General features: G+C 73.8%; 850 protein-coding genes, 7 tRNA genes, 6 pseudogenes and 2 riboswitches (2 of these 865 running past the window's edge). Of the genes and pseudogenes, 420 read left to right on the top strand and 443 right to left on the bottom strand.

From position 1 onward, the window contains the following. The 5 genes in view from BLT72_RS11260 to BLT72_RS11240 are tightly spaced (at most 35 nt apart) and all read left to right on the top strand, a layout consistent with a single transcriptional unit that may run on beyond the window. On the top strand, positions 1-132 hold the end of the coding sequence (locus BLT72_RS11260; protein WP_091412984.1) for a histidinol-phosphate transaminase. It extends 1,029 nt beyond the left edge of the window; only the last 132 of its 1,161 coding nucleotides appear in the window; the start codon falls outside the window, past its left edge; it ends in the stop codon at positions 130-132. Continuing rightward, on the top strand, positions 129-776 hold the full coding sequence (gene hisB / locus BLT72_RS11255; protein WP_091412983.1) for an imidazoleglycerol-phosphate dehydratase HisB: 648 nt from the start codon (positions 129-131) through the stop codon (positions 774-776). The genes BLT72_RS11260 and hisB overlap by 4 nt, the downstream gene beginning before the upstream one ends. Next, positions 773-1,420 (top strand): imidazole glycerol phosphate synthase subunit HisH, encoded by a 648-nt coding sequence (gene hisH / locus BLT72_RS11250; RefSeq protein ID WP_091412980.1) that lies wholly within the window; start codon positions 773-775, stop codon positions 1,418-1,420. Before hisB ends, hisH begins: the two co-directional genes overlap by 4 nt. A 10-nt stretch (positions 1,421-1,430) precedes the next feature. Further along, entirely contained in the window at positions 1,431-2,420 is a 990-nt protein-coding gene (locus BLT72_RS11245) for an HAD-IA family hydrolase (RefSeq protein ID WP_157720444.1), read from the top strand. A gap of 35 nt (positions 2,421-2,455) precedes the next feature. Then, entirely contained in the window at positions 2,456-3,730 is a 1,275-nt protein-coding gene (locus BLT72_RS11240; RefSeq protein ID WP_091412978.1) for a DUF6716 putative glycosyltransferase, read from the top strand. A 40-nt stretch (positions 3,731-3,770) separates the two neighbouring features. On the opposite strand, the gene BLT72_RS11235 is transcribed toward BLT72_RS11240, so the two are convergent. Genes BLT72_RS11235 through BLT72_RS11225 form a run of 3 tightly spaced genes read right to left on the bottom strand, consistent with a single transcriptional unit; the run spans position 3,771 to position 8,276 of the window. Continuing rightward, positions 3,771-4,802, bottom strand: a complete 1,032-nt coding sequence (locus BLT72_RS11235; RefSeq protein ID WP_091412976.1) for a class I SAM-dependent methyltransferase — start codon at positions 4,800-4,802, stop codon at positions 3,771-3,773. Beyond that, entirely contained in the window at positions 4,799-6,322 is a 1,524-nt protein-coding gene (locus BLT72_RS11230) for a polysaccharide pyruvyl transferase family protein (protein ID WP_091412974.1), read from the bottom strand. The genes BLT72_RS11235 and BLT72_RS11230 overlap by 4 nt, the downstream gene beginning before the upstream one ends. After that, on the bottom strand, positions 6,315-8,276 hold the full coding sequence (locus tag BLT72_RS11225) for an alpha-2,3-sialyltransferase (RefSeq protein ID WP_172826058.1): 1,962 nt from the start codon (positions 8,274-8,276) through the stop codon (positions 6,315-6,317). The genes BLT72_RS11230 and BLT72_RS11225 overlap by 8 nt, the downstream gene beginning before the upstream one ends. Positions 8,277-8,517: 241 nt before the next feature. Here BLT72_RS11225 and BLT72_RS11220 point away from each other — a divergent pair, with 241 nt between their 5' ends. The 14 genes from BLT72_RS11220 to BLT72_RS11155 all read left to right on the top strand — a co-directional run bounded on the left by BLT72_RS11220 (position 8,518) and on the right by BLT72_RS11155 (position 24,630). After that, the gene (locus BLT72_RS11220; RefSeq protein WP_091412971.1) at positions 8,518-9,453 is read left to right on the top strand and encodes an N-acetylneuraminate synthase family protein; all 936 of its coding nucleotides are present in this window, start codon (positions 8,518-8,520) and stop codon (positions 9,451-9,453) included. Positions 9,454-9,455: 2 nt separating this feature from the next. Beyond that, positions 9,456-10,493, top strand: a complete 1,038-nt coding sequence (locus BLT72_RS11215) for a hypothetical protein (protein ID WP_197677002.1) — start codon at positions 9,456-9,458, stop codon at positions 10,491-10,493. A 61-nt stretch (positions 10,494-10,554) separates the two neighbouring features. Further along, complete coding sequence (gene priA, locus BLT72_RS11210) at positions 10,555-11,319, top strand: bifunctional 1-(5-phosphoribosyl)-5-((5-phosphoribosylamino)methylideneamino)imidazole-4-carboxamide isomerase/phosphoribosylanthranilate isomerase PriA (RefSeq protein WP_091412969.1); 765 nt, start codon at positions 10,555-10,557, stop codon at positions 11,317-11,319. Next, the gene (locus BLT72_RS11205) at positions 11,316-13,676 is read left to right on the top strand and encodes an HAD-IB family hydrolase (RefSeq protein WP_091412968.1); all 2,361 of its coding nucleotides are present in this window, start codon (positions 11,316-11,318) and stop codon (positions 13,674-13,676) included. Before priA ends, BLT72_RS11205 begins: the two co-directional genes overlap by 4 nt. Positions 13,677-13,813: 137 nt before the next feature. Further along, complete coding sequence (locus tag BLT72_RS11200) at positions 13,814-14,575, top strand: YebC/PmpR family DNA-binding transcriptional regulator (RefSeq protein ID WP_091412966.1); 762 nt, start codon at positions 13,814-13,816, stop codon at positions 14,573-14,575. A gap of 150 nt (positions 14,576-14,725) precedes the next feature. Then, complete coding sequence (gene ruvC, locus BLT72_RS11195) at positions 14,726-15,328, top strand: crossover junction endodeoxyribonuclease RuvC (protein ID WP_197677365.1); 603 nt, start codon at positions 14,726-14,728, stop codon at positions 15,326-15,328. Continuing rightward, positions 15,325-15,930, top strand: coding sequence for a Holliday junction branch migration protein RuvA (ruvA, locus tag BLT72_RS11190; protein ID WP_091412962.1), 606 nt, complete (start codon positions 15,325-15,327; stop codon positions 15,928-15,930). The genes ruvC and ruvA overlap by 4 nt, the downstream gene beginning before the upstream one ends. A gap of 4 nt (positions 15,931-15,934) precedes the next feature. Further along, positions 15,935-16,996: a Holliday junction branch migration DNA helicase RuvB gene (ruvB, locus tag BLT72_RS11185; protein ID WP_091412960.1), complete on the top strand. Its 1,062-nt coding sequence runs from the start codon at positions 15,935-15,937 to the stop codon at positions 16,994-16,996. Between the two features lie 146 nt (positions 16,997-17,142). Next, a complete protein-coding gene (yajC, locus tag BLT72_RS11180) occupies positions 17,143-17,601 on the top strand; it encodes a preprotein translocase subunit YajC (protein WP_091412958.1) in 459 nt (152 codons plus the stop codon). 50 nt (positions 17,602-17,651) lie between these two features. Further along, positions 17,652-19,415, top strand: a complete 1,764-nt coding sequence (gene secD, locus BLT72_RS11175) for a protein translocase subunit SecD (protein WP_231929986.1) — start codon at positions 17,652-17,654, stop codon at positions 19,413-19,415. Further along, positions 19,415-20,578: a protein translocase subunit SecF gene (secF, locus tag BLT72_RS11170; protein ID WP_091412956.1), complete on the top strand. Its 1,164-nt coding sequence runs from the start codon at positions 19,415-19,417 to the stop codon at positions 20,576-20,578. Before secD ends, secF begins: the two co-directional genes overlap by 1 nt. Positions 20,579-20,588: 10 nt before the next feature. Next, the gene (locus BLT72_RS11165) at positions 20,589-21,119 is read left to right on the top strand and encodes an adenine phosphoribosyltransferase (protein ID WP_091412954.1); all 531 of its coding nucleotides are present in this window, start codon (positions 20,589-20,591) and stop codon (positions 21,117-21,119) included. Beyond that, positions 21,116-22,198 (top strand): potassium channel family protein, encoded by a 1,083-nt coding sequence (locus tag BLT72_RS11160; RefSeq protein WP_091412951.1) that lies wholly within the window; start codon positions 21,116-21,118, stop codon positions 22,196-22,198. The genes BLT72_RS11165 and BLT72_RS11160 overlap by 4 nt, the downstream gene beginning before the upstream one ends. Positions 22,199-22,404: 206 nt before the next feature. Then, positions 22,405-24,630 (top strand): RelA/SpoT family protein, encoded by a 2,226-nt coding sequence (locus tag BLT72_RS11155; protein ID WP_091417213.1) that lies wholly within the window; start codon positions 22,405-22,407, stop codon positions 24,628-24,630. A 203-nt stretch (positions 24,631-24,833) separates the two neighbouring features. On the opposite strand, the gene BLT72_RS11150 is transcribed toward BLT72_RS11155, so the two are convergent. Beyond that, positions 24,834-26,144: a DUF349 domain-containing protein gene (locus tag BLT72_RS11150; RefSeq protein WP_091412949.1), complete on the bottom strand. Its 1,311-nt coding sequence runs from the start codon at positions 26,142-26,144 to the stop codon at positions 24,834-24,836. Between BLT72_RS11150 and BLT72_RS11145 the strand changes: the two genes are divergently transcribed. From BLT72_RS11145 to BLT72_RS11130, 4 genes are read left to right on the top strand one after another with little or no spacing between them, the layout of a single operon-like run. Continuing rightward, the gene (locus BLT72_RS11145) at positions 26,104-26,844 is read left to right on the top strand and encodes an MBL fold metallo-hydrolase (protein WP_425349230.1); all 741 of its coding nucleotides are present in this window, start codon (positions 26,104-26,106) and stop codon (positions 26,842-26,844) included. The genes BLT72_RS11150 and BLT72_RS11145 overlap by 41 nt on opposite strands. 3 nt (positions 26,845-26,847) lie before the next feature. Beyond that, a complete protein-coding gene (gene hisS, locus BLT72_RS11140) occupies positions 26,848-28,179 on the top strand; it encodes a histidine--tRNA ligase (RefSeq protein ID WP_091412947.1) in 1,332 nt (443 codons plus the stop codon). Between the two features lie 40 nt (positions 28,180-28,219). Then, positions 28,220-28,924, top strand: a complete 705-nt coding sequence (locus BLT72_RS11135; protein WP_091412944.1) for an alpha/beta fold hydrolase — start codon at positions 28,220-28,222, stop codon at positions 28,922-28,924. 32 nt (positions 28,925-28,956) lie between these two features. Continuing rightward, on the top strand, positions 28,957-30,408 hold the full coding sequence (locus tag BLT72_RS11130) for a DUF2252 domain-containing protein (RefSeq protein WP_091412943.1): 1,452 nt from the start codon (positions 28,957-28,959) through the stop codon (positions 30,406-30,408). On the opposite strand, the gene BLT72_RS11125 is transcribed toward BLT72_RS11130, so the two are convergent. Further along, positions 30,388-30,930: a hypothetical protein gene (locus BLT72_RS11125; protein ID WP_091412940.1), complete on the bottom strand. Its 543-nt coding sequence runs from the start codon at positions 30,928-30,930 to the stop codon at positions 30,388-30,390. The genes BLT72_RS11130 and BLT72_RS11125 overlap by 21 nt on opposite strands. Then, positions 30,927-31,532, bottom strand: coding sequence for a hypothetical protein (locus BLT72_RS11120; protein WP_091412938.1), 606 nt, complete (start codon positions 31,530-31,532; stop codon positions 30,927-30,929). Before BLT72_RS11120 ends, BLT72_RS11125 begins: the two co-directional genes overlap by 4 nt. Positions 31,533-31,709: 177 nt before the next feature. On the opposite strand from BLT72_RS11120, the gene aspS reads away from it, so the two are divergent. From aspS to BLT72_RS11105, 3 genes are all read left to right on the top strand, one after another. Continuing rightward, positions 31,710-33,506: an aspartate--tRNA ligase gene (aspS, locus tag BLT72_RS11115; RefSeq protein ID WP_091412936.1), complete on the top strand. Its 1,797-nt coding sequence runs from the start codon at positions 31,710-31,712 to the stop codon at positions 33,504-33,506. A 155-nt stretch (positions 33,507-33,661) separates the two neighbouring features. Continuing rightward, the gene (locus tag BLT72_RS11110; protein ID WP_091412934.1) at positions 33,662-34,081 is read left to right on the top strand and encodes a WhiB family transcriptional regulator; all 420 of its coding nucleotides are present in this window, start codon (positions 33,662-33,664) and stop codon (positions 34,079-34,081) included. A 92-nt stretch (positions 34,082-34,173) separates the two neighbouring features. Next, entirely contained in the window at positions 34,174-35,550 is a 1,377-nt protein-coding gene (locus tag BLT72_RS11105; RefSeq protein ID WP_231930516.1) for a replication-associated recombination protein A, read from the top strand. On the opposite strand, the gene BLT72_RS11100 is transcribed toward BLT72_RS11105, so the two are convergent. Further along, complete coding sequence (locus BLT72_RS11100; RefSeq protein ID WP_091412932.1) at positions 35,547-36,056, bottom strand: DUF3253 domain-containing protein; 510 nt, start codon at positions 36,054-36,056, stop codon at positions 35,547-35,549. The genes BLT72_RS11105 and BLT72_RS11100 overlap by 4 nt on opposite strands. Before the next feature lie 194 nt (positions 36,057-36,250). Here BLT72_RS11100 and BLT72_RS11095 point away from each other — a divergent pair, with 194 nt between their 5' ends. From BLT72_RS11095 to aroB, 9 genes are all read left to right on the top strand, one after another. Beyond that, a complete protein-coding gene (locus BLT72_RS11095; protein WP_091412930.1) occupies positions 36,251-36,652 on the top strand; it encodes a DUF948 domain-containing protein in 402 nt (133 codons plus the stop codon). After that, a complete protein-coding gene (locus BLT72_RS11090) occupies positions 36,649-36,909 on the top strand; it encodes a hypothetical protein (protein ID WP_091412928.1) in 261 nt (86 codons plus the stop codon). Before BLT72_RS11095 ends, BLT72_RS11090 begins: the two co-directional genes overlap by 4 nt. A 34-nt stretch (positions 36,910-36,943) precedes the next feature. After that, a complete protein-coding gene (gene alaS, locus BLT72_RS11085; protein ID WP_091412926.1) occupies positions 36,944-39,622 on the top strand; it encodes an alanine--tRNA ligase in 2,679 nt (892 codons plus the stop codon). A 77-nt stretch (positions 39,623-39,699) separates the two neighbouring features. Beyond that, positions 39,700-40,113, top strand: a complete 414-nt coding sequence (ruvX, locus tag BLT72_RS11080) for a Holliday junction resolvase RuvX (protein WP_342587398.1) — start codon at positions 39,700-39,702, stop codon at positions 40,111-40,113. A 74-nt stretch (positions 40,114-40,187) separates the two neighbouring features. Next, entirely contained in the window at positions 40,188-41,300 is a 1,113-nt protein-coding gene (mltG, locus tag BLT72_RS11075) for an endolytic transglycosylase MltG (RefSeq protein WP_091412922.1), read from the top strand. Then, positions 41,290-42,141: a shikimate dehydrogenase gene (locus BLT72_RS11070; RefSeq protein ID WP_091412920.1), complete on the top strand. Its 852-nt coding sequence runs from the start codon at positions 41,290-41,292 to the stop codon at positions 42,139-42,141. Before mltG ends, BLT72_RS11070 begins: the two co-directional genes overlap by 11 nt. Positions 42,142-42,247: 106 nt before the next feature. Beyond that, entirely contained in the window at positions 42,248-43,459 is a 1,212-nt protein-coding gene (aroC, locus tag BLT72_RS11065; RefSeq protein ID WP_091412918.1) for a chorismate synthase, read from the top strand. After that, positions 43,456-43,962, top strand: coding sequence for a shikimate kinase (locus BLT72_RS11060; protein ID WP_091412917.1), 507 nt, complete (start codon positions 43,456-43,458; stop codon positions 43,960-43,962). The genes aroC and BLT72_RS11060 overlap by 4 nt, the downstream gene beginning before the upstream one ends. Then, on the top strand, positions 43,955-45,055 hold the full coding sequence (gene aroB, locus BLT72_RS11055) for a 3-dehydroquinate synthase (protein ID WP_091412915.1): 1,101 nt from the start codon (positions 43,955-43,957) through the stop codon (positions 45,053-45,055). The genes BLT72_RS11060 and aroB overlap by 8 nt, the downstream gene beginning before the upstream one ends. 54 nt (positions 45,056-45,109) lie before the next feature. On the opposite strand, the gene BLT72_RS11050 is transcribed toward aroB, so the two are convergent. Next, positions 45,110-45,955 (bottom strand): hypothetical protein, encoded by an 846-nt coding sequence (locus BLT72_RS11050; RefSeq protein WP_157720440.1) that lies wholly within the window; start codon positions 45,953-45,955, stop codon positions 45,110-45,112. A gap of 53 nt (positions 45,956-46,008) precedes the next feature. After that, positions 46,009-46,500, bottom strand: a complete 492-nt coding sequence (locus BLT72_RS11045) for a hypothetical protein (protein WP_157720438.1) — start codon at positions 46,498-46,500, stop codon at positions 46,009-46,011. 214 nt (positions 46,501-46,714) lie between these two features. On the opposite strand from BLT72_RS11045, the gene efp reads away from it, so the two are divergent. Then, on the top strand, positions 46,715-47,275 hold the full coding sequence (gene efp / locus BLT72_RS11040) for an elongation factor P (protein WP_091412909.1): 561 nt from the start codon (positions 46,715-46,717) through the stop codon (positions 47,273-47,275). Between the two features lie 16 nt (positions 47,276-47,291). Continuing rightward, on the top strand, positions 47,292-47,747 hold the full coding sequence (nusB, locus tag BLT72_RS11035; RefSeq protein ID WP_091412907.1) for a transcription antitermination factor NusB: 456 nt from the start codon (positions 47,292-47,294) through the stop codon (positions 47,745-47,747). An 80-nt stretch (positions 47,748-47,827) separates the two neighbouring features. Here nusB and BLT72_RS11030 read toward each other — a convergent pair whose 3' ends face one another. Next, the gene (locus BLT72_RS11030; protein WP_091412904.1) at positions 47,828-49,699 is read right to left on the bottom strand and encodes an MFS transporter; all 1,872 of its coding nucleotides are present in this window, start codon (positions 49,697-49,699) and stop codon (positions 47,828-47,830) included. 54 nt (positions 49,700-49,753) lie between these two features. Further along, entirely contained in the window at positions 49,754-50,257 is a 504-nt protein-coding gene (locus BLT72_RS11025; RefSeq protein ID WP_157720436.1) for a MarR family winged helix-turn-helix transcriptional regulator, read from the bottom strand. Positions 50,258-50,447: 190 nt separating this feature from the next. Between BLT72_RS11025 and carA the strand changes: the two genes are divergently transcribed. From carA to metK, 9 genes are all read left to right on the top strand, one after another. After that, a complete protein-coding gene (carA, locus tag BLT72_RS11020; protein ID WP_091412899.1) occupies positions 50,448-51,656 on the top strand; it encodes a glutamine-hydrolyzing carbamoyl-phosphate synthase small subunit in 1,209 nt (402 codons plus the stop codon). Further along, positions 51,656-54,964: a carbamoyl-phosphate synthase large subunit gene (carB, locus tag BLT72_RS11015; RefSeq protein WP_091412897.1), complete on the top strand. Its 3,309-nt coding sequence runs from the start codon at positions 51,656-51,658 to the stop codon at positions 54,962-54,964. The genes carA and carB overlap by 1 nt, the downstream gene beginning before the upstream one ends. A 10-nt stretch (positions 54,965-54,974) precedes the next feature. After that, positions 54,975-56,084 (top strand): quinone-dependent dihydroorotate dehydrogenase, encoded by a 1,110-nt coding sequence (locus BLT72_RS11010; RefSeq protein ID WP_091412895.1) that lies wholly within the window; start codon positions 54,975-54,977, stop codon positions 56,082-56,084. Then, the gene (gene pyrF / locus BLT72_RS11005; RefSeq protein WP_091412893.1) at positions 56,081-56,926 is read left to right on the top strand and encodes an orotidine-5'-phosphate decarboxylase; all 846 of its coding nucleotides are present in this window, start codon (positions 56,081-56,083) and stop codon (positions 56,924-56,926) included. Before BLT72_RS11010 ends, pyrF begins: the two co-directional genes overlap by 4 nt. Before the next feature lie 73 nt (positions 56,927-56,999). Next, positions 57,000-57,341, top strand: a complete 342-nt coding sequence (mihF, locus tag BLT72_RS11000) for an integration host factor, actinobacterial type (protein ID WP_091412891.1) — start codon at positions 57,000-57,002, stop codon at positions 57,339-57,341. Next, positions 57,338-57,892 carry a guanylate kinase gene (gene gmk / locus BLT72_RS10995; protein WP_091412889.1) on the top strand — a complete coding sequence of 185 codons (555 nt, stop codon included), beginning with the start codon at positions 57,338-57,340 and terminating at the stop codon, positions 57,890-57,892. The genes mihF and gmk overlap by 4 nt, the downstream gene beginning before the upstream one ends. Before the next feature lie 121 nt (positions 57,893-58,013). Next, positions 58,014-58,331: a DNA-directed RNA polymerase subunit omega gene (gene rpoZ, locus BLT72_RS10990; protein ID WP_091412887.1), complete on the top strand. Its 318-nt coding sequence runs from the start codon at positions 58,014-58,016 to the stop codon at positions 58,329-58,331. 82 nt (positions 58,332-58,413) lie between these two features. Then, positions 58,414-59,637 carry a bifunctional phosphopantothenoylcysteine decarboxylase/phosphopantothenate--cysteine ligase CoaBC gene (gene coaBC, locus BLT72_RS10985; protein ID WP_091412885.1) on the top strand — a complete coding sequence of 408 codons (1,224 nt, stop codon included), beginning with the start codon at positions 58,414-58,416 and terminating at the stop codon, positions 59,635-59,637. Between the two features lie 51 nt (positions 59,638-59,688). After that, on the top strand, positions 59,689-60,882 hold the full coding sequence (metK, locus tag BLT72_RS10980) for a methionine adenosyltransferase (protein ID WP_091412883.1): 1,194 nt from the start codon (positions 59,689-59,691) through the stop codon (positions 60,880-60,882). A gap of 21 nt (positions 60,883-60,903) precedes the next feature. Here metK and BLT72_RS10975 read toward each other — a convergent pair whose 3' ends face one another. After that, positions 60,904-62,163, bottom strand: a complete 1,260-nt coding sequence (locus BLT72_RS10975; protein ID WP_091412880.1) for a threonine/serine exporter family protein — start codon at positions 62,161-62,163, stop codon at positions 60,904-60,906. 91 nt (positions 62,164-62,254) lie between these two features. Between BLT72_RS10975 and BLT72_RS22225 the strand changes: the two genes are divergently transcribed. Then, positions 62,255-64,357: a primosomal protein N' gene (locus BLT72_RS22225; protein WP_157720434.1), complete on the top strand. Its 2,103-nt coding sequence runs from the start codon at positions 62,255-62,257 to the stop codon at positions 64,355-64,357. A gap of 79 nt (positions 64,358-64,436) precedes the next feature. Here BLT72_RS22225 and BLT72_RS10965 read toward each other — a convergent pair whose 3' ends face one another. Then, complete coding sequence (locus tag BLT72_RS10965) at positions 64,437-65,816, bottom strand: HNH endonuclease signature motif containing protein (protein ID WP_157720432.1); 1,380 nt, start codon at positions 65,814-65,816, stop codon at positions 64,437-64,439. 209 nt (positions 65,817-66,025) lie between these two features. Between BLT72_RS10965 and fmt the strand changes: the two genes are divergently transcribed. From fmt to rpe, 3 genes are read left to right on the top strand one after another with little or no spacing between them, the layout of a single operon-like run. Further along, a complete protein-coding gene (gene fmt, locus BLT72_RS10960; protein WP_091412875.1) occupies positions 66,026-66,949 on the top strand; it encodes a methionyl-tRNA formyltransferase in 924 nt (307 codons plus the stop codon). 1 nt (position 66,950) lies between these two features. Beyond that, positions 66,951-68,339: an RsmB/NOP family class I SAM-dependent RNA methyltransferase gene (locus BLT72_RS10955; protein WP_091412873.1), complete on the top strand. Its 1,389-nt coding sequence runs from the start codon at positions 66,951-66,953 to the stop codon at positions 68,337-68,339. Positions 68,340-68,360: 21 nt separating this feature from the next. Further along, complete coding sequence (rpe, locus tag BLT72_RS10950; protein WP_091417206.1) at positions 68,361-69,008, top strand: ribulose-phosphate 3-epimerase; 648 nt, start codon at positions 68,361-68,363, stop codon at positions 69,006-69,008. On the opposite strand, the gene BLT72_RS10945 is transcribed toward rpe, so the two are convergent. Continuing rightward, positions 68,985-70,154: an AI-2E family transporter gene (locus BLT72_RS10945; protein WP_091412871.1), complete on the bottom strand. Its 1,170-nt coding sequence runs from the start codon at positions 70,152-70,154 to the stop codon at positions 68,985-68,987. The genes rpe and BLT72_RS10945 overlap by 24 nt on opposite strands. A gap of 72 nt (positions 70,155-70,226) precedes the next feature. Further along, positions 70,227-71,075 (bottom strand): PAC2 family protein, encoded by an 849-nt coding sequence (locus BLT72_RS10940; RefSeq protein WP_091412868.1) that lies wholly within the window; start codon positions 71,073-71,075, stop codon positions 70,227-70,229. A gap of 161 nt (positions 71,076-71,236) precedes the next feature. Between BLT72_RS10940 and metH the strand changes: the two genes are divergently transcribed. Then, the gene (gene metH, locus BLT72_RS10935) at positions 71,237-74,695 is read left to right on the top strand and encodes a methionine synthase (RefSeq protein WP_091417203.1); all 3,459 of its coding nucleotides are present in this window, start codon (positions 71,237-71,239) and stop codon (positions 74,693-74,695) included. A 95-nt stretch (positions 74,696-74,790) separates the two neighbouring features. Here the strand turns inward: metH and BLT72_RS10930 are convergent, their stop codons facing one another. Then, on the bottom strand, positions 74,791-75,642 hold the full coding sequence (locus BLT72_RS10930) for a PRC and DUF2382 domain-containing protein (RefSeq protein ID WP_091412866.1): 852 nt from the start codon (positions 75,640-75,642) through the stop codon (positions 74,791-74,793). A 153-nt stretch (positions 75,643-75,795) separates the two neighbouring features. On the opposite strand from BLT72_RS10930, the gene BLT72_RS10925 reads away from it, so the two are divergent. From BLT72_RS10925 to arc, 4 genes are read left to right on the top strand one after another with little or no spacing between them, the layout of a single operon-like run. Continuing rightward, positions 75,796-76,485, top strand: coding sequence for an HAD family hydrolase (locus BLT72_RS10925; RefSeq protein WP_091412864.1), 690 nt, complete (start codon positions 75,796-75,798; stop codon positions 76,483-76,485). After that, on the top strand, positions 76,472-77,971 hold the full coding sequence (locus BLT72_RS10920; RefSeq protein WP_091412861.1) for an ABC transporter substrate-binding protein: 1,500 nt from the start codon (positions 76,472-76,474) through the stop codon (positions 77,969-77,971). The genes BLT72_RS10925 and BLT72_RS10920 overlap by 14 nt, the downstream gene beginning before the upstream one ends. Continuing rightward, complete coding sequence (locus BLT72_RS10915; protein ID WP_425349229.1) at positions 77,964-78,866, top strand: tRNA (adenine-N1)-methyltransferase; 903 nt, start codon at positions 77,964-77,966, stop codon at positions 78,864-78,866. The genes BLT72_RS10920 and BLT72_RS10915 overlap by 8 nt, the downstream gene beginning before the upstream one ends. 32 nt (positions 78,867-78,898) lie before the next feature. Beyond that, a complete protein-coding gene (gene arc, locus BLT72_RS10910) occupies positions 78,899-80,644 on the top strand; it encodes a proteasome ATPase (RefSeq protein ID WP_091412859.1) in 1,746 nt (581 codons plus the stop codon). 99 nt (positions 80,645-80,743) lie between these two features. Here arc and BLT72_RS10905 read toward each other — a convergent pair whose 3' ends face one another. Continuing rightward, positions 80,744-81,121, bottom strand: coding sequence for a DUF3054 domain-containing protein (locus BLT72_RS10905; protein ID WP_091412856.1), 378 nt, complete (start codon positions 81,119-81,121; stop codon positions 80,744-80,746). Positions 81,122-81,223: 102 nt separating this feature from the next. Between BLT72_RS10905 and dop the strand changes: the two genes are divergently transcribed. The 9 genes from dop (at position 81,224) to BLT72_RS10860 (ending at position 89,903) form a co-directional block, all read left to right on the top strand. Further along, on the top strand, positions 81,224-82,738 hold the full coding sequence (gene dop, locus BLT72_RS10900; protein WP_091417199.1) for a depupylase/deamidase Dop: 1,515 nt from the start codon (positions 81,224-81,226) through the stop codon (positions 82,736-82,738). Positions 82,739-82,974: 236 nt separating this feature from the next. Then, the gene (locus BLT72_RS10895; RefSeq protein ID WP_091412854.1) at positions 82,975-83,175 is read left to right on the top strand and encodes a ubiquitin-like protein Pup; all 201 of its coding nucleotides are present in this window, start codon (positions 82,975-82,977) and stop codon (positions 83,173-83,175) included. Next, positions 83,172-84,008, top strand: coding sequence for a proteasome subunit beta (prcB, locus tag BLT72_RS10890; RefSeq protein ID WP_091412852.1), 837 nt, complete (start codon positions 83,172-83,174; stop codon positions 84,006-84,008). Before BLT72_RS10895 ends, prcB begins: the two co-directional genes overlap by 4 nt. A 56-nt stretch (positions 84,009-84,064) precedes the next feature. Further along, positions 84,065-84,898 carry a proteasome subunit alpha gene (prcA, locus tag BLT72_RS10885; RefSeq protein ID WP_091412850.1) on the top strand — a complete coding sequence of 278 codons (834 nt, stop codon included), beginning with the start codon at positions 84,065-84,067 and terminating at the stop codon, positions 84,896-84,898. Further along, positions 84,895-85,968: a prephenate dehydrogenase gene (locus BLT72_RS10880; RefSeq protein ID WP_091412848.1), complete on the top strand. Its 1,074-nt coding sequence runs from the start codon at positions 84,895-84,897 to the stop codon at positions 85,966-85,968. Before prcA ends, BLT72_RS10880 begins: the two co-directional genes overlap by 4 nt. A 50-nt stretch (positions 85,969-86,018) precedes the next feature. Beyond that, entirely contained in the window at positions 86,019-86,747 is a 729-nt protein-coding gene (gene cmk, locus BLT72_RS10875) for a (d)CMP kinase (protein WP_091417197.1), read from the top strand. Beyond that, complete coding sequence (locus tag BLT72_RS10870; protein ID WP_157720430.1) at positions 86,744-87,472, top strand: lysophospholipid acyltransferase family protein; 729 nt, start codon at positions 86,744-86,746, stop codon at positions 87,470-87,472. Before cmk ends, BLT72_RS10870 begins: the two co-directional genes overlap by 4 nt. Before the next feature lie 66 nt (positions 87,473-87,538). Further along, complete coding sequence (gene der / locus BLT72_RS10865) at positions 87,539-88,891, top strand: ribosome biogenesis GTPase Der (protein ID WP_091412847.1); 1,353 nt, start codon at positions 87,539-87,541, stop codon at positions 88,889-88,891. 235 nt (positions 88,892-89,126) lie between these two features. After that, positions 89,127-89,903 carry a GAF and ANTAR domain-containing protein gene (locus tag BLT72_RS10860; protein WP_157720428.1) on the top strand — a complete coding sequence of 259 codons (777 nt, stop codon included), beginning with the start codon at positions 89,127-89,129 and terminating at the stop codon, positions 89,901-89,903. A gap of 62 nt (positions 89,904-89,965) precedes the next feature. Here the strand turns inward: BLT72_RS10860 and BLT72_RS10855 are convergent, their stop codons facing one another. Further along, a complete protein-coding gene (locus BLT72_RS10855; RefSeq protein ID WP_091412843.1) occupies positions 89,966-90,610 on the bottom strand; it encodes a dihydrofolate reductase family protein in 645 nt (214 codons plus the stop codon). A gap of 134 nt (positions 90,611-90,744) precedes the next feature. Between BLT72_RS10855 and BLT72_RS10850 the strand changes: the two genes are divergently transcribed. From BLT72_RS10850 to BLT72_RS23315, 3 genes are all read left to right on the top strand, one after another. Then, positions 90,745-91,377: a hypothetical protein gene (locus tag BLT72_RS10850; protein ID WP_231930510.1), complete on the top strand. Its 633-nt coding sequence runs from the start codon at positions 90,745-90,747 to the stop codon at positions 91,375-91,377. A 64-nt stretch (positions 91,378-91,441) separates the two neighbouring features. Next, positions 91,442-92,131 (top strand): class I SAM-dependent methyltransferase, encoded by a 690-nt coding sequence (locus BLT72_RS10845; protein ID WP_197677277.1) that lies wholly within the window; start codon positions 91,442-91,444, stop codon positions 92,129-92,131. Beyond that, a complete protein-coding gene (locus BLT72_RS23315; protein WP_091412841.1) occupies positions 92,128-92,793 on the top strand; it encodes an RraA family protein in 666 nt (221 codons plus the stop codon). Before BLT72_RS10845 ends, BLT72_RS23315 begins: the two co-directional genes overlap by 4 nt. Positions 92,794-92,815: 22 nt before the next feature. Here BLT72_RS23315 and BLT72_RS10835 read toward each other — a convergent pair whose 3' ends face one another. Then, positions 92,816-94,009, bottom strand: a complete 1,194-nt coding sequence (locus tag BLT72_RS10835; protein ID WP_091412838.1) for an aminotransferase-like domain-containing protein — start codon at positions 94,007-94,009, stop codon at positions 92,816-92,818. A gap of 107 nt (positions 94,010-94,116) precedes the next feature. Here BLT72_RS10835 and BLT72_RS10830 point away from each other — a divergent pair, with 107 nt between their 5' ends. From BLT72_RS10830 to BLT72_RS10820, 3 genes are all read left to right on the top strand, one after another. After that, positions 94,117-94,578, top strand: a complete 462-nt coding sequence (locus tag BLT72_RS10830) for a DUF6194 family protein (RefSeq protein WP_091412836.1) — start codon at positions 94,117-94,119, stop codon at positions 94,576-94,578. Between the two features lie 129 nt (positions 94,579-94,707). Continuing rightward, complete coding sequence (locus BLT72_RS10825; RefSeq protein ID WP_091412833.1) at positions 94,708-95,502, top strand: phytanoyl-CoA dioxygenase family protein; 795 nt, start codon at positions 94,708-94,710, stop codon at positions 95,500-95,502. 114 nt (positions 95,503-95,616) lie between these two features. Further along, positions 95,617-96,483, top strand: a complete 867-nt coding sequence (locus BLT72_RS10820) for a phosphotransferase enzyme family protein (RefSeq protein ID WP_091412831.1) — start codon at positions 95,617-95,619, stop codon at positions 96,481-96,483. Between the two features lie 60 nt (positions 96,484-96,543). On the opposite strand, the gene BLT72_RS10815 is transcribed toward BLT72_RS10820, so the two are convergent. Then, entirely contained in the window at positions 96,544-96,969 is a 426-nt protein-coding gene (locus tag BLT72_RS10815) for a YybH family protein (protein WP_091412829.1), read from the bottom strand. A gap of 502 nt (positions 96,970-97,471) precedes the next feature. On the opposite strand from BLT72_RS10815, the gene BLT72_RS10810 reads away from it, so the two are divergent. Beyond that, a complete protein-coding gene (locus BLT72_RS10810) occupies positions 97,472-98,776 on the top strand; it encodes an FAD-binding oxidoreductase (protein ID WP_091412827.1) in 1,305 nt (434 codons plus the stop codon). A gap of 123 nt (positions 98,777-98,899) precedes the next feature. Here BLT72_RS10810 and BLT72_RS10805 read toward each other — a convergent pair whose 3' ends face one another. The 4 genes and pseudogenes from BLT72_RS10805 to BLT72_RS10785 form a co-directional block, all read right to left on the bottom strand. Further along, on the bottom strand, positions 98,900-99,916 hold the full coding sequence (locus BLT72_RS10805) for a phosphotransferase (protein ID WP_231930507.1): 1,017 nt from the start codon (positions 99,914-99,916) through the stop codon (positions 98,900-98,902). Positions 99,917-100,395: 479 nt separating this feature from the next. Continuing rightward, positions 100,396-100,705: pseudogene (locus BLT72_RS10795) on the bottom strand (dihydrofolate reductase family protein); the annotation flags it as partial. A 175-nt stretch (positions 100,706-100,880) separates the two neighbouring features. Beyond that, on the bottom strand, positions 100,881-102,563 hold the full coding sequence (locus BLT72_RS10790; protein ID WP_091412821.1) for a gamma-glutamyltransferase family protein: 1,683 nt from the start codon (positions 102,561-102,563) through the stop codon (positions 100,881-100,883). A 316-nt stretch (positions 102,564-102,879) separates the two neighbouring features. Continuing rightward, entirely contained in the window at positions 102,880-103,773 is an 894-nt protein-coding gene (locus tag BLT72_RS10785) for a helix-turn-helix domain-containing protein (protein WP_091412818.1), read from the bottom strand. 125 nt (positions 103,774-103,898) lie between these two features. On the opposite strand from BLT72_RS10785, the gene BLT72_RS10780 reads away from it, so the two are divergent. After that, a complete protein-coding gene (locus tag BLT72_RS10780) occupies positions 103,899-104,801 on the top strand; it encodes an SDR family oxidoreductase (protein ID WP_091412816.1) in 903 nt (300 codons plus the stop codon). After that, entirely contained in the window at positions 104,798-105,853 is a 1,056-nt protein-coding gene (locus tag BLT72_RS10775; protein WP_091412814.1) for an aldo/keto reductase, read from the top strand. Before BLT72_RS10780 ends, BLT72_RS10775 begins: the two co-directional genes overlap by 4 nt. A 365-nt stretch (positions 105,854-106,218) precedes the next feature. On the opposite strand, the gene def is transcribed toward BLT72_RS10775, so the two are convergent. After that, entirely contained in the window at positions 106,219-106,773 is a 555-nt protein-coding gene (gene def / locus BLT72_RS10770; RefSeq protein WP_091412812.1) for a peptide deformylase, read from the bottom strand. Between the two features lie 650 nt (positions 106,774-107,423). After that, a complete protein-coding gene (locus BLT72_RS10765; RefSeq protein WP_091412809.1) occupies positions 107,424-108,215 on the bottom strand; it encodes a class I SAM-dependent methyltransferase in 792 nt (263 codons plus the stop codon). Positions 108,216-108,415: 200 nt separating this feature from the next. On the opposite strand from BLT72_RS10765, the gene BLT72_RS10760 reads away from it, so the two are divergent. Beyond that, positions 108,416-109,489, top strand: a complete 1,074-nt coding sequence (locus tag BLT72_RS10760; protein ID WP_157720426.1) for a serine hydrolase domain-containing protein — start codon at positions 108,416-108,418, stop codon at positions 109,487-109,489. 634 nt (positions 109,490-110,123) lie between these two features. Here BLT72_RS10760 and BLT72_RS10755 read toward each other — a convergent pair. The 4 genes from BLT72_RS10755 to BLT72_RS10745 form a co-directional block, all read right to left on the bottom strand. Further along, positions 110,124-110,831 (bottom strand): alpha/beta fold hydrolase, encoded by a 708-nt coding sequence (locus BLT72_RS10755; RefSeq protein WP_280949260.1) that lies wholly within the window; start codon positions 110,829-110,831, stop codon positions 110,124-110,126. Between the two features lie 159 nt (positions 110,832-110,990). After that, positions 110,991-111,113: a hypothetical protein gene (locus tag BLT72_RS23310; protein ID WP_280949251.1), complete on the bottom strand. Its 123-nt coding sequence runs from the start codon at positions 111,111-111,113 to the stop codon at positions 110,991-110,993. Further along, positions 111,110-111,580, bottom strand: a complete 471-nt coding sequence (locus BLT72_RS10750; RefSeq protein WP_091412805.1) for a hypothetical protein — start codon at positions 111,578-111,580, stop codon at positions 111,110-111,112. Before BLT72_RS10750 ends, BLT72_RS23310 begins: the two co-directional genes overlap by 4 nt. Positions 111,581-111,615: 35 nt before the next feature. Beyond that, positions 111,616-112,041 (bottom strand): ester cyclase, encoded by a 426-nt coding sequence (locus BLT72_RS10745; protein ID WP_231930503.1) that lies wholly within the window; start codon positions 112,039-112,041, stop codon positions 111,616-111,618. 131 nt (positions 112,042-112,172) lie between these two features. Between BLT72_RS10745 and BLT72_RS10740 the strand changes: the two genes are divergently transcribed. The 3 genes from BLT72_RS10740 (at position 112,173) to BLT72_RS10730 (ending at position 115,994) form a co-directional block, all read left to right on the top strand. Further along, a complete protein-coding gene (locus tag BLT72_RS10740) occupies positions 112,173-112,820 on the top strand; it encodes a TetR/AcrR family transcriptional regulator (protein WP_157720424.1) in 648 nt (215 codons plus the stop codon). 388 nt (positions 112,821-113,208) lie between these two features. Next, positions 113,209-114,738 carry a replication initiator gene (locus BLT72_RS10735; RefSeq protein ID WP_091412800.1) on the top strand — a complete coding sequence of 510 codons (1,530 nt, stop codon included), beginning with the start codon at positions 113,209-113,211 and terminating at the stop codon, positions 114,736-114,738. Positions 114,739-114,947: 209 nt separating this feature from the next. Beyond that, a complete protein-coding gene (locus BLT72_RS10730) occupies positions 114,948-115,994 on the top strand; it encodes a site-specific integrase (RefSeq protein ID WP_197677275.1) in 1,047 nt (348 codons plus the stop codon). Between the two features lie 40 nt (positions 115,995-116,034). Here BLT72_RS10730 and BLT72_RS10725 read toward each other — a convergent pair. Next, positions 116,035-116,108: transfer RNA gene (locus BLT72_RS10725), tRNA-Pro, on the bottom strand. A gap of 198 nt (positions 116,109-116,306) precedes the next feature. Here BLT72_RS10725 and BLT72_RS23305 point away from each other — a divergent pair. The 5 genes from BLT72_RS23305 to BLT72_RS10700 all read left to right on the top strand — a co-directional run bounded on the left by BLT72_RS23305 (position 116,307) and on the right by BLT72_RS10700 (position 123,602). Beyond that, a complete protein-coding gene (locus tag BLT72_RS23305) occupies positions 116,307-118,472 on the top strand; it encodes a hypothetical protein (RefSeq protein WP_091412795.1) in 2,166 nt (721 codons plus the stop codon). A 50-nt stretch (positions 118,473-118,522) separates the two neighbouring features. Continuing rightward, complete coding sequence (locus BLT72_RS10715) at positions 118,523-120,463, top strand: glycoside hydrolase family 15 protein (protein ID WP_091412793.1); 1,941 nt, start codon at positions 118,523-118,525, stop codon at positions 120,461-120,463. A gap of 21 nt (positions 120,464-120,484) precedes the next feature. Continuing rightward, positions 120,485-121,111: a UdgX family uracil-DNA binding protein gene (locus BLT72_RS10710; RefSeq protein WP_091412791.1), complete on the top strand. Its 627-nt coding sequence runs from the start codon at positions 120,485-120,487 to the stop codon at positions 121,109-121,111. 148 nt (positions 121,112-121,259) lie between these two features. Then, the gene (locus BLT72_RS10705; protein ID WP_091412788.1) at positions 121,260-121,775 is read left to right on the top strand and encodes a DUF2231 domain-containing protein; all 516 of its coding nucleotides are present in this window, start codon (positions 121,260-121,262) and stop codon (positions 121,773-121,775) included. Positions 121,776-122,237: 462 nt separating this feature from the next. Beyond that, the gene (locus tag BLT72_RS10700; protein WP_091412785.1) at positions 122,238-123,602 is read left to right on the top strand and encodes an endonuclease/exonuclease/phosphatase family protein; all 1,365 of its coding nucleotides are present in this window, start codon (positions 122,238-122,240) and stop codon (positions 123,600-123,602) included. Between the two features lie 66 nt (positions 123,603-123,668). Here BLT72_RS10700 and BLT72_RS10695 read toward each other — a convergent pair whose 3' ends face one another. From BLT72_RS10695 to BLT72_RS10685, 3 genes are all read right to left on the bottom strand, one after another. Further along, a complete protein-coding gene (locus BLT72_RS10695; RefSeq protein ID WP_091412783.1) occupies positions 123,669-126,299 on the bottom strand; it encodes a glycosyltransferase in 2,631 nt (876 codons plus the stop codon). A 116-nt stretch (positions 126,300-126,415) separates the two neighbouring features. After that, entirely contained in the window at positions 126,416-127,825 is a 1,410-nt protein-coding gene (locus BLT72_RS10690; protein ID WP_091412781.1) for a bifunctional cytidylyltransferase/SDR family oxidoreductase, read from the bottom strand. Positions 127,826-127,895: 70 nt separating this feature from the next. Next, a complete protein-coding gene (locus tag BLT72_RS10685) occupies positions 127,896-129,419 on the bottom strand; it encodes a hypothetical protein (RefSeq protein WP_091412779.1) in 1,524 nt (507 codons plus the stop codon). 120 nt (positions 129,420-129,539) lie between these two features. Here BLT72_RS10685 and BLT72_RS10680 point away from each other — a divergent pair, with 120 nt between their 5' ends. The 5 genes from BLT72_RS10680 (at position 129,540) to BLT72_RS10660 (ending at position 141,092) form a co-directional block, all read left to right on the top strand. Beyond that, the gene (locus BLT72_RS10680; RefSeq protein ID WP_091412777.1) at positions 129,540-130,295 is read left to right on the top strand and encodes a class I SAM-dependent methyltransferase; all 756 of its coding nucleotides are present in this window, start codon (positions 129,540-129,542) and stop codon (positions 130,293-130,295) included. 64 nt (positions 130,296-130,359) lie between these two features. Further along, entirely contained in the window at positions 130,360-131,988 is a 1,629-nt protein-coding gene (locus BLT72_RS22505; protein WP_091412774.1) for a glycosyltransferase, read from the top strand. 10 nt (positions 131,989-131,998) lie between these two features. Next, entirely contained in the window at positions 131,999-133,741 is a 1,743-nt protein-coding gene (locus BLT72_RS22750; RefSeq protein WP_231930500.1) for a glycosyltransferase family 2 protein, read from the top strand. Between the two features lie 149 nt (positions 133,742-133,890). Further along, positions 133,891-137,511: a CDP-glycerol glycerophosphotransferase family protein gene (locus BLT72_RS10665; protein ID WP_157720422.1), complete on the top strand. Its 3,621-nt coding sequence runs from the start codon at positions 133,891-133,893 to the stop codon at positions 137,509-137,511. A 2-nt stretch (positions 137,512-137,513) separates the two neighbouring features. Further along, on the top strand, positions 137,514-141,092 hold the full coding sequence (locus tag BLT72_RS10660) for a CDP-glycerol glycerophosphotransferase family protein (RefSeq protein ID WP_157720420.1): 3,579 nt from the start codon (positions 137,514-137,516) through the stop codon (positions 141,090-141,092). Positions 141,093-141,215: 123 nt separating this feature from the next. On the opposite strand, the gene aroQ is transcribed toward BLT72_RS10660, so the two are convergent. The 3 genes from aroQ to BLT72_RS10645 are packed head-to-tail and all read right to left on the bottom strand — an operon-like array spanning position 141,216 to position 144,752. Next, entirely contained in the window at positions 141,216-141,692 is a 477-nt protein-coding gene (aroQ, locus tag BLT72_RS10655; protein WP_197677273.1) for a type II 3-dehydroquinate dehydratase, read from the bottom strand. A gap of 38 nt (positions 141,693-141,730) precedes the next feature. Further along, positions 141,731-143,806: a chorismate-binding protein gene (locus tag BLT72_RS10650; protein ID WP_197677272.1), complete on the bottom strand. Its 2,076-nt coding sequence runs from the start codon at positions 143,804-143,806 to the stop codon at positions 141,731-141,733. Next, entirely contained in the window at positions 143,796-144,752 is a 957-nt protein-coding gene (locus tag BLT72_RS10645; RefSeq protein ID WP_091412768.1) for a 5'-3' exonuclease, read from the bottom strand. Before BLT72_RS10645 ends, BLT72_RS10650 begins: the two co-directional genes overlap by 11 nt. Before the next feature lie 26 nt (positions 144,753-144,778). On the opposite strand from BLT72_RS10645, the gene BLT72_RS10640 reads away from it, so the two are divergent. The 5 genes from BLT72_RS10640 (at position 144,779) to BLT72_RS10620 (ending at position 149,829) form a co-directional block, all read left to right on the top strand. Then, a complete protein-coding gene (locus BLT72_RS10640; protein ID WP_091412766.1) occupies positions 144,779-145,216 on the top strand; it encodes an Lrp/AsnC family transcriptional regulator in 438 nt (145 codons plus the stop codon). A gap of 104 nt (positions 145,217-145,320) precedes the next feature. Next, on the top strand, positions 145,321-146,838 hold the full coding sequence (locus BLT72_RS10635; RefSeq protein WP_231930498.1) for an amidohydrolase: 1,518 nt from the start codon (positions 145,321-145,323) through the stop codon (positions 146,836-146,838). After that, entirely contained in the window at positions 146,823-148,535 is a 1,713-nt protein-coding gene (lnt, locus tag BLT72_RS10630; RefSeq protein ID WP_231930495.1) for an apolipoprotein N-acyltransferase, read from the top strand. Before BLT72_RS10635 ends, lnt begins: the two co-directional genes overlap by 16 nt. Beyond that, entirely contained in the window at positions 148,532-149,323 is a 792-nt protein-coding gene (locus tag BLT72_RS10625; RefSeq protein ID WP_197677271.1) for a polyprenol monophosphomannose synthase, read from the top strand. The genes lnt and BLT72_RS10625 overlap by 4 nt, the downstream gene beginning before the upstream one ends. Then, positions 149,320-149,829, top strand: coding sequence for an FxsA family protein (locus tag BLT72_RS10620; RefSeq protein ID WP_231930493.1), 510 nt, complete (start codon positions 149,320-149,322; stop codon positions 149,827-149,829). Before BLT72_RS10625 ends, BLT72_RS10620 begins: the two co-directional genes overlap by 4 nt. Before the next feature lie 83 nt (positions 149,830-149,912). On the opposite strand, the gene BLT72_RS10615 is transcribed toward BLT72_RS10620, so the two are convergent. From BLT72_RS10615 to BLT72_RS10600, 4 genes are all read right to left on the bottom strand, one after another. After that, the gene (locus BLT72_RS10615) at positions 149,913-150,293 is read right to left on the bottom strand and encodes an RNA polymerase-binding protein RbpA (RefSeq protein ID WP_091412764.1); all 381 of its coding nucleotides are present in this window, start codon (positions 150,291-150,293) and stop codon (positions 149,913-149,915) included. Positions 150,294-150,388: 95 nt separating this feature from the next. Then, positions 150,389-151,741: an MFS transporter gene (locus BLT72_RS10610; RefSeq protein ID WP_091412761.1), complete on the bottom strand. Its 1,353-nt coding sequence runs from the start codon at positions 151,739-151,741 to the stop codon at positions 150,389-150,391. Then, positions 151,738-152,520, bottom strand: coding sequence for a glycerophosphodiester phosphodiesterase family protein (locus BLT72_RS10605; protein WP_091412760.1), 783 nt, complete (start codon positions 152,518-152,520; stop codon positions 151,738-151,740). The genes BLT72_RS10610 and BLT72_RS10605 overlap by 4 nt, the downstream gene beginning before the upstream one ends. A 58-nt stretch (positions 152,521-152,578) precedes the next feature. Beyond that, complete coding sequence (locus BLT72_RS10600; protein ID WP_091412758.1) at positions 152,579-153,085, bottom strand: PGPGW domain-containing protein; 507 nt, start codon at positions 153,083-153,085, stop codon at positions 152,579-152,581. Positions 153,086-153,223: 138 nt separating this feature from the next. Here BLT72_RS10600 and BLT72_RS10595 point away from each other — a divergent pair, with 138 nt between their 5' ends. Both BLT72_RS10595 and pdxY read left to right on the top strand, forming a co-directional pair. Next, the gene (locus BLT72_RS10595) at positions 153,224-154,522 is read left to right on the top strand and encodes a DICT sensory domain-containing protein (protein WP_091412756.1); all 1,299 of its coding nucleotides are present in this window, start codon (positions 153,224-153,226) and stop codon (positions 154,520-154,522) included. Positions 154,523-154,557: 35 nt separating this feature from the next. After that, the gene (gene pdxY, locus BLT72_RS10590; RefSeq protein ID WP_197677270.1) at positions 154,558-155,412 is read left to right on the top strand and encodes a pyridoxal kinase PdxY; all 855 of its coding nucleotides are present in this window, start codon (positions 154,558-154,560) and stop codon (positions 155,410-155,412) included. Between the two features lie 323 nt (positions 155,413-155,735). Here the strand turns inward: pdxY and BLT72_RS10585 are convergent, their stop codons facing one another. Next, positions 155,736-157,262: a helix-turn-helix domain-containing protein gene (locus tag BLT72_RS10585; RefSeq protein WP_091412754.1), complete on the bottom strand. Its 1,527-nt coding sequence runs from the start codon at positions 157,260-157,262 to the stop codon at positions 155,736-155,738. 139 nt (positions 157,263-157,401) lie between these two features. Between BLT72_RS10585 and lpdA the strand changes: the two genes are divergently transcribed. Next, entirely contained in the window at positions 157,402-158,802 is a 1,401-nt protein-coding gene (lpdA, locus tag BLT72_RS10580) for a dihydrolipoyl dehydrogenase (protein ID WP_091412752.1), read from the top strand. A 25-nt stretch (positions 158,803-158,827) separates the two neighbouring features. Here the strand turns inward: lpdA and BLT72_RS10575 are convergent, their stop codons facing one another. Then, positions 158,828-159,952, bottom strand: a complete 1,125-nt coding sequence (locus tag BLT72_RS10575) for a LacI family DNA-binding transcriptional regulator (protein ID WP_231930491.1) — start codon at positions 159,950-159,952, stop codon at positions 158,828-158,830. Between the two features lie 427 nt (positions 159,953-160,379). On the opposite strand from BLT72_RS10575, the gene BLT72_RS10570 reads away from it, so the two are divergent. Next, complete coding sequence (locus BLT72_RS10570; RefSeq protein ID WP_091412750.1) at positions 160,380-160,970, top strand: HhH-GPD-type base excision DNA repair protein; 591 nt, start codon at positions 160,380-160,382, stop codon at positions 160,968-160,970. A 17-nt stretch (positions 160,971-160,987) separates the two neighbouring features. Here BLT72_RS10570 and yczR read toward each other — a convergent pair whose 3' ends face one another. Beyond that, positions 160,988-162,427, bottom strand: a complete 1,440-nt coding sequence (yczR, locus tag BLT72_RS10565) for a MocR-like transcription factor YczR (RefSeq protein ID WP_091412748.1) — start codon at positions 162,425-162,427, stop codon at positions 160,988-160,990. A gap of 118 nt (positions 162,428-162,545) precedes the next feature. Here yczR and yczE point away from each other — a divergent pair, with 118 nt between their 5' ends. The 4 genes from yczE to BLT72_RS10545 all read left to right on the top strand — a co-directional run bounded on the left by yczE (position 162,546) and on the right by BLT72_RS10545 (position 167,683). Continuing rightward, on the top strand, positions 162,546-163,271 hold the full coding sequence (gene yczE / locus BLT72_RS10560; RefSeq protein ID WP_091412746.1) for a membrane protein YczE: 726 nt from the start codon (positions 162,546-162,548) through the stop codon (positions 163,269-163,271). 61 nt (positions 163,272-163,332) lie between these two features. Then, on the top strand, positions 163,333-163,890 hold the full coding sequence (locus BLT72_RS10555; RefSeq protein ID WP_231930489.1) for a DUF1990 domain-containing protein: 558 nt from the start codon (positions 163,333-163,335) through the stop codon (positions 163,888-163,890). A 120-nt stretch (positions 163,891-164,010) separates the two neighbouring features. Further along, positions 164,011-166,260 (top strand): transglycosylase domain-containing protein, encoded by a 2,250-nt coding sequence (locus BLT72_RS10550; RefSeq protein ID WP_231930488.1) that lies wholly within the window; start codon positions 164,011-164,013, stop codon positions 166,258-166,260. Between the two features lie 97 nt (positions 166,261-166,357). Beyond that, positions 166,358-167,683 carry an APC family permease gene (locus BLT72_RS10545; RefSeq protein WP_091412742.1) on the top strand — a complete coding sequence of 442 codons (1,326 nt, stop codon included), beginning with the start codon at positions 166,358-166,360 and terminating at the stop codon, positions 167,681-167,683. 122 nt (positions 167,684-167,805) lie between these two features. On the opposite strand, the gene BLT72_RS10540 is transcribed toward BLT72_RS10545, so the two are convergent. The 3 genes from BLT72_RS10540 to BLT72_RS22210 form a co-directional block, all read right to left on the bottom strand. Beyond that, positions 167,806-168,150, bottom strand: a complete 345-nt coding sequence (locus BLT72_RS10540; RefSeq protein WP_091412740.1) for an ArsR/SmtB family transcription factor — start codon at positions 168,148-168,150, stop codon at positions 167,806-167,808. After that, entirely contained in the window at positions 168,147-168,608 is a 462-nt protein-coding gene (locus BLT72_RS10535) for an SRPBCC family protein (protein WP_091412738.1), read from the bottom strand. The genes BLT72_RS10540 and BLT72_RS10535 overlap by 4 nt, the downstream gene beginning before the upstream one ends. 74 nt (positions 168,609-168,682) lie before the next feature. Then, complete coding sequence (locus tag BLT72_RS22210; RefSeq protein ID WP_157720419.1) at positions 168,683-168,883, bottom strand: hypothetical protein; 201 nt, start codon at positions 168,881-168,883, stop codon at positions 168,683-168,685. Between the two features lie 90 nt (positions 168,884-168,973). Here BLT72_RS22210 and BLT72_RS10530 point away from each other — a divergent pair, with 90 nt between their 5' ends. From BLT72_RS10530 to BLT72_RS10515, 4 genes are all read left to right on the top strand, one after another. After that, on the top strand, positions 168,974-170,212 hold the full coding sequence (locus tag BLT72_RS10530) for an MFS transporter (protein WP_197677269.1): 1,239 nt from the start codon (positions 168,974-168,976) through the stop codon (positions 170,210-170,212). 77 nt (positions 170,213-170,289) lie between these two features. Further along, a riboswitch (cobalamin riboswitch) is annotated at positions 170,290-170,476 on the top strand. 86 nt (positions 170,477-170,562) lie between these two features. Then, the gene (locus BLT72_RS10525; RefSeq protein ID WP_425349228.1) at positions 170,563-171,615 is read left to right on the top strand and encodes a FecCD family ABC transporter permease; all 1,053 of its coding nucleotides are present in this window, start codon (positions 170,563-170,565) and stop codon (positions 171,613-171,615) included. Beyond that, positions 171,612-172,442: an ABC transporter ATP-binding protein gene (locus BLT72_RS10520; protein ID WP_091412737.1), complete on the top strand. Its 831-nt coding sequence runs from the start codon at positions 171,612-171,614 to the stop codon at positions 172,440-172,442. The genes BLT72_RS10525 and BLT72_RS10520 overlap by 4 nt, the downstream gene beginning before the upstream one ends. After that, positions 172,439-173,485: an ABC transporter substrate-binding protein gene (locus BLT72_RS10515; protein ID WP_091412735.1), complete on the top strand. Its 1,047-nt coding sequence runs from the start codon at positions 172,439-172,441 to the stop codon at positions 173,483-173,485. Before BLT72_RS10520 ends, BLT72_RS10515 begins: the two co-directional genes overlap by 4 nt. 45 nt (positions 173,486-173,530) lie before the next feature. On the opposite strand, the gene BLT72_RS10510 is transcribed toward BLT72_RS10515, so the two are convergent. Together BLT72_RS10510 and BLT72_RS10505 are read right to left on the bottom strand one after the other, a co-directional pair. Next, positions 173,531-173,755, bottom strand: coding sequence for a hypothetical protein (locus BLT72_RS10510; protein WP_091412734.1), 225 nt, complete (start codon positions 173,753-173,755; stop codon positions 173,531-173,533). A 23-nt stretch (positions 173,756-173,778) separates the two neighbouring features. Beyond that, a complete protein-coding gene (locus tag BLT72_RS10505) occupies positions 173,779-174,927 on the bottom strand; it encodes an AI-2E family transporter (protein WP_157720418.1) in 1,149 nt (382 codons plus the stop codon). Between the two features lie 217 nt (positions 174,928-175,144). Here BLT72_RS10505 and BLT72_RS10500 point away from each other — a divergent pair, with 217 nt between their 5' ends. Then, a complete protein-coding gene (locus tag BLT72_RS10500) occupies positions 175,145-175,666 on the top strand; it encodes a VOC family protein (protein WP_091412729.1) in 522 nt (173 codons plus the stop codon). Positions 175,667-175,697: 31 nt separating this feature from the next. On the opposite strand, the gene BLT72_RS10495 is transcribed toward BLT72_RS10500, so the two are convergent. Then, entirely contained in the window at positions 175,698-177,485 is a 1,788-nt protein-coding gene (locus BLT72_RS10495) for an ABC transporter ATP-binding protein (protein ID WP_231930487.1), read from the bottom strand. Positions 177,486-177,494: 9 nt separating this feature from the next. Continuing rightward, positions 177,495-177,986, bottom strand: a complete 492-nt coding sequence (locus BLT72_RS10490; protein ID WP_091412725.1) for an SRPBCC family protein — start codon at positions 177,984-177,986, stop codon at positions 177,495-177,497. A gap of 79 nt (positions 177,987-178,065) precedes the next feature. Here BLT72_RS10490 and BLT72_RS10485 point away from each other — a divergent pair, with 79 nt between their 5' ends. Beyond that, entirely contained in the window at positions 178,066-178,899 is an 834-nt protein-coding gene (locus BLT72_RS10485; protein ID WP_091412724.1) for a DUF1206 domain-containing protein, read from the top strand. A 31-nt stretch (positions 178,900-178,930) separates the two neighbouring features. On the opposite strand, the gene BLT72_RS10480 is transcribed toward BLT72_RS10485, so the two are convergent. Together BLT72_RS10480 and BLT72_RS10475 are read right to left on the bottom strand one after the other, a co-directional pair. Then, positions 178,931-180,229, bottom strand: a complete 1,299-nt coding sequence (locus BLT72_RS10480) for an MFS transporter (protein ID WP_091412722.1) — start codon at positions 180,227-180,229, stop codon at positions 178,931-178,933. After that, positions 180,226-180,825, bottom strand: a complete 600-nt coding sequence (locus BLT72_RS10475; protein WP_091412720.1) for an ArsR/SmtB family transcription factor — start codon at positions 180,823-180,825, stop codon at positions 180,226-180,228. The genes BLT72_RS10480 and BLT72_RS10475 overlap by 4 nt, the downstream gene beginning before the upstream one ends. Positions 180,826-180,925: 100 nt before the next feature. Between BLT72_RS10475 and BLT72_RS10470 the strand changes: the two genes are divergently transcribed. The 6 genes from BLT72_RS10470 to BLT72_RS10445 all read left to right on the top strand — a co-directional run bounded on the left by BLT72_RS10470 (position 180,926) and on the right by BLT72_RS10445 (position 186,560). Then, entirely contained in the window at positions 180,926-182,365 is a 1,440-nt protein-coding gene (locus BLT72_RS10470; protein ID WP_091412718.1) for a deoxyribodipyrimidine photo-lyase, read from the top strand. A gap of 131 nt (positions 182,366-182,496) precedes the next feature. Further along, the gene (locus BLT72_RS10465) at positions 182,497-184,035 is read left to right on the top strand and encodes a mannitol dehydrogenase family protein (RefSeq protein ID WP_231930486.1); all 1,539 of its coding nucleotides are present in this window, start codon (positions 182,497-182,499) and stop codon (positions 184,033-184,035) included. 57 nt (positions 184,036-184,092) lie between these two features. After that, a complete protein-coding gene (locus BLT72_RS10460; RefSeq protein ID WP_091412716.1) occupies positions 184,093-184,890 on the top strand; it encodes an HAD family hydrolase in 798 nt (265 codons plus the stop codon). Further along, positions 184,887-185,975 (top strand): CDP-glycerol glycerophosphotransferase family protein, encoded by a 1,089-nt coding sequence (locus BLT72_RS10455; RefSeq protein ID WP_091412713.1) that lies wholly within the window; start codon positions 184,887-184,889, stop codon positions 185,973-185,975. The genes BLT72_RS10460 and BLT72_RS10455 overlap by 4 nt, the downstream gene beginning before the upstream one ends. A gap of 42 nt (positions 185,976-186,017) precedes the next feature. Further along, a complete protein-coding gene (locus BLT72_RS10450; RefSeq protein WP_091412711.1) occupies positions 186,018-186,263 on the top strand; it encodes a DUF2630 family protein in 246 nt (81 codons plus the stop codon). 93 nt (positions 186,264-186,356) lie between these two features. Further along, positions 186,357-186,560 (top strand): hypervirulence associated TUDOR domain-containing protein, encoded by a 204-nt coding sequence (locus BLT72_RS10445; protein WP_091412709.1) that lies wholly within the window; start codon positions 186,357-186,359, stop codon positions 186,558-186,560. Between the two features lie 6 nt (positions 186,561-186,566). Here the strand turns inward: BLT72_RS10445 and BLT72_RS10440 are convergent, their stop codons facing one another. Together BLT72_RS10440 and BLT72_RS10435 are read right to left on the bottom strand one after the other, a co-directional pair. Next, positions 186,567-188,084, bottom strand: a complete 1,518-nt coding sequence (locus tag BLT72_RS10440; protein ID WP_091412707.1) for an ankyrin repeat domain-containing protein — start codon at positions 188,082-188,084, stop codon at positions 186,567-186,569. 268 nt (positions 188,085-188,352) lie between these two features. Next, positions 188,353-188,985 (bottom strand): L-threonylcarbamoyladenylate synthase, encoded by a 633-nt coding sequence (locus tag BLT72_RS10435; RefSeq protein WP_091412705.1) that lies wholly within the window; start codon positions 188,983-188,985, stop codon positions 188,353-188,355. Between the two features lie 99 nt (positions 188,986-189,084). Between BLT72_RS10435 and BLT72_RS10430 the strand changes: the two genes are divergently transcribed. Continuing rightward, on the top strand, positions 189,085-190,305 hold the full coding sequence (locus BLT72_RS10430) for a pyrophosphate--fructose-6-phosphate 1-phosphotransferase (RefSeq protein WP_091412703.1): 1,221 nt from the start codon (positions 189,085-189,087) through the stop codon (positions 190,303-190,305). Between the two features lie 73 nt (positions 190,306-190,378). On the opposite strand, the gene BLT72_RS10425 is transcribed toward BLT72_RS10430, so the two are convergent. Continuing rightward, positions 190,379-191,461, bottom strand: coding sequence for a YhjD/YihY/BrkB family envelope integrity protein (locus BLT72_RS10425; protein WP_091412701.1), 1,083 nt, complete (start codon positions 191,459-191,461; stop codon positions 190,379-190,381). Between the two features lie 9 nt (positions 191,462-191,470). Then, positions 191,471-191,893: a DUF222 domain-containing protein gene (locus BLT72_RS10420; protein WP_157720417.1), complete on the bottom strand. Its 423-nt coding sequence runs from the start codon at positions 191,891-191,893 to the stop codon at positions 191,471-191,473. 117 nt (positions 191,894-192,010) lie between these two features. Between BLT72_RS10420 and BLT72_RS10415 the strand changes: the two genes are divergently transcribed. Both BLT72_RS10415 and BLT72_RS10410 read left to right on the top strand, forming a co-directional pair. Beyond that, positions 192,011-192,649, top strand: a complete 639-nt coding sequence (locus BLT72_RS10415) for a class I SAM-dependent methyltransferase (RefSeq protein WP_157720416.1) — start codon at positions 192,011-192,013, stop codon at positions 192,647-192,649. Positions 192,650-192,695: 46 nt separating this feature from the next. Beyond that, entirely contained in the window at positions 192,696-193,364 is a 669-nt protein-coding gene (locus BLT72_RS10410) for a ThuA domain-containing protein (protein ID WP_157720415.1), read from the top strand. On the opposite strand, the gene BLT72_RS10405 is transcribed toward BLT72_RS10410, so the two are convergent. The 18 genes from BLT72_RS10405 to BLT72_RS10315 form a co-directional block, all read right to left on the bottom strand. Further along, complete coding sequence (locus BLT72_RS10405; RefSeq protein ID WP_157720414.1) at positions 193,292-194,329, bottom strand: serine hydrolase domain-containing protein; 1,038 nt, start codon at positions 194,327-194,329, stop codon at positions 193,292-193,294. The two genes, BLT72_RS10410 and BLT72_RS10405, sit on opposite strands and share 73 nt — an antisense overlap. Further along, the gene (locus BLT72_RS10400; RefSeq protein ID WP_091412691.1) at positions 194,326-195,408 is read right to left on the bottom strand and encodes an SLC13 family permease; all 1,083 of its coding nucleotides are present in this window, start codon (positions 195,406-195,408) and stop codon (positions 194,326-194,328) included. Before BLT72_RS10400 ends, BLT72_RS10405 begins: the two co-directional genes overlap by 4 nt. Before the next feature lie 49 nt (positions 195,409-195,457). After that, positions 195,458-198,334, bottom strand: coding sequence for an aminomethyl-transferring glycine dehydrogenase (gcvP, locus tag BLT72_RS10395; protein ID WP_091412690.1), 2,877 nt, complete (start codon positions 198,332-198,334; stop codon positions 195,458-195,460). Between the two features lie 102 nt (positions 198,335-198,436). Further along, positions 198,437-198,537, bottom strand: a riboswitch (glycine riboswitch). Positions 198,538-198,728: 191 nt separating this feature from the next. Continuing rightward, positions 198,729-199,316: a MerR family transcriptional regulator gene (locus tag BLT72_RS10390; protein WP_091412688.1), complete on the bottom strand. Its 588-nt coding sequence runs from the start codon at positions 199,314-199,316 to the stop codon at positions 198,729-198,731. Between the two features lie 247 nt (positions 199,317-199,563). Then, entirely contained in the window at positions 199,564-200,043 is a 480-nt protein-coding gene (locus BLT72_RS10385; RefSeq protein WP_091412686.1) for a bifunctional nuclease family protein, read from the bottom strand. Positions 200,044-200,096: 53 nt separating this feature from the next. Next, positions 200,097-200,825: a transcriptional regulator FtsR gene (ftsR, locus tag BLT72_RS10380; protein ID WP_091412684.1), complete on the bottom strand. Its 729-nt coding sequence runs from the start codon at positions 200,823-200,825 to the stop codon at positions 200,097-200,099. 8 nt (positions 200,826-200,833) lie between these two features. Then, positions 200,834-201,379 (bottom strand): double zinc ribbon and FHA domain-containing protein, encoded by a 546-nt coding sequence (locus BLT72_RS10375; RefSeq protein WP_091412682.1) that lies wholly within the window; start codon positions 201,377-201,379, stop codon positions 200,834-200,836. Between the two features lie 92 nt (positions 201,380-201,471). Next, the gene (gene gcvH, locus BLT72_RS10370; RefSeq protein WP_091412681.1) at positions 201,472-201,858 is read right to left on the bottom strand and encodes a glycine cleavage system protein GcvH; all 387 of its coding nucleotides are present in this window, start codon (positions 201,856-201,858) and stop codon (positions 201,472-201,474) included. A gap of 45 nt (positions 201,859-201,903) precedes the next feature. Further along, entirely contained in the window at positions 201,904-202,842 is a 939-nt protein-coding gene (locus tag BLT72_RS10365; protein ID WP_231930485.1) for a DUF881 domain-containing protein, read from the bottom strand. Continuing rightward, entirely contained in the window at positions 202,835-203,167 is a 333-nt protein-coding gene (locus tag BLT72_RS10360) for a small basic family protein (protein WP_091412679.1), read from the bottom strand. Before BLT72_RS10360 ends, BLT72_RS10365 begins: the two co-directional genes overlap by 8 nt. Then, complete coding sequence (locus BLT72_RS10355; RefSeq protein WP_091412678.1) at positions 203,164-203,943, bottom strand: DUF881 domain-containing protein; 780 nt, start codon at positions 203,941-203,943, stop codon at positions 203,164-203,166. Before BLT72_RS10355 ends, BLT72_RS10360 begins: the two co-directional genes overlap by 4 nt. A gap of 103 nt (positions 203,944-204,046) precedes the next feature. Then, on the bottom strand, positions 204,047-204,613 hold the full coding sequence (gene clsA, locus BLT72_RS10350; protein WP_091417151.1) for a cardiolipin synthase ClsA: 567 nt from the start codon (positions 204,611-204,613) through the stop codon (positions 204,047-204,049). Between the two features lie 187 nt (positions 204,614-204,800). Beyond that, positions 204,801-205,961, bottom strand: a complete 1,161-nt coding sequence (locus BLT72_RS22500) for a glycosyltransferase family 4 protein (protein WP_172826057.1) — start codon at positions 205,959-205,961, stop codon at positions 204,801-204,803. Next, positions 205,958-206,884 carry a phosphatidylinositol mannoside acyltransferase gene (locus tag BLT72_RS10335; RefSeq protein ID WP_091412673.1) on the bottom strand — a complete coding sequence of 309 codons (927 nt, stop codon included), beginning with the start codon at positions 206,882-206,884 and terminating at the stop codon, positions 205,958-205,960. The genes BLT72_RS22500 and BLT72_RS10335 overlap by 4 nt, the downstream gene beginning before the upstream one ends. Continuing rightward, positions 206,868-207,485, bottom strand: coding sequence for a phosphatidylinositol phosphate synthase (pgsA, locus tag BLT72_RS10330; protein WP_091412670.1), 618 nt, complete (start codon positions 207,483-207,485; stop codon positions 206,868-206,870). The genes BLT72_RS10335 and pgsA (BLT72_RS10330) overlap by 17 nt, the downstream gene beginning before the upstream one ends. Further along, entirely contained in the window at positions 207,485-208,090 is a 606-nt protein-coding gene (locus tag BLT72_RS10325) for an HIT family protein (RefSeq protein ID WP_425349227.1), read from the bottom strand. Before BLT72_RS10325 ends, pgsA (BLT72_RS10330) begins: the two co-directional genes overlap by 1 nt. Positions 208,091-208,147: 57 nt before the next feature. Continuing rightward, the gene (gene thrS / locus BLT72_RS10320; RefSeq protein ID WP_091417142.1) at positions 208,148-210,154 is read right to left on the bottom strand and encodes a threonine--tRNA ligase; all 2,007 of its coding nucleotides are present in this window, start codon (positions 210,152-210,154) and stop codon (positions 208,148-208,150) included. Positions 210,155-210,362: 208 nt separating this feature from the next. Next, a complete protein-coding gene (locus tag BLT72_RS10315; protein WP_091412669.1) occupies positions 210,363-211,796 on the bottom strand; it encodes a sugar porter family MFS transporter in 1,434 nt (477 codons plus the stop codon). A 187-nt stretch (positions 211,797-211,983) separates the two neighbouring features. Between BLT72_RS10315 and arfA the strand changes: the two genes are divergently transcribed. Then, a complete protein-coding gene (arfA, locus tag BLT72_RS10310; protein WP_091412667.1) occupies positions 211,984-213,519 on the top strand; it encodes an arabinosylfuranosidase ArfA in 1,536 nt (511 codons plus the stop codon). A gap of 84 nt (positions 213,520-213,603) precedes the next feature. On the opposite strand, the gene BLT72_RS10305 is transcribed toward arfA, so the two are convergent. The 5 genes from BLT72_RS10305 to BLT72_RS10285 all read right to left on the bottom strand — a co-directional run bounded on the left by BLT72_RS10305 (position 213,604) and on the right by BLT72_RS10285 (position 219,658). Beyond that, complete coding sequence (locus BLT72_RS10305; RefSeq protein ID WP_091412665.1) at positions 213,604-214,494, bottom strand: 2-hydroxy-3-oxopropionate reductase; 891 nt, start codon at positions 214,492-214,494, stop codon at positions 213,604-213,606. Positions 214,495-214,558: 64 nt separating this feature from the next. Then, a complete protein-coding gene (locus BLT72_RS10300; RefSeq protein WP_091412664.1) occupies positions 214,559-215,620 on the bottom strand; it encodes a M24 family metallopeptidase in 1,062 nt (353 codons plus the stop codon). Then, the gene (locus BLT72_RS10295; protein WP_091412662.1) at positions 215,617-217,611 is read right to left on the bottom strand and encodes a DUF6807 family protein; all 1,995 of its coding nucleotides are present in this window, start codon (positions 217,609-217,611) and stop codon (positions 215,617-215,619) included. The genes BLT72_RS10300 and BLT72_RS10295 overlap by 4 nt, the downstream gene beginning before the upstream one ends. After that, positions 217,608-218,720, bottom strand: coding sequence for a mandelate racemase/muconate lactonizing enzyme family protein (locus tag BLT72_RS10290; protein ID WP_091412660.1), 1,113 nt, complete (start codon positions 218,718-218,720; stop codon positions 217,608-217,610). The genes BLT72_RS10295 and BLT72_RS10290 overlap by 4 nt, the downstream gene beginning before the upstream one ends. Further along, positions 218,717-219,658 (bottom strand): NAD-dependent epimerase/dehydratase family protein, encoded by a 942-nt coding sequence (locus BLT72_RS10285; RefSeq protein ID WP_091412658.1) that lies wholly within the window; start codon positions 219,656-219,658, stop codon positions 218,717-218,719. The genes BLT72_RS10290 and BLT72_RS10285 overlap by 4 nt, the downstream gene beginning before the upstream one ends. A gap of 150 nt (positions 219,659-219,808) precedes the next feature. Here BLT72_RS10285 and BLT72_RS10280 point away from each other — a divergent pair, with 150 nt between their 5' ends. The 3 genes from BLT72_RS10280 (at position 219,809) to BLT72_RS10270 (ending at position 222,719) form a co-directional block, all read left to right on the top strand. Further along, positions 219,809-220,846 carry a LacI family DNA-binding transcriptional regulator gene (locus BLT72_RS10280; RefSeq protein ID WP_091412657.1) on the top strand — a complete coding sequence of 346 codons (1,038 nt, stop codon included), beginning with the start codon at positions 219,809-219,811 and terminating at the stop codon, positions 220,844-220,846. Between the two features lie 143 nt (positions 220,847-220,989). After that, on the top strand, positions 220,990-221,955 hold the full coding sequence (locus tag BLT72_RS10275) for a hypothetical protein (RefSeq protein ID WP_197677268.1): 966 nt from the start codon (positions 220,990-220,992) through the stop codon (positions 221,953-221,955). Positions 221,956-222,059: 104 nt separating this feature from the next. Then, positions 222,060-222,719, top strand: a complete 660-nt coding sequence (locus BLT72_RS10270) for a bifunctional 4-hydroxy-2-oxoglutarate aldolase/2-dehydro-3-deoxy-phosphogluconate aldolase (protein ID WP_091412655.1) — start codon at positions 222,060-222,062, stop codon at positions 222,717-222,719. Between the two features lie 26 nt (positions 222,720-222,745). Here BLT72_RS10270 and BLT72_RS10265 read toward each other — a convergent pair whose 3' ends face one another. From BLT72_RS10265 to BLT72_RS10230, 8 genes are all read right to left on the bottom strand, one after another. Then, positions 222,746-225,298 (bottom strand): glycosyl hydrolase, encoded by a 2,553-nt coding sequence (locus tag BLT72_RS10265; RefSeq protein ID WP_280949258.1) that lies wholly within the window; start codon positions 225,296-225,298, stop codon positions 222,746-222,748. A 23-nt stretch (positions 225,299-225,321) separates the two neighbouring features. Then, positions 225,322-226,653 carry a Gfo/Idh/MocA family protein gene (locus tag BLT72_RS10260; protein ID WP_091412651.1) on the bottom strand — a complete coding sequence of 444 codons (1,332 nt, stop codon included), beginning with the start codon at positions 226,651-226,653 and terminating at the stop codon, positions 225,322-225,324. Positions 226,654-226,717: 64 nt separating this feature from the next. After that, positions 226,718-227,632: a carbohydrate ABC transporter permease gene (locus BLT72_RS10255; protein ID WP_091412649.1), complete on the bottom strand. Its 915-nt coding sequence runs from the start codon at positions 227,630-227,632 to the stop codon at positions 226,718-226,720. Beyond that, the gene (locus BLT72_RS10250) at positions 227,625-228,581 is read right to left on the bottom strand and encodes a carbohydrate ABC transporter permease (RefSeq protein ID WP_091412648.1); all 957 of its coding nucleotides are present in this window, start codon (positions 228,579-228,581) and stop codon (positions 227,625-227,627) included. Before BLT72_RS10250 ends, BLT72_RS10255 begins: the two co-directional genes overlap by 8 nt. A 4-nt stretch (positions 228,582-228,585) precedes the next feature. Next, positions 228,586-229,890: an ABC transporter substrate-binding protein gene (locus tag BLT72_RS10245; RefSeq protein ID WP_091412646.1), complete on the bottom strand. Its 1,305-nt coding sequence runs from the start codon at positions 229,888-229,890 to the stop codon at positions 228,586-228,588. Between the two features lie 498 nt (positions 229,891-230,388). Further along, positions 230,389-233,001: a glucosidase family protein gene (locus BLT72_RS10240; protein ID WP_231930484.1), complete on the bottom strand. Its 2,613-nt coding sequence runs from the start codon at positions 232,999-233,001 to the stop codon at positions 230,389-230,391. A 356-nt stretch (positions 233,002-233,357) separates the two neighbouring features. Further along, the gene (locus tag BLT72_RS10235) at positions 233,358-233,780 is read right to left on the bottom strand and encodes an MmcQ/YjbR family DNA-binding protein (protein WP_091412644.1); all 423 of its coding nucleotides are present in this window, start codon (positions 233,778-233,780) and stop codon (positions 233,358-233,360) included. 10 nt (positions 233,781-233,790) lie between these two features. Then, positions 233,791-234,867, bottom strand: a complete 1,077-nt coding sequence (locus BLT72_RS10230; protein ID WP_197677267.1) for an NAD(P)/FAD-dependent oxidoreductase — start codon at positions 234,865-234,867, stop codon at positions 233,791-233,793. 220 nt (positions 234,868-235,087) lie between these two features. Between BLT72_RS10230 and BLT72_RS10225 the strand changes: the two genes are divergently transcribed. Together BLT72_RS10225 and BLT72_RS10220 are read left to right on the top strand one after the other, a co-directional pair. Beyond that, entirely contained in the window at positions 235,088-235,912 is an 825-nt protein-coding gene (locus tag BLT72_RS10225) for an SRPBCC family protein (protein ID WP_091412642.1), read from the top strand. Between the two features lie 221 nt (positions 235,913-236,133). Then, a complete protein-coding gene (locus BLT72_RS10220; protein WP_091412641.1) occupies positions 236,134-237,189 on the top strand; it encodes a hypothetical protein in 1,056 nt (351 codons plus the stop codon). 24 nt (positions 237,190-237,213) lie between these two features. On the opposite strand, the gene BLT72_RS10215 is transcribed toward BLT72_RS10220, so the two are convergent. Further along, a complete protein-coding gene (locus BLT72_RS10215) occupies positions 237,214-237,960 on the bottom strand; it encodes an SDR family NAD(P)-dependent oxidoreductase (RefSeq protein WP_091412639.1) in 747 nt (248 codons plus the stop codon). Between the two features lie 108 nt (positions 237,961-238,068). Between BLT72_RS10215 and BLT72_RS10210 the strand changes: the two genes are divergently transcribed. After that, entirely contained in the window at positions 238,069-238,914 is an 846-nt protein-coding gene (locus BLT72_RS10210) for a LysR family transcriptional regulator (protein WP_091412637.1), read from the top strand. A 20-nt stretch (positions 238,915-238,934) separates the two neighbouring features. Here the strand turns inward: BLT72_RS10210 and BLT72_RS22745 are convergent, their stop codons facing one another. The 5 genes from BLT72_RS22745 to BLT72_RS10185 all read right to left on the bottom strand — a co-directional run bounded on the left by BLT72_RS22745 (position 238,935) and on the right by BLT72_RS10185 (position 244,865). Next, complete coding sequence (locus tag BLT72_RS22745) at positions 238,935-240,446, bottom strand: patatin-like phospholipase family protein (RefSeq protein WP_197677266.1); 1,512 nt, start codon at positions 240,444-240,446, stop codon at positions 238,935-238,937. A gap of 22 nt (positions 240,447-240,468) precedes the next feature. After that, on the bottom strand, positions 240,469-241,206 hold the full coding sequence (locus tag BLT72_RS10200) for an esterase/lipase family protein (protein WP_091412636.1): 738 nt from the start codon (positions 241,204-241,206) through the stop codon (positions 240,469-240,471). Positions 241,207-241,235: 29 nt separating this feature from the next. Next, positions 241,236-242,429 (bottom strand): glycosyltransferase, encoded by a 1,194-nt coding sequence (locus tag BLT72_RS10195; protein ID WP_091412634.1) that lies wholly within the window; start codon positions 242,427-242,429, stop codon positions 241,236-241,238. Next, positions 242,426-243,415 carry a hypothetical protein gene (locus BLT72_RS10190; protein WP_091412632.1) on the bottom strand — a complete coding sequence of 330 codons (990 nt, stop codon included), beginning with the start codon at positions 243,413-243,415 and terminating at the stop codon, positions 242,426-242,428. Before BLT72_RS10190 ends, BLT72_RS10195 begins: the two co-directional genes overlap by 4 nt. Before the next feature lie 568 nt (positions 243,416-243,983). After that, complete coding sequence (locus tag BLT72_RS10185) at positions 243,984-244,865, bottom strand: ArgP/LysG family DNA-binding transcriptional regulator (protein WP_091412631.1); 882 nt, start codon at positions 244,863-244,865, stop codon at positions 243,984-243,986. A 68-nt stretch (positions 244,866-244,933) separates the two neighbouring features. On the opposite strand from BLT72_RS10185, the gene BLT72_RS10180 reads away from it, so the two are divergent. Then, the gene (locus tag BLT72_RS10180) at positions 244,934-245,539 is read left to right on the top strand and encodes a LysE/ArgO family amino acid transporter (RefSeq protein ID WP_091412629.1); all 606 of its coding nucleotides are present in this window, start codon (positions 244,934-244,936) and stop codon (positions 245,537-245,539) included. Between the two features lie 22 nt (positions 245,540-245,561). Here the strand turns inward: BLT72_RS10180 and BLT72_RS10175 are convergent, their stop codons facing one another. The 3 genes from BLT72_RS10175 to BLT72_RS10165 are packed head-to-tail and all read right to left on the bottom strand — an operon-like array spanning position 245,562 to position 247,811. Then, entirely contained in the window at positions 245,562-246,707 is a 1,146-nt protein-coding gene (locus BLT72_RS10175; protein ID WP_091417131.1) for an RNA polymerase sigma factor, read from the bottom strand. Positions 246,708-246,712: 5 nt separating this feature from the next. After that, complete coding sequence (locus BLT72_RS10170) at positions 246,713-247,120, bottom strand: YciI family protein (RefSeq protein ID WP_197677265.1); 408 nt, start codon at positions 247,118-247,120, stop codon at positions 246,713-246,715. 40 nt (positions 247,121-247,160) lie between these two features. Further along, the gene (locus tag BLT72_RS10165; protein WP_091412626.1) at positions 247,161-247,811 is read right to left on the bottom strand and encodes a P-loop NTPase family protein; all 651 of its coding nucleotides are present in this window, start codon (positions 247,809-247,811) and stop codon (positions 247,161-247,163) included. A gap of 141 nt (positions 247,812-247,952) precedes the next feature. On the opposite strand from BLT72_RS10165, the gene BLT72_RS10160 reads away from it, so the two are divergent. The 3 genes from BLT72_RS10160 to BLT72_RS10150 all read left to right on the top strand — a co-directional run bounded on the left by BLT72_RS10160 (position 247,953) and on the right by BLT72_RS10150 (position 250,325). Then, positions 247,953-248,186, top strand: coding sequence for a hypothetical protein (locus BLT72_RS10160; RefSeq protein WP_091412623.1), 234 nt, complete (start codon positions 247,953-247,955; stop codon positions 248,184-248,186). Positions 248,187-248,265: 79 nt separating this feature from the next. Continuing rightward, a complete protein-coding gene (locus BLT72_RS10155; RefSeq protein WP_197677264.1) occupies positions 248,266-248,862 on the top strand; it encodes a TasA family protein in 597 nt (198 codons plus the stop codon). After that, positions 248,862-250,325: a LamG-like jellyroll fold domain-containing protein gene (locus BLT72_RS10150; RefSeq protein WP_091412620.1), complete on the top strand. Its 1,464-nt coding sequence runs from the start codon at positions 248,862-248,864 to the stop codon at positions 250,323-250,325. Before BLT72_RS10155 ends, BLT72_RS10150 begins: the two co-directional genes overlap by 1 nt. A 6-nt stretch (positions 250,326-250,331) precedes the next feature. On the opposite strand, the gene BLT72_RS10145 is transcribed toward BLT72_RS10150, so the two are convergent. The 6 genes from BLT72_RS10145 to BLT72_RS10120 all read right to left on the bottom strand — a co-directional run bounded on the left by BLT72_RS10145 (position 250,332) and on the right by BLT72_RS10120 (position 257,338). Further along, positions 250,332-250,736: a VOC family protein gene (locus tag BLT72_RS10145; RefSeq protein WP_091412618.1), complete on the bottom strand. Its 405-nt coding sequence runs from the start codon at positions 250,734-250,736 to the stop codon at positions 250,332-250,334. A gap of 87 nt (positions 250,737-250,823) precedes the next feature. Further along, positions 250,824-251,516: an NADPH-dependent F420 reductase gene (locus BLT72_RS10140; protein WP_091412616.1), complete on the bottom strand. Its 693-nt coding sequence runs from the start codon at positions 251,514-251,516 to the stop codon at positions 250,824-250,826. A 348-nt stretch (positions 251,517-251,864) separates the two neighbouring features. Next, on the bottom strand, positions 251,865-252,488 hold the full coding sequence (locus tag BLT72_RS10135; protein ID WP_091417127.1) for a hypothetical protein: 624 nt from the start codon (positions 252,486-252,488) through the stop codon (positions 251,865-251,867). A gap of 353 nt (positions 252,489-252,841) precedes the next feature. After that, positions 252,842-253,675: an alpha/beta hydrolase gene (locus BLT72_RS10130; protein WP_091412614.1), complete on the bottom strand. Its 834-nt coding sequence runs from the start codon at positions 253,673-253,675 to the stop codon at positions 252,842-252,844. Continuing rightward, positions 253,672-254,520 (bottom strand): alpha/beta fold hydrolase, encoded by an 849-nt coding sequence (locus BLT72_RS10125; protein ID WP_091412613.1) that lies wholly within the window; start codon positions 254,518-254,520, stop codon positions 253,672-253,674. The genes BLT72_RS10130 and BLT72_RS10125 overlap by 4 nt, the downstream gene beginning before the upstream one ends. An 88-nt stretch (positions 254,521-254,608) precedes the next feature. Then, positions 254,609-257,338 carry a helix-turn-helix transcriptional regulator gene (locus BLT72_RS10120; RefSeq protein ID WP_091412611.1) on the bottom strand — a complete coding sequence of 910 codons (2,730 nt, stop codon included), beginning with the start codon at positions 257,336-257,338 and terminating at the stop codon, positions 254,609-254,611. A gap of 326 nt (positions 257,339-257,664) precedes the next feature. Between BLT72_RS10120 and BLT72_RS10115 the strand changes: the two genes are divergently transcribed. From BLT72_RS10115 to BLT72_RS10090, 6 genes are all read left to right on the top strand, one after another. Continuing rightward, on the top strand, positions 257,665-258,381 hold the full coding sequence (locus BLT72_RS10115) for an alpha/beta fold hydrolase (protein ID WP_091412609.1): 717 nt from the start codon (positions 257,665-257,667) through the stop codon (positions 258,379-258,381). A 179-nt stretch (positions 258,382-258,560) separates the two neighbouring features. Next, entirely contained in the window at positions 258,561-259,460 is a 900-nt protein-coding gene (locus tag BLT72_RS10110; protein WP_091412607.1) for an AraC family transcriptional regulator, read from the top strand. Between the two features lie 117 nt (positions 259,461-259,577). Continuing rightward, positions 259,578-260,354 carry a DUF5995 family protein gene (locus tag BLT72_RS10105; RefSeq protein WP_197677263.1) on the top strand — a complete coding sequence of 259 codons (777 nt, stop codon included), beginning with the start codon at positions 259,578-259,580 and terminating at the stop codon, positions 260,352-260,354. 41 nt (positions 260,355-260,395) lie between these two features. Beyond that, positions 260,396-261,637, top strand: a complete 1,242-nt coding sequence (locus BLT72_RS10100; RefSeq protein ID WP_091412605.1) for a protein kinase family protein — start codon at positions 260,396-260,398, stop codon at positions 261,635-261,637. Between the two features lie 47 nt (positions 261,638-261,684). Next, positions 261,685-263,094 (top strand): glycerophosphodiester phosphodiesterase, encoded by a 1,410-nt coding sequence (locus tag BLT72_RS10095; protein WP_157720412.1) that lies wholly within the window; start codon positions 261,685-261,687, stop codon positions 263,092-263,094. Between the two features lie 39 nt (positions 263,095-263,133). Further along, positions 263,134-263,697: a GNAT family N-acetyltransferase gene (locus BLT72_RS10090; RefSeq protein WP_231930483.1), complete on the top strand. Its 564-nt coding sequence runs from the start codon at positions 263,134-263,136 to the stop codon at positions 263,695-263,697. Between the two features lie 357 nt (positions 263,698-264,054). Here BLT72_RS10090 and BLT72_RS10085 read toward each other — a convergent pair whose 3' ends face one another. Further along, positions 264,055-264,612, bottom strand: a complete 558-nt coding sequence (locus tag BLT72_RS10085; RefSeq protein ID WP_091412603.1) for a DUF6434 domain-containing protein — start codon at positions 264,610-264,612, stop codon at positions 264,055-264,057. Between the two features lie 182 nt (positions 264,613-264,794). Between BLT72_RS10085 and BLT72_RS22200 the strand changes: the two genes are divergently transcribed. Together BLT72_RS22200 and BLT72_RS10080 are read left to right on the top strand one after the other, a co-directional pair. Continuing rightward, entirely contained in the window at positions 264,795-265,016 is a 222-nt protein-coding gene (locus tag BLT72_RS22200; protein WP_157720411.1) for a hypothetical protein, read from the top strand. Between the two features lie 71 nt (positions 265,017-265,087). Further along, positions 265,088-266,329, top strand: coding sequence for an MFS transporter (locus BLT72_RS10080; RefSeq protein ID WP_157720410.1), 1,242 nt, complete (start codon positions 265,088-265,090; stop codon positions 266,327-266,329). A 27-nt stretch (positions 266,330-266,356) separates the two neighbouring features. Here the strand turns inward: BLT72_RS10080 and BLT72_RS10075 are convergent, their stop codons facing one another. Further along, positions 266,357-266,698 (bottom strand): DUF2200 domain-containing protein, encoded by a 342-nt coding sequence (locus BLT72_RS10075; RefSeq protein WP_091412598.1) that lies wholly within the window; start codon positions 266,696-266,698, stop codon positions 266,357-266,359. Between the two features lie 860 nt (positions 266,699-267,558). Further along, positions 267,559-267,729 (bottom strand): hypothetical protein, encoded by a 171-nt coding sequence (locus BLT72_RS22740; protein ID WP_197677262.1) that lies wholly within the window; start codon positions 267,727-267,729, stop codon positions 267,559-267,561. A gap of 332 nt (positions 267,730-268,061) precedes the next feature. On the opposite strand from BLT72_RS22740, the gene BLT72_RS22735 reads away from it, so the two are divergent. Continuing rightward, entirely contained in the window at positions 268,062-269,414 is a 1,353-nt protein-coding gene (locus tag BLT72_RS22735; RefSeq protein ID WP_197677261.1) for a multicopper oxidase family protein, read from the top strand. A gap of 102 nt (positions 269,415-269,516) precedes the next feature. Next, a complete protein-coding gene (locus tag BLT72_RS10065; protein WP_091412596.1) occupies positions 269,517-270,665 on the top strand; it encodes a hypothetical protein in 1,149 nt (382 codons plus the stop codon). Positions 270,666-270,708: 43 nt separating this feature from the next. On the opposite strand, the gene BLT72_RS10060 is transcribed toward BLT72_RS10065, so the two are convergent. The 6 genes and pseudogenes from BLT72_RS10060 to BLT72_RS10035 form a co-directional block, all read right to left on the bottom strand. Continuing rightward, a complete protein-coding gene (locus BLT72_RS10060; protein ID WP_091412595.1) occupies positions 270,709-271,233 on the bottom strand; it encodes a COG4315 family predicted lipoprotein in 525 nt (174 codons plus the stop codon). Positions 271,234-271,324: 91 nt separating this feature from the next. Then, positions 271,325-271,615 carry an ATP-binding protein gene (locus BLT72_RS23540; protein ID WP_425349242.1) on the bottom strand — a complete coding sequence of 97 codons (291 nt, stop codon included), beginning with the start codon at positions 271,613-271,615 and terminating at the stop codon, positions 271,325-271,327. 169 nt (positions 271,616-271,784) lie between these two features. Beyond that, positions 271,785-272,441: pseudogene (locus tag BLT72_RS23535) on the bottom strand (histidine kinase); the annotation flags it as partial. Positions 272,442-272,703: 262 nt separating this feature from the next. Next, a complete protein-coding gene (locus BLT72_RS10045) occupies positions 272,704-273,384 on the bottom strand; it encodes a response regulator transcription factor (protein ID WP_091412591.1) in 681 nt (226 codons plus the stop codon). A 121-nt stretch (positions 273,385-273,505) separates the two neighbouring features. Next, entirely contained in the window at positions 273,506-274,336 is an 831-nt protein-coding gene (locus BLT72_RS10040; RefSeq protein WP_157720408.1) for a protein kinase domain-containing protein, read from the bottom strand. Positions 274,337-274,450: 114 nt separating this feature from the next. Further along, on the bottom strand, positions 274,451-276,238 hold the full coding sequence (locus BLT72_RS10035; RefSeq protein WP_091412587.1) for an ABC transporter ATP-binding protein: 1,788 nt from the start codon (positions 276,236-276,238) through the stop codon (positions 274,451-274,453). A gap of 340 nt (positions 276,239-276,578) precedes the next feature. Between BLT72_RS10035 and BLT72_RS22190 the strand changes: the two genes are divergently transcribed. After that, entirely contained in the window at positions 276,579-277,118 is a 540-nt protein-coding gene (locus BLT72_RS22190) for a hypothetical protein (protein ID WP_157720407.1), read from the top strand. A 111-nt stretch (positions 277,119-277,229) separates the two neighbouring features. Here BLT72_RS22190 and BLT72_RS10025 read toward each other — a convergent pair whose 3' ends face one another. Next, positions 277,230-277,886 carry a response regulator gene (locus BLT72_RS10025; RefSeq protein ID WP_091412583.1) on the bottom strand — a complete coding sequence of 219 codons (657 nt, stop codon included), beginning with the start codon at positions 277,884-277,886 and terminating at the stop codon, positions 277,230-277,232. Further along, positions 277,883-279,199, bottom strand: a complete 1,317-nt coding sequence (locus BLT72_RS10020) for a sensor histidine kinase (protein ID WP_157720406.1) — start codon at positions 279,197-279,199, stop codon at positions 277,883-277,885. Before BLT72_RS10020 ends, BLT72_RS10025 begins: the two co-directional genes overlap by 4 nt. A 171-nt stretch (positions 279,200-279,370) precedes the next feature. On the opposite strand from BLT72_RS10020, the gene BLT72_RS10015 reads away from it, so the two are divergent. Continuing rightward, the gene (locus tag BLT72_RS10015; protein WP_091412579.1) at positions 279,371-280,399 is read left to right on the top strand and encodes a hypothetical protein; all 1,029 of its coding nucleotides are present in this window, start codon (positions 279,371-279,373) and stop codon (positions 280,397-280,399) included. Between the two features lie 83 nt (positions 280,400-280,482). Here BLT72_RS10015 and BLT72_RS10010 read toward each other — a convergent pair whose 3' ends face one another. After that, entirely contained in the window at positions 280,483-282,015 is a 1,533-nt protein-coding gene (locus BLT72_RS10010) for a hypothetical protein (RefSeq protein ID WP_091412577.1), read from the bottom strand. Positions 282,016-282,198: 183 nt separating this feature from the next. On the opposite strand from BLT72_RS10010, the gene BLT72_RS10005 reads away from it, so the two are divergent. Continuing rightward, on the top strand, positions 282,199-282,765 hold the full coding sequence (locus BLT72_RS10005; protein ID WP_231930481.1) for an RNA polymerase sigma factor: 567 nt from the start codon (positions 282,199-282,201) through the stop codon (positions 282,763-282,765). Next, the gene (locus BLT72_RS10000) at positions 282,758-283,375 is read left to right on the top strand and encodes a hypothetical protein (protein WP_091412575.1); all 618 of its coding nucleotides are present in this window, start codon (positions 282,758-282,760) and stop codon (positions 283,373-283,375) included. Before BLT72_RS10005 ends, BLT72_RS10000 begins: the two co-directional genes overlap by 8 nt. A gap of 27 nt (positions 283,376-283,402) precedes the next feature. Here BLT72_RS10000 and BLT72_RS09995 read toward each other — a convergent pair whose 3' ends face one another. After that, on the bottom strand, positions 283,403-283,858 hold the full coding sequence (locus BLT72_RS09995; protein WP_157720405.1) for a hypothetical protein: 456 nt from the start codon (positions 283,856-283,858) through the stop codon (positions 283,403-283,405). A gap of 187 nt (positions 283,859-284,045) precedes the next feature. On the opposite strand from BLT72_RS09995, the gene BLT72_RS22730 reads away from it, so the two are divergent. Both BLT72_RS22730 and BLT72_RS09985 read left to right on the top strand, forming a co-directional pair. After that, on the top strand, positions 284,046-284,666 hold the full coding sequence (locus tag BLT72_RS22730; protein ID WP_157720404.1) for a helix-turn-helix transcriptional regulator: 621 nt from the start codon (positions 284,046-284,048) through the stop codon (positions 284,664-284,666). Positions 284,667-284,773: 107 nt separating this feature from the next. Continuing rightward, complete coding sequence (locus tag BLT72_RS09985) at positions 284,774-286,003, top strand: vanadium-dependent haloperoxidase (protein ID WP_091412570.1); 1,230 nt, start codon at positions 284,774-284,776, stop codon at positions 286,001-286,003. Here BLT72_RS09985 and BLT72_RS09980 read toward each other — a convergent pair. Further along, positions 285,969-286,523, bottom strand: a complete 555-nt coding sequence (locus BLT72_RS09980; RefSeq protein ID WP_091412568.1) for a GAF domain-containing protein — start codon at positions 286,521-286,523, stop codon at positions 285,969-285,971. The two genes, BLT72_RS09985 and BLT72_RS09980, sit on opposite strands and share 35 nt — an antisense overlap. 272 nt (positions 286,524-286,795) lie before the next feature. Between BLT72_RS09980 and BLT72_RS09975 the strand changes: the two genes are divergently transcribed. The 5 genes from BLT72_RS09975 (at position 286,796) to BLT72_RS09955 (ending at position 291,700) form a co-directional block, all read left to right on the top strand. Continuing rightward, positions 286,796-287,626: a vWA domain-containing protein gene (locus BLT72_RS09975; protein ID WP_091412566.1), complete on the top strand. Its 831-nt coding sequence runs from the start codon at positions 286,796-286,798 to the stop codon at positions 287,624-287,626. Continuing rightward, positions 287,623-288,810 (top strand): PP2C family protein-serine/threonine phosphatase, encoded by a 1,188-nt coding sequence (locus tag BLT72_RS09970; protein ID WP_091412564.1) that lies wholly within the window; start codon positions 287,623-287,625, stop codon positions 288,808-288,810. Before BLT72_RS09975 ends, BLT72_RS09970 begins: the two co-directional genes overlap by 4 nt. Next, the gene (locus tag BLT72_RS09965; RefSeq protein WP_091412562.1) at positions 288,807-289,961 is read left to right on the top strand and encodes a protein kinase domain-containing protein; all 1,155 of its coding nucleotides are present in this window, start codon (positions 288,807-288,809) and stop codon (positions 289,959-289,961) included. Before BLT72_RS09970 ends, BLT72_RS09965 begins: the two co-directional genes overlap by 4 nt. After that, on the top strand, positions 289,958-290,287 hold the full coding sequence (locus tag BLT72_RS09960; protein WP_091412559.1) for a hypothetical protein: 330 nt from the start codon (positions 289,958-289,960) through the stop codon (positions 290,285-290,287). The genes BLT72_RS09965 and BLT72_RS09960 overlap by 4 nt, the downstream gene beginning before the upstream one ends. A 201-nt stretch (positions 290,288-290,488) precedes the next feature. After that, on the top strand, positions 290,489-291,700 hold the full coding sequence (locus BLT72_RS09955; RefSeq protein WP_157720403.1) for a low temperature requirement protein A: 1,212 nt from the start codon (positions 290,489-290,491) through the stop codon (positions 291,698-291,700). A 44-nt stretch (positions 291,701-291,744) separates the two neighbouring features. On the opposite strand, the gene BLT72_RS09950 is transcribed toward BLT72_RS09955, so the two are convergent. After that, entirely contained in the window at positions 291,745-293,289 is a 1,545-nt protein-coding gene (locus BLT72_RS09950) for an alkaline phosphatase D family protein (RefSeq protein ID WP_091412555.1), read from the bottom strand. Between the two features lie 276 nt (positions 293,290-293,565). Between BLT72_RS09950 and BLT72_RS09945 the strand changes: the two genes are divergently transcribed. From BLT72_RS09945 to BLT72_RS23055, 3 genes and pseudogenes are all read left to right on the top strand, one after another. Continuing rightward, complete coding sequence (locus tag BLT72_RS09945) at positions 293,566-294,213, top strand: PAS and ANTAR domain-containing protein (RefSeq protein ID WP_091412553.1); 648 nt, start codon at positions 293,566-293,568, stop codon at positions 294,211-294,213. 46 nt (positions 294,214-294,259) lie between these two features. Further along, a complete protein-coding gene (locus BLT72_RS09940) occupies positions 294,260-295,204 on the top strand; it encodes an NAD-dependent epimerase/dehydratase family protein (RefSeq protein ID WP_091412551.1) in 945 nt (314 codons plus the stop codon). A 122-nt stretch (positions 295,205-295,326) separates the two neighbouring features. Then, positions 295,327-295,830: pseudogene (locus BLT72_RS23055) on the top strand (SDR family NAD(P)-dependent oxidoreductase); the annotation flags it as partial. 257 nt (positions 295,831-296,087) lie between these two features. Here the strand turns inward: BLT72_RS23055 and BLT72_RS23050 are convergent. Further along, complete coding sequence (locus BLT72_RS23050; protein ID WP_231930479.1) at positions 296,088-296,642, bottom strand: GNAT family N-acetyltransferase; 555 nt, start codon at positions 296,640-296,642, stop codon at positions 296,088-296,090. A 74-nt stretch (positions 296,643-296,716) separates the two neighbouring features. Between BLT72_RS23050 and BLT72_RS09925 the strand changes: the two genes are divergently transcribed. The 3 genes from BLT72_RS09925 to BLT72_RS09915 all read left to right on the top strand — a co-directional run bounded on the left by BLT72_RS09925 (position 296,717) and on the right by BLT72_RS09915 (position 298,699). After that, positions 296,717-297,634 (top strand): MOSC domain-containing protein, encoded by a 918-nt coding sequence (locus BLT72_RS09925; protein WP_091412547.1) that lies wholly within the window; start codon positions 296,717-296,719, stop codon positions 297,632-297,634. A gap of 91 nt (positions 297,635-297,725) precedes the next feature. After that, positions 297,726-298,151, top strand: a complete 426-nt coding sequence (locus BLT72_RS09920; RefSeq protein WP_091412545.1) for an SRPBCC family protein — start codon at positions 297,726-297,728, stop codon at positions 298,149-298,151. Positions 298,152-298,222: 71 nt separating this feature from the next. Then, positions 298,223-298,699, top strand: a complete 477-nt coding sequence (locus tag BLT72_RS09915; RefSeq protein ID WP_091412543.1) for a hypothetical protein — start codon at positions 298,223-298,225, stop codon at positions 298,697-298,699. A 183-nt stretch (positions 298,700-298,882) separates the two neighbouring features. Here the strand turns inward: BLT72_RS09915 and BLT72_RS09910 are convergent, their stop codons facing one another. The 3 genes from BLT72_RS09910 to BLT72_RS09900 form a co-directional block, all read right to left on the bottom strand. Further along, positions 298,883-299,761, bottom strand: a complete 879-nt coding sequence (locus tag BLT72_RS09910) for an aminoglycoside phosphotransferase family protein (RefSeq protein WP_157720402.1) — start codon at positions 299,759-299,761, stop codon at positions 298,883-298,885. 297 nt (positions 299,762-300,058) lie between these two features. Then, complete coding sequence (locus BLT72_RS09905) at positions 300,059-300,655, bottom strand: hypothetical protein (RefSeq protein WP_091412538.1); 597 nt, start codon at positions 300,653-300,655, stop codon at positions 300,059-300,061. Then, positions 300,652-301,086, bottom strand: coding sequence for a hypothetical protein (locus BLT72_RS09900; protein ID WP_157720401.1), 435 nt, complete (start codon positions 301,084-301,086; stop codon positions 300,652-300,654). Before BLT72_RS09900 ends, BLT72_RS09905 begins: the two co-directional genes overlap by 4 nt. 134 nt (positions 301,087-301,220) lie before the next feature. On the opposite strand from BLT72_RS09900, the gene BLT72_RS09895 reads away from it, so the two are divergent. Together BLT72_RS09895 and BLT72_RS09890 are read left to right on the top strand one after the other, a co-directional pair. After that, a complete protein-coding gene (locus BLT72_RS09895; RefSeq protein WP_197677260.1) occupies positions 301,221-302,396 on the top strand; it encodes a VOC family protein in 1,176 nt (391 codons plus the stop codon). Between the two features lie 58 nt (positions 302,397-302,454). Beyond that, positions 302,455-303,540 carry an enolase C-terminal domain-like protein gene (locus BLT72_RS09890; protein WP_091412530.1) on the top strand — a complete coding sequence of 362 codons (1,086 nt, stop codon included), beginning with the start codon at positions 302,455-302,457 and terminating at the stop codon, positions 303,538-303,540. A 186-nt stretch (positions 303,541-303,726) separates the two neighbouring features. On the opposite strand, the gene BLT72_RS09885 is transcribed toward BLT72_RS09890, so the two are convergent. Further along, positions 303,727-304,620, bottom strand: a complete 894-nt coding sequence (locus tag BLT72_RS09885) for an aminoglycoside phosphotransferase family protein (RefSeq protein WP_091412528.1) — start codon at positions 304,618-304,620, stop codon at positions 303,727-303,729. 276 nt (positions 304,621-304,896) lie between these two features. Between BLT72_RS09885 and BLT72_RS09880 the strand changes: the two genes are divergently transcribed. After that, entirely contained in the window at positions 304,897-305,139 is a 243-nt protein-coding gene (locus tag BLT72_RS09880) for a DUF4287 domain-containing protein (protein ID WP_091412526.1), read from the top strand. A 743-nt stretch (positions 305,140-305,882) separates the two neighbouring features. Here BLT72_RS09880 and BLT72_RS09875 read toward each other — a convergent pair. Continuing rightward, complete coding sequence (locus tag BLT72_RS09875; RefSeq protein ID WP_231930478.1) at positions 305,883-307,529, bottom strand: MFS transporter; 1,647 nt, start codon at positions 307,527-307,529, stop codon at positions 305,883-305,885. A 127-nt stretch (positions 307,530-307,656) separates the two neighbouring features. On the opposite strand from BLT72_RS09875, the gene BLT72_RS09870 reads away from it, so the two are divergent. The 3 genes from BLT72_RS09870 to BLT72_RS09860 all read left to right on the top strand — a co-directional run bounded on the left by BLT72_RS09870 (position 307,657) and on the right by BLT72_RS09860 (position 310,901). Further along, the gene (locus BLT72_RS09870) at positions 307,657-308,502 is read left to right on the top strand and encodes an MBL fold metallo-hydrolase (RefSeq protein ID WP_091412522.1); all 846 of its coding nucleotides are present in this window, start codon (positions 307,657-307,659) and stop codon (positions 308,500-308,502) included. Beyond that, complete coding sequence (locus BLT72_RS09865; RefSeq protein WP_091412521.1) at positions 308,499-309,524, top strand: aldo/keto reductase; 1,026 nt, start codon at positions 308,499-308,501, stop codon at positions 309,522-309,524. The genes BLT72_RS09870 and BLT72_RS09865 overlap by 4 nt, the downstream gene beginning before the upstream one ends. A 417-nt stretch (positions 309,525-309,941) precedes the next feature. After that, the gene (locus BLT72_RS09860) at positions 309,942-310,901 is read left to right on the top strand and encodes a phosphotransferase (protein WP_197677258.1); all 960 of its coding nucleotides are present in this window, start codon (positions 309,942-309,944) and stop codon (positions 310,899-310,901) included. 115 nt (positions 310,902-311,016) lie between these two features. Here the strand turns inward: BLT72_RS09860 and BLT72_RS09855 are convergent, their stop codons facing one another. After that, positions 311,017-311,304 carry a DUF1330 domain-containing protein gene (locus BLT72_RS09855; protein ID WP_091412519.1) on the bottom strand — a complete coding sequence of 96 codons (288 nt, stop codon included), beginning with the start codon at positions 311,302-311,304 and terminating at the stop codon, positions 311,017-311,019. A gap of 142 nt (positions 311,305-311,446) precedes the next feature. Between BLT72_RS09855 and BLT72_RS09850 the strand changes: the two genes are divergently transcribed. Then, positions 311,447-311,656 carry a hypothetical protein gene (locus tag BLT72_RS09850; RefSeq protein WP_091412517.1) on the top strand — a complete coding sequence of 70 codons (210 nt, stop codon included), beginning with the start codon at positions 311,447-311,449 and terminating at the stop codon, positions 311,654-311,656. A gap of 632 nt (positions 311,657-312,288) precedes the next feature. Here BLT72_RS09850 and BLT72_RS09845 read toward each other — a convergent pair. After that, on the bottom strand, positions 312,289-313,197 hold the full coding sequence (locus tag BLT72_RS09845; protein ID WP_157720400.1) for a TIGR03619 family F420-dependent LLM class oxidoreductase: 909 nt from the start codon (positions 313,195-313,197) through the stop codon (positions 312,289-312,291). Positions 313,198-313,562: 365 nt separating this feature from the next. Here BLT72_RS09845 and BLT72_RS09840 point away from each other — a divergent pair, with 365 nt between their 5' ends. From BLT72_RS09840 to BLT72_RS09830, 3 genes are all read left to right on the top strand, one after another. Further along, a complete protein-coding gene (locus tag BLT72_RS09840) occupies positions 313,563-314,114 on the top strand; it encodes a GNAT family N-acetyltransferase (protein ID WP_091412512.1) in 552 nt (183 codons plus the stop codon). Between the two features lie 422 nt (positions 314,115-314,536). Then, complete coding sequence (locus BLT72_RS09835) at positions 314,537-315,007, top strand: hypothetical protein (RefSeq protein WP_091412509.1); 471 nt, start codon at positions 314,537-314,539, stop codon at positions 315,005-315,007. Positions 315,008-315,411: 404 nt separating this feature from the next. Beyond that, entirely contained in the window at positions 315,412-316,209 is a 798-nt protein-coding gene (locus tag BLT72_RS09830; RefSeq protein WP_091412507.1) for an aspartyl protease family protein, read from the top strand. Positions 316,210-316,575: 366 nt separating this feature from the next. Here the strand turns inward: BLT72_RS09830 and BLT72_RS09825 are convergent, their stop codons facing one another. Beyond that, positions 316,576-316,971, bottom strand: a complete 396-nt coding sequence (locus BLT72_RS09825; protein WP_091412505.1) for a VOC family protein — start codon at positions 316,969-316,971, stop codon at positions 316,576-316,578. A gap of 251 nt (positions 316,972-317,222) precedes the next feature. On the opposite strand from BLT72_RS09825, the gene BLT72_RS09820 reads away from it, so the two are divergent. From BLT72_RS09820 to BLT72_RS09810, 3 genes are all read left to right on the top strand, one after another. Beyond that, entirely contained in the window at positions 317,223-318,356 is a 1,134-nt protein-coding gene (locus BLT72_RS09820) for a hypothetical protein (protein ID WP_091412503.1), read from the top strand. A gap of 236 nt (positions 318,357-318,592) precedes the next feature. Beyond that, positions 318,593-318,940, top strand: coding sequence for a VOC family protein (locus tag BLT72_RS09815; protein WP_091412501.1), 348 nt, complete (start codon positions 318,593-318,595; stop codon positions 318,938-318,940). 179 nt (positions 318,941-319,119) lie between these two features. After that, positions 319,120-319,983 (top strand): phosphotransferase, encoded by an 864-nt coding sequence (locus tag BLT72_RS09810; RefSeq protein WP_091412499.1) that lies wholly within the window; start codon positions 319,120-319,122, stop codon positions 319,981-319,983. A 48-nt stretch (positions 319,984-320,031) separates the two neighbouring features. On the opposite strand, the gene BLT72_RS09805 is transcribed toward BLT72_RS09810, so the two are convergent. Continuing rightward, positions 320,032-320,883 carry a GGDEF domain-containing protein gene (locus BLT72_RS09805; protein WP_172826054.1) on the bottom strand — a complete coding sequence of 284 codons (852 nt, stop codon included), beginning with the start codon at positions 320,881-320,883 and terminating at the stop codon, positions 320,032-320,034. Positions 320,884-321,226: 343 nt separating this feature from the next. On the opposite strand from BLT72_RS09805, the gene BLT72_RS09800 reads away from it, so the two are divergent. Continuing rightward, the gene (locus tag BLT72_RS09800) at positions 321,227-321,610 is read left to right on the top strand and encodes an ester cyclase (RefSeq protein WP_091412495.1); all 384 of its coding nucleotides are present in this window, start codon (positions 321,227-321,229) and stop codon (positions 321,608-321,610) included. Between the two features lie 86 nt (positions 321,611-321,696). Further along, positions 321,697-322,398 (top strand): maleylpyruvate isomerase family mycothiol-dependent enzyme, encoded by a 702-nt coding sequence (locus BLT72_RS09795; RefSeq protein ID WP_091412493.1) that lies wholly within the window; start codon positions 321,697-321,699, stop codon positions 322,396-322,398. Between the two features lie 24 nt (positions 322,399-322,422). Here BLT72_RS09795 and BLT72_RS09790 read toward each other — a convergent pair whose 3' ends face one another. Further along, a complete protein-coding gene (locus BLT72_RS09790; protein WP_157720397.1) occupies positions 322,423-322,827 on the bottom strand; it encodes a DUF302 domain-containing protein in 405 nt (134 codons plus the stop codon). 258 nt (positions 322,828-323,085) lie between these two features. Next, on the bottom strand, positions 323,086-323,373 hold the full coding sequence (locus BLT72_RS09785) for a hypothetical protein (protein ID WP_091412488.1): 288 nt from the start codon (positions 323,371-323,373) through the stop codon (positions 323,086-323,088). 587 nt (positions 323,374-323,960) lie between these two features. Between BLT72_RS09785 and BLT72_RS09780 the strand changes: the two genes are divergently transcribed. Both BLT72_RS09780 and BLT72_RS09775 read left to right on the top strand, forming a co-directional pair. After that, positions 323,961-325,298: a sensor histidine kinase gene (locus BLT72_RS09780; protein ID WP_091412486.1), complete on the top strand. Its 1,338-nt coding sequence runs from the start codon at positions 323,961-323,963 to the stop codon at positions 325,296-325,298. Further along, complete coding sequence (locus tag BLT72_RS09775; protein ID WP_091412485.1) at positions 325,295-325,936, top strand: response regulator; 642 nt, start codon at positions 325,295-325,297, stop codon at positions 325,934-325,936. Before BLT72_RS09780 ends, BLT72_RS09775 begins: the two co-directional genes overlap by 4 nt. A 61-nt stretch (positions 325,937-325,997) precedes the next feature. Here the strand turns inward: BLT72_RS09775 and BLT72_RS09770 are convergent, their stop codons facing one another. Continuing rightward, positions 325,998-326,552 (bottom strand): hypothetical protein, encoded by a 555-nt coding sequence (locus tag BLT72_RS09770; RefSeq protein WP_157720395.1) that lies wholly within the window; start codon positions 326,550-326,552, stop codon positions 325,998-326,000. 277 nt (positions 326,553-326,829) lie between these two features. On the opposite strand from BLT72_RS09770, the gene BLT72_RS22185 reads away from it, so the two are divergent. The 3 genes from BLT72_RS22185 to BLT72_RS09760 all read left to right on the top strand — a co-directional run bounded on the left by BLT72_RS22185 (position 326,830) and on the right by BLT72_RS09760 (position 329,543). Further along, positions 326,830-327,000, top strand: a complete 171-nt coding sequence (locus tag BLT72_RS22185) for a hypothetical protein (RefSeq protein WP_157720394.1) — start codon at positions 326,830-326,832, stop codon at positions 326,998-327,000. Between the two features lie 699 nt (positions 327,001-327,699). Next, positions 327,700-328,437, top strand: coding sequence for a DUF72 domain-containing protein (locus BLT72_RS09765; RefSeq protein WP_197677257.1), 738 nt, complete (start codon positions 327,700-327,702; stop codon positions 328,435-328,437). A gap of 383 nt (positions 328,438-328,820) precedes the next feature. Next, a complete protein-coding gene (locus tag BLT72_RS09760; RefSeq protein ID WP_157720393.1) occupies positions 328,821-329,543 on the top strand; it encodes a polysaccharide deacetylase family protein in 723 nt (240 codons plus the stop codon). A 453-nt stretch (positions 329,544-329,996) separates the two neighbouring features. On the opposite strand, the gene BLT72_RS09755 is transcribed toward BLT72_RS09760, so the two are convergent. Beyond that, complete coding sequence (locus tag BLT72_RS09755) at positions 329,997-331,367, bottom strand: NAD(P)-binding protein (protein ID WP_231930477.1); 1,371 nt, start codon at positions 331,365-331,367, stop codon at positions 329,997-329,999. 569 nt (positions 331,368-331,936) lie between these two features. Then, on the bottom strand, positions 331,937-332,380 hold the full coding sequence (locus BLT72_RS09750) for a MarR family winged helix-turn-helix transcriptional regulator (protein WP_231930476.1): 444 nt from the start codon (positions 332,378-332,380) through the stop codon (positions 331,937-331,939). Positions 332,381-332,439: 59 nt separating this feature from the next. On the opposite strand from BLT72_RS09750, the gene BLT72_RS09745 reads away from it, so the two are divergent. Next, complete coding sequence (locus BLT72_RS09745; protein ID WP_091412473.1) at positions 332,440-333,048, top strand: maleylpyruvate isomerase family mycothiol-dependent enzyme; 609 nt, start codon at positions 332,440-332,442, stop codon at positions 333,046-333,048. A 175-nt stretch (positions 333,049-333,223) separates the two neighbouring features. Beyond that, entirely contained in the window at positions 333,224-333,670 is a 447-nt protein-coding gene (locus BLT72_RS09740) for a cupin domain-containing protein (protein WP_091412471.1), read from the top strand. Between the two features lie 360 nt (positions 333,671-334,030). Here BLT72_RS09740 and BLT72_RS09735 read toward each other — a convergent pair whose 3' ends face one another. Next, entirely contained in the window at positions 334,031-334,681 is a 651-nt protein-coding gene (locus BLT72_RS09735; RefSeq protein WP_091412469.1) for a response regulator, read from the bottom strand. Next, complete coding sequence (locus BLT72_RS09730; protein WP_091412467.1) at positions 334,669-336,627, bottom strand: sensor histidine kinase; 1,959 nt, start codon at positions 336,625-336,627, stop codon at positions 334,669-334,671. The genes BLT72_RS09735 and BLT72_RS09730 overlap by 13 nt, the downstream gene beginning before the upstream one ends. Before the next feature lie 142 nt (positions 336,628-336,769). On the opposite strand from BLT72_RS09730, the gene BLT72_RS09725 reads away from it, so the two are divergent. From BLT72_RS09725 to BLT72_RS09705, 5 genes are all read left to right on the top strand, one after another. Continuing rightward, positions 336,770-337,462: a hypothetical protein gene (locus tag BLT72_RS09725; RefSeq protein WP_157720392.1), complete on the top strand. Its 693-nt coding sequence runs from the start codon at positions 336,770-336,772 to the stop codon at positions 337,460-337,462. Positions 337,463-338,405: 943 nt separating this feature from the next. Further along, positions 338,406-339,437: a metallophosphoesterase gene (locus BLT72_RS09720; RefSeq protein WP_157720391.1), complete on the top strand. Its 1,032-nt coding sequence runs from the start codon at positions 338,406-338,408 to the stop codon at positions 339,435-339,437. Between the two features lie 340 nt (positions 339,438-339,777). Then, complete coding sequence (locus BLT72_RS09715) at positions 339,778-340,341, top strand: dihydrofolate reductase family protein (protein WP_091412462.1); 564 nt, start codon at positions 339,778-339,780, stop codon at positions 340,339-340,341. A gap of 137 nt (positions 340,342-340,478) precedes the next feature. Then, positions 340,479-341,390, top strand: a complete 912-nt coding sequence (locus BLT72_RS09710; protein WP_091412460.1) for a dioxygenase family protein — start codon at positions 340,479-340,481, stop codon at positions 341,388-341,390. A gap of 301 nt (positions 341,391-341,691) precedes the next feature. Then, complete coding sequence (locus BLT72_RS09705) at positions 341,692-342,528, top strand: alpha/beta fold hydrolase (protein ID WP_091412458.1); 837 nt, start codon at positions 341,692-341,694, stop codon at positions 342,526-342,528. Between the two features lie 176 nt (positions 342,529-342,704). Here the strand turns inward: BLT72_RS09705 and BLT72_RS09700 are convergent, their stop codons facing one another. Beyond that, positions 342,705-344,207 carry an MFS transporter gene (locus BLT72_RS09700; RefSeq protein WP_091412456.1) on the bottom strand — a complete coding sequence of 501 codons (1,503 nt, stop codon included), beginning with the start codon at positions 344,205-344,207 and terminating at the stop codon, positions 342,705-342,707. A 176-nt stretch (positions 344,208-344,383) separates the two neighbouring features. On the opposite strand from BLT72_RS09700, the gene BLT72_RS09695 reads away from it, so the two are divergent. Both BLT72_RS09695 and BLT72_RS09690 read left to right on the top strand, forming a co-directional pair. After that, entirely contained in the window at positions 344,384-345,025 is a 642-nt protein-coding gene (locus tag BLT72_RS09695) for a TetR/AcrR family transcriptional regulator (protein ID WP_231930475.1), read from the top strand. A 212-nt stretch (positions 345,026-345,237) separates the two neighbouring features. Next, complete coding sequence (locus BLT72_RS09690; protein ID WP_091412448.1) at positions 345,238-346,125, top strand: phosphotransferase; 888 nt, start codon at positions 345,238-345,240, stop codon at positions 346,123-346,125. 176 nt (positions 346,126-346,301) lie between these two features. Here the strand turns inward: BLT72_RS09690 and BLT72_RS09685 are convergent, their stop codons facing one another. Continuing rightward, positions 346,302-347,138, bottom strand: coding sequence for an aminoglycoside adenylyltransferase domain-containing protein (locus BLT72_RS09685; protein WP_197677255.1), 837 nt, complete (start codon positions 347,136-347,138; stop codon positions 346,302-346,304). A 762-nt stretch (positions 347,139-347,900) separates the two neighbouring features. On the opposite strand from BLT72_RS09685, the gene BLT72_RS09680 reads away from it, so the two are divergent. Together BLT72_RS09680 and BLT72_RS09675 are read left to right on the top strand one after the other, a co-directional pair. After that, entirely contained in the window at positions 347,901-348,488 is a 588-nt protein-coding gene (locus tag BLT72_RS09680; protein ID WP_231930474.1) for a dihydrofolate reductase family protein, read from the top strand. Next, entirely contained in the window at positions 348,485-348,901 is a 417-nt protein-coding gene (locus tag BLT72_RS09675; RefSeq protein ID WP_091412444.1) for a VOC family protein, read from the top strand. Before BLT72_RS09680 ends, BLT72_RS09675 begins: the two co-directional genes overlap by 4 nt. A 261-nt stretch (positions 348,902-349,162) precedes the next feature. Here BLT72_RS09675 and BLT72_RS09670 read toward each other — a convergent pair whose 3' ends face one another. Continuing rightward, complete coding sequence (locus BLT72_RS09670) at positions 349,163-349,786, bottom strand: maleylpyruvate isomerase family mycothiol-dependent enzyme (RefSeq protein ID WP_197677254.1); 624 nt, start codon at positions 349,784-349,786, stop codon at positions 349,163-349,165. Positions 349,787-349,854: 68 nt separating this feature from the next. On the opposite strand from BLT72_RS09670, the gene BLT72_RS09665 reads away from it, so the two are divergent. The 3 genes from BLT72_RS09665 (at position 349,855) to BLT72_RS09655 (ending at position 351,479) form a co-directional block, all read left to right on the top strand. Continuing rightward, positions 349,855-350,322, top strand: a complete 468-nt coding sequence (locus BLT72_RS09665; RefSeq protein ID WP_231930473.1) for a MarR family winged helix-turn-helix transcriptional regulator — start codon at positions 349,855-349,857, stop codon at positions 350,320-350,322. 166 nt (positions 350,323-350,488) lie between these two features. Continuing rightward, the gene (locus BLT72_RS23530) at positions 350,489-350,986 is read left to right on the top strand and encodes an anthrone oxygenase family protein (protein ID WP_157720390.1); all 498 of its coding nucleotides are present in this window, start codon (positions 350,489-350,491) and stop codon (positions 350,984-350,986) included. Between the two features lie 91 nt (positions 350,987-351,077). After that, positions 351,078-351,479 (top strand): cupin domain-containing protein, encoded by a 402-nt coding sequence (locus tag BLT72_RS09655; RefSeq protein WP_231930606.1) that lies wholly within the window; start codon positions 351,078-351,080, stop codon positions 351,477-351,479. A 446-nt stretch (positions 351,480-351,925) separates the two neighbouring features. On the opposite strand, the gene BLT72_RS09650 is transcribed toward BLT72_RS09655, so the two are convergent. After that, positions 351,926-352,294 (bottom strand): VOC family protein, encoded by a 369-nt coding sequence (locus BLT72_RS09650; protein ID WP_197677253.1) that lies wholly within the window; start codon positions 352,292-352,294, stop codon positions 351,926-351,928. Between the two features lie 397 nt (positions 352,295-352,691). Beyond that, positions 352,692-353,159, bottom strand: coding sequence for a hypothetical protein (locus BLT72_RS09645; protein ID WP_091412436.1), 468 nt, complete (start codon positions 353,157-353,159; stop codon positions 352,692-352,694). Between the two features lie 457 nt (positions 353,160-353,616). On the opposite strand from BLT72_RS09645, the gene BLT72_RS09640 reads away from it, so the two are divergent. From BLT72_RS09640 to BLT72_RS09630, 3 genes are all read left to right on the top strand, one after another. Continuing rightward, complete coding sequence (locus BLT72_RS09640) at positions 353,617-354,459, top strand: class I SAM-dependent methyltransferase (protein ID WP_231930471.1); 843 nt, start codon at positions 353,617-353,619, stop codon at positions 354,457-354,459. 93 nt (positions 354,460-354,552) lie between these two features. After that, positions 354,553-354,771 (top strand): hypothetical protein, encoded by a 219-nt coding sequence (locus BLT72_RS09635; RefSeq protein WP_091412432.1) that lies wholly within the window; start codon positions 354,553-354,555, stop codon positions 354,769-354,771. 110 nt (positions 354,772-354,881) lie between these two features. Continuing rightward, positions 354,882-355,364, top strand: coding sequence for a GNAT family N-acetyltransferase (locus tag BLT72_RS09630; RefSeq protein ID WP_197677252.1), 483 nt, complete (start codon positions 354,882-354,884; stop codon positions 355,362-355,364). Between the two features lie 89 nt (positions 355,365-355,453). Here the strand turns inward: BLT72_RS09630 and BLT72_RS23300 are convergent, their stop codons facing one another. Continuing rightward, the gene (locus BLT72_RS23300) at positions 355,454-356,539 is read right to left on the bottom strand and encodes an alpha/beta fold hydrolase (protein WP_280949250.1); all 1,086 of its coding nucleotides are present in this window, start codon (positions 356,537-356,539) and stop codon (positions 355,454-355,456) included. 194 nt (positions 356,540-356,733) lie between these two features. Between BLT72_RS23300 and BLT72_RS22180 the strand changes: the two genes are divergently transcribed. Continuing rightward, on the top strand, positions 356,734-357,186 hold the full coding sequence (locus tag BLT72_RS22180) for a cupin domain-containing protein (protein WP_197677251.1): 453 nt from the start codon (positions 356,734-356,736) through the stop codon (positions 357,184-357,186). A 175-nt stretch (positions 357,187-357,361) separates the two neighbouring features. On the opposite strand, the gene BLT72_RS09615 is transcribed toward BLT72_RS22180, so the two are convergent. The 3 genes from BLT72_RS09615 to BLT72_RS09605 all read right to left on the bottom strand — a co-directional run bounded on the left by BLT72_RS09615 (position 357,362) and on the right by BLT72_RS09605 (position 359,680). Next, the gene (locus tag BLT72_RS09615) at positions 357,362-358,330 is read right to left on the bottom strand and encodes a GNAT family N-acetyltransferase (RefSeq protein ID WP_091412425.1); all 969 of its coding nucleotides are present in this window, start codon (positions 358,328-358,330) and stop codon (positions 357,362-357,364) included. A gap of 3 nt (positions 358,331-358,333) precedes the next feature. Then, positions 358,334-358,804 (bottom strand): GNAT family N-acetyltransferase, encoded by a 471-nt coding sequence (locus BLT72_RS09610; protein WP_091412423.1) that lies wholly within the window; start codon positions 358,802-358,804, stop codon positions 358,334-358,336. A gap of 147 nt (positions 358,805-358,951) precedes the next feature. Beyond that, the gene (locus tag BLT72_RS09605; RefSeq protein ID WP_091412421.1) at positions 358,952-359,680 is read right to left on the bottom strand and encodes a GAF and ANTAR domain-containing protein; all 729 of its coding nucleotides are present in this window, start codon (positions 359,678-359,680) and stop codon (positions 358,952-358,954) included. 591 nt (positions 359,681-360,271) lie between these two features. Here BLT72_RS09605 and BLT72_RS09600 point away from each other — a divergent pair. Then, positions 360,272-360,853: a hypothetical protein gene (locus tag BLT72_RS09600; RefSeq protein WP_157720387.1), complete on the top strand. Its 582-nt coding sequence runs from the start codon at positions 360,272-360,274 to the stop codon at positions 360,851-360,853. 526 nt (positions 360,854-361,379) lie between these two features. On the opposite strand, the gene BLT72_RS09595 is transcribed toward BLT72_RS09600, so the two are convergent. Together BLT72_RS09595 and BLT72_RS09590 are read right to left on the bottom strand one after the other, a co-directional pair. Further along, positions 361,380-361,451 (bottom strand) — tRNA-Val (locus tag BLT72_RS09595). 67 nt (positions 361,452-361,518) lie between these two features. Beyond that, positions 361,519-362,379, bottom strand: coding sequence for an aminotransferase class IV (locus BLT72_RS09590; RefSeq protein WP_197677250.1), 861 nt, complete (start codon positions 362,377-362,379; stop codon positions 361,519-361,521). Positions 362,380-362,488: 109 nt separating this feature from the next. On the opposite strand from BLT72_RS09590, the gene BLT72_RS09585 reads away from it, so the two are divergent. The 3 genes from BLT72_RS09585 (at position 362,489) to BLT72_RS09575 (ending at position 362,753) form a co-directional block, all read left to right on the top strand. Then, positions 362,489-362,560 (top strand) — tRNA-Gly (locus BLT72_RS09585). Positions 362,561-362,602: 42 nt separating this feature from the next. Further along, a tRNA-Cys gene (locus BLT72_RS09580) sits at positions 362,603-362,673 on the top strand. Positions 362,674-362,678: 5 nt separating this feature from the next. After that, positions 362,679-362,753 (top strand) — tRNA-Val (locus BLT72_RS09575). 65 nt (positions 362,754-362,818) lie between these two features. Here the strand turns inward: BLT72_RS09575 and BLT72_RS23525 are convergent. From BLT72_RS23525 to BLT72_RS09560, 3 genes are all read right to left on the bottom strand, one after another. Next, complete coding sequence (locus BLT72_RS23525; protein WP_197677249.1) at positions 362,819-363,220, bottom strand: tyrosine-type recombinase/integrase; 402 nt, start codon at positions 363,218-363,220, stop codon at positions 362,819-362,821. A gap of 514 nt (positions 363,221-363,734) precedes the next feature. Beyond that, positions 363,735-366,032 carry a putative bifunctional diguanylate cyclase/phosphodiesterase gene (locus tag BLT72_RS09565; protein WP_157720386.1) on the bottom strand — a complete coding sequence of 766 codons (2,298 nt, stop codon included), beginning with the start codon at positions 366,030-366,032 and terminating at the stop codon, positions 363,735-363,737. A gap of 399 nt (positions 366,033-366,431) precedes the next feature. After that, on the bottom strand, positions 366,432-367,379 hold the full coding sequence (locus BLT72_RS09560; RefSeq protein WP_172826053.1) for a helix-turn-helix domain-containing protein: 948 nt from the start codon (positions 367,377-367,379) through the stop codon (positions 366,432-366,434). A 144-nt stretch (positions 367,380-367,523) separates the two neighbouring features. Between BLT72_RS09560 and BLT72_RS09555 the strand changes: the two genes are divergently transcribed. Continuing rightward, complete coding sequence (locus BLT72_RS09555) at positions 367,524-368,495, top strand: AraC-like ligand-binding domain-containing protein (RefSeq protein ID WP_091412409.1); 972 nt, start codon at positions 367,524-367,526, stop codon at positions 368,493-368,495. Positions 368,496-368,500: 5 nt separating this feature from the next. Here BLT72_RS09555 and BLT72_RS09550 read toward each other — a convergent pair whose 3' ends face one another. Continuing rightward, complete coding sequence (locus BLT72_RS09550) at positions 368,501-368,830, bottom strand: EthD family reductase (protein WP_091412407.1); 330 nt, start codon at positions 368,828-368,830, stop codon at positions 368,501-368,503. 236 nt (positions 368,831-369,066) lie between these two features. Between BLT72_RS09550 and BLT72_RS09545 the strand changes: the two genes are divergently transcribed. The 5 genes from BLT72_RS09545 (at position 369,067) to BLT72_RS09530 (ending at position 375,671) form a co-directional block, all read left to right on the top strand. Further along, entirely contained in the window at positions 369,067-369,930 is an 864-nt protein-coding gene (locus BLT72_RS09545) for an alpha/beta hydrolase (protein ID WP_091412405.1), read from the top strand. Positions 369,931-369,955: 25 nt separating this feature from the next. Further along, a complete protein-coding gene (locus BLT72_RS09540) occupies positions 369,956-370,804 on the top strand; it encodes an alpha/beta fold hydrolase (RefSeq protein WP_091412402.1) in 849 nt (282 codons plus the stop codon). Between the two features lie 1,611 nt (positions 370,805-372,415). Beyond that, the gene (locus tag BLT72_RS09535; RefSeq protein ID WP_172826052.1) at positions 372,416-373,915 is read left to right on the top strand and encodes an FG-GAP repeat protein; all 1,500 of its coding nucleotides are present in this window, start codon (positions 372,416-372,418) and stop codon (positions 373,913-373,915) included. Positions 373,916-374,244: 329 nt separating this feature from the next. Further along, positions 374,245-374,421 carry a hypothetical protein gene (locus BLT72_RS22175; protein ID WP_157720385.1) on the top strand — a complete coding sequence of 59 codons (177 nt, stop codon included), beginning with the start codon at positions 374,245-374,247 and terminating at the stop codon, positions 374,419-374,421. 644 nt (positions 374,422-375,065) lie between these two features. Then, positions 375,066-375,671: a GNAT family N-acetyltransferase gene (locus BLT72_RS09530; protein WP_091412398.1), complete on the top strand. Its 606-nt coding sequence runs from the start codon at positions 375,066-375,068 to the stop codon at positions 375,669-375,671. Between the two features lie 292 nt (positions 375,672-375,963). Here BLT72_RS09530 and BLT72_RS09525 read toward each other — a convergent pair whose 3' ends face one another. Further along, complete coding sequence (locus BLT72_RS09525; RefSeq protein ID WP_091412395.1) at positions 375,964-376,245, bottom strand: winged helix-turn-helix transcriptional regulator; 282 nt, start codon at positions 376,243-376,245, stop codon at positions 375,964-375,966. Beyond that, entirely contained in the window at positions 376,242-376,646 is a 405-nt protein-coding gene (locus tag BLT72_RS09520) for a VOC family protein (protein WP_091412392.1), read from the bottom strand. The genes BLT72_RS09525 and BLT72_RS09520 overlap by 4 nt, the downstream gene beginning before the upstream one ends. 183 nt (positions 376,647-376,829) lie before the next feature. On the opposite strand from BLT72_RS09520, the gene BLT72_RS09515 reads away from it, so the two are divergent. The 4 genes from BLT72_RS09515 (at position 376,830) to BLT72_RS09500 (ending at position 379,658) form a co-directional block, all read left to right on the top strand. Continuing rightward, complete coding sequence (locus BLT72_RS09515) at positions 376,830-377,186, top strand: hypothetical protein (RefSeq protein ID WP_157720384.1); 357 nt, start codon at positions 376,830-376,832, stop codon at positions 377,184-377,186. Positions 377,187-377,408: 222 nt separating this feature from the next. Continuing rightward, the gene (locus BLT72_RS09510) at positions 377,409-378,002 is read left to right on the top strand and encodes a TetR/AcrR family transcriptional regulator (protein WP_091412387.1); all 594 of its coding nucleotides are present in this window, start codon (positions 377,409-377,411) and stop codon (positions 378,000-378,002) included. Positions 378,003-378,228: 226 nt separating this feature from the next. Continuing rightward, positions 378,229-378,972 (top strand): SDR family NAD(P)-dependent oxidoreductase, encoded by a 744-nt coding sequence (locus BLT72_RS09505; RefSeq protein ID WP_091412384.1) that lies wholly within the window; start codon positions 378,229-378,231, stop codon positions 378,970-378,972. A 344-nt stretch (positions 378,973-379,316) separates the two neighbouring features. After that, positions 379,317-379,658, top strand: coding sequence for a YciI family protein (locus tag BLT72_RS09500; protein ID WP_091412382.1), 342 nt, complete (start codon positions 379,317-379,319; stop codon positions 379,656-379,658). A 699-nt stretch (positions 379,659-380,357) separates the two neighbouring features. Here BLT72_RS09500 and BLT72_RS09495 read toward each other — a convergent pair. After that, on the bottom strand, positions 380,358-380,906 hold the full coding sequence (locus tag BLT72_RS09495; RefSeq protein WP_157720383.1) for a CGNR zinc finger domain-containing protein: 549 nt from the start codon (positions 380,904-380,906) through the stop codon (positions 380,358-380,360). A 481-nt stretch (positions 380,907-381,387) separates the two neighbouring features. Here BLT72_RS09495 and BLT72_RS23035 point away from each other — a divergent pair, with 481 nt between their 5' ends. The 6 genes from BLT72_RS23035 to BLT72_RS09465 all read left to right on the top strand — a co-directional run bounded on the left by BLT72_RS23035 (position 381,388) and on the right by BLT72_RS09465 (position 388,302). Beyond that, complete coding sequence (locus tag BLT72_RS23035) at positions 381,388-382,248, top strand: MFS transporter (protein WP_091412377.1); 861 nt, start codon at positions 381,388-381,390, stop codon at positions 382,246-382,248. A gap of 962 nt (positions 382,249-383,210) precedes the next feature. Beyond that, entirely contained in the window at positions 383,211-384,074 is an 864-nt protein-coding gene (locus BLT72_RS09485) for a cyclase family protein (protein WP_091412375.1), read from the top strand. Positions 384,075-384,421: 347 nt separating this feature from the next. Further along, positions 384,422-385,006 (top strand): hypothetical protein, encoded by a 585-nt coding sequence (locus BLT72_RS09480; RefSeq protein WP_091412374.1) that lies wholly within the window; start codon positions 384,422-384,424, stop codon positions 385,004-385,006. 473 nt (positions 385,007-385,479) lie between these two features. Further along, positions 385,480-386,616, top strand: a complete 1,137-nt coding sequence (locus BLT72_RS09475; protein WP_091412372.1) for an epoxide hydrolase family protein — start codon at positions 385,480-385,482, stop codon at positions 386,614-386,616. 48 nt (positions 386,617-386,664) lie between these two features. Continuing rightward, on the top strand, positions 386,665-387,255 hold the full coding sequence (locus BLT72_RS09470) for a YdeI/OmpD-associated family protein (protein WP_091412370.1): 591 nt from the start codon (positions 386,665-386,667) through the stop codon (positions 387,253-387,255). Positions 387,256-387,756: 501 nt separating this feature from the next. After that, a complete protein-coding gene (locus BLT72_RS09465; protein WP_091412368.1) occupies positions 387,757-388,302 on the top strand; it encodes a GAF domain-containing protein in 546 nt (181 codons plus the stop codon). Between the two features lie 213 nt (positions 388,303-388,515). Here the strand turns inward: BLT72_RS09465 and BLT72_RS09460 are convergent, their stop codons facing one another. Further along, complete coding sequence (locus tag BLT72_RS09460) at positions 388,516-388,992, bottom strand: MarR family winged helix-turn-helix transcriptional regulator (protein WP_091412366.1); 477 nt, start codon at positions 388,990-388,992, stop codon at positions 388,516-388,518. Between the two features lie 30 nt (positions 388,993-389,022). Between BLT72_RS09460 and BLT72_RS09455 the strand changes: the two genes are divergently transcribed. Next, complete coding sequence (locus BLT72_RS09455) at positions 389,023-389,427, top strand: nuclear transport factor 2 family protein (protein ID WP_157720381.1); 405 nt, start codon at positions 389,023-389,025, stop codon at positions 389,425-389,427. Positions 389,428-389,914: 487 nt separating this feature from the next. Here BLT72_RS09455 and BLT72_RS09450 read toward each other — a convergent pair whose 3' ends face one another. Further along, complete coding sequence (locus BLT72_RS09450; protein WP_157720380.1) at positions 389,915-391,093, bottom strand: GAF domain-containing protein; 1,179 nt, start codon at positions 391,091-391,093, stop codon at positions 389,915-389,917. A 303-nt stretch (positions 391,094-391,396) separates the two neighbouring features. Here BLT72_RS09450 and BLT72_RS09445 point away from each other — a divergent pair, with 303 nt between their 5' ends. After that, positions 391,397-391,891 (top strand): GNAT family N-acetyltransferase, encoded by a 495-nt coding sequence (locus tag BLT72_RS09445; RefSeq protein WP_157720379.1) that lies wholly within the window; start codon positions 391,397-391,399, stop codon positions 391,889-391,891. Positions 391,892-392,142: 251 nt separating this feature from the next. Here the strand turns inward: BLT72_RS09445 and BLT72_RS09440 are convergent, their stop codons facing one another. Beyond that, positions 392,143-392,934, bottom strand: coding sequence for an SDR family NAD(P)-dependent oxidoreductase (locus BLT72_RS09440; RefSeq protein WP_091412359.1), 792 nt, complete (start codon positions 392,932-392,934; stop codon positions 392,143-392,145). Positions 392,935-393,045: 111 nt separating this feature from the next. Between BLT72_RS09440 and BLT72_RS09435 the strand changes: the two genes are divergently transcribed. Further along, positions 393,046-393,537, top strand: a complete 492-nt coding sequence (locus BLT72_RS09435) for a MarR family winged helix-turn-helix transcriptional regulator (RefSeq protein ID WP_091412357.1) — start codon at positions 393,046-393,048, stop codon at positions 393,535-393,537. A gap of 375 nt (positions 393,538-393,912) precedes the next feature. Here the strand turns inward: BLT72_RS09435 and BLT72_RS09430 are convergent, their stop codons facing one another. Then, positions 393,913-395,160, bottom strand: a complete 1,248-nt coding sequence (locus tag BLT72_RS09430; RefSeq protein ID WP_091412356.1) for an MFS transporter — start codon at positions 395,158-395,160, stop codon at positions 393,913-393,915. A 290-nt stretch (positions 395,161-395,450) separates the two neighbouring features. After that, positions 395,451-395,813: a VOC family protein gene (locus BLT72_RS09425; RefSeq protein ID WP_091412353.1), complete on the bottom strand. Its 363-nt coding sequence runs from the start codon at positions 395,811-395,813 to the stop codon at positions 395,451-395,453. Positions 395,814-396,084: 271 nt separating this feature from the next. On the opposite strand from BLT72_RS09425, the gene BLT72_RS09420 reads away from it, so the two are divergent. Beyond that, a complete protein-coding gene (locus BLT72_RS09420) occupies positions 396,085-396,660 on the top strand; it encodes a dihydrofolate reductase family protein (protein ID WP_091412350.1) in 576 nt (191 codons plus the stop codon). Positions 396,661-396,863: 203 nt separating this feature from the next. Here BLT72_RS09420 and BLT72_RS09415 read toward each other — a convergent pair whose 3' ends face one another. Continuing rightward, entirely contained in the window at positions 396,864-397,508 is a 645-nt protein-coding gene (locus tag BLT72_RS09415) for a winged helix-turn-helix domain-containing protein (RefSeq protein ID WP_157720378.1), read from the bottom strand. 31 nt (positions 397,509-397,539) lie between these two features. Here BLT72_RS09415 and BLT72_RS09410 point away from each other — a divergent pair, with 31 nt between their 5' ends. Further along, a complete protein-coding gene (locus BLT72_RS09410; protein WP_157720377.1) occupies positions 397,540-398,781 on the top strand; it encodes an MFS transporter in 1,242 nt (413 codons plus the stop codon). Between the two features lie 87 nt (positions 398,782-398,868). On the opposite strand, the gene BLT72_RS09405 is transcribed toward BLT72_RS09410, so the two are convergent. Next, complete coding sequence (locus BLT72_RS09405; protein ID WP_091412345.1) at positions 398,869-399,690, bottom strand: hypothetical protein; 822 nt, start codon at positions 399,688-399,690, stop codon at positions 398,869-398,871. 44 nt (positions 399,691-399,734) lie between these two features. Here BLT72_RS09405 and BLT72_RS09400 point away from each other — a divergent pair, with 44 nt between their 5' ends. Then, complete coding sequence (locus tag BLT72_RS09400) at positions 399,735-400,313, top strand: MarR family winged helix-turn-helix transcriptional regulator (RefSeq protein ID WP_091412343.1); 579 nt, start codon at positions 399,735-399,737, stop codon at positions 400,311-400,313. Positions 400,314-400,501: 188 nt separating this feature from the next. On the opposite strand, the gene BLT72_RS09395 is transcribed toward BLT72_RS09400, so the two are convergent. Together BLT72_RS09395 and BLT72_RS23520 are read right to left on the bottom strand one after the other, a co-directional pair. Beyond that, complete coding sequence (locus BLT72_RS09395; RefSeq protein WP_091412342.1) at positions 400,502-401,272, bottom strand: phosphotransferase enzyme family protein; 771 nt, start codon at positions 401,270-401,272, stop codon at positions 400,502-400,504. After that, positions 401,253-401,663 (bottom strand): glycosyltransferase family 87 protein, encoded by a 411-nt coding sequence (locus BLT72_RS23520; protein ID WP_425349241.1) that lies wholly within the window; start codon positions 401,661-401,663, stop codon positions 401,253-401,255. Before BLT72_RS23520 ends, BLT72_RS09395 begins: the two co-directional genes overlap by 20 nt. A gap of 938 nt (positions 401,664-402,601) precedes the next feature. On the opposite strand from BLT72_RS23520, the gene BLT72_RS09385 reads away from it, so the two are divergent. Continuing rightward, complete coding sequence (locus tag BLT72_RS09385) at positions 402,602-403,336, top strand: alpha/beta fold hydrolase (RefSeq protein WP_157720375.1); 735 nt, start codon at positions 402,602-402,604, stop codon at positions 403,334-403,336. On the opposite strand, the gene BLT72_RS09380 is transcribed toward BLT72_RS09385, so the two are convergent. Then, complete coding sequence (locus tag BLT72_RS09380; RefSeq protein ID WP_091412335.1) at positions 403,333-403,950, bottom strand: TetR/AcrR family transcriptional regulator; 618 nt, start codon at positions 403,948-403,950, stop codon at positions 403,333-403,335. The genes BLT72_RS09385 and BLT72_RS09380 overlap by 4 nt on opposite strands. Before the next feature lie 90 nt (positions 403,951-404,040). Here BLT72_RS09380 and BLT72_RS09375 point away from each other — a divergent pair, with 90 nt between their 5' ends. Both BLT72_RS09375 and BLT72_RS09370 read left to right on the top strand, forming a co-directional pair. Continuing rightward, positions 404,041-404,490: an SgcJ/EcaC family oxidoreductase gene (locus BLT72_RS09375; RefSeq protein ID WP_091412333.1), complete on the top strand. Its 450-nt coding sequence runs from the start codon at positions 404,041-404,043 to the stop codon at positions 404,488-404,490. Position 404,491: 1 nt separating this feature from the next. After that, positions 404,492-405,151 (top strand): hypothetical protein, encoded by a 660-nt coding sequence (locus BLT72_RS09370; protein WP_157720374.1) that lies wholly within the window; start codon positions 404,492-404,494, stop codon positions 405,149-405,151. Between the two features lie 239 nt (positions 405,152-405,390). On the opposite strand, the gene BLT72_RS09360 is transcribed toward BLT72_RS09370, so the two are convergent. Together BLT72_RS09360 and BLT72_RS09355 are read right to left on the bottom strand one after the other, a co-directional pair. Continuing rightward, positions 405,391-406,137 carry a DUF4386 domain-containing protein gene (locus BLT72_RS09360; RefSeq protein WP_091412329.1) on the bottom strand — a complete coding sequence of 249 codons (747 nt, stop codon included), beginning with the start codon at positions 406,135-406,137 and terminating at the stop codon, positions 405,391-405,393. Then, positions 406,137-407,087, bottom strand: a complete 951-nt coding sequence (locus BLT72_RS09355) for an NAD-dependent epimerase/dehydratase family protein (RefSeq protein WP_091412327.1) — start codon at positions 407,085-407,087, stop codon at positions 406,137-406,139. The genes BLT72_RS09360 and BLT72_RS09355 overlap by 1 nt, the downstream gene beginning before the upstream one ends. 120 nt (positions 407,088-407,207) lie before the next feature. On the opposite strand from BLT72_RS09355, the gene BLT72_RS09350 reads away from it, so the two are divergent. The 8 genes from BLT72_RS09350 (at position 407,208) to BLT72_RS09310 (ending at position 416,981) form a co-directional block, all read left to right on the top strand. Next, a complete protein-coding gene (locus BLT72_RS09350; RefSeq protein WP_091412325.1) occupies positions 407,208-407,933 on the top strand; it encodes a TetR/AcrR family transcriptional regulator in 726 nt (241 codons plus the stop codon). 397 nt (positions 407,934-408,330) lie between these two features. Next, complete coding sequence (locus BLT72_RS09345; RefSeq protein WP_091412323.1) at positions 408,331-409,002, top strand: Type 1 glutamine amidotransferase-like domain-containing protein; 672 nt, start codon at positions 408,331-408,333, stop codon at positions 409,000-409,002. 438 nt (positions 409,003-409,440) lie between these two features. Next, a complete protein-coding gene (locus tag BLT72_RS09335) occupies positions 409,441-412,437 on the top strand; it encodes an FtsX-like permease family protein (protein WP_157720373.1) in 2,997 nt (998 codons plus the stop codon). Beyond that, positions 412,434-413,288 carry an ABC transporter ATP-binding protein gene (locus tag BLT72_RS09330; protein ID WP_197677247.1) on the top strand — a complete coding sequence of 285 codons (855 nt, stop codon included), beginning with the start codon at positions 412,434-412,436 and terminating at the stop codon, positions 413,286-413,288. The genes BLT72_RS09335 and BLT72_RS09330 overlap by 4 nt, the downstream gene beginning before the upstream one ends. After that, positions 413,285-413,965: an ATP-binding cassette domain-containing protein gene (locus BLT72_RS09325; RefSeq protein WP_157720372.1), complete on the top strand. Its 681-nt coding sequence runs from the start codon at positions 413,285-413,287 to the stop codon at positions 413,963-413,965. The genes BLT72_RS09330 and BLT72_RS09325 overlap by 4 nt, the downstream gene beginning before the upstream one ends. Before the next feature lie 299 nt (positions 413,966-414,264). Beyond that, positions 414,265-415,290, top strand: a complete 1,026-nt coding sequence (locus BLT72_RS09320) for an NAD-dependent epimerase/dehydratase family protein (protein ID WP_091412313.1) — start codon at positions 414,265-414,267, stop codon at positions 415,288-415,290. A gap of 225 nt (positions 415,291-415,515) precedes the next feature. Continuing rightward, positions 415,516-416,313 (top strand): GAF and ANTAR domain-containing protein, encoded by a 798-nt coding sequence (locus BLT72_RS09315; RefSeq protein ID WP_091412311.1) that lies wholly within the window; start codon positions 415,516-415,518, stop codon positions 416,311-416,313. A 110-nt stretch (positions 416,314-416,423) separates the two neighbouring features. Beyond that, a complete protein-coding gene (locus BLT72_RS09310) occupies positions 416,424-416,981 on the top strand; it encodes a dihydrofolate reductase family protein (RefSeq protein WP_091412308.1) in 558 nt (185 codons plus the stop codon). A gap of 26 nt (positions 416,982-417,007) precedes the next feature. Here the strand turns inward: BLT72_RS09310 and BLT72_RS09305 are convergent, their stop codons facing one another. Both BLT72_RS09305 and BLT72_RS09300 read right to left on the bottom strand, forming a co-directional pair. Next, a complete protein-coding gene (locus BLT72_RS09305; RefSeq protein ID WP_091412305.1) occupies positions 417,008-417,352 on the bottom strand; it encodes a hypothetical protein in 345 nt (114 codons plus the stop codon). A gap of 78 nt (positions 417,353-417,430) precedes the next feature. After that, positions 417,431-417,883, bottom strand: a complete 453-nt coding sequence (locus BLT72_RS09300; protein WP_091412302.1) for a hypothetical protein — start codon at positions 417,881-417,883, stop codon at positions 417,431-417,433. Positions 417,884-418,096: 213 nt separating this feature from the next. On the opposite strand from BLT72_RS09300, the gene BLT72_RS22165 reads away from it, so the two are divergent. Together BLT72_RS22165 and BLT72_RS09295 are read left to right on the top strand one after the other, a co-directional pair. After that, entirely contained in the window at positions 418,097-418,249 is a 153-nt protein-coding gene (locus BLT72_RS22165) for a hypothetical protein (RefSeq protein WP_157720371.1), read from the top strand. A 108-nt stretch (positions 418,250-418,357) separates the two neighbouring features. Then, positions 418,358-419,494 (top strand): glycosyl hydrolase family 8, encoded by a 1,137-nt coding sequence (locus BLT72_RS09295; RefSeq protein ID WP_091412300.1) that lies wholly within the window; start codon positions 418,358-418,360, stop codon positions 419,492-419,494. Positions 419,495-419,497: 3 nt separating this feature from the next. Here the strand turns inward: BLT72_RS09295 and BLT72_RS09290 are convergent, their stop codons facing one another. The 8 genes from BLT72_RS09290 to BLT72_RS09255 form a co-directional block, all read right to left on the bottom strand. After that, positions 419,498-419,695 carry a hypothetical protein gene (locus BLT72_RS09290; RefSeq protein ID WP_091412298.1) on the bottom strand — a complete coding sequence of 66 codons (198 nt, stop codon included), beginning with the start codon at positions 419,693-419,695 and terminating at the stop codon, positions 419,498-419,500. Between the two features lie 11 nt (positions 419,696-419,706). Beyond that, positions 419,707-420,465, bottom strand: coding sequence for a DUF4097 family beta strand repeat-containing protein (locus BLT72_RS09285; RefSeq protein ID WP_091412295.1), 759 nt, complete (start codon positions 420,463-420,465; stop codon positions 419,707-419,709). Further along, positions 420,462-421,160: an Arc family DNA-binding protein gene (locus BLT72_RS09280; RefSeq protein ID WP_091412293.1), complete on the bottom strand. Its 699-nt coding sequence runs from the start codon at positions 421,158-421,160 to the stop codon at positions 420,462-420,464. The genes BLT72_RS09285 and BLT72_RS09280 overlap by 4 nt, the downstream gene beginning before the upstream one ends. A 78-nt stretch (positions 421,161-421,238) precedes the next feature. Continuing rightward, a complete protein-coding gene (locus tag BLT72_RS09275) occupies positions 421,239-422,294 on the bottom strand; it encodes a Gfo/Idh/MocA family oxidoreductase (protein ID WP_091412290.1) in 1,056 nt (351 codons plus the stop codon). A 40-nt stretch (positions 422,295-422,334) separates the two neighbouring features. After that, complete coding sequence (locus BLT72_RS23295; RefSeq protein ID WP_280949249.1) at positions 422,335-424,161, bottom strand: dipeptide ABC transporter ATP-binding protein; 1,827 nt, start codon at positions 424,159-424,161, stop codon at positions 422,335-422,337. Beyond that, on the bottom strand, positions 424,158-425,831 hold the full coding sequence (locus tag BLT72_RS09265; RefSeq protein WP_091412288.1) for an ABC transporter substrate-binding protein: 1,674 nt from the start codon (positions 425,829-425,831) through the stop codon (positions 424,158-424,160). Before BLT72_RS09265 ends, BLT72_RS23295 begins: the two co-directional genes overlap by 4 nt. A gap of 44 nt (positions 425,832-425,875) precedes the next feature. Next, positions 425,876-426,958 (bottom strand): ABC transporter permease, encoded by a 1,083-nt coding sequence (locus tag BLT72_RS09260; protein WP_091412285.1) that lies wholly within the window; start codon positions 426,956-426,958, stop codon positions 425,876-425,878. Then, a complete protein-coding gene (locus tag BLT72_RS09255) occupies positions 426,955-427,878 on the bottom strand; it encodes an ABC transporter permease (protein ID WP_197677246.1) in 924 nt (307 codons plus the stop codon). The genes BLT72_RS09260 and BLT72_RS09255 overlap by 4 nt, the downstream gene beginning before the upstream one ends. 266 nt (positions 427,879-428,144) lie before the next feature. On the opposite strand from BLT72_RS09255, the gene BLT72_RS09250 reads away from it, so the two are divergent. After that, entirely contained in the window at positions 428,145-429,038 is an 894-nt protein-coding gene (locus BLT72_RS09250) for a GTP-binding protein LepA (protein WP_091412281.1), read from the top strand. Between the two features lie 14 nt (positions 429,039-429,052). Here the strand turns inward: BLT72_RS09250 and BLT72_RS09245 are convergent, their stop codons facing one another. Continuing rightward, positions 429,053-430,165 carry a glycoside hydrolase family 43 protein gene (locus BLT72_RS09245; RefSeq protein ID WP_091412278.1) on the bottom strand — a complete coding sequence of 371 codons (1,113 nt, stop codon included), beginning with the start codon at positions 430,163-430,165 and terminating at the stop codon, positions 429,053-429,055. A 149-nt stretch (positions 430,166-430,314) separates the two neighbouring features. Between BLT72_RS09245 and BLT72_RS09240 the strand changes: the two genes are divergently transcribed. After that, the gene (locus BLT72_RS09240) at positions 430,315-431,232 is read left to right on the top strand and encodes a phosphotransferase family protein (RefSeq protein WP_197677245.1); all 918 of its coding nucleotides are present in this window, start codon (positions 430,315-430,317) and stop codon (positions 431,230-431,232) included. A gap of 9 nt (positions 431,233-431,241) precedes the next feature. Next, a complete protein-coding gene (locus BLT72_RS09235) occupies positions 431,242-432,186 on the top strand; it encodes a serine hydrolase (protein WP_091412273.1) in 945 nt (314 codons plus the stop codon). A gap of 38 nt (positions 432,187-432,224) precedes the next feature. Here BLT72_RS09235 and BLT72_RS09230 read toward each other — a convergent pair whose 3' ends face one another. Together BLT72_RS09230 and BLT72_RS09225 are read right to left on the bottom strand one after the other, a co-directional pair. Then, positions 432,225-432,956 (bottom strand): GAF and ANTAR domain-containing protein, encoded by a 732-nt coding sequence (locus BLT72_RS09230; protein ID WP_091412270.1) that lies wholly within the window; start codon positions 432,954-432,956, stop codon positions 432,225-432,227. A 183-nt stretch (positions 432,957-433,139) separates the two neighbouring features. Beyond that, positions 433,140-433,436, bottom strand: a complete 297-nt coding sequence (locus BLT72_RS09225; RefSeq protein ID WP_091412268.1) for a hypothetical protein — start codon at positions 433,434-433,436, stop codon at positions 433,140-433,142. 351 nt (positions 433,437-433,787) lie between these two features. On the opposite strand from BLT72_RS09225, the gene BLT72_RS09220 reads away from it, so the two are divergent. From BLT72_RS09220 to BLT72_RS09195, 6 genes are all read left to right on the top strand, one after another. After that, a complete protein-coding gene (locus BLT72_RS09220; protein WP_091412266.1) occupies positions 433,788-434,462 on the top strand; it encodes a fasciclin domain-containing protein in 675 nt (224 codons plus the stop codon). A gap of 30 nt (positions 434,463-434,492) precedes the next feature. Next, positions 434,493-435,101 (top strand): sigma-70 family RNA polymerase sigma factor, encoded by a 609-nt coding sequence (locus BLT72_RS09215; RefSeq protein ID WP_231930468.1) that lies wholly within the window; start codon positions 434,493-434,495, stop codon positions 435,099-435,101. Next, complete coding sequence (locus BLT72_RS09210; protein ID WP_157720370.1) at positions 435,098-435,856, top strand: anti-sigma factor; 759 nt, start codon at positions 435,098-435,100, stop codon at positions 435,854-435,856. The genes BLT72_RS09215 and BLT72_RS09210 overlap by 4 nt, the downstream gene beginning before the upstream one ends. Before the next feature lie 69 nt (positions 435,857-435,925). Next, on the top strand, positions 435,926-436,258 hold the full coding sequence (locus BLT72_RS09205) for a YciI family protein (protein ID WP_091412261.1): 333 nt from the start codon (positions 435,926-435,928) through the stop codon (positions 436,256-436,258). A gap of 77 nt (positions 436,259-436,335) precedes the next feature. Further along, positions 436,336-436,665: a hypothetical protein gene (locus BLT72_RS09200; RefSeq protein WP_091412259.1), complete on the top strand. Its 330-nt coding sequence runs from the start codon at positions 436,336-436,338 to the stop codon at positions 436,663-436,665. Positions 436,666-436,721: 56 nt separating this feature from the next. After that, positions 436,722-437,294, top strand: coding sequence for a DinB family protein (locus BLT72_RS09195; RefSeq protein WP_091412257.1), 573 nt, complete (start codon positions 436,722-436,724; stop codon positions 437,292-437,294). A 103-nt stretch (positions 437,295-437,397) separates the two neighbouring features. On the opposite strand, the gene phoA is transcribed toward BLT72_RS09195, so the two are convergent. From phoA to BLT72_RS09175, 4 genes are all read right to left on the bottom strand, one after another. Next, entirely contained in the window at positions 437,398-438,822 is a 1,425-nt protein-coding gene (gene phoA / locus BLT72_RS09190; RefSeq protein ID WP_197677244.1) for an alkaline phosphatase, read from the bottom strand. Between the two features lie 162 nt (positions 438,823-438,984). Then, positions 438,985-439,404: a TIGR03618 family F420-dependent PPOX class oxidoreductase gene (locus BLT72_RS09185; protein ID WP_091412255.1), complete on the bottom strand. Its 420-nt coding sequence runs from the start codon at positions 439,402-439,404 to the stop codon at positions 438,985-438,987. A gap of 10 nt (positions 439,405-439,414) precedes the next feature. Continuing rightward, a complete protein-coding gene (locus BLT72_RS09180) occupies positions 439,415-440,383 on the bottom strand; it encodes an AEC family transporter (RefSeq protein ID WP_091412253.1) in 969 nt (322 codons plus the stop codon). A gap of 28 nt (positions 440,384-440,411) precedes the next feature. Next, positions 440,412-441,239 (bottom strand): helix-turn-helix domain-containing protein, encoded by an 828-nt coding sequence (locus BLT72_RS09175; RefSeq protein ID WP_231930466.1) that lies wholly within the window; start codon positions 441,237-441,239, stop codon positions 440,412-440,414. A 73-nt stretch (positions 441,240-441,312) separates the two neighbouring features. Here BLT72_RS09175 and BLT72_RS09170 point away from each other — a divergent pair, with 73 nt between their 5' ends. The 4 genes from BLT72_RS09170 to BLT72_RS23290 all read left to right on the top strand — a co-directional run bounded on the left by BLT72_RS09170 (position 441,313) and on the right by BLT72_RS23290 (position 445,548). Then, positions 441,313-442,122, top strand: coding sequence for a phytanoyl-CoA dioxygenase family protein (locus BLT72_RS09170; protein WP_091412249.1), 810 nt, complete (start codon positions 441,313-441,315; stop codon positions 442,120-442,122). Between the two features lie 35 nt (positions 442,123-442,157). Beyond that, entirely contained in the window at positions 442,158-443,192 is a 1,035-nt protein-coding gene (locus BLT72_RS09165; protein WP_091412247.1) for an alpha/beta hydrolase, read from the top strand. 107 nt (positions 443,193-443,299) lie between these two features. Continuing rightward, positions 443,300-445,363: a zinc ribbon domain-containing protein gene (locus BLT72_RS09160; RefSeq protein ID WP_091412244.1), complete on the top strand. Its 2,064-nt coding sequence runs from the start codon at positions 443,300-443,302 to the stop codon at positions 445,361-445,363. 56 nt (positions 445,364-445,419) lie between these two features. Then, positions 445,420-445,548: a hypothetical protein gene (locus BLT72_RS23290; RefSeq protein ID WP_280949248.1), complete on the top strand. Its 129-nt coding sequence runs from the start codon at positions 445,420-445,422 to the stop codon at positions 445,546-445,548. A gap of 17 nt (positions 445,549-445,565) precedes the next feature. On the opposite strand, the gene BLT72_RS09150 is transcribed toward BLT72_RS23290, so the two are convergent. Together BLT72_RS09150 and BLT72_RS09145 are read right to left on the bottom strand one after the other, a co-directional pair. Then, positions 445,566-446,414, bottom strand: coding sequence for a methyltransferase domain-containing protein (locus BLT72_RS09150; protein WP_172826051.1), 849 nt, complete (start codon positions 446,412-446,414; stop codon positions 445,566-445,568). A 66-nt stretch (positions 446,415-446,480) separates the two neighbouring features. Continuing rightward, positions 446,481-447,749, bottom strand: coding sequence for an MFS transporter (locus BLT72_RS09145; RefSeq protein WP_091412238.1), 1,269 nt, complete (start codon positions 447,747-447,749; stop codon positions 446,481-446,483). Between the two features lie 146 nt (positions 447,750-447,895). Between BLT72_RS09145 and BLT72_RS09140 the strand changes: the two genes are divergently transcribed. Next, entirely contained in the window at positions 447,896-448,948 is a 1,053-nt protein-coding gene (locus BLT72_RS09140; protein ID WP_091412236.1) for a CPBP family intramembrane glutamic endopeptidase, read from the top strand. On the opposite strand, the gene BLT72_RS09135 is transcribed toward BLT72_RS09140, so the two are convergent. Next, positions 448,921-450,183, bottom strand: coding sequence for a cytochrome P450 (locus tag BLT72_RS09135; protein WP_091412234.1), 1,263 nt, complete (start codon positions 450,181-450,183; stop codon positions 448,921-448,923). The two genes, BLT72_RS09140 and BLT72_RS09135, sit on opposite strands and share 28 nt — an antisense overlap. Positions 450,184-450,330: 147 nt before the next feature. Between BLT72_RS09135 and BLT72_RS09130 the strand changes: the two genes are divergently transcribed. Continuing rightward, positions 450,331-450,873, top strand: coding sequence for a dihydrofolate reductase family protein (locus BLT72_RS09130; protein WP_091412232.1), 543 nt, complete (start codon positions 450,331-450,333; stop codon positions 450,871-450,873). Here BLT72_RS09130 and BLT72_RS09125 read toward each other — a convergent pair. The 5 genes from BLT72_RS09125 to BLT72_RS09105 are packed head-to-tail and all read right to left on the bottom strand — an operon-like array spanning position 450,849 to position 456,876. After that, positions 450,849-451,289: an SRPBCC family protein gene (locus tag BLT72_RS09125; protein WP_157720369.1), complete on the bottom strand. Its 441-nt coding sequence runs from the start codon at positions 451,287-451,289 to the stop codon at positions 450,849-450,851. The two genes, BLT72_RS09130 and BLT72_RS09125, sit on opposite strands and share 25 nt — an antisense overlap. After that, positions 451,286-453,229 (bottom strand): ABC transporter ATP-binding protein, encoded by a 1,944-nt coding sequence (locus BLT72_RS09120; protein ID WP_091412228.1) that lies wholly within the window; start codon positions 453,227-453,229, stop codon positions 451,286-451,288. Before BLT72_RS09120 ends, BLT72_RS09125 begins: the two co-directional genes overlap by 4 nt. 1 nt (position 453,230) lies before the next feature. After that, a complete protein-coding gene (locus BLT72_RS09115; RefSeq protein ID WP_091412226.1) occupies positions 453,231-454,151 on the bottom strand; it encodes an ABC transporter permease in 921 nt (306 codons plus the stop codon). 33 nt (positions 454,152-454,184) lie between these two features. Beyond that, positions 454,185-455,174 (bottom strand): ABC transporter permease, encoded by a 990-nt coding sequence (locus tag BLT72_RS09110; protein WP_091412224.1) that lies wholly within the window; start codon positions 455,172-455,174, stop codon positions 454,185-454,187. Positions 455,175-455,190: 16 nt separating this feature from the next. After that, a complete protein-coding gene (locus BLT72_RS09105; protein WP_157720368.1) occupies positions 455,191-456,876 on the bottom strand; it encodes an ABC transporter substrate-binding protein in 1,686 nt (561 codons plus the stop codon). Between the two features lie 226 nt (positions 456,877-457,102). On the opposite strand from BLT72_RS09105, the gene BLT72_RS09100 reads away from it, so the two are divergent. The 5 genes from BLT72_RS09100 (at position 457,103) to BLT72_RS09080 (ending at position 463,464) form a co-directional block, all read left to right on the top strand. Continuing rightward, positions 457,103-459,265 carry a glycoside hydrolase family 3 N-terminal domain-containing protein gene (locus tag BLT72_RS09100; protein ID WP_172826050.1) on the top strand — a complete coding sequence of 721 codons (2,163 nt, stop codon included), beginning with the start codon at positions 457,103-457,105 and terminating at the stop codon, positions 459,263-459,265. Then, positions 459,262-461,670, top strand: a complete 2,409-nt coding sequence (locus tag BLT72_RS09095) for a beta-galactosidase (RefSeq protein WP_172826049.1) — start codon at positions 459,262-459,264, stop codon at positions 461,668-461,670. Before BLT72_RS09100 ends, BLT72_RS09095 begins: the two co-directional genes overlap by 4 nt. Positions 461,671-461,735: 65 nt before the next feature. Next, a complete protein-coding gene (locus BLT72_RS09090; protein ID WP_091412214.1) occupies positions 461,736-462,452 on the top strand; it encodes a CDP-alcohol phosphatidyltransferase family protein in 717 nt (238 codons plus the stop codon). 23 nt (positions 462,453-462,475) lie between these two features. Further along, positions 462,476-462,853 carry an ArsR/SmtB family transcription factor gene (locus tag BLT72_RS09085; RefSeq protein WP_091412212.1) on the top strand — a complete coding sequence of 126 codons (378 nt, stop codon included), beginning with the start codon at positions 462,476-462,478 and terminating at the stop codon, positions 462,851-462,853. Further along, a complete protein-coding gene (locus BLT72_RS09080) occupies positions 462,850-463,464 on the top strand; it encodes an SRPBCC domain-containing protein (RefSeq protein ID WP_091412209.1) in 615 nt (204 codons plus the stop codon). The genes BLT72_RS09085 and BLT72_RS09080 overlap by 4 nt, the downstream gene beginning before the upstream one ends. Positions 463,465-463,471: 7 nt before the next feature. Here BLT72_RS09080 and BLT72_RS09075 read toward each other — a convergent pair whose 3' ends face one another. Further along, positions 463,472-463,753, bottom strand: a complete 282-nt coding sequence (locus BLT72_RS09075) for a DUF1905 domain-containing protein (RefSeq protein ID WP_091412206.1) — start codon at positions 463,751-463,753, stop codon at positions 463,472-463,474. A gap of 106 nt (positions 463,754-463,859) precedes the next feature. Here BLT72_RS09075 and BLT72_RS09070 point away from each other — a divergent pair, with 106 nt between their 5' ends. From BLT72_RS09070 to BLT72_RS09060, 3 genes are all read left to right on the top strand, one after another. Beyond that, entirely contained in the window at positions 463,860-465,431 is a 1,572-nt protein-coding gene (locus BLT72_RS09070) for an alpha-N-arabinofuranosidase (RefSeq protein ID WP_091412205.1), read from the top strand. A gap of 68 nt (positions 465,432-465,499) precedes the next feature. Further along, a complete protein-coding gene (locus tag BLT72_RS09065; protein WP_091412203.1) occupies positions 465,500-466,339 on the top strand; it encodes a VOC family protein in 840 nt (279 codons plus the stop codon). Positions 466,340-466,348: 9 nt separating this feature from the next. Beyond that, complete coding sequence (locus BLT72_RS09060; RefSeq protein ID WP_091412201.1) at positions 466,349-468,193, top strand: S9 family peptidase; 1,845 nt, start codon at positions 466,349-466,351, stop codon at positions 468,191-468,193. 9 nt (positions 468,194-468,202) lie between these two features. Here the strand turns inward: BLT72_RS09060 and BLT72_RS09055 are convergent, their stop codons facing one another. After that, complete coding sequence (locus tag BLT72_RS09055) at positions 468,203-468,961, bottom strand: class I SAM-dependent methyltransferase (protein ID WP_091412199.1); 759 nt, start codon at positions 468,959-468,961, stop codon at positions 468,203-468,205. 151 nt (positions 468,962-469,112) lie between these two features. On the opposite strand from BLT72_RS09055, the gene solA reads away from it, so the two are divergent. Then, complete coding sequence (gene solA, locus BLT72_RS09050; RefSeq protein ID WP_091412197.1) at positions 469,113-470,246, top strand: N-methyl-L-tryptophan oxidase; 1,134 nt, start codon at positions 469,113-469,115, stop codon at positions 470,244-470,246. A 44-nt stretch (positions 470,247-470,290) separates the two neighbouring features. Here solA and BLT72_RS09045 read toward each other — a convergent pair whose 3' ends face one another. From BLT72_RS09045 to BLT72_RS09030, 4 genes are all read right to left on the bottom strand, one after another. Beyond that, a complete protein-coding gene (locus BLT72_RS09045) occupies positions 470,291-471,214 on the bottom strand; it encodes a nucleoside hydrolase (protein WP_091412195.1) in 924 nt (307 codons plus the stop codon). Between the two features lie 42 nt (positions 471,215-471,256). Next, on the bottom strand, positions 471,257-472,087 hold the full coding sequence (locus tag BLT72_RS09040) for an oxidoreductase (protein WP_091412192.1): 831 nt from the start codon (positions 472,085-472,087) through the stop codon (positions 471,257-471,259). Positions 472,088-472,265: 178 nt separating this feature from the next. Continuing rightward, complete coding sequence (locus BLT72_RS09035; RefSeq protein ID WP_091412190.1) at positions 472,266-472,814, bottom strand: dihydrofolate reductase family protein; 549 nt, start codon at positions 472,812-472,814, stop codon at positions 472,266-472,268. A gap of 59 nt (positions 472,815-472,873) precedes the next feature. Then, complete coding sequence (locus BLT72_RS09030) at positions 472,874-473,767, bottom strand: alpha/beta fold hydrolase (RefSeq protein ID WP_091412188.1); 894 nt, start codon at positions 473,765-473,767, stop codon at positions 472,874-472,876. A gap of 161 nt (positions 473,768-473,928) precedes the next feature. Between BLT72_RS09030 and BLT72_RS09025 the strand changes: the two genes are divergently transcribed. Both BLT72_RS09025 and BLT72_RS09020 read left to right on the top strand, forming a co-directional pair. Further along, positions 473,929-474,321, top strand: coding sequence for a YciI family protein (locus BLT72_RS09025; protein ID WP_091412186.1), 393 nt, complete (start codon positions 473,929-473,931; stop codon positions 474,319-474,321). A 10-nt stretch (positions 474,322-474,331) separates the two neighbouring features. Then, positions 474,332-475,540, top strand: coding sequence for an RNA polymerase sigma factor (locus tag BLT72_RS09020; RefSeq protein WP_091412184.1), 1,209 nt, complete (start codon positions 474,332-474,334; stop codon positions 475,538-475,540). A 5-nt stretch (positions 475,541-475,545) separates the two neighbouring features. Here the strand turns inward: BLT72_RS09020 and BLT72_RS09015 are convergent, their stop codons facing one another. Further along, positions 475,546-476,136: an XRE family transcriptional regulator gene (locus BLT72_RS09015; protein WP_091412182.1), complete on the bottom strand. Its 591-nt coding sequence runs from the start codon at positions 476,134-476,136 to the stop codon at positions 475,546-475,548. Between the two features lie 48 nt (positions 476,137-476,184). Here BLT72_RS09015 and BLT72_RS09010 point away from each other — a divergent pair, with 48 nt between their 5' ends. From BLT72_RS09010 to BLT72_RS08990, 5 genes are all read left to right on the top strand, one after another. Beyond that, entirely contained in the window at positions 476,185-477,072 is an 888-nt protein-coding gene (locus BLT72_RS09010) for a class I SAM-dependent methyltransferase (RefSeq protein ID WP_091412180.1), read from the top strand. Positions 477,073-477,189: 117 nt separating this feature from the next. Beyond that, on the top strand, positions 477,190-477,579 hold the full coding sequence (locus BLT72_RS09005) for a DUF3099 domain-containing protein (protein ID WP_091412178.1): 390 nt from the start codon (positions 477,190-477,192) through the stop codon (positions 477,577-477,579). 388 nt (positions 477,580-477,967) lie between these two features. Beyond that, entirely contained in the window at positions 477,968-478,405 is a 438-nt protein-coding gene (locus BLT72_RS09000) for a PadR family transcriptional regulator (RefSeq protein ID WP_231930465.1), read from the top strand. Continuing rightward, positions 478,398-478,697 carry a DUF2218 domain-containing protein gene (locus tag BLT72_RS22715; protein ID WP_091412175.1) on the top strand — a complete coding sequence of 100 codons (300 nt, stop codon included), beginning with the start codon at positions 478,398-478,400 and terminating at the stop codon, positions 478,695-478,697. The genes BLT72_RS09000 and BLT72_RS22715 overlap by 8 nt, the downstream gene beginning before the upstream one ends. Positions 478,698-478,752: 55 nt before the next feature. Next, positions 478,753-479,811 (top strand): NAD(P)-binding domain-containing protein, encoded by a 1,059-nt coding sequence (locus BLT72_RS08990; RefSeq protein ID WP_091412173.1) that lies wholly within the window; start codon positions 478,753-478,755, stop codon positions 479,809-479,811. 13 nt (positions 479,812-479,824) lie between these two features. On the opposite strand, the gene BLT72_RS08985 is transcribed toward BLT72_RS08990, so the two are convergent. The 9 genes from BLT72_RS08985 to BLT72_RS08945 form a co-directional block, all read right to left on the bottom strand. Then, the gene (locus BLT72_RS08985) at positions 479,825-480,436 is read right to left on the bottom strand and encodes a trimeric intracellular cation channel family protein (RefSeq protein WP_091412171.1); all 612 of its coding nucleotides are present in this window, start codon (positions 480,434-480,436) and stop codon (positions 479,825-479,827) included. 11 nt (positions 480,437-480,447) lie between these two features. After that, a complete protein-coding gene (locus tag BLT72_RS08980; protein ID WP_157720367.1) occupies positions 480,448-481,137 on the bottom strand; it encodes a sigma-70 family RNA polymerase sigma factor in 690 nt (229 codons plus the stop codon). Positions 481,138-481,212: 75 nt separating this feature from the next. Continuing rightward, positions 481,213-482,913 carry a dipeptide ABC transporter ATP-binding protein gene (locus BLT72_RS08975; protein ID WP_231930464.1) on the bottom strand — a complete coding sequence of 567 codons (1,701 nt, stop codon included), beginning with the start codon at positions 482,911-482,913 and terminating at the stop codon, positions 481,213-481,215. A 77-nt stretch (positions 482,914-482,990) separates the two neighbouring features. After that, the gene (locus BLT72_RS08970) at positions 482,991-483,872 is read right to left on the bottom strand and encodes an ABC transporter permease (RefSeq protein ID WP_172826047.1); all 882 of its coding nucleotides are present in this window, start codon (positions 483,870-483,872) and stop codon (positions 482,991-482,993) included. After that, the gene (locus BLT72_RS08965; protein ID WP_091412165.1) at positions 483,869-484,828 is read right to left on the bottom strand and encodes an ABC transporter permease; all 960 of its coding nucleotides are present in this window, start codon (positions 484,826-484,828) and stop codon (positions 483,869-483,871) included. Before BLT72_RS08965 ends, BLT72_RS08970 begins: the two co-directional genes overlap by 4 nt. Positions 484,829-484,838: 10 nt before the next feature. Continuing rightward, complete coding sequence (locus BLT72_RS08960) at positions 484,839-486,419, bottom strand: ABC transporter substrate-binding protein (protein WP_197677242.1); 1,581 nt, start codon at positions 486,417-486,419, stop codon at positions 484,839-484,841. A gap of 107 nt (positions 486,420-486,526) precedes the next feature. After that, complete coding sequence (locus BLT72_RS08955) at positions 486,527-487,471, bottom strand: TauD/TfdA dioxygenase family protein (protein ID WP_091412163.1); 945 nt, start codon at positions 487,469-487,471, stop codon at positions 486,527-486,529. 347 nt (positions 487,472-487,818) lie between these two features. Continuing rightward, positions 487,819-488,934: a ScyD/ScyE family protein gene (locus tag BLT72_RS08950; protein ID WP_091412161.1), complete on the bottom strand. Its 1,116-nt coding sequence runs from the start codon at positions 488,932-488,934 to the stop codon at positions 487,819-487,821. 150 nt (positions 488,935-489,084) lie between these two features. Beyond that, a complete protein-coding gene (locus BLT72_RS08945; RefSeq protein ID WP_091412159.1) occupies positions 489,085-490,110 on the bottom strand; it encodes a LacI family DNA-binding transcriptional regulator in 1,026 nt (341 codons plus the stop codon). Positions 490,111-490,205: 95 nt separating this feature from the next. Between BLT72_RS08945 and BLT72_RS08940 the strand changes: the two genes are divergently transcribed. The 5 genes from BLT72_RS08940 to BLT72_RS08920 all read left to right on the top strand — a co-directional run bounded on the left by BLT72_RS08940 (position 490,206) and on the right by BLT72_RS08920 (position 494,882). Further along, the gene (locus BLT72_RS08940; protein ID WP_091412156.1) at positions 490,206-491,384 is read left to right on the top strand and encodes a Gfo/Idh/MocA family protein; all 1,179 of its coding nucleotides are present in this window, start codon (positions 490,206-490,208) and stop codon (positions 491,382-491,384) included. Next, positions 491,381-492,565, top strand: a complete 1,185-nt coding sequence (locus BLT72_RS08935; RefSeq protein ID WP_091412154.1) for a dihydrodipicolinate synthase family protein — start codon at positions 491,381-491,383, stop codon at positions 492,563-492,565. Before BLT72_RS08940 ends, BLT72_RS08935 begins: the two co-directional genes overlap by 4 nt. Position 492,566: 1 nt before the next feature. Further along, the gene (locus BLT72_RS08930; protein ID WP_231930462.1) at positions 492,567-493,445 is read left to right on the top strand and encodes a sugar phosphate isomerase/epimerase family protein; all 879 of its coding nucleotides are present in this window, start codon (positions 492,567-492,569) and stop codon (positions 493,443-493,445) included. Between the two features lie 56 nt (positions 493,446-493,501). Continuing rightward, a complete protein-coding gene (locus tag BLT72_RS08925; RefSeq protein ID WP_091412151.1) occupies positions 493,502-494,341 on the top strand; it encodes a sugar phosphate isomerase/epimerase family protein in 840 nt (279 codons plus the stop codon). Between the two features lie 106 nt (positions 494,342-494,447). Next, the gene (locus BLT72_RS08920) at positions 494,448-494,882 is read left to right on the top strand and encodes a DUF1905 domain-containing protein (protein ID WP_091412149.1); all 435 of its coding nucleotides are present in this window, start codon (positions 494,448-494,450) and stop codon (positions 494,880-494,882) included. 7 nt (positions 494,883-494,889) lie between these two features. Here BLT72_RS08920 and BLT72_RS08915 read toward each other — a convergent pair whose 3' ends face one another. From BLT72_RS08915 to BLT72_RS08895, 5 genes are all read right to left on the bottom strand, one after another. Then, positions 494,890-495,360, bottom strand: a complete 471-nt coding sequence (locus BLT72_RS08915; RefSeq protein WP_091412147.1) for an SRPBCC family protein — start codon at positions 495,358-495,360, stop codon at positions 494,890-494,892. A gap of 8 nt (positions 495,361-495,368) precedes the next feature. Continuing rightward, entirely contained in the window at positions 495,369-496,082 is a 714-nt protein-coding gene (locus BLT72_RS08910; RefSeq protein ID WP_091412145.1) for a TetR/AcrR family transcriptional regulator, read from the bottom strand. A gap of 90 nt (positions 496,083-496,172) precedes the next feature. Beyond that, the gene (locus tag BLT72_RS08905; RefSeq protein ID WP_091412143.1) at positions 496,173-496,928 is read right to left on the bottom strand and encodes a hypothetical protein; all 756 of its coding nucleotides are present in this window, start codon (positions 496,926-496,928) and stop codon (positions 496,173-496,175) included. A 116-nt stretch (positions 496,929-497,044) separates the two neighbouring features. Then, positions 497,045-498,271 carry an FUSC family protein gene (locus BLT72_RS08900; RefSeq protein WP_157720366.1) on the bottom strand — a complete coding sequence of 409 codons (1,227 nt, stop codon included), beginning with the start codon at positions 498,269-498,271 and terminating at the stop codon, positions 497,045-497,047. 107 nt (positions 498,272-498,378) lie between these two features. Continuing rightward, positions 498,379-498,663: a GlsB/YeaQ/YmgE family stress response membrane protein gene (locus tag BLT72_RS08895; RefSeq protein WP_091412139.1), complete on the bottom strand. Its 285-nt coding sequence runs from the start codon at positions 498,661-498,663 to the stop codon at positions 498,379-498,381. Positions 498,664-498,889: 226 nt separating this feature from the next. Here BLT72_RS08895 and BLT72_RS08890 point away from each other — a divergent pair, with 226 nt between their 5' ends. Further along, entirely contained in the window at positions 498,890-499,867 is a 978-nt protein-coding gene (locus BLT72_RS08890) for a HAMP domain-containing sensor histidine kinase (protein WP_231930460.1), read from the top strand. Then, the gene (locus BLT72_RS08885) at positions 499,864-500,517 is read left to right on the top strand and encodes a response regulator (RefSeq protein ID WP_197677241.1); all 654 of its coding nucleotides are present in this window, start codon (positions 499,864-499,866) and stop codon (positions 500,515-500,517) included. The genes BLT72_RS08890 and BLT72_RS08885 overlap by 4 nt, the downstream gene beginning before the upstream one ends. 141 nt (positions 500,518-500,658) lie before the next feature. Here BLT72_RS08885 and BLT72_RS08880 read toward each other — a convergent pair whose 3' ends face one another. The 9 genes from BLT72_RS08880 to BLT72_RS08840 form a co-directional block, all read right to left on the bottom strand. Continuing rightward, on the bottom strand, positions 500,659-502,020 hold the full coding sequence (locus tag BLT72_RS08880; protein WP_091412137.1) for a lactate racemase domain-containing protein: 1,362 nt from the start codon (positions 502,018-502,020) through the stop codon (positions 500,659-500,661). Continuing rightward, positions 502,013-503,020 (bottom strand): Gfo/Idh/MocA family protein, encoded by a 1,008-nt coding sequence (locus tag BLT72_RS08875; protein ID WP_091412135.1) that lies wholly within the window; start codon positions 503,018-503,020, stop codon positions 502,013-502,015. Before BLT72_RS08875 ends, BLT72_RS08880 begins: the two co-directional genes overlap by 8 nt. A 47-nt stretch (positions 503,021-503,067) precedes the next feature. Further along, positions 503,068-504,234, bottom strand: coding sequence for a Gfo/Idh/MocA family protein (locus BLT72_RS08870; protein WP_091412133.1), 1,167 nt, complete (start codon positions 504,232-504,234; stop codon positions 503,068-503,070). 120 nt (positions 504,235-504,354) lie between these two features. Continuing rightward, entirely contained in the window at positions 504,355-505,902 is a 1,548-nt protein-coding gene (locus BLT72_RS08865) for a gluconokinase (protein WP_091412131.1), read from the bottom strand. Further along, on the bottom strand, positions 505,899-507,305 hold the full coding sequence (locus BLT72_RS08860; RefSeq protein WP_197677240.1) for a mannitol dehydrogenase family protein: 1,407 nt from the start codon (positions 507,303-507,305) through the stop codon (positions 505,899-505,901). Before BLT72_RS08860 ends, BLT72_RS08865 begins: the two co-directional genes overlap by 4 nt. Beyond that, positions 507,302-508,723 (bottom strand): glucuronate isomerase, encoded by a 1,422-nt coding sequence (uxaC, locus tag BLT72_RS08855; protein WP_091412129.1) that lies wholly within the window; start codon positions 508,721-508,723, stop codon positions 507,302-507,304. Before uxaC ends, BLT72_RS08860 begins: the two co-directional genes overlap by 4 nt. 62 nt (positions 508,724-508,785) lie before the next feature. Then, positions 508,786-509,025 (bottom strand): hypothetical protein, encoded by a 240-nt coding sequence (locus BLT72_RS08850; protein WP_231930458.1) that lies wholly within the window; start codon positions 509,023-509,025, stop codon positions 508,786-508,788. Continuing rightward, entirely contained in the window at positions 509,025-509,939 is a 915-nt protein-coding gene (locus BLT72_RS08845; protein WP_091412126.1) for a sigma-70 family RNA polymerase sigma factor, read from the bottom strand. The genes BLT72_RS08850 and BLT72_RS08845 overlap by 1 nt, the downstream gene beginning before the upstream one ends. Before the next feature lie 82 nt (positions 509,940-510,021). Beyond that, positions 510,022-511,059, bottom strand: a complete 1,038-nt coding sequence (locus tag BLT72_RS08840; RefSeq protein ID WP_091412124.1) for a LacI family DNA-binding transcriptional regulator — start codon at positions 511,057-511,059, stop codon at positions 510,022-510,024. A 121-nt stretch (positions 511,060-511,180) separates the two neighbouring features. Between BLT72_RS08840 and BLT72_RS08835 the strand changes: the two genes are divergently transcribed. Both BLT72_RS08835 and BLT72_RS08830 read left to right on the top strand, forming a co-directional pair. Then, the gene (locus BLT72_RS08835) at positions 511,181-512,008 is read left to right on the top strand and encodes a sugar phosphate isomerase/epimerase family protein (protein WP_091412122.1); all 828 of its coding nucleotides are present in this window, start codon (positions 511,181-511,183) and stop codon (positions 512,006-512,008) included. Between the two features lie 29 nt (positions 512,009-512,037). Next, positions 512,038-512,943: a sugar phosphate isomerase/epimerase family protein gene (locus tag BLT72_RS08830; RefSeq protein WP_091412119.1), complete on the top strand. Its 906-nt coding sequence runs from the start codon at positions 512,038-512,040 to the stop codon at positions 512,941-512,943. Between the two features lie 18 nt (positions 512,944-512,961). Here the strand turns inward: BLT72_RS08830 and BLT72_RS08825 are convergent, their stop codons facing one another. Next, complete coding sequence (locus BLT72_RS08825) at positions 512,962-513,462, bottom strand: MarR family winged helix-turn-helix transcriptional regulator (protein ID WP_157720365.1); 501 nt, start codon at positions 513,460-513,462, stop codon at positions 512,962-512,964. Positions 513,463-514,344: 882 nt separating this feature from the next. Next, positions 514,345-515,187, bottom strand: coding sequence for a serine hydrolase (locus BLT72_RS08815; RefSeq protein ID WP_091412114.1), 843 nt, complete (start codon positions 515,185-515,187; stop codon positions 514,345-514,347). 204 nt (positions 515,188-515,391) lie between these two features. Between BLT72_RS08815 and BLT72_RS08810 the strand changes: the two genes are divergently transcribed. Then, positions 515,392-516,708 (top strand): hypothetical protein, encoded by a 1,317-nt coding sequence (locus BLT72_RS08810; protein ID WP_091412112.1) that lies wholly within the window; start codon positions 515,392-515,394, stop codon positions 516,706-516,708. A gap of 66 nt (positions 516,709-516,774) precedes the next feature. On the opposite strand, the gene BLT72_RS08805 is transcribed toward BLT72_RS08810, so the two are convergent. Then, positions 516,775-517,200, bottom strand: coding sequence for a VOC family protein (locus BLT72_RS08805; RefSeq protein ID WP_091412110.1), 426 nt, complete (start codon positions 517,198-517,200; stop codon positions 516,775-516,777). Positions 517,201-517,256: 56 nt separating this feature from the next. On the opposite strand from BLT72_RS08805, the gene BLT72_RS08800 reads away from it, so the two are divergent. The 10 genes from BLT72_RS08800 (at position 517,257) to BLT72_RS08750 (ending at position 527,918) form a co-directional block, all read left to right on the top strand. Further along, on the top strand, positions 517,257-517,814 hold the full coding sequence (locus tag BLT72_RS08800) for a mycothiol transferase (protein WP_091412108.1): 558 nt from the start codon (positions 517,257-517,259) through the stop codon (positions 517,812-517,814). Between the two features lie 12 nt (positions 517,815-517,826). Continuing rightward, positions 517,827-519,692 carry a glycoside hydrolase family 15 protein gene (locus BLT72_RS08795; RefSeq protein ID WP_091412106.1) on the top strand — a complete coding sequence of 622 codons (1,866 nt, stop codon included), beginning with the start codon at positions 517,827-517,829 and terminating at the stop codon, positions 519,690-519,692. Between the two features lie 164 nt (positions 519,693-519,856). Continuing rightward, positions 519,857-520,117, top strand: a complete 261-nt coding sequence (locus tag BLT72_RS08790) for a hypothetical protein (RefSeq protein WP_091412103.1) — start codon at positions 519,857-519,859, stop codon at positions 520,115-520,117. Between the two features lie 27 nt (positions 520,118-520,144). Beyond that, positions 520,145-521,215 carry a YihY/virulence factor BrkB family protein gene (locus BLT72_RS08785; protein ID WP_231930456.1) on the top strand — a complete coding sequence of 357 codons (1,071 nt, stop codon included), beginning with the start codon at positions 520,145-520,147 and terminating at the stop codon, positions 521,213-521,215. A 261-nt stretch (positions 521,216-521,476) separates the two neighbouring features. Continuing rightward, a complete protein-coding gene (locus tag BLT72_RS08780) occupies positions 521,477-523,198 on the top strand; it encodes a nitrite/sulfite reductase (RefSeq protein ID WP_091412101.1) in 1,722 nt (573 codons plus the stop codon). 184 nt (positions 523,199-523,382) lie between these two features. Next, positions 523,383-524,072 carry a phosphoadenylyl-sulfate reductase gene (locus BLT72_RS08770; RefSeq protein ID WP_091412096.1) on the top strand — a complete coding sequence of 230 codons (690 nt, stop codon included), beginning with the start codon at positions 523,383-523,385 and terminating at the stop codon, positions 524,070-524,072. Continuing rightward, positions 524,069-524,662, top strand: coding sequence for an adenylyl-sulfate kinase (cysC, locus tag BLT72_RS08765; protein WP_091412093.1), 594 nt, complete (start codon positions 524,069-524,071; stop codon positions 524,660-524,662). Before BLT72_RS08770 ends, cysC begins: the two co-directional genes overlap by 4 nt. Beyond that, complete coding sequence (gene cysD, locus BLT72_RS08760; protein ID WP_091412091.1) at positions 524,659-525,639, top strand: sulfate adenylyltransferase subunit CysD; 981 nt, start codon at positions 524,659-524,661, stop codon at positions 525,637-525,639. The genes cysC and cysD overlap by 4 nt, the downstream gene beginning before the upstream one ends. Beyond that, entirely contained in the window at positions 525,639-527,072 is a 1,434-nt protein-coding gene (locus BLT72_RS08755; RefSeq protein WP_091412089.1) for a sulfate adenylyltransferase subunit 1, read from the top strand. Before cysD ends, BLT72_RS08755 begins: the two co-directional genes overlap by 1 nt. Positions 527,073-527,084: 12 nt before the next feature. Beyond that, the gene (locus tag BLT72_RS08750; RefSeq protein ID WP_091412087.1) at positions 527,085-527,918 is read left to right on the top strand and encodes a sirohydrochlorin chelatase; all 834 of its coding nucleotides are present in this window, start codon (positions 527,085-527,087) and stop codon (positions 527,916-527,918) included. Between the two features lie 151 nt (positions 527,919-528,069). Here the strand turns inward: BLT72_RS08750 and BLT72_RS08745 are convergent, their stop codons facing one another. Beyond that, complete coding sequence (locus tag BLT72_RS08745) at positions 528,070-528,951, bottom strand: PPK2 family polyphosphate kinase (protein ID WP_091412085.1); 882 nt, start codon at positions 528,949-528,951, stop codon at positions 528,070-528,072. A 73-nt stretch (positions 528,952-529,024) separates the two neighbouring features. Here BLT72_RS08745 and BLT72_RS08740 point away from each other — a divergent pair, with 73 nt between their 5' ends. Beyond that, positions 529,025-529,822, top strand: coding sequence for a dihydrofolate reductase family protein (locus tag BLT72_RS08740; RefSeq protein WP_091412083.1), 798 nt, complete (start codon positions 529,025-529,027; stop codon positions 529,820-529,822). A 13-nt stretch (positions 529,823-529,835) separates the two neighbouring features. On the opposite strand, the gene BLT72_RS08735 is transcribed toward BLT72_RS08740, so the two are convergent. Further along, on the bottom strand, positions 529,836-530,090 hold the full coding sequence (locus BLT72_RS08735; protein WP_091412080.1) for a hypothetical protein: 255 nt from the start codon (positions 530,088-530,090) through the stop codon (positions 529,836-529,838). A gap of 495 nt (positions 530,091-530,585) precedes the next feature. On the opposite strand from BLT72_RS08735, the gene BLT72_RS08730 reads away from it, so the two are divergent. After that, positions 530,586-530,930 (top strand): YkvA family protein, encoded by a 345-nt coding sequence (locus tag BLT72_RS08730; RefSeq protein WP_197677239.1) that lies wholly within the window; start codon positions 530,586-530,588, stop codon positions 530,928-530,930. Positions 530,931-531,054: 124 nt separating this feature from the next. On the opposite strand, the gene BLT72_RS08725 is transcribed toward BLT72_RS08730, so the two are convergent. After that, positions 531,055-531,726: a sensor histidine kinase gene (locus BLT72_RS08725; protein WP_172826045.1), complete on the bottom strand. Its 672-nt coding sequence runs from the start codon at positions 531,724-531,726 to the stop codon at positions 531,055-531,057. Between the two features lie 545 nt (positions 531,727-532,271). On the opposite strand from BLT72_RS08725, the gene BLT72_RS08720 reads away from it, so the two are divergent. After that, positions 532,272-533,234 (top strand): AraC family transcriptional regulator, encoded by a 963-nt coding sequence (locus BLT72_RS08720; protein ID WP_091412076.1) that lies wholly within the window; start codon positions 532,272-532,274, stop codon positions 533,232-533,234. A 204-nt stretch (positions 533,235-533,438) separates the two neighbouring features. On the opposite strand, the gene BLT72_RS08715 is transcribed toward BLT72_RS08720, so the two are convergent. Next, positions 533,439-534,449 (bottom strand): helix-turn-helix transcriptional regulator, encoded by a 1,011-nt coding sequence (locus BLT72_RS08715; RefSeq protein ID WP_157720364.1) that lies wholly within the window; start codon positions 534,447-534,449, stop codon positions 533,439-533,441. 176 nt (positions 534,450-534,625) lie between these two features. On the opposite strand from BLT72_RS08715, the gene BLT72_RS08710 reads away from it, so the two are divergent. From BLT72_RS08710 to BLT72_RS08690, 5 genes are all read left to right on the top strand, one after another. Further along, the gene (locus BLT72_RS08710; protein ID WP_091412072.1) at positions 534,626-535,780 is read left to right on the top strand and encodes a glutathione-independent formaldehyde dehydrogenase; all 1,155 of its coding nucleotides are present in this window, start codon (positions 534,626-534,628) and stop codon (positions 535,778-535,780) included. Between the two features lie 151 nt (positions 535,781-535,931). Further along, complete coding sequence (locus tag BLT72_RS08705) at positions 535,932-536,501, top strand: type 1 glutamine amidotransferase domain-containing protein (protein ID WP_091412070.1); 570 nt, start codon at positions 535,932-535,934, stop codon at positions 536,499-536,501. 8 nt (positions 536,502-536,509) lie between these two features. Continuing rightward, complete coding sequence (locus BLT72_RS08700; RefSeq protein ID WP_197677238.1) at positions 536,510-536,989, top strand: hypothetical protein; 480 nt, start codon at positions 536,510-536,512, stop codon at positions 536,987-536,989. Next, entirely contained in the window at positions 536,986-538,179 is a 1,194-nt protein-coding gene (locus tag BLT72_RS08695) for a zinc-dependent alcohol dehydrogenase (RefSeq protein WP_091412066.1), read from the top strand. Before BLT72_RS08700 ends, BLT72_RS08695 begins: the two co-directional genes overlap by 4 nt. Beyond that, positions 538,176-539,570, top strand: coding sequence for a DUF2254 domain-containing protein (locus BLT72_RS08690; protein WP_157720363.1), 1,395 nt, complete (start codon positions 538,176-538,178; stop codon positions 539,568-539,570). Before BLT72_RS08695 ends, BLT72_RS08690 begins: the two co-directional genes overlap by 4 nt. Positions 539,571-539,643: 73 nt before the next feature. Here the strand turns inward: BLT72_RS08690 and BLT72_RS08685 are convergent, their stop codons facing one another. Continuing rightward, a complete protein-coding gene (locus BLT72_RS08685) occupies positions 539,644-540,738 on the bottom strand; it encodes a DNA polymerase domain-containing protein (protein WP_091412063.1) in 1,095 nt (364 codons plus the stop codon). 76 nt (positions 540,739-540,814) lie between these two features. Between BLT72_RS08685 and msrB the strand changes: the two genes are divergently transcribed. Beyond that, entirely contained in the window at positions 540,815-541,255 is a 441-nt protein-coding gene (gene msrB, locus BLT72_RS08680; protein WP_091412061.1) for a peptide-methionine (R)-S-oxide reductase MsrB, read from the top strand. 47 nt (positions 541,256-541,302) lie between these two features. Here msrB and hemQ read toward each other — a convergent pair whose 3' ends face one another. From hemQ to hemE, 3 genes are read right to left on the bottom strand one after another with little or no spacing between them, the layout of a single operon-like run. Continuing rightward, positions 541,303-541,983, bottom strand: a complete 681-nt coding sequence (gene hemQ / locus BLT72_RS08675; protein ID WP_091412059.1) for a hydrogen peroxide-dependent heme synthase — start codon at positions 541,981-541,983, stop codon at positions 541,303-541,305. After that, entirely contained in the window at positions 541,980-543,416 is a 1,437-nt protein-coding gene (gene hemG, locus BLT72_RS08670; RefSeq protein WP_091412057.1) for a protoporphyrinogen oxidase, read from the bottom strand. Before hemG ends, hemQ begins: the two co-directional genes overlap by 4 nt. Beyond that, positions 543,413-544,525, bottom strand: coding sequence for a uroporphyrinogen decarboxylase (gene hemE / locus BLT72_RS08665; RefSeq protein ID WP_091412055.1), 1,113 nt, complete (start codon positions 544,523-544,525; stop codon positions 543,413-543,415). Before hemE ends, hemG begins: the two co-directional genes overlap by 4 nt. A gap of 77 nt (positions 544,526-544,602) precedes the next feature. On the opposite strand from hemE, the gene BLT72_RS08660 reads away from it, so the two are divergent. From BLT72_RS08660 to BLT72_RS08645, 4 genes are read left to right on the top strand one after another with little or no spacing between them, the layout of a single operon-like run. Then, positions 544,603-545,214 carry a DUF3000 domain-containing protein gene (locus tag BLT72_RS08660; RefSeq protein WP_091412053.1) on the top strand — a complete coding sequence of 204 codons (612 nt, stop codon included), beginning with the start codon at positions 544,603-544,605 and terminating at the stop codon, positions 545,212-545,214. Between the two features lie 44 nt (positions 545,215-545,258). Next, positions 545,259-546,527, top strand: a complete 1,269-nt coding sequence (locus BLT72_RS08655; protein WP_091412051.1) for a ribonuclease D — start codon at positions 545,259-545,261, stop codon at positions 546,525-546,527. A gap of 60 nt (positions 546,528-546,587) precedes the next feature. Next, positions 546,588-547,790 carry a thiolase family protein gene (locus BLT72_RS08650; protein WP_091417042.1) on the top strand — a complete coding sequence of 401 codons (1,203 nt, stop codon included), beginning with the start codon at positions 546,588-546,590 and terminating at the stop codon, positions 547,788-547,790. Continuing rightward, entirely contained in the window at positions 547,790-549,919 is a 2,130-nt protein-coding gene (locus BLT72_RS08645) for a 3-hydroxyacyl-CoA dehydrogenase NAD-binding domain-containing protein (RefSeq protein WP_091412048.1), read from the top strand. The genes BLT72_RS08650 and BLT72_RS08645 overlap by 1 nt, the downstream gene beginning before the upstream one ends. 178 nt (positions 549,920-550,097) lie before the next feature. On the opposite strand, the gene BLT72_RS08640 is transcribed toward BLT72_RS08645, so the two are convergent. The 4 genes from BLT72_RS08640 to BLT72_RS08625 form a co-directional block, all read right to left on the bottom strand. Beyond that, the gene (locus tag BLT72_RS08640; RefSeq protein ID WP_091412046.1) at positions 550,098-550,580 is read right to left on the bottom strand and encodes a glutathione peroxidase; all 483 of its coding nucleotides are present in this window, start codon (positions 550,578-550,580) and stop codon (positions 550,098-550,100) included. A gap of 77 nt (positions 550,581-550,657) precedes the next feature. Next, a complete protein-coding gene (locus tag BLT72_RS08635; RefSeq protein WP_172826044.1) occupies positions 550,658-551,410 on the bottom strand; it encodes a YqjF family protein in 753 nt (250 codons plus the stop codon). Continuing rightward, the gene (gene dxs / locus BLT72_RS08630) at positions 551,407-553,344 is read right to left on the bottom strand and encodes a 1-deoxy-D-xylulose-5-phosphate synthase (protein ID WP_091412044.1); all 1,938 of its coding nucleotides are present in this window, start codon (positions 553,342-553,344) and stop codon (positions 551,407-551,409) included. Before dxs ends, BLT72_RS08635 begins: the two co-directional genes overlap by 4 nt. Before the next feature lie 83 nt (positions 553,345-553,427). Further along, positions 553,428-553,796 (bottom strand): hypothetical protein, encoded by a 369-nt coding sequence (locus BLT72_RS08625; RefSeq protein WP_091412042.1) that lies wholly within the window; start codon positions 553,794-553,796, stop codon positions 553,428-553,430. 76 nt (positions 553,797-553,872) lie between these two features. Between BLT72_RS08625 and BLT72_RS08620 the strand changes: the two genes are divergently transcribed. Then, positions 553,873-554,289 carry an HIT family protein gene (locus tag BLT72_RS08620; protein WP_091412040.1) on the top strand — a complete coding sequence of 139 codons (417 nt, stop codon included), beginning with the start codon at positions 553,873-553,875 and terminating at the stop codon, positions 554,287-554,289. A 23-nt stretch (positions 554,290-554,312) separates the two neighbouring features. Here BLT72_RS08620 and BLT72_RS08615 read toward each other — a convergent pair whose 3' ends face one another. Both BLT72_RS08615 and BLT72_RS08610 read right to left on the bottom strand, forming a co-directional pair. After that, a complete protein-coding gene (locus BLT72_RS08615; protein WP_091412038.1) occupies positions 554,313-554,825 on the bottom strand; it encodes a P-loop nucleotide/nucleoside kinase family protein in 513 nt (170 codons plus the stop codon). A gap of 181 nt (positions 554,826-555,006) precedes the next feature. Then, on the bottom strand, positions 555,007-556,476 hold the full coding sequence (locus BLT72_RS08610; protein WP_091412036.1) for a glycosyltransferase family 2 protein: 1,470 nt from the start codon (positions 556,474-556,476) through the stop codon (positions 555,007-555,009). A 330-nt stretch (positions 556,477-556,806) separates the two neighbouring features. Between BLT72_RS08610 and BLT72_RS08605 the strand changes: the two genes are divergently transcribed. Further along, positions 556,807-557,172, top strand: coding sequence for a hypothetical protein (locus BLT72_RS08605; RefSeq protein ID WP_091412033.1), 366 nt, complete (start codon positions 556,807-556,809; stop codon positions 557,170-557,172). A 70-nt stretch (positions 557,173-557,242) separates the two neighbouring features. Continuing rightward, positions 557,243-559,156: a PKD domain-containing protein gene (locus tag BLT72_RS08600; RefSeq protein ID WP_231930455.1), complete on the top strand. Its 1,914-nt coding sequence runs from the start codon at positions 557,243-557,245 to the stop codon at positions 559,154-559,156. Positions 559,157-559,174: 18 nt separating this feature from the next. Here BLT72_RS08600 and BLT72_RS08595 read toward each other — a convergent pair whose 3' ends face one another. The 5 genes from BLT72_RS08595 to BLT72_RS22710 all read right to left on the bottom strand — a co-directional run bounded on the left by BLT72_RS08595 (position 559,175) and on the right by BLT72_RS22710 (position 563,580). Then, entirely contained in the window at positions 559,175-560,026 is an 852-nt protein-coding gene (locus BLT72_RS08595) for an MOSC domain-containing protein (protein ID WP_231930454.1), read from the bottom strand. A gap of 172 nt (positions 560,027-560,198) precedes the next feature. After that, complete coding sequence (locus BLT72_RS08590) at positions 560,199-560,981, bottom strand: energy-coupling factor transporter transmembrane component T family protein (RefSeq protein ID WP_091412031.1); 783 nt, start codon at positions 560,979-560,981, stop codon at positions 560,199-560,201. Further along, positions 560,978-562,492: an ABC transporter ATP-binding protein gene (locus tag BLT72_RS08585; protein WP_231930453.1), complete on the bottom strand. Its 1,515-nt coding sequence runs from the start codon at positions 562,490-562,492 to the stop codon at positions 560,978-560,980. Before BLT72_RS08585 ends, BLT72_RS08590 begins: the two co-directional genes overlap by 4 nt. 3 nt (positions 562,493-562,495) lie before the next feature. Beyond that, on the bottom strand, positions 562,496-563,125 hold the full coding sequence (locus BLT72_RS08580; protein WP_091412029.1) for an ECF transporter S component: 630 nt from the start codon (positions 563,123-563,125) through the stop codon (positions 562,496-562,498). 194 nt (positions 563,126-563,319) lie between these two features. Then, on the bottom strand, positions 563,320-563,580 hold the full coding sequence (locus BLT72_RS22710) for a CDGSH iron-sulfur domain-containing protein (RefSeq protein ID WP_231930452.1): 261 nt from the start codon (positions 563,578-563,580) through the stop codon (positions 563,320-563,322). A 109-nt stretch (positions 563,581-563,689) separates the two neighbouring features. Between BLT72_RS22710 and BLT72_RS08570 the strand changes: the two genes are divergently transcribed. Together BLT72_RS08570 and BLT72_RS08565 are read left to right on the top strand one after the other, a co-directional pair. Then, on the top strand, positions 563,690-564,808 hold the full coding sequence (locus BLT72_RS08570) for an iron-containing redox enzyme family protein (protein ID WP_091412024.1): 1,119 nt from the start codon (positions 563,690-563,692) through the stop codon (positions 564,806-564,808). 2 nt (positions 564,809-564,810) lie between these two features. After that, positions 564,811-565,860 (top strand): glycosyltransferase family 2 protein, encoded by a 1,050-nt coding sequence (locus tag BLT72_RS08565; RefSeq protein WP_157720361.1) that lies wholly within the window; start codon positions 564,811-564,813, stop codon positions 565,858-565,860. A 63-nt stretch (positions 565,861-565,923) separates the two neighbouring features. Here BLT72_RS08565 and BLT72_RS08560 read toward each other — a convergent pair whose 3' ends face one another. The 3 genes from BLT72_RS08560 to BLT72_RS08545 form a co-directional block, all read right to left on the bottom strand. Then, on the bottom strand, positions 565,924-566,505 hold the full coding sequence (locus tag BLT72_RS08560; RefSeq protein WP_091412021.1) for an NADPH-dependent FMN reductase: 582 nt from the start codon (positions 566,503-566,505) through the stop codon (positions 565,924-565,926). A gap of 128 nt (positions 566,506-566,633) precedes the next feature. After that, entirely contained in the window at positions 566,634-567,419 is a 786-nt protein-coding gene (gene ppk2, locus BLT72_RS08555) for a polyphosphate kinase 2 (RefSeq protein ID WP_091417030.1), read from the bottom strand. Between the two features lie 510 nt (positions 567,420-567,929). Then, a complete protein-coding gene (locus BLT72_RS08545; RefSeq protein WP_091412018.1) occupies positions 567,930-570,758 on the bottom strand; it encodes an aconitate hydratase in 2,829 nt (942 codons plus the stop codon). A 192-nt stretch (positions 570,759-570,950) separates the two neighbouring features. Between BLT72_RS08545 and BLT72_RS08540 the strand changes: the two genes are divergently transcribed. After that, positions 570,951-572,945, top strand: a complete 1,995-nt coding sequence (locus tag BLT72_RS08540) for a S9 family peptidase (RefSeq protein WP_091412015.1) — start codon at positions 570,951-570,953, stop codon at positions 572,943-572,945. Positions 572,946-573,014: 69 nt separating this feature from the next. Here BLT72_RS08540 and BLT72_RS22160 read toward each other — a convergent pair whose 3' ends face one another. From BLT72_RS22160 to BLT72_RS08515, 5 genes are all read right to left on the bottom strand, one after another. Continuing rightward, positions 573,015-573,890, bottom strand: coding sequence for a DUF350 domain-containing protein (locus BLT72_RS22160; RefSeq protein ID WP_157720360.1), 876 nt, complete (start codon positions 573,888-573,890; stop codon positions 573,015-573,017). Positions 573,891-573,918: 28 nt separating this feature from the next. Further along, positions 573,919-575,298 (bottom strand): glutathionylspermidine synthase family protein, encoded by a 1,380-nt coding sequence (locus BLT72_RS08530; protein WP_091412011.1) that lies wholly within the window; start codon positions 575,296-575,298, stop codon positions 573,919-573,921. Further along, the gene (locus tag BLT72_RS08525) at positions 575,298-575,723 is read right to left on the bottom strand and encodes a hypothetical protein (RefSeq protein WP_091412007.1); all 426 of its coding nucleotides are present in this window, start codon (positions 575,721-575,723) and stop codon (positions 575,298-575,300) included. Before BLT72_RS08525 ends, BLT72_RS08530 begins: the two co-directional genes overlap by 1 nt. Before the next feature lie 93 nt (positions 575,724-575,816). After that, on the bottom strand, positions 575,817-577,037 hold the full coding sequence (locus BLT72_RS08520) for a class I SAM-dependent RNA methyltransferase (RefSeq protein WP_091412005.1): 1,221 nt from the start codon (positions 577,035-577,037) through the stop codon (positions 575,817-575,819). Next, on the bottom strand, positions 577,034-578,980 hold the full coding sequence (locus BLT72_RS08515) for an APC family permease (protein ID WP_197677351.1): 1,947 nt from the start codon (positions 578,978-578,980) through the stop codon (positions 577,034-577,036). The genes BLT72_RS08520 and BLT72_RS08515 overlap by 4 nt, the downstream gene beginning before the upstream one ends. A gap of 163 nt (positions 578,981-579,143) precedes the next feature. Between BLT72_RS08515 and BLT72_RS08510 the strand changes: the two genes are divergently transcribed. Further along, positions 579,144-579,812, top strand: a complete 669-nt coding sequence (locus BLT72_RS08510; RefSeq protein WP_091412003.1) for a potassium channel family protein — start codon at positions 579,144-579,146, stop codon at positions 579,810-579,812. Between the two features lie 57 nt (positions 579,813-579,869). Then, positions 579,870-580,586 (top strand): potassium channel family protein, encoded by a 717-nt coding sequence (locus BLT72_RS08505; protein ID WP_091412000.1) that lies wholly within the window; start codon positions 579,870-579,872, stop codon positions 580,584-580,586. On the opposite strand, the gene BLT72_RS08500 is transcribed toward BLT72_RS08505, so the two are convergent. From BLT72_RS08500 to BLT72_RS08475, 6 genes are all read right to left on the bottom strand, one after another. Next, positions 580,587-580,979: a YchJ family protein gene (locus BLT72_RS08500; protein WP_091411998.1), complete on the bottom strand. Its 393-nt coding sequence runs from the start codon at positions 580,977-580,979 to the stop codon at positions 580,587-580,589. Then, positions 580,976-581,731: a DUF3159 domain-containing protein gene (locus tag BLT72_RS08495; RefSeq protein ID WP_231930451.1), complete on the bottom strand. Its 756-nt coding sequence runs from the start codon at positions 581,729-581,731 to the stop codon at positions 580,976-580,978. The genes BLT72_RS08500 and BLT72_RS08495 overlap by 4 nt, the downstream gene beginning before the upstream one ends. 35 nt (positions 581,732-581,766) lie before the next feature. Continuing rightward, entirely contained in the window at positions 581,767-582,162 is a 396-nt protein-coding gene (locus BLT72_RS08490; protein WP_091411996.1) for an OB-fold nucleic acid binding domain-containing protein, read from the bottom strand. Between the two features lie 92 nt (positions 582,163-582,254). Further along, on the bottom strand, positions 582,255-583,016 hold the full coding sequence (locus BLT72_RS08485; RefSeq protein ID WP_091411993.1) for a DUF3710 domain-containing protein: 762 nt from the start codon (positions 583,014-583,016) through the stop codon (positions 582,255-582,257). Beyond that, the gene (dut, locus tag BLT72_RS08480; RefSeq protein WP_091411991.1) at positions 583,013-583,474 is read right to left on the bottom strand and encodes a dUTP diphosphatase; all 462 of its coding nucleotides are present in this window, start codon (positions 583,472-583,474) and stop codon (positions 583,013-583,015) included. The genes BLT72_RS08485 and dut overlap by 4 nt, the downstream gene beginning before the upstream one ends. Then, the gene (locus tag BLT72_RS08475) at positions 583,471-583,920 is read right to left on the bottom strand and encodes a DUF3093 domain-containing protein (protein WP_091411988.1); all 450 of its coding nucleotides are present in this window, start codon (positions 583,918-583,920) and stop codon (positions 583,471-583,473) included. Before BLT72_RS08475 ends, dut begins: the two co-directional genes overlap by 4 nt. Positions 583,921-583,959: 39 nt before the next feature. On the opposite strand from BLT72_RS08475, the gene BLT72_RS08470 reads away from it, so the two are divergent. Beyond that, a complete protein-coding gene (locus BLT72_RS08470) occupies positions 583,960-584,289 on the top strand; it encodes a DUF4235 domain-containing protein (protein WP_091411986.1) in 330 nt (109 codons plus the stop codon). A 333-nt stretch (positions 584,290-584,622) separates the two neighbouring features. Here the strand turns inward: BLT72_RS08470 and BLT72_RS08465 are convergent, their stop codons facing one another. Both BLT72_RS08465 and BLT72_RS08460 read right to left on the bottom strand, forming a co-directional pair. Continuing rightward, positions 584,623-584,925, bottom strand: a complete 303-nt coding sequence (locus BLT72_RS08465) for a DUF4193 domain-containing protein (protein WP_091411984.1) — start codon at positions 584,923-584,925, stop codon at positions 584,623-584,625. Positions 584,926-585,196: 271 nt separating this feature from the next. Next, positions 585,197-586,384, bottom strand: a complete 1,188-nt coding sequence (locus BLT72_RS08460) for a ferrochelatase (RefSeq protein ID WP_342587396.1) — start codon at positions 586,382-586,384, stop codon at positions 585,197-585,199. A gap of 28 nt (positions 586,385-586,412) precedes the next feature. Between BLT72_RS08460 and BLT72_RS08455 the strand changes: the two genes are divergently transcribed. Next, positions 586,413-587,675 carry an MFS transporter gene (locus BLT72_RS08455; RefSeq protein ID WP_091411981.1) on the top strand — a complete coding sequence of 421 codons (1,263 nt, stop codon included), beginning with the start codon at positions 586,413-586,415 and terminating at the stop codon, positions 587,673-587,675. Positions 587,676-587,750: 75 nt separating this feature from the next. Here the strand turns inward: BLT72_RS08455 and BLT72_RS08450 are convergent, their stop codons facing one another. Together BLT72_RS08450 and rfbB are read right to left on the bottom strand one after the other, a co-directional pair. Next, a complete protein-coding gene (locus tag BLT72_RS08450; RefSeq protein WP_091411979.1) occupies positions 587,751-589,139 on the bottom strand; it encodes a sugar nucleotide-binding protein in 1,389 nt (462 codons plus the stop codon). Positions 589,140-589,143: 4 nt separating this feature from the next. Then, complete coding sequence (gene rfbB / locus BLT72_RS08445) at positions 589,144-590,142, bottom strand: dTDP-glucose 4,6-dehydratase (protein ID WP_091411976.1); 999 nt, start codon at positions 590,140-590,142, stop codon at positions 589,144-589,146. 133 nt (positions 590,143-590,275) lie between these two features. Between rfbB and rfbA the strand changes: the two genes are divergently transcribed. Both rfbA and BLT72_RS08435 read left to right on the top strand, forming a co-directional pair. After that, on the top strand, positions 590,276-591,154 hold the full coding sequence (rfbA, locus tag BLT72_RS08440; RefSeq protein WP_091411973.1) for a glucose-1-phosphate thymidylyltransferase RfbA: 879 nt from the start codon (positions 590,276-590,278) through the stop codon (positions 591,152-591,154). Between the two features lie 47 nt (positions 591,155-591,201). Next, positions 591,202-592,347 (top strand): benzoate/H(+) symporter BenE family transporter, encoded by a 1,146-nt coding sequence (locus BLT72_RS08435; protein WP_231930450.1) that lies wholly within the window; start codon positions 591,202-591,204, stop codon positions 592,345-592,347. Between the two features lie 12 nt (positions 592,348-592,359). Here the strand turns inward: BLT72_RS08435 and BLT72_RS08430 are convergent, their stop codons facing one another. From BLT72_RS08430 to BLT72_RS08415, 4 genes are all read right to left on the bottom strand, one after another. Continuing rightward, a complete protein-coding gene (locus BLT72_RS08430) occupies positions 592,360-592,749 on the bottom strand; it encodes a cupin domain-containing protein (protein ID WP_091411967.1) in 390 nt (129 codons plus the stop codon). A 120-nt stretch (positions 592,750-592,869) separates the two neighbouring features. Next, on the bottom strand, positions 592,870-593,511 hold the full coding sequence (locus tag BLT72_RS08425; RefSeq protein WP_091411965.1) for a maleylpyruvate isomerase family mycothiol-dependent enzyme: 642 nt from the start codon (positions 593,509-593,511) through the stop codon (positions 592,870-592,872). A gap of 190 nt (positions 593,512-593,701) precedes the next feature. Beyond that, a complete protein-coding gene (locus BLT72_RS08420; RefSeq protein ID WP_231930449.1) occupies positions 593,702-595,753 on the bottom strand; it encodes a vWA domain-containing protein in 2,052 nt (683 codons plus the stop codon). A gap of 33 nt (positions 595,754-595,786) precedes the next feature. Then, positions 595,787-597,214 (bottom strand): sigma 54-interacting transcriptional regulator, encoded by a 1,428-nt coding sequence (locus tag BLT72_RS08415; RefSeq protein ID WP_091411963.1) that lies wholly within the window; start codon positions 597,212-597,214, stop codon positions 595,787-595,789. Positions 597,215-597,429: 215 nt separating this feature from the next. Here BLT72_RS08415 and sepH point away from each other — a divergent pair, with 215 nt between their 5' ends. After that, positions 597,430-598,935 carry a septation protein SepH gene (gene sepH / locus BLT72_RS08410; protein WP_091411960.1) on the top strand — a complete coding sequence of 502 codons (1,506 nt, stop codon included), beginning with the start codon at positions 597,430-597,432 and terminating at the stop codon, positions 598,933-598,935. A gap of 115 nt (positions 598,936-599,050) precedes the next feature. Here the strand turns inward: sepH and BLT72_RS08405 are convergent, their stop codons facing one another. Further along, complete coding sequence (locus BLT72_RS08405; protein ID WP_231930447.1) at positions 599,051-599,890, bottom strand: sulfurtransferase; 840 nt, start codon at positions 599,888-599,890, stop codon at positions 599,051-599,053. Beyond that, a complete protein-coding gene (locus BLT72_RS08400) occupies positions 599,880-600,575 on the bottom strand; it encodes a thymidine kinase (protein ID WP_091411958.1) in 696 nt (231 codons plus the stop codon). Before BLT72_RS08400 ends, BLT72_RS08405 begins: the two co-directional genes overlap by 11 nt. Before the next feature lie 127 nt (positions 600,576-600,702). On the opposite strand from BLT72_RS08400, the gene BLT72_RS08395 reads away from it, so the two are divergent. Continuing rightward, positions 600,703-601,911 carry an aminotransferase-like domain-containing protein gene (locus BLT72_RS08395; RefSeq protein ID WP_091411956.1) on the top strand — a complete coding sequence of 403 codons (1,209 nt, stop codon included), beginning with the start codon at positions 600,703-600,705 and terminating at the stop codon, positions 601,909-601,911. 3 nt (positions 601,912-601,914) lie between these two features. Here the strand turns inward: BLT72_RS08395 and BLT72_RS08390 are convergent, their stop codons facing one another. Further along, positions 601,915-602,835: a phosphotransferase gene (locus BLT72_RS08390; protein WP_091411953.1), complete on the bottom strand. Its 921-nt coding sequence runs from the start codon at positions 602,833-602,835 to the stop codon at positions 601,915-601,917. Between the two features lie 51 nt (positions 602,836-602,886). On the opposite strand from BLT72_RS08390, the gene BLT72_RS08385 reads away from it, so the two are divergent. Further along, complete coding sequence (locus BLT72_RS08385; RefSeq protein WP_091411951.1) at positions 602,887-603,849, top strand: serine hydrolase domain-containing protein; 963 nt, start codon at positions 602,887-602,889, stop codon at positions 603,847-603,849. A gap of 2 nt (positions 603,850-603,851) precedes the next feature. Here BLT72_RS08385 and BLT72_RS08380 read toward each other — a convergent pair whose 3' ends face one another. From BLT72_RS08380 to BLT72_RS08365, 4 genes are all read right to left on the bottom strand, one after another. Next, entirely contained in the window at positions 603,852-604,997 is a 1,146-nt protein-coding gene (locus BLT72_RS08380; RefSeq protein WP_342587395.1) for an alkaline phosphatase family protein, read from the bottom strand. 8 nt (positions 604,998-605,005) lie between these two features. Continuing rightward, a complete protein-coding gene (locus BLT72_RS08375) occupies positions 605,006-605,584 on the bottom strand; it encodes a DUF5998 family protein (RefSeq protein ID WP_091411946.1) in 579 nt (192 codons plus the stop codon). Positions 605,585-605,589: 5 nt separating this feature from the next. Next, complete coding sequence (locus tag BLT72_RS23515) at positions 605,590-606,258, bottom strand: DUF222 domain-containing protein (protein ID WP_425349240.1); 669 nt, start codon at positions 606,256-606,258, stop codon at positions 605,590-605,592. Positions 606,259-606,361: 103 nt separating this feature from the next. Continuing rightward, entirely contained in the window at positions 606,362-609,004 is a 2,643-nt protein-coding gene (locus BLT72_RS08365) for a bifunctional acetate--CoA ligase family protein/GNAT family N-acetyltransferase (protein ID WP_091411940.1), read from the bottom strand. 88 nt (positions 609,005-609,092) lie between these two features. Here BLT72_RS08365 and glpK point away from each other — a divergent pair, with 88 nt between their 5' ends. The 3 genes from glpK (at position 609,093) to BLT72_RS08350 (ending at position 614,206) form a co-directional block, all read left to right on the top strand. Further along, a complete protein-coding gene (gene glpK, locus BLT72_RS08360; RefSeq protein WP_091411938.1) occupies positions 609,093-610,607 on the top strand; it encodes a glycerol kinase GlpK in 1,515 nt (504 codons plus the stop codon). A gap of 53 nt (positions 610,608-610,660) precedes the next feature. Continuing rightward, on the top strand, positions 610,661-612,370 hold the full coding sequence (locus tag BLT72_RS08355; protein WP_342587394.1) for a glycerol-3-phosphate dehydrogenase/oxidase: 1,710 nt from the start codon (positions 610,661-610,663) through the stop codon (positions 612,368-612,370). A gap of 126 nt (positions 612,371-612,496) precedes the next feature. Continuing rightward, on the top strand, positions 612,497-614,206 hold the full coding sequence (locus tag BLT72_RS08350; protein ID WP_091417015.1) for an AMP-binding protein: 1,710 nt from the start codon (positions 612,497-612,499) through the stop codon (positions 614,204-614,206). Between the two features lie 134 nt (positions 614,207-614,340). On the opposite strand, the gene BLT72_RS08345 is transcribed toward BLT72_RS08350, so the two are convergent. Continuing rightward, on the bottom strand, positions 614,341-614,730 hold the full coding sequence (locus BLT72_RS08345; RefSeq protein WP_231930445.1) for a VOC family protein: 390 nt from the start codon (positions 614,728-614,730) through the stop codon (positions 614,341-614,343). Between the two features lie 118 nt (positions 614,731-614,848). Here BLT72_RS08345 and BLT72_RS08340 point away from each other — a divergent pair, with 118 nt between their 5' ends. From BLT72_RS08340 to BLT72_RS08325, 4 genes are read left to right on the top strand one after another with little or no spacing between them, the layout of a single operon-like run. Next, a complete protein-coding gene (locus BLT72_RS08340; RefSeq protein WP_091411936.1) occupies positions 614,849-617,299 on the top strand; it encodes a DNA gyrase/topoisomerase IV subunit A in 2,451 nt (816 codons plus the stop codon). A 37-nt stretch (positions 617,300-617,336) separates the two neighbouring features. Then, positions 617,337-617,852 carry a beta-class carbonic anhydrase gene (locus BLT72_RS08335; protein ID WP_091411934.1) on the top strand — a complete coding sequence of 172 codons (516 nt, stop codon included), beginning with the start codon at positions 617,337-617,339 and terminating at the stop codon, positions 617,850-617,852. Next, a complete protein-coding gene (locus BLT72_RS08330; protein WP_091411928.1) occupies positions 617,852-618,466 on the top strand; it encodes a flavin reductase family protein in 615 nt (204 codons plus the stop codon). Before BLT72_RS08335 ends, BLT72_RS08330 begins: the two co-directional genes overlap by 1 nt. Beyond that, complete coding sequence (locus tag BLT72_RS08325) at positions 618,463-619,338, top strand: ribokinase (protein ID WP_091411925.1); 876 nt, start codon at positions 618,463-618,465, stop codon at positions 619,336-619,338. Before BLT72_RS08330 ends, BLT72_RS08325 begins: the two co-directional genes overlap by 4 nt. 30 nt (positions 619,339-619,368) lie before the next feature. Here the strand turns inward: BLT72_RS08325 and BLT72_RS08320 are convergent, their stop codons facing one another. Then, positions 619,369-619,713 (bottom strand): VOC family protein, encoded by a 345-nt coding sequence (locus BLT72_RS08320; RefSeq protein WP_091411923.1) that lies wholly within the window; start codon positions 619,711-619,713, stop codon positions 619,369-619,371. A gap of 186 nt (positions 619,714-619,899) precedes the next feature. On the opposite strand from BLT72_RS08320, the gene BLT72_RS08315 reads away from it, so the two are divergent. Then, positions 619,900-620,655, top strand: coding sequence for a CDP-alcohol phosphatidyltransferase family protein (locus BLT72_RS08315; RefSeq protein WP_231930443.1), 756 nt, complete (start codon positions 619,900-619,902; stop codon positions 620,653-620,655). 290 nt (positions 620,656-620,945) lie between these two features. Here the strand turns inward: BLT72_RS08315 and BLT72_RS08310 are convergent, their stop codons facing one another. Beyond that, positions 620,946-623,021 (bottom strand): DNA gyrase/topoisomerase IV subunit B, encoded by a 2,076-nt coding sequence (locus BLT72_RS08310; protein WP_172826042.1) that lies wholly within the window; start codon positions 623,019-623,021, stop codon positions 620,946-620,948. Between the two features lie 277 nt (positions 623,022-623,298). Between BLT72_RS08310 and BLT72_RS08305 the strand changes: the two genes are divergently transcribed. The 3 genes from BLT72_RS08305 (at position 623,299) to BLT72_RS08295 (ending at position 625,835) form a co-directional block, all read left to right on the top strand. Further along, a complete protein-coding gene (locus BLT72_RS08305; RefSeq protein ID WP_091411920.1) occupies positions 623,299-623,496 on the top strand; it encodes a DUF7455 domain-containing protein in 198 nt (65 codons plus the stop codon). A 111-nt stretch (positions 623,497-623,607) separates the two neighbouring features. Further along, the gene (locus BLT72_RS08300) at positions 623,608-625,191 is read left to right on the top strand and encodes a cellulase family glycosylhydrolase (protein WP_197677237.1); all 1,584 of its coding nucleotides are present in this window, start codon (positions 623,608-623,610) and stop codon (positions 625,189-625,191) included. Between the two features lie 56 nt (positions 625,192-625,247). Continuing rightward, positions 625,248-625,835, top strand: a complete 588-nt coding sequence (locus BLT72_RS08295; protein WP_091411918.1) for a GNAT family N-acetyltransferase — start codon at positions 625,248-625,250, stop codon at positions 625,833-625,835. Positions 625,836-625,872: 37 nt separating this feature from the next. Here BLT72_RS08295 and BLT72_RS08290 read toward each other — a convergent pair whose 3' ends face one another. Together BLT72_RS08290 and BLT72_RS08280 are read right to left on the bottom strand one after the other, a co-directional pair. Further along, positions 625,873-626,652 carry an alpha/beta fold hydrolase gene (locus tag BLT72_RS08290; protein WP_091411916.1) on the bottom strand — a complete coding sequence of 260 codons (780 nt, stop codon included), beginning with the start codon at positions 626,650-626,652 and terminating at the stop codon, positions 625,873-625,875. A gap of 510 nt (positions 626,653-627,162) precedes the next feature. Beyond that, on the bottom strand, positions 627,163-628,080 hold the full coding sequence (locus tag BLT72_RS08280; protein ID WP_091411913.1) for a TylF/MycF/NovP-related O-methyltransferase: 918 nt from the start codon (positions 628,078-628,080) through the stop codon (positions 627,163-627,165). Between the two features lie 158 nt (positions 628,081-628,238). Here BLT72_RS08280 and BLT72_RS08275 point away from each other — a divergent pair, with 158 nt between their 5' ends. Further along, positions 628,239-628,583: a rhodanese-like domain-containing protein gene (locus BLT72_RS08275; protein ID WP_231930441.1), complete on the top strand. Its 345-nt coding sequence runs from the start codon at positions 628,239-628,241 to the stop codon at positions 628,581-628,583. Between the two features lie 90 nt (positions 628,584-628,673). Here the strand turns inward: BLT72_RS08275 and BLT72_RS08270 are convergent, their stop codons facing one another. After that, a complete protein-coding gene (locus BLT72_RS08270; protein ID WP_091411907.1) occupies positions 628,674-630,350 on the bottom strand; it encodes an FAD-binding dehydrogenase in 1,677 nt (558 codons plus the stop codon). Between the two features lie 198 nt (positions 630,351-630,548). Here BLT72_RS08270 and BLT72_RS08265 point away from each other — a divergent pair, with 198 nt between their 5' ends. Next, a complete protein-coding gene (locus BLT72_RS08265; protein WP_091411905.1) occupies positions 630,549-631,769 on the top strand; it encodes a Gfo/Idh/MocA family protein in 1,221 nt (406 codons plus the stop codon). 81 nt (positions 631,770-631,850) lie between these two features. On the opposite strand, the gene BLT72_RS08260 is transcribed toward BLT72_RS08265, so the two are convergent. Beyond that, the gene (locus BLT72_RS08260) at positions 631,851-632,663 is read right to left on the bottom strand and encodes an alpha/beta fold hydrolase (RefSeq protein ID WP_157720359.1); all 813 of its coding nucleotides are present in this window, start codon (positions 632,661-632,663) and stop codon (positions 631,851-631,853) included. Positions 632,664-632,848: 185 nt separating this feature from the next. On the opposite strand from BLT72_RS08260, the gene BLT72_RS08255 reads away from it, so the two are divergent. Next, positions 632,849-633,157, top strand: coding sequence for a YciI-like protein (locus BLT72_RS08255; protein ID WP_091411900.1), 309 nt, complete (start codon positions 632,849-632,851; stop codon positions 633,155-633,157). A gap of 14 nt (positions 633,158-633,171) precedes the next feature. Here the strand turns inward: BLT72_RS08255 and BLT72_RS08250 are convergent, their stop codons facing one another. Continuing rightward, a complete protein-coding gene (locus BLT72_RS08250; RefSeq protein ID WP_091411898.1) occupies positions 633,172-633,621 on the bottom strand; it encodes an iron chaperone in 450 nt (149 codons plus the stop codon). 169 nt (positions 633,622-633,790) lie between these two features. Between BLT72_RS08250 and BLT72_RS08245 the strand changes: the two genes are divergently transcribed. Further along, positions 633,791-634,942: a Kelch repeat-containing protein gene (locus BLT72_RS08245; RefSeq protein WP_157720358.1), complete on the top strand. Its 1,152-nt coding sequence runs from the start codon at positions 633,791-633,793 to the stop codon at positions 634,940-634,942. Here the strand turns inward: BLT72_RS08245 and BLT72_RS08240 are convergent. Beyond that, positions 634,931-635,806, bottom strand: a complete 876-nt coding sequence (locus BLT72_RS08240; protein WP_197677236.1) for an NAD(P)-dependent oxidoreductase — start codon at positions 635,804-635,806, stop codon at positions 634,931-634,933. The genes BLT72_RS08245 and BLT72_RS08240 overlap by 12 nt on opposite strands. A gap of 114 nt (positions 635,807-635,920) precedes the next feature. After that, on the bottom strand, positions 635,921-636,640 hold the full coding sequence (locus BLT72_RS08235) for an alpha/beta hydrolase (protein WP_231930439.1): 720 nt from the start codon (positions 636,638-636,640) through the stop codon (positions 635,921-635,923). A gap of 251 nt (positions 636,641-636,891) precedes the next feature. Here BLT72_RS08235 and BLT72_RS08230 point away from each other — a divergent pair, with 251 nt between their 5' ends. Next, positions 636,892-637,440: a P-loop nucleotide/nucleoside kinase family protein gene (locus BLT72_RS08230; RefSeq protein WP_091411893.1), complete on the top strand. Its 549-nt coding sequence runs from the start codon at positions 636,892-636,894 to the stop codon at positions 637,438-637,440. 23 nt (positions 637,441-637,463) lie between these two features. On the opposite strand, the gene BLT72_RS08225 is transcribed toward BLT72_RS08230, so the two are convergent. Continuing rightward, entirely contained in the window at positions 637,464-638,159 is a 696-nt protein-coding gene (locus BLT72_RS08225) for a TetR/AcrR family transcriptional regulator (protein WP_197677235.1), read from the bottom strand. Between the two features lie 78 nt (positions 638,160-638,237). Here BLT72_RS08225 and BLT72_RS08220 point away from each other — a divergent pair, with 78 nt between their 5' ends. Both BLT72_RS08220 and BLT72_RS22705 read left to right on the top strand, forming a co-directional pair. Next, complete coding sequence (locus tag BLT72_RS08220; RefSeq protein WP_231930437.1) at positions 638,238-639,806, top strand: MFS transporter; 1,569 nt, start codon at positions 638,238-638,240, stop codon at positions 639,804-639,806. Positions 639,807-639,910: 104 nt separating this feature from the next. Further along, positions 639,911-640,195: a hypothetical protein gene (locus tag BLT72_RS22705; RefSeq protein WP_091411888.1), complete on the top strand. Its 285-nt coding sequence runs from the start codon at positions 639,911-639,913 to the stop codon at positions 640,193-640,195. A gap of 20 nt (positions 640,196-640,215) precedes the next feature. Here BLT72_RS22705 and BLT72_RS08210 read toward each other — a convergent pair whose 3' ends face one another. Next, a complete protein-coding gene (locus BLT72_RS08210) occupies positions 640,216-641,340 on the bottom strand; it encodes a trypsin-like serine peptidase (RefSeq protein ID WP_157720357.1) in 1,125 nt (374 codons plus the stop codon). Positions 641,341-641,632: 292 nt separating this feature from the next. Between BLT72_RS08210 and BLT72_RS08205 the strand changes: the two genes are divergently transcribed. Continuing rightward, positions 641,633-642,316, top strand: a complete 684-nt coding sequence (locus BLT72_RS08205; RefSeq protein ID WP_091411885.1) for a maleylpyruvate isomerase N-terminal domain-containing protein — start codon at positions 641,633-641,635, stop codon at positions 642,314-642,316. A gap of 243 nt (positions 642,317-642,559) precedes the next feature. Here BLT72_RS08205 and BLT72_RS08200 read toward each other — a convergent pair whose 3' ends face one another. Beyond that, positions 642,560-643,162, bottom strand: a complete 603-nt coding sequence (locus BLT72_RS08200; RefSeq protein WP_172826041.1) for a TetR/AcrR family transcriptional regulator — start codon at positions 643,160-643,162, stop codon at positions 642,560-642,562. A gap of 220 nt (positions 643,163-643,382) precedes the next feature. Here BLT72_RS08200 and BLT72_RS08195 point away from each other — a divergent pair, with 220 nt between their 5' ends. The 3 genes from BLT72_RS08195 (at position 643,383) to BLT72_RS08185 (ending at position 646,150) form a co-directional block, all read left to right on the top strand. Further along, on the top strand, positions 643,383-644,165 hold the full coding sequence (locus tag BLT72_RS08195; protein ID WP_091411881.1) for an oxidoreductase: 783 nt from the start codon (positions 643,383-643,385) through the stop codon (positions 644,163-644,165). A gap of 95 nt (positions 644,166-644,260) precedes the next feature. Next, positions 644,261-645,106: an alpha/beta hydrolase gene (locus BLT72_RS08190; RefSeq protein WP_091411878.1), complete on the top strand. Its 846-nt coding sequence runs from the start codon at positions 644,261-644,263 to the stop codon at positions 645,104-645,106. A 99-nt stretch (positions 645,107-645,205) separates the two neighbouring features. Then, the gene (locus BLT72_RS08185) at positions 645,206-646,150 is read left to right on the top strand and encodes a DUF808 domain-containing protein (RefSeq protein WP_091411875.1); all 945 of its coding nucleotides are present in this window, start codon (positions 645,206-645,208) and stop codon (positions 646,148-646,150) included. A 55-nt stretch (positions 646,151-646,205) separates the two neighbouring features. Here the strand turns inward: BLT72_RS08185 and BLT72_RS08180 are convergent, their stop codons facing one another. Next, positions 646,206-646,991 carry a hypothetical protein gene (locus tag BLT72_RS08180; protein WP_091411873.1) on the bottom strand — a complete coding sequence of 262 codons (786 nt, stop codon included), beginning with the start codon at positions 646,989-646,991 and terminating at the stop codon, positions 646,206-646,208. Positions 646,992-647,667: 676 nt separating this feature from the next. Between BLT72_RS08180 and BLT72_RS08175 the strand changes: the two genes are divergently transcribed. From BLT72_RS08175 to BLT72_RS08150, 6 genes are all read left to right on the top strand, one after another. Continuing rightward, positions 647,668-648,465: a class I SAM-dependent DNA methyltransferase gene (locus BLT72_RS08175; RefSeq protein WP_091411870.1), complete on the top strand. Its 798-nt coding sequence runs from the start codon at positions 647,668-647,670 to the stop codon at positions 648,463-648,465. A gap of 98 nt (positions 648,466-648,563) precedes the next feature. Next, positions 648,564-649,208 (top strand): dihydrofolate reductase family protein, encoded by a 645-nt coding sequence (locus BLT72_RS08170; RefSeq protein ID WP_091411867.1) that lies wholly within the window; start codon positions 648,564-648,566, stop codon positions 649,206-649,208. A gap of 693 nt (positions 649,209-649,901) precedes the next feature. After that, on the top strand, positions 649,902-653,063 hold the full coding sequence (locus BLT72_RS08165) for a M14 family metallopeptidase (protein ID WP_091411865.1): 3,162 nt from the start codon (positions 649,902-649,904) through the stop codon (positions 653,061-653,063). Between the two features lie 99 nt (positions 653,064-653,162). Beyond that, entirely contained in the window at positions 653,163-653,780 is a 618-nt protein-coding gene (locus BLT72_RS08160) for a TetR/AcrR family transcriptional regulator (protein ID WP_157720356.1), read from the top strand. Positions 653,781-653,924: 144 nt separating this feature from the next. After that, a complete protein-coding gene (locus tag BLT72_RS08155) occupies positions 653,925-654,149 on the top strand; it encodes a hypothetical protein (RefSeq protein ID WP_091411861.1) in 225 nt (74 codons plus the stop codon). A 73-nt stretch (positions 654,150-654,222) separates the two neighbouring features. After that, positions 654,223-655,470 carry an MFS transporter gene (locus BLT72_RS08150; protein ID WP_197677234.1) on the top strand — a complete coding sequence of 416 codons (1,248 nt, stop codon included), beginning with the start codon at positions 654,223-654,225 and terminating at the stop codon, positions 655,468-655,470. Positions 655,471-655,793: 323 nt separating this feature from the next. Here BLT72_RS08150 and BLT72_RS08140 read toward each other — a convergent pair whose 3' ends face one another. The 3 genes from BLT72_RS08140 to BLT72_RS22150 all read right to left on the bottom strand — a co-directional run bounded on the left by BLT72_RS08140 (position 655,794) and on the right by BLT72_RS22150 (position 657,903). Continuing rightward, complete coding sequence (locus BLT72_RS08140; protein ID WP_091411859.1) at positions 655,794-656,573, bottom strand: class I SAM-dependent methyltransferase; 780 nt, start codon at positions 656,571-656,573, stop codon at positions 655,794-655,796. A gap of 85 nt (positions 656,574-656,658) precedes the next feature. After that, on the bottom strand, positions 656,659-657,396 hold the full coding sequence (locus tag BLT72_RS08135) for a VOC family protein (protein WP_091411857.1): 738 nt from the start codon (positions 657,394-657,396) through the stop codon (positions 656,659-656,661). Between the two features lie 18 nt (positions 657,397-657,414). Further along, complete coding sequence (locus BLT72_RS22150) at positions 657,415-657,903, bottom strand: ester cyclase (protein WP_157720355.1); 489 nt, start codon at positions 657,901-657,903, stop codon at positions 657,415-657,417. Positions 657,904-658,409: 506 nt separating this feature from the next. Here BLT72_RS22150 and arr point away from each other — a divergent pair. The 4 genes from arr to BLT72_RS08110 all read left to right on the top strand — a co-directional run bounded on the left by arr (position 658,410) and on the right by BLT72_RS08110 (position 660,279). Next, positions 658,410-658,838: an NAD(+)--rifampin ADP-ribosyltransferase gene (gene arr / locus BLT72_RS08125; protein WP_091411852.1), complete on the top strand. Its 429-nt coding sequence runs from the start codon at positions 658,410-658,412 to the stop codon at positions 658,836-658,838. A 69-nt stretch (positions 658,839-658,907) separates the two neighbouring features. Next, entirely contained in the window at positions 658,908-659,252 is a 345-nt protein-coding gene (locus BLT72_RS08120; RefSeq protein ID WP_091411850.1) for an ArsR/SmtB family transcription factor, read from the top strand. Further along, a complete protein-coding gene (locus tag BLT72_RS08115) occupies positions 659,249-659,689 on the top strand; it encodes an SRPBCC family protein (protein ID WP_157720354.1) in 441 nt (146 codons plus the stop codon). Before BLT72_RS08120 ends, BLT72_RS08115 begins: the two co-directional genes overlap by 4 nt. Next, positions 659,686-660,279, top strand: a complete 594-nt coding sequence (locus tag BLT72_RS08110) for a maleylpyruvate isomerase family mycothiol-dependent enzyme (RefSeq protein ID WP_091411845.1) — start codon at positions 659,686-659,688, stop codon at positions 660,277-660,279. Before BLT72_RS08115 ends, BLT72_RS08110 begins: the two co-directional genes overlap by 4 nt. Before the next feature lie 34 nt (positions 660,280-660,313). Here the strand turns inward: BLT72_RS08110 and BLT72_RS08105 are convergent, their stop codons facing one another. Continuing rightward, on the bottom strand, positions 660,314-660,979 hold the full coding sequence (locus tag BLT72_RS08105; protein WP_157720353.1) for a class I SAM-dependent methyltransferase: 666 nt from the start codon (positions 660,977-660,979) through the stop codon (positions 660,314-660,316). Continuing rightward, positions 660,976-661,851 (bottom strand): haloalkane dehalogenase, encoded by an 876-nt coding sequence (locus tag BLT72_RS08100; RefSeq protein WP_197677233.1) that lies wholly within the window; start codon positions 661,849-661,851, stop codon positions 660,976-660,978. The genes BLT72_RS08105 and BLT72_RS08100 overlap by 4 nt, the downstream gene beginning before the upstream one ends. 144 nt (positions 661,852-661,995) lie before the next feature. Here BLT72_RS08100 and BLT72_RS08095 point away from each other — a divergent pair, with 144 nt between their 5' ends. Together BLT72_RS08095 and BLT72_RS22145 are read left to right on the top strand one after the other, a co-directional pair. After that, positions 661,996-663,024 (top strand): Gfo/Idh/MocA family protein, encoded by a 1,029-nt coding sequence (locus BLT72_RS08095; protein ID WP_091411841.1) that lies wholly within the window; start codon positions 661,996-661,998, stop codon positions 663,022-663,024. Positions 663,025-663,117: 93 nt separating this feature from the next. Then, positions 663,118-663,267: a hypothetical protein gene (locus BLT72_RS22145; protein WP_157720352.1), complete on the top strand. Its 150-nt coding sequence runs from the start codon at positions 663,118-663,120 to the stop codon at positions 663,265-663,267. Positions 663,268-663,501: 234 nt separating this feature from the next. Here the strand turns inward: BLT72_RS22145 and BLT72_RS08090 are convergent, their stop codons facing one another. Both BLT72_RS08090 and BLT72_RS08085 read right to left on the bottom strand, forming a co-directional pair. Then, positions 663,502-664,110 (bottom strand): hypothetical protein, encoded by a 609-nt coding sequence (locus BLT72_RS08090; protein WP_157720351.1) that lies wholly within the window; start codon positions 664,108-664,110, stop codon positions 663,502-663,504. 28 nt (positions 664,111-664,138) lie between these two features. Beyond that, entirely contained in the window at positions 664,139-664,633 is a 495-nt protein-coding gene (locus BLT72_RS08085) for a hypothetical protein (RefSeq protein ID WP_091411836.1), read from the bottom strand. A gap of 1,209 nt (positions 664,634-665,842) precedes the next feature. Between BLT72_RS08085 and BLT72_RS08080 the strand changes: the two genes are divergently transcribed. The 4 genes from BLT72_RS08080 to BLT72_RS08065 all read left to right on the top strand — a co-directional run bounded on the left by BLT72_RS08080 (position 665,843) and on the right by BLT72_RS08065 (position 676,065). After that, positions 665,843-666,307, top strand: a complete 465-nt coding sequence (locus BLT72_RS08080) for a nuclear transport factor 2 family protein (protein ID WP_091411832.1) — start codon at positions 665,843-665,845, stop codon at positions 666,305-666,307. 113 nt (positions 666,308-666,420) lie between these two features. Beyond that, entirely contained in the window at positions 666,421-667,233 is an 813-nt protein-coding gene (locus BLT72_RS08075) for a GAF and ANTAR domain-containing protein (RefSeq protein ID WP_091411830.1), read from the top strand. 106 nt (positions 667,234-667,339) lie between these two features. Continuing rightward, complete coding sequence (locus BLT72_RS08070) at positions 667,340-669,199, top strand: SulP family inorganic anion transporter (protein WP_231930435.1); 1,860 nt, start codon at positions 667,340-667,342, stop codon at positions 669,197-669,199. Positions 669,200-669,417: 218 nt separating this feature from the next. Next, on the top strand, positions 669,418-676,065 hold the full coding sequence (locus BLT72_RS08065; protein ID WP_091411827.1) for a fibronectin type III domain-containing protein: 6,648 nt from the start codon (positions 669,418-669,420) through the stop codon (positions 676,063-676,065). A gap of 104 nt (positions 676,066-676,169) precedes the next feature. Here BLT72_RS08065 and BLT72_RS08060 read toward each other — a convergent pair whose 3' ends face one another. Continuing rightward, positions 676,170-677,018: an N-acyl homoserine lactonase family protein gene (locus BLT72_RS08060; protein WP_157720350.1), complete on the bottom strand. Its 849-nt coding sequence runs from the start codon at positions 677,016-677,018 to the stop codon at positions 676,170-676,172. Positions 677,019-677,700: 682 nt separating this feature from the next. On the opposite strand from BLT72_RS08060, the gene BLT72_RS08050 reads away from it, so the two are divergent. The 3 genes from BLT72_RS08050 (at position 677,701) to BLT72_RS22700 (ending at position 682,324) form a co-directional block, all read left to right on the top strand. Beyond that, positions 677,701-678,933 (top strand): choice-of-anchor P family protein, encoded by a 1,233-nt coding sequence (locus BLT72_RS08050; protein WP_091411821.1) that lies wholly within the window; start codon positions 677,701-677,703, stop codon positions 678,931-678,933. A gap of 1,071 nt (positions 678,934-680,004) precedes the next feature. Then, on the top strand, positions 680,005-681,804 hold the full coding sequence (locus tag BLT72_RS08045; RefSeq protein WP_197677232.1) for a multicopper oxidase family protein: 1,800 nt from the start codon (positions 680,005-680,007) through the stop codon (positions 681,802-681,804). Beyond that, positions 681,782-682,324, top strand: a complete 543-nt coding sequence (locus BLT72_RS22700) for a multicopper oxidase domain-containing protein (RefSeq protein ID WP_197677231.1) — start codon at positions 681,782-681,784, stop codon at positions 682,322-682,324. The genes BLT72_RS08045 and BLT72_RS22700 overlap by 23 nt, the downstream gene beginning before the upstream one ends. Positions 682,325-682,836: 512 nt before the next feature. On the opposite strand, the gene BLT72_RS22140 is transcribed toward BLT72_RS22700, so the two are convergent. Next, on the bottom strand, positions 682,837-683,163 hold the full coding sequence (locus BLT72_RS22140; RefSeq protein WP_157720349.1) for a hypothetical protein: 327 nt from the start codon (positions 683,161-683,163) through the stop codon (positions 682,837-682,839). A gap of 233 nt (positions 683,164-683,396) precedes the next feature. Further along, entirely contained in the window at positions 683,397-684,314 is a 918-nt protein-coding gene (locus BLT72_RS08035; RefSeq protein ID WP_091411819.1) for a S66 peptidase family protein, read from the bottom strand. Between the two features lie 148 nt (positions 684,315-684,462). Here BLT72_RS08035 and BLT72_RS08030 point away from each other — a divergent pair, with 148 nt between their 5' ends. Both BLT72_RS08030 and BLT72_RS08025 read left to right on the top strand, forming a co-directional pair. After that, on the top strand, positions 684,463-685,122 hold the full coding sequence (locus BLT72_RS08030) for a DUF6624 domain-containing protein (RefSeq protein ID WP_091411817.1): 660 nt from the start codon (positions 684,463-684,465) through the stop codon (positions 685,120-685,122). A gap of 187 nt (positions 685,123-685,309) precedes the next feature. Next, a complete protein-coding gene (locus BLT72_RS08025; protein ID WP_091411814.1) occupies positions 685,310-685,798 on the top strand; it encodes an ANTAR domain-containing protein in 489 nt (162 codons plus the stop codon). Between the two features lie 76 nt (positions 685,799-685,874). Here the strand turns inward: BLT72_RS08025 and BLT72_RS08020 are convergent, their stop codons facing one another. Then, positions 685,875-686,990: a LacI family DNA-binding transcriptional regulator gene (locus BLT72_RS08020; protein ID WP_091411813.1), complete on the bottom strand. Its 1,116-nt coding sequence runs from the start codon at positions 686,988-686,990 to the stop codon at positions 685,875-685,877. A 41-nt stretch (positions 686,991-687,031) separates the two neighbouring features. Here BLT72_RS08020 and BLT72_RS08015 point away from each other — a divergent pair, with 41 nt between their 5' ends. Continuing rightward, positions 687,032-688,570: an MFS transporter gene (locus BLT72_RS08015; protein WP_091411811.1), complete on the top strand. Its 1,539-nt coding sequence runs from the start codon at positions 687,032-687,034 to the stop codon at positions 688,568-688,570. Here BLT72_RS08015 and BLT72_RS08010 read toward each other — a convergent pair. Beyond that, positions 688,455-689,636, bottom strand: a complete 1,182-nt coding sequence (locus BLT72_RS08010; protein ID WP_231930433.1) for an epoxide hydrolase family protein — start codon at positions 689,634-689,636, stop codon at positions 688,455-688,457. The two genes, BLT72_RS08015 and BLT72_RS08010, sit on opposite strands and share 116 nt — an antisense overlap. A gap of 62 nt (positions 689,637-689,698) precedes the next feature. Between BLT72_RS08010 and BLT72_RS08005 the strand changes: the two genes are divergently transcribed. Beyond that, positions 689,699-690,235, top strand: a complete 537-nt coding sequence (locus BLT72_RS08005) for a CGNR zinc finger domain-containing protein (protein ID WP_091411807.1) — start codon at positions 689,699-689,701, stop codon at positions 690,233-690,235. A gap of 35 nt (positions 690,236-690,270) precedes the next feature. Here the strand turns inward: BLT72_RS08005 and BLT72_RS22490 are convergent, their stop codons facing one another. Beyond that, positions 690,271-691,212, bottom strand: a complete 942-nt coding sequence (locus BLT72_RS22490) for a GNAT family N-acetyltransferase (RefSeq protein WP_342587393.1) — start codon at positions 691,210-691,212, stop codon at positions 690,271-690,273. Between the two features lie 733 nt (positions 691,213-691,945). Between BLT72_RS22490 and BLT72_RS07995 the strand changes: the two genes are divergently transcribed. Next, positions 691,946-692,383 carry a universal stress protein gene (locus BLT72_RS07995; RefSeq protein ID WP_091411803.1) on the top strand — a complete coding sequence of 146 codons (438 nt, stop codon included), beginning with the start codon at positions 691,946-691,948 and terminating at the stop codon, positions 692,381-692,383. Between the two features lie 94 nt (positions 692,384-692,477). Here the strand turns inward: BLT72_RS07995 and BLT72_RS07990 are convergent, their stop codons facing one another. Continuing rightward, positions 692,478-694,340, bottom strand: coding sequence for an MFS transporter (locus BLT72_RS07990; protein ID WP_157720348.1), 1,863 nt, complete (start codon positions 694,338-694,340; stop codon positions 692,478-692,480). Between the two features lie 442 nt (positions 694,341-694,782). Here BLT72_RS07990 and BLT72_RS07985 point away from each other — a divergent pair, with 442 nt between their 5' ends. Then, a complete protein-coding gene (locus BLT72_RS07985; protein WP_091411801.1) occupies positions 694,783-695,265 on the top strand; it encodes a hypothetical protein in 483 nt (160 codons plus the stop codon). Positions 695,266-695,500: 235 nt separating this feature from the next. On the opposite strand, the gene BLT72_RS07980 is transcribed toward BLT72_RS07985, so the two are convergent. The 8 genes and pseudogenes from BLT72_RS07980 to BLT72_RS07950 all read right to left on the bottom strand — a co-directional run bounded on the left by BLT72_RS07980 (position 695,501) and on the right by BLT72_RS07950 (position 701,691). Continuing rightward, positions 695,501-696,148, bottom strand: coding sequence for a DedA family protein (locus BLT72_RS07980; protein WP_172826040.1), 648 nt, complete (start codon positions 696,146-696,148; stop codon positions 695,501-695,503). 573 nt (positions 696,149-696,721) lie between these two features. Continuing rightward, positions 696,722-697,288 carry a hypothetical protein gene (locus BLT72_RS07975; RefSeq protein WP_091411797.1) on the bottom strand — a complete coding sequence of 189 codons (567 nt, stop codon included), beginning with the start codon at positions 697,286-697,288 and terminating at the stop codon, positions 696,722-696,724. Then, positions 697,285-697,860: an RNA polymerase sigma factor gene (locus BLT72_RS07970; RefSeq protein WP_172826039.1), complete on the bottom strand. Its 576-nt coding sequence runs from the start codon at positions 697,858-697,860 to the stop codon at positions 697,285-697,287. The genes BLT72_RS07975 and BLT72_RS07970 overlap by 4 nt, the downstream gene beginning before the upstream one ends. 137 nt (positions 697,861-697,997) lie before the next feature. Then, complete coding sequence (locus BLT72_RS23020; protein WP_231930431.1) at positions 697,998-698,162, bottom strand: hypothetical protein; 165 nt, start codon at positions 698,160-698,162, stop codon at positions 697,998-698,000. A gap of 54 nt (positions 698,163-698,216) precedes the next feature. Further along, positions 698,217-698,330: pseudogene (locus tag BLT72_RS23510) on the bottom strand (phosphotransferase); the annotation flags it as partial. 600 nt (positions 698,331-698,930) lie between these two features. Next, positions 698,931-699,320 (bottom strand): dihydrofolate reductase family protein, encoded by a 390-nt coding sequence (locus BLT72_RS07960; protein WP_231930429.1) that lies wholly within the window; start codon positions 699,318-699,320, stop codon positions 698,931-698,933. Positions 699,321-699,656: 336 nt separating this feature from the next. Next, a complete protein-coding gene (locus tag BLT72_RS07955) occupies positions 699,657-700,226 on the bottom strand; it encodes a mycothiol transferase (RefSeq protein WP_091416991.1) in 570 nt (189 codons plus the stop codon). Between the two features lie 766 nt (positions 700,227-700,992). Then, positions 700,993-701,691, bottom strand: coding sequence for a class I SAM-dependent methyltransferase (locus BLT72_RS07950; RefSeq protein ID WP_342587401.1), 699 nt, complete (start codon positions 701,689-701,691; stop codon positions 700,993-700,995). Positions 701,692-702,069: 378 nt separating this feature from the next. On the opposite strand from BLT72_RS07950, the gene BLT72_RS07945 reads away from it, so the two are divergent. Continuing rightward, complete coding sequence (locus BLT72_RS07945) at positions 702,070-703,110, top strand: nitronate monooxygenase (RefSeq protein ID WP_231930428.1); 1,041 nt, start codon at positions 702,070-702,072, stop codon at positions 703,108-703,110. A 246-nt stretch (positions 703,111-703,356) separates the two neighbouring features. Here the strand turns inward: BLT72_RS07945 and BLT72_RS22130 are convergent, their stop codons facing one another. Then, positions 703,357-703,659: a hypothetical protein gene (locus BLT72_RS22130; protein ID WP_157720347.1), complete on the bottom strand. Its 303-nt coding sequence runs from the start codon at positions 703,657-703,659 to the stop codon at positions 703,357-703,359. A 1,198-nt stretch (positions 703,660-704,857) separates the two neighbouring features. Here BLT72_RS22130 and BLT72_RS07930 point away from each other — a divergent pair. From BLT72_RS07930 to BLT72_RS07920, 3 genes are all read left to right on the top strand, one after another. Next, the gene (locus BLT72_RS07930; protein ID WP_091411791.1) at positions 704,858-705,427 is read left to right on the top strand and encodes a dihydrofolate reductase family protein; all 570 of its coding nucleotides are present in this window, start codon (positions 704,858-704,860) and stop codon (positions 705,425-705,427) included. 240 nt (positions 705,428-705,667) lie between these two features. Then, positions 705,668-705,856, top strand: a complete 189-nt coding sequence (locus tag BLT72_RS07925; protein WP_091411789.1) for a hypothetical protein — start codon at positions 705,668-705,670, stop codon at positions 705,854-705,856. Positions 705,857-705,942: 86 nt separating this feature from the next. Continuing rightward, positions 705,943-706,689 (top strand): SDR family NAD(P)-dependent oxidoreductase, encoded by a 747-nt coding sequence (locus BLT72_RS07920; RefSeq protein WP_231930426.1) that lies wholly within the window; start codon positions 705,943-705,945, stop codon positions 706,687-706,689. Positions 706,690-706,869: 180 nt separating this feature from the next. Here BLT72_RS07920 and BLT72_RS07915 read toward each other — a convergent pair whose 3' ends face one another. Beyond that, the gene (locus tag BLT72_RS07915) at positions 706,870-707,262 is read right to left on the bottom strand and encodes a hypothetical protein (RefSeq protein WP_091411787.1); all 393 of its coding nucleotides are present in this window, start codon (positions 707,260-707,262) and stop codon (positions 706,870-706,872) included. Between the two features lie 289 nt (positions 707,263-707,551). Here BLT72_RS07915 and BLT72_RS07910 point away from each other — a divergent pair, with 289 nt between their 5' ends. Further along, entirely contained in the window at positions 707,552-707,902 is a 351-nt protein-coding gene (locus tag BLT72_RS07910; protein WP_091411785.1) for a nuclear transport factor 2 family protein, read from the top strand. Between the two features lie 283 nt (positions 707,903-708,185). After that, positions 708,186-708,458, top strand: a complete 273-nt coding sequence (locus tag BLT72_RS07905) for a hypothetical protein (RefSeq protein WP_157720346.1) — start codon at positions 708,186-708,188, stop codon at positions 708,456-708,458. Between the two features lie 190 nt (positions 708,459-708,648). Here the strand turns inward: BLT72_RS07905 and BLT72_RS07900 are convergent, their stop codons facing one another. From BLT72_RS07900 to BLT72_RS07875, 6 genes are all read right to left on the bottom strand, one after another. Beyond that, entirely contained in the window at positions 708,649-708,945 is a 297-nt protein-coding gene (locus BLT72_RS07900; protein WP_091411781.1) for a hypothetical protein, read from the bottom strand. Positions 708,946-709,229: 284 nt separating this feature from the next. After that, positions 709,230-709,625 (bottom strand): VOC family protein, encoded by a 396-nt coding sequence (locus BLT72_RS07895; protein ID WP_091411778.1) that lies wholly within the window; start codon positions 709,623-709,625, stop codon positions 709,230-709,232. Between the two features lie 472 nt (positions 709,626-710,097). Next, positions 710,098-711,333 carry an Nramp family divalent metal transporter gene (locus BLT72_RS07890; RefSeq protein ID WP_091411775.1) on the bottom strand — a complete coding sequence of 412 codons (1,236 nt, stop codon included), beginning with the start codon at positions 711,331-711,333 and terminating at the stop codon, positions 710,098-710,100. A gap of 110 nt (positions 711,334-711,443) precedes the next feature. Next, positions 711,444-712,052: a ferritin-like domain-containing protein gene (locus BLT72_RS07885; RefSeq protein ID WP_091411773.1), complete on the bottom strand. Its 609-nt coding sequence runs from the start codon at positions 712,050-712,052 to the stop codon at positions 711,444-711,446. An 18-nt stretch (positions 712,053-712,070) separates the two neighbouring features. Further along, entirely contained in the window at positions 712,071-712,748 is a 678-nt protein-coding gene (locus BLT72_RS07880; RefSeq protein WP_091411771.1) for a ferritin-like domain-containing protein, read from the bottom strand. A 93-nt stretch (positions 712,749-712,841) separates the two neighbouring features. Next, positions 712,842-713,543, bottom strand: coding sequence for a class E sortase (locus BLT72_RS07875; protein WP_157720345.1), 702 nt, complete (start codon positions 713,541-713,543; stop codon positions 712,842-712,844). Positions 713,544-714,098: 555 nt separating this feature from the next. Between BLT72_RS07875 and BLT72_RS07870 the strand changes: the two genes are divergently transcribed. After that, the gene (locus BLT72_RS07870; RefSeq protein ID WP_091411767.1) at positions 714,099-714,881 is read left to right on the top strand and encodes an alpha/beta fold hydrolase; all 783 of its coding nucleotides are present in this window, start codon (positions 714,099-714,101) and stop codon (positions 714,879-714,881) included. 335 nt (positions 714,882-715,216) lie between these two features. Here BLT72_RS07870 and BLT72_RS07865 read toward each other — a convergent pair whose 3' ends face one another. Then, entirely contained in the window at positions 715,217-715,642 is a 426-nt protein-coding gene (locus BLT72_RS07865; RefSeq protein ID WP_197677230.1) for an ester cyclase, read from the bottom strand. A 396-nt stretch (positions 715,643-716,038) separates the two neighbouring features. After that, positions 716,039-716,617, bottom strand: coding sequence for a TetR/AcrR family transcriptional regulator (locus BLT72_RS07860; protein ID WP_091411765.1), 579 nt, complete (start codon positions 716,615-716,617; stop codon positions 716,039-716,041). 76 nt (positions 716,618-716,693) lie between these two features. Between BLT72_RS07860 and BLT72_RS07855 the strand changes: the two genes are divergently transcribed. Then, on the top strand, positions 716,694-717,608 hold the full coding sequence (locus tag BLT72_RS07855; RefSeq protein WP_157720344.1) for an NmrA family NAD(P)-binding protein: 915 nt from the start codon (positions 716,694-716,696) through the stop codon (positions 717,606-717,608). Positions 717,609-717,640: 32 nt separating this feature from the next. After that, a complete protein-coding gene (locus tag BLT72_RS07850) occupies positions 717,641-718,192 on the top strand; it encodes a cupin domain-containing protein (protein ID WP_091411761.1) in 552 nt (183 codons plus the stop codon). Between the two features lie 1,096 nt (positions 718,193-719,288). On the opposite strand, the gene BLT72_RS07835 is transcribed toward BLT72_RS07850, so the two are convergent. The 4 genes from BLT72_RS07835 to BLT72_RS22120 are packed head-to-tail and all read right to left on the bottom strand — an operon-like array spanning position 719,289 to position 720,553. Further along, on the bottom strand, positions 719,289-719,687 hold the full coding sequence (locus BLT72_RS07835) for a VOC family protein (protein WP_157720343.1): 399 nt from the start codon (positions 719,685-719,687) through the stop codon (positions 719,289-719,291). Between the two features lie 46 nt (positions 719,688-719,733). After that, a complete protein-coding gene (locus tag BLT72_RS07830) occupies positions 719,734-720,069 on the bottom strand; it encodes a YciI family protein (RefSeq protein ID WP_091411751.1) in 336 nt (111 codons plus the stop codon). Next, the gene (locus tag BLT72_RS22125) at positions 720,051-720,410 is read right to left on the bottom strand and encodes a hypothetical protein (RefSeq protein WP_157720342.1); all 360 of its coding nucleotides are present in this window, start codon (positions 720,408-720,410) and stop codon (positions 720,051-720,053) included. The genes BLT72_RS07830 and BLT72_RS22125 overlap by 19 nt, the downstream gene beginning before the upstream one ends. After that, positions 720,407-720,553: a hypothetical protein gene (locus BLT72_RS22120; RefSeq protein WP_157720341.1), complete on the bottom strand. Its 147-nt coding sequence runs from the start codon at positions 720,551-720,553 to the stop codon at positions 720,407-720,409. Before BLT72_RS22120 ends, BLT72_RS22125 begins: the two co-directional genes overlap by 4 nt. Before the next feature lie 564 nt (positions 720,554-721,117). On the opposite strand from BLT72_RS22120, the gene BLT72_RS07825 reads away from it, so the two are divergent. Beyond that, complete coding sequence (locus tag BLT72_RS07825; protein WP_231930422.1) at positions 721,118-721,930, top strand: oxidoreductase; 813 nt, start codon at positions 721,118-721,120, stop codon at positions 721,928-721,930. Between the two features lie 665 nt (positions 721,931-722,595). On the opposite strand, the gene BLT72_RS22485 is transcribed toward BLT72_RS07825, so the two are convergent. The 4 genes and pseudogenes from BLT72_RS22485 to BLT72_RS07805 form a co-directional block, all read right to left on the bottom strand. After that, positions 722,596-722,808, bottom strand: a complete 213-nt coding sequence (locus tag BLT72_RS22485; RefSeq protein WP_091411744.1) for a hypothetical protein — start codon at positions 722,806-722,808, stop codon at positions 722,596-722,598. Positions 722,809-722,853: 45 nt separating this feature from the next. Then, positions 722,854-722,925, bottom strand: a pseudogene (locus BLT72_RS23505) (HNH endonuclease); the annotation flags it as partial. A gap of 284 nt (positions 722,926-723,209) precedes the next feature. Continuing rightward, positions 723,210-723,578: pseudogene (locus BLT72_RS23500) on the bottom strand (helix-turn-helix domain-containing protein); the annotation flags it as partial. A 32-nt stretch (positions 723,579-723,610) separates the two neighbouring features. After that, complete coding sequence (locus BLT72_RS07805) at positions 723,611-724,114, bottom strand: MarR family winged helix-turn-helix transcriptional regulator (protein ID WP_197677229.1); 504 nt, start codon at positions 724,112-724,114, stop codon at positions 723,611-723,613. A gap of 344 nt (positions 724,115-724,458) precedes the next feature. Between BLT72_RS07805 and BLT72_RS07800 the strand changes: the two genes are divergently transcribed. The 7 genes from BLT72_RS07800 (at position 724,459) to BLT72_RS07770 (ending at position 729,309) form a co-directional block, all read left to right on the top strand. Beyond that, entirely contained in the window at positions 724,459-725,022 is a 564-nt protein-coding gene (locus BLT72_RS07800) for a hypothetical protein (RefSeq protein WP_157720340.1), read from the top strand. Between the two features lie 111 nt (positions 725,023-725,133). After that, a complete protein-coding gene (locus tag BLT72_RS07795; protein WP_091411737.1) occupies positions 725,134-726,033 on the top strand; it encodes a S26 family signal peptidase in 900 nt (299 codons plus the stop codon). Further along, positions 726,030-726,905, top strand: coding sequence for a LamG domain-containing protein (locus tag BLT72_RS23285; RefSeq protein ID WP_157720339.1), 876 nt, complete (start codon positions 726,030-726,032; stop codon positions 726,903-726,905). Before BLT72_RS07795 ends, BLT72_RS23285 begins: the two co-directional genes overlap by 4 nt. A gap of 172 nt (positions 726,906-727,077) precedes the next feature. Next, a complete protein-coding gene (locus tag BLT72_RS07785) occupies positions 727,078-727,908 on the top strand; it encodes a sensor histidine kinase (protein WP_157720338.1) in 831 nt (276 codons plus the stop codon). Continuing rightward, positions 727,905-728,087 carry a DUF1059 domain-containing protein gene (locus BLT72_RS07780; protein WP_091411730.1) on the top strand — a complete coding sequence of 61 codons (183 nt, stop codon included), beginning with the start codon at positions 727,905-727,907 and terminating at the stop codon, positions 728,085-728,087. Before BLT72_RS07785 ends, BLT72_RS07780 begins: the two co-directional genes overlap by 4 nt. A 54-nt stretch (positions 728,088-728,141) precedes the next feature. After that, a complete protein-coding gene (locus BLT72_RS07775; RefSeq protein ID WP_197677228.1) occupies positions 728,142-729,080 on the top strand; it encodes an EAL domain-containing protein in 939 nt (312 codons plus the stop codon). A gap of 34 nt (positions 729,081-729,114) precedes the next feature. Then, on the top strand, positions 729,115-729,309 hold the full coding sequence (locus BLT72_RS07770; RefSeq protein ID WP_091411728.1) for a hypothetical protein: 195 nt from the start codon (positions 729,115-729,117) through the stop codon (positions 729,307-729,309). A gap of 139 nt (positions 729,310-729,448) precedes the next feature. Here BLT72_RS07770 and BLT72_RS07765 read toward each other — a convergent pair whose 3' ends face one another. Together BLT72_RS07765 and BLT72_RS07760 are read right to left on the bottom strand one after the other, a co-directional pair. Beyond that, positions 729,449-730,168 (bottom strand): class F sortase, encoded by a 720-nt coding sequence (locus BLT72_RS07765; protein ID WP_091411726.1) that lies wholly within the window; start codon positions 730,166-730,168, stop codon positions 729,449-729,451. A gap of 11 nt (positions 730,169-730,179) precedes the next feature. Next, complete coding sequence (locus BLT72_RS07760) at positions 730,180-730,914, bottom strand: CHRD domain-containing protein (RefSeq protein ID WP_197677227.1); 735 nt, start codon at positions 730,912-730,914, stop codon at positions 730,180-730,182. 1,014 nt (positions 730,915-731,928) lie between these two features. Between BLT72_RS07760 and BLT72_RS07755 the strand changes: the two genes are divergently transcribed. Next, positions 731,929-732,648, top strand: coding sequence for an SH3 domain-containing protein (locus BLT72_RS07755; RefSeq protein WP_157720337.1), 720 nt, complete (start codon positions 731,929-731,931; stop codon positions 732,646-732,648). A gap of 1,183 nt (positions 732,649-733,831) precedes the next feature. Here BLT72_RS07755 and BLT72_RS07745 read toward each other — a convergent pair. From BLT72_RS07745 to BLT72_RS07730, 4 genes are all read right to left on the bottom strand, one after another. Beyond that, positions 733,832-734,704, bottom strand: coding sequence for a tyrosine-type recombinase/integrase (locus tag BLT72_RS07745; protein WP_197677226.1), 873 nt, complete (start codon positions 734,702-734,704; stop codon positions 733,832-733,834). A gap of 145 nt (positions 734,705-734,849) precedes the next feature. Next, positions 734,850-736,256: an RNA polymerase sigma factor gene (locus BLT72_RS07740; RefSeq protein ID WP_197677225.1), complete on the bottom strand. Its 1,407-nt coding sequence runs from the start codon at positions 736,254-736,256 to the stop codon at positions 734,850-734,852. A gap of 231 nt (positions 736,257-736,487) precedes the next feature. Then, positions 736,488-736,928 (bottom strand): universal stress protein, encoded by a 441-nt coding sequence (locus tag BLT72_RS07735; RefSeq protein ID WP_091411718.1) that lies wholly within the window; start codon positions 736,926-736,928, stop codon positions 736,488-736,490. Next, the gene (locus BLT72_RS07730; RefSeq protein ID WP_091411715.1) at positions 736,928-738,403 is read right to left on the bottom strand and encodes a glutamate-cysteine ligase family protein; all 1,476 of its coding nucleotides are present in this window, start codon (positions 738,401-738,403) and stop codon (positions 736,928-736,930) included. The genes BLT72_RS07735 and BLT72_RS07730 overlap by 1 nt, the downstream gene beginning before the upstream one ends. Positions 738,404-738,477: 74 nt before the next feature. On the opposite strand from BLT72_RS07730, the gene BLT72_RS07725 reads away from it, so the two are divergent. The 3 genes from BLT72_RS07725 to BLT72_RS07715 all read left to right on the top strand — a co-directional run bounded on the left by BLT72_RS07725 (position 738,478) and on the right by BLT72_RS07715 (position 742,318). After that, the gene (locus tag BLT72_RS07725) at positions 738,478-738,960 is read left to right on the top strand and encodes a nucleotidyltransferase domain-containing protein (RefSeq protein WP_091411712.1); all 483 of its coding nucleotides are present in this window, start codon (positions 738,478-738,480) and stop codon (positions 738,958-738,960) included. A gap of 50 nt (positions 738,961-739,010) precedes the next feature. Further along, a complete protein-coding gene (locus BLT72_RS07720; protein WP_231930418.1) occupies positions 739,011-741,146 on the top strand; it encodes a S9 family peptidase in 2,136 nt (711 codons plus the stop codon). Positions 741,147-741,367: 221 nt separating this feature from the next. Then, entirely contained in the window at positions 741,368-742,318 is a 951-nt protein-coding gene (locus BLT72_RS07715) for a sigma-70 family RNA polymerase sigma factor (protein ID WP_091411707.1), read from the top strand. Positions 742,319-742,576: 258 nt separating this feature from the next. Here BLT72_RS07715 and BLT72_RS07710 read toward each other — a convergent pair whose 3' ends face one another. Further along, the gene (locus BLT72_RS07710) at positions 742,577-743,461 is read right to left on the bottom strand and encodes an acyl-CoA thioesterase (RefSeq protein WP_091411705.1); all 885 of its coding nucleotides are present in this window, start codon (positions 743,459-743,461) and stop codon (positions 742,577-742,579) included. 66 nt (positions 743,462-743,527) lie between these two features. On the opposite strand from BLT72_RS07710, the gene BLT72_RS07705 reads away from it, so the two are divergent. Together BLT72_RS07705 and BLT72_RS07700 are read left to right on the top strand one after the other, a co-directional pair. Beyond that, a complete protein-coding gene (locus tag BLT72_RS07705; protein WP_091411703.1) occupies positions 743,528-744,130 on the top strand; it encodes a sulfite oxidase-like oxidoreductase in 603 nt (200 codons plus the stop codon). Between the two features lie 2 nt (positions 744,131-744,132). Beyond that, positions 744,133-744,834, top strand: a complete 702-nt coding sequence (locus tag BLT72_RS07700) for an FAD-binding oxidoreductase (RefSeq protein ID WP_231930416.1) — start codon at positions 744,133-744,135, stop codon at positions 744,832-744,834. 109 nt (positions 744,835-744,943) lie between these two features. On the opposite strand, the gene BLT72_RS07695 is transcribed toward BLT72_RS07700, so the two are convergent. From BLT72_RS07695 to BLT72_RS07685, 3 genes are all read right to left on the bottom strand, one after another. Further along, positions 744,944-745,834 (bottom strand): proteasome assembly chaperone family protein, encoded by an 891-nt coding sequence (locus tag BLT72_RS07695; RefSeq protein ID WP_091411701.1) that lies wholly within the window; start codon positions 745,832-745,834, stop codon positions 744,944-744,946. 115 nt (positions 745,835-745,949) lie between these two features. After that, positions 745,950-749,942, bottom strand: coding sequence for an ATP-dependent RNA helicase HrpA (hrpA, locus tag BLT72_RS07690; protein ID WP_091411699.1), 3,993 nt, complete (start codon positions 749,940-749,942; stop codon positions 745,950-745,952). Positions 749,943-749,971: 29 nt separating this feature from the next. Then, a complete protein-coding gene (locus tag BLT72_RS07685; protein WP_197677224.1) occupies positions 749,972-750,310 on the bottom strand; it encodes an ArsR/SmtB family transcription factor in 339 nt (112 codons plus the stop codon). A gap of 103 nt (positions 750,311-750,413) precedes the next feature. On the opposite strand from BLT72_RS07685, the gene BLT72_RS07680 reads away from it, so the two are divergent. Further along, positions 750,414-751,502: a HoxN/HupN/NixA family nickel/cobalt transporter gene (locus BLT72_RS07680; RefSeq protein WP_091411695.1), complete on the top strand. Its 1,089-nt coding sequence runs from the start codon at positions 750,414-750,416 to the stop codon at positions 751,500-751,502. 12 nt (positions 751,503-751,514) lie between these two features. On the opposite strand, the gene BLT72_RS07675 is transcribed toward BLT72_RS07680, so the two are convergent. Beyond that, a complete protein-coding gene (locus BLT72_RS07675) occupies positions 751,515-752,405 on the bottom strand; it encodes a T3SS (YopN, CesT) and YbjN peptide-binding chaperone 1 (protein ID WP_231930414.1) in 891 nt (296 codons plus the stop codon). A gap of 178 nt (positions 752,406-752,583) precedes the next feature. On the opposite strand from BLT72_RS07675, the gene BLT72_RS07670 reads away from it, so the two are divergent. Further along, positions 752,584-753,855, top strand: a complete 1,272-nt coding sequence (locus BLT72_RS07670) for a PrsW family intramembrane metalloprotease (protein ID WP_091411690.1) — start codon at positions 752,584-752,586, stop codon at positions 753,853-753,855. Positions 753,856-753,865: 10 nt separating this feature from the next. Beyond that, positions 753,866-754,906 carry a molybdopterin-dependent oxidoreductase gene (locus BLT72_RS07665; protein ID WP_091411688.1) on the top strand — a complete coding sequence of 347 codons (1,041 nt, stop codon included), beginning with the start codon at positions 753,866-753,868 and terminating at the stop codon, positions 754,904-754,906. Positions 754,907-754,917: 11 nt separating this feature from the next. Here the strand turns inward: BLT72_RS07665 and BLT72_RS07660 are convergent, their stop codons facing one another. The 6 genes from BLT72_RS07660 to BLT72_RS07635 all read right to left on the bottom strand — a co-directional run bounded on the left by BLT72_RS07660 (position 754,918) and on the right by BLT72_RS07635 (position 760,183). Next, the gene (locus BLT72_RS07660; protein WP_425349239.1) at positions 754,918-755,160 is read right to left on the bottom strand and encodes a hypothetical protein; all 243 of its coding nucleotides are present in this window, start codon (positions 755,158-755,160) and stop codon (positions 754,918-754,920) included. 381 nt (positions 755,161-755,541) lie between these two features. Beyond that, positions 755,542-756,366, bottom strand: a complete 825-nt coding sequence (locus tag BLT72_RS07655) for an FAD:protein FMN transferase (RefSeq protein ID WP_091411685.1) — start codon at positions 756,364-756,366, stop codon at positions 755,542-755,544. Beyond that, entirely contained in the window at positions 756,363-756,887 is a 525-nt protein-coding gene (locus BLT72_RS07650) for an FMN-binding protein (protein WP_091411683.1), read from the bottom strand. The genes BLT72_RS07655 and BLT72_RS07650 overlap by 4 nt, the downstream gene beginning before the upstream one ends. A 4-nt stretch (positions 756,888-756,891) precedes the next feature. Beyond that, positions 756,892-758,310 (bottom strand): ferredoxin reductase family protein, encoded by a 1,419-nt coding sequence (locus BLT72_RS07645; protein ID WP_091411681.1) that lies wholly within the window; start codon positions 758,308-758,310, stop codon positions 756,892-756,894. Further along, the gene (locus BLT72_RS07640) at positions 758,307-758,717 is read right to left on the bottom strand and encodes a hypothetical protein (protein ID WP_091411679.1); all 411 of its coding nucleotides are present in this window, start codon (positions 758,715-758,717) and stop codon (positions 758,307-758,309) included. Before BLT72_RS07640 ends, BLT72_RS07645 begins: the two co-directional genes overlap by 4 nt. A gap of 83 nt (positions 758,718-758,800) precedes the next feature. Further along, positions 758,801-760,183 carry an FAD-binding oxidoreductase gene (locus BLT72_RS07635; protein ID WP_091411677.1) on the bottom strand — a complete coding sequence of 461 codons (1,383 nt, stop codon included), beginning with the start codon at positions 760,181-760,183 and terminating at the stop codon, positions 758,801-758,803. A 165-nt stretch (positions 760,184-760,348) separates the two neighbouring features. On the opposite strand from BLT72_RS07635, the gene BLT72_RS07630 reads away from it, so the two are divergent. From BLT72_RS07630 to BLT72_RS07615, 4 genes are all read left to right on the top strand, one after another. Beyond that, positions 760,349-760,780, top strand: a complete 432-nt coding sequence (locus BLT72_RS07630) for an RbsD/FucU family protein (RefSeq protein ID WP_091411676.1) — start codon at positions 760,349-760,351, stop codon at positions 760,778-760,780. A gap of 70 nt (positions 760,781-760,850) precedes the next feature. Next, positions 760,851-761,756, top strand: coding sequence for an ABC transporter ATP-binding protein (locus BLT72_RS07625; protein ID WP_172826038.1), 906 nt, complete (start codon positions 760,851-760,853; stop codon positions 761,754-761,756). After that, the gene (locus BLT72_RS07620; RefSeq protein WP_091411672.1) at positions 761,753-763,354 is read left to right on the top strand and encodes an ABC transporter permease; all 1,602 of its coding nucleotides are present in this window, start codon (positions 761,753-761,755) and stop codon (positions 763,352-763,354) included. The genes BLT72_RS07625 and BLT72_RS07620 overlap by 4 nt, the downstream gene beginning before the upstream one ends. Continuing rightward, positions 763,351-763,866 (top strand): GbsR/MarR family transcriptional regulator, encoded by a 516-nt coding sequence (locus tag BLT72_RS07615; protein ID WP_091411670.1) that lies wholly within the window; start codon positions 763,351-763,353, stop codon positions 763,864-763,866. The genes BLT72_RS07620 and BLT72_RS07615 overlap by 4 nt, the downstream gene beginning before the upstream one ends. Before the next feature lie 27 nt (positions 763,867-763,893). Here BLT72_RS07615 and BLT72_RS07610 read toward each other — a convergent pair whose 3' ends face one another. The 5 genes from BLT72_RS07610 to BLT72_RS07590 form a co-directional block, all read right to left on the bottom strand. After that, the gene (locus BLT72_RS07610; protein ID WP_091411669.1) at positions 763,894-765,300 is read right to left on the bottom strand and encodes a nicotinate-nucleotide adenylyltransferase; all 1,407 of its coding nucleotides are present in this window, start codon (positions 765,298-765,300) and stop codon (positions 763,894-763,896) included. A 161-nt stretch (positions 765,301-765,461) separates the two neighbouring features. Continuing rightward, positions 765,462-768,338 (bottom strand): vitamin B12-dependent ribonucleotide reductase, encoded by a 2,877-nt coding sequence (locus tag BLT72_RS07605; RefSeq protein WP_091411667.1) that lies wholly within the window; start codon positions 768,336-768,338, stop codon positions 765,462-765,464. Between the two features lie 251 nt (positions 768,339-768,589). Further along, positions 768,590-769,138, bottom strand: coding sequence for a transcriptional regulator NrdR (gene nrdR / locus BLT72_RS07600; protein WP_091411665.1), 549 nt, complete (start codon positions 769,136-769,138; stop codon positions 768,590-768,592). 263 nt (positions 769,139-769,401) lie between these two features. Beyond that, on the bottom strand, positions 769,402-769,821 hold the full coding sequence (locus tag BLT72_RS07595) for a DUF2752 domain-containing protein (protein ID WP_197677223.1): 420 nt from the start codon (positions 769,819-769,821) through the stop codon (positions 769,402-769,404). 62 nt (positions 769,822-769,883) lie between these two features. Beyond that, entirely contained in the window at positions 769,884-770,264 is a 381-nt protein-coding gene (locus BLT72_RS07590) for a hypothetical protein (RefSeq protein ID WP_091411663.1), read from the bottom strand. 263 nt (positions 770,265-770,527) lie between these two features. Here BLT72_RS07590 and lexA point away from each other — a divergent pair, with 263 nt between their 5' ends. Beyond that, positions 770,528-771,364 carry a transcriptional repressor LexA gene (gene lexA, locus BLT72_RS07585; RefSeq protein WP_091411661.1) on the top strand — a complete coding sequence of 279 codons (837 nt, stop codon included), beginning with the start codon at positions 770,528-770,530 and terminating at the stop codon, positions 771,362-771,364. A gap of 24 nt (positions 771,365-771,388) precedes the next feature. On the opposite strand, the gene BLT72_RS07580 is transcribed toward lexA, so the two are convergent. The 5 genes from BLT72_RS07580 to miaA form a co-directional block, all read right to left on the bottom strand. Beyond that, positions 771,389-773,350 (bottom strand): ATP-dependent DNA helicase, encoded by a 1,962-nt coding sequence (locus BLT72_RS07580; protein WP_091416969.1) that lies wholly within the window; start codon positions 773,348-773,350, stop codon positions 771,389-771,391. Positions 773,351-773,552: 202 nt separating this feature from the next. Next, positions 773,553-775,076: a GTPase HflX gene (hflX, locus tag BLT72_RS07575; protein ID WP_091411659.1), complete on the bottom strand. Its 1,524-nt coding sequence runs from the start codon at positions 775,074-775,076 to the stop codon at positions 773,553-773,555. Between the two features lie 78 nt (positions 775,077-775,154). Continuing rightward, complete coding sequence (locus tag BLT72_RS07570) at positions 775,155-775,922, bottom strand: SDR family NAD(P)-dependent oxidoreductase (protein WP_091411657.1); 768 nt, start codon at positions 775,920-775,922, stop codon at positions 775,155-775,157. Next, positions 775,922-776,761, bottom strand: a complete 840-nt coding sequence (gene dapF / locus BLT72_RS07565; protein WP_091411655.1) for a diaminopimelate epimerase — start codon at positions 776,759-776,761, stop codon at positions 775,922-775,924. Before dapF ends, BLT72_RS07570 begins: the two co-directional genes overlap by 1 nt. Positions 776,762-776,765: 4 nt before the next feature. Beyond that, complete coding sequence (gene miaA / locus BLT72_RS07560; RefSeq protein WP_091416964.1) at positions 776,766-777,737, bottom strand: tRNA (adenosine(37)-N6)-dimethylallyltransferase MiaA; 972 nt, start codon at positions 777,735-777,737, stop codon at positions 776,766-776,768. A 159-nt stretch (positions 777,738-777,896) separates the two neighbouring features. Between miaA and BLT72_RS07555 the strand changes: the two genes are divergently transcribed. Beyond that, the gene (locus tag BLT72_RS07555; RefSeq protein ID WP_091411653.1) at positions 777,897-778,088 is read left to right on the top strand and encodes an antitoxin; all 192 of its coding nucleotides are present in this window, start codon (positions 777,897-777,899) and stop codon (positions 778,086-778,088) included. A gap of 78 nt (positions 778,089-778,166) precedes the next feature. On the opposite strand, the gene miaB is transcribed toward BLT72_RS07555, so the two are convergent. Beyond that, positions 778,167-779,672 carry a tRNA (N6-isopentenyl adenosine(37)-C2)-methylthiotransferase MiaB gene (gene miaB, locus BLT72_RS07550; RefSeq protein ID WP_091411651.1) on the bottom strand — a complete coding sequence of 502 codons (1,506 nt, stop codon included), beginning with the start codon at positions 779,670-779,672 and terminating at the stop codon, positions 778,167-778,169. Positions 779,673-779,778: 106 nt separating this feature from the next. Between miaB and BLT72_RS07545 the strand changes: the two genes are divergently transcribed. The 5 genes from BLT72_RS07545 to BLT72_RS07525 all read left to right on the top strand — a co-directional run bounded on the left by BLT72_RS07545 (position 779,779) and on the right by BLT72_RS07525 (position 784,187). Beyond that, complete coding sequence (locus tag BLT72_RS07545) at positions 779,779-780,681, top strand: aldose 1-epimerase family protein (protein WP_091411648.1); 903 nt, start codon at positions 779,779-779,781, stop codon at positions 780,679-780,681. Between the two features lie 75 nt (positions 780,682-780,756). Beyond that, positions 780,757-781,581 carry an amino acid ABC transporter ATP-binding protein gene (locus tag BLT72_RS07540; RefSeq protein WP_091411646.1) on the top strand — a complete coding sequence of 275 codons (825 nt, stop codon included), beginning with the start codon at positions 780,757-780,759 and terminating at the stop codon, positions 781,579-781,581. 110 nt (positions 781,582-781,691) lie between these two features. After that, on the top strand, positions 781,692-782,537 hold the full coding sequence (locus tag BLT72_RS07535) for a glutamate ABC transporter substrate-binding protein (RefSeq protein ID WP_091411643.1): 846 nt from the start codon (positions 781,692-781,694) through the stop codon (positions 782,535-782,537). A gap of 64 nt (positions 782,538-782,601) precedes the next feature. After that, positions 782,602-783,291 (top strand): amino acid ABC transporter permease, encoded by a 690-nt coding sequence (locus BLT72_RS07530; protein WP_091411641.1) that lies wholly within the window; start codon positions 782,602-782,604, stop codon positions 783,289-783,291. After that, on the top strand, positions 783,288-784,187 hold the full coding sequence (locus tag BLT72_RS07525) for an amino acid ABC transporter permease (RefSeq protein WP_091411639.1): 900 nt from the start codon (positions 783,288-783,290) through the stop codon (positions 784,185-784,187). Before BLT72_RS07530 ends, BLT72_RS07525 begins: the two co-directional genes overlap by 4 nt. On the opposite strand, the gene BLT72_RS07520 is transcribed toward BLT72_RS07525, so the two are convergent. The 5 genes from BLT72_RS07520 to BLT72_RS07500 all read right to left on the bottom strand — a co-directional run bounded on the left by BLT72_RS07520 (position 784,184) and on the right by BLT72_RS07500 (position 789,579). Continuing rightward, complete coding sequence (locus BLT72_RS07520; RefSeq protein WP_091411637.1) at positions 784,184-785,374, bottom strand: cysteine desulfurase-like protein; 1,191 nt, start codon at positions 785,372-785,374, stop codon at positions 784,184-784,186. The two genes, BLT72_RS07525 and BLT72_RS07520, sit on opposite strands and share 4 nt — an antisense overlap. Positions 785,375-785,437: 63 nt before the next feature. Beyond that, positions 785,438-787,075: a ribonuclease Y gene (gene rny, locus BLT72_RS07515; RefSeq protein WP_091411635.1), complete on the bottom strand. Its 1,638-nt coding sequence runs from the start codon at positions 787,073-787,075 to the stop codon at positions 785,438-785,440. Between the two features lie 286 nt (positions 787,076-787,361). Then, on the bottom strand, positions 787,362-787,838 hold the full coding sequence (locus BLT72_RS07510; protein ID WP_157720335.1) for a regulatory protein RecX: 477 nt from the start codon (positions 787,836-787,838) through the stop codon (positions 787,362-787,364). Positions 787,839-788,122: 284 nt separating this feature from the next. Next, positions 788,123-789,172 carry a recombinase RecA gene (gene recA, locus BLT72_RS07505; RefSeq protein WP_231930412.1) on the bottom strand — a complete coding sequence of 350 codons (1,050 nt, stop codon included), beginning with the start codon at positions 789,170-789,172 and terminating at the stop codon, positions 788,123-788,125. 212 nt (positions 789,173-789,384) lie between these two features. Next, positions 789,385-789,579 carry a DUF3046 domain-containing protein gene (locus BLT72_RS07500; protein WP_091411631.1) on the bottom strand — a complete coding sequence of 65 codons (195 nt, stop codon included), beginning with the start codon at positions 789,577-789,579 and terminating at the stop codon, positions 789,385-789,387. A 117-nt stretch (positions 789,580-789,696) separates the two neighbouring features. Between BLT72_RS07500 and BLT72_RS07495 the strand changes: the two genes are divergently transcribed. Next, complete coding sequence (locus BLT72_RS07495; RefSeq protein WP_091411629.1) at positions 789,697-794,295, top strand: ATP-dependent helicase; 4,599 nt, start codon at positions 789,697-789,699, stop codon at positions 794,293-794,295. A gap of 77 nt (positions 794,296-794,372) precedes the next feature. Here BLT72_RS07495 and BLT72_RS07490 read toward each other — a convergent pair whose 3' ends face one another. From BLT72_RS07490 to BLT72_RS07445, 10 genes are all read right to left on the bottom strand, one after another. Further along, on the bottom strand, positions 794,373-794,666 hold the full coding sequence (locus tag BLT72_RS07490) for a helix-turn-helix domain-containing protein (protein WP_091411627.1): 294 nt from the start codon (positions 794,664-794,666) through the stop codon (positions 794,373-794,375). Between the two features lie 85 nt (positions 794,667-794,751). Continuing rightward, a complete protein-coding gene (locus tag BLT72_RS07485; RefSeq protein ID WP_172826037.1) occupies positions 794,752-795,291 on the bottom strand; it encodes a CinA family protein in 540 nt (179 codons plus the stop codon). Further along, complete coding sequence (gene pgsA, locus BLT72_RS07480) at positions 795,288-795,857, bottom strand: CDP-diacylglycerol--glycerol-3-phosphate 3-phosphatidyltransferase (protein WP_091416952.1); 570 nt, start codon at positions 795,855-795,857, stop codon at positions 795,288-795,290. The genes BLT72_RS07485 and pgsA (BLT72_RS07480) overlap by 4 nt, the downstream gene beginning before the upstream one ends. Positions 795,858-795,933: 76 nt before the next feature. Then, complete coding sequence (gene rimO / locus BLT72_RS07475) at positions 795,934-797,448, bottom strand: 30S ribosomal protein S12 methylthiotransferase RimO (protein ID WP_091411624.1); 1,515 nt, start codon at positions 797,446-797,448, stop codon at positions 795,934-795,936. A 134-nt stretch (positions 797,449-797,582) separates the two neighbouring features. Beyond that, positions 797,583-799,610, bottom strand: a complete 2,028-nt coding sequence (locus tag BLT72_RS07470) for a hypothetical protein (RefSeq protein WP_091411623.1) — start codon at positions 799,608-799,610, stop codon at positions 797,583-797,585. Positions 799,611-799,646: 36 nt separating this feature from the next. Next, positions 799,647-800,756: a glycoside hydrolase family 130 protein gene (locus BLT72_RS07465; RefSeq protein WP_231930410.1), complete on the bottom strand. Its 1,110-nt coding sequence runs from the start codon at positions 800,754-800,756 to the stop codon at positions 799,647-799,649. Positions 800,757-800,794: 38 nt separating this feature from the next. Further along, complete coding sequence (locus tag BLT72_RS07460) at positions 800,795-801,628, bottom strand: carbohydrate ABC transporter permease (protein WP_091411622.1); 834 nt, start codon at positions 801,626-801,628, stop codon at positions 800,795-800,797. Continuing rightward, positions 801,625-802,584, bottom strand: a complete 960-nt coding sequence (locus BLT72_RS07455) for a carbohydrate ABC transporter permease (protein ID WP_091411621.1) — start codon at positions 802,582-802,584, stop codon at positions 801,625-801,627. The genes BLT72_RS07460 and BLT72_RS07455 overlap by 4 nt, the downstream gene beginning before the upstream one ends. 4 nt (positions 802,585-802,588) lie before the next feature. Then, on the bottom strand, positions 802,589-803,890 hold the full coding sequence (locus BLT72_RS07450; RefSeq protein WP_091411619.1) for an extracellular solute-binding protein: 1,302 nt from the start codon (positions 803,888-803,890) through the stop codon (positions 802,589-802,591). Positions 803,891-803,933: 43 nt separating this feature from the next. Further along, complete coding sequence (locus tag BLT72_RS07445; RefSeq protein WP_091411617.1) at positions 803,934-804,965, bottom strand: LacI family DNA-binding transcriptional regulator; 1,032 nt, start codon at positions 804,963-804,965, stop codon at positions 803,934-803,936. Between the two features lie 84 nt (positions 804,966-805,049). Between BLT72_RS07445 and BLT72_RS07440 the strand changes: the two genes are divergently transcribed. Both BLT72_RS07440 and BLT72_RS07435 read left to right on the top strand, forming a co-directional pair. Then, positions 805,050-806,534, top strand: a complete 1,485-nt coding sequence (locus BLT72_RS07440) for a SigE family RNA polymerase sigma factor (RefSeq protein WP_091411615.1) — start codon at positions 805,050-805,052, stop codon at positions 806,532-806,534. A 34-nt stretch (positions 806,535-806,568) separates the two neighbouring features. Next, positions 806,569-809,100, top strand: coding sequence for a DEAD/DEAH box helicase (locus BLT72_RS07435; protein ID WP_091411613.1), 2,532 nt, complete (start codon positions 806,569-806,571; stop codon positions 809,098-809,100). A gap of 138 nt (positions 809,101-809,238) precedes the next feature. Here the strand turns inward: BLT72_RS07435 and BLT72_RS07430 are convergent, their stop codons facing one another. Both BLT72_RS07430 and BLT72_RS07425 read right to left on the bottom strand, forming a co-directional pair. Continuing rightward, positions 809,239-811,905, bottom strand: a complete 2,667-nt coding sequence (locus tag BLT72_RS07430) for a DNA translocase FtsK (RefSeq protein WP_091411611.1) — start codon at positions 811,903-811,905, stop codon at positions 809,239-809,241. A gap of 49 nt (positions 811,906-811,954) precedes the next feature. Further along, positions 811,955-812,923, bottom strand: coding sequence for a thiamine-phosphate kinase (locus BLT72_RS07425; RefSeq protein WP_425349238.1), 969 nt, complete (start codon positions 812,921-812,923; stop codon positions 811,955-811,957). Between the two features lie 117 nt (positions 812,924-813,040). Between BLT72_RS07425 and BLT72_RS07420 the strand changes: the two genes are divergently transcribed. Then, positions 813,041-813,277 carry an Lrp/AsnC family transcriptional regulator gene (locus BLT72_RS07420; RefSeq protein WP_091411607.1) on the top strand — a complete coding sequence of 79 codons (237 nt, stop codon included), beginning with the start codon at positions 813,041-813,043 and terminating at the stop codon, positions 813,275-813,277. Next, positions 813,274-813,744 carry a DUF3515 domain-containing protein gene (locus BLT72_RS07415; protein ID WP_091411605.1) on the top strand — a complete coding sequence of 157 codons (471 nt, stop codon included), beginning with the start codon at positions 813,274-813,276 and terminating at the stop codon, positions 813,742-813,744. The genes BLT72_RS07420 and BLT72_RS07415 overlap by 4 nt, the downstream gene beginning before the upstream one ends. A gap of 22 nt (positions 813,745-813,766) precedes the next feature. On the opposite strand, the gene BLT72_RS07410 is transcribed toward BLT72_RS07415, so the two are convergent. After that, positions 813,767-814,927, bottom strand: coding sequence for a D-alanine--D-alanine ligase family protein (locus BLT72_RS07410; RefSeq protein ID WP_091411603.1), 1,161 nt, complete (start codon positions 814,925-814,927; stop codon positions 813,767-813,769). A gap of 87 nt (positions 814,928-815,014) precedes the next feature. Here BLT72_RS07410 and BLT72_RS07405 point away from each other — a divergent pair, with 87 nt between their 5' ends. Then, positions 815,015-816,163 (top strand): trans-sulfuration enzyme family protein, encoded by a 1,149-nt coding sequence (locus BLT72_RS07405; RefSeq protein WP_091411601.1) that lies wholly within the window; start codon positions 815,015-815,017, stop codon positions 816,161-816,163. Positions 816,164-816,293: 130 nt separating this feature from the next. Continuing rightward, a complete protein-coding gene (locus BLT72_RS07400; protein WP_091411598.1) occupies positions 816,294-817,250 on the top strand; it encodes a type IV toxin-antitoxin system AbiEi family antitoxin domain-containing protein in 957 nt (318 codons plus the stop codon). Positions 817,251-817,283: 33 nt separating this feature from the next. Here the strand turns inward: BLT72_RS07400 and BLT72_RS07395 are convergent, their stop codons facing one another. Continuing rightward, a complete protein-coding gene (locus tag BLT72_RS07395) occupies positions 817,284-818,303 on the bottom strand; it encodes an NAD(P)H-dependent glycerol-3-phosphate dehydrogenase (RefSeq protein ID WP_091411596.1) in 1,020 nt (339 codons plus the stop codon). Beyond that, positions 818,300-819,079, bottom strand: a complete 780-nt coding sequence (locus BLT72_RS07390; RefSeq protein WP_197677222.1) for a lysophospholipid acyltransferase family protein — start codon at positions 819,077-819,079, stop codon at positions 818,300-818,302. The genes BLT72_RS07395 and BLT72_RS07390 overlap by 4 nt, the downstream gene beginning before the upstream one ends. Before the next feature lie 98 nt (positions 819,080-819,177). On the opposite strand from BLT72_RS07390, the gene cofC reads away from it, so the two are divergent. Then, positions 819,178-820,032: a 2-phospho-L-lactate guanylyltransferase gene (gene cofC, locus BLT72_RS07385; RefSeq protein WP_091411594.1), complete on the top strand. Its 855-nt coding sequence runs from the start codon at positions 819,178-819,180 to the stop codon at positions 820,030-820,032. A 10-nt stretch (positions 820,033-820,042) separates the two neighbouring features. Here cofC and BLT72_RS07380 read toward each other — a convergent pair whose 3' ends face one another. From BLT72_RS07380 to leuC, 3 genes are all read right to left on the bottom strand, one after another. Continuing rightward, positions 820,043-820,711: an HU family DNA-binding protein gene (locus tag BLT72_RS07380; RefSeq protein WP_091411592.1), complete on the bottom strand. Its 669-nt coding sequence runs from the start codon at positions 820,709-820,711 to the stop codon at positions 820,043-820,045. 148 nt (positions 820,712-820,859) lie between these two features. Next, a complete protein-coding gene (leuD, locus tag BLT72_RS07375; RefSeq protein WP_091411590.1) occupies positions 820,860-821,459 on the bottom strand; it encodes a 3-isopropylmalate dehydratase small subunit in 600 nt (199 codons plus the stop codon). Between the two features lie 2 nt (positions 821,460-821,461). Continuing rightward, complete coding sequence (gene leuC, locus BLT72_RS07370) at positions 821,462-822,868, bottom strand: 3-isopropylmalate dehydratase large subunit (protein ID WP_091411588.1); 1,407 nt, start codon at positions 822,866-822,868, stop codon at positions 821,462-821,464. 113 nt (positions 822,869-822,981) lie between these two features. On the opposite strand from leuC, the gene BLT72_RS07365 reads away from it, so the two are divergent. From BLT72_RS07365 to BLT72_RS07355, 3 genes are all read left to right on the top strand, one after another. Then, positions 822,982-823,704 (top strand): IclR family transcriptional regulator, encoded by a 723-nt coding sequence (locus BLT72_RS07365; RefSeq protein ID WP_091411586.1) that lies wholly within the window; start codon positions 822,982-822,984, stop codon positions 823,702-823,704. Between the two features lie 58 nt (positions 823,705-823,762). Further along, on the top strand, positions 823,763-824,815 hold the full coding sequence (locus BLT72_RS07360; protein WP_231930408.1) for an App1 family protein phosphatidate phosphatase: 1,053 nt from the start codon (positions 823,763-823,765) through the stop codon (positions 824,813-824,815). A 102-nt stretch (positions 824,816-824,917) separates the two neighbouring features. Continuing rightward, complete coding sequence (locus tag BLT72_RS07355; RefSeq protein WP_197677221.1) at positions 824,918-826,342, top strand: pyridoxal phosphate-dependent decarboxylase family protein; 1,425 nt, start codon at positions 824,918-824,920, stop codon at positions 826,340-826,342. Here BLT72_RS07355 and BLT72_RS07350 read toward each other — a convergent pair. The 7 genes from BLT72_RS07350 to BLT72_RS07320 all read right to left on the bottom strand — a co-directional run bounded on the left by BLT72_RS07350 (position 826,300) and on the right by BLT72_RS07320 (position 834,050). Next, entirely contained in the window at positions 826,300-827,487 is a 1,188-nt protein-coding gene (locus BLT72_RS07350; RefSeq protein WP_091411582.1) for a Gfo/Idh/MocA family protein, read from the bottom strand. The two genes, BLT72_RS07355 and BLT72_RS07350, sit on opposite strands and share 43 nt — an antisense overlap. Then, entirely contained in the window at positions 827,484-828,515 is a 1,032-nt protein-coding gene (locus tag BLT72_RS07345) for an N-acetylglucosamine kinase (protein ID WP_091411580.1), read from the bottom strand. The genes BLT72_RS07350 and BLT72_RS07345 overlap by 4 nt, the downstream gene beginning before the upstream one ends. Then, positions 828,512-829,642: an SIS domain-containing protein gene (locus BLT72_RS07340; protein ID WP_091411578.1), complete on the bottom strand. Its 1,131-nt coding sequence runs from the start codon at positions 829,640-829,642 to the stop codon at positions 828,512-828,514. The genes BLT72_RS07345 and BLT72_RS07340 overlap by 4 nt, the downstream gene beginning before the upstream one ends. Further along, positions 829,639-831,003, bottom strand: coding sequence for a family 4 glycosyl hydrolase (locus BLT72_RS07335; protein ID WP_172826036.1), 1,365 nt, complete (start codon positions 831,001-831,003; stop codon positions 829,639-829,641). The genes BLT72_RS07340 and BLT72_RS07335 overlap by 4 nt, the downstream gene beginning before the upstream one ends. Positions 831,004-831,064: 61 nt before the next feature. Beyond that, positions 831,065-831,901 (bottom strand): carbohydrate ABC transporter permease, encoded by an 837-nt coding sequence (locus BLT72_RS07330; protein WP_091411574.1) that lies wholly within the window; start codon positions 831,899-831,901, stop codon positions 831,065-831,067. Further along, positions 831,898-832,851: a carbohydrate ABC transporter permease gene (locus BLT72_RS07325; RefSeq protein WP_091411571.1), complete on the bottom strand. Its 954-nt coding sequence runs from the start codon at positions 832,849-832,851 to the stop codon at positions 831,898-831,900. The genes BLT72_RS07330 and BLT72_RS07325 overlap by 4 nt, the downstream gene beginning before the upstream one ends. After that, positions 832,848-834,050, bottom strand: coding sequence for an extracellular solute-binding protein (locus tag BLT72_RS07320; RefSeq protein ID WP_157720334.1), 1,203 nt, complete (start codon positions 834,048-834,050; stop codon positions 832,848-832,850). Before BLT72_RS07320 ends, BLT72_RS07325 begins: the two co-directional genes overlap by 4 nt. Positions 834,051-834,377: 327 nt before the next feature. Between BLT72_RS07320 and BLT72_RS07315 the strand changes: the two genes are divergently transcribed. Next, the gene (locus tag BLT72_RS07315; RefSeq protein ID WP_091411567.1) at positions 834,378-835,133 is read left to right on the top strand and encodes a DeoR/GlpR family DNA-binding transcription regulator; all 756 of its coding nucleotides are present in this window, start codon (positions 834,378-834,380) and stop codon (positions 835,131-835,133) included. Positions 835,134-835,226: 93 nt separating this feature from the next. Here the strand turns inward: BLT72_RS07315 and BLT72_RS07310 are convergent. From BLT72_RS07310 to BLT72_RS07290, 5 genes are all read right to left on the bottom strand, one after another. Next, positions 835,227-835,299: transfer RNA gene (locus BLT72_RS07310), tRNA-Glu, on the bottom strand. Between the two features lie 81 nt (positions 835,300-835,380). Continuing rightward, positions 835,381-835,452, bottom strand: a tRNA-Gln gene (locus tag BLT72_RS07305). Positions 835,453-835,558: 106 nt separating this feature from the next. After that, a complete protein-coding gene (locus BLT72_RS07300) occupies positions 835,559-836,500 on the bottom strand; it encodes a CPBP family intramembrane glutamic endopeptidase (protein WP_091411565.1) in 942 nt (313 codons plus the stop codon). A gap of 167 nt (positions 836,501-836,667) precedes the next feature. Then, positions 836,668-838,203 carry a glutamate--tRNA ligase gene (gene gltX, locus BLT72_RS07295; RefSeq protein WP_091411562.1) on the bottom strand — a complete coding sequence of 512 codons (1,536 nt, stop codon included), beginning with the start codon at positions 838,201-838,203 and terminating at the stop codon, positions 836,668-836,670. Then, the gene (locus tag BLT72_RS07290) at positions 838,200-839,039 is read right to left on the bottom strand and encodes a fumarylacetoacetate hydrolase family protein (RefSeq protein ID WP_091411559.1); all 840 of its coding nucleotides are present in this window, start codon (positions 839,037-839,039) and stop codon (positions 838,200-838,202) included. The genes gltX and BLT72_RS07290 overlap by 4 nt, the downstream gene beginning before the upstream one ends. A 53-nt stretch (positions 839,040-839,092) precedes the next feature. Here BLT72_RS07290 and BLT72_RS07285 point away from each other — a divergent pair, with 53 nt between their 5' ends. Next, complete coding sequence (locus BLT72_RS07285; RefSeq protein ID WP_091411555.1) at positions 839,093-840,403, top strand: thymidine phosphorylase; 1,311 nt, start codon at positions 839,093-839,095, stop codon at positions 840,401-840,403. Between the two features lie 7 nt (positions 840,404-840,410). On the opposite strand, the gene BLT72_RS07280 is transcribed toward BLT72_RS07285, so the two are convergent. The 3 genes from BLT72_RS07280 to BLT72_RS07270 form a co-directional block, all read right to left on the bottom strand. Next, positions 840,411-840,713: a putative quinol monooxygenase gene (locus BLT72_RS07280; RefSeq protein WP_091411553.1), complete on the bottom strand. Its 303-nt coding sequence runs from the start codon at positions 840,711-840,713 to the stop codon at positions 840,411-840,413. A 148-nt stretch (positions 840,714-840,861) separates the two neighbouring features. Continuing rightward, entirely contained in the window at positions 840,862-842,508 is a 1,647-nt protein-coding gene (gene cimA / locus BLT72_RS07275) for a citramalate synthase (RefSeq protein ID WP_091411550.1), read from the bottom strand. A gap of 233 nt (positions 842,509-842,741) precedes the next feature. Then, the gene (locus BLT72_RS07270; RefSeq protein ID WP_231930407.1) at positions 842,742-843,857 is read right to left on the bottom strand and encodes a branched-chain amino acid aminotransferase; all 1,116 of its coding nucleotides are present in this window, start codon (positions 843,855-843,857) and stop codon (positions 842,742-842,744) included. A gap of 182 nt (positions 843,858-844,039) precedes the next feature. On the opposite strand from BLT72_RS07270, the gene BLT72_RS07265 reads away from it, so the two are divergent. Further along, positions 844,040-845,122 (top strand): 3-isopropylmalate dehydrogenase, encoded by a 1,083-nt coding sequence (locus BLT72_RS07265; RefSeq protein WP_091411545.1) that lies wholly within the window; start codon positions 844,040-844,042, stop codon positions 845,120-845,122. Positions 845,123-845,139: 17 nt separating this feature from the next. Here the strand turns inward: BLT72_RS07265 and BLT72_RS22110 are convergent, their stop codons facing one another. Continuing rightward, positions 845,140-845,292 carry a hypothetical protein gene (locus tag BLT72_RS22110; protein WP_157720333.1) on the bottom strand — a complete coding sequence of 51 codons (153 nt, stop codon included), beginning with the start codon at positions 845,290-845,292 and terminating at the stop codon, positions 845,140-845,142. 153 nt (positions 845,293-845,445) lie between these two features. Here BLT72_RS22110 and BLT72_RS07260 point away from each other — a divergent pair, with 153 nt between their 5' ends. Beyond that, positions 845,446-846,009, top strand: a complete 564-nt coding sequence (locus BLT72_RS07260; protein WP_091411542.1) for an O-methyltransferase — start codon at positions 845,446-845,448, stop codon at positions 846,007-846,009. 80 nt (positions 846,010-846,089) lie between these two features. Next, on the top strand, positions 846,090-846,626 hold the full coding sequence (locus BLT72_RS07255) for a hypothetical protein (protein ID WP_157720332.1): 537 nt from the start codon (positions 846,090-846,092) through the stop codon (positions 846,624-846,626). Here BLT72_RS07255 and BLT72_RS07250 read toward each other — a convergent pair. The 6 genes from BLT72_RS07250 to BLT72_RS07220 all read right to left on the bottom strand — a co-directional run bounded on the left by BLT72_RS07250 (position 846,623) and on the right by BLT72_RS07220 (position 854,043). Then, the gene (locus BLT72_RS07250) at positions 846,623-847,519 is read right to left on the bottom strand and encodes an NAD-dependent epimerase/dehydratase family protein (protein ID WP_231930406.1); all 897 of its coding nucleotides are present in this window, start codon (positions 847,517-847,519) and stop codon (positions 846,623-846,625) included. The genes BLT72_RS07255 and BLT72_RS07250 overlap by 4 nt on opposite strands. A gap of 1,005 nt (positions 847,520-848,524) precedes the next feature. Beyond that, a complete protein-coding gene (gene ilvC, locus BLT72_RS07240) occupies positions 848,525-849,544 on the bottom strand; it encodes a ketol-acid reductoisomerase (RefSeq protein WP_091411531.1) in 1,020 nt (339 codons plus the stop codon). A gap of 107 nt (positions 849,545-849,651) precedes the next feature. Beyond that, positions 849,652-850,197, bottom strand: coding sequence for an acetolactate synthase small subunit (ilvN, locus tag BLT72_RS07235; protein WP_245392080.1), 546 nt, complete (start codon positions 850,195-850,197; stop codon positions 849,652-849,654). After that, entirely contained in the window at positions 850,194-851,948 is a 1,755-nt protein-coding gene (locus tag BLT72_RS07230) for an acetolactate synthase large subunit (protein WP_091411528.1), read from the bottom strand. Before BLT72_RS07230 ends, ilvN begins: the two co-directional genes overlap by 4 nt. A 308-nt stretch (positions 851,949-852,256) precedes the next feature. Continuing rightward, positions 852,257-853,186 (bottom strand): aminoglycoside phosphotransferase family protein, encoded by a 930-nt coding sequence (locus BLT72_RS07225; protein ID WP_091411526.1) that lies wholly within the window; start codon positions 853,184-853,186, stop codon positions 852,257-852,259. Next, positions 853,183-854,043: a helix-turn-helix domain-containing protein gene (locus BLT72_RS07220; protein ID WP_091411524.1), complete on the bottom strand. Its 861-nt coding sequence runs from the start codon at positions 854,041-854,043 to the stop codon at positions 853,183-853,185. The genes BLT72_RS07225 and BLT72_RS07220 overlap by 4 nt, the downstream gene beginning before the upstream one ends. Positions 854,044-854,069: 26 nt before the next feature. Here BLT72_RS07220 and BLT72_RS07215 point away from each other — a divergent pair, with 26 nt between their 5' ends. Beyond that, the gene (locus BLT72_RS07215; RefSeq protein WP_091411522.1) at positions 854,070-854,579 is read left to right on the top strand and encodes a VOC family protein; all 510 of its coding nucleotides are present in this window, start codon (positions 854,070-854,072) and stop codon (positions 854,577-854,579) included. 88 nt (positions 854,580-854,667) lie between these two features. Then, complete coding sequence (locus tag BLT72_RS07210) at positions 854,668-855,648, top strand: SMP-30/gluconolactonase/LRE family protein (RefSeq protein WP_091411519.1); 981 nt, start codon at positions 854,668-854,670, stop codon at positions 855,646-855,648. A gap of 46 nt (positions 855,649-855,694) precedes the next feature. Here the strand turns inward: BLT72_RS07210 and BLT72_RS07205 are convergent, their stop codons facing one another. The 7 genes from BLT72_RS07205 to hisF all read right to left on the bottom strand — a co-directional run bounded on the left by BLT72_RS07205 (position 855,695) and on the right by hisF (position 863,424). Next, complete coding sequence (locus BLT72_RS07205) at positions 855,695-856,873, bottom strand: winged helix DNA-binding domain-containing protein (protein ID WP_091411517.1); 1,179 nt, start codon at positions 856,871-856,873, stop codon at positions 855,695-855,697. A 53-nt stretch (positions 856,874-856,926) separates the two neighbouring features. Next, positions 856,927-858,069: an FAD-dependent oxidoreductase gene (locus BLT72_RS07200; RefSeq protein WP_091411515.1), complete on the bottom strand. Its 1,143-nt coding sequence runs from the start codon at positions 858,067-858,069 to the stop codon at positions 856,927-856,929. Positions 858,070-858,248: 179 nt separating this feature from the next. After that, positions 858,249-859,985: a dihydroxy-acid dehydratase gene (ilvD, locus tag BLT72_RS07195; RefSeq protein ID WP_231930405.1), complete on the bottom strand. Its 1,737-nt coding sequence runs from the start codon at positions 859,983-859,985 to the stop codon at positions 858,249-858,251. 70 nt (positions 859,986-860,055) lie between these two features. Further along, entirely contained in the window at positions 860,056-861,276 is a 1,221-nt protein-coding gene (locus tag BLT72_RS07190; protein WP_091411512.1) for a glycosyltransferase 87 family protein, read from the bottom strand. Then, positions 861,273-861,683 (bottom strand): HIT family protein, encoded by a 411-nt coding sequence (locus BLT72_RS07185; protein WP_091411510.1) that lies wholly within the window; start codon positions 861,681-861,683, stop codon positions 861,273-861,275. The genes BLT72_RS07190 and BLT72_RS07185 overlap by 4 nt, the downstream gene beginning before the upstream one ends. Next, positions 861,680-862,636: a 2-hydroxyacid dehydrogenase gene (locus BLT72_RS07180; RefSeq protein WP_231930404.1), complete on the bottom strand. Its 957-nt coding sequence runs from the start codon at positions 862,634-862,636 to the stop codon at positions 861,680-861,682. The genes BLT72_RS07185 and BLT72_RS07180 overlap by 4 nt, the downstream gene beginning before the upstream one ends. A gap of 14 nt (positions 862,637-862,650) precedes the next feature. Next, a complete protein-coding gene (hisF, locus tag BLT72_RS07175) occupies positions 862,651-863,424 on the bottom strand; it encodes an imidazole glycerol phosphate synthase subunit HisF (protein ID WP_091411508.1) in 774 nt (257 codons plus the stop codon). Between the two features lie 128 nt (positions 863,425-863,552). Here hisF and BLT72_RS07170 point away from each other — a divergent pair, with 128 nt between their 5' ends. Together BLT72_RS07170 and BLT72_RS07165 are read left to right on the top strand one after the other, a co-directional pair. Further along, positions 863,553-865,055, top strand: coding sequence for a TldD/PmbA family protein (locus tag BLT72_RS07170; protein ID WP_197677220.1), 1,503 nt, complete (start codon positions 863,553-863,555; stop codon positions 865,053-865,055). Then, positions 865,052-866,470 (top strand): metallopeptidase TldD-related protein, encoded by a 1,419-nt coding sequence (locus BLT72_RS07165; protein WP_091411504.1) that lies wholly within the window; start codon positions 865,052-865,054, stop codon positions 866,468-866,470. The genes BLT72_RS07170 and BLT72_RS07165 overlap by 4 nt, the downstream gene beginning before the upstream one ends. Positions 866,471-866,498: 28 nt before the next feature. Here the strand turns inward: BLT72_RS07165 and BLT72_RS07160 are convergent, their stop codons facing one another. From BLT72_RS07160 to BLT72_RS07135, 6 genes are all read right to left on the bottom strand, one after another. After that, complete coding sequence (locus BLT72_RS07160) at positions 866,499-869,417, bottom strand: DEAD/DEAH box helicase (protein ID WP_091411502.1); 2,919 nt, start codon at positions 869,415-869,417, stop codon at positions 866,499-866,501. 12 nt (positions 869,418-869,429) lie between these two features. Then, a complete protein-coding gene (locus BLT72_RS07155) occupies positions 869,430-870,341 on the bottom strand; it encodes a diacylglycerol/lipid kinase family protein (RefSeq protein WP_091411500.1) in 912 nt (303 codons plus the stop codon). A 6-nt stretch (positions 870,342-870,347) separates the two neighbouring features. Next, positions 870,348-871,280, bottom strand: a complete 933-nt coding sequence (tatC, locus tag BLT72_RS07150; protein WP_091411498.1) for a twin-arginine translocase subunit TatC — start codon at positions 871,278-871,280, stop codon at positions 870,348-870,350. A 15-nt stretch (positions 871,281-871,295) separates the two neighbouring features. Beyond that, a complete protein-coding gene (tatA, locus tag BLT72_RS23495; protein WP_091411495.1) occupies positions 871,296-871,703 on the bottom strand; it encodes a twin-arginine translocase TatA/TatE family subunit in 408 nt (135 codons plus the stop codon). Between the two features lie 123 nt (positions 871,704-871,826). Then, the gene (locus BLT72_RS07140; RefSeq protein WP_091411493.1) at positions 871,827-872,057 is read right to left on the bottom strand and encodes a hypothetical protein; all 231 of its coding nucleotides are present in this window, start codon (positions 872,055-872,057) and stop codon (positions 871,827-871,829) included. A gap of 134 nt (positions 872,058-872,191) precedes the next feature. Then, positions 872,192-872,635, bottom strand: a complete 444-nt coding sequence (locus BLT72_RS07135; protein WP_091411491.1) for an Hsp20/alpha crystallin family protein — start codon at positions 872,633-872,635, stop codon at positions 872,192-872,194. A gap of 98 nt (positions 872,636-872,733) precedes the next feature. On the opposite strand from BLT72_RS07135, the gene BLT72_RS07130 reads away from it, so the two are divergent. After that, positions 872,734-873,057: a MerR family transcriptional regulator gene (locus tag BLT72_RS07130; protein ID WP_231930403.1), complete on the top strand. Its 324-nt coding sequence runs from the start codon at positions 872,734-872,736 to the stop codon at positions 873,055-873,057. Positions 873,058-873,064: 7 nt separating this feature from the next. On the opposite strand, the gene BLT72_RS07125 is transcribed toward BLT72_RS07130, so the two are convergent. Together BLT72_RS07125 and BLT72_RS07120 are read right to left on the bottom strand one after the other, a co-directional pair. Next, positions 873,065-874,036, bottom strand: coding sequence for a helix-turn-helix transcriptional regulator (locus tag BLT72_RS07125; RefSeq protein ID WP_091411487.1), 972 nt, complete (start codon positions 874,034-874,036; stop codon positions 873,065-873,067). Continuing rightward, the gene (locus BLT72_RS07120; protein ID WP_091411485.1) at positions 874,033-875,013 is read right to left on the bottom strand and encodes a helix-turn-helix transcriptional regulator; all 981 of its coding nucleotides are present in this window, start codon (positions 875,011-875,013) and stop codon (positions 874,033-874,035) included. The genes BLT72_RS07125 and BLT72_RS07120 overlap by 4 nt, the downstream gene beginning before the upstream one ends. 80 nt (positions 875,014-875,093) lie before the next feature. Here BLT72_RS07120 and BLT72_RS07115 point away from each other — a divergent pair, with 80 nt between their 5' ends. Next, positions 875,094-876,224 carry a DUF3866 family protein gene (locus tag BLT72_RS07115; protein WP_091411482.1) on the top strand — a complete coding sequence of 377 codons (1,131 nt, stop codon included), beginning with the start codon at positions 875,094-875,096 and terminating at the stop codon, positions 876,222-876,224. Between the two features lie 94 nt (positions 876,225-876,318). Here BLT72_RS07115 and BLT72_RS07110 read toward each other — a convergent pair whose 3' ends face one another. From BLT72_RS07110 to BLT72_RS07010, 22 genes are all read right to left on the bottom strand, one after another. Further along, on the bottom strand, positions 876,319-877,323 hold the full coding sequence (locus BLT72_RS07110) for an FKBP-type peptidyl-prolyl cis-trans isomerase (protein ID WP_091411480.1): 1,005 nt from the start codon (positions 877,321-877,323) through the stop codon (positions 876,319-876,321). A gap of 80 nt (positions 877,324-877,403) precedes the next feature. Next, positions 877,404-878,780: a Pup--protein ligase gene (gene pafA / locus BLT72_RS07105; protein WP_091411477.1), complete on the bottom strand. Its 1,377-nt coding sequence runs from the start codon at positions 878,778-878,780 to the stop codon at positions 877,404-877,406. A 46-nt stretch (positions 878,781-878,826) separates the two neighbouring features. Then, complete coding sequence (locus BLT72_RS22690; RefSeq protein WP_231930402.1) at positions 878,827-879,585, bottom strand: pseudouridine synthase; 759 nt, start codon at positions 879,583-879,585, stop codon at positions 878,827-878,829. Next, positions 879,582-880,331, bottom strand: coding sequence for an SMC-Scp complex subunit ScpB (scpB, locus tag BLT72_RS22685; RefSeq protein ID WP_197677219.1), 750 nt, complete (start codon positions 880,329-880,331; stop codon positions 879,582-879,584). Before scpB ends, BLT72_RS22690 begins: the two co-directional genes overlap by 4 nt. Then, positions 880,328-881,182 carry a segregation and condensation protein A gene (locus BLT72_RS07095; RefSeq protein WP_091411474.1) on the bottom strand — a complete coding sequence of 285 codons (855 nt, stop codon included), beginning with the start codon at positions 881,180-881,182 and terminating at the stop codon, positions 880,328-880,330. Before BLT72_RS07095 ends, scpB begins: the two co-directional genes overlap by 4 nt. Further along, positions 881,179-881,529: a hypothetical protein gene (locus BLT72_RS07090; RefSeq protein WP_091411471.1), complete on the bottom strand. Its 351-nt coding sequence runs from the start codon at positions 881,527-881,529 to the stop codon at positions 881,179-881,181. The genes BLT72_RS07095 and BLT72_RS07090 overlap by 4 nt, the downstream gene beginning before the upstream one ends. Continuing rightward, the gene (locus BLT72_RS07085; protein ID WP_091416928.1) at positions 881,514-882,347 is read right to left on the bottom strand and encodes a ParA family protein; all 834 of its coding nucleotides are present in this window, start codon (positions 882,345-882,347) and stop codon (positions 881,514-881,516) included. Before BLT72_RS07085 ends, BLT72_RS07090 begins: the two co-directional genes overlap by 16 nt. Positions 882,348-882,660: 313 nt before the next feature. Beyond that, positions 882,661-883,620, bottom strand: a complete 960-nt coding sequence (locus BLT72_RS07080) for a site-specific tyrosine recombinase XerD (protein WP_197677339.1) — start codon at positions 883,618-883,620, stop codon at positions 882,661-882,663. A gap of 63 nt (positions 883,621-883,683) precedes the next feature. After that, complete coding sequence (ald, locus tag BLT72_RS07075) at positions 883,684-884,799, bottom strand: alanine dehydrogenase (RefSeq protein WP_091416922.1); 1,116 nt, start codon at positions 884,797-884,799, stop codon at positions 883,684-883,686. Positions 884,800-884,985: 186 nt separating this feature from the next. Further along, positions 884,986-885,648, bottom strand: coding sequence for an NUDIX domain-containing protein (locus tag BLT72_RS07070; RefSeq protein WP_231930400.1), 663 nt, complete (start codon positions 885,646-885,648; stop codon positions 884,986-884,988). Continuing rightward, on the bottom strand, positions 885,645-887,312 hold the full coding sequence (locus BLT72_RS07065) for a CTP synthase (RefSeq protein ID WP_091411468.1): 1,668 nt from the start codon (positions 887,310-887,312) through the stop codon (positions 885,645-885,647). The genes BLT72_RS07070 and BLT72_RS07065 overlap by 4 nt, the downstream gene beginning before the upstream one ends. 11 nt (positions 887,313-887,323) lie before the next feature. Continuing rightward, positions 887,324-888,391: a glycosyltransferase family 4 protein gene (locus BLT72_RS07060; RefSeq protein WP_091411466.1), complete on the bottom strand. Its 1,068-nt coding sequence runs from the start codon at positions 888,389-888,391 to the stop codon at positions 887,324-887,326. Continuing rightward, positions 888,378-890,003, bottom strand: coding sequence for a murein biosynthesis integral membrane protein MurJ (murJ, locus tag BLT72_RS07055; protein WP_091411464.1), 1,626 nt, complete (start codon positions 890,001-890,003; stop codon positions 888,378-888,380). Before murJ ends, BLT72_RS07060 begins: the two co-directional genes overlap by 14 nt. Beyond that, on the bottom strand, positions 890,000-890,899 hold the full coding sequence (locus BLT72_RS07050; protein WP_091411462.1) for a hypothetical protein: 900 nt from the start codon (positions 890,897-890,899) through the stop codon (positions 890,000-890,002). Before BLT72_RS07050 ends, murJ begins: the two co-directional genes overlap by 4 nt. A gap of 2 nt (positions 890,900-890,901) precedes the next feature. Beyond that, the gene (locus BLT72_RS07045) at positions 890,902-891,828 is read right to left on the bottom strand and encodes a copper transporter (protein WP_091411460.1); all 927 of its coding nucleotides are present in this window, start codon (positions 891,826-891,828) and stop codon (positions 890,902-890,904) included. Further along, entirely contained in the window at positions 891,825-893,006 is a 1,182-nt protein-coding gene (gene steA / locus BLT72_RS07040) for a putative cytokinetic ring protein SteA (RefSeq protein ID WP_091411458.1), read from the bottom strand. Before steA ends, BLT72_RS07045 begins: the two co-directional genes overlap by 4 nt. Positions 893,007-893,103: 97 nt before the next feature. Then, positions 893,104-894,813, bottom strand: coding sequence for a DNA repair protein RecN (gene recN, locus BLT72_RS07035; protein ID WP_231930398.1), 1,710 nt, complete (start codon positions 894,811-894,813; stop codon positions 893,104-893,106). Next, on the bottom strand, positions 894,798-895,799 hold the full coding sequence (locus BLT72_RS07030) for an NAD kinase (RefSeq protein ID WP_231930396.1): 1,002 nt from the start codon (positions 895,797-895,799) through the stop codon (positions 894,798-894,800). Before BLT72_RS07030 ends, recN begins: the two co-directional genes overlap by 16 nt. Before the next feature lie 64 nt (positions 895,800-895,863). Next, positions 895,864-896,640: a TlyA family RNA methyltransferase gene (locus tag BLT72_RS07025; protein ID WP_091411454.1), complete on the bottom strand. Its 777-nt coding sequence runs from the start codon at positions 896,638-896,640 to the stop codon at positions 895,864-895,866. Positions 896,641-896,644: 4 nt separating this feature from the next. Continuing rightward, complete coding sequence (locus tag BLT72_RS07020) at positions 896,645-896,827, bottom strand: hypothetical protein (RefSeq protein ID WP_091411451.1); 183 nt, start codon at positions 896,825-896,827, stop codon at positions 896,645-896,647. Further along, positions 896,824-897,465, bottom strand: a complete 642-nt coding sequence (locus tag BLT72_RS07015; protein WP_091411449.1) for a hypothetical protein — start codon at positions 897,463-897,465, stop codon at positions 896,824-896,826. Before BLT72_RS07015 ends, BLT72_RS07020 begins: the two co-directional genes overlap by 4 nt. A gap of 101 nt (positions 897,466-897,566) precedes the next feature. After that, on the bottom strand, positions 897,567-898,331 hold the full coding sequence (locus BLT72_RS07010; RefSeq protein WP_091411446.1) for a GAF domain-containing protein: 765 nt from the start codon (positions 898,329-898,331) through the stop codon (positions 897,567-897,569). Between the two features lie 229 nt (positions 898,332-898,560). Between BLT72_RS07010 and BLT72_RS07005 the strand changes: the two genes are divergently transcribed. Beyond that, complete coding sequence (locus BLT72_RS07005; RefSeq protein ID WP_091411444.1) at positions 898,561-899,208, top strand: mycothiol-dependent nitroreductase Rv2466c family protein; 648 nt, start codon at positions 898,561-898,563, stop codon at positions 899,206-899,208. An 18-nt stretch (positions 899,209-899,226) separates the two neighbouring features. On the opposite strand, the gene BLT72_RS07000 is transcribed toward BLT72_RS07005, so the two are convergent. Then, the gene (locus BLT72_RS07000; protein ID WP_091411441.1) at positions 899,227-899,868 is read right to left on the bottom strand and encodes an alpha/beta hydrolase; all 642 of its coding nucleotides are present in this window, start codon (positions 899,866-899,868) and stop codon (positions 899,227-899,229) included. Positions 899,869-899,987: 119 nt separating this feature from the next. Between BLT72_RS07000 and BLT72_RS06995 the strand changes: the two genes are divergently transcribed. Continuing rightward, complete coding sequence (locus BLT72_RS06995; RefSeq protein ID WP_091411438.1) at positions 899,988-901,358, top strand: glucose-6-phosphate dehydrogenase; 1,371 nt, start codon at positions 899,988-899,990, stop codon at positions 901,356-901,358. Here BLT72_RS06995 and BLT72_RS06990 read toward each other — a convergent pair. Further along, positions 901,355-902,092: an MBL fold metallo-hydrolase gene (locus BLT72_RS06990; protein ID WP_091411436.1), complete on the bottom strand. Its 738-nt coding sequence runs from the start codon at positions 902,090-902,092 to the stop codon at positions 901,355-901,357. The genes BLT72_RS06995 and BLT72_RS06990 overlap by 4 nt on opposite strands. Then, positions 902,089-902,901 carry an alpha/beta hydrolase gene (locus BLT72_RS06985; RefSeq protein ID WP_091411434.1) on the bottom strand — a complete coding sequence of 271 codons (813 nt, stop codon included), beginning with the start codon at positions 902,899-902,901 and terminating at the stop codon, positions 902,089-902,091. Before BLT72_RS06985 ends, BLT72_RS06990 begins: the two co-directional genes overlap by 4 nt. Positions 902,902-903,008: 107 nt before the next feature. Between BLT72_RS06985 and BLT72_RS06980 the strand changes: the two genes are divergently transcribed. Then, positions 903,009-904,235, top strand: a complete 1,227-nt coding sequence (locus BLT72_RS06980; protein WP_231930394.1) for an FAD-binding domain-containing protein — start codon at positions 903,009-903,011, stop codon at positions 904,233-904,235. 84 nt (positions 904,236-904,319) lie between these two features. On the opposite strand, the gene BLT72_RS06975 is transcribed toward BLT72_RS06980, so the two are convergent. From BLT72_RS06975 to BLT72_RS06965, 3 genes are all read right to left on the bottom strand, one after another. Then, the gene (locus tag BLT72_RS06975; RefSeq protein WP_091411432.1) at positions 904,320-904,805 is read right to left on the bottom strand and encodes a pyridoxamine 5'-phosphate oxidase family protein; all 486 of its coding nucleotides are present in this window, start codon (positions 904,803-904,805) and stop codon (positions 904,320-904,322) included. A 97-nt stretch (positions 904,806-904,902) separates the two neighbouring features. After that, the gene (locus BLT72_RS06970) at positions 904,903-906,354 is read right to left on the bottom strand and encodes a CYTH and CHAD domain-containing protein (protein ID WP_091411430.1); all 1,452 of its coding nucleotides are present in this window, start codon (positions 906,352-906,354) and stop codon (positions 904,903-904,905) included. A gap of 55 nt (positions 906,355-906,409) precedes the next feature. Beyond that, entirely contained in the window at positions 906,410-907,198 is a 789-nt protein-coding gene (locus tag BLT72_RS06965; protein WP_197677218.1) for an aldo/keto reductase, read from the bottom strand. 82 nt (positions 907,199-907,280) lie between these two features. Here BLT72_RS06965 and BLT72_RS06960 point away from each other — a divergent pair, with 82 nt between their 5' ends. Beyond that, positions 907,281-907,643, top strand: a complete 363-nt coding sequence (locus BLT72_RS06960; RefSeq protein ID WP_091411428.1) for a DUF2256 and DUF3253 domain-containing protein — start codon at positions 907,281-907,283, stop codon at positions 907,641-907,643. On the opposite strand, the gene BLT72_RS06955 is transcribed toward BLT72_RS06960, so the two are convergent. Both BLT72_RS06955 and BLT72_RS06950 read right to left on the bottom strand, forming a co-directional pair. After that, entirely contained in the window at positions 907,640-908,635 is a 996-nt protein-coding gene (locus tag BLT72_RS06955) for an HAD-IIA family hydrolase (protein ID WP_197677217.1), read from the bottom strand. The two genes, BLT72_RS06960 and BLT72_RS06955, sit on opposite strands and share 4 nt — an antisense overlap. Then, positions 908,632-910,158: a hypothetical protein gene (locus BLT72_RS06950; protein ID WP_091411425.1), complete on the bottom strand. Its 1,527-nt coding sequence runs from the start codon at positions 910,156-910,158 to the stop codon at positions 908,632-908,634. The genes BLT72_RS06955 and BLT72_RS06950 overlap by 4 nt, the downstream gene beginning before the upstream one ends. A 380-nt stretch (positions 910,159-910,538) precedes the next feature. Here BLT72_RS06950 and BLT72_RS06945 point away from each other — a divergent pair, with 380 nt between their 5' ends. Beyond that, positions 910,539-911,411, top strand: partial view of a zinc-dependent alcohol dehydrogenase family protein gene (locus BLT72_RS06945; RefSeq protein ID WP_091411422.1) — the 5' portion only. It continues 150 nt past the right edge of the window; only the first 873 of its 1,023 coding nucleotides appear in the window; it begins with the start codon at positions 910,539-910,541; the stop codon falls past the right edge of the window.

Below are 911,411 nucleotides of genomic sequence, written 5' to 3'. Positions count from 1 at the left end.
GGCTGGCTGCGGGTCTCCGCCGGCACCCCGGCCGAGATGGCCGCCTTCACCACCGCCCTCGCCGAGGTGCTGGCGACGCCCGACGCGTCCCGCGCCGCCCCCGCGACCGACCCCCAGGAAGGCCCCCGATGACCGAGCGCCGCCCCCGCACCGCCACGATCGAGCGGATCACGTCGGAGTCCCTCGTCCGGCTCAGCCTGGACCTGGACGGGACCGGGGAGTCCAAGATCTCCACCGGCGTGGGCTTCTACGACCACATGCTCACCGCACTGGCCCGGCACTCCCTCATCGACCTCGAGGTCGAGAGCACCGGGGACCTGCACATCGACGCGCACCACACCGTCGAGGACACCGCCATCGTGCTCGGCCAGGCCCTGCGGGAGGCGCTGGGCGACAAGCGCGGGATCCGCCGGTTCGGCGACGCCCTGGTGCCGCTGGACGAGGCACTGGCCCAGGCCGTCGTCGACGTGTCGGGCCGGCCCTACTGCGTGCACACCGGCGAGCCCGAGGGGCAGGCGTTCGCCCGGATCGGGGGCGGCACCCCGGCGGGGCCCGGCGAGCGCGACAGCGTCCCCTACACCGGCTCCCTGACCCGGCACGTCATGGAGACGCTGGCCTTCCACGCCCACCTCTGCCTGCACCTGACCCTGGTCGCCGGCCGCGACCCGCACCACATCGTCGAGGCCCAGTTCAAGGCCGTGGCCCGCGCCCTGCGGGACGCCATCGCCCCCGACGACCGGGTGACCGGGGTCCCCAGCACGAAGGGGACGCTGTGAGCACCCCGACCGCTGGGCGTGCCGACGGCCGGAAGCGGGTCGTCGTCCTCGACTACGGCTCGGGCAACCTGCGGTCGGCGGAGCGCGCCGTCGCGCACGCGGGGGCCGACGTGGTGGTCACCGCCGACCCGGAGCAGGCGCTGGCCGCCGACGGGCTCGTGGTCCCCGGTGTGGGAGCCTTCGCCGCCTGCATGGCCGGGCTGACCGACGTCGGCGGCCCCGGTCTGATCGCCCGTCGGGTGGCCGAGGGCCGCCCGACGCTGGCCATCTGCGTCGGCCACCAGGTGCTGTTCGACGCCGGCATCGAGCACGGCGTCCGCGCCCCGGGCTGCGCCGTCTGGCCGGGCCTCGTCGAGCAGCTCGCCGTGCAGCGGCTGCCGCACATGGGCTGGAACACCGTCGAGCCGCCCGCGGGGAGCGGGCTCTTCGCGGGCATCGAGGACGAGCGGTTCTACTTCGTGCACTCCTACGGGGTGCGGATGCTGGCGGAGACGCCGGGGCGCACCGTCACCTGGGCCGAGCACGAGGGCGACCGCTTCGTCGCCGCCGTCGAGGAGGGCCCGCTGTGGTCCACCCAGTTCCACCCCGAGAAGTCGGGCGAGGCGGGTACCGCCCTCCTCCGCAACTGGGTCGCCACGCTGTGAGCGCCCGCCGGTGACGGCCGCCCCGTCGGTGCTGTTCGACCTCGGCGGGGTCGTCGTCGGCTGGGAGCCCGCGGGCGCCTACGCCGGGGTGCTCCCGCCCGCGGAGGTCGCCGACTTCCTGACCAGGACCGACTTCGGCACCTGGAACCGCGCGGCGGACGCGGGCCGGCCGTTCGCCGACGTCGAGGCCGAGCTGCTGACCCGGTTCCCCGAGGACGCGGCGGCCGTCCGCGCCTACCGGCAGAACTTCGACCGCACCCTGACCGGCCTGGTGCCCGGGACCGGGGCGGTGCTGGCCGAGCTGCAGCAGGCCGGCGTCACCTGCGCGGCGCTCACCAACTGGTCGGCGGAGACCTTCCCCGTCGCCCGGCAGCGGTTCGGCCTGCTCCGGCGCTTCACCGGCGTCCTCGTCTCGGGGGAGGAGCGGCTGGCCAAGCCCGACCCGGCGATCTTCCGGCTCGCGCTGGAACGGTTCGCCCTGGACCCGGCCGGCTGCGTGTTCGTCGACGACTCCCCGGCCAACGTCGAGGCCGCCACGGCGCTGGGGCTCACCGGCCTGCACTTCACCGGCGCCGAGCGCTTCCGGGCCGACCTGGAGCAGCTCGGCCTGCTGGGCCCCCGGGCGGTGCCGGACGAGCCGGTGCTGCACCTGACCGAGGACCGGGTCTGGCGGCGGGCCCTGGCGGACGGTGCCTACCCCTGGTCGGGACGCACCGGCACCTACGAGTCGGAGGGCTTCGTGCACGCCGGCTTCGCCGACCAGGTGGCCGGCACCCGCGCCCGGAAGTACGCCGACCTGCCCGACGACGCGCTGGTGGTCCTGGAGCTTGACGCCCGCACCCTGTCGGTGCCGGTCGTCGTGGAGGACCTCGGGGCCGGGCCGTTCCCGCACCTCTACGGCCCGCTGCCGGTGGACGAGGTCGTCGCCGTGCACCCGTACGGCGGCGCCGACGGCAACACGTCACGGCGCGTTGGCCCTCCGTTCACCACGCGTGCCTAGCGTCGGCGGTCCTGCTCCCCCCAGAACGGACCCCGATGCGACGCGCGCTCTTCGTGGCAGCCTTCGACTCCCAGCTCAAGTGGTGCGCCCGCATCCGCGACGAGCTCGAGCGCCGGGGGTTCACCTCCGAGGTGGTGGTTCCCGACGTCCGCAGCGCGCTCTCCCCGGGGCAGATCGCCGACGCGGGGTTCACCGCCGTCGAGCACGTCACCTGGTCGGAGCTGCTCGACCGCGCGGTCGCCGCCGACGTGGTCGTGTGCAGCCTCTCGGGGCCGTTCACCAAGGGGTTCGTCTTCGACCTGGCCGCCCGGACCGCCGCGGTCGCCGGGCCCGGTCCGGTGGTGGTGACCGGTTGGGTCGGCATCATCATCGACCGGATCACCGGCGGCTACCTGGACCGCTGCGGCTCCGACGTGGTGGCCGTGAACTCCGGCCGCGACCTGGAGCACTTCGAGCGGACGGCCCGCGCCCTGCAGATGCCCGCCGACAACCTGCTGCTGGCCGGCCTGCCGTTCCTCAGCTCCGAGCCCGCCCCGCCGCGGCGGACGCCGGTCCGCCGGCTGCTGCTCGCCGACCAGCCCACCGTGCCGTCGACGGAGGCGGACCGCCGCTTCCTGTACGCCGGCGCCGTCGCGTACGCGCGGGCGCACCCCGACCGCGAGGTGGTCCTCAAGCCGCGGCACCGCCCCGAGGAGGACACCCTGCACCGGATGCAGCACCACCCGGCGGTGCTGCTGGCGGAGGAGGACCTGCCGCCGAACTTCCGCATCGACCACACCCCGATCGCCGAGCTGCTGCCCGACGTCGACCTCCTGGTCACCATGTCCTCGACGGCGTGCCTGGAGGCGCTCGACCACGGCTGCCGGGTGGCCCTGGTCCTCGACCTCGGCGTGCACGAGCGCTTCGGCAACCACGTCTTCCTCGACAGCGGCCTGCTCCGCACCTGGGCCGAGATCACCGACGACCGGCTGGGGGAGGCCGACCCGGCCTGGCTCGCCGGCTACTTCTTCCCGCGCGCGCAGGGCGCGACCGCGGTCGTCGCCGACCGGGTGGAGGCCCTGCTGGACTCCGGGGAGCGACCCGCTCGCGCCGTCCGGGCCTCGGACTACTTCCGCAGCGCCGCGGTCTACCACCGCGCCCAGGAAGCCGTGGCCGCGGTCCCGACGCCTCCGCGGACGCTGCGGCCCCGCGACCTGCTGCCCCCGGTGCTGTACCGACCGGTCGCGCGCGGCCTGCGACGCTGCCGCCCGGTGGCGGCCCGGGCCGTCGCCGAGCTCCAGCACCGCCGCCGCGGGGCGGTCCGCTCCTGAGCGGCACGTCCGGCCGGCGGCCCACCGACGGGGTACCGGCTCAGGGCCGCCGGAGGTAGGCCGAGGTCGCGACGACCCCGACCAGCTCGAGGCGTCCGCCGTCGGCCAGGTAGCGCCGGCCGGCCGCCTCGACGCCGGGCCAGCCGGGGTCGCCCCAGTCGTCCAGGACGACCACCCCGCCGGGGGCGACGACGTCCTGCACCCACCGCAGGTCCCGGTAGACCCCGTCGGCGGCGTGGTCGCCGTCCACCACGACGACGGCGTAGCTCTGCTCCGCCACCTGCCGCCGGACCTCCTCGTCCCCCGAGTAGCCGCGGACCAGCCGGACCTCCTCGGCGCGCAGGCCCAGCGTCGTGAGGTTCCGGCGGGCCACCTCCTCGCTGACCGGGGTGCCGGTCCGGTCGCGCCGGCCGGGCCGGCCGTCCTGCACCTGGGTGCCCGCGAACGGGTCGACGACGGTCAGGGTGCGGAACTCCCCGACGGCCTGGAGCTGGCGCACCAGGGCGGAGGAGAACAGACCGAAGAGGGTGCCGATCTCCAGCACCGGGCCAGGCGGCGGCGCCAGCAGGGTGGGCACGACCAGCTTGCCGAGGATGTTGGGGGTGGTCCCGGCGATCCGGCCGAGCCCACGGCTCTCGTGGTCGAGCAGCGCCCGGTAGGCGCGCCGCAACGGCACCTCGACGTCCTCGACCCCGCTGACGGCGCGGATCTCCGCCCGCAGGTCCTCGACGAGGGCCGCGCTCAGCGTGCGGTCGTCAGGCCGGCCGGCGCCCAGCACCAGGCCGGCGGTGAAGTCCCGGTCGCGCTGGCCCGGGTCCGGACGGTCCACCTCGGCCTGCCGCGCGACCTCGCGGTGGACCAGGGCCAGCACGGCCGCCTCGTCGAGCAGGCCGTCGACCCGCCGCACGGTCGCGTCCAGCCGTTCGCCGAGCGGACCGAGCTCGGCCAGCCGCCGGGCGACCTCGAGGCGCACCCGGCGGTCCAGGGTGCCGGCCAGCCGGTCCTCGAGCCGGCCCGTCAGCAGCCGACGGGCGGCCCGCAGCCGACGGGCCGCCGGGGTCCGGGTGCTCACCGGCGGCGCAGGTCCCGGGCCGCCTCCAGCAGCGGCGCGGGGACCAGCCGGAGGGCGCCCGAGTCCCACCGCGGCCGGGGGGCGCGGCCGGTGCCGTCGTCGACCACCGCGTCGAGCGCGCGCCAGAGGGTGCGCGCCGTCGCCAGGTCGCCGGCGGCGACGGCCTCCCGGGCGCGCCGACGGAGCCAGGACGGCCCGTCGAGACCGGACGGCACCTGCTCCCGGGCGGCGGCGAGGTCGGCGGTCAGGCTGCGGACGCGGCCGTCGGCGGTGTCGCGGTGGACGCCCTGCAGGAAGGCGCGCGCGGCCAGCCCCCGGGCCAGGGGCGGGTAGGGCGTGTGGCTGGGGACCACCGTCGTGCCGGTGATCCGCTGGTAGATGCTGGCCAGGTTGTCCAGGGTCTGGGCGAAGAAGCCGGCGCGGGCCTCGGCCAGCTCCGCCCGCAGGGCCACCCGGTGCTCGGCCGCCTCGTTGACGGCCGCGTGCAGCCGGTCGACGAATCCGTCCTGACGGGGGTCGACGGTCAGCTCGGGGTGGCCGATGTCGCGGGCGAAGTAGCCCGTCTTGTGGTGCACGAGCAGCGACAGCGGGATGGAGCCCATGCCGAAGGGCACCATCTGGGCGTGGCCCCGGGTGCCCAGGATGAACGGCAGGCCGGCGAAGTGCTCGACGCCCTTGTAGAGGCCGTCGGGGTCGTTGAACAGCCGCACCTCCGAGTCCACCAGCCCCGCCGCGGCGGCCCGCTCGGCGAAGCCGAGGTCGGCGCGCGCGTGCGGGACGCTCTCGAGGGTCCAGCCGTCGCCCTTGAGCCGCCGGGCCACCTCCAGCACGTCGGTGTAGATGGCGTCGGCGGAGAAGCCGGCCCGCTCCTGGCGCTTGCCGACGATCATCTGCAGGGCCAGCCGTCGCTCGTCGGGCAGCTCGGGCCGCCACAGGTCGGGGAACAGGTAGGAGGACAGGGTCGTCGGGCAGGGCTGGAACTCCACCCGGTCCCGGCTCGACGGCTCCAGGTAGGGCCTGATCGTCTCGACCGAGCCGGTGTTGCGCAGCCCGAAGAAGACCGACTTCTCCATCACGAGGTTGAGGTGCTCGACGAAGGGGGGCGCGAAGTCCTCCTGGTCGATGAACCGGTTGTTGCCGACGCCGAAGATGATCAGCGGCTTCTCGATCTGGCGGAGCAGGTTCAGCGAGATGTTCCACTGCCAGCCCGAGCGGGAGTTCGCGTTGGTGTCGCGGAGGAACAGCCCGCCGCCGCCGACGACGACGGCGTCGGCGTGCTCGTTGATGTGCCGGACCAGCGCCGGGCCGACCGGGTCGCGCAGCGGGCGGGCGTCGGTCACCTCGAAGTAGCGCCCGTCGCCGAAGCCGTTGAAGACCTGGCGGACGGCCTCGAACAGCAGGGTGTCGCCGTAGTTGCCCAGCGTCTTGATGTCGAAGTGGAAGAGCCGCAGCTTGCGCGCGGGAGCGCCGCCCGACCCGTCCCGCGCTGCCGTCGGGTCCTGCTCGGTGATGTCAGCCACGTCCCACGACCTTCGCGTTGAGCCGGCGGAGCGTCTGCACGACCGCCCGGGCCCGGGCGGCCTGCAGCTCCCGGGTGACGGCCATCGACTCCGGGGCCAGCCGGGCGGCCGTCCGCAGCGTGGCGACGGCCTCGGAGTGGCGGCCCTGCGCCCGCAGCGCCCGGGCCAGCTCGCGGAGCTCGGCCGGGGTGGCCTCCTTGGTCCGCCAGGCGTCCCGGAGCACCTCCTCGGCCTGGGCGAACCGCCGTTTGGCGTTCAGCTTCTGGGCCTGCCGGAACGGCGAGAGCGAGGAGCCCCCCGAGACCTGGAGCCCGGCGTCCTCCCGCGCCTGGGCGGAGGCGACGGCGCGCAGGTCGGTGACCAGCTCGCGCAGCTCCCAGGCCTCGAGGCAGTCCAGCCAGTCGCGGTCCAGCTCGGCGTACCGGTCGTGCGCGGGGTCGCGCAGCGGGTCCCAGGGCTTGTTGCCGACGTAGTGCAGCACCTTGACGTCGGCGTCGGTGTAGAGCGCGGGGTGGTGGGCGAACACCCGCTTGGTGGTGTTGTACTCCACCGGCAGTGCCTCCCACGTGTCCAGGAAGCTGTTGAGGAAGCCCTGGTCCCCGCCGTCGCGGGAGGGGGTCGCGGCCAGCGCGTCGAGCATCCGGCAGAACTGCGCGTGCGAGGGCTCGAGGGCGAGCACGCCGGAGTTGAACTCCCGGCTGCTGGCCCGGTCGAAGCCGGAGTCGGGGGCGGCGGCGAACCCGTGACCGGCGAAGAGCTCGTCGATGTTCTTCCGCACCACGGTGTCGCTGTCCAGGTAGACCAGCCGGTCCAGGAAGTCGAGGCGGAAGACGTTCAGCTTGGTGTAGGTGTGCTGGAAGCGCTGCTGGAACCGCTGGCTGGTGTTGGGGTTGCGGATCTCCGGGACGTCGATGACGTGGATGTCGCTGGCGGCCAGCGCGACCCGGTCGGCGTCCGCGGTGGCCAGGGCCAGCAGCGGGACGTCGCTCACCCGGCGCAGCGAGCCGGCCAGCGCACGGGCGCCGTGGTGGTAGTTGCCGGAGACGACGGTGACGTAGGCGCACCGGCGGCCGTCGACCTCCTGCCACAGCCGGCGGTCGCGGGGCGCGGTGACCACGACCGGGTCGGCGCCGGGCGCGCCGGCCAGGGTGGCCACGACGCGGTCCTTGGGCTCGCCCAGGTGCGCCGTGCTGCCGGCCGCCAGGTCGGGGCCCTCGACCTGCTCCGGGGCGGTGCCGAGGTAGACCGACAGGTTCACCGACTCGCTGAGGTTGTGCACGCGGGCGTCGGGGAACTCCGTCAGGCAGGCCTGCAGGAAGGCGAGGTCGGTGTCGATCGAGTGCGCGCTCTCGTAGCCGGGGGTGATGTCCTTGGCGGTGAGCGCGGCCGCGACCTGGTCGGTGACCGTGTAGCCGTAGCGGGCCTCCGCCGACTCGTACAGGTCGATGCCGGACAGGTACACCTCGCGGAAACCCACCGCCAGGGCGAAGCCGAGCGCCTGCAGCCCGGTCGTCGGCAGCCCGGGGCGGCTCATGAACCGGCGGGCCAGCCGGGGGTGCCGCGCCACCACGGCCCAGTGGTCCTGCTGCACGACGTCGACGTCGAGGAGCTGGTTCCCCCAGCCGTCCCCGTCCCGTCCGGACGGCAGCTGCATGGGGGACAGCAGCCGGTCGACCGTGTACCGGCCGCTCCGGATCTCCTGGGCGAGCGTCTCCTCCAGCGTCTGGTTCGGCACGGAGAAGAACCAGGCGTCGACGTGGCTGCCGAAGTGGTAGTGGCTCTCCAGGAAGAACCAGTTCATCCGGAAGACGACGGGGTCGGCGGGCAGCCGGTGCTGCGGGGGCACGGCGGCGGAGGGTCCGTTGCCGGCGATCACGAGCGGCCGGTGGACGAGGGGGGCGAACGAGGCGATCTCCCGCTCACCCGGCTGCTCGGTGAGGGAGGCGGTTCGCATGGGCGGCATGGAGCTCGGCTTTCGTCGACGGACGTAGTGCACGCATGCTGGCGAGCCCAGGTGAATGGGCGGTTACGGGCAGGCGTGTGTCACGCCAACAGACCGCCGGGTCACGGTGCCGGCGGCCGGGTACCGCCCCCGAGCCCCGTCGGGGCCGGTGTCTCCGGGACTCCGTCGGATGTTCGCCTGCCGTTCAGGTGCCATCGCCCGTCCCGCCAGAAACGCTCCCTAGCGTGCGCCCATGACCACCTCCTCAGCACTGCTCCAGGGACCGACGCGGCGCCTCGGCGACCGCGTCGTCGGACCGGGCCACCCGGTGTACATCACCGGCGAGATCGGCATCAACCACAACGGTGAGCTCGCGAACGCCTTCGCGCTCATCGACCAGGCCGCCGCCGCCGGCTGCGACGCCGTCAAGTTCCAGAAGCGCACGCCCGAGATCTGCACCCCCCGCGACCAGTGGGACATCGAGCGGGACACCCCGTGGGGCCGGATGACCTACATCGACTACCGGCACCGCGTCGAGTTCGGCGAGGACGACTACCGCCAGATCGACGCCCACGCCCGCGACCGCGGCATCGCTTGGTTCGCCTCCCCGTGGGACGTCGAGGCGGTGGACTTCCTCGAGCAGTTCGACGTGCCGGCGCACAAGGTCGCCTCCGCCTCGCTGACCGACGACGAGCTGCTCCGCCGGCTCCGCGCCACCGGCCGGACGATCATCCTGTCCACCGGGATGTCGACGCCGAAGCAGATCCGCCACGCGGTGGAGGTGCTGGGCAGTGAGAACATCGTCATGTGCCACGCCACGAGCACCTACCCGGCCAAGCCGGCTGAGCTGAACCTGCGGATGATCCACACGCTGCAGTCGGAGTTCCCGAACGTGCCGATCGGCTACTCCGGGCACGAGACGGGCCTGCAGACGACGCTGGCCGCCGTCGCGCTCGGCGCCGTGTTCGTCGAGCGGCACATCACCCTCGACCGCGCCATGTGGGGCTCGGACCAGTCCGCCTCCGTGGAGCCTCCCGGCCTGCAGCGCCTCGTCCGCGACGTCCGGATCATCACCGAGTCCCTCGGCGACGGGGTCAAGAAGATCTACGACGGCGAGCTCGCCGCCATGAAGAAGCTGCGCCGCGTGCAGTCCGGGGCCGAGCCGCAGCTCGCCAGCACGGGCAGCTGAGCGTGCGCTCGTCGGCCCTGGTGGAGAGCCCCGCCCAGCTGCTGAACGTGGTCGAGTGGGCCCACCAGGCCGGCGAGCCCCGGGACGACCTCACGGTCATCGTGCTGGCCCCCACGAACGAGGCCACCCGCCGCCAGCTGCGGGCGATGTCCGCGCTGGCCCGGGAGGACGGCCTCGAGGTCCTCTGGCACGAGCCGCGGCTGGGCGGGGCGGCCACGGCCCGCACCGTCCGCTCGCTGGCCAGCGAGCTCTCCGGCGTCGAGCGCCTCGTGATCGGCGACCCGTTCTCCGGCGTCCTGCAGGTCGTGATGAGCATCAGCCGCGCGCCCGAGGTGGTGATCGTCGACGACGGCACCGCCACCCTCGAGTTCGCCCGGCAGTGGGTCGCCGGTGAGCACCTCGCCCGCTGGCACAGCGTGGCCACCCCCGGGCACCGCCGGCAGATCAGCCACTTCGCCCGCGAGCAGATCTCCGGCTCGGTCCGCCGCCGCATCAGCCCCGAGTCGGGCTGCCGCCTCGCGCTGTTCACCAGCCTCGACGTGGAGCTGCCCCGGGCCCACGTCGGTCGCAACACCTTCGCCTGGGTGCGCTCCCGCTTCCCGGTCCCCGAGGTGAAGCTGGGCTCCGACCTCATCGGCACCTCCCTGGTCGAGACCGGCGTCGTGGACGCCGACGCCTACCTCGGCGGGGTCGCCAGCCTCGTCGAGCAGTACGCCGTCGACCGCTACTTCGCCCACCGCAAGGAGTCCGACGCCAAGCTGGCCCGGATCGAGGGCCTCGGCGTCACCGTCGTCCGGCCCGACCTGCCCCTGGAGATCGCGGCCCGCCTCGGCGTGCTGGCCCGGCGGGTGATCAGCTTCCCGTCCACCGTCGTGCACACGCTGCCGCTGGTGCTGGCCGACACCCCGGCCGAGCTGCTGGTCTGCGACATCGACGACCGCTGGTACACCGCGGGCACCACGCCGAACTCGGAGCGCTTCCTCGGGGCTGTCAGCGCCTCGGCCCGCAGCCGCTTCGGGCTCGCTGCCGTCGCCTGCTGACCGGGTGCGGGGCCGCCGGGACGTGGCCGGGGCGTGGTCGCTCCTCCGGTAGGGTCGTCGGGTGAATTCGCAGAGCCCCTTGGTCCTGCTGCCCGCCGTCGACGTCTCCGGCGGCCAGGCGGTGCAGCTGGTGCAGGGCCGGCTCGGTTCGGAGAAGGTGTTCGGGGACCCGCGGGCCGCCGCCCAGCGCTGGCAGGACGCTGGCGCGGAGTGGATCCACCTGGTCGACCTGGACGCCGCGTTCGGGCGGGGCAGCAACGCCGAGATCATCGCCGAGATCGTCTCCCACCTCCACCTGCAGGTGGAGCTGTCGGGCGGCATCCGCGACGACGAGACCCTCGAGCGGGCCCTGGCCACCGGCTGCCGCCGGGTCAACATCGGCACCGCCGCCCTCGAGCGCCCCGCGTGGTGCGAGGAGATCATCGCCGCGCACGGCGACCGCATCGCCATCGGCCTCGACGTCCGCGGCACCCGGCTCGCCGCCCGCGGCTGGACCTCGGAGGGCGGGGAGCTCGACGAGACCCTGGACCGGCTCGACCGGGCCGGCTGCGCCCGGTTCGTGGTCACCGACGTGGCCTCCGACGGCATGCTGAGCGGGCCCAACCTGGAGCTGCTGCGGCACGTCTGCGCCCGCACCGACGCCCCCGTGGTCGCGAGCGGCGGCATCTCCAGCCTCGAGGACGTGGTGGCGCTGCGCGACCTCGTCCCGGTCGGCGTCGAGGGCGCGATCATCGGGACCGCCCTGTACGTCGGCAACTTCACCATCGAGGAGGCTCTCCGGGCCGCCTCGCTGCCGCTCGCCACCCCCGAGGAACCGACCCCATGACGGCTGCTGCCGACACGTCCAGCCGACCGACCGTGGTGCGCGACGCCGACCACCCCGCCCCCCGGCTCGACGGCCGGCTGCGGGACCTGCTGGCGGGGCAGAAGATCGTCATGACCGGCGTCACCGGCTTCATCGGCGAGCAGCTGCTGTGGAAGATCCTCACCGAGCTGCCGGACACCCGGCCCTCGGTCCTGGTCCGCCGCAAGGGCTCGGCCTCGGCCCGCGACCGCGTCGTCTCCCTGGTCAAGAAGGCGATCTTCGCCGACGTGCGCGACGCGGCGGGCGGCGCCGAGGCGCTGGTCGACGCCCGCATCGAGGTCATCGAGGGCGACCTGCCGAACGTGCCGGCGCTGCCGCGCGACCTCGACGTCCTCGTGCACTGCGCGGGCGACGTCTCCTTCGACCCGCCCATCGACCAGGCCTTCACCACCAACGTGGTGGGCACCAAGGCCCTGATGGAGCGGATGATCGAGGCCTGCCGCGACGAGGACGGCCGTGCCGTCCGCGTCCCGCACTACGTGCACATCTCCACCGCCTACACGGCGGGCCGCCGCCGCGGCGCCATCCCGGAGGGGCCGCAGGAGCACAGCGTCGACTACGCGGCCGAGACCGCGGCCGGGCTCGCCATGCGGGAGCTCGTCGAGGCGGAGTCCCGGATGCCCGACCGGCTGACCACGCTGCGCAAGGAGGCCGAGCGCCAGCACCGTCGCGCCGGCTACCTGACCACGGCGGCCGACACCGAGCGCCGCCGCACCGAGTGGGTGCAGGCCGAGCTCGTCCGCGCGGGCACCGAGCGGGCCCGCTCGCTCGGCTGGACCGACGTCTACACCTTCACCAAGGCCCTCGGCGAGCGGGTGGTCGCCGACCTGGGGGCGGAGATCCGCGTCTCGGTGGTCCGGCCGGCCATCGTCGAGTCGTCCTGGGCGCACCCCTACCCGGGGTGGATCGAGGGCTTCAAGATGGCCGAGCCGTTGATCCTGGCCTACGGCCGCGGCGAGCTGCCCGAGTTCCCCGGTTCGCCGGACTCGGTGCTCGACATCGTGCCGTGCGACCTCGTCGTCAACGCGATCATCGCCGTCTGCGCCACCGCCCCGACGGTCGGCCGCCCGGAGTTCTACCACGTCAGCTCCGGCGCCCGGAACCCGTTGACCATCGCGGGGATCTACGAGCTGATCCGGCACTACTTCACCGAGCACCCGCTGGAGCGCACGGCCAAGCCGGGCGAACCGCTGCCCGAGTGGGACTTCCCGGGCTCCTCCTCGGTCGGCCGGCTGCTGGCGAGCTCGGAGCTCGCGCACTCCCTCGCCGAGCGGCTGCTGGCCCGGGCGCCGCGCTCGGACCGGACCCGGCAGGCCGCCCGCAGCCTCGACAAGTTCCGCCGCCGGCTGGACTTCCTGCGGCGCTACCACGGCCTCTACAACGAGTACGCCCAGTCCGAGCTGCACTTCGTCGACGACGCGACGCTGGCCCTGACCCGCTCGCTGCACCCCGACGACGTCGAGGCGTTCGCCTTCGACACCGCGGTCTACGACTGGAAGACCTACATCGAGGACGTGCACTGCCCCTCGATCACCACGTCGGTGCGCCGGATGGACGCCCTGCGGAACAAGCGCGGGTCCCGGCCCAGCACCATGAAGGACCTCAGCAAGGACACGGCCGGCGCCTCGGCCGTCGCGATCTTCGACCTGGACGGCACCATCATGTCCACCAACGTGGTCGAGCAGTACCTGTGGTCGCGCCTGCCCGAGCTGTCCCCGGCGGGCCAGGTGGCCGAGGTCGGGCAGGTCGCCCGCCGGCTGCCCGGCTACCTGCTGGCCGAGCAGCGGGACCGCGGCGACTTCCTGCGGGCGGTCTACCGCCGCTACCGCGGCCTCGACCTGGCCGAGCTGGAGCACCGGGTCGACACGACGATGGCCCCGGCGATCCTCAGCCGGGTCTCCGCGGAGGCGTTGGAGCGGATCGAGCAGCACCGCGCCGCCGGGCACACCACCATCCTCATCACCGGCGCCGTCGAGACGCTCACCCGGCCGCTGCGGGAGTACTTCGACGTCATCGTGGCCGCCCAGCTGGCCACCGACGCCGACGGCCGCTGCACGGGCTTCCTGGCCCGGCCGCCGCTGGTGGGGGAGTCCCGGGCGGCGTGGCTCAAGCACTACGCCTCGCTGCACGGGGTCGACCTGACCCGCAGCTTCGCCTACGCCGACTCCCACTCCGACCTGCCGATGCTGCAGACCGTCGGCCACCCCGTCGCCGTCAGCCCCGACATCCCGCTGATGCGCGCCGCCGGGAAGAGCCAGTGGTCGATCGTCGCGTGGAAGACCAAGCCCTCCACGCCGCGGTGGCAGATCCCCCGGTAGTCGTGTCCGTCCTCGCTCCGCTCGGACGCGGAGGGGGCTCCTGGCCGCCCCGGTGGAGGTCAGGTCTTGTCGGCCGCCCTCGCGTCGGTCGGGCTCGGTAGTGCTGACTCTCGGCGCCTGGCCTTAGAATCGCCCCCATGTCGGGACACTCCAAGTGGGCAACCACCAAGCACCAGAAGGCCGTCGTCGACGCGCGCCGGGCCAAGTCGTTCGCGAAGCTGATCAAGAACATCGAGGTCGCCGCCCGTCTCGGCGGCGGTGACGTCGACGGCAACCCGACGCTCTTCGACGCGATCCAGAAGGCCAAGAAGACCTCCGTCCCGAAGGACAACATCGACCGCGCGGTGAAGCGTGGGTCCGGGGCCGAGTCGGGCGGCGCCGACTACGAGACGCTCATGTACGAGGCCTACGGACCCGCCGGCATCGCCATGCTCATCGAGTGCCTGACCGACAACCGGAACCGCTCCGCCTCCGAGGTCCGCGTCGCGGTGACCCGCAACGGGGGCACGATGGCCGACTCCGGCTCGACCGCCCGGGTGTTCAGCCGCAAGGGCGTCGTCGTGGTCCCGAAGCAGCAGGGCGACCGGACGCTGGCCGAGGACGACGTCCTCGAGGCGACGCTGGACGCCGACCCCGAGGAGGTCAACGACCTGGGGGAGAGCTTCGAGGTCATCTCCGACCCCGCCGACACCGTCCGGGTGCGGACCGCGGTCCAGGAGGCCGGCCTGGACTACGACTCCGCCGAGGTCTCCTTCGTCCCGGAGTTCACCCAGGAGGTCGACGCCCCGACCGTCGAGAAGGTCATGAAGATCATCGACGCCCTCGAGGACTCCGACGACGTCCAGAACGTCTACGCCAACTTCGACGCCTCCGACGAGGTCCTCGCGTCGATCAGCTGACGCCGAGCCCGTCGCCCGCTCCCTGAGCCCGTCGAAGGGCGCACGGCGCGCCGTCCGGGCCGACCCGGCCCCGCCTCGTAGGGTCAAGCGAACACCTGTTCGACGCGAGGACCGGGCGCCGCCCGGACGAGGAGTGACGCCGTGCGCGTGCTGGGCATCGACCCCGGGCTGACCCGCTGCGGCCTCGGCGTCGTCGACGGCGTGCCCGGGCGTCCGCCCACCCTGGTCGCCGTGGGCGTCACCCGCACCCCGCCGACGCTGGAGACCGCCCGGCGGCTGGTGCAGCTCGAGGAGTCGGTGGAGGCGTGGGTGCGCGAGCACCGACCGGACGCCGTCGCCGTCGAGCGGGTCTTCGCGCAGCACAACGTGGCCACGGTGATGGGCACCGCGCAGGCCGCGGGGATCGCCATGCTGGTCGCGGCCCGGCACGGCCTGCCGGTCGCCCTGCACACCCCGAGCGAGGTCAAGGCGTCGATCACCGGCTCGGGCCGCGCGGGCAAGGAGCAGGTGGGCGCCATGGTCACCCGCATCCTCCGGCTCACCGCCGCCCCCAAGCCGGCGGACGCCGCCGACGCGCTCGCGCTCGCCATCTGCCACATCTGGCGCGGCGGGGCCACCGCCCGCGTCGAGGCCGCCGTCGAGGCCGCCGCCCTCCAGTCCGCCCGCCAGCGCCGCGCCCACCTCCAGGCCCGGACCGCCCAGACCACCCAGGCCCGGACATCCCCGACCCGCCAGTTCCGAGGAGCCCCGTGATCGCCTCCCTCAGCGGCACCGTCCTGCAGGTCGGTCCCACCTCCGCCGTCGTCGAGGTCGGCGGGCTCGGCGTGCTCACCCTCTGCAGCCCCGGCACGGTCGCCGGCCTGCGGGTGGGCCAGCGGGCGACGCTCGCCACCTCGCTGGTCGTCCGCGAGGACTCGCTCACCCTGTACGGGTTCGCCACCGCCGACGAGCGGGAGTTCTTCGAGCTGCTGCTGACCGCCACCGGCGTCGGGCCGAAGCTCGCACAGGCCGCGCTCGCGGTGCTGCCGCCCGACCAGCTGCGCGCCGCGATCGCCAGCGAGAACCTCGTCCAGCTCTGCAAGGTGCCGGGGGTGGGCCGCAAGGGTGCCCAGCGGATGGTCATCGAGCTCAAGGACAAGATCAACGCGGTCGGGCTGTCGGCCGAGCCGCACACCGGCGCCGTCGTCCAGCCGGTCTGGCGCGACCAGGTGGCCCGCGGCCTCGTCGGCCTCGGCTGGTCGGAGAAGGACGCTGACGCCGCCTGCTCGGAGGTGGAGCCGCTGGTCGCCGCCGACCCGGACACCTCCGTCGCCGTCCTGATGCGGGCCGCCCTGCAGTCCCTGGCGCGGGGGTGAGCGCGTGAACGCCGCCGACGAGACGGAGGACCTGGGCTCGCTCGTCCAGCCCGTGGCCGACGCTGACGAGCGGGCCGCCGAGTCGGCGCTGCGCCCGACGTCGCTGGCCGAGTTCGAGGGCCAGCCGCGGGTCAGCGACCAGCTGGGCCTGGTGCTGGAGGCGGCCCGGCACCGCGGCACCGTCGCCGACCACGTGCTGCTCTCCGGGCCGCCCGGGCTGGGCAAGACGACGCTGGCCATGATCATCGCGGGGGAGATGGGGGCCCCGCTGCGCATCTCCAGCGGCCCGGCCATCACCCACGCCGGCGACCTCGCGGCCATCCTGTCCGGGCTCACCGAGGGCGAGGTGTTCTTCCTCGACGAGATCCACCGGATGTCGCGCCCCGCCGAGGAGATGCTCTACCTGGCGATGGAGGACTTCCGGGTCGACGTCGTGGTGGGCAAGGGCCCGGGCGCCACCGCCATCCCGCTGGAGATCCCGCGCTTCACCCTGGTCGGGGCCACCACCCGCGCCGGGCTGCTGCCCGGCCCGCTGCGGGACCGGTTCGGCTTCACCGCGCAGCTCGACTTCTACGACACCGCGGCCCTGGAGCACATCGTGCACCGCTCGGCCGAGCTGATCGAGGCGCGGCTCGACGCCGCCGGCGCGGCCGAGATCGCCCGACGCTCCCGCGGCACCCCCCGGATCGCCAACCGGCTGCTGCGCCGGGTGCGCGACTACGCCCAGGTCCGGGCGGACGGCCGGATCACCCCCGCCCTGGCCCGGGCGGCACTCGAGCTCTACGAGGTCGACGAGCTCGGACTGGACCGGCTGGACCGGGCCGTGCTGCGCGCCATGTGCACCCGGTTCGGGGGCGGACCCGTCGGGCTGTCGACGCTCGCGATCTCCGTCGGGGAGGAGCGGGAGACCGTCGAGGAGGTCGCCGAGCCCTTCCTGGTGCGGCAGGGGTTCCTGATGCGGACCCCGCGCGGACGGGTGGCGACACCGGCGGCCTGGCGGCACCTGGGACTGGCCGTCCCGGGCGGGGCGAGCGGTCCCGACACCGCTCCCGACCTGTTCGGCTGAGGCGCCCGGGGGTCCCGAGTGGGTAGAGTACGTCGGTCGGCGCCGCGCGCCGGCCGGCTCGACCCGACTTCGGTCGGCCATCTCGACCCGACGACCCCGACCGGTGCGCAGCCCGCGCGCTGGGTGCCCCGACGGATGCTGGAGCCATGCAGAACTACTCGACCCTGATCCTGATCGCGCTGATGGTGTTCGCGTTCTACTTCCTCATCCTGCGCCCCCAGAAGAAGCGTCAGCAGGCGGTGCAGAACACGCTCAACAGCCTCCAGCCGGGCAACCGCGTGCTGCTGGGCAGCGGGCTCTTCGGCACCATCGTCTCCCTGGGCGACCGTCAGGCCGTCCTCGAGATCTCGCCCGGCGTCGAGCTGACCGTGCTCAAGCAGGCCATCGTCCGGGCCGTCACCGAGGCCGACGAGGACACCGTGACCGACGAGGACGACCTCCTCGACGACGACGAGGTGCTGACCGACGCCGACGGCCTCGCCCCGCGCGAGACCACCTCCGACCTCGGCACCGCCCCCGGCGACCGCGACGGCTCCACCGCCGTCGCCCAGGACGTCGAGTGGCAGAACCCGTCGGCGGGGGCCGACCCCAAGCGCCCCAGCTGATCGACCGACCCTCCCCGCTCGGTCTCGCGTAGCAAGGAACCTTCCTCCCCGTGGCAGCACAGAGTGGCCGACCCGGCCGCACCCTCATCGTCCTCCTGGCCCTCGTGGTCGCGCTGGTCGGCCTGATGGGTCTGAGCAAGACCTGGACCCCCAAGCTCGGCCTCGACCTCCAGGGCGGCACGACCATCACCCTGACGGCGCAGAACACCTCGGGCACCGGCGCCGTCGACAAGACCAGCCTCGAAGAGGCGCGGACGATCATCCAGAACCGCGTCGACAGCCTCGGCGTCGGCGAGTCCGAGGTGACGACGGCCGGCGACAAGCAGATCATCGTCAGCGTCCCCAACGTCCAGGAGGACCGGCTCGTCGAGCAGGTCGGCCAGACGGCGGTGCTGCGCTTCCGGGCTGTCTACTCCGCCGAGCAGGTCGCTCCGCCCGTCACCCCCGGCGAGCAGCCGAGCGCGGCGCCCAGCGGCGAGCCCAGCGACGGCGCGTCCGCCGGGGCCCCCTCGACGGCGCCCAGCGCGACCCCGCAGGCCGGCGCCACGCCCACCGGGAACAACCGGCCGCTGCCCGGGCTGCCGACCGCCCCGCCGGCCCCGTCGACCCCCCGGCCCACCGCCGAGGGTCAGGGCACCCCGCCCGACGAGGCGATCAACTACCAGCCGAGCGACGCCGACACCGCCGACTTCGCAGCCTTCACCTGCGACCAGGCGGGTGACCAGGTCGACGTCTCCGACCAGCCGCTGTTCTCCTGCAACCGCGAGGGCACCGAGAAGTACCTGCTGGGCCCGACGCTGATCCAGGGCGACACGCTGACGGGCGCCACGGCCGGCATCCCGCAGAACGGCATCCAGTGGGTCGTCAACCTCACCTTCAACTCCGAGGGCGGCACCGCCTTCGAGAACATCACCGGGCAGCTGGCCCAGCGGACCGACCCCCAGAACCGCTTCGCCATCGTGCTGGACGGCGAGACCATCTCGGCCCCGTCGGTCAGCTCGGCCATCCCGGGCGGGCAGGCGGAGATCTCCGGGAGCTTCACCCAGGCCAGCGCCACCGACCTGGCCAACGTGCTGAAGTACGGCGCCCTGCCGCTGGCCTTCGAGGTCTCCGAGGTCTCCAACGTCTCCGCGACCCTCGGCGGTGAGCAGCTGCACGCGGGCCTCATCGCCGGTCTCGTCGGGCTGGTCCTGGTGGTCGGGTTCTGCTTCCTCTACTACCGCGGGCTCGGCATCGTCGTCATCGCCTCGCTGGTGGTGGCCGCGATCATCACCTACGCCTGCATGGTGCTGCTCGGCAGCTCGGTGGGCTTCGCGCTCAACCTGCCCGGCATCGCCGGCGCGATCGTCGCGATCGGCGTGACCGCTGACAGCTTCGTCATCTACTTCGAACGGATCCGCGACGAGGTCCGCGACGGCCGCAGCCTGCGGACCGCCGTCGAGACCGGCTGGCGCCGGGCCCGGCAGACGGTGCTGATCGCGGACGCGGTGTCCATGCTCTCCGCGATCATCCTGTTCATCCTGGCCATCGGCTCGGTGAAGGGCTTCGCGTTCACGCTCGGCCTGACCACCCTGATCGACGTGCTGGTCGTGTTCCTGTTCACCAAACCCCTGATGACGCTGCTGGCCCGGACGAAGTTCTTCGGCGGCGGCCACCGGCTGTCCGGGCTCGACCCGAGCCACCTCGGCGTGAAGGCCCTGCCCGGCGTGCGGACCCGCCGCGCCGGGTCGGCCGCCTCGGCCGCCCGCAGCGCCGGCACGCACGCCGTCGGCACGACGGCCTCGCCGGCCGCGACCCCTGGAGAGAAGTCCTGATGTCGAAGTTCAGCGATCTCGGGCACCGGCTGTACACCGGTGAGGTCTCCTACGAGTTCATCGCCCGCCGCCGCCGCTGGTACGCCCTCTCGGCGGTCCTCCTGCTGATCTCGATCGGCGCGCTCGCCCTGCGCGGGCTGGACTTCGGGATCGAGTTCGACGGCGGGGCCGACTTCCGCGCCAGCACCACGGTGAACAGCCAGACCGTGGACGGCATGCGCTCGGCGCTGGAGCGGACGGGGCTCCCCGACCTCGACGACACCACCATCAACACCATCGGCAGCGACCAGGTGCGCGTGCAGACGCGCACCCTCGACGCGACCAGCGAGGTCCCGGTGGTGCGGGCGGCGATCGGCGAGGAGGCCGGCGTCGCCACCGACGAGGTCGCCTACAACCTGATCGGCGCGTCGTGGGGTGACCAGATCACCGAGCGCGGGCTGATCGCCCTCGTCGTCTTCCTGGTCCTCGTCGGGCTGATGATCTGGATCTACTTCCGGGACGGCGCGATGTCCGCGGCGGCCCTGGTGGCCCTGGGCCACGACCTGCTGCTGACGATCGGCATCTACGCCCTGGTGGGCTTCACCGTCACCCCGGCGACGCTGATCGGGGTGCTCACCATCCTCGGCTACTCGCTGTACGACACCGTCGTGGTGTTCGACAAGGTCCGGGAGAACGTCCGCGACCTGCGCAGCAGCAGCACCCGCACCTACTCCGAGGCCGCGAACCTGGCCGTCAACCAGGTGCTGGTCCGTTCCATCAACACGACGATCATCGGTGTCCTGCCGGTGGCGGCCCTGCTGTTCGCCGGTGCGTTCATCCTCGGCGAGGGGCCCCTCAAGGACCTGGCGCTCGCCCTGTTCGTCGGCATGGTCTCCGGCGCCTACTCCTCGATCTTCATCGCCACCCCGCTGCTGGCGCAGATCAAGGAGCGGAGCCCGGAGATGCAGAAGCTGGCCGCCCGGGTGGCGGCGCGCCGCGCCAAGGACGGCGCCCGAGGGCGTGGTGACGAGGCGGCGGACAACGTCTCGGTCGGCGCCGGCCGTGCGCCGGCCCTGACCGTGACGCGGGCGGCCGCGGGCTCGGTGCCCGTCCGGCCCATCAGCGAGGGCGCGGCCAAGCGGCCGCAGCCGCAGCACAAGCCGCGCAGCCAGCGCCGGAGCTGAGGACACGCCGATGGTCGACCTGGCGTCCCTCGTGGTCGACGTGCCCGACTTCCCGCGTCCCGGCGTGGTGTTCAAGGACGTGACGCCGCTGCTGGCCTCGGCGTGGGGCCTGGCCGCCGCGGTCGACGGGCTGGTGGCCGCGGCACCGGACGCGGTCGACGTCGTGGTCGGGCTCGAGGCCCGCGGCTTCCTGTTCGGCCCGCCGGTCGCGCTGGCCCTGGGGGTGGGGTTCGTCCCGGCCCGCAAGCCCGGCAAACTGCCCCGGGAGACGGTCGAGGTCTCGTACGCTCTCGAGTACGGCGAGGAGACGCTGGCCCTGCACGCCGACGCCGTCGGGCCGGGCGACCGGGTGCTGGTCGTCGACGACGTGCTGGCCACCGGGGGCACCGCGGTCGCGGCCGCCGGCCTGGTGCGCCGGCTGGGGGCCGAGGTGGTCGGCGTCTCGGTGCTGCTGGAGCTGGCCTTCCTGCCCGGGCGGGCGCTGCTGGCCGAGCACGGTCTCGAGCGCGTGTCCGCCGTGCTGACCAGCGGAGCGGCATGAGCTCGCGGGCGACCGGCAGCACCCCGTCGCTGATCTCGCGGCGGCAGCGCGGCCAGCGGCCGTGGACCCACGACGCCCTGGTCAGCCTGCCGGCCCGGACCACGTCGCCGCTGGTCGAGCTGGCCCGCCGCGGGGTGCTGGCGCTCCTGCTGGTGGCGTTCATCGTGCTGCTCGTGTACCTCGACCGGAACGCCTACACCGACAGCCACGACGGCGAGGTCACCCTGGTCGACGCCATCTACTACGCCACCGTCACCATCACGACCACCGGCTACGGCGACATCACCCCGATCACCCCGCACTCGCGGATCCTGAACGCGGTCCTCGTGACGCCGCTGCGCATCATGTTCCTGGTCCTGCTGGTCGGGACGACGCTGCAGGTGCTGGCCAACGAGGGCCGGCGCATCTTTCTCGACTCCCGCTGGAGGAAGCACATGCGCAACCACGTCGTCGTGGTCGGCTACGGCACCAAGGGCCGCAGCGCCGTCGACACCCTGGAGGCGAACGGCTGCAACCCGGCGCAGATCGTCGTGATCGACGGCCGGGGGACCGCGGTGTCCGACGCGAACATCCGCGGCTACGCCGCCATCGAGGGCGACGCGACGCGGCGGGAGGTGCTGCGCCGGGCCGAGATCATCAAGGCGCGCGAGGTGATCATCACCCTCGACCGCGACGACTCCGCGATCCTGGTCACCCTGACCGTCCGGCAGCTCAACCCCAGCGCGCACGTCGTGGTCGCCGTCCGCGAGGAGGACAACGCCTCGCTGCTGCGCCAGTCCGGGGCGAACGCGGTGATCACCTCCTCCGAGGCCGTCGGCCGGCTGCTGGGGCTGTCGGCCACCAGCCCCAACCTGGGCACCGTGATCGAGGACCTGCTGTCCTCCCGCGAGGGGCTCGAGGTGGGCGAGCGGCAGGTGACCCGCGACGAGGTCGGGCTGAACCCGGGCCAGGTGGAGGGGGAGCGGGTGATCGCCGTGGTCCGCAACCGGACGCTGCGCCGCTTCTACGACCCGACGGTGGCCAAGCTGGAGACCGGCGACCAGGTCGTCGTCGTGCGCCACGCGGCCGAGCAGCCCTGACCTTGCACCTAGACTGAGCCCACCGTCGAGGTGAGGGACAGCCTGTGAGCGATCAGGGAGCGGCCGTGCGGCCGGGCACCGGGACGGGTGCGGACCCCGAGGGCCCGACCCCGACCCTGGCGGCCGAGCACGCCCCGGGATCGCCGGGCGGCACGACGACCGACCTGGTGCCCCGCTCCGTCCCCGGCGAGCAGCCGCGGGTCCGGATGCGGCAGCGGCTGGCCCGGCTGGGCGCCACCCGACCGCAGACCCCCGTGCTGGACCCGCTGTTCCGGGTGATCCGGGTCAGCCACCCCAAGGCCGACCTCAGCGTCGTCGAGCGCGCCTACCGGACCGCCGAGCAGGCGCACGCCGGTCAGCTGCGCAAGAGCGGCGACGCGTACATCACCCACCCGCTGGCCGTCACCACCATCCTGGCCGAGCTGGGGATGACCGAGGCGACGCTCTGCGCGGCCCTGCTGCACGACACCGTCGAGGACACGAACTACACCCTCGCCCAGCTGACCAAGGACTTCGGCGAGGAGGTGGCCCTGCTCGTCGACGGCTGCACCAAGCTGGACAAGGTCAAGTACGGCGAGTCGGCCAAGTCCGAGACGATCCGCAAGATGGTCATCGCCATGAGCCGCGACATCCGCGTGCTGGTGATCAAGCTGGCCGACCGGCTGCACAACATGCGGACGCTGCACTACCTGCGCCCCGACAAGCAGTCGCGGATCGCCACCGAGACGCTCGAGATCTTCGCCCCGCTGGCCCACCGGCTGGGCATGAACGCCATCAAGTGGGAGCTCGAGGACCTCGCCTTCGGCACCCTGCACCCGAAGGTCTACGACGAGATCGTCCGGCTGGTGGCCGAGGCGGCGCCCAGCCGTGACGAGTGGCTGGCCGGGGTGATCGAGCAGGTCCAGGCCGACCTCAAGGCGGCCAAGATCAAGGCCAACGTCACCGGCCGGCCCAAGCACTACTACTCGATCTACCAGAAGATGGTCGTCCGCGGCCGCGACTTCCAGGACATCTACGACCTGGTCGGGCTGCGGGTGCTGGTCGAGGACAACCGCGACTGCTACGCCGCGCTCGGCGTGCTGCACGTCCGCTGGAACCCCCTGCCCGGGCGGTTCAAGGACTACATCGCGATGCCGAAGTTCAACATGTACCAGTCCCTGCACACCACCGTGCTGGGGCCGACGGGCAAGCCGGTGGAGCTGCAGATCCGCACGGAGGAGATGCACCGCCGGGCCGAGTTCGGCGTCGCCGCGCACTGGAAGTACAAGGAGGGCAAGGGCGCGCCGCCGACGGCGAACCCGGGCGACACCGGCGAGCTGGTGTGGGTCCGGCAGCTGATGGACTGGCAGCGCGAGTCCGCCGACCCGGGGGAGTTCCTGGACTCGCTGCGCTTCGAGATCAACTCGACCGAGGTGTACGCGTTCACCCCGAAGGGCGAGGTCATCTCGCTGCCGCAGGGGTCGACGCCGGTCGACTTCGCCTACGCCATCCACACCGAGGTCGGCAACCGGACGATCGGCGCCCGCGTCAACAACCGGCTGGTCCCGCTGGAGTCCCAGCTCTCCAACGGCGACGTGGTGGAGATCTTCACCTCCAAGGCCGAGAACGCCGGACCCAGCCGCGACTGGCTGGCGTTCGTCGCCAGCCCGCGGGCCCGCAACAAGATCCGCCACCACTTCACCCGGGAGCGCCGCGAGGAGTCGATCGAGTCGGGCAAGGAGGCGCTGGCCCGCCAGATGCGCAAGGCCGGTCTGCCGATGCAGCGGCTGCTGACCCTCGAGCACCTGACGGCGGTGGCCGGCTACTTCAAGCTCGCCGACGTCTCCAGCCTCTACGCCGCGGTGGGGGAGAACACCGTCGGCGCCCAGGCGGTGGTCAACCGGCTGATCAGCGTCGAGGGCGGGGAGGACGCCGCCGCCGACGAGACCAGCGAGGACCGTGTCGTCACCGGCCGCCGCACCCGCCCGGGCGGGGCCAGCAGCGGCGAGTCGGGCATCCGCGTCGTCGGCGCCAGCGACCTGTGGGTCAAGCTCGCGAAGTGCTGCACCCCGGTCCCGGGCGACCCGATCCTCGGCTTCGTCACCCGCGGCGCCGGCGTCTCGGTGCACCGCACCGACTGCGTCAACGCCGCCAGCCTGCGGGCCGAGCCGGAGCGGCTGATCGACGTCGAGTGGGCGCCGACGGCCAAGAGCTCGTTCCTGGTCGCCATCCAGGTGGAGGCGCTGGACCGCAACCGGCTGCTGTCCGACATCACCCGCACCCTGTCGGACCAGCACGTCAACATCCTGTCCGCCGCCCTGAGCACCACCAAGGACCGGATCTGCAAGGCCAAGTTCACCTTCGAGACGGCCGACCCGACGCACCTGGACCACGTCCTCCGGGCCGTCCGCAGCGTCCCGGCCGTCTTCGACGTCTACCGCATCTCGCAGTGACGTCTGCCGCGCACGCGGCGCTGTCGCTGCGACGCTGACGAGCTGGTGCCGGGGCCGCGGCCCCCGTGGGTCCCCCACTTCACACCCCGTGCGCGTACTTCACACCCCGTGCACGGGGTGCGTCGACCACCGACGGGGTGTGAAGTGGGGGACCGGCCTCCGGCCGGGGCGCGCGGCAGGCTGCCCGCCCGACGCGCAGCAGCTCACCCCGAGTAGTCGGCCACGGCCTTGCGGGCCTGCTCGAGCCACTCCTGGTAGGTCTCGACCGAGCTGCGGGCGTCGGCGGCGGCCTTGACGTCGCCGCGGGCCTCGGCCTGGTCGGCCTTCTCCAGCAGCGTCGCGATCTGCGCCTCCAGCTTGGCGGCGGTGTCCTGGGCGCGGGCGCGGGCCTCGGGGTTGGTGCGCCGCCAGCGCTCCTCCTCGGCGTTGTTGACCGCCTCCTCGACGGCCCGCAGCCGGTTCTCCAGCGGCCGGATCGAGTCGCGCGGGACCTTGCCCAGCGCCGACCAGCGCTCGATGAGGTCCCGGTACATGGCGCGGCCGGCGGCCGGGTCGCTGACGGGCAGCTGGGCCTCCGCCTCGGCGAGCAGCCGCTCCTTGGCGTCGGCGTTGACCTGGAACTCGGCGTCCTGCTCGGCCATCGCCGCCGACTTGGCGGCGAAGAAGGTGTCCTGGGCGGCGCGGAAGCGGCGCCAGAGGGCTTCGTCGACGCCGCGCGGGGCGGGGCCGGCGTCCTTCCAGCGCTGCATGAGGTCGCGGTAGACACCCGTGGTCGGGCCCCAGTCGGTGGACTCCGCGAGCGCTTCGGCCTCGGTGGCCAGCTGCTCCTTGACGGTGCGGGCCGACTCGCGCTGCTCGTTCTGCTGCGCGAACTGCGCCTTGCGGCGGCGGGTGTAGGTGGTGCGGGCGCTGGAGAAGCGGTGCCAGAGCGCGTCGTCGGTGGCGCGGTCGAGGCGGGGCAGCGTCTTCCACTGGTCCAGCAGGGCGCGGAACCGGTTGACTCCGCCGCGCCAGTCGTTGCCGGCCGCCAGCTTCTCGGCCTCGATGACGAAGGCCTCCTTCGCCGTGCGGGCCGCCTCGTTGGCCCTGGCCTTCTCCGCGCGCCGGACCGCACGCTGCTCGGCGAGCCGCGGCGCCAGGGCGTCGAGCCGCACGAGCAGGGCGCCGAGGTCGCCGACGGCGTGGGCCCCGTCGACGGCGGTGCGGACGGTCTTGACCGAGCCGGCCGCGTCGTCGGGGGAGAGGGCGCCGGAGGCGACCCGCCGCTCCAGCAGCGAGACCTCCAGCTCGAGGGCCTCGTAGCGGCGGGTGAAGAAGGCCATCGCCTCCTCGGCGGGCACGCCGGGCACCTGGCCGACGCTCCGCTCCCCGTCCGCCGTCCGGACGAAGACGGTGCCATCGGGGTCCACCCGACCGAACGACGCCGGACCGGTGCCCGCTGTCCCAGCGGCTTCAGGCCCCGCAGCATCAGTCATGGCCCCAATCCTGCCCGATACTGTCGCGGTTGTGTTCATCGCGTCCTTTCCAGCCGGACCCTGGCAGACCAACTGCTACGTCGTCGCCACCGCCCCGGGATCGGAGTGCGTGGTCGTCGACCCCGGGCTGGGCGCGGTGCCCGGCGTGCAGGAGCTGGTGGCCGAGCACCGCCTGAAGCCGGTCGCGGTGCTGGTCACGCACGGCCACCTCGACCACACGTTCTCCGTCACGCCGCTGTGCGCCGGGAACGACGCGACCTGCTGGGTGCACCCCCGCGACCGCGCGCTGCTGGGCGACCCCTACCGCGCGATGGGCCCCGACGCCCGCGCCCTGGTGGAGCAGCTGGCCGGGCCGACGACGTTCACCGAGCCCGACGCGGTCCGCGAGCTGGTCGACGGCACCCGCTTCGAGGTCGCCGGCCTCGCCTTCGACGCGCTGCACGCGCCCGGCCACACGCCCGGTTCGACGATGCTGCGCACCGACTACCCCGGCACGGAGGTGGAGGCGGTGATGTTCTCCGGCGACGTGCTGTTCGCCGGCTCCATCGGTCGGACCGACTTGCCAGGCGGCAGCCACCTGGACATGCTGGACAGCCTGCGCACCAAGGTGCTGCCGCTGCCGGACCCGGTGGCGGTGCTGCCGGGGCACGGCCCCCAGACCACCATGGCCGCCGAGCGTGCGCAGAACCCCTACCTGCAGGCGTCCTACCTGCGGGCCCCGAACCCCGACGAGGAGTAGGTCGTGAGTCGCCCCAAGCCGCTCTCGGGCTTCCCGGAGCTCGCTCCGGACGCCCGCATCGTGGAGCAGTTCGTGCTCGACCGGCTGCGGGAGACCTTCGAGCTGCACGGCTTCGGCTCCATCGAGACGCGCGCGGTCGAGCCGCTGGACCGGCTGGCCAAGCAGGGCGAGATCGACAAGGAGGTCTACGCCGTCCAGCGGGTGGCCGCCGAGCCGGGCAGCCGGGCCGAGCTGGGCCTGCACTTCGACCTCACGGTGCCGTTCGCCCGCTACGTGCTGGAGAACGCCGGCCAGCTGGCCTTCCCGTTCCGCCGCTACCAGATCCAGAAGGTGTGGCGGGGCGAGCGGCCGCAGGAGGGGCGCTACCGCGAGTTCACCCAGGCCGACATCGACATCGTCGACGCCGGCACGCTCGCCGCGCACCACGACGTGGAGCTGCCCCTGGTCACCCTCGGGGCGCTGGAGCGGCTGCACACCGACCTCGGCGTCCCGCCCGTGCTGATGCGGGTCAACAACCGCAAGCTCGCCCAGGGCTTCTACCTCGGCCTCGACATCGCCGACCCGCCGGCGGTGCTCCGCCAGGTCGACAAGCTGGACAAGATCGGCCCCGACCGGGTGACGGCGCTGCTGACCGACGAGGTCGGCGTCAGCGCCGCCCAGGCCGCCTCGGTGGTCCGGCTCGCGCAGATCTCCACGCCCGACGAGTCGTTCGTCGACCGGGTCCGCGGCCTCGGGGTCCAGCACCCGCAGCTCGACGAGGGGCTGGAGCTGCTGGCCGAGGTCGTCCGGGCCGCGCGGACGCACGTCCCCGGCCGGCTGGTCGCCGACCTCAAGATCGCCCGCGGGCTCGACTACTACACCGGCACCGTCTACGAGACCGAGCTGGTCGGCTTCGAGGGCTGGGGCTCCATCTCCTCGGGCGGCCGCTACGACTCCCTGGCCACCGACGGCCGGACGACCTACCCCGGCGTCGGGCTCTCCATCGGGGTCACCCGGCTGCTGGCGCCGCTGCTGGGCCGCGGGTTCCTGCGGGCCTCCCGCTCGGTGCCGACGGCGGTGCTGGTCGCCGTCGAGTCGGAGGAGAGCCGCTGGGACGCCGTGGCCGTGGCCGAGCAGCTGCGGGCGCGCGGGATCGCCTGCGAGGTCGCCCCCAGGGCGGACCGGTTCGGCAAGCAGATCCGCTACGCCGACCGCCGCGGCATCCCCTTCGTCTGGTTCGGGGGAGCCGACGGCGAGGTCAAGGACATCCGCTCCGGGGACCAGGTGCCGGCGACGGCGACGGCCTGGACCCCGCCCGCCGCGGACCTGCGACCGCAGGTGGGCGCGGCCGGCTGAGCCGGCCGGAACTGTCAGTGGTCCTCCGTAGCGTGCCGTCATGGCTGCCGCACCGCTCGTCCTCGTCCCCGGCTACTGGCTCGGCGGGTGGGCCTGGGAACGGGTCACCCCGCTGCTCGAGGCGGCCGGTCACCCGGTCACCGCGCTGACCCTGCCGGGCCTCGACCCGGGCGACCCCGACCGGTCCCGGGCCACCCTCGAGGGCCACGTCGCCGCGGTCGCGGAGGCCGTCCGCGCCGCCGGTCCGACGACGGTGCTGGTCGCCCACAGCGGTGCCGGGAAGGTGGTCACGGCGGTGCTCGACCGTGATCCGGCCGCCGTCGCCCGCGTCGTGTACGTGGACAGCGGCCCGGCCGCGGACGGCCTGGCCGACGCGGTCCCGGCCGACGTCACGGAGCTGCCGCTGCCCCCGTGGGTCGAGCTCGAGGCCAGCCTCGACGGCCTGTCCGACGCCGACCTCGCCACCTTCCGGCGCCGGGCGGTGCCGCACCCCGCGGCCGTGGCGCGGGAGCCGGTGCGGCTGACCGACCCGGCACGGCGGACGGTCCCGGCCACCCTGGTCGCCTGCTCGTTCCCGGCCGCGACCATCCTCGAGCTCGCCGCCGGCGGGCACCCGATGTTCGCCGAGGTGGCGGAGCTGACCGACCTGACCACGGTCGACCTCCCCACCGGTCACTGGCCCCTGTGGAGCCGGCCGGCCGAGCTCGCCGCGGTGCTGGGGAGGGCAGCCGGGGGCGGGCACTAGGGTGGCGCCACCACCGAGCCGGAGGAGGGCGCGTGACGGAACGGCCCCGCGGTCACCAGGTGCTGGCCTCGGCCGACAGCGACGTGTTCGCCTCCCTGCGGAAGCGCCCCAGCTCGCGGGAGGAGCGCTACGCCCTCGGCCGCGAGCTGCGTCACCAGGTGCCCCGCAGCGCGCTCGGCAGCTGGGAGGCCCCGGCCGACCGGACCGACCCCGTCCGGCTCGTCCGGCAGTCCCACCGCGGCCGGCTCGACTGGCTGGTCCCGGTCCGGGTGGCGCGGATGGTCGGCTCGCCCTACGGCTTCCTCCGCGGCACCGCCGTCGTGATGGCCGAGGACGTGGCCCGGCTGCCGGCCACCGGCATCCAGCCGGTCATCTGCGGGGACGCGCACCTCGGCAACTTCGGCTTCTACGCCTCCCCCGAGGCCGAGCTGGTGATCGACCTCAACGACTTCGACGAGGCCCACCCCGGCGGCTGGGAGTGGGACCTGCGCCGGCTCGTCGCCAGCATCTGGGTGGCGGGACGGGAGAACGGCTCGTCGGAGGAGCAGTGCCGTGACGCCGTCCTGGCCTGCGTCGCCGCCTACCGCGACGAGGTCCGCTTCCTCGCCGAGCAGCCGCTGCTGATGCGCAGCTACAACCGTATCGACGTCGGCCGGCTGCACGAGACGGCGACCGAGAAGACGCTGCGCGACGAGATCCAGCGATCGGTGAAGCGCGCCCGGCAGCGGACCAGCGACCGTGCGCTGCCGCGCTTCACCGCCGAGCGCGACGGCCGGCGGCACATCGTGGAGGAGCCGCCGCTGATCACCCGCCTCGACCAGCGGGAGGCGGAGGCCGTCGGCCAGGCCCTCGACCGCTACCTGCTCACGCTCGCCCCGCACTGGCGGCGGGCCGTCGGCGGCTACACCCTCGTCGACCTGGCGCACAAGGTCGTCGGCGTCGGCAGCGTCGGGCTGCGCGCCTACGTCGCCCTGCTGGAGGGCAGCAGCCCCGACGACGTGCTGTTCCTGCAGCTCAAGCAGGCCCGGCGCTCCGTGCTGGCCCAGCACGTGCACGGCGAGTCGGCCTGGCACGCCCACCAGGGTCAGCGGGTCGTGGAGTACCAGCAGGCGCTGCAGACCGTCAGCGACCCGCTGCTCGGCTGGACCACGGTGGCGAGGCGCCAGTACTACGTCCGGCAGTTCCGGAACATGAAGGGCACCATCCCGCTCGACGCCATCGACCCGGCCGCGCTCGCCGACTACGCCGGCATCGTGGGGCACCTGCTCGCCAAGGGTCACGCCCGGACCAGCGGCGCGTCGATGATCGCCGGGTACGCCGGCTCCTCGGACAAGCTCGACCAGGCCCTCGCCGTCTTCGCCCGGGCCTACGCCGACCAGACCGAGGCCGACCACGCCCTGCTGGTCGCCGCCGTCCGGGCCGGCCGGCTGCCCATCAGCGACGGGGCGCTCGACGGCTGCGGCTCAGCGTTCCGACCGGCCTGAACGCCGCTGCAGCACCGCGACGGCCGTGAGGGCCGCCGCGGCGGCGGCGAGCACGCCCGCGATCGCCCCCAGCCGGGGACCGACGTCGCTGGGCGGCCCGCCGCCGGGCAGGGGCGGGTGGCCACCCCCGGCCCCCGCCGCCCGGGCGGTGGGCCGGGTCCCGCCGCAGGCGTCGGCGACCAGACCGCGGCCGGTGTCGCCGGCCTGCACCAGGAAGGGACCCGCCCCCTCCAGCCCCAGACCGCACGTCGCGGGCTCCACGTGCGTCCGGACCTGCTGCTGGCTCGTCGCCGCGCCCTTGAACACCCGCTCGACGGCGAACGTGAGCGTCCGGGTGCTGCCGCGCCGGCGGTCGTCGACCACGGTGCCGACGAACACCACCGCGGCCTGCTCGAACAGGGCGGGGTCGTCGGCGGGGCGCACGCAGCTGCAGGCCGACGCCGGAGAAGCCAGGACGGCGGCGCCCAGCACGGCCAGCAGCAGCGCCAGCAGACCGGCCCGCAGCCGGCTCGCCCCGGTCACGGGCGGGGTCGTCCGGGCCGCCAGAGGACGGCGAACCCCGCGCCCGCGACGACCAGCACGCCCACGGCCGTGACCCCGGCCACGACCAGCCAGCGCGTCAGGGTGCGGTCGGCGCGGGTGGCGCGCTCCTCGCGGTCGGAGCTGCCCGGCCGGGGCTGGCTCCCCGTCCCGAGGACCGCCGGTGCGGGGCCGGCGAGGACGTCGCCGCTGCAGAGGGTGGTGACGAGCCGGGCGACGGCGTCGTCGCCGCGGCCCTCGACGCTGTCCAGGGCGAAGACGACCCAGGTCGCCCCGACCTCCGCCTCCAGGCCGCAGCCGGCGGCGTCCTGCGGCGTGGCGACCACCTGGTCGGTGAACACCGTCCCCTTCCAGACGGTGTCCACGCGGAACCGCAGGTCGGTGCGGGCGTCCTGGCCGCGGCCGACGTCGTCGGTGTCGGTGACCGTGCCGCGGAAGACCGCGTCGGCCTGGCGCAGCGCCCGGGCGGAGCCGATGCCCGCGCAGTCGCAGGCGGACGCCGTCGCGGGGGCGACCCAGGCGCCCAGCAGGGCCAGCACCAGCGCGGCCAGCAGTCCCACCGCACGGGCAGCGGACCGGGTCATGCGGCCATTGTCGCCCGCAGACCGCGTCCGGGCGAGCGGGGTGGCGCAGCGATGGGGGTGGGAGGTCGGATGGTCCGGCGGTCGGGTCGGGCGGGCGGAAACCCGTCGGGGGAGGGAGCGCCGTCGCCGTAGGATCGGGAGCTGTCCACTCTGGAGCACGTTGGAAGGAAGCAGTCTGTGATCCGCACCCACGGCGCCGGCACCCTCGGGGCCGAGCACGCTGGAACCACCGTCACCCTGGCCGGCTGGGTCGCCCGCCGCCGCGACCACGGAGGGGTGGCGTTCCTGGACGTGCGCGATGCGACCGGCGTGGTGCAGGTGGTGGTGCGGGACGAGACGCTGGAGGCCTCCGGCGCGCACGACCTGCGCAACGAGTACTGCATCAAGGTCGTCGGCGAGGTCTCGCTGCGGCCCGAGGGGAACGCCAACCCCGACCTGCCCACCGGGGCCGTCGAGGTGGTGACCAGCGAGCTGGAGGTGCTCAGCACCGCCGCGCCGCTGCCGTTCCAGATCGACGAGCGCGTGACCGTGGGGGAGGAGGCTCGCCTCCGGTACCGCTACCTCGACCTCCGGCGGCCCGCCCAGGCGGCGGCCCTGCGGCTGCGCAGCGAGGTCAACCGGGTCGCCCGGAACACGCTCGCGGAGCGCTCGTTCGTCGAGGTCGAGACCCCGACGCTCACCCGGTCCACCCCCGAGGGCGCGCGCGACTTCCTCGTCCCGGCCCGGCTCCGGCCCGGCTCCTGGTACGCGCTGCCGCAGAGCCCGCAGCTGTTCAAGCAGCTGCTGATGGTGGCCGGCATGGAGCGCTACTTCCAGATCGCGCGCTGCTACCGGGACGAGGACTTCCGCGCCGACCGGCAGCCCGAGTTCACCCAGCTGGACGTCGAGATGAGCTTCGTCGACCAGGACGACATCATCGAGCTGAGCGAGGAGCTGCTCACCCGCATCTGGGCGCTGATCGGGGTGCCGCTGAGCGCGCCATTCCCGCGGATCACCTACGCCGAGGCGATGGACCGGTACGGCTCGGACAAGCCTGACCTGCGGTTCGGCTCCGAGATCACCGAGGTCACCGGCTACTTCGCCGCGACCCCGTTCCGGGTGTTCCAGGCCGAGTACGTCGGCGCCGTCGTGATGCCGGGCGGGGCCTCCCAGCCCCGCAAGCAGCTCGACGCGTGGCAGGAGTTCGCCAAGCAGCGCGGCCACCGCGGGCTGGCCTACGTGCTGGTGGGCGACGACGGCGAGCTGGGCGGGCCGGTCGCCAAGAACCTCTCCGCGTCCGAGCGGGAGGGCCTGGCCGCCCAGGTCGGCGCGCAGCCCGGCGACTGCGTCTTCTTCGCGGCGGGCGCCCGCAGCCAGGCGCAGTCGCTGCTCGGGGCCACCCGGCTGGAGATCGGCCACCGCGTCGGGCTGATCGACACCAGCGCCTGGGCCTTCTGCTGGGTCGTCGACGCCCCGCTGTTCGAGCCGGCCAGCCAGGCCGTCGCCGCCGGCGACGTCGCGGTCGGCAGCGGCGCCTGGACCGCGGTGCACCACGCGTTCACCTCGCCCAAGCCGGAGTCGCTCGACACGTTCGACACCGACCCCGGGAACGCCCTGGCCTACGCCTACGACATCGTCTGCAACGGCAACGAGATCGGCGGCGGCTCCATCCGGATCCACCGCCGCGACATCCAGGAGCGGGTGTTCGCGGTGATGGGCCTGTCCGCGGAGGAGGCGCAGGAGAAGTTCGGCTTCCTCCTCGACGCCTTCAGCTTCGGCGCCCCGCCGCACGGCGGCATCGCCTTCGGCTGGGACCGCATCTGCGCCCTGCTCTCGGGGATGGACTCCATCCGCGACGTCATCGCCTTCCCGAAGTCCGGCGGCGGCGTCGACCCGCTGACCGACGCCCCCGCGCCGATCACCGCCCAGCAGCGCAAGGAGGCCGGCGTGGACGCCCCGGCCGCCCCCGCCGTCGCCGTCGCCGCGACGAGCTGACGGAGCGCCCGGGAGGGTCCGCACGGACCCTCCCGGGCCGCCGCCACGCCACGCCGGGCCGTGGGGTTGCGCTGGACGAGCCGGTCTGCTTGGCTCAGGTCAGCAAGTCGTGGTCGAGAAGCGTGCCGCACTCCTTCGCACAGGACGGCACCCCCATGTCTGCACCCTCGATCTCCCGCATCCGTGTCCTCCGCGACGCCTCCACCGCCACCCCGGCCCCCGTGCTCAAGGTCAAGCGCCGGGCGGCGCCCGGGACCGAGGAGATCCCCGACTGGCGTGACTCCGCCGCCTGCGTGCGCGAGGACCTCAACCTGTTCTTCCCGATCAGCACGGTCGGAGCCGCTGCCGCCCAGCAGGTCGCGGCCGCGAAGGCCGTCTGCGCCCGCTGCCCGGTCCGTCAGGACTGCCTCGAGTGGTCCCTCGACGTCGGACCGGAGTTCGGGATCTTCGGCGGCTGCACCGAGGTGGAGCGCCGTCGGCTCCGCAACGAGCGCAGCGCCGGACCGCGCTGGCGCTCCGACGTCGGCCCCCACCGCTCCGAGGCGGCCGTCCGCGAGGCGATGGAGCCCTTCTGAGCTGAGGCGCCCGCCTCCGCCCGGGCCCCGCGCGGCCGGGACGGTCCGACCGGGCCCACTACAGTGCTCGGCGTGGACGGAGCGCGAGGCCGGTGAGCGAGGACCTCTTCGGGGGTGGCGGGGCCGCGGGCGGCCCGGCACCCACCGGCAGCCTCGGTGACGCGGCGGGCAGCCACCTCCCGCTGGCGGTCCGGATGCGGCCCCGCACCGTCGACGAGATCGTCGGGCAGGGCCACCTGCTGGGACCGGGCTCCCCGCTGCGCCGGCTGGCCGCCGGTGAGGCGATGTCGGTCTTCCTCTGGGGCCCTCCGGGCGTGGGCAAGACGACGATCGCCTCCGTCGTCTCCCAGAGCACCCGACGCCGGTTCGTCGAGGTCAGCGCCGTCACCGCCGGGGTCAAGGAGGTGCGGGCGGTGCTCGACCAGGCCCGGCGTGACCTGCGCGTCGGGCAGGAGACGGTGCTGTTCGTCGACGAGGTGCACCGGTTCTCCAAGACCCAGCAGGACGTGCTGCTGCCGGCGGTGGAGAACCGCCTCGTCACCCTCGTCGCCGCCACCACCGAGAACCCGAGCTTCTCCGTGATCTCCCCGCTGCTCTCCCGCTCGCTGCTGCTGACCCTCCGGCCGCTGACCGACGCCGACGTGAGCGCGCTGCTCGACCGTGCGCTGACCGAGGAGCGGGGCCTCCGCACCACGGACGGCCACCCCTTCGAGCTCACCGACCCGGCCCGTCAGACGCTGCTGCGGCTGGCCGGCGGTGACGCCCGCCGTGCCCTGACCTACCTCGAGGAGGCCGCGGCGGGGGCCGAGGCGGTCGGGGACGCGCAGATCGACGACGACGCCGTCGCCCGGGCCGTCGACAAGGCGGCCATCCGCTACGACCGCGACGGCGACCAGCACTACGACGTCATCAGCGCCTTCATCAAGTCCATCCGCGGCTCCGACGTCCAGGCCGCCCTGCACTACCTGGCCCGGATGATCTCGGCCGGGGAGGACCCGCGCTTCATCGCCCGCCGCCTGGTGGTGCTGGCGTCGGAGGACGTCGGCCTCGCCGACCCCAGCGCCCTGGCCACCGCCGTCGCCGCCGCGGACGCGGTCGCCTTCATCGGCATGCCCGAGGGCCGGATCAACCTGGCGCAGGCCGTCATCGCCCTGGCGCTCGCGCCCAAGTCGAACGCCGTCATCGTGGCGATCGACGCGGCGCTGGCCGACGTGGCGGCCGGCAGGATCGGTCAGGTGCCGGCGCACCTGCGGGACGCCCACTACGCCGGCGCGAAGAAGCTGGGTCACGGCCAGGGCTACCTGTACGCGCACGACGCGCCGCACGGGATCGCCGCCCAGCCGTACCTGCCCGACGAGCTGGCCGGCGCGCGCTACTACAGCCCCACCGACCACGGCGCCGAGGCGGCGCTCGCCGCCCGGCTGACCCGGATCGAGCAGCTGCTCGGCCGCGACGCGTCCGGCTCCTAGCCCGGCCAGGCCGGCCCGCGGCCCAGCCGGAGGGCGCCGGTCGCCGTCGTGGGGTCGACCTTCTCCCCGCCCTGGCGGACCTCGACCACCCCGTCGGCCGCGAGCGCGGCGGCGACCGCCCGCGCGGCGTCCATCGCGTCCCGCCAGCCCTCGCCGCCGCTCACCCGGGCGGCGTCGCTGGGGCAGATCGTCGACTCCGGCTTGCGGTGCCGCAGCAGCGCCCGGACGGCCGCCGTGAGCCGCTCCCGGCGGCCGTCGTCGGTGGGCGGCTCCCACCAGGGCTCGCCCCGCTCCCCGAGAGCCACCTTGGCGTCCTGCACCCGCCGCCGGGCGGCCGCCGTCGCGGTCTCCTCACCGGCTGCGTCGCGGACGGCGCGCCGGGCCGCCATCAGCTCGGCGACCAGCTCGGTCCGCAGCGTCTCGGGGATGGCCGGGTCGCTCGCCCGCCAGCGCCGGCCCTCGATCACCAGGTACCGGCCGTCCGGGGTCCGCTCGGGTCCGCTCACCCGCCCAGCCTGGCAGAGCGGGGTGCGGGTGCGGGGGCCCGGTGCGACGCGTCCGCGCGGGAACGAGGACGCGACCAGGGGCGGCGGCGCGATAGGGTTTCCGCGGACCGGAGCCCCCAGCGGCCGGTCGACGCCGCCCGGGCGGCCCGCACACCGCAGCCACGTCGCGCTGCACCAGCACCGAAGGAAGTTGCATGACCCTAGGAGCGATCGCCGGCCTGATCGCCGCCATTGCCTTCGTGGCCCTGGTGGCCCTCGCGGCCGTCCCGCTGCTCAAGCTGGGACGGGTGCTCGAGGAGGTCCGCCTGGCGGTGCGCGATCTCGGCCACGAGTCGGTCCCGATCCTCACCGAGCTGCAGGGCACGGTCCGGGCCACCAACTCCGAGCTCGAGAAGCTGGGCACCGTGACCACCGACGTCGCGACGGTCAGCCGCAACGCGACCGTGGTCAGCGAGAACGCGGCCAACCTCACGACGCTGTTCTCGGCCACCCTCGGCGGCCCGCTGGTCAAGACCGCGGCCCTCACCTACGGCGTCCGGAAGGCGATCAAGGGTGGCGGGTCCGAGCGGCGCCGGGCGAAGCGGGCGAGCGCATGATCGGCCGCGTCGTCTGGTTCGCCCTCGGCGCGGGAGTCGCCATCTGGGGCTACAGCAAGGTGCGCGAGTCCTGGCGCCGGGCGTCCCCCGAGGCGCTCGGGCACCGGGTGGCGGCGTCGGCGTCGGAGCTGGGGGAGTCGGCCCGCGACTTCGTCGACCGGGCCCGAGCCGCCATGGTCGAGCGTGAAGCGGAGCTCCGTGAAGCCCTCCAGGGTGGAGAACGCCGCGACCCGCTCGGCCTGCCCGAGTCCGAGTGACCGCCTGCTCGACCCACCCTTGAGGACCCAACCCATGAACACCGCCGAGATCCGGCGCCGCTTCCTCGACTACTTCGCCACGCGAGGTCACGAGGTGGTGCCGTCCGCACCCCTGCTCTACAACGACCCGACCCTGCTGTTCGTCAACGCCGGCATGGTCCCCTTCAAGCCCTACTTCACCGGCGCCGAGACGCCGCCGTTCGACCGCGCCACCAGCGTCCAGAAGTGCGTCCGCACGCTGGACATCGAGGAGGTCGGCAAGACCACCCGGCACGGCACGTTCTTCCAGATGAACGGCAACTTCTCCTTCGGCGACTACTTCAAGGCCGAGGCGATCCGCTACGCCTGGGAGCTCGTCACCGGCAGCCAGGACGCGGGCGGCCTGGGCTTCGACCCGGACCAGGTCTGGGTCACCGTGCTGCACAGCGACGACGAGGCGGCCGCGCTCTGGGCCAACATCGCCGGCCTGCCGCAGGAGCGGATCCAGCGCCGCGGGCTGCTCGACAACTACTGGCACATGGGCATCCCCGGTCCCGGCGGCCCCTGCAGCGAGATCTACATCGACCGCGGGCCCCAGTACGGGCGCGACGGTGGCCCCGTCGTCGACGAGGACCGGTTCCTGGAGATCTGGAACCTCGTCTTCATGCAGGAGGAGCTGTCCACCGTCCGCGCCAAGGACGACTTCGACATCCTCGGTGACCTGCCGCGCAAGAACATCGACACCGGCATGGGCCTGGAGCGGGTGGCGCTGCTGCTCCAGGGCGTCGACAACCTCTACGAGACCGACCAGGTCTTCCCGGTCATCCAGCGGGCCAGCGAGCTGTCCGGCCGCCGCTACGGCGCGGGTGGTCCGGGCGGCCACGAGGACGACATCCGGATGCGGGTGGTCGCCGACCACATCCGCTCCGGGCTGATGCTCATCGCGGACGGGGTCACGCCCGGCAACGAGGCGCGCGGCTACGTGCTGCGCCGGCTGCTGCGCCGCACCGTGCGCTCGATGCGGCTGCTGGGGGTGCACGAGCCGGTGCTGCCCGAGCTGCTGCCGGTCAGCCGGGACGCGATGGGGTCGGCGTACCCCGAGGTGGTCGAGAACTTCGACCGGATCTCCGGCATCGCGTACGGCGAGGAGGACGCCTTCCGCCGCACGCTGACCACCGGGACGCAGATCTTCGACCTGGCCGTGTCCGACGCCAAGGCGGCCTCGCAGCCGGAGCTGTCCGGTGAGCGGGCGTTCCAGCTGCACGACACCTACGGCTTCCCGATCGACCTGACCCTGGAGATGGCCTCGGAGCAGGGGCTCCGCGTGGACGCCGACGGCTTCCGCCGGTTGATGCAGGAGCAGCGGGACCGGGCGAAGGCGGACGCGAAGTCCAAGAAGGCCGGCGCCGCGGGCAGCGACGTCTACCGCGAGCTCCGGGCCCTCGGGCTGACCCCGTTCACCGGGTACGAGGAGCTGGTCACGGACTCCCGCGTCCGCGGCATCGTCCGCGACGGCGAGCTGGTGCCCAGCGCCGGTCCGGGCGAGACGGTCGAGGTCGTCCTCGACCGCACCCCGTTCTACGCCGAGTCCGGCGGGCAGGACTCCGACGCCGGCGTGATCCGCGCCGACGGCGCGACGCTCGAGGTCGTCGACGTGCAGCGCCCGGTCAAGGGCCTGGTCGTGCACCGGGTCCGGGTGGCCGACGGCGAGCTGCGCAGCGGCGTCGACGTGTCCGCCGAGGTCGACGGTGAGTGGCGGCTCGGCGCCTGCCAGGCGCACTCCGGCACCCACGTCGTGCACGCGGCGCTGCGCCAGGTGCTCGGCCCGACGGCGCTGCAGAGCGGCTCCTACAACAAGCCCGGCTACCTGCGCCTCGACTTCGCGTGGCCCTCCGGGCTCAGCCAGGCCGTCCGCTCCGACGTCGAGGAGGCGGCCAACCAGGCCATCCGGCTCGACCTCAACGTGCGGGCCGGCTACATGTCCCTGGCCGAGGCCAAGGAGCTGGGCGCGCTCGCGCTGTTCGGCGAGACGTACGGCGAGGAGGTCCGCGTCGTCGAGATGGGCGGGCGCTGGTCGCGCGAGCTGTGCGGTGGCACGCACGTCCAGCACTCCTCCCAGATCGGCCTCGTGACCCTCAACGCGGAGTCCTCCGTGGGCTCGGGGGTCCGCCGCGTCGAGGCCTTCGTCGGCCTGGAGGCGTTCCGCCACCTGGCCCGGGAGCGCTCGCTGGTGCTCGGCCTGACCGAGGCGCTCAAGGTGCAGCCGGACCAGCTGACCGACCGCGTGCACCGCCTCGTCGAGCAGCTCAAGGCGGCCGAGAAGCAGATCGCGGAGCTGAAGAGCCGCAATGTGCTGGCCGAGGTCGGCACCATCGCCGCCAGGGCCCACGACATGTGGGGGGTCGCCTACATCGCCCACCACGCCGAAGGCGTCGCCGGCGGTGACCTGCGCACCCTGGCGCTGGAGGTCCGCAACCGGGTGCAGGACCGGGCGGCCGTGGTCGTGGTCGTCGGCGGCACCGCCGAGAAGCCGGCCGTGGTCGTCGTGACCACCCCGGCCGCGCGGGACCGCGGGCTCAAGGCGGGCGACCTGGTCCGCGCCGCCAGCGAGACCCTCGGCGGCCGCGGGGGCGGCAAGGACGACATCGCCCAGGGCGGCGGCACCGACGCGAGCCGGATCGGTGAGGCGCTGACCGCGGTCGAGCACGCCGTCGGTCACGTGGTGCAGTCCTGACCTCGGACGAGGACGCCGCGCCGGTCTTCCGGCGCGGCGTCCGGCTGGCGCTCGACTGGGGCGACGCGCGGATCGGCGTGGCCGCCTGCGACCGGGACGGCGTGCTGGCCTACCCGCTGGACACCGTCCTGGCCGGTCCCACCGAGCTGGACCGGGTCGTCGCGCTGGTGAGCGAGCACGAGCCGCTGGAGGTCGTCGTCGGCCTGCCCCGGTCCCTCGACGGGACCGACGGGCCCGCCGCGACCAAGGTCCGCGCGCGGGCCGCTGCGCTGGCGGCCCGGCTCGACGTGCCCGTCCGGCTGGTCGACGAACGGCTGACCACCGTGACCGCTTCGCGGCGCCTCCGCGAGGGCGGGAAGAAGGCCAAGCAGCAGCGCAGCCTCATCGACGCGGCGGCCGCGGCCGCCATCCTGGAACAGGCCGTGGCCCTCGAGCGCTCCCGGGGTACGGCGCCCGGGGAGCTAGTATCGGTCCCTGGTCGCTCGGACTAGGGCACCTGCCCACCGCCGCCGCCGGGACCACCGGTCACCGGAGACACTCGAGGGAGACCCACCGCGTGACATCGATGCTGGATCCGGAGATCAAGCCGAGCCCGGCACGGGAGATCGCCCACAAGAGCAAGGGCTGCGTCGCCGTCATCGTCGCGGCGGCCGTCCTCATCTTCGGTGGCTTCTTCGTCTACGACCAGTCCAAGGGGCTGCTCGAGGGCTTCGGCGAGATCCCCGACTACCCGGGGCCCGGCACCGGCTCGGTGACCATCACCATCCCCGAGGGCGCCACCCTGGACGACATCGGCGACCTGCTGGTCGCCGACGACGTGGTCAAGTCCACCGACGCGTGGGACCGGGCCGTCCGCGCCGAGGAGGCCGCGACCAGCGTGCAGTCCGGCAAGTACCTGATGGAGAAGCAGATGCCGGCCGTCGACGCGCTGGCCCTGTTGATCAACCCCGGCAGCTCTCGCGTGCGCAGCGAGTTCACCATCCCCGAAGGCCTCCGGCTGAGCGAGCAGGTGAGCGCGCTCGCCAAGGCGACCAAGATCAAGAAGTCCGCGTTCACGAAGGCCCTCGACGAACCGGACGAGCTGGGGCTCCCGAAGTACGCCAAGGACCGGCCCGAGGGCTTCCTCTTCCCCGACACCTACGAGCTGACCGAGGACGCGACCGCCAAGTCGACGGTCCGGCAGATGGTCGCCCAGTACAAGAGCGTGGCCAAGGACATCGGCCTGGAGGCCGACGCCAAGAAGATCGGCCGCACGCCCTACGAGGTGCTGATCGTGGCCAGCATCATCGAGAAGGAGGTGAACCAGGACCAGTACCGCGCCAAGGTGGCGCAGGTGCTCTACAACCGCCTCGACGAGGGCATGCCGCTGGGCCTGGACTCCACCGTCGTCTACGCCGAGAAGCTCAAGACCAACACCACGACGCCGGAGGACCGGCGGAGCGACTCGCCCTACAACACCTACCTCGTCGAGGGACTGCCGCCGGGACCGATCTCGGCGCCCGGCCGGGCCGCCCTCGAGGCCGCCGCGAACCCCGAGAAGGGGGACTGGCGCTACTTCGTCACCGTGAACTTCGAGACCGGCGAGACGAAGTTCGCCACCACCGACGCCGAGTTCCAGAAGATCGCCCAGGAGTTCCAGGACTACTGCCGCGCCAACCCCGGCACCTGTGACAGCTGAGGCCGGGCCCGCCGCGCCCGGCGGCGGGCGGCGCTGCGCCGTCCTCGGGTCGCCGATCGCCCACTCGCTGTCGCCGGCCCTGCACCGGGCGGCGTACGCGGAGCTGGGGCTGGACTGGTCCTACGAGCGCGTCGAGATGACCGAGGACGGCCTGGCGCCGTTCGTGGCCGGCCTCGACCCGTCGTGGCGGGGGCTGAGCCTCACCATGCCGCTCAAGGTGGTCGCCCTCCAGCTCGGACGGGTGGACCCGCTCGCGGCGCAGGTCGGGGCGGCCAACACCCTCGTCCTCGCCGACGACGGCACCCGCAGCCTGCACAACACCGACGTGCCCGGCCTGGTCTGGGCGCTCGGCCAGGTGGGGGTCACCCGCGTCGAACGGGCGACGCTGCTGGGGGCGGGGGCGACCGCGCGCTCCACCGTCGTCTCGCTGAGCCGGCTGGGCGCCCGGGAGGTCGCCGTGCTGGCCCGCACACCGGCGCGGGCCGCACCGCTGGTCGACCTGGGGGCGTCGCTCGGGGTCGCGGTGACCGTGCTCGGCTGGGACGCTCCGGTCCCGAGGTCCGACGTGCTGCTCAACACCGCCGTGGCGGGGGCCGCCGACGACCGGGCCGGCGCGGCGGCGGCGAGCGCGCCGGTCGTCTTCGACGCCCTCTACGACCCCTGGCCCACCCGGTTGGCGGTGGCGGCGGAGGCCGCCGGCTGCCGGGTCGTCAACGGCCTGGACCTGCTAATCGGCCAGGCGCTGGTGCAGGTGGAGCTGATGACGGGTCGTCCCGTCGCCCCGGCGACGCTGCTGGCGGCGGGCCGGGCGGCGCTGGCCGCGCCCTCGGGTCCCGCCTGACCGAGCGGTCGGGACGGAGCCGACGGCTCGGTCGACTGGCGTCGGACACTGCGGGGCGGGTGGACGAACCGGGGTCCGCGGGCCGCCGCGTGGAAGACTGACGCCCATGCTCAGATGGCTGACCGCAGGAGAGTCGCACGGCCCGGCCCTGGTGGCGATCCTCGAGGGGATGCCCGCCCACGTGCGGGTGACCACCGACGACATCGCCGACGCCCTGGCCCGCCGCCGGCTCGGTTTCGGCCGCGGCGCCCGGATGAAGTTCGAGGCCGACGCGGTCACCGTGCTGGGCGGGGTCCGGCACGGGGAGACCCAGGGCGGCCCGGTCGCCATCCAGGTCGGCAACACCGAGTGGCCCAAGTGGGAGACCGTCATGTCAGCCGACCCGGTCGACGCGGAGGTGCTGGCCGGCCAGGCCCGCGGCGCCGCCCTGACCCGGCCGCGCCCCGGGCACGCCGACCTCGCCGGCATGCAGAAGTACGACTTCGACGAGGCTCGCCCCGTCCTCGAGCGGGCCAGCGCCCGGGAGACCGCCGCGCGCGTGGCACTCGGCCGGGTGGCCATGGCCTTCCTGCAGCAGGCGCTCGGGGTGACCGTGCTCAGCCACGTCGTGGAGCTCGGCACCGTCGCCGCGCCGGCCGGCGTCGTGCCGACGTTCGCCGACCTCGACGCCGTCGACGCCGACCCCGTCCGCTGCTTCGACCGCGACGCGTCGGCCGCGATGGTGGCCGAGGTGGAGGCCTGCCAGAAGGACGGCGACACCCTGGGTGGCGTCGTCGAGGTCGCGGTGTGGGGACTGCCGCCCGGCCTCGGCTCGCACGTGCACTGGGACCGCCGGCTCGACGCCCGGCTGGCCGGCGCCCTGATGGGCATCCAGGCCATCAAGGGCGTCGAGGTCGGGGACGGCTTCACCCTCGCCCGGACCCGCGGCAGCGCGGCCCACGACGAGATCGTCGCCGGCGAGGGCGGCATCTCCCGCGCCTCGCACCGGTCCGGCGGGACCGAGGGCGGCATGAGCACCGGGGAGCTGCTGCGCGTGCGCGCGGCGATGAAGCCGATCGCCACCGTCCCGCGGGCCCTGCGCACCGTGGACACGGCGACGGGGGAGAACACCGTCGCGCACCACCAGCGCTCGGACGTCTGCGCCGTACCGGCCGCCGGCGTGGTCGCGGAGGCCATGGTGGCGCTGGTCATCGCCGACGCGGTGCTGGAGAAGTTCGGCGGCGACTCGGTCGAGGAGACCAAGCGGAACGCGGAGGCCTACCTCAAGCACGTGGCCGAGCGCGGGCTGTCGGTGGCGCCGGGCGCCGGGCAGGCGTGAGCCGCCCCGTCGTCCTGGTCGGGGCACCCGGCTCCGGCAAGTCCACCACCGGCGCGCTGCTGGCCGAGCGCCTCGGCGTGCCCTTCACCGACGTCGACACCGAGATCGAGCAGCGGGCCGGCCGGAGCATCGCCGCGATCTTCGCCGACGACGGTGAGCCGGCGTTCCGGGCGCTGGAGGAGCAGGTGACGGCCGAGCTGCTCGAGCGACCCGGCGTGCTGTCGCTGGGCGGGGGAGCGGTGCTGTCCCCCGTGACCCGGGCGGCGCTGCGCGGTCACCGGGTCGTCTGGCTGCAGGTGAGCGCCGCGACCGCGGTCTCCCGGGTCGGGCTCAACGAGGCCCGGCCGCTGCTGCTGGGCAACGTCCGGGGCCGGCTGATCAAGCTGCTGGCCGAGCGGACGCCGCTGTACGCCGAGGTGGCGACCGAGCGGGTGGAGACCGACGCCCGCCCGCCCGAGGAGGTCGTCGAGCTGCTGCTGGCGCCGGAGAAGTCCCGTGCCTGACCAGACCCGCATCACCGTCTCGGCGGAGCGGCCCTATGACGTCCTCGTCGGGCACGGACTGCTGGGTGAGCTGCCCGGCCTACTGGGTCCGGACGTGCAACGGGTGGCGCTGATCCACCCACCCACCCTGATCCGGCTCGCCGCCTCCGCGACCCAGGTCCTGGAGACGGCCGGCTACGAGGTCGTCCGCCTCGACGTCCCCGACGCCGAGGCCGCCAAGACGGCGACGGTGGCGGCGTCCTGCTGGTCGGTGCTGGGCAACGCCGGCTTCACCCGGTCCGACGCCGTGGTCGGCCTCGGCGGCGGCTCGACGACGGACCTCGCCGGCTTCGTCGCCGCGACCTGGCTCCGCGGTGTGCGGCTGGTGACGGTGCCGACGAGCCTGCTCGGCATGGTCGACGCGGCCGTCGGCGGCAAGACCGGCATCAACACGCCCGAGGGCAAGAACCTGGTGGGGGCGTTCTACGAGCCCGCCGGGGTGCTCTGCGACCTCGACAGCCTGACGACGCTGCCGCCGGCCGACCTCGTCGGCGGGCTGGCCGAGGTGATCAAGTGCGGCTTCATCGCCGACCCGGCGATCCTCACGCTGGTCGAGACGTCCCCGGACGCGTGCCGGACGCCGGGCTCGCCGGAGCTGCGCGAGCTGGTCGAGCGCTCCGTCCGCGTCAAGGCGGAGGTGGTGTCGGGCGACCTCCGCGAGTCGACGTCGGTCGGGGGTCGGGTGGGGCGCGAACTGCTCAACTACGGTCACACCCTGGGGCACGCCGTCGAGCGGCGCGAGCACTACCGCTGGCGGCACGGCGAGGCGGTCAGCGTCGGGCTGGTCTTCGTGGCCGAGCTGGCGCGCCGGGCGGGGCTGATCGACGACGCTCTCGCCGCGCGGCACGCGGCCGTCCTGTCCAGCGTCGGCCTGCCCGTCCGCTACGAGGCGGGGGCCTTCGACGAGCTGCTGGTCACCATGGGCCTGGACAAGAAGACCCGCGGCTCGACGCTGCGCTTCGTCGTCCTCAACGGCCTGGCCTCGGCCGAGATCCTCGCCGGTCCGTCGGAGGACTTGCTGCGAGAGGCTTACGCCACGGTGAGTGCTGAATAGCTGCACGAATTCGGCGCCGAGAGCTGCGCCTTTTCAGCACTCGCGCGGCAGCGATTACCGGACGAGCACCTGCAGCTCGCCGACGGGGACCTCGGTGCTCGCCGACTGGTAGAAGGGGATCGAGCCGGTGGTGCCGTTGATCGACCAGTCGATCGCCCAGACCGCGTTGGCGGTGACGGTGTACAGGCCCTCGGGCAGCGACGGCTCCTGGTAGGCGTAGCCGCACGAGGGGGACGTCGCGCCGGGCTCGACGGAGCGGGTCCACCGGGTGGTGAGCTCGCGGCAGCGGACGCGGTGACCGTCGCCCATGTCGAAGACGACCTCGACGAGGCGGGCGTCGAGCGACACCGCGAGGTCGAAGACCGAGTCCGCGACCGGCGCCGGGTCCAGGTCGCCCTCGGCCGAGAGCCAGAGCGGGTAGCCGACGGCCGCCATGCCCCACTCGTTGATCTCGGGCGGGGGCCCGACGACGGGCTTCGGTGCGGCGAGGTGGAGCCGGGCCGACGCGATGTAGGCCGCCTGCTCCGGGGTGACGGCCGGCGCGGCGGGGGCGGCAGCGGCCGCTGCCGGGTCTCCCGCGGCACGGATATCGGGCTGGTCGGGCAGGGCGCTCTGCCGGAAGGCCCCGCAGCTCGTCGTCCCGACGGTGTTGATGCACTCGACGAAGGCGGCCTGGACCTGCTTGTTCGCCTCGACCGCAGACTGCAGCTTCTGGCGGTACGCCGTCATCTGCGCCTTGTACTCGTCCTTCGGGAGGTAGGTGAATCTTGACTTGGTAGGCCCCTGCGACTTGGTCGTGCTGTTGCTGGATGGTCGAGCTTGAGCTTGCTTCTTGCCGACCACCTTGGCGACTACTCCGTCGGCGGTTGTCTTCAGCGTTCCGTCGGCGTGCGCTTCCATCGGTGGCGCGAGAGTCAGAGCGGCTAGTACAGCTGTGCACGACGCCACATGTCTCAGTCGCATGAGTCTGCCAATTCTCCCGATCCTGACCACAGTTTCCAGCTTGTCCCCACCTGGCGGACCTCGATAGTGGCCGTCCGAATCTCGCCGTTTTGTGCTTTCCTTCTCGGAATGAGCGTCTGAACTTTTCGCCCGTCCTCGCACACATCGAGCGTCAGCTTGGAAGTGGCATAGCCGCCTGGGCGAACGAAGCCGATGGACTCCTTACCGATGGTCCGACTGTCCGCATCCCTGTAGGAGCGGATCACCTCCGTGAAGGTGGCGAGGTACTCACCCCCGGCGGTCGCCTTCATCACCTTGGTCGGCTCCTTCGCCCCACCCGCCCGGAGCACCCGTCCGTACTCTGCCCGGAACGTCCGGTACGCCTTTTCGGCTGCGGCGTAGTCGAGCCGCTCCTGCCGCTCGGCCGCGGTCTCGGTGGGCGTCGCGGACGAGGCCGTCGGGCTGGGGGAGGGCGTCACCGCCGGGGCCGGCGTGCAGCCCACCAGGACCAGCGTGCAGAGCAGTCCGGCGACCCCGACCCCCGTCCGACCGTCCCCCACCCCACGTCCTCCCCGTACGCGAGCGGCCAGAGTCCCACGGGCGGCAGCCCGCTGTCAGCCCCCGCTGTGGACAACTCCGGTCGGGGCGCTCGAGCGCGTGGGTCTAGACTGAGTGGCTGCCCGTGACGGGCACCTCCATCACGAAGGGTTTCTGCGCGTGGCGTCGACAAATGATCTGAAGAACGGCATGGTCCTCGACCTGGACGGCCAGCTCTGGGCCGTGGTCTGGTTCCAGCACCACAAGCCCGGCAAGGGCAACACGGTGGTCCGGACCAAGCTGAAGCACGTGCTGTCGGGCAAGGTCGTCGACAAGACCTTCAACTCCGACACCAAGGTCGACACCGCCAGCGTCGACCGGCGCGACATGCAGTACCTGTACCACGACGGCTCCGGCTTCGTCTTCATGGACACCTCGACCTACGAGCAGGTGAGCATCAGCGACGACACCGTCGGCGAGGCGAAGAACTTCCTCCTCGAGGAGCAGGTGGCGACCGTGGCCATCCACGAGGACAACCCGCTCTACATCGACCTGCCCGCCTCGGTCGAGCTGGTCATCACCTACACCGAGCCCGGCCTGCAGGGCGACCGCAGCACCGGCGGCACCAAGCCCGCCACGCTGGAGACCGGCCTGCAGATCCAGGTCCCGCTGTTCATCACCAACGGCGAGAAGGTCAAGGTGGACACCCGCACGGGGGACTACCTGGGCCGGGTCGCCTGACCTGACCGCGAGCAGCATGACCGAGCCCGAGCGTCCCCGCAGCCTCTCCACCCGGAGCAAGGCCCGCAAGCGCGCCCTCGACATCTTGTTCGAGGCCGAGCTGCGGGGGAACGACCCGCTGGAGACGCTGGCGGCGAGCACGGACCGGGCCGACCCACCCGTCCGGGACTACACCGCCACCCTGGTGCGCGGCGTGGCCTCGCACCGCACCGAGATCGACCGGCGGATCGCCTCCTGCATGGCGACGAGCTGGACCGTCGAGCGGATGCCGCGGGTGGACCGGGCGGCGGCGCGGATCGCCGTCTACGAGATCGACTTCGGCGAGGTGCCCGACCCCGTCGCGGTGGCCGAAGCCGTCGCGCTGGTCGGGGACCTCAGCACCGACGACTCGCCGGGCTACCTCACGGGGCTGCTCAGCGCGGTGCTGGCCACCAAGACCCCCGACGCCGAGCCGCCGGCCCAGTCGGCCTGACCGACCTGCAGCGCAGACGACCGAGCGGCCGCCCCCCTCCGGGGACGGCCGCTCGTCGCGTCCGGGGAGCGCGAGGGCGTTCAGCCCTGCAGGATCTTCTCCCCGACCCGCTCGGTCAGGTCGGCCTCCGTCGCCTTGAGCATCCGGATCCGCTCCTGTCGGACCGCCAGCTCGGCGTCGGCCTCGGTGAGGATCCGCTCGGCCTCCAGCCGGGCCAGCCGCGTCAGCCGGTCGGCCGTGCGCTGGCTCTCCAGCAGCAGCTGCCGGGCCTGGTCCTGGGCCACCGACAGCACGTCGAGTGCACCGGCGCAGAGCCGCTCGCGCTCCGAGTCCGCGACCCGCGTCGTGAGCCCGGGCTCGGGCTCGGGCCCGGCCGCGTCGTTCCCGTCCGCGGTGGCCGTCGTGGCGGTGGCCGCGGTGAGCCCGACGGTGTCGCGCAGCGGGACCTCGCGGACCAGCAGGACCGCGATCAGGGTGACCACGGAGATGACGGCCGCGATGACGAACAGCAGGCCGAAGGCGTCACCGTAGGCGACGTGCACGATCGTCTGGACCGGGGCGGGCAGGTCCTTGATGTCGAGGCTGCCGCCGGCACCGGCCCCCGCGGCCGGCAGCCCGGCCGAGGTCAGGCCGGCGGTGATGTTGCGGGCGACGTGGTTGGCCAGGATGGCGCCGAGCACCGCGACGCCGACCGCCCCGCCGAGGGAGCGGAAGAAGGTGATGGTCGCGGAGGTGGAGCCGACGTCGCGGACGTCGACGGTGTTCTGCACGGCCAGCACGATGTTCTGGATCAGCGCACCGACGCCGACGCCCAGGACGGCCATGGCGAGGCCGACCTGCCAGTAGGGGGTGGAGTGGTCGATGGTGCCGAGCCCGACCAGGCCGGCGACCAGCGCGACCGCGCCGACGACCATGAGCGGCTTCCACCGGCCGGTCCGGGTGACGACCTGACCGCCGACGGTCGAGGTGAGCATCTGGCTGATGATCAGCGGGATGGTCATCAGGCCCGCCCGGGTGGCGGAGTGCCCGCCGGCCAGCTGGAAGTACTGGGTGAGGAAGGTGCTGCTGCCGAACATCGCGACCCCGACGGCGAGGCTCGCGATGATCATGAGGACCGTGGTCCGGTTGCCCAGCAGGCGGATCGGCACCATCGGCTCGCTGGCCCGGAGCTCGGTGAGCACAGCCAGGGTGACGGCGACGGCGAAGGCGGCGAGGAACACGCCGGACTGCCAGGAGACCCACGCGTAGTCGGAACCGGCGAAGGTCACCCAGAGCATGGGCAGCCCGGCGACGAGCGCGATCAGCACCGCACCGAGGTAGTCGATCCGGACGTGGCGGCGACCGCCGGTGGTCCGCAGGGTGGCCTGCAGCGCGACGAGTGCGAGCACGGCGAGCGGCACGCAGACGAAGAAGCACCAGCGCCAGTTGGCGTTGTCGGTGATCACGCCGCCCAGCAGGGGACCCGAGACCGTGCTGACCGCCATCACCGCACCCATGTAGCCGGCGTAGCGGCCGCGCTGCCGCGGCGGGATGAGCGCGCCCATGATCGACTGCGTCAGCGCCACCAGGCCGCCCATGCCGAGGCCTTGCAGGGCGCGGAAGCCCATCATCGGCGGCACGGTCTGGGACAGGCCGGCGCCGACCGAGCCGGCGACGAAGATCACGATCGCCAGCTGGACGAGGACCTTCTTGTCGAACAGGTCGGAGAGCTTGCCCCAGATGGGCGTGCTGATCGTCATCGCGAGCAGCGACGACGTGATCACCCACGTGTACTGGCGCTGGGTGCCACCGAGGTCGGCCATGATCGTCGGCAGCGCGGTGGAGACGATCGTCGTCGACAGCATCGCGGTGAAGAGGGCGGCGAGCAGCCCCGTCATCACCTTGAGGATCTGCTGGTGGGTGAGCGCGCCCTGCGCCCGCTCGGGCGGGGCGGCGACTGCGGTGGTGGTCATGCGTGCCTTCGTGGTGGTGGTGGTGGTGGTGGACGGTGCTGGGTCGTGGGTGGATCAGGAGGTGGTGGGGCGTGGACCACGGCCCGTGCTGGCGGGGTCCAGGCCTTCGGCGAGGTCGGACTCCAGGCGGCTCATCAGCCGGGTGAGGGTGACCACGTCGTCGGTGTCCCAGCGCTCGAGCACCGGGGTCACCCGGTCGGTGAACTCCCGGCGGGCCGCCTCGAGCCGCTCACGCCCCGCGGACGTCAGGGCCAGCCGGGCGGCGCGGGCGTCGTCGGGGTCGTCGGTGCGCTCGACGAGGCCCTCGTGCTCCAGCGGGACCACGGCACGGGAGACCACGGACGGCGCGATCTGCAGCCGGGCCGCGAGGTCCCCGCCGCGGGCGGCGCCACCGGCCAGGCTCGTGAGGATGCCGAGCGGCGTGCCGCTCAGCCCGAACCGGACCTGGTGGCGGTGGCTGACGGCGCGGGCGGTGCGGATCAGCCGACCGAGGACGTCGAGCAGCCCGGTCGTCGCCGCCGCCCGGTCGCCGGGCTGCTGGTCCTGCGTCGCCGTCATCAGGCCTCCCCGTCGCTCGTCGCCGCACGTCCAGGTCGACGTACAGATGCATAGCGTAACTAATCGTCGCTTTGTTCCCGGGTGGGTCTCGCCGCCGTCGGGACGGGCGGTCGCGAGGTCACCGGCTGGTAGCGTGTCCGGCGATCTTCCAACCTTTAAGACCTGTCCTGTGAGGCAGGAAAGGACGGGCATGAGCACAGCCGATTCGACGCGTCCAGATCCCTCCGACCTCCGTCCACCGGCAGCGCTGCTGGTGCTCGAGGACGGCCGCACCTTCACCGGCCGGGCCTACGGAGCGGTGGGTGAGACCTTCGGCGAGGCGGTGTTCGCCACCGGGATGTCGGGCTACCAGGAGACCCTGACCGACCCCAGCTACCACCGGCAGGTCGTCGTGGCCACCGCGCCGCACATCGGCAACACCGGCTGGAACGACGAGGACGACGAGTCGGGGCAGATCTGGGTCGCGGGCTACGTCGTCCGCGACGCCGCGCGGGTGCCCTCCAGCTGGCGGTCCCGCCGCAGCCTCGAGGCCGAGCTCGCGGCCCAGGGGATCGTCGGCGTGCAGGACGTCGACACCCGCGCCCTCACCCGCCACCTGCGCGAGCGCGGGGCCATGCGGGTCGGCCTCTCCAGCGTCGAGACCGACCCGGCGGCCCTCCTGCAGCGGGTCCAGGCGGCCCCCGCGATGACGGGCGCCCACCTCGCCGACGAGGTGACCACCCGCGCCGGCTACGTCGTCGCCGCCGAGGGCGAGACCCGGCACCGGGTGGTCGCCGTCGACCTCGGCATCAAGACCATGACCCCGCGGCAGATGGCCCAGCGCGGCATCGAGGTGCACGTCGTGCCCGCCACCGCGACCTTCGCGGAGGTGGCGGCGCTGCGACCGGACGGCGTCTTCTTCTCCAACGGCCCCGGCGACCCGGCCGCGACCGACGGCCCGGTCGACCTGCTCAAGGCGGTCCTCGGCGCCGGCATCCCGTACTTCGGGATCTGCTTCGGCAACCAGATCTTCGGCCGCGCGCTGGGCTTCGGCACCTACAAGCTGGACTACGGCCACCGCGGGCTCAACCAGCCGGTGATGGACCTGCGCACCCGCCGCGTCGAGGTCACCTCGCACAACCACGGGTTCGCCGTCGACGCGCCGCTCGACCGCCCCACCACCACCCCGTTCGGCACGGCCACGGTCAGCCACGTCGGCCTGAACGACCAGGTGGTCGAGGGTCTCGAGCTCCGCGACGACGAGGGCCGGGTGCTCGGGTTCTCCGTCCAGTACCACCCCGAGGCCGCCGCCGGCCCGCACGACGCCAACTACCTCTTCGACCGCTTCGTCGAGGTGATGGCCCGCCGACCCTGCGACGGGCCCAGGACAGGCCAAGCTCAGGGAACGGAGAACGCCTGATGCCCCGCCGCACCGACCTGCGCACGATCCTGGTCATCGGGTCCGGCCCGATCGTCATCGGCCAGGCCAGCGAGTTCGACTACTCCGGCACCCAGGCGTGCCGGGTGCTCAAGGAGGAGGGCTTCCGCGTCGTCCTGGTCAACTCCAACCCGGCGACGATCATGACGGACCCGGAGTTCGCCGACGCCACCTACATCGAGCCGATCACCCCCGCCTTCGTCGAGCAGGTGATCGAGCGGGAGCGCCCCGACGCGCTGCTCGCCACGCTGGGCGGCCAGACCGCGCTCAACGCCGCCGTCGCCCTGCACGAGAACGGTGTCCTGGAGAAGTACGGCGTCGAGATGATCGGGGCCTCCTTCGACGCCATCCAGCGCGGGGAGAACCGCGAGCAGTTCAAGGCGATCGTCGAGAACCTCCGGGGCATCGTCGGCGGCGTCGCCGAGGTCGCCCGCAGCTACGTCTGCCACACCATGGACGACGTGCTGGCCGCCGCGGGCGAGCTGGGCTACCCGCTCGTCGTCCGGCCGAGCTTCACCATGGGCGGCGTCGGCTCCGGCTTCGCGCACGACGAGACCGACCTGCGCCGGATCGCCGGCGCCGGCCTGTCCGCCAGCCCCACCACCGAGGTGCTGATCGAGGAGTCGATCCTCGGCTGGAAGGAGTACGAGCTCGAGGTCATGCGCGACCGCGCGGACAACGTCGTGATCGTCTGCTCCATCGAGAACTTCGACCCGATGGGCGTGCACACCGGCGACTCGATCACCGTCGCGCCGGCCATGACGCTGACCGACCGCGAGTACCAGTTCATGCGGGACGTGGCCATCGGCATCATCCGCGACGTGGGCGTCGACACCGGCGGCTGCAACATCCAGTTCGCGATCGACCCCGCGACCGGTCGGATGATCGTCATCGAGATGAACCCGCGGGTCTCGCGCTCCAGCGCCCTGGCCAGCAAGGCGACGGGCTTCCCGATCGCCAAGATCGCCGCGAAGGTCGCCGTCGGGTACACCCTCGACGAGATCCCCAACGACATCACCGGGGTCACCCCGGCCAGCTTCGAGCCGACGCTGGACTACGTCGTCGTCAAGGTGCCGCGCTTCGCCTTCGAGAAGTTCCCCTCCGCCGACTCCACGCTGACCACGCACATGAAGAGCGTCGGGGAGGCGATGGCCATCGGCCGGAACTTCACCGAGGCGCTGGGCAAGGCGCTGCGCAGCCTGGAGGACCCCAAGGCGCCGTTCGACTTCGCCACCGTGGTGCAGACGCCGGTCGAGGAGCTGCTGGCGGCCGCCTCCCGTCCGCACGACGGCCGGATCGGCCTGGTCATGCAGGCCCTGCGGGCCGGCGCCACCCCGGAGCAGGTCTTCGCGGCCACGAAGATCGACCCCTGGTTCGTCGACCAGCTCGTCCTCGTGCTCGAGGTGGCCGAGACGGTCCGCCACGCGCCCGAGCTGACGGTCGACGTGCTGCGCCTGGCCAAGCGGCACGGCCTGTCCGACGCGCAGGTCGCCGCCCTGCGGCACCTGCGCGAGGACGTCGTCCGTGGCGTCCGCTGGGCGCTCGGCCTGCGGCCGGTCTACAAGACCGTCGACACCTGCGCCGCCGAGTTCGCCGCGCGCACGCCCTACCACTACAGCTCCTACGAGACCGAGTCCGAGGTGATGCCGCGCGAGAAGCCGGCGGTGCTCATCCTGGGCAGCGGACCGAACCGGATCGGTCAGGGCATCGAGTTCGACTACTCCTGCGTGCACGCCGCGATGGCCCTCTCGGCCGCCGGCTACGAGACCGTGATGGTCAACTGCAACCCGGAGACCGTCTCCACCGACTACGACACCGCCGACCGGCTCTACTTCGAGCCGCTGACGCTGGAGGACGTGCTCGAGGTGGTGCACGCCGAGCAGCAGGCCGGCCCGGTCGCGGGGGTGATCGTCCAGCTCGGCGGCCAGACGCCGCTGCGGTTGGCGCAGGGGCTCAAGGACGCCGGCGTGCCGATCGTCGGCACCAGCCCGGAGGCCATCCACCTGGCCGAGGAGCGCGGGGCGTTCGGCGAGGTGCTCGACGCCGAGGGGCTGCCCGCCCCCAAGCACGGCCTGGCCCGCTCGTTCACCGAGGCCAAGACGATCGCGGACGAGATCGGCTACCCGGTCCTGGTCCGGCCGTCCTACGTGCTGGGTGGCCGCGGCATGGAGATCGTCTACGACGAGGCGTCGCTGTCGTCCTACATCGGACGGGCGACCGAGGTCTCGCCCGCCCACCCGGTGCTGGTCGACCGGTTCCTCGACGACGCCGTCGAGATCGACGTCGACGCGCTCTACGACGGCACCGACCTGTACCTGGGCGGCGTGATGGAGCACATCGAGGAGGCGGGCGTGCACTCCGGCGACTCCGCCTGCGCGCTGCCGCCGATCACCCTGGGCGCCGAGGTCGTGATGAGGATCCGCGACTCGACCGAGAAGATCGCCCGCGGCGTCGGCGTCCGCGGCCTGATCAACATCCAGTTCGCGCTGGCCGGCGACACCCTCTACGTGCTCGAGGCCAACCCGCGCGCGTCGCGGACCGTGCCCTTCGTGTCCAAGGCGACGGGCACCCAGCTCGCCAAGGCGGCGGCGCGGGTGATGCTCGGCACGAGCATCGCCGACCTGCGCACGGAGGGCCTGCTGCGCCCCACCGGCGACGGCTCGGACGAGAGCACGACCGGCCCGATCGCCGTCAAGGAGGCGGTGATGCCCTTCAACCGGTTCCGGACCGTCGACGGCATCTCCGTCGACACCATCCTCGGCCCGGAGATGAAGTCGACCGGTGAGGTGATGGGGCTCGACCTCGGGTTCGGCACCGCCTTCGCCAAGAGCCAGGTCGCCGCGTTCGGCCCGCTGCCCACCTCGGGCACCGTCTTCGTCTCGGTGGCCAACCGGGACAAGCGCAACGTCGTGTTCCCGGTCAAGCGGCTGGCCGACCTCGGCTTCGCCCTCGTCGCCACCGCGGGCACCGCCTCGATGCTGCGCCGGCACGGCGTCACGGTGACGACCGTCCGCAAGTACAGCCAGGGGCCGGGTCCGGACGGGGAGAAGACGGTCGTCCAGGCCATCCTCGACGGGGAGGTCGACCTGATCTTCAACACCCCGCACGGCCTCAGCCCCGACGGCCGGCCGCGCTTCGACGGCTACGAGATCCGCACGGCCGGGGTGCTCCGCAACGTCCCGTGCATCACCACGGTGCAGGGGCTCGCGGCCGCGGTGCAGGGCATCGAGGCGATCATGGCCGGCGACGTCGGCGTCCGCTCGCTGCAGTCCTGGGCCGAGGCCCGCTGAGCCCGCCCGGATGACCCCCGACACCTGGCTGCTGGACCGCGGCTACCGCCGGCTGCTGCGGCCCGTGCTCTTCCGTGCCGCCGGCGGCGACCCCGAACGGGTGCACGACGCCACCCTGGCCGCGCTGCACCGGGTCGGGGAGAACCGGCCGGTCCGGGCGGCGCTGGCCGCGCTCCTCGCCCGGCACCGGGACCCGGTCCGGGTCGCCGGGATCGACTTCCCCGGCCGGGTCGGCGTCGCCGCCGGGCTGGACAAGAACGGTCTGGGCCTGCGCGCCTGGGGGGCGCTCGGCTTCGGCTTCGCCGAGCTCGGCACCGTGACCAGCCAGGGCCAGCCCGGCAACCCGTCCCCGCGGCTGTTCCGGCTGCCCGAGCACCAGGCGATCATCAACCGGATGGGCTTCAACAACGCTGGCGCGGCGGCCCTGGCCGCCCGGCTGGCGGCGGCCGACGTGGTGCGCGGCAACGGCGCGGTCGGCCTCCCGCTCGGCATCAGCCTCGGCAAGACCGGGACGACGCCGCTCGCGGAGGCGACCGCGGACTACCTCGCCTCCTTCCGGCTGCTCGCCGGCTACGCCGACTACGTCGCCGTCAACGTCTCCAGCCCCAACACACCGGGCCTGCGCTCGCTGCAGGACGCGGACGCGCTCCGCGAGCTGGTGGGCACCCTGGTGGCCGAGGCCGCCCGCCGTGACCCCGACCGGCCGGTCCCCGTCTTCGTGAAGCTGGCTCCCGACCTGAGCGACGACGCCCTCGAGGAGCTGCTGGCCGTCTGCACCACCGCCGGCGCCGCCGGGCTGGTCGCCACCAACACGACGCTGGCCCGCGACGCGGTCGCCGGGCACCGGCACGCCGACGAGGCGGGCGGGCTCTCCGGCTCCCCGCTGGCCGCCCGGGCCCGCGCCGTCGTCGCCTTCCTCACCGCCCGCACCGCGCTGCCCGTGATGGGGGTCGGCGGCATCCTGACCGCCGACGACGGGCGGGCCATGCTCGACGCCGGCGCCGCCCTGCTGCAGGTCTACAGCGGCTACATCTACCGCGGCCCGGCGCTCGTCGCCGAGCTCAACCGGCTCACGCCCGGGGGGCCGACCACGCTGGACGAAGGGATGACGGACCGATGACAGCGCCGCGCGCGAGCTACGGGGAACGGCTGCAGCAGGTCGTGGGGGAGCGGGGGCCGCTCGCCGTCGGGATCGACCCGCACCCCGGCGTGCTGGCGGCCTGGGGGCTCGCCGACGACGTCGCCGGGCTCGAGGCGTGCGCGCGCGGCATGGTGGAGGCGCTGGCCGGCGAGGTCGCCGTGTTCAAGCCGCAGTCGGCCTTCTACGAGGCGCACGGCGCGGCCGGGGTCGCCGTCCTCGAGCGGGTGCTCGCCGACATCACGGCCGCCGGCGCGCTGTCCCTGCTCGACGTCAAGCGCGGTGACATCGGTTCCACCATGGACGCCTACGCTCGCGCCTACCTGACCGACGGCTCCCCGCTGGCCGCCGACGCCGTCACCCTCAGCCCCTACCTCGGGTTCGGCTCCCTCGACGGCGCCGTCCGGCTGGCGGCGGAGCGCGGCCGCGGCGTCTACGTGCTGGCCCTCACCAGCAACCCCGAGGGCCCGCAGCTGCAGCACGCCCGCACCACCGACGGCCGCCTCGTCGGCCAGCTGGTGGTGGACGAGGCCGCCGCTCGCAACCCGGGCCCCGGGCTCGGCCACGTCGGCGTGGTGGTCGGTGCGACCATCGGCTCGACCGGCGTCGACTTCCGCCACCTGAACGGGTCGATCCTCGCACCCGGCATCGGCGCGCAGGGCGGCACGGCGGCCGACCTCGCCGCCGTGTTCGGCCCGGCCGCGCCGCTGGTGCTGCCGACGACGAGCCGTGAGGTGATGGGCGCCGGGCCGGACCCGGAAGCGCTCCGGGACGCCGCGCGGACGACGCTGGCCGCGATGCGCGCCGTGCTCTCCGTGGGGTAGGTTTCGAGACTCACGCAGGTCGCCTCCCGCCGCCGGTGCGGGGCGGCTGGAGTTCGCAGATGAGGACGCACGAGTGACCATTCCCCCCTTGAGCGACGAGCAGCGCCAGCTCGCCCGGCACGCCGCCACCGAGGCACGGCGTCGTCGTGCCGAGGTGAAGCAGGCGCTCCGCACCGGCAGCCGCACGCTCGCCGAGGTGCTGGCCCAGGCCGAGCAGGACGACGTCGTCGCCCACACCAAGGTCGTCGACGTGCTCAAGTCGCTGCCCCGGGTCGGGGCCGTGCGCGCCACCCGGGTGATGGAACGCCTCGACATCGCGCCGAACCGCCGGCTGCGCGGGCTCGGCAAGCACCAGAGCGCCGCCCTCGTCGCCGAGTTCCCGGCCGCGGGCGCCTCCGCCGACTCTCCCGCGTGAGCTCGGTCGGACTCACGGTGCTGTCCGGCCCGACCGCCGTCGGGAAGGGCACCGTCGTCACGCAGCTGGCCGCTGACCACCCCGAGATCTTCGTCTCCGTGTCCGCCACCACCCGGCCCCCGCGCCCCGGGGAGGTCGACGGCGTGCACTACCTCTTCGTCTCCGAGGCGGAGTTCGACGCCCTGGTCGCCGACGGCGCCCTGCTCGAGTGGGCCGTCGTGCACGGCGTGCACCGGTACGGCACCCCGCGGGCGCCCGTCGTGTCCGCGGTCGAGGCGCACCGGCCGGCGCTGCTGGAGATCGACCTGCAGGGCGCCCGGCAGGTCCGCGACGCCTGGCCGGAGGCCCGGTTCGTGTTCCTGGCCCCGCCGACGTGGGAGGAGCTGGTCCGCCGGCTGGTGGGCCGCGGCACCGAGTCGGAGGCGCAGCGGGAGCGCCGCCTGCAGACCGCCCGGGAGGAGCTGGCCTCGGCCAGCGAGTTCGACCACGTCATCGTGAACGGCGAAGTAGGCCAGGCCGTGGCGGAGTTGGTAGCCTTGACTCGTCTGTGACGACAGACGCCCCATCTCAGCGCAGTCCGGCTCGACGAGCCGGCGGCTGCGCTGCGCTGGACCCGGCCTCCCAAGCCGGTCCCGCGGGGGGTCACCCGAGCTGAAAACCGAAGGTATCTCCGTGACTGTCCACCCCGTCGCCGAAGGCATCACCAACCCGCCGATCGACGAGCTGCTCACCCGTTCGGACTCCAAGTACAAGCTGGTGCTGTTCGCGGCCAAGCGCGCCCGCCAGATCAACGCCTACTACTCCCAGCTGGGCGAGGGCCTCCTCGACCACGTCGGCCCGCTGGTCGAGACCGGCCCGCAGGAGAAGCCGCTCTCCATCGCCCTGCGCGAGGTGAACGCCGGCAAGCTCAACTGCATCGACATCGACCCGGACGCCGAGGAGGCCGAGCAGGCCGCGCCCCAGGGCCCCACCCTGGTCGAGCCCGCCTGACCCGCCGCACCCTGCCCGTGGACCCGGTCCTGGGGGATCGTCCCCCGCTGCGCTGGCAGCTCCCCCAGGGGCCGGTGCACCGGTGAGCCGCGTCGTCCTCGGCGTCGCCGGCGGGATCGCCGCCTACAAGGCGTGCGAGCTGCTGCGCCGGCTGCTGGCCGCCGGGCACGAGGTCACCGTGGTGCCGACCGACGCCGCGCTGCAGTTCGTCGGCGAGGCGACCTGGGCCGCCCTCTCCGGTCGACCGGTGCACACCGGCGTCTGGGCCGACGCCCACCGCGTGCCGCACGTGAAGCTGGGGCAGGAAGCCGACCTCGTGGTCGTCGCCCCGGCCACCGCCGACCTGCTGGCCCGCGCGGCCACCGGACGCGCCGACGACCTGCTCACCAACGTGCTCCTCACCGCCCACGGACCCGTCGTCATGGCGCCGGCGATGCACACCGAGATGTGGCTGCACGCGGCCACCCGCGCCAACGTGGAGACCCTCCGCTCCCGGGGGGTCGTCGTCGTCGACCCGGACTCCGGCCGGCTCACCGGCCCCGACTCCGGACCCGGCCGGCTGCCGGACCCCGCCGAGCTGGCCGCCGTGGTGGAGAGCGTCCTCGCCGACGCCGCCGTCGCCGGCCGCGCCGCCGGGCAGGACCTCGCGGGGCTGCGCGTCGTCGTGTCGGCCGGCGGCACCCGCGAGCACCTCGACCCGGTCCGCTTCCTCGGCAACGCCTCCTCCGGCCTGATGGGCTGGGCGCTGGCCCGCGCCGCCCGGCTGCGCGGCGCCGAGGTCACCCTCGTCGCGGCCAACGTCGACCGGCCGGCGCCCCCTGGGGTCCCGGTCACCACCGTCACCTCGACAGCCGACCTCGCGGCCGCGGTCACCGCCGCGGCCGGGAACGCCGACGTCGTGGTGATGGCCGCCGCGCCCGCCGACTTCACGCCGGCCGCGGCCAGCGGCACCAAGATCAAGAAGTCCGGCGACGGGGGCCTGGAGCTGGACCTGGTCCAGACCGCCGACGTGCTGGCGGGGCTGGTCCGGGCCCGGACGGACCCGCGCCAGGTGCTCGTCGGTTTCGCCGCCGAGACGCCCGACGGGGACGCCGACCTGCTGGAGCTGGGCCGGGCCAAGCTGGCCCGGAAGGGCTGCGACCTGCTGGTGCTCAACGCCGTCGGACCGGGCCTGGTGTTCGGGCAGCCCGACAGCGAGATCACGCTGCTGACCCCGGAGGGGTCGGACGGACCGCACGCCGGGAGCAAGGACACGCTGGCCCACATCATCTGGGACACCGCCCTCTCCCTGCGCTCGTCCCGGTAGGTTGGCCCGACCGGCGCAGCCGCCGGTCCAGCCAGCGAGGAAGACGAGGCCATGGCGCGCAGACTGTTCACCTCCGAGTCGGTCACCGAGGGTCACCCCGACAAGATCGCCGACCAGATCAGCGACACGGTCTTGGATGCGCTGCTCGAGCAGGACCCCACCAGCCGGGTGGCCGTGGAGTGCCTGGTCACCACCGGCCTGGTCGTCGTGGCCGGTGAGGTGACCACCGAGTCCTACGTCGAGATCCCCGGCCTGGTGCGGCAGAAGATCATCGACATCGGCTACGACTCCTCCACCAAGGGGTTCGACGGGGCGTCGTGCGGCGTCACCATCGCCATCGGCCAGCAGTCGCCCGACATCGCGCAGGGCGTCGACACCGCCGTCGAGTCCCGGACCGGCTCCTCGGTCGACGCGCTGGACGCCCAGGGCGCCGGCGACCAGGGGCTGATGTTCGGCTACGCGTGCGACGACACCGCCGCGCTGATGCCGCTGCCGATCGACCTCGCGCACCGGCTCGCCGAGCAGCTCTCCGCCGTCCGCAAGGACGGGACGATGCCCTACCTGCGTCCGGACGGCAAGACCCAGGTCACCATCGAGTACGACGGCGACCGGCCCGTCCGGCTGGACACCGTGGTGCTGTCCAGCCAGCACGCCGCCGACATCGACCTCGACGCGCTGCTCGCCCCGGACGTCCGCAAGCACGTCGTCGAGCCGGTCCTGGAGCGCTACCAGATCGACAGCTCCGACTACCGGCTGCTGGTGAACCCGACCGGCCGCTTCGAGATCGGCGGGCCGATGGGCGACGCGGGGCTCACCGGCCGCAAGATCATCGTCGACACCTACGGCGGGATGGCCCGGCACGGGGGCGGCGCCTTCTCGGGCAAGGACCCGTCGAAGGTCGACCGCTCCGGCGCCTACGCGATGCGCTGGGTGGCCAAGAACGTCGTGGCCGCCGGTCTCGCCCGCCGCTGCGAGGTCCAGGTGGCCTACGCCATCGGCAAGTCGCACCCCGTCGGCTTCTACGTCGAGACGTTCGGCACCGAGACGGTGCCGGTCGGCCAGATCACCGACGCCGTGCTGGCCACCTTCGACCTGCGTCCGGCGGCCATCATCCGCGACCTCGACCTCAAGCGCCCGGTCTACGGCCCGACGGCCGCGTACGGCCACTTCGGCCGGGAGCTGGCCGGCCTCACCTGGGAGGTCACCGACCGCGCCGACGCCCTCGCGGCGGCCGTCCGCGGCTGACGGCGGGCCCTCGGGCCCGCGTCAGCGGGCCATCAGCGAGCGTCGGCGCGCCCGCCGCACCGCGCCGCGGACCGACTGCGCGACCGCGGCGCCGACGAGCAGGCCCAGCGCGATCGCGGTGACCACCCCCAGGACGCCCAGCGCCGCCGCGACCGAGCCGCCCGGGTCGACGGCGAGCTGGGTGGTCGAGAGCAGCCCCAGGCTGCCCGGGACCAGCAGCCAGAACGACGGCAGGAAGACGACGAGCCGGGGCAACGTCGGCTTCACCGCCTCCACCCCCGACGCGCCGAGACTGGCGGCGAGGGCGCCGGCGAAGCTGCCCAGCACCGGGCCGGACAGGGCCTGGCCGATCGACTGGGCCGCGAAGGCCAGCACGAGGGTGATGGCGATGAAGGGCAGCAGGCGCAGCGACGGGCTCTCCAGCAGCCCGATCCCGACCGTGATCAGCGCCAGCCCCAGCGGCGCCGCCCACCACCCCAGCTCGTCTACGCGCTGGTTGGTCAGGGCGGCCGTCGGCACGGCGAACAGCCGGGCCGCCGCGACGATGCCGAGGGTGAACAGCAGCAGCTGCACGATGCCGAAGACCAGCCGGGCGGTGCCGGCGACCATGTCGCCGCTGGCCAGCTCCGACATCGCGGTGACGATCAGCGCCCCGGGCAGCAGCACCGCGAGGGGCGGCAGCAGCGTCCGCAGCGGGCCCTCCAGCAGGTCGGCGTCGACCGCGGCGAAGACGAGGCAGGCCAGCACGAAGGCGGCGACGGTCGGCAGCAGGGTGCTGAGCAGCCGGAACCGCTGGCTGAGCCGGAACAGGGCGACCACCACGGTGCCGCCGACGGCCGCGAAGGCGACGTTCGCCCGGCCCGGCTGCAGGATGAGCGCGATCCCGACGGCGATCCCCACCCAGCCGAGGTTGGCCAGCCAGAGCGGGTACCGCGACGGTCGCGCGCTGAGGGCCAGCAGGGCGCCGGTCGCCTGCTCGATGGTCATCGAGCCCTCGACCAGCTGGTAGCGGATCGTCCGGACCTCCGCGGCCTGGTCCAAGCGCAGCGAGCCCTTCACGCCCTCGAAGGTGGCTGGCTCCCCGCTGCTGACGGCGATCGTCACCCCCGTCGGGCCGGCGGCGACCTGGGCGTCGGGGTGGCCCAGCCGGCTGGCGACCTCGACCACCTCGTCCTCGACGTCGGAGACGGGCTGGCCGGTCGCCACCATGGCGGCGGCGAGCGCGACCAGCAGGCGTCGCACCTGCAGGTCGGACGGGTCGGCGGGCGTGCGCAAGGTCATGGCTCCTCGTCGGTCGGTCCGGGACCGCCGCTCGTCCACAGGTGTGGTGCGCGGGGCCGGGTCTGTCGGACCCCTCTGCCTATCATCGAGCGTGCCTCCCAGGACGGACGTCGAGACGAGCCCCGCGGACCGCGCGGCGCCGTCGGTGGCCGTCGCGCCCGCCCCCGGGCCGCCGCCCCCGCACACGCCGGCCGAGGTCCGGCCGGTCGGCCGGGTCGTCCTCGACCTGCCGCTGAGCCACCTCGACCGGCCCTTCGACTACACGGTCTCCCGCGCCCAGGACGCCGACGCCGTCCCCGGCGCCCGCGTCCGGGTGCGCTTCGCCGGCAAGCAGCGCGACGGCTTCCTGCTGGAGCGCCGGGAGGCCAGCGACCACGACGGGGCGCTCAGCCCGCTCGCCAAGGTCGTCTCGGCCGAACCCGTGCTCACCCCGGAGGTGGCGCGGCTGGTCCGCGGCGTCGCCGACCACTACGCGGGCAGCTTCTCCGACGTGATGCGGCTGGCGGTGCCGCCCCGGCACGCCGCGACCGAGAAGGCGGCGCCCGGCGCCGGCCCGTCCGCCGACCTGCCCGACGCCCCGCCGCAGCCCTTCGGCGCGTACCCCGCGGGTCCGGGGTACCTGGCCGCGCTCGCCGACGGCCGGAGCCCCCGCGCCGCGTGGCAGGTCACGCCCAGCGCCGACGCGAGCGGGGACTGGGCCCTCGGACTGGCCGCGGCGGCCCGGGCCGCCGTCGAGGGCGGACGGGGCGCGGTCCTCGTGGTCCCCGACCAGCGGGACGTGGAGCAGCTCAAGCAGGCCTGCGCGGCGGCGCTGGGGCCGACCGGCTTCGCGGTGCTCGTCGCCGAAGCCGGCCCCGCCGCGCGCTACCGGGCCTTCCTGCGGGCGCTGCGCGGCGAGGTCAAGGTGGTGATCGGCAACCGGGCGGCCGCCTTCGCACCGGTCCGCGACCTCGGGCTGGTGGCGCTCTGGGACGACGGCGACGACCTGCTGGCGGAGCCGCGCGCACCCTACCCGCACGCCCGCGAGGTGCTGGCGCTGCGCGCCGCCCAGCAGGGCGCCGGCGCGCTGTTCGCCGGCTACGCCCGGACCGCCGAGGTGCAGGCCTGGGTGGAGCAGGGCTGGCTGCGCGAGCTGGCCCAGGACCGCGTCGCACTCCGGCACACCGCCCCGCACGTCAAGGTCAGCGCCGACACCGACCGGGCCCTCGAGCGCGACCCGGCCGCCCGCGCCGCCCGGCTGCCGCACGAGGTCTTCACGCTGATGCGGTCCGTGCTGCCGCAGGGGCCGGTGCTGGTGCAGGTGCCCCGGGCCGGCTACCTCGTCGCGCTCGTCTGCCAGGACTGCCGCGAGCCCGCCCGCTGCCGGCACTGCGGCGGCCCCACCCGCGCCGGGCGCGGGCGGACGGGGGACGGGCCGCAGGCCACCTGCACCTGGTGCGGACGGCTGCAGGTCGGCTGGGAGTGCCCGATCTGCGGGTCGCACCGCTTCCGCGCGCCCGTGGTCGGGTCCGAGCGGACGGCCGAGGAGCTCGGCAAGGCGTTCCCCGGCACGGCCGTCCGGCAGTCGAGCGCCGGCCAGGTCGCGGCGACCGTGCCGGCCACGTCGGCCATCGTCGTGGCCACCCCGGGGGCCGAGCCGCGGGCGGAGGGCGGGTACGCCGGAGCAGTGCTGCTCGACACCCCGCTGCTCCTGCTCCGCGCCGACCTGCGCGCGACCGAGGAGGCGCTGCGGCGCTGGCTCAACGCCGTCGCCCTCGTCCGCAGCGGCAGCGACGGCGGCTCGGTGATCGCGGTGGGGGAGAGCTCCGGTCGTGCCCTGCAGGCGCTGGTCCGGGTCGACCCGGCAGGGCTGGCCTCGCGCGAGCTGGTCGACCGGGCGGACGCCCACTTCCCGCCGGCCGCCAAGCTGGTGACGGTCGAGGGCCGGCCCGAGGCGCTGGCCGAGTTCATCGAGCTGGCCCAGCTGCCTCCGAACGCCGAGCTCCTGGGGCCTGTCGCCCTGCCGCCCGAGCGCCGCCCGGGCGAGCCCGCCGCGCTGGCGGGCGACGTCGGGCTGTCCCGGCTCACCCTGCGCGCCCCGCGGTCCGAGGGCGCCGCCCTGGTGCGGGCCGCCAAGGACGTCGCGGCCATCCGCAGCGCCCGCAAGAGTGACGGTGCCCTGCGGATCCGCGTCGACCCCGTCACCGTCGGCTAGCCCTCCCGCGCACGGGAGCCGACGAGCGCGCGGCGCGAGTCCGGAGCAGGTCGACGGCTCAGGGTGGTGGGTGCTCCGGTCATCCCGTGGAGGTGAGGGCGGGTGCTCGGACCGGCGGGCCGGTCCGCGGCAGCGCGAGGCGGGTGTTGCGCAGCGGCTGCTGGTCGTGGTCGACGAGCCGGGGCGGGATCCACTCGGGCAGGCGGTCCTCACCGAGGCGGCAGGTCCAGCCCCGGGAGGCGAAGTTGTGGTGGTGGTAGCGGCAGAGCAGCGTCAGGTTGTCGAGGTCGGTGGGTCCGCCCTCGATCCAGGGGACGATGTGGTGGCGTTCGCACCACGTGGGCGGGAGGTCGCAGCCGGGGAAGCTGCACCCCCGGTCGCGGGCGGCGAGGGCGAGGGTCTGGCTGGGGGAGGCGATCCGCCGGGTGCGGCCCAGGGTCAGGACCGCCCCAGCGCGGTCGAGCACGGTCGGGATGATCTCGGCGGCGGAGGCGAGCTCCAGCAGCGTCCCCGTCGGGATGAGGGTGCCGTCCGAGGTCTGGCCGAAGCCGGTGCGTTCGCGCAGGCTGTCGTGGTCGATGGTGACGAGGACCGTGGCCGGGATGCCGCCCGACTCGGGCAGGTCACCGGAGCGGAGGATGCGGTCGCAGACCTCCTCGAGCGCGTCGTGCACCCGCTGGCCGTGGGTCCGCTCGTCCGGGACCTCCACCGTCCCGACCTGGAGACCCGGCACGGTGTCGGTCCGCGGTCTGGCCAAGGGGTCCAGCACGGCTCGGAGCTTGACGCCGACGGGTCCGGTCAGACGGAGCTCGCCGCGCCAGCTGCCGTCGCGGGCGGCTCGGAGCTCGACGTGGCGACGGTCCTCGTTCAGCCGCTCCTGGGGTCGGCTGCCGTCCCCGTCGAGGTGGTCGACCCACCGTTCGGTGCAGACACGCAGGTCACCGGGGCCGAAGACGAGGGCGAGATCGGTCAGCTCGCGGTCGCCCCGGCTGACCGCTGCCCGGTCGTAGCCGGGGCCGTCGACCCGGAGGAGCCCGCGGCGGATGATCTCGACCTGGTCGGGTGTGACCCGGCCGTCACGCTGCGCGGCGGCCAGCCCCGGCCGGAGGGGCGGGAGCAGCGCGCCGAGCGGGCTGACCCGGTCGCCGACCTGCTCCGACGCCCGGACCCGGCGGTAGGCCTCGGCGGGGGAGATCCGCAGCGCCTGCGTGAGCACCCGGGTGAGGCGTCCCTGGCCGAGGGTGCCGGCGACATCGCGTGCGGCCGCATCCCGCAGCGCGCGGTGGTCGACCAGCGGCAGCCGGGTTCCGCACCAGCTCCAGGTCCTGCAGGAAGGCCACCAGACCGACGGCGTCCAGCTGGTCCAGGCCGCCCGCCTCCACCGCGGCCAGCAGGTCGGCCACGGCCTGGTCGAGCGCCGCCAGCCGCCTGGCCACTGCCGTGGTCGTCCCCACCTCACCGTCCATGCCCGAAGGCTATTCGAGCCTGTGTTCGAATACGATGCTCGGCGGACCACGGACAACACCTGAGCCGGTACGGACAACACCACTCGGTCGGCGACGGTCGGGGTCTGACGGCGACGGGACGGGTCAGCCGGGCACCAGCGCCGACCCCGGCCAGCCCGTGCACCGCGGCGGCCCACGGTCGACCGGCCACTAGGCTCGTCCGGTGCGCATCGTCTTCGCCGGGACCCCTGAGGTGGCCCTGCCCCCGCTGGAGGCGCTGGTCGCCTCCCGCCACGACGTCGTCGCGGTCGTCACCCGCCCCGACGCCCCGGCGGGGCGGGGAAAGAAGCTGACCCCGAGCCCGGTGGCCGCGCGGGCGGCCGAGCTGGGCCTGGAGACGTTGACCCCCCGCCGGCCGCGGGACGAGGACTTCGTCGCCCGGCTCATCGCGCTCGCCCCCGACTGCTGCCCGGTCGTCGCCTACGGCGCGCTGCTGCCGCAGCGCGTCATCGACGTGCCCCGGCACGGCTTCGTCAACCTGCACTTCTCGCTGCTCCCCGCGTGGCGCGGCGCGGCCCCGGTCCAGCACGCCCTGCTGGCCGGTGACGCGGTCACCGGGGCGACGACGTTCCAGATCGTCCTGGAGCTGGACGCCGGTCCCACCTACCTGCGGGTCTCGGAGCCGGTCCGGCCGGACGACACGGCGGGCGACCTCCTGCAGCGGCTCGCCGTCTCCGGCGCGGAGCTGCTGGTCCAGACGCTGGACGGGATCGAGGACGGCACCCTCACCGCGGAGCCGCAGCCGGTGGAGGGGGTCAGCTTCGCCCCGAAGATCGAGGTCGACGACGCCCGCGTCGACTGGACGCTCCCGGCCGAGGTCGTCGACCGCCGGATCCGCGGGTGCACGCCCGCCCCCGGCGCCTGGACGACGCTCGACGGCGAACGGCTGAAGCTCGGCCCGGCGGTGCCCGTCGACGGGGCCCTGCCCCCCGGCCGGCTGCAGGTGGGGAAGGCGGCGGTGCTCGTGGGCACGGGCAGCACCCCGCTGCGGCTCGGCCAGGTGCAGGCCCCGGGCAAGCGGCCGATGGCCGCCGCCGACTGGGCGCGCGGGGTCCAGCTGCCGGTCGACGCGGCGCTGGGCGCCTGAGGTGGCCGCACCCGCCCGCGGACGGCGCAAGCCCGACCGCGCCCGCCGGCTCGCCTTCGACGCCCTCCGGCTGGTCAACGGGGACGGCGCCTACGCCAACCTCGTGCTGGCCGACCTGCTCGCCGAGCGGCACCTCGAGGGCCGGGACGCGGCCTTCGCCACCGAGCTGGTGGCCGGCACGTGCCGCTGGCAGGGCACCTACGACGCGGTCATCGTCGCGGCGTCCGGCCGCACCCTCGGCAGCCTGCAGCCCGCCGTGCTGGACCTGCTCCGGCTCGGCGCCCACCAGGTGCTCGCGCTGCGGGTCCCCAGCCACGCCGCCGTCGCCGCGATGGTCGACCTGGCGGCCGCCACGGTGGGGGAACGGGTCACGGGGCTGGCCAACGCGGTGCTGCGGCGGGTCGCCGCCCGCGACCTCGAGGGGTGGCTGGACCTGCTCGGCGCCGGGCTCGACCGTCGCGACACGCTCGCGCTGCGGACGGCCCACCCGCGCTGGGTCGTCGACGCCCTGGCCGACGTGCTGCCCGAGGACGAGCTGGCGCCGGCCCTGGAGGCGGACAACGTCAACCCTGCGGTCACGCTGGTGGTCCGGCCCGGGCTGGCCGAGGTCGGCGAGCTGCTGGCCGCCAGGGCGGAGCCGGCGACGTGGTCGCCCTTCGCTGCCCGCTGGACGGGCTCGCCGTCGGCCCTGCCGGCGGTGCGCGAGGGCCGCGCCGGCGTCCAGGACGAGGGCTCGCAGCTGGTGGCCTGGGGGCTGACCCGGGCATCCGCACCCGCCGGTCCCTGGCTCGACCTGTGCGCCGGACCGGGCGGCAAGACCGCCCTGCTGGCCGGGCTGCTGGGGGAGGGCGACGGCCCGGTGGTCGCGGTCGAGCCGTCGGCGCACCGCGCCACGCTGGTGGCGTCGGGGCTCCGGGGGCACGCGGCCGACCGCAGCCTCGTCCTCCAGGCCGACGGCACCCGCCCGGCCTGGCCTCGGGCCACCTTCGCCCGGGTGCTGGTCGACGTGCCCTGCACCGGTCTGGGTGCGCTGCGCCGCCGGCCCGAGGCGCGCTGGCGCCGGGCCGACACGGCAGTGGAGCAGCTCCACCCCCTCCAGTGCGCGCTGCTCGCGTCGGCGCTCGACGCCACCGCACCGGGCGGGGTGGTCGGCTACGTCACCTGCTCACCGCACCGGCGCGAGACCGTGGACGTCGTCACCGAGACCCTGGCCGGGCGGGACGACGTGACGGTGCTGCCGGCGGCCGGGCTGCTGCCGGACGTGCCCGGGGCGGCCCTGGGCGACTTCCTGCAGCTCTGGCCCCACCGGCACGGCACCGACGCGATGTTCGCCGCGTACCTGCGGGTGGGTGCCGCCGCGGCCGCGGGGGCGGACGACCCGTCACGTTAGAGTCGGCTCGTGGTCCGCATCATGCCCAGCCTGCTCGCCGCCGACTTCGCCAACCTGCAGTCGGCGATCGAGTCCGTGCCCGGGGCCGACGGGCTGCACGTGGACGTGATGGACAACCACTTCGTCCCGAACCTGACGCTCGGCCTGCCGGTGCTGGAGTCGATCCGGGCCGCCACGCCGATGATGCTCGACGTGCACCTGATGATCACCGACCCCGACCGGTGGGCGCCCGCCTTCGCCGAGGCCGGCGCGGAGTCGGTCACCTTCCACGTCGAGGCGGCCGCCGCCCCGGTCCGCCTGGCCCGGGAGCTGCGGGCCCGGGGGGCCAGGGCGTCGATGGCGCTGAAGCCGGCGACCCCGATCGAGCCCTACGCCGACCTGCTGCCCGAGCTGGACATGGTGCTGATCATGACGGTGGAGCCGGGGTTCGGCGGCCAGAAGTTCCTCGACCTCTGCCTGCCCAAGATCGAGCGCACCCGTGCCCTGCTGGACCGGGTGGGCGGCGACGTCTGGCTGCAGGTCGACGGCGGGGTGTCGGTCGAGACGGTCGAGCGCTGCGCGGCCGCCGGGGTCGACTCCTTCGTCGCGGGGTCGTCGGTCTTCGGCGCCGACGACCCGGACGTGATGGTGACCGAGCTGCGCCGGCTAGCCCTGGCGGCCTCGGCCTGACTGCCGTTCCGCCGGCGGCACCTCCTGCTGGCGACGCTGCCGCTGCCGGGCCGGGGTCTCCTTCTTCGGGTCCGAGCTGATCAGCCCGTTGATCCAGTTGGCCGGCACCGAGTTGTCCACCAGCACCGACTTGAGGAACAGCGTCGCCGGGATGGCGATCAGCGCGCCGAGGGCGCCCAGCAGGTAGGCCCAGAAGATCAGCGAGATGAACGCCACCGTGCCGTTGATGCCGACGGCGTCCCCGGTGAACCGCGGTTGGATGATCGTCTGCACGATGACGTTGATCGCCGTGAACACGATGATCACCGCGAGCGCCTTACCCGGGCCGCCGTCCAGCAGGGCGATCAGGGCGGGCGGGATGACGCCGATGATGAAGCCGATGTTGGGGATGTAGTTGGTCACGAAGGCGAGCACGCCCCAGGTGAGCGCCAGCGGGACCCCGATGATCAGCAGCGCGACGTAGTCCATGATCGCGACGATCAGGCCGAAGGCCGTGGTGACGATCCAGTACTTGCGCACCCGGCTGGCGAAGTTCACCAGGCCGTCGGCGATGTGCGGCCGGGTCTCCCGGATCACCTCGATGCGCTCCCGCATGCTGCCGGAGTCCAGGGCCAGGAAGAGCACGAAGGTGATGATCAGGATCAGCAGCGAGGCCCCGCCGCTCAGCGCACCCACCAGCGCCTGCGCCGGCGCGGTGAGGCTGCTCAGCTGGAAGGACGAGGCGAGGTCCTGGATCTGCTGCTGCCCGTAGCCCAGCCGGGTGGACAGGGCCAGCAGCGAGTTGAAGATCCGGGTGAAGGCGCTGGCGTAGTCCGGCAGCTTGTCGACCAGCCGGACCACCGCGTAGACCACGGAACCGAGGATCACCAGCAGCAACGCGTAGATCGCGAGCAGGCTGACCACGCTGGCCAGCCAGCCCGGCCACCGTCGCTTGACCAGGAAGGAGCGGAGCGGGGCGACGGTGATCACCAGGGTCAGCACGAGGAAGACCGGGGCGATGATGCTGGCGGTCGACCGCAGGCCCACCCCGACGATCACCAGGGCGGCGAGGATGACGATCCCGAAGTACGGCGGGCTGGCCGCCGTGCCGACGCCGGGGTCGGACTTCGGCGGTGCGGTCGGGGCGGGGGTGGCTTGACGGGGCACGGAACTCCTCGGCGGGCGGGATCACAGGCGGGGGCGCCGGGCCCCAGCCTGCCCTAGTCGGACGTCTGGTGCTCAGTGACCCTGTCGGCGCCGGAGGTAGCGCTCGAACTCGGCCGCGATGACCTCACCGCTCGCCTCGGGGAGGTCGGTCGCGTCCTGCTGCTGCTCGAGGGAGGTGACGTACTCGGCGACCTCGGAGTCCTCGGCGGCCAGCTCGTCCACCCCGCGCTCCCAGGCCCGGGCCAGCTCCGGCAGCTCGCCGAGCTCGAGCGGGGTGTCGAGCACCTGCTCCAGCTGGGAGAGCAGCGCCAGCGTCGCCTTGGGGCACGGCGGGTGGGACACGTAGTGCGGCACGGCCGCCCAGGAGGACAGCACCTGCACCCCGGTCCGCTCCAGCGCGTCGGCGAGCACGCCGACGATGCCCGTCGGGCCCTCGTAGGTGGACGGGGCCAGGCCCATCGACGTCATCAGCTCGCGGTTGGCGGTGGAGGTGGAGACCGGGATCGGCCGGGTGTGGGGCGTGTCGGCCAGCAGGGCGCCGAGCAGGTGGACCCGCGACGCGTTCGCGGACTTGAGGGCCGAGGTGATCAGGGTGCAGAACTGCCGCCAGCGCAGGTTCGGCTCCAGGCCGTGCACCAGGACCAGCGGTCGGCCGTCGGGCAGCTCCGCGACCCGCAGCTCGGTGGTCGGCCAGACGAGCTCGCGGTCGTCGTCGTCGTCCAGCTTCACCTCGGGCCGGTTGACCTGGAAGTCGTAGAAGTCGTCGGGGTCGATGGAGAACACGGGCTCGGCCTCGTAGACGTCGCTCAGGTGCTCCACGACTCCGGTGGCGGCGCTGCCGGCGTCGTTCCAGCCGCCGAAGGCCACCACCACCACCGGGTCGTGCAGGTCACGGAGGTCACGGCTGGGCACGTCAGACATGACGTCACTCTAACCGCCGGCTCCGGACGGGGACCGAGGTCGGCACGCTCGCCACATGGTGGTTCCCCCGGTCGCCGGGAAGGGTGCGGACCTATCCTCGACAGGTGCCCAACGACCTGCGTTCTGCCCTGTCCTCCCGTGTGGTGATCGGCGACGGGGCGATGGGGACGATGCTGCAGGGCTACGCGCTGTCCCTCGACGACTTCGACCAGCTCGAGGGCTGCAACGAGGTGCTCAGCCGGACCCGGCCCGACGTCGTGCGGGCCATCCACGACGCCTACTTCGCCGCCGGGGTCGACGCGGTCGAGACCAACACGTTCGGCACCAACCTGTCGGCGCTCGGCGAGTACGGCATCGCCGACCAGATCCTGCCGCTCGCCGAGGCCGCCGCCCGGCTGGCCCGCGCCTCGGCCGACGCGTTCAGCACCCCGGAGCGCCCCCGCTGGGTCCTGGGCAGCGTCGGCCCCGGCACCAAGCTGCCGACGCTGGGCCACGTCTCCTACAGCGCCCTGCGCGAGGCCTACCAGCAGCAGGTCGAGGGCATGCTGGCCGGCGGCATCGACGCCGTGCTGATCGAGACGTCGCAGGACCTGCTGCAGACCAAGGCCGCGACCCTGGGCGCCCGCCGGGCCCTGGCCCACGCCGGACGGGACCTGCCCGTCATCGTGCACGTCACCGTGGAGACCACCGGGACGATGCTGCTGGGCTCGGAGATCGGCGCCGCGCTGACCGCGTTGGAGCCGCTCGGCATCGACATGATCGGCCTCAACTGCGCCACCGGCCCAGCCGAGATGAGCGAGCACCTGCGGCACCTGTCCCGCTACGCCAGCGTCGGGGTGAGCTGCATGCCCAACGCCGGGCTGCCCCAGCTCACCTCCGACGGCGCGCACTACCCGCTGCAGCCCGTCGAGCTGGCGGACGCCCTCGAGCAGTTCGTCGGCGAGTTCGGCCTCGGCCTGGTGGGCGGCTGCTGCGGCACCGGTCCCGAGCACCTGCGGCAGGTCGTGGAGCGGCTGCACGCCCGGCCGCTGGTCGAGCGGGCCCCCGCGCACGTCGCGGCCGCCGCGTCGCTCTACGCCGACGTGCCGTTCCGGCAGGACACCAGCTACCTCTCGATCGGGGAGCGGACCAACGCCAACGGCTCCAAGGCCTTCCGGGAAGCCCTGCTCGCCGAGAACTGGGACGACTGCGTCGACATCGCCCGCGCCCAGATCCGCGACGGGGCGCACCTGCTGGACCTCAACGTCGACTACGTCGGCCGCGACGGCGCCGCCGACATGGCCGAGGTGGCCTTCCGGCTGGCGACGGCCTCGACCCTGCCGATCGTGCTGGACTCCACCGAGCCGGCGGTCCTGCAGGCCGGCCTGGAGCGGCTCGGCGGCCGCGCCGTCGTCAACTCGGTCAACTACGAGGACGGCGACGGCCCCGACTCCCGGTTCACCCGGATCATGGCGCTGGTCGCCGAGCACGGCGCGGCGGTGATGGCCCTGACGATCGACGAGGAGGGCCAGGCCCGCACCCGCGACTGGAAGGTCGCCGTGGCCTCCCGGATCGTCGAGGACCTGACGCAGAACTGGGGGATGCGGCGCAGCGACATCATCCTCGACTGCCTGACCTTCCCCATCGCCACCGGTCAGGAGGAGACCCGGCGGGACGGCATCGAGACCATCGAGGCCATCCGCGAGGTGAAGCGGCTCTTCCCGGACGTGCAGACGACGCTGGGGCTCTCCAACATCTCCTTCGGGCTCAACCCGGCCGCCCGGGTGGTGTTGAACTCGGTGTTCCTGCACGAGTGCGTCGAGGCGGGCCTGGACTCCGCGATCGTGCACGCGGCCAAGATCGTGCCGATGGCCCGGATCCCCGACGAGCAGCGCCAGGTGGCGCTGGACATGGTCTACGACCGGCGTGCCGAGGGCTACGACCCCCTGCAGAAGTTCCTCGAGCTGTTCGACGGCGTCACGACCGCCGACACCAAGGCCGAGCGCGCCGCCGCGCTGCTGGCCCTGCCCACGAGCGAGCGGCTGCAGCGCCGGATCGTCGACGGCGAGGGCAAGGGGCTCGGCGAGGACCTCGACCTGGCCATGGCCGAGGGCAAGACGGCGCTGGAGATCATCAACACCGACCTCCTGCAGGGGATGAAGGTGGTCGGTGAGCTGTTCGGGTCCGGCCAGATGCAGCTGCCGTTCGTCCTGCAGTCCGCCGAGGTGATGAAGGCGGCGGTGGCCCACCTCGAACCGCACATGGAGAAGGCCGACAGCCGCGGCAAGGGCACGATCGTGCTGGCCACGGTGAAGGGCGACGTGCACGACATCGGCAAGAACCTCGTCGACATCATCTTGACCAACAACGGCTACACGGTCGTGAACCTCGGCATCAAGCAGCCGGTCAGCACGATCATCGACGCGGCGGAGCGCTACGAGGCGGACGCGATCGGCATGTCCGGGTTGCTGGTCAAGTCGACGGTGGTGATGCGCGAGAACCTCCAGGAGCTGAACGCGCGCGGCGTCGCCGCCAGCTTCCCGGTCTTCCTCGGCGGGGCGGCCCTGACCCGGGCCTACGTCGAGCAGGACCTGCGGGAGGTCTACGCCGGCGAGGTCCGCTACGCCCGCGACGCCTTCGAGGGGCTGCGGCTGATGGACGCCCTGATGGCGGTCAAGCGGGGCGAGGAGGGCGCGGCCCTGCCCGCCCCCCGCGAGCGCCGGGTCAAGCGGCGGCCGGAGCAGCCGAGCACCCACGCGGAGGCCGTCGGCGCGCCCGGTGGCGTGCAGACCGCGGTCCGCTCCGACGTCGCCCGCGACGTCGACGTGCCCGTGCCGCCGTTCTGGGGCGACCGGATCGTCAAGGGCATCAAGCTGGCCGACGTGGCCTCGTTCCTCGACGAGCGCGCCACCTTCCTCGGGCAGTGGGGCCTCAAGGGGAGCAGGGGCGGCCCGACGTACGAGGAGCTGGTGGAGACCGAGGGCCGGCCCCGGCTGCGCGCCTGGCTGGACCGGATCCAGACGGAGGCGATCGCGGAGTTCGCCGTCGTCTACGGCTACTGGCCCTGCTACAGCGAGGGCGACACGCTGGTCGTGCTCCGGCCCGACGGCGACGTCGACGACCCGGCCGCGGAGCTGCACCGCTTCACGTTCCCGCGGCAGACGCGCGACCGGCACCTCTGCCTGGCCGACTTCTTCCGCGACCGGGCCGAGGTGCGCGAGCACGGGCCGGACGTGATCTCGTTCCAGCTGGCCACCATGGGGGCGGCGGTGTCCCGGGCGACGGCCCAGCTGTTCGAGCGCAACGCCTACCGCGACTACCTGGAGCTGCACGGGCTGAGCGTCCAGCTGACCGAGGGCCTCGCGGAGATGTGGCACGCGCGGGTGCGCTCGGACCTCGGGCTGGGCGGGTCGGACGGGCCGGTGGAGGACATGGTCCGCGACCAGGCCTACCGCGGCTCCCGCTACTCCTTCGGGTACCCGGCCTGCCCCGACCTGGAGGACCGCGCCAAGCTCGTCGCCCTGCTGCGGCCGGAGCGCATCGGCGTCGAGCTCAGCGAGGAGCTGCAGCTCCACCCCGAGCAGTCGACCGACGCGCTCGTCGTCCACCACCCCGAGGCGAAGTACTTCAACGCCCGCTGAGGATGGGCCGGAGGTGCTCGATGACCTGGACGGTCGCTGCCTGAGCTCGTCGAGGGCCCGTCGACAGGCTCAGGGCGCGGTGGTCCGGCGCCGGCTCAGCTCAGCCGGTCTCCGTCCCGGTCCCGGTCGCCCCGGCCGATCAGGTCCTCGGGCTGGTCGACCTCGACGCGCTCCTTGCGGACCTCGCCGCCCACCGTCCGCTGCTCGGTGGTGACCTCGGTGCCGAGCCGGATCCGCTCGACCGGTCGCACGACGGTCTGCACGACCGGGACCTCCTCGTAGAGGACGATCTCCTGGTCGCCGCCGGCGAAGTCGGTGCTGCCGACGTGGCCGGCCACCTCGTCCTCACCGATCGGCTCCCGCTCGACGGTCAGCTGCTCCTTCCGCAGCGTCACCGTCAGCGTGACCTCCTCGGTGACGACGCGCTTGCGCAGCCGTACCCGCTCGGTCGCCACCGAGCGGGTGGAGACCGCCAGCTGCTCCTCCGAGACCGTCATGGCGTCGTCACCGCCACCCTGGTGGCCGTCGCCGACGCGGTCCCCGACGTCACCCCGGTCGTCGCGGCGGTCGCGGTCGACCTCGCCCCGCTGGTCGCGGTCCTCGAGCCCGCCGCCGGCCGCTGCGGTCCCTGCGGCGCCCTGGCCGCGGTAGTAGCGGTCGAGCGTCGCCTCGTCCTCGGGCGAGAGGTGGTCGCCGCCACCGAGTGCCGGCGCCCCCTTCACCTGCCCCTTGGCGTAGGGGACGGTCAGCCGGTCGCCGTCGAAGGTCGCCCCGTCGACCGGGACGTAGGTGTCGTGGGCGCCGAACAGACCCGTCTCGAGGCTGACCCACTTCGGCCGGCCCGTCTGGTCGTCGACGAAGACGCGGCCCGCCTTGCCGATCTTGTCGCCGTCCGGGCCGTAGACCTCGCGGCCCGGCACCTGCGTGATCTGGTCGTCCTCGAGCATGTCGGAACCTCCTGTGTGCGGTGCTGCCCTGCCTCGTCTCGACCCTAGCGACGGCGGCGGCGTCCTGCTCCACCCCTACCGGTGGTCCTGCGGGGCACGCAGACGGGCCGGGATTCGTGGTCTCGGTGCCCCGGCTGGGAGGATGGCCGCGCGATGAGCACTCCGACCCCCGCCGCCCCGGCCGCCGTCCTCTGGGACTTCGACGGCACCCTCGCCGACACCGAGCCCCTCTGGATCGAGGCCGAGTTCGAGCTGATCGCCACCCTCGGCGGCACGTGGTCGGAGGAGCAGGCCGACGAGCTGGTCGGCAACTCCCTGATCGACTCGGCCCTCTACATCCTCAACGCGATCGACCGCCGCGACGTCGACCCCGCCTGGGTGGTCGACCAGCTGCTCGGGCGGGTCGTCGGCTTCCTCGCCGAGCGGCCGATGCCGTGGCGGCCCGGTGCTCTCGAGCTGCTCACCGCCCTGGGTGGGGCCGGCGTGCCCTGCGGGCTGGTCTCGGCCTCCTACCGGGTGCTGCTCGACGCCGCGCTCTCCCAGCTGCCCGCCGGCACGTTCGCCGTCTCGGTGGCCGGTGACGAGGTGACCCAGGGCAAGCCGCACCCCGAGCCGTACGAGAAGGCCTGCGCCGCGCTGGGCGTCGAGGCCCGCCACTGCGTCGTCATCGAGGACTCCATCACCGGGGCCCGCTCGGGCAACGCCGCCGGCTGCCTCGTGCTGGCCGTCCCCAACCGGGTCGAGGTGCCGCCGGCGCCCCGCCGGCGGATCGTGCCCTCGCTGACCGAGCTGGACGCCGCCGGCGTCGCCGAGCTCCTGGAGCACGCCGATGACCCGGCCTGAGCGGCGCACCCGCGCCCTGGCCACCCTCGCCGCCGCGGGCGTGCTGCTGACCGGCTGCAGCCTGACCGGCCGCGGACCCGAGCCGACGCCGACGGGCAGCCCCACCGCCCGGCCGTTCACGGTGATGAGCACGGACGCCGTCCGGGTGACCGACCCGGCCGCGATGACCGACGCCTCCTCGGCGATGCTCGCGCTCAACGTCTTCCAGCGGCTGATGACGGCCGCGCCCGGTGAGTCGGTGCTCAAGCCCGACGCGGCCCGCGACTGCATCTTCACCGCGGCCACCACCTACACCTGCACGCTCAACGAGGACGAGACCTTCCACAACGGCCACGCGCTGACCTCGAGCGACGTGAAGTTCAGCGTCGAGCGGGCGGCCCGGCTCAACGTGGCCGGTTCCTCCGCCCCGCTGCTGTCCTCGCTCCGCCGGATCGAGACCCCCGACCCGCTGACCGTCCGCTTCCTCCTCAGCCGCGTGGACACCCAGTTCGGCTGGGCGCTCGCCTCCCCGGCGGCCTCGATCGTCGACGAGGAGGTCTACGACGCCGACAAGGTCCGTCCGACCGACGAGCCGGTCGTCGGCTCGGGTCCGTTCAGCGTCACCAGCTTCGCCGACGACGAGATCGCCCTGCAGCGCTTCCCCGACTACCAGGGCCGCAACCCCGCCGCCATCGACAACCTGGTCTACCGCAGCGCCCCCGACTCCGCGGCCATCGAGGACGCGATGGCGAGGAACACCGTCGACCTGGTCTGGCGCGGCCTCGACGAGGCGGCCGTCACCCGGCTGAGCCAGCAGGCCAACAACGCCGACGACACGACCGCCACCGGCTTCCAGCAGCAGGTGCTGACCGGCACCCGGGTCCTGCAGCTGGAGTGGTCGCCCGAGTCCCGCAGCCGGCGCAACAAGGCGCTGCGCACCGCCATCGCCCTCGCCCTGCAGGGCGACCGGACCTCGGACTCCGTCGTCCCCGGCGGCGTGCCCGGGCACGTCGCCACCTTCCCCCTCGGGGGCACCACCGATCCGGAGGTGACCTGGGACAACCGGATCAACCTCACCCTCGGCTACGACTCCACCCAACCGAACGGACGCGACATCGCCACCCAGATCCGCAGCCGCCTCGAGGACACCGGCGGCCTGAGCGTCCAGCTCCGGGCCGACGAGCCGGCCGACCTCACCCTCGTCGACCGGAAGGCCTGGACGGCGACCGCGCTCGCCTGGCTGCAGCCCTACGTCGAGGCCCCGCTGCCGGGCACCGCCGCGGCCGTCGCGACGGCCGCCTCCACCTTCCGCAAGGTGCCGCCGACCGACGAGGCCACGGCCGACCAGCTGCTGGCCACGTTGCAGAAGCAGGCCGCGACGGACCTCGTCGTCCTGCCGGTCAGCCAGTCGGACGAGTACGTCTACGTCGGCCCCGGCGCCGACCTGGCCGAGACCTCCTACGGTCCCGGCTGGCAGCTCGGGCTGTTCGGGATCTCCCGTGGCTGAGCCGGTGGCGGAGACCGCCCCCGCGGTGCTCTCAGGCGTGCGCATCGGGCCGCTGCGGGCGGGGGAGCGGGTGACCCTGACCGACAACAAGAACCGTCGGCACTCGGTGCTGCTCGCCGAGGGCGGCCGCTTCCACACCACCAAGGGCGCGGTGGAGCACGACGACCTCATCGGGCAGCCGGAGGGCACCGTCGCGACCTCGGTGGGCGGGACGGCCTACCTGGCGCTGCGGCCGCTGCTCAACGAGTACACGGTGACGATGCCGCGGGGCGCCCAGGTGATCTACCCCAAGGACGCCGCCCAGATCGCCATGACCGCGGACATCTTCCCCGGCGCCCGGGTGGTCGAGGCCGGCGCCGGCTCCGGGGCGCTGACGTGCACGCTGCTGCGCGCCGTCGGCCCGACGGGCCGGGTCCGCTCCTACGAGCGGCGCGAGGACTTCGCCGCCCAGGCGCGGCTCAACGTCGACAACTTCTTTGGCGGCCCGCACCCGTCCTGGGACCTCCAGGTCGGCGGCCTGGTGGAGAACCTCGGTGACGAGCCGGTCGACCGGGTCGTGCTTGACATGCTGGCGCCGTGGGAGTGCGTGGAGGCGCTGTCGGCGGTGCTGGAGCCGGGCGGCGTGCTCTGCGCCTACGTGGCCACCACCACCCAGCTCGCCCGCACCGTCGAGACCCTGCGGGTGCAGGGCGGGTTCACCGAGCCCGAGGCCGGCGAGACGCTGATCCGGGCCTGGCACGCCGAAGGGCTGGCGGTCCGCCCCCGGCACGACATGGTCGGCCACACGGGCTTCCTCGTCACCGCCCGGCGGCTCGCGCCGGGCGTCACGGCTCCGCCGCGCAAGCGCCGGCCGGCCCCCGGCGCGTATGGCGAGGATTACACCGGGCCCCGCTGAGCCGCGGGTAGGGTCATGCCAGGAGGTGCGTCATGACCGGACCCGTCCATGATCGTCCCGAAGAGCGTGGAGCTCTCGTCGCCCAGATCAGTGCGCTCAGCGAAGAGCTCACCCGGTTGCGCGAGCGGCTCTCGTCCCACCCCCACGACATCGCCGTGCTGGAACGACGGCTCGCCGACGCCCGGCAGGACGCCCGCAGCACCGCCGCGAACAACGAGCGGCTGGCCTCCACGCTGCGCGAGGCCCGCGACCAGATCGTGACGCTGAAGACCGAGGTGGACCGGCTGGCGCAGCCGCCGGCGAGCTTCGGGATCTTCCTGGCCGACACCGGCGAGAACACCGCCGACATCTACACCTCGGGCCGCAAGATGCGGGTCAGCGTCAGCCCGGAGGTCGACCTCGGCACGGTGACGCCTGGCCGCGAGGTGATGATCAACGAGGCCATGAACGTCGTCGCGGCGCTCGACTTCGACGAGGTCGGCGAGGTCGTCCTGCTCAAGGAGGTGATGGACGGCGGCGACCGTGCCCTGGTCGTCGGTCACGGCGACGAGGAGAGCGTCGTCCGGCTGGCCCAGCGGCTGCGGGACGAGAAGCTGCGCAGCGGCGACTCGTTGCTGATCGACCGGCGCGTGCACTTCGCCTACGAGCGCGTCCCGAAGATGGACGTCGAGGAGCTGGTGCTGGAGGAGGTGCCGGACATCGACTACTCGGTGATCGGCGGCCTCAGCGGCCAGATCGAGGCGATCCGGGACGCCGTGGAGCTGCCCTACCTGCACAAGGAGCTGTTCGCCGAGCACGAGCTGAAGGCGCCCAAGGGGATCCTGCTCTACGGCCCGCCCGGTTGCGGCAAGACCTTGATCGCCAAGGCGGTGGCCAACTCCCTGGCCAAGAAGGTCACCGAGCGCACCGGCCAGGAGGGGCGCAGCTTCTTCCTCAACATCAAGGGCCCGGAGCTGCTCAACAAGTACGTCGGCGAGACCGAGCGGCACATCCGGCTGGTCTTCCAGCGGGCCCGGGACAAGGCCTCCGACGGCATGCCGGTGATCGTCTTCTTCGACGAGATGGACTCGCTGTTCCGCACCCGCGGCACGGGGGTCTCCTCCGACGTGGAGAACACGATCGTCCCGCAGCTGCTCAGCGAGATCGACGGCGTCGAGGGCCTGGACAACGTGATCATCATCGGCGCGTCCAACCGCGAGGACATGATCGACCCCGCGATCCTGCGGCCGGGCCGGCTGGACGTCAAGATCAAGATCGAGCGGCCCGACGTCGAGGCCGCCCGGGAGATCTTCAGCAAGTACCTGACGCCGACCCTGCCGCTGCACCCGGAGGACCTCGCCGAGTTCGGCGGGAACCGTGGGGCGACGGTGGCCGGGATGATCGACCGCACGGTGCAGCGGATGTACGAGGAGTCCGAGGAGAACCAGTTCCTCGAGGTGACCTACGCCGGCGGCGACAAGGAGGTCCTCTACTTCAAGGACTTCAACTCCGGCGCGATGATCCAGAACATCGTCGACCGCGCGAAGAAGATGGCGATCAAGGACCTGCTCGACGCCGGGGTCCGGGGGCTGCGGATCGGCCACCTGCTGCAGGCCTGCCTCGACGAGTTCGCCGAGAACGAGGACCTGCCCAACACCACGAACCCGGACGACTGGGCCAAGATCTCGGGCAAGAAGGGGGAGCGGATCGTCTTCATCCGCACCCTCATCTCCTCGAACAAGGGCACCCAGCCGGGCCGCTCGATCGACACGGTGAGCAACACGGGGCAGTACCTGTAACCCCTCTGGCGGCTGCCTGCCCTCGGGTGTCCGCCGTGCCCCGAGCTCGTCGAGGGACCGGTCGACCCCGGTCCCGGAGGTCGTCGCCGGGCCCTCGGCTCAGACGACTGCGCTGTGCCCCGAGCGGTGGCGGGCGCGCTGGACGAGGGACCACAGGCCGCGCCAGCCCAGCAGCAGGACGCCCAGGACGACGGCCGTCACGAGCACGAAGGAGAGCTGCACGCCGGCCCCCGTCAGCACGCGCAGCGCCATCCCGACCACGACCGTGGACGCCCACAGGACCAGGGCCGACGGACGGGCGACCGGGTGGCGCCAGGAACGGGCGAGGGTCAGTCCGAGGGCGTAGCCGGCGAGGAACGGCCAGGCGGTGCGGAGGACGCCGACCAGGTCGGTGGTCTCGGCGTGGCTGCTCCGGCCGACGATGGCGAAGACGAGGATGCAGATGACGTCGGCAGCCAGCGCGGGCCAGATTCTCACGGCGGCAACACTACGCTGGACGCCATGGCTGAGGCGTCCCGTCGCGGGGAGAGCACGACGAGCGGACCCGACCCGGCGGAGGCGCCCCGCCCGACGCGGGTGATGGGCCTGGAGACCGAGTACGGGATCAGCGCCCTGCCCGCACCGCACCGCGGCGCCGCCGAGGAGGACCTGCACCCGATGCAGCTGTCCAACCACGTCGTCAAGGCCTACGGGCAGCTGGCGCCCGGCCAGCCCGCCGGCTGGGACTACGAGACCGAGAGCCCGCTGCGGGACATCCGCGGCTACGAGATCAGCCGCTCCACCGCGCACCCGGACCAGCTGACCGACTCCGACCTCGGCATGGCCAACATGATCCTGACCAACGGCGCCCGGCTGTACGTCGACCACGCCCACCCGGAGTACTCGGGTCCGGAGGTGACCAGCGCGCTCGACGTGGTGCGCTGGGACAAGGCCGGCGACGTCGTCGCCGCCATCGCCGCGCGCCGGGCCAGCCAGTCGCTGGGACGGTCCGTGCGGCTCTACAAGAACAACACCGACGGCAAGGGCGCCTCCTACGGCACCCACGAGAACTACCTGCTGGACCGGTCGACGCCGTTCGACCGGGTGGTCACCCAGTTCACCGCCTTCCTCGTCTCCCGCGCCGTCGTGACCGGGGCCGGCCGGGTCGGTCTCGGCCAGGCGAGCCAGCAACCCGGGTTCCAGCTCAGCCAGCGGGCCGACTTCTTCGAGGCCGAGGTGGGGCTGGAGACCACCCTGAACCGGCCGATCATCAACACCCGCGACGAGCCGCACGCCGACGCCACCCGGCACCGGCGGCTGCACGTGATCACCGGTGACGCCAACCTCTCCGAGATCTCCACCTACCTCAAGGTGGGCACGGCCTCCTGGGTGCTGCGGGTGATCGAGGCGGGTGAGCTCGGGGCCGACCTGCGGCTCGACGCCCCGGTCGCGGCGATGCGGGCGGTCAGCCACGACGTCGGCTGCTCCGCCCCGCTCACCCTGGCCGACGGCCGCCGGCTCTCCCCGGTCGACCTGCAGGAGGCCTACCTCGAGGCGTGCCGGCGACACCTCGAGCGCGTCGCCGGCACGCTCTCCGAACCGGCGGTGACCGAGGCCAAGGACGTCTTCACCCGCTGGCAGGAGGTGCTCGACGCGCTCCGCTCCGACCCCCTCGTGCTGGCCGACCAGCTGGACTGGGTCGCCAAGCTGGCGCTGATGGAGTCCTACCGCGCCCGCGACGGCCTCGGCTGGGACGCCCCGAAGCTGGCGCTGATCGACCTGCAGTACGCCGACGTCGACCCGGCCCGCAGCCTCTACGCGGCGCTGGTCGCCAAGGGCAAGATGCGCCGCCTCGTCGGGGACGACGAGGTCGAGGCGGCCCGCACCACCCCGCCCGAGGACACCCGCGCCTGGTTCCGCGGCCGGGTGATGGAGAAGTTCGGGGCGTCGGTGGTGGCCGCGTCCTGGGACTCGGTGATCTTCGACGTCCCGGGCCGGCCGGCCCTGCAGCGCGTACCGCTGCTGGACCCCCTGCGCGGCACCCGGGCGCACATCGGCCAGGTCCTGGAGGACTGCGCCGACGTCACCGAGCTGTTCGCCGCCCTCGGACGATGATGGCGCCGGGCCGGTCAGCACGAGCGGGACTCCGCGCGAGCGTCGGGTAGGGCCCCTGCAGGAGCGGGCCGAGCGCGGTTGCGACCCCGCGCGAGCGTCGGGTGGGCACCTGCAGGAGCGGGCCGAGCGTGAGCGCGACGATCTGTCAGCGCGGGTGGTTAGGCTGGCACCACTCGACGCACGACGGGCTGCGACGCCCGGCACGGTCGTGGGCGAGTCGACACCAGGGAGCACCGATGGCTGAGTCAGAGCAGAGCGCCCGCCGCACGCGGCGCACGGAGGACAGCGAGCTCGAGGAGGAGCTGGCGCCCGCCGACACCGCCCACAAGGCCGAGCTCGACTCCGAGGTCGACTCCCTGCTGGACGAGATCGACGGCGTGCTCGAGGTCAACGCCGAGGAGTTCGTCCGCTCGTTCGTCCAGAAGGGCGGCCAGTGACCTTCCGGCCCACCCCCGACCTGTCCGCCGAGTTCCTGCGCACGGGCACGTCGTCCTTCGCCGACTTCGCCGCGCAGGTCGCCCCGAACGTCCTCCCCAGCAGCCGCGCCGTGTCGGCGGGCGTGGCCGACCTGGCCCCGCACGGCACCACGATCGTCGCCGCGACCTTCCCCGGGGGCGTCGTCGTCGCCGGTGACCGGCGCGCCACCATGGGCAACGTCATCGCCCAGCGCGACATCGAGAAGGTCTTCCCGGCCGACGAGTTCTCCGTCGTCGGCATCGCCGGCGCGGCGGGCATCGCCGTGGAGATGGTCGGGTTGTTCCAGGTCGAGCTCGAGCACTACGAGAAGATCGAGGGCGCCCCGCTCTCCCTGGTCGGCAAGGCGAACCGGCTCGCCACGATGATCCGGCAGAACCTCGGGCTCGCGATGCAGGGCCTGGTCGTCGTGCCCCTGTTCGCCGGCTACGACGTCGCGACCCGCGAGGGCCGGATCTTCTCCTACGACGCCACCGGCGGCCGCTACGAGGAGCACGCCTTCTTCTCCGTCGGCTCGGGCTCGGTCTTCGCCCGCGGCGCGCTGAAGAAGCTGTACCGTCCCGACCTGGACGCCGGCTCGGTGACGCTGGCGCTGCTGCAGGCGCTCTACGACGCCGCCGACGACGACTCCGCCACGGGCGGCCCCGACCTGGCGCGCCGGATCTTCCCCGTCGTCCTGGTCGCCACGGCCGACGGCGTCCAGCGGGTCAGCGAGGCCCAGATCGAGGGACTGGTCGAGCGGATCGTCGCCAGCCGCCGGGAACGTCCGGACGGTCCCGCCGCCTCCCTGACCTGACGCCGACGCCCCGCTGACCTGAGCCCGCCCACCCCGAGCCCGATCGGAACCTCCGCATGAGCACGCCTTTCTACGTCGCGCCCGAGCAGCAGATGAAGGACCGCGCCGACTTCGCCCGCAAGGGCATCGGCCGTGGTCGCTCGGTGGTGGTCATGCACTACGCCGACGGCATCCTCTTCGTCGCCGAGAACCGCTCGCAGGCCCTGCACAAGGTCAGCGAGATCTACGACCGGATCGGCTTCGCGGCCGTCGGCCGGTACAACGAGTTCGAGAACCTGCGCACCGCCGGCATCCGCTACGCCGACCTGCGCGGCTACAGCTACGACCGCACCGACGTGACCGGGCGCGGCCTCGCCAACGCCTACGCCCAGCTGCTGGGCACCATCTTCTCCTCCGGCGGTGAGAAGCCGTACGAGGTCGAGATCATCGTCGCCGAGCTGGGCGCCACCGACCAGCTCGACCAGATCTACCGGCTCACCTACGACGGATCGGTCGCCGACGAGACCGACTACGCCGTGATGGGCGGCTCGGCCGACGTGATCACCGAGGCCGTCCGGAGCGCCTTCCGGCCCGACCTCAGCCTGGTCGACGCCGCCCGGCTCGCCGTCGGCGCGCTCGCCGCCGACGGGGGGCCGAACGCCCCGGCGCGCGAGCTCGGGGTCGAGGCGCTGGAGGTCGCGATCCTCGACCGCAACCGCGCACTGCCCCGCAAGTTCCGGCGCCTGGAGGGCGAGCGGCTGGCCGAGCTGCTGCGCGGTGAGGGTGGCGCCGCCGACCCCGGCCACGAGGTGCCGCCGCAGCTGGCCCCGGAACCGCTGCCCGAGACCGAGCTGCCGACCGGGGACGCTGGCACCGCACCGTCGACCGGCGGCCCGCAGCCGACCCCGTGACCGGGGAGCACCAGACCGTCGTCGTCATCGGCACCGGCCTGATCGGTGCCAGCCTGGCACTGGCCCTCACCGGCGCCGGCCACACCGTGCACCTGCAGGACCGGACGAGCAGCCACGCCCGGGTCGCGGCGGGGCTGGGTGCGGGGCTGCTGGACGAGGCCGACCCCGAGGTCGTCGACCTGGTCGTCGTGGCCGTGCCGCCGGCTGCGATCGCCGACGTCGTGCTGGCGAGCCTGCGGACCTACCCGCGGGCCACCGTCACCGACGTCGGCTCCGTCAAGGCGGGCGTGCTGGGCGCTCTCTGGGAGCGCGACGTGGACCTCAGCCGGTACGTGGGCTCGCACCCGATGGCCGGCTCCCAGCACTCCGGGCCGGTGACCGCAAGGGCCGACCTCTTCGACGGGCGCACCTGGGTGGTCGCCCCCCACCGCCGCTCGCGCGCGGAGTCGGTCGAGCAGGTGCTCGCCCTGGTCCGGGCCTGCCGGGCCCGCGAGGTGGTGATGGACGTCGACGACCACGACGCCGCCGTCGCCCGGGTGTCCCACCTGCCGCACCTGATGTCGGTGCTGATGGCCGGCCACCTGACCGCCGTCCCACCCGCGGACCTGCTCCTCGCCGGCCAGGGACTGCGCGACGTCACCCGGATCGCCGGCAGCGACCCCGGCCTGTGGCAGCAGATCCTCAGCGCCAACGCCAGCGCCGTGCTGGCCGAGCTCCGGACCGTCTCCGACGAGCTGGCCGGGCTCATCAGCGCGCTCGAGTCCGGCACCGCCAGCGATGAGCTCCACGACCAGCTGGCCCGTGGCGTCGCCGGCATCCAGCGCATCCCGGGCAAGCACGGCGCCGCGCCCGCCACCTACCGCCAGGTGGTCGTCGAGATCCCCGACACGCCCGGTGCGCTGGGCCGGCTGTTCGCCGAGGTCGGGGCCGCCGGCGTCAACGTCGAGGACATCGCGATCGAGCACGACCAGGCCCGCGAGATCGGCTATCTCGCCTTGTCGGTGGAGCCGGAGCAGGCCGAGGAGCTGGTCGCCGCCATGGTGGCCGGAGGCTGGTCGGTCGGCGCGTGAGCGCCGTCGACGCCCGGGGCCTGTCGGTGGGTCCCGGTACGCTGACAGGCGTGTCACAGGTAACCAGAGTCCAAGGTCCGCGCGCCGCCGCGTCCTCCGGGGAGCGGCTCGTGGTCGCCATCGACGGTCCCAGCGGGTCCGGCAAGTCGAGCACGGCCCGGGGAGTGGCCGACCGGCTCGGCCTCGCCTTCCTGGACACCGGCGCCATGTACCGGGCGGCCACCTGGCTGGCCGTGCACGAGGGACTGGACCTGAGCGACACCGACGCCGTCGCCGAGCTGGTCCGCGACGCCGTGTTCGACATCGCGCTCGACCCGGCCCGGCCGACGATCGCCGTCAACGGCCACGACGTGACGCAGGCGATCCGCAGGCCGGAGGTCTCGGCCGCCGTGAGCGCCGTCGCCACCAACCTGGACGTGCGCAAGGACCTGGTGGCGCGGCAGCAGCAGCTGATCGCCGACGCGCCCGCCGGCGTCGTCGCCGAGGGCCGCGACATCACCACCGTGGTCGCGCCCGACGCCCAGGTGCGGGTGCTGCTGGTCGCCGACCCGGCGGCCCGGGTCGCCCGCCGGCAGGCCGAGCTGGGGTCGGCGGTGGACGCGGCCGCGGTCACCGACCAGGTCATCCGCCGCGACGCCGACGACTCCACCGTCGCCCGCTTCCACGACGCCGCACCGGGGGTCACGGTCGTCGACTCCACCCACCTCGACCTGACCCAGGTGATCGAGGCCATCTGCGCGCTGGCGCCCGGTCAGGCCGGGGCCGAGCCACGACCGTGATCGCCGGGGTCAGCCCCGACCTGCCCCACACCGACGAGCTGCCGCCCACCAAGGAGTGGGGGCTGCGCCTGCTCCGGCACCCGGTCAGGCTGGTCCTCAGCACCTGGTGGCGCGTCCGGGTGCACGGTCGCCAGCACCTGCCGCGCCGCGGCCCGGCGATCCTGGTCGCCAACCACCTCGGCTTCCTCGACGGGCCGGCCGTGGTCGCCTTCACCCCCCGCCAGACCTTCACCGTGGCCAAGACGGAGCTGTTCCACGGCGCTCTGGGGCGCCTGCTGACCTACGTCGGGCAGATCCCGGTGCACCGCCACCAGCCCGACACCTGGGCCATCGACCGGGCCGTCCAGGTCCTCCGCGCCGGCAAGGTCCTGCTGCTGTTCCCGGAGGGCCGGCGCACCGGGGGCGAGGTGGCCCACGCGCACCGCGGCGCCGCCTACCTGGCCATGGTCACCGGGGCGCCGCTGGTGCCGGTCGCGCTGCTCGGCACCCGTGAACCCGGCCACACCGACGCCCAGCTGCCGCGGCGCGGCGGCCCGGTCCACATCGTGTACGGGGCGCCGTTCACGCTGCCGCGAGAGCCGTGGCCGCGGCGCCGCGCCGAGGTCGGCCGCTGGACCGAGCACATCCGCCAGCACCTCGCGGAGCACGTCGTGGCCGCGCAGGCGCTGACCGGACTACCCTTGCCAGGGCCCCCGAGGGCCAAATCGCACCTCACCCGGCGCTGAGCTGGCCTCCGCGGCGCTCGTCCCGGGTTCTCAACGCGTCGGGAGACGCAGATCTGAAGTGAGCACATGACCGACCTCGAGACCGTCGACGCGGCCCCGATCCTGCCGGTGGTGGCCGTCGTCGGCCGCCCGAACGTGGGCAAGTCGACCCTCGTCAACCGCATCATCGGCCGCCGCGAGGCCGTCGTCCAGGACGTCCCCGGCGTCACCCGGGACCGCGTCTCCTACGACGCGGACTGGAACGGCAAGCGGTTCGTCCTCGTCGACACGGGCGGGTGGGCTCCGGACGCCAAGGGGATGGCGGCGCAGATCGCCGAGCAGGCCGAGCTGGCCATCGCCTCCGCCGACGCCGTGCTCTTCGTCGTCGACGCGACGGTCGGCACCCAGGACGTCGACGAGGCCGTCGTGCAGATCCTCCGCCGCAGCGGCAAGCCCGTCGTGCTGGCCGCCAACAAGGTCGACGACCAGCGGTCGGAGGCCGAGGCGGCGTCCATGTGGAACCTCGGGCTCGGTGAGCCGTTCCCGGTGTCGGCCCTGCACGGCCGGGGGAGCGGCGACCTGCTCGACGCGATCCTGGACGCCATCCCGGACGCGCCGCGCGAGGTGCTCGAGACCGAGCGCGGTCCGCGCCGCATCGCGATCGTCGGCAAGCCCAACGTCGGCAAGTCGAGCCTGCTGAACAAGGTCTCCGGGCAGCAGCGGGTCGTCGTCGACAACGTCGCCGGCACCACCGTCGACCCGGTCGACGAGCTCGTCGAGGTGGACGGCACGGTCTACAACTTCATCGACACCGCCGGGATCCGCCGACGGGTCAAGGAGGCGTCCGGCCACGAGTACTACGCGTCGCTGCGCACCCACGGCGCCATCGAGCGGGCCGAGGTCTGCGTCGTCGTCATCGACGCGAGCGAGCCCGTCACCGAGCAGGACCTGCGCATCCTCACCTCCGTCGAGGAGGCCGGTCGCGGCCTCGTCGTCGCCTTCAACAAGTGGGACCTCACCGACGAGGAGCGCCGCCGCTACCTCGACCGGGAGATCGAGCGCGACCTCGTCCAGTTCGGCTGGGCCTCCCACGTCAACATCTCGGCGACCACCGGCCGGCACGTCGACCGGCTGGGTCCGGCGATCCAGGAGGCGCTCGCCGGCTGGGAGACCCGGATCTCGACCGGCAAGCTCAACGCGTTCCTGGGCCGCATCGTCGCCGCGCACCCGCACCCGGTGCGCAGTGGCAAGCAGCCGCGGATCCTGTTCGGCACCCAGGCGCAGGCCGGCCCGCCCACCTTCGTGCTGTTCACCTCCGGCCAGATCGACCCGGGCTACGTCCGGTTCGTCGAGCGCCGGCTGCGCGAGGAGTTCGGGTTCGTCGGCACCCCGGTGCACGTCGAGGTGCGGGCGCGGGAGAAGCGCAAGGACCGCTCCTGACGCTCGACCGCTGACCCCGTCGGCGATCTGCGGGGTCCGAGCCTTGTTGCTGCGGTGGCGCCGTGGTAGCGCTCCCGCGACCGCAGGCCTTATCGTGAGGGCCTGTGACCGTCCTGGGACGGTAGTGCGCCGGTCAGCTGCTCGATCGGCCTTGGGTCAGACAAGCGGCTCACGCAGAGCGCCTCACCGCCCGCCAGCGGTTCGGTGCGCAGGCACGACCGCGTGAGGACGACCCATGCATGACGCTCCAGTGACCCCGGCTGCTCCGCAGGCCGGGCCGCTGCGACCGGCGACGCCCCTGCGGGTGCTCGCCGAGCTCGGCCCGATGCTGCAGGTCGAGGACCGTGCTTCCCTGACGCGGGTGCTGCAGCGGGTGACGGCGGCGGCCTGGAGCGTGGTGCCGGAGCTCACCGAGGTGTCGGTGACCCTGATCGAGGACGGATCACCCGCCACGGCGGCGTTCGCCGGGTCCCTGGCGTCCTACCTCGACCAGCGCCAGTACGAGGAGGCCTTCGGCCCCTGCCTGGACGCCGCGGTGACGGGCAGCACCATCGCCGTCGACACCGCCGACCCGGCCAGCCCGTACCCGGAGTTCCGCCGGGTCGCCGCCGGGGTGGGCATCACCCAGGTGGTGGCCGTGGGGCTCCCGATCGCGCACCGGACGGCGGGGGCGCTGAACCTGTACTCGGCGAGCCTCCGCCCGCTCTCCCCGGCCTCGCACGCCCTCGCCGAGACCTTCGCCGGCTTCGCGGCCGTGGCGGTCGCCAACGCGTCGCGTCACGCCTCGGCGGCGGAGGAGGCGGCGCACATGCGGTCGGCGATCCGGGCGCACTCCGTCATCGAGCAGGCCCGCGGCATCCTGATGGCCACCGGGGGCACCACGGCCGAGGAGGCGATCGCGCAGCTCGCCCAGGAGTCCCGGCGCCAGCACCGGGCGATCTGGGACGTCGCGTCCGAGGTGGTCGACCGGGTCCGCGCCCAGCCCCGGGTCCGCGCCCAGTCCCAGGTCTAGCGCCCCGTGCCGACGGCCCGCAGCCGACGACCCGTCCGGACCGCACCGCACCCGCGCACCGGTCAGCGGCGCCACAGCAGGTGGTGGACGACCCCGCTGGAGCTCGGGACCGCTTCGTGGTGGAACCGGTCGTCGAGCTCGTCGGGGCTCTCCCAGAGCCGGGTCCCCGAGCCGAGCCGCACGGGGGAGACGGCGACGTGCAGGGTGTCCACCAGGTCAGCCGCGAGGAACGCACGGATGGACTGTGCGCCGCCCCCGAGGCGGACGTCGCGGCCGTCCGCGGCGGCGCGAGCCCGGGTGAGCACCTCGGCGGGCTCGTCGTCGACGAAGTGGAACGTGGTGTCCGCCAGCGTGAACGACGGCCGCAGGTGGTGCGTGAGCACGAAGACCGGGGTGTGGAAGGGCGGCTCGTCACCCCACCAGCCCTGCCACGTGTGGTCCGTCCACGGCCCGCGCTGCGGTCCGAACTTGTTGCGCCCCATGATCTCGGCGCCGATGTTGTGGTCGAGGTCGCGCACGAGGTGGTCGTCCAGCCCGCGGGTGCCCCCCGGTGCGGTGCGGTGCGACCAGCTCGCGGTGGCCCCCGCCCAGGCCATCAGCTCGCCCGGGTCGGCGTGGCCGAAGGGGTGCTCCAGCGACTGGCCGGTGCCAGCGCCGTAGCCATCGGACGAGACGGTGAAGTTCTGCACGCGCAGCAGTGGGGGCACGACGAGCTCCTCGATCGGGTGGGACCAGCAGGGGTGCTGACTCGTGCGGCGACGAGGACTCATCGGGCGTCAGGGGTGGATCTCCGGACCACGACCGCCTCGCTGCCCGGCGAGGCGCGCGGTAGCGTCCCCGTGTGCCCGTCCAGGACCTGAGCCACGACGAGATCGAGCGGCTGTACGGACCCTGGGACACGAGGACGCCGTCCGACGCTGCGGCGCTGTTCGCCGGCTACCCCGGTCGCTGGTGGATCGCCGGCGGGTGGGCCATCGAGGCCTTCACCGGCGTCCGGCGCGCTCACGGCGACCTCGATCCCAGCGTCCCCCGGTCGGAGCTCGCCCTCCTGCGTCGTCACCTCAGCGGTCGGCTGGACCTGTGGGCCGCCGACCAGGGTTCGCTGCGACCGCTGCTGCCCGCCGACCTCGACGCGGACGAGCTCCCGGGCAGCTGCGAGAACGTGTGGGCGCGGGCCAGCGGCGCCGACCCGTGGCAGTACGACATCATCGTGATGACCGCCACCGCGACCACCTGGACCTTCAAGCGGGACGGCCGCATCCGCCGGCCGCTGGCGGACATCGTCTGGTCGCGGGAGGGCATCTCCTACCTCCGGCCGGAGATCCAGCTGCTGCACAAGGCCCACCAGCTCCGGCCGCAGGACCAGGCCGACTTCGACGCCGCGGCGCCCCTCCTGGAGCGGCGCGACCGGGACTGGCTGAGGGCGGCGGTGACCCTCGCGCACCCCGGTCACCCGTGGCTCGAGGTGCTCTGAGCGCGGTCGCCAGCATCGCTACCGGCCGCTACCCTCGCCCGGTGGACCAGGGCCCTGCGGACGTGTGGGACGAGGCCGCTGCCACGTTCGACGAGGCGGCGGACCACGGGTTGCGCGACGCCGAGACCCGCTCGGCCTGGGCCGCGCTCCTGACCCGGCTCCTCCCGGTGCCGCCCTCGCGCCTGGTCGCCTCGGGTGCGGCACGGGGACGCTCGCGCTCCTCGCGTCGGAGCTCGGGCACGACGTCGTCGGCGTCGACTTCTCCGCAGCGATGCTGCAGATCGCCCGCTCGAAGGCGCGTGGACGGGCCCGCGTCCGGTTCCTCGCCGGCGACGCCGCCTCCCCGCCCCTCACCCCGACGACGTTCGACGCCGTGCTGTGCCGGCACGTGCTGTGGGCTCTGCCCGACCCGGCCGCCGCGCTGCGGACGTGGGTCCGGCTGCTGCGGCCCGGGGGCCGGCTGGTCCTGGTCGAGGGCCCCTGGTCGACGGGCGCGGGTCTACCGGGCCGGCTCACCGTCGACCTCCTGCGCCAGCAGGGACTCGCGCCCGTCCTGGAGCCCCTCACGGCCGCGCGCTACTGGGGCGCGCCCGTCGAGGACGAGCGCTACGTCGTCACGGCCGCGGCCCGGCCGACGCGCGACGGGGACTCCGGCCCGTGGGGACGGCGCCGGGACCGACGGACGAGGAGGCGTGAGACGGTTCGTCGTGGTGAGCCGTCAGCGGACAGGCCGGGACCAGGAGGAGGACCGTGAGCGGGTCGGATGAGGCGTCGTTGCTGGAGCGGCTCGGTCGTGTCGACACGACGTCGTTGGTGGACGCGGGAGGGGCGTCGGGGGTGCTGCCGGGGTCGATCCGGCCGCTGCGTCCCGGGCTGCGGTTCGTCGGCCGCGCCGTGACGGTGGAGGCACGGGCGGACCTGATGTCGGTGATCGAGGGGTTGCGCTCCTCGGGTCCGGGCGACGTGCTGGTGGTGGCGGCGGGCTCGCTCGAGCACGCGGTCGCGGGCGAGCTCTTCGGCACGGAGGCGGTGCGGCGAGGGCTGGCCGGTCTGGTGGTGGACGGCCTGTGCCGCGACAGCCGGGCCCTGCGGGAGCTGGGCTTCCCGGTCTTCGCGCGGGGTGTCGCGCCGACGGCGTTCGGGGCCCGCAAGCCGCCCGTGGTGCAGGTCCCGGTGCGGATCGGGCCGGTCGAGGTGCAGCCGGGCGACCTCGTGGTGGGCGATGACGACGGGGTGGTCGTCGGGTCGGTCGAGGCGATGGCGGCGGTGGTCGAGCGGGCCGAGGCGATCCAGCACCGCGAGGACGCGCTGGCCGAGCAGCTGCGGGCGGGGTCCTCGCTGTTCGACCACCTGGACTACGACCGGCACCGGGACGCGGTCCTCGCCGGCGAGGACAGCGGGCTCACCTTCTCGTGAGGGGACGGCTCCCGAGGCGTCCTCAGCCCGCCCGCGCCGCCGCGGCGTAGTGGTGGGCGAGCAGGCCGAGCCCGTGCACGAGGGTCTCCTCGGGCAGGGTGGCGTAGCTGAGCCGGGCGTGGTTGGGCTCCTGGCGGGTGGGGAAGAACGTCGCCCCGGGCACGTAGGCGACGCGCGCTCGCGGCAGAAGGGTGTCGCGCATGAAGTCGCCGGTGTCGAAGCCCTCGGGGAACGTGAGCCACGTGAACAGGCCACCCCGCGGCCGGGTGCAGGTGACGTCGGCGGGCATCAGCCGGTCCAGGGTGGCGAGGGTCAGGTCACGCTTGCGGCGGTAGGAGGCGTTGGCGCGGACGATCTGGGCGTCGAGGTCGTGGCGCTCCAGGTAGGTGGACACGGCGGCCATGTTGAGGGTGCTGGACTGGGTGTCGGCGGCCAGCTTGAGCAGGGCGAGCCGGTCGAGCAGGGGCCCGGGTGCCATCATCCAGCCGAGGCGCAGGCCGGGGGCGAGGATCTTCGAGAAGCTCCCGAGGTGGATGACGCGTCCCTCGGTGTCGAGGCTGGCCAGGGTGGGCAGGCGGTCGCCGTCGAACCGGAGGTCGCGGTAGGGGGAGTCCTCGAGCACGACCACGTCGTGGCGGTTGGCGACGTCGATCAGCTGGTGACGGCGTTCGAGGGAGAGGCTGACCCCGGTCGGGTTCTGGAAGTCGGGGACCGTGTAGACCAGCTTGGCTCGCGGGTGGCGGGTGAGGACCTCGTCGAGGTGGGCGGGGTCGAGCCCGTCGTCGTCGGTGCGGACGGCCGCGTAGTCCGGCTCGTAGGGGTTGAAGGCCAGCAGCGCGCCCAGGAAGGTCGGGTTCTCGGTGGCGATGACGTCGCCGGGGTCGATCATCAGCTTGCCGGTCAGGTCGAGGCCCTGCTGGCCGCCGTGGGTGATGACGACGTCGTCGGCGGTGCAGGGCGTTCCGTCGCGGGTCATCCGGGCGGCGATCTGCTCGCGGAGCCGCGGGAGCCCGACGGAGGCGGTGTACTGCAGCGTCCTCGCCCCTGAGGCCAGGACATCGGTGAAGATCGAGGTGAGCTCCGCGGTCGGGAAGTGGGCCGGGTCGGGGTAGCCGCCGCCGAAGGAGATGACGCTCGGGTCGTCGCCCAGGCGCAGCAGCTCGCGGATGGCCGAGGGCTGCACCCGGCTGGTCCGGCGGGCGAACGGGGTGGTCACGACGCGTCCTCCTGGTCGGTGGGTCGGTGGACAGCGGACGCGGCAGACCCGCCGGGCACGAGCCAGGAGCTCCACCGCCCGAGCCGAAGGATGTCACGCTGGGTCCCATGGACGTCGACGAGGTCATCGACCAGGTGGCCGCACTCGAGGGCGTGCTCACCCTGCGCCCGCAGCCAGGGGACGGCTCACCGGAGATCAGCTGGGGTGACGCGTTCTTCTACTACGCACCGGACGGCCAGGTGCCGAACGGCCAACCCTTCGCCACCGTCGTGACCAAGGCCTACCCCGACGAGGAGGCCCCGTGGCTCGACCGCCCGGGCACCTTCCGGCTGAACATCGCCGTCGGCCGGGACGCGATGGCGACGGTGCTCGGCCAGGACGCCGACCGGGTGCCCGAGGCCGGGGCACCCGACACCCTGGTCGCCCACCCGGTCTACGGGGACCTCGGCTGGGTGGCCGTCACCAACCCCGGGGAGCGCGCCGGGGAGCGGGCCCTCACCCTGGTCCGGTCGGCCCATGCTCGCGCGCGCGCACGTCGGCAGCGCCGCGACGGGGGAGCCCAGGACTGAGGCGGTCCGGCCCGATCCGGACCGGACCTTGATCCGGGCCCCGGCAACCGGTTGGATCGTGGACGAGGAAGGGCCGAGCCAGGCCGTCCGACCAGCCACCACCAGCTCCAGAACGGGACGGAATCGACGATGAGCTCCCAGTCCACGACGGCGGTCGCCCAGCGGCCCCTGCCCTCCGACCTGGCCGACCACGCACAGGCGTACGCCGACCAGGGGTTCGTCCTGGTCCGGGGGCTGCTCTCGAAGGAGGAGGCCGCCGAGCTCCGGCAGGAGACCCATCGCCTGCTGGCCTCCCTCGCGGTGCAGGACGACCCGACCTGGGGATCGGCGGCCGGCGTGTCCGGGGGAGCAGCGACCAGGCTGCAGCATCTGCACGACGCGCAGTTCTACTCCGCGGCCTACTCCCGGCTGCTGGTGGACCCGCGGTTCACCGACGTCGTCGCCGCGGTGCTGGGGACGCCGAACGTGCAGCTCCACCACACCAAGCTGTTCGTCAAGCCACCGGAGAACGGCTCCCCCTTTCCCCTGCACCAGGACCATCCCTTCTTCCCGCACACCGAGCACCGGGTGGGGGCCGCGATCTTCCACCTCGACGACGCGCCGGTGGAGAAGGGCTGCATCCGCGTCGTGCCCGGCAGCCACCACGGCGGGCCCCGCGAGCACGACCCCGAGGGCAGCTTCCACCTGCCCGACGTCCCGTTCGACTCGGCCACGGCCGTCCCCGCCGAGGCCGGGGACGTCATCTTCTTCAGCTACCTGACCATCCACGGGTCCGGGGTGAACGTGAGCACGGAAGCGCGCACCACCTGGCTCGTCCAGTACCGCGACCCGGCCGATCGACCCCTGACCCGTTCCCACGACCACTCCCTGGGCCAGGGCATGATGCTGGCTGGGGTCGACCCGACGGGGCGGAAGCCGCTCTGACGCTCCACGGCCCGGGCAGTACTCCACCAGCGGTCGTGGGCCCAGGCCCACCCCCCGATCTGGCGAGTGACCGCGCCTCGCGAGTCCCGCGAGCCTCCTGCCTAGGGTGGGGGGATGCAGACGTCGGACGTGGCCCGCGCGACCAGGGCGGCGACCGCCGTGGCGTCGGAGCTCGACCTGCGCGCCGACGACGCCCTCGTCCTGCACAACTCGAACAAGCTGACGCTGCGGCTGACGCCCTGCGACGTCGTCGCCCGGGTCACCCACGCCGGCGAGGTCGCCGCACAGCTCGAGCTGGAGCGCGCCCGCCGGCTCGCCGGGGCAGGATGCCCGGTGGGCGTCCCCGAGCCTCGCGTGGACCCGACGGTGCGCACCCGCGACGGCTTCGACGTGACGCTGTGGGACTACCACGAGCCCGTTGCCACCCACGTCCCCGCCCCTGACTACGCCCGGGCCCTGGAGCGGCTGCACGCCGGCCTGCGCCAGGTGGACCTGGCGAGCCCGCGGTTCACGGACCGGATCGCGGAGGCCGAAGAGATCGCCGCCGACCCGGGTCTGTCGCCGGAGCTCGGCGACGCCGACCGGGCGTTCCTCGGCGGGACGCTCAGCACCGTGCGCCGGCGGATCGAGGACCGGGGAGCCGTGGAGCAGCTGCTCCACGGTGAACCGCACCCGGGCAACCTGCTCGGCACGACCGACGGGGCGCTGTTCATCGACTTCGAGACGCTCTGCCGTGGACCCGTCGAGTTCGACCTCGCCCACGTCCCCGCGGCCGTCTGCGAGCACTACCGGGACGTCGACCACGAGCTCGTGGACGACTGCCGGCAGCTCGTCCTCGCGATGGTCGCCGCGTGGCGGTGGAGGGTGGGGGACGAGTTCCCGGACCGGCGGCGGTGGGGGCAGGAGTTCCTCCGCTCGCTGCGTGCGGGCCCGCCGTGGCCGACCCTCGACGCGATGACCAGTCGGGTCGCTCCGCGGTAGGCCCTCCGGGTGACCAGCTGGATCGAGGACCTCCGTTCGAGTCGAGGGCCGGTCGCCTCCTCAGGGCTCGGCCGCCGCCTCGTCCGCGGGGGCGCTCGTGTCGGCGAAGGAGTGGTGCTCGTGCGTGACGGTCCACCGGCTGCCGACCTGGCGCAGACCGAGGGTGAGGCGGTGCCGGGCGTCGGGTTCACGTTCGAGCTCCGTCGCCGTGCCGCACCGCAGCAGGGCCCAGGCGAACGCCACGTCGGCGGCGACGGTCACCTCCAGCGTGTCGATCTCGAAGACCGCCCCGGCGTCCTGCCACGCGAAGAAGCCCGGCCAGGTCTCGCGGTAGGCCTCGATCCCGCGGACGCCGCGGTGCGGCGGCGGGACGTCGAACATCACGATGTCGGGTGCGTGGTCGGCGAGCACCGTCTCCAGGTCACCGGCGTGGACGGCGACCGCCCACCGCTCGATCAGCTCGCGGATCTCCTGCTCGTCGCCCATCGGCTCCTCCTCCTGACGCGGCGGTCGACGGTTGGACCGCGGGCAGCGCCGGGACTCATCGGGCTGGCCGGCGGGCCGTGCCGTCGGTCGTGGTGTCCACCCGGGGCCAAGGGGGGCTGCCCCGCCACCGGTGACCCGTGCGGTGGGGTGTCGCCTGCTCGGGCTCACCCCGTGGGCAGGGAGGACCAGCGGTCCGGGAGGACCGGGACGAGCACGAACCCCAGGGCCCGCGGCAGACGCCAGCCGTCCGGGCAGGGGCCGAGACCACCAGCCACGAGGCCGCCTCGCGCAGCCGGTCAGCCGATCGTCGGCGGCTGCCTGAGCGGCGCTCGGCCACCGCCACCTCGTCGCCGACCCTCCCCGTCAGCATCCGACCCGCACACGGAGACCGTCCAGCCGCGGCGGTCCACGACGACGCCGCGTAGCGGCTGAGGGGCCGATGAGTCCGCCGAGGACGCGTGGTCTGTCTGTCGTCGGTGCATCGAGGGAGAGGACCTGCGGCATGCGGACGATGGAGATCCTGCGACCGGGTGACCCGGCCTACGACGGCGCGCGCCGGGTCTGGAACGCGATGATCGACCGCCGTCCGGCGCTGATCGCCCGCTGCCGTGAGACGGCCGACGTGGTGTCCGCGCTCGACCTGGCCCGGCGGGACGGTCTGGAGGTCGGCGTGCGGTGTGGCGGCCACGGTGTGGCCGGGCACGCCGTGCCGGACGGCGGGCTGATGATCGACCTGACGCCGATGGGCGGGGTCCGGGTCGACCCGGGGCGGCGGCGGGCCCGGGTGCAGGGTGGCGCCCTGCTGGGGGCGCTGGACGCGGCCACCCAGCAGCACGGGCTGGCCACGACCGCCGGCAACGTGTCGCACACCGGCGTCGGTGGTCTCACGCTGGGTGGCGGCATGGGCTGGCTCGCCCGCCAGCACGGGCTGGCCTGCGACAACGTGCTCTCCTTCGAGATCGTCACGGCAGCCGGGGAGGTGGTGCGCGCGTCGCCGGCGGAGAACCCGGAGCTCTTCTGGGGCCTGCGCGGCGGTGGCGGGAACTTCGGCGTGGTGACGGAGTTCGAGTTCCGGCTGCACGCCACCGGCACCCGGTCGCTGACCGTCGAGCTGGACTTCCCGACGGCGGACGCCGCTCCGGCGCTGGCGTGCTGGCGGGACCTGGCCCTGGCCGGACCGCGCCGTGCGACCTACACGGCCGCGATCTCGGGCGGCATCGCGACCCTCGGCTTCGTCTGGGTCGGCGACCCGGACGGGGGCCGCGAGCTCGCCCGGAGCCTGGAGGTCCTCGGCGCACCCGTGGAGCGGCGCGTGGTCGAGCAGACGTACGTCGACCTCCAGCGGTGCGGCGACACCCCGCAGGGCCACGCCCTCCGGCGGTACTGGAAGGGCCACTACCTCCCCGGCCTGCCCGACGCGGCGATCGAGGCGCTGCTGGCGCACGACCCCTCGATGGGGGCGAGCCTGCAGACGCACGGTGGGGCGATCGCCGACGTCCCGGCGGACGCGACGGCTTTCGCGCACCGCGGGACGGCCTTCGAGTACATGGGTGCCGCCCGTTGGACCGACCCCGCGCAGGATGCGGACCGGATGGCGACGGTGCGGGCGTGTGCTGGTCGCATCGCGCCGTTCGCGCATGGGGCCTACGTGAACGCCCTCAGTGACGACGGGGAGTCCGGCGTGAGCCGCGCCTACCCCGCTGCCGTCCTGGACCGGCTGACGGCGCTGAAGGACGCCGTCGACCCGGCGAACGTCTTCCACCTCAACCAGAACATCCGGCCGAGCCGGAGCGTGGCGACCGTGTAGGCAGACACCGTCGCCGCCTTCGGGGGAACGGCTCCGCCCGGTCGCCGGCTCCGGCGCCGCCCGGAGCTGGTGGTCCGGGGCGGCCGGTGTTCGAACCCGACCACGACGGGTCGGCGGTCGTCCTCACGAGCTGAGCTGGGACCACGGCTCCGACAGCTGGGCCAGGGCCGCGGGCCCCCACCCCGTGGGATCCCCGTCGCGCGGCATCATCGCCACGGAGTGCCAGGCGACGAGAGCGTCCCACCAGGCCGCCTCGGTCGGGGTCAGCGGGCTCACGGACGCGTAGCCGTCGAGGAACCAGGTGCGGACCTCGGCTGAGACCGGTCCCCAGTCCCGGAAGCGGGTGCCGAGCAGGACCGCCGATCGCGCGAGCTCGACGACGCGGTGATCGAGCCGGGCTTCCTCGAAGTCGAGGACGGCCGCCACCGCAGGACCGACGCAGAGGACGTTCGCGGACCGAAAGTCACCGTGCACGAGCTGCACGGGCAACGGCTCCCCGGGGGCCTCGGCGACCAGTCGACGCAGGGCGTCCCGCGCCGCGGCCGGTACATGATCCGGGACGGCGTCGAGCCAGCCGGTGAGCTCGTCCGTCAACCCGGCCGACCGCCCGGCGACGCCGGGAATCCGGTCGGCCTCGGGGTAGACGGCGAGAGCAGCGTGCAGGCGGGCCAGGACCGCGCCGGCGGCACGCACCTCGCGCTCGTCCGTCGTGTCCAGGAGATCGCCCGCGACCTCCCGCTGGACACCGACCGACGCGCCGTCGAGCTCGACCTGGTGGTGGCCCTCCGGCGTCGCGACGGGCGCGCTGACCGGCAGGCCCCGGCCCTCCAGCCAGACCAGCAGCCGCGCCAGGCCCGCCAGGCGCGGGAAGCGCTCGGGGACGACCGACCACTTGGCGATCAGGCGGGCGCCGGGTGTGCCGACCCAGGCCAGCGCGTTGTGACCGCTCATCACGATGCGCTCGCAGGAGTCGACGCGGACGCCCCAGCGCTCGGCCAGGGCGGTGGCCACCCAGCGTCCCGCCGCGGCCCCGGCGGGGAAGCCGAACCGCGTCATGAGCGCGTCACGGGGGTCAGCGGCCTCCCACAGCATCTCCAGCGCGGGCTCCGACGGCATCGAGGGGCGCTCAACCGCAGTCACCGGGTGATCGTCACACACCGAGCCGCTCGCACGGTCCGGGTCAGCGCCAGAACGTCGCCAGCCGCTCACCCAGCACCGTCCCGCGCGCGTGACCGGCCCGGGCAGCGGACGGCGCAGCGACAGGTCCATCGCGTTCTTGCCGAACAGGTGCTCGGAGCCGCTGTCCGGGAGGACCGCCTCGACCCGGCTGCCGCCGGCGCGCAGCTCGTCCACCTGAGCCGCCAGCTGCACCACGTGTAGCGACTACGGGAGCGCCTCGACGGCGGAGCGGGCGCAGATCGACGGTGAGGTGGCGGCGTTCCTCGGTGCCCGGTTCCCCGACGTCGACACGGTCGACCTCCCGTACCGGACGCACTGCGTCAGGGCCGCGCTCAGCTGAGAGGTGACCACCCGACGGCGCTCCGGGGTCATCGCGGTGACCTGCCGGCCCGACGCGCGTCGGAGCAGTGGTGTGGAGGTGAGCGGGCCGGAGGGGGCGGTCAGCGGCGCACCGGGTAGCGCAGGTGGAGCACCCGGTCGCCCTGGATCACCGCGTCCGGGTCCTCCAGCCGATGGTGCGCGTGGACCGACCCGAAGTAGCGCTTGCCGGACCCGAGCACCACGGGAACGACGTCCGTGCGCACCTCGTCGACCAGTCCCGCGGCCAGCACCTGGCCACCGACGTCGCCGGCGGCGCCCTCGACCACGCGGTCACCCGAGCTCCTGCGCCTTGGCCACGGCGGCCTCGACGCCGTCGACGAAGTGGAACGGTGCCTCGAGGTCCCAGCCCTCGGGTGCCGGCCGGTGGGTGTGCCCGTTTCCAGGCACCGGAGGTCAGAGCAACCTCATCGGGCCGGAGAACGCCGACGGTCGCCCAGCCGGACCGTGCTGCGCCGTCGCCGGCCGCTGCGCAGGACGCACACCGACCCAGCCCCGCCGTCGGGACCCCACCACCGCCGCCTCGGCCACCGCCGCTCGACCGAGATCAAGCAGTCACCGGGCCCTCAGGTCCCGGTCGGCTCGAGGCCGGGTCAGGAGTGCCGGCGGCAAGACCGCTGCCGCGCGAGTCGGTGACCCCGAGCAACCGGCCGCCATGGTCACGCAGGACCGCCTGCACCCGGCCGGTGCTCGGATGGTGGGCGCCCAGCGAGCGCACCTCCAGGTCGTGGCCCGCCGGGTCGGAGAGCGTCGTGGAGGGGATCGGCGCCTCAGCCGCGATCGAGGTGCGCCGCCAGACCTGCGGCGGCCCGGCCCCGTCCACGTCGACGACGATGCGGGGCGCCTCGACCGCAGCCTGCAGGGCCATCCGGTGACCGAGGAGGTTGAGGAGCACCAGCGTGATGCACGGCGGTGGGAGGCCGGGGGTGCCGAGCGCCAACTCCGGTCGACCGTCGTCGAGCACCATGGTGGAGGCCAGCGGGGCGATGACCCGACGACCTGGCCCCTCGCTCAGGCCGGGGAAGTCGCCCGCCGCGTTGACGCCGACGCCGTCCACGACCAGGCCGGTGCCGAAGTCCGAACCGCCGTACCCCGTGTGCAGGACGCAGACCCAGTTCCCGGCGTGGTCGACCACCACCAGCTGGTTGCTGCCGACGGGTCCTCGTCCGGTCCGCGCCGGCGGTGGAGCGTGGCCCTTCGCGGTCCTGCCGCCGCCGGTGGTCTGCTCGATGAGGCCGGCCACGGCGTCCAGATGGCTCGAGGACAGCAGCAGCTCGACGGGTACGTCGACCGCGTACGGGTCGGCGCCGAAGCGCCAGGTGAGGGCTTCGGCCTCGGCCAGTACCCGGCTCACCAGGGCGATCGCTCGCGGGGAGTGGAACCACCACCCGAGGTCGGTGATGGCGAGTCGCTCCGCGAGCCCGAGGGCGATGGCGCAGAACAGCCCGCCCGTGTCGGGTAGCGGGGGTCCCACCAGGTCGTGGCCGTCGAAGGAGTACGCCAGCGGCTCCTCCCAGCGCGGGGCGTAGGCGGCCAGGTCGGCCCTGCTCATCACTCCGCCGGAGCTGACCACCGACTCGACGAAGTGCTCGGCGAAGGCGCCGCGCTGGAACCACTCCGCCCCGTCGGGCGCGGCGATCCGAGCCAACGTGGCCGCCAACGCGGGCTGCCGGAACAGCTGCCCCACCCGCGGCAGGTAGCCGTCCGGTGTGTAGCGCTGCTCCCCGGAGGGATGGCTGACCAGGTGGGTCCGGGCCGCGGCCATGGCCGTGGCGAGCTGGCCGTACATGACGAAGCCCTCGTCAGCAGCCCGCACCGCCGGCTCGAAGTAGCTGGCCCACGGGCGCGTCCCCAGGCGCTCCGCCGCTGCGGCCAGCCCCGCCACAGTTCCCGGCACGGCGACGCGCGCTCCTGAGGTCACCGGGAGCCCGGCGGTGGAGGCCGAGCCCCGAGGACGGTCGGGGCCAGCCTGGAGATAGGTGCTCCGGCTGCGTCGCCCGTCCCAGATCAGCATCCCGAACCCGCCGGCGATGGTCGACAGCTGCGGCTCGAGCACCTGCTGCAGCGGGATCGCTGTCAGGGCCGCGTCGATGGCCGTGCCCCCTGCGCGGAGGACCTCCAACGCCGCGGCGGTCACCGCAGGGTGCGACGTCGCCACCATCGCCCCCGTGGCCACGGCCGCCGGTCTCGGCCCGGGTCCCAGGCCGGCCGGCTCGATCTCCAACGCCACCGAGGCACACCCCTCCGGACCACGTCCGCTCCGCAACCGCTCGAGCCCCGGATCCGTGACTTCTGCACGGAGCCGGCGACGGCGCCCGGGTCGGCTCGGCGCAACCGAGGTCCCCGGGAACCACACCCACCCTGGCGCAAGCCGGCACGGCACGCCAGAGCGCACGAAGGTGACGGCGGCCGATGGCCCAGCCCGGCCACGCCACCGCGTCCCGCTCGCCCAGCGCGCCGCCGTGGCCTCTGGTGCTCGCCGTCGAGCGCCCGCGGTCCGCCGGGACCCGGGGACCTGGTCGACCAAGGGGTGACGCGTGGCAGGGTCACGGGTGCGGCAGGTGCTCAGCGACGTCCGACTCGAGCCGAGCCGTGGCGGCCCAGGCCGCGAGCAGCTGGAGGCCGTCCTGGCTCGGGGAGCCTGGTGCGGCCGTGAACGCGAGCAGTTGCAGACCGGGCTCGGAGGTGAGGTCCATCGCCTCGAAGGTGAGGTCGAGGTCACCGACCACGGGGTGGTGGATCTGCTTCGTCCCGGTGCGGTGAACCCGCACGTCGTGGGAGGCCCACAGGGTGCGGAACTCGTCGCTGCGCGTGGCCAGCTCGCCGACCAGGTCGGTGAGGATCCGGTCATACGGCGATCGTCCGGCCTCAGCGCGCAGCAGGGCGACGATCTGCTGCGCGTTGGACGTCCAGTCCCGGTAGAAGGCCCGGGCACGGGGGTCGAGGAACGTGAACCGCGCGGCGTTCACAGGCCGCTGGGGCAGCACGAACATCTCGGAGTACAACGCGGCGCCGAGCCGGTTCGTGGCCACCGCGTCGAGACGGCCGTTCTGGACGTAGACCGGCACGTCGCGCATCGTGTCGATCAGCTGCTGCACGCCCGGGCGCACGCGCTGCGGGCGGGACGGGCCGCGGCGGCGGGCCGGGGGAACGCCCCGGTTCGACGCCCGGACGAGGTGGTAGAGGTGCGCGTGCTCGGCCTCGTCGAGCTGCAGGGCGCGGCTGATGCTGTCGAGGATCGCCTCGGAGACCCCGGCCGCGTTCCCGCGTTCGAGGCGCACGTAGTACTCGGTGCTCATGCCGGCCAGCAGGGCGACCTCCTCGCGGCGCAGGCCTTTCACCCGCCTTCGGCCGCCGAAGTCGGGCAGGCCGGCCGCGGCCGGGGTCAGGCGTTCGCGCCGTGAGGTCAGGAACTCCCGGATGTCGTCCCTGGTGTCCATGGCGTCGAACCTAGATGTCCGGTCGCAGTCCGGGGAGTCACGGGCATTGACCCCCTCGGCAGTGACTCCCTCCGACGTGGTCGCTCGCCTTGACTGGGGGACACCACTCCAGGAAGGCACCACTCATGATCGACACCACACCCACCACCCCGGCCGTCTGGTTCATCACCGGCGCTGCACGCGGCCTGGGCATCGAGCTGGCCACGGCGGCCCTCGAGGCCGGCCACCGGGTCGTCGGCACCGCCCGCGACGCCGGCCGGGTCACGGCCGCCCTCGGTGAGCACGACGACCTGCTCGCCCTCTCCCTCGACATCACCGACGCCGCAGCCGCGCCGTCCGCCGTCGACGCTGCCGTCGAGCGTTTCGGCCGGATCGACACCCTGGTCAACAACGCCGGCAACTTCTACGCCGGCTACTTCGAGGAGATCAGCGACGCCCAGTTCCGGGCCCAGATGGAGACCAACTTCTTCGGCCCCCTGAACGTCACGCGGGCCGTGCTCCCGGTCATGCGGGCCCAGCGCAGCGGCCGGGTCGTCACCGTCACCTCGACAGCCGGGATCATCGGCGGCGAGTTCGTCGCGGCCTACGCCGCCTCCAAGTTCGCCCTGGAGGGCTGGATGGAGTCGCTGCGCTTCGACCTCGCCCCGTACAACATCTCCACCACGATCGTCGAGCCCGGCTTCTTCCGCACCGAGCTGCTCGTCGAGGGCGCGTCGTCGATCTGGCCCGAGCTCTCGCTCGACGACTACGCCGACCGCACCGAGCAGACGATCGCCGCGTGGAAGGCGATGAACGGCCAGCAGGGCGGCGACCCCGCCAAGCTCGGCCGCGCGCTCGTGCAGCTGATGGCTCTCGACGAGCCGCCGCAGCGCTGGATCGCCGGCGCCGACGCCGTGGCCGCGGTCGAGCGGAAGGCGCGGGACCTCCTCGTCCAGGCCGACGCGCACCGGGAGCTCTCCTCCCACCTCGACCACGACGACGACCCCGCCGCACCTGAGCGGCTCACGCACCAGGAGACCAGGGCATGAAGTACCGCAAGCTCGCCAGGACCGGGACCAGCGTGTCCAACCTCGCCCTCGGCGCCATGGAGTTCGGCGCCAAGGTCGAGGAGAGCGACTCCTTGGCCATCCTCGACCGCTTCGTGGAGGCCGGTGGCAACCTCGTCGACACGGCGAACGGCTACGGAGCCGGGACGTCGGAGGAGCTGCTCGGACGCTGGTTCGCCAGCCGCCCGGCCGACGTCACCGACCGCGTCGTGCTGGCCACCAAGGCCCGCTTCGGAACCGGCCCGGACGTCAACGAGAACGGCACCGGCCGCCGCAACCTCGACCGCGCCCTGAGCGCATCGCTGCGTCGCCTCGGCCTGGAGCGGGTCGACCCCTACCAGGTGCACGGCTGGGATCCCCTCACCCCGATCGAGGAGACCCTCGGCTTCCTCGACGACGCCGTCCGTGCCGGCAAGATCCACTACATCGGGCTGTCCAACTTCACCGGCTGGCAGCTGCAGCTCACCCTCTCCACCGCCGCCGCGATGGGGTGCCAGCTCCCGGTCACCCTGCAGCAGCAGTACAGCCTCGTCTGCCGCGAGAACGAGTACGAGGTCATCCCCGCGGCGCTGCACAACGACATCGGCCTGCTGCCCTGGTCCCCGCTGGCCAGCGGCTTCCTCACCGGCAAGTACGAGCGGGACACGAAGCCGCCCAGCGGAGCCCGGATGGGGGCGGACAGCGCCTTCTACAACCGCACGCTGCGGCTGCTCGTGGCCGAGCAGCAGAACTGGGACACCCTCGAGGCCGTCCGCGCCATCGCGGCCTCGATCGGCGCCACCCCCAGCCAGGTCGCCCTCAGCTGGGTCACCAACCAGCCCTCGGTGACGGCCCCGATCATCGCGGCGAGCAACCTCGACCAGCTCGAGGAGAACCTCGCCGGCGCCGACCTCGTCCTCGACCGGGCCGCCACCCAGCGCCTCGACGAGGTGAGCGCCCCCTCGCCCGACGACTACCCCTACGGGCCGTTCGGCGCGAAGCAGCGCGACCGCTACGTCGACTGCAGCGACCAGGTCATCCGCGAGCTCACCTAGGAGCCTCGAGAAGGGGCTCGAGCGCTCGACTCTCCTGCCGGCGGGAGTCGATCGGTGTGCACGTCAGGCGCTCGCCTGGCTGGCGTCGTTCGTGCCCCACACCTCGAGCCTGTGCTCATCACCGAACCCGGTGTGCGGTCGGGCCGGAGTGTCGTCCGACCGGCCTCCTCGCCCACCCCGCGGGGGTCCGCCTCCGCCCCGTGGACGACCAGCCGGGGCGCCGCCACCCGACCGCGATCCGACCAGGCCGCTCCATCGCCCTGCTCGACCGAGAGACGGACGAGGCCGCCTGCACGCCGGGAGAGGGGAGCCCACGGCCGCAGCGCGGGGTGTGAGGTGGTCACCGCTGCGGTTGAGCGGTCCCGCTACCGCTGCCGGGCCGCGCGGAGGGGAGCGTGCGGGCTCAAGCGGATCTCAGGCACGACGCCACCGCTCCACTCGGCCTCGCGGATCGCGGCTTCGGCAGCCTCTCGGGTCCGGGGGTCGAGCCGGTCGACGAACAGGATGCCGTCGAGGTGGTCGGTCTCGTGCTCGATGATGACCGAGAGCCGGCCGTGCCCCTCGACGCGCAACGGCTCCCCGTGCATCGTGAAGCCGGTGGTGACCACCCGGAGGTGGCGGCGGCAGTCGAAGGGGAGTCCCGGGATCGAGAGGCAGCCTTCCTGACCGACCTGCTCGTCGTCTCCGACGACCTCGACCAGCGGGTTGACCACGTGGCCGATCTCCCCCTCCACGACGTAGGTGAACACGCGCAGGCCCACGCCGATCTGCGGTGCCGCGATGCCGCCGCCGTTCGCGTCGATCATCGTGTCGGTGAGATCCCGGACCAGGTCGCGCAGCTCCTTGTCGAAGTCGAGGACGGGCGTGGCCTTCTGCCGCAGGATCGGGTCACCGAAGAGTCGGATCGGTCTGATGGCCATGGGGCTCCTTCGGAGGCCGCCGGCTCTCGGCGAGCGGCGGGGTCTCGGGCAACGACAGACCTGACCTTCCCATGGTCCCGGCCCGCAGCCGCCACCGCACCGAGCGCCGCCGGTGCCGACGCTCCGGCGTGCTAGAACCGAAACCGCGCGATGCGGCCGTGCGCGTGAATCCGGGCGGGAGGTTCACCAGCCGGCACACGCGCCGGGTGGTCGCAGGTGCCCTGGCCAGCAGCACCGGCGAGTCGTCCAGCGGCGCCCCGTCGACGTAAGCCAGCCGCGGGTCAGCCGGCCAGCGCCGCCGAGTGGATCTGGCCGGTCGGGAAGCCGTCGACGACGCCCGTCAGCAGCCGCCGCGCACCAGCCTCGGTCGGGTCAGGGCACCAGTCCTTCGGCGATCACCAGGACCGGCCGGCCCCGGTGACGACGGCCACGCACCCCACCAGCGTGCGAGCCTCGCCCGGGTGGACGCTCATCCTCTGACCCCCCTGGCGCTCACCCTGGGCTTCGCGGGGCCTCCGCGCCGCGTTCGCACCAGCCGCGCGACATCGCCGACGGCCGCCAGCGACGGCCCGCCGGGGAGGGCTCGTGTGCAGTGGCCGACCGTCAGCCGAGGACCCTGCCGATGACGGGCCGGGTGCGGCGCCGGGTCGTCACGAGCGTCTTCGGGCGATGTGGAGGACGGTTCCCCAGCCGCGGCGTACCGTGCCGCTGGGCCTGCCTACGACGCGTCGCCGGATCTCGCTGAACAGGTGTTCCCGGTCCCGTGGTGCCATGGCCAGGTGGCCGGAGAACGTGCGCAGCAGGTCGAGGTAGGCCTCGGCGGTGTAGTCGACGGTCCAGTCGAGGTGCTCGACAGCGACGACGTCGAACCGGCCGGACTCCTCGATCTCGGCCGTCTGCTCCTCGAGCTCACCAGGCGCCGGCTGCGGCGCCCCGTCAGGGGGAGCTCCGCCGATGCCGTCGTACACCTCCTGCAGGTCAGCGAAGAAGGGGTCCCCGTCGACCGGGAAGACGTGCTGCGCGGCCCACACGGCGAGGTGACCTCCCGGCCGCAGCGCGTCAGCTGCCCGCTGGTACCGGCGGTCGGGGTCGACCCAGTGCCAGGCCGTGGCCGCGACCACCGCGGCGAACGCCGCCGGCGGGCCGGTCCAGTCCTCGAATCGGGACTCGACGACCTCCACCGGGTAGCCGGTCAGGTTGCGGCGGGCCTGAGCGGCTAGCGCAGGACCGGGTTCCAGGGCGGTGATGCGCAGTCCACGCCGTGCCAGCGGCAGGGTGGCTTTGCCCGGCCCCGCCCCCACCTCGAGCACGGGATCGCCCCGGTGCAGGCCGGCGACGTCGACCAGCCGGTCGAACAGTCGCGGCGGGTAGTCGGGACGGGCGTCCTGGTACAGGTCCGCAGCCTGGTCGAACGTCGTCCGCAGTCGTTCCCGGTCGTCCACCGACTCAGGTTGTCACCTCCACGGCCATCGCAACATCCCGCTCGACCAGGAGCCGCGGATCCTGCGCCGAGGGTCGCCCGGACCCCGCGCGACGGACCTCGGCCGGCTGGAGCGCCGCTCCCTCTCCAGCGCCTTGGCAGCAAGCCGTCCAGGGGAGGACGATTTTCTCGTCGGTCGCGCGAGGGGGGTGGAGGGGCGTGATGGCACGTCGCCTGTCGGCGGTGCTCCTGGTCATCCTGTTGACGGTGCTGCCGGCGTGCGGGACCAGGAAGCCCGGCCCGCCCCCGACCGGCTCGCCGACGCACTCGTCGTCCGATCTCGGCTCGGCCCTCGACCAGTTCGTGGGGACCAGTACTGGTCCGTGGCTGAACACCCGTGCCGTGCTGGTCAGTCACCGCGGTGAGCTGGTCGCCGAGCGGTACTACTTCAGCGAGCCCGAGGAGCGGGCCGACGTCTTCTCGGTGACCAAGAGCGTGATCGCCACGCTGATCGGCATCGCCGCCGGTGACGGCCTACTCAGCCTGGACCAGACCCTGGGCGAGCTGCTTCCCCGACAGCGGTCGTTGATGAGTCCGCCGACCCGACGGGTCACCGTGCGGCAGCTGCTGACCATGACGAGCGGTCACACCCCCGAGCAGGTCGACCGGATCGACCCCGGACGCCCGGGCTACGTCGCGGCCCTGCTGGAACTGACGCCCGAGCGATCGCCGGGCCAGGAGGTGAACTACAACGACGGCGGACCGCATCTGCTCGCGGCGGTGCTGCGCGAGCGCACCGGGATGTCTCCGCTGGCGTACGCCCGCGAGCGGCTCTTCGAGCCGTTGGGCATCGACACCGAACCAGCGACGCGAGGCTTGCTCCTCAGCGGAGCGGGCAACGGGGACTTCGCCTGGCTGACCGATGGGGACGGGCTCGTCGGCGGAGGATATGGCCTCCAGCTCACCGCTCGCGACCTGGTGGCGGTGGGGGAGTTGTACCGCGAGGGTGGAGTGCGGGGGGGCCGGCGCCTGCTCGAGGACGACTTCGTGACACTGGCCACCAGCCGGCAGGCTGACCTGCCGGTGGAGGACTACGGGTACGGCTACCTGTGGTGGGTGACTCCCGTCGCCGGCCTGGACGCCTACAGCGCGGTCGGGAGGTTCGGCCAGCTCGTCCTGGTCGTGCCGGCCCGAGAACTGGTCGTGGCGATCTCGACCCGGCCATCGGATCCGCCACTCGAACCTGCCGACCAGCTGGCCATGGTCGAGGAGCTGGTGCTCCCGCGACTGCCCTGACTGTGCTCCACGAGGGGACGGCGACACGGGCCCCGCCAGGGGGCGAGGTCGCCGGCACCGACCCTGGTCGAGGACGGCCGCGGGGGGACGGGAAAGGCTCCGACCAGGTGTTCTGGTCGGAGCCTCGTCGGTCGGGCTGACAGGATTTGAACCTGCGACCCCTTGACCCCCAGATCGGGCTGGGCGGGCCTTTGAGCCTGGGACACCTCTCGCTGGTGTCCGTGGGTGACCGTTGATGTGCGCTGCATCTCGGGGGTCTGGTCCGTAGTTGGTCCGTCGTTCTGGCTCACTCCTCCGGGCCGCCCCGTAGCTGCCAGATCCGGCCGGAACGGTGGGGGTCAAGGCTCGGGCTTGCCCGATCGCGTAGCGACGCGTAGCGGCCTTGAGGTTCATCGTGGAGGCCGGACACTTGTCGGCGGGGCGTGCCGACTTCCGCCCCCTCTGCAGTCAGCCCGGCGTAGCGGCCCGCAGCGCAGCGAGGACACGCGGAGCCGGGCAGCCGAGCGCAGCGAGGCTCTTGAACCAGTGAGGAAAGTCGTAACCGCTTTGGGGGTCTTGCGGTGGTCGGCGAACCTGCCAGGGCCCCGGCACCGGTCGGGTGGGTGGTGCCGGGGCAACTGCGGAGGGCGGGCGGTTAGTTGCCGAGGAAGTCGATCAGTGCCCGGTTGAACTCCTCGGCGTGGCTGACGTTGCAGCCGTGCGGGGCGCCCTCGATGACGTGCAGCTGGCTGCCGGGGATGGCGGCGTGGGTGCGGGCGCCGGACCCGGCGAAGGGGACAGTGGCGTCGGCGGAGCCGTGCAGGACGAGGGTGGGGATCGACACTTTCGTGAGGTCGTCGCGGAAGTCGGTGGTTCCGAAGGCGTTCAGGCAGGCGAGCGCAGCCTTCTTGTCGGCCTGCAAGCAGAGGGCGAGCGCCTCCTGGCGCTGCTGCTCGCTGACCCGGAGAACGCCCTTGGAGGAAAAGAACTCGGTGGTGAACTGGTCGTAGAACTTCTCCTGGTTCGCGGTGAGCTGGGCGGTTATCTCCGCGGCCTGAGACTTCTCCAGGGGGCCGTCGGGGTTGTCGCCGGTCTTCATCAGGTAGGGCGGGACCGCCGCGGCGAAGACGACGCTGCGGAGCCGCTCGTTGCCGTAAGTGGTGAAGTAGCGGGCGGCCTCTCCACCGCCCATGGAGAAGCCGACCAGGGTGACGTCGGTGAGGTCGAGTTCGGTGAGCAAAGCGTGGAGGTCCTCGGTGAGGGTGCCGTAGCTGTAGCCGGTGAGCGTCTTGTCGCTGCGTCCGAAGCCGCGTCGGTCATAGGTGATGGCTGCTCGGACCAGGACTCGCCGGAGAGGGGCCAGCCGTGGACCAGCACGACCGGTCGGCCAGAGCCGCCGGTGTCGTCGACGTGCAGGTGGGTGTCTTTAAAGAGCCCGTGGTGGGCGGTGATCTCGGTCATGGGTGTCCTGTTCTCGAGGTGGTGGTTGGTGGTCGGCCCCACTTCGGGAAGTTGACGAAGATCAGGCCGGTGTGGGAGACGCTGACCCGGTCGGCATGGCGCCGCCGGTGAACAGGTGCACCGTCTCCAGTTCACCGGCGGGATCGCCGAGGGGCTGGTCGGCGCCGGACGTGGTCGTGGTCACCCCATGCTCCTCAGGGTCGCGTAGGTCGCGAGTCCGTAGGCGAGGTGAGGGACGACGTCGGCGGCCCAGTCCTGCGCCGCCCAGGTCCCGGGGTCGCTGATGCCGAACGTCTTGAGCGGGACGTCGGAGGCCGCCATGGCGCCGCCGCTGATCAGCAGCACAGCTACCGGTGCGGGCAGGCTTCGTCCGGTGCGGCTCAGGAGATGCCCGACGATCCCGGCCGCGGCCCCGACCGCTGTGCCGACCGCGATGCCGGACAACGGGCCCAGTCCTTGGAGTCGGTTCTGCCGGGTGTCTTCATCGCCGGGGATGCGTACGCCGGCTTTGCCGGCTGCGGTCTCGACGAGCTGCTCGGGCGTGCTGCTGCTGGGTCGGCCGCGGAGGACCATGTCGAGGTAGGTCACGGCGTTCAGCACGGTGGTACCGGCGGCGCCGGCTGCGGCGCCCCGGAGAAATCCTGCAGACATGGGAGTCCCCTGTTCGCGTGGACGGTAGCGGGTGGTCAGCTGGTGGGAAGCCCGAGCTGGGTGAGGATGCCGAGCTGGTCGCTGCTGCCCCACCGCTCGACGAGCTTGCCGTCGGAGAAACGGCTGATCTGCATCCCGCGCACGCGGAACGAGCGGCCCGTCGGCTGGAAACCCTCGAAGGGCCCGGCATGGGTACCGGTCAGGGTGTAGGCGAACGCGACGTCGTCGTCGTCGGCCACGAGGTGATCGACCTCGACCTTCAGGTCGGGGAAGGCGGTGCGCAGCTCCCCGAACATGGCGCGGTAGCCCTCGGGTCCGGCCACCTGGTTCGGAGCCGGGTCATGGTCTACGGCGTCCGCGGCCACGAGGTCATCGAAAGCCAGACTGCCGGAGTTCACCGCCTCGCCGAAGGCCGTCTGCGCGGCCAGGTTCGTGTCTCTGGTCTTGGAGAACAAGCTCAACGTCCTCATCCTTTCGTGGTGGGTGCCAAGTGTGGCCGAGAGCAACAGAAAAAAGCACGGTCGTCCGTACACCAAGACAGTAGCCGACGGTGATGTTCCGTTGATCGGGACCCCTGTCGTACGGTCGGAGGATGGCTGCACCGGTGGATCTCGACGGGCGGCGCGTACGGGGCGCTCGGACTCGCAGCCTGATCCTGGCTCGTGCCGTCGACATCGCCTCGGTGGAAGGGCTGGACCACCTCTCGCTCGGCCGCCTGGGGGCCGACCTGCAGATCAGCAAGAGTGGGGTCAGCGGGCACTTCGCGAGCCGGGAATCGCTCCAGCTCGCGGTCATCAGGGTCGCGGCTGCGCTCTATTCCGAGCGGGTCGCGGTCCCGGCTGCCAGCGCGGGTTCCGGGCTTGCCCAGCTCTGGCGGCTCTGCGACGGCTGGATCGAGTTCATGCGTTCCGGGGAGCTCAGCGGCCGGTCCTTCTTCTTAACCGCCCTGGTCGAGTACGACGCCAGACCCGGCGTGGTCCGTGACGAGCTCCTCCGCCACCGACTGCGCTGGGAACGACTCTTCGGTCACTTCTGGAGAAGTGCTGTTCGCCAGGGCCAGATGGTCTCCGATGCGGACGCCCATCAGCTCTTCTTCGAAGTTGGTGCGCTGGTGTCGGCAGCGACCATGGAGGCTCAGTTGCGCGACGACCCCGCCGCCTTCGACCGAGCACGCAACGGCGTGCTCCACCGGTTGAGGCCCCTGACCGCCGATGCGTTTGCGGTCCTCCTGGAGAAGTAGCCGGCGATGGGCTCGAGACGGCACGAAGTCGGCTCCGTCGTGTTGCGTGGCGATCCATCTGGTGGTCCGGAAGTCCTGTCAGCGCGGTGTGTCATGCTGTTCGTAGCAGATTGAACGCGCGCCACCAAACAACGGCTTAATGCCTGGGGTCGGCTCCCCACCCTGGCCTACGGGTCGACGCACACTCGCCGCACAAACACTTCACTTGCTGCGCTGGCTGCCAACACTTCCTTCCTTTGTTGCGTCTCGGTGCGGTCACGGACCCCTGCACCGACGGCTTAGCGCCCACGGTGTGGGTGTGAGAGTCGGCCACCCTCAAGACCGGGTGTGCCGCGCGGCGGGTCCGCACTAGCCGCGCGGCACACCCTCCGGGGTGGTGAGCGTTCCCGTGGACCTTTCGCAGCTGGAAGCCGACCCCGCGGGCGACCTCGACCACGACCGCTGGCGTCACGACGAGCAGGGCGGCTCCGACCGTGGCGCCTTGCAGCTGGACCACCTGTCGCCGGAGGTCGCGCGGCTGGTGGTGGCCCGGCTGGTGTCGAAGGACTTCGGCGCCTGGACCGAGGCGCTGGCCCGGGTCGGGAACTGCGTCCGCCCGGTCCGTCTCCGGGGGACGTCGGAGCGGGTCGACGCGGCGACGGGTGAGGTGTTGTCGAGCTTCTCCAGCGCCGACCACCCGCTCGGGGTGGTGCACGTGCGGTGCGGGGACCGGCGGGCGTCGGAGTGCCCGTCCTGCTCCCGCCTCTACGCCGCGGACATGTTCCACCTGATCCGGGCCGGGGTGACCGGCGGCAAGACCGTCCCCGAGACGGTTGCCGACCACCCGCTGCTGTTCGCCACCCTCACCGCCCCCTCCTTCGGGCGGGTGCACACCTCGGGCCGCTGCCACCCCGGCGACTCGGCCCGTCGCTGCCCCCACGGCCGCCCCGTCCACTGCGGGGTGGTGCACGCGGAGGGGGTGGAGGGCCCCCGCTCGGCCGGGCTGTTGGGGCAGCCGCTGTGCGCGGACTGCTACGACTACGCCTCGCACGTGGTGTGGCAGTGGTTCGCCCCCGACCTGTGGCGCCGCTTCACCATCGCCCTCCACCGCTCGCTGGCCCACCACCTCGGCGTGCCCGCGTCGGGCCTGGCGGAGGTGGCGACGGTGCAGTACGCGAAGGTGGCCGAGTTCCAACGCCGCGGCGCCGTCCACTTCCACGCCCTGATCCGGCTCGACGGGCCCCGCACCCCCGGCGGGATTAGTGACCCACCCGAAGGTGTGACGGCCGAGCTCCTGGCCGGTCTCGTGACCGAGGCCGCGTCGACGGTGCAGCTGCACGTCCCCGGAGTCGACGACGCCGATGTGCCCCGGCGGCTGGTGTTCGGCCGTCAGCTCGACGTTCGGGTCGTCCGCTCGCATCGGCCCGACGACGACCAGGCGCTGACCGCCGCCCAGGTCGCCGGCTACCTCGCGAAGTACTCGACCAAGTCCGCCACCGACGACGTCGCCACCACCAGCGCTCACCTCCGCCGGCTGCAGACCACCATCGCCGACCTCGACCTTCGCGCCCAGGTCGCCAGCCTGAGCGATTCGAGCAGCCCGTACCGGCTGTTGGGGCACTGGGGGCGGATGCTCGGGTTCCGCGGCCACTTCGCGACCAAGTCGCGCCGCTACTCGGTCACCCTCGGCCAGCTGCGCCGGGCCCGGCAGCGCGCCCAGGCCCGGATAGCTGCCAGCCGTGCCACCGGCACCCCGCTGGACTTGGCCAGCCTCGAAGCTGACCTCCTTGCCGACGAGGAAGAGACCACTCTCGTGGTCGGGCGGTGGTGCTACCTCGGCTCCGGCTGGGCTGACGACGGCGAGACCGCCCTGCCCACCGCTGCCGCCGCACGCGCCCGCGAGTACGCCCAGGAGAGGGCACGGAGCAGGCGCCGGTGACTACGGAAGCGACAGGAGGGAGTTAGCGGATGAGTGCCAAGGGTGGGTCGACAGTGAGGAAGCCACCGCTGGGGGTCAAGCTGACCGTCGACGTCGAGGAGGTCCAGGCGCCCCGAGGAACTGCCTGGTGGGCCCGCGTCCGTTGGCGGGACCCGGCCACGGGTCGGCGGGAGAGCCTGAAGCGTGCCCACCCCAGTCGGGAGGCGGCGGTGACGTGGATCGAGCAGATGCAGAGCCTGGCTCGGACCGGTGTCGACCCGACGCAGACGCTCGGAGAGTACGTGGCAGCTCTGGGTGACCGCTGGACCCGTGGGATCGACCCGACGTCGACGTACGACCCCTACGCGGCAGGTCTTCGCCGGCGCGTTGTCCCGACCCTCGGCCATCTTCCGCTCACCTTGATCACGGCGGGGCTGGTTGACCGGGCCATCGACCGGTGGGAGCTCGAGTACGGCCGCTCGACGGTGAAGAACACCGTGTCGGCACTGGTCCTAGTGCTCGACGAGGCCGTGCGTGACGGCTTGCTGCCCCGCAACCCGGCCAAAGATCGGGCTCGCCGCCGGACTGTCGGGCGCACCGTGTCGACGGAGCCGGGTTCGCCGCGCGATCTGGCGCTGCCCGACGTGGCGACGTTGCAGCGGATCGTCGCCGCGGTGATCCAAGCCGGCAACCACCAGGCCTGGGGTGACGCGGTGACCTTGTTGGCGACGACGGCCCTGCGGATCAGTGAGGTGGCGGGCCTGCGGGTGGGCGACGTCGACCTCGACCGAGGTCTGCTGCAGGTGGCGCGGCAGACCTATCCCGGTCGGGGCGGGCTGGTGACCAAGGAGACGAAGGGCCGACGCCGCCGAACAGTCCCGATCATCGAACCGCTGCGAGAGCTCCTGGTTCGGCTGACCACGGGCCGGCGCGACGACGACCGGCTACTGGTGGGACCTCGTGGGGGAGTGATCACCACGGCCACGCTGCGCGATGCGACCAACTCGGATCAGCTGGTCGCCAACCTGGGTCAGCCTGGCTTGGTGCGTCATGGTCTGCGGCACACCGCGCTGACCTGGATGGCGGACGCCGGGGTGAACCTGCACATCTTGCAACGCGTGGCTGGCCACCAAGATCCGGCAGTCACGGCCCGCTATCTGCACCCCGACACGCAGGCGATGCTGGACGCCGGCACGGCCTTCTCGGCCTGGTGGTCCGTAGTTGGTCCGGAGCAGCCCGCCCTCACGGTCCTCCGGGGAGGGGGCGATGCGGGATGAGAAAGGCTCCGACCAGGTGTTCTGGTCGGAGCCTTGTCGGTCGGGCTGACAGGATTTGAACCTGCGACCCCTTGACCCCCAGTCAAGTGCGCTACCAAGCTGCGCCACAGCCCGCGGGCCGGCCGCCGGAGCGGCGCGACCACGAGGGAAGACTCTACTGCACGGGGTGCGGCCAGCCCCAATCGACACGGCGGCCGGACGGGCCGCGCCGACGTCGGCGCTGGTGCGGGCATGCTGGGGACCTGACGAGCTCCCGCCGGAGCACCCGGAGCCGCCCCTGAGGCGGTTCGGGACGTTCGAACGGAAGGCAGGATGGCGCAGAAGCAGAAGGCCCCGCGGCAGGCCAAGGACCCGTACGCCCAGCGCGGCAAGGAGCTCACCTCGGCGGTGCAGCGGCTGCGAGGCTGGGTGGGCTCGGACCCGGCGCGGCTGCCCGAGCTGGGGGACGCCCTGGTGGCGCTCACCGGCCACCGGCTGCGCGGCCACGAGTTCGCGGCCGCCGGCGTCGACGCCCAGGACGCCGTCAAGCAGGCGGCGCAGCTGCTCACCGCCCCCGGACCGGTCGGGGCCTACACGCAGGCCTCCGACGCCGTCCGGTACCTGACGGCGGTCGTCCACCTCGCCTCCGTGCAGGCCGGGCTGGGGCTGGCGGAGTCCGCAGGCCGGACGGTCGCGTCGCTCGACGAGCTGCTGGAGCAGTTCACGGCCCTGGGCCTGGAGCTGCCGCTGGAGCCCGAGGTGGTGGTTCGCGCCCTGCTCTGCGCCGCCCGCGGGCTGCTCGCCAGGGGCGACGTGGCCGCGGCCGGTCCCCTGGCCGACGCCTGCCTGCCCCGGCTGGTGGGAGCGGGGCTGGACACCGACCCCGACACCGCGTTCCTGTCGCTGGACGTCGACCTGCTGGTCGCCGACGTCCGGTGGGCGGCCGACCGGCCGGCCGAGGCGCTGGCCACCCTGCACAGCGCCCGGGACCGCTGGTCGGCCCTGGTCGCCGACCGGCTGGACGCCCCCGCCGGGCTCAGCCCGTCCCTCGTCACCCGTCTCGCCGCCCCGGCACCGGCGTTGCACCGCGACCTCGCCGACCGCCTCGTCGCCACCGGTGAGCTCGACCTCGGCCTGGTCACGCGTCGGGCCCTCGTCGACCTGCTCCAGCGCCTCGGGGACCGGCTCGGAGCCGGGGCACCGCGCCAGCTCGGGACCGCGCAGGCCGACCTGGCCGCGGACCTGCTCGCGGCCGGCCGGCTCGAGGAGGCCGACGCGACGTCCGCCGATGCCCTGGCCGCACTGGGCACCCCGGCCGAGGCCACCTGGCCGGCGGTGGTGCGCGCCCGCGTGCTGCTGCGCACCGACCGGGCCGACGAGGCGACCACCCTGCTGCGGTCGCGGCCGCTGCCGGCCGAGCCGCAGCCGGTCTCCGCGCTCGTGCAGCAGGCACTGGCCGAGGGGTACCGCGCCGCCGGCAAGGCCGGCGCGGCGGAGGCGGCGGAGCGCGCGCTCGCCGGGCTCGTCCAGCAGCTCGACCCCGCGGGCGCCGGGCACCTGGTCGAGCGCGCCCGGGGCGTGGTGAGCCGTGGCCGGGCACCCGTCCGCTGGTCGGCGCTCGACACGACCCTCTGGGACCGGGTGGCTCCGGCCACCGCACCGTCGTCCGTGCCGGCCGAGGTGACGGCGGGGGAGGACACCGCGGCGTGGCTCGCGGCCGAGCGGGCCGAGGCGCACCGGCGCGAGGAGGAGCGGTCCGCCCTGGCCAGGGCCGATGCGGCCCGGCGTGAGCAGGAGGAGCGCGAGCAGGCGCGGCAGGCGGCCGAGGCGGAGGAGCGGGCTCGGCTCGCCCGGATCGCCGCGCAGGAGGCCGAGGAGGCTCGTCGGGCGGCGGCGGAGGAGGACGAGCGGCAGGAGACCAAGCGCCGCCGCGAGGAGCGGCTGGAGACCTACCGGCTGGAGGCCGAGCGCAAGGCTGCGGAGGAGGCCGCCGCCGAGGCAGCGGCGACCGGTGAGCCGGTGCCGGAGAGCGCCGCCAGCGCGGCCCGGACCCCGGCTCCGGAGCCGGCCCCCGCACCCGAGCCGACCCGCGCACCCGAGCGGACCCCGGCCCCCGCGCCGACCGTCGATCTCGCGTCCGACCCGGAGCCCACCGCGGCCGCGCAGCCAGACCCGGCACCGCAGCCCGGACCCGCCCCCGGCCCGGCGCCGGCACCGAGCACCGCGCCGGACCCTGCCCTGGCGGACCCGCTCGACCTGGCCCGCCAGGCCTGGCAGCAGGCCAGGACTGGCGGGGACCGGCGCACCACCCGGGCCGCGGCGGAGCGGCTGGCCGAGCTGCTCCGGCCCCGCGCGGCCGAGAACCCCGGAGTCCACGGCCCGCTCCTGCAGCAGGTGCTCTCCGAGCTGGCCGGGCTGCGGATGCGGGGCGGCGACCTGCGCGGTGCCCGGGCGGCGAGCCGGGAGGCCCGAGAGCTGGGCCGCAGCCTCGGGCGCTGATCGGCCCACGGGTCCTTGCCCCGCCGTCGGCGGGGCACCATGCTCACCCCATGGCCAAGAAGAGGACCAAGCTCCGCGTCGACGTCGCCAGCAAGCCCGCGCACACCCGCTCGGTGCCCATCGGCGACTACGGGTTCCTGAGCGACGGCGAGGTGTCGGCGCTGGTCTCGCCCGGCGGCAGCATCGACTGGATGTGCCTGCCGCGCTTCGACTCGCCCAGTGCCTTCGGGCACATCCTGGGCAAGCTCGCCGGCTCGTTCCGCGTCGCGCCCGACGAGATCACCGTGCCGGGCGACCGCCGCTACCTGCCCGGCACGATGATCCTGGAGACCAGCTGGGGCACCCCGACCGGCTGGATCATCGTCCGCGACGCCCTGCTGATCGGCCCCTGGCGGCACGAGGACAGCCGCTCGCACACCCACCAGCGGACGCCGGTCGACTACGAGGCCGAGCACGTCCTGCTGCGGACCATCCGGTGCGTCTCGGGAGAGGTGCAGACCATCGTGGACTGCGAGCCGGTGCTGGACTACGGCCGCTCGCAGGTGGCGTGGAGCTACACCGAGCACGGCTACCACCAGGGCGTCGGCCGGGCCGAGGGATCGGACCTGGAGCTCCACCTCACCTCCGACCTCCGGCTGGGCTTCGAGGGCGGCCGGGTCGGCGCCCGGACGCTGCTGAAGGAGGGCGACGTCCGCTACATCGCCCTGAGCTGGGGCGGCGTCGAGCCCCCCATGGACTTCGCCGAGGCCTACCGGCGGCAGGTCTGGACGGCCCACCACTGGCAGCACTGGCTGGCGCGCGGCGACTTCCCCGACCACCCCTGGCGCAGCTACCTGCAGCGCAGCGCCCTGACCTTGAAGGGCCTCACCTACACCCCGACCGGGGCCATCGCCGCCGCGGGCAGCGCCTCCCTGCCGGAGACGCCGGGTGGGAACCGCAACTACGACTACCGGTACACCTGGATCCGGGACGCCACGTTCGCGCTGTGGGGCATGTACTCCCTCGGCTTCGACTGGGAGGCCGTGGACTTCTTCTCCTTCATCGCCGACATCGCGAGCCGGGACGAGGAGCTGCAGATCATGTACGGGATCGGCGGCGAGCGCGAGCTGGCCGAGCAGGAGCTCGACCACCTGCCCGGCTACGCGGCGTCGCGGCCCGTCCGGATCGGCAACGCCGCCTACGCCCAGCAGCAGCACGACGTCTGGGGCGCGCTGCTGGACTCGGTCTACCTGCACTCCAAGGCGGCCGACCACCTCGACGGCCGCATCTGGCCCATCCTCGACAAGCAGGTCAGCCAGGCCCTCAAGCACTGGCGCGAGCCCGACGCCGGGATCTGGGAGGTGCGCGGAGAGCTGCAGCACTTCACCTCCTCCAAGATCATGTGCTGGGTCGCCGTCGACCGGGGCGCCAAGCTGGCCCGCGAGACGGGCGAGACGGGCAAGGCCGCGGAGTGGGAGCTGGCCGCCCAGGAGATCAAGGACGACATCCTGGCCAACGGCGTCGACGAGCGGGGCGTGCTCACCCAGCACTACGGGACGAAAGCGCTGGACGCGTCGCTGCTGCTGGCCCCGCTGCTGCGCTTCCTGCCGCCCGACGACCAGCGGATCCGCGCCACCGTGCTGGCCATCGCCGACGAGCTGACGGTGCACGGCCTCGTCCTGCGCTACCGCGTCGAGGAGACCGACGACGGGTTCAGCGGCGAGGAGGGCAGCTTCACCATCTGCTCCTTCTGGCTCGTCTCGGCGCTGTGCGAGATCGGGGAGTACCACCGGGCCCGCAAGCTCTGCGCGAAGCTGCTGTCCTTCGCCGGCCCGCTGGAGCTGTACGGCGAGGAGATCGACCCGCACACCGGCCAGCACCTGGGCAACTTCCCGCAGGCCTTCACCCACCTGGCCCTCATCAACGCCGTCATGCACGTCATCCGGCTGGAGGCGCTGCAGGAGCCGACCGACACCGGGTCGTGGGCGGGGGCGACCGAAGCCGGCCGTTGAGCGGGCCACTACGGTGGCGCCATGAGCGCTGAGACCTGGGTGCCCGCGGGGGCCGGGATCGGCGAGCTGCGCCGGGCGGCGACGGAGTGCCGTGGCTGCGAGCTCTGGGAGCCGGCGACGCAGGTGGTGTTCTCCGCCGGCAACCCCCGGGGTCCGGTGATGCTGGTCGGCGAGCAGCCGGGGGACCAGGAGGACCGCCGCGGGATCCCGTTCGTCGGTCCCGCCGGTCAGCTCCTGCAGCGCGCGCTCGCCGAGGCCGGGATCACGGTCGCCGACCTCTACGTCACCAACGCCGTCAAGCACTTCCGGTTCACCGAGCAGGGCAAGCGGCGGATCCACGCCACGCCGCAGGCCACCCACATCAGGGCGTGCCGGCCCTGGCTGGAGGCGGAGGTCGCCGAGGTGGACCCGCGGATGGTCGTCGCGCTCGGGGCCACGGCCGCCAAGGCGATGCTCGGTCCGGCCTTCCGGATCACCCAGCAGCGCGGCACCGTGCTCGAGCTGCCGCCGCCGTTCGGCCCCCGCCCGGTGCTGGCCACCCTGCACCCCTCGGCGGTGCTGCGCACGCAGGCCGGACCCGAGCAGGCCGAGGCGTTCGCCGGTCTGGTGGCGGACCTGCGCACGGCGGCGGCCGCCGTCGCCGGCTGAGCCGGGCCCCGGAATCCGGTGTCGGGCCAACGGCGTCGCCGGATCCGTGTCAAGGTTGACGCGTCAAGCGAACTTTCGGCCCCCCGCCCTCGTCAAGAGGGATGGGAGCCGGGTGAGCGGCTCCGCGTGCCCTGACGAAGGAGATCTCGTGTTCAGCTCGGTCGGCGACCTGCCCCTGCACCCCCTCGTCCTGCACGCCGCCGTGCTGGGACTGCCCGTGACGCTGCTGCTGGCGATCCTCTTCGCCTACCCGCGCACCCGGAACTGGGCCCGCTGGCCGCTGGCCCTGGCCGGCGTCGGGTCCCTGGCCGCCGTCTTCCTGGCCAAGGAGAGCGGCGAGGAGCTGCAGCGGGCGATGCTGCAGAGCGAGGCGCTGGGCGGCGAGGCCGCCACCCTGATCATCCGGCACGGTGAGCTGGCGGAGCAGCTGTTCCTGATCACCATCGGGCTCGCGGTGCTGGCGGTCGCCTCGGCCGTCCTGGTCGGGCGGGTCGGTGGGACCCCGGAGCGGCGGGGGAGCCGGGGCCGCGACCTCGTCCTGCTGGCCCTGCTCCTGGTGGTCGCGGCGGTGGCCGCCTTCTGGGTCTACCGCGTGGGCGACCTCGGCGCGACCGCCGTCTGGAACCCCTCGGGCACCCAGACCTATTCCTCCACCGGCGGCTGATCGACCGCCCGAGAATATGCCGGGAATTCCCGTTCAGCGCCCTCGGGTGGCCGCTGGGCGGGAATTCTGCATTTCTGGACCGGGCACCCCGGTGGTCCCGGTAGCCCGGTCGCGGACCGGTCGGTCCGGGTCACGGAGCCGTCACGGGCCGGTCTCGAAACGCTGTCGTAACCCGTCAGGGTCGTTCTCAACCGTCCTCAGGGGCCACGAAGGTGGTGATCTACCTCACACGCAGCACGATCCGATCACAGTCCGATCACGGTTCCGCAGGCGCGCCCGGGACCTTGTCCCCGGGTCGGAGGAGCAGATGTCCCGGTCCCGGGGGTCCAAGGGCATTTGTGGCGGCGAATTGCGGACCATAGTGTTCTACCCAGACCTCTCCACCGTCGGGGATCGGCAGGGTCGACCACAGGGCATTCTCCAGCAATTCCCTGTCCTCAGTTCTCAGCCCGAGGAGATCCCGTGCTCAGCAAGCTCTCGGCCGCCGCCGCCGCTCTCGCCCTCGTCGGAGGCCTCCTGGCCACGGCACCCGCGGAAGCTGCCGCCACCCCCTCCAAGATCACCAGCGTGAAGGCCACCCCCGGCCCGGGCGCGGGCCAGGTCACCTTCCGCTGGGCGACCGCCGGCAAGAACACCAAGGCCTTCAAGATCGAGACCGGCCTCACCAGCTTCAGCAAGGCCAGGTCCTCGTCGCTGCCCAGCAGCGGCCGCCACGCCAAGGTCTTCACCATCAGCGGGTCGCGGCGCTCCTGGACGATGAGCGCGGCGCAGGCCGCCTCCGCCGGTGCCCCGATCGGCTCGGCCAACCACCTGTACTTCCGCCTCTGGGCGGTCAACGGCTCCGCCACCCGGGCCTACCCCTACCTGCAGGCCGTGCTGCCCAGGCCGGCCGCCCCCAAGGCCTCGGGCAGCGCCCTGCGGATGGCGTCCTTCAACGTCCGGTCCGCCAAGCTCGGCGGCAGCCGCCAGTGGCTGCGCCGCGCCACCGCCGTCGCCCGCGAGATCCGTGGCCAGAACCCCGGCATCGTCGCCGTGCAGGAGCTCAGCCCCGGCCGGGCCGACGGCAAGAACAAGAGCACGACCGGCTCCGTCCGGCAGACGACGAGCCTGGTCAACGCCATGCGCAGCGTCGGCGCCCCCAAGTACCGCCTCGTCCGGCAGAACCCCTACATCAAGCCGGGCGTCAAGCACGGCAGCCAGGGGACCCGGATCCTCTACGACACCAGCCGCTACACCCTGATCAGCCGGTGCGCCGAGAAGACCGGCAAGCGCAACTACAGCAGCAGCTGCTCGGTGGACCTGCCCAAGCTCTCCAGCGACTCGCGGAGCGCCATCCGCAGCGCCGCCTACGCCCGCTTCCAGGACCGCCGCACCGGCGCCCGGTTCTGGGTCGCCTCGGTGCACCTGGACCACCGGCACAGCAGCAACCTGGCCAAGGAGCACGTCTACGAGGGCCTCCGCTCCCGCCAGATCAAGACCGTCACCGCCCGGCTCGCCCGGGTCAACACCACCCACGACAAGGTCGTCCTCGCCGGCGACATCAACAGCTGGCAGAACAACAAGGGTGGCTACGCCGCCCACGACCACCTGGTCTCCTCCGGCTTCTTCGACACCGCCGGCGCCCAGACCCGGGTCAACTTCCAGTACTCGACGGTCAACCACTTCGACGCGCACCTCTCGCCCGGGGCGACCGGCTTCGGCTCGCGGATCGACGTCATCATGGTCAAGGGCAGCAAGGGCGCGAAGCGCTTCGCCAACGTCATGCGGCCCACCAACGCGGCCCGGCCGTCCGACCACAACCTGATCGTCAGCGACCTGGTCCTCTGACCCCGCGCACGTCCTGACCGGACCCGGAGCGGCTGCGGCCGCTCCGGGTCCGGTGCGTCCGGACCGTCACCGGTGGGCCCACCACCGGTCCTGCTCGGGCGCGAGGTCGGGCGACCAGGGTTTGGTCCGGCCGGCCCAGTGCAGCAGGGCGACATCGTGGTCGACGACGTCGCGGCCGGGGACCCGGTGCCACCGCGGCGGCAGCACCGCCCGGTCGGGGCCGACGGCCAGGTGCAGCAGCTCGCGGAACCCGAGGCCGAACTCCTCGACCCAGCTGAGCTGCTCGCCCAGCACCTCGTGGGCGCGCCAGGCGTCGAGGTCGACGACCAGCACGGACACGTCGAAGGCCTCGAAGTCGAAGGCGTGCCGGCCGTAGGCCCGGCGCCGCAGCTCGGCGGCCGGGACGGTCTGGTCGCCCAGCCGGTTGGCCGCCGTGTTGAGGACGGCGAAGCCGCTGGCCGAGCCGGTACCGGCGGGCTGGGCCGCGGCCAGGAGACGGCCGTCGAGGTCCAGCTCGGCCAGCTCGGCGACGTCGGCCTCGACGACCGCGTCGACCGGCAGCACGACCGCCCGGGCCGATCCGGGCAGCAGGTGGGGCAGCAGCAGCGCGTCCACGTCGGCCGCGGGCAGCTTCCGCCCCGCCGCCCGCAGGTCGCCCCCGACGGTGCGGGTGTCGACGACGTCGACGGTGTGCCCGGGCAGGGCCGCGACGAGCGCCCCGGCGTCCAGCTCGTCCGGGTGCTGGGTCAGCAGGAGGAACCGGACCGGCCGCGCGGTGTGCGCGGCCACCGAGGCCAGCAGCACGCACACCGCCGCGGCGCGGTCCCGGCCGACGTGGACCACCACCGCGACGGCGTCGACGGGGGCGTCGACGGGGGCGTCGGGCAGCCCGTCGAGAACGGGCGCCAGCTCGGCGGCGAGGTCGGAGCGGGGGGCCGGCAGCGGGTGCCGGGCCGCGCGGCGCTGCTCGGCGAGGGCGACGTCGGCGGCGTTGACCTCCCGCCAGAGCGCATAGACGTCCTCCTCGGCGGCGCCGCCCAGCGCCGCGCCGAGGACCAGCTCCAGGCGGGTGTCGATGCGCTCCTGGATGGCGGCGAACTCGTCGTCGGTGATGTCGATGAGGCCGGCGAAGCGGGGGTCGGAGCGGTTCTTCGGCTGGAAGTCGACGGGCACGTCCAGTGCGCGCACCGGCAGGTAGCAGTGCAGCCGGCTGGTCACCATCGCGGGGTGGCGGCGCCGGTAGGTCTCCAGCAGCGACACGGCGTCGCCGACGTTGCGCGCGAAGCTGCGGAAGCGGATCTTGTCGCTGCTGTGGGCGTAGGTGACCGCTCCGGCCGGCACCGCGGCGGCGGGCATGTCGACGTAGCCCACCGGGGCGTCCGCGGCGGGCCGCTCCACCTGGGCCGGGAAGACGGTGCGGACGGTGGTGGTCATGCACCCCGAGAAGAAGGCGGGCACCCCGGCGGACAGCAGGAGGTCCACCGTCGTCCAGTCCCGGCAGCCGATCGGGGCGTAGCGGCGGAGGTGCTCGATGGCCTCCGGCACCAGCAGGTCCCGCTTGCTGGCGTGGAAGGACACGAACAGCGGCCGCAGCCCCGGGTGCAGCGGGAAGCCGAAGCGGCTCTCGAAGATCGCGTGCATGAACCAGCCGAAGGCCAGGGTCCAGGTGCCGGCGGGCACGGTGGCGTACTCCGACGCGTCGCGGTCGACCTGCAGCAGCTGCACCCGCCCCCGGACGCCGGTGCGGGCCAGCTCGGGCCGGACCCGCCCCCGCAGCTGGCCGACGAGGTCGACGAGGTCCTGCGCACCCTCGAACTCGAGGTCCTGGTGCCGGACGAGGTGGCCGAGCGAGGCGAGGCTCTGCACGTGGTCGCCGATGTTGGCCGACGCGCGGCTGCGGCCCGGGTGGTCGTAGTCCATGATCGCGAACGCGACCGAGCCCTCGGGCGGGGCGGGTGCCAGGTGCCCACCCGGCTCCGCCGCGATCCAGCGGCGCAGCCAGTCCCGCTGCACCACGAGGTCCCGCTCGACGCCGTCGCCGGCACCCACCCGCTGGTCGAGCACCGCGTGCAGCGAGCGGGCCAGCTCCTGCTCGCCCCGGCCGAAGACGGGACCCAGCAGCTCCAGCCAGGTGCGGGTCGGCACCCAGTCCGGGCGGTCGGCCACCAGGGCGGTGATCTGGCGCAGCGTGGCCGCGGGGTCCTGGTCGAGCCCGCTGACGCACCAGGCCCGGGCGGCGTGGCGGCTCCAGACCTGCGGGTCCAGGCGGCTCAGCCGGGACCAGGCCAGGGCGTGGTCGCCCCGGGACGCCGCCGTCAGCCCGACCGCGAGGTCGCCGCTCGCCGCCGTGGCCGGCGTCCGGAGCAGCCCGGTGCCGAGGGCGACGGCCGCGTCGGGGTCGCCCGCGGCCAGCAGGTGGACGACCTCGGCGGTCACCGCCTCGTCGAGGCTGCCGCCGCGGCGCACGGTGTCGGCCAGCGGCTGCGGCGCCGGCCCGGCCGCCTTCCGCGCCCTGGCGGCGCGGCGCTCGGCCGAGGCCACCGCCGTGGCCACCTTCTCGGCGGTGGCCTGCTGCGCGGCGGCCCGCAGCTCGGCCCGGGTGGGTCCGGCCGGCTCGTGCCCGGCGAGCACGAGGCCCGCCCGGCGGACGCGGTGCGGGAGGTGGCGGCGGGCGAGACGTCGCGCCAGGCTGGGCATGCGGGTGCTCCTCGTGGTGCAGCGGCGGGTGTGCTCGCACTGTAGAGGGGGCCGGGCCGGGCCGGCGACCCGCCACGCCACGCCCCCGCCACACCCGGATCCAGCGGACGGCCCGGTCAGCCGTTGGCGATGGCGGCCGGCCCGTCCTCACGGCGGATGTCGATCACGTGCCCCGTCTGCCCGGAGAGCAGCACGTCCAGGGACTGGCGGGCCACGGCCTCGGAGGTCAGCAGCGTCCCCGCCGGCTCCTCGCCGAAGGCCTTGGTGCGCATCGGCGTCGACGTCCGCTCGGGGTTGACGCAGTTGACCCGGATGCCGCTGCCGGCCCACTCGTCGGCCAGGGCCTGGGTGAGGTTGACGACGGCGGCCTTGGCGGAGGAGTACAGCGAGTAGCCGGAGCGCCCGCGGGTGTAGGAGGACGACGTGAACAGCAGCAGCGACCCGTGGCTGGCGGCCAGGTGCGGCTGGAACTCCTGGGCGATGAAGATCGGGGCCAGGTAGTTGACGTCGGTGGAGGCGTAGATCGTCTCCTCGCTGGTCTCGGTCAGCTCGCCGCGGGGGAGCACCCCGGCGGTGTTGACCACGAAGTCGATCCGGCCGGTCTCCGCCAGCACCTGCGCGGCCACGGCGGCCACCTCGGCCCGGCGCTCGACGTGGGTGCCGGTGCTGGACCGGGAGAACGTCCGCACCTCGGCACCCCAGCGGCGGGCGAGGGCGGCGATGTCGGCGCCGATGCCGTACGAGCCGCCGAAGACCACGACCGTCCGGCCCTCCAGGCCGGCCCGGTACTGCTCGTCGGTCAGCGCCTCCGGGACGTCGGCCGACGTCAGCTGGAAGAGCTTGTCGGCGATGTAGACGTCGATCGGCTCCGTGACCTTCATGTTCCGCTCGTGGCCGGGCACGACGGCGATGTCGACCTCGGGCAGGTAGCGCAGCACGACGGTGCAGTCGTCGGTGGCGGTGAAGTCGGGGTCCTGGGCGGCGAGCGCGTAGGCCTCGCGGATGGTCGACAGCCGGAAGGACTGCGGGGTCTGGCCCCGGCGCAGCAGGTGCCGGGGCAGCACGTCGGCGATCGTCTCCGACGCCTCCCGGACCTGGATGACGGTGTCGGCCGAGGGGATGGCGGTGTCGACGGCCCGGTGGTGCTGGAGCGCCGCGACGTTGGCCGCGATGATCGTCTGCGAGACCAGCGGGCGGACGGCGTCGTGCAGCAGCACGTTGCACTCCTGGTCCCCGAGCGCGGCGAGCGCCGTGGCCGTCGTGTCGTTGCGGGTGCCGGCACCTTCGAGGATCTGGGTGACCTTGTCGTAGGCACCGCCGCGGACGATGGCCCGCACCTCGTCGAGGTAGCCCGGGGCCATCAGGACGAGGATCTCGTCGACGAGCGGGGACTGCTGCATGGCCGCGATGGTGTGCTCGATGATCGGCTTGCCGGCGATCTTGATCAGCTGCTTCGGGATGCTCAACCCGACCCGGGTCCCCGTCCCGCCCGCCAGCACGACCGCGACGTTGCGTAGAGGTGTCACCGGAGAGACCCTAGCCTGGCGGGACCCCCTGGCTCCGCCGACGCCGCGCCGGGAGGCGGCGGCACCGGGGTCAGCGGCCCCCGAGACCCGTCAGGCGCCGGTAGGTCCGGCGGAGCAGCGGGACCTCCGCGAGCCGGTGGACCTGCGGTTCCAGGGAGCGGGGCACCGCCCTCCGCAGCCGGGCCACCGGTCCGGCGGCCGGCTGCGGCGCCGGACGCCTGGTCGGGACCGGCTTCGGCTGGGGCTTCGGCTTCGGCTTGGGCTTGGGCTTCGGCTCGGCCGACGTCCCGGGCCGGGCGGCCGCGGCGGGCTTGCTCGCCGGCGCGGGCTTCGGCGGGGCGACGGTGACAGTGACGGCGCCGTCCCCGCTGATGACCACGGCCAACCCGGTGGGCTGCATCGGCGCCCGGCCCAGCTGCAGCGACAGGGGATAGGTGCCGGCCAGGCCGCTGATGAAGGCGGTCAGCGTGGCCGAACCCCTCGAGGGGACGACCCGGGCCGGCAGACGCAGCCGGTCCAGCGCGATGGTGGCGGACCGCGGCTCCTCGCCCAGCACGTGCCAGCCGTCCAGCGCGACGTCCAGGCGGCAGCCCGCGGCCGACTCCGTGATCGTGGCGGCCTCCGGGCCGGGGAGCTGGGGGCACGCACGTCGGGTGGGACCGACGTCCAGGACGAGGCCCGGGCCCGCCACCACCACGACCTGCCCGTCCACCAGCGCGACCGGGAGCGACACCTCCGGGACGGCGACGGCGGCGGAGCACTCGTCGGCCCCGACGAGCGCCACCTCGACCTGCCACTCCCCGGGCGGCAGGGGTGACCCGGCCGCCGCCACCCGGAGGTCGATCGACCTCGTGGTGGCCCACCGTGCGCTCCCGTCCTCGAGGACCACGTCGTCGGCCGCGCCGGGCAGCACGTAGCTGAGCGCGGTCTCCAGCTGGTGGAGGAGGACGACGGGCCGCAGCGCCGTCGCGTGGACCGCCTCCACCTGCCCCGCGAGCTCCAGCTCCAACGCCGACCCCTGCCAGCGCGCCGCCGGCGGCGCGACCACCACGGTGACGGCTCCGGCGGGGGAGCCCTCGGGACCGGCGCGCCAGGTCGCCGGATAGCTCGCCAGCACCCCGACCCGCGCCGCACCACCGCCGTCCGTGCTGGCGCGGCGACGCAGAACCACGGGCCCGGCGAGGAGCCGGTCCGCCGCCGCACCCGCGTCGACCGCGTCCTCCACGAGGAGGGCGTCGAGCGCCGCGCCCGGTGCCACCTCGCGAGCCGCGACCGCGTCGAGGTCGTGCGCCAGGGCCAGGTCGAGCAGCCGGGTCAGGGCGTCGGGGAACAGCCGCTGATCCGCCCGCAGCGCCAGCACGTAGTCCCCCTCGGGGTCCCCGGTCCCCGGCTGCCCGGGGGCGACGACGCGCACGTTGGGTCGCCGGCTCGCGAGACGCTGCCAGGGACCCTCGATCGCCTCCGCGGCGCCGCCCACCCGCAGCAGGAGCTCGAAGCGCGCGGCCGGCAGGGTCGACTCGTCGATCGAGCGCACGAGCTCGCCCGGGTCGGGTGCTGCCACGGTGTCCACGACCAAGCTCAGCTCCGGCGGCATGCCAACCCCTCCTGCGAGGACCCGTGGTCGGGCCCAGGTCGTCGCAGGATAGCGGCCGACACGGGTGGGGGCGGGAGGACGCTCCACGGCCCCGCGAGGGCCGGCTGGTTAGTGTGAGCCATGCTCTACCTCGACTTCCTGCGGACCGTGCACGCGCGGCTGGCCCCGTCGGCCTACCTCGAGATCGGCGTCCGGAACGGGAACAGCCTCGCCCTGGCGCGCTGCCGGGCGGTGGGCATCGACCCCGCCTACGCCATCCACGCCGAGCTGGACGGTGACGTCGCCCTGTTCCGCACGACGAGCGACGAGTACTTCAGCCGGCCCGACCCGCTCGCGGCCACCGGTGGCGAGCCGTTCGAGCTGAGCTTCATCGACGGGCTCCACCTGTTCGAGTTCGCCCTGCGGGACTTCATCTTCGCCGAGCGCCACTCCTCGGCCCGCGGGATGATCGTCTTCGACGACGTGCTCCCGCGCAGCATCGCGGAGGCGGCCCGCGAGCGCCACACGCACCAGTGGACGGGGGACGTGTTCGGCGTGCTCCAGGTCCTCGAGCTCTACCGGCCCGATCTGGTCGTCATCCCCCTCGACACCCGGCCGACGGGTCTGCTGGCGGTCGTCGGGCTCGACCCGGAGAACGACGTGCTCGTCGACCGCTTCGACGAGATCCTCGCCGAGTTCCGCCGTCCCGACCCCCAGCCCGTCCCGGGGGAGATCCTGGACCGGCGCAGCGTCGTCGCGCCCGCGCGCTTCCTCGGCTCCGGTCTGCTGGAGCTGCTCGCCCAGCAGCCGGCCACCGTCTCCGCCGGGTCGCTCGCCGCGTCCCTGCGACCGCTCGTCCGCGAGCAGTTCGGCACCGGTTTCGTCGCGGTCGCCTGAACGCGGGAGGACGGCAGCCGGTCCGGGCACTCCGGGAGGGTCGATCAGGCGGAGGAGGAGCCGGGTGCGACTGCTGAGCCGGCTCCGACGGGCCCCGCGACCGAGTGGGCCGAAGATCAGCGTCGTCGTCCCGGTCTTCAACACCGGCGAGGCGCTCGACGAGCTGGTGCGCTCCCTCGAGGGCCAGAGCATGCCCGCCGCGGACTTCGAGGTCGTGTTCGTCGACGACGGGTCCACCGACGGCACCGCTGAGCGGTTGGACGCCCTGGCGGGGACCCACGGCAACTTCGTCGTCCACCACATCCCGAACTCGGGGTGGCCCGGCACGCCCCGCAACGTGGGTCTGGGGGCCGCACGGGGGGAGTACGTGGCCTTCGTCGACCACGACGACTACCTCGGCCCCCGGGGGCTCGAGCTGGTGCACGCCTTCGCGGTGGAGCACCGGAGCGATGTCGTCATCGCCCGGGAGGTGGGCGTGGGGCGCTCCATCGGCCGTTTCGTCTTCCGCCGCACGATCCCGGACGCCCGGCTGGACGAGGACCCCGTGGTCCAGCTGCTGACCCCGCACAAGATCTACCGCCGGGCCATGCTGGAGAGCCACAGGATCCGGTTCCCGCCCGGCAAGGTGCGGCTGGAGGACCACCAGTTCAACGTCCAGGCCTTCTTCGCCGCCGAGCGCATCTCCATCTACGCCGACTACGCGTACTACCACTGGACCCGGCGCGCGGGCGTCGTCAGCGCGTCGTCGGAGCGTTTCGACCCGCACGCGTACTTCGCCACGGCCGTCAACGCGGTGCTGGACGTGGTCGACCGGCACACCGAGCCCGGCGAGCGCCGGGACCGGATCAAGGCCTACTGGCTGGGCAAGAAGGTGCTGATGCACCTGAGCGGCCGGGCGATGCTGGGCTACTCGTCGGCGCGGCGGGAGCAGGTGTTCCGCGAGGTGCACGCCGTGGCGGTGGCCCGGTTCACCCCGGAGACCGTCGACCACCTCGAGTTCTCCATGCGGGTCCGCGCGCACCTGGTGCGCGAGCAACGGCTGGACCTGCTGCTCGCGCTGGCCGAGGCGGAGGCCGGGCTGACCGCGACGGTCCTCGCCGAGCAGGTGTGGTACGAGGAGGGTGCCGCGGCGGTGCGCTTCTCGATGGAGCTCCGCTACGGCGACGGCTCACCGGTCCTCTTCCGTCGGGCGGGGGACTCCGTGGTCTGGGTCCCGCCCCTCGACCTGGGCGCCCTGCCGCGATCGGCGATCGACGTCACGGCCGACCTCCTGGCCGCCCGGCTCCACCTCCTGGTGCGGCGCAGGGACGCACCGGAGGACCACTCGGTCTGCGCGGCCGGCGCCCCGCGCCTCGTCCCCGTGGACGGCGTCGGCGACCGCCTGGTGTTCTCCGGCGTGGCCCGGCTCGACGGCGAGGAGCTGCGCGCGCTCCCGGGGGCGACCGGCCCGGTCGTCGTCGACGTGAGCGCGGAGCTCGACGCGCTGGGCCGCCGGGTCACGCGCCGGGTGGCGGTCCCCGCGCAGGGGGTCCCCGCCCGGCCGGCGACCGGCCCCGAGCTGTACACCACGCAGCTCGGGAACCTGAGCATCAGGGTGCGCGCCACCGGCGCCGACCTGCGACCCGCGAGGTGCTCCGTCGAGGCGCACAGCGTGGCCGGGGGAGATCCCGGCCCCGGAGCGGTCCGACCGTAGAGTGGTCGCGGTGAAGGTGAGCGTCATCATCCCGGTCTACAACCCGGGCCCCTACGTGCAGGCCTGCATCGACGGGCTGCTGGCGCAGACGATGCCGGACGACGAGTTCGAGGCGATCTTCGTCGACGACGGGTCGACCGACGCGACGCCGGCGCTGCTCGACCGGGTGGCGCAGGACCACCCGCACCTGCGGGTGATCCACCAGGAGAACTCCGGCTGGCCCGGGAAGCCGCGCAACGTCGGCATCGACGCCGCCCGCGGCGATTTCGTCTTCTTCTGCGACCACGACGACTGGCTGGGGGCCGAAGCGCTCGTCCGCATGCACGCCTACGCCGTCGAGCACGACGCCGACGTGCTGATCGGGAAGATGGCCGGCATCGGCCGCGCCGTCCCGCACAACCTGTTCGCCCGGACCCGCCCGCACGTCACCCTCGCGGACTCGACGATCATCGACAGCCTGACCCCGCACAAGCTCTTCCGCAAGGCCTTCCTCGACCAGCACGGCCTGCGGTTCCCCGAGGGTCGGCGGAGGTTGGAGGACCACCTGTTCGTGGTCACGGCCTACCTGCTGGCGAGCAGCATCGCCGTGTACGCGGACTACACGTGCTACTACCACATCCGGCGTGACGACGGCGCGAACGCCGCGTACCACGCGGTGGACTGGGACGCCTACTTCGCCAACCTGCGCGAGGCCCTCGACGTCGTGGTCGCGCACACCGAGCCCGGGCCGCTCCGCGACCGCATCTTCCGGCGCTGGCTGCAGACGGAGATGGTCAAGCGGCACTCCGGGGGGAGCCTGCTGAAGCGCACGGAGCCGGAGCTGAGCAACCTCTTCTCGGCGGCGCACCGCACCGCCGCGGCCTACTTCGGGCCCGGCGTCGTGGCGCTGCTCCCGCTCGCCACCCGCGCGGCCGGCGAGGCGCTGATCGCCGGCGACCTCCAGCGGCTGCTCGACCTCGCCCGGGAGGAGACCCGGTGGACCGGGCGGTGCGAGCTGCTGACCGCCCGCTGGTCCGCCGGCACCCTGGTCCTGGCGGGCCGGGCGCGCCTCGGGGTGGTCCGCGGGGACGACCTCGACGCGAGCCCCGGCACCGTGGCGGGCCTGGTGGGGGACCTCCCGCCGGAGCAGCTCGCCCGCGCGCTGGGGGCGGCGAAGCTCGTGCTGTACGCCCTCGAGCGGACGTCGAACGAGCGCTGGAACGTCCCGGTGGTCAGCACCGCCGACGGCCTCCGCTGGGAGTTCGAGAGCGAGGTCGACCTCACGCGGCTCGCGGCCGGCCAGCCGCTCGGACCCGGGCGCTGGGACTTCTACGTCGAGCTGACGGGCCTGGGCCTGCGTCGCCGGGTCCGGCTGGAGCTCCCCCCGCAGTGGAGGGGTGACGACGCCGCGCTCGACCGCGGCGCTCCGCTCGGCGGGCAGCCGGTCGCCCTCTACTACACGCAGGGGCGGCGCGGCCTCACCGTCGCGGTCGGCCGGCGCCACGAGCCGCCCGAGTGGAAGCGGGCGGCCGCGGCGCGCCGGGAGGAGGAGGCGCGCCGGGCGTCGGCGCAGGTGGACGCGGACCGAGGGCGCCCGCCGGTGACCGAGCCCGACCCGCCGCCCGACCCGCCGCCCGCTCCGCCGCCCGCTCCGTCGACGGCGGACCCGACGGCCGCCCCGACGCCCCGCGGGCGCGGTCGGCGGCTGGCGGGAGCCGTGCTGCGCCGGACCCGGGCCGTCCTCGCCCGCTCGTCCCGACGGCGCGCCGACTAGTCCGGGAGCAGGCCCCGCCCGTCCGCCGCCAACACGCGACGGGGGTCGACGTCCGGGGAGCGGCCCCGGAGGCGGCTATATCCTGGGGCGTCGGACGCCCCGACGACCGCACGACCGCGAGGCGCTGCGCACTGGTGATGGGAGACAGGTTGAGCCGCGGACCACGCGACCTCGGCACCGCGAGCCGGCTGCGCAAGCTGGGCGCCGACCTCGGCACCACCGCGCTGGCCGCCACCGGGATCTCCCTCGCGCTCGACGGCTCCCGGTGGAGCCTCGCGCTGCTGGCCCTGGCCCTGCTGGCCGCCACCGGCCGCGCCGTGACCATGCGGCGCCAGAGCCCCCGCCTCGACCTGCTCACCAGCCAGCTGGGGCAGCGCGCGCTGATCGGGGCCGGGCTGGCCAGCACGCTCGCGCTGCTGCAGCCCCAGCACGCCGTCGGCGCCGCGCTGGGCGGTGTCGTCCTGGTGGGGGCCGTCCTCTACGAGCCGTACCTGCGCCCCGGCTCCCAGCTCAAGGTGCCGGTGGTCGCGCACCTGCCCGGCGTCCCGACCACCCCGGTGCCCGCCGACCTCAGCCGTCAGGTGCTCCTCGCCGATCTCGGCGCGGTGGCGGCGGGCCTGGCCGTGGGGGCCCTCGGCCTGCCCGCCTGGTGGTGGGCGCTCGCCGCCGTGCTGGCCGCGGCCGGCCGCGTGCGGGTGGCCCGGGACAACGCCCGCCGCGCGGCCGCCCTCCGGCGCCACGAGCGGGAGCTGCCGCGGGCCATCGCCGACCTGCAGCCCGAGATCGCCCTCTACACCTCCTGGCCGGGCGCGGACGGCGTGCACCAGGTGACCATGTGGCTCCCGTACCTGCAGCGCACCGGCCGGCGCTGCATCGTCATCGCCCGGAGCAGCGCCAGCGCACGGGCGCTCGCCGAGCTCGTCGACGTGCCGGTCGTGGAGGCGCGCGGCCCCGCCGACCTCGACGTGCTGGTGGTGCCGTCGCTGCGGGCCGCCTTCTACCCGAACGCCTCCTCCGGCAACGGCGTCTTCGTCCGCTACCAGCAGCTGACCCACGTGTTCCTGGGTCACGGCGACTCCGACAAGCCGACGTCGTACAACCCCACCCACGCCATGTACGACCGGATCTTCTGCGCCGGACCCGCGGCCGTCCGGCGGTACGCCGAGCACGGCATCGCGATCCCCGACGAGAAGTTCGTCGTCGTCGGCCGGCCGCAGGTCGAGACCATCGAGACCGCGGGGTCCCGGCCGGCCGGGGCGTCCCCGGTCGTGCTGTACGCGCCCACCTGGCGCGGCCACGTCGAGGAGACCTCGCTGTCCTCGCTGCCCGTCGGCGAGGGCGTCGTCCGGGGTCTGCTCGCGGCCGGCGCGACCGTCGTCTTCCGTCCGCACCCGTTCAGCCACGGCTTCCCCGCCGACGCCGCCGTGATCGAGCGGATCCACCGGCTGCTCGCCGAGGACCGCGGACGCACCGGCCGACCCCACCTGTGGGGCGCCGAGGCGGAGACCGAGCGCAGCGTCGTCGCCTGCTTCAACCTCTCCGACGCCCTCGTCTCCGACGTCTCCAGCGTCGTCTCCGACTACCTCTTCTCCGGCAAGCCCTACGCCATGGTCGCGGTGCCGACGGAACCGCAGGCCTTCCGCGCCGCCTACCCGGTGGCCCGGGCGGCGTACGTGGTCCCCGGCGACCTCGCCGATCTCGGCCCCGCCCTCACCACGATGCTCGGCGAGGACCCGCTCGCGGAGGTCCGCCGCGCGCAGCGGGTGGACTACCTCGGCCCGTTCCCCGCCGAGGGCTACGCCTCCGCCTTCGTGGCGGCCGTCGACGCGGTGGCCAGCGGCGGGCGGCTCCGCTCGGACGTGGACGACACCGGCGACGACGCTCTGGCCGGCGCCTCCGGCGCAGGGGCCGACGACAGCCCGGCCGACGACGAGATGCTGCCCGTGCCCGGCGGCGGGTCGCCCGCCGCCGGTCCGGTCCGGACGCCGGCGCGCCGGCCGCGCTCGCGGACCCGGCGTCGGCTGCGCAAGCTCCGCCGCCGGCTGGTCCAGCCACGCCGGTGGAGCCAGGCGGCGGCCGTGCTGGCCCTGCTGGCGCTCGCGACCGCGCTCGTCGGCGCGCCCCGGTTGCTGCCGGTGCTGCTCGGCGTGGCCGCGCTGACCACGGTCTACGGCTCGGTCTCGGCCTCCGTCCACCGCCGCAAGCGCTGGCCGCGGCTGATGGGGGAGGCCCGGGGCGTCCGCGTCGTCCTGCTCTGCGCCGCCGCGGTCGCCGCACCGCCGGGACGGCTGCCGGCGCCGGCGGCGCTCGTCGTGCTCGTGCTGCTCGCCGTCGCCGTGGTGGGCGAGTCCGGGGTGCAGCGGGCCTGGGGCCGGTTGGGGCTGCAGGTCCGCAACTTCCCGGCGATGCGCACCCAGGTGGCGGAGGGCGTGCCGCGCGGGCTGCTCCCGCTCGCGGGATCGGTCGCCGTGCTGCTGGCGCTGCTCGCCGTGCTGGTCCCGGTGCCCGCGGGTCTGCTGGTGGCCGTCGCCGTCCTCGTCTTCACCCTCTTCGTGGTGGTGGCGGTGCGGGCCCTGGGACGGGCGGCCCGGGTGGTCGGGGCCGAGCACCGGCTGCGGGACGAGCTGACCGCCCTGGCGCCCGAGTTCGCCGTCTACTTCGCGGGCACGGTCGGCGCCGGCTACCAGGTGGGCATGTGGGCGCCCTACTTCGCGCGGATCGGCCGGCCGTTCGTCGTCGTCACCCGGTCGGCGGACACCCTCACCGAGCTCAGCCGGGCGCTCAGCCGCAACGGCGTCGACGCGCCCGTCATCCTGCGGCCGACGCTGGCCGGGCTGCAGGAGGTGATCGTGCCGTCGATGACCACCGCCTTCTACGTCAACAACGCCGCCCGGAACACCCACTTCATCGAGCGGCGCGAGCTGACCCACGTCTGGCTCAACCACGGCGACTCCGAGAAGCCGGCCTGCTACAACCCGGTGCACGCCATCTACGACCTGATCTTCACCGCCGGCCAGGCGGGCATCGACCGCTACGCCCGGCACGGGGTGCACATCCCCGAGGAGAAGTTCCGCGTCGTCGGCCGGCCGCAGGTGGAGGGGGTCCAGCCCGCCGCCGGCCCCGTGAGCACGGTCGAACGGCCGACGGTGCTCTACGCGCCCACCTGGCAGGGCCCCTACGCCGACACCCGGCTCTTCTCGCTGCCCGTCGCGGTCCCGGTGGTCCAGCACCTGCTGGATGCGGGGGTGCGGGTGGTCTTCCGGCCGCACCCGACCAACTACCGCTTCCCGGCCTGCGTGACCATGATCAAGAAGGTGAACCGGCTGCTGGCGCGGCACCGCCGCGAGACCGGGGTCGAGCACGTCTACGGCTCGGCCGCCGAGCGGGCCATGTCGGTGGAGGACTGCTTCAACGCCTCCGACGCCATGATCAGCGACGTGTCGGCCATGGTCACCGACTACCTGCACTCCGGCAAGCCGCTGGCCATCGTGGCCGTCGGCCGCACCCCGGAGCAGCTGGTGGAGGTGGCGCCCGCGGCCCGCGCCGCCTACGTGCTGCTCGAGGACCTGTCGAACCTCGACGCGGTGGTGGCCGACCTGCTCGGCGCCGACCCGCTGGCCGCCGTGCGGGCCGAGACCCGGACCTACTACCTGGGCGACTTCCCGGCGGACCGCTACGCCGACGGCTTCCTCGACGCCGCCCGCGGCGTCATCGACGCGCGCTCACCGTCCGAGCGGCGGCAGGCCGCCACCCTGAGCACGGGGGAGTGACGGTGGACCCCGACGAGATCTCCCCCGGCCGACGACGGGCGCGCGAGCTGCTGCTCGACGTGCTGGCCGCCGTCTCCGGCGTGGGCGGCCTGCTGCTGGACCGCGCGGGCGAGGCCGCCGGCGCGCTGGCCGTGCTGGGGGCCGTGCTGGCCGTCACCCTGCGCATCGCGCTGCTGGCGCGCGGCCGGGCCGCGGGCTGGAGCCCGCTCGGGCAGCTGATGGCCGTGCGCGCGGTGCCGCCCGCCGTGCTCGGCGCCCTGCTCGCCCTGCGAGCCGACGGTCCCGCGGAGGTCGTCGCCGCCGTCGCGGGTGCCGGGGTCCTGCTCGGCTGCCTCACGGTGGAGCCGGTGCTCGCGCGGGCCGCCCGGTTCACGGTCCCGCTCGCCGTCCGGCTGCCCGGCCTCCCCGCCGCCCCGACCTCACCCCCGGTCGGCCCGCTGGCCGTGGTCACCGCGTCGGTCGCCGTCGCGGCGGGCGTCGTCGTCGCGCTGCTGGGGCTCAGCCCCTGGTGGTGGCTCGGCTGCACGGTGGCGGCGGCGGTGCCCTTCGTGGTGCTCGCGGTCACCGGCCGCGCGAAGGTGCTGGCCGCCCGGCAGCGGCGCACCCTGGTCCCGCAGGCCGTCGCCGACTACGCACCGGAGTTCGTCGTCTACACCTCCCGCCCGGACGACGCCTCCTACCAGGTCCTCATGTGGCTGCCCTACCTGCAGCGCGCCGGGCTCCGCTTCCTCGTCGTCACCCGGAACGCCGTGCCGGCGGCGGCGCTGGCCGAGCAGACCGACGTGCCGGTGGTGGAGGCCCGCAGCACCGCCGACCTCGAGGCGCTGGTCGGGCCGTCGCTGAAGGCGGCGTTCTACGTCAACGCGTCCTCCGGCAACGGCGCCATGGTGCGCTTCCAGCACCTGACGCACATCTACCTGGGCCACGGCGACTCGGACAAGCCACCGTCCTACAACCCGACGCACGCCATGTACGACGCGGTCTTCGCCGCGGGACCGGCCGCAGCCCGCCGGTACGCCGCGCACGGCGTCCGGATCCCGGCCGAGAAGTTCCGCGTCGTCGGCCGGCCCCAGGTGGAGGACGTCCACCAGGTCGACCGGCCGATCAGCGCCGTCACCGAGCCGGTGGTGCTCTACGCCCCCACCTGGCGGGGGCACGTCGAGGAGACGATGCTCTACTCGCTGCCCGGCGGGGAGCGCATCGTGCAGGCGTTGCTGGACCGCGGGGCGACCGTCGTCTTCCGACCGCACCCGTTCAGCTACGACTTCGCCGACGACGCCGCGGTGATCGGGCGCATCCACGACCTGCTCGCCGCGGACGCCCGGCGCACCGGCCGGGCCCACCTGTGGGGGGCGGCGGCGGAGTCCGAGCGGGGCATCCTCGACTGCATCAACGTCTCCGACGCGATGGTGTCGGACGTGTCCAGCGTGGTCGTGGACTACCTCTTCTCGGGCAAGCCCTTCGCCATGGTGGCCGTGCCCGCCGAGCCGCCGGAGTTCCTGGCCGAGTTCCCGGTCGCCGCCGCCTCCTACGTGGTGCGGGGCGACCTCGCCGACCTCGACGGCCAGCTCACCGCGATGCTGGGCCCCGACCCGCTCCGCGAGCAGCGGCTGGCGCTCCGCGCGGACTACCTGGGCGACTTCCCGGCCGAGCACTACGCCGACGCCTTCGTCGACGCCGTCCGCCACGTCGCGCGGCAGTCCCGTGCGGACCAGGAGACCGAGGACCGCGGCGACGTCGAGGCCGAGGAGGCGCCGGGCGCCGAGGACGCCCGCCCCGGAGCCGAGGACGAGGTCGAGCAGTCCCGGGCGGCGGCCGGCCTGCGCCGCTACAGCGGGCTGCTGCTCGGCGTCGGGCTGGGCCTGGTGGCCGTCGGCGTGGCGCTCGTCGCGCTGCTGACCGCGGTGCTGGACGGCCCGGCGTGGCTGCCGGCGGGGCTGGCCCTGCTGGCCGTCGTGCTGCAGGTGGTGTCCGCCCGACGCGGCCGGACGGACGCCCGGCTCCGCCTCTCCGACCGTGCTCCCGTGGTCCGCGCCCTGCTGCTGGCGACGCTGGTCGTCGTGGCGGGCGCGGACGGCGTCGGCTGGCCGGTGGTCGCGGCGCTGCTCGTGCTGGCTGTCGGGCTGGTGGCCGAGCGGACCGTCGAGGCGTGCTGGGGCGGCTTCGGGCTCCAGGCGGTGCACCTGCCCGCGGCGGTCCGACCGGTCCGCGAGCTGCTGCCCCGGGAGTGGCCGGCGCGGGCCTGGGTCGGCACCGTGCTGGTGGCCCTGGTGCTGCTCGGACCGGTGGCGCGGGCGTGGCCGGGTGCGCGCCCGTCGCTCGAGGTGGTCCTGCTGGTGGTCACGGCCGTGCTGCTGGGGGCCGTCGCCCTCGTGCTGGTGCAGGCGCTCCGTCGCGCGGTGGAGGTCAGCCGCGGCGAGGAGCGGCTGCGCGGGGCCCTGGAGGCCTGGGCGCCGGAGTTCGCCGTCTACTTCGCCTCGACGGTCGGCGCCGCCTACCAGCTGGGGATGTGGCTGCCGTACTTCGTGCGGACCGGCCGGCGCTTCGTCGTCATCACCCGCACGCTGCCGATGCTCCGCCAGGTCGCCCAGCTCTGCGAGGAGCAGGGCGTGGTGGTCCCGGTGGTCCACCGGCCCACGCTGCGGAGCCTGGAGGACGTCATCGTGCCGTCGATGACGTCGGCGTTCTACGTCAACAACGCGGTCCGGAACACCCACTTCATCGAGCGGCGCGAGCTGACCCACGTCTGGCTCAACCACGGCGACTCCGAGAAGCCGGCCTGCTACAACCCGGTGCACGCCATCTACGACCTGATCTTCGCCGCCGGCCAGGCGGGCATCGACCGCTACGCGCGGCACGGGGTGCACATCCCGGAGGAGAAGTTCCTGGTGGTGGGGCGTCCGCAGGTCGAGCAGATCGAGGCGGCCCGCGGACCGGTGGCGGAGCAGCAGCCGCCGACCGTGCTGTACGCGCCGACCTGGCAGGGCCCGTACGCCGACAGCCGGGTGTTCTCGCTGCCGGTGGGCGAGCAGGTCGTCGCCGCGCTGCTGGCCCGGGGCTGCCGGGTGGTCTTCCGCGCGCACCCCTTCAACTACCGCTACCCGGAGTGCCGGGCGGTGATCGCCTCCATCGGCGCCCTGCTGGACGCCGACCGGGAGCGGACGGGGCGCCAGCACCTGTGGGGGCCGGCGGCGGAGTCCGGGCTGAGCGTCGAGGACTGCTTCAACCTCTCCGACGCGATGGTCGCGGACGTGTCCGCCGTCGTCTCGGACTACCTGCGCTCGGAGAAGCCGTTCGCCATGGTGTCCGTGGGCCGGACGCCCGAGCAGCTGCTGGTCGAGGCGCCCGCGGCGCGGGCCGCCTACGTGCTGCGCGAGGACCTGTCCAACCTCGAGACGGTCCTGGACGAGCTCCTGGTCAGCGACCCGAAGGCCGCGGTCCGTCGTGAGACCCGGGTCTACTACCTGGGCGAGTTCGCGCCCGGTCAGGACGCCGAGGGGTTCCTGACCGCGGCACGGGATGTCGTCGACGGCCGCTACGCGAGCGCCGAGGCCGCGGCGCACCGGCTCACCACCTCCTGAGACGCCGTCCCTCCTGCGTCCTGCGACGCCGTCCCTCCGCGCCCTGAGCTCGTCGACGAGCCTTCGACGGGCTCAGGCGGCGGTGGGCGGCTCAGGCGGCGGTGGTCGGCTCAGGCCGCGCTCTCAGCGCAGGTCCTGCGCCGCGAGCAGGGTGAGCGCCCGCAGCGCGAGCGGGTAGCCGGCGACGCCGAGACCGACGATCACGCCGGCGGCGACGGGGGAGAGGTAGGAGTGCTGCCGGAACTCCTCCCGGCGGTGCACGTTGGAGATGTGCAGCTCGACCACCCGCGCGCCGGAGCCGGCGACGGCGTCCCGCAGGGCGATGCTGGTGTGGGTGTACGCGCCGGCGTTGAGCACCGCGCCGAGCAGCTCGCCCTCGGCCTGGCGGCGGCCGACCTCCTGCACCCACTCCACCAGCTCGCCCTCGAGGTTCGTCTGCCGGCACTCGACCGCCAGGCCCAGCTCGAGGCCGGCGGCCTGGCAGTCCGCCTCGACGTCGGCGAGCGTCGCGTGGCCGTAGACGCCGGGTTCGCGCGTGCCCAGCAGGTTGAGGTTCGGCCCGTTGAGGACCAGCGCCGCTCTGATGCCCGCCGCTGTCATGCCCGCATCGTGCCACGTCGGCGCGGGTCGGCCCGGCGTCACACCCCGAGCCGCCGGTTGAGCGTCGCGACCAGGGCCGGCGGCGCGGGCAACGGCCGGCCGTCGACGGCGGTGACGGCGACCACCCCGCTCAGGCTGCTGGTCCAGACCACGGCGTCGGCCGCCTGCAGGTCGGCCGGGACGAGGCGCGCGACCCGGACCTGCTCGCCGAGGTCGGCCAGCAGGTCGAGCACCTCCCGGCGGGTCACCCCGGGGAGCAGGTGCTCGTCCAGCGGCGGCGTCCGCCAGACCCCGTCCGGCCCGCGGGCGAACAGGTTGCCGCGCGAGGACTCGGTCACCCCGGTGGCCGGCTCACCGACGAAGTAGGGCAGGGCCGGGGCGACCGCCACCTCCGCGGCGGACAGGGCGGCCCGGTCGACCCACTTGTGCCGCCAGGACACCGCGGGCCGCTCCGCCCGGCGCAAGGTGCACCGCTCCAGCCGGGCGCCCAACGGCCGCACGGTGATCTCGACCTCCGGTCGACGGTCAGAGGATCCGTCGACGGCGGGCCGCACCGCCACCCGCACGGCGGCTCGCGCCTCGACCTCGACCTCAGCCAGAGCCAGCTGCACCCGGTCGGGCAGGTCGGCCGGCAGCCCCTGGCCGTAGAGCTCCCGGGTGGAGAGGTCGAGCCGGGCCAGGTGCGCGGCCAGCCGGAGTGGCCGCCCGCGCACCGCCAGGACCGACTCGAACACCCCGGACGCCCGCTGCCCGGGGGTCGGCGGCACCGGGGACCGCGGCAGGGCCGGGTCCAGCCGCCCACCGGCCGCCTCGACCAGCGGAGCCGCCTTGTGCCAGCACTCGTACCACTCGAGGACCGGCACCGAGTCGGTGGTGATGCCGCCACCCACCCCCAGCTCCAGCCCTCCGTCGGCCAGCTCGAAGGAGCGGATGGTGACCGCCAGCTCGGTGCCTCGGGCCGGGGTGACCAGGCCGACGGCCCCGGTGTGGGCGCCGCGGGGCACCGGCTCCAGGGCGGGCAGGGCGGCGAGGGCGGCCGTCTTGGGGGCACCGGTCACCGAGCCAGGCGGGAAGGTCGCCCGCAGCAGGTCGGCGACGTCGACGCCGGGCGCCAGCCGGGACGTGACGGTGGAGACGAGGTGCCAGACGCCGGGGTGCGGGCGCAGGGCGAGCAGCTCGGGGACCGCCACGCTGCCGGGCTCGCTGACCTGGGCGAGGTCGTGCCGGACGAGGTCGACGATCATGACGTTCTCGGCGGCGTCCTTGGCCGAGCCGCGCAGTGCGGGGGAGTCCGTCTCGCCCGCCCGGCGGGGGGCCGTCCCCTTGATGGGGGAGCTGGTCACCCGCCCGTCGTGCAGCGTCCAGAACACCTCCGGGCTGAAGCAGGCCAGCGCCCGCCCGCCGGGCCCGGTGACCAGGGCCGCCCGGTCCGGCTGGAGGCGCTCGACGACCCGGGCGAAGAGCCGCGCCGGCTCGCCGGCGTACCGGCCGTGCCCCCGGGTGCCCAGGTTCACCTGGTAGAAGTCCCCGCGCCGGATCCGGCCGACGGCGTCCTCGACCGCGGCGAGGTGACGGTCCCGGGCGACCTCCGGCGGCTCCCGGGTCCCGACGACACCCAGGTCCGGCGCGGCGGCCCCGCGCCCGCCGTCGTCCCCGTCGTCCTCGGCCGCAGCCAAGTCCGCCCGCCAGGCCTCCAGCTCGGCGGCGTCCGCCTCCTCGTGCCCGGGCAGGCCCAGGGTCTCGAAGGTCCAGCCGGCCTTCACCCGCCAGCGCAGCAGCGACCCGTGGAACGCGAGCACGGTGGTGCCCGGGCTGAAGCCGAGCGTCGTCACCCAGCCGCCGCCCAGGACGTCGGGCCCGCCAAGCGGTGGCGCGGTGACCGCGGGCAGCCGCACCAGGTCGTCGAACCCGTCGGCGGCGTCCGCCGGCTCCCGGACGAGCAGCGGGCGCCGCAGCACGAGCACGCCGCCGCCGAACCAGTCGCCGCTCAGCACCGCGGGCCGGTCCGCCGCCCGCAGCCGGGCCACCAGCCGGGACGGCGGGCAGCCGCCGGCGAGCGCGACGGCGGCGGGGCGCGCCGTCCAGGTGCCCGGGTCGAGCGGCTCAGGCCTCACGGAACAGGGCGGCCAGCACCCGCGCCGCGCTGCCGCTGAGGCCCAGGTCCTCGGTCAGCCGGGCGAAGGTCCGCGGGTGCGCCGGCGCGGCCGGCAGGGCGAGGTCGTCCCAGCCGACGCCGAGGTCGAGGTCGCGGGCGACGGACACCACCGTGGGCGCGACGGCGAGGTAGTCGATCGCCGCGCCCAGCTTGGAGCGGACACCGCCCGAGACCGGGCTGTCCTTGCGGCTGGAGGCCTCGAGGATGCCGTGCAGGTCGCCGTAGCTGGTCAGCAGCGACGCGGCCGTCTTCTCCCCGATCCCGGAGACGCCCGGCAGCCCGTCGGAGGCGTCGCCGCGCAGGGTGGCGTAGTCCACGTAGGCCGAGGCGGCGATGCCGTACTTCGCCCGGATCCAGGCCTCGTCGACGACCTCGTGCTTCCCGACGCCGCGGGCGATGTAGAGGATGCGGACGGGCTTGGCGTCGTCGACCAGCTGGAACAGGTCCCGGTCCCCGGTCACCACGTCGGTGGCCATCGGCGCGGTGCTCGCCAGGGTGCCGATGACGTCGTCGGCCTCGTAGTGGTCCTGGCCGACGACGGCGAGGCCGAGGGCGGCTAGCACGTCGAGGATCATCGGCACCTGGGCAGCCAGGGCGTCGGGTGCGGCCTCGCCGGGGATGGTCGTCGCCATCTCGGCGACGACGGTGTCCCCGCCGCCCGCGACCCGGTGCGCCTTGTAGGAGGGGATCAGCTCGACCCGCCACTCCGGGCGCCAGTCGTTGTCCCAGCAGCAGGCCAGGTGGGTGGGCTGGTAGGTGGTCACCAGGTGGGCGATGAAGTCGAGCAGCCCGCGGACGGCGTTGACCGGCCGGCCGTCCGGCGTCCGCAACGAGTCGGGCACCCCGTAGAAGGCCCGGAAGTACAGCGAGGCCGTGTCCAGAAGTAGCAGTCGCTGCGCGGTCACGCAGGCAATCCTGGCACGATACGGCCATGGAGAAGCTGGACCGACGCATCCTCGCGCTGCTGGCGCGCGAGGGGCGGATGTCCTACACCGACATCGGCAAGGAGACCGGCCTCTCCACCTCCGCCGCGCAGCAGCGGGTCCGCCGGCTGGAGCAGCGCGGGGTGATCAAGAGCTACCGCGCGGTGCTGGACGCCGCCGAGCTGGGCCTGATGGTCACCGCGTTCGTCGCGATCAAGCCGTTCGACCCCAGCCAGCCCGACGACGCGCCCGAGCGGCTGCAGCACATCGAGGAGATCCTCTCCTGCTACTCGGTGGCCGGCGAGCCGAGCTACCTGCTCAAGGTGCAGGTGCCGACGATGAGCCACCTGGAGTCGCTGCTGGCCCGCATCCGGGCCGACGGCAAGGTCTCCACCCACACCACCACCGTGCTGTCGGTGCCGTACGAGGACCGACCGCAGATCTGAGCACCCACCCGGGCCCCGTCCGGCCCGCACCCGAGCACGACGCGCCGCTGGTCCTCACCGGCGGTCGCGTCGTCAGCCCCGCCGTCCCGGGTGCCACCGCGCTGGTGCTGCAGGGCGGGCGGGTCGTCCACGTCGGCGGCGACGACGCGGCCCGCGCTGCCGGCTCCGGCGCGCTCGAGGTCGACCTCGGGGGCCGGCTGGTGACCCCCGCCTTCGTCGACGCCCACGTGCACTGCGTCCAGGTGGGCCAGGTCGCCGACGGCCTCGACCTGCACGACGCCGTCAGCCGGACCGACGTGCTGGAGCGGGTCGCGGCCCACGTCCGGGCCCGGCCGGGGATCCGGGTGGTCGTCGGGCAGGGCTGGGACGAGCGGGCCTGGCCGGAGCCGGTGCCGCCCACGCGGGCGGAGCTGGACCGCGCCGCCCCCGGCGTCGCCGTCTACCTGGCCCGCGTCGACGTCCACTCGGCCCTGGTGTCCAGCGGTCTGCTGGAGCGGCTCCCGGTCCTCGACGGGCTGCCCGGTGCCACGCCGGAGGGCTGGCTGACCCAGGACGCCCACCACGCCTGCCGGGGGGCGATGGACCGGCTGTTCACCGACGCCGAGCGGCGGGCCGCCGTCCGCACGGCTCTCACCGGGGCCGCCGCGCAGGGCGTCGCCTCGGTGCACGAGCTGGGTGGGCCGCACCTCGGCCCGCTGGCCGACCTCGTGCGGGTGGCCGAGGAGGCGGCCGCCGTCGGCGTGCGCGCCGTCACCTACTGGGGCGCGCTGGCCGACGCGGAGTCGCTGGCCGCCGCCCGGGCCGTCGGCGCCGTCGGGCTGGCCGGCGACCTGTGCGTCGACGGGGCCATCGGCTCGCACACCGCCGCCCTGCACGCCCCCTACGCCGACGCCGACACCCAGGGCGTCCGCTACCTCGACGACGACCAGATCACCGCCCACCTCGTCGCCTGCACCCGGGCCGGTCTGCAGGCCGGCTTCCACTGCATCGGCGACCAGGCCGTCGCCTCCGCCGTCGCGGGACTGCGCCGTGCCGCGGACCTCCTCGGCGCCGACGCCGTCCGCGCGGCCCGGCACCGGCTCGAGCACCTCGAGATGGTGGCGGCGGAGGACCTGGCCACCCTGGCCGAGCTCGGGGTGGTCGCCAGCGTCCAGCCCGCCTTCGACGCGGCCTGGGGCGGGCCGGGGGAGCTCTACGAGCAGCGGCTCGGTCGCCGCGCCGCCACCATGAACCCGTTCGGGGACCTCCACCGGGCGGGTGTCGCGCTGGCCCTCGGCACCGACGCGCCGGTCACCCCGCTGGCCGGCTGGGCGACGGTCCGCGCCGCCGTCCAGCACGTCCGCCCCGACCAGCGGCTGCCGCTGGCCGTCGCCTTCGACGCCGCGACCCGCGGGGCGCACCGCGCGGCCCGGGACGACGCCGCCGGGGTGCTGGCCCTGGGCCGGCCGGCCGACGTGGCCGTCTGGGACGTGCCCGCCGAGCTGCTGGACCCGGCGTCCGGGCTGCCGCGGCTGCACGCCGGGGACCCGCTGCCGCGCTGCGTCGCCACGCTGGGGGCCGGTCGCGTGATCCACTCCGACCCGGCGGCGCTGGGTAAACTTCCTCCGTGTCGACGCCCCTGACCCCTGCCCCGCCCGCAGAGGTCACCCCCGCCCCGACGCCCCCGGCCGCCGCCGGCGCGTCCCCGAGCGCCGGCAGCGGGCGGCGCGGACAGCGCTGGCGGGCGCTGGCGGCGCTGGCGTCCGGCGCCCTGCTGGGTCTCGCCTGGCAGCCGTACGGCCTGTGGCCGCTGCTGCTGGTGGGGGTCCCGGCCCTGACGCTGCTGGTCCGGGGCGGCCCGCCGCGCCGGTCCTTCGGGCTCGGCTACCTCTTCGGCCTCGGGCTGCTGGCGGTCAGCATCAGCTGGCTGCACGTCCTCGGGGTCTGGGTCGCCGCCCTGCTGATCCTGTTCGAGGCCCTGTTCTTCGGCGTGCTGGCCGCGGCCCTGACGCTGGTGCTGCGGCTGCGCGCCTGGCCGTTCGCCGCGGCCTGCTGCTGGGTGGCGGTCGAGTTCGCCTACTCCCGCCTCCCGTTCGGCGGCTTCGGCTGGGTGCGGTTGGCCTACGCCGCGGTCGACACCCCGGTCGCCGGCTTCTTCCCCCTCGTCGGCGTGGCCGGCGTGTCGTTCGTCGTCGCCCTCGTCGGGCAGCTGGTCGCCTGGCTGGTGCTGCGGCTGCGGCGGCGCACCCCGACCGCCCCCGCCGCCGCCGGACGACCCCGCCGCGGTCCGCTGCTCGTCGTGGCCGGGTCCCTGGTGCTGCTCGTGGTGGCGGGCACCGCGCTCCGCGGGTTCCAGGTGGAGCCCGCCGCCGGCCTGCAGGGCAGCGTCGACGTCGGGATCGTGCAGGGCAACGTCCCAGGGCGGGGCATCGAGGCCATGGGCCGGGCCCGCTCGGTCACCAACAACCACCTGGCCGAGACCGTCGACCTGATGACCAAGGCCCGCCTCGGGCAGGTCCCGACGCCGGACTTCCTGCTCTGGCCGGAGAACTCCACCGACATCGACCCGACGCTGGACGGCCTCACCCGGCTGACCGTCCAGTCGGCCGCCGAGCTCGCCGGGGTGCCGATCCTCGTCGGCGCCGTGATGCAGGGGCCGGGCCCCGACGAGCGGCAGACGAGCGCGCTGTGGTGGGACTCCCGGGCCGGGATCCTCGCCCGCTACGACAAGCGCGACCTCGTGCCGTTCGGCGAGTGGATCCCGTTCCGGGACCAGCTGCTGCCGCTGGTGCCGATCCTGGCCCAGGTGGGCGCCCAGTCGGTGCCGGGCACCACCCCCGGCGTCCTCGACGTCCAGGTCGACGGCCGGCCGCTGAAGGTGGGCGACGTGATCTGCTTCGAGCTCGCCTACGACGCCACCGTGTACGAGACCCTCACCCACGGGGCCCAGGTGTCGGTGGTGCAGAGCAACAACGCCACCTACGGCGGCACCGGGCAGATCGAGCAGCAGTTCGCGATCACCCGGGCCCGGGCGATGGAGTCCCGCCGCGAGATCGCCGTGGCGACCACCAACAGCGTCTCCGGCTTCATCGACCGCGACGGCCGGGTGGTCACCCGGACCACCGAGTTCACCGCGGACGACCGCGTCGTCACCATGCCGCTGCGCACCCACCTGACGCCCGCCGTGCTCGTCGCGCCGTGGGTGGACCGCGGCCTGACCCTGCTGGCCGTGCTGGCCTGCGCGCTGGCCCTGGTCGGTGCCCGCTCGCGCCGGCCCCGCACCGATCCCGTCGGCCCCGCCCGGGCGCCGGCACCGACGAACGGAAGAGACCTGACGTGAGCGAGTCGACGGCGACGCCCGCCGCCCCCCGGGGGGACGAACGGACCCTGGTGATCATCCCCACCTACGACGAGCTCCAGAACCTGCCGCTCATCGTGGCCCGGGTCCGGGCCAGCGTGCCGGACGCGCACGTGCTGGTCGCCGACGACAACTCCCCGGACGGCACCGGCGAGCTCGCCGACCGGCTGGCCGCCGAGGACGACCACGTGCACGTCCTGCACCGGACCGGCAAGGAGGGTCTCGGTGCCGCCTACCTGGCCGGCTTCAGCTGGGGCCTGGACGCCGGCTACGACGTGCTCGTCGAGATGGACGCCGACGGCTCCCACCAGCCCGAGCAGCTGCCTCGGCTGCTGACCGCGCTCGCCGGCGCCGACCTGGTGCTCGGCTCGCGCTGGGTGACCGGCGGCACGGTGGTGAACTGGCCGCTGTCCCGCAAGGTGCTCTCCCGCGGGGGCAACCTCTGGACACGGCTCATGCTGGGCCTCCCGCTCAAGGACGCGACCGGCGGCTTCCGGGCGTTCCGTGCTGCGACGCTGCGGGGGCTGGAGCTGGACGGGGTCGTCTCGGCCGGCTACTGCTTCCAGGTGGACCTGGCCTGGCGGGCCCTCAAGGCCGGCTTCCGGGTCGTCGAGGTGCCGATCACGTTCATCGAGCGTGAGCACGGCGTCAGCAAGATGAGCCAGCGGATCGTCGTCGAGGCGCTGCTGCTGACCACCCTGTGGGGCATCAGGCACCGGGCGGGCCAGCTGTCGGCCCTGCGCCGCCGCGTGCCGGCGGTGTCGCGGTGAGGCTCCGCGGCGGTCTGCCGCTGGTGGTCTTCCTCGTGCTGCTGGTGGCGGTGCCGATCTTCGAGGTGTGGCTGCTGCTGCAGGTCGCCGACCAGATCGGCGCCCTGGCGACGCTCGGGATCCTCGTCGCCGAGGCCGTCCTCGGCGCCTGGCTCATGCGGCGCGAGGGTGGTCGGGCGTGGACGGCGCTGACCGACGCGTTCCAGACCGGCCGGGTGCCCAGCGGTGAGCTGGCCGACGCCGCCCTGGTGCTGGTCGGCGGGCTGCTGCTGATGCTGCCCGGGTTCGCGACCGACATCGTCGGGTTCCTGTTCCTGCTGCCGCTGACCCGGCCGGCCGCGCGCAAGCTGGTCGCCTTCTTCATCGCCCGACGGCTGAGCCGGCTGGGCGTGCCGTCGGGGGCGGTCGGCCCCTCCGGGACGGTGATCCCGGGTGAGACCGTCCCCGACCCGGCGCCCGGACCGGGCGGACCGACCATCATCCGTGGCGAGGTCACCGACCGCTGAGACGACAGGACCGCCCCGCGCGGTCCGACCGGCTGGTCGGCCGCACGGGGCGGTCCTGGGTGTCTGCTGGCCCGCCCCGAGGGTCAGGCGGTCTTCTTCGAGGGGGCGGTCCGCGACCAGGCCGTCGAACCCAGCTCGCCGGCGCGGAGCAGGGTCAGCCGCTCGGCCAGCAGGTCCTCGAGCTCGGCGATGGAGCGACGCTCGCGCAGCATGTCCCAGTGGGTGCGGACGGCCTTCTCCTCCTTGGCCTCCGGGCGCTGCCCGTCGGACCGCAGGGACTCGGCGCCGCAGCGCGGGCACTCCCACAGGGCGGGGATCTCGGCCTCGGCCGAGAACACGAGCGTGAAGTGGTGCTGACGCGAGCAGTCGTACCCGACCTCCTGCCGCGCCGCGAACTCGACGCCGGCCTCGTCCTCGAAGCTCTTGGCTCCCAGACCGGTGCCCCGCAGTGAACGATCAGCCATGACATACCTCCGTCTAGACGTCTGACGCTTGTTTCCCCGCTCATCTACAACTCACGGCTCCACCGGAATGTTCCGGTCACGGCACGCGCCCCCGTCTAGCTCGACCCGGCGCTGGGCCCGCTCGTCAGCCGTGGGGGAGAGGCCACCCGTGACAGGGCGATCGCTCCGGCCAGCAGGACCAGCGCTATGCCCACGATACCCACGCGGTCGGAGAACAATCCGGAGAACAGGGCGAACAGGCCGGGGGCGAGGAAGGAGGCGGCCCGCCCGGTGGTGGCGTACAGGCCGAACATCTCGCCCTCCCGCCCGGGCGGCGCGACCCGGGCCAGGAACGAGCGCGAGCTGGCCTGCGCCGGCCCGACCCACAGGCAGAGCAGCAGCCCGAAGATCCAGAACATGGTGGGCCCGGAGGCGAACAGCAGCACGGTGCAGGAGACCAGCAGGCCGACCAGCGAGACCATGATGATCCTCTTCGGCCCCACCCGGTCCTCGACGACGCCCAGGGCCAGCGCGCCCAGCGCCGCCACCACGTTGGCCGCGACGCCGAACACGAGCACGGTGGACTGGTCGAGGCCGTAGACGCTGACGGCGAGGATGGCGCCGAAGGTGAACACCGCGGCCAGCCCGTCGCGGTACAGCGCCGAGGCGAGCAGGAACCAGACGGCGTTGCGGTCGCGGGCGAAGAGCCGTCGCACGTCCTGGACCAGCAACCGGTAGGACTGCGGGATCGACACCCGCCGGCTGGGCGGGCCCGGCGGGAGCTCGGGCACCGCGACCAGCACGGGCAGCGCGAAGACCGCGAACCAGACCGCCGAGAAGACGGCGACGACGCGGATGTTCAGCCCGCCCTCCGAGGTCACGCCGAACCAGCCGACGTCGGGGGCGATGAAGCCGACGTAGCAGATCAGCAGCAGGAAGATGCCGCCGAAGTAGCCCATCGACCAGCCGAAGCCGGACACCCGGCCGAGGGTGGCCGGTGTCGAGACCTGCGGCAGCATCGCGTTGTAGGAGACGCCGGCGAACTCCTGGAACACCGCGCCGGCGGCCAGCAGCACGAGCGCCGTGTACAGGTAGGCCGGCTCGTCGCGCACCGTGAACAGCCCGAGCATCGTGACGACGACCAGCCCGGTCCAGAGCGCGAGGTTGCGCCGCCGGTGGCCGCCGGCGTCGGAGCGCTGCCCGGTGATGGGCGCGATCAGCGCCACCAGCAGGCCGGCGACGAACCCGGACAGGCCCAGCCAGGTGTTGGCCGACCAGCCGCCCGGTTCGGCGTCGCCGACCACCCCGCGGACCACGTACGGCCCGAAGACGAAGGAGGTGATGACGGCGTTGTACGCCGCCGAGCCCCAGTCCCACAGGCCCCAGGCGAGCACCACCCGCCGGCGCACCGCCGACGGCCCGGACCGGGCCGGGGCCGTCGGCGAGGGGCCCGTCGTCGCGGCGCTCACGTCCAGCGCCCGTGCGCGGTCAGCACGTCCTTCAGCGTGTCCACCCGGTCGGTGAAGATGCCGTCCACCCCCTGCTCCAGGAGCCACTCCATCAGCGGCGCGTCGTCGACGGTCCAGACGTGGACCTGCTTGCCCGCCCGGTGCGCGGCGCGGACCAGGGCCGGGGTCAGCAGCATGACCTCCCGGCCCCCCAGCAGGTGCCGGACCGGGATCTGCAGCGCCGGCGCGGAGGTGTTGAGCACCCGCGTCAGCCAGGGCAGGAAGCGGTTGGCCGCGACGCCGGCCGCGCTGGCCGAGGAGGCGACGCGGTGGCCCAGCCGGCGTCGGAGGCGGTGCAGCCGCGCGACCCCGAAGGAGCTGACGCAGACCCGGTCCCAGGCTTCGTGCTCGTCGACGGTGTCCGCGAGCAGGTCCACGGCCCCCGGCGACTTCGCGTCGATGTTGAAGCGGGCGTCCGGGAACGAGGTCAGCAGGTCCGCCAGCCGGGGGATCGGGTCCCGGCCGTGGATGCGGGCCTCGGCCACCTCGGCCCAGGGCAGGGTGGCCAGCACGCCGGAGCGGTCGGTGACGCGGTCCAGCCGGTCGTCGTGGAAGGCCAGCAGGACGCCGTCGGCCGTGGCGTGCACGTCGGTCTCGAAGTAGCGGTAGCCGAGCGCCGCGGCCTGCTCGAAGGCGTGCAGGGTGTTCTCGCGGTGCAGGTTGGGCGGGTAGTGGGCGCCGCCGCGGTGCGCGAAGGCCAGGAACGGGGCGCGGAAGAACGCGTAGTCGTCGGCCCTCATGGGGTCATCGAAGCACGCGCGGGCGCCGGCGGGGCCTCGACACCAGGAGCGGTACCGGTCAGAGACCGGGCAGCCGGGCCAGCACGCCCTCGACGGAGCCCGGCAGCCAGGTCGGCGGTCCGAGCGTCAGCAGGTAGGCGTAGCCGACGAGCCCGCAGCAGGCGAAGAAGACGGCGAAGGCGGCGGTCTGGCGGGGACGCGACCAGGAGCGGAAGCGGTGCAGCTGGGCCTTGAACACCCCCATCAGCCGCTCCGCCCAGACGAACTCGCTGGCCATCACCGCCAGGCCCAGCAGCACGAGCGGGATGCCGCCGGGACCGGGCAGCGGACCGCTGATGAAGCCGAGGACGACCAGCAGGGTGCCCGCGATGCCGACGCAGAAGCGGTAGACCCGGAGCTGGTGGGGGCTCTGCCGGATCTTGGCGCGCCAGCGCCAGCGGTCCTCGGGGGAGTCGCGCAGGATGTGGTGGCTGCCGTGCGCCCCGTCCAGGTGGACGGGCTCCTCCGGGGCGGCGGGCCGGGGGCGGACGTCGGGCGGCGAAGGCTGCTCGACGTCGGGCGACATGCCGCCACCCTAAGGTCCTCGGGCAAACCCGGTCCGCCCGATCCCGGATTCTCAGCGACACCACAGCCGCCCCGGCCGGCACCGGTGTGCCGGCCGACCCGGGCGCACCGGTGCGGGGGCCGTGCATAGCCTGACGTCGTGCTCGACGACCACGGTGCGGTGCCCCGGGACGACCGGCAGCGCCCCGACGCGGTGCTGGGGGACCGTCCCGTCGACCCGGTGCTGGAGGGCCTCTTCCGGCACGGCCGGCTGCAGGTCACCCAGACCCCGCTCGTCGAGATCGCCAGCGGCCGCCCGGTGGCCGTGCGGCTGCTCACGCACGGTCCGGCCGAGGACGCCGACGCCGCTCCCGCCCGGGTCCGCGCGCTGGTCGCGGCGTCGGACCAGCTCGCCTTCCTCGACGAGGCCGCCCGCGCGCGAGCGCTGGCCGAGGCCCGGCTGGCCCCCCTGCTGCCCCAGGCGCCCCTCGTCCTCGACGCCCACCTGGCCTCGTTCAGCCAGCTCGCCCGCAACGCCGACCCCACCCCGGTCGTCCTGGTGGTGGACAGCACCGACGCGGTCGAGCGGCCGGCGGAGATGCTCCGGCTGGTCGCCGCGGCCCGCGCGCAGGGGTGGGAGGTCGGGCTGCGCGAGGTGGGCGGCACGCCGGCCAGCCTGGCCGCCGTCTCGGTCATCGAGCCGGCCCTGGTGGTGCTCAGCCGCCGCGTGCTGGACGAGCCCACCAGCCGGCTGAGCGTCGAGACCATCCAGGCGACGACGGCGTTCTGCCACTCCTCGGGTGCGGTGGTGGCGGCCGAGGACGTCGCCGACGCGGGCTCCGAGGCGGCGGCGGTCGCCGCGGGGGCTACCCTGGCCTGCGGGTCCCGCTACCACGGCCGCGCCCGCCGCTCGCGGCTCCGTCCCGCGGAGGAGGTGCTGCGGATGTTCAGCCCGCCGCTGCCGGTGGCGCACCACAGCCCGTTCGAGCTGGCCGCCCGCCGGCACCCCGCCCGCCGGGCGACGAAGCCGGTGCTGGTGGCGCTCAGCAAGCGCCTGGAGGCGACGGCCGGTCCGTCCGGCACCTCCAGCCTGGTGCTGGCGGCGTTCCAGACGGCGTCGCAGTTCACGCCGGACACCCAGCGGCGCTACCGGGAGCTCGCCCGGACCAGCACCCTGGTGATGGCGGCGGCGCAGGGGCTGCACCACACCGACGTGCCGGGGGTCTCGGTCACCTCGCTCGACCCCTCGGACCCCCTCGTGCACGAGTGGAACGTGCTGGTCCTCGCGCCCACGATGTCGGTCATGCTGGCGGCCTCGGACCTGCGGACCCCGGTCCGGCACCAGCGGGACCGCGAGTTCGACTACATCCTCACCTACGACCGCGACCTGGTGGCGCACGCCGCCCGCAGCATGCTGAGCCGGCTGACGCACCGGGCGGCGCCGCTCACCGAGGCCTGACGGCCGGGGCGCGGCGGTGCGCGATGATGGCGGCCGTGACCACCATCTTGTCCATCCAGTCCTCGGTGGCCTACGGGCACGTCGGCAACAGCGCCGCCACCTTCCCGCTGATGCGGATGGGCGTCGAGGTGTGGCCCGTGCTCACCGTCCACTTCTCCAACCACACCGGCTACCCCGGCTGGCGCGGTCCGCTGCTCCGGGCCGAGGACGTCGCCGAGGTGATCCGGGGGATCGACGAGCGCGGCGTGCTCGACCGCTGCGACGCCGTGCTCTCGGGCTACCAGGGCGGGGCTGACGTCGGGGCGGTGATCCTGGACGCGGTGGACCTGGTCCGGTCCCGCAACCCCGCGGCCCTCTACTGCTGCGACCCGGTGCTCGGCGACGTCGGCCGGGGGGTCTACGTCCGCGACGGCATCCCCGAGCTGATGCGGGACCGGGTGGTCCCCGCGGCGCAGCTGATCACCCCGAACCAGTTCGAGCTGGAGCTGCTCACCGGCCTGGGCACGTCGACCCTGCCGGAGGTGCTGGCCGCCGCCGCCGCCGCCCGCGCGCTGGGTCCGGACATCGTGCTGGTCACCAGCGTCGTCCACACCGAGGCGGCACCCGGCACCATCGCCATGGTGGCCGTCTCCGGGGAGGGTGCCTGGCAGGTGACCACGCCGCTGCTGCCGCGCACCTTCACCGGCGCCGGCGACCTCACCGCCGCGACCTTCCTGGCCAGCTACCTGCGCACCCGTGACGTCGCCGCCTCGGTCGCGCGCACGGCCGCCGTCGTGCACGGCGTCCTCGACGTCACCGTCCGCTCCGGCCAGGCCGAGCTGCAGCTCGTCGCCGGTCAGGACGAGATCGCCGCCCCCAGCCGGACGTTCGAGGCGACGCGGCTGCGCTGAGGTCGCCGGGGAGGTGGGAGGGGCACCTCCGTGCCCGGGCACCCTCTGCACGTCGAGGCACTCTCTCGAGAGGGTGCCTCGACGACACGAAGGTGCCCGGTCGTGGCGGGAGCGCACAACACCCCTCGGACGACCGATCGCCCCGATCGAGCGGGGGGACCGGGAGCCGAGGGGTGACGTGCTGCGGATCCCGACCGGCACCGGATCGCGCGCCGCCGTCTGGACGACCGGAGCGAGCAGACACGTTCTTCGTCTGCGAGCGCAGGGAGGAAGACGGCGGGCCCGAGCGCGATCTGCGACCGAGCGGAGCGAGGTCCGACAGCTCAGTCCCGGAAGACCTCGATGTTCGCGCCGAGGGCGTTGAGGCGGTTGGCGAGGTCCTCGTAGCCGCGGTTGATCACGTAGACGTCCCGCAGGACCGACTCACCGCGCGCGGCGAGCATGCCGAGCAGGATGCAGACGGCGGGCCGCAGGGCCGGCGGGCAGACCACCTGGGTGCCGCGCCAGCGCGTCGGGCCCTCGACGATCACCCGGTGCGGGTCGAGGAGCTGCACGCGCGCGCCGAGCCGGTTGAGCTCGGTGAGGTAGATGGCGCGGTTCTCGTAGACCCAGTCGTGGATGATCGTCTTGCCCTCGGCCGTGGCCGCGATGACCGCGAAGAAGGGCAGGTTGTCGATGTTCAGCCCGGGGAACGGCATCGGGTGGATCTTGTCGATCGGCGAGCGCAGCGTCGAGGGCCGCACCGTCAGGTCGACCAGCCGGGTGTGGCCGTTGTCGGCGACGTACTCCTCGCTGAGGGTGAAGTCGAGGCCCATCTCCTCCAGGATCGCCAGCTCGATCTCGAGGAACTCGATCGGCGCCCGCTCGATGGTGAGCTCGGACTGGGTGACGATCGCCGCGGTGAGCAGGCTCATCGCCTCGATCGGGTCCTCCGACGGGGCGAACTCGACGTCGGCGTTGATGCTCTCGACGCCGTGCACGCGCAGGGTCGTGGTGCCGATGCCGTCGATCTCCACGCCCAGGTGGGTCAGGAAGACGCAGAGGTCCTGGACCATGTAGTTCGGGCTGGCGTTCCGCAGCACGGTGACGCCGGGGGACAGCGCGGCCGCGAGCAGGGCGTTCTCGGTGACGGTGTCGCCGCGCTCGGTCAGGGTGACCGGCCGGGTCGGCTCGACCGACTCGTCGACGTCGCACTGGTAGAAGCCCTCGGTCGGCACCACGTCGAGGCCGAAGCGGCGGAGCACCTGCAGGTGCGGCTCGATGGTGCGGGCGCCGAGGTCGCAGCCGCCGGCGTAGGGCAGCTGGAAGCTGGGGTAGGAGTGCAGCAGCGGGCCGAGGAACATGATCACGCTGCGGGTCCGGCGGGCGGCCTCGACGTCCATGGCCGCGAGGTCCAGCTCGTCCGGCCGGACCAGCTCGAGGTCGCTGCCGCCGTTCAGCCAGGTCGCCCGCACGCCGATGCTGGTCAGCACCTCGACGATCCGGTTGACCTCCTCGATCCGGGCGATGCCGCGGATGACGGTGCGGCCGCGGTTGATGAGGCTGGCGCAGAGGAGCGCGACGGCCGCGTTCTTGGACGAGCGGACGGCGATGCGGCCGGAGAGCTTGACCCCGCCCTGCACGCGCAGGTGCAGCGGGCCGTTCGGGCCGACGGTGATGAGGGGGGACTCGAGCGCCTCGGCGATGCGGTTCACCATGTCCAGGCTGAGGTTCTGGTTGCCGGCCTCGATGCGGTGCACGGCACTCTGACTGGTCCCGAGCACGTCGGCCAACTGGGTCTGGGTGAGCCCCCGGTGCTTGCGGGCGTCGCGGATGAGCCCGCCGATCCGGTCGGCGTAGGTGTCAGTCACGCGGAGGACAATAACTCACATGTGAGATTTGTTCCGGATCTTCGGTGTGTCCTGGCCCACGAGACCGCCGGGTTGCGCCGTGAGCGATCGCCGGCGGTCGGTTCGCCCGAGCTCACCCGCCGCCCCTAGAGTTGAGGTCATGACCGATCACTATGACGTCGTCGTGCTGGGTGCGGGACCCGGCGGCTACGTGGCCGCTGTCCGCGCCGCCCAGCTGGGGCTGTCGACCGCCATCATCGAGCTCAAGTACTGGGGCGGGGTGTGCAACAACGTCGGCTGCATCCCCACGAAGTCGCTGCTGCGCAACGCCGAGATCGCCCACATCTTCAACCACGAGGCGAAGACGTTCGGCATCAGCGGGGACGTGACCTTCGACTTCGGGGCCGCCTTCAAGCGCAGCCGGAGCGTGGCCGACCGGATGGCCAAGGGCGTCCACTTCCTGATGAAGAAGAACAAGATCACCGAGATCGACGGCTGGGCGACGTTCACCGGCGACCACGACGTCAGCGTCGAGGGCCCGGGCGGCACCACCACCCAGGTGAGCTTCGACAACCTGATCATCGCCGCCGGCGCCACCACCCGGCTGCTGCCGGGCACCGAGGTCACCGACCGCGTCGTGACGTACGAGGAGCAGATCCTCACCGGCGAGCTGCCCGAGTCGATCATCATCGCGGGCTCCGGCGCCATCGGCACCGAGTTCGCCTACGTGCTCGCCAACTACGGCGTCCAGGTGACGATCGTGGAGTTCCTCGACCGGATGCTCCCGCTCGAGGACCCCGAGGTCTCCGCCGAGCTGCAGAAGCACTACAAGAAGCTGGGCGTCACGCTGATGACCAGCACCAAGGTCGAGAAGATCGACGACTCGGGCGACAAGGTCAAGGTCACCGTCTCCCCGGCGGCGGGCGGCGACGCGACGGTGCTGGAGGCCGACAAGGTCATGCAGGCCATCGGCTTCGCCCCGCGGACCACCGGCTACGGCCTGGAGAAGACGGGCGTCCAGCTCACCGAACGCGGCGCCATCGCCATCGACGACCACATGCGCACCAACGTGCCGCACATCTACGCCATCGGCGACGTGACGGCCAAGCTGCTGCTGGCCCACACCGCGGAGGCGCAGGGCATCGTGGCGGCCGAGACCATCGCGGGCGCCGAGACCATGCCGATCAACTACGACATGATCCCGCGGGCCACCTACTGCCAGCCGCAGGTCGCGTCCTTCGGCTACACCGAGGCGCAGGCGAAGGACAAGGGCTACGACGTCAAGGTGTCGAAGTTCCCGTTCACCGCGAACGGCAAGGCGCACGGGCTCGGCGAGGCCGTCGGCTTCGTCAAGCTGATCGCCGACAGTGCCCACAACGAGATCCTCGGCGTGCACATGATCGGCCCGGACGTCACGGAGCTGCTGCCGGAGCTGACGCTGGCCCAGCTGTGGGACCTGACGGCCGACGAGGTCGCCCGGAACATCCACGCCCACCCGACCCTGTCGGAGGCACTGCTCGAGGCCGCGCACGGCATCTCGGGCCACATGATCAACCTCTGAGGACCGAGCACGGCCGACCGAGCGGTCAGGCGGTCGCCCGCAGCACGAGCCGGGTCTGCAGCACGCAGGCCCGGCTCTCGGGTTCCCGGCCCGCGAGCAGTCCCAGCAGCATCTCGGTCATCCGGGCGCCCATGGCCGTCGAGGGCTGGCTGACGGTGCTCAGCGGCAGGTCGCCCGAGATGGCGGCCGGGCTGTCGTCGTAGCCGACCACCGCGACGTCGCCGGGCACGTCGAGCCCCCGCTCGGTCAGCACCGTGAGCGCGCCGCGGGCCATCAGGTCGTTGGCCACGAAGACGGCGTCGAGATCGGGCACCCGCGCGAGCAGGTCCCGCATCGCGGCGGCCCCGCCGGCCGTCGTGAAGTCGCCCGACACCACCGCGTCCGGAGGCCGTCCGGCCGTCTCCAGCACCTGCCGCCAGCCCGCGAGCCGGTCGACGGCGGCGGGCATGTCGAGGGGACCGGTCACCGTGCCGATCCGACGCCGTCCCAGGCCGACCAGGTGCGCCGCGGCCAGCCGGGCGCCCCCGACGTTGTCGACGTCGACGCTGTAGCAGGGGTCGAGGTCCGGTACGGCCGGTCGGCCGCCGAAGACGACGGGCAGGCTGGCGTTGATGTCGCGGAGATCGGTGTTGGTGGGGTGGTGGGACACCACGAGGGCGCCGTCGACGTTCCCGCCCTGCAGGTAGCGGCGGGTCTTCCCGCCGGCGCCGTCGCGGGCCACCAGCAGGTTGAGCACGTAGTCGCTGGACTCGAGCGCGCCGGTGATGCCCTGCACGATGGACGCGAAGTACGGGTCGCCGAAGAAGCGGGTCGCGTCCTCCGGCACCAGCAGCGCGATGGCGTAGGTGTGCCGGCCGGCGAGCGAGCGGGCGGCCCGGTTGGGCACGTAGTTGAGGTCGTCGATGGCCCGCTGCACGGCGGCGGCGACCTCCGGCCGGACGTTGGGGGAGCGGTTGACGACCCGCGACACGGTCGAGCGGCTGACACCGGAGGCCGCCGCCACCATCTCCAGGGTGGGCTGCCCCCGGACCGGCCGGACGCCGCCGTCCAGCGTCGCGTCCGCGGGCGCCGTCCGCGACCCGTCGTCCCGGGGGGCGCCGCTGTCGGCGCCCGGGGCCGCGTCGCGCGACGAGGCGGTGCCCGTGGACATGGCGGTCACGCTACACCGCGACCCGCCCCTGGTCAGGGCGTTCACCCGCCGCCCGCGAGCCGGTCACCGACCCGCCCGGGGGCCGACGTCTCAAGGCCGGCGACCTGCCCGAGAAGGTGCTGGTGCACCACCAGCCGGCGCCCTCGATCGTCCGCCGCGAGCGGGACCTGCGCGACCACCGCGGGGTGGCGCTCGTGAAGTCGGTCGACGGCATCGGCGTGCGCGCGGCGAAGGAGGCCACCTACCGCGCGGTGGACCGGACCGCCCGGGCACGTGCACGCCGGCTTCAAGCTCTTCTGCACCGAGGACGCCGAGGCCGGACCGCTGATGACCCCCGAGCAGGTGCTGGCGCTGCGGCCACGACCGGAGTACGTCCTCTACGAGTGAGGCGCTGGCGGCTCCGGTCCCGCCGCACCAGACTGGGCGCATGAGCTCCCGCCGCATCTGGCTGACCGGCGACCCGGCCGCCGACGACCTGCTGACCACCGACGACAACGCCCTGCTGCTGGGCATGGTGCTGGACCAGCAGGTGCCGATGGAGAAGGCCTTCGCCGGGCCGGCGGTGATCGCGCAGCGGATGGGCGGCCGGCTTGACGTGGCCGCCATCGCCGCGATGGAGGAGGACGCGTTCGTCGCGCTCTGCTCGGAGCGCCCGGCGGTGCACCGGTTCCCGGGCGCGATGGCCAAGCGGGTGCGGCAGGTCTGCCAGGTGCTGGTGGAGCAGTTCGAGGGCGACGCGGGCAACGTCTGGCGGGGCGCGACGACCGGGGCCGAGCTGAAGCGGGCGATCACCGCCCTGCCCGGCTTCGGGCCGGAGAAGGCGACCATCTTCGTCGCGGTGCTGGCGAAGCAGCGGGGCGTGCAGCCTCCCGGCTGGCAGGAGGCGGCGGGCGACTTCGGGCAGGACGGTCACCGCTCGGTCGCCGACGTCGTCGACGAGGAGTCCCTCGCCAAGGTGCGGGAGAGCAAGCGGGCGGTCAAGGCGGCGAAGAGGCAGGCGGCGGCCTCGGCCGGCTGAGCCGGGCGGCCGTCCGCTCAGGCGCTGAGCTCCAGCGGCGGCAGGCTCGGGGCGCTGGTGCCGGCGTCCTCCACCGCGGACCAGGCCCGCACCAGCCGCTGGACGGCGTCGTCCAGCACCTCCGGTGCGGCCGCGAACGGCAGCCGCACCCGGCGTTCGCCGCCGGCACCGGGGTAGGAGCGCGGCCCGGCGGTGAGCAGCAGGCCCTGCCGTTCCGCCGCCGCCGCCAACCGGCTGGAGGACTCGGTCGGCAGCTCGAGCCACAGGCTCAAGCCGCCGGCGGGCACCCGGCAGCGCCAGCCGGGCAGGTGCTCGGCCAGCTGCTGCACCAGCCGGTCGCGCTGCTCGCGCAGCCGTCGGCGCTGGTCGGCCAGCACGGGTCCGGGGTCCTCGAGCAGGCCGGCGACGGCCAGCTGCTCCAACGGCGCGGTGCCCAGGTCGAGGGTCGCCCGGTTCTCCACGAGCGTCCGGACGAGGTCGCGCGGTGCGCGCAGCCAGCCGACCCGCAGCCCGCCCCAGAACGCCTTGCTGGCCGAGCCGAGGGTGACGGCGTCGGGCAGGTGGGCGGCCAGCGGCAGCCGGGGCGGCTGGCCGTCCAGCCGGACCTCCACCAGGGTCTCGTCCACGACGGCGACCGTCCGGTTGCGGCGCAGCGACCCGGCGAGCTCGGGACGCACCTCCTCCGCCATCCAGTGGCCGGTCGGGTTGTGGAACTCGGGGATCAGGTAGGCCGCCCGCGGGGCGGTCTGGCGGACCGTGGCGTCGAAGCCCGCCGGGTCCCAGCCGTCGGGGCCGAGCGGGTAGGGCAGCAGCCGGGCTCCGCGCCGGCGCAGGGCCTCCAGCGCGTTCCCGTAGCTGGGGGCCTCGACCAGCACCCGGTCACCCGGCCCGAGCAGCGCCGCCGCGACGACGTTGAGCGCGGCCAGCGCCCCGCTGGTCACCACGACCTGCGCGGGGTCGGTGGGCAGCCCGCGGGCGCCGTACCAGGCGGCGATCCGCTCCCGCAGGACCGGCAGCCCGTCGGCGGAGTACCCGTGGCTGCGGAGCAGGCCGGGCAGCTGCTCGACGGCGCCGGCGTAGGCCTCGGCCACCCCCGCCGGGGCGGCGGGCGCCCCGAAGGTGAGGTTGAGCGTCCCGGCGTCCGCCAGCCCCACGCCGGGCAGCCCGCCCAGCGCCCGGCCGGGCGGGACGACGACGAAGTTGCCGGCCCCCTGCCGGGACCGGAGGTAGCCGGCCGTCCCGAGGTGCGCATAGGCGGCGGTGACCGTGGAGCGGCTCAGCGCCAGGGTGCGGGCGAGCTCGCGCTCGCTGGGCAGCCGGGTGCCGACGGCCAGCCGGCCGTCCACCACGAGGAAGCGGATCCGCTCCGCGAGGTCGCGGTAGGCGGGGGAGCGGAGGCGGTCCGCCCCCACCAGGTCGCGCAGACCGGCCGCGGACAGCCAGCGGGTGGTGGTCATGGTGCTCCTCAAGTGGACTGCTAGGACCGTACCAATCGGCTCTGCTCGACGGAAGAGCAGGCCAGTGGTCCGCAATTGGCCCTGGCGAAGGGTCGCCGGAGCCCGGCACGATGGACGGGTGACGTCGTCCAGCCCTTCCTCCCCGCTCACCTCCCTCGGGCCCCTCGAGCAGCTCCGCGCCGGCCGGCTGGGCCGCCGGATCCCGCAGCTCCTCGTCGGGCTGGCCCTCTACGGGTTCTCGATGGCGATGATGCTGCGCTCGGACCTCGGGCTGGCCCCCTGGGACGTGCTGACCGAGGGCCTCTCGCTCCGGCTGCCGCTCAGCTTCGGGACCATCACCGTCCTCGTGAGCGCCCTGGTGCTGCTGATGTGGGTGCCCCTGCGGCAGCGCCCGGGCCTGGGCACCGTCGCCAACGTGTTCGTCGTCGGGATCGCCGTCGACCTCGGGCTCGCCGCGCTGCGCACGCCGTCGTCGCTGGTGCTCCAGGTGCTGCTGCTGATCGGCGGCCTGGTGGCCAACGGCCTGGCCGGTGCGGTGTACATGGGCAGCCAGCTGGGACCCGGGCCCCGCGACGGTCTGATGACGGGTCTGGCCCGGCGAACCGGCGGGAGCCTGCGGCTGGTCCGCACCGGGATCGAGGTCGTGGTGCTCGGCATCGGGTTCCTGCTGGGCGGCACCGTCGGCGTCGGGACCGTGCTGTACGCCGTCGGGATCGGGCCGCTCACCCAGCGGTTCCTGCCCCTCGTCGCCGTGCGGCTGGAGGCCCGGCCGACGGCCCCGCGGACCGCGGCACCGTCGACCCCTGCGCCGCAGTCCGCGCCGGCGTCCACGCCCGGCGCCTGACCGGGAGGCGCGCCCGTGGCAGGATCGCGGGCGTCGAGCGGCCGGGGGAGGGAACGAGAGCGTGGTGGAGCTGTTGGCGCCGGGGGCGGCGCTGGCCCTGCAGACCGCCCCGCTCACCTACCCCGAGATCGGTGCCACGCGGGGCCCCCTGCCCGCCGGCTACCACCACCAGCACGTGTCGGCCCGGGTGGGCACCGGCCGGGCGGCGTTCGAGGCGGCCGCCGAGACGCTGCTGACCTGGGGCATGCACGAGGGGGCCGGGCTCACTGCCCGGGTGTCGGACCGGCGGGTGCGGACGGGCACCGTCGCGGAGCTGCGGCTGGGGCTGGGCCCCCTGGGGCTGCGGATCCCGGTCCGGGTGCTCGAGGTGGTCGAGGACGAGCAGCGCCGCGGCTTCGTCTACGGCACCCTGCCCGGTCATCCCGAGCGCGGGGAGGAGTCGTTCGCGGTCGAGCTGGCCGCGGACGGCGCCGTCTTCTTCGACCTCGTCGCCTTCTCGCGCGGGGGACGCTGGTTCACCGTGCTGGGCGCGCCGGTCGCGCGGGCGGGGCAGTACCTCGTCACCGAGCGCTACCTCGACGCCGTCCGGACCGCCGCCCAGGACGCCGGGCCAGGCTGAGCGGGACGGCTCGGGCGGGGCCCGTCCGGCGCTCCAACGCCTGGTCAGCGCCGTTCGTTCCCGGTGTGAGAAGCCCCGCAGGGCCTGGGTTCCCGGCCTGGCCGCTCCTACCCTCGGAGGGTGCCCGCCTCCTCCTCGCGACCCCGCCGCCGGACCACCGCGGCCCTCGTCTTCGTCGCGGTGAGCGCCGTCGCCGGGCTGCTGGCGGCCGGTCTGGTGCTGCCCGCCGTCGCTGCGGCGACCTGGGCGACCTCGGCCGCGTCGGACGAGCTGGCGACCCTGCCGGTGGCGTTCGACGCCCCGGCCCAGTCCCAGCGCAGCCGGGTGCTGGACGCCGACGGCGACGTGCTGGCCACCTTCTACGCCGAGAACCGGGTCTACGTCGGGCTCGACCAGATCGCGCCGGTGATGCGCGAGGCGATCATCTCGATCGAGGACCACCGGTTCTACGAGCACGGCCCCATCGACCCGATCGGCACGCTGCGCGCGTTCCTGCGCAACCAGGCCGCCGACGACGTGACGCAGGGCGGCTCGAGCATCACCCAGCAGTACGTGAAGATGGTCCAGGTCGAGGAGGCGGCGAAGGCGGGCGACGCGCAGGCCGTCGAGGACGCCCGGGCCGGCACCTACAGCCGCAAGATCAAGGAGCTCCGCTACGCCATCTCGGTGGAGCAGAACCTCAGCAAGGACGAGATCCTCGAGCGCTACCTCAACATCGCCTACTACGGCGACGGCGCGTACGGCGTGGAGGCCGCGGCCGAGCACTACTTCGGCACCACCGCCGCGGAGCTGACGCTGGCCCAGGCGGCGCTGCTCGCCGGCCTGGTGCAGAACCCGACGGCCTACAACCCGGTGGAGAACGAGGCCGCCGGCCTGCAGCGCCGTGACGTCGTGCTCGCCCGGATGGCCGAGCTGGGCACGGTCAGCCAGGCGCAGGTGGCGAAGGCCGAGAAGACCGGCTTCGACGAGGACGACGTCGTGACCACCCCCAGCGGCTGCACCACCAGCGCGTTCCCCTTCCTCTGCGACTACGTCCTCAAGACCCTGCTGCAGACCCCCAGCCTGGGGGCCACGCCCGACGAGCGCGAGCAGGCGGTGCTCCGGGGTGGTCTGACCATCCGCACCGCCCTCGACCCGGCGACGCAGAGGACCACCCAGGAGGCCGTCAGCGCCGTGGTCGGCCCGACCGACCCGCTGATCTCGGTGATGGACATGGTGGAGCCCGGCACCGGGCGGGTGCTGGCCATGGCGCAGAGCCGGCCGGTGATGGGCGCGGACGCCGACGCGGGGGAGACCTACTGGAACTACTCGGTGCCGCCGTCGCTGGGCGGGGCCCAGGGCTTCCAGGCCGGCTCCACCTTCAAGGCCTTCACCGCCGCCGCCGCGCTGGAGGACGGGCTGCCGTTGTCCACGCGGTACGACGCCCGGCGCACCATCGACTTCTCGGGAGCCAGCTTCGCGAGCTGCGAGGGCACCCGCCGGGTCGGCGGGGAGTGGGAGGTCAGCAACTCCACCGGCACCAACGGGGTGATGGACATGCGGCTCGCGGCGCAGCGCTCCGTCAACACCTACTTCGTGCAGCTGGCCCTCGACGTCGGGCTGTGCGACGTGACGCGGATGGCCGAGAAGCTCGGCGTGCAGAGCAGCACGCCCGGTGCCCCGGTCAGCTCCTACGACGACAAGCCGTCGTTCACCCTGGGCACCGTCGAGGTCGACCCGCTCTCGATGGCCACGGCCTACGCCACCTTCGCCTCCGGCGGCGTCCACTGCGACCCGGTCGTGCTCGACTCGGTGACCGACGCCGCGGGCGCCCCCTTGGCCGTGCCGGACGGGAACTGCACCCGGGTGCTGAGCGAGGGCGTCGCCGACGCGATGAACTCGCTCCTGGCCGGGGTGATGACCCAGGGCACCGGCGCCCGGGTGGCGACCAGCGACGGCCGGCCCCAGGCGGGCAAGACCGGCACCATCGACAGCAACGCCGCCACCTGGTTCGTCGGCTACACGCCCGAGGCGGCCGGCGCGGCCATGATCTCTGTCGACAACGCGCGCGCGCCGTTCGTCGCCGGCGAGGCGGGCTCGCGCCGCTCGGGGCTGAAGGACTACGTGGTGCCCTCGACCGGGGACCGGCTGGAGGGCTCCGGCAGCGGGGACGCGGGCGTGCGGATCTGGAAGCCCGCGATGGAGGCCTACCTCGGGGACGTCCCGGCGACCGCCTTCGACGCCCCGCCCGCCGCCCTCGTCGACGGCGGCGGCACCACCCGGCCGGGCGCCGGCTCGGGGTTCGGGAACCGGTGGGGCCAGCAGGCCCCCGGCGCCCAGGTCCCTAGTCAGCAGGGGCCGGGTCAGGATCAGCGCGGCCGGGGCCGCTGAGCGGGGTCCGCAGGGTTGGGCGCCGCGTCCCCGGGTACCGGGGGTGGAGCCCGCGCTGTTGACGGCGTGGGCTGATCCCTCCAGCGACAGGCACCCCATGGCGACCCAGCTCCAGCCCGGCACGACGACGGGGGAGTCGAAGCTCCGGCAGAGCATCACCGGACCCCTGCTCTTCGTCTTCATCCTCGGCGACGTGCTCGGCGCCGGCATCTACGCGCTGATGGGCGTGCTGTCCCAGGAGGTCGGCGGCGCGCTGTGGCTGCCGCTGGCGGTGGCCCTGCTGCTCGCGCTGCTGACCGCCGGCTCCTACGCGGAGCTGGTGACGAAGTACCCGCGGGCCGGGGGAGCCGCGATCTTCGCCGAGCGCGCCTTCCGGAACCCGCTGGTCGCGTTCCTGGTCGGCTTCGCCATGCTGGCGGCCGGGGTCACCAGCGCCGCCGGCCTGGCCCTGGCGTTCGCGGGGGACTACCTCGGGACCTTCCTCGACGTGCCCGCCGTGCCGGCCGCCGTCGTGTTCCTCGGCCTGGTCGCGCTGCTCAACGCGCGCGGGATCGCCGAGTCGCTGCGGACCAACCTCGTGATGACCGTGGTCGAGGTCAGCGGGCTGCTGATCGTCATCGTGACGGTGGCGGTGCTGCTGGGCCGCGGCGGCGGCGACGTCGGCCGGGTCACCGAGTTCCCGGCCGGCGTCAGCCCGGCCGCGGCGACCCTGGGGGCCGCGGTGATCGCCTACTACTCCTTCGTCGGCTTCGAGACCTCCGCCAACGTCGCGGAGGAGGTCCGCGACCCCAGCCGCGCCTACCCGCGGGCGCTGTTCGGCGCCCTGGTCACCGCGGGCGTCGTCTACGTGCTCGTCGGCCTGGCCAGCTCGATCGCCCTGCCGGCGGCCGAGCTGTCCGCCTCGAGCGGCCCGCTGCTGGCCGTCGTCCAGGCCACCGGCGTCGGCATCCCGGCCTGGGTGTTCAGCCTGATCGCCCTGGTCGCCGTGGCCAACGGCGCGCTGCTCACCATGATCATGGCCAGCCGGGTGACCTACGGGATGGCCGAGCAGGGGCTGCTGCCCGGCGTCCTCGCCCGCGTCCTGCCGGGCCGCCGGACGCCGGCGGTCGCGATCGTGGCCACCACGGTGCTGGCCATGCTGCTGACGCTGGTCGGCGACCTGTCGGTGCTCGCCAGCACCGTCGTGCTGCTCCTGCTGTTCGTCTTCATCAGCACCAACGTCGCCGTCCTGGTGCTGCGCCGCGACCGCGTCGAGCACGCGCACTTCCGGGTGCCGGCCGTCGTCCCGGTGCTCGGCGTGGCGTCGTGCGTCCTGCTGCTGACGCGCCAGGAGGGCACGGTCTGGCTGTACGGCCTCGGGCTGCTCGCCGTCGGCGTCGCGCTGTACGGCCTGACACGGCTGAGCGGACGTCGGGTGAGCTGACCTCACCGGCCCTCCCGACACCCCCCGGTGCCAGTCCGATAAGCGACATTATGTCAGATAGGCCGGAGCGGACCGCGATCCTGGGCAGATCTCCACCATCCCGCGTCCCTCCCTCTGCCTCGTCAGTCCTGCTGGCGCCGGATCGTCTCGGCGATCCGCTTGATCCGCTGCAACCGGGCGTCCCACGCCGACCCGACCGAGGACAGCTGGGCCACGGCCCGGGTCAGCTGGGCGTCGTCCACCCGGTACCGCTTCTCCCGCCCGGCCGGCGTGGCCCGCACCAGGCCGACGCGGTCCAGCACGCCGAGGTGCTTGGCCACGGCCTGGCGGGTGACGGGCAGCTGGTGGCCGAGCGAGGTCGCCGTCCCGCCACCCTCGACCAGCAGCAGGTCGAGCAGCCGGCGCCGGGTCGGGTCGCCGATGGCGGACCACAGGTCGTCGTCGACCTCTTCGACGACCGCGCTCACGCGGGCACCCCGAGGGTCGCCACGTAGGGCGCCAGCCGGGGCAGGTAGAAGTCCCAGCCGGTGACGTGCTCGCGGTACTGCTGCTCGAGGACGGCCGCCTCCCAGCCCAGGGCGCGGAAACCGGTCTCGGTCATCGTGAGCAGGGTCCCCACCCCGGACGGCACCAGGTCGAAGGTGACCAGGAGCGAGTTGCCCTCGCGGGCCGGTTCGCCCGCCGGGTGCGTCCAGCGGAACGCGAACCGCCGCGGCGGCTCGACCTCGACGACGGTGAACGCGACGACCGTCCCGCCGGTCTGCTCCTCGCCGAAGACGATCTCCCCCACCGCGCCGGGCACCGGCGCGTAGCGGGCGTCGTCCGGCCACCAGGCCCGGAGGTGCTCGGGGCTGCTCACCACCCCGAAGACGACCTCCGGCGACGCCTCGACGTAGATCTCGCGCTCGATGCTGCCCAGCTCCATGCCGACCTCCTGCAACTAGTGGTTGCAGAAAAGCCTAGGACGACGTCAGAAAATACGCAACCATCAGTTGCGCGTCAGCTCCGGCGGCGGCCGACCAGCAGGTAGACGAGGTGGTTGCCGGTGTTCAGTGCGGTCAGCACCCGCCACAGGGTCGGGCTGCCGCGCAGGTCGGCCCGGTCACGGCGGGCGATGTCGCGCCAGACCAGCGCCGTCAGCACCGCGTGGGCCGCGAGCGCCGGCAGGACCGTCCGCGTCCGGCGGTCGTGGGTCGTCATGCCTCACCCTGGCGCACCGGACCGGGCGACGTCCAGCGGCCGGGCGACTCTGATTCGATCCAGCGCGCCGTTCTCCCTAGGCTGTCGCCGGTGACGAACCCGCGGCCGGCTCCTCGAGCCCGACGGGCCCGCGCCGCCACCGGCGCCCTCTTCCTCACCAACGGCGCGCTCTTCGCGAACCTGGTGCCGCGCTATCCCGAGATCAAGGCCGAGCTCGCGCTGAGCAACGCGCAGTTCGGCCTGGCGGTGGCCGGGTTCCCGATCGGGGGGATGGTCGCCGGGCTCGCCGCCGGCGCGCTGATCCGGCGGCTCGGCTCCGACCGGCTGGCGGTCGGCGCGACCGTCGTGGCCGCCCTGGGCCAGCTGGCGGCGGGCGTCGCCCCCGTCGGCATCCTGCTGGCCGCCGGGCTGCTCCTCGCCGGCGCGATGGACGCGCTGGCCGACGTGGCCCAGAACTCCCAGGGCCTGCGGGTGCAGAGGCGGTACGGCCGCTCCATCCTCAACTCGCTGCACGCCATCTGGAGCGTCGGCGCCGTGGTGGGCGGTGCCCTCGGCGCACTGGCGGCGGAGGCGGCGCTCCCCCGCGGGCTGCATCTGGGGGCCTCCGCCCTGGTCTTCGGCACCGTGGCGGCGTTGGCGTTCCGCTGGCTGCTGCACGACGACGAGCCCGTCGAGCCGGCGCCCCCGCCCGTCGCCCCCGCGCCGGGCCGGCGCCCGACCTCCGGCCGGCTCCGGCTCTACGGCGTGCTGGCGGCCCTCGTCCTGGTCGGGGGCGCGGGCGGCGTCATCGAGGACTCCGGCAGCTCCTGGTCGGCGATCTACCTGACCGACGCGCTCGGGACCTCGGCGTTCGTCGCCGGCACGGGCTTCATCGCCCTGCAGGGGATGCAGTGCCTCGGCCGCTTCCTGGGCGACCCGCTCGTGGACCGGTTCGGGCAACGGGCGGTGGCACGGACGGGTGGGCTGGTCGCCCTGGTGGGGATGGGAGCGGCCCTCCTCGTCCCGACGGTGCCCGGTACGGTCGTCGGGTTCGGGCTCGCCGGGCTCGGCATCGCCACCCTGATCCCGGCCGCGATGCACGGGGCCGACGCGCTGCCCGGGCTGGCGCCGGGCACGGGGCTCACCGTCGTGAGCTGGCTGCTGCGGCTCGGCTTCCTGCTCTCCCCGCCCGTCGTCGGGGCGGTGGCGGACGCGGCCTCGCTGCGGGTCGGGCTGCTCGTCGTACCGCTGGCCGGCCTGGTGGTGGTCGCCGCCGCCGGCGTGCTGAGCGGGCGCTCCCACCGGACGTCGGTCCCGGTGCCCGAGCCGGCGACCGTCACCACCCGCTGAGCGCGGGACGCGCTCCTGGGAGCTCGTGCCGCCTCGTCGGCGCAGGCTGCTCCGCCATCCGGCGGCAGGGGCCTGCTAGGTTCGGCGGACGAGTCGGTCGTGCATCCGCGAGGATGACAGGGAACCCGGTGGAACTCCGGGACTGGCGCGCAGCGGTGAGGGTGACGGCGGTGGCGTGAGACCACTGGGGCTGCACAGGTCCTGGGAAGGTGCCACCTCCGGTCGACCCCGAGTCCGAAGACCTGCCGGCTCGGTCGTGCCCGCCCAGAACCCCGCGACCGGGTTCCTGCCTGAATCGAGACCTCCGTGTCCGCGTCCCGTCCTGCAACGCCCGCCCCGCCGACCGCCCGGTGACCCACCTGCGCGACGCCCGTCAGCGCCGTCCCGGACCCACCGCCGTCGTCCTCGCCGCCGCCCTGGTGCTCAGCCTCGTCGGCTCGCTCGCCCTGGGCACCGAGACCGTGCCGCTGCCGGCCGTCGTCGACGTCGTCGGCCAGCGCCTCACCGGCGGGCGCGGGGCCGACCCGACCGCCGACGTCATCGTCTGGGAGCTGCGGGCCCCCCGGGCCGTGCTGGCCGCCGTCGTCGGGGCGGGCCTCACGCTGGCCGGACTGGCCATGCAGACCCTCGTCCGCAACCCGCTGGCCGACCCCTACCTGCTCGGGGTCTCCTCCGGCGCCGGCGTCGGCGCCACCGCCGTCATCACCACCGGGCTGCTGGGTGCCTGGGGCGTGTGGGCGCTCTCCGGCGGCGCCCTGCTGGGCGCGCTCGCCGCCTCGGTCGTGGTCTACCTGGTGGCCAGCGCCCAGGGCGGTCTGACCCCGCTGCGGCTCGTGCTGTCCGGCGTCGTGCTGTCGTCGGCCTTCAGCGCCGTCGCGTCGTTCCTCGTCTTCGCCGCGCAGGACAGCCGGGCCGCCCAGTCGGTGCTGTTCTGGCTGCTCGGCAACCTGACCGGGGCCACGTGGGCCAAGGTCGGGCTCCCCGCGGCCGTGGTCCTGCTGGCCACGGCCCTCCTGCTGGCCAGCAGCGGCTGGATGGACGCGCTGGCCGCCGGGCCCGACACGGCCGCCTCCCTCGGCGTGCCCGTCGGGGGCCTGCGGCGGGCGCTGTTCGGCGGGCTGGCCGTGCTGGTCGGGGTGCTGGTCGCGGTGTCCGGCGGCATCGGCTTCGTGGGCCTCGTCCTCCCGCACCTGGCCCGGCGGGTGGTCGGCGCCCGGCACCGCGCGCTGGTGGTGGTCGCTGCGCTCGGCGGGGCCCTGTTCCTGGTGTGGGTCGACGTGCTGGCCCGGATGCTCTTCCGGCCGCTGGAGATCCCCATCGGGGTGGTGACCGGCGTGGTCGGCGCCCCCGTCTTCCTGCTGCTGATGGGTCGGGCCGAGTACCGCTTCGGGAGTGCCCGGTGAGCCCGGCGAGCCCGACGAGCCCGCCCGGGGTCGCGCTGACCGCGACGGGCCTCGACGCCGGGGTCGACGGCCACCTCGTCGTGGCCGGCGTCAGCCTGGCCGTCGAACCCGGCAGCCTCGTCGCCGTCGTCGGCGAGAACGGCAGCGGCAAGTCCACGCTGCTGCGCGCGCTCGCCGGGCTGAGCCGGCCGCTGGCGGGGCGGGTGGCCGTCGACGGCGCCGACCTGCACGCGCTGCCCGGCCGGGCCCGGGCCCGGCTGCTCGCGTGGGTCGGGCAGGAGGACGCGCCGGCCGAGGAGCTGCTGGTCTGGCAGGCCGTCGCGCTCGGGCTGGTGCCCCACCAGCGCCCCTGGGCCGGGCCGGGCTCGGGCGAGCGGGAGACCGTCGCCGCCGCGCTGGCGCAGGTGGGGCTGCAGCACCTCGCCGACCGACGCTGCGACCACCTCTCCGGGGGCGAGCGCCGCCGGGTGATGCTGGCCCGCGGGCTCGCCCAGCGGACCGGCCTGGTCGTCCTCGACGAACCGACCAACCACCTCGACGTCGCCCACCAGCAGGAGCTGGTCGGGGTGCTGCGCGGCAGCGGCCGCACCGTCATCGCCTCCCTGCACGACCTCGACCTGGCCCGCAACGGCTTCGACCAGGCCGTCGTGCTGCACGACGGCCGGGCCCTGGCCACCGGCCGGGCCGCCGAGGTGCTCGTGCCGGAGGTCGTCCGGACCGCCTTCGGCGTCGTCCCCGCCCTGCTGCGCGACCCGGCCACCGGTCAGGAGCACCTGGTGCTCCGCCCACCCCACCTCTCCCCCGCCGACCGGAAGAAGTCCCGATGAGCCCCCACCACCCCCGCCTGGCCGCCCTGGCCGCCACCGGTCTCGCCCTCGCCCTGCTCGGCTGCAGCGCGACCGCGCCGCCCGCGTCGTCCGGGTCGCCGAGCAGCCCGGGGACGGTCACGGTCACGAACTGCGGGAAGCCGCAGAGCTTCCCCTCCCCCGCGCAGCGGCTGTTCGTCAACGACGGCAACCTCGTCGCCCTCAGCCTGGCCGTGGGCGCCGGCGACCAGATCGCGGCCGTCACCAGCCTCCAGGACGACACCGACGTGCTGACCCGGGCGTACGGCGACGTGGTCGGCGGGCTGCGCCAGGTGGCGCCGGAGAGCCCGACGATGGAGACCGTCGTGGCCGCGCGGCCCGACGTCGTCGTCGCGGGCTGGAACTACGGGTTCAGCGAGTCGACCGACGTGACGCCGCAGACCCTCGGCGACCGCGGGATCGGCGCCTACGTGCTGAGCGAGAGCTGCCGGCGCGCCGACGGCGCCCGCGGCACGATGGACCCCTGGGACGCGGTCCGCACCGACCTGACCAACCTCGGCGCGATCACCGGGCACGTCGACACCGCGGCGGCCGTCGTGGCGGACACCGACGCCCGGCTGGCCGCCCTGGCCGCGGCCCCGCGGCCGGAGCGGGCGCCCGTGGTGTTCGTGTTCGACAGCGGGACGGACGCCGTCTTCTCCTCCGGCGCCTTCGGCGGCCCGCAGGCCATCATCGACGCCGCCGGCGGGCGCAACGCCCTCGCCGACCTGAAGGACACCTGGACCGAGGTCAGCTGGGAGCGGGTGGCGAAGGCCGACCCCGACCTCATCGTCTTCGTCGACTACCCCGGTCAGACGCTCGCCCAGAAGCAGCAGGTCCTCGCGGAGCACCCCGCCAGCCGCGACCTGGCGGCCGTGCGCGAGGAGCGCTACCTCGACCTGCCCTACGCGATGTGGACGAGCGGCCCGCTCAACGTCGACGCCGCCGAGCACCTGCGGCAGGGGATGGAGCGCTACGGCCTCGTCCCGGGCAGCGGGCTGCGGCCCCGGCTCGACCTGGGCTGAGGACGGGTCGCCCCGGGGGGCGAGGGCCGTCAGGGGTGAGGCGCGTCAGCCCGACGACTCCGGCGCCAGGGGCCCACCGAGCCGGTCGCTCAGGTTGGGGCCACCCGTCGGCCGGAGCAGCTCGTGCAGGTCGAGGCCGAGCTCGTCCAGCAGGCCGCCGTGCCGCTCGCTGTCGACCCGGTCGGGCAGCCGCTGCTGGGCGCGGCCGATCTCGTCGTGACGGCCGGCGACCCTCAGCAGGGCCACCAGCTCGTTCCTGGTGATGCGCATCAGCGGCTCCTTCGTCGAGGTCCTCAGCTGGCGTCGAGGCGGGGCTGGGCCACCTCACGGAGGATGAGCAGGCCCACCGCGGCGACGGGGACGGACAGCAGCGCGCCGACGATCCCCAGCAGGCTGCCGCCCACGAGCGCGGCGATGACGACGAGGGCGCCCGGCACGTCCACCGCCTTCTTGAACACCCGCGGCTGCACCACGTAGTTCTCGAACTGCTGGTAGAGCGCGTAGAAGATCAGCGCCGCGATGCCGATGGTCACCGACTGGCTGAACCCGATGATGACGACGACGACGGCCGCGAGCGTCGCGCCGATCAGCGGGATGATGTCGAGCACCGCGACCAGCACCGCCAGCGCCAGCGCGTACTCCGACAGCCCGACGACCAGCAAGAAGACGTAGGACAGCACGCCGGCGATCAGCGCGACGACGAACGTGCCGGAGATGTAGGAGCTGATCCGCAGGAAGATCTGCTCGGACAGGTAGCTCGACCGGTCCCGGCGCGAGGCCGGGGTGAGCCGGACGACCGCGTTCTTGATCGCCGGGAGGGCGACCAGGAAGTACAGGCTGAGGATCAGCAGCGTGAAGCCCGAGACCACCGCGCTCAGCACCGCGGCCCCGGCCCCGAGCAGGCTCCCGAACGCCGAGGACACCAGCCCGCCGGAGCTGATCGCGTCCCGGGCCCGGTCGACCACCTGGTAGCGCTCGTTCAGCGCGTTGACCTGCGGGTTGCGGAGCGTGTCCTGCAGCAGGCCGGGCCCCGAGCGGACGAGGTTGCCGATCTGCTCCACGAAGACGGGGACCACGGCGAGCAGGGCGAGCGCGAAGACGACCACCACGCCCACCAGCACCAGCAGCACGGCGGTCCCGCGCTTCACCCCGCGCCGGGTCAGGGCCCGCACCAGCGGGTTCAGCCCGAGCGCGATGAAGAAGGCGACGACCACGACGATGATGATCGAGCGGGCCTGGACGACGGCCTGGGCGAGGGCGTAGGCCAGGATCACCCCGACCGCCCCCACGAAGCCGATGCGGAAGGGCGACGTCTGGTTGAGCAGCCGCCGCCGGGCCGTCGGGGCCGGCGCTCCCCCGTCCTGGTCGTCCTGGCGTCCGGCGGGGTCGGGGACCGGGCGCCCCGGCTGTGAGCCGAGGGTGCTTGCTCCGTGGGCGGTCATGGGTGCTCCTGGGTGGTGAGATCGCGCGGGGGGTTGACGCGGGGGTGGAGCCGGATCCGGGGCGGCGACGCGAGGCCGCCGCGCCCGATCGGTCGCGCGCGACCGGTTGGCTACCCGCAGCGCGTACGCCGTAAACACCGGAGCGGGTGACGGGTCGGCCGGCACGCTCCGTGCTTCCACGGATGCGCGCCCGCCGCTGGCGGAGGAGCCTCCGGGCATGACCACGACCACGGGCACGACCACCCCCACGAGCACCACCCCCGGGGCGACCACCCCGTCGCCGGCGCCACCGCTGCTGGGCGTGTCGCACCTCGCCCTCTCCGCGCCCGACCTGCCGGCGGCCCGGCGCTTCTGGACCGGGACGATGGGCTTCGAGGTGACGACGGACACCCCCCACCTGCTGTTCGTCGTCCACTGGCCGAGCCGCGTCGCGATCGCGGTGACCGACCACGAGGCCACGGTGCGGGGGCCGTTCGACGAACGGCGGACCGGCCTCGACCACGTCGCCCTCGCGGTCCCGGACGCCGACGCGCTGGAGGACTGGCGGCAGCGGCTGGTCGCCGACGACGTCCCGCACAGCGCGGTCGTCGACTCCGGCGCCGGTCTGCACCTCAACCTGAGGGCTCCGGGCGGGGTCCCGGTCGAGCTGTACGTGATGGACGCCGCGACCGCCGCCGCGTTCGGGCTGGACCACCCGCACGAGGGCCACGCCCACGGACCGGCGGGGTCGACGCCCTGAGCGCCGCGCCCTGGCCGGCGGCGGGCCGCGATCAGGTCTGGGGCTGGTGCAGCGCCTCGCCGGTCTGGACCGCCCACAGCGCGGCGTAGAGCCCGCCGCCGTCGACGAGCTCGTCGTGGGTCCCCGACTCGGCCACCCGGCCCTCCGCCAGCACCCAGATCCGGTCGGCGTCGCGGACGGTGGAGAGCCGGTGGGCGACGACGAGGGCCGTCCGGTCGGTCGTCACGGTGGCGAGCGAGCGCTGGATGGCAGCCTCGGTCTCGTTGTCCACGGCCGAGGTGGCCTCGTCGAGCACCAGCAGGGCCGGGTCGCGCAGGATCGCGCGGGCCAGCGCGATCCGCTGCCGCTGGCCGCCGGAGAGGGTCAGGCCGCGCTCGCCGACCACGGTGTCGTAGCCCTCCGCCAGCCCCTCGATGAAGGTGTGCGCCTCGGCCAGCCGCGCCGCCTCCCGGATGGCGTCCTCGCCCGCGTCGGGCCGCCCGTAGGCCAGGTTGTCGCGGACGGTGCCGTGGAAGAGGAAGACGTCCTGGCTGACGTACCCGATGGCCCCTCGCAGCGAGTCCCAGGAGAGGTCGCGGACGTCGACGCCGTCGAGGAGCACCCGGCCCTCCCGCGGGTCGGAGAACCGCAGCACGAGCCGCAGCAGGCTCGACTTGCCCGCGCCGGTGGCTCCCACGACCGCGTGCGTCTCCCCCGCCGGCACGACCAGGTCGAGGCCGCGGAGCACGTCAGGACCGTCGGCGTAGCCGAACCGGACGCCGCGCAGCTCCAGCCGGCCCCGCACCGGGGCGTCCAGCCGGAGGTCGCCCGGGACCTGGTGGCCGCGCTCCTCCAGCAGGGAGAAGATCCGCCGCGTGGAGGCCATGGCCCTCTGGTAGAGGTCGAGGGTCTCGCCCAGGTCGGTGAGCGGCCAGAGCAGCCGCTGGGTCATGAAGACGAGCACCGTGTAGAGGCCGACCTCGAGCCGGCCCTGGATCACGAACCAGCCGCCCAGCAGCAGGGTGGAGGTGAAGCCGGCCAGGATGGCCATCCGGATCAGCGGCACGAAGGCCGCCGACGAGCGGATCGCCGCCCGGTTGGCGTCCCAGTAGCCCTGGGAGACCACGCGCACCCGCTCGACCTCGCGCCGCTCGGCGGTGAAGGCCTTGATGGTGGTGAGCCCGCCCAGGTTGGTCGAGACCGTCGCGCTGACGTCGCCGGCGGCCTCCCGGACGCGGCGGTAGAGCGGCTCCAGCAGCTTCTGGAAGCGGATCGAGCCCCAGACGATGACCGGCACCGGGATGAAGGCCAGCAGCATGAGCTGCCAGGACGACGCGGCGAACACGGCGCCGACGAACACCACGGTCCAGAAGGTGTGCAGGATGACCCGGGCGCCGACGTCGAGGAAGCGCTCCAGCTGGTTGACGTCGTCGCTGATGATCGACAGCACCCGGCCGGGCGCCGAGCCCTCGTGCCAGGAGACGTCGAGGTCCTGCACGTTCGCGTAGGTCTCCACCCGCAGCTCGTGCTCGACGGCCTGGGACAGGCCCCGCCACAGCACCGCCGCGGCGTAGTCGGTGGCCGACTCGACCACCCAGACGGCGATGTTCAGCAGCGCGATGACCAGCAGCTGGCCGAACCGGCCCTCGATGCCGAACAGCGAGGCGGCGAAGGAGTCGGCGCCCCGGACGACGACGTCGACCGCCACCCCGAGCAGCAGCTCGGGGGCCACGTCGGCCGCCGTGTTCAGGGTGGTGAACGTGGCGGCGGCCACGACGCGGGGGCGGTGGCGGCGGTGGTGCCGCCAGAGCGCCCGCAGGGGCTGGGAGGTTCCGGACACCCGCAGAACCTAGCCCGCCGCGGCCGCCTCCCGCGCCGCGGTCAGCACGACGGGATCGCTGCAGCCGCGGGCGTAGCCGGCGATCCGCCGGTCGATGTCGCGCTGCAGGACCCAGCGCCCGAGGCGGTCGGCCAGCGGCTCCAGGAGCCGGGGGCGGGTGGCGAAGTTGTAGCGCCACGTGACGTCGGTGGTGCCGGGCTGCGCGCCGGGGGTGAACCGCCACCCGCCGCCGAAGCGGGCGAAGAACCAGGGACCGCTGACCATCGTCATGCCGACGTTGCGCGGCGGGGCGAACGAGACGTAGCGGCTGACCATCCGCAGGCCGTGCCGCGAGGTCGTCGCGGTGCGGACCCCCTGCGCCGGCCGGGTCGCCCCGTCGAGCAGGTGCTGGGAGCGGACGAACGGGTCCCAGCGGTAGCGCAGCGGCGCGGTGGTCTGGGACACCCAGAACGCCAGCTCGGGTTCGAGCGGGACGGTCAGCCGGGACTCGACGACGGGCACCGCCCCAGTATCGGGTGCCCGGGGTCACGAGTTCGGACGACCGGCCTCCCCGTGCGCCGGCGGGCCGCATGATGTGCCCATGAGCAACGCGGGGGTGGCGGGCCAGGCCGCCGAGGGTGCACGCGACGCCAGCCAGCAGATGCGGGGCTCGCGCGGTTACCAGGTCCTCGTCGCGGTGGGGCTGGTCTGCTACGGCGTCGTGCACCTGCTGATCGCCTGGATCGCCCTGCGGGTCGCCTGGGGCGGGGGCGGCGACGCCTCCCAGGAGGGCGCCCTCCGCGCCCTGGCGAAGACCGGGGCCGGGCCGCTGCTGCTCGGGGTCGTCGCCGTCGGCATGCTGGCCCTGGTGCTGTGGCAGGCCGCGGAGGCCGCCTTCGGCTACGGGCGGGTGGCGCAGGAGCACGACGAGCGGCGCCGGCTCCGCAAGCGCCTCTCCTCTGCCGGCCGGGCCGTGGTCTACCTGCTCATCGGGGTGAGCGCCGCCCGGCTGGTCGCCGGCGCCGGCTCCTCCGGCGGGCAGGAGGACACCCTCACCGGCCGGTTGCTGCAGGCACCGTTCGGCCGGGCGCTCGTCGTCCTGGTGGCGGCCGCGATCCTCGCCGTCGGCGTCAGCCAGGTGGTCCGCGGAGTGCGGCAGAAGTTCACCGAGGACCTCGAGGGCGACCGGACGCGCGCGGTGCGCGTCCTGGGCACGGCCGGCTACGTGGCCAAGGGCGTCGCCCTGGCCGTGGTCGCCGGGCTGTTCGGCTGGGCCGCCCTGAGCGCCGACCCGGACCGCGCCGGCGGGCTCGACGCCGCCCTGCACACCGTCGCCTCCCAGCCGCAGGGCTCGTCGCTGCTCACCGTGCTCGCCGCGGGCTTCGCCGCGTTCGGGTTGTTCTGCTTCGTCTGGGCCCGCAACGCGCGCTCCTGAGGCGCGTCCCGCCGACCGCCCCGCCGGCCGCTCAGCGGCGAGCCGGGCTGGCCTCCGGCACCGGTGACGTCGCGCGCCCGGCGCGCTCGTCCCGCAGCGCGGGTGCGTAGCCGAGGGCCCCGACGACGCTGACCGCCCCGGCCACCACCATGGCCGTGGCCGTCGAGGTGCTCTGGGCCAGCGGGCCCAGGGCCAGCAGACCCAGGCTGTAGACGCCGCCGCTCACCATCGAGCTGACCGACAGCACCGTCACCCGGTGCGCCCGCTCCGCCTGCCGGTGCAGCAACGTGCTGTGCACCGGGTTCGCGGCCCCGTGCGTGAGGTAGGCGAGCCAGTAGGCCGCCACCAGGCCGACCGGGCCGGCGACGAGTCCCATGACGACGACGAACCCCCCGTTCAGCACCCGGACCAGCACCGCCGTCCGGGCCACCCCCAGCCGGGTGGCGGCGAGCCCCGCGGCCGCCGACCCCGCGGCGAAGAGCGCCCAGGCCGCCGCCGACGCCGGGCCGTAGAGCGCGCCCGCCCGCTGCTCGCCGCCGACGAGCTCGGCCAGCCGGACGGGGTTCAGGGTCTCGAAGGCGATCATCGCCACGCTCCAGAACACCTCCACGAGCACCAGCCCGCGCAGGACGGGGTTGCGGGTCACCACGACGAGCCCGTCGCGCACGACCCGGGGCGTCCCGCGCGCCGCGTCCCACGCCCGACGGCGGGCCTCGGAGCGGGCCGCCGGTGCGCCCGGGCCCGGCTCCGCGACGAGCAGCAGCACCAGCAGGGCGTGCAGGCCGAGCAGGGCGGTGGCGACCAGGTAGGGCAGCACCAGCGCGCTGGAGCCCGTCACCGGGTGCCAGGCCACCAGGCCGCCGGAGACCAGCGCACCGCCGGCGATCGCCATCCCGAGGACGGCCCCGGCGTGGCCGAGAGTCCGCTCCACGGCGACCTGCGGGTCGTCGGCCTGGGCGGCGTCGACGTACCAGGCCTCGAGCGGACCCGAGTCGAGCGCGCGGAAGACCCCCTGCAGCAGCATGGCCACCGCGAACGTCGCGACGTCGGTGGCCAGCAGGAAGAGCACCCCGCTGACCACCGCGACCAGCGCGGCGGCGACGAGCAGCGGTCGCCGTCCCACGGCGTCGGCCAGCCCCCCGGTCGGCAGCTCGAGGGCCAGCACCACGAACCCCTGCACGGCGAGGACCAGCGACACCTGGGCGAGGCTCAGCCCGCGCTCGAGCGGCAGCAGGGTGGTGAGGCCGAAGACGAGCCCCACGGGCAGCCACCGGGTGGCCGTCAGGAGCAGCAGCCGGCGCCGCGCCGCCGCCGCGCTCAGGGCCGTCACCGGTCGACCTCCGCAGGGGGCGGGTCGGTGACGTCGGCCGGCTGCGCGACCAGCGAGACGAGCACCCGGCGTGCCGCCGGGTCGCCGGCGCCGGCCGTGCGCCAGCGCTCCAGCACCGCGAAGAGCTCGGCCGAGACCTGCCGCAGCTGGGCGGCCGTCACCGTGAGGTGGGTGTCGCCGTACCCGGCGGCGTCCACCCAGGCGTCCGGCCAGCGGTCCGCCGCGTCGAACCACCCCTCGGCCCGGCTCGCCATCTGGCGGACGTAGTCGCGCTGCAGCCAGCCCACCGCGGCCGCGGCCTCGTCGTCGTCGCGGTAGTCCGAGGGGTCGAAGCTGTGGAAGTCGGTCGAGGCGCGCCACAGCCGGCGCTTGCCCTCCCCCTCCCCCGTGTCGGTGACGAGCCCCACCGACTCCAGCTTGCGCAGGTGGTAGCTGGTCGCGCCGGTGTTGGTGCTCAGCACGCCCGCGAGCTCGGTGGCCGTGGCCGGCCCGTCGACGCGGAGCCGGGACAGCAGCCGCGACCTCAGGGGGTGCGCGAGGACCCGGAGGGACGTCGCGTCCAGCCGCAGGCCGGTGGGCGGCGCAGGATCGGTCATGCGCTCCACACTAGTTGTGCACAATAGTTCTGCACAAGAGTGCTGCACTCTGCGGAGCCCGCGCCGCGGACCGGTCCCCGCACGCACCTAGCCTGGGCGCATGGCGACCTCGACGAAGCGGCTCCCCGACCCGCCGGCCGACGTGTACCCGGGCATCCAGGCCGAACGCGTCCAGCTGCTCAACGACGACGCGGTCCGCGACGACGGGCGCCACGTCCTCTACTGGATGCAGCAGGCGCAGCGCGCCGAGCTCAACCACGCGCTGGAGTACGCCGTCCGGCGCGCCAACGACCTGGGGCTGCCGCTGCTGGTCGCCTTCGGGCTGATGGACGGCTACCCCGAGGCCAACCTGCGGCACTACCACTTCATGGTGCACGGCCTGGCCGACGTCGCGGACGCCCTGCGCCGCCGGCACGTCCCGTTCGTGGTGCAGCGCGGCGCCCCCGACGAGGTGGCGCTGCGGCTGGCCGCCGACGCCGCGCTGGTTGTCTGCGACCGCGGCTACCTGCGGCCCCAGCGGGCCTGGCGCGAGCGGGTCGCCGCCGAGGCCGGGTGCTCGGTGGTGCAGGTGGAGAGCGACGTCGTCGTCCCGGTCGAGCTGGCCTCGGACAAGAAGGAGACCGCGGCCCGGACGCTGCGACCCAAGATCACCCGCCACCTCGAGCGCTTCCTCGTCGCCCTCCCGCAGGCGCGGCTGGTCGACACGACCGTGCCGGACGTCGAGGGCGAGGACCTCGATGACCCGGACGCGCTGCTCGACCGGCTGGCGCTGGACCGCAGCGTCGCCCCGGTGCTGCTCTTCGAGGGCGGCACCAGCGCCGGGGAGCGGGTGCTCGCCGACTTCCTCGCGTCGAGGTTCGCCGAGTACGCCGCCCACCGGAACCAGCCGCAGACCGACCACGTGTCGCACATGAGCAAGTACCTGCACTTCGGGCAGCTGTCGCCGGTCTACATCGCCCTCCAGGTGCGCGAGCACGCGGACCGGGTGGACGAGAACGTCGAGACCTACCTGGAGGAGCTCATCGTCCGCCGGGAGCTGCCGATGAACTTCGTGTACTACGAGCCGCGCTACGACAGCTACGAGCAGCTGCCCGGCTGGGCCCGGCAGACCCTCGCCGAGCACGCGCGGGACCGGCGCGATCCGCAGTACACCGCGCAGCAGCTGGAGGACGGCCAGACCGACGACCCCTACTGGAACGCCGCGATGGACGAGATGCGCTACGCCGGGTACCTGCACAACTACATGCGGATGTACTGGGGCAAGAAGATCCTCGAGTGGTCGGCCACCCCGGAGGAGGCCTACGCCACCACCCTGCGGCTCAACAACACCTACTTCGTCGACGGCCGCGACGCGAACTCCTACGCGAACGTCGCCTGGGTCTTCGGGCAGCACGACCGCGGCTGGACCGAGCGCACCGTCTTCGGCAAGACCCGGTACATGAACGCCGCGGGCCTGGAGCGGAAGGCCGACCCGCAGGCCTTCGTCGAGAAGGTGGCCCGGACGGTGGCGGCGGCGCAGCAGGCCGGCAGCCGCTCCTGAGGCCTCCCCGGCGGGTTTGGGCGGCCCGACCGTCGGGTACCTGATCGGCACCAGCGTTCGGCAGTGCAGCGCCCTCCCCCGTGCGCGCTGCTCCCCACGGCGCGCTCGACCGCAGCGAAAGGTCGTGCCCCGTGGCCGAGCGCCGCCCTGACCTCTCCCGCGTCGTCGTCCCCCTGCCCGCCGGCGGTCCCCGGATCCCGGAGCAGCGACCGAGCCGGTCCTGGGCGCTGCGCGACCGCAACCTCCCCCGTCTGGCCGCGCGGGTGGAGGTCCCCGGCTACCGCCGCGACCAGCTGCGCACCGGCGTCGTGCACCTCGGCGTCGGCAGCTTCCACCGTGCCCACCAGGGCGTCTACTTCGACGACCTGGCCCGGCTGGGGCTCACCCGCTGGGGCGTCACCGGGGTCGGACTGCGCAGCACGGCGATGCAGGAGGCGCTGCCGCCGCAGGACCTGCTGTACACGGTGCTCGAGCAGGGCGCGGACGGCACCCGCGCCCGCGTGGTCGGCGCGCTGCGGCGCTACCACCACGCCCCCCAGGACCCGGAGGCGGTGCTGGCGGCGCTGGCCCGCCGCCGGACGGCGCTGGTCACCCTGACCCTCACCGGCGACGGCTACCCCGTCGACCCGGCCACCGGCGGCGTCGTCGCCCCCGAGCTGCAGCACGACCTCGACCACCCCGAGGACCCTCGCACCGCCTTCGGCTTCCTCGTCGCGGCGCTCGACCGGCGCCGGCAGCAGGACGGCCCGGGACTGACCGTGCTCTCCTGCGACAACCGGGCCGACGCCGCCGCGGCGAGCCGGGCGGCCGTGCGGGTGCTGGCCGAGCGCCGCGACCCGGGTCTGGCGCGCTGGGTCGAACAGCACGTCACGTTCCCCGACGCCATGGTAGACCGGATCACCCCGGCCACCGGCGACGGCCACCGGCGGCTGCTGGCCGAGGAGTTCGGACTGCGGGACCGCTGGCCGGTCGTCACGGAGCCGTTCACCCAGTGGGTGGTGGAGGACGCCTTCGCCGGACACCGGCCGCCGCTGGACCAGGTCGGGGTCCAGTTCGTCACCGACGTCGGGCCCCACAAGCGCGCCAAGACCCGGCTGCTCAACGGCACCCACTGCGCCCTCGGCCTCCTCGGGGTGCTGGCCGGGTACGACGACACCGGCGAGGCCATGGCCGACCCGCTGCTGCGGGCCTACGTCGCCGCGCTGATGGCCGACGAGGTCGCCCCGCTGCTGCCGCCGGTCCCCGGTCTGGACCTGGCCCGCTACCAGCAGACCCTGCTCACCCGCTTCGCGAACCCCGTGCTGGTCGACCCGTTGACCCGGCTGGCCGGGCGGGCCTCGACGAAGGTGCCCGCCTACCTGCTGCCCTCGCTGCGCGAGGCCGCCGACCGCGGCCGGCCGCACGCGCTGCTCACGCTCGCCGTCGCCGGCTGGCTGCACGGCCTGCGCCAGCCGGGCGGCCTCGGGCTGACCGACGGCCGCGGGGTGCAGCTGCAACGGCTCGCAGCCGGTGGCGGGGACGACCCACGGCCGGTGCTCGGGGCGGTCGACGTCTTCGGTGACCTCGGTCACCGCGCTGACGTCGTAGGGACGCTCCGACGACAGCTCACGACCCTCGGGGCGCAGGGCTGGCGCGCTGCTCTCGCGCAGGCCCTCGCCCTGACCACGTAGAATTTCCGGCCTTGCCCTGAAGCGGCCCGTCCCCGCCACTCCCCTGGAGGTACGACGATGCCGCTCCCCGAGCTGGACCTCAGCACGGTCCGCACCCTGCTCTGCGACGCCGACGGGACGCTGTTCGCCTCCGAGGAGCCGGCCTTCGAGGCCTCGGTGACGGTCACCAACACCTGGCTGGAGCGCAGAGGCGCACGGCAGCGGTTCACCGCCGAGGAGCTGCGGCTCGCGGCCAACGGCAAGAGCTTCCGGTTGAGCCTCACCGAGCTGGCCGCCGCCCACGGCGTCGACGTCGGGTCACCGGCGTTCGCCCGCGACCTCGACGCCTGGGTCGCCGAGGAGAACGAGGTCGTCACCCGTCACCTCGCCGCCGTCCTGCGGCCCGACGACGACGTCGGCGGACCGCTGCGGGCGCTGCAGGCCCGGCTCGAGCTGGCCCTGGTGAGCTCCAGCGCGCTCAGCCGGATCGACGCCAGCCTGGAGAGCTCCGGGCTGGCCGGGCTGTTCCCCGCCGACCGGCGGTTCAGCGCGCAGGACTCGCTCCCCGTCCCCACCAGCAAGCCCGACCCCGCCGTCTACCTGCTGGCCGTGGAGCAGCTGGGCCTGGCGCCCGGCGAGGCCCTGGCCGTCGAGGACGCCGTGCCGGGAGCGCAGTCGGCCGTGGCCGCCGGCCTCACCACCGTGGGCATGCTCTGCTTCGTCCCGCCCGCCGAGCGCGCCCAGCGCGTCCTCGAGCTGCAGCGGGTCGGGGTGCACGCCCTGATCGACACCTGGGCCGAGCTGGCTGACCTCCTCCAGCGCAGCCGGCCGGCCCAGCCCCCCACCCCGGACCGGAAGGACGGTGCACGCACATGAAAGTGGTCTACGACGCATTCGAGGGGCGCTACAGCGACAACCCGCGAGCCCTCTACGAGCAGATGCGGTACCGGGACCCCGGCGACCGCCACACCTGGCTGTGCGACCCGCGCTTCGCCGACGGCTTCCCCGCCGGCGTGGACACGGTCCGCTACGGCAGCCGCGCGGCCCGCGCCGCGCTGGAGGAGGCCGACCTCGTCGTCGCCAACAGCCACCTCGACTTCGACTGGGACAAGAAGCCGGGCGCGGTCTACCTGCAGACCTGGCACGGCACCCCGCTGAAGCGCATCCACCACGACGTGCTCTGGGCGCCCGAGGGCGTGCTGCCCCGGCTCGACCTCGACGTGGCGCGCTGGGACTACCTGCTCTCGCCCAACGCCATCTCGACGCCCCGGCTGCGGGACGCGTTCGACTTCCGGGGCGAGGTGCTCGAGGTCGGCTACCCGCGCAACGACGTCCTCGTCGGCCCGCAGGCGCCCGCCGTCCGGGCCCGCGTCCGCGCCGCCCTGGGCATCCCGGAGCACGTCACCGCCGTGCTCTACACCCCGACCTGGCGCGACGACGAGTTCTTCGCCGGCGGCGACGTCGAGCTGGCCCTCGACGTCCCGGCCTTCCTGCGCGACCTGCCCGACGACGTCTGGCTGCTGCCGCGCCTGCACTACAAGATGACCGGCCGGGCCGCGCCGACGGCGGACGAGCGGGTGGTCGACGTCTCCCGCTACCCCGACGTGCACGAGCTCTACCTGGCGGCCGACGTCATGGTCACCGACTACTCCTCGACCATGTTCGACTTCGCCATCACGGGCAAGCCGCTGCTCTTCTTCGCCTACGACCTGGAGAGCTACCGCGACACGCTGCGCGGCTTCTACTTCGACCTCGAACCGCTGGCCCCCGGGCCGGTGCTGCGGACGTCGGAGCAGGTGCTGGCCGCGCTGCGCGACCTCGACGCGGTGCGGGCCGAGCACGGCGGGCGGTACGCCGAGTTCCAACGGCTCTTCGCCCACCTGGACGACGGGCACGCCGGCGAGCGGCTGGGGTGGCTGTTCCGCCAGGACGACCGGGCGTCCCTGGTCGCGGTCGACTGAGCCGCCCGCGCCTGCGGGCGGCCCCGGTCGTAGGCTCGGGCCATGGACGACGCCGAGATCCTGGACCGCATCCACCAGATCGTCGACACCGAGCGGGAGCTGCGGGCCCACCTCGCCGAGGACCCCGACGACGCCACCGAGACCCGGTCCCGGATCCGGAAGCTCGAGGAGTCGCTCGACCAGTGCTGGGACCTGCTGCGGCAGCGTCGGGCCCGGGAGGAGTTCGGCGAGGACCCGGCCGCCGCCGCCGCCCGCCCGGTTCCCGAGGTCGAGAGCTACCTGCAGTAGCGGACCGGCTCCAGCGCCGCCACCGGTGCCCGTCTCCTGAACCCGTCGAAGGGCCGGGCGGCAGGTTCGGTAGGGGGTTCCTAGGATCAGGCCATGGCACTCAGCAAAGGCGACAAGGTCCACTGGAACACCTCCCAGGGCCAGACGACCGGCACGACGGTGGAGAAGAAGACCCGGGAGTTCACCCTCGACGGGCAGAAGTTCAAGGCGTCCGAGGACGAGCCCTACTGGGTCGTGGAGTCGGAGAAGTCGGGCTCGAAGGCCGCCCACAAGGAGTCCTCGCTCCGCAAGGCCTGATCCGGGTCAGCCCCCGGCCGCCGACCTCGGCGCGCCGGGGGTGACCGGGCCCAGCAGGGCGGCCGTGCCGCCGCGGCCGAGGTGGCGGGCCCACTCCAGCGGGGTGGCGTCGAAGCGCCGGTCGCGAGCTCCCGGGTCGGCGCCGAGGGCCAGCAGCAGCCGGACGAGGTCCTCCTTGCCCTCCCCCGCGGCGTGGTGCAGCGCGGTCTCCCAGGGCTGCTCCACCGGCAGGTCCTGACGGCCGAGGGCGTCGACGCCGAACCCGAGCTCGACGAGCAGCCGGACGCCGTCGAAGCGGTCGGCCACCGCCGCGCGGAGCACCAGGGACGGCATCGTCGACCGCAGCACGGGCAGCGCGTCGGGGTGCGCGGCCCCGAGCCGCTCGACGCCCTCCGCGTCCCCGCTCAGCAGGGCGAGGACCAGCTCACCCTCGGGGTCGTCGTCGGCGTGGGCCCCGAGCGCGGTGAGCAGCACCACGACCTCCGGCCGTCCGCTCCGGCGGGCCAGCTGCAGCGCCGTCCGGCCGGGCGCCACGGGCAACCGGCCGGCCAGCGGCCGGTCCAGGTCGACGCCGTGCGCGGCCAGCAGCCGGATCCGCTCGGCCCGGCCGTGCACCACGGCCCAGGCCAGCTGGGTGGCCAGCAGGTCGGCCGGCGCGTCCGTCAGGTCGGGGAGCCGCCGACGCCACGGCCCGCCGTCCCCGCGTCCCAGCCCGTGCCGCAGCAGCAGGTCCAGGTGGTCGTCGGCCGCGCCGAACATCCGGTTGTAGAGGGCCTGGCCGTCGTTGGGGTCCGCCCCGGCGCCCAGCAGCCGCGCCGCCAGCGCGTCCGCGGCGGGGTGCGGCGGCTGGCCGCCCTCCCCGCCGCCCAGCACCCCGGCCAGGGCGGTGAACGGCGGGGTGAGGCCCTGCCAGCAGTAGCCGGCGTCGGGGTCGGCGCCCGCCGCCAGCAGCAGCTCCAGCGCCGCGACGGGCTGTCCGGGCACGCCGGCCAGGCCGAGGCGGCTGAACGCCAGGTGGAGGAGCGGCGGCCAGCGGAACGGCCCGCCCTCGGCCGAGGCGGCGCGGCGGTCCCGGCGCAGGTGCTCCCGCAGGGCGTCGACGTCGGCGGTGACGGCGGCGGCGTGCACGTCGGCTGCCGGCAGCCCGGGGTGGGCGGCCAGCACGGAGGCCGCGTGCGCCCAGGAGGCGGGTCCGTCGTCCGGGCCGAACCGGAGGACGGCCGCGCGGAGCAGCTCGGTGAGCGGGCTGCCGGGCGCCCGCGGGGTGTCCAGCGGGTCCCGGCTGGCGGCCTGCACGACCCGCACCTGGCTGACGAGCCGCGGCCAGCCGGCGAACCCGAGGGCGCGGGCCAGCGCGAGCTGCGCGAGGTGCAGCGGCACCGGACCCTCCGGCACGGCGCCGAGGTGCCGGCGGAGCAGCGCCACGGCGTCGGGGTCACCGCCCGTCGCGCCCCGCTGGAGCTCGCGCGCGCGGCGCCGGAGCTGGTCGAGGTGGGGACGGTCGGGCAGGCTCGGGGTCGGCACGGCGGCCTCCTTCCGCGGTCCCTGCGGTCCGCGACGCCAGGGCCGGAAGGAGGTGGACGACGGGCTCGCACCTCGCAGGGGGGCTCTGCCCTGCCCGCGGACCGGAGGCGTCCTGCACGCCACCGTCAGGCTAGAAGGCTCGGCGGGCCCTCGACAAGCGCGCGGCGCTGTTGATCGCTGAACCCGGTCAACGCGCCCTGAGCGCGTCGCAGGGCCTGCGACGCGCTCAGGCCGCGTGATCCCTCCACTCCCGAGGGCGAGGACGGCCTCAGGCCGCCAGGCTCGCGAACCGCTCCGGGTCGCCGGCGCCCACCCGGGTGATGACCGCGGTGCCGTCGGAGAAGTCGACGACGGTCGTCGGGGTCTCGCCGCACTCCCCGGAGTCGACGACGGCGTCGAGGACGTGGTCGAGGGTGTCCTTGATCTCCCAGCCCTGCGTCATCGGCGCCTCCTGGCCGGGCAGCAGCAGCGTGCTGGACACCAGCGGCTCGCCCAGCGCGTGCACCAGGGCCAACGCCGTCGTGTGCTCGGGGATGCGCACCCCCACCGTCCGCTTCTTGGGGTGCAGCATCCGGCGCGGCACCTCCTTGGTGGCCGGCAGGATGAAGGTGTACTGGCCCGGCGTCGCCGCCTTGACCGCCCGGAAGACGTTGTTGTCGAGGTGCACGAACTGGCCCAGCTGGGCGAAGTCGGCGCAGACCAGGGTGAAGTGGTGGGAGTCGTCGAGGTGGCGGATGCTGCGGATGCGGTCGAGCCCGTCCCTGTTGCCCAGCTGGGCGCCCAGGGCGAAGCAGGAGTCGGTCGGGTAGGCGATCAGGCCGTCGCCGCGCAGCAGGTCGACCACCTTGCCGATCGTCCGGGCCTGCGGGTTCACGGGGTGGACGTCGAAGTAGCGGGCCATGCGCCGAGCCTAGATCGGCGGCGCCGACGTCGGGGCGCTGGTCTCCCACGCCCCGACCAGGACGCGGACCGGCCCGGGTCGCTCCCCTAGGATCGCCCCATGGTCACCAAGGTCGCCCTGCTCACCGCCGGCGGATTCGCTCCCTGCCTCTCCTCCGCCGTCGGCGGGCTGATCGAGCGCTACAGCGCCGTCGCCCCGGACGTCGAGATCATCGCCTACCGCTACGGCTACCAGGGCCTGCTGCAGGGCGACTCGATCGCGATCACCCCGGAGATCCGCGCGAAGGCGGGCCTGCTGCACCGCTTCGGCGGCTCCCCCATCGGCAACTCCCGCGTCAAGCTCACCAACGCCGCCGACCTGGTCAAGCGGGGCCTGGTCGCCGAGGGCGTCGACCCGCTGCAGGCCGCCGCCGACCGGCTCACCGCCGACGGCGTCGACGTGCTGCACACCATCGGCGGGGACGACACGAACACCACCGCCGCCGACCTGGCCGCCTTCCTCGCCAAGAACGACTACGCACTGACCGTCGTCGGGCTGCCCAAGACGATCGACAACGACGTGATCCCGATCCGCCAGTCGCTGGGGGCCTGGACCGCCGCGGAGCAGGGTGCCCGGTTCGCCCAGAACGTCGTGGGCGAGCACAACTCGGGCTCGCGGATGCTGATCGTGCACGAGGTCATGGGCCGGCACTGCGGCTGGCTGACCGCCGCCACGGCGCGGGCCTACCGCGACTGGCTGGACAGCCAGGAGTGGCTGCCGGAGATCGGGCTGAGCCGCGACGCCTGGGACGTGCACGGCGTCTACGTCCCGGAGGCCGCCTTCGACCTGGAGGGCGAGGCGGCCCGTCTCAAGGAGGTCATGGACACCGTCGGGTCGGTGACGCTGTTCGTCTCCGAGGGCGCGGGCCTGGACACCATCGTCGCCGAGCTGGAGCGCTCGGGCGAGGAGGTGGCCCGCGACCCGTTCGGCCACGTGAAGATCGACAAGATCAACCCCGGGGCCTGGTTCGCCTCCAAGTTCGCCGAGAAGCTGGGCGCGGACAAGGTGCTGGTGCAGAAGTCGGGCTACTTCGCCCGCTCCGCCGCCCCCAACGAGGCCGACCTCGCGCTGATCCGCTCGATGACCGACCTCGCCGTCGACTCCGCCCTCCGCGGTGAGCCCGGCGTGATCGGCCACGACGAGGAGCAGGGCGACGAGCTCCGCGCCATCGAGTTCGAGCGGATCAAGGGCGGCAAGCCGTTCGACATCACGCTCGACTGGTACGGCGAGCTGCTGGCCGGCCTCGGTCAGCCGGCCCCCCAGCCCGCCGCCGCGCACTGACCCACTCCGCTCCCTGAGCTCGTCGGAGGGCCGTCGGCGGGCCCAGGGTGCGGACCGGTGCTCAGCAGCGGGATCAGCGCCGCCGCGCGAGCCACCAGGTGACCGCGGCCCCGAGCCCGGCCCCCGCCGCGGCCCCCAGCAGCCAGCCGGTCCGACGCCCGGCGAGGACCTCGGCGGGCTCGGCGGGCTCGGGCGCCACGAGCGGGAAGCGCACGACCTCAGCCTCGACGCGCGCCGGCGGCGCTGCCGGGTGGTCGGCGGTCGCGATCCAGGCGGCCATGAACAAGATCAGCTGCGCGAACAGGTTGAGGAACAGCATCAGCGCGATCACCGAGCCGAACACGGCGAAGGCCCGGTTGCCCGAGAACAGGCTGACCAGGAAGGTGCTCAGGTACTGCAGCACGGCCAGCCCGACGGACCCGATCAGCGCGGCGCGGCGGACCGTCCGGCGCGGCGCCCGCGTCTCCGGCAGCACGGTGTAGAGGAACAGGAACAGCACGGAGCCGGCGGCGATCGAGAACACCACGGGCACCAGCCGGAGCAGCGGGTTGAGCCAGCCGATCTCCGCCAGCCCCAGCGAGCTCAGCAGGGTGCCCGCGAACGTCGTGGACAGCGCGGCCAGGCCGAAGGTGATCGCCATCGCCAGCAGCAGCGCCAGCAGCTGGAGCAGGTTGACCACGTAGATCTTGAGGGTCAGCAGCAGCACGTTGCCGCCCTCGGCCTGCACGTCGAACTCGGGCCGCCACTGGGCCCGGACGGCGTTCTTCAGGTTGCCCATCCAGCCGGCGCCGGAGTAGACCGCCGACACCAGCCCCAGGATGCCGATGCTGCGCCAGTTGCTGAGGGCGCTGCGGACCAGGTCGAGGATCTGCTGCCGGGTGGCCGGGTCCGCGGTCCCGAGGGTGTCCGCGATGGCGTCGGCGAGCGGCAGCAGCAGCTCGGGCCGGGTGACGGTCAGCACCAGCCCGGCCGCCGAGAACGCGAACATCAGGATCGGGATCACGGCCAGCACCGAGAAGTAGGTGATGGCGCCGGCGAACTGGGCGCCCAGCCGGCTGATGTAGCGCTCGACAGCGCGCAGCAGGTGCGGCACGCCCGAGGGCAGTGCCGGGGTGCCGGCGGTCGAGGGCGAGGTCGGCTCTGTCAGCGCGGGCACGCGCTGACGCTACCCAGCGCGCTCGGGCGACCCGGGCTCGTCTCGGGGCTCCGGGTCCGGGCACCGGCCGCGGCACCCGGGGTGGACCGGCGGACCCGTGCGGTCGGTGCTCGTCCTGGGCGAGGCGGATGCGGTGGTTGACCATGTCGGGGACATCGGGAACCAGCGTCGGTCGTGCTGCAGCTCCTCGTCCGGCCATGACCCGTCGGGGTCGATGACGTCCACCACCCGTTGGATGAGCCGCCGCAGGTCCTCCGGCCCGAACACCTCGGCGTCGTCAGTGAGCAGCTTCTCCCCGGCGTCGACGTCGGCCGGGCCGAACCCCGGCCGGTCCACGGCGACCAGCGCCCGGGTGATCATGGCGGCTTTCTCCGCCGACACCTCACCCGCCCAGACCGCAGCGGCCAGCGCGGGCCGGACCGGCGCCACCACCTCCTCAACGGTCGGCAGACACACGTGCGGATCTGAGGCCTCGACGGACACGGCCAACACCCGCGCGATCGGGACAACACCCGCCCATCGGGAGGACGAGGCGGCACCATGAGGGGCGTGCAGCCGTCCCGACCCACGCTGGCCCGCGTGCAGCGCGTCCTCAGCGGCGCGGCCGTCACGGTCCTGGACCGGCTGCCCGTCCCCCTGCCGCTCGCGCGGCTCGCGATGCTGGTGGAGAACGCGCTCGAGAACGCCCACGGCGGCTGGGGCCGGCTGCGGGACGCGGGCGAGGCCGACCGCTACCGGGCGGTGCGCGCAGCCGTCGAACGGCACGCGGCCGACGGCTTCGTGCTCGACGTCGGGTGCTCCCAGGGCATCGTGCAGGAGGGCCTCCGCTACCGCCGCTACGTCGGCGTCGACCGCTACGCCCCCGCTCTGCGCCGGGCCCGCGGTGCCGGCGCACCGGAGACCACCTTCGTCGTCGGGGACGCCGGCCGCTACGTCCCCGACACCGCCCCGGACGCGGTCGTTCTCAACGAGGTCCTCTACTACCTGCCGCGGCCGGTCCGGGTGGTCGAGCGCTACGCCGCGCTGCTCGCCCCCGACGGGGTCGTCGTGGTGTCCTGCTACGCCCGCACCTGGACCACCCGGCGGCTGCTCCGCCGGCTGCGGCGCCGGCTGACCCTGGTGAGCTCCGAGCGGGTGGTCGCCGGACCGCACGCGTGGGAGGTCGCCGTCCTGGTCCCGCGACGCTAGCGGTCCCGGTGGTCCCGGCCGGCCCCGCCTGCGGGAGAGTGGCCCGGTGACTCCTCCGCACGCCCTCGTCATCTCCGGCGCCGAACCCTACGGCGACCCCTGGCACCCCTTCCCGGCCACCTCACAGGCGCTGGCCGACGCCCTCAGGGCGCGCGGCTGCGGGGTCGACGTCGACGACGACGCGGACACCGCCCTCGCCGGCCTGGGCTCAGGACCCCGGCCGGACCTGCTGGTCCTGAACCTCGGCTGGTACGGCCCCGAGCGGCTGGCGGAGCCGGCCACCGACGGGCTCGTGGCGGCGCTGCAGAGCGGGCTGCCGACCCTGCTGGCCCACTCGACCCTGACGGCGTTCCCGGACTGGCCGCTCTGGCGCGAGATCGTCGGCGGCGGCTGGACCTACGGCACCACGTACCACCCCGACTACGCCGACGGCGTCGCCCTCGCCCGGCCCGAGCACCCGCTGACCGCCGGGCTCGACCGGCTGGTCATCCGCGACGAGCGCTACACGAGGCTGTGGGTCGACGACGCCTCCGCCGTGTTCCTCGAGCACGAGGAGGAGGGCGAACGGCACGCGCTCGGCTGGACGCGGACGTGGGGCGCCTCCCCGCTGGTGGCCGACGCCCTCGGCCACGACGCCGCCTCCTACGACGCCGAGGGGCGCCGGCTGCTGCTGGCCCGCGAGCTGGACTGGCTGCTGGGCCCGGCCACCAGCTGATCGTGCAGGGCCACGGCGGAGCCGCTGACCGCGTCGACGTCGCCGCCCGTGGTCAGCAGCGCGACGGCCGTCCCGGTCGCCGGCCGCCGCACGGTCTTCGCGGTCCAGCCAGGCCAGGTCCCGCCGTGGGTGCAGGTGGCGCCGTCGGCGTCGACCCGCACCGTGACGCCCCAGCCGTAGGTCAGCGGGGTGCCGTCGTCGAGCCGGCCGGGCGTCTGGACCAGCTCGCTCACCCCCGCGCCGAGAGCACCCCGGTTCAGCGCGTCCAGCCAGGTCAGCAGCTCGGCGGCGCCGATCCACCAGCCGCCGTCCCCGACGGTGGCCGGCGGTCGGACCGCCGCCGGGAGGTCGGCCGGCCGGCCGGGCGGCGCTGCACCCAGGTGAGCGGAGACCAGGCCCAGCGGCTCGAACACCTGCTGCCGGGCCAGCACCGGCAGCGCCGTGCCGGTGACCGCCGCCAGCACCTCGGCCAGCACCACGTAGCCGAGGTTGCTGTAGGCGAAGGCCTCGCCGGGCGGCCGGCCCGGTCCGGGCAGGGCGGCCAGCGCGGCGACGACGCGCTCGTTGGTCAGCTCGGGCTCGGCCACCCCGGCCGCGGTCAGCAGGACGGCGGTCGAGGGCAGCCCGGCGGTGTGGTGCAGCAGGTGCCGCACCCGCACCGGGGCCGCCCAGCCCGGCAGCCGGGGGTCGAGGGCGGTGACGCTCGCCTCGGGGTCCAGCCGCCCGGCCAGCACCTGCTGCGCCGCCAGCACCCCGACGAGCTGCTTGGTCACCGAGGCGACGTAGAGCGGGGTGCCCGCGTCGACGGCCCGGTCGGCCAGCGTCCCGCTCGACGAGGTCAGCCGCCCGGTGCCGGGTGCGGTGCAGGCCACGGCGACGGCGACGTCCCCGCTCAGCAGGCCGGCGTCGCGGACCTGCTGCTCCAGCTCCGCCGTGGTCAGGTCCCTCCCGTCCTCCCGGCTCACCCGTGCACCAGCCACAGCGCGGTGACCGCGCCGAGCATCAGCACCGGCACCAGCAGCAGCCCGCGCAGGGCGAGACGCCCCCACGAGACGGCGACGCCGGCGGCCCGGCAGCGGGCCGCCCACAGCAGCGTCGCCAGGCTGGCCCAGGGCGTGACCAGCGGGCCGGCGTTGACCCCGACCAGCAGCGCGGCCAGCCGCAGCGGCGACCCGTCCGCCGCCGGCTCCAGGGCCAGGTAGCTGGGCAGGTTGTCGAGCAGGTTCGCCCCGAGCGCCCCGAGCACCGCCACCCGGAGCAGGGCGGTCCAGCCCTCCCCCGCCCCGGCCGCCCGGGTCAGCAGCTCGGCCAGGCCGTGGTCGTGCGCGTACTGCACGACCACGAAGAGGGCGCTGACCCCGAGCACCAGCGGCCAGGGCAGCAGCCGCCGGCGGAGCAGGGACGGCCGGGCCACCGCGCACGCCACCACCAGGACCCCGGCGGCGACGGCCGAGGCCACCACGACGTCGACGAGGAGGAAGGCCGGCCCGAGCAGCGCGCAGACGACCGTCGCGAGCACCAGCAGCCGGCGGTCCGCCACGGGCGGGGTCGACGCCGGGCGGTAGCGCCCGCGCAGGGAGCGGCGGAACAGCAGCGCCAGTGCGCCCACGGTGATCAGCACGCACGCCAGGGCCGCCGGCCAGGTCAGCGTGGTGAAGCGCCCGGCGTCGTAGCCCGGCAGCCGCCCCAGGGCCAGCAGGTTGGTGAGGTTCGACACCGGCAGCAGCAGCGACGCCGTGTTCGCGAGCCAGACGGCGGTGAGGGCGAACAGCTCGCGGTCCAGCCCCAGCTGCGCGGCCAGCGCCAGCACGACCGGCGTCAGCAGCACGGCCGTGGTGTCCAGGGACAGCACCGCGGTGGCGACGACGGCGACCAGCACCACCAGCAGCCACAGGGCGAGCACGGAGCCGCGGGCCAGCCGGGCGGCCGCCGCAGCCAGCATGGCGAAGACGCCCAGGGCGTTCGCCAGCTCGGCCACGACGGTGATGCAGACCACGAACGCCAGGATCGGGCCGACCCGGCCGGCCAGCTCCCCGAGGTCCACCGGCTCACCCTACGGTCGCGGGGGCCCGGTGCCGGTGACCGCCCAGGGTCTAGGCGAACGCCTCCGGCGGGGGGCAGGTGCAGACCAGGTTGCGGTCGCCGAAGCTGCCGTCGATCCGCCCGACCGGCGGCCAGTACTTGTCACTGCCCGTGGCGTAGAGCGGCCCCTGGTGCAGACCGGCCGGGAAGGCGGCCACCCGACGGCTGTAGGGGTGGGTCCAGCCGTCGGCGGTGACCCGGGCCTGGGTGTGCGGCGCGTGCACCAGCGGGTTGTCGTCCGCCGGCCAGACGCCGTTCTGCACCTGCTCGATCTCGGCGCGGATCGCGATCATGGCGTCGCAGAAGCGGTCGAGCTCGGCCAGGTCCTCCGACTCGGTCGGCTCCACCATCAGCGTGCCCGGCACCGGGAAGCTCATCGTCGGGGCGTGGAAGCCGTAGTCGACCAGCCGCTTGGCCACGTCGTCGACGGTGACGCCGCTGGCCTTCGTGATCGGCCGGAGGTCGAGGATGCACTCGTGCGCCACCCGGGCGTTGCGGCCCGTGTAGAGCACCGGGTAGTGCGCCCGCAGCCGCTCGGCGACGTAGTTGGCGGCGAGCAGCGCGTGCTCGGTCGCCGCGGTCAGGCCGTCGGCGCCCATCATCGCGATGTAGGCGTAGCTGATCGGCAGGATCCCGGCCGAGCCGAACGGGGCGGCCGAGACGGGGCCGACGTCCTCGCCGCCCTCGAGGAACGGGTGACCGGGCACGAACGGCGCGAGGTGCTCGCCGACGCCGACCGGCCCGACGCCCGGACCGCCGCCGCCGTGCGGGATGCAGAACGTCTTGTGGAGGTTGAGGTGGCTGACGTCCGCGCCGAACTTCCCCGGCTGGGCCAGGCCCAGCAGGGCGTTCAGGTTGGCCCCGTCGACGTAGACCTGCCCGCCGGCCTCGTGCACCAGCGCGCACAGCTCGGTGATGCCCTCCTCGAACACGCCGTGCGTGGACGGGTAGGTGACCATGATCGCGGACAGCGCGTCCCGGTGGGTGTCGATCTTCGCGCGCAGGTCGTCGAGGTCCACCGAGCCGTCGTCGGTGGCCTTGACCACGACGACCTTCATGCCGGCCATCACCGCCGACGCCGCGTTGGTGCCGTGCGCCGACGACGGGATGAGGCAGACCGTCCGCCCCCCGTCGCCGCGGGAGCGGTGGTAGCCGCGGATGGCCAGCAGCCCGGCGAGCTCGCCCTGGCTGCCGGCGTTGGGCTGGATGGAGACCCGGGCGTACCCGGTGACCTCGGCCAGCCAGCCCTCCAGGGTGCCGATCAGCGCGGCGTAGCCCTGCGCGTCCTCCACCGGGGCGAAGGGGTGCAGGTTCGCGAAGCCGTCGTAGGAGATCGGCTCCATCTCCGTCGTCGCGTTCAGCTTCATCGTGCAGGAGCCGAGCGGGATCATCCCGCGGTCCAGGGCGAAGTCCCGGTGGGAGAGCGCCGCGAGGTAGCGCAGCATCGCCGTCTCGCTGTGGTGGGTGTTGAACACCGGGTGGGTGAGGTAGGGCGTCTGCCGCTCGCTGCCGGCCAGGTCGCCGTGGGAACGGCCCGACGGCTCGGCCCCGAAGGCGGCGCGCACCGCGGCCAGGTCGGACTCGTGCGCGTCCTCGCCGACGGCGATCCCCACGTGGTCGGCATCGACCAGCCGCAGGTGCACCCCGGCCTCGCGCGCCGCGGCCACGACGGCCGGGGCCCGGCCCGGCACCCGGGCCAGCACCGTGTCGAAGAACGAGCCGTGCACCACCTCGACGCCGCCGTCGACCAGGTCGGCCGCCAGCCCGGTGGCGCGGGCGTGCACCGCCCCCGCGATCCGGCGGAGGCCGTCCGGACCGTGGTAGACGGCGTACATGCTGGCCACGACGGCCAGCAGCACCTGGGCGGTGCAGATGTTGGAGGTCGCCTTCTCACGACGGATGTGCTGCTCGCGGGTCTGCAGGGCCAGCCGGAACGCGGCGGTGCCGTCGGCGTCCTTGCTCACCCCGACGAGCCGGCCCGGCAGCGTCCGCTCGAGCCCGGCGCGGACGGCGATGAAGCCGGCGTGCGGGCCGCCGTAGAACAGCGGCACCCCGAAACGCTGGCTGGAACCGACGGCCACGTCGGCACCCCACTCCCCCGGCGGGACGGTGAGGGTCAGCGCCAGCAGGTCGCAGGCGGCGATGACCAGGCCACCCCGCGCGTGCACGGCCTCCGCCAGGGCGCGCAGCTCGTCGGTGCCGGTCAGCCGGCCGCTGGCGCCCGGGGTCTGGACGACGACGGCGAACACGTCGTGGGCGTCCAGCGCCGCGAGCAGCGGACCGTCGGCGACGGCGACGTCGAGGCCCAGCGCCTCGGCCCGGGTGGTGACCACGCCGACGGTCTGCGGCAGCGTGTCGGCGTCGAGCAGCAGCGTGCTGCCCCGCTTGGTGGACCGGCGGGCCAGGGTCATGGCCTCGGCCACGGCCGTCGCCTCGTCGAGCAGGCTGGCGCCGGAGGTGGGCAGGCCGGTCAGGTCGGAGACCATCGTCTGGAAGTTCAGCAGCGCCTCCAGGCGGCCCTGGCTGATCTCGGGCTGGTAGGGCGTGTAGGCCGTGTACCAGGCCGGGTCCTCGAGCACGTTGCGCCGGATCACCGACGGGGTGAGGGTGCCGGCGTAGCCCAGCCCGATCATCGGGGTCAGCGCGCGGTTCCGGTCGGCGAGGCCGCGCAGGACGTCGAGGGTCTCGGCCTCGGACAGCGCCGGCGGCAGGTCCAGCGGCGCCGTCATCCGGATCGCGTCGGGCATCGCCTGCTCGACGAGCTCCTCGAGGCTGCCGAGACCGAGGGCGGCGAGCATCTTGTCGCGCTCGTCGGGCTGCGGGCCGATGTGGCGGGTGACGAAGGCGGCCGAGCTGGAGGGCTCGGGTGCGTGCGGGGCTGCGGGCATCAGCGGGAACTCGTTCCAGGCGGTCCGGCGGTGCGACCCCGAGCCGCGGGCAGCGGTCGACGTGCACTCCCCGCCCTGTCACCCGGTGGGCTCCAGAGTTGCCAGACGGACGCGGTCTGGGTGCCTGAGAGGTTCCGGGGATGTTGCCCCTTCGGCGCCACCGTGCTCGTCCCTGAGCCGGTGAGCTCTCCCGCGTCGTCGTGTGCAGCAGGCGCCACCCTACCCGGCCCCCGCGGAGAGGTCACGCCTGCGGCCCTTCGACGAGCTCAGGGAGCGGCGGCCGGGGCGGCCCCTCGACGAGCCCAGGGGGCAGGGGGCCGGGGTCAGCCCTTGGACGAGCTCAGGGCGCGAGTCCCCTGCGCCTGTCGGAGGGCAGGCCGGGAGACGTCAGGAGTCAGCCGGCGGCGCGGGCGCGGCGGCGACGGGCGAGCTCGTCCGACGCGGAGGCCGGCGTCTCCTCGACGACGGTGCGCTCGGCCGGGAGCGCCGCGAGGGTGCCCTCGATGTCGCGCCAGACGCTGCCCAGCGCGATCCCGAAGACGCCCTGGCCGCCGCGGAGCAGGTCGATCACCTCGTCGTCGGAGGTGCACTCGAAGACCGAGACGCCATCGCTCATCAGCGTCACCTGGGTGATGTCCTCGACCCCGCGGACCCGCAGGTGCTCGATGGCGGTGCGGATCTGCTGCAGCGAGATGCCGGCGTCCAGCAGCCGCTTGATGACCTTGAGGATGAGGATGTCGCGGAAGCTGTAGAGCCGCTGGCTACCGGAGCCGGAGGCGCCGCGGACCTCGGGCACGACCAGTCCGGTGCGGGCCCAGTAGTCCAGCTGGCGGTAGGTGATGCCGGCCGCGCTGCAGGCGACCGGGCCGCGGAAGCCCAGGTCGCTGGGGACCGGGGAGAAGTCGCCGTCGAAGAGCAGGCCCTGCGCGTCGCCCTGGGGCGCGGCGTCCGCCACCTCGGCGGGTCTTTCGGTGCTGCTCACGTGGCCTCCGGTCGGTGCGGTCGGAAGGGAACGGCTTCCCCGAGTTCCCCGCGCGTAATTCCAGGCTCGGGATTACCTGGGGAACGCTACGGCTCGCTCCTCGGGCGGGTCAACGACACGCCGCCGGGCTCCGGGACGGATTCCCAACTCTCGACCCTGGCGTGAGGGTGCCCCCGTGTGCTATCGGTGCTCCGCCCGGCCGGCACCCTGAGGAGCGGGTCGAGGGTCAGAGGTCGGTGCGGCACGCTCAGGACGTCGGCTCCTCACCGGTCACGAAGTCGTCCGGGTTGACCTGGTCGAGGAACTCGCGGAACTTCTCGACCTCGTCCTCCTCGGCCTCGGGGATCTCGATCCCGGCCTCGTCGAGGACGTCCTCGGCGCAGTAGATGTCGGAGCCCACCCGCAGCGCGAGCGCGATCGCGTCGGACGGGCGGGCGCTGACCTCGACGCCGTCGACGAGCAGCACGGCGTAGAAGGTCCCGCCCTCGAGCTCGGTGATGTGCACCTCGGTCAGCCGGTGCCCCAGCGTCGACAGGGTGTCGACCATCAGGTCGTGGGTCAGCGGCCGTGGCGGGACCACGCCCTCCTGGGCGTTGGCGATGGCCGAGGCCTCGCTGGCCCCGATCCAGATCGGGAGGTAGCGGCTGCCGCCGACCTCGCGCAGCAGCACCATCGGCGCGTTCGAGGGCATCTCGACCCGGACACCCACCACATCGAGCTCACGCATGGCCCAACCCTACGTCGCAGGCCGCCGGCGCGGGCCGGGGCCCGGGCTCGGCCTCAGCGCTCCATCGCGGTGCGCACTAGGGCGGCGTGGAAGCTGATCACGAGCTGGGTCACCTCGCCCTGGACGTCCCGGTTGCCGCCCGCCCGGCGGAGGTGCGGCGCGATCGCCTGCTCCACCAGCCCCACCTCGCGGTCGGCGGACATCTTGAAGGCCCGCAGGTGCCGGCCGTCGATGCCGTACTCCGCCATCCGGCGGGCGGCGATGGCCAGGGTCAGGGCGTCCCGGCCGTAGTAGGTGCCGCGCCGCGCCTGCACGATCTGGGTGCGCTCCAGCTCGGTCAGCGCGGCGTCGGTGAGGCCGCTGGCCTCCAGCAGGTCGGCCCGGGTCATCCGGACGGGCGGCTTCGGGGGTGGCGGCGGCGCGGCGGGCGCGGGCCGGGCGTCGCCGGACGGGGCGGCCTCGGGTCGGGCGGCCGTGCCCCGGTCGAGCGAGGGCACCGGCGGCGGGGTCTCGCCCCGGTCCATCAGCGCCAGGTGCTCCTTGATGACCTTGAGCGGGAGGTAGTGGTCGCGCTGCACCGCGAGGACGTAGCGCAGCCGCTCGAGGTCGTGCTCGGCGTAGCGGCGGTAGCCGGACGGGGCCCGCTCGGGGGCGATCAGGCCCTCGGACTCGAGGAACCGGATCTTGGAGATGGAGATGTCCGGGAAGTCGCCCTTCAGCGCGGCCAGGACCTGGCCGATGCTGCGGGAGATCCCGGGACTGCTGCTGGGCTCGGACGTCATCGGCGCGCTCAGCCCTGCGCGCTCCCGTAGAAGACCAGCCGGAACTTCCCGACCTGGACCTCGTCCCCGTGCTGCAGCAGCACCTCGTCCACCAGGTCGCGGTTGACGTAGGTGCCGTTCAGGCTGCCCGCGTCGCGGACCACGGTGCCCTGCGGCGTCCGCTCGAAGACCGCGTGCCGCCGGGAGACCGAGATGTCGTCGAGGAAGATGTCGGAGTCGGGGTGGCGGCCCACCGTCGACCTCTCGGTGTTGAGCAGGAAGCGGCTGCCCGCGTTGGCGCCGCGCTGCACGATCAGCAGCGCCGAGCCCGCCGGCAGCGCGCCGACGGCCGCCTCCTCGTCGGGGGACAGCACCTCGGCGTCCCCGCCCTCCACCACGGCCGGCATCGTCCGCGTGGTCTCGCCCGTCGGCGGGCGCTCCCCCGCGTCGGGACGCGTCCCCCCGGCCGGGGTCGGCGTGGTGTGCGCCGGGGGCACGTTGAGCGCGGACCCGCACTGGCCGCAGAAGTTGCTGCCATCCGGGTTGTCGTGACCACAGTTCGTGCAGAACGGCATGAGGGTCGGCTTTCGGTCGAGACTTGAGGGTCCGGGGGCGGACGCTGACCCGAGTCTAAGGGGGAGGTCGAGGTGCTGGCGGGACCGCGCGGCTAGCCGCCGGCCTGCTCGGCGTAGGTGTCGGCGTCCATCAGGTCCTCGAGGTCGGTGTCGGCGTCGATCTCGACCTCGAACAGCCAGCCGTCACCGTACGGGTCGCCGTTGACGGTCTCGGGGCTGCCCTCGAGCGTCTCGTTGACCGCGGTGACCGTTCCGGAGACCGGGGAGAACACGTCGGACACGCTCTTGGTCGACTCCAGCTCCCCGCACGAGTCGCCCGAGGCGACCGGGTCGCCGACGGTCGGCAGGGACACGAAGACGATGTCGCCCAGCTGGTCGGCGGCGTACTCGGTGATGCCCACGCGCACGGTCGACCCGTTGCCGCTGCGCACCCACTCGTGGTCGGCGGAGTACTTGAGGTCTTCGGGGTAATCGGGCACGACGTTCCTGGCTCCTGGGGTTCGGGGTGGGGCCCGCCGGCCGGCTCAGCGCGGGGTGGGCGGGGGCGATGCGGGCTGAGCGTACTGATTCTCGCGCGCGGCGTGCAAGGAGTCGACGACGACCCGGTCCAGCTGCTCGATCTGCACCTGACCGCCGATGCCGGGACCGGTGATCTCGCTGACCAGACCGCCCCGGAACCGGGCCCCCTCCTCGAGGCTGTGCGGGTCGCCGATCACCTCGAAGGTGATCGGCCGGCTGATCGACCGGCCGTCCACGACCAGCCCGTCGGGGCCGGCGCCGAACCAGGTGGACGCCACGACGCGGACCGAGTCGTTGACCTCGATCACCTCGGCGCCGGCGTCACGCATCTCCTCGACCGCGTCCAGCAGCACGTCGGCGTCGACCTTGCCGGCCGGGTCGCTGATCCGCATCCGGATGCCCGGGCCCTCGGCGGGCGCGGTGCCGGCCAGGATGCCCAGCTCCTCCGTCCGCCGCTGGGCCTCCGCCCGGGCGACCCGCTGGGTGTCCGCGCCCGACTGCAGCTCGGCCCGCGTGCGCTCCAGGTCGGTGATCTCGCTCTCCAGCCGGCGGGACTCCGAGCCCAGCCCGTCGAGCAGCTGGACCAGGTCCTCCCGGCGTGCGCTGGTGTAGGTGTCGTCGGCGCTGTTGATGCGGATCTGCATGACCCCGCCCATGCCGACCACGAAGAGGATGACGGCGGCGATGATCTGCCCGCGTCCCGGCCGCACCAGCGACTCCCACACGCGACGGGGACCCGACGCCCGCGCCGCAGCGGCGCGATCGGCGCCCGAGGTGCCCGCCGACGGGGTGACGGCCGTCGAGGCCGGGGCGGCCGTCGAGGCCGGGGCGGCCGGTGCGTCGCCGGTCAGCCGGCGTTGGCTGCGGCGCAGGGCCCGCAGCCGCCGTCCCGGCGGTGGGGTGGTCGGAGGGCGGTGCCGGCCGGGCCGGGCGGGGCTAGGCATGGAACAGGGCCCGGCGGATCGCGGCCACGTTGGTGAAGATGCGGATGCCCAGCACCACGACGACCCCGGTGGACAGCTGGGAGCCGACGCCGATCTGGTCGCCGACGTAGACGATCGCCGCGGCGATCAGGACGTTGGAGACGAAGGAGACGACGAACACCTTGTCGCTGAAGTTGCCCTCCAGGTAGGCGCGGAACGCCCCGAACAGCGCGTCCATCGCCGCGACGATGGCGATCGGCAGGTAGGGCTGCAGGGCCAGCGGGACCGCCGGCTCCAGCAGGAGCCCGACGACGATGCCCGCCAGCAGGCCGAGGAGGGGGATCACCCGGGCACCTCCGCCCAGCGCAGGGCCAGGCCGGGGTCGGCGGGCAGCGTCAGCGCGCGCGACTCCCCCAGCTCGTAGCGCATGCCGCGGTTCTGCTCCAGGTCGTGCCACCACGCGCCGGCCGCGGACTCGGCGAGGCCGGCGGGCAGGGTCCGCGGGTCACCGATCGCCTCCACCCGGTACGGGCGGTTCAGCGACCGGTAGTCGACGGTGATGGCGTCGCCGGCGCTGCGGATCGCGGTGAGGGAGGAGAGCCGGTGACCGTTGATGGCCACCGCCTCCGCCCCGGCCCGCCAGAGGCCGTTGGCGAGGATCTGCAGGTCGAGGTCCAGCACCCGGTCGCCGGACCCGTCGGCGGTCGCCTGCTCCGCCGCGTCGTCGACCACCACCACGACGCCGGGCCCGGTCACGGCGACCGTCCCGGTGACCGGGCCGAGGGCCGCGATGCCGCGCTCGAGCTGCTGGGCGGTGGCGTCGCCGCCGAGGGCGGCGGCGCGGAGCGCGGCGTTCTCCTCGGTGAGCTCGGTCGCGCGGGCCCGCAGGGCGTCCTGCTGGCTCTCGGCCGCCTGCACGCGGTCGATCAGGTCCGACCGCTCGGACTGCAGGGCCGGCGCGGCCCGGTTGGTCTGGACGGCGGCGACGGCGAACATCACCCCGACCACGACGGCGATCACCCCGAGCAGCCAGTGCCGGCGGGACGGCGCCACCCCGCGGGCCGTGGCCGCGGCGTAGTCGGGGTCGACGGGCTGGCGGATGATCTGCAGCAGCAGGTCCATGCTGGCGTCGGCGGGGCTCGCGGGGCCCCCCCGTCCCGGGGCGGGAACACGGGCCCGGGGCCGGGCGGAGGTCGGCGCGGCGGGGGACGCGGTCATCGGGCGCTCAGCCCGCCCGGGTCCGCGCCGGCACGTCCCGCAGCAGGCCGAGCGTCTGCACCAGGTACAGCAGGCCGGCCCACCAGTACAGCCCGACCCCCCACAGCGCGAAGGCCCAGCCGAGCACCCCGGCGACGGCCCAGCCCAGCCCGTCGTCGGCGCCCAGCAGGATGAGCGGGAAGGCGTAGAGCAGGTTGAAGGTCGCGGCCTTGCCCAGGAAGTGCACCGGCAGCGAGGAGTACCCGCGGGTGCGCAGCAGCGGCACCAGCGCGGTGATCATCACGTCGCGCGCCACGAGCAGCACGACGAGCCACCACGGGATGATCGCGCGGGCGGCCAGGCAGAGCACGACGGCGAGGATGTAGAGCCGGTCGGCCACCGGGTCCAGCATCTGGCCGACGCGGGAGGTCTGGTGCCAGCGCCGGGCGAGGAAGCCGTCCAGCCAGTCGGTGAAGCCGGCGACGGCGAGCACGACGACGGCCAGCAGGTCGTGGTGCGGGCCCAGGATCAGCCAGACCATCAGCGGCACCCCGGCCAGCCGCAGCAGGCTCAGCACGTTGGGCAGCGTCCACATCCGGTCGGTGTCCCAGGTCGGGGCGTCCCCGTCGGCCGGGCCCACCAGGCCGACCGCCCCGGCGGCGGGCAGCGGCAGTCCGCCGTCGTCGGCAGGACGCGTCGCCCCGCCCGTCTGGTCCCCGGTCACCACGCCAGGTTAGTGGCCAGCAGCCGGCAGGACCGACCGCGACGGCGTGTCCGGGGCCTCACGACGCGCTCCGCCGGGGCACGGTCAGGGGTGCGTCGGCGTCCGCCGTCGGCCGCAGCACGGCGGCGTACACGTCCTCCACCGCCGGACCCACGACCGACCAGTCGAAGCGGCGCGCGTGCCGCCGGCCCCGCTCGGCCCCGACGGCGTCGCGGGAGGCGAGCACCTGCAGCACGGCGGCGGCGAGGGCGTCGGCATCGCCGGTCGGGAACAGCGTGCCGACGGCCGTGCGGTCGTCGCGGTCGTGCGCGAGCAGCGACGTGAAGGCCGGCAGGTCGGACGCGACCACCGGTGCGCCGCTGGCCAGCGCCTCCAGCAGCACGATCCCGAAGCTCTCCCGGGCCGTGTGCGGGGCGACGAAGACGTCGGCGCCGGCCAGCAGGGCGGCCTTCTGGACGTCGCTCACCGAGGTCTCCCGGCGCACCCAGCCGGGCAGGGCGCGGTGGCCCCGCCCGGCGACGACCACCTCGAGGTCCGGGTGGACGGCCCGGACGGCCGGCAGCGCCGCCATCAGCACGCCCAGGCCCTTGCGCGGCTCCTCGACCCGGCCGAGGAACACCAGCCGCGGCCGCTCCCCGCCCCGCCAGCCGCCGGCGGGGTGGTGGCCGCCGCCGAACTCGGCGTAGCTGAAGCCGTTCGGGATGACCTGCGGGTCGCGGCCGAGGTAGCGGCGGACGACCCGGGCCGCGGGCTCCGAGACCGCGACGCCGGCGTCGATCTTGTCGACCGTGCCGCGCAGGGTGCTGCCCGCCAGCTGCATCGAGCGCGAGCGCGGCGTGGCCGTGTGGAAGGTGGCGACGACGGGCACCTCGGCGGCCCACAGCGCCAGGATGGAGATGCTCGGGGTGAGCGGCTCGTGCACGTGCAGGAGGTCGAAGCCGCCGTCGGCCAGCCAGCGCCGGGCCCGGGCCGCGCTCCCGGGGCCGAAGCGCACCCGGGCGACGGAGCCGTTGTAGCGGACCGGGACGGCGGAGCCGGCCGAGGTGAAGCGGCCGGCCAGCGCGGGCGGCATCTCCGGACGGCCGAGACCCAGGACGAACGGCTCGTGACCCTGGGCGCGCAGGTGCTGCGCCAGGCCGAGCACGTGGTTCTGCACCCCGCCGGGGTGGTCGAAGGAGTAGGGGCAGACCAGCCCGACGCGCAGCGGACGGCCGCTCACCCCGCCCGCCGCCCGTCGGCGGCGGCGGCGGCGGCGGCGGCGAAGAACGGCTGCAGCATGTGCCAGTCCTGCGGCGCGGCGGCGATCTGCGCGGCGAAGAAGTCGGCGACGTCCTGCGTCATGGCCACCAGGCCCTCCCGACCGGGACGCGGGCGGACCGGCTCGCCGAACCGGATGACCATCTGGTCGCCCTCGTAGCGGCAGACGGCCGGCAGCAGCACCGCGCCGGTGCGCCGCGCGACCATCGCCGGGCCGGCCGGCAGGGTGACGGGCTGGTCGCGCCAGCGCACCGGCACGCCCGACCCGTCGAGGTCGCGGTCGGCGACCAGGCAGACCAGCCGACCCCGGCGCAGGGCCGCGGCCAGCGCGGGGATGGCGCTGCGGTCGCGGTGGGACAGCACCTCCATGCCCAGGCCGCGACGGAACGCGAGGAAGGCCTCGAACTCGGCGTCGGAGAGCTGCTCGGCCACGGTGCTGACGCCCATCCCGGTGCCGCAGGCCCAGGCGCCGGCGAGGTCCCAGTTGCCGCTGTGCGGCAGGGCCACCACGCAGCCGGGGCCGGCATGGGCGTCCCGGAGGCGCTCCTCCCCCTCGGTCCGCACGCGGGCGAGGGTCTCCGCCCGGCTCCACCCCGGCAGGGCGAGCACCTCCCAGAAGGTCCGCAGGTAGGACCGGACGCCCGCCCGGACCATGGCGTCGGACGCGGGCGTGCCCGTGGCCAGGCCGAGGTTGCGGCGGAGCGTGGCGACGTGCACCCCCTCGCGGCGGACGGCCACCCGGGCGGCGACCACCGCGACCGCCCGGACGACGGGGACCGGCACGCGCGCGGCGACCCGCCAGCCCGTCCGGTGCAGCGCGCGCAGGGTGGCGTCGCGGGCGCGGTCCGGCAGCCGTCGGGAGGTGCGCTCAGGCGGGTGCGACATCGGCAGCCACCGCCTGGCGGCGCACCTGCAGGATCCGCTGCACGACGGTGATCATGCTGGTCACGGCGAGCACCGCGACCGCGATCTCCAGCACGAAGGGGACGCCGAACCCGGCCAGCAGCGTGCCGAGCAGGATGATCACCAGCCGGTCGGCGCGCGCCGCGAGCCCGCCGTAGCAGGTGAAGCCGAGGCTCTCCGCCCGCGCCTTGACGTAGGACGTCCACTGCCCGAACACCAGACCGGCCAGGGCGACGGCGCCCCACAGGGTCGAGTCCTGCTGGTAGGTGAAGTAGAGCAGGATGCCGCCGAACACGGCGGCGTCCCCGAGCCGGTCCGAGGTCGAGTCGAGGAAGGCGCCCCAGCTGGTCGCCTGGCCGCTGACCTTGGCCATCTGGCCGTCGAGCATGTCGGAGAGGACGAACAGCGTGACCGCCAGCGCGCCCTGCCACAGCCAGCCCTGCGGGAAGCAGACGAGCGCGGCGACCACCACCCCGGCGGTGCCGGCGATGGTGACGAGGTCGGGCGAGACGCCCAGCCGCAGCAGCAGGCGGACGAGCGGACCCAGCAGGGCCGCGGAGATCCCGCGGAACCGTTCGAGCATCAGCGGTGTCCTGAGCCTGTCGAAGGGCCGAGCTGTTCCCACGCGGCGGTGACGACCTGCCACGTGTCGTCGAGGAGCTGCGGGAGGGCCTTGGTCTGCCCGATGACCGGCAGGAAGTTCGCGTCGCCGGCCCAGCGGGGGACGACGTGCTGGTGCAGGTGCGCGGCGATCCCCGCCCCGGCCACCGCCCCCTGGTTGAGCCCCAGGTTGAAGCCGTGCGGGGCGCTGGCGGCCCGGACGGCGCGCATGGCCTGCTGGCTGAGCGCCGCCACCTCCACCGTCTCGGCGTCGGTCAGGTCGGTGTAGTCCGCGACGTGCCGGTAGGGGCAGACGAGCAGGTGGCCCGGCGAGTACGGGTACAGGTTGAGGACGACGAAGGCGAGCTCGCCCCGGTGCACGACGAGGCCCTCGCGGTCCTCGCCCTGGGGGATCCGGCAGAAGGGGCACGCGTCGGCGTCGGGCGTCGCCGGCTTGTCCTGGCCGCCGATGTAGACCATCCGGTGCGGCGTCCAGAGCCGCTCGAAACCGTCCGGCTCGCCCGGCAGGTGGACCGCGTCCTCCACCTCCACCCCCTTGCCGTCCTCCTCGGACCCCTGACCACGCACGGGACGACCCTAAGCGCTCGGCGCAGGGCAGCTGACATCAGACGCGGCCAGCCGCGCTCAGACCTGGGTGCGGCGGGCGATCGCGTCGGTGATCTCGGCGACGGCCTCGGCCACCGGGACGCCGTTCTTCTGGGTCCCGTCGCGGTAGCGGAACGACACCGCCCCCGCGTCGCGGTCCTCGCCCCCGGCGATCAGCTGGTAGGGCACCTTCGCCTTCTGGGCCGTCCGGATCTTCTTCTGCATCCGGTCGTCGGAGTGGTCGACCTCGGCCCGGACCCCCGCCTTCCGGAGGCCGGCGAAGACCTCCTCGAGGTAGTCCGCGAACTCGTCGGCGACCGGGATCCCCACCACCTGGAGCGGGGCCAGCCAGGGCGGGAAGGCGCCGGCGTAGTGCTCGACGAGGACCCCGATGAACCGCTCGATCGAGCCGAACTTGGCCGAGTGGATCATCACCGGCTGCTGCCGGGTGCCGTCGGAGGCCTGGTATTCCAGCCCGAACCGTGCGGGCTGGTTGAAGTCGTACTGGATGGTCGACATCTGCCAGCTGCGGCCGATGGCGTCGCGGATCTGCACGGAGATCTTCGGGCCGTAGTAGGCCGCGCCGCCCGGGTCGGGCACCAGCTCGATGCCCGAGCGGGTGGCGACGTCCTCCAGGACCTGCGTCGCGACCGCCCACTCCGCGTCGGACCCGATGAACTTGTCCGAGTCGTCGCGCGTCGACAGCTCGAGGTAGTAGTCGCTCAGCCCGAAGTCGCGCAGCAGCCCCAGCACGAAGTCCAGCAGGTGCTGGATCTCCCCCGGCGCCTGCTCGGGGGTGACGTAGGAGTGGGAGTCGTCCTGCGTCATGCCGCGGACGCGGGTCAGGCCGTGCACGACGCCCGACTTCTCGTAGCGGTAGACGTTGCCGAACTCGAACAGCCGCAGCGGCAGCTCGCGGTAGGACCGCCCGCGCGAGCGGTAGATCAGGTTGTGCATCGGGCAGTTCATGGCCTTGAGGTAGTAGTTCCCGCCCTCGACCTCCATCGGCGGGAACATGCCCTCGGCGTAGTACGGCAGGTGCCCGGAGGTGTGGAAGAGCCCCTCCTTGGAGATGTGGGGCGTGCCGACGTAGGAGAAGCCCTCCTCGATGTGGCGGCGGCGGACGTAGTCCTCCATCTCGCGCTTCAGCACCCCGCCCCTGGGGTGGAACACGGGCAGGCCGGAGCCCAGCTCGTCGGGGAAGGAGTACAGGTCCAGCTCGACGCCCAGCTTGCGGTGGTCGCGCTTGGCCGCCTCCTCCAGTCGCGTCTGGTAGGCCTTGAGCGCCTCGCGACTCGGCCAGGCGGTGCCGTAGAGCCGCTGCAGCTGCTGGTTGGCCTGGTCGCCGCGCCAGTAGGCGGCGGAGTTGCGGGTGAGCGCGAACGCGGTGAGGTAGCCCGTGTGCGGCACGTGCGGGCCGCGGCACAGGTCCTTCCAGGCGACGGAGTCGTCGCGCCGCAGGTTGTCGTAGATCGTCAGCTGGCCGGCGCCGACCTCGACGCTGGCCGCGTCCCCGCCGCCGTCGGGCCCGTCGGGACCGGTCGCCTCGGGTGCCGCGGAGCCCTTGTCGGCGATCAGCTCCAGCTTGTACGGCTCGTCGGCCAGCTCGGCCCGGGCCTCCTCGTCGCTGACCTCCCGGCGGCGGAAGCGCTGGCGCTCCTTGACGATGCGCTGCATCGCCTTCTCCAGGTCGCGCAGGTCCTCCGGGGTGAACGGCTCGGCCACGTCGAAGTCGTAGTAGAAGCCGTCGACGATGGGCGGGCCGATGCCCAGCTTCGCGTCGGGGTGCCGGGCCTGGACGGCCTGCGCGGCGACGTGGGCCGCGGAGTGCCGCAGGATCGCGAGCCCGTCGGGGCTGTCGACCAGCACGGGCTCGACGACGTCGCCGTCGGCGAAGGGCCGGTCGAGGTCGCGCAGCTCGCCGCCCACGCGGACGGCGACGACGGCCCGGTCGGTGCCGAACAGGTCGAGGCCGGTCGTCGTGGTCTCGACGTCACGCTGCTCACGGGCGTCGTCGCGGACCAGGGTGATCGACAGGCTCGACACGTTGCGCACTGACCTTTCTCACGGGGTTCTCGGGGCCGGCGGCCCGGCCCAACCCTAGACCGGGACGGCCGTGGCGCTCGACGCCATATCGGGCCGCCGCCCGCCCGTCCGCACTGCTGCACCCCGGACGCGCTGCTGCACCCGGTGCACGGGGCGCACCGTCACCGACGGGGTGCAGGAGGGCTGGTCACCCGCCGGCTCCCGCCCCTCAGACCTCCGCGCGGGTCCGGTTGGTGCTGCCCTGCATGTCCTCCAGCTCCATGCCCTTCGTCTCGGGCACGAGAGTGCGGACGAAGACGAAGGAGACGAGGGCGAAGAAGGCGAACCCGCCGTAGATCCAGCCGAGACCCACCGACCGGGCCAGCTCGGGGAACAGCAGGGAGACGGCGAAGTTGGCGACCCAGTTGACCGCCGTGCACAGCCCGAGGGCGACGGCGCGCATCCGGTTCGGGAACATCTCGCCGAGCATCACCCACATGATCGGGCCCCAGGTGGCAGCGAAGCAGACGACGAACAGGTTGGCGCCGATGAGGGCGACGACCCCCCAGTTGCCGGGCAGGGTGACGTCGTCACCGCTCCCCTGCTGCTGGGTGAAGGCCAGGCACGCCATCAGCAGGCCGACGAACATGCCGGCCGAGCCGCTCATCAGCAGCTTGCGGCGGCCGAGCCGGTCGACGAAGAGGATGGCCACGAAGGTCATCACCACGTTGATGACGGCGGTGATCACCGAGGTGGTGAAGGACTGGTCCTCGGTGAACCCGACCGAGCGCCACAGGGTGGTCGAGTAGTAGAAGATCGCGTTGATGCCGACCAGCTGCTGCAGCGCGGCCAGACCGATGCCCACCCAGACGAGCGGATGCAGCCCGCCGCGGTCGCCGCGGACGTCCCGGAAGGACGACTTCGACTCCCGCCGCAGGGTGATCCGGATCTCCTTGATCCGCTCGGCGGGGTGCCGTTCGCCGGTGACCCGGCTGAGCACGTCGGCCGCCTCGTCGTCGAGGTCCTTGGCCACCAGGTACCGGGGCGACTCGGGGATCGTGAGCGACAGCAGCCCGTAGACCACGGCCGGCACCGCGCCGACCAGGAACATCCAGCGCCAGGCCTGCAGCCCGAACCACAGCTGCTCGGACGCGCCCCCGGCGGCGTCCTGCAGCAGTGCGTCGGAGAGCAGCGCGGCGAAGATGCCCAGCGTGATCGCCAGCTGCTGGGTCGAGGCGAGCGCCCCGCGGTAGCGCGCCGGCGCGATCTCGGCGATGTAGGCGGGGGCGATCACGGAGGCGATGCCGATCCCCAGGCCGCCGATGATCCGCCAGATGATCAGCGACACGACCCCGGTGGCCAGCCCCGCGCCGAAGGCGGAGGCGAGGAACAGCACGGCGCCGATCAGCATGACCTTCTTGCGGCCGATCCGGTCGGCCAGCTGGCCGGCGAACCAGGCCCCGACGGCGCAGCCCAGCAGGGCGACGGCCACCGAGAACCCGACGAGCACGTCGCTGAGCCTGAAGTCGCCCTGGATGGCGTCGACGGCGCCGTTCACCACCGAGCTGTCGAACCCGAAGAGGAACCCGCCGACGGCGGCCGCGACGGTGACGCCGACGACCTTCGCGGTGTGCTTCTCGTTCTGCTCCGTCGTTGCGGACACGTGCTGACCTCCGACCCTGGGGCGAGCGCCCCGGGGACCGACGGTAGTCCCGCCGCTCCGCCCGCCGGAGACCGGGGATGCCTCGACGGGCTATGCGCTCGGGACCCCTGCACGGCGGGTCGCCCGGCGGGAGCGACGGGGGCACGCACTAGCGTCGGTGTCCCACCCCGCAGAGGAAGGACCTCCGTTGGTCCAGGCACGTGTCACCGTCGACCGCGACTTCACCCTGGGACCGGTCCCGCGCCGGCTCTTCGGCTCCTTCGTGGAGCACATGGGCCGCTGCGTCTACACGGGGATCTACGAACCCGGTCATCCCGAGGCCGGCGCGGACGGGCTGCGCCGGGACGTCCTCGAGCTCACCCGCGAGCTGGGCGTCAGCGTCGTCCGCTACCCCGGCGGCAACTTCGTCTCGGGCTACGACTGGGAGGACGGGGTCGGGCCGGTCGAGCAGCGTCCGCGGCGGCTGGACGGCGCGTGGCACACCCTGGAGACCAACGCCTTCGGCCTGCACGAGTTCGTCGACTGGGCGCGGCAGGCCGACGTCGAGATCATGGAGGCGGTCAACCTCGGCACGCGCGGCGTCGCGGCGGCCCGGGCGCTGCTGGAGTACGCCAACCACCCCGGCGGCACCGAGCTCTCCGACCTGCGCCGCCGGAACGGGGCCGAGGAGCCCTTCGGCATCAAGCTGTGGTGCCTCGGCAACGAGATGGACGGCCCCTGGCAGATCGGCTTCAAGACCGCGGACGAGTACGGCCGGCTGGCGGCGGAGGCCGCGCGGGCGATGCGGATGATCGACGACTCGCTGGAGCTGGTCGCGTGCGGCAGCTCCAACCTCTCGATGCCGACCTTCGGGGCCTGGGAGCAGACGGTCCTCACCCACACCTACGCGCTGGTCGACTACATCTCGCTGCACGTCTACTACGCCGACTCCGACGGCGACGTCGGCAGCTTCCTGGCCAGCGGCGTCGACATGGACCGCTTCATCGAGGCCGTCGTCGCGACCGCCGACTTCGTCCGGGCGCGCGACCGGCACACCAAGACGATCAACCTCTCCTTCGACGAGTGGAACGTGTCCTACCGGCACGACCCGGAGCACCCGGTCGCCACCGAGGCCGAGATCACCCGGAACTGGGCCGAGCACCCGCCGATCGGCGAGGGCGACTACGACGTGACCGAGGCCGTCGTCGTCGGCACCCTGCTCAACTCGCTGCTCCGGCACGGGGACCGGGTCAAGATCGCCAACCAGGCGCAGCTGGTCAACCTGCTCGGCCTGGTCCGCACCCAGGAGGGCGGCCCCGCCTGGCGGCAGACGATCTTCTACCCGTTCGCCGCGATGGCGCAGACGGCGTCCGGGGAGATCCTGCGGCTGTCCGTCACGTCCGACCACTACACCACCGCCCGGTACGGCGAGGCCGACCTGGTCGACGCCAGCGCGACCTGGGACGCGGCGACCGGCCGGATCGCCCTCTTCCTGGCCAACCGCAGCCTCGACGAGGCCGCCGAGGTCACGGTGCCCCTGCACGGCTTCACGGCCGACCAGGTCGTGTCGGCCCGGGTGCTCGCGACGCCGGAGGGCGGTGACCGCTTCAGCGCGAACACCGCCGACGCCTCGCCGGTCGGCCTCGTCGACTGGGACGGCGCGGTCCTCGAGGACGGCGCGCTCGCGGTGACGCTGCCGGCGCTGTCCTGGGCCGTCGTGGAGGTGGCGGTCACCCCCAGCTGACCACCGCTCCCCGGCGGGTCGAAGGGGCCGCCGCCCATCCCCGGGCCCGTCGAAGGGCCGTCGACGGGCTCAGGCCGCGGGGGCTCAGTCCCCGCTCACCGGGCGGCCGGACAGCCGCTCGACGCCGCGCAGCAGGGCGGAGTGGTCGAGCCCGCCGTCGCCCTGGGCGCGGAGGGCGCCGATCAGCTGGGCGGTCAGCGCCCCGAGGGGCAGGGCGACGCCCTGCTCCCGGGCCGCGGCGGTGACGATGCCCATGTCCTTGTGGTGCAGGTCCACCCGGAACCCCGGCTCGAAGCGGCCGGCCAGCATGGCGGCGCCCTTGCGGTCCAGCACAGTGCTCCCCGCGAGGCCGCCGGCCAGCACCCGGAGCGCCGCCTCGTCGTCGACACCGTGGGCGCGCAGGAAGACGATCGCCTCGGCGAGCAGCTGGTAGGTGCCGCCCACCACCAGCTGGTTGGCCGCCTTGACCGTCTGGCCGGAGCCGGCCGGACCGACGTGGACGACGGTGCTGCCCATCACCTCGAGCAGCGGCCGGGCCGCGGCGAAGGCGTCCACCTCGCCGCCGACCATGATCGAGAGCGTGGCCTCCTGGGCGCCCGCCTGCCCGCCGCTCACGGGGGCGTCGAGCACCCGGACGCCGGCCGCCGCCCCGGTCGCGGCCAGGCCGACGGCCACGTCCGGGCGGATCGAGGACATGTCGACGTGCAGCGCCCCGGGGCGGGCGTGGGCGTAGATCCCGTCCGGGCCGAGCGCCACGGCCTCGACGTCCGGGGAGTCCGGGACCATGGTGATGACCACGTCGGCGTCCCGGACGGCCTCCGCGACGCTGCCGCCGTCCTGGCCGCCGGCCTCGACCAGCCGCTGGACGGCCGCGGGGCTGCGGTTGACGCCCCGCACGGTGTGGCCGGCGCGCACGAGGTGGGCGGCCATCGGGCCGCCCATGATGCCGAGCCCGACGAAGGCGATGGTGCTCATGGTGTCGCGTGTCCTCTCGGCCGCCCGGGGGCGGCGTGGGTGGTGGGGCGGGCCCGCTGGCGGGTCAGCGCTCCCAGACGACGGGCCGGCGGCGGCCGCCGACCCGGACGGACGGCCAGCGCGGGTCGACGCTGAGCACCTCCAGGCCGTCGTCGCCCAGCAGCACGGTGTCCTCGACCTTCCCCCCGGGCACCCACGGGTTCCAGGCGAAGGCCTGGCCGACCGCGACGGAGAAGGAGCAGTCGGGGGTGGCGCGCGGGTCCCGGCCGGCGTAGCCGGCGACGCCGCCCTGGTGGTGCCCGCGCCAGTGGTCGGCGCCGAAACCCTGGGTGGCGTAGGCCCGGCCGACCACCCCCAGGACCTCCGCCAGCGTGACCCCGGGGGCCAGCGCGTCGAGGGCGGCCTGCTCCACGGCGAGCACCCGGTCCTGGACGTCCCGCTCGGCCGCGTCGAGGTCTCCGAAGGCGAGGGCCCGGCTCAGGTTCACCACCAGCCCGTGCCGCCGGGCGCACAGCACGACCAGGACCCGGCGGCCCAGCGGGCCGCCGGTGGGCAGCGGGTGGGGCAGGTGGGCACGGTCCTCGCCGCCGACGAGGACGACCAGGGGGTCGGCCCCGCGCTCCACGACGGCCCGGGCGACCTCGCCCGCCAGCCGGCGCTCGGTCCAGGACGGCTCCGCGACGGCGAGGACGTCGGTCAGGGCGGTCGCCGCGTCGGCGCCCAGCCGGGCGAACCGCTCGGTCTCGACCGGCAGCAGCGGCGAGCGGGCCCGCAGCAGGGCGTCGGCCAGGGCGGTCTCGGGCCGCGCGTGGAGGTCGGGCCGCCCCGCGTACCAGGGCCGCTCGCAGACGGTCAGCCAGCCGGGCAGCTCCTCGCGGACCAGCCGGGCCGTCTCGTTGCTCGTGAGCAGGACCTCGTCGGCGTCCCGGCTGACCCGGACGGCGAGCACCGGGTCGGCGGCCAGGCTGACGTGGCTGCGCGCCCCGTCGAGGTACCAGGCCAGCGCCGTCGAACCGGTCAGCGCCAGCGCCTCGGCGCCCGTGCCGTCCAGGACCGCCAGCAGCCGGCGCCGCTTCTCGGCGTGGTCGGCCGACGTCGTGACGACGGCGGGTGCGAGCCCGGTCATGCCCGCACCCCGACCAGCGCGGCGGCCACGTCGGCGGCCTCGGCGGGGCTCAGCCGGCCGTCGACGACGGCGACGTCGAACCGCCGGGCGAGCTCGCCGCCCGGGGGCAGCACCACCGGGTCCCGCCAGGCGAGGGCGGAGCCGAGCCCGGGGTAGTCGCGGACCCGGACGAACCAGGGGTCCCCCGCGTCGGCGGCCGACGGGGAGGACAGCACCACCGTCGCCGGGCCGCTGACCCCGGGGGCGGCCGTGAAGTCGGCCGCCCACGCCACCCAGGGGCTGACGGTGCCCTGCACCGCCTGCTCGCCCCGGGCGTCGGCGGTGAGGACGTCGACGTCCGCGCAGGCCGGGAACCGCCAGAAGAAGCCGCCGTAGCCGCCGTCGGGGCGGCCCTTGCTGCCCGGCGAGCCCACCGTCGCGCCGCGCCCGGCGCGCAGCACCGTGCCGAGGTGGAGGTGCCAGGCCCGGCCGTCGAGGGGCCCCCAGCGGACCGTCCGCTGCTCCTCGAGCAGCACGGCGCCGTCGCGGCTCCGCCACGCCAGCCGCTGGCGGAACCCGCCGTCGGTGACCAGCGGGGGCTCACCGTCGACCCGGCCGTGGTCGTCCAGCAGCCGGTAGCCCTGGCCGTGCACGTAGGTGCCACCGCCCCAGAGGTTGGTGCCGTCGACGTCGGGGACGGCCAGCCCGACACCGGTGTGCCAGTCGTGGTCGGCCGGGTGCTGCGCGGACACCCGCACCCCGGTGAGCGTCGAGACCGGGTGCAGCACCGGCCGTGGGGTGGAGGTCGGCAGCGTGCCGGCCCCGTCGTGGTAGTCGGCGACGCGGTGGCCCTCGACCCGGAGCCGCACCAGCACGCGGTCGCGGCCGGCGTGCGCCCAGGGCACCCCGAGCTCCCGGAAGGTGCGGCCGGTGGAGGCCGCCCGCTCCAGCCAGTGCTCCACGTCGTCGACGACGGGGTACCGGTCCGGCCCCTCGCCCACCCAGCGGATGGCTCGCGGGTCGATGCGGACGGGGTCGTCGGCGTCGGCCACCGCGGCCAGCACCCGCATGAACGCCCCCGTGCTGACCAGCGGGACCCGCAGCGGCTCACCCGTGCGGCGGTGCGCGAGCAGGTTCTCCAGCAGGTCCTCGCGGCCGAGGACCTGGGTCCGGGGTCCGTCGGGTCCGTGGACGACCACCTCGTCGGTGGTGTAGCGGTAGTCGGCCGACCCGCCGGGGCCGTGCACGTGCAGCACCGGCTCCCGCTGCACGGGCGCGCACAGGGTCAGCGCGCAGGTGACCGTCCGCCCGCCGGTGGTGTGGACGCGGACCACGGAGGTGTCGTCGCTCTCGATGGCGTTCGCCCGGTACAGGTCCACGTCGACCGCCCGCACGTCGTCGACGGTGCGGGCGCGCACCAGGGCCAGGGCGGTGGCCACGGCGTGCGCGAGCGGGTTGGTGGCGACCCCGTCGACGACGGCGCGGCCGTCCAGGCTGCGGTGGCCGGCCCAGGGCGAGCGCTCCCAGTAGGCGCGCGGGCGCGACCAGGCCCCGACGGCACCGACGTGGGTGACCGCGCCGATCTCGAACGCGTCCGCGGCGAAGGCCTCCAACCCGTCCGAGCCCAGGCTCTGGAAGCCGACCTGCACCACCCGGCCGGTGGCGGTCTCCGTGGCGAGCAGCCGGGCGAAGTCGTCGAGCGAGGCGACCGGCGGCTTCTCCAGCAGCACGTCCGCGCCCGCCCGCAGGGCGGTCTCGGCCAGGACGAAGTGCTCGCCCAGCGGTGCGGCCACCACGACGACGTCGACCGGGCCGGCGACGGCCAGGGCCGCGGGCAGGTCGGGGTGCAGCGGGACCCCGTGCGCGACCGGCGGGTCGGCCACCACGACCGGGTCGACGCAGGCCACCAGCTCGACCCGCCCCTGCTGCTGCAGCCCGGCGATCCGGGCCGCGTGCACGGCCCCGAAGCCGCGGACGCCGACGAGGACGACCCGGGCGGGCCCGCCCGTCACGCCGGACGTCCCGACGCGCCGACGAGGGCGCCGGAGAAGTCGAGGCCCAGTCCGGGGCTCCCGGTCACGCGCAGCTCGCCGTCCTGCACCACCACCGGCGGCGGGTCGGCCAGCAGCCCGAGGGCGGTCAGCGAGGCGTCCTCGACCTCCTCCACCAGGCAGGGCCGGGTCAGCGTGAGGGCCAGCTGGCCGGAGATCTCGGGCAGCAGGTGGGGGTGCAGCGCGACACCGCGCTCGTCGGCCAGCGCCGCGATGCTGCGGAACGGGGTGATGCCGCCCACCCGGACGACGTTGGGCTGGACGATGTCGCAGGCGCCGAGGTCGAGGGCGTCGCGGAAGCGGTACACGGTGTGCAGGTTCTCCCCCATCGCGACGGGGGTGGCGATCCGGCGGCGCAGCTCGGCGTGGCCGGCGAGGTCGTCCGCGCGCAGCGGCTCCTCGATCCAGGCCGGGGCGTGCTCCTCGAGGACGGCCATCGCCGCCGTCGCCGTCGCCAGGTCCCAGCGCTGGTTGGCGTCGAGCATCAGCCCCCGCTCGGGACCGATCACCGCCCGCACGGCCGCCACCCGCTCGTGGTCGACGGCGAGGTCGGGGCCCCCGACCTTGATCTTGACGCTGGCGAACCCGGCCTCCACCCAGCGCCGCGCCTGGGCCACCAGCTCCTCGAGCGGGTAGTGCAGGTTGACCCCGCTGCCGTAGACCGCGACGCCCGCGCGCCGCGCGCCCAGCAGGTCGACGAGGGAGCGCCCCGACCGGCGGCCGGCGAGGTCCCACAGGGCGAGGTCGAGGCCGGCCATCGCGATGGTGGTCAGCCCGCCCGAGCCGGCCTCGTGCAGCCGCGACCACAGGGCCGGCCAGACGACCTCCGGGTCGACCGGCCCGCCGACCACGGCGGCGCTGATGTCGTGCTCCAGCAGGGCGTGCACGGCCTCGGCGCCGATGCTCGGGGTCCAGCTGAAGCCGGTCCCCGTCGCGCCCGTGCTGTCGACGACCGTCACCTCGAGGACGTGGTTGACGCCGACGTCCGGCCCCCACGGTCGCCGGAGCCGGGCGACGTGCCGCCGGGTCCGCAGCTCGACCAGGCGGGGACCGTCGGTGCCCGTCGTCACCGCACCGCCCCGGCCGCGGCGCGCGGCGCGTCGACCAGGGCGGTCCGCCAGCTGTGCTGCGGCCGCCAGCCCAGCAGCCGCCGCGCCTTGCCGTTGGCGAACGCCGGGGCGGTGCCGGTGAGCGCCTGCGCGGCAGCGGCTGTGCCGGGGTGGAACCGGGGCAGCAGCTCGGCCAGCGGCGCCGTGGCCAGCGCGTCGTCGGCGCCCACGAGGAAGGTCTCGCCGTTGGGGATGTCGGGCAGGCCGGCCAGCAGCGCGTCGACGAAGGACGCCGCGTCCCGGGCGTCGAGGTAGTTGAACAGGGCCGGCGCGGACAGGGCGGGGTTGGCCAGCCGCTCCGCGACCGTGTGGCCCTGCTGGGTCAGCGCCCCGTGCCACTCCTCCGGCGCGATGACGAAGCAGGGCCGGAAGGCGGCGAACCGCACCCGGTCCCCCACCTGGGCGACGAGGGTGCGCATGACGTGCTCGGCGGTCAGCTTGGAGAGGCTGTAGGCGTTCCAGGGCCGGGCCGGGGACTCCTCGTCCAGCGGCAGCGACGCCGGCACCCAGCCGGTGGGCGCGCCGTAGCCGTGGACCGTCGGGCTGCTGGCCACGACGACCTTCGGCACACCCGCGGCGACCGCCGCCGACAGCACGGTCCACGCCAGCATCGTGTTGGTCTGCAGGATCACCGGCTCCGGGGCGCTGAACGGCACGGCGATGGCCGCCAGGTGGACCACGGCCTCGGGCCGGACGTCGGCCAGCACGGCCTCGGTCGCGGCGGCGTCGGTGAGGTCGGCAACCAGGCTCCCGGGGTCGTCGCCCGGTTCCCGGTCGACCGAGACCACGGTGTGGCCCCGCTCCCGCAGGCCGGCGACGACGGTCCGGCCCAGCCGGCCCGCCCCTCCGGTGACCAGCACGCGGCTGGGCGGGGTGGGCGTGAGGTCGCGGTGGTCCATGGGCTGGCCCCTGTCTGTGCTCGGACCCGGCCTCGTCGCCAGGCGTGAGAAAGCGTTTTCACGCTACACGATAGGATGCGGAGCGGCTACCGGACGGGAGAGCGGTCGGGTGGTCAGCAGGGATGACGAGCCGAAGGAGGGAGACCCCGGGTGACCGGTCGACCGCACGAGCGCTCGCGCACCATCGCCGACGTGGCGGCCCGCGCCGGCGTCTCGCTCTCCACGGTGTCGCGCGTCCTGAACGGCAACGCCCGGGTGGACGAGGCGCTGGCCGCCAAGGTGCGCGCGGCCGCCGACGCGCTCGACTACACCGCCAGCCCGCTGGCCCGCAGCCTCGTGCTGGGCCGCACCAACACCGTCGCGGTCGTCGTGCCCGACCTGGAGAACCCGACGTTCCACGGCGTGCTGCGCGGCCTCAGCCGGGCTGCGGCCCGGGACGGCTACCACGTGCTGGTCGCCGACTCCGTGGAGTCGGTCGAGGAGGAGCGCATCCTGGCGGTCGAGACGCGGCGGCGGTGCGACGGCATCGTCCTCTGCGCCCCGCGGATGCCCGAGGACGACCTGGAGCGGTTGCTGACCCAGCTGCAGCCGGTGGTGCTGGTCAACCGCGAGGCGCGCTCCACCGGCACCCCGGCCGTGACCGCGGACTACCGCAGCGGGCTGACCGAGCTGCTCCACCTGCTGCGGGCCGAGGGGCACCGCACCCTGCTCTACCTCGCCGGGGCCCCCCAGAGCTCGTCGAACCTCCAGCGGCTGGCCGCGCTCCGCGCCTTCTCGGCCGAGCACCCCGACGTCGCGGTCCGGGTCGAGCCCTGCGGGGTCAACTTCGCCGAGGGGCACGATGCGGCCGACGGCGTCCTCGCCTCCGGCGCCACGGGCGTGCTGGCCTTCAACGACCTGGTCGCGATGGGGTTGATGAGCGCTCTCGGCGAGCGCGGGGTCCGGGTGCCCGACGACGTGTCGGTCACCGGCTTCGACGACATCCCCTTCGCCCGCTACCTGACCCCGCCGCTCACCACGGCCTCGGTCCCGGTGACCGAGCTGGGCGAGCAGGCCTGGCACCGGATGGCCGAGCTGCTGGGCTCCCGCGCCCCCGGCCACACCATCCTGTTCCGGCCGCGGCTGGAGGTGCGCGGCAGCACCGGCCCGGCGCCGGCCCGCACGGTCGGCGCCGAGGCCGCCTCCTGACGCCGCCGTCGCCGGACGCCCTGGCCGGCTACCCCGACTGGCCGGCGGCAGCGCGGGCGGCCGCGCCCTTCGTCGGGGCCGACGCGGAGAGCACCGCGCTCGGCCAGATCCTGGGGCTGCCGGCCCGGTCCCCCGCCCCGCGGGTGCACGACGAGGGCAGCAGCACGGTGGACGGCGTCGCCGTGCGGCGGCTGCGCTGGTCGGTGGGCTTCGGACCGGACACGACCGGCTGGTTGCTCCGCCCGGCGGGCGTCGACGGACCGCTGCCCGGCGTGCTCGGCCTGCACTGCCACGGCGGCGTCCGCTCGGTGGGCGGCGAGCAGCTGGTCGACTCCGGACCGGGCACGGCTCCACGGGCGGTCCGGCTGCGGCAGGACTGGTACGACGGCCGGGCGCCCGCCAACGACCTCGCCCGGCGGGGCGTGGCGGTGCTCGTGCACGACGCGTTCTCCTGGGGCAGCCGCCGTTTCGACCTCAGCCGGCCGACGCCGCGGCTGGCGGCCCAGTTCGAGGCCCACGAGGCCCGCTGGCGCGAGCTGGGGGTCGCGCTCGACCCGGACGAGCGCTTCGACGTCCTCGCGAACCTGCACGAGGACACCCTCGCCAAGGCGGCCGGCGTGCTCGGCCAGACCTTCGCCGGCCTGGTGGTGGCCGACGACCTGGTCGCCCTCGAGGTGCTGGCCGCCGACCCGGGCACGGACGCGGACCGGCTCGGCGCGTTCGGGTTCTCCGGGGGCGGCGGGCGCGGCCTGCTGCTCGCCGCGCTGGACCACCGGCTGCGGGCCGCCGTCGTCAGCTGCATGATGGCGACGTCCGCCTCCCTCGTGCCCGCCCACCTGGACAGCCACTCGTGGCTGCTGCACGTGCCCCGGCTGGCCGCCTGGCGCGACTGGCCCGACCTCACCGCCCTGGGCCGGGCCCGGTTCCTGGTCCAGTACCAGGAGTCCGACCCGCTCTTCCCGCCCGCGGGGATGCGGGCCGCCCACGCCCGGCTGCAGGAGCTGCACGCCGGCGGGGACCGGTACCGCGGCCGCCTCCGGCCGGGTGGGCACGTCTTCGACGGGCCGATGCAGGACGAGGCCTGGCGGTTCCTCGGCGACGCCCTCTGACCGCGCCGGCCTCGTTGCCGGGGCCGCGACGTCGGCGGTAGGCTCCCCGGACCAGCGGTGAGGAAGCGCTTTCTCGCCGACACGGACGCCCACGAGGGGATCGCATGACCAGTTCGACCACGCCGGACCGCCGCCGCTCCGCGCTCCCGCCCGGGGCGGTGGTCGCCGTGATGCGGGCCCCCGACGCCCGGCACTTCGTCGCCTCCTCCCGGACGCTGCACGAGGCCGGCCTCGGCGTCTTCGAGTACACCCTGACCACCGAGGGGGCGCTCGACGCGCTGACGGCGGCGGGGGAGGCGCTGCCCGACGCCGTGCTGGGCGTGGGCACCGTCCGGACGCCGGACGACCTGCGGCGCGCGGCCGACGCGGGCGCCCACTTCGCGGTGAGCCAGGTCTTCCTGCCGCGGCTGGTGGAGGCCGCCGTCGCGCTCGGCCTCAGCTACGTGCCGGGCGCGCTGACCCCCACCGAGATCGTCTCGGCCTGGGAGACGGGGGTGCCCGCCGTCAAGGTGTCCCCCATCGGACCGCTGGGCGGCCTGGACTACCTCCGCGAGCTGCGGGGCCCGTTGCCCGACGTGGCGCTGATGCCGACGGGCGGCGTCACGCTGGAGGCGGCGGCCGAGTACCTGCGCCTCGGTGCGGTCGCCGTCGGCGTCAGCGCGGCGCTGTTCGGCGACACCCTCACCAGCGGCGACCTCGACGGTCTCCGGGCGCGGGCGGCCTCGCTGGCCGGCCGACAAGCCGTGGAGGAACTGGTCGTCTAGTCTGACTTCGTCCACGGCTCGTCCAGCTAGGGCTCGCGGATCCGCAGCACCGGGACGGCGAGCAGACCCGACCGGACGGTGTCCAGGGCTCGGTCCAGCTGCTGCATCCGGAACCGGCGCCCGTGGCGCTCCTCGCTCGCCGCGGCCAGCGGGCCGATGTGCTCGTCGGCGGCCAGCGCCCCGGCCGCCGTGTTCGCGACCTCCACCTCCAGCCGGTTCTGCCCGGCCCGGACGGCGGCCGTGACGTCCACCCGGTAGGGCGGAGCCCACACCAGGCCGCAGTCGACGCCGTTGACGCGGACCGTGGCGACCTCGCCCACCGGGGGCCGCGCCGCCGCCCGGTAGGAGGGCCCGACCATCCCGACGTGCACGGGCTGGGCGTCGTCGTCCCGCACCTCGGCGCTGCCCAGGTCCAGCACGACGACCGCACCCGGGCCCAGGCCGTCCAGCTCGAAGGCGGTCCGGTAGACGGCCGCCCCCGCGTGGTGGCGCCGTCCCGGCTGCTCCTCCCAGAGGTGCGGCAGCGCCACCGGCTCGTCGGGCCCGGCGTCGAAGGCCACCCGCCAGCCGTCGGCGAGCGGCTGGACCCGTGCGGCACCGCCGGGCGGCGCCGGGACGGTCGGAGCGGCGGGCTCGTCGTCGGTCAGCACCAGCACCACCGCCTCGTAGGGCTCCAGGGTGAGCACGAGCGGCTCCGCGGCCGGCCCCGTCCGCCGGACGTCGCCGGTGCGGGCGTCCCAGACCGCCCACCAGGACCGCTCCGCGCGTGGCGTGACCTCGGCGGTCCGGTCGGCGGGCCCGGTGTTGGCCAGCAGGTAGACGTCGGCGTCGGGCAGGTGGCGGTGGACGAAGCCGAGGTCCGGGCTGTCGGGGGCCAGGGCGAGATCGGGGGCGACGGCGGCCAGCAGGGCCTGGGCCAGGTCCTCGGCGACGACGTCGACGGCTCCGGGCACGTCCACGCTCGAGCCCAGCCGCAGCACCGTCCCCCCGGCGGCGCTCACGTGGTCGAGCCAGCTGGCCGTGGCCGCCGGCACCGTGGTGGTGGCGGGCAGCACGACCACCCGGTAGCGGTCGGGCGCCACGACGGCGAGGGCGTCGTCGTCGACGAGGTCGTAGTCCAGGCCGGACTCCCGGACCGCCGCGGGGACGCCGTCCCCGATCCGCCCGCGGGCCTCCCGCCAGAGGTCCAGGGAGCCGCCGACGGCCGTGCCCATCGTGGCGAAGAGGTCCTCGTCGGGGACGTAGACCGCGACGTCGGCCACCGGGTCGCCCTGCCGCAGCAGCCAGCAGAGCCGGGTGAGCTGGGCGTTCAGCCCGGGCATGGCGGCCCACCACGGGTTCCGGTCGTCGATCGCGCCGGCGGCGTAGAAGAACCAGCCGAGGCCCGGGGCGTCGGGCGGTGAGCAGGGCCAGCCGTGCCCGACCAGCTGGTTGACGCCGTTGAGCAGGTGGTCGTGAGCCTCGCCCTGGAGGTCCAGCGGCGTCGCCCGGAACGAGGGCGAGTGCACCCAGGTCCACACCTCGGAGGAGATGACGGGACGGTCGTAGAGGTGCCCGGCCGAGGAGGCCCAGCGTGTCTGGGTGACCGTCTTCCAGCCCCAGCCCTCCCCCTCCGGCAGGTCGGCGAACCGGTAGCTGCTGACGGTCGCGGGCGGGGTGCCGTAACCCTGGAGCCGGAACGGGACCCCGCGGGCGGACGCCCACCGCTGGATCCGCTGGACGAAGTTCTCCTCGTAGAGCTGCACCAGCGTCCGGTGGTGGTCGGCCCGCACCCGGGCGCTGTCGGGGCCGTCGGCCGCCAGGGCGTGCAGCACCGGGAGCAGCGGGTAGCCGCAGCGTCGGGCGAACTCCTCGGGCAGCGCAGGCGTCCAGTCGGCCTCGTACACCTCCAGGCTGTCGCAGAACACCGAGCCGAGCAGCGAGGCGGGGACCGCGTCGAGCAGCGGGTCGGCCACCGCGCGCAGGTGGGCGTCCGTCGCGGCGGCGCTGTAGTGGTCGAGGACCGGGCCCTCGGCGCCCACCGCAGCGCGCTTGACGTTCTGGCCGGTGTGCTGGGCGGTGGCCAGCAGCACCACCCGGGTGCCGGTCCCGTCCGGGACCTCCAGGACCCCGTCCACGACGGGGACCGGCTGCCACGCCTCGGGCTGCTCCTGCAGCGAGCCGGCCCCGACGAAGGCGGCGACCAGCGCGTCACCGGGCCAGGCCGCGACCACCGGGACCCGGAGGGGACCAGGACCGATCTCCCGGCGCTCCCAGCGCAGCTTGCGGGCGGCGAGCTCGGGGGTCGTGTGGGGCCCTCCGAAGGACCAGCCACTGCCCAGGGTGAGGTCGAACCGCAGGCCCAGCGCCGCCGCCCGCTCCGCCGCGAAGCGGAGGTCGGCCAGGAAGCCCGCCGACAGCAGCGGGTGCTCGACCGGCCCGAGGGGGTAGACGTAGGAGACCTCCGCCCCGCCGAAGCCCGCCCGGGCCATCGCCGTCAGCTCCCGGTCCAGCTCGTCGCGGCGCACGGACGGGCCGAACCACCACCAGCGCACCATCGGAGCGGCGGTGCGCGGCGGCCGGGCGAACCCGGCCCGCAGGGCCGCAGGACCGGGGTGGGAGGTCAGCGCGCCACCTCCACGCCGAGCGCGAGGTCGGCCACCCGGACGGGCAGCCCGGTCCGCAGCGACTCGTTGCCGGCCAGGCCGACGGCGATGGAGCGGACGCCGTCCACCCAGGTGGACGGTCGCTCGAGCCAGTCGTCGCCCGGGCCGCGGAAGACGTCGGCCAGCAGCAGGGCGTCCCCACCGCCGTGGCCCCCCTCGCCCTGCTCGATCTTGACGTCCTGCGCCGCCTCCCAGTGCCGCTGCAGGGTCAGCCGCTCGCCGCCGGACCGGCTCGAGGACGCCGGCAGCGCGCTGGGGTCGACGACGACGCGGCCCTCCGCGTCGGTGAGCACGGCGGCCCGCTCGACGACCTCGAGCTCGGCCCGGCCCTCGGTGCCGTTGACGGCGATCCGGTAGCCCTCCCAGGGCGCGTGGGCGTTCAGCGCGTAGCTGAGCGTCGCCCCGCGGCCGTAGTCGACGACGAGAGCCAGGTTGTCCTCGGTGGTGATGCCCTCGCCGAAGACGTCCTGGTCGCGCAGGTAACCGTCGTGGGCCTCGTTGTCGAGGTAGAGCGTCTTCATCCACGCGTCGCTGCGCAGGTCCAGCTCCCAGGGCGTGTGCTCGCCGTCGTGGGTGCCGCGCGGTGGGCTGGGCGCCAGGCCGCGCCCGGCGGCGGCCTCGGCCCCGTAGAAGAGCACCCCTCCCCGCGCGTACACCGAGACGGGCGCGTCGGCCAGCAGCCAGTTGATCAGGTCGAAGTGGTGGGAGGCCTTGTGGATCAGCAGTCCGCCCGAGTTCGCCTTGTCGCGGTGCCAGCGACGGAAGTAGTCGGCCCCGTGGGCGGTGTCCAGCACCCACTCGAACGTCACCGAGAGCGGGCGGCCGACGGCGCCGTCCTTGATCAGCTCCTTGAGACCGGAGTTCCGCGGGGAGTAGCGGTAGTTGTGGGTGACGACGACCTGCCGGCCCGAGCTCTCCACCGCCGCGGCGATCCGGCGCACGCTCTCCGGGTCGATGGTCAGCGGCTTCTCGACGACGACGTCCACGCCGGCGTCCAGCCCGCGGACGATCATCCCCGCGTGCGTGTAGTCGGGCGAGGTGATGATCACGCGGTCCGCCCGGGTCCGCGCGATGACCTGCTCGAGCTCGTCGGGGTGGGCTCGCTCGACCGCGCTGACGTCGAGGCCCGTGCCGGCGAGCCGGTCGAGGTGGGCGGCGAGCCGGCCGGGGTTCGGCTCCACGAGGGCGACGAGCTCGGCGTCGTCGCGGTGTGCGCCGGCGATCGCGTCGAGGTACATCTGCGCCCGGTGGCCCGTGCCGACCAGGATGTAGCGGCGTCTGGCAGTCACGTGGGGGTCTTCTCTCGAGGTGAGGTGGGAGGAGGAGGAGGGGGCAGGGGACGGGCGGTGCCGGTCACTTGCCGCCGGTGGTGGCGATGCCCTTGACCAGGAACCGCTGGCCGAACAGGAAGGCCAGGAAGATCGGCACGAGGGAGACGATCGACATCGCGAACATGGCGCCCCAGTTGCTGCCGCTGGTGGAGTCCAGGAAGGACCGCAGCGCCACCGGGACGGTGTACTTGTCCGGGTCGGTCAGGTAGATGAGCGAGGTGAAGAAGTCGCTCCAGGTCCAGATGAAGGTGAAGATCGCGGTGGTGGCGAGCGCCGGGCCCATCAGCGGGATCATCACCCGGAGGAAGATCTTCCCGTGACCGCAGCCGTCGATCCGGGCGGCCTCGTCCAGCTCGCGCGGGATGCCGCGGATGAACTGGACCATCAAGAACACGAAGAACGCGTCCGTGGCGAGGAACTTGGGCAGCACCAGCGGGATGAAGGTGTTGATCCAGCCCAGCTGGTTGAAGAGGATGTACTGCGGGACCACGATCACGTGGATCGGCAGCATGATCGTCACGAGCATGATCGAGAACCACAGCGTCTTCAGCCGGAACTTCAGCCGGGCGAACGCGTACGCCGCCAGCGAGCACGACAGCAGGTTCCCGACGACCGCCCCGACCACCACGACCGCCGAGTTGAGCAGGTAGTGGCCGAAGGGGTTGCTGAGCGCGTTCCACCCGGACGTGTAGTTGGTCGTGATCAGGTCGTTGACCCAGAGCCCGGGGCTGCGGAAGATCACCTCGGTCGGCCGGAACGAGCTGACGAGCATCCACAGCAGCGGGTAGATCATCACCAGGCTGACGAGGACCAGCACCACGTGCTTGAGGACCGACCGGCCGCGACCGAGCAGGAGGTGCCGTCGGTGCTCCGAGGTCGCCGCCGGGGCGGGGCCGCCTCGGGGGGCCGTCTGCGGACGTGTCTGGAGATCAGTCATCGTAGAACACCCAGTACTTGGAGGCGAAGAAGTTGATGGCGGTGAGGACCCCGACGATGACCACCAGCAGCCAGGCCATCGCCGAGGCGTAGCCCATCTGGAACTGCCCGAAGCCGCGCTGGTACAGGTAGAGCGTGAAGAACATCGTCGAGTCCGACGGACCACCGGTCCCGTTGGACACGACGAAGGCCTGGGTGAAGGACTGGAAGGCCCCGATGACCTGCAGCACGAGGTTGAAGAAGATGATCGGCGACAGCAGCGGCAGCGTGATCTTGGTGAACCGCGTCCACCGGCTCGCCCCGTCGACGGCGGCCGCCTCGTAGTACATGGCGGGGATCTGCCGCAGCCCGGCCAGGAAGATCACCATCGGCGACCCGAACGTCCAGATGTGCAGCAGGATGATGGTCCCCAGGGCGTAGGACGGGTCGGAGATCCAGCCGGTGGTGGCGTTGATGCCGACGGCCTGCAGCAGCTGGTTGACCAGCCCCTCGCCGCCGAACATCTGCCGCCACAGCACCGCGATGGCGACGGAGGCACCGAGCATCGAGGGCAGGTAGAACAGCGACCGGTAGAGCGAGAGCCCGCGCATCCCCTTGTCGAGGAGCACCGCGATGCCGAGCGCCAGCAGCAGCTGCAGCGGCACCGAGACCAGCACGTAGGTGAAGGTGACCTTGATCGAGTTGTGCAGCCGGGCGTCCTGGAGCATCCGGGCGTAGTTGTCCAGACCGCTCCACTCCGGCGGCTGGATCAGGCTGTAGTCGGTGAACGACAGGTAGAGCGAGGCCAGCATCGGCCCGATGGTGATCACCACCAGGCCGATCAGCCACGGCAGCAGGAAGAGGTAGCCCGCCTTGTCGTCCCGGCCGGCCTCCTTCGCCCGCCGCCGCCTCTCCTCCGGGGTCCTGGCCTTGGTGCGGCTGATGCTCGAGAGCTCGGAGATGACGCTCATGGCGTCAGGCCGTCAGATTCGACTTGACTTCGTCCACGAACTTCTGGGCCGCGTCGGCCGTGCTCGACTTCTGGAACAGCACGTCGGTCTCGTAGCGCAGCATCACCGCGCCCAGGGTGCCTCCGCCGGCCGGCGGGTTCGGCAGCGTGCCGCTCAGCTCGGGCTCGATGTCGGCGATGAACTTCGCGACGGTCTGCTGGACCTTGGACAGCTTCGGCTGGATGGCCGCCGCGATCTCGGTGTTGGCGGGGATGCCGCGCTCCGCGAGGTTCGCGTTCGCGGCGTCGGGAGAGTTCACCAGCCAGTTGATGAAGGCGACGGCGGCCTCGGGGTCCTTGCTGCGCGCGGAGGCCGAGAACAGCATCGACGCCTTGTACCAGGCCTTCCGCTCGGTGGCCTTGCCCGTCAGGCTCGGGAAGCGCAGCAGCACCAGCTCCGTCCCGGCCGCGGCGCTGAGGGCCTCCAGCTGGTTGGAGTTCGACGTCTGCATGGCCGCGGACCCGACCGCGATGGCCGCCTGGTCGACGGGCTTGGTGGCCTCCTCGGTCATCGCCGACGGCGTCCCCATGGCCTTGGCGTCCTGGAACCTCATCATCAGGTCGAACCAGCTCTGGGCGTCGGCCGCCTCGAAGCCCAGCTGGCCGTCCTTCCACAGCTCCTTGCCGTTCTGCCGCAGGAACGCGGCGAACATCACGTCGGTGGGGAACATCGCGGCGACGCCGGTCGGCACGTCCGCCTTGGCGGCGACCTCCGACGCGGTGGCCATCATCGAGTCCCACGTCCAGGTGGTGTCGTCGGGCAGGTCCATCCCGGCCTTCTCGAAGACCTTGGGGTTGGCCAGGATGACCGCGGCGTTCACGCCGGCGTTGATCCCGACCAGCTGGCCGTCGACCTTGCCGGAGTCCACGGTGCCCGGAGCGAACTTCGAGACGTCGGCGCCGTTCTTCTCCAGGTCGAGGAGGGCTCCGCGGCTGCCGTACTCGCTGATGTAGGCGACGTCCATCTGGATGATGTCGGGCGCGGTGTTGCCGGCGGTCTGGGTGGCCAGCTTGTCCCAGTAGCTCGCCCACTCCCCCGGCTGCTGGGAGATCTTCACCGTCGGGTTGGCCGCGGTGTACGCCGTGACCGCCGCCGCGGTGTTCTTGTTGCGCACGTCGTTGCCCCACCAGGCGAAGGCGAGGTCCGCCGACCCGTCGCCGCTCCCCCCGCTCCCCCCGCTGCTCGAGCCGCCCCCGCAGGCGCTCAGGCCCGCCGTGGCGGCGGCGACCGCCAGGCTGCCGGTCAGGAACTGCCTACGATTCAAGCCCATGGAACTTCCCCTCGACGGTGATGTGAAAGCGCTTTCTGGACCCTAGACGTCGGGTTCGTGGCTGTCAACGGGTTGCGTCAGCCGCGCACCAACGGGTGGCCGGAGGCCCTGCTGCCGACCGTTTCCGCCTGTCAGGAGGCTGTGAGCGGCCACCGTCACGGGCCGACGCCCACCCGGGTCCGGCCGCCCTCGGCCCGGGGCGGAGTCGGCAGGCGTCGGCTCGCCCCCGGGACGGGTCAGGAAACGCTTTCTCCGGCTCGGACCGACGTCGACCCCGCCCTCCTCCGGCAGCTCGGGTTAGCGGGTCCACCCGGCCCGCGCCACCGCGTGGATCTCGCACCCCGTGCACGCGATTGGATCGACGACCACGGGGTACGGGAGGGGACGTCTGACGTTCCTGGGGAGGGACGAGCGGCAGCCCCCGTCGCTCCGACGGGGGCTGCTGCTACCTCAGCGCCAGCGCCAGGGCCGCGGTCCGCGCGCGCCCCGGCTCCTGCACTACCGGACCGTCACGACCAGGGTCGAGGTCCCGGACCCGGCCCGTACCCGCACCGTCGCCTCCACGCCCCGGGCCGTCCGCGTGAGGGTGGGGCGCACCCCCCGCCCGTCGAGGGTCGCCGTGGCGACCCGGGACCCGGCCGGCAGCACCGCGCCGATGGTCAGCGCCGTGCGCCCGTGCCGGGTCACCTCGGTGCGGTAGGCAGTGCCCCGGTGCCGCGCGGCGACGTCGAGGCTGCCGCGGCCCACCCGGATCGCCCGGCCCGAGGCCCGGGTCTGGCCGACGGGCACCTGAGGCACGACGGCCACCCGGCCCCGTCCGGCGTCGGGCGAGACGCCCAGCCACTGGTGCACGACCGGCCACAGCGTCCCGTAGGCACCCCAGGCCTGCATGACCATCGAGCGCTGGGTGAAGAGCCGGTCGATGTTCGCCGGCGCGTCGGGGCTGCGCACGATCTCCGGCATCATCCCGGGCATCTCCCACAGCTCCGGGTCGAGCTGGCTGCGGGCGTTGCCCGACGTGTAGCGGCCCTGCTGGTCGGCGGCCAGCCGCCCGTAGTTGCCCTCGCTCACCGCGGCGATGGCCGAGTTCAGCGTGAACACGTTCCGCTCGCTGGGGACCGCCGAGACCTCGGAGTCGCAGCTGTCCCCGGGGTTGCCGGCCGGCGCCGACGTGGGACCGGTGCCGGTGTGGAACAGACCGAGCTCACCGGTGTAGCAGGCCCGCTCGTGCTGCTCGAGCGTGCTCAGGGCGTGCTCGCGGCTGGCCAGGGGCCCCGACGCGCGGCCGGGGATCCGTGGCAGCACCGCGTCGGTGGGTGTCAGCCCGATCCAGTGCCGTTGGAACACCTTCACGTCGTCGGGGTCGCGGAGCGAGTCGGCGTAGGAACGGGTGTCGCCGCCGAACCACCAGGTGTCCTCGAACCTCTGCAGCAGCCGGTCGGCCCGGCCGAGCGCCCACCGGCGGGTGGCCCTGTCGCCGCGGGCCCGGGCGAGGTCGGCCAGGTCGGCGTAGCCGCGGAGGGTGTAGACGGCGTTGTCCAGCTTCTCCTCCCCCATCCCGGGACGCTCGACGTTGCCCAGCCCCTCCGGCCACCCGTCCTCGTCGGCGTCCAGGCTGGCGACGTGCCGCATGGCCTTGACGCTGGCCGGGTAGAGGTCGCGCAGGAAGGCCCGGTCGCCCGACCACTTCCACACCAGGTTGACGGCCGAGGGGTACTTCGCCGACTCGTCGGTGTTGCCCGGGTCCGCGTTGGCACCGAAGTAGACGGCGCCGTCGGGCGTGACCTCGTGGACGATCTTGCCGCTGCCCTCGTTGACCACCTCGGAGACGTCCCGGAGCGCGCGGAGGTGCGCCTTGATCGGCTCGAACTGCCCTGCCGCGACGGCGGCGTAGGCGGTGTACTCACCGTCCGTGCCGAACAGCCAGGTGTAGTCCGGCCAGCCGGCCCCCAGCCAGGTCATGCTGTCGAGGGTCCCGACCGGCGCCGGGTAGGCCTTGCCGGCGTTGACGACCCGGAGCTGCGGGTCGTCGACGGTCTGCTCCGAGGCGGCCAGCATCTGCTTGGACCAGCGCACGCTGGCGGCCAGCCGGGGGTCCCCCGGGAGGTCGACGACGGTCCGCGCGTCGATCCGCTGCCGCTCGGCCACCTTGTCCTCCAGGGCGCCGACCGGGTCCTGCAGGGCCGCCCGCAGCTCGGCGCGCGCGTCGGCCACGCCCTCGGTGGAGCCGCCGACGCCGAACCAGACGGTGCGGACCTGACCGGCCCGCAGCTTCACCCGGTAGGTCAGCTGCCCGCCGGCGCCCCGGCCGTAGGCCGTGTCGTCGCAGCGCGGCGGCTGCGTCGGGGACGCCGGTCCCGAGGCGGGGCAGATGACGGCGGGGTCCTGCGGACCGCGGTGGTCGGGGCCGGTGGTCGACGCCGTCGGCCGCAGCGTGGAACCGACGACGGCCGCCCAGTCGTGCGCCCCGGTGGTCGCACCCGGCGGGTTGCCGCGGTCGGTGAACTCCAGGGTGCGGGCCCGGGCGGCGGCGGTGTCGGGCCGGTTCACGTCGGTCTGGCTCGGCGTGGTCTCGCCCCACGGGTAGGAGCTGAGCAGCTCCGAGTGCGCGTCGGCGCGCAGCGTGATGGTCCGGGTGCGGTCGGCCCGCAGGGTCAGGCCGACCAGGGCGCCGGAGACGCCGTCCGGCACGACGTCGGTGCGGCTGGCCCGGACGCCGTCGGTGACCGGCAGGTCGGTGCGGACGTAGCCCCAGCCGGTGGTGGTCCGGGTGCCCTCGCCGATCCAGCGGCCGTTGATGCCGAACCACATCCCGTCCAGCAGCTTGAGGTCGGGCAGCCAGAAGCCGCCCATCTCCCCGCGGGTGTGGAAGCCCGCCGCGGGGAACCGGCCGTCGGCGGTGCCCAGCACCCAGGCGCGGTCGCCGGTCACGACGGTCCGCCGCTCGCTGAGCCGGGAGGTCTCCGTCAGCTCGGCCGAGCGGGCCAGGGCGGGGTCGAGGACGGCGGTGGCCGCCGTGGCGGGTGCGGTCAGGGTGACCAGGGGCAGGAGGAGGGCGGCGACCGCCACACCTGCTGCCGCCCTCCCTCGGGTGGTGCGCGTGGGCAGCACGGCGAGCCTCTCCGTCGGGGCGTGGGGTGAGCGGCGTCCTCGGCCGGAGACCATCGGGGTGGGAGCCGCGCGGTGCCGGTGGGGGACGTGGCTCCGGTATAGCCGCTCGCGCGACGAGGGCGCAAGGGTCGCCCCGGTCCCGCTGCGGCCGCCGGCCGGCAGCTCGTCCCCCGGGCGAGCCGCCGCGACCCGCTCCCCGCGGTCCGCGACGGCCCTGGGCCGGGTCAGGACGCCGTCAGGGACGTCCGTCGACCCGGCCCTGGTGTGGTTCTGAGCCCGGGGCCGTTCGGATTGGTCCGGGGCGCCGCGTCCCGTGGGCCGGACCCTCAGTCCGGGACACGGCCGATGCAGGGTGGTCAGCGCTCGGGACGGTGCTCCGCGTCCCACGCTGCTGCCCGGCGGACGGAGGCCCGGCACCGCCAGGCGTCCTGGACGACCTCGGTCAGCTCGCCCACGCTCAGCTCGGCCAGCCGGCTGGTGCGCACCAGCACCGAGGGGTGGCCGTTGAAGTGGGGGGTGGTGAACCAGGGCGAGCCGGGATCCTGCACCAGGGCGAGCTTCTCCGCCTGGTCGGGCACCCAGACGACGACGACGTCGTCGTAGCGCTCCCCCGTGACCGGGTCGACGGCGTCAGGCCGCGGGCTGCGGAAGAACACGAAGCTCTTGCCCCCCACCTGGTAGACGGGCCGGTCGGGGGACCCGTCGACGACGACGTGCGGCATCCCGGCCGCGACCGCGTGCACGTCGGCGGCGCTGGCCGGGCGCTCCGGGTCGTCCATGGCCCCGACGCTACCGCCGGCCGGCCGCCCCCGCGGCCGGCGCAGGGCGACCGGGGCGCAGCCCCTGCAGCGCGGGCGCCGGGGTCCCGCCGACCAGCTCCGCCGCCACCAGCCGGCCGACCACGGGCGCCAGCGTGACGGCGGAGTGCATCACCACGACGTGCACCTCGGGGTGACCGGGCAGGGGTCCGACGAGCGGCAGACCGTCGGCGGGCATCGGCCGCGCCCCGACCTGGACGTCGGCCACCCGGACCTCCGCCGCCCCGCGGAAGCGGGCCCGGAGCCGGGCGAGGACGGCGCTGCCGGCGCGCTGCAGGTCGTCCCGGGTCGTCTGCCCCCGGTGCTCCTCGGCGGCCAGCAGGTGGCCGGGCGCGGCCTCCCGCACCTCGAGGTCAGGTCCGTCCACGACGGTGCGCACCAGCCCAGGCGGGGCGTCGAGGTGCAGCAGCAGGGCCGGCGAGGCCCGGAGCGGCAGGCCCACCCCCAGCGGCGCGCAGAGCGCCGCGGTCGCCGCACCCGCCGCGAGCACCACCCGGTCCGCCGGGAGCGGACCGGTGGGGGTGTCCACGCCGACGACGCGGCCGCCCACCTGCCGCAGGGCGGTGACGGGACGGTCGAGGTGCACGACCGCCCCGTGCCCACGGGCTCCGGCGACCAGCGCCGCGGTGACGGCCGCCGGCTCGACCACCCCGTCGGTGGTCCTCAGCAGGGCGACGCCGGGGGGCTCCCGCAGGTGCGGCTCGAGGCGGCGCACCGCGTCCGCGTCCACGAGGCGCTCACCGGGCGCCAGGTCCGCGGCGCGGGGCAGCGGGGCGGAGCCCCAGCCCAGCGACCCGCACCAGCGCACCACCAGGCCCGGGAGCTCCTGCTCCAGCCGGCGGTAGTCCACCAGGGCGGTCCGCCGGAGCACCGTGCTGGCGTCGACCGGGTCGGCCCCGCCCGGCTCGCCGATCCAGCCGAAGGACCGGCCCGTCACCCCCGACGCCGGTGTGGAGGTCTCGAGGAGGGTCACGGCCGCGCCCGCCCGCGCCAGGTGGTGGGCCACGGCCGCGCCGACGACCCCGGCGCCCACCACCACGACCCGCACCCCGGCCTCCTCGCCACCCCGTCCTGGATCCCGGCACCGTAGCCGGGCGCCGAGGACGGGCACCGCCGGGCGGCGGAGCGGGATGGTCGAGCGGTGCTCCTCGCCCGTCGGACCGGGGGCCCCTAGGGGTGGTGACCAGCCCTGATCGGCGTCGCTATCGTCGACCCCGAGGGGCGCTCGCCGCCCCACCGCACCCGAACATCTCGTCGAAGGAGACGCTGTGACGACCAAGGTCGAGAAAACCGTCCTCGTGAACGTGCCGCTGAGCGTGGCGTACAACCAGTGGACGCAGTTCGAGGAGTTCCCCCAGTTCATGGGCGGGATCACCTCCGTGACCCAGCTGTCGGACGACCGCCTGCAGTGGGTGGCCGAGATCGCCGGCATCCGCCGGCAGTGGGAGGCCCGCGTCGTCGAGCAGGTCCCGGACCGCCGGGTCGCCTGGGCGGCGACCGAGGGCGCCACGAACGCCGGATCGGTCAGCTTCGAGGACGTCGGCGGCGGCCAGACCTCGGTCCACCTGTCGCTGGAGTACGAGCCCGAGGGCCTCGTCGAGAACGTGGGCGACAAGCTGGGCGTGATCGAGAACCGGGCGGAGTCCGACTTGGACCGCTTCAAGGCGTTCATCGAGTCGGAGGGCTACGCCAGCGGCGCCTGGCGCGGCGCGGTCGTCGGCGAGCGCACGGCCGGCAGCACCCCGGGCGTCGACGACGCCGACCAGACGCGTGGCGACAGCGGGAAGGCCGGGGTGTCGGGGAAGGCCGTCGCCGCCGGCCTCGGGGTGGCTGCCGCGGCGGCGACAGCGGTCGGCCTCGCGGCGGCAGGTCGCTCCGACGACAAGGGCGACACCCCGGTCCCCACGGCTCCGACCCCGACCCCGACCCCGGCCACCGCGGTCCCGACCCCGGTCACCGAGACCCCGGCGGCCCCCGTGGCGGACCGCCCGGTCGGTGGCAGCGCGGGCGTCGAGCCCGGGCACGTGCTGACCAGCGACGAGATCGACGCCAGCGTCGAGGACAGCGAGGGCAACACCCGGCACGACGCCTGAGACAGCCGGTCGGCAGCGCGCCGACGTCGAGTTGATCATGGTCGACCATGATCACGGTCGGCTCCCGGGTCGACCCGGGACCATGATCATCGACGCGGTGGGCGCGCTGCCGGCCGAGCCTCGGGGGAACCGCCGACGCCCTCGCTAGGGTGAGCGGACCCGTCGGCGCCGGCTCGGGGCGTGCGGTCCCGGGCGCCGCCCGTCCCCCAGGGAGATCCGCGATGACCGCTCCTCGCTCGTCCACCGCTCGCGGCGTCCTCGGCGTCGTCGCCGCCGCCCTCATCGCCGGGGCCTCCGCGCCGGCCGCCCAGGCCGCGCCCACGACGGCACCGCCCGCCCCGGCGTACGTCGCGCGCGACCTGACGGCCGCCTCGGGCCAGGCGTTCGTCCCCAGCACGGTCGGGAACCCGGTCAACGAGAAGGGTCTCGTCGCCGGGTCGACGACCGTCGGCGGGACCGCCCGGGCCGCCGTCTTCGACCTGACGGCCCGCACGATCCGGGTGCTGGCCGCCTACCCCGGCCAGCCGACGCGGGCGACCGACGTCAACCTCGCCGGCGAGGTGGTGGGGGTGGTGGGCGCCAGCGGGGCCGGCCGGGCGTTCGCCTGGCGGACGAGCACGGGGGCGGTCACCCTGCTGGCTGCGCCGGGTGCGACCTCGTCCACGGCCCGGGCGATCAACGACCGCGGCGTCGCGGTCGGCGCGATCGTCACCTCGGCCGGGAGCCGGGCGACGGTCTGGAACATCCGCAGCGGCAACCGCTTCACCCTCGCCATGGACGCCGCCGTCGGCATCAACGAGAACGGCGCCGTCGTCGGCTACCGGTACGGGCTGGGCACCGCCAACCAGGCCCTGGTCTGGACGCCCGCCACCCTGCGCGTGGACGCGCTGCGTCCGCTCGCCGGCGACGACAGCGCCGAGCCGGACGACGTCAACGACCGGGGGGTGGTCGTCGGGCGGTCCTACAGCCTGGAGCGCGACGACCTGGTCACCCGGCCGGTGCTCTGGAGCTCCCGCACCGCCACGCCCTGCTCGCTGACGACCGCCACCGGCAACAGCGACGCGAACGCGCTCAACAACCGCGGCCAGGTCGTCGGGACCGAGGTGTCCTACGCCGCTCGCACCGTCCGCGGCGTGGTCTGGGCCGGGTGCGGGCAGCCGGTCCGCGTGCTGCCCGTCCCCGCCGGCGCGACGGCCCTCCCCTCCGGCCTCGACGACGGAGGCCGGGTCGTCGGCAGCACCGCGACGCGCGGTGTCGTCTGGACGCCGGCCGGCTGAGCGCCGGACGCCAGCCGCCGGAGGTCACCAGGGGATGACCCCGGCGTCCTCGAAGTAGCCGCCGGAGGGGCCGCCGTCGGGCAGGGTCGCGAGGTGGACGGCGATCTGGGCGCCCTGCTGGGGCGTGCGGACCCCCCGGAAGCCGTTGAGGTCGGTCGCCACGAAGCCCGGGCAGGCGAGGTTGATCAGGACCCCGGTCCCCTGCAGCTCCTTGGCGTACTGCACCGTCACGGCGTTGAGGAAGGTCTTCGAGGGCGAGTAGGCGGCGGAGATCGGGCCGGTGGAGAGCGGGTCGGTGGTGACGGACTGCCGGGCCAGGGACCCGACCCCGCTCGACATGTTGACGATGCGCGGTGAGGCCGAGCGCCGGAGCAGCGGCAGCAGCGCGTTGGTCACCCGGACGACGCCGATGACGTTGGTCTCCACCACGGTCCGGAGCTGGTCGGGCGAGACCTGGGTGGGCTCCTGCGGCATCCCGCCCGTCACCCCGGCGTTGTTGACCAGCACGTCGAGGCGGCCCTCCTGCTGCTCGACCAGGCGGGCGGCGGCGGTGACGCTGGCGTCGTCGGTCACGTCCAGGGGGACGCCGAAGGCGTCGACCCCGGCCGCCCGCAGCCGCTGCACGGCCGCGTCCCGCCGGTCGTCGTCGCGGGCGCCGACCCCGACCCGCCAGCCGAGGCCCCCCAGGCCCGCGGCGATCTCGTACCCGATCCCCTTGTTGGCGCCGGTCACCAGCGCGGTGGTCCTGTCGTCCGTCGTGTTTGCTGTCATGTCCCGATCGTTCGTCGGTGCGCGCCCGCGGACCAGCACCGATCCGGCAACGACCGATACCCGACCGGCATCGGTCCTGGTGGGAGGAACAGCGCCTACCGTGGAGGGGTGGAGACCCGCGAGCTGCAGTACTTCGTGGCAGTGGCCGAGGAGCTGCACTTCGGCCGGGCCGCCGAACGGCTCGGGATGACCCAGCCGCCGCTGTCCCGGGCCGTCCAGCAGCTCGAACGGCGGCTCGGCGTCGCCCTGCTGGACCGCACCAGCCGCGGCGTGGCGCTGACCCCGGCCGGGTCGGTGCTGCTGCGCGAGGGCCGCGCAGCGCTCGACGCGGTGACCGCGGCCGAGCGGCGGACGCGCCGCGCCGCGGCCGGCGACGGGCGGCCGCGGCTGGTCCTGGTGACCAAGGCCGGCGCCTCGGTCGAGCTGCTCGCCAAGCTGCTGGACGCCTACGCCGCGGATCCGGAGGCGGTCGCGGTCGAGGTGCTGCTCTGCGGTCCGGGCGAGCAGGAGGGACTGCTGCGGGACGGCCGCGCGGACGTCGCGCTGCTGCACCGGCCCTTCGACTCCACCACCGGCCTGGACACGGAGGAGCTGACCACCGAGGGGCAGGTCGCGGTGCTGCCGGCCGGCCACCCCCTCACCACCCGTCGGGAGCTGCGGCTGGCCGACCTCGCCGCGGTCCCCGACCTGCCGCTCCCCCGCTGGCCCCGCGCCGACGGCCGCTACCCCGACGGTCCCGGCCCCGAGGTGCGCAACCACGAGCAGCTCTTCCAGCTGATCGCGCTGGGTCACACGATGGCCGTGCTGCCGGCGTCGGTGCAGGTCCAGGTGCGCAGCGGCCAGGTTGTCGTCCCCCTGGTCGACGCCCCGGCGGTGACCACGGTGATCGCCTGGCCGCCGCAGAGCACCTCCCGGGCGCTCGCCGCCCTGGTCAGGACCGCCACGCGACTCTGACGCCACCTCGGGAGCGCCCGTCAGCCGGCGGGCGGCGGGTCGGCGACCCAGCTGACCGGGTCGGTGATCTCGACCACGTGCCGCTCCCAGACCTGCCACCACCGGTCGGCGCCGGGCGGCCGGCGGCCGGGCGGCACCCGGGCGACCAGGTCGCGGAGCTGGCGTTTGAGGGCTCCGAGGTCGTCCTCCGCGGAGTCCGCCCCGTCCCCGGCCGGGCGCGGGCCCTCCGCCTTCCAGATCCGCCGGCGGAGCTCGACCAGGTCCCGGGTCACCCGCTGCTCGGCGGCGCTCGCGTCCTCGCAGGCCTCGGCCGCCCTCAGGTAGCCGTAGTCGTGGGCGATGGCGAGCAGGCCCGGGTCCACCTCGAGCACCCCCAGCACGTCCACCTCCGGGGCGATCAGCACGGCGCCGGCGGCGTGGGCGCGGGCGACGTCGTCGAGCTGCACCTCGTCGGACATGATGCCGGCCGCGGCGCGCAGCACGATGGCGAGGAGGTCCTTGCCGGCGTAGCTGCTGTCCACGGGCACCCCGCTGGGGAGGGAGTTGACGGCGTAGCAGCGGGTCGCCCCGAGGTGCGTCATGGCCACCTCGACGGGCAGGTTCTCCCGGGTCGCCCCGTCCACGTAGTGCTCGTCGCCCAGCCGGACGGGCGGGTAGATCGCCGGGATGGCGCACGAGGCGTGCACGGCGGCCACCACCGGGACCGGAGGCTGGTCGGGCACCGGCCGGTCGGTCCGGTCGACGAGGACACCCCGGCCGGTGACGTAGCGCAGCTCGCCGGACTCGAGCGCGACGACCCCCACCCGCAGCTCGGTGGCCGAGCGGGCCAGCCGGTCGGCGTCGAACATCGCCGGCCCCAGCAGGCGGTCGAAGATCGGGCCGCGCCGGTAGAGGGACTGCTCGTGCCGTCCGCCGCGCACCAGGGTCTCGAAGTCCGGCCGCGAGCGGCTCACGGTCCACACGGCGGAGAGCGTCTCCCGGACCGGCGTCGTGTCCCACCGCGGCAGCCGGATCACGGGGCCGGTCGGCGGTGCCGCTCCGGGGGCGCCGGGGTGCCGGCGGGCGCGGCTGAGGCCGAGCCCGGGCAGGGTGATCGTCTGGGGCTCGAGGTGGGAGGCCCGGGCCTGCCCGACCCGCTGGAGCGCGGGCACCAGCTTCTGCAGCTCGCTGAACCAGTCCAGCTCGACCATCAGGTCCGCGGGCTCGCGCAGGTTCGCGTACTGCTCCTCGATCCGGTCCAGCACCTCCCGCTGACCGCGGGCGTCGTCGGCCTGGGCCAGCAGGGTGGCCAGGACGGAGCCGGCGGAGGTGCCGGTGATGACGGTGGGGGTGATGCCGACGACGTCGTAGAGGTAGCGCAGGGCGCCCACCTGGAAGCTGGCGCTGGCCCCGCCGCCGCTGAGCACCAGGCCGACGACCGGGTCCGGCTCCGGGCCGCGCTCGCCCAGCCAGCCGGCCAGCGCGGCGACCCGGGGGGCGACGTGCTGCCGCAGGAACTGCTGCAGGGGGTGGGCTCCGCCGGTCAGGGACACGGTTCAGCCTAGGCCGGGCTGCTCAGGCGCCGGGGCTCCCGGGCTGGTCGGTCTCGGCCGGGGGCGGCGGGCGCTCGAGGACGTCGGTGATCAGGGACAGCGTGCGGGGGTCGCCCAGCGGCCGGACGTGGCCGACCGTCGGCAGCACGACGTTCTCCGCGCCGTCCAGCCGTCCGGTCTCGGGGATGTGCGGGTCGAAGACGCTGTACAGCGAGGTGATCCGCCGGTTCACCGTGGTCTCGAGGCTGAGGGCCCGGATCACCGGCCCGTCCGGGGCGAACATCCGCACGCTCGGCAGCAGGAACGGCGAGGCGTAGCGGGAGCCGGTGAACGGGGTGCCGACGGCGACCAGGTGCCGGACCCGGGCGAGCGTGCCGGGGTGGCCCAGCGCCTGCTTCGCGATCAGCCCGCCCTTGCTGTGCGCCACGACGGTGACGTCGTGCAGGTCCTCCCGCTCGAGGTGGTCCGACACGACTGCGGCGAGCTCGGGGATGGCCCGGGTGTTCCAGCCCAGCTGGTCGAGCACGTGCACCGGGTGACCGCGCCGGTACAGGTGCTCGGCGACGGGCTGCATGAACCGCCAGCTCTCGAACACACCGGGGATGAGCAGCACCGGCGACCGCGGCTGGCCGGCCGGGTGCAGCCGCTGGTCGGGCCGGCCCCCGACGACGCCACGGGCCGTCCAGTAGGCGACGTAGCCGTAGTCCAGGAACCAGCCCCCGAGCTTCTGCCGCACCGTCGGCGGGGGCGGTTCGTCCACGGTGCGGACTCTACGGGCGCGGCGCCGCCTCAGGAGGCGAGGAGCAGCTCGGCGTCGGCCGGGGCCACGCGGGTCGGCAGCGGCAGGCCGCTGAGCGCCGCGTAGCGGTCCTCGAACGCGGTGAGCGTGGCGGTGAGCTGGTGCCGGGCGGCCCGGGCCCGGCTGGCCGCGCCCATCCGCCGGCGCAGCGGTGCGTCGGCCAGCAGGGCGCCGAGGGCGTCCGCGAGCCCCGGCAGGTCCCCGGGGCGGACCAGGTAGCCGTTGTCGCCGTGCCCGACCAGGTGCGGCAGCGCCATCGCGTCGGCCGCCACCACCGGGCAGCCCGCGGCCATCGCCTCCAGCGTCGCCAGGCTCTGCAGCTCGGCCGTCCCCGGCATCACGAAGACGGTCGCGCGCTGGTAGGCCCGGAGCAGCTCGTCGTCGCTGACCGCACCCCGGAAGAGGACCCGACCGGCCAGCGCCAGCTGGCGCGCGAGCGCCTCGAGCTCGGCGCGCTGGCTGCCCATGCCGACCACCTCCAGCCGGGCGCCCTGCGTCACGGGCACCCGGGCGAAGGCGCGCAGGAGGTCGTCGACGTGCTTCTCCTGCTCCAGCCGGCCCACGAACAGCAGGGTCGCGGGCTCCACCGAGGCCGGGCCGGCCGGCCGGAACCGGTCCAGGTCGATGCCGCAGGAGACGGCCTCGGCGCGCGGCAGGTCGGTGGCGGCCGCGAGCAGCTGCACGGCGCGCTCGGTCGGGGCGGTGATGGCGTCGGCGGCCCGGTAGACGCGGGCGAGGTCGTTCCAGGCGGCGCGCGCGGCCGGCCTCGAGGCGTGCCGCAGCAGCGGTACGTGGTGGGTCAGGTTCTCGGGCATGAAGTGGTTGGTGGCCAGGACCGGGAGGCCGGCGGCCTTGGCCGAGCGGACCAGCGCCCGACCCAGCGCGAAGTGGGACTGGACGTGCACGACGTCGGGCCGGGCGAACCCGAGGATCGCGCGGACCTCCCGGCTCACGGCCCACGGCGTGGAGGTGCGGATCGCCGCGCTGGTGGGGAGGCGGAGGGAGCTGACCCGGTGCACCCGGACACCCGCGTCGAAGCCGTAGTGCGGGCGGCCGTCGACCGACGGCCAGACCAGGTCGACGGTGTGGCCGCGAGCCGCGAGACCGCCGGCCAGCCGCGCGGTGAAGGTGGCGGCGCCGTTGATGTACTCCGGGTACTGGTCGGCGCCGAGCAGGATTCTCATGACGGGCTCCTCGTGAGGGTGGGACGAGCGGTGGGCTGGGGGACGCCGAGCCGCGTCGGCGGGATCGGCTCGGGCGGGCTGGAGGGACGGGGCGGGACGGCACCCGGGTGGTCGCGGGAGAGCAGCAGCACCCCGCCGGCCGCGAGCACGAAGCCGAGCACCGCCCCGCCGGCGGTGGCGACGGTGAGGGCAGGGGCCTCGTGCAGGAGCGCGGCGGCCCCGGCGGTGGCGACGAGCGGGTCCAGCAGGGTCAGGCAGCAGACGACCAGGGCGGGCGAACCGGTGCGGTACGCCCGCTGGACGCTCACCCCGCCGACGCCGGCGAGCAGCACGGCCCCGACCACGGCGGTGAGCCCGACGACGGCGTGGCCGGTGGTCCAGGCCGTGGCCGCGGCCCGCACCAGCACCGAGGTGATCCCGAAGAGCACGGCCCCGGTCAGGGCCGACGCTGCTGCCCTCGTCACTGGCGCCGACGAACCGATCAGCCCCAGCAGGGGGACCAGCAGGGCCGCCACCGGCAGCAGCGCGACGGTGGGGAGCCCGGGAAGGGTGGGCTCGACGTCGGCGGGCGGGGCCAGCAGCAGCGTCAGGGTCAGCCCGGCGGTGCCGAGCACGCTGAGCAGCGCGGCGACCAGCGAGGTCGGGGCCGGCCGACGGCCCGCCGTGCGGGCGTGGGCGACCACGGCCACCGGCACGGCCAGCACCCCGAGCGGCTGCACCAGCGCGACGGGGGCGAGGGCCAGGGCGCCGAGGTGCAGGCTGCCGGCGACCAGGGACTGCGCCGCCCCCGCCAGCCAGCCCGGCGCCCGGACCAGCTGGCGCAGGTCGCCCAGGTCGCCGGCCCCGGCCAGGCGCTCGACGGCGGCGTGCTGCCGGACCGTCGCCAGACCGAAGAGCACCGCCGCCGACACGGCCAGCAGCACGGCCGCGACGGGCCATCCGAGGGGGCCGGCTGGCTCGGGCACCAGGAGCGGGGTCAGCACCACGGCACTCCCCTCCCTCGCGGGTCGACCCGCGGTGCGGGCGGTGGCCCCACCGGGAGGCTCCTCGGGCCAGGCCGCCCAGCGGCTGCTCCCCCGGCCAGCACGACGACCTCAGCGTCGCGGGCGCAGGTTCGTCCGGGGGAACGCCGGGTGAACGTCGGCCGAGGGTCCGACGTCATCGTGGGGGCCGTGCCCGGACGGCCCGGGGAGTGGTCGACGGTGACGGCGGCATGCCAGCCAGCCTTGTCGCGCAGGGAGCGGCGGGGCCAGCAGGGTTTGCCCCCGGAGCACCCCCGGCCCACCCCGGCGCGTCACGGGTCCACCGGCCCGGCGGACCGCGGGGTGCGACCCGGCCGGTGCTGCCCGGATCCGTCCGGTGTTGTCGTCCGCCCGCGAGCCTCGGCATCGAACGGGTGTCCGCCAGCGTCGTCCCCGTGGGCACCAGCGGCTGACGGCACGCCCACGGACCTGCACGGACGGGGCCTCGCCGCCCGGCGAGCCCGGGGTCACCACCGCCCGGGGTGACCGCCCGGTCCGGATCTGGTCGGCTGGCGACGTGAGCCCTCCGTCTTCAGCGCCGGAGCACCTCGGCGGCGCCGCTGATCGCGGCGGCGACCCGGTCCAGCGCACCGGTGCTCAGCCGCCACTGCTGCCAGTGCAGCGGGACGTCGAGGTGCGCCGACGGCGCCAGCGGGACCACCGTGCCCGGCTCCAGCTGCGCGAGCTGGAGCTCGGGCAGCATGCCCCACCCCAGACCCAGCTGGATCGCCCGCCCGAACTCGTGGGTGGCCGGCACGTGGTGGCGCGGCGGGTGCGCGACCGTGCGCCGACGGCGCCGCAGGAAGCGGTCCTGGAGGTCGTCCTTCTCGTCGTAGACGACGACCGGGGCGGCGGCGAGGGCGGCGCCGGTCACGCCGTCGGGGAACCAGCGCGCGGCGAACGCCGGGGTGCAGGCCGGCCGGTAGCGCATCACGCCCAGGGGCCGGGAGGTGCAGCCGGGCACCGGGGTGGCGGTGGCGGTGATCGCGGCGTGAGCGGTGCCCGCGCGGACCAGGTCCAGGGAGTGGTCCTGATCCTCCCGGAGGATCGTCAGCTGGACCGCCTCCGCGACCTGCGCGAGGGCGGGCAGGGCCCAGGTGTGCAGCGAGTCCGCGTTCACGACCAGGGTGATCCGCGGTGCGCTGCCGGCCGGCTCGGGCTCGAGCTGGTCGGACAGGTCGCCGCTCAGCAGCTCGAGCTGCCGGGCGAAGCGGACCACCGCCTCGCCGGCCGGCGTCAGCTCCACCGGTCGGACCCTCCGCAGGACCGGCCGGCCGACGGCCACCTCCAGCGCCCGCACCCGCTGGCTGATGGCCGACGGCGTCAGGTGCAGCCGCTGCGCGGCTGCGTCGAAGGTGCCCTCCGCCGCGATCGCTGCCAGGGTCGACGCCTGCTCGGGCTGCACGGTCACCATGAGCGGATCTTACGATGCGTGAGGAACGTGAACTGGTCTGATGGTCTGCCGCGCCGTACGGTCGTCGGGTGCTCACCGCCGCCCTCGCGGGCTTCCTCACCGGGTTCTCCCTGATCGTCGCCATCGGGGCCCAGAACGCCTTCGTGCTCCGCCAGGGGCTCCGCCGCCGGCACGTCGGGCTGGTCGTGGCCGTGTGCGCCGTCTCGGACCTGGTGCTGATCCTCGCCGGCGTCGCCGGGGTCGGCACGCTGGTGGAGCGGGCCCCGCTCGTGCTCGTCGTGGTCCGCTGGCTGGGCGCCGCGTTCCTCCTGGGCTACGGCCTGCTCGCCGCCCGCCGCGCCGTCCGTGGCGGGCGCCTCGAGGCCGCGGCCGACCGTCCGTTGAGCGCCTCGGCCGTGCTGGGCGCCGCCCTCGCCTTCACCTGGCTCAACCCGCACGTCTACCTCGACACCGTGCTGCTGGTGGGCTCGATCGCCAGCACCCACGGCCTGCCGGGCCGCTGGTGGTTCGCCGCGGGCGCGGGCGTCGCCAGCCTCGCGTGGTTCACCGCCCTCGGCTACGGCGCCCGCGTCCTCACCCCGGTCTTCCGACGCCGCAACGCCTGGCGGGTCCTGGACGCGGGCATCGCCGTGGTGATGCTCGCCCTGGCGGTCTCGCTGCTGGTCGGAGCCTAGGGACCGCGGGGCGGGCGGCGGGTCAGCCGCCCAGGCCCGCGTTGAGCCGGGCGGCCTGCCGGGTCAGGTGGTCGCGCTCGGGGACGTTGGGCGCGGACCGGGCGGCCTCGGCGTAGAGCCGGGCGGCCGTCGTCGCGTCGCCGTCCCGCTCGTGCAGGTAGGCGGCGACCGCGGTGTGCCGGGGCAGTGCGGGGTCGAGCCCGGCCAGGGCGGCCAGGCCCGCGCGCGGGCCGTCCGCCTCCCCGACCGCGACGGCCCGGTTGAGGCGGGCCACCGGGCTGCCGGTGAGCCGGACCAGCTCGTCGTACCACGCGACGATCTGCACCCAGTCGGTCTCCTCCGCCCGCGGTGCGTCCGCGTGCAGGGCGGCGACGGCGGCCTGGGCCTGGAACTCACCGAGCTGGTCGCGGGCCAGCGCGGCCTGCAGCACCGCGACGCCCTCCGTGATCAGCCCGGTGTCCCACCGCCCGCGGTCCTGCTCGGCCAGCGGGACGAGCCGGCCGTCGTCCTCGGTCCGGGCCGGCCGCCGCGCGTGGTGCAGCAGCATCAGCGCGAGCAGGCCCGCCACCTCCGGGTGGTCGACCCCGGCCGCCAGCTGGCGGGTGAGCCGGATCGCCTCGGCCGCGAGGTCGACGTCGCCCGAGTACCCCTCGTTGAAGATCAGGTAGAGCACCCGCAGGACGGTGCCCACGTCGCCGGGCTCGTCGAGCCGGACGCCGGCGACCGTCCGCTTGGCCCGGCTGATCCGCTGGGCCATCGTCGCCTCCGGCACGAGGTAGGCCTGCGCGATCTGACGCGTGGTCAGCCCACCCACCGCCCGCAGCGTCAGCGCCACGGCCGAGGCCGGGGTGAGCGAGGGGTGACCGCACAGGAAGTAGAGCTGGAGGGTGTCGTCGACGTCGGTCCCCGTCCCGGCCACCGGCTCCTCCTCGACGACCACCTCGCGCCGCCGCCGCGAGGCGTCGGCGCGGGTGGCGTCGAGGAACCGGCGCCAGGCGACGGTGACCAGCCAGCCCTTGGGGTCGCGGGGCGGGTCGTCCGGCCAGACCCGGACCGCCTCCACCAGGGCGTCCTGGACCGCGTCCTCGGCCGCGGCGAAGCCTGCTCCGCGGTGGCCGAGGATCCCGATCACGGCGGGGATGAGGGCCCGGAGCTGACCCTCGTCCACCGCGCTCACTCGGTGATCGTCGGGGCGTCCGTGAGGAACGGCCGGACCTCGAGCCACTCGTGGATCGGCCGACCGCCGGCGCCGGGAGCGGCCGACAGCTCGCCGGCCAGCTCCAGGGCCCGGTCGCGACTCTCGACGTCGATCACCATCCAGCCGGCGATGAGGTCCTTGGTCTCGGCGAACGGGCCGTCGGTCACCGGGGGCCGGCCCTCCCCGTCGTAGCGGACGAAGGTGCCCTCCGGCGAGAGCGCCTGGCCGTCGACGTACTCGCCGGTGCCCTCGAGGCGGGTGGCGAAGTCCTGCATGTACTGCAGGTGGGCGGTGACCTCGTCGGGGCTCCACCGGTCCATCGGCACGTCGTTGACGGCCGCCGGGGCGCCGCGGTAGTGCTTGAGCAGCAGGTACTTGGCCATGATGATCTCCTCGCTGGGCTGCGGCCCATTCTGGCCGCGTTCACCCCGGGGACGGAGCCGTACGACCGTTCTCGACATCGCGGGCCGAACTTCTTCCCGGGTCATCCCGCCGCGCGCTCGGCACCGGCCCGGGCAGGCCGACCTGCGCGAGCACGGCCTCCGCGACGTCGCGCGGGCCGCGCCCGCCGGTGTCCACCACGTGCTCGTCGAGCGCGTTCTCGGCGAGCCGCCGGGCCAGCTGGACGTGCCGGGCGAGGTGCCAGGCCAGCGCCCGGTCCTGCTGCGCCCGGTAGCGCCCCCGCAGCCGGACCTCGGCCACCGCCGGCTCGGTCACCAGGCGGACCGACCGCAGCGGCAGGGCGAAGGCCGCTGCGTAGCGCTGCCGGTCCCGCTCGTCGGCGATGACCCCGGCCACGACGAGCTGGCGCGGGCCGGTGCGACGGTAGTTGCGCCAGACGGCAGCCAGGTTCGCGGCCTCGGTGCGGACGTTCTCGGGGTCATCCTCGGCGGGCGGCCAGGACCGGTGGAACCAGTCCACGTCCATCAGGCTGAACGCGAGTCCGCGCTCGGCGAGCAGGTCGCCCAGGTGCTCCAGCGTCGCCGACTTGCCCACCCCGTAGGAGCCGTTGAGGAAGAGGACCGGGGGCTGCCCAGGACCGGGTCCGGCAGCCTGCTCCTCGCTCGGGTCCACGGTCTGGACGGTACGGCGTCGGCGGGGGAAGCGCTGACGAACCGTCCGCCGGCGCGCGTCGGAGGAGCGACCCTCCGGCGTCACCCGCTCGCCCGGGACGGGCCCGGCGCAGCAGACTGCGGCCATGACGAGCCACCCCCGTTGACCGGGTGCTGCGGGCGTGGCGCCACGGCCGTCTTCCTCGCGCGCGAGCTCGGGGTCCAGGTGGTCGCGGTCGACGCGGCGGGCGTCGGGAACCAAGCCGGCAGCCGCGACGACTGGATCCGCTGGGCCCGCGCCACCGGCGAGAGCGAGGCCGGCCCGCTGCTGACGGTGCTCACCCCGTCGGCGGCCGACGCGATCGGCTTCGCGCTGGTCAGCGCGGTCCGGCGGTGAGCGCGGCGGTTCGTCTATCCTGAGCGCGATGGCCGCGGGGGCGGTCCCGAGCACCGGACGAGCTGCTGCAGGAGATCCCTTGCCCCCCACCCCCCGTGCCGCCCGGTCCCTGCGCTGGCTGGTCTGGCCGGCCGCGGCCCTGGTGACGCTCGGGCTCGTCAGCCACTCGTCGTACTCCGCCTTCAGCTCCAAGGTCACCAACGGCGGGAACAAGCTCGCCGCGGGCACGGTCAGCCTGGCCGACGACGACGCCGGAGCCGCCGCGCTGTCGCTGACGAACCTCAAGCCCGGCGCGTCGGGGTCGCGGTGCATCGCCGTCACGTCGACGGGCACCCTCGCCTCGTCGGTCAAGCTCTACGCGGCCGAGGTCGCGGTCACCAAGGGGCTGGGCAGCTACGTGACCTGGACCGTCACCCAGGGGACGGGCGGCAGCTTCGGCTCGTGCACCGGCTTCACCGCGCTGGCCAGCGGCTCGAGCGTCTACACCGGCACGCTGGCCGCCTTCACCACCGCGGCGTCGAGCTTCGGCACCGGCGTCGGCACCTGGGCACCGAGCGGCGCCAGCACCGAGACCCGCAGCTACCAGCTGGCCTACGCCGTCAGCCCGAACGCGCCCGACTCGGTCCAGGGCGGGACCGCCGCCTTCGACCTCGTCTGGGAGGCGCAGAACACCTGATGGAGCAGCAGCGGCCCTGGAGCTGGCCCTGGCTGGTGGCCTGCACGCTGGCCAAGGCCGTCCTCGCGAGCGTCCTGTGCCTGGGCCTGTGGGGCGCCGCGCCGGCGCTGCTCGGGTGGCTGCCGACCACCGTCAGCAGCGGCTCGATGCTCCCCCGGCTGCACGTCGGGGACGTCGCCGTCTCGCGCCCGCTGCAGGGCGCCGCGCCGACGTTGGGCAGCGTCCTGCTCTTCGACGACCCCGACCACCCCGGCCGGCTCCGCCTGCACCGCTTCGTGCGGGTCGACGACGACGGCCTGCTCGTCACCCGCGGCGACGCCAACGACGGCGACGACTCCTCTCCCGTCACCCTGGGCGCGGTCCGCGGCGTCGGCACGCTGCGCGTCCCCTGGGTGGGCCTGCCGGTCGTCTGGGCGCGGGAACGGGCCCTCGTCCCGCTGGGACTCGCCCTGGTCGGGCTGGTCGGGCTGGCCCTGGTCGCCGGGCAGAGCCGCCGCTTCGGCTACCCGGACGACGCCGAGGGCCCGCCCGACGGCGGCGGGGACGCCGACGAAGCGGCCCCGGCCGCGGCCGACGAGGCGAGCCCGGCGGACGGCGTCGTCACGACGCGGGCGGGTCGTGCCGAGCGGTCCGCCCGGACCGCCCGCCGGGCCGCGCTCGCCGCGGCCGGCGCCGCCCTGCTCGTGCTGGTGCCCGCGCTGCCGGCCGACGCGGCGTTCACGGGCCGCACCAGCAGCCGGGCCGGTCTGGCGGCGGCCCCGTACTTCACCTGCGCCGGCGCGGTGACGGCGTCCAGCCCGGCCGTGTGGTTCCGGCTGGACGAGACCACCTCGACGGCCACCACGGCGACCGACAGCTCGCGCAACGCGCGCAACGGCGTCTACGGGTCGGCCGGGAAGGCCACGGTCACCGACCGGGCCTGTGCCCGCGACACCGGCGGGGCCATGAGGTTCGACGGCGCGAGCGGCTACCTGAGCTCCGCCCAGATCACCGGCACGGCACCCCAGACCTTCACCACCGCCGTCTGGTTCAAGACGACCGCCACCCGGGGCGGCAAGCTGGTCGGCTACGGGAACGTCCAGACCGGGGCCTCCGGCGTCTTCGACCGGCACCTCTACCTCGCCGACACCGGCCGGGTGGTCTTCGGCGTCTACGCCGGCGCGACGAAGACGGTGATCTCGCCGAACCCCTACCGGGACGGCCGGTGGCACCAGGCCGTCGCCACCTTGTCCTCGGCGGGGATGCGGCTCTACCTCGACGGCGACCTCGTCGCCTCCGACGCCTCGACGACCTCCGCCGAGCCGGTCAGCTCCGGCTACCTGCGGGTCGGCTTCGACAACCTCGACGGCTGGCCCAGCGCCCCCACCAGCCGGTACTTCACCGGCACCCTCGACGACGTCGCCCTCTACCTCACCGCTCTCTCCCCGGCCCAGGTCGAGGCGCAGTACGAGGCGGGCACCTGAGCGGGATCACCAGGCCTGCCCGGGCCGGTAGCTCCCGACCGACCACTGGTGGCCCTCGAGGTCGAGGACCTCGAAGCGGTGGTTGCCCCACGCCGTCGTCTCCGGTCCGCGGAGGACGGTGGCCCCCGCCGCCACGGCCCGGACGTAGAGGTCGTCGACCGCGGCCTCGTCCTCCAGGCACAGCACGGGTGCCCGGCTGGAGGCGCCGTCGACGACCGGCGACGCGGCCTGCCCCGCGGCGGCGGCCTGCACCATGACCACGGCGTCGCCCAGCCTGAGCTCGGCGTGGTCGACGGCACCCTCGCGCGGTCCGTGCTGGGCGGTGACCTCGAACCCGAAGGCCCGCACGAGCCAGGCGACCGCCGCCGCCGGGTCCTGGTAGAGCGTGAACAGGGACAGGGTGGCCGGCACGTCGGTCCTCTCTCGGGTCTGGGTGCTCCCCCCACCGTGGCAGCAGTTGCGGTCAGTTCCTGACCGCGGCCGCGGCGGTCCCGGTGCTCAGCTGTCCCGGTAGCGGACGGCCGCGGCCAGCTTCTCCGCCAGCGCCTCGGCCGTGAGCGGGCGCGCGGGCCAGTCGGGGAGCGCCGTGCCCGGGACGGCGTAGGGCTGGACGTAGGCGGCGGTGTCGCGCTGGTAGCGCCAGCCCTCCGACAGCGGCCCGACGTCGTGGGCGTCGAAGCCGATGGCGGCGAGGAAGCCGGTCACCACCTGCTTGGCCGCGTCGTCGTCGCCCGCGATCGGGAGCGCGGAGCGCTCCGGGTGCCCGGCCGGGCGCGCGAGGGTCGCGAGATGGCTGACGTAGATGTTGTTGAACGCCTTCACGACCCGGGACTCGGGGAGGTGCTGCTGCAGCAGCTCGCTGGTCGTGGTCGACTCGTCGTCGAGCACGCCGATGTGCCCGTCCCGGTCCGGGTAGTAGTTGTTCGTGTCGATGACCACCTTGCCGCGCAGCGGCTCGACCGGCACCTCGCGGTACGCCCGCAGCGGGACCGTCACGACGACGACGTCGCCGGCTGCGGCGGCCTCGGACGGCGTGGCGGCACGGGCCTGCGGTCCCAGCTGGTCGACCAGCCCGACGAGCGTCTCGGGGCCCCGGCTGTTGCTCAGCACCACGGCGTGTCCGGCGTCGACCGCCAACCGCGCGATGGTGCTGCCGATGTTCCCGCTGCCGATCAGTCCGATGGTCGTCATGCTCCTGGCAAGCCGACCGGCGCCGGGATTGTTCCCGACCGGGCGGCGGAGCCGTTCCTGGGTAGGTGATGACGGCGCCGCCGTCCGCGAGGACGGCGCTGCCCTCGCGCGACGAGGTCGCCGGCGGCCGGGGTCGAGCTCATCGGGGGCATCAGCGACCCACCCGTGGGGCCGGATCGCGTCCTTCGAGGACAGCGAGGGCGACGACCTCCAGCTGTAGGTCCGCAGGACTGAGCGACCGCGCCCCGGCGGAGCCGGCCGACGCCGGCAGGGCCACCCGCACCGTAGGTGCGGGTGGCCCTGCTGGTCGCCGGGTCTCCCCCGACGGGGCCCGGGGTCGAGGCTGGGTCAGCTGTTCTGCGCCTCCCAGGTGAGTCCGGCGGCCGCGGTGCCGCCCTGCGTGCTGTCCGGGGCGTCGGCCCGGACCGTGTAGGTGATCTGGTACGTCCGGGACTCGGTGGCCTTGCCGGTCGGCGTCCAGCTGCCGAGGCCGCTGGTGTAGCCGGTGGCGGTCTTGCCGAGGTTGTCCAGGGTGCCGGTGTAGACGTCGGCGCCGGAGGCGAGCGGGGTGTAGCCGGTGCAGGAGCCGAAGCTGCCGCCGGTGCCCTGGGTGACCTTCAGGTCGAGGTTCGCGGCCACGTCCTTGGTGGAGGTCGGCGTCGTCGCGTACAGCCGCACGGCCGAGGCGAGGCTGCCCTTCGAGGTGACGACGACGCACTGGGTGCCGGTCGACCCGGGCTTGAGGTTCGCCACCGTGAAGGCGGCGGTGTTCGCGTCGTCGTCGGCGAGGACGACGGTGCCGGTCGCCCAGTTGCTGGTCGGGTTCACCGTGGTGGCGGAGTAGGCGGAGTAGGAGGCCTGCGAGACGACCAGGCCCGAGACCGCGACCGCGGCGGGCACGGCCAGCAGGGTGGCGACCTTGGCGGCCCGGCGCGACGGGCGGGCGGTCTTGGCGGTGGTGGTGGCGGTCATGGCGGGCTCCTCGGGGCGGGTCGGGCGGGTGTCGAGCTGCCCCCCGGCGGCTCCCCGGCCCGTGTCCCGGGCCGGTGAGAAGAACTCTGGCCCGCCGACCTCCACCCCGGCTCAGGCTCCGAGGGCACCTCCGCTCAGCACTCCCCCAGCACGGGAGCACCCTCCGGACGCCCTCAGGAACACCTCAGGCACAGGTCACCGGCGCCTTCGCCGACCCGCGCTCCACCCGGTCGTGGCGGCGGTGGGGCCAGGGGGTGGGCCGTCGAGGCGCGAGTGCCGGAGAGCGGCACGCCGCGGGGCGTCCGGCGGGCACCTCTCCAGCACCCGCCGAGCAGCCCCCCGGTGCCAGCCCCTCAGGACCGTGCCGCCGCCCCCCGGTCCGCGTCCGCGTGGTCGAGCGCCCAGCTGAGGGCGTGGTCGGCGACGGCTTCCCACCCGGGGGCGGCGCAGGTCCAGTGGTCGCGGCCGGCGAACTCGTGGTACGCGGTGAGCGCGGGCGACTTCTGGTAGTGCTGGGCGTTGGACCGGTTCACCGACGGCGGCATGATGTGGTCCTTCTCGCCGGCGATGAACAGCAGCGGCGCCCGGTCCTGGGCGTAGTCGACCCACGTCTCCTGGTGGCCCGGCTTGAAGTTGGCGAACAGCCCGTACTCCCAGACCCAGTGACCGGGGGCCGCGATGGCGTAGCGCTCCCAGGCGGCGCGCGACTCCTCCTCGGTGAGGGTGTTGGCGAAGGCGTAGTGGAACTCCTCGGGGGTGAACGCGACGGCGCGGTGCCGGTTCGCCGGGTTCTTCAGCGCCGGGAACAGCGACCGGGCCTGGGAGACGGGGTTGACCCGGACGCCCTCGGTGGGGGCCGAGTCGATGACGACGCCGGCGCTGCCGAGACCGCGCGCCAGCAGCAGCTGGGTGAGGGTGCCGCCGAAGGAGTGGCCGATGATGACGGGCGGCGCCGGCAGCGCCTCGACCACGCCGGCGAGGTGGTCGACCGTCTCGGGGACGGTGAGCCGGGCGATCACCGAGGGGTCAGCGCGGAGCGCCTCCACCTCGACCTCGAAACCGGGGTAGGCGGGGGCGAGGACCTGGTGGCCCTGGGCCTCGTAGTGGGCGACCCAGTGCTCCCAGCTGCGCGGCGTCATCCAGAGGCCGTGCACGAGCACGATGGTGCGGGGGTGGTCGTCGGTCATGGCGTGTCCTTCGGGTGGGAGGTGATGAACTGGAGGAGGTCGGCGTGCAGCCGGTCGCGGTCGGTGTCGGGCAGCGCGTGCGGACTGCCCTCGTAGACCGTGAGCACGGCGCCCCGGACCAGCTGGGCCGAGCGGGCGCCGCCGACGGCGAAGGGGACGATCTGGTCGTCGTCGCCGTGCACGACCAGGGTGGGGACGTCGATGCGGGCCAGGTCCTCGCGGAAGTCCGTCGCCGAGAAGGCGGCGATGCACGCGTGGGCCGCCCGGTGGCCGCAGGCCATGCCCTGCAACCAGAACGCGTCGCGGAACCCCTGCTCGACGTCGTGGTTGCGGTTGTGGCCGAAGAACGGTCCGTCCGCCAGGTCCCGGTAGAGCTGGGAACGGTCGGCGATCTCCCCGGCCCGGATCTGGTCGAACACCTCGACCGGCAGTCCGTCGGGGTTGTCGTCGGTCTGCAGCATGAACGGCGGGACCGCGGAGACGAGCACCAGCCGGGACACCCGTCGACCGCCGTGCCGCGCCAGGTACCGCACGACCTCCCCGCCCCCGGTGGAGTGCCCCACCAGGGTCAGGTCGGTGAGGTCGAGGGCCTCGACGAGGGCGGCGAGGTCGTCGGCGTAGGTGTCCATCTCGTTGCCGTGCCAGGTCTGGCTGGACCGGCCGTGGCCGCGGCGGTCGTGGGCGATGGCGCGGTGGCCGTGCTCGGCGAGGAACAGCGCCGCCGCCTCCCAGGCGTCGGCGTTGAGCGGCCAGCCGTGGCTGAGCAGGACGGGTGACCCGGCGTCCTCCCCGCCCCAGTCCTTGTAGAAGATCTGGGCGCCGTCCTCGGTGGTGACGGTGGGCATCGGGCCTCCTCGGCTCTCGGTCACGGCCGAGCCTGCCGGGACCCGAGGGCTCCCCGGACCACGTGCGGCACGTGGTCCCGGCCGGTGGTCAGGCGTCGAGCCGGTCCGCGAGCTGCCGCCGCGAGGTGATGCCGAACTTCTGGAACACCTTGCGCAGGTGGTAGTCGACCGTGTTCGCACTGATGAACAGGGCGGCGCCGATCTCGGCGTTGGTGCGTCCGGAGGCGGCGAGCCGCGCCACCGTCGCCTCCTGCGCGGTGAGGTCGACCCCGGCGACCGCGCCGTCCGGCGTGGACCGCCCGCCGGTCACCCCCAGCTCGGCCCGGGCCCGGCGGGCGAACTGCTCGGCGCCGCTCTGCTCGAAGAGCGCCACGGCGGCCTGCAGCTGGTCGCGGGCCTCGCCGCGGCGACGGAGCCGGCGCAACCACTCCCCGTGCAGGAGGTGGGCACGCCCCAGCTCGACCGGGACGTCCGCCGTCTGGAGGGTGGCGACGGCAGCCCCGTACAGGGGTCCGGCCGACGCGTCGTCGGTGACGAGCGCACGCGACCGCTGCGCCACGCCCCGGGCCCAGGCCGAGCCGCTGGTGGCCGCGATCGTCTCGAGGCGCCGGAGCGGGTCGGTGGCCTCGTCGCGGTGGCCCGAGCGGACGGCGGCCTCGATGAAGTCCGGGTACTGGTGCGGTGTGGTCTGCAGGAACGGCTCCGCCACCAGGGGGGCGAGGCCGTCCCGGGCGTCGCGGTAGTGGCCGCCGGCGAGGTCGACGACCGCCAGCGCGGCCTGCGCCGAGGCGTGCACCCCGCCGAAGCCGGCGGCCCGAGCTCCTTCCGCGACCTGCTGGACCTGGGCCCGTGGAGCACCGCTCCAGGCCAGCAGCGCGGCGTTGACGACGTGCTCGGCGTCGTAGCCCATCACCCGTCGCAGCTCCCGCACCTGGTTCATGTGCTCCTCGGCCCGCCGCGGGGTGCCCCCCGTCAGCTCGGCCAGCGACATGATCCACAGCACCGACTCGAGCAGCTGCAGCGACCCGGCGTCCCGGGCCGCCTCCGCGGTGCGGTGCAGGCAGGCGCGCCGGGCGCGCTCGTCCCACAGGGCTGTCGTCAGGGCCACGCTGACCGTGCCGTAGCGCAGCAGGTCCTCCGGGTCCAGGCCGGCGAGGAGGCGGACCGCGTCGCGCAGCACCGGGACCGCATCGGGGAAGGGCCGCAGCACGTGCGCCGCCAGGGCTCCCAGCAGGACCGCCGGCGGACCGTCCCCCACCTGCGCGCCCTGCTCGAGGCAGCGGCCCAGCCGCTCGAGGGTGACGTCCCGCAGCAGCCTCTCCGCGGGCAGGCTGTACTCGAACGCCTTGATCAGGGCGTCCTGCTCCAGGGCCGGGTCGGTGGGCCGGAAGCACCGTGCGGCCTCGAGCATGGCGGCCGAGGCACGCGTCAGGCTCGGTCCGTCGGCGGTGAAGAGGCCCAGCGCGGCCCGGACCGCGATCAGCCGGCCCCGCAGCGGTTCCGGCAACCGCTGCTGCTCGGCTTCGTCGAGCAGGCCGCCGGCCACCTGCGCGGCCCCGGCCGCCAGGGCCGACTCCGCCGCGCCGATCAGCCGTCGCGCCTGCACCTCACCCGGCGGGGTCAGCTCGGCAGCACGACGGAGCACGGTGAGCCGCGAGGCGTGACCGCCGCGCCGACCGGCGCGGTCGGCGACCTGCTCGAGCCGGTCGGCCAGGACGGCGTCCGTGCCCAGCGCGGCCTTCGCGGCGTGCCAGGCCTCGAGCTCCGGTTGCCCCGCGCGCTCGGCGGCCGAGGACAGCGCTCGGTGGACCCGGCGGCGGTCAGCCCCGCGAGCGGCGTTGTAGACGGCGGAGCGCACCAGCGGGTGCCGGAAGCGGAGCGTGCCGCCGAGCTCGACGAGGCCCTCGGTCTCGGCGACGTCGCCGGTGCCGGCCGGCAGGTCCAGCGTCGCCGCGGCGGCCTCGACCAGCCGGACGTCGTCGGTCGAGTCCGCGGCCGCGACCAGCACCCACAGCTGCACGGCGGGCTCGAGGCGGTGCACCCGCCGGAGGTAGTGGGCCTCCAGGTGCCGCCCGATCGGCACGGGCTCGGCGGCCAGGCTCGACTCGACGAGGCGCGCGGGCGTCCACTCCTCGGCGAGGTCCACCAGCGCCAACGGGTTCCCGCCGGTGGCCCGGACGACCTGAGCGGCGGCGAGCCGGTCGAGTGGCCGGTGCAGCACGGAGCCGAGCAGGGTCAGCGCCGACGCCGTGTCCAGCCCGGCGAGGCGGAGCTCACGCACCCCGGCCAGCGGCAGCTCCACGCCGTCCTCCTCCCGGACGGCGAGCAGCAGCGCAGCGGACTCGGCCTGCAGCCGCCGGCCGACGAAGGCCAGCACCTCCAGCGACTCGTGGTCCAGCCACTGGGCGTCGTCGACGACGCAGACCACCGGCTGCCTCGAACCGGCGGCGGCCAGCAGGCCCAGGACCGCCAGACCGACCAGGAACCGGTCCGGGGGCGGACCCTCACCGAGGCCCGCCGCCGTCAGCAGGGCCTGCTGATGGCGTGGGAGCAGGTCCTGCAGGTGCGGCCGCAGCGGCGTCAGGAGTCGTTGCAGGGCGGCGAAGGGCATGCTCGACTCGGCCTCGAAGCCGTCCACCCGCAGCACGCGCACACCGACCAGGCCCGTCGTCGCGGCCGCCAGCAAGGCCGTCTTGCCGATCCCCGGCTCGCCGCGCAGGACCAGCGCCCCGCCGACCCCGTTGCGCGCCCCAGCCACCAGGGCCGCCACGCTGCGGCGCTCCTCGTCCCGTCCCACCAGCCCGGTGACCGCCCCCATGGCCGGACTGTAGTGACGGCCGGCGCGGGGCCGCCAGGGCTGCGCGCCCGACGTGGGACGAGGGCCGGGCCCACCCGGACCTCGGCGCGAGGCTGGCTCGTGCCGGGTCCGGTGAGGTCCCTGGTCCAGACCTGCACAGGTCTGGGCCGTGCCTGCACGACCAGCCGCCCCAGCTCCCGGACACCCGGTCGGGCCGCCACGTTGGGGCTGGCGTCCGGGCGTGCCGGCATCGGCTCGGCTCCACACGACCGGGGCGACACCTCGGCCACGCCCCGCCGACCGACCGTCCGCGCCTCCCCGTCCCCACACCCACCCCGAGGAGAACCATGACCACCACCCCGACCGTCGTGCTGGTGCACGGCGCCTTCGCCGACGCGGCCAGCTTCGCCGCCGTGACCCGCCTGCTGCTCGACGACGGCCTGACCGTCGTCGTGCCGCCCGTCCCCAACCGCAGCCTGGCCGGTGACGCGGCCTCCATCGCCTCCGTCGTCCGTCAGGTCGACGGGCCGGTGCTGCTGGTCGGCCACTCCTACGGTGGCGCGGTGATCACCGTCGCAGGAGCCGAGGAGAACGTCGTCGGCCTCGTCTACCTGGCCGGTTACGCCCTCGAGAAGGGCGAGAGCCTCGGCGAGCTGCAGGGCCGTTTCCCCGACTCCGACCTCGCCGACGCCCTGGTCTACCGGCCCTACCCGGTCGAGGGACAGCCAGACGGCACCGACGTCTACGTCGACGTCGCCAGGTTCCCGGACATCTTCGCCGCCGGGGTCGAACCGCGGCTCGCGGAGGTGCTCGCCGTCTCCCAGCGGGCGCTGGCCGGGGCCGCGTTCGGCGAGCCGGCGGCGGATGCGGCCTGGCGGAGCAAGCCCTCCTGGGGCCTGGTCGCCTCCGAGGACCGCACGATCAACCCCGACGTCGAGCGGTTCGGCTACAGCCGGGCCGGGATGACCGTCCGCGAGGTCGCGTCCTCGCACCTCGTGATGCTCGCCCACCCCGACGCCGTCGTCGACCTCATCCGCGAGGCCGTGCGCGCGACCGCCGGCTGAGCGGGGCACCCGCGCCGGAGGGCACGGGCCCCGCTCTGGCCCGGCGACGGGGCGTGGTGGCAGGCTGTGGCCATCCGCCGGGACGGCAGCGCTGACCCACCGGCAGCCCTCCTGAACGAGGTGGTCCGTGACCGTCGTGCTCGACCGACCTGGTTCCCGAGCGGTCGCGCCTCGAGGCCGTGCACGCCGCCTACGAGGACCAGCAGCCGCGCCGGCACGTCGTCGTGGGGACCCAGCCGGTCCGGCACCGGGTCGAGCGGTTGGCGCTGGGGCCCCAGATCCACCTCCTGCACACCGGCGGCAGTCCCCTCGACATCCTCCGCACCGCCCGCCAGGTGCGGGCGGACGCCCCCGAGCACGTCGCCATCGGGCTGCGCCGGCACGGACGGGGTCTGGTCTCGGTGGCCGGCGCCGAGGCCGACCTCCCCGTCGGGCACCTGAACTGCGTCGACATGACCCGGCCCTACCGGCTGGTGCACAGCACCGCCCACGTCCACGACGTGCTCATCCTCAGCAACGCGGCGGCCGGGGTGTCGGTCGACGTCGTCCGGGCGGCGGCACCCGCCCTGCGACGCAGCCCGGTGTACGGCTTGGTCCGTGGGCACGTCGCCGGCCTCTTCGCCGGCACCCGCCTGCTGTCCCCGGAGGTGCGCCAGCTCGTGGGCCAGGCCACCACCGCCCTGGTCCGGGCTCTGCTGACCACCGCCGCCGCGACCGGAGGCGCCCACGAGGCGCTCGACGCAGCGCTGGCGTCCCGGCTGGCCCTCTACCTCGACGCGCACCTCACCGACCCGGACCTGACGATCGAGAGGGCGGCGGCTGCCCACCACGTCTCCGTGCGGCAGCTCTACGCGACCTGGGCCGAGGCCGGGCACGACGTCACCCCGGCGCGCTGGCTGACCCAGCGGCGCCTCGAGCGGGCCCGGGAGCAGCTGACGGGTGCCGGGTCGGGCCTCAGCATCGCCGTCGTCGCCCGCCGGTGCGGCTTCGCCGACCCCAGCCACTTCAGCCGCCGGTTCCGCCAGGCCTTCGGCGTCACGCCGCGGGAGTGGCGCCGGCTGGGGTCGACGCGGGGCTGAACGCGGGCTCGGCCGATCGCGCTCGCGCTGGACCCTGGCGGTCTTCACCTCCGGCCCGGACCGTGCTTCGCTGGTGCTCATGCGGACGCTGAACGGGGCAGACCCGCGGTCGGGCCGATGAGCCCGCCGGAGGAGCCACCGGTCGTCGCGGCCGGAGCCCCGGTCGACGCCGGGATCGCCGAGGTCGTCACGCAGCTGGAGCGGCGGCTCCACGCGCTGGGCGCCGGGCAGGACCAGCGGCGGGCGTTCCTCGGCACCTACCTGCGGATGACGGCCACCATCGGTCAGGCCGTCGCCGGTGGGGTGTTCGAGGACCCGGGTTGGGTGCGGCGCTGGGACGTCGCCTTCGTGGGCCACTTCCTGGCGGCCCACGACGCGGACGTCGCCGGCGGTGACGTCCCGCGCCCGTGGCGGCTGGCCTTCGCGGCGGACCCGGCGCTCCCGACCCTCGTGCACCTGCTGCTCGACCTGAACGCCCACGTCAACTACGACCTGCCGCTGGCGGTGCTGGCCGTGATCAGCGACGAGGACTTCGAGGACGCGGCGGTGATGGCGAGCCGGCACCGCGACCACGAGCGGGTGGACGCGCTGATCGCGTCCCGGGTGGCCGCCGAGGGCGAGCTCCTGCCGGCGTCGACCCGGCTCCGGCGGAGGCTGCTCGCTCCGCTCGACCGGTGGAGCAGCCGGCGCTTCCTGTCCGCCGCCCGACGTCAGGTGTGGGCCAACGCCGTGGACCTGCACCGAGCACGGCAGCAGGGTGCCGACGCCTACCGCACCCGGCTGGCCGAGCTGGACGTGCTGGCCTCGGCCAAGATCGTCGACCTGCTGCGGCCCGGCCCCGTGCTGCTCCGGCTCGCCCTGGTGGGCTTCGGCGTCCGGCTGCCACCGGCCTGAAGCCGTCCGCTCGCCCTGACCTGGCGGCCGAGGGCACCGTCGTGGAGCGGGACGGGACCACCGGACGGCTCAGGCGGGTCCCCGGCGGGCGGCCGCTGCGCGGGTTCGACGAGGAGGACGACGGCCACCTCGAGCAGCCGTGGACCGGCGTGCCCGTGCTCGACGACTCCCGCCGGTACGTGGTCACCCTCGACGGCTGGTGGAGGAGCCCACCCGACCCGGCCGGCGTCGCCCACCCCCGGGGCAGGGACCATGCTCAGGCCATGAGCACCGGGAGCGGGGACGGGTCGTCGGCGGAGATCAGCGACACCGAGCGGGCGGTGCACGGCGCGGTGACCTCGGACCAGCTGCGCGCCTTCCTCGACGCGTGGGCGCGGGACCGGCTGGGTGCCGGGATCGCGGAGGTGCGCTTCCGCGCCGGGCGCATCGACGCCGTGTGGGGCGTCGAGCTGCGGGACGGCCGGCCGGTCGTCATCAAGGCGCACCGGACCCCCGTGGACCTGGAGGCGGCCCGGGCGACGGTCGACGCCCAGCGCGCGCTGGCGGCCGCCGGCTTCCCCTGCCCCCTCCCGCTGGCGGGACCGGAGGAGCTGGACGGCCGGGTCCTGACGGCGGAGACGCTGCTCCCCGGACCGCGCCCCGACGGGCGCGACCCCGCCGTCCGCCGGCTCCTCGCCGACGGGCTCGCCCACCACGTCGAGATCCTCCGAGCCCTCCCCGACCTGGTGGGACGCGCCGGTCCCGGCCCGTCGTGGTGCCGCTACCAGGACGGCCCGTGGCCGGTGCCGCACGACACGCTCGTCGACCTCCGCTCGACCCCCGACGAGTTCGGCTGGCTCGACGCCCTCGGCCGGCGCGCCGCCGACCAGGTGCTGGAGCACCGGGTGGACGCCGAGGTCGTCACCGGCCACGCCGACTGGTACGCCGGGAACACGGCCGTGGTCGACGGCCGCCTGGTCGGCGTCTTCGACTGGGAGCTCGTCGCCGACACCGAGGCCGTCATCGCCGGCTTCGCGGCGTCCTGCTACGCCTCCAGCGCCACCGGCGGTGGCGGCCTCTCGACCCCCGAGGAGGCGGTGGCCTTCCTGCAGGACTACGAGCAGGTGCGCGGGCAGCCGTGGACGGGGTCCGAGCGGCGCGCGGCGGCCGGCGCCGTCGCCTGGATCCTCGCGTTCAACGCCCGGTGGCAGGTGGCGCTGGTCGAGCACGGCCTCGGCGACGAGGCGACCATCGCCCTCGTCCGGGACCGCCAGGAGGACTACCTGGGGCTCTCCTGGACCTGACGGCCGCTGCTGCGCCGGGCCCGCCGCGGTCTGCTAGGGATGACGCTGTGGGAACACCCGACGACGCGAGCACGAGGGCGGAGCCGGGGCCGCCGGCGGCCGCCGCCACCCGGGTGGCCGACCTGGTCTACCCCCTCACCCTCTCCCACCGTGGCGGCCCGGACATCTACCCGGAGAACAGCTGGGAGGCGAAGACCGGCTCGGTGTCCTCGGGGTTCGTCCCGGAGTTCGACCTCCAGCTGCTCGCCGACGGGCGGACCCTCGTCTCCTGCCACGACCCGACGGTCGACCGGACCATGACCGGCATCGGGCCCGGTCCCGTGAGCACGAAGACGGTGGCGGAGTGGCAGCGGGCGCGGATCCGGCCCGCGATCCCCGGGGGGCGCGAGGGTCGACCGATCTTCTGGGACGAGGTGCTGGACCGGTGGGGTGGCCGGGTCGTGCTGGTGCCCGAGCTGAAGGACCCGGCGGGCGCCGCCGTCTTCGTCGAAGGCGTCCTGCGCCGCGGTCTCGCGCCCAGCGTGATCGCCCAGACCTTCGACTGGACCATCGCCCGGCAGGTCGCGGCCGCCGGCATCCCGACGCTGTTCCTGTCCCACCGCTACCCCGTCCAGACCCCCGAGCAGGTGCTGGCCGCCGGGATCGGCTTCGTCGGGGCCGCCCTCACCGGGTGGTCGACAGCCGAGGTCGCCGCCCTGCAGGCCGCCGGGCTCAAGGTGTTCGGCTTCACCGCCGACACCGTCGCCGACGCGACGACACCGGTCGCGCTCGCCTGCGACGGGATCTTCTCGAACGACGCCTGGCTCACCACCGACTCGATCGCCGTGCAGTCCGGTGACCCGTTCGACGACGGGGTCAGGCCCTTCGGGATGGGGAAGCCGTACCGCTCCGGCGGCGCCGAGGTCCTCACCCCGAGCCTCCGCCTCGCCGGCCGGAAGCTCGGGTGGACCGCACCGACCGGCTCCCCCACCTACGTGCGCGCCCCCTGGGCCGGCGTGGTGGCCCGCCCCGTGCGGATCTCGATGCGGGTCCACTTCGGGCCGTCCACCGACCAGGGCGAGAACGCCGGGCTCGTGCTCCTCCAGCACGCGATGACCCGCAGCTTCACCGACGGTGCGCAGCCCGGCCAGAACGCCCTGCTGTTCGTCGTCCGACGCGACGGCCGGCTGCACGGCTGGGTCTACGCGGACGGTGCGGCCGCCGTCGCCCTGAACGACCCCGACCCGTCGTCACCGGCGCTGGTCGCGCCCGGGGCCGAAGGGGTCGTCGACTTCTCCGTCGTGCTCGAGGAGACCGGCGCCCGGCTGCACGCCCAGGGCGGCCTCACCGTCGCCGACGCCCGGCTGGGCGGCGACCTCGCCCCACCCGACCTGGGGCTGGTGCTCCGCTGGCCGGGGACCAGGGCGCCCGGCTTCCCCGGGTTCATCTCCGACGTCGACGTCGCACCCCTGGGCTGAGGCGCGCAGGGGGCCGTCGCGCGGGCGTAGGGTCCGGCTGTGCTCCCGCCCGCACCGCTGCCTCCGTGGCCGGCCGACCCGCCGGCGGCCGGTGCGGTGCTGCTGCGGGCGTTCCGCGTGGACGCGGACGAGCCGATGGTCCGAGACCTCGCCACCGACCCCTACGTGCCGCTGATCGGCTCGCTGCCGGCCGAGGCCACCCGCGCGGAGGCCCGGGACTGGCTCGTGCGCAACCGGGGTCGGTGGTCGGAGGGGCGGGGGTTCTCCTTCGCCGTCGCCGACGCCGCGACCGGTGAGGCCGTCGGCTCAGCGGGGCTGTGGCTCGCCGAGATCGCCCACGGCCGGGCCAGCGCCGGCTACGCCATCGCGCCGCGGTACCGCGGTCACGGCCTGGCGGCGGACGCCCTGACGGCGCTGACCGCGTTCGCCTGGACCCTGCCCGCCCTGCACCGGGTGGAGCTGTACATCGAGCCGGACAACCGGGCGTCGGTGCGGACGGCGGAGCGCGCCGGCTACGTCTGCGAGGGGAGGCTGCGCAGCCACCAGGAGATCGGCGGCCGGCGGCGCGACATGCTGCTGCACGCCGTCGTCCGGCCGGTCTGACCGGTGCCGGAGGACGGGGACCGGTGCTGCACCGTCGCCGGCCCGGGGCGGGTGCTGGCCGAGGCGGGGCTCGACGACGTCGTGGTGCGCGAGCTGCGCTGGGGTCCTCCGGATCGACCCCGAGGACCTCCGGCGTCGGTGTCGCGACCACCGGCCGGGTCGACCGGGCGCAACCGCCGCCGGTCCGGGAGCGCCTGCAGGAGGCCGACCGCCGGCTGGCGCAGGAGCGGTACGCGGGTGGGGAGCTGCGGCTGCCGTCCACCGCGCTCCTGGGGAGCGGCCTCGCTCGGACCGCCCCGCCCCGCCGTTGACCGCGCGACCGGGGTCGCACCGGCTGACGCCCGGAGCCACCGCCCGTCAGGGCCTCGGCGCGGTCCAGGCCTCCACGGGCAGGGCCCGGCGCACCTGCCACGCCTCGAGCGCCTCGGCGCGGGTCCCGGCGGGGTGGTCGTGGTGCCAGTCCCGGAGGAACCGGTTGAGCTCGAACTGGGCCCCGATCGCGGGCCGGGGCCGCCCACGGGTCCGGGACCAGTGGTCGGCCGCCGCGCCGAGGGTCCTCCCGGCACCACCGGCGACGAAGTCCCGCATCGCGGCGTCGAAGCGGAACGAGGGCCCGACCACGGCCGTGAGGTGGCGTCGCAGCTGCTGGGTGCACCGTTGACCGGCCGGGATCACGGTGTCCGGGGACAGCGGCTCGGGCAGCGGGGGCGGCGGCGGCGGGCGGCGGGGGGCTGCCCGGGGGGCCGGTGCGCCGTCGAGGTGGGCGGCGACCTTCGCCGTCAGCGCCTGCTTGTCCCCGGAGGCGTCCAGGCCCGACGCCCGGGCGAAGCGCAAGAGCTCCGCCCGCGTCCAGTACCAGCGCAGCAGCTCGGGGCCGGACAGCTCGTCGGTGAGCGGGGGGCGGGACTCCGTCATGGCCGGGATCGTGCCAGCCACCACCGACAGTTCCGGCGCCCGCGACGGTGGCGGTCGTCGCGCCCGGCCACCTCAGACGCCCGCCCGTGCCCGGCGTGCCCCGAAGATGAGGCGAACGCCCCATGCCGGGCCGCCCACCTCAGACGCAGGCTGGGGTCACCACCCGGGAGAGGAGACCGAGGATGACCACCGTGAGCCGACCGCACCACCCGCGCCGCGTGCTGCAGCGGTACTGGACGCAGTACAAGAGGCTGCACGAACGGCGCCGGCTGATCGACCGGCCCTGGCTCGAGGACGTGCTGCACTGGTCCGCCGACGGGGAGCTGCACGGGCACCTCGCCCTGCCCGACGCCGGCGGGCCGGCCAGCGTCACCTCCGACGGCTGGTGCCCGGGCCAGCGCTGAACCGGTCCCGCGCCCCGCGGTCGCGGTCGGGGCCTGCACCGGTTCCCGGCCGGCGACGACTACCCTGCCCGGTGCCCGACCAAGCCGTGCTGACGAGGTCGGGCTCGACGCTCGGCGTGGTGCTGGGGACCAGGCTGTACCGGCGGGCGGTCGTCAGCCTGTTCTTCGGCGGGCTGGGCCTCTCGATCGCGATGCCCCAGCTCTCCCTGTTCCTGGTGCAGGACCTCGGCGCGTCCCTGCCGGTGGCCGGCCTGTTCTTCCTCACCAACCTGGCCGCACCCGGGCTGGGCTTCCTGGTCGGCCGGTGGTCGGACCGGATGACCGACCGGCTCAGCCTCTTCAAGGTCGGCGCCGTGGTGGGACTGCTCGGCTGGGTGGCGATGGCGTTCGCGACCGAGGTGTGGATGGCCTTCGCGGTGAACCTCACGGTCCTCGGGTTCGCCGGCGCGACCGGCTCGCTGATCTTCGCCGCCGTCCGCGACCAGCTGACCCTCGAGCCCACCGGCGCCGACAACCGGGTGATGTCCACCGTCCGGCTCGGGTTCAGCGCCGGCTTCATGACCGGACCGCTGGTCGGCAGCGTGGTGGGCGGTGTGGCGGGGCTCCGGGTGACCCTGGTCGCGGCCGGGGTCTGCACGCTCGTGCAGGCCCTCCCGGTGCTCGGGCAGCGGGTCGCGCGCGTCGTCCCCGACCACCTGGTCGGCGCGGACGGCACCGTGAGCCCGGACCCGTCGCGGCGCACCAGCATCGTGCCCCTGGTGGTCTTCCTCGGCCTCGGGGTGCTGGCGATGTGCGGGGACACCGTCAAGTTCGCCTACCTGCCGATCTACATGGAGCTCCAGCTGGGGACGCCGGACTGGCTGCGCGGGCTGGTGATCTCGACGCAGTCCGTCGGGATGCTCGTGCTCATCCCGCTCATGGGCCTGCTGGCCGACCGGTTCGGCGCCCACCGGCTGGTCGTGGCGAACGTCCTGCTGGGCGTCGTGGCGAACCTGGGGTTCATGGTCGGCGGCAGCGAGCTGGTGCTGATCGGGGCGACGCTGCTCAACGCGGCGATGTGGGCGACCCTCGGCGGGATCGGCATCACGGTCGCCCACGAGCTCTACCCGGACGGGATCGGCATGGCCTCCTCCCTCTACTTCTCCGCCATCCGGTTCGCGGGCGCGATCGGGGGGGTCGCCGGCGGCCTCGGGGTGGCCTGGCTGGGTGTGCCCGGCGTCTTCCTGGTCCCCGCCCTGCTGTGCGTGGTGGCCGCCGTCGGGCTGCTGCTGCAGGCCGTCGCCCAGCCGCGCGCCCTCACCCGCCGGCCCTAGCCACCCGCCCGGGGCGGCCGCGCCGCCTCAGCCCCGCAGCACCTTGTCCATCGACCTACCGCGCGCGAGCTCGTCGACCAGCTTGTCGAGGTAGCGGATCTTCTGCATGAGCGGGTCCTCGACGTCCTCCACGCGGATCCCGCAGACGACGCCCGTGATGGCGGACGCCGCCGGGTTGAGCCGGGCCGCCGCGAAGAAGTCCGCGAACGTCGTGCCGGCGGCCAGGTGGTCCGCCAGCTCGGCCTGGCTGAACCCGGTGAGCCAGCCGATCACCCGGTCGACGTCGGCCTGCGTGCGGCCCTTCCGCTCGGCCTTCGTCACGTAGTGCGGGTAGACCGCGGCGACGCTGGTCGTGAAGATCCTGCTCACGGGGTGAGCGTAGTGGTGGGTCGAGCGCCGCGGGCGGACCGCGGGCCGACCGCGGTGGCGGAGTCGACACCTCCCAAATGGGGTGCCCGGCGCCCCCCCGCGTGAGGGCAGCGGCCCACCCGCCCCTCGACCGAAGATCGGGGCACGGACCGGCGACGGTCGACCTCCCGGGCTCCCTGCGGGCCCCCACTCCCCAGGAGGGGGCCCGATGCCTGCAGCCGACGTCCCCGACAGCCGGCCCCCCGACGCTCTGGGGCGGGGCCGGTCCGATGCCCCCAACGCCCGCCCCGGAGTCCGGACCTCCCCGCCACCCGGCGCGCCGCAGGTCCGCGCCACCGCCACCACGCACTCACCAGGAGCCACGAGATGAGCACAGAGCTGGAACGGCCAGCAGCTGACCACCGCAGCGACGCCGGACCGCCGGCCGGACTGCTGCTCCCCGGCGACCCGGGCTTCGCCGCCCTCGACCCGCTCCCGGCGGAGCCGACGGGCAACGTCACCCGTCGGACCGCGCTGCGGCTCGGCGCCTTGGGGGCCACCGGCATCGCGATGACCGCGGCCAGCACCACCGTGGGCCCCGCCCTGGCGACGCGGGGGCTGCTGTCCCCCGACGGGATCTTCGCCGCCGCGGCGACGGCGATCACCGACCTCGTCTACCTCGAGGTGTTCCCGACCAGCCCGCTGATCCTCGAGCCGTTCAAGGACGAGCTCAAGGTGCCGAAGGCCGAGAAGCCCCTGGACCAGGGGGTCTTCAGCAACTGGAAGCAGCCGCCCGGACCGGGCTTCGGCCAGCAGAACTCCCTCGAGTGCGAGCGCCACCAGAAGTGGTCGACCGACGTCGGCTCCCCGGACCCCGTCGTCTACAAGCTGGACGTCAAGGTCGCGCCGCACTCGTTCACCACGTCGGAGGTGCTGCCGATCGACAAGAACGGCCGGCCCATCGCCTCCTTCGACGCCGACGGCAAGACGTACGCGGCGGGGACGAGGCGGAGGATGCCGGCGAGCACCCGGTACATCTTCGGCGGCACCACCGACGGGACCCTGCCCAGGATCAACGCCGAGTACGGCAAGCCCTGCCTGGTCCGGTTCGAGAACCACCTGGACGACAACCCCGGCAACCTCGACCGGCAGGACTTCGGCACGCACGACCACTCGTTCCTGACCCACCTGCACAACGGGCACACGGCGCCGGAGAGCGACGGCAACCCGCACTACACGATGCGGATGAAGCTGAAGGACGGATCCGTGTCCAACCGCACGGGCTACCTGCCCGGGGAGTTCGTCGACAATCTCTACCTCAACTGGGCGGGCCGGCGGCGACGACCGCGAGAAGCAGAGCTTCTTCTGGTTCCACGACCACCGGATGGACCAGACCGGCTCCAACGTCTACAAGGGTCTCGTCGGGCTGTACCCGATCTACGACCCCAAGGACTACTCGGCCTCCGGCGGACCCCAGGGCATGCTCGACGGCGGGGACGAGCGCCAGGGGCTGCGGCTGCCCGGCGTCCGGACCGACAACTCCGACGGCTCCTTCGACGTGGAGTACGACGTCCCGCTGGCGTTCTCCGACTTCCGCTTCGACGACGGGGTGACCACCCACAAGGACATCCACGACACCGAGGGCGAGTTCCCCGACGCCAACAACCCGAAGGCGCACCCCGAGTGGTGGGGCAAGACCTTCTACAAGCACTTCCCCAACCACGGGTTCGTCGGGGACGTCATGACCGTCAACGGCACCGCGTTCCCGGTCATGGAGGTGAAGCGCCGCAAGTACCGCTTCCGGTTCCTGGACGCCTCGATCGCCCGGATCTACGACTTCAAGCTGATGAGCTCGACGCAGGGTCCGAAGACGGCGATCTCGCTGGGCTACTCCGGCGACGAGCTGCAGGGCCAGTACCGCATCCCGGACGGCCAGCAGTGCATGAAGTTCACCCAGATCGCCTCTGACGGCGGCCTGCTGCCGTTCGCGGTGGAGCGGGACAACTTCGAGCTCTGGCCGGCCAAGCGGCGGGAGATGATCATCGACTTCACCCGCTACCAGGACGGCAGCCCCACCAAGAAGGGCGACGTCATCTACCTGACCAACACGATGAAGATGCCCGACGGACGCATGTGGGCGGCGTCGAACCGCTTCTCCCCGGACGCGAAGTACAAGGTGCCGATCATCAAGTTCGTCATCGGCGACGACGCGCCCGACAACAGCGTCATGCCCACCCCCGACAAGAAGCTGCGGGACATCCCGCCGCTGCCCAGCAACTGGAAGACCATGCTGGACAACCGGCTGGTCTTCGAGGTCCAGCGGGGCAACACCATCGGTGAGACCGAGTGGTTGATCAACGGCAAGCCGTTCGACCCCTCCAAGCCCGCCACCAGCATGAAGAACCCGCTCGGCAAGACCCTCCCCGCGACGCAGAAGCTGGGCAGCTTCAACATCTGGGAGATCAAGAACGGCGGCGGCGGCTGGGTGCACCCGTTCCACCTCCACATGGAGGAGCACCGGACGGTCATGCGCAACGGCAGGGACGTCACCGCGCGGGGCGCCGACAAGGGGCGTCCCGAGGACTACTCCCGCGAGGACCTGGTGGCCCTCGACCCGAGCGAGTCCGTGATGATCTACCGCGGCTTCCGGGACTTCACCGGCCCGTACGTGGGTCACTGCCACAACCTGGCCCACGAGGACCACGCCATGATGTTCGGCTGGGAGATCACCCCGTAGGGGCGGCCGGCTCGCTGCGAGCCGAGGACACCGGCCTTCCGTCGGTGCGGCCCGGGCGCGACGCCCGGGCCGCACCGCCCCTACCCAGAGACGAGTTCGAGGATGACTGCTCTCACCACCACCCCGCCGTCGGCTCAGGCCGACCCGCGTCCCACCCGACCAGGCGTCGCCTGGCCGACCGTGCTGCTGCTGGCCGTCGTGCTGGCGGCCGCGGACGGCTTCTGGATGACGTCCCTGCGCGGTGCCGTCGGCGCCATCTCGCGGACGCAGGAGCCGTTCACCAGCTACTGGCGCACCACGGCGCTGATGCTGCCGGCCTTCGTCCTGGCCGTCCTGGCGGCCCTCACCCTCGCGTTCCGACGCTACGGCGCGGAGCTGCGGTCCCGGCGGGCCCTGGTGGTCACGGGGCTGCTGGTCGCCGTCGCGGCCACCGTCACGGCCGTCGGGCTGAGCGCCGTCAGCGCGGCCTACGACTACCACCTCCAGGCCGAGCAGCTGACGCTGATGCAGGCGATGCCCGGCATGGGGCACGACTGCAGCAGCACCTGCCTGGACCTCCAGCGGTCGGCCACCGTCGCGGCCCACGTCCGCGCAGTGGGCTACGCCGCTGCCGCGCTGCTGGCGACCAACGTGGTGCTCGTCGGCTGGCTGGTCGCGATGGCCGGCGGCCGGCTCCGGGTCGCCACGACCGGTCCGCGCGTCCGGAGGTCCGGCGCTCCGGCCACCGCGGGCAGCTGGACCCGGGACGTCCGGGTGCTGCTGGCCACCGGGCTGCTCGCCAGCGCCGCCATCCACGCGGCGGTCATCCCCGAGCACCTGCGCGAGTGGCTGGGCGCGGCGGTGTTCTTCCTCCTGCTGGCCGTGGCGGAGGTCGCCGTGGCCGACCGCCTGTTCCAGCCCCGCCAGCGCGCCGCGCTGCTGGCCGCGGTCGTCGTGTCGGCGGTCCCGCTGGTGGTGTGGACGGTGTCCCGGACGGCGGGGCTGCCGTTCGGTCCCGAGGCCGGGGCGCCGGAGGCGGTCGGTCTGGCCGACGTGGTGGCCTGCCTCCTGGAGGTGGGCACGCTGGTCGCCGCCCTCGTCCTGCTCCGCCGCGCGGGGCGGCCCGAGCGGGCCGCCGTCGGGGCGCACGCCCTGGCGCTGGCCCTCGTGGCCGTGGTCGCGGTCGGCGCTCTCGGCCTGGCCGGCCCGGCGTCGGCCTGGCTCGACGGGGTGGACGACGGGGCCGACGTGGTGCAGGAGCACCACCGCTGAGCCGTCGGGGCGGCGGGGCCGGCGCCCCGCCGCCCCGTGCCGGTCAGCTGCCCGCGGCGGTGGTGATCATCTTCCCGTCGGGGGCGACGACGTACCAGACCTTGCCGACGCCCTGCCCCGTCACGTCGCCGGGCGCCTTGTCCTTCTGGAAGAGGTAGACGGGCAGCCCGTTCACCGTGACCTGCTTGCTCCCGTCGTCGCGGGTGATCGTGCCCAGCTTCGCGGTCACGCCCTCACCGGACGGCGTGTCGGAGCTGGCCTCGACCGCCGGCCAGGCCACCAGGCAGTCACCGGAGCACACGCTCTTGCCGGAGTCGGCCTCGTCCTTGGTGAAGTAGTAGACGGTCAGGCCCTGGCTGTCGACCAGGATCTTGCCCAGCGAGGTGTCGGCCACGGCGAGGTCGCCGGCGGCCGACGCCGACGGCGAGGGGCTCGGCGCGGACGACGAGACGGCGGCGCTGGGGGCGGCGGACGCGTCGCCGGCCGGCTCGGCGGAGCTGCAGCCGGCGGCGGCGACCAGGACCAGGGCCGCGAGGGCCGGCGTGAGCGATGTGACGCGGACGTGCATCGGATCTCCCCTTCCACGTGGTGGTACCCGTGAAGACGTCAGCGGAGCAGCCTCCGTTCAGCCGTCGCCGCCGGCGGCGTGCCCGCGGGCGTCAGTCCGACGACGCGAGGACGCTGCCCGCCGGGACCGCCGGGATCTCCGCACGCACGCTGGTGCCCCGGCCGGCCTGGGAGACCACGGACAGCCGACCGCCGAGCGAGTCCACGCGGTCGGCGAGCAGCCGGAGCCGGAGGTGCCCCTCGGAGCGCCGGTCCAAGCGGGACGGGTCGACGCCCACCCCGTCGTCCGTGACCTCCAGCCGCACCAGCGCGCTCCTCCCGGGGCGGTCGGGCCCCACGCGGCGCACGCTGATCCCGACCCGGCCCGCGTGGGCGTGCTCCACGACGTTGGCCGCCGTCTCGAAGGCCACCCGGTACAGCGCGCTGACGGTCTCGTCGGCCACCGCGCCCACGGGGGGGGACGTCCAGGCGGACGTCCAGCCCCTCCCCACGGAGCTGGTCGCCGAGGCCGTCGAGCACCTCCTCCAGCGTCCCGCTGGCCAGGTCCGGCGGCACCAGGTCGCTCATCAGCCCGCGCAGTCCCCGCAGGGCCCACTGGAGGTCCTCCTGCGCCCGCGCCACCCGGTCGGCGTGCTGCGCCGGGACGACGGGGGCGACGGCGGCCAGGACGTAGCTGACGCCGGCCAGGTCCTGGACGGGACCGTCGTGCAGGGCGGCCGCGAGCCTGCTGCGTTCCCGGTCGGAGGCGTCCAGCGACCGTTCCAGCCGGCGAGCCCGCTCGTCCCCGCGCCGCTCGAGCCGCCGCGCCAGCGAGACGGCGGCCGGCACCTGGACCAGCTGCAGCAGCAGCAACGGGACCAGGACCAGCGGCAGTGTCTGGCGGAGGAGCCGGTGCGCGAGCTGCTCGACGCGGGTCTCGTCGTAGCACGCCTCGAAGGCCAGCGGCTCGAGCCCGCCGACGACGAGCGGGCGGTAGACCTCGAGGTAGAGGGTGGGCCGGCCCTGGTCGGCGGGCACGCCGGGTGGTGCCGTGCCGTCCGTCCCGGGCGGGTCGGCCTCGACGGTCGTGACGACCCGGCCACCGAGGGCGGCCGCCACGTCGGGCGGCGTGCGGCGCGGGTGCCGTCCCACGTCCTCGGGCCGGTCGCTGTAGACGATCTCGCCGTCGGCGGCCCAGACGACGACGTCGGTCAGGACGCCGTCGGCCATCCGTTCGTGGACGGCCTCGTCGAGGGCGGCCACCGCCTGCGGGTCCCGCGCGAGGTAGCCGGGCAGCATCGGCGCGACCACCAGCTCCGCCAGCCGCCGGGTCATCCGCTCGGAGTCCTCGAGCGCCTGCGCCTCGGTCACCGCCGCCACCACCAGCACGGCGCCCAGGCCGATCACCAGCGCCAGGGCCAGCGCGAGGCCGACGACCAGGGTCAGCTCGCGGCGGGCGCCGACCCGGACGGCTCGCGTTCCCAGGGCCTGCTCACGATCCGATGAGGTGCAGCTCGCGGGCCCGGTTGACCGCCGCGATGCGGCTGCTGACCTGGAGCGTCGCGTACACGGCCTTGATGTAGCCGCGGCAGGTCCCGACGCTGATCCCCATCACCCGGGCGGTGCTGGTCGCGTCCAGGCCGCGGCTGATGCAGGCGAGGACCTCCACCTGCCGTGGCGTGAGACCGTGCGCCCGGCCGTCGCCCGTGGCACCGATCTGCAGGAGCGAGGGCGCGACCTGCATCCGCCCGGGGCGGGCCTCCCGCAGCATGGCGACCAGCTCGGCGAGGGGTGTGTCCTTCGGGATGAAGGCCGACGCCCCGGCCCGCGCGGCCCGGGCCATCCACTCCCCCGTGCCGAGCGCGGTGACGACGGCGACCGCGGTGTGCGGGCACGCCGCCCGGAGGCTGCGCGTCGCGGCCAGGCCGTCGGTGCCCGGCATCTGGATGTCCATGACCACCACGGCGGGCTGCAGCTCGCGGACGCACGCGACGCCCTCGTCGGCCGTCGTCGCCAGGCCGACGCAGCGGAAGCCGCCGGCCATCTCCAGCGCCCGCCGCAGCAGCTCGGCGAAGCTGCGGTGGTCGTCGACGATGACCACGGTGACCGGCTCGGGCGCCGTCGTCGCCGTGCCGGACCCCGCAGCCCCTGTCGCGTCCTCGTGATCGGACATCGTCTCCCCCCGGAAAGGCGTCGTCGCGACCGAGGCTAGACCTCGGGCGGGCCTGGCGGGGGCCGATGTGAAAGACCGACCTCGGGGAGGGCGGGGGCGCAGGTCGCCGCCCGGGCGGGGCTCACGGCCGGGCGCGGCGCGGCAGCAGCTCGTCCAGGGCGTCGAGGGCCTCCGCGACGCCCGGGCGGTCCCCCGGCTCCGGCGCCCGCAGGTCCGCCAGCACCCCGGCCAGCCGCCGGCTGCGCGGGCCCGGCAACCTGGACCCGCAGGCCCCTCGGACCTCCGCGGCGACCATCCCCACGCCGTACACGTCCATCGCGGCCGCGATCGGGGCGCAGGCCTCCATCTCGGGGGCGGCGTAGCCGAGCGTGCCCACCGGCCGGCCGGCCGGCTGCCGCGAGCCGATCTTGCGGGCGCTGCCGAGGTCGACCACGACGGCCCGGCCGTCCCGGACGACGACGTTGTCGGGCTTGAGGTCCAGGTGCGCCACCCCCGCCGCGTGCAAGGGCAGCAGGGCACTGAGCAGCTGCTGGGTGAGGTGCACCGTCGCGGTCACGCCGCGGAAGGTCCAGGGCCGGAGCAGGTCGGCCAGCGCGGGACCGTCGACGTGCTCGAGGACGACGTGGGGGCGGTCGGCGTCCAGGTCGGCGGCGTAGAGGCGCGGCAGGCAGGGGTGCAGGACACCGCTCAGGGCGTCGACCTCGCGCTGCAGGGCCCGCCTCGCGCGCGGGTGGTCCAGCTGGTGCGGCCGGGCCAGCTTGACCACGGCCGGCGCCCACAGGGACCGGGACCAGGCCAGCCAGGTCTCGCAGCGAGTGCCGACCCCCAGCCGGTGCCGGGCGAGGAGTCCCGGGACCAGCTCCTCCCCGGGGCCGAAGGTCCAGACGGGGAGCCCGTCCTCGTGGTCGAAGCCGAAGGCGATCCGCCGGTCGGCCGCTGTGGAGGTGGTCATGGTGGTTCCGTTCTGGAGGGTGCTGGGGGGAGCCCCGGCCGGGTGGGCCGGCCGGGGCACGTGGGCCCTCATCCGCGGGAGCGGCTGCGGCTCCGGCTGCGACTACGGCTACGGCTACGGCTGTGCGAGCGCTTGCTCAGCAGCCCCTTGATGCCCAGGTGGAAGGCCTTCATGGTGTTCACCCCCTCCCGTGCGGAGGTGGGTGGTGGCCGTGCGGGCTCCGTGCGGTCCTGCGACCAGGTGCACGGTGCGGTCGGCCAGGTCGGCGAGGACGGGATCGTGGGTGACGATCACCGTCGTGCGGTGGCGGGCGGTGGCTCGGATCGCCGCGACGACGCCGGCGGCGGCCCTCGCGTCGAGCGAGGCCGTCGGCTCGTCCAGCAGCAGCAGCCGGGCCGGCGACATCGCCGCCCGGGCCAGCGCGACCCGACGTCGCTGGCCCCCGGAGAGGCGGTTCCCGCCCTCGCCGAGGACGGCGTCGTGGCCGCCGGGCAGCTGGTGGGCGAACTCGTCCACCAGCGCGTCGCGGCAGGCCTGCAGGACCTCCGCGCGCGTCCCACGCCGGCTGCCGAAGGCGACGTTCTGGGCGAGCGTGCCGTCCAGCAGCCAGGGGTCCTGCGGCACGTAGGCGATGGCGTCGCGGAGGTCCTGCACCCGGTGGTCCCGGACGTCGACCCCGTCCACCAGCACCGCGCCGGCGTCGACGTCGTACAGCCGGAGGACCAGCTGCAGCACGGTGCTCTTCCCGACGCCGCTCGGGCCCAGCAGGCAGACCGTCTCCCCGGCCGCGACCTCGAGGTCGACGTGGGCCAGGACGGGCCGGCCGGGGTCGTAGCCGAAGCTGACGTCGCGGAGGCTGATGGTGCCGGGCGCGGCCCTGAGCGACGTCGGCACGGCCGGCTCCGGCACCCGCTCCTCGGAGTCCAGGACCTCGGCCACCCGGTCGGCGCTCGCGGACGCCTTCGCCAGCACCGCGGAGAGCCGGGTGAGGCCGCGGACGGGACGGTACAGCTCGCGGACGTAGGCCAGCACGACCAGCAGGGTGCCGGTCGACTGCAGCCCGGCCCGGACCTGCAGACCACCGACCACCAGCACCAGGCCGGACCCGACGGCGAGCAGGACGTCGCTGCGCGGGGTCCAGCCCGTCTCGACGTCGACCGCCCGGACCCCGGCCGCCTCGAGGGCCCGGTTGCGGGTCTCGAAGTCGGCCCGGGCCAGGTCGTGGCGGCCGAAGGCCTGCACCGCGGCGACGTTGCGGACGAGGTCGGTCACGGTGCTGGTCAGGGCCCCGGACACCGCGCGGGCGTGGACCTGGCTGGACCGGACGAGGCGGCGCTGACGGACCGACAGCACCGCCAGGACGGGGACCACGACCAGCCCGACCGCCCCGAGCCCCGGGGCCACCTGGAGCAGCACGACGAGCACCCCGACCACGGCCACCAGATCGGGCACCAGACCCACGGCGGCCGCGACCAGGGCGTCGAGCAGCCGGCCGACGTCCGAGGTGATCCGGGAGACCAGCTCGCCGCTGCGCACCCTGCTGTGCCAGCGCAGCGACAGACCCATGCTGTGGGCGAACACCTCGCGGCGCAGCTGCGCGCCGACGCGTTCCGCCGCCCGCTCCGCCCCCCGGGTGGACGCCATGTCGAGCCAGCCCGCCACGGCGCTGACGGCCACCGTCGCCAGGCCGGCCGCGAACAGCACGTCGACCGGGGGCACCCCGGCGAGACCCGCCGGGAGCGGCCGCCCGTCCAGCGCGTGGTCGACGGCCAGGGCGAGGGGCCAGGGGCGCGCCAGCTCCAGCCCGACCCGCAGCACGGAGAGCACGCCCGAGGCCGTGAGCGCCGCCGACTCGGCCCGGGCCGGGGCCGCCAGCACGCGGCGGAGGCTCGAGGTGCTCATGGGCCCAACCTGGTCCCGAGGCGGTGCAGGGCACCATCAGACCTTCGGGCTAGGACGTGCGCGTCCGGGTCAGTCGTCGTCCGAGCGGCCGGAGCGGTCGTCCGACGACCCCCGGCCGGCCCTCGACCGGTCGTCGTCGTCCGACGAGCCGCCTCCCGACCGCCCGGAGGAACCGCCGGACCCCGACGGACCGCCGCGACGTCCCGACCGGTCCTCGTCGCCGGAGGAGCCCCGGCCGCTGTCGTCCCGCTCGCCGGGGCTCGAACGCGTCGTCGGGGCCGGCGCGACCGCCTGCGCGCCGTGGTCGGACCCGCGCACGGGGTGCTCGGACCCGCTGGACGTGCGGTCCTCGCCCGAGGAACCCGACCGCGAGCGCCCGCGGCCAGCGTCGTCGCTGCCCTGGCTCGTCGACCCCGCGGTGTCCCGGGACCCGTCGCCCGCGGACGACCGACCGGACGAGCCGGAGGACCCGGACGAGCCCGAGACGCCGGAGGAGCCGCGGCCGGGCTCGGAGGAGGTCGGTCCCCCGGTGCGCGGCCGCGGTACCCCGCCCGCCCGCCCCGACCGGCCCGGCTCGTCGTCCTGGTCGGGACGGTCGGCCGCGCTGGACCCTGCGGCCGACGGCGACGGCGACGGCGAGGACGTGCTGGTGCGGGCGGGGGCCGGACCCGGGGAGGTCGGGCTGCCCGTCGGCGCGACCCACAGCGGGGTCGCCGGGGTGCCGCCGACCGGGGTGACGACGGACCACGCGTTCACCCCGACCAGCAGGACGGCCAGCAGGGTCGCGCCGCCCAGCGCGACGCCGCCGCGGGCCAGCAGCGACCTCCGCCGCGAGCCCGGGCCGGGCGCAGGGTCGGCCCCGGTCGACAGGACGAGCTGACGGCTCCGCCGCGCGGGGTCCTGCTCTCCCGAGGCCATGGGTCGATCCTGGCCCGCGGAACGGGCGCCCGACAGCCGTACGTCGGTCGTAGCACCCCCGTCACCCGCCCGGTCAGCGCAGCCCGGGACCGCGGTCCTTCTGCAGACCCCGTCGCTGCGCCCAGAGCGCCGCCTGGGTCCGGTCGGTGACGCCGAGCCGCTGGAAGATGCTGGTCAGGTGCGCCTTGACGGTCCGCTCGCTGATCCCCAGCCGGCGGGCGACCAGCTTGTTGGGGAGCCCGTCGACGACCATGGCCAGCACCTCCTCCTCCCGGTCGGTCAACGGCGAGACCGACGTCCCCGTCACCGGCGCCTGGTGGCGCTGGGTGAGCAGCACCCGGGCGGCCTTGGGGTCCAGCGGGGAGCCGCCGGCCACCACCTCGCGGACGGCGGCGAGGATCGCCTCGGGCTCGCTGTGCTTCAGCAGGTAGCCCTCCGCGCCCGCCTCCAGCGCCTCCAGGATCCAGCGCTGCTCCGACATCGAGGTCAGCACCAGCACGTGCACGGCGGGCCGCCGGCCCAGCAGGGCCCTGGTCGCCTGCACCCCGTCCATGCCCGGCATGGACAGGTCCATCAGCACCACGTCGGGCTCGAGCTCCTCGACCAGCCGGACGGCCTCCTCGCCGTCGGCCGCCTGGCCGACGACGTCCAGGTCGGCGGCCGTGCCGAGCAGGGCCGCGAGGCCACCCCGCACGATGGCGTGGTCGTCGACGATCAGCACCCGGATCATCGCAGCGGCACCGAGACCTCGGCCCGCGTCCCCTGGCCGGGGGCGGAGGTGACCTCCAGGCGGCCCCCCGCCCGGGCCACCAGGTCGCCCAGGGCGCGGAGGCCCAGGTGGCCGGCGGCGCGCTGCTCCTCCAGGTCGGCCTGGTCGAACCCGCGCCCGTCGTCGTCGACCACCAGCACGGCGGTCTGCCCGTCCGAGCGCGCCTGCACCTCGACGCGCTGCGCCCGGCTGTGCGCGACGACGTTGCGGAGCACCTCCTGGGCCGAGCGGAAGAGCACCGAGGACACCTCCGGCGTCAGGTCGGCGGCCGACTCGACGTCCAGGGCCACCCGGACGCCGGCGTTCTGCAGTCCCTCGGCGAGCTCGGTCAAGGCGGCCGGCAGGCCCTCCTCGGCGAGGTTCGGCGGGTAGATGTCCACCAGCAGCGAGCGCAGCGCCGCCGTGGAGGAGCGCAGCTGCACGGCCGTCTCGCGCACCAGGGCGGCGTCCCGCTCCGCGTCCAGCCCCTCCAGCCGGGCGGCGTCGAGGGCGTAGGTGACCCCGGTCAGCTGCTGGACCACCCCGTCGTGCAGGTCGCCGGCGATCCGCCGACGCTCGGCGGCCGAGGCGTCGACGGCGTGCTGCAGCAGGCGCTGGCGGTCCTGCTGCTGGCGCTGCAGCCGGCGGGCCAGCGACCAGGCGAACGGGATCTGCACGAGCTGCAGCAGCAGCAGGGCGGCGAGGGCGGGCGGCGCGTAGCTGCGCCACTGGGCCTGGCCTGCGGCGGCCACGGCGTCGTAGCGGAAGTAGGCCTCGAACAGCAGCGGTTCGCCGTCGCTGGACGAGACCCCGGTGTACACCTCGAGCAGCTTGCCGAAGGGGCGCTCGAACTCGTTCTCCTCCTGGGTGAGGTCGCTGATCTCGGAGTCCGTGCCCCGCTGGTCCACCAGCGCCTCGCGCTCCTCCTCGCCCAACGGGTAGCGGCGGCCGATCAGCCGGCTCTCGTCGGAGTACACCACCCGGCCGTCCGCGTCCCAGAGCTTGACCCGCACCAGGGAGCCCGTCAGCACGTAGCGCTGCATGGCGTCGTTGAAGGCGGTCAGCTGCTCCGGGTCGCCGTCGACGAGCTGGGCGGTGAGCCGCGGTTCCGCGATCCCCCGCGCGGTCACGGCGGTGACCTCCTGCGCGGCGTCGATGGCCTGGTCCTGACCGGCCTCGCGGGCGAGCGCCGCGATCACCGACGCGAGCAGCACCATCACCACCAGCCCCGCCAGCGAGAACCGGACCACGAGGCCGGGCACCGACACCGCACGGTCACGCTGCGGGGTGCCCATGTCGAGGGATGCTAGTCCCTCGCCGCCCCCGCCGAGCCGGTACGACGCAGGGTCTGGAGGTCGTAGCACCAACGGCCAGTAGCCGCGTGCCCTCGGCGGCCGCGAGGGTTCCACCGACCGCCGGACCATCCCCCGGTCCGCGGACGACCCTCCCCACGGAAGAGAACGCCCATGCCACGCACGCTCCCCATCCTCCGGGCCTCGGTGGCCGGCGCCGCCCTCGTGTCCGCAACCCTGGTCGGCGCCACCGGCCCGGCGCAGGCCGCGTCCTCGAAGGGCTGCGTCGACGGCGGCTACGCGCTCGTCAACCTCACCACCGGCGTCACGGTGGCGCGGTCCGGCGAGGACCGCATCCGCACGAGCATCCCCGCCGCCCGCTTCGGCGACCGGTTCGCCGTCCGCGGCCGGTACACCCGGTTCGTGGTCCGCAGCCGCGACTTCGCGGTGCTGGACCAGGGCTTCACCGGCGCGGCGAACCCGCTGGACATCACCGGCGGCCGGCCCACCCCCGTCTTCGCCTCCAAGGTGCCCGACCACCGCGGCCTGACCCTCAGCAGCAGCATCGCCGTCGAGCTCAAGGAGGAGGGGCTCACGCTGCAGCGCACCGGCGCCGGGGTCTCGATGAAGATCCAGGCGAAGGACTGCGCGCAGGGCGGCATCTTCCAGATGGAGCCGTCGCGAGGCGACGGCGGCACCACCCGGATCACCCACACCCTCGCCACCTCGACGACGCCCGGGCTGACCCCGTTCTACTTCGACAACCCGAACTTCCGGGCCCGCGCCGGCAGCTTCCTCGGGTCGGGCTGCACCAGCCCGCAGACCGGCCCGGCGGGCCCGCTCTGCGTGCAGGTGAGCGCCCGGGTCAACATCGCCAACGACCTGTCGCCGCGCTTCGTCGTGCGGGACAGCGCCCAGGTCGCCACCCGCGTCCCCCAGCCCGCGTGCGGCACCGTCAACCCGCTGAGGACCAGCGTGCGGCACTGCGGGGGCATGTCCGTCTGGGACGTCGCCAGCGGCGGCCGGATGGGCTTCGTCACCGGCGAGGACGCCACCGAGGTCGCCAACCCGCCGACGGACTGCGTCAGCGACTGCCAGGCGCAGAACCAGGTCCGAGGCCGGCTGGCCAACCTCGGGCACCCCTACCCGGTCCCGGCCGGCAGCCGGTTGACCCCCCGGACGGCCGCGGTCCTGACCCCCTGACGAGCCGCGGCGGACAGGCCCCTCCTCTCACCCCTGGGAGGAGGGGTCCTGGGCGTCCCGCCCGGGACGGGTCCTGCCCCGGCTCAGCTGCTGACCGACCAGCCGAACCGCTGGGCCCCGACGGCCGCCACCCAGGACCGGGCGGGCACCCGGTCCCCGTCACTCAGCACGAAGACCGAGCCACGGAGGGCGTAGGGGCTGGAGACGGTGAGGAGGTGCTCCGTGCTCCCGCTCAGCGCGCCCAGCGCCCGGCCGAAGTGGTTGTCGGTGCCCACCGACCCGGCCGTGCCCGCGGCGTTCTCGTTGAGCGACACCGGGAACGCCAGCGGGGCGCTGCCCGCGAAGGTGACCCGCTGCACGGCTCCCGCGTCGCGGCTGCGGCCGATGTCCTCGTCGGGGACGCCGACCAGCAGCGTCGTGCCGTGGTGGCCGAACGCCAGAGCAGCCCCGAAGTGGTCGCCCGCCTCGTTCGCCCCCGGCACGCCCGCGGTCGCCTGGCTGAAGGCCCGTCCCGGGACCAGCCGCTCGCCCGTGTTGCCGAACAGGGTCACCAGGCCGGTGCCGCTGACCCGGCCGGCGTCCTCGCCCGGGACGCCGACGGCCAGCGTCGCGACCTGGGTGCTGGTGCGCGCGTTCAGGGCCACGCTGGCGCCGAAGCCGTCCGCGGGCTCGGCCACGCCGGGGACCCCCGGGGTGTCCTGGCTGAGCAGCACCGCGTGCTCGTACTTCTCCTGCAGCACGGTCACCGACCCGGCGCCGTCGCGGCCGGACACGGTGTCCCCCGGTGCGCCGACGACCAGGGCCAGGCCGACCTCGGTCCCCGACGTCTCGGGCAGGTCGAGCGGCCCGCTGGCCAGGGCGGCGCCGAAGCGGTCACCCGTCTGCGGCGTCCCGGGGAGCCGGACGGCCCCCAGGGGTCCGCGCCGGCCCTGCCGCAGCTCGGCCAGGCCCTCGGGTTCGGCGTCCATCTCGAAGACGCTGACGGACCCGGCGTCCGTGGCGGAGCCGACGTCCTCGCCCGGCGCCCCCACGACGAGCCGTCGCCGGTCCTCCTGGTCGGTCGCGGTGATGGCGACGGCGTGGCCGAAGCCGTCGCCGGCCTCCGCCGCGCCGCCGACCTCGGCCTGGGTCAGGACGCTCGCCTCCAGCGAGGGCGTGCCCTCGGCGTCCGGCAGGTCGGAGACGACGTAGGCCGTGCCGGCGTCCACCGCCCGCCCGACGTCGACGCCCGGGGCCCCGACCAGCAGGCCGGCGCACCGCCCGTCGTGCCCGGTCGGGGCCAGCGCCACGTCGTACCCGAAGCGGTCGCCGGCCTCCGGCGTCTCCCCCAGGCTCTGCCGGGTGACCACCACCCGGTCGCCGCTGTCGCCGACCCGGCCGCCGGGCCCGCCCAGCAGGACGGTGACGGCGCCGGCCCCGCGGACGCCGGCGACGGTGGCCTCGGGGTCGCCGACCGCGGCGTCGTCGAAGCCGTCCCCGTTGAAGTCGGTGCTGCCCGGGGTCACCGAGCAGGCGGTGGCCAGGGCGTCGGCGCCGGGCGGTGCGAGGACCAGGCAGCTGACGGCGGCGAGGCCGCCGAGGGCCAGGGTGACGACAGGGCGTCGAGGTGTGTTCACGGTGCTCTCCTTCGAGTCCGGATGGTGCGAGAGGTACCGACGGCGGACGCCCCGGGTTGCCCGGAGCAGGGTGCAGGTTCTGGTCCCGGGGCCGTGCAACCTCAGCGCCGCGGCGTGCGTAGACAGCGCAGCACCCCGGGAGGAGGCTGGACGCGATGGACGCGGGAGCTGCCGCACGACGCCGTGGCTGACCTCGTCCTGCACGGGGACGGCAGGTCGGCGTTGGGCGAGCGGAGCACGAGCCGGGTCGGGATGGACGAGCGCGCCTTCGAGGAGCTCTACGCCATGTCCTACCGCCGCCTGGTGGGCCAGGTGTACGCGATGTGCGGCGACCTGGCCGAGGCGCAGGACTGCGTGCAGGAGGCCTTCATCAGCGCCTGGCGGCACCGCCGGAGCCTCGACCTCGACCGCGCCCCCGAGACCTGGGTCCGGGTGACCGCGTCACGGCTGGCGATCAGCCGGTGGCGGCGCGCCCGCAAGGCCCTGCGGCCACCGGACCGCGCCCTCGCCCACGGACCGGTCCACGAGCCCGGGGTGACGCACCTCGCGCTGGTCGAGGCCCTGCAGAAGCTGCCCGTCGAGCAGCGCCGGGCGATCGTCCTGCACCACCTCTGCGACATGCCGGTCGCCGAGATCGCCGCTGAGATCGGCGCACCGGTCGGCACCGTCAAGGCCCGGCTGTCCCGCGGCCGGGCGGCGCTGGCCGTGCTGCTGTCCGACCGCCTCCCCGAGGAGGTCTCCCGTGGCTGAGCTCGACCCGCTGGCCCGCCAGCTCCGGGCCCTCGCGCACGACGCCGAGGAGCACATCCCGGCCCCGCCGCCGGCGGCCCGGCTGCGGCAGGTGGAGGCGCGGCGCCGGCACCGCCGGGTGGCCGCGTTCGTGGTCAGCGTGCTCGCGGTGGGCACGCTGAGCGGCGGGGCGGTCTACTCCGCGCACCGCTCGACGCCGCTCGACCCGTCGCCCGTCGGCACCCCGGTCCACAGCCCGAGCCCCGGCGACCGGCCGCCGACCACCCTCACGCCGCGGGGCACCCCGGGGGCCGAGCCCGGCCAGATCCCGAGCGGGGTCCCCGTCCCGCGGGGGACCGGCCCGACCGGCCCGACCGGCAGCCCGGCTCCGGACCCCGGCCCGAGCACCGCCGGGCCGAGCTCACCGGCCCCGGACCCGACGCCGTCCGGCAGCGGGTCACCGAGCCCGACGCCGTCGGCCACTCCCACCCCGGACCCGACGCCGTCCGCCTCGTCCGCCACGTCCGTCCCGACCGCGACGGCCAGCAGCGCTCCCGAACCGACCGCGGGCGCGACCTCCTCGGCCCCGCCGGCCCCGCCCGCGTCGGAGCCGGGGACGTCGTCCGGCTGAGGGTCGGGTCGGGCGCGCGGGCTGTGCTCAGCCGGGCCCGCGGAGCTCCCGGTAGACGTCCTCGAGCAGCACGGCCGGGGCGCCGAGGCCGGTGAACTCACTGATCTGGCGGTGGAGCTGCTCCGAGCGCCCGTCGAAGGTGAGGAACTCCAGCGCGGTGGCCAGCTGCATCGCGTGGTGGTAGAAGATCGTGTCCAGCACCGTGCGCAGCCGCTCCAGCCGGGGGTCGTCGCAGCGGCCCGGCAGCTCCTCCCGCAGCCCGAAGAACCGGCTCACGAGCGGGCCGGCACGCGGCGCGACCACCCCGAGGTGGTCGTGGTGCGCCACGGCGGCGAGGACGGCCTCGGCCTCGTCCTGGAGGAGGACGGCCTCGGCGGCGATCCGCAGCAGCAGGGCCCCCGGCGCCGGCGCCGGACGGGTCTCGCGGTCGACGAGCTGCACCCGGTCGTCAGCGCTTCGCCAGGGCCAGCTGCGGCGGACCATGGGGTCAGGGTAGACCTGCTCACGCCTCGGCCGGGGCCTCCGTCGGGACCGGGCCGGCCGCGCCCCAGCGCGCAGGAGCACGTCATGCCGAGGACGCGACGACCCGGGTGGGGGAACGTGCACCCTCGTCCGGGGTGCCGCCCGGGTCGGCGCGGTGGCTAGGGTCGGAGTGCTCGAAGGGACCGCCATGCCCGTGCTCAGCCTGTCGCCCCCGGACCAGCGGGCCCTGCGGGCCCTGCTGGCGGCCGAGCCCGACGCCGGCGCGTCCGTGCCCTGGGCCCTGGAACGGGTCGTGGAGCTGGTGCCCTGCGACCGGGTCGACGTGACGGTCCTCGCCGGCGACGGGGCCGTGGTGGACGAGCACGCACTCCGGGTGGCGGGCGGGCCTGCCGGAAGGGGCGGGTCGGGCGCGGACGGTGGCGAGCTGCTCGCGGTGTTCGACCAGGGCGACGGCGGCGCCGTCCGGCTGCGCCTCAGCCGCCGGGACCACCCCTTCTCCGAGCGCGACCGGGCCCTGCTGCACCTGGTGGCCCCCGTGCTGGAGCGGCTGCTCCGCGAGCGGTCGGCCACCCGGGCACCGACCACCCTCACGGTCACCGAGCGCCGGGTGCTGCAGCAGGTCGCGGCGGGGCTGTCGAACGCGGGCATCGCCGAGCGGCTCTTCGTCGCTCCCAGCACCGTCCGCAAGCACCTCGAGCACAGCTACCGCAAGCTCGGCGTCACCAGCCGGATGGCCGCGCTGGCCAGCCTCGGGGGCCTGGACGCCACGGCGATGGACCCGCGCGAGCGCCCGGTCGAGACCCGTTGACCCGCCCGACGGGGCGCGGAAGATCCGCGCGAACGCGAATACCCGGGTGCACCGGCCCTCGCCAGACTCGGACCTGATCACCTGTCTCAGGTCCCGGGGGATGTCCGATGTCGCACCAACGCCGCACCCGCGCACTGCTCAGCGCCGTCCTCGCCCTCCTGCTGGTGGGCTTCCTGGCGCAACCCACCGTCGGCGCCCCGCCCAGCCGGCGCGGCGTCCAGGTGGTCCTGGACTGGGAGCGCATCGGCATCCGCACCGTCTACACCGACGCCGCCAGCCCGATCCCGTCGGGGACGCTCTACCTCGGCCTCATGTCGCTGGCGGTCGACCGGGCCGTCCGGGCGGCGTCGGGACGCCACCGCACGTCCGCCCCCGCAGCGGCCGCCGTGGCGGCGCACGACGTGCTGCGGACCTACTTCCCGGCCTCCGCCGCCCGGCTGGACGACGACCTCGCCGGCACGCTGGCCGAGGTGGGTCGGGGTCGGTCGACGCGCAACGGGGTCCGGCTCGGGCACGCCGTCGCGGCCCGGCTGGTCGCGTCACGCGTCGGTGACGGCATCCCGGCAGCCGGTGAGCAGCCCCTCACCTACCGACGCGACGTCGCACCCGGGGTGTGGCAGCCGCCCGCGGCGGGGATGCTCGTCCCGTGGCTGGGCTACGTCGAGCCGCTGGTGCTGCGGCGGCCCGTCCCGGTCGACGGGCCGGACGCGCTGGGCAGCGCCGCCTACGCCGCCGACTACGCCGAGGTCCGCCGCGTCGGCCGGGCGACGGCGGCCGCGACCGACCGGAGCAGTGAGCAGACCGCCATCGCGACCTTCTTCAACTCCAACGTCGTGCTGCTCTACCACGAGGCGCTGATCCGGCACCTCGAGGCGTCGCCGCTGTCGCTGACCAGGACGGCCCACCTGTTCGCGGCGATCGACGCCGCCTCGGCCGACGCGGCCATCCGGTGCTGGCAGCTCAAGTACGAGTTCGGGTTCTGGCGGCCCTTCCAGGCGGTCGCCGGAGCGGCGGACGACGGCAACCCGGCCACCACCGCCGAGTCCGGGTGGACGCCACTGCTGGCCACCCCGCCCTACCCGGACTACGTCAGCGGGCACGGCTGCCTCACCAGCGCCTTCGCGGGCGCCACCCGCGCCCTCCTCGGCGGCGCCGTGCCGCTGCGGCTGCACTCGGCGACGACGAACAGCGACCGCTCGTACCCGACCCTCAGCGCCCTCGAGGAGCACGCCCTCCAGGCGCGGATCTGGTCCGGCCTGCACTTCCGGGACGCCATGGAGGACGCCTACCGGGTCGGGCACGTCACCGCGGAGCGGGTGGTCGCCCAGCTCGGCTGACGGTGGCCGACGGACCCGACGCCGGTCCCGGCCGGTCGGCGGGCCGCACGCCGAGGGCGAGCTCGCCCTCGACCCAGCAGCCGAGGTCCTGCAGGGCGTCGCGGTCGGCCCGGCTGAAGCAGCGCGGGCGGGTGTCCATCACGCAGAAGGACCCGATCAGCTCCCCACCGGGAGCGCGGAGCGGCCAGCCGGCGTAGAACCGGATGCGCGGTCCGCCGGTCACGCTCGAGCTCTCGGCGAACCTCGGGTCGCGCGTGGCGTCGGTGACCACGAAGACGCCGTCGGCCTCCATCGCGACGGGGCAGATCGCCCCGTCCAGCCCGGTCTGGCGCGTCAGGGGGCCGTAGAACGCGACCCGCCACTGCCGAGCGGCGTCCACCAGGGTGATGCTGACCATCGGGAGGTCGAACCAGTGCTGCGCCACCTGCACCATCAGGTCGAACCTCAGGTCGGCCTCCACGTCCAGGGCGTCGAGGTCCCGGAGCGCCCGCAGACGCTGCAGCCCGTCGGTCGGGGTCATGGCGGAGCCACCAGCCTTCCCGTCGTCGTCGCAGAGGTCTGGCCCCGATCCAGGTGGACCAGTATGGGTCCTCGAGGAGCCGGGCGGCAGGCGGCGCTCCCGAACCCTGCACCTCCACCTCAGGGTGGGCGGGGCTCCCGGCCCGCAGCGGGCCGCCAGCGGGGGTCCCTGCCGTCCCGATCCGGCAGCCCCTAGATTGAGGAGGGCCAGACCGCCGGCCCGCACGACCGTCGTGGGCTGTCCGGCGCCAGGCCCACGCCTCGAGGAGACCCATGACTGACAACACCACCGCCGCCACGCCGGCCGAGTCCGACGCCCCGGTCGTCGACGAGCCCGTGGCGGCGGCCGACGCCGCCCCGGCTCCCGACGCCGCCCCGGCCGCCCCGGCCGCGCCGGCCGCTGCTGCCGCCCCGCAGACGAGCATGGCGGCCCCGCGCGGCCTCAGCTACGCCGTCGACATCGTGTTCTGCATCGACGTCACGGGCAGCATGACGCCGATCATCGACGCGGTGAAGGCGAACGCGCTCGGCTTCTACGACGACGTCCAGACCAACCTGACGGAGAAGGGCAAGAACGTCGCCCAGCTGCGGGTCCGGGTGATCGCCTTCCGCGACTTCGTCGCCGACGGTGCCGCCGCCCTCGAGGAGTCCCCCTTCTACGCGCTGCCCGGTGAGCGCGGCGGTTTCTCCGAGTTCGTCAACGGGCTGATCGCCCAGGGCGGCGGGGACGCCCCGGAGTCGGGCCTCGAGGCCGTGGCCCTGGCCATCAACTCCCCCTGGACCAGCACCGGCGACCGGCGTCGCCAGGTGATCGTCGTGTGGACCGACCAGCCCGCCCACCCGCTCGACCCCTCGATCGTGCCCGCGGACCTCTCGTCGCGCGTGCCGGCCGACTTCAGCGCCCTCACCGACCTCTGGGAGGACGAGCAGGGCCTGATGGGGTCGAGCTCCAAGCGCCTCATCCTCTTCGCCCCCGACGGGCCCGGCTGGAGCGACATCTCCGCGGTCTGGGAGAACGTCGTGCACAACCCCTCGCAGGCGGGCGGCGGCCTCTCCGAGGTCGACTACGGGACCATCATCGACTCGATCGGCAACTCGGTGTGAGCGAGCCCCGCCGGTCCGGCGCCGACGCCGGCGCGCCGGGGCCGACCGTCTCGTTCGGGTTCAACCTCGGCAAGATCGCCGACCACGGGGAGGACTCGGACCCGATCCTGCGCGACGGCCCCGACCTCGGACTGCTCGCCGTCTTCGACGGCATGGGCGGCGCCGGGGGCACCGTGTACGAGACCGAGGACGGGTCGCACAGCGGCGCGTACCTGGCGTCGCGGCTCGCCCGCGACGTCGTCGAGCACCGGATGCTGGACCTGCTGGTGCCGGACTGGAACCTCAAGGGCGAGGCGGCGGCCGCCGACCTCCAGCGCGCGGTCCAGGCGGCGCTCCAGGACCGGCTGGCGGAGCTGAAGGCGCCCAAGAGCGCCCTGCGCTCCCGCCTGCTGCGGGCCCTGCCGACCACGATGGCGATGCTGGCCCTGCAGCGCACCCAGCGCGGCGGCTCGCGCTGGCTCTGCCACACCTTCTGGGCCGGGGACTCCCGCGCCTACGTGTTCGAGCCGGGCGGGGCGCGTCAGCTCACCACCGACGACCTGCGCGAGCCGAGCGACGCCATGACCAACCTGCACCGCGACTCCGTGGTCAGCAACGCCATGTCCGCCGACACCGCGTTCCACGTCAACTACCGCCGGGTCGAGCTGCGGGCGCCGTTCCTGCTGGTGTCGGCGACCGACGGCTGCTTCGGCTACCTCCCCTCGCCCATGCACTTCGAGCACCTGGTGCTGAGCACCCTGCTCGGCGCGCGGAACGTGGCCGCCTGGTCGCAGGCCATCCAGGACCAGGTGTCGGTGGTCACCGGCGACGACGCGGCCATGTCGGTGATGGCCGTCGGCGCCGACCTCGACGAGCTCAAGGCGCTGTACGCGCCCCGGGTGGAGGAGCTCGAGCAGCAGTTCACCACCCCGATCGACGAGCTGGGTCGCGCCGTGCAGCGGGCCGAGCAGGAGCTGCAGCAGCTCCGTCAGCGCCAGCTGGACGACACGCAACGGCTGTGGGCCCGCTACCAGCCGGGCTACGAGCGGTACCTGCACGCCGCACCCGAGCCCGACGGCGAGGCCGGGCCCGAGCCGGCGCCCGAGCAGCGCGACGCCGCCGTCAGCCCGCCGGACGGCGAGGGCGCGGCGACCGCCCCCGCGGGTTCCGAGCCTGCGGCGGCCCGGGACGAGGTGACGCCGTGAAGGCCGGGGACGTCGTCAACGGCTACCTGATCCTGGAGGACTTCAAGGTCGTCGGTGCCGGGCTGAGCAAGTGGACCTACGCCGAGCGCGGCGGTCGGCAGTTCTTCATCAAGGAGTTCCTGAGCCCCACCTACCCCGACGAGAACGCCCCGGGCAGCGACAAGACCAAGGCCAGGAAGCGGGCCCGGTGCGCCACCTTCGAGGCCCAGCACCGCGGGATGCAGAAGGCACTCGCGCCGCTGTCGGCCTACGGCGGCAACCTCATCGTCACCCTGGACTTCTTCCGCTGGGGGGCCAAGTACTACAAGATCACCGAGAAGGTGGACGCCGAGGACCTCGGCCCGGCCGGCATCGCCGGGCTGGAGCTCCGCCTGCAGCTGGTGCTGATGAAGTCGGTCGCGCACAGCCTGAAGATCCTCCACGACCTGCGGATCGTGCACGGCGACCTGAAGCCCAGCAACATCCTGGTCAAGCGCACCGAGCTGGGCTACACCAGCAAGCTGATCGACTTCGACAGCTCCTACATCGCCGGCAGCCCGCCGCCGTTCGAGGAGATCGTCGGGACCATCAACTACTACTCCCCCGAGCTGCTCGGCTACATCCAGGACGCCGGGGTGCAGCCGGCCGAGCTGGGGGTGGCCTCCGACATCTTCGCGCTGGGCCTCATCTACTCCGAGTTCCTCACCGGGGCCGTCCCGCCGTTCGACACCGCCACCTACCACGAGCCGGCCGTGGCCGTCCGGAGCGGGGAGACCCTGCGCATCCCCCGCGCCGGGGTGGTGCCGGCGCTGGCGGACCTGGTCGACGCGATGCTCCACGCCGACCCGACCCAGCGCCCCACGATCGCCCAGGTGCACGCCACCCTGATGGGCGTCCGGCTGACCGGCGAGAGCGCACCCACGGTGATCAAGCCGTCCGCGCCCCGTCGGGCGCCCGCGCCGCCGCCGACGCCGCGGGCCCCGGCTGCGGCCGCCCCGCCGACGCCCCGGGTACCGGCCGCCGCGCCGTCGGGGGCGCTGCGGGGCAAGGGCCTGCGGATCAGCGGGACGGGCGCCCCGCCCGCGGACGCCGCCGCGGCCGAGGCCCCGAGGCCGGCCCGCGGCCTGGTCGGCAAGCTCGTCGGCAAGCTGACGGGCCGGTCGCCGCGGTGAACCCCCTCGGACCCGTGTGGCGCTGCCGGGTGTGCGAGGGCGTCAACCGCAACGGCAGGGTCTGCACCACCTGCGGTGCCGAGGTGCCGGTGGGTGAGCCCCTGCGCGCGGCCGTCCGCACCGTCAAGCCGAGCAGCACCCGGCCCGCGACGCCGCCGCCGGTCCCGCCGAACCCGACCCGGCGGGAGCTGCGGACCTACCCGGTCCCGGAGGAGATCTACCCGGTCGACTCCGACGACCGGCTGGACTTCGACAGCGGCTTCGAGATCCGTCCCATGCCCGGCGGCTGCCTGATCAACCTCGGCCCCCGGGACCGCTCCTTCTGACGTCCACGCCCCGCCTGACGGGAGCTGGGGGGTCCTGGCCGCCACCAGCCGGGACGGCGCCGGTGCAGGATGACGCGCGGCCCCCGTGCATGCGGCACCCGCCGTCGACGACTCATCCGGCGGCCACCGGGTACCGGGGGATGTGCCGCCCTCCCGAGGGGACCCGGCGCCCTCGCCTCATCCCACGCCCAGGAGCTCCCCGTGAGTGACACCGCGACCGAGTCGCTCATCCGCCCGCCGACCCTGCACCTCGGCCGAGCGGGCGAGGCGAGCCGGCTGGAGCTGTTCTTCGACCTCGCCTACGTGCTGGTCGTCCTCGAGCTGGCGCACGGGCTCTACGTCGACCTGACTCTGCACGGGCTGCTGGTGATGGCCGGGCTGTTCACCGCCATCTGGTTCTCCTGGATGGGCTTCACCCTCTACGCGAACCGCTTCGACACCGACGACCTGGTCTTCCGGCTGGCGAAGCTGGCCGCGACCGCCGCGATCGCGGGCTGCGCGGCCAGCGCTTCCGACGCCGTCGGGAAGTACGCCGTGCCCTTCGCCGCCAGCTACCTCCTCGGCCGTCTGGTCCTGCTCGGCCTGTACGCCCGGGCCTGGCGGCACGTGACCGAGGCCCGGGCGACGATCAACGTCTACCTGCTGTGCATCGGGGTCAGCACCGTCCTCTGGGCGGTGTCCCTCGCCGTCCCGGGCCCGGGGCGCTACTGGATCTGGGCCGTCGCGGTCCTCGTCGACGCCGTCGGGCCGGTCGTGGCGACGCTGCGCGACGACAAGCTCCCCCTGCACATCGAGCACCTCCCCGAGCGGTTCGGGCTGCTCGTCATCCTGGTCCTCGGCGAGGCCGTGGGCGGGGCCGCCCGCGGCACCCACGACGCCTCCTGGGCAGGCCCGTCCGTGGTCGTGGGCGCCCTCGGCCTGCTGGTCGCCGCCAGCCTGTGGTGGTCCTACTTCGACGTCGCCGCCGGCAGCAGCAGCCGCCGCCTCGAGGAGCCGCTGGCCACGGGCGACGACGAACCCGACGCGCCGGAGGACGAGCCGCCCGCTGCCGACGAGCGGCACGACCTGTTCGTCTACGGGCACTTCCCGCTGGCGCTGGGCACCGTCCTCGTCGGCGTCGGGCTGGAGGGCCTCGCCGTCCACCCGGAGACCCCCGGGCCCTCGGAGTTCGCCTGGACCCTCGCCGGCGGCCTCGCCCTGTTCTTCGCCGGGATCGCGATGATCGTGGCCGGCACGGCGCGGTCCTGGGCGCCGGTCTGGCCCTGGCCGCTCCTCCTGATCCCCGCCGTCCTCCTCCTCGGCGCCGCACCCGTCCCGACCGCGCTGCTGCACACCGCCGCCTTCGCCGTCGTCACCGCCGCCGCCGCCGCCCACGGCACCCTCATCACCCGCCGGACCCCGACGCCCACCTGACGGGTCGCCAGACCCCTACCCGACGGTGCGCCGTCGAGGGAGCGTCAGCGCGCGTGGTGGCGCCGGCCCGCGCTCAGCGTGGTCGCCCAGAGCGAGGCCCCCTCGCGGTCGCGGAGGTCGACGCGCAGCTCGCCGCTGCGGCCGTCGATGTTGACCTCGCCGAAGTGCTGGTAGCCCTCGGCCGGTGAGGTGCCCGCCACCGGCGGGGCGTGGACGAACACCTCCTCGGGACCGAACGTGGCGTCCAGCGCGTTGGGGCCGAACGCCCCGGCGTGCGCGGGTCCGGAGACGAACTCCCAGAACGGGCTGAAGTCCTGCACCGCGGCGCGGTCGGGGTGGTAGTGGTGGGCCGCGGTGTAGTGCACGTCGGCGGTGAGGAAGACGATGCCGGTCACGCCGTGCCGGTGGGCGTGCTGCAGGACCGTGGCGAACTCGAGCTCGCGACCCAGGGGTGCACCGGGGTCACCCTGGGCGACGCCCTCCTGAGCGGTGGGACCGTCGGGCACGACGACGCCGAGGGGCAGGTCGTTGGCGATGATCTTCCAGGTGGCGCGGCTGGCGCGCAGCTCGCGCATGAGCCACGCCCGCTGCGTCGGGCCGAGGGTCCCGCGCGTCGGGTCGGTGGAGGTGTCGGCGTCGTTGGTGTCCTTGGCGCTCCGCATGTCGAGGACGAAGACGTCGAGCAGCGGGCCGTAGGAGAGCTTGCGGTACAGCGGGCCGGACCGGTCGGGGATCGGCACCCACTCGCGGTAGGCGCGGTGGGCCCGGGCCGCGAGGACGTCGACGCGCTTCTCGGTGTAGCGGGGGTCGTCGAGGATCTCCCCCGGGTACCAGTTGTTCGTCACCTCGTGGTCGTCCCACTGGTTGACCTGGGCGACCTCGGCGGCGAACGCCTTGTAGTGGTCGTCCAGCAGGTTGTAGGCGTACTGCCCGCGGTACTCGGCCAGCGTCTCCGCGACCTTGGTCTTGGCCTCGGTCACCAGGTTGCGGTAGACCCGGCCGTCGGGCAGCGTCACCGACTCGGTCAGAGGACCGTCGGCGTAGACCGTGTCCCCGCTGTGCAGGAGGAAGTCGGGACGCCGCCGTCGCATCGACTCGAAGATCTGCAGGCCGCCGAACGCCGGGTCGATCCCCCACCCCTGGCCGACGACGTCCCCGGTCCACACGAACCGCAGGTCCTGCCGGTGCCGGGGGGCCGTGGCCAGCCGTCCGGGCTCGGGGAAGCTGAACAGGCCGGGCCGGTCCAGGCTCTCCACCCGCACGCGGTAGTGGAGCTCCGAGCCCGCAGGCAGGTCCCGTAGCCGCACCTTGCCGGTGAGGTCGGTGTCCGGGGTGACGACCGGCCCGCGGACGATGCGGCTGCCCCGGAAGTCGGGTCGGCGGCTGGCCTCCACCCAGAGGCGGCCGGGCCGGTCCGAGCGGGCCCAGACCGTGGCCGAGCTCGCGGTGGCGTCCCCGCTCTGCACGCCATGGGTGAGGGCCGGCCGTCCCCCCGGCCGGTAGGCGAACGCCGGTGCACTCCCGAACGCCCCCACCACCCCGCCCGCGAGTCCGGCCTGCAGCAGTGTCCGCCTTCTCAACGACGTCATGCGCGCATGCCTAGTCCGCGCAGGTGACCGCCAGATGACCGGCGGCTGACGGCCGGGTGACACGTGCACGGGGACCGGGTCGATCAGAGCGCCGGCCGGCCGTGCGACGGCGGGCACGGCGCCTCGGGTGGCGCGGGTCGACAACCGGCCGGAGGCGGTGACGGCGCGCGCGACCGACCTCTATCCTGGGTGCGGTTCGCCGGCCCACGGGCCCCGGCGGCCCGCCCGCAGCCGCAACGGATTCAGCAGCGCACGCCGAGCACGTTGGAGGGTCACATGACAGCGCACGAGGTCGAGTCACCGACCGTCGCCCCCGGCGGCGAGACCGTCGGTCCGGTGGTCGGGCAGTTCACCTGGGACACGGTCGCCGACGTCTGGTGGTGGTCCGACGGTCTGTACCAGCTCTACGGGTACCAGCCCGCGGCGGTGGCGCCCACGCTGGAGCTGTTCCTGCGGCACAAGGACCCCGCCGACCAGGCCCAGATCGACCTGGTGTTCTCGCGCTGCGCGCAGGAGGGCGGGCCCTTCAGCTGCCACCACCGGATCATCGACGCCCGCGGCACCCGCAAGACGGTGGTGGCCATCGGCTTCGGCCACCGCAACCCGGCCGACACGAACACCGACGTCATGCAGGGCTTCCTGGTCGAGGTCGGCAGCGGCGAGCGGGCCGAGGCCGAGGAGGGCCTGCAGGCGGTCCTCCGCTCCCGGGCCTCGATCGAGCAGGTCAAGGGTGCGCTGATGCTGACGCACGGCGTCACCCCGGACGGGGCCTTCCACCTCCTGCGCGGCTACTCCCAGGTCTACAACAAGAAGCTGGCCGCCATCGTCGCCGGAGCGCTCGCCGCGTTCCACGCCCGACCGCCGGCCAACGCGGTCAGCCGCTCCGAGCTGGACCGCATCCTGTGGGACGCCGCCCAGTCCTGAGCGGGGTGCCGCGCTCCGCCGTGGCCAGCCGTGGCAGGGTGGCCGGGTGACCTCCTCCCCCGCTGTGCCGGCCGCTCCCGTCGTCGTCGTGACCGGTGCCAACGGGCTGGTCGGAGCCCGCGTGGCCCGGGCCGTGACGGAGCGGGGCGGGACCGTGCGCGCCGTCGTCCGGCGGGCCGGGACGGCCCCGGTGCTGGACGGCCTCACCGAGCACGTCGGCGACTTCGCCGAGCCCGCCTTCGCCACCGCCGTCGTCGCGGGCGCGGACGCCGTCGTCACCACCGTCCACCCGATGGGCTCGGACCGGGCGACGCAGCAGCAGGTCGCCGTCGAGGGCACGCCGAGGCTGGCCCGCGCCGCCCGTGACGCCGGCGTCGAGCTGTTCGTGCACGTGTCGACCTGCGCGGTGTACGACCGCAGCCCCGGCACCGGCGACGTCGACGAGACCTCGGCCCTGGTCGCCGACGACGCGGACGACTACGCGGTCACCAAGCGCGACACCGACGCGGCCCTGGCGGAGGTCGACGGCATCACGCGGGTGCTGGTGCGGCCGCCGGCGATCCTCGGGGCGGGCGAGACCTCGGTGTGGAACACCCTGCGCCCGGCCGAGATCCGCGACGACGAGCAGCAGCGGCGCACCCACCCCGCCCGCGCCTTCGCCTGGGTGCACCTCGACGACCTCGCCACCCTGGTCGCCGACCTCGCGACCGGCCGGCTGCCCACCAGCACCGCCGTCTCCAGCGGACCGGTCGCGGGAGCGTGCACCGCGGTCGACGTGGCGGGCGAGCCGGCGACGGCGCGCGACTACGTCGGCACGGTCTGCCGGGCCCTGGGACTGGCACCGGTGTGGGACGACAGCCTCCCGGCCTGGACGGGCCAGATCCGGACCGACCGTGCGCGGGGTTGGGGCTGGACCCCGGCCGTCACCCTCGAGCAGGCCCTCGCCGAGCTGGCCGGTGGTCTGGCCGGGACCACCCGCCCCGGCGTCTGACCCGTCGACGGCGGACCACGGGTCCGGCCTGACCCGGCAGGACGGGGTCGCGGGGAGCACGGGGCCGGCCGCCGGACGCGCTGATCAGCCGGTCCGCTCGGGGGACCGGGCACGATGGCGCCATGACCACCGTGCTGATCACCGGCGCCACCGACGGCATCGGTCGGGCCACCGCCGCTCTCCTGGTCTCCCGTGGCCACGACGTGCTGGTCCACGCCCGCAGCCTGGAGCGGGGCGGACCCGTGCTGGCCGACCTCGCCGGCGGCCCCGGCACGGCCCGGCTGGTGACCGGTGACCTGTCCCGTCCCGACGAGGTGCGCGCGCTCGCCGCGCAGGTCCGGGAGGCGGGGGGCGTCGACAGCCTGGTGCACAACGCGGGCGTCTGGGTCCGGGGTGGCACGCCGCCGCGGACCGCCGACGGGGTCGAGACGACCCTCGCCGTGAACGTCCTGGCCCCCCACCTGCTGACGGCGTTGCTGGGCGACGCCGTCCGGGACCGCCTCGTCTGGCTGGGCTCGGGCATGGCGGGCTCGGGCCGACCGGATCCCGACCGGCTGGGCGCGGTGACCGACCCCCAGCAGGCCTACCGCGACAGCAAGGCCTGCGACGTCGCCCTGGCCGTGGCCTGGGCCCGGCGGCGCCCCGACCTGGCCTCCGCCGCCCTCGACCCCGGCTGGGTGCCCACCAAGCTGGCCAGCGCCGGAGCGCCCGGCCGGGTGGCGGACTCCGCGGACTCGCTGGCCTTCTGCGCGCTGCCGGTGGCCGAGGGCGGCGCCGACCTCGGGACCCGCTCCCTGCTGGAAGGGGCACGGCCCGGCCCGGCTGCCGGGACGGCTCCGCGACGACGCGCTGGTGGAAGCCCTCGCGGCGGCCTGCGACCGGCTCACGAGACTGGTCTGAGGACCACGCACAGGTCGCGGACGGTCAGCAGGCTGTGGCCGTGCGCCGAGGCCGGCTCCACCCGGCCCACCTCGCGGAACCCGAGCTTCTCCAGGACTCGCCGCGACGCACGGTTCCAGTCCCAGACCCCGGCCCACAGCCGCCGGTAGCCGGCGCCGGCCGCCCACGCCACCACGGCCTGACCGGCCTCGGTGGCGAGACCGGAGCCGTGAGCCGACCGCAGCAGCTCGTAGGCGAGCTCGGGCTCGTCGGGCGACCCGTTCCCGGAGACGACCAGCCCGCAGTACCCGACGACGTCCGCCTGCGCCCTCCGCTGCACGGCCAGCAGCCGGGGTCCGGGGCGCTCACCCCCACGCTGCAGCTGCGCGGCGACGTCGGCCACGGTCGGTCGGCCCTCGGCGTCGATCCGCCGGTGCGGCGGCACCCGCCGGTCCCGCTCGGTCCACAGCTGGCGGTGCACGGCGGCGTCCTGCACGCGGGGGTCCCGGAGGACGAGGCGCTCGGTCTCCAGGGGGCCCATCACGGGCACGGGCGGCATGCTCGCAGTGTGCCAGCGCCCTAGCCTGTGGGGGGAGAGCGGCCTGCTCCCTCCCTCGACGCCCCGGAGCCGACATGATCCAGACCGACCTGCCCGACGGGCCGGCCCGCCCGGTCGTCCGTGGCCTCGCCGCCTGCCTGTCGGCGGTCACCGAGGTACCCCTCGGTCAGCTCCCGGCCGTCGAGGACCTGCCGGTGACCCACGCGGTCGCGTCCTGGAAGAGCTGGCTCGCGGGCCACGGCTTCGGCATCGTCCCCATCGCCGACCCCCGCTCCTTCCAGTGGGCCGGCTGGTGGATCGCCGTGGTCGAGCGTGGGGCGAGCCCCCGCACCGACGACGACGGGCGTCAGGTCGCCGTGCTGGCCTTCGGCACCCCACCGGGCGTCGTGCTCAGCCCGCAGGACCCGGCCCTGCTCGGACGGGGGACCGCCGACCTGGACGTCAGCAGCGGCTACGCCGTCGCCTCGCTCGACCCCGTGCTCCCCGGCGCTCAGGATCAGCCTCCGCTGACCGGGGTCGTCGAGCTGCTCGCCGTCGCCCCGCGGGTCGCGGCGCCCATGCGGCTGGTGGCGAGCGCTCGCGCGCTCGCCGGTCGCGGCCTGGAGGGCGACCGCTACGCCGACGGCTCCGGCACCTTCAGTCCGCGCGGTGCCCACCGCCCCGGCTACGAGCTCACCCTGATCGCCGCCGAGGTCGTCGAGGAGCTCACCGCCGCCGACGCCGCGCTCACCTTCACCAGCACCCGGCGCAACGTGCTGACGCGCGGGATCGACGTCAACGCCCTCGTCGGCCGCGCGTTCTCCCTCGGCGAGGTCCGCTGCCGGGGGCTGCGCCTCGCCGAGCCCTGCGCCCACCTGGAACGGCTGCACGGGCCGGGGCTCCTCCGGCCCCTCATCCACCGCGGCGGCCTGCGCGCCGACATCCTCACCGACGGCACCATCACCAGCGGCAGCAGGATCAGGACCGAGCCGGCGACCGGCGCGGCCCGGTAGCCCGAGGCCGACCTGTCGGTGCCCGGTCGGCTCGCTGACTTTCGCGGTGCGCGCGGGCGCCGGTGGGCGGCATCCGCGCCAGGATGGGGGGATGGAGCAGAGCGCCACGGTCGACATCGCGGTACCGCCCGAGCAGGTGTGGGAGGTGCTGAGCGACGTGGAGTCGTGGTCGGGGTGGACCCCGACCGTGACGTCGGTGCACCGGCTGGACGACGGACCCCTGCGGCTGCACAGCCGCGCGAGGATCCGGCAGCCCCGGCTGCCCGAGACCGAGTACGTGGTCACGGAGCTGGAGCCGGGCCGCTCGTTCACCTGGGTCGCGACCGGCCCCGGGGTGGTGACGACCGCCCGGCACGACGCCGAGCCGCTGGCGGGGGGCGGGACGCGCGTGCGGCTCTCGGTGACGCAGTCCGGCTGGCTGGGGTCGCTGATGGGCCGCTTCTACCGCGGCCTGACCGACCGCTACCTCGCGAACGAGGCCGACGGTCTCAAGGTCAGGTGCGAGCAGCAGCGCTGACGTCCCCGGTGACGGCGGCTCCCGGTCCTGGACGCGGGAGCCGCGCCGCTCGGGCCTGGACGACTGCGGGGATGTCCACGCGCTCACCGCAGTCCGTCCCTCCCCCGCTGAGCAGCGCGGTGGTGGTCCGCGTGGAGGAGGAGCGCTGCCACGTCGCCGTCGGCGGCGCCGTCCGCACCGTCGGCTACGCCCCGCCGTTCCCCTCACCACGCCTGGAGCGGGTGGCGCCCGGTCACCGGGTCGCCCTGGCGACGGCGCAGGACGGACGGGTCGTCGCCCTGTGGAGGTGGTACGACGCGGTCGTCGTCGAGCTCGAGGGGGCGCTGGTCCGCCTGTGGGAGCCGGCGCACGGCGAGGTCGTCGCCCGCCCGCGCGATCCCGGGCAGACGTTCGTGCCGGGGACGCGGGCGTACCTCTCAGCGGGGCTCCCGGGTGCCGAGTGGTGGGTGGCCGGCCCCGTCGGGACGGTCGGCGCGGCCCCGGTCGAGCTCGACGAGGTCGAGCAGCTCTACCGACGCCACGGCCTGTGGGCGTCGGCCCTGGCCTGAGCACCCCGCTTCGTCCTCGGCGCGCGTCGGCTCCGGGCTGGCGCCCGTGGCGCAGGGTCCAGGTCTGGTCGGTGCCCCGCCGTGCCCGGGCCGGCGAGCTGGACCACGGCAGCGCGGAGCACCACGACGATCGTCGCGAGGATGAGCGCCAGCCGCCGTCGGGTCATGTCCTGCGTCAGGGCATCAGACGGCGAGGAGGTCGTCCAGGGTGGCGGACGTGACGAGGTCGTCGAGCTGGCGCTGGTCGTCCCGCCAGGCCTGCGCGGCCTGGTGGACGGTCCAGACGGCGGCCCACCGGAGCGAGCGGTCCGGGTCGACGTCGAGGCGTCGGGCGAGGGCCCCGGCGGTCGGGAGGATGAGCTCCACCGGGTGGTACGCGGCGAAGGCTCCCACCTCGGCGGCGGGGTCTCCCGTCCTGGGCAGCGGGTCGAGAGCGACCCACCCGGCCGGGCTGCCCTCGTCGCTGACGAGGTTCTTGGTGATGAAGTCACCATGGAGAAGTCGCTGCACCTCGCAGGTCGCGATCAGCCGGCCGGCGAGCACGGCCGCTGCGGGAAGCCGTCGCAGCCCTGGCACTCCGCGCCGAGGTTCTCGACGTCCACGCTGCTCGACGGCGGCGTCCTCCCGGGCGACCCGCTCGTCCTCCGGGTAGACGTCGGCCAGCGTCGGGAAGCGGTGCTCGCCGGGCGGCTGAGCCCACAGCCTGGTCAGCAGGTCCGACGCGACCGAGACGACGCCCTGGAGTGAGGTCGTGGGCTGCCACGGCCACGACCGGCCGGGTCGGGCCCGGACCAGGAGCAGCGCGTCAGCCGTCGCGTCGACGAGGGTCACCGCGGCCCGGGTCGACGACCAGGTCGACAGGGCAGCGGCCTCGAGGGCGGCGGGACTGCGGCCGTCGTCCCGCGCGGGCGGCAGCTTGAGCACGAGGTCACGGCCGGCCTCGTCGCTGGCCGCGAAGACCGCCGACCTGCTGCCACCCGCCAGCGCCTCGCCGACGGTCAACCCCCAGACGTCAGCTGCCCGGCGCACCCGGTCGTCGACGTCAGCCGTGAACGCCACCATCACCACCGCTCATCGCGATCCGCTCAGCGACCACGGCGCGACACTGCTCGACCAGCGCTCGAGCCTCGGCCGTGCACGGTCCGAGGTCGCGGCGGTCGCGTGCGCGGCCAGGGCGGAGCTGACGAGGTCGGCGTCCCGTCCCCGTTCTCGACCCCAGGCGCTGCCGTCCACCGTCGACAGGACGGCGCCGTCCTCGCCGGGTCCGTCGCGACGGTGAGGGTGGCCGACCTGGCGAGAGCATCGTGGGTTCCACGTCGTCGGTGCGAGGCCGCCAAGCGGTCGCCGTGCGGCGCTCAGTCAGCGGGCCCGCCAGACCGCGCTGCTGCTGCGCAGCACCTGCCGAGCCATCTCGGCCAGCCGGTCGAAGACCTCGACCTGGCGCAGCAGCGAACGACGCCACTGACCCACCTCCTGCAGTCCGTGGTCGGCGTCCGGGAGCTCGAGCAGGGTCACCCCCGGACCGACCGCGAGCTGCGGCTGCCAGTGCGGGTCCTCGGTGCCACCCACCAGCAGCGTGGGCTGCCGAGCCACACCGACGCTGGCCGCGACGGCCACGTCCTGCAGCAGCGGTGTCAGCCAGGCCCCCGGCACGCCGTTCTCCACCGCCCACGGCAGGGCGAGCGTTCCCAGCGACTTGGCCACGACGAGCACCGGCTGACCGGGGCGCGCCTGGGCGAGCGCCGCATCGGCGCAGCGACGCACTTCGGACGCGACTCCCGCCTCGTCGAGTCGGGTCTCCTCCCAGGTGACGCCGAGCACCGACCAGCCCATCTCGGTCAGCAGGGAGGCGGGCCAGTGCAGCAGAGGAGTGGCGACGCCGGCCTGCCGACCTGGGAGCAGGATGGCGGTGCCCAGCGGCTCGTCGGGCTGGGCGAACCACGGTGTCACGCTCACCGCGCCATCGAAGCACTCATCTCGGCCCACCGGGTCGGGGCTCTGCCCGACACAGCCGGGCCGGTGCCGATCGACGACCCGGACGGCCCGGCCTGTGCGCCAGCAGCTCGACCCCTGCGTCCCTCGACGACGGCGGCCGCGGTGCGCGTCCCTCGCACCGGCGGCACCCGCACCGGTCGTCGGCAGCTGCTCCTCCGTGTCGAGAACGCGGCATCTCGGAGGCCTCTCCCGTTCTCCTCGTCGCGGTCGATGCCGGTGCGGTCCTGGGTGCCGATGCGCATCGAGAAGTAGGCGGCCTGCACTGCTGCCCGGTAACGGGAGAAGGCACCGAGATGCGCGATGAGCTCGGCGGCGGCGGCGCTGGCGGGGCGCACCCACTTCAGGACGGCCCGCTCGTCGGCGATGTCGACCACCGCGGTCGCGGAGTTCATGCCGCCGCCCAGCGGCGCGGCCGCTGACGGGAAGGCCCCAGCCGTCCCGCACGAGCTCCGAGCGCCGTCGAGGACCCGCACCTGACCGCGACTCGTCGAGACGGCACCGGCCGCTGAGCCCTACAGTGCCGAGCATGGCAGCGATCGGGACGGACTGGAGGATGGTCGACGGCGTCGCGACGGCGTGGTTCGACGCGCCTTCCCTGGTGGAGGGGGCTGCGCTGACCGGACGCATCGCGGACCTGTCGCCCGAGGCGGTGGTCGACCTGCGTGCCACCGGGCTGCGGGTGCGCCTCGACCACGACGAGCACGCCGATGCGGTGTCAGCGGCCGCACGAGATCTCGGGCTGGCCGCGGATCCGGCCGCGCTCCAGCAGCTGGGCGTCGTCCTCGAGTCGGCCCGCCCGTCCGCGCTGAGCGGGTTCTGGCAGCGCGCGCTCGACTACGCGCCCGGGGAGGACGGCGGGTTGGTGGATCCGCTGCGGCGCGACCCCGCACTGCGGATCGCGCCGTCGACCGAGGACCGGCCGCTCCGGAACCGCCTCCACCTCGACGTCGTGCGGCCCGCAGCGGCGGTCGAGCAGGCGGGTCTCGGTGAGGCGTCGGGACCGTTCGGGGTCTGCCACGCCGACCCCGACGGCAACGAGGTCGACCTGGTGCCGGGCGGTGCGCTCGACGCGAGGACCGGCACGGCCGACTGGCAGGCGGTGTTCAGCGCCATGGCGTGCTACCGCATCACCGCGCCGGCACGGCAGCGCGACCTGGTCGCCGCCGCAGCGGCGCTGGCCGACGCCCGTGGCTTCCCGCTGCTGGTCGACGTGCGCCCCGGGCTCGTGGTCCTCGACAGCGGGAAGGACCAGTGGGTGGACGACGCCCACGGCCTCGAGCTCGACTTCCTGGACCTGGCTGCGGATCTCCAGACCGCCGCCCGCGGACTCGGGGGCACGGCGGACCCGGAGCTGCCCCGCTTCGCGCAACTGTTCCTCGACGCCGCCGACGTCGCCGCAGTTCGCGCCTTCTGGATCGCCGCACTCGGCTACACCCCCGACCGGCGAGCCGGAGCCACCGACATCCACGACCCGCGGCGGCTGAACCCGGTGCTGGTGTTCCAAGAGCTGGACGCTTCCGAGACCCAGCGGCGCCGGCAGCGCAACCGCCTCCACGTCGAGCTCGTCGTGCCGTCGGACCTCGCGCAGCAGCGTCTTGCCGCGATCACCGCCGCCGGCGGCCGGCTCCTCGACGGATCGGAGGACCGGTGGCGGCTCACGGACCCGGAAGGCAACGAGATGGTGCTGGTCGGTGGCGCCTGAGTTCGCGACCGCCGCCCGCTGGCGGCACTCCCCCGGCTCACCGTCGTAGGAGAGGCCCGTGACCCACCCTGACCCGATCGTCGTCGCCGTGGACGTCCGCAGCCTGCGCACCCGCTACCCGCGCACGGTCGGCCGCAACGCCCGGCTCGGCAGCCACGGCTCGGGGGGCCGGTCCCGCGTGGCGGTGGTCAGCACGGACACCGGCCAGACCGGGTGGGGACTGGTCGAGGAACTCGGCGGCGACACCACCGACCTGGTCGGCCGACCGCTGTCGGATCTCGTCGACGCCGACGTCGGGGTCCGCGACGAAGCCCACCTGTGGCTCGACATCGCCCTCCACGACCTGCTCGGCGTCGTCGCGGACCTGCCCGTGCACGCTCTGCTCGGCGACCGCGGCACGACGTCGGTCGAGGTCTACGACGGTGCCCTCTACTTCGACGACCTCGACCCCGACGACGCACCGCGCGGCGTGGCGGCCGTCCTGCAGAACGGCCGCGACGACGCTGCCCTCGGCCACACCAACCTCAAGCTCAAGATCGGTCGGGGGAACCGGTGGATGCCCCGGGCGGAGGGGGACCTCCGGGACATCGAGATCACCCGGGCGGTGCGCGACGCGCATCCCCAGGCCAAGCTCCTCGTCGACGCCAACGACGGCTACGACCTGGCGGGGTTCTGCCGCTACCTGGACGCCGTGGCCGGGCTGGACCTGTACTGGGTGGAGGAGCCGTTCCTGGACGACGCCGACGACCTGGCCGCGCTGCGCCGCCACCTCGACACCGTCAGCCCGTCCACCCGGATCGCGGAGGGGGAGACGTCGCCCGAGGTCGACGCGCTGCTGCCCGTGGCCGCCCGCGGCCACATCGACGTCCTGCTGATGGACGTCGTGTCGTACGGGCTGACCCGTTGGCGACGACTGATGCCGCGGCTGGTCGACCTGGGGGTCCACGCGTCACCGCACGCCTGGGGTCGGCCGCTCAAGACGCTGTACGCCGCCCAGCTGGCGGCCGGGCTGGGGAACGTCGACCTCGTCGAGGGCGTGCCGGGGACCACCGATGGTGTCGACGCCTCCGGGTACGACGTCACCGACGGGCACCTGACCGTGCCGGACCGGCCCGGGTTCGGCCTGCCGTTACCCGAGCCCTGACCTCCCGTGAGGAGGACCCGCGAGCCCTCCGCCCGCGCCCCACGACGGCACACCCCGAGGGGTCCCAGTCCGGGACCGGCCAGGTCGACGACCCCCGGTGCACGGTTCGCTGCTGCCGACGTCCGCCACGAGGGTCTGCTCCCGGGCTCCGCTCGAGAGCCGGCCCCAGGACCGACGGACCAGGCGTCAACGTCGTGGCGTTCGCAGCTGGGTCAGGAGGTGGTCGCCCACAGCGTGCGCCGTCGTCCCCGGCTCGGCGTCGAGCAGGAACAGGACCCCCAGCGAGACGGCCCAGGCGGCAGCACGGTCCCAGACGGGGTCGTCGGTGGGGTGACGGCTCGACACGGCCGACCGGAACGCAGCGCGCCCTGGCTCGTCGAAGCCGAGCCAGGCGATGGCCAGGTCGGTGGCCGGATCCCCGCAGCAGAGGTCGCCCCAGTCGATCACGGCCCGAAGTCCGGGCGCCGCTCCGGATCGGGCCAGGACGTTGAGCGGGTGCAGGTCGCCGTGCAACCACACCGGCGGCCCGGCGTGCGGTGGCGCACCGGCGCACTGGTCCCAGACCGCGCGGAGGGTCGCGGCGTCGCTGGGCGGGATCTGCTCGAGTCGCTCGAGCAACCGGGACTCGACGTCCGCCAGCGGGATCCCCCGCCACGGGCTGACGGGCGCCTCGGCCGGGGCCGGGCCGTGCAGGGCCGCGACGAAGGCGCCCAGCTGCGAGGCGACCACCGCCCGGTCCTCGACCTCCACCTCGGCGAGGGGGCGACCCTCGAACCACGGGCAGAGGAGCCACGTCCACGGGTAGCGCGGGCCCGGCCTGCCGATGGCCACCGGCGTCGGGACGTCCGCCGGCAGCCCGGGCGCCAGCCGGGCCAACCACTCCGCCTCGTGCTGCACCAGAGGAGCGGAGAGAGCGCGGCGCGGCATCCGCACGCACAGGTCGGGGCCGACGCGCGCGATCACGTTGTCCCAGCCGCTCGCCACGATCCGCACCTCTCCCGTGACGGCAGGGAACTGGCTCCGCAGCAGCGTCTCGACGAGCTCCACGTCCACCTCGACCTCGGCGGGCGGGGTGCGCACCTGGACCTCCGGACGAGGGTGGGATCTTCGCGCCCGACCCTGCGTCGACCACTGCTCCGAGCCGGACGTCGATCACCGGGACGCAACGTGGGTCAGGATACCGGGGCTCTCGCCCGTCCTCCCGCTCACGGCCCGGCGACCGCCCGGCTGCCGCTCACGTCCCGGCCCAGGCGGATCGCTCGTGCCCGCGCTGCGGCTGCGAGCCTGGTCCTCGGGTGCGATCAGTTCGGCCCCTGGTGATGGTCGGTCGAGCATCCGATGACGAGGAGGGTGACCATGTCCTCCCAGGCGTACCTCGATGCTCTCGAGGCGAAGTCCGGCCGGACCGGCCCGACGACCAGAGCCGGCGAGGTGGTCGGCTGGCTCGCTGCTGACTACGGGGTGGGGCGCGGCCACGCGATGGCCTTCTACGGTGTGCTCAAGAACGGGCCGACCGTCCCCGAGAAGCACGTGGGCGTCTCCGGGACCCACCGTGACGAGTCCCCGACCCTCCGGCTCGACGGGGTCAGCCACCGCTGATCACGGCGCAGGAGGCCCGCAGCCTCGGCACGCCCGGCCACCCCGCCCGGGTCGACGTCGCGTGAGCTGGTCGCCCCCGGGTGCGTCCCGCGCACCCGGGGTGGGACGGCCCGCCGAGCTGGAGCCACGGCCCCTCGGCGCGGTGCTCTCAGACGTCCATCCCGAGCGGACGAGCGGTGGCAGCCAGGGACTCGAAGCCTGCCTCGACCCAGCCCTCCTTCCGTGACGCGGCGCCCTGGAACGCCGGCTTGCCGATGAGGTGGAAGTGGAGGTTCTCGATGATGGTCAGGATGCGCAGCCAGGGCCTCCAGCTCGACCGGTGGCAGCGGTCGGACGGCGGTGCAGCCCGCCAGGAAGACGTCGGCGAAGCCGGTCCGACAGGGCGCCGGTCAGGCCGACACCGGCCGCACCCGCACGTGACGACCACGATCGGTGCTGCTGCGCTCACGAGACCCGGGACAGGCGGCTCGCGCAGGGGGTTACCGGTCAGCGCCGGGGAACGCAGACCGATGAGCGCCTCCACCCGTCCCGGGCGTCCAAGACCCCCGGTCGTGATGCCAAGGTAGCGACCTCACGAGGCGGGTGGAAGGTCGGGGACGAGGAATTTCCGGAGGCCCGGGAGGGCCGAGTGCGTGCCCTTGCGCGGTCGCCCGTCGACGCAGCCGGAGCGCGATCCGTGCGCCCACCAGGCCCCAGCAGGGTCGGCGCGTCCTGACGCTGGCGTCGACGGGGTGACCCGGCGGTCAGCGGGGCCGATCGCGGTGCCGGTCTCCCGGGAGGTCGTCGGCGAAGCCCCTGGCTGCGGCGGGCAGCAGGTGCTGGGTCCGGGGGCTGCCCGTGACGTGAGCGAAGGCGGCGTCCTCGATCGCCTTGTCCTCCGCGGTCAGCCGGCCCTCGTGCTGACGTTCGTGCTCCTCCCAGCTGGGCACCTCGAACTGCTCGACGTAGCGGTGCCGGTCCTCCCCCACCCGGTACAGCTCCCAGCGGGAGGCACCCGACCGGAGCCGGGACCGACGCATCCCGCGCATCGCGTCCAGGAAGGCGTCCCGGTCGAGGTCGCTCACCTCGTACTCCACCGACACCACGACGGGGCCGCCGGCGGTGAACGGGTCGACCTGCAGCCGCGGGGTGTCCCAGTACGCCAGGGGTGAGCGGTCCTCCCCCTCGCTCTCCGGCACCCGCAGCACCAGCCCGAGCAGCACGCTCACCACCAGCAGCACGGCGGCGGCGAGCAGGGCGGTCCGCAGGCTCGTGTACTGGGTGACGAGACCCCAGACCGGTGCGGCGACCGCCTGGGTGCCGAGGAACACCATCAGGTAGATCGCGATGGCCCGGGCCCGCACCCAGCCGGGCAGGAACAGCTGCAGCTCGGAGATCACCGTCGCCACGGTGGCGGTCCAGCAGAACCCGCAGACCACCAGCAGCGGCAGGGCGACCCAGATCGACGACGTCACCGCGACACCGGCGAAGGCGACCGCGAACCCGCTGCCGGCCACCGCCAGGACCTGGTTCGAGGACAGCTGCCGCTTGACCCGTCCCAGCCCGAGGGCGGCGGTGACGGCCCCGATGCCGAGCGCGGAGAACAGGAGTCCGTAGCCGCTCGCCGCCAACCCCAGCTGGCGGCTGGCGATCAGCGGCAGCAGGGCCCACACCGCCCCGGCCGGGAAGACGAAGGAGGCGAACCTCAGCAGGACGGCGCGGATCACCGGCTCGTGGCGCACATAGCGGCTACCCGACCGCAACGCCGGCACGAACCGCTCCCGCTGCACCGCGCGGGCGGCCGTCGATCGCCGCCAGGTCAGCAAGATGACCAGCAGCACCGCCCCGGCGGCCGCCGTCAGGGCGAACACCGGGGCCACCCCCCAGGTGGCGATGATCCATCCGGCGATCGCCGGCCCGGCCGCCCGGGACACGTTGACGCTCACCATGTCGAGCCGGGTCGCCGCCGCGAACTCCTCCCGCGGCACCAGCTCGGTGATCAGGGACTGCCAGGTCGGCGACAGCATCGCCAACCCGGCCCCCACCGCGAACGTGAACGTCAGCAGCAACGCGGGCGGCATCATCCCCGCCACGGTCAGCACCGCCAACAGCGCCGACACCGCGATGGAGTAGCCCTGGACCACGACCAGCAGCAACCGCCGGTCGAACGCGTCGGCCAGCACCCCGGCCGGCAGCGCCAGCAACATCATCGGCAGCGTGCTGGCCGTCTGCACCAACGGCACGATCGTGGCGGCGTTCGGGTCGTTGATGAACAGCCACTGCGCCCCGACCGTCTGGGCCCACGCCCCGATGCTCGCGACCACCACGCCCAGCCACAACCAGAAGAACGCCCGGTGCCGGAACGGCGCGAAGGGCGAGGCCGGGACCACGGCCGGCTCGGCGACTGTCACGACGACGACAATAGGACCGGCGGCTCGTCGGCCGGGCTCCCGGCAGAGGTCCCCGCCACCAGCAACGGGGTTCGTCGAGCCGCTGAGGGGCTGGGCGCCCCGGAACTCCGTTCGGTAGGGTCCGGCCATGCAGCAGCAGGCGCGTGCACCGCGGACCAGGGCCTTTGGTGCTGAGGCTTTCGAACCGCAGGACGGAACGGTCCTGCGATGGCTCGGGATGGCGGGTTTCCTCCTCAACTGCCGGGGGACGACGCTGATGATCGACCCGCTGCTCGGCGGTTTCGACATGCCGGTGATGATCGACTTCCCGCTGACCACCGACGCGGTGCCGCGGCTGGACGCAGTGCTGGTCACGCACGCCGACAACGACCACTACAGCGTCCCCACCTGCCGCGAGCTCGCACCGGTGACGGCTGCGTTCCACTCCACCCGGTACGTGGGCACGCTGATGCAGGGCGAGGGATTCCCCTCCACCGGCCACGACATCGGCGACCACTTCGCCGTCGGTCCCGTCCGCGTCGCCGTGACCCCGGCTGACCACGCCTGGCAGAACGACTCGCCGGGGGCCAGTGACCGCGTCTTCGCGATGGAGGACTGCTGCGGGTTCTGGATCGAGACGCCCGACGGCACCGTCTGGGCGCCCGGTGACTCACGACTCATCCCCGAGCACCACCTGCACATGCCGGCGCCCGACGCGCTGCTGTTCGACTTCTCCGACAGCGACTGGCACTTCGGCCTCGACGGGGCCATCCAGATGGCGAACGCCTACCCCCGGACGCCTCTGCTGCTGCAGCACTGGGGCTCCGTCGACGCTCCCGACTTCCCGCCCTTCAACGCCGACCCCGCCGCGCTCCCGGACCGCGTGGTCAACCCCGAGCGGATCATCGTCCTCGCCCCGGGTGAGCCCTACACCCTCCACCCGCTCGCCGGCCGACCGCCGTCCCCGGAGAACGGGAACGGAGCTCTCCTGTGAGGTACCAGCTGCTCGGACGCACCGGGGTCACCGTCAGCCGGCTGTGCCTCGGCGCGATGATGTTCGGCGCTTGGGGCAATCGCGACCACGACCAGTCCATCCGGATCATCCACTCCGCGCTCGACGCCGGTGTCAACTTCATCGACACCGCGGACGTCTACGCCCAGGGGGAGTCGGAGGAGATCGTCGGCAAGGCCCTCAAGGGCCGCCGCGACGACATCGTCCTGGCCACCAAGTTCCACGGCGCCATGGGGGACGACCCCAACCGGCAAGGGAGCTCCCGGCGTTGGATCATCCGCGCCGTCGAGGACTCCCTGCGCCGGCTCGACACCGACCACATCGACCTGTACCAGGTGCACCGCCCCCGCACCGACACGGACATCGAGGAGACCCTGGGCGCGCTCACCGACCTCGTCCGCCAGGGCAAGGTCCGCTACATCGGCGCCTCCACCTTCCCCGCCAGCCAGATCGTCGAAGCACGATGGGTGGCGCGCGAGCGCGGATACGAGCGCTTCGTCACCGAGCAGCCTGCCTACTCCCTGCTCGTGCGCCGCATCGAGGACGACATCCTGCCGACCTGCCAACGCCACGGCCTGGGCGTCCTGTCCTACAGCCCTCTCACCGGCGGGTGGCTCTCCGGTCGCTGGCGCAAGGACACGGGGCAGCAGGAGTCGTCCCGAGCCGGCCGGCTCCCCGAGCGGTTCGACCTCGCGCAGCCCGCCAACCAGCACAAGCTCGACGCCGTCGAGGCCTTCGCTCAGCTCGCGGAGGACACCGGCATCACCCTCATCCAGCTGGCGATCGCGTTCGTGCTCACCCACCCCGCGATCACCTCGGCCATCATCGGTCCCCGAACCCGCGACCAGCTCGACGGGCAGCTGGCGGCCGCCGACATCGAGCTGCAGCCCGAGGTGCTCGACCGCATCGACCAGATCGTCGCCCCCGGCACCACGGTCAACCCGGTCGACAACTCCTTCGACAACCCAGCACTCACACCCGCCGCCCGTCGCCGCACGCCGTAGGAGCCACGGTTCCCGTCCCCTGCCGAGAGACCGGTCCCGGTGACGGTGTGACGGTGGGCGCGTGGCTGAGGGGCATCGCCGGTCCACCCTGGGGCCCGTGACCGCGGACGTGCCGGTGCTCCAGGCGGGGACCCGCGTCCGGCGGTCGTCAGCCCGCGCCGGGCGGACCGACAGGCCGGCTGACGTCACCGACGCCCTCGCACCCTGCACGTCGACCGCGTCGCCGACCGCGGCAGCGGCGGTGAACCGACCAGCTGGGTCCAGCACCGCTGACCCTGTCCCCACCTCGCGAGGCAGCCGACGGCGACCCTCCGGCCCTCGCGAACACCTCCCCTGCGGCGGCCCCGGAGGACGGTCGGCGCGGCGTGCTCCGCCGGGGGTCCGGCTCCTGCGTGCGTCCCGCACTACGGTCGTCGTGTGGTCATCGAGTCAGCGGAGCAGGGCACTCATCCCGAGGACGTGCCGGCCGCGGTCCTGGACGACGTGGCGCGTGCGCTCGGGACCGAGGTCACGCTGCTCGATCGCCTGACCGGAGGTGTCAACGGGGGTGCCGTGCGCGTCCAGCTGGGCGCGCGGGCAGACGCAGTGCTCAAAGCAGCGCCCCGGGCACACCCCGACCAGCTGGACGAGACGTTGCGCGCCCAGAGGGTGGTGGAGCACATGCGTCGGTGCGGCTATCCCACCCCGGCCTGGCTCGCCGTCGGGGCCACAGCCGCTCACGTCTGGCACCTGATGGACTTCGTCGATGCCGCTCCCGCGTCAACCCTGACCCCGTCCCTGATCGAGCAGCTGATGGCGATCATCGAGCTCCAGGCGGGCCGGGCCTCGGAGCCCTACGACCACTGGTCCTACGCCTGGCGGGTCGCCACCGGTCAGGAACCGGCTGGCGACGGGCTGGAGGTCGTCGAGACGCCGGAGCAGGCGCTGCTCCGCCAGTCCGTGGGCAGGCTCTCGGGGTATTCCTCCGCGGTGGCGGCCCTGGTCGAGCGCCTCCGGCTCGTGTGTGCCGACGTCCCACCACCGCCCGAGGCACCGGACATGGTCCATGCCGATCTCGCGACCCCCGGCAACATCCTGGTCCGCGACGGAGTGGTGGTCGCGGTCGTGGACATCGGGAACGCCGGGAGCGGCACGCGGGCGACTGATCTCACCACCCTGATGTGGTACGCCTTCCAGGATCCGCTGCTGGACGGCGTCCGGGAGCGGCTGTGGGCGAGGATCCTCGGTCTGGTCGGCTGGGAGGGGGCGGCGGTGCTCGCGGCGACGCACATCCTCCTGATGCTCGAGCTCCCCATCCGTGACGGACGCCACGACCTGGTCCCGGGGGTGGTCGAGCGCGGCCACCGCGCCTTCGACGAGCTGGACGCCCTTCGCTGAGCCCTGCCCCGAGCCCGGCCGGGTGGTCGTCGCGGACCAACCGTTCACCGGGCCCGACCTCACGGCTGCGTCCCACGCCAGGGGAACCAGCTCCGACCCCAGCCGACCCCGGGGGTCAGAGCGCGGGCATGATGCGCATGTCACGCCGGGCGCCGCCGTCGAGGGCGGCCAGGGCCTCCTGGTAGGCGGGGCTGTCGTGGGCGGCGCGAGCGGCCTCGACGGAGTCGAAGACGATGACCACCGTGCGGGTGGACTCCCCCGCCTCGTACGTCTGCTCCGGCAGCCCGCGCGCCACGAACGTGCCGCCCGCCGCCTCCAGCGCGGGTCGAGCGAGCTGCGCGTACGCGTCGACCTTGGCCTGGTCGAAGATCTCCTGGTAGACGCTGATCCAGTAGGCGGTCATGCGGACCATTCTGTCCGACCGGGGCCGATGAGGCTTCGCAACCCGCGAGCGGAACGTCGGGGCTGGGTCGCGATGAGATGGGGTCGCGGGGACGGTCGGTCGACGTGGGGAGCTGCAGCCGCCGAGCGAGGAGGACACGACGATGACGGAGTCGCGGGAGGTGGCCGGTGGCCAGCCGGCCATCAAGGACCTCGAGCCGCTGGTCGGCCGCTGGCGCCAGGTCGTCGACGCGCCGCGGCATGTCGAGGAGAAGGTCGAGGGCGACATGACGCTGGAGTGGCTCCGGGCGAGAAGGTGGTGCTCCAGCGCTCGATCGTCGAGAACCCGATGTCTCCCGAGGGCGTCGTCGTGATCATGGCCGCGGACGAGAACGCCGAGGGCGACTTCACCGCGCACTCCTTCGACTCCCGCGCGGTCTCGCGCGTGCTCCACCTGCGCTTCCTACCTCGTCGAGGCCAGGCGAGTGGATCCACGACGTCGACGTCACCTGCACGCGGGCCCAGCCTCAGGCGGCGTCGGTCGCCTCACCGAGGTCGATGACGGCGACCTCGAGGCGGTCCTGGCCTCACCCGTCGAGGGCTCGCGACGGCGCTCCGGGCCTCGCCACCTCCCACTCAGACGCGCCACCGGAGCCCGGGCCCCGGACCTGTTCCTGCGAGCGGGAGGGCGACCCGAACGCCAGCACCCGCACGACGTCGTGCTGGGCGAGAGCTCCTGGTTCGCCGGTGCGTCACCACGTGGCACGGTGACGTCTCGACCTCTGCCGTGAGGTCCGCGTCCCGCACGCGGGGTCCTCGCAGCCCCGTGGGAGGTCGACTGCTCCGACTCGCCGCCACGACACCCGTCGTCCGGCCTCGATGGATGCCTGGTGCGCCGGGGACGACGCTGACCAAGCCGGAGGACGTGGGCGGGTTCCCCCACCGGCCGGCCGGATGCCCCGGACAGGCGGGTCGAGCGCGCGGCCTCCACCACCTGCAGGGCTGGTCAGCCACGCAGCTGGGCGATGAGCGGGATCTGCTCGAGCGGGTCCTCCTCCAGGCTGTTCCAGAACACGTGACTCACGCCGAGGCTCTCGGCCCGCTCGAGGTCGGTGGCCACCTGGTCGACCGAGCCGAGCAGAGGAGCACGCTCGTCCAGCGACCGCTCGCTGATCGTGCCGTTCACCTGCAGCAGCACGGGCAGCGAGCCGGGCTCGTGTCCCGCGCCGGCTTCCGCCGTCCGGAACGTGGCGATGGTCTCGCCGACGGTCTCCCAGTCGAAGATCACCAGCGTCAGCCCGGCGCCGAGCCGGGCGGCGCGGTCCACGGCGGCCGGTGCCGCGCTGCCGATGATCAGCGTGGGCCCGTCGAGTCGTACCGGCTTGGGGCCGATCTCGGCGGAGGGGATCTGGTAGAAGCGCCCGTCGAACTGCACCGGGTCCGGACCCCACACCGCCCGCATGGCCCGGAGGTGCTCCTCGAAGCCGGCACCACGACGTGACATCGGGACGCCCGTGGCCACGAACTCCTGCTCCATCCAGCCCTGGCCGACCCCGACGACCAGCCGTCCGCCGCTCAGCTGGTCGAGCGTGGCCAGCCGTCGGGCGAGGATCACCGGGCTGGAGAACAGGGCGTCGAGCACGCTGGTGCCGAGCGTGATCCTGCTCGTCCTGGCGGCCACGAACGCCAAGGTCTCGAGTGCGTCGTACACGACGGCGAACTGCGCGGGCGCGTCCATCACCGGGCCGCCGGGACCGCCCATGGCGATCGGATCCGTGGGTCGCATCAACCGCTCCCAGGCCCAGACGGAGTCGAGGCCGGCGCGCTCGGCCTCCTCGGCGACCCGCAGGATCGCCTCCGGCGAGGCTCCTGCGCCCGCCAGCGGGAGGTTCACCCCCAGCTTCCTCGTGCTCATCCCGACTCCTCTCGTGCCGTGCTCGTCGCACCAGGTCAGACCGCGCCCACCACGCCAGCTCATCGGCGGAGTCACCACCAGTCCGTCGCGGTGATCCGGACTGCCCGGCCGGAGAGCCACCCGATGAGCTCGATCCGGGTGCCGTCGAGGTCCGTGTGGCGCCCGACAGGCGAGCCCGGCACCGCCCGACCACCCGCACCGAGGGGGTCACCCCCTCCGTGCGTCATGGACGGCGGCCGGGGTGCTCACGGCCGCCGCCGCAGCGGCGGTGCCGACGGGCTCCGGTCCAGGGCCGAGCGCCGGCGGAGGACCGCAGGCCCGCGCCGGCCGTGGCCACGACACGGCCGCGTGTGTTCACTGGGGGGATGCCGGCCGCCGCACACCCGAGGACAGACCCGATCCAGACTCCGCGGCTCGTCCTGAGCCCGGTGGGGTCGGAGGACGTCGACGACCTGGTGCTGCTCTACGCCGATCCGCGCGTCGCGTCCTGGACAGGCCCGTGGACGCCCACGAGCGTCGCAGCGTGGACGCACGAGATGGCCGCCCGCTGGACGACGGACGGCGTGGGCAAGTGGATGGCCCGCAATCGTGCGGACGGCTCGCTGGTCGGACGCGGCGGGTTCACCCGGTTCGACCTCGCCGGTGAGGCCGTGCTCGAGCTCGGCTGGGTCATCCGGGATGCGCTGACCGGTCGCGGCTACGCCACGGAGGTGGGGCGCGCGGCGCTCGCCTGGGCCGACGAGCACGAGGCCGGCACTCCGGTCGTCGCCTTCACCGAGGTGCACAACCACGCCTCCCGAGCGGTGATGCGGCGCCTCGGGATGCGGCCGGCCAGGCTGATCCGGCGGGAGGGACTCATCGAGGGCCGGCCGGGTCTGCACCCCGACGCACCCTTCGCGCTGTACCGCGCATCCTGACCGGTGCCCCGGCCGGCGTTCCTCCCTCGGCGGTGCCGTGCGAGAACTGCCACCTCGACCTCACCCCTCAGCGGTCCTAGGTTCCGCGTATGAGCGAACCGGGGGTTGATCGATGAGTCTGCTCTGTCGTGTCGGACGGCACACGTGGGGGTGGACGGAACGCGACGAGCGTGCGCAGTCTGTCGCGGTCTGCCGTCGCTGCGGGCACCGCCGTCACGCGTCCTGGCTGGAGGTCGAGCAGCACAACGACCTCCCACCGAAGTTCAGCGGCTTCTAGGAGAGCCCGCCCCTGCGGTGGCCCGGTGTCAGCAGCTCCACGGCAGCGGGTCGGCTGCTGCGTGCGTCCCGCACGACCGCCGACGGCTCTGACCGTCCACCACCACGCCTGGACCCGGGGCGCCCCGACGGGGAAGGGTTGCCCCATGAACGACCTCTTCGACGAGGAGATCCGTGGCCACCACAGCCTGCGCGACCACCTGCTGACGGTGCTCTCCGACCCGGATCTCGCCTTCCGGTTGCCCGGCACGAACCCCACGCTGGGCGGCGCGCTGGTCGAGCTGGGACACCTCCAGGGGGTGTACACCCACTCGTTCGAGACGTTCGACCTGGACTGGACGCACCGCGAGCACCCGGCCCCGGATCCGGTCACCATCGCCGGCCTGCAGGACTGGTTCGCCGCCCAGGACGCCGCGATGAAGACCGCGCTGGACCGCTTCACCGATGAGGAGCTCCGCACCGACCGGATCGACCGCGGGGACGGCTTCGTCGCCTCCCCCTTCGTCCAGCACCAGGTCTACCGCGAGGCGGTCTACATCGGCTACGGCAAGCTCAGCGTCTACCTGAGGGCGCTCGAGCGGGATGCCGGTCCCGGCTGGGCCTCCGCGGTGGGGTGAGGGAGTGCCCCACCACCGCCCTCGGCGAGCTCGCCCGTCGTCGCGCCGAAAGCGCGTTGGTAGAACTCGACGGCAGCGGCGGCGTCGGTGACCGACAGCCATGGAGCGATCGCCGTCATCGGACCTCCTGGACGGGCGCAGCCAGGCCGGCACACGGGTCGGCTGTCCGGCTCCTGCACGTCCCGCGCGACACCGGCTTCATCCTGCTGGCGCCGGCGGGCTGGTCGCCCTGGGTGCTCCGTCCGACGGCCGGGCCCTCGGGTGCCGCGCGGAACGGCCGACGGCGGCAACCGATCGGCCCTGCTGGGGTGATGGCCTCGGTGCAGGTGCTCCGCGGCGGCCGGCGGAGCGAGCCGCGGGGCTCGTCCCTGGACGGACGGTCCGCCGGTCATGAGGATGGTCCGGTGCCGCGCATCCCCTTGGTCGTGCTCCCCGATCCCGAGGACGAGTCGTGCCTGCAGGCCTGGACCGACGTGGTGGCCGACGGGGTACCGCTGAGGCTGTTGCTGGACACCGGCACACCACGGTCCGCGGTCCCCCACGTCGCCCCGTTCGCCACCCGCGCCCGGCAGACCACGCAGGGGGGTCGCGGAGCGTTCGCTGTCGCGGCCATCGAGGAGGTGCTGGTCGAGACCGACGCCGTGCGCACCGGTGACCTGGTGACACCGGACCTCCTGGTCCAGCTCCAGCCGGAGGGGTGGCGGCATCCGGGGTTGCTCGGCATGGACGTCCTCGGCTCGCACCGCTGCGACTTCCACTTCGACGTGCCGCGGATCGACCTCGACGGCGGAGAGCCGCCGGGTGCAGCGTGGTACCCGCTCGCCACCGCACCGCAGAGCACGCCGACGGTCGCGGTCAGCTGGGACCAGACCTCCCTCGACGCCCTGTGGGACACCGGGGCGGGGGCCACCCTCGTCGACCAGTCCTGGGCCAGCCGGCACTCCGAGATCGTCTCCGTGCGCCCCGAGACGGGCCGGGGCACCGACGTCACCGGCGCCGAGGCCAACCACCACTGGGGCACGCTGGCCACCTGTCGGATCGGTCAGGCGACGTTCGCGGAGCAGCGGTGTGCTGTCGTCGACCTCTCAGCGTTGAACGCCACCCTCGAGCAGCCCGTGGAGGTCGTCCTCGGGCTGCCGCTCATCGTGCAGGCGTCCTGGGCGATGGACCACCCCCGACGTCGTTGGACGGTCTGGCTCTAGGCTCGCCGGGTGCGGGCCGAGAGGTCGAGGACGAGGGTCGCCGGCGTGGCGACGCGTCGGGATCGCGCAGCCAGCGTGGTCCTCCGTGACGAGGGTGATGCCGTGCTCCTGATCCGACGCCAGAAGAACGGCGGCGCTCTGCGTCCTCCTCCCGGGCGGAGGGGTGGAGGACGGTGAGTCGTCGCGTGACGCGGCTCTGGGTGAGCGAGATCGACGCCGCCGACCGGCAGCCCGCAAGGCTCGGTCCGCTCCTGGCTGACCTCGCCCGGAGCCAGGTCGGGGCGGCTGACGGCCTGCCCACCGTGCTGCGGTCGCGCACCTGCTGCTGGCAGCGGCCCCGGAGGACGGGGACGCCGGGCACCTGGTTCACCCGGTCGCCGGCGTCGTCTCCCACAGGCCGAGGACGTTGCCCTCGGGGTCCCGGAAGTAGGCGTACGCGCCCATCCCGGGGATCGGTGTCCGTGGTGTCACCGTCGTGCCGCCGCTGTTCTCGATCTCTTCCAGGGTGACATCGATGGCCTCGACGTCGACGGTGAGGACGGGGGTGACGAGCGGCCCGTCGCGCTGCACCAGGCCACCGTTGATCCCTCCGGACTCCCGCGGTTCCTGCGTCTGCTCGTCCACCGGGGTCGTCGTCACGGCGAGGTACTCACCACCGTCCATGGGCACCCTCTGGATCTCCCAGCCGAACGTCGAGCTGTAGAAGCGCTGAGCTCGGTCGAGATCGGCAGCCGGGATCTCGAAGTGCACGACCTTGCGCATCTCCGCCTCCTCAGGAGTGACCTGGTCCGACCAGCGTCCAACCGTCGCGCACAGGTGTCAACGGTGCCGACCACTGGAGCGATGGCACCCGCTCATGGCTCTCGCGCCGATGGGCCGCCGGCCTCGCCACCGGCCGTGGCACGTCCCTGCTCGACCGCGCTCACGACCCCTCAGTCGTGCGGTCTCCCGGCACGACCGCCTCGATCCGCTGCTACGTTCGGGTTCTCCGTGGTGGGTGCTGGGGGGCGCTGATGGTCCGACGGGCGATCTTCCTGCTGGTGGCCGTCCTCGGTGGCTGGTGGGGTCTGAGCCTCGGCGACGACGCCACGCGGATCGCCCAGGTTTCGGTCCCAGCTGAGGTGGGCCGGGACGACCCGACCGTCGTGGTCTACACCCGGACTCCGGAGGCCGCGGTCAGCTTCGAGTGGATCCTGCTCGCCGACGGGAAGGTCAGCGTGTCCGTCGACGGGTTCGCCCCGGAGGGCGGCGTCATCGAGGCCACCGTCGAACTGACGAAGGGAGCCCGGCTGACGTTCGACGACCCCGAGGTCCGGTCGCGCACGGACGGTGACCGTCAGCTGGTCGACCTCTCGGCCGGCGACAACGCTGTCGGGACGCCGGCGGCCACCTGGCGGGCGTCGGCGAACGGGCGCACCGAAGCGCGGGTGCCCGACGTCTGGTTGGGCCTGGGGGACGACAGTGCGGGGCTGCTGCAGCCCTCGCCCGAGTCCACGGCGTTCGTGGGCGTGGCGGGCGGCCCGACCGAGAGCATCGACTTCTTCTCGCCGTCGACGATCCAAGGCGGTGAGGTGCGCGTGCTGGAGACCGGCAGCGTCTTCGGAGGGGGGTCAGCGGTCATCTGGGCCGTGTCCCCCTCGAAGGTCCCTGACGACTCCTCCCTGTTCGGCCCCGACCAGCCGAGCGCGGACCTGGACACGGCCGTCGCGCGGTTGAGCGAGCCGGCGGGAGTGGCGGGAGCGCAGCAGCGGCTGCTGCTCTCCGGTGCGGTCCTCGGTCTCGCCGCGGCGGCCCTGTTCGAGGTGTTCGCCACGGGCGGCCCGGTGCTCCGCCGGAGAAGGCGTGGCGCGACGTCTGCGGCCCCCACCCCGGCGGCCGTCCTGCCCGCCGCTCCGTCCCCCGCCCCCGCGCACTCCGAGCCTTCCCCACCGGCCCGGTCCACCTCACCAGCACCCACGGCGGCCGACCAGCATCGGGGTTCCGAGCAGAAGACCGCGGGGGCGAGGAAGTCAACCACGACCAGGACGCGGACCACGACCACGAAGGCACCACCCGGCGGGGCGGCAGCGCCGGCGAGGGCAGCGGGCGGCAAGGCGCCCAGCCGGAGAACGCGCCGCCCGCGGGACGCTGGGGACACGGAGTCGTGAGACCAGCGTGCTGTGCGGCACGAGGCCGGGCTGCCGTCACGGTCCTGCCCTCGGGTTGCCCAGAGCTCGTCGAACCAGAACGAGCCGCTGCCCACCCTCGTCGCGACCGGCTCGGCCTCCGTCGCCCGCCACTCCACCGGCCGCGTCAACGCAGGCCTCCCGAGCCGATCAGTCTCCGCGATGGCTCCGGTCCACCTCCACAGGGCCCACAGAGGAACAGCCGAGAGGGGAACACCATGGCGGTCGGCATCTTCGCTGGCATCCCGGTCAACGACTTCCCGAGCGCGTTGGCGTGGTACAAGCAGCTGCTCGGCACCGAGCCAGCGTTCTACCCGAATGACGTCGAGGCGGTCTGGAAGCTGGCCGAGGACCGTTACGTCTACATCGTCCGCGACGCCGGCCGTGCCGGCGGAGCCGTCAGCATGATCTGGGTTGACGACCCCGTCGCCGAGGTCTCCAGGATCGCCGACCGAGGGGTGGAGCCGGTCGGCGTCGAGAAGCACGACGGGGTGTGGAAGTACGTCTTCCACGACACCGACGGCAACGAGACGGGGATCGGGGGCCGGGTCGCCTCGACGGCCTGATGGCCGCCGGCGGTCGTCCGCCTGGCTGACCAGCCGCGCCGGACCCCGGTGCCGTCCGGTGGCCGTCGGCGGGGGGTCCGCCTGGTCATCCCCTCCCTCGGACGGGTCGGCGCGGGGCGGGCCGCCGCTCGGCTCGCGAGCCTGGGTGCCGGCGAGCCGGTCAGGATCGATGCTGGGGTGTGGCATCGACGACGGAGCTCCTACCGCCGGCTGCAGCGGCCGCGCTGGCTTCCCATCTCGGGGTGTCACCCGCGCTTCGCCTGGGTGAGCAGTGGGCGGGGGCCACCAGCACCGTCGTGCGGTGGGGTGGATCGCTGGCCGTGAAGGTCCCCCACCGCGACCAGCAGGCCATCCGGGCCTGCCTGGTCCACGCCCAGGTCAGCTCCGCTGCTCGGCTCCTGGGGGTCAGCGCACCCGAGATCGTCGCGGTCGTCGACCTCGATCCGATCATCGGTGTCCCCGTGATCGTCAGCCGCTTCCTCCCCGGCCACCGGCTCTCACCGGGCCGGGGAACGCCGCAGGTCTGGGCCGCCGTAGGGGCGGAGATCCGCGTCCTCCACCGCGCCTCGGCGGCCCAGATGCCGCCTGGCCTTCGATCCTTCACCCAGACCGGCGATGTGGACCCGCGGGTGCTGGCTGAGCGGCTGCGCGCGGCCGGGCGGCTGAGCGCGGGAACCGCCGCCCGGCTGGTCCGGCTGGCTGATCAGCTCGTCGACGACGTGCTCCCCGACCTCCACCCCGTCCTCTGCCACGGCGACCTGCACGCCGGGAACGTCCTCGCCGCGGCCGGCCGTCTGGTCGGCATCGTCGACTTCGCCGGTGCGGGCTGGCTCGACGCCGCCTGGGACTTCGTCGGCGTCCCCCTCACCGCCGTCCCGCCGATGCTCGACGGCTACAACGCCGGCGCAGGAGAGCCGGACCGGCTGCTGGAGCGGGTCGCGTGGTGCCGCCTGCAGACCGCGGTCCACCGGCTCGTCGATGCTGAGGACCCGGAGACTGGAGCCTCCCGCGCCCTGGCCGAGGCGGAGGCGCTGCGCTCCTGACCACGTCGCGACCCCGGTGGATCCCCCGCATCCGGCCGGCTGGTGGCCTCAGACCGCGCGGAGGGTCCGGGCGCGGGCGGTGGTCTTGACCCCGTACATGTGGCGGTCGGCCTGTTCGATCAGCTGGGTGGGGTCGTCGCCGACGTGCCCGAGGGCGGCGCCCACGCTGACGCCGATGGTGATCGCGCCGTGCCGGGTGCGGAAGGGCCGTCGCATGTCCCGTTCGATGGCGTCGCTGAGCTGCGTGATCGAGGTGGGGGTCGCGGCCGGGGTGAGGATGAGGAACTCGTCGCCGCCGAGTCTGCTGACCACCTGCGGCGGCCGGGTGAGGGCGAGGAGCCGTCGGCCGACGTCGATGAGGAGGGCGTCCCCCACGAGATGGCCATGGCGGTCGTTGACCTTCTTGAAGCCGTCGAGGTCGCAGAACAGGAGACCGACCTGGTCACCACGGTGCGCAGGGCTCGGGAGGAGGGCGGTCTGGAGGGCGCTCAGCATGGCCGCCCGGTTGCGGAGCCCGGTGAGGGCGTCGGTCTCGGCGCGCTCGCGCAGCTCGGTCTGGAGCTGACGCTGCTGGGTGACGTCGGTTCCGACGTAGGCGACGGCTCGGGGCTCACCGTCCTGGTCACGCAGGACGCTGCTGTGCATGTGGATGCGGAGCCGACCGCCGTGGCGGTCCAGCCAGTCCGCTTCGACCTGCCCCGCGGTGCCGACCAGGGCGGCCTGGCGCAGGGACGCCTGGGCCGGGACGAGGTCTTCGGGGATGACGAGGGTGTCGAAGATGAGCCGGCCCACGATGTCGCGCGGCTCGTAGCCGGTCAGGTCGAGCAGGGCAGGGTTCGCCGACAGCACGCGTCCCTGGAGGTCGACGACGCAGATCAGAGCCGTCGTGCTCGCGACCACACCGGCCGCGACCGCGGCTTCGTCGAGAGCGGGCGCCGGTGCAGACCGGGCGCTGAGAGTCCGCGCCAGGACGCGTCCGAAGCGTGACAGCACATGGGTCCCCAGGGGCATGATCGGTCCTCACCAGAACGTGGCCCCGAGACCTGCCTGCGGCAGATGTCGCGTTCAGCGTAGCGGGGGATGATCGCCCAGACCGGGGATCTGGCCCTCGGGGCGGTGCGCCGCCGGGCACGCCGGTGCCCGCCCGCGGTGCACGGCCGGGGTCTGGTCGGGGGGTCGGCTGACTGCTAGCCTCCCCGCTGTCGCAGCGCCTCGGGGGCGCGGCCCTCGCGGAGGAGTGGTGATGGCCACGGCTGAGCAGGAGCAGACGGTTCGGCGCTTCATGGCCGCACTGGAGAGCAGCGGGGACCTCGGCGTGCTGCACGACCTCTGCGAGGAGCCCGTCGCCACCGAGTGGCAGGCGCTCATGGAGGACTTCGCGTTCACCGAGCGGACCTTCACGGTGGACCAGACGGTGGTCGACGGCGCGCGGGTGGCCATCCTCTGGACGATCTCGGGCCGGCACACGGGCGAGTTCAACGGCTTGCCGGCGACCGGGAGACGGACGAGCAACACGGGTTCGGCCTTCTTCACGTTCACCGGCGGACGGATCTCCGAGCTGGTCGTCCACTACGACGCCGATGGCTTGTACGACCAGCTCGGGGCCACCGTCACCCTGGCGGACTGACACGCCCGGCCGCGCCCTGCAGCGCAGCCCGGCCAGCGCGCTGCACCGGGTCGCGCTGAGGAAGCGGCTCGGGTCGGGAGGGGACCGTGGACGTGCTCGGCGTGCTCGGTCAGGAGGCGGCCGAGGTGGAGCGGCTGGTGCACGCCGCCGACCTGGCGGCGCCCGTCGCCTCCTGCCCGGGCTGGACGGTCCACGACCTCGTCACCCACCTGGGCGCCGTCCACCGCTGGGCGGCTGCGGCGACGCGCACGCCGAGTGACGGACCGGCACCGGCGGATCCTCGCGAACCGCACGGGCTCGACGGGCCAGCCCTGGCCCGCTGGTACGCCGCAGGCGCTGCCGATCTCGTCGAGGCGCTGTCGGTGGACGTCGACCGGTCCTGCTGGACCCTGGCCCGACCGAGCACCGTCGGGTTCTGGCGTCGGCGTCAGCTCCACGAGACCGTCCTGCACCGTTGGGACCTCCAGACGGCGCTGGGCCGGCCGGCCCGGATGGACGCGGAGGTGGCGCTGGATGGCATCGACGAGGTGCTGACGGTGATGCTGCCGCGGCAGGTGCGCCTCGGGCGCGTCGAGGAGTCGTCGTCGTGGGTCCGTCTGCGGGTCGACGGCCAGGACCGGGTCCTCGCGTCGTCCCCTCATCGTGACTCCGAGCCCGTGGCCGGCGTCGTCGGTGACGGCCCGACGGTGCTGCTGCTCCTGTGGGGACGACTCGGCCTGGACCGCGTGGTGGTGGACGGTGATCGCGGGCGTCTCGAGGAGGTCTTGCGCGGTGCGCTGACGCCGTGAGCCAGCCGTCAGCCCCAGCGCCGCTCAGGGGCAGGAGAGGTCCGCGAGTCGGTCGCATGCAGCTCGGAGCCTGGCGTCGGCGTCGGCCACGGCCGGCTCCAGAGCACGGTCACCGGTGAGGGCCACGATCAGGTGCAGCCGTGATGCCTCGACCACCGTTCGTCCGGGGTCGGCGGCGCGGACGACGACGCTGCAGGGCACCAGCAGTCCCACCGAGGGGTCGGCCTGGAGGGTGGCGTGCGCCAGCCCTGGTGTGCAGACGCCGAGCGTCACCTGCGGCGGTATCTCCAAGCCGAAGGCCTGGTCGAAGGCGTCCGCCACGTCGTGAGGGGTGAGGACGACGAACCCCTCCGCGTCCAGGGCCGCGCGGACACGGCCCAGCACGACGCCGTGGGGTTGGTGGACGAGCTTCTGCACCCCGAAAGCCACGTGGGTCTCCTGACATCGCTGTGGTGTGGGCCCCCGGTGGAGGTTCCCGGCGGCCGGGGCAGGAACGCACGGGCCGACCTGCGCGACCGGTGCGGGGCTGCGGGGACGTGGCGACAGACGAGAGCCAGCTGACCGGTGCTGTCAGCTGGCTCTCGTCCTGTGCGTGATCAACGCCGACGGAGGGACCCTGCCGAGGAGGGTTCGTCCTGCCGCTCGTGCTGACCGTGCTGCCGTTGCGCGGTCCGGGCGGGCCGGAGGTCAGGCGTCGTAGACCTCGCGGCTGCCGGACTTGGCGAGGCCACGGGCCAGCATGTAGGCGATCGTCAGGTAGACGACGTAGCGGATGGCGGTGGTGGCGCCGAAGGGGTCGCCACCGGTGCCGTCGCCGCTGCCGTCGTAGAGGTTGGCGGTGACGACGACGGCCACGACCGCGAGCACGAAGGCGATGAGCTCGGTGGTCTTCGTCGCGTTCTTCGTCTCGGTGGACAGACGACGGGGCTCGTCGACGCCCAGGTCGAGGTTGGTGTGCGCTGCAGCGGTGCTCATGAGTTCTCCTGGTGTTGACCGCGAGGATGTCGCGGCGGTGGCGGAGTCGGTTCTCGACTTCTTCGCCCGAGTTTCTGATGGCCATTCCTGCACCATCACCTTCGACGTCAACGGTGCCAGACGGCACCGGTGGTGTCGAACTCTCCAGGGCCTTGAATGTCGTCCATCGACGCACCTCTCAGGGAATTCGGGGTTCCCCGTCAGCAGCAGCCCCGATGGTCCTAGGACCAGGCTCCGTCGCATTCTTGAGAATTGCGCTCGTCGGCCGTGCTCGAGTTCCCCGGCCACGTTCCAAACGCATCCGACCCACCTTTCCCGGACCCAGTGGTCCTACGACCACCAGTCCAGGGATGATGAGCAGGCGGAGGGCTGCGGGCTCGTACTCTCGAGGGCGTCCACCGCGTGGGCCGCCGGTCCGAGGAGGTCAGGGTGCTCGACCCAGCACAGTCAGCTCGTCCTCGATGAGGGGAACCAGGACCGAGATCAGCGGCGACTCCTCGGTGAGCCGGTCGATCGAGCCGTCGCAGCGGCTCCCTCTCGAGCAGGACGGCACGCCGGCGCGATCTCGGGGTGGCAGCAGGCGCAGGTTGCTGTGGCGTGGCCCCATCGAGCGGCTGGTGATCCTGTACATGTGCGCGGCTCTGGGCGCTTTCGTCCTGTGCGGGGCCGGTCTGGCCCTGGCCCAGCGGCACGCGGCCCTCAAGGAGGTCGTCCGCGACGCCCGGGCGACGGCCACGTTGCTGTCCACCCGGGTCGTGCAGCCCGCGCTCCCCCTGAGCGCGCCGGCGCGCCTGGACGCCGACCAGACCTTCGACCGCGTCATCCGGGAGCGGGTGCTCGGCGCCCCGCTGACGCAGGCCCGGATCGTCGACGAGTCCGGGCTGATCGTCTACGCGTCCGAACCGGGCGTGGTCGGACAGCGAGAGGACCTGTCGGCAGAGGAGCTGCAGACCCTGCGCACCGGTGTCGCCACCGCCAGCCGCGACGGGGGCTCCGATCCCACCGACCTCGTCGGCGGCCGCGCCGGACGGTCCCTCGACGTGTCCGCGGGGCTCCGGGCGCCGTCGGGTCAGCCCCTTCTGCTGCAGACGAGCCAGCCCTTCGCGGTGGTGTGGCTGACCAGCCGAGCCGTGTGGCTGTCGCTGCTGCCCAGTCTGGTCCTGGCGCTGGTCCTGCTCTACCTGGTGAAGATCGGTTTCACCTACCGGCTGACCAGGAGCCTGAACGCCGTGCAGGAGGAACGCGAGCAGCTGCTCGTCACCGCCCTCGCCGCCGCCGACCGCGAACGCACCCTGATCGCCTCCGACCTCCACGACGGCGTCGTGCAGGGCCTGGCCGGGGCCAGCTACACCCTGACCGACACCGCCAACCGGACCCGGGCGGCCGGGCAGACCGAGCTCGCCGACAGCCTCGCCGCGACCGCCCGGAGCCTTCGCCAGTGGGTCCGCGAGCTGCGGAGCCTCATCGTCACCGTCACTCCCCCCGCCCTCCACAGCGAAGGGCTGCACGCCACCCTGACCGACCTGGTGGCCACCCTGGAGGCGCGGCGGATCGACGTCGACCTCGACGTCCAGGTGGGCGACGGCCTCTCGGAGACCGGTGAGTCGTTGGTCTACCGCGTCGCCCAGGAAGCCGTCCGCAACATCGTCCGGCACGCCAACGCGACCCAGGTCCACGTGGTCGTGGCGGAGGAGGCCGGCTGGCTCCAGCTGCAGATCACCGACGACGGGCGGGGCTTCGACCCCGCCGTGTCAGCCCGCCGCCAGGGCAGCGTCGGACTCCCCCTGCTCGCGGCTCTGGTCCAGGAACGGGGCGGGCAGCTGCAGGTCGCCTCCGCCACCGACTCGGGCACCACCGTCACCCTCCGTCTGCCCCTGGTCACCGCCCCGCGACGCGGCGCCCAGACCAACAGGGCGGCGCCGTGATCCGCGTCCTGATCGTGGACGACCACCCGCTGGTCCGCCAGGGGCTGAGCGGGGTGCTCGCCGGCGTTCCCGACATCGAGGTCGTCGACGCCGTCGCCGACGGCGCCCTGGCCGCCGACGCGGCGGTCGCCCGGGAGGCCGACATCGTGCTGATGGACCTGTCGATGCCGGGCATGGACGGGGTCCAGGCCACCCGCGAGGTGCTCGCCCGACGCCCGGACGCCCGCGTGGTGGTGCTCACCTCCTTCGCCGAGCAGGCGCGGGTCCTCGCGGCGCTGGACGCCGGCGCGATCGGCTACCTGCTCAAGGACACCGAACCCGATGACCTCGTCCAGGCCGTCCGCGAAGCCGCCGCCGGACACGCCCCCATCTCCCCCCGCGCCGCGCTCGCCCTGCTGCCGCCCCGCGGGGCCAGCCGGCCCTCCCCCAGCGCGAACCTCAGCCCGCGGGAGCGGGAGGTCCTCGCCCTCGTGGCGGCCGGCCTGCCCAACAAGAGCATTGCGCGCCGGCTGCAGATCAGCGAGAAGACGGTCAAGGCCCACCTCACCCGGATCTTCGCCGCACTCGAGGTCTACGACCGGACCTCCGCCGCCCTCTGGGCCCAGCGCAACGGCATCCTCGACGAGAACACGCCCTGATCGGGTCCGGCACCCGTCGACCGGTCGTCCCTCCGACGTGAACCCGTGGCCTCCGGCCGACTCAGGCGCAGCCGCCGCCCGACTTGATCTGCGACCAGCGCTCGACCCGCCGGTCCGGACGCTCCACCCAGACCGCAGAAGGCTTCGACGCGATCACGTACAAGGTGTTGCCGTCCTTGCTGAACCCGGTCGACCGCGCCCCCCGGGGCAGGGCAGCATCGAGATCCGACCGCCCCACGGTCTCGATCAGGGAACCCTCGGTCTCGCGCATGTAGCGCCGCGTGTCGTCCTCGTCGTACCCGGCGTTCCAGTCCAGTCGCCGCCCGGGAGGCCAGGCGAGCTCCAGGAACACGGTCACGTGGTCCCCGGTGCAGGTGCTCGACCCCGATCCCGCGGCGAGGACCAGCACCCCGCCCGAGGCGTTCGTCCCGTCGGGCAGCTCCCGGCCCGCGGCGTCGTGCCAGAGCCCCACCAGGTCGCGTTGATCCGGCGGAACGGTGACGACTGGTCCACCCGGGGTGGCGGCCGTGCCCGACGCACATCTGGCCGCCAGCAGGCCCAGGACGGCGAGGCAGAGCAGACCTCGGCTGCTTCGCTGGCGCGGCTGCTGGCTCATGCGGCCATGATGCTCCTCCCTCACCCGACCGTCTCCTGATGAGCACCGCGGCGGCGACCTCGGGAGGGCCGGCCACGCGGCGCCGTCCGGTTCTCCACCGCGACGCCGACCACGGAGAGAGGGCGATCTCGGGCGCCGCGGCGGGGCTGCTCGTCGAGCCTGATGCGGCGGACCTCCGCCCGGCATCGGTCGAGGTCGTTCTCGCCCGGGGCCGAGTTGTGTCCACGCGATCGGCACGGGGTCACTCATCTTGTCTGCTGTGCCGCGCTGCTACCGCATGCCCACCATTGATCGCGCCATGCAGGTGGCCGCGATCCTGCGACGAATTCATGTCGACGCGCGGGAGGAGATGCGCTCGTGTGAGCCATTGCTCGTGGTCGAGGGGCACCACGGCGGTATCGATGAGGCGGTGCTGCGGATCGAGCCGACCGCCCGGCTCGTGACCTGAGAAAGGCCTACTTCGAGACACGGCTCCCTTCCGCGGCGATGCACACAGCAGTTCCCATTGTCCGGATCGCCTGGTGCTCATCGGGAATGACGTGTCTGCGGCGGTGGTCCCAGCGTGATCTTCCGGCGGCGCTGCGCTGGCAGGCCGTCTCTTTCGTGCGCAGGACGTGGCCCTCTGTCGACGGCGGGCACCTGCTCGAGCCCTAGCCGGAGCTCGCTGAGTCCGACCGTTCACACGGTGACCCAGGACGAGCTCCTGCTGAGCATGGCGGCTCCGGGACAGCGCGGTCGACGTGGGTGCGCTGCTGTGCGACCAGGCCTGCCGGCGTTCTGCGAGGGCAGGGGCTGGGAGCCGACTCCGGACTCCGCGACGGTCACCACCGAGGGAGAGGTTCTCGACTCGTTGCGCATGATGCTCCTCGTCTCCGAGCCGGCCGCCGCTGCTCGGCACCAGATGGCCACGGCGCCGTTCCACGTGCCGTCACCGTGGGGAGAGCAGCCGGTTGGCCGAGCTCCCGACGCGCGCCCACCCCACCGCGCCGGAGGTGCTGAGGATCGCTCGATGTCGTCGATCGGAGCGAGCCGTGGGAACGACCTGCCCGTACCGACGGCCACACGCGGCGAAGGACCGCAGCGTCACCTCCTGCACCGGCCCGGACCTGCCGCATGCCGCCTCGGCGCGCGGCCTAGCGTGCGTGAGGTGAACGACGAGTCCTCCAACGGTGTGCGGGTCGGCCTGTGCGGCTGGACCGTGGCGCAGCCGGCGTACGTGCAGCGCTACCGGGTCGTGGAGGTGCAGCACACCTTCTACGAGCCGCCCGCCGGCGCGCTGCTGGCCCGCTGGCGGCAGCAGGTGCCGGCCGGGTTCGAGTTCACGCTGAAAGCCTGGCAGCTCATCACGCACACGTCCTCGAGCCCCACCTACCGCCGGATGAAGGTGCCGCTCGCCGAGGAGGACCGCGGCGAGGTCGGCGCCTTCCGGTCCACCCCGCCGGTGCTGCGCGCCTGGACGCGGACGCTGGAGTGCGCGCAGGTCCTGCGGGCGACCGCCGTGCTGCTGCAGTGCCCGGCGAGCTTCCGGCCGACGAGCGAGAACGTCGCGGCGATGACCGCGTTCCTGTCGACCGCCCCGCGGCAGGGGCTGCGCGTGCTGTGGGAGCCCCGTGGCCCGTGGCCCGTCCCGCTGCTCGTCGAGCTGTGCCGCGACCTCGACCTCGTGCACGTCGTCGACCCGATGCAGACCGAGACGGTCACGCCCGAGCAGACCTACTACCGGCTGCACGGCACGAGCGGGATGCGGCACGTCCACACGGACGCCGAGCTCGCGCGGCTCCGCGACCAGGTCCGCGGCCGGCCCGACCCGTACGTGATGTTCAACAACCTGCCCCGCGCCGGCGACGCGGAGCGGTTCCTGGCGCTGCTGCGCGTCCAGGGCTGACCCGCGCCTGCGGCTGCGGCTGCAGGTTTGCGTTGGGCCCGGGGCCCGGGGCGCGGGCTCCGGCGAAGCGTTCAGGCCGCTGCCCTCGACGGAGCAGAGGTAGCAGGGCTTCCCCCAGACGATCCGCGTCGACGAGATCCTCGCTCCGCTTCCGGGAGGTGCACGACTCGACCACACCGTCGTGGCCCGGCGGACCATGCCGAGGCATCCCGAGGGTCCTCGTGCCCGTCGGTCGGCTGGCGACCCCGGTGTCCCGGCTCACGGGCGTGGGAGCCCAGAAGCCGCCGCATCACGACCCGGCGGACCCTGGGCTGCCGGTCCTGGTCGATCCCGCCGACCACCGACCACCCGTCCCGCGTGTCGAGGACCCTACGATGGCCGCCATGACCGCGCCTGCCCCGCTCCCGCAGCCTGCTCAGGACGTCCCGGTCTGGGCCGGATCACTGACGACGGTCCGCACGGCTGCTCCGCAGGTCGTGCTGACCTTCGATGACGGACCGCAGCCTGGCGGTACGGAGCAGGTCCTGGCCGCGCTGTCGGAGACCGGGTCGACGGCGACGTTCTTCGTGCTGGTGTCGCGGGCTCGACGGTTCCCCGGTCTGCTCGCTGAGGTCGTGGCGGCTGGGCACGAGATCGGGTTGCACGGCCTCGACCACGTCCGTCTCACCACGTTGCCGCCTGAGGAGGTCCGGCAACGCACCGCGGACGCGCGGTCGGAGCTGGAGGATCGGATCGGTCGTGGGGTCTCGTGGGTGCGTCCGCCCTACGGGGCGCAGAACCGGGAGACCTGGGCCGGATTGACCCACGGTGGTCTCACGTCGGTGTTGTGGGGGATCGACCAGGAGGACTGGCGGCCGGACGTCGACGACGACCATCGACTGACAGCGGCCCTGACCGGTCTGGCACCGGGGATGATCCTGCAGGGGCACGACGGGTTCGCCGGGCCCGAGGACGGAGCCTTCGACGGCCCGGCCCCACAGCTGGACCGCGGGGCCCTGCTGCGTCGCGTGCTCGGCGCGTACGCCGACCAGGGTCTGGTCGGGCGTGGGCTGAGCGAGGTGCTGCTCACCGGTGTGCAGCTCCGCGAGGAACGGTTCCCCAGCTGAGCGCGGGCTACCGAGCCGTGCCTCAGTGACCCAGTCGACCCGCACGAGCCATCCGGCGGAGAGTCAGTGACGGCCAGGACCTCACCGACCCACCACGCCGGGGCCGCGAACCCCTCCTGCACGGGGTGCTCGAGAGCGTTCCGACGCCCGCCAATCTCCGAAGAGCAAGGCGGCACCGTCTTCAGGTGAGCCTCCTCGAAAGACGACGACGGCCAGCTGCCGATCTCGGAAGAGCCCTGAGGACTCGGCCCGGATCCGGTGAGCCGTCGACCACCCAGCTGTGCGTTGGACTGCACCGAGCCTCGAGCGGTCCCACCGGCAGCACAGCAGCTGCGGGCAGCTCGGGGCACCTCGCCTGTGCCGTCCCGACGGAGCACCGCGAGGGCCAGGATGCGTCCTCCCGCGCGCCGAACCTCGCACTGATGACCGGGCTCCGAACTGAGGTCATCATCCTCAGGCCGTGAGACCTTGGAGTGCGGCCAGGCGCGCCACCCCCGGGCCGAGGGAGCGGCCCAGGCGACCCAAGGCGTCGTCCAGACCCGGTGAACCCGCGAGCTCGGGCGGGACCCGTGCAGGGTTCACCGCGATGCTATCGGTCCAGTGCTTGATGTCGGGCTCTGCCGAGAAGGCGGCCGTGTTGCGCGCACCCAGCACGTTCATCTTGGCCCAGTCGGTCAGGGAGTTCCCGTACGAGGACGGTCGGCAGAGACGGTTCTTCTCCGCGTCGTCGACACGCGTGGCCTCGACGTATCCGGCCAGAGCGGCCCCGAAGCAGGGGAACCCCGCGCGCACTGGCTGGAGCGTGATCACGTCGGGACGCCAGATCGGTACCAGCGGCGGCTGCTTCAGACCGTCGGCGGCACAGTTCACCACCAGCGCGTCGGCGGCCAACGCCACCGATCCCTCCTCCAGCTCCAGCCTGCCCCGCCGGGCCACTTGGAGGTGGCCACGCCGGACGACGTGGCCGATGCTGCGGAGCAGGTCGAGCTCCCACAGGCCCAGCGTGGGCGCCTTGGCCATCGACGGGGTCGCAGAGCGGTCGATCCGCAGCATGATCCCGGCCTCCTCCAGTTGCCCGAAGAGCTCGGGCAACGACTCGGCCGACGCCGCCAGGCGCATCATCTCGGCCACCATGCCGAGGTAGATGGTCGGGTTCGGCTGTACCAGCGACCGGTTCAACATCCACGGTTCCCGCGGTCGCACCCAGCAGATCGCGTCCGGGTCGACGCCCCGGCCCAACAGCCACACACAGGCGTCCGTCGCGGTCTTGCCCGATCCCACCACGACGTACTGGCTGGTCGTGCCCTCATGCGCGGGGAGGTCGTTCACCGGGATGACCCGCACCCCCTCGGCCACCGCAAACCTCGGCGACGTCACCGCCGGGATGTCAGGCGCGAGGTACCGGGCGTCGACGACCCGGCAGCGGTCCGGCACGTCCAGCCGCTCGCCGGAGTCGCGGGAGACGAAGGCGTGACCGCCCACGTAGTCGCAGCCAGGAAAGAACTCCACGCGTCCCGGGCCCACCATCCGCTCGGCCAGCACCTGCTCGTAGTAGGCGCAGATGGTCGGCTGGTCCGCACGTTCGTCCAAGCCGACCTCGGGTCCGCTGCTCTGGATCCGACCGCCGCCCAGCACACGCGATGCGACGCCGTAGAAGGTCGAGGACTGGTGCAGCCGCACGAAGGGGTACGCCTGGCGCCAGTGCCCGCCGACGCCGTGGCGACGGTCGACCAGGGCCACACGCACGTCGGCATGGTCGATCAGGGCGTCGACAAAGCCCATGCCCATGGCACCCGCACCCACCACGAGATAGTCGACGTCCACCCGACTGGACACCTGACCACCCAAACACAGCCGCAGCGTTCTCGCCAGGGCGCCGAGACCCGTGGGCTCCAACCGGAGCAGGTTCCCAGCCCGACTGGCGGGTGCGTGAGGCACCCAGCATGGTCGAGCGCTCGCCGGGAGGTCGAGGATCGCCTCCGGAGAGCGCTCGGCTCTCGTCCCGCGGGCGGTCGGCTTGTGCATGCGGCTCGCACAACGGTCGGTCGCCGCGTGCGTTCCGCCCGAGGTGCTCGACCGCCAGCCCAAGAACGGGGACGAGGTGGACTCGGGACCTCGGCCGATGCTCACCAGCGACGCCGGCGCTGCGGCACCGCTCGTTGGGGTGCTGGTGTCAGTCCCTGCGCACCGGGTGGGCGACGTCGAGCTCGGCGCCCGCCGCGTTCTCGGTCCCGTCGACGTGGACGGCGGCGTTGCCGACCAGCACGTCGAGGCCTGCCGGCGGTGCGGACACCGGGGCCCCATCACCCTTCGTCAGCCGCAGCTCCACGCAGGACCGAGGGGATCGGTCCAGCCTCGTCGCAGGCGGAGGACCGCTCGGTCGGCGGCGTGCATCAGCGCCACGGGTCCGTGATCGCGCGCAGGTCGCGCAGCGTCTCGTGCATCTGTCCCAAGCGCCGCTCCCCCACGTGGTCCGACCACTCGGCGAGGACGCGTTCGACCTCGGCGTCGGCCGCCTGGACGACGTGACGGGCCCGGGAGGTCAACCGGACCAGCCGGGCGCGGCCGTCGGTGGGATCCGGGACGCGTTCCACATAGCCGGCCGCCTCCAACTGCTCGACCAGGAACGCCGCGCTCTGCTTCGTGACGCGGGCCTGCTCGGCGAGGTCGGTGACCCGGGACCCGTCCGGTCCGATCCGAGCCGCCACACGCGCCTGAGCCGGCGTGATGTCGGTGAAGCCGGCAGCCACGACGGCGTCGAAGGCCCGTTGTTCCAGGGCGCGGTTGGCGACGAAGAGCAGGATCCCGAGCTCATGCCGTTGACCGGGGTTGTCCACGAGGGTCATACTAGACAGAGAATCTGTCTAGTTTGGTGGCACGGCGAGAGGGACCCGCCATGGACAGCGACACCGTGTGGCAGCACATCGACGCCGAGCGCTCGTGGTTGGCCGATCTGCTCGAAGCCCTTCCCAGCACTGGGTGGGAGCACCCGAGCCTGTGCGACCACTGGACGGTGCGGGATGTCGCGGCCCACCTCGCGCTGGCCCAGACGCGAGTGCGCGACCTGCTCTGGCCCGCGGTCCGCGCCGGCCTCCGCTACGACCGGCTGGTCCGTGACACCGCCCTGCGCAGCCCTCTGACCCACGAGGAGATCGTGGCCGCCCTGAGAAGCTTCGTCGGGTCCCGACGGCGGGTCGCCTTCATCACCGACCTGGAGCCGCTGATCGACATCCTGGTGCACAACCAGGACATCAGCCTCCCGCTCGGCATCGACCACCCGATGCCACCCGCCGCCGCGGCCGCGGCCGCGGACCGGGTGCTCTCCACCCCCCGCCCCCTACGGCGATGGGCACCCCCGCACGACGGGCGACTGGTGGCCACGGACCTCGACTGGGCCTACGGGACGGGTCGGGACGTGCTGGCGCCCATGCAGGCCCACCTGCTCACCCTCACCGGTCGGCAGGCCACCCCGGCAGGCTCGACAACCTTGCGTGGAGCCGGCTGAGTTCCCATGGCGGTCGCTCCGTTCGGGACTGCCCACGCGCCAGATCCCGCTGATCCCCGGCGCCGCCTCCCTCGTCGCGGCCACTCCTCACCCAGCGGTCCCGGCGGCGGCGAGGCGCTGTCGAGGTCGCTGCACCTCTTTCTCGCCCACCACCGTCCAACGTCCAGGAGGAATGATGACCACCACGCACCTGCCTGCCGGAGAAGGCCCGCACTACCCCATGATCGACGGCGACCACGTACTGAAGGCGTCAGTCGAGGACGCCTGCGGCGCCTTCGAGGTCTTCGAAGTCACCGCTCCCGCCGGCCCGATGGCACCACCCCACGTGTCGCCCTGGTCCGGGGTGCTGTTCCTGCTGGAGGGCCGGATCACCTCGCTGGTCGACGGCACGGAGTACGCCGTCGAGCCGGGCGGGCTGGTCGTCGTCCCAGCCGGCACCCCGGCTACGTTCGAGGTCGTCGGGGAGTCCGCGCGGTTCCTCGCCGTCACGACCGGCGACGGCGCCGGGCAGTTCTTCGCTGACTTCTCCCGCACCGTCCCGGCGGACCGACCAGCGGAGGCTTCGCTGGAGGCGATCCTCTCGGTGACAGCGCGCCACGGCGTGCACCTTGCCGGCGCGTGAACACGATCGAGGTCCGCCCGCCGAGCCACCGACACCTCTGACGTCAGCCAGGGCCGCCCCACCTCCCACCCGTACGACGTCCCGTGGTGACCCTGGGCCGTCCCGCGAGCCGGTCATCGCCGCCGTGCGTCCCGCACACAGTCGGCTCGCATGCGTCCGGCACAACGGTCGGCTACGGCGTGCGTCCCGCACGAGGGTCGGCTACGGCGTGCGTCCCGCACGAGGGGCGGTCTGCGGGAGGTCTCACAGGAGTCCCACACCTCCAGGTCTAGCCCTGGTTCAAGCAGTCCCTGCCGGATCGGGCCCGGGTGTGGCGGGGTGAGCCGCGTCCCGGGTCCTGAGATGCACGACCGAACGGGGCTAGCTGCGCTGGCGTACCCCGAGCCAGGTGAGCACGGCCAGCACGCGCCGGTGCTCCTCCTTGGTCTCGAGAAGTCCAAGTTTGGACATGATGCCGGCGATGTGGGTCTCGACGGTGCGGTCGGTCAGCCACAGCCGTCGCGCGATGCCCATGTTGTTGCGGCCCTCGGCCATGAGCGCGAGCACGTCCCGCTCCCGCGGCGTGAGCAGCGCCAACGGGTCGTCCTTGCGGCGGGGGCCGAGCAAGGTGGCGACCACCTCGGGGTCCAGGGCGGTGCCACCGGCGGCCACCCGGCGCAGCGAGTCCATGAAGTCGTCGACATCGAAGACGCGGTCTTTGAGCAGGTAGCCGACCCGGCCACCGGTGACCAGCTCGACCGAGTGCCGGGTCTCCACGTGCTGCGACAGCAGCACGATGGCCAGCTCCGGCAGCCGGCCCCGTAGCTCCTTGGCGGCGCGGGCGCCGTCATCGGTGCCGTCTGGCGGCATCCGGACGTCGATGATGGCGAGGTTCGGCCTCTCCCGCTCGACCGTCTGGACCAGTGCGGTCGCGTCGGCGGCTCGGCCGACCACCTCGTGGCCGGCGTCCTCGAGCAGCCGGGCCAGCCCCTCACGGAAGAGCGCGGAGTCCTCGCCGATCACGATGCGCACGGCAGCGTCGCCTCCACCTCGGTGCCATGCCCCTCAGGACTGGCTACGTGGACCGAGCCTCCGAGCGCGGCGACCCGGTCGACCAATCCCGAGCGCAGTCCGAGGCGGGCGCCACCGCGGCCGTCGTCGGTGACGCGCACCAGCAGCCGATCGGCTCGGCGGACCACACGGAGCACGATCCGAGACGCCTCGGCGTGCTTGACGGCGTTGGTGATCGCCTCGCTGGCGACGAAGTAGGCGGTGGTTGCGACGGCGTCCGGTAGGGGGCGGCCGTCGACATCCATGTCGACGGTGAGCGGCAGGCTGCGGACCAGGCTGGCCAGCGCGGCCGGGAGGCCGTCGTCCAAGCTGCTCGGTCGTAGCCCGTGAGCGATCTGGCGCAGTTCGGCAACCGCGGTGCCGAGTTCGGCGACGCTGCCGTCCAGTAGCTGGTCGACGTCAACGGTCCCGTCGTCGAGGTGGCGCTGTGCGAGCCTGAGCTGCACACCGAGGGAAACCAGCCGCTGCTGGGCTCCGTCGTGGAGGTCGCGCTCCATGCGCCGACGCTCCGCGTACCCGATCTCGACCAGCCTGGCGCGGCTCGACTGCGCCTCGTGCAGGGCCAGGGCGACCTCGGAGCGGAGCCGGACCACCTCGACCAGCGTGCTGCAGCGGTCAGCGAGCTCGCGCAGCAGCTCCACGGACGCTGGCCCCGAATCAGGAACCAGCACCCCGGTCACCTCGGCGTCCTGACGGACTGGGACGCCGTCAGCGGGGACGGGCTCGCCGTTGGTGTCCAGGTACGCCGCGGAACCCGGCACCCGGAAGCCGACCCGCAGTCCCCGGTCTCGAAGCGCCTCACGAAGCACGTCCTGCAGCTGTTCTGGCCGGGCCCGGCCGACGCTCACGTCGCGGTGCGGGCTCTCGACGGCGGCGAAGGCTCCCCGCCGCAGCGGGTAGAGCCTTGCGTCGACCGCGCGCCGTACAAGTCGGAGGGCGGGCAGGAGGAGCAGTGCCGCCACCGCGGTGCCGACAGCGACGCCGGCCTGAGCGTCTTGGCCGACCAGCACCCCGGCCATCGAGGAGACGGCCGCATAGACGCCGAGCAGCAGCGCGGTGACCAGCCCCCAGGTGACGGCGAGCCCCAGGGCCTTGTCGACGTCGTACAGGTCGTGCCTGAGCACCGCGATCGCCGCCGCCACCGGCGTCGCGAGCAGGGCGGCGAGTCCGACGCCCGCGCTGAACCACAGCGGCTTGCCCCAGATCACGATCTCGAGCAGGCACAGCAGCGGGTACAGCGGCATGCCGATCCCGGCCAGTGCAAGCCACTTGATCTGCTGCCGCTGCGTGCGGTGGGCGCGCCGGAACCGCAGCCCGAGGGAGATCGCACAGGCCACCACCAGCAGGAGCAGCACCACGAAGGCGATCAGGGCGATCAGCTCCCACCCGGCCGGCGGTGGGCCGAACGGGCGGTCCAGGTCGGCCAGCGGCGCCCGGAACGGCGTGTCCACGACCGCCCCGTCGACCTGGACGAGGACCGTTGCGACCACCATCGTCGCGGGCGCCCACCGCCAGCGTGGGGACGGCACCAAACCGTCGGGGAAGTGCAGCAGCAGCAGACCGAACGTCGTCAGGATCCACCACGCATCCTCGGCGGTGACAGCGACCAGCCACGACCATCGGCCTGGGTCCTCAAGGGTCGCGAGCCACCGCAGCCAGATCTCCTTGGCGACCACATGGGCGACCGCTAGCGACAGCAAGCCGAGCAGCACGCCGACTGGCGCGCCCTCCCGGCGCCGGGCCACCAGCACCGACAGGCCGGTGGTGGCCGGCACGATCGCCACACCCACGACGAGGGTGAGCCACGCCGTGACGCTGGGCGCGGCGGCCGAGAAGCAGACCGCGGCCAGCAGGTGGAGACCAGCCAGCACACCGCAAGCGACGGCGGCGCGGCGGGCCCAGGACATGGAATCACTGTAGGGACGAACGGGCGTTGCGGGGCTCCGTGCCAGCACGGGGCCGGATCACCGAGGCCACCACGATCCGCTGGCCCTGGTCGCGTCCCTAGCGTCGAGCCAGCATCCATCAACCGATCGCCTGGAGGTTCGCATGACCACCACCTCACCAACGCGACTCGACGGTTCCGTGGCCCCCGGCGACCCCGGTCCCCGCCGGGTCCGGCTGGCAGCCGCAGCCCTCGCCGCCTCGTCCGCCACCGTCGCCGTCCTGCTCGCGACGACCCCCTGGGGCGACCGGCTGAACAGCGGAGCCGACAAGATCCTCACCTACGAGAAGCTCCGCGACGTCCGTGACGCCGCATGGCCGGCCATGCTCCTCGACTCGTTCGCTCTCGCCGTCATCGGGCTGACCCTCGGACTTGCCGTCCTGCACCTGACCCGCGCGAGAGGCCGGATCGCGGCGCTGATCGGCGCGGCCCTCAGCACCGCCGGCGGGATCCTCTTCGCCATGGGCGGGACCGCATTCGCGACCCTCGCCTGGTTCATCACCGCCAACGGGCTCCCACCTGGCGCAGGCCAGTCCCTCGTCGACTACGCCAACCGCCACCCCGGCCACCTGATCGGGCTCAACATGGCCGGCTTCCTCCTGATCACCATCGGTGCCCTCGTGCTGTCAGCTGCGCTGATCCGAGCCCGCGCAGTGCCCGTCCCCATGGTCATCACCTACATCGTGCTGACGCTGGCGCAGTTCACCGGGTTGCCCGGCCGCACGATGGACTTCCTCCAACTCGCGATGATGCTGCTCCTGATCGGGTTCGCAGCGGTCATCTGGCGCCGTGCCTAGCCTTGGCTCTCCTCTGGCGAAGACGCCGGTCGGGGGCGAGATGCCGGGGGAGGTGCCCGTCCAGCGGCAGAACCGTGCCTGGTGGACCGGCTCTCAGGGATGGGGCAGCTCGCTGACCTGCCCCGGTCGGACTGCAGGAAGCGGAGCAGCAGGGCGGCGTCCGCGGGTCGCGCCTGAGGGGCCGGTGGAGCTTCGAGCTGCGGTGGACCAGTCGACGGTCGGCTACTGCGTGCGTCCCGCAGGAGGGTCGGCCTGCGGCGTCTCCTTGTTCGCCTCGCGGCGCGTTCCGAACTGGTGGCCCGACGCTGGAGTGGCCGCCTGGCGCATCCAACCCGTCACCTCGGGACCAGTGACTGGTCTTCGGGTCGTGCGCACACCGGTCACACTGCTGATACCGCTCAGCTTGACCAGTCTCGCTCTCCCCCTCGTTGGTCACCCAGCGGTGACGACCCGTCAGACCACCACAGGTCCATGACCGCATGATGCGCGGATCCACCGATGCCGACCAGCGTCTCCGATCAACCATCCGAGCCAGACTCAGGAAGCCACTCCGCCCTTCCCCGGGGCACTGCCCATCGACACGCCTTCCGGACGCCCTCCGCGTCATCCAGCCCCACGGTCGAGTGGCGCAGTGCATCTCGCACGAGGGTGGCCACTGCGTCGGTGCAGGCGTCGCTCGCGAACTCGTTGAATCGGCGGCAACCCGGTCAGCCGCCTTCGTGGTCGGCCGTGGCCGGACTGTGAGGCGGTTGGCCCTGGTCGGCTTCCGCCTGTCATCGAGCACCTGGTTCTCGCCTGGTGTTCATCTTGGCGTTCCCCGCCCGGAAGACGGCTGCGGGCAGTGTGAGTGTGCTGCGAGTACTCGGATCTCCCGTGCCAGCGGAGCTGTCCGTGCAGCGACTCCACACGCCTCTCTCGGCACGACCTCGGAGCAGGAGCATCCATGCGTCTTCGGACCCTCACAGTCGCCACCGCCACCTTCCTGGCCCTCGGACTCGCCTGTCCAGCTGCCGCCGCTGCCACGCCGACCCAGAGTCGGACAAGCTACGGTCGCAGCCACTACACCTTCGCCGTCATCGGCGACATCCCCTACGGCGCCGAGCAGGTCGCGAGCTTCCCGCGGGTGGTCGACCAGATCAACGCCGACCCTGCCGTCGCCCTGGTCAACCACCTCGGCGACATCAAGAACGGCTCGACCGAGTGCAGCGACGCCTACTTCGGCCAGATCCGCTCGGACTTCGACGGCTTCGCCGATCCCCTCGTCTACACCCCCGGCGACAACGAGTGGACCGACTGCCACCGCCCCAACAACGGCGGCTACAACCCCCTCGAACGACTGACCGCCATCCGTGGCGTCTTCTTCGACCGTCCGGGCACGAGCCTGGGCCAACACCCCGTCCGACTCGCCTCGCAGACCCGGTCCGGGTACCCGGAGAACGTCCGCTACCGCCGAGGCGGGGTCTCTTTCGCGCTGCCGCACATCGTCGGCAGCAACAACGGCCTCGCACCCTGGACGGGGCAAGACACCGCGACACCGGAGCAGACCGCCGAGGTACTCGGCCGGACCGCCGCCGCCATCGAGCTGATCCGTGACGGCTTCGAGAGCGCACGGAGACACCACGACCGAGCCGTCGTCGTGATGACTCAAGCCGACATGTTCGACCCGACGGTCACCAACCCCGAGTACACCGACTACTACGCCTTCACCCCGATCGTGCGAGCACTCGCCGAGGAGGCCACCGACTTCCGCGGCGAGGTGTACCTGATCAACGGCGACAGCCACGTCTACAACAGCGACCGCCCCTTGAGCAGCACCTCCCCATGGCCCGCCTTCTACGGCCTCGCCCGGCCGGTGGAGAAGCTCCAGCGCATCACCGTCGACGGCTCGGACAACAACAACGACTACCTCCGCATCAGCGTCGGCCGCGGCAAGCGGCACGTGCTGAGCTGGACGCGCGTGCCCTACGCCAGTTGACAACCTGCATGCTCGAGGAATCGGCCCACCTGAGCTCGAGCCAGGATCCGCTGTCGAGCAGCTGATCAGCGCAACCTACGTCAGGGTGGCTGGCCCAGCGCCCGGTGCGGAAGCGCTGATCGCAGCAGTCGCGCCATGGGCCATCCGCCTCAGCATCTGGTCGGCTACTGCGTGCGTCCCCGGTCGGCTACTGCATGCGTCCCGCACGAGGGTCAGCCACCGGAGGCGTCCCGAACGAGTCTCGGCTGCTGGGTGCGTCCCGCACGAGGGTCGGCTTGCGAGATGGCCCCGACGACGTCGCGGACCGATGAGTCCGGGCGCCGGGCAGGGTCGTCAAGGCATGACACTTCGCAAGCTCGTCGTCACGCAGAACATCACCCTGGACGGCGTCATCGACATGGCCGAGAACTGGGACAACATCTCCGCGAGAGTCGCCGCCGGCGCCGACGAGCAGGTGGCCGCCCTGCAGGAGCAGGCGGCGGAGTCCGATGCGCTGCTCGTCGGTCGGAAGACCTTCACCGACCTGCGCGGCTACTGGCCGAACGTCGAGGACGACGAGACCGGCAACACCGCCCATCTGAACAGCGTCGCCAAGTACGTCCTGAGCTCGACGTTGACCGATCCGGAGTGGGAGAACTCGACGATCATCCGCGGGCTCGACGACGTCCGAGCGCTCCAGGAGGAGTCCGGCCAGGACATCGTCGTCACGGGCAGCATCCAGCTGACCCACGCGCTGATCGAGGCTGGTCTCGTCGACGAGTACCGGCTGTTCGTCTTCCCGGCGATCGTCGGTCACGGCGCCCGGCTGTTCGAGGGGTCGGCGTCGCTGCCGCCGCTGCAATTGCTCCAGAGCCAGTCGTTCGCCAACGGCGTCGTCCTCAGCACCTACGCAGTGCAACGCTGATCGCCGTCCGGGACCCACCGCGTGTCCCGGCGCCCGAACGCGGCTGGCCGTGCGCCGGCCTCCGAGCGACTGGTCCGGGGCGTCCCGTGCGAGGGTCGGCTTGCGTGCGTCCCGCACCACGGTCGGCCCAACGGCCGATGGCAACAGTGTGCCGCGGCAGGCCGTCTCCAGTCGGACAGCCGACGCACAGACACGTCCTGGGCCAGGGACAGGCGCGGTCCCTAGAGCTGACCGACCAGGGGCTGCGGTTCGACGTCGTCACCCTGCTGAGCCGGCGGAACCTGCTCCGCACCCTCGGCCTGGGCGCCACCGCGGTCACCCTGGCCGCCTGCGGCGCCGACGTCACCACCGCCGGCACCCCATCCACGTCGACCACGCTGACCGAGATCCCCGACGAGACGGCAGGCCCCTACCCCGGTGACGGGTCCAACGGCCCCGACGTCCTCGAGCAGTCCGGCATCGTGCGCAGCGACATCCGTTCCAGCTTCGGCGAGGCCAGCGGCACCGCCGACGGAGTGCCGCTGACCATCGAGCTCGACATCAAAGACCTCGCCAACGGCGGGGCGGCGTTCGCCGGGGTCGCCGTCTACCTGTGGCACTGCACCCGCGAGGGCGGCTACTCGCTGTACTCCGACGGGATCACCGAGGAGAACTTCCTGCGGGGCGTGCAGATCGCCGACGACCAGGGCAGGGTGAAGTTCACCAGCATCTTCCCCGCCTGCTACAGCGGACGCTGGCCCCACATCCACGTCGAGGTCTACCCCGACCGAGCCAGCATCACCGACAGCACGAGAACCATCGCCACCTCCCGGATCGCCCTGCCCCAGGACGCCTGCACCACGGTGTACGCGACCGACGGCTACTCCTCTTCGGTGACGAACTTGGCGCAGGTGAGCCTGGCTGACGACAACGCGTTCGGTGACGACGACGGCGCCACCCAGCTCGGCACCATCACCGGCGACGCGAGCGACGGCTACGCCGTCACCCTCACGGTTGGGGTGGACACCGGTACCGAGCCGACCGGCGGCGGCAGGCCCAGCGGGGGGTGACGGGCACCGGTCCGGTGCGCCTGGAGGCACGCCGCCCAGCGGTACCCCCCCCCCCCCCCCCCGGCGGGCCGGGTGGCAACCCGCCGAGCGGCGCGCCCAGCACCAGCGCTTCGAGCACCAGGTAGCACCGGTAGCGCCGACTCCGTGCGTCCCGCACGAGGGCCGGCCACTGCGAGCGTCTGGCCCGACGGTCGGTGACCGCGGATGTGCTGAGCCAGGGGCGAGCTGGTTCAACCCATCCGTTCGTCCGGGTGGCGTCGAATGCCCTCGTACGCCTTCATCCTGAGGAACGGAGATTGAGATGACTGAGATCACGGCACACCACGGTCTGTTCAAGGACACCCACCTGCACGTCGACGACACCGGCGGCTCCGGCCGACCGGTGGTGCTGATCCACGGCTGGCCCCTCTCGGGTGAGTCGTGGTCGGAGCAGGTCCCGGCGCTGCAGCAGGCCGGCTACCGCGTCATCAGCTACGACCGCCGGGGCTTCGGCCGGAGCGACAAGCCGCTGACCGGCTACAGCTACGACACGCTCACCGAGGATCTGCACGCCCTGCTCACCGAGCTGGACCTGACCGACGTCACGCTGGTCGGCTTCTCCATGGGAGGCGGCGAGGTCGCCCGCTACTTCACCGCCCACGGCGCCGAGCGTCTGCGCAGCGTCGTCTTCGCCTCCGCTGTACCGCCGTACCTGATGAAGACCGCCGACAACCCGGACGGCCCGCTGGAGAAGGCCCAGGCCGCGGAGATGACCGCGCAGCTGACCGCGGACCAGGAGAAGTTCTACGACTCCTTCACCACCGAGTTCTTCTCCTCCGACGGCGTCCTGCAGGTGACCGAGGAGCAGCGCCAGGAAGCTCTGGCCCTGTGCCGGCAGGCCGACAAGAAGGCAGCCCTCGGCTGCTTGAACGCCTTCGGCACCACCGACTTCCGCGACGACCTGACCAAGGTGTCGGTCCCCACCCTGGTCCTGCACGGCTCCGCCGACGCCACCGTGCCCTTCGCCGGGTCCGGCGCTCGCACCCACGCCGCTCTTCCGGGCAGCGAGCTGCACGTCATCGACGGCGCCCCACACGGCTGCAACGTCAGCCACGCCGACGAGTTCAACCGTGTGCTGACCGACTTCCTCGGCCGCTGACCCACCCTCCCAGCGGGAGGCCACGGCACCAGGCAGGTGCCGGGGCCTTCTCGGCGCTGCGCTCGGCGAGGACGAGCGCGCAGACCTCCGCCCCTTCCGCTTCGGCCGAGGTTGCTCAGCGAGGCCGGGAGCCGTCCGCTGTGAGGGCCGGCTGTGCCGCACGGCCGGCCCTCCGGTCAGCGCCGGGAAGACGCTCCGGCGGTGGCCTGCTCCTCGTCCGACGTCCTGACCTCTTCCGCGGTGTGGGAGTCGGTCAGGGCCAGCGAGCCGAAGGTTGCGATCACGCCGACCAGGACGGCGACGGCGAGGTAGGTGATCCGCTCCCCTGCGAAGTAGGCGCGGACGAGGTCGGGGCTCCACGCGCCGGCCGGCAGCGTGGTCGTGACCAGGGCGGCGATCAGAGTGCCGACGACGGCCGTGCCGAGGCTGGTGCCGACCTCTTGGGAGGTGTCGTTGAGGGCGGCGCCGATCGAGGTCCGGTTCTTGGGCATCGCCTCGACGAGAGCGACCGCGCAGATGGTCATGATCGTCCGCAGCCCGGTCGTGAGAACGATCATCATGACGGCGATCGCGAGATAGCCGTGCTCGACCGCCCAGGCCATGCCGAGCAGCGAGCCCACCAGGAGCCCGGTCCCGACGAGGCAGGCCCTGCGGTGACCCAGGCGGGTCGCCAGCTGTTCGGCGACCGGCGTCGCCAGGAGCATCGTGAGGATCAGGGGCAGGTTCGCGAGCCCAGCGCGCACCGGGCTCCACCCGTAGGCGTACTGGAAGTGGAGGATCAGCCCGAACATGACGCTCGCCATCGTGACCGAGGCCCCGAGCTGGGTGATGGCCGCGCCTCGTGCGGGTCCTGTGCGGAAGATCTCGAGGTCGATCATGGGGGAGGCTGCCCGCCGTTCGCGGAGGACGAAGCCCCAGACGGCGGTCACGGTGCCCACGGCGCAGGCGAGCGTGACCGGTGCGAGCCAGCCGTGCTCGACGCCGCTGGTGAGGGTGTAGCAGCCGAGGCCGATCGCGGCGATGGTGAGCGCGGTACCGGGCAGGTCGAGGTGTTCGCTGGTCAGGTCCTCGCGACGGTCGGCCGGCACGCCGGTGCGGACGCCGATCCAGGCGATCAGCGCGACGGGTGCGTTGACGACGAGCAGCCACTGCCAGCTGGCGTGCGTCAGGACCGTCCCGCCCAGGAGGGGGCCGAGGACGAAACCGGACATGCCGACGACCATCACCACGGTGATGGACCGCATGCGCAGCTTCTCGTCGTCGAAGAGCCGGAAGATGAGCGACATCGTGACCGGCGCCATGGCCGCCGCGGCGCACCCGAGGGCTGCGCGCAGGGCGATGAGCTGGCCGATCCCGGTGACCAGGACGACGGACAGGCTGACCAGACCGAAGACCGCGAGCCCGATGAGCAGGACGCGGCGTCGACCGAACCGGTCGGCGGCCGACCCGGCGGTCAGCAGCAGGCCGCCGAAGGTGAGGGAGTACGCACCCGTCACCCACTGCAGCGCCGTCGTCCCACTTCCGAGCGATCGACCGATGGTGGGCAGGGCCACCGAGAGCAGTGTGTTGTCGACCATCTCGACGAAGAACGCCAAGCAGAGCGCAGCCAGCGGGACGGCCGCCGCGCGCAACGACGTGCAGGTGGGGGCTTGATCGGGAACGGCGGTGACGGTGCTCATGGGTGACCTCTCGGAGATCGAACGCCGTACGAGTATCGAACGGTGTTCCAGACAATAGAACGGCGTTCGGTAGCATGCAAGCCATGACCGCAGATCGAACACCGGGGACCGGTCGCCGCGGTCCGGCACCTGAACGCCCCAGCGGCCGTCGACGGGCGTCGCACTCGCTGCACGCGGTGCTTGACGAGGCCATCGCGATCCTGGACGAGGCGGGTGAGCCAGCGCTGACCTTCCGAGCGCTCGCCGCTCGGCTGGGTGGCGGGGTGGCCAGCATCTACTGGTACGTCGGGAGCCGCGACGAGCTGCTCGAACGAGTGACGGAGGAGGTGATGGGCCGGGTGCTGGTCGACACCGAGCAGATCACGCACGGGCCCGACCCGATCGCCAACGTGCGCGCCATCGCCCTGGTGCTGTTCGACGAGTTCGTCCGCCGTCCGTGGTTCGGCCAGTTCATGCTGCGCAACAACGGGCTGCAGCCGAACTCGATGGCGATGTTCGACCGGCTCGGCCAGCAGGTCATGCGGTTGGAGCTGACGCCGAAGCAGCGTTTCCACGCCGTCTCGTCCATCATCAGCTACGTCGTGGGGGTCGCTGTCGACCTCGCGCAGCCACCTCCCCAGGAGTTCCTGGACAGCGGGCTGGAGCCGTCGGAGTTCCTCGCCATGTACGCCGATCGCTGGCGGGCCCTCGACCCGGAGGACTACCCGTTCGCCCACCAGATCGCCGATGAGTTCGCCGTCCACGACGACCTCGAGGTGTTCCGCTCCGGGCTCGACCTGCTGCTGGCGGGACTCCGCCTGCAGGCCGACGGCGACTAGGACTGGTCATCACGATCGCTGCAGCGTGTCTCCCGCACGAGGGTCGGCTACCGCGTGCGCCAGGCACGAGGGTCGGCGTCCGCGACTCCTGTTCACGCCGTTCGTCCGAAGGTCTGGTCCGTCCGGCTCCGCTGCCGAGGTGGGCGCGCGGCTGCAGGCCCTCCTGCCCCCCGAGGCTGGTGGCACAGGGTCTCGTGGGTGACGGTTGAGCCATGGCATCGAACGGTCGTGGCGCGGTGGAGCAGCTCGTCTGGGAGGTGAACGGTCAGACCGGCTGCGGTCTGCGCGTCGTCGGGACCGCCGCACTGGGCGAGACCGGTGGTGCTGCACTGGTCGAGTGGCCGGACGGTCGGCGGAGCGTGGTGACTCCTGCGACGGTTCCGGTCGGCGTGATGCGCCAGACGGCGGGAGCGCTGGAGGTGGCCCGGGCCCACGGATGTCCGGTGCCGAGGCATGAGCTGGTCGTCGAGTTGTCGGAGTCCGTCGTCGCTGTCGTCCAGGAACGACTGCCCGGCGAGCATCCGGTCGGGGTGGACGCCGACCTGGTCGACACCCTGGTCGCCGCCAACGACGGGTTCGCCGACCTGCTCACGGGCCGGCCGGAGTTGGTGCTGCCAGAGGTCGACTTCGCCTGCCTGGGAGCGACTTCGGTGCTGCATGAACCGTTGGAGCAGTACAGCGATCGCAGTCGACGGCTGCTCCGGCAGCTGCAGCAGCTTGATCAGCTCGTCCCTCGGGTGCCGGAGCTCGACCTCGTGCACTCGGACCTGACCGTCTCGAACATCCTGCTCGAGGCGGGCAGGGTGAGCGGGGTCGTCGACTGGAACAACGGCGCGCTCCGGGGCGACCGCCACTTCGCTCTGGTGAAGCTGCTGTTCGATCTCACCTGGGAGGCGGCCGAGCCCTCGGGTGGCCGGCACCGCGTCCAGGCGTCAGGCCTAGATCGGCTCGAGACGGTCCTCCACGACGCCGTTGACCCGGACCGCCTGCGGTCCTACTGGGCTTACTGGACGGTGCGGATGCTGCACTGGGTCATCCCGTCCGCCAACACCAGCATCATCGACCTGCACGTCGATCTCGGCGAACGCGGCCTCTGCTGAGGACGACCGTGGGCGGACCGGGGGCAGCCTTCCCCCGTCGACGCCTGCCCGTGAGGCACCCCCTCGACCCGTCAGCGGTCGGCGACGGCGTGCGTCCCACACCACGGCCGAGCAGTGGGTGCCTCCCCCAAGCGGTCGGCCTGCGGGCACCGTTGGATCCCGATGACTGCTGGCGTCTACTCGAGGGGAGGGTGTTGATCGTCCCGCCCGGTGACGTCGGCTCGGTCGGCCTGCGCGATGACGTACGCGACGAAGGCGCGTGCAGCGCCGGCCTCGCCCGGGCGAGGCCTCTGACCGGGATCCCAGCCGAGACTGCGCTGGTCGCGGACCTGGCCGAGAAGTGGTCGCCAGCGCGGGTGAAGAGTGCGCAGCGCCCATTCCAACGCGGCCAGCTTGGTGGCGACCTCCGCGGTCAGCAGCGTGTAGTAGGTCCGGCAGGCGGCGACCACGGCGTAACGCTGTCCCCACGCGAGGGCGTCGATGTCGACCCAGGTTGCGAGGTCGTCGAGCAGGGTTGGCAGGGCGGCAGCCGCCTCGCGGCGCAGGAAGTCGTCGGGTACCGCGGCGATGAAGGACTTCGGCGCAGGACCAGTGAGCGTGACGCCGTGCTCACGCAGGATCCAGCGGGTGTAACCCCGGTTGCAGTGGTCGTCCCAATCGAGGGTGCGGTGGCCGTGGTCGTTGAACAGCCACGGCCGGCCGATGTGCTCGACCGAGACGAGTTCGGCCACCGGCGCGTAGGACCCTTCGAGATCGTGGGGCCAGTGTCCATCGCGAGTGGGCATCTCGTCGTGCAGACCGCGGAGCTCGGCGACCTGCTGCTCAGTCGGTCTGCGACGCGTCGCGACGAGCCAGTCGCAGTCGCTCTGCTGATCTCCGCCGCCGAGGGCGAAGGATCCCTGGAGGTAGGCGCCGACGAGATCGTCGCGGAGAATCCGCTGCCAGTGCCCGAGCAACTCGCCGAGGAGCTGATCAAGATCGGGGTACGGCGTGATTGCCTCGGCCCAGGTCACGACGAGAGCGTAGGCCGGGTGTCCCTGCTCCGTGCGACGGTCGGCGACTGGTTCGTCCCCGCAGCCAGGTCGGATGCGCTGTTCCGGCGCCGTCGACGGTGTCTCCGGTCTGACGACCAGCCGGTGCCGACTCCCCCTGATCCTCCTTGGTACTCCGGCGGATGAGGCTCCCAACCCCAACCCTCGCGCTGACGCCAGCTACTGGTCTTCGGGTAGTGGGAGCACCGCTCGCACTGCTGGTAGCTCACCTCCTCACCCCTCTCCCCCTTGCCCTGCCGCGTCACCCAGCGGTGGCGGCCCAGCCCACACGAAAGGTTCATGACGGCATCGTGCTCCCCTGCGCCCCCTGGGGGCCAGGCTCGCTCCGCGTTCGCCTGCTCCGCACGGCCCTCAGCCATGCCCGGTCGCGCGATCGCTCGTGGTCAGCCGCGCTGGAACCCGCCGTCAGTCAGCCCTCGGGCGACTGGTCGTGAGCTCGCTCGCAGGTCGGCTGAGCGCGCGACGGACCCAACGCCTCAGGGTCGGGGCGGTGGACGGGGGGTCAGACCAAGCCAGGCCTGCCGGTCGGTCGGTGACGTAGCGGTCTCCCCGGTGAAGCATCTCGCTCGAGGACGGCGCAGGGCGTGACCGCCGTGCCGGCCCCGTACGGGTGGCTGGCGCACCAAAGCGCGCGCTGCGTGACGATGACTTGGCCGGCGTCCGCTGGTCTACCCCGGCATGCGCATCGACGAACCAGGACAGGGCTCTGCACTCCGGCTGGACATGTCTGTCTCGCTCGACGGCTACGTGGTCGGGCCGCAGGACAGCACCGACCAGCCCATGGGCGCCGGCGGTTTCCGCCTGTTCAACTGGTTGGACCACCGCTTCGATCCGGGACCGAACGGCGAGGTGGTCGCCGACGCGGACGCCACCCGGGCCGTGGTCTCGGGCCGCCGCACCTACGAGCACGCCGACCACTGGCAGGGCGACCACCACGACGGCGTTCCCGTCTTCGTCCTCACGCACGACGTCCCCGTCGAGCCCCCGCCGGGCAGCGTCCGCTTCGTCACCGAGGTGCACGAGTGCGCAGCCCAGGCGAGGGCCGTGGCCGGCGACGCCGACGTCCTGGTGATGGGCGCGGGCGCCGCCCAGTCGCTGCTGCGGGCCGGCGAGCTCGACGAGCTGGAGCTGCACGTCGTGCCTGTTCTCCTGGGGCAGGGCCGGCGGCTGTTCGACGACCTGCCGCTCGGGCCGATCGAGCTCGAGCTGACCCGCGTCCTCGACGCCGGGTACCCCGACCCCGAGCACCGGGTCCTGCACCTGCGCTACCGGATCCGGCGCACCCGTCCGGCCTCGGGAGCGGTTTCGTGAGGACTCTGCACATCGGCCTTCGAGTGGCCGATGCGGACCGCGCGGCCGCGTTCTACGCCGCCGTCGGCTACGAGGTCGTCGGACGGGTCCCGGACTCGCCGGCGGGACAGCTGACGATGCTCAAGCTGCCGGACGACGAACTCGTCGCGCTGGAGCTCGTTCATGACCCGGCGGCCGGGGCAGGTCAGCACCGAGGCAGCGGTCTGAGCCACCTCGTCATCCAGGTGGACGCGATGGACCTCTCCGTCGCGGCGCTTCGAGCCAGGGGCATCGAGGTCGCCGAACCCAGATCACCGAACGGGTCCGACGACTTCTTGACCAGCTGGATCACCGACCCCGACGGCAACCGGATCGAGTTGGTCCAATGGCCGCCTGGTCACGCTGTCGGCCTCACCGCGGCCGACTGGGCCTGACCCTGGACGAGCGACCACGACGGCACGAAGGGGCCCGCCCCTGAGCAGAAGCGGGACATCACCGTCTCACCCGACGGGCGGCCACGCGGGCGCCCCGCACGAGGGTCGGCCACTGCGTGCGTCCCGCACAACGGTCGACAACGACCCGTCGTCGCTCGGCTCCCAGCTGGGGACTCGGAACTCGGACGGCACGCTGAGGCCAGAGCACTCCCCCCTTGCGCCGAGATCATCGTCCGTGACGTCGATGTGCGGACAGACCAGTCAAGCGTGCAGGCCATCAAGCCCGGCACCGGCGAGTTCTCTGCGGGCTGTTGCGGTACGCCCGGTGAGCAGGAGCAAGAGCGACAAGGCGCTGCCCGAGATCTCGGGTCCCGAGCCCACCGACCAGTCAGCGTCGGTGGCGGTCAGAGTTCGCCCGGCAAGGCGGCGAGAGGCGTTGAAGGGCCAGCCCATGGACCAGACCCGGCCGAGCCCCTGGCGGGTGAAGTCGACCGGGATCGGGAAGCTCCGACCCAGCGGGATCGCGATGTCCTGGCTGTGCACGATCGCGTCGAAGAGCGAGTTGCGGGTGTCCAGGGCCTTCGCCGTCGTGCGGTCCCCGGCGTGAGCACGCAGCTGCTGGACGATCTCCGAGGTGGCAACGGAGCCGGCGCGCACCGCGAGGAGCGTGTTGATGCGGTTCGGGTTGAACCTCGCCCGCGGTGCAGCCGCGACCATCTGCCAGGTGGTGATCGAGGGCACGAGCGCCAGGTGACCGGCGACGTCTCGGACCCGCCAGCCTCCGCACAGCGAGGCAGCATCCCATTCGCCGGGGCTCAGTGTGTCCAGCATGTCGGCGAGCCCCAGCCGCAACGTCCGAACAGCCCCCCAGTAGTCGTCGTCCACCAGCCTGTCCTTCCCCTCGAGATGGACCGATCTTAGTCCGAGGTTCGGACTTCTGTCACCATGGGGTGGTGATCGACGATCCAGCCGAGGTTGCGGAGCCCCTGAACCTCGGGCTCCTGCTGTTCATCCCGTACCGGTCGATGGAGTCCGCCGTGCTCGCCCATCTCAAGGCGCACGGTCACGACCTCCCGCTGAGCCAGGCCCGCGTGTTCCAGCGCATCGGACCTGACGGCTCTCGGCTCGGCGAGCTGGCCCAAGCCGCACAAGTCAGCAAGCAGACCGTCGGCTCCGTCGTCGACCAGCTCGAACGAGCGGGTTACGTCAGCCGCACCCCCGACCCGACCGACGCCCGCGCCCGGCTGGTGCTCCTGACCGACCGCGGTCGGGAGCTGGTGGAGCTGAGCCTGCCCGTGGTCCGCCAGATCGAGAGCGCCTGGCAGACCCACCTGGGGGCAGCCAGGACGCGCGAGCTCCGCAGCGCCCTGGAGAAGCTGCGCGAGATCACCGACCCGTTCGCCGAGCCGAGGACGCGTTGACCCGACCGGCCCGTCAGCCTCCTCCCACCAGGCACAGCCAGCCGTCCCGCAGCGGGGTCGGCGTACGGAACCGGCACGGCAGCAGGTGTCGCACCATCGCATCCGTCCGGACCGTGGCGACGGCGCGACGCTTGTGCCGCGTTCGGGCGAGGTCCACCCTGATGGCATGAGCAGGTGGGTGGCTGTGGTCGAGACCGCTCATGTCACGACTCTCGCTGCCGTCGTCGGGATCGTCGCCGTCGACCCGTTCGCTCGCATGCGCAGCGCCGCCGACTGGTCCGGCTGGCTCGCCGGTCAACAACGGTTGGACCGGGTCATGTCACGTGCCGCGCCCCCGCTTCTCCTCTCGGCCACGGCGACGGCTGCTGGGGCATCGCTGGTCGCGTTCGGCCAGCACGAGATCCCTCTGGCGACCGGTCGCGCGCTCGCAGCAGGCTGCGTCGCAGCAGCCGTTGCCGTCACGCTCGTCGTCAACGAGCCGATGAACACGCGTCTGCGGGCGTGGAGCCCACTCGACGCACCCCCCGATGACTGGCGTGCGGTCAGAGAGCAGTGGGATCGGGGTCACGGTTGGAGACGAGCTCTGCTGGCGTTGGCCGCCTTCGCCTCCGGGTGGGGCGCGGCCCGCTCACGGACCGACCCTCGGAGCCGGCCTCGCTGCTGAAGCTGCTCGGGTGCACCGGTCGAGATCCGAGCCGACACGCAGCTCGACTGCTCGAGCTGCCGTGGCCCGGTACGGTGCTGACGTGAGCACCATGGTGCGTCAAACGCTCGCATCGCATGAACTGGACGTCGGCTCTGATTTCGTGGTCGCGGAGTGGACCGCGGAGCCGTCGAGCTCGGGCGAGCGGGAACTCGTGGCCCCGTTGCACGTCCACCATGACGACGACGAGGCCTGGTACGTCGTGGAGGGAACTCTCGGGTTTTCCTTGGATGGCGTCGAATCCCTGGTGTCGACAGGTGGAGCTGTCATGGCCAGGGCGGGGGTGGCTCACACCTACTGGAACGCCGCTGCGCACCCGACTCGCTACCTCATCATCATGACGCCGCGCATCCGCGAGCTGATCGCTGTCCTGCACGATCCCGAGCGGCGCCAGGACCGGACCGTCGCCGAGGTCTTCGCCGCCTACCGCTCCAGCCTGGTGCCGGAGAACTGATGGGAATCCGATTGTCGGCGAGGCGACGTGGTGCAGGTCTCCGCCAGCACGAGCTCGTGAAGGTCAGCGCTCCGCTTCGGCCATCCTGTCGATCGGCCTCACCTGATCTTCCTCGCCCTGCCGGTGACAGGCGACTTCTGGATGGTGCACTGCGCTGCCGCACGGCCGTCCTTCACGAGGGTGGTTGAGCAGAGGCCATGGGACCGTCCATCGCCGAGAAGATCGCTGCCGTGCTCGCCTTCGACGCAGCACGCGCATCGATGCTTAGGGCCACGACCACGGTCTGGGTTGTCGACGAGCAGGTGCTCTGCGTCGGCGCGACTGGTCGGATGGCCAAGGCTCGCTGCCTCGGCGGTCGTCGGTGCCACGCGTTCTCGACCGAGCCCCTCGCCGCGAGCACTGTTCCCGGACCTTCGTGGCCGCGCGCGTGGTGGGTCGATCAACTGTCACCGCCGACGGGGATGTCCTGAGACAGGCGGCGCCCAGGCAGGACGCGGTATCAGACAGAACGGGTGTCCGGCCGGGTCGGCCCAGACCGAGCCAGCGCCCGACTCCAGTCGCCGTCCGCCCAAGGCCTCGACCCGTCTCTCGGCCTCGGCGAGGTCGTCGACCATCACGTCGTGATGGGCCTGCTGCGGACGAGACGGGTCACCCCACACCGGCGGGTGGTGGTCGAGCGCCAGCTGGAAGGCCAAACCTGAGTGATCCTCCCGAGGAGCGACCACCACCCAGTCCGCGGAAGCGTAGGTCACGGGCTGATCCAGGACCGCTGACCAGAAACGGGCGTCACGCAGCGGATCCGGGGTGTCGAACACCAGATGATGGAGCCGCCCGATCGCACTCATCCGCCACCGACCCTTCTCGAACGGTGTGGCGATGGGTCGACGCCAACCCGACAGATCTCGCGCGTGGCGTCGTCGCCTCGCCTCCGCAGATGATGCCACCGTGAGGTCCAGCGACAGCGGTCGAGAAGGCTCCCACGCCGAGACCTCCCGCTCAGCGGAGGCCGCCGGCGCTCCGTCAGCGCGACAGGAGCCTTGGGCTGCGTGCGTCCCGCACATCGGTCGGCCACGGCGCACGTTCCCACGGGCTGCGCGGCGATGAGCAACGCCAAGGTGCGGGAGTCGAGGTCACACCTTCGGACGCGAACGGCCTGGCGTCCGGCAGCGGTTGCAGGGCGCTCCGGAGGCACGCCTCAGAGCGTCCACCACCTCACACCGGGCGCGTCGAGGCAGGCTGGGACGCTGCCTCGCCCGCCGCGTCCAGGGCCGACCCTCGGGCCGAGGTGACGCCTGACCGCGACGGAGCGACCGTCGTCCCGGTGAGCCTCAAGAGCGCGCAGCCCAGCGCAGCCAGCAGCAGGCCGGTGTAGAGGGTCCCTTCCACCCAGTCGAGGAGACCCATCGGGCGCGCGGCGTGCACGGTCGGGTAGTAGACGGTGACGCCGTAGACCAGGACGGCGACCAGCAGCAGCGCGGTGGCCGTCCAGGCCCACGTCCGGTCGCCCCGGACGACCACGGCGACCACGATGAAGCAGCCGTAGGCCACTGCGGCGTCGGGGCCGAAGCGGTCGACCTCCTCGGCGGTGCCCAGGCTGGCACGGTAGAGCTGGAAGGCGGCCGACATGACGGTGGCGGTGATCAGCAGGACGGAGGCGAGGCTCCGGTAGGTGAGGGTCATGGCGTCAGGATCGTCGGAACCGCTGGAGCTCGACTGGGAACGGACTGAGGCCGAGCCTCCAGCCGGGTCCCAGATCCGCTGGCGTCGCGCCTCGGGGTCGTCGGAGCCGACGTCAACGGCTCCTGTCAGAGCAGGAGGTGCTCGAGCGGTGCGGGCGCCGTCCCGCACGGGTCTCGACGACTGACGTGCGTCCTGCACGACGACCGAGCCTGCTGCGGGAACCGGACAGCGGTGGTGATCCGTTGCTCAGCAGCCTCGGGTGCCCCGTAGATCTCGAGCCGCACAGCACCCGCCGCCGCTGCCTGGCCCCTCTCCCCTGCCTGAGCCGGTGCGCGGGGACTACGCGTCGGCCGCCACCGGCCCTCGAGAGCGAGCCGAGGATGGGTTTCGGCGCCGATGCCGGTGCCAGCAGGCTCTCCCTACGGTTGCGAGCACCACCAACCGAATGGAGGACACCGTGTCCACTGACACCCTCGACACCACCATCACCGGCACCGCTGAGGACCGGGCGCTCAAGGCGAAGCATGCGGCCATGTGGGCCAGCGGGAGCTATCCGACCGTGGTCGACGACGTGGTCGCGGCGCTCGGCGGCGTCCTGGTCGACTCCGTCGACATCCGGCCCGGTCAGCACGTCCTCGACGTCGCCGCCGGCACCGGGACCTCCGCCCTGCCGGCCGCCCGGCGCGGAGCCGACGTGACGGCCACCGACCTCACCCCCGAGCTGCTGGACGTCGGCCGGGCCGACGCCACCAGGGAGGGCCTGACCATCACCTGGCGGACGGCCGACGCCGAGGCACTGCCCTACCCCGACGGTGCGTTCGACGTCGTCCTGTCCGCCATCGGCGTGATGTTCGCCCCCCACCACCAGCGGGCCGCCGACGAGCTGATCCGGGTGTGCCGGCCGGGAGGCACCATCGCCGTCCTCAACTGGACGCCCGAGGGCTTCATCGGCCAGGTGTTCGCCACCCTGAAGCCGTACGCGCCACCGCCTCCCCCCGGTGCGTCGCCGGCCCCGTTGTGGGGACGGGCCGACCACGTCCGCCGCCTGTTCGGTGACCGGGTCACGGACCTGGTGGCGCACCAGCAGACCCTGCACGTCGACCGTTTCACCGACGGCGTGGACTTCCGCGAGTTCATGAAGACGAACTACGGGCCCACCATCGCGGTGTACCGCTCCATCGCGGACGACCCGGCGAAGGTCGCCGCCCTGGACGCGGATCTGGCGGCCCTGGGTGACCGGTTCCTGACCGACCGCGCCATGCAGTGGGAGTACCTGCTCGTCACGGCCCGACGGGTCTGACCCTCCGCCGGCCCCTGCCCGGGGCCGGCCCCCGACCCACCATCGCCCGACCCACCTCGGCCTCGACGCCGTCGGCCGACGAGAGAGGACATCATGTCGTACCACCCCTTCGTGCGGAGTGTCATCGAAGACCGGGACCTCAGCCGGGCCGCCTACGAGCGGTACCTGATGCTGCAGGCCCTGTCGGAGCGGCAGGACCGGGCGCCCGACAGTCGGAGCCGGCTCGCGACCTTCCTGCGCGCCTGTCGAGCCCTCTGGCCCGGCTCTCCTCGCACCACGGTCACGGCCGAGCAGGCCACCCCAGCCCGATGAGTGCCGACCCGTCAGCTCACCGCGGCCTCAGCGCCCGACGGCCCGCGGCGGTCACGGCGACGCCTGGTCGCCCGACCCGGTCGGCTCGGAGCGCTGCGACACCCGTCGTCGTGGTCCAGGTGGCACCCGCTCGGCTCGACTGGCTCGTCGCGCTCGCGGAGAGCGACGCCGCCTTCTCGGAGCGCTTCGGGATCGCCGTCGAGCCTGGTTGGGCAGGCTTTCCTGAGGCGCTGCCGGCGGCCGTGGCCGCCGCCCGGCAACGCTCCGAGGACCCCTGGGGAACGCACCTGTTCTTCGACGAGGACGGCGCGCTGGTGGGCCTGGGCGGGTTCGTGGGTCCGCCGGCCGGCGATGCGGTGGAGATCGGGTACGCCGTGTCGCCGTCCCGTCAGGGCCGGGGCATCGCCACCGCCGCGGTGCAGTACTTCCTCGCCCAGGCCGCGCGCGAGGGCGTCCCGGTCGTCATCGCGCACACCCTCGCCGGGACCAACCCGTCGACGAGGGTGCTGACGAAGGCGGGATTCGTCCGGACGGCCACCCACCACGACCCGGAGGTCGGTGAGGTCTGGCGCTGGGAGCATTCGTCGGGCTGACCGGAGCCGGTCGAGCGAACCGTGTGCACCTCCGCGGCCGTGCGGTGGCTCTCGCCGCCCGCGTCCGACGGCCACCCGTCCCGCACGTCTCAGGTGTGCGCCAGCAGCCGCGCCACGGCGGCTGTGCGCGCGTTGCGGCCCTGGAGACCGAGCTTCGCGTACGCGTTCTGCAGGTGCCGCTCGACCGTGCGGACGGACAGCACCAGCTCCGCGGCGATCGCGACGTTGTCCCGGCCCTCGGCGGCCAGGCGGAGGATCTCCAGCTCGCGCGGCGACAGCGTCGCGATGACGTCGTCAGCCGCCCGGGGAGCCGTCACCCTGTCCGGAGCCAGGAACTCGCTGACCTCGCGCAGGAAGACCGGCCAGGCCGGTTCGTCGGCGAGCACGATGTGGTTCTTGCTCTCCAGGGTCACGAGGCGAGCGCCGGTGATCCGGGCCGCCAGGTCCCGGCCGCGTTGGTAGGGCTGCGCCCGGTCATCGCGACTGTGCAGCACCAGGGTCGGCAGCTCGAGCTGACTCAGCCTGGCGCTGGAGTCGGTCACCACGCGGTGGGACCGGGCCTGCATCGCCGTCTCCGCGTCCACAGCCAGACGCTGCAGATCGTCGATCGAACGCATCTGCTCCTCGGTCCCGTCGGGGATCATCAGGCTGGTGAAGACCCGGCGGAACTCCGCCGTCGGCCGGGACCAACCGACCCGGATGATCGCTCCCACGGTCTCGTAGAGCTCGAGGTCCTCCGGCGCTGCGGTGAGCTGGTCGCCCGCGAAAGTGCCGTAGAGGATCAGCCGGGTGAGACGTCCGGGATGCCGGGCGGCGTACTCGATCGCCACCGGCCCACCCTGCGCCATGGCGAGCAGGGCGAAGCGCTCGAGTCCCGCGTCGTCGGCGACGGCCTGCAGGTCCGCGACTCTCGCCTGCAGGCTGTGATCGGCCACGTCCCGGTCCGACATCCCGTAGCCCCGCTCGTCGTAGCGGATCACCGTCGCGATCCGGCCCAGCTCGACGAGGTAGTGCCGCCAGAGGGGACTCTGCCAGTCGAACTGCAGGTGGCTCAGCCAGCACTTGTCGATGAGCAGCGGTGGGCCGTTCCCGTGGACGGCGTAAGCGATCGCGACGCCGTCGGCCGACCGCGCGAAGCGGATGCTCTGCACGGAGGTTCCCACGCGCGCGGTCACCCCAGGATCGTAGCGGCGTGCCGTCGGGTCCGCCCGGACGCGGCCCGTCGAGACGTGGAGCCGGTCGCGATGACGTCCCGAGGGTCGGTCGGACGAGACGTCGTGGCTCCCGTCGCAGGGTTCGACGAGCCGCCCACCCGCGGGCGGGGGGGCGACGGTCGCCGGCTGGTCGAGGCGACGAGGAGGATGGCCCCGTGGTGGAGGAACTGAGCCTGAGCGCACACCAGACCCTGCGAGTCCTGCCGTCCAGCCCGGGCGCGTTGGAGCTGGAGTCGACATGGTTGCCGGGTGGACGTCCGCCCCGAACCCACTGGCACCCGACGCAGCGCGAGGAGTTCGAGGTGCTCGAGGGCGCCTTGACCGTCGAGCTCGCGGGACGGCCACCTCGAGTTCTCGAGCCGCACGAGACGCTGGTGGTGCCACCGCGGACCGCGCACCGCATGTGGAACGCCAGCACGGAGGTCACCCGGGCTGGCTGGCGGGTGACGCCCGCGCAGCAGACCGAGGAGATGTTCCGGGCGATCGCCGGTGGCGTGAACCCGGTCACGGCCGTGGTCCTGGTGTGGAGGTACCGACGAGAGCTGCGGCTGGGCAGACCCCCGCGGGCCTCGCGTGGAAAGGCTCACGAGCGGTCGTCCGGAGCGTAGCGGCGAGGCGACGATCCCTCCGTCACCGACGTCGGTCACCGGTGACCCCCTGCTCAGTTGCTGCGGGCGTCCTCTGCGAGCGTCGGCTCCCGACGACGACGCACCACCAGGCCGGAGGGACTCCGGAGGCCAGGGCGCCGATCTGTGCCTCGACCCCCGAGCGAGATGCCGCTGCTCAGAGCCGCAGCGTGTGCTGCAGCGTCGCGTGCCGGACCTGCAGGCCGGCCGCCCCGTAGAGCCGCGGGGCACCGTCGACGTTCTCGCTGTCGACGTGCAGCATCACGCGCTCGTAGCCGAGCTGCCTAGCCACGGCGAAGGCCTGCGCCAGCAGGGTTGAGGCGATCCCCCGTCGCCGGTACGGTGCGAGCGTGCCGACCTCCTGGACGTAGAGCTCGTCGTCGTAGCGGCAGAGGATCATCGCCGCGGCCGGGTGGCCCTCCAGTGACGCCAGGAACCAGAGCGACTGGTCGAACCCGGCAGCCGCTTGCTCCGTCGCCAGCCACGCGGTCAACGGCAGGCTGTGGAAGCCCCAGTGACCACGGAAGCTCTCCTCGAGCACAGCGTGCACGGCCTCCGGGGCTGCACCTCCGTCGACGACCAGCCCCGGGACCTCCGGCGGCGAGGCACCGCCAGAGGTCGGGCCGGTCATCTCCCAGAAGGTGCGCTCGTGGACGAAACCCGCCTCGGCCAGCCGTCGCCGGTCGTGGTCGTCGCCGAGGAGGCAGGCGGAGTGCGCGTGCCGCCCCTCGGCCGGCTCCTCACCGGCCTCGTCGATCCAGGTCCGCAGCCGGGCCCATCCCTCCGACCAGAGCCGGTCCGCGTCCGGGGTCGGCAGCCGCGGGTCGGTGACGATCAGGCAGGAGTAGCGGACGGCGCCACCTTCGTGGAACCCGTTCCACCACTGCACCGGCACCCCGGTCTCCCGCGAGACGACCAGGAGGTCGACGGCCCGACCGTCCGCGGGCGGCGGCTCCAACCAGGACCGCACCTCGGCCCGGGACACCCGGCAGAAGCCGAGGACGGCCGTGCGGTGGGCGACGAACAACGCGTGCAGGGCGTCGCTGTCAGCCGTCGTGGCCGACCGCACCGCGTACCTCTGCCCCAGCTCGCCCGGCAGGGCGACCGGGGACGACGGCGACGGCACCGGTCAGCCCCTCGAACCGGAGGGCGGCCCGAACCGTGGCCGGCGCAGGGGCCAGTCGGTCTCGATCCAGCGCGGCACGAAGGCGTCCAGCGCTGCCTCCACCTCGCGGCCGACGTACTCGTCACGCACCCACCAGGAGATCTCGGCGTCAGCCTCGTCGTCGGGGGTGGTCGGGTCGATGTAGACGCAGCCGATCAGGACCGTCTCCGCATCGTCCAGCACGGCGTAGTTGAAGGAGTCGTGCGTGACCATCTCGTCGGCGTGCCGCTGCAGGTCCTCCTCGTCCTGCGCCCGGGTCATGGTGGCCGGCGGCCAGCCCCAGGCCTCGCCGTAGAGGGACCAGAGCCGCTCGCGCGACCCCATCACCGCGAGCATGTCCAGGTCGACGTCGGCCGCACGGATCGGCCGCAGGTGGGAGGTCGCGGTGAGCGGCACCCGCAGCGGGTGCGCCCAGTCCTCCGGGAGCCAGCTCACGTCCGACCTCCTCACCGGGCCCGTGCGCCCAGGGCGGGCGGCCCGAGCAGCAGTATCGCGAGGTCCGCGGGAACCCGCACGAGATTCACGCAGGGAAGGGCGGGCCGTGGAGGCGGGGCCACGACGCCTGGCCCCGCCCGCGGTGGGTCAGGACGCCTTCGAGGCGACGTCGGATGTGGAGGCCGGCTGACCTCTGAGGGTCAGCTCGGTGGCGACGTCGCGGAGCTTGGTGTTGGTGTTCTGACTGGCCCTGATCAGCAGGGCGAACGCCTTGACGGCGTCGATAGCGTACCGCTCCATGAGCATGCCCTTGGCCTGCCCGATCAGGTCGCGCGAATTCACGCTCTCGACCAGCTGGTCGTGCTTCCGGGCCCCGGCCATGGCGACCGCGGCATGGCTGACGAACAGCAGCCCGATCTGCTCCGACTCCGCGTCGAACGCGTGCGGTCGGCGGCTGTACAGGTTCAACGTGCCGAGAGTGTCGCCCTCCACCCACAGCTGGAGGGACATCATGCTGCCCACCCCGGTCTCAGCGGCTCGGCGGGCGAACGCCGGCCACCGCGTCTCCCGGGCGAGGTCGGGCGCCCAGACGATCCGTTCCCGGTAGACCGCGTCCAGGCAGGGACCCTCCCCCACCTCGACCTGCAAGGCGTCGATCCGCGCCGCCAGCTCACTCGACCGGTGCTCGGAGACGATCTGACGACGCGCCTCGACCACGCTGATCGACGCCTCGTCCGCCCCCGGGATCTGGGTCACCGCAGCAGCAACCAGATCGTCGAGCATCACGGCCGTGTCGGACTCGGCCTGCAGCGACCGCGCCAACGCACCCAGCGTCTGCGCCAGCTCGTTCCCGGCCGCACCCTGCTCGTCGTCCATCCCATCCTTCCTGGTGCGGCCCCCCGGCCGCCATCCCTCTGTCTTCGCGTCCGGGACAGACTACGGATTCGCGGCAGGGTCGGGGGCTCCCCAGCAAGACAGCGGGCTCGGCCGGCCTGGTCGGTCGACCGGTCTCCAGTCCGGCTCCTGGGAGGTCCACGTGCTCAGCAGCGCAGCCTCCGACCGCGCGGCGGCGTCGCGCGTCACCGTGACGCTGGACCTCAGCCCCGGCCCCCGAGACCGTTCCGTCGACGGTCAGCTGGTTCTCGGGCAACCCGCTCACAGGTGGTCAGCTCCCGGCGATGCACTCCCCGTGGTGGCTCGGCGAGGGCGGACGTCGCCAGACGACGTGGTCGCGCTCATCGACTTCATCGGCATCCGGTTGGGCCGACTCTCGAGGCGCTCGCGCACGAAGAAGACCCCGTCCGCACCGGACGGCACTGCTCGACCGCGCACCGGGCCAGCCGCCTCGAGGGTCGTCGCCAGGTCCTCGCGGGGCGCAGCGGTGGCCACGAACCGGACCCCGATCGGTGCTCCCACTGTGACCTCGCGACCCGGCCGGACCCGCTGGGGTCGCGGGACCATCACCGGGTGAGCACCAGGGACCTGAGCCCCGGGACCAGAACCGGATCGATGGTCCTGCTCTGGGCGGCCGCCTGCGTCCAGGCGTGCCAGGCCCTCTACTTCTGGGTCATGGGTCTGGGCTGGGGAGGGGTCCTCTACACCGCGAACGTCGTCCAGGGTGCCGCCCTCCTCGTCACGGCCATCGCCCTGGCTGCCCGACGCCGCCTCCTCGTCCTCCTGGTGCCGGTGTTGTCGCTCCTGCTCAGCCTCGGGCTGCAGCAGGTTGACGCTCTGCTCACCGCGCGGGCCTGCTCCCCTGACGCGAAGGCGGCCGTGGCCGAGCTGGGACTGGGCTACCTGGTCGATGACGGCGACCCCTTCACCTACATGCTGGCGTTTCCCACCGGCTGCGCGGCCCTCTTCAGCGCCAGCGACCCCGTTCCCGTCGTCCTGCAGCACTACGGAGAAGCGGCCCGGCAGGCCGGGTGGGACGTGGTCGCGGACCCGAGCAGCAGCCGCGTCGAGATGAGCAACGCCCGGTGGACGGTCGAGGTCGAACCCGCCCACGAGGACGGCCTGATCAGTCTCCTCGTCCACCCCCGGGCCTGACCCGCCAGCGGCAGCACGTTGGTGGCTCGTCGACCGGGGGTCCGTCTCGCGCCCGCTGCCTCGCGGTCGCGAGACGTACGCCTGGCAGGGACGCTGGGAGCACGGCTCCGGCCAGCGTGGTGCTGCTGCCGGCCGGACGTCACGACCGCGCACCCGGCCAGCGCCGCGCAACCGCAGGTTGGGGCGTAGCGGAGCACCGACGGACTCGAAGGAGGGTGCGCGCGAACCGACGTCGGCCCGGGATCCTGATCCCGACCGTCGCGGGACTGCCTGTCACCGGCAGTCTTGCCACCACTGGTGGTCGGCTCCCCCGGGGAGGGGTTCCGGGCCGCCCCCGACGCCGGCATCGTCTCGGTGATCCGCGACCTGGCCCCCCGCGGAGCGGGCCCCCGACCTGCTCACGCTGGACCAGGGTGGGCTCGGCGGGGACGTGGAGGCGGGCGACGCGTTCGGCTGCGCGGTGCAGGTCGAGCACGAACTGACCAGGGTTCTTCCAGCAGCACGGCCCTGACCAGGGATGTGAGGGTGGGCGATACTGGGTTCGAACCAGTGACCTCTTCGGTGTGAACGAAGCGCGCTACCACTGCGCCAATCGCCCCTCGTGCCCCTTCCGAGGCGTCGGCAACCTTAGCCCACACGAGGCCTGGCTGCCGAATCGGCTCTCGTCACGGCTCCAGATCAGCCTGCGACCGCTCGGCGAAGACGCGGGCGACGGCGTCGGTCACCGGGTGGGCGCCGAAGGTGGCGGCGTCCCAGCGGTGCACCGGCTGCACGTCGCGCAGCGAGGAGGTGAGGAACACCTCGTCGGCGGCCAGCGCCTCGTCCAGGGTGAGGTCGCGCTCCTCCACCTCGGTCCACTCCAGGACGAGGTCGCGGGTGATGCCGGCGAGCGCGCCGGCGGCCAGCGGCGGCGTGACCACCCGGCCGCCGAGGACGACGAAGACGTTCGACCCGGTGCCCTCGCAGAGGTGCCCGGCCGTGTTGAGCATCAGCGCCTCGCTGGCCCCGTGCGCGGCGGCGTGGGCCAGCACCCGGACGTTCTCGGCGTAGGACGTCGACTTCACCCCGGTCAGGGCTCCGTGCTCGTTGCGTGCCCACGGGCTGGTGACGACCGCCGTGGAGGGGGTCGGGGCCTCCGCCCCGTCGAGGGCCACGACGAGGGTCTGCGGGCCGTAGGCGGGCCCGGACCCCAGGGGGCCGCGGCCGGCGGTGTAGGTGATCCGGATCTTGCCCAGCTCGACCTCCTGCCCCACCAGGAGCTCCCCGACCGCGCCCCGGATGACGGCGTGGTCGGCGGGCGGCAGGCCGAGGGCCGCGGCCGAGCGGTCGAGCCGTTCGAGGTGGCGGCGCAGGGCGAAGGGGCCCGCGGCGGTCACCTTCAGCGCCTCGAAGACCCCGTCCCCCACGACCAGGCCGTGGTCGGTGACGGCGACCGTCGCCTGCTCCGGGTCCTCGTGCAGCCGGCCGTTCGCCCACACCCGCAGCGGCGTCGTCCGGAGGGCTGGGTCGGCGGTGACGAGAGGCATGACGTCACCCTAGTGCGACCCGCCGAGGCTTCCCGGTTTGGACTCCGGGACCTGCCTCGGCTAATGTTTCATCTCGCGCCGGGGACCAGGGAACGAAGCCTCGGAGCGTGCGGACGTGGCGCAGTGGTAGCGCATCACCTTGCCAAGGTGAGGGTCGCGGGTTCGAATCCCGTCGTCCGCTCGGAGCAAATCTCGCCAGTCCCCTGGGGGGAAAGTTCCCCACGGTGGAGTGGCCGAGAGGCGAGGCAACGGACTGCAAATCCGTGTACACGGGTTCAAATCCCGTCTCCACCTCGCACGGGCGATTGGCGCAGCGGTAGCGCGCTTCCCTGACACGGAAGAGGTCACTGGTTCGATCCCAGTATCGCCCACCAGCAACACCCCTGGCCAGGGGCGGGTCCAGGGGTTGGGTCCACCACACCCTCGATCAGCTCCGGTGCTACTGCTGACCTACCTCCCGACGCGTCGCTCGGGGAGCGGGCATCGATCCGCCTCGCGTCGGCACAGGCCGCAGCTCCCTGTCGTGGACGACTTCGGTCACCGGCCTGCTGGCATGCCCCGCGAGATGCGAGATGTCCTCGATGCTCATGCCCGGGCTGGGCAGCAGCGAGACGAAGCTGTGCCGCAACTCTCGAGGTGTCCACGCCGGAGCGTCCAGTCCAGTCTTCGCCACGACCCGCAGCAGGGCACGACGGACGTCGGCGGCGTCTACCGGGCCCCCTGTCGACCTGGTCGTGAGCCTCTCCTCTCTGCCGAGGCCTCTGTCGCGCTCGGCTCCCGACCGGTTGAAAGCCTCTCGCGGCCACCAAGCTGGGGTGCGTCCCCTCCAGGCGAACTGCACTGGAGGGTGCACGCCAGCGGGCACAGCCGATCGACGCCGCCATCAGGCCACGATCGGACGAGATTGACCCAGGCAAGTTCCGACCTGCGGATGGACGAGCACAACCCCCAGAAGGGACGAGCCGGTCTCGGGCGGTCAGGGAGCCAGCCAACCCAGGCAGCCATGGTGCAAGGGGGGAGCCGTGCCGGCTGATACATCCAACCCCGACCGTTCGGGCACGTCGGCCCATGGTGCCCAAGGATCATGAGGTGTAGGCACAGCGTCCATCGCAGCCCCCGTACGGCGCCGGTTCACCTCAGGGACCCGCCGGTGACTGCCCCGCTGTGCCGAGCCGTCAGCGAGACAAGGGCGAGGCCACGCCGATGTCGATCATGTCGTACTCGCACTGCAGCATCCGGGGGAATCCATCAGGCCCGCATGGCCGCGCGGCGGAGGACGACCACCTCTTCGCCCGGTCAGGGGGCGCATCCGACTCAGTGAGCCGCTGGCGAGCACCAGCCTCCCGCTCACCCAGTCACGGACGGGTTGCAGGAGCGGCAGCCTGCGCCTGCGGCAATCCGGACGGCGAGGTCGGCTGTCGTCCGGCCGTGGCCGGCCTGACGTCGGTCGCTCGTACCGGTCGCCCAAGGTGGTAGCCCTGGGCGGACTCGCAGCCGAGGATGCGAAGTGTCGCCAACTGGTGCTCGTGCTCAACTCCCTCGGCCACCACGGTCAGACCGAAGGCGTGTCCTGCGTGCACGATGAGGGGCAGCAGCTTGGCCGCTGACGGCACGTCGGGGTCGAGAAACTTCCGGTCGACCTTCAAGATGTCCAGCGGCAGCTGCTCGAGTCGGGCCAGCGAGCTGTAGCCGGTGCCGAAGTCGTCGAGGCTGATCGCGAAGCCACGCGATCGGAGCTCGCTCAGGTGGACAACGGCCGCCGGGTCGTCGACCATCGCGGTCTCGGTGACCTCGAGCACCAGCCGGGCCGGATCGATCCCCGCCGCCTGCGCCGCGTCGGCCACGTCGGCGATGACCCGGGCTCGCGCGGCATGGCGGCCCGAGACGTTGACCGCCATGACCAGGTCCGGACGATGCCAGTCGCGCGTCCAGAGCGCCAGCTGCTGGGCCGCGCGCTGCAGCACCCAGGCGTCGACCTCGCAGATGAGTTCCGACTCCTCCGCGATCGGGATGAAGGAGTCAGGGGGGATCAGGGCGTCGTCTCGCCGCCACCGCAGCAAAGCCTCGTACCCCTCGACCTCACCGGTGTCCACGCAGACGATCGGCTGGTAGTGGAGCTCCAGCTCGTCAGCTGACAACGCCGCCGCCAGTCCCGACTCGACCACCGCACGCTGCCGAAGCTCCTCGCGCAGCCCCTGATCGAAGACCTCCGCCCGACCGCGGCCCCCGGCTTTGGCCCGGTAGGCCGCGATGTCGGCCTCGTTGAGCAGCACGTCCGGCTCGACGTCGGCGTCCTGGCTGAGCGCGATCCCTACGCTGGCCCCCACCTGAGCCGCACGCAGCCCGTCGTCCAGGAGGATCGTCTCCGCGAGCGCCTGGACGACCCGCTGGGCAACGGCCCGAGCCTCCTCGCTCACCGTGATCCGCTCCAGCAGCACGATGAACTCGTCACCGCCCAGCCGGGCCACCACGTCGCCATTCCTGACCACGGCGGCCATTCGACGGCTGACGACCTGCAGCACCTCGTCGCCCGCTCCGTGGCCGAACCGGTCATTGACCGCTTTGAACCCGTCGAGATCGACGAACAGCAGACCCACGCGGGTGCCGCTGCGCTTCGCCTGCGCCAGAGCGCCGGCCAGCAGGCGCATCGCCTGGGTGCGGTTGGGCAACATGGTCAACGGATCGAGCGACGCCTGCCGTGCGAGATCGGCCTGGGCCCGCCCCCGAGCTCGGATCGCCGTGGTCATCTGAGCGATGGCAAGCCAGAGCCGGAAGATCATCAAACTGATCAGCAGGACCGCGCAGCCCAGGACAGGCCAGACGTCCAGCCGCCGGCCGGCGAGTTGTTGGACGGCCAGCACGCCGGGCGGCACCAGCACGGCAAGGGTGAGCGCGGTCATCAGGGCTGGGCCCAACCGTGGCTCTGCCGTCGTCGGCACGGACAGCTCGCGCATCGACGGGTGCAACGCCGTCGCCCCCCACACCACATAGGAGCCGAGCCAGAGCGGGTTCATGGCCGTCGGCCCAGCCGACGAGACACCCCTCAGTGCCGCGGTGCCTAGGTCGGCGGCGATCAGCAGGACCAGAGCCGTCGTCAGCAGGCGCAGCGCCGGCAGCCGTCGGCCGGGGATGGTCAGCAGGGCGACGAGCACACCGAGCAGCATGACGTCGGCCAGGGGATAGGCCACGGCCACCACGAGAGCGGTCCCGGCGCCGCTTCCGTCGTAGGCGGCCAAGCTGGGTGCCGCCACGATCTCCCAGCAGAGCAGGGAGAATCCCACCGTGATGATCGCGCTGTCCAGGAAGCCGCCGAGGTCGCGCGGCGGCCGCCTGATCCGGGCCAGCTGGAACAGACCGATGCCCAGCACCAGGTAACCGAGCAGGTAGCACACGTCGACCAGCCCAGGGGAGCCGTCGATCGCGGCGGTCTCGCCCGTGGCGGCGCCGACCACACTGGCCAGTACCCACAGCATCTGACCCGCGGCCATCAGCAGCCAGGGAGTCGGCGACACCGGGCGGTGCAACCGCACGCCCGCCACCAGTGCGGCGGCCTGCGCGAGCCCGACGACGAGAAACAGCCCGTCGCGGCCGAGACCGGGCGGCAGGGAGACATACGCGGCGACAGCCGCTCCCCCGACCACCAGATAGGTCAACCATCGAGGAGGGCGGAGCGGGACTCGGACGGATCGCACCTGAAACTCTCTCTAGCGTCCCTCCCGAGGCTGCTCGTCATCATAGTTTGATCGACTCGCCGACATGCTCGCTGGGGTCAGGTGCGGCTTGCCCCTCCGGGTTGGCGGGGCCCGGTGGAGACCTCAGGACTCGACTGGCCGAACCTGGCCGAACCTGGTCGAAGCAGCTCGGGCTGAGTCCGCGTACCAGCGTCCTCCCTGCCGGCGGTGACGGAACCGAACATCGGCCAGCGTCGGCTACGTCCTCGCGCGGACGCGCCGATGCGATGGCTGGTCCGCACCGGCCCGATGAGTAGCCAACCAGTAAGGCGCGGCTCCCCAGCGTCCGCCTCTCCTCTCCGCTGGATGCCTGTCTGGCGATCAGCGCTGGCTCATGGTTCGCCACTCGCTCGGGGTGACCCCGTAGGTCGCGCGGAATCGTTTTGTGAAGTGGCTGGGGTTCGTGAAGCCCCAGGCGTGGGCAACGGCGGTGATGGTGCGTGGCGGATCTTCATGGGTGGCGAGGTCCGCTCTCGCCCCTCCGAGTCGTTGTCGGATGATCCAGTCCTCGAGACCGAGGCCGTCCTGCTGGCACAGCTTGTAGAGCTGGCGGACGGAGATGTGGTGAGCCCTGGCGATCTGATGCGGAGTCAGGTCCTGATCGGCCAGGTGACGGCGCACGTAGCTCTTGACCTGTTGCACGAGGACGGTAGGGCCGACCGGCGGTCCGGCTGGATCGTCCAGGCCCGCGGTCTGGATCAGGGCGTGCATCAGATCGATGGTGATGTCGCCGACCCGGGCCGCGGTGTCGCCGGCTGGGAGGCGGTGCGCGTGCAGTGTGAGGTTGCGGATGTGGTCGCGGACGAGCGTGTACAGCGGGCTGGACGGGAGTCTGGGGGCCGCACGGGTGATGGTGTCCATGGGCAGCCCGAGGCGGTCACGGTCGACCTGGAAGGCGTAGGACGTCCCCAGTCCGGACCAGCCGTACTCGTACGGCGCCTCGAGGTCGACCAGCAGCAGGTCGTCCGCATGGAGCACCCGCTCCTCGCGACCCCAACGGAAGCGGTTGGCGCCGGCGAGCGGCAGGGCCAGGGCGATCGCGTCCTGCTCGTCTCGGCGCGCGATCCGCGGCGTGCGCCGCAACGTGTTGCCGGTGGCCTCGACGTTGAAGACCCTGCCTGCGCCGAGAGGAAAGAAGTGCACCTGCGCCCGGAAGCCGGGCTGGTCCTCGAACTCGACCAGGCTGGTCGAGGCATGACCGCTGATGGCGTCCTGGAAGGCGGCCGCACGCTCGCGTGACGGCAGGAGGTCGGTGTCGAGAACCAGCACAAGTCCTCCCGCGGTGAGCCCAGACCTATCGTCGGGGGGCGGAACCGTGCGCGCAAGGGACAGTCCTGTGCAGAGCAGGCATGGTCGCCGAGCACCCCGACACCCCATCCTGGACCAGTGAGCCAGGTCGGAAAGGTGGCAGCAGTGCCGTCACAGCGGGGGGAGACGCTGCTCATCGACTCCGCGGTGCTGCCCCCGGAGGACCGGGTGGAGGCGATCCGGCACGCCATCTGGGAGCTGGTCGTCCGGGTGGAGATCGAGCAGCCGCCGCCACCGACGGTCGCCGCTCGCTGCCGATTGCGGCAGTGGGGCGCCATCACGCAGTGCTCGGTGCAGGCGAACGCTCACACGATCCGCCGGACGCCGAGGCTGGCACGCGACGAGATGGAGCCGTCGCTGTTCCTCGGGCTCCAGGTGACGGGGACCAGCATGGTCGTCCAAGATGGCCGAGAGGCGGTCCTGCGACCCGGCGACCTCGCGTTCTACGACACGACGCGGCCCTACACACTGCTGAACGACGGCGGGATTGACCAGCACTACTTCCGGATCCCCCGCTCAGCCCTGGCTCTGCCGGCTCGGGCCGTCGACGCCGCGACCGCCACCACTCTCAGCGCCTCGCACCCCCTGGTGGATGTGGCGTCCGCCTACTTCGCCCGGCTGGCCCTCCAGCCGGACATCGTTCCCGAAGCGCGTGCCGCGGTCAGCGTGCCGTCGGTCGAGCTGGTGAGGGCGTTGATCGCCACCCGGTCCGGGTCGGCGCGGCTGGTGCGGGAGACCCTGTCGACCACCCTGGTCGACCGGGCCCTGGAGTACGCCCGGCTCCACCTGACCGAGCCGAACCTGACTCCGGCCCGGATCGCCGCGGCGCAGCACGTGTCGGTGCGGCACCTGTACGCGGCGATGGCTGCGGCGGAGATCAGCCTCGCCGGCTGGATCCGCACGCAGCGTCTGGAGGCCTGCCGGCTGGAGCTGACCCATCCGGCCAGCCGGCTGCTCACGGTGGCGGCGGTCGCGGCGCGATGGGGGTTCGTCGACCCCACCCACTTCAGCCGTGCGTTCCGCGCAGAGTTCGGCGTCTCGCCGCGGGAGTGGCGACGGCTGCACGTGGCCGGCTGACCCTCTCAGCGCTGGTCGCGCTCGTTCCCCCGTTCGACGTCGGCGAAGACCACCCGGGCGCCGCCGCTGGCGAGCCGTTGCAGGTCAGCGAACCAGACGGCAGCCTGCGGTGTCTGGACGGCGTCGCAGGCTGCGTCGTAGTCGGCGAAGTACACGTCGACGAGACGGTAGGCGGGCGTCGGCGACCCGTCCTCCTTCGGCCACACCTTCGCCGCCTCCACCCGGAGCGCGCCGGGCAGGGCTTCGGCCAAGGCCAGGTGCCCCGCGTGGTAGCCGGTCTCGAACTCCTCCGGCTGCAGCGGGTTGTCGAACACCACGGTGATCTTCGTCGTCATGGCGTCAGCGTTCCACCGCACCAACCGCACCGACAGACCTGCGCCGGCCTTCGCACAGACGACCAAGAACCGGTCAGCAGGGGGCGACACCTCCCGCTACCGGCCGTGTGGTGCAGAGCCAGCACAGAGCTCTGCAGCGCAGGGACGGTTCACCGGCGGAGGCAGATCTAGCGTCTCGGACCAGAACCGGCGGGCACCGCACGCGCCGCCGGCCCACCATCTCGAGGAGGCTTCACATGACCGTACCTGCACCGTCGATCGGCCCGACGTCGTCGGAGATCGAGGAGATCGACCGCGCCAACGCCTCGGGCAAGACGCCCGTCGTGTTCGTCCACGGCTTGTGGCTGCTCGACTCCAGCTGGGACCGCTGGGCCCGCTTCTTCGAGGACGCCGGCTACGTCGCCGTGACACCCGGCTGGCCGAACGACCCGCCAACCGTCGAGGAGGCGCGCGAGAACCCCGAGGTCTTCGCCGGCAACAGCGTCGGCGACGTCGCCGCCTACCAGCAGGTCATCATCGAGAAGTTGGACAAGAAGCCCGCCATCATCGGCCATTCCTTCGGTGGGCTCCTCGTGCAGATCCTCGCCGGGCGTGGCCTCGCCGCCGCCACCGTCGCCATCGACCCCGCCCCGTTCCGGGGCGTCCTCCCGCTCCCGGCGCCTGCGCTCAAGTCGGCCTCCGCCGTGCTGTCGAACCCCGCCAACCGCCACCGGTCGGTCGCGCTGACCTTCGAGCAGTTCCGCTACGGGTTCGCGAATGCGCTGCCCGAGGACGAGGCCCGGGAGGTCTACGAGCAGTATCACGTCGCCGGTTCCGGGATCCCGATCTTCCAGGCGGCCTTCGCCAACATCAACCCGCGCTCGGAGACCAAGGTCGACCACCGCAACCCCGAACGCGGGCCGCTGCTGCTCGTCGGCGGGGAGCTCGACCATCAGGCCCCGTGGGCGATCACCGAGGCCAGCTTCGAGAAGCAGCGCCAGAACCCCGGCGTCACCGAGATCGTCGAGATGGCCGGCCGCGGCCACTCCCTCACCATCGACCACGGCTGGCAGGAGGTCGCCCAGACCTCGCTCGACTTCATCGCCCGCTTCGTCCGCTGACCTCCCTCCGGAACAGGAAACCACCATGACTCGCATTCGCGCGCTCGCCGCCCCGCGGGGCCGGCTCACCGCAGCCTTCGTCGCCCTCATCGCTCTCGCGCTCACCCTCGGCCTGACCCTCGCGCCCACCTCGAGCAGCGCCAGCGGTTCCCGCCACCGCGCCAAGCCCACCGTCGTCCTGGTCCACGGCGCGTTCGCCGACGCCTCCGGTTTCGCCGACGTCACCAACAAGCTCCAGAAGCGCGGCTACAACGTCATCGCCCCGGCCAACCCGCTCCGCGGCGTCACCTCCGACTCCGCCTACCTCGCCAGCATCCTGGCCACCATCCCCGGGCCGATCGTGCTGGCGGGGCACTCCTACGGCGGTGAGGTCATCACCAACGCCGCCACCGGCAACCGCAACGTGCAAGCGCTCGTCTACATCGCCGCCTTCGGCCCGGAGAAGGGTGAGACCGCCGGCGCCCTCACCGCCAAGTTCCCGGGCAGCCAGCTCACCCCCGAGAACCTGATCACGCGCCCCTACCCGATCAACACCACCACGACCGGCATCGACGCCTACATCAACCCAGCCGTCTTCCGGGCGATCTTCTGCGCCGACCTCGCGCCGGAGACGGCCGCCGCGATGGCCGCCGGCCAACGCCCCGGAGCCCTCTCCACCCTGCAGGAGCCCTCCGGCACCCCTGCCTGGAAGCGGATCCCGTCCTGGTACCTCGTCGCCCGCCAAGACCAAGCGATCCCGCCCGACGCGCAGCGCTTCATGGCCCAGCGCATGAACGCCCACACCCGCGAGATCGACTCCTCCCACGTGGCGATGACGTCCCACCCCGACGTCGTGGCCGCCTTGATCCGCGAAGCTGCCCGAGCCACCAGCTGACCCGCAGCCCCAAGTTCCGACGACCACCGCCGCAAGGCCGCACCACAACCATCGACCTGGCCCACACCGCGGGCCAGGTCGATCTCTACATGACTCCCGAGGCAGCCGCCGCCCCTGGTCCCAGGCAGGGACGAGGAGTTGCGCATTGGTCACCAGCAGAGACATCACCCGCCGCGGGCTTGGCGCCGTCGGCCGCTGGATGCAGTCGGGCGGCCTTTCGCCGAGGACGCACACCGCGACATGCTGCATACACGGCTGCGACCGGCCCTATCGAGTCAAAGGGCTCTGCGGAATCGCATCGCAGCAAGCACCTCGAGCGAGGCGCCGGGATGCTGGCTATGCCTCAGCGAACGCCTTGCCCTTGTCGCAGACATCGGCGAAGTTGCCCACGGCTCCGGTCCACATGAAGCCAGTCCGGCTGCCTTCTCCTCGGCTGCCTGCTGCCACCATGGCCGCGTCCACGCTGGGCGACGTGGGACCGGCAGAGGGGCTAGCCGAGCGGCCGGCGATGGCGTGGCTGCAACGGTGACAGGAGCGGGAGCCACTGGATCGCCAGCGCTCGCAGCCACTGCACTCGTACAAGATCTCAGCACCAGCCCAGCCGCTGCCGCCGCCCCGAGTGCCACCCAACCGAAACGCTTCGGCCGCGGCTGCTTCGCATGTTGCGGCAGGGCGCCGCCAGCGTACAGCGGCGGAGTAGGGCGCTGATGGCTTCGCTGGTACGGAGCACGAGGGTCGGCCACTGACGTGCTCCGCACGAGGGTCAGCTAACGCGGGCATCCGGGCACGAGCGCCGGCCGATACCCCGCCTCGCGCAGAGTGTCTACTCGTTCGCGAGGGTGAGCCAGGCGCTCTCGCCGTCATCCTGGCCGGTGCCTGTGACTCCGAGAATCGCCAGGTCGCGGAGGGCGCCCACACTGGCAATCGCCTCCTGGATAGTTCCGTCACAGGTCAACTCGCCCTGGTCGACGAAGCGGACATCTTCCGCCGAGCTGGCCTCGCTGCTGTTGTCGAAGATCTTCCAGGTGAGCCTGCCGGGTAGCTGCGGCAGGCGCCGCGGACGATCAGCTCGTCGCGAGCGACCGCGAAAGGTCCCACCGAGACCTGGTTGTTGCCAGGGCGCGCAAACCAGAAGCGAGCCACCTCACCCGGTCCGGGCTGAAGTGGAGGACTCACGGCCGCACCGAGGTCCGTGCCACTCAGCGGGCTGTCGCCGGCACCGCCGTCGCCGGCACTACAGGCGGATACTGCCGCCACAGCGGCCAACAGACCAAGCGCAGCAAGCCGCCAACGCCCATCCCCCACGGCGGCCGTCGGCGTGCGACTCGGAGGCAAAGGCACGGTGGCAGCCTAAGCCTGCCTCAGCCTCACCCGTCCTGTTAGCCGGTCGACTACTGCGCGTGCGTCCCGCGCAGGTATGGCGTTGCCAGCACTCCGGACCAGCCATCGTTGCCCCCATGCTGGCGGCGCCCGCGGTAGTGCTGCGGATGCAGTGTCCGGATGAGACGCTGGCTCACCCGCTTCGGCCCTCTTGTGCTTCCATTCCGCGAAGGAGAAGACTGATCGGCTGTCAAGGGTTGATCCCGGGGGGCTCCGATGAGGTCGCGTGTCTTGGCTGCCGCGCTTGTGTTGGTGTCTGGAGTGTTGTCGGCCTCGCCGGCTGAGGCGGCCAGTGCGGCCAGGCCTTACGACTTCAACGGGGATGGTCATCCGGAGTTGGTGGTCGGTGCACCGAACCTGCGGGTCGAGTCGGCCATCGGAGAAGGCGGCCTTGTGGTGCTGCCTGCTTCGGCGCGGGGGGTGGCTCTGACCGAGAGGATCGTCAGCCAGTCCAGCCCTGGGGTGCCGGGCACCTCGGAGGGCGATCACCCAGACGTCGAGGGCGCAGGTGACCTCTTTGGTGCAGCGCTGGCGAGTGCGGACTTCGACCGCGATGGTTACGCCGACCTGGCGGTCGGCCAACCCGGCGAGAACGAGGGGGTGGGAGCCGTGACGGTGATCTACGGCTCGTTCCGGGGTCCGGACACCAACCGTTCGCGTCGGGTCAACCCCACGTCCGGCAGCGGCGCCTTTGGGGCTGCGCTGGTCGCAGGGGACTTCGACCGCGACCAGTTCCCGGACCTCGGGATAGGCGCGCCGTCCGCAGACGTCGAAGGCGACCACCACGAGCCTGATGCGAGCGGCAGCGTGACTGTGTTGCCTGGCGGTGCCACTGGGCTCTCGACCGCGGATCCGGTGGTTGTCCGCCGCCGCGGCGGCGTGGATGGTGACATCCGCTTCGGCTCAGCACTCGCCGCCGGCGACCTCGACCGGGACGGCGGGACCGACCTGATCATCTACGCGCCAGGAAATCACGACCTCGTCGACTACTCCCGTCCCGGATCCCTCACCTACTGCCCCAACCAGGTCGATGGACCCAGCGCTTGTAGTCGCCTGGTGCGAGGCCTGTCCTATGCCGGCGGCGGCTCCCTGGTCGTCGGCAACACGTCTGGTGACTCTCGGCCTGAGATCATCTTCAGCTCCCCGAATTATGCGGAGGATGAGGAGGAGGGTGGGGCCGGCGAGGTGCATGTCCTGCATCTTGGGGACGAAATGCCTGCGCGAGTTGTCGGCCAGAACGTCCTGACCCAGAACTCTCGTGGGGTGCCTGGAAGCGACGAGTACGGCGACGGATTCGGCAGCAGTATCGCGCTCGGCGATGTTGATCGCGACGGATATGCCGACTTGGTGATCGGGGCGGCTTACGAGAACGACGGCGAGGGTCGGGTCACCGTGGTGCACGGTGCCCAGCTGGGATGGCGCACCAGCGGGAACTATTTCTACAGCCAGAACACCCGGGGCATCCCCGGGGTAGCCGAAGGGTACGACGCCGACCTGGTTCTGGGGGGCGACCTCTTTGGCAGCGAGGTGTCACTGCGCGACCACAACGGCGACGGCCGGCTCGACCTCACCGTCGGTGCTCCTGAAGAAAATAGTTCTGGGGCGATCACCACGCTGCTTGGGTCCAGACGCGGGTTCACGACCGCCGGAGCGCGCGCTTTCGGCCTGGCCACCCTCGGCTACGCCCACCGCGCCGAGGCTGAGTTCGGTGCCACCCTCGGCAACAACTAGGGGTCGGCGCGGTCCCCGGGCTGAGCCTCGACGTCAACCGCCAGGCTGTCCAGTCCCGCTGTTCTGCAACTGCGGCTGCGCCGGTCCCGCACAACGGTCGCCTACTGCGTGCGTCCCGCTCTTACGGTCAGTCACTGCGTGCGCCCGCGTGAGGGTTGGCCACCTGACCTGCTCCGCACCAGAGTCGGCTACTGCACGTGTCCCCCACGCCGGTCAACTAATGCGCGCAGCGCGCTCAAGAGCCGGCGCCCGAGCGCACTTGGGACTGGCGAGAGGGCTGCTGCCCAGGAACGTTGACCCATGCTCTCCCCGGCGAGAGACTGCTGAGGGTGGAGCGCATGATCCCGCAGAAGTTGCGTTGCCTGTTCCGCAAGCATCGTTGGCACAACGGCTGGGACGAAGAGGCGCGCGAGACGGTGTGGAACGGCAAGCGCTGTGGTCTCATCAAGTCGGAGGTCGATCGAATGCCGGACTCGTGGGGAGCAGGCGGGGGCGCCTCCCTCTAGATCTGGAGCAGTCCTTGCACGAGGTTCGACCTCACCGTCGTCGTTGCGGGGCCGATCCATCGTCGTTCGTCTCAGCACTCCGAAGGATCCGGGGGTCTGGCATGACTGCCTGGGGATGGATCCCGCTGGGGATGAGCAGCGCCCAGCGTTGGCTAGACGGTGCCTTCTATCTTGTCATCGCTGTCGTGATCTGGGCCTGGTACCGATATTCAGACTGGAACGTGTGATCGTCAGCGGGCGGCGCTAGGCGTGGTCTAGGCGTGTCCTTGCCCAGCCTTCGCCCCGGCCATCGTTGCGGCAGTGCCGCATGCCCGATTGAGCTGGTCGCCGCAATCGAGGACACCGAGACCGCCAGGCATCCCTCCTCGAAAGCGCCCGGTAGAAGCTCGCCGCTCATGACCCACTCGACGGTCGACTTGCGTGGGTCCCGCACGAGGATGGTCCACGAGCCCGCTTCCGCTCGACCAACGGCTTGTTGCGCCCAGCGAAGGACTCGCCGATTCCTTGTTCTGCTGGCCGCCTCGTGCAGCTTTTTCGGGGGATTCTCCACCGGTGCACCGTCTCGGCGTGGCATGGCAACCGCCCGACAGCAGCCGGCCGCGAGGACCCGTGACACCATTCCCCATCGCTGGCAGGATGACGCCATGGCGGGCGAGGGTGGCGTGACGGCCTCGCACGTCATCAAGCCGCTGACGCCCGAGACCTTTCCGGCATGGCTGGCACTTGCCCAGAAGCACAACGGAGTGTGGGGCGGATGCTACTGCTCGTACTTCCACGGCGACACTGAGGCCACCGTCAAGAGTGAGTACGACGGCCCGACGTTCAAGCAGAGACTCGTCGAAGAGGGCGTTGCGCATGCCGCGCTCGTCTTTGACGGCGAGCACGCGATCGCGTGGTGCGAGTACGGCAGTTCTGCCGAGCTGCCGGGCATCTACCACCGCAAGCAGTACGACGCAGGCGAGACCACGCCAGCACCTTGGCGCATCACCTGTTTCTTCGTCGATCGCGACCACCGGCGTTCAGGAGTGGCGCGGGAGGCGCTGGACGGAGCCCTCGAACTGATCGCGCTGGCCGGCGGCGGCGAGGTGGTCTCCTTCCCCAACGAGCTCGTCCGTGGCAAGAAGACCTCATCCTCATTCCTGCACAACGGCACCAGAGCCATGTTCGAGAAGGCCGGATTCGCCTTCGAGCGACACCTCGGACTGCGAAAGACTGTGATGCGCAAGACGATCCCGCCCGCCCGCGCATGACGGGTACGGCGGTGTAGCTCACAAACGAGGCGATGTCCAGACTGGATCTCCTCAGTCAGACGCACCCGCAGAGAGATGCGCCTGCTCCTTGCGCCACTCGTCGACCCGCTGCGGAGTCCATCCGCCGTGGAGAACTCGGAAGACGGCCCAAGAGTGCACCCTGCTCGGCGTCACACCTCGGGCAAGCACCCGCAAGACGCCACTGCCTGCCTGACAGGCGGTCCAGTGCATCCCGCACCAGGGTCGACCACTGCCACGCTCCGCACGAGGGGTGGCTTGCGTGCGTCCTGCACTAGGCGTGGTTCTTGCCCCAGTTGGCGAGTGCGACGATCGCCTCGCGCAAGGCGAGGCCGTGTTCGGTCAGCGCGTAGGCCCGGGTGTTGTGTCGAAGGGGCAGGCGGACGAGCACGCCAGCCGCTTCGAGCTCACGCAGGCGTGTCGCGAGCATGCTCGTCGGCACCCCGAGGTCGCGCTCCAGATCGCCGTAGCGTTGTGGACCGTCGAGCAGCCGTTCCACGATGAGCAGGGCCCACCGTGCTCCGACGATGTCGAGGGTCGCGGCGAGGTCGTTCACGCGGTCGGGTCGGCGTCCGTCTTCATCCAGAACGGTGAGTAGTGGTAGCCGTCGGGGTCGTCGAACTGGCGCTGGTACATGAAGGGGTAGTCATCGGTGTCACCGATCCGCCCGCCGGCGGCGCCGGCGCGGTCGACGAGCTCGTCGACCGCCTCGCGGCTGCCCAGGTCGAACGAGACCGTGACCTTGGAGGGCGTCTGAGGTCCGCCGATCAGCTCTTCGACTCCGCCGACGCTCGCGTACATCTCGCGGCTGCCGAGCATGACGTACTGCTCGGGCGCGATCTTGAAGCACGACACGTTGTGGTCGGACATCTCGGCGTTGAGGGCCCAGCCGAGGGCGGTGTAGAAGGCGGTTGCGCGCTCGACGCTCTGGACAGGGCAGGTGATGAAGAGGCTCATGTGGGCCATACTTCTAAAATCGAAGTGGTTCGTCAAGGGGTGGCTTGGTCTGGGCTGACCGCCCCTCCACCTCACCGAGGACGGCGACGCCGTGCGTCCGCACCACGGTCGGCTACTGACGCGCTCCCGCACGAGGGTCGCTCGCTACGTGGTCGGCCGAGCCCCACGTCGTACCGTCAGATGGTGAGCGACGAGTCCGAGCTGAGCTGGTTCGCTGTGCGCTGCCTCTTCCGCAAGGGCTGGCCGCGGCCCGACCCCGCGTCGGATGACCATCGCTACGAGGAACGAATCACGCTCTGGCGCACGAGCGACGCCGACGCGGCCATCGCTCTCGCCGAAGCGGAGGCGGAGGAGTACGCCTCAACGATCGACGAAGCGCCGGACGAGTACCTCGGCCTCGCTCAGTCTTACGCTCTCTTCGACAGTCCGGACGAGCCTGGCGCCGAGGTCTTCTCACTCCTTCGGACAAGCAAGCTCGACCCGGACAGCTACCTCGACACCTTCTTCGACACAGGCCAGGAGCATCAGCAGCGAAGTTGAACCGAGGGCTCGCGCTGAGCGCGCCCAGTCGGGAGTGGCGATCGCGGCAGCTCCCACCAGGGCCGGTCAGTGCCGGGCGCCGGGCACGAGAGTCGGGCGGCCACTGCGTGCGCCCCCCACAACGGTCGGCCCCTGCGTGCGTCCCGCACAACGGTCGGCTGCTGCGAAGAGCCATCATGCGGTGTCGGTGGGCGGAGTGACCCAGTCGACTAGTTTGGGTGGGTGATCACCCGGAAGGGCCAAGCCACCCGAGAGCGCATCGTCGACGCGGCCGCGACGCTCATCGGTCAGTTCGGCGTCGCCGGTACCAGCGCGGACGACATCCGCAAGACCGCGGGGGTCAGCGGATCACAGCTGATGCACTACTTCGGTAGCAAGCAAGCCCTCGTGAGGGCGGTCATCGTTCGTCAATCCGAGTCCGAGGCGTCGGTGGGTCACCCGATGCTGGGTCCACTCGACAGTTTCAGGGCGCTCCGGGGATGGGCCGACGCCGCGGTGGAGAATCTCGCTCACGGCAGCGGTCACGGCGCTTGCACCTTGGCGATGCTGGCGGGCTCGACCAGTCCTGGCGACGAGCAGACCCGTGATGAGCTCTGCAGCGCCTTCGTGCGCCTGCAGTCCCGGCTGCTCGAGGGTCTCCGCGCCATGCGCGACCGGGGCGACCTCCGTCCCGAGGCCGATCTCGACGAGCTGTCGATGGCGCTGCTGACAGCCCTCCAGGGGGGCACCCTCCTCGGCCAGGCCATGCAGTCGTCGACGCCCATGCGAGCGTCGCTGAACGCCGCGCTCCACCACGTCGAGTCCTTCGCCGCCTAACTGTCGCCCACGGTCCGTGCGACCGCCGTGCACCTTCCGGCATCGCTCCGACGGCGGGCGGCCCGGCTCGTCCCCCATACCCGGGCGCCGCCGCGTGCACAAGATCGTCGACTCGACTGCAGGCCCCCGCGGCCTCGACGTCAGCCCGAGCTTGATGCCAGCGTTTCTGGGTCAACCCACCCAATCAGTGTCATGATTGGGCCACTTAACCCAGAAGGAGCCTCCCGTGTCGGAGCTTGCAGGAAGAACCGCCCTCGTCACCGGCGCTACCCGCGGGATCGGCTACGAGGTCGCCCGTCGCCTCGTGGAGACTGGTCAGACCGTCTACCTGGGCGCCCGGGACCTGCGACGAGGGACCGAGGCGAGCGCCGAGATCGGCGCGACGCCGGTCCTGCTCGACAGCACCGACGGCCCCTCCATCGCCGCGGCGGTGGACCGGTTGCGGAACGAGGTCGGCGCGCTGGACGTGCTGGTGAACAACGCCGGCATCGCCGGGGACCAGCGTCCGCCCGCCGAGGCGACGCTCGACGACCTCCGCCAGGTGTTCGAGACGAACGTGTTCGGCGCCGCCGCGGTGTTGACGGCCTTCACGCCGCTGCTCGAGGCGAGCCGGGCTCCGGTCGTCGTGAACGTCTCCAGCGCCGTCGGCTCGCTGACGCTGAACGCGAGCCCGGACGCGCGGTGGTCGATGCTCGCGTACCCCATGTCGAAGGCGGCGCTCAACATGCTGACGATCCAGTACGCGAGGGCCTTCCCCCGCTGGCGCGTCAACTCCGTGTCACCCGGGCCCACCGCGACCGACTTCGTCGGCGCCCGCGAGGGCTTGCCGACGGTGGAGCAGCTCCGGGCGGCCGGCGTTGCGGTGAACACCGTGCAGGAGGGCGCGGAGATCCTCGTGCGGATGGCAATGAGCGGCCCGGAGGGCCCGACCAAGACCTTCGTCGGCAACGAGGGACCCGTTCCCTGGTGACGCCGCTCAGGCGGTCCTCCCCCGTGCCCCCAGGCACTGGATGTGCCCCGCAGGAGGGTCGACCACCGGGGTGCGTCCCGCACGAGGGTCGGCTCACGAGCTGCTGCGGCATGGTTGTCTGGCTCAGGAGCATGCCGCCAGGAGCACTGTGAGTTGTGCGCGACCAGCGCACCAGCCGGTCAAGTCAGGGGTCCAGGCAGAGATCGGGCCGTCTCTGTCGATCGTGGTGTGGTCGTTCGACGTAGGGATGTGAGGATCAACCGGCCTCTCGACCGGCAGCAGGGCCGCCTTCGGTCCGTGGCCCGGATGACGACCAGCCCAACGCTCGAAGATTGGACACTCTCATGAAGTACTTGATGCTCGTGGCCACGGACCCTGACCACACCGCAGCCGACGCCGAGGCGGCGCCCGACGTCGACGACTGGTTCGCCCACGTCACGGCGCTAGGTGCCTGGCTGAGCGGTGACCGGCTGCGCCCGGTCGAGCAGGCGACCACCGTGCGGGTCCGCAGTGGTGACCTCCTGGTCGTTGACGGCCCGTTCATCGAATCGAAGGAGTGCATTGCCGGCTTCGACGTTCTTGAGTGTGCGAACCTCGAGGAAGCCATCAGCATCGCCGCCAAGCACCCGATGGCCTACACCGGGCGGCTGGAGCTGCGGCCGATCTGGCCCATGGGCGAGGCATGAAACTACGCGGCGAAACGACGCTCCTGATCGTCTCGGCCGCGCCCATGCGACTGCGTCGGTCTCCAGTGAGCCCGTCGCCCCCAAGTCACCGCCCTGGCGGGCTCCGCACGAGGGTCGGCACAGCGCCCTGATCGAACAACTGCCCTAGCCCGTGGTCTGAGCGGCCAACGACTCACAGCTGGTCTGGTCGCACGCCGGGCGCCCCACCACCGGCCTGGCGCGCACAACGGTGGGGCCACTGCGTACGCCCACGACGGTCGGCGACTGACGTGCGCTGCACGACGGTCAGCTACTGACGTGCTCCGCACCAGGGTCGGCTACTGACGTGCTCCGCACGAGTGTCGGCTCGCGTGCGTCCTGCACAAGGTGCCGGTACGGACGAGCATCGAGACCGCGTCCCCGGTGCAGCACCACCGCTTTCTGATGGTCGGCGAGGGAGGTCCGGACCCAGTCGTCGTGAGCTCTGGCGCAGACGACGGCTCCGAGGCCAAGCTGGCTGGCCGAACCAGCCCCTCGTCGTGGTCGGGTCGAGGCGGCGCATCACCTGCTCGACGTCGATGCCTCCGACGATCGGCTCTGGCAGGCGGTCGTGCAACTTCTTGGCCTTGAGGAGCGCCGGTTGCAGGTCGGCTGCTGCTCGGTTCGCCCTTGGTCGGCGACTGCGGGCGTCCCACCCACGGAGGGCCGGGCGAGGCCCGTTCAGGTGGGAGACGCTGCGCGTCGTCGTTGGCGGTAGGCGGCTGCTTTGGCGCGGTCGCCGCAGCCCTTCATGCCGCACCAGCGCCGTCGCTGCCCGCGGGACCGGTCGATGAAGGGTCGGGTGCAGGTGTCGTCGGCGCACCAGTGCAACGAGGCCCGATCGGGGTGGGCGTGGAGGTCGAGGCAGTCCCGGGCGAGGACGGCTAGGACGGCGTCGAGGTCACCGACCCGGTGGAGACCTTCGTCGTCGAGCTGCAGGACGGGCGGCGGGGCTGCGGCAGCGGCATTGACCAGCACTCGATCGGCTGGCACCTGGGGCCGCTGGTCGATGAGGGCCGCGACCATCCGAAACATCGCCTCCCGCAGGGCTCTGGCGCGTGCGAGATCGCCGGGCCGGATCTGCGGCGCCGCGTCGACCACGCCCGATTCGGTGATCCAGTCCGCCAGGTCCTGCTCGGACCTCAGCTTCTCCTCACCGAGCGAGCCGCGCGCCGCGACCGTCGGCAAGAAGTCGAGCACCAATCTGTCAGCGATGAACTCGAAAGGCACGTCACCACCTTGACAGGTGAGGAATGGCGCGGCAAGGCTGCCGTCACCTGTTGGACTGGTGATGAGGAGTGGAACGGGATGGCCCGACCGGCGAGAGCTGCACACCCGATCCAGCGATGGGTGCTCCCGCGGTACCTGGCGGCAGCCGTGGCTGCCCGGATCGCCGACGAGGGCGCTCGGGTCTCGCTGGTCCTGCTCGCCCTCCACGAGACGAACAGCGCAGCCTTGGGCGGCGCGATGCTCGCGGCGCTGCTGGTACCCCACGTCCTAGCCGGACCGCTGGTCGGAGCAGTGGTCGACCGGGCAGGACGACCCCGCTGGGTCTTGGCCTCCGCGGTCCTGATCTTCGCGGCCAGCCTCTTCCTGGTCGCCCATCTCGTCGATCGGGCCCCGACCTGGGTCGTGTTCGCCCTCTTTGCTGCTGGGCGGGTGTTGTGGGCCTGCGATCACCGGTGGCCTGACGAGCCAGCTCCCCGGCCTGGTGGGCGCGGAGAAGGCGCCGCGGGCGTTCGGACTCGACTCGCTGTTCTACAACGTGGCGAGCATGGCCGGCCCAGCTCTCGCCGCCATCACCGCGGCCACCGCCGACCCTGCAGTGGCGCAATCTCTCCTTGCCGGCTCGGCGGCTCTGGGCGCTCTCGGGGTGGCAGCCCTGCCGATCCAGGGTGATCGCCAGCCCTCCCGCGCCGCGCGGCCCAGCCTTTCCAGCGGCACCAGGGAGATCCTGCGGCACCGGACCCTCCGCCTCCTCACCTTCAGCAGCACGCTCGGCCAAGTAGGTCCTGGCGCGCTCCCGGTCGTCGCAGCCGTTCTCGCCACGTCGCTGCACAGACCGGCCAGCAGCGGCCTGCTCCTCACCGCTGTCGCCGCAGGGTCGTTCCTCGGCTCCCTGCTGTGGACCTGGCGCCCGATCGCCCCCGACCGGTCCCCCTTGGTCACCACGGTGTCGATGATCGGCATCGGCGCGCCGATCGCCGTCGCTGCCGCCACCCCTTCGATCGGAGCCACCGCCGCACTCCTCGGCCTGTCGGGAGTCTTCATCGGACCCTTTGGAGCGGCCCTCTTCACCGCCCGGACCCAGTACGCCGACCAGGCTTTCCGGACCCAGGTCTTCACCATCGGCGCCGGGCTCAAGGTCAGCGCGTCAGCACTCGGGGCAGCTCTGGTAGGGCCACTCACGCATCTGCCCGTCTGGACCCTGCTCCTCCTCGTCGCCAGCAGCCCGCTCCTCGCCGGAGGGCTGGGCACGCTCCTCCTGATCCAGCGCCCCGCCACGACCAGGACAACCACCCGGCGCACATCGAGACCGCTCTCCGAACGACCCGGACAGTTCCAACGTTGAGCACCACGTCCCGCAGCAGCGTGGCCCAGGGAGGAGTCGCGGGCGCTGGTTGCCTGGTCAGGGGCTGAGGCTGCTGTCGTCGGTGAGACGAATCTGCGATGAAGGCCTCCTCCTCGATGTCGTAGATCATTGCGGACTTCGCGTCGTCGTCGCGCAAGGCCTCGGCGCCCTCGGTGGCCGCCCGCTCCGCGGCGGCGTACCGGTCCCGATCAGCTGGGTGAGCGCGGAGCCACCTGGTGAACAGGGCGTGGCGCTGAGGCTCCACCGCGGCGGGGGCTCCAGGCATGGAGATCGGCGTTCGGCGCGCTGGAGGTCAGCCGTCGATGGGCGTCGCCGCCGATGTCGTCCCGAGAGATCAGCCGGAAACGACTGCTCACGCCTGCGCCCAGCCGTCCTCGTCGTGCTGAGGTGGACCGGGTTGGACCTGCCGGTGGGCGAACCGATCAGTTCGAGCAACGGCGTCGGCCGACGACGAGGACGGCCGCCACAGCGGATGGTGGCCGCGCGCACACCGCCCACGCCAGCCACCCCAACAGGGTCGGCCACTGCGTGCGTCCCGCACGAGGGTCGGCCACTGCGTGCGTCCGACACCCATGAGCGTGAACGACAGTGCTCCCGATCTGCGGTGCAGCGGGTGCCCTTCGGATCGCGGCTCACCCTTGCGCAGGTCGTCACGACAATGCTGACCTGGCACTGAGCCCCGAGCCGGCCGACGCGGCGTGCCGCTCTCCGCGCAGCTCGCGCCACTCAGGTTGCTCGACGCGGACCCGGAGGGCGCCGCGAACGCGACCGATCGTGCTCGTCTCGGTCTTGCCCTCCTGGGCCACGGGGCCCTACGTTCTCACCACCTCGCAGACGCGACCTGCGCGACGGAGAGCCTGGCTCGATGGTCCATGGTGCCCGGTTGCCGGAAGTTGCGCCCGGGCCTCACCTCGACCGTTCAACCGAACCCAGGAGAGCTGATGTGCACTGACATCCCACCGCAGACCACCGATCCCGCGGGCGCCGCACCGGCTCCTGGCGCCCGCATCACCAGGCGAACGGCCCTGCTCGGCTCAGCCGGAGTGGCCACCACCGGGCTCCTCGGCGTCTCCAGCGCGCCGCTCGCTGCCGCTGACGCGCGCAGGAGCCGGCCCCGCCGCCACGACCACCTCGACCTCACCCACACCCTCGGCGAGGACTTCCCCGCCTTCACCCCCGGCGAGGAAGCCGTTCGCCGTCCCGGCAACACGTTCGCCGCCGACGGCTACTACCAGCAGCGCTGGGACATCTACGAACACACCGGCACGCACGTCGACGCTCCCGCCCATTTCAACCCGGATGGCCGCTACGTCAGCGAGCTCACGCCGCAGGAGTTGCTCGTGCCCGCCGTGGTCGTCAGCATCGCCCGTCGCGCCGCGACCGATCCCGACACCGTCGTGACTGTCGCCGACCTGCGGGAGCACGAGCGACGGCACGGCCGCATCGGTGACGGGTCGGCCGTCCTGATGTACTCCGGCTGGGGTAGCAAGGTGCCTGACCCGGACGCCTACCGCGGCGCGGGCACCGATGGGGCCCTCCACTTCCCCGGCTTCGGCGCCGACGCCTGCGAGTGGCTGATCCGCCGCCGTCGCATCCGGGCACTCGGCGTCGACACCCTGAGCATCGACCCCGGCAACTCCACCACCTTCGAGACCCACACGATCCTCAACGGCGCCGAGCGCTACGGCATCGAGAACCTCGCCAACCTGCACCGCCTCCCGGCCTGCGGGGCTCGGATCAGCGTCGGGGTCATCCCCTTCAAGCAAGGTTCGGGAGGACCGGCCAAGGTCCTCGCCTCCTGGTGACACCGGTACCGACGAGCCGGTAGTCCCGGTCGGTTCGCCAGCGATGCCCATGCCGATCAGGTCGGGAGCGGTCAAGTGATGCCGCCACGGTCGCTCGACGCCGCGCGGCGGAGGAGGTGCCGCACGAGGAACCAGGACGTCGGCACGACGGTCGGCGGCTGCGGGCGTGTACCGGCCGGCTGTTGCGTGCTCCGCACGAGAGTCGGCCACTGCGTGCGTCCCCGCACGACGGTCGACCGGCGGGGCCTGGCCGCGCGTCCGGGTGACCACCATCCGAGGCGATGTCATCCGGCACAGCGCCTCGTCGGCGGCTCACGCCGTCCCTACCTCGTGACTAGGGTGAGGTGGTGGGTAGGTGGCAGGGACTGGCAGGCCCGCTGATCATCGTGGTGGGGGAAGTCCTGCTCGTCGTCTGCAGCCTGAGCTACCTCGTCTGGTGGACGCTCACGTTCAGACCGTCGGTGCGGACTCCGCCCGGCGGCGGGCTCTTCCTCGCCGGAGCGGTGCTCAGCGGCGTTGGGGGCCTGGTTCTGCTGGCCGCCGGCATCGCGGCCCTTCTCCCGAAGGCGTCGTGGACGGCCCTGGGGGCGACGATCGCCGGCGGGGTGATGGTCGGTGCGCTGTTGCTCTACGTCACCTCGAGCGTCGCCCACAGGCCCCTCACCACCGAGCTCCCGCTGATCGTCGTCTGGACCACCATGCAGCTCGCTGCCGGCATCACCCTGCAGACGGCCGGGGTGCTGACGTCGTCGACGGCGTCCACCTGGATGGTCGCGACAGCAGTCGCGGCGCTGGTCGGTCTGGTCTGCTACCTGATCTTCTACCGGCTCGATCCGATCCCCGCCTACTGGATCGGCATGGTGCCCCTCGTCGTCGACGGCGTGGTCGCGGCGCTCCTAGCCGCAATCGTGACGCTGACGCGACTCCCGTAGGCGGCCCGTCTCCCGGTCGGCTGCTGCCTGTCCCGCACGACGGTCGGCCACTGCGCGCGTCGGGCAGGTGGTCGACCTCTGGTGAGCGCTGAACCCTGTGCCACGGACAGCAGTTGTGCATCAGCGTGACCGCATTCTCGGTGGCCGCTCAGGTCCGCCAAGACCTCTGTCGGGAGAACTGCGGTCGACCGAGAGAGCGGGTGCGCACGGCCCTGCCGGCCGAGCTCTCGACGATGTTGGTCCAGGCGCTCTCGCCGTCGGGGAGAGGCTCACGTCAGACGTGCTCGACCAGGTCGGTGTCAGCGAAGCCCGCGCGGTCCAAGGCCCCACTCGGGCGCGGGGACTGGAGGCAGACTCCGGAGGGTTCCGCCGTGCTCCCCGGTCCGCCTCGACGGCATCGAAGTGGTCTTGACGGCTCAGCACCGGATCGAGAAGAGTCCACCCACGTGCTGAGCGCCTGAGAGGGAGAGTTCGTGAGCCTCACCCCCTACACCGTGCGGATTGACGACGCGATACTGCGCGACCTGCGCGAGCGCTTGCTACGCACCCGCTGGCCCGACGCCGTTGCTACTGGCTGGGACTACGGCGCGGATGTCGACTACCTGCGGAAGCTGACCACGTACTGGGTCGACGAGTTCGACTGGCGCGCCCAGGAGGAGCTCATCAACGCCTCGAACCACCTGCGAGTCGACGTCGAGGGCACCGGTCTGCACGTGGTGCACGAACGAGCCGCCAGCGGCTATGGCGTGCCGCTGCTGCTCCTGCACGGCTGGCCCAGCTCCTTCCTGCAGATGCGCGCCATCACCCCGATGCTCACCGACCCCAGCGCGCACGGGGGCGACCCTGGCGACGGGTTCGACGTCGTGGTGCCCTCGCTGCCGGGCTACGGTTTCTCCGACCGGCCGACCGCTCCGGGGACGAGCAACGCTCCCGTCGCGGAGCTGCTGCACACGCTCATGTCCCGCGAGCTGGGCTACGAGCGGTACGCCGTCCGGGCCAGCGACATCGGCGCCGGCGTCGCGGCCTCGCTCGCCATGGCCCACCCCGAAGCCGTGATCGCCCTGCACATGAGCGGCAGCAACCCCTGGATGGACGTCGACCACCTGCCGGAGGACCTCTCCACCGCGGAGCAGCAGATGGTCCAGGACGCCCGCCGATTCAAGGCCATGCACTTCGCCTACGCCTTGATGCAGGTCACCACGCCGCAAACACCGGCGGTCGCACTCAACGACTCCCCTGCCGGGCTCGCCGCCTGGGTCGTGGAGAAGTACCGCGCTTGGAGTGACAACGACGGCGACGTCGAGACCGTCTTCCCACGCGACGAACTCCTAGCGAACCTCACCATCTACTGGGCCACCGGAACCATCGCATCCTCCATGCGGCTGTACTGGGAGAACTTCCATGCCACTGGGGCGTGGGGGGCCATCGACGTCCCGACCGGCTACGCCATGCTGCCCGCCGACATGTTCCGCACCCCACGCGAGTGGATCGAGCGCACCGGCCGCGTCGACCGCTGGACCGAACTCCCCCGCGGTGGCCACTTCGCCGAGCAGGAGGCCCCCGACCTCATCGCAGAGGAACTACGCGAATTCGTCCGCCCCCTGCGCTGACCCGGTGTGCGACGGCGTGCAGCTCGAGGTCGGGTTGGAGGAGGTCAGGTGAGCGCAACGTACGAGCAGGTGCAGGTCGACTCCCGCGCGCAGTGGCGGGCGTGGCTCACCGAGCACGGCGCCGACAGCCCCGGCGTGTGGCTGTTGACGTGGAAGAAGGGCGCCGGGCCGCACGTCGCCTACGGCGACATCGTCGACGAGGCCTTGTGCTTCGGATGGGTCGACAGCCAGCCCCGGGCCGTGGACGAGGCACGAAGCAGCCGACTGCTCACCCCGCGCCGCCCGGGCAGCAGCTGGTCGCGGGTCAACAAGCAACGGGTGCAGCACCTGACCGAGGCGGGTCTCATGACCGCCGCCGGTCTGGCAGTGATCGACGCGGCCAAGGCGGACGGCAGCTGGACGGCGCTGGACCTGGTCGAGGACCTCGTCGAGCCCGACGATCTGCACGTCGCGCTGAACGCCCAGCCGCAGGCACGAGTCAACTGGGACAACTTTCCCCGCTCCACGAAGCGAGCGATCCTCGAGTGGATCGGTGCCGCCAAGACCGACACCACCCACAACCGTCGCGTCCAGCAGACCGTCGACGACGCCGCTGCCGGCCGCCGCGCCCATCAATGGCGCCAACCCAAGCCACCGTAGGCCTGCCCACCATCCCGGGTGGGCCGCCCGCGATGCACCATGTGACCGCCGTGCCGACGCTGGCGGACGGTGACCCTCTTTCCCATAGCCAAGGGCCTGCAGTCGAACACCCAAGCGGTGCTGCCGCTGGGGACCACGAGATTCCCTATTCGGCAAGCCGCGGTGCCCCGGTAGCGGGTCTCGGTTCGATCAGCGAGATGACCACCGCACGCCAGCTGCTGGCTAGGCAGGTGCGTTGGAGCCCTTCTCGATGGGCCGCTGAGGGGTGTTTGCAGGTACTCGGCCCGGAGAGGGCCGCGGACGACCGACGCCGCCCGGGCCTCGCCACGCCCTGACGGGTCGCGAATCACCCCCACCCCGTGCCGAACCGGACTGCAGCGGAAGCGCCACGCATGCACCTCACGTCGATGGGCCCATCACAGGGTACTGATGTGACCTTCTCGAGACGCGGCGGGACTTTAGCCACTGCGTGCCGCCACTCGACACCGGTAACTTCCCTCCATGGCGAGAGGACTCGACCGGAAGGTCACGAACGACATCACCGAGGAACGCCGCCTTGCCGCACTTCGCAGCTTGGACGCCCTCGACGTCTTGCACCCGGAACTGCGGTTCGATCTCATGACCCTGGTGGCTCAGCGACTTTTCGCCGTCCCCATGGTGAGCATCACCCTGGTCGACGTCGACCGGCAGTGGAGAGTGTCCTTCTGCGGGCCCCTCGAACGAACAGCACCCCGAGCAGGCGCCGTGTGTCCCGTGGTGATGTGGTCCTCCGAGGTCGTCGTGATACCGGATCTGCAGGCCGACGCCAGGTTCTGCGACAGTCCCTTCGTCGTGGGCGACGCCGGACTGCGCTTCTACGCAGGTTTCCCGCTGCGGGCCGCGACCGGGGAACCAGTCGGCGTCTTCTGCCTGCTCGACCACCACCCCCGCCTCCTCAGCCGGTCCGATGTCGACGCCTTCACCGACCTCGGCCGCTGGGTCCAGGACGAACTGCGCGCAGGTGTCCGCGACAGCGCGCTTGCCACCGCAGTCCTCGCTCAACCTTGAGCCAGCGCCCCTTGCCGGACGGTCTAGGTCTGTCCCCCAGAAGCACCTCCTCCGAGACGTACGCTCACGGGCTCCGAGCCACCGACGTCCCGCACGAGGGCCGCTACTGCGTGCGTCCCGGACGAGGGTTGACTACTGCGTACTGGTGGGGTGACGAACGGGAACCTCCCAGGCCGTCGCGCGCGGCATGCACCCGATGCAGCGAACGAGCGGTCACAGCTCAGGGCCTGGCGGCGAGACGGTGCGGCGACGGATGTCCTCGGACAGCCCGAGGGCGTTGAGCATGGCCTGGATGTCTGCCATGGCCCTGTCTGTCCGTTCCTGGCCCAGGGCGGCCCGGATCCGTGACTCGACCTCGGTGCGAGCAGCGCGGGCTCGCTCCACCGCCTCGACGCCGCGAGGGGTCAGGCGGACCGGCCGGCGTCGGTGGTCGGTCGGGTCGGGCACCGTCTCGAGGTGGCCCAGGTCGATGAGCTCCTTGACGGTCTTGGACACCGCCTGCTGGGTGATGCCGAGTTCGTCGGCCAGTTCGGTGGCAGTGGCCGGGCCCACGAGGAGCCGCTGGACGAGGTAGCCGTGCCCGTGCCGCAGGCCGGTGCCCTTGAGTGCCCCGACGACGGCTCGGCTGACGGCATCGCCCAGCAAGGTGAGCGCGGACGACAGATCGAGAGACGGCAGCGAGTCTTCCATCCCACAACCTTAGTTGTGTATTCTCCCCTCATGGACTCCGACACCGAGGATGTTGTTCGCGGGTACTACGCCGTCGCCTGCGATCTCGGCTCCACCGAGGACGATCTGCGAGCGCTGCTGAGCCCGGACCTGCGGGTGGTCGAGCACCCCAACGCCCTCACCCCAGGCGGCGCAGTCCGCGACCTCCAGACGACCCTGAGCGGCTTCCGGGCGGGCAAGTCGCTGCTGCGCGAACAGGTTTTCGAGGTGCACGAGATCCTGACGGCTGGGGAGCGGGCAGCGGTCCGCGCCACTTGGCGCGGCACGGTCGGGATGGACGCCGGGCCATACCCAGCCGGCCTCGAGCTGGTGGCCGACGTCGCGGCGCTGCTGACGATCAGGGACGGTCTCGTGGTCGACCAGGAGACGTTCGACTGCTATCGGCCGTGGTCCTGACCGGCTGAAGAGCCGGGGCACGATTGACGGCGAGATCGCCTTCCGACCACCGAACGCAGATCAGCCCAGCGCATGAGGCTGAGGTCGGCTTGTGTTCGTCGTGCACCAGGGTCCGCGACCCCAGGCGTCCGCGCGGGGTGGACTTCTGCGTGTGTCCCGCAGCAGGGTCGGCCCACCAATCGGTGTGGTTCGTCGTAGGCCGGCAAGCACGCCCAGCCGTGCAGGCCTGGTAGCGGAAGTCGAGCGGGACCCTCCCTCGGGAGGTGAGCCGCACATCACACCCGCACCTCAGCGCTCGGCGGTGGGTGCAGCCGGCTACCGCGGCTCCGCGCGGCAGGCCCGACTGTCGCTCATGAGGTCGGCCAGTGACGTCTCCGCGCGAGAGGCGCGCCGCGGCCTGCGACTCTGCAAGGGCCAGCCCCGCTGTGCACGGTTCGAGGCGGAGCCGCTCGAGCGCACTGGACGTCGGTGAGTGCGCCCGCAAGGCTCACATGGTGAGAGCGGTACGGATCTGACGGATGCTTTCGTCGAGGTCGCTGAGCAGCTCATCGATCTCGCCGAGCTGGAGGCGGGACCGGTTGAGGTGTTGCAGCTGCAGTCCGAGGGCGAAGAGTCGTTGGATGACGTTGTCCTGGAGCGCTTTGGCGATGCGGTCCCTCTCTTCCACGAGCTTGAGCTGTTCCTCCGCTCGTCGGAGATTGCTGGTCTCCAGCGTCCGGACCACCTGTCGAGCGAAGTCTTCGAGCATGACGAGGTCGCTGCGACGAAATCCCGGTTGGCCGGCTCCTCTGCTGGCGACGATGACGCCTCGACTGCCCGTGGGCCCGCCCTGGAGAGGCGCCGCCAAGACCTCCCCGATGTCGGGGGCACGGTGAGCGCTCGGCCTGGTCCCGTCCCGGCTCTGCTGACCTTCGCCGGTACCCATGGCTTCGTCCTCCAGGGTGCCGGCACGGGCGAAGGTGGTGCCGATCAGCTGGTCGGCACCGGCTCCTGCTGCTACCCGCACCTCGAGCTGGGCTGGGTCGTCGGGATCGGGAACCTCGACGGTCACGGTGCGGGCGCCAGTGAGGCGTTGGACGAGCTCAGCGATGTGCTGAGCGACACGGACCGGCTGGTAGTCGCGTTCCATCAGTTCCAGGCTGATCGTGGCCATGGCGTCCAGCCAGTTGCCGCGGTAGTGCGCCTGCTCGTGCGCGGTCGCGCAGGCAACGGCCACCCCCGCCGTGTCGGCCAGGTTCTCCGCGAGGAGACGGTCGTCGGGGCTGAACTCACGGGCGGAACTGTCGCTGCGACCGAAGGCCCAGAGCCGACCTAGCAGCTCACCCTTCTCGCTGTGCACCGGCAGCTCGAGCACCGGCTCTGAACCCGGCTGGGTGGAGCTGCCAGCATCTCCTGAGATCCGGCTCCGCACCTCGGCGAGGTCGGCGGGATCGGTGCTGCTGCACACGAGATGGTCGATCGTCCCGTCCTCACGGTAGAGCGCGATCGCTGCCAGCCGGGCGCCCGCCGTCTCCAACGTCGCCTCGACCGCCCGCTCCAGACGGCCCGCGACCGTGAAATCGCGCGCCATGTGCCCCACCGACTGCATCAGCCGCTGCCAGCGCGCGTCCAACCGCGGCGACCGGGCGACCACGTGCGACAGATCGGGGAAGGTGTCCAATGCCATCGAGACCGGCCTCTCTGTCCGAGTCAACCCCCGAGGCCAATTCATCGCCGACCATAGCAATGGCGACAGCGACCACGTGCACCCTGGCGGAGGACCAGCTCTAGCACCATGTCTCGAAGGAAGGTCGCTCCTCCGTGGTTGCACGAGGTCCGCCACGGCGTACCTCCCGCACGAGGATCGGCCACTGCGCGTCCCCCACGACGGTCGGTCACCGCGGCGCTCCGTAGGACGGTCGCCGACGGCACCCCCGTTCAGTACCGTCGGGACCGCATGTTGTCGTGTGGCTGCGGGAGGTGGGCCTTCGTGGAGTTGAACCAGGTGGATCCTGAGAGCCCGGACGCTCGGCGTTGTCTCGCCGCCTATGTCTGTGAGCTCAACCGCCGCGCGCCACGGCGCGGCTTCGATCCCCGGCAAGGGGCGACAGCGGAGCCGCACGAGGTCCGGCCACCGCATGGAGCCTTCGTCGTCGCGTACCTCGATGGCGAGGCCGTGGGGTGCGGTGCGGTCAAGCACCACCCACAGCACGTCAGCGACATCAAGCGCATGTGGGTCGCGGAAGCGGCCCGCGGCCAGGGTCTGGGTCGCCGCCTCCTCGCCCACCTCGAGGACCTGGCCCGAGAGCACGGCTCGACGCACGTGCGGCTGGAGACCAACGACGTGCTGAGGGAAGCCATCGCGCTGTACCGGTCAGCCGGTTACCTCGAGGTCGATCGTTTCAACGCCGAGCCCTTTGCTGACCGGTGGTTCGCCAAACCGCTCGACCCTCCGCCACTCGCGGCGATCGTGCCGGAGCCCTGAGCTTCCCGGCGGTAGATGACGGGTCCACGCTGATGGACGTGCGCCGCTGAGTGTCCAGCACCCAGCGGCCGGGCCGCCAAGGCGTGGTCGAGGTACTCGTCTCTGTCACCACCCTCCGTGCCGCCGTCGACCTCGTCATCTCCCTCGCCGTGGGCGTAGCCGTAGCCTTGAACGGCCCCGCCGCCCACCTCCGGATGTCGCGACGTCACCGACCCCGGCGGGCGTGCTGCTCGACCGGTGGCTGTCCCGGGTCACAGCAGCTGGACGAGCGTGCCGCCGTCGGCACGCAGGGCGCTGCCGTTCGTGGCGGCGGAGAGCGGGCTGGCCAGGTAGGTCGTGAACGAGGCCAGTTCGGCAGGCTCGAGGAACCGCTGGACGAGCGAGGTGGTGTTCCCCCGAGCGATGGCAGCCTTCAGGTCCGCCTCGGAGACGCCCTGGGTCTCGGCGATGGACCGGACCGCTGTCGCGACGCCGTCCGAGTACGTCGGACCTCCGACGAGAGCGTTCACCGTGACCTCGGTGCCGCGCGTCAACTTGGCGAGGCCGTTGCTGAGCGCGAGCAGAGCCGCCTTGGTGACACCGTAGTGGAGCATGTCCGCCGGGACGTTGACGCCGGACTCGCTGCTCACGAAGACGATGCGGCCCCAACCTCGGGCGAGCATCTCGGGCAGGAGCTGTCGGGACAGACGGACGGCACTCATGACGTTGACGTCGAAGAACAGCTGCCAGTCCTCGTCGGTGACCTCCGCGAAAGGCTTGACCTCGAACAGGCCGACATTGTTGATCAGGATGTCGACGGCACTGAGGGCACCGAGCACCTCCCGGACCTGGGTGTCGTCTGCGAAGTCGCCGGCGACCCCCGACACCGCGACGCCGTGCTCCTCCGCTCGCAAGCGGGCGACGGCCTCCTCGACCCTCCCGGACGTTCGGCCGTGGAGGACGACCGCCACCCCCTCGGCAGCAACGGCCTGAGCGGTGGCGTAGCCGATCCCCTGCGTCGACCCGCTGATGAACGCCCTCTTGCCCGCCAACTGCAGATCCATGTCTCGTCCTCTGGTTGATAACTTGCCTGAGCAAGTGAAAACTAGAGTGCTGTCGCTTGCTCAGTCAACTGGCCTAGGCTGCGCGCATGCACTTCCGACTCGGCCCTCATCATGGGTGAGGCGCACGGCCCGCCCGGGTTCGATGACGCCGAGCTGCTGACCTGGTCGGGCTTGGCGACCGTCCTCGAGTGGCTGCCGGCACTGCTGGACGCGCAGCTCCAACGGGATGCCGACCTCACGCACTTCGAGTTCGGCGTCTTGTTCGCGCTCATGCACGCGCCGGACAGGACGCTACGGATGAGCGTCCTGGCGGGCTACGCGAACAGCACGCTGACCCGGCTCTCCCGTGCCGTCACGCGGTTGGAGCGACGGCGATGGGTCGAGCGCGCCGTCGACCCGCAGGACGGGCGCTACACCTTGGCCACCCTCACCGACCTCGGACGGGACAAGGTCGAGGAAGCCACGCCCGGACATGTCGCCACCGTCAGGCGGCTCGTCCTGCAGCCGCTGACGAAGGCGCAGCAGCACCAGCTCCAGGACATCACCCGACGCATCCTGTCGGCGGCCAGCATCGGACAGCCGTGGCGGCCACCGGGCGCGTGACCCACCGGTTCTGACCGGGTGCCGCTCAGCCCTCGCCCGCGGTCGTCAGGCCGCGGTCCGACCACAACCAGCGAAGCGCGTCGGGCAGCAAGACCGCGCCGTGGTTGGGACTGTGTCCGCCATCGCCGAGGTCGGACGGGAGTCATGGCCGGCTTCGGTGCGGGCAGCAGTCACCCGCAGGTTCCGTTCACCCGTCCCAGCACCCACCCGAACTACAACCCGGTCCACCGAGGTGATGGTGGCAGACCCCGCCAGGACCCCTTCAAGTCAGTCAACGAAGACACGGGTCGTGCCTCGGACGCGCCACCCCGAGTCTCGCTCCACGGCCGCGCACTGCGTGCCTCGCGCACGAGGGTCGGCTACTGCGGGCGGTTGTCAGCGGGCCGTCGGAGGGTCGTCTGGTTCGGTTGGTGTCGTCGGTTGAGCGAAGGTCGTGCGGCTCGCGGCGACGAGGATGCCGGCGACGATCAGGATCGGGAGGCCGAGGAGGAACGGGGCATGGAGCCCGAGGCGGCTCGCGGCGACGCCGCCGAGGAACGCACCGGCCAGGGATCCGGCGGTGATGAGGACGCGGTTGATGCTGATCACCCGGCCCAGCAGACTCGAGGGCACCGTGCGTTGGATCGTCGTGCGCACCTGCACGCTCCAGATGGCAAAAGCCATGCTGCTGCTGGCCATGACCGCGGCGGTGGCGGCGACGGAGCCGGTGGTGCCCAGAGCGAGCTGACCTGCCGCGGCCAGGCTCAGGCAGGTCAACGTGGTGGCCTTGGCACCGATCTGTCCGGTCAGGCTGGCGGCGACCAGTCCGCCGCCGACGCCGCCGACAGCTCCGATGGAGAGCATGACCCCGTACCAGACCGAGCCCAGGTGCAGGACGTCTTGGAGGTAGAGCACCAGCAGGGTGAACCATGCGGTGTCGGTGATGGCCAGTGCTGCACTAGTCGCGGGCACCGGCCAGAAGGTGCGGTGCTTCCGCAGCCAACGGAAGCCCGCCCTGATCTGTCGACTCTCGCGCGGGCCGGGGACCGTGCCGGCTGCGCTTGCGGTCTGCGCGAGTGCCGGGATGCCGGCCACCAGCGCGACCGCGATGGCCAGGGTTCCGCCGTTGACCGCGAACGGGAGCACCAGAGCGACTCCGAAGAGGTAGCCGCCCAGAGGGGGTCCGACGAACTCGTTGCCGGTGATCTCGGCGGTGACCATGCGTCCGTTCGCCCGGTCCAGCTGTTCGGGGGCGACGACGGAGGGAACCAGGGTGCTGGCGGCGGTGTGGCGGGCCACGTCGGTGGCGCCGGAGACGAACACGACGAGGTACAGCAGAGCCATCGTCGCCCAGCCACCCGTGATGAGGCAGATCAGCGCGACCAGGACAGCGAGGCGGACCGTGTCGGCGACGATCACGATCCTCCGTCGATCGAGACGGTCGGCGAGCCATCCGGCGGTCAACCCCAGCAGGACGCCGGGCAGCTGGGTGGCCACGGCCACACCCGCGATCAGCACCGGGTCGCGAGTCAGGGTCACCGCGAGCAGCGGGAAGGCCGCGGCCCGGATGCCATCACCCAAGCTGGCGAGCAAGGTGGCCGACCACAGACGCCGGTACGGCGCACCTAGCGCCAACGTCGCCATCCGCAGCCTCTCGTTAGCACTCTCCGGCCAAGAGTGCTAACGCAAGCACGCTGAGCACGAAGGGTCAAGAGTGCTCGTGTGGATCATCGGCCACTGCGTGCGGCCCCTCCGGCCCCAACCCTGTGCGCCCCGCACGACTCGGCTCGTGCGTCCGAGCCCTTCGGCGACCGGTCGTTCGCCAAGAGCCTTGAGGACTCCCCCGCACTGGCGGCGATCGTCCGCCCCGGCCCTCCTCAGGTTCCCCGTCGAGCTCCCGCTCGTGCGACGTCGGCGAGGCGAGGCGTACGGCTCTACAGGTGACTGGCGACGTTGATGGTGTGCCCCGAAGGGTCGCGAACGAAGAACCGGCGGACACCCCACGGTTCGTCGCGGAGCCCACGGACCATCTCCAGGGCCTGCGACCGGGCGGCCGCGTACGCCGCCTCCACGTCGGCCACCTCGATGGAGACGTCGACAGAGAGCAACTCCGGGTCCACCGCCGTCGCGCTCGGCCAGGCGACGATCACCTGCGTGGTCGGGGTACTCCTCGACACGAGCATGAGCATCCCGTCTTCGTCCATGGCAACCCGGAAGCCGAGGAAGCCTTCGTAGAACCGGCGCGCCTCTGCGGGCTCGTCCGTCCTGATCACGGGCATCGCCCGACGGATCTCCATGGCGGAATTCTGCCCTGCCAGGGCACGAGCCCACCCTTCCCCGCGCAAGAGCGGCCCCCGAGGAAGTTGTCGCCCTCCGTGTCGCCAGACCAGCTGGTTCCTGGTCGATGAATCCTCGGTCGCCGCTCGGTCTGACCCTGTGACGCCCGCACCAGGCGAGGCCGCTCCTGGAGGAGCACGATGACCGGCCCTGACCACCGCCACCGTCGCCGCTTGACGTGCGGGTCGCAACTCGAGCCCCTGACTCCGTCGGCTACCGAAGGGAACCAGCATGCGAAAGCTCGTCGTGTCCATCCACAGCACCGCCAACAACATCGTCACCGGTCCGCCGGACGGTGATGAGACAGACTTCCCACGGTGGGCGCAGCCGGGGATCGACCAGTCCACGAACCAGTTCCTGACCTCCCTGGACGGCGTCGACACCATGGTCCTCGGTCGTGGCACCTACGAAGACCTCGTGCGCAAGTGGCCCAACGTCCAGGAGTGGCCAGATGTACCAGACGTCGCGGTCCGGATAGCCGAGAAGATCAACACAGCCCACAAGTTCGTGGTCACCAGCCGGTCCACCGACCAACTCGACTGGGGCGCCTACGAACCTGCGACGCCGATCGCCGGCCCCGACCTCGAGCGGCAGATCCACCAGCTCAAGGCAGCGGAGGGTGGCGACATCATCACCTTCGGCAGCCCCGTCCTGGTGCAAGCTCTCACCAACGCCGCGCTGGTCGACGAGTACCGCATCATCGTCCACCCGGTGATCATGCACGAGGGCCGACGCCTGTTCGAAATCTGGACAGTCGGACCGATCTCACGCTGGTCGAGGTCGTCACGCTCCCGGCCGGCGCGCTGATGATCACCTACGCGCCCACACGAGCGCACGACCACTAGACCGGTCCGAACCCGAGCCTGTTCTCCCGGGTACCCCGAGCCGTCGGGTCTGCCGGTCACCCTCCCGCTTGCGGTGCACCGGTAGAGCGTCGGCTGGCGTGGGTCCCCGCAGGGGTCTCGACCTGCTTGCGTCCCGCACGACGGTCGACCTGCAGGGTGGGTGGGTCATCCCTTGAGGGGCACCGCGGCAACCATGACGGCGTAGGAGTGTCGTGTCTTTCCAGTGCGGTCATCGCGGTCGGGCAGTTCGTCGATCAAGCGGTCGAGCTGTGCGCAGAGACGCTCGGCCTGCTCCACGGTCAACTCGATGGTCCGGTCCTCGAACATCAGCGGGTGGTGGTCGGGCGTCCGGTGCGGGGGCAGGTCTGTGGAGTAGATGCCGCCATGGTCGTCGCGGGTGATGAGCCTGATGCCGGACCCGCTGCTGGCCAGTGCAGCGCTGTAGGCGTCGGTGATCCGACGGTAGATGGGTGCACCGATGCGATGGGTCTGGTCGCGCTGGTCGGCGAAGTCAGTTGCTGCCAGGGGAACGCGGTAGGCGTCCTGGGTGGACCTGTAGTAGCTGATCGGGCGGCCCGGCCTGTGGTGGGTCCGGACGATCCGCAGGAGACCGGCCTGGTGGAGCACGCGGATCCGGTACGCCATGGTGGTGAGAGCACAACCGGCTTCCCTGGCTGCCTCGGCGGTGGATCGTTCGCGGCCCAGGAAGGGGTGGATGAAGGCTGCGCTGCGCGGATCGGTCAGCAGGCGCGCTTGACGGCGGTCGGTGACGGCCTGCAGCTGGCCGCTACTACCAAGTCGCTCTGTCATTCGTAGGAGGGTAGTTCCTACCGTTCGGCGGGTGGCTGGTCCAGCGAAGGTGCTCGGCGACCGAGACGTCGCCCTGGTGTGGTGCAGCAACCTCATCTCCGCTACCGGGACGGGCGCGATGTTCGTGGCTGTGCCCTTCTGCACCTACCTCGCGACCGGCTCCGTTCTGGCCACAGCGCTGGTCGCGCTGGCCGAGTACGCCCCCACGGTGGGCGTGGCGCAGCTCGCCGGGGTGCTGGTCGACCGGTGGGATCCCCGAGGAGTGCTGGTCATCGCCGATGTCGCCCTGGCTGCCTGCACCCTCGCCTATCTGCTGCACGACGCCTGGTGGTGGTTCGCCATGGTGGGGTTCTGCCGGTCGTGTGTGGCGCAGTTCGTCCTGCCCGCGTCGCAGACGTTGATCGCGGGCATCGCACCGGAGGGACGGCTGGCGGAGGTGAACGGCTTGAACGCCGTCGGGAGCAACATCGCTCGCTTGGCCGGACCCGCGGTCGGCGGAGTTCTCCTCAGTGCTGGCGGGCTCCAGAACGTGGCCCTGGCGGATGCCGCCAGCTTCCTCCTCGCCGCCTGGCTCATCGCCACCGTCCGCTCATCTCGAACGGCCTCCTTGAGCGCGGGTGGCGGTTTGGTGCACTCCTGGCGGGAAGGTTGGTCAGCAGTCCGCGATCATCCGGTGCTGCGCCCACTGGTCCTGGTGATGGCTCTCGTCGGCTTCGGAGAAGGCTTCATCTCCGCCCTCATGGCGCCCTGGATGACTGACGTCGCGGGCGGCGGGAGCACCGAGCTCGGCCTCATGCTCTCGCTCCAGGCCCTCGGCGGGATGCTCGGAGGTCTGATCGTGGTGCGTTGCGCGCCGCGCTGGGACAGCATGCACATGCTCGGCACCGGCGCCCTGGCCAGCGGCGCGCTGCTGATCATCATCTTCAACTACCCCCTGCTCCTTCCCGTCGGGCCCTGGCCGGCCATCGCCCTCACCGCCCTGGCCGGCTTGCCCTTCGCGGTCTACGGCACGGCCCAGGCGATCGCCGTGCAACAGCACTCCGCCGAGGGTCTCCGCGGCCGCACCGCAAGCCTCACCTTCGGCACTCAAGGCATCGCTCAGCTCACCGGCATCGGGCTTGCCGGCCCCATCGCCGGCATGCTCGGGCCGCTGGCGATCAACGCCGAGACGATCGCCTACCTGGTCGCCGGCACGGTCGCCCTCACCGCCATGCGACGGCAACGACGCAGCACCACGACCACCCCTGGTCAACCGCAACCAGAAGCTGCCTGACCACACCGCCGGCCACTTCCGACGCAACCTGCCCGTGCCGTAGACGGTCGGCTACTGCGTGCCCTCGCACAACCGTCGGCGCTGGCGCTATCCGGAGACCCGGCCCGGTCCCTCATGCCTGCCTCCTGTCACTCGGTTCCGCCGGGCGACGACGCTGGCCGCGCCAACGGCAAGTAGACCGAGGCTGGCGACCGCGGTGAGTGCCGGCGCATGAGCCATCGACGTGCTGACGACGATGGCGGTGAAGGCCCAGCCGACAGCGCCTACGTAGGGCAGCGAGCCGTGCAGCCGGCGGAGCAGCAGCACCGCGGACGTGGCAGCAGCGCTCAGGATCATGGACTGCCATACCGTGCCGATCAGTCCGGACGCTTCTACCCCGGCATCGGCGAGCAGCGTTGCGGCGTTGATCCACACTGCAGCAGTCGCCCAACCGGCGTAGATGCCGAGCGTTGTGCCCAGGAACCAGCGGCTACCCCGGTCGCGCCTCGTCGTGAACGTGGCCAGGACTTCGCGCAACGCCGCCAGGGTCAGGACCAGCATGCCCACGAAGATCGGCAGCGTCAGCCAGACCGCGGTCGAGGTCGCCGCACGGAGCCACGCCACGAAGAGCAGCTGCACGAGCGAGAGCCGCAGGTGCACAGCCCGGTAAGCCGGCGTCTCTGCGCGCCGCGTCGGCAGACCGTAGACGGCCGCCGCCACGCACCCGACAAGGATCACCGACCAGATCGAGAAGGCATACCCGGCTGGAACGACGGGCGGATCGGTCCCCGCGGCGCCGAAATCGATCAGCAACGGAGATGCCGCCTGCACCATGGCCGTGCCGAGCAGCAACCAGCGCCCGAGCCTCGGATCAAGAACACCCTGGCGGGCTCCGGCGCTCGCCTTGCTGCTGCCTCGTCCGAAGCTCACCCGTCCGCTCCTTCAACGAGTTGAAATATTCGATAGAATGAAGCATGGCATCAGCGGCGAGACCTGGCAATCCCTCCTGGGAGCGAGCAGCGGGGCCCGCCCGGCCGGACGAGCAGAGCGCACCGTCCACGCACGTCGTCCGGCTGGCGATCGCTCTGGTCCGCCAAGCGGCGGTGCTGGGGACGCACCTGGCCGAACAGACAGGGCTGCACACCACCGACGTGCGCGCCCTCCAAGTACTGGACCTCGCCGCCACAGCGGGTGGGATCTCCATGGGAGAGCTGGCCCGGCAGCTCTCCATCACCCCGCAGGCGGCGTCAGCTCTGCTCGACCGTCTGGAAGCACGCGACCTCGCACGACGCGAGCCCTACCCCGGCGACCGGCGGCGGACCCAGGTGATTCTCGGCCCGGCGGCGCAGGCCTTCGGACAACAGCACCTGGCGCCGCTCGCAACGCGGCTGCAAGCGGCCGCGGCCGAGCTCACCCATGCTGAGGCGGACGCGGTGCAGAAGTTCCTCGGGAAAGTCGTCGACGCTGAACAAGCGCAGGCGCCACACCCGGGTCGCGAGCAGCCCCAAGGGGAACATCGGGCCGCAGGGCTGCCTACCGACGCCGTCCCCTAGCACTCCCCGGCTTCGGCGGCCGCGACGTAGCCGACCAGTGAGGGCGGCTCGAGTTGCTCGCTCGCTGCTACCAGAACCGCGTCAGCCGCTGATCAATCGGCTGCTGCGAGCGTCCCGAACGACGGTCGGATCCTGCGAGGATCCCGCAGGTGGGTCCGCTGCTACCCGCTCCGCACGACGGTCGGCCACTACGCGCGTCCGGCACAACGGTCGGCCACTACGGTCCCGGGTTCAGCGGCTCTCACCCGGGAAAGTTGCTCCCGTGCATGCTCGTCGTCCCAGCAGACTGCAGCTTCCCAGGCGGCCGAGGCCTGCGCCGCGATGTCGTACGCGCCGTCCGGGAGCTCAGCCGCGTTGTGAGGCAGCACCAAGTCCAGGTCCGGGACGTCGACGTGCGACTCGTCCCAGTCGATCAGCGCGACCCGATCGGCTGTGATGCGGATGTTGCCCGGGTTGGGATCGCCATGGACGACGCAAGTCGGCCGCCCGCTCAGCCTCGCCCACGCTGCCCGGCAGCGAGCCACACCCTCGGGCGGCATCGCGCCGAGGTCGATCCTCGTCCCGCTCACCGCCTGGAGGAGGTCGACCGACGAACGCCAGCCCGGGCGCTGCGGCCACCCTTGCGTCAGCCCGTGGAGCCGCCCGAGCGTGTCGGCCACGCGGCGCCAGTCGTCCTCCGTTTCCGGAGGTACTCCCTCCACGTAGGTCATCACCACCAGACCGTCGGCGAACCACCGGCCCGCTGTCGTCGCGATCGGCACGGGCACCGTCAGCCCTCCACGATCCAGGTGTCGCAGCAGGTCGGTCTCCCAGGCGAGGTCAGCGTCGCTGCGGGCACCGAGACGGCCGACGGCGAGCTGTCCCCCGACGCGGACGCTCCACACCTGGTTGGCCACTCCGCCAGCGAGCGGTTCCACCCGCCTGGCGTCACCCCACTGTTCAAGGGCTTCCCATCCCATGAGCCACATCCTCCCAAGCGTTGGGCGGTCGCCCTTCCGCCCATCGACGGAAGCCTGTCAAGCGCCGATGCCTACCCGTCTCTGCTGCGGCGCGGCCCCTGCGGCGGGTGCCGGCGGCGAACGCGAGCCGGCGCCGGAGCGACAGCATGACGATCAACAGCGCCAACGCTGTGTCCTGACCGGCACCAACCAGCTCGAAGACCGCCGGCGTCGACCACATCACCAGCACGAAGAGCTGGTGGTCACCGTGACTCTTCGATAGGACCCGCCGCGCCCAACACAGCGCGAGACCAAGGGCCACGACCGTAACGGCTGTCCAGACCAGGGCAGCCCAGCCGTACGTGAAGGCCGCCAACGGCACGAACAGCAGGGCGGCGGTGGGAGGAGACACGAACCAGGCCAAAGCGGACGTGGACGGCACGGCCGAGAGCTGGAGCGCCGATTGCACTGCAGGGTCGCAGAGCTCTCCAACCGACCAAGCAGCACCATGCGGCCACCGGTCCAGGGCGCCAGGAAGTCGGGCAGGACCACCCCTCCCGACAGTGCCACCGGGACCCGCCAAGGGTGGCGTTGAGCAGGAGGGCGAGCGAGCCCATCACGGTGATGACCAACGCATGGCCCCGGACCCGCCGGCGGACGATGAGAGCGTCGAGCCGAGCCAGCCGCCACTGAACTGAGCTCACGCACGTCCCGTCCGTCGAGCCGGCGTGGAGCCAGCCGAGATCCCGAGCATGAGCACCGCTGTCGCCAGCGTCCGCACTCGCGGCGATCCCACGTCGAGACCCGTCGGTCAGCCACACGTCATGCTCGAGCCTGCTTTCCACCACACGCACGTGGGTTCTTGGAAGGAGACAAGAGTTCTCCCGGATCGCCATCGGGATCGAGCCGCGTGCGTCACGCAGGAGGGTTGACTACTGCGTGCGTCACGCAGGAGGGTCGACTACTGCGTGCGTCCCGCACAACGGTCGCCGACCGCCGTGCGTCCCACACCACATGCGGCTCGTGGCTCGCTCACTTCCACCGCTCCTGGACCACAGCAGTCAGCGGCTGAGCCTGCGGTTCATGGCCGACCGGCGGTACGGTACGACAGCGGAACTGGGCGCTGGCCGGGGAGGTCATGTGCGCTGGAGGCAGCGTCGATCGCGGGTCGGGGTGGCCCTGAGCGTGCTGGTACTTGCCGGCTGCGGTGTCGCACCACCCTCGACGCCGTCCACGTCAGCGAGTCCGTCGTCGGATCCCTCGGCCCTGTCCGCCACGGCTCTTGCGTCCGGTCCTCCTCGGATCGACCTTCCCGTGCAGCGGACCAGGACCGTCGAAGGATTGGTCGGGGTGGATGGCCATGACATCTACGCGCGCTGCGCTGGTCGCGGATCGCCGACGGTCCTCTACTTCAGCGGGTGGGCACCTGACCCGACTGTGCTCGGCGTCAGCAAGGTCCAAGCCATGGAACAGGCCGATGGCGGGCGGCATCGCATCTGCTCGTACGAACGTCGCAACACAGGGCGCAGCGAGACAGTGGAAGGCACTCGGACGCCTGACGACATCGTGGCTGACGTCGACGGCGTGCTGGACGCCGTGAGTGAGGATGGTCCATTCGTGTTGCTCGGAGCATCCTTCGGTGGACTCGTGGCCAGCGCGTACGCCGTCGCTCACCCGGACAAGGTCGCAGGAGTCCTGCTGCTCGACTCCTCCGTCCCGGACGACTACGTCATCGACGAGCGCCACGGCTTCGTCGGCATGTGCTCCAGGGCCAACCGGGATGCTGACGCCCTCGACTCCCTCGAGAAGATCGACAACTGTCGCCTTGCGCGATGGGCCTACGACCGTCGAGATCGGGAGCCCGACGTCCCCCTCACCTACCTGGCAGCTGAGGACCCCTCAGGTCGCGGCGAGGTCGCAGACGATCCCCTGCGCAAGGCCTTCGTCAAGCGCTGGTCCCCCGGCGTCTGGACGTCCGTCAGCGCACCGCACTGGATGGACGAAGCCGACCCGGAACTCGTCCTGGAGCACCTGGAGCTCGTGAGGTGCCGCGGCAAGGGCCGTTTGAGCGGCGGGCCGAGCTAGCGGAGGAGCAGTTCGGTGAGTGTGCGGTGCCACCACTCCTCGACCTCAGCGGGACTCCAGCCATAGTCCCGCGTCGCGATCGCAAAGCTGTCGAGCGAGACGAGGACTGCGTAGATCGCCACTCCCCGCTCGACGTCGAGGCCCGCACGCCACTCGTCGGCCGGCCAGGAAGAGAAGACGTCGCGGCGCTGGTCGTCACCACGTCTGCGGCCCTCGTCGTACGCCGCTCCCAGGTCCGGGTGCTGGCGCCTGCCCTCGGCGAGGATGCGGAGCACGTCACCAGCGTCCTCGTAGAGCCGCCGGTCGAAGCCGACGAAGGCGCGCAGCTGCCCGCCGGGGTCGCCGACGCGGTCCTTGATCTCGGCGATCGCCTGCTGCACGTTGGCACCCTGCTCGGCGGCGTCGATCAGTGAACTCGCCAGGCCGGCCTTGCTGCCGTAGACGCTGTAGACGGTCGCCTCGGAGATACCCGCACCCTCCGCGACCGAGCGGACGCTGGTGCCCGCCCACCCCTTCTCCAGGAACCTCTCCCGGGCCGACGCCGCGATGAGCTCGCGGGTGCGCTCGGCCTGCTGCTCGCGGAGCTCCGAGCGGTAGGGGCGGGAAGGAGTCACGAGAACACTGTACAGGTTGACTGAGTTGCCCTATATTCACTGAGCAGTACTTGAACCAATCAGGTTCCGCTCACCGAAAGGACCACCAGCATGACCGTCACCCCTCTCCGCCACGCCGGGAGCAACGCCGAAGCCCGGAGCAGCAGGGAAGCCGAGACCGTCGCACTCGAGGTGCTGGCACGCCTCGAGAAGGCGTGGAACGACGGCGACGGCGAGGCGTTCGGCAGCAACTTCGCGCCGGACGCCTCGTTCGTGAACATCCGGGGCGAGCACATCGTCGGCCGCGCGGGCATCGCCGCGGGACACGCCGCCATCCTCGCCACCATCTACGCCGGGAGCGTGAACCGGATGCAGCTCGTCCGCGCCATCGAGCTCGTGGACGGCACGGTCGCCGCGATCTCGGTCAACACCCTCGACTGCCCGACCGGCCCGCTGGTCGGAGTGCACCGAGCGACGTCGACGAGCCTCATCCACGTGCCGAGCGACGGCGTCGGGCGGCCGGAGATCGTCGTCGGCCACAACACCCTGGTGACTGTCTGAGATGGCGACGTCAACGATGGGGCTGACGACGGGCCGCAACGACCGTCGGGTGACGCACCGGGCCACGGCCGCGCTGTTCGTCCTCGGCGGACTGCTGATGGCGGCGGGTGGGCAGCTGCACCCGAGGGGGTCGGGAGAAACGGTCGACGAGTACCTGCTGACCATGTTCTCCTCGCCCGGTTGGCTGTCGTCCCACCTGGTGCTGCTGGCCGGCAGTGTCACGGGCTGCCTCGCCTTCGTCGCCGCGTGGCACTCCGAGGCCTTCGGAGGGCGCGTGCAGCGCTGGCTGCCCCTCGTCGCCGTCGCTTGGGCGCTCGGCGCCGCCGAGATGCTCCCGCACCTGCTGGCAGCCAACGACGCGCTCGCCCTCGAACACCACGAGGCCACGCCGGTGCTGGACCTGCACGTCCTGGTGCAACTGGTCGCCTCGCCGGCCGTCGGCCTGACCAGCGCCATCATCGCCGTCGCGGTCGCCGCCGCCGCGAAGACCCGACCTGCCCGGGTACTGGCCGGCTTCGCCGTGCTCGGTGGTCTGGGGTCGGCGGCAGCCAGCCCCCTGGTCACAGCGACCGGTGACACCCGCTGGGCCCTCCTCTTCCCGCTGCAGACCGGCCTTGCGGTCTGGCTGATGGGAACCGGGGTACGGCTCTGGCGACGCTGACCGCAGCGCCACGGGACGGGCACCTTGACCTACAGCCGCCTCGCCGGTGGCTGGCTGGCGCCAGGAAGCTGCGAGAACACCGACGTCGTCCGCCCCGCCGCCCGCTCGGTTCGACATGCGGCTGCCCGCGAACCAGCGGACCATGGACGTCGTCGAGGAGCTGGCCCAGCTCGCCGGTTGCGCCCCTGAACTGGCGCAGTCCCCCGGCGCTGGCACATCGTCATCCCTGGCCGCGGCGGTCACGACCCGACCGCCGGCAGCTGGCGGCGGACCCGGTCGAGGACCGGTTCCGCCGGCGGCTCGACCCGTCGCACCATCAGCAGGACGCCGAGCGCCAGCAGCCACAGGTACCAGGCGGTGTAGACGTTGAGGCTCCAGAACTCGAGCGTCGGCAGGCCGAAGGCCGTGGCGACCGGGACGAGCAACGCCCAGACCACCGACAACGCGACCCCCAGCACCGCGAACCAGGGCGGCAGACCTCGTGCCCTCAGCACCCACAGGGACACCCCGACCGCCCAGACGCCCTGGAGCAACCAGCCGAGGTGCTCGCCGACGGCGCCGCCGGCGTAACCGTTGAGCAGGTCGTACACCGCCGCCGTCACCGCCAGGTCCGCCTGGCCCGCGGACGGGTCGGTCCAGCGGTCGGCGAGGGCGGGCACCGCGAGCGGCCAGCGGACCCAGCCGAGCATCTGGGCGAACGCGCCCAGCACACCGAACGCAGTGATCGTCCGAGCGGCCGCCTGGCCGCGGGTGAGCCCGTCCTCGAGCGCGACGGCCGCAGGAACCAAGACGAGGCTGGACAGCAAGAAGGCGTAGAAGCCCACCCGGACCCACGGCTCGGCCTCGACGAAGCGGTCGAGGGCGACGGTGCCGGGCTCGTCGAGCACCGCGGGCCAGCCGAACTTGGTGCCGAGGACGGCGTACCCCACCAGACTGAGGACAGCCGAGCCGACCAGCAGGGCGCCCGCGACCGGGAGCCGGCGCATCAGGCGGCCCGCCGAGCGGCCGGGACGGCGTCGTCGTTGGCGAGGACCCGCCTGACGGTGTCGGGCCACGGGGTGTGGGTGAGGCCGAAGTGCTCCCGGGCGGCGCTGTCGTCGATGACGAAGTCGTCGGCGAACTGGTACACCGTCCCGGCGATCTCGCGGACCACCGGCACGACCAGGCCGACGGCGCGCAGCAGTGCCGGACTGGTGCCGCGGACCTTCGGTGCCGCCGTCAGTCCGGCGGCGGCGGCCAGGTCTGTGAGCGCCTCGCGCTGGGTGCGCGGCGGGGCCGACGGGACGTGCCAGGCGCGCCCGTACGCCGTCGGGTCGGCTGCCGCGGCGAGCAGCAGCGCGACCACGTCACCGGTCGCGGTCCACGAGTGCGCCCGGTCCGGGCTCCCCATCACCTGGCATGTCCTCCCGGCCCGCAGCGCGGCCACGTGGCGGGACAGGTGGGACGTCGCCCCGGGGGCGTCCGGGTAGTCGCTGGCGCGGACCTCGACGTAGCGGACCCGGCCGGCCTGGTGCGCGGCGAGGGCGTCCCGCCACATCTGCGTCCGGACCCTGCCCTTGCTGTCGCGGGAGCACATCGGCGTCTGCTCCGTCATCGGCCGGTCGACGGGACCGTACACGTACAGGTTGCTGACCGCGGCGAGCACGGCGCCCGAGGCCTCAGCCGCGGACAGGAGCGAAGCCGACAGCGGCGGCCACGCCGTGGTCCAGGTGGTGTACGAGGGGTTGGCGCAGTTGTAGATCGCGCTCGCCCCCTCGCTCAGGCGGGCCATCGCCGGGGCGTCCGCGGCGTCGGCCGCCATGCACTCGACGCCGGGGCGTACCGGGCCGGAGCCGGAGCGGGTGACGACACGGACGCGGTGGCCCTGCTCGGCGAGCCGGGTCGCGGCGGTCGAGCCGACGGGTCCGGCGCCGACGACGACGTGGAGCTGGGTCATGGAGGTCTCCTTGTGTGAGCGGTGCTCTCTGTAGAGATCAGTGAACACCCACTGGACCATGGACGCAAGAGCGGTGCTCTCCTGAGTGTGCGGCGCTCGCCGATGTGCGATCCTTCCGGCATGGCAGACACCACCACCCGCGCCGGGGGCGTGCGCGCGCAGGCCCGCGAGCAGATGAGGACGGCGATCCTCGAGACCGCGCGCGCCCACCTGGCCGATCACGGTGCGGTCGGGCTGTCGCTGCGAGCCGTGGCCCGCGACGTCGGGATGGTGTCCTCGGCGGTCTACCGCTACTTCCCCAGCCGGGACGCGCTGCTGACGGCCCTCATCATCGACGCGTACGACTCCCTCGGCTCGGCCGTCGAGCGGGCCGAGGCGCGGGTGCCCCGCGAGGACCTGGCCGGCCGGTGGCGCGCGGTCGCCGTCGCCACCCGCGGGTGGGCGAGGGCGGACCCGCACCAGTACGCCCTGGTCTACGGCTCACCGGTGCCGGGGTACGCCGCGCCGCAGGACACGGTCGGCCCGGCCACCCGGGTGGCCCGACTGCTCGCAGACCTGCTCGTCGACATCGCCGCCAGCGACGGCACCCGTCCGGGCGACCCCGATCGGGAGGGCAGCACGGCTGCGGTCGACGCGGCCGTCCAGCCGGTCGCCCGGTACACCGGCGGTCAGGTGCCGACCGACCTGCTGGTGCGCGGCGTCATGGCGTGGACCTACCTGTTCGGCGCGGTGTCCTTCGAGCTGTTCGGTCAGCGCCACCAGGTCATCGCGGAGGACCACGCCGACGACTTCTTCGCGGAGGAGTCCCGTCGCCTGTGCGTTCTGCTGGGCATAGCCGACGACTGACCCCCCGGCGCGTCGCCCCTGCCGCGCCGGTTCGGTCGTCCGAGGGTCAGCCCGCACCACAGCTGCGCTGCCTGCTGTCGCAGGTCGAGGGCTGAGCCGCCCCCGCCCGGTGTGGATCACCAGCACGACAGCGCGGCATCGCCACTCCCGTCGCCTCAGCATCACCGCGCCGGGACGAGCGGGAGGGATGCACCCCGCTCCCCCACCGGCGCTGCCCCCCTCTCGCGGTTCGTCCCCTCGTGGCGACGGTCCCCGTCGGCCCTCGCGTCCGCGCGGGGCGCAGCCCGGCGGGCGCCGTGGTCCCCCACCCGATGAGTTCCCCGGGCACGGCGGGTCGACCTGGATGGCTGCAACCCGGAGCCAGGCGACTCCGCACCACCCCATCAGAGGCTGACCCATGAAGCTGCTCCTCACCTCCGCGGGCGTCACGAACCCGAGCATCCACGACGCGCTCCTCGACCTGCTGGGCCGACCGATCGGCGATTCGACGGCCCTGTGCATCCCCACGGCGCAGTACGGGCACCCGATGGTCGACCCGGCCATGACGTGGCGGTTCATCAGTGGGACCTCCGATCTCGCGATGTGCGGACTGGGGTGGAAGTCCGTCGGAGTCCTGGAGCTGACCGCCCTGCCGAGCATCGGCCAGGAGCGTTGGGTCCCGTGGGTCCGCGAAGCGGACGCGCTGCTGGTGGCCGGCGGCGACGCCGGGTACCTCAGTCACTGGATGCGGCAGTCCGGGCTGGCGGACCTCCTGCCGTCGCTGCACGACACGGTCTGGGTGGGGTTGAGCGCCGGCAGCATGGTCCTGACGCCCCGGGTCGGGAGCGCGTTCGTCCAGTGGGAGTCACCCGCCGGTGACGAGGCGTTGGGCGTGGTCGACTTCTCGATCTGCCCGCACGTGAACGGCGAAGGGCGACCGGGGAACACGATGGCGGAGGCGCAGGTGTGGGCGGCCGGTCTCCCGAACCCCGGCTACGTCATCGACGACGAGACCGCCATCACGGTCGTCGACGGGTCCGTCGACGTGGTGTCCGAGGGCCGGTGGGCCTTGCTCGACGCCGCATCGTGAGCGCCGACGGACCGGCGGCCCGTGCGACCCCCACCACGGTCGGCTCTCGACGAGCTGTGCGCCGATGCCCGCCGCCGGTGCCGCCAGCACGGTGACGAGGTGGGGGGCTCCCCCGCCGACGCGCTGGATGGGGTCCCTCGACACGCCCGACGTCGACCGGTGGTCCTCCTCGATGACGGGGCCCGCCAGACTCGTCCTGTCCGCCGCCCAGGCCGACGAGCCTGCCTGGACGACCGCCGTGGAGGAGGATCGCTTGCCGACGAGTCCGCCGCCCCGCGACCGCCGGCCCACCGACGCCGCGCGGCCGCACCCGGCACCCGTCCTGACCGGTCGGCGACGGTCGTCGTGAGCGGCCCGCTCTGGCTCCGCAGCGTGCGACGCCGACCCCACATCGCGGTCCTCCTCTGCCTGTTGTCCGCGGTTGCGGTGCTGACGTCGATGCTCGGTCCCCTGCTGGTGAGAGCCGTCCACCAGTCGACGCTCACCGACGCGCTCGAGGCAGGCGGGCTCGGCGGCACGTCGATCTCGGTCTCCGGCCAGGCCGCTGCTGACGAGCCGTGGTCCCAGGTCGAGGACCTAGCGGTCGCCGCGGTGGCCGCGGGTCAGGAGGCCGCCCCCCAGCACTGGTCGGACCCGCAGGTGCTGACCAGCTCGACGTCGATCACCTACGTCACCGCGGCCCCGGGCGCGGCCCCCACCGCCGCCCTGGTCAGCGCCCTCGACGGCGCCTGCGGCGCCTACCGGCTCACCGCAGGCCGGTGCCCCACCACGACCGGCCAGGCCATGGTCAGCGCGGCCGACGCGACGAGGCTGGCGATCGTCGTGGGCGGGAAGATCACGTTCAGCCTGGCGCGGGCACCGCGGACGGTCGTCACGGTGGTCGGCCTCTACGACGCGGAAGCCTCGACGACGGCCGACCTCACCCGTCCCGGGACCCCGGCCGGCGTGGCGACCGGGGTCGAGGCGGACCCGCTGGTGCTGACCGCGCCCCAGGCGGAGAAGCTCCCCCTGGCGGTGGACATCACCGTCCGGATGACCCTCCGACCCGGGCTGGCCGTGGGCGACGTCCCCGTGGTGCAGAGCTCGGTCGAGCAGCTCAAGACCGCCACCAACGCCCAGGACCGGGTGCTCGAGGTGCAGAGCGAGCTGCCGGACGTGCTCGACCGGGTCGACACCCAGGCGTCCGCGGCCCAGGTGCTCATCCTGGTCACCGACGTCCAGGCGGTCTTCCTGGCCCTGTTCGCGCTGGCGATCGTCCTCCAGCGGATCGGCCGGGTCCGGGCCGGCGAGTGGAGCGTCGGCCGGCTGCGCGGGGTGCCGCGAGGGCGCTGGCTGCGGTCCATCTTCACCGAGCCGTTCCTGGCCATCCTCGTCGGGCTCCCGCTCGGTTTCGCCGCGGGAGCGGCCGTCGGCCGGCTGGGTGCACGGCTCGTCCTGCGCGCGGGCACGCCGGTCGAGCCGTGGCGCTGGCCGGTCGTCGTCGCCGCCCTCGGCACGGCCGTCATCGCCGTCGCCGCCCTGGTCGCGGTCAGCCTGCCAAGCATCCGTCGCCCGCTGGCCCAGCTGGTGCAGCAGGAGTCCGAGGCGCGGCGGTTGACGACGGCCGGCGCGGTGGTGCAGACCGGGGTGCACCTGCTCGCTGCGGCCACCCTCTACCAGCTCGTGACCGGCGGTCGGCTCAGCACGACCGGTCCGCAGCTGGGCCTGCTCGCCCCCGGCCTGTTCGCCCTGGCCGTCGCCCTCGCCTCCGTACGACTGGCCGTGGTGGTGGTCCGCCGGGTCACCACCCGCCCACCACGGGGGCTCGCGGCCCTGGTGGTCGGACGACACGCCGCCCGCACGCCGTCCTCGCTCAACCCGGCCATGGTCATCGCCGTCGGGGTCGCGCTGGCGGTGTTCGCCAGCCAGGTGCTCGCGTTCTCCGAGCGCAACCAGGGTCTGCGGGCCGACGCCGTCACCGGGGCGAGCGCGGTGCTGGGTGTGTCCGTCGCGCCGGACGTCGACCTGCTCGCGGCCGTCCGGGCTGCGGACCCCGACGGCCGGCAGGCCATGGCGGTGCAGCAGAGCACGGTCGTCGCCTCCAACGGCACCGCGCGGATCCTCGCGGTGGACAGCTCCCGCCTGGCGGCCGTGTCCCGCTGGTCGACGGCGTGGTCCGGGGTCGCCGACCTGGGCGCCGCCCTCAGGGCGGACCAGCGAGCCCCGATCCTGCTCCGGGGGGAGCGGGTCGAGGTCGACCTGGCCCAGGTCCAGGTGCGCCTGCTCCCCGGCACGGCCAGTGCGGCAGACCCGCCGAGTCCGCCCGACCTCGCGCTGACCGTGGAGGCGGCGGGACGCTGGCGGACCGTCAAGCTGGGACCGTTGCGGCGTTCGGCGAGCCGGCAGCACCTGACGGCGGCGTTGCCGTGCGCGACGTCCTGCCGGGTGGTCTCGCTGGGCCTCGCGGCCGCTGCGGGCACTCCGTACCGGGCCACGTTCACCGTGACCGCCGTGGCCACCGACGCCCTGCCTGCGGCGGACTCGGCCGGCTGGCTGCAGCTCCGGCAGGGCTGGCACGCCCAGACGGTGGACGACACCCAACCCGAACCCACCTCGATGGCGACACCGGCGCCGTCGACGCGCGGCCTCACCCTGGGGGCGTTCGACCTCGAGGGCGAGAGCCTGACCGCGGTCGCCCCGGGTGACACGGTGGACCCGCTGCCGGCCGTGCTCGGACCCACCACCTCGGACACCCCGGTGCCCGGGCGCCCCGGCTCGATCAACGGCCTCGGGCTGGACGGGCAGGACCAGCGACTGGCCGTGGTCGGCACCGCCGCCGTGCTCCCCCGGTGGCTGGATGACGGCGTCCTGGTGGACCTGGGCGTCGCCCGGAACCTGTCCGACCCGTCCAGGAGCCAGATGCTCGACCAGGTGTGGCTGGCGCCGGGTGCAACGCCAGAGCTCGAGCAGCGGCTGGCGGCGAACGGGGTCCGGGTGCAGAGCCGCGAGCTGCTCGGCTCCGCCCGGAGCGCCCTGGAGCGGCAGGCCACCACCCGAGGAGCTGCGGTGGCGGTGGTCATCAGCGCCGTCGCGCTGCTGCTCAGCCTGGTCGCGCTGGTGGCGGCACGCTGGACCGATGCGGGTCGGCGCCGCGCCGACTGGCGGGCGCTCCGCGAGGGCGGGGTCGGGCCGCGGCGGCTGCGCCGGCTCGCGAGGACCGAGATCGCCGTGCCCGCCCTCCTGGCGGTGGCGGTCGGGCTGCTGAGCGGCGCCGTCGCCGCCCGCATCGCCGGACCCCGGTTGCCCGTCGTCGACGCCGCCGCCCCCGGACCGCCGCTGGACCTGCAGCTCGACTGGTGGCCGGTCCTGCTGCTGGGGGCGGGCGCCGTCCTCGTCATCGGGGTGGTCGCCGAGATCGGCGCACGCGCCGAGGTCCGAGCCGAGGAGGGGCCGTGAGGGCAGGGGAACGTCGAGGAGCCGAGGTCCGCACCGTGGGGGTGGTGCACGTGTACCGGGTCGCCGGCACCGACGTGGCGGCGCTGCGCGGCGTCGACCTCTCCGTCGGGCCGGGCGAGCGGGTGGCGCTGCTGGGGCCGTCGGGATCGGGCAAGTCGACCCTGCTGAGCGTGGTCGCCGGGCTGCGCCGCCCCTCGGCGGGCTCGGTGCTGGTCGACGGCCGCGACATCGCGCGCTTCTCGGAGTCCGAGCTGTACGACTACCGCAGCCACAGCCTCGGGCTGATGATGCAGGGGGACCTGTCCAACCTGCTGCCGTACGCCAGTCCGCGGGAGAACCTCGCCTTCGTCGGGGGGCCGGTGCGATCGCGGGGCCGCCACGAGCTCACGGACGGGGCTCTCGGCGCGGCCGGGCTCGCGGACGAGCGCCGCCCGGTGGCGCTCCTCAGCCGCGCCGACCAGCAGGCGACAGCGCTGGCGGTCGCGATGGCCGGCAGCCCCCGGCTGCTGCTGGTGGACGAGCCCACCAGCCAGCTCGACGACGACGCCCGCGAGCGGTTGCTCGACACGCTGGTCCAGACCACGACGGCCGCCGGCACCACGCTGCTGATGGTCACCCACGACGAGCAGGTGGCGCACCGCATGCAGCGGATGGTCCGGATGCGGGACGGCCGGGTGGGCGCCGAGGGCCAACGGCACGAGCAGTACGCCGTGATCGGTGCCGACGGGTCCGTGCAGCTGCCCGAGGAGCTGTTGGCGTCCTGGCCGGCCGGCTCGGCGGTGTCGGTGAAGGAAGCCTCCACGGACGAGATCACGATCCGTCGGCGCCTGCCGGCCGAGGAAGCGCCGTGACCACCGGAGCCGGCGGCCCCCGGTCACCCGGGCTGCGGGTCCGCGGGCTGACCGTCGAGAGGCCGGCGGTCGGGGGGGCACCGGGCCGGGACCAGCGGCGGTCGGTCGTCGCCGACCTGGACCTCGACCTGGCCCCCGGCCAGCGTCTGGCCCTCACCGGTCCGTCGAGCGCCGACGTCACGGCCGTGCTCGCCTGCCTGGCCGGTCAGCGCCCACCGTCCGGGGGCTCGGTGACGGTGGACGACCTGGAGCTGGGCCTGCACCCAGAGCCGCGGCGGCTGGGGTACCTGAGTCCGGACCACCGGCTGATCGGCACCCTGACGGCGGTGGAGAACGTGCTGGTCAGCCTGATCGCCGGCGGGGAGCCGTCCAACCGGGTCACCGGCGAGCGGGCCGAGACCCAGCTCGCCGCTCTGGGGCTGTCCCCGGCCACCTGGCACAACCTGGTCGAGCAGCTCTCCGGGGGGCAGCAGCAACGGGTGGCCCTCGCGCGCGCGCTGGTGCTGCGGCCGCGCCTGGTGGTGCTCGACGAGCCGACCAGCGAGCTGGACCCCGACAGCGTCGAGCTGGTCGTGGGCGTCCTCCGCGAGGTCGCCTCGGACGGCGTGTGCTGCGTGCTCAGCAGCGACGACGACGTGCTGCTCGACCTCTGCGACCGCCGCATCACGCTCGGCTGAGCACGCTCGGCGGCCCGAGCACCCCACGAGGAGAGGTCCTCCTGCGGTCCCGCCGAGGGGGCGGTCCACGCGACCTCGATCGGACCCCCCGCACGCTGCGTCCGCAACCGTGTTCCCGAAAGCCCAGCGGGCGCGCGGGCGATGACCTCGTCATCGGCCGCGCCCGCGGCTCGGTGGGGGTGGTGCAGCAGCCCCGGGCGGTGCGACCATCGGCCTTGGCGCCCCGCGTCGTCCGCCGACCCGCCGAGGCGGTGGCTGGCATCGAGCGAGGCGAGGGTCCGCGCACACCGGGAGGCACCATGGCCAGCACAGCTCTCGTGATCGGCGGCTCCGGGCAGATCGGCCTCGCCGTCGCGGACGCGCTCCGCGCGGCGGGCTGGGAGGTGGTGTCGGCGAGCCGCGGGTCGCGACCGCCGGTGGAGGGTCGTGCCGGGGACGGCGTCGTCCTCGACCGTGAGGACACCGCCGCACTCCGCCGCACCGCTCAGGGCCACGACCTGGTCGTCGACACGGTCGCCTTCACCCCTGCCCACGCTCGACAGCTCCTGACCCTCGACGTCGGAGCCCTCGTCGTCATCTCGACCGCAGCCGTCTACGAGGGTGCGAACGGCACCTACCTCGACGTGGTCACCGATCCCGACTCCTACCCGGACTACCCGGTCCCCATCACCGAGGACTGGCCGACCGTGGACAACGCCGAGCAGACCTACTCCCCGCTCAAGGCGGCGATGGAGCGCGAGCTGCTCGGAGGGTCCCTCCCCGTGAGCCTGCTGCGGGCAGGGGCCGTCCACGGACCCGGGAGCGCGGCGCTGCGTGAGTGGTACTACATCAAGAGGGCGCTGGATCGGCAGGAGCGCGTGACCCTGCCCTGGGGCGGCGAGGGTCGCTTCCACCCGGCCTCCACCGCGAACCTCGCCGCCCTCGCCCTCGCCTGTGCGGAGGCTCCGGGCCACCGCGTCCTGAACGCGGTGGACGAGGAGTGCCCCACCGACGCCGAGATCGGCCGGGCCGTCTTCGAGCTCCTGGGCCATGAAGCCGAGATCACCACCGTCGCCGGCCCCCCGCGCGACGACGCGCCAGCCTCCCCGTGGAGCACACCCAAGCCCTTCGTGCTGTCCATGGCACGCGCCCGCGACGACGTCGGCTACGTGGCCCCCCTGACGTGGCGGGCCGCTCTGGAGAAGGACGTCGACTGGGCGGTCCGAGCGGTGCGGCGGGCCGAGGACGACGGCGGCTCCTGGCACGACGTCTTCCCCGACCTCCGCGCCTGGGGCGCCGACGACTGGTTCAGCTACCGCGCGGAGGAGGTCGGGCCGAGGTCGTAGGCCGCCGTCCCGTCGGGAGGCGCACCCCTCCTCCCTCAGCGTCCAGACGCCTCGACCGGGGCGGTTCCCGCGTCCCGGGTGCGGCTCACGACACACGGCCGCCACCGGGCGCGGACCGCGGTGCTCCGCGTCCGTCGTGGCCGCGTTAGGTTTTGGCCAGCGGGCCGATCGCCCGTCGACGGCCGGGGCCTCCCGCTCGGCAGCGCACGGAGAATGAGGAGTCGGATGACTGGGGCAACCTCGACGCGGCCCGACCCGGAGGCGACCGGCGACGAGCCGACCGGGGCTCCCGCGAACTCAGCCAGCGCCAACCAGCTGGCGCAGACCCTGAGCGAGCTCGCCCGCACCCTGGAGGCCGAGGACGACACCGAGTCGATGCTCGGCGATCTGGTGGCGGCGGCGGTGGCGCAGATCCCGGGCGTCGACGAGGGCTCCATCAGCGTCGTCCTGGGCCGGCGCGACGTGAGCTCGCAGAGCCCTTCCAGCGACCTGCCCCGGCGGGTCGACGCCCTGCAGACCACGACCGGCGAAGGACCCTGCCTGGACGCGGTCTACGACGAGAAGGTGGTCTCGGTGCCTGACATGGCGTCGGAGACCCGGTGGCCGCGCTTCGCACCCCTGGCCGCCGAGGCCGGGGCGAGCAGCATGTTGTCGTTCCAGCTCTGGGTCGAGGGCGACAACCTCGGAGCCCTCAACCTCTACGGGCGCGAGGCCCACGCGTTCACCGAGGAGTCCGAGCACGTCGGCCTGCTGTTCGTCAGCCACGCCGCGGTCGCGATGGCAGGTGCGCAGAAGCACGACCAGCTGGTCGCCGGCCTCGCCACCCGGGACCTGATCGGGCAGGCCAAGGGCATCTTGATGGAGCGGTACAAGATCGACGCGCAGAAGGCGTTCTCCCTGCTGGTCCGGGCCAGCCAGCACCGCAACCTCAAGCTCCGCGACCTCGCGGCCGAGCTGACGGACACGGGCCGCATCGCCGGCGTCACCCCCGCCTCTCCCAGCCCGCCCCGCCCGGGACGCTGACCTCGGGGTCCGCGGTCGATCGACGCTCTCACGGACGAGCCAGGGCCGTGGAGTGACCCTGGCGCCGCCCGGCCCGATGAGTCCGGGGTCGCGGCCGAGTCAGGACGGGCATGAGCGGGAGCAGTGCGGGTGGGGGCCAGGTCGTGGTGAACCGGTCGATGTCGCTGGACGGTTTCATCGCCGGGCCGGGGGACACGATGGGCTGGGTCCACGACTACCTGACGGCGGACACCTTCCCCGAGGTCATGGCGGCCACCGGTGCCATGCTCGTGGGCCGACGCACCCACGAGGTCGCCCGGCAGATGGCGGCCGAGGACACCGACTACGACGGGGGCCCGGTCTTCGTCCTGACCCACCGGCCGCCCGACGAGCCGGTGGCCGGGGTGACCTTCCTCAGCTGCGACCTCGCCGAGGCGGTCGCGACCGCCCGCGCCGCCGCGGGCGGGAAGAACCTGGAGGTCCTCGGTGCCGACCTGGCCAGCCAGTGCCTGCGGCAGGGCCTCGTCGACGAGGTCCTGGTCTACGTCCTGCCGGTCCTGCTGGGCGACGGCGTGCGCTTCTCGACCCCCGGGCTGGGTCGCATCGAGCTGGAACCGGTGAGCCGCCAGCAGTCGGGCGCCGTGACGCTGCTCCGCTTCCGCGTCCCAGCGGCACGACCGGCCGGCTGAGCGCCGCGACCGGCCCGCCGGGCGTGCTAGTCCCGCTCCGGTGCGGTGGTGGCGGCCAGCAGGCGGCGCGCGCGCCGGCCCAGGTCGCTGAGGTCCACCCGTCCTGCGTCGGCCGCCGAGGCCAGCCGCGACGCCAGGTCGAGGGCCTCGTCCAGCACGGGGGCGTCCGCCGCCGCGTCCTGACCCATGTCGCGCAGGATCGTGGCCTCGGTGCGGGACGCGATGATCGGCTCCGGGATGCCCTCGACCCAGACGCGGGTGCGGCGGCCGTCGCCGCGCTCCTCGCCCAGCAGGGGCTCCAGCGCGAAGACCCGGTCGGCCCGGGCGAACTTGCCGAAGCCCAACGAGATCATCCGCGAGTCCGAGGGCACGCCCTGATCCTGGCAGCGTCGGGCGCCGCTGTCAGCGCGGGGAGTGATCCCGTCCCCGCCGGGCGGCGGCCCGCCGGCTCAGCTACCGGCGGTGACGTGGGTGACCGGGAGCCCGGTCTTGTGCTCCAGCCGGCGCGGCAGGTCCGCGCGCAACCAGCGGGACAGCCGGGAGGGCAGCGTCGAGACGATGATCTCGTCGAACTGCCGGCCCCGCATCGCCGTCTCCACCGCCCGCACCGGGTTGGCGTCACCCACGATGCCCTCGACGGTGGCCCCGGCCGCCCGGAACCGCTCCAGAGCGCCGGCGAGCCGCTGCTCCGCGAGGGCCCGGGCCTCCTGCGGCGAGGAAGGCATCACGGCGGGGCCACCCACCGCGACCGCCGTCGCCGCACCCGGCACCAGCTCCACCACCGGCGTGGCCGGCACCACCAGGAAGAACTCCGACGGCTCCGAGGCCGCCCGCCGGCGGAGGAGCTCCACCAGCTCGTCACCCCCGAGCGTCTGGTTCGCCACGATCAGGTACCGGCGCATCACGGCCTCCTCGGCGGGCGCTCCCCGTCGAGCGCTCCTGGTCGTCACGGTAGTCCCGCCGTCCCCCGCCCGACAGGCCCGCGACGGTGCGAGAACCCCCACCTCGGGACCCCGCGGCTGCCCGCTCCGCCGGGCCGGACGCGTCACCGGATCGACCTGCGACCGTAACCCGCGCGACCGTCGACCGGCCTCGCCACCGGGTACCGACCGGCCATGGACACCACCACGTGCATCCTCTGCGGAGGGCCGCTGGACGACGAGCAGTCGGAGGTCTTCGACCTGGTCGGCGAGAGCGCCGCCTGCGAGGCCTGCTACGAGCGCGCGACCCGCGACGCCGAGCAGCAGGACGTGCTGCTCGGCGCCTGACCGGGCCCGCGAACCGACCTCAGTCGCGGTCACCGGGCCATCGTGCCGGGCGCGCCGGGGCTCGGCGACGTCCGGTGGCGGCCCGTGCACGCCGCCTAGGATCCGCGGGTGGGGTCGCGCGCGCTCGTCCGCTGGCTGCTGAGCGGCGTGCTCCTGCTGGCGGTCGTCGTGGGGCTGGTGGTGCTGGTCCGGGACGACGGCGCCGGTGCCGTCGCGCCGGCCCCCGTCCCCGACGGCTCGGCGCAGCCGTGGTCGGCGCGGCAGGCCGGCCGGGCGTTCCTCGACGGGTACGTCGACCCCGACGGCCGGGTGGTCCGCCGCGACCAGGACGGCGACACCGTCAGCGAGGGCCAGGCCTACGCGATGCTCGTGGCCGCCGCCCTCGACGACCGGGGCACCTTCGACCGGGTCTGGGGCTGGGCGCGGGACCACCTGAGCCGCCCCGACGGCACGCTGAGCTGGCGCTGGCAGGACGGGCGGGTGGTCGACGACGCCTCGGCCGCCGACGCCGACCTCGACGCCGCCCGCGCGCTGGTGGTGGCGGGCCGCCGCTGGGAGGACCCGGCGCTCACCTCGGCGGGCAGCACGCTCGGCACCGCCGTCCTCGACGTCGAGACCGTGCCGACCGGGCTGGGCCGCGTCCTCACCGCCGGCAGCTGGGCCACCCAGGACCCGTGGGCGGTCAACCCCAGCTACGCCTCCCCCGCGGCCGTCCGCGTGCTCGCCGCGGCCGCTCCCGATCCGCGGTGGGCCGAGCTGGACGCCGGCAGCCGCGCGATGCTGGCCGTGCTGCTGGACGCCGCCGCCCTCCCGCCGGACTGGGCGCAGGTGCACGGCTCGGGCCGGGTGGAGGCCACCTCGGGCGCCGCCGGACGCGGCGGGGAGGGCGTCCGCTACAGCTACGACGCCACCCGGATGCCCCTGCGCTACGCCGAGTCCTGCGACCCCGCCGACGTCGCGCTGGCGGCCCGGCTGGCCGGCCCGCTGAGCCGGACGAGCGGTCACGAGGCCGTCCGCGACCTCGGCGGCACGCCCCTGGGCGACGTCCCCTCCGTCGTCGCGGCCGCGGCCGAGGCGGCAGCCGCGGCCGCGGCCGGGGACGCGGACCGGGCCCGCGCTCAGCTGGCCGCCGCCGACCAGCTGCAGCAGCAGTCCCCGACCTACTACGGCGGGGCGTGGGACGCGCTGGGCCGCCTGCTGCTCACCGACCCGGTGCTGGGCGGCTGCCCGCCGCTGGAGGGCTGAGGCTCAGGTGGCGTCGATCAGCCGGGCGGTGGCGACGAGGCCGCCGGCGAGGCCGTGCCGGAGCCGGCGGACCGGGCCCGGGCGGCGGGGCGCCGTGCGGCGCTGCTCCGCCACGGCGGCCAGCAGCAGGTAGCGCTCGCTGGCCCGGCGGCTGCGGTCCTGGTCCCAGCCGGGTGCGGTGACGAGGGGGTCGGGGTGCATCGGGGCTCCTCTCAGGCCCGGGCGATCCGGATGTCGCCGGACCCGGTGCGGGCGTGGATCGAGACGTACGGGTCGTCGGGGCCGGGCTCGGCGGTGGGCGGGAGGGCGATGTCGACGTCGCCCGAGCTGGAGTGCAGGTCGAGCCAGGCGGCCAGCTGCCCGGCGACGCCCACGGTGATGTCCCCCGACGCGGTCCGGACGTGGACCGAGCCCGAGGTGGCGGCCAGCCGGAAGTCCCCGGAGGCCAGCTTGGCCTCCGCCCGGCCCGTGAGGCGGCCGATGGTGGCGTCGCCGGAGGCGGTGCGCAGGGTCAGGTCGGCCCCGCAGCTGTCGACGCGGATGTCGCCGGACCCGGAGCTCACGTCGGCCTCGCCGTCGACCGCGAGCACGGTGATGTCACCGGAGCCGGTGTGCAGCCCGGCCGTAGCCGTCGCGGCCAGCCGCAGGTCCCCGCTGCCGCTGCGCGCGGACACCCGGCCCAGCCGGACGTCGGTGGTGAGGTCGCCGGACCCGCTCGTCAGGGTGAGGTCCGTCCCGGCCGGCACGGCCAGCCGGATGCGGGCCTCGCCCGAGGCCCAGCCGGTCGCCGGCGGCACGACGACCCGCACCTCGGCGCCGAAGGTCTGGACGTGGACGCGGGCCTCCTGCTCGTCGCCGTCGCAGTCGATCTCGCCGTGCACGGCGCCGTCGTCGCTGGCGACGACCTCGACGAGGCCCGCGCCGACCTGCAGCTGGACGTGCTCGGCGTCGGGGGCGCGGAAGGTCCTCACCGGACCCAGCCCTGCACGGTGCCCGAGCCGCCGTCGCGAGGACCGTCACCGCGGCGGCCGCGGTCGGACCGGTCGCCCTCGGGTCGGCCGCGCCCCGGCCGCGGGTCGTGCTCGGCCAGCGGGAAGCCGGGCCGGAAGGGCGGCGGCGGGACCGGCACCGACGGCGGCACGTTGAGCCGCACCCCGTCGTGGCCGATGTTGAGACCCCAGCCCTGTCCGCGGCCGCGGCCGGCGCGGGTGCGGTCGGCCAGCGCCTCGAGCACCCGGTGCAGGAGCCAGGTGTTGGTGGAGACCCCCTCCGCGTCGGCGTACTCGTCCACCTTCTCCTTGACCGACTGCGGGAGCCGCAGACTCACCCGGGCCTGCTGCTCGTCGGCGTCGGCGTCGGCAGCGAGCGGGTCGACGACCGTGGGATCCTCCGGCTGCAGCACCGTGACGTCGTGCGGGGCGGGCGTCGGGAGCGTCACGACGAAGGTGGGCTCGGCGCCCTGCATCCGCAGGTCGACCGACCCCGGCGCCAGCTCGACGCTGATCTCGGACGCGGCGTCGGCCAGGGCGGAGAGGAGGGCCAGCCGGGTGGCGGCCTCGACGCCGGCGCCGAGGCGCTCGGCGACCTGGCGGGTGTGGTCGTCGGCGAGGGCGGCGGAGTCCTGGACTCCGCGGCGCACCGACGCGACATACGGGGTGAGTTCCATGACTCCACTGTGACGTCAGATTGACGCCACGTCAAGGGATAGGCGACGTCATGGAGGCGCGGCGTGACGCCGAACGGGTCAGTGCGGGGTGGTCCAGCCCTCGGTGCTGGTGGTGACGGGCAGGTCGCGGTCGGCCGACTCCTCGATGGCCAGCGCGACCTGCTGGTCGTGCAGGCCGTCCGCGAGCGGGTATGGCGCCGGCCCGCCGCCCCGCGCCCAGGCGGCCGTGCGTTCGAGCAGGGTGGCCATCGCGACCTCCTCGTCCATCCACCGCCGGCCGGGGTAGGGGTTGCGGTAGACCACCTCCGATCCGAAGGTGATGTGCTCGGTGTCGTAGCCGACCAGGTCGAGGTCGTGGCCGGTCTGCCGCCGCACCAGCGGGGTGCGCACCAGGGTCTGCGGCGCGGCCATCCACACCACCTCGTCGTCCCGGAGCTCGCCCGCCGAGCCGCGGACGAGCAGCCGGCGGAACCGCAGCTGGTTGCGCGTCTGCTGCTCGGTGTAGTCGTAGACGCCCGACCGGCCGGGTCCCAGGTCGAGGGTGGCCAGCGTGGTGGTGGTCGGGTGCTCCGCCGGGTCGTCCGTCCAGCCGCCCCGGCCGAGCGGCTGCAGCAGGGGCGCGGTGGTGCGGGTCGCCCGGGCGGTGACCGGCTCCCGGCCCGCCCCGAGGAACCCGCGCACCAGCGACACCGCGTGGTACTGCTGCGTGGAGGAGACCTGCACCTGCGTGGGCGTGCCGATCACCCCGCGCGCGACCACGGCGGCCCTGGCCGCGTGGGACGGCATCATCAGGTACTGCTCCGCGACCTGGACCAGGCCGGAGCCCCCCACCGCCGACCACAGCGCGCGCAGCCCCGCCAGGTCGGGCGCCGGCGGCGTCTCGGCCAGCACCGGCAGGCCGCGCCCCACGGCCTCCGCGACGACGGCCGGCGTCACCGTCCACGGCGTCGCCGTCAGCACGAAGTCCGGCCGGACGGCCGCCACGCACGCCTCGAGCGACGCGAAGGTGGGCACCTCGAGCGGGCGCGGCGTGCGCACCACCACCCCGGCGCAGCGCACCGTCGGGAGGACGCGGGCCACGTCGAGGAACATCCGGGCCCGCCACCCGCTGCCGATCAGCGCGAAGGTCGTCACCCGGCCACGGTAGCGACGCCGCTCGACGGGACGCGTGAGGTCAGCGGGCGGCGGGCTCGAGCTCCAGCCAGGCGCGGCGGCGCTCGCGCTGCTCGACCGGGTCGGCGACCGGGACGGCGGCCAGCAGCCGTCGGCTGTAGGGGTCCTGCGGGGAGCGCAGCACCTCGGCCGTGCGGCCGGTCTCCACGACGCGGCCGTCGTACATGACCGCCACCCGGCTGGTGACGGTGGAGACGACGGCGAGGTCGTGGCTGATGAACAGGCAGGCGAAGCCGAGGTCGCGCTGCAGCTCGGCGAGCAGCTCCAGGACCGTGGCCTGGACCGACACGTCGAGCGCGCTGGTGGGCTCGTCGGCGATGAGCAGTGCCGGCCGGTCGACCAGGGCCCGGGCCAGGGCGACCCGCTGCCGCTGCCCGCCCGACAGCTCGTGCGGGAGCCGGCCGGCCAGGTCACGGCTCAGCCGCACCCGGTCCAGGAGCTCCTCGACGCGTGCCCGCCGGACGGCCGGGTCGGTGGTGCCGTGCAGCACGAGCGGCTCGGCGATGCTCCGGCCGACGCTGTGCCGGGGGTTGAGGCTGGAGGCCGGGTCCTGGAAGACGATGCCGAGGCGCGAGCGGGCCCGGCGCAGCTCCGCCCGGGACGCGCCCGACAGCTCGACGCCGGCCAGCCAGGCCTCGCCCGAGCGCACCGGCACCAGGCCGGCCAGCGCCCGCCCCACGGTCGACTTGCCCGACCCGGACTCCCCCACCAGGCCGAGGAACTCCCCCGGCGCGACGGTCAGCGACACCTGGTCGACGGCCCGCACCTCGCCGCCGCGGCCGCCGTAGACGACGCTGGCGTCCCGCAGCTCGGCGGCCAGACCGTTCGCGGAGCTCGTCGACGGGCCCTTCGACGAGCTCAGGGAGCGGGGGCCGGGCTCGGCGTCCGCGCGGGGGTCGGGCTCGGCGTCCGCGCGGGGGCCGGGCTCGGCGCGGGGGGTCAGGTCGGAGCGGGGGTCGGGTGCGACGTCGGTGATCCGCGGCACCGCCTGCAGCAGGGCGCGGGTGTAGTCCGCCGCCGGGGCGGCGAACAGCTGTTCCGCCGGGGCGCTCTCGACGATCCGGCCCTCGCGCATCACCGCGACGTCGTCGGCGACGTCCGCCACCACGCCCATGTCGTGGGTGATCAGCAGCACCGCCGTGCCCAGCCGGTCGGTGAGGTCGCGCAGCAGGCCGAGGATGCCGGCCTGCACGGTGACGTCGAGGGCGGTGGTGGGCTCGTCGGCGATCAGCACCGCGGGGTCGTTGCTCACCGCCATGGCGATCATCGCCCGCTGCAGCTGCCCGCCCGAGACCTCGTGCGGGTAGGCCCGGGCGATCCGCCGGGGCTCGCGGACCGACACCTGCTCCAGCAGCTCCAGCACCCGGGCCCGGGTCGCGTCGGCGCCCAGGTGTGGCTGGTGGACCTGCACCGCCTCGGCGATCTGGTCCCCGATGCGGAAGACCGGGTTGAGCGCGCTCATCGGCTCCTGGAAGATCGCCGCGATCCGGCGACCGCGGACCGCCTGCAGCCGGTCGGCCGGAGCGCCGACGAGCTCTTCGGCCACGTCACCGTCGGTCAGGACGCCCGAGCCGCCCACCCGGGCGTTGCGCGGCAGCAGCGACAGCAGGGCCATCGCCGTCACGCTCTTGCCGGAGCCCGACTCCCCCACGAGGGCGAGCACGCGGCCGCGCTCGAGGGTGAAGCCGACGCCGTGCACGACCTCCCGGGGCGGGCCGGGCCGGCGCGCGCCGGTGGCCGCGAACGCGACGGTGATCCCCGCCACCGTCAGCACGGGCGCGGTCGGCACGGGCCGGGCGCTCGCCCCGGTCGGTCGGTGCTCGGTCACGGGGCGAGCGTGACCTTGAGGTAGTTCGGGTACGCCGGGAAGGCCCCGATCGCGAAGTTCTGCACCTTCGAGCCGTGCAGGAACGAGTTCTTCGTGTAGGTCAGGGGGACCACCGGCGCGTCCTCCATGATCATCTTGTCGATGGCCGCCCACTGGGCGCCGGCCGCCGCCTGGTCGACCTCGCCGGTCGCCTTGGCGATGGCGGCGTCGACGTCGGCGTCCTGGTAGCGGGAGATGTTGTAGCCCCCGCTGCCGATCTGGCTCGAGTCGAACAGCGGCTGGATGTTGCCGTTCGGGCTCGGGAAGTCGGGCTGCCAGCTGCCGATGTAGAGGTCGTAGTCACCCGAACCGCTGGTGACGCGCTCGGTGAGGGTGTTCGCGTCCAGCGGCTGCAGGGTCACCTTCACCCCGGCCTTCTCGAAGCCCTGCTGCAGGGCCTGGGCCTGGGCCAGCGAGACGGTGTCGTTGCCGGTGACCAGCGTGAGGTCGAGGTCGTCCGCGTGACCCGCGTCGGCCAGCAGCTGCTTCGCCTTGTCGGGGTCGCCGGCGGCCGGGGCCGGGTACAGGTCGTACTCCTCGCGCCCGGGGATGCCCGGGGTGATCAGCGTCGTCGCCGCGGCGCCGGCGAGCTCGCCGCCGGAGGCGACCAGGAAGGCCTGGCGGTCGACGGCGTACTGCAGGGCCTGGCGGACCTTCACGTCCTCGAGGTCCCCGCGCTGGGTGTTCAGCGCCAGGTAGGCCAGCGCGCCCGGCTCGGAGGTGACCAGCCGGCTCTTCGCCGAGGGGTTGTTCTGCGCCTGCGCCAGCTGGGCCGGCGGCACGAACTGGGCGCCGAAGGAGGTGGCGGCGTCGCCGCTGTCGGCGATCAGCGCCTGGGCAGCGACGGTGGCGTCCTGGCTCATCTTGAAGGTGATCGTGTCCGGGCCGGCGGTGCGGACGGCGTCGGTCGACGCGTCCCACTTCGGGTTGCGGACCATCTTGAGGGCGACACCTTGCTGGTAGGACTCGATCGTGTACGGGCCCGAGGCGGCCGGCTTCTCGCCGTAGGTCGCGGGCTCGGTGTCCTTCGCCTTCGGCACGGGCGAGAACGCCGGCATCGAGGCGATCCAGGGCCAGTCGCCGTAGGGGGTGTTCAGCTCGAAGACGATGGTCTTGTCGTCCGGGGTCTTGATGGAGTCGAGCTCCTTCCCGTCGTACGGGCCGGCGTAGTCGGCCGCACCGGCGAGCAGCGCCTTGTGGTAGCCGAGGCCGCCGGAGAGCTCCGGGGCGAACGAGCGCTCGAGGCCGTACTTCACGTCGGCGCTGGTGATCGGGGTGCCGTCGTCGAAGGTCAGCCCGTCCTTCAGCGTGTAGGTCCACGTCTTGCCGCCGTTGCTGGCGGTGCCGGTGTCCGTCGCGAGGTCGGGGACGTACTTGGCCTCCTGGCCGGGCGTGATGTCCCACGTCGTCAGCCGGCGCTCGACCAGCCCGAGCGAGGTGATCGCCAGGCTCTGGCTCTTGGCCGGGTCGAAGCTCAGCTCGGTCTGCGAGGTGAGGATGGTCAGGTCGCCGCCCTTGGTGACCGGCGCGCTGGAGCTGCTGGTGCTGGGGGTGGTCGGGTTCGCGTTGCAGCCGGCGAGCAGCAGGGTGGTCGCCGCCAGCAGGGCGCCGACGGTGGTCGCGCGCTTCATCTCGATGGTTCCTCTTCTGGGTGGGGGGTGGGGACGGGGTCGGGTCAGCCGGAGCGGTTCCCGACCCGCGGGTCGAGGAGGCCGTAGGTGAGGTCGACGACGAAGTTCGCCACGACGATCACGAAGGCCGAGAACAAGGTGACGCCCACCAGCACCTGGAGGTCCAGGTTGCCGACGGCGTCGAGCAGCAGGGCGCCCAGGCCCTGCATGGAGAAGACCTTCTCGGTGATCACGGCCCCGCCGAGCAGGCCGCCGAGGTCGAGGCCGAAGACGGTGGCGACGGGGATGAGCACGTTCCGGAGCGCGTGGTGGCGGACAACCCGTCCCTCGCCCAGGCCCTTGGCCCGGGCGGTGCGGATGTAGTCCTCCCCCATCACCTCGAGCATCTCGCCCCGGGTGAGCCGGGTGTAGAGCGCGGCGTTCAGGAAGGCGAGCACCAGCCACGGCAGCACCAGGTGCCACGCCCAGTCGACGGGGCTCTCGCTCAGCGGCACGTAGCCCGACACCGGCACCATGTTGAGCGTGAAGCCGAACAGCAGGATGCCGAGCAGGCCCACCAGGTAGGCGGGCGCGGAGACCCCGGCAACCGCCCCGGTCATCAGCACGCGGTCGGTCAGGGAGCCCCGCTTCAGCGCCGACACCACCCCCGTGCCCACCCCGATCAGGAGCCACAGCACCGCCGCGCCGATCGCGATCGAGAAGGTGACGGGGATCCGGTCGACGATCAGCTCGGTCACCGGCTGGTTCAGCCGGAACGAGTAGCCGAAGCACGGGGCGGCGCACTGGATGGCCGCGGCCCCCGTGCCGTAGGTGCGACCGACGACCAGACCGCCGAGGAAGGCCAGGAACTGGCGCCACCAGGGCTGGTCGTAGCCCATGAACGCCTCCGCCTGGGCGAGCCGTTCCGGCGTGCAGGGCCGCCCGCAGGAGAGCTGGGCCGGGTTGGCGGGCAGCAGGTAGAAGATCGCGTAGCTGATCAGGGCGATCACCAGCAGCACCGCGACCATGCCGAGCACGCGGCCGCCGAGGAAGCGCAGGTAGCCGCCGGCCCGCACCGTCCGGCGGGACGGTGCGTGCTCGGTGGTCGGGACGGTGCCGGTCCCGGAACCGGTCGACGGCAGGCTCATCGGCGCAGGCTCGCGGACCGGGGGTCGAGGGCGTCGCGGAGCCCGTCCCCGAAGAGGTTGAAGGCCAGTGTCACCAGGAACAGTGCGGCGCCGGGGAAGATCAGGAACATCGGGTCGGTCTGCACCCAGCTGATCGCGTCGCCGATCGAGCGACCCCAGGCCGGGGTGGGCGGCGGCACGCCCACGCCGAGGAACGACAGGGCGGCCTCGGCCCCGATCTTGCCCGGCACCGAGATGGTGGCGAACACGATGATCGTCGCCGCCAGGTTGGGCAGGATCTGGCGAAGCATGACGTGGCCCGCGCCGGCTCCGGCCGCCCGCGAGGCGACGACGTAGTTCCGCTCCTTGAGCAGCAGCGTCTGGCCCCGGACGACGCGGGCGATGGGTGGCCACCCGAAGAAGCCGATGACCAGCACGATCAGCGCCGACTTCGGCAGCCAGGTGGGGATGATCGCACCGAGGGCGATCATGAAGATCAGGCTGGGGAAGCCGAACACGACGTCGGTGGCCCGGCTGAGCAGCCGGTCGGACCAGCCGCCGAAGTAGCCGGCCAGCAGCCCGACGACGACGCCGAGCACCACCGACACGACCGTGGCCAGCAGCCCGACGAGGATCGAGGTCCGGGCCCCGTAGACGACGACCGCGAACAGGTCGCGGCCGGTCAGCGGCTCGACCCCGAACCAGTGGTCGGCGCTGATGCCGCCGAAGGCGCCGGCCGGAGCACCCGTGGCGTCGAGCGCGTCGAGGTCGTAGTCGTAGGGGTTGTGCCCCGAGACCAGCACGACGAGCGGTGCCAGGGCCGCGACGAGGACGAAGCCGAGCACGACGACGACACCGACGACGGCGCCCGGGTCGGCGCGGAGTCGCCGGCCGACCTGCCGGCCGCCCAGGGACGGGGCGTCGACCTGCTCGGTGCTCATCACGCTCATCTTCGCTGCCCCGTCCCGGGTCGTGCCGCCGGGGCGGGTCCACGTGCCGCATCCCCGCTGCTCAGGGGTGCAGGGGCCGCGTCGACCCCGTAGCCGACCGTAACGCCAGGGATTCCGGGAATCTTCCCGGTCCGCGGACCGGACCCGGAGGCTGGCGCCCTCGGGCGTGACCGAGGTGTGACCGAGCCGCACCGAACCGAGGGCGGGACCGCGCCGAACTCAGCGTGCACGATCCCTCCCCGAGAACTGGACACCCCATGACCACGCCGACCGTCGACCCCACCCGCATCCGCGCCCACGTGGAGCGGCTGGGCGCCCTGCACCCCCCGGTCGACCTCGCCGCCGCCGACTACACGCTCCGCGACGCCCGGGCGGTCCGGGCCCGGTTCGCCGGGCCGCTGGAGTACATGGCCCGCGTGGAGATGGAGGTCGAGCGCAACGTGCTCGAGCTGGCCGTGCTGCTGCCGGGCGTCAGCGAGACCGACCGGCTGTTCTACGCCGACGTGTGGGGGCCGCAGGAGGAGCACCACGGCGTGCTGCTGGACACGCTCGGCCAGCACCTCGGGATGGCGCCGGCCGAGCCGGACCTCGACGGCGTCCCGCCCCGCATCCGCGTGCTCGGCGCGCTGGCGCACATCCCGGCGGTGCACGAGGTCATCCGGCTGCTCTACTACCTCACCGGGGCGGCGACGGAGCGGTCGGCGATGCTCGCCTACCAGGCGATGTCCGACGGCCTCGCCGCGATGGGCGAGGACGCCGTCAAGACCACGGTCGTCGACGCGATCAAGGTGCAGGAGCCCGGCCACTTCGCCTTCTACCGGATGAGCGCGCTCGAGCTGGTCCAGTCGGGGGCGCTGGCGCCGTGGCAGCTGCACCTGGCGCGCCTCCTGCGGTCGAAGACCTTCGGCCTCGTCGGCGCGAAGACGCGCGCGCAGCGGACGCAGTTCGGCAGCGTCCTCGTCGAGCTGGGGATCGACCAGGAGCTGGAGCGCAACGTCCGCGACATCGTCCGGGTGGAGACCCAGCTGCTCGGCGCGGCCGACCAGGGGCTGGCCGTGCCGGGTTACGCGCTGGCCGCCTTCCGCGACGCCGCCGCTCTCTACCGCGAGTCCGCGGTCGCGGGCGTCGGCCGCGAGCTCGTCGCGGCCTGAGCGGTCGGCCCCGGCTAGGCGCCGGGATCGCCGGAGGGCAGCGGGATCTCCGCCGCGCCGCCCGAGGGGACGCCGAACTCCGGCCGGCCGCCGGGTCCGGAGCCGAGCGGCTGCACGTACACCTGGCGGTCCTCGCCGCAGCTGCCCTCCGCGAAGGTCACCGCGTGGTACGCGAACCAGGTCTGCCGGCCGTCCGGTGAGGTGAAGAAGCTGTGGTGGCCGGTGCCGTAGAGCCCGCTCTCGTCGCCGCCCGCGAACAGCGGCTCGGGGTCCTTCGTCCAGCTGCCGGGGTCCAGCAGGTCGGCGTCCTCGTCGGCGGTGAGCATCCCGATCGCGTAGTCCGGGGTCCAGCAGCCCGAGCCGGAGTAGGTCAGGAAGACCTGGCCGTCACGGACCAGGGCGGCGGGGCCCTCGTTGACCAGCACCCCGACGGTGCCGGCCTTCGTCTCCCAGTCCAGCCGCGGTTCCGACACCACGACGGCCTTCCCGCGCACCGTCGTCGGGGTGGCCAGCTCGGCGAGGTAGAGGTTCTGCTGGCCGTTCGTCCCGCCCGGCCAACCCGACCAGGCGACGTAGCGGGCGGAGCCGGCCGTGAACACCGTCGCGTCGATGGCCCAGCGGTTGCCGGGCAGCTGGAGCCGGCCGGCGAAGCTGTACGGGCCCTCGATCGCGTCGGCCTCGAGCACGTAGGTGCGGTGGTCGTCGTTGTCCCCGCCGTCGGCGGCCACGTAGACGTACCAGCGGCCGTCGATCTCGTGCAGCTCCGGCGCCCACCACTCGCAGCAGGGGCTGCCCTCGTCGCCGCCGGAGAAGATGGTCTCCGCGTCGGTCCCGCCGAGCGTGGCGAGCGAGGTGGACGAGCGCAGCGTGACCCCGGTGCCCGAGGACTGCACCGACCAGTACCGGCCGTCCACCACCGTAACGAAGGGGTCCGCACCCTGGCCGAGGACCGGGTTGGTGAAGGTGGCGGCGGCGGCGCTCGGCGCCGGCGTCTCCGGTGCCGGGCCGGCCGGGGTCGACGTGCAGGCCGTCGCGAGGAGCAGGACGGTCAGCCCGGCTCCGAGGGCGGAGCGCGGCGACCGGCGCGGACGACGCCGGACGTCGGTGGCCGCGGCGAGGGGCGTCATCGGGTTCCTCGTCTCTCCACGGCCCAGGAGCCGCGGTCAGGGTCCGCACTGTAGGCGCTCGGCGCGCCGCAGGGGGACCGACCGGCGGCAGAATGGCCACCGACCGCGCGGACGGGCGCGTGCAGGAGCCAGGGCAGGAGCGCAGGCCGGTGCGGGAACGCCCTCGCGACGTCGCGGACGAGGTGGTCCTGGACGCCGTGCGTCGCCACTGGGCGGGCACGGCCGAGGCCGTCGAGCACCTGCCGGTCGGCTTCGGGGCGCACCACTGGGCGGTGTGGACGGCCGGGGTGCGGACCCACTTCGCGACCCTCGACGCGGTCGGCGCGCGCCACTCCGCGACGTCACTGGAGGCCGCCTACCGCACCGCGGTCACCCTGGCGGCGGAGCTGGAGCTCGTCGTCGCGCCGCTGACGAGCCGCTCGGGCGCCTGCACCGTCCCCCTCAGCCCCGTCCCCCTCGGGCGGTACGCCCTCTCGCTCACCCCGTGGTCGAGCGCCCGGACCCCGGAGGTGCTGGACGGGCCGGCCACCGCCGCGCTGCTGGGCCGGCTGCACGCCGTCGACCCGCCCCCGACCACCCCGCGGTGGCGTCCCCGGGTCCCGCCGGACCTGGCGGTCCGGCTGACCGCCGCCTGCGCCGCTCCCTGGACGTCGGGACCGCACGGCGAGGAGGCGCGGGCGGCGATCGGCGCCCGGCTGGAGGCCGTCGGCCGGTGGACCGCGCGCTACCACGCGCTGGGGGCGACGGCGGCGGGCCGGCGCTGGGTGGTGACGCACGGCGAGCCGCACGAGGCGAACCAGCTGGTCGACGACCGCGGCCGGCTCCGGCTGGTCGACTGGGAGTCGGTGGCGCTGGCTCCCGCCGAGCGCGACCTCCGGACGCTGCTGGAGCGCGGCCACCCCGTGGCGGTGGAGCCGGCCATGGTCGAGCTGTTCGACCTGGAGTGGCGGCTCGACGAGATCGCGCAGTACGCCGCCTGGTTCGCGGCCCCGCACCCGGGCAGCGCGAGCGACGCCGTCGCCCTCGAGGACCTGCACCACGAGCTGGGCCGGCCGGACGCTGTCTAGGCTCGACCCGTGCTGACCGGCCTGCGACGACCTGTGCGGGGCGCCGCCGGCCTCGCGCTCGCGGTCGCGCTCCTCAGCGCCTGCGGCAGCCCGCCGGCGCCGGTGGCCGGCCCCCCGGAGCCGGGCGTCGGTCCGGGCGCTCCCGCGACCCGCGCAACCCGGTCCACGCCGACGCCCGCGCCGAGCCCGACCGCCCGGGCGACCCCGACAGCCCGGCCGACCCCGACGGCCCGGACGGCTCCCCCCGCCCGGCCGTCGGCGGCCCCGCCGAGCTGGGTGGGCGACCGGCGCGACGTCGTCGCCTTCGCCCCCCTGGACGACCCGACGGACGTGACGGTCGAGGGCCGGGTGACCGACGCCGAGGCCTGGTCCACCTCCAAGGTGCTCGTCGTGGCGGCCTTCCTCGACACGGTCGTCGACGGCGACCCGGACCGGCTGACGGCGGCGCAGCGACGGCTGGTCGAGCGGGCGCTGACGCGGTCCGACGGCGTGGCCGCGGCAGCGCTCCGGGCCCAGCTGCCGGGCCGACCCGGGCGGGCGATGACGGCCGTGCTGCGCGCGGCCGGCGACCGGACCACCACCGCGCCGGACCGGTACGAGGGCCTGATGTCCTGGAGCGCGCGCGAGCAGGTCCGCTTCATGGCCGCGCTGGCCGCCGGGGAGGTCGTGTCCCCCGCCGCGAGCGCCTACCTGCTGGCGCAGATGCGGCCCGTCGCCGCGCAGGCCTGGGGACTGGGCACGGTCGGCGCGAGCGCCTACAAGGGCGGCTGGCTGCGGGCCGACCGGGTGACCCGGCAGATGGGCCTGCTGGACGGCTACGCCGTGGCCGTGCTGACCGACGCGGTCGGTCCCGCGGTCGTGCAGAGCGACGGGGACGCCGCCCACGTCCGGCAGCTGGACCGGCTGGCCGCCGGGCTCCGGGAACGGCTGGCGGCCGAGCGCGCGGAGCGCTGACGTCGGGACCGGTGCGGGGCCCGGTCCCGCCCCGGGCCTCAGGGCCGGGCGGCCCGCTCGACCAGGGCCGCGGCGAGGTCGCGGAGCTTGACGTTGTCGCGCTGGGAGGCCCGCACCAGCAGGGCGAAGGCCGCGTCCGCGGAGCAGCGCTGCTGCGCCATCAGCACGCCCTTGGCCTGTTCGATGGTCGCGCGCGAGCGCATGGCCTCCTGCAGGCCCGCGGCCTGCTCGAGGGCGTCGTGGTGCCGCTGCAGGTTGGCCAGGAAGGTGCCGGCGTAGGGGGCGAAGCGCTCGACGCCCAGCCGGGTCCCGGCGCTGAACGGGTCGCCGGTGGTCCCGTACAGGTTGAGGGCCGCCGTCCAGTCGCCCTGGACGGGCACGGGCACCGAGAGCGTGTGGGTGAGGCCACGGCGGAGGGCGGCCCGGACGAACTCGGGGTAGCGCTCCTCGGACTGCTCCAGGACGAGCGGGATGGTGCGACCGGTGCGCGCCGCCTCCAGGCAGGGCCCCGCACCGCTGCTGTACTGCCGCTCGTCGAGGTCCACGGCGAGGTCGTCGGTGAAGGCGGCGGTCCGCGGCCGCCCGTCCTGCACGATCGTGACCGACACCTCGGCCTCGCGCCGCACCAGTTCGCGGACCGTGGCCGCGAGGACCCGCACCCCGGCACCGACCGGGGTCCGCCCCAGCTCGACGTCGGCCAGCGCGGCCAGCGCGACGGCCAGGTCGCCGTCGTCGCCCGGCGGCCCGGGGGTGGTGGGGTCGAGGGTCATCCGGCTTCTCCGTGCTCATCGCCGCCGACGGCGGGGTCGGCGCGTGCTGTCCGCACCACGGGTCGCCCCGTGGCGGGCCCCTGCTCGACCCTGGTCCGCCCACCCGTGCGGGGTGGACGAGCGCCACCGATGGTAGAGGAAGCCGGCCGCCGACGCAGCACCCTCGCGCCCGGTGTGGCGGGGTCAGCCGAGCAGCAGCCCGAGGAGGTGGACCACGAGCAGCACGGCGCCGGTGAGGAGCCCGGCCGCGACGACGAACATCCCGAGCAGCACCACGACGAGCGGCGCGGCCGGCGCCGAGCTCAGCGGTCCGTCGCCGTGCGGGTGGCCGGTGGCCACGACGGGACGGGGCACGACCCGGGCGGGCCGGGGGCGGGTGGACAGGGGCCGGTGGACCGGCAGGGTGACGACCGAGGCGGCGGCGAGGGCCGGGACGGCGGCGGCGCCGAGGCCGAGGACGCGGACGGGGAGGAGGGACACGAGGGACTCCGATTCGACAGGGAGGAGCGGCGCCCGCAGCGGATCCCCCGAGACCTGCGGACAGGAGGAACGTAGGTCCGGGGCCGCAGGAAAGGCCGGGGAAATGGTCATCTCGAGACCATTTCGTTGTCGAGCGGCGCGGATATCCGCAGGATCGTCGCGATGAGCAATCCGGTCGGGCCCACGGCTCCGAAAGGGCTCTCCGCACGCGCGCCCAGGCCGCCTCGTCGGGGCCGGAAATGGATGTTTTTCGTCAATTCCCGGGCGGACCAAACCATCAACCCCGGGCGCACCGAAGTGTTGGTGACAGGCCGAACGGCCCGCCACCGTCCAACACCTGAGGAACTCCCCATGTTCACCACCTCCCGTCTCGCCCGTCTCGCCATCGCCGCCGCGGCCCTGACCCTGCCGCTGAGCGTCGCCGCCTGCGGCGCCGAGACCGCCGCCGCGCCGGCCGGTCAGTCGACCTCCTCGGCTCCCTCGATGAGCGCCTCCAGCTCCCCGATGGCCTCGCCCTCGATGAGCCCCAGCGCCTCCGCGTCCATGGCCGACGCCCCGTTCGGCGCCGCCTGCTCCGCCGTCCCGAAGACCGGCAAGGGCTCCTTCGACGGCATGAGCGCCGACCCCGTCGCCACCGCCGCCAGCAACAACCCGCTGCTCAGCACGCTGGTCACCGCCGTCAAGAAGGCCGGCCTCGTCGACACGCTGAACAACGCCGAGAACATCACCGTCTTCGCGCCGACCAACGACGCCTTCGCCAAGATCGACAAGAAGACCCTCGACAAGGTCCTCGCCGACAAGGAGATGCTGACCGCGATCCTGACCGAGCACGTCGTCGGCGAGAAGCTGACCCCGATGACGCTGGCCGGGGACCACGACACCCTGAACAAGGCCCAGGGCGTCACGGTCGAGGGCTCGGGCGAGAACTTCACGGTCAACGGGGACGCCAAGGTCCTCTGCGGCAACGTCCAGACCGCGAACGCGACCGTCTACATCATCGACACGGTCCTGCTGCCGAAGTCCTGACCAGCAGCCCTCGCCGCCCGGTACCTGAGCGTGCCCGCAGCGACGCCCGGCCCCGGAGAACCCTCCGGGGCCGGGCGCTCGGCGGGCGAGCTCTCGTCCCACCTGGCCCAGCTCCTGGGCCGGGCGGCCGAGGGTGACGTCGACGCCTTCGCCGACCTCTACGAGGCCACCTCCTCCCGCACCTACGGCACGGTGCTGCGGGTCCTCCGGGCTCCGCAGCACGCCGCCGAGGTGGTGCAGGAGGTGTACCTCGAGGTCTGGCAGAAGGCCACCACCTACTCCCCGGGACGAGGCAGCGCGATGGGCTGGATCTTGACCCTCGCCCACCGGCGGGCCGTCGACCGGGTCCGCTCCGTGGAGAGCGACACCGCCCGCGACGACCGCTGGGGCCGGGCCGCCGAGGACCGCACGGCCGACCCCGTGTGGGACCGGGTGGACGCCGACCTCGCCGTCGAGCTCGTCCGTGGGGGGCTGCAACGGCTCACCCCCCTGCAGCGGCAGTCCCTCCAGCTGGCCTACGACGACGGCTGCAGCCAGAGCCAGATCGCCCGTCTCCTCGACGTGCCGCTGGGCACGGTCAAGGCCCGCATGCGGGACGGCCTCATCGCCCTCCGCGCCCACCTCCGGGCCGGGTCGTGAGCGACGCCCACGGTGCCGTCGGCAGCTACGTCGTGCACGGGCTGACCGGACCCGAGCGGGCCGACTTCGAGCGGCACCTGACGGGCTGCCCCACCTGCCAGGTCGAGGTGCACGAGCTGCTGGAGACCGCGGCCGAGCTCAGCCGGCTGACCAGCCGCACCCCACCACCCGCGCTCCGCGGCCGCATCCTCGGCAGCGTCCGCCGCCACCGGCCCCTGCCCCCCGCCGTCACGGCAGCCGTGCCGGCCGCGCCGCGGACGCCGCCGGCTGCGCGGGCTCGGCCGGTCCGCCAGCGCCGCCTCGCGCGGCTGCGGCTCCTCGCCCCGGTCCTCGCCCTGGCGGTGGCACTGGCCGTGGCCCTCGGCGGCGGCGGGGCCGGCCTGGTGCAGCAGCACCAGGTCCAGGTCGACCGGGCCGCGCAGGAGGACCGGCTGATGACCGCCGACGACGTGAGCGTCCACCGCGCTCTGCTCGCAGGGGGCCACCCGGTCACCCTGGTCGTCTCCAAGCACCAGGACCGTGCGCTGCTGGTCGGCGCCGCCCTGCCCCCGCTGGACCCGGGCCACAGCTACCAGCTCTGGACCCAGGACGGGGGTGGCGAGATGGCCCCCGGACCGGCCTTCGGGCCCACCGTGCGCGAGCGGGTCTGGCTGACCTCGGGCGTCGCCGGGGCGGTGGCGGTCGCGCTCTCCGTCGAGCCGCGCGGCGGCTCCTCCCGGCCGACGGGCAGCGCCGAGGTCGTCGCCTTCTTCTGACCCGGTTCCCCGGGGGCCGACGACTCCGGCGCACCGCCCAGGTCTGCACCTCGACGAGAGGAGCTCCGCGTGCCGTACTTCATCACGATCGGCTACGGCGACCGGGAGGGCTACGACCGCACCGCGGCCGCTGTCCGCGACGCCGCCCACGCCCACGACGCCGCCCTGAGCCGACGAGGGGTGCTGATGGGCACCGCCGGGTCTCCGGTGCTGGTCCGCAACCCCGACGCGGCCGGCGTGACCACCGAGGCCGGCCCCTTCCTGCGGTCGGCCCTGCCCGTCGCCGGTCTCGCCCTGCTCGAGGCCGCGACCCTCGAGGAGGCGGTCGAGCTGGTGGCGGGGACGCCCTGCGCGGTGGCGCAGGGGGTGGTCGAGGTGTGGCCGCTCGAGCACAGGCCGTAGCACCGCGGTCTGCCCAGCCCACCGACCAGGACCGCAGACCCTGTCGGAGTGGCGCGAAGAGCCCTACGCTGCGACCCATGGACAGCGAGGAGCTGCGTCGACAGGTCGACGCCGGGAACGAGGACGCGGCCGACCGGCTCGCGGCCCTGGCCGTCGAGCAGGGCGACGTCGACCAGCTGCGCGAGCTCGTCGACGCCGGGCACGACAGCGCGGCGCGGCGGCTGACCGCGCTGGCGGTCGAGCGCGGCGACGTCGACCAGCTCCGCTGGCTCGTCGACGCGGGGCACGAGCACGCCGCCGACCGGCTGGCCCAGCTGGCCGCCGAGCGGGACGACGTCGAGCAGCTGCGCTGGCTGGTCGACGCCGGCAACGAGTGCGCCGGCGCCTACCTCGCGCACCACCACTGACCGCCGAGCCCGTTTCCCGGTGGCCGCCCGGGGCCCCGATCGGCGATGATCCGGCCATGGACACCGCGACGACCCGCTGGACCCAGGCGACCGTGCACCCCGACCTGTGGGTCGACGAGGGGGACGACCCCCGCGAGACCGGCGTGACCGGCGCCGACGAGCGGAGCGTGCTCGCGGACTACCTGCGGCGCTACCGGCTCACGCTGGAGATGAAGTGCGCCGACCTCGACGCCGAGCAGCTGGCGCGGCGGTCGGTTCCCCCGTCGACGCTGTCGCTGCTGGGGCTGGTGCGGCACATGGCGGACGTCGAGCGCAGCTGGTTCCGCCGCACCCTGGCCGGGCAGGACGTCGCGCCGCTGTACTGGACGGACGACTCCCGCGACGAGGACTTCGACGGCGCCCGGCCCGACGACGCGGTGGTGCGGGAGGCCTGGGCGGCCTGGCGGACCGAGGTGGCGTTCGCCGAGGAGTTCCTCGCCGGGTCACCCGACCTCGGCGCCACGGCGGAGCACCACGGCAAGCCGCTGCCCTACCGCGACGTCCTCGTGCACATGGTCGAGGAGTACGCCCGGCACTGCGGGCACGCCGACCTGCTGCGGGAGTGCATCGACGGCCGGGTCGGGCAGTAGGCCCGGTGACGACGTCGCCCCCTGGCCTCCCGGGCGCCCGCGGTGGCGGGCGCGAGGGAGATCTCAGGGGGCGACGTGGTGGGCCGGCCGGAGCCGGCGGACCTCAGCGGCGCGGCAGCCGCGACGGCAGTTTGAGCGCCGACGCGATGGTGGTGTTCAGGTCGGTCTGGTCGGTCAGCCCGACGATGTTGGCCGCCTTGGGGCCGTAGCCCGCGATCCGCACCTGGGTCCCGGTGTGCTGCTGCGAGCCACCCTCCTCCGCGGTGCCGTAGGAGATCGTCATCGGGGCGTTGTCGTGGGTCAGCAGGGTCGAGGTGAGACCCGGGGTGTTCTCCCCCGCCTCGACGATCTGGCTGGTGTGGCCGTGGTCGGCGGTCACGAAGACCGACGTGTTGCCGTCCGCCTTGGCGAAGGCGAGGGCCACCTGCACGGCCTCGTCGAGGTCGATCGTCTCGCCGATCTGCCCGCAGGCGTTGGCCGCGTGGTCCTGCTTGTCGATGCTCGCGCCCTCCACCTGCAGGAAGAAGCCCTTGTCGTTGTCCAGCAGGGAGATGGCCTTGCGGGTCATCGTCGCCAGCCGGGGCTGGGTGGCGGGCCGCTCCGGGTTCGGCGTGCAGCGGGCGGCCGGGGTGGTGCCACCGGTGCGCGTCGCCTTGGGGCCGACGTAGCGGACAGGCAGGTTGCCCTCCCCGAACAGACCCAGCACGGGCTTGCTCTGGTCGGCCTTGGTGACCTTGGCCAGCGAGTCCCGGTCACCGACGACCTGGTAGCCGCGGCTCTTGGCCTGGGCGAGCAGCGTCTGGCCCGCGTAGCGGCCGGCCGTCGCGGTCTCGGCGAAGGTCTTGGCGCCGCCACCGAGGGTGACGTCGGGACGGGTGTCCAGCAACTGCTCGGTGATCGAGCCGCGGCCGCCGTTCTCCTTCAGCGCCTCGGGGCACGTCTTGGCGGTGGCGACCGGGCCGTAGCAGGAGCGCGCCGAGATGTGCGCGACCTGGACGGCGGGGGTCGCGTCCTGGATCTCGGAGGTGGTGACGTCGCCGGTCTTGAGGCCCTTGGCCTTGGCCAGCTCGAGGAGCGTCGGCTGGGCCTTGCCGCGGATGTCGACCGAGATCGCGTTGTCGTAGGTCTTGGTGCCGGTCGCCCAGGCGGAGCCGGTCGCGGCGGAGTCCGGCACGTAGTCCGGACGGCCCTCCTTGGTGAGGGAGTAGGTCGTGTACGACCCGGTCAGCGGCAGCGCGTCGATGCCGGGGAACGAACCCGCGGCGCCGTAGGCGTAGTTGCGGGCGGAGGTGATCTCGGAGTCACCCATGCCGTCACCGATCAGCAGGATGACGTTCTGGGCCCGGCCCTTGTCGATGGCCCGCTTGACGACCTCGGACCGGTCACCCTGGACCCGGTTCGCACCACCCTTGACGCTCAGGTTCTCGCTGCTGTAGCCGGCGTAGGACACCCCGGCGCAGAACATCAGGCCACCGGCAGCGGCGACGGCGATCGCCGTGCGGCCGAGGCGACGGGAGGGAAACTTCATGGGAACCCCGATCGTTGCTGCTCCGCCTTCTGCGGAGACGCTCGATCTGATCCCGCGAGGGTGAACACCGGGTGCCGGCCGGGCGACCACGAGACGTCAGCGGGGCCACCATTCGGGTGGCGGACCCTGAACCGCGGACGCCGGCCGGGCGACCAACCGACGTCAGCCCTGCTGCTCCGCGCGGAGCGAGCCCCAGGCGTGCCAGCGCTCGACCTGCAGGCGGGTCGCGACCCGCGGGCTCTCCCGGTCCGCGTACGGGGAGCCGAGGTAGTGCGTCGCGAGCTTGTCGATCTCGGCCAGCCCGACGTCCTCGGTGATGGGCCCGACCCGTCCCTGCAGGCTGACGTGGGTGTACCAGTCGTCGGCGGCCAGCACCGTCAGGGAGACGCGGGGGTCGCGTCGCAGGTGCTTGATCCGGGCCCGGGTGGCGTCCAGGCCGAGCAGCACCTGGCCGTCGTCCTCGAGCAGGTACCAGGTGGCCACGGTGACGGGCCGGCCGTCGGCGGCCAGGGTGGCCATGACGGCCGGGTTGGGACGGCGCAGCAGGTCGAGCACGCGCGGGGTCATCGGGGTGTCGGGCATGCCCGCGATCCTACGGAGGGCCGCCGGTGGCCGGCGGCTGGCCCAGGACGCCCGCGATGACCACGAGCACCGGCACCGAGAGCAGGGTGGAGATGAAGATGGAGTCGCGGGCCAGGATCTCCGCCCGGCGGTAGCGGACGGCGTGGGTGAACACGTTCTGCGCCGTCGGCAGCGCGGCCACCACCGTCACCGCCAGCAGGTCGAGGCCCTCCAGTCCGACGGCGAACCGGCCCAGCAGGAAGGCGACGGTGGGCTGCAGCAGCAGCTTGAGCGCCACGATCGTGCCGATCTGGCCGGCGGGCTCCCCCGCCCCCGGCCGCGGGCCCAAGCGCAACGAGATGCCGTAGGCGATGAGCATGGCGGGCACCGCCATGCCACCGATCAGGGTGAGGGGGTCCAGCACGACCCGCGGCAGCGTGAGCCCGGTCACCGACAGCAGCAGCCCCGCCAGCGACCCGAGCATCAGCGGGTTGCGCAACGGCTGGCCCAGCCGACCCAGCAGCCGGCGGCCGCGGGTCTGGCCGGGGACGGCCACGTGCACCGTCGAGTCCAGCACCGCCAGGCCCAGCGGCTGCAGCACCATCAGCTGGGCGAGCAGCATCGGGGCGATCAGCGAGACGTCGCCCAGCACGTAGGCGGCGATCGGCAGGCCGAGGTTGCCGGCGTTCACGTAGGAGGCGCTGAACGTGGCGATCACGGTGTCGCTCGCCGTCCGCCGCCAGACCAGCCGGGCCAGCAGCACGGCGACGGTCGCGGTCACCAGCACGCCGCCCAGGGACGCCACCAGGTTGGCCGAGAAGAGCTGGGAGACGTCGGTGCGGCCCAGCACCGTCACCATCAGCGCCGGGCTGGCCACGTAGAAGGCCAGCCGCGCGAGCATGCCCTGGCTGTCGACGTCCAGCACCCGGGTGTGGGCGAGCAGGAAGCCGACCGCGATCACGACCGCGATCGTGGCGAAGCCCGCCAGGACGTCCTGCACGCCCTCCAGCCAACCCCATGGCGCTGGCTCAGCTCGACGGCAGCGCGCCGGTGGACCGCGCACGGTGCGCCGTCGGGGAGCAGCCGGTGTGCCGGCGGAAGCGGGTGGAGAAGTAGAGCGGGTCGTCGTAGCCGACCGCCCGGGCCACCTCCGCGACCGGCCGCGACGTCAGCTCCAGCAGCTGCCGGGCGGCCTGCATGCGCTGCCGCTCGACGAACCGCATGGGCGGCACCCCGAGCTGCTCGCTGAACAGGTGGGTGAGCCGCGAGGGTGAGAGCCCGGCCCGGCGCGCGAGCCCGGCCACGGTGAGCGGTTCGGCCAGCCGCGCACCCACGTCCTCGAGCACGCTGATCAACCGCGGGTCGAGCGTGCTGGTGCCGGGCACCTGGGTGGCGGCCCACAGCAGCGCCGTCTCCAGCGCGTTCAGCGCGAACAGCTCCGCCTGGGCCAGCCCGCCCTGCCCGAGCGCCGTCGCCCGGGCGAAGGACTCCCGCACCCGCGCGTGCACCTCGCCGGCCAGGTGGAGGTGCCGGACGCCGGGCAGGGCCTCCGGCCAGTCCAGCAGCGGCGCCCAGTCCGGCCGCGGGTGCACGTGGGCCCACTGCAGCTCCCAGCCGTCGGCGCCGGCGGCGGTCCCGTAGTCGTGCCGGACCCCCGGCCGCAGCAGCACCAGGTCGCCGCGCCCCACCACCAGCGAGCGGCCGTCGACGGCACCGAAGCGGCCCCGCCCCCCGGTCGTGTGCACCACCAGCCAGTCGGTGGTGCCGCGGCTGCGCCAGGTGACGTAGGACGGCCCCTCGGCGAAGGAGCCGGTCAGCACCCGGGGAACGGTCGGCGTCGCGGTCTCGGTGGGCACCCCAGCAGGATCTCCCATCATCCTGACCGGCGCGACCCTGGTCCCGCGCGCGCATCACGCGCAGGCTGGGCTCATGACCGCAGTGCTCAGCGCCCCCGGCGCCGTCGTCGAGACCTACCAGCGCGAGGGCGTCGTGCTCGTCCCCGGGGTGCTGTCCGCCGAGGAGGTGGCCGGGGTCCGGGAGGCCTTCACCGCCCACATCGAGGCCGACGTGTCGCTCGGCTTCGACGACGGACTGCCCGAGGGCGACATCCTGCGCCGGTACCCGCGGGTCATCCACCCGCACCGGCGGACCGAGCTGGAGGTGGGGCGGCTCGCCCGCCGGCTGATGACGGACCCGCGGATCATCGGGGTCGTCGAGCAGCTCGTCGGGCCGGCCCTGGGAGCGCAGTCGATGTTCTACTTCAAGCCGCCCGGCGCCCGCGGCCAGGCGCTGCACCAGGACAACCTGTTCCTGCAGGCGCACCCCGAGACCTGCATCGCCGCCTGGATCGCCGTCGACGACTGCGACGGCGAGAACGGCGGCCTGGTCGTCATCCCCGGCTCGCACACGATCCAGATCCTCTGCCCCGAGGACGCCGACCCCGAGGAGTCCTTCACCGGGAACACCGTCCCCGTGCCCGAGGGTGCCGTCCGGCTGCAGACCGAGATGCGGGCCGGGGACGTGCTGTTCTTCCACGGCAGCCTGGTGCACGGCTCCCGGCCGAACACCACCGCCGACCGGTTCCGCCGCTCGCTGATCTTCCACTACGTCCCGCGGGCCAGCGTCGAGGTCGCCCGCTTCTACCTGCCGCTGCTGGCCCCCGACGGCAGCGAGGTCTTGATGGCCGAGGCCGCCGATGGCGGCCCGTGCGGCGAGGGCTGGTCGTCCGAGGGTCACTGAGCCGCGCACGCCGGCCGTTCCCCTAGGGTCCGGACATGACCGTCCGCACCGTGGCCCGGGCGCTCGGCGCCGTCACCGCCCTCAGCGCCGCCGCCGCCCTGCTCCGGACGGGGGTCCGGCGGTACCGGCTGGTGTCGACCGTGCCCGCCGAGCTGAGGCACCCGATGCTCTACCTGCCCGTCACCTTCGGCCCCCCGGTGCTCTGGCTCGTGCGCCGGGCCACCCCGCGACCGGCCGCCCTGGCCGAGGGCACGACGGCGGTCCGCCGGACGGTGCCGGGCCGCGACGGGCACCCGCCGGTCGACGTGTGGGTGTACGAGGCTGCCGGTCGCCGACGACCGTCCGGGGTCCTGCTCTGGGTCCACGGCGGGGGCTTCGTCCTCGGTGACCCCGTCAGCTACCACGACGTCTGCAGCCGGTACGCCCGCGAGCTCGGGGTCGCGGTGGTCAGCGTCGACTACCGGCTGGCCCCGGAGCACCCCTTCCCGGCCGGGCTGGAGGACTGCTACACCGCGCTGCGCTGGCTGCAGACGTCCGCTGCGGAGCTCGGCGTGGACCCGACCCGGATCGCCGTCGGCGGGGACAGCGCCGGCGGGGGCCTGGCCGCCACCCTGGCCCAGCTGGCGCTCGACCGGGCCGAGGTCGCCGTCTGCTTCCAGCTGCTGGTCTACCCGATGCTCGACGACCGGACGGTGCTCCGGGACGACGACGGCACGGGCCGGCTGGTCTGGACGCCGACGTCCAACCGCTTCGGCTGGACGTCCTACCTGGGCCACCCGCCGGCCGCCGAGGAGGACCGGCCCTACGCCGCCGGCGCCCGGCGCGTCGACCTGCGCGGTCTGCCGCCCGCCTGGATCGGCGTCGGCGACGTCGACCTGTTCCACGCCGAGGACGTGGCCTACGCGGCGCGGCTGCGGGCGGCCGGCGTGCCGTGCGAGCTGCACGTGGCGCCGGGGCTCTACCACGGCGCCGACGGGTTCCGCGAGGCCCGGGCGGAGGTGGCGCGCGACTTCCGGCGGCGCACCGTCGACGCCCTGCGCCCGGCCATCGGGTCGTCCACGCCCGGCTGAGCGTGGCGACCAGGACCGTGCGACCGGGCGCGGTGCCTCACCGCACGAAGTCCCACGATCCCCGTCGCCGCGCCCCGGCCGCGTGAGAATGGGCGGCAGGAGGCCCGATGCCCAGCACCGTCGACTGCCCGTCCTGCGGCCACCCCCTGCCGCCGGCCGCGCCGACCTGCCCGTCCTGCGCGCTCCCGTTGAGCGGGCCGCTGGCCGCCGAGCTCTGGCGCACCGACCAGCAGCTGCTGGCGCTGCAGCGTCACCGCGGCGAGCTGATCGGACGGCTCCGGCAGGGCGCGGACGACACCCTCACCGGCCCCGCGGCGGCCGGGGCGGTGGTGGCGCCGCGGACGGCGTGGTCCGGGCAGCAGGTGCTGCTGGGCGTCGGCGCCCTGCTGGTGCTGACCGCCGCCGTGGTCTTCCTCGCCGTCGCCTGGTCGGCGATCGGCGTCGGCGGCCAGGTCGCGGTGATGGCCCTGCTCACCGCCGCGACCACCGCCGCCGCGCTGCGGCTCGCCCGGCGGGGGCTGACGGCGACCGCCCAGACGCTGGCGGCGGTGGCGGTCGGGCTGGCCGGCGTCGACCTCGCCGCGGCGCACGCCCTCGACCTGGCCGGCCTCGGCCGGCTCGACCGGGTCGGCTACGCCGCCGGCGCCGCCGCCCTGCTCGCCCTGGCCTGCGGGCTGGCGGCGTGGCGGGCCCCGGCCCTGCACGCGTTCCCCCTGGCGGCGGCGCTGGCCGGCGCCGCCGTGCCGCTGCTGGGCGTCGAGGCGGCCGACGCCGGGTGGACGACCACCGCCCTGGTGCTCGGGCTCGCGGCCGCCGCCGCGGCGCTCGTCGCGGACCGGCTGCCCCGCCGGCCGGTGGCGCGGGTGGCGCTGCTGGTGGTGGGCGCCGGCCTGCTGCTGTCCAGCTGGGCCACGGCGGCGGTCGCGGTGCTCGACGGGCCGGTGCTCGGGTCCGGCGGGCTGGCGGCCCTGGTGGCCCTGGCGGCGGCCGCGGGCGCCGGGCGGCGGGCGGGGCTCGGCCAGAGCCGGCTCCGGCACCCGGTGCTGGGGTACGGCGCCCTCGTCGCCGCGGCCCTGACGGTGGCCGGCCTGACCTGGCCCGCCGACCCCCCGGGCTCGGTCTCCGCCACGCTGGCGGTCGTCGCCGCCCTGGTGGCGGCGGCGCTCAGCTGGTCGCGACCCCAGCCCACCGGTGACCGGGCCCGCCTGCTGCTCGGGCTGCAGCTCGTCGCCGCCAGCGCCCTCGTCCTGGCCGGGATCCGGCACCTCGACGCGCCGCGCCCCCTCTCGCTGCTGCCGGTCGCGACGCTCACCGCGGGACTCGGGGCGACGGCCCTCGCCGCCGCCCTGGTCGCCCGGGACATGGCGAGACTCCGGGCCGGCGCCACGGGGTACGCCGCCGCTCTCGTCCTGCTGGCCGCCGCCGTGGCCGGCGAGCCGGTCGGTGCTGCCGCCACCGCCGTCGCCCTCGTGGTCCTGGCGGTGGCCGCTGCGGTCCTCGCCGCCTGGCGTCGCGGCGGCCCCGAAGAACCGGTCCTCGCCGGGGCCTGGGCCGTCGCCGTGCTGGCCGCGCTCGGGCAGGCCTCCGAGACCTCCCGCCCCGCCGTGCTGTCGGCGGTGGTCCTGGCGGTCGCCGGCCTCCTGGCCCTGGCCCACGGGGTGCTGCCCCGGCGGGGCTGGGCCGCCGTGCTCGGGTCCCTGCTGTGCTCGGCCGCCGTCTGGACCCTGCTGCTGGACCGCGACGTGACGACGGTCGAGGCCTACGCGCTGCCGCTCGCCGCCCTGGTGGGCGGGGTCGGGCTGGTCCGGCTCCGCCGGCAGCCGGGCACCCCGTCCTGGCTGACCGTCGGGCCGGCCCTCGGCGTCGGGCTGCTGCCCTCGGCCGTGGCGAGCGTCGACGACCCCGGGCTCACCCGCCCCCTGCTGGTGCTGGTGGCGGGCACCGTCGTGCTGCTGCTCGGTGTCCGCCTCCGCTGGCTGTCGCCGGTCGTGGCGGGGGCGCTCGCCCTCGCGGTCGTCGCGGTCGCGCAGCTGGCCCCGTACGCCGTCGGGCTGCCGCGCTGGCTGTCGTTCGGCGCCGTCGGGACGGTGCTGCTGGTGCTGGGCGCCCGCTACGAGCAGCGGCGGCGCAACGCCCGGCAGGCCCTGGCGTGGGTGACGGCGCTGCGCTGACGGGGCGGGCACACTGGGCGCACCGGGTCCTGGTGGCCCTCGAGGGCAGGAGCAGCATGCGCCGATGGCTCGCGATGGCCGACGCGGTGGTGCAGTCCCTGCTCCGGGGTCTCGGCACCGCCGCGACCCGGTTCGACACCCCGACGCCCGACGGCCGGGTGGAGGACGACCCGCGGCACCGCTGACGGGAACCCTCGGAGGCTCAGGCGAGCGGTCGGCGGCCGAGGAAACCGAAGATCGTGACCGCCGAGAAGGCCCAGCCCTCGTCGGCGGCCACGGTCATCGCGGCCAGCGCCGCGTCGAGCTCCGCCTCGGTCAGGCTGCCGTCGGCCAGCGCCATCGCCCCCATCTGCTGCAGGAACGGCGCGTCGCGGAGCGTCGCGGGCGGCATGACCAGCACGGCCGCACCGACGTCGGGGTCCAGCTCGAGGCCGGCCCGCACCACCAGCTCCGGGATGGTGCGGCCGACCCGCGGGCTCGTCACCCCCCGCAGGAAGGCGTCGTTGAGCGCCCGGCCGACCGCGGGGCTGACGGCGGCGATCACCCGCGTGTCGTGGTCGGAGTCCAGCAGCACGGCGCAGCCCCCGGGGGCGAGCACGCGGGCGTGCTCGCGGACGGCCGCCTGCGGGTCGTCGAGGTGCTGGAGCACCCGCTCGCACCAGACCACGTCCACCGAGCCGTCGGCCAGCGGCAGCGCGTCGGCGAGACCGTCGACGAACACGGCCGGCGACCCGGCCTCGGCGGCCCGCTCCTCCGCCAGCCCCCGGAGCGCGGGGTTCGGCTCGACCGCGGTGACGTGCCCGGACGGTCCGACCAGGCTGGCGAGCTCCTGGGCCATGGTCCCGGTGCCGCTGCCGACGTCGACGACCCGCAGGCCCGGTCCGACGCCGGCCCCGGCGACCGCCCAGTCCCGCAGCCGGCGGATCGAGCGGTCCCGGTCCTGCAGGTCCAGCAGCATGACCATGAAGGCGACCGTCGGCTCCTCACGGGCCGAGGGGCGGAAGACCCCCCGCGGTCCCGGCGGCGGGCGGGACAGGGGCGTGCCGTGCACCATCGCTCACCTCGCCTCCTGCCGCCAGTCTCGCGCGGGGTCCCGACCACGACAAGACGCGCCGGGTCAGACCCTCGAGCGCTGCGGGCGGTCCGACGCCGGGGCTCCACCGCCGGGTCCGGCGGACGGCCGGACGGCGCTCAGGACGGCGAGGACCGCCATCGGCGCCAGCACGACGGCCGCGACCGCGGCCAGGCCGGGGTAGCCGGCCCAGCCCAGGACCAGCCCGGAGACGGCCGAGGACGCCGCGGCCGCCACGTTCATCACCGCGTCGGCCGCCCCCTGCACCGAGACCTTGGCCTCGGGCGCCACCGACCCGGCGAGCAGGGCGGAGCCGCCGATCATCCCGGCCGACCAGCCCAGCCCGAGCAGGCCGAGGGCGAGGGAGATGACGAGCATGCTCGGCTCGTCCGCGAGCGCCGCCAGCACGAGGGCCGCGGCGAGGACGACGACCCCGACCAGCAGCACCCCGACCGCCGAGATCTTGTCGGTCAGCCAGCCCATCACCGGGCTGGCGCCGTACATGCCGAAGATGTGGATGCTGATCACCAGACCCACCAGGTCCAGGGAGAAGCCGAGGTGGCCCATGTGCAGCGGTGTCATGACCATCACCCCGACCATCACGGTGTGCGAGCAGGTGATGGCCACGACCGCCAGGCGGGTCAGCGGGTTCGCCAGCCCGAGCCGCAGCGCCGCCCCGAACCGGAGCTGCTCGACCGGGGAGGCCGGTGCGGGCAGCCCGGCCGCGGTGCTGACGGGTCGGGGCGCCAGTCCGACGGCGACGGTGAGAGCCGCGGCGGTGAAGGCGACGACGGAGAACAGGTACGGCCCGCTCAGCGGTTCGATCCCGAGCCGCTCCCCCAGCCGCGCGCCGACCTCGGACAGGTTCGGACCCAGGACCGAGCCCAGGGTGGTGGCCCAGAGCACGACCGACAGGGCCCGCGCCCGGTACGCCGCGGTCGTCAGCTCGGCGGCCGCGAAGCGCGCCTGCAGTCCCGCCGCCGTCGACGCCCCGAAGGCGGCCAGCCCGACGAACAGCAGGACCACCGACTCCAGCGCCGCCGAGCCCAGGACCAGCAGGCAGCCGGCGACGGCCAGCGCGTACCCGCAGCCGAGCCCCCAGCGCCGGCCGCGCCGGCCGGCCAGCCGGGCCAGCGGGATGGCCCAGAGCCCGGCGCCCAGCACCGAGGACGTCTGCGCCAGCCCGGCGACGACGACGGTGCCCGACAGCTCCTCGGCCAGCAGGCCGCCGACCGCGACGCCGCTGGCCACCCCGAGCCCCGCCAGCAGCTGGCTGGCGACGAGCACGCCGAGACCGCTCCGTCGGACGTCCACCTGATCAACCCCCTCGTCGGCCGTCAGGCTAGCGTCCCGGCCGTCGGCCGACCTGACATCTGTCACGACGGGCCGAGGACCGCGTCACCGCAGCCGGTGACGGTCCGCACTGCCCGACGACCCGCGCCCCGGGACACGCTGGTGTCGTGGCCGAGCACCCTCCCCTCCCGCCCGCCGTCCTCACCCCCGCGCCGAGGCCGAGCGCGCTGCCCGTCGAGGAGCGCGAGTACCAGCACTTCCTCCGCACGCCGCGGGCCCGCTGGTGGCGGGGGGTGCTGGCGATCCTCGCGCTGGTCGTCGCCTTCGCGCTGGTGAGCACCGCGCTCACCGCCGCGGTCGTCGTGCTCGACCTCGCCACCGGCCGCACGACGACGGAGCAGCTGCAGTCCGGGCCGATCACCGTGACGCCGATGATCTTCCTCGCTAACAACCTGTCCCTCGCCCTGCTGACCCCCCTGGCGATGCTGCTGCAGTGGGCCTTCTTCGGTGCCCGGCCCCGCTGGTTGAGCTCGGTCGCCGGCGGTTTCCGCTGGCGGTGGTTCGGCCGGGCGGCGCTGGTCGTGGTGCCGGTCTGGCTGGTCTACGTCGCGGTGTCGTTCCTGCTCTCCCCCGAGGAGCTGTCCGGGGCGCTCAGCGAGGACGCCGTGCTGGTGCTCGTCGTGGTCCTGCTCACGACGCCGCTGCAGGCGGCCGGGGAGGAGTACGGCGCCCGTGGCCTGGTCGCCCGCTCGGCCGGTTCGTGGTTCGCCGGCCCCCGGGCGGCGCTCGTCGTCGGCGGGATCCTGGCCAACCTCCTCTTCATGGTGGCGCACGCGGCCACGGACCCCTGGCTGCAGGTCTACTACTTCACCTTCGGCGCCGCCCTCAGCGTGCTGGCCTGGCGGACGGGAGGACTCGAGGTGCCCGTGCTGGTGCACGCCGTCAACAACCTGTTCCTGCTGGTGCCGGTGGCGCTCCACGGCGACCTCAGCGGCGCCTTCGAGCGGGGCCCGGGCGCCGGCGGCCCGGTCATGCTGCTGCCGACCACGGTCATGCTGGTCATGACGGTGGTGCTGAGCCGGTGGGCGGGACGCCGGCAGGTCCAGCGCCGCAGCGCCCCGGGGGCGGCCCGACGGCCCGACCGGCCCGTGGCGGAGCCCGACCCCGGGGTGGCGGTGGGCACCCCGGAGGGTCAGGCGGCCAGCACCCCCGAGCGCTGACCGACGACGAGCTCGGCCGGCCCGCGGATCACGGTGCCGCCCCCGCGCCGGCGGAGCCGCCCGACCCGCTGCAGCCCGGGGTAGCGCTGCGCCAGCCGTTCGACGGCGACGGTCGCCTCCAGCCGGGCCAGCGGCGCTCCGATGCAGTAGTGGACGCCGGCGGAGAAGGACAGGTGGTCCGGCCCTGCCTGCGGCCCGGTCTGGCGGTGCAGGTCGAACCGGGCGGGCTCGTCGAAGACCTCGGGGTCACGGTTCGCCCCGGCGAGGAACAGCATCAGCATGGCGCCGCGCGGGACGACCACCCCGGCCAGCTCGACGTCGGCCCGCGGGGCCCGGAAGGTGCGCTGCACCGGCGGGTCCCAGCGCAACGTCTCCTCCACCGCGGCGGCGGCCAGGGCGGGGTCCGCGACGACCTCCCGCCACTGCTCGGGGTGGGCGAGCAGGGCGAGGACGGTGTTGCCGATCAGGTTCACCGTGGTCTCGAAGCCCGCCACCAGGAGCAGCCGGCACAGCGGCGCCAGCTCGTCCGGCCGGGCCTGGTCGCCCTCGGCCGCCAGCAGCCGGCTCACCAGGTCGTCGCGGGGCTGCCGCCGGTGCTGCTCGAAGACCTGCTCCATCAGCGCGGCCAGCCGCCGGTTCGCCTCGACCAGCCGGACGACGTGGCCGACCGACTGGACCCCGGCCAGCGCGCTGCCGAGGGTGGCGCCGTAGCGGGCGAAGGCGGCGCTGTCGTCGTCGGGCACGCCCAGCAGGTCGGTGATCACCCGGATGGGCAGCGGTGACGCCAGCCCGCTCACCAGGTCGAAGGGGCCCTCGGGGGGCAGCGCGTCCAGCAGCCCGTCGACCACGGCGCCGATCCGCTCGCGGGTGCCGGCCAGCGCCCGCGGGGTGAAGGACGGGGCCACCAGCCGACGGAGCCGGGTGTGGTCGGGCGGGTCGAGCTCGAGCAACGACAGGCCACCGTCCCCGCGGCGCAACGCCTCCTCGGACTGGACGCCGAACCGGCGGTCGCGCAGCACCTCCCGGCACACCCGGTGACTGGCGGTCTGGAAACCGACCAACGGGGTCGGGACCAGGTCCCCACGCCGCCGGACCTCCTCGTAGAGCGGGTACGGGTCGCGCCGACCCTCGGCCAGCTGCAGCCGGGCGAAGGGGTCCCGGCTGACGTGGCCGTGCCAGGCGACCGTGGAGCGGACGACGACCAGCTCGCGGACCAGCGCCACCACGTCGTCCACGCGCCACCTCCTCGAACCCCGACGCCCCTCTGCGTCAGGGGTCCCAGTCTGCCCCCGACCACCGGGTCGCGCGAGAGCCGGCGCCCGCCCAGCCGACGAGATCCGGCTCGCCCACGAGTCAGAGCCAGCGAGCCGAGGAGGAACGCCGTGCGCCGAGTGGTCGTGTACGCGCTGATGTCGCTGGACGGGGTCGCCGAGGAGCCCGGGGACTGGGTCTTCGAGGTCGACGAACGGGTGTTCCGCAACCTCGCCGAGGTGGTCGGGCGGCAGGACCTGGTGCTGCTCGGCCGCGCGACCTACGCCTCCTGGGTCGACTACTGGCCCACCTCGGACGTGCAGCCGTTCGCGGACTTCGTCAACGGCACTCCGAAGCACGTGGTGACGTCGAGCCCCCTCGACGGCGCGTGGCCCGGCGCGGTCGCCGTCGGGGCGCCACTGGTCGAGCACGTCCGGGCGCTCCGCGCGGGCGACGGCGGGGACGTCGGCGTGCACGGCAGCCTCACCGTCGCGCGCACCCTGCTGGCCGCCGGGCTCGTCGACGAGCTGCAGCTGGTCGTCGCCCCGACCGTCGCCGGCCGGGGTCGCCGGCTGTTCGAGGGCCAGGACCTGCAGCGGCTGCAGCTGACCCGGGCGGAACCGACCCCGTCCGGCTGCGTCCTGCTGACCTACCGGCCGAGCTCCTCGGCGTAGCGCACCAGGTGGTCCAGGGTCTCCGACCAGCCCTGCCGGAGTGGTTCCGGGTCGTGCAGCCGGGGGTCCAGGACGTGCTCGAGGTCGACGCGGCAGCCCGTCCCCACCGGGGCGAGGTCGACGCGGACCTCGTCGACCGTCTCCTCCGCGCGGCCGTCGCTGATCCAGCTCCAGGTGAACACCAGCCGCCGGCCCGGCAGGACCGCGCGGTACCGGCCGCAGGCCCCGAAGCCGGCCTGCACCGACTCCAGCCGGTAGGACCCGCCGACGCGCGGATCCAGGTCGACGGAGGTGTCCGCCAGGAAGGGCCACCACCACCGACGCATCAGCGCGGGCACCGTCCAGGCCGCCCAGCCGTCGGCCACGGGGACGGGCAGCTCCCGGGACAGGGTCAGGCTCGTCGGCGGCACGGTCACCACGGCTCCGCCGGCGCCTCCGCGAGCTCGAGCCGGGAGGGGTGGGTCCGCCCGTCCACAGCCCGTGCCGTCTCGAACGGGTTGGGCACGGCCTCGAGCAGCAGCCGCGTGTAGGCGTCCCGCGGCCGCCGGATCACCTGGAGCGCCGGCCCCTGCTCCACCACGCGGCCCTCGTTGAGGACGACGACCTCGTCGGCGAGCATCCGCGCGCTGAGCAGGTCGTGGGTGATGTAGAGGATGCTCACGTCGCCGTGCTGCACCAACCGGTCCAGCAGCTCCAGGACCTCGGCACGGATGGAGACGTCCAGGCTGGAGAGGGGTTCGTCGGCGATGATCAGCTCAGGCTGCACCGCCAGCGCCCGGGCGATGACGACCCGCTGCCGCTGACCGCCGGACAGCTCGTACGCGAACCGGTTGACGAAGCGGCTGGCCGGGGTCAGCGCCACCGTCTCGAGCAGCTCCAGCACCCGCTCCCGGACGGCCTCGCCGCGCAGGCCGCCGTAGTTCACCAGCGGCCGGCCCAGCGTGTAGCCCAGCGTCTTGGCCGGGTTGAGGGAGGAGTACGGGTCCTGGAACACCATCTGGACGTGGCGGCGGTAGTCGCGGAGCCGGCGCCCCTTCATCCCGCCCACCGCCAGGTCGCCGTCGCGGCCGTGGAAGGTCAGCGTCCCCGACGTCGGCGCCTCCACCCCGGTGATCATCCGCGCCAGGGTCGACTTCCCGCTGCCGCTCTGGCCGACGAGCGCGGTGACGCTGCCGCGACGCAGCACGAAACCGGCGTCGCGCACGGCCTCCGTCCGGATGACCGTGGTCCCCCGCCGCTGGGCGTAGGTCTTGGACACGTCGCTGACGGTGAGCAGCGCCGGCCGCTCCTGCGCCGCCGCGGCCGGGTCGGCCGCCTTCACGAACTGGGGGCCGACGAAGACCCGGGTGCGCGGGCCGAGGTCCGGGTCCGGACCCCCGACGGCCCGCTCGGGGGCCCGCTGCTGCAGCGCCACGTGGCAGGCGACGCGGCCGCCGTCGAGCACGACCAGCGCGGGGTCCTCGCCGGTGCAGCGGGCGATCCGCTCCGGGCAGCGCGGGGCGAAGGCACAGCCGGGGGGGCGGGCGCTGAGGTCCGGGGGCCGACCGGGTACGTAGGTGATCCGGACGGTCTCGTCGCGCGGGTCGGCGTAGGAGCCCAGCAGGCCCTTGGTGTACGGGTGCAGGGGCTCGCGCAGCAGCCGGTCGGCGGGCTGGTCCTCCACCACCCGGCCCGCGTACATGACGAGGATGCGGTCCGACAGGTCGAGGACGGTGCCGATGTCGTGGCTGATGAAGAGCACCGCGAAGCCCAGCTGGGCCTGCAGCCGCCGGACGTTGTCGAGGATCTCCCGCTGCACGACGACGTCGAGACCTGTCGTCGGCTCGTCGAGGAGCACCAGCCGGGGCTCGACCGCCAGCGCGAGGGCGAGGTTGACCCGCTGCCGCATCCCGCCGGACAGCTCGTGCGGGAAGGCGTCGATGAAGCGGTGGTCGATCAGCACCATGTCGAAGAGCGTGCGGATCCGGTCGCGGACCGCGTCGCCCCGCAGGGCGGTGTGGTGCTCGATGACGTCGCGGAACTGGCCCTCGACCCGGACGACCGGGTTGAGCGCGTTCATGCTGCTCTGGAACACGGTGGCGATCTCGGTCCAGCGCAGCGGCCGCAGCTCGTCCTGGCTGAGGTGCGTGATGTCGGTCCCGTCGAACACGACGGAGCCGCCGGCGATCCGTCCCGGCCGCTCGAGCAGTCGCAGCAGCGCCGTGCCCAGCGTGGTCTTGCCGGAGCCGGACTCCCCGATGAGCCCGACGAACTCCCCCGGCTGGATCGCGAAGGTGACGTCGGTGACCGCGTCGACGGCGGCGCTCCGCTTCGGCTCGTAGCGGATGTGCAGGTCGGTGACCTCGAGCAGCGCCACGTCAGCCCTCCCTCAGGTGCGGGTTGCTCAGCAGGTCGACCCCGAAGTTGATGAACGACATCGCGGTGACCAGCACGGCCAGCACCAGGCCCGGGACGAACACCCAGGCGAACAGGCCCTGCGACGCCGCGCCGGCGGCCTCGGCCTGGTAGAGGATCGTCCCCCAGGAGACCGAGTCGCTGCTGCCCAGGCCCAGCACCGCCAGCCCCGCCTCGGCGGCGATCGCCCCGGTGGCCGCGCCGACGAAGGCGGCCGCCACCAGCGACGTCATGTTGGGCATGATCTCGGCGAAGATGATCCGCAGCGGGCCCTCGCCGGCGAACTTGGCCGCGGTGACGAAGTCCCGGTTGCGGAGGGTGATGATCTGCGCCCGCTTGCCCCGCGCGGCGCCGGCCCACGAGATGATCGCGATGACGCCGACGATCAACCAGAGCCCGCGGGTGTCGGAGTAGGCGACGATCGTGATGATCAGCGGCAGGGTGGGGATGACCAGGGCCACGTTGGTGACGAAGGACAGCACGTCGTCGACGATCGTCCCCTCGAAGTAGCCCGACACCAGTCCCACCACCAGGGCGATCGCCGTGGCGAGCGTGCCGCCGAAGAACCCCACCAGCAGCGAGATGCGACTGCCGTAGACCAGCTGGGAGAAGATGTCCTGGCCCCCGACGCTCGTCCCCATCAGGTGGCTCCGGGAGGGCTGCTGCAGCGGCACGAACGACCCGTCCGTCGGCGAGTGCGGGGCGATCAGGGGGGCGAAGAGCGCGACGAGGACGTAGAGCGCCACGACGACGATCCCGACTCGCGCCTTCTTGCTGCTCCAGACGACGCTGTACCAGGACTCGGGCCGCTCGGCGGCCCCGACCTCCTCCCCCGCCTGACCGGGCGTGCCCTCGGCCACCGGGTCGGTCCCGACGAGGCTCATGCGGCTCCTCTCCTCACGCGTGGACCCGTCCGCTCACGACTGGGCCCGGCGGACACGGGGGTCGAGCACGCCGTAGAGCAGGTCGGCCACCAGGTTGGCCACCAGCGTCGCGACGGCGGTCAGCAGCATCAGCGCCTGCAGCAGCGGGTAGTCCTTGACCCCGACGGCCTCGCCCATCAGCCGGCCGAGCCCGGGGTAGTCGAAGACGGTCTCGACCAGGATCGTGCCGCCCAGCACGCCCCCGAGCGCCAGCGCGAACCCCGTGACGCTGGGCAGCAGCGCGTTCCGCGCGGCGTAGCGCAGGGCCACCACCCGGTCGGGCAGGCCCTTGGCCTTGGCCAGCTTGATGTAGTCCTCGCCCAGGTTGAGGACCATCGTGTTGCGCATGCCGAGCACCCAGCCGACCGGCGTGATGATCATCAGCGTGAGCGCGGGCAGGAACGCGTGGCTGATCGCGTCGTAGACGAACGGCCAGTTGAACCCGGGCGTCGACTGCTCGTAGCCGCCGGACGTGGCGAACCAGCCCAGGCCGTAGCCCAGGCCGATGATGAGCAGCAGCGCGATCCAGAACGAGTTCAGCGTGCCGAGGAAGGTCGAGACCAGCGTGACCGTCGTGTCGAAGCGGCCGTTCCGCTTCCAGGCGGCGAAGGCGCCGAGCAGCACGCCGATCACGAACGAGAGCACCTGGACGACCGTGACCAGGACGAGGGTCCACCAGAACGCCTGGCCGATCACCTCGGTGACCTTGAACGGGTAGTAGTTGTAGGACAACCCGAGATCACCGCGGAACAGCTGCCCCAGGTACTGGAGGTACTGCGCCGGCAGGGAGCCCGTCGGGGTGCCCAGCAGGTCGCGCATGGCCTGCACCTGGGCCTGGTCCAGCTGCGCGTTCTTGCCGGCGAGGCGCTGGACCATGATCTCGGCCGGGTCGCCGGGGGCGATCCGGGGGATCACGAAGTTGAGCGTGACGACGGCCCACAGGGTGAGCAGGAAGAACCCGAGCTTGCGCAGGTAGTACCTCATCCGACCTCCCTGCCCTTCACCTCGGCGCGCTCAGGTGGGTCATCCACAGCCGGGCGTTGTCCTGCGGGTTGGCGTAGGGGTCGTCGGCGCTGGGCCAGCCGACCGCCTTGTCGGTCCGGTAGACGCCGCGGGCCGGGGCGTAGAAGATCGGCAGGACGGGGAACTGGGTCATCATCGTCGTGACGAGCACGCCGACCAGCTCCTTGGTCTTCGCCGGGTCGGTGCTGCCGGTCAGCTGCTGGACGGCCGCGTCGACGGCCGGGCTCGAATAGCGGCCGACGTTGCCCTTGACCTCAGTCTTGGTCGGGATGGTGCTGGTGCTGAGGGTCGCGCCCATGCCGTTCGCGTAGTCGCAGCCGGCGGCCATGAAGTTGATCATGAGCTGGAAGTCGCCGGTCTTCTTCTGCTGGTCGACCGAGTCGGGCGACGCCTTGTTGGCCCTGATGTCCAGGCCCAGCTGCCGCAGGTTCGCCACGACCTCGTCGGCCGCTGCCTCGTAGTCGATGAAGCCGGCCTGCACCGACATGATGATCGAGATCGGCGACCCGTCCGGGTCGGTGCGGAACCCGTCCGCGCCCTTGGCGTAGCCGGCGGCGTCCAGCAGCTGGTTCGCCCTGGCCGGGTCGAAGGGGATCACGGTCCGGTCAGCCGGGTACCCCGGCGGCAGCAGGGCCTTCTTGGCCGGCAGCGTGAGGCCCGACTGGCTGGCCACGTCCATGATCCCGTAGGTCGCCTTGAGGGAGACCGTCGTCTTGTCGACGCCGTAGGCCAACGCCTCGCGGAACCTGACGTCGCTGAACGGCTCGGCGGTGAGGTTGGGGGCCAGCACGGTCAAGCCGTTGGGCGGGTACCAGAAGTGGTTGGTGGCGGGATCGGCGTCGACGAAGGTCTTCTGCGGGTTCGGCAGCTCACCGGTGTAGAAGTCGAGGGCGCCCGTCCGCAGCTTGAGCGCGGCCTGGTTGGCGTCGTAGTTGCCCTCCAGCACGAGCCGCTGGACCTTGATCTTGTCGGCCTGCCAGTAGTCGGGACGGCGGACCAGCTCCAGGCGGCGACCGTTGTAGCGGTCGACCGTGAACGGCCCCGTGGCGACCGGCGCCTCGTCGACGTACTTCGTGGGGTCGCCCACGCTGCCGTACTGCCGCTCGGAGACGATCAGCTGGCTGATGATCGAGGGGAACTTCGACGCGGCGTCCCCGCTGAACTCGAAGACCACCTGCTCCCCCGTGGCGGCCACCGACACGGCCTTGGCACCGAAGATGTCCGTCCAGACCCCGGCGGTGTCCATGGCCGGGTACTTCTTCGCCAGGTTGAAGGTGAAGGCGACGTCCGCCGCGGTGAAGGGGGAACCGTCGCTCCACGTGACGCCCTGCCGGATGTCGAAGGTCAGCCGGGTGGCACCCTGCCACCGGTACGCGGTGGCCAGCCACGGCGTGACGGTGCAGTCGAGGCTGTTCTGGATCATCAGCGGCTCGTAGAGCCACGTCTTGGTCAGCTGCTTCGGGGCGAAGGGGTTGTAGTTGACCAGCCCGCCGATCGAGGCGTCCGACTCGGCGGCCAGGTTCAGCTGGGCGACGTCACCACCGGAGCCGACCGGGCCGGCGCGCTGCAGCTTCCGCTCGTTGGCCACCCGGCTGCCGGCGCACCCCGGGAGCAGCAGGAGCAGGGCGACGGCCAACGCGACCAGCGCCTTCCGCTGCACCATGGCCGCTCCTCCGCGGGGGTCGGGGTCGGACGTCCTCGTCCGGACGACACTCAAGCGGTCCGGGCCCTCGATGTCGAGCACCCCACGCCCGCTCGTCCCAGGGGATGAGACGCGGGGAACGGGCAGGCTCCCCTCTGGCGGCGATCCCACCGCCTGTGCTCGAATGACCGTGTCCCGTGGTCTCAGTGCGCGGGACACAGAGCCCTCGTCCCGACCAGGAGACGCGATGACGACCACGCTGGCCGGCCGCGACTGGCTGGAGCTGACCCGGCCCGCAGCCGAGCGCGTGGAGCGGCTGCTGGCCGCGCTGACGCTGGAGGAGAAGGCCGGCCAGCTGCACCTGGCCGGGGACCTCGACGCCGACACGTCCCGGGCGGAGATCGCCGCCGGACGGGTGGGAGCCGGCATCCTCTCCGACGGCGCGCACCCGGACGGGACCGGCCGGGGCTCCTCCCTGGCCCGGACGGCCGCCGCCTGCCAGCAGGTGGCCCGGGAGGAGTCGCGGCTGGGCGTCCCGCTGCTGCTGGGCAGTGATGTCGTGCACGGGCTGCGGACCACCTTCCCGATCCCGCTCGGGCTGGCGTCCACCTGGGACCCCGAGCTCGTCGCCGCCTGCGCGGCCAGCGCGGCGGCCGAGGCCGGCGCCGAGGGGCTGCACCTGACCTTCGCCCCGATGGTCGACCTGGCCTCGGAGCACCGCTGGGGCCGGATCGGGGAGACCGCGGGCGACGAGCCGCTGCTGGCCAGCCGGATGGGTGCCGCGGCCGTCGCCGGCTTCCAGCGGGGCGGACGGTTCGCCGCGGCGGCCAAGCACTTCTGCGGCTACGGCCTGGTGCAGGCCGAGCGCGACCACGAGACGCTGCCCGTCGGGCCCGGCGCCCTGCACAACCTGCACCTCCGTCCCTTCCGCGCCGCGCACGAGGCGGGCGTCACCGCCGTGATGGTCGGCTTCCACGACGTCGACGGCGTCCCGATGCACGCCCACCGGTCGCTGGTCCGCGACCTGCTCAAGGACGGCTGGGGGTTCGCCGGGGTGGTGGTCAGCGACTGGGACGGCATCGGGCAGCTGGTCCACCAGGGGGTGGCCGTCGACCTCCGGGACGCCGCGCGGCAGGCGATCCTCGCCGGGATCGACCTCGACATGGCCTCGGGCGCCTACCGCGCGCACCTGCCGGAGCTGGTGAGCAGCGGGGCCGTCGACCTCGCCCTGCTCGACGACGCCGTACGGCGGGTGCTCCGCCTCAAGCTGCGCGCCGGGCTGCTGGACCCCCAGGGCGGGAGCCCGCCGGATCCGGCGGCCGGCGCCGCCACCCCGGAGGCGACCGCCCTCGCCCGGCGGGTCGCGGCGTCGTCGACGGTGCTGCTGAAGAACAGCGGGGTGCTGCCCCTGCACGGCAACGTGGGCAGCGTCCACCTCTGCGGCCCCTTCGTCGAGGACGCGCAGGCCCTGCTCGGCGCCTGGGTGCCGCAGCCCGGGCAGGCCGGCGCCGGACCGACCCTGGCGGACGCCGCCGCCGAGCGGCTGGGGACCGGCACCCTGGTGGTGTCCGACGGCCGGTTCAGCGACCTGGCCGTCCGGCGGGCCGAGACGGCGGACCTGACGGTGGCCGTGGTCGGCGAGCACCCCAGCCGCAGCGGCGAGGACCGTTGCCTGCCCACCGCCGACCTGCCGGTGGGCCAGCTCGAGCTGCTCCAGGCCCTGGCGGCGGTGGGCAAACCCGTGGTGGTCGTCGTCGTGACCGCCCGGCCGCTGGACCTGCGGCCGGTGCTGAGGCTGGCCGACGCCGTGCTGCTGGCCTGGCACCCCGGCGGCCAGGCCGGCCCGGCGCTGGCCGACGTGCTGTTCGGCGCGTCCGCGCCCACGGGCCGGCTGCCGGTGAACCTGCCGCGGATGGAGCCGCAGGGGGCCAGCGGCACGTTCGAGCGGACGACCGGGCGCCGGATGGGTCGCTCCCGCGACGCCAAGTTCGGCCACTACCTGAACGCCCTCGGGTCCCCCGAGCTCTCGCTCGGCTTCGGCCTGACCTACACCACGTTCGTCCACTCCGGCCTGGAGCTCAGCCGCGACGTGCTGCCGATCCGCGGTGGTGGAGCGGTCCGGGCCACGGTCGAGGTGGCCAACACCGGCGCCCGGGCCGGCCGGGAGGTGGTCCAGCTGTACCTGCGCGACCTGGTGGCCGACGTCGTGCGGCCGCTGCTCGAGCTGTGCGACTGGCAGGCCGTCGAGCTGGGGCCGGGCGAGTCCACCAAGGTCACGTTCCGGGTCACCGCGGACGCCTTCGCCTACTGGGACCGCGACCTCCGTCGCCGCGTCGACCCCGGGGAGGTCGAGCTGGTCGTCGGGCCCAACGCCGCCCGGGGCAGCAGCGCCCGTCTGGTGATCGCGTGATCGAGCTGCGGGACCACCGGATCCTGGTCGACGGTCGCCCGGTGGTCGTCGTGGCCGGTGAGGTGCACTACTTCCGCCTGCGGCGGGCGGAGTGGTCGAGCCGGCTGGACCTGCTGGTCGAGGCGGGCTGCAGCTGCGTCTCCTCCTACATCCCCTGGCTGTTCCACGAGCTGCCCGACGGCAGCCTCGACCTGACCGGTCGCACCCGGCCCGAACGCGACCTCGGCGCGTTCGTCGACCTGTGCGCGGAGCGGGGGCTGACCTTCCTGGCCCGCCCCGGCCCCTTCGTCATGGCCGAGCTCAAGAACGAGGGGCTCCCCTACCGGCTCTACACCGAGCACCCCGAGATCGTCCCCGTCGGCTGGGACGGTGTCCCGGCCCCCACCCGGACGGTCGACTACCTCGCCCCCGCCTTCCTGGCCGAGGTCGAGCACTGGTACGCCGGCGTCATGCCCGTGCTGGCCGCCCGGCTGCAGCCGGCCGGCGGACCGGTCCTGGCGGTCCAGCTCGACAACGAGGTGGGCATGCTGGCCTGGGTGAGCGGCTCCCCCGATCTCACCGACCACCTGCTCGGAGAGCTGCGGCGCTGGTGCGCCGACCGCTACGGTGCCGGGCTCGCGGGGCGCTACCCGGGGGTCGACGACGACGGCTGGGCCGCCGCCGTCCGCTCCCCGCAGGAGACCTGGGCCGCCGCGCTGCGCGTCGACCTGGGCTGGTTCCTGCGCGAGCGCTTCGCCCGCTACGTCGACGTGCTGGCCGGACTGGCCCGGCGGTACGGCATCGACGGCGTCCCCTTCCTCGTCAACATCCACGGCACCGAGGGGGGCAACGGGGTGCCGTTCGCCCTCGGGGTCAGCCAGCTCTACCGCTCCTACGCCGGCCGCCCCGGGTTCGCCGCCGGCTCCGACCACTACCTCGGCGACCTGTCGGCCGGCGTCCTGGCCGACCTGCACTTCATCGGCGCCACCATGGCCGCGGTGAACGGCGTCGACCAGCCGCTGACCTCCCTGGAGTTCGAGGCCGGGACCGGCGACTACGGCGGCGGCCTGGAGCAGCTGCACGACCCGGCCACCGTTGACCTGAAGACCCGGCTCTGCCTCGCCCAGGGACACCGGCTGGTCAACTACTACCTGCTGGCCGGCGGGGTGAACCCGCCGCTCGACCTGCCCGTCGGTGACGGCGACGACCGGCTCTCCTTCACCGGGGAGCGGCACGGCAGCGCCGCTCCCATCGGTCCCCGCGGCGAGCGCGGGCTCACCTTCGCCGCCACGGCCGCCGTCGCCGCGGCCGTCCGGACGCACGGCGACTGGCTGGCCGACCTCGACGAGGAGCACGACGACGTCGCCGTCGGGTTCTGGCCCGACGCCTTCCTCACCGAGCACACCCACCCCGGCAGCGCGGTCATGAGGGCCCTCGTCGACGACCTGACCGCCCACCGCGGCCCCGGACCCCGCGGAGCGCTCTGGCGTTCCCTGCTGCTCGCCGGCGTCCGGTTCGGGGCCACGGACCTCCAGGACCCGGCCCGCCGGCTGCCGCGCACGGTGGCGCTGGCCTCCGGCCGGGTGCTCGACGCCGCGGTCCAGCGACGACTGGCCGACCACGTGCTCGGCGGCGGGTCGCTGCTCCTGCTGGGCCGCCTGCCGCAGCGCGACCCCGAGGACCGGGCCTGCACGGTGCTGGCCGACGCGCTGGGCCTGACGCCAGGGGTGCGGTCGACCGACGACGCGTCGCACCACCCCTCGCTGGTCGGGCACGGGGCGGCGGCGGGCCTGCCCGAGACGCGGGTGGGCTGGCTGGACGAGCTCGTCGCGCCGGCCGGCTCACCCCTGTTCACCGACGTCGAGGGCCGGGTCTGCGGCGCCACCCTGACCGCGGGCACCGGCCGGGCCGTCGTCATCACCGCGGAGCTGCCCGCCCGGCCCGAGCTCGTCACGGCCCTGCTGACCTGGCTGGGCTCCCCGCCCGCCCTGCGGCTGCGCACGGACGTGCCCGGTGTGCTGGCCCTCAGCGGTGCGCGGCCGGGAGGCGGCCGGCTGCTGCACCTGCTCAACCCCACCGGGTACGCCGCGACCGTGCGGCTGGACGCCGGCGATCCGACCGGACTGCTCGACCAGCCGCTCCGGCTGCCGCCGCGCACCGGCTGGATGCTGCCCCTCGGGCTCGAGCTGCCGGGCCTCGCCACCGTCGTCGCGAGCAACGCGGAGGTCGCCGAGGTCGGTCCCGACCGGGTGCGGTTCCGTCCCGGGCTCCAGGACCGCACGGAGGTCTGGTTGCGGACCGACCGGGTGGTCCAGGCGTCCGAGGTCCGCACGGTCGACGGGTCGGTCGTCGTGAGCGGCCCGGCCGACGCCGACCTCCTGGTCAGGTTCGGCCCGGCGCGGGGTCTCCGCCCGCGGTCGTCCTGAACGTCGCCGACGTCCGTCTCGTCTAGCGGGCGAGGGGCGCACGGGGGCGCGAGGCGGAGGTGGCCATGAGGGTGCTGCGACGGGGGCCGCTGCTGGGGCTGGCGGGTCAGGAGGCCCTGCTCGTCGGGCTCGACCGGACCGTCGGGCTGGGCGCGGCGGGCTGGGTGGTCGGCCTGGTGGTCGGGCTGGTCACCGTGCTGGCCCTGACGACGGGGCTCGAGAGGACCGCGACCCCGCGGCTGGGTCCGGCGGACCGGGTCACCCTGGTCCGGGTGGTGCTCACGGGCGGTGTCGCCGCCCTGGCAGCCGACGCCCTGGTCGGACCGCCGGCGCCGGGTGCCCTCGTCGGGCTGGCGGTGCTGGGACTGGTGCTCGACGGCGTCGACGGCCGGGTCGCCCGGCGGACCGGGACCGCCTCCGCCTTCGGGGCGCGCTTCGACGTGGAGGCCGACGCCCTGCTCGTCCTCGTGCTCAGCCTGCACGTGGCCCGCGACCTCGGGGCCTGGGTGCTCCTCATCGGCGCCGCCCGCTACCTGTTCGTGCTGGCGGGCTGGCTGCTGCCCTGGCTGGGGGCGGCGCTGCCACCCCGCCCCTGGCGGAAGGTGGTGGGGGTGGGCCAGGCCGCCGCCCTGCTGCTCGCCGCCAGCGGGCTGGTGCCGCCGCTCGCGGCCGGCGCCGTCGTCGCCCTCGCCCTGCTGCTGCTCGCCGAGTCGTTCGGCCGCGATGCCCTCTGGCTCCACCGGCACCGACCAGCTCTGGTGAGTAAGGCGTTGCTTTCGTAAGCAAGATCTGACACATTGGGGTGGTGAACCCGTTCGAGGTGCTCGCCGACCCGGTGCGCCGCCGGCTGCTGGAGCTGCTCACCGCCGGCGCCCAGACGGCCGGGGCGCTGACCGACGCCGTCGGGACCGAGTTCGGGATCACCCGGCCCGCCGCCTCCCAGCACCTGCGCGTGCTGCGGGAGAGCGGGCTGGTCACGGTCCAGCCGCTCGGCACCCGGCGTGTCTACACCGTCCGGACCGCGCCGCTCGACGAGGTCGGCCGGTGGCTCGCCCAGTTCGCCGGCGACCTCGGCCGGGGCCTGGACGCCCTGGAGACCGAGCTGGCCCGGGGACGGCGCGAGCGCCGGACGACCACCACCCCGCAGCAGTCCCCCTCACCGGCCCGGAAGGACACGGCATGATCGACCTGCAGCACGCCATCGCCGCCACCACCCGCGAGGTCAACCTCGTGGACGGCCCGGACGGGGAGGACGTCCGCGTCCTCCTCCGCCGCCGCTACCGGGGCGCCGTCCCGGACATCTGGGACGCCCTCACCACCCCCGACCGGCTCGCGCGGTGGTTCCTGCCGGTGACCGGCGACCTCACCGTCGGCGGCTCGTTCCAGCTGGAGGGGAACGCCGGCGGCGACGTGCTGGCCTGCGAGCCGCCGCACCGCTTCCGGGTCACCTTCGGCGGCCCGACCAGCGTCGTCGAGGTGCGCCTGCGACCGGCCGACGAGCCGGGGGCCACGCTCGTCGAGGTGCAGCACACGGTGCCGCGGGCGCTGGCCGGCAGCGGGGCCGGCGCCCTCTACGCCGGCCCGGGCTGGGACGAGGCACTGCTGCACCTCGGGCTGCTGCTGGAGCAGGACCCACCGGTCCGCGCCACCCCGGAGCAGGACGCGGAGCTGGGCCGGCGCAGCGTCCCGGCCTGGGTCGAGGTGGTCCGCGCCTCGGGGACCGCGACGAGCGAGGAGGTCGAGGAGGCGGCGGCGGTGGCCGCGGCCCAGTACGCGCCCGACCCGGTGGGCTGAACCCCGCTCAGACGCTCAGCAGCACCGTCACCACGTCACCCTCGGCCAACCCCTCGGCCCGCCGGACGTCCGCCTTGACGGGCACGACGTAGCGGTCCTCCTGCGGCCACAGGGACGTCGTCCAGGTGGTGCCCCCGACGGTGGCGGTGACCGGCACCATGCCCCAGCCGTAGCTCAGCGAGGCCGCGGCCTCCCGCAGGTCGAGGCTCTCCTCCTCGGGCACCGTGACGAAGAACCAGGGCGCCGGTCCGCGCCAGTACCAGAGCTCGCCGGTGATCTCCCAGGTCACGGGGTCAGCCTAGGCAACCGGCCACCCCGACGCGGGCCGGCGGGCCGGCCCTGGCAGGCTCGGCCCCGTCAGCCGACGCCCGTGACCGCCCTCGACCAGGAGCACGATGACCGTGAACCAGGAGTCCGCCCCCGCCACCACCACGCCCGACGGCCCGGTGCGCGGCGTCCTCGACCTCGACCTCCCCGGCCCCACCATCAGCCGGCACCTCTACGGCCACTTCGCCGAGCACCTCGGCCGCTGCATCTACGGGGGGTTCTTCGTCGGCGAGGACTCCCCGCTGCCGAACGAGGGCGGGATCCGGCTCGACGTCGTCGAGGCCCTCAAGGCCCTGGCGATCCCCAACCTGCGCTGGCCGGGCGGCTGCTTCGCCGACGAGTACCACTGGCGCGACGGCGTGGGTCCCCGCGACCAGCGGCCGACGATGGTGAACAGCCACTGGGGCGACGTCGTCGAGGACAACAGCTTCGGGACCCACGAGTTCATGGCCCTGTGCGAGCTGCTCGGCGCCGAGCCCTACGTGTCGGCCAACGTCGGCAGCGGCACCGTGCACGAGACCAGCGACTGGGTGGAGTACCTGACCCGGGCCGACGACAGCCCGATGGCGCGGCTGCGGCGGCAGAACGGCCGCGAGGAGCCGTGGCCGGTGACCTACTGGGGGCTGGGCAACGAGCCGTGGGGCTGCGGGGGCGGCATGCGCGCCGAGTTCTACGCCGACCTGGCCCGCCAGTTCGGCACCTACAGCCGCGACCACGGGGACAACCGGCTGTACCGGATCGCCGCCGGGGCGGCCGACGCCGACTACCACTGGACCGAGACGCTGATGAGGGGTCTCGGCCACCAGCTCGGCGGCCGCTCGGGGCCGCGGCACGGGTCCGGCCTCTACCAGGCGGTCTCCTTCCACTACTACACGGTGCCCGGGCCCTGGCAGCACAAGGGCAGCGCCACCGAGTTCGACACCGAGGAGTACTACCGGACCCTGCACCAGGCCCAGCGGCTGCGCGGCACCCTGGCGGGGCACGCCGCGGTCATGGACGCCTACGACCCGCAGCGGACCGTCGGGCTGGTGCTCGACGAGTGGGGCACCTGGTTCGACGTCGAGCCGGGCACCAACCCCGGCTTCCTGTTCCAGCAGAACACCCTGCGCGACGCCCTGGTCGCCGGCGTGCACTTCGACGCCTTCCACGACCACGCGGAGCGGTTGGTGATGGCCAACATCGCGCAGACGGTCAACGTGCTGCAGGCGATGATCCTCACCGACGGCGAGGCCATGGTGCTCACCCCGACGTACCACGTCTTCGCGATGAACCAGGGCCACCACGACGCCGCACGGCTGCCCCTGGCCCTGCGGGGTGTCGGTTCCCGCGGGGAGGGCGAGGCGGCGGTCGAGCTGGTGTCGGCCTCCGCCAGCCGCAAGGGTTCGAGCGTGCTCGTGTCGCTGACGAACCTGGACGCCGACGAGCCCGTCACCGTGGCGCTGGACCTGCGCGGGGCGGGGGTCGGCGAGGCCGTCGGCCAGCTGCTGGCCGCCCCGCGGCTGAGCGCGCACAACACGCCGGAGGCCCCCGAGAGCGTCCGCCCGGCGCCGCTGACCGACCTCCGGCTGGAGGACGGGACCCTCACGGTGCAGCTGCCGGCCCACTCCTTCGCGACGGTGCAGCTGACCCTGCAGGGGTGACGGCCGGAACTGTCAGTGGTCGCGCCTAGCGTCGGGGCAACTGATCGCCCCGCAGCGAGGAGCCCGCCATGACCGCCGCCGCCGTCCCCCGGACCTACCCGCCGGGCGTGCCCAGCTGGGTCGACACCGAGCAGCCCGACGTGCCGGCCGCGCTCGACTTCTACGCCGGCCTGCTGGGCTGGTCCTTCACCGACGCCACCCCGCCGGGCGCGCCCAGCCGGTACGTCATCGCCGCCCTCGACGGGCGCGACGTCGCGGCCGTGGGCCAGGCCGGGGAGGGGGTCGGACCGGCCGCCTGGCACACCTACGTCGCGACGGCCGACGCCGACGCCACGACGGCAAGGCTGGCCGGGCTCGGTGCCGACGTGCTCAGCCACCCGGCCGACGCCGGACCCGGCGGGCGGCTGGCCGTCCTGGCCGACCCGGAGGGCGCCGAGCTCCGGCTCTGGCAGGCCCGGCGGCGGCTCGGGGTGCAGCTGGCCAACGTGCCCGGGGCCTGGAACTTCAGCGACCTGCACACGGATGATCCCGACGGCGCCCAGCGCTTCTACGGAGCCGGCTTCGGCTGGCGGTTCCAGCCGGCCGGGCCCGGCGCCACCTCGGTCCTGGTGGACGGCTACGGCGACCACCTGGCGGCCACCAGCGACCCGGGCATCCGGAGGCGGCAGGCCGCCGCACCACCCGGCTTCGCCGACGTCGTCGCCGGGATGACGGGTCGGGAGCCGGACGAGCCACCCCACTGGCACGTGGTGTTCTCGGTCGAGGACCGGGACCGGGCGGCGGCTCGGGCGGTCGAGCTCGGGGGGGTGCTGCTCGGCACCGGGGAGTCGGCCTGGACGCGGCGGGCCCGGATCCGCGACCCCCAGGGCGCCACCCTCACCCTCAGCCAGCTCACGCCGCCGGACTAGGTTGGCGCGATGGCCTCCCCGACCCTGCCCAGCCCCACGCCCGGCGCCGTCACCGCCCTCGTCGGCGCGCTGCTGGATCTCCGGACGTGGCAGGCCTTCGACGTCGACGCGGACGGCCGGGTGCTGGCCGGGCACGACGAGCGGGGCAGCGTGCAACTCGTGGAGATCGACCCCGACGGCACCCGCACCGCGCTGACCGACCTGCCGTCGCGCTGCACCGGCCGCTACGTGCCGGGTCGTCGTCAGGTCGTGGTGCAGCACGACCAGGGCGGGGACGAGAACATGCAGCTCTCGCTGCTGGACCTCGCGACCCGCCCCACGACGCCGCGGACCCTGGAGCAGCTGACGCCGCTGGTCGCCGACCCCGCCTTCATGCACGTGCTCCGCGACGTCACCCCGGAGCATCTCGTCTACTCGACCAACCGCCGCAACGCCGTCGACATGGACGTGGTGGTGCGGTCCTGGGACACGGGGCAGGAGGAGACCGTCTGGGACGGCGGCGGCTACGTCGCCGACACGGTGGTCGCCCACGACGGCCGCTCGGTGGCGGTGACCGCCCTCAGCCTGCAACCGGCCTCGACGCTGGTGTTCCTCGCCGGTCCCCGGGCGGTCGGCGACGGCCAGGTGACCGACCCGGACGAGCACGCGGCGCACCACTGCGGCGGCTGGACCGCCGACGACGAGGGTCTGGTGCTGTCCTCCAACCACGGGCGCGAGTTCAGCGCCGTCGTCCGGGTGGCGCTGGACGGCTCCACCTGGAGCACGCTCGTCGCGGACGACGAGCACGACCTCGAGGTCCGGCCCTCGCCCGACGGGACGGCGCTGGTGGTCGGCCGGCTGGTCGACGGGGCCACCGAGCTGGCCGTGCACGAGGCGGACGGGACGCTGCGCTGCCCCGTCCTCCTGGAGCAGCGCGGGGTGGCGGACGTGGTGTGGGCCACCGACTCCTCCCGCTTCGTCCTGACGTTCTCCAGCCCGACGGTGCCGGGCTCGCTGCTCACCGTCGACGCGGCGACGGGTGCGGTGAGCACCGTCGTGGACGGCCGGGAGGGCGTGCCCGCCGAGCTCGCCGCCGGGCTGGTGGAGCCCACCGCGCACCGGGTGCCGACGCCGGACGGGGAGCGGGTCCCGTGCTTCGTCTACACCCCCCGGGCGGCGGCGCCCGCGCTGGCGGGTGCCGCGGTGGTGCTGGTGCACGGCGGCCCCGAGGGCGCGTCGACGCTGCTGTTCTCCCCGGTCGTCCAGGCGCTGGTCGGCAGCGGCTTCACCGTCCTGGTGCCCAACGTCCGGGGCTCGGTCGGCTACGGCAAGCGGTGGTACAGCCTGGACGACGTCGACCTGCGGCTGGACTCGGTGGCCGACCTGGCGGCGCTGCACGCCTGGCTGCCCGCGCTCGGCCTGGACCCGGCGCGGGCGGCGCTCTGGGGCGGTTCGTACGGCGGCTACATGGTGCTGGCCGGCACCACCATGCAGCCGGACCTGTGGGCAGCCGGGGTCGACATCGTCGGCATCTCGTCGCTGGTCACGTTCCTGGAGAACACCTCGGGCTACCGGCGGGCGTACCGGGAGCGGGAGTACGGCAGCCTGGCGCACGACCGCGAGCTGCTGGTCCGCGCCTCGCCGCTGACCTACCTCGACCAGCTGCGGGCCCCGCTGTTCGTCATCCACGGCGCCAACGACCCGCGGGTGCCCCTGTCCGAGGCCGAGCAGATCGTCGAGGCCCTCGCCGCCCGGGGCATCCCGCACGAGCTCAAGGTCTACGCCGACGAGGGTCACGGGCTCGCCAAGCGGGCCAACCGGAAGGACGCCTACCCGGCGGCGATCGGCTTCCTGGTGGCACGGCTGGGTCGCTGACGACCGGCGTCAGACCCGGCCGACGGCCCCCCACGCGGTCGCCTCGAGGGTGAACGGCGCCGGCGGCAGGAGCTGCCGGCAGCGGTCGCGCAGCGTCGCCCGGGCGACCCCGTCCAGGCGTGCGACGTGCGCGCCCGCCGGCCCCACCCCGAGCGTGAAGGGCTCCCACCACTCCTCCGCGTCGACGAACGTCCGGGCGACGGTCACGCTGAACGGCTGCACGTCGACCAGCCCGGCGGACCCGGCGAGCTCCACGAGGTGTCCCTCGCGGGTCCCGGGGAGGTCGGACTCGCCGCGGGCGGCGGGGTCGAGGTCGCTCACGGCCCGCCAGAACAGGGCGAGCGGCCCGCCGCCCCCGGCGTGGTCCCAGACGGTGGTCACCACCCGGCCGCCGGGACGGGTGACCCGGCGCATCTCGGCGAGCCCGCGGACCGGGTCGGTCAGGAAGTGCACGACCAGCTGGGCCGCGGTGAGGTCGTAGGTCGCGTCGGGGAACGGCAGGGCCTCGGCCGACGCCCGCTGCACGGTGACCCCGGGCAGCCGGGCCCGCAGCGCCTCGACGAAGGGCGGCGAGGGGTCGACGGCGGTGACGGCCCCGGCTCCGAGGGCGGCGACCAGCACGGCGGTGAGGGCACCCGGCCCGCTGCCGACGTCCAGCGCCCGCTGGCCCGGCGCCAGACCGAGATGGGGCTCCGACCGGACCGCCAACGGCTCCGACCAGCGCCCCATGAAGCGGCCGTAGGCCTCGGCCGCGACGGCGAACGTCACCCGGCCAGCCTAGGCGTCACGGGCCCGACCGGGGATGCCGACCGGCCGTGCCGACGGGGCGCCCGGTGCAACGGCGCCGCTCAGCCGACCCTCGCCGTACGGTGGCGGGGCCAGCGCTCCTGGCGGCGCCGGCCGGACGAGGAGGTGACCGGTGGAGCACGACGTCATCGTGGTCGGGGTCGGCGGGATGGGGGCGGCCGCGGCGGACGCCCTGGCCGGGCGCGGCCAGCGGGTCCTCGCCCTCGAGCAGTTCGGCCTGGCGCACGCCCGTGGGTCCAGCCACGGCAGCACCCGGATCGTCCGCCAGGCCTACTTCGAGAGCCCCGACTACCTGCCGCTGCTCCGGCGCGCCTACCAGCTGTGGGACGCCCTGCCGCCGGCTCTGGCGCTGCACCGCGTGGGCTGCCTGGTGCTGGGCCACGCCGACTCACCGGTGCTCACGGGGGCCGCGGCGACGGCGGCCCGCTGCGGCGTCGCCGTGCAGACCCTCACGGCCGCGGAGGTGCGCCGCCGCTTCCCCGCCTTCCGTCCCGGCGACGACGAGGCCGCGCTGCTGGAACCCGACGCCGGCTTCGTGCGTCCCGAGCTGACGGTCGCCCACCTGGCCGGCCGCGCCCGGCAGCGCGGCGCGCGGGTCCTCACCGACCAGCGGGTGCTGGCCTGGGAGGTCACCGGTGACGGTGTCGCCGTGCGGACGCGGGACGCCGTGCACCGGGCCGCGCGGCTGGTGCTGGCCGCCGGGGCCTGGACGCCGGCGCTCGCCGGGTCGCTCGGGATCCCGATCCGCGTCGAGCGCCGGGTGATGCACTTCTTCACCCCGTCGGAGCCCGGCCGCTTCGCACCGGCCCGCATGCCGACCTTCATCTGGGACCTGGCCGCCGGGGACTCCCTCTACGGTTTCCCGCTCGACGGGGCCGACGGCGTGAAGGTGGGCTTCCACAACCGCGGGCCGGTCATCGACCCGGACCGGCTCCAGCCCGACGGCTCCGCGGAGGAGGTCGACGAGATGCGCGCCGTCCTCGACCGGCACCTGCCCGGCGCAGCGGGGCGGCTGGTCCGCAGCACCGGCTGCCTGTACGCGAGCACCCCCGACGAGGACTTCGTGCTGGGACTCGTCCCGGGGCTGGACGACCGGGTCGTGGTCGCGGCCGGCTTCTCCGGGCACGGCTTCAAGTTCGTGCCGGTGGTCGGGGAGGTCGTCGCCGACCTGGTGGTCGAGGGCACCACCCCCTTCGACCTCGGGTTCCTGGCCCCCACCCGGTTCGCGGCCACCGCAGACCCCTGACCGCTGCGACCGCCGGCGGGCGCCCGTGCCCCGGCGACGGTGGACTAGAGCCGGCGCAGGCTGGTGGTGAGGTGCTCCCGGAAGCCGGCGGGGTCCACGCCGAGTGCGACCCGGGCGTTGACGTCGGCGTCGAGCCGGTCGGCGACCACGACGCCCCGGGCCACCCCGTCCAGCTGCACCTCGACGTGGGCGTCGACGAAGTCCAGCAGGTCTGGCCGGGAGACGGCGGCCACGGCCAACGGGTCGTGCAGGGCGCAGGAGCCGGTGCCCGGCTCGGAGGTGGCGGCGAGGTGGTCGATCCAGGCCAGCGAGTACCGGCCGGCGAAGACCGTGAACGGGTGCGGGTCGTCCGCCATCGCCTGCGCCTCGGTCCGGTGGAGGCGGACCTGGCGGGTGACGTCGAGCCCCACCCACCGGGCGACGACGCCGCTCTGCAGCACGATGCGGGCGGCCTCGGGGTCGCTCCACACGTTGAACTCCCCCGGCATGCCGCGGGCGCCGGTGCTGCCGGCGAACACCCCGCCCATCACCACCAGCCCGCCCAGGGCCCCCGCGAAGTCCGGGTCGAGCGCCATCGCCAGGGCGACGTTGGTCAGCGGCCCGACCGCGACCACGGTGACCTCGCCCGGGTGGTCGCGGACCAGTCCGGTCAGCGCCGGCACGGCGTGGCCGGCCCGCGGGGACCGGGCCGTGATCCCCTCGGGCACGGTGCCGAACCGCTCCGCCGGGTGCAGCAGCGCCCGGGCGGCCCCGCGGTGCACGGGCAGGTGCTCGGCACCCAGCCGCTCCAGGAGCTCCAGCGTCAGGGTGGTCGCGGTGGCCACGTCGGTGTTGCCGTTGACGGTCGTGACCAGCGCCAGGTCGATCGCGGGGTCGGCGACGGCGAGGGCGAGGGCGAAGCCGTCGTCGATGTCGCTGCCCGGGGCGCCCATCGCCAGGTCGAGGTCCAGCGCCACCGTGGTCACCATGCCCGAGACGCTACCGCCGCGGCCGGCCGGCCGGGTCCGCGGTCAGGCGTCGTAGCCGGTGCTCGCGCTGGTCCCCTCCCACGCGTCGAGCTGCGCCCGCTGCGCGTCGAGGACGGCCCGGTAGCCGTTCAGGGCGTCCTGGCCGAGCACCAGCAGCGTCGGCGGTTCGTCCGCCTCGACCGCTGCGATGATCGCCGCCGCTGCCTTGGCCGGGTCACCCGGCTGGGTGCCGTGGACCGTGTCGTGCTCCTTGCGTCGGCGACCGGCCGTCTCGGCGTAGTCCGCGATCGGCTCGGCGGCCTGGGTGAGCGAGCGTCCGGCGAAGTCGGTGCGGAACCCGCCGGGTTCGACGACGACGACGGCGATGCCCAGCGGCTGGACCTCCTTGACCAGCGAGGCCGACACCGCCTCCAGCGCCGCCTTGCTGGCCGCGTAGTAGCCGGAGCCGGCGGGCGAGATCTGCGCGCCGATGGAGGAGATGTTGACGACGGTGCCGGACCGGCGGGCGCGCATCCCGGGCAGCACGGCCTTGGTCATGGCGACCGCGCCGAAGAAGTTCGTGGCGAAGAGCTGGGCGACGGCGTCGTCCTCGCCCTCCTCGACGGCGGCCCGGTAGCCGTAGCCGGCGTTGTTGACGAGCACGTCGACCGCGCCGAAGCGCTCCTCCGCGGCCCGCACCGCCGCGGCGACCTGAGCCGCGTCGGTGACGTCGAGCGCCACCGCGAGCGCGGTCTCGGGGAAGGTGTCGGCGAGGTCCTGCACGCGGGCGGCGTCGCGGGCGGTGACCACGACCTGGTCGCCGTGCTCGAGCACCGCCCGGGCCAGGTCGCGGCCCAGGCCGGTGGAGCAGCCGGTGATCAGCCAGGTGGACATGAGGGGTCCTTCCGTCGGGAGCACGCCCGGTGCGTGCCCCCTGACGCTACGGCGTCCGGCACCGCCGCCGGGAGGCCCTGCCGGTACCTCCGGGCCCCCGGACGGAGCAGCGGAGGTGGGCGAGCACGCCGGCCCGTCCCGACCCCGGTCCCGACGGCTCCGAGGTGCCCGCCCGGCCTCAGCCGACCCGGCGGTAGCAGAGGTAGACGACGCCGTTGGCGTAGGCGTCGCTGCGGGCCAGCTCGAGGGTGCCCGGCTCGATCAGCTGGGTGAAGAGCCGCGGCCCGTCGCCGCGGGCGGTCGGGAACACGAACAGGTGCAGCTCGTCGACCAGCCCGTCGGCGAGCATCGCGCGGACCAGCGTCCCGCTGCCGCTCACGTAGAGGTCCCCCTCGACCGACGCCTTGAGCGCGCGGATCGTCTCCGGGTCGTAGCCGCCGACCACCTCCGAGTTGCGCCAGGTGGGTCCGGTGAGGGTCGAGGAGACGACGTACTTGGTGGTGTCGTTGAAGAACGGGGCGCCGGGGTCGTCCTCGACGGTCCGGTCCGCCCAGCCCTGCTCGAACATCGCGTAGGTGGTCCGGCCGAGGAGGATGCCCCCGCAGCGCGCGGTGACCGCGCCGATCGCCTCACCCATCCGCTCGTCGAACCCGTAGTCGAAGGTCCAGCTGGGGGTGTCGATGACCCCGTCCAGGCTGATGAACTCATGGACGTGCACGGCTCCCACGGGAGCTCCTCTCGGTGGTGGTCCCGCCCGCGGACCGGGCAGGACGGTCGGGCTGGCGGTCAGGAGGGGTCGGCGAGCAGCGGTCGCAGGACCGCGGCGAAGCCCTGCGGGTCGGCCATGAAGCCACCGTGGTCGCCGGGGAAGACGGTCGGCGTCACGCCGAGGCGGTCGGCGAGGGCCCGGGCGGAGCGGACGGCGACGCCGGCCCCGCTGGTCGCGCCGACCCCGACCAGCACCCGGGGACCGCCCGAGCGGAGCGCCGCCTCGTCGGGGGCGTAGCGGGTGAACGGCTTGAGCATGCGCAGGAAGAAGAGGGCGTCGTCGGCCTGCTGCTTGGCGGACGGCTCGGGCGGCTGCGGCGGGGCCGTGTCACCGGCCGCTCCGTCCGCCGGCCCGGGTGGCGACCACGCCGCCGGGGGCACCGACGGCCCGGTCAGCTCCCCGTCGTGCACGACGAGCGCCACGAAGCCGCCCCAGGCCGCCCCGGAACCGTGCTGCTCGAAGGCCTCGACGATGCCGTCGGTGACGGCGCGGACGTGCGCGGCGTCCGGCAGCAGGTCGCAGACCGGCGGCTCGTGCGCCACCAGCGTGCGGACGAGCTGCGGGTGCCGGGCCGCGAGCGCCAGTCCGGTGACGGCGCCGCCGCTGCTGGCGACGACGTCGGCCGGCCCGCCGCCCAGGTGGGCGACCAGCAGCGCCAGGTCGTCGGCCTGCACCTCCGGGGTGACCGGCAGGGACGGGTCCTCGACGGTGCTCCGGCCGAGGCCGTGCGGGTCGTAGGTGACGACCGTGTGGTCCGCGGCGAGCAGCTCGGCCAGCGGGGTGAAGGGCTCGGCGGTCATCGGCTGGCCGATCACCAGCACGAGCGGCCCACTCCCCCTGACCTCGTGGTAGAGCTCGCCGCCGGGCACCGCGAGACGTCCGGCGTCCACGGTCGTGGTGGTGCTGGTCATGGGTCCTCCTCAGCTCGTCGTCCGCACGGTAGACCGGGGCACCGACGAGAACTCATCGCCGGGGTCCCGGGCCCGTGCGGCGGGATGTCGAGAACGGGGGTGGCGGCTCCGACGTAGCGGTGCGAGGGTCGAGCGGCCCCGTCCAGACCGAAGGAGCACCCGTGAAGTACGTGATCATGATCCACTCGAACCCCCGCCCCTGGGGGCATCCGACGAGCGACTTCCTGCCCGAGCACCAGGCGTTGCCGGCCGAGCAGCGCGACCGGCTGAACGCCGACTTCGAGAAGCTGCTCAGCGAGCTCTCCGCCTCGGGTGAGCTGGTGGGCGGCGAGGCGCTGGGCGACGCGGCCGACGCCCGGCTCTACCGCTGGGAGACGGGGCGCCCGGTCGCCACCGACGGCCCCTACTCCGAGGCCCGGGAGCACCTGGCCGGGTTCTTCCTGGTCGACGTGGAGAGCCGGCAGCGGGCGGAGGAGATCGCCGCCGTCTTCGCCGGCCCGGGCGAGACCGTCGAGCTGCGGGCCACGATGCACCCGGGGGCCGACGACCAGTGACGCCTCGACCGTGAGCACGACGGACCTCGAGGACGTGTGGCGCCAGGAGTCCGCCCACGTCCTCGGCGCCCTGCTCCGCCGGCACGGCGACCTCGCCGACTGCGAGGACGCCGCCCAGGAGGCGGCGGCGCGGCAGTGGCCCCGGGACGGCCGGCCGGACTCCCCCCGGGGCTGGCTGGTGCGGGTCGCCTCCCGGCGCCTGGTCGACCAGGTGCGGGCCGAGCAGGCGCGGACCGCCCGGGAGCAGCGGCAGGCGGTGATGCCGGACGTCGCGGCGCCGTCGACGGACGACCCGCTGGAGCTGCTGCTGCTGTGCTGCCACCCGGCGCTGAGCCGGGTCTCGCAGGTCGCCCTCACGCTGCGGGCGGTGTCCGGGCTGAGCACGGCCGAGGTGGCGACCGCGTTCCTGGTCCCCGAGGCGACGATGGCCCAGCGGCTGAGCCGCGCCCGCGCCACCCTGCGGTCGGCCGGTGCCCGCTTCGAGCGGCCGGGTCCCGACGAGCTGCCCGACCGGGTGGCGGCGGTGCTGGACGTGCTGCACGTGGTGTTCACCGAGGGTTCCACCCGGAGCAGCGGCGCCGCGCTGGTCGACGCGACGCTGACGGCGGAGGCGGTCCGGTTGACCCGCCGGCTGCGGGCCCTGCTGCCCGACCACGACGAGGTCGCCGGGGCGCTGGCCCTGATGCTGCTGACCGGCGCCCGGCACGCGGCCCGCGCCGACGCCCGGGGGGACCTGGTGCCGCTCGCGGAGCAGGACCGCCGGCGCTGGGACCGGGTGACGATCGCGGAGGGGCTGCAGATCCTGGAGGAGGTGCTGCCCCACGGCCACGTCGGCCGCTACCAGCTGGAGGCGGCCATCGCCGCGGTGCACGCCGAGGCGGCCACGGCCGCGGCGACCGACTGGGCCCAGGTGCTGCTGCTCTACACCGACCTGGAGCGGGTCGCCCCGGCACCGGCGGTGACCCTGAACCGGGCCGTCGCGGCGGGGATGGCGCTGGGTCCCGAGCACGGGCTGGCCCTGCTGGCCACGGTCGCCGACGCCCCGGCGCTGCGCCGCCACCACCGGCTCTTCGCCGTCCGGGCCCACCTGCGGGAGCTGGCGGGTGACGACCAGGGGGCGCTGACCGACTACCGGGAGGCCGCCCGGCTCACCGCCAGCCGGCCGGAGCAGCGCTACCTGAACGCACGGGCGGCGCGGCTGGTCGCCCTGGGCCCTTGACGCGCTCAGCCCTCGCCACCCGCCGCCGTGGGCAGCAGGTGGCTGCGACCGCCGTCCGCGTCGAGGATGACCAGCACCTCGACCGGCCCGCCGTGCGCCCGCACCGCGTGCGGCACCATCGTCGAGAACTCCGCCGCCTGCCCGGCCTCGACGAGGATCGTCCGCTCCCCCAGCCGCAGCCGCGCGGTCCCCGACAGCACGGTGAACCAGTCCCGGCCCGGGTGCACGCCGAGCGGGCCGTCGTCGTCGACCGGCCCGGGGTCGAGGCGGATGCGGGCCACCGTTAGTCCGTGGGCGGCGTCGGCGCGGGTCAGCGTCCAGGTGGTCGTCCCGCGCGCCTCGTCTCGCTGCGGGCGGATGACCACGTCCTCGTCGTCGACGGGCTCCACCAGCTGGTCGAGCGTCGTGCCGAGGGCCCGGGCGATCGGCACCAGCTGGTCGAGGGCGATCCGGCGGTGCCCGGTCTCCAGGCGGCTCAGCGTCGAGGGGCTGAGGTAGCAGCGGGCGGCCAGCACGTCCAGTGACCACCCCCGCGCCAGCCGGAGGCTGCGGATGCGTTGCCGGACGACGGCGTCGAGCACGAGTTCTTGCGTCATGAGCAAGAGGGTATGCGTAAGCGGCAGGAGTCTCCTAGGCTCGTCGTCATGGACCACGGACACCACCAGCGGGACACCCCGCACGCCCACCACCACGACCACGCCGGCGAGGGCCACGCCCACGGCGAGACGGACGAGGCCGGGCTGGCCGAGATCCTCGACCTCGACGGGGAGGTGCTGCACGCCTACCTCGACGACGTCGTCGGCTGGGTGGCCGGCGCGACCGGCCCGGACGTGCAGCGGGTGGTGGACCTCGGTGCCGGGACGGGCACCGGAACCCTCGCCCTCGCCCGCCGCTTCCCCGCCGCCCAGGTGGTCGCGGTGGACGCGTCGGCCACCATGCTCAGCCGGCTCTCCGCCGCCGCCACCGATGCCGACCTGGGCGACCGGGTGCGGACCGTCTGCGCCGACCTGGACGCGGGCTGGCCGGGTCTCGCCGACCTCGACCTCGCCTGGGCGGCGCTCTCGCTGCACCACGTCGCCGACCCCGGCCGGCTGCTCGGCCAGGTGCACGACGCGCTGCGGCCCGGTGGCCTGCTGGCCGTGACCGAGATGACCTCGGCCTCGCGCTTCCTGCCCGACGACCTCGGCGTCGGCCGCCCCGGCCTGGAGCTGCGCTGCCACGCGGCGCTCGACGCCCAGCCGGCCCCGTTCGACCGGTACCCGGACTGGGACGAGGCGCTCGAGCGCGCCGGCTTCGTCACGGTGGAGCGGCGGACCTTCTCGGTGACACCGCCCCAGCCCGAGCCGGCCACCGCCCGCTACGCGCGGTCCTACCTCAGCCGGCTCCGGCCGCGGCTCGCCGACGACCTGGCCGCCGACGACCTGGCTACGCTGGACCTGCTGCTCGACGACACCTCGCCCCACGGCCTGCTGCGCCGGGGCGACCTCCGGGTGCAGGGCAGCCGCACCGGTTGGCTGGCGCGCCGGGTCTGAGTGGCGCCGGACACCAGCGGCGGCCCCACCCTTCTGTGCTGGGCCGCCGGTGGATGCGTGATCCTCCCGACGCCCCCGGTCCCCCCGATCGGGTCGCGCGCGACCTAGGTTGGGACCATGTCCACACAGGTCAGCGCACCGAAGGGCGACCGTCCCCACCTCCGGCACCAGCCCCCCGAGGCCGCCGTGATCACCGACGCCCGGGGCGCCTCCAGCGTCGAGCTGAGCCGCCGGGTGCGGCGCTACACCCTGGCGATGGCGTTCCGGATGGCCTGCTTCGTCTCCATGGTGTTCGTCGAGGGGTGGCTGCGCTGGACCCTCCTCGCGTTCGCGGTCTTCCTGCCCTACGTCGCCGTGGTGCTCGCGAACCAGTCGGACGAGCGCACCACGCCGAGCCAGGTCGAGCACGCCACCCCCGAGCCGCTGCCCCAGCTCACCGTCGGCGACCACGCCGAGGTCATCGAGGGTGACGTCGTCGAGGACGAGCCGCTGCGCCCCGCCGCCTGACGGCTCCTCACACCTCCACGAGGCACCCCTCCGGTCGCCCGGCACCCCGGCAGCGGGGCGCCGGCACGCCAGGGGTGCCTCGCTGCACGTCCACGCCCCCTGGTCGCTCCCCACCGCTCGTCGTTGATGTTGTATCGCGATATATCGTGATACGCTCACAGCAACCGATGAGAAGGAGAACGCCATGTTCTACAGCGACGAGTTCCGTCCCCACGACGGACAGCCCGGACCCGGCCCCGAGGGGCGCCACGGACCGGGACGGCGGGGCCACCACGGTGGTCCCGATGACGAGCGCGGCCGTCACGGCCGCGGAGGTCCCCGGCCCGACGGCGGAGGTCCGCGCGGCGGACGCCGCGGCGGCGGCCGGGGGCGCGCGGGGCGCGGTGACGTGCGGATCGCCACCCTGCTGCTGCTGAGCGAGAGCCCCATGCACGGCTACCAGCTGATGCAGGCCATGGCCGACCGCACCGACGGCGCCTGGCGCCCGAGCCCCGGCGCCGTCTACCCGACGATCGCCCAGCTCGAGGACGATGGGCTGGTGACCACGGCGGTCGACGGCGGGCGCAAGCTGGTCACGCTCACCGAGGCGGGCCGTGGCCACGTCGAGGAGCAACGTGCCGGGTGGGGCGACCCGTTCGGGCAGGTCGAGGGGGCCGCCCCGGGTCCGGACCTCCGCGGGCCGCTGCACGAGCTGCACGCCGCGGCCCGACAGGTGGCCGTCTCCGGCACACCGGCCCAGGTGCAGGCGGCGACCGCGGTGCTCGCCGAGGCGCGCCGCTCGCTCTACCTCATCCTGGCGGGCGAGGCCGAGGGTGACCGTGGCTGAGCGCTGGACCGCCCGGGCGGCGGTCGCGACCAGCGTCGGCGAGCGGTACGCCAAGCAGCTGGCCTCCCACCTCGGCCACAAGGCCGAGGTCCGGGAGGAGGCCGAGGGCCGCCGCGTCGTGCTGGGCGACGGCAGCTGCCTGCTCGTCCCCGGCGGTGCCGGGCTCGAGCTCCGCGCGGAGGCCTCCTCGCCGGAGTCCCTCGCGGGGGTGCAGCACGTGGTCGGCTCGCACCTGGAGCGCTTCGGCCGGCGCGACGCCCTGGTCGTGGTCTGGACCGGGCCGGACGCCTGACCGGCCCGGGTCCGGCCCGGCGGAAGGAAGCCCGCCCCGCCGGTGTTGTGCCCCCGTGGACGCAGTGCTCTCGACGGTCGTGCTGGGCGCCGGCCAGGCCGGGCTCTCGACCGCCCACCACCTCGCGCGGCTGGGGCTGAGCCCCGGTCGCGACCTCCTGGTCCTCGACGCCGACACCGCGCCCGGCGGGGCCTGGCAGCACCGCTGGGACACCCTGACCATGGCCGACGTGCACGGCATCGCGACGCTGCCGGACCAGGCCCTGCCCTCCTTCACGGACGACCAGCCCGCCAACGTGGTCGTCCCGGCCTACTTCGCCGACTACGAGCGGCGGTACCGGCTGGCCGTCCGGCGCCCGGTGCGGGTGGACCGGGTGGAGCCCGCCGGTCCGCTGCTGCGGGTGCGCGCCGGCGAGCAGGCGTGGCTGACCCGCACCCTGGTGAACGCCACCGGCACCTGGCAGCGGCCCTTCATCCCGGTCTACCCCGGTGCCGCGGGCTTCCGCGGCCGCCAGCTGCACACCCACGACTACCGCGGACCTGGCGACTTCGCCGGGCAGCACGTCGTCGTGGTCGGGGGCGGGGCGTCGGCCGTCCAGCTGCTCGCCGAGCTCAGCGCGGTGGCGAGCACCACGTGGGTCACCCGGCGGCCGCCGGTGTGGCGCGACGCCGACTTCACCCCCGAGGCCGGGCGAGCCGCCGTCGCCCTGGTCGAGGAGCGGGTCCGCCAGGGCCTGCCGCCGGCCAGCGTCGTCAGCGTCACCGGCCTGGCCCTGCGCGCTCAGGAGCAGGGGGCCCGCGAGCGCGGGGTCTACGTGCGGGAGCCGATGTTCGCCCGGCTCACCCCCACCGGGGTGGCCTGGCCCGACGGCCGGGAGCAGCGCGCCGACGCCGTGCTGTGGGCCACCGGCTTCCGGCCCGACGTGACCCACCTGGCGCCGCTGCACCTGCGCTCGGCCGCCGGCGGCATCCAGCTGGACGGGACGACGGCCGTCCGGGACCCCCGGGTGCAGCTCGTGGGCTACGGGCCCTCCGCCAGCACGATCGGGGCCAACCGGGCGGGACGGGCCGCGGCGGTCGCCGTGCTGGCCCGGCTGCGACAGGCTGCCGCCTGAGCACCGGACCGGGTCAGGTGGGCTCCACCGCCGACACGGGGAAGTTCCAGTCCCGCCACATCCCCAGCAGCCGCAGACCGGTCGCCGCCACGGTGCCCACCAGCAGCCCCAGGTCCCCGGGGCCACCGAGCGCGGCCCACACGACGACCACGAGCGCGCCGAGCAGAGCCGGCACGGCGTAGAGGTCGCGGCGCAGCAGCAGGGGCACCTCGTTCACCAGCACGTCGCGGAGCACCCCGCCGCCCACCGCTCCGACCGCCCCGATGAGCACCGCCGCGAAGTGGCTGGCGCCGAGGTCGAGGGCGTAGGAGGCGCTGGTGGTGGCGAAGAGCCCGAGGCCGACCGCGTCGTAGACCCCGATCACCCCGCGCAGCCGGCCCAGGTGAGGGTGGACGTAGAAGACCAGCAGCGAGGCCCCGAGGGCGACCGTGGCGTTGGTCCACCGGTCGAACGAGACCGGCGGGGTGACGCCCAGCAGCAGGTCGCGCACGATCCCGCCGCCCAGACCGGCGGTCAGGCCGACGACGCAGACGCCGAACAGCTCGAGCCGGCGCCGGACCCCCGCGAGGGCTCCGGAGGCCGCGAACACGACGATGCCGACGTAGGTCAACAGGGCGAGGAACACCCGTCAGGGTCTCACGCCCCCTGCAGGAGGGTCCTCAGCATCAGCAGGCCGTCGCGCCGCCGGGTCTTCACCGTGCCGACCGGCAGGCCGAGCCGCTCCGCGATCTGCACCGCCGTGCAGCCCTCGAGGTAGGTCATCCGCAGCACCTCGCGCTTGCCCGGCGTCAGCGTCTCGAGGGCCGCGAGCACCCGGACGGCCTCGACGCGGCGCAGCACCCCCTCCCACACCTCGTCGACCGGCTCGTCCGACGCGTGCTGCCGGGCGTGCGCGAGGTCGCGGCTCGCCTGCCGGGTGAGCTGGCGGATCCGGTCGATCGCCTTGCGCCGGGCCAGCGTGCCGAGCCAGGCCAGCACGGCGCCCCGAGCCGGGTCGTAGCGGGCCGCGTTCTGCCAGGCGGCGGCGTAGACGTCCTGGACCACGTCCGCCGTGGTCTCGGGTGACCGCACCAGGCTGTGGACGAGGACCCGGACGTGCCCGCGGGTGCGTCCGTAGAACACCCGGAACGCCTGCTCGTCCCCGGCCCCGGAGGCGGCCAGGAGGTCGACCAGGGAGGCCTCGACCAGGTCGTCGTCGGCCTGCCGCGGACGGGTCAGCAACGTGCTCAGGGGTCGTACCTCCGGTTCGACCCCGAGCCGGCAGAACAGGACACCGTGCGCCCCCGGACCTCCCGGCCGGAGCCGGGACGTCGTTCTGTAGCGCACGATACTCTGCCGCGCGACTCCTCTCCGCACGGGCTGCTGGGTGTCCTGGGCGTGTCGACCCGGGGACCGTCCCGCTCAGCCCGCAGCACCCCCGGCGGAGCGGCGGACCCGCTGCTCGACGGGGTCCGGCACCGGGACCGCGGCGAGCAGCCGCTGGGTGTAGGCGGCGGTCGGCCGGGTCAGCACCTCCGACGTCGGGCCCTGTTCCACCACCCGACCGGACTGGAGCACGAGGACGTCGTCGCTCACCTGGTGGACCACGGCCAGGTCGTGGCTGATGAAGAGGCAGGCGAAACCGTGCTGGGCCTGCAGCTCGGCGAAGAGCCGCAAGATGCCCGCCTGCACCGTGACGTCGAGCGCGCTGGTGGGCTCGTCGGCGAGCAGCAGGGCCGGCCGCAGCGCCAGCGCTCGGGCCAGCGCGACCCGCTGCCGCTGACCCCCGCTCAGCTCGTGCGGCTGCCGGTGCTCGGTGCCGGCCGGCAGCGCGACCTCCTCCAGCAGCGCCCGGACCCGCGCCCGCAGGGCCGACCCGCGGGTCCTCCTGGCCCGGAGCGCCGCAGGGTGCAGCAGCAGGGGCTCGGCGACGCTCTCGCCGACGGTGAGCAGCGGGTCGAGCGTGGTCGCCGGGTCCTGGTGGACCACGCCCAGACGGCCGCGCAGCCGGCGCAGCTCGGAGGTCGGCGCCCGGGCCAGGTCGACGCCCTCCACCCGGACGCGCCCGCGGGCGGCCGGCAGCTGACCGCTGACCGCGCGCGCCAGGGTCGTCTTGCCCGACCCCGACTCCCCCACCACCCCGAGGACGCGGCCGGGATCGAGCCGCAGGGACACACCCTCCAGGGCCCGGAAGTCCCGGGCCCGGCCGCGCCCGGCGAGGTCGACGGCGAGGTCGACGACCTCCAGGGCGGCCGGGCCGACCGGCGCGGGGCGCTCGGCCCGCACGGGTTCGGTCACCCCCACCCGGGCGGCGGCCGGGGCCGGCAGCCGCGGCACCGCCCCCAGCAGCTCCCGGGCGTACTCGGTGCAGGGTGCGGCGAACAGCGACACCACCTCGCCCCGCTCCACCATCCGGCCGCCCCGCATGACCAGCACCCGGTCGGCCAGGTCGGCCACCACGCCCATGTCGTGGGTGATCAGCAGCACCGCGGTGCCCAGCCGGACCCGCAGCTCCCCCAGCAGCTGGAGGATCTCGGCCTGCACGGTCACGTCGAGGGCGGTCGTCGGCTCGTCGGCGATCAGCAGCGCCGGGTCGTTGGCCAGGGCGAGCGCGATCACGACCCGCTGCTTCTGCCCGCCCGAGAGCTGGTGCGGGTAGGCGCGCGCCCGCCGCTCCGGGTCGGGCACCCCGACGGTCGCCAGCAGCTCGACGGCTCGGGCGCGGGCGGCCCCACGGGACACCCGCCGGTGGGCGTGCACCGCCTCGGCCAGCTGCCAGCCGATCGTCCGGACCGGGTTGAGGGCGGTCTGCGGCTCCTGGAACACCAGGGCCGCCACCCGGCCGCGCACCCCCCGCCAGGCGGGCTCGGGAGCCCCGAGGAGGTTGGGCTGCTCGTGCGCCGGACGCTCGTCGGGGGTCGCGGTGAGCCGGACGGAGCCCGACGTGCGCGCCGCCGCGGGCAGCAGCCCCAGGACCGCCTGCGCGGTCACGCTCTTGCCCGAGCCCGACTCACCGACCAGGGCCAGCACCTCCCCCCGCCGCACCGAGAAGGAGACGTCGTCGACGGCCGGCGGGCCCTCGACCCCCGAGAACTCGACCCGCAGGCCGTCGACGCGGAGCACCGCGCCCCCACGCACCGGGCGGGGAGCCGGGCGCCCGGTCGTGGCGGGACCAGCAGACGGGGTCCGCGTCGGGGCGGTCATCGGCCCACCCGTCGGGCCCCGGCCACGGCCTGGGCCAGCAGCTGCAGGGCGAGCACCAGGACGACCACGACGGCCAGCGGGCCCAGCACGTAGGCGGCGTTCGTCTCGGCGTAGCCGATGCCGTCGCTGACCAGCCCGCCCAGCGACGGCGCCGGTGGCCGGACCCCGATGCCGAGGAAGCTCATCGCGGACTCGACGAACACGGCCAGGGACAGCGAGAGGGCCAGCTGCACACCGAGCGGTTCGGCGGCGTTGGGCAGCACGTGCCGCCGGAGCAGCCACCAGCGGCCGGCGCCCATCGTCCGGGCCGCCTCGACGTAGGGCAGCTCCTGCACCCGGAGCACGGCGCTGCGCAGCACCCGGGCGAACACCGGCGTCTCGACCGCTGCGATGACGGTGATGACCGTCAGTGTCCCGGGCCCCGCCACCGCGGTGAGCCCGATCGCGAAGATCAGCGTCGGGAACGCCAGCAACAGGTCGAACAGCCGCTGCAGGCCGACGTCGAGGGGGGTGGCGAGCGTCCCGAGCAGGGCCGCCGCCGTCCCCAGGAGCGCTCCGAGCGGCACCGCCACGAAGACGATGACGAGGTCGGTGCGGATGCCGAAGAGGGTCCGGGACAGCACGTCGCGGTTCACCTCGTCGGTGCCCAGCAGGTGCGCCGCACCGGGCGGCAGCAGGTTGGCCCCGGCCAGCTGCGCCTCCGGGGCGTACGGGGCGAGGACGGGGGCCAGGAGGCCGGCGGCGACGACGAGCCCGAGCAGGACGGCCCCGGCCAGCCCCGACCCGCGGGTCAGCGCGACCAGCGCAGGCCGGCGACGACGTCGGCCGGCCCCGCCGACGAGGGCGGTGCCGGTGACCGCGTCGGTGAGGGCGCTCACGTCAGACCGCCGATCCGGACGCGGGGGTCCAGCCAGGCGTGCACGACGTCGGTGAGCAGCTGGACGGCCACGAACACGGCGACCGAGAGCAGCAGCAGCACCTGCACCACCGGGTAGTCCCGGCTGTCGATCGCCCGGGCGGCCAGCTGACCGAGGCCGGGCCAGGTGAAGACGGCCTCGACCAGCACGGCGCCGCCGAGCAGCCCGCCCGCCTGCAGGCCGAGGGCTGTGAGGTAGGTGGGCAGTGCCGCGGGCAGGGCGTGCCCGACCAGCAGCCGACGCGGCCGGACCCCCGCCGCACGGGCGGTGACGACGTACGGCGACGCCAGCTCGGTGCGGAGCGCCTCGGTGAGGAAGCGGGTCAGCCCGGCCGTGGCCGGCAGCGCCAGGCAGACCGCCGGCAGCAGCAGGTACTGCACCGCCAGGTCGGGCCGGGCGACGAAGCCGTCGGGCGGGGTGCCCCCGGTGGGCAGCACCGGGAGCCACAGGCCGAACGCCAGCACCAGCAGGACGCCGGTGACGAAGGTGGGCAGGGCCAGCGCGAGGGCGTTGGTCGTGGTGAGCAGGCCGTCCAGGAGCGGGCTCCGGGTCCGGGCCCACAGCAGCGACAGCCCCAGGCTGACGACCACGGTGATCCCGACCGCCGCACCCGTCAGCACCAGCGTGTTGCTCAGCCCGGCGCGCACCAGGTCGGCGATGTCGCCTCCGATCAGGTACGAGCGGCCGAGGTCGAACCGCAGCACGTGGCCCAGCCAGCTGAGGTACTGGCGCACCAGCGGCTGGTCGAGGCCCAGCTCGGCGCGGATCGCGTCGACGGCCTCGGGCGGGGCGTCGGGCCCGGCCAGCATCGTGGCCGGGTCGCCCGGGACCAGCCGGAGCATCCCGAAGATGGCCGCAGAGGCCAGCAGCAGCACCGCGAGTGCCGAGGGCAGCCGGCGCAGCAGGTAGCGCAGCATCGTCGTCTCCTCAGGCCAGCCAGGCGTCGGTCAGCTGGAGTTCCGCGCGCTTGGTGTAGGAGACGCCCCGCAGCCTCGACGAGGTCACCCACTGCGGGAGCAGGACGGCGATCTCGGCCAGGAAGGCCGCGTCGAGCAGGTCCTCGGAGACCTTCGCGTACGCCGCCACCGCCGCCGCGCTGGTGCCGTCGGCCACGCTCCAGGCGGCGTCGGCGTCGGCCACGTAGTCGTCGTCGGCGTACTGCGACGCGTTCTTGCGGGCGTTGAAGGGGTAGGCGCTCACCGTCAGCGTCGAAGGTGTGTACTGCGCCCACGAGTGCGTCGCCAGCCACAGCCCCCGGAACTTCGCGCCGATGAGCTGCTTGACGAACTGGGCGCCGTCGACCGGGTCGAGGGTGACGGTGATGCCCACTTCGGCCAGGTCGGCCTGGACGATGGCGGCGGTCGCGGTCTGCGTCGGCGTCGGGGTGTAGGTGAGCGGCAGGGCCGGGATGTTCCCGACCTCGGCCACCAGCGACCTCGCCCGGTCGAGGTCGCGGGCGTAGGTCGAGTTCCCGGCTTCGTCGTAGGCCGGTGAGTACGTCGGCCAGGGCAGGTTGACCGGGTAGCCGGCCCCACGCAGCACCTCCGCGACCACCCGGTCGCGGTCGAGGGCGAACGCGATCGCCTTCCGCAGCCGGACGTCGTCCAGCGGCTTCGCCGTCACGTTGGAGCCGACGTAGAGCTGCTGCTCGGCGCCCTCGAGTCGGATCTCGTCGAAGCCGTCGCCCCGGGCGAGGTTCTCGACGTCCAGGGAGCCGAGGCCGTTGGCGAACTGCACCTGGCCGCTGCGGAGCGCGGCCAGCAGGGCCTTGGGGTCGGTGATGACGCTCACGTCCACCGCGTCGGCGTAGGGCCGCCCGGGCACCCAGTAGTCGGGGTTCCGGTCGAGGCGGAGGCCGGAGTTCGGCGACCACGAGGTCAGCCTGAACGGCCCCGTGCCGATGATCTGCTCGCCCGTGCGCAGCTGCTCGACGGTCTCGGAGTCGAGGACCGGTGCCGTGTCCAGCAGGTCGAAGACGTTGCCCAGCGGGTGGTCGAAGCCCAGCACGACCCGGTGCGGCTCCGTGGTGTCGTAGGAGGTGATGGCCGCGGCGGTGCTGCGCAGCTGGGCCGTCCACAGCGGGTCGGCGTAGGCCTTCAGCGAGAACTCGACGTCCTTCGACGTGAACGGCCGGCCCGAGTGGAAGACGACGTCGTCGCGGAGGTCGAGGCTCAGCGAGCGGCCGTCCGGTGCCAGCTCCCACGCCGTGGCCAGCCGCGGGGCCGGCTCGACCTGGTCGTTCGGGTAGCGGATCAGGGAGTCGAAGACCAGCCCGACGACCGTGGTGATGCCGGTGTTGGAGTTGGTCAGCAGGTTGCCGGGGATCAGGTCGGCGACGATGCCAGCGGCGATGGTGCCACCGCGGACGGGCTCGCCGACCGCGTCGCCGGCGCTGCTCGCCTGGCTGACGGCGGACTCGCAGGCCGCGGCCCCTCCCACGGTGGCGGCGAGGCCGAGCGCGGCCACGCCCTGGAGCAGGCGGCGGCGGTCGAGGACAGGAGGGAGCACGGGCGTGGCCTTTCGGGCGCACCTCGGACCGGGTTGTCAGCCGCGGTGGTCGCTCGGACCACCCGCGCTGACAACTCGGCGCGAGGGGGGAGGGAGGGAGGGAGGGGTCAGACCAGGGCGGAGAACGCGGAGGCGTCGCCCTGGCGTGGGGTGGAGCTGACGCCGTCGACGCTCACCGGGACGTCGCCGGCGAGGGTGATGCGGTGCAGCAGCCGCTTCTGGTCGCCGTAGTCGGCGACGCCGTAGTGCTGGGTGGCGCGGTTGTCCCAGATGGCCAGGTCGCCCGAGGACCAGTGCCAGCGGACGGTGTTCTCCAGCCGGGTGACGTGGCGCTGCAGCAGGGTGAACAGGTCGGCCGAGTCGTGGCTGCTCAGCCCGACGAACCGCTTGACGAAGTGACCGAGCAGCAGGGTCCGCTCCCCCGTCTCCGGGTGCACGCGGACGACCGGGTGCTCGGTCTCGAAGACCTGCGAGGCGAACTCGTCGCGGTAGGCCTGCTCCTCGATGTCGATGCCGCCGATGCGCTTCTCGTCGCGCTCGGCCACGTAGTCGTACAGGTTGGTGTGCACGGCCCACAGCCGGTCGACGAGGGCCTGCAGCGCCGGGTGCAGCCGCTCGTAGGCGGTCGCGGTGTTGGCCCAGACGGTGGTCCCGCCGTGGCTGGGCAGGATGAGCGGCCGGAGCAGGCTGATGGCCGGGATGCGGTCGACGAAGGTGACGTCGGTGTGCCAGCTGTTGGCCTTGCCGCGCTCCGAGTCGATGGCCAGCACCCCGTTGTCGTTGCCGCGCACGGTCGGGTGCGGCGAGGTGGGCGTGCCGAGGAGCGAGGCGAACTCGTGCTGTCCGGCGTCGTCGAGGTGGTCCTGGCCGGAGAAGAAGACGACCTTGTGCGCGAGCAGGGCGCGGCGGATCTCCGCGACGGCCGCCGGGTCGACGTCGCCGCCGAGCCGGACGCCGCCGACGGTGGCCCCGATGCTCTCGCCCAGCGGGCGGACGGTGATGCGGGCGTAGCCGTCGTCGGTGGTGCTTAGACGGTCCTGGAGGAGGGTCATGCGGGTGTCCTTTCGGGACGGGTGGTGGCGCCTGGTCCAGTCGGGGAGGACCAGGCGGGGGTGGTGGAGCGGCACGGCAGAGGCGTGCGTGGGCGCGCGAGGCGCGGCCCGAGGGGTCAGGAGACCCGGCGGGGGCGACGACAACAACCGGCGGGGCCCGGACCGGGCCTGCGCGGGTCTAGTTGCCGAGTAAGCATGGTGTGACAGTAGGGAATTGGCGACGTGGCCCACAAGGGCTGTCCGGATGGTGGACTGTCGTCTCAGACGGGCGCTCCAGGGCCCGGCACACGCAGAACGCCACCGGTGCGGGGCACCGGTGGCGTCTGGGTGGGCGGGAAGGGCAGGACTCAGTGGTGCAGCGGGATGCGCAGCACCTGTCCGGCATTCTTCTCGGTGGCGTGGATCGTGACGTACGCCGCGCCGTCGTGCAGGGCGATGCCGTAGGGGGCGATCAGCCCGCCCAGGATCGTCGTGTGCGTCGAGTGACCCGGTCGCACCCGGACGACGGAGCCGCGCGCGGCCTCGCCGGCGAGCAGCCCGTTGGCGGCGATCTGGACGGCGTAGAGGTGGCCGTGCCGGTCGAAGGCCAGGTCGGTGACGTTGGTCAGGCCGGTGGCGTACCTGGTCGGCGCGTGACCCGGCACGACCCGCCAGATGCTCGATCCCCCGACCGGGAAGGGGAAGCCGGTCAGCTGGCTGACGTAGAGCGCACCGTCGGGACCTTGCGCCACGGAGGTGGGGACGGCGTCGGCGTCGGGGAACCCTGCCGCCGGCACGCTGGGGAGCACGGCCACCGTGCGCACCTTGCCGTGCCGTCCGACCTTGTACACGGTGTTGCCCCCGGCGTCGGCGACGTAGGTCGACCGGCCGGTGCTGAGCAGGCCCACCGGGTTGCTGTCGAGGTCCGTCGGCTCCGGGTTGGACCTGATCTCCTTCGCCCCGATGTCGGCGACCACGCGCAGCCGGGAGCTGCCCAGCCGACCGGTGGAGAGGGTGGCGAGCTTCTCGTAGCCCGGCGTCTTGCCGACGCGCGAGGTCGGGTCGGCGCCGAGCCCCAGCAGCACCGCGTAGCGGTGGCCGTAGACCTTCACGTCGCCCGCGCCGATCGCGTTGGCCCCGGTCGTCTCGCCCGCGAGCGAGGGCAGGCCGGTCACGACCCGACGCTGACCGCGGGCCGTCACCCGCGTGATCGACCCGCTCTTCCCGAAGCAGACGCGACCCTCGGGACCGGCGGCGCAGTCGGCCGTGCCCCCCTCGCCGGCCTCGGCCACGTAGAGGGCACCCCCGCTGAAGCTCATCTGGCGCGGGTTGTCGAGTCCGGTGGCGACGACCCGGACGCGGTCGCGGTCGCGGTGGTCGCGCTCGTGCGCCGTGGCGGCGGGGGCGAGCCCGACCGTGCCGACGGCGGTGAGCAGGGAGAGGGAGACGGCGGCAGCACGCCAGCCGGGTCGGGACAGAACCATGGTCGCTCCTGAACGGTGGGAGGCCGGCCCCGTTGCCGGCCGCCTCGGACCGTAGCGACGGCTCCAGCGACCGGCCAGGTACCAGAAGACGCCACTGGTCCTCGCACCCGACGGCCGCCAGGATGCCCGCCCGTCCCCGAGCGCGGCGGATCAGCGCTCGGCGCCGGCGCTCAGCCGGAGGACGACCTCGCCCTCGATGTGCGCGGCGCCGGGGTCGTCGGCGGCCAGGGCCAGCTCGGCCGCCCGGCGACCCATCTCCTCCAGCGGCAGCCGGAACGTGGTCATCGGCGGGTCGAAGTCGCGCAGGGTCGGGATGTCGTCGAACCCCGCCACCTCGACGTCGGCGGGGACCCGCAGGCCGCGGGCCCGGACGGCGGCGAGCGCCCCCAGGGCCATCACGTCGTTGACCGCCAGCAGGCAGAGCGGCTGGTCGGAGCCCTCGGTCCCCGGGCCGGCCGCCTCGAGGCAGGCCTCGGCCGCGCTGCGGCCGCCCTCGCTGGTGAACTCACCGCGGACCACGAGCAGGGGCTCCAGCCCCGCGGCGGCCAGGGCCCGGCGGAACCCGGCGACCCGGTGCTGGGTGGTGACCAGCTCCTCCGGTCCGCCCAGGACGGCGAAGCGACGCCGGCCCCGCGCCACGAGGGCGGTCACCAAGCGGGCCGCCCCGTCCTCGTTCGCCACCTCGACGACGCGGGCCCCGGCGAACCCGGTGTGCCCGAAGGTGACCAGGCGGCCGCCGTTGGCGGTGTAGCGCACCAGCTCGCGGGTGAGGGCCTGGTCCGAGTGCGCGCCCCGGGAGCCGGCCAGGATGATCGCGTCGGTGCGGTAGGTCGCGAAGGCCTTGACCGCGTCGACCTCGCTCTGCTCGTGGCGGTCGGTGCTGGCCAGCAGGACCTGGCTGCGCCGCTCCCGCGCGGCGTGCTGGGCGCCGCGGACGATGCTCGAGAAGTAGGGGTCGCTGATGTCGTGGACGACGACGCCCACCAGCCCGGTGGACGAGCGGGCCAGCGCCTGGGCCTGCGCGTTGGCGACGTAGCCGAGCTCGTCGGCGGCCGCCCGGACGCGGACGGCGATCGCCTCGGCCGGGCTGCGGAGAGAGCCGTTGAGCACCCGGGACGCCGTGGCCAGGGAGACGCCGGCGCGCACCGCGACGTCGGTCAGTCGTACCGCAGGCACCTGTTCTCCAGCCCTCCGGGAGACCTTTGACGGCCTCGTGACCAGGAGTGTAGCGTGCGGAAAGCGCTTTCTCTCCGCACCGACCAGGAGTCTCCATGACCTCAGCCGTCGACCGACCGCGCGTCCTCCGCATCGCCATGAACGGCGTGACCGGGCGGATGGGCTACCGGCAGCACCTGCTCCGCTCCATCCTGCCGCTCCGCGAGGCGGGCGGCGTGACCCTGCCGGACGGCTCCCGCGTGCAGGTCGAGCCGATCCTGGTGGGACGGAACGAGCGCAAGCTCGTCGACCTGGCCCAGCAGCACAAGGTCGAGCAGTGGACCACGGACGTGGAGGGCGTGCTCGCCGACCCGACGGTGGACGTCTTCTTCGACGCCGGCATGACCAGCCACCGCTCCGCGCTGCTGCAGCGCGCGATGCGCGCCGGCAAGCACGTCTTCACCGAGAAGCCGGTCGCCGAGACCCTCGAGGACGCCGTCGCCCTGGCGGCACTGGCCGCCCAGACCGGCATCACCGCCGGCGTCGTGCACGACAAGCTCTACCTCCCCGGCCTGGTGAAGCTGCGCCGGCTGGTCGACGAGGGCTTCTTCGGCCGCATCCTCTCGATCCGCGGCGAGTTCGGCTACTGGGTGTTCGAGGGCGACCAGCAGGCCGCCCAGCGCCCCTCCTGGAACTACCGCACCGCGGAGGGTGGCGGCATCACCACCGACATGTTCTGCCACTGGTCCTACGTGCTCGAGGGCATCATCGGCCGCGTCCGCAGCGTGAGCGCGCTCAGCGTCACCCACATCCCGCAGCGCTGGGACGAGCAGGGGCGCCCCTACGACGCGACCGCCGACGACGCCGCCTACGCCGTGTTCGAGCTGGAGACCCCGGCGGGCGATCCGGTCGTCGGCCAGATCAACTCCTCCTGGGCGGTCCGGGTGCACCGCGACGAGCTGGTGGAGTTCCAGGTCGACGGCACCCACGGCTCGGCCGTCGCCGGGCTGCAGAGCTGCGTCGCCCAGCAGCGGGCCCACACCCCGAAGCCGGTCTGGAACCCCGATCTGCCCGTCACCGACCCGTTCCGGGACCAGTGGCTGGACGTGCCCGCCAACGCCGAGCTCGAGAACGGCTTCAAGCGGCAGTGGGAGGAGTTCCTCCGCGACGTCGTCGCCGGCCGGCCGCACCGCTTCGGCCTCGAGTCCGCCGCCCGCGGGGTGCAGCTCGCCGAGCTCGGCCTGCGCTCCTCGGCCGAGCGTCGGACCCTCGACGTCCCCGAGCTCTCGCTGTGACGGCGCTGCTGCTGCCCGCCGCCGACGGCCTGCTCGCCGAGCACACCCTGGGCGCGCCCGGCGCGTGGACCCGGCCGTCCGGCCCCCTCACCTCCCGGGTGGTCTACGCGGCGGCGCACGTCGTGCCCGAGCGCTGGGCCGACAACAGCCCCGGGGCGCCGGCGGTGCTCGACTGGGACGCGACGCTGGCCTTCCGCCACGAGCTCTGGTCCTACGGCCTGGGCGTCGCCGACGCCATGGACACCGCGCAGCGCGGGATGGGCCTCGACTGGGCCGCCACCCAGGAGCTGGTGAAGCGGTCGGCCGCCGAGGCCACCGCCGTCGGGGGGCGGCTGGCCTGCGGGGCGGGCACCGACCAGCTGGACCTCACCAGCCTGCCGACCGGTCGTCGGGGCCTGGACGCCGTGCTCGGCGCCTACCGCGAGCAGGTCGAGCTGGTGGCCGGCTCCGGCGCCACCGTCATCCTGATGGCGTCCCGGGCGCTGGCGGCGGTGGCCGACGGGCCTCAGGACTACCTCGACGTCTACGGCACCCTGCTCGACGAGGTCGACCGGCCCGTCATCCTGCACTGGCTCGGCCCGATGTTCGACCCGGCGCTGGCCGGCTACTGGGGCAGCGGCGACGTGGCCGCCGCCACCGCGACCTTCCTCGAGCTGATCGAGGCGCACCCGGGCACGGTGGACGGGGTCAAGGTCTCGCTGCTCGACGCGGCCCACGAGACCGCGCTGCGCGCCCGGCTCGCCGGCGTCACCCCCCGCGTCCGGCTCTACACCGGCGACGACTTCCACTACCCCGAGCTGATCCACGGCGACGGCACCCACCACTCCGACGCGCTGCTGGGGATCTTCGCCGCCATCGCCCCGCTGGCCTCCACGGCGCTGCAGGCCTACGACGCCGGCGACGCGGACCGCGGGCACGCCCTGCTCGCCTCCACCGAGGCGCTGGGCCGGCACATCTTCAGCGCACCCACCCCGCACTACAAGACCGGCGTCGCCTTCCTGGCCTGGCTGAACGGCCAGCAGCCCGGCTTCGTCATGGTCGGCGGGCAGCAGGCCGGCCGCTCGCTCCCCCATCTCGTGCAGACCTTCCGGCTGGCCGACGGCGCCGGACTGCTGCGCGACCCCGAGCTGGCCGCCGCCCGGATGCGCAGCCTGCTGGCGGTGCACGGGATGGGTGCCTGAGGTGGCCACCCCGCAGGCCCCGGGGATGGACCGGCTCTCCCTCAACACCGCCACCACCAAGGCCCTCACCCTGGCCGAGGCCCTGCGGGCGGCACAGGACGCCGGGCTCCGGCACGTCGGCCTGTGGCGCGACCGCGTCGAGGAGGTCGGGCTGGAGGCGGCCGTCGCGCTGGTCCGCGCCTCCGGGCTGCAGGTCTCGACGCTGTGCCGGGGCGGCTTCCTGACCGCGGCGGACCCGGCCGGTAGGGCGCACGCGCTCGAGGACAACCGCACCGCCATCCGCCAGGCCGCGGCGCTGGGCACCACCGAGCTCGTGCTCGTGGTCGGCGGGCTGCCGCCGGGCGACACCGACCTGGCCGCCGCCCGCACCCGGGTGGCCGACCGGCTCGCGGACCTCGTCCCGTTCGCCCGCGAGCACGGGGTCCGGCTGGCGCTGGAACCGCTGCACCCGATGTACGTCGCCGACCGTGCGGTGCTCTCCACGCTCGGCCAGGCCCTGGACCTGGCCGCCCCGTACCCGTCCGCCGCAGTCGGCGTCTGCGTCGACACGTTCCACGTCTTCTGGGACCCGCAGCTGGCCGAGCAGGTCGCGCGCGCCGGCCGCGAGCAGCGGATCGCCGCCTACCAGGTGTGCGACTTCAACCTGCCGATCGCCGCCGACGCCCTGCTGTCGCGCGGCATGATGGGCGACGGCGTGGTCGACTTCGCGGCCGTGAGCCGGCTCGTCGCGGCGGCCGGCTACGACGGCCCCGTCGAGGTGGAGATCTTCAACGCCGAGATCTGGGCCGCGCCGGCCGTCCAGGTGCTGGCCACCATGCAGGAGCGGTTCGCCGCGCTGGTCCTGCCCGCCCTGGAGCGGCCGGGGTCGGCCGCCGCCTGAGCGCGCCACGTCGCTAGGGTGACCACGACCACACTTCACCGAGGAAGGACCTGACGTTGACCAGCCCCGTGCTCTCCGTCCAGCTCTACGCCGTCCGCGACCAGCTCGCCACCGACCTCGACGGGACCCTGGCCCGCCTGGCCGGGATGGGCCTGCGCGAGGTCGAGGCGTTCGACTTCGTCGACAAGGCCCCGGCGCTCGACGAGGCCTTCAAGAAGGCCGGGCTGCGCGCCCGCACCGGCCACGCCTCGCTGATGTCGGAGGGCCTCGGACTGGACGACCCGGCGTTCAAGGAGGGGGCCAGGTCCGGCCCGCCCACCCAGCAGGCCGTCTTCGAGGCTGCCAGGACCGTCGGGCTCGAGATCGTCATCGACCCGTTCGTCGAGACCGAACGCTGGCTGACCGAGGAGGCGGTGCTCGACAACGCCAAGCGGCTCAACGACGCCGCCGAGAAGGCGGCCGACCACGGCCTCCGCGTCGGCTACCACAACCACGCCCAGGAGTTCCTGTCCACCTTCCGGGGCCTCACCGCGTACGAGTTCTTCGCCGAGCAGCTGCGCGACGACGTCGTGCTGGAGGTGGACCTCTACTGGGCCGCCACCGGCCGCCAGGACGTCACGGCGCTGCTGGGCCGCGTCGGCGAGCGGGTCCGCGCCCTCCACCTCAAGGACGGCGTCGTGGGCGCCAACCCGTTCGAGCCCGGTGCCGCCCGGATGGACCCGGAGAAGCTGGACCAGCGCCCGGCCGGCGAGGGCGAGCTGCCGCTGCTCGACTACCTCGCGGCCGCCCCGAGGACGGAGTTCGGCGTGATCGAGTTCGACCACTACGCCGGCGGGCACATCTTCGACGGCATCGAGGCGAGCGTGCGCTACTTCAACGAGCACGGCCTGCGCTGAGCACCCGGGGCCCCGGCCCCGCTCCCCGCAGGAGAACGCGTGAACGGATGGTGGGTCGACCCGCCATCCGGTCACGCGTTCTGCGTCCAGCGGGCATGCTGAGCCCGTGAAGTTCACCGCCACCGTCGAGGCCGCCGGCCGGACCGCCACCGGGCTGGAGGTGCCGCCGGAGGTCGTCGAGGCCCTGGGCGCCGGGAAGCGCCCCAAGGTCGCCGTGACGCTGAACGGCCACACCTACCGGACCAGCGTCGGCCTGATGGGCGGCCGGTCGCTGATCCCGGTCAGCGCGGAGGTCCGCGCGGCCAGCGGCGTCGCCGCCGGCGACGAGCTCGAGGTGGAGGTCGTGGTCGACGACGCCCCTCGGGAGGTCGCGGTCCCCGACGACCTCGCGGCGGCCCTGGCCGCCGCGGGCGTGGCCGCGGCGTTCGCCGGGCTCTCCTACAGCCACCAGCGCCGGCACGTGCTCGCGGTCGAGGGGGCCAGGGCCGAGGCGACGCGGGCCCGCCGGGTCGCCGCCGTCGTCACCGCCCTGGCGCCGTAGCGCCGCCTCAGGCCGCGGCCGACTCGCTCACGGTCTTCAGCCGCTGCAGGCCCTTCTCGAAGTCCGGCCCGAGGAACTTGTCCATCGAGCTGAACAGCCCCATGAGCCGGGTCACGACCGTGAGCCGACCGGTCATCGTCCAGGTGACCCGGGACCCGGCGCCCTCGGGCACCACCTCGAACCAGGTGTCGTTGTGCGCCTTGAACGGCTTCTCGAAGGTCAGGTCGACGCGGACCAGCGCCGGTGGCCGCGACTCGGTGATCTCCATCCGGCCCCGGCCGGCGCGCCGGTTGCCCGACCAGCGGTAGACCGCCCCGACCCCTGAGCCGGCCCCCTCGTAGGAGCGCTCCAGGGCCGGGTCGACGTCCTCCCAGGGGGACCAGGCGGCCCAGCGGTGGAAGTCGGCCAGCTGCGCGTGGACGCGCTCCGGCGGCGCGTCGACGACCAGGGTGCGGCTCACGGTGTAGGTGTCGGCCATGCCCCAGGCTACTGCGAGAGGACCATCTCCAGGCGGTCCAGCAACGTCTCCAGGCCAACCTCGAACTCCTCGTCGCCGCGGTCCTCGCTGAGCAGCGGACGCAGCCGGTTGGTGGTGGGCGTGGTCTGGCTGAGGTCACGCCGGCCGTCCCGTTGCGGGATCTGCGCGTCACCCTCGTCGAAGGGCTCCTCGACCGGGGCGGTGTCGGCGCCCCGGGCCGCGGACTCGAGCAGCAGGTGGCCGAGCAGGAAGCTGCTGAAGGCCCGGTAGGCGTCCGCGACCTGCTCGTCGGTGAAGCCGTGCCCCGACAGGTTCGTGAGGAGGTCCTCGACGAGCTCGGGGCTGCGCAGCGGCGGCCGGAGCCACGGCGCGGCGGGGTGCCGGGTGGCGATCAACGGGAACGCGGCGGCGTGCTCGACGGCGACCCGGCGGACGGCGTGGGCCAGCGTCTGCAGGTAGCCCTGCCAGGTGCCGGTGAGGTCGGGGTCCAGCTGCGCCCGCAGCCCGTCGACCAGCGACGCGACGACCGCCTCCAGCAGGTCCTCGCGGCCGCTCACGTAGCGGTACAGGGCCATCGCCCCGACGCCCAGCTGCTGGCCGACGGCCCGCATGCTGAGGTTCTGCAGGCCGTCCTCGTCGATCAGGTCCAGAGCGGCCTGGACGACCAGCGTCCGGCTCAGCCCCGGCGACCCGCGACCGTCCCGCTCCTCGTGCTGCCCCACTGCTGTCCCGCCTTCTGCCGTCCGCGCGGCCGGCCAGCCGCCGCGCTCAGGCTACGGGCGCCGTCGGTTCCGCCGCCCGGGGGTGCGGCCTCAGCTGAGCAGGGCGGCGGTCTGCTGGGCGGCCTTGCGGATGCCGCCCCGCTCGTCCAGCCAGCCGCCGGCCACCCCGATCACCGGCACCTTGCCCAGCGCGCGGGAGAAGAACCCGCCGCGCGGGCGCTCGTCGAGCAGGTCGCTGAGCTGCCACAGGGTGCTGGCCAGCCGCCACAGGGTGAGGGCGGCGCGGGCGGCACCCCGGCCGAGCGTGGCCAGCACGCGGCGGTCCGGCTCCTCCCCGCTCTCGTCGGCCAGCCGCCGTTCGGCCTCGGCGTCGTCCGCGGGCGACGTCACGGGGGCGGCCAGCCCGCGGTCGAACAGGACGCGGGCCAGCAGCGGCACCCAGTCGTCGGGGTCGGTCAGGCCGTGCTCGCGGGCAGTGGCGCAGACGGCGAGCCCGGCGGCGCAGGCCCCGAGCGCCGGCTGCAGCGGGATCCGGTCGGCCAGCGCCCCGGCCAGCCGCGGTGCGGCGGCCGCCAGCCCCGCGCTGACGCCGATCCGGGTGACCCACCAGTCGACGCGGCGCTGGAGCGGCTGGTCGGTCCAGGCCGGCGAGGCCGGCGTGGTGTCGCCCAGGGCGCGGTCCCGCAGCGCGTCCAGCACCTTGGCCGGGAACGGCGCCGAGGGCGGCGGCTCGTCGTCCAGACCGAGCCAGCGCTGGGGGTCGGCCAGCACGTGGCCGACCATCCGGGCGTAGAGGTCGAGCGCGGTGACGACGTCCTCTTCGGTGATCTCCTGCGGCTTGGCCACGGTGTCGGTCTCCTGTCGGTGCGCTCTCGACCCGACGGCGCCGGGAACGCCCCAGCCTAGGGGTGGCCGGTCGGCCGTCGCCGCCGGCACCTCCGCGGGCGGTCGTGGCCGGGGGGTCAGCCCTGGAGCCGCTGCAGCCAGGCGGCGCTGCGCCGTTCGATGTGCTCGAGGTCGAGCTGCCGCAGCACCTCCTCGACGGCCGACAGCACCGACCCCTGCAGCATCCAGAGCCCGGTCTGCTGCCGGGGGTCGACGTCCAGCAGCACCAGCTCGGTGAGCCTGGCCCGGGTCTCCCGGACCAGGTCGAGGGTGCGGCTGACGAGGTCGTCGACGCGGTCCACGGGGCCCCGGCCGAACTCCGCGCTGACCAGCTCGCCGAACCCGCGCAGGGCGTCGGCCACGTCGTCCAGGACGACGGCGAAGGCGCGCCGCAGCTCGGGCGAGAACGACTGGTCGGCGTCCCCGCCCGGCGCCGGGGCCTCGCGGCCGATCACCACCAGCAGGGCCCGCTCGGCCGCCAGGCACCGCTCCAGCCGGTCGAGGGCGTCCCGCAGGCCCGGGTGCACGACGTCGGCGGCCAGGGCGCGCGGGTTGAGCCGCCGGCTCTCCTCGACGGTCCGGACGGCCGCGGCGGCGGCGTCGACGTCGCGCCCGATGTCCTCGGTCCAGGCGGACCAGGCCGCGACCTCCTCCGGGTGCGGCGCCCGGTCGGTGAGGCTGAGCGCCATCTCGTCCAGCAGCGCCGCCTGCGACCGGGCCACCTGACGGACGGCACCGGTGGCGCGCGCGCTCGGGATGGACACCGGCACGAGCAGGCTGAAGGCGATCCCGACGACCGTGCCGATCAGGGTGTTCACCACCCGCACCTCGGCGGCCAGCCCGGGCGCCGAGACGGCGAGGATGAGCATCGCGCTGATGGGAGCCTCCAGCGACTGGTCGCCCAGCCGGAAGAGCTTGGCCAGCCCCAGCGAGGTGGCGATGACGGCGGCCAGGCTCCACCAGGACAGCCCGATCCAGGTGGAGATGCCGACGGCGACCAGCACGCCGGTCAGCACGGCCCCGACCCGGACCAGCCCCATCTGCAACGTGCCGACGGTGGTGGCCTGGACGACGAGCAGCGCGGTGAGGGGGGCCGTGAGGTCGAGGATGCCGGGCGAGACGGTGTCGGCGATGACGTAGGCGACGACCGCGGCGACGGTGAGCCGGACGATCTGGGTGACCGGCGGCCGGAGCCGACCGGGCACGGCCGCCCAGGACGTGGGGTAGGAGGGCCAGGCCCACCACAGCACCCGGCGCGCCGTCGAGCGGGCCCGCGCCCGCACCCGCTCCAGCCGCTCTGCCACGGCCCCAGTGTCCACCGGCCTGCGGGCGGCCCGCAGCCCCGGGCCCGGACGCAGCAGGACCCGGGACCTCGTGGTCCCGGGTCCTGCTGCTGGTCAGACCGTGCTGGTCAGACCGTGCGGGTGCCGCCGGAGCGACGCTTGATGGCCAGGTAGATCACGAGCACGATGATCGCGCCGATGATGGAGCCGATCCAGCTGGACGGCTGGACGAAGCCCTCGCCGCTGTCGCGACCGAAGATCAGCTTGCCGAGGAAGCCGCCGACGAACGAGCCGACGATGCCCAGCAGGATGGTCTGCAGGATGCTGAGGGACTGGCGTCCGGGGACGACCGCCCGCGCGATGAAGCCGGCGATGAGACCGATGATGATGAGCCCGATGATGGTGCCGAGCATGGTGCCTCCTGAGGAAGTGGTGGTGGTGCTCCCGTTCGGCGGCCGTCGCCCGGGCCTCCCCGGTGGGGAAGGCCGGACGAGTGCAGGCTTGCGTCGACCGCCGGGCACCAGTGTGGTCGCTGCGCGCCCCCGGGACCATCGGGGCTACCACCTATCTTCGGGACGGGTGGGGCTCGTGGGACGTGTCCCGGTGGACACCGCAGCGCCCATGCCGCACGTTGGTCCCGTGGCGTCCTTCTCCTCCCTGCCCGTCTACTGGCGGGTCTGCCTGATCAACGCCGCCGTCTTCCTGCTGTCCGCGGTCATCCTGGTCGTCAGCCCGGCGACGGTCGGGCGCGACATGTCCCTCGGTCAGCTCGGCGGGCTGGCCCTGGGCCTCGGCGCGATCATGGTCGCGAACGCCCTGCTGCTGCGCAGCAGCCTGGTGCCGCTGGACCGGCTGGTCGCGCAGATGCAGCGGATGGACCTCGAGGGGCTGGGCCAGAAGCTGCCCGAGACCGAGGACGGGTCGCTCCAGCCGCTGGTGGCGAGCTTCAACCGGATGTCGACGCGGCTGGAGCTGGAGCGGGCCCGCAGCAACGCGCAGGCGCTGGCCGCCCAGGAGGTCGAGCGGCACCGGATCGCCCGCGAGCTGCACGACGAGGTCGGCCAGGGCCTGACGGTGGTGCTGCTGGGCCTGCAGCGGGCGGTCGCCACCGCCCCGCCGGAGCTGGCCGAGGAGCTGCGGGCGGTGCAGGAGACGGCCCGGACCAGCCTGCACGAGGTGCGCGAGGTGGCCCGCCGGCTGCGCCCGGGCGTGCTGCAGGACCTCGGCCTGGTCAGCGCGCTGGCCGCCCTGGCCTCGGACTTCACCACGCACTCCGGCGGGACCGTGGAGCGGGGCTTCGACGCCCACCTGCCGCCGCTGACGGAGGAGCAGGAGCTGGTGCTCTACCGCGTCGCCCAGGAGGCGCTGACCAACGTCGCGCGGCACGCCGACGCCCGCACGGTGCGGCTGCGGCTGCTCGCCGACCCCGAGGGCGTCGAGCTGGTGGTCGCCGACGACGGCCGCGGGCTGGGCCGGGCGCCGGAGGGTTCGGGCCTGCGCGGGATGCGGGAGCGCGCCCTGCTGGTGGGCGGTCGGCTCTCGGTCCGCTCCCCCGGCTCCGCCGGCGGCACCGAGGTCCGGCTGCGGGTGCCCGTGCGGGCGGCGGTCGACGCGTGAGCGCCGAGGTGCGGATCCTGCTGGCCGACGACCACGCCCTGGTCCGGCGCGGGGTGCGGCTGATCCTCGAGACGCGGCCGGGCACCCGGGTGGTGGCCGAGGCCGGCGACGGTGCCGAGGCCGTCGCGCTGGCCCGCCGGGAGCCCGTCGACCTCGCGGTGCTCGACGTGTCGATGCCCCGGATGACCGGCCTGCAGGCCGCGCGGGAGATCGCCCGGCTCGACCCGGCGCCGCGCATCCTCATGCTGTCGATGTACGACCACGACCAGTACTTCTACGAGTCGCTGCGGGCCGGCGCGTCCGGCTACGTGCTCAAGTCGGCGGCGGACCAGGACCTGCTGCAGGCCTGCGACGCCGCTCTGCGCGGTGAGCCCTTCCTCTACCCGGCGGCCATGGCGTCGCTGATGCGCAGCCACCTGGAGCAGCTGCGCCGCGGGGTGGAGCCGAAGGCAAACCCGCTCACCCCGCGCGAGGACGAGGTGCTCAAGCTGATCGCGGAGGGCCGGTCCTCCCGCGAGATCGCCGAGGCGCTCACGATCAGCCCCAAGACCGTCGAGCACCACCGGGCCAACGTGCTGCACAAGCTGGGCATGCGGGACCGGACCGAGCTCACCCGCTACGCCATCCGCGCGGGGCTGATCGAGCCCTGAGGCCCCTGCGGGCGCCGGGTGCGCACCTCCTTGACGCGGGTGAGCACGTGCGCCCCCTCAGCTCGTCGAAGGACGCCCGTCGACAGCCTCAGAGCACGAGGTCCCGCTGCCGCCGGATCGGGTGGCGGTCGAGGCCCCTGCTCAGCCGTCGAGCCCCGCCGCGGGGGTCTGCCGACCGTCGGGCTCCCCCGCGCCACCCGCTCCGCCCGGGCGCAGCCGGTAGAGCACCTCGCCCGCGTGTGGCTCGACGAAGGTGTCCGGGTCGGCGGCGTAGGCGTCGACGTCCACGTCCGCCGGGTCGAGGTAGTTCAGGTTGACGGCCCGGACGACGTCCTCGGGGATGCCGGTGGCCAGGGTGACGGTGACCCGGTTCCGCTCCCCGTGCTCGGGGTCCCAGGTGCCCTGGCCGCGCAGGTGGGTGGAGTGGGCGAGGTCGCCCCACGGGGTGTCCCGGAACCGCTCCCACTGCCCCAGGAAGTAGTCCCGGTTGTGGTAGCCGATCTCGGTGATGTGCGGGTGCATCACCGACACCTCGGTGATGTGGGGGGCGTAGATGATCACCTCGCCGCCGTCGGCCACGATCGGCTCCAGCTTGTAGAACCCCTTGGCCGCGGTCCAGATGTCCTCGTACTTCGCCGGCATCACCGACAGCACCCGCCGGACCGGGGCGTCGCGGTAGGACACGTGGGTCTCCGCCGACACCGCCGCGCAGGCGGCCCAGGCGTCCTCGGGGGTGCCGAAGGCGGCCGCGTGCAGCGTGTCGGTCCCCGACGCGACGACCAGGCAGAGCGCCAGCCGGCGCGCCGGGATCATGCCCGCCGCCTCGTTGACCAGGGCCCGGACCGGCGTGACGCCGCGGGTGCCGATCATCTCGGCGCTGGTGATCAGGGCGCCGACCCAGTGCGACAGGTCGATCAGCTCCTGGCCGGACACGCCGGGGAAGAAGTACTTGTTGCCACCGGAGAAGCCGACCACCTCGTGCGGGAAGACGGGTCCGACGACGACGGCGACGTCGGCCTCGGCCACGTGCCGGTTGATCCGGACGTCGACGGACAGGTCGGTCATCAGCCCGCCGGTGAGCTCGGCCATCCGCCCGGGTCCGATCGTCCCCAGGTCGGTGAACGTCTCGGGGAGCCCGGAGGCGTGGTTGAGGATCCGCCAGCCCGGGTAGGTGGCGCCGCTGTCCCCCGGCGCGAAGCCGAGGTGCCGGGCGAGGTGCTCCTCGCTCATCGCCTGGTGGGTGCCGAGGGCGACGACGACGGTGACCTCGCGGGCCCGGCCCGCGAGCGCGTCGCGGACGGTGCCGAGCAGCAGGGGCAGCGGGCAGGTGCGGGTGCCGTCGGGGACGACGAGGCAGACCGAGGCGCCGTCGACGTCGGCGCCCGCGAAGGCGTCGGCGACGAACGCCGTCACCTGCTGCTCGCTCAGCCGGACCCCCGGACCTCCGACCTGCAGCGCCCGGGCCGGGTCCCCGGGCTCGGTCCCGTAGGCGTGCTCAGGCAACGGCGTCGCCCAGCCCGGGGTAGCTCTGCCGGTAGACGTCCTTGACGATCCGCAGCGACTTGAGCGCCTCCCGCGGGCTGATCCAGAACGGCTCAGGATCGCCCAGCCGGGCGTAGAAGTCGGCGAGCAGCAGCTCGTGCGACACGCCCCAGTAGGAGCGGCCGCCCGTGGCGGCCGTCCGCTCCCGCACCGTCTCGCTGCGGCCGTCGGCGTGGGTGATGGTGAGGTCGCCGCGCAGGCTCAGCGTGGCCTGCTCGGTGACCACGTCGAGGGTCACGGGGGCGTTCGCGGCGTGCGCGAGGGTCGCGTAGAAGACGCTGCGCGCCCCGGACGCGTGCTGCAGGGCGATCTCGGCGGTGTCCTCGACCTCGATCGCGCCGGCGAGCGCCCGGGTGCTGGCGTGGCCCTCGACGCCGGTGACGTCGCCCACCAGCCACTGCACCAGGTCGACCGTGTGGATGGCCTGGTTCATCAGCAGCCCGCCGCCGCTGCCCGCCCAGGTGGAGCGCCAGGGCCGGTTCTCGTAGTAGCTCGCCTCCCGGTGCCAGACGACGGTCGCGGCCGCGCCGAGGACGGTGCCCAGCTCGCCGGAGGTGAGCCGCTCGTGCAGCCCCCGGACCGCCGCGTTGTAGCGGTTCTGGAAGCAGACGGCGATCTTCGCCGAGCCCGCGTCGGCGGCGGCGGCCAGTCGCTCACCGTCGGCGACCGTCGACGCGAGGGGCTTCTCCAGCACCACGTGCACGCCCTGCTCCAGGCAGGCCAGGGCGAGCTCGACGTGGGTGTGGTGCGGGGTGGTGACGTGCACGACGTCTGGTCGCGCCTGCGCCAGCAGCGCGGCCTGGTCGGGGAAGCCGGGCACGCCGTACTTCTGCGCGGCCGCCTCCCGGCGGTCGCGGTCCGGCTCGACCACCCCGACCAGCTCGACGTCGGGCAGGGAGGCGAGGGCGTCGAGGTGGACGACGGAGACGTCGCCGCACCCGATCACGGCTGCGGTGGGCATGCGGGCTCCTGGTGGGGGCTGAGGGGTGGGCGGCGGGGCGGCGGGCGTCAGGAACGCTCGGGGAAGCTGCCCTCGGCGCGGATCCGGGCGTTGAGCTCGCTCAGGTAGAGGTCCTCGTCGAGGTCCAGCGGGATCTCCTGGCCGGTCCAGCCGGAGAGGTGGATGGCGTTGGCCAGCCGGACGCCGTGGATGCCGTCCGCGCCGGGGGCGATCAGCGGGGTGCCGTCCAGGATGTTGGCCGCGAAGTTCTCCAGCACCCCGGCGTGCTGACCGCCCCAGACGGACTCGAACTCGAGCACCTCGGTGCTGAGGTACTGGTCGGTCTTGAGGCCGCCGCTGAACAGCAGCTTCGCGCCGGCGGCGTCGATCGAGTCGCTGATCTCGCGCTCGGGCTTGCTGAGCCGGGTGACGGTGGCCCGCTTGCTGCCGTCGACCACGATCTTGCCGTTGTCGCCCAGGATCTCGAACCGGTCGGTGCCGGCGAGGTCGTGCGTCGCGGTGACCAGCACGCCCGTCGCGCCGCCGCCGTAGTCGACCATCACGCTGACCTCGTCCTCGACGGCGATGTCGCGGCGGAAGCCGAAGCCGAGCTTGGCGTAGACCGACTGCGGGCGACCGCAGATCCACTGCCACAGGTCCAGCTGGTGCGGGGCCTGGTTGACCAGCACACCGCCGCCCTCGCCGCCCCAGGTGGCCCGCCAGGCGCTCTGGTCGTAGTAGCCCTGCGGCCGCCACCAGGTGGTGATGATCCAGCTGGTGTGCCGGATCGCGCCCAGCTCGCCGCTGTCCACGATCTTCTTGATCGCCTGGTACAGCGGGTTGTTGCGCTGGTTGAACATGATCGCGAAGGTGAGCTCGGGGTGCTTGTCGGCGACGGCGTTGAGCTCGGCGACCTGGCGGGTGTAGACGCCGGCCGGCTTCTCGACGAGGGCGTGCACGCCGGCCTCGAGTGCCGCGATGCCCATCTCGGGGTGCAGGAAGTGCGGGACGCAGGTGACGACGGCGTCCACGTCCCCGCTGCTCAGCACGCCGGCGTAGTCGGGGTGGGCCGGGACGCCGGGGTGGCGCTCCTGCGCGGCCGCGAGGGCCGCCGGGTCGCTGTCGCAGAGGGCGCCGATCTCGATGTTGGGCACCCGGCCGTCGGCGATCAGGCGACCGTACATCGACCCCTGGGCGCCCAGGCCCACGATGCCCAGCCTCACCTTGTCCGTCATCGACGTCTCCTCGTCCTCGCTGCGCGCAGCCCCCGGAGCCGGGGACCGGGGCCGCGACCGGCCCGCCCACCACCGTCGTCGCTGGCCCGTCGCCGGCCAACAAGTTGCCGGAAGTTGCCGTCAGGCCCGGGCAGCGGCCGGGACCTCGAACGCGTCGGCCACCGCGGTGTAGGACCGCACCAGGGCGGGGAAGCCGGCCCGCAGCCGTGCGTAGGTGTCCAGGTCGTCCCGGGTCACCGCGACCGGGGTCGGGTCGGCCACCGGACCCCGGAGGGCGACCAGCGCCGACGGCAGGTCGGCCGCGCCGCCGAGGGCGTACCAGCCGAGCGCCGTGGCCCCCAGCGCCGTGCCGCCGGCGCCGGCCTCCACGACCAGCGGCCGCGCCAGCACCCCGGCCATCACCGTCCGCCACAGCGGTGAGCGGAAGGTCCCGCCGGTCGCCCGCACCTCCCGCACCGGCCCCACCTGCTCGAGGGCGTCGGCGATGGTGCTGACCTGCAGGCAGACGCCCTCCAGGGCCGCGCGCAGGAAGTGCTGGCGGGTGTGCCGGTGCCGGATGCCGAAGTAGGCCCCGGCCAGCTCGGGGTCCCACACGGGCGCTCGCTCGCTCAGCAGGTAGGGCAGCATGACCAGCCCGTCGCTGCCCGGTGGCGCCTCGGCGGCCAGGGCCAGCAGCTGGCTGTCGGCGTGCTCCTCCCCCGTCAGCCCCTTCCCCGTCAGCTCGGCGGCGAAGGTCGCGCCGGCCCAGCGCATGGCGATGCCGCCGTTGCTGACCGCGCCGCCGACCACCCAGAGGTCGTCGGTGAGCGCGTAGCAGAACAGCGAGCCGCGCGGGTCGGCGCGCGGGCCGTCGACGGCCATCCGGACCGCCCCGCTGGTGCCCAGCGACAGCCCGGCCACGCCCGGCTCGATGGCTCCGGTGCCGAGGTTGCCCAGCGGGCCGTCCGCGGCGCCGACGACCACCGGCAGCCCGGCGGGCAGCCCCGAGCGGCGGGCGGCGTCGGCGGTCAGCTCCAGCACGGTGGTGGTGGGCAGCACCGGTGGCAGCTGCTCGCGCCGGATGCCGGCGACGGCCAGCGCGTCGGCGTCCCAGTCGCGCGCGACGCTGCCCAGCAGCCCGGTCGCGGAGGCGCTCGACAGCTCCGTGACCAGCTGACCGGTGAGGTGCAGCAGGAGCAGGTCCTTCAGGCCCAGCCACCAGCGCACCGCGGCCGCGGTCTCCGGGTCGTGCCGGGCGAACCACACCAGCTTGACCAGCGGGCTCATCGGGTGGACCGGGGTGCCGGTGCGGCGCAGCAGGTCCGCGGCGAGGCCACCCGACCGCAGCTCCCGCGCCTCGGCGGTGGAGCGGGCGTCGGCCCAGGTGACCAGCGGGGTGACCGGCTCGCGCCGCTCGTCCAGGCCCAGCAGGCCGTGCTGCGCCGACGCCACCGCCAGGCCGGCCACCCGGGTCGCGCCCAGCGCGGCCACGCACTCCGCGAGCGCCGTGTCGACCGCGGCCAGCACGGTGGCCGGGTCCTGCACGTGCCAGCCGGGGCGGGGCTGGGTCAGGGGGTACTCCCGCTGCGCGCCGGCCACCTGCCCGCCGCCGGCGGTGGAGAAGGCGGCCACCTTCACCGCGGTCGTGCCCACGTCGAGGCCGAGCAGGACCTCGCCGGGGCCGGTCATGCGCCGGGCACCAGCAGCGTGGCGCGCTCGAGGACGAGGGCGACCAGCGCGGTGTCGGCGCCCAGCCCCGGCTCGAGGGAGTCCAGCACCGCGGGCACGGCGGCGGCCAGCTCGCCCGCGCTCGCGGCCGCCCGGGCGGCGTCGGCCCCGGGGTCGTTGACGGGGGCGCCGTGACCGCGCAGGTGCAGCACCCAGGCGGCGAGGGTGCTGGCGCAGCCGGCCGGCAGCCGGCCGGCCGCCCGCTCGGCGCGCAGCGGGGGCAGCGTCCTGACCCGCAGCTTCGTGGAGCCGTCGCCGGCGATCTGGGCCAGCCGGTGGCGGACCCGCGGGTTCGCGAACCGCTCGAGGAGCGCTGTCCGGTAGCCGGTGACGGCGTCCCCGCCCAGCTCGAGGTGCCGGCCGGCCTCGTCCCAGAAGGCCTCCACCTCGGCCCGGCAGGCGGGATCGGCGACGGCCTCGTCGATGGTGGCGTGCCCGCGGATGCTGCCGGCGTAGGCCAGCAGGGAGTGCGACCCGTTGAGCAGCCAGAGCTTGCGCTGCTCGAAGGGCCGGACGTCGTCGACGACCCGCACCCCGGCGTCCTCCCAGCGCGGCCGGCCGGCGGGGAACCGGCCCGCCACGACCCACTCGCTGAACGGCTCCGTGGGCACCGGCTCGGCGTCGACGTAGCCCTGGTGCTGCCGCACGAGGACCCGGTCCTCGTCGGTGGTCGCGGGGGTGATCCGGTCGACCATGGAGGTGGCGAAGTCGACGTGCGCGTCCAGCCAGCCGACCAGGGCCGGGTCGACGAGCGCGGCCAGGTCGGTGACGACGGCACGGGTGACCTCGCCGTTCTCGGGCAGGTTGTCGCAGGAGAGCAGGGTGACCGGTCCGGCGGCCGCGGCGCGCCGCGCGAGCAGCCCGGCCACCAGGCGTGCGGGCAGCGACGTGACCAGAGCCCGCGGGTCGGCCCGCAGGGCGGCGGTGTCGGCGACCACCGCCTCCCGACCGGCGTCCAGCCGGCCGTCGGGGCCGGTCAGGTAGCCGGGCTCGGTGACGGTGATGGTGACGACCGCGACCTCGGGCCGGGCCAGGTGGGCGAGGTAGACCTCGTGCTCGTCGGCCGCGTGCACGGCGGCCACCTGGCCGACGACCTCGAAGGCGTCGCCGTCCGCGCTGCGGGTGATCAGCGTGTAGAGCCCGTCCTGCGGGGCCAGCGCCTCGGCGACCCCCGGCCGCCGGCCGGTGAAGGCGGCGATCCCCCACTCCGCCGCGTCGGGGGCGGCGGCGGTGTACCAGGCCTGGTGGGCGCGGTGGAAGCTGCCGAGGCCGAGGTGCACCAGCCGGACGGGCGGCGCCGGCGGGGTGCCCGGCAGCGCACGGGACAGCCGGGGCGGCGACGTCGCCGCGGGGGTGCTGCTCACAGCTTGAAGGTCCTCTCGGGGATCGTGACGACCAGGTCGTGGGCCGTCTCCAGCGCCTCGTCCTCGTCCAGCCGGTGCTCGGCGACCAGACCGGCCAGGTAGCCGGCGTCGAGCCGCCGGGACATGTCGTGCCGGGCCGGGATGGAGCAGAAGGCGCGCGTGTCGTCGATGAAGCCGGACGTCTTGGCGAAGCCGGCCGACTCGGTGACCGCCCCACGGTAGCGGCGGATGGCCTCCGGGGCGTCGAGGAACCACCACGGCGCTCCCGCGAAGACCGACGGGTAGAACCCGGCCAGCGGGGCGATCTCGCGGGAGAACACCGTCTCGTCGACGGTGAACAGCACGAGGTGGAACCCCGCGGCGGTGCCGTAGCGGCTCAGCAGCGGCCGGAGGGCGTCGGTGAGCTCGAGGGCGACCGGGATGTCGCTACCGACGTCGGCGCCGTAGCGCTCGAAGGTCGGGGTGTGGTGGTTGCGGCGGATGCCGGGGTGCAGCGTCATCACCAGGCCGTCCTCGACCGACATCCGGGCCATCTCCGCGAGCAGGTGGCGGCGCAGGGCCGTCGCCTCCTCGGCCGTGATCTCACCGCGGCGGCCGAGGGTGAACAGCCGGGCGGCCTCGGCCGGCTCCAGCACGTCGGTGCGGACGTCGGGGTGGCTGTGGTCGGTGGAGACGGCCCCGTGCGCCCGGAAGTGGCGACGGCGGTCCTCCAGCGCCTCGATGAAGCCGGCGTAGTCGCCGGTGTCGACGCCGGACACGGCGGCCAGCCGGTCGAGGTCGGCGTTCCAGGTGGGGCCGGCCGCCTCCAGGTAGCGGTCGGGCCGGAAGGTCGGGACCACCCGGCCGGTCCAGCTCGGGTCGTCGGTGAGCCGGCGGTGCGCGGCGAGGTCGTCGCAGGGGTCGTCGGTGGTGGCCAGCACCGTGATGCCGAAGCGGTCGTGGAGGGCGCGGGGCCGGAACTCCGGCCGGACCAGGCAGGCGGCGACCTGGTCGTAGACGGCGTCCGCGGTCGCGGCGCTCGGCCGCACCTCGACGCCGAAGATGTCGGCGAGCTGCGACTCGAACCAGTACCGCACCGGGGTGCCCCGGAAGACGTCCCAGTGCGCGCAGACGGTGCGGAACGCCGCCCGCGACTGCTCCTCCTCCAACGGGCCCTGGCCGACGCCCAGCGCCGAGAGCTCGACGCCGTGGGCGTGCAGCAGCCGGTTGACGTAGTGGTCGGGGGTGACCAGCAGCGAGGTCGGGTCGACGAACGGGGTGTCGTCCGCGAGCCAGGCCGCCGGCACGTGCCCGTGCGGGGAGACCACCGGCAGGTCCGCCACCGACGCGTGCAGGCGGCGTGCGATCGCCCGCACCTCCGGGTCGGCGGGCAGCAGCCGGTCGGGGTGGAGCTGCAGGACGGCGGTGGCGGGAGGCATGCCGCCATCCTCACCGTCGCCGACGCCCCGTCGGCAACAAGTTGCCGGTTGTTGCCCCGCGCTCAGCCCTCGGGCAGCTCGGCGAAGGTCCGCTTGACGCCGTTGTACCAGTCGAGCGACTTCCTGGGCCGCCGCCACCGGCCCCTCATCGCGTCCCGCGCCTCCTGGTGGGTCGCGTCGCCCGCCTGCTCCGCCTCCTCGAGGTGGCGGTCCTGGGCGACGATGATCTCGTCGGCCGTCCCGCCCCGGTGCTCCAGCTCGCACGCGCCGCCGAGCTGGCGGCACGACATCGTCTTCACCATCACTGCTCCTCCTGGTCGTGGTGGTCGTCCTCACCGGGGACGACGTCCGGGACGGAGGCGGTGTGACCGACGGCCGGGCGCGCCCGGCGGGACGCGCCGTCCCGCCGCTCCACCGCGGCCAGCGCGTCGGCCTCGGCGCGGAAGGTGATGTGGGCGACCACGCCGTCGACGACGGCGAAGTCGAACAGCACCGCCGGGCGGCCGCGGTGGTACCAGGCGGCCGCGGGCCGGTCGCCCGCGAACACCGCCATCGCGGACTGGGCGCTGCCGTTGAAGAAGCTGGCGATCTCCCGCCGGCCCTCGAGGCGTCCCGGCGTGCCCGCGCTCACCGCGGCGAGGTCCGCGGTCACCACGGCGTCCGGGGCGAGCAGCTCCAGCAGGCGGTCGAAGTCGCCCTCGCGGGCGGCGGCCATGAAGGCGTCGACGACCTCCCAGGCGGCCAGCCGGTCCTCCGCCGCCGGCTGCCGGACCTTGGCGCGGGCGCGGGAGGCCAGCTTGCGGGCGGCCGCCGGGGTGGTGTCGAGGGCGGTCGCGATGGTGGCGAACTCGAAGCCGAAGGAGTCGTGCAGCACGAAGGCCACCCGCTCGGCCGGCGAGAGGCGTTCCAGCACCACCTGCAGGGCGACGCCGACGGTGTCGGCGAGCGCGACCTCGTCCGCCGGGTCGGGCGCGCTGCCCGCCTCCTCCACCGCCTCGACGGGCGCGGGCACCCGGGCGCGCAGCCGGTCCAGGCAGAGCCGGGTGGTGACGGTGGTCAGCCAGGCCGGCAGGTTGACGACCGGCTCGTCCGTCGCGTGCAGGCGGAGCCAGGCCTGCTGGACGACGTCCTCGGCCCCGCTCGGGTCCCCCAGCACCCGCGCGGCCAGCCGGCGCAGCCGCGGCCGCTCCGCCTCGAACTCCTCCGTCGACGTCACCAGCGCGCTCCTCTCCTCCGGCGCCTCCCGGCTGGGCGCGCTCGTGTCCCTGACGGGCCGGCGGGACCCGGTGTGACCGCCGTCATCCGCCGACGGGCCGGACGGGGTGCGGGCCGGTGGAGCCCCGCACCACCAGCCGGGCCGGCAGCAGCATGGGTTCCAGCTCCTCCGGGCGGTGACGACCGGTGCTCTTCAGCAGGTGGTTCACCGCGGCGGAGCCGAGGCTGACCAGCGGCGAGGCCAGCGTCGTCAGCCCGGGCTGCACCAGCTCGGCGTCGACGATGTTGTCGAAGCCCACCACGCGGACGTCGTCCGGCACGACCACCCCGGCGGCGGTCACGGCGCGGATGAAGCCGATGGCCAGCAGGTCGTTGTAGGCGATGACGCCGGGCGTCCGGTGCGCCAGCCACTCCTCGGCGGCCGCCGCCCCGCCCCGCATCGTCGGGTCCTGCGACCCGACGCGGCGGACCCTCATCCCCAGCTCCAGCCCCGCCTCCCGCAGCCCCCGCCAGCGCATCCCGTCCGACCAGGACGCCTCCGGCCCGGGGAGGTAGGTGATCGAGTCGACGCCGGTCCCCGCGAGGTGCTCCGTCGCGCGCTTGACGGCCCGGACGTTGTCGCTGGTCACCGAGGGCACCTGGCCGACCATCCGGTTCAGCACCACCAGCGGGCCCTGCTTGGCCGCCTCCCGGATGGCCGCGTCAGGCATCCGGGAGGAGGTGAGCACGACGCCGTCGACCAGCGGCTGGACGCGGGCCAGCGCGGCGCGCTCGGTCGTCTCGGACTCCTGGGTCTCGACCACCACCGCGGTGTAGCCCGCGTGCGCCGCGGTCCGCTCGGCGCCGCGGATCATCCCGAAGTAGACCGGGTTGGTGATGTCGGCGACGACGACGGCCAGCAGCGACGTCCGCCGGGTCGCCGCCCGGGAGATGCGGGTGGCCCGGTAGCCGAGCTGGTCGGCCACCTGCCGGATGCGCTCGGCGGTGGCGAAGCTGACCCGGCCGGGGTGCGCCAGCGCCCGCGACACCGTCGAGGTGGCCACCCCGGCGGCCTCGGCGACGTCGTAGATGGTCGGTCTCGACGGCTCTCGCGACGCCCCGCCCCCCGCGCCGTCGCCCATGCCGCCACCCTGCCCCGGCCGGGGCCGATGAGCAACAAACGGCAACAACTGGTCGTGACCGCCGGCCGGGTGGCTGGATGGGGGGACCGCCCGCCCCAGCACCGGAACGAGACGACCTGCCATGTGGACCCTGTCCGGATTCTCCGACGAGATCTCCCCCGACTTCGCCGAGCAGTGCGCCCTCGTCGCCGAGCTGGGGCTGACCCACCTGGAGCTCCGCAGCGCCTGGGGCACCAACGTCCTCGACCTCGACGCCGACCAGCTCGCCCGGGCGTCCGCCCTGCTCACCCAGCACGACCTGGCCGTCTCCAGCATCGGCTCGCCGATCGGCAAGATCGGCATCGGTGACGACTTCGGCCCGCACCTGGAGCGGGCCCGGCACGCCGTCGAGGTCGCCCACCACTTCGGGGCGCCGTACGTCCGCATCTTCTCCTTCTTCGTCCCCGCCGGTGTCGACCCCGACAGCGTCCGGGACGAGGTGCTCACCCGGATGAGCGCCCTGGCCCGGGTGGCCGCGGACGGCGACGTGGTGCTGCTGCACGAGAACGAGAAGGAGATCTACGGCGACATCCCGCGACGCTGCCTCGACGTCGTCGAGTCGGTGGGGTCCCCCTACCTCCGGCTGGCCTGGGACGCCGCCAACTTCGTGCAGGTGGGGGTCCGGCCCTTCACCGACGGCTACGCGCAGCTGCGCCCGCACCTGGCGTACGTGCAGATCAAGGACGCGCTGCTGGCCAGCGGCGAGGTCGTGCCGGCGGGTCGGGGCGACGGCGAGGTCGCCGAGACGATGCGGGCGCTGCACGCCGACGGCTTCGACGGCTTCTTCTCCCTCGAGCCGCACCTCAGCCAGACCCACGCGCTGGGCGGGTTCTCCGGCCCCGCTCTCTTCACCGAGGCGTGGCGGGCCTTCACCGACCTCCTCCGCGCCGAGCACATCCCGTTCGCCTGACCGACGCCACCCGACCCGAAGGGCCCACCATGAGCGACACGACGAGCACCGGCAGCGGACGGCGCCAGCCGCAGCTGGCCGCCAACCCCATCCCCTACTGGGCGCGCGACGGCAAGACGCGGGAGGTCTTCGAGACCGCCTTCGCCGACTTCCAGAAGATCGGCTTCACCGCGGTCAAGGCCGACGTCCCGGAGGGCATGACGGCCGAGGAGTACGCCGGCTGGATCGCCGGCTACGGCCTGCGGCCGTCGCTCAGCCTGTTCAGCTCGCCCTTCGACGAGACGATCGACATCGCCGACGAGATGGAGCGCGCGAAGCGGTTCGCCGCCGACCAGGTCGCCCTCGGCCTCGACCGCACGATGGTCTCCTCGATGGCGGTCCCGGCCCGGATGGAACGGCCGGCCGTCGGCGCCGACTTCGACAAGGACCGGCTGGCGCTGGCGATCGAGAACGTGGGCATCGTCTGCCAGGTGCTGCAGAGCCAGGGCCTGCGTCCGCTGCACCACAGCCACGTCGGCGGGGTGTTCGAGACCGAGGCGGAGGTCACCGAGCTGCTCGACACCCTCGGCCCCGACGTCATCGGGTTCGGACCCGACACCGGCCACCTGGCCTGGGCCGGCGCCGACCCCGTCGCCCTGGTCCGCCGGTACGCGGACCGGGTGGGCGGCATCCACCTCAAGGACGTCTTCCCCGACTACCTGGACCCGGCGTCGCGGGAGGGTCTCAGCTACCGCGACATCGGCTCCACCCAGCGGCTGTGGGCGGAGCCGGGGCTCGGGGTGGTCGACCTCGACGGCGTGATGGCCGCGCTGCCGGCGGACTACGACGGCGACTACATGATCGAGGTCGACGTGCCCAGCGTGGACTCGCGGTACGAGTCGCACGCCCTGTCCTTCGCCTGGGCCCAGCGCGTGCTGCCCGCCCTGGTGGGCTGACGGCAGGCGGGACGGCGGTCAGCCCGCCGTCGGCTCCGGCTCGGGCTCGCCGAGCCCGGGCTGGTCGGCGCCTCCGGCCATCTGCCGGGACTGGGCGTTGAGGCGGTCGGCGATCGAGCGGAGGAACCCGGCGGCCTCGCCCATCCGCTCCTCCGGCACGTCCTGCAGGGCGGCCAGCAGCCAGTCGTGGCTGGACCGGACGACGGCCTGGCCCTTGTCGGTCAGCCGGACCAGCGCCCGTCGCCGGTCGCTGGGGTGCGCGTAGCGCTCGGCGATCCCCCGCCGCTCCAGGCGGTCGACGAGGGCCGTCGACGAGCCGGTCGTGATCCCGAGGTCGGCCGCGAGGTCGGTCTGGCCACGGTCGCCGAACACCGTGAGGTAGCTGATCGCCTGGGTCTCGGTGATGCCGAGACCCACCCGGTCGGCCAGCACGTGCCGGTACCGCTCACCCGCGAGGATCACCGCGCGGAGACTCCGGATGGCCTCCTCGACCTCGTCGCCGGCCGGGCTCACGGACACGTCCACTCCTCCGCGGTCCGCTCAGGGGCGCCCCGCTGCGAGAGCACTGTAGCCACCGCGCGCGCGGTGACCAAGTAACTCGACCGTGCGACTACTTGACGAGACGTCGACCCGCTGCCAGGCTGGCGGAGACGGATCCCTCGACGAGGAGGGATCCCCTGGTCAGCGGTGGACCCCGAGATCGGGGGATGGCAGGGTCCGCCGCAGACCGTGGGCCGGGCGGGCGTCACGGCGGTCGGGGGGCGACGGTCGTTTCGCCGGCCCGGGCCCGGGTACCCGGTCGTGGCCCGTACCGCCTCGTCCTCCTGGAGCCGTGATGCGTCCCGCCCCCACCCGCGCCACCGCGTCCCGGCCCGCCCTGCTGGCCGCCGCCGCAGGCCGCGGCGCCCTGGCCGGGCTGGTCGGCGTCGCCGCGATGACCGCCGGGGAGCTGCTGGAGCAGGCCCTCACGCACAGGCCCGACTCCTTCGTGCCCGGGCGGACCCTGCGGACGCTGCTGGGGCGGCCCACCGGTGACGGCGAGCAGCCGGTGCTGTGGAACCACGCCATGCACTGGGGCACCGGTGCGGCGGTGGGCAGCATCGCCGGCGTCTGGGCCGCCCTCGGGCTGCGCGGTCTGCGGGCCCAGGCCGCGCACACCGCCGTCCGGCTCGCCTTCGACCAGACCGTCGAGAACGCCACCGGCGCCGGCGCGCCGCCGTACACCTGGCCCCGGTCGGAGCAGGTGGTGGACGTGCTGCACAAGGCGGTCTACAGCCTGGTCACCGGCAGGGTGGCTGAGCGCGTGCTGCCCGGAGCGGCGAGTGCTGGAGACCTGCGGCGAACCGGGCCGTCGGCGCGCGGCTCGTCAGCACTCGTCGCAGGTCAGGCTTCCCGCACCCCTCAGCGCTTCGGGCACCGACCGCCGTCGAGGCGGTCGAGCCGGGGCTCGAGCCAGCGGGTGATCCGGGTCAGGTCGCGGGTCCCGCGGTCGAAGCCGGAGCCGGCGTGGACGGCGATCGCGACGCCCACCTGCCGGCCGTCGGACAGCGTGACGACGGCCAGCTGCCGCACCAGGTAGCCGCGACCGACGGGCCCCCAGCCGCCCTTGAACGCCACCTCGTCGAGGGTGCCGAGACCCCAGGACTGGGCGGGCACGACCTTGCGCATGAGTGCGAGGGTGGCGCGCGCCTCCTTCCGGCAGCTCAGCCCGGCGGCGAAGCGGGCCTGGTCCTCGAGCGCCCAGCGCGTCTGGCCGAAGGCCGTGAAGCCGGCACGGACGCGGCGGTGCTGGACCCTGGTCCGGCGGTCCCCAGCCGCGCGGACCACGGCCTGCGTCCGGCGGGCGGCCGTGGTGGGGCGGCCGAGGCCGCGCCACAGCTGCTCGGCGGCGGCGTTGTCCGAGCGGGTGATGGCCGCGCGGGCCCGCGCCTTCGTGCGGGCCGAGGACGAGCGCTGCAGCGCCGCCACGGTGACGGGCACCTTGGCCGTCGACCACGCCACCCCGGTGCGGAGGTCGCCGACCTCGAGCAGCGGCCGGGTCCGGGCGCCGGCGCCGACCGCGAAGACGACGACCCCGGCCGGACCGTCCAACCGGCGCTCGACGGCGGCGAAGCTGCGGTCCGCGGCCGACGCCGAGGTGGCCGCGACCGGCGCCGCGACCGCCGAAGGCTCCCCGGGGGCGGGCAGCAGGAGGACCACGAGGGCCAGGGTCGACGCGACGGCGAGGCGGGACCGGGTCAGCATGGTGGGCACGCTAGCGCCCGGGACGGCGCGGCGCGGGCACCCCGGCACGGGGCACGGGGTACGGGGCACGGTCGGAGCTTCCGGTAGGAAGTCACTATCCAAGCCACGGTTGGGTCAAGAAGCTACGAACTCCCCGTTCCTGACCTGACCGGCGACTAGGGTCTCGCACCGAGCCCCGCCCGTCCTGAGCCCCGAGGAGAACCCGTGTCCGACGCCGAGCGCCCCGACGCCCAGCCCGAGCCGCGCGGCCCGCAGTTCCAGCCCGACCCGGCCTCGCCGAACGGGCCGCAGCAGGCCGGACCGCCGCCGAACCCCCCCGGTCAGCCCGGTCCGCAGGGCCAGCCCTACGGCGGCCTGGACCCAGCCGGTCCGTACGGCGGACCCGCCTCCGACAACGCGATCCCCGGCCAGCCCTACGGCCCCGGCCCGGGCGGCCCCGGTGGCCCGCGCGGCCCCGGCCCCTACGGGCCGTACCGAGCGGGTGCGGCCACCGGCCCGGCGGCGAACGGCGCCCGGAAGTCCCGGCTCCCCCTGATCCTGGTCGCCGCCGGCGTGGCGTTCCTGCTGGTGGTCGGCATCACGATCGCCGCCCTCCGCGGCGGCGACGACGAGCCCGTCGCCACGGGGTCCGGCGGGAGCTCCTCCGAGCCCGCCGAGGCGGCGAAGCCCTCCGACGCGGTCCGCGGCTTCCTCGAGGCCGTCGCCGCGAGTGACGGCGAGAAGGCCGCCAGCTTCCTGAAGACCCCGCCGGCGGACACCACCTTCATGACCCGCCCGGTGCTCGAAGCCTCGGCGAAGGCGGCTCCCCTCACCGGCATCGACGTCCCCGAGGTGACCGACGAGTACGCCTCGCGCGTCACCACCCGCTACAACCTGGGCGAGCGCGCCGTCGTCGAGGAGTTCTCGGTGAGCGAGACCGGCGGGCTCTGGCAGATCACCCGCGGCGCCAGCGAGTTCGACCTCAGCTACCAGCGCGACGAGACGCTCCCGCTGCTGATCAACGGCGTCGAGCTGGAGCAGGACGTGGTCTCCCTGCTGCCCGGCACCTACGCGTTCACCACCTCGTCGACGTGGGTCAGCTACGGCGACAAGGCCACCCTGACGCTGACCGGCCCGTCGGACTACACCTCGCCGCGGCTCACCCCGACGCTGACCAAGGACGCCAAGGCCGCCTTCGTGAAGACCACCAAGGCCGCCCTGGACAAGTGCCTCGACCAGCACGAGCTGGCGCCGTCGGGCTGCCCCAACCGGCTGCAGCTGCGCGACGGCCAGAAGGTCGACGAGAAGACGGTGCGGTGGTCCCTCACCAACGACCCCTTCAAGAACGCCCGCGTCACGCTCGACCACCAGGACCCGTCCGTCGTCGAGGGCACCTTCTACCCCCGGTACAACTTCAAGGCCGAGGGCAGCGTCGACGGCCGTCGCGCCACCTTCGACGGCCCGCCGATCGGGCTGTACTCCTTCACCTCCAGCGGCGACCTCTCCACGGACACCATCAAGGTGGAGCTCGCCCTGCGCTGAGCCCGCCCGCAGCACGACGCCGACCGCCGGTCCCTCCCAGGGGCCGGCGGTCGTGCGTCGTGGTCCTCAGCCGACGAAGACGCAGAACGGGTGCCCGGCGGGGTCCGCGAACACGTAGAGCGGCTCCTCCGGGTCGTCGAAGCGGTCCAGCAGCAGGCTCGCACCCAGCTCCAGGGCGCGGTCCCGCTGCCGGAGGAGCTCCGCGGCCGAGTCGACCGTCGTGTCCAGGTGCAGCATCTGCGCCTGGCCGTGCTCGGGCCAGGTCGAGCGCGGGGCGTCCTCGACCTGCTGGAACGCCAGCCCGAGGCCGTCGTCGCCGTGCAGCACCAGCCAGTCCCGGCCCCGCTCGTCGGCCTCCCCGGGCGGCGGCGGCTCGTCCCCGGCCCGGTAGGTCAGGAAGAAGAAGCGGCGGTAGAACTCGGCCAGGGAGCGGGCGTCGTCGGTGTCCAGCACCACCTGACGGATCCGGGGGCCACGAGGTTCGGCGGTCATGGCGCCAGGCTGCCACCCGTACCCGGCACCCGTCGAGACCTCCGTAGGCTCCCCCGGTGACCCTCCCGTTCCCGTCCCCGCTGCTGCCGCGGGCGAGCCGCACCGACGTGCTGACCGGCTACCTCGACTTCTTCCGCACCACCGTGGTGGCGAAGGTGCGCTCCCTGCCCGCCGACCACCGCCACGTCAGCCGACTGCCGTCCGGCTGGACCCCGCTCGAGCTCGTGCAGCACCTCGAGCACGTCGAGCGGCGCTGGCTGGTCTGGGGCTTCGAGGGGCGGCCGGTGGACGAGCCGTGGGGTGACGCCGACGGCGACGGCGTGTGGCGGGTCGCCCCCGGCACGGACGCGGGCGCGCTGCTCGAGCGGCTGGAGGCCCAGGGCGGTGTGACCCGGGCGGTCGCGGCCGCGCACGCGCTGGACGAGGTCGGTGCCCCCGGTCCGCGGTGGGACGGAGGCGCACCCCCCACCCTGGAGCGCGTCCTCCTGCACCTGGTGCAGGAGTACGCCCGCCATCTCGGCCACCTCGACGTGGTGGTCGAGCTGGCCGGCGCGGGGACCGGCGAGGAGGGCCCGCCCGATGCGGCGGCGCCGCCCCCGCCGGCCACTCCGTAGGTTGGGCACACCATGAGCCCCGCACCGAGCCCGCCGCCACCCGCCCGGGTCGGCACCGACCAGCTGACGTGGCGGGACGGGGAGCCCGTGCAGGCCGTCGTCGACGAGCGCGACGCCGACGGCTACGCCGACCTGCGGACCTACGCCACCATCGGGGACGGACGGACCATCGGCCTCGTCGCCCGGGACGGGCGGATCGACTGGCTGCCGCTGCCCGACCTGCACGGCGCGGTGGCCTTCGGAGCGCTGCTGGACGCGGACAACGGTGGCCACGTCGACCTGTGCCCCGACGAGGAGTTCACGGCCAGCCGGCGCTACCTCGAGGGCACCAACGTGCTGGAGACGACGTTCCGCACCGCGAGCGGCGTCGTCCGGGTCACCGACTCGCTCAACACCGGCATCGCGGGCCGGCTGCCGTGGGCCGAGCTGGCCCGCCGGCTGGACGGGGTCGAGGGCACCGTCACGCTCACCGGCCGCATCGTCCCCGGCACGTGCCTCAACTCCGCCTCACCCTGGATGCACGACACCGTGCACGGCAAGGTGCTGCGGCTGGACGGCCTGACCCTGGCCCCGCGCACCCTCGAGGACGACGGCGTGGAGGTCGGCGACCGCGACGTCACCGTGCGCTACACCACCGCCCCGGGCTCGCGGCACCTGCTGGGCCTGGTGGCCACCGCCGACGAGGCGCTCTACCTGCCGGCTCCCGCCGACCTCGACGAGGGCGTCGACCGGACGGTGGCCAACTGGCAGCGCTGGAGCGGCACCTTCAGCTGGGACGGGCCCTGGGCGTCCGCGGTCGAGCGCAGCGCCCTGGTGCTGAAGCAGCTCATCTACGCCCCCACCGGGGCGCTGGCGGCCGCGGCCACCCCGTCGCTGCCGGAGTCGCTGGCCGGCGGGAAGAACTGGGACTACCGCTACGCCTGGATCCGCGACATGGCCTACTCGCTGACGGCGCTGTTCCGCTTCGGGGTGCGCGAGGAGACCCACAGCGCCATGAGCTGGCTGCTGGCCACCATGCGCCGCTTCGTCGACGAGCCGCAGGTGTTCTACACCCTGAGCGGCGGATTCCCGGACCAGGAGCCGCGGCACCACGACGTCCCCGGCTGGCGGCACGTCGGCCCCGTCGTCAGCGGGAACGCGGCCAGCGGCCAGCTGCAGCTGGGCGTCTTCGGCGACATCTTCAGCATCGTCCAGCTCTACGTGGACCACGGCAACGTGCTCGACGACGCGACGGGCCGCCAGCTCACCGTGATCGCGGACCGGGCCTGCGACCTGTGGCGCAGCCAGGACTCCGGCATGTGGGAGCTGCCCGAGCTGCAGCACTACACGACCTCGAAGCTGGGCTGCTGGCACGCCCTGACCCAGGCCGCCCACCTCGCCGAGATCGGCCAGGTGCCGGGGTCGGCCGACCGCTGGGCCAGCGAGGCCGACCTGATCCGCACCTGGGTGGAGGAGAACGCCTGGTCCGAGGAGCGCGGCGCCTACCTCTGGTACCCGGGCAGCGACCAGCTGGACGCCTCGATCCTGCTGCACGCGATCAGCGGGTTCGACCGCGGCGAGCGGATGTCCTCGACGCTGGACGCGCTGCGTCGCGAGCTGGGGCACGGACCGCACCTCTACCGCTACAGCGGGGCCGAGCAGGAGGAGGGCCTCTTCGTCGCCTGCTCCTACTGGATGGTGTCGGCCCTGCAGCTGGTCGGCCGCGGGGACGAGGCGCGCGAGCTCATGGACGAGCTGATGGGCACGCCGAACGACGTCGGCCTGCTGGCCGAGATGGTCGAGCCCGGGACCGGGGCCTTCCTCGGCAACCTGCCCCAGGGGCTCAGCCACCTGGCCCTGCTCAACGCCGCCATCACGGTGACCACCGGCGACCGCTGACCCCCGGGACCCTCGACCCGGGACCTTGGTCACCGATCCGGCGGCGCACCGCCCCGCTGCTTGCCCCGGCCGCACCGCTCTGCCTACGGTGACCGGGCAGCGTCGCGACCAGGACCAGCCTCGGGGCTGACTCCGGCCCAGTCGGTCGGTCCAGGACGGGAACGATGATCGACTTCAGCGGGCAGCCTCTCCCCCGGACCCACGACGACCGCGCACCGGTGCTGCTCGCCGACCTGCCCCCCGTGGACGACCGCTACCACGCCGAGGTCCGGATCGAGCTCGCCACCCTGGTCACGGTGGCCGACCAGCTCGGCGCCGAGACCTTCTCCCTCGTCGACGACGAGGTCACCTTCGCCCGCCGCGGCCCGGGGCCCGGACGGCGTTGGCGCGGCCGGCTCGGCCGTCCCGGGCTCGTCCCCGTCTGACCCCCACCGGTCACCTACGCTGACCGGGTGACCACGCCCCGCAGGACGGGACCGGCCGCGGCCACCGCCGCCCCGCCGGCGGCCCGCCCCCGGGCGCGCGGCCGCAGCGGGTCACGGGTGTGGGCGGTGCTCGTGCAGACGGTCGGCGCGTGCCTGCGGCACCGGGTCACCGGTCTGGCCGCCGAGGCCGCCTTCTTCGCGATCCTGTCGCTGCCGCCGCTGATCTTCGGCCTCGCCGGCGCCGTCGGCTACATCGCCCGGCGCTTCGACGTGCGGACCATCGCCGGCTTCCAGGACCAGGTCCTCGCCCTGTCCTCGCGGGTGCTCACCGAGGACGCCGTCGCCGACGTCATCGCCCCCACCCTCGACGACGTGCTGTCCGGCGGTCGCTTCTCGGTGATCTCGGTCGGCTTCGTGCTGGCGCTGTGGTCGGGCTCGCGGGCGCTCAACGTCTTCGTCGACACGATCACGATCATGTACGGCCTGGCCGGGCGGCGCGGGATCGTCCGGACCCGGGCGCTGTCCTTCACCCTCTACGTCGTCTTCCTGCTGGTCGGGACACTGCTCGTCCCGCTGGTGCTGGCCGGCCCGGGCCTGGTCGACCGGCTGCTGCCCAGCCGGCTCGACGTGCTGGGCGACCTGTACTGGCCGGTCGTGCTGCTCGGCTCGGTCTGCTTCCTGACCTCGCTCTACCACCTCTCGGTGCCGGTGCGGACGCGCTGGCGCGCCGACCTGCCCGGAGCCGCGCTGACCCTGTCGGCCTGGGTGGGCGGCAGCGTCCTGCTCCGGCTCGCCCTGAGCGCCAGCACCGGCTCGACCTCCATCTACGGGCCGCTGGCCGCGCCGATCGCCGTGCTGGTCTGGCTCTACCTCATCTCCATCGCCGTGCTCATCGGGGCCGCCTTCAACGCCGCCCTGGACCAGGTGTGGCCCCGCCTCTCGGGGATCCCGCACCCGCCGGTCGACGACCCCGTCGAGATCCCGGACACCCTGACGCCGGTGACGCCCCCGGGCGGGCCCGGACGGCAGCGGTACGCCCGACCGCTCCGGCGCCCACGCTCAGCGTCCCAGGATACGGACACGATTCTCAACAAGTGAGAATCGGATTTGATCGTGGGCGATCGACGGATGAGGGTGGAGCCGTGATCATCGCCCCGGAGCACCCGCGCGACCGGCCCCGGCCGTCGCGCCAGGGCCCGGCCCGGCCCTCCGGGCTGACGGTGCGTCACTACCTCGACCTCGGTCGCACCGGGTCGATGATCTGTCGTCGGCCTCGCCGCTGAAGCCCCGGCACGCCGCGCCCGCGCCCTCCGTCAGGAGCGCGCACGCCGTGTGCAGCCCCACCGATCGAGGACACCGATGAGCACCGAGACCACCTCCAGCCCGCGTCCTGCGGCCGCGACCCGGCCCGACGCATCCCGCCCGGCCCCCAAGCCCCGCCGCACCAAGGGCGAGGGCCAGTGGGCGCTCGGCTACCGCGAGCCGCTGAACGCCAACGAGCAGTCCAAGAAGGACGACAACCCGCTCAACGTCCGGGCCCGCATCGAGAACATCTACGCGCACGGCGGTTTCGCCTCGATCGACCCGGGCGACCTGCGGGGCCGGTTCCGCTGGTTCGGCCTCTACACGCAGCGCCGGCCGGGCATCGACGGCGGGAAGACGGCCACCCTCGACCCGTCCGAGCTCGACGACGAGTACTTCATGCTCCGCATCCGCATCGACGGCGGCGCGCTGACCACCGAGCAGCTCCGGGTGATCGGGCAGATCTCCGTCGACTTCGCCCGCGGCACCGCCGACATCACCGACCGGCAGAACGTGCAGCTGCACTGGATCCGCGTCGAGGACGTGCCGGAGATCTGGCGCCGGCTGGAGGCCGTCGGGCTGAGCACCACCGAGGCCTGCGGCGACTGCCCGCGCGTCATCCTGGGCTCCCCCGTCGCCGGCATCGCCGCCGACGAGATCATCGACCCCACGCCCGCCATCGCCGAGATCGTCGAGCGCTACATCGGCGACCCGCAGTACTCCAACCTGCCGCGCAAGTTCAAGACCGCCATCACCGGCCACCCGCTGCAGGACGTCGTCCCCGAGATCAACGACATCGCGTTCGTCGGCGTCGAGCACCCCGAGCACGGCCCCGGCTACGACCTGTGGGTCGGCGGCGGCCTGTCGACCAACCCGATGCTGGCCCAGCGCGTCGGCGCCTGGGTGCCGGGCGAGGACGTCGCCGAGGTCTGGGCGGCCGTCTGCGCCGTGTTCCGCGACTACGGCTACCGCCGGCTGCGGACCCGCGCCCGGATCAAGTTCCTCGTCGCCGACTGGGGCGTCGAGAAGTTCCGCCAGGTCATGGAGGACGAGTACCTGCACCGCCGGCTCACCGACGGCCCCGCCCCCGCCGTGCCCACCCGCTCCGGCGACCACGTCGGCGTCAACCGGCAGAAGGACGGCCGGTTCTTCGTCGGCCTGTCCGCCGCCGCCGGGCGCACCACCGGCGCCACGCTGCTGCAGCTGGCCGACGTCGTCGAGGCCCACGGCTCCTCACGGGTCCGCACCACGCCGATGCAGAAGCTGCTGGTCCTGGACGTCGAGGAGGACCGCCTCGAGTCCCTCACGCAGGCCACCGAGGCGATCGGCTGGTCGGCCCGCCCGGACGCCTGGCGCCGCTCGGTGATGGCCTGCACCGGCATCGAGTTCTGCAAGCTGGCCATCGTCGAGACCAAGGCGCGCGCCGCCACGCTGATCGAGGAGCTGGAGACCCGGCTGGGCGCGCTCGACTCCCCCATCACCGTGCACCTCAACGGCTGCCCCAACTCCTGCGCGCGCATCCAGACCGCCGACATCGGCCTCAAGGGCCAGCTGGTCCCCGGCCCGGCGGGCCAGCAGGTCGAGGGCTTCCAGGTGCACCTGGGCGGCGGGCTGGGGCTCGACGCCGGCTTCGGCCGCAAGCTCCGCGGGCACAAGGTGACCGCCGACGAGCTCGGCCCCTACGTCGAGCGCGTCGCCCGCGCCTTCGTCGCCGACCGGGCCGACGGCGAGCGCTTCGCGCAGTGGGTGGCCCGGGCGGACGAGTCGGTGCTCGTATGACGGGGGCCCCCTCGACCGGCTCAGGGCACAGCACGCGCCAGGCCGTCCTGTACTGCCCGTACTGCTCCGAGGAGACGCTGTTCCCTCGCGAGGAGGGCGGCTGGGAATGCCGCAGCTGCCTGCGGGCGTTCTCCGTGTCGTTCCTCGGCCTGGTCCCGGGCCGACGCGACGCGCAGGAGGAGCGATGAGCACCACCCTCGACCTGGCCGACCTGGCCCTGCACGCGAACGCCGAGCTGGAGGGCGCGACCGCCCTGGAGATCATGGGCTGGGCCGCCGAGCACTTCGGCTCCGGCCTCGTGGTCACGTCCTCGATGGCCGACACGGTGATGATCCACCTGGCCGAGCAGGTCGCCCCGGGCATCGACGTCGTCTTCCTCGACACCGGCTACCACTTCGTGGAGACCATCGGCACGCGCGACGCCGTCAGCGCCGTGCACGCCGTCAACGTCATCAACGTGACGGCCGACCTGACCGTCGCCGAGCAGGACGCCCGCTACGGCCAGGACCTGTTCGCGACGGACCCCGACCGCTGCTGCGCGATGCGCAAGGTCGCCCCGCTCAGCCGTGCGCTCGAGCCCTACGCGGCCTGGGCGACCGGCCTCCGCCGCGCCGACTCCGCGGCCCGCGCGCAGACCCCGGTCGTCTCCTGGGACGCCCGCCGGCACATCATCAAGGTGGCCCCCATCGCCACCTGGTCCGACGACGACGTGGCCGGCTACATCGAGCGGAACGGCCTGATGGTGAACCCGCTGCTCGACGACGGCTACGCCTCGATCGGCTGCGAGCCCTGCACTGTCCGCAGCACGGGGGACGACGCCCGCGGCGGCCGCTGGGCCGGCCGCGCCAAGACCGAGTGCGGGATCCACCTGTGAGCGCCACCGCGCGGACTTCCGCCCCCCGGGTCGGCGCCGACCCGGACCTCGCCGTCGGGGCGACGGTCTGGTTCACGGGCCTGCCATCCGCCGGCAAGTCCACCATCGCGCACGCGCTGGCCGACCGGCTGCGGGCCGAGGGCCGGCGCGTCCAGGTCCTCGACGGCGACGAGGTGCGCCCGCACCTCTCCGCGGGGCTCGGCTTCACCCGCGCCGACCGCGACACCAACGTCGCCCGGATCGGCTGGGTCGCCCAGCTGCTCGCCAGCCACGGCGTGACGGTGCTCGTCCCCGTCATCGCCCCCTACGCGGCCGCCCGGCAGTCCGTCCGCCAGGCGCACGCCGAGGCCCACGTGCCGTTCGCCGAGGTGTTCGTGTCCACCTCGCTGGCGGTCGCGGAGTCCCGCGACGTCAAGGGTCTGTACGCCAAGGCCCGCCAGGGCGAGATCAACGGGCTGACCGGCGTCGACGACCCCTACGAGGAACCCCGCAGCGCCGAGCTCGTGCTCGACACGGCCGAGGTCGACCTCCCGACCTCCGTGGAGCTGGCCTCCGCGCTGCTGACGGCGATCCGGGAGGACCAGCCATGACCCAGACCCAGAGCTCGACCGAGCAGGACGTCCCCAGCACCAACCCGAGCACCCGGGTCCCGCGTCGCACGCCGCTGGGCGTGCAGCCGCTGACCGAGCTGCAGGCGCTGGAGTCGGAGTCGATCCACATCTTCCGCGAGGTCGCGGCCACCTTCCGCAAGCCGGTGATGCTCTTCTCCGGCGGCAAGGACTCGGTGGTGATGCTGCACCTGGCGGCGAAGGCCTTCTGGCCGGCCCCGATCCCGTTCTCGCTGCTGCACGTCGACACCGGGCACAACTTCCCCGAGGTGCTGCAGTACCGCGACGAGGCCACCACCTTCTACGGAGCCGCCCTGGCGGTCGCGTCGGTGCAGGACTACATCGACGACGGCCGGCTGCGCGAGCGCCCCGACGGCCAGCGCAACCCCCTGCAGACCGTCCCGCTGCTCGACGCCATCACCGAGGGCAAGCACGACGCCGTGTTCGGCGGCGGCCGTCGGGACGAGGAGCGGGCCCGGGCCAAGGAGCGCGTCTACTCGATGCGCGACGAGTTCGGCCAGTGGGAGCCGCGCAACCAGCGGCCCGAGCTGTGGTCGCTCTACAACGGCCGGCACCTGCCCGGCGAGCACGTCCGGGTGTTCCCGCTGTCCAACTGGACCGAGCTGGACGTCTGGGACTACATCGAGGCCGAGGGCATCGCGCTGCCGTCCATCTACTACGCGCACGAGCGCGAGGTCGTGGAGCGCGACGGCATGTGGATCGCGCTGACCCCGGTCACCCCGGCCCGCGACGGCGACGCCGTCGAGCGCCGCTCGGTGCGCTACCGCACCGTCGGCGACATGTCCTGCACCGCCGCGGTGCTGTCGGAGGCGACGACCGTCGCGGACGTGATCACCGAGGTGGGGCTCAGCCAGCTGACCGAGCGCGGCGCCACCCGGGCCGACGACCGGATGAGCGAGGCCGCCATGGAGGACCGCAAGCGAGAGGGGTACTTCTGATGCCCACCACCAGCACCGCCGCCGCGCCGACCCGCCGTCCGGGCGGTGACGCCGGCCACCGGCGCACGCTGCTCCGGCTGGCCACGGCCGGTTCCGTCGACGACGGCAAGTCCACCCTGGTCGGGCGGCTGCTGTTCGACACCAACTCGGTGCTCGTCGACACCCTCGACCACGTCGAGCAGGTCAGCCGGCGCAAGGGCCTGGCGACCGCCGACCTCGCGCTGCTCACCGACGGGCTGCGGGCCGAGCGCGAGCAGGGCATCACCATCGACGTCGCCTACCGCTACTTCCACACCCCGGCGCGGAAGTTCATCCTGGCCGACTGCCCCGGGCACGTGCAGTACACCCGCAACACCGTGACGGGCTCGTCCACCGCCGACGTCATCGTGCTGCTGGTGGACGCCCGCAAGGGCGTGGTGGAGCAGACCCGCCGCCACCTGGCCGTCGCCTCCCTGCTGCGGGTGCCGCACGTCGTCCTCGTGGTCAACAAGATCGACCTGGTCGACTACGCCCAGGACGTCTTCACCCGCATCGCCACCGACTTCTCGGTGCTGGCCCGCAGCCTCGGGGTGCTGGACAGCCACTGCATCCCCGTCTCGGCCACCGAGGGCGACAACGTCGTGACCCGGTCGCCGCGGACGCCCTGGTACGAGGGTCCGACGGTGCTCGGCTACCTCGAGACCGTCGACGACACCAAGCTCGCCGTCGGCGCCGACCTCCGCTTCCCGGTGCAGCACGTGATCCGGCCCCAGGGCGCGACGCTGGCCCCCTGGGCCGCCTCCGCCCCGGCCGTCGACGCCGACTACCGCGGCTACGCCGGCAAGATCGAGTCCGGCCGGGTCCGCGTCGGCGAGGAGGTCGTCGTCCTCCCGCGCGGCTCGCACGCCAAGGTGGTGGCCGTCGACACCCCGGACGGGCCGCTGGACACCGCGGTGGCCGGCCAGTCGGTGACCCTGCGGCTGGACACCGACATCGACGTCTCCCGCGGCGACATCCTGGCCGGGACCGACGCCCCACCGGTGCCGGTCCGCGAGCTGACCGGCACGGTCTGCTGGCTGGCCGAACGGACGCTGACCGTCGGCGCCCGCGTCCTGGTCCAGCACGGCACCGCGCTCACCAAGGGCATCGTCCGTTCCGTCGACGGCGCGCTGGACCTCGCGTTCGCGTCCGGCGGCACCCCGCACTGGCAGCCGGCCACCGAGCTGGGCCTCAACGACATCGGCCGGGTCCGGATCGCCCTCGCGACTCCCCTGCCCCTCGATTCCTACAAGGAGCACCGGGCGACCGGCGCGTTCATCCTGGTCGACGAGGCGGACGGCTGGACGCTCGGCGCCGGCATGGCCGGCAGCACCGCCATCCCGACGGGACCGGCGCCCGCGCCGGCTCCCACCCCCACCGCCGCCAGGGTCGACGGCACCACACCGCAGAAGTAAGGAGGAGCACCCATGACTGCTCCTGCGCTCGTGCTCCTGGGCTACGGCAGCCACGACCCCCGTGTCGCCCAGGTCAGCGCCCAGATCCGGGCCGCGCTGCTCGCGATCCGCCCGTCGCTCCACGTCGAGGTCGCGTTCCTCGACCACTGCGCGCCCAGCGCACCCCAGGTGGTGGCCAAGCTGGCCCGCCGCGGGGTGACCGAGGTCGTCCTCGTGCCGCTGCTGCTGTCCGACGCGTTCCACGCCCAGGTGGAGGTGCCGGCCGCCGTCGCCGCCGTCCGCGCCGAGCACCCGGACGTCCGGGTGCTGGCGTCGCGCCCGATCGGCCCGGAGGCCGCCCTGCTCGCGGTCATCGACCGGCGGCTCCGCGACGCCCTGCGCTCCCGGCGGGTCAGCGAGCTGGACGGCCTCGTCTTCGCCGCCGCCGGCAGCAGCGACGTCCGCAGCAACGCGATCGTCGCCCGCCGGGCCCGGCAGTGGGCCACCCACCACCGGCTGCCGCACGTCACCGCCTTCGCCACGGCGGCCGGTCCCACCACGGCCGAGGCCATCCGCACCCTGCGCGCGCAGGGCCGCCGGCACATCGCCGTCGGCAGCTGGTTCCTCTCCCCCGGGCTCCTCTTCACCCGGCAGGCCGAGCTGGCCTACGAGGCCGGCGCCGTCGCGGTGTCCGACCCGATGGGGGCCGAGCCCGAGATCGCCGAGGTGGCGCTGGTGCGCTACCTGGTGTCCGCCATGGACCTCGTCGACCTCGACGCCCCCGCCGAGCACGTCGGGACCAGCTCGCCGTTCGACGACCTCGACCTCGAGCCGCCGGTCCGGCACCTGTCCGTCGTCTCCGCGTAGCTCTCCGGCTCGCGGCCGCGCGGCGAGCGTCGGCAAGGTCGGGGCCCGGGCCCGCTCTGGACGAGTGAGCCCGTGGGACACGATCTTCGTCCCGCGGGCGAGGAAGGAAGAGCGGGTCTCCGAGGGCCCCGGCCGGGCGCGAGCCGCAGGACTACGTCAGTGCCAGACGTCTCTTCTCGGCCTCGACGTCGAAGTCGGCCGGCGGCCACTGGAGGTCGAGGGAGCGCAGGTGCTCGACGAGCAGCTGCGCGACGGCCCAGTTGCGGAACCACTTGCGGTCGGACGGGATGACGAACCAGGGCGCGACCTGGGTGCTGCAGCGCTCCAGGACCGCCTCGTAGGCCTCCGCGTAGGCGAGCCACTTGGCGCGCTCGTCCACGTCGCCCGGGTTGTACTTCCAGTACTTCGTCGGGTCGTCGAGCCGGGCGGCCAGCCGCTCCTTCTGGGTGGCCGAGGAGATGTGCAGGAAGCACTTCACCAGCACGGTCCCGGAGGCGACGAGGTCGGCCTCCCAGGCGTTGATCTCCTCGTACCGGGTGCTCCAGACCGCCTCCTCGACCAGCCGGTTGACCCGGACGTTGAGCACGTCCTCGTAGTGCGAGCGGTCGAAGACCCCGATGATCCCGGGCGGCGGGAGCTCGCGCTCGACCCGCCACAGGTAGGGGTGCCGGCGCTCCTCGGCCGTCGGGGCCTTGAACGCCTTGATCCGCACCCCCTGCGGGTCGACCATGCCGATGGCGTGCCGGAGGACGCCGCCCTTGCCCGCGGTGTCCATGCCCTGCAGGACCAGCAGCACCCGCCGGGCGCCGGGCAGCCCGGCCCGTCCGGTCGCGTACAGCCGCTCCTGCAGGTCGGACAGCTCGGGCTGGAGCGCGGCGGTCAGGGCGGGCGCGTCGGCCTTGCTGCCCGCGAAGCCGGTCGTCGCCGCCGGGTCGAGGGTGCCGAGGTCCACCGGACCGGCCGGCAGCCGCAGCAGCTCGGTCAGCGGCTGGGTGACGGGCACCGGCTCCTGGGGCTTGCTCTTCTTGGCCATGCGGGCGATTGTGCCCGACGGGCCGCCCGGGCCGGGGCGGCGGAGGCACGGACGGGGTGTGCGAGGGTGAGCCGTGACCCGCCCCGCGCTGCAGCTGATCTTCGACCGGACCGGCCGGGCGGCCGGGGTCGACCTCGACGACGCCGCCCTCGTGGAGCTGTACCGCTACCCCGACGACGGCCGGCGACGGCTGCGCACCAACTTCATCTCCTCCCTCGACGGCTCGGTCCAGGGCACCGACGGGCGCTCGGGCGGGATCGCGACCGCGAGCGACCAGCACGTCTTCGCGCTGCACCGGGCGCTGGCCGACGCCGTCGTCGTCGGGGCCAGCACGGCCCGCTCCGAGGGCTACCGCGCCGTCGACCTGCAGCCCTGGCAGCGTGAGCTGCGGGCGTCCCTGGGCCTGGCCCCGTTCCCGGCGCTGGTCGTCGTCACCGCCAGCGCCCGGCTGGACCCCGCCATGGCGACCCCAGCCGAGGGCGACGGCGGCCCGGTGCTGGTGCTGACCACCAGCGGCAAGGCCGACGCCGACCTGGGGCCGCTGCGGGACGCGGGCATCGAGGTGCGCGAGGAGGGTGAGGAGCTGGACCTCGGCGCGGCGCTGGACCGCCTGGCGGGCGCCGGCTGGCCGCGGCTGCTCTGCGAGGGTGGACCCGGGCTGCACCGCGCGCTGCTGGCCGCCGGGCTGGTGGACGAGCTGTCCCTGACGCTCGCGCCGGTCGTGGTGGGTGGGCAGGGGCTGCGCTCCACGAGCGGCGCGGCGCTGGACGGCGCCCTGCCGTTCGAGCTCGCGTTCGCCCTGCACGGGGCCGACGGGACGCTGTTCACGAGCTACCGGGCGCGGACGGCCGGCGCGCCGTCCCTCCCCTGAGCTGGCCGGACCTTCAGGGGCGGTTGTCGTGCAGCCAGCGGGCGAGCTCGGGGTCGCTGGTCAGACCGGTGCGCTCGTCGTAGCTGGGGTTGCGGGCGAGGATGCGCTGCAGGCGCTCCTGCTCGGCCGCGGGCGCCCACCAGCCCGGGCGCGAGGTCTCCTGGTTCCAGCGGCGCTGGCCGGCGCGCTCCAGCCGCACGACCGAGGCGAACAGGACGGCGACCAGCAGGGCCGCGACGCCGATGACCAGCCAGGGGGTGTCGAACATGTGCAGGTGCCTCTCGAAGACCGTGACCGCCGACCCCCGAGCTGGGGCAGCGGGTGGACGATCCCTGCGGCGACGTGCGACCGCGCGGCCGTCCCGCCGCTGGCGTGACCCCCCGATCCGCGCCAGTTGCGCAGCGGTCGAACACCCCGCCGGAAGGAAGTACACCAACTCTTCGCAGCGCTTTCCGGGGAAGCCCTCGCCGTGTCTACTAGTTGCCATGTCCTAAAGCGGACACGGCTCCCGGGGGGGTTCAGGAACACCCGCGGGGGTACAGAGGCGGCGAGGTGTCGTGGTTGACAGCCCAGAGCCGCCACCGCACCTGAAGGCTGAGGGCTGGTTGAACAGCCAGCTGGCCCCTGGTCCTCCTCCGCCCGCGTCGGGTGCCGCGCCGATGACCCTCGACGAGGCCGAGGCCTCTCCCGCGGGCCCGGTCCGCCGGTGCGACCCAGCCGCCGTCACCACGCCGTCCCCGGGCGATGAGGCACAGTGGACGCCATGGACCTGTCCGACCCGCTGACCCTGGTGCTCGTGCTGCTCGGCCTGCTCGCCCTGCTGGGGGTGGCCGGGGTCGGTCTCGTGATGTGGCGCTACGCCATCCCGCCGCGTGGCCTGGTCGCGATGGTCGGGGCCCTGGTCTACCTGGTCAGCCCGGTCGACGTGCTGCCCGAGGTGGTGCTCGGACCGATCGGACTGCTCGACGACGCCGGCGCGGTCACCGCCGCCGCGGTCTTCGTCTACAAGCTCGTGAAAGTCGCCCAGCGGCTCCAGGACGCGGGGGTGGAGCGGCCCCGGCGCCGGCACGCCCGCGCGGCCGACCGCGCCGGGTCTCGCAGCCGGTGAGGGCGCGGGGCGCTCACCGGGCATCCCCGGGGTGCCCGCCTGCTGAGCGTGGTGCACGCAGGCGTCGCAGGCGAGCCCGGCCGGACGGCACGCTCGGCGTCTGCCCCTCCGCCCGACGCGCGGCTCAGGTCTCCCGGGTGCGGGCCGGGAGCTCGAGGCAGGCTCGGCCGCCCCGACCGGGTCTCGGGGAGAGCACGAGGCGGCCGCCGTGCCAGGCCGCGACGGCTGAGGCCAGGGCGAGACCCAACCCCTGGCCGTCGGGCGGCCGCGGCCGGTGGGTGTCTCGTCCGGACGGCGGCGCGGGTCGGCCATCCTCGTCCGCGTCGGGGTCGGCGCCCTGGTGGGTCACCTCGATCCGTGTCCCTGTCTCGGTGGTGGTCGAGGCGACCCCGACCGTCGACTGGTCGGCCGCCTGCGCCAGCGCGTCGTCCAGCAGCCTGCGGAGCGCCAGGCGGAGGCGGCGGGAGTCAGCCACGCAGCTCTGCGCCGGTTCACCGCTGACGACCAGCTGAACGCCTCGTCGAGCTGCGCGGTCGCCGTACGTCACCACCTCGTCGGCGACCAGCTCGGAGAGGTCGACGACGTCCAGGGTGTGCGGGTCCGGTCCCACGCACGCCACGTCCAGCAGCGCGCAGACCTCGACGACCACGTCGTTGAGCCGCTCAGCGGCTCGCAGCAGGCATGCGAGCGACTGGCGCACCTCCGGGGGGAGCTCGTCCTCCCGGTCCGTCAACAGCTCGGCGTGACCCAGCACCACCGTGAGGGGCGTGCGCAGGTGGTGGTTGACGCTTCCCACCAACCCGCGGTGGAGCTCGTGGTGGACCGCCACCGGGCCGCGCGGGGGCGTCGCCGCTCGATCGGACGTCGGTGGAGGCCCCGACCCCACATGACTCTTCGACACCTGGCCTCCTGCGATCTCGCGCGGGCCGCCCCCGCGCCTGCCGGTGCATCCGGGATTCGGAGCCGGCCGGAGGGCGCCTTGCCGCCCGGGGGGAGGCCAGGAGCAAGGCGCCACGAGGGCTCTCGGTCAGAGGGCCTCGCCTCGAGGATGACGCAGCCGACATCCCCCCGGGGGGTCGTCTGCGCCCTCGTGCGCGATCTGGCTGAGAGACCGCGCTGCGGGGCGCACCTCATCGCCGTAGGACCCGGGCGAGCCGCCTAGGATGTGTCCGCAGAGCCTGGGACGCCGACACCCGAGCCAGCCGAGGGTCCCGCCAGCTGCCCGACGGCGCTGCGGTCGAGACCGGCCCCCTCGCTCTGGACACTGCAGGGAGGACGAGCGTGGACGCCATTCCTGACGCGGGCGCCCGGCCCGGAACGGACGAGAGCCGATCGAGGAGGATGCCCTACACGCGGCGCAGGACGGACGACCGCGACGAGGCCGAGCGGATCCTCAGCGACCTCTACCTACCGAACCGCCTCGACCTCTCCCGAAGTTCCGCCGCCCTGGGCATGGAGGTGGCCGGGCTGCACCTCGGAGCACTCACCGTCGGCCGGCTGACCTACGGGCGACCGGCACGTGTGCGCACGGCTGAGGCCGAGAACTTCCACGTCAACGTCGCCCTGCGTGGTCGGGCGGTCTCCCGGAGCGGGAGCGGCGAGCCGGTGTCGACGACCCGGGGCGAGGCTCTCGTCTTCCCACCTGGCGCGCCCGCCGAGATGTCCTGGTCGGCCGACTGCGAGCAGCTGTGCTTGATGGTTCCCCGGGACCGCCTGGAGTCCGAGCTCGAGCACCTGCTCGGTCGATCCCTCACCGGTCGGCTGACCTTCGACTTCACCGCTGACCTGGGCACTCCCCTCGGGCGGCGCTGGCGGACCGTGCTGAACCTTCTCGTCGAGGAGCTCGACCACCCGACGGACGTCGGCGGGAACCCGCTCGTGGCGAGGCACGTCGAAGCGCTCGTCCTCGACGGCCTCCTGCTCGCGCACCCGCACAGCCACAGCGACGCGACGACCCGGGAACGGCCCGCCAGGTGGGGCCCCGCCGTCAGGCGCGCGGTCGAGCTGATGGAGGAGCGACCGTGCGAGCCGTGGACCACCGTCCGGCTGGCCACGGCGGTGCACCTCAGCGTCAGGGGGCTGCAGGAGGGGTTCCAGCGGGACCTCGCCACGACGCCGATGACGTACCTGCGGCGGATCCGGCTGCGCCGGGCACGCGTGGCGCTCGAGGCGGCCGAACGGAGCTCGACGACGGTCGGCGCCATCGCCGTCAGCGTCGGGATCCTGCACCGGGGCCGCTTCGCCGCCGCCTACCACGACGCGTTCGGCGAGAGTCCCTCGGACACGCTCAACCGTCCGGTATGACCGCCTGCCGATCGCCGGGTCCCGAGGCGGACGCCACGCCGGCTGCCGGTGGGCGACCCACGTCCACGTCGACGACCTCGCACCAGCGGCCCGTCGGTCGGGGGGACGACGACCGCTCGCCCCCCGCCCCGGGGCGACCAGGGGCGCAGGAAGGAGGCCGGCCCTGGGTCAGAACGCGGGCCTGCGGCGCCGTGGGCCCCCGGTCTAGGAGTGCGCGCTGCGCGTGGACGTCAGCAGTGCGGGTGGGATGTAGAGCCCGCGCCGTTGGGCTCGGACGGCGGCGAGTGCGCGGGTGTCGGCGTCGAGCTTGGTGAGGATGTGCTCGACGTGGCTGGCGATGGTGCGCTGGCTGACGCCGAGGCGATGGGCGGCTGGCGCGTTGTGGAACCCGGCGATGAGCAGCCCGAGGACCTCGAGCTCGCGGTGCGACAGCCCGTGCAGGTCGCCGCACGGGGAGAGCACGACGATCGCCACCAGGTGGTGCGGGGCGTCGTCGGGCAGCTCCAGGGCGGTCACCCGCAGGTGGTGGCCGAGCTCGGCGGGTGCGGCGACCAGGAACGAGGTCCGGGGGCCGTCGAGCATCTCGCAGGCCTCGGCCAGCACCGGCGAGCCGGCGCGCAGCGCGGCGTGGCCGGGCAGCCCGGGCAGGGCCCGGACGTCGCCTGACCGGGTGAGGATCACCGCAGCGGTCGCCCCGTGCACCAGCCGCGCCGCCGCGGCGACCGAGAGCAGGGGGTCGACGGCTCGGCCCAGCGCCGGCCCCAGCGCCGCGAACAGGTCTCGGGCTGCAGCCGACGGCACCGTCGGGCTCCCGGTGAACAGGCCCAGGAACCCCAGGTGCCGGCCGTCGGCGGAGAACAGGCACATCCCCAGACCCTCGCGGAAGCCGGCGGGCAGGAGGCACTCGGCCCAGGACCGCAGCTCGCTGGCGGGCGAGGGGAAGTCGGCGACCCGCAGAGGTTGGTGGGAGCGGGTCATCCCGAGTCGTTCGATCTCGTCGACCAGGACCGGGCCGTTGAGGTAGGCGGCGGTGCGCCGGTCCCACCCGGTGCTGATGAGCGAGCGGTGTCCGCGTCGGTCCTCGTCGCGCAGCGCCAGCCACGCCCCGTCGAACGGCAGCAGGCGTTGCAGCGGTTCGAGCAGCGCCGTCGCGCGTTCGACCGGGCTGTCAGGGGCTGCCGCGATCCGCGACACCTGGGCCGCGATGTCTCCCACGTCCGCTGATCGGTGCATGGCTTGCCACATCTACCGCCGCCGCGCCAGCTGGCCATGTCGGTCGTTCTGCCGATGCGCCGCGGTGCGGGTCTGGGGTTGGCTGACGCTGTGAGGGCCGCGGTGCCTGTTGATGGTACCGGGGAGCCTTCCGGACACTGAGCGGGGCAGGAGCAGCGATGAAGGCACTGGTTTACGAGGGGCCGCGGCAGGTCAGCGTGAAGGAGGTCCCCGACGCGAGGATCGAGCGTCCGACGGACGTGCTGGTGCGGATCACGACCACCAACATCTGCGGGTCGGACCTGCACATGTACGAGGGCCGCACCGACTTCGAGACCGGCCGGTGGTTCGGCCACGAGAACCTCGGCGAGGTGGTCGAGGTGGGCCCCGGAGTGGACAAGGTCAAGGTCGGCGAGCGCGTGGTGCTGCCGTTCAACATCTCCTGCGGGTTCTGCAAGAACTGCGAGCGGGGGTTCACCAACTACTGCCTGACCACCCAGCCCGACCCGCAGCTGGCGGGAGCGGCGTACGGGTTCGCCGACATGGGGCCCTACCAGGGCGGGCAGGCCGAGCTGCTGCGGGTGCCCTACGGGGACCACAACTGCCTGCGCCTGGGGGAGGACGCGGCCGAGCGGGAGAACGACTACGTCATGGTGGCCGACATCTTCCCGACCGGGTACCACGCCACCGAGCTGGCCGGCGTCGTGCCGGGCGACTCGGTCGTGATCTACGGCGCGGGCCCGGTCGGGCTGATGGCCGCCTACTCGGCGACGATCAAGGGCGCCGGCAAGGTGATGGTGGTCGACCGGCACCCCGACCGGCTGCGGCTGGCGGAGAGCATCGGGGCCATCGCGATCGACGACAGCAAGACCGATCCGGTCCAGGCCGTGCTGGAGGAGACGATGGGCCTGGGCGCGGACCGGGGCTGTGAGTGCGTGGGGTACCAGGCGCACGACCCGCAGGGCTCGGAGGACCCGAGCATGACGCTGAACAACCTGGTCAAGTCGGTGCGGTTCACCGGGGGCATCGGTTCGGTCGGCGTCTACGTCCCGCAGGACCCGGGCGGCCGGGACGAGCTGGCCCAGCAGGGTCAGGTGGCGTTCGACTACGGCCTGCACTGGTTCAAGGGCCAGACGCTGGGCTCGGGGCAGTGCCCGGTCAAGAAGTACAACCGGCGGCTGCGCGACCTCATCGCCGCCGGCAAGGCCACCCCCTCCTTCATCGTCAGCCACGAGCTGCCGCTGGAGCAGGGGCCCGACGCCTACGCCCACTTCGACGCCCGCGACGACGGCTGGACCAAGGTCCTGCTCAAGCCGGGCCTGGCCACGGGCTGACAGGCCGGCGACACGCGTTGCTGGTGCGCGTGCGGCGGTCGGACCTGACCGCCGCACGCTGCCCCGGCAGCGCCGACCGCTTCTGGCCGCGCCGACCGCGGCCGTCCCCCTCGACCGCAACGGCGAGGTCACGGCAGGTGAAGGAGATCTCATGGCAGGCGAACTGAACGGCAAGCGGGTGGCGATCCTGGCCGCAGACGGCGTGGAGCGGGTGGAGCTGGAGCAGCCCCGGCAGGCGCTGGACCAGGCGGGCGCACGCACCGAGCTGCTCTCGCTGCACGACGGGGTGATCCAGGCGCGCAACAACGACCTCGACGCGGCCGGCACGTTCGAGGTCGACGCGCTGGTGCGTTCGGCGGCCGTGGAGGACTACGACGCGTTGCTGCTGCCGGGTGGGACGGTCAACCCGGACAAGCTGCGGGTCGACGAGGCTGCTGTGCGCTTCGTCCGGGAGTTCGTGGCGTCCGGGAAGCCGGTCGCGTCGATCTGCCACGGGCCGTGGACGCTGCTGGAAGCCGGCGTGGTGTCCGGCCGGACCCTGACCTCGTTCCCGAGCATCCGGACCGACCTGCGCAACGCCGGTGCCACCGTGGTCGACCAGGAGGTCGCCACCGACGGCAACCTCATCACCAGCAGGTCCCCTGACGACCTGCCCGCGTTCTGCGAGGCGATCGTGCAGACGTTCGCCCGCGCCGGTGCCGTCGCCGGTGGTGCCCGGTGACTCCGCGCGTGGTCAGCACAGCGGCGCTGGGGCTGGCGGGAGGCGCCGCCGTGCTGGTCCGAGAGCTCCAGCGCCGGGCGGCAGGACGTGCGGGTGAGGCCGCGGAACCGCGGTCGCGGTGGCGGGCCGTCACCATCAACCGGAGCCCGGAGGACGTCATGCCCGACGACCGCGTTCCCGCTCCGCTGGACGAGCTCGGCGACCTCGTCGAGGTCGAGGTGCGTCCTGCGCCAGGCGGGAGAGGCAGCGAGCTCCGGGCCCGGCTCCGCAGCTCCGAGCCCCAGGGAGCGGCCTCGGCGGCCGCGAGGCTGTCGGGCGACGACCCCCGGCAGCGGGTGCGGGCCGCGTTGCGGGAGGCGAAGCAGCTGATCGAGGTGGGCGAGGTGCTGCGCGTCGACCCGGCACCGCACGGCCACCGCGCGCCGACCCCGACCGGCAAGCTCGTCGAGCTCGCCACGCAGCGTGCCGCCGGGGAGGGAGTGCTGTGAAGGCTCTGTGCTGGACCGGCGTCAACGAGACCGCCGTCGAGACCGTCGACGACCCGACGATCCTCAACGACCGCGACATCATCCTCAAGGTGCGGCTGACCACGACCTGCGGCTCCGACCTGCACCTGCTCGGCGGCTACATCCCGACCATGCGCGCCGGGGACGTGCTCGGCCACGAGTTCATGGGCGAGGTCGCCGAGGTCGGCAAGGCCGTCCGCAACCACCGGGTGGGCGACCGGGTCACCGTCTGCTCGTTCATCGCGTGCGGGCAGTGCTGGTACTGCTCCCAGCAGCTGTTCTCGCTGTGCGACAACGGCAACCCCAACCCGGCCCTCACCGAAGGGATGTGGGGCAGCGCCATCGGCGGCTGCTTCGCCTACAGCCACGCCCTGGGCGGGTTCGCCGGCAGCCACGCCGAGTACGTGCGCGTCCCCTACGCCGACCAGGGCGCCTTCGCCGTCCCGGACGCGGTCTCGGACCTGGCGGCGCTGTTCGCCTCCGACGCCGCCCCGACCGGCTGGACCGGGGCCGACCTCGCCGGCATCACCCCCGGCGACACCGTCGCGGTGTGGGGCGCCGGCGGGGTCGGGCAGATGGCGGCCCGCGGCGCGATGCTGATGGGCGCCGACCAGGTGATCGTCATCGACCGGTTGCCCGAACGCCTCCAGCAGGTGCGCCAGCACATCGGCGCCGACACCCTGGACTACACCCAGGACAGCGTCCTGGCCGAGCTGAAGGAACGCACCGGCGGCCGCGGCCCCGACGTCTGCATCGAGGCCGTCGGGATGGAGGCGCACGGCACCGGCCCCCAGTACCTGTACGACCAGCTCAAGCAGCAGCTACGGCTGCAGTCCGACCGGCCCACCGCCCTGCGCGAGGCCATCTACGCCTGCCGCAAAGGCGGCAGTCTGTTCGCCCTCGGCGTCTTCGGCGGGCTCGTCGACAAGTTCCCCTTCGGCGCCATCATGAACAAGGGCATGACCGTCCGCGGCGCCCAGCAGCACGGGCACCGCTACATCCCCCGGATCCTGCAGCACATCGCCGACGGCGAGCTCAGCACCGAACACCTCGCCACCCACGTGATGCCCCTGGACCAGGCCCCCCAGGGCTACCAGATGTTCAAGGACAAGCAGGACGGCTGCGTGCGCGCGGTCTTCCAGCCCCACGGGACGACCGGCTCCCCGTCGTGACCCGGCCTGGCCTCGAGCCGCCCGCCCGGTGGCGGTCCGGGGCGACCGGGTCGACCGCGGTGACCCGGCAGAAGGTGCTGCTCGCCGTGCGCGACAGCCTGTGGCTGGTGCCGCTGCTGTGCCTGGCGGCTGGCGTCGGCCTCTGCGCCGCCGCCGCCGCGGTCGACCGGGCCACCGGGAACGACCTGGTCCCGCGCTGGGTGACGGGGACACCCAGCGCGGCTCAGACGGTGCTCAGCACCATCGTCACCTCGCTGGTCACGCTGATCACGCTGGTGCTCACCGTCATCACGGTGGCGGTGCAGCTCGCGATGGGACAGTTCTCCCCCCGGATCGTCGGTGCCCTGCTGCACGACCGCACCAGCCAGTACACCCATGGCCTCTTCGCGGCGACGCTGGTCTACGCCCTGCTCGCGCTGCCGCAGGTGGACGACACCGCCGGCGGCGGCGAGGGCTACGTGCCCGGGCTGACCATGCTCCTCGCCCACCTGCTCATGCTGGCCAGCGTCGTCGCCCTCGTGCTGTACGTGCACCACGCCGGTCAGACCCTGCGGGTCGCCGGACTCATCGACCTCGTCGGGGACCACCTGCACGAGGAGCTGAACCGCATCTACCCCGCCGACCCCACGGCCCAGCCCGACCCGGACCCGCAGGTGATCCCCGCCCCGGAGCCGGGGGTCGTCGTCCAGATCGACGTCGAGAACCTCGTCGCGGCGGCCACGGCCGCCGACTGCTCGCTGCGGCTGGTCCCGGCGATGGGTGACTTCGTCTGCGCCAACGCGCCGCTGCTCCTGGTCGACGCCGGCGACGGCACCCGGCTGGACGCCCGGCACGTCGCCGGCCTGGTGGCCCTGGGCAACGAGCGCTCCTACCCGGAGGACCCGGCCTACGGGTTCCGCCAGCTCGTCGACATCGCCGAACGCGGGGTCTCCGACCCCTTCGGCGACCCCACCACGACGGTGCAGGCTGTCGACCGGCTGCACGACGCCCTGCGCCAGCTGGCAACCCGCACGATCCCCACCGGCGAGCATCGCGACGGGCAGGGGACCCTGCGTCTCGTCACACCCGCGCTGGACTGGACCGGCTACGTCCGCCTCGCCTTCGACGAGCTCCACATCGCCGGAGCCGGCTCCCCCCAGGTCGCCCGGCGGCTGCGCGCGGCCCTGGAGGACCTCAAGACCGTGGCACCGGCGGAGCGCCAGCCCGAGCTCGACCGCCAGCTCGAGCTGCTGACCCTGGGCGTGGAGCAGGCCTTCGCCGGCGACCGCGACATCGGCAACGCGCTGGTCGCCGACCAGCAGGGCCTCGGTTCCGGACCCGACCTCCTGGTGCAGGCGGGGCGCAACCGGCTGGACGGTCCCCTGGGGGCTGGCCTCCGGCACAGGCGGTGAGCACGGAGCCGATCCCCCGGCCTGGTGACCCGGTCCCCGGCCGGCGCCGGCTCACCGGGTCGTGGTGCCGCGACTAGTCCATCTGCTCGTTCGCCCGCGTCTCGGCCGTCATCCGGCTGGGCTGCACCCGGGCCGGCTCGCCGGGCATCTTGGGGTAGTCCGGCGGGTAGGGCATCTCGGCGCCGCCGTAGCGTCCGGTGCCGAGGTCGCGGACGTCGCGCTCGTACATCTCCAGGGCCGCGCCCAGGTCGCCCGGCTCACTGACGTAGAACGGGGCCCAGGCGTCTCCCACCGCGGCGAACCGGGTGAGCATCGTCGGGATGGTGAAGTCCTCCGGCTGCACGTCGGGCAGCTCCGCCCAGGTGAGCGGCGCCGAGACGACCGCCCGCGGCGTCGGCCGGATGGAGTAGGCCGAGGCGATGGTGCGGTCCCGCGCCATCTGGTTGAAGTCGACGAAGATCCGCTCCCCCCGCTCCTCCTTCCACCAGTTGATGGTCACGTGGTCCGGCATCCGGCGGGCCAGCTCGCGGCCCAGCGCGATCACCGCGTGCCGGGCCTGCACGAAGTCGTGCTCCGGCCGGACCGGGACGAAGACGTGCACCCCACGGCCGCCGCTGGTCTTGCAGAACCCGGTCAGCCCGGCGTCCTCGAGCACCTGGCGCAGCTCGAGCGCGGCGCGGACGGCGTCGGAGAAGTCGGTGCCCGGTTGGGGGTCCAGGTCGATCCGCAGCTGGTCGACCAGGTCGTGGCTCGTCCGGCTCACCGGCCACGGGTGGTAGCGCAGCGTCCCCAGGTTGGCCATCCAGGCGATCGTGGCCAGCTCGGTCACGCAGACCTGGCTGGCGGTGCGGCCCGAGGGGAAGGTGACGGTGACCGTCTCCACCCAGTCCGGCATGCCCTTGGCCGGTGCACGCTTCTGGTAGAAGGCGTCGTGGTTGGCCCCGGTGCGGGTGCTGAGGGTGACGTCGGGGCGGTAGCCGCCCGGCCAGCGCTCCATGGTGACCGGCCGCTCCCGCAGGGCGGCGAAGATCCCGTCGCCCACGGCCAGCACGTACTCGACCACCTGGCGCTTGGTCAGCCCGACCTCCGGGAAGTACAGCTTGTCCGGGCTGGTCAGCCGCACCGTGCGCTCACCGACCGTCAGCTCGATCGCGGGGTTGGCGGCCATGGCCGGAGCATAGCGACGGGACCGGAACATCGGAGCCCGCGGCTAGGTTGAGGGGGCAGAACTTCGAGGAGGACGCATGACCGATGTGACCAACAGCAACAACGCCGCCGCCGACCAGGTCGGCAAGATCGTCAGGTCCGAGGACCAGTGGCGCCAGCAGCTCAGCCGGGCCGAGTACAAGGTGCTCCGCGAGGCGGGCACGGAGCGCGCCTTCACGGGCGAGTACACCGACACCAAGACCGAGGGCGTCTACTCCTGCCGCGCGTGCGGCACGGAGCTCTTCCGCAGCGAGACCAAGTTCGACTCGCACTGCGGCTGGCCGTCGTTCTACGCGCCGATGGAGGGTCGGGTGCGCTACATCGAGGACACCACCCTGGGCATGAAGCGGGTCGAGGTGCGCTGCACCGCCTGCGACTCCCACCTGGGCCACGTCTTCGACGACGGCTACGGCACCCCGACCGGGCAGCGCTACTGCATCAACTCGATCAGCATGCGGCTCACCCCCGCCGAGGGCTGATCCCGGCGCCCTGAGCCCGTCAGCTCGACGGGCTCAGGCCACGGGGCTCACCAGGACGCGACGATCTCCGCCAGCTCCCGTCGCCGTCCGGTGTAGAACGGCACCTCCTCGCGGGTGTGCCGCCGCGCCTCGGCCGCCCGCAGGGCCCGCATCAGGTCGACGATGCGGTGCAGCTCCGGGGCCTCGAAGGCGAGGATCCACTCGTAGTCGCCCAGGGCGAACGACGACACCGTGTTCGCCCGGACGTCCGGGTACGGCCGGGCCAGCATGCCGTGCTCGGCCAGCATCGCCCGCCGCTCCTGCTCCGGCAGCAGGTACCACTCGTAGGAGCGGACGAACGGGTACACGCAGAGGTAGCCCGAGGGCTCCTCGTCGGCCATGAACGCGGGCACGTGCCCCTTGTTGAACTCCGCCGGGCGGTGCAGCGCGAGCTGCGACCAGACCGGCTCCAGGTGCTTCCCGAGCGTCGAGCGCCGGAGGGCGTGGTAGGCCTCCTGCAGCGTGTCGGAGTCGGCTGCGTGCCACCACACCATGAGGTCGGCGTCCGCCCGGAGCCCGGCGACGTCGTACCAGCCGCGGACCACGAGGTCGGTGCCCTCGGTCGCCTTCTGCACCGCCTCCAGCGCGTCGGCGGCGCTGGCGCCCGCCGGCTCCTCCGGCGTGCCGGTCCGGCGGAACACCGACCACATCGTGTACCGGATGGTGTCGTTGATCTCGCGCGCCTTCATCGCTGGCTCTCCTGTCGTCGTGCTGCTGTGCTGAGGTCGTGACGATCTCGATCATGGTCGCCGGGACCAAGATCACCGATGATCTTGGTCGCGGCGGTGTCGGCGGAGGCCAGGCAGGCGGCGATCCCGACGCCGTCGAGCGCCGCGCCGGCCAGGGCCAGCCCCGGGACGGCGGCCAGCTGGGTGCGCAGGTCCGCGACCAGGTCGCGGTGACCGACCCGGTACTGCGGCAGCGCGCCGCCCCAGCGGGTCAGCCGTCGGTGCAGGACCTGCACACCGTGCCAGCCCGGCAGCGTGCCCACCTCGGCGACCGTGCGGTCCAGCAGGGGCTCGTCCGGCAGCTGCAGCACCTCGGCCTCCCCGGCCCGTCCGACGCTGGCCCGGACGACGGCGACGCCGGGACCCCAGGTGCGCTCGGCCTGCTCGCGCACCCAGGCCCACTTGACCGAGGAGTGGGTGAGCGCCTTGACGGTGGGCAGCTCGCCCGGCGGGATCAGCAGGCCGGAGCGCTCGGTGTCGAGCCCGCGCACCACCAGGGTCACGACGGCGACCGACGCGTAGGGGACGGCGGCGAGCGCCTCCGCGCCGGCCAGCAGGCCGACGGCCAGCCGACCGGACGGGCCGGCCGGTGCGGCGAGCACGACGCCGTCGACGTCGAGGGTCGCCGCGCCGGGGACGAGCTCCAGCCGCCAGCCGCGGTCGACGCGGGAGAGCCCCCGGACCACGGTGCCCGTCCGCAGGTCGGCGCCCCGGCCGGCCAGGTCGGCCACCAGCGCCCGGACCAGGGAGCTGACCCCGCCGACCAGGCCGGCGAACACCGGGCTGCCCGGGCTGGGGCGCAGGGCGGACCGGGCGTGCCCCAGCAGGGAGCCGCCGGTCCGGGCGCGGGCGAACAGGTCCGGCATCACGGCGGCGAAGGAGAGGTCGCGGGAACGGCCGGCGTACACCCCACCCAGCAGCGGCTCGAGCAGCCGGTCGGTCACCTCGGCGCCGAACCGCTCCTCGACGTGGGCGCCGACGCCGACGTCACCGGCCAGCGGCGGCCCCGGACGGTCGGGCTCGGTCCGCGCGAAGGCCAGGGCCGCCGGCGACAGCAGGTCGGCCAGCGCGTCGAGGTCGACCGGCACCCCCTGCAGCGACGGCGGCATGGCGTGCAGCCGGCCGCCCACCAGCAGCTGGGGCTTCGCCGCGGTCGGGTGCACCCGCTCCCCCGCCAGCCCCAGGTCCTCGATCAGCGCCAGGGCCTCCGGACGCCGGGCCAGCACCGACTCCGCCCCGGTGTCCAGCGCCAGGTCCTCGACGAGGGTGCGGTCGAGCTTGCCGCCCCACCGCGGGCCCTGCTCCAGCACGGTGACGTCCAGCCCGGCCAGCAGCAGCCGGCGGGCGGCGGCCAGCCCGCTGATGCCGCCGCCGACGACGGCGACGGAGGTCACGGGTGCCCGGCCGCTACCAGGCCGGCCCGCTCCCGCACCGAGGCGCGGAGCGCGGGGCCCTCGTCCTGCACCAGCTCGACCACCCGGGCCAGCACGGCGGGGTCGGTGTCCGGCGGCACGCCGTGCCCGAGGTTGAACACGTGACCGGGCGCCTCGGCGCCGGACCGGACGACGTCGCGGACCCGCTCCGCGAGCACCGGCCACGGCGCCCCGAGCAGCGCGGGGTCGAGGTTGCCCTGGACGGCGTAGGCCGGCCCGATCCGGCGGCTGGCCTCCGCCAGCGGGATCCGCCAGTCGACGCCGACGACGTCCGCCCCGGCCGCGCCCATCGAGCCGAGCAGCTCACCCGTGCCGACGCCGAAGTGGATCCGCGGCACCCCGCGGTCGGCGACCCGCTGCAGCACCCGCGCCGAGTACGGCTGGGCGTAGCGCGCGTAGTCGGCCGCGGACAGGCTGCCGGCCCAGGAGTCGAATAGCTGGACGGCGCTCGCCCCGGCGCCGACCTGCACCTCGAGGAAGGCGCCGGCGATGTCGGCGAGAGCGGTGCACAGCCGGTCCCACAGGTCGGGCCGGCCGACCATCATCGCCTTGGTGCGGGCGTAGTCCTTGCTGGGCCCGCCCTCGACGAGGTAGCTGGCGAGGGTGAAGGGCGCGCCCGCGAAGCCGATCAGCGGTGTCGCCCCCAGCTCGGCGACCAGCAGCTGCACGGCCTCGGTCACGTAGCCGACGTCGTCGGGCTGCAGCGGCCGCAGCGCGGCGAGGTCGGCCTCGTCGCGGACGGGCGAGCCCATCACCGGCCCCCGGCCGGGCACGATGTCGAGGTCGACGCCCACCGCCTTGAGCGGCACCATGATGTCGGAGTAGAAGATGGCGGCGTCGACGCCGTAGCGGCGGACGGGCTGCAGGGTGATCTCGGCGACCAGCTCGGGCCGCATGCAGCTCTCCAGCATCGGGATGCCCTCGCGCACCCGCTTGTACTCCGGCAGCGAGCGCCCGGCCTGCCGCATGAACCACACCGGCACCCGGTCCTCGGGCTGGTCGCGCCGGCAGGCGTGGACGAAGACCGAGTCGGCCGGCTTCGGCGCGAGGGGTGCGGCAGGGGTGGACACGGCCCCATCGTTTCACGGTCGCGGAAACCGGCGCGTCGCAGGCGAGGCGGCCGAGCCGCGCGGCATACGCTCCTCGGGTGGCAGCCAGAAGCGACACGGCTCCTGCCCCGGACGCCTTCCGGCGGGCCGTGCAGGACCTGCTCTCGGCGCCCTGGCGCCCCGAGCTCGAGGTCGACGAGATGCCCGCCCCGCAGCGCATCGCCCCCTTTTCCGCCGCGGTCGCCGCGGACGTCCTGGTGGGCGGCGAGGAGGTCGGCAGCGGCCGCCTGGTGCTGCTGCACGACCCCGCCGGCAACGCTGCCTGGCAGGGCACCTTCCGCTGCGTCACCTTCGCCCGCGCCGACGTCGACCCCGAGATGGTGACCGACCCCCTGCTCGCCCAGGTGGGCTGGTCCTGGCTGCTCGACGCCCTCGCCGGGCACGGCGCGGCGTTCGAGGCGCCGAGCGGCACCGTCACCTCCGTGGCCAGCGAGTCGTTCGGCGGGATGGCCGAGGAGCCGCCCCGGGCCGAGATCGAGGTCCGCGCCTCGTGGACGCCCCAGCTGGTCGACGGCGTGGGACTCGCCCCGCACCTCGCCGCCTGGTCAGAGCTACTGTGTACGACGGCAGGCCTGCCCCCGCTGCCTGCCGGGGTGGTGCCCATGCCGTCCCGCCGCACACCCCCGAGCCGAAGCCCACGGAGACGTTGACCGCGCCAGACCCCCGCCCCGCCCCCGAGCCGTTCCCCGTCCCCGTGACCGGTAGCGCCGAGCCACCCCTCGACGAGGTCGCCGAGCCCGAGGTCCCGCTGCTGACCCAGCCGGCGGACGGGGTCCCGGAGGTCGTCAGCACGCCGGAGGCCCTGGCCGCGACGATCGCGGCCCTGGTCGCCGGCAGCGGCCCGCTCGCCGTCGACGCCGAGCGCGCGCACGGCTTCCGCTACAGCCAGCGCGCCTACCTGATCCAGCTGCGCCGCGCGGGCGCGGGCACCCACCTCGTGGACCCCATCGCCTTCGGCACGCCGGCGGACCTGTCCCCCCTGGGCGAGGCGCTGGCCGACGCCGAGTGGGTCGTGCACGCCGCCAGCCAGGACCTGCCCTGCCTGTTCGAGGTCGGCCTGGTGCCGCGGACGCTCTTCGACACCGAGCTCGCGGCCCGCCTGCTCGGGTACCCCCGCGTCGCCCTCGGCACGATGATCGAGGAGTTCTTCGGGGTCCGGCTGCTGAAGGAGCACTCGGCCTCGGACTGGTCCACCCGGCCGCTGCCGCCGGAGTGGCTGACCTACGCGGCCCTCGACGTCGAGCTGCTGGTGGAGCTGCGCGACAAGCTGGCCGACGAGCTGGTCCGCACCGGCAAGGACACCTGGGCCCGGCAGGAGTTCGCCGCGCTGGTGGCCGGGGCCGGGATCGCCCCCGAACCGCGCACCGACCCGTGGCGGCGGACGTCCGGCATCCACCGGGTGCGGACCCGCCGCGGCCTCGGCTACGTCGCCGAGCTCTGGTACGCCCGCGACGACATCGCGCGCGGGCTGGACCGGGCCCCCGGCAAGATCCTGCCCGACGCGGCCATCAGCGAGATCGCCGCCGCGACCACCCCGGGCCGCGCCTCGATGCGGCAGATCCCGGCGTTCAGCCGCCGCCAGGCCAAGCGCTACGAGTCGACCTGGGTGGACGCCCTGGAGACCGTCGGGCAGCGGGCGGAGACCGGCCTGCCGCCGCTGCACGTCCCGAACGACGGCCCGCCGCAGCCGCGGCTGTGGGCGGCCCGCGACCCCGAGGCGGCCGCCCGGCTGAACGCGGTCCGGGAGGCCCTGGGCGCGAAGGCAGCGGAGCTGGAGCTGCCGGTGGAGAACCTGCTGACCCCGGACTACGTCCGTCGGCTGGCCTGGCGCCCGCCGCAGCCCCTGACGGAGGCGTCCGTCGACGCGGCGCTGGCGGCCTCGGGCGCGCGGCCCTGGCAGCGCGAGCTGACCGTGCCGCTGATCACCCCGCTGCTGCAGCCGCCGGCGCCGGACGCCGACTGAGCCTGAACCCGGTCGCGCCCGGGGCTGACGGCTAAGTTACCGACGAGTAATATGTGGCGCATGCCGTCTGCTTCCCGTGAGGTCGTCTTCGTCGACGGCGTGCGCACCCCGTTCGGAAAGGCCGGGTCGCTCTACGCCGAGACCCGTGCCGACGACCTCGTCGTCAACTGCATCCGCGAGCTGCTGCGCCGCCATCCCGAGCTGCCGCCCGAGCGGGTGGACGAGGTGGCCGTCGCCGCCACCACCCAGACCGGCGACCAGGGCCTGACCATCGGGCGGACGGCGGCGCTGCTCGCCGGGCTGCCGAGGTCGGTGCCCGGCTTCGCCATCGACCGGATGTGCGCCGGTGCGATGACCGCGGTCACGACCACGGCGTCGGGGATCGCCTTCGGCGCCTACGACGTCGTCGTCGCCGGCGGCGTGGAGCACATGGGCCGCCACCCGATGGGCGAGGGCATCGACCCCAACCCGCGGATCGTCGCCGAGAAGCTGGTCGACCAGTCCGCCCTGGTGATGGGCGCGACGGCGGAGAACCTGCACGACCGCTTCCCCGGCATCACCCGGGAGCGCGCCGACGCGTTCGCCGTGCTGAGCCAGCAGCGCGTCGCCCAGGCCTACGCCGACGGCGTGATCCAGGAGTCGCTGGTCACCGTCGCCACCCGCAGCTCCACGCTGGGCTGGGGCCTGGCCACCGCGGACGAGCCACCGCGCCCGGGGACGACCGCCGGGGGGCTGGCGCGTCTCCGCACCCCGTTCCGGCCGCACGGCCGGGTCACGGCCGGCAACGCCGCCGGCCTGAACGACGGCGCCGCCGCCGCCCTGCTCGCCGCGGAGGACGTCGCGACCGAGCTCGGACTCCCGGTGGCCATGCGCCTGGTGGGCTTCGCCTTCGCCGGCGTCGACCCCGAGGTGATGGGCGTCGGACCCATCCCGGCCACCGAGAAGGCGCTGGCCAGGGCCGGGCTCACCATCGACGACATCGGCGCGTTCGAGATCAACGAGGCGTTCGCGGTCCAGGTGCTGGCCTTCCTCGACCACTTCGGCCTCGACGCCGAGGACCCCCGGGTCAACCCCTACGGCGGCGCCATCGCCCTCGGCCACCCGCTGGCCAGCTCCGGCGTCCGGTTGATGATCCACCTGGCCCGGCAGTTCCGCGAGCGGCCCGACGTCCGCTACGGGATCACGACCATGTGCATCGGCCTCGGCATGGGCGGCACCGTCATCTGGGAGAACCCGCACTTCGCCGGGGACGAGGAGCGGTGATGGGCCCCGAGGAGCTGCAGCGGCTGATCGCCGAGGCGTCCGCCGTGAGCGAGCGGGAGGTGGTGACGCACGCGCTGAGCCGCGACATCAGGCTCCCCCACGACGGCCGGACCCTGGTGCTGATCACCCTGGACAACGGGCAGGACCACACCCGGCCCAACACCTTCGGGCCGCGCGGCCTCGGCGAGCTCGCCGCCGCCCTGGACGCCGCGACCGCCCGCGCGGACGTGGCCGCGATCGCCGTCACCGGCAAGCCGTTCATCCTCGCCGCCGGCGCGGACCTCAGCGGGCTGCCCACGATCACCCGGCGCGCGCAGGCCCTGGCGATCGCGCGGATCGGGCACGCCGTGTTCGACAAGCTGCACAGCGCGCCGAAGCCCACCTTCGCGTTCGTGAACGGGCTGGCCCTGGGCGGCGGGCTCGAGATCGCGCTGCACTGCGACTTCCGCACCGTCTCCGCCGCGGCGGCGGGCATCGGCCTGCCCGAGTGCTTCCTGGGGATGTTCCCGGGCTGGGGCGGCGCCTACCTGCTGCCGAACCTCGTCGGTGCGGACCGTGCCGTGCAGGTGATCGTGGAGAACGCGCTCAACCAGAACACGATGCTGACGGGTGTCCAGGCTGCGCGGCTCGGCCTCGCCGATGCCCTCTTCGAGGGCGCCGACTTCCTCGAGCGCTCGCTCGACTGGGCCGGCCGCATCCTGGCCGGCACCACCGCCGTGGAGCGGCCGGACGTCGACCGCGGGGAGGCCTGGGACGCCGCGGTGGCGCGCGGTCGCGCCGTCGCCGACGCCAAGGTGGCCGGGGCGGCGCCGGGCCCCTACAAGGCCCTGGAGCTGATCGCGGCCGCGAAGACCGCGGAGCGGGCCGCCGCGTTCGCCGCCGAGGACGAGGGCCTGGCCGACCTGCTGATGAGCCCCGAGCTCCGGGCCGGCCTCTACGCCTTCGACCTGGTGCAGAAGCGGGCGCGCAAGCCCGCGGGCGCACCCGACGCGACGCTGGCGCGGTCCGTGGGCAAGGTCGGCGTCGTCGGCGCGGGGCTGATGGCCAGCCAGCTGGCGCTGCTGTTCCTGCGCCGCCTGGAGGTGCCCGTCGTCATCTCCGACCTCGACGCCGGCCGGGTCGAGCAGGCCCTGGGCCGCATCGGCGGGGAGATCGACACGCTCGTGGCGAAGCGGCGGCTCTCCCCGGACGGGGCGAACCGGCTGCGCGCCCTGCTCTCCGGCACCACCGACCTGGCCGACTACGCCGACTGCGACCTCGTCGTCGAGGCCGTCTTCGAGGAGCTGGAGATCAAGCAGCAGGTCTTCGCCCAGCTGGAGGAGCACGTCGGCCCGGGCTGCGTGCTCGCGACCAACACCTCCTCGCTGTCGGTCACCGCGATGGCCGCCGGCCTGGAGCACCCGGAGCGCGTCGTCGGGTTCCATTTCTTCAACCCCGTCGCCGTGCTGCCGCTGCTGGAGGTCGTCCGGGCCGAGCGGACCGACGACGCCACGGTCGCGACGGCCCTGCGGGTGGCGAAGGACCTGCGGAAGAACGCGGTGCTCGTGCAGGACGCTCCCGCGTTCGTGGTCAACCGGCTGCTCACCCGCCTCACCAGCGTGCTGTTCGCGGCCGTCGACGAGGGCACGCCCGTGACCGAGGCCGACCGTGCGCTCGCGCCGCTGGGTCTGCCGATGTCCCCGATGGCGCTGCTGCAGCTGGTCGGACCGGCCATCGCGCTGCACGTCGGGGAGTCGCTGCACACCGCCTTCGGCGACCGGTTCCCGGTCTCGCCCAACCTGCAGGCCCTCGTGGCGTCGGGGAAGCCGGGTGTGTACGACTGGACGGCCGACGGCAAGCCCTACGTCAGCGAGGAGACCGCGGCGCTGTTCACGCTGGGCGACCGGCCGAGCAGCCGCGACGAGGTGCGGGACCGGGCCCTGGACGCGCTCGCCGAGGAGATCGGGCTGATGCTCGCCGAGGGCGTCGTCGCGGCGCCGATGGACGTCGACCTCTGCCTCGTCCTCGGCGCCGGCTGGCCGTTCCACCTGGGCGGCATCACGCCCTACCTCGACCGCGAGGGCGTCTCCGAGCGGGTCCTGGGCCGCCGCTTCCTGCCGGCCGGCGTCGCCTCGGTGGCCTCGGCCTGACGCGAGCGGCCCTGGCCCGACCGGCCCTGGCCTGGCTGACCGACGCTGGCCCGAGCCGACCACCGCTGCCCGAGCCTGACCACCGCCGGTCCCCAGCCTGACCACCGCTGCCTGAGCCTGTCGAAGGCACCGCGACCAGCTCAGCGCGCGCACTCGCCCCCGGGAGGCGTGAGCTGGCTCAGGCCGCGAGGGCGGCTTCGAGGTCGCCGGCGATCTCGTCGGGGGTGGTGCCGGGAGCGTAGCGGCGCACGACGCGGCCGTCGCGGTCGACGAGGAACTTGGTGAAGTTCCACTCCACCGCCTCGCCCGACTCGGCGGGCTGCTCGGTGCGCAGCCAGCGGTACAGCGGGTGGGCCTCGTCGCCGTTGACCTCGATCTTGGCGAACAGCGGGAAGGTGACGCCGAAGTTCAGCTCGCAGAAGTCGGCGATCTCCGCCTCGTCGCCCGGCTCCTGGTGGCCGAACTGGTCGCACGGGAAGCCGAGGACGGTCAGACCGTCGGCCTGGTAGCGGGTCCAGAGCTGCTCGAGGCCCGCGTACTGGGGGGTGAGGCCGCACTGCGAGGCGGTGTTCACCACCAGCACGACCTGGCCGGCGTAGTCGGACAGCGGGACCTCGGTCCCGGTGATGGCGCGGGCGGAGAAGTCGGAGAGGGTCGGCACCCGGCCAGCGTAGGCACGCGTCGGGACCGATCCGTCGGCAGGCCCAGGGAGCGGAACGGCTCGGTGACCGGGACCGCTCAGGGCAGGGGCAGCCCGAACTGCGTGCGGACGCCGCGGGAGAACAGCACCGAGTCCGGCGGGGTGGCGGCCAGCCCCGGCAGCCCGGCGGCGGCGAGCAGGTCGTCGTCGAGCTCCAGCAGCTCAGCCTGCTGCAGCGGCCAGCGGGGGTGGGTGTTGGGCAGGTAGCGCGTCGCACCCCAGGCCCGGGTGTGCAGGGCCCAGCGGGCGGTGAGGAAGTCGGCCAGCGGGTCGTCCTGGACGACGGCGGTGCCCACCCGGACGACGACCCGGTTGGCCGCCCCGCGCGGACCGGGCCAGCGGCGGCGGCTGGTGTAGGTGAGGACGTCGGTCTGCTGCCGCACACGCATCCGCGCCCAGGTGTAGGGCAGGTTCAGCGCCAGCCGGGAGCCCAGCACGAAGGCCAGCCGCTCGCACTCCAGCGAGCCGAACACGACCCCGCGCCGACCACGCCCGTCGACGGCGTAGAACCGCACGTTGGTCTCCGCGAACGTCCCCAACCACGGCAGCGGGTGGCCGGTGCCGAACCCGGCGCCGCGCATCCGGAAGGGGATCAGGCCGACGTAGGTCGCGCCGTCGTGCAGGTCCGGGCGGGTGCCGGCGGGCAGCAGGGGCGCGACCCGCTCGGGGTCGACGCGCCAGTGCAGGAAGGCGAGATCGGTCCAGGCCTGGTCGAGCACGGCCCGGCCCGGCAGCGGGGCCCCGGCGGCCGCGAGGGGCTGGGGATCGGCCCAGGAGGCGGCGGTCGTCACTCCTGCGGCGTGCTGCGGGCGACGTCGCCGACGGCGTCGGCGGGCTGCGGCTCGTGGCTGAGCACGGCCTCGACGGCGTAGCGGGCGATGGCCTGGGGCGTCAGCCCCAGGTCCTCCAGCAGCTCGGCACGGCTGCCGTGCTCGAGGAACTCCTGGGCGATGCCGAACTCCCGCAACGGGGTGGCGACCTCGGCGCGGCGGAGCTCCTGGGCCAGCCGGGCGCCGCAGCCGCCGACCACGCCGTTGTCCTCCACGGTGATCACCAGCTCGTGCTGGCCGGCCAGGGTGACCAGTGCGGGGTTGACCGGCAGCACCCACACCGGGTCGACCACGGTGACGCCGATGCCCTGGTCGGAGAGCCTCTCGCCGACGGCCACGGCCGTGCCCGCCAGCTGACCGATGCCGACGACCAGCACCCGCGGCTGCTCGGTGCGCACCAGCACGTCGAGCCCGTCGACCTGGTCGACGGCGTCGAGGTCGGCCGGGACAGCGTCCTTGGAGTAGCGGACGACGCTGGGCGCGTCGTCGATGGTGACCGCGGTGCCGAGCGCCTCCCGCAGCCGGGTCCCGTCCCGCGGGGCGGCGAGGTGCAGGCCGGGGACGAGCTGCAGCAACGACATGTCCCACATGCCGTGGTGGCTGGCGCCGTCCGGACCCGTGACGCCCGCACGGTCGAGCACGAACGTCACACCGCAGCGGTGCATCGCCACGTCCAGCAGGACCTGGTCGAAGGCGCGGTTGAGGAACGTCGCGTAGAGGGCGATGACCGGGTGCAGGCCGCCCATCGCCATCCCGGCCGCGGAGGTCACGGCGTGCTGCTCGGCGATGCCGACGTCGAAGGTGCGTTCGGGGAAGGCGGCCTGGAACCGGTGCAGGCCGGTCGGGTAGGTCATCGCCGCGGTGACGGCCACGAGGTTCTCGTGCCGGCGGCCGAGCTCCACCAGCTCGGTGGAGAAGATGTCGGTCCACGTCTGCCCGGTGGCGGCCACCAGCGCCTGCCCCGTGCTGGCGTTGATCTTGCCGACCGCGTGGAAGTGGTCCTCCTCGTGCATCTCCGCCGCCGCGTAGCCCCGGCCCTTGTGCGTGAGCGCGTGCACCAGGACCGGGCCGCCGTACTGCCGGGCGTGCTGCAGGGCCTGCTCGACCGCGGCCGTGTCGTGGCCGTCGATGGGGCCGATGTACTTGAGGCCGAGGTCGGAGAACATCCCCTGCGGGGCCAGCACGTCCTTCAACCCGCTCTTGATGCCGTGCAGGATGTCGTAGGCCGCCGACCCGACGATCGGCGCACGGCTGACGCTGCGCTTGACCACGTCGAGCACCTGCTCGTAGCGCGGGTTGGTCCGCAGGGCGGCGAGCTGCTTGGCCAGCCCACCGACGGTCGGGGTGTAGGACCGGCCGTTGTCGTTGACCACCACGACGAGCGGCAGGTCGTCGGAGGCCGCGATGTTGTTCAGCGCCTCCCAGGCCATCCCACCGGTCAGCGAGCCGTCGCCGACGAAGGCGACGACCGTGCCGGGCAGCCCCTGCAGCCGCTTGGCCTTGGCCAACCCCTCCGCGTAGGAGAGCGCGGTGGAGGCGTGGCTGTTCTCGACCCAGTCGTGCTCGGACTCGGCCCGGCTGGGGTAGCCCGCCAGCCCGCCGCGCTGCCGCAGCGTCGGGAACAGCCCCTGGCGGCCGGTGAGGATCTTGTGCACGTAGCTCTGGTGGCCGGTGTCGAACACGAAGGGGTCGCGCGGGGACTCGAACACGCGGTGCATCGCGATGGTCAGCTCGACGACGCCGAGGTTCGGCCCGAGGTGGCCGCCGGTCTGGCTGACGTTCTCGATCAGGAAGCGGCGGATCTCCGCGCTCAGCTGCTCCATCTGCCCCGGGGCGAGCGCCCGCAGGTCCTGGGGGCTGTGCAGGGTGCTCAGCAGTCCGGAGGCGGGTGACATGGCCCCGAGTTTACGTCGTCGACGCCGTCCGTCCGGGGTCCCCGCCCGCCCGGGGCGTGTGAGTCGGGTCGCCTCGCGCGACCTCAGAGGCGCGCGTGGAACACCTCCCCCTGGAGCGCGTCGTCGACCAGGCCCACCGCCCGCTTGGTGCGCGCGAGCCGCGCCGCCTGCTCCAGCCAGGCCTGGGCCGCCTGCTCCACCGCCGGGGCCGGCACCTTGCCCTGCAGGCCCGCCCGGATCCCGGCGAGCCCCTCCTGCGAGGCGCGGCACTGGCCCTCGACGAAGTGGGCGGCGAACCGGGCCAGCACCAGCGGGTGCCGGCGCAGCACGGGGTAGGCCCGGAAGTCCGCCGGGCAGCAGTCGAACAGGAACGCGACCGCACCCTCCTCCCACCCCTCGGCCCCGGGCGGACGGACGGTGTCCGGCCACCCCGGCGGGCGGAAGGCGGTCACGTCGTCATCCCGTATTCGTACATGCGTTCGATTCTAGGCAGCAGGGCCGCCGGTTGTCGAGGGCTAGTCTCGTGCGGTGAGCGACGTCGTCTGCCAGGTCGTCCGGGGCGAGACCGAGGCGGAGGTGGTGCACCGGGACGCCGACGTGGTCGCCTTCCTCGACCACCGGCCCGTGTTCAAGGGCCATGTGCTGGTCTGCCCCGTCGCGCACGTCGACACGCTGCTGGAGCTGCCGGAAGGGCTGATGGTCCCCCTGCTGACCGTGGCGCAGCGGGTGGCCCGCGCCCTCGGCGACGCCCTGGGCGCGCAGGGCACCTTCGTGGCGAACAACAACGTCGTCAGCCAGTCGGTCCCCCACCTGCACGTGCACGTCGTGCCGCGGACCCGGGGGGACGGCTTGCGCGGGTTCTTCTGGCCGCGGGTCCGCTACGCCGACGGCGAGCAGGCCGCGTACGGCCGGCTGATCCGCGAGGCGCTCGACCAGCAGCGCTGAGCCCGTCCACGCCCGGCCAGCGGTCAGGACCGGCCGGTCAGCTCCGTCACCAGGGCGTCCGCGAGGTCGTCGACGTCACCGACGGTGTCCACCACCAGCCGCGGCCCCGTCCACCCGGCGAGCTGTTCGCGCCGCTGGCCGAGGCTGTCCCAGTGCGGTTCCGGGAACTCTCCCAGGTCGCGGCGCCGGCTCTCCAGCCGCTGGCGGTGCAGCTCCGGGTCGGAGCAGATGACCTCGACGAAGGCCACGGTGGTGCCGGTGCGCAGGGCCAGGTCCTCCCACTGCGCGCGGGCCTCCGGCGCCGCGTTCACCGCGTCCACCAGGACCGTCTGCCCCAGCCGCAGCTGGTGCTCGGCGACCGCCTCGACGGCCAGGTACGCGGCCAGCCCGGTCGGCTGGTCGGCGCCGACGCCGGCGCGCAGCAGGGCGGCCTCCACCGGGTCCACCGACAGCACGGGCCAGCCGGTCCGCCGGGCGAGGGCGTCGGCGACCGAGCTCTTGCCGGCACCGGGCAGCCCGGCCGTCGCGATCAGCACGGCGGGAACGGTACCGGCGCGGCGGCGTCCGCGTGGCCGTTTGGACGGGTGACCTGGGCCCGGCGGCGGGACCGGTGATCCGGGCCCGGACAGCACCGCACCCCCCGGCCGGTGGCCGAGGGGTGGGTGCGGGAGGAGGGTCCTGTGTCCCCCGACGTCAGGACCGCTCCCGATCAGGGGCTCAGACCTTGTAGCCACGCTGGCGGCGGAACAGCTTGCCGGTCATGACGACGGTCTGGGCGATGGTGACGACGTAGAGGACGGGCCAGCCGAGCCACAGGATGGAGGACTGGATGAGGACGGGCAGCTGGAACCACGTGTAGCCGAGGACGAGGAAGGTGACCGCCAGGATGATCAGCGGGGTGAGGAAGGCGTTGCCCGAGCCGCGCTCGGCCTTGGCCTGCTCGGCCCAGTTGTCGACCTTGACCTTGGAGAGGAACTTCGCCCAGGCCCGCAGGAAGTGGCCGGCGCGCAGCCACATGTAGAGCTCGGCGGGGATCCCCGCGGCGGCGAAGGCGACGTCGCGCCAGGTGCGGCCCTTCATCGACCAGGCGATCCGGACGTTGAGCAGGATCGCGACGGCCGGCGGGATCAGCCAGATCGGGGAGAAGACGAACGCCCCGATGGACAGCGACGCGGCGAGCAGCAGGACGAACGCGATGCGGGTGAAGATGTTGGTGAGCATCCCGAAGTTCTCCGCCCAGCGCAGCCGCAGGTTCGGGTGCAGCGGCTGGCCCTTGGTGTCACCGCGCTGACCGGGCCACATCAGGTCGATGGCGCCGTAGTTCCACTTGACCTGCTGGCCGTCGAGCGAGCGGACGGTGGTCATGCCGCCGACGTCGGCGCGGGCCTGCGCCGAGATCTTCGTCAGGTAGCCGGCGGACTTGATCTGCAGGCTGAGCAGGGAGTCCTCCACCTCGGAGTCGTTGACCCACGGGGTCTGCTGGTGGTTCTCCGCCATCACCGCGCGGAGGGCCCGCATCGAGAAGATGGAGCACTGGCCGCCGAGCACGGCCATGTTGCGGCCGCGGAGCATGTTCTGCATGTTGAAGGCGGCGAACTGGGCCCGCTGGCCGGCGATCAGCAGCCGGGCGATCGGGCCCTTCACGAGGGTGTCGTCGATGCTGTAGATGGCGGAGATGCCGCCGATCCGGGTGTCGGAGAGGATCTCGGCCTCGAGCTTCTCGACCGCGTCGGGTGCCAGGGTGGTGTCACCGTCGACCCCGAGGAGGTAGTCGGCGTGGCCGATGAGGGAGAAGCCGTAGTTCAGGGCCCCGACCTTCTTGTCCGGGTTGGCCCCGATGTCGTGGACGTAGACCTCGGTCTGCTGACGGCTGCCGTCCTTGCTCTTCCGCTTGGCGGTGCGCGGGCCGGCGAACTTGGCGGCCTTCTCGAAGGTGTCGTCCTTGGTGTTGTTGACGATCACGTGGATCTCGTCCGGCAGCCGGGTCTGCTTGAGCAGCGACCGCAGCACGTCGACGATGGAGTCGCCCTCGTTGTAGGCGGGGATGACGGCGGCGACGACCGGGCGGTACGTCGGCAGCGCGTCGACCTCCTCGTGGAGCTGCCGGACGTAGGAGGCCAGGCCCTCCTCGGCGGGACGCGCGGTGGCGGCGGAGCTGGTGGTGGGCTCGAGGTCGAACGTGGTCATCGCGGTTTCTCCTGCTTCGGGGGACGGTCCGGGCCGCTCAGCCCGACACGTCAAAGATCGGGCGCGGACCTCCAGCGGAGCCGGGCTCCGGAGCAGCCTCCGCTCAGGAGTGCTGCAAGGTTCAACTGAATTCTCAGGCGCCTCGGCGGCGCCGCAGCGCGACCTCAGGACGACCCGACCCCGCCTCTGCGGGACCTCAGGCCCGGGGCTCGGGACCGCCGGCGCGGGACCGCCCGCCTCCCGCTGCCGCAGGGCACCATGTTTCCGGTGACCCGGTGCGGGTACCCGGGTGGCCGACCGCCCCGACGTCCAGGGCGACATCCAGCGGGGGTGGAGATGACGCGTCACCGGCTCATCCGCTGCGACCCGGCGCAGCTGGTCCGGCACGCGTCGACGGTGCACGCGACCGCGCCCGACCGCTCAGCGGCGGGCGACCACCTCCAGCGGTGGCGCTACCGCGTCCCCCCCGCCGGCACCACCACGGGCTGGCTGACCCGGCTGCCGGACGGTTCGGTGCTGGGCTGGTGCCTCGAGGTGGAGCCCGGGGCGAACGGGGCGCTCGCCCACCTCACCGTCGCCGTGGTCGCCGGCCGGCTGACGCTGCTGCCCGTCACGGTCCAGCGGCTGGCCCTGGCGCCGTTCACGGAGCGCGAGCTGACGGCCCTGGCCCGCGCGGTGGAGCCGGTCGCCGCCTGAGCGGTCCCCGCCCCCGAGCGGAAGGGCCGTCCGGCCGCGCGGACCCGCTCGACCGGGCTACTGTGCCGCCATGCGACGACGGGTGACGCTCCGGGCCCTGGTGCTGGCCGTCTTCCTGGTGCTGCTCGGCACCCAGGTGTCCGCGGCCCCCCAGCCGGGCCGGCTGCACTTCACGGCGGCCGGTGACTTCGCGCAGACGGCGAACACCGGGCTGGTCCTCGAGAAGCTGGCGGCCACCGGCAGCGACGCCGCGGTCACCCTCGGCGACATGTCCTACGGCGCCGTCGGCGGCGAGCAGGGCTGGTGCGACTTCGTCAAGGCCCGCGTCGGCGCCTCGTTCCCCTTCGAGATGCTCTCCGGCAACCACGAGTCCAACGGGCTCAACGGCAACATCAACGACTTCTCCGCCTGCCTGCCCAACCAGCTGCCGGGCGCGGTGGGCACCTACGGCCGCCAGTACTACGTCGACGTCCCCGCCGACAACCCGCTGGTCCGCTTCGTGATGATCTCCCCCGGCCTGACCTACCCGGACGGCACCTGGAGCTACGCGGCCGGCTCCGCCCGCTACCAGTGGACGGCCCAGGCCATCGACGGCGCCCGCGCAGCCGGCGTCCCCTGGGTGGTGGTCGGGATGCACAAGCCCTGCCTGACCGTCGGCAAGTACGGCTGCGACTCGGGCGCGGACGTGTTCAACCTGCTGCTGAGCAAGAAGGTCGACCTCATCCTCAGCGGCCACGAGCACACCTACCAGCGCAGCCACCAGCTGGCCCTCGGCGCGGGCTGCCCCGCCTTCACCCCGGCCCGCTACGACGCGGCCTGCGTCGCCGACACCGACAGCAGCTTCACGGCCGGTGCGGGGAGCGTCGCGATGGTCGTGGGGACCGGCGGCCAGCTCCTCTACGACGTCACGAGCACCGACCCCGAGCTGCCGTACATGGCGGCGACGAGCGGTCTCAACGTCAACCCCACCTACGGGTTCCTCGACGTCCAGGCCACCGCCGACGTGCTGCAGGCCTCGTTCGTCCGGGGCGCCGGCGGGACCCTGGCCGACTCCTTCACCGTCACCAAGGGGGCCGCCCCCGCCGACCTGCCGCCGGTGGCCTCGTTCACCAGCAGCTGCGCGGGGCTGGTGTGCAGCGTCGACGCCGGGGCCTCCACCGACCCGGACGGCACGATCGCCTCCTACGCCTGGACGTTCGGCGACGGCACGACGGCCACCGGCGTCCGGGTCTCCCACCCCTACGCTGCGGCCGGCAGCTACCCGGTGACCCTGACCGTGACCGACGACGACGGCGGCACCGCCCAGAGCACCCGCAACGTCGCGCCCACCGCCCCGGCCGCGGGAGCGCTCGTGGACGACCAGTTCTCGCGCACGACCGCCGGCGGCTGGGGTTCCGCGCCCACCGGCGGGGCGTGGACGGTGTCCGGCAGCGCCGCCAACTACGCCGTGGGCGCCGGGCTGGGCACCGTCAAGGTGGCCGCGGGCAGCGGACCGCTGGCCACGCTCAACGGGGTCTCGACGGCGGGCAGCGACCTCCGGCTGAGCGCGGGGCTGGACAAGCTGCCGGCCGGCAGCGGCCTCTACCTCGCCACGCACGCCCGGCGGGTGACCGGAGCCGGCGCCTACCTGGCGAAGACGCGGGTGACCAGCACGGGCTCGGTGACCCTCGAGCTGACCCGCACCACCGCGACCGGGACCGAGACCAACCTGCAGCCGGCGGTCGTCGTCACCGGGCTGACCTACGCGCCCGGCGACCTGCTCAACATCCGCACCCAGGCCGCCGGCAGCGCCCCGACCACCGTGCGGGCCAAGGTCTGGAAGGTCGGCAGCCCCGAGCCCACCACCTGGCAGCGCTCGGTCACCGACACCACCGCGGGCCTGCAGACGGCCGGATCCGTCGGGGTCAGCCCCTACCTGTCCAGCGGCGCCACCAACGCACCGGTCACCGTCCGGCTCGACTCGCTGGTGGTCACCGCCCCCTGAGCCGGTCGCCGGGGCGCGTCAGTGCAGGGGTCCCGGCTCCGGTGCCGCCTCCAGGACCTCGACGAGGTCGCCGACCCGGATCCGACCGGACGGCTGCTCGGGCACGAGGTTGACGCCGAACCACGTCTTCCCGTCGTGGCGGCGGTGCCGGGCGAGGCTGGCCAGCGGCTCCTTGGTGCGGACCGCGGTGCCCGGGTCGACGAGGGTGAAGGCGCAGCGCTCGCAGGCCTTGACGACCCGCAGGGTGACGTCGCCGACCCGGACCCGTCGCCACCGGTCCTCCTCCCAGGCCGGCGCGCCGGCGACCACCAGGTTGGGCCGGAAGCGGCCCATCCCGAGCAGCCCCTCGTCCGGCCGCGGACCGGCGGCCACCCAGCCCTCGAGCGCCGCCAGCGACTCCTCGCTGGTGAGCAGCAGCGGGAACCCGTCGGCCAACGAGACGGTGTCGCCGAGCCGGGCGTAGGCGGGGTCGGCCGGACGGCCGCGGGGGTCGACCAGGTGCAGCAGCCGGGCGGGCCGGCCGAGGACCCCGGCCAGCCAGGCCTCCGCGCCCGGGGCCGACGTGGCGAGGAACCGGCTGCCCCACAGGTCGACGGGCACCCGGTCGGGCCCCGCGGGTGCGGGCACCCGCAGCACCGGGTGACCCTCGGCCCGCAGCTCCAGCGCACCGTCGAGGACGCGCGCCCCGACGAGCACCAGTGCGGGGACCTGACGCCCCGTGACCATCGCGCCCGCGTCGTCGACCACCATCCAGCGCCGGTCGCCCGCCAGCCCCCACGGCTCGACCACGGCCTCGGCCAGCGGCTCCGCCCGCCCGGACTTGAGCGGGTAGCGGGCGAGCGACGTCAGCGTGACGGTCAGGGGTGGCACGACGGCTCCTCGGCGACGGGCGCCGCTCGGGCGGCGTGGCGAGACTAGCGGGGGGCCGGCCGGACCCCGCGCGCCGGGTTTCGGCACCGCCCGAGGGGTACCACGTGTAGCCCAACTTCAGGCACCCGAGCGGGCAGCCCGCGACGCGTCCGGGCGGAGCGAGGACAGCCGGCTACGTCAGGATGAAGTTCCAGGTGCCCGCGGCGACGGCGGCCGCGACGCAGACGGCTCCGAGCACGACGCCGCACCCGACCGTGACCACCTCGGCCCGGCCGACGGGCGAGGGCCGGGCCCAGGTGCGCTTCGCGGGGCCGTCGAAGCCGCGTGCCTCCATCGCCGTGGCCAGCCGGCTGCCCCGCCGGACCGCCAGCACCAGCAGGGCGAGCGCCTGGCCCACCAGCCGGCGCAGCCGCCCGGCGTCGGCCACCCCGCGGGCCCGCCGGGCCAGCTCCAGCGAGCGCCAGTCCTGCAGGAACAGCCCCACGAGCCGCAGCCCGGCGAGCGCGCCGAGGACGAAGCGGCTGGGCAACCGCCAGCGCTGGGCCAGCCCGTCGGCGAGGTCGGTGGGGTCGATGGTGGCGAACAGCACGACGGCCGGCAGGGCGATGGCGACGAGCCGGGCGGTGGTGGCCAGCCCGATGGCGACCGAGCCCTCCGTGACGTGCACCAGCCCCAGCTGGAGGTAGGTGTCCCCCGACGCCTGGCCGTAGAGGACCATGGTGAGCCCGGCCAGCGGGGCCGCGACCAGCAGCGGGACGGCGCGCAGCCAGATCCGGCCGCTGCGCAGCCCCACGGCCAGGAACAGCACCAGCTCGCCGACCACGGCGACGGTGGCCGAGACCCAGTCCAGCGTCAGCAGCAGGCACAGCGTGAGCGGCAGCAGCGCGGCGATCTTGGCGACCGGGTTGACCGTCAGGACACGGGGCCCGGCCCGGTCGGGGGCCAGCAGGCTCACGGCGCCACCGTCCGGACCTGCACGCCGGGCCCGTCGCCCAAGACCACCTCGGTGCCGGCCAGGGCCTCGACGAACGCACGGTCGTGGGTCACCGAGAGCACCGTCCGGCCCTCGGCCAGCAGTGCGCCGAGCAGGTCGACCAGGCCGGCCCAGGTGAGGGCGTCCTGGCCGAAGGTCGGCTCGTCCAGCACCAGCAGGTCCGGGGAGGTGACCAGCACGGTCGCCACCGACAGCCGACGCTTCTCCCCGCCCGAGAGCGTGAACGGGTTGGCCCGCGCCAGGCCCTCCAGGCGCAGCCGCCCCAGCAGCTCGGCGACCCGGGCGCGGCCGGCCCCGTCGAGCCGGCGGGTGGCCCGCAGGCCCACCTCGAGCTCCTCGGCGACGGTCCCGGTGAGGAACTGGTGCTCGGGCTCCTGGAACACCACGCCGACCCGGGCGACGAGGTCGCGCGAGCGCCAGGCGTGCGGCCGGTCACCGGCTCCGCGGGCCAGCGCCGGGTGGGCCCGGACCCGGCCGCCGAGCGGGGCCAGCAGGCCGGCCAGGGTGAGCGCCAGGGTCGACTTGCCCGAGCCGTTGCGGCCGGTCAGGGCCACCGACGCGCCCGCCCGCAGCTCGAGGTCGACGCCGTCGCGGACCAGCCGGCCGCCCCGCCCGACGGCCAGGCCCTCGGCACCCAGCAGCGGGCGGCCCGGGACCGGCCGCGGTCGGGCGGCGACGCGGGGCGGGTGGTCCGGGACCCAGATGCCGGCGGCGGCCAGCGCCGGTCCGGTCCGGGCGAGCACGTCGGCGGGCCTTCCGTCGGCCAGCACGCCGTCCGCTCCGAGGACGACGACGCGGTCCACCACCGGCAGCCACGTGGCGACCCGGTGCTCCACCACGACGAACGTGGCGCCGGTCGCGTCGAGCACCCGGCCCACCGCGTCCCGGACCTCGAGCACCCCCTCCGGGTCGAGGTTCGCCGTCGGCTCGTCGAGCAGCAGCAGGCCCGGTCGCATGGCCAGCACCCCCGCCAGGGCGAGCCGCTGCTGCTGGCCGCCGGAGAGCCGTTCCGTGGGGTGGTCGAGGGCCACGTCGAGGCCGACGGCCTCCAGCGCCGCGGCGACCCGTGGCCAGATGGCGTCGCGGGGGACGCCGAGGTTCTCGCAGCCGAAGGCCACGTCGTCACCGACGCGGGCGAGGATCACCTGCGTCTCCGGGTCCTGGAGCACCAGCCCGGCCCGGCCCCGGGCGTCCCGCGGGGCGCGGCCGTCGAGCCGCAGCCGGCCCTCCTCCTCACCCGCCTCGGCGTCGCCGAGCACCCCGGCGAGCGCGTGCAGCAACGTCGACTTGCCGGCGCCCGACGCGCCCAGCAGGAGCACCCGCTCCCCCGGTTCGACGACGAGGTCGAGCCCGCGCAGCGCCCACGCCCGCCGGCCGGCGTGCCGCCAGCCCCAGCCCTGCGCCTCCAGCCGGGCCGGCACGGTCGGGGACGCGGCCGCACCGACCGTGCGGTGGGCGGGGACGGTCGGCACCGCTCAGACCAGCTCGGTGGTGTCCCGGCCGGCGGCGAAGCGGTGCAGCGCCCCGGTCCGGGCCAGCGCCCGCACGGCCAGCCAGGACAGGGTCCCGGCGATGAGCGCGCCGCCGAGGACGGCGCCGACCACGAAGACGGTGGCGAAGAGGGCGCCGCTGCCGGGGTAGTAGACGACCAGCTCGAAGACGGCCAGCCCGACGCCCGCGCCGGCCCCCGCCAGCCAGGCCACGGGCAGCCGCCAGACCCTGTAGAGGAAGACGGCGAAGACGATCTCGGCGCCCAGCCCCTGGACCAGGCCGGAGACGAGGGTCAGCAGCCCCCACTGGCTGCCCAGCAGGGCGGACACCACGGCGGCCAGCAGCTCGACGTAGACCGCCGCGCCGGGCTTGCGGATCAGCAGGCCGCCGAGGACGGCGCCGAGCAGGAACGGCGCCTCGACGAAGGACTGGGCGCCCGGCAGCAGCGCCTTGACCGGGGCCGACAGACCCTCGTAGGCGGCGCCCCAGACGAGGAAGACGACGCCGAGCGCGACGCCGACGACACTGGCGACGACGATGTCGACCACCCGCCAGCGACGGTCGGGGACGGCGCGCGCCTGGCCCTGGGTGGACGGGACGGTGGTGTGCTGCATGGTGTGCACCTCTCGGTCAGAGGGACACGGGGACGTGACAAGAGGCCTCCCTGCGCTGGCATGACCCAGATCAGGTTCGACGGTCGAAGGTTGGAGAACCTTCCTCTCAGCCCGGCTCCACCGGACTCCCGTGTTCGCCGACCAACCTATCCCACGACGCGGTGCACCCTCGACGGGTCCGGCGGACCGGGGACTCAGTCCTCGTCGGCCGCGACCGCGCGCCGGCGGGCGTTGTCACGGCCGGGCTTCCAGACCAGCTTGTGGGTGCCGTCGCAGAGCGGCATCAACGCGCTCGACCCGCAGCGGCAGAGGGCGATGGTCTTGCGCCGTCGCGGCAGCGGGGCGCCGTCGGCCCCCACGATCTCCACGTCGCCCCGCAGCAGCATGGGGCCGTCGGGGTAGATCGTGATCTGCGCATCCCGGGCCGGGCCCGGGTCGGAAGGAGAAGGAGCCACGGCGGTTGAGTACCCAGCCCTGATGGCCCATAACTGCGCGGGCCGGCGGTCGCGACCCCACGTCGGCCGCCGGGGTTTCTCCCGCTCCGACGAGGGTAGGAGAACTCCCATGCGACGAAGCCCGTACCCGACTGCGCTCGCCTTCGACCGGGGCTGCGGACGGGCTCCGCTGCTGGCCCGCGGGACCCTGAGCGCGCAGCTGCTCTGGGTGCTGACCGAGGAGCCCCAGCCGGTGCCCCAGCTGCGGACGCAGGCGCTCGACCTGGTCGGCAGCACCGCCGACGTCCTCCGCGACGACGACGTCCAGCTGTCCCTGCTGGTCCTGCACGAGCTGCACCACCGCGGCTGGCCCGGGGTCGACGACCGGTGGGAGTGGCACCCCGACCTCGTCGGGCTGGCCGCCGTGCTGGAGGACGCGACGGAGGCCGGGCTGCGCGCGCTCGTGGCGGACCGGCTGCCCGACGCCCCCGCACCCCGGGACGTGCCGACAGCGCTGGCCGAGCTGGTGCAGGGCGACGACGGGCCGTCGATGTCGCGCTACCTCGCGCGGACGGGGACGGTGACCGAGTACCGCGAGCACCTGGTGCACCGCTCGATCTACCACCTGAAGGAGGCCGACCCGCACACCTGGGCCATCCCGCGGCTGGCGGGGCGGGCGAAGGCCGCGCTGGTGGAGATCCAGGCCGACGAGTACGGGGCCGGCCGCGCCGAGTGGATGCATGCGACGCTCTACGGTGACACGATGCGCGGCCTCGGGCTGGACGACAGCTACGGGCACCACCTGAACGACGTCCCGGCGATCACGCTCGCCTGGGCCAACACGATGACCCTCTTCGGACTGCACCGGCGGCTGCTGGGGGCGGCGATCGGCCACCTGGCCGCCCTGGAGATGTCGTCGTCGCTGCCGATGCGCCGCTACGGCAACGGCCTGCGCCGGCTCGGTTTCGACGAGCCCACGACCCGGTTCTTCGACGAGCACATCGAGGCGGACGCGGTGCACGAGCAGATCGCGGCGCACGACGTCGCCGGGCAGCTGGCGCTCGACCGGCCCGCCCTGGTCGAGGACATCCTCTTCGGGGCCGCGGTGGCCCTGGCCATCGACGCCGCCGTCACGACCCATGTGCTGGACAGCTGGGCGGCGGGGCGGTCGTCGTTGCGACCGATCCCGGAGAACGCGGCGGGGGTCGTCTCCGCCGCTGCCGCGCTGCGGCAGGAGACAAAGGGGTAACCGTGCGGCTGCGGCTGGAGTACGTGGTGCCGCTGCGCTGGGGTCCGGGGACGGACGCGGGCGAGCTGACGGGCTACCTGCAGCGGTTGAGCCGCGACGTCGACGTCACCGTCGTCGACGGCAGCGCGCCCGAGGTCTGGGAGCGGCACCACGCGCTGTGGGCGGACTGGGTGCGGCACGTGCCGGTCGGCGCGTGGCCGGGCCGGAACGGGAAGGTGGCCGGGGTGGTCACCGGCGTCCGGCTGGCGCGTCATGAGCTCGTCGTGATCGCCGACGACGACGTCCGGTGGACCGCCGCGCAGCTGGCCCGCGCGGCGGACCTGCTGGTCGGCGCGGACCTGGTCCGACCGCAGAACTACTTCCACCCGCTGCCCTGGCACGCCCGCTGGGACACCGCCCGCACCTTGGTGAACCGTGCCCTCGGCGCCGACCACCCCGGCACCTACGCGCTGCGCCGGAGCACCTTCCTCGTTATGGGCGGCTACGACGGCGACGTCCTGTTCGAGAACCTGGAGCTGTCGCGGACGGTGCGCGCCGCGGGCGGGACGGAGGTGACCGCCCCCGACCTGCTGGTCCGGCGCGTCCCGCCCGAGGCGGGCCACTTCTGGGGCCAGCGGGTGCGGCAGGCCTACGACGACTTCGGCCAGCCCGCCCGGCTGGCGACCGAGGCGTCGCTGCTCCCGGCCGCGGCGCTGCTCGTCGGCGGCTGCCGGGCGTGCTCACCCCGGCTGCGCCGGTGGAGCCGCCGCGGTCTGGCGGCCGAGGCGCTGCTGCCCGTGGCGCTGGCGGAGGTGGGCCGGCGGCGGGCCGGTGGGCGGGCCGTGTTCCCCGCCGACACCCCCCTCTTCGCCCCGCTCTGGATCGCCGAGCGCGCCGTCTGCGTGTGGCTGGCCGTGGGCCGGCGCGTGAGCGGCGGGATGCCGTACGCGGGTCGACGGCTGGTCACCGCCGCCCACAGCACCGCTGCGCTGCGTCGACGGCTGGCCCGCCGGGTCACCCGCGAGGCAGCGCCGCAGACGCCGCTGACCACGCTGACGCCCGCTGGACGCTGAGGACCGCCCGGACCCCGAGGGGTCCGGGCGGTCCCGGGTGCAGGTGCTGGGTGGTGCGGGTGCTCAGGCGGCGACGGCGTCCTGCGCGTCGGCCCGGACGCCCTCGAGGGCCTGGGTCCAGGCGACGAGCTGGTCGAACAGCGTCGTCAGGTTGGCCTGGTGGTGGTCGCCCGGCGTGAAGACCGAGTAGTTCTCGAAGTCGGTGGCCAGGTTGAGGGCGACCTGCGCCCGGACCGTGGCCACCTGGAGCTCGGAGGCGATCAGCCGCAGCTGCTCGACGGCGCGGACCGCACCCACCGAGCCGTAGCCGACGAAGCCGGCGGCCTTGTTGTTCCACTCGCCGTAGACGAAGTCGATGGCGTTCTTCAGCGCGCCGGAGGGGCTGTGGTTGTACTCCGGGGTGACGAAGACGAAGCCGTCGAAGGACGCGACCGTGGCGGCCCAGGTCTTGGTGTGGTCCTTGGAGTACAAGCCCATGGACGCGGGCACCGGCTCGTCGAGCAGCGGCAGGTGGAACTGCTCGATGTCGACCAGCTCGTACTCGGCGTCGGTCCGGGTCTTGGCGTAGGCGTGGACCCACTCCGCGACGGCGGTGCCGTTGCGGCCGGGCCGGGTGCTGCCGACGATGATGGCGATGCGCGTCATGAACTCTCCTGGTCGGGTTGTTGAAACTTAAACCAGAGTAGCGCACGGCGAAGCCAGGGCCGCCGCCGTGCCACGGGGACGTGGGAAGCGGGCTCGGACGTGCGGACTCCGCGGCAGGACCGGCGGGCTCAGAGGTGCGGGAAGACCCGGTGGGAGTCCTCGTCGGCCTCGTCCAGCATCCGCGCCGACGGACCCGTGCCGACGATCAGCGGGTCGGGGGTGCCGACCACGTCGCGGTCCTTGTCGGTGTAGTCGAGCACCGACAGGACGTGGCGCAACGCCTCGATGCGGGCACGCTTCTTGTCGTTGCTCTTGACCACGGTCCACGGGGCGTCGGCGGTGTCGGTGTAGAAGAACATCGCCTCCTTGGCCGCGGTGTAGTCCTCCCACTTGTCCAGCGACTGCAGGTCCATCGGGCTGAGCTTCCACCGGCGGACCGGGTCGGCGTGGCGCTGCGCGAACCGGCGGCGCTGCTCGTCGCGGGAGACCGAGAACCAGAACTTGACCAGGTGCAGCCCGCTGCGGACCAGCATCCGCTCCAGGTCGGGCGCCTGCCGCATGAACTCCAGGTACTCGACCGGCGAGCAGAAAGCCATCACCCGCTCGACGCCCGCCCGGTTGTACCAGGAGCGGTCGAAGAGCACGATCTCGCCGCCGCTGGGCAGCACGGAGATGTAGCGCTGGAAGTACCACTGGGTGGCCTCGCGCTCGGTCGGCTTCTCCAGCGCCACCACCCGGGCGCCGCGCGGGTTCAGGTTCTCGGTGAACCGCTTGATGGTGCCGCCCTTGCCCGCCGCGTCCCGGCCCTCGAACACGCACGCGACCTTGGACTGGGTCGCTCGTACCCAGCTCTGCATCTTGAGCAGCTCGATCTGCAGCGACCGCTTGGCCGCCTGGTACTCCTTCTCGGTCATCTTGGACTGGTACGGGTAGTCCTGCCGCCAGGTCTCCTGCTCGGGGTTCGGCAGCAGCACGGTCTCGGCCCCGCGCTGGCCGTCGACGGCTGGGATCTCGACCGCGGTGGGCGGCCGCTCGACCTCCCCCTCGGACGCCCCGAGGTCGGCGGGCTCGGTCAGGGTCGCAGAGGGCTGGCTGGTCTCGTCCACGTGGTCGGGGTACCCGTGCCCCACGGGCGTCAACCCGGGAGCCCCGCGTCCGGAGCCGACCCACCGCGCCCCCGAACCGACCCGCCGCGCCCCGAGCCGACCCCACCGCACCCCGAGCCGACCCCACCGCACCCCGAGCCGACCCCACCGCGCCCTGAGCCAGTCGAAGGGCCTTCGACCAGCTCAGGCAACGGCCGACGGCAGGCGGCAGCCGACCCACCGCGCCCTGAGCCTGTCGAAGGGCCTTCGACAGGCTCAGGCGACGACGACAGGCTCAGGCGACGACGACTGGCTCAGGCGGCGGCTCCCGCCGGGTGCCTACTGCTTCAGCAGTGACCGGAGCACGTACTGCATGATCCCGCCGTTGCGGTAGTAGTCCGCCTCGCCGGGGGTGTCGATCCGGACGACGGCCTCGAAGGTGACGTCGCCGGCCTGGACCGTGACCGTCGTCGGGGTGGTCCCGTCGTTCAGGGCCGTGACGCCGGTGATCTCGATCGTCTCCTCCCCCGTCAGCCCCAGCGACTCCACGCTCTGGCCCTCGGGGAACTGCAGGGGCAGCACGCCCATCCCGATCAGGTTCGAGCGGTGGATCCGCTCGTAGGACTCGGCGACGACGGCCTTGACGCCCAGCAGCGCGGTGCCCTTGGCCGCCCAGTCGCGCGACGAGCCGGAGCCGTACTCCTTGCCGGTGAGGATCACGAGCGGCGTCCCGGCGGCCAGGTAGTGCTCCGACGCCTCGTAGATGGTGCTGACCGGGCCGTCGGGCAGGGTGAAGTCGCGGGTGAAGCCGCCCTCGGTGCCCGGCGCCAGCTGGTTGCGCAGCCGGATGTTCGCGAACGTGCCGCGGATCATCACCTCGTGGTTCCCGCGGCGCGAGCCGTAGGAGTTGAACTCCCCGCGCGGCACCCCGTGCTCGGTGAGGTAGCTGCCCGCCGGGCTGTCGGCCTTGATCGAGCCGGCCGGCGAGATGTGGTCGGTGGTGATCGAGTCGCCGAGCTTCAGCAGCACCCGGGCGCCGCTGATGTCGGTGACCGGCACCGGCTCGGCCGGCATGCCGTCGAAGTACGGGGGCTTCCGCACGTAGGTGGAGTCGGCGTCCCACGCGAAGACCTGGCCCTCCGGCGTGGGCAGCGCCTGCCACTGCGCGTCGCCGGCGAAGACGTCGGCGTAGGAGTCGGTGAACATCTCCGAGCCGATGGCCGACGCCACGATCTCGTCGATCTCGGCCTCGGTCGGCCACACGTCGCGCAGGTAGACGGGCTGGCCCTGGTCGTCGGCGCCCAGCGGGTCGTTCATCAGGTCGATGTCCATGGTCCCGGCCAGCGCGTAGGCGACGACCAGCGGCGGCGACGCCAGGTAGTTCATCTTGATGTCCGGGTTGATCCGGCCCTCGAAGTTCCGGTTGCCCGACAGCACGGAGACGACGGCGAGGTCGCTCTCGTTGACCGCGGCGCTGACCTCGGGGATCAGCGGCCCGGAGTTCCCGATGCAGGTCGTGCAGCCGTAGCCGACGAGGTTGAAGCCGATCTTGTCGAGGTAGGGCGTCAGGCCCGAGCGGTCGTAGTAGTCGGTGACCACCTTCGAGCCCGGGGCCAGCGTCGTCTTGACCCAGGGCTTGCGGGTGAGCCCGCGCTCGACGGCCTTCTTGGCCACCAGCGCCGCGCCGATCATCACGCTCGGGTTGGACGTGTTGGTGCACGAGGTGATGGAGGCGATGGTAACGGCGCCGTGGTCCAGCTCGAAGGACGTGCCGTCCGCCAGGGTGACCAGCGTGGGCTTGGACGGCCGGCCGATGTCGGCGGCGACGCCCTCGCCGTACTCCTGCGGGTCTTCCGACTCCTCGCCGCTGTGGCTCGGGGAGTCCGACGCGGGGAAGCTCTCGGCGGAGGCCTCGTCGACGCCGGTCAACACCGGGGCGTCGTCGATGCGGCGGTCGGCGTCGGCCTTGGCCGGGACGACCTGGTCGTCCTCGACGTAGGCGCCCAGCGCCTCCCGGAAGCCCTGCTTGGCGTGGGACAGCACGACGCGGTCCTGCGGCCGCTTGGGGCCGGCGATGCTCGGCACCACGGTGCTGAGGTCCAGCTCGAGGTACTCCGAGTACTGCGGCTCGCGGTCGTCGTCGTGCCACAGGCCCTGGGTCTTGGCGTAGGCCTCGACGAGGGCGATCTGGCTCTCGTCGCGGCCGGTCAGCCGCAGGTAGTCGGTGGTCTTGGAGTCGATCGGGAAGACGGCGATCGTGGAGCCGTACTCCGGGCTCATGTTGCCGATGGTGGCACGGTTGGCCAGCGGGACCGCGGAGACGCCGGGCCCGTAGAACTCGACGAACTTGCCGACCACCTTGTGCTGGCGGAGCATCTCGGTGATGGTCAGCACCAGGTCGGTGGCGGTGGCGCCCTCGGGCATGGCGCCGGACAGCTTGAAGCCGACGACGCGCGGGATGAGCATCGAGACGGGCTGGCCCAGCATGGCCGCCTCGGCCTCGATGCCGCCCACGCCCCAGCCGACGACGCCGAGGCCGTTGACCATCGTGGTGTGGGAGTCGGTGCCGACGCAGGTGTCGGGGTAGGCCTGCCCGTTCCGGGTGAAGACCACCCGGGCCAGGTGCTCGATGTTGACCTGGTGGACGATGCCGGTGCCGGGCGGGACGACCTTGAAGTCGTCGAAGGCGGTCTGGCCCCAGCGCAGGAACTGGTAGCGCTCGCGGTTGCGGCCGTACTCGATCTCGACGTTCTTCGTGAACGCGTCGGCGGTGCCGAAGACGTCGGCGATGACGGAGTGGTCGATGACCAGCTCGGCGGGGGCCAGCGGGTTGATCTTGGTCGCGTCGCCGCCCAGGTCGGCCATCGCCTCCCGCATGGTGGCGAGGTCGACGACGCAGGGCACGCCGGTGAAGTCCTGCATGATCACGCGGGCCGGCGTGAACTGGATCTCGTGGCTCGGCTGCGCCGTCGGGTCCCAGGCGGCGAGGCCGCGGATGTGGTCGGCGGTGATGTTCGCGCCGTCCTCGGTCCGCAGCAGGTTCTCGAGCAGGATCTTGAGGCTGTAGGGCAGCTTCTCCGACCCCTCGACGGCGTCGAGCCGGAAGATCTCGTAGGACTCGTCACCGACGGGCAGCGTCGCCCTGGCCCCGAAACTGTTCACGCTCATCCGCTGTCTCCTGAGGTTCGAAGTATCTTGACGTCAAGATACTCTAGCGCACCCTCGGCGGACCGCCAGGAACGGCGCACGGCCCGGGGCGCTCCTCCGTAGCCTCTCCCATCGCGCCGATCCGCGCCACGACAGGGTCGCCTAACCAGGACCCCGCCGAGCTCGCCGGGCCCCGCTGCCTAGGCTCGTCCGGTGAAGCCGAGCGACCTGCCCCTGCTGTGCACCGTCTCCCCGCCCACCCTGGCGCCGGACGGTTCGCGCGCCGTGTTCGCCGTGACGCGGCCCGACCTCGCGGCCGACGCCTCCGTGGGCCAGCTCTGGCAGGTGCCCACCGACGGCTCGGCGCCGGCCGAGCGGTTGACCCGCGGGAGCCACGACACCGCCCCGCAGCTCTCCCCCGACGGCCGCCTGCTCGCGTTCCTGCGCGCGGCTCCCGGCACCCCGGGGCAGCTGCACGTCGTCCGCTCCACCGGCGGCGAGCCGGTCCCCGTCACCGACCAGCCGCTGGGCGTGACCGCGTTCGACTGGTCGCCCGACGGTGCGCGCCTGGTGTTCCTGGCCCGGGTGCCCGAACCAGGCCGCTACGGGACCGTCGACGGCCTCCCGCCCGCGGCCGAGCCGGCCCGGCGGATCACCACCACCCGCTACCTGGCCAACGGCGTCGGCTGGGTGACCGACCGTCGCGCCCAGGTGTTCCTCGTCGACGTGCCCGACGTGACCGCCGAGCCGCCGGTCCCGGCCGCACCCTCGGCGGACGACCCGCACCCCGAGCCCGACGCCGGCGTCCCCACCGCCGTGCAGCTCACCACCGAGGACGCCGACCACGCGCACCCCCGCTTCGGCCGGGACGCCCGCACCGTCACCGTGGTCGTGCCCGAGCACGACGGCGTCAGCCCCCGGCTCCGGCAGTCGCTGCGCCGGCTCGTGCTCGACGCCGACGGCGGGGTCGCCGAGGTGACCACCCTCACCGGCCACGCCGACGGCCTGCACGTCCTCGACGGTCGCGAGACCGCCGACGGCACCTCCGTCGTGCTGGCGCAGGAGCTGGGCCCCGACGAGGTCGAGTTCGTCGGCACCAACCCCGCCCTGCACGTGCTGGTCGACGGCGGGCGGCCGCGGCGCCTGACCGACCCCGAGACCGTCGACCTGACCGCGTCGCCGCTCGTCGTGGACGGTGCCGCCCTGCTCGTCACCGACACCACCCGCGGCACCGTCCAGCTGCTGCGGGTCACGCTGGACGGGCAGGTCCGGCGGCTGACCGAGGGTTCCGTCGAGGTCGAGGGCGTCGCGGTCGCCGCCGGCGTCCTCGCGGTCAGCCTGGCCGACCCCCGCTCGTCGGGCGACGTGGCGGTGCTGGAGCCGGCGGGGCTCCGCCGTCTCACCGACCTGTCCGCGCCGCTGCGCGAGGCGGGTGTGGTCGACGCCGAGGAGGTCGTCGTCGCGACCCGGGACGGCGGCCAGGTGCACGGCTGGGTGCTGGTGCCGCCCGGCCCGGGGCCGCACCCGACGCTGCTGCTCATCCACGGCGGCCCCTACGCCCAGTACACGGGCTCGCTGTTCGACGAGGCGCAGGTCTACGCCGCCGCCGGCTACGGCGTGGTGATGGGCAACCCGCGCGGCGCCGCCGGCTACGGCCAGGCGTTCGGCCGCAGCATCCGCGGCCGGATGGGCACGGTCGACCTGACCGACGTGCTCGACCTGCTCGACGGCGCCGTGGCGACGCACCCGACCCTGGACGCGGGCCGGGTGGGGGTCATGGGCGGCTCGTACGGCGGCTACCTCACGGCCTGGACCACCGCCCACGACCACCGCTTCGCCGGCGCGGTCGTGGAGCGCGGCTTCCTCGACCCGGAGCTGTTCCTCGGCACCTCCGACATCGGCACCTACTTCGCCCAGCAGTACACCGGCGCCGACCCGGAGCAGCGCCGCCGGCAGAGCCCGCAGGCGGTCGTGGGCCAGGTCCGCACCCCGACGCTGGTCGTCCACTCCGAGGACGACCTGCGCTGCCCGCTGTCCCAGGCCCAGCGCTACCACCTGGGGCTCGTCGAGGCCGGCGTGCCGACCGAGCTGCTGGTCTTCCCCGGCGAGGACCACGAGCTGAGCCGCTCCGGACGGCCGCGGCACCGGCTGCAGCGCTTCGACGCGATCCTCGACTGGTGGGACCGCTACCTGCCGACGTCCGGTTGAGGACCGAGTTGACAGAACTGGGTCGACCCCTGGTCACCTCACGTCTGACACGTCGGCGCCGGGCCGACCTCAGAGCTGGGTGCGGACCACCGCGGCGACCAGCACGGCGACGACCACCGTGACGACGGCGGAGAAGGCCGAGGCGACGACCCGGTGCTCACGCTGGATGGTGGCGAGGGTGAGTCCGCGCAGCAGCAGCCGGTTGGCGACCCAGCGGAACAGGTAGAGCGTGAGCACGGCGACGACGGCGGTCACCGTGAACGCCTCGAAGCCGACGACCCAGCCGGTGAAGTCGCCCGCCACCCCCTCGCGGACGACGACGCCGACCGCGACCAGGACGCCGGCCGCCTCGAAGGCCGCGGTCAGGCCGCCGACCCGCAGCTCCTCGCGGATGCTCCACGGGGTGACGGCCTCGTGCAGCCAGAACACGGCCACCACGAGGGCCAGCCCGAGGCAGCCGAAGACGACGGTGCTGGCCAGGCCCTGGGTCACCGTCGGCGACGCGCCGGTCAGCGAGCCGTTGAGGATGAAGCCGAAGCCGAGGTAGAAGCCGGCCTCCACCACCCCGAGGGCGACGTTGCCGCGGAGCAGCTCCTCGTCGTTGGCGACCCGGCGCAGCAGCACGAGGTCGACGACGTAGCGGACCGCGACGAAGGCGACCACCACCCAGGCCAGCTCGTAGGCCTGGCCGATCAGGCTGGACCAGGGCAGGTCGTCGGCCGTCCGGGTGGTCGGCGGCAGCGCGGCGACCCCGAACCCGAGCACCAGGGCGGCGCGCTGCACGAGGTAGGCGGCGTTGCCGTCGCGGAACAGCACCTGGTGGTCGTCGAACCGGGTCAGCCGGTTGTGGACGAACCACAGCAGGCCGCCCGCGACCAGGGTCAGCAGCAGGCTGGCCGCCGCGGGCGGCGCGTTCTCCAGGGTGGCGCGCAGGTAGTCGAGCACGGGTCCTCCTCGGTGGTGGGGAGGGCGCTCAGCCCCGGATGACGTGCGGCACGAAGACGCTGAGGTTGTCGACGACGACGCCCGGGCTCTCCCGGAGGTCCAGCCCGGCCGGCTCGCCGTCGACGTACCAGAGGCCCAGGGTCGGGTAGTTGTCGCCCTCGAAGCCGACGAAGTCGGGCGGCGGCGCGTACGCCTGCACCACGCACGCCTGGTCCCCGTAGGGACCGGGGGTGCTCAGCACGGTCTCGCCGTCGACGACCACGGTGACGTTGGCGCCCTCGCGCCCCAGCAGCGGCTTGCGCACGTAGCTGGCCAGCCCCTCGGGCTGGTCGCCGTCGAACCAGGCGGGGATCAGCAGCTTGCTCCGCTCGGCGTCGCGGCCGAAGAGCTGCCAGAGCACCGGCAGCAGGCCCTTGTTCGACCAGAGCATCTTGTAGGGCGGCTCGATCCAGATCGTCCCGCCGGGCTTGGCCATGTCGGCGAACACGGCCTCGCCGAACGGCTCCGCGCAGATGTGCTCCCAGGCGTGCAGCTTGAACACCACGTCGAGGTGCCGCTGCTCGCCGTCGGGGAAGCGGCCGTCGTAGAAGCGGCCGTCCGCACCCAGGTGGATCTGCTCGACGTAGAGCCACTCCGTCTCATAGCCCGCCTGCCGGCAGGTCTCCTGCATCACCCGCAGGTTCTGCAGGTCCTCGTAGGAGCAGTCCTCGACGCGGATCTCGGCCCGCTGCTCCGCCGGGACGGCCTCGACGAACTCCGGCAGCAGGTTGTCGTACCAGGTGCAGGCGAAGTAGACGACGGGCTTGCGGCCCAGCTCGCGCTCGGCGTGGGCCAGGTTGCGCTTCCACGCGTCGACCAGCATCTCGAAGACGCCGTTCCACTGGTCCTCGCCCTGCTTCGTCGCCTCGAACCAGCTCCACTGGACGATCGCGGTCTCGAGCAGCGAGGTCGGGGTGTCGGCGTTGAACTCGTACAGCCGGATGCGGCCCAGCGCGTCGTCGAACTTGTCCTGGGCGTCGGTGGTCTGCAGGTCGAGGAAGCGGTTGCCGCCGTAGACGGCGTCGATCCGGCCGTAGACGCTGCCCCAGTCGACCGGCTCGCCCTGGGCGTCGCGGCGGTCCCAGCTGCGGGCGATCTCCAGCCGCGCGAAGCCCGGGATGCCCATCCGGTCCATCAGCTCGGGGTGGGCCAGCATGAAGTCCCCGGCCGTGACGAACATGTCGAGCAGCGTCTCGAGGTCGGCGTGCATCTGCTCGACCTCGGCGGCGCTGAACGCGTAGTGGGCGCTCTCGCTCCAGTACGACCGCGTGCTGCCGTCGGGCAGCAGGGTCTGCCAGTAGGTGAGCCCCTGCTCGGTGACGATCTCCGGCCAGTTCTCGCGGACGACGCCGCTCGGACGACGCTCCATCAGCTGCCGCTCCCGCCCCGGGACGAGCCGCCGAAGCCGCCACCCTTCGAGGCCCGCGTCTTGGTGACCTTCCCGCCCAGCCCGCCGCTGCCGGTCACCCGGCCGGTGGCCGGCAGGCCGGCACGCTGCCGGGCCGCCGCGTCGTTGTAGGGCATGCTGGCCGTGCGCTGGCTGGCCGGGAGCCGGTAGCCGGGACCCCAGCCGCCGCCGAAGCCGCCGATCCAGATGAAGCCGCCGCCGAAGCCCCCCGAGCGCTCGTCGTCGCAGTACTTCTCGTCGATGATCGTGCCGTCCTCGGTGGCGCAGTAGACGTCCTCGGTGTAGGTCTCCTGCTCGCTCGCGCAGGCGGTGACCACCCCGGAGGCGAGGAAGGCGGTCGCGAGACCGACTCCGAGTGAGCGCGGGATCCGCGACCTGGACACCATCGACGCTCCTCGCGCTGCTCGACGGGGGCGACTGCCCTCCGTCGTCCCCGCGCTCGCGACGACCGGGTCAAGGCTAGCCGCCGCCCGAAACCCCTATCCGGCGGGTTGCAGGACGGCGACGCACTCGACGTGCTGGGTCATGGGGAACAGGTCGAAGCCGCGGATGCTGGTCGGCGCGTAGCCGTGCCGCACGGCGGTGGCGAGGTCGCGGGCGAGGGCGGCCGGGTCGCAGGCGACGTAGGCCACCGCGCGCGGACGGCGGGCCAGGACACCCGCCACCACCTGCTTGCCGGCGCCGCTGCGGGGTGGGTCGAGAACGACGAGGTCGGCGCGTCCGGGCAGCTTGGTCAGCCCGCGCTCGACGCGGTCGGCGCGCAGCCGCACCCGGTCGCCGAACTCCTCGAGGTTGCGCCGGGCGGCCAGGACGGCGCCGTGCCCGGCCTCGAGGCCCCAGACCCGGCAGCCCGCCGCGGCGAGCGCGCCGGCGAAGAGCCCGACGCCGCAGTAGAGGTCGAAGGCCCGCTCGCCCGGCTGCGGCGCCAGCCCGTCGAGCACGGCGTCCATCAGGGTGGCGGCGGCGGCCGGGTGCACCTGCCAGAAGCCGTCGGTGGCGACCTCGAAGCGGCGCCCGGCCGCCGCCTCGACGACCTCGGTGCCGCCCTGGCGGACCTGGCCGTCGACCAGCAGCGCCGGGCCGTCGGCGGCGGCCACGGCCACCAGCTCCGCCCCGGGTGACCAGCGGGTCCCGGTGACGGCCGGGGTGGCGCGGGAGGCGATGGGGCAGCCGCCGTCGGGCAGCGGCACGACCTCGTGCGAGCGGTGGGCGCGCAGCCCGGCCCGGCCGTCGTCGTCGACCTGGTAGCGCATCCGGGTCCGCCAGTGCAGCCCGTCGGCGGTCTCGGGGGTGTCGACGCCGACCACCTCGCCGTCCCAGTCGACCCCGGCCAGTCGCTGCAGCTGCTCGGCGACCACGGCCGTCTTCAGCCGCCGCTGGGCGGGCAGGTCGACGTGCTGGAAGTCGCAGCCACCGCACAGCCCGGGGCGGGCCACCGGGCACGGCGGGACCACGCGGTCCGGGCTGGCCTCCAGCACCTGGACGGCGTCGGCGCGCCAGAACGAGGCGTGGCTGTCGTCGGTGACCCGGACCATCACCCGCTCCCCCGGCAGGGTGTGCCGGACGAACACCACCCGACCCCCGCCGGAGCCCTCCGGCTCGCCCTCCAGCGGGAGGCGCGCGACGCAGTGGCCGCCGTGCGCCACCGGCCCCACCTCGACGGGTCCCAGCAGGGCGCCCGGGGTCACGGTGGTGCTCACCCGCGCAGCGACCGGCGGGCGTTGTCGTTCAGCGTCTCCCGCTCCAGCCGCTCCTTGGCCTTGCCGGAGGACTCCAGCAGGTACGGCACCGAGGTGACCATGACGCCGGGGGTGAACAGCAGCCGGCCCTTGAGCCGCAGGGCGCTCTGGTTGTGCAGGATCTGCTCCCACCAGTGGCCGACGACGTACTCGGGGATGTAGACCGTGACGACGTCGCGCGGGCTCTCCGAGCGCACGTTGCGCACGTAGTCGAGGATCGGGTTGGTCACCTCCCGGTAGGGCGAGGCGATGACCTTGAGCGGGGTCTTGATCCCGGCCTCCTCCCACGCGTTCACCAGCCGGGACGTCTCCTCCTCGTCGACGTCGACGGTGAGCGCTTCCAGCGTGCTGGGCCGGGCGGCCTTGGCGAAGGCGAGCGCCCGCAGCGTCGGCTTGTGCAGCTTGGAGACCAGGACGATGGCGCGGACCCGGCTGGGGAGCGTCCGGTCCTCGCCCTCGACGAGCGCGGTCTCCTCCGACACCCGCTGGTAGTGCCGGCGGATGCCCTTCATGAGCAGAAAGATCGCGGCCATGGCGATGATGGCGATGTAGGCGCCCTGGGTGAACTTGCTCAGCAGCACGATCACGAGCACGGTGCCGGTCATGGTCAGGCCGACGGCGTTGATGACCCGCGAGCGGCGCATCCTCGCGCGGGCGGCGGGGTCGACCTCGTCCTTCAGCAGCCGCGTCCAGTGCCGCAGCATGCCCAGCTGGCTGACGGTGAAGGAGACGAACACCCCCACCACGTAGAGCTGGATGAGTGCGGTCACGTCGGCGTCGAACGCCACGATCAGCACGACGGCCATGAAGGCCAGGACGACGATGCCGTTGCTGTAGGCCAGCCGGTCGCCGCGGGTGTGCAGCTGGCGGGGCAGGTAGCCGTCCTTGGCCAGGATCGAGCCCAGCACCGGGAAGCCGTTGAAGGCGGTGTTCGCGGCCAGGAACAAGATGATGAACGTCGCGGCGATGACGAAGTAGAAGCCCGGCCGGAAGTCGGAGAACACCACGTCGGCCAGCTGGGCGATGCCGGTCTTCTCGATCACCTCGACCCGCTGGCCGTCGAGGGTGTAGTACGAGCGACCGGCGTCGATGAGCTTCACCCCGGTCAGCCGGGCGAGCACCACGACGCCGACGAGCATCGTGACCGCCACCGTCCCCAGCAGCAGCAGGGTGGTGGCCGCGTTCTTGCTCTTGGGCTGGCGGAACGCCGGCACGCCGTTGGAGATCGCCTCGACGCCGGTCAGCGCCGCGCAGCCGGAGGAGAAGGTGCGGGCCAGCAGGGCCACCATGGCGAAGCCGGTGAAGGCGGCGTACTGGGGGTCGGGCTCGATGCCGAACTTCGCGCTCTCCGCCTGCAGCGGCTCGCCGAGCACGAGGATCCGGAACAGGCCGTAGCCGACCATCACGAGCACGCCGACCATGAAGCAGTAGGTGGGGACCGCGAAGACGCCGCCGGACTCGCGCACCCCGCGCAGGTTGAGCGCCATCAGCACGATGACGGCGATCGAGGCCGCCAGGGCCTCGTGGCCGTCGAGGAAGTGCAGCAGCGGCACCGACTTGGCGTTCTGCACCCCCGAGGAGATGGACACCGCCACCGTGAGGACGTAGTCGACCATCAGGGCGCTGCCGACGGTCAGGCCGGCGTTGGGCCCCAGGTTGACCGTGGCCACCTCGTAGTCCCCGCCGCCGGAGGGGTAGGCGTGCACGTTCTGGCGGTAGGACGCGACGACCACGAGCATGACCACGGCGACCGCGATGGCGATCTTCCAGGAGAAGGCGTAGGCCGCCAGCCCCGCCAGCGACAGGGTCAGCAGGATCTCGTCGGGCGCGTAGGCGACCGAGGAGAGCGCGTCGGACGCGAAGACGGGCAGGGCGATCCGCTTGGGCAGCAGGGTCTCGCCCATCTGGCTGCTGCGGAGCTTCCGCCCGACCAGCAGCCGCTTGCTGATGTCGGACAGGGTGGCCACGTCTGAGGAGCCTAATCGCTCCGGGGCCGCTCGGACGCGCAGGCGGGGCGCGCCCCGCCCGGGGGCACGGACGGGGCGTCGTGCTCCTAGACTCCCGAGGGTGCACATCGTGATCATGGGCTGCGGCCGGGTCGGCTCGAGCCTGGCCCGGAGCCTGGAGAAGCGGGGGCACACCGTCGCCGTCGTCGACATCGACGTGGATGCGTTCCGCCGGCTGGGCCCCGACTTCGCGGGCCGCACCGTCAAGGGCGTGGGGTTCGACCGCGAGGTGCTGCTGGAGGCGGGCATCGAGGGAGCCGACGGCTTCGCCGCGGTGTCCAGCGGTGACAACTCCAACATCCTCAGCGCCCGGGTGGTCCGCGAGACCTTCAACGTCTCCAACGTCGTGGCCCGGATCTACGACCCGGGACGCGCCGAGGTCTACGAGCGGCTCGGCATCCCCACCGTCGCCACCGTCCGCTGGACGGCCGACCAGGTGCTGCGCCGGCTGCTGCCCGCCGGCTCCGAGCCGCACTGGCGGGACCCGTCGGGCTCGGTCCGGCTGATGGAGGTGCACGTCGACCGCGCCTGGGTGGGCCGCACCGTCGAGCAGCTCGAGGAGGCGACCGGCGCCCGGATCCCCTTCCTGTTCCGGCTCGGCACCGGCATCGTGCCCAAGAGCCGCACCGTCTTCCAGGACGGTGACCTCGCCTACGCCGCGGTCGAGGACGCGCGGCTGGCGACGGTCGAGACCGTCCTCGGGTCCCCTCCCGTGACCAGGGCCGGCTGACGTGGCCCCGGCCGCACCGCCGACCGACCACGCACCCCCGACCCGAGAGGACTGACCATGCGGGTGGCCATCGCCGGAGCCGGCAACGTCGGCCGTTCCATCGCCGCCGAGCTCGTGGAGAACGGGCACGAGGTGCTCCTCATCGACAAGAACCCCCGGGCCATCAAGTCCGACACCCTCCCGCAGGCCGAGTGGCTGCTGGCCGACGCCTGCGAGCTCTCCTCCCTGGAGGAGGCCGGCATCGACAGCTGCGACGTCGCGATCGCCGCGACCGGGGACGACAAGGCGAACCTCGTCATGTCGCTGCTGTGCAAGACCGAGTTCGGGGTGCCGCGGACCGTCGGCCGGGTGAACCACCCGAAGAACGAGTGGCTGTTCAACGAGGTCTGGGGCGTCGACGTCGCCGTCTCCACCCCCCGGCTGATGTCGGCCCTGGTCGAGGAGGCGGTGACCGTCGGCGACCTGGTCCGGCTGCTGACGTTCCACGAGGGCGCGGCGAACCTCGTCGAGATGACGCTGCCCGGCGACAGCCCCTGCGTGGGGCTGCGGATCGGCGACCTCGACTGGCCGGGCGACGTGGTGCTGGTGGCGATCATCCGCGACGGCCACGCGCAGGCGCCCGACACCGACGGCACCCTGGAGACCGGCGACGAGCTGCTGTTCGTCACCGCCCAGGACTACGAGCGGCAGCTCGCCGACATGCTCTCCCCGCGCCGCGGCGGCATCGCCGTGGCCAACCTGGCCACCGGGACGCCGCGGGTCGGCACCATCTGACTAGTGGCCGTCGGGCTCGCCGTCGAGGTAGAACCAGCGGCCCGCGCGCCGGCGGAACCGGCTGCGCTCGTGCTGCGCGCCCGGCCCGTCCGCCGTCCGGTAGGCGGCCAGGAACTCCACCACGCCCTCGTCGTCACCCGGCTGCCCGCCCTCCGCAGCCAGCACCGTGAGCCCGGTCCAGGTCAGCCCCGGCACGTCGCCCAGCTCGTGCGGCCGGGTCCGCGGGTGCCAGGTGCGCAGCACGTGGTCCAGCCGGCCGAGGGCGTAGGCGGCGTACCGCGAGCGCATCAGCCGCTCCGCCGTCTCGGCCGGCACCCGGTTGTCGTGCAGCGGCTCGCAGCAGGCGCCGTAGGCCGCCCCGCTGCCGCAGGGGCACGGACGCTCGTCGGTCATCCGCCGACGCCGGGCCCGTGCCCGACCGGCCCGGGCGGTGGACCGCCCGGGCCGCCGGCTCGGGGCGCGTCCGGGTCGACGGGGGTCCGCCCGCGGGACAGCAGCAGGCCCATCACCGCGAGCGCGGCCACGAGGAGCGGCCAGCCGAGCACGACCTTCGCCACCCCCAGCCACACCACCTGACCGGCGAGGAACAGCGGCAGCTGGACGACGAACCGGAGCAGGTACGGCACCGTCAGCACCGCCGTCAGGCGGGAGCTCAGGGTGACCAGCCCCCGGTCGCGCACCCACCCCGTCGGGTCGTCGAGGGCGGCGCCGACGAGGAACCCGAGCAGCGGCCGGCGGACGGCGATCGTCAGCACCGAGACCACGGCCAGCGCGCCGTTGTAGAGGATGCCCGGCAGGAAGACGTCCTCGGCCCGGCCGGTCCGGGAGGCGACGAGCGCCGCGATCGCCGTCGGCACGACGGCCTGGAGGACGAAGCGCACCGACTGCCGCTGGACCAGCCGGACCACCGCGCCGACGGCGGCGACGGCCGCGGCCGCGGCCAGCGACGGGTAGAGCTGGCGGGTCAGCACCCAGGCGACGGTGAAGGCGACGAACGGCAGGGCCGACTCGACCATCCCCCGCGCCCCGCCGAGGGTGCGGCCGAGCTCGGCGCGGACCAGCTCCTCGACGTAGCGGTGGGGCGGCGGGGCGTCGGGCCCGGCACGGGGCGCGGTCGGGTCGTCGGCGCGGGCCGGCTCAGCCACTTGTCACCGCGGGCTCGCCGCCGTCGGGGTGCGGGTCAGCTGTGGGGGTTGCAGAGCAGCTCGTAGCGCGGGTTGTACATCAGCCGCCGACCCTCGTGGCAGCTGATCCGGCCCCACACCTTGATGGTGCGGCCCGGGTCGATGCCGGGGATCTGCCGGCGGCCCAGCCACAGCAGGGTGACGGCGCCGGAGCCGTCGCGCAGCTCGACCTCCAGCGCGGGATGGCCGCCGCGGGGCGTGATGGTGACGGTGGCGACGGTCCCGGTGAGGGCGACCTGCTGGCGGTCCTCGCAGGTCTGGATGGGGACGGCCCCCTCGTCACGGACCTGCTGCTGCAGCTCCTCGGACTCCAGCTCGGCGTTGGAGGAGGCGAGCCGGCGGAGCGCGCGGGAGAGCCTGCTCTCCTTGACCGGACGGATGTCGCTGGTCACATGAGTTCCTCGGTCGACGGTGGATCTTCCTGCTCCCAGCATCCCACCGGAGTCAACCGTCGGCTGCTGTTCGCGTGCGCGGCCCCGGACGTTCACGCGGGTGGCTCGTCGGCCGCGACGAGGTTCTGCGGCATGGAGAGCGGCAGCAGGTCGCCGGGCGCCATGGCCTCGTCGCCGCGCCGGACGACGACCGAGCGGAACGCCGTCAGCATCTCCGCGACCGGGGAGCCCAGGCCGTCCTCGAGGGCCGCCTGCCCGTAGACGATGCCCCGCAGCAGCCAGCGGGGGCCCTCGGCCACCCACATCCGCGACGGCTGGTAGCCCTGCTCGCCCTCGGGGGTGCTGACGGGGATCAGCCGCCGCAGCTCGACGCCGAACGGGCCCTCGGCGAGGGAGGCGGAACCGCCCGCCTCGGTCGCCGCGGCGGCGATCTCCTCGCGCAGCTCGCTCCAGAGACCACCGCTGCGGGGGGCGGCGTAGGCGCCCAGCTCGAGGGCGGAGTCACCGAGGACGAGCATCGCGGACACGATCTGCTGGGTCTCCTCCGACATCTGCAGCCGCAGCTCGGCGCCCGGGAAGCCGGCCAGCACCATGGCCCCGAGGTCGATCCGGGGCATCTCGGGCGTGCCGGCCAGGTCGTCGTCCTCGTCCAGCTCGGCGATGTCGAAGGGCCCCTGCGCACGCCAGTCCGCGGCGTCCAGGGCGTCGAGGTCCAGCTCGACCTCCCCGTCGGGAGTCCCCTCCGCGTCGGGGCCGGGCGCGTCGCCGGCGTCCAGGTCGTCGGTGGTCTCGGGGGTGGCGGTGTCGTCGAGCTCGGGCTCGTCGGACCGCTTCTTGGTGCGCCGGAAGATCACCCGCCCGATGTTCCTCCCGTCGACCCGTGACCTCCAAATCCCCGCACCGAGTCCGGGAGCTCGTCGGCCGCCACGAACCGGACCCGGCTGACCTGCTGCACGACCAGCTGGGCGATCCGGTCGCCCGCGGCGAAGGCGACGGGCTGCCGCGGATCGGTGTTCAGCAGGCAGACGCGGATCTCCCCCCGGTAGCCGGCGTCGACGGTGCCCGGCGCGTTCACCACGGTCACGCCGGAGCGAGCGGCGAGGCCGGAGCGCGGGTGGACGAAGGCGGCGTAGCCGTCGGGCAGCGCGATCGCCAGGCCGGTCCCGACCAGCCGCCGCTCGCCGGGGGCCAGGGTGAACGCCTCCCGGCACCGCAGGTCGGCGCCCGCGTCGCCGGGGTGGGCGTAGACCGGGGGTTCGACGTCGGGGTGCAGCCGGCGGAAGAGCACCGGCAGGTCGGGGCCGACGCTCATCCGACCGCGTCCGCGGCCGGGCCCAGGGCGGCGGCGAGCCGGGTCGGCCGGCGGCTCGACACCAGCCAGTAGGGCACCGGGTCGGCCGGGTCGTCGAGGGTGATCTCCACGGCCGTGGGCACGTAGGGCCGCAGCACCAGGTGGGCGCGGGCGTCGGCACCGGTCCCGCCCCGCACGTCGGTGGCGGCGACGTCCAGGGCCGCGCAGCCGCTGATCCAGGTGCGGCCGATGACCGCGCGGCCCACCCGCAGCTCCTCGTCGTCCACCTCGATCACCACCGCCGTGGACCAGAACAACCCGGCGGCGACCGCCATCGCGGCGACCGCCACCGCGATGCCCCAGACGGGACCCAGGTAGAAGCCGACGGCGGCCAGCAGGCTGACCGCGAGCAGCGCGGCCAGCACCCACCACGCCGCGGGCACGGTCAGGCGTTCCCGGTAGAGCATGGGGCGACCCTAGCCGTCGCGGCTGCTTAGGATGAGGCCATGAGCGCGCCCGCCCCGCTGCCGACCGCCCCGCCGTCGACCCCTCCCTCGTCGACGACCGTGCCCTCGACCACCGTGCTGCCGACCACCGTCACCGAGAAGGTGCTCGGCAAGGTCTGGGTGATCGGGGTCGCGCTGGGCACGACGCTGGTGACCCGGGGCCTGGTGTCCGTGGGCTGGCGCGTGGTCACCGGCGCCCGACCGCCCCACGTGGACGACCCCGACGTCCCGAAGGCCCAGGCGCGGGCCTGGGCGCTGGCGATGGCGGCCGGCCTGGCCGTCACCCGGCTGCTGGTGAAGCGCACGGGGCTGGGCACGCCCGGTCACTGACGAGCGGCCGGATCACCGCCTCGCGTCTGGAGGACGCGAGGCGGCTCTCTGTCCGGACTGACTGCCCCCAATCAGACCGGCACATCCGGGGTGGGTCGCGGCGCAGCAGGGGTTCCTTGCCGGGGCGGGACGGCCCCCGACGGCAGAACTGGCCTGCACACCGAGCCGCGGGCTCTGGAGTGCAGGCCAAGTTGATCATGCAGCGGGCGCCGTCACCAGCATGTTTGTCCAATCGTGACCTGCGCGTCGGGCCCCGGTCCGCGCCCGCGTGGCGGGAGGGGACGAGGGCCCGGTGGGTGGGCTCGCGAGCCCGGCCTGGCTGACCGCGGTGGGTCAGCCGGCGCAGTCGAAGCAGTACTCCTCGCCGTTGGAGCGCTCCTCCGCGATCTGGCTGCGGTGGCGGACCAGGAAGCAGCCCGCACAGGTGAACTCGTCGGACTGCCGCGGCAGCACCCGGACGGTCAGCTCCTCGTGGGAGAGGTCGGCTCCGGGGAGCTCGAACGACTCCGCGGCCTCGGTCTCGTCCTCGTCGACCTTGCCGGAGTTCTTGTCGTTGCGGCGGGTCTTCAGCTCTTCGATGCTGTCTTCGTTCAGCTCTTCGTCGGTCTTGCGCGGGGCGTCGTAATCGGTCGCCATCGTTCCCTTCCCGGGTCCTGCGTCGTTCGTGCCTGCTCAGTTTGCGTGCGCATCTCTATCACACGGAGCAAGTCGAGCGCTCGCCTCGGGCGAGCGCGCCCCCTACAACGCCGGAGGGCGTGTGACATTCCCGCCGCCGGGTGCGGCGGGCGGGAGGCTAGACCGTCTCGTGCGGGACGACGGCCGTGCGAGGCCCCAGTACCCGGTGGCCCGGACCGGGAAACGGCGCCCGCGGCGAGCCTGGCCGGACGGGCCGGTCGGGCGGTGCCGGTCAGCGGGTGGGCGCGGAGGGGGTGCTGACCGGTCCGCCGACCTGGCAGAGCGCCGGCCGACCGGGGTCGCGCAGGTTGCGGCAGCAGTCGGGCTGGCAGTCGTACCAGCCGACCGGCCCGTCGTCGACGACGGGCCGGGCCGGGTCCTCGCCGCGGGCGGCGGCCGCACGCTCCAGCATGAGGTCGACGAGCCCGGACACGAAGGCCGGGTGGGTGCCGGCCGTCGCCGCCCGGGCGAAGGGCAGGCCCAGCTGCTCGGCGGTCTCCGACGCCTCGGTGTCGAGGTCGTAGATCACCTCCATGTGGTCGGAGATGAAGCCGATCGGCACGACGACCACGGCCGCCGTGCCGGTCGCGTGCAGGGCGGTCAGGTGGTCGTTGACGTCGGGCTCGGCCCACGGCTGGTTGGGCGGGCCGGAGCGGGAGCAGAAGACGAGGTCGTGGCCGTGCTCACGGCCGCGCCGCGCGTCGACCTGGCGGGTGACGGCGGCGGCGACGGCCCGGTGCCAGTCGAGGTAGCCGCCCTCCGCGCTGCGCGGGGCCGGACCGGAGGCCTCCGCCATCGCGGTGGGGATGGAGTGCGTGACGAAGACCAGCCGCGCCCCGTCGCCGTGCTCACCGAGCGAGTCCAGCGCGGCCAGGGTCGCGTCGACCGACGCGGTGACGAAGCCGGGGTGGTCGGAGTAGTGCCGGATCTTGTCGACCTGCACCGCGGTGCCCTGGACCGCGTCGTACAGGTTCTCGCGGTACTGCCGGCACGAGCTGTAGGAGGGGTAGGCGCTGGTCAGCACCGACAGCACCCGCCGGTGGCCGGCGGCCGCCATGGCCTGCACCTCGGCGTCGAGGTAGGGGTCCCAGTTCCGGTTGCCCCAGTGCAGCGGGAGGTCGATCCCCCGCCGGTCCAGCTCGGCCCGCAGCGCGGCGAGCAGGTCCCGGCACTGGTCGTTGATCGGGCTGCGTCCGCCGAACAGGTAGTAGTGCTGCCCCACCTCGACGAGCCGCTCGCGGGGAATGCCCCGGCCGCGGGTCACGTTCTCGAGGAACGGCACCACGTCGTCGGGCTGCTCGGGCCCGCCGAAAGAAACCAGCAGCAGGCTGTCGTAGGGCGCGAGTAGCGTCGAGCCCGCTCCGCGGGGCTGGGGGGTCGTGTCGTCGTCGTGCGCGGTGGTGCGGTGGTCCAGGGTCACGCTGCGATCTTGTCAGAGGAGGAAAAACGTGAAGGCCGGTCTCCGCACCTACGCGACGGTGCTCGCCGACCCCGCAGCGCGTGGGTTCAGCCTCGCCGGTCTGGTCGCGCGGCTGCCGATGGCCATGACCGGGATCGGCATCGTGCTGCTCGTCTCGCTCAGCACCGGTTCCTTCGCCGTCGCCGGGGTGGTGACGGCCACCGTGACGCTGGCCGGCGCGGTCAGCGCCCCGCTGTGGGGACGGACCATCGACCGGCTCGGGCAGGCGCCCGTCCTCGTCGTGGCCGCCGCGATCTGGACCGTCAGCCTGGCCGTCCTCGTCGTCGCCGTCGAGGCCGGCTGGTCGCTGCCCGCGGTGCTGGCCGCGGCCGTCGGCGTCGGCCTGGGCTTCAGCTCGGCCGGCTCGGCCGTCCGCGCCCGCTGGAGCCACCGGCTGCAGGGCTCGCCGCTGCTGGACACCGCCTTCGCGGTCGAGGCCGTGCTGGACGAGGTGATCTTCATCGTCGGGCCCGTGCTCGTCACCTTCCTCGCCACCACCGTCGACCCGGCGCTGGCCCTCGGCGTCGCCGGCGTCGTCGGCCTGGCCGGGGCCCTGGTCCTCGCCGGCCAGCGCGGCACCGAGCCGCCGCGCCGGCCGCGCCGCAGCACCGACGCGCCCGCGGCCGGGATCCACCTGGCCGCGCTGGCCCCCGTCGTCGTGGCCTCGGTGGCGCTGGGGGCGGTCTTCGGTGGCATGGAGGTCGTGGTGGTGGCGTTCGCCACCGAGGCGGGCGTGCTCCCCTTCGCCGGCGCGATCCTGATGGCCTGGGCCGCGGGCTCGCTGGTCTCGGGGGTGCTCACCGGCACGGTGGCCTGGCGCCGCTCCCCCGCCGCGCGCTTCCGGGTCGGCTCGGCCGCCCTCGCGCTCTCGCTGGTGCCGCTGCCGTTCGTGCACCAGCCGCTGCTGGTCGCCGCCCTGCTGGTGCTGAGCGGGATGGCCATCGCGCCGACGCTGATCGCCTCGGTGGCCGTCACCCAGGCCGCCGTGCCGCAGGCCCGGCTCACCGAGGCCCTCGGCTGGACCTCCACCGGCCTGGCCGGCGGGCTGGCGCTGGGCGCGGCCGGCCTCGGCGCCCTCATCGACGCCGGGGGTGCCCAGCTCGGCTTCTGGGGTGTCGTCGCCGCGGGCGTGCTGCTGGCCCTCGCCGCCCTCGGGGTGCGCACCCGGGCGACAGTCCCGGCCCCCGGCCCGGTCGAGCAGGCCGAGCTGGCCGGGGCCGCCGCCCACCCGACGGCGCCGACCGCGCGCTGAGCGACGGCGCTCGCCGGGCGGTCACGTCCCCTGAGCCGGTCGAAGGGTCCTTGGACCAGCTCAGGGAGCGGTGCGCTAGACCGACCGCAGGTAGGCGCTGAGGGAGTCGGCGACCAGGGCGGGCTCGAACCCGGTGGCGCGGATCTTGTCCAGGACGAAGGCGCTGTGCCGCGGTCGCGGCGCGAGCGCCTTGCCCGCGCCGTACTCGGCGGCCGTCACCGAGATGACCTCGGAGCCCGGCCGTCCGCGCTCGTTGAAGACCATCCGGGCGATGTCGGCCCAGCTGGTCACCTCGCCGGCCCCGCTGACGTTGTAGGTCCCGGACGGGGCCCCGACCGCCAGCAGGTGGTCGACGGCCCGGGCGATCTCGCTGGTGAAGGTCAACCGGCCGTCCTGGTCGGCGACGACGGAGGGCTGGACGCCGCGGTCGGCCAGCGCGGCCATGGTGGCGACGAAGTTCTGGCCCTCCCCGATCACCCAGCTGGTGCGCAGCAGGTAGTGGGACGGCAGGGTCGCCACCAGGGCGTCCCCGGCCGCCTTGGTCTGGCCGTAGACGCCCAGCGGGCTGAGCGGCTCGTCCTCGGTGTGCTCGGCGACGGTCCCGTCGAAGACGTAGTCGGAGGAGACGTGGACCAGGGTGGACCGGTGCTCGCGGGCGGCCCGGACCAGGGCGGCGACGCCGGTGACGTTGACCGCCCAGGCCTCGCGGCGGCCCTCGGGCGACTCGGCGGTGTCGACGGCGGTGTGCGCCGCCGCGTTCACGACCACGCCGTAGGGCGCGAAGTCGAAGGCCGCGACCGACGCCGGATCGGCCAGGTCCAGCTCGGCGCGGGTGACCGCCGTCGCGTCGGGCCACTGCGCCGTCAGCGCCCGGCCCAGCTGCCCGCCCGCCCCGATGACGAGGGTCTTCCGCGCCGGCATCGGCCGGACCTCCGCGAGCCGCGGGTGCGCCCGGTCGGCGTCGGACAGCTCGGCCTGCCCCAGCGGGATCGGCCACGGGATGGCGACCGTCTCGTCGGCCAGGTTGAGGAAGGTGTAGGACTCCTTGGCCGCCAGGCTCCAGTGGTCGTTGACCAGGTAGGAGTAGGCCGTCTCGTCCTCCAGCGTCTGGAAGGCGTTGCCCACCCCGCGGGGCACGAAGACGGCCGTCTCGGGGCCCATCTCCAGGGTGAAGCTGGTGCCGAACCCGGCACCGGGCCGCAGGTCGACCCAGGCGCCGAAGATGCGGCCGCGGGCCAGCGAGACGAATTTGTCCCACGGCTCGGCGTGGATGCCGCGGGTCGCCCCGGCGGCGGTGTTGAACGAGACGTTGTTCTGCACGGGGGTGAAGTCGGGGACGCCCAGCTCGGTCATCTTGGCGCGCTGCCAGTTCTCCTTGAACCAGCCGCGGTTGTCGGCGCGGACGTCGAGGGTGACGACGAGCAGCCCGTCGACCGGGGTGCGGGTCACCGTGAGGGGGGTCACCGGGTCACTGCCCCTGGACGGCGTACTTGGCCTCGGTGGCCGACTTCTGCGGGCGCCACCAGCCCTCGTTCCCCTGGTACCAGGCGATCGTCGCGGCCAGCCCCGCCTCGAAGTCCGGGTAGGCCGGCGCCCAGCCGAGCTCCGTGCGCAGCTTGGTGGAGTCGATGGCGTAGCGGAGGTCGTGCCCCGGCCGGTCGTTCACGTGGTCGTAGGCGTCACGGGGCTGGCCGAGCAGCTCCAGGATCGTCTCGACCACCTGCAGGTTGTTCTTCTCCCCGTCCGCGCCGATCAGGTAGGTCTCACCGATCGCGCCCGCCTCGAGGATCCGCAGGACCGCGGCGCTGTGGTCGTCGGCGTGGATCCAGTCGCGGACGTTCAGGCCGGCGCCGTAGAGCTTGGGCCGGCCGCCGTCGATGACGTTGGTGATCTGGCGCGGGATGAACTTCTCGACGTGCTGGAACGGCCCGTAGTTGTTGGAGCAGTTGCTGATCGTGGCCTGCACCCCGAACGAGCGCACCCACGCGCGGACCAGCAGGTCGGAGCCGGCCTTGGTCGAGGAGTACGGGCTGGACGGGTTGTACGGCGTCGCCTCGGTGAACCGGGTGGGCTCGTCGAGCTCCAGGTCGCCGTAGACCTCGTCGGTGGAGATGTGGTGGTAGCGCTTCTCGTGGTGCCGGACCGCCTCGAGCAGCGTGTAGGTGCCCACCAGGTTGGTGCTGATGAAGGGTGACGGGTCCAGCAGTGAGTTGTCGTTGTGCGACTCGGCGGCGAAGTGGACGACGACGTCGGAGTTCTGGACCAGCTGGTCGACCAGCCGGGCGTCGCAGATGTCGCCGTGGACGAAGGTGAAGCGGTCCTCGGGCAGCCCCTCGACCGACTGGGGGTTGCCGGCGTAGGTCAGCAGGTCCAGCACGGTGACGAGGGCGTCGGTGTGGTCGAGGACGTGGCGGACGAAGTTCGAACCGATGAAGCCCGCACCGCCCGTCACCAGGTAGGCAGTCATGGCCGACATCCTAGGGAACCGCCACGGGTGGGCCGGTCGCGACGAGGCCGGCCCGGGTGACGTTGCTCACCCGGCGGCCCGTCACCGTCCGGCGGGGGACCCCGCCACGCCGGCAGTGCCACACTTGCTCGCCATGCGAGGCATCATCCTGGCCGGCGGTTCCGGCACGCGGCTGCACCCGGTCACCCTCGGCATCAGCAAGCAGCTGGTCCCGGTCTACGACAAGCCGATGATCTACTACCCGCTCTCGACGCTGATCTTCGCCGGCATCCGCGACGTGCTGGTGATCACCACGCCGCACGACGCCCCCGGCTTCGAGCGGCTGCTGGGCGACGGCTCGCAGTTCGGCATCTCCATCAGCTACGCCCAGCAGCCCTCCCCGGACGGGCTGGCGCAGGCCTTCGTCATCGGGGCCGACTTCATCGGCGACGACCACGTCGCCCTCGTCCTGGGCGACAACATCTTCTACGGCCCCGGCCTCGGCACCCAGCTGCAGCGGTTCGCCACCGTCGAGGGCGGCGCCGTCTTCGCCTACTGGGTCGCCGAGCCCAGCGCCTACGGCGTCGTCGAGTTCGACCGCGCCGGCACGGCGATCTCCCTGGAGGAGAAGCCGGCGCAGCCGAAGTCGAACTACGCGGTGCCCGGGCTGTACTTCTACGACAACGAGGTGGTCGCCATCGCCCGCGACCTCCAGCCGTCGCCGCGCGGTGAGTACGAGATCACCGACGTCAACCGGCACTACCTCGAGGCCGGCCGGCTCCAGGTGGGCGTGCTCCCGCGCGGCACCGCCTGGCTGGACACCGGGACCTTCGAGTCGATGAACGACGCGAACAACTTCGTCCGCACCATCGAGGCCCGGCAGGGGCTCAAGGTCGGCGCCCCGGAGGAGGCCGCCTGGCGGCAGGGCTTCCTCAGCGACGACGCGCTGGAGGAGCGCGCCCGCACCCTGCTCAAGTCGGGGTACGGCACCTACCTGCTCGAGATGGTGCAGCGGCACCGCCAGTCGCTCTGAGCACCACCGCCGACCCGTCGGCGACGCGCGGGCACCTGCTCGGCGCGGTGCTGGCCGGCGTGGTCACCGCCGTCGTCGGGTTCGCGTCGTCGTTCGCGCTCGTCCTGACGGGGCTGACCGCGCAGGGCGCGACGACGGCGCAGGCCGCGTCGGGGCTGCTCGTGCTCCTGCTGGCGATGGCCGCCGGCATCGTCGTCCTGGCGCTGCGCCACCGCATCCCGCTGACCCTGGCGTGGTCCACCCCCGGCGCCGCCCTGCTCGCGGGCGCGGCCGCCGACGGGGCCGTCTGGTCGGCGGCGATCGGGACCTTCCTGCTGGTCGCCGCCCTGACGGCGCTGACCGGCTGGTGGCCCTGGCTGTCCCGGACGCTGGCCGCGATCCCGCTGTCGGTCGCCAACGCGATGCTGGCCGGGGTGCTGCTGCCGATCTGCCTGACCGCCTTCACCACCCTCGGCCGGACGCCGGTGTACGCCGCGCCGATCCTCCTCACCTGGCTGGTCGGCTACGCCTTCGCCCGCCGCTGGGCCGTGCCGCTGGCGCTGCTGGCCGCGCTGGTCGTCGTCGCGCTCACCCTGGACGCCACCCCCACCGCCGCGGCGCTGGCCCCGCGGCTGACCTGGACGGCCCCGACGTGGGACGCCCGGCTGCTGCTGGGGCTCGGCGTCCCGCTGTTCCTGGTCAACATCGCCTCGCAGTACGCGCCCGGCGTGGCCGTGATGAAGACCTACGGCTACACCGTCCCGTGGCGCCCGACCATGCTGGTCACCGCCGCCGTCTCGGCGCTGAGCGCACCGGCCGGCGGGCACGCCGTCAACCTGGCCGCGATCTCGGCGGCCCTCGCGGCCTCGCCCGAGGCCCACCCGGACCCGCGACGCCGCTGGGTGGCCGCCGTCTCCGCCGCCGGGACCTACGTCGTCCTCGGGCTGGCGTCGGCCGCGGCCGCGTTCGTCCTGACGCACTCACCGCCCGGGCTGGTCATCACCGTCGCCGCGCTGGCCCTGCTGGGCCCGCTCGGCTCGGCCCTCGAGCGCTGCCTGGCCGACCCCGACGACCGGGAGGCCGCCGTCGTCGCCCTGGTCGCCACCGCCTCGGGCCTCAGCCTGCTCGGCATCGGCGCGGCGTTCTGGGGTCTCGCCTCCGGACTCCTCGTCCGGGCGCTGCTCCGCGCCGTCCGGGCCCGCCGCGCCGGCTGAGCCGGCGGGAGGTCAGGCCGGCGGCTCGTCCTGGCCGGACTCCTCGGCCTCGTCGGCCTCCTCCTTCGTGTGGTGCACCGCGCCGTCGGCGTGCTCGGGCGGCCCGTAGACGGTGTAGAGCACCAGCGGGTTGGGGCCGGTGTTCACGAAGTTGTGCTCGGCGCCGGCCGGGACGCAGACCAGGTCGCCCTGCGCGACCTCCTGCGTCTCCCCGTTGATCCGCGCCTCCCCGACACCGCTGACGAAGGTCAGGATCTGGTCGGTGTCCGGGTGCACCTCCTGCCCGATCTCCCCGTCCGGCGGGATGGTCATGATGACGAGCTGGCTGTGCTCGCCGGTCCACAGGACCCGGCGGAAGTCGGGGTTCGTCTCGGCCACGGTCGCGATCGTCAAGTGCTCCACGGGACCTGTCTACCGCGAAGGCCCGGCGGGCCGGGAGCCGGGGTCCACCTGCGCGGGCCGCGTGCGCGCGTGAGCAGGCCAGCAGCCGCCCCGGACCGGCCGGAGCGCGCGGTCGAGGGCTCAGAGCCGGCCCGCCAGCGTCGCGGCGCCGGGCCCGCGCAGCTCGTCGGCGCCGACCGGGCGCCCGGCCAGCACCAGCAGCACCGTCTCACCCGACGCCCGCACCTCGGCGCCCTCGCCGTGGGCCCAGTCCTGGTCGTCGGCGACCAGCCGCAGGCCCGCCAGCCGGCGCCGCACCGGACCGCCGAGCAGCAGGGAGGAGGGGAACCTCGCGTGCGCGCAGAAGTCGGCCGCGCCCCGGAAGGCCGCCGGCGGCAGGGCACGGACGTCACCGAGCGGGCGGCGGATGTCGAGGGCGTGCACGACCGCGTCGACGAGGACGGCCGCCTGCGGCACCGCCATCGGCCCGGCCCCGGCCGCCGTCACCCGGCGCAGCTGCTCGAGGATGGCGCCCGTCCCGCGGGCGGACCAGCGGACCGCGCTCTGCGCGACCACCCGGTTGGGGCGGAACCGTCCCCGCACCAGCTCCTGGACGGCCTCCTTCCCCCGGAGGCCGGGAGCCCAGGCGAGGTGGGCGGCGACGTCCTGCACCCGCCAGCCCGTGCACAGCGACGGCGTCGCCCACTGCTCGGGGGTCAGCGTCTCCAGGTGCTCGAGCAGGGCTTCCCGTTCGGTGCGGATCACGGCCTCGAGAGCGCTCATGCGGTCAGTCTGCTCCGGTCCGGTGGGGTCGAGGGCATGTCCGGCCTCCCCCACCCACCCCGGGCTCGCCGGCGACCCGTTCCGCACCTGGTGACGCTCGCCCTGCCGAGGGTGGCCGCACCGTTGACCGGCTTCGGCACCGCGGTGCTCAGCCGTGGTGCCGGTCAGCACCGGCACCCGCCCGGAGGCGTCAGCGCCGGCCGCGCCGCGCCGTCAGGTAGTCCGCCACCACGTACTCCCCCAGCCGTCCGATGTCGGGGGTGAACACCCGGCCCCCGGCGCGCCGGGCGATGGCGTCGACGAAGCGCCGCAGGCCCTCGTCGTCGCCCAGCATGAAGGTGTTGATCGTCGCCCCGTAGCGGGTGAGCTCGTCGACCTGGGCGATGGTCGCCCGCACCGTCTCCGACGTGCTGGGCCAGCGGAAGAACGCGTCCCCGTCGCCGGTCAGGTGCGCGGTCGGCTCCCCGTCGGTGACCACGAGGACCACCGGCTCCGCGTCCGGGTGCCGACGCAGGTGCCGGGCCGCCAGGATCAGCGCGTGCTGCAGGTTGGTGCCCTGCACGAACTCCGGCTCCGCCTCGGCCAGCTGCACCGGCGACAGCCGCCGCGCCAGCCGGTTGAACCCGATGACCTGCAGGGCGTCCTGCCGGAACCGGGTCTCGATGAGGTGGTTCAGCGCCAGCGCCGTCTGCTTCATCGGTCCCCAGCGGCCGTCCTGCACCATCGAGAACGACAGGTCGACGCAGAGGGCGACGGCCGCGCTGGTCCGGCGCTCGGTCTCGGTGACCTCGAAGTCCTCGACGTCGAGCGTCACCGCGGCGCGCTGCCCTTCGACGGGCTCAGGGCGCGAGTCCAGCGAGGCACGCCGGCGCAGCGCGTTGCCGACGGTCCGGGGGACGTCCAGCGGCAGCTCGTCGCCGAACACCCACGGCCGGGTCAGACCGGTCGGCTCGTCGGCGGAGCCGGTGCGGTGGTCCTCGTGGTCGCCGTGGCCGCCGGCCGCGAGCTGGTCGAAGACGCGCTTCAGCGCCGTCTGCCCCAGCCGCCGGACGGCCCGCGGGGTCAGCCGGAGCCCGTCGTCGCCGCGGGTGACGTAGCCCTGCTGCTCGAGCTCGCGCTCCAGGTCGCGGAGGGCCCGGAAGTCCCTGACCGCCTCGTGGCCGAGCCGCTTCTCCAGCAGGTCGACGTCCACGTCGTCGAGGGTCGAGCCGGGGTCGCCCTGGGCGAGCTGGGCCTCCAGCGCCTCCAGGTCGGCGAGCTCGGCCACCGCCTCGACGGCCTCGCTGTAGCCCAGCTGCTCACCGCCCGGCCGCATGCCCGTCGGGGACTCGCGGTCCATCCCCGGCCGCAGCGCCCGCAGGTTGTCCGACAGCTGCGCCATCTGCGAGGCGAGGTCGGCGTCGCCGAGCGCGTCGCTCATCAGCTGCCCGAGCTGCTCGCGCTGCTCCGGGCTGAGCGAGGCCATCATCCGCTGCGCGGCGGCCTGCCGGCGGGCCAGCGCGTCGATCAGCTCCTCGACGGTCTCCGGCTGCTCCGGGAACAGGTCGCCGTGCTTGTCCATGAAGTCGGCGAACTGGTCGGTCGTGTCCTCCTGCCGGGCGTGGGCGGACAGCAGGGCGTTGAGGTCGGCCAGCATGTCCTTGACCCGCTGCATGGCCTCCGGGTCGGGGGACTCCAGGGCCTGCTTCATCCCGGCGAACTGGGCGTCCAGCACCTCGCGGCGCAGCATGTCCTTGATCGCGTCGTAGGTCGCCCTCGCCTCCGGCGAGGTCCAGTCGTAGGGGTCCAGCGCCCGGACGGCGCCGGCGACGTCGTCGGGCAGCGTGTCCAGCTCCATCTCCGCCATCCGCGCCTCGTCACCCTCGGTGCCGGCCAGCGCCTCGCGCTCGGCGGCCAGCGCCTGGTCCAGGGCGGAGCGGACCTGGTCCAGGGTGCCCCCGAGGTCGCCGCGCCGCCGAGCCTGGGCGCGCAGCTTCCGGAGCCGCTGGGCGAGCTTGTCCAGGCCGCCCTGGCCGTCGAGGCCGCGCCGCATGAGGTCGCGCAGCGAGTCGCGCAGGTTGCCCGCCGACAGCACGTCGGCGCCGATCTGGTCGACGGCGGCGCGGACGTCGTACGGCGCGGCCAGCGGGTCGGGCCCGCCGCGCCACGGGCCGTACCGGACGTTGCGGTGCGCCCGTCCCGGCTGGGGCCGGGAGACGCCGTCGTCGTCACGCGGCTCGTCGCCGTTCCAGGCCTCGCTCATGCTCCGCCCTCTCCTCTGCTCAGCCGCGGTCGCTCAGGCCGCGCCGTAGACGGTGCGTCCGTCGACGGTCTCCTTCTCGATCCGGCGGGTCAGGTGCAGGCCCTCGAGCACGAACTCCACGGCCGACGCGACCTGCCCGCGCCCCGCGGCGTCGCCGTAGCCCAGCCGGTCGAGGACCTTCGAGAGGCCGGGCACGCTGCCCAGCTGGGACAGCAGGTCGCGGGCCGGCACCAGCTCGCCGGTCTCGACGACGGCACCCTCGGCGAACACGCCGGTGAAGCCGGACAGGTCCAGCCCGCCCAGCCGGTCGCGGAAGGTGGTCGCGACCGCCAGCCGCAGCAGGTGGTCGAGCACCGCGCGCTCGCGGCCCTCCTCGCCCATCTCGAACTCGACCTTGCCGAGCAGCGTCGGCAGGACCACCCCGATGTCGCAGATCCGGGCCACCGCCTCGTCGTCGCCGGTCCGCGCGGCCCGGCGCAGCGCCGACGCCGAGACGGCCTCGGCGGCGGCGATGGTGAACCGGGCCGAGACCCCGGAGCGCTGGTCGACGGAGCTGGACTCGCGCAGGTTGCGGGTGAAGCGGGCCAGCACCTCCAGCAGGTGGTCACCGACCTCGGCGACGACCGCGGCCTCCTGGCGGAGCAGGGCCACCTCGTCGTCGAGCTCGTCCAGGTAGTGGGTGCGGATCTCGGCGCCGAAGCGGTCCTTCAGCGGGGTGATGATCCGGCCGCGGTTGGTGTAGTCCTCCGGGTTGGCGGTGGCCACCAGGAACAGGTCCAGCGGCAGCCGGAGCGAGTAGCCGCGCACCTGGATGTCGCGCTCCTCCAGCACGTTGAACAGGGCCACCTGGATCCGCTCGGCGAGGTCGGGCAGCTCGTTGAGGCCGAACAGACCGCGGTTGGCGCGGGGCACCAGGCCGTAGTGGATCGTCTCGGGGTCGCCGAGCGTGCGGCCCTGGGCGACCTTGACCGGGTCGACGTCACCGATCAGGTCGCCGACCGAGGTGTCGGGGGTGGCGAGCTTCTCGGTGTAGCGGTCCTCGCGGTGCCGCCACGAGACGGGGAGGTCGTCGCCGAGCTCGGCGGCCAGCGCCCGGCAGCGGACGCAGACCGGCGCGACGGGGTCGTCGTGGATCTCGCAGCCCGTCACCTCGGGGCTCCACTCGTCCAGCAGCTGGCCGAGGGTGCGCATCAGCCGGGTCTTGCCCTGGCCGCGCTCGCCGAGGAGCACGAGGTCGTGGCCGGCCAGCAGGGCCGACTCCAGCTCGGGCAGCACGGTGTCGTCGAACCCGACGATGCCGGGGAACGCGGTGTCCCCGGACCGCAGCCGGGTGAGGAGGTTCGACCGCAGCTCGTCCTTCGTGCTGCGGGAGGTCCAGCCGGTGGCGCGCAGCTGGCCGAGGGTCGCGGCGCCCGGGGCGCTCGGGGTGGAGGAGGAATCGGGGGTGTGTCCGACCGTCATGGTGCGAACAGTACGACGGCACCGAAACGTCGATCCGTCCGAGGGGCGCGGAGGTCCCGTCGCTGCGCCGGAGGACCGGGTGGGCACGGTAGGTTGACCCTCGACACCTGCCCCTCGACCACCCTGACCGCGCGGCCCCGGCTGCGCGACCCCTGCCCCGTGAGAGCGCACCGCGACTCCCGCACCCCACCGGCCCACGGAGGAGCTGCCCGCACATGCGCAGCGCGCACCTGGTCGGACCGAGCCCGGACGGCGGCTCGCTGGTCCTCACCACCGACGACGGCGACGAGCTGACGGTCGTCGTCGACGACCGGCTCCGGGACGCGGTGCGGGAAGTCGGGCGGGGCACGCCGCGGGCTGGCACGACCGGGGATGGGACGGCGCAGGCCGACCGGCCCCGGCCCGGACGACTGGAGAACGCCATGGAAACGTCACTGAGCCCCCGCGACATCCAGATGCGGGTGCGGGCCGGCGAGAGCCTCGAGGACGTCGCCGAGGTGGCCGGCCTCGCCTACGAGCGCGTCGAGCGCTTCGCCGCCCCCGTGCTGGCCGAGCGCGAGCACCTGGCGCTGATGGCCCTGGCCGCCTCCGTGCGCCGCCGGGGCGAGACGGCCGGCCACCGCACCCTGCGGGCGACGGTCGCGGACCGGCTGCTCAAGCGGGGGGTGGACGCGGACGCCGTGGTCTGGGACTCCTACCGGCTGGAGGACGGCCGGTGGGCCGTCACCGCCGGGTACGCCGTCGACGGCGAGGACCACCGCGCCACCTTCACCTTCGACCAGCGGGGCCGGTACTCGGTGCCGGCCGACGACGAGGCCCGCTGGCTGATCGGCGAGCAGCCGCCCGCCGCCGCTGGTCGTCGCCGGGCCGACGCCGCCGACGAGCCGACCATCGACCTCAGCGACGAGCTGGCCCTGGTCCGCGCGACGCAGGAGGCCGACGCCCGCACCGCCGAGGAGCCCGCGCCGCTCGTGGCGCAGGACGACGACCATGGAGACGACGAGCGCGACGACGACGAGCCGGACGGCCACGACGGCATGCTGCCCGGCGCCCTGGCCACCGAGGCGGTGCTGACCGAGGTCGTGGTGGAGCGGACCGAGGTCAGCTCCGTCCGCAGCCTCCGCGCCGTCGTCGTCGACGCGGACGACGACACCGCCCTGCCGCCGGAACCGGCGCGCGGTGAGGCGACCGCGGAGCCGGCGGACGAGCCGGCGACGCACGACGCGGAGCCGGCGGCCGTCGAGGCCGACGACACCGGCGAGCTGACGACGCTGTACGCGATGCTCGGGTCCGACGGCTACAGCGAGGACTCGCCGCGGGTCTACGCCGGCCTGACCGACGCCGCCGCGGTGCCGGAGACCCTGGGCGGTGGCTGGGAGCCGGCCATCGTCATCGACTACCCCGTGGAGCCGAGCCCGGCCGACGAGGCCGAGCTTCCGGCCGCCGAGCACCCCGACCGCACCCAGGTGCCGATGGACGACAAGGCCCCGGTCGAGCTGACCACGCCGGTCGACCCCGGACCTCCGCCACCCGACCAGCTGCCCGGGACCGACGAGCCGGCCCCGCCCTACGCGCGCACCGACGAGGCCGACCGCGCCGAGGAGGCCGAGGAGTTCCAGCTGGAGTCCGAGCCGCCACCGGAGAAGAAGGCGAAGCGCAAGCGCGCCGCGGTGCCCAGCTGGGACGAGATCATGTTCGGCGGGCCCAAGCCCGGCAGCTGAGCCGACGCCACCGCGCCCGACCCTGTCGAAGACCCTTCGACGGGCTCAGGGCGCGGTCGGTCGGGCGCCGTGAGTCAGGCGCCGTGAGTCAGAGCGGTGAGTCAGAGCGCGGGCCTCACGCCGGTCCGGTGGCCACCGGCCTGCTCGCGTCGCTCACCCAGTCGCTCCAGGAGCCCGGGTAGATGCGGCCGTCCAGCCCGGCCGAGCGCAGGGCCAGCAGCGTGTGCGCAGCCGTGATCCCCGAGCCGCAGTAGAGCACCGGCTCGTCCAGCCCGGCGAACCGCTCGGCGATCTCGGCGGCGGGCCGGAACCGCCCCTCCGGCGTCTGGTTCTGCGGGGAGGGCCGGTTGACCGCGCCGGGGATGTGCCCGGCGACCGGGTCGTACGGCTCGGTGGCCCCGGTGAAGCGTTCGGCCGCCCGGACGTCGACCACCGGCGTCCCCGAGCCGAGCAGGTCGGCCAGGCCGGTGGCGTCGACGCGGCCGAGCTGTCCCGGCCGGGGCACGAAGTCGCCTGCGGGCGCCCCGCGGTCCGGTCCGGTCTCGACCGGGTGCCCGGCCCGCTGCCAGGCCGCGAAGCCCCCGTCCAGCACCCGGACGTCGGGGTGCCCCGCGTCGACCAGCAACCACCAGAGCCGGGCCGCGGCGAGCGACGTCGCGGCGTCGTAGACCACGACGGTGACCTCGGTCCGGACGCCGATCCGGCTCAGCGCGGCCGCCAGCACGTCGGCGGCGGGCAGCGGGTGCCGTCCGCCGGCGCCGGTGACGGGCCCGGAGAGCTCGTGCTCGAGGTCCACCCAGTGCGCGCCGGGCAGGTGGCCGGCCTCGTACTCGGGCTGGCCGGGCGGTCCGCCGAGCGTCCAGCGGACGTCGGCCAGCACCACCGGGCCGGGGTCCTGCAACCGGACGGCGAGCTCGTCGACGCTGATCAGCGGGGTGGTCGGCTCAGGGCTCAAGGGAGGTCAGCTCCTCGTCGTCGCGCTCGAACGGCAGGGGGTCGGACAGGGTCGCGCGGGCCACGGCACGGGTGACCCGTCGCCGGTGGTGCCGTCGGCACAGCACCTCGTAGGCCACCACGGCGGGCGCCGCGCCCGCGGCCGCCCCCGCCTGGTCCACCACGTCCCCGACGACCACCTGGTCGCCCTCGACGACCATCACCCCGTCGACGGTGCGCGCGTTGTGGGTGGCCCGCTCGCCGCACCAGCACAGGGCGCGGACCTGCAGCAGCTCGACCTTGTCGCAGAGCTCGACGAGCCGCTGCGACCCGGGGAACAGCCGGGTCTGGAAGTCGGTCATGATGCCGACGGCCACGACGTCGATCTGCAGCTCGTCGACGATCCGGGCCAGCTGGTCGACCTGCACCGGCTGGTAGAACTGCGTCTCGTCGCAGATCAGGTAGTCGACCCGCTCACCGCCGGTCAGCTGGCCGACGACGTAGTCCCAGAAGTCGAACCCGGCGCTCACCTCGATCGCCGGCCGGGTCAGGCCCAGCCGGGACGAGATCGTCGCCGCCCCCGCCCGGTCCTGGGAGGTGAACAGCCGGCCCTTGCGACCGCCCGAGGCGTGGGTGTGGTCGAACTGCAGCGCCAGCGTCGACTTCCCGCAGTCCATCGGACCGGTGAAGTACAGGAACTCTGCCACCGGGCGATCCTGCCCCATCCCGGCCCCCGCGGCCGACGCGGCCCGCCGTCCGGTCGCCCGACGAGAAATCCGGACCGGTCCGGCGGCGTCCGCGTAGCGTGACGCGCACCCGCCCGAGGAGCCTCCCATGACCACCCTGCAGCCCACCCCTCCGACCACGACGGCCCTGCCCGCGCTGGCGGCCCGGGTCCGCGCCGCCCGGTCGTCGGTCATCCGCGACCTGCTGGCCCTCACCGAGCGGCCCGGGGTGATCTCCTTCGCCGGTGGGCTGCCGGCTCCGGAGCTGTTCGACCTCGACGGCGCCCGCGCGTCCTTCGCCGCCGTGCTGGCCGACGACGGCCCCCGCGCCCTGCAGTACTCCCCGACGGAGGGCGACCGGGCGCTGCGCGCGGCCGTGGCCGCCCGCTGCACCGAGCGCGGCCTGCCCACCGACGGCGCCGACGTGATCATCACCACGGGCTCGCAGCAGGGGCTGAACCTGCTGGCGACCGCGCTGGTGGACCCCGGCGACGTGGTGCTGGTGGAGAGCCCCAGCTACCTGGCCGCGCTCCAGTGCTTCGCGCTGGCGGGGGCCCGGCTGGTCCCGGTGCCCTCCGGCGAGGACGGGATCGACGTCGACGCGCTGGCCGACCTGGCGGCCCGGTTGGCGCCCAAGCTGCTCTACACCGTGCCGACGTTCCAGAACCCCACCGGGCGGACGCTCGACCTGGCCAACCGCCGGGCCGTCGTCGCGGTCGCGGAGCAGCACGGCTTCCGGGTGCTGGAGGACGACCCGTACGCGGAGCTGCGCTACTCCGGGGAGCCTGTGCTGCCGCTGGCCGCGCTGACCGAGCCCGGCCGGGTGGTGAGCACCGGCAGCTTCTCCAAGATCCTCGCCCCCGGACTGCGGCTGGGCTGGGTCCGCACCGACCCCAGCCTGCGGGCGGGCGTCGTGGTGGCGAAGCAGGCTGCCGACCTGCACACCTCCACCGTCGACCAGGCCGCCGCCGCCCACTACCTGGCGTCCGGCCGGCTGGACGCCGCCGTCGCGCGCACCCGGGCGGAGTACCGCCGCCGGCGCGACGCCCTGCTGGCCGGCCTGCCCGCCGCCCTGCCCGCCGGCAGCCGCTGGACCAGCCCGGACGGCGGCATGTTCGTCTGGGCCACCCTGCCCGCGGGCTGGGACACCACCGCCCTGCTCCCCCGCGCCCTCGAGCACGACGTCGCCTACGTGCCCGGCGCGCCGTTCTTCCCGACCGACCCGGAACCCGCCACCCTGCGGCTCTCCTTCACCACCTACGGTCCCGACGCCATCGCCGAGGGCACCCGTCGGCTGGCCGCAGTCTTCGCGAGCTGACCCTCAGCCGAGGTCGGCCGGCACCGGCAGGTCGAACGAGCGCAGCAGCCGGGCGGTGTCCGCCCGGTGCCGGGCGGTCGGGAACGCGTGCTCCAGGCACCACAGCAGCTGGTGCAGGCGGTGCACGTCGTCGTCCCCGGCCGGCTCCGGGTCGGTCTCGGGGCCCGGACCGGTCATGTCGTCCCAGAACCGGACCCGGGCGCGGTCGCTGGCCGCCGGCCCCGCCCAGGCCTTGTCCCAGTCCAGGACCGCGACCAGCCGAGCGCTCGCCGGGTCGACGAGGACGTTCTGGTGGTGCAGGTCGTCGTGGCTGAGCACCGGCGGTCCCGCCCCGAGCCGGTCGGGGTGCTCGGCGACCAGCCGTTCGGCCAGCGCCCGGGCCGCCGGGCGGCGGGTGCGCAGCGCCACCCGGCGGCGGAGCGCCTCGGCCAGCGGGACGGGCCGGACCTCACCGTCGCCGTCGAGCTCGCCGAAGCCCGCCGGCCGGACGGTCGACAGCGCGGCCAGCACCGCGGCGACGGCGGCGTGCACGGCGCGCACGGCCGCGTCGTCGAGCAGCGGCCGGACCTCCCGCCACGGCCGGCCGGGGACGTGCTCCTGCAGCAGGTGCTGGACCCCGTCGAGCCGGCCGGACGCGTCGGCGGCCAGCACCGCGGGCACCGGCACCCCGGCCGCGGCGGCGCGTCGCATGACCGCGGCCGTCCGGCCGAGGTCGAGCGCCGGGCCCGCCGAGGTGGCGGCCAGCTTGAGCACGAGCGGCCCGGCCGCCCCGTGCACCGCCAACCGCAGCACCGCCGACTCCGGGGTGGACTGCAGGACGGCCACCTCGTCCACCCGGGCACCGGGGCCCAGGGCGGCGCGGACGGCCTCCCGGGCGAGGTCGTCCAGCCGCAGCGGCGGCCACGGCGTCGTCGGGTCGGTCATCCCGCCATCATGCCGTCGGCGAGCGCGCCGGAACGGCTACGCTGCCCGCTCGTGAGCCCCCGTCCCGTCGACGTCGCGCAGGTCCGCAGCGCCGCCCGCGCCGTGCTGGACGCGGTCGCGGCCGACCCGCGCTACGCCCGCACCGCCCACCTGCAGGTCCGGCTGGGCCCGGACGTCGTGGTGGACGAGCACCTGCGTGGACCGGAGCGCGGCGACGTCTTCTCCGTCACCAAGACGGTGCTGGCCCTGACGCTGGCCGTCGCCGCCCGCGAGGGACGGCTGCCGCCGCTGGACCAGCCGGTGGCCGCCGTGCTCCCCGGGCTCCAGGGCACGCCGGCCGAGCGCCACACCTGGACGCACCTGCTGACCATGACGCGGGGTGCGGAGACGGGCGGCGCCTGGGACGTCGACGAGGTCACCGCGCTGCCCGGCGGCCAGGTCGCCCACGTGGCCCGGGCGCCGCAGCGGACGCCGCCGGGGAGCGCCTTCGCCTACGACAACGGGGCCTCGCACCTGCTGAGCGCCGCCGCGGGCGCCGTGCTCGGGGAGCCGGTGTCCGCCTTCGCCGCCCGCGCCCTGCTCGCCCCGCTCGGCGTCCCGGCGCCCGTGTGGACCTGCGACCCCGACGGTGTCCCGTTCGGCTACGGGCACCTGCGGCTGGCCGCCGACGACCTCGGCCGGCTGGGTCGGCTGCTGCTGGACGGCGGCCGCGTCGACGGCCGGCCGCTGCTGGACCCGGCGTTCCTGGCCGCGATGACCACCCCGCAGACCGCCGGCGGCCCGCCGGAGGACCGGCCCTACGGCTACCACCTGTGGCTCGACGACGGGATGCCGCTCGCCGGCGGGTGGGCCGGGCAGCACCTGCTGGTGGTGCCCGCGGCCGACGCGGTCGTGGTCACCACCGGTGACGCCGGCTTCGACCCGGGGCCGCCGGCCACCGACGCGATGCCGGCGGACTGGCAGCCCGCCCTGACCCTGGTGCAGACGCATCTGCTGCCCGTGCTGCGGGGCTGACCTCAGCCGACGAGCAGCGGGACGAGCATCTCCGCCTCGGTCAGGGAGCCGTGCATCCCGACGAGGGTGAGCTCGCGCGGGTACTGGCGGGTCATCACGGCCCAGTCGCCCCGCAGGGCGACCAGCACGTGGCCGTACCGCTCGCGCAGGTCGTCGGCGACCGGACCGAACCAGCCCTCGTCGACGGCCTCGTCCCGGGTCCGCACCCAGGCGCGGTCACCGAGCAGGTCGCGCCAGCGGGCGGCGACCCGTGCCGGGTCGTCGACGTCGACGTAGAGCTGGCGGAAGCGGCCCTCGCCGGCCAGCGCGCTCACCCCGGCCATCAGCTCCGGCTCGTCCTCCGCGACGACCTGGTGAGCACGGGGGACGTCCACCATGCCGTGGTCGCCGGTGACGACGAGGACGACGTCGTCGGGCAGCGCGTCCCGCAGCCGCTCGCACATGGCGTCGACCCTGATCAGCTGGCGCAGCCAGTCCTCGGAGTTGCAGCCGTGCCCGTGGCCGACGTGGTCGAGCTGGCGTTCGTAGGCGTAGACCAGGCTCCGGTCGCCCTGGGCCGCGGCCGCCGTGACGAGGCCGATCCGCCGCTCCTCGGCCCGCTCGTGCTCGAACGGCACGAAGGCGGCACCGCGCAGCGCGGCCTCGGTGAGCCCACTGCCCTGGAACCGCTGCAGCCCGACCGAGCTCACCTGGACGCCGGCGGCGGCCGCGCGCTCGAAGAACGTGGCGCGGGGCTGGTAGGCCCGGGCGAGCAGGTCCGACTCCCAGGTCAGGGCGTTGAGGATCTCGCCGGTGTCCGGCACCCGGCTGGTGTAGCCCACCATGCCGTGCTGGCCCGGCGGCAGGCCGGTGCCGAGGCTGGTCAGGCTGGTGACGGTGGTGCTGGGCACGCCGGAGGTGAGCGGCCGGCCGGCGGCGAGCAGTGCGGCCAGGAAGGGCACCTCGCGGGCGGAGCGGCGGACCAGGTTCCAGCCGAGCCCGTCGACCAGCACGACGACGTAGCGGGACGCGGCCGGCAGGTCGAGCACGTCCGCCGCCGCCCCGGGGACCCCCAGGTGCGCGCCGATGCTGGGCATCAGGTCGGCGAGGCTGCCGGTCCCGTAGGCGGGCAGCACCAGCCCGGGCAGCGACGTCGACGTCGCTGCCACCGCCGGGGTCATACCGCGGCCGCGCGCTGCAGGGCGCTGGAGAAGCGGGCGAGCCGGTCGACGCGGTCGGGACCATCGGCGGCGGCGCTCATCCGGACGGTGAGGTCGTCGCCGACGAGGGAGCCGGTGTAGCCGTGGTCGGCCTCGCACTCGGGGTCGCTGCAGCTGGCCTGCTCCATGTCGAGCCGGCGCACCGCTCCCCAGCCCACGGTCAGCCAGGTCTCGCTGACGTCGGTGCCCCCGGCCCGGTAGTCCTCGGGTCGACTGACGACCCGGGTGAGCACCACCGCGCCGATCTTGCTCAGGGCCACGGACTCGGTGGACGAGGCCGCCGCGATCCCGGTGGCGGGGGGCTCGGCCGGCTGGTCGTCGGTGTGGCCGACGATCAGGCGGGTGGGCGTCAGGGCCAGCACCGTGACGTGGCGGTGGATCTCGTCGTGGGCGAACGTCGGCTCGTGGTGCACGACGAAGTCGATCAGCTCCTCCTCGCCCACGGCCAGGACGATGGCGTCCTCGACCAGGTCGGGGAAGTAGCCGCACGCCTCGATGTCGGCGCGCAGGTCACGCCGGGTGGAACCAAGCCTCATGGCGATCATCCTGCCACGGCGCAGCAGGCGGAGAGCCCGCTCCACAGGGCCGCCGATCCGTCCGGCGACGTCAGGCCGCGACGGTGCAGCGGGAGCGGGCGGCCCGGGTGGCACCCACGCGGGCCGGCCGTCCGGGGGCATCCGGCCGGCCCAGCCACGGCTCGCGACGTTGTGGTGGTGGTAGCGGCCGAGCCAGGGTGAGATCGCCCAGGTCGGTCCCGCCGCCGTCGATCCACGCCGTGATGTGGTGGCGTTGGCAGTACTCGGGCGGGTGCGAGCAAGCGGGGAAGCCGCACCCGCCGTCGCGGGCGGTCCGCGCCAGGGTCCGGGTCCGCGAGGCGATCCGCCGGCGGCGGCCGAGGGTGAGGACGGCACCGCTCTGCGCGGACGGTGGGGATCACTTCCGCCTGCCCGGCCAACGCCAGCACGTCCCGGACGGACAGCCGGGTGCCGTCGCTGGTGGTGCCGCAGCCGGTGCGGGTGCGGAGGCCCTCCGCGTCGATGGTCACCACCACGGCCGCCGGGACGCCTCCGGAGTTCGGCAGCTCACCCGCCCGGAGCACCCGGCCGCACACCTGCTCCAGGGTGTCGTGCAGCCGCTGCCCGTACCTCCGCTGATCCGGTTCCTGGACCGGCCGACCGTGCGGGGAGATCCGCAACGCCTGCGTCAGCACCCGCGACTGCCCCGGGCCGCCGTCCTCGACGACGTCGATCAGCTGGTCGAGGGCAGCCGACCGCGGGCGCGAGCCGGAAGCCCGAGCGGGCACGAGCCGGAAGTCACAGCGTGCGGGCCAGCGGGTCCCGGCGGTCGTCGGTGGGCGCGGTGAAGATGCGCGCCCCCAGCACCGCCATCCCGTCCCGCGACGCGATGCAGGGGCTGAGCTCGACCGAGGCCAGCTGGGGCAGGTCGTCGGCCAGCTGGGCCACCCGGTGCAGCAGGTCCTCGATGCCGGCGATGTGGACGCCGGGACTGCCGTGCCGGCCGAACAGCGTCGGGGCGGCCCGCAGGTCGCGGACCATCGCCGCGGCGTCCACCGTGGTGAGCGGCGGCACCCGGTAGACGGTGTCGCCCAGCAGCTCGGTCGGGATGCCCTCGAGCCCGAGGGAGATGATCGGCCCGAACGCCGCGTCCTCGCGGCTGGTCACCACCAGCGCCACCCCCGGCGGCGCCATCGCCTGCACCACCGGGGTGGCGACGCTGCCCACGTCCCCGCCCAGGCCGAGCGCCCGGGTCAGGTCCTCCAGCTGCGCCCAGGCGTGCACCATCTCCTCGGCCGACATCAGGTTCCGCTGCACCCCGGCCTGGTCGGGTCGGCTCCGGACCGAGGCGGCCGTCCCCTTGAGCACGACGTTCCAGCCCAGCTGCTCGGCGACGGCGACCGCCTCCTCGAGGCTGGACACGACGAAGCGGGGCACCATCGTGATGCCGTAGGCCTGCAGCAGCTCGGTGGTCTCGGCGCCGTTGAGCAGCCGGCCCTCGGGGTGCCCGGACAGCGCGCGGTTGACCACCCGCTTGGCGCGGGAGGTGTCGACCTCGAGCAGCGGCACCGCGCCGGGGTCGCGCTCGCGCCAGTGGGCGTAGGCGGTCAGGGTGGACAGCGCGTGGATGGCGTCGACGGGCGCGTCGAAGCGGGGCAGCTCACCCGGCAGGTCGACGTCGTTCTCCTTGACCATCGGCGGGTGGAAGTCGAGGAACACCCCGACCAGCGGCTTGTCGCCCTCGCCGGCGATCTGGTCGAGGGCGGTGATGACGTCCTCCGTGCCCTCCTCGTAGACGTTGACGGCGGCGCAGACCACCGAGTTGGTGCGCGGGTCGGCCAGCGCGGCCAGCGTGGCGTCGACGTAGTCCTGCGGGCTCGCGGAGGACCGGAGCAGCACCGACTCCTCGTGCAGCAGCCCGACGGCGCCGATGGTGTGCTCCATCTGCGCGGCGAGCGTGGCGGAGTTGGTGACCAGCCGGACCCGCTGGCCGCGCGGCAAGGGTTGGCGGGCAGCGATCTTGGCGATGTCGAACATCGCGCCGCGCCGGTGCACGACCATGACGCCGGCCTGGCGGAACAGGGCGTCGACCGCCTCGTCGGGCGCGTGGCCCAGGCCGCCGCGGACCCCCGCGTGCCAGGAGCGGCTGGTGCGCCCGGGTTCGAGGACGACGACCGGCTTGCGCCGGGTGAGCCGCCGGGTGATCCGGCTGAACTTGCGCGGGTTGCCGATGGAGTCCAGGGCCAGCAGGCACACCCGCGTGTTGTCGTCGTCCTCCCAGTACTGCATAACGTCGTTGCCGGTGACGTCGGCGTAGTCGCCGGTGCTGATGAAGGAGGACAGCCCCAGGTCCTGGCGGACGGCGTGGTTCAGCAGCGCGACGCCGACGGCGGCGGACTGGCAGAACAGCCCCACCCCGCCGGTGCGCGGCATCGGGCCCGGGGTCGCGTTCAGCTCCACCAGGGGCCAGGTGTTGATCAGGCCCAGCGCGTCCGGGCCCAGCGCGCGGATGCCGTACGCGCGGGCCAGGTTGACCACGGTCCGGTTGTCGCCGGGGCGGTCGTCGGTGCCGGTGAGCACCACGATGCCGTGCGCGCCCTTGTGCGCGGCGTCGATCACCACCCCGCCCAGCTCGGTCGTCGGCACGGCCAGCACCGCGAGGTCCAGGCGGCCCGGCACCATCGCCACCGAGGTCGCGGTGGGCACGCCCGGGACCGGCACGCCGTCGGAGCTGACGGCCACCACCTCGCCGCGGAAGCCGCCGCAGAGCATGGCGTTGACCAGGCCGGCCACCCGGCGGCCGGGACCGTGCACCACCACCCGCTCCGGGTGCAGCAGCCGGTGCACCGACGCGCTCTCCGCGCGGTGCTCGCGGCGCTCCATCACCCCGACCGAGGTGTCGGTCGGCAGGATCGGGAACTCGACCGACAGCACCCCGTCCTCGATGCCCTTGGACACCCGGTAGCCGGCGTCGGCGAACACCTGGGCCATCCGCCGGTTCTCCGGCAGCACCTCGGCGACGAAGCCGGTGATCCCGCGCTCGCGGGCCGCCTCGGCCAGGTGCTCCAGCAGCAGCTGGGCGATCCCCCGGCCCTGGTGGGCGTCCTCGACGAGGAAGGCGACCTCGGCCCGGTCGTCCTCGGTGCGGTCGAAGCGGCCGACGCCGATCATCTCGTCGCCCACGGTGAGGATGAAGGCGACGCGGTCGACGTAGTCGACCTCGGTGAACCGCTTGACGTCGCGCGAGCTCAGCCGGGGGTAGGGGGCGAAGAAGCGCAGGTACTTCGACTCGGGCGAGACCCGCTCGTAGAACGCCACCAGCTTCTGCGCGTCCGACGGCCTGATCGGCCGCAGCCGGGCCACCCCGCCGTCGGTCAGCACCACGTCGGCCTCCCACTCCCGGGGGTAGCCCGGGGGGAGGTCGACCTGGCTCACGGACACGGCGACAGCCTACGCAACGGCGTCCCGGTCGCCACGGCTCGTCTGCCAACGCGACCGCGGGACGCGCCCGGGCTCTAGGGTCGGCACCATGGCCGACTTCGTCGCAGCAATCGACCACGGCACGACCAGCACGCGGTGCATGGTGTTCGGCCACGACGGCCGCGAGGTCGGCCGGGCCCAGACCGAGCACCGGCAGATCATGCCGGCCCCAGGCCGGGTGGAGCACGACGCGGCGGAGATCTGGGCCAACACCCAGCAGGTGGTGTCCGACGCGCTGCGCACCTGCGGCCTGGGGGCCGACGACCTCGCCGCGGTCGGGCTGGCGAACCAGCGGGAGACGACGGTGGTCTGGGACGCGCGGACCGGTGAGCCGCTGAGCAACGCCATCGTCTGGCAGGACACCCGGACCGACCACATCGCCGCCGCCCTCGACCGCGACGGCCGGGGCGACGTCATCCGGCACCGCGCGGGCCTGCCGCCCGCCACCTACTTCGCCGGCGGCAAGCTGCAGTGGCTGCTGGAGCACGTCGAAGGGCTGCGGGAGGCGGCCGAGGCCGGCCGCGCGCTGGCTGGCACCACCGACAGCTGGCTGCTGTGGAACCTGACCGGCGGCCCCGACGGCGGCCGGCACGTCACCGACGTCACCAACGCCAGCCGGACGATGCTGATGGACCTCGAGACCCTCGACTGGGACGACGAGCTGCTCGGCTTCTTCGACGTGCCGCGGGCCGTGCTGCCGCGGATCCGGCCCTCCTCCTCCGCCGACGCGTACGGCGCCACCCGCGCCGACGGGCCGTTCGGCGGGGAGGTCGTGATCGGCGGGGTGCTCGGCGACCAGCAGGCGGCGATGGTCGGGCAGGTCTGCCTGGCGGCCGGGGAGGCGAAGAACACCTACGGCACGGGCAACTTCCTGCTGCTCAACACCGGCGAGGAGCTCACCCGGTCGCGGAACGGCCTGCTGACCACCGTCTGCTACCAGTTCGGCGACGCGAAGCCCGTCTACGCGCTGGAGGGCTCGATCGCCGTCACCGGCTCGGCGGTGCAGTGGCTGCGTGACCAGCTGGGCGTCATCCGTGGGGCCGAGGACTCCGAGGTGCTGGCCCGCCAGGTCACCGACGCCGCCGGCTGCTACTTCGTGCCCGCCTTCTCGGGGCTGTTCGCCCCGTACTGGCGCTCCGACGCCCGGGGCGCGATCGTCGGGCTCTCCCGGTTCCACACCAGCGCGCACATCGCCCGGGCCACCCTGGAGGCCATCTGCTACCAGTCCTGCGACGTCGTCGCGGCCATGGAGAAGGACTCCGGGGTGCACCTGGAGGTGCTGAAGGTCGACGGCGGGGTGACGGCGAACGACCTCTGCATGCAGATCCAGGCCGACACGCTGGGCGTCGACGTCAGCCGGCCGGTGGTCGCGGAGACGACCGCGCTGGGCGCCGCCTACGCCGCCGGGCTGGCCGTCGGCTTCTGGGCCTCGCCCGACGAGCTCCGGGAGAACTGGCACGAGGACCGGCGCTGGAGCCCGACGATCGACGACGAGCAGCGCCGGGCCGGCCACGTCGGCTGGCGGAAGGCCGTGGAGCGCACACTGGACTGGGTCGACGTGTAGATCGGCCCCGGCCCCCTCCCCCGTCGTCGCGCACCCGTCCGAGAGGTCCTCCCGTGCTGTCCACCACCGCCCCCCTCAGCCCGTCCGCCCGTGCCGCGGCTCTCGACCGGCTGGCGGGTGAGGAGCTGGACGTGCTCGTGATCGGGGCCGGCGTCACCGGGGCGGGCGCTGCGCTGGACGCCGTCACCCGCGGCCTGCGGGTGGGGCTGGTCGAGGCCCGCGACTTCGCCGCCGGGACCTCCAGCCGCTCCACCAAGCTGTTCCACGGGGGGTTGCGCTACCTCGAGCAGCTGGACTTCGCGCTGGTCTTCGAGGCGCTCAAGGAGCGCTCGCTGGCCCTCAACCGGATCAGCCCGCACCTCGCGCACCCGGTGCCCTTCATCTACCCGCTGCGCCGGCGCGGTCTCGACCGCCTCTACGCGGGCCTCGGCATCGGCGTCTACGACGTGATGGGCGCCGGCCGCGGCGTGCCGCACCACCTGCGCCACCACGGCCGGAAGAAGACCCTCGAGCTGTTCCCGTCCGCCAGCCGGGACGCGCTCGTCGGCTCCATCGAGTTCTACGAGGGCCAGGTCGACGACGCCCGGCACACCATGATGCTGGCCCGGACGGCCGCCCAGTACGGGGCGGCCGTCGCGACCAGCACCCGGGTGGTCGGCTTCCTCCGCGAGGACGACCGGGTCGCGGGGGTCCGGGTCCGCGACCTCGAGTCCGGTCGCGAGCTCGAGGTCCGGGCGAAGCAGACGATCAACGCCACCGGGGTGTGGATCGCGGAGCTGAACGAGATGCTCGGCGGCCGGGCGCCGTTCACCGTGCGGGCGTCGAAGGGCGTCCACCTCGTGGTGCCGCGGAACCGGATCAACGCCCGCACCGGGCTGATCACCCGGACCGAGAAGAGCCTGCTGTTCATCGTGCCGTGGGGGGCGCACTGGATCGTCGGCACCACCGACACCGACTGGCAGCTGGACCGCGCCCACCCGGCGGCCAGCCAGGCCGACATCGACTACCTGCTCGGGCACGCCAACCGCCTGCTCGCCGACCCGCTGACCCGCGACGACGTGGTCGGCGTCTACGCCGGGCTGCGACCGCTGCTGGCCGGGGAGTCGGACTCGACGTCCACGCTGTCCCGCGAGCACGCCGTCGCCTCCCCCGTCCGCGGCCTGATCATGATCGCCGGCGGCAAGTACACGACCTACCGGGTGATGGCGGCCGACGCCGTCGACGCCGCGGTCCGCGAGCTGCCGCAGCGGGTGCCCGCCTCGTGCACCGAGGAGGTCCCGCTGGTGGGCGCCGACGGCTACCACGGGCTGTGGAACGCCCGGGCGCTGCTGGCCGAGCAGACGGGGCTCCGGCAGCCGGTCGTCGAGCACCTGCTCAAGCGGTACGGCTCGCTGCTGCCGGAGCTGCTCGGGGTGGCCGAGGGCCGGCCCGAGCTGCTCCAGCCGCTCGCCGGGGCGCCCGACTACCTGCAGGTCGAGATCGTCTACGCGGCGTCCCACGAGGGGGCGCTCCACCTCGACGACCTGCTGGCCCGGCGGACCCGGATCTCCATCGAGACGTGGGACCGCGGCCTGTCCGCCGCGCCCGCGGTCGCCGCCCTGGTGGCGCCGGTGCTCGGCTGGAGCCCGGCCGACGTCGACCGCGAGGTGGAGCACTACCGGCTCCGCGTCCTGGCCGAGCGGGAGTCGCAGTCCCAGCCCGACGACCTCGCCGCCGACGCCGCCCGGCTCGGTGCGCCCGACGTCCGGCTGCCCCGGCCCTGAGCCCGTCGAAGGGCCCGAGCCGTGAACCAACTGGTCGTCCGCCCCGACATCGTTCACGACTTGCGGTCGGCGGGCGAGGACGGCCCGAGCGGACCAGTGGGGCTGCTGGGCGGTAACGTCACGACCATGCCGTCGCTGAACCGTCACCTCCGAGCGGCCCGCGACTTCCTGGTGAAGCACCGGGACGACTACGACGTCGCCCACGCGGGCTTCAGCTGGCCCGAGCTCCCGTTGTTCAACTTCGCCACCGAGTGGTTCGACGGCCTCGCCGAGGAGAACCCGGACGGCCTCGCGCTGTGGGTCCTGGAGGAGGACGGCAGCGAGACACGGCTGACCTTCCGCGACCTCGCCGACCGCTCCGTCGCCGTCGCGCAGTACCTGCACCACCTCGGCCTCCGGCGCGGCGACCGGCTGCTCGTCGTGCTGGGCAACGTCGTCCCGCTCTGGGAGGTGATGCTGGGCGCGATCCGGCTGGGCGCTGTCGTCATCCCCGCCACCCCGCAGCTCTCGGCCGCCGACCTGGCCGACCGGGTCAGCCGCGGCGACGCCCGGATGCTGGTGGCCGACCACCGCGACGTCGACAAGTTCGCCGACCTCGACCTGCCGCTGGGCCGGCTCGTCGTCGGCGGCGACACCGTGCCCGACGGCTGGTTGGACTACCGCCGCGTCGAGGACTTCCGGCACGCCGACCGGCACCTGCCCGGCATCAGCAAGGGCGACGACCCCGTGCTGCTCTACTTCACCTCCGGCACGACGGCGCTGCCGAAGCTGGTGGAGCACAGCCAGACGTCCTACCCGATCGGGCACCTCTCGACCCTGTACTGGATGGGCCTCAAGCCCGGCGACGTGCACCTCAACATCTCCTCCCCGGGCTGGGGCAAGCACGCCTGGAGCAACTTCTTCACCCCGTGGCTGGCGGGCGCGACCGTGCTGGTGCACAACTACGCGCGGTTCGACCCGCGGGCGCTGCTGGAGGTCCTGGTCCGCTGCCAGGTGACGACGTTCTGCGCGCCGCCGACCGTCTGGCGGATGCTCGTGCAGACCGACCTCGCCGCCACCCGGACCACGCTGCGCGAGCTGCTCAGCGCGGGCGAGCCGCTCAACCCCGAGATCATCGAGCGGGTCCGGGACGCCTGGGGGCTGACCGTCCGCGACGGCTACGGCCAGACCGAGACCACCGCGCAGGTCGGCAACCCGCCCGGCGCGGCGGTCAAGACCGGCTCGATGGGCCGCCCGCTGCCGGGTTACGACGTCGTCCTGCTCGACCCGGCCACGGGCGACGTCAGCGCCCGCGAGGGCGAGCTGTGCCTGCGCCTCGACCCCCGGCCGGTCGCGCTGATGAAGGGCTACAAGCGCACGGCGGACACCTTCGACGACGAGCTCAACGAGGAGTCCTTCACCCGCGGCGTCTACCACACCGGCGACGTCGTCAGCCGGGACGAGGACGGCTACCTCACCTACGTGGGCCGGGCCGACGACGTGTTCAAGTCCAGCGACTACAAGATCAGCCCCTTCGAGCTGGAGTCGGTGCTGATCGAGCACCCCGCCGTCGCCGAGGCGGCCGTCGTCGCCGCGCCGGACGACATCCGGCTGGCCGTCCCGAAGGCCTTCGTCATCCTCGCCGCCGGCCACGCGCCCGACGCCGACACCGCCCGCTCGATCCTCGCCCACGCCCGCGCGCACCTGGCGCCCTACAAGCGGGTCCGGCGGCTGGAGTTCAGCGACCTGCCCAAGACCATCAGCGGCAAGATCCGCCGCGTCGAGCTGCGCGAGGCCGAGGAGGCCCGCGACGGGCGCTCCCCCGGCGAGTTCCGGGACTCGGACTACGACTGGTGACCGCGGTCGTCGTGGCCTGAGCCCGTCGAAGACCCCCGCTGCCTGAGCCTGTCGAAGGCCCTTCGACAGGCTCAGGGGTCGGGGGTGCGAGCCCCGGGATCGGGGGGTGCGAGGCCAGGGATCGGGGGCGCGGCTCAGGGCGCGTCCGGCGCCGGGGCCAGCGTCGTGATGCAGAACGGGTGGCCCGCCGGGTCCAGCAGCACCGTCCAGCGCGGGTCGGGCTGCACCGCGGCGAGCCCGGCGCCGAGCTCCAGCGCCCGCTGCACCGGACCGTCCAGGTCGGCGCCCGCCGTGAGGTCCAGGTGCACCAGGGGGGACCCGGGCCAGGTGGGCGGCACGTAGCCCTCGACCCGCTGCGGCACCAGCAGCAGGCCCGGGGTCTGCACCCCGACGCTGCGCGCGGAGGTCCAGCGCCGGTGCCCGCCCAGCAGGCCGAGGTAGAACTCCGCCAGCTCCTCGGGGTCGGCGCAGTCCAGCGAGACGGCCACGAAGCGCAGGCCGTCGGGCACCGTCGTCTCGTCCACGCCCGCGACGCTAGCGCCCCCGCCGGCGGGCCGACACGGGTCCCGCCCGTGTGCGCGGTGTCCGGGACAGCCGCCCGCGGCGGGCAGAATCGGCCCGTGGACCAGCACGGGACGAACCATGGCGCGTAGCAGCCGGACCGCGCCGCCGCCGGACGACGACTTCGTCGAGCGCATCCTCGACGTCGACGTGTCCTCGGAGATGCAGACGAGCTTCCTCGAGTACGCCTACTCGGTCATCTACTCCCGGGCCCTGCCGGACGCCCGCGACGGCCTCAAGCCGGTCCAGCGGCGGATCCTCTACTCGATGAACGAGATGGGGGTGCGGCCCGACCGCGCCCACGTGAAGTGCGCCCGCGTCGTCGGCCAGGTGATGGGTCTCTACCACCCGCACGGCGACACCGCGATCTACGACGCCCTGGTCCGCACCGCCCAGCCGTGGACGATGCGGCTGCCGCTGGTCGACGGGCACGGCAACTTCGGCTCGCTGGACTCCGGCCCGGCGGCCATGCGCTACACCGAGTGCCGGATGGCCACCGCCGCGGCCGCGATGACCGACGGCCTCGACTCCGACACCGTCGACTTCAAGCCCAACTACGACGGCAAGGACGTCGAGCCGACCGTCCTGCCCGCCGCGTTCCCCAACCTGCTGGTCAACGGCGCTTCCGGGATCGCCGTCGGGATGGCGACCAACTGCGCGCCGCACAACCTCGTCGAGGTCGTGCAGGCCCTGCGGCACCTGATCAGGCACCCCGAGGCCGACCTCGACGCCCTGATGCGGTTCATCCCGGGACCCGACCTGCCCAGCGGCGGCAAGATCATCGGCCTCGACGGGATCCGGGACGCCTACCGGACGGGCAAGGGCTCCTTCCGCATCCGCGCCACGGCCCGCATCGAGCAGGTGCACCCGCGCCGCAAGGGCATCGTCGTCACCGAGCTGCCCTACATGGTGGGCCCGGAGCGGGTGATCGAGCAGATCAAGACCCTCGTCACCGCCCGCAAGCTGCAGGGCATCGCCGACGTCAAGGACCTCACCGACCTGTCCACCAACGGGACCCGGCTGGTCATCGAGGTCAAGAACGGCTTCAACCCCGAGGCCCTGCTCGAGCAGCTCTACAAGCTGACGAAGATGGAGGACAACTTCGCCATCAACGCGGTGGCGCTGGTCGAGGGGCAGCCGCGGACGCTGAGCCTGCACGACCTGCTGACCGTCTTCCTCGAGCACCGCTACGAGGTCACCCGCCGCCGCACCGCCTTCGCCCGCCGCAAGGCCGAGGAGCGGCTGCACCTGGTCCAGGGCCTCATCCTGGCCATCCTGGACATCGACGACGTCATCGCCATCATCCGCGGCAGCGACGACACCGCCGCGGCCCGTGCCCGGCTGCGCGAGGCGTTCGACCTCAGCGAGCTGCAGGCCAACTACATCCTCGAGATGCCGCTGCGCCGGCTCACCCGCTTCAGCACCCTCGAGCTGGAGACCGAGCGGGACGCCCTGACCGCGGAGATCGCCGAGCTGAGCGCGATCCTGGACGACGCCGACCGGCTCCGCTCCCTGGTCGGCGACGAGCTCGCCGCGATCGCCAAGGCGCACGGCACGCCCCGCCGGACCATCCTGCTGGCCGCGAGCGGGGTGGCGACCACGGCGACCGCGGCCCCGCTCGAGGTGGCCGACGACCCCTGCCGCGTCCTGCTCTCCTCCACGGGTCTGCTGGCCCGGACGGCCGACGCCGAGCCGCTGCCCGAGGGCGGCGACCGCACCAACCACGACGTCGTGGCCTCGACGGTCCTCGCCACGGCCCGGGGCGACGTCGGCCTGGTCACCAGCGCCGGCCGGGTCGTCCGGGTCAACGTCCTGGACCTGCCCACCGTCCCGACGACGGCCAGCGCCCCCAACCTGCAGGGCGGCACGCACGTCAGCGAGCTGGTCACGCTGGAGCCCGACGAGCAGCCCCTGGCGCTGACCACGCTGTCGCCGGACTCGCCCGGGCTGGCGCTGGGCACCGCGGGCGGCGTGGTCAAGCGCGTCAACGCCGAGGTGCTGGCCAAGGACGCCTGGGAGGTGATCCGGCTGGAGCCGGGCGACCGCGTCGTCGGCGCGGTCGAGCTGCGCAGCCCCGACGTCGAGCTGGTGCTCATCTCCAGCGACGCCCAGCTGCTGCACTTCCCGGCCGCGGCGGTCCGGCCCCAGGGCCGGGCCGGTGGCGGCATGGCCGGCATCAAGCTGGCCGCCGGCGCGCGGGCGGTGTTCTTCGGCGCCGTCCCCTCCGCCGACGCGCTGGTGGTCACGGTGGCGGGCAGCTCGGCGGCCCTCCCGGGCACCGACGCGGGCGCGGTCAAGGTGACGCCGTTCAGCGAGTACCCGGCCAAGGGCCGCGCCACCGGCGGCGTGCGCTGCCACCGCTTCCTGCGCGGGGAGGACACCCTGCTGCTGGCCTGGGCCGGCCCGGCCCCGGCCCTGGCCGCGGCGGCCAGCGGGGCCCCGGTCGAGCTGCCGCCCGCCGACGGCCGACGGGACGGCTCGGGCGCCCCCTCCGCCCAGCCGATCGCCGCCGTCGCGTCGCCGCGGACATGAGCCGGGACCGGTGACCGGCGGTCCTACGCTGGGCGGCGTGAGCGCGACATCTCCGGCCGGGTCAGGCTTCGCCGACCTGCTGACCCGCAACGCCGGCTACCAGACCGGCTTCCAGCACGGCAACTTCGACGGCATCGCCCACGCGGGCGTCGCCATGGTCACCTGCATGGACTCCCGCATCGAGCCGCTGGAGATGATCGGGCTCAAGATCGGCGACGCCAAGATCATCCGCACCCCGGGCGGCCGGCTCACCCCGGACGCGCTCGTGGGCTGCGTGCTCGGGGTGCACCTGCTCGGGGTGGAGCGCATCCTCGTCGTGCCCCACACCCGCTGCGCGATGGCCAGCGGCGAGGACGCCGACATCGTGGCCAAGGCCCGCGCAGCGACCGGGGAGGACCTGAGCGACCTGCGGATCGGCGCCTCACCCGACCAGCACGCGCGGCTGCTCGAGGACGTCACGGCGCTCCGCGAGCACCCGCACCTCGCCGGACGGGCGCTGGTGGGCGGCTTCCTCTACGACGTCGACACGGGCGCCCTGACCCAGGTCCTGTGATGGGGACCCACTTCTACCGCCCCGACGAGGGCCACCGGCTGCCGCACGACCCGTTCAACGCGATCGTGGGTCCGCGCCCCATCGGCTGGGTGTCCACGCTGTCGGCCGACGGCGTCCGCAACGTCGCCCCCTACAGCTTCTTCAACGCCTTCAACTACACCCCGCCGATCGTCGGCTTCTCGAGCACCGGCTACAAGCACTCGGTGCGCAACATCGCGGAGACCCGCGAGTTCACCTGGAACCTCGTCACCCGCCGCCAGGCCGAGGCGATGAACGCGACCGCGGCCACCGTCGGCGCCGAGGTCGACGAGTTCGAGCTCGCGGGGCTGACCGGGGAGCCCTCGACCGAGGTCCGACCCGACCGGGTCGCCGGGGCCCCCGTCACCTTCGAGTGCCGGCTGACCCAGCAGATCCGGCTGACCGACCGGCACGGGGTCGACCTGGACGCCTGGATGAGCCTCGGCGAGGTCGTCGCCGTGCACATCGACGAGGACCTGCTGGTCGACGGCGTCTACGACACCGCCCGGGCCGAGCCCGTGCTCCGCGGTGGTGGTCCGACCACCTACTTCGCGGTCAGCGCCGACCAGCGCTTCCACATGGTGCGGCCGGCATGAGCGCCGTCGTGGTCGTCGGCTCGGTCAACGCCGACACCTCGCTGCACGTCGCCCGGATCCCCGGGCCGGGCGAGACGGTGCTGGCGCACGGCTCGCGCACCTCACCCGGCGGCAAGGGGGCCAACCAGGCCTGCGCCGTCGCCCGGGCCGGCGCCCGCAGCATCCTGGTGGGGGCCGTGGGCACCGACGCCCCCGGCGCCATGCTGGTCGACGAGCTGGGGCGCCGCGGCGTCGAGCTGGACCAGCTGCTCCGGCTGCCCGACGTCGAGTCCGGCGGCGCCACCGTGCTCGTCGACGACGCGGGCGAGAACTGCATCGTCGTCACCGGCGGCGCGAACGCCGCCCTCACCCCGGCGCAGGTCACCGCCGGGCTGGCGGGCGCCGACGACGTCGGGCTGGTGCTCACCCAGGGCGAGCTGAGCGTCGCCTGCGTCGAGGCGGCCGCCGCCTGGGCCGCCGCGCACGACGTCCGCTTCGTGCACAACCTCGCGCCCTACCGGCCGGCGACCCCGGAGCTGCTCGCGCTCTGCGACCCGCTGGTGGTCAACGAGCACGAGGCCGCCGACCTGGCGACCGCCCTGGGCGCCGGCCCTGAGGGGACCGACGCCCTGCTGGCCCTGCTGGCGCAGCACTGCCGGTCGGTGGTCATCACCCTGGGCGGCGACGGCGCCGTGCACGCCTCCACCGCCGGATCCGGCGCCCAGGCCAGCGCGCGGGTCGAGGTGGTGGACACGACCGGGGCGGGCGACGCCTTCGTCGGGGCCGCCGCCGCGGCCCTGCTCACCGACGACGACCTGGGCCGGGCGTGCGCCGCCGGGGTGGCCGCCGGCGCCGCCGCGGTCCAGCACCGGGGCGCCCAGCCGGAGCTCTGAGGCCGCCCCGGCGCGCACCGGCGGCGGCCCTCAGGCCGGACGCTGCATCAGCCCGACCTGGTTGCCGTCCGCGTCGGCCAGCACGGCCAGCAGCAGCCCGCCCCCGACGTCGTGCGGGGTCTGCACATCCGTCGCGCCGACGCCGAGCAGCTGCTGCCGGCTCGCCTCGACGTCGTCGACGGGCCAGTAGCCCACCGGACCGGTGAGCCCGCTGCGGTGGCCGTTCGGGTCGAGGCCGATCTGCTGCTCGCCGGCGGCGTAGCCGACGTAGTAGGGCTGGTCGGTGTGCGGAGCGCCGAAGAGCGCGGTGTAGACCCGCTTCGCCGCCTCCAGGTCGCGCACGGGGTAGACGATCGTCTGCAGTCCACCGGTCATGGTCGTCCTCTTCTCGGTCGTGCCGTCGCGCTCGGAGGCGACGGCGCCTCACCCGGTCGACGACTCCGAGGGCCTGGGTGTGACCAGGTCCGCGACGCGGGTCCGACCTTCCCGCGGACCGCCGGCCGGCTGTGGGAGACTCCGCCGGACCGGACTGCCGTCGGCCGGCACCGCAGGAGGAGCTCCGTGACCACCATCGACGCCGCCGCGACCCCCGGGACAGCCTCCCGAGGTCTGCGGGCCGCAGGGTGGGCCCTGCACCTCTACACCGCGAGCGGAGCCGTCCTGGGCCTGCTCGCCGTGCTCGCGGCCGTCGACGGACGCACGGTGCAGGCGCTGTGGATCCTGCTCGCCGCCCTCGTGGTCGACGGGACCGACGGCACCCTGGCCCGTCGGCTGCGGGTCAAGGAGACCATCCGCGGCTTCGACGGCGCTCGGCTCGACGACATCGTCGACTACCTGACCTACGCCTTCGTCCCCGTCGTGCTGCTCTGGACCGGCGGCTTCCTCCCCGACGGCCGCTGGGGCACGGTGCTGGCCGGGGTGCCGCTGCTCGCCTCCTGCGTGCAGTTCTGCCGCACGGACGCGAAGACCGACGACCACACCTTCCTCGGCTTCCCCAGCTACTGGAACGTCGTCGCCTTCTACGCCGTGGTCCTCGACCTCGCCCCGGCGGTCACCGCGACCATCCTGGTGGTCTGCTCGGTGCTGGTCTTCGTCCCGGTCCGCTACATCTACCCGTCGCGGACGACGACGGCGCGCAGCCTGAACCTCGGCCTCGCCGGCCTGTGGCTGGTGCTCTACGCCGTCATCCTGCTCGGCATGCCCGACCCGAGCCCGGTCGCCGTCGCGCTGTCGCTGGCCTACATCGGCTACTACCTCGTCGCCAGCCTGCTGCTGACCCTGCGCCGGTCGCGGACCGGCGCCGGCACGGCCCGCTAGGCCTGCCCACCCGTCCAGAGCGCCGGGAGGCGCACCGGTCGACGGCCGGTCGGTGGGATCCCTGGGCCCCCGGGCCGCCGTGGGTCCCCCACTTCACACCCCTGCGGTGGTCCTCGCGGCCGCTGCACGGGGTGTGGAGCACACCGACGGGGTGTGAAGTGGGGGTCAGACCTCGACCCGGGACGCGCCCCTCGACCCGGCCCTGCTGCCTCAGCCCGGGGGCGCGGGTGCGGGGGTGCGGGCACCGACGCGGGCGGCCACCGGCCCGGGCGCAGGAGCGGGTGAGCTCCTCAGGCGTCGATCGCGGCGGCGTCGAGGGAGTAGGCGCCGTCGATGATGAACTCCTTGCGCGGGCCGACGTCGTTGCCCATCAGCATCTCGAAGACCGTCTCGGCCATCAGCCCGTCGTCGACGGTCATCCGGCGCAGCGTGCGGTGCCGGGGGCTCATCGTCGTCTCGGACAGCTGGTCGGCGTCCATCTCGCCGAGGCCCTTGTAGCGCTGCGGCTCCTTGAAGTTGAGCCCCTTCTTCGTCAGCTCGGCGGCCTTGCGCTGGTACTCGGCGTCGGAGTAGGTGTAGATGAAGCGGTCCATCCCCTTGCGCGGGTTGGTCAGCTCGAAGCGGTGCAGCGGCGGCACGGCGGTGTAGACCCGCCCGGCGTCGACCAGGGGCCGCATGTAGCGGAAGAACAGCGTCGCCAGCAGGCAGCGGATGTGGGCGCCGTCGGAGTCGGCGTCGGCCATGAAGATGACCTTGCCGTACCGGGCCGCCTCCATGTCGAAGCTGCGGCCGCTGCCCGCCCCCACCACCTGGATGATCGAGGCGCACTCGGCGTTCTTCAGCATGTCGCCGACCGAGGCCTTCTGGACGTTGAGGATCTTGCCGCGGATGGGCAGCAGGGCCTGGAACTCCGAGCTCCGGGCCAGCTTGGCGGTGCCCAGCGCCGAGTCGCCCTCGACGATGAACAGCTCGGACCGGTCGACGTCGTTGCTCCGGCAGTCCGCCAGCTTCGCGGGCAACGACGACGACTCCAGCGCGTTCTTGCGCCGGGTCGCCTCCCGGTGGGCCCGTGCTGCGACCCGGGCGCGGGACGCGCCGACGACCTTCTCCAGCACCGCCCGCGCCTGCGCCTTCGGGGCCGCCTTGGTGGAGCCGAGGAAGGCGGTCAGCTCGCGGTCGACCACCTTGGACACCAGCCGCGAGACGGCCGGCGTGCCCAGCACCTCCTTGGTCTGCCCCTCGAACTGCGGCTCCGCCAGCCGGACCGTGACGACGGCGGTCAGGCCCTCGAGGACGTCGTCCTTGACGACCTCCTCCCCGGCCTTCAGCAGCCGCTTGCCCTGCAGCGCGCTGCCGACGCTCTTGGTCAGCGCCCGCTCGAAGCCGGCGACGTGGGTGCCGCCCTTGGGGGTGGCGATGATGTTGACGTAGGAGCGCAGCGTCGTGTCGTAGCCCTCGCCCCAGCGGACGGCGACGTCCACCTCGAGCTCGCGCTCCACGTCCGTCGGCTCCATGTGCCCGGCGTCGTCCAGCATGGGCACGGTCTCGGTGAACCGGTCGGTGCCCTGCAGCCGGATGACGTCGGTGAGCGAGCGGTCGGGCGCCAGGAACTCGCAGTACTCCGAGATGCCGCCCTCGTGCCGGAACGTCTCCCGGGCGACCTCCGCGGTGCGGGCGTCGGTGACGTGCAGGGCGAGCCCCGGCACCAGGAAGCTGGTCTGCCGGGCGCGGTTGTGCAGGTCCGTCAGGGACAGCTGGGCACCGGCGAGGAAGATCTGCCGGTCGGGCCAGTAGACGACGCGGGTGCCCGTCCGGCCCTTGGCGACCCGCCCGGCCTTGCGCAGCGCGCCGCCGGGGGTGAAGGCCGCGTCGGGGCCGGGGCCGTCGAAGGTGCCGGGCACGCCCCGGCGGAAGGACATCGTCCAGGTCGCGCCCAGCCGGTCCACCTCGACGTCGAGCCGGGTGGACAGGGCGTTGACCACGGAGGCACCGACGCCGTGCAGGCCGCCGGTCGCGTTGTAGGAGCCCGCGCCGAACTTGCCGCCGGCGTGCAGCTTGGTGAAGACGACCTCGACGCCGGACAGGCCCGTCCGCGGCTCGATGTCGACCGGGATCCCGCGGGCGTGGTCGACGACCGCGATGCCGCCGTCGGCCTGCAGGGTGACCGAGATCTCCTGCCCGTGACCGCCCAGCGCCTCGTCCACGGCGTTGTCGATGATCTCCCACAGGCAGTGCATGAGCCCGCGGGTGTCGGTCGAGCCGATGTACATCGCCGGGCGCTTCCGGACCGCCTCGAGCCCCTCCAGGACCAGCAGGTGCCGGGCCTCGTACTCACGGTTCTCGGTGGCAGCGGGGGCGGGGGACACGCCGTGAGGGTACCCCTGCCGACACCTTGGACCCGGAACGTAGGCTGACTGCTCCAAGGGTGTCCCCAACGCCCGCGGAGCAGTGGTCGTGGTCCCGGCAACGAGGCGCGGCAGTTGTTACACAAGAGTCATGGCGCCGAGATGGGGAAAGGGAACAATCGGAGCCACGTTGGATGTTGACTAGATGGAGGGGGACGGGGCCACCCGGCGCCAACCACCACCGGCAAGTTCCCCCCGAACGAAGATCATCTCTGATCATCAGGAAGCGAGGCCTCCCGTGAGCACTTCAGTCATCGAAGGTGCCGAGTTGACTGCGGCCGATCGTTGCGATCGGTGCGGAGCCCAGGCATACGTCCGCGTCACCTTGGCCAGCGGGTTCGACCTCATGTTCTGCGCGCACCACGGCAAGGAGCACGCCGACAAGCTGCGGCAGGTGGCGCTCGAGATCCACGACGAGTCCGCGAAGATCAAGTAGCGGACCCCCTGATCACCGTCCGACCCCTCCGTCGTCGCCGACGGAGGGGTCGCGCGTTTTCCGGGCCCCGAACGCCGGTCAGGCCAGGGGTCCAGACCCTAGGCTGAGCCGGTGACGCGACGGCTCCTCCTGACGCGGGGCCGCGGCCTCGCCCTGCTGGTCTGTGCTGTGCTGTGCGTCATGCGACTCTCCGCCGCCGGCCCCGGGGCCCGGACCGAGGCGGCCGCCGCCGGGGGCCCGGTCGGCTGGTTGCACGCGTCCGGCTCCACCCTGCTCGACGCCCGCGACCGGCCCCACACCATCCGGGCCGTCAGCTGGTTCGGGATGGAGACGCCGTCCTGCGCTCCGCACGGGCTGTGGCAGATCAGCCTCGACGACGGTCTCGCCCGCATCGCGTCCTTCGGCTTCAACACCGTCCGGCTGCCCTTCTCCAACCAGTGCCTCGCCGCGGGCGCGACCGAGGGCGTCGACGCCGCGACCAACCCCGACCTGCAGGGCCTCACCCCGCTCGAGCTGATGGACGCCGTCGTCGCCCGCGCCCAGGCCCACGGCCTCAGCGTGCTGCTCGACCGGCACCGACCCGGATCCGACGCCCAGTCGGAGCTGTGGGCCACCGCCGCCTACCCCGAGTCGCGCTGGATCGAGGACTGGACGATGCTCGCGGAGCGCTACGCCGACACCCCGGCCGTCGTCGGCGTGGACCTGCACAACGAGCCGCACGGCGCCGCCTGCTGGGGCTGCGGCGACCCGGCCCGCGACTGGGCGGCCGCGGCGACCCGGGCGGGCAACGCGGTGCTCGCGGTGAACCCCCGGCTGCTGGTGGTGGTCGAGGGGGTCGAGCGGCAGGCCGACGGGCAGGGCACCTGGTGGGGTGGCAGCCTCGCCGACGTGGCCGACCACCCGGTGACCCTCGACGTGCCGGGCCGGGTCGTCTACTCCCCGCACGACTACCCCGCCTCGATCTACCCGCAGCCCTACTTCTCCGACCCCGCCTACCCGGCGAACCTCGAGCCGCTGTGGTCCGCCCGCTGGGGCTACCTGCAGGAGCAGGGCATCGCGCCCGTGCTGCTCGGCGAGTTCGGGACCACACTGCGCACCGCCAGCGACCGGGCCTGGCTGTCGACGCTGGTCGCCTACCTGGACCGGACCGGCGCCAGCTTCGCCTACTGGTCGTTCAACCCGAACTCCGGCGACACCGGCGGACTGGTCGCCGACGACTGGGTGACGCCGCAGTCCGACAAGCTCGCCGCCCTCGCGCCGCTGCTCGGCCCCGGCCGGCCGGTCGACCCGGCGCCCCGGCCGACCGCGAGCCCGACGCCCGTCCTCTCCCCCACCCCGACGCCCGCGCCCGCCCCGTCGGTGACCCCGACCGGGCGTCCGGCCGGCCCCGCCGGACCCGCAGGTCTGAGTGCTCGCTGGACGCCGCGGGAGTCGTGGGCGGTCGGCTACGTCGCCGACGTCGAGGTCCGGGCGAGCGGCGGCGGCCGGTCCGGGTGGACGCTGCGGGTCGAGGACCCGGCCGCGACGGCGGTCACCAACGCGTGGGGCATGAGCTGCGCCGTGGCCGGGGGCGTCATCACCTGCACCGGCCAGGACTGGGCGGCCGCGGTCCCGGCCGGCGGCAGCGTCCGGGTGGGTCTGCAGGTGCAGACCGAGGGCGTGGCGCCCGGCTCGCCGCGCCTCACCGTCTCCTGATGCCTGGCACCTCCCTTGACCCGGCACCGACGGCCGGCGCGCGCTAGCGTGCCGGTGTGCCCGCCGAGCTCGAGACCCGGCCCGTGGGGCCGCCCGAGCTGGGGGTCCTGGAGCGGCTGTTCGCGTCCGAGCGCACCACCCGGCACTGCTGGTGCACGGCCTTCTGCACCAGCCGCGCCCGGTTCGCGGCCGGCTGGTTCGGCGGCGGCAACCGCCGCCGGTTCGAGGCGCTGGCCGGGGGCGAGCTGCCGATGGGCGTCCTGGCCAGCCGGGACGGGGAGCCGGTCGGCTGGGGTGCGGCGGGGCCGCGGTCGCGCTACCTGGGCGCCGACCCGGCGCGGCACCCGCTGCTCCGTGACCGCTCCCGGGCCGAGGACGGGATGGTGTGGCTGCTGCCCTGCCTCGTCGTGCACGCCGACCACCGCCGGCGCGGGGTGAACCACGCCCTGGTCGAGGCCGCCATCGCGCTGGCCCGGAGCCACGGGGCGGTCGCCGTCGAGGGCTGGCCGCTGGCGGCCGGGGAGGACCGGCCGGCGGACGCCTTCGTCGGGCGCGAGCAGCTGTTCGCCGAGCTCGGCTTCCAGCAGGTCGACCGCCCGGCGCCCGGACGCGTCCTCGTGCGTCTCGACCTGCCCACCACCTGAGCGCACCCCCGCTCGGCCAGCACGGGCTCGCCCGTGTTCAGCCGGCCAGGTCCGTGCGGCGGAGCCACTCGGCGAGCAGGGCGGCCAGCAGCTCCGGCTGCTCGTGGGGCAGCGCGTGGCCCGCGCCGTCGAGGACGGCGAGCGTCGCCCGGGGGTGCTGCGCCAGCAGGTCGACGGCCGCGGCGTAGCCGACGGTCGAGTCCTGCCGTCCCGCCACCACCAGCGTGGGACCGCCGAAGGCCGGCCCGTCGGGCGCCGTCAGCTCCCAGCGCTCCCCCATCCGCTCGAGGGCGGCCGCGTCGACGAGGGGCGCGGCAGGAGCGACGAGACGCTGGTAGCGCTCCAGCATGGCCGGCGTCTGCAGGACGAAGTAGCCGCGGAAGTCCTCGTCACCGAGGCGGTCGGCGACGACCAGCGGCCGGTGCGCGGGGACATCGCGGACGCCGGGCAGCAGCGGGCAGACGAGGGCGAGCCCGGCGACCTGGTCGGGCCGGCGGGCGGCGACGGCCTGGGCGTAGTGGGCGCCGGCCGAGTGCCCGACGACCAGGGCCGGCCCGCCGCCCAGGACCTCGTCCCCGAAGGCGAGCAGCACGTCGAGCACGTCGTCAGCGCTCCGCAGGGACGGGGGTGCCGGCGTCCGCCCCTGGCCGGGCAGGTCCGGGTAGAGGCGCCGCAGCCCTCCGTGAGCACCCAGGGCCGGCTCGAAGCACGCCTCGGCCTCGCGGTGGTCGACCCCGGCCCCGTGCAGGACGAGCACCGGCGTCCCCGCGCCGTGCTCCTCGTAGTGCACCGTGACGTCTCGGACCCGGCCTTCCACGGCGCGACCCTAGCGTCGCCGGAGCCGGCCGGGCAGCCCCGGGCTCAGCCGTCGACGGCCACGACCGGCTGGCGCAGGATCGTCCGCGACCGGGCGGGTGCGGTGCGCCGGGCGTCGCTCAGGTAGACCTCGTGGTGCCGACCCACCCTGTGCAGCGACCGGGCCGGGATGTGGTCGCTGCGCAGGGTGGGTCGGCACGTAGGCGAGGGGGAAGAGCGCGCCGACGGCGTCGGCGCAGACCTGCGCCGTGCTGGTCGCCGCGCCCGTCGACCACCAGGTAGGTCAGCGGCGGCACCTCGACGACGGAGAAGGTCCCGCGCCGGGCGGTGCAGCTGGCGCTCTCCCGCTCGAGGTCGGTCGTCACCGTACGGCTCCCCGCACCGTCGACAGCCGGCCGGCCGGCCGGTCGCGGCCTCCCCCGCGGGCACGCGGACGAGGGCCGACCCGCCCCGGCGTGCTCCCCAGCTCACGGTCGGAGCCTTGGACCGGGCTCCCGATGCAGGTGGTCGGTCACGGGAGACGCACCGCGTGCAGCTTGGCACGCCGCTCCAGGCGGAACCCCGGTCGGCCCGCGAAGTACTCGTCGACCGCCCGCTTGCAGCCCGACCAGGCGTCGTAGTCGTCGAGGACCAGGCGGCCGCCCGGGACGAGCAGGGGGGCCAGCCGCTCGAGACAGGTGAGCGTCGACTCGTACCAGTCGCCGTCGAGGTGGGCGAGCGCCACCGGCTCGGCCAGGTCGATCGTGTCCTGGAAGAGCCCGCGGACGAGGTCGACCCGGTGGCGGCCGACCTCCACGCCGCAGCGGGCGAAGGACTCCCGGACCTCGCTGTAGAGGTCGTCGCGGTAGCCGTAGTACAGCTCGCCGCCGACACCCCGGGACCCGCCGTCGCGGATCAGCCGGTAGCGGCGGTGCACGTCCTCGCCGTCCTTCTCCGACGGCGCCGGGATCATCCCGAAGACGTCGTAGACCTTCATCGGCCGCTCCGGGGCCTTCGCGGCCGCCATCACGATGGCGGACCCCCCCCGCGCCGTCCCCGCCTCGACGACCAGCCCCGGCCGACCGTCGCGCTCGAGGGCGACCACGAGGCGCGCGAGCATCGCGAGGTTGTCCCGGGAGAGGTAGCTGAGGTGCTCCCGGTGCACCCGGTCGACCGTCTCCACGACGGCCGGCGGCAGCACCACCTCCGGGTCCGGGTCGCGCAGGGAGGCGCGCATGGCCGCGATCTCCTCGGTGCGCCGACGGAGCTCCTCGGTCAGCCGGGCGATCTCGGCGTCCCGGGCGCGGACCCTCGTGCGCGCTCGTCGCAGGCGCTTGCGGAGGAGCTCGACCTCGGCTTCGTCCGGCCCGCTGCGGTGCGCACGTCCCAGGCTGCCGGCCAGCCGGTCGGCGAGCCGCGCACCCCGTCGGGCCAGCGCGGGAGGGAACATGGCGCCGCTCCTGGGGTCCGGGACGGGGGGTGCCGATGCTAGTTCACCGACGACGGGGCCGGGGACGGTGCGACAGACCCGCGTGCGCGGTCCAGTGCTCGCCGCGCTGCGGGGTGCCCGGTGGTCCGGCGGATCCCGCGGGAGGCGATGCTGTCGGCGTGAGCATCGAGGAGACGCTGGCGGCGTCGCGTCGTGGTGTCCGGCGGCTGACCGCGGTGGAGGCGCGGGCGGCCGCGCGCGCGGGGTCGCTGCTGGTCGACACCCGGACCGAGTCGCAGCGTGCCGAGCAGGGCGACCTCCCGGGCGCTCTGGTGATCGACCGGACCGTGCTCGAGTGGCGCCTCGACCCGGCGTGCGACGCGCGCATCCCCGAGGCAGCCGGCTACGACACCGAGATCATCGTGGTGTGCCGGCAGGGCTACAGCTCGAGCCTGGCGGCGGCCTCCCTGCGGGCCGTCGGCCTGCGCAGGGCCACCGACCTCATCGGTGGTGTCGAGGCCTAAGTCGCCGCCGGCCTGCCGCTGCACCGCGGACCCGCTGACCTGCGCCGCTGAGCGGCTCCCGGTTCCCCGGGGGAACCGGCCCGGCGGCGGTCAGAGCTGGGCGGCCAGGGAGCGGCCGGCGGTGCGGCCGGTGAGGATGCAGCCGCCGAGGAAGGTGCCCTCGAGGGCGTTGTAGCCGTGGGCCCCGCCGCCGCCGAAGCCCGCTGCCTCACCGGCGGCGTACAGGCCGGGGACCGGTGCGCCGTCCCCGTCGAGGGCGCGGCCGTCGAGGTCGGTCTGGATCCCACCCAGGGTCTTCCGGGTGAGGATGTGCAGCTTCACCCCGATCAGCGGTCCGTGGGCGGGGTCGAGGATCCGGTGCGGCTTCGCGGTCCGGGTGAGCCGGTCGCCGAGGAAACGTCGGCTGGTGCGGATGCCGTTGACCTGCGCGTCCTTGCTGCAGGGGTTGGCGATCTGGGCGTCCCGCTGCTCGATCTGGGTGCGGAGGTGAGCGGGGTCGAGCAGCGGCTTCTCCGTGAGCCGGTTCATCCCGGCGACGAGCTCGGCCAGGTCGTCGGCGACGACGAAGTCGGCGCCGTGCTCCTTGAACGCCTCGACGGGGGGCGGGGCGCCGCGGCCCAGCCGGCTGCGGATCACCAGGCGCAGGTCGTGGCGGGTGATGTCGGGGTTCTGCTCGGAGCCCGACAGGGCGAACTCCTTCTCGATCATCGTCTGGGTGAGGATGAACCAGGAGTGGTCGTACGGGGCGATGTCGGGGGTGCTGCGCAGCAGCCTGAGGGTGCCGAGGGTGTCCGACCCGGGCAGTCCGGGGGCGGGGAGCCGCCGGCCGAGCGCGTCGAACCACATCGAGGACGGGCCCGGCAGGATCCGGATGCCGTGCCGGGGCCAGACGGGGTCCCAGTTCTGGATGCCCTCGGTGTAGTGCCACATCCGGTCCTTGTTCACCAGCCGGACGCCGGCCGCTTCGGCGATGTCGAGCATCCGGCCGTCGACGTGGGCGGGGACGCCGCTGATCATCTCCCTGGGCGGGGTGCCCAACCGGGCGGGCCAGTTCCGGCGGACCTGCGCATGGTCGGCGCCGATCCCCCCGGTCGCCAGCACCACGGCCTGGCCGGTCAGCTCGAACTCCGCCACCTCGTCCCGGTTCGAGGTCACCCCGCGGGCGGAGCGGTCGGGGGCCAGCACCATGCCGCGGACCCCGACGACCGCGCCGTCGGCGACGACCAGCCCGTCCACCCGGTGCCGGTGGTGGAACGTCACGGCCCCCGACCGGGCGGCGTCGCGGGCCTGGTCGGCGAACGGCTCGGAGATGCCGGTGCCCGAGCCCCACGGCACGTGGAAGCGCGGCACCGAGTTCCCGTGCCCGCCCGCGGTGCCGTCACCGCGCTCGGCCCAGCCCACCAGGGGGGTGAACCGGACGCCCTGGGACTCCAACCACGCACGCTCCTCCCCGGCTGCGAACTCGACGTGGGCCCGGCCCCACCGCGCCGCCCACGCGTCCTGCGGGTGGTCCCCGTCGAGGCGGTCCCACCCCGCACTGCCCTGCCAGTCCTGCCAGGCCAGGTCGAAGGAGTCGCGGACGCCGAGGCGGCGCTGCTGCGGGGTGCCCACCAGGAAGATCCCGCCGAACGACCAGAACGCCTGCCCGCCGAGGTTCGCCTCGTTCTCCTGGTCCACGATCGCGACCCGACGGCCGGCGGCCACGAGCTCGCGGGCCGCCACCAGGCCGGCCAGGCCGGCCCCCACGATGACCACGTCGGCGTCCATGTCCGCACCCTCCTCGGCCCAGCCGGCGCGACGGAGCCGGCCGGCCCAGTGTTCCTGATCGGGTGCCGGCCGGGACGCCATCCGCCCGGTCGCGCCGTCGTGGCGCGGGCCGGCCGTTGTACAGTCAGCGCGCCTGCTCGGCCGCGACCGCGGCCCCGAGCACCACCACTCGACCACCAGGACAAAGAGGTCTGCGTCATGAAGATCGGCGTCATCGGCACCGGACAGTTCGCCCGGAGCTTCATCGCCCTGTGGCAGCTCCACCCCGACGTCGAGGAGGTCTACGTCACCGACCTCGTGCCCGAGCGTGCGGCTGAGCACGTCGAGCGGCACGGCCTCGCGGGCAGCTTCGCCAGCATCGAGGAGATGCTGGCCTCCGACGTCGACTCCGTCGCCGTCATGACCCAGCGCTGGACCCACGGCCCGATCGTGCTGCAGGCGCTCGACGCGGGCAAGAACGTCTACTCCGCGGTCCCGATGGCGATCAGCGTCGAGGAGATCGAGGCGATCGTGAGGAAGGTCGAGGAGACCGGCCTGATCTACATGATGGGCGAGACCAGCTACTACAACCCCGCCGTGGTCTGGGCGCGCGGCCAGGTCGCCGACGGGGCCTTCGGACGGGTCTTCTACTCCGAGGGCGACTACCTGCACGACATGGACAACGGCTTCACCGCCGCCTACCAGTACAGCGGCGGCGACGACTGGAAGGCCACCGCCAGCTACCCGCCGATGCTGTACCCGACCCACGCCATCGGTGGTGTGCTGGGCGCGCTGTCGACCTACGCGACGTCGGTCAGCTGCATCGGCATCCGGGACGACCGCGGCGACGGCGTGTTCGACCGTGACGTCTCCCTGTGGGACAACGACTTCTCGAACATGACCTCGCTGATCGAGCTGGCCGACGGCGGCACGATGCGGCACAACGAGTTCCGCCGCCTGGGCTACTGGAAGGGCCACGAGTCCCGGTTCCGGTTCTACGGCACCGAGCAGGTCTTCGAGCAGTCCGGCCACGGCGCGACGCTGAGCGTGAAGACCGAGGGCGAGGACTACGCGAAGGGTGAGACCCGGGACATCAGCGAGCTCTTCTTCACCCACGGCGGACAGGTCCCCGAGGGCTTCGGGGACGTCGACCCGGCCCTCATGCAGAGCTTCACCTCGGGTACCGCGCCCGTGCAGGACCGCGCGCGGCTGCCGGCGGAGTTCGAGGGCGCCCACAACGGGCACGAGGGCAGCCACCACTTCCTGGCCGACGACTTCGTCCGCGCCGTGGTCACCACGACCCAGCCGCCGGTCAACGCCTGGCGGGCCGCCCGGTTCACCCTCCCGGGCGTGGTGGCGAACGACTCCGCCCGCCAGGGCGGCGCCCGGCTGCCCGTCCCGGACTTCGGCGACGGCCCCGCCGACCCCGGCTGGGACTGACGCTCCGCTGAGGGGCTCGCCGTCCGGCGACCGGACGGCGAGCCGCCGCGGGGACCGGCTCCGCTCCCGGCCACCGGGAGCCTAGAGCCGCGCGGCCCGCGTCTGCTCGAGGTGCTCCTCCACCCGGTCCAGCCACTCGGTCACGAGCACGTCGACGAGCCGCGACTGCTCCGCGAACGCCAGGTGGCCGGCGCGGTCCAGCACCGCGAGCGTGGTGCGCGGCATCAGGTCCAGCTGGTCCACCAGCCGGTGGTGGCCCCCGGGGTCCTGGCGACCGACGATGATCAGCCCGGGTCCGTCGAAGCTCCGGAGCGGCTCGTCGACGTGGGAGAACCGGGGCCCCTGGTCCAGCCGGTCGAGGAACGCCACGTCGCAGGAGGCGACCCCGGGCATCGTCCAGGCCCGGATCTCCTCGAGCACCGTGCGGGTGCGGACCTTGAACAGGTCCAGGAAGGGCCGCTCGTCCTCGGTCAGGGCCTCCCGGAAGCCGGTGTCCTCCCGGACCACCGGCGTGCTCAGGCCGTCCGGCTCGACGTCGTTGGCCGGGGACAGCTGCAGGGTCGCCAGCACCCGCTCGGGGTGGCCGTGCCGGAGAGCCGTCGCCAGCGTGCTGCCGTAGGAGATGCCGGCGACCGCCACCGGCTGGTCGCCGACCACCTCGTCCAGGAACTCGACGACGGCCTGCAGCACGTCGTCGTAGGTCCTGATCCAGTCCGGCCCCGGGGTGCGGCCCTGACCCGGCAGGTCGAGGTGGAGCCGCCGCCAACCGGTCCGGCCGACGAACGCGGGCTCGAAGGCGGCCAGGGTCTGCCGCGCGTCGCCGGGCGACCCCGACAGGGCCAGCAGCGGGATCCCGCGGCCGAGCTCGGTGTAGCTGAAGGTCGAGCCACGCACCCGGCACTGCCGAGCCGGGACGTCGACCGGCGTCCACGGCCGGGGTGACCAGCGCGTGGACGCACCCCCACCGTGCTCCTGCGCCATCGTCGCCGTCCCCTCGTCCGGGTTCCCGGCCACCGTAGCGCCGGGGCGGCACCGGCGTCCTGTGGTGCGGCACCCGCCCGCTGCACGACACTCGACCCATGGCCTACCACCTGCTGGAGTACGTGCTGGTCGACGACTACCTGGCTCGTCGCGCCTCCTGGCGCGAGGCGCACCTGGCGCTCGCCCTCGAGGCCCGCCGACGCGGAGACCTGGTCCTCGCGGGCGCCCTCGCCGACCCGCCCGACCGAGCGGTGCTCCTCTGGCGGACGGAGGACCGCTCGGTCGTCGAGCGCTTCGCCGTCGACGACCCCTACGTGCGCCACGGTCTGGTCACCTCCTGGACCATCCGCCCCTGGACGGTCGTCATCGGCGAGGAGCCCGAGGCCGCTCAGGTCGGTCCGACCTGAGGGGTCGGGGTGGGTCACGCGGTCGGCCCGACCGCCCTCCGGACGAGCTCGTCGACCCGGGTCGCGACGGCCGCGGACATCCCGGTCACCGCGAACTCGGTGGGCCACATGACCCCGTCGTCGAGCTGCGCCACGTCGCTGAAGCCGAGCGTCGCGTAGCGCGCGCCGAACTTGGCGGCGGCCTTGAAGAAGCACACCACCTTCCCGTTCTCGTCGACGTAGGCCGGCATGCCGTACCAGGTCTTCGGCCGCAGGCCGGGCGCCGCCTCGCTGACGAGGGTGTGCACTCGCTCGGCGAGGGAGCGGTCGTCGTCGGGCAGGGCGGCGATCGCGTCGAGGCAGGCCTGGGCCTCCTCCGCCTTCTTCGCTCCCCCGCGGCCGGAGGACCGCAGCTCGGCGGCCCGCGCCCGCATCGCGGCCTTCTCGGCGTCGGTGAAGCCTGCACTCTGGTCGGTGACGGTCATGACGGACTCTCCTCGTGTTGATGGACGCTCACACCCCGATGACGACGCCGGGGACACCGATGTGACGGCCGCGGTTCGCTGCGGCAGCCGGGGGTCCGTTCGACGCCGAACCGCAACCTCGAGGCCCTGGCCCGGCGCGGCGCTCTCTGGGACCGTGTCGTGGGTGGGCGTGACCAGGAGAGCTGCCGCCGCGCTCGTCGCCTGCGTCCTGCTGCCCGGCTGCGGGTCGGTCGCGGACGCGTTGCCCGCCGAGGCACCCGTCTTCCCGGCCGGGGTCGGCGCGTGGTCACGACTGCCGCCCAGCCCCCTGTCCGCTCGTCACGAGGCCGCCGGCGCCTCGCTGGGCGGCCGCTTCTACGTGGTGGGCGGCTGGTCGGACCCGCCGTGCCCGCCGGCCGCGAGCTGCGCGGCGCCGGCCCGGCCGCCCCACCGGGACGGCGCGGCCTTCGATCCGGCCACCGGCCGCTGGCGGGCGATCGCGCCGGCGCCCACCCCGGTGGGCGGGGTCCTCCAGATGACCGTCGTCGGGCAGCGGCTGTATGTGCTGACCGGCTCCCTCGACCGGGCCGACAGCCCCGTCAGCTTCCTCTCCTACGACCCCGGTGCCGACGCCTGGTCGACGCTGCCGGCACCGCAGCTGGCCGACCCCCAGCTGGTCGCGGCCGGGACGAAGATCGTCGCGGTGGGGTGCTCCGACGAGCAGGAGGCCGCCGTCGACGCGGTGTTCGACCCGGTGACCGAGCGCTGGCGGCGGCTGCCCGACGACCCGCTCGGCCCGAGCTACGGCCGCAGCGCCGCCTGGCTCGGTGACCAGCTCCTGCTGACCGCCTCCGACCTGGTGCCGAGCCCGGGCGCGGACGGCCCCCCGCTGACCCGGCTGGCTGTGCTCGACGACGGCCTCACCGACTGGACCCTGCTGCCCGACAGCGACATCGTCGGCGGGCACCCGACCTGGGTCGCGGACCGGGTCGTGTTCCCGATGACCGGGTCGGAGGACGGCGGGACGATCGGCACCTGGGGTCGCCACCACGCCAACGGCGCCATCCTCGACCCGGCCACCGGCACCTGGACGTCACTGCCGGAGCCCCCGGAGGGCCGCAGCGCCCTCGACGGGGTCATCGGCAGCGTCGGCGACCGGACCCTGGTCGGCGGCCAGCTGCTCCAACCCCGGACGCGGACCTGGACACGGGTGCCGGCGGCGCCCTGGGGCCAGGGGTACCGGACCAGCCAGACCATCGTCACCGGTCCGGACGGCGTCTTCGTCTGGGGTGGCTCCGACGAGGCGGACAACCTGGCAGAGGGCTACCTCCTACCGCTGTGACGTGGGGCGTTGCCCGTCCGAACGGGCGGCCAGGGCGTGGATGACGCCCACCATGTCGAGCCCGCCGTGCCCGAGGGCCTCCGCCTCGAGGAACAGCTCCCGCGCGACGTCGAGGAGCGGGGTGGCCGTGCCGCTCCCCCGGGCCAGCGCGGCGATCAGGTCGGTGTTGTAGCGGACGTCGGCCAGCCGGGCCTGCACGGCGAGGTCGCCGGCCACGAGCTTGGCGAGCTTGCCGCGGGAGACGTCGCTGGCCATCGGCCCGGCGTCCAGGACGTCGCGGAGGACCGCGAGGTCGAGACCGTGCCGCTCGGCGTACTCGGCCGTCTCGGCCAGGCCGGTCACCAGGGTGATGAGGTAGAGGTTGACGGCCAGCTTCATCGTGAGCCCGGACGGCACCGGCCCGCACACGAAGGTCTGCCGGCACATCGGCTCGAGGAGCGGGCGGACCAGGCCCACCGGACCGGCGTCACCGGCCATCAGGGCGACCAGCGTGCCGTCGAGGGCCGGCTGGCGGGAGCCGGAGACCGGGGACTCGACGTAGCGGCCGCCGGCGGCGACCACGTCCACCTCCAGGCCCGCGGAGTAGGACGGGGCCGTGGTGCCCATGGCCACGACCGTCCGGCCCGCCACCAGCCGGGCGAACCGCGCCGTCCCGCGGGCGAGCACCTCGTCGACGACCTGGCCGTTGGCGAGCATCAGCAGCACGACCTCGCACGCGTCGAAGACGTCGTCCGCCTCCCGCGCGACGGTGGCGCCGGCGTCGGCGAGGGGCCGGAGCCGCTCCGGGCTCCGGTTCCAGGCCACGACGTCGACGTGACGCGCGAGGTTGAGGGCCATGGGCTGCCCCATGACCCCTGTGCCCACGAAGCCCACCTTCATGCCCACCTCCGCCTCCGTCGCCCCGGACCGCCGTCCTCCGGAGGACCCTGGTGCGGGTTCCCGGCACCAGCGGTCCAGGCGTCCCGACGCCCGTCGGCCTCAGCGTGCCAGAGCCCAGGCCACCATGCGCGCGAGCTCGGCCGCCCAGAACGGGTCGCCGTGGTCGCCGACCCGCTCGGCCAGCACGACGTCGGCGCCGGCACCACGGAGCGCGTCCGCCCAGCGGGTCGCGTTCTCGAGGAACCACGGCTCGAGCGTCCCGGCGACCAGGTAGGTGCGCGGGAGCGGGCGCGGCAGCACCGCAGGCGGGTGGTGACCACCGCCCGGCGACGCGCAGAAGACGACGCCGTAGACGTCCGGGTGCCGGAGCCCCAGGGCGAGGGCCAGCTCTCCGCTGGCCGACACGCCGCACACGGCCGTCCGTCCGGCCGGCAGCGCCACCCCGAAGCGCGTGCGCACCCAGCGGCGGACCTCGTCGACGAAGAAGGCCTCGTGAGCCGCGAACCGCTCCGCGTCGAACGAGGGCGAGTACTCACCGATCCGTGCCATCGGGTCCTCGTCGTCCGTGCGGTGGACGCCGACGATCATCGTGGACGGCACTCCGGCGGCCTCGAGATGACCACCCCAGGGAGCGATCAGCTGGCCGTCACCGGCGAAGACGACCAGCTCAGGGGGCTCGGGCGGCACGTACACCGTGACCTGCCGTCCGCCGTCGAACGGGAACGTCGTCGTCACGAGCGCCCCGGCCATCGGATCGGCGCGCGCCGGGACCGGTACCCGATCGGCGGCACCAGCTCCGTCGCCCTGGGGCTCGTCCACGGGCCGCACCTCGCTCCGCCGGGTCCCGCCTCCGGGGACTTGGACCGCACCCGGCGCTGGTCCAGGACGGTAGCGCACCGGCCGCCGGCCCGGCGGGGTCCGGCGGCAGGACCGGGCCGTGACCGACGACGCGCGACCGCCCCGGTGCGCGACCGAGCACGGTGCGCCCGGAAGGTCGCGATGAGCCCGGTGCTGCCGGCGGGTCCCACCGGCGGGAGCTCCCGGCCCCCGGGCGGGACTAGCGTTGCCGGGTGACCCTCTACCTCATCGTCGGTCTGCCCGGAGCCGGGAAGACCACCCGGGCGAAGGAGCTGGAGGTCAGCGAGTCCGCCCTCCGGCTGACCCCCGACGACTGGCAGAGGGCGATCTTCTGCGACGACAGCCCGACGCGGTGGCGCTCGTCGGAGCGCGTGGACCACCGGGAGCGGATCGAGGGCAAGCTGGTGGAGGTCGGGATGCGCGCCGCCCAGCTGGGGGTCGATGTCGTCCTCGACTTCGGCCTGTGGGGCCGGGACGAGCGCTCGGCGCTCCGGTCGATCGCGGCCTCGCTGGGGATCGTCGCCCAGGTCGTCTACCTGCCGATCGACTACGCGGAGCAGCGCCGGCGCGTCACCAGCCGCTACGCGAGCGAGCCAGGGCAGTTCCAGATGGACGACACCGAGCTGGAGGGGTGGCACGGGGTGTTCCAGGTGCCGGACGAGGACGAGCTGAGCGGCGCCCCGATCCCGCCGGTCCCGCCCGGTCACCGGACCTGGTCGCACTGGGCGTCGACGCGCTGGCCCTCGCTGCCGGAGCTGTAGCCCGGGCCGCCGCTGACCGCGCGTCAGCCCCCGGGCCGCAGGCCGAGGGCCGGCAGGACCACGCCGTCGATGATCGACACCAGGAAGGCGCGGTCGACCGGCTTGCGCTGCGCGAGCGTGCGGTAGGCGGCCATCGAGGGCCCGATCTGGGCGATGGTCTCGATGTCGGCGTCGGGCCCGACCTCGCCCCGGTCGACGGCCCGCTGCATCAGGGCGCGGTTGACCGCCGTGCGCGGTTCGGTGATCGCCAGGCCGACGGCCTCGGCGAGCTGCGGGTCGCGCGAGAGCATGGACACGACGGCGCCCATCACCTGCAGCTTGCGCTCGCTCTCCTCGAGCGAGTGCGGCCGGATCATGGCGAGCAGGTCCCCGCGGAGCGTGCCGGTGTCGGGGAGGTTGTCGGGGGTGAACTCACCCTGCTTCATGCAGGCGATGGCGTCGACCACCAGCTCGGCCTTGGAGGACCAGCGGCGGTAGAGCGTCGCCTTGCCGGCCTTGGCCCGGGCGGCGACCATGTCGATGGTCATCCGCTCGTACCCGCACTCCGCGAGCACGTCGATCGCGGCCTGCAGGATGTCCGCGTCGCGGGTGTGGTCGCGCTTGCGCCCCAGCTTCGCGGGCTGGTCGTCCTCGACGCCGTCGTCGGCGTCCTGCACCTCGCCGGCGCGCCCGTCCCGGACCAGATCCTGCTGCGCCATCGCGGCTGTCTCCTTCTGCATCGAGGACCAGCATACGGTACGACGAAGTTCTGGAACCGAATGGTTCCGGAACTGACCAGTACCGTATAGGCTCCTCCCATGCCTCCTCCCATGCCTCCTTCCACTCCTCCCGCCGGCGCTCCGCCGGCGAGCGCCCCGCTGCCGAGCACGGCGGAGCCCGAGCCGTCGTCGCGCCGCTGGTGGACCCTCGCGGTCGTCGCGCTCGCCCAGCTGATGGTCGTCCTCGACGCGACCGTCGTGAACATCGCGCTGCCCTCGGCCCAGGCCGACCTCGGCTTCAGCAACGGCGACCGCCAGTGGGTCGTCACCGCCTACTCCCTCGCCTTCGCCAGCCTGCTGCTGCTGGGCGGTCGCCTCTCCGACCTCGTCGGCCGCAAGCGGATGTTCATCATCGGCCTGGTCGGCTTCGCCGCCGCCTCCGCGCTGGGCGGTGCGGCCCAGTCCTTCGACCTGCTGGTCGCGGCCCGTGCCCTGCAGGGCGTGTTCGCCGCGCTGCTGGCCCCGACGGCGCTCGCCGTGCTGACCACGACCTTCACGATCCCGCGGGAGCGCGCCCGGGCGTTCGGCGTCTTCGGCGCCCTCGCCGGCGCCGGCGGCGCGATCGGCCTGCTGCTGGGCGGCGTGCTGACCGAGAAGCTCGACTGGCGCTGGAACCTCTACATCAACGACGTGATCGCCGTCGTCGCCGTGGTCGGCGCCGTGTTCCTGGTGCCGAACCTGCACCGCACGGGCCCGCGCCCGAAGCTGGACGTGCCCGGCACGCTGCTCGTCTCGGGCGCCCTCTTCGGGCTCGTCTACGGCTTCTCGAACGCCGAGTCCGACGGCTGGGGCTCCCCCGGCACGTGGGGCTTCCTCGGGGGTGCCGCGATCCTGCTCGTCGGTTTCGTGCTCTGGCAGCGCCGGGCGGCGCACCCGCTGCTGCCGCTGGTGATCCTCCGGGACCGCAACCGCACCGCGGCCTACGCGTCGGTGCTGATCGCCGCGGTCGGCATGTTCGGGGTGTTCCTCTTCGTCACCTACTACGTCCAGGAGACCCTGCACTACTCACCGATCCGCACCGGCGTCTCGTTCCTGCCCATGATCGTGATGCTCGTGCTGGCGGCCCAGCTCTCGACCAACGTCTTCGTGCCGCGCTTCGGCCCGAAGGTCATGGTGCCGATCGGCATGGCGCTGGCCGTGACCGCGATGGTGCTGTTCACCCGCCTCGACGTCGACAGCGCCTACGCACCCACCCTGCTCGTGCCGCTGATGTTCATGGGCGCGGGGATGGGCACGATCATGCCCGCGTCGATGCAGACCGCCACCCTGGGCGTGGACCGGCAGTACGCCGGTGTCGCCTCCGCGCTGGTGAACACCAGCCAGCAGATCGGCGGCTCGATCGGCACGGCGCTCCTCAACACCCTCGCCGCGACGGCAGCGACGCACTACCTCGCCTCGCACGGCCCCGTCACGGCCGCGGTCGGCGCGGCCGCGACGGTGCAGAGCTACGCCACCGCCTACTGGTGGTGCGCCGGGTTCTTCGCCTTCGGCGGCCTGCTCGCGGCCGTGGTGTTCCGCCGGCGGGGCCACGGCCTCTCGCTCGCGCACGCCCACCCGGCCGCCCTGCAGCCGCTCGACGCGCCCGTCGCGGAGCCGGTCGGAGCCTGAGCAGCCGGCTCGCCCGGCGCGGCCCGGCCGGGCCGGGCAGCTGGGGCCTCTCCACGTCGGGCGGTGTCGGTGGGGCGTCGTAGGCTCCTCCGCGTGAGTCGACGATGAGCAAGCTCGACGCCCAGCGGGCGATGCGTGAGGCCAGGTACGCCCGGGACAACGCCAGCGGGCCCACCCGCCGCGAGGCGGCCGCGGCCGCGGCCGCCGGGACACCGACGGCCCCGGCCGCTGCCGCTCCGGTGGCTGGGCGGACCAAGCCCGTCCAGGCTGCGAAGGCTGTTCCGGCCGCTGCTGCGCCCACCGGCGAGCGCTGCGGGCACAAGTCCATGAACGGCCGGGAGTGCACCCGGGAGGCGGGCCACCCCGAGAAGAGCCACCGCTACGGCTGACCCTCCAGCGCGGGCCGCCCTCAGGGGTGGTCGTTGCGGGCCCGGATGATCAGGTCGACCATCCGCGAGCCGCCCGAGGCCCCGTTGGTGCTCACGTTCTGCCAGCTCTGGTCGGCGACCAGGCGAGGCCAGGGCTCGTCGCGCCACCACCCGAACATCGGTCCGCCGGACTGGCCCGGGATGACGTCGGCCTGGTGGCGGATCACCTGGTTGGTGGCCGGCTGGTCGTCGTCCCCGTCCAGGGCGAAGTTCCCCTGGAACGTCGGCCGGCTGCCCCCGCTGATGTCCTGCGGGTAGCCGACGTGGCTCCAGTAGGTGCCGCCGTCCCAGGAGTCGTCGTAGGTGCGGGAGCCCATCCAGCCGGTCAGCTCCCCGACCGGACGGTCGAGGACGACGACCACGTAGTCGTTGCGCTCCTCCGTCCCCTCGATGGTGGGCCCCTCCACCTGCTCCTCCCAGTAGATGTGGGTGCCCCAGGCCGAGCCGAACGGCGTGCTGCCGTCGAAGTAGGACGGCATGAACTTGATCCACCCGGCGACGTCGGGGTCCGGGTTCGCGATCCAGCCGATGGCGTGGCTGCAGGTGAGGAGGTGCCGCGGCCCGACCATCGCGCCGGACGCCCAGCCCCCGTTCGAGGTCTCGACCCGGCCCGTCGTGCACCACGGGAACGCCGTGTCGCTGAAGGTGGTCCGGTCCTCGGGTGCGAAGACGGTGGTGGCCCACTTGGTGTCGTCGAGCGCGGCGAGGGGGTCGAACTTGACCTTGGTGCGCAGCTGCTCGGGCAGGTCGTCCGGCCGGAGCCGGCGGGCGAGGTGGTCGGGCAGGAACCCGGTCAGGGACTCCTGGTGGTCCTCCTCGCGCAGCAGCCTGCGCCGCTTCGAGAGCCGCTGCCCCTCCACGCCGGGCGCGAAGGCGTGCACGCCGATCGCGGTGCGGGGCGTGTCGAGGTCGACCCGGAACAGGCGGGTGTCGCGGTCGGCCACGAAGGTCGGTCGCACCTCCGCCACGGCCCGGCGCTCGGGCGCCGGCTCGCGTCCGGGGATGAACAGGGTCGTGGTGATCACGGCGTCGGGCACGGGGGCCAAGGCCTCACGCGTCCCGATCACCTGGTCGAGCACGTCGTAGGGAACTGGTTCGTCGGCCATGTTTCCTCCTCAGGTCGGTGACGTCGGTCGACGTCACCTGGGTGGAGGCGGCTCCGGCGCGGCAGATACGAGCCTCAGCGGAGCCCGAGCCCGGCCCGTCCACACCCCGTCGGTGCTGCTGCACCCCGTCGGTGCTGCTGCACCCCGAGCAACGGGCGCAGGAGCGCCGACCGGGTGCAGGAATACCGGAGGGGGCCGGGGCGAGCCCATTCCCACTCCACGGCGCCTCCTCGCCGGCAACAGCTCCCCGCAGGACCGCCCGCTGGTCGGCCCCGCTGGCTAGGGTCAGCCCATGCCGTTGACCTTCGCCGGGACCCTCGACCGCGACGCCCTCCTGCGCGCCACCGACGCCCTCGCCGACCTCGTGGCGGCGCCCGAGGTCGCCGCCGCCTGGGAGCATGAGTCGTCGTTGCCGGGGCTGACCGTCGGGGGGCTCACCCGGCACCTGGTGAGCCAACCCGAGTGCGCCGTGGAGTTCCTGGGCATCCAGCCGCCGCCACCCCACGCCCCCGTGGTGTCCCTGGCCGAGCTCTACCGCCGCACCGACTGGTTCACCGCCCCGGTCGAGGCCGCTGAGAACACCTCGATCCGCGACGACTTCAACGCGATGGCCGCCGACGGGCCGGCGCACTCGCTGGCCGTCCTGCGTGAGGCCCGGGCCGCGCTCCCGGCCGCCGTCTCGGCGGCAGGCGCCGTGACCTACGTGCCCTGGCAGGACTGCTCGCTGGCCACCGACGACTTCCTCGTCGTGCGCCTGCTGGAGGTCGTCGTGCACGCCGACGACCTCGCGGCGAGCGTGGCGCGGCCCTCACCCGCCTTCGACGACGACACCACCCACCCCGTGCTGGCCCTGCTGGCGATCCTGTCGGCCCAGCAGCACGGTCCCGGCGCCGCCCTCCGGACCCTGGCGCGGGCTGAGCGGGCCGGCAGCCCGACGAGCGCCTTCCAGGGGCCGGTGCCGACGCCTCCCGGGTGACCGTCCCCGAGCAGGGTCGATCGCCCTGCTGGACGAGCGTGCACGGTCGCTGCCCCCGGACCCCGGTGGGGACCAGGCGGGTTCGCCGAGAGCGGCGGGTCCAGCCTGCAGGTGACGATCGGGCCGGACTCCGGGAGCGGGCGGCTGACCGGCCTCAGCGGGTCCCTGCAGATCGAGGAGTCCGACGGCGCCGACAGCTCCGCGGTGGAGCACCAGCTCGCCGGCTGAGCGCGGCGTCGCCGGTCAGGCGACCAGCGACCACCAGGTGCGGGTGAAGGTCCGGTCGGGGTCCTCGAAGCCCTCGAGGGAGGCGGCGATGACGGCCGCGGTGCGGAGCATGAGGAGCTGCTCCGCGGTGCTGGCCGGCGTGGGGTGGCCGAGCTCGGTGAGAGCCTCCCGCATCTGGTCGCGGATCCAGGCCCGGTGCTGGGCCGCGATGGTGCGGACGGGGTGGTCCGGGTCGCAGAACTCGGCAGCGGTGTTGATGAACTCGCAGCCCCGGAAGCCCTCGGTCTCGCGTGCCGTCGCCACCCCGTCGGCCACCCAGGCCAGGACGGCCCGGGGCCACTCGGCCCCGGCCGTCTCCCGGAGCTGCGCCAGCTCGTCCCGGGCGAGCTCGACCCGACGGTCCAGGAACGCCACCACGAGGTCGTCCTTGCTGGGGAAGTGGCGGAAGAAGGTCATCCGCGCGACCTCGGACTCCGCGATCACGCGGTCGACGCCGACGGCCCGGATCCCGACGCCGTAGAAGAGCCGGCTCGCGGTGGCGAGAATCCGTTCCCGCGCCGCCGACGGCTTCGACGCCGGTCGGGCGCCGTCCCCGGAGGTGGTGCTGGTGCCTGCCATGGTCGTCCTCCCCCCTTGCCAACGCCCGAGCCCGTGCTCCATACTCGCACCGACGTAGTAGATAGACGGATCTGTCTACCGGGACCGAGCTGCTGATCCGCGCGCGATGCAGCGCTGGGTACCCGGTCTGGCAGCTTCGAACCGACGCCCAGCCCTCGAGCGGCAGCCCGCGCTGCCGCCGGCCGCGCGGGTGTACACCGCACGCGCAGATCGGGCTGCCATGGACCTCCAGCTGAACGGGAAGATCGCCGTCGTCACCGGGGCGAGCAAGGGGATCGGGCTCGCCGTCACGGCGGCGCTGGTCGGCGAGGGCGTCCAGGTGGTCGCCGGAGCCCGGGCGCCGGGCCCCGACCTGCCGCGCTTCCCGCCCGAACAGGTCGTCTTCGTCCCGGTCGACCTCACCACGGCCGCTGGTCCCGAGGCCCTCGTCAGCCGGGCCGCCGAGCTCGGCGGGGTGGACATCCTGGTCAACAACGTCGGCGCCGTCACCCCGCGACCGGCCGGCTTCCTCAGCGTCACCGACGACGACTGGGTGGCGTCGCTCGCTCTCACCCTGCTGGCGGCGGTCCGGACCACCCGGGCCGCGCTGCCCGAGATGCGGCGACGCGGCGGTGGCAGCGTCATCACCATCAGCTCGGTCAACGCCTACCTCCCGGACCCGCTGGTCATCGACTACTCCGCCGCCAAGGCCGCTCTCAGCAACTTCTCCAAGTCCCTGTCGAAGGAGGTCGCGGCGGCCGGCATCCGGGTCAACACCATCAGCCCGGGCCCGGTGGAGACCGACCTGTGGCTGGGTGAGCACGGGGTGGCCCAGACGCTCGCCGGCTCCGTCGGCGCTGATGCCGCCGACATCGCCGCACAGGCCGCCTCGGGCAGCCTCACCGGCCGCTTCACCCGCCCCGCCGAGATCGCCGACCTGGTCCTGCTGCTGGCCAGCGAACGCTCCGGCAACATCACCGGGGCCGACCTCGCCATCGACGGAGGCCTCGTCCCCACCCTCTGAGACGCTTCCCGGCTCAGGTCCCGCGCCCCCGAGGTCGCCAGCGTCGTGAGCCGCCCCTGCCGCCGTGTCCCGCCCCCCTCACCGAAGGAGCCCGCATGACCCAGCCCACCGTCAGCCACCCGCACCCGGTGCTGTTCATCCACGGCCTGTGGATCCACAGCGCCGCCTGGCAGCCCTGGCAGGACCTCTTCGAGGCCGCCGGCCACCCCACGTCGGCCCCCGGCTGGCCCGGCGACGGACCCAGCGTGCAGGCCACCCGCGACGACCCCAGCGCCCTCGACGGCATCGGCATCCTCGACATCTGCCGGCACTACGCCGACCTGGTCGACGCCATGCCGGTGCGACCCGTCGTCGTGGGGCACTCCTTCGGCGGGCTCATCGCGCAGGAGCTCCTCGCCAACGGCTACGCCGCGGCCGCGGTCGCCATCGACCCCGCTCCCATCAAGGGCGTCAAGGTCCTGCCCTTCGCCCAGCTGCGGTCCGGCCTCCCGGTGCTCGGCAACCCGGCCAACAGGAAGCGGACCGTCTCCCTGACCGCCGAGCAGTTCCGCTACAGCTTCGGCAACGCCCTGAGCGAGGCCGAGTCCGACGCCCTGCACCAGCAGTGGACCATCCCGGGACCCGGCCGGCCGCTCTTCGAGGACGCCGGGGCCAACTTCAGCCGCAACTCCCCCGCCGCCGTCGACTCCCACCACGCCGTCCGGGGGCCGCTCCTGCTGATCTCGGGCACCGAGGACCACACCGTGCCCCGGTCTGTCACGGAGGCCGTCCTCAAGCTCTACGCCGACAACCCCTCCGTCACCGACTACCAGGTGATCGAGGGACGGGGCCACTCCCTGACCATCGACTCCGGCTGGCGCGACGTCGCCACGGTCACCCTGGACTGGATCGACCGTCAGGAGGCCGGCCTCCTGACCACCGCACCGTCGGCCGGCGCCTGACCGCAGCCCCCCAGGCGACGCCCCGAGCGCCGGGCGCACGGGAGCGGTCCGCCCGGGCGGCTAGCGTGACCCCATGATCGAGCGATCGCGTCCCCGTCCGTGAGCGGCGGTCTCGCCGCCCTGTTGGACGACGTGGCGGCCATGGCCAAGCTGGCGGCCGCCTCCGTGGACGACGTCGGCGTGGCCGCCGGTCGTGCCGGCGTCAAGGCGGCCGGGGTGGTGGTCGACGACGCCGCGGTCACCCCGCGCTACGTGCACGGCTTCGCCGCCGACCGCGAGCTGCCGATGATCAAGCGGATCGCCATGGGCTCGCTGCGCAACAAGCTGCTGATCATCTTGCCGGTGATCTTGGTCCTCAGCCAGTTCCTGCCCTGGGTCCTGACGCCCGTCCTGATGATCGGCGGGACCTACCTCTGCTTCGAGGGCGCCGAGAAGCTCTACGAGAAGATCACCGGGCACCACGCCGCGCCCGGGGAGCAGCCGGCGGCGGTCCAGGGCGCCGAGCAGGAGCAGGTGATGGTCAAGGGGGCCATCCGCACGGACTTCATCCTGTCGGCCGAGATCATGGTCATCTCGCTGAACGAGGTGGCCGACGAAGGGCTGCTGTCCCGCGCCGTCATCCTCGTCGTGGTGGCGATCGGCATCACCCTGCTGGTCTACGGCGTGGTCGGGCTGATCGTGAAGATGGACGACGTGGGCCTGCACCTGTCCGAGCGCGACTCCGGCACCGCCCGCCGGGTGGGCCTCCTGCTGGTCCGCGGCATGCCCCGGCTGCTGGCGGTGCTGTCCACGGTGGGGGTGGCGGCCATGCTGTGGGTCGGCGGGCACATCCTGCTGGTGGGCACCGACGAGCTGGGCTGGCACGGCCCCTACGCCCTGGTGCACGCCGCCGAGGAGGCGGTGGCCGGCGTCGCGGGCGTCGGCGGGGTGCTCGCCTGGCTGGCGAACACCCTGGCCTCCGCGGTGATCGGGCTGGCCGTCGGCGCGCTCGTCGTCGCGGTCCTGCACCTGGTGCCGCGGCGGGGCGGGACCCGCCAGCACTGAGGGGACCCCGTACCCGGGGCGCGGAGGGGCAGCGCTCTCAGCGCCGCGAGCTCGGTCAGTGGTCGCGGGCGGCGCGGCCCAGGTGGTGCCCGAGGGAGGCGAAGAGCGCAGGCCCGACGGCGACGCCCGTCGCCAGCGCCCCGACCTGGAAGACGAGGTCGCTCTCCAGCGCTCGACCGACCACCAGGACCAGCATCCCCACGGCCTCGGCCGACGCGAGCCACCCGAGCCAGCCCGGTAGGTCCGGGCGGCCCCGGACCAGCAGAGCCAGGCAGACGAGGGCGCCGGCGAGCACCACGAACCCGGCCGCCTCGACGTACCCCGTCGCCAGGTCCACGGCGTCCGACGACCGGCCGAGCGCCACCACCGGGCCCGGCGGGTCGGCCGGCCAGCCGTCCTGGCGCCAGACGGCCACCTGACCCAGGAACACCGTGTCGCTGACGATCTGCAGGACACCGCCCACGACGCAGAGCAGCGCGGCCAGCTGGGCGACCGGTCGTCGCCAGCCGACGAGGGCCCCCGCCGCCAGGAACAGCACCATCAGCGCCAGGAAGCCGAGCGGCAGCAGGCTGTCGCGGACGACGACGGCCCAGAGGACGTCGTGCTGGCGCTCGAGGTAGGCGACGTAGTAGGTCGCCAGGTCGGCCTCGAACCCGGCGGTGGTGGAACGGAACTCCGGCCAGGGAGCCAGCACGCCGGCGGCGTCGACGAGGAACAGCAAGGCTCCGACGAGCAGCGCGACCGCCCCGACCCAACCGGCGCACGGTGCGACGCGGTGCCACTCCGCGCCGGGTCCGGTCCCGACCGACGTCGGCGGAGGGTCCGTCCGGGTGTCGTGCATCGCCGCTCCTCTGCTCGTGGTGGGCCCGCCACGGTCGCGGCCACGCCCCCGTCTCGAGGGTCGGCCCGCAGCGACACCGCCGTCATCCGTGGAAGCACGGAGCGCAGGCCCGGGCCGCGCTCCGCGGCCGGATCGCCGCTCAGCTCGGGGACGGGACCCCCGACCGCAGGACGGCCCGCGCGAGGTGCGCGTCTCGACCACCGGGGAGGCCCTCGGCTGATCGGCACTCACCCGAGCGGCTCGGCGACCGAGCCGACGAGACGCTCGGAGGCGCCGAACGCGGCCTCGCTGCCGGCCGTCCGGAGCGCCAGGACGTGGGCCAGGTTGCCCGCCGAGGGCAGCAGCAGGGCCAGCAGGGCTTGGCGTCCGGTGAGCCGCTCCCCCGCTCGGACTTCGACGACCGACTCCGAGCGGGCCCGACGCGGAGCGGTGTCGGCGACGTCGGCGGGGGGTGAGGGTCAGCACCGGTCGCTGGCGCCCGGAGGTGACGACGTCCGTCCTGGTCGTCCAGCAGCACCGCGGCCTGGCCCGAGGACGGCCGGTCCGGCTCCGGTCCCCCCACCGTCACCGCGTCGGCCCCCGGCAAGGGGCAGCCGGACCCGGGTCACCAGCACCAGGGCGACGGAGGCGAGGAGGAGCACCCCCAGGAGGAAGGCGACGGGTAGCGTGCGGGGCCATGGACGAGACGCCGGACGCGCAGGGCGCGGTCTCCGCACCTCGAGGCGACGACCCGGCTGATGGCTGGTTCGGCGCGAGCGTGGCCGCGGACTACGACGAGCCGGGCGGGGCGAACGCGCCGGAGGTGGTGGAGCCTGCCGTGGGTGTGCTGGCCGAGCTGGCGGACGGCGGTCCCGTGCTGGAGCTCGCCGTGGGGACCGGTCGGATCGCCGCTCCGCTGGCGGCGCGCGGGCTGTCCGTCGCCGGCATCGAGCTGAGCCGCGCCATGGCGGCCCGGATCGCCGAGAAGCCGGGCGGGGACGCCGTGGCGGTCACGATCGGCGACATGACGTCGACCCGGGTGCCGGGCGCCTTCTCGCTGGTCTACCTGGTGTTCAACACCCTCAGCAACGTCACCACCCAGGAGGGGCAGGTCGCCGTGTTCGGCAACGCGGCGGCGCACCTGCGGCCCGGGGGGCTGTTCCTCGTCGAGGTCGGGCTGCCGGACCTGCGCCGGCTGCCGCCCGGCCAGGACACCGTCCCGTTCACGGTCGCCCCGGCAGCCGGCGGTGGCGGCTACGTCGGCTTCGACCAGTACGACGTCGTGACCCAGCAGTTCACGTCGAACCACGTCACCGTGTCGGCGGACGGGTCCGGGCACTTCCGCCGGATCCCGTTCCGGTACGCGTGGCCGGCCGAGATGGACCTCATGGCGCGGATCGCCGGGCTGGAGCTCCGCCACCGGTGGGCGGACTGGGACCGGTCCGAGCTGACCCCGGCGAGCACCAAGCACGTGTCGGTGTGGGTCCGACCCTGAACGCAGCGCCGGGTGGGGCGGAGCGATGAGTCCGCCCGTCCCCGCGGGTCTGCCCTCCGACCACCACCACCACACCCACCACCACCTGGGAGCAGAGCATGGGCCTCATCCACGTCGAGCTGTTCACCACCCTCGACCTCGTCGCGCAGGCGCCCGGCGGCCCCGACGAGGACCCCGTCGGCTTCGACTTCGGCGGCTGGCAGGCGCCCCTGCTCGACGACGTGACCGGGGCCCAGGTCGCCGCGGCGTACGAGGGCACCGACGCCCTCCTGCTCGGACGGCGCACCTACGAGATCTTCGCCGCGTACTGGCCGCACCAGGAGGGCGGCCAGGACGACGACATCGCGACGCTGTTCAACCGGATCCCGAAGTACGTGGCGTCCCGCGGCAGGCCCCACCTCGGGTGGCAGGGGTCCAGCCAGCTCGGACCCGACCTGGCCACGGCGGTGAGGGACCTGCGTGAGCGGCACGAGCACGTCAAGGTCGTGGGCAGCCTCGACCTGCTGCAGACCCTCCTGCGTGAGAAGCTGCTCGACCGTCTCGACCTGTGGGTGCACCCGATCCTGCTCGGCGTGGGGAAGAAGGTGTTCGACGGTGGCGCGGTGCCGACGAACCTCACGCTCCTCGAGCCGCCGGTCGCGAGCCCGCAGGGCGTCGTGCACCTGCGCTACGGGCTCCGCGGCGGGACGCCGGGGACGGGCGACATGGCCGCACCGGACCGCGCCGCGGCCCAGCGCCCCTGACCCCCCCGCACCGCGGCTCGCGTCGACCACGGGCCGACCAGGCGCGGCACGACCCGCTCGCCCCGGTCGCCGGCCGGCCGTGGGAGTGCAGGGGTGGTCCTGCGTGCTGCGACCCCGGCTGACGTCGAGGCCCTCCTCGACGTCGAGGAGGCGGGTGCGGTGCTGGGCCTCGGCCACCTCTGCCCGCGGGACGCGCAGCCCTTCCCGCGGGACGTGCTCGCCGCCCGGTGGCGCTCCGAGATGGCCGACCCCGCGCTGGACGTCCACCTCGCCGCCCACGACGACGGCGCGATCCAGGGGTTCGCGGCCCTGCGCGGCCGCGAGCTCCGGCACTTCGGCACCGTCTCGAGCAGCGGGGGAACCGGGCTCGCCTCCCGCGTCCACGACGCCTGCTCGCTGCCGTCCGCACGTCGACGGGCACCCTGGAGCTGCGCGTGCTCGAGGAGAACCGGCGAGCGCGGCGGTGCTCCGAGGAGCACGGCTGGGAACCGACCGGGGCGAGCAGCCGGACGAGCTTCCCCCGCACCCGCGGCTGCTGGCCCACGAGCGCGGGCCGAGCCGAGCGGGTGCCGGCTCCGCGCGGAGCTGACCCACCACCCGTCGCGTCCACAGGCCATTGACAGGGATCGCCCGGGCGAGAAGGGTGGCGCGGGACCGCGCTGCACCGGGGCCGCGCGTCGGGGAGGTGTCGCCATGCGGCGCAAGGTCGTCCTGCTCGTCATCGGCGCACTGGTCGCCACCGCCCTGGGCAGCGCGCCCCCTGCATCGGCGGCCCCCACGACGGAACCCGGCCCGACGGTCTACGTCGGGGAGCTGACCGCCGACCAGCTCGGGGAGGTCGGCGACCTCGGTCTCGACCGCGAGGAGCTGGTCAGCCGCGGCCGGGCCGGTGACAAGTTCCGCGTCGAGGTCGTCCTGTCGCGGCGCCAGGCCGCCAAGCTGGAGGCGATCGGGGTCGAGCTCACCGAGAAGGAGGTGGCGGGGACCCGGGTCTCTCAGCGGCTCAGCGAGCAGAACGCCAGCGGGCACGCGGTCTTCCGCTCGTACAGCGAGGCGGGCGGTCTCCGCGACGAGCTGGTGGCCCTCAGCCGGCAGTACCCCCGGCTGACCAAGCTGGTGAGGATCGGCCGGACGGTGCAGGGCCAGGACATCCTGGCCGTCAAGGTGACCAAGAACGCCCGACGGGTGCGTGACGGCAGCCGGCCCGCCGTCCTCTACTCCTCCGCCCAGCACGCCCGCGAGTGGATCACCCCGGAGATGAACCGGCGGCTGCTCCACCACGTGCTGGAGCAGTACGCCAGCGACGCCGCCGTCCACCGGGTGGTCGACCGCACCGAGCTGTGGTTCGTGCCGGTCGCGAACCCGGACGGCTACGACCACACCTTCACCGAGGGCAACCGGCTGTGGCGCAAGAACCTGCGCGACAACGACGGGGACGGGGCCATCACCGCGTTCGACGGCGTCGACCTCAACCGCAACTTCCCCTACCGGTGGGGCTACGACGACGAGGGCTCCTCCCCCTCGCCGACCGGTGAGACCTACCGGGGTCCGTCCCCGGCCTCCGAGCCGGAGACACGGGCCCTGGACGGCCTGATGCGCCGGGTCGGCTTCGAGTTCCAGGTCAACTACCACTCGGCCGCCGAGCTGCTGCTCTACGGCGTCGGCTGGCAGGTCGCCACGCCGACCCCCGACGACCTGCTGTACGAGGCACTGGCCGGGGACGACGCCCGCCCTGCGGTGCCCGGTTACGACCCGGACATCGCCGCCGAGCTCTACACCACCAACGGCGAGACCACCGAGCACGCGCACAACCGGTACGGCACGCTCGCGTTCACGCCGGAGATGTCCACCTGCGAGACGGCGAGCGCCGTCGACCCCGACGACGCCTTCTCACCGGAGGACTGCGAGAGCGTCTTCAACTTCCCGGACTCCGAGGCGCTGGTCCAGGCGGAGTTCGAGAAGAACCTCCCCTTCGCCCTGGCCGTGGCCCGGTCGGCGCCGGACCCCGACGACCCGGTGTCGGTGGTCGGGCGGACGGCACCGGACTTCGCCGTCGACAGCTTCACCACCTCCTACGGCGACCCGCAGCCGGTGGCCGTCACGGCCCGGCGCGACCTGCGCAGGCTGAGGATGCAGTACTCGATCAACGGCGGCCGGACCCACACCGCGCGGGTCCGCGAGTGGCGCGGCGGTGAGCGGTACGGCGACGAGGCGGACGTCTACTACGCGGAGTACCGCGGCGTCGTCCGCGGTGCCGACCCGGGCGACGACGTGAAGGTCTGGTTCACCGGCCACCGGCGGGGTCAGGGCACGAAGGCCAGCGCGTCCTTCACCTACCGGCTGGCCGAGGACACCCGGAACCCCGTGCTGGTGCTCCCCAACGAGGACTACGAGGGGGTCAACCCGCAGGAGACGCCGACGGGTACCGGTCCCGAGTACGCCGACGCGCACGTCGCCGCGCTCGACGCGGCCGGTTACGAGGCCTCGGTCTGGGACGTCTCGGCCCAGGGTGTGCCGCACGACCTCGGCGTGCTGAGCCACTTCACCACCGTGCTCTGGTATCTCGGGGACAACCGGCTCACGCAGGACCCGGAGGACGCGCTGACGCAGATCGGGTCCTCCCAGGTGCCCGACGCGGCGGTGGCCGAGCGGCAGCAGTACCTGACGTTGGCGGTGCGGGACTACCTCAACGAGGGCGGCAAGCTGCTGCACGCGGGTGAGACGGCCGGATACTCCGGGACCCTCGGCAGCACGATCGGCGGCATCTACTACGGGCTGGACGGGGCGCCGGAGGCCGACTGCGTGGTGACGCAGGACATCTTCTCCGACTGCCTGCTCCTCGCGGACGACTTCTACCAGTACTACCTCGGGGCGTACTCCCGGGCGACGGCGCCCAACCCGCTGGCCTTCACCGGTGCCGGCGACCTCGCAGGTGCCGTGGGCACCTTCGGCGGCCCGGCAGCGGTGGCCAACCCCCTCGACGAGCCGGGCACCTTCGTGCCCACCAGCGCCGTGCTGCCGCCCGGCCGGTTCCCCCAGTTCGCCAGCGAAGCCGCCGGCGGCTACGAGGGAGCGGCCGGTGGAGCCTTCGACCCGGTGGAGGGCGAGACGTACGTCGGCGTCGTCCACGTCGACGACGCCTACCAGCGCCTGGCCCGCACGTTCGACCTGACCGACGTCACGGCGTCGCAGACGCCCAGCCTGGCGGCCCAGCTGTCGTTCGACACCGAGGAGGGCTACGACCACGTGATCGTCGAGGCCCACCCGGTGGGCAGCGACGACTGGACGACGCTGCCGGAGACCGGCGGCCTGACCAGCACCGCGCTGCCGGCCGAGTGCGAGGCCGGCTTCCTCCTCGAGGAGCACCCGTTCCTCGAGCACTACCTGACCCCCGGCGACCCCTGCACCGCGACCGGGACCACGGGCGCCTGGCACACGATGACCGGCAGCTCCGGCGGCTGGCAGGAGGCCACCTTCGACCTGTCCGCGTACGCCGGCCAGCAGGTCGAGGTGTCGATCAGCTACGTGAGCGACCCGTCCACGGGCGGGATCGGCCTCGTCGTCGACGACACCGCCCTGCTGGTCGGAGGCGTGACGACCCAGGCCGAGGGCTTCGAGGCCGGTCTGGGCGCCTGGTCGGTGCTCGGCCCGCCCTCCGGCAGCCCCACGGTCGGCGTGGACTTCGTCCGGTCCGAGGCCCTGCTCTCCGGAGCCGTCACCACCGAGGACTCCGTGCTGCTGGGCTTCGGGCTGGAGCAGGTGGAGTCGGCGACGGAGCGGGCCGCCATCGTGCGGACGGCGATGCGTCACCTGGTGGGGGGCGACGTCTCACCGGCGGCGACGACGACCCGCTGACCGAGCGGGCCCAGGGGTCAACCCGTCGCCCGGCACGGCCTCACCTTTCTGCCCCAGTACGCTGAGTGGATGCAGCCGGGCGTCACGAGTTCGACCAGCGTGAGTTCGCAGGACCGGCTCATCGACGCCGCGGAGAAGCTGGTCGCGCTCAAGGGGGAGGCGGGAGCCGCCAACCGGGCGATCATCCTGGAGGCCGGCCAGCGGCACAACTCGGCGATCACGTACCACTTCGGGAGCCGGCGCGCGCTGTTCGCCGCCGTCTGGGACCGGCGCAGCGCCGCCGTCGACCGGCACCGGGCGCCGATGCTGGAGGCCCTGGGCTCACCGTCGCTCGAGGACCTGGTCGAGGTCTACGTGCGACCTCTGGCGACCTACCTGGACGACCGGGCCCCCAGCTACTGGGCCCGCTTCAACGAGGAGTCGTTGCGGCGGTACCCGCTCCAGCTGACGGCCGCGCTGAGGACCAACCTCCAGGACGCGCCCGCCGAGGTGGGCCTGCTGACCGTGCTGGACGTGCTCGAGCGGCTGCAGAAGCTCACCTGCGACGGCGTCGAACCCGCGGCCGCGCTGCGCGTCGCCCAGATGGCCCGGATGGTCATCACCACCTTCGCGGCGTGGGAGCGCGAACGCGACCGCAGCACCACGGACCTGTCCGCCCGCCAGCTGGGCGCCCAGCTGGTCCCCGGCGTCCTCGGGCTGCTCCGCGCGCCGTCCTGACGGTGCGACGGCGGGCAGGCCCGGTCCGTGACCCCGGTAGAAGCCGCTGAGGACGACCATCCGAGCGGATCGTCGCGACCCCACCCGTCGCCAGCGCGACCACGCCCGGCGGGTCGTGCTGAGCCGGCCGCGTTCGCCGGCCGGGTGGAGCGGGCCCGGGGTCACCCGCTGGTGATCGACGCCCGCCGCAGCTGGACCCACCCGCACCCCCTCCCCGTCGGCGAGGACCGACCGCCGTGGCGGACGCCGTTCTTCCTCCGCCCGGCCCGGGACCGGGCGGTCTGGCCGGTGCACCACCTCGCGCGCGTCGACGGGCTCACCGGACGCGTCGACCTCGACGTCGTCCGGCCCTCGCGGCTGGTCGGCTGACGCGCGGAGCCGCCGTGGCGGGTCGAGCAAGGTCGGCGCGGCCCCGGGGCCGGAGGTCTGCCAGAGTCTGCCCGTGGCCCGGAGGACGCGAGACGCCCTGGCCCCGGGGTTCGCCCGCTTCTGGTGGGGTGAGGCCGTGTCGGGCTTCGGCAGCGGGATCACCCTGCTGGCCCTGCAGACCCTGGTGGTGGTGACGCTGGGGGGCACGGCCGTCGAGGTGGGCTGGCTGAACGCGGCGCGCTGGTTGCCGTACCTGGTCCTGGGGCTCGTCGTCGGCGCCCTGGTCGACCGGGTACGCCGCCGTCCCGTCATGGTCGCGAGCGATCTCGCCCGGGCCGGCCTGCTGGCCCTGGTCCCGCTCGCCTGGAGCGCCGACCGCCTCACCTTCGCCCTGCTGCTCCCCGTCGTCGTCCTCGTCGGCACGGCGTCGCTGGTCAACGACGCGGCGTCGCAGTCGTACCTGCCCCGGCTGGTGCCGGCAGCCCAGCTGCAGCGTGCGCACGCCCGCCTCGACGGCGCCGGCGCCGTGGCCCAGGCCGCGGGACCGGCCGTGGCGGGCGCCCTGGTCCGCGTGATCGGAGCGCCCCTGGCCGTGCTGGTCGACGCGCTGACGTTCCTGTTCTCGGCCGCCGTGGTCGCGACCCTGCCCCGCGAGTCGGGGTCGGCGCCGGTCCCGTCGACCGCACGGGGTCGGGGACGCCTCGTCGGCGAGGTCCGCGAGGGCGTGCGCTGGGTCTACCGGGATTCCGGACTCGCTCGGCTGGCGGCGGCGACCCACGTCTGGTTCGCGGCCCAGGCCGTGCTCCTGGTGGCTCTGCCCGCCTACGCCTTCCTGCAGCTGCAGCTCTCCGCCCTGCAGCTCGGCCTGGTGCTGGCCGTGGGAGGCGTCGGCGCCCTCGCGGGAGCCGTCCTGAGCACTGCCGTCGGCCACCGGCTCGGCACCGGCGGCACCATCATCTGCTCCCACGCCGCCTCAGCCGTCGGGGTGGGCGTGATGATCGCCGCCGCCCTCCCGGCGTCGGGCTGGGCCGCCGCCGCGGTGCTGGCCACCGGGCAGCTGGGCCACGGCTGGGCGATGGGGCTGAGCAACTCCCACGAGATGAGCTACCGCCAGGCCCTGACCCCCGACGCCCTCCAGGCCCGGACCAACACCACCCTGCGCTCGCTCAACCGGGCCGTCGTCGTGGTCGTCTCGCCCGTCGCCGGCCTCGTGGCCGACCGGCTCGGCTTCGAGGTGGCCCTCGGCGTCTCCGCGCTGGTCTTCGCCCTCTCGACGCTGCTGCTCGCCCTGTCGCCGTTCCGCCGTGTCCGGATGACCTAGCGGCTGTCCGCGACCACTCGCCCGGCCAGGATGGCCGGGTCACGACGACGGCGTTGGTGACGGGGATGGGTGGTCCGCGCGGGATCGGCGCCTGCGCACCGACGTGATCAACCCCGGACCGGTCGACACGGGGTGGATGTGAGACCGCACCCGCGCCGGGGGTCTGCTCCAGCAGCCCACAGGTCGGCTCGCCCCCGCGGGACACCGCCGATCTCGTCCGGTTCCTGCTCTCCCCCCGTGGCGCCTGGATCAGCGGCCAGCTGCTGCGCAGCAACGGCGGCTTACCCGCGGGGCCACCTGCCGACGTCGAGCGAGGGTCCCGCTCAGGTCCGGGCGGTGATGAGGCGGATGGCGCCCTCACGTTCGGCCAAGGCGCGCAGGTGTCCGTGCGTCCGGTCCCAGGCGCCGCTGCGCAGGTCGTCCTCGAGGCGGTCGAGGCCCCGCCGCACCGCGCCCGGGTCGGTGAGGACCAGACCGGAGGTGCCGGCGAGGACCTCCGGACGGAGGAAGGCCTCGGGGCGGGCCCAGAACGCCTCGCCGAACCCGTCGGTGCAGTCCCGGGGCACCGGCACGACGTCGACGGAGACCGTGGCGCTCCCCTCGCCGAGGGCGGCGACCACCTGGTCGAGAGCCGGGAACCGCGCCCGCTCGATCGCGACGACCTCGGGGATGTAGTCGGCCAGCCAGAAGTCCTGCAGCGCCGGGGCGTCGACGGTCAGCACCACGACCGGCCCGCGGCTGACCCGCCGCAGCTCGCGCAGGCCCCGGTCGACGTCGGCCCACTGGTGCACGGTCATCGTGGCCAGGGCGGCGTCGAAGCTGTCGTCGTCGAACGGCAGGTGCTCGGCCACCGCGTCGAGGGCCGGCGCCGCCCCCGCCGGGCGCTGGGCACGCATCACCGCCGACGGCTCGACGGCCAGCACGTACCGGTCCGCAGGCTCGTAGGACCCCGCCCCGGCCCCGACGTTGAGCACGGTCCGGGCCGGGTCCAGGGCCGCGTGGACCCGGGCCGCGATCCGGGGGTCCGGCCGGCGGAGGGACGCGTAACCGGCCCCGTGCCGTTCGTAGTCGAAGTCGCCGGCGGGACGTCCACGGAGGGTCACCGACCCATCCAAGCACCGACCGCCACCGGCGACCCGTCGCCCGCGGCCGTGCCCGCCGGAGGCGCAGGCGGACGAGCGGGCCGGGTCAGGCCGGAGCGAGGACGCAGAACTCCTGGCCCCCCGGGTCGGTCATGACCCTCCACGGATGCCCGGTCCGACCGCCGGCGGCGAGGGCCGCCCCCAGTTCCTCGAGCCGCGCCACCTCCGCGGCCTGGTCGTCCCCGGGGCGGGGCCGCAGGTCGAGGTGGACGCGGCTCCACGGGTTCGGCAGGTGCGGCTCCCGCAGCAGGCGCAGGTACGGGCCGACCCCCTCGGCGGAGCGCAGCAGCGCGTGGTCGTCCGACACCGCGTGGACGGTCCAGCCGATCGCCGCCTCCCAGAACCGGGTGAGGGCGGGCGGGTCGGCGCAGTCGAGGACGACCTCGGCGATCGGCCCGGTGTCCCGGTCGGTCGCGCGCGGCTCGAGGACGCAGAAGAGGTTGCCCTCCGGATCGGCCAGCACCGTCCGCGGCGGGCCGCCCGGGGCCGGCCCGGCGGGCGTCGCGCCCAGCTCCTGCAGTCGCGTGACCAGCGCCGCGTGGTGAGCAGCCGATGTGGTGGCGAGGTCGAGGTGCACGCGGTAGCGCACGGTCTCCGGATCCGGCACCGTGACCACGTCGACGCAGACAGCGGAGGGGTCCGGCCAGTCGAACCCCACCGGCTCGACGTTGGTGACCCCGGGTCCCTCGCTGGAGACGCCCCAGCCGAGCGCCGCGGCCCAGAACCGGCCCAGCGACGCGTCGTCCCCGGCCTTGATGTCCACCTGGACGAGCTGCAGTGCCATGCGCCGACCCTACGGACCTCAGGGACCGCGGTGCGGGACGGACGGCGCGGCCGGCCGGCCGGGTCCGGCTCCGGCCGGCGACGACGACGGCGGGAGGGGCGTCACGGCCCCGACGTCCATGAGGAGCGTCAGGTGGTCGGCCAGCGCCCACACCGCCGTGACCCGGCCCTCCTCGACCACGAAGATGTCCATCCCCGCCACCTCCACCTGCTCACCGGTCGGGGCCAGCTCGCCGAGCGGGGTGGCCAGCGGTCCGACGAGCCGGCCCGAGAGGCGGAAGGCGAACGCCAGCCGACCCGGCGCCTCGACCTGCTCGTGCACGGTGTGCCGGAGGCCCTCGAACGCCGCCTGCATCATCTGCGCGCGCTCGACCAGGACGACCAGCGCGGTCGGTGCGCCGTTGACCAGCACCGGGTCGGCGTACACGGCGCGGAAGGCCTCGAGGGCGACGTCCGGTGGCGACGGCCGGCCCCAGAGAGCCAGCGCCCGCTCGATCAAGCTCGACACCCCTGCGAGGCTGCCACGCCGCGGAGCCGCGCGCCAGGGGCGGAACGGCCCACCGGTGCGGCCCGGACGGCGGCAGAGGCCTCCGACGGAAGGCCCGGTGCGGACCCGGATGGCGCGGTCGGGGACAGGTCCCCCAAGCGTGATGGTGCTGCCCCCGACCTGAGACCGGGGACGGTAGTCACACCACGTCGGCCCGGACCTGCAGCATGGATACCGGATGCTCGTCGGCCAGAGCAAACCGGGTCGCCAGCTGGACGCCCGCCCTGCCCCGCGCAACTCCGCTCCGCCGCTCACCCGTGCCTCGGCCGCGACGCTGCTGGCCCCCTCACCGGCCACCCTCCACGACGACCCGGAGGAGGGCCAGCTCGAACCACGAGCCCGCACCACGCCCGGACCCACGGGAGCCGCGAGTCCTCCCGGTCGGCGGTCCCGGACGGGGCGCCGCCCGGGACCACCGCGGCCCCCCGCTGGTTCGCTAGCATCGAGCCAACCTGTTGGAGGTGCGCGTGACGGAGCCGCCGGTCCCGTTCGAGGTCCACGAGTCCGGGGTGTTGTTCCACGGCACCAAGGCCGACCTGCGGGTGGGCGACCTCCTGGTCCCCGGGCGGGTGTCGAACTTCGGTGACGGGCGCGTGGCCGGCCACGTGTACGTGACCGCCACCCTCGACGCCGCCACGTGGGGCGCCGAGCTCGCCGTGGGTGAGGGCCCCGGCCGGATCTACGTCGTGGAACCCGAGGGTGCTCTGGAGGACGACCCGAACCTGACCGACCAGAGGTTCCCCGGCAACCCCACCCGCTCCTACCGCACCCGCGAGCCGGTCAAGGTGGTCGGCGAGCTCGTGGACTGGGTCGGCCATCCGCCCGCCCAGCTCCGCGCGATGCGGGAGGGTCTGGCCGACCTCGAGCGGCGTGGCGAAGCGGTCGTCGACGACTGAGCGCCCCGGGCCGGGGCACCCGCCCGTGCGCCCGTTGACACGTGATCAAGTGATCGCTTGAATAAGCGCATGCCCATCGTCGAGGACCAGCAGCTCGACGCCCTGTTCACCGCGCTCGGCGACCGCACCCGGCGCGACATCGTGGCCCGGCTGAGCACGGGCGAGGCGACGGTGAAGGAGCTGGCGGAGCCGTACGCCATGAGCCTCCAGGCGGTGTCCCAGCACATCGGCGTCCTCGAGCGCTCCGGCCTGGTCAGCCGGGGACGGCACCGGCAGACCCGGCCGTGCCGGCTGGAGCCCGCGGCCCTGGAGACGGCGGTCGCGTGGATCGAGGAGAGCCGCCGCACGTGGTCGGACCGGATGGACCGGTTGGAGGCGCACCTGACGCGGGTGCAGGAGGGTGGCCAGCCGTGAGGGACGACGAGCTCGTGCACCGACGGGTCTTCCGGGCGCCCCGTGCGCTGGTCTGGCGGTGCCTCACCGAACCGGCCGAGCTCGCGCAGTTCTGGGGTCCGCGCGGCGTGACCACGCCGCTCGACGGCATCGTGGTCGACCTCCGGCCGGGTGGCCGCTTCGAGACCCTGATGGTCGGCGAGCACGGCGCTCACCGGATGGTGGCCACGTTCACCGTGGTCGAGCCGCCCGCGCGGCTGGCCTGGGTCGAGCCGGCGACGGGGCTGCACACCACCAGCACCCTGGAGGACCTGGGCGACGGTCGGACCGCGGTGGTCATCCACCAGCGCGCCGTCCCCGAGCCGATGCGGAGCCCCGAGGCGCGCGCCGGCTTCGCCAGCTCCCTGGACGAGCTCGAGGTGCACCTGGCCCGCCTCGGGCAGGAGGCCCGGTCGTGACCGACCTCCAGTCCTGGGTCGCGCCGACCTACCAGGGACTCGCCGACCTCCTCACCGCTGGCCCTGCCCGCACCTGGGAGGCGCCGAGCCTGTGCGCAGGGTGGTCGGTGCGACACGTGGTCGCGCACGTGACCATGCCGGCCCGGCTGACTCCGGCGACGTTCGGGGCCGAGCTGGCGGCGGCCGGCGGTGACTTCGGGGTGCTCTCCGACACCGTGGCCCTCCGCGACGCCGCGCTGCCCGTAACCGAGCTGCTCGACCAGCTGCGGTCGCCGGTGCTCCACGCGTGGCAGCCGCCGGGGGGCGCGGCCGGAGCGCTGAGCCACGCCGTCATCCACGGCCTCGACGTGACGGTCGCGCTGGGCCGGCCCGCGGTGGCCCCGGCCGAGGCGGTGACCGCGGTCCTCGACCAGCTCGTCGACGCCGAGGGCCGCTGGTTCGGGGTCGACCTGACCGGCGTCCGGCTCGAGGCCGCCGACACCGGCCGGGCCTGGGGTGACGGCCGGCCGGTCCGCGCGGACAGCGGCTCCCTGGTCGCGCTGCTGGCCGGCCGCACGCTGCCCGACGGCCGGGCACTCCCCCGCCGCTGACCGCACCGGCGCCCGGGCCGCCCGGCTGCCCGGGCTACGCGGGACGGCGCGCGACCAACGCCCCACCCGGCCGGTGGCCGGGGTCGTGGCGCTGGTGGTGCTCGACCACCTCGAGGCCCGCCTCGGCCAGCAGCGGCACGAGGGCGTCGACCGACCAGGAGTACGCGGTGACGACGGCGTGCGGGAAGCTCTGCCCCGGTTCGCCGTCGACGAAGCCCAGCAGGAGGCTGCCGGCCGGGCGGAGGACCCGGCCGAGCTCGGCGAGCAGCGTCGGCAGGGCGTCCGGCGGCGTGTGGATGACCGAGTACCAGGCCAGCACGCCGCCGATCGTCCCGGCCCCCAGCGGCAGCGCCGTCAGCGAGCCCTGCAGGAACGGCGTGGCGGGCCGGCGGCGTCGACCGACCGCGAGGAACGCCGCCGACAGGTCGACGCCGACGACCTGGCGATCACCGGCGGCCAGCAGCTCCACCCACGTCCCGGGGCCGCAGCCGGCGTCCAGCAGGCGCCCGGGCGTCGCGTCACGCCAACGGCTCACGAGGGTGCGGTCGGCGGCCGGGTGCTGGTCGAGGCGGCCGAACAGGGCGACGTACTCCGCCGACCGGGTGTCGTACGCCGCGCCGACCCCACGCAGGACGGTCGCGCGGTCCTCCCCCGTGCCGTCCACGACGGCCCCGGCCCGGTGGGCGGGCGGGCCGTTCACGCGAGGTCCTGCACCCAGGCCAGCAGGGCGTCGGCGACGGCCTCGGGTCGGTCCTCGGGGAGGAAGTGACCGGCGGGCCCGCCGACGTCGGCGACCGTGAGCGCGGGCACGTGCCGGCGCCACCAGGTCACCGTGTCCGCGGTGACGAGGACCCCGGGGTCGCCGTGGAGGAGCAGAGTCGGGACCGACGTGGTCGCCAGGTGCTGGGCTCCCGCGGTCAGCCGACGGGTCACGTCGTCGGGCTCGCCGGCGACCGGGATCGCGCGCGCCCACTGCAGCAGCGGGCGCCGGGCTGCCGGGTCCGGGTAGGGCGCGCGGTAGACCGCCAGCTCGTCCGGGCCGAGGGGGCGCAGGAGGGCGGCCAGGAGCAGCGTGTCGAGGAAGAAGTTCTCCTGCAGCACCATCCGCTCCCCGGTGCCCGGCGCCCTCAGCTGCTGGAAGAGCTGCCGGCCGCCCTCGTCGAACGCCTCCCAGCCCGGGAGCGGGCGCAGGTGGCCCTCCATCAGCGCCAGCCCTCGGACGACGGGGTGCCGCCGAGCACGGTCGACGGCGAGGGCGACGCCCCAGTCGTGGCCCACCAGGACGAGGTCGGTCAGACCCAGCGCCTCGATGAAGCCGTCGACGAAGAGGGCGTGGTCGGCGAACGTGTACGCGAGGTCGGGCTTGCCGGAGGAGCCCATGCCGATCAGGTCCGGCGCGATCCACCGGCCGGCACCCGGCTCGCCGGCCGCGGCCCGCCGCAGGACGTGCCGCCACAGGAACGACGAGGTCGGGTTGCCGTGGAGCAGGAGGACGGGACGTCCGGCGCCCGCCTCGCGGTAGGCCATCGTCGATCCGCGCACGGGGACCTCGAGGAGCGCGACGTCCGGCACCCGTCCTCCTCACGACGACCGAGGGCCCCGTCCCACGGGTGCCGCCCAGGACCGACACTCTGCCACCGAGGTGCCGCCAGCAGGGAGCTCCCGGGCCGGAGATAGCGTGCTGGCGGCACACCACACGTGGAGAGGTAGATCGGCATGCGCATCGTCCAGGTAGGTCTCGGCGGCTTCGGCCGGGACTGGGCCAAGAACGTCATCCCGCAGGTCCCGGAGGTGGAGGTCGTCGGGACGGCCGACGTCTTCGCCGGGTCGCGGGAGCAGGCCATCGCCGCCGGCCTGACGACCGCCGACCGCTGCTACCCGAGCGTCGAGGCGGCCCTCGAGGCCACCGACCCCGAGGCCGTGCTGGTCACCGCCAGCCTGGTCGGCCACGTGCCGGCGGCCCGGGCGGCCCTCGAGTCGGGCCGGCACGTGCTGATCGAGAAGCCCTTCGCACCCAGCGTGGCGGAGGCGAAGGAGCTGGTCGCGCTCGCGGACGCCCAGGGTCTGACGGTGGCCGTCAGCCAGAACTACCGCTTCTTCCCCGCGGTCCAGGCGGTGCAGCAGATCGTGGCCGAGCAGACCTACGGCGACCTGCACGCGGTCGTTCTGGACTTCCGGCAGCTCTCCGGGGCCGACGGGGTGGCCGGGCCGCACCACGCCCTCGACGAGCCGCTGCTGGTGGACATGTCGATCCACCACTTCGACCTGATCCGGACGGTGCTGGGGCGCGAGGTGACCACCGTGGACCTCCGCACCTGGGACCCGTCGTGGTCGTTGTTCTCCGGCCCGTCGGAGGGAGCCGGGCTGGTGGAGTCCGGACCCGACCTGGTGACGAGCTACCGCGCCAGCTGGGTCAGCAGCGGGCTGCGCACCACCTGGGCCGGCGAGTGGCGGATGGACTTCGCCGATGCCGAGGTCTGGTGGACCAGCCGCGGCGACGGGCCCGAGGGCTGGCGCTCCGACGAGGTCCGGGTGCGGCAGGGCGGGGAGGTCGCGACGCTGGCCCTGCCGACGGTGGCGCGGGTCGACCGGGCCGGCAGCCTGACCGAGTTCGTCACGGCCATCCAGGAGGGGCGGGAGCCGAGCATCTCCGGCCGCAACAACCTCGGCAGCCTGGCGACGACCTACGCCTCCGTCGAGTCGGCCCGGACCCGGCAGCCGGTGCAGCTGGCCGACTGGCTCTGAGGGTCCCCCGCGGGGTGGTTGTCGGTCCACCCCGGCGGTGCCAGGCTGGGGTGGAGCAGGGCCGCTCACGGGGTGGAGGTTGCGGTGGGACGGATGCGCTGTCTGCTGCGGCGCCACGACTGGCACTCCAGCTACGACCGGGAGACCCAGATGACCTGGTGGCGCTGCCACCGCTGCGGGGCGACGAAACGCGGCTCGGGCACCGACCCCACCGTCCGTGGGATGTTCTGGGGGTTGGGCTGAGCGCCGACGGACCCGCGTGACCCGCCCGGCCGTCGACCCCGTCGACCCCGTCGGCTCGTGGCGCGGTGACGCCTGGTTGGGGAGGCCCGCCGCGGGTACCTCCCTCCGCTACAGCGCGACATCGCCATGGAGGTGCTCGCTGCCTGAGGCGTCGCGGTGCAGAAGAACGCCGCGGCGCCGCCCTCCTCGCCCGGCTCGCCCGTCGGCCGCGCCCTGCGGTGCCGGGAGACCCGGCTACCGGCCCTCCTCCGCCGGCCCGTCGGACCTGGCCCCGGGAGATCGCGCGGGCGCCGGCCGTCGTGCGGTCGCGAAGCCGCGGACGCTGCGGATGGTGAACACGAGGACCGTCAGCCGCGCCGTCTCGGACGGGTGGGCGTCCCTGGACGCAGAGCCTTCGCCGTGCCCCGCCGGGCGACGCGGCCGGTCGGGGAGCGCCCGCTGCAGGAGACCGCTGGAGCGCACGACCCAGCGCCGCCCTGCCGAGACCCCCCCGACCTCGAGCTGGGCGGTGCTGCGCAGGCCGGTCCCGCCGCCGTCCGGCGCGACGCGCCCGACGAGCACGAGGGCATCGCCTTCCAGCGAGGCGACCACCACCGGGAGCCGCCCCGGGAGGGAGGGTCCGGACAGCCACCCCTGGCCGGCCGACCGGAGCCGCGCCCGGCAGACGTCCTCACCCCACAGGACCGCCAGCACCCCGGGGTCAGGTCCGGCGGACCCGGCGGGAGCGTGACCGCTCGAGCCGGCCTCGTCCTGCGCGTCCTGCCGGGACCGGCCGGCGGCGGAGGGGTGGAGGGACTTGGCCAACTGCAGGGCGCTGAGCTGAGGTTGACGGTCGATCGTCACGGTCCGGCCCTCCCACCGGGGCACGAGATCATCCGAGGAAGTTGCCGGGCAGGTCCCGGCTCATCTCGGGGCGCGAGGGCGTCGGTGGACGCAGGCTCCGGCGCGCCGGGCGCTCCGGCGCCCGTGGCGCGGTCCGCTGCGCAGCCGGCGGGACCGCCTCGTGCGGGGGGACGCGGGCCAGGGTCACGGCAGCGTGGACGATCTGACCGCGACGCACCTCGGCGTCGCAGTCGAACGCCACGCTGCTGCCGTCGCCGTAGCGGCACTCCTCGGTGTAGCTGACCCGGTCCCGCTGGACGACCGCGTCCCGCACGTCGTAGTGCACCGCGGCCGAGGACATCCCCTGGAGCCAGTCGCCGATGGCCGGCCGGCCGCGCAGCACCCGGAGCGGCGTCCCGGGTTGGGCGCGGTCGAAGATCTCCACCTCGGCGTCGGCGGCGTACAGCGCCAGGTGGTAGCGGCAGTCACGTCGTCGGATGGCGCGGCTGAGCCCGGTCACGTCGAAGCTCGTCTGGGTGCTCATGTCGGTGTCGTTCTGCCTTTCCTCGTCCTCGAGCAAGGGGCCCGCGCGCCACGGGCGCGCGAGGTGAGCAGGGCCGGGGCGCCCAGGCGACTGCAGGCGGTTGACGCCGACCCTGGGGTGACGGGAGAGCAGTCCCCGGACCAGGTCGGGAGGATCCCGCGAGGGGGCGTCGGCGCAGGGACAGAGCCGGGCCGGGTCCAGCCCTCGGGGCGACCGACCGCTGGTGCCGGCGGGTCCGCCGACCGGCGGAGGCCGCGGGCTAGTCCCGCGGGCGCCCCTCGCACAGGCGGGTGCGGCCGTCTCGGTGCGGAGCACCGGAGCAGAGGTGGAGGTGCGCGTGGAAAAGCATCATGTGACCCTTGCCTGCCTTCTGAAGCAATGGGGAACTGCCGGTGGAGATGACGTGGGAGGTGATCAACGTGTCTTTCCCGCGCGCCCTGGTTTCGGGTTCATGAACGCGGGAAGTCGTGCACGTGATGCTGGCCCGACGACCTATGAGGCGGCAGTTGTGCTGATGACGGAACGCGAACTGCCGCGATCAAATTTATCTGGGTTGTGGAGTTGCTCGGCGACCAAGCCGTGCAGCAACGATAATCCCGAATGCCCGCAGAGGCAATCGTGATACCCACCACGCGGGAGGGCGAAACGGCAGGCAGCCCCTTTCCGTTCCGGCCGGCGCTGGTGGACCCAGGCTGCCAGGACGCGACCGGGTGCGCGCGTCAGCAGGTCCGGCGAGCTCGGCAGCCGGCTGGGGCGCGCACCGGATCCCCAGGTCGCCGGGGGCGGCAGCGGGCTCGCCACCGCGCAGTGGCCCCGTCCTGTCGGGCGACAATGGTTTGTGCCCCCGTTGACAGGGGTGTCGGATCAGCCTCTACTCATGAGTGCTGTCACACAGTTGGCTCGGGAGATGACATCGCCGCAGAAGTACGCCGCGGTCATCGGGAGAGATCTCTCCCCACATCCGGAATCCGATCCTCACCCAGCAGTGCACTGACCCCCTGCCCATCCCGGCATCAGATCGACGGCGCACCGCGGATCCCGCTGCGCCGTCCCGCGTGACCCCTTCCCCGCCTCGCCGGCCGTCCGACGCCGGCGTCCTCGACCTCGTCGGGGGAACGGGGGGGCGGCTGCGGGTGCCGTGGCAACGTCGCCACGGCACCCCGGTCCGCCGCGCCCATCCGTCACCGCACAGCAGAGGCAGGCGATCACATGACCACAGACGCACCCGTGGCCGCGAGCCGCGCGAGGTCCTGGACCCGTCGGTTCCCCCGCGACCCGCAGACCCGCGGCTGGAGCCAGCTGCCGGAGCCCAGGGTCCCCGGGTTCTCGCTGCTCGACCTCACCCGAGCCGTCGAGGAGGGCGACGTCGACCACCAGGCGTCGTGCTACGCACCTGCGGCGGAGGTGCTCGTCGTCGATCCCGACAACCCGCCCTCCGCACCCCAGCAGCTCCACGGCCGACCGGCGATCCGCGCCTGGCTGCTGCACACCCGCAGCCGCCGCCTCGGGCTGCGGGTCACCGACCTCGTGGACGGCGGCGACCGGGTCGCCTTCACCGAGCGCTGGTACCACCAGGACGGGACGACGGCGGTCGCGACCAGCACGGCCGAGATCGAGCACGCGCTGATCACCACCTGCTACACCGTCCTCGTCTGGGACCACGACCCGGCCTGAGCGACGGTGACCAGACCCGGGCACGCGCCCGGGCCCGGTCTGCCACACTCGGAGGAGGAGGCAGGCTCCCGTCTCGCGCTCGGTCGTCTCGCCACCACGGGAAGGCGGACGACATGGAGCCCGACGGCAGCGCCTCAGCCGCCGAGCTGGGTGCCGGGCCGGAGGCCGTCACCGACGACAAGTCACCGTCGTCGCAGGAGCAGTCCACCCAGGAGGACGACCTGCGGCGCAGCGTCGCCGCGCTCGGGACGCTGGCCAGCCGCGAGCTCGACCTGGAGCAGCTGCTCACCCGGGTCGCCCAGTTCGCGGTCCGGGCCATCCCCGCCGCCGAGGGAGCGGGGCTGACCCTCATCCAGCTGGGCCGGCCGAACACCGTCGTCGTGACCGCCGACTTCGTCCGGCAGGTCGACGACATCCAGTACACCCTCATGCAGGGGCCGTGCGTCAGTGCCGCCGCCGACGGCCGCACCGTCCTGTCAGGATCGCTCGGCAGCGACCGACGCTGGCCCCGCTTCGGCTCCAAGGTCGCCCGTCTCGGCGTGCACAGCGCGGTGTCACTGCCCCTGATCACCTCCGACGGCGTCGTCGGCGCGATGAACGTCTACGCCCACGCCAAGCACGCCTTCGACGACCACGCGGCGGTCCTGGGCGAGGCGTTCGCCGGACCAGCCGCGATCGCCGTGCAGAACGCGGCGATCCTGGCGCAGGCGCTCCGGCTCGCCGAGCACCTCGAGGCCTCGCAGCGGACCCGCGGCATCGTCGACCGAGCAGTCGGGATGCTGATGAGCCGCTCCGGGGACACCGAGCACGACGCCCTGGAGCGGCTGCGCGCCATCAGCCGGCACGAGGAGCGCAAGCTCGTCGACGTGGCGCAGCAGATCATCGACGAGACGGTGCGTCGAGCCCGCCGGCGCCGGGACAGCTGAGGGGCCGGGTCCAACACCTCCCGGCCGGGCCGGCCTGCGGGCGGCGCTGATCGCCGGCGTCGGCGGCGTCCACGTCCTGCCGTCCGCCTGGGCCTTCGGGGAGCGGATGTCCTACCACCTGGGCCTGGCCCTGCTGGTGGTCGGGGTCGCGGGCCACCCACGCCGGGTGCTGCTGCTGCCGCCGTTTCGGTACGGTCGGCGGATGGCCGGCCGCGCTCCCCCTCCCCGCTCCCGGCTGCAGCGCCTGACGCCCGGGCTGTGGCAGCTCGGGCACTACGAGCGCAGCTGGCTGCGCGGCGACCTGCTCGCCGGCGTGACGGTCGCCGCCTACCTCGTCCCGCAGGTGATGGCCTACGCGGTGGTCGCCGGGCTGCCGGCGGTGGTCGGCCTGTGGGCCGTCCTCGGCCCCCTCGCCGTGTACGCCGTGCTCGGCTCGTCACGCCAGCTCTCGGTGGGTCCGGAGTCGAGCACCGCCCTGATGACGGCCGTGGCCGTCGGAGCGCTGGTCACCCAGACCCGGCAGCCCTACGCCGAGGTGGCCGCGGCCCTCGCGCTGGCCGTGGGCGGGCTGTGCCTGGTGTTCTGGGTCTGCCGGCTGGGTTTCGTGGCCAACCTGCTGTCCCGGCCGGTGCTGGTGGGCTACATGGCGGGGATCGCCGTGCTGATGGTGATCAGCCAGCTGGGCAAGGTGACGGGGATCGACGTCGACGGCACGTCGGTCCTCGCCCAGCTGGACTCCTTCGTATCGCGGTGGGACCAGCTGCAGCTGCCGACCACGCTGCTGGCCGCCGCGGTGCTCGGCCTGCTCCTCCTCCTGCAGTGGCGGGTGCCCGGCCTCCCGGGACCGCTGATCGCCATGCTGCTGGCCGCCCTGGCCGTCCGGGCGCTCGACCTCCAGGAGCGCGGCGTGGTGGTCATCGGGTCGGTACCGCGCGGCGTCCCGGTCCCCGCGCTGCCCGCGCTGGGCGGGCTCCCGGTGGGTCCGGTGCTGCTGGCCGCGCTCAGTCTCACCGTGGTGGCCTACTCCGACAACGTCGTCACCGCCCGCGCCTTCGCGGCCCGGCGGCACGAGACGATCGACAGCGACCAGGAGTTCCTCGCCCTGGGCGCGGCCAACCTCGCCAGCGCCCTGACGCACGGGTTCCCGGTGAGCAGCAGCGGCAGCCGCACCGTGCTGGGGGACGCGATGGGCAGCCGCACCCAGCTCTACTCGCTGGTGGCTCTGGTCGCCGTGCTCGTCACCGTCACCTTCCTGGGGCCGGTCATCGCCGCGTTCCCCACCGCCGCCCTCGGAGCGGTGATCGTCTACGCCGCCACCCGGCTCGTCGACGTCGCCGAGCTCCGCCGGCTCCGCCGCTTCCGGCGCAGCGAGCTGGTGCTGTCCCTGGCCACCACCGGCGCCGTGCTGGCCTTCGACGTCCTCTACGGCGTCCTGGTGGCGGTCGGTCTCTCCGTCCTCGACCTGCTGCGACGGATCTCCGCACCGCACGACGGTGTGCTCGGCTACGTCCCGGGGATCGCCGGCATGCACGACGTCGACGACTACCCCGCGAGCCGGCAGGTGCCCGGTCTGGTGGTCTACCGCTACGACTCCCCGCTGTTCTTCGCCAACGCCGACAACTTCCGCCGCCGCGCCCTGGCCGCCGTGGACAGCGCCGCGACCCCGGTCGCGTGGTTCCTCCTCAACGCCGAGGCCAACGTCGAGCTGGACCTCACCGCGGCCGACGCCCTGGACGAGCTCCGCCAGACGCTGGCCGACCGGGGCGTCGTCTTCGCGATGGCGCGGGTCAAGCACGAGGTGCGCGAGGTGCTGGAGGGCACCGGCTTCGTGGACGCCGTGGGGACGGACAGGATCTTCATGACCTTGCCGACGGCGGTGGACGCCTACCGTGCCTGGTGCACGACCCAGCACGGGCCACCTCCGCCCGAGCAGCCCGGCCCTCCCGTGGGGCCGACCGGACCCTGACGCCGGGATCCCGCGCACCCGCCCCGCCCCACCGCGCGGCCGGCACCACCGGGTCCGGGGGCCGCCGAGGGACCCCTGCGTCGGTGACCCCCCTGTTTGTGGGTGACCCGAAAGCTCCCGGCGGCGCCCGGTCTCCCCTAGCGTCAGGGTCGTCCAGGACGCCTGGCCCGCGGGGGGTTGCGGCGGGCGTTCCTCGCAAGATCTCGGGGGGGATCCACATGTCGTCGTCATCCGCTTCTGCGCGCCTGCCCATCTCCACGTCAGGTCGGCGGCGCCGCACCACACCGGCCGCCCTGGCCACCGTCGCGGTCGTCCTGGCCACGGTGCTCAGCGCCTTCGGTCCGGCCACCACGGCCAGCGCCCGCACCGTGGGCCAGGGCTTCACCGTCACCACCGCGGACCTGGCCTACATCCTCAAGCAGATCAAGATCGCGGAGGCGCACGTCGCGGGCACGACCTCGGCGACCGGGCCGTGCGGGGCTCTGCTGGGTACGGGCGCCAACCAGGTGCCGGACGCGCTGACGTCCTACGGCCTGCGCACGGTGGACGGCTCCTGCAACAACCTGGTCCGCGGCCGCGAGTCCTACGGCGCCGCGGACCGCTTGTTCCCCCGCCTCACCCGGCCGACGTTCCAGAACGCCGACGAGCGCTCGCCCTTCGGTGCCCCGGGCACGTCCTCCTACGCCCAGAAGTCGGGCAGCGTCGTCGACGCCGAGCCGCGCGCCATCAGCAACCTGGTCGTGGACCAGACGTCGGCCAACCCGGCAGCGGTGGCGGCGGCGGGCTACCCGGTGCGCACCCAGAACGCGCCCGGGAAGTTCCCCTGCACCACCGACCCGGACCCGCTGGCCGACCCGCCGGTCGACGGGGTGCCGGCGAACTGCGTGCCGACCGGGGACACCCTGTTCATCCCCAACGTGACGACCGACGTCGGCCTCTCGCCGCCCTACAACTCCATGTTCACCCTCTTCGGCCAGTTCTTCGACCACGGCATCGACCAGACGGTCAAGGGTGGCGGCACGGTGTTCATCCCGCTGAAGGCGGACGACCCGCTGCGCACCGTGGGGCCCGACGGCAAGGCCGGGACGGGTGACGAGGTGCCGGCGAGCCAGGCGTTCATGGTGCTGACCCGCGCCCAGAACCAGCCGGGACCGGACGGCAAGCTGGGCACCGCGGACGACGTGCAGGAGGCGGCCAACACCGACTCCCCCTACGTCGACCAGTCCCAGACCTACACCTCCCACCCCTCGCACCAGGTCTTCCTCCGCGAGTACGTCGACAACAGCGAGGGCAGGCCCGTCTCCACCGGCGCGCTCCTCGGCGGCTCCGGCGGCATGGCCACCTGGGCCGACGTCAAGAAGCAGTCCGCCGAGCTCCTCGGGCTGCGGCTGAGCGACAAGGACGTGCTCAACGTGCCGCAGCTCGCCGTCGACCCGTACGGCAAGTTCCTGCCCGGGCCCGCCCGCGGCCTGCCGATGTACGTCACCCCGGGCGGCATGGTCGAGGGCGACACCGCCGACCCCGTCCCCGTGCCGGCCGACGTGCTCTCGTTCAAGACCCCGTTCCTGACCGACATCGCGCACAACGCCGACCCGAGCCCGCAGGACGCCGACCACAACCCGTCGACCCCGCCCGTGGCCCCGACCCCGGACGCGGACGGCACCGCCTCGGCGGACTTCGCGCACCAGGCGCCCGGCACCTACGACGACGAGATGCTCGACGCGCACTTCTGCGCGGGTGACGGCCGGGTCAACGAGAACATCGGCCTCACCGCGATCCACCAGGTGTTCCACTCCGAGCACGACCGGCTGGTCGCGGAGTTCAAGTCCACCCTCGCCAAGGACGTCACGACCAAGGGCGTCGCCGCGCTGAAGGAGTGGAAGCTGGCCACCGGGGCGGGCGGCTGGAACGGGGAGCGCCTGTTCCAGGCCGCCCGGTTCGTGGCGGAGATGGAGTACCAGCACCTGGTGTTCGAAGAGTTCGGACGCAAGGTCCAGCCGGCCCTCCAGCCGTTCCACGTCTACCACACCGACGTCGACCCGGCGGTCGCCGCCGAGTTCGCCCACGCGGTCTACCGGTTCGGCCACTCGATGCTGACCGAGACCATCTCGCGCACCAACGCGAACGGGTCCGACAACTCCATCAGCCTGCTCGACGGCTTCCTCAACCCGCCCTCCTACACCGACGGCGGCAGCGCGGGCACCCTGACGCCGGACGCGGCGGCGGGCAGCATCGTGATGGGCATGAGCAACCAGACCGGCAACGAGCTCGACGAGTTCATGACCGGCACGCTGCGGAACAACCTGGTGGGCCTCCCGCTGGACCTGGCGGCGACGAACATCGCCCGCGCCCGGGAGGCCGGCATCCCCTCGCTGAACGAGGTCCGCCGCCAGGTGCACGACGCCACCGGCGACGCCCAGATGACCCCGTACACGAGCTGGGCGGACTTCGGCCAGAACGTGAAGCACCCGGAGTCGGTGGTCAACTTCGTCGCCGCCTACGGCACCTACCCGACCATCACCGCCGAGACCACGCTCGCCGGCCGGCGCAAGGCGGCCCAGGCGCTGGTGGACCCGGGGCCCGGGGTCTCCCCGGACGCCGACGCGCTCGACTTCATGAACAGCGCCGGCCCCTGGGCCGACAAGGCGACCGGGCTCGAGGACGTCGACCTGTGGATCGGCGGCCTCGCCGAGAAGACCAACCTCTTCGGCGGACTGCTGGGCAGCACGTTCAACTACGTGTTCGAGGGTCAGATGACCGACCTGCAGAACGGTGACCGGTTCTACTACCTGGCCCGGACGCCCGGGATGAACCTGCGGGCGCAGCTCGAGGGCAACTCGTTCTCCGAGATGATCATCCGCAACACCGACGGCACGGACACCCTCAAGGCGGACGTCTTCGCCACCGCGGACTGCAAGTTCCAGCTGGCCAACCTGGCCGGTACCGCCGCCGGGTACGCCACCGCCGGCCCGACCGTGGCCGACGACCCGGCCACCGTCGACTGCGACGAGTCGAAGCTGCTGCTGCGCAAGCCCGACGGGACCATCCAGTACCGCGAGACGAACACGGTCGACCCGGCCGGCATCAACGGCCAGGCGGTCTACAACGGCACCGACGGCGTCGACCGGGTCACCGGCGGCAACGACAACGACACCTTCTGGGGTGCCAAGGGCGACGACGTGATCGAGGGCGCCGGCGGCGACGACGTGGCGCTGGGCGGGGAGGGCGACGACCGGATCACCGACGCGAGCGGCGCCGACGTCCACAAGGGCGGACCCGGCGACGACTACATCAACACCGGGATCGGCAACGACATCATGATGGCCGGCGACGGCCAGGACTTCACCAACGGCGGGGCGAACGACAACGAGACGTTCGCGGGCCCCGACAGCGACTTCGTGCAGTCCGGCGACGGCGCCGACGTCGCCTTCGGCGACGGCGGCGACGACTGGATCCAGGGCGGGTCCGGTCAGGACCTCCTGATCGGCGACCACGGGGCGCCGTTCTTCGACGACCCCGCGCAGACCCAGCCCGGCAACGACGTGTTCGTCGGACAGGTCGGCGAGAACGACTACGACGCCGAGGGCGGGGACGACATCATGGCCGCGAACGCCGCCGTCGACCGCTACGCCGGTGCCGCCGGCTTCGACTGGGTCAACCACCAGTACGACACCGTGGGTGCCGACGACGACATGAACATCAACCGGGTCCTGCCGGGGACGCCGCTGCCGATCGTGGTCAACCGCGACCGCTGGCAGGAGGTGGAGGCCAGCTCCGGCTCCGCCCTCGACGACGTCATCCGCGGCGACGACCTGGTCCCCAGCACCGTCGGGGGCGGCGGGTTCACCGGGTGTGACGTCCTCGACCAGACCGGCATCGACCGGGTGGCCGGGCTGGGGGACCTCGTCCCGGCGCCCACCACCCCGCTCGCGCCGGTCGAGGCGGCCTCGGCCCCGGGCCAGTGCCCCCTCGACGGTCCGGTCTGGGGCGCCGGGAACATCCTGCTCGGCGGCCTCGGCAGCGACACCCTCCAGGGCCGCGGGGGCGACGACGTCCTCGACGGCGACCGCTCCCTGCGGGTCCGGATCAGCGTGCGCGACGGCGCGGGCACCGAGATCGGCAGCACCGACCTGATGGAGAAGCCCTACCGGACGGGGAGCTCGCGCACCCTGGCCGCCGACGTCGCCGCGGGCGTCGTCGACCCCGGCGACCTCGTCGTCGTCCGCGAGGTCGTCACCCCGGTGGCGGCCCAGACCGCCGGCCAGCGTGACTCCGCGGTGTTCGGCGACGTCGAGTCCAACTACACGGTGACGACGACCGGCGGCGACGGCACCCTCGGGTCGCCGGGCTCCGTCACCACCGTCGTGCACAACCCACCGGCCGGCGGCGGCGGCGCGGGCGGCGGCGGCGCGCGGGTCGCGGACGGGACCGACACCCTCCGCAACATCGAGCGCCTCGTCTTCTCCGACACGGCGCCGCCGGTCGCCCCGGTGCTCGACTTCGTCACCGGCGGCAACGGCCAGGCCACGGTCAACTTCCTGCCGCCGCCCGGGACGGTGACGGGCTTCACGGTCAAGGTCGTCGACGAGGCCGGCGCCCAGGTCGGCGAGCTGCGGCCCGCCCCGGCCGACGCGAACAGCCTGGTCGTGACGGGCCTGACCAACGGGACCGCCTACCGGTTCCAGGTCTCCGCGACCAACGCCGAGGGCACGAGCCCCTACTCCCCCCTCTCGTCCCCGATCACCCCGAAGGCGCCGGCGACCGTCGTCCCGCCGGACGCCCCCACCATCGAGGTCCCCACCCCGCGGGACGCCTCGGTCACGGTCCGGTGGGCTCCTCCGGTCGTCACCGGTGGCGCGAGGATCGACAGCTACCAGGTCCGCGTCTTCGACGGGGACGTCCAGGTCCGCAGCCAGGTCGTGCTCGGGAACTCGCGCACCGTCGACGTGACCGGCCTGACCAACGGGACGACCTACACCTTCGACGTGGCTGCGACGAACTCCGCCGGCACGGGAGCGTTCTCGGCTCGCTCCGAGCCCGCCACTCCGACGGCGCCGGCGGCGGCCCCGGGAGCTCCGACGATCGGCGCACCCGTGGCCGGGAACGCGTCGGCCACGGTGACGTGGACGGCGCCCGCCTCCACCGGCGGCTCGGCGATCACCGCCTACAGCGTCGACGTCTACGCCGGGACCACGCTGGTGCGGACCGGGACGGCCGCCGGCGACGCCACGTCGCTCGTGGTGACCGGCCTGACCAACGGGACGGCGTACACCTTCGAGGTGAGCGCCACCAACGCGGCGGGCACCGGAGCGGCGTCCGCGCGGTCGACGGCGGTCACCCCCACCGCCCCCGCCACGGCGCCCGGAGCACCGACCATCGGCGCCCCGACCGCCGGCAACGCGTCGGCCACAGTGCGCTGGACGGCCCCGGCCGGGACGGGCGGCTCGCCCATCACCGGCTACACCGTCCGCGCCTTCGCGGGGACGACCCTGGCCGTGACCCAGGCCGTGACGGGGACCGCGACCACGGTCTCCGTGTCCGGCCTGACCAACGGGACCGCGTACACCTTCGAGGTGGCCGCCACCAACGCCGCGGGCACCGGAGCGGCGTCCGCGCGGTCGACGGCGGTCACCCCCACCGCCCCCGCCACGGCGCCCGGAGCACCGACCATCGGCGCCCCGACTGCCGGCAACGCGTCGGCCACCGTGCGCTGGACGGCCCCGGCCTCGACGGGCGGCTCGCCCATCACGGGCTACAGCGTCCGCGCCTACGCGGGGACCACCCTGGTGAAGACCCAGGCGGTGACCGGCGACGTCGCGTCGGTGGCCGTGACGGCCCTGACCAACGGGACGGCGTACACCTTCGACGTCCGGGCGGTCAACGCCGCCGGCACCGGAGCAGCGTCGGCCCGTTCCACCGCGGTCACCCCGACCGCTCCGGCGACGGCGCCGGGAGCCCCGACCATCGGCGCCCCCACCGCCGCCAACGCGTCGGCCACCGTGCGCTGGACGGCCCCGGCCACGACGGGCGGCTCGCCCATCACCGGCTACAGCGTCCGGACCTACGCGGGGACCACCCTCGTCCGGACCCAGACCGTCGCCGGGAGCGCGTCCTCGGTCCTCGTGACCGGCCTGACCAACCAGACGGCGTACACGTTCGACGTCCGGGCGGTCAACGCGGTCGGCACCGGAGCGGCGTCGGCCCGCTCGGCGACCACCACCCCCCGGACCGAGTTCGTGCTGCCCACCCTGACGGCGCGCACGCCGGCCAGCGGGGCGACGGCGGTCAGCCAGACCGCCAACCTGGCGGTGACGTTCAGCGAGGCCGTCAACGGGCTCAGCGCCACCACCTACACCCTGCGGCAGGGGACGACGGCGGTGCCGGCCGTCGTCAGCTACAGCCCGACGAGCCGGGTCGCCACGCTGGACCCCGGGGCGACGCTCCTCGGTGACCGGACGTACACCGTCGCCGTCTCCGGGGTCCGTGACGCCGCGGGCAACACGATCGCCACGACGACCTGGACCTTCGTCACCGGTCCGGCCCCGGTCATCACGGCGACCTCACCGAGCGCGGCGGCCACCGGCGTCCGCCGCAACGCGAACGTGACGGCGACGTTCAGCGAGACCGTCACCGGGGTCTCCACGACGAGCGTCCGGCTGACCAACGCCGCCACCGGGGCGGTGGTCGCCGCGTCGGTGACCTTCAACCCCACGACCCGGGTGCTCACGCTCGACCCGGCGGCCAGCCTCGCCGCCGGCACCGACTACCGGGTCACCGTGACCGGCGGCACCGGGGCGGTGCGCGACGCGGCCGGCAACCCGCTGGTCACCCGGACCTGGACGTTCCGGACCGGGACGGCGCTCTAGGCACCCCGGCCCACCGGCCGGCCACGGTCGGTGGGCCGGGCACCCCGCCGCGGGCGGCGAGGTCGGGCGAGCGGTCGCGCCGGGCCACGGCCCGGACCGCGTGCCTACCGGTGTCCGCCGGGTGGGTGGCGGATGGCGGTCAGCACGACCTGGTCGTGGCCGGGGATCAACCGGGCGTCGGTGGCCCGGGCCCGGGCCAGCAGCAGCTCCAGCGAGGCCGCGGCCCGCCGCTCGTCCTCCGGAGAGCCACCAGCGCAGGAGCCGCAGGGCACCGCGTCGAGCAGGTTCTGCGCGAGGTCGGTGGCGTCAGCGGTGAAGATCCAGGTCCCGGTCGCAGGCAGGTCCACCTGCACGGAGACGTGCCCCGGGGTGTGCCCGGGTGTCGGCAGTACCCGCACCCCGGGCGCCACCTCGGTCTCGACGTCCACCGTCCGCCACCGCGTGCCGGGCACCGTCCAGTCGGCGGCGTCGAAGCCGGCGTCGAACCGGGCCAGCCCGCTGCGCCCCCAGGCCAGCTCGTCGGCGTGCAGCACCACCTCCACCCCGGCCCCGGCCAGCGCCGGGATCCCGCCGGTGTGGTCCCAGTGCAGGTGGCTGACCACGGCCAGGGCCAGGTCCGCCGGGGCCAGGCCCAGCGGAGCCAGCGCCGCGACCAGCGGCTCCCCGGGCAACCCCCAGGTGCTCCGGTCCGGCGGTGCCGCCGGCCGCAGGTGCCACCGCTCCGCGGCGCTCGGGGCGTCTGCGCCCCGGTAGACCCGCTCGACCTCGACCGAGTCGTGGTTGCGCCGGCTCATCCCCGTGTCGAAGAGCACCCACCCCGCCGACGTCTCCACCAGCACGCCCACCAACGGCTCCCAGTAGAGGTGCCCCGGATCCCCACCAGCCAACGACAACGCCTTCGACACCCGCTCGGCCCCGTACTGCAGCACGAACATCCGCTCGGCCAGCGCCATCCGCGCCTCCCGTTCCACGGCCCGGCCGGGACCGGGACCGCTGCTCGACGACTCAGCTGTGCCGGCGACGGCGACACCGCCCGACCCTCGCATCCCTGCGCCACCTCCGCAACGGTCCCCCTCGGCTACGCCAACTCGGAGCCGTGCCCGACGCTCCAGGCCGTGGCCAGCGGGAGCAGGTCCTCGATCAGCACGGCTCCGCAGCCCCCCTGCCGGGTGGGCAGGATCACCGGTGCCGGGGTGGTGGTCGAGGAGGACGGGCTCCTCCTCGTGGTCGTCGTCGGCGTCGCCGGGGTCGTGGCCTTCCACCGTCGCCACGACCGACGAGGAACACCGACGCTGATCGTGAACCCCCGCACCCTGGCGGTCGAGCCGGACGCGGACGCCCACGGCCACCTCCCCCGCGTACCGCCGGCGCCCGGGACGACCACCTCGCAGGCGTCGACGCGTCCCCCGCGGGGCGCGAGGACGACCTCCTCCGGCTCCGGCCGCCCGCCGCGCACCCGGGGCCGAGCGCCAGCCGACAGTCGCCGACGACCCTCGTGAATTAGTTCGAGAATCGAATTGGTAACGGCCGGAGCGAACACCTGACCGGGTCCTGGGCGCGACCTGGCGTTCCCCGTGCTCGGCGCCCTCGGGGGTGGCCCGGGCAATCCCCCCGTCCACTCCACGAAGGAGTTCGATGTCCCACCCCCGCCGTCTCGGCGCCGCCGCGCTCGCCGCCGCCGCCGTCACGCTCACGACCGCCCTGCCCGCGCAGGCCGCCACCTTCAACGCGTTCGGTGGTTCCGCCTACGCCAGCACGGCCAAGGTCGGCACACTCGTCAACTCCGACAAGACCTCCTACGTGCCGCTCTGCACGCTGAAGGCACCGACGTCCGCGACCGACAACACCGCGAAGCTCAGCCTCGGGCTGGTCGGCAGCGTCGGCGCGGCCACCACCAAGGTGTCCAGCGCGAAGACCACGTCGACGAAGACCTCGCTCACCACCACGAAGGTGGCGACGACCTCCCTGCTGACGGGGCTGGTCCAGGCCCGGGCGATCACCTCGACCGCCACCGTGAAGCGGACCTCCACGGGCTACACCAGGTCCGGGGCCAGCGTGTTCAGCGGCCTGAAGATCGGCGGTCGCACGATCACCGCGACCCCGAAGCCGAACACCAAGGTGGAGCTGCCGGGCGTGGCCACCGTGCTGCTGAACGCGCAGTCGAGCTCCTACAGCTCCGGTGGGCACAACGCCGCCACGACGGCCCTGAAGGTGACCCTGCTGCCGGGGAACCGGCTCGGCCTGCCGGTCGGCACCGTCGTCGTCGGGGTCTCGAACGCGTCGCTGCACACCACCACGCACGCCCGCCCCTACGGGACCGCCTTCGGCACCCAGCTCGACGCCGCCGGCATCGTCGGCTCCGGCAGGACCGCAGCCGTCCACCTGCCGTGCGGAGGCACCTCCGGGAAGAGCCGCACCAACGGGGTCGCGTCGGTGCACGTCCCCGGCCTGCTGGAGGTCGGTGCGGTCAAGAGCACCGGCAGGTCGACCGACACCTCGACCTCCACGGTGGCCGCGACCACCGCGGCACTGGCCCGGGTCGACCTGCTGAACGGGGTCGTCACGCTGGACAGCGTGGACGTCACGGCCACCGCGACCCGGAAGGGCAAGGCGGTCGTCACGTCCTCGAGCGGCACCGAGGTGGCCGGGCTGAAGATCAACGGGAGGGCGGTCTCGGTCAGCGGCAAGGAGAACACCAAGATCAACATCGCCGGTGTGGGCACGCTCCACCTCCGCCGCGTGGTCAAGTCGGCCATCAGCACGACCGTCTACGGCGCCCAGCTGGTGCTGAGCACCGACAAGGCTGGCCTGAAGAAGGGCACCACCCTGACCGTCGGCTACGCCAAGGCCGGCGTCAGCGCCAGCTGACCCCGCCGTCGCCCCTGCCCGATCTCCCCAGGACGGGCGGCTGCCGTGGACAGCCTCGACCTCCGCACGCACCTGCGGGTGGAGGTCGAGCGTCCCGGGGTCCGCGTCGGTGGTCGACCGGCCCGCTGCTGCGGGCCGGTCACGGGGCCAGCGCCGCCTCGAGAACGCTCCGTCAGGTCGTGCAGCTCCCGCACCAACCGGGTCACGCCCACCAGCGGCCCGTCCGCCCCGCCCCGGGCCCGGCTCCGGCTCGGCGCCGGTCCGTCCGGGGATGAGGTCGAGGACCTCCGGGCCCTGGGCGTCGATCCCGGAAGCGCGCAGCACCGTCCACCCGGTCGACGCCAGGTGCCGGAGCACGACGTGCCCGGACGTCGCGTTCGACCCCTGGGGTGCGCGGGACGGTGGCGCCCCTCGTCACCGCACTGGTGGCCCGCCCGCCAGCGACTGCGCAGCTCCCCTGGGCCGAAGCTGGTGCGCACCCGGCACGCGCCGCAGACGGCCGTCACCGGCTGCCGTGTCCGGCACCCGTCCGCACCCCGGCGTGCCAGCGGACCCCGGTCGGGGCCGCCCTCGAGGATGTCCGCGGGTCGCCGCACATCGCCCAACCCACACATCTGGGGAGAGGCCGAGCGGACTGGGCGATGTGCGCCACCGCGAGCCCGGGGCTGTTGTCTCGACGAGCCGGACCTGGACCACGCGCCCGACGGTGCCAAGCGGTGCCTTGACCTCTGCGTACCCGTTCGCCGCCGGTCCACCGGTCCCTTGTGCACACCCCACTCAGAACAGCTGACCCGTCAGCCACCGAGGTGCCCGTCAGCCCGTGGGGCCCGCCCTGGAAGAGGGGGCCCCACCCTCCCCAGAGAGGGGGTCCGGCGAGCACGGATCGCTGCTGGGATGGGGCTGCGCCCGGGGCGCACGACGTGCGCTCAGGTGAAGAGCTCGGGGGGTGCCCAGGACCCAGATCTCGTGACGCGGCCGCCGTGGCTGCGCACGGACCTCGCTCGACGGCAGCTGCGGCGGTCGGGTCATGCCCCCCAGGTCATCGGCACATCCGAACCCACCAGGAGTGACATGAACCTCGAGAACAGCGACGACGGCAGCAGCACCGCCGCGGCCCGGCCGCCCGCAGCCGGGGTCCCCCGGGCCGACCAGGCGGAGACCGTGGCGCGACCACCGCTGCTGCTCCCGTCCGACCCGGAGTTCCAGGAGATCGAGCGGACGGCGCGCGAGGCCGAGGGGATCGACCGGCGAACCGTGCTGCGGCTGGGGGCACTCGGGATGGCCGTCGCCGCCGTCGCCGGCACCCGGGCCGTGACCGAGCCCTACCTGTCCGCCCGCGGGTGGATGTCGGCGGACGGTGTGTTCGCCGCGGCCGCGAGCGGGATCAGCGGCGCGGTGTACGTCGAGGTGTTCCCCACCAGCCCGCTCATCCTCGACCCGTTCACCGACCCGCTGCCCGTGCCGAGGGCGGCGGCGCCGGCCACGCCCGGGCAGCTGGGGGGCCGGCCACCCGGTCCGGGTCCGGGCCAGCAGAGCTCCCTGGACAACGAGAGGCACCAGGTCTGGTCGAGCGACCTCGGCCTGCCCGACCCGATCGTCTACAAGTTCGACCTCCTGGTGCGCGGCCATGCGTTCACCACGTCCCAGGTGCTGCCGATCGACGCGAACGGCCGGCCCATCGCCTCCTACGACGCCACCGGCAAGACCTACCCGGCGGGGACGAAGCGCACCCTGCCCCAGAGCACCATCTACGGCTTCAACGGCACCTTTCCCGGCCCGATGATCAACGCCGAGTACGGCAAGCCGGTCCTGGTGCGCTTCGAGAACCACCTGCACGAGAACCCGCTGGGCCTCGACCGGCAGGACTTCGGCACGAAGGACCTCTCCTTCCTGACCCACCTGCACAACGGCCACTCCGCGCCGGAGAGCGACGGGAACCCGCACTACGCGATGCGGTACGGCCCGAGGCACGCGGGCTACCTGCCCGGGGTCCACGTCGACAACCTCTACCTGAACCACCCCGCCGGCGGCGACGACCGGGAGAAGCAGAGCTTCCTCTGGTTCCACGACCACCGGATGGACCAGACCGGCTCCAACGTCTACAAGGGCATGGTGGGGCTGTACCCCATCTACGACCCGAAGGGCGGGCTGGACAGGGGCGACGAGCGCCAGGGGTTACGGCTGCCCGGCGTCCGCACCGACCACCCCGACGGGACTTTCGACGTCGAGTACGACATCCCGCTCGCCATCGCCGACTTCCGGCTGGACGACGGCGTCACCACCCACCAGGACATCCACGACGCGGAGGGCGAGTTCCCCGACGCCAAGAACCCGAAGGCGCACCCCGAGTGGTGGGGCAAGACCTTCTACAAGCACTTCCCCAACCACGGCTTCGTCGGCGACGTCTTCACCGTCAACGGCACCGCGTTCCCGGTCCTGGAGGTCAAGCGCCGCAAGTACCGGCTGCGCTTCCTCGACGCGTCGGTCGCCCGCGTCTACGACCTCAAGCTCATGACGTCCAGCCAGGGCCCGAAGACCGCCGTGTCCCTGGGCTTCCGCGGTGACGAGCTCCAGGGCCAGTGGCGCATCCCGGACGGGCAGCAGTGCATGCAGTTCACCCAGATCGCCACCGACGGCGGCCTGCTGCCGTTCCCGATCAAGCGGGACAACGTCGAGCTCTGGCCGGCCAAACGCCGCGAGGTGGTCGTCGACTTCACCCGGTACCAGGACGGCAGCCCCACCCGGAAGGGTGACGTCGTCTACCTGACCAACACGATGAAGATGCCGGACGGACGGGTGTGGGCGGCCGCGAACCGCTTCTCCCCGGACCCCCGGTACAAAGGTCCCGATGATCAAGATCATCATCGGTGACGACGCCGCGGACAACAGCGTGATCCCGACGAAGATGCGGGACCTGCCGCCGCTGCCCGGCACCTGGAGGACCCTGATGGACGACCGGCTGATCTTCGAGGTGCAGCGCGGCAGCGCCGCCGGCGAGCTCGAGTGGCTGGTCAACGGGAGACCGTTCGATCCGCACACGATCGCGGCCAGCCTGCGGAACCCGGCCGGCCGAACACCCCTGGCGCAGCCGCGGAAGGGCAGCTTCCAGCTCTGGGAGATCAAGAACGGTGGGGGCGGCTGGATCCACCCGATGCACCTCCACCAGGAGGAGCACCGCACGGTGATCCGCAACGGCCGGGACGTCACCGCCGGCGGGGACGAGGGCCATCCCGATGACGCCTCGCGGGAGGACGTCATCGCCCTCGACCCCGGCGAGTCCGTCATCATCTACCGCGGCTTCCGCGACTTCGTCGGCCCCTACGTGGGCCACTGCCACAACCTGGCGCACGAGGACCACTCGATGATGTTCGGTTGGGAGATCAAGCCCTAGCTGCGATCCACCCCACCGCTCACCGGCCCCGACGGGGAGGCGGCGCTCCGACGGCCTCCTGCTGCACCGGATCGCCCGACCGGACCCCGCCGACCCACGACCCCCTGCCCCCGCTGCGCCTGCGGGGATGCAGAGGGCAACCTGAGGCGATCCGGCTGCGTATCCAGGGCTGAGGCCGAGGTCTCCACCTGATGGTGGAGCAGAGACCGAGCAGGCCGGCCCGACGGAGGAGTGACACGATGAACACGAGGCGAGTTCCCGGCCTCACGCGCAACAGCGGCTGGCAGGCGGTCCACGCCGAGATCGTCAGGGCGCGCGCGCAGACCCAGCCGCAGGACTCGGCGCCGGCCCGGGAGGTCGTGCCGCGGGCAGAGGCGGGAACCCACCCGCTCGACACGGCCGGGTAGACCGCTCGACGCAGCGCGCCCCGTCCTCGGAGCACGGCCCACGCGTGGTCCGCTGCCCTGGTCGGCCCGGTCTGACCTGCGCCATACTGCCGCGATGAGGCGCCATCACCGAGCGCGGTCCGGGCGTACGGTCGTCGACAGCGTGGGCACGTCGGGGAGCACGGCCGTCGCCGGGAGCACCGGCACCGCGGACAGCAGCGCCGTGGCCGGGAGCAGCGGCACGAGGAGCAGCGCCGGGGTCGCCGGCAGCGCTCGGACCTCGGAGAGCGTGGCCGTCTCGGGCAGCGCGGGCAGCCGGACCAGCGTGGCCGTCGCCGGCAGCGTCGAGACCTCCGGCAGCGCCGCCGTGGCCGGGAGCGCCGGGACGCGGCGCAGTGTGGCCGTGGCCGGCAGTGCGGCGACGGTCGCCGGTGTCGGGGTGGTCACCAGCACGTTGACGTTCTTCAGCGTCGCCCTCGTCGCCTGTCTCGGCTGTGTCGCCTGCCTCGGGTGCCGCCGGTGCATCGCCTGCGTCGCGTGCGTCGACTGCGTGGACTGCATCGGCTGCGTGGGCTGCGTCGGCCTGCGGGGCGCGATCGGGCGTCGAGGCGAGCGCGCTCTGCCCTAGCACCGGTGCCGCCGGCTCATCCCGGGTCGGGAGCCCCGGGCGGCCGGGCCGACGGTGCTCAGTGCACGGCAGGGGCGACCGTCAACGTCCCGGCCGCGACGTCGATGGTGGCGGCGGTGCCGAGCGGGACCGACGCGGGGTTGAGGCCGTGCCCGATCGGCAGACCGCCGAGGATCGGCACCCGCAGCGGCGCCAGCCAGTCACCCAGGACGTCGGCGAGGGTGGTCCCGCTGGCGGTGGTGGTCTCGAACTCACCGAAGGTGCCGAGGGCGATCCCGCGGACGCTCCGGAGCAGCCCGCTGTGCACCAGCTGCGCCAGGCAGCGGTCGACCTGGCCCAGCCCCGTGCCGTGGTGGTCCTCGAGCAGCAGGATCGCGTCGTCCAGGTCCGGCAGCGCCCACCCGACGGCGCGGCTGACGCTGTCGAAGTGGCCGCCCACGAGGACGCCGGTCGCCGACCCAGCAGAACTCAGCTGCGCGGTGTAGTCGGCCGGGCGACTGCTGACCACGACCGGCTCGGGCTCCATCAGACTCCGGCGCAGGCGCTCGGCGCAGCCGGCGTCGTAGTACTCGTCGCTCCAGTTCACGAACGGACCGTGCAGAGAGCCGGGCACGCCGGCGCGGTGCAGCGCGAGGTGCAGGTAGGTGATGTCGCTGAAACCGACGAACGGCTTGGGATCAGCGCGCGCCGCCTCGAAGTCCAGGAGGGGGGCGATCCGGTAGGCACCCTTGCCGCCGGTGGTGGCGAAGATGCCGCGCACGCCCGGGTCGCGCAGGGCGTCGTCCAGGTCGGCCAACCGGGCCAGGTCCGGACCGGCGAGGTAGCCGGTCCGGTCGAACGCGTGGTCCGCGACCTCCACCTGGAGCCCCCAGGCGCTGAGCAGCTCCGCCCCGCGAGCCACCGCCTCGCGCGTGGGCGGGCTGGCCGGCGAGACGAACCGGACGCGGTCACCAGGCACCAGCCGGGGTACGGACATCCCGCGAGTCTGCGGCACGCAGCGCCAGGAACGGGTGAGGCGTGCGGGTGCAGCACGCCGTCACCATCCCGGGACGGGACGCCCGCACGACGGTCGGCGCCCCCGCCGACCTCTGCCGGTGACGCAGCGGCGGTGCGACACTGGGGCCGTGTCCCGCCTGGCGCACCACCTGTGCGGGGTGGCCCTCGTCCTCGTCCTCGTGCTGTCCGGCTGCGCGGCGGGGGACGTCCCGGGAGCCGACGCACCCGGGCCGACCAGCAGCGGCTCCCCCTCCGCCCGCTCCGCGTCCCCCACGCCGGCACCCGTACGCACGGCCGCCACCGATCCCCGGCTGCGGACCGAGCTGCTGGCCATGCTGGCGGCTGACCAGGAGGACCGGCAGGGCGACGGACAGGGCGGCGTGGGGGGCGACCAGGAGCGCACCGAGCGGCTCCGAGACATCGTCGACGAGCGCGGCTGGCCGACGCAGACGCTCGTCGGCGACGACGGCGCCACCGCCGCGTGGGTCATCGCCCAGCACAGCGATCTCGACCCCGCGTTCCAGCGCGAGGTGCTCGCCCTGATGAGGCCCGCGGTCGCGGCGGGCGAGGCGGACCCGGGCGATCTCGCCTACCTGGTCGACCGGGTGGCGGCCAACGCCGGCCAGCCGCAGACCTACGGGACCCAGACGGGGTGCTCCGACGACGGCGAGCCGCAGCGGCCGCCGCTCACGGATCCGGAGCGGGTCGACCAGCTGCGCGCCGAAGCAGGGCTCCCTCCCCTCGCGGAGTACCTGGCCGAGATGGAGAAGGTCTGCGCCGGTTCCTGAGGCGTTGCCTCCGGAGCAGCGCGTCGTCGCCCGTCGGCCCCCGCGCCAGTCCTATGCAAGAGCGCCTCATCCTGCATAAGGTGACCCCTGAGATCGGACGAGGACCCTCGGGCGGCACCGCGAGCCCGGCCCTCGCCATCGTCACGCGTGACGACCGGGCGTCTCATCTGCCGAAGGAGCGTGAGCCGTGCACACCAGCCACGCGGAACTCCGACGTGGTCGCCAGGCCGGGCCGGCCGCGGACCTCCCTCAACCGGCGGCCGACGACGGCCCGGCCACGCGGTCGACCAGCGGCACCGCGGACGGCGGGCCGAGCCTCGCCCAGGACGACGTCGAGGACGATGCGGCAGAGCTCCGGCGCGAGCTCGGAGCACTGCGTCGCGTGCTCGTCACCCTGCCGGCCATCGAGCAGGCGAAGGGGGTGCTGATCGGGTTCTACGCGATCGACGCGGACGCAGCCTTCGCGCTCCTGGTGCGCTGGTCGCAGCACACCAACATCAAGCTGCACCGGCTCGCCTCCGACCTCGTCACCGCGGCGAACGACTCCTCGGGATCTCCGCACGCGGCGCTGCGCCGCTTCATCGACCGGCTGCCCGGCGCTGGTCGTCCCTCCCCCGCCGCCCCGGGGTCGAGAGCAGCCGCGGACGCCCCGAGCTCACTGCCGGCTGTGCGCTGAGCGCGGCCCACGGCCCGCGACGGAGCCCTGCGTGCACCGTCGGAGGACCTGACGGTGCTGGGCAGCGCGCGGCCGGTCAGCGGTCGGAGGGCGGGGGCCCGGTGGTCCCTCGGACGACCAGCGTGGTCTCGAGGTGGGGGACGGGGTCGGCCGCAGCTCCTCGGGTGAGGGCGAGCAGGGCCTCAGCGGCGTGGTGCCCCTTCAGCCGACTGGGTTGACGGACGGTGGTGAGGTCCAACCGCTCGGCCAGGTGCGGGGCGTCGTCGAACCCGACGACGGCGAGGTCCTCGGGCACGCGCAGGCCGAGGTGGGCGGCCGCGGCGAGCGCTCCTTCGGCGAGCCGGTCGCTGAGGCAGATCAGCGCGGTGGGGCGTGGTCTGGTGCCGAGGACGGCGAGCGCGCCCCTCCGACCCTCGCTCGGTGTGCTGTCGACCCCCTGCGAGACCGGGACGCTGCCCCAGTCGATGCCGTGGCGCGCGGCCGCGTCGCGGTAGCCGGCGAGCCGGTTCTTGGTGACCGACAGGGTGGCGCTGTCCTGGTCGGAGAGCGTGGCGAACCCGGTCGGGGTCCCGAGCCGGAGGGCGAACGAGACGACGCCGAGCCGGCGGTGGCCAAGCAGCACCAGGTGCTCGGCGAGCTCGAAGGCAGCCGCCCGGTCGTCGATGCCGATCCACGGGACCGCGTCCGGGGTGAGCGTGGCCAGGACGGACGGGCCGGGCTGGTCGACGACGACCAGCGGCAGCCGCCGGTCGACCACCGTCTGCAGGAGGGGGTCGTCCTCGGCCAGGGACGAGGCGATGATCCCGTCGACCACCGCACCGGTGACCGCCGTCGCCCGACGGACCGGGTCGACGGAACCGGGCAGCAGGAGCAGCCCCACGCCGGCCGTCTCGGCCGCCGCGGTGACCCCGGCGAGCAGCGCGTTGGTGTTCGGATCGTCGAACGCGTACGAGAGCTGGTTGGCGTAGAGGACGCCGATCGCGCCGACCCGACCCCGCCGCAGCCCGGCGGCGACGGGATCCGGCCCCGCGTACCCCAGCCGTGCCGCGGTGGCGAGGATCCGCTGCCGCAGCTCGGGCGTCAGCTGGCCGGGTGCCCGGTAGGCGTTCGACACCGTCTTGGCCGAGACCCCCACCTCGTCGGCGACGTCGCGCAGCCGCATCCTGCGCTGTGGTCGAGCGGACTCTGCCATGGCGTCAGTCTGCCTCTTCAACGTTGAAGTAGGGTGTCGTCATGAGAGCCGGAGGCCGCAGGAGAGCCGGTGCAGGCGTGGTCGCCCTGTGCCTGGTGCAGTTCGTCGACGTGCTGGGCGTGACCAGCGCCACCACGGCCCTCCCCGCCATGACGGCCGACCTGGCCGCTCCTGCGTGGTCGACGGGCGTCCTGGCCACCGTGTACGCCATGTTCTTCGGTGCCTTCCTCATCCTCGGGGCCCGCCTCGGCGACCGCTACGGCCACCGGCGGGTGCTGCTCATCGGGGTGGCCCTCTTCGCGGTGGTGGCCCTGGCCGGGCTGAGCGCCCAGGAGATCGTGCAGCTGGTCGTCGCCCGGGCCCTGCAGGGGCTGGCGGCCGCGCTCAGCGTCCCCAGCGCCCTCCGCCTCCTCCTCCACCTCACCCCGCAGCCCGCCGGCCGCCGCACCGCGGTCGCCGCGTGGGGAGCCACCGGAGCCGCCGCCGGAGCCCTCGGGTTCCTCGCCGGCGGGTTCCTGACCGATCTGTGGAGCTGGCGCGCCCTCTACTGGGTCAACGTCCCCATCGGCCTCGCCCTCCTCGTCGTCATCGCCGCCACGGTGCCGGCCCTGCCCCCGGACGAGGACCGCCGCAGGCTCGACCTGGCCGGCGCGTCCCTGCTGGTGGTCGCCATCATGGCCGTGGTCGTCGGCACCTCCATGGTCGAACGAGCGGACCTGCGCCTCGGGGGCGCGGGCGCCGTCGCCGTCGGGGTGGGGGTGACCGCGGCGTTCCTCGCCCAGCAGCGGAGAGCAGCCGAGCCGCTGATCCCGCGGACCGCTCTGACCAGCCCGAACCTGCGGACCGGGACCGTCCTCTCCTTCGTCAACACCGCCACCACGAGCTCGGCCGGGGTCATGGTCGCCCTGGACCTGCAGCAGCGGCAAGGGGCCAGCCCTCTCCAGGCCGGACTGGCCCTCCTGCCGTTCAGCGTCGCCGTCGTCGTCGGGTCGGCCCTCGCCGGACCGCTCGCCCGGCGGCTCGGCGGCCGCCGCCTGGCCCGTCTCGGGCTGGTGGCGGTGGCCGGCGGAACAGCCCTCCTCGCCGCGACCCGGGGCAGCCCCACCGGGATCCTCGGCGGCGTCGTCGTGGCCGGGGTGGGACTCGGGATCGCCGCCGTCGCCGCCACCAGTATCGGCACCGACGTCCAGGAGGGCCTCGCCGGAAGCGCGGCCGGCATCCTCAACACCGGCGCCCAGCTCGGCACCGCCATCGGCGTCGCCGCGCTGGTCACCCTCGCCGGTACCCTCTCCCCGCGCGGCCTCGGCACCCCGGTCGCCTGGGCAGCCGCAGCGGCGCTCGCCACCGCCGCCGCCGTCGCGCTCACCTGGCCACCTCGCCCCCGCCTCGCGGCCGGCCCGCAGGACGCGGGCACCCCCAGGGCGGACACCCCCGGCGCCGCCGACCCTCCCGCTGCCGGTTCCGCTACCCGGGCAGGGTCCCGAGACCGGCCCGCAGCTCGTCGGCGTAGGAGTCGGGGACCTCGAGCATCGGGAAGTGCCCGCCGCGCACGGCCACCCGGTAGGAGCGCAGGTCGGTGAAGCGGCTCTCGACCCAGGGCCGCGGCACCTTCTCGATGTCAGCGGGGAAGATCGTCACCGCGCTCGGGACGGCCACGGTGCCGCTGTTGTCCGGCGGCTCGTTCTCCCAGTAGAACCGGGCCGACGACCCTGCCGTCGCCGACAGCCAGTAGAAGGTCGCGAGGTCGAGCATCCGGTCCTCGCTGATCGCCTCCCGCGGGTCACCGTCGTGGTCGGTCCAGGCCCAGAACTTGTCCAGCAGCCAGGTCAGCTGCGCGACCGGGGAGTCGGAGAGGACGTAGCCGACGGTCTGGGGACGGGTGGCCTGCTCCACCGAGTAGCCACGGCCCCGGCGGAAGAACTCACCCCGGGCGGCCAGCCACCGCTGCTCCTGCGCGGTGAGCGGCCCGTACGCCGTCGGCTCGGCCGGCTCCGGCACGTAGGGGGTGAAGCTGTGCAGGCCGGCGACGCGGTCGGGGTGGCGGTGCCCGAGGGCGGCCGTCACCCGTCCGCCCCAGTCACCGCCGGCCGCGAAGAACCGCCCGTAGCCCAGCCGGTCCATCAGCTCGACCCAGGCGTCCGCGGTCCGGTCGACGTCCCAGCCGGTGGTCACGGGCTTGCCGCCGAAGCCGAACCCCGGCAGCGAGGGCGCCACGACGTGGAAGGCCGGCAACCCGGGCTCAGGCGGGTGGGCGAGCGCGTCCATCACCGCGAGCGGCTCGACCACCGCGCTGGGCCAGCCGTGGGTGATCACCAGGGGACGCGCGTCGGCCCGGGGCGAGCGGACGTGCAGGAAGTGGATGTCCAACCCGTCGATCTCGGTGAGGCCCTGGCCGTGCGCGTTCAGCTCGGCTTCCAGCCGGCGCCAGTCGTACCGCGACCAGACCTCGACCAGCTGAGCGACGTAGGACAGCGGTGGACCCTGCGACCAGTCGGGGGCACCTCCCGGTGCCGCCACGGTCTCCGCCTCGGGCCACCGCGTCCGCGCGAGCCGGTCGCGGAGGTCGTCCAGCACCTCCTCCGCCACGTGCAGCGCGAACGGGCGGACGACACGGTCGCCCCTGGGCACGTCCGGCGCTCTCGACACCACTGAAACCTAAGACCGGTGTCGTCGGCACGTCAACACCGTCGACGACCTACAGTGGTGTCGTGGAGGGTGCGGTGCAGGACCTCGTGCTCGTCGAGCAGTTCCTGAACACCCTTGACGAGAGGCGATTCGGCCGGCACGGCCGGGACCACCCCCCGACCGACGAGCTCGTCTCGGTCCCGGCCCTCGCGCGGTGGCTGGAGGCGCGCGGCCGGGCTGCCCCGGCCCGGGAGCTGGGGTCCGACGACGTCAGCGCCGCCCGCGCCCTCCGGGCCGCCCTGCGCGCAGCCTGCACCGGCGACCGCGGCTCCCGGGCCGCCGAGGCCCTGGCCGGCTTCCCCCTGCGGTTGACGGCCGACCCCTCCGGCGACCTGCGCCTCGCGGCGGTCGGCGACGCGGCAGGTCTCGGCGCGGTCGTCGAGGCTGTCGCGGTGAGCGTGGCCACCGGGCGGTGGGCCCGGCTCAAGCTCTGCGCCTCGCCTGACTGCCGCTGGGCCTTCCTGGACACCTCGCGCAACGGCGGCGGCCGCTGGTGCTCGATGGAGGTCTGCGGCAACCGCCACAAGACCCGCAGCTACCGGCAGCGCCGGGCCAGCTAGAGGGCGTCTGCCGGCGGCCACACCCCGGGCTCTCCTCAGGGTTGCGGGGGCTGCTTCGACGTCGAGGACGACGAGACCGCGTCGCGGTCCGGGGCGAAGAGGTAGAGGTCCATCGGGTCGTGGGAGCCCGCGGGCAGGGTCTCGAAGAGCGGGGGGATGTGGGCGTCGGACGAGTGTCCCTCGATCTCCACCCGCTCGAAGCCACGGTCAGCGAGGGCACGCAGAGACGCCGCGAGCGTGGCCTGCAGCAGGGCGAGGCCGAGGGGCTGGTCCCGGTCGACGGTCTCGGCGACGATGAAGGTGCGGCCATCCCACACCTCGGGGCTGACGAGGCTGAGAGCCACGATCGCCCCGTCGGCGTCCCGGCACAGGGAGGAGAGGGTGGCGTCGACCCCGCCGCGGTAGTCGTCCCACACGGTCGGGAGGGCCTCAGGGCGGACGACCCCGAACGGCTGGTGCGCCCAGGTGAAGTAGCTCGACCACGCGGCCCGGACCTCCTCCGCCGGCACGTCCACCATCGGCGCCGTGACGTACCCCTCGGGCAGCCGCTGAGCGGCCGTCCAGTGTCGGCAAGCGGCGCTGGTGGGGTCGAGGGCAGGGGTCGGGCAGTGCATGAGCACCGACCCGCCGAGGTGCTCGGCGAAGGGACGGCGGAGCGGTTGGCTGCTCATCACGCGGCCGAGGACCGGCAGAGGACGGTCAGCGACCCGCTGCACCTCGGTGAACAGCCGGGTCCCGATACCGCGCCGTCGCAGGGCCAGGCTGACGCTCACATCGCAGAAGTAGGAGTCGGTGGCCGGGCTGAGGACGAGGGTCGCGTACCCCACCACCTGGCCCTCCGCCACCGCGGCCAGGGTCCGTTGCCACCGTGGACCGTCGCGTCCGGGAGGCGGAGGCCGGAGCCCCTCGGCGACCGGGTCGTCAGCCCGCAGTGCTCGGACCTGGAGGGCTGGACCAGATGCGCTCGCGATCTCCACACCTGGAGATCTACCGCTCGAGATGATCGGGAGCAAGAGTTTTGCGGCAATTTGCGGATGTCTCACGACATTGCCTGGCCGTGGATACCCGGATTGTGCCGATGCTGATTTTAGCAGTTCTTCGGCATTCTCCGCAGCCGTCGAGGACTTGGTGGCCGACGTTTCCTCCCGCTGCGTGGCCGCCCGAGACCTGTCCGGGCAACGGCTGCCGCCCGTCAGATAGTGATCGTTCCGCAACCCGGACAACTGATCCCGTCGGTAGGCTCGGGCACCGGAGCGCAGGGGGCGCCGCTTCGCACACGGCTAGCGCCAGCGCGTTCCCTCCCCAGGGCGCTGGTGCTGCTGGGCCGGTGGCGGCCGGCAGCCCGACGTCAGGCGGGTTGCCGGCCTGAGCCCGCGGCGGTCCCCTCCCCAGGCGTGGCCGCAGGGCCTGCGCAGACCCTAGGGGTGCTGAGCACCACGAGATCGCGGGCGGCAGAACTCGGGACCTTCGTCCCGATCAGGGTCGCGACCACCTCGCCCCGGGCCCGTCCGGCCACCTCCGGCACGTCGTGGTCGTCATCGTCCGGGTCGACCAGGCGTACCGGCCGAGCAGGCATCGACCGGACGTGAACGCGCACCCGCGGCGGCCGTGTCGACGACCCCAGGCGTCCGCGCGGGGGGCACGGCGGTGCGTCCGACGGGCCCGATGGGCCCGCTGACAGGGCACCCGGACCTCGCTAGGGTGACGCCCATGGGGGAGATCAAGCTGATCATCGTCGGTGTCGACGGGTCCGATCAGAGCAAGGCTGCTCTCGACTGGGCCTACGGCGAGGCGGCCCACCACGGGGCCAGGCTCACCGTGGTCACCATCTGGTCTCCCCCGGCGCTGACGATGAGCCCGCCCTACGGGGCGCTGCCCACCGAGGGGTACGAGGACCAGCCGAGGACGGACGCCCTGGCCCTGCTCGACCGCTTCACCGCCGAGCTGGGGGCCCGGACGCCCGCGGTGGAGGTGCGCACGTCGATCGAGGAAGGCCACCCGGCCAAGGTGCTGATCGAGCGGTCCCGCGAGGCCGACCTGCTCGTGGTCGGCTCGCGCGGGCACGGCGGCTTCTCCGGCATGCTCCTGGGCTCGGTCAGCCAGCACCTCGTCGCGCACGCGGACTGCCCGGTCGTCGTGATCCGCTGAGCACCTGACGCGCCGCGGCGAGGTCACCGGGCACGCAGGAGGGCCCGACCTCCCCCGCCCCGAGGGGATGCAGGAGGAGGTCGGGCCGACAGGCTCAGCGGCTCTGGCCGCGTGACTCGTCCACGAGCACGTCGTCGTGCAGGGCTGAGGTCTGGACCACCAGCACGTCGCAGGCAGCGTGCTGCACGATCTCCCGCGGGACCGAGCCGAGCACCTCGCCCTCCTGGGCCCCCAGACCGCGGTTGCCCACCACGATGAGGCTCGCCGGGTTCCGGTTCGCCACCTGGAGCAGCGCCTCGGCGGGCCTGGCCGCCACGATCACCTGCTCGATGTCCCGGATGCGCTCCGACGTCAGCTCCCGCACCGACGCGCTCATCGCGGCCCGCGCGGCCCGCTGGCCGTACAGCAGACGGCGGCCGCCCAGCTGCTCCTGCTGGCTTGCGCTGTCCCCGGGGTCGTAGGCCGCGACCACGACCATCCGGGCTTGGGCGGCGGCTGCCACCTCGTGCGCGCGGGCGACGGCGTACAGGGCGGACGGTGAGCCGTCCGACCCGACCACCACCCGGTCGTAGACCGTGATCTCACGCTGGCCGCCCAGGGGCAGGACGAGGGACTCCTCGTCGGACCGGGGCGGGTTGACCCAGAGCATCGCCAGTGCGGCGCACCCGAGCAGCGCACCGGCGAGCAGGATGGCGTTGGTGCCGCGGCTGGCCAGCAGGTTCTCGAAGATCCAGCCGAAGGTCAGGGTCTGGATGAGCATGGGAACCACGATCATCATGTTGAGGATGCCCATGTAGACGCCCGTGCGCTCCCGGGGGACCATGCCGGCAACCATCAGGTAGGGCACTCCGACCATGCTGGCCCAGCAGATGCCCAGGCCGATCATCGGCGCCAGGGTCAGCAGCTGGTTGTCGATCGTCGACAGCCACGCGAGCGAGAGGCCGGCCAGTGTGAGCGTGCCGGCGTGCACCTTCTTGCCGCCGTACCGGTGGCACAGCGGCAGCAGGAACAGCGCCGACAGCATGGTCACGAAGTTGTAGCTGCCGTTCATCAGCCCGACCCAGCCCGCTGCCTCCTCATAGCCAGGGGTGTCCGGCGCCGCGTCCCAGACCGACTCGGCGACGCTGACGCTGACGAACTGCCAGTAGATGAACATGGCGTACCACTGGAACAGGAAGGCCAGGCCGATCTTGTGCATGCCGATCGGCATCACCCTCACGGCCTCTGCGACCTCGCGGACCGTCGCGGGGATCCCCTTCGACTGCGACCGCATGTGCGCCAGCTCGTCGTCGGTCGGCGAGATCTCCTTGGTCCGCAGCATGGCGAGGCCGACCGTGACGATGGCGCACACCGCGCCGAACCAGAACACCACGAACACCCAGGTGGGCACCGCCCCCTCGGCGCCGCCGGGGAAGATCTTCTGGAAGACGAACAGGGACACGTTGGCCAGCACCGCGCCGGCGCCGGTGAACATGCTCTGGATCAGGAAGCCCTTCGGTATCTGGGTCTTGCGCAGCCGGTCGGAGATCAGCGCCCGGTACGGCTCCATGGCCGTGTTGTTCCCCGCGTCCACCAGCCACAGGCAGATCACGGCCATCCACAGCGCGGTCACCAGCGGGAAGAGGAACAGGATGGCGATCATCACCAGGCTGCCGCCGAGGATGAACGGCTTTCGCCGGCCCCACCTCGGGCTCCAGGTCTTGTCGCTCATGGCGCCGATGAAGGGCTGGATCAGGAGACCGGTGATCGGGCCGGCGATGTTGAGGATCGGCAGGCTGTGCGCCTCCGCCCCCAGGAACAAGAAGATGGGGTTCACCGCACTCTGGGTGAGCCCGAAGCTGAACTGCACCCCGAAGAACCCGAGGTTCATCCACGCCATGTTGGCCGACGTCATCAGAGGACGGCGCTCGTCCCCCGAGCCCACCTCCGTGACCTCTGCGAGCTGTGTGGCTGGCATCGAAAGCGCTCCTTTGCGTGATCGACTGACGCGAACGGGCACCGCCGCGGTGCGCCGCACCCCCGGCGGCGAGAGATCGTTCGGACGAGAGGGTGGAGGGTGGGTGATGGGGTGGTTGCGGCGACCGATCAGGGAACCAGTGCTCGGACTCAGCGGAGGAGCCTCAGCCCGTCGGCCTCTGGCTCCGCTCCGAACAACGCCGACTCTCCCCCCGCCCTCAGCCGGGTGTCAAGATCGGCGACGATCCGGTCCAGCACCGCATCCAGGACCGCGGAAACCCACCGCTCGCGGGAGCGCTGCACCGGAGCGACACCGACGCGCGGGCCCGGAGAACCTTCGACATCGGGCCCCACCAGCAGGGACCGCTGCTAGCGTCGAGCGATGGGATCGGTCACCCTGACCAGCGGTCGGTCGTCGACCGCCACCGCGCCGGCGGCGCCCCGTGGCTGAGGTCGCCACGGCTCACCGAGCAGCTCGCTGGGTCGGGCCGGGACTGCTCGTCGCCGCCGTCGCCGTCGCCTACGGGGCGCCGTTCGTCGGGATCTGGGTCTCCCTCCTCATCCCGTTCGCCCTGCACCGAGGGCGGCGCCAGCTCTGGGGATCGGCGGCCCCCCGACGGATCGGCGTCGCCGTGCTCGTCTGGGTCGGGCTCTGGCTACCGGCCATCAGCTACACCTTCACCGGCTGGTACTGGGCCCTCACCGGGCGCGACCTGTCCACCGCCTGGCTCCTCCTGCCCCTCTGCGGGCCCGACAGCAGCGCCGGGCTCGTCGTGCCCGCCATCGCGGCCACCGCCGTCTTCGCCGCAGGACTGGTCGCGTCGATCCTCCGTCGTCAACCCTGGCTCGCCGTCGCCGGCGCGTGGCTCGCCCCCTGGGCCCACGACCTCGCCTTCAGCGCGACCACCGCCCAGATGATCTGCTGAGCCGGCCCGCGACCCCGTCCGCAGTCGGGCGCGCCGGTGGGGTGACCAGCGCCGTCCCGCTGGCGCACGCCCCGCGACGACGTCCGTGGCCCCGAACGCGCGACCCAGGTCGGTGCGGAACTGGTGGCGGCCCCTCAGGATGATCCGGCCTGCTCACACCGCCCGGCCCTTCCGACGACGGAAGGGTCTGGAGTCAGGGCGCGGTTCCGCGCTTGCCGCGACCACCGGCGGCGGCTCAACCCTCCTGCAGACGCTCCCCGGTGCCGGCACGACCACGCCTGACCCGACGGACCACGAGCCAGGCCACCAGGGCGGCCAGCGCGGCGTAGACGACGTAGTTGAGGACGTCGGCGTACCGGGCGACGGTGCCGTAGCTGCCGCCGAGGGCAGCGCCGGCGCCGATCAGCAGTGCGTTCCAGACCCCGCTGCCGGCGAGGGTGAAGACGGTGAACACCGGCAGCGGCATCCGCGCCGCACCGGCCGGCAGCGAGATGAGGCTGCGCACGCCCGGGATGAGCCGGCCGAAGAAGATGGAGGCCCGGCCGTGCCGCTCGAACCAGGCAGAGGCCCGCTCGAAGTCCTCGCGCTCGACCAGGGGCAGTCTCGCGAGCACCCGGATCGAGCGCTCGAGTCCCAGCCGCGCCCCGAGGGCGTAGAGCACCAGGGCGCCCGACCACGCACCGAGGGTGGCCGCGACGACGACCAGCGGCAGGCTGATCGCCCCCTGCGCGGTCAGGAACCCGGCCAACGGCAGGATCACCTCACTCGGCAGCGGCGGGAACACCGTCTCCAGCAGCACGAGCAGCCCGACACCCCACTCCCCCAGCGCGGTGATGACCCGCTCGGCCCAGCCGAGCAGGCCGGTCAGCTCCAGGGTGGTCACGCGGGCTCCTGCGGGGTCGGGGTGGTGTGGAGGCCGGGAGTCCTGGCCTGGGAACCCCGAGCCTAGGCCGAGGGCGGCAGCCGTCAGGAGGGGCGGCACGGCGACAGCGCTCCGCCGGGGCCGAGCAGGGCGGTGAGCTGCTCCAGCGTGAGGCGGACCCGGTCGACGTCCCGATCACGAGGGATGACCACAGCCTCCCGGCCGGCAGGTGCAGCGCGCAGGACCGATCGGCGGTGAGCGCCGCCGCGAGCCCGGGGGCTGTGAGCTCAACCAGCCGGACCTGAACCACACGCCCCTACATGCTGGACGGTGCCTTGATGCTGTAGGTACCCAACACCGGCCCGCTCACCGACCACGTGTGCACAAGCGACCCCCAGCAGCACACCTGACGCCCCCCGTCACTGTTGGCATCTACCAAACCGTCAGCCACGCCGCCTAGTCGGGCAGGCCGGCGAGGAGGTCCGGCCGTCCGGTAGTGGGTCGGCTACTGACATGCTCTCCACGAGGGTCGGCGACCGGCTGTGTTCCCGGCACCGGTGGGCCGCAGCGTGGTTTCGTCCACCTGTTGACGGCTTAGGTAGAAGCGACGATGTGGCACGGCTTGATGGGTCCGTTCCCGAAACCGAAGCTGACGCGGGCTTGGACCCCGTTGGGTCGTGGGACCACGGAGGCGTCGAGGACGAAGGTGTCGTCCTTGCCGACGGCTCCCGGCGGGATGGTGACGTAGAACTTTGTCGCAGCGACGCCCAGGGTGAGACCGGGGGTGTGGACCTCGGTGTAGCGGCCGGCGGCGCATTCCTTACCTTCGGGCAAGTAGGTGATGTCGGCGGGGATGCCGTGCTCGGCGAGCGCACGCTCGAGGCCCTCGGCGCCCTCAAGCCTGTTCACCTTGACCCGGACCTCGCCGTTGTTGCCTCCGGTGACTGCGTAGGCAGGTGTCGGCCCGAGACCGGGCACTAGCAGCGCTACAGCTAGGGCGGCGGCTGCGACCCCGGCGACGGTCAGCTGCCAGCGCCGGGGTGCGACCCAGGACCGGGCGGGCGCGGCCTCGGCTGCTGCGGCGGGGGGCAGGATGGCCTTGAGCTCGGTGAGGAGGGCGGATTCGAAGGGGTCGAGTTCGGTGGTTGGTCGGTCGGTCATGAGGTCACCTCGTGCAGTTGGACGGCGGTGGTGGTTTGGAGGAGTCGACGGGCTCGGTGGTAGCGGACTCGGGCGGCGCCGGGGCTGATGCGGAGGAGGGTGGCAGCGTCAGTCAGCGCCAGACCATCGACGGCGACCAGCTCGACGACACTGCGGAGTGTGGGGGGAAGCTCGGCGATAGCGAGGAGGACGGTCCGGGCTCCGGCTTCGGCGGCGATGCGTTGCACGATGCGTTCGGCGGAATCCTCGTCTAGGAGTCGCCGCCCCTGCAGCTGTTGCACTGTTGCGCTGTGACGGGCGAGCGACTGGCTGTGGTCAGCCAGGCAGTGGCGGGCAATTCCTGTCAGCCATGCCCGTGGCGAGCCAAGCCCGGGCCGGTAGTTGGGTGCGGAGCGGATCACCTGGAGAAACACATCGGCGGTGAGGTCGGCGACCACGAAGGGGTCCTCCACCCTGCGGGCCAGGTAGGAACGGATGAACGGTAGATGCTCGCGGTAGAACGCTTCGAAGGAGGCCGGCAGCGTCAGGTCATCCGCGGCATTGCCCCGGGACTCGCTCTTCGACGTGAACATCACGCACAGACTTCCCCACTGGTGAAGGTGGCGTTACAAGAGATCCACTTCACCGAACCCGACGCGAACTGCGTCCCGCACGAGGGTCGGCTACTGCGTGCCCGTCTGGTTCGCGACGGTTGCCCGCACATGGACTCTCAATCGGGCCAGCGTGTCAGCTTCTCGGTGAGCTGGTGCAGGTACTCGGGCGGTCCTGCTTCGGCGAACCAGAGCCAGAGCTCCGCCGCGTGGAGCGGGAACCGGGCCCTCACCTCGGCGGGATCAGCGTCGTAGCCCTCGACCAGCGCCTTGATGGATCGCACGTCCTTGAGCGACGCTCCCCAGGGCTGCGCGCGAGAGTTCCGGAGCGGGTCACCGACGTGGGCGGCCTCCCAGTCGATGACGGCGGTGATCTCGCTGCCTGTGGTGAGGAGGTTGCCGTCGGTCCAGTCGCCGTGGCAGAAGGTCCGAGGACTGGCGGGATGACCAGTGGGAGTGGAGGTCCGCCGGCGGCTCGGTAGCGCTCGATGATCAGAGCGTCGTCAGTGCCCGGCGGGAGCCCTTCTGGTGGTCGTAGCGCGTGCAATCGACGCAAGACGGGAGCCGAGGCGCGGAGTCGTTCGAGTCGTAGGTCGGCGTCGCCGCTGTCGACTCGTTCGCCCTGCATTCGCGTCATCACGATCGACTCGGGTCCCACCTCGAGGAGCTCGGGGACCGGCAGATCCTGATCAGCTAGGGCGCGGAGCGCTAGCACCTCCACCTTTCGGCGTGAGGAGGAGCGAATCGCTTCTCGACCACCGTTCGACCGAGGCGCTGTGTCACCCGGACCTTGCCTACGGCGCCCTGACGCACGCTGACCTCCTGCGCTGTGGGCCAAGTATGGTCACCCAGCCCCGCCCCCTCCGGGCCGGCTCTTACCGAGCGCTGTCCCGCGGTTGCGACCCCACTGGGTGCAGTAGTAGGGCTGTCCCGTATGCGGGGTCGGCTCGTGGGGCACTACCGGTTCGAGGACTCTTGCTCTCGTCTGAGCCCTTGCTTCATGGATTGCACAGAGAACCAACCGTGACGAGTCACGCGAACAGCAAACGCTGTCAGTGGAGGGTAGGGCGGTAGACGAGCTCTACGGTGTCGCCGTCGAGTGTCCTGCTCTCGAGCAGTTCGAGGTCGAAGTCGGCCGCGCCACCAAGAATGGGGCTGGTTCCGGTCCGTCCGGAGATCACCGGGAAGATCGTCACCTGCAGGCGGTCAACCAGACCGGCGGCCATCAGGGCCCAGTTCAGCGACAGGCTGGCCTGAGAGCGCAGTGGCACGTCGGACTCCTCCTTCAGCCGGCTGACGATGCCCAACGCGTCACCGCTCACGATGGTCGCGTCCGGCCACCCCAGGGTGTCCTGCAAGGTCGAGGAGATCACGGTCGCCGGCATGCGCAGTGTCCGGACGTTCCACTCGTGGAGCGTGTGGGGGTCGTCGCCCGCGATCATGATCTCAGCGTTCTCCCGGAAGGTGGTGGCCCCGAAGACCATCCGCTGCTCGACGTCGAACAGCGCAGCGCGGTGTTCAAGCAGTTCAGGGCCCTCTTTGCCCCAGTAACCGCCCCAGTCGCCACCAGGCCGTAGGATCCGTAGCCATCAAGGGTGGAGAAGACGTCCCACGTGTAGACAGCGGTCATGTCGAGCCCCTTCGTGTCCGTGGTGGACGAGCCAGTGCTCGCCCTTTCCAGTGATCGCTGCGCGGTCTCTACGCAGCAGGGTCTTGATGCGACCCGCCACTCGCGCTCCAAGCGGGCCACCTTCATAGCCCGGTGGCGGCCGCGAAGGTCAATACGGTCGCCAATCGTTCGGCGGGTCCTCGCCAACCCGACCATCCACAGCCTCTCGCAGCAGATCAGCATGCCCGGTGTGACGGGCGTACTCCTCCACCTTGTCGAACAGCAGCCGGCGCAGGTTCGCGTGCTGGCCGTCTGGCGTGGACGAGTGCACACTCTGATCGAGGCCCCCACGGGCCAGGGCCTCGGCGAAGCGCCGGCGAGCTCGTTCCACGGCTATGTCGTAGAGGGCGTACAACTCGGCCGGTGTGGCACCCTGCGGGTCGAACGTCTCGTCCCAGCCTTCCTGCGTCCTCCAGCGACCGGGATCGGTGGGCCAGACCGGCTCCTCGCCAGCCAGCTGCCAGGCGCTTCCCAGCTCCTCGACGGCTGCCAAATGCTTCAGCAGACCACCCAAGGTCAGCGCCGAGGACCCAACACGCAACTCCAGGCCCGCGGTACTAAGACCGTCAGCCTTCCAACGGAAGGTCCACCGCTGACGGTCCAACGCCCCGAGAAGATGCTCGACCTCAGAACCAGCCAGCGGTGGCTCCCATGGAGGGTCGGCGTCGACGTCACTCATGGCCAGCAATCTCGCACAGATCGACACGTGCGGGCAGTCCTGCGGGTCAGCCCATCTCGTCCCTGTCCGAGGGGCCAGCCAGCCATCACGAGGGAGAACGCGTCCAGGCGCCGGGTCCCGTAGGCCGGGCGGTGACGCAGCCTGCGCCTGTCACCCCGCACTGCGCGGCCCCAGGGATGCGCTCGGCTACTGCTTGCGTCCCGCACAACGGTGGCTCTGCTTGCGTTCCGCACAACGGTGGCTCTGCGTGCGTCCCGCACGAGGGTCGGTCACTGACGTGCTCCGCACGAGGGTCGGTCACTGACGTGCTCCGCACGAGGGTCGGTCACTGACGTGCTCCGCACGAGGGTCGGTCACTGACGTGCTCCGCACGAGGGTCGGTCACTGACGTGCTCCGCACGAGGGTCGGTCACTGACGTGCTCCGCACGAGGGTCGGTCACTGACGTGCTCCGCACGAGGGTCGGTCACTGACGTGCTCCGCACGAGGGTCGGTCACTGACGTGCTCCGCACGAGGGTCGGCCACTGACGTGCTCCGCACGAGGGTCGGCCACTGACGTGCTCCGCACGAGGGTCGGCCACTGACGTGCTCCGCACGAGGGTCGGCCACTGACGTGCTCCGCACGAGGGTCGGCCACTGACGTGCTCCGCACGAGGGTCGGCCACTGACGTGCTCCGCACGAGGGTCGGCCACTGACGTGCTCCGCACGAGGGTCGGCTACCGCTCGGTTCAGTTACTCAGGGAGCACCCAGTCTCGGCGGGATCCTCAGGGTCTCTTGGCCAGCAAGATGTTGAACTCGTTCTCATCGACGAAGACGTCCCCCCTCATGTGCGCGGGAAGCCGCTCTCGAGGAGCCTGGTCGAACGCCTCCATTCTGTCGCCGAACAGACGCGGCGCAGCGAAGGAGGTCGAGTGCAGGTACCCGATCACACTCTCAAGCGTCCTCTCCCTGCGTACCGGCACCGTCACCTGGGACCACGAGGAGAACGGGGACCCCTCGAGATCGTCTGTGTAGGGGCGGGGCCGCTCATAGGTGCCGTCGCCGGCGCGGCGTTGCTCTCCGAGGAAGTCCGCGAGGACAGCCTTGATCTCGCTCTTCCACGGCGCGTTCGCCGCCCAGATGCTGTTGTCACCGAAGATCGCCACCAGCCGGTCCGCGGCGACGTACTCGTCCAGGCGGGCGAGGACTGCTGGTCGGTCCAGCCAGTGGAAGGTCCGGCAGATGGTGACCAGATCGGCACGCCATCCTTCTGGTGGCCGGAACTCCTCGGCGCTCCACTCCAGGAACTTCAGCCGCTGCCCAGGACCGGGCGGCACCGAGCGGAGCGCGACCTGCAGCAGGTCGGGGTCAACGTCGATACCGATGACGTCATCGAAGCTGGAGCGCAGGGCCTCGACGACGAAGCCGGTTCCAGTTCCGACGTCCAGCAGGCTGCGAAGACGACGCTGCGGTGCTGCCTCGATGAGGACGGCGGCGACGTCGGCGGGGGACGCCCGAGCGGTGCTGCCGGTAGAACTCAGCTGTCCCTTGAAAGAGGGTCATAGCCCGAACCTACGGGCCAAGGGGCGTGTGACTGGCCAAGTAGCCGCCCGACCTACTCCGTGGCACGACCAACCATCCGCACCAGGGTCGATTACTACGTGAGTCAAGCACGACGGTCGGTCACTGACGTGCTCCGCACCAGGGTCGGCCACTGACGTGCTCCGCACGAGGGTCGGCCACCGACGTGCTCCGCACCAGGGTCGTCCAGTGACGTGCGTCCCGCACAACGGTCGGCTCCCGGGCAGTCGGCACAGCTTCCCTACTCCTGAGGCACGGGGGTGTTGTGGCATCGTGCACGGGTGATCGATCTCGACGTGCCGGTCGTGCAGGCCCCGATGGCGGGAGGCCCGTCGACGCCGGCACTTGCTGCCGCCGTGTCGAACGCCGGCGGACTCGGCTTCCTCGCTGCCGGTTACAAGACCCCCGGGGCAGTGCTCACCGACATCACCGCCACCCGTGAGCTGACCCGACGGCCGTTCGGCGTCAACGTCTTTGCACCCTCCGGCCGTCCAGCCGACCGCGGCACCATCGATCGCTACGCCGACTGTCTCCGCAGTCAAGCCGCCGCTCTTGGCGTCGCGCTGGGCGACCCACGGTTCGACGACGACTACTACGAGCAGAAGGTCGAGTTGCTCGCCCAAGCGCGGGTGGCGGTCGTCTCCTTCACCTTTGGCTGTCCGACCCGCTCGGTGGTGCAGCGGCTCCAGCAGGTTGGGGCTTCGGTTTGGGTGACCGTCACCGATCCGCGGGAGGCTTTCCTCGCGGCCGCCGCCGGCGCGGACGCACTCGTCGTCCAGGGAGTCGAAGCGGGCGGACACCGGGGTTCCTTCGTCGACACAGACGACCACGAGGACTACGGGATCCTCGCCCTGCTCAGCTTGATCCCGCGCCGGGTCGACCTGCCGCTGGTCGCCGCTGGCGGCATCGCCACCGGCCCCGCTCTGGCGGGCGTCCTTGCAGGGGGCGCGACAGCAGCCGCTCTCGGCACCGCTTTCCTCCGCTGCCCCGAAGCGGGCACCACCGCACCCCACCGGGACGCGGTCACTCAGCCTCGTCCGACCGGGCTGACGCGAGCGTTCTCCGGCCGTCTCGCCCGCGGGCTGGTCAACACCTTCCAAACCGAGCACACGACAATCGCCCCCATCGCCTACCCGGAGCTACACCACCTGACCGCGCCATTGCGCGCCCGGGCCCGCGAGAACGGGGACGCGGAACGGATCAGCCTGTGGGCAGGGCAAGCACACGAATTCGCCGAAGCGACCCCCGCCGGGCAGTTGGTGGTCGAGCTGGCCCAAGAGGCGGCAGCCGCAATCACCCGAGCCAACCACCGCCTCAAGTAGTCCAGCAGAGCGTCCAGGCAGCGCCTCCAGCCGTCCCGAGGAGGGTCGGCTACTGGATGCTTCGCACAACTGTCGGCTTGGGCACTGCCCGAGCGGGTCGCGTCTGCGACCATGGCTGCGACGATGCCGCGACACGAGCGGCCGTTGAGGAGGTGACGCCGTGTTCTCGATCTCGCACGAGCGCCTCATCGAGGGCCTCAGCTCTCGTCCTGAGCTTTCCTGGGAAGTCAAGCACTCCTACACTGCCTAGAGCGCCTCCGCGACGGCGGTCCCACACTCTGGCGAGATGTAACCATCGTCGATGCCTGGCTGGTCGCTGAGGGATTCTGCGTCGTCTACCAGATGCATGGCGACCGGATCGGCGCACGGGTGTCTCGACGCACAGGAAGTGGGGCGCCGTTCTTTTTCGATCGTGACGTCTTCGGCGCCGACCCCGAGCCAGCCGCCTTCGCGGTGGAGATCGCTGACTAGGCAATCGCCGAACCACTCGGCACGTTCGCACGACGGCTCATCCGGGACAGCACTGGAGTCGTTGGTGGGGAGATCCACCACTGCCAGGCGTCCGAGAATGATCGACCCCCTCGGTGCGTTCGGCACCCGGCCCGCTGAACGGTCCACCGCGGGACGCCTTCGGGTCTAAAGTCAGCCGTCCCAAGGGAGGGCAGATCGCAGCTGGTCGATACTCGGCCGCATGCCACGGCTTGCCATCACGCGGACGCTTTGCTACTTCGGAAGCTGAAGCAGAGGCGAGTAGTCACCATCGTCAACGACCGCAGTATGCAGCACCAAGTGCTCCAGCTGCGGCATCGCGCGAAGGAAGGACAGCGAGTCCACGTGCACGTTCTTGAAACTGGCCCACCTACCTCCGATCGTCAGAGAGGTCAGCACGGGCAGCTGCGCGAGCGGGGCCAGGCCTTGAACGTGCTGCAAGCCATCGACCTCGAGGCTCGACAGCCTCTTCAGGGCCTTCAGGGGCTCAAACGATCGCACTGCTGACACCCCGCCCAGCACGAGCGTGTGGAGCTCGGTGAGACCTGCAAAGAACCTGTAGGTCGTCGTAGTCCCCCCACTTCATGCGCAGCGCCTTTAGCTGAACTTGGGCGGCCAGTGCCGCGAACAGACGCTTTGGGGTCCTCGTCACGAACTCGAGTTCGCGAATGGGCGTCGGTCCGGCTGCGAGGAACTCGACCCACCCCGCGAGCACCGAGCGCGTCTGAGACGCGCTGTAGCGGTCATCTAGCTGGGTAGCGAAGACCTCGACGACGGGTTGGCCGGCGTCCTGCCTCACCTCATGAACCACCGGAGTTGCCCGAGCCATGACCAGACCGTAACTGGTGCGGAGAGAGCCACTCGACAACCGCTGCTCAGCCGTCGTCCGAAACAGGCTGGGACGTCCCGCAACAGCGTCGTCCACTGACGTGCCCCGCACGAGGGTCGGCTACTGCCGTGCGTCCCGCACAACGGTCGACCATGGGATCACGCCGAGTGGCGGGTCCGGTGAGACTTGAGGTAGAGGACCGGCGTTGGCCGCCTCGTGCCCGGTACAACCGCCGGCCCGTGTGCCCAGCCACTACGGCCACGTCTTCTGCACCCGCCGGGCCCTCGGGCACCTCTGCGGTTTGGCTCGCGACACGGGCGCGGCGGCGTGGCGAGTCGGCGCGATCACGGCGCCGATGAGAATTGGCCGCCCCAGCGGTCTCAGTAGGGTCAGGTCAAAGCGCGGCAGGCAGCTAGGGAGAACAACCAGGTGAGACCACTCCGATACTCGATCAACGTCTCGCTAGACGGCTGCTGCCACCACGAGGCAGGGCTCCCCCCGGACGAGGAGTCGATGCACTACTGGACCGCTCAGGTGGAACGGGCCGATGCCCTGCTCTACGGTCGGGTGACCTACGAGATGATGGAGTCCGCGTGGCGGAAGCCAGCCACTGGCAGGTGGCCTGACTGGATGGGTGAGTGGGACATCCCGTTCGCCGAGACGATCGACCGGGCGAAGAAGCACGTCGTCTCGAGCACGTTGAACGAGGTCGATTGGAACGCCGAGCTGGTGCGAGGCGACCTGCGGGAAGCGGTTCAGCGGCTCAAACAGGAGCCAGGCGAGGGGCTGTCGGTGGGTGGCGTGACGCTGCCCTTGGCGTTGGCAGATCTGGGACTGATCGACGAGTACGAGTTCGTCGTGCACCCGGTACTTGCCGGACACGGTCCCACACTGCTCGCCGGGCTGCGCGAGCGCATCCAACTCGAGCTCGTGGATCGCCATGAGTTCCGGTCCGGAGCTGTCGCCATACGCTGCCGGCCCGCGCTCATCGCCGGTTGACTTGATACGTTCGGCACGTTCTTTGTTGCCTAGCGACGGAGCAACGGTCGAGTCGGGCACTTGATGACGCGGTGTCCCCGAATGTGTCCGGCACCGCGCTGTACAGCGCCGGCCGAAGTGCCTGTCGGCGGCGCAAAAATAGCGGCTAGGTGCCGGTGACCGTTCCGCTTGCGTTGAACCGGTAGCCGGTCGGCTTGCGCACCTCTTCCCTACGGTCCTTCGCCGATCTACCGTCAGCACATGAGACAGGCGCGCACTCGGGCACTCACCCGTGGGCAGGTCGCGGCTGCCATCGTTGTGGCGCTCCTTGTGGTCGGGACGCTGTTGCTCAACCTGCGGGTCGACCGGCTGTGGTCGGACTACCCGGAGAAGTCAGGCCCCTGCATTGCGCAGAAGGAAGCCGGCTGCAGCTCCAACCTCGTCAACTGATCGGCTGCTTCGCACGAGGGTCGGCTTGCGTGCGTCCCGCACAACAGTGCGCGGTCGAGATGCTCTTGTTGTGCCAGGCTCCAGATGTGCAACTCAACAGCCGCCGCTTCGTCGACTCCGTGGTCCTGGTCACCGGTGCGGCCCACGGCATAGGTCGAGCCTGTGCCGGCCGTCTAGCCGCTGAAGGCGCACGCGTCGTGGTGGCCGACCTCGACGGGGGCGAAGCTAACGAGGTCGCTCTCCGACTTCCCGGTGACGGCCATCGAGCCGTCGCGCTGGACGTCACGAAGCCCGAGTCAGTCGACGAGGCATTCCAAACAGTCGGAGGCGAAGGGCTTGACGTGCTGGTCAACGTCGCCGGGGGCGACACCCAGCACGGGTCGTTCGAAGACACCGGCGACGAGGTGTGGCACCAGATGATCCAACTCAACCTGATTGGGGTTGTCCGCTGCTGCCGGGCCGCGATCCCCCACCTACGACGGCGCAGCCGGGCAGCGATCGTCAACGTCGGTTCGATCAACGCTCACACCTCTTTGGGAAGTGAGCCCTACTCCGCGGCCAAGGCCGGGGTAGTCTCCTTGACCACCAATCTTGCGCTCTCCCTCGGGCCCGGCCACATCCGAGTGAACGGTGTAGCCCCTGGCACCATCAGGACCCGAGTCTGGGACGACCAAGAAGGTGGCGCCGACCGACTGCAGCCGCTGTACCCGCTGGGCCGAGTAGGTGAGCCCGACGACATCGCGGCAGCCGTCGCGTTCCTCGCCTCGGACGACGCCGCCTGGATCACCGGCCACACCCTGCCCGTCGACGGAGGTTTCCTCACCAACCACTGAAACCCGGATCTCCTGCGAGCCCTTTCGCTACCCCAGCTGGCCACTCGTCCCGCACAACGGTCGGCCGATCCGTGCGTCCCGCACGAGGGTCGTCCACTGACGTGCGTCCCGCACAACGGTCGGCCACTGACATGCCCCGCATGAGGCTCCGCTGGTGGAGCCATCGGATCGCCCGTCCTCCTACAGCTCCAGCACCCGCTCGCGGTCTACGCGGAAGCGGGTCCGAATGGACCCATCGCCGACTGTCACGCGGTAGTGACGGCCACCCTTCTCGTACGTCCCATCGCCCGCAACGTGCGCCACAACCACTCCCCCGAGCTCAGCCGCGAACTCTTCTCGGCCCGGCTGGTGCCACTCGTGCTCCCAGAAGTCTGCGCCGTTGTCGAGCCATACGCCCACGTAGTCATTGGTCGCCGCTTCGAATAGGGCAACCAGGTGGCCACCTTTTCGACTGTCAGTGACGGCAACTTGCACCATCATTGGCTCGGTCACCTGGCCGGATCGCACTTCCAGCCCGGCAGCGCGCACCGGTCGGCTGAACGCCTCGGCGATGGCGGCGGACTCGGGAGTCATAGAGCCATCCTCAGGCTCAACGGGCCGGCTGTCTCGGAAGATTGGTCGGCCACCCCGCGCTTTGCCCAAGGGTCGGTCACTGACGTGCTCCGCACGAGGGTCGACCACTGACGTGCTCCGGCCGATCCTTGCGACCACTTCAACAGGGACGCACGCAGTGGCCACCCTCGTGCGTGTGCAGAGGCTCTAGAGGACACCGGTTCACGCCCGATAGCGGGATCGGCGCCAATTTCAGCGACGAATTTGTGGGAGGCGAGCGCGAGAGCCTGTGGACACGGCATGGTGAGACATGACCTCAGGAGACCTGGCGACCCGCTACCTGACCGAGGTGTCGAACGAACGCGACCCTGAACGGCGCCGGAAAGCCATCGAAGGCCTCTTCGACGAGGCGATCCGCTACGTCGACCAAGACGGCCCTGTTGATGGCCGTGAGGCGTTCATCAGGCGTATCGATGACCTCGCCGCGTTGATGGGTCCGGCAACGCTCTTCTCGCTGAAGAGACCGGCCCAAGGAGTTGACGACCTCCTGGTCTTCCACTGGCAGCTCGGAACGCCGGACGATGACCCGGTCCTGGGGGGCAGCGACGTCGCCATTGTCCGCAACGGTCGCATCACCCGCCTCTACGCCGTCCTGGACTAGACGTCGCCCAGAAGCGGTTCGAGATCCGCGCTCGGTGCAACCGCTCGAGCCTCCACGGTGACGCCGTCCTCGAGCTTGGACCGATCGTGCGGAGGCGATTCGACCGGCCGCGCCTATGCGACCGAGATCGGAACGAGCGGCCTCTTCTGGTCCGACCCGCACGGGCGTCGGTCACTTACGTGCTCCGCACGAGGGTCGCGTACTGCAGAGCGTCAGCCATGCGGCAACTTCCGGTTGGCGCAGATCGCCCGCGGCCGAGGAGACACGACCCTAGGATCGGCGGGTGGCCAACCCGGAGCTTCGCCGTGCAGCACGCTCAGCTGCGAGGTGGATTGCAGCGCACGTCCAGCTAGTTCGCACAGTGCTGCTCTTCTGCATCATCGGGGCGATCGCCATCCCGATCGTCGGCGTCCTCGATGGCATTAGTGTGCGCCTGATCGGCGACTTGGTTCGAGTGGCGTTCTGGACGCTGCTGACGTGGTTCCTTGGCTGGTTCGTGCCTCAACGCCTTGGTCAACGCGATGCCACCAAGTCCGACCTGCCGCACAACCGCTAGCTCCCTCTCCACTGCATGCGTCCGCACAACGGTCCACTGACGTGCTCCGCACGAGGGTCGTCCAGCAAGTCGCCGTCGCGGCCGTCGGGTTCAGCTCGGGCCACCCACGTTCGCCCCGTGGCCTTGGTCCGACATGTTGGGTTGGCGAGCACGCGGTCGCCTCTGGCCGTCGAGGTTCGACCGCTGGCAGCTAGGCACGGTCGAGCCGAGGGTCTCCCTCGAACCGTTCCGGACCGGTCACATCAGCACTCAGGTCGCACTCGACGTATCCATGGCCGAGGCCGTAGTGGCGAACAGCGAAGCGAAGTTTGGTGTAGATGTCGTAGGAGTCGCGATGGTCCGCAAAGCCAAGTTGGCGCAGCTCCTTGTCGAGCTCACGCGGGCCGACATCGCGGCACTGCCACTCCTCGCTAGTCGAGGCCTGGATGCAGAAGAGGTACCGCTCGCGCCAGAAGCCACGGGCTATCTGCTGAACCCTGAACTTCACGCTCGGATCATCCCAAGGGCCGGCTCACCGCGAAGCTGATCAAGCCATGTCGGCGTGTCTTGGCCGCTGCCTGACGCGTCGAGTACCAACCCGTCCGACCAAGGCTGCGTCCCGTACGAGGGTCGTCCACTGACGTGCTCCACACGAGGGTCGTCCACTGACGTGCTCCACACGAGGGTCGCTCACTGACATGCTCCGCACGAGGGTCGGCCACTGCGTGCGCCCCGGGCGAAGGGGCGGCTATCGCATGCTCCGCACGTCTCGGTGGCAAGCTTCAACGGGACTCAGGCCACGCAAAACTCGTTGCCCTCGGGATCCAGCATGACCACGTGACCTAGCACGTTGCCGGCTCCCTCGCTGTAGAACTCTTCCCGGACCTTGGTGCCACCACGAGTGACCAGTCGATCGACCGTCGCTCGCATCAGGTCAGCGCGCTCAGTCCAGTCCCACGGAGGCTCGCCTGCTACCCGGATATCTATGTGGAAGCGGTTCTTGGCCGTCTTTGCCTCGGGTACGCGCAGGAACCCGATCGCAGAGCCGATGCCGGCGGGGTCGACGATGGACGCACCATCAGGGTCGTCATAGCCCGGCTCAAGCACGTAGTCGAGCGCGAAGGCCCAGAACGCAGCCAGGGCGGCTGGGTCGTCGGCGTCAGCGCCGATGGTCCAGTAAGTAGCCATGCCGCCCAGGTCAGGCCGAGCGGCTGGACACCTCGTCGCCTGGTTGAGGCGGTCAGGCTCAGGACAGTGGCCCGCCCAGAAGAGGTCAAGCCACACGAGGGGCGGCCAGTGCGCGTCTCGTACGAGGGTCGGCCACTGACGTGCTCCGCATCGGGTCGAATTACGACTCTCGGAATTCGGATGCAGAGGTAAGGTCCGGCCAGCGCCGGCTGCGTTGCCGGCAGCTGGCGGACGAGCCGGGAGGGCTGCTCTGCTGAACCCCCGCGACCAGGGTCTCGCCATTTCCCAGCGCGAACCCATCTCTGTTGTACCCGAATGCTGCCGGGTCACCTGTTCAGTCGCCCCCAACCCATTTTGGAGACATGTGCACGCCGAGGGGTTCAACCGCTGCGCTGATCGACCTCGTCGGACGCTGACACTCCCAGCAGCAAGCCCCGACACCAGGCAGGCGTCGGGGCCGTCTCTGCTCTTGTCAGGCCAGGACGAGCAGGACCACCAGCAGGGCGTTGAGGGCGACGATGGCCGCGACGACGGCCCAGGTGAGGACGATCGTCGCGCCCCGGGTGGGGACCAGGGCCATCAGCCGGCGGTCACGGGCGATCCGGACCAGCGGGACCAGGGCGAAGGGGATGCCGAAGGACAGCACCACCTGGGACAGGATCAGCAGCTGGGTGGGGTCGGCGCCGAGGGCGAGCAGCACCAGGGCCGGGATGGCGGTGGCGAGGCGGCGCCAGAGCAGCGGGATCCGGCGGTGCAGCAGGCCGTCCATGATCACCGCACCGGCGTAGCCGCCGACCGAGGTGGAGGCCAGTCCGGACGCCAGCAGCGCGAGGGCGAACAGGACCGCCACCAGCGGGCCGAGCCCGGCCCCGATCGCCGCGTGCACCTCGCTCAGCCCGTCCAGCTGCAGGCCGAACAGCGCGCTGCCGGACAGCAGCAGCATCCCGATGTTCACGCTGCCGGCGACGACCATGGCCAGCACCACGTCGGCCTTGACCGCGCCGAGCACCGGGCGGGCGTTGGTCGCGTCGGCCCGGCCGTGCCGGTCACGGACCAGCGCCGAGTGCAGGTAGACCGCGTGCGGCATGACGGTGGCGCCCAGCATGCCGACGGCCAGCAGGGCGCTGTCGACGCCGGCGAGGCGGGGCACGAGCCCGCGGGCGGCCTCGCCCGCTGCCGGCGGGTCGACGACCAGCCCGGCGAGGAAGCCGACGGTGACCACGGCCAGCAGGGCGGTGATGACCTTCTCGAAGGTGGGCTGGCCGTGCCGCTGGACGTAGAGCAGGGCGGTGGAGACGGTCGTGGTGACCAGGGCGCCGGCCACCAGCGGCAGGTCGAAGAGCAGCTGCAGGGCCAGGGCGCCGCCGACGATCTCGGCGATGTCGGTGGCGACGGCGACCAGCTCGGCCTGCACCCAGTAGGCGAGCCGCACCGGACGGCGGGTGCGGGCGCCGACGAGGGCGGGCAGCGACTCCCCGGTCAGCCAGCCGACCTTGGCCGACAGGTACTGGATGAGCCCGGCCATCAAGGTGGCGCCGACCAGGACCCAGAGCAGCAGGTACTGGTAGGTGGCCCCGGCGGTGGTGTTGGTCGCGACGTTGCCCGGGTCGACGTAGGCGACGGCCGCCACGAAGGCCGGGCCGAGCAGGCGGGTGCGGCCCAGCAGAGCCGTTCGGGAAGTCGGCGCAGTCAGTGTCTGCAGCACCATCGTCGGCCCTTCTCGGGTGGTGGGCGGCAGGCAGAGGCCCCGGCACCACGAGTGCCGGGGCCTCCATCCCGAAAGCTGGCCTGGACGACGTCCGGGCCGGCGCGCCGGTTCTAGAGGGTCTGCGCCTTGACGAGGAACGGGCTGGCGGCCTTGAGGACCGCTGCCCGGGTGGCGGGCTTCTCGAACGAGCCCTGGTAGACCCCGCCCTCGGCCTCCTTCTTTCCGAGGACGCCGAGGATGGCGGCGTGCCGGGCCTCGACGCCGAAGATGCTGGCGGCGGCCGTCAGCAGCCCCTTCTCCTTCAGCAGGCTCGGGGCAGCGCCGAGGTAGGCCGACACCCCGAGGTTCTCGAAGGTGTAGGCGGTCTCCAGGTAGCTGGCCTTCGACTTGAACGCCGACCCGAAGTCCACCTGCGGGGCGGCGACCGGGGTGGCGCCGAGGCTGGTGATGGTGTCCTTCAGGGCGACGACGTGCGCCTCCTCGTCTTTCTGGATGTCCTCCAGGTACTTCTTCGCCTTGCCCGTGAGCAGGTCGGCCTGGTTGCCCTGGCGGTAGAACTCCGCCTCCAGGTACTCCAGCGTGAGGGCGTAGTTGAGGACGTCGACGGGTCCGCCGAAGTCGTCGGCAGCGAAGGCCCACTTGGTGCCCAGCATCTGCAGGCCGACGGCCGCGGGGATGACGGCGGCGGTGCCCTTGATCAGGTCTCTGCGGTTGATCATGATGTGGTCTGCCTTCTCTCAGGACTCGATGAACGGGCCGGCGGCCTTGAGCACGGCCTTCATGGACTTGTTCTTCTCGAACGACGACGGGAACGGGTTGCCGCCCAGCAGGTCCGCGACGACCGCGGCGTGCCGGGACTCGACCCCCGCGATGGAGGCAGCGGCGGCGAGGATGTCGCCATCCTCGATCAGGGCGACCTGCCCGTGGTAGGCGGTGACGCCGAGCTCCTCGAACGTCGACGCCGTCTTCAGGAAGGTCTCCTTGTCGTCAAAGGTCCCGTCGGGGTACGTGAACTTCGGCTTCGCCGCCGGCTTGCCGCCGAGAGACTTCACCGTGTCGGTGAGCACGCTGACGTGGTCCTGCTCGTGATCGCGGATCGGAGTCACCAGCTCCAGGTCGCGGCCCTTCAAGGCGCCACCCTTGACACCCTTCGTGTAGAAGTCGGCCTCGAGGTACTCCAGGGTGAGGGCGTAGTTCAGGATCTCGAGGTCGTTGGCTGAGGCGTCGGCCAGCGCGAACTTGTCGCGCTGGGACAGCGCCACCAGCGTCGAGCCGAAGCCGACGACGGCGGCCGCCCGGAGGAACTTGCGGCGCTGGCCCTCGTCGGCGAAGGTCATCACCGGCTGGCCGCCGAACACGTGGCGGGCCGGGTCGGACTCGTCGACGGGAGTCGGGGGAAGGTTCTCGTGGTTCATGCAGAGATCTCTCTGTGAGGGGCAGTGCAGATGAGCGTGGTGGCCATCGGCCGGCTCCCCGAGAGCTGGCGCTACGTTGACGACGTCCCGGAGCTACCTCCCGCCCTCGTCGGACTTCTTGACCGGACCGGTGGTGCTGGCCCGCACCACGATCCGGAAGATGGGGTGGCCCTCGGGATGGCAGGCGAACACCGTGAGATTGCGGCTCGCGGGGTCCTTCGCCGGCTTCAGCACGAATGCGGGGTACTTCGCCTCCGGCACGATCGTGGTGTCGAGGACCCGGAACGTCGTCGGCTTGCCCTTGCCGACCGAGACGCGGATCTTGTCGCCCGGCCGCAGCATGTCCAGCTCCTTGAACGGCGCGGTGTGGGTGTTGCGGTGCCCCGACAGCACCGCGGTGCCGGCGCCGCCAGGCAGTGCGGTCCCTGGCCAGTGGCCGGGGCCGCGCTCCAGCACCGACTCGTGCACGCCCTCGCCGTAGGCGACGTCCAACCCGATCCGCGGGATCTGGATGCGGCCGACCGTCTGGTACCGGCCCGGAGTCGTCCGCACCGCGGCCGCCTGCTTTGACGACACCGGCTTGTCGTAGCCCTGACCGGCCGGGTCCGCGAGCTCCTTGGACAACGCCGCAACCACCGCGGCCGAGGGCGCCACCGGCACTCGCTTCTTCGGCCCCTGCGCCGCTACCGCCTGCTTGATCACCGCCGACGGATCAGCCGAGGGATTCGCCACCGGCGCCTGCCAGGAAATCGCCCACGGGGCCACCGCGCACACCGGGACCAGCAGCGCCAGCACCCACGACGGGACACGACGCCGGGGACGTGCCGCAGACAGCGGCGGGGGGATCTCCACCAGCACTCAGCTTTCACAGCGGTTAAACCGCCAAACAAACTGCCAGCGAGAAGCACCGCAGCACCGCGAATCCCCGAGCCAAGATCAAGCACAAGGAACATAGCATCCAACCGGTCGTACGCAACCGAATCGGCCGCGACGAGCTGATGCGTCGGGCACATGTTCAAGGGCGGACCCGAATTAGCCCCCTCTTGGCCATGCCGGCTCCTTCGGCAGAAGGGTCACTGACTGCTCCGTCCCGCGCGTCGGTCGGTCACTGACGTGCCCCGCACGAGGGTCGGCCCCGACATGCACCGCACGAGGGTGGGCGTACGGGCGCTCGAATTTCCACTGAAGCATGATCAGATGCGGCCGCATCTGAACCCGATCGGCAGGGTGGTGGCCATGCCTCTACCCCCGAGGGCCCGCCTCACCGTGGCCGCTACGGTCGTGTGCCGCGAGGGCATCCGCGTGTTGTGACCACGTTGGCCGAGATCGGCGTGAGATAGCGTTCCGAGCGTGACGTTGAGTTACGTGAGACGCGGAAGCGGCAGCCCGCTGTTGCTGGTGCACGGTCTAGGCGCAGGATGGCGATCTTGGTCCCCGCTGATGGACGAACTGGCGGAGCGCCGCGAAGTGGTGGCCGTCGACCTACCGGGGTTCGGCAACACGCCACCCTTGACCGGCGAGGTCTCGATCGCCACTTTGACCGACTCTGTCGCCGAGTTCATCCGCGAGCAGGGGCTGGACGGGGTCGCCACAGTCGGCCAGTCGATGGGCGGCCGAATCGTGCTCGAGCTCGCGCGGCGGGGAGTCGGCGGCGACACCGTGTCCCTAGACCCAGGCGGCTTCTGGAGCGACCGAGAACGCCTCGTGTTCGGCGCCACGCTGCGACCGTCGATCTCCTTGGTCCGAGCGCTGCGCGGAAGGTTGCCGTCACTGCTTGACAGCACCGTAGGCAGAACTTTGCTGTTGGCGCAGTTCTCGGCGCGACCCTGGGCGCTCTCGCGAGAGACCGTGCTGCCGGACCTGAGCGGGCTGGCTGACGCCCCGTCGACGAACGCCGCCATGGACGCCCTGACCAAAGGGCCCAAGCAGCGGGGCGCCCCGGCGGGCACAGTGCCCGGCCGGGTCACGATCGGTTGGGGGCGTCGTGACTTGGTGACGGTGCCTAGACAGGCCGCACGTGCCACGGAGTTGTTCCCCGACGCCGTTCTGCATTGGTTCGAGCGGTGCGGTCACTTTCCGCAATGGGACGCACCGCACGAAGCGGCCCGGCTGATCCTGGGCGGCACCAATTGAGGCCGGTTGCTCGGCCGGCCCATGACAGCACCCCTCGCAGTCGGCGCATCCCTTGCGGTGACCTGTGCGGCTTGTTGGGGCAACCTGGTGCTCACTGCACGCCATTCCGCCTGCGGTGCACCGCTGGACGGTCGGCTTTCGGGTGGTTGTCGATGTCGGCGAAGTAGGACTGGCTGACCTTGGTAGTCGTGGGCCTGGACCGAGGTCTTGACGCTACGGGCGCACCGTGGCTGGAGGCGAGCCTGAAGATTTGGTCGGTTAGGACGCCGGCCGAGAAACCGACCGGTACGCCCGTGCATCGCGGGCGGCCTCGAGTAGTGCCCCCGTCGGCAGCCTCATGTAGTGGAGAGACCGAGTTGGGTGAGGATGCCGAGCTGGTCGCTGCTGCCCCACCGTTCGACGAGCTTGCCGTCGGCGAAACGGCTGATCTGCATCCCGCGGACACGGAAGGTTCGGCCGGTCGGCTCGTGGCCCTGGAACGGTCCGGAGTGAGTACCGGAGACGGCGTAGGCGAAGGCGACGTTGTCGTCGTCAGCCACGAGATGCTCGACCTCGATCTTCAGATCCGGGAACGCCGCCCGCAGCTCGGCAAACATCGTGCGGTACCCCTGCGGCCCCGGCACCTGACCCGGTGCTGGGTCATGGTCCACCGAGGCGGCAGCAACGAGGTCGTCGAAGGCTAGGCTGCCCGAGTTCACCGCCTCCCCGAAGGCCGTCTGCGCAGCCAGGTTGGTGTCCTTAGTTTTGGAAAATATGCTCACGGTTCTCTCTCCCTCGCATGATGAGTTTCAACAGAGCTGACGATCTGGCCGGCGACGCTGGAGCGAGCCCGCACGGCACAGCTGGCGACGACCTCGGCTATGCACCGTCACCGGCCTCGTTGTGAAGCCTAGATCTGCCCGGGCAGGTGCCGTGACCGGGCTGGCCTAGGCAGGTTTGCGCGGTCAGCTGTCAGGCTCGGCGCGGACGGAACTGACGCCTACCGCAGTGAGGCCGACCGCCGGTCAGACTGTCGACTAAGGCGTCGGCCACTGACGCGCTCCGCACGAGGGTCGCTTTCGGGGGCAGCGCTTGTTGCGCACCGATCAGATTCGGCCGGCGAACACCGTTCTCATGATCTCCGCCCGGCCGCGCGGCGGGGTGACGCGCCCGCGAGGTCAGCGCAGGAGGGGGAGGAGGAGGCGGTCGACGACCCGGACGACCATCTGCTCGTCGACGGCGAGTCCGAGGGCGGCTCCGCGGTGGAAGGCCAGAGCGGGGAACACCTCGCTGACCGAGGTCACGTCGGTGTCCGGTTGCGCTTCGCCGCGTTCGACGGCGCGGCTGATGACCTGGTGGAAGAGGGCTGTGTAGGGGCCGCCGATGGCTGCGGTGGCTGCAGTACGCAGCTCGTCCTCGTGCACCATCGCGGTCATCAGCCCTGCCAGGACGGCCTGGGTTCTTCCTTGGTGGACGTAGGTCCGTCCACACGCCAGGAGGTCCTCGCGCAGATCGCCGGTGTCAGGGACTGGTGGCACGTGGTACAGCTCGGCGACCGCGGCCACGACCAGAGCCGTCTTACCGGGCCACCGCCGATAGATCGTGGCTTTGGCCACCCCCGCCCGGGCGGCCACCCCCTCCACCGACAACCGGTCGAAGCCCTGCTCCAGCAACAGATCCTGCGTCGCACGCAGCACAGCAGCGTCCACGGTGACGTCTCGCGGGCGACCCGCCCCCCGCACCACTGCCTCGGCCATGACCCCATCCTACCAGTTGCAATACGCTACGGTAGCGTATTAGATTAGCAGCGGCTCCTAGATGAGGGTCCAACCGATGGAGGTCTTGATGACGACAGTGCTGATCGCCGGCTCAACCGGCATGCTCGGGAAGTTGATCGCCGCCCATCTGCTCGACCAGGACGGAGTCGAGGTGCGTCTGATGGCGCGCGACTCGACCCGTCCCGATCCTGAGAAGGCCGCCGCTCTGGAGGGCCTGACCGCTCGCGGCGCAGTACTGGTACCAGGCGATGTCAACGATCCGGCCTCCCTGGCGGAGGCAACCCGCGGCGTCGACGTCGTCGTCTCAGCGCTCCAGGGCGGGCCGACGGTCATCATCGACGGGCAGGTCGCGCTGGCAGAAGCCGCAGTAGGCAACGGCGCACGCCGGTTCATCGCCTCGGACTTCGCCCTCGACCTGTTCGCCGCCCCCGAAGGTGCCCCCCAGTTCGCGATGCGCCGCCAGGCTGACGCCGCCATCGACGCTATGCCGCTCCAAGTCGTCCACATCCTCAACGGCGCATTCATGGACATGATGCTCTACCCGCAGACCGCCGGCATCGTCGACCTCCACACCGACACCGCCCGGCTATGGGGCACCGGCGACGAACCGTTCAACCTCACCACCGTCGACGACACCGCCCAGTTCACGGCGCGACTGGCCACCGACCCCGACGACATCTCCGGCGTCCGCCGGGTCTCGGGCGCCGAGACCACGTTCAACACGATCATCGCCAAGACCGGGACGCTCACCGGCCGCCCGCTCACCATCCAGGTCCTCGGCGACGCCGACGACCTCCGGCGCATCACCGCCGCCGCGCAGGACCCCTGGTCAGTGCTCACGGAGTGGTACTTCCTGTCGATGATCACCGTGCCGCCATTCGCGACCACCGACACCGACCGCTACCCCGACCTCCAGCTCACCACCCTCGACGACTACCTCACCGCCGCCCACCACGCCTCACAGTCCTGACCCAACCCCACCATCAGCAGGAGACCGGTCCCATGCCGAACACACCCTCCAACACCCTCGAACCCTTCCTCACCACACGTCAGGACGTCCCCAGCTACTGGATGGTCGACTCCTTGTGGTCCGTCCTCGCCCCCGCCGAAGCCACCGGCGGCGCACTCACCGTCCTCGACCAACTGATGCCCCGCCGCAGCGGCCCCCCACCCCACGTCCACGATCGGCTGCACGAGTACTTCTACGTCCTCGACGGCGCCATCCACTTCCAGATCCGGCAAGAGGTGACAACCGCCCACACCGGCACGCTGCTGTCCATCCCCGCTGGCACCGTCCACGGCTTCGCCGTCGCCAGCGACACCGCCCGGGTCCTCAACCTCTACACCCCTGGCGGCTTCACCGAACAGATCAGCTACCTCGGCACACCAGCCACCGAGCTACGCCTCCCCCGAGCCGACGAGCACCCCCCCACCAGCGCCGAACGCCGCAACGCCTACCTCACCCGATCCGCCCAGCTCAACACCCAACGATGGCTGCTCCCCGGCGAAGGCGAAGACCTCCTGGCCGACGACCGCGACCCCTTCCAACCCTGACCCACCACCATCACAACCTCTTAGCGACCCTCACCGAGTCGAGAAAACCTCGTCCCCACACGCCGCTTCGCCCGCAGTTTCAACGAGCCTCCCGCTGCAGCCAACGCATGCGTCCCGTACCACGGTCGGCCACGAACCTGCTCCGCACGAGGGTCGGTCACTGACGTGCTCCGCACGAGGGTCGGTCACTGACGTGCTCCGCACGAGGGTCGGTCACTGACGTGCTCCGCACGGAGGTCGGCCACCGCATGCGCTTCGCGCAACGGTGAGCCGCTTTGAGGTTCGCCTCCTACTCTGATGCCCATGGCCAAGTTGTGGTGGCGATCCTTGGAGGAGTTTGAGCGTGACCTCAAGGGCGTGACCGATCCGCGCGTTCATAGAATGAGGGACTGGGCTGAGGCCCAAGAGCGATCCGCCGACGCCCCGGGCATCGGTCGCAATCCCAGGGCTCGCCGACAATTCCGGCAGATGCGTGACGCCAGCGACGCGGAGCTCTATCGGCGCGTGCTCCTCTGGCCGGAGTCGCAATAGCCGGTCGGCTTGCGTGCCTCCCGTCCCAGGCGACACCTTGAGAACCCACGCCCCAGCAAGGGATCGCCAGGGCCTACTGGCCCCGAATGCACCCGACGTTCGCTGGGAGACTAGTGATGTGGGGGGTAGCCGGCTCTCCTCAGATCTCTTTGCTCTGCGCGCTGAAGCATGGCTGCGATGTCGCGGGACACAGACAGCTGCTGCTCGCTCAGCGCATAGAGCGCTCGGAGTCCGGCCGCAATCTCAACCAACGTGTCGTTGGTCGCGATGGCGCGCATAGCGCGTCGCTGCTCAGGCTCGTTGAAGGACTCCAAGAAGCCGACGCGAGGTGTTCTCTGCACCACGTCGATAACCTACGGTGTCTGCCGCGACGGCGCTGGAGTTGTCTAGCAGGGTTATCAGCGTCACTCAGCCAGTTGTTGTCAGCGACTCCGCGGGCCGCACCTGCCATGCTCACTCAGCCGCTAGGGAGTAGGCCACTGCGTGCGTCCCGCACGAGGGTCGTCCACTGACGTCTCAGCACGAGGGTCGGCAACTGACGATGATGCGTCCGCATCCGTCGTAGCTAGGTGGACAGCTCGGTAAGGGCAATGGTGTTGCCGTCGGGGTCTTTGACCCAGGCGGCTTTGAGTCGGCCGTCGTCGAACACTCCGCGGGCATCAGTGCTGATCCCGGGCAGGTCGTAGTGCTCGAAGGTAACTCCTCGCGACGAGAGGTCGGTCATGGTCTCGTCGAGGTCGTCAACGAACCAGCCCGCCAGGGTTGCCGAGGACTTGCCTGCGTTGTCTGGCGAGAGGTATACGAAAATCCCCGTCCCCGCTGCGCAGGTATAGCGCACCCCTTGGTCCTCCACGTCCTGCCTCGGGCCAAGTCGCAGGCCGAGCTGGTCCTCATAGAACGCTCGGGCCTGATCGAGGTCTGACACGGCAATGACGACCTCGACCTTGTGTTCACTTAGTCCCACTTCTGGCTCCTCACCGATCGAAGGGTATTTCTGGAGCGGAGAACTCTCATTCCTCGCCCAGTGGGCGCACCTGAACTGTGCCCAGTTTGGCGACCGGATGCTGGGCGGCCACCGCCACCGCCTCGTCCAGGTCGGCGCAGTTGATCAGCTCGAAGCCGCCGATCTGCTCCGATGTCTCGGTGAACGGGCCATCCTCGAGCAGGACCTGATCATCTCGCACCCGCACCGACCGTGCATCGCTGATCGGTCCCAAGGGGCCGCCGACAGTGCGGATCCCCTGCTCCTCCAACGCCTTGGCCCACGCTTGGGAGTCGGCGGTCAACCCTGGCTGTGCGTTCGCCGCCGCAGACGCCTCAAAGCAGATCAATAGCAGGTAGCGCATGACGTCTCCTCGATTCGGGCTCGCCAGGCATCGGACACGACGTTCGGAGATGGATACCGGTCAGGACCGCCGATCCACGCGCTTCCCATGGTCAGGGTCAGCACATCGGGCAGCGGCTGGGGTCCGCGAGGTTGCTCAGGACCAGCTCGAAGCCGAGCCAGCGCGACGGTGGCGACCAGCTCGTTGATCGTCGCCCCGACCGCTCGCGCCGCCGCCAGGTCCTTCAGCCGCTGGCGCAGCAGCACCGCCCGATCTTCTCGGGACATGCCGGTCGCGGCCCACCGCGACCGGACCAGCCGGACCCACGACGCAAGAAGCCACTCCAGCTCCGGCTTGATCACAGCGCACTCGCCGCCTGCAGCTGGACCGTGCCCTGGCCGGCTTCAAGCTGCTCGAGCAGACGCCCCACCACGGCATTCAGGTTTCGCCACTGCCTTGACCAGCGTGCCAGTGCTGCCTCACCGGCGCTGGTCAGCGAGAGCACCGTGCGAGGAGACCCGACCAGACTCGTCACACTGGTCTCGTCCAGCAGGGCCCTGCTGGCGTAGCCGGTTGCCCACAGGGTAGAGGCTGCCGAAGCTCACGGCTCCAGTCCTCGGTCCGCCATCCGGCCGACAAGCGCGTACACGCGGTCGGGCTGTCGACCCACCATCGACAACACGCACATATCCAGCACGCCTCGATGCAACAGGCTGCGGCGCGGTTCGCGGGTCATCAGCCACCGGCATGAGCCGACGGTACTGTCCGCCGCACAGTAGTGCTAGGGGCTTGCTACTTGGTAGGTCAACTCATCGCACCCTTGCTGGTTGGGTCACGCCGGACCTTTGCTGCCTGCTGAATCGGTCATTGCAGTCTTCGTCCTCAGGGGCGGCCCCGCTAGTGCTTCAGATAGGGATCGGCTATCCGGGGTCCAGGAGAACTGGTTGTTGCCGTTGACACTGGTGAGTGACCTCCTTCGCGACAAGGGCGTGACAGTCGGGCGACGCTCGTGCGACATCCCTTGACACCGTGCTGGAGGAGGTGGCGCACTCGGGGTATGGACTCTCAGGTGTGGCTGATCACCGGCGCGTCGTCGGGCTTCGGACGCTCGGTCGCCGAAGCGGCGCTGGTCGAGGGGTTCACGGTGGTGGCAGCAGTGCGTCGTCCGGACGCCCTGGGCGAGCTCGCGGAGAAGGCGTCGGTAGTCGAGCTCGATGTCACCGACCTCGACGCCATGCCGGGGGTCGTGGATCAGGTCCTCGCGGAGCACGGACGCATCGATGTCCTGGTCAACAACGCGGGCCGCGGCCACCTCGGAGCCGCCGAGGAAACGACCGACGACGAGCTGCGGCAACTGATGGACCTCCACTTCTTCGGCCCGACCGCACTCACGCGGCTCGTCCTGCCGTCCATGCGGGACCGCCGCTCAGGTGCGATCGTGCAAATGAGCAGCATGGGTGGCCGCACGACCTTTCCGGGCGTAGGGGCGTACTCCGCGTCGAAGTACGCCCTTGAGGGATGGTCGGAAGCGCTGGCCGCCGAGCTGCAACCATTCGGCATCAAGGTCCTCATCGTCGAGCCCGGCGCCTTCCGAACCGGCTTCAACACTGCAGGCGCTATTGGTACCTCGACACCCATCGACGCCTATGACAACCAACTCGGGCCCTTGCGGAACCGCTTCGCCGAAGCCGACGGCCAGCAGCCCGGCGACCCTGCCAAGGCCGCCGCAGCCATCATTAGCGCCCTCGCCCAGCCAAACCCGCCACTGCATCTCCCCCTGGGTCCAGACGCCGTCGAGTCGATCCGCACCAACCTGGCAAACCAGCAAGCCGAACTCGACGCCTGGATCGAGCTAAGCAACAGCACGAACGTAGACCCCTGACCGCCACCCGCCACGACCTGCATTGGACAGGCACCTTCGAAGTGTCCCGCTTAAGGGTCGTCCACTGACCCGCTCCGCACGAGGGTCGTCCACTGCGTGCACGTCTGGTTCGCGACGATTGCTCGCACATGGACTAGAAGGCGGGCCCGCGTGTCAGCCTCTCGGTGAGCTGGTGCAGGTACTCGGGCGGTCCTGCTTCGGCGAACCAGAGCTCCGCCGCGTGGAGCGGAAACCAGGCCCTCACCTCGGCGGGATCAGCGTCGTAGCCCTCGACCAGCGCTCCGATGGATCGCGCGTCCTTGAGCGACGGCAGCCTCGGCTCCACGCCGTGCTCGGCTCCACAGATTCCACCGCGTCGCTCAACGGCCCCGAGCGGCGAGCCGTGGAAGTCCCGCGGCCCCTTGCGCCTGCCGCCGCGATGAGGTGCCTCTACCCGATCATGCCGGTGACCCGACCGGAAAGGCCAGACATCATGGACAATGAGGCTAAGCCTGCCCTCAGTGCGTCTACCAGGTCCGATCGCTGTCCAGTAGTCGAGCGCACTGATTGACGAGACTGCACAGCAGCATTCCCAGTCAGCTGACGATCGACACAGTCGGGATCGTTCAAGTTCGTGCGCCTCGCCCGTGGAGCGGCCATGACTGCTTTCGCAGGGGCAGGATCAATCAAGTCCCGAGGTGTTCCCAGCGGCGGCTGGCGCGGATGCTAGCGACGGTTTGCAAGCTGACGCCGTGGCGGGCAGCGAGGGCGGCGACGGTATCGGTGCTGGCCCTGATGGTGCGAGCCTGGGTTTCGCTGAGGTGCGCGTTCCAGTGCTTCTCGCCGTGGGCGAAGGCGCCGGCATCGGTCTTGATGCGGACTCGGTCGGCAGGAGTCATGGGTTGCAGGTGTGAAGGATTGACGCAATCGGGGTGGGGGCAGTCGGCGGTGCGGGTGAGCTCGTGGCCGTCGGGGACCGCTCCGTGGTGGTGTTTCCAGACGACCCGGTGGGCCAGACGTTTGCGCCTTGATAGCGGCCTTCACCGTAGCCGCTGCTGGTGTGTCCGCCGATCCAACGCAGGCAGGCGCCGTCAGCCGCAGTGCGGGCCTTCAGCCACTCGGCGAACGGCTGCTCGCCGCGGTCGGCAGGCTGGCGAAGGCCAGCATTCCTGAGATGGCGGGCGACTGTGTAGGGGTGGACCTGCAACTCGGCGGCGACCTCTTCGTCGGTCCGACCTCCGCCGATCCGAGCGGCCCACCAGATGGGGTCCGCAGGCAACTGGCGCTGCTGACGTAGCTGCACACCGGCAGCGAGGAGGAGCCGGCGGATGGTGCCGCGGCTCAAGCCCTGCTCGATTGCAAGGGCTCTCATGCTCGCACCGGCCTGGTAGCGGCGGACCAGCTCGTCGATCTGGTGATGACCTTCGGGCGGAATGACCGGCTTGTCGCGGCGTCGCCGGTCCGTCCGGGTCTCCTCGGCCTGGTCGACGACACCGGCAGAGTCCGAAGAAGGCTCGATGCCGACGTGGAACTGGTCTTGGTGGGTGGTGCTCAGCTCGTTCTCGTAGTCGACATCCTCGAGTGCGAAGCAGACCTTACCGCGTTCGTCGTCCAGCACGGTCGAGTCGAGGTCGTCGAACCTGACCGCGGCCGCCTGTCTGCCCACCATGACCCCGCCGTTCCGGTCCTTGTCCCCAGTGATCAGTCGCCGCCCAGGTCCTGGCTGAGGTGATGCAGCTGGGTGCGGAGCTCGGCCAGGGCGGCGGCGGGCAGTCGGGTCTGACACGCCACCCGATGTTGGACCCGCGCTGCCCGTCGTTCGAGCGCTCGACCGCCGGGGGTGAGGGTGATCCGCACGACCCGCCGGTCAGCAGCGTCGCGATTACGGAGCAGGAGGTCGGATTGCTCAAGACGCGTCAGCACAGGCAGCAGCCCATGCGCAGGCAAGCGCAGAGTCTCCGCCAACTCGGTGACGGTCTGATCGTCGTGCTCCCACAGCGCCATCAGCAGCAGGTACTGCGGGTAGGTCAGCCCCAGCTCGGCCAGCAGCGGCCGGTAGGCACGAACGATCTCGTTCGTCGCCGCGTACAGGGCGAAACACAGCTGCTCATCCAACCGCAGCCGGTCGGCGACCACAACCCGGTCGGGAAGCGCAACGGCGGTGACCGGCCGGTCATCGACCACCAGGTGCTGTTCAACGCTCACGGGCGGAGCGGCCACAGGTAGTGAAGTCACAGGTAGGCCTCCTTCGAGCGCATATCACCTCACGCGCGAAGTGATGTGTCAAGGACCACAGCGGGAGTCGGGACCTTCGTCCCGACCTCAGGAGCCGAAGGTCGCAACCAGACAGGACACCGTTGTCAACCTCACGCGTGATCCATAGAGTCCTGGCAGGCGGCGGGGGCGGCCTCTTCCGAAATGTCCACCGTTCTCCCGTCAGGAGCTGGTTCGTGTCCACGTCGTCACCTTCGGTTGGTTCCCCCCGTCGCCGGTTCACCCTGGCTGCCTTGCTGACCGGGGTATTAGGGGTGGTGGTATTGGCGCTGTCCATGAACTCCAGCCTGGCCGCGTTCACCGCCTCTATCACCAACTCGGTCAACACCGCCGCTGCCGGCACCGTGATCATGGAGGAGAAGAACGCCGCCGGCACCGTGACCTGCCTCTCCACCGACGGCACCGGCAACAACGTGGCCACCAACGCCGCCACCTGCGCCACGATCAACAAGTACGGCGGCTCGACCACCATGGTGCCGGGCCAGACGGTTTCGACCACGGTCACGATCAAGAACACCGGCACCGCGGCCGCCACCTCGTTCACGCTCGCTCCGGGCACCTGCACCCAGTCCGGCAACGTGTCGGGCAGCGCCACCGACTTCTGCGCCAAGCTCGGCATCGTGATCACTCAGACCGCTGGCACCACCACCAGCACCATCACCCCGGCGTCGTCGAGCCTGACCAGCCTCGCTGCCGGCGGGGCGCTGACCCTGGCCGCCCCGGTCGCCGCCGGCGCCACGGTCTCCTTCACCTTCGCCGTCACCCTGGCCGCCAGCGCGGGGAACACCTACCAGGGTCTGGCCGCCTCGCAGCCGTTGGTCTGGACCTTCACCGCCTGACCGAACCACCTAGACCTCCAGCGGTCCCGGCCCAACCTGAGCACGACGGGTTGGGTCGGGGCCGCAGGGTCCACCACACGATCTCTCGGGGATGAGGGAGCTCGAGCCGTCATGGCGTACACCGCTACCGTCCAAGGACTGGGCGGTGCCGCCGACCAGCGGTCGGCTCGTACCTCGATGGCGGCGGTGCTGGCGGGTTTGGCGGTGTGTCTGGTGCTGGTCACCGCCGGTACGGTGTGGCGGCTCACCGGCGGGAAGTGGGCGATCATCGAGACTCCCTCGATGGGAGTGGCCGCCCCGGTCGGGACGCTGATCTTGACCCGCCCCGCCCTGCCGGCCGACCTATCGGTGGGGGACATCGTCACCTACCGGCCGCGAAACATGCCCGACAACCTCATCACCCACCGGGTGGTCGCCATCCTGGACGACGGGTCGGTGCAGGTCCGCGGCGACATCAACGGCGCTGTTGACCCGTTCCCGGTCACCCAGGACGACCTGGTCGGTGAGGTCGTCGCTCACTACCGGGGGCTGGGCTGGCTGGTCCGCGGGCTGCCGACTCTCCTCTTGGGGATCGTCGTCCTCGTCATCGGGTCTGCGCTCTACGTGCCGACCCGGTGGCGTTCCAGCGTCCGCATCCTCGGCAGCACCATGCTGGTGGCGGTCACCTCGCTGATCGTTCGACCGTTCGTGCACCCCGTCTTGGTCACCGTGGCCGCCACCGGCGACGGGCTGCACGCCACCATCGTGTCTGGCGGCCTGCTCCCCACCCGGGTCACCGGCCTACCAGGGCATCATGTCGACCTCCACCTCGGCGAGGTCGGCTCCGTTCCCGTCGCCGCCAACGCAGCCGGCGGTCCGCTGATGGTCAACGGTGCCCCCCACCTGACCGGCTGGTGGCTGGTCGCCATGATCGTCGTCTGCCTCATTCCCCTGCTCTGGACCACAATCGTCGGCCTCACAGCCGAGCTGCCCACCGACACCTATCCCACCGACGAGGGGCGGCTGCCGTGACCCGCCGACCAGCCGTGGCGCGGCGCTGGCAGCACCTAGTGCGCGGGCCGCTCCGGCACCTGCTGATGGTCACTCTGGTTGTGGTGCTCGTGTTGAGTGCTGCCGCCGCGCTCGTGCCCGGTTCAAGGGCTGCGATCACCGCACAAGTCACCAACGGCACCAACGGCACCAAAGCTGCCGACTACTTCACCTGCGCAGCCGCCTACACCGCCAACACCCCCGGCATCTACTACAAGCTCGACGACACCGGGACGACGGCTGCTGACTCGGGCGCCAGCGCCCGCACCGGCACCTACCAGGGCGCGGTCACCAAAGGCGTCGCTGGCGCCTGCACTCGCGACACCGGCACCGCCATCACCCTCGACGGGACCACCGGCTACGTGAACTACGCGACAGCGCTGACCACCAACACCAGCTACACCAGCGAAGCCTGGATTCGGACCACCACCGCCCGCGGCGGCCTGATCACCGGGTTCGGCGCCGCCGCCACCGGCGCGTCGAGCACGACCGACCGCGTCCTCTACCTCACCAACACCGGCCGGGTCGCGTTCGGAGTCAACAACGCCGCCAAAGCCACCCTCACGACCCCCAACCCCTACAACGACGGCGCCTGGCACCACATCATGGCCACCGCCGGCCCCACCGGCCTCACCCTCTACGTCGACGGCACCGCCGTCACGACAAGCGCCACGGTGATCGCCGCCTCCTACAGCGGCAACTTCCGGGTCGGGTACGACAACCTCACCGGCTGGACCAACGCCCCCACCAGCAGCTTTCTTGCCGCCAGCGTCGACGACGTCGCCGTCTACGGACGCACCCTCACCGCCACCGACGCCCTCAACCACTACACCTCCGGACGCCGCCCCACCTAGCCCCCCACCGCCCGAAGCGCAACCCGACCGCAAACAAGCACCGACAACCCCTGGCTAGGATCTGACTGCCTCGGGGCCGACCGTGCAGGAAAGGAACAAGGCGTTGAACCGCCTCCATCTCGTCCCCGCTCTTCCCACGCCTGCCGAAGCCCGCGACATACGAGTCGCCGCCGTGCTGGACGTGCTGGCCGGTCAGGCAATCGCCACGGTCGCACAGCAGCGCGATGTGGACTTGGCGTTGCTGCGCCGCTGGACCGAGGACTTCCTCGCGGCCGGGACCGCCCAGGTCACCAACCAGCCCGACGCCGACGCTGCCCACCAACGCGACCGGTTCCTGGCCGCCTTCGCCCACGAGATGCGCACCCCCCTGGCCACGGCCACCGGCTGGGCCAGCATGCTCCGCAGCGGCGCGCTACCCCCGTCCGCGCTCCCCAGCGTTCTCGACAAGCTGGGGGCGGCTTTGGATCGGCTGACCGAACGGACCCTCGATGTCGAGCTCCTCGCCTCCTGTTCGCTGGGCCGCCTCACCCTCACCCAACAGCTCACCACGATCAGCACCCTGACCGGCCATCTGACCGGTCTGCCAGTGATCTCTGGGGCCGGCGCCACCACCCAAGTGTGGGTCGATCCCGACCGGTTCTCCCGCATCCTGCGTGACCTGTGGGACGCCGCCAACTCGCTGCCTGTTCCCCGCGCCCGCAGCCTGCACGTCCACCCGACCGCCGGCGGCTGGATGGAGTTCCGGGTCGTCCGCGACGCCGACCCGATCAGCCCCGACATCCTGCAAGCCCTGTTCGACCCCTTCGACGCCAACCATGACGGCACCGGCGTCACCATCGGTCTCTACCTCGCCCGCGCCCTCACAGTCGCCCACGGAGGCACCCTCGGCGTCGACCAAGACGACCAGCACGCCACCTTCTGGGTCCGCATCCCCCACCACCCCACACACCCGACCACAGCCCACCCATTCACCACCCCTGACCTCAACGAGGAGACCCGATGATCTTCAAGCTTGCCTGCGGCGACGTCATGCCCGGCTGCTCCGCCCGCTTCGAGAACACCAACCGCGCTCACCTCATGAACGACATCGCCCAGCACGCCGCCACCCACCACGGCATCACCACCATCACCCCCGACATCACCGCCGCCCTCGACAACCACATCCAGACAGCCGCCTCCTGACCATCACGCGACCCGGCCAACACCACCCGCCGCTCAACCTGTCGACGGAGAACAGTGACCATCCCCACGTCCTATCCGGCCAGACCATCAGCCACTGCCGTCACGATCGACGCGGTGCTCACCGAGCACCGTCTGCGGACGGTGTGGCAGCCCATCGTTGCTCTCGAGGACCGCTCGGTCGTCGCCTACGAGGCCCTCACCCGCGGCCCGGCCGGCACCGAGCTGGAGGGCCCGATCGCGCTCTTCGACGCCGCCCGGGCGGCGGGTCGCCTTGGTGAGCTGGACCGGGCCTGCCGCTCAGCGGCGCTGACGGCAGCCCTCGAGCAAGGCCTGTTCGCGCCGCTGCACCTCTTCGTCAACGTCGAGCCCGAAGTTCTCGACAGCGCTCCGGCGACCGAGTTGGCCGCGCTCGCCCACGCGAACCCCCGACTACTGGTGGTGCTGGAGATCACAGAACGGGCTCTGGCAGCCCGACCCGCCGAACTGCTCAGCACGGTGAGCCGGGTACGCGAGCTGGGTTGGAGGGTGGCCCTGGACGACGTCGGCGCGAACCCCGCTGCGCTTGCGTTCATGGAGATCCTGCGGCCCGACGTGGTCAAGCTCGACCTCCGACTCGTCCAGGACCGGCCCTCGCGCGCTATCGCCGAAATCATGAACGCGGTCAACGCCTACGCCGAACGGTCCGGTGCTCTGCTGCTCGCCGAAGGCATCGAAACCGAACCCACTGCGAGACCGCCGCCGCTCTCGGAGCCAGGCTGGGTCAGGGCTTGCTCTTCGGCCGCCCAACTGCCGACCCGCAAACCTGCCCCAGCGCACATCCCGGCACCCCTCCGGCTACCGAGCCCGCCCATCGAAATCCGCTCACACCTTTCCGACTCCCCCTTCGCCGCTCTACCGATCGGCACTGCGCTGCGGATCGCGCCCAAGAAGCTGCTGATCGAGCTGAGCAAGCAACTCGAACGCGAGGCCCTACGACCTGGTCCACATCGCTGAAGACCTGGTCGCCGCCGCGCCCGGAATCGCTGGCGTGACCGCCGTGAGGATCCGCTGGGTCGGGCACCAGCTCGACAGCGAAGCCACCGTCACCACGGACCCGGCCATGCCCGTCGGACGCTTCCACGAGCTCGAGCACGATCTCACCGACACACTGGGCCAGCAGCTGTCCAGCGCCCAAAGTCTCCGACTCGTGCCGGCCTCGCACCTGCACGGCTCGGACCGGTAACGCTGCCGCCGACTCCACGGCACTCCCCGCCAGCCGGCATCAGCCGACGTCGGAGCAGCACTTGCCTTCGCGGTCGCTAGCGGACAGCCAGATCGAAGTTGGTCTCCTCGGGCTCGCCCGAGTGGCCGACCACGATGAGTCAGCTGGTGCGGTGGCCGAAGACGATGACGTTGCTGAGGTAGTGGTCGACGGGGTCGAAGGGACCGCCGCAGGTGACGAGCCGGATCTGGGGCTGGTCGAAGTCGCCGTAGTAGACCTCGTCGGTGGGGAAGTCGTCCTTGGGGTAGACGGCGACCTTGTCGACGGTGAAGGTGACCCGGGTCTTGTCCCTTCGGGTGACGTGGATCTTGTCGCCCTTCTCGACCGCGCCGAGCCGGTAGAAGACGCCCGGCCCCTTCTTGCTGTCGACGTGGGCGCCGAGAACGGCCGGTCCGAGCTGGCCGGGCGTGGGTCCGTCGGCATACAGGCCGACCTCGTCGGCGCTGCCGGGCACGTTCAGGGTGCCGTCCTTCGCCACCTGGAGGTCGACGAAGCTGGTGGAGCGGATGCCGACCGAGGGGATGTCGAGGGCCGTCGGTGCCGAGGCCGGCAGGAAGGCGCCGATCCGGGTCTTGGGCTCAGCCGACGGCGCGGGCCGCGCCGGGGTCCGGCCTCCGCCGCTTCTCGCCGGGCTGGGGCTGGGTGCGCTCCTCGTCGGTTCCGGTGTCGGGCTGACGGTGACGACGGGTTCAGCGGCTGCCGGTTGCGGGGGTCCAGCCCGGCCCTGTACCCCGAGGGTGAGGACGACGATCCCGACGAGCAGCAGGACGACGGCAGCCGCCGCAGCGATCAGTCCGCTGCGACGGCCACCGTCTGCCATGGTTGCGTCCCTCAGGCCTGGGTGCGGAACCGTCGGACGGCGACGAACCCGCTGCCAGCGGCGGCCAGGAGGGCGCCACCACCGAGGGCGATCATCGTGGTGTTCGGTCCGGCGGCGGTCGCGCCACCACCCGTGGCCATCCCTCCGTCGGGGGCGGTGCTCAACACCCCGCACAGCGCGGGGTCGGTGGCCTCGGTCGGGAGGTCGGGGTTGAGGTCGCTCTTGGCCTTGCCGCTGTACTTGCCGTCGTGGTTGTGGTCCACGCCGTGGATGACGACCACCGACTGGCCGTCGGTGATGGCCTTGGCCACGTCGTCGGAGACCTTGATGCTGCCGCGCTCGTAGCTGATCTTGCCGCCCTTGGCGGTGTCGAACCGGTCGACCGCCAGTCCGCTGTCGGGGCTGGTGTCCCCGGTCTTGGTCAGCGACACCACGATGGCACCGTAGGCCGGGCCACCCTCGGTGGTGTTCAGGCGGCCGTTGCCGTCGCTGTCGTCGGAGGCGGTCGGGCACTCGTGCCGGGCGTCAGCGCCGAAGTGGATGTGCGCGGCGTGCGGGGCGTCGGCCAGCAGACCCATGGCGGCCATCGTCACGGTGATCGAGTTGCCGCTCACCTTCACCATCGCCGTGCCACTGCCGTCGACGCCGTTCTCCGCGACCGGCCGTAGGTTCGCGTGCACACTGCCCGTCGCCGCCAGCGCCGGACCGGCCCCGAACGCGGCCAGAGCCGCCGCACCGCACGCCACCCCAGCAAGTCTCTGAATATTCCGCATCTTTCCTCCTTGAAAGGGTGGAGGCTCCGGCGTCACGCCCGGATGTTCCGAGCCGCACGGCCTCACCGAAAAAGGTTCGACACCGACCACGGAAAGGATTGGTCGGCCCCATGACAGAGCAGCCGCCGGTGGGCGCCCGTGCGGATGGCTGAAGTTGCTACCGACCGTGAGAGCGTTGGTGGTGAGCCCAGCGTCCGTTCCCTGGAGACGCCGCCACTGGCTCGATGGCCGTCGTGATCGACCTTGGCTCAAGTTGCACTCGTCGCGGTAGCTGCGCGCTTGGGCTGGTCCTGTCACGGCTGGCAGGTGGGGCATCATGCGCCAGGGTCAGGCGTGGAAGTTCCGAGGCTGGTCGAGCTCAACGCTGCCCTGTCCGCCGAGGCCACCGACCGCGCAGTCTGCGGCGTCCTGCGCTGACCTCGTTCTTGCAAAGGCTGAGAAACAAGCTCGACTGAGCAGGAAGCCCGGACACCCTTCGGGTGTCCGGGCTTATTGGCATTCACCAGCTGTCGGTAGGCCACGACGTCGCAGCAGAAGCACAGCGCGCTCAGGGCAAGTGAACCTCTGAACAATTTCAGGCCCGGAGGCATCGCTGGCTGAGGCTGGTGTCGTCGGCCGGCAACTAGCTGAGCCCTCACCCGACTGCAGCGGCTTACTCCGCGGCATGGCGGCGAACCGTCGTTGTGGTGACAACTGCGGTTGAAGCGCCCCGCCGGGTCCGCCCTGACGTGGAGGACGACGTGGACAGCGGCGCGGACGGAGCAGCCAGCAGACATGGTGATTACCAGCACGTCGCAGCCCTCCGAAGTGAGAAAAGAACACCGACGACACCGTAATGGCACGTTCCAACGCTGAGCTTGTGGTAACGGTTCTATAACGCCTAGGGTCCCGGGGAACGTCGGGTTGTCGCTGCAGACGGAGTCGGACTGACACACCGAAACACGCACCACCTCTACCAACCTGGCCCTCGGGCCGCGAGGAGTCACCGTGGACACCAGACTGAGCCGTGCCATCGCGGCAAGCGCCGTAACCACTGCCCTGCTGTTCGCTGGGGCAGCACCGCTGCCAACGACAGCTCCCACGGCTGCTGCTGCGACAAGCGCCAGCGCCAGCGCCAGTAAGGCGACCGATGGCACAGCGCGGACCACCACTGCCAACCTCAACCTGCGCAAAGGCCCTGGCCGGTCCTACGGGGTGATCAAGGTGTTGCGGAAAGGCGTGAGAGTGACCCTGACCGGCCGGTCGAGCAACGGGTTTGCCCGAGTGCAGAACGCCAACGCGATCGGCTGGGTGAGCACCAAGTACCTGTCGACCTCCAAAGTGTCCACCAGGTCGGCGCCGGCACCAAGGTCGTCGGTCACGCCGAGAGGGCTCAAGCCGAACGCCGCCAGGACTTCCAACGCGGCGGTAGCGAAGTTCCCCAGGATCAAGACCGTCTACGGAGTCCGTCCTGGTGGAGGCGACCACGCGACCGGGCGGGCGGTGGATCTCATGATCCCCGCCTACAGGTCCACATCCGGCAAGCAGCTCGGCGGGAAGGTCGCCGCCTGGGCCAGGACCAACGCCAAGACGCTGGGGATCACCTACGTGATCTGGAACCAACACATCTGGAGTGCCAGACGCAGCAGTGAGGGCTGGCGCGCCATGGCCAACCGCGGCGGCGACTCCGCCAACCACAAGAACCACGTACACATCAGCGTGAAGTAGGCTGAGTGCTCGATTTTGGAGCCTGCCACCCCTGCAACCTTCCCCGGCTCAACCCTCATAGGCCTGCTCGGGGGGCTGCGAAAAGGGTCAGGAGGGACCGGAAGCATCAGTGACGCGGTGGGGAGTGTTCCGCCTCTGCCCTACTTTGCCGTCCGGTGCGTGACCCCTGGGCCTCACCTCATGCTGCTTCGAGCGTCCACTCGCCGAGAGACGTCCGCCGGGCGGGTGACCCAACGTCTGTGACGCACCGACGCAGGCCCCACCGGTCAACCGGCCGACCGGTCAACCGAGGGGTCGGACGCAGCTGCCGCTGTGCGGATTGGACCAAGACCGTCCCACCCGCAGGATTTAGAGCACTTTGTCGACTGCTCCTGTAGGACCGCTGGCAGCGGGAGTACGGCGAACACGGCCTGGCCGATGCCCGTCAGCGCGGCGAACTGGGCGCCGGCGTCGTGGTGGGCGAAGTCGACGTCACCGTCTCAGGCGATGACGACCACACACTTGCCGTGGAGGGCGTCCTCGCCGCCCACAGGCCGTCAGGGGCGTAGCGGTTGAGGTCGTCTAGCAGAGCCTGGTTATCGACGACCAGCTGCATCCGGTCCCACCCCACCACTAGCCGGCCCCTCCGCCCCGGCGGTTCGCCGAACACCGCCCAGTCGTCGGTGGTGGCCATCAGCACCGACACCGCGTTCGGCCCGGGAGTCAGGACCTTCCCGCACCTACGGCCCACAGCAGAGGCACGGTGTGCCCAGCATCTCAATTGCTCTGACTCGGCTGTCGTCAGCGGCCGGAGCCTGCCCCTGAGCCGGCACACCGGCGACGCAGCTTCGCAGTCTTCGACGCGACCAGCAGGGGTACGACCCAAAGATCGAAGTGCCACACACCTCTTGCATTGTCGGACCTGTGGACAACTTGGGCCCCGAGCTCGGGCCTCCGGCAGCGCCAACTCGTCACCTGCAGGGCTGCTCAGGAGCGCTCGACCAGTCACCACCGCTGACGCGTGGGCGACCCGAGCAAAGGGGTCCACCAGGACGAGAGGGTGCCGCCGCCGCTGGGACGAGCCAGCCCGGCCCGGGGACACCGCCAGACGTTGAAGGGCCGACGATCCCGGGCTCCCTCCGCTGCGAGTCACCACCCCGAAGACCGGGGGAACGTTGCCGAAGACGCCACTGACCAGGTCAGATCAAAGTTCCCCCAGGTTGAGCCGCCGTGCCTCCTCGGCGGCGCGGACCGACGCCTGGGCCTTGGTGCAGCGCAGCAGCATGTCGGGCCGGGTCCAGCCGGCCACCGCCATCAGCCCGCCCTCCGAACCGCCCTTGGCAAGCCAGCGGTGGGCCGCGGTGTGCCGGAGCAGGGGTGGGTGGAAACCCGCGATGCCGGCCGCCTGGGCCCGCATCGCGAGGGTCTTGTGCAGGGCGTCACAGGTGAAGCCCTTGCCGCGATCGCCCACCCAGAGGGCCGACTCCCCCGCCAGCCGGTGGCCCTTGCGGGCCCTCAGGTAGCGGTCGATCGCGGCGGCCGTCTCGACGGCCAAGGGGACCCGGCCGGTGCCGCCCTTGCCCCGACGGATGGTGGCGGTGGGCGGGTCGGACCGCAGGCTGAGGTCACCGGTCTGCAGGGCGACGACCTCACCGGCCCGGGCACCGGTGGTGAACACCAGCCGCACGATGACTTCGTCGCGCTTGTCGCGGACCTCGGGTCCGCGGCACGCCTTGAGCAGAGCGCGGAGCTGGTCGTCGCTCAAGGGTTCGACCACCGGCTTGTCGAGCTTGGGGGCCTTCAGCCCCAGCAGCGGGTCGCTGGCCTGCTCACCCTCCTCGGTCAGCCAGGCCGAGAAGCGCCGGACGGCGAGCTGCCGTGAAACCGCGGTCGCGGGCCGGGCGCCGTCGCTGAGCAGGTCGTCGACGAACTCGCGGAACTGCCGACGGTCGATCACCGCAGACCGCTCGGCCCGGGCGCACCAGGCCAGATAGGCCCGGACGCCGTCTCCGTAGGCCTTGACGGTCTGCGGCGACTTCCGCTCGGCGCGCAGGTGCAGCTTCCAGGAGCCGAGCACCTCGGCGAGGACAGCAGTAGGGACAGGACGCGCTCTGGCACGTCCTGACCTACCGCACTATCTCTGGACTAGAGCGCTGGGCGAGGTAGCGGACTCGGCCGAAGGCCGCTGAACACCTAGCCAGGCGCGGTTTGAGCCCGAGATCTCAGTCCAGGTAGTCGCGCAGGACCTGCGAGCGCGACGGGTGCCGCAGCTTGCTCATGGTCTTGGACTCGATCTGCCGGATCCGCTCACGCGTCACCCCGTAGACCTTGCCGATCTCGTCGAGCGTCTTCGGCTGGCCGTCGGTCAGGCCGAACCGCATCGAGACCACGCCGGCCTCGCGCTCGCTGAGGGTGTCCAGCACGTCGTGCAGCTGCTCCTGCAGGAGGGTGAAGCTGACGGCGTCGGCCGGGACGACCGCCTCGGAGTCCTCGATCAGGTCGCCGAACTCGGAGTCGCCGTCCTCGCCCAGCGGGGTGTGCAGGGAGATCGGCTCGCGACCGTACTTCTGCACCTCCACGACCTTCTCCGGAGTCATGTCGAGCTCCTTGGCGAGCTCCTCCGGCGTGGGCTCCCGGCCCAGGTCCTGCAGCATCTGGCGCTGCACCCGGGCCAGCTTGTTGATGACCTCGACCATGTGCACCGGGATGCGGATGGTGCGGGCCTGATCGGCCATCGCCCGGGTGATCGCCTGCCGGATCCACCACGTCGCGTAGGTGGAGAACTTGTAGCCCTTGGTGTAGTCGAACTTCTCGACCGCACGGATGAGGCCCAGGTTGCCCTCCTGGATCAGGTCCAGGAACAGCATGCCGCGGCCGGTGTAGCGCTTGGCCAGGCTGACCACGAGACGCAGGTTGGCCTCGAGCAGGTGGTTCTTGGCCCGGCGGCCGTCCTCGGCGATCCACTCGAAGTCCTCGAGCTGGGCGGCCTTCGTCTTGACCTTGGGGTCGTTGATCTTCTCGTCCGCGAAGAGGCCGGCCTCGATCCGCTTGGCGAGCTCGACCTCCATCTCGGCGTTCAGCAGCGCGACCTTGCCGATCTGCTTCAGGTAGTCCTTGACCGGGTCGGCGGTGGCGCCGGCGACCATGACCTGCTGCTCGGGCTCGTCGGCGTCGTCGGCGGCGGAGAGGACGAAGCCCTGGTCCTCGACCAGCTCCTTCTCCAGCGGCGCGACCTTGGCCGGCTCGAAGGCGTTCTCGTCGACGTCGTCCAGGGTCAGCTTCTTGCCGACCGTGACCACGAGCTCGTCGGCGTCGATCTCGACCACCACGTCGGTGCCGGCCACCTCGCCCTCGGGGACGGCCGCGGCCAGCTCCTCGACGCTGATGTCCTCGAGCTCGGTGGGCACCGCGTCGTCGTCGGACACCGGAGCCGCCGCGGTCTTGGCCGCGGGCCCGCGCCGGACCGGGGCCTTGCCCTCCGTGGTGACCGCCTTGAGGGCGGCCTTCTTGGCCGGAGCACGCTTGGCGGGCGCCTTCTTCACCGGGGCGCTCACCTGAGGAGCACGGTCAGCGGCCGCCGCGCTCACGGCGACGGTGGACGACGGGTCTGCGTGGGAGGGGGGTGTCACAAAGTACCTCTCGGGCTTGCGAGGTGGAACAAGGGCAGGCAGAGCCCCGCGGATGTCAACAGGAGCTCCAGGACGTAGTCTGTCACGGCCCTCCAAACATCGCACTGAGGATTCACGGAGAGTTCCTCAGTGTGCATCTGCAGGGTCTGCGTCCAGCGTACGCGCGCGGGAGCAACCCTCGAGCCAGCGGCACCCGCGCCGGGCGCGCGGGGGAGGGCTCGCGGCGAGCCTTCAGACGGTCTCGGCCTTGACCGCCAGCACCGGGCAGGCGGCGTCCAGGAGCACCCGCTGGGCGTTGCTCCCCAGCAGCAGCTTCCCGACCGGGGAGCGCCTGCGGAGCCCGATGACGATGAACTCGGCGGCGCGGGCGTCCGCGGTCGTGATCAGCTCCTCCGCCGGGTCGAGCGCGTCGGCGGCCTCCTTGATCTCATGGGGCACCCCCGACGCAGCCAGCTCCGCCCGCAGCCCGGCGAGCTCGGAGTCGGGCGAGCTGTGCACGACGACGACCTCGGCGTTCCGGGCCCGGGCCTCGGTCAGCGCGCGGGCGAGCGCCGCGCGGCCCTCGGGCTTGGAGGAGTAGCCGACGACGATCACCCGCGGCGCCGCGGCCGCGCCGGACGTGCCGGTCCCGGGCGAGGTCCGCGGCGACCCGGTCTGCTGCGTCTCGGACATCAGTCCGCCTCCCACGTGTGTACGGGCTCGTTGCTGTGCATCCCGTCCAGGTAACGGCTGAGCATGCCGCGCAGGGCCGCCTCGCGGGACTCCCCCGCCCGCTCCCGACGGTGCACCTCGGCAGTCTGCCACGTGGCCCCGTTGACCCCGGTCAAGCACCGGCGCTCCACGATGTCCAGCAGGCGACCGCTCTCGGCGTCCGAGACGCCCCACAGCGCGAGCCCTTCGGCGGCGCGCGGCAGCAGCTTGCGGACCACCAGCTCCGCGGCCGGCACCTGGCCGACCCGCGGCCAGTACACCTCCGCGCCGATGCCGTGCCGGGCGCCGGCGACGAAGTTGTCCTGGGCGGCCTGGAACGACATCTGGCTCCACAGCGGACGGTCGTCGTCGGCCAGCGCCCGGACCAGTCCCGCGAAGAACGCCGCGTTGGCGAGGGTGTCGACGACGGTGGGGCCGGCGGGCAGCACGCGGTTCTCGACCCGCAGGTGCGGCTTGCCGTCGGAGACGTCGTAGACCGGCCGGTTCCACCGGTACACGGTGCCGTTGTGCACCTTCAGCTCCTCGAGCCGCGGGACCCCGCCCTCGTCCAGCACCGCCGCCGGGTCCTCGTCGCTGGTGACCGGCAGCAGCGCCGGGAAGTACCGCGAGTTCTCCTCGAACAGGTCGAAGATCGAGGTGACCCAGCGCTCCCCGAACCAGACGCGGGGGCGCACGCCCTGCACCTTCAGCTCCTCGGGCCGGGTGTCGGTGCTCTGCTCGAAGAGCGGGATCCGGGACTCGGAGTACAGCTCGTGGCCGAACAGGTAGGGCGAGTTCGCCCCGACCGCCACCTGCACCCCGGCGATGGCCTGCGCGGCGTTCCAGTAGCCCGCGAAGTCGTCCGGGCTGACCTGCAGGTGCACCTGCGTGGAGGTGCAGGCGGCCTCCGGTGTGATGGTGTCGGACACCATCTGCAGCCGCTCGACGCCGTCGATGACGATCTCGAGGTCCTCCCCGCGGGCGGCGAAGATCTGCTGGTCCAGCAGCGAGTAGCGCGGGTTCTCGCTGAGGTTGCCGGCCCGCACGTGCTCGGGGCGCAGCGTCGGCAGGATGCCGACCATCACGGTCTGCGCCCCGATCTCCTGCGCCTTCGGGTCGGCGGCGTTCAGCGCCGCGCGCACCGACTCCTCGAAGCGGGTGAAGCCCGACTCGTTGAGCCGGTGGGGCGGCACGTTGATCTCGATGTTGAACCGGCCGAGCTCGGTGACGAAGGCCGGGTCGGCGATCGCCTGCAGGACCTCGGCGTTCCGCATCGCCGGCTCGCACTGCTCGTCCACCAGGTTCAGCTCGATCTCCAGCCCCACCATGGGCCGCTCGAAGTCGAAGCGCGACTCGGTGAGCATCCGCGCGAGCACGTCGAGGCCCCGGCGCACCTTCTCCCGGTGCCGCTTGCGGTCCTCGCGCGTGAACGTGGTCTGGTCGACCTCGGCTCCCATGCGCACATCCTGTCGTAAAGGTCCCCACCGTCAACGCCGTGGCGCCGACCACGGACCCGGCTAGCGTGACGTCCGTGCTGCTCACCGACGTGCTGGCCGTCACCGGGGCCCTGGACGAGGCGGCGGTGCCGCACTGGGTCGCGGGCGGCTGGGGCGTCGACGCGCTGGTGGGCCGGGTCACGCGGCCGCACCGCGACCTCGACCTGGCCGTCGACGCCGAGCACCTCGACGCCGCCGTGGAGACGCTCGCCGCCCTCGGCTACGCCCCCGAGACCGACTGGTTGCCCGTCCGGCTGGAGCTCGCCGCGCCGCAGGACCGCTGGGTCGACCTGCACCCCGTCGTCTTCGACGCCTGGGGCGACGGCGTCCAGGCGGGGCTCGACGGCGCCACCTTCCACTACCCCGCGGCCGACCTGGTGCTGGGGGTGCTCGCCGACCACCCGTTGCCATGCCTGTCCGCGGCCCGGCAGCAGCGCTTCCACACCGGTTACCCGCCCCGGCCCCAGGACCGGCACGACCTCGCCCTGCTGCGCGATCTCGTCGCCCCCTCGGGCTGAGCGCCGCCGCGCCCGGCAGCGCCGGTTAAGGTCGGTGGATCATGCCTCCCGTGCCCGACCCCACCGCCACGCCGCTGCCGCCGACCGCCGACCGGCGGCCGCACCAGCGGACCCACCACGGTGACACGGTCACCGACCACTACGAGTGGCTGCGGGACAAGGAGGACCCCGAGGTCATCGCCCACCTCGAGGCCGAGAACCGCTACACCGAGGCCCGCACCGCCCACCTGGCCGACCTGACCGACGCCGTGTTCGGGGAGATCAAGGCCCGCACGCAGGAGACCGACCTGTCGGTGCCCAGCTACGCCGCGCACCGCGGCGGCGGCGCGTACTGGTACTACAGCCGCACCGTCGAGGGCTCGGAGTACGCGATCTTCTGCCGGGTCGAGGCCGCGGACCGCGGTACGCCGCCCGACCCCGGGCAGCAGATCGTCGGGGAGCAGGTCCTGCTCGACGGCAACGCCGAGGCCGAGGGCCACGACTTCTTCTCCGTCGGTGCGTTCAGCGTCTCCGAGGACGGCCGGCTGCTGGCCTACTCGGTGGACACCACCGGCGGGGAGCGCTTCACGCTGCGGGTCCGCGACCTGAGCACCGGGTCCGAGCTGCCCGACCAGATCGACGACACCGCCTACGGCGTGGCCTGGGCCGGCAACAGCCACCTCTTCTACACCCGCGCCGACGAGGCCTGGCGGCCCTACGTCGTCCTCCGGCACCGGCTGGGCAGCGACCCCGCCGGGGACGCCGAGGTGATCACCGAGCCCGACGAGCGGTTCTGGGTCGGCGTCGACACCAGCCGGGACGAGCGCTGGATCGTGATCGGGATGGGCTCCAAGCTCACCTCGGAGTACCACCTGCTGCCGACCGACGAGCCGGAGAGCACGCCCCGGCTGGTGGCGCCCCGGCGTGAGGGCGTCGAGTACGACGTCGAGCCCGCCGGCGACCGGCTGCTCGTCGTGCACAACGACGGCGGCGCCGAGGACTTCACCCTGGCCCAGGCGCCGCTGGACGCCACGGGTCCCGAGCAGTGGGAGACCGTGCTCCCCCACCAGCCGGGGGTCCGGCTGCTGGGCGTCAGCGCCTACGCCGGCCACGCCGTCGTCTCGCTGCGGCGCGACGGCCTGACCGCGCTGCACGTCCTCCCCCGCGACGCGGCCGGTGACTTCGGCCCCGGCGCCGACATCGCCTTCGACGAGATCCTGCACGTCGTCGACGCCCCCGGGGAGTCCGAGTACGAGACGCCGACCATCCGGCTCAGCTACGCCTCGATGCTGACCCCGGACTCGGTCTACGACTACACCCTGGCCACCGGGGAGCTGACGCTGCTCAAGCGCACCCCGGTGCTGGACGACCCGACGTTCGGCCCCTTCGACCCCGCCCGCTACGTCCAGGAGCGGGCCTGGGCGACCGCGGAGGACGGGACGCGGGTGCCGCTGTCCATCGTCCGCCGCGCCGACGTCGCACTCGACGGCCGCGCCCCCGCCGTGCTGTACGGCTACGGCTCCTACGAGATCAGCATCGACCCGACCTTCTCGCTGGCCCGGCTGTCGCTGCTGGACCGGGGTGTGGTCTTCGCGATCGCGCACGTGCGCGGCGGTGGGGAGCTCGGCCGGCGCTGGTACGAGGACGGCAAGACCCTCACCAAGCGCAACACGTTCACCGACTTCATCGCGGCCGCCCACCACCTGCTGGAGAACGGCTACACCAGCAGCGACCGGCTGGCGGCCCGCGGGGCCAGCGCCGGCGGCCTGCTGATGGGTGCCGTCGCCAACCTGGCGCCGGGCACCTTCCGGGCGATCCACGCCGGGGTGCCGTTCGTCGACGCCCTCACCACGATCCTCGACCCCGAGCTCCCGCTCACCGTCATCGAGTGGGAGGAGTGGGGCGACCCGCTGCACGATCCCGAGGTCTACGCCTACATGAAGAGCTACTCGCCCTACGAGAACGTGAGCGCCCAGGACTACCCGTCGATCCTGGCCACCACCAGCCTCAACGACACCCGCGTCTACTACGTCGAGCCGGCCAAGTGGGTGGCCGCCCTGCGGCACACCGCCACCAACCCCGACGACCGGCCGATCCTGCTCAAGACCGAGATGACGGCCGGTCACGGCGGCGTCAGCGGGCGCTACAAGAGCTGGCGCGAGACGGCGTTCGAGTACGCCTGGATCCTGGACCAGATCACCGGCTGACCACCGGCCCCGACGCCGCCCTCCTGCCACCGGGAGGGCGGCATTTCGCTGTGACGACGCTGAGGGTGCCTCCGATGGGTATGCATCCAGTGTCTGCATCGGCTCCGAACTAGGACCGAGGGTTCAACAGCAGGACGTCTCAGGGATTCTTCAGGGCTCCCGAGGAATCCTTCTCGCCGTCCCGGACGTTGAATCTGTCGAAGGCAACGAAAGGGGCCACCGTGGCAGCAACTGCTCGTTCGCGAGTTTCCGAAGGCATCGATGGCAAGGATGCAGTCGGTCTATATCTGGAAGGCATCGCCAAGACGCCGCTGCTGACGGCCGAGGAAGAGGTCGAGCTCGCCAAGACCATCGAGGTCGGGCTCTACGCCGAGCACATCCTGAACGGCGACGTCACCGCCGCCGAGCGCGGCAAGGGGGCCAAGCGTCCCACCCGCGCCGAGCTGGGGTTCCTGGCCGAAGAGGGTCAGCGCGCCATGCAGCGTTTCGTCACCGCCAACCTCCGCCTGGTCGTCTCAGTCGCCCGCAAGTACGGCCGGTCGCAGATGCCGCTGCTCGACCTGGTGCAGGAGGGCAACACCGGACTCATCCGGGCGGTCGAGAAGTTCGACTACACCAAGGGTTTCAAGTTCTCCACGTACGGCACCTGGTGGGTGCGGCAGTCGATCAGCCGCGGTATCGCCCAGCAGGGTCGCATCGTCCGGCTCCCGGTTCACGTCGCCGAGCAGGTCAACCAGGTCGGCGCCGTCCGGCGCACCCTGGAGCGCCGTCTCGGACGGGACCCCGAGATCACCGAGATCGCCACCGAGATGGACCTCACGCCCGAGCGGGTGCTGGACCTGATCCGCTACGGCCGTGACCACGTCAGCCTCGACGCCCCGGTCGAGGAGGGTGGGGACACCGCTCTGGGCGACCTGATCGCCCGCGAGCCGATGCCCGGCCCGGACGAGGTCTTCCTCGACGCCGAGGAGCACGCCCGCCTCGAGGCGATGCTCTCCACCCTGGACGACCGCTCAGCCGACGTCGTACGACGCCGCTACGGTCTGGTCGACGGCCGTCAGGCCAAGCTCGCCGACATCGGTGCCGTGTGGGGCATCACCGCCGAGCGGGTGCGCCAGATCGAGCGTCACGCCATCGCCAAGCTGCGCGGCAAGTCCGTACTGGCTGCCTGATCCCCCTCGCGGCCAGTACCGCACCCAAGACCACCCGGAGCCCCCCTCCGGGTGGTCTTGTGCTTTCTGGGCAGCCTGCTCGCGCGGGGGCGCTGAGACGTTCTCGTGAGCCTCCCTCGACGCTCGCCGACGCTGCATCGGTCGAGCCCTCCTCGCGGTGCTCGCCCCGCGGCGTGAGCGTCGAGGGTCGCGCGGCCCCGTCGGAAGAAGGAAGGACGGAACACGCTCGTCGTTCCGTCCTGACGCCGTCGACGGGGTCTAGGCGCGCCCGCGCGAGCGCCGTTCCGGGGAAAGGGGCCGGATCAGGCCTTCCTGGGCCACGTCGCTGACCAGGGTGCCGTGCTGGAAGAGGCGGGCCGTCGAGAGGCCCAGCGCCCGGTTGGCGGAGGGGGAGATCTGGTCGTAGAGGAGCCACTCGTCGGCCCGGAAGGGGCGGTGGAACCACATCGCGTGGTCGATGGAGGCCGCCTGGACGTCCTGGCCGATGAGCACGCCGTGCGGGACGGTGCTGGCCGAGAGCAGGGTCAGGTCGCTGATGAAGGCCAGCGCCGCCTCGTGCAGCCGGGGGTCGTCGGGGAGGGCGCTGCTGGTCCGGACCCAGACGCGGGCGCGGGCCGGGTGCTCCGGGTCCAGTGGCAGGCCGCCCAGCCGGGAGTCGCCGACGTAGCGGGCGTCGATCGCGCCCCACTCCTCCTCCCAGGCCGACGCGGGCCGCCCCGATGCCTTCGCCAGGGCCTCGCTGAGCCGGGGGCAGTTTTCGGGAGCCGGGACGCCGTCGGGCACCGGGTCGGCGTGCTCGTAGCCGTCCTCGAGCAGGTGGAACGACGCCGACAGGTAGAAGATCACCTTCCCGGCCTGCCGGGCCACCACCCGGCGGGAGGAGAAGGAGCCGCCGTCGCGGACCGCCTCGACGTCGTAGACCAACGGCAGGTCCGTCCGCCCGGCGACCAGGAAGTAGGCGTGCAGCGAGTGCACCGTCCGGTCCGGCGGGACGGTCCGGCTCGCGGCGAGCAGCGCCTGCGCCAGCACCTGGCCCCCGAACACGCGCTGCAGCCTGCTGCGCGGCTGACGGGCGCGGTAGAGGCCGACCTCGATCTCCTCGAGGTCCAGCAGCGCGATCAGCTCGTCCACGGACTGGGGCATGCGGCGCAGCCTATCGAGAGCCCCGTGCGCCAGGATGGACCCAGGACCGCAGACGAGGAGGACGAGATGGCGCAGTTCGGTTTCGTGGGCCGGCGGCGGCCGCCGCGGGAGGACCTGCCGCCCGGCCAGTACGACACCGGCGACGACTGGCCGGTGCTGACGGCGGAGGTGACGCCCCGTATCGACCCGCAGCGCTGGACGATGACCGTCGACGGCCTCGTCGAGCACCCGCAGACCTGGAGCTGGGACGACCTGCACGCCCTGCCCGAGACCGAGTACCGGGGCCCCATCCACTGCGTCACGACCTGGTCCAAGTTCGACACCCGCTTCGCCGGGGTCAGCGTCGACCTGCTGCTCGACGCTGCCGGCCCGACGTCCGCGGCGACCCACGTGCTGGCCACCTCGACGACCGGCTACACCACCAACTTGCCCCTCGAGCACGTCCGCGGCGGCCAGGCCTGGGTGGTCTGGAGCTTCGACGGCCAGCCGCTGGCCCGCGACCACGGCGGCCCCGTCCGGCTGCTGGTGCCGCACCTGTACTTCTGGAAGTCGGCCAAGTGGATCACCCGGCTGACCCTGCTGGACCACGACCAGCACGGCTTCTGGGAGCGCAACGGCTACCACGACCTCGGCGACCCGTGGCGCGAGCAGCGCTACCAGGGCGACTGAGGGTGCTCGCCCCGACCGCCGGACCCTGGCGCACGGCCACCGTCCGCGAGGTCGCGCACCCGCACCCGCACGGGGTGGTGCTGCGGCTCGAGGTGCCCGACCGCGTCGACCACCTCCCCGGCCAGCACTACGTGCTCCGGCTGACCGCCGAGGACGGCTACACCGCCACCCGCTCGTACTCCCTGGCCTCGGCGCCGTCCGACCCGCTGGTCGAGCTGTACGTCGAGGAGCTGCCCGACGGCGAGGTGTCGCCCTACCTGGCCCAGGCGGTCGGTCCCGGTGACCAGCTCGAGGTCCGGGGACCGATCGGCGGCTGGTTCGTCTGGGACGCCACCGGCCCGGCGCTCGGGGTGGCCGGCGGCAGCGGCGTCGTCCCGCTGGTGGCGATGCTCCGGCACGCCGCCGACGTGGGACGCCCCGAGCTGCTGCGGCTGGCCGTCGCCGCCCGGACGCTGGACGGTCTCCCCTACGCCGACGAGCTGCGGGCGGCCGGCGCGCTGGTCGCGCTGTCCCGGGAGGCCGGCCCCGACGGGCGGTCCGCCGGCCGGCTGCTGGCCAGCGAGCTGGCCCCCCTGCTGGACGACGCCGCCACGTGCTTCGTCTGCGGCTCGGCGCCGTTCGCGGGCGGCGCCAGCGACCTGCTGGTCGGTCTCGGCGTCGACCCCGGCCGGGTCCGGGTGGAGCGCTTCGGCGCGAGCGGCTGACCTGAGGGCGGGCCTGGCCCGGACAGCGCCCCTGTCCCCTGCGGGCTGACTCGTCGAAGGCCCGGCGACAGGCCCGGCGAACGAGCCCTCCGACGGGCTCAGGGGGCGGTCAGACGTCCTTCTCGCGGTCGGCGAGGAACTTCTCGAACTCGGCTGCGATCTCCTCGGCGCTGGGCACCGGGTCGTTCTGCTGCTCGGCCTTCAGGGCGTCGTACTGCTGCTCGAGGGTGCCGACCAGCTCCTGCACCTCGGCCGAGCCGGCCATCTCCCCGGCGATGTCGGCGAGGTTGCCGGCCGAGGACCTCTCCAGCGCGTCGAGGGGCACGGCCAGCCCGGTCGCCTGGTTGAGCGAGCGGACCAGCGTCAGCGCGGCCTCCGGGAAGGCCGCCTGCGCCAGGTAGTGCGGCACGTGGGCGGCGAAGCCCATGGCCTTGCGGTCCAGCTGGCCCAGCCGGAACTCGAGCAGGCCGGTGAAGCTCGCCGGCACCTCCACCCGGTCGATCCAGCTGCGGTAGCCCTGGACCAGCGCGGGGTCGGTCGCGTGCGCCGTCAGGGTGACCGGCCGGGTGTGCGGGACCGCCATCGGGATGCCGTGCACGCTGACGGTGAGCCGGACACCCAGCCGCTCGACCAGCTGGACGAGCGCCGCCGAGAACCGCTCCCACTGGACGTCGGGCTCCGGGCCGCTGAGCAGCAGGAACACCTCGCCCTGCTCGTCGACGACGCGGTGCAGCCGCAGGTGCAGGTCGGCGTAGGACTTCCACCGGTCGGTGTCGAAGATCATGGCCGGCCGGCGGCTGCGGTAGTCGTGCAGCTGGTCGTGGTCGAACTCGGCGAGGACCTCGTGGTCGAGGTGCTCCAGCAGGTGCGCCGACAGCAGCCGACCGGCCTGCCCGGCGTCCACGAACCCGTCGAGCTGGGTGATCAGCACCGGGTGGGCCTGCGCCATCTTGGCCACGACGGCCTCGTCCACGGTGTAGAGGTCGGCCGGGTCCATCATGCGCACCAATCTACCCGCGCCGACCCGCCCGACCGGTCGGACGAGGCCGCGACGGACGGCTCGCCCGGGCTCGGCGCCGCCCGTGTCCGGGAGGGGGACGACCCACCTCACCCCGTCAGAGCCGGGCCCGGGCCGCCCGCACCGCGCTCATCACGCGCTTCTCCGACGCGGGCACCTTGGTCCGCAGCGGCTGGGCGAACAGGCCGACCCGCAGCTCCTCGAGCAGCCAGCCGACCTCCTCGACGTGGGCCGGCAGCGGTCCGGGGGGCACGGCGCCGCACAGCTCGGCGTACGCGTCCTCGCAGCGGCTGATCGTCGCGAGCGGGGTCGCGTCCCGCGCCGGCGTGGACAGCAGCGTGTCGATGCGGATCCGGGCCGCCTGCAGGTAGCGGGGCAGGTCGACCAGGTGCGGGTAGGCGGTGACGGCCAGGAAGCCCGGGAAGACGAGGTTGGCGAGCTGCTCGCGCAGGTCGGCGGCCGCCGGCGGGCTGACCGCCTCGACGCGCGGCAGGTCGGCCAGGACGCCCCGCCACCCGGCCAGCGTGGTCGAGGCCAGCCGGACGACCTCCCGCATCCGGTCGGCGTTGTCGGCCCGGACGGTGTCGCACAGGGTCTGGAACGCGGCCGCGTCGCGGACCGCCGTGCCACCGGCCGCGACGACGAGCGAGCCGACCGACGCGAGCCGGGCGTCGGCCAGCAGCTGGGGCACGCCGGGGTACGGGCTCTGACCGAGCGCCAGCTTCTCGGCGTTGCCGAGGTGGGCGATGACCCACTTCGTCGGGTCAGGGGTGCCCAGCAGCACCAGCCGGCGCAGTCCGGCGGCGTGGCTGGTGGCCTGACGCTCCGGGGTGTCGAGGACGGTGACGCCGACGGTCGCGCCCTCGTCGACGAGCGCCGGGTAGCCCACGACGGCGTGACCGCCGCGGCTCAGCTGGACCTGCTCGGGGAGCGCGCCGAGGTCCCACGTGGTCAGGCCGGTCCGGGTGTGCTCGGACGCGGCCGAGGAGAGCGTCTGCCGGACCTGGCGCGCCAGCGTCTGCTTCAGCTCCTCGAGGTCCTCGCCGGCGCCCAGCACGCCGGCCGCGGGGTCACCGGCACCCGGCTCCCCCGCACCACGCCCCTCGGCCAGCACGACGAAGCGGACCCGCAGGTGCGTCGGCACGGCCGCCGGGTTCCACTCCTCCGCCGCCACGACCTCGCCGGTGAGCGCCCGCAGCGCCCGGCCCAGCGCGGCCGGCAGCGTCTCGGTCGGGGCGCCGGGGTGCTGCGCCAGCCAGGCCAGGGCCCGGGTGGCGAACTCCGGCGCAGGCACGAAGTTCCGCCGCGTCGCCTTGGGCAGCGAGCGGACCAGCTCGGTGGCCAGCTCGGCCCGCAGCCCCGGCACCTGCCAGCTGAACGGCGCCCCGTCGAGCTGGTTGAGCACCGTCACCGGGACCCGGACGGTCACCCCGTCCCGGGCCGTCCCGGGCTCGAAGAGGTACGCGACCGCGAGCTCGTGCTCGGCCCCCTCGCTGCCCGGCACGGTCCAGGTGTCGGGGAAGGCGTCGGTGTCCAGCAGGTCGGCGGCCCCGGTCGTCAGGTCGTCCAGCGTCATGGTCAGCAGGTCCGGCGTCTCGTGCCGGGCCTTCTTCCACCAGCTGTCGAAGTGCGCGACCGACGTGGTGCCGGCCGGCACCCGGGCGTCGTAGAAGGCGAAGATCGTGTCGTCGTCCACCACGAGGTCGCGGCGCCGGGCGCGCTCCTCCAGGGCCTCGGCCTCGGCGCGCAGCGCCTGGTTGTCGCGGAAGAAGTGGTGCCGGGTCCGCCACTGCCCCTCCACCAGGGCGGACCGGAGGAAGATCTCCCGGGCCTCGGCCGGCGCGACCCGGCCGTAGGAGACCGGGCGGCGGGCGATGATCGGGACCCCGTAGAGGCTGACCTGCTCGTACGCCAGCACCGACCCGGCGCGCGCCGACCAGTGCGGCTCGGAGTACTGCCGCTTCAGCAGGTGCCGGCCGACCTCCTCGACCTGCTCGGCCCTGATGGCGGCCACGGTGCGGGCCCACAGCCGCGTCGTCTCCACGATCTCGGCCGCCATCACCAGCGGCGGCGCGCTCCTGGCCACGCTGGAGCCCGGGTTGATCGCGAAGCGCGTCCCGCGCGCACCGAGGTACTCCCGCGCCGGCGCGCGGCCCTTGCGGCGGGCCCCGGGCTTGCCGGGGGTCTCCTCCCGCACGTCGGCCAGGCCGACGTGGGAGAGCAGCCCGCTCAGCACCGCCGTGTGCACCGCGGAGGGCGCCGCGGCGTTCTCGTTGCGGTGCAGCCCGAGGTCGCGGGTGATCTGCTTGAGCTGGCTGTGCAGGTCCTGCCACTCCCGGATGCGGAGGAAGTGCAGGAACTCGTCGCGGCACATCCGCCGGAAGGCGTTGCCGGAGAGGTCGCGCTGGGACTGCTTCAGGTGGTCCCACAGCCGGAGCAGGGCGATGAAGTCGCTGCCGTCCGGGTCGGGACCCTGGTCCCCTGGTCCGTTCCCTGAGCCTCTCGCGTTCCCTGAGCCTGTCGAAGGACGCCCGTCGACAGGCTCGGGGACCGGTGGTGCAGCAGGGGCCCAGAAGCGCCGGTGCAGCGCGTCCGCCGCCTCCCGGTGCTCGGCGGGCCGCTCCCGCGGGTCCTGGATGCTCAGCCCGGAGACGATGACGAGCATCTCCCGCAGGCAGCCCTGCTGCTCGGCCGCCAGCAGCATCCGACCCATCCGGGGGTCGACGGGCAGCACGGCCAGCCGGCGACCCACCTCGGTGAGCGTCACCGTGCTGCGGCTGCCGCCCTCGGCCAGGGCACCGAGCTCCTCGAGCAGGCGGAGGCCGTCGGCGATCTGGGACCCGTCGGGGGCTTCGACGAACGGGAACGCGGCGATGTCGCCGAGGCCCGCGGCCGTCATCTGCAGGATGACCGACGCCAGGTTGGTGCGCAGGATCTCCGGCTCGGTGAACTCCGGCCGGGCGGCGAAGTCCTCCTCGTCGTAGAGCCGGATGGCCACCCCCGGCGCCACCCGGCCGCAGCGGCCGGACCGCTGGTTGGCCGAGGCCTGGGAGATCGGCTCGATCGGCAGCCGCTGCACCTTGGTGCGCGCCGAGTAGCGCGAGATGCGGGCGGTGCCGGTGTCGACGACGTAGCGGATGCCCGGCACGGTCAGGGAGGTCTCGGCGACGTTGGTGGCCAGCACGATCCGCCGAGTGCTGCCGGCGGTGCCCTTGACCGCGGAGCTGGGCGGGGTGAACACCTTGTGCTGCTCGGCCGCCGACAGCCGCGCGTAGAGCGGCAGCACCTCGGTGCCGCGCAGCTTCATCCCGTTGATCGCCTCGGCGGTGTCGCGGATCTCCCGCTCCCCGGACAGGAAGACGAGGATGTCGCCCCCGCCGACGGCGCTGAGCTCCTTGACCGCCTCGGTGATGCCGGCGATCTGGTCGGTCTCCCCGCCCGCCTCCGGGTCGAGCAGCGGCCGGTAGCGGACCTCGACCGGGAAGGTGCGGCCGGACACCTCGATGACCGGGGCCGGGGTGCCGTCGGGCTCCGCGAAGTGCTCGGCGAAGCGGGCCGTGTCGATGGTCGCGGAGGTGACCACCAGCTTGAGGTCGCGGCGGCGGACCAGCAGCTGCTTGAGGTAGCCGAGCAGGAAGTCGATGTTGAGGCTGCGCTCGTGCGCCTCGTCGATGATGATCGTGTCGTAGCGGCGCAGGTCGCGGTCGTGCGCGATCTCGGCCAGCAGCACGCCGTCGGTCATCACCTTGAGCCGGGTCTGCCGCGACGCCATCCGGGTGAACCGGACCTGGTAGCCGACCAGCTGGCCGATCCCGACCTGCAGCTCCTCGGCGATCCGCTCGGCGACGGTGCGGGCGGCGATCCGCCGCGGCTGGGTGTGCCCGATCGAGGTGCGCCCCAGCTCGAGGCAGATCTTGGGCAGCTGGGTGGTCTTGCCCGACCCGGTCTCGCCGGCCACCACGACCACCTGGTGCGCGGCGATGGTGGCGGCGATCTCGTCGTGCCAGGCGGTGATCGGCAGCGCCTCGTCGAAGGAGATCGAGGCGACGGAGGAGACCTCCGGGACTACCGTGCTGGACACCGGCTCCATGGTAGGCGCTGCCGGGACGTCGGCCGCGCTCAGTGCGGCGGGTGCAGGCTGGAGTGCGGCGCCCCGAGGTGGTGCAGCAGGGCGTGGGCGGCCGTGCTCGAGAGCGTCCACCGGCTCAGCCGGCCGTCGCGGGCCCGCTCCACCAGGCCGGCCTCCCGGAGCGTGATCAGGGCCTGGGTGACGGTGTTCGGGGCCAGTCCGGTGGCGGCGGCCAGCGCCTTGACGGGCGACCCGGGCGCGGCGTGGACGGCGATGAGCAGCTGCAACCGCGTCGGGTCGGAGAACGCGGCGAGCCGGTCGACGAGGTCGGGCAGGCCGTCCCGGGCGTCGAGCAGGGCCTCGCGGGCCACCAGCTCCGGTTCCACCACGGTCCCTCCTCCCGGCCGCCCGCTCCGGACCTCGGGTGTCGCGCGGGACACCTGTTCCGTAGGGTGGGCGGGACGCCACCCTCCGGGATCGAGGCTACGACACATGAGCCGCACCACCGCAGCGGATGCACGACCTCGGCACCGGCACCCGCTGCTGACCACGGAGGGCCGGGCCGCGCAGCCGTTCGGCCGCCGCGTGCGCGCCGCCTTCGTCGCCATCGCCGTCCTGCACGTGGTCGGCCTCGGGCTGCTCGGGTACGGGGTCGTGTCGGGCGCCGTCGGCGCGGTGACGGTCGGCGCCGCCGCGTTCGCCTACTTCCGTGGTCTGGTGCACTCCTTCGACTTCGACCACATCTCGATGATCGACAACTCCACCCGGAAGTTCGTGGCCGAGGGCCGCGACCCCGCCTCGGTGGGGCTGGCCTTCTCCCTCGGGCACTCCTCGGTGGTGGTGGCGACCGGGGTGCTGGTGATCGCCGGCGCGGGCTTCGTCCGGGTGGCGCTGGACGAGAGCACCGGGGCGGCCCGCGTGCTCGGGTTCGTCGGGCTCGCGGTCTCCGGGCTCTACCTGCTGCTGGTCGCCGTGGCGAACCTCGCCACCTTCCGGCAGGCCTTCCGGCTCCGCCGGGCCCTGCGCGCGGACCCCGGTCTGGTGCTGCCGCCGGGGGCGCTGAGCCCCCGCGGACCGGCCGCCCGGATCATGACGGCACCGCTGCGCCGGGTCCGCCACCCGCGGCACGTGTACGTGGTCGGGCTGCTGTTCGCCCTGGGCTTCGACACCTCGAGCCAGATCGGACTGCTGATGGTGACCGCCGGGACCGCCCTGGCCGGGGCGCCCGCGGCGTCGCTGCTGTGCCTGCCGTTCCTGTTCACGGCGGCGATGACCCTCGGCGACACCTCGAACGGGCTGATGATGCTGCGGCTCTACCGCACGGCCGACGAGGACCCCGCGCGCAAGATCGACTACAACCTGCTGATCACCGGCGTGAGCATCGCCAGCGGCCTGCTCGTCGGCGCGGTGGCGGTCGCGACGCTGCTCACCGAGGCCCTCGGCTGGCGGCCCGCGCTGCTGGAGGCGCTGGCCGCGACGGACACCACCCACGCGGGGTTCTGGCTGGCCGGGTTCTTCGCCCTGGTCGGGCTCAGCGCCCTGCTGCTGTGGCGGCGTGGACGGGGCTCCCGGTCGGCCTGACGTCGCGGGTCGTCAGGGCCCGTCGTGCTCGCTGAAGGTGGTCCGGCCGTGCAGCTTGGCTGCCAGGTCTTCGTCGATGCCGTCGGCGACCTCCGAGAGGATGCTGACGGCGTGCTGCAGGTGCTCGGGCACGAACGGCCGGGCCAGCACCGAGAAGGTGACGAAGACCCGGTCGCGGATGAGCTGGAACTTCACCCAGCGGGCCTCGACGTTGAGGTCGTTGAGCACCTCGGCGGCGCGGGAGCGACCGTCGACGTCGTGCACCACCGCGGCGAACACCGTCACCTCCTGGCCGTCCGGGGAGGTGCGCAGGAACAGCATCGTCGAGCCGACCCGGATGGCCACGTCGCCGTCGGCGTCGCGCATCGGCGGGTGCCCGTACATCCGGGTCAGCTCCTCGTCCACCAGCGCGTCGAGCTGCTGGGCGCGGTCCAGGACGGCCCGGGACCCGGGTGCCGGACCCCGGAGGACCTCGGTCAGCTGGTCGGGGGCGAGGAACACGGGGTGCTGGACGCCGTAGACGTCCCGGAGGGCGGCGACGGCGAGCGCGCTCACCCGGTCGCTGCGCTCCTGCTCGTCCTCCACCCAGAAGTTCGGGCTGGGCCGTGGACCCGCCGCCGTCGGGGCCTGCCAGCCGAGCGCCGTCAGGGTCGCGACCTGCTGCTCGTCCAGCCGGAAGTCGGGGCCGAGGGTGGCGTTGCCGGCCGCCTCGCAGCGGATCCGGTCCTGGGCCGGGGCGCTGAAGCGCAGGAACGGCGCCGGCTCCTCGCTCACCGACTCGACGCCGATGGTCAGGTCGGCCGTGTCGTCCATCACCGACACCACCTCCGCCAGCCGGGCCTGGAAGTCCGTCCAGGCCTGCGCGGTGCTGCGGTCCAGGTCGAAGTCGTCCACGTCAGCCACCACCTCCCTCCTCGCGCCGAACCTAGCGCACCCCGCTGTCGGGTCCGGGCGAGCGCCGCCGGACCGGCGGTGCGGGCGGCCGCGTCCGGGTGCGGTGTCGGCCGCCGTGCCTAGGGTGGGGCGCAGCACCGCGCCCGCGGGGGCACCAGAGAGGACGGCCGAGCATGAGCAGGCAGCGATGACCGGTCAGCCGTACCCGGCCGGAGCCCCCGTGCCGGTCGTCCCCCCGGAGCTGCTGCGCCGACGCTCCTCGGTGCTGACCCGGGTGACGATGGCGGTGCTGGGGGTCGGCGCGCTGCTGATCGCCGTGCTCGTCGTGGTCTTCGGCGGCCCGGTCGCGGCGGTGGTCACCACCCTGCTGGCCGCGATCTCGTTCCCGCTGCTGATCTGGATCTGCTTCTGGTTGGACCGCTACGAGCCGGAGCCCGGCCGCTACCGCGTCGCCGCGCTCGGCTGGGGCGCCGTCGTCGCCGTGGTGATCGCCTTCGTCGGCGAGCAGCTGCTCTTCGCCCTGCCCGGCACGGACTCCTTCGTCGACACGGCGGTGATCGCGCCGCTGGTCGAGGAGGCGGGCAAGGGCCTCTTCCTGCTCACCGTGGTGCTGCTGCGGCGTCAGCAGGTGCACGGTGTCCTGGACGGTCTCGTCTACGCGGGGCTGGTGGGGATCGGCTTCGCCTTCGTCGAGGACATCCTCTACTACCTGTCCGCCTTGGTGCAGAGCGGCGGGATCGGGCTGACGCTCACCTTCATCGTCCGCGGGATCATCAGCCCGTTCGCGCACCCGCTGTTCACCGCCGCCACCGGCCTCGGGGTCGGCATCGCGGTGAGCACCCGCCGGCCCGTGCTGCGCTGGCTCGCCCCCGCGCTCGGCTTCCTCGTCGCCGTGACGCTGCACGGGGTCTGGAACGGCAGCACCTACTACGGCACCGAGGGGTTCTCCACCGTCTACGGGGCGATCATGCTGCCCGCGCTGGTGGTGCTGCTGGCGGTGGCGATCTGGGCGCGGGTCCGCGAGGGCCGGATGCTCACCGCCGCCCTGCTGCAGACCACGCAGCTGGGCTGGACCCGGCCGGAGGAGATCCGCTGGGTCGCCCGGCTCGGCGACCGGGTCTCCTCGCGCGGGTACGCGCGGCAGCGGGCCGGCCGGCCGGCCGCGGAGGCGCTGCGGGCGTTCCAGCAGACGCTGACCGAGATCGCCTTCCTGCACCTGCGGGCGCTGTCCGGCCACGCGCCGCCCGACGTCAACCAGCGGATGCTCGGACTGCTGCAGCACGCGCAGGCGCTGCGGCCCTGGGTGATCCTGCCGCCGACGGCGGGCCGCCCGCCCCTCCCCTGGCCCCGGTCGGTGCCGCTGCCGGGTCCGGCCGCGACCCCGCCCCCTCCCCCGCCGGTCAGCCCGCCGCCCGCGTACGGGCCGCCGCCGCCCGGCGGCTGGCCGGGCGTCCGCTGAGGGCCGAGCCGTGAGCGCGGTGCCGAGCGGCGCGGTCCGCCGCCGGGCGTGGCGCCCGCTGCGGCGCGCCGGTCGGCGGACCAACCTCGGCCTGGGCCTGCTCCTGCTCGGCGCCCTGGCCAGTGGCGGGCTGCTCTTCGCGGCCGGCACTCCGGGGCCGGCGACCGCCGCCCGGGTCGCGCACGGCGTCACCGGCCTCGGCGTGCTGGTCCTCGCCCCCTGGAAGTCGGTCGTGGTGCTGCGGGCCGCCCGGCTGCACAGCGCCAGCCTGGCCCTGCTGGGCCTGCTGGCGGTCTGCCTGGCCTCCGGGGTGGTCCAGGTGCTCGGCGGGTACGGCCGCGTCCTCGGCGTCAGCCCGGTCCAGGTCCACGTCGGCTCGGCCGTGGGCCTGCTCGGGTTCGGCGTGGTGCACGTGCTGCGGCACCGGCCCGTCGGGCTGTCCCGGCGGGACGCCTCGCGGCGGCGGCTGCTGGTCAGCGGCGCCTTCGGCCTGGCCGCGGCGGCGACCTGGGCCGTCGCGGAGCTGACCGACCGCCGGATCAGCCGCGGCGCCGCCGCCCGGATCGCGACGGGCTCGCACCGGCTCCCGCCGGCCGCCATCCCGGCGACGACCTGGCTCCTGGACCGGGTGCCGGCGCTGGACCGCGCGCGGCACCGGGTGCGGGTCGACGGCGTCGACGTGACCGCGGCCGCGCTGACGAGCCGCGGCACCCCGGTCGCCGCCCGCCTGGACTGCACGAGCGGCTGGTTCGCCGACGCGACCTGGACCGGCGTGCCGCTCGCCGCCCTGCTGGACCCGGGCCGGGTGGCGGCCGCCCGGAGCGTCGTCGTCACCAGCGTGACCGGCTACCGTCGCCGCTTCCCCGCCGCCGAGGTCGGCGCCCTCTGGCTGGCCACCGCGGTCGAGGGCCGGCCGCTGACCGCCGGCACCGGAGCGCCGGTCCGGCTCGTCGCGCCCGGCCGGCGGGGCTTCTGGTGGGTGAAGTGGGTGGCGTCGGTCGAGCTCGACGACCGGCCTGCCGTCGCGCAGCCGCCGTTCCCGCTGCAGTAGGCGGGCCGGGGTCAGCGGCAGAGGGCCCGCCGGACGGTGGCGGCGAGCGCCCGCCGGCGTCGCTCGTGGTCGACCTCCGGCACGTCGGGGGTGGCGGTCCAGGTGATCGAGGCCTGGGCCCAGGTGCCGGCCAGCGCGATCAGCAGGGCCCAGAGGTCGACCGGCTCGAGGTCCGCGACGAGCACCCCCGACCGCTGCGCTGCGGCGACCTGCGCCAGCTCGGCCACGTCGTGGCCGGCCCAGTGCCCGAACAGGTCGCCGGCCGGGGTCCGCCCCAGCCGGGCCCCGGTGAGCCGGACCGGGACCGGGTCGCCCAGTACGCGTCGGAGAGCCGCACCGCGGAGCCGGGGGGCTGAACACCGCCTCCGCCGCTCACGACCTCGCCCCGCACCTGCGCTGCCTGGGTCTCGACGCCTCGTCTGCTCGGTCGGTCACCTCGGGCGGGTCGGCGTGGAGACCCTCGACCTGCTCATCGGTCGCAGGCGGCTCAGCTCGTCCGGCAGCGGCGGCCGGCCACCCAGACCCTGCGGGACCTCTGCGGCCGGCACGGCATCACCGCCGACGTCGGGGTGCTGCCGTCCGCCCGGGTGCAGACCGCCCTGCACCGGGTGGCTCGAACGACGTGCGCTACCGCTTCAGCCTCGACCGGTCGGACCTGTGACCAGCTCCGGGCGGCCGTCGGCCCAGACGACGAGCCCCGTGCGTCCCGGCCGGGTGCGGAGCCACCGTGCGGCCTCCGGGCCGAGGGCGTAGGCGGCGGTCGCGTCGACGTCCACGCTGGTGAGGTCGGCCCCGACGACCGTCACCGAGGCCACCCCCGCCGGCGCGGTCCCGGTCCGGGCGTCCACGAGGTGCGCGCCGCGGTGCGCGGTCCCCGACGTGGCGACGGCACCCGTCCGGACCGGGACCGTGGCGACCAGCCGCGTCGGGTCGTGGGGGTGCTCGATCCCGATCCGCCACGGCGGCGACGCCGGGTCCAGGGTCCGACAGACGAGGTCGCCGCCGACGGAGAGGCAGAAGTCGGTGCCGTCCAGGGCGGCCAGCGCGGCGGCGGCCCGGTCGGCGGCCCACCCCTTCACCACGCCGCTGGGGTCGAGACGGACCACCCCGGTCGCGTCCAGGCGGCGGACGGCGAACGCGCCGCCGGACTCCTGCTCGGCCCGGTCGGCGAGCGCCAGCACCGTGTGCACCTCGGGCGGGCAGTCGGCGAGCAGCAGCTCGGCCCGCTCGAGGCGGCTGACCAGGGAGTCCGCACGGTAGGTGCTGAACATGGCCTCGGCGCGGCGGAGCCGGGCCATGGCCTCGGACCAGGCCGCCTCCCCCGTCGCGGTGCCGGCGTGCCGACCGCGCAGGGCGAGGCTGACGACCGTGCCCATCACCTCGGCAGCCCGCCGGTGCAGCGGGCCGCGCGACCCGGGCACGGGCCCGACCTCGGCGGTCTCGCTGCCGGCGGCGGTCATATCCCAGCCTGGTCCAGCGCGGACTGCAGCGACTGCAGGTAGCCCTCGCTGGTCACCGTGGCGCCGCTGACCATGTCGATGTCGGCGCTCTGGGCGTCGATGGTCTCCCGGACCAGCTCGGGGACCGCCCGGGCGTTGATCTCCTGGTCGCGCGGGTTCTCGGTCGGGTACTCGACCACGTCGACCGCGGTGACCTTCCCGGCCGCGGTGGTGATCTGCACCTGGACCGGGCCCCACCGGGTCTGGGCGACCGTGCCGGTGTAGGTGCCCGACGCCTGGCCGGCGCTCGACGCGGTGCTGGACGGCGACGGGGTGGGGGACGCCGTCGGGGTCGGGACCGGCGAGCCGCCGCTCCCGCTACCACCGGTCCCGGACCCGCTGCCCGCGGCGGCGCTGCTGGTCGGCCGGCTGCTGGCCGTGCTGGCCGGCGCCGTGGCCGCGGAGTCGGTGGAGGTGTGGTAGCTGAAGAGCAGGACGACGACGGTCACCGTCGAGGCCAGCCAGAGGACGATTCTTCTCACGGTGTCACCATCCGAAGCTCTCGGTGTGGATGTGGTCACGGGGAACGCCCGCGGCGTGCAGGAGCCGTTCGGCACCGTCGGTCCACGCCGTGGGGCCGCAGAGGAACACGTCCCGGTCGGCGACGTCGGGGACCCAGGTGAGCAGGGCGCCGAGCTCGTCCGGCCCGGCCGCCGCGCCGAGGACGGAGCCGGGGTGGGGGCGCGGGCCGGGGAGCACCCCGAGGAGCAGGCCCCGCTCGGCGGCGAGGACCTCGAGCTCCCGGACGAAGAGCGGCTCGGTGGTGCAGCGCTGCAGCACCGTGATGTCGCCGGGCCCGGCCTCGAGGTCCTCGGCGAGCGCCCGGAGCGGGGTGATGCCCACCCCGGCGCCCAGCAGCAGGACCCGCGGCCGCGTGCGCACCCGGCTGCTCAGCCGGCCGTACGGTCCCTCGAACAGGACGCGGGTGCCGGGCCGCAGGGAGGCGAGCCGGGCGCTGCCGCCGCCGAGGCCCTTCGCCGTGATGCGCAGGCTGCGGCCGTCCGGGGCGGCGGAGAGGGAGAACGGGTTGCTCCGGCTGGAGCCCGGTCCGTCGAGGAAGCGGGCCGAGATGAACTGGCCGGACCGGAACGGCAGCCGGTCCAGCCGACGCCCGGTCATGTAGACCGAGACGACGTCGGAGGACTCCCGGGCCACCGACGTGACCCGCAGCCCGTGCCGCAGGTTCCGGACCAGGGGCAGGCCCACCCGCCAGACGAGCACGGCGGCCAGGGCCGCCGCCCACAGACCCCACCAGTAGAGCGTCCGCGCCGGTGAGCCCAGGAAGTCCGTGCCCGTCCACAGCTGGTGCGGCAGCGCCAGCCCCACGCCCAGGTAGGCGTAGAGGTGCAGCAGGTGCCAGGACTCGTAGCGGAGCTTCCGGCGCGCGGCCCGCAGGCTGGTGACGACGACGAGGACCAGGCAGACCGTCCCGGCGACCGAGAGCAGGATGCCGGGCTCGTCGCGGACCAGCTCCCAGGCCGTGCCTGGCACCGCTGACCAGCGACCCGAGGCGTAGCCGAGCACGATCGTGCCGATGTGCACCAGCATCAGGTCGAACGAGAGGAAGCCGACGACGCGGTGGGTCCTGGCCAGCCGGTCACGGCCGAAGGCGTGCTCGAGCGGGGGCAGCCGGGACATCAGGAGCACCTGGACCAGCAGCAGGTCGGCCGACCAGAGACCGGTGAGCCGGCCCACCGCCGAGAGCCCGTCGCCCCAGCGCGCCAGGTCGCCGACCCCGCCGTCCGCCGTCCACCAGGAGGTGACGAGCAGCAGGCCGAGCCAGAGAACCAGAGCGGCGGCCGTCCGGACCGTCGCGTCGGCCCGGCTGGACGCGTTCCCGGGGAGACCGGGGGCGGCGGCCGGGACGGGGAGCGGAGCCGTGGGCGTGTCGGCCAGGGCGGTCATGCCCCCACCCCGGCGGAACCGTCCTGCGGGTGGCCGGAGCCGCTGTCGTCGCCGGAGGCCCAGCCGTCGCCGACATCGGGACCGCCGTGGCGGCCCGACCCGCCGCGGTGGTCACGGCCGCCCACCGGCTGGTCGCCCCGCTCGCCGGGCGCGGCCGCGGCGGGCACCGCCGGGACGGGGTCCGGCGTCGGCGCGGACGACCGGGCGGCCGCCAGACCGCCGGCCCCGCCCCCGAGGGCCAGCACCGAGAACAGCAGCACCAGCAGCCGCGAGGGACGACGGCCCCGGGTGCCCGTTCCGGTCCCGGGCGCCGCCCGGACGGCGGCCTCCGCAGGACCGGTCAGCGGCTCCCAGCGGGACCCGCTGCGCCACGGACCCGGCGCACCCGTCGTCGTCTGCTCGCTCATGTCGACGATCCTGCCGGTGGAGGATCTCGGCGAGCCCTCAGCCGCCTGTGGGTCTGCTGTGGACGCCCCCGTCCGAGGACGCCTCAGCCGGCCGGGGGGATGTTCTGGTTCACCCGGAAGAGGTTGTCCGGGTCGTAGTGGGCCTTGACCGCGGCCAGCCGCTCGTAGTTGCGGCCGTAGCTGGCCCGGACCCGCTCCGGGCCCTCGTCCATCATCATGTTCACGTAGGCACCGCCGGCGGAGTAGGGGTGCAGCGCCTCGAAGTAGTCCACCGACCAGCGCCGGACCGCGGGCGCGTCCGCCGGCTCGGGACCGACCCCGGCGAACACCGAGCCCCAGGTGGCGTCCCGGTAGCCCCACGCGGTGTCGGAGGGCCCGACGTCGTGAGCGGCGCCGTCGATCGGGTACAGATGCATCGTCGACTGGAAGGTCGGCAGCCGGCTGCCGAAGTCGTGGTGGATCGCGATGGCCTCGTCGGGGATCTCGCGGACGAAGTCAGCCCGCCAGTACCACTGCTGCCCGCGCGGGTAGAGGGCGTCGAACGCGGACTGGAGCCCGGCGTGCGGGAGGGCGCCGACCCCGTGCAGCAGCGGCGCGGGCAGGCTGTCGAGGAACGGCGCCATGGCCGCACGCGCCGCGTCCTCGTCGCCGACGTGGGCCCAGACCACGGCGCAGACGGGCCGCAGGTGCAGCTCCTCGGGGAAGGGCGGCGCCGGCGGGACCTGGGTGTAGGCGAAGAACCCGTTCAGGGTCCGCGGTGCGGAGGGCAGGAACTCGCGGTAGGCGGCCAGCACCTGCTCGCTCTGCTCGACGGCCCAGAACGTGGGCCCGCCGACGAACCGGGAGACGTCGTGCAGCGCGAAGGTGAAGGAGGTGACCACGCCGAAGTTGCCGCCCCCGCCGCGCAGGGCCCAGAAGAGGTCGGGCTCGGACGTGGCGCTGGCCCGGACCTGACGGCCGTCCGCCAGCACGACGTCGGCGCCCAGCAGGTTGTCGATGGTGAGGCCGAACGCGCGGGTCAGGTGCCCGAGCCCGCCGCCCAGGGTGAGCCCGCCGACGCCGGTCGTGGAGATGATGCCGCTCGGGGTGGCCAGGCCGTGGGCACCGGTCGCCGCGTCCACCTGTCCCCAGGTGCAGCCCCCGCCGACGGTCGCCGTCCGGGCCTCCGCGTCGACCTCGACGCTGTCCAGGTCACCGAGGTCGAGGACGAGCCCGTCGTCGCAGGTGCCGAGGCCGCCGCCGTTGTGGCCGCCACCCCGGACGGCGAGGAGCAGCCCGTCCCGACGGGCGACCTCCACCGCGAGGGCGACGTCCGCCGTCGTCCGGGCCCGGGCGACCATGAGCGGCGACTTGTCGATCATGGCGTTGTAGACGCTGCGAGCGGCGTCGTAGTCGCGGTCCCCCCGGCTGGTGACGGGTCCCTGGAACCCGGTCAGCTGCGCGTGCAGGTCGTCGGTGATGGTCATGGCACTCCCCCTCGAGGCGGGGCGGACCTCGCCCCGGCTCCCGACGCTAGCCACCGGGGCCGGGCTCGGCAGGTGCACGAACACCTGCCCTGCGGCAGGACACTGGGCCGGTGCGCGGTCCCCCGCGCCACCCCCGCTGCGCCACCGAGAAAGGACCCGCGTCCGATGCTCAAGACCATCCCTCCCGTCCTCACCCCCGACCTCCTCTGGGCGCTCGCCGCGATGGGTCACGGCGACACGCTCGCGGTGGGCGACGCGAACTACCCGGCCCACGCCCTGCACGGCCGCGTCCTGCCGCTCGCCGGCGTCGGCATCGACGAGGCCATCACGGCGATCGGCGCCCTGCTGCCCGTCGACCGGGCCGTCGAGCCGGCGGTCTTCGCCATGGCCCCGGACGGCGACCCCGGCGCGGCCGTCGGGGCCCACGCCTCGTTCGGGCAGGCCCTCGCCACCACCGAGGGCCGTGAGGTCGACGTGGCCCCCCTGGAACGGACAGCCTTCTACCAGCAGGCCAGGGGCGCGTTCGCCGTCGTCCTCACCGGCGACACCCGCAGCTACGCGTGCTTCCTGGTGACGAAGGGCGTCGTGGCGGGGTGACCACGCCGGCGGGCAGGCTGTGACCTGCAGAACATTCACAACTTCCTGAATCCGGCGTACCGTCCGGAGCATGGCAGCAGTGATCGAGGCCGCGGGCCTCGTGAAGAAGTTCGGGCGCCGGCGCGCGCTCGACGGGCTCGACCTCTCCGTCACCGCGGGCGAGGTCCACGGCTTCCTCGGCCCCAACGGAGCCGGGAAGTCCACCACCCTCCGGGTCCTGCTGGGCCTGCTGCACCCCGACGCCGGCACGGCGCGGGTGCTGGGACGCGACCCCTGGCGGGACGCGGTGGCCGTGCACGCGGACCTGGCCTACGTCCCCGGCGACGTCAGCCTGTGGCCCAACCTGAGCGGCGGCGAGATGATCGACCTCCTCGCCGCCCTGCGCGGCGGCGCCGACCCCGCGCTGCGGCGGCGGCTGCTGGCCGACTTCGAGCTTGACCCCCGCCAGCTGGGCCGCGCCTACTCCAAGGGCAACCGGCAGAAGGTGGTCCTGGTGGCGGCTCTCGCCCGTCCGGCCGCGCTCTACCTCTTCGACGAGCCGACCAGCGGACTCGACCCGCTGATGGAGTCGGTGTTCCGCCGTGAGGTCGAGCGGGTGCGGGACGACGGGGCGACCGTGCTGCTCTCCAGCCACATCCTGAGCGAGGTCGAGCAGCTGTGCGACCGGGTCACCATCGTCCGGGCCGGGGTGACGGTGGAGACCGGGGCGCTGAGCGACCTCCGGCACCTCCGGCGCAGCACCTTCCGCGTCGGAACGTCGGCCGGGGAGGCGGAGATCGCGGCGCTGCCGGGGGTGCACGGTCTGCACCGAGAGGCCGGCCAGCTGGTGTTCGACGCCGACGACGACGCCCTGGACGCGGTGCTGGCCACGCTCGGCCGGTCCGGGGCCTCCGGCCTGACGGTGTCGCCGCCGTCGCTGGAGGAGCTCTTCCTGCGCCACTACGGGACGGCACCAGCCCTCCAGGAGGTCCGGTGACGCACCTGCTGCGCTTCCGCGCCCGGCGCGACCGACGCCAGCTCCTGATCTGGGTGCTGGCCATCGGGCTCCTGGTCGTCGTCACCGGTCGGACGGTGCTCGCCGAGTTCCCCACCGAGGCCGACCGGGCTCCGCTGCTGCGGCTGGCCCTGGTGACGCCGGCCCTGCTCGCCTTCCGCGGCGTGCCCAACGGGCCGGGTGAGGGCTCCCTGCTGTTCTTCCAGCTGTTCTCCTGGATCGCGGTCGTGGTCGCGCTGCTCAACACCTTCCTGGCCACCCGGCACGGGCGCGGGGACGAGGAGCGCGGTCGCAGCGAGCTGCTGCTCGCCGCCCCCGTGGGGCGGACGGCGTCGGTGAGCGCCACCTGGGTGCTGGGCACCGCGGTCGACGTCGTGGTCGCCGCCGTCGCCGCGGCCGGCTTCACGGTCCTCGGGCTGCCGCCGGCGGGCGCCCTCCTCGCCGGTGCCGCCCTCGGCGTCACGGGTTTCGCCTTCCTCGGCCTCGGCCTGCTCGTGAACCAGCTCGCGCCGACGTCGCGGTCCGCGAACGGCCTGGCCGGCGCGGTGGTCGGGGCCGCCTACCTGCTGCGCGCGGCCGGCGACGCCCTGGGCCGGGTGGACCTGGACCGGCTGACCACCCGGGCCGCCTGGCCGTCGTGGCTGTCCCCCATCGGCTGGGGCGAGCAGACCTTCGCCTTCACCGCCGACCGGCCGACCCCCCTGCTGCTGGGCCTGGCGCTGGGGGCCTCCACCGGCGCCGTCGCGCTCCGGCTGCAGGCCCGCCGCGACCTCGGCCAGAGCCTGCTCCCGCAGCGGACCGGTCGGGCCGCCGCCGGCCCCGGGCTCCGCAGCGGGCTCGGGCTGGCGTGGCGGCTGCAGTGGCCGGCCGTGCTCGGCTGGGCGGCCGGCGCCGCGGTGCTCGGTCTGGCGACCGGCTCGCTGTCGCGGGCGGTCGCCGACGCGACCCTCGACAACGCCCAGGTCCGGGCGGTGCTGGCCAGCCTGGCGTCGGGCGCCGGCGGCGACCTGGTCGGGGTCTTCCTGACCGCGATCCTCAGCCTCGTGGGGGTGCTGGCCGCCGCCGCCGGACTGCAGTCCGTGCTGCGGATGCGCTCCGAGGAGACCGACGGGACGGTCGAGCTGGTGCTCGCCGGTCCGGTCTCGCGGGCGCGCTGGCTGGTCGACGGGCTGGTCCTCGGCGGGCTGGCGGCCCTCGCCGTGCTGGCCGGGGTGTCCGTCACGGCCGCCCTGGGCTTCGCGGTCCTCGGGGACGGCGCGCACGCCTCGCTGGCCGCCCGGCAGGCCTTCGCCGGGCTGCCGGCGGCCCTCGTCTTCGTCGGCCTGGGGTCCGCCCTCGTGGCGGTGCTGCCCCGGTGGGCGGCCGCGACGTCCTGGGCGCTCTTCGGCCTGGCGGTGGCCGGCGGCGTCTTCGGGCTGCTGCTGGGGCTGCCCGACCCGGCCCGGACCCTGAGCCCCTTCAGCCACCTGCCGACGCTGCCCGTCCAGGACTGGTCCCCGCTCGTCGCGATGACCCTGGTCGCGCTGGCTCTCGCCGGCGCGGCCGCCCTGGCCCTGCGTCGGCGGGACCTCACCGCGTGACCGCCGAGCCACCCACCGAGCTCCTGGCCGGCGCCGCCACGGAGCTGGCCCACCAGGGGTTCCCGGCCATGCCGGCCCGGGTGATCATGGCGCTGACGGCCAGCGAGGAGGGCCGGCTGACCGCGGAGGAGCTGGCCACCCGACTCACCGCCAGCCCGGCCGCGATCTCCGGGGCCGTCCGATACCTGGGCACGCTCGGCTTCATCCGGGCCGGGACGCTGCCGGGTTCCCGGCGGCACGTCTACACGCTGCCCCACAGCCCCTGGTACACGGCGACGCTCACCCGGCCGGGGCTCTACCGCAACCTGACGGAGCTGCTGGCCGCCGCGGCCGCGCGGATGGGCGAGGACTCCGCCGCCCGGGACCGGATCGAGGAGATGGTCGACTTCTTCCGGTTCTTCGAGCGGCGGATGCCCGAGCTGCTGGAGGAGTGGCACCAACAGCGGCCGGACCGGCGCCGAGCGGGGACCGACGTGCGCCGCGGGCCCGCCCCGGGGCCGCCGACGGGGTGAGCCGCGGGCCGGAGCCGGCCGAGCCCCTCAGCCGGCCGGTTCGCGGTACTCGAAGAAGGCCCGCTTCTTGATCAGCTCGGCGACGGCCGCCGGCACCATGGGCTCCCACGCCTGGTCGCCGCAGGCGATCCGGCGCAGCACGTCGCGCGACAGGATCGGCAGGTACTCCGGCTTGAACTGGTCGAGGTGGACGAAGCTGCCGCGCTGGGCCAGGTAGTCGAAGAGCAGCTGGGTGCCATGACCGACGTCGAGGTCCTCGACGGTGACGACCGCACCGTCCTCGGGCCGCCTCATCGGGTAGACGAACAGCTTGAGGTCGTTCTTGAACAGCCGGCCCAGGCTCTCGAGGAGGCCGCCCTGCATCTGCGTGTGGTTGGACTCGTCGAAGAGGTCGGCCAGGCTGGGGACCCCCATGACGATCCCGATCCGCTCGGTCGTGCGGGCGGCCAGGTACTGGGCCAGCCGGTTGTACTCGAAGTAGTCGGAGATCAGCACCGTCATCCCGCACGCGGCCAGCAGGTCGGCGCGCGCGAGGAAGTCCCGACGGTCGACGGCGCCGCCGGCCAGGAGTTTGCGCATCGAGAGCTCGGCCAGGGCCAGCACGGGCTTGCCCGCGACGGCGGGGTCCTGCTGGAACTTCTCCCGCGCGCAGTCGAGCATGTCGATGTTCACCACGGTGGGCGGGCGGAAGCTGCCGCGCTCGACGAGCACGGCGTGCTTGCGCAGCACCTCGCTCGGCTGCAGGACCTCCCGGTCGGGTCCGAACATCGCCACCCCCGACAGACCCAGGCGCACCAGCTCCAGCGCCATCAGCCGGTTGTCGACGTGGCGGAACTCGATCCCCTTGAACTGGATCATGTCGATCTCGATGCGCCCGGTGGACAGCCGGTCCAGCAGGCGCTGGACGATCTCCTCGGGCTCCTGGCGCTCGAAGAACGCGGCGTGCAGCAGGTTCACCCCGACGATGCCGAGGGCTTCCTGCTGCAGTCCGGCGTCGTCGTCGAGCATCCGCACGTGGACGACGATCTGGTTCGGCTCGTCCATCGGGTGGGCCTGGAAGCGCACGCCCATCCAGCCGTGGCACTCGTTCCCGCCGGCGTAGCTGCGGGCGACCACCGTGTCGGCGAAGGCGAAGAAGCAGCTGTCGTCACCCCGGGTGTGGGAGAGCCGGTCCACGTTGAGGTCGAGCTCGTAGTCGAGCATCGCCTGCAGGCGACCCAGGGAGACGTAGCGCTGGGACTTGCCGTAGACGGCGTCGGAGACCGCCATGTCGTACGCCGACATCGACTTGGCGATGGTGCCCGCGGCCCCGCCCGCCCGGAAGAACCAGCGGGCGACCTCCTGGCCCGCCCCGATCTCGGCGACCGTCCCGTACCAGCGCGGGTCGAGGTTGATCCGCAGGGCCTTCTGCAGCGTGTCGCCAGCGATCTCCATGCGCCCCATCCTCGGGGGTCCGGTCACCGCAGGGGAACGGCCCCGCCCGATCGCTGGACCGGGTCGCGCGCCGACGTGGCGGCCCGACCCTGCTCGGTGAGCCCCCCACGAGCACCGGCCCGGTCCCCCGAGGGGACCGGGCCGGTGCTGGTGCCTCGACGTCAGCTGCAGCCGCTGGTGGAGCCGCAGCCCTCGCAGACGTAGCAGGAACCGCTCGGCCGCATCTTCGTGCCGCAGGTCAGGCACAGCGGCGCGTCGACGCTGGTCCCGGTGAGCGACTCGAACAGCTCCGAGGTGGTGCGGGCCGTCGCCGGCGCGGGCTTCGCCACGGCGACGTCCGGCTCGTCGAGGAGGTCGGTGTCGACCTCGTCGCCCGCGTCGTTCTTGAGCGAGTCGGCCTCGGTGACGTCCTCCTCCGGCAGGTAGGACCCGGTCTCGACCTGACGCGCCCGCTCGGTGGCGGTGTAGATGCCCAGCTCGGACCGCTCGTCGAAGGACAGGTAGTCCAGCGCCAGGCGGCGGAAGATGTAGTCCATGATCGACTGCGCCATCCGGATGTCGGAGTCGTCGGTCAGACCGGCCGGCTCGAACTTCAGGTTGGTGAACTTCTGCACGAAGGTCTCCAGCGGCACGCCGTACTGCAGGCCGATGGACACCGCGATCGAGAAGGCGTCCATCACGCCGGCCAGGGTGGAGCCCTGCTTGCCGAGCTTGAGGAACACCTCGCCCAGGCCGTCGTCGGGGTAGGAGCCCGAGGTCATGTAGCCCTCGGCGCCGCCCACGGAGAAGGACGTCGTGCGGCTCGGCCGCGACTTGGGCAGCCGGTTGCGGGTCGGCCGGTAGACGATCTTCTCGACCACGGTCGGCTCGGCGGCGGCCGCCGCCTCGACCGGGGCCGCGTCCTTCTTCTTGCCCCCGTCGCTGAGCGGCTGACCCACCTTGCAGTTGTCGCGGTAGACGGCGAGCGCCTTGAGGCCGTACTTCCAGCCCTGCAGGTAGACGTCGGCGATCTCCTCGACCGAGGCCGTCTCGGGCAGGTTGACCGTCTTGGAGATCGCGCCGGACAGGAACGGCTGGGCGGCCGCCATCATCCGTACGTGACCCATGGGCTTGATGGCCCGGGCGCCCATCGCGGTGTCGAACACCTCGTAGTGCTCCGGCTTCAGGCCGGGGGCGTCGATGACGTGGCCACGCTCGGCGATGAACTCGACGATGGCCTCGACGGTCTCGGTGGCGTAGCCCATCCGCCGCAGCGCCCGCGGGATCGTCTGGTTGACGATCTGCATGGACCCACCGCCGACGAGCTTCTTGAACTTGACCAGCGAGAAGTCCGGCTCGATGCCGGTCGTGTCGCAGTCCATCATGAAGCCGATGGTCCCGGTCGGGGCCAGCACGGACGCCTGCGCGTTGCGGTAGCCGTTCGTCTCGCCCAGCTTGACCACGGCCTCCCAGGCCCGGGTCGCCCGCTGCTGCACGTGGGTGTCCAGCGTGCCCACGGTGCGCAGCGAGTCGTTGGCCGCCTGGTGCTTGCGCATGACCCGCTGGTGGGCCACCGCGTTGCGGGCGTACCCGGCGTACGGGCCGACGATCGCCGCGAGCTCGGCCGAGCGGCGGTAGGAGGTGCCGGTCATCAGCGAGGTCACCGCGGCGGCGAAGGCCCGGCCGCCGTCGGAGTCGTAGCCGTGGCCGGTCGCCATCAGCAGCGCGCCGAGGTTCGCGTAGCCGATGCCCAGCTGACGGTAGTCCCGGGTGGTCTGGCCGATCGCCTCGGTCGGGAAGTCGGCGAAGCAGATGGAGATGTCCATCGCGGTGATGATCAGCTCGACGGCCCGCTCGAACTTCTCGGCGTCGAACTGGTCGTCGTCGCCCAGGAACTTGAGCAGGTTGAGGCTGGCCAGGTTGCACGAGGAGTTGTCCAGGCTCATGTACTCCGAGCACGGGTTGGACGCGTTGATCCGACCCGACTCCGGCGTGGTGTGCCAGTCGTTGATCGTGTCGTCGTACTGGATGCCCGGGTCGGCGCAGGCCCAGGCGGCCTGGGCGATCTTGCCCCAGAGCTCGCGGGCGTCGACGGTCTCGATGACGCTGCCGTCGCTGCGGGCGCGCAGGCCGAACGGCTTGCCGTCCTCGACGGCGCGCATGAACTCGTCGTTCACCCGGACGGAGTTGTTGGCGTTCTGGTACTGGACCGAGGTGATGTCCTTGCCGCCGAGATCCATGTCGAAGCCGGCGTCGCGCAGCGCGCGGATCTTGTTCTCCTCGCTGGCCTTGGTCTCGATGAACTCCTCGATGTCGGGGTGGTCCACGTCGAGGACGACCATCTTGGCCGCGCGGCGGGTCGCCCCACCGGACTTGATGGTGCCTGCGCTGGCGTCCGCGCCACGCATGAAGGAGACCGGGCCCGAGGCCGTGCCGCCGGAGCTGAGCAGCTCCTTGGACGAGCGGATCCGGGACAGGTTCAGGCCGGCGCCGGAGCCGCCCTTGAAGATGAAGCCCTCCTCGCGGTACCAGTTCAGGATCGAGTCCATCGAGTCGTCGACGCTCAGGATGAAGCACGCGCTGACCTGCTGCGGGGACTGGGTGCCCACGTTGAACCAGACCGGGGAGTTGAACGAGAAGTACTGGTGCAGCAGCATCCAGGTGATCTCGTGCTCGAAGACCTCCGCGTCGGCCGGGGTGGCGAAGTAGCCGTGCTCCTCGCCCGCCCGGCGGTAGGTGTGCACGACGCGGTCGATGAGCTGGCGCAGCCCCTGCTCGCGCTGCGGGGAGCCGAGGGCGCCGCGGAAGTACTTCGTGGTGACGATCGTGGAGGCGTTGACGCTCCAGAAGTCGGGGAACTCCACCGCCTTCTGCTCGAAGACGGTCTCGCCGGTCTTCCAGTTGGTCTGCACGACGTCCCGGCGCTCCCACACGACGTCGTCGTACGGGTGGACGCCCGGGGTGCTGAAGACGCGGTCGATGGTCAGGCCGGCGTTCTTGCCGCGGCCGGGCCGCTTCGCGTCCGAGCGTCCGTTCGCCGGACGAGCGGTTTCGGTCATGTGGAGCCTTCCTGTGCTGCCCGGCGTCGTGCCGGACGGTGCTGACGATGGGTTACCCCGAGAGTGCGGTGGCCCCGAGGGGCCATGGCCACCCGCAGGTGGTGGCCGGTCGTGCGGTGACGCCTGTCGTGCGGCCCCCGGTCGGGCTCGCGGGGCGGGCACGTCGCAGGGGTGGAACCGGGGCTGGGCTCACGCAGACCTTCCCGGCCGCGCGAACCCTGCCCCGGGGATCGGGGGGCAGGGGCTGAGCCCTACGGCGGGGCCTTGCGGCCCGGGGTCAACCGGTGCGGGGTGAAGGCGCTGACCTTCTGGTCCGCGGCCGGGTCGGGGATGAGGGGCTCGATGCCGGTCGGGTCCTGCTCCACGCGGAGCAGCGCGATCTCGGCCTCGAAGTCGTCGACGGAGCGGAACTGCCGGTAGACGCTCGCGAACCGGAGGTAGGCCACCTGGTCGAGGTCGCGGAGCGGGCCGAGGATGGCGACGCCGACCTCGTCCGCGGGTACCTCCGGCGAGCCGGAGGCCCGCAGAGTGTCCTCGACGACCTGGCCGAGCCGCGCGAGCTGGTCCTCGGTGACCGGGCGACCCTTGCAGGCCTTCCGCACGCCACCGATGACCTTGTCGCGGGCGAAGGGCTCGACCACCCCGCTGCGCTTCACGACGACGAGCTGCATCTGCTCCACCGTGGTGAAGCGACGGCTGCAGTCCGGGCACTGACGGCGGCGACGGATGCTCGAGCCGTCCTCCGCGGTGCGCGAGTCGAGGACCTTGGAGTCGTGGTGACGGCAGTAGGGGCAGAACACGCGCGACTCCTCCCGGGGTCTCCGCCGAGCCGTCCTGGGGACAACCCTGTGCAGAGGATGTGGACCGTGCTGTGGATCGGTGTGGACGACCAACCACTACCTGTGGAGGAAGAACACCGGTGTAACTACTAGATGTAGAGAGCGTACGTCTGCACGGCCCCGACCGCAAGAGACCGGCCCACCGGGCGTGGCGCGCCGGGGCGAGCCCGCGGAAGGCGTGCCGCAGCGCCCCCGCGGACGGCGGGGGGTCGGGACGCCCGAGCTCAGAGCAGGTTGCGCAGGACGACGAAGACGGTGGCGCCCAGGAGACCCAGCAGCAGCCACCGGGTGGGGCGCACACGGATCAGACCCGCCGCCGCCCGGGCGGGGAGCCGGACGGCGGGGCCACCGAGGGCCTCGACGCTCCACAGCACCCCCAGGACGGCGAGGACGACCAGGCCGACCAGCACGACCGGGTTGTAGGCGAAGGCGGCGACGAGGTCGCCGTGCAGCAGGGCGCTCCCGAGCCGGGTGCCGCCGCAGAGGGGGCACTCCCAGCCGGTCGCCATCCGGAAGGGGCACGGGAGGCCGACGCCGGTGCCCGCGTACAGCGCGCTGAGCGTGACCCCGAAGGCAGCGACGCCGGCGAGCTGGGCGACGCCACGGGCTGCCCGGAACGGGCGGGCCGGCGCCTCGGTGCTCACCCGGCCATTCTGCCCGCAGGGCGGACCAGCGGGGTGGCCGACGGCGCCGTGCACCAGGCAGGTCAGGGCTGGACGAGGACCGTCCGGCCGGCGTCGGCGTAGCGCTCGCCGGTGACGCGGAGGGCGGTGAGCCCGACCACGGTGACCGCAGCGGTGACGATCAGCAGGGCCGTCACCAGCACCAGCGCGATCCCGCGCTCGGTCAGCCGCCAGCCGGCGGACGCGACGGCCGGGGCCGCGGGCGCGTCGACGGCGCAGGCCTGCGGACGCAGCACCCGGGTGCCGCCGGCCAGCGGACGCGCGGGCCGGGCCTGGGGGCCGGTGCCCCGTCCGGTCCGGCGCCGCGGACGTCCCGGCGCCCGGGTGGGCGACGTCGGGCGAGCGGTCGCGCGGTACCCGGCGGCCGTGGCACCCTGGGGCGCCTCGAGGGTGGTGACGTCCATGGTCAAGCTCCTCAGGAGAAGTCGAACAGACGTTCGATAGAACGTGTGTTTGATTTGTACCGCACCAGACGGCGGCTGCCAAGCACATGCGAACGCGTGTTCGACCTCGGGTCGAGAGTTCGCCGTCGTCGTGCTCATGTCCTCACCTCACCAGGGACCACTGACAGTTCTCGGGCGTCGCCGCCGCGGACCGCTCGGACGCGGTCGCGACACGCTCGAACAGGTGTTTGATTTCACCGCGGGCCTTCCCTAGATTCAGCCGCATGGCAGACCGTGACGACACCACCTCCTCCGCCGACCTCGCGCCGGGCCGCCCGGCCCGCAAGCGCGGCCGACCCAGCGCCGCCGAGGTCGAGGCGCAGCTCGGGGCCAGCGGCACGGTCCGGTCGCTGCCCGACGGGCCCGCCGACGCACACGGCCTCACGCCGCGCCAGCGGCGGATCCTCGAGGTCATCAAGGAGGCCGTGGACAGCCGCGGCTACCCGCCCAGCATCCGCGAGATGGGCGAGGCGGTCGGCCTGGCCAGCTCCTCGAGCGTCGCCCACCAGCTGAAGACCCTGGAGCAGAAGGGCTTCCTGCGGCGCGACCCCAACCGTCCCCGGGCCCTCGAGGTGCTGCTGCCCGGCGAGGCCGACAGCCGTCCGGCCGTCCCGGCCGAGGGCGCCGCGCGCCCCGTGCTGGCCGAGGCGGAGGTCGACGACACCGGTCGCGGCGACGCCTACCCGGCCCCGGTGCACGTGCCCGTGCTGGGACGGATCGCCGCCGGCGGCCCGATCCTCGCCGAGGAGCGGGTGGAGGACGTGTTCGCCCTCCCTCACCAGCTCGTCGGCCAGGGCACCATGTTCCTCCTCGAGGTCCGCGGAGACTCGATGATCGACGCCGCCATCTGCGACCGCGACTGGGTGGTGGTGCGTCAGCAGCCGACCGCCGAGAACGGGGACATCGTGGCGGCCCTGCTGAACGACGAGGCGACGGTCAAGACGTTCAAGCGGCGCGACGGCCAGGTGTGGCTGATGCCGCACAACCCCGCCTACGACCCGATCGACGGCAACCACGCCTCGATCCTGGGCAAGGTCGTCGCGGTCCTCCGCAAGCTCTGACGGCCGGCGGCGTCCGGTCCGCCCTCAGGCCTGGCCGGACAGCCGCCGCAGTGCCTGCACGACCGTCTCCCGGTCGCTCGTCTGCCACATCGGCGGCATGGAGGCGCGCAGGAAGCTTCCGTAGCGGGCGGTGGCCAGCCGCGGGTCCAGCACGGCCACCACTCCCTTGTCGTCGGTCCGGCGGATCAGCCGGCCGGCGCCCTGGGCCAGCAGCAGCGCGGCGTGCGTCGCCGCGACGCTCATGAAGCCGTTGCCCCCCGCCTCCGCCACCGCCCGCTGCCGGGCCAGGGTGAGCGGCTCGTCGGGCCGGGGGAAGGGCACCCGGTCGATGATCACCAGCGAGCAGGTCGCGCCCGGCACGTCGATGCCCTGCCACAGCGAGAGCGTGCCGAACAGGCTCGTCTGCTCCTCCGCGACGAAGCGCCGGGTCAGCTCCGAGAGCTGGGCGTCCCCCTGGCACAGCACGGTCTGCTGGGGCAGCTGCTTGCGCACGTGCACGGCCGCGGCCTCGGCGGCCCGGCGGGAGGAGAAGAGCCCGAGCGTGCGACCGCCGGCCGCCCACACCAGCTCGGCGATCTCGGCCAGCACCTCGGCGGGCATGCCGTCCCGGCCGGGGGCCGGCATCGAGCGGGTGAGGTAGAGGATGCCCTGCCGCCCGTAGTCGAAGGGCGAGCCGACGTCCAGCGCCCGCCACCGGACCGGGGCCGCCTCGTCGGTGTCGGGGCCGTCGGTGTCGCGGACGGAGCTCTCGGGCTCGGCCGTGCTGTCGTCGCGCTCGGCCGCCCGCAGCCCGACGCTGGCCGCCATGGGGGTGAACTCGCCGCCCAGCTTCAGAGTGGCGGAGGTCAGCACGATGGTCGCCTCGCCGAACACGGCGCTGCGCATCAGCCCGGCGACGCTGAGCGGCGCCACCCGGGCGGCCCTGCCCATCCGCTCGGACTCGCTGACCCAGACGACGTCGGTGGAGTGCAGGGCGGCCATCCGCTCGGCGACGTCGAAGACCTCCTTGACGGCGGCCGCCGCCTGCCGCCGCTCCCCGTCCGCCTTCTCGTCGCCACCGCTCATCTTGCTCACCGCGGTACGCGCGGCGTCGCGGACGGTCGCGCAGCCCTCGACGAAGGCCGACGCCGCGTTCTCGACCCGCTCCAGGGGCGCGCCCTCCAGCGCCCCCCGCAGCGTCTCGGCCGACTCCAGCAGGTCGAGCGCGACGTCGTCGTCCAGGTGCACCATGGCGCGCCGCGCGACCCGCTCGATCTGAGCCGGCGTCAGCTCGGCGGAGGCCGCCCCCGTCACCCGGGCCACCAGCTCGTGGGCCTCGTCGATGATCACGGCGGAGTGCTCGGGCAGGGCGGTGCCGCCGTGCATGGCGTTGATGGCGAGCAGGGCGTGGTTGGTGACCACGAGGTCGGCCGACCGCGCCGCCTCGCGCGACTTCTCGACGAAGCACTCGTCACCGAAGGGGCAGCGCTGCGCCCCCAGGCACTCCCGGACCGGGATGGAGACCTGCTGCCAGCCCCGGTCGGTGTGGCTGGGCGCGCCGTCCCGGTCGGCGACGCCGCCGCTGGTCGCCTCCTCCTCGGCCCACTCCCGCAGGGCGAGCACCTCGGCGCCCAGCGCCGACTCGGGGCTGGCCTTGGGCGTGATGGTGCTGGCCAGGTCGGCGGCGCTGATCAGCGTGCTCTGGTCGGTCTCGCTGCCGTCGCGGACGCGGAGCAGGCACGCGTAGTTGGTGCGGCCCTTCAGCACGGCGTGCTTGGGGCGGCGGCCGGTCACCTTCTGCACCGCGTCCAGCGCGGCCGGGATGTCGTTGTCGGCCAGCTGGGACTGCAGGGCGAGGGTGGCGGTCGCGATGACGATCCGCTCCCGCGAGCGGGCCAGCCGGACGAGCGTCGGCGCCAGGTACCCGAGGGACTTGCCGGTGCCGGTGCCGGCCTGGATCAGCAGGTGCCGGCCGGTGGCCAGGGCGTCGTCGACGGCGTCGGCCATGGCGACCTGCCCCGGCCGCTCACGGCCGCCGATCTTCTCCACCGCGGCGACGAGGACGTCCCGGTGGCCGGCCGCAGTCGCCGTCGGGCGGGTCGTGGCGGTGGCGGGGGTCACCGAAGAACTCTAACGGCCGCCACCGACAGGTCCCTCCGCGCGCGACGGGGCTGTGGACGCGCCGACCCCGCCGCTGTGGACGGGGCCGTCAGGAGGCCGGGCCGCCCGCGGTCTGCAGGTAGGGCTCCAGCTCCCCGGCCAGGGACGGCAGGACCCGCGCGTTCACCACGGTGCCGGCCCCGGTGTGCTCGAGGGTGGTGATCTCCCCCGCCTGGTGGATGCGGTTGAGGAGGTCGCCGCGCTCGTAGGGCAGCAGCACCCGGACGACGACCTCCGGGCGCGGCAGCCGGGCCTCCAGCGCCGCCCGCACGTCGTCGAGGCCCAGCCCGGTCCGGGCCGAGGCGATCACGGCGGTGGGGTAGCTGGTCCGGAGCGCCGTCAGCACCCCGGGGTCGGCCTGGTCGGCCTTGTTCAGCACCAGCTGCTCGGGCACCTCACCCGCGCCGATCTCGGCCAGCACGCCCCGCACGGCCTTGATCTGGCCCTCCGGGTCGGGGTCGGAGGCGTCGACGACGTGCAGCAGGAGATCGGCCTGCGCCGACTCCTCGAGGGTGGAGCGGAAGGCCTCGACCAGGTCGTGCGGCAGGTGCCGGACGAAGCCGACCGTGTCGGTCAACGTGTACACGCGGCCGTCGGGGGTGCCCGCCCGGCGGGTGGTCGGGTCGAGCGTGGCGAACAAGGCGTCCTCCACCAGCACGCCGGCGTCGGTCAGCCGGTTGAGCATGCTCGACTTGCCGGCGTTGGTGTAGCCGACGATGGCCACCGACGGGATCTCGTTGCGCCGGCGCCCGGCCCGCTCGACCTGCCGGGTGCTGTCCAGGTCCCGCAGCTCACGGCGGAGCTTCGCGATCCGGCTGCCGATCCGTCGACGGTCGGTCTCGATCTTGGTCTCACCGGGGCCACGGCCGCCGATCCCGGCGCCGCCAGCGGCGCGTCCGCCCGCCTGCCGGGAGAGGTTGCCACCCCAGCCGCGGAGACGCTGCTTGAGGTAGTTGAGCTGGGCCATCTCGACCTGGGCCTTGCCCTCCGCGCTCTGCGCGTGCTGAGCGAAGATGTCGAGGATCAGGGCGGTCCGGTCGATGACCTTGACCTTGATCTTGTCCTCCAGGTTGCGCAGCTGCGCCGGGGAGAGCTCGCCGTCGCAGATGACGGTGTCCGCGCCGGTCGCCACCACCACCTCGCGGAGCTCGTCGACCTTGCCGCTGCCGATGTAGGTGGCGGGGTCGGGCCGGCTGCGCCGTTGGACGAGACCCTCGAGGATCTCCGAGCCCGCGGTCTCGGCGAGCAGCTTGAGCTCGGCGAGGGAGTTCTCCGCGTCGGCGGCGGTCCCGGTGGTCCAGACGCTCACCAGCACCACGCGCTCCAGCAGGAGCTGGCGGTACTCGACCTCGGTGATGTCGGTGAGCTCGGTCGACATGCCGGCCACGCGGCGCAGCGACTGCCGGTCGGCGAGGTCCTGCTGGTCGCCGTCGTAGGCGTCGTCCGGCTCGGCGGCGGGGCGGCGCGCGGGTCGGGCGAACTCGGGGTGGTCGCGGGGGTCGAGGCGCTCGATCAGCAGGTCGTCCTCGACCGCGTCGCTCGGGCTGACGGGCTGCGGCTCAGGTGAAGTCATCGTCCCTCCAGGGTCTCACGGGGCGACAACCGGCGCCGAGGGCATTTCCTGCTCCCCCGGCCGCGCACGGCCGCCCGCTCAGAAGAGGGTGTACCCGCCGTCGATGACGAGTACCTCACCGGTGATGAACCCGGAGGCGGCCGAGGCCAGGAACACCACGCTCGGGCCGAGCTCCTCGGGCAGCGCGTACCGCTGCATGGGAGCGTCCTCGATCCAGTGCCGGCGGAACTCCGGGCTGTCGACCGGGGCCATCTCGGTCTTGGTGTAGCCGGGGGCCAGCGCGTTGACCCGGACGCCCATCGGCGCCCACTCCGCCGCGAGCGACTTCGTCAGCTGGTGCACCGCCGCCTTCGACGCGTTGTACCCGGGCTGGTGCTGCGGCCGGTTGACGATCTGGGCCGAGATGGAGCCGATGTTGATGATCGCGCCGCTGCCCTGCTCGACCATCACCCGGCCGAAGGCCTGCGCGCAGTTCCAGACGCCGGTGACGTTGACGTCCATCACCGAGCTCCACTCCTCGGGGGTGACCTCGAGGGCGGGCCGGTGCACGCAGAAGCCGGCGTTGTTGACCAGGACGTCGACCTGGCCGAGACCGGCGACGGACTCCTCGACAGCCCGCTGCACCTGGTCGGGGTGGGTCACGTCGGCGGTGACGACGTGGGCGCGGACGCCCAGCTGCTCCACCTCGGCCTTCGTCCTCGCGCCGGCGTCGGCGTCGCGGACGAGCAGGACGATGTCGCTGCCCGCCTCGGCCAGGGCGGTGACGAGCGCGCGGCCGATGCCGCGGTTCGCCCCCGTGACCACCGAGACCTTGCCGGCGAGCGAGAACGTGTCCAGGACTGCCACTACCCCTCCTCGGGTACCAGGACCTGGCCGTGGGCGATGAGCACCGCCGGGCCGGTCAGATGGGCCTGGTCCTCGGCGAGCTCGACCTCGACCTCGCCGCCAGGCACCTCGACACGATAGGTGACCGGCAGCGGCGTGGTGTCACCGGTGTGCACGCGAGCGGCGGCGGCCGCCGCGACGGTCCCCGTGCCGCAGGAGCGGGTCTCCCCCACCCCGCGCTCGTGCACCCGGAGCGCGATGTGCCGGGGACCCAGCACGCGGACGAACTCGACGTTGACCCCCTCGGGGAAGACGTCGGCCGGCACCTGCGGGGCGGTGTGCAGGTCCAGCGCGCCGAGGTCGTCGACGAAGGCCACCCCGTGGGGGTTGCCCACGTCGGCGGGGAGCACGACGTGCTCGGTGCCGTCCCCGGTGCGCACGGTCACGGGCGTCGCCGGCGCGTCGACGCGGACAGGGCCCATCGAGACGCGGATCCGCGTGTCGGGCAGGACCGTCGCCTCCTGCAGGCCCGTGCGGGTGGCGATCTGGAGGGTGGGGCCGCTGGCGAGGTCGTGGTCGAGCAGGAAGCGGGCGAAGACGCGCAGCCCGTTCCCGCACATCTGGGCCACCGACCCGTCGGCGTTGCGGTAGTCCATGAACCACAGCGAGCCGTCGCCGTCCCACTCGGGGACGTGCCGGGCCCGGACCGCCCGCAGCAGCCCGTCGCCGCCGAGGCCGGCGTGCCGGTCGCAGAGGTAGCGGACCTCGGCCGGGCCGACGCCCATCGTGTCGTCCCGGTCGAGCAGGACCACGAAGTCGTTCTCGGTCCCGTGCCCCTTGCTGAACGACCACCTGCGCATGGGCTCAGTCTCCCAGAGCCGGCGGGAGGTCCCCGCCGACGGCCGTCCCCCGGTCGGGTCCCTCGCCGCCGGGTCCGGCGGCGGCGAGCGCGGCGTCGACCAGGTCCGGGGCGTCCCAGTCCAGCCAGGTGATCCGCGGGTCGCGGGTGAACCAGCCGCCCTGCCGGCGGGCGAAGCGGCGCGTCCCCGCGACCGTCTGCTCCCGGGCCTCGGCCTCGGTCAGCTCGCCGTCCAGGTGCGCGAGCAGCTGGCGGTACCCCAGCGCCCGGGAGGCGGTGACGCCCTCGCGCAGACCCGGCGAGCGCTCGGCGAGGCGGCGCACCTCGTCGACGAAGCCCGCCGCCCACATCGCCTCGACCCGCTGCGCGATGCGCGCGTCGAGGGTGGGCCGGTCGATCCGGAGCCCGATCTGGACGACCCCGGGCAGCAGGTAGCGGTGCGCGGGCAGCGTGGACGCGTAGGGCCGGCCGGTCAGCTCGACCACCTCGAGGGCGCGGACCAGCCGCCGGCCGTTGCCGGGGCCGATCGTCGCGGCCGACGCCGGGTCGACCGCGGCCAGCCGCGCGTGCAGACCCGCCGGGCCGACGACGGCCAGCTCGGACTCCAGCCGGGCGCGGACGCCCGCGTCGGTGCCGGGGAAGTCGAAGTCGTCCACGACGGCGCGCACGTACAGCGCCGACCCGCCGACGACCACCGGGACCACCCCGCGCACCCGGCAGTCGGCGATGGCGGCGCGGGCGAGGGCCTGGAACTCGGCGACGGTCGCGGTCTCGGTCACGTCGAGGACGTCGAGCAGGTGGTGCGGCACGCCGCCCCGCTCCTGGGGCGTCGGCTTGGCCGTCCCGACGTCCATCCCGCGGTAGACCAGCATGGAGTCGGCGTTGACGACCTCGGCCGGCCGGCCCTGCTCCCGGTAGCGGCGCGCCAGCGCCACGGCCAGGGCGGTCTTGCCGACGGCCGTCGGACCCACCAGCACCACGGTCACGGCGACCAGTGTGGCCCAGCGGGCTGCGGCGCCCGACCGACGTCCGGACCCGGTGGTCGAGCACTGCGGGCGGCAAGGCAGGCTGGAGTGGCGCGGGCCCGCGATCCAACCGCCCGCGACAGACCACGACACCGACCGAGAGGCGACACCATGGGCATCTTCGACAAGGCCAAGGACGTGCTGAGCCAGCACCCGGACAAGGTCGAGCAGGGTCTGGACAAGGCGGCCGACCTCGCCGACCGGCGGACCGGGGGCGAGCACACCGACCAGATCGACCGGGGCGTCGGCGTCGCCCAGGAGAAGCTGGGCGACTTCCTGCGCAAGGACACGCCGCCCGCCTGACCGCCTCAGCAGCCCCGTCGGTCCGCGGACCGGCGGGGCTGTCGCGTCCCCGGACCCGGCAGGTGGGCCCTGCCGAGGTCAGCCGACCTGGCAGGCGCCCGCCGGCGCGAGCGGGGCCGGTACCCCCACGGCGGGCAGGCCCAGGCTGACCGCCGGCCGGGCCGGGGCGGCCCGGCGCCCCTCCCAGGCGTCCCCGCCGCGGGTCCGGCGGAGACCGGTGATCCCGGCGTCGGCCGTCAGGTGGTGCGGGGCGGCGTAGGTGATGGTGGTCCGCGCCAGGTCGCCGGGACGCGGCCGGCGGGCGGGGTCCTCGGGGACGGCGACGTGCACCAGCCGGTTGTCCCGGGCCCGGCCGGACATCCGCGCGGTCGCGGCGTCCTTGCGGCCCTCGCCGTCGGCGAACATCACCTCGACCTCGGTGCCGACCAGGCGCTGGTTCTCCTGCCAGGCGCTCTGCTCCACCAGCGCGACCAGCCGTTCGTAGCGCTCCTGGACGACGGCCTTCGGCACCTGGTCCGGCATCGTCGCCGCGGGCGTCCCGGGGCGGACCGAGTACTGGAAGGTGAACGCCGCCGCGAACCGCGCGGCCGCCGCGACGTCGAGCGTCGCCTGGAAGTCGGCCTCGGTCTCGCCCGGGAACCCGACGATGATGTCGGTGGTGATGGCGGCCTCGGGCATCGACGCCCGCACCCGGTCGATGATGCCGAGGTAGCGGTCGCTGCGGTAGGAGCGCCGCATGGTCCGCAGCACGGTGTCCGAGCCGGACTGCAGCGGCATGTGCAGCTGGGGCATGACGTTGGGCGTCTCGGCCATCGCGGCGATGACGTCGTCGGTGAAGTCCTTGGGGTGCGGAGAGGTGAAGCGCACCCGCTCCAGCCCGTCGATCTCCCCGCAGGCCCGGAGCAGCTTGGCGAACGCGGCCCGGTCGCCGAACTCGACGCCGTAGGCGTTGACGTTCTGGCCGAGCAGGGTCACCTCCTGGACGCCGTCGGCGACGAGCATCTCGATCTCGGCGAGGACGTCGCCCGGGCGGCGGTCGGTCTCCTTCCCGCGGAGCGCCGGCACGATGCAGAAGGTGCAGGTGTTGTTGCAGCCGACGCTGACCGAGACCCAGGCGGCGTAGGCGGAGTCGCGACGGGTGGGCAGGTTCGAGGGGAAGGTCTGCAGCGCCTCCTCGATCTCGACCTGCGCCTCCTGCTCGACGCGGGCGCGCTCGAGCAGCACCGGCAGGGCGCCGATGTTGTGCGTGCCGAAGACGACGTCGACCCAGGGGGCGCGGCGGACGATCTCGGTGCGGTCCTTCTGGGCCAGGCAGCCGCCGACCGCGATCTGCATGCCGGGCGTCGCGTTCTTGGTGGGCAGCAGGTGGCCGAGGCTGCCGTAGAGCTTGTTGTCGGCGTTCTCCCGGACCGCGCAGGTGTTGAACACCACGACGTCCGGGGCTCCCCCGCGGTCGGCCCGGCGGTAGCCGGCGCCCTCCAGCAGGCCGGCGAGGCGCTCGGAGTCGTGGACGTTCATCTGGCAGCCGTGGGTGCGGATCTCGTAGGTCCGCCCGGCAAGAGGAGCGAGGACTGGGGTCGACATGGCGGTCCCAGCCTAACGGCCACCGGCGGGGCCGCAGCCCCGCCGCGGGCGTCGCGGACCGTCCTCCGCGCGGGCGCCCCGGACCCCGGCACTACGCTCTCGACCCATGACCAACCCCACCGGCGAGCAGTACGAGATCGTCTCCGGCGAGCACCGCGTCGTCGTCACCGAGGTCGGCGCGACGCTGCGCACCTACACGGTCGGCGGGCAGCACGTCGTCCGCGGCTTCGAGGCCGACGAGGTGGTCCACAAGGGCCGCGGGCAGCAGCTGCTGCCCTGGCCGAACCGGATCCGCGACGGGCTCTACACGTTCGGCGGCGAGGAGCAGCAGCTCGCGCTCAGCGAGCCGGACCGCCACAACGCCATCCACGGCCTGGTCCGGCACGTCCCCTGGACGCTCGTCGACCACACCGAGGACACCCTCACCCAGAGCGTGCGGGTCTACCCGCGGTCGGGCTGGCCGGGCATCGTCGAGGCGACGATCACCCACCAGGTCAGCGAGCGCGGCCTGCAGGTGACCGTCCGGGCCACCAACATCGGCGACGTCGACGTGCCCTTCGGGTACGCCGCGCACCCCTACTTCACCGTCGGGGAGACCACCGTCGACGAGGTCGCGGTCACCGTCCCCGCGCGCACCTACCTCGAGGTCGACGAGCGGCTGCTCCCCGTCCGCCTCGCCCCGGTCGAGGGCACCGAGAAGGACCTCCGCGCGGGCGCCCACCTGGGGGCCACCAACCTGGACCACGCGTTCACCGACCTCGACCGTGACGAGGACGGCCGCTGGCGGGTCAAGCTGGCTCTCGGGGACCGCGCCGCCGAGCTGTGGGGCGACGACACGATGACGTGGATCCAGGTCTTCACCGGTGAGGACCGCCGTGACCTCTCGCTGGCCATCGAGCCGATGACCTGCGGGCCCGACGCGTTCAACGAGGGCATCACCCACGACGGGCTGATCGTGCTGGCGCCGGGCAAGACCTACACCGGCCGCTGGGGCGTCAACGGGCGCTGACCGGGCCGGGGCCCGTAACCGGATCTCAACATGTCGGTGCCCCCAACCGCGACCTGGCTCCTCTAGGGTCGGCCCATGACGGAGTCGGGAGGGCCGCCTGCAGGTCCGCACGCGGGCACGGGGCACGACGACGCCACGTCTCCCGCGGTGGCGACGCCGGTCGGTGAGCCGCTGGTCGTGCTGAGCGGCGTCGACAAGCACTTTGGCAGCCTGCACGTGCTTCAGGACATCAACCTCACGGTGGGCCGCGGTGAGGTGGTCGTGGTGCTCGGCCCGTCCGGGTCGGGGAAGTCGACGCTGTGCCGGGCCATCAACCGTCTGGAGACCATCGAGGGCGGCACGATCACCATCGACGGCCAGCCGCTGCCCGAGGAGGGCAAGGCGCTGGCGGGCCTGCGGGCCGACGTAGGCATGGTGTTCCAGTCCTTCAACCTGTTCGCCCACAAGACCGTGCTGGAGAACGTGACCCTCGGCCCGGTCAAGGTGCGGCGCACGAACGCCGCCGAGGCCCGGCGGCGCGGGATGGAGATCCTGCAGCGGGTGGGCGTCGACTCCCAGGCCGAGAAGTACCCGGCGCAGCTCTCCGGCGGCCAGCAGCAGCGCGTGGCGATCGCCCGCGCCCTGGCCATGGACCCCAAGGTCATCCTCTTCGACGAGCCGACGTCCGCCCTCGACCCCGAGATGGTCAACGAGGTGCTCGACGTCATGGTGTCCCTCGCCCGGCAGGGCATGACGATGGTCGTGGTCACCCACGAGATGGGCTTCGCCCGCAAGGCGGCCAACCGCGTCGTGTTCATGGCCGACGGCCAGATCGTCGAGGAGGCACCGCCCGAGACCTTCTTCACCGCCCCGCGCTCGGCGCGGGCCCAGGATTTCCTGAGCAAGATCCTGACCCACTAGCTCAGGACGTGCGGTGCGGTGACCCACCGGTCGCGGCACGGTGCACGGGGAACGACCCGAGCGATCGGGAGCAGCGGCCTGCTCTCCCGCGCCCACACCGGAGGGGAACCATGAGGACCATCACCAAGATCGCCGGCAGCACCGCCGCTGCGGCACTCACGCTGGCCATGGCGGGCTGCGTCAACGAGGAGAACGCCGCCCCGGCCGGGGACGCGGCGAGCTCCGGAGGCCCCGTCACCATCGGCATCAAGTTCGACCAGCCGGGCCTCGGCCAGCAGGTCGGCAACGACTACCAGGGCTTCGACGTCACCGTCGCCCGCTACGTCGCCAAGGAGCTCGGCTTCACCGACGTGACCTTCAAGGAGTCGCCGTCGGCCCAGCGCGAGACGCTGCTGCAGAGCGGCCAGGTCAAGATGATCTTCGCCACCTACTCGATCACCGACGAGCGCAAGCAGAAGGTCTCGTTCGGCGGGCCCTACTTCGTCGCCGGCCAGGACCTGCTGGTCAAGACCGACAACAGCGACATCACCGGCCCCGACGCGCTGAACGGCAAGAAGCTCTGCTCGGTGACCGGCTCCACGTCGGCGCAGAAGATCAAGGACAACTACGCCTCCGGGGTGCAGCTCCAGGAGTTCGACACCTACTCCAAGTGCGTGCAGGCGCTGAACAGCGGCACCATCGACGCGGTCACCACCGACAACGTGATCCTCGCCGGCTTCGCCGCCCAGTCGCAGTACCAGGGCAAGCTCAAGGTGGTGGGCGCCCCCTTCTCGGAGGAGCGCTACGGCGTCGGTCTGAAGCAGGGCGACACCGCGCTCTGCGAGTCGGTGAACACCGCGATCCAGAAGATGGTCGACGACGGCTCGTGGCAGAAGGCCCTCGACGACACGGTCGGGGCGTCGGGCTTCAAGCCCGACACGAGCACGAACCCGCCGAAGCCGGACCCCTGCTCCTGATCATCACGGCCCCGGGTGGGCGACGTCCCGCCCGGGTTCCGGCTCGACCACCGAGGAGGACGCCGTGGACGGCTTCGCCAGGCTGCTCACCGAGTACGACGTGCTGGGCGCGTTCTGGATGACCATCAAGCTCACGGTGGCCTCGGCCGTCGGCGCGCTGGTCATCGGGACGGTGGTCGCGGTCTGCCGGGTCTCCCCCGTCGTCGTGCTGCGCGGTTTCGGCACCGCCTACGTGACGCTGATCCGCAACACCCCGCTCACCCTGATCGTGTTCTTCTGCCTGTTCGGCATCAGCAACACCCTCCGGGTGCAGCTGGCCGACCCGGCCTCGCCCACCTCGATCGCGGACAACACCTTCCGCTTCGGCGTGATCGCGCTGGCGGTCTACCACGCCTCCTTCGTGGCCGAGGCCCTGCGCAGCGGCATCAACACCGTCCCCCAGGGCCAGGCCGAGGCGGCCCGGGCGATCGGGCTCGGCTTCCTGCCCACCCTGCGGGAGGTGGTGCTCCCCCAGGCCTTCCGGGGCGCGATCGCCCCGCTCGGCAACACCCTCATCGCGCTGACGAAGAACACCACCGTGGTGGCCACCATCGGCGTGGCGGAGCTCGCGTACCAGATGCGGAACATGATCGAGTTCAGCCCGTCCCTGCTGTACGCGATCTTCGTGCTGATCGCGGTCTGCTTCGTGGTGCTCACGCTGCCCACCGGGCTGCTGTTCACCTATCTCTCGCGCCGGCTGGTGGTGCAGCGATGAGCGCACCGGTCGTCCTCTTCGACGTCCCCGGACCGCGGGCGCGGCGCACCTACCGGGTCGTCGGCGTGGTGGCCGTGCTGGTCCTCGTCGCCCTGCTCGTCCTGGTGGTCCGCGGCTTGGCGAACCCGGACGACAACCAGTTCACCGCGGAGAAGTGGCGACCCTTCCTCGATCCGGTCACCTGGACGGCCTATCTGCTGCCGGGGCTGGTGAACACGCTCAAGGCGGCGGCCATCGCCGTCGTCCTCTCGGTCGTCGTCGGGCTCGTGCTCGGCGTGGGCCGGCTGTCGCAGTCCCGGGTGCTGCGGCTGGTCTGCGGCACCTACGTGGAGTTCTTCCGCTCCGTGCCGGTGCTGGTCATGATGATCTTCTCGTACTACTTCGCCGTGTTCGTGGTGGGCATCACGGGCGACGCGGCCTCGCTGTTCGGCGTCGTGGCCGGCCTGACGCTGTACAACTCCGCCGTCATCGCGGAGCTCATCCGCTCCGGCGTCCACTCGCTGCCCCGGGGCCAGCGCGAGGCGGGGCTGGCGGTCGGGCTGACGCCGTCCCAGGCCATGACCGCGATCCTGCTGCCGCAGGCGGTGACCGCCATGCTGCCCTCGCTGCTCAGCCAGCTGGTCGTGATCCTCAAGGACACCGCCCTCGGCTACATCATCAACTTCTCCGAGCTGATCCGCGGCGGGCAGAACCTGAGCACGAACTTCGGGAACCTGATCCCGACCTTCATCGTGCTGGCCGCGATCTTCATCCTCATCAACTACAGCCTGACCTTCCTCGCGCGGCTGCTGGAGCGCCGGCTGCAGCGCTCCGCGAAGGGCACCCCGCCGCCGGACCCCGACGACCAGGCCCAGGTCGCCCCGGTCGGTGGCGGGATGGGCGTCGGCGTCCTCTAGAGGGCGCCCAGCCCGGCCAGCAGGCGGTCCACGTCCGCGTCGTCGTTGTACGGCGCGAGGCCGACGCGGACGGCCCCGCGGTCGCCCAGCCCCAGGTGCCGCGAGGCCTCGATCGCGTAGAAGTGACCGGCCGGTGCGTTGACGCCGACACCGGCCAGCCGGTCCGCGACGTGCGCGGCCTCGAGGCCCGGCAGGTCGAACAGCAGGGTCGAGGTCCGGTGCGCCGCCCGGCTGTACAGCGTGGCGTCGAGCTCGGCCAGGCCCTGCTCGATCCGGGCCTGCAGGCGGGCCTCGTGCTCCTCGGCCGCGGCGATGCTGGCGGCGAGCCGCTCGCGGCGCGTCCCGGTGCCGGGCAGCAGACCGGCGAGGTGGTCGATCGCCGCCGTCGTCCCCACCAGCTGCTCGTAGGGCAGCGTGCCCAGCTCGAAGCGCTCGGGGACGGCGTCGCTCGACGGCAGCAGCTTGGCCGGGTGGAGGCCCTCGAGCAGGGCGGGGTCGGCGACCAGGGCGCCGTGGTGCGGCCCGAAGAACTTGTAGGGCGAGCAGACGAAGACGTCGCAGCCCAGCGCCCCGACGTCGACCAGTGCGTGCGCCGCGTAGTGCACGCCGTCGACCCAGACCAGGGCGCCGACGGCGTGCGCCGCGTCGGCCACGGCCCGGACGTCCGGGCGGGTCCCGATGAGGTTGCTGGCCGCGGTCAGGGCGACGAGCCGGGTGCGCTCGGTCAGCACCGCGGCGACCGCGGCCGGGTCGAGCTCACCGCTGGCCGGGTCGAAGTCGACCCAGCGCACCGTCACGCCGCGGTCCTGCGCCGCCAGCACCCAGGGCCGGATGTTGGCGTCGTGGTCGAGCCGGGTGACCACCAGCTCGTCGCCGGCCGCCCAGTCCCGGACGAGGGTCCGGGCGAAGTCGACGGTGAGCTGGGTGGCGCTGCGCCCGAAGACGACGCCCCGGGGGTCGGCCCCGGTCAGGTCGGCGACCGCCCGGCGGGCCTCGACGACGATGGTGTCCGCGTTCCGGGCCGCGAGGTTGGCGGTGCCCCGGTTGGAGAGCGGGCCGCTCATCGCCGTCCGGACGGCCTCGGCCACCGGCGCCGGCGTCTGCGTGCCACCCGGGCTGTCGAAGTAGGCCAACCCGGCCTCGAGGGCCGGGAAGTCGGCGCGGACGCGGACGAGGTCGAGACTCACCCGGCCGAACCTATCAACGGGTCCGGCCGGGTCCGACGGCACGGGCCGCCGACCGGCCGGCGGCTAGCGGGCCGTCTCGGTGGCCCGGGACTCCCGGACGACGGTGACCCGGATCTGACCGGGGTAGGTCAGCTCCTCCTCGATCTGCTTGGCGATGTCGCGGGCCAGCACCTGGGCCTCGATGTCGTCGACCACCTCGGGCACCACCATCACGCGCAGCTCGCGGCCCGCCTGCATGGCGAAGACCTTGTCCACGCCGTCCCGCGCCCCGGCGATCTCCTCCAGGCGCTCGAGCCGCTGCACGTAGGCCTCGATGCTCTCGCGCCGGGCGCCCGGCCGGCTGCCGCTGATCGCGTCGGCGGCCTGGGTGAGGATCGCCTCGACGGTCTTCACCTCGACCTCGTTGTGGTGCGCCTCGATGGCGTGCACCACGTCCGGGTGCTCGCCGTAGCGGCGGGCGAGGTCCGCGCCGATGACGGCGTGCGACCCCTCCACCTCGTGGGTGAGCGCCTTGCCGATGTCGTGGAGGAACGCCGAGCGCTTGCACTGGGCGATGTCGAGGCCCATCTCGGCGGCCATCAGGCCGGCGATGTGCGCCGACTCGACCAGGTGCTTGAGGACGTTCTGGCCGTAGGAGGTCCGGTACCGCAGGGTGCCCAGGATGGGGACCAGCGCCGGGTGCAGGTCGGAGATGCCCACCTCCGCCATCGCGTCCTCGGCGGCCCGGAGGCACTGCTGCTCGATCTGGGCCTTGCTCCGCTCGTGCACCTCCTCGATGCGCTGCGGGTGGATGCGGCCGTCCTTGACCAGCTCGGTCAGGGTCATCCGGGCGGTCTCCCGCCGGACCGGGTCGAAGCTGGACAGCAGCACCGACTCGGGGGTGTCGTCGATCATCACGTTGACCCCGGTCACCTGCTCGAAGGCCCGGATGTTGCGGCCCTCCCGGCCGATGATGCGGCCCTTCATGTCGTCGCCGGGCAGGTGCACGGCCGAGACCACGGACTCCGAGGTCTGCTCCGACGCGACCCGCTGGATGGCCCCGACGACGATCATCCGGGCCTTGGCGTCCGCGTCCCGGGTCGCCTGGCGCTCGACGTCGCGGGCGACGAGGACGGCTTGCCGCTTCGCGTCGTGCTCCACCGCGGCGACCAGCTCGGCCTTCGCCTGCTCGGCGGTGAGGCCGGCGACCCGCTCCAGCGCCTGCTGGCGCTCGGTCTCGACCTCAGCTAGAGCGTGACGCTGGGCCTTCAGCTGGGCCTTCAGCTCGTCCAGCTGCCGCGCGCGGTCGTCCAGGCTGCGCCCCTCGCTGTCCAGCCGCTCCTCCCGGTCGACGAGCCGTTGCTCACGGCGTTCCAGGTCGGAGCGCTGCTCCTGGAGCTCGGCCCGGCGGGCGCGCGCCTCCTGGTCGGCCTCGGCCCGGGCGCTCTCGGCGGTCGCGATCAGCGCGCCCGTCTTCTCCTGGGTGACCCGCAGCTCCTGCTCGGAGCGCGCTCGCAGCCCGGCCAGCTCTTCCCGGGCGGCCGCGATCTCGGCCTCCTGGGCCTGGTGCCGCGGATCCTCGACGACCTCGGCGGTCAGCCCGGCGCTCGGCGTCGACGCGGTCAGGGCGGCGGAACGCCGCACCATCACGACGATGCCGACGAGGGCCAGGACGACGACCACCAACGCGACCAGCACGACCCAGGCCAGCACTGAACTCATGGCGCACTCCCGTCTACACGCTCCCGCGTGTACTCAAGAGGCTTCAGCCTGCGCAGACGAGCACTGGAAACGGTGGACCAACCGGCGCACGGCGCGTCCTGGGTGGTCGCGGGGCAGAACTCAAAACGACAGATCGGGCGATTTATCAAGCCGTCGGTATTGGTTGACGGTTCACATTTCGGGTCGAACAAAACACGCTGAAACCTCTGCTGGCAGAGTATGGCTCGGGCTACCGGCGGTCAAGCAGGGCGCACCCGGTGCGGGCGGGGCCGGAGGCCGCCCGCCGTCAGTCGCGCGGGCCGTCCAGCACCCGGCTGAGCACCGTCGCGGCCACCCCGCCGTTGAAGCCCCGGCGCGCCAGTGCCCCGGCCAGCCGGCGGTACTGCACGTCGCGCTCCAGCCCCTGCATGGAGCGGAACTTCTTGGTGGCCAGCGCGAGCGCCGCCTCCACCTCGTCGTCGGTCTCGACGCCGGCGACGGCCTCGTCGATCTGGTCGCGGTCGACGCCCTTGGTCTGCAGCTCGCGCCGGAGCGCGGAACGGGAGAGGTGCCGGCGCTGCTGACGCGACTCCACCCAGTCCCGGGCGAAGGCCTCGTCGTCGACCAGGCCGACCGCCTCCATCCGGTCCAGGACGGCGTCGGCGACGTCCTCGGGGACCTCGCGGGCGGCGAGCGCCGTCGCGAGCTCGTGCCGGGTGCGGGCCTGCACCGCCAGCTTGCGGAGGACGACCGTCCGCGCCACACCCTCCGGGTCGGCCTCCACGTCGTCCGGGCGGGCCTCGGGAGCGGACTCACTCCGTCGGCTGCGCCCCGAGCCGCGGCGACCTCGACGCTCACCGTCCGGCGCGGCCCGTCCGGCCGAGCGCCCGGCCTCCGCGTCGGCGGCCCGGTCCGGCTCTGGCCGGGACCGGCGTGCACGGTCGGGCCGGGACGGCTCCGGAACCGGGGGCACGGTGGCCCCCTGCGCCGTCAGCCACGACCGGACCTGGTCGACCGGGTCCGCGCCGACCGGCCCGCGCTGCTCGCGGGCCGGGTCGAGGGCCGGGCTCAGAACTCCACCTCACCGGTGACGGGGTCGACGCCCGCCGGGACGTCGAGCTGCGGACCGATGCCCATCTTCTCCTTGATCTTCTTCTCGAGCTCGTTGGCGAGGTCGGGGTTGCTGATCAGGTAGCCGCGGGCGTTCTCCCGGCCCTGGCCGAGCTGGTCGGCGTCGTAGGTGAACCAGGCGCCGGCCTTGCGGATGATGCCGGCCTCGACGCCGAGGTCGATGAGGCTGCCCTCCCGGCTGATTCCCTTGCCGTAGAGAATGTCGAACTCGGCCTGCTTGAACGGCGGCGCGACCTTGTTCTTGACGACCTTCACACGGGTCCGGTTGCCGACCATTTCCTGGCCGTCCTTGAGGGTCTCGATACGACGCACGTCGAGCCGGATCGAGGAGTAGAACTTGAGCGCGCGACCACCGGTGGTGGTCTCGGGCGAGCCGAACATCACGCCGATCTTCTCGCGCAGCTGGTTGATGAAGATGGCGGTGGTGTTGGAGTTGCTGAGCGCGCCGGTCATCTTCCGCAGCGCCTGGCTCATCAGCCGGGCCTGCAGGCCGACGTGGCTGTCGCCCATCTCGCCCTCGATCTCGGCGCGGGGCGTCAGGGCGGCCACCGAGTCGATGACGATCAGCGCCAGGGCGCCCGAGCGGACCAGCATGTCCGCGATCTCCAGCGCCTGCTCGCCGTTGTCGGGCTGGCTGACCAGCAGCGAGTCGGTGTCGACCCCCAGCTTGGCGGCGTAGTCGGGGTCGAGCGCGTGCTCGGCGTCGATGAAGGCGCAGATGCCGCCGCCGGCCTGGGCGTTGGCGATGGCGTGCAGCGCGACGGTCGTCTTGCCGCTGGACTCCGGGCCGTAGATCTCCACGACCCGGCCCCGCGGCAGCCCGCCGATGCCGAGCGCGAGGTCCAGCGCGATCGAGCCGGTGGGGATCGTCTCCAGCGGTACGCGGACGTTGTCGCCCAGCCGCATCACCGAGCCCTTGCCGTAGTTCTTGTCGATCTGGGCGAGTGCTGTCTCCAGCGCCTTCTCGCGGTCGTTGGTCGCCATCATGTCCTTCCCTCACCCGTCCGGGCGTTTCCGTGTCGTGCGGTCTGTGCAGGGACTCTAAGGAGAGGCACTGACAGAGGTCCGGGACGCGGCGACGCTGTGGACAGCGCCGGGGCGTCGACCGACCCGGTGGACAACTTACCGAACAGGTGTTCGAACGGCGAGCGGACACGCCGGTGCGGTCCGCGCCGTCCTGCGCGGTGCCCGTGCGGGCGTCAGCGCTCGCGGGCCGGGAGCTCCAGGGCGGCCCAGACCGCCCGCCAGACGGTCTTCACCGGGATGCCGTCGTCGACCGCCTGGACCACGGTGCGGCCCTGCAGCTCGGCGAGGCTGTACTCCGCCGCCCAGACCCGGTGGTAGCCCGCCCCCAGCTGGTCCTGCAGCCGCTGCCACAGCTCGGTCTCCTTCACGCCCTGCCACCCCCGCCCACCCTCGTCGGCCTCCCAGTGTTCCCCAGCGCGACCGCCGGGACCAACCGGGCGCCGACGGCGCCCGGAACTGTCAGGGTCGGCAGGCAGTATGGGGACGTGCCCGCCGACGTCCTGAAGGTCTTCTCCCCCGCCACCGCCACGTGGTTCCGGGAGGTCTTCGCCCGCCCGACCGCCGCGCAGGCCGGCGCGTGGAAGGCCATCGCCGCGGGCGAGAACGCGCTGGTGGTCGCCCCGACCGGCTCCGGCAAGACCCTCGCCGCCTTCCTCTGGGCCCTGGACGACCTCACCCGGTCGCCGCAGCCGGACCCGAAGGAGCGCTGCCGCGTCCTGTACGTGTCCCCGCTCAAGGCGCTGGCCGTCGACGTCGAGCGCAACCTGCGCGCCCCGCTGGCGGGCATCACCCAGACGGCGCTGCGGCTGGACCAGGCGCCGCCGAACGTCACCGTCGGGGTCCGCTCGGGCGACACCACCACCGCGGAGCGCCGGGTCATCGCCACCCGGCCGCCCGACATCCTCATCACCACGCCCGAGTCGTTGTTCCTCATGCTGACCTCCAGCGCACGCGACGTGCTGCGCTCGGTCCGCACCGTCATCGTCGACGAGGTGCACGCGCTGGCCGGCACCAAGCGGGGCGCCCACCTCGCCCTGTCCCTCGAGCGGCTGGAGGCGCTGACCGCCGAGTCGGCCACGCCGGAGGCCCCGCACCGCCCGCTGCAGCGGATCGGGCTGTCGGCGACGGTCCGGCCGGCCGAGCGGGTCGCGTCCTACCTCGGCGGCCCCCACCCGGTGCAGGTGGTGGCTCCGACGTCGGAGAAGGCGTGGGACCTCGAGATCGTGGTGCCGGTCGAGGACATGAGCGACCTCGGCGCCGCCGCGTCGGCCCCCGCCAGCCTCGAGGACGAGCAGGCGCCCCGGCGACCGCCGTCGATCTGGCCGCACGTCGAGAACAAGATCCTCGACCTCATCGCCGCGCACCGGTCGACCATCGTCTTCGCCAACTCCCGGCGGCTGGCCGAGCGGCTGACCTCCCACCTGAACGAGCTGCACGCCGAGCGGCTGGGGGTGGCCGCGCCCTCCGACGGGACGACCGGACCGCCGGCGCAGGTGATGGCCCAGGCCGGCGCCTCCTCCGGCCAGGACGGCACCCACGCGCCCGCCATCGCCCGGGCCCACCACGGCTCGGTGAGCAAGGAGCAGCGCGCGCAGATCGAGTCCGACCTCAAGTCGGGGCTGCTGCCCTGCGTCGTGGCGACCTCCTCGCTCGAGCTCGGCATCGACATGGGCGCCGTCGACGTGGTGGTCCAGGTGGAGTCCCCGCCGTCGGTGGCCAGCGGGCTGCAGCGGGTCGGCCGGGCCGGGCACCAGGTCGGCGCCACCTCGCGCGGCGTCTTCTTCCCCAACCACCGCGGCGACCTCATCGAGTCCTCCGTCGTCGTCGAGCGGATGCGCCGGGGGGCGATCGAGGAGGTCGCCGAGCTGCGGAACCCGCTCGACGTGCTCGCGCAGCAGGTCGTCGCCATCGTGTCCGGGCAGGAGACCAAGGTGGACGAGCTCTACGCCCTGGTCCGCCGGTCCAGCAGCTTCCGCGACCTGCCCTACAGCGCCTTCGAGGCCGTCCTCGACATGCTCAGCGGTCGCTACCCCTCGGAGGACTTCGCCGAGCTGCGGCCGCGCCTGGTGTGGCAGCGCGACACCGGGCTGCTGACCGCCCGCCCCGGCGCCCAGCGGCTGGCCGTCACCTCCGGCGGCACCATCCCCGACCGCGGCCTCTTCGGCGTCTTCATCGTCGGCGAGGGCAACGCCTCCGGCAAGCACGCCCCCGGTCGCCGGGTGGGCGAGCTCGACGAGGAGATGGTCTACGAGACGCGCGTCGGCGACGTGTTCACCCTCGGGACGACGAGCTGGCGGGTGGAGCAGATCACCCACGACCAGGTGCTGGTCACGCCCGCGCCCGGCGTCCCCGGCAAGCTGCCGTTCTGGAAGGGCGACTCCCCCGGGCGGCCGCTCGAGCTGGGTCGCGCCTTCGGCGGCTTCGTCCGCGAGGTCGGGACCATGACCGCGCCCCGGGCGACGGCCCGACTGCGGGAGAGCGGCCTCGACGAGTACGCCGCCCGCAACCTGGTCGCCTACCTGACCGAGCAGTCCACCGCGACCGGCGCCCTGCCCACCGACCAGACGATCGTCGTCGAGCGGTTCCGCGACGAGCTGGGCGACTGGCGGGTCTGCGTCCACAGCGCGCTGGGCACCGGGGTGCTGACCCCGTGGGCGCTGGCCGTCGAGCACGCGGCCCGGCAGCGCTACGGCCTCGAGGTGCAGGCTACCGCCACGAACGACGGCATGGTGCTGCGCATCCCCGACACGGAGTCCGAACCGCCCAGCGCCGACCTGGTCATCCTGGACCCGGAGACGATCGAGTCCGTCGTCACCGACGAGGTGGGCGGCTCGGCCCTGTTCGCGGCCCGCTTCCGCGAGTGCGCGGCCCGGGCGCTGCTGCTGCCGCGCCGCGACCCCAAGTCGCGCTCTCCGCTGTGGCAGCAGCGGATGCGGTCCGCGCAGCTGTTGACCGTCGCCGCACAGTTCCCGGAGTTCCCCATCGTCCTGGAGACGATGCGCGAGTGCCTGACCGACGTCTTCGACCTGGACGGCCTGCTGGAGGTGCAGCGGGAGATCGCCGCGCGCAAGATCCGGCTGGTCGAGGTCGAGACGAAGGAGCCCTCGCCCTTCGCGAAGTCCCTGCTGTTCGGCTACGTCGGCGCATTCGTCTACGAGGGCGACGTCCCCCTCGCCGAGAAGAAGGCCGCCGCGCTGTCGCTCGACGCCACCCTGCTGGCGGAGCTGCTGGGCAAGGACGGGTTGAAGCAGCTGCTGGACGCCTCCGTGATCGCCCGCAGCGAGGCCGACGTCCAGGGGCTCAGCCCCGAGCGCCAGGCGGCGACCGCCGAGCAGCTGTACGACCTCGTCCGGACGGCCGGTCCCTTCAGCCGGGCCGAGCTGGCCCTGCGCACCGTGGAGGACTTCGCCCCGGAGCCCGCCCTCGAGCGGCTGCTGCTCGACCGGCGGCTGGTCGAGGTCCGGATCGCCGGCGTGCCGATGGTCGCGGTGGCCGAGGACGTCCCCCGGCTGCGCGACGGCCTCGGCATCCCGGTGCCGCCGGGGGTCGCCGCCACGTTCGACGAGACGGCGGCGCACCCGGTCGAGGACCTCGTGCTGCGCTGGGCGCGCACCCACGGCCCGTTCGTCGCCGGCACCGTCGCCTCCCGCTACGGCCTGGGCCGGGCCGTCGTCGAGCAGGCCTGCGACGCCCTCGTGGCGGCGGGCACCGTGGTCAGCGGATCGTTCGTCGACCTGGAGGGCGAGGCCGGGCAGGAGCGCCGGCAGTACTGCCACGGCCAGATGCTGTCGCTCATCAAGCGGCGGACGCTGGCACTGCTGCGCAAGGAGGTCGAGCCGGTCGAGCAGGTGGCCTACGCGCGCTTCCTCGCCGAGTGGCAGGGCGTCGGCTCGGGAGCCCGCGGCAGCGACGCCGTGCTCGGTGCCCTGGAGCAGCTCGCCGGCTACGCCATGCCGGCCAGCGCCGTCGAGTCGGTGGTCCTGCCCGCCCGGGTGGCCGGGTACACCCCGGCCATGCTCGACGAGCTGACGGCCAGCGGCGAGGTGACCTGGGTCGGCGACGGCGGCATCGGGGACTCCGACGGCTGGGTCCGCTGGTACGTCGCCGGCGCCGAGCCGTCGGAGGTGCGGGCGCCCGCCCACCACCGCAGCCAGGAGCTCCTCGACGCTCTGGCCGGGGGTGGCGCCTACTTCTTCGACGCCCTGCTGCCCCCGGGCTCGCTCGGCCACCGGGACGAGTACGTCGCGGCGCTCTGGGACCTCGTCTGGTCGGGCCTGGTCACCGGTGACACCTTCGCGCCCGTCCGGGCGCTCTCGGGCGGGGCGCACCGCAAGGCGCCCACCCGGCCCACTGCCCGGACCCACCGCGCCCGGCTGGCCGGTGGCGGCCTCGGCCGGCCCGGTCGCGCCCCGCGGATCGCGTCGCCCACCACCGTCGGGCGCTGGTCCCTGGTGCACCGGGCGGGGACGACACCGGCGGAGCGGCTGGCCACGGACGTCTTCGCCCAGCTGGACCGCTACGGCGTGGTCAGTCGTGGCAGCGTGATGACGGAGAACGGCGAGGGCGGCTTCGGGGCGGCCTACCGCGCGCTGAGCTCGCTGGAGGAGTCGGGGCAGTGCCGGCGGGGCTACTTCATCGAAGGGCTGGGGGCCGCCCAGTTCGCCCTGGGCGGGGCCGTCGACCGGCTCCGCTCCTTCCAGCGCGAGCCGGAGGCGCCGCAGGCGGTGGTGCTGGCGGCCTGCGACGCCGCCAACCCGTACGGGGCGGCGCTGCCCTGGCCCGAGCGGGAGGGCCACCGGCCCGGGCGCAAGGCGGGGGCGCTGGTCGTGCTCGTCGACGGCGCGCTGGCCTTCTACGTGGAGCGGGGCGGCAAGACGCTGCTGTCCTTCACCGAGGACCCGCGACGGCTCGCGCCCGCCGCGACGGTGCTCGCGGAGGCCGTGCAGCGCGGCCAGCTGGGGAAGCTGAGCGTCGAACGGGCGGACGGCGGGCACGTCTTCGGCTCGACGCTGGTGAGCGACGCCCTGCAGGGCGCCGGGTTCCGGATGACCCCGCAGGGCCTCCGGCTACGACCTTCGGCCTGAGCCCGCCGCCGGGGCGGGAGACAGCACCGCCGCCCCGAGGAGCTCGGGACGGCGGAGAGGTGAGGCGGGGGGTCCGTTCAGGCGGCGGCGGCCTGCGGCACGGCCCGGACGGTCGGTAGCGGGGTGACCCGCTCGTACATCGACATCTTCTCGCTCACCACGTTGAGCACCACCGAGAGCGGCAGGTCGAGGGCGGAGCAGATGGACGCGAGCAGCTCGCTCGACGCCTCCTTCTGGCCCCGTTCGACCTCGGACAGGTAGCCGAGGCTGACCCGGGCGGCCTTGGAGACCTCGCGGAGGGTGCGGCTCTGAGCGACCCGCTCCTCGCGCAGCGACTCCCCGATGAGCTCACGCACCAGCACCTGCTTCATCGGACGCTCCTGACCCATGCAGAAACTGTACTCACCTCTTCCGCGCCCCGGACCCCGACCTGGCTCGGGCTGGGACGCCGGTGGTTCAACGCCCGCTGCCGGCCCCGTTGTTCCGCACCGCTGCGGTGAGCAGCGTGAGCGCGGCCTGCGCGGTGAGCCGGCGGATGGCGGCCCGGTCACCGCTGAGCCGCAGCTCCTCCACCTTCGTCCAGCCGGTGGACGGGCGGGCCAGCCCGACGAACACCTGCCCGACCGGGTGGCCGTCCTGCGGCTCCGGTCCCGCGACGCCCGTCACCGCCAGGCCCCAGTCGGCGTCGCAGCGCGCGGCCACCCCGGCCGCCATGGCGCGCGCCGTGGGGGCGGCGACGGGACCGAGCTCGTCGAGCGTCGTCGACGGCACCCCGACGAGGGTGTGCTTCAGCCGGGTGGCGTAGCTGATCACCCCGCCCACGTAGCCGGCCGACGCCCCCGGCACGGAGGTCAGCAGCGCACCGATCAGCCCGCCGGTCAACGACTCCGCGGTGGCCAGGGTGGCCCCGTGCTCCGCCAACGCCGCCAGGGCAGCCGCAGCCGCGGGGTCGACGCCGGGCGCGGGCGCCACGTCGACGTCCGGACCCGCCGTCACGACCCGGTCCGGCTCCGGCGGCGCAGGGCCACGGCGTCGCGGACGTAGTCGAGGCCCGTGACGACGGTGACGGCCAGCGCCACGAGCATCACGACGACGGCGACGACGTGCGCCCAGCCGGGCAGGGGCAGCAGGTAGAGCATGATCGCCACCGCCTGCAGCACCGTCTTGAGCTTCCCGCCGCGGCCCGCTGCCATCACGCCGTAGCGGAGGACGACGAAGCGCATCAGGGTGATCCCCCACTCGCGGACGAGCATGACGACCGTCACCCACCACCACAGCTCACCGACCAGCGACAGCCCGATGAACGCCATCCCGGTGAGCGCCTTGTCGGCAATGGGGTCCGCGAGCTTGCCGAAGCGGGTGATGAGGTTGTGCTTGCGGGCCAGGTGGCCGTCCAGGCTGTCGGTGAGGATCGCCCCCAGGAAGACCAGAGCGGTGGCGATCCGCCAGCCGGTCTCGTCGGGGTGGGCGAGCAGCATCCAGGCGAAGACGGGGACGAGGACGATGCGCAGCGCCGTCAGCGCGTTCGGGACGTTCCAAGAGCTGGTCTCCGGCTCGGCCATCGGCCCGATCGGGTGGCGCTCCGACGGCGCGACGGCGTCCGCGTCGGGCCCGCTCGCCGGCTTCGGCGTCGACGCCTCAGACACGGCCGGACCACGTCGGGAGCGGTCGGGCGACGAGGTCGGCCCCCGCGCTGGCGGTCACCACGGCCGGCACGAACGCACCGACCCGCGCACCGGCGGCGTCCACGAGCTCGACCGAGCCGTCGACCTCGGGCCCCTGGTGGGCCGCGCGGCCGGTGACAACGTCGTCGACCTCCTCCACCAGGACCTGCACCGTCTCGCCGACGCGCTGGGCCGCGCGCTCGGCGACCAGCTCGTCGACCAGGTCGGCGAGCCGCTCGCGCCGCTCCTCCACCACGTCGAGGGGCAGCTGGCGGTCCAGCCGCGCCGCCTCGGTGCCGTCCTCGTCGGAGTAGCCGAAGACACCGATGGCGTCGAGGCCGGCCTCACCGAGGAAGTCGCACAGGACGTCGACGTCGGCCTCGGTCTCCCCCGGGAACCCGCAGATGACGTTGGACCGGATGCCGGCGGTGGGCGCTTGCGCCCGGATGGAGGCGATCAGGGCCAGGAAGGAGTCCGGGTCGCCGAACCGGCGCATCCGCCGGAGCAGCGTCGGCGAGGCGTGCTGGAAGGAGAGGTCGAAGTACGGCACCACCTTGGGCGTGCTCGTCATCGCGCTGACCAGGCTGGGCCGCACCTCGGCCGGCTGCAGGTAGGACACCCGGATCCAGTCGAGCCCGTCCAGGGCGCTGAGCTCGCCGAGCAGGGCCTCCAGGGCGCGGATGTCGCCCAGGTCCTTGCCGTAGGACGAGGTGTTCTCGCTGACCAGGAAGAGCTCGCGGACGCCCTGCTCGACCAGCCAGCGCGCCTCGGTGACGACCTCGGCGGCGGGGCGGGAGAGGTAGGCGCCACGGAAGGCGGGGATGGCGCAGAAGGCGCAGCGGCGGTCGCAGCCGGAGGCGATCTTGAGCGGCGCGGTGGGCCCGCCCTCGAGCCGGCGGCGCAACGGGCGCGGACCGCTGGCCGGGGCCAGACCGACCGGCAGGTCCGGAGCAGCGGCGGCGGGGGCCGGGGTGCCGTGCCCGGGCAGGCTCTGCCCCTGGGCGGCCGCACGGCGGGCCGCGGGAGCCATCGGGAGCAGGGTCCGCCGGTCGCGGGGGACGTGGGCGGTGTGCGGCTGCCCCGCGAGGATGGCGGACAGCCGTCCGGCGACGTCGGCGTAGTCGTCGAAGCTGAGCACCGCGTCGGTCTCAGGCAGCGACTCGGCGAGCTCGTTCCCGTAGCGCTCGGCCAGGCAGCCGACGGCGACGACGGCCCGGGGCCGGCCCTGCTCCTTGAGATCGGCCGCCGCCAGCAGGGTGTCGACGGAGTCCTTCTTGGCCGCCTCCACGAAGCCGCAGGTGTTCACCATCACCGCGTCCGCGTCCTCGGGGTCGGCGACGAGCCGGAAGCCGCCGTCCTCGAGCCGGGCCGCGAGCTCCTCGGAGTCGACCTCGTTGCGCGCGCAACCGAGCGTGACGAGGTGGACCGCGAGCAGGTCGTCGGCCTCCCGGGCGAGGGTGGGCAGGGTGGGCGCAGTGGGGACAGGCATGGCCTGCCCAGTATGACCGATCGCGCACGGCCGATGCTCGGCCCGGCGACGCGGCCGGTGACCAGCTCACCGGACGCACCAGCGGCACCCGTCGCGCCGCCCGCCGGCTCGCCAGCCCCCAGTCCCCGGCCGGCTCAGCGGCTGACCACCGTGAAGCCGCCCGGCTCCACCCGGGCCCGCTGGCCCGGGTCCAGCAGCCGGCGGGACACGAGCACCCCGTCCCGGTCGTAGCGGACCTCGCGGCGCGGCCCGGCCAGCGTGGTGGAGGCCTGAACCCGCCCGGGGGCGGCGGAGGTGAGGAGCTCGGTGCCGCCGCCGGCGGTCGGGTAGAGCACGCGGGAGACCTGCGGCCGGGCCAGCACGGCGTCCAGGGCGAGGGTGCCGCTCCGGGCCCGGACGGCGACGGCGTCCTCGTCGGGGGCCAGCAGGGGGCCGAGCCGTTGGGGCAGCAGCACGCCCGGCACGGGCGAGATGCCCTGGGCCAGCGCCGGCGAGCGCAGCGTCGTCGCCCGGTCGCCCGTCGACCAGCGGCTGACCGGTCCGGAGCGCGCCGGCCGCAGGACCACCGGCTCCAGCAGCCGCGGCTGGTCGTCGGCGCCGAGGACGAGCCGGGCCCGCTCCCCGCGGTCCAGCCGCAGGTAGGCGCCGCCGCCGAGCTGGGACTCCCCCGTCCAGGCGGAGGTGGGGGTGACGGTCGAGCCGGTGGTGGCCGTCGCGGTCTCGGCCTCCACGCTGACCAGGCCGTCCCGGACGGGGGCCCGCGTCCAGCCGACCGCCTGCGCCCGGACCGTGGGGTGGGCGTCGAGCGCCAGCATGGTGAGCAGGCCGTGGATGGTGCTCTCCGCCCCGCTGTTCCGGTTGACGGTCCCGTCGGGGGCCACGCCGTCGAAGGTGACGCCGGTGGCCGGGTCGTAGACGGGGGCCCCGGAGCGGTTGGTGCCGAAGAACCAGCTCGCGTTCATCGCCGCGAGCGGGAGGAGCCCGGGCAGCCGGGCCGCGTCGGCCGTCGCCAGCAGGTTCTGCACCCGCGAGTCGGCGCCGTAGGCGATCTGGGTGCGGTCGACCGGGGTCGGGTACCACGCGTTGTCCGGCCCGCCGGCGGCCAGCAGCGTCGGGTCGAAGGCGACGGCCTCCCGGACCGCCGGCCGCAGCAGGGCCGGACGGCGGAGCGTCGCGGAGCCGAGGGCGAGCGCGCCGGCCATCTGCGAGGACCAGGCGTGCCACATCGACCGGGACTCCGCCCACGGCAGGACCGCGCCGTAGGGCCAGCCCGAGCGGGCCGTCGCCATCGCGGCCACCCCCTCGAGCAGCTGACCCAGCACGCGCCGGGTGGCGCGGTCCTGGGGCGCCGCCCCGAGGTAGGCCGACAGCCCGAGCGCCGCCTCCGCCGTGGCGTCCGCGCCGTCGACGATCAGCCAGCGGGGCACCCGCCTGCCGTCGCTGACGGTGTAGCGGCCGTACTGGTCCAGCACCTGGCGACGGACGGCGCCGACGGACAGCTGGAGCCGGTCTTGCAGGAAGGCCGCGAAGGCCGGGTCGGTGTCCGCGAAGGCGGCATAGCCCTCACCGAGGGCCCACAGCGTCCGGGCCAGCCAGTAGCTCTCCTCCGAGTCCGACGGGTCGGGCAGCTCGACGGGCTCCGCGCTGGGGTTGAGGTCGCCGTCCGCCTGCATCCAGAGGACGACGTTGCCGCGGTCCGGGCCGGTCGCCGTCTGCAGGTAGGTGAGGCCACGGAGCAGCTGGTAGGCCTTCCGGCGGCTGGCGTCGTCACCGACCTGGCGCCAGTGCCGCAGGTAGACCACCGCCGCGCGGGAGACGTCGTCGGCGTTGAAGGCACCCTGGCCGTAGTCGCCGGTCACCGGGTCCTCCGGCCCACCGCCGACCCGCTCGAAGGTGCCGGCGGCCCGGGCGTCGGCGTAGGTCCAGGGCATGGTCAGCGCGGGCTCGTCGGCCAGCCGGTAGGTGGTGTGCTCCGGGAGGGCGGCGGGGCTCACCTGGTCGAGCAGGAAGTCCAGGTGCGCGGTGTTGGTCAGCACGCCCGGCCCGGTCCGCGGCTCGGGCGCCCGGGCCTCGGCGGGGCCGGCGGTCACCGCCGCCCCGAGGACGAGGCTGAGGGAGGCGGTGCCGGCGAGCAGCAGTCGGGTCAGGCGGTGCTTCGTCATCGAAGTCCTCGGGTCGGGCGGCAGGGGCTGGACGGGTCAGGCGGGGTCGGCGGTCCGGTCGAGCCGGGCCACACCGATCTTCGAGTCGGCCATCCCGTAGAAGACGTAGTGCACGTCGTCGACGGTCTCGATGGCGGTGGGGAAGACGACGTTGGGCACGATCCCCGAGCGCTCCTCGGCGGTGACGGCCTCCAGCAGCGGCGTGCTCGTCCGCAGCACCACCTCCCAGGGTCGCTCGGCGTGCAGGATCATCCCGCCCGCGGCGTAGTGGACCTTCTTCTGCTGCGCGAAGGCCCGGACCAGCTCGCCCGTCACGCCGTGATGCAGCAGCAGCCAGCCCTCGGGCACCCGGAGCGGCGCCGGGCCGCCGCCGATCTTCAGCTCCTCGAACGGGTGCTCCGGTCCGGCGACGAAGCGGTGCTGGCGCCAGTGCACCAGCGCCCGGACGTCCGCCCGGGCCTCCGCCAGCGGCACGAAGGCGATCCAGATGCTGCCGCGGTCGTCCGGCAGCCCGGTCGGCGGCTGGTCGCCCTCGCCCGGCACCATCTCCCCGAGATCCCACATCGGCCGGTGCAGGACCGCCAGGCTGGGCGTCCCGTCCGGAGCGGTGACCGGCTCCGGGAAGAAGGTGGTGTCCTTGTTGGGGTAGAGGTTGAGGTCGCAGTCGAGGGCGTCGTCGTAGCCGTAGAGCACGGGGCCCAGCCGGGTCCAGGTGCGCAGGTCGGACGAGGTCGCCACAGCCGTCCGCGGGCCCAGCGGCCCGTAGGCGACATAGGTCATCACGTGCAGGCCGAGGGCGGCGACGAACGTCACCCGCGGGTCTTCGACACCACCGTGGCCGACCCCGCGCTCCCAGCTGCGGTCGGGCTCCATCAGCAACCCGTCCCGGCGGACCCCGGTCGGCACGCCGTCGGTGAGGACCACCTCCGCCAGGCCGATCCGGGAGACGTTGCCCGCGGCGACCAGGCGGGGCAGCAGGTGCAGCCGGCCGTCGGGCGTGCGGCCGCTACCCGGGTTGAGGACCCCCTCGACCTCGTGCGGGTTGCCCTCCTCGGGGCTCATGACCACCCCGAGGCGGCTGAGCCGGTAGGGGAAGCGGTCGGCCTCGACGGCGGGAGCGGGGGCGGTCCGGAGCAGGGCGGTCATGGGAGCGGGGGCCTCTCGGGAGGGTTCGGCGTGCGGCGTCATCCCTTGACCCCGGACCCGAGGTCGGTGGAGATGAAGTAGCGCTGGAAGACGATGAAGAGCACGACGAGCGGGGCGGCCAGGACCACGGCGCCCGCCATCGCCGCGCCGAACGGGTTCGCCGCAGTGGCCGCCACGTTGGTGATGTAGTTGGCCAGCGAGACCGCCAGCGGCTGCATGTCGGCCCGCTTGGTGATCAGGAACGGCCACAGGAACTCGTTCCAGGGCCCGATGAAGGTGAGCAGGACGACGGTCACCAGGGCCGGCCTGACCAGGGGCAGGGCGACGCGGACGAGCAGCCCGACCTCGCCCGCGCCGTCGATGCGGGCGGCCTCGAAGAGCTCCTTGGGCACCTGCAGGAAGTACTGCCGGAAGATGATCACCGCGGTCGAGTTGATCGCGAACGGCAAGATCATCCCGAGGTAGTTGTCGGCCAGGCCGTAGTTGCGCGCGATCAGGACGTACAGGGGGATGATCAGCAGCTGGAAGGGCACCACCTGCACGAGCAGCGCCAGGGCGAAGGTCACCCCGCGGCCGCGCCACTGCAGCACGGCCAGCGCGTAGCCCACGAGCACGGCGAAGACCACCGTGCACAGCACCACCCCGCCGGTGAAGATGCCCGAGTTCACCAGCCCGCGGACGAGGCTGATCCGGCTGTCGATGGCGACGTAGTTGGCGCCGGTCAGGTTGCCCGGGTGCGGGAAGGCCCCGGCCACGCTCTGGTCGGGTGCGGTCTGCAGCGAGCCCATCACCATGTAGTAGAAGGGGAACAGGAAGACAAGGGCACCCAGCCCCAGCACCAGCCCCCGCAGGACGGTGGCGGCGCGGCTCATCGGTCCCTCTCCCCGGCGAAGCGGTTCTGCAGCAGGGCGATCACCAGGGTGGCGAGCACCAGCACGACGCCGATGGCGGCGGCGTAGCCGGGCTTGCCCTGCTCGATCCCCTCCTGGTACATGATCAGGACGGGCGAGGCCGACGCCCCGTTCGGGCCGCCGCCGCCGGTCAGCAGGTACGGCTCGGTGAACAGGTTGGCCCCCGTGACGGTGGCGAGCAGCAGCACGAGCACGGTGGCAGGGCGGACCCCGGGCACGGTGACGTTCACGAACTGCTGCAGCCGGGTCGCCCCGTCGGTGGCCGCGGACTCGTAGAGCTCCTCCGGCACGTTCTGCAGCGCGGCCAGGTACAGCAGGATGTAGAACCCCATCTGCTTCCAGGTCACGAAGAGCGCGATCGAGGGCATGGCCCACGCGGAGTTGATCAACCAGGTGGGGTCGGGCGCCAGCGGGCCGAGCACCTGGTTGACGATGCCGCCGCCGCTGAACAGGAACAGCCAGACGGCGACGATCGCGACGCTGGCGGCGATGTAGGGCAGGTAGTACGACACCCGCAGGAAGGTCCGCAGGTGCACCACCCGGTTGAGCAGCGAGGCCAGCACCAACGAGCCGACCACGGTCAGCGGCACGTTGATCAGCAGGAACACCGCGACGTTGACGAAGGACCGCCGGACGGCCGGGTCGGCGACGAGGGTCCGGTAGTTCTCCAGCCCGACGAAGGGCCGGTCGACGTCGACGCCCGGGGCGGCGAAGAAGTAGTCGCGGAACGACATGTAGCCGGCGAAGACGAGCGGGTAGGCGAAGACGACCAGCACGAAGACGAGGTAGGGCGCGCTGAGCAGCAGCCCGAGCGGGTGCCGGCCGAGCAGCCGGCGCCCGAGCCGGGCCGGCCGCGGTCGCTCCGTCCCGGACCGGGCGGCGGTGCCGCCGGGGCGGGTGTCGGCGAGAGCGGTCACCGCGCTACCGCTCGCCGGCCAGCGCGTTGATCTGGTCGGCCGCGGTCTGCAGGGCCGCCGTCACGTCGCCGTCGCCGGTGATGACCGCCTTGGTCCACTGGTCGCGGAAGTCCTGGAGCATCTCCACCGTCTTCGGCCCGGCGGGCACCTCGACCGTGCGAGCGGCCTGGCTGCCGAACTGGAGGTAGGCCGGGTTCTCCTGGAAGTAGTCCGGGAAGGCCGCCTGCAGGTCCGTCCGCAACGGCATCTGCCCCGTCTTCTCGAGGAGCTGGCCGTCCTGCTCGGCGCTGGTCGCGAACTTCAGCACCTCCCACGCGGTCCCCTGGTTCTGGCAGGCGCTGAACAGCCCGACGTTCTTGGCGTCGCTGAACGTGTAGGTCTGGTCGGCCGGGATGCCGGCCTTGGTCGGCACCGGCACCGACCCCCACTCCACCTTGTCCTGGTAGACGGCGATGGCCCACGGCCCGACGATGGCCATCGCCGCCTTGCCGTCGGCGAAGGAGTCGCCCTGGTAGGTCTCCTGACCCGCGTAGCCCCCGGCGTAGACGTCCCGCCAGAAGGTCGCGACGTCGATCCCGGCCTGGTCGGTGAACGTCGCCTTGCCGTCCGCGACCAGGGACTTGCCCCCGCTCGCGGCGGCGTAGAGCGGCATGAAGTCGAACTGCGTCTGGAAGAACTCGCTCGTCGGAGCCGGGTAGATCGCGTAGTCGGCGGCGCCGGAGTCCTTGATCTTCTCGGCGGCCGCGAGGAACTCGTCGTAGGTCGCCAGGGCGGGCTTCTCGGGGTCGAGGCCGGCCTTCGAGAACAGCTTCTTGTTGTAGAAGATCATCACCGGGTTCGACTTCCACGGCATCTGGTAGAAGCCGCCGTCGGCCGCCTTGTACTGGTCGGCCGTGGCGCCGCTGCGCTCGCTGATGTAGCCGGCACCGTCGGGGAAGGTGGCCAGGTTGACCAGACCGCCCTGGCGCTGGAACTGGCCGACCGCCGACGGAGCGGTGTTGAAGACGAGGCAGGGTGCCGTGCCGGCGGTGATGGCCGCGCCGATGACCTCCTCGCTGCTCTTGCCGGCGGGGATCTCCTGGCCCTCGACCTTCTCCTCGGGGTGCGCGGAGTTCCAGGCCTGGACCATGGCCTTGCCCCAGGCGACCTCCTGCTCGTTGTTGGAGTACCAGACGGTGATCGGACCCTTCTTCGTCTGGGCCTCGGTGGTCGAGGGGGCGTCACCGCCCCCTCCGCAGGCGGTGAGGGCGAGGCCCAGGGCGGCCAGGCCGGCCAGGGCTCGGAGGGCGAGGGTGCGTCGGTGCACGGGAACTCCTTGGGTGGGGGTGGGTGGGGGAACGGGTCGCCGGTCAGCCGGGGGGGTCGGGCGGTGGAGCGGTCGAGGACCTCAGCACGAGGGCGGCCGAGGGCAGCTCGAGGTCGTCGGCCCGACCGTCGTCGAGCAGCCGGAGCAGCACGGTCGCGGCGGCGCGACCCCAGGCCAGCGGGTCGGCTTCCACCGTCGTCAGGGCGGGGTGGAGGTGCCGGCCGAGGTCCATGCCGTCGAAGCCGGTCACCGAGCAGTCCCGCGGCACCTGGACGCCCTGGCGCTGCAGGACCGCGAGGCCGGCGACGGCCATCGGGTCGCTCGCGAAGACCAGGGCGGTGGGCAGCACCGCCCCGGCCAGCAGCTCGACCACCGCCCGCGCCCCCGCGGCTGCGCTGAAGTCGGTGTCGACGACCCCGACCGGGTCGAGCCCGTGCCGGGCCAGGGCCTCGAGGAAGGACTTCCGGCGCCGGCGGCCGTGCAGCATGCCGACGTCACCGCCGACGTAGGCGATCCGCCGGTGTCCCAGCCCGACCAGGTGGTCGACCGCGGAGCGCAGGCCGGCGGCGTCGTCGAGGTTGACCACCGGGAAGGCGCCGGCGACGTCGGGCCTGCCGACGCAGACGGCCGGCAGCCCGAGCTCCGCGAGCAGCGGGAACCGGTCGTCGTCGTGCCGGAGGTCGGTCAGCAACACCCCGTCGACACGGCGGTGGGCGGCGAGGGAGCGGTAGGTGGCCGTCTCCGCAGCGGCGTCCGGGACGAGGCTGAGCACCAGGACCTGCCGGCGCTCCGTCAGCGCCGTCTCCACCCCGGCCATGAACGCCGGGAAGAACGGGTCGGCCGCCAGCACCGTCGGGTCCCGGCGGACGACGAGGCCGAGCGCGGCCGCGCGCTGGGTGGAGAGGGACCGGGCGACCGGGTCCGGCTGCCACCCGAGCTCCTCGGCCGCGGCGAGGATGCGGACGCGCGTCGGGGCGGCGACCCCGGGCTTGTCGTTGAACACGAAGGAGACCAGGCCCTTGCTCACCCCGGCGCGCTTCGCCACGTCGGCGATCGTGGGGCGTCGGGTGTCCATGGCTCCTCGTCGAGTCGCTGGTTTAAACCGGTTTAGGGGGACGGTACACCGTCGTCCTCCCGATCCGTCAGGGGCCGTGGCGGGGTGCTGGGTGACGGCCCGGGGTGGGGCGGAACGGCCCCCGCTCGCGGGCACGTCCCCGTACCCTGGGTCGGCCGGGAGGGGGGTGCGCTGATCGAGACCGACACCGGTCGGCTGGAGGCGCTGGCGTGCGCCCTCGCCGGCGACACCGCCGGGGCCGCCGAGCTGCTCGCGGCCGCGCGGATCGCCACGGCCCGCCCCGCCCGGCACCCGTCTCCCGAGTCCGAGCTCGACACCGATCCCGACGCGGAGGCTCGGGCCGCCCTCGTCCGGGCCCACCTGCGCCGCCGTCGCGAGCCAGCCGCCGCCCCCCGGGAGCCGCTGCCGGAGCCGGAGCTGGAGGAGGTGCGGCGACGGCTGGCGGCCCTGGCCCCGCTCCCCCGGGCCGTCCTGGTGCTCCGGCACCTCGAGCAGTTGACGCTGGCCGACCTGACCAGGCTGACCGACCGCGGCGCGCCGGCGGTGGCCCGCGCCCTGGAGACCGCGACGACGGCCGTCGGCGCCACCGGCTACCAGCTGGACCTGGTGGTGGCGGCCGTTCCCGTCCCCGAGCCCGGGGCGGTGGAGACGGCGCGCCGTCGCCTCGAGGCCCGTCGACGCCGCCTCCGCGGCCGCGGGGTGCTGGTGGCCCTGGTCCTCGCGGCGCTGGCGACCACCGCGACCGTGCTGCCCGGGGTGCTCCGGCCCGACCCCTACACGCGGGCCGCCGGCGCCTGGGTCTACGGGTACGAGGTCCGCCCGGGGACCGGCCTGCGCGTGGTCGACCGGTTCCTCACCGCGTCGACCGACACCGTTCGGCTGATCGACGAGGACTCCGGGCCGACGGCGGACGAGCGGCGGACCTGCGACCTGAGCGCCACCAGCAGCGACCAGCCGGTCGAGGCCCCCGACGGACGGCCCACCCGCGTCAACGGGTTCACCGGCCGCTTCCTGCCCTCGGACGGGAACCGCGGCGCGGAGCTGTGGTGGACGACCGGCCCGGGGCTGGCGCTGGTGCTCAGCTGCTCCGGGGACAGCGTCGAGGCGGACCTGCTCGCGGTGGCCGCGATGGTCGCCCCCACCGAGGTCCCCGTGCTGGTGCCCGTCGACCTCAGCGACCTGCCCGACGGGGAGGAGGTCAGCGGCATCTACGACCTCGACGGCCAGCTCGCGGTGCTGGTGCTGCCCACCGGCGAGACCCCCGAGTCGCCCAACGCCGTCTACGTCAGCGTCGGCACCCTCTTCGGCGCCACCGCCCAGGGGGAACGGACCGTCCGGGTGGGCGGGGTGACGGCCCGGGTGCAGCAGGACGCGGAGTCCGAGACGATCTGCTGGGACCTGGGCGGACCCCAAGCCTGCGTCGCCGACTTCGCGGGCGACGAGGGCGGCGCCGCCGCCCGGCGGCGGCAGTTCGACCGCTTGCTGACGATCGCGCGGGTGGTGCAGGTCGCCCCCGGCGGGACCGACCGCAGCACCTGGTTCGACGCCCGGGAGGCCGTCCCCGGCTGAGCGGTGTCGCCGGAGGTGGAAAGATCGAGGGGCCATGCCGTCCCTGCTGAGTGACCTCGTCCCCGCCGACCCTGGCCCCGACGCCCTGTTCGAGACCTTCAGCGGCTGGGCCGCGGACCGAGGGCTGGAGCTGTACCCGGCCCAGACCGAGGCGGTCATCGAGCTGGTCTCGGGGTCGAACGTGATCCTGTCCACGCCGACCGGGTCGGGCAAGAGCCTGGTGGCGACCGCCGCGCAGTTCGCGGCCCTGGCCCGGCGGGAGAGCGGGGACCCGACCGGCCGGGTCTTCTACACCGCCCCCATCAAGGCGCTGGTCTCGGAGAAGTTCTTCGCCGCCGTCGAGGTCTTCGGCGTCGACCGGGTCGGCATGATGACCGGCGACGCCAGCGTCAACGCCGCGGCGCCGATCATCTGCTGCACCGCCGAGATCCTGGCCAACCTCGCCCTCCGCGAGGGTGCCGACTCCACGGTCACCACCGTGGTGATGGACGAGTTCCACTACTACGCCGACCCGGAGCGCGGCTGGGCCTGGCAGGTGCCGCTGCTGGAGCTGCCGCACGCGCAGTTCCTGCTGATGTCGGCGACGCTCGGCGACGTCACCCGCTTCGAGGCCGACCTGTCCCGGCGCACCGGCCGGCCCACCGCCGTCGTCGCCTCCGCCGAGCGCCCCGTCCCCCTGCAGCACGAGTACGTGACCTCCACGCTGCTGGAGACGATCGAGGAGCGGCTGGCCACCCACCAGGCCCCCGTCTACGTCGTGCACTTCAGCCGGGCGGCCGCCATCGAGCAGGCGCAGGCGCTGAACAGCCTCAAGGTCACCACCCGCGAGGAGAAGGACCAGATCGCCGACCTCATCGGCGGGTTCCGCTTCGCCGCCGGGTTCGGCAAGACCCTGTCCCGGCTGGTCCGCAACGGCATCGGCGTGCACCACGCCGGGATGCTGCCGAAGTACCGCCGGCTGGTCGAGCTGCTGGCCCAGGCCGGGCTGCTCAAGATCATCTGCGGCACCGACACGCTCGGGGTGGGCATCAACGTCCCCATCCGGACGGTGCTGCTGACCTCGTTGAGCAAGTACGACGGGGTCCGGCCGCGCCTCCTGACGGCCCGGGAGTTCCACCAGATCGGCGGTCGGGCGGGCCGCGCGGGCTACGACGCGTCCGGCACCGTGGTGGTCCAGGCCCCCGACCACGTGGTGGCCAACGAGAAGGCGCTGGCCAAGGCCGGCGACGACCCGAAGAAGCGCCGCAAGGTGGTCCGCAAGAAGCCGCCCGAGGGCACGGTGGGCTACGGCCTGCCGACCTTCGAGCGCCTGGTGGAAGCCGAGCCCGAGCCGCTCGAGTCCTCGTTCAAGGTCAGCCACGCGATGCTCCTCAACGTCGTCAACCGGCCCGGGGACTGCTACGCCTCCATGCGCCACCTGCTGACCGACAACGACGAGCCGCCGGTGCGGAACCGCCGGCACGTCCACCGGGCGCTGCAGATCTACCGGGGGCTGCTGGAGTCGGGCGTCGTCGAGCAGCTCCCCCGCCCCGACGCCCAGGGCCGGACGGCGCGGCTGACCGTCGACCTGCAGCAGGACTTCGCCCTCAACCAGCCGCTGTCCCCGTTCGCCCTGGCCTGCCTGGACCTGCTGGACCGCGAGTCCGACGACTACGCCCTCGACGTGCTCTCGGTGCTGGAGGCCACCCTCGACGACCCGCGGCCGATTCTCACCGCGCAGCGCTCCAAGGCGCGGGGCGAGGCGGTGGCGGAGATGAAGTCCGACGGCCTCGAGTACGAGGAGCGGATGGTCCTGCTGGAGGACGTCACCTACCCCCAGCCGCTGGCGGAGCTGCTGCGGGTGGCCTACACCGCGTTCGGCCAGACCCACCCCTGGGTGCTGGACACCGAGCCGTCGCCGAAGTCGGTGGCCCGCGACCTCTTCGAGCGCTCGATGACCTTCACCGAGTACGTGAGCTTCTACGGCCTGGCCCGCGCCGAGGGGATCGTGCTGCGCTACCTGGCCGACGCCTTCAAGGCGCTGCGGCAGACAGTGCCGGAGGAGGCGCGGACCGACGCCGTCGCCGACCTGATCGCCTGGCTGGGCGAGCTGGTGCGGCAGGTGGACTCCAGCCTGCTCGAGGAGTGGGAGTCGCTGCGCAGCCCCACCGCCGAGGTGCAGTCGGTGGTCGAGGTGGACCGGGCGGCACCCCCGGTGACGGCGAACGTCCGCGCCTTCCGGGTGCTGGTCCGCAACGCCCTGTTCCGCCGCGTCGAGCTGGCCGCCCGCCGCAACTGGTGGGCGCTGGGCGAGCTGGACGAGTCGTTCCCCGCGGAGGCCTGGCAGGAGGCGCTGGAGCCGTACTTCGCCGAGCACGCGAGCCTGCAGACCGGCGCCGCCGCCCGGGGGCCGGCCCTGCTGCTGGTCACCGAGGAGCCGGGCCGCTGGGTGGTCCGGCAGATCCTCGACGACCCGGCGGGCGACCACGACTGGGGCATCACCGCCGAGGTCGACCTCGCCGCCAGCGACGCCGAGGGCACCGCCGTCGTGAGGATCACCGCCGTGGGCCAGCTCGGCGGCTGGTGACCACCCCGCGCTGAGCACCCCTCCCCGCCTGAGCTGGTCGAAGGGCCTTCGACAGGCTCAGGCAGCAGGGGTGGGCTCAGGCCGCAGCAGGGGTGGGTGCGCGCCGCAGGGGTGCGCTCCGGCCGCGGCTGAGGGCGCTCAGCCCAGCCGCAGGTTGTCCAGGACCACGTCGAGCTCGTCGGGCTTCACCAGCACCTCACGGGGCTTGGAGCCCTCGGACGGGCCGACGACGCCGCGGGTCTCCATGATGTCCATCAGCCGGCCGGCCTTGGCGAACCCGACCCGCAGCTTGCGCTGCAGCATGGACGTCGAGCCCAGCTGGAGGTTGACGACCAGCTCGGCCGCCTGGACCACCAGGTCGAGGTCGTCGCCGATGTCCTCGGCCACCTTCGTGCTGGCCTCGGCGGCGGCGGTGACGTCGTCGCGGTAGGTCGGCTTCAGCTGCTCGGTGACGTGCGCGACGACCTGGCGGACCTCGTTCTCGGTCACCCAGGCGCCCTGGATGCGGATCGGCTTGGACGAGCCCATGGGCAGGAACAGGCCGTCGCCCTGGCCGACCAGCTTCTCGGCGCCGGGCTGGTCGAGGATGACCCGCGAATCGGTCATCGACGACGTCGAGAACGCCAGCCGGCTGGGCACGTTGGCCTTGATCAGGCCGGTGACCACGTCGGTGCTCGGCCGCTGCGTGGCCAGCACCAGGTGGATGCCGGCCGCCCGGGCCAGCTGGGTGATCCGGACGATCGAGTCCTCGACGTCGCGCGGCGCGACCATCATCAGGTCGGCGAGCTCGTCGATGATCACCAGCAGGTACGGGTAGGGCACGAGCACCCGCTCCGTCCCCTCCAGCGGCTTCACGCTGCCGGCACGGACGGCCTTGTTGAAGTCGTCGATGTGGCGGAAGTTGAACGCCGCCAGGTCGTCGTAGCGCATGTCCATCTCGCGCACGACCCACTGCAGCGCCTCGGCGGCCTTCTTCGCGTTGGTGATGATCGGGGTGACCAGGTGGGGCACGCCCTCGTAGGCCGTCAGCTCCACGCGCTTCGGGTCGACCATGAGCATCCGCACCTCGTCGGGCGTGGCCCGCATCAGGATCGAGGTGATCATGGAGTTCACGAAGCTCGACTTGCCCGAGCCGGTGGCGCCGGCCACCAGCAGGTGCGGGGTCTTGGCCAGGTTGGCGACGACGAAGCCGCCCTCCACGTCCTTGCCCAGCCCCACCGTCATCGGGTGGTGGTCGTTGCGCGCCGTGCTCGAGCGGAGGACGTCGCCGAGGGAGACGACCTCCTTGTCGGTGTTGGGGATCTCGATGCCGATCGCGGACTTGCCGGGGATCGGCGACAGGATGCGCACGTCGGCGCTGGCCACGGCGTAGGCGATGTTCTTGCTCAGCGCCGTCACCTTCTCGACCTTGACCGCCGGGCCCAGCTCGACCTCGTAGCGGGTGACCGTCGGGCCGCGCGAGTAGCCGGTGACCTGGGCGTCGATCTCGAACTGCCGCAGCACCTCGGTGAGCCGGTGCACGACCGCGTCGGAGGCCTCGGTGCGGGCCTTGTGCACGCTCCCCTGCTTGAGCGCCTCGGAGTCCGGCAGCATGTACTGCACGTCCCCGGAGAGCTGCAGCTGCTCGACCCGCTGCGGGATCGGCGTGTGCGGCGGCGCCTCGAGGCCCGGCTTGTCGTCGTCCTCGCCGTGCACGGTGACGCCCGGCGGCAGGCCGGCGGTGACCGGGCGGCGGACCGCCCGTGTGGGCTCGTCGTCGCCCGGGTCGTCCCCGTCGGAGGGGGCGTCGGCGTCCGCGAACGGGTCGGCGAACGGGTCGGCGTCGACCTCGCCGTCGAAGGGCCCGGGCTCGGGAACGGCGGGCAGCGCACGCTTGCGCCGGCCCTTCTTCTCCGTGACCACCGGGGTGTCGTAGGCCTCGTCGACGCCGTACTCCGGCTCGACGACCTCGCCCTCGATCACCGTCGACGGCCGCGCCAGCACGGCGCGCGCCGCGCGGGCCCGCTCGGGGATCTCGTGCAGCGGGATGCCGACCACGACGAGCACGCCGAACAGCGTGAGCAGGGCCAGCAGCGGGACGGCGACGTAGACGCTGAGCAGGTCGCTGAGCAGGCTCGAGGAGATGTAGCCGACGATGCCGCCCGCCTCCCGCAGCTGCTCCGGGGCGTTCGTGCGGGGCAGGCCGTGCGCGATGTTGACCAGGCCGAGCAGGCCCAGCAGCAGGGCGCTCCAGCCGACCGCCTGACGCCCGCCCGGGCCGTTGCGGTCGGGGTGGCGCAACGTCCGCCAGGCCATCAGGGCGAGCAGCAGCGGGGCGGCGTAGGCCAGCGTCCCCACCACGCCGGCGACGCCGACGTGGACGACGTGACCGACCGGGTCGGGCAGGCCCCACCAGAACTCGGCGGCGACGACGACGGCGGCGGCGACCAGGAACAGCCCGGCACCGTCGCGGCGCAGGGCCGGGTCCATGTCCCGCGCACCCGTGCCGATCTTGCGGGCACCGGCGCCGAGGGCGTGCGCGACGCCCAGCCAGAGGGCGCCGAGACCGCGTGCCACCTGCTCGAGGAAGGAGCGGCGCGGCGGGGCGGCCTGGCCCCGGGGCCGGGCGGCGCTCGACCCGCGGCCCCGGGGGACCGGACCGGAGTTCTGCGAGCGCCCCGAGCGCGCGGCGGGACGGGCCTGCGGCGCGGTCGAGGACCGAGGGGCAGGGCTGGACTTGCTTCCGGACGACCGCGGTCGCGTCCCTGATCCGTTCGGAGCAGGAGTGCTACGGGACCGCGGTGGGGAAGACGCGCGGGTCGCCATGCTGGCAGGCTACGCGATCGGCCTCCGCCGGACGGCTGTCACACGCCGGTCAGCGGGCCGCGCCGAAGTGGTCGAAACCGGCCGCGGCCGGCCACGTCCGACCGTCGACGAGCACGCCGGCGCCCGCGTCCGGCCCGACGGCCCGCACCTCCCCGACCACCCGCCAGCCCTCCGGCACCGCCCCCGCCGCGAAGGTGGCGGCCAGCGCGTGGTCCTCGCCGCCGGTCAGCAGCAGGTCGTAGGGGTCGGCGCCCGTCGCCGCGGACACCGCCTGCAACGGCTCGGGCACCTCGAAGGCGTCCCGGCGCAGGTCGACGACGACGCCCGAGGCGCTCGCGACGTGCCCGAGGTCGGCGAGCAGCCCGTCGGAGACGTCGACCATGGCCGTGGCCCCCGCCTGCGCGGCGGCGGCCCCCTCGCCGTACGGCACCTGCGGGACGCGCTGCGCCTCCACCACCGCGCGCGGTGAGCGGAACCCCCGGCTCAGGACCGCCAGGCCGGCGGCGGCCCAGCCGGTCCGGCCGCGGAGGGCGACGACGTCGCCGGGCCGGGCGCCGCTGCGCAGCACCGGGGGCCGGCCCTCGAGCCCGCCGAGCACGGTGACGCTGAGGGTCAGGTCGCGGGAGCGGGTGACGTCCCCGCCCACCAGGCTGACGCCGGCGGCGGCGCACTCGGCGTGCAGCCCGGCCGTCAGCTCGCGCACGAAGCGCAGCTGGAGGTGCGGCGGGGCAGAGAAGCCGAGGACGACGGCGGTAGCCCGCGCGCCCATCGCCTCGAGGTCGGCGACGTTGACCGCGACCGCCTTGCGGCCGATGTCGGCGGGGTCGGACCAGCCGAGCTTGAAGTGGACGTTCTCGACGAGGACGTCGAGGGAGGTGACCAGCGGGCCCGCGACCTCGAGCACGGCGCCGTCGTCACCGGGCCCGACCAGGACGTCCGCGGCGGGCGGCAGCCCGGCGGTCAGCGTCGCGATCACGGCCTGCTCCCCGATCTCGGCGAGGGTGGCCGTACCGGGCAGCGCGGCGACCCCGGTCATCGCGGGTCCTGGCCGGTCACGCAGGGGTTCCAGGGGGTACGGTGACGCATCCGGCGAGGGTAGCGTCCGTCCCGGAGGACATCGGCGAAGGGAACCCCCATGGTCGTGCAGGCCTACATCCTGGTCCAGACCGCAGTCGGCAAGGCCGGCGAGGTGGCCCGCGCGATCGGCGCCGTCGACGGGGTGGTCCGCTCCGAGGACGTCACCGGGCCCTACGACGTGATCGTCCGGGCGGAGGCGGCCAGCGTCGACGCCCTCGGCCAGCTGGTGCTGGCGCACGTGCAGGCGATCCCGGGCATCACGCGGACCGTCACCTGCCCCGTCGTCCACATGTGAGGTCGCGCGCCCTCCCCCGCTCGCCCGCCGCCCTGCCGGCCGTCGTCGCGGCGCTGCTGCTGAGCGGCTGCGCCGGCGCGGTGCAGGTGCCCGAACCGACGCCCGACCCGGCCACCCGCGCGACCTGTGACGCGGTGCTCGCCGCCCTGCCCGACCAGGTGCTGGAGTCCACGACCCGGCCGACCCGCCCCGGGACGCTCAGCCGGGCCTGGGGTGACCCGGCCATCGTGCTGCGCTGCGGCGTGCCGGCCCCGCCCGGGCTGACGGCGACCAGCGAGTGCGTCGAGGTCGACGGCGTCGGCTGGTTCCGGGAGCCGGCCGACGGCGGGACGCTGTTCACCACGATCGGCCGGGCTGCCTTCGTCGAGGTCGGGGTGCCCGCCGGCTACGCGCCCGAGGTGGACGTGCTGGTCGACCTGGCCGCGGCGGTGGGGGCGCACGACCCGCTGGAGCGACCCTGCCGCTGAGGCCGGTCCCCGGGTCCGGTGGTCAGCGCAGTCCGAGGGGGCGGCGGAGCGCCAGCTGGACCAGCCGGTCCACCAGCTCGGGGTAGGCGACGCCGCTGGCCGCCCACATCCGCGGGAACATCGAGTGCGGCGTGAAGCCCGGCATGGTGTTGATCTCGTTGACCACCACCTGGCCCTCGCGGGTGACGAACACGTCGACCCGGGCGAGGCCCTCGCAGCCGATCGCCTCGAACGTGGCCAGCGCGACGGCGCGGACGCGGTCGGCGAGCTCGGCGGGGATGTCGGCCGGCACGTCCAGGGCGACCTGCTCCTCCGGCAGGTACTTGGCCTCGAAGTCGTAGAAGCCGGACGCGCTCTGCACGCGGATCTCCGCCACCTCGCTGGCGGTGGCCGGTCCGCCGTCGAGGTCGGCGAGCACGCCGCACTCCAGCTCGCGGGCGCCGACGAAGCCCTCCTCGACGATCACCTTGGGGTCGAAGCGCTGGGCCTCCTCGACGGCGGCGACGAGGTCCTCGGCGCGGTCGACCCGGCTGATGCCCAGGCTGGAGCCGCCGCGGGCGGGCTTGACGAAGACGGGCAGCCCGAGCGCGGCGACGGCCTCGAGGCAGCCGGCCCGGTCGGTGGCCCAGCGGGCGGGCGGGAGGGCGACCCAGGGGCCGACCGGCAGCCCGGAGGCCGCCAGCACCAGCTTCATCACCTGCTTGTCCATGCCGACGGCGCTGGCCAGCACCCCGGCCCCGACGTAGCGGGTGCCCATCATCTCGAAGAGGCCCTGGATGGTGCCGTCCTCGCCGAAGGGGCCGTGCAGCAGGGCGAAGGCGACGTCGATCCCGCCCACCTCGGCCAGCGCCGAGCGCTCGGGCCCGTGCTGCTCGCGGCGGGCCAGGCCGGTGCCGGCGCCCTCGCGCAGCAGCACCGCGTCGGCGGCGTCCTCGCTCAGCTCGGGCAGCCGGCCGTCGGCGACCTCCAGCCGGGCCAGGGCCGCGTCGTCGACGAGGACCCAGCGGCCGCTGCGCGTGATGCCGATGCCGAGCACCTCGTAGCGCTCCGGGTCGAGCGCCCCGACGACGCCGGCGGCGGTCAGGCAGGAGACGCCGTGCTCGCTGCTGGTGCCGCCGAAGACGACGGCGACCCGGGTACGCCCGTCCCCGGCCTGGTCCTGCCGCGACAGGCTGTCGCTCATGGGTACCCCTCGTCGTGGCGTGGCTCGGCCCCCGACCCTACCGGCGGCGCGTGAGCCGACCCGGTGGCGACGCGCGAGACTAGGACCATGACCTCTGAGCCCGCGCCGCACCCCGAGCGCCTGCACCCCGAGACGGTGGCGGTGACCGTCGGCCGGCCGGCCCGCGTCGTCGACGCCCCGCTGAACACCCCGGTGACCTTCGCCGCGACCTACGTCGGCGACCACGACACCACGTCCGGCTCGCTGGGCTACGGCCGGTACGGCAACCCGACGTGGCAGGCGCTGGAGGACGGCATCGGAGCCCTGGAGGGCGGCCGGGCGCTGACCTTCTCCTCGGGGATGGCGGCCGCGCACGCCGTGCTGGACCTGCTCGCCCCAGGCAGCACGATCGTGCTGCCCTACAACTGCTACCTGGGGGTGGCCGCGTCGATCGACGCCCGCGCCGCCCAGGACGGCTGGACGCTGCGCAAGGTCGACGTCGCCGACACCGACGCCGTGCTGGCCGCGGCGGAGGGGGCCGACTTGGTGTGGCTCGAGTCGCCGACGAACCCGACCATCGAGGTCGCGGACCTGCCGGCCCTCGGCGCCGCACTGGCCGGGAAGGTGCGGCTGGTCGTCGACAACACCTTCGCCACCCCGCTGCTGCAGCAGCCGCTCGCCGTCGGCGCGGACATCGTCCTGCACGCGGTCACCAAGTTCATCGCCGGCCACTCCGACGCCCTGCTGGGCGCCCTGGTCGTGCAGACGACCGACGAGGACCTGTTCCGCCAGCTCCTCGCCGGCCGCAGCGCCCGCGGGGCGACGCCCGGCACCATGGAGGCCTACCTGGCGCTCCGCGGCCTGCGGACGCTGCCGCTGCGGCTGGAGCGGGCGCAGGCCAACGCCCAGGTGCTGGCCGAGCGGCTGGCCGGGCACCCGGCCGTGCAGCGCGTCCGCTTCCCCGGCCTGCCCGACGACCCGGGCCACGACCGCGCCGCCGCGACGATGTCCGGCTTCGGCTCGCTGATCTCGGTCGACCTGGCCGATGCGGCCACCGCCGACGCCTTCGTCGACGCGGCGAAGATCTGGGTCTTCGCCACCAGCCTGGGCGGCGTCGAGTCCAGCTTCGAGCGCCGCCGCCGCTGGGCCGGGGAGCTGGCCGGCGTCCCCGAGGGCCTGGTCCGGCTCAGCGTCGGCATCGAGCACGTCGAGGACCTCTGGGCCGACCTCGCCCAGGCGCTGGACTCCCTGGCCTGACCCTCCTGTCCCCGGCAAGCCGTGAACGAACTTGGACTAGACGCCAAGTTCGTTCACGGCTTGAGCGGAGTTGTCCACAGATCGAGGTCTGACCTCCGCCGTCGGCGTCCCGCGCTCCCAGGCTGGCGAGATGCTGCCGCGCCAGGAGCCCGATGCCCAGCTGCTCGCTCTCGCCGCCCAGCAGGACGGCGTGGTCACGGCGGCCCAGACGCAGGCCGCGGGGTTGTCCAGCCAGGCGTTGTACCGGCTCGGGCTGTCCGGGCGCTGGCAGCGCCTGACGCGCTCGCTCTACCTCGCAGCACCCGGGCCGCCCGAGTGGCGCGCGCTGGCCTGGGGCGGTGTGCTGCTGGGCGGGCAGGACGCGCGGATCGGCGGAGCGGCGGCCGGGTACCTGCACGGCCTGCTCCCGGCGGCACCGGCGCAGATCCTCGTGCTCGTCCCGGAGCACGCGGTCACGCGTGACCGCCGGCCCTGGCACTTCCGGCGTGAGGCGGTCGGGGTCCGCGGGGCGTCGGTGGGCTCGCCGCCCCGGACCTCGGTCGAGGACACGGTGCTCGATCTCTGCGACGGCAGCACGCCGTCCCGTGCCGTCGGCCTCGTCACCGACGCCGTCGGGGGCCGCCGGACCAGTGCTGCCCAGCTGCGGCGGGCCCTGGACGGCCGCCGCCGGGCGCGGCACCGTCAGCTGCTGGAGGAGCTGCTGGTCGACGTCGCGGCCGGGGCCGAGTCACCGCTCGAGGTGCGGTACCTCCGCGACGTCGAGCGGGCGCACGACCTTCCCCGCGGCGACCGCCAGAACCGCTCGGGCCTGCCGTTCCGCCGTGACGTGGTCTACCGCCACGGGCTGGTCGTCGAGCTCGACGGGCGGCTGGGGCACGAGGGCGACGGGCACTTCCGCGACATGCGCCGCGACAACCGGACCGCGCTGGCCGGGGAGATGACGCTGCGCTACGGCACCGCCGACGTGGCCGGCCGGCCGTGCTCGGTCGCCTACCAGGTGGCGTCGGCCCTCCGGTTGCGCGGGTGGTCGGGCTGGCTCAGCCCCTGCCCCCGCTGCCCGCAAGGTGTGGCCGAACTCGTCGTCTAGTCGAAGTTCGTTCACGGCTTGAGGGCTCGCGGGTCAGTAGCGCTCCGGCTTCGCCGAGCGGGACATCAGGGTCGTCATCAGGCCGGCGGGGGTGAGCTCGCCGGCGATGACGGCGGCGACGTTCTCCACGATCGGCATCTCGACGCCGTGCGTGGCAGCGAGGGCCTGGATGGAGGCGCAGGACTTCACGCCCTCGGCCACCTGCCGGGTGGACGCGCTGATCTCGGCGACGCTGCGGCCGCGGCCGAGCTCCTCGCCGAAGGTGCGGTTGCGCGACAGCGGGGAGGAGCACGTGGCGACGAGGTCGCCGAGGCCGGCGAGACCCGAGAAGGTGTACGGGTCGGCACCCAGCGCCTGCCCCAGCCGGGAGATCTCGGCGAGCCCGCGGGTGATCACCGACGCGGTGGCGTTGGCGCCGAAGCCGAGGCCGACGGCCATCCCGACGGCGAGGGCGATGACGTTCTTCGTCGCGCCGCCCAGCTCGCAGCCGATCACGTCGGTGTTGGTGTAGGCGCGGAACCGCGGCGTGTGGCAGACCCGCTGCAGCGCGGCCGCCGTCTCCTCCGCGGTGCTCGCGACCACGCTGGCCGACGGCTGCCGCTCGGCGATCTCGCGCGCCAGGTTGGGGCCGGTCACGACGGCGATCCGGTCGGCCTCGATGCCGCCCGCCTGGGCGACGACCTCGCTCATCCGCAGCCCGGTGCCCAGCTCGATGCCCTTGGCCAGGCTGACGACGACGGCGTCGCGCGGGATGGGCCAGTGGCTGAGGTTGGTGCGCAGCGACTGCGACGGCACGCCGAGGACGACGAACTCCGCGTCCACCATCGCCTCGTCCGGGTCGCTGACCGCCCGCAGCGCCGGCGGCAGCTCCACGCTCGGGAAGTAGTCCGGGTTGCGGTGCTCGGCGTTGATCGCGGCGGCCAGCTCCGGTCGCCGGGCCCACAGCGTCACGTCGTTGCCGGCGTCGGACAGCACCAGGGCGAAGGCGGTCCCCCACGACCCGGAGCCCATCACCGCGATCTTGGCGGGACGTCCGGTCACCACGTCGCTCATCGGCGCACCCCCGCGGTGACGGCGCGCGGGTCGAACCGCTCGGCCGGCGGCTGCTCGCCGCGCAGCTCGGCCACCAGGGCGGTGACGGCGGCCATGATCCGGTCGGTGGCCTCGGTGAGCACGGCCGTGGTCAACGGCTGCCCCCGCAGGTCGTCCAGCGGGACCGGGTCCCCGACGAGGAGCCGGAAGGTCGTGCGGGGCCGCAGGTGCGGCAGGTGGATCCGCTTGCCGTACATCACGTCCTGCGCCCCCCACTGGCCGATCGGCACCACCGGGGCGCTGGTGCTCAGGGCGATCCGCGCGGCCCCGGTACGTCCGCGCATCGGCCACAGGTCGGGGTCGAGGGTGATGGTGCCCTCGGCGTAGACGACCACGGCCCGGCCCGCGTCCACCGCCCGCACCGCCTCGACGAGCGCGTCCTGGGCGGCGGCGGTGCCGCGGCGCACCGGGATCTGCCCGCAGGCCCGGATGACGGCCCCGACGACGGGGATCCGGAAGAGCGACTCCTTGGCCAGGAAGCGGGGCCAGCGGCCGGAGAAGGCGACGAACTGACCGACGGCCAGCGGGTCGACGTTCGAGATGTGGTTCACCACCAGCACGACGCCGCCGCGGGCCGGGATCTTCTGCTGCTCACGCCAGTCGCGGTCGACGAGCGGCTCGATGATCGCGTGCAGCAGGCTGACGACGCCGAAGATCATCCGCCCGCCGGGTTCGGCGTTGGCCTGGGAGAGCGGCGGCAGGTCGGCCCCGGACGTCGACTGCACCGCGTCGCCCATGCCCACCTTCTTCCCGATCACCCAGCTCTCGCACACGGGTGGTCCGGCCCACCCCGAGGTGGGGCAACCCTACGGGATCGTGGCAGCATCGCCTGATCATGGACACGGACCCGGGGGCGGTGCAGCCGCCGCGTCCGGCGGCCGCCGTCGTGGCCCTGAAACCCGTCGCCCACGCCAAGTCGCGGCTGGGCACGCTGCCCGACCCGCTCCGCCGTCGGCTGGCCTGGACGATGGCCGTCGACACCCTGCGGGCGCTGGGCGGGGCCGTCGACCTGCTCCTCGTGGTGAGCGACCAGCCGGCGCTCGCCAGCCGGCTGGCCCGGGCCGGCCTGGACGTGGAGGTGGTCCCCGAGGCGGGGGCCCACGGCATGAACGGAGCCCTGGACCGCGGCGCCGCGGTCGCGGCGGCGCGGGGGTACCGGACCGTGCTCGGCTGCGTGGGTGACCTGCCGGCCCTGCGGCCCGCGTCCGTGCGCACCGTGCTCGACGCCGTCGACGGTGGACGGGCCTTCCTCGCCGACGCCTCGGGGGTGGGGACCACGATGCTCGTCGCCCACGGCGTCCCGCTGGACCCGCACTTCCAGGGCCGCTCGGCGGCGGCGCACCACCAGTCGGGCGCCGTGCCGCTGACCGACGACCGGCTCGGCACCGGGGTGCCGGACGCGCGCTGTGACGTCGACACCGAGGTGGACCTCGGCCCGGCCGCCGGGCTCGGCCTGGGGCCCGCGACCACGCCCCTGCTCGTCCCCGGTGCACTCCGGCTCGCCACGAGCACCGTCGTGACGACGACGGGCTGGTCCGACGACGCGGGGCGCCCGCTCGCCGTCAGCACCGAGGGGCACCGGCTGGTGCTCCCCGACGCGGCGGTCGACGGGCTGCGGACGCCGCTGAGGATCGGCCAACGGCTGCACGCGGTGCACGCCGACGGCGTCGTCCTGTCGGCCTGGCTCTAGCCGACGCCGGTCACTTCTTCTTGCCGCTCTTCTTCCCGTCGACCTTCTTGGCGTCGGCCTTCTTGGCGGCCTTCTTGCTGTCGGCCTTCTTGCTGTCGGCCTTCTTGGCGTCGGCCTTCTTGCTGTCCGCCTTCTTGCTGTCGGCCTTCGCGCTGACCGCCTTCGTGGCCACCGCCCTGGCGTCGGCCTTCTTCCCGGCGCTCTTCCCGGCGACGACCGCCGGGGCGCCCGCCTTCCGGCTGCTCCTCGCGGCCTTCGCCGGCGGCTCCTCGGTCACCGCCGGAGCCGCCACGAGCGGCTCCTGCTCCGCGGCCGGCGCGGGGGCCGCAGGGCGGCGGGTGCTGGTCCGGGTCGGCCGGGCGGCCGGGGCCGCCGTCTCGGCGCTGAGCTCGGGCAGCTCGCGCTGCCCGGCCACGTAGGCCTTGAGCTCGGTGCCGGCACGGAAGCGGGGCACCGACGTCGCCGGCGCCTCCTTGCGCTCCCCCGTCCGGGGGTTCCGCACGATCCGGGCCGGCCGCTCGACCTTCTCGAACACGCCGAACCCGGTGATGGCGACCTTCTCCCCCGCCACCGTGGACCGGGTGATGGTCTGCACGACGGCGTTGAGCGCCCGCGACGCCTCGGTCTTGCTGCCGTCGTAGTGCTGCGCCAGCGCCTCGACCAGCTCTGCCTTGTTCACGTGGTCCCCACCCTTCGTCGCCGGGCCGGTGACCCGTGATCATGAACCGCCGGGTGGCGGATTCCCTGCCACGGTAGAGGAACGGCGTGCGCGCGCCAGGACCGGGTCGGCCCGACGTGCTCCGGAGGGCCGCCCGGGGGTCGGTCGGTCAGCCCGCGGTGAGCTGGGTGACCGGCTTGAACGCGGGCCGGGACCGCTCGTAGGCGTCGATGTGGTCGGCCTGGCGCAGGGTCAGGCCGATGTCGTCCAGGCCTTCCAGCAGGCGCCACCGCGTGTAGTCGTCGATCTCGAAGGTGGTCGAGAAACCCTCGGCGGTGATCGTCCGCTCCCGGAGGTCGACGGTCAGCGGGGCGGCCGGGTGCGCCTCGACGTGGTCCCACAGCTCCTCGACGATCTTCTGGTCGACCACCGCGATCAGCAGGCCCGACTTGCCCGCGTTCCCCCGGAAGATGTCGCCGAACCGGGCGCCGATCACCACCTTGAACCCGTAGTTCTGCAGGGCCCAGACCGCGTGCTCACGGGACGACCCGGTGCCGAAGTCCGGTCCGGGCACCAGGATCGTCGCGCCGGCGTACTGGGGCTGGTTGAGCACGAAGGCCGGGTCGTTGCGCCAGGCCGCGAACAGCCCGTCCTCGAAGCCCGTCTTCGTGACCCGCTTGAGGTAGACCGCCGGGATGATCTGGTCGGTGTCCACGTTGCTGCGGCGCAGCGGCACCGCGGTTCCCGTGTGGGTGCTGAAGGCGTCCATGATCAGATCCTCTGCAGGTCGGCGGGGGTGCTGAGGGTGCCCAGCACCGCCGTGGCGGCGGCGACGGGCGGCGAGACGAGGTGCGTGCGGCCACCCTTGCCCTGGCGGCCCTCGAAGTTGCGGTTCGACGTCGACGCGGCCCGCTCGCCCGGCGCCAGCTGGTCGGGGTTCATGCCCAGGCACATGGAGCAGCCGGCGGCCCGCCACTCGGCCCCCGCCTCCTTGAAGACGACGTCGAGGCCCTCGTCCTCGGCCTGCAGGCGCACCCGGGCCGAGCCGGGGACGACGAGCATCCGGACGTCCTCGGCGACGTGCCGGCCCTGGATGATGGCGGCGGCCGCACGCAGGTCCTCGATTCGGCCGTTGGTGCAGGAGCCCAGGAACACCGTGTCGACCCGGATGTCGCGCATCGGCTGCCCGGCCTCCAGGCCCATGTACTCCAGCGCCCGGGCCGCCGCGGTGCGGTCGGCCTCCTCGGCGAAGGTCTCGGGGTCGGGGACGGAGGCGCCCAGCGGGACGCCCTGGCCGGGGTTGGTACCCCAGGTGACGAAGGGGCTCAGCTGGGTCGCGTCGAGGTCGACCTCGGCGTCGAACACGGCGTCGTCGTCGGTCCTGAGGGTCCTCCAGTACTCCACGGCGGCGTCCCAGTCGGCGCCCGTCGGGGCGTGCCGGCGGCCCTGCACGTAGTCGAAGGTCTTCTGGTCGGGGGCGATCATCCCGGCCTTGGCCCCCCACTCGATGCTCATGTTGCAGATCGTGAGGCGCCCCTCCATGGAGAGGTCCTCGATCGTGGAGCCGCGGTACTCGACGACGTAGCCCTGGCCACCGCCGGTGCCGACCTTGGCGATCAGGGCCAGCACGACGTCCTTGGCGGTGACGCCCGGCGGCAGCGCGCCGTTGATGTTGACGGCCATCGTCTTCGGCTTGGCCTGGCTCAGCGTCTGGGTGGCCAGCACGTGCTCGACCTCGGAGGTGCCGATGCCGAAGGCCAGCGCACCGAAAGCGCCGTGGGTGGAGGTGTGGGAGTCACCGCACACCACGGTCATGCCGGGCTGGGTCAGGCCCAGCCACGGGCCGATGATGTGCACGACGCCCTGGTCGGCGGAGCCGAGGCTGTGGATCGGGACGCCGAACTCCTCGACGTTGCGGCGCAGGGTGTCGACCTGGGTCCGCGACACCGGGTCGGCGATCGGCTGGTCGATGTCGAGCGTCGGGGTGTTGTGGTCCTCGGTGGCCAGCGTGAGGTCGGGGCGGCGGACGGGACGACCGGCCTGCCGGAGACCGTCGAAGGCCTGCGGGCTGGTGACCTCGTGCACGAGGTGCAGGTCGATGAAGAGCAGGTCCGGCTCGCCCTCGGCGGAGCGCACGACGTGCGCGTCCCAGACCTTCTCGCTCAGTGTCTTGCCCATCAGGATCTCCTTCGTCGCTGCGGCCGCCACTCACCGGCCGCATCTCCACTGTCGCCCCGCCGGGCTCGGGCGCCCAACTTGAGTTTCAGCATCCGAGACGGCAGTATCAAGGCATGGACAACAGTAGCGGTGTGGGCGTGCTCGACAAAGCCGCCCTGGTCTTGAGCGCGCTCGAGACGGGACCGACCACCCTGGCCGGTCTGGTGGCCGCCACCGGCCTGGCCCGTCCCACGGCTCACCGGCTCGCGGTGGCCCTCGAGCACCACCGCCTGGTGAGTCGCGACCTGCAGGGCCGGTTCATCCTCGGGCCCCGGCTCGGCGAGCTGGCCTCGGCCGCCGGGGAGGACCGGCTGCTCGCGACCGCCGGCCCCGTGCTGGCCCGGCTCCGCGACATCACCGGCGAGTCCGCCCAGATGTTCCGCCGCCAGGGCGACTTCCGGGTCTGCGTGGCGACGGCCGAGCGGATGTCCGGGCTGCGCGACAGCATCCCCGTCGGCACCCAGCTGGCCATGACGGCCGGCTCCGCCGCGCAGGTCCTGCTGGCCTGGGAGGAGCCGGACCGGATGCAGCGCGGGCTGCGCGGCAGCCGCTACTCCGCCGTCGCCCTGGCCGCGGTGCGGCGCCGCGGCTGGGCCCACTCGGTCGGCGAGCGCGAGGCGGGCGTCGCCTCTGTCTCCGCCCCCGTCCGCTCCCCCTCCGGCAAGGTCATCGCCGCCGTCAGCGTCTCGGGCCCGATCGAGCGCCTGTCCCGGCAGCCGGGCCGGCTGCACGCGCCGGCCGTCATCGCCGCCGCCGAGCGGCTCAGCGAGGTCCTGCGCCGCAGCGGCGCCGAGTGAGCCGGAGCATCGTGCGCAGCACCGCCACGGGCGGGGAGACATGCCCTAGGTTGGCGCCGTGACCGACACCACCCCCCAGGTGAACCGCGCCCTCCGCGTCGACCACGCCGTCATGCGCTGGCGGGCCCGCCGGGTGCGCGACCACGGCTACGTCGCGACCGTCATCCCCTACACCGGCTACGGGTCCACCAGCTGGATCCGGGTGCTCGCCCGGGTCGTGCTGGACCGGCCCGAGGTTCGCGCCAGCGGGGACGCGGTCGGCGCCCGCGGCTGGCGCAACTTCACGAAGGTGCCGGTGGAGGACGCGGAGGTCGAGGTCCACGTGGGCGACCAGACCGCCGTCGTGACCGCCGACAACAGCGGGATCGTGGACGCGGTCGTGGCCGTCGACTCCGCTCCCGGCTGGCACGAGATCCGGCTGAGCGCCGAGGGCTCCCCGCCGGTCAGCGCGCACGTCAACGTGATCGACCCCGACGTCGGCTTCGGCCTCGTCTCCGACATCGACGACACCGTGATGGTCACCGCCCTCCCCCGGCCGCTGCTGGCCGCCTGGCACACCTTCGTCGTCAACGAGCACGCCCGGGCCACGACACCCGGCATGCCCGTGCTCTACGAGCGGTTGACCGCCCAGCACCCCGGGGCGCCCGTCATCTACCTCTCCACCGGGGCGTGGAACGTCGCGCCGACCCTGACCCGCTTCCTGTCGCGCAACCTGTACCCGCGGGGGGCGCTGCTGCTCACCGACTGGGGACCCACCCCCGACCGCTGGTTCCGCAGCGGGCGGGAGCACAAGCGCGCCAGCCTGGAGCGGCTGGCGGAGGAGTTCCCCGACGTGCAGTGGCTGCTGGTCGGCGACGACGGCCAGCACGACGAGGCCATCTACGGGGCCTTCGTGGCCCGGCACGCCGAGAAGGTGGCCGCCGTCTGCATCCGTCAGCTGAGCCCGGGCGAGGCCGTGCTGGCCGGGTCGAGCTACCGCGACCACGACGTCTCGGGCCGCGCGGCCCGGGTGCCCTGGCTCTACGCCCCCGACGGCGCCGGCCTGGCCGAGAAGCTCGACGACACGGGCCTGCTGGTCGCCCCGCACAGCCAGCCGGAGGTCGCGCCCTGACGCTCTGACCGCGTCGGCGGGTCTTCCGGCGACGGGTCCGGCGGGTGTATCACGGCGGGGGGTGGGCACTCCTCCCCACGACACCGGCCGAGGGAGCACGACGTGGACGCAGAGCGAGCGGTGATGGCCCGGGTGGTCGCGGAGGCGGAGGCCTTCCTCGGCGGGCTGGACGGGCGGCCGGTGAACGCGGCCGCCGACGTCGACCAGGTGGCGGCCGCGCTCGGCGGGCCGCTGCCCGAGACCGGGCTGGACCCCCTCGCCGTGGTCGACGCCCTGGTCGCCGGCGCCGGACCCGGCGTCGTCGCGATGCCGTCGGGCCGCTTCTTCGGCTGGGTGATCGGCGGGGTGCTGCCCGCCGCCCTCGGGGCCGACTGGCTGACGTCGCTCTGGGACCAGAACGCCGGCCTGCTGGTGAGCTCGCCGGCCGCAGCGGGGGCGGAGCGGGCGGCCGCCGGGTGGCTGCTGGACCTCCTCGGCCTGCCGCCCGCCGCCGCCGTCGGCTTCGTGACCGGCGCGATGATGGCCAACTTCACCTGCCTCGCCGCCGCCCGGCACGCGGTGTACCGCCGCGCCGGCTGGGACGTCGACGCCGACGGCCTGCTGGGCGCGCCGCCGCTGACGGTGGTGGTCGGCGAGGAGCGCCACGACGCCGTCGACATCGCCCTGCGGTACCTGGGCCTGGGGCACGCGCGCAGCCGGGTGGTCGCGGCGGACGAGCAGGGCCGGCTGCGCCTCGACCGGCTCGCCGAGCTGCTCGAGGCGCGCGAGCCGGGCCCGCTGGTCGTCTGCCTGCAGGCCGGCAACGTCAACAGCGGTTCCTTCGACCCGCTGGGCGCGGCGGTCGACCTGGTGCACCGGCACGGCGGCTGGGTGCACGTCGACGGGGCCTTCGGGCTCTGGGCGGCCGCCGTCCCCGGCCTGCGCCACCTCACCGACGGCGTCGAGCGGGCCGACTCCTGGGCCACCGACGCCCACAAGACGTTGAACGTCCCCTACGACAGCGGGATCGCCGTGGTGGCCGACCCGGCGGCGCTGCACGCGGCGATGGGCGTGCACGCCGCCTACCTGATCCAGGACGAGCGGCCCGACCCGGTCGCCGCCGTCCCCGAGTTCTCCCGGCGGGCGCGCGGCTTCGCGGTCTGGGCCGCGCTGCGCTCGCTGGGGCGCTCCGGCGTCGCGGACCTGGTGGAGCAGCTGACCCGGCGGGCCACCCGGTTCGCGGACGCGCTCGGCCGGCTGGACGGCGTCCAGGTGGTGAACGACGTGGTCTTCACCCAGGTCTGCGTCGCCTTCGACGGCGACGCCGAGACCCGGGAGGTGGCACGCCGCCTGCTGGCCGAGGGCACCGCCTGGATGACGCCGTCGGTGTGGCAGGGCCGGGCCGTCCTGCGGATCTCGGTCTCGAACTGGCGCACGACCGAGGACGACGTCGACCGCACCGTCGCCGCCGTCGCGCGCGTCCTGGCGGACGTCCGCGGCAGCGCTCAGGCGCCGGCGTCGGGACGCGTCTGGGAGGCCGCGAAGTAGGCCTCGAGCTCCGCCGGGAGCGGCGGGACCTCCACCACCGCGCCCCCCGACCGCAGCGACGACGTGGCCGCGACCCCGGCGGCCACCGCCTGGCGCGCCGCGACGGGTGAGGTGTCCGTCGGTCCCCCCTCCCGGGCGAAGCGCAGGAACTCCGCAACGAGCAGGGGGTCGGCGCCGCCGTGCCCGCCGTCGGCGGCGCCGACCGGCAGCGTCGCGTCGGGCTCGGCGCGGTAGGTGTCGGAGCGACGGTCCCAGAGCGCCACGGTGGCGTCCCCGCCGTCGCCGAAGTTCTCCAGCCGCCCCTCCGTCCCGATGACGGTGTAGCTGCGCCAGTAGTCGGGGGTGAAGTGGCACTGCTGGTAGGAGGCGAGCACGCCGTTGTCGAGGGCGAAGTTCGCCATCGACAGGTCCTCGACGTCGAGCACCGGCGCCAGCTCCCGCTGGGAGGCCGGCGGCCAGCTGTCGGTGGAGTACCAGTCGCGCATCTGCCGGTCGCTGTTGTCGCGGCGGTCGGTGATGTCGCCGTAGACCGCGAGCGTCCCCATCGCCTGGGCGCGGGTCGTGTAGCCGCCGGCCAGCCAGTGGATGACGTCGATGTCGTGGGCGCCCTTCTGCAGCAGCAGGCCCAGCGTCTTGGACCGGTCCGCGTGCCAGTCCTTGAAGTAGAAGTCGCCGCCGGTCGAGACGAAGTGCCGGCACCAGACGGCCTTCACCTCACCGATCCGGCCGTCCTGCACCGCCGAGCGCAGCGCCCGGACCACCGGCATGTGCCGCATGTTGTGCCCGACGTAGAGCCGGGTGCCCGTGCGCCACGCCTGGTCGAGGATCCGGTCCGCGCCCTCGGTGCTGACCGCCAGCGGCTTCTCGAGGAACGTCGGCACGCCGCGCTCGAGCGCGCGCAGGGCGTGCTCCTCGTGCAGGTGGTCCGGCGTCAGGACCATCAGCGCGTCGAGGTCCTGGTCGAGCAGGGCGTCGAGGTCCGGGAGGAGGGTGACGTCCCCGCCCAGGGCGTCGGCGGCGGCCCGGCGGCGGGCCGGGTCGGGGTCGGCGACCGCGACGACCCGGGAGCCGGCGTCCGGCTGGTGGGCGTAGGAGGCGAGGCTCGCGCGGAGCCCGAAGCCGAGGATGCCGATGCGGGTGGTCATGGGTCGAGTCCTCCGGGGGTGGGGTGGTCGGGCGTGGGGGTGGTGGTCGCGACGACCCGCCGCAGCCGGGCGAGGGCGGCCGCCGACAAGGGTGACCCCGCGAGCTGGGCCGCGTGCAGCGCCGCGCCGACGACGGGGGGCAGCACCGGTGCCCGGAGGTCGACGGGACCCCCGGCGGCCACGAGGTGGGCGCGGAACGCGTCGAGCACCTCGACGGCGCCGAAGACGCCGCCCGAGTAGGACACGGGGACCGTCTCGGCCGCGCGGAAGCCGAGCCGCTGGCGGGTGGTGGTGACCAGCCGCGCCAGCTCCGCCCCGGCCTCGTCCAGGACCGCGGCGGCGACGCCGTCCCCGCGGCGGGCGGCCTCGACGACGGCCGGCGCGAGCGCGGCGACCTCTCGACGGCTGCCGCGCCAGCGGTTCAGCACGACGTCGACCGCGTCGAGGTCGGCGGCCAGCCCCAGGCGCGCCCGCAGGACGTCCAGCAGCGGACCGGGCGGGAGCCGGCCGTCGCTCATCCGGGAGAAGGCCCGCAGGCCCTGCACGCCGATCCAGTAGCCCGAGCCCTCGTCGCCGAACACCTCGCCCCAGCCGCCCACCCGCAGCCCCTGGCCGGCGCGCCGGCCGTAGGTCATGGAGCCGGTGCCGCCGATGACGTTGACCCCGTCGGCCAGGGCGAGCGACCCCGCCCAGCCGCAGACCATGTCGTTGTCGCAGCGGTAGCGGTCGTGGCCGAGCGCCTCCCGGGGCGCGGCGTCCAGGGCCGGCACGTCGGCGCTGACCTCGCCGTAGGCGGGGAGACCGACGAACGCGTACCCGATGGCGGCCGCCGTGGTGCCGGTCACGTCGGTCAGCACGGCGACCGCCTCGGTGAGCACGCGGGCGACCTGGCCGACCCCCTCGCCGGCGGCGCTGCCCAGGTAGTAGCAGCTGGGGGCCTCGACGCGGCCGAGCAGGTCGCCGTCCTCGCTGATTAGGCAGAGCGCGGTACCGGTGCCGCCCCCGTCGACGCCGAGGTAGGTCCTCATGCCGGCAGCGGGTGCACCGTGACCCCCTGCACGACGCGGTTCACCTCGCCGTCGGGGAACGGGTTGTCGGGGGTCCGGCCCAGCCGCAGCGAGAACCGCAGGGCCAGCAGCTGGGCCACCACCACGTAGGGCAGCGCCAGCAGCACGTCGTCGACGTCGGCCAGACCGTCGACCGTCCAGCCGTCGTCGCCGCCCCCGGTCGTCAGGACGAGGACGTCCTCCGGCCCGAGCGCCCGCCGCAGCTCCGCGGCGATGTCGTCGTCGTAACGACCGGTGTAGGGGTCGTTGGAGCGGAAGACCACCGCCAGGGTGCCGGCGCGCAGCACGGCCTTGGGTCCGTGCCGGAACCCCAGCGCGGTGTCGAAGTAGCTGACGACCCCACCGGCGGTCAGCTCGAGCAGCTTGAGCGCCGCCTCCCGGGCCAGGCCGCCGAGCGCCCCGCTGCCGAGGTAGACGACGCGGTCGTAGCCACGGGCCGCGATCGCCTCGGCGCGGTCGGCCCCCGCGAGGACCGTCTCGGCCGCCCCGGCCAGCCGGCCCGCGAGCACGTCGGCGTCGTCGGCGCCGGTCAGCACCAGCCAGGCCAGGAGCAGCATCGAGGTGAAGCTGGAGGTCATCGCGAAGCCGCGGTCGTTCGTGCCGGCCGGGGTCAGCAGCACCAGCGAGCCCGGCGCGCCGGCGTGCTCCAGCGCCAGCCGGCCGTCGGGGTTGCAGGTGAGGACGAGGTGGGCCACCGAGCTCAGGCACTGGCCGGCCAGCGCGGTCGCGGTCGCGCTCTCCGGGCTGTCCCCCGACCGGGCGAAGGACACCAGGAGGGTCGGCACGTCCTCGGCGAAGGTCTCCCGGGGGCTGGCGACGATGTCGGTGGTCGCCACCGCGTCCACCCGGCGGCCGAGCCGCCGCGCGAGCGCCGGGGCCAGCACCTCGCCGGCGAAGGCGGACGTCCCGGCGCCGGTGAGCACCACCCGGAGCCCGGGCTGCGCGAGCAGCGGGTCCAGGAAGGCCCGCACCCGCGCCGACTCGGCCCGCGCGATGCGGGCGACGTCGCGCCAGGCCTCCGGCTGCTGCTGGATCTCCGGCCAGGTCGCGGCCGCCCCGCGAGCCGCGAGGTCCTCGGGCGCGCTCACGCGGCCGGCCCCACGGGTGCGAACGCCGCCAGCACCGGTCCGTGCGCGATGACCGCCTCGTCGAGGATGGCGGTGGCCACCTCCAGGCCGGGCACCAGCGGGTCGAGCACGAGGGCCTGCAGGGCCAGCGCCCGGCTCCCGGTGAGCGCGGCCTGCACGGTGACCTCCTGCTGCTGCGCGCGGGCCGTCAGCACGGCCGCGATGGCGTCTGGGAGCGGCCCGACGCCGAGGCCGGTGATGCCTGCCGCCCCGACGACCGCCGGCACCTCCACCACGGCGGTCGGGGGGAGGTTGGGGATGAGGCCCCGGTTGGGCAGGTTCACGGCCAGCTCGACGTGGTCGCGGCCGGTGACGACGGCCTCGGCGATGGCGACGAGCCGCTCCGCTTCCTGGTTCTCCCCCTCGGGCAGCGGCGCGCTGCCGTCGGCCTGGGCGTGCAGCCGCTCCCAGAGGTCGCTCTTCTCCCCGATGTAGAGCATCGTGTCGTCGCGGCCGCCCTGCAGCCCCCAGGGCAGGTCGGTGTCGTCGGCGGGTCCGCCGTCGGCGCCCCGGAGGTACCAGCCGAAGAACTCGGCCACGTGCCGGTCACCGGGAGCCGGGTAGCGGCCGAAGGTCCGGAAGAGGTCGGCGGAGACGGCCAGGTGCACGCCTTCCTCGGAGGTGCTCGGGGCGTCGCGGCCGCCGGCGGTGGCCAGGACGGCCTCGCGCAGCCGCGGGTAGAGGTCCTCGGAGCCTCGCCGCAGGTCGAGCAGCCAGCAGAGGTGGTTGAGCCCGGCGAACACGGCGTGCACCTCCTCGCGCGGCACGCCGAGGTCGTCGGACAGCTTGCCGAGGGTGTGCATGGTGCCGTGGCAGAGCCCGACGGCCTGCACCGGCGTGCTGGCCGTGATGGCCCGGACGTTGGCCGTCAGCGGGTTCGAGTAGTTGACCAGCTGTGCCTGCGGGGCGAGGTCGGCCACGTCCTCGGCGATGGCGACCACCTCCGGCACGTGCCGGAGGGCGCGCAGCACGCCGCCCGGTCCGACGCTGTCGCCGACGGTCTGGGCGATGCCGTGCCGGGCCGGCACGTCGACGTCGTGCCGCCACCCCTCGGCGGCCCCGACGGCGATGGTCGTGGTGACGAAGCGGGCGCCGGCCAGGGCGTCGCGGCGGTCCTCGTGCGGGACGAAGGTGAGGTCGGCGCCCCGCTGCCCGGCGATCCGGCGGCCGACCCGGGCCATCGTCTCGGCCGCCTCGCCGTTGAGGTCGACGAGGTGCACGGTCCACCCGTCGAAGGTCCGGGACGAGGCCAGGTCCGTCATGAGGCCCGGGGTGAAGACCGTGCTGCCTGCGCCGATGAGGACGATCGAGTTCTCGCTCACGCGTGCCTTTCGTGGGTCGGGCACCGCACCGGGGGTGGTGCGGGGGTGGTGGGGTCCGGGTTCACCGGCTGCTGCCGGCCAGCAGCCCGTTGACGATGTAGCGGTTGAACGCCAGCGCGAGCAGCGCCGGCACGATGATGGCCAGCACGCCCGCCGCGTTCAACAGGGTGCTGGGGACGACGTGGCGCCCCTGCAGGGCGGCGATCACGATGGTGAGCGGCTGGGTGGAGATGTCGCTGGACAGCACCAGCGGGAACAGGAACTGCCCCCAGGCGAACAGGAAGGTGATCAGCGCCGTCGAGATGATCCCCGGGCGGGCCAGCGGCAGCAGCAGGTGCCACAGCACCTGCAGGCGGTGCGCCCCGTCCACCAGCCCGGCCTCCTCGATGCCCGCGGGCAGGCTCGCGAAGTAGTTGTGCAGCACCCAGGTCGCCAGCGGGAGGAAGCCCGAGACGTAGACCAGGACGATGCCGGTGTAGGTGTTGACCAGGCCCAGCAGGCTCATCAGCCGGTAGAGCGGGATCAGCGTCGTGTACGCCGGGAAGGCCATGGTGGCCAGGACGGCGTAGAAGAGGACGGTGCGGCCCCGGAACTGCATGCGGGCGAAGGCGTAGGCGGCCAGCGTGGCGAGCAGCACGGTGACCAGCGTGGCCACCCCGCACTCCACGACGATGTTCACCGCCGAGCGGCGGATCTGGGCGGGGATGTCCCCGTCCCCGGTGAGCAGCGTGGCGTAGTTCCGCAGCGTCGGGTCGGTCGGCACGTACTGGGCCGGGATGGCCCGGGCGTCGCCCTCGGTCTGCAGGCTGGTCTTGACCGCCCAGTAGACCGGCACCAGCGACCAGAGCAGGATCAGCGCGACCCCGACGTAGCGCCCGACGGGCGTGCGCCGGTTCACAGCTCGACCCGGCGGTAGACGGCCCGGACGATCCCGAGCGAGACCACCAGGGTGACGATGGTGATGAGCAGCGAGAGCGCGTAGCCCTGGCCGAAGTCGAGGTCCTGGAAGCTGATGAAGTACGTCTGCATCGTCACCGACGCCGCCGTGCTGGCCGCGCCGTTCAGCACGTAGGGCTGGTCGAACACGTTGAGGGTCGCGACCAGCGCCTGGACCATGACGACGGCGATGCCGGGCCGGGCCAGCGGCAGCGTGATCCGCCGGAAGGCGCCCCAGCGTCCGCAGCCGTCGATGGTGGCCGCCTCGTAGAGCTCGGCGGGGATCAGCTGCAGCGCCGCCAGCACCAGGAGCGCCGAGAGGGGGGTGATCTGCCAGACCTGCACCAGCTCGATGAGCGTGATGGTCAGCAGCCGGTCCTGGCCCAGCAGCACGGCGGTCCCGTCGCCCAGGTGCAGGGTGGCCAGCAGGCTGTTCACCAGGCCGCCGTTGGCGTCGAAGATCCCGGTCCACAGGATACTCTCCACCACCCCGGGCAGGGCCCAGGGCAGGATGAGCACCGCGATCACGACGCTGCGCCCGGGGAACGGGCGCTGCAGGACGACGGCCATGGCGATGCCGAGCACCGTCGACAGCGTCACCCCGACCACCACGTAGAACGCGGTGTTGCCGACGCTGGCGACCACGGCGTCGTCGGCCAGCAGCCGGCGGAAGTTGCCGAGACCGTCGAACCGGGTCGGCGGGTCGAGGGCGTCCACCTTGAAGAAGGACTGGACGACCGTGGCCACGGCGGGGACGACGGCCAGCCCCAGGATGAACAGGGCCACGGGCGCGACCAGCAGGTAGGGCAGGGGGTCGAACCGGCGGCCGCGGACCGGGGCGACCACGCCGGCGCGCGGCCGGTCGACCCGGGGTGTGCTCGCCAGCGAGCCGGCCGGAGCCGACTCGCTCACGAGGCCCCGAGCTCGTTCGCCGTGTCGGTGATCGCCTGCATCGCCTGCTCCACCGTCATCGAGCCCGTCGCCGCGGCGTGCAGGTTGGTGTAGACGGCGTTGGAGAACTTCGGGTACCAGGACGGCGCGCCGCCCTCGAAGACCGGCTTGGAGCCCTGCAGCATCGGCTCGAGCACCTCGCCGCCGACCAGGTTCCCCTTGGCGGTCATCTGCTTCACCGCGGAGAGGTGGGACGGGATCGGGTAGCCCTCGAAGGCCTTGTCGGAGCCGTTGACGCCGGAGAAGTCGGCCTGCTGCTCGGTGGCGGTGAACCACTCGATGAACTTCGCGGCCGCCTGCGGGTACTTGGCCTCCTTCGGGATGCCCACCCCGTCGGGGTTGCTGAGGTTCGCCGCGGGCCCGTCGACCCCGGGCGTCGGGATGTAGCGGACCTTCCCGACCACGGCGGAGGAGTCCTCGACGTTGTAGAGGGTGCCGACCGTCCCCGAGTAGTCGGAGAAGGTGCTGGCCACCTTGCCCTGGGCCATCAGGGTCTGCTGGCCCTGGCTGTCGGTCGTGTTGATGTTGCCCGGGGGCACGAGGCCGTTCTTGATCCCGTCCACCATCCACTGGGCCGCCTGGTACCCCGCGGAGTCCGGGGTGGAGAACTGGGGCTTGCCGTCGGCGTCGAGGACGGTGCCGCCGAAGGCCGCCGTCGTCTCGTACCAGTAGGTCGAGAGGCCCTCCGCGGCGGCGAAGGGGATGTTGAGCGGGTGCTCGGCGACGCCCGCCTCCTTGACCTTCTGCAGCGCCGCCGTGTACGCGGTGATGGTCTTCGGCGCCGGGTCGGCGCCGGCCTTCTCGAACAGGTCCTGGTTCACGGTGGTGACCATGAACGACGCGTCGTAGGGGATCCCGACCACGTGCCCGTCCGTGGTGAAGGAGGCGAGCTGCGGGACGTCGTCGGCCATGGCGGCGGTGTCCAGGTAGTCCTCCATGGGGTAGAACCAGCCGAGCTGGCCGAGCTGGCCCACGCGCGACCAGTCGACGTTGGTCGCGTCGGCGAAGTAGGTCTTGGCGGTCGCCGCGGCGGAGATCTTGGTCTGCAGGCTGTCCCAGTCGACGTTCACCCAGGTCACGGTGATGCCGGTCTCCTGGGTGAACTCCTCCAGCGCCGCCTTGGGGGGCGGGTCGGAGGCGAGGGCGACGGTGATCGTCACGCCGCTGGTCTGGGTCGAGCCGCCGCTGCTGTTCTCACCCGCCCCCCTCCCCCGCAGCCGGCGCTCACCAGGGCGAAGCTCGTGAGCCCCACCCCGACCAGCAGCCGCGCGCGCCACCCCGAGCGGGTCCGTCGCGTGGTGTTCCCCGTCATGGTGCCTCCGTCAAGGTCGTCCGGGACTGCACGGTGTTCGCGCAGCGGCCTCGCCGCCGTGCGCGGATGTGACTGGACCGTAGGGTTCGCACCGCGAGCGGGTCAATGGGTGTGCGCAAACACGCAGTCAATTGCGTGATCGCGCAGCGGCCGCTCATCTCGTAGAGTGCGCCCCATGGACCGGGCAGAACGGCTGAGCGCCATCCTCGACCAGGTCGGCCAGCACGGCCGGGTCGACGTCGGCGCGCTCGCCGCCGGCCTGCAGGTCTCGGCCGCGACCGTGCGCCGCGACCTGCAGTCGCTGAGCCGGGACCAGCTGCTGGTCCGGACCCACGGCGGCGCGCTGGCCAACGCGGTCGGCGACGAGGTGCCGACGCGTGTGAAGGCGGCCCTCCGCCAACCGGAGAAGCGGCGGATCGGCCGGGCCGCGGCCGACCTCGTCGAGGACGGCGCGGTGGTCGGGATGACGGGCGGGACGACGGCCCTCGAGCTGGCGCGCGCCCTCGCCGGCCGCCGCGGCATCACCATCGTCACCAACGCCATCAACATCGCCCACGAGCTGGCGGGCCACAGCGGGATCCGTCTGGTGGTGATCGGCGGCATCGTCCGGCACTCCTTCGAGCTCGTGGGGCCGGCGGCCGAGGCGATGCTGGCCAACTACCACCTCGACATCGCCTTCATCGGCGTCGACGGGCTCACCCCCGAGGAGGGCTGCACGACCTACGACGAGATGGAGGCCCAGACCGACCTGGCCTTCCTGCGGCGCTCGCGCCGCAGCGTCGTCGTCACCGACAGCTCGAAGATCGGCCGGGTGACCTTCGCCCGGATCAGCCTGCTGTCGGGCGTGAGCGACGTCGTCACCGACCGCGGTGCGGCGCCGGAGCAGGTGGACGCCCTGCGCGCGGCGGGCCTGCGGGTGCTGACGGTCTGACCGGGGGGCTGGAGTCGCTCGTCGCAGCCGGGACGAGCCAGACCCAGGACGACGAAACGGCACCTGACGAGGTCAGGTGCCGTTCGGATGGAGTAGCCCCGACGGGATTCGAACCCGCGCTACCGCCTTGAGAGGGCGGCGTGCTAGGCCGCTACACAACGGGGCCCTAGCGTCGAGATCATCGCTGATCCGACCGCGGAAGCCTACCAACTCACCGATCATCCGGCGAATCCGCGGCTCCCACTCGCTGGGGTACTAGGACTCGAACCTAGACTAACTGGACCAGAACCAGTCGGGCTGCCAATTACCCCATACCCCACCGCACGGCTCTGGCTGTCCTGCGCCGTTCGGTCGCGCCCCTCGCGGGGCACGGGGAGAGACTTTACTCGACGTCGGGCCCCAGCCCAAACCGGGTCGGCGGCGGGTCAGCGGACCAGCTGCGCGCCCGCCCGGAGGTCGACCACGTCGCGCATCCGCAACGCCCGGAAGGCCAGGTAGGCGAGCACGGCGAAGACCGCGAAGCCGCCCACGTCGAAGGCCGCGTCGGTCCAGCCGATGCCCCGCACGGCCCGGAGCGCGGGGATGCCGGTGGTCAGCCCGGCGATCAGGTAGGCGAACACGTTGTTGACCACGTGGGCGGCGATGCCCGCCTCGAGGCCGCCGGTCCGCCAGACCAGGACGGCCGCCAGCAGCCCGAAGGCGAGCCGGTCGACGAACAGCGGGAGGTTCTGCGTGCCGTGCAGCAGGGCGAACACCACGGAGGAGACCACGACGCCGAACCAGGGCTGGGCGACGAGGCTGCCGAGCGCCTGCATCAGGTAACCGCGGAAGAAGATCTCCTCGGCCGCGGCCTGCAGCGGCGAGGTGAGCAGGATGACCACCAGGAAGCCCCAGAACCCGGGCTGGACCGCGAAGGACAGCGGCTCGGGCGCCGCGAGCTGGGAGAGCAGCAGCACCCCGTTCAGGCTGAGCAGCGCGATCCCCAGGCACGCCAGCAGGTAGCGGCCGCGCAGCCCGGGGCGGACCGACAGCAGCCACCGGGGGTGCACCCGGTGCACGAGCCAGAGGATGGCGCAGGCGATGGGGATCAGCATGGCGATGCCGAGGTTGGCGCTCAGCAGGCCGATCGGCCGCTCGAAGGCCAGGGCCTGGCGGGCGTAGTCGGCGTGCACCACGTCCCCCGCGGTCAGCGCCCAGCCCAGCAGGACGACGACCTGGCTCACCAGGCCCGTCAAGAGCACGAAGAGCGACAGCCCGAACACGACGCCGAGGACCGAACGGCCCGGGACGTAGCCGGGACCGCGCAGGACCAGCGGGTACGGCGCGCCGTCCGGGGGCAGCACCTCCGTGGGCGCCTCCGACGGCACCCGACGGGCTCCGACCGGGCCGGCGGCCCGGGGCGGGGTCGCCCGGGCTCGCGGCGGCGTCGGGCGAGCCGGGGTCGGGCGGGGCGGCTGCGCCCCGGAGCGGACCGCCGGGTTGCCCGACCGGCCCTTCCGGGGCGGGGTGCCGGGTGCGGAGGGCCTCGCCACCGTCAGCTCGCCGGCTGGTCGGCGAGCGCAGAGCGGGCCTTGGCGATCCGGGCCAGGGCGGACGCCCGACCGAGCAGCTCGATGGACTCGAACAGGGGCGGGGAGATCCGCCGCCCGGTGATGGCGATCCGGACCGGGCCGAAGGCGAGCTTGGGCTTGAGTCCCAGACCCTCGACCAGCGCGGCCCGGAGAGCGGCCTCCACCGAGGCGTGGTCGAAGGAGTCGAGCCCCTCCAGCGCCTCGGCGGCGGCGGCCAGGGTCGCGTCCGCGTCGGGCTTCAGCCCGGCGGCCGGGTCGATCACCACGTCCGCGTCCGCGCGGAACAGGAAGCCGAGCATGTCGACCACCTCGGCCAGCGTGTTCATCCGCTCCTGGACCAGCGGGGTGGCGGCGGCCAGCAGCTGGCTCTGGGCCGGCGTCGGGGGCTCCGACACCAGCCCGGCCGCGTGCAGGAACGGCAGCAGGTGCCGCTCCAGCTCGGCCGGCGGCAGCGCCCGGATGTGGGAGGCGTTGATCGCCTCGCACTTGCGGGCGTCGAAGCGGGCCGGGTTGGCGTTGACCCGGCCGATGTCGAAGGCCTCGACCATCTCGGCGAGGGAGAAGACGTCGCGGTCCTCGGCGATGGCCCAGCCGAGCAGGGCGAGGTAGTTGAGCAGCGCCTCGGGCAGGTAGCCCTGGTCGCGGTACTCGGCCAGCCCGGAGCCCTGGTCGCGCTTGGAGAGCCGGCGGTTGCCCTCCCCCAGCACGGTCGGCAGGTGGCCGAAGACGGGCACCCGGCCGCTCCCCACGCCGACCTGCGCCAGGGCCTCGTAGAGGACGATCTGGCGCGGGGTCGAGGGCAGCAGGTCCTCGCCGCGGAGGACGTGGGTGATCTCCATCAGCGCGTCGTCGACCGGGTTGACCAGGGTGTACAGCGGCTCACCGTTGCCGCGGACCAGCACGTAGTCCGGCACGTGCTCGGGTGCGAAGTGGATCGGCCCGCGGACCAGGTCGTCGAACACGATCGGGGCGTCCGGCACCCGCATCCGGACCACCGACGCCCGGCCCTGGGCGTCGAGCTCGGCGACCCGCTCGGCCGGCAGGTCGCGGCAGAAGCCGTCGTAGCCCGGCGGCGTCCCGGCCGGCTGCGCACTCTGCCGGGCCTCGACCTCCTCCCGGGTGCAGAAGCACCGGTACACCAGGCCGGCGGCCAGCAGCTTGGCCACCACGCCCGCGTAGATGCTGCTGCGCTCGGACTGGATGTAGGGGCCGTGCGGGCCGCCCTTGACGGGACCCTCGTCCCAGTCGAGCCCGAGCCAGCCGAGCGACTCCAGCAGCCCGGTGTAGGACTCCTCGAGGTTGCGGCCGGCGTCGGTGTCCTCGATGCGCAGCACGAACGTGCCGCCGTGGTGACGGGCGAAGGCCCAGTTGAACAGGGCGCTGCGGACGTTGCCGACGTGCAGGTTGCCGGTGGGCGACGGGGGGAACCGGACCCGGACGTCGGCGGGGGCGACGCCGCGCAGGCTGCGGTCGTCGGCGGCGGTGGAGGGGTCGGTCACGGGGCTTCTTCCGTCTCGGTGCTGCGGGTGACGTCGGCGCTGTCCGACGTCACGGTGTTGGTGAGGGTGCCGATCCCCTCGATCTCCACGCTGACCTCCTGGCCGGGCCGCATCACGCCGACGCCCTCGGGGGTGCCGGTGAGGATGACGTCACCGGGCAGCAGGGTGGTGAAGGAGGTGATGTACGCGATCAGCGCCGGGATGGCGTGCAGCATGTCGCGGGTGCGACCGTTCTGCTTCTCCTCGCCGTCGAGGGTGGTCCGGATGCCGAGGTCGGCGACCTCGGCGAGGCTCTGGTGGGTGGTGATCCAGGGGCCGAGCGGGCAGAACGTGTCGTAGCCCTTGGCGCGGGCCCACTGGCCGTCGCTCTTCTGCAGGTCGCGGGCGGTGACGTCGTTGGCCACGGTGTAGCCGAAGATCACGTCGGCGGCCCGGGCCTCGGGCACCTCCTTGCAGATCCGGCCGATCACCACGGCCAGCTCGCCCTCGAAGCTCACCTGCTGGCTGACCCGCGGGTGCACGATGGCGTCGCCGGGGCCGATCACCGAGGTGTTCGGCTTGAAGAAGGTCAACGGCGTCGCCGGCACCTCGTTGCCGAGCTCGGCGGCGTGCGCGGCGTAGTTGCGGCCGACCCCGACGACCTTGCTGCGCGGGATGACCGGGGCCAGCAGCCGCACCCCCTCGAGCTCGTGCCGCTCACCGGTCAGCTGGACCGGCATGGCGAGCGGGTCACCGGTCAGGACGGAGACGGTGCCGGGGTGCCGGCCGCCGTCCTCGGCGAGCTCGACGACCCCGTACTGGGGGTCGCCGCCAGAGGCGAAACGTGCGATGCGCATGGGGGCCAGCCTAGCGAGGACGGGCCCCCGCCCCGTCCGGCACACTGGGGCCCATGACCCCGCAGGACACCGCGCCGGCCGAGCCCGCCCGCTTCGACGCCGTCGAGCTGATCCGCCGCAAGCGCGACGGCGGCGAGCTGGAGCCGGCGGCGGTGGACTGGCTGCTGCAGGCCTACACCGACGGTGAGGTGGCCGAGGAGCAGATGGCCGCGCTGGCCATGGCCGTCTTCTTCCGCGGTCTGAGCCGCACGGAGCTGGCCCGCTGGACCGCGGCGATGATCGCCTCCGGCGAACGGCTGGACTTCTCCGGGCTGTCCCGGCCGACCGTCGACAAGCACTCCACCGGCGGGGTCGGCGACAAGATCACCCTGCCGCTGGCCCCGCTCGTGGCGGCCTGCGGTGTCGCCGTCCCGCAGCTGTCGGGCCGCGGGCTCGGCCACACGGGCGGCACCCTCGACAAGCTGGAGGCGATCCCCGGCTGGCGGGCCGCGCTCAGCAACGCCGACATGCTGGCCCAGCTGAAGGACGTGGGCGCCGTGATCTGCGCGGCCGGCTCCGGCCTGGCGCCCGCCGACAAGAAGCTCTACGCCCTGCGCGACGTGACCGGCACCGTCGAGTCGATCCCGCTGATCGCCTCCTCGATCATGAGCAAGAAGATCGCCGAGGGCACCTCGGCGCTGGTCCTCGACGTCAAGGTCGGCTCCGGGGCCTTCATGAAGACCGCCGAGCAGGCGCGCGAGCTCGCGGTGACGATGGTCGGGCTGGGCCAGGACGCCGGCGTCACCACCGTCGCCCTGCTCACCCGGATGTCCAGCCCGCTGGGGCTGACCGCGGGCAACGCGCTCGAGGTCGCGGAGTCGGTGGACGTGCTGGCCGGCGGCGGACCCGCCGACGTCGTCGAGCTGACGCTGGCGCTGGCCCGGGAGATGCTCGGCGCGGCCGGCCGCTCCGACGTCGACCCCGCCGAGGCGCTGGCCGACGGGCGGGCGATGGACGTCTGGCGCCGGATGGTCACCGCCCAGGGCGGGGACCCCGACGCCCCGCTCCCGCGGGCACGGGAGACGGAGGTGGTCCGGGCCGGGGCCGACGGCGTGCTCACTTCCGTCGACGCCATGGCCGTCGGCCTCGCCGCCTGGCGGCTGGGCGCGGGCCGGGCGCGCCGGGAGGACAGCGTGCAGGCCGGCGCCGGCGTCCAACTGCACGCGCAGGCCGGCGACCGGGTGCGCGCCGGGGACCCGCTGTTCACCCTGCACACCGACACCCCGGAGCGCTTCGACCGGGCCCGGGCGGCCCTGGACGGCGGCTGGTCCGTCGGTGAGGCCGCGGTCGACCTCGAGCCGCTGGTCCTCGACCGCATCGGCTGAGCCGGCGTCAGAACGGCAGCGGCAGGGTGGTGCTGAAGACGGTCTTCCGGGGCGGGCTCACCACCACCGCGCCCAGCTGCGAAGCACCCTCGGGCGTGGCCCGCCACGCCGCGTAGGCGTCGTGGTCGGCCGTCGTCGCCCAGTGCTCGACCACGAGCAGGTGGGCCGGGTCGGTGTCGTCGACGACGACCTGCAGACCGTCGTTGCCGGGCCAGGCCCGGGTGGCCGCCAGCGTCTCGACGAGGACCTGCTGGCCCCGCTCCAGCCGGGTCGGGTCGAGCTGCAGGTCGAGGTGGACGAGGGTGCTCATGGGGTCTCCGTTCGGCCCGGCCCGGGGCCGCGGTGGGCCCGCGCGGTGGTCCGGGCGGTCACCCGGGAGCAACCCGACCACCGGCTCCCCCATTCCCCGGGGCCGGCCGGTCCCTGAGGCGGTGGTCCCGCGCAGGCGGGGTGTGCCGTCAGACCGCGACGCGCTCCTGGATCGCCGGCTCCGCGGCCGGCGCGGGGCTCTCGGCGTGGATGAGCCCGTAGAGGTAGGCGTCGCTGAGCGCCTCCCACGAGGCCTCGATGATGTTCTGGCCCACCCCCACCGTCGTCCAGGCCCGGCGGCCGTCGGTGGTCTGGATCAGCACCCGCACGGTGGCGTCGGTGCCGTGGCCCTGGTCGAGGATGCGGACCCGGTAGTCGATCAGCTCGAAGCGGCCGACGACGGGGTAGGCCGGCAGCAGGGCGTTGCGGACGGCGTGGTCCAGGGCGTTGACGGGGCCGTTGCCCTCGCCGACCACCCGCTGGCTCTGGCCCTTGGCCGTGAGCCGGACGGTGCACTCGGTGTCGGTCTCCCCCTCGGCGCCGGGCCGGGGGTGGCCCTGGGTGAAGACCCGCCAGGAGTGCACGGCGAAGTACTCCGGCAGCTGGTCGAGCTCGCGCCGCAGCAGCAGCTCGAAGCTGGCGTCGGCGGCCTCGTAGGTGTAGCCCGCCGCCTCCGCGTCCTTGACCCGGCCGGTGATCCGGGAGGCGAGCTCCCGGTCGGAGAGGTCGAAGCCCAGCTCCTCCCCCTTCATCTGGATGTTGGCCCGACCGGCCATGTCCGAGACGAGCATCCGCATGTCGTTGCCCACGACGGCCGGGTCGATGTGCTGGTAGAGGTTCGGGTCGACCTTGATCGCGCTGGCGTGCAGGCCGGCCTTGTGCGCGAACGAGGACAGCCCGACGTAGGGCTGCCGCGCGCTCGAGGGGACGTTGGTGACCTCGGCGATGGCGTGGGCGATCCGGCTGGCCTCCTGCAGGGAGCCGGCGGGCAGCAGCGGCCAGCCGTACTTGAGCTCCAGGTTGGCGACCACCGAGATGAGCTCGGCGTTGCCGGTCCGCTCGCCGTAGCCGTTGACCGTGCCCTGCACGTGCATGGCGCCCGCGTCGACCGCCGCCAGGGTGTTGGCGACCGCGCAACCGGTGTCGTTGTGGGCGTGGATGCCCAGCTGGACACCGGTCGCGGCGGCCTCGGTGACGATCTCACCCACCCACGGCGGCAGCATGCCGCCGTTGGTGTCGCACAGGACGACGACCTCGGCTCCCGCCTCGGCTGCCGTCCGCACCGCCTCCAGGGCGTACGCGGGGTTCTCCCGGTAGCCGTCGAAGAAGTGCTCGCAGTCCACGAACACCCGCTGGCCCTCGGCCCTCAGATGCGACACCGTGTCCGCGATCATGTCGAGGTTCTCCCGCAGGGTGGTGCGGAGAGCCTGCTCGACGTGGCGGTCGTGGCTCTTGGCCACGATGCACGCCACCGGCGCGCGCGAGTCCCGCAGCGCGGCCGTCAACGGGTCGTCGGCCGCCCTCATGCCCACCCGTCGGGTGAAGCCGAAGGCGACCAGGGTGGCGCTGCGGAGCGCGTGCGCCCCGTCGGCCATGGCGGCGAAGAACGCCGTGTCGTTGGGGTTGGCGCCCGGCCAGCCACCCTCCACGAAGCCCACGCCGAGCTCGTCGAGCAGCCCCGCGATGGTCAGCTTGTCCGCGACGGAGAGGTTGAGCCCCTCCTGCTGCGACCCGTCGCGCAGGGTCGTGTCGAAGACGTGGAACTCGGCCGGCTTCGGCCTCAGCTGGGCGAACATCGCAGATCCCTCGAGTGATGGGGCATGGGTGGGTGGCACGGGTTCCGCGCCCTGGTCCGGGAACGAAAAAACCTCCCGTACGAGGACAGGAGGTTCAGCGCGCTGACGAGGAGTCCAGCGCGCTAGCTAATGATCACGACCAGGATGGGCACGGCCTCAGTGTGCACCCGTGCGGCAGGGCAGTCCAGCGGCTGACCGCCATCCGGTCAGCCGCTGTCGTCCCACGGGTGCGCTCAGAGCACCCGGCGGAGCCAGCCGTGCCGGTCCTCGGCGCGGCCGTACTGGACGTCGAGGAGGTTCTTCCGCAGCGCCGCGGTAGTCTCGCCGGTCTGGCCGCCGCCGACGGTGTGGGTGCCCGACGCGTCCTTCAGGACACCGATCGGGGTGACCACGGCGGCGGTGCCGCAGGCGAAGAGCTCGGCCACCCACCCGGAGTCGACGCCCTCGATCAGCTCCTGCAGGCCCACCCGGCGCTCGACGGGGGTCAGCCCGAACTCGGTCGCCAGGGTGAGGATCGAGTCGCGGGTGACGCCCTCGAGGATCGAGCCGTTCAGCTCGGGGGTGATCAGCTCGCCGTCGGTGGTCACCAGGTAGACGTTCATCCCGCCCAGCTCCTCGACGAAGGCGTGCTCGGCGGCGTCGGCGAACATCACCTGGTCGCAGCCGTGCGCAGCGGCCTCCTGCTGGGCGACGAGGCTGGCGGCGTAGTTGCCGCCGGTCTTGGCCGCCCCCATCCCGCCCGGGGCGGCGCGGGTGTAGGTGGTGGACACCCAGATGGACACCGGGTGCACACCGCGCGCGAAGTAGGCGCCGGCCGGGCTGGCGATCACGCAGTAGGTGACCCGCTGGGCCGGCCGGACGCCGAGGAAGGCCTCGGAGGCGAACATGAACGGCCGCAGGTACAGGCTCTGCTCGTTCTGGACCGGCGCGCCGGCTCCGCCAGCGGGGGCGGAGGGCACCCAGGCGCGGTCGGCCGCCACGAGGGCGTCGATGCTGGCCAGGAAGTCCTCGGTCGACAGCACCGGCAGGGCCAGCCGCTCGGCGGAACGCGCCATCCGGGCCGCGTTCTGGTCGGGCCGGAACAGGTGCACGCTGCCGTCGGCGTGCTGGTAGGCCTTCAGCCCCTCGAAGATCTCCTGCGCGTAGTGCAGCACCGCGGTGGCCGGGTCCAGCGAGAACGGGCCGTAGGGGACGACGGCGGAGTCGTGCCAGCCGTCGGCCGCGGTCCAGGTGGCGACGGCCATGTGGTCGGTGAAGCTGAGCCCGAACCCGGGGTCGGCCAGGACGGCCTCGCGCTCGGCCTCCGTGCGCGGGTTCGGGTTGGCGCGGAGCTCGAACTGAAGACTCACGGGACTGCTTTCGACGAGGGCGGGCACGGGAGCGGTGGTGCGGGGCGGTCGGGACGCGGGGCGGACGGGTCGCATCGGGCGGCCGGCGCGGCCCGGACGCCCGGACAGCCCGCGCGGAACGCTAACAGGGAGCGCCCTGAGACCAGGCGGGTGCTGCGGGGTGGGCTCGCTACGATGCCGCGATGAGCGCTCCGACCCCCGCGACCTCCGCCCACCCGCCCGTGAACCTCGCCGTCATCGGTGGCGACGGCATCGGTCCCGAGGTGGTGGCGGAGGGCCTCAAGGTGCTCGAGGCGGTGACCGGGCCGGGCGCGTTCGCGACCACCAGCTACGACCTCGGCGCCAGCCGCTGGCAGCGCACCGGGGAGGTGCTGCCCGACTCCGTGCTGGCCGAGCTGGCCGCGGCCGACGCGATCCTGCTGGGCGCCGTGGGTGCCGCGCCGGGCGCGACGGACGTGCCCAGCGGGCTGCTGGAGCGCGGGCTGCTGCTCAAGCTGCGCTTCGCGTTCGACCACTACGTCAACCTGCGCCCGAGCCGGCTGTACCCGGGCGTCCCCACCCCTCTCGCCGACGACGTGCTGGACCGGGGCGAGATCGACTTCCTCGTCGTCCGGGAGGGCACCGAGGGGTTGTACTGCGGCAACGGCGGCACGGTCCGGACGGGCACCCCGCACGAGATCGCCACCGAGGTCAGCGTCAACACCGCCTACGGGGTGGAGCGGGTGGTCCGGGACGCGTTCGAGCGGGCCACCCGTCGCCGCAACAAGATCACCCTGCTGCACAAGCACAACGTGCTGGTGAACGCGGGCGGGCTGTGGCGCCGCGTCTTCGAGTCCGTCGCGGCGGAGCACCCCGGCGTCACGACCGACTACCTGCACATCGACGCGGCGATGATCTTCCTGGTGACCGACCCGCAGCGGTTCGACGTGGTCGTCACCGACAACCTGTTCGGGGACATCGTCACCGACCTGGCGGCGGCGGTCACCGGCGGGATCGGCCTGGCGGCCAGCGGGAACATCAACCCCGACCGCACCTTCCCGTCGATGTTCGAGCCGGTGCACGGCTCGGCTCCCGACATCGCCGGTCAGGGCGTCGCGGACCCGACCGCGACGATCCTGTCGGTCGGCCTGCTGCTGGAGCACCTCGGGTTCGCCGAGGAGGCGGCCCGGGTGGAGAAGGCCGCGGTGGCCGACATCGCGGCCCGCCGTGGGCAGCCCCGCCGCTCGACCAGCGCGGTCGGCGACGCGATCGCCGCCGCCGTCTGAGGCGGTCCCGCCCACGCTCAGCCGGGGAGCCGGGGCCCGGGGCCCTCGAGCTGACGGGCGATGACGGCGGGCAGGACCGAGTGCGCCTTGCGCGGACGGCGACGCGGTCGCTCGGCGTCGTGGGGCCGCGCGTCGGCGACAGCCCAGCTCTGGGGGTACATCTCGTACACGGCACTGCTCCTCGACCGGCGCTGGTCGGCCCGGTCCGGACCGACCTCCCGAGATAGTAGGACGTCCGACCATCTCGGGCCGAGGCGGCGGCCGGGTGATACCACATCGTGGACCGGTCCGGCCCCCGGCGCGCGGCTGTCAGACTCGAGCACGTGAGCGCACCCCCGGATCTGCCCGACCTGGTGGTCCGCGCCCTCCGGATGTCCCTGGAGCGTGGCTACGTCCAGGCGTCCCGCTCGGAGACGGGCCGGCTGCTCGCGACGCTGGCCGCCACCCGCAGCGGGACGATCGCCGAGTGCGGGACCGGCTGCGGCGTCGGCGCCGCCTGGCTGCGCAGCGGCGCCCCCAAGACCACCCGCGTGATCACCGCCGAGCTCGACCCCGGCCTCGCGCACGGCGTGATGACGATGTTCGCGGGCGACGACATCGACGTCATGCACGCCGACTGGGGCAGCCTGCGCGAGCACGCCCCGTTCTCGCTGATCTTCCTCGACGCCAGCAGCGCCCGGGAGTGGCCGCGGGAGGAGATCGTCGCCCTGCTGGACGACGGCGGCATGATCGTGCTCGACGACTTCACCCCGTGCCCCAGCTGGCCCCCCCTCGTCCGCGGCCGGGTGGACACCCTGCGCCTGGAGTGGCTCTCCGACGAGCGCTTCACCAGCGTCGACGTGATGGTCGCCGAGGACACCTCGGTCCTGGTCGCCGTCCGCCGCTGAGCCGGACCCGTGGGCCCTGCGGCCCCGGGCGTTCGTGGCCGGTTCGACCCCCGGTCACCCGGGTCGGGCATCCTGGGGGCATGGCGACGCTGCGCAGGAGGAAGGCCGTCCGGGTGCTGGGCGGCACGGCCCTGATGCTGGCGTTCGTGGCCGTCGTCCTCGCGCTGCTCGTCCGGCAGGCCGGGGAGTGGGGCGTCCCCTACTTCTCCTTCACCTCCGCGCACGGCTCGCCGTGCCGCAACGACCTCACCGGCATCACCTGCGAGCCGTTGAACCTCGCCGACGTCGAGTTCTTCGCCGACCTCGACCTGCCCGCCGACACGGTCGTGCTGGCCGGGAGCTACCGGGCCACCCACGACTACGAGATGAGCGCGCAGCTCCGGGTGCCGAAGGCGTCGGCGAAGAAGGCGTACAGCACCCTCCGGGAGTCGTTCGGCCCGTGCCGGGAGGACGTCGCGACGCCGCTGTCCACCCGGGGCGTCCGCTCGCTGTGCGCGATGGCGAGTGAGAACGGCGCCGACGAGTCCGGTGAGCTGCCCAGCCGGCTCTTCTCCGTCGGCACCGGGGTGGACGCGGAGGGCGACCGGCTCGTCGGGCTCTCGATCCGCTCGCGCTAGGCCCCCGGCAGCGGGGCCGGCTCCACCGGCAGCAGGTGCTCGGCCCGGAACCCCAGCAGGGTCCGCGCCCGGGTGAGGTCGATCGGCACCTCCCGGCCGGCGAAGGAGCGCAGCCGCGGCACCCCCGGGGCGTACCGGTCCAGCAGCTCGTCGGTGGGGAACGGCACGTCGGTCTCACCGGCGGCGACGAAGACGGCGTGCGCACCGCGGGCGCTGCTCAGCAGGGACAGCTCGACGGCGCGGGCGGCGTCGCGGACGTCGAGGTAGGACCAGCCCTCGGTCGCCCCGTGGGCGAGGTCCCCGGTCGCCCGGGCGGCGTGCTCCAGCAGCACCTCCTGCGGCGCCGTCAGCGGGAACCGGAGGGCGATGACGTCGGTCCCCCAGTGCCGGGCCGCCATCTCCGCCGTCCGCTCGTCGGTGAACTTGCTGAGGGAGTAGGGGTCGTCGAGGTCGGCCGGCAGCTGCTCGTCCAGCGGGTAGTAGGCCGGCCGCACGTCGTGGGAGTTGTACGGACCCCCGTAGGCGTTGATGCTGCTGGCGATCACCGCCCGCCGGACCCCGCGCTCCCCCGCGTGCGCCAGCACGGTGAAGGTGGAGACGACGTTGGTGGAGAACACCGTCGTCCAGTCGGCGAGGTCCGGGCTGGGGATCGCGGCCAGGTGCACGACCAGCTCGACGCCGTCCAGGGCGTCCTGGACCGCCGCGTCGTCGCGGGTGTCGCCGTGCAGCACCCGCTCCGCCGCCACCGCCGGCGCGTCGTCCTGCGGCAGCGAGAAGGCGGTCACCCGGGCGCCCAGCTCGGTGAGCCGGGCGCAGGTGGCCGAGCCGATCCGGCCCTCCGCCCCGGTGACGAGGATGCGGCGTCCGGCGAGGTCGGAGGTCTTCGTGCTCACGGGCAGGATCCTGCCAGGCACCCTCTCGGCGCTCGGGCACCCCCTGCTGGGGGTGCCTCGGCGAGCAGAGGGTGCCCGGAGCCCCGTCATCCACAGATCTGCTCGCGTGCGGTCCCCAGCGGCTCCGGACGTGGTCGGCTGGAGGGGCGCCCGAGCCTCTCCTCCGTCCCGCGCTGCGCGACCGCGGGTACACCGCCGCCGAGGTCGAGCGCCTCCTGCGGGAGGGCCGGCTGGTCCGGCTCCGCCGCGGGGCCTACGCCTGGCCGGGCGGCGAGCAGTCCCCGGAGCAGGCGCACGCGCTGCTCGTCGCGGCCGGCTGGGCGCAGCTGAGGGCGCCGGGCACCGTGTCCCACGTCTCCGCGGCGGCGCTCCACGGCCTCCCCGTCTGGGCCGGTCAGCTCCAGCGCGTCCACCTCACCCGACCGAGGACGGGCGGCGGCAAGGCCCGGACCCTCCTGCGCGTCCACGCGTCCGAGCTGCCCGCGACCGACATCGTCGTGGTCGACGGCATGGCGACGACGTCCCTGGCGCGCACGGTGGCCAACCTCGGCCGGTCGCTGCCCCTGAGCAGGCGGTCGCCGCCTCGGCCTCGACCCACGCGCGCTGGCCGAGGTGCTGGGGCGTTGCCCTGGTTGGCCGGGCGTGGCCCGGGCCCTGCTCGTGGCGAGGTTGGCCGACGGCCGCAGCGAGAGCGTCGGGGAGTCGGTCAGCCGGGTCCGCCTCCACGAAGCCGGCCTGCCGGCTCCGGTCCCGCAGTTCGTGGTGCACGACGACGAGGGCCGGTTCCTGGCCCGGTGCGACTTCGGCTGGCCGGAGCACGGGGTCCTCGGGGAGTTCGACGGCCGCGTCAAGTACGGCCGCCTGCTCGCCCCCGGCGCTGACTCGGCGACGTGGTCCACCGCGAGAAGCTGCGCGAGTGCTCGAGGCACCCTTCCCGCGTCGAGGCACCCCCGCCTGGGGGTGCCTCGACGCCAGGAGGGTGCCTCGATGCGCCGAGAGACCGGGTCAGCGGGCGGCGGTGCCCTCGACGTAGTCGTCGTCGTGGCTCTTGACCCAGGCCATCAGCTCGCGGAGGTCGTGGCCGACCTTCTCGATCGGGTGCGCCGCACCCTGCTCGCGCAGCTTGAGGAACTCCGGGGCGCCGGCGTCCTGGTCGTCGATGAACCGCTGGGCGAAGGCACCGTTCTGCACGTCGGCGAGGACGGCCTTCATGTTCTCCTTGACCCGGGCGTCGATGACGCGCGGACCGGAGACGTAGTCGCCGTACTCGGCGGTGTCGGAGACGCTCCAGCGCTGCTTGGCGATGCCGCCCTCGTACATCAGGTCGACGATCAGCTTGAGCTCGTGCAGGCACTCGAAGTAGGCGACCTCGGGCTGGTAGCCCGCCTCGGTCAGCGTCTCGAAGCCGGCCATCACCAGGGCGGACGCGCCGCCGCAGAGGACGGCCTGCTCGCCGAAGAGGTCGGTCTCGGTCTCCTCGGTGAAGGTGGTCTTGATGCCGCCGGCGCGGAGGCCGCCGATGCCCTTGGCGTAGGCGAGGGCCAGGTCCCAGGCCTTGCCGGTCGCGTCCTGCTCGACGGCGACGAGGACGGGGACGCCCCGGCCCTCGGCGTACTCGCGACGGACCAGGTGGCCCGGGCCCTTCGGGGCCACCAGGGCCACGTCGACGCCCTCGGGCGGGGTGATGTAGCCGTAGCGGATGTTGAACCCGTGCGCGAAGAACAGGGCGTCACCGGGCACCAGGTTCGGCTCGATCGCCTCGGCGTAGAGCTTGCGCTGCGAGGGGTCGGGGGTCAGGACCATGATCAGGTCCGCCTCCTCGCACGCCTCGAACGGCGTGAGCACCCGCAGGCCCTGCGCCTCCGCCTTGGCCCGGCTCTTGCTGCCCTCGGGCAGACCGACCCGGACGTCGACGCCGGAGTCGCGCAGCGACAGCGCGTGGGCGTGACCCTGGCTGCCGAAGCCGAGGATCGCGACGTTGCGGCCCTGGATCAGGGACAGGTCGGCGTCGGAGTCGTAGAACATGGTTGCTGGCACTGGGGAGCTTCTCCTTGTGAGTCGTGCAGGTGGGTGTGCGGGTGGCGGCGGGCCGCCGACCATCTTGGCGGATCCGCAGCCGTCGTCGGACCAGGTCAGACGGCGTGGACGGCCTTCGTGCGCTCGGCCCGGCCGGCCCGGTCGGTCATCGAGCGGTTGCCCCGGCCCAGGGCGACGAGCCCGGACTGGACCAGCTCGCGGATCCCGTAGGGCTCCAGCAGGCTGAGCATCGCGGCCAGCTTCTCGGGCTTGCCGACGGCCTCGATCGTCAGGATGTCGGAGGTCACGTCGACGACCTTGCCGCCGAACAGCCCGATGATCTCGATCAGCTGCCCCCGGGTCTCGGCCGTCGAGCGGACCTTGACGAGGATGAGCTCGCGGCGGACGGAGTTCTCCTCGAGCTCCACGATCTTGAGCACCTCGATCAGCTTGTTGAGCTGCTTGGTGATCTGCTCGAGCACCTGGTCGTCGACGGTCACCGCGAGGGTGATGCGGGACATCGTCGGGTACTCCGTGGGTCCGACGGCGAGCGACTCGATGTTGTAGCCGCGCCGGGAGACCAGGCTGGACACCCGGGCCAGGACGCCCGGCTTGTTCTCGACCAGCACGCTCAGCGTGTGGGTGGACAGCTCCGAGCTCACAGCGTCTCCCCGTCCCAGGCCGGCGCCAGGTCGCGGGCCACCTTGATGTCGTCGTTGCTGGTCCCGGCGGCCACCATCGGCCACACCATGGCGTCCTTGTGCACCACGAACTCCACGACGACGGGGGCGTCGTCGATGGAGAGCGCCTTGTCGATCACGGCGTCGACGTCGTTGGGGTCCTCCGCCCGCAGCCCGACGCAGCCCATCGCCTCCGCCAGCTTCTGGAAGTCCGGCACCCGGTTGGTCTTGAGGTCGGTGTTGGAGTAGCGGCTGCCGTAGAACAGCGTCTGCCACTGCCGCACCATGCCGAGGCTCTGGTTGTTGATCACCGCGATCTTGACCGGGATCCCCTCCAGGGCACAGGTCACGAGCTCCTGGTTGGTCATCTGGAAGCAGCCGTCGCCGTCGATGCCCCACACCACGCTGTCGGGCCGGCCGACCTTGGCGCCCATGGCCGCGGGCACGCAGTAGCCCATCGTCCCGAGCCCACCGGAGTTCAGCCAGCGTCCGGGCAGCTCCCAGGGCAGGTAGTGCGCCGCCCACATCTGGTGCTGGCCCACGCCCGAGGCGTAGTACGCGTCGGGTCCGGTCATCTCGCCGATCCGCTTGATCACGTGCTGCGGGGACAGGCTGCCGTCGTCGGGCAGCTCGAACCCGGTCGGGTAGCGCTTCTTGAGGTCCTGCAGGTAGTGCGCCCACTCGCTGATCTCGGGGTGGGTCTCGCTGCTGCGCAGCAGGGTCACCAGCTCGGCGATGACCTCCTTGCAGTCGCCCACGATGGGCACGTCGGCGGTGCGGTTCTTGGAGATCTCGGCCGGGTCGATGTCGGCGTGGATGACCTTGGCCCCCGGGGCGAAGCTCGACAGCTTGCCCGTCACCCGGTCGTCGAAGCGGGCGCCCAGGGTGATCAGCAGGTCGCTGCGCTGCAGGGCCCCGACCGCCGGCACGGTGCCGTGCATGCCCGGCATGCCCAGGTTCTGCGGGTGGCTGTCGGGGAACACGCCCAGCGCCATCAGCGTGGTGACGACGGGGATGCCCGTCAGCTCGGCCAGCTCCTTGAGCTCCCGCGCGGCGCCGGCCTTGACCACGCCGCCGCCGACGTACAGCACCGGCCGGCGGGCGGCGGAGATCAGCTTGGCGGCCTCGCGGACCTGCTTGCTGTGCGGCTTGGTGACCGGCCGGTAGCCCGGCAGGTCGAGGGTGCGCGGCCAGCTGAAGCCGGCGCTCGCCTGCAGCGCGTCCTTGGTGATGTCCACGAGCACCGGACCGGGGCGGCCCGTGGAGGCGATGTGGAAGGCCGACGCGATGGCGCCCGGGATGTCCTCGGGGTGGGTGACCAGGAAGCTGTGCTTGGTGATCGGCATCGTGATGCCCCGGATGTCGGCCTCCTGGAAGGCGTCCGTCCCGATCGACGGCCCGGCGACCTGCCCGGTGATCGCGACGATCGGCACCGAGTCCATGTGCGCGTCGGCGATCGGGGTGACCAGGTTGGTCGCGCCCGGACCGGAGGTCGCCATGCAGACGCCGACCTTGCCCGTCACCATCGCGTAGCCCTCGGCCGCGTGGCCGGCGCCCTGCTCGTGCCGGACGAGGATGTGGCGGACCTTCGTGGAGTCGTAGAGCGGGTCGTAGGCCGGGAGGATGGCTCCGCCGGGGATGCCGAAGACGACGTCGGCCCCGACCTCCTCGAGCGACCGGACGAGCGACTGCGCTCCGGTCAGGTGGTCGGCGGTGCTCTGCGGCTCGGACATCGGCTGCTCCTCGGCCTTGCTGGGTCCCGCCGGGGACCCGAGATGGATGTTACGCCTGTGCTACGCGTGCTCCTCGAGCCAGAAAAAAACCCCCGACCGCCCGGAGGCAGACGAGGGAGCGCGTCGGGAGCTCTGGTGGACTCAGCCGACACGCTGGCTAACTACGAGGGTCGCGGTGCGAAGCACGTCATCACCCTAGACCTCCGCCCCACCGAAGCCAACGGCCCGGGCGGACGTCTTGCCATGCGGAAGGACGGTCGGGCCCCCTAGCAGTTCCGCCCCGCCGCGGACGGCCGCCGGCCCGGAGCTCAGACCAGCAGCGCGGCGGTCCGCAGGAACGGCTCCGCCGCCCGCTCGGCCCCGAAGGAGCGGACGTGGAGCCCGGTCGACACCCGCTCGAGGAAGCCCCACTCCCAGATCCGGGTGGCGTCGACGCCGCTGCGGTCGGCCAGCACCTGGCACCAGCCCTCGAGCCGTCGGCGCGCGCCCGGGCCGTCGAGGTGGGCCGACCAGTCCCGCAGGGCCACCCCGAGGTCGTAGGCGCGGTCGGCGACGAAGCCGTCCGGGTCGACGAAGCACCAGCCCGACGCGGCGCCGGCTCGCGGCGTCGTCACCCGCAGCAGGTTGGCCGGGTGCGGGTCGCCGTGCACGACCACCAGCTCGGCCGGCGCGACGTCGGACCGCCGGCGGGCGTACTCCAGCGCCGTGGCCAGGACCGCCTCGTCGGCGGGCGCCCCCTGCTGGGCCCACGACCGGGCGACCAGGTCGTGCAGGTTGCCCGCCTTGTCCAGGGGCGGGTCGGGGTGCCCGGCCGGCGGCAGCCACGCCTCGGCGAGGGTGTCGGCGAGCAGCCGGAGCTGGTCGGCCGGGGTGAGCGCCGACTGCGCCAGGCTGGGTCCGAGCGCCTCCAGCAGCAGGGCCTGCCGCGCGGGGTCGTGGGCGAGCAGCCGGGCGTAGCCCCGGCCGTCGGCCCGCCGCAGCGTGGCGGCCTGGGCGTCGAGCGCCGGGTCGGGCAGGGCCACCTTCACGACGGCGTCGGCTCCGTCCGCGGTGCGCACGGCGACGACGTAGGAGCTGCTGCCGCCGGGGACCGGTCGGCCCAGGGTGAGCGACCACTGCTCGGCCAGCGCGGTGAGCACCGCCGGCAGGGCGTCCTGCCAGGCCCGGCCCTCCGCGCCGAGGCTCGCGACCCGGGCCCGCGTCAGCGGCTGCAGCCGGACCGCCCGGACGCCGCTCACCGGGCGCTCGCGTGGGCCCGGGCGGCGTAGCGGGCGGGGGTCTCCCCCAGCATCCGGCGCAGGTCGTTGGTCAGGTGCGCCTGGTCGTACCAGCCCAGCCGGACGGCGAGGTCGGCCAGGTCGGGCTCCGGCTCCTGCTCGAGCGCGAGCGCGGCCTCCTGCAGCCGGAACCGGGCCAGCACCCACTTGGGCGACACCCCGAGGTGGCGGCGGAAGCGGCGCTGCAGCGTGCGCACCGAGCAGCCCGCGAGCTCGACCAGCTGCTCGACGCGGACCAGCCCCGCGTCGGCCTCGATCCGGCGGACCAGCGCGGTCAGCGCCGGGTCCTCCCCCGGCTCGTCGGGCCGGTGCGGGGCGAGCGCCGCCGCGAAGGCCCTCGCGCGCGCGTCCGGCGGCAGGCCGGCGAGGTCGGTGTGCAGGTCGGCCGGCAGCGGGCCGGGGAGGGTGGACGCGGGCACGGCGCGGTCCCGGAGCGCGGCGGCGTCGGTGCGCGTCCAGGGGTGCGCGCCGTCGGGGTGGAAGCGGGCGCCGACGACCCAGCCGGCGCCGCTCAGCCGGACCTGGAACACCCGGCTGACGGCACCGTGCAGCAGGGTGGCCGGCATGGCCTGGCCGTGCCGCACCTCGCCGGGCGTCCCGCTCTCGGCCGTCAGGTGCAGGGCCGGGAAGCTGATCACGCGGGACTCCACCGGCGCGGCGTCGCCGAGGTCCCAGTCGACGGTCCACAGGTAGTCGACCCAGGGGGCCAACGCGGGTCCCGGCGGGAAGCGGGCGGTGCGGAACGCGTCGGTGCTGGCGGCGCGCCGCACCAGGCCGCGGACGGGGGCCGGGCCTGACGCATCCTTCCAATCCGGCACCCCCTGACCGTACCCAGACTGGCGCCATGACGGACGCACCTGCACCCTCCACCGACGGCACCCCGACCTCGGTCCGCCCGGTCCCCGAGGGCTACACCAGCCTGACGCCCTTCCTCTGCGTGGCCGACGGGAACGCCGCCATCGACTTCTACTCCCGGGCCTTCGGGGCGACCCTGGTCAGCCGGATGGACCTGCCGGGCGGCGGGGTCGCGCACGCGGAGCTCGACTTCGGCCAGGGCCGGCTCCAGCTGAGCGACGCCATGCCGGACTTCGGCCTGGTCGCCCCCAGCGGTGAGGACCGGGTCAGCCAGTCGACCTGCCTCTACCTCGCCGACGTCGACGCGGTCACCGCCCGCGCGGTCGAGCTGGGTGCGACGCTGCGCGAGGCGCCCGCGACCTTCGTCACGGGTGACCGTTTCGCCTCGGTGCTGGACCCGTTCGGCCACCGCTGGGCGATCATGACGCGGGTCGAGGACGTGCCGCCGGAGGAGCAGGAGCGCCGGCTGGCGGAGTGGGCGGAGACCGGGCTGGGCTGAGCACCGGACGCCGGGCGCTGAACCCCGCGGGGCCGGGGCTCGTCTGGCAGAGGAGGGTCGACGACGACCCAGCCGGGAGGCACCCACCATGCGAACGACCAGGCACGCGATCCTGCGCACGTCCGGCTGCACCGCCGCCGCGCTCCTGCTCACCCTCGGCCTGGGGACCCTCCCCGCCGAGGCCCACGAGGGGCACCGGTCCCCCCGCACGTACACCCTGAGCGGGGACGCGGGCGGCTCCAAGTTCGAGGGCATCGGGGTCGACCGCCGCGAACGGACCTTCTACGTCAGCGAGACCACCGGCGGTGAGATCCACCGGGGCCGGGTGGGCCGCGGACCGGTGCAGGAGTGGAAGCCGGAGGGCGCGGACGGCCGCACCACCGCACGCGGGATCACCACCGACCGCCACGACCGGGTCTACGTCGCCGGTGGGCCGAACGGCCTGGGCACGGACCGGCCCGACCTGTGGGTGTACAGCGCGTCGGGCCGGCTCGAGGCCGCGCTCAAGGTCGACCGGCCCGACGTCTTCCTCAACGACGTCGCCGTCGGCCCGGACGGCGCCGCCTACTTCACGAACTCCAACGCACCGCAGATCTTCCGGGTGGCCCGCGAGCACGGCCGCTGGCAGGTGCGGCTGTGGGCGGACGCCACCGGGACCATCACCCGCCGGACGGGGTTCAACCTGGGCGGCATCGTGCTCGCCCCCGACCGCCGCTCGCTGGTGGTCGCCCAGGGCAACGCCGGTCTGCTGTGGCGCTTCGGGCTGGCCGACCGCCGGGTGAGCGCCGTCGACACCGGCGGCGCCGACCTCGTCGACGCGGACGGGCTGGTGCGCCGGGGCGGCACCCTGCTGGTGGTGCGCAACTTCTCCCGGCGGCTCACCACGCTGCGGCTGCGCCACGACGGCCGCGCCGCGAGGCTGGTCCGCGACGTGGCCACCGACCCCGACCGTGTCTTCACCACGGCCAAGATCGCCCGCGGCCGGCTGCTGCTGGTGGACAGCCACTTCGACGAGACGACCGCCCAGCCGCCCTACCAGGTGGTGTCGCTGCGGCTGCCGCACGTCTGACCCGGGACCGTCGGCCGGCCCGCACCCGCCGGGGCCGGCCGGCCGCTCAGGTCGCGGCCGCCAGCAGCCGCGGCTGGATCCGGCCGGGGAAGCGGACGGTGAACCGCGTGCCGTCGACCACGGCGGCGAGCCCGGTCAGCCGTTCCGCCAGCTCCTCCCGGCGCGCGGCCGGGACGGGCTCGAAGTAGTGGGTGACGAGCCGGCCGTCCTTCGTCTGCGCCCAGGCGCCGACGACCCGGCCGTCGACCCAGAGGGTTGGGCCGGCGTTGCCGTTGGCGTCGAAGGCGTCCGCCCCGGCGGCCGGCAGGTACCAGTCCCGCTCCTTCCAGCCCATCGTGGTCGGGTCCAGGCTGGGCAGGGCCGCCACCCAGGGCTCCGGCGCGGGTGAGGCCTCGTCCCCGGCGGCCACCCAGCCCCGTCCCTCGTCCAGCTCGACGGGGACGGCGCCGCACGCCGCCAGCGCCCGGCTGGTGGTGGTCTTCGTCCAGCCCGTCCACCACTGCAGGTCGACGGCGGTGACCGGGCCGAAGCGGCGCAGGTAGGCCCCGGCCAGGGCCGCAGCGGCCGGCTCGGCGGCCTGCTCGCCCAGCCCGCCGGGCAACCAGGCGGACGCGACGCCGTAGCGGTAGGCGCCGTTGACCCAGGTGCCGGTGGGCGCCGCCCGCAGCACCTCCCCGGTGAAGCCGAGGTTCAGCAGCACCCGGGTGTGCGCGGCCTGGGTCGCCTGCTGCTGGCTGGCCGAGGGCACGGTGAGCGGCCGGGTCAGCGCCGGCACCCGGCGGCCGACGTCCCGGGCCGTGCTCGGGCCGTGGGTCTCCAGGTCGTCGAGCACGAGGTTGCGGGCGCCGGCCAGCCAGTCCTCGGGGTCCGCGACCCCGGACGCCGCGAGCATCGCCAGCGTCCGACGGCGCTCGGGGGCGACGAGCAGCCGGGTGGCGGCCGCGTGCATGAGCCGGATCATCTCGGGCGTGGCCACCCACAGCGTCCGCCGCATGGCGTGGTGCCGGACGAGGCTGCGGTCCTCGTACAGGGCGGCCGCGACGGCCTCGATCGACGGCGTCCGCATCCGGGCCGCCGCCGAGAGGTACACGGTGACCGGGTCCGAGGAGTGCAGCCCGACCAGGTCGTCGACCAGCCCCGGGAGGTCGTCGTCCCGCAGCCGCGGGAGCAGCCGGTGCCGCGCCGCCAGCCTCGCCCGTCGCTCCTCAGAGGTGATCAACCGCACGGTCCGACTCTAGGTGGCCGGGCGCGGGGTGCGGGCGGTCCGGGCCGACGCCGTCAGGGCAGCCGTGCCCGGCTCAGCGCCGCGTCCACCGCGGCCACGGCGCTGGTGCAGGACACCTCGCTCAGCATGCCCGGGGCCGCGACCTCGTCGCCCGCCAGGAAGACGTCGCCACCCCGGTCGACCGCCGGGCGGTCCCGCCAGGTCCGGCCGGGCAGGTCGACCGCTCCCGTCCGGCCCCGGGCCAGGGCGTCCCGCCGCCAGGTCAGCCGGCGCCGCCAGCCGGGGACCCCGGCGTCCAGCAGGGTCTCGACGCGGCCCAGCGCGACCTCGCGCCGGTCGTCCGGGCCGAACGGCACCTGCGCCTGCACCAGGGACTCCCCGGGCGGCACGAGCGACGGGTCGGGCAGGCTGAACCGCTCCAGCCAGCCGCCGGTGTCGATGTCGCTGACCACGAAGGCGTCCCCGCGCGAGGCTCCGACGCCCACGTCGACGAGGGCGGTGGCCCCGCTCGGCTGGCGCAGGCCGTCGTCGCCCAGCAGCAGCCGGGCCGACGCGAGCGGCACGGCGAGCACGACCGGCCCGCCCCGCGGCAGGACGGTCACCCGCCGGCCCGTCTCGATCTGCACCCCCCGCTGCCGCGCTGCCGCGGCCAGCCGCTCGACGAGGACCGGCCAGCCGCCGTGCACGTACACGGCCTGGGCGGGGAACCCGAACGCCCGCTGCAGCCGCTCCTGCACGAAGCGGGCCGAGAGCGACCCGGGGTCGTGGTGGTAGGTGGCGACCCCGCTGGCGGCGGCGGCCTCGGCGGCCCGCGCAGGACCCCAGCGGTCCCCGGCCCACGCCGCGAAGGACCGCTCGACCGGGGCGGGCCCGCGCGCGGCGAGCACCTGCAGCAGGCCGCGCGGTGGCACCCGGCGGAGCCTCCCCGCCCGGCGGAACCAGAACCGGTTGAGCGCCCGGACCGGGACCCCGCTGGTCCCGCCGACCAGCTGCCGGCGGGTCAGCCAGGCCCAGGTCGGCCCGTCGCGGTAGAGGACGTGCGGACCCTCGTGCGCCACGTGCGGTGGGCTGGACGCGCGGGCCCGGCCACCGAGCTCGGTGTGGGCCTCGACGAGCCGCACCCGGGCGCCGCGCTCCGCCGCCTCGACCGCGGCGATCAGGCCGGCCAGACCCCCGCCCACCACCTGCAGCTCCATCGCCGCCCTCCTCGCAGCCCCGATCCGCACCCTACGCCGCAGGGCCGGCCGGGCCGGGGCGAGCCGAGCCCCCCGGTCGCACGTCGAGCTCCCGCCCGCACGGGCGGCGCGGAGCTCGTCGTGCGGGGGGCGCGGAGCTCGTCGTGCGGGGGGCCCTGACGGCCGGGCGGCCGCGGCCCTCAGGAGCAGACGGCGCCGACGTTGGCGGACTGGACCAGCTTGACGTACTTCGCCAGCACGCCGCGGCGGACGGGCCGCGGGGTCGGGGTCCAGACGGAACGGCGGCGCTCCAGCTCGGCCTCGTCGACCTCGAGCTCCAGCGTGCCGCCGGCGACGTCGAGGACGATCGGGTCGCCGTCCTCCACCAGCGCGATCGGGCCGCCCTCGGTGGCCTCGGGGGCGATGTGGCCGACGCAGAGCCCGGTGGTGCCGCCGGAGAAGCGGCCGTCGGTGATCAGCATGACGTCCTTGCCGAGACCGGCGCCCTTGAGCGCGCCGGTGATGGCGAGCATCTCGCGCATCCCGGGGCCACCCTTCGGGCCCTCGTAGCGGATGACCACCACGTCGCCCTTGCCGACGGTGCCGTCCTCGAGCGCGTCCATGGCGGCGCGCTCGCCGTCGAACACCCGGGCGGTCCCGCGCCAGACGTCGGTGTCGAAGCCGGCGCTCTTGACGACCGCACCCTCCGGGGCGAGCGAGCCGCGCAGGATGGTGATGCCGCCGGTGGCGTGGATCGGGTTGCTGAGCGCACGGACGATCGTGCCGTCGACGTCCGGCGGGGCGATGTCGGCCAGGTTCTCGGCCATCGTCTTGCCGGTCACGGTCAGGCAGTCCCCGTGCAGGAGGCCGGCGTCCAGCAGGGCCTTCATCACCACCGGCACCCCGCCGACGCGGTCGACGTCGTTCATCACGTAGCGGCCGAACGGCTTGAGGTCGCCGAGGTGCGGGACCTTCTTGCCCACCCGCACGAAGTCGTCGAGGGTCAGGTCCACCTCGGCCTCGGCGGCGATGGCCAGCAGGTGCAGCACGGCGTTGGTGGAACCGCCGAAGGCCATGGTGACGGCGATGGCGTTCTCGAACGCCTCCTTGGTCATGATCTGGCGGGCGGTGATGCCGCGGCGCAGCAGCTCGACGACGGCCTCGCCGCTCTGCCGGGCGTAGATGTCCCGGCGGCGGGCCACGGCGGGCGGGGCGGCCGAGCCGGGCAGCGACATGCCGAGGGCTTCGGCGGCGCTGGCCATGGTGTTGGCGGTGTACATGCCGCCGCAGGCGCCCTCGCCCGGGCAGATGGCCTTCTCGATCTCGGTCACCTGCTCGCGGGTGATCAGGCCCTTCAGGCAGGCGCCGACCGCCTCGAAGGCGTCGATGATCGTGACGTCCTTGTCGCCCACCCGGCCCGGCATGATCGAGCCGGCGTACAGGAACACCGACGCGAGGTCGAGCCGGGCGGCGGCCATCAGCATGCCGGGGAGGGACTTGTCGCAGCCCGCCAGCAGCACCGAGCCGTCCAGCCGCTCCGCGCTCATCACCGTCTCCACGGAGTCGGCGATCACCTCGCGGCTGACCAGGGAGAAGTGCATGCCCTCGTGGCCCATGGAGATGCCGTCCGACACCGAGATGGTGCCGAACTCCAGCGGGAAGCCGCCGGCGGCGTGCACGCCGTCCTTGACGGCCTTGGCCAGCCGGTCGAGCGACAGGTTGCAGGGGGTGATCTCGTTCCAGCTGGAGGCGACGCCGACCTGCGGCTTCTCCCAGTCCTCGTCGCCCATCCCGACCGCACGGAGCATGCCCCGCGACGCGGTGGCCTCGAGGCCGTCCGTGACGACCCGGGAGCGCGGCTTGATGTCGACGCCGCCGGCGGCGGCGGTGCTCGGTGCTGGGGCGTCGGTGTCCAGGGTCGGCGTGTCGGCGGTCATGGCGTCACGCTAACCCCCGACGCCGCCAGGACCGGCCCCGATCTCCCGTCCCGAGACCCGGTGCCGGGCGTCAGCGACGAGCGGTGACGGCCGCGGAGCGCTCCGTCCGGGCGGACACCACCAGCTGCCAGGCCAGGCCGGCGACGAGCAGCACGCCCAGCACGGGCCCGAGGTTGGCGACCAGCTGCTGCAGCGCGTCGAACGTCCGCTCCCGGCCACCCCCGTAGGGCAGCGCGGCCAGGGGCAGGCACGCGCAGACCCACAGCACCCAGGCCCCGGCCAGCAGCCGGGCCCAGCGCGGGATCCGCGACCGCAGCACGGCCACGGCCATCGGCAGGATCCACACGTAGTGGTGGGTCCAGGACAGCGGCGACGCGAGGCAGGTGCACAGCCCCACCAGGGCGACGGCGAACACCTGCTCGCCGCGGCGCCACCAGTGCGCCGCCACCAGGGTGCCTAGCAGGGCGACGATCCCGGCGACGGCGAGACCCAGCAGGGTCGTCGTCCGGGAGGTGTCCCAGAGGCGGAAGAACACGCCCAGCAGCGACTGGTTGCCGGTGTAGAGCGGTGAGGCGGTCCGGGTGTCCCCGCCGGAGAGCCCGAAGAAGAACTCGACCGTCTCCGAGAACAGCAGCACGGCACCGAGGCCGGTGAACGCGAGGAAGCTGACGACCCCGGTGACGGCGACGCGGCGGCGGCCGGCCAGGAACGCGAAGACCACGAACAGCATCGGCGTCAGCTTGATCGCCGCAGCCAGCCCGATCAGCGTGCCCTGCGGGATGCGCCGCCGCGGCAGCACCCCGTCCGGGCCCGGCCGGTCCGGCAGCAGGTCCGCGACGACGAGGGCCATCAGCAGCGTGTTGACCTGTCCGTAGCCGAGCGTGGTCCGGATCGGCTCGACGGCCAGCACCACGGCCACCCCCAGCAGGCCCAGCGCCCAGCCCCGCTGCACGCCGCAGCGGCGCAGCACCGTCTGCTGCGCCCCGACGAGGGCCAGCGTCCAGACGACCTGCCAGAAGGCGTAGGGGCCGAAGGCCAGCGGCACCATCAGCACCGCCGCGATCGGCGGGTAGATGAAGTACAGGTTCCAGAACGGCGTGGTGGTCTCGAAGATGTTCAGCCCCGCCAGCATGTCCCTGACGGCGTAGACGTAGACCTGCAGGTCGATCGTGGATGGCTGCCAGGGCCACGCCCTGCCGTAGGAGATGACCCAGGGCAGGAGCAGCAGTGCGGCGACGAACGGGGGCAGGACCTCGACCAGCAGCCGCCCCAGGCGACGGGCCCGGGTCACCGGGACGCGGTCAGCCGGGCGTGCACGGCGTCGAGGTCGGCGTCGGAGGCGCCCCCGCGGCTGCCGAGCAGGTGGGCCAGCCCCGGCGCGTCGGCGTAGCGCGGCAGCAGGTGGACGTGCAGGTGGAAGACCTCCTGGCCGGCGACGGCGCCGGCGGAGGAGACGACGTTGAGCCCGTCGGCGTCCAGCCGCTCGACCAGCAGCCGGGCCGTCGCGTCGACGCAGTTCCCGATCTCGGCGAGGGCCGGGGCGCCGTCGAGCAGGCTGTCCACGTGCCGGCGCGGCACCACCAGCGTGTGCCCGCGGTGCAGCGGGGCGAGGTCGAGGAAGGCGACGGCGTGCTCGTCCTCGTGCACCCGGCGGGACGGGATCTCCCCCGCGACGATCGCGCAGAAGAGGCAGCTCACGCCGAGCCGCCCGCGGTGATGACGTTCTCCAGCGGCTCACCGGCCGCGAAGCGGCGCAGCTGGGCCGCGATCAGCCGGTCCGAGCGCGGCCAGAACGCCGAGCTGGCCCCGCCGACGTGCGGCGCGATGAGGACGCCCGGCGTCCGCCACAGCGGGTGGTCCTGCGGCAGCGGCTCCGGCTCGGTGACGTCGAGCGCCGCCCGGATCCGGCCGCTGCCCGTCTCGGCGACCAGCGCGTCGGTGTCGACGAGCTTGCCGCGGGCGACGTTGACCAGCAGGGCGTCGTCGGGCAGCAGGGCGAGCTCGGCGGCCCCGAGCAGGCCCTCCGTCTGCGGCGTGTGCGGGGCGATCACGAAGACCACCTCCGCCTGCGGCAGCACCGCGTGCAGGTCGTCGATCGCGCGGACGGCGGGCTCGCCGTCGCGGGCGCGGCGGGCCAGCCGGGTGACCGAGCCGACCTCGAAGCCGCTCAAACGGGCGTCGATCGCCTCCCCGATGTGGCCGTAGCCGATGATCAGCACGTGCTTGTCCGCCAGCGCCGAGCCGAAGCGGGACTTCCAGGTCCCGGTGGTCTGCTGCCGGGCGTAGACGTCGAGGTGCCGCCCGCTGGCCAGCGCGAGCGCGAGCGCCATCTCCGCGGTGCTGGCGTCGTGCACCCCGGCCGCGTTGCACAGCTGGACCCCGTCGGGCACCTCCGGGACGTAGTTCTCCACGCCGGCGGTGAGGGTCTGGACGACCCGCAGGCTTCTCATCTCCTCGGCGCGGCGGAGCACCTCCGGGCCCTTGAGGTAGGGCACCACGAGGAACTCGACGTCGGCGACCGAGTCGGGCCAGGAGCCGTCGTCGAGAAAGCAGTCCACGCGGACGCCGTCGGGGAGGCCGCCGGTGCGGGCCTCGGCCTCGTCGAGGTCGGCGTAGGGCAACCACGCCACGCGGAGGATCTCCTGCGACACCGTTCAGCTCCTCTTCACGCGGCGCCGAGGCGCACGGGGTAGCCGGCGTCGCGGATCGCCTGCTTGACCTCCGAGATCCGCACGGTACCAAAGTGGAACACGGTCGCCGCGAGCACGGCGTCCGCCCCGGCGGCGACCGCCGGCGGGAAGTCCTCGGCCCGGCCCGCCCCGCCGGAGGCGATCAGCGGCACGTCCACGACGGCCCGGACGGCCCGGATCATCTCCAGGTCGAAGCCGTCGGTCGTCCCGTCCGCGTCGATCGAGTTGAGCAGGATCTCCCCCACCCCGAGCTCGGCGGCCCGGGCGGCCCACTCCACCGCGTCGACACCGGCCGACTGCCGGCCGCCGTGCGTGGTGACCTCGAACCCCGACGGGGTGGCGGCGGAGCGACGGGCGTCGACGGAGAGGACGAGCACCTGGTTGCCGAACCGCTGGGTGATCTCGGTGATCACCTCGGGCCGGCGCATGGCCGCGGTGTTGATGCTGACCTTGTCGGCCCCGGCGCGGAGCAGGCCGTCGACGTCGCCGACCGAGCCGACGCCGCCGCCCACGGTCAGCGGGATCAGCACGGTCTCGGCGGTGCGGCGGACCACGTCGAGCGTCGTCCGGCGGCCCTCGACGGAGGCGGAGACGTCGAGGAAGGTCAGCTCGTCGGCGCCCTCGTGGCCGTAGACGGAGCCGAGCTCGACGGGGTCGCCCGCGTCGCGCAGGTCGACGAAGTTGACGCCCTTGACCACCCGGCCCTCGTGGACGTCGAGGCAGGGGATGACCCGGACGGCGACCGACATGGCGGACAGCCTAGGTCAGGTCACCCTCCCCGCTGGCCGGCTGCGCGGCGCCCGGGAGCCCGCCGTCGACCACCGGGGGGACCTGCCGGGCGGAGCCGTGCCGGTCACCACCCGATTACAGTGCACGCGTGCCCGAACTCGACGACAGCTTCCTCGCCCTGCCGCTGGACCGGCTCCGCGACGCGGCCCTGTCGCGGGCGGCCGAGCTGGGCTGCAGCCACGCCGACGTCCGCGTCGAGCGCCTGCGCAGCGGCTACCGGAGCCTGCGCGACCGGGCGCTGGAGACGTCGGCCGACACCCAGACGCTGGGCCTCTCGGTCCGCGTCGTGCACGAGGGCGTGTGGGGGTTCGCCGGCGACATCGCCCTGACGGTCGACAGCGCCGCCCGGCTGGCCGAGCGCGCCGTGGCCACCGCCAGGGTGTCGAAGCCGCTCACCCCGCAGCTGGTCGAGCTGGCCGACGAGCCGGTGCACGCCGACGCCCGCTGGGTGTCGGCGTACGAGGTCAACCCCTTCGACGTGGACGAGGCCGAGCGGCAGGCCCGGCTGCTGGCCCTGGTGGAGCCGCTGCTGGCCGCCGACGGCGTCACCCACGCGAACGCGGACCTGGCCTGGGTGCAGGAGAACAAGTACTTCGCCAACCTGGCGGGCACCACGACGACGCAGCAGCGCGTCCGGGTGCAGGCGCAGCTCACCGCGGTGCACGTCGGCGCCGAGGGGTTCGCGACCATGCGGACGCTCGCCCCCCCGGCGGGCCGCGGCTGGGAGTACCTCACCGGCACCGGCTGGGACTTCGACGCCGAGGTGGCCGAGCTGCCGTCGCTGCTCGCGGAGCACGTCGCCGCCCCGTCGGTCGAGGCGGGCCGCTACGACCTGGTGGTCGACCCGTCCAACCTGTTCCTCACTATCCACGAGTCGATCGGGCACGCCACCGAGCTGGACCGCGCACTCGGCTACGAGGCGGCCTACGCCGGCACCTCGTTCGCGACCTTCGACCAGCTCGGCCGCCTGCAGTACGGCAGCCCGGTGATGCACGTGACGGGCGACCGGACCGCGGAGCACGGGCTGGCCACCATCGGCTTCGACGACGAGGGGGTCGCGCAGCAGGAGTTCGACATCGTCCGCGACGGCACCCTGGTCGGCTACCAGCTGAACCGGCAGATGGCCGCGGAGAAGCAGCTCGGCCGCTCGAACGGCTGCGCCTTCGCCGACGCCCCCGGCCACATCCCGATGCAGCGGATGCCCAACGTCTCGCTGCAGCCGGCCGCCGAGGGCCCCAGCACCGAGGACCTCGTCGGGCGGGTCGAGCGCGGCCTCTACGTCGTCGGCGACAAGTCCTGGTCGATCGACATGCAGCGCTACAACTTCCAGTTCACCGGCCAGCGGTTCTACCGGATCGAGGACGGCCGGCTGGCCGGCCAGGTCCGCGACGTCGCCTACCAGGCGACGACGACCGACTTCTGGCGCTCGATGGAGGCGGTCGGCGGACCCGGGACCTACGTCCTGGGCGGCGCCTTCAACTGCGGCAAGGGCCAGCCGGGCCAGGTGGCCCCGGTGTCCCACGGCTGCCCGTCCGCGCTGTTCCGCGGCGTCAACATCCTCAACACCGCCGCCGAGGGGAGCCAGGGATGACCGTGCCCACCACCACCACCACCGCCGCCGCCACCGCCCAGCAGCTGGTCGAGGAGGCGCTCGGCCGGGCCACCCTGCCCGGCGTCGTCCGCCTGACCGAGCGGTGGGAGGCGAACCTGCGCTGGGCCGCCAACGAGCTCACCACCAACGGCGAGATGCACAGCCGCACCCTGACCGTGGTCGCCACCGCTCCCGTCGAGGGCGGCACGGCTGTGGGGACCGTCAGCCAGGAGGTCGTCGACGTGGCGGAGGTGGCCGCGGTGGTGGCCGCGGCCGAGCGCGCCGCGCGGGGTGGTCCGCCGTCGGAGAACGCCGCGCCGCTCGTCGAGGGCGAGCGGTCGGCGGCGTTCGACGAGCCGCCGGCGACGACGAGCATCGAGGCCCTGACGCAGGTCGCCGACGGCCTCGGCGCCGCCTTCGCGGCCGCCGTCAGCCACGGGCACCTCCTGTACGGGTTCGCCGAGCACATCGTCACGACGACCTACCTGGGCAGCAGCACGGGTCTGCGGCTCCGCGGGGTCCAGCCGACGGGCCGCTTCGAGTTCAACGGCAAGACCGACGACCTCACGGCCTCGGCCTGGGTCGGCGTCCCCTCCCGCGATTTCACCGACGTCGACGTGGCCGCCCTGTACGGCCAGCTGCGGACCCGGCTCGGCTGGGCGGCCACCCGGGTCGACCTGCCGGCGGGCCGCTACGAGACCCTGCTGCCGCCGGGCGCGGTGGCGGACCTGCTGGTCTACCTGCTGTGGACGGCCAACGCCCGCGACGCCGAGGAGGGCCGGAACGTGTTCGGCGCCGGCGACGGCCGCACCCGCGTCGGCGAGCGGCTGGCCCCGCTGCCCATCACCCTCCGCTCGGACCCGGCGGCTCCCGGGCTGGAGACGGTGCCGTTCGTCGACCAGCTGCAGTCCGAGGACGGCACGTCCTTCGTCTTCGACGCGGGCCTCGCCGTCGAGCCGACGGCCTGGGTCACCGACGGCGTGCTCACCGAGCTGGTCCGCAACCGCGCGCACGCGGCCACCACGGGACAGCGGCCCACGCCCCCGGCCGACAACCTCGTGGTGACCGCCACGGGGCCCGGCACCGGGGCGACGCTCGAGGACATGATCGCCCGCACCGAGCGCGGGCTGCTGCTGACCTGCCTCTGGTACATCCGGGAGGTCGACCCGGAGCGGCTGCTGCTGACCGGGCTCACCCGGGACGGCGTCTACCTGGTCGAGGACGGCGAGGTGAAGGGCGCGGTCAACAACTTCCGCTGGAACGAGTCACCCGTCGAGCTGCTCGGCCGGATCACCGAGGTGGGCGCCCCGGAGTCCACGCTGTGCCGGGAGTGGAACGACTTCTACAACCGCACGCTGGTGCCGCCGGTGCGGGTGCCCGACTTCAACATGTCGACGGTCAGCCAGGCGAGCTGAGCTTCCGTGGCTCCGGCCGGGTCTCTCCTCACCCGAGGTCGATGAGGTCCTCGGCGGGCTCGTCGTCGTCGGCGGAGTAGGTGACCACCCCGCGGCGCATCGAGCGGACCACCTCGTGGGCCACCTCCCGCAGCGGGCCGGGTCCGGCGGCGTCGGCGATCTGGCCGGCGAAGTCGGTCACCTGGCGCACCCAGCGGACGAAGTCCCCGGCGGTGAGGTCGGTGTCGGTGAGCACCTGGGCCAGCGAACGCCCGGCGGCCCAGCCGTAGGCGATCTCGCTGAACCCCATGTCGGGCTCGGGGGCCCGGGGCAGCCGGGCGTCCCGCTCCACCAGCGAGACCGTCCGCCAGATCCGCCGGACCTCACCCATCGCCTCGTTGCTGCGGTGGTCGGGCATCCGGGGCCGGCGGGCACCGTCGTCGCTGCGGCGGGCCTGGAAGACCAGCGAGGACAGCACCGCGGCCAGCTGCGGCGCCGTGAGGTCGTCGAGGACGCCGTCGCGGATGCACTCGGCCGCCACCAGGTCCAGCTCGGCGTAGATCCGGGCCAGCATCCGGCCGGTGTCGGTCACCCGGCTCTGGCCGTCGCCGCTCAGGTAGCCCTGGGACTCCAGCACGAGGCAGATCTTGTCGAAGTGCGTGGCGATGGTGTTGGTCCGGGTGGCCGCCCGCTCCTGCGTGCGCGCGTTCTCCCGCTCCAGCTTGAGCGCCCGTTCGGCCCAGCGGGCGTGCGCCTCCCGGTCGGGGCAGAGGTGGCAGGGGTGCCGCCGCAGGGCGTCGCGCAGGGTGGCGATCTCCTCCGCGAGCTCTCCCTCGGCAGCGGCGCCGCGCTGCCGGGTCGGGGTCAGGTCGACCTCGGACAGCTTGCTGCGGAACGCGGCCGAGAGGTTGCGGCGCGACGCCGGCTCCTTCGCGTTGAAGTGCTTGGGCACGCGCATCCGGCCGACGACGACGGGCGGGACCGGGAAGTCGGTGACCGACAGCCGGCGGACCTGCCGGTCGTCGGTCATCACCATCGGCCGTGGACCCTGGTCCTCGACGCGGGTGCTGGGGTCGATCACCACCACCCAGCCCTGGCTCTTCCCGCTCGGCACCCGCAGGATGTCCCCAGGCTTGAGCCCGAGCAGGGCCTGCACGGCCTCGGCCCGCCGGTCGGTGCGCCGCTCCCGGGCCGCCGCGGCCTCGAGCTCAGCCACCTCGGCGCGCATCCGCGCGTACTCGGTGAAGTCGCCCTTGTCGCACTGCGCGGAGGCGAGGTAGCCGCGGATCGCCTCGGTGTTCCTGGCCAGCGAGCGGGCCAGGCCGACGACGCTGCGGTCGGACTGGAACTGGGCGAAGGACTGCTCGAGCAGGGTGCGGGCCCGCTCCCGGCCGACGCTGCCGACGAGGTTGACGGCCATGTTGTAGGTGGGGGCGAACGACGAGCGCAGCGGGTAGGTGCGGCGCGAGGCCAGGCCGGCCACGGCGCGCGGGTCCAGCCCGGACTGCCAGAGCACCACGGCGTGCCCCTCGACGTCGATCCCGCGGCGGCCGGCCCGCCCGGTGAGCTGGGTGTACTCCCCCGGCGTGATGTCGGCGTGCGTCTCGCCGTTGTACTTGACCAGCTTCTCCAGCACGACGCTGCGGGCCGGCATGTTGATGCCGAGCGCCAGCGTCTCGGTCGCGAAGACCACCTTGATCAGGCCGCGGACGAAGGCCTCCTCCACGCACTCCTTGAAGGCCGGCAGCATCCCGGCGTGGTGCGACGCGATGCCGCGGACGAGGGCCTCGGCGAAGCGGTCGTAGTCCAGCGCCCGCAGGTCGGAGGGGCTGAGGCCGGACACGTGCCGCTCGAGGATGGCGGAGATCTCCGCCTGGGCCTCGCGGGTGGTCAGCCGGACGCCGGAGGCGAGCAGCTGGCGGACGGCGCCGTCGCAGCCGACCCGGCTGAAGATGAAGACGATCGCGGGCAGCAGGCCCTCGGAGTCGAGCCGCTCCACCATCTCGGCCCGGCTGGGCGCGCTCAGCGGTCGGGGCCGGCGCCCGGCGGCGTCGGTGCGGACGCTGTCGTTCCGCGAGCGGTGCGCGCCGCCGTAGCTGCCGCTGCCGTAGGCGACGGCGCGCTGGCCCTTGCCGTTGCGCCCCCGCGGGCGGCGCGAGTCGTCCCGGACGAACCGGGACTCGTCCCGCGCGACCTTGAGCAGGGCCGGGTTGACCTCGGGCTCCCGGCCCTTGGGGGCGGCGACGGCGGTGGGCGCCTCGTCGGCGAACAGGTCGTAGATCGTCCGGCCGACCATGACGTGCTGGAACAGCGGCACCGGCCGGCGCTCGGAGACGACGACGGCCATGGCCCCGCGGACCTCCGACAGCCACTCGCCGAACTCCTCGGCGTTGCTCACGGTGGCGGACAGCGCGACCACCTGGACCGACTCGGCCAGCCCGATGATCACCTCCTCCCACACCGCGCCGCGGAAGCGGTCGGCGAGGTAGTGGACCTCGTCCATCACCACGTAGCCGAGGTTGGCCAGGGTCGCCGAGCGCGCGTAGATCATGTTCCGGAGCACCTCGGTGGTCATCACCACGACCGGCGCCTCGGAGTTGACCGAGGAGTCCCCCGTCAGCAGGCCGACGTTCGCGGCTCCGTGCCGGCGGACCAGGTCGGCGTACTTCTGGTTGGACAACGCCTTGATCGGGGTGGTGTAGAAGCACTTGCGGCCCTCCTGGAGGGCCAGGAAGACGGCGAACTCGCCCACGATGGTCTTCCCGGCGCCGGTCGGGGCCGCCACCAGCACGCCCGACCCGGACTCGACGTGCGCGCAGGCCTCGCGCTGGTAGTCGTCGAAGGCGAACCCGTAGCCGTCGGCGAACTGGGTCAGCAGGGGTGAGGACTGGCGGGTCTTGAACCGGCTGTAGGCCTCCGCCGGGCTCCGGGGAGCGGTCAGGTCGTCGTCCATCGCGGGGTTGGCCATGATGGACCCAAGTTACCGGGCCGTCGAAACCACCAGCGGGAGGACCTCCGGGGCCACCGTGGCGTCGACCGGCACGGCGCCGACCTGCTCCCCGTCCCCGAAGGTGACCAGCGGTCCCCCGTCGTCGGTCTCCCCGTCGACCCGGACGACGCGGGCCCGCAGCTGCTCGACGCAGGGGTGCCGGGCGAACCGGCCGGAGTTCATCTGCGGCAGCAGCCGGAGCAGCGTGAGCCGGTTGACCGGGTGGATCACGGTGACGTCCAGCCAGCCGTCCGTGGCGTCGGCGGCCGGGCAGATCTGCATGCCGCCGCCGTAGGTGGTGGTGTTGCCGACCGCGACCAGCATGGCCTCCAGCTCGCGCACGGCGCCGTCGAGGACCAGCCGGTAGCGGAGCGGGGAGAAGACCCGCAGCTCGGCCAGCGCCGCGAGCGGGTAGCGGGCGGAGCCGCGCGGGAAGGGCATCCCGTTGGCCCGCCGGTTGACGAGGGCGTCGAAGCCGGTGGCCAGCACGGCCCCGACGTAGCGCCCCGCCACCCGGATCAGGTCGAGGTCGCGGCGGGTGCCGTCGGCCACCACACCGGCCGCCGCCACCGGGTCGGCGGGGTCGAGCCCGACGCCGCGGCAGAGGTCGTTGCCGGTCCCACCGGGGATCAGGCCCAGCAGGGTCGGCTGGGCCGCCGCCTGGTCGGCGCACGCGTTGAGGCCCAGGTGCATCATCCCGTCCCCGCCCATCACCGCGAGCACGTCGGCACCGGACGCGACGGCCGAGGCCATCGCGTCGCGCGCGTGCCCGTAGTCGGTGCTGGGCACCACCCGGAGGTCGGCCCCGGACGCGCGGAGGCGGTCCTGGACCGCGGGCAGGGCCCGGGCGGCCCGGCCCCGGCCGGCCGTCGGGTTGACGACCAGCACGATGCGTCGGGGCACGGCCCCCTAGCTCCCGCTGCTCCGGGAGCCGTCGTCGTCGTCGTCGTCCTCGCTGAGCTGCTGGAGCGCCGTGTCCTGGTCGACGCTCCCCGCCAGCAGCAGGTCGTCACCGGCCAGGGCGGCGCGGCGCGCCTTCCGGCGGTCGAGGATGTGGGCGATGATCTCGGCGGCCAGGAAGAGCACCGTCATCGGGGCCGCGAGGGCCAGCATCGAGAACGGGTCGGTGGACGGGGTGGCGATCGCCCCGAACACGAAGGTGCCGAAGATGACGTAGGTGCGGTACTTCGACAGGTAGCGGGCCGGCACCACGCCGAGGATGTTGAGCATCAGCACGACCAGCGGGATCAGGAACGCCGCCCCGAACACCAGCATCAGGCGCATCAGGAACGACAGGAACTGGTTGATGTCCTGCAGGTTGGTGACGCCGCCCTCGGTGAAGCCGAGCAGCACGCTGATGCCCTTCGGCATCACGATGTAGCCGACGGCGACGCCGGCGCAGAAGAGCGGGGTGGCGGCGGCGATGAAGATCATCGCCCACTTCTTCTCCTTGGCCAGCAGGCCCGGGACGATGAAGGACCAGACCTGCCAGAGCCAGATCGGCGAGGTGAGGATGAGCCCGGCCAGCGCCGAGACCTTGAGGGCCAGGGTGAACGGCGAGGCGATCCCGTTGTTGACGACCTGCAGCACCGCGGCCGGGTTCTTGGCCTTGAGGTCGGCCGCCGCCTGGTAGTAGGGCGCGAGCAGGACGTCGATGAGCACCCCCCGGAAGAACCACGCGACGATCGTGCCGACCGTGATGGCCAGGGCGGCGACGACGAGGCGGTAGCGCAGCTCCCGGAGGTGCTCGAAGAGGGTCATCGACCCGTCGGCGGGCGCGGGCGGCGGCCGGAGCCAGGCGAAGCTGAGCTTCAGGGGCCGCCCCTTGATGGTGAGGGACACCGGTGGGGGTCTGGGTCAGACGTCGCGGCGCAGGTCGCGGTCAGCGGGCTGCTCCACGTCGGACGGCGCCGGCGGGTAGGCGTTGTCGGCGTAGGGCTGCTGCTGCGGGGCCTGCGGCTGGCCGTAGCCGTTCTGCTGCGGCTGGCCGTACCCGGTCTGCTGCGGCTGGGTGTAGCCGGTCTGCTGGGGCGGGTACGGGGCGATCTGCGGCGTCTGGCTGGTGGCGCCGCCGGCGGTCGTGCCGCCCTGCTCCGGCTCGTCCTTGTCGCGGAGACCCTTGGTCTCCTCCTTGAACTCCTTCAGCGCGCGGCCCGTGCTCTTGCCCAGACCGGCGAGACGGGAGCCGCCGAAGAGCAGCAGGACGATGACCAAGATGATGATCAGCTCGGTCGGACCGAGGTTGAAGATCAGCGGGTGGAGCATGGAGGTGCCTCGTTTCCCAGATGCGGCGGCGTTGCCTACGCCTGTCGGTCATCCTACGTCGGCCGCACCGCAACGGGGTCCGCTCGGGGACCGGGTCTCGGCGTCGGCCGCCCCGGTCGGCTGCTACCGCCCGCGCCCCGCACGTCCGGTCACAGGACCGGTCGGGGACTCGCCGGGCGCCGCCGCGGGCACCCCGACCTGACCGACGAGGTCGGCCAGCTGGGCGGCTCGGTCCGCGAGCTGGCCCACCTCGCTGAGCACGTCAGCGGTCTTGTGGGCCAGCCAGACGGCGTAGCCGACCAGCACGGCCAGCGCCCCCAGCGCGAGGACGAGGAACAGGACGACCCAGAGCACGAGCCGAGTCTAGAGGTGGTCTCGCTCGGCATCACCGCACGAGGCGGCGGTGCCGACCCGGCACACGGACCGCGCGCCTCCGTCGACGACGTCGACGGAGGCCGGAGCGCGGTCCGCGTCCGAGCGAGGACCAGCTAGCTCTGCAGGACCTTCTGGCTCTCGCCCTCGACGATCTGCGAGTCCTCGCTGGCCTGGACGCTGATCTTGCGCGGCTTCGCCTTCTCGGCCACGGGGATATCCAGCCGCAGGACGCCGGCGTGGTAGGCGGCACTGATCCGCTCGGTGTCGAGGTTGTCGCCGAGGATCAGCTGGCGGCTGAAGACGCCGCGCGGCCGCTCGGCGGCGACGAGCTCGGCGATGCCCTCGCGCGCGGGCCGGTCGGCGCGGACGGTGAGCACGTTCCGCTCGACGTCGAGGTCGATCGAGCTGGGGTCGATGCCCGGCAGGTCGAACTCGACGGTGAAGGTGTCGCCCTCCCGCCAGGCGTCCATCGACATCATGGCCGGACGTGCGGCGGTGCCGAACACCTGCTGGGTGAGCCGGTCGAGGTCGCGGAACGGGTCGGTGCGCATCAACATGGGGTCTCTCCCTTCGACGGTGATGTGAGGTGGTGAGCAGTGATCTGTGTTCGCTGCTACAGATTGTTTATAGCACCCGCAGCGGCTAGCCTGCAAGCGTGGCAGCAGAAAAAGTGGAGCCGGGTTCGGACGCGGACGCCCGCGGTCTGTACGGCATCTCGGTGACCGCCGAGCTGGTCGGCACCGGGGTGCAGAACCTGCGGCTCTACGAGCGCCGCGGGCTGCTCACCCCCAGCCGGACCGCGGGCGGCACCCGGCTGTACAGCCGCGACGACGTCGTCCGGCTCGGTCGGATCACCGCCCTGCTCGACGCCGGGCTCAACCTCGCCGGGGTCGCCATGGTGCTCGACCTGCAGGACGACCTCGCCGAGGTCCGTCAGAACGCTGACGGCGCCACCGACGGGTCCTCCCCGTCGGCGTGAGCCGGGCTCAGCCCGCCGGGGCGAAGAGCACGGCGTACTGGTCCAGCGCCTCCTGGGCGGCCTCGGCCGCGGAGTCGCCGGCTCCCGCCGGGGCGACGACGGTGGCCCCGCCCCGCAGCCCCAGGAGCAGGCCGCGCAGCCAGCCGGGGTCGCGGACCCGGAGCGTCACCGTCAGCCCGCCGTCCGGGCGCGCGGACGTCGCCTCGGTCGGGTAGTACTCCGCCACCCAGGTCGCCTCGGGTGCGAGGTCGAGGGTGACGAGCGGGGCGTCCTTGAGCGTCTCGAACCAGCCCTTGGTCAGGTCCTTGAGGACGACGTCGTGCGCCTCGACCGGCAGGTCGGTCACCTCGACGGCCGCGATCCGGTCCAGCCGGAAGGTGCGCAGGGCCACCGCCGAGTGGCACCACGCCTCGAGGTAGCCGTACCCCTCGAGGACGAAGACCCGCAGCGGGTCGACCATCCGCCGGGTCGTCTCGGCGCGCGAGGCCACGTCGTAGGTGAGGTCCAGCTGCACCTGCCGCTGCAGGCCCTCGGCGATCCGGGCCTGGATCTCGTCCTGCGCCGCGGTGACGCTGACGCTGGCCTGGTCCGTGGGTGCCGACCCCGAGGCGGCTTCCAGCTTGCGCAGCGCCCGGTCCACGGCCGCGCGCTGCCCGGGACCGGCGATCTCGCGCAGCGTCCGCAGCCCCAGCACCAGCGCGAGGGCCTCGTCGGTGGAGAGCCGCAGCGGCCGCGTCAGGTAGTCGGCGTTGCTCAGGTGGATGACGCCCTCCCCCTCCACGGCGTCCATGTCGATGTCGATGAGGTCGCCCGGGGTCAGCCCCGGCATCCCGCACATCCAGAGCACGTTGAGGTCCTCGCGCAGCGTGCGGACGCTGATCCCGAACGCCTTGGCCACGTCGGCCATCGCGGCGCCGTCGTGCTCGCGGAGGTAGGGCACGAGGCTCAGCAGCCGGCGCACCTGCGCCTGGGAGGTCATGCCGCCCCGCTGGTCGCCGGCACCGCCGTGCGGCGGGCGACCGCCGTGAGCCCCTGCACCACCCGCTCACGCAGCTCCGCCGGCTCCAGCACGACCACGTCGGCGCCGTAGCGGCAGATCTCCTCGGCGCCCGAGCGCAGGTCGGAGAAGGCGACGACGTGCACCTCGAAGCCGCTGGGCAGCGGGACGTCGCTGCTGCCGGGCCGGCCCCGTCGGCGCAGCCCGGGGGCCCGCCCGGCCCGGAGCGCGAGGACCGCCTCCTCGGTCGGCTCGCGGGGGCTCAGCGCCCGGGCCAGCGAGCGCAGGTCGAGGTCGGCCGGCACCGCGTACGCCCCGGGCTTGGACTCCCGCCGGGGCAGGTCGGTCATCCGGGAGAGCTTGAACATCCGGGTCGCGTCCCGGTCGACGTCGCGGCCGATGACGTACCAGCGGCCCTTCGAGGACGTCATCCCCCACGGCTCCAGCGTCCGGCGGCTGCCGTCGCGGTAGGTGAAGCTCATCCGGATGCGCTCCAGCACCGCCACCCACAGCGGCTCGAAGCCGGCCTCGGTGGCCTGGACCGAGGGCTCGAGCGAGGCCAGCAGGGACGGGTCGGGCTCGACGCCGGCGGCCCGCAGCTTGGCGATCGCGCTCCCCGTCGACGCGGCCATGCTCGCGTGCTGCCAGACGCGCGCCGCGACGCCCACCACCGACGCCTCCTCGGCGTCGAGGTCGATCGGCGGCAGCTCGAACTCTCCGGGGAGGATGCGGTAGCCGGGCTCGTCGTCGAAGAGGGGGTCGAAGGTGCCCACCTCGATCGGCACGCCCAGCGCCCGCAGCTCGTCCTTGTCCCGCTCGAAGGTGCGCTCGAAGGCGGCGTCGGTCAGGTCGTGGTAGCCCTCGACGGCCTCGCGGATGCGGCTCTTGGGCACGAAACGGCCGGAGACCAGCAGGCAGATGGTGAGGTTGAGGATGCGCTCGGTCTTGCGCGGTGCCATGCGTGCGTTCTCCTCACCCGCTCGGGGGCCACGGGTCGGTGGAACCGTACCAGCCGCCACCAGCCCCTAGGGTTCTCCGCATGATCATCTGGGCTGACGGGCGCGTCACGGTGGTCCGCGGCGGATGGCCCGGGGCGGTCGAGCTCACCGTGGCCCGCGCCGACGGGTCCGCCGTGCGGGCGCTGGCCTACACCGCGCTGATGGCCGCTCCGGAGGTCGGCGACCGGGTGCTGCTGAACGTCGCCGCGCTGGAGCGTGGACTGGGCACCGGCGGCTACGCCCTGGTGATCGCCGCCCTGACCCCCGACGGTGACCTGCGCGGCCAGCCGCCGCAGCCCGCCGGCCACCTCGTCAAGGCCCGCTACCTGCCGCAGCAGGCGATGGTCGCGGGGGCGGACGAGCAGGGGTCCCCGCACCACGCCCTGCTGGCGGACGCCGACGACCTCGCCGGGCTCCCGGTGCTGGTCGCCGACCTGCACTCCGCGCTCGCGCCAGCCCTGCTGGCTGTCGCGCACGACCGGCCCGGCACGCGCGTGGTCTACGTGATGAGCGACCAGGGCGCCCTGCCGCTGGCGTTCTCCCGCACGGTGGCGCGGCTCCGCGAGGGAGGCCTGCTCGCCGGCACGGTGACGGTGGGCCAGGCCTTCGGCGGCGACCTGGAGGCCGTCACGGTGCACTCCGGCCTGCTGGCGGCCCGGCTCGCGCTCGGGGCGGACCTCGTGGTGGTGAGCCAGGGCCCGGGCAACCTCGGCACCGGGACCCGGTGGGGCTTCTCCGGCGTCGGGGTGGGCGAGGCGGTCAACGCCGCCGCGACCCTCGGCGGGCGGCCGGTCGGCTCGCTGCGGATCTCGACGGCCGACGCCCGGCCCCGGCACCGCGGGCTCTCCCACCACAGCGTCACGGCCTACGGCCGGGTGGCCCTGCTGCCCGCCGACCTCGCCGTCCCCGACCTCGCCGCCGCCGGCGCGCTGACCGGTGTGGGCGGGCTCGACGACGTGGTGGCCGTGGCCGCGGAGGTGGACGCCGCCGTCGCCACGCTGAGCCGGCACCGGGCGGTCCGGGTGCCTCTCACGGGGTTGGACACCGCGCTCACCGGCTCACCGGTGCCGCTGTCCACGATGGGCCGCGGTCTGGACGGCGACCCGGCCTACTTCCTCGCCGCCGCCGCCGCCGGTCGGCACGCGGCCGCCCTGGTGGACACCCCTCCCTGAGCCGCGCTCACCGCGCCCCGAGCTCCCCCCCGCGCCCTTGGCTCAGGCCTTCGACGAGCTCGGGCCTTCGGCGAGCTCGGGGAGCGGGGTCCTGCTACTGGCCGGCCTGGGCGAAGAGCAGGTCGACGACCATGACGAGGGTCTCGCCCTTGGCGACCTTGGGCTCGGCGTTGCCGTCGGGGTAGCCCTTGTCCGGGGGGATCACCAGCAGCACCCGGCTGCCGACGGTCTGGCCGGTCAGCCCCTCCTGCAGGCCGGCGACGAGGCCGGAGAGGGCCGCGTTGCCCGGCTTCTGGCCGTAGGACTGCTCGACGAGCCGGCCGTCCTCCCAGATCTCCCAGCGGTACGCGAAGGTGATGGTGTCGGTGGCGGCGACCTTCTTGCCCTCGCCCTTGATCAGGGGCTGCACGACGAGGGTCTTCGGCGGGTCGGTCTTGGGGATCGTGATGTCCGGCTTGTCGAGCGCCCCGGTGACCGTCGGCAGGCCCGCCTTCGGCTTCACCGCGGCACCGGAGGGCTCGCTCAGCTGGACGTCGACGATGTCGACCACGAAGACGAGGGTGTCGCCCACCTCGATGCCCGCCTGCGCGTTGCCGCCGCTGGCGTCGTAGCCGTCGGAGCCCGGCATGGCGATGAGGACGCGGCTGCCCTTCTTCTGACCCGTGAGGCCCTTGCTGAAGCCGGGCACCACCTGGTCGAGGGAGAAGGCGACGGCCTTCCCGGCGCTGAACGACTCGTCGAACTTCTTGCCCGTCCGCCCGTCGACGCCGAAGTAGTTGACCTCGACCGTCTGACCGGCCTGCACCACGACCCCGTCGGAGTCCTCGAGCACCTTCGTGCGCGTCTTGTCGACGGCGTAGGGGGCGTCGATCTTGATCTTCGGCGACTTGCCGTAGTCGCCGCTGACGCTGACCTTGTCGAAGTCCTTGGAGACGGGCACCTTCGACGGCGTCGCGCTCGGCGTGGCGCTGGCGGAGGCGCTCGGCACCGCGCTGGCCGACGGGTCGGTGGCGGCGTCGCCGTCGGACCCGCAGGCGGCGAGGAACAGCGACCCGCTCAGCGCGAGGACGAGCAGGGACTTCTGGGGGATCGCGAGCACCGGAGAACCCTACCTGCCCGGCCTGGGTGCTCCCTGTGCTCTGCGGCCCGCCCCGGCGGGGCGGCGACAGGAGTCGGGTCTCAGAAGGTGGGGCGCCGCATGGACGCGATCAGCCGGTCCACCCGCTCGTCGACGGCGAGGAAGGGGTCCTTGCAGAGCACCGTCCGCTGCGCCTGGTCGTTGAGCTTCAGGTGCACCCAGTCGACCGTGTAGTCGTTGCGGCCCTCCTGCGCGGCCCGGATGAAGTCGCCGCGCAGCTTGGCCCGGGTGGTCTGCGGCGGCACCGACTTGGCCCGGAAGACGGCAGGCTCGGTGGTCACCCGGGCCGCCTGCCCGCGCTCCTGCAGGATGGAGAACAGCCCGCGGCCACGACGGATGTCGTGGTAGGCGAGGTCCAGCTGGGCGATCCGGGGGTCCGCGAGGCTCAGGCCGTGCTTGGCGGCGTAGCGGTCCAGCAGCTTGAGCTTGATCGCCCAGTCGACCTCGGTGTCGACCAGGGCCAGCTTGTCCTCGGCGACCGCGCGCAGCGTGCGCTCCCACAGGTCCAGCACCCGGTCGACCACCGGCGTGCCCAGGTTGCCGCGGGCCACGAACTCGGCGACCTTCTCGTAGTACTCGGTCTGCAGCTCCAGGGCCGAGATGCGCCGACCGTTGGCCAGCGCGACCTGCACCTGACCGGTCCGGTCGCGGCTCATGTCACGGATGGCCCGGATCGGGTTCTCCAGCGTGAAGTCCCGCATCGGCACGCCGGCCTCGATGAGCCGCAGCACCAGCTCGGCCGTGCCGACCTTGAGCAGCGTCGTCGTCTCGCTCATGTTCGAGTCGCCGACGATGACGTGCAGCCGCCGGTAGCGCTCCGGGTCGGCGTGCGGCTCGTCGCGGGTGTTGATGATCGGGCGGCTGCGGGTGGTCGCCGACGAGACGCTCTCCCAGATGTGCTCGGCCCGCTGGCTGACGCTGAACTCCGCCCCGCGCGCCGTGTGCAGCACCTTGCCGGCGCCGCAGATCAGCTGGCGGGAGACGAGGAAGGGCACCAGCACGTCGGTGATCTTGGAGAAGTCGCCGACCCGGCTGATCAGGTAGTTCTCGTGGCAGCCGTAGGAGTTGCCGTGGCTGTCGGTGTTGTTCTTGAACAGGTAGATGTCACCGGTGATGCCCTCGCTGGCCAGCCGCTGCTCGGCGTCGACGATGAGGTCCTCGAGGATCCGCTCGCCCGCCCGGTCGTGGTCGACCAGCTGCACCAGGTCGTCGCACTCAGCGGTGGCGTACTCCGGGTGGGAGCCGACGTCGAGGTAGATGCGCGAGCCGTTGCGGAGGAAGACGTTGCTGCTGCGGCCCCACGTGACGACCCGCCGGAACAGGTAGCGCGCCACCTCGTCCGGGGTGAGCCGCCGCGTCCCCCCGGACGTGCAGGCGACGCCGTACTCGGTCTCGAGACCGTAGATCCGGCGGTCCATCGCCCTCCTCGCTCGGTGTGCCCGGGTGCCCGGTGACGGAGCCTGGTCAGTCGTTGATCAGGTCGAGCAGGCCGCCGAGCTCGTCCCGGGTGAGGTCGCGCAGGTCCCCGCTCTTGAGGTTGCCCAGCCGCACCGGGCCGATCCCGGTCCGCGAGAGCTTCCGCACGGGGTGGCCGACGGCCTCCATCGTACGGCGCACGATGTGGTTGCGGCCCTCGTGCAGCGTCAGCTTGACCAGCGAGCGGTCCTCCGCCGTCGAGACGAGCTTCACGGAGCTGGGCCGGACCGGGCCGTCGTCCAGCACGATCCCCTCGCGGAGCCGCTTGACGGTCGCGGGGTGCATCTGGCCGGCGACCTCGGCGAGGTAGGTCTTCGGCACCTCGTAGGAGGGGTGCGCCAGCTTGTGGGCGAAGTCGCCGTCGTTGGTCAAGATGATGAGGCCGTCGGTCTCGGTGTCCAGCCGGCCGACGTGGAAGAGCCGGTTCTGCTTGCCCGGCCGCTTGCCCTCCAGCAGGTCGTTGAGGTTGCGCCGGCCCTCCGGGTCGTCCATGGTCGAGACCACGCCGCGCGGCTTGTTGAGCACCAGGTACAGGTGCCGGCGGGGCGGCGGGATGCGGGAGCCGTCGACGCGGATGACGTCGCTCTCGGGGTCGACCCGCAGGCCCTGCTCGAGGACCAGCTTGCCGTTCACCTCGACGCGGCCCTCGCTGATCATGATCTCGCACGCCCGGCGGGAGGCGAGGCCCGCCGCGGCGAGCACCTTCTGCAGGCGGATGCCGCCCTGGTCGTCGTTGTCGTCGTTCACTGGCTGTCCTCGGTTCGGTCGTGCGTGGTCCCCGCGGTCGCCCCGGAGGGCTCCTCCGGGGCGTTGTCGTCAGGTGGGGTCGCGGCCGGCGCGGACCCGGCGGCCAGCTGGCCCAGCTCCGCCTCGAGCGCCGACGCCTCGGGCAGGTGCGGCGCCAGGGCCGGCAGGTCGTCGAGCGAGCGCAGCCCCATCCGCTCCAGGAAGTGGCTGGTGGTGGCGAAGACGACGGCGCCGGAGTCGACGTCCTGCCCCGCCTCCTCGACCAGCCCGCGGGCCAGCAGGGTGCGGATCACGCCGTCGACGTTGACCCCGCGGACGGCGGAGACGCGACCGCGGGAGATGGGCTGGGTGTAGGCGATGACGGCCAGGGTCTCCAGCGCGGCCTGGCTGAGCCGGGCCTGCTGGCCCTCCAGCACCGTCGCGGCGATCAGGTCGGCGTGCTCCTCGCGCGTCCAGTAGCGCCAGCCGCCGCCGACCTCGCGCAGCTCGAAGCCGCGGCCCGTCTCGTCGTAGAAGCGGACGAGCTCGGCGAGGGCCTGCCGGACGACGGGCTCGGGCGCCCCGAGGGCCGCCGCCAGGTCGTCGCTGCGACGCGGCTCCTCCGCCACCAGCAGCAGCGCCTCCAGCGCCCCGCTGACGTCGGCCGGGGTGAGCGGGCGCTCCTCGACCAGCGGCGGCTGGCTGGTGCTCGCCTCCGCGGTCTCGCGGACGCCGGCCGGCTGACCGGCGGTCGTGCTCTGGCTCATCGTGGTTCCTCGCTGGGCGTCGGGGGGACGTCGAACTCGTCGGAGATGTCCAGCTCGCCCTCGCTCGACCCCGTCCAGCGTACGGTCAGCTCCCCCAGGGCGGCGACCTGCTCGAAGGCCACGGCCCCCTCGCGGAACAGCTCGAGCAGGGCGAGGAAGCGGGCGACGGTGGTGATCCGGTCCGGGGAGTCCCCGGTCAGGGCGCGGAAGGTGAGGGCGCCCGTGCGCCGGAGCCGGTCGACGACCAGCCGGGCCTGCTCCCGGACGCTGACGGCCGGGGCGTGCAGGTGGGCCAGGGAGACGACGTCGGCCTGCTTGGGGGCGAGGGCGCGCGCGGCCAGCGCCGCGAACGCCTCCGGGGTGGTGTTCAGGACCACCTCGGGCAGCAGCCGGGCGAACCGCGGCTCGAGGGCGACGTCGCGCGGGAACCGGCGGGCCTGCTCGTCGAGGGTGGCGGCCAGGTGGCCGGCGACCGTCTTGAAGGCCCGGTACTGCAGCAGCCGTGCGAAGAGCAGGTCCCGGGCCTCGAGCAGGGCGAGGTCCTCGGGGTCCTCGACCTCCCCCGACGGGAGCAGCCGCGCGGCCTTGAGGTCCAGCAGGGTCGCCGCGACGACGACGAACTGGCTGGTCTGGTCCAGGTCCCAGTCGGCTCCGGCGGCCTTCAGGTGGGCGATGAACTCGACGGTGACCTCGGACAGGGCCACCTCGGTGATGTCCAGCTTGTGCCGCGAGATGAGCTGCAGGAGCAGGTCGAACGGCCCCTCGAAGTTGGCGAGGTGGACGTGGAACCCCACCGGACGGCCGCCGTCCTCCGCCGCGGCCGTCGCCGGCCGGTCCGGAGCGGCCCTCACGGCTGGGACAGCCGCCGGACGAGCTCGGAGTGCCCACCCTGGGCCTGCAGGTCGGCCAGCAGCGCCGCGATGGCCTCACGGACGATGCGGCCCCGGTCGACGGCCATCCCGTGCTCGGCCCGCAGGGTCAGCCGCGCCTGCTCCAGCGCCACGAGCTCGTCGCTGCTGACGTAGACGGTGATCTTCTCGTCGTGCCGGACCCGGCCCGACCCGCGGGACGGGTCGGCCGGGCGGTCGGTGGGGCGCGCGGTCGTCGCGGGGTCCGGGGCGGCGGCCGGCTCGGGCTCGGCCGCCTGGGTGGGCCGGAACAGCTCCGACGCACCCGGCAGGCTCACCCGGCGTGGCATCGGGCCAGCACCTCCAGGGCCAGGTTCCGGTAGGCCTCCGCCCCGGGCGAGCTGGTGGCGTAGGTGGTGATCGGCTCCCCCGCCACCGTCGTCTCCGGGAACTTGACGGTGCGCCGGATGACGGTGTGGAAGACCGTCTCGCCGAACGCCTGGACGACCCGCTCGAGCACCTCGCGGCTGTGCAGCGTCCGCGGGTCGTACATGGTCCCGAGGATGCCGAGGATCTCCAGCCGGGGGTTCAGCCGGTCCTGCACCTTGGTGATCGTGTCGTTGAGCAGCGCGATGCCGCGGAGGGCGAAGAACTCGCACTCCAGCGGCATGATCACCTTGTCGGCCGCGGTGAGCGCGTTGACCGTCAGCAGGCCCAGGCTGGGCGCGCAGTCGATGAGGATGACGTCGTAGCGGTCCTTGACCTTCTCCAGCACCCGCAGCAGCGTCTGCTCGCGGGCCACCTCCGAGACCAGCTGGATCTCGGCCGCGGACAGGTCGATGTTGCTGGGCAGGATGTCCAGCCCCGGCACGTTCGTGGTGTCGATGACCTCGTCGGCGGTGGTGTCCCGGGTGAGCAGCAGGTTGTAGACGCTGCGCTCCAGCGTGTGCGGGTTGACCCCGAGACCGACCGACAGCGAGCCCTGCGGGTCGAAGTCGACCAGCAGCACCTTGCGGCCCAGCTCGGCCAGCGTCGCGCCGAGGTTGATCGTGGTCGTGGTCTTGCCGACCCCGCCCTTCTGGTTGCAGAGGGCGATGACCATCGCCGGGCCGCCGGTGGGCGGTCCGGGCACGGGCAGGTGCGGCCACGGTCGACCGGTCGGGCCCATCACGGGCTCCGGGATCAGGGGCTCCTCGATGACCGGGGTGCCGGGCACCTTGAACTCCTCGGCGGTCCGGGCGCCGCTCTCGGCGGGGTCGAAGAGCGACTCCACACCGGCGGTGACGACCGGGGGCTGCCCGACCGGCGGGTGACCGCCGGCCTCGTCGGGCTGCTGCACTCGGGTCCTCCTCGCGTCTGCGTCGGCCCTGGTCGAGCGGGGGGCGGGACCGGCCGGGGACGGGCGCCGTCCGGCGCACGCTCCGGGTGAGCCTAGTGCCCCGAGGCCCGCGTTCCTCCCCGGCGGGCCCGTCAGCCCCGGTTCACCCGTGCGCGCGCGGGTGGGAGGTCAGGTACACCTCGCGGAGGTGGTCGACCGTGACCAGGGTGTAGATCTGCGTCGTGGTCACCGACGCGTGACCCAGCAGCTCCTGCACCACCCGGACGTCGGCGCCCCCGTCGAGGAGGTGCGTGGCGAAGGAGTGCCGCAGGGTGTGCGGGGACACCTCGGTCCCCAGCCCCGCCTGCTCCGCCGCCCGCTGCAGCACCGCCCAGCCGCTCTGCCGGGACAGCCGGGCGCCGCGGGCGCCGAGGAACAGCGCGGCCGAACCGGTCCCGCGGGCCGCCAGGACCGGGCGGCCGCGGACCAGGTAGGCCGTGACCGCCGCCCGCGCGTAGGACCCGAGCGGCACCAGGCGCTCCTTCCGCCCCTTGCCGAGCACCCGCAGCCCGGCGTGCGGGTCGTCGAGCGCGCGGGTCACCTCGTCGACGTCGAGCCCGACGGCCTCGGAGATCCGGGTGCCGGTGCCGTAGAGGACCTCGAGCAGGGCGGCGTCCCGCAGCCCCGCCGGGGTGTCGAGGGGCGGTGCGGCCAGCAGGGCCTGGACCTGGTCCACCCGGAGCGCCTTCGGCAGCCGGCGCCCGGGCGTCGGGGGCCGGACCTCCGCCGCCGGGTCGGTGGCGCTGACGCCCTCGTCCACGGCGAACCGGTGCAGGCTGCGGACGGCGACCACGGCGCGAGCGACGCTGGCGGGGGCGAGCGGCGGGACGGCCCAGCCGTCGCCGCCGGCGGCGCGCACCCCGGCCCGCAGCCGCATCGCGTGCTCGGCGACCAGGGCCGGCGTGACCGCCGCCGGGTCGCGGACGCCCTCGCCGGCCAGGAAGGCGACGTAGCGCTGCAGGTCGCGCCGGTAGGCGGCCAGGGTGTGCCGCGACACCCCCCGTTCGACGACGAGGTGGTCGAGGTAGGTCTGCACCAGCCGGCCGAGCGCCCCGTCGTCCACCGCGTCCGCGGCCGGCGCCGGCGCGGGTGCCGGGCCGGGTCCGACCGCGACCACCGGGCTCGCCTAGGCCAGCACGTCGGCGAGCTCGCGGTGGCCGACGCCGTGGGAGGCCGCGACGGGCGCGCTGACCAGGGCGCCGTCGTAGGTGTTCAGGCCCAGCGCCAGCGCCGGGTCGGCCCGGAGCGCGTCCCGCCAGCCGCGGTCGGCCAGGCTCACCGCGTAGGGCAGCGTCACGTTGGTCAGCGCGTAGGTCGAGGTGTGCGGCACCGCGCCCGGCATGTTCGCCACGCAGTAGAAGATCGAGTCGTGCACCCGGAACGTCGGCTCGGCGTGCGTCGTCGGCCGGCTGTCCTCGAAGCAGCCGCCCTGGTCGATCGCGATGTCGACGAGCACGCTGCCGGGCTTCATCCGCGCCACGAGGGCGTTGGTGACCACGGTCGGCGCCTTCGCCCCCGGGACCAGCACGGCGCCGATCACCAGGTCGGCGTCCAGCACGGCCCGCTCCACCTCGAAGGCGTTGGAGGCGACGGTCTGCAGGTGGCCCTGGTAGATCTTGTCCGCGTCCCGGAGCTTGTCGATGTTGCGGTCCAGCAGCAGCACCTCGGCCTGCATGCCGAGCGCGATGGCCGCGGCGTTCATGCCGGAGACGCCGGCGCCGATGACCACGACCTTGGCCGCGTAGACCCCGGAGACACCGCCCATCAGGGTCCCGCGACCGCCGCCCTGGGCCATCAGGTGGTAGGCGCCGACCTGCGGGGCGATCCGGCCGGCCACCTCGCTCATCGGGGCCAGCAGCGGCAGCGCGCCGCTGGGCAGCTGCACGGTCTCGTAGGCGATCCCGGTGACCCGGCGCTCGACCAGCGCCTGGGTGCACTCCTTGTTCGCGGCGAGGTGCAGGTAGGTGAAGAGCAGCTGGCCCGGCTGCATCCGCGGGTACTCCTCGGGCACCGGCTCCTTGACCTTCATGATCATCTCCGCGTCGCCCCAGACCTGATCATGGTCGGGGACGATCTTGGCGCCCGCGGCCGCGTACTCGTCGTCCGGGATGGAGGAACCGAGCCCGGCCCCCGCCTGGACGATCACGTCGTGGCCGTGCTGCACGAGCTCGGTCACCCCTGACGGGGTGATCGCCACCCGGTACTCGTGGTTCTTGATCTCGGTCGGGACTCCTACCAGCATGCGCCCGAGCATAGACTCACCGGCCCTCACCGACGGGTCCGACGCTGGTCGACCGCGGGTCGGCGCTGTGGCGACCAGGACGAGGATCCCCTCGAGGACCGACCACAGCCCGGCCAGTCGCCGGCCCCGGTCGGGAGCGAGCGGGCTGGGGCGCAGCGGGCGGTCGTGGCGGTCGTGACGCGGTCGTCAGCGACGGGTGGCGGCGACCAGGTGCTCGCGGGCGGGCCACGGCGCGTCGGCGGGCCGCAACGAGGCCCAGCCGCGGGACCGGGCGGCCTCGGCCGCGAGCACCCCGGACACGAGGCTCGGGTTGTGCAGCCGGCCGGCGAGGACGGCGTCGACGAGGTCGGACAGCGGTGCCCACACGACGTCCATGTCGGCCTCCTCGCCCTCCCGCACGAAGCCGTCGGGGGCGGCGGTGCCGCGCAGGTCCCGGGCCAGGTACACCCGGACCGACTCCCCGACGATGCCGGGGGTGGAGAACTGGTCGACGAGCACGTGCCACTCCCCCGCCGCCAGGTCGACCTCCTCGGCCAGCTCGCGCTGGACGGCGGCCAGGTAGTCCTCGCCGTCGACGTCGAGCAGCCCGGCGGGCGGCTCGACCAGCCGGTGCCGGACCGGGTGCCGGTACTGCCGGACCAGGGCGACCCGCTCCTCGGCGTCGAGCGCGATCACCGCCACCGCACCCGGGTGCTGCAGGTACTCGCGGGTGATCAGGCTGCCGTCCGGGGTGCGGATCTGGTCCTGCCGGAAGTCGGCGATGTGCCCGTGCCCCAGGACGGTGCTGCCCTCCACCGGCCAGGCCAGCGGGACGTCGGCCAGCTCCGCCGCCGCGAGGACGGTGGTCACCGGCGTGCGTCCACGGGCAGCCGGGTGGCGAGCTTGCGGTCCAGCGCGGCCTCGACGAGCCCGGCGAACAGCGGGTGCGGCCGGGTGGGCCGCGACTTCAGCTCGGGGTGGGCCTGGGTGGCGACGAAGTAGGGGTGGACCTCGTCGGGCAGCTCGACGAACTCGACCAGCCGCGAGTCCGGGGACGTGCCGCTGATGACCAGTCCCGCCTCCTCCAGCCGGTCGCGGTAGGCGTTGTTGACCTCGTAGCGGTGCCGGTGCCGCTCGGTGACGTCGGTCGTGCCGTAGCGCTTGGCCACCACGGAGCCGGGCAGCAGGTCGGCCGGGTAGGAGCCCAGCCGCATCGAGCCGCCGAGGTCCCCGCTGCCGTTGACGATGGCCACCTGCTCGGCCATCGTGGCGATCACGGGGTGCGGGGTCTCGGCGTTGAACTCGCTGCTGTCGGCGCCCTCGAGGCCGGCGAGGTCCCGGGCGACCTCGATCACCATCACCTGCAGGCCCAGGCACAGGCCGAGGATGGGGATCTGGTGCTCGCGGGCGAACCGGACGGCGCCGACCTTGCCCTCCACGCCCCGGATGCCGAAACCGCCCGGGATGACGATGCCGTCGACGTCCCCCAGCGCGCGGGCCGCCCCCTCGGGGGTCTCGCAGCCGTCGGACTGCACCCAGCGGATCTGCACCCGGGCGCGGTTGGCGAACCCGCCGGCCCGCAGCGCTTCGCTGACGGAGAGGTAGGCGTCGGGCAGGTCGATGTACTTGCCGACCAGCGCGATGACCACCTCCTCCTTCGGGTGGTGGACGCGGTCCAGCAGGTCGTTCCAGCGGGTCCAGTCGACGTCGCGGAACCGCAGGTCGAGGCGGCGGACGACGTAGGCGTCGAGGCCCTCGGAGTGCAGCACCTTCGGGATGTCGTAGATGCTCGGCGCGTCGACGCAGGCCACCACGGCCTGCTCGTCGACGTCGCACATGAGCGAGATCTTGCGCTTGACCGACTCCGGGATCTCCCGGTCGGAGCGGCAGACGACGGCGTCGGGCTGGATGCCGACCTGGCGCAGGGCGGCCACGGAGTGCTGGGTCGGCTTGGTCTTCAGCTCACCGCTGGGGCCGATGTAGGGCACCAGCGAGACGTGCAGGAAGAAGACGTTCTCGCGGCCGACGTCGTGGCGGACCTGCCGGGCGGCCTCGAGGAAGGGCAGCGACTCGATGTCGCCGACGGTGCCGCCGATCTCGTGGATGACCACGTCGATCTCGGGACCGCCCATGGCCAGCATGGAGTCCTTGATCTCGTTCGTGATGTGCGGGATGACCTGCACGGTGTCCCCGAGGTAGTCCCCGCGGCGCTCCTTGGCGATCACCGAGGAGTACACCTTGCCGGTGGTGACGTTGGCCTCGGCGGACAGGTCGACGTTGAGGAAGCGCTCGTAGTGGCCGACGTCCAGGTCGGTCTCGGCGCCGTCCTCGGTCACGAAGACCTCGCCGTGCTGGAACGGGTTCATGGTGCCGGGGTCCACGTTCAGGTACGGGTCCAGCTTCTGCATGGAGACCGAGAGGCCGCGGGCCACCAGCAGCGAGCCGAGGCTCGACGCCGTCAGGCCCTTCCCGAGCGAGGAGGCGACCCCGCCGGTGACGAACAGGTGCTTCGTGTACTTCTCGCGTGCTCCCACGGGCCTCCAGCCTACGTGGGCGGACGCCCCTTGGTCGAATGGCCTCCGGCGCGCCGGTCGACGAGCCGCCCGTAGGTCGCGGACAGGTCCTGGGCCACCTCGTCCTCGTCAGGCCAGGTCGCGGCCCGCCGGAGGCCCGCGGCGGCCAGGGCGGCGCGCCGGGCGGGGTCGTCGGCCAGCGCGACGACGGCGGCCGCGGCGGCCGCGGCGTCGCCCCCGGGCACCAGGACGGCGGCGTCGCCGACCAGCTCCTCGATCCCGCCGACGCGGGTGCTGACCAGCGGCAGCCCGGCCAGCAGGGCCTCCTGGGCGACGAGCGCCCGCGCCTCCCAGCTGGAGGTCAGCAGCATCAGGTCGGCCGCCGCCAGCAGCGACGCCACGTCGTCGACGGGCCCGAGCAGCCGCACCCGGGTGCCCTCCCGGGCGGCGCGCGCGGCCAGGGTCGCCTGCAGCGGGCCGCCGCCGGCCAGCACGAAGGTGAGGTCGGTCCGGGCGGCCAGCCGGGCCGCGACGTCGAGCACCAGCCCCAGGTTCTTCTGCGGCGCCAGCCGGCCGACGGTGACCACCAGCACCGTGCCGGGTGCCAGCCCCAGCGCGGCGCGGGAACGCTCCCGGGGCACCGTGGGCGCCGCCAGCCGGGGGGCCGCCACGGGCCCGAGCGCGGCGTGCCGGGCGCCGGCGGCCCGCGCGGCCGCGACCAGGTCCGTGCTGGCCCCCAGGGTCAGGTCCGCCCCCCGGGCGACGAGGACCTGCAGGGCGCGCCCGACCCGGCCGGCGGCGCCGTCGGCGAGCACGGCGTTGTGCCAGCTGACCACCAGCGGGATGCGCCGCAGCCGGGTCCAGGGCAGCGCCGCGGCGGCCGCCTTGTAGCCGTGCGCGTGCACGACGTCGACCCCGCGCAGCCGAGCGAGCCGCCGGGGCGGCCCGACGTCCAGACCGGCGAGGTCGTGGGCGGCCGCGGTGGAGGGCGGGCAGAGCACCGTCACGTCGTGGCCCAGGGCGGCGAGGCGGGGCGCCAGGTCGGCGACGTGCCGGCCGATCCCGCCGGTGCTCGCGCTCAGCGTCTCAACGACCCGCACGCTGCACCTCGTCGGCGTCGGCGTCGGCGTCCGCGTCGCGGCCGCGCAGCCGGCCCAGACCGGTGAGCAGCGAGCGGTCGAGCAGGGCGGCGACGCCCGCGAACACCGCGGTGCCGAGCACGGCCAGCCCGGCGCCGCCCAGCAGGGCCGCGGTCAGCCCGGCGTCGCCGAGCCGGGCGGCGGGCCACCAGCAGGCGAGCACCGCGACGACCGCGGCGGTCAGCCCGACCAGCAGCGGCCGGGCCAGGCCGGCGGCGACCCCCTGCCGGTGCAGGGCCGCCCAGCCGACGACGGCGCCGACGGCCATCCCGACGGACACGCTCCCGGCGAGCACGGGCACCAGAGCCGTGGGCGGCACGACCAGCCGGAGGCCGGCGACGGCGACGATGACGGCGCCCCAGGCCAGACCGGTGGCCAGGCCCGCGGCGCGGGCCCGGTGCTGGGCCAGCAGCGTCCGGGTGGCCAGGCCCAGCAGGGCGAAGCCGACGACGGCGGGGGCGAAGGCGGTGATCGGGCCGGCCAGGGCGTCGGTCCGGCCCGAGCCCGGCCCCAGCACGAACACCCGGGCGACCGGGACGGCGGTGCCGGCGAGCAGCGCCGCCCCCAGCCAGGCCAGCAGGACGACGGACGGCGCGGTGCGGGTCAGCACCGCGCGGACGGCGGTCCGCCCGCCGTCGGCGTCGGTGCCGGCCGCCCTCGACAGCCGCGGGAACACGGTCTGCAGCAGCGGCGCGACGAGCACGGCGTACGGCAGCAGGTAGAGGGCGTTGGCCCAGGTGAACCGGGTGAGGGCGCCCGGGTCGCCGCTGCGCTGGGCGGCCCAGCTGATCAGCAGCACGCTGAGCTGCTGCAGCACCAGCCCGGCCAGCCCGGCCCCGGCGATCCGCAGGATGACGCCGCGGTCGCCGTCGGCGAACCGCAGCCGCGGCCGGACGCGGAGGCCGAGGCGGGCCAGCGGCACCAGGGTGCAGGCCGCGAGGGCGAGCACGCCGAGGGTCGTGCCCCAGCCGAGCACGGCGGCGGCGGCCGGGTTGAGGGCTCCGAGGTCGTCCCGGGCGGCGGCGGGGGCGACGGCGGCGAAGGCCAGGTAGGCCGCGACGACGACGAGGCTGGAGACCAGCGGGGCCGTCGCGGCGGCGAGGAACCGGTCGTGCGCCTGCAGCACGCCCGCGCTCACCACGGCCAGCCCGTAGAGCCACACCTGCGGCGCGAACACCACGAGCAGGGCGGCGACGGTGCCCGCGCTGCCGGGGCAGCCGGGGGACGCGAGCAGCCGGGCGTACAGCGGCGCCCCGAGCAGGGCGACGAGCGCGGCGGGGGTGAGGACCAGCAGGGTCCAGGTGACCAGCGCCGAGACGGTGCGGGTGGTCTGCTCGCCGCGGCCGGCGGCGACGTGCCGGGCCACCACGGGCACCACGACGCCGGCCAGCACCCCGCCGGCCACGACCTCGAACAAGAGGTTGGGCAGCGTGTTGGCGGCGTTGTAGGCGTCACCCAGGCAGGTGTCGCCGACGGTCTTGGAGAACACGACCGAGCGCCCGAAGCCGACCAGCCGGGCGGCCAGCGTCAGACCCGCCAGGCTGAGGGCCACCGAGCCGGCGCCCGCCCTCACGGCCCGACCGTCCGCCGACCCAGGCGGTCCAGCCGGCGCAGCCAGGGCGTGGCCTCGATGACCGCGGTGAAGCTGACCTTCTCGCTGGCCGCGTTGAGCCCCCCGACGGCCAGCAGGGCCAGCAGCCGGGCCGGCCGGGGCAGCACCGCGACGGCGCCGGTGGCCAGCCCGGCGCCCAGCGCGTTGGCCCCGCAGTCGCCGAGCATCGAGCGGCCGGCCAGGTCGGCCGGCAGGACGCCCGCGACGGCGCCGAGCACGGCCCCCAGACCGGGGACGGCGGGCCGGCCGGGCCGGGTGGTGCCGGCCGCGAGGCCGAGGCCGAGCAGGGCGACGGCCTTCCCCGCCCGTCCGGGCCGGAGGTCCAGCAGGTTGACGAGGTTCGCCGTCCCGGCGACCAGCACGGTGTCCAGGCCCACGTCGACCAGGCGGACCGGGAGGGGGCGCCGACCCCGCCCGCTCTCGACCAGCACGGCCGCGACGAGGGCGCTGGCCCCCACCCCGAGGATCTTGACCAGGCCGGTCGTGACCGTGCCCTGACGCAGCGCGCGCAGGTGCCCGCGGAAGCCGCGGGCCTGCGCCGAGCCGTGCAGGTCGTCGTGGGCGCCGACCAGCCCCGAGCCGAGCACCGCCACCGCGACGGCGGCGGTGGACCGCGGCCCCGCCGCGGGCAGGGCCAGGGCCAGCCCGGAGAGGGTGGCGACGACGGCGACGGGACCCTCGGCGAGGGTCACCGGGGCGCCGGCGTGGTTGGGCCGCCACCAGCGGTGACCGGTCGGGTCGGCGGGCGGGCGGGCGGTGACCAGCGCCGCGCCGACGGCCGCGCAGCCGGCCGCGACCAGCGCCGCCCGTAGGCTGGCGGCGGCAGCGGCGCTCCCCCGCCCCGGCGGGCCGGCCACGCTCAGCGCACCGGCAGGGTCGGCAGCGGCGCGTCGGCCCGGGTCAGCGCTCCGTAGTGGCCCTGGCGGCCCTGCAGCTGCTCCTGGCCGGCCAGCACGGTGGTGATGACGCCGCTGGGCAGGTCGGCGACGTCGACGGTGCTGAGGACGTCGGCCGCGTCGTCGTCGGTCCGGGCGGTCAGCACGTCGGTGCCGGTGATGCTCTCGCTGTTGGGGCCGGCGAGCACCAACCCCGCGGCGTGGAAGACCAGACCGACGTCGGCCTGCACGTGCGCCTGCAGCACCTCGGGCGCGGGCTGCGGGTCCGACGCGGCGGCGCTGACCACGACCACCAGCTCGGCCCGTCGGGCGGAGTCCCCGCTCAGCGTGGCCAGCCCGGCCTTCTCCAGGGCGTCGCCGATGCCGACGGCCAGGTCGTCGCGCTCCTGCGGCGCCTTGGCGGCGACGGAGAAGCCGAGCGCGCGGCCGAACCGGGTCGCCGGGGTCATGTCGTCCTGCAGCTGCAACTCGTCGGTGTAGGGCGCGACGGCTTCGTCGACCACCTCGGCCTTGCTCGGGTCGAAGACGTCGCTGTCGACGCGAACGGTGCTGACGACGGTCCCCCCGGCGCCGGTGACGGCCTCGGTGATCGCCTGGACGACCGGGTTGGGGGCGTCGGGCATGCTCACGACCGCGACGCCGACCCCGGTCAGGGCGCCGGCGGCGACCTGGGCGCCCGCCCGGCCGGCCCAGGCCTCGCGGTACTCGTCGAGCGCGTTGACGCGGTCCAGCTCGGAGCGCAGCTCGATCACCTGCTTGCGGTCCTGGTCGGCCTGCGCGTTGAGCCCGGACCTCACCGAAGGGCTCAGGGAGACCCCCACCGCGATCCCCACCGCCAGCGCCAGGAACACCGCCATCAGCGAGACGATGTGGTACCGGAAGTTGATCACGTGAGCAGTTCCTTCAAGAAGTAGACGAGGTCGCGCAGCCGGGCCACGATCACGCTGCCCACGGCCAGCCCCACGTCGGTGAACGAGAGCGCGGTGACCAGGGCCAGCAGCCCCGCGAGCACCAGCAGCACGAGGTGCCAGCCGCGGATCTGGCTGCGGTAGATCCGGGACACGCCCTTGGCGTCCACCAGCTTCGGCCCCACCCGGAGCCGGGTGAGGAAGGTCGACGCCATCCCGGAGCGGCCCTTGTCGAGGAACTCGACCAGCGAGGCGTGGGTGCCCACCGCCACCAGCAGCCGGGCCCCCTTGGTGTCGGCGAGCAGCATCGCGGCGTCCTCGCTGGTGCCCAGCGCCGGGAAGACGACCGCCTCCAGCCCCAGGTCGTGGACCCGCTCGACGCCCGGCGCCCGGCCGTCGCGGTAGGCGTGCACGATGATCTCGGCCCCGCAGCGCAGCGTCGCGTCCGAGCAGGAGTCCATGTCGCCGATGATCATGTCGGGCCGGTACCCGGCCTCGATCAGCGCGTCGCCGCCGCCGTCGACGCCCATCAGCAGGGGCTTGTACTCCGAGATGTAGGGCCGCAGGGCCTCGAGGTCGCTGCGGTAGTCGTAGCCCCGGACGACGATCAGCACGTGCCGGCCCTCGATCTGGGTCCGGATCTCCGGCACGCCGATGCCCTCGAGCAGCAGCTCCTTCTCCTCGCGGAGGTAGCGCATGGTGTTCTCGGTGAAGGCGTCGATCTGGTCCGACAGCCCCTCCCGGGCGACCTCCAGCTTCGACTCCAGCAGGTCGGTCGTCATCAGCGTGCCCTCGGCGACCACGGCGCCCTCGAGGTCGAGCAGCAGACCCGCGTCCAGGGTGATCCGGTCGCCCTCCCTGACGGCGGTGAACACGTCCTCGCCCGCGTCGTCGATCAGCGTGATGCCGGCCTCGAGCAGGATCCCGGGCCCCAGGTTCGGGTAGCGGCCGGAGACGGAGGGGACGGCGTTGACGACGGCGCTCACCCCGGCGGCGACGAGGGCCTCGGCGCTCACCCGGTCGAGGTCGCTGTGGTGGATGACGGCGATCTCGCCCGGACCGAGCCTCTTGGTGAGGGTCTTCGTGCGCCGGTCCAGCCGCACGATCCCGCCGATCTCGGCGGGGACGCCGCGTCGGCGCAGCGGAGCGGGGAGTTTCATGGCGGCCTCATCCTCCCACGCAGGGACCTCCCGACCGGCCCGTCGACGCGGCCCCGCCGGTCGGCCGGTGGTCAGGGCCGCGTCCCGGGCCAGGCGCTCAGCCGGTCCGGCGGGTGGCGGCCGCGAGCTCGACCAGCTCGCCGGCGTGGGCCAGCGCCGAGTCGGTCGTCTCCAGCCCGGCCATCATCCGGGCCAGCTCGGCCGCCCGCTCCTCCTCGGCGACGGGCAGCACGCCGCTGGTCGTCACCTGGCCGTCGTCGGCCTTCACCACGACGTAGTGCTGGTCGGCGAAGGCCGCCACCTGGGCGAGGTGGGTGACGACGACGACCTGCGCGTGCCGGGAGAGCGCGGCGAGCCGGCGGCCGATCTCGACGGCGACCCGACCCCCGACACCCGCGTCGACCTCGTCGAAGACGAGCGTCTGGTGCTCGGCGTCCGCCGCCAGCACCACCTCCAGGGCCAGCCGGACCCGCGACAGCTCACCGCCCGACGCCACCCTGGCGAGGCTGCGCGGCTCGCTGCCGGGGTTGGCGCTGAAGAGCAGGTCGACGTGGTCGGCGCCGTGCGGCCCGAGCTCGCCGGTGGTGAGCGCGAAGACGAGGCGGGCGTGCGGCATCGCGAGCGCGGCCAGCTCGCCGAGCACCTGCTCGCTGAACGCCGTCGCGGCCCGGCCCCGCTCGGCCGTGATCCGGCCGGCCAGCGCGGCCAGCTCGGCGTCGAGGACCGTGACCCGCTCGGTCAGCGCGGCGATCCGCTCGTCGGAGGAGTCGAGGGTGGCGAGCCGGGCGGCGGCGTCGGCGGACCAGGCGATCACCTCGTCGGCGGTCGCCCCGTACTTGCGGGTCAGCCGCTGCAGGGCCGACCGCCGGCTGGCGATCCACTCCAGCCGGCCCGGCTCGGCGTCCAGCCGGTCGAGGTAGCGGGCCAGGTCGGCGGCCACGTCACCCAGGGCGTAGCTGACCTCGGCCAGCCGGCCGGCCAGCGCGGTGATCTCCGCGTCCCCCTGGCCGTCGAGGGCCTTGCGGGCCATCCCGACGTCGGTCATCGCGCCGCCGGCCTCGTCGTCGCTGCCCGCCAGCGCGGCGAGCGCGCTGGTGGCGACCAGCCGCAGGTCGTCCGCGGACTGCAGCCGCTCGGCCTCGGCGGCCAGGGTGACGTCCTCGCCGGCCTCGGGCGCGACCTTCTCGATCTCGGCCAGCCCGAAGGCCAGCAGGTCCGCCTCGCGGGCGCGGGCCTGCGCGGCGTCCCGCAGCTCGGTCAGCTCTGCGGCGGTGGAGCGGCGCTCGGCGTACCGGCTCCGGTACTCCCCCAGCGGCGCGGCCAGCGCGGCGCCGGCGAAACGGTCGAGGATCTCCCGCTGCCGGTCCGACGCCGCCAGCCGGACCTGCTCGGACTGCCCGTGGATGGTGATCAGGTGGGAGGTGACGTCGGCGCAGACGGCGGCGGGCACGGAGCTGCCGCCCAGGTACGCCCGGGACCGGCCGGCCGCGGTGAGGTGCCGGGCGACCAGCAGCTCGGGACCGGTGCCGCCGTCGTCCAGCTCACCACCCGCGTCCTCGACCCGGGCCACCAGCGCGGGGGCGACGTCACGGAAACGGCCCTCGACGCGGGCCCGCTCGGCCCCGTTGCGGACGGCGCGCGGGTCGGCCCGCTCGCCGAGCAGCAGCCCGATGCCGGTGACGACCATGGTCTTGCCGGCGCCCGTCTCCCCCGTCACGACGGTGAAGCCGGGGTGCAGGGCGATCGTCGCGTCGTTGATCACGCCGAGGTCGGTGATCCGCAGCTCGTCGATCACGGGCTGGACCACGCCCGCTGGGGCTGCAGCACGGACTCCCGCCCCGCCTCCGCGGCGCCCCGCCAGCCCTCGACCCGCAGGCCGAACTTGTTGACCAGCCGGTCGGTGAAGGGGGCCTCGGACAGCCGGGCCAGCCGCAGCTTGTGCAGACCCTGCCGGACCTCGATCTCCATGCCGCTGCGGAGCTCGGCGGAACGGCGGCCGTCGCACCAGACCACCCCGAAGGTGGGCGAGGCCTCGATCAGCTCGATCACCACGGTGGAGGTCGGGCCCAGCACCAGCGGCCGGGCGAAGAGGGCGTGGGCGCTCAGCGGCACCATCAGCAGCGCGTCGACGCCGGGCCAGATCACCGGGCCGCCGGCGGAGAACGCGTAGGCCGTCGAGCCCGTCGGGGTGGCCAGCAGCACACCGTCGCAGGCCCAGCGCGACAGCGGCCGGCCGTCGACCTCGACCAGCACCTCCAGCATCCGCTCGCGGGCGGCCTTCTCGATGGAGACCTCGTTGATGGCGTAGGACGACCAGACGACCTCACCCTGCTCGCACTCCCGGAGCGTCACCTGCACGGTGGAGCGGAGCTCCTCGGTCCAGGAGTGGTCGACGATCCGCTCGACGATGCTGTCGATCTCCGACGACTCGGCCTCCGCCAGGAAGCCGACGTGGCCGAGGTTGACCCCGAGCAGCGGCAGGTCCGAGCTCAGCACCCACTCCGCGCCGCGGAGGATGGTGCCGTCCCCACCCAGGACGACCAGCAGCTCCACCCCGGAGTCGGCGGCCACCGGCTTGGTGAGCACGGTGACGGCGTCGGACAGCCGCGGGTCGATCTGGTCCAGGTCGTCCTCGGGCAGCGCCGAGACGATGCCGGCGGCGTAGAGGCCCTCGATCAGCCGGGTGGCCGCGTCGATGGCGGCGGGGCGGCCCATGTGGGTCAGCACGCCCACCCGGCGCGCGCCCTGCCGGGCGGGCCCACCGGGCCGGGTCAGGTCGCTGGCCTCGGTCACGCCCACGAGCATAAGTGGCGGGTCCGACAGCCCCGCGCCGCCACGACCCCGCCCGCCGCGCCCCTCAACCCGTCGCCGGGGCGGTGGCCACGCCGAGGTCGGGCGGCTGCCGCGGCGCGACGTCACCGAGGAGGACGAAGAACTCGCGGTTGCCGGCGGGCCCCGGCAGCCGGCTGGGCCGGACCGCGAGCGCGTGCCAGCCCTGCCCGTCCGCCGCCGCGAGCACGGTCTCGACGGCCTCCCGGTGCAGCCCGGGCTCCCGGACGACGCCGCCGCGGCCCAGCCGCTCCCGGCCCACCTCGAACTGCGGCTTCACCATCAGCAGCAGCCGGCCGCCCGGGCGGGTGACCCCGGCCAGCGGTGCGACCAGCAGGGTGAGCGAGATGAAGGAGACGTCGGCGACGACGAGGTCGACGGGCGTGCCGTCGACGTGCCCGAGGGTCAGGTCCCGGAGGTTCGTCTGCTCCCGCACCACCACCCGCGGGTCGGCCCGGAGCGCCGGGACCAGCTGGTCGGTGCCGACGTCGACGGCGTACACCGGCGCGCACCCGCGCTCCAGCAGCACCTGGGTGAAGCCGCCGGTGGACGACCCGGCGTCGAGGGCGCGCCCGCCGACGGCCAGCCCGAGCTCGTCGAGGGCGCCGAGCAGCTTGTGCGCCGCCCGGGACACGTAGGGGTCCGCGGTCACGGTGAGGGCCGCCCGGTCGGGCACCACGGCCGACGCCTTGGTGACCACCACGCCGTCGACCTGCACGTCGCCGGCGGCCACCAGCGCCTGGGCCTGGCTGCGCGAGCGGGCGAGGCCGCGGGTCAGCAGCAGCCGGTCGAGCCGGTCCGGCACCGGCTCAGCGCGCGGGGGGGCCGGGGTGCAGGACGCCGTGCAGCACCTCGTGCACCCGGCTGAGGCGCTCGTGGTGCTGGTCGAGCGGCTGGTCGTCGAGGTCGGCCACGAGGCGGAGCGCCGCCGCCACGTCGGGGTGGTCGACGGCGGGCGGGGTCGGTGCCGCCGGCCCGGTCGGCTCGCTCACGCGCCGGCCTCCGCGCCCGCGTCCGTCGCGGGCCCGGCGCCACCGGTCCCGGCCTGCTCGGCGAGCCGCTGCGCGGCGCCCGGGCGGGTGCTGGTGGCCCGGCCGGCGCGGGGCGTCCCCGGGCTGGTCGGCGCCGGGGTGCCGGCCGCAGCCGCCTTCTTCGCGGTCGTCGTCTTCGTCGCGGCGGCCTTCTTCGGCGCCGGCGTCGTCGCAGCGGTCGCGGCCGGGTCGCTCGCCGCCGGCGGGGTCGCGGCGGCGGCGCTGGCCGCAGCCCCGCGGGCCGACGCGTTCCGGGCCCGCGGAGCGCCGGCCGCAGCGGCCTTGTCGCGGGCCAACTGGGCGCGGAGCTCGGCGATCTCCTCGCGCACCTCGTCGAGGTCGTCGGAGCGGACGAAGCCGAGCCGGCTCGCGGCCTTGGTGACCTCGGAGGCGACCAGGTTCTCCAGCAGCTCGCGGTTCGCCCGGCTCGCGTCGAGGATCTCCTCGGTCAGCCTGCCGACCCGCCTCTCGGCGTCGTCGGCCACCTCCTCGAGGCCGACCTGGGCCAGCCACTCGCGGGCCGCGGCGCGGGCCCGGTCACGGGCTGCCCTGGACACCCCGTTCACCAGGTTGACGTACGTCTGCACGGCTTCGATCATCAAGCTCGTTCCTCCACCTGGCGCTGCTGGGTCCGACGGCCCCCACGGTAGTTGGTCGTCACCAGCGGCCCCGGTGCCCGCTCAGCGCGTCGGGCGACGGTTCACGGGCCGCCCGCGACGTCCGTGGCCACGGCCCGGGCGACGGCGACCAGGTCCTCCTGCTCGGTGCGGGCCAGCATCTCGAGCACGGCGAGGGCCTCGTCGGGCCCGACCCCGTCCTGCGCGGCCAGCGCCGCGACCGCCCGGTCCACCGCCGCCCGCTCGTCACCGTCGAGCTCCAGCAGCCGGGTCCGGCGCTCCTGCTCGGCCAGCAGCGCCTCGGAGCACGCCTCCGCGGCCGCCCCGGCCCAGCGTGCGGCCAGGTGCCGCTCGCGGTCGCCGAACGCGTCGGCGGCGTCGGCGTAAGCGCCGACGTGGCCCAGCACGCCGCCGTGCCGGACGAGCGGCACGCAGAGCGCGCTCCGGGGGCCGGCCGCGGCGACCCGGGCCGCGAGCCCCGGCCACCGGTCGTCCGCCGCCAGGTCGGCGCTGCCCACGACGGCCCCACCACGGGTGGCGTCGAGGGCCGGGCCCTCGGCCAGCTCGGCCTGCAGCCGTTCCGGCGTGGCGGCGCACCCGGTCAGCGCCCGCTCGTCTCCACCGTCCGGGCGGAGCACGACGAGCGCGATCCCGTCCGCCTGCGGCGCGAGGGTCGCGGCGAGCCCGGCCAGGTGCTGGAGGGTGTCGGCCAGGGTCGGTCCGACCGCCCCCAGCATGGCGAGGACCCCCGCCGCCGGGTCGGCCGTCGAGGTCGCGTGGGTCGCCCCGGCCGGGGCGGGGCCGCCCGCCGGGCCGCGCTCCGCCCCACCCTCGTCGAACACGTGCATCCACTCCCCCGAGCAAGGACTCCGCGCGCTGCGGCCGGCGGTCGCGCCGGACCACCCCGGCCGGACCGGCCGGGGTCACCGCGATCGTAGGCGCGCGAGGACCCGCTCGGACCGGAACCGGGACGGATCGGGGAACATCGGGGGCGGCCGGCGGTGTTGCGCCAGCAGACCCAGCGCCGGCGAGGCCCCGGACGCCCCGGACCACCCGCCGGCCGGACGAAGGAGAACGATGACCAGCACGGTCGAGACGACGGCCTCCGCGCAGGACGGCACCCGCCGGGACAAGGCGGACTTCTGGTTCGACCCCCTGTGCCCCTTCTGCTGGATCACCTCGCGGTGGATCCTCGAGGCCGAGAAGGTCCGCGACATCGAGGTGCACTTCCACGTCATGAGCCTGGCCGTGCTCAACGAGAACCAGGACATCCCGGACGACTACCGCAAGATGCTCGAGCAGGCGTGGGGCCCGGTGCGGGTGGCGATCGCGGCGGCGGAGCTCAAGGGCGACGAGGTCCTCGCACCGCTCTACGCCGCCATGGGCACCCGGATCCACAACCAGGGCAACAAGGACCTCCCCGCGGTGGTCCGGGAGTCGCTGGCCGAGCTGGGCCTGCCGGCCGAGCTGGCGGCGGCCGCCGACACCACCGACCACGACGACGCGCTGCGCGCCAGCCACCACGCCGGCATGGACAAGGTGGGCGAGGGGGTCGGCACGCCGACCATCCACGTCAACGACACCGCGTTCTTCGGCCCGGTCATCACCCGCATCCCGCGCGGCGAGGAGGCCGGAAAGCTGTGGGACGCCACGGTGACCCTGGCCGGGTTCCCGTACTTCTTCGAGCTCAAGCGGCAGCGCACCGACGGCCTGCACTTCGACTGAGCGCACCGGCCCGGGGGCTCAGCCCCCGGGCAGCTGGGCGCGGAGGAACGCCGTCAGGTCCTCGATCTCGGCGGGTGACACGTCGTGGCCCAGGCCCCGGTAGACCCGCCGGGTGAGGGTGGTGTGGTCGGCCAGCCACTGGTCAGTGAGCGCCACCAGGGGGGCGGGGACCAGCGGGTCGGCGTCCCCCCGGCCGCTGAACACCGGGGGCAGCCGACGCCGCAGCTCGGCGTCGCCCGCCACCGGCAGCGGGGCGGCGAACCCGGAGAGCACGACCCCGTAGGCGAAGAGGTCGGGGTCCAGCCGCATGGCCTGCAGGCCGATCGAGGAGCCCTGCGAGAAGCCCAGCACGCCGACCGAGGGGTGCCGCGTCTGCGCCGCCACCCAGCGGACCACGCGGTGCGCCGCCTCGTCGACCTGCTCCAGCCGCAGGCTCGCGTCCAGCGGGAACCAGCCGTAGCCGCTGCGCACCCGCAGCGGTCCCCGGATCGAGGCCAGCACCAGCTCCGGCGGCAAGCGGTCCCGCACGCCGGCGCCCATCTGCTCGTCCATCCCGTGGCCGTGCAGCAGCACGAGCAGTGGCCGCCCCTCCCGCTGGTCGGCCGGGGCGGACCACCAGACCTGGTCCGGGCTCACCGTGGGCGGGGGGCTCGTCGTCACCCCGTCAGCCTCGCAGGGACCTCCGGCACCCGGCGGCCGGGGCTGGGTACGGTGACCACGCCGACCCGGCCGTTCCCCGCTCGGGGGTGCGGCGTCGGGGTCTGCGGATCGAGGACCCGATGAGCAGCCCCATCCAGACCTTCCTGCTGCTCGGGGCCAGCGGTGACCTGGCCGGCCGGCTGCTGCTGCCGGCGCTGGGCGACCTGCTGGAGGCGGAGCCCGGCCGGCGCGACCTGGTGCTGGTGGGAGCCGGCGCCGAGGACTGGGACGACGCGACCTGGCAGGACCGGGTGCGCAGCTCCTTCACCGCCGCCAAGGTGTCCCCCGCCACGCTCGACGCCGTGCTGGCCACGACCCGCTACCAGCAGACCGACGTGACCGACGCGGCCGCCCTGTCGGCGCTCATCGCCTCGTGCGCGGCCCCGCCTGCGCTCTACTTCGCGCTGCCGCCGGCCGTCACGGTACGGGCCTGCACGGCGCTGCTCGACGTGGACCTGCCCGAGGGCACCGTGCTGGTGCTGGAGAAGCCGTTCGGCACCGACCAGGCGAGCGCGGCCGACCTCAACGGGCTGCTGACCCGCCTGGTGCCCGAGGCGCAGGTGCACCGCGTCGACCACTTCCTCGGCCGCTCGACCGTCCTCAACCTGCTGGGCCTGCGGTTCGCGAACCGGCTCTTCGAGCCGGTCTGGAACAACCTGCACGTGGAGCGCGTGGACATCGTCTTCGACGAGCAGCTGGCGCTGGAGAACCGCGCCCGGTACTACGACTCCGCCGGCGCGCTGATGGACATGATCCAGAGCCACCTGCTGCAGGTCCTCGCGCTGGTGGCGATGGAGCCCCCGGCCGCCGTGAACGAGACCGACCTGCGCGACGCGGAGGCGCAGGTGCTGCGGGCGTGCCGGGTCCGGGGCGGCGACCCGGCCGCCGCCGGGCGGCGCGCCCGGTACACCGCCGGCCACGTCGACGAGCGCGACATCCCCGACTACGCCGCCGAGCCGGGCGTCGACGCGTCCCGCGGGACCGAGACCCTCGCGGAGCTGGTGGTGGAGGTCGACAACAGCCGGTGGGCCGGGGTGCCGTTCCGGCTGCGCTCGGGCAAGGCGCTGGGCGTCAAGCGCAAGGAGGTGCTGATCACCTTCAAGCCGGCGACCCACGTCCCCGTCGGGCTGCGGGGCGACGCCCTCCCCGACCGGCTGCGGCTGGTGATGGGACCCGACCGGATCACGCTGGGGCTGACGGTCAACGGCCCGGACGACCCGATGGAGCTGGACCACGTCGAGCTGGACGTCGACCTGGGCGCCGGCCGGCTGCCCCCCTACGGGGAGGTGCTCGCCGGGGTGCTCGACGGCGACCCGCTGCTGTCGGTCCGCGGGGACACCGCCGAGCAGTGCTGGCGGATCGTCGACCCGGTGCTGGCGGCCTGGCGGGCCGGCGACGTCCCGCTCGACACCTACCCGGCGGGCTCCGACGGCCCGGCCGACTGGGCCTAGGCCCGGGTCCGGCGGGCGCGGGCGACCGCCTCGGCCACCCCGTCGGACCAGATGTCGCCGTGGCCGGGCAGCACGTGGTCGACGTCCAGCTCGGCGAGGGGGGCCAGCGAGGCCCGCGCCTGCTCGGTGTCGTGGGTGGCCGACGGGGCGATGACCCGTGGCCCTCGACGCCCGTTGTAGGGGTCGAGGGTGACCATGGCGTCCCCGGTGATGAGCGCCCGGCGGCCCGGCAGGTGCAGGACGCACTCGCCGTCGGTGTGCCCCGGGGTGTGCAGCACCGTCATCCCGCCGGGCAGCGGCAGTGGCCCCGGGAGCAGGGCGTGGTCGGCCTGCACGCCGGGTACCCGGAGCGCCCCGGCGGCCACCATGGCGGCGAGGACCGGCAACCCGCGGGGGTGGGTGAGCGGGTGCACCAGCCGCGGCTGCTGCGGGCGGTAGCGGTAGGGGTGCCGGGTCAGGTGGTGGTCGTCCGGGTGCGCCCACACCGGGACGCCGTGCCGCTGCTGGAGCATCCGCGCGAAGCCGACGTGGTCGAAGTGCCCGTGGGTGATGACCAGGCCCCGGATCTCGTCCACCCGTCGGCCGGCCAGCGCGAGCGCGCGCTCCACCCGCGGCCAGGTCGACGGGAAGGCCGCGTCGACGAGCGTCACGCCGTCGTCGCCCTCCACCACGTAGCAGTTGGTGTGCGCGTGGACGACCGCGTGCACGCCCTCGACGACGTCCAGGGCGATCACGCCTCCACCTCCGCGTCGGCGGCGGCCTGCCGGACACCGGCGAAGAAGGCCAGCACCTCGACGATCCCGGTGTCCCAGAGGCCCCACTCGTGCTCGCCCGGCGGGAAGGCGGTGGTCAGCGGGATGCCCGCCTCCGCGCAGACCGCCGCGAAGGCGTGGTTCGAGGCCAGCAGCGCGTCCTCGGTGCCGCAGCTCAGGTGCAGCGCGGGCAGCCGCGCCGGGTCGGCGCGGCGGGCCAGGGCCAGCAGGTCGTCCTCGGCGGCGACGGTGCCGCCGGGACCGAGGATCCGGGTGAACATCCGGTGGTCCGGCGACGGCGGGACCCCGGCCCGGCCCGCCAGCGCCGCCAGGTCCAGCGCTCCGGACAGGCTCGCGGCGGCGGCGAACCGGTCGGGCTGCCGCAGGGCCAGCTTGAGGGCGCCGTAGCCCCCCATCGAGAGCCCGGCCACGAAGGTGTCCGCGCGCGCGGTGGAGACGCGGAAGAACCGGTCGACCAGCGCGGGCAGCTCCTCGCTCACGAAGGTCCAGAACGCCCCGCCGTCGTGCTCGTCGGTGTAGAAGCTGCGGTGCACCTGGGGCATCACCACCGCCCAGCCGAGCTCGGAGACGTAGCGCTCGATCGACGTGCGGCGCAGCCAGGTGGTGTCGTCGTCGCTCAGGCCGTGCAGCAGGTAGAGCACCGGCGGGGGCCCACTGCCCACCTGGCCGGTCAGCCCGATCTGGGTCGTCGTCGGCTGCGGCAGCAGGACCGTCATCGAGGTGCTCAGGGCCAGGGCGTCGGAGTAGAAGTCGCAGCGCAGGTGGGCCATGGGCCGATCCTGCCGCACCGCCGGTGGCGCCCCGCCCCGGCCTCCCGCCCTCCCGCGGTCGACGGCGACGGCGGGGAGCTGTCGGAAGCGGCTGGCAGACTCTCGAGGTGCCCCTGCTCCCCCCACCGCCCCCGCCCGGTGCCCGCCCCGACGCCGCCGAGGCCTGGGTGTCCGAGCACCTCGGCGACCTGACCCTCGAGGGCCCCGACGGCGTCGCGGCCGGCGCGTTCCGTGGCGGCCAGGACGCTGCCGACGCGGCCCTGGCCACGCTCGACGTGACGAACTACGCCCGGCGGCGCAGCACGGTGCTGCCGGTGTCCGCCCGCGGCGCCAGCCGGATGTCGCCCTACCTGCGGCACGGGCTGCTGACCCTGCCCGCCGTCTGGACGGCGGTCCGCTCGGCGCCGGAGGGTGACCGCAAGCGCTACCGCGACGAGCTGCTGTGGGCGGAGTACGCCCGGCACCTCTACGCCCGGGTGGGGTCGGCCAACGGGCGCGCGCTGCGGCGCGAGCAGCCCACCGCCGGGGCGGCGACCTGGCAAGGCGACCCCTGGCCGGCGTCCATGGCCTGCATGGCCAGCGTGACCGAGGAGCTGCACCGCGACGGCTGGGTGGTGAACCAGACCCGGATGTGGCTGGCCTCCCAGTGGGCGGTGCGCGCCGGCGCCGACTGGCGTGCGGGCGAGCAGGCGATGTACGCGCACCTGCTCGACGGGTCGCGGGCCTCGAACCGGCTCGGCTGGCAGTGGACGACGGGGACCGGCAGCGGCAAGGCCTACGGGTTCAGCCGCTGGCAGGTGGAGAAGCGGGCGCCGGCCCTGTGCCGGCGCTGCCCGCTGGCCGACCGGTGCCCGGTGCAGGACTGGCCGGACGCCCCGCTGGGCCCGGCGGTCGAGGGGCCCGACCTGGGCCGGGCACCGGTACCGGCGGGACCGGCGGAGGTGGAGGGCGGCGGCGCCGCGCAGGTGTGGCTGACGGCGGAGTCCCTCGGCGACGAGGACCCGGCGCTGGCGGCGGACCCGGACCGGCCGGCGGTGTTCGTCTTCGACGAGCCGTTGCTGCGCCGGCTCCGGCTGTCCGGGAAGCGCCTGGTGTTCCTGGCCGAGTCGCTCGGCGACCTGGCGGCGCGGCGACCCCTCGAGGTGCGCCGCGGTGTCGTCACCGAGGAGCTCGCCGGGCGCTCGCTCGCGGCGACCTGGGCGCCGGTCCCCGGCTGGGCGCGACGGGCGGCGGTCCTCCGGCCGGCGGAGGTGCACCCGTGGCCGTGGCTGGCCCGGCCCCGGACCAGCACGCTCCGCTCGTTCAGCGGTTGGCGGAAGGACCTGCGGCTCTGACCCCGCTCGGCGCGGGCGCCCGCTGGCCGCGGGGCCGGGCGACCCGGCGGACCGGGTGGCCCGGACCCCGCGGGGTCCGGCGGCTCAGAGCTGGACGGTCTCGTTCTCCGAGCCCTCGTAGCGCTGGCCGGTCGTCTTGGCCTTGACGAAGCTCAGCAGCGAGGCCACGGTGCCGCCGGGGGTGTCCCAGTACTCGCCCGTGTGACCCTCGACCTTGATCAGGACCACGCTCGGGTCCTCGGGGCCCTGGGGCAGCCAGGCCTCGACCCAGGAGTTCCACAGCTGCTTGGCCTTCGCCACGTCGTCCACGACCTGGGCCTCGCCGTCGATCGAGATCCAGGTGTCGTTCGAGCTCAGCGTGATCCCGACGTGCGGGCGGGTGGCGACCTGCGCCACCACGCTCGAGGTGCGCTCGGCGAAGAACCAGAGGTCGGCGTCGTCCTCGACGTGCTGGGCCGCCATCGGCCGGCTGACGTAGTGGCCCTCGTCGTCGGTGGTGGTGAACATCGCGATCTTGATGTCCTTGGCCAGGTCGACCAGCTTGGCCGCGCCCTGCTTGTCGTCGCTCATCGGATCCGTCTCCTCCCGGCGGGCGCCGGTCGGCGCCCACGTGTCCTCCGAGCCTGCCACGCTGCTCCACGCCGGCCGCCGGAGGGCTCCCGTCCGGTCAGCCGCGGAGGCTGCGCACCCGCCGTCGGACCTCGGTGGCCCGCTGCCGCTCATCAGCCAGCAGCAGGCCGTAGGTGAAGCCGTTGTGCCCCCGGCGCGCCCCCGCGGCCGCGCCGGCCCGCAGCAGGAAGGCCGCGGTGACGACGCTGTCCTGGTGCTCCCCCAGCTGCGTCTGCAGCTCCTCCGCCCGCCGGGCGTGCTGGGCCGCGCGGGGCCAGGCCGGCTCGGCCAGCTCCGCCGCGTACCGGGCCCGCTTCGCCGCCTTGCGGGCACGGTGCAGCCGCTCCTCCTGCTCGGGCCCGGGCTCCTCCCGGGCCGCCTGGCGCAGCCGGCGACGGGCGTTGCGGCCGGCCGCCTTGACGTACGCGCGGACGCCGTCGGCCGGGGCCGACGCGCCCTCCAGGAAGGGCGGCTCGGTCCGCCAGCGCACCAGGGCCTCCAGCAGGCCCAGCAGCCGGGCCCCGATCAGCTCCTCCTCGACGCGGTGCAGGTGCTGCGCCCGCTCCCGGCTGAGCGTGGCGTCGAGGTCGGCGGCCACCGGGCCGAGGACGAGCTCGGGGGGCAGCGCGGCCAGCTGGGCGGCGAGCCGGGCCGCGAGCACCTCCCGGTCCCGCACCTCGCCCAGCAGGCCGGACCACCACACCAGCTCCTCCTCCAGCCGTCGGGCGGGTTCGGGGTCCAGCAGGTCGCCGTACACGCGCAGCGTGCTGCGGAGACGCCGGATCGCCACCCGGGTCCGGTGCACCTTCGGGTCCCCCAGCCGGAGCGCGAGGTCGCCGCGGGCGATCTGGTCGCACTGCTCGGCCACGTAGCGGCCCACCAGGCCGGCGAGGCTGCTCGTCTCCGCCGTCGCCGCGGTCGGGGCGGCGGAGCCGAGCGCACGCTCCAGCGGGCTCGGACCGTCGTCGGGCCGGGCCCCGGCGTCCTCCAGCCGGGCGACGACAGGGGCGAGGTCGGTGTCCTCGTCACCCCCGCGGACGACGAGGGTCCGCCAGTGGTCCAGCCGGCTCTCGTGTCCGAGCGTGGTGCTGCTGGTGCGCTCGTCGACGACCTCGGCCCGCGGTCGGCCGTCGGGCCCGACCAGCCGCGTCGACGTCTGCTGCGTGCTGAGGTCGGCCACCGGCTGGAGCTCCTGCCCGCGAGTCAGCCCCAGCGCGACCCGGGTCAGGCCGGCCGGCGGCGTGCGCGCGGTGGAGGAGCTCGTCAGCTCCGCCGGGGTGGTGCCCGGCGCCAACCGGAGCAACCAGCCCGCCCCCTCCGGACCGGAGCGCCGGCGCAGGCTCGCACCGGCCGCGGCCAGGGCACCGTCGGCGGTGTCGAGGTAGCGGTCGGTCAGCGTGCGCTGGAGCACCTCGACCGCGCCGTCCGGACCGGCCAGGTCGGCCAGGTCCGGCAGCAGCAGGTCCTCCGGCGCGGCGAGCTCCACTGGTCGTGCGTCCGTGCGGGTCATGCGTCCTGGGGTCCTGTCTCCTCGGTGCTGCGGTGTCGTCGGTGCTGCGCTCGGGTCAGCTGCGCGCGAGGCCGTCGACGGCCGCGACCTGCTCGACGCTCAGCGGCACCCGGACCGCCTCGGCGTTGGCCCGGATCCGCTCGGGCCGCGACGACTTCGGGATCACCACGAAGCCGTGGGCCACGTGCCAGGCGATGACCACCTGGGCCGGGCTGACGCCGTGCTCCTCGGCGATGCCGGCCAGCACCGGGTCGTCCAGGTCGGTGGCCTTCAGCGGGCTGTACCCCTGGAGCACGACCCCGCGCTCCCGCAGCCCGTCCACCTCGGCGACGTCGTGCAGCAGCGGTCCCCACTTGATCTGGTTCACCGCGGGCGTCACGCCGACGGCGCTCGTGAGCTCGTCGATCTGCGCCAGCGAGTAGTTGCTGACGCCGACGCTGGTGGCCAACCCGTCCTGCTGCGCCTTGACCACCTGCTCCCACACCTCGGGCGCGGCGACGCCGCCGGGCGGCCAGTGCACCAGCCACAGGTCGACGTGGTCGAGGCCGAGCTTGGTCAGGCTCTCCTCGATCGTCCGCCGCTCCCGGCCGCCGTGGTCGGGCGGCAGCTTGGTGGTGACGAACACCTCGTCCCGGGGAAGCCCCGCGGCCGCGAGGGCGCGCCCGATGCCGGCCTCGTTGGCGTAGCCGGTGGCCGTGTCGAGGTGCCGGTAGCCCACCTCGAGGGCCGTGCCGACCGCCGCGGTGACGTCGTCGTCGCTGATCTGCCAGGTCCCGAAGCCCAGCAGCGGCATGGACACCGGCCCCAGGGACACACCGGGCAGGCCGTAGTTGTCTTCGCTCATGGGGTCACCGTAGCGACCGCCTCCGACACGTCGGCGGGCGCGGCCGCGGCGCCGTCCGCGGCGGCCCGGGCACACTGGTCCGGTGCCCCCGCCGAGCAAGCCGTGCCGCTCGTGCGGCCGCACGATCACCTGGCGCAAGAAGTGGGAGCGCGACTGGGACCAGGTGCTCTACTGCAGCGCCGGTTGCCGGTCCCGCGGCGTCAGCGACGCCGACCGGCAGCTGGAGGACCGGCTGCGCGCCCTGCTCCGCACCGCACCCCGCGGGGTCGGCGACGTCGAGGTCGCGCGGGCGGTCGACGCGGAGGACTGGCGCACCCACCTCGAGCCCGTCCGGCGGGCCGCGCGGCGGCTGGTCGCCGCCGGCGAGGCCGAGATCGTCCAGGCCGGCCGCGTCGTCGACGGGTCGAGGGCCACCGGCCCCGTCACCGTGCGGCGGGTGCGCTAGCCGAGGCCGAGGACCGCCAGCACCGCGTCCACGTCGAGGGGATGACCAGCGTCGGCCGCCCGCCAGGCCAGCGGGGCCGCCGCCCGCAGCCCGTCCCACGGGTCCTCCGCGGTGCCCGAGAGCGTGATGCTGCCGTCGGCCACGGTGACCCGGAGCGCGCCCACCGAGCAGCCGTCGTCGTCCGGCCGGGCGACCCGGGCGGGTTCCAGCAGGGCCCGCAGGTCGGCGCCGAGGTGCGTGGGCCGGGCGCCGTCCGGGGCCTCCAGCAGGTCGCGCGGGCCGTGCGAGCCGCTCAGCACCAGCAGGCTGTCGAGCCCGGCGGCGACCGCGCCGGCGATGTCGGTGTCCAGCCGGTCGCCGACGAAGACGGGCCGGGCGGCACCGACGCGGCGGACGGTGTCGTCGAGCAGCGGGCGGTAGGGCTTGCCGGCCACCTCGGGGCGGACCCGGACGGCCAGCTGCACGGCCGCGACCGCCGCCCCGTTGCCGGGCACCAGGCCCCGGTCGGTCGGCCGCGTCGGGTCGTCGTTGGTGGCCACCCAGTGCGCCCCGCGGTTGACGGCGATCGCCGCCTCGTTCAGCTCCTGCCAGGCCAGCTCGAATCCGAAGCCCTGGATGACGGCGACCGGGTCGTCGTCGGCCGAGCGGACCGCGACCAGCCCCTGCTCCTCGAGCGCCGCGAGCACGCCCTCGCCGCCGACCGCCAGCACCCGTGCGCCCGCCCCGAACCGGTCGCGGAGCAGGTGGGCCGCGGCCTGGGCCGAGGTCACCACGTCCTCGGGCCGGGCCTCGATGCCGAGGGACACCAGGTGCTCGGCCACCACGCCGGGCGAGCGGGCGGCGTTGTTGGTGACGTAGCCCAGCGCGACGCCCCGGCGGCGCAGCTCGGCGAGGCCCTCCGGTGCCCCCTCGACGGCCACCGGACCCAGGTAGACGACCCCGTCGAGGTCGAACAGGGCGGCGTCGTAGGCGTCGACCAGCGCCGCCGTCACCGCTCGTCCCGGTCGCGGCCGGCGACCGGCTCCTGCCCCACGGCGTCGTCCTCGTCCTCGTCGTCGTCCTCGTCGAAGTCGATCCGCAGGCCGTCGATCTCGTCGACCCGGAGGGCGGCGTCGGTCTCCTGCTCGGGGTCGAGCTTGGCCGCGGCGACGAACCAGCGACGGGCCTCGGCCGGCTCGCCGTCCACCAGCAGCGCCTCGGCGTAGGCGTAGCGGAGGCGGGCGACGGCGCCCTGCAGGCCCGGGCGGACCGTCTGGTCCTGCACCGCCCGCTCCAGCAGCCGCCGGGCCTCCGCGGCCTGGCCGAGGTCGCGCCGCGCCCCGGACTCGACGATCGTCATCTCGATCCGCAGCGCCGGGTCCAGCTCCAGCCGGTCGGCCTCCCGCGCCAGCTTGAGCGCGTGGTCCGGGCGGCCCAGCGCCCGCTCGCAGTCCGCCATCACCGGCAGGTAGTCGTCGGTGCCGGTCATCCGGCGGAGCGCCCGGTACTCGCTGAGCGCGACGTCCCAGCGCCCGGAGGCGTAGGCGGTCTCGGCGGCCGCCTCGCGGACCAGCGGCAGCCGGGCGGCGCGCCGGCGGGCGGCCTCGGCGTGCCGGTAGGCGAGCTCGGGGTCAGCCTCGATCATCTGGCCGGCGACCACCAGGTGCGACGCGACGATCTCGGCCAGCTCCTTGGGCAGTCCGCGCAGCTCGGCGCGGGCCGCCCGGTGCAGCTCCCGGACGTCGACGCCCTCGGGGATCGGCGGCTCGTCGGCCCGGCGGGCCAGACCCGGACGCGGCGGCTCGTCCCGCCGCGGCGGGCGGCGGTCGTCCCCGCCGGCCGGGCCACCACGGCGGTCGGCGCCGGGCCGGTCCGGGCGACCGCCACGTTCCGGACGACCGCGGTCGGGACGGTCCCCGCGCGGAGAGCCCGAGCGGGCGGGCCGCTCGTCCCAGGGCCGGGGGTCGCGGGTCCCGCGGGCTCCACGGCTCTCGGTGGGACGGCTGGAGGCCGGCCGGGCGGCGGAGGGACGGTCACCACGACCGCCGCCGGCGCGGTCCGGGCGGTCCGAGCGCGGAGGTCGGTCATCGCGCTGGTAGCGGTCGTCACGGGGTGGCCGGTCCGCGCGGGGCGCCCGGTCGTAGCGGTCGGTGCGCTCGCCCCGGCCGCCCCGGTCGTCACGAGCGGGCCGGTCGTCACGGGCGGGCCGGTCGTCACGGGCGGGCCGGACGTCGCGCTGGAAGCGGTCGTCACGGGCCGCCCGGTCGTCACGCTGGTAGCGGTCGTCACGGGGGGGCCGGTCGTCGCGACGGCCCGCTCCGCGGTCGGGGCGCTGACCCCGGTCGGGACGGTCGCCGCGGTCCGCTCCGGCACCCCCCTCGGGCCGCGGGCCGCGACGGACGGGGCCGCTGCGGTCGGGTCGGCCCGCGGCGCTGCCGCGTGGCCGGGAACCCCCGGGGCGCCCGCCCCGGCTCTCACCCTCGGCACGGCCGGAGCCCTCGGGGTCGCGACGGTCAGGGCGGTTCGGCTGGTCCACCGTCCAATCCTCCTCGCCCGCCGTCCCGGTGGCAAAGCGGGCGGCCCGCCGCGCTCAGGCGATGACCACCTCGGGGCCGGCAGCGGCGAGCTCACGGACCAGCTCGGGGTCGGCGCGCACGCCGTGACCACCTGGTCGACCTCGCCCAGCGTCGCGGAGGAGCAGGACGAGGTGCGGCCGGACGTGCCCGAGATGACCGGTGGTCCGGCTCGGCTCGTGAGGCACCCTCCCCGCGCTGGACCCCGTCGACGGCGTGGGTTAGCCTCCGCGGGACAGCAGCGGAGCCGCGGCCCCGTCCGTCGACCGAGGGTGGTGACGCAGGTGGGCTCCAGGGCGTGCCAGGACGGTCGGGACGGCGCGGCGACCGGGACGGACGCCTCATGAGGGCCGTCGTCTTCCACGAGCCCGGGCGCTTCTCCGTCGACGAGGTGCCGGAGCCCGTCGCCGGCCCCCGGCAGGTGGTCGTGCGGGTGGAGGCCGTCGGGATCTGCGGCACGGACGTGCACGTGCTGGACGGGGAGTTCGCACCGACCCGCTACCCGATCATCCCGGGTCACGAGACGTCCGGCGTCGTGGAGTCGGTCGGCAGCGACGTGCACGAGCTGAGCCCCGGCGACCGGGTCTCGGTCGACCCCACCCTGTACTGCGGCGAGTGCCAGTTCTGCACGGCGGGCCGGACGAACCTGTGCGAGCGCTGGGACGGCTCGGGCGTCGCCCGCACGAACGGCTCCACCGCGGAGCTCACCGTCGCCCCCGTCCGCAACGTGCACCGGCTGCCCGACGGCGTGGACCTGGCGCTGGCGGCCCTCGTCGAACCGCTGGCCTGCGCCATCCACGGCTACGACCTGCTGCCGCGGCGGATGGGCGAGCACTACCTCGTCTACGGCGCCGGCACGATGGGGCTGATGATGGCCCAGCTCGCCCCGCGGGCCGGAGCGGCCTCGGTCACGGTGGTCGACCGGCTGCCGGAGCGCCTCGAGACGGCCCGGCGGGTCGGGATCAGCCGGGTGGGCACGTCCGCGGACGACGTGCAGCGCCTCGGCGGCTGGGACGTCGTCATCGACTGCACGGGCGCACCCGCCGCCATCGAGGACGGGCTGTCGCGGGTGCGGCGCGGCGGCACCTTCCAGCAGTTCGGGGTCGCCCCGGTGGACGCCACCGCGACCTTCTCCCCCTTCCGGGTCTACCACGACGAGATCTCGGTGGTGGGGTCGATGGCCGAGCTGCGGTCCTACGCCCGGGCGGTGGAGATG

Source organism: Friedmanniella luteola (assembly GCF_900105065.1).
Classification (GTDB): domain Bacteria; phylum Actinomycetota; class Actinomycetes; order Propionibacteriales; family Propionibacteriaceae; genus Microlunatus; species Microlunatus luteolus.
Note: the sequence above shows the minus strand (reverse complement) of the source record. Positions and strands in the feature narration are given on the sequence as shown.

Coding starts and splice junctions, on each gene's coding strand:
- hisB (WP_091412983.1), top strand. CDS start 129: ATGACCGAGCGCCGCCCCCGCACCGCCACGATCGAGCGGATCACGTCG.
- BLT72_RS11240 (WP_091412978.1), top strand. CDS start 2,456: ATGCGACGCGCGCTCTTCGTGGCAGCCTTCGACTCCCAGCTCAAGTGG.
- BLT72_RS11225 (WP_172826058.1), bottom strand. CDS start 8,276: ATGCGAACCGCCTCCCTCACCGAGCAGCCGGGTGAGCGGGAGATCGCC.
- BLT72_RS11220 (WP_091412971.1), top strand. CDS start 8,518: ATGACCACCTCCTCAGCACTGCTCCAGGGACCGACGCGGCGCCTCGGC.
- BLT72_RS11205 (WP_091412968.1), top strand. CDS start 11,316: ATGACGGCTGCTGCCGACACGTCCAGCCGACCGACCGTGGTGCGCGAC.
- BLT72_RS11200 (WP_091412966.1), top strand. CDS start 13,814: ATGTCGGGACACTCCAAGTGGGCAACCACCAAGCACCAGAAGGCCGTC.
- yajC (WP_091412958.1), top strand. CDS start 17,143: ATGCAGAACTACTCGACCCTGATCCTGATCGCGCTGATGGTGTTCGCG.
- secF (WP_091412956.1), top strand. CDS start 19,415: ATGTCGAAGTTCAGCGATCTCGGGCACCGGCTGTACACCGGTGAGGTC.
- BLT72_RS11165 (WP_091412954.1), top strand. CDS start 20,589: ATGGTCGACCTGGCGTCCCTCGTGGTCGACGTGCCCGACTTCCCGCGT.
- BLT72_RS11160 (WP_091412951.1), top strand. CDS start 21,116: ATGAGCTCGCGGGCGACCGGCAGCACCCCGTCGCTGATCTCGCGGCGG.
- BLT72_RS11155 (WP_091417213.1), top strand. CDS start 22,405: ATGCGGCAGCGGCTGGCCCGGCTGGGCGCCACCCGACCGCAGACCCCC.
- BLT72_RS11145 (WP_425349230.1), top strand. CDS start 26,104: ATGGCCCCAATCCTGCCCGATACTGTCGCGGTTGTGTTCATCGCGTCC.
- BLT72_RS11150 (WP_091412949.1), bottom strand. CDS start 26,144: ATGAACACAACCGCGACAGTATCGGGCAGGATTGGGGCCATGACTGAT.
- BLT72_RS11135 (WP_091412944.1), top strand. CDS start 28,220: ATGGCTGCCGCACCGCTCGTCCTCGTCCCCGGCTACTGGCTCGGCGGG.
- BLT72_RS11120 (WP_091412938.1), bottom strand. CDS start 31,532: ATGACCCGGTCCGCTGCCCGTGCGGTGGGACTGCTGGCCGCGCTGGTG.
- BLT72_RS11110 (WP_091412934.1), top strand. CDS start 33,662: ATGTCTGCACCCTCGATCTCCCGCATCCGTGTCCTCCGCGACGCCTCC.
- BLT72_RS11095 (WP_091412930.1), top strand. CDS start 36,251: ATGACCCTAGGAGCGATCGCCGGCCTGATCGCCGCCATTGCCTTCGTG.
- BLT72_RS11090 (WP_091412928.1), top strand. CDS start 36,649: ATGATCGGCCGCGTCGTCTGGTTCGCCCTCGGCGCGGGAGTCGCCATC.
- alaS (WP_091412926.1), top strand. CDS start 36,944: ATGAACACCGCCGAGATCCGGCGCCGCTTCCTCGACTACTTCGCCACG.
- mltG (WP_091412922.1), top strand. CDS start 40,188: ATGCTGGATCCGGAGATCAAGCCGAGCCCGGCACGGGAGATCGCCCAC.
- aroC (WP_091412918.1), top strand. CDS start 42,248: ATGCTCAGATGGCTGACCGCAGGAGAGTCGCACGGCCCGGCCCTGGTG.
- BLT72_RS11050 (WP_157720440.1), bottom strand. CDS start 45,955: ATGGAAGCGCACGCCGACGGAACGCTGAAGACAACCGCCGACGGAGTA.
- nusB (WP_091412907.1), top strand. CDS start 47,292: ATGACCGAGCCCGAGCGTCCCCGCAGCCTCTCCACCCGGAGCAAGGCC.
- BLT72_RS11030 (WP_091412904.1), bottom strand. CDS start 49,699: ATGACCACCACCGCAGTCGCCGCCCCGCCCGAGCGGGCGCAGGGCGCG.
- BLT72_RS11025 (WP_157720436.1), bottom strand. CDS start 50,257: ATGACGGCGACGCAGGACCAGCAGCCCGGCGACCGGGCGGCGGCGACG.
- carA (WP_091412899.1), top strand. CDS start 50,448: ATGAGCACAGCCGATTCGACGCGTCCAGATCCCTCCGACCTCCGTCCA.
- carB (WP_091412897.1), top strand. CDS start 51,656: ATGCCCCGCCGCACCGACCTGCGCACGATCCTGGTCATCGGGTCCGGC.
- BLT72_RS11010 (WP_091412895.1), top strand. CDS start 54,975: ATGACCCCCGACACCTGGCTGCTGGACCGCGGCTACCGCCGGCTGCTG.
- pyrF (WP_091412893.1), top strand. CDS start 56,081: ATGACAGCGCCGCGCGCGAGCTACGGGGAACGGCTGCAGCAGGTCGTG.
- metK (WP_091412883.1), top strand. CDS start 59,689: ATGGCGCGCAGACTGTTCACCTCCGAGTCGGTCACCGAGGGTCACCCC.
- BLT72_RS10975 (WP_091412880.1), bottom strand. CDS start 62,163: ATGACCTTGCGCACGCCCGCCGACCCGTCCGACCTGCAGGTGCGACGC.
- rpe (WP_091417206.1), top strand. CDS start 68,361: ATGCCCAGCCTGCTCGCCGCCGACTTCGCCAACCTGCAGTCGGCGATC.
- BLT72_RS10940 (WP_091412868.1), bottom strand. CDS start 71,075: ATGTCTGACGTGCCCAGCCGTGACCTCCGTGACCTGCACGACCCGGTG.
- metH (WP_091417203.1), top strand. CDS start 71,237: ATGGGGACGATGCTGCAGGGCTACGCGCTGTCCCTCGACGACTTCGAC.
- BLT72_RS10930 (WP_091412866.1), bottom strand. CDS start 75,642: ATGCTCGAGGACGACCAGATCACGCAGGTGCCGGGCCGCGAGGTCTAC.
- BLT72_RS10925 (WP_091412864.1), top strand. CDS start 75,796: ATGAGCACTCCGACCCCCGCCGCCCCGGCCGCCGTCCTCTGGGACTTC.
- BLT72_RS10920 (WP_091412861.1), top strand. CDS start 76,472: ATGACCCGGCCTGAGCGGCGCACCCGCGCCCTGGCCACCCTCGCCGCC.
- arc (WP_091412859.1), top strand. CDS start 78,899: ATGACCGGACCCGTCCATGATCGTCCCGAAGAGCGTGGAGCTCTCGTC.
- dop (WP_091417199.1), top strand. CDS start 81,224: ATGGGCCTGGAGACCGAGTACGGGATCAGCGCCCTGCCCGCACCGCAC.
- BLT72_RS10895 (WP_091412854.1), top strand. CDS start 82,975: ATGGCTGAGTCAGAGCAGAGCGCCCGCCGCACGCGGCGCACGGAGGAC.
- prcA (WP_091412850.1), top strand. CDS start 84,065: ATGAGCACGCCTTTCTACGTCGCGCCCGAGCAGCAGATGAAGGACCGC.
- der (WP_091412847.1), top strand. CDS start 87,539: ATGACCGACCTCGAGACCGTCGACGCGGCCCCGATCCTGCCGGTGGTG.
- BLT72_RS10860 (WP_157720428.1), top strand. CDS start 89,127: ATGCATGACGCTCCAGTGACCCCGGCTGCTCCGCAGGCCGGGCCGCTG.
- BLT72_RS10830 (WP_091412836.1), top strand. CDS start 94,117: ATGGACGTCGACGAGGTCATCGACCAGGTGGCCGCACTCGAGGGCGTG.
- BLT72_RS10825 (WP_091412833.1), top strand. CDS start 94,708: ATGAGCTCCCAGTCCACGACGGCGGTCGCCCAGCGGCCCCTGCCCTCC.
- BLT72_RS10820 (WP_091412831.1), top strand. CDS start 95,617: ATGCAGACGTCGGACGTGGCCCGCGCGACCAGGGCGGCGACCGCCGTG.
- BLT72_RS10815 (WP_091412829.1), bottom strand. CDS start 96,969: ATGGGCGACGAGCAGGAGATCCGCGAGCTGATCGAGCGGTGGGCGGTC.
- BLT72_RS10810 (WP_091412827.1), top strand. CDS start 97,472: ATGCGGACGATGGAGATCCTGCGACCGGGTGACCCGGCCTACGACGGC.
- BLT72_RS10785 (WP_091412818.1), bottom strand. CDS start 103,773: ATGGACACCAGGGACGACATCCGGGAGTTCCTGACCTCACGGCGCGAA.
- BLT72_RS10780 (WP_091412816.1), top strand. CDS start 103,899: ATGATCGACACCACACCCACCACCCCGGCCGTCTGGTTCATCACCGGC.
- BLT72_RS10775 (WP_091412814.1), top strand. CDS start 104,798: ATGAAGTACCGCAAGCTCGCCAGGACCGGGACCAGCGTGTCCAACCTC.
- def (WP_091412812.1), bottom strand. CDS start 106,773: ATGGCCATCAGACCGATCCGACTCTTCGGTGACCCGATCCTGCGGCAG.
- BLT72_RS10760 (WP_157720426.1), top strand. CDS start 108,416: ATGGCACGTCGCCTGTCGGCGGTGCTCCTGGTCATCCTGTTGACGGTG.
- BLT72_RS10750 (WP_091412805.1), bottom strand. CDS start 111,580: ATGTCTGCAGGATTTCTCCGGGGCGCCGCAGCCGGCGCCGCCGGTACC.
- BLT72_RS10740 (WP_157720424.1), top strand. CDS start 112,173: ATGGCTGCACCGGTGGATCTCGACGGGCGGCGCGTACGGGGCGCTCGG.
- BLT72_RS23305 (WP_091412795.1), top strand. CDS start 116,307: ATGGCGCAGAAGCAGAAGGCCCCGCGGCAGGCCAAGGACCCGTACGCC.
- BLT72_RS10715 (WP_091412793.1), top strand. CDS start 118,523: ATGGCCAAGAAGAGGACCAAGCTCCGCGTCGACGTCGCCAGCAAGCCC.
- BLT72_RS10710 (WP_091412791.1), top strand. CDS start 120,485: ATGAGCGCTGAGACCTGGGTGCCCGCGGGGGCCGGGATCGGCGAGCTG.
- BLT72_RS10695 (WP_091412783.1), bottom strand. CDS start 126,299: ATGCCCAGCCTGGCGCGACGTCTCGCCCGCCGCCACCTCCCGCACCGC.
- BLT72_RS10685 (WP_091412779.1), bottom strand. CDS start 129,419: ATGCCGCCGGAGCTGAGCTTGGTCGTGGACACCGTGGCAGCACCCGAC.
- BLT72_RS10680 (WP_091412777.1), top strand. CDS start 129,540: ATGCTCTACCTCGACTTCCTGCGGACCGTGCACGCGCGGCTGGCCCCG.
- aroQ (WP_197677273.1), bottom strand. CDS start 141,692: ATGACAGCGGCGGGCATCAGAGCGGCGCTGGTCCTCAACGGGCCGAAC.
- BLT72_RS10640 (WP_091412766.1), top strand. CDS start 144,779: ATGGAGAAGCTGGACCGACGCATCCTCGCGCTGCTGGCGCGCGAGGGG.
- BLT72_RS10615 (WP_091412764.1), bottom strand. CDS start 150,293: ATGGCTGATCGTTCACTGCGGGGCACCGGTCTGGGAGCCAAGAGCTTC.
- BLT72_RS10605 (WP_091412760.1), bottom strand. CDS start 152,520: ATGAGGGCCGACGACTACGCGTTCTTCCGCGCCCCGTTCCTGGCCTTC.
- BLT72_RS10600 (WP_091412758.1), bottom strand. CDS start 153,085: ATGTCGCCCGACGTCGAGCAGCCTTCGCCGCCCGACGTCCGCCCCCGG.
- lpdA (WP_091412752.1), top strand. CDS start 157,402: ATGACCGATCACTATGACGTCGTCGTGCTGGGTGCGGGACCCGGCGGC.
- BLT72_RS10575 (WP_231930491.1), bottom strand. CDS start 159,952: ATGTCCACGGGCACCGCCTCGTCGCGCGACGCGGCCCCGGGCGCCGAC.
- BLT72_RS10570 (WP_091412750.1), top strand. CDS start 160,380: ATGAGCTCCCGCCGCATCTGGCTGACCGGCGACCCGGCCGCCGACGAC.
- yczR (WP_091412748.1), bottom strand. CDS start 162,427: ATGACCACCACCCGCTGGCTGTCCGCGGCCGGTCTGCGCGACCTGGTG.
- BLT72_RS10545 (WP_091412742.1), top strand. CDS start 166,358: ATGGCGACCCAGCTCCAGCCCGGCACGACGACGGGGGAGTCGAAGCTC.
- BLT72_RS10535 (WP_091412738.1), bottom strand. CDS start 168,608: ATGGAGCTGGGCAGCATCGAGCGCGAGATCTACGTCGAGGCGTCGCCG.
- BLT72_RS22210 (WP_157720419.1), bottom strand. CDS start 168,883: ATGACGACCCACGACCGCCGGACGCGGACGGTCCTGCCGGCGCTCGCG.
- BLT72_RS10515 (WP_091412735.1), top strand. CDS start 172,439: ATGAGCCCCCACCACCCCCGCCTGGCCGCCCTGGCCGCCACCGGTCTC.
- BLT72_RS10510 (WP_091412734.1), bottom strand. CDS start 173,755: ATGCGCATCACCAGGAACGAGCTGGTGGCCCTGCTGAGGGTCGCCGGC.
- BLT72_RS10505 (WP_157720418.1), bottom strand. CDS start 174,927: ATGACCGCCCACGGAGCAAGCACCCTCGGCTCACAGCCGGGGCGCCCG.
- BLT72_RS10500 (WP_091412729.1), top strand. CDS start 175,145: ATGACCACGACCACGGGCACGACCACCCCCACGAGCACCACCCCCGGG.
- BLT72_RS10485 (WP_091412724.1), top strand. CDS start 178,066: ATGAGCAACGCGGGGGTGGCGGGCCAGGCCGCCGAGGGTGCACGCGAC.
- BLT72_RS10475 (WP_091412720.1), bottom strand. CDS start 180,825: ATGACCGATCCTGCGCCGCCCACCGGCCTGCGGCTGGACGCGACGTCC.
- BLT72_RS10470 (WP_091412718.1), top strand. CDS start 180,926: ATGGCGACCTCGACGAAGCGGCTCCCCGACCCGCCGGCCGACGTGTAC.
- BLT72_RS10460 (WP_091412716.1), top strand. CDS start 184,093: ATGCCGCTCCCCGAGCTGGACCTCAGCACGGTCCGCACCCTGCTCTGC.
- BLT72_RS10455 (WP_091412713.1), top strand. CDS start 184,887: ATGAAAGTGGTCTACGACGCATTCGAGGGGCGCTACAGCGACAACCCG.
- BLT72_RS10450 (WP_091412711.1), top strand. CDS start 186,018: ATGGACGACGCCGAGATCCTGGACCGCATCCACCAGATCGTCGACACC.
- BLT72_RS10445 (WP_091412709.1), top strand. CDS start 186,357: ATGGCACTCAGCAAAGGCGACAAGGTCCACTGGAACACCTCCCAGGGC.
- BLT72_RS10435 (WP_091412705.1), bottom strand. CDS start 188,985: ATGGCCCGCTACTTCGACGTCCACCCCGTGAACCCGCAGGCCCGGACG.
- BLT72_RS10430 (WP_091412703.1), top strand. CDS start 189,085: ATGGTCACCAAGGTCGCCCTGCTCACCGCCGGCGGATTCGCTCCCTGC.
- gcvP (WP_091412690.1), bottom strand. CDS start 198,334: ATGCCCGCAGCCCCGCACGCACCCGAGCCCTCCAGCTCGGCCGCCTTC.
- BLT72_RS10385 (WP_091412686.1), bottom strand. CDS start 200,043: ATGCGTGAGCTCGATGTGGTGGGTGTCCGGGTCGAGATGCCCTCGAAC.
- ftsR (WP_091412684.1), bottom strand. CDS start 200,825: ATGACGTCCGAGCCCAGCAGCAGTCCCGGGATCTCCCGCAGCATCGGC.
- BLT72_RS10375 (WP_091412682.1), bottom strand. CDS start 201,379: ATGCCGTTCTGCACGAACTGTGGTCACGACAACCCGGATGGCAGCAAC.
- BLT72_RS10365 (WP_231930485.1), bottom strand. CDS start 202,842: ATGCCTAGCCCCGCCCGGCCCGGCCGGCACCGCCCTCCGACCACCCCA.
- BLT72_RS10355 (WP_091412678.1), bottom strand. CDS start 203,943: ATGGACCTGCTGCTGCAGATCATCCGCCAGCCCGTCGACCCCGACTAC.
- clsA (WP_091417151.1), bottom strand. CDS start 204,613: ATGTGGACGCTGCCCAACGTGCTGAGCCTGCTGCGGCTGGCCGGGGTG.
- BLT72_RS10335 (WP_091412673.1), bottom strand. CDS start 206,884: ATGTCGCACCCGCCTGAGCGCACCTCCCGACGGCTGCCGGACCGCGCC.
- pgsA (WP_091412670.1), bottom strand. CDS start 207,485: ATGCTCGAACGGTTCCGCGGGATCTCCGCGGCCCTGCTGGGTCCGCTC.
- BLT72_RS10305 (WP_091412665.1), bottom strand. CDS start 214,494: ATGAGCACCATCGCCTTCGTCGGGCTCGGCATCATGGGCGGCCCGATG.
- BLT72_RS10300 (WP_091412664.1), bottom strand. CDS start 215,620: ATGACCGGGCTCGCACCCGCCGTCGTCACGACGTCGGCCGACCACGCC.
- BLT72_RS10285 (WP_091412658.1), bottom strand. CDS start 219,658: ATGGACCACCGCGACCTCACGCCCACCCCGCCCAGCCGCGTGCTGGTC.
- BLT72_RS10270 (WP_091412655.1), top strand. CDS start 222,060: ATGACCAGTTCGACCACGCCGGACCGCCGCCGCTCCGCGCTCCCGCCC.
- BLT72_RS10255 (WP_091412649.1), bottom strand. CDS start 227,632: ATGACTGATCTCCAGACACGTCCGCAGACGGCCCCCCGAGGCGGCCCC.
- BLT72_RS10250 (WP_091412648.1), bottom strand. CDS start 228,581: ATGAGCGTCATCTCCGAGCTCTCGAGCATCAGCCGCACCAAGGCCAGG.
- BLT72_RS10245 (WP_091412646.1), bottom strand. CDS start 229,890: ATGGGCTTGAATCGTAGGCAGTTCCTGACCGGCAGCCTGGCGGTCGCC.
- BLT72_RS10235 (WP_091412644.1), bottom strand. CDS start 233,780: ATGGACGACCCGGAGCGCCCGGCCAGCGCCGCCGACGTGCACGCGGTC.
- BLT72_RS10220 (WP_091412641.1), top strand. CDS start 236,134: ATGACCGCTCCTCGCTCGTCCACCGCTCGCGGCGTCCTCGGCGTCGTC.
- BLT72_RS10215 (WP_091412639.1), bottom strand. CDS start 237,960: ATGACAGCAAACACGACGGACGACAGGACCACCGCGCTGGTGACCGGC.
- BLT72_RS10195 (WP_091412634.1), bottom strand. CDS start 242,429: ATGAGAATCCTGCTCGGCGCCGACCAGTACCCGGAGTACATCAACGGC.
- BLT72_RS10185 (WP_091412631.1), bottom strand. CDS start 244,865: ATGGTGACCGTGCAGCCCGAGCAGGCGTCGACCCTGGCAGCGATCGCG.
- BLT72_RS10170 (WP_197677265.1), bottom strand. CDS start 247,120: ATGGCCAAGTACCTGCTGCTCAAGCACTACCGCGGCGCCCCGGCGGCC.
- BLT72_RS10150 (WP_091412620.1), top strand. CDS start 248,862: ATGGAGCAGCAGCGGCCCTGGAGCTGGCCCTGGCTGGTGGCCTGCACG.
- BLT72_RS10140 (WP_091412616.1), bottom strand. CDS start 251,516: ATGACGACCATCGGACTGATCGGCAGCGGGAACATCGGCAGCACCATC.
- BLT72_RS10135 (WP_091417127.1), bottom strand. CDS start 252,488: ATGACCGCCACCACCACCGCCAAGACCGCCCGCCCGTCGCGCCGGGCC.
- BLT72_RS10130 (WP_091412614.1), bottom strand. CDS start 253,675: ATGACCGACGACCACCCCCGCACCATCGTGCTCGTGCACGGCCTCTGG.
- BLT72_RS10125 (WP_091412613.1), bottom strand. CDS start 254,520: ATGCCCACCGTCACCACCGAGGACGGCGCCCAGATCTTCTACAAGGAC.
- BLT72_RS10120 (WP_091412611.1), bottom strand. CDS start 257,338: ATGGGGGCGGTCACCGGGCTGGTGGGACGGGACGAGGAGCGCCGCAGC.
- BLT72_RS10115 (WP_091412609.1), top strand. CDS start 257,665: ATGACCACCACCCCGACCGTCGTGCTGGTGCACGGCGCCTTCGCCGAC.
- BLT72_RS10105 (WP_197677263.1), top strand. CDS start 259,578: ATGAGCCCGCCGGAGGAGCCACCGGTCGTCGCGGCCGGAGCCCCGGTC.
- BLT72_RS10085 (WP_091412603.1), bottom strand. CDS start 264,612: ATGACGGAGTCCCGCCCCCCGCTCACCGACGAGCTGTCCGGCCCCGAG.
- BLT72_RS22200 (WP_157720411.1), top strand. CDS start 264,795: ATGACCACCGTGAGCCGACCGCACCACCCGCGCCGCGTGCTGCAGCGG.
- BLT72_RS22735 (WP_197677261.1), top strand. CDS start 268,062: ATGGACCAGACCGGCTCCAACGTCTACAAGGGTCTCGTCGGGCTGTAC.
- BLT72_RS10065 (WP_091412596.1), top strand. CDS start 269,517: ATGACTGCTCTCACCACCACCCCGCCGTCGGCTCAGGCCGACCCGCGT.
- BLT72_RS10060 (WP_091412595.1), bottom strand. CDS start 271,233: ATGCACGTCCGCGTCACATCGCTCACGCCGGCCCTCGCGGCCCTGGTC.
- BLT72_RS10045 (WP_091412591.1), bottom strand. CDS start 273,384: ATGTCCGATCACGAGGACGCGACAGGGGCTGCGGGGTCCGGCACGGCG.
- BLT72_RS10040 (WP_157720408.1), bottom strand. CDS start 274,336: ATGACCACCTCCACAGCGGCCGACCGGCGGATCGCCTTCGGCTTCGAC.
- BLT72_RS10035 (WP_091412587.1), bottom strand. CDS start 276,238: ATGAGCACCTCGAGCCTCCGCCGCGTGCTGGCGGCCCCGGCCCGGGCC.
- BLT72_RS10025 (WP_091412583.1), bottom strand. CDS start 277,886: ATGATCCGGGTGCTGATCGTCGACGACCACGCCATCGTGCGGGGTGGC.
- BLT72_RS10020 (WP_157720406.1), bottom strand. CDS start 279,199: ATGGGCACCCCGCAGCGTGACCGTGCGGTGTCGGTGCCCGGCCTCGTG.
- BLT72_RS10015 (WP_091412579.1), top strand. CDS start 279,371: ATGCCACGCACGCTCCCCATCCTCCGGGCCTCGGTGGCCGGCGCCGCC.
- BLT72_RS09995 (WP_157720405.1), bottom strand. CDS start 283,858: ATGGTCCGCCGCAGCTGGCCCTGGCGAAGCGCTGACGACCGGGTGCAG.
- BLT72_RS22730 (WP_157720404.1), top strand. CDS start 284,046: ATGCCCGTGCTCAGCCTGTCGCCCCCGGACCAGCGGGCCCTGCGGGCC.
- BLT72_RS09985 (WP_091412570.1), top strand. CDS start 284,774: ATGTCGCACCAACGCCGCACCCGCGCACTGCTCAGCGCCGTCCTCGCC.
- BLT72_RS09980 (WP_091412568.1), bottom strand. CDS start 286,523: ATGACCCCGACCGACGGGCTGCAGCGTCTGCGGGCGCTCCGGGACCTC.
- BLT72_RS09975 (WP_091412566.1), top strand. CDS start 286,796: ATGACTGACAACACCACCGCCGCCACGCCGGCCGAGTCCGACGCCCCG.
- BLT72_RS09950 (WP_091412555.1), bottom strand. CDS start 293,289: ATGACGTCGTTGAGAAGGCGGACACTGCTGCAGGCCGGACTCGCGGGC.
- BLT72_RS09945 (WP_091412553.1), top strand. CDS start 293,566: ATGACAGCGCACGAGGTCGAGTCACCGACCGTCGCCCCCGGCGGCGAG.
- BLT72_RS23050 (WP_231930479.1), bottom strand. CDS start 296,642: ATGCCGCCCGTGCCCGTGATGGGCCCCCTGGAGACCGAGCGCCTCGTC.
- BLT72_RS09925 (WP_091412547.1), top strand. CDS start 296,717: ATGATCCAGACCGACCTGCCCGACGGGCCGGCCCGCCCGGTCGTCCGT.
- BLT72_RS09920 (WP_091412545.1), top strand. CDS start 297,726: ATGGAGCAGAGCGCCACGGTCGACATCGCGGTACCGCCCGAGCAGGTG.
- BLT72_RS09915 (WP_091412543.1), top strand. CDS start 298,223: ATGTCCACGCGCTCACCGCAGTCCGTCCCTCCCCCGCTGAGCAGCGCG.
- BLT72_RS09910 (WP_157720402.1), bottom strand. CDS start 299,761: ATGGTGGCGTTCACGGCTGACGTCGACGACCGGGTGCGCCGGGCAGCT.
- BLT72_RS09900 (WP_157720401.1), bottom strand. CDS start 301,086: ATGAACTCCGCGACCGCGGTGGTCGACATCGCCGACGAGCGGGCCGTC.
- BLT72_RS09895 (WP_197677260.1), top strand. CDS start 301,221: ATGGCAGCGATCGGGACGGACTGGAGGATGGTCGACGGCGTCGCGACG.
- BLT72_RS09880 (WP_091412526.1), top strand. CDS start 304,897: ATGTCCTCCCAGGCGTACCTCGATGCTCTCGAGGCGAAGTCCGGCCGG.
- BLT72_RS09870 (WP_091412522.1), top strand. CDS start 307,657: ATGCAGCAGCAGGCGCGTGCACCGCGGACCAGGGCCTTTGGTGCTGAG.
- BLT72_RS09855 (WP_091412519.1), bottom strand. CDS start 311,304: ATGACCGCCTACTGGATCAGCGTCTACCAGGAGATCTTCGACCAGGCC.
- BLT72_RS09850 (WP_091412517.1), top strand. CDS start 311,447: ATGACGGAGTCGCGGGAGGTGGCCGGTGGCCAGCCGGCCATCAAGGAC.
- BLT72_RS09845 (WP_157720400.1), bottom strand. CDS start 313,197: ATGAGCACGAGGAAGCTGGGGGTGAACCTCCCGCTGGCGGGCGCAGGA.
- BLT72_RS09840 (WP_091412512.1), top strand. CDS start 313,563: ATGCCGGCCGCCGCACACCCGAGGACAGACCCGATCCAGACTCCGCGG.
- BLT72_RS09835 (WP_091412509.1), top strand. CDS start 314,537: ATGAACGACCTCTTCGACGAGGAGATCCGTGGCCACCACAGCCTGCGC.
- BLT72_RS09825 (WP_091412505.1), bottom strand. CDS start 316,971: ATGCGCAAGGTCGTGCACTTCGAGATCCCGGCTGCCGATCTCGACCGA.
- BLT72_RS09820 (WP_091412503.1), top strand. CDS start 317,223: ATGGTCCGACGGGCGATCTTCCTGCTGGTGGCCGTCCTCGGTGGCTGG.
- BLT72_RS09815 (WP_091412501.1), top strand. CDS start 318,593: ATGGCGGTCGGCATCTTCGCTGGCATCCCGGTCAACGACTTCCCGAGC.
- BLT72_RS09800 (WP_091412495.1), top strand. CDS start 321,227: ATGGCCACGGCTGAGCAGGAGCAGACGGTTCGGCGCTTCATGGCCGCA.
- BLT72_RS09785 (WP_091412488.1), bottom strand. CDS start 323,373: ATGAGCACCGCTGCAGCGCACACCAACCTCGACCTGGGCGTCGACGAG.
- BLT72_RS09770 (WP_157720395.1), bottom strand. CDS start 326,552: ATGAGCCAGCAGCCGCGCCAGCGAAGCAGCCGAGGTCTGCTCTGCCTC.
- BLT72_RS22185 (WP_157720394.1), top strand. CDS start 326,830: ATGCCCACCATTGATCGCGCCATGCAGGTGGCCGCGATCCTGCGACGA.
- BLT72_RS09760 (WP_157720393.1), top strand. CDS start 328,821: ATGACCGCGCCTGCCCCGCTCCCGCAGCCTGCTCAGGACGTCCCGGTC.
- BLT72_RS09745 (WP_091412473.1), top strand. CDS start 332,440: ATGGACAGCGACACCGTGTGGCAGCACATCGACGCCGAGCGCTCGTGG.
- BLT72_RS09740 (WP_091412471.1), top strand. CDS start 333,224: ATGACCACCACGCACCTGCCTGCCGGAGAAGGCCCGCACTACCCCATG.
- BLT72_RS09730 (WP_091412467.1), bottom strand. CDS start 336,627: ATGTCCTGGGCCCGCCGCGCCGCCGTCGCTTGCGGTGTGCTGGCTGGT.
- BLT72_RS09725 (WP_157720392.1), top strand. CDS start 336,770: ATGACCACCACCTCACCAACGCGACTCGACGGTTCCGTGGCCCCCGGC.
- BLT72_RS09720 (WP_157720391.1), top strand. CDS start 338,406: ATGCGTCTTCGGACCCTCACAGTCGCCACCGCCACCTTCCTGGCCCTC.
- BLT72_RS09715 (WP_091412462.1), top strand. CDS start 339,778: ATGACACTTCGCAAGCTCGTCGTCACGCAGAACATCACCCTGGACGGC.
- BLT72_RS09710 (WP_091412460.1), top strand. CDS start 340,479: ATGGCAACAGTGTGCCGCGGCAGGCCGTCTCCAGTCGGACAGCCGACG.
- BLT72_RS09705 (WP_091412458.1), top strand. CDS start 341,692: ATGACTGAGATCACGGCACACCACGGTCTGTTCAAGGACACCCACCTG.
- BLT72_RS09700 (WP_091412456.1), bottom strand. CDS start 344,207: ATGAGCACCGTCACCGCCGTTCCCGATCAAGCCCCCACCTGCACGTCG.
- BLT72_RS09690 (WP_091412448.1), top strand. CDS start 345,238: ATGGCATCGAACGGTCGTGGCGCGGTGGAGCAGCTCGTCTGGGAGGTG.
- BLT72_RS09680 (WP_231930474.1), top strand. CDS start 347,901: ATGTCTGTCTCGCTCGACGGCTACGTGGTCGGGCCGCAGGACAGCACC.
- BLT72_RS23530 (WP_157720390.1), top strand. CDS start 350,489: ATGAGCAGGTGGGTGGCTGTGGTCGAGACCGCTCATGTCACGACTCTC.
- BLT72_RS09655 (WP_231930606.1), top strand. CDS start 351,078: ATGGTGCGTCAAACGCTCGCATCGCATGAACTGGACGTCGGCTCTGAT.
- BLT72_RS09645 (WP_091412436.1), bottom strand. CDS start 353,159: ATGACCCTCACCTACCGGAGCCTCGCCTCCGTCCTGCTGATCACCGCC.
- BLT72_RS09635 (WP_091412432.1), top strand. CDS start 354,553: ATGTCGTACCACCCCTTCGTGCGGAGTGTCATCGAAGACCGGGACCTC.
- BLT72_RS09605 (WP_091412421.1), bottom strand. CDS start 359,680: ATGGACGACGAGCAGGGTGCGGCCGGGAACGAGCTGGCGCAGACGCTG.
- BLT72_RS09590 (WP_197677250.1), bottom strand. CDS start 362,379: ATGCCTCTCGTCACCGCCGACCCAGCCCTCCGGACGACGCCGCTGCGG.
- BLT72_RS09550 (WP_091412407.1), bottom strand. CDS start 368,830: ATGACGACGAAGATCACCGTGGTGTTCGACAACCCGCTGCAGCCGGAG.
- BLT72_RS09545 (WP_091412405.1), top strand. CDS start 369,067: ATGACCGTACCTGCACCGTCGATCGGCCCGACGTCGTCGGAGATCGAG.
- BLT72_RS09540 (WP_091412402.1), top strand. CDS start 369,956: ATGACTCGCATTCGCGCGCTCGCCGCCCCGCGGGGCCGGCTCACCGCA.
- BLT72_RS09530 (WP_091412398.1), top strand. CDS start 375,066: ATGGCGGGCGAGGGTGGCGTGACGGCCTCGCACGTCATCAAGCCGCTG.
- BLT72_RS09520 (WP_091412392.1), bottom strand. CDS start 376,646: ATGAGCCTCTTCATCACCTGCCCTGTCCAGAGCGTCGAGCGCGCAACC.
- BLT72_RS09500 (WP_091412382.1), top strand. CDS start 379,317: ATGAAGTACTTGATGCTCGTGGCCACGGACCCTGACCACACCGCAGCC.
- BLT72_RS09485 (WP_091412375.1), top strand. CDS start 383,211: ATGTGCACTGACATCCCACCGCAGACCACCGATCCCGCGGGCGCCGCA.
- BLT72_RS09465 (WP_091412368.1), top strand. CDS start 387,757: ATGGCGAGAGGACTCGACCGGAAGGTCACGAACGACATCACCGAGGAA.
- BLT72_RS09460 (WP_091412366.1), bottom strand. CDS start 388,992: ATGGAAGACTCGCTGCCGTCTCTCGATCTGTCGTCCGCGCTCACCTTG.
- BLT72_RS09455 (WP_157720381.1), top strand. CDS start 389,023: ATGGACTCCGACACCGAGGATGTTGTTCGCGGGTACTACGCCGTCGCC.
- BLT72_RS09450 (WP_157720380.1), bottom strand. CDS start 391,093: ATGGCATTGGACACCTTCCCCGATCTGTCGCACGTGGTCGCCCGGTCG.
- BLT72_RS09440 (WP_091412359.1), bottom strand. CDS start 392,934: ATGGATCTGCAGTTGGCGGGCAAGAGGGCGTTCATCAGCGGGTCGACG.
- BLT72_RS09435 (WP_091412357.1), top strand. CDS start 393,046: ATGGGTGAGGCGCACGGCCCGCCCGGGTTCGATGACGCCGAGCTGCTG.
- BLT72_RS09430 (WP_091412356.1), bottom strand. CDS start 395,160: ATGGCGACGTTGGCGCTAGGTGCGCCGTACCGGCGTCTGTGGTCGGCC.
- BLT72_RS09425 (WP_091412353.1), bottom strand. CDS start 395,813: ATGGAGATCCGTCGGGCGATGCCCGTGATCAGGACGGACGAGCCCGCA.
- BLT72_RS09420 (WP_091412350.1), top strand. CDS start 396,085: ATGCGAAAGCTCGTCGTGTCCATCCACAGCACCGCCAACAACATCGTC.
- BLT72_RS09415 (WP_157720378.1), bottom strand. CDS start 397,508: ATGACAGAGCGACTTGGTAGTAGCGGCCAGCTGCAGGCCGTCACCGAC.
- BLT72_RS09400 (WP_091412343.1), top strand. CDS start 399,735: ATGGCATCAGCGGCGAGACCTGGCAATCCCTCCTGGGAGCGAGCAGCG.
- BLT72_RS09395 (WP_091412342.1), bottom strand. CDS start 401,272: ATGGGATGGGAAGCCCTTGAACAGTGGGGTGACGCCAGGCGGGTGGAA.
- BLT72_RS09375 (WP_091412333.1), top strand. CDS start 404,041: ATGACCGTCACCCCTCTCCGCCACGCCGGGAGCAACGCCGAAGCCCGG.
- BLT72_RS09370 (WP_157720374.1), top strand. CDS start 404,492: ATGGCGACGTCAACGATGGGGCTGACGACGGGCCGCAACGACCGTCGG.
- BLT72_RS09360 (WP_091412329.1), bottom strand. CDS start 406,137: ATGCGCCGGCTCCCGGTCGCGGGCGCCCTGCTGGTCGGCTCGGCTGTC.
- BLT72_RS09355 (WP_091412327.1), bottom strand. CDS start 407,087: ATGACCCAGCTCCACGTCGTCGTCGGCGCCGGACCCGTCGGCTCGACC.
- BLT72_RS09350 (WP_091412325.1), top strand. CDS start 407,208: ATGGCAGACACCACCACCCGCGCCGGGGGCGTGCGCGCGCAGGCCCGC.
- BLT72_RS09345 (WP_091412323.1), top strand. CDS start 408,331: ATGAAGCTGCTCCTCACCTCCGCGGGCGTCACGAACCCGAGCATCCAC.
- BLT72_RS09335 (WP_157720373.1), top strand. CDS start 409,441: ATGCTCGGTCCCCTGCTGGTGAGAGCCGTCCACCAGTCGACGCTCACC.
- BLT72_RS09320 (WP_091412313.1), top strand. CDS start 414,265: ATGGCCAGCACAGCTCTCGTGATCGGCGGCTCCGGGCAGATCGGCCTC.
- BLT72_RS09315 (WP_091412311.1), top strand. CDS start 415,516: ATGACTGGGGCAACCTCGACGCGGCCCGACCCGGAGGCGACCGGCGAC.
- BLT72_RS09310 (WP_091412308.1), top strand. CDS start 416,424: ATGAGCGGGAGCAGTGCGGGTGGGGGCCAGGTCGTGGTGAACCGGTCG.
- BLT72_RS09300 (WP_091412302.1), bottom strand. CDS start 417,883: ATGCGCCGGTACCTGATCGTGGCGAACCAGACGCTCGGGGGTGACGAG.
- BLT72_RS22165 (WP_157720371.1), top strand. CDS start 418,097: ATGGACACCACCACGTGCATCCTCTGCGGAGGGCCGCTGGACGACGAG.
- BLT72_RS09290 (WP_091412298.1), bottom strand. CDS start 419,695: ATGCACCCCGACCCCCTCGTCACCGCACCCGGCTGGGACCAGGACCGC.
- BLT72_RS09280 (WP_091412293.1), bottom strand. CDS start 421,160: ATGGAACTCACCCCGTATGTCGCGTCGGTGCGCCGCGGAGTCCAGGAC.
- BLT72_RS09265 (WP_091412288.1), bottom strand. CDS start 425,831: ATGAAGCGCGCGACCACCGTCGGCGCCCTGCTGGCGGCGACCACCCTG.
- BLT72_RS09260 (WP_091412285.1), bottom strand. CDS start 426,958: ATGAGCCTGCCGTCGACCGGTTCCGGGACCGGCACCGTCCCGACCACC.
- BLT72_RS09255 (WP_197677246.1), bottom strand. CDS start 427,878: ATGAGCACCGAGCAGGTCGACGCCCCGTCCCTGGGCGGCCGGCAGGTC.
- BLT72_RS09250 (WP_091412281.1), top strand. CDS start 428,145: ATGACCACGCCGACCGTCGACCCCACCCGCATCCGCGCCCACGTGGAG.
- BLT72_RS09245 (WP_091412278.1), bottom strand. CDS start 430,165: ATGACGCCCCTCGCCGCGGCCACCGACGTCCGGCGTCGTCCGCGCCGG.
- BLT72_RS09230 (WP_091412270.1), bottom strand. CDS start 432,956: ATGACCCTCGACCCCACCACCCCCGGGCCGCCGGGCGACGACGGCGAC.
- BLT72_RS09220 (WP_091412266.1), top strand. CDS start 433,788: ATGTTCACCACCTCCCGTCTCGCCCGTCTCGCCATCGCCGCCGCGGCC.
- BLT72_RS09200 (WP_091412259.1), top strand. CDS start 436,336: ATGGACAGCGAGGAGCTGCGTCGACAGGTCGACGCCGGGAACGAGGAC.
- BLT72_RS09195 (WP_091412257.1), top strand. CDS start 436,722: ATGGACACCGCGACGACCCGCTGGACCCAGGCGACCGTGCACCCCGAC.
- phoA (WP_197677244.1), bottom strand. CDS start 438,822: ATGAAGTTTCCCTCCCGTCGCCTCGGCCGCACGGCGATCGCCGTCGCC.
- BLT72_RS09185 (WP_091412255.1), bottom strand. CDS start 439,404: ATGCCCGACACCCCGATGACCCCGCGCGTGCTCGACCTGCTGCGCCGT.
- BLT72_RS09170 (WP_091412249.1), top strand. CDS start 441,313: ATGACCGCAGTGCTCAGCGCCCCCGGCGCCGTCGTCGAGACCTACCAG.
- BLT72_RS09165 (WP_091412247.1), top strand. CDS start 442,158: ATGACCGTCCGCACCGTGGCCCGGGCGCTCGGCGCCGTCACCGCCCTC.
- BLT72_RS09160 (WP_091412244.1), top strand. CDS start 443,300: ATGCCCAGCACCGTCGACTGCCCGTCCTGCGGCCACCCCCTGCCGCCG.
- BLT72_RS23290 (WP_280949248.1), top strand. CDS start 445,420: ATGCGCCGATGGCTCGCGATGGCCGACGCGGTGGTGCAGTCCCTGCTC.
- BLT72_RS09115 (WP_091412226.1), bottom strand. CDS start 454,151: ATGAGCCTCGTCGGGACCGACCCGGTGGCCGAGGGCACGCCCGGTCAG.
- BLT72_RS09110 (WP_091412224.1), bottom strand. CDS start 455,174: ATGAGGTACTACCTGCGCAAGCTCGGGTTCTTCCTGCTCACCCTGTGG.
- BLT72_RS09105 (WP_157720368.1), bottom strand. CDS start 456,876: ATGGTGCAGCGGAAGGCGCTGGTCGCGTTGGCCGTCGCCCTGCTCCTG.
- BLT72_RS09100 (WP_172826050.1), top strand. CDS start 457,103: ATGACGACCACGCTGGCCGGCCGCGACTGGCTGGAGCTGACCCGGCCC.
- BLT72_RS09090 (WP_091412214.1), top strand. CDS start 461,736: ATGAGGGTGCTGCGACGGGGGCCGCTGCTGGGGCTGGCGGGTCAGGAG.
- BLT72_RS09080 (WP_091412209.1), top strand. CDS start 462,850: ATGATCGACCTGCAGCACGCCATCGCCGCCACCACCCGCGAGGTCAAC.
- BLT72_RS09070 (WP_091412205.1), top strand. CDS start 463,860: ATGACCGTGAACCAGGAGTCCGCCCCCGCCACCACCACGCCCGACGGC.
- BLT72_RS09065 (WP_091412203.1), top strand. CDS start 465,500: ATGACCGCCGCCGCCGTCCCCCGGACCTACCCGCCGGGCGTGCCCAGC.
- BLT72_RS09060 (WP_091412201.1), top strand. CDS start 466,349: ATGGCCTCCCCGACCCTGCCCAGCCCCACGCCCGGCGCCGTCACCGCC.
- BLT72_RS09045 (WP_091412195.1), bottom strand. CDS start 471,214: ATGGTGACCACGGTGGCGCTGGACCTCGACCTGGCGATGGGCGCCCCG.
- BLT72_RS09040 (WP_091412192.1), bottom strand. CDS start 472,087: ATGTCCACCTGGCTGATCACCGGCTGCTCCACCGGCCTGGGCCGCGAC.
- BLT72_RS09030 (WP_091412188.1), bottom strand. CDS start 473,767: ATGACCAGCACCACCACGACCGTGGACGCCGGACGTCTCGCGGTGCCC.
- BLT72_RS09015 (WP_091412182.1), bottom strand. CDS start 476,136: ATGACGCAAGAACTCGTGCTCGACGCCGTCGTCCGGCAACGCATCCGC.
- BLT72_RS09010 (WP_091412180.1), top strand. CDS start 476,185: ATGGACCACGGACACCACCAGCGGGACACCCCGCACGCCCACCACCAC.
- BLT72_RS09005 (WP_091412178.1), top strand. CDS start 477,190: ATGTCCACACAGGTCAGCGCACCGAAGGGCGACCGTCCCCACCTCCGG.
- BLT72_RS08965 (WP_091412165.1), bottom strand. CDS start 484,828: ATGCTGCGCTACCTGCTGCGCCGGCTGCCCTCGGCACTCGCGGTGCTG.
- BLT72_RS08955 (WP_091412163.1), bottom strand. CDS start 487,471: ATGACCCTCCTCCAGGACCGTCTAAGCACCACCGACGACGGCTACGCC.
- BLT72_RS08950 (WP_091412161.1), bottom strand. CDS start 488,934: ATGGTTCTGTCCCGACCCGGCTGGCGTGCTGCCGCCGTCTCCCTCTCC.
- BLT72_RS08940 (WP_091412156.1), top strand. CDS start 490,206: ATGACCTCAGCCGTCGACCGACCGCGCGTCCTCCGCATCGCCATGAAC.
- BLT72_RS08915 (WP_091412147.1), bottom strand. CDS start 495,360: ATGGCCGACACCTACACCGTGAGCCGCACCCTGGTCGTCGACGCGCCG.
- BLT72_RS08895 (WP_091412139.1), bottom strand. CDS start 498,663: ATGCTCGGCACCATCATCGGGCTCATCATCATCGGTCTCATCGCCGGC.
- BLT72_RS08875 (WP_091412135.1), bottom strand. CDS start 503,020: ATGCCCACCGCAGCCGTGATCGGGTGCGGCGACGTCTCCGTCGTCCAC.
- BLT72_RS08870 (WP_091412133.1), bottom strand. CDS start 504,234: ATGACGGACAAGGTGAGGCTGGGCATCGTGGGCCTGGGCGCCCAGGGG.
- BLT72_RS08865 (WP_091412131.1), bottom strand. CDS start 505,902: ATGACCGGCCCCGGCGAGGTCCTGCTCGGCCTCGACGTGGGCACGACC.
- uxaC (WP_091412129.1), bottom strand. CDS start 508,723: ATGCCTCCCGCCACCGCCGTCCTGCAGCTCCACCCCGACCGGCTGCTG.
- BLT72_RS08850 (WP_231930458.1), bottom strand. CDS start 509,025: ATGGTGAAGACGATGTCGTGCCGCCAGCTCGGCGGCGCGTGCGAGCTG.
- BLT72_RS08840 (WP_091412124.1), bottom strand. CDS start 511,059: ATGGGCGACGGCGCGGGGGGCGGGGCGTCGCGAGAGCCGTCGAGACCG.
- BLT72_RS08835 (WP_091412122.1), top strand. CDS start 511,181: ATGTGGACCCTGTCCGGATTCTCCGACGAGATCTCCCCCGACTTCGCC.
- BLT72_RS08830 (WP_091412119.1), top strand. CDS start 512,038: ATGAGCGACACGACGAGCACCGGCAGCGGACGGCGCCAGCCGCAGCTG.
- BLT72_RS08815 (WP_091412114.1), bottom strand. CDS start 515,187: ATGCTGACCCGGTCCCGCCTCGCCGTCGCGTCGACCCTGGCCCTCGTG.
- BLT72_RS08805 (WP_091412110.1), bottom strand. CDS start 517,200: ATGACCGCCGAACCTCGTGGCCCCCGGATCCGTCAGGTGGTGCTGGAC.
- BLT72_RS08795 (WP_091412106.1), top strand. CDS start 517,827: ATGAGCCCCGCACCGAGCCCGCCGCCACCCGCCCGGGTCGGCACCGAC.
- BLT72_RS08790 (WP_091412103.1), top strand. CDS start 519,857: ATGATCGACTTCAGCGGGCAGCCTCTCCCCCGGACCCACGACGACCGC.
- BLT72_RS08780 (WP_091412101.1), top strand. CDS start 521,477: ATGAGCACCGAGACCACCTCCAGCCCGCGTCCTGCGGCCGCGACCCGG.
- BLT72_RS08770 (WP_091412096.1), top strand. CDS start 523,383: ATGAGCACCACCCTCGACCTGGCCGACCTGGCCCTGCACGCGAACGCC.
- cysD (WP_091412091.1), top strand. CDS start 524,659: ATGACCCAGACCCAGAGCTCGACCGAGCAGGACGTCCCCAGCACCAAC.
- BLT72_RS08755 (WP_091412089.1), top strand. CDS start 525,639: ATGCCCACCACCAGCACCGCCGCCGCGCCGACCCGCCGTCCGGGCGGT.
- BLT72_RS08750 (WP_091412087.1), top strand. CDS start 527,085: ATGACTGCTCCTGCGCTCGTGCTCCTGGGCTACGGCAGCCACGACCCC.
- BLT72_RS08745 (WP_091412085.1), bottom strand. CDS start 528,951: ATGGCCAAGAAGAGCAAGCCCCAGGAGCCGGTGCCCGTCACCCAGCCG.
- BLT72_RS08735 (WP_091412080.1), bottom strand. CDS start 530,090: ATGTTCGACACCCCCTGGCTGGTCATCGGCGTCGCGGCCCTGCTGGTC.
- BLT72_RS08730 (WP_197677239.1), top strand. CDS start 530,586: ATGGACCTGTCCGACCCGCTGACCCTGGTGCTCGTGCTGCTCGGCCTG.
- BLT72_RS08720 (WP_091412076.1), top strand. CDS start 532,272: ATGCCCTACACGCGGCGCAGGACGGACGACCGCGACGAGGCCGAGCGG.
- BLT72_RS08710 (WP_091412072.1), top strand. CDS start 534,626: ATGAAGGCACTGGTTTACGAGGGGCCGCGGCAGGTCAGCGTGAAGGAG.
- BLT72_RS08705 (WP_091412070.1), top strand. CDS start 535,932: ATGGCAGGCGAACTGAACGGCAAGCGGGTGGCGATCCTGGCCGCAGAC.
- BLT72_RS08685 (WP_091412063.1), bottom strand. CDS start 540,738: ATGGCCGCCAACCCCGCGATCGAGCTGACGGTCGGTGAGCGCACGGTG.
- msrB (WP_091412061.1), top strand. CDS start 540,815: ATGACCGATGTGACCAACAGCAACAACGCCGCCGCCGACCAGGTCGGC.
- hemQ (WP_091412059.1), bottom strand. CDS start 541,983: ATGAAGGCGCGCGAGATCAACGACACCATCCGGTACACGATGTGGTCG.
- BLT72_RS08650 (WP_091417042.1), top strand. CDS start 546,588: ATGCCGTCTGCTTCCCGTGAGGTCGTCTTCGTCGACGGCGTGCGCACC.
- BLT72_RS08645 (WP_091412048.1), top strand. CDS start 547,790: ATGGGCCCCGAGGAGCTGCAGCGGCTGATCGCCGAGGCGTCCGCCGTG.
- dxs (WP_091412044.1), bottom strand. CDS start 553,344: ATGTCACCCGCCTCCGGACTGCTGAGCACCCTGCACAGCCCCCAGGAC.
- BLT72_RS08610 (WP_091412036.1), bottom strand. CDS start 556,476: ATGACCACGTTCGACCTCGAGCCCACCACCAGCTCCGCCGCCACCGCG.
- BLT72_RS08600 (WP_231930455.1), top strand. CDS start 557,243: ATGCGACGACGGGTGACGCTCCGGGCCCTGGTGCTGGCCGTCTTCCTG.
- BLT72_RS08580 (WP_091412029.1), bottom strand. CDS start 563,125: ATGCAGCACACCACCGTCCCGTCCACCCAGGGCCAGGCGCGCGCCGTC.
- BLT72_RS08570 (WP_091412024.1), top strand. CDS start 563,690: ATGCGACGAAGCCCGTACCCGACTGCGCTCGCCTTCGACCGGGGCTGC.
- BLT72_RS08560 (WP_091412021.1), bottom strand. CDS start 566,505: ATGACGCGCATCGCCATCATCGTCGGCAGCACCCGGCCCGGCCGCAAC.
- ppk2 (WP_091417030.1), bottom strand. CDS start 567,419: ATGACCGAGAAGGAGTACCAGGCGGCCAAGCGGTCGCTGCAGATCGAG.
- BLT72_RS08545 (WP_091412018.1), bottom strand. CDS start 570,758: ATGAGCGTGAACAGTTTCGGGGCCAGGGCGACGCTGCCCGTCGGTGAC.
- BLT72_RS08530 (WP_091412011.1), bottom strand. CDS start 575,298: ATGGAGCGTCGTCCGAGCGGCGTCGTCCGCGAGAACTGGCCGGAGATC.
- BLT72_RS08525 (WP_091412007.1), bottom strand. CDS start 575,723: ATGGTGTCCAGGTCGCGGATCCCGCGCTCACTCGGAGTCGGTCTCGCG.
- BLT72_RS08515 (WP_197677351.1), bottom strand. CDS start 578,980: ATGGGCGAGACCCTGCTGCCCAAGCGGATCGCCCTGCCCGTCTTCGCG.
- BLT72_RS08505 (WP_091412000.1), top strand. CDS start 579,870: ATGCGGGTGGCCATCGCCGGAGCCGGCAACGTCGGCCGTTCCATCGCC.
- BLT72_RS08500 (WP_091411998.1), bottom strand. CDS start 580,979: ATGACCGACGAGCGTCCGTGCCCCTGCGGCAGCGGGGCGGCCTACGGC.
- dut (WP_091411991.1), bottom strand. CDS start 583,474: ATGAGCGTCGGCCCCGACCTGCCGGTGCTCTTCCGCCGGCTGCACCCC.
- BLT72_RS08475 (WP_091411988.1), bottom strand. CDS start 583,920: ATGCTCTACCGGGAACGCCTGACCGTGCCCGCGGCGTGGTGGGTGCTG.
- BLT72_RS08470 (WP_091411986.1), top strand. CDS start 583,960: ATGAGCGCGCCCGCCCCGCTGCCGACCGCCCCGCCGTCGACCCCTCCC.
- BLT72_RS08465 (WP_091411984.1), bottom strand. CDS start 584,925: ATGGCGACCGATTACGACGCCCCGCGCAAGACCGACGAAGAGCTGAAC.
- rfbB (WP_091411976.1), bottom strand. CDS start 590,142: ATGACTGCCTACCTGGTGACGGGCGGTGCGGGCTTCATCGGTTCGAAC.
- rfbA (WP_091411973.1), top strand. CDS start 590,276: ATGCGAGGCATCATCCTGGCCGGCGGTTCCGGCACGCGGCTGCACCCG.
- BLT72_RS08425 (WP_091411965.1), bottom strand. CDS start 593,511: ATGAGCGCTCTCGAGGCCGTGATCCGCACCGAACGGGAAGCCCTGCTC.
- BLT72_RS08420 (WP_231930449.1), bottom strand. CDS start 595,753: ATGAGCGAGGCCTGGAACGGCGACGAGCCGCGTGACGACGACGGCGTC.
- BLT72_RS08415 (WP_091411963.1), bottom strand. CDS start 597,214: ATGACGGTCGGACACACCCCCGATTCCTCCTCCACCCCGAGCGCCCCG.
- sepH (WP_091411960.1), top strand. CDS start 597,430: ATGCGCAGCGCGCACCTGGTCGGACCGAGCCCGGACGGCGGCTCGCTG.
- BLT72_RS08395 (WP_091411956.1), top strand. CDS start 600,703: ATGACCACCCTGCAGCCCACCCCTCCGACCACGACGGCCCTGCCCGCG.
- BLT72_RS08390 (WP_091411953.1), bottom strand. CDS start 602,835: ATGACCGACCCGACGACGCCGTGGCCGCCGCTGCGGCTGGACGACCTC.
- BLT72_RS08375 (WP_091411946.1), bottom strand. CDS start 605,584: ATGAGGCTTGGTTCCACCCGGCGTGACCTGCGCGCCGACATCGAGGCG.
- glpK (WP_091411938.1), top strand. CDS start 609,093: ATGGCCGACTTCGTCGCAGCAATCGACCACGGCACGACCAGCACGCGG.
- BLT72_RS08350 (WP_091417015.1), top strand. CDS start 612,497: ATGCCGTCGCTGAACCGTCACCTCCGAGCGGCCCGCGACTTCCTGGTG.
- BLT72_RS08340 (WP_091411936.1), top strand. CDS start 614,849: ATGGCGCGTAGCAGCCGGACCGCGCCGCCGCCGGACGACGACTTCGTC.
- BLT72_RS08330 (WP_091411928.1), top strand. CDS start 617,852: ATGGGGACCCACTTCTACCGCCCCGACGAGGGCCACCGGCTGCCGCAC.
- BLT72_RS08325 (WP_091411925.1), top strand. CDS start 618,463: ATGAGCGCCGTCGTGGTCGTCGGCTCGGTCAACGCCGACACCTCGCTG.
- BLT72_RS08320 (WP_091411923.1), bottom strand. CDS start 619,713: ATGACCGGTGGACTGCAGACGATCGTCTACCCCGTGCGCGACCTGGAG.
- BLT72_RS08280 (WP_091411913.1), bottom strand. CDS start 628,080: ATGTTCCCTCCCGCGCTGGCCCGACGGGGTGCGCGGCTCGCCGACCGG.
- BLT72_RS08270 (WP_091411907.1), bottom strand. CDS start 630,350: ATGGACGCCGACGTGGTCATCGTGGGGGCCGGCCTGGCCGGCCTGGTG.
- BLT72_RS08265 (WP_091411905.1), top strand. CDS start 630,549: ATGAAGATCGGCGTCATCGGCACCGGACAGTTCGCCCGGAGCTTCATC.
- BLT72_RS08255 (WP_091411900.1), top strand. CDS start 632,849: ATGGCCTACCACCTGCTGGAGTACGTGCTGGTCGACGACTACCTGGCT.
- BLT72_RS08250 (WP_091411898.1), bottom strand. CDS start 633,621: ATGACCGTCACCGACCAGAGTGCAGGCTTCACCGACGCCGAGAAGGCC.
- BLT72_RS08225 (WP_197677235.1), bottom strand. CDS start 638,159: ATGCAGAAGGAGACAGCCGCGATGGCGCAGCAGGATCTGGTCCGGGAC.
- BLT72_RS08220 (WP_231930437.1), top strand. CDS start 638,238: ATGCCTCCTCCCATGCCTCCTTCCACTCCTCCCGCCGGCGCTCCGCCG.
- BLT72_RS22705 (WP_091411888.1), top strand. CDS start 639,911: ATGAGCAAGCTCGACGCCCAGCGGGCGATGCGTGAGGCCAGGTACGCC.
- BLT72_RS08210 (WP_157720357.1), bottom strand. CDS start 641,340: ATGGCCGACGAACCAGTTCCCTACGACGTGCTCGACCAGGTGATCGGG.
- BLT72_RS08205 (WP_091411885.1), top strand. CDS start 641,633: ATGCCGTTGACCTTCGCCGGGACCCTCGACCGCGACGCCCTCCTGCGC.
- BLT72_RS08200 (WP_172826041.1), bottom strand. CDS start 643,162: ATGGCAGGCACCAGCACCACCTCCGGGGACGGCGCCCGACCGGCGTCG.
- BLT72_RS08195 (WP_091411881.1), top strand. CDS start 643,383: ATGGACCTCCAGCTGAACGGGAAGATCGCCGTCGTCACCGGGGCGAGC.
- BLT72_RS08190 (WP_091411878.1), top strand. CDS start 644,261: ATGACCCAGCCCACCGTCAGCCACCCGCACCCGGTGCTGTTCATCCAC.
- BLT72_RS08180 (WP_091411873.1), bottom strand. CDS start 646,991: ATGCACGACACCCGGACGGACCCTCCGCCGACGTCGGTCGGGACCGGA.
- BLT72_RS08175 (WP_091411870.1), top strand. CDS start 647,668: ATGGACGAGACGCCGGACGCGCAGGGCGCGGTCTCCGCACCTCGAGGC.
- BLT72_RS08170 (WP_091411867.1), top strand. CDS start 648,564: ATGGGCCTCATCCACGTCGAGCTGTTCACCACCCTCGACCTCGTCGCG.
- BLT72_RS08165 (WP_091411865.1), top strand. CDS start 649,902: ATGCGGCGCAAGGTCGTCCTGCTCGTCATCGGCGCACTGGTCGCCACC.
- BLT72_RS08135 (WP_091411857.1), bottom strand. CDS start 657,396: ATGGCACTGCAGCTCGTCCAGGTGGACATCAAGGCCGGGGACGACGCG.
- BLT72_RS08120 (WP_091411850.1), top strand. CDS start 658,908: ATGCCCATCGTCGAGGACCAGCAGCTCGACGCCCTGTTCACCGCGCTC.
- BLT72_RS08095 (WP_091411841.1), top strand. CDS start 661,996: ATGCGCATCGTCCAGGTAGGTCTCGGCGGCTTCGGCCGGGACTGGGCC.
- BLT72_RS22145 (WP_157720352.1), top strand. CDS start 663,118: ATGCGCTGTCTGCTGCGGCGCCACGACTGGCACTCCAGCTACGACCGG.
- BLT72_RS08085 (WP_091411836.1), bottom strand. CDS start 664,633: ATGAGCACCCAGACGAGCTTCGACGTGACCGGGCTCAGCCGCGCCATC.
- BLT72_RS08080 (WP_091411832.1), top strand. CDS start 665,843: ATGACCACAGACGCACCCGTGGCCGCGAGCCGCGCGAGGTCCTGGACC.
- BLT72_RS08075 (WP_091411830.1), top strand. CDS start 666,421: ATGGAGCCCGACGGCAGCGCCTCAGCCGCCGAGCTGGGTGCCGGGCCG.
- BLT72_RS08070 (WP_231930435.1), top strand. CDS start 667,340: ATGTCCTACCACCTGGGCCTGGCCCTGCTGGTGGTCGGGGTCGCGGGC.
- BLT72_RS08065 (WP_091411827.1), top strand. CDS start 669,418: ATGTCGTCGTCATCCGCTTCTGCGCGCCTGCCCATCTCCACGTCAGGT.
- BLT72_RS08060 (WP_157720350.1), bottom strand. CDS start 677,018: ATGGCGCTGGCCGAGCGGATGTTCGTGCTGCAGTACGGGGCCGAGCGG.
- BLT72_RS08050 (WP_091411821.1), top strand. CDS start 677,701: ATGTCCCACCCCCGCCGTCTCGGCGCCGCCGCGCTCGCCGCCGCCGCC.
- BLT72_RS08045 (WP_197677232.1), top strand. CDS start 680,005: ATGAACCTCGAGAACAGCGACGACGGCAGCAGCACCGCCGCGGCCCGG.
- BLT72_RS22700 (WP_197677231.1), top strand. CDS start 681,782: ATGATCAAGATCATCATCGGTGACGACGCCGCGGACAACAGCGTGATC.
- BLT72_RS08035 (WP_091411819.1), bottom strand. CDS start 684,314: ATGTCCGTACCCCGGCTGGTGCCTGGTGACCGCGTCCGGTTCGTCTCG.
- BLT72_RS08020 (WP_091411813.1), bottom strand. CDS start 686,990: ATGGCAGAGTCCGCTCGACCACAGCGCAGGATGCGGCTGCGCGACGTC.
- BLT72_RS08015 (WP_091411811.1), top strand. CDS start 687,032: ATGAGAGCCGGAGGCCGCAGGAGAGCCGGTGCAGGCGTGGTCGCCCTG.
- BLT72_RS07995 (WP_091411803.1), top strand. CDS start 691,946: ATGGGGGAGATCAAGCTGATCATCGTCGGTGTCGACGGGTCCGATCAG.
- BLT72_RS07990 (WP_157720348.1), bottom strand. CDS start 694,340: ATGCCAGCCACACAGCTCGCAGAGGTCACGGAGGTGGGCTCGGGGGAC.
- BLT72_RS07975 (WP_091411797.1), bottom strand. CDS start 697,288: ATGACCGACCGACCAACCACCGAACTCGACCCCTTCGAATCCGCCCTC.
- BLT72_RS07970 (WP_172826039.1), bottom strand. CDS start 697,860: ATGTTCACGTCGAAGAGCGAGTCCCGGGGCAATGCCGCGGATGACCTG.
- BLT72_RS07960 (WP_231930429.1), bottom strand. CDS start 699,320: ATGATCGCGGGCGACGACCCCCACACGCTCCACGAGTGGAACGTCCGG.
- BLT72_RS07955 (WP_091416991.1), bottom strand. CDS start 700,226: ATGAGTGACGTCGACGCCGACCCTCCATGGGAGCCACCGCTGGCTGGT.
- BLT72_RS07925 (WP_091411789.1), top strand. CDS start 705,668: ATGAGACAGGCGCGCACTCGGGCACTCACCCGTGGGCAGGTCGCGGCT.
- BLT72_RS07915 (WP_091411787.1), bottom strand. CDS start 707,262: ATGACTCCCGAGTCCGCCGCCATCGCCGAGGCGTTCAGCCGACCGGTG.
- BLT72_RS07910 (WP_091411785.1), top strand. CDS start 707,552: ATGACCTCAGGAGACCTGGCGACCCGCTACCTGACCGAGGTGTCGAAC.
- BLT72_RS07895 (WP_091411778.1), bottom strand. CDS start 709,625: ATGGCTACTTACTGGACCATCGGCGCTGACGCCGACGACCCAGCCGCC.
- BLT72_RS07890 (WP_091411775.1), bottom strand. CDS start 711,333: ATGGTGCTGCAGACACTGACTGCGCCGACTTCCCGAACGGCTCTGCTG.
- BLT72_RS07885 (WP_091411773.1), bottom strand. CDS start 712,052: ATGATCAACCGCAGAGACCTGATCAAGGGCACCGCCGCCGTCATCCCC.
- BLT72_RS07880 (WP_091411771.1), bottom strand. CDS start 712,748: ATGAACCACGAGAACCTTCCCCCGACTCCCGTCGACGAGTCCGACCCG.
- BLT72_RS07860 (WP_091411765.1), bottom strand. CDS start 716,617: ATGGCCGAGGCAGTGGTGCGGGGGGCGGGTCGCCCGCGAGACGTCACC.
- BLT72_RS07855 (WP_157720344.1), top strand. CDS start 716,694: ATGGAGGTCTTGATGACGACAGTGCTGATCGCCGGCTCAACCGGCATG.
- BLT72_RS07850 (WP_091411761.1), top strand. CDS start 717,641: ATGCCGAACACACCCTCCAACACCCTCGAACCCTTCCTCACCACACGT.
- BLT72_RS07830 (WP_091411751.1), bottom strand. CDS start 720,069: ATGCGCTACCTGCTATTGATCTGCTTTGAGGCGTCTGCGGCGGCGAAC.
- BLT72_RS22485 (WP_091411744.1), bottom strand. CDS start 722,808: ATGACTCCTGCCGACCGAGTCCGCATCAAGACCGATGCCGGCGCCTTC.
- BLT72_RS07800 (WP_157720340.1), top strand. CDS start 724,459: ATGAACTCCAGCCTGGCCGCGTTCACCGCCTCTATCACCAACTCGGTC.
- BLT72_RS07795 (WP_091411737.1), top strand. CDS start 725,134: ATGGCGTACACCGCTACCGTCCAAGGACTGGGCGGTGCCGCCGACCAG.
- BLT72_RS07780 (WP_091411730.1), top strand. CDS start 727,905: ATGATCTTCAAGCTTGCCTGCGGCGACGTCATGCCCGGCTGCTCCGCC.
- BLT72_RS07765 (WP_091411726.1), bottom strand. CDS start 730,168: ATGGCAGACGGTGGCCGTCGCAGCGGACTGATCGCTGCGGCGGCTGCC.
- BLT72_RS07735 (WP_091411718.1), bottom strand. CDS start 736,928: ATGTCCGAGACGCAGCAGACCGGGTCGCCGCGGACCTCGCCCGGGACC.
- BLT72_RS07730 (WP_091411715.1), bottom strand. CDS start 738,403: ATGGGAGCCGAGGTCGACCAGACCACGTTCACGCGCGAGGACCGCAAG.
- BLT72_RS07710 (WP_091411705.1), bottom strand. CDS start 743,461: ATGCCCCAGTCCGTGGACGAGCTGATCGCGCTGCTGGACCTCGAGGAG.
- BLT72_RS07705 (WP_091411703.1), top strand. CDS start 743,528: ATGGCGCAGTTCGGTTTCGTGGGCCGGCGGCGGCCGCCGCGGGAGGAC.
- BLT72_RS07695 (WP_091411701.1), bottom strand. CDS start 745,834: ATGATGGACCCGGCCGACCTCTACACCGTGGACGAGGCCGTCGTGGCC.
- hrpA (WP_091411699.1), bottom strand. CDS start 749,942: ATGGAGCCGGTGTCCAGCACGGTAGTCCCGGAGGTCTCCTCCGTCGCC.
- BLT72_RS07680 (WP_091411695.1), top strand. CDS start 750,414: ATGAGCCGCACCACCGCAGCGGATGCACGACCTCGGCACCGGCACCCG.
- BLT72_RS07670 (WP_091411690.1), top strand. CDS start 752,584: ATGACCGGTCAGCCGTACCCGGCCGGAGCCCCCGTGCCGGTCGTCCCC.
- BLT72_RS07655 (WP_091411685.1), bottom strand. CDS start 756,366: ATGACCGCCGCCGGCAGCGAGACCGCCGAGGTCGGGCCCGTGCCCGGG.
- BLT72_RS07645 (WP_091411681.1), bottom strand. CDS start 758,310: ATGACCGCCCTGGCCGACACGCCCACGGCTCCGCTCCCCGTCCCGGCC.
- BLT72_RS07640 (WP_091411679.1), bottom strand. CDS start 758,717: ATGAGCGAGCAGACGACGACGGGTGCGCCGGGTCCGTGGCGCAGCGGG.
- BLT72_RS07635 (WP_091411677.1), bottom strand. CDS start 760,183: ATGACCATCACCGACGACCTGCACGCGCAGCTGACCGGGTTCCAGGGA.
- BLT72_RS07630 (WP_091411676.1), top strand. CDS start 760,349: ATGCTCAAGACCATCCCTCCCGTCCTCACCCCCGACCTCCTCTGGGCG.
- BLT72_RS07625 (WP_172826038.1), top strand. CDS start 760,851: ATGGCAGCAGTGATCGAGGCCGCGGGCCTCGTGAAGAAGTTCGGGCGC.
- BLT72_RS07610 (WP_091411669.1), bottom strand. CDS start 765,300: ATGGAGATCGCTGGCGACACGCTGCAGAAGGCCCTGCGGATCAACCTC.
- BLT72_RS07605 (WP_091411667.1), bottom strand. CDS start 768,338: ATGACCGAAACCGCTCGTCCGGCGAACGGACGCTCGGACGCGAAGCGG.
- BLT72_RS07590 (WP_091411663.1), bottom strand. CDS start 770,264: ATGGACGTCACCACCCTCGAGGCGCCCCAGGGTGCCACGGCCGCCGGG.
- lexA (WP_091411661.1), top strand. CDS start 770,528: ATGGCAGACCGTGACGACACCACCTCCTCCGCCGACCTCGCGCCGGGC.
- BLT72_RS07580 (WP_091416969.1), bottom strand. CDS start 773,350: ATGGCCGACGCCGTCGACGACGCCCTGGCCACCGGCCGGCACCTGCTG.
- hflX (WP_091411659.1), bottom strand. CDS start 775,076: ATGACTTCACCTGAGCCGCAGCCCGTCAGCCCGAGCGACGCGGTCGAG.
- dapF (WP_091411655.1), bottom strand. CDS start 776,761: ATGCGCAGGTGGTCGTTCAGCAAGGGGCACGGGACCGAGAACGACTTC.
- BLT72_RS07555 (WP_091411653.1), top strand. CDS start 777,897: ATGGGCATCTTCGACAAGGCCAAGGACGTGCTGAGCCAGCACCCGGAC.
- miaB (WP_091411651.1), bottom strand. CDS start 779,672: ATGTCGACCCCAGTCCTCGCTCCTCTTGCCGGGCGGACCTACGAGATC.
- BLT72_RS07545 (WP_091411648.1), top strand. CDS start 779,779: ATGACCAACCCCACCGGCGAGCAGTACGAGATCGTCTCCGGCGAGCAC.
- BLT72_RS07540 (WP_091411646.1), top strand. CDS start 780,757: ATGACGGAGTCGGGAGGGCCGCCTGCAGGTCCGCACGCGGGCACGGGG.
- BLT72_RS07535 (WP_091411643.1), top strand. CDS start 781,692: ATGAGGACCATCACCAAGATCGCCGGCAGCACCGCCGCTGCGGCACTC.
- BLT72_RS07525 (WP_091411639.1), top strand. CDS start 783,288: ATGAGCGCACCGGTCGTCCTCTTCGACGTCCCCGGACCGCGGGCGCGG.
- rny (WP_091411635.1), bottom strand. CDS start 787,075: ATGAGTTCAGTGCTGGCCTGGGTCGTGCTGGTCGCGTTGGTGGTCGTC.
- recA (WP_231930412.1), bottom strand. CDS start 789,172: ATGATGGCGACCAACGACCGCGAGAAGGCGCTGGAGACAGCACTCGCC.
- BLT72_RS07490 (WP_091411627.1), bottom strand. CDS start 794,666: ATGAAGCAGGTGCTGGTGCGTGAGCTCATCGGGGAGTCGCTGCGCGAG.
- pgsA (WP_091416952.1), bottom strand. CDS start 795,857: ATGGCCGAGCCGGAGACCAGCTCTTGGAACGTCCCGAACGCGCTGACG.
- rimO (WP_091411624.1), bottom strand. CDS start 797,448: ATGCCTGTCCCCACTGCGCCCACCCTGCCCACCCTCGCCCGGGAGGCC.
- BLT72_RS07470 (WP_091411623.1), bottom strand. CDS start 799,610: ATGACGAAGCACCGCCTGACCCGACTGCTGCTCGCCGGCACCGCCTCC.
- BLT72_RS07465 (WP_231930410.1), bottom strand. CDS start 800,756: ATGACCGCCCTGCTCCGGACCGCCCCCGCTCCCGCCGTCGAGGCCGAC.
- BLT72_RS07460 (WP_091411622.1), bottom strand. CDS start 801,628: ATGAGCCGCGCCGCCACCGTCCTGCGGGGGCTGGTGCTGGGGCTGGGT.
- BLT72_RS07445 (WP_091411617.1), bottom strand. CDS start 804,965: ATGGACACCCGACGCCCCACGATCGCCGACGTGGCGAAGCGCGCCGGG.
- BLT72_RS07435 (WP_091411613.1), top strand. CDS start 806,569: ATGCCGTCCCTGCTGAGTGACCTCGTCCCCGCCGACCCTGGCCCCGAC.
- BLT72_RS07430 (WP_091411611.1), bottom strand. CDS start 811,905: ATGGCGACCCGCGCGTCTTCCCCACCGCGGTCCCGTAGCACTCCTGCT.
- BLT72_RS07420 (WP_091411607.1), top strand. CDS start 813,041: ATGGTCGTGCAGGCCTACATCCTGGTCCAGACCGCAGTCGGCAAGGCC.
- BLT72_RS07410 (WP_091411603.1), bottom strand. CDS start 814,927: ATGAGCGACAGCCTGTCGCGGCAGGACCAGGCCGGGGACGGGCGTACC.
- BLT72_RS07405 (WP_091411601.1), top strand. CDS start 815,015: ATGACCTCTGAGCCCGCGCCGCACCCCGAGCGCCTGCACCCCGAGACG.
- BLT72_RS07400 (WP_091411598.1), top strand. CDS start 816,294: ATGCTGCCGCGCCAGGAGCCCGATGCCCAGCTGCTCGCTCTCGCCGCC.
- BLT72_RS07395 (WP_091411596.1), bottom strand. CDS start 818,303: ATGAGCGACGTGGTGACCGGACGTCCCGCCAAGATCGCGGTGATGGGC.
- BLT72_RS07390 (WP_197677222.1), bottom strand. CDS start 819,079: ATGGGCGACGCGGTGCAGTCGACGTCCGGGGCCGACCTGCCGCCGCTC.
- cofC (WP_091411594.1), top strand. CDS start 819,178: ATGGACACGGACCCGGGGGCGGTGCAGCCGCCGCGTCCGGCGGCCGCC.
- leuD (WP_091411590.1), bottom strand. CDS start 821,459: ATGGACGCCTTCAGCACCCACACGGGAACCGCGGTGCCGCTGCGCCGC.
- leuC (WP_091411588.1), bottom strand. CDS start 822,868: ATGGGCAAGACACTGAGCGAGAAGGTCTGGGACGCGCACGTCGTGCGC.
- BLT72_RS07365 (WP_091411586.1), top strand. CDS start 822,982: ATGGACAACAGTAGCGGTGTGGGCGTGCTCGACAAAGCCGCCCTGGTC.
- BLT72_RS07350 (WP_091411582.1), bottom strand. CDS start 827,487: ATGACCACCCGCATCGGCATCCTCGGCTTCGGGCTCCGCGCGAGCCTC.
- BLT72_RS07345 (WP_091411580.1), bottom strand. CDS start 828,515: ATGAGGACCTACCTCGGCGTCGACGGGGGCGGCACCGGTACCGCGCTC.
- BLT72_RS07315 (WP_091411567.1), top strand. CDS start 834,378: ATGGACCGGGCAGAACGGCTGAGCGCCATCCTCGACCAGGTCGGCCAG.
- BLT72_RS07290 (WP_091411559.1), bottom strand. CDS start 839,039: ATGCGCATCGCACGTTTCGCCTCTGGCGGCGACCCCCAGTACGGGGTC.
- BLT72_RS07285 (WP_091411555.1), top strand. CDS start 839,093: ATGACCCCGCAGGACACCGCGCCGGCCGAGCCCGCCCGCTTCGACGCC.
- BLT72_RS07280 (WP_091411553.1), bottom strand. CDS start 840,713: ATGAGCACCCTCGTCCACCTCGACCTGCAGCTCGACCCGACCCGGCTG.
- cimA (WP_091411550.1), bottom strand. CDS start 842,508: ATGTTCGCCCAGCTGAGGCCGAAGCCGGCCGAGTTCCACGTCTTCGAC.
- BLT72_RS07265 (WP_091411545.1), top strand. CDS start 844,040: ATGAGCGCTCCGACCCCCGCGACCTCCGCCCACCCGCCCGTGAACCTC.
- BLT72_RS07255 (WP_157720332.1), top strand. CDS start 846,090: ATGGCGACGCTGCGCAGGAGGAAGGCCGTCCGGGTGCTGGGCGGCACG.
- ilvC (WP_091411531.1), bottom strand. CDS start 849,544: ATGTTCTACGACTCCGACGCCGACCTGTCCCTGATCCAGGGCCGCAAC.
- BLT72_RS07230 (WP_091411528.1), bottom strand. CDS start 851,948: ATGTCCGAGCCGCAGAGCACCGCCGACCACCTGACCGGAGCGCAGTCG.
- BLT72_RS07215 (WP_091411522.1), top strand. CDS start 854,070: ATGACGGACGCACCTGCACCCTCCACCGACGGCACCCCGACCTCGGTC.
- BLT72_RS07210 (WP_091411519.1), top strand. CDS start 854,668: ATGCGAACGACCAGGCACGCGATCCTGCGCACGTCCGGCTGCACCGCC.
- BLT72_RS07200 (WP_091411515.1), bottom strand. CDS start 858,069: ATGGAGCTGCAGGTGGTGGGCGGGGGTCTGGCCGGCCTGATCGCCGCG.
- ilvD (WP_231930405.1), bottom strand. CDS start 859,985: ATGACCGCCGACACGCCGACCCTGGACACCGACGCCCCAGCACCGAGC.
- hisF (WP_091411508.1), bottom strand. CDS start 863,424: ATGTCGGTCGCCGTCCGGGTCATCCCCTGCCTCGACGTCCACGAGGGC.
- BLT72_RS07165 (WP_091411504.1), top strand. CDS start 865,052: ATGACCGTGCCCACCACCACCACCACCGCCGCCGCCACCGCCCAGCAG.
- BLT72_RS07160 (WP_091411502.1), bottom strand. CDS start 869,417: ATGGCCAACCCCGCGATGGACGACGACCTGACCGCTCCCCGGAGCCCG.
- tatA (WP_091411495.1), bottom strand. CDS start 871,703: ATGCTCCACCCGCTGATCTTCAACCTCGGTCCGACCGAGCTGATCATC.
- BLT72_RS07135 (WP_091411491.1), bottom strand. CDS start 872,635: ATGTTGATGCGCACCGACCCGTTCCGCGACCTCGACCGGCTCACCCAG.
- BLT72_RS07125 (WP_091411487.1), bottom strand. CDS start 874,036: ATGACCTCCCAGGCGCAGGTGCGCCGGCTGCTGAGCCTCGTGCCCTAC.
- BLT72_RS07120 (WP_091411485.1), bottom strand. CDS start 875,013: ATGGCACCGCGCAAGACCGAGCGCATCCTCAACCTCACCATCTGCCTG.
- BLT72_RS07115 (WP_091411482.1), top strand. CDS start 875,094: ATGATCATCTGGGCTGACGGGCGCGTCACGGTGGTCCGCGGCGGATGG.
- pafA (WP_091411477.1), bottom strand. CDS start 878,780: ATGGACCGCCGGATCTACGGTCTCGAGACCGAGTACGGCGTCGCCTGC.
- scpB (WP_197677219.1), bottom strand. CDS start 880,331: ATGAGCCAGAGCACGACCGCCGGTCAGCCGGCCGGCGTCCGCGAGACC.
- BLT72_RS07090 (WP_091411471.1), bottom strand. CDS start 881,529: ATGCCACGCCGGGTGAGCCTGCCGGGTGCGTCGGAGCTGTTCCGGCCC.
- BLT72_RS07085 (WP_091416928.1), bottom strand. CDS start 882,347: ATGGGCCCGACCGGTCGACCGTGGCCGCACCTGCCCGTGCCCGGACCG.
- ald (WP_091416922.1), bottom strand. CDS start 884,799: ATGCTGGTAGGAGTCCCGACCGAGATCAAGAACCACGAGTACCGGGTG.
- steA (WP_091411458.1), bottom strand. CDS start 893,006: ATGAAACTCCCCGCTCCGCTGCGCCGACGCGGCGTCCCCGCCGAGATC.
- BLT72_RS07015 (WP_091411449.1), bottom strand. CDS start 897,465: ATGATCGAAGCCGTGCAGACGTACGTCAACCTGGTGAACGGGGTGTCC.
- BLT72_RS07010 (WP_091411446.1), bottom strand. CDS start 898,331: ATGCACGTGTTCGACGAGGGTGGGGCGGAGCGCGGCCCGGCGGGCGGC.
- BLT72_RS07005 (WP_091411444.1), top strand. CDS start 898,561: ATGACCAGCACGGTCGAGACGACGGCCTCCGCGCAGGACGGCACCCGC.
- BLT72_RS06995 (WP_091411438.1), top strand. CDS start 899,988: ATGAGCAGCCCCATCCAGACCTTCCTGCTGCTCGGGGCCAGCGGTGAC.
- BLT72_RS06985 (WP_091411434.1), bottom strand. CDS start 902,901: ATGGCCCACCTGCGCTGCGACTTCTACTCCGACGCCCTGGCCCTGAGC.
- BLT72_RS06975 (WP_091411432.1), bottom strand. CDS start 904,805: ATGAGCGACGACAAGCAGGGCGCGGCCAAGCTGGTCGACCTGGCCAAG.
- BLT72_RS06970 (WP_091411430.1), bottom strand. CDS start 906,354: ATGACCCGCACGGACGCACGACCAGTGGAGCTCGCCGCGCCGGAGGAC.
- BLT72_RS06965 (WP_197677218.1), bottom strand. CDS start 907,198: ATGAGCGAAGACAACTACGGCCTGCCCGGTGTGTCCCTGGGGCCGGTG.